The 792,846-nt window shown below is 70.2% G+C and carries 638 protein-coding genes, 61 pseudogenes and 1 riboswitch (1 of these 700 only partly in view); of the genes and pseudogenes, 338 read left to right on the top strand and 361 right to left on the bottom strand.

Annotated elements, in window-relative coordinates:
• A partial coding sequence (gene sbcD, locus CGL27_RS49390; RefSeq protein ID WP_240450927.1) for an exonuclease subunit SbcD occupies positions 1–801 on the bottom strand: 801 nt, incomplete at its 3' end.
• Between the two features lie 133 nt (positions 802–934).
• On the opposite strand from sbcD, the gene CGL27_RS49385 reads away from it, so the two are divergent.
• The 10 genes and pseudogenes from CGL27_RS49385 (at position 935) to CGL27_RS49345 (ending at position 14,465) form a co-directional block, all read left to right on the top strand.
• Positions 935–1,780, top strand: a complete 846-nt coding sequence (locus tag CGL27_RS49385; protein ID WP_119983695.1) for a hypothetical protein — start codon at positions 935–937, stop codon at positions 1,778–1,780.
• A 48-nt stretch (positions 1,781–1,828) separates the two neighbouring features.
• Complete coding sequence (locus CGL27_RS49380; RefSeq protein WP_240450926.1) at positions 1,829–3,412, top strand: hypothetical protein; 1,584 nt, start codon at positions 1,829–1,831, stop codon at positions 3,410–3,412.
• Between the two features lie 361 nt (positions 3,413–3,773).
• Positions 3,774–4,157 (top strand): hypothetical protein, encoded by a 384-nt coding sequence (locus tag CGL27_RS52965; RefSeq protein ID WP_240450925.1) that lies wholly within the window; start codon positions 3,774–3,776, stop codon positions 4,155–4,157.
• 290 nt (positions 4,158–4,447) lie between these two features.
• A pseudogene (locus tag CGL27_RS49370) lies at positions 4,448–5,807 on the top strand (AAA domain-containing protein).
• 153 nt (positions 5,808–5,960) lie between these two features.
• The gene (locus CGL27_RS49365) at positions 5,961–7,430 is read left to right on the top strand and encodes a DUF3375 domain-containing protein (protein WP_119983699.1); all 1,470 of its coding nucleotides are present in this window, start codon (positions 5,961–5,963) and stop codon (positions 7,428–7,430) included.
• A 43-nt stretch (positions 7,431–7,473) separates the two neighbouring features.
• Entirely contained in the window at positions 7,474–7,848 is a 375-nt protein-coding gene (locus CGL27_RS52960) for a DUF4194 domain-containing protein (protein ID WP_240450924.1), read from the top strand.
• A 20-nt stretch (positions 7,849–7,868) separates the two neighbouring features.
• Positions 7,869–8,015, top strand: a complete 147-nt coding sequence (locus CGL27_RS52955; protein ID WP_240450923.1) for a hypothetical protein — start codon at positions 7,869–7,871, stop codon at positions 8,013–8,015.
• Entirely contained in the window at positions 8,012–11,446 is a 3,435-nt protein-coding gene (locus CGL27_RS49355; protein ID WP_119983701.1) for an ATP-binding protein, read from the top strand. Before CGL27_RS52955 ends, CGL27_RS49355 begins: the two co-directional genes overlap by 4 nt.
• A complete protein-coding gene (locus CGL27_RS49350) occupies positions 11,443–12,621 on the top strand; it encodes a Wadjet anti-phage system protein JetD domain-containing protein (protein ID WP_119983702.1) in 1,179 nt (392 codons plus the stop codon). Before CGL27_RS49355 ends, CGL27_RS49350 begins: the two co-directional genes overlap by 4 nt.
• Before the next feature lie 398 nt (positions 12,622–13,019).
• A pseudogene (locus CGL27_RS49345) lies at positions 13,020–14,465 on the top strand (NF041680 family putative transposase).
• A gap of 11 nt (positions 14,466–14,476) precedes the next feature.
• Here CGL27_RS49345 and CGL27_RS52950 read toward each other — a convergent pair.
• From CGL27_RS52950 to CGL27_RS53740, 3 genes and pseudogenes are all read right to left on the bottom strand, one after another.
• Positions 14,477–14,644, bottom strand: a pseudogene (locus CGL27_RS52950) (ISL3 family transposase); the annotation flags it as partial.
• A gap of 701 nt (positions 14,645–15,345) precedes the next feature.
• Positions 15,346–16,362 carry an IS3 family transposase gene (locus CGL27_RS49335; RefSeq protein WP_346345717.1) on the bottom strand — a complete coding sequence of 339 codons (1,017 nt, stop codon included), beginning with the start codon at positions 16,360–16,362 and terminating at the stop codon, positions 15,346–15,348.
• Entirely contained in the window at positions 16,359–16,805 is a 447-nt protein-coding gene (locus tag CGL27_RS53740) for a hypothetical protein (RefSeq protein ID WP_346345718.1), read from the bottom strand. Before CGL27_RS53740 ends, CGL27_RS49335 begins: the two co-directional genes overlap by 4 nt.
• A 184-nt stretch (positions 16,806–16,989) precedes the next feature.
• Here CGL27_RS53740 and CGL27_RS49330 point away from each other — a divergent pair, with 184 nt between their 5' ends.
• Positions 16,990–18,177: an IS701 family transposase gene (locus CGL27_RS49330; protein WP_119994167.1), complete on the top strand. Its 1,188-nt coding sequence runs from the start codon at positions 16,990–16,992 to the stop codon at positions 18,175–18,177.
• A 407-nt stretch (positions 18,178–18,584) separates the two neighbouring features.
• Here CGL27_RS49330 and CGL27_RS49325 read toward each other — a convergent pair whose 3' ends face one another.
• Positions 18,585–19,538, bottom strand: a complete 954-nt coding sequence (locus CGL27_RS49325; RefSeq protein WP_119994166.1) for a DJ-1/PfpI family protein — start codon at positions 19,536–19,538, stop codon at positions 18,585–18,587.
• Positions 19,539–19,626: 88 nt separating this feature from the next.
• On the opposite strand from CGL27_RS49325, the gene CGL27_RS49320 reads away from it, so the two are divergent.
• On the top strand, positions 19,627–20,349 hold the full coding sequence (locus tag CGL27_RS49320; protein ID WP_119994165.1) for a DJ-1/PfpI family protein: 723 nt from the start codon (positions 19,627–19,629) through the stop codon (positions 20,347–20,349).
• A 182-nt stretch (positions 20,350–20,531) separates the two neighbouring features.
• Positions 20,532–20,735, top strand: a complete 204-nt coding sequence (locus tag CGL27_RS49315) for an isochorismatase family protein (RefSeq protein WP_119994164.1) — start codon at positions 20,532–20,534, stop codon at positions 20,733–20,735.
• Between the two features lie 188 nt (positions 20,736–20,923).
• On the opposite strand, the pseudogene CGL27_RS49310 reads toward CGL27_RS49315, so the two are convergent.
• The 3 genes and pseudogenes from CGL27_RS49310 to CGL27_RS49300 all read right to left on the bottom strand — a co-directional run.
• Positions 20,924–21,379: pseudogene (locus CGL27_RS49310) on the bottom strand (solute carrier family 23 protein); the annotation flags it as partial.
• 289 nt (positions 21,380–21,668) lie between these two features.
• Positions 21,669–22,745 carry an IS630 family transposase gene (locus tag CGL27_RS49305; protein ID WP_162953282.1) on the bottom strand — a complete coding sequence of 359 codons (1,077 nt, stop codon included), beginning with the start codon at positions 22,743–22,745 and terminating at the stop codon, positions 21,669–21,671.
• Between the two features lie 79 nt (positions 22,746–22,824).
• Positions 22,825–23,697, bottom strand: coding sequence for a 2-dehydropantoate 2-reductase N-terminal domain-containing protein (locus tag CGL27_RS49300; protein ID WP_119994163.1), 873 nt, complete (start codon positions 23,695–23,697; stop codon positions 22,825–22,827).
• A gap of 61 nt (positions 23,698–23,758) precedes the next feature.
• On the opposite strand from CGL27_RS49300, the gene CGL27_RS49295 reads away from it, so the two are divergent.
• On the top strand, positions 23,759–24,388 hold the full coding sequence (locus tag CGL27_RS49295; protein ID WP_119994162.1) for a TetR/AcrR family transcriptional regulator: 630 nt from the start codon (positions 23,759–23,761) through the stop codon (positions 24,386–24,388).
• A 22-nt stretch (positions 24,389–24,410) separates the two neighbouring features.
• Here the strand turns inward: CGL27_RS49295 and CGL27_RS52945 are convergent, their stop codons facing one another.
• Entirely contained in the window at positions 24,411–24,602 is a 192-nt protein-coding gene (locus tag CGL27_RS52945; RefSeq protein ID WP_119994161.1) for a hypothetical protein, read from the bottom strand.
• Complete coding sequence (locus tag CGL27_RS52940) at positions 24,592–25,962, bottom strand: transposase (protein ID WP_240450922.1); 1,371 nt, start codon at positions 25,960–25,962, stop codon at positions 24,592–24,594. The genes CGL27_RS52945 and CGL27_RS52940 overlap by 11 nt, the downstream gene beginning before the upstream one ends.
• Between CGL27_RS52940 and CGL27_RS52935 the strand changes: the two genes are divergently transcribed.
• Positions 25,913–26,389 carry a hypothetical protein gene (locus CGL27_RS52935; protein ID WP_240450921.1) on the top strand — a complete coding sequence of 159 codons (477 nt, stop codon included), beginning with the start codon at positions 25,913–25,915 and terminating at the stop codon, positions 26,387–26,389. The two genes, CGL27_RS52940 and CGL27_RS52935, sit on opposite strands and share 50 nt — an antisense overlap.
• Positions 26,390–27,193: 804 nt before the next feature.
• Here the strand turns inward: CGL27_RS52935 and CGL27_RS52930 are convergent.
• The 5 genes and pseudogenes from CGL27_RS52930 to CGL27_RS49265 form a co-directional block, all read right to left on the bottom strand.
• A pseudogene (locus tag CGL27_RS52930) lies at positions 27,194–27,544 on the bottom strand (DUF4158 domain-containing protein); the annotation flags it as partial.
• Positions 27,545–28,050: 506 nt separating this feature from the next.
• Complete coding sequence (locus tag CGL27_RS49280) at positions 28,051–28,653, bottom strand: hypothetical protein (RefSeq protein ID WP_119994160.1); 603 nt, start codon at positions 28,651–28,653, stop codon at positions 28,051–28,053.
• A 49-nt stretch (positions 28,654–28,702) separates the two neighbouring features.
• Complete coding sequence (locus CGL27_RS49275; protein WP_119994922.1) at positions 28,703–29,836, bottom strand: ABC transporter permease; 1,134 nt, start codon at positions 29,834–29,836, stop codon at positions 28,703–28,705.
• Between the two features lie 167 nt (positions 29,837–30,003).
• Positions 30,004–30,741 (bottom strand): ABC transporter ATP-binding protein, encoded by a 738-nt coding sequence (locus CGL27_RS49270; protein ID WP_119994159.1) that lies wholly within the window; start codon positions 30,739–30,741, stop codon positions 30,004–30,006.
• Positions 30,738–32,105, bottom strand: coding sequence for a peptidoglycan-binding protein (locus CGL27_RS49265; RefSeq protein WP_240450920.1), 1,368 nt, complete (start codon positions 32,103–32,105; stop codon positions 30,738–30,740). Before CGL27_RS49265 ends, CGL27_RS49270 begins: the two co-directional genes overlap by 4 nt.
• A 353-nt stretch (positions 32,106–32,458) precedes the next feature.
• Here CGL27_RS49265 and CGL27_RS49260 point away from each other — a divergent pair, with 353 nt between their 5' ends.
• Positions 32,459–33,181: a response regulator transcription factor gene (locus CGL27_RS49260; protein WP_119994158.1), complete on the top strand. Its 723-nt coding sequence runs from the start codon at positions 32,459–32,461 to the stop codon at positions 33,179–33,181.
• A complete protein-coding gene (locus tag CGL27_RS49255; protein WP_119994157.1) occupies positions 33,168–34,922 on the top strand; it encodes a HAMP domain-containing sensor histidine kinase in 1,755 nt (584 codons plus the stop codon). Before CGL27_RS49260 ends, CGL27_RS49255 begins: the two co-directional genes overlap by 14 nt.
• A gap of 341 nt (positions 34,923–35,263) precedes the next feature.
• Here CGL27_RS49255 and CGL27_RS50595 read toward each other — a convergent pair whose 3' ends face one another.
• From CGL27_RS50595 to CGL27_RS49220, 7 genes are all read right to left on the bottom strand, one after another.
• Positions 35,264–35,596, bottom strand: coding sequence for a hypothetical protein (locus CGL27_RS50595; protein ID WP_162953250.1), 333 nt, complete (start codon positions 35,594–35,596; stop codon positions 35,264–35,266).
• Positions 35,597–35,851: 255 nt separating this feature from the next.
• Entirely contained in the window at positions 35,852–36,190 is a 339-nt protein-coding gene (locus CGL27_RS49245; RefSeq protein ID WP_119994155.1) for a HAMP domain-containing histidine kinase, read from the bottom strand.
• Between the two features lie 68 nt (positions 36,191–36,258).
• A complete protein-coding gene (locus CGL27_RS49240; RefSeq protein ID WP_119994154.1) occupies positions 36,259–37,263 on the bottom strand; it encodes an acyltransferase domain-containing protein in 1,005 nt (334 codons plus the stop codon).
• Positions 37,260–39,062 (bottom strand): glycoside hydrolase family 20 zincin-like fold domain-containing protein, encoded by a 1,803-nt coding sequence (locus tag CGL27_RS49235; protein WP_119994153.1) that lies wholly within the window; start codon positions 39,060–39,062, stop codon positions 37,260–37,262. Before CGL27_RS49235 ends, CGL27_RS49240 begins: the two co-directional genes overlap by 4 nt.
• Positions 39,063–39,137: 75 nt before the next feature.
• A complete protein-coding gene (locus CGL27_RS49230; RefSeq protein ID WP_119994152.1) occupies positions 39,138–40,058 on the bottom strand; it encodes a polysaccharide lyase in 921 nt (306 codons plus the stop codon).
• Between the two features lie 77 nt (positions 40,059–40,135).
• The gene (locus CGL27_RS49225) at positions 40,136–41,197 is read right to left on the bottom strand and encodes a dihydrodipicolinate synthase family protein (RefSeq protein WP_119994151.1); all 1,062 of its coding nucleotides are present in this window, start codon (positions 41,195–41,197) and stop codon (positions 40,136–40,138) included.
• A complete protein-coding gene (locus CGL27_RS49220; RefSeq protein WP_119994150.1) occupies positions 41,197–42,231 on the bottom strand; it encodes an NAD(P)-dependent oxidoreductase in 1,035 nt (344 codons plus the stop codon). Before CGL27_RS49220 ends, CGL27_RS49225 begins: the two co-directional genes overlap by 1 nt.
• A 123-nt stretch (positions 42,232–42,354) precedes the next feature.
• Here CGL27_RS49220 and CGL27_RS49215 point away from each other — a divergent pair, with 123 nt between their 5' ends.
• From CGL27_RS49215 to CGL27_RS49190, 6 genes are all read left to right on the top strand, one after another.
• Positions 42,355–43,494, top strand: a complete 1,140-nt coding sequence (locus tag CGL27_RS49215) for a GntR family transcriptional regulator (RefSeq protein WP_119994149.1) — start codon at positions 42,355–42,357, stop codon at positions 43,492–43,494.
• 83 nt (positions 43,495–43,577) lie between these two features.
• Positions 43,578–44,600 (top strand): Gfo/Idh/MocA family oxidoreductase, encoded by a 1,023-nt coding sequence (locus CGL27_RS49210; protein ID WP_119994148.1) that lies wholly within the window; start codon positions 43,578–43,580, stop codon positions 44,598–44,600.
• The gene (locus tag CGL27_RS49205) at positions 44,597–45,439 is read left to right on the top strand and encodes a sugar phosphate isomerase/epimerase family protein (protein WP_119994147.1); all 843 of its coding nucleotides are present in this window, start codon (positions 44,597–44,599) and stop codon (positions 45,437–45,439) included. The genes CGL27_RS49210 and CGL27_RS49205 overlap by 4 nt, the downstream gene beginning before the upstream one ends.
• Before the next feature lie 71 nt (positions 45,440–45,510).
• Entirely contained in the window at positions 45,511–46,827 is a 1,317-nt protein-coding gene (locus CGL27_RS49200) for an extracellular solute-binding protein (RefSeq protein ID WP_119994146.1), read from the top strand.
• The gene (locus CGL27_RS49195) at positions 46,824–47,819 is read left to right on the top strand and encodes a sugar ABC transporter permease (protein ID WP_119994145.1); all 996 of its coding nucleotides are present in this window, start codon (positions 46,824–46,826) and stop codon (positions 47,817–47,819) included. Before CGL27_RS49200 ends, CGL27_RS49195 begins: the two co-directional genes overlap by 4 nt.
• Positions 47,816–48,673, top strand: coding sequence for a carbohydrate ABC transporter permease (locus CGL27_RS49190; protein WP_162953249.1), 858 nt, complete (start codon positions 47,816–47,818; stop codon positions 48,671–48,673). Before CGL27_RS49195 ends, CGL27_RS49190 begins: the two co-directional genes overlap by 4 nt.
• Before the next feature lie 331 nt (positions 48,674–49,004).
• Here the strand turns inward: CGL27_RS49190 and CGL27_RS49185 are convergent, their stop codons facing one another.
• From CGL27_RS49185 to CGL27_RS49175, 3 genes and pseudogenes are all read right to left on the bottom strand, one after another.
• Positions 49,005–50,192, bottom strand: a complete 1,188-nt coding sequence (locus tag CGL27_RS49185) for an IS701 family transposase (RefSeq protein WP_119994919.1) — start codon at positions 50,190–50,192, stop codon at positions 49,005–49,007.
• A gap of 242 nt (positions 50,193–50,434) precedes the next feature.
• Positions 50,435–51,303 (bottom strand): annotated as a pseudogene (locus CGL27_RS49180) (IS5 family transposase).
• Between the two features lie 55 nt (positions 51,304–51,358).
• Positions 51,359–51,982 (bottom strand): TetR/AcrR family transcriptional regulator, encoded by a 624-nt coding sequence (locus CGL27_RS49175; RefSeq protein WP_119994144.1) that lies wholly within the window; start codon positions 51,980–51,982, stop codon positions 51,359–51,361.
• A gap of 61 nt (positions 51,983–52,043) precedes the next feature.
• Here CGL27_RS49175 and CGL27_RS49170 point away from each other — a divergent pair, with 61 nt between their 5' ends.
• The gene (locus tag CGL27_RS49170; protein ID WP_119994143.1) at positions 52,044–53,378 is read left to right on the top strand and encodes a GH1 family beta-glucosidase; all 1,335 of its coding nucleotides are present in this window, start codon (positions 52,044–52,046) and stop codon (positions 53,376–53,378) included.
• 395 nt (positions 53,379–53,773) lie between these two features.
• Here CGL27_RS49170 and CGL27_RS49165 read toward each other — a convergent pair whose 3' ends face one another.
• A complete protein-coding gene (locus tag CGL27_RS49165; RefSeq protein ID WP_119994142.1) occupies positions 53,774–55,366 on the bottom strand; it encodes an FAD-dependent oxidoreductase in 1,593 nt (530 codons plus the stop codon).
• Between the two features lie 87 nt (positions 55,367–55,453).
• Here CGL27_RS49165 and CGL27_RS49160 point away from each other — a divergent pair, with 87 nt between their 5' ends.
• A complete protein-coding gene (locus tag CGL27_RS49160; RefSeq protein ID WP_119994141.1) occupies positions 55,454–56,086 on the top strand; it encodes a TetR/AcrR family transcriptional regulator in 633 nt (210 codons plus the stop codon).
• 212 nt (positions 56,087–56,298) lie between these two features.
• Here CGL27_RS49160 and CGL27_RS52925 read toward each other — a convergent pair.
• Positions 56,299–56,524: pseudogene (locus CGL27_RS52925) on the bottom strand (hypothetical protein).
• A gap of 184 nt (positions 56,525–56,708) precedes the next feature.
• On the opposite strand from CGL27_RS52925, the pseudogene CGL27_RS49150 reads away from it, so the two are divergent.
• Positions 56,709–58,154, top strand: a pseudogene (locus tag CGL27_RS49150) (ISL3 family transposase).
• Between the two features lie 98 nt (positions 58,155–58,252).
• On the opposite strand, the gene CGL27_RS49145 reads toward CGL27_RS49150, so the two are convergent.
• The 3 genes from CGL27_RS49145 to CGL27_RS49130 form a co-directional block, all read right to left on the bottom strand.
• Positions 58,253–59,233: a nucleoside hydrolase gene (locus tag CGL27_RS49145; RefSeq protein ID WP_119994140.1), complete on the bottom strand. Its 981-nt coding sequence runs from the start codon at positions 59,231–59,233 to the stop codon at positions 58,253–58,255.
• A gap of 471 nt (positions 59,234–59,704) precedes the next feature.
• The gene (locus tag CGL27_RS49140) at positions 59,705–60,529 is read right to left on the bottom strand and encodes a class I SAM-dependent methyltransferase (RefSeq protein ID WP_119994139.1); all 825 of its coding nucleotides are present in this window, start codon (positions 60,527–60,529) and stop codon (positions 59,705–59,707) included.
• A gap of 891 nt (positions 60,530–61,420) precedes the next feature.
• A complete protein-coding gene (locus CGL27_RS49130) occupies positions 61,421–62,431 on the bottom strand; it encodes a TetR/AcrR family transcriptional regulator (protein ID WP_205587884.1) in 1,011 nt (336 codons plus the stop codon).
• An 85-nt stretch (positions 62,432–62,516) separates the two neighbouring features.
• On the opposite strand from CGL27_RS49130, the gene CGL27_RS49125 reads away from it, so the two are divergent.
• The 5 genes and pseudogenes from CGL27_RS49125 to CGL27_RS49105 form a co-directional block, all read left to right on the top strand.
• Complete coding sequence (locus CGL27_RS49125) at positions 62,517–63,458, top strand: ATP-binding cassette domain-containing protein (RefSeq protein WP_119994137.1); 942 nt, start codon at positions 62,517–62,519, stop codon at positions 63,456–63,458.
• On the top strand, positions 63,458–64,279 hold the full coding sequence (locus tag CGL27_RS49120; RefSeq protein WP_119994136.1) for an ABC transporter permease: 822 nt from the start codon (positions 63,458–63,460) through the stop codon (positions 64,277–64,279). The genes CGL27_RS49125 and CGL27_RS49120 overlap by 1 nt, the downstream gene beginning before the upstream one ends.
• Before the next feature lie 464 nt (positions 64,280–64,743).
• Positions 64,744–65,376, top strand: a complete 633-nt coding sequence (locus tag CGL27_RS49115; protein WP_240450918.1) for a hypothetical protein — start codon at positions 64,744–64,746, stop codon at positions 65,374–65,376.
• A gap of 209 nt (positions 65,377–65,585) precedes the next feature.
• Positions 65,586–66,218: a DUF2461 family protein gene (locus CGL27_RS49110; RefSeq protein ID WP_240450917.1), complete on the top strand. Its 633-nt coding sequence runs from the start codon at positions 65,586–65,588 to the stop codon at positions 66,216–66,218.
• A gap of 166 nt (positions 66,219–66,384) precedes the next feature.
• Positions 66,385–66,735, top strand: a pseudogene (locus tag CGL27_RS49105) (GNAT family N-acetyltransferase); the annotation flags it as partial.
• 254 nt (positions 66,736–66,989) lie between these two features.
• On the opposite strand, the gene CGL27_RS49100 reads toward CGL27_RS49105, so the two are convergent.
• Positions 66,990–67,994, bottom strand: coding sequence for a LacI family DNA-binding transcriptional regulator (locus CGL27_RS49100; RefSeq protein WP_162953248.1), 1,005 nt, complete (start codon positions 67,992–67,994; stop codon positions 66,990–66,992).
• A gap of 558 nt (positions 67,995–68,552) precedes the next feature.
• On the opposite strand from CGL27_RS49100, the gene CGL27_RS49095 reads away from it, so the two are divergent.
• The 7 genes and pseudogenes from CGL27_RS49095 to CGL27_RS49065 all read left to right on the top strand — a co-directional run bounded on the left by CGL27_RS49095 (position 68,553) and on the right by CGL27_RS49065 (position 78,831).
• Positions 68,553–69,719 carry an extracellular solute-binding protein gene (locus CGL27_RS49095; protein WP_240450916.1) on the top strand — a complete coding sequence of 389 codons (1,167 nt, stop codon included), beginning with the start codon at positions 68,553–68,555 and terminating at the stop codon, positions 69,717–69,719.
• 7 nt (positions 69,720–69,726) lie between these two features.
• On the top strand, positions 69,727–70,674 hold the full coding sequence (locus tag CGL27_RS49090) for a sugar ABC transporter permease (protein ID WP_119994132.1): 948 nt from the start codon (positions 69,727–69,729) through the stop codon (positions 70,672–70,674).
• The gene (locus CGL27_RS49085; protein ID WP_119994131.1) at positions 70,671–71,528 is read left to right on the top strand and encodes a carbohydrate ABC transporter permease; all 858 of its coding nucleotides are present in this window, start codon (positions 70,671–70,673) and stop codon (positions 71,526–71,528) included. The genes CGL27_RS49090 and CGL27_RS49085 overlap by 4 nt, the downstream gene beginning before the upstream one ends.
• A gap of 65 nt (positions 71,529–71,593) precedes the next feature.
• On the top strand, positions 71,594–74,323 hold the full coding sequence (locus tag CGL27_RS49080) for an alpha-mannosidase (RefSeq protein ID WP_119994130.1): 2,730 nt from the start codon (positions 71,594–71,596) through the stop codon (positions 74,321–74,323).
• A 98-nt stretch (positions 74,324–74,421) separates the two neighbouring features.
• Positions 74,422–77,397, top strand: a complete 2,976-nt coding sequence (locus CGL27_RS49075) for a glycoside hydrolase family 2 TIM barrel-domain containing protein (protein WP_119994129.1) — start codon at positions 74,422–74,424, stop codon at positions 77,395–77,397.
• Between the two features lie 249 nt (positions 77,398–77,646).
• Positions 77,647–77,889, top strand: a pseudogene (locus CGL27_RS53735) (ISL3 family transposase); the annotation flags it as partial.
• 486 nt (positions 77,890–78,375) lie between these two features.
• A complete protein-coding gene (locus tag CGL27_RS49065; protein ID WP_119994917.1) occupies positions 78,376–78,831 on the top strand; it encodes a GNAT family N-acetyltransferase in 456 nt (151 codons plus the stop codon).
• A 106-nt stretch (positions 78,832–78,937) separates the two neighbouring features.
• Here CGL27_RS49065 and CGL27_RS49060 read toward each other — a convergent pair whose 3' ends face one another.
• Complete coding sequence (locus CGL27_RS49060) at positions 78,938–79,891, bottom strand: LysR family transcriptional regulator (protein ID WP_276147918.1); 954 nt, start codon at positions 79,889–79,891, stop codon at positions 78,938–78,940.
• Between CGL27_RS49060 and CGL27_RS49055 the strand changes: the two genes are divergently transcribed.
• Positions 79,848–81,404 (top strand): amidohydrolase family protein, encoded by a 1,557-nt coding sequence (locus CGL27_RS49055; RefSeq protein WP_205587883.1) that lies wholly within the window; start codon positions 79,848–79,850, stop codon positions 81,402–81,404. The two genes, CGL27_RS49060 and CGL27_RS49055, sit on opposite strands and share 44 nt — an antisense overlap.
• Before the next feature lie 258 nt (positions 81,405–81,662).
• On the top strand, positions 81,663–82,691 hold the full coding sequence (locus tag CGL27_RS49050) for a M20/M25/M40 family metallo-hydrolase (protein ID WP_205587882.1): 1,029 nt from the start codon (positions 81,663–81,665) through the stop codon (positions 82,689–82,691).
• A 666-nt stretch (positions 82,692–83,357) separates the two neighbouring features.
• Here CGL27_RS49050 and CGL27_RS49040 read toward each other — a convergent pair.
• The 6 genes and pseudogenes from CGL27_RS49040 to CGL27_RS49015 form a co-directional block, all read right to left on the bottom strand.
• Positions 83,358–84,827 carry an FG-GAP-like repeat-containing protein gene (locus tag CGL27_RS49040; protein WP_240450915.1) on the bottom strand — a complete coding sequence of 490 codons (1,470 nt, stop codon included), beginning with the start codon at positions 84,825–84,827 and terminating at the stop codon, positions 83,358–83,360.
• 211 nt (positions 84,828–85,038) lie between these two features.
• Positions 85,039–85,854: pseudogene (locus tag CGL27_RS49035) on the bottom strand (methyltransferase domain-containing protein).
• Positions 85,855–86,034: 180 nt separating this feature from the next.
• The gene (locus CGL27_RS49030) at positions 86,035–87,195 is read right to left on the bottom strand and encodes an FAD-dependent oxidoreductase (protein WP_119994126.1); all 1,161 of its coding nucleotides are present in this window, start codon (positions 87,193–87,195) and stop codon (positions 86,035–86,037) included.
• A gap of 98 nt (positions 87,196–87,293) precedes the next feature.
• Positions 87,294–88,058 (bottom strand): amino acid ABC transporter ATP-binding protein, encoded by a 765-nt coding sequence (locus CGL27_RS49025; RefSeq protein WP_078646639.1) that lies wholly within the window; start codon positions 88,056–88,058, stop codon positions 87,294–87,296.
• Positions 88,055–88,990: an amino acid ABC transporter permease gene (locus tag CGL27_RS49020; protein ID WP_119994125.1), complete on the bottom strand. Its 936-nt coding sequence runs from the start codon at positions 88,988–88,990 to the stop codon at positions 88,055–88,057. Before CGL27_RS49020 ends, CGL27_RS49025 begins: the two co-directional genes overlap by 4 nt.
• Positions 88,987–89,898 carry an ABC transporter substrate-binding protein gene (locus tag CGL27_RS49015; RefSeq protein WP_078646637.1) on the bottom strand — a complete coding sequence of 304 codons (912 nt, stop codon included), beginning with the start codon at positions 89,896–89,898 and terminating at the stop codon, positions 88,987–88,989. Before CGL27_RS49015 ends, CGL27_RS49020 begins: the two co-directional genes overlap by 4 nt.
• Positions 89,899–90,029: 131 nt before the next feature.
• Between CGL27_RS49015 and CGL27_RS49010 the strand changes: the two genes are divergently transcribed.
• From CGL27_RS49010 to CGL27_RS48980, 8 genes are all read left to right on the top strand, one after another.
• Positions 90,030–90,983 carry a LysR family transcriptional regulator gene (locus CGL27_RS49010; protein ID WP_078646636.1) on the top strand — a complete coding sequence of 318 codons (954 nt, stop codon included), beginning with the start codon at positions 90,030–90,032 and terminating at the stop codon, positions 90,981–90,983.
• 213 nt (positions 90,984–91,196) lie between these two features.
• Positions 91,197–91,532 (top strand): hypothetical protein, encoded by a 336-nt coding sequence (locus tag CGL27_RS52915; RefSeq protein ID WP_240450914.1) that lies wholly within the window; start codon positions 91,197–91,199, stop codon positions 91,530–91,532.
• A gap of 58 nt (positions 91,533–91,590) precedes the next feature.
• Positions 91,591–92,406, top strand: a complete 816-nt coding sequence (locus CGL27_RS49000) for a putative sulfate exporter family transporter (protein ID WP_119994124.1) — start codon at positions 91,591–91,593, stop codon at positions 92,404–92,406.
• Positions 92,407–92,596: 190 nt separating this feature from the next.
• Positions 92,597–93,886: an FAD-dependent monooxygenase gene (locus tag CGL27_RS48995; RefSeq protein ID WP_205587881.1), complete on the top strand. Its 1,290-nt coding sequence runs from the start codon at positions 92,597–92,599 to the stop codon at positions 93,884–93,886.
• A 551-nt stretch (positions 93,887–94,437) separates the two neighbouring features.
• Positions 94,438–94,884: a hypothetical protein gene (locus CGL27_RS53730; RefSeq protein ID WP_346345718.1), complete on the top strand. Its 447-nt coding sequence runs from the start codon at positions 94,438–94,440 to the stop codon at positions 94,882–94,884.
• The gene (locus CGL27_RS48990; protein ID WP_346345717.1) at positions 94,881–95,897 is read left to right on the top strand and encodes an IS3 family transposase; all 1,017 of its coding nucleotides are present in this window, start codon (positions 94,881–94,883) and stop codon (positions 95,895–95,897) included. The genes CGL27_RS53730 and CGL27_RS48990 overlap by 4 nt, the downstream gene beginning before the upstream one ends.
• A gap of 28 nt (positions 95,898–95,925) precedes the next feature.
• A complete protein-coding gene (locus CGL27_RS48985) occupies positions 95,926–96,201 on the top strand; it encodes a LysR family transcriptional regulator (RefSeq protein ID WP_119994123.1) in 276 nt (91 codons plus the stop codon).
• Positions 96,202–96,240: 39 nt separating this feature from the next.
• Positions 96,241–97,035, top strand: coding sequence for a class I SAM-dependent methyltransferase (locus CGL27_RS48980; protein WP_162953247.1), 795 nt, complete (start codon positions 96,241–96,243; stop codon positions 97,033–97,035).
• Between the two features lie 209 nt (positions 97,036–97,244).
• On the opposite strand, the gene CGL27_RS48975 is transcribed toward CGL27_RS48980, so the two are convergent.
• Entirely contained in the window at positions 97,245–98,351 is a 1,107-nt protein-coding gene (locus tag CGL27_RS48975) for a M20 family metallopeptidase (RefSeq protein ID WP_119994121.1), read from the bottom strand.
• Between the two features lie 32 nt (positions 98,352–98,383).
• Positions 98,384–99,421 (bottom strand): LacI family DNA-binding transcriptional regulator, encoded by a 1,038-nt coding sequence (locus CGL27_RS48970; RefSeq protein ID WP_119994120.1) that lies wholly within the window; start codon positions 99,419–99,421, stop codon positions 98,384–98,386.
• 155 nt (positions 99,422–99,576) lie between these two features.
• Between CGL27_RS48970 and CGL27_RS48965 the strand changes: the two genes are divergently transcribed.
• Genes CGL27_RS48965 through CGL27_RS48935 form a run of 7 tightly spaced genes read left to right on the top strand, consistent with a single transcriptional unit; the run spans position 99,577 to position 106,055 of the window.
• Positions 99,577–100,461, top strand: coding sequence for a BtpA/SgcQ family protein (locus CGL27_RS48965; protein WP_119994119.1), 885 nt, complete (start codon positions 99,577–99,579; stop codon positions 100,459–100,461).
• On the top strand, positions 100,458–101,396 hold the full coding sequence (locus CGL27_RS48960) for a carbohydrate kinase family protein (RefSeq protein ID WP_119994118.1): 939 nt from the start codon (positions 100,458–100,460) through the stop codon (positions 101,394–101,396). Before CGL27_RS48965 ends, CGL27_RS48960 begins: the two co-directional genes overlap by 4 nt.
• A 14-nt stretch (positions 101,397–101,410) precedes the next feature.
• Complete coding sequence (locus CGL27_RS48955; protein WP_119994117.1) at positions 101,411–102,421, top strand: substrate-binding domain-containing protein; 1,011 nt, start codon at positions 101,411–101,413, stop codon at positions 102,419–102,421.
• On the top strand, positions 102,421–103,188 hold the full coding sequence (locus CGL27_RS48950; RefSeq protein WP_078646615.1) for an ATP-binding cassette domain-containing protein: 768 nt from the start codon (positions 102,421–102,423) through the stop codon (positions 103,186–103,188). Before CGL27_RS48955 ends, CGL27_RS48950 begins: the two co-directional genes overlap by 1 nt.
• A gap of 1 nt (position 103,189) precedes the next feature.
• Complete coding sequence (locus CGL27_RS48945; protein WP_119994116.1) at positions 103,190–104,209, top strand: ABC transporter permease; 1,020 nt, start codon at positions 103,190–103,192, stop codon at positions 104,207–104,209.
• A complete protein-coding gene (locus tag CGL27_RS48940) occupies positions 104,206–105,261 on the top strand; it encodes a phosphotriesterase (RefSeq protein WP_119994115.1) in 1,056 nt (351 codons plus the stop codon). The genes CGL27_RS48945 and CGL27_RS48940 overlap by 4 nt, the downstream gene beginning before the upstream one ends.
• 47 nt (positions 105,262–105,308) lie before the next feature.
• Positions 105,309–106,055 carry a glutamine amidotransferase gene (locus CGL27_RS48935; RefSeq protein WP_119994114.1) on the top strand — a complete coding sequence of 249 codons (747 nt, stop codon included), beginning with the start codon at positions 105,309–105,311 and terminating at the stop codon, positions 106,053–106,055.
• Positions 106,056–106,071: 16 nt separating this feature from the next.
• Here CGL27_RS48935 and CGL27_RS48930 read toward each other — a convergent pair.
• Positions 106,072–107,180, bottom strand: a pseudogene (locus CGL27_RS48930) (RNA-guided endonuclease TnpB family protein); the annotation flags it as partial.
• A 170-nt stretch (positions 107,181–107,350) separates the two neighbouring features.
• On the opposite strand from CGL27_RS48930, the gene CGL27_RS48925 reads away from it, so the two are divergent.
• Complete coding sequence (locus CGL27_RS48925; protein WP_119994113.1) at positions 107,351–107,977, top strand: TenA family protein; 627 nt, start codon at positions 107,351–107,353, stop codon at positions 107,975–107,977.
• A gap of 470 nt (positions 107,978–108,447) precedes the next feature.
• Here the strand turns inward: CGL27_RS48925 and CGL27_RS48915 are convergent, their stop codons facing one another.
• Positions 108,448–108,924: a MarR family transcriptional regulator gene (locus CGL27_RS48915; RefSeq protein WP_119994111.1), complete on the bottom strand. Its 477-nt coding sequence runs from the start codon at positions 108,922–108,924 to the stop codon at positions 108,448–108,450.
• Positions 108,925–108,993: 69 nt separating this feature from the next.
• On the opposite strand from CGL27_RS48915, the gene CGL27_RS48910 reads away from it, so the two are divergent.
• On the top strand, positions 108,994–109,917 hold the full coding sequence (locus CGL27_RS48910) for an alpha/beta hydrolase (RefSeq protein WP_119994110.1): 924 nt from the start codon (positions 108,994–108,996) through the stop codon (positions 109,915–109,917).
• A 321-nt stretch (positions 109,918–110,238) separates the two neighbouring features.
• Here the strand turns inward: CGL27_RS48910 and CGL27_RS48905 are convergent.
• The 4 genes and pseudogenes from CGL27_RS48905 to CGL27_RS50590 all read right to left on the bottom strand — a co-directional run.
• Positions 110,239–110,565 (bottom strand): annotated as a pseudogene (locus CGL27_RS48905) (YciI family protein); the annotation flags it as partial.
• 517 nt (positions 110,566–111,082) lie between these two features.
• Complete coding sequence (locus CGL27_RS48900) at positions 111,083–112,135, bottom strand: acyl-CoA desaturase (protein WP_119994109.1); 1,053 nt, start codon at positions 112,133–112,135, stop codon at positions 111,083–111,085.
• A gap of 294 nt (positions 112,136–112,429) precedes the next feature.
• Entirely contained in the window at positions 112,430–113,632 is a 1,203-nt protein-coding gene (locus tag CGL27_RS48895) for an Ig-like domain-containing protein (RefSeq protein ID WP_240450913.1), read from the bottom strand.
• Between the two features lie 623 nt (positions 113,633–114,255).
• Entirely contained in the window at positions 114,256–114,453 is a 198-nt protein-coding gene (locus CGL27_RS50590; protein WP_162952808.1) for a hypothetical protein, read from the bottom strand.
• Here CGL27_RS50590 and CGL27_RS48890 point away from each other — a divergent pair.
• Positions 114,431–114,588 (top strand): annotated as a pseudogene (locus tag CGL27_RS48890) (transposase); the annotation flags it as partial. The gene CGL27_RS50590 and the pseudogene CGL27_RS48890 sit on opposite strands and share 23 nt — an antisense overlap.
• Before the next feature lie 366 nt (positions 114,589–114,954).
• Here the strand turns inward: CGL27_RS48890 and CGL27_RS48885 are convergent.
• Positions 114,955–115,734, bottom strand: coding sequence for an FCD domain-containing protein (locus CGL27_RS48885; protein ID WP_119994108.1), 780 nt, complete (start codon positions 115,732–115,734; stop codon positions 114,955–114,957).
• Between the two features lie 617 nt (positions 115,735–116,351).
• On the opposite strand from CGL27_RS48885, the gene CGL27_RS48880 reads away from it, so the two are divergent.
• Positions 116,352–117,521 carry a Gfo/Idh/MocA family oxidoreductase gene (locus CGL27_RS48880; protein ID WP_119994107.1) on the top strand — a complete coding sequence of 390 codons (1,170 nt, stop codon included), beginning with the start codon at positions 116,352–116,354 and terminating at the stop codon, positions 117,519–117,521.
• A 103-nt stretch (positions 117,522–117,624) separates the two neighbouring features.
• On the opposite strand, the gene CGL27_RS48875 is transcribed toward CGL27_RS48880, so the two are convergent.
• The 6 genes from CGL27_RS48875 to CGL27_RS48850 form a co-directional block, all read right to left on the bottom strand.
• Positions 117,625–119,394: a beta-galactosidase family protein gene (locus CGL27_RS48875; protein ID WP_119994106.1), complete on the bottom strand. Its 1,770-nt coding sequence runs from the start codon at positions 119,392–119,394 to the stop codon at positions 117,625–117,627.
• 84 nt (positions 119,395–119,478) lie between these two features.
• Positions 119,479–121,140 (bottom strand): ABC transporter substrate-binding protein, encoded by a 1,662-nt coding sequence (locus tag CGL27_RS48870; protein ID WP_119994105.1) that lies wholly within the window; start codon positions 121,138–121,140, stop codon positions 119,479–119,481.
• The gene (locus tag CGL27_RS48865; RefSeq protein WP_119994104.1) at positions 121,137–122,189 is read right to left on the bottom strand and encodes an ABC transporter ATP-binding protein; all 1,053 of its coding nucleotides are present in this window, start codon (positions 122,187–122,189) and stop codon (positions 121,137–121,139) included. The genes CGL27_RS48870 and CGL27_RS48865 overlap by 4 nt, the downstream gene beginning before the upstream one ends.
• The gene (locus tag CGL27_RS48860) at positions 122,186–123,256 is read right to left on the bottom strand and encodes an ABC transporter ATP-binding protein (protein ID WP_119994103.1); all 1,071 of its coding nucleotides are present in this window, start codon (positions 123,254–123,256) and stop codon (positions 122,186–122,188) included. The genes CGL27_RS48865 and CGL27_RS48860 overlap by 4 nt, the downstream gene beginning before the upstream one ends.
• The gene (locus CGL27_RS48855) at positions 123,253–124,173 is read right to left on the bottom strand and encodes an ABC transporter permease (RefSeq protein WP_119994102.1); all 921 of its coding nucleotides are present in this window, start codon (positions 124,171–124,173) and stop codon (positions 123,253–123,255) included. The genes CGL27_RS48860 and CGL27_RS48855 overlap by 4 nt, the downstream gene beginning before the upstream one ends.
• Positions 124,170–125,249 (bottom strand): ABC transporter permease, encoded by a 1,080-nt coding sequence (locus CGL27_RS48850; protein WP_119994101.1) that lies wholly within the window; start codon positions 125,247–125,249, stop codon positions 124,170–124,172. Before CGL27_RS48850 ends, CGL27_RS48855 begins: the two co-directional genes overlap by 4 nt.
• A 729-nt stretch (positions 125,250–125,978) precedes the next feature.
• On the opposite strand from CGL27_RS48850, the gene CGL27_RS48845 reads away from it, so the two are divergent.
• On the top strand, positions 125,979–127,022 hold the full coding sequence (locus CGL27_RS48845) for an enolase C-terminal domain-like protein (RefSeq protein ID WP_078646597.1): 1,044 nt from the start codon (positions 125,979–125,981) through the stop codon (positions 127,020–127,022).
• Between the two features lie 200 nt (positions 127,023–127,222).
• On the opposite strand, the gene CGL27_RS48840 is transcribed toward CGL27_RS48845, so the two are convergent.
• The 5 genes from CGL27_RS48840 to CGL27_RS48820 all read right to left on the bottom strand — a co-directional run bounded on the left by CGL27_RS48840 (position 127,223) and on the right by CGL27_RS48820 (position 132,364).
• A complete protein-coding gene (locus tag CGL27_RS48840) occupies positions 127,223–128,065 on the bottom strand; it encodes an amidohydrolase family protein (protein ID WP_119994912.1) in 843 nt (280 codons plus the stop codon).
• A 56-nt stretch (positions 128,066–128,121) separates the two neighbouring features.
• Complete coding sequence (locus CGL27_RS48835; RefSeq protein WP_119994100.1) at positions 128,122–129,129, bottom strand: aldo/keto reductase; 1,008 nt, start codon at positions 129,127–129,129, stop codon at positions 128,122–128,124.
• Between the two features lie 114 nt (positions 129,130–129,243).
• Positions 129,244–130,071 (bottom strand): carbohydrate ABC transporter permease, encoded by an 828-nt coding sequence (locus tag CGL27_RS48830; RefSeq protein ID WP_078646594.1) that lies wholly within the window; start codon positions 130,069–130,071, stop codon positions 129,244–129,246.
• Positions 130,072–130,073: 2 nt separating this feature from the next.
• On the bottom strand, positions 130,074–130,880 hold the full coding sequence (locus tag CGL27_RS48825; protein ID WP_119994099.1) for a sugar ABC transporter permease: 807 nt from the start codon (positions 130,878–130,880) through the stop codon (positions 130,074–130,076).
• 191 nt (positions 130,881–131,071) lie between these two features.
• On the bottom strand, positions 131,072–132,364 hold the full coding sequence (locus tag CGL27_RS48820; RefSeq protein WP_119994098.1) for an extracellular solute-binding protein: 1,293 nt from the start codon (positions 132,362–132,364) through the stop codon (positions 131,072–131,074).
• A gap of 778 nt (positions 132,365–133,142) precedes the next feature.
• Here CGL27_RS48820 and CGL27_RS48815 point away from each other — a divergent pair.
• A complete protein-coding gene (locus tag CGL27_RS48815; protein ID WP_119994097.1) occupies positions 133,143–135,524 on the top strand; it encodes an Ig domain-containing protein in 2,382 nt (793 codons plus the stop codon).
• Positions 135,525–135,632: 108 nt separating this feature from the next.
• Here the strand turns inward: CGL27_RS48815 and CGL27_RS48810 are convergent, their stop codons facing one another.
• From CGL27_RS48810 to CGL27_RS48770, 10 genes are all read right to left on the bottom strand, one after another.
• Positions 135,633–138,002, bottom strand: coding sequence for an Ig domain-containing protein (locus tag CGL27_RS48810; protein WP_119994096.1), 2,370 nt, complete (start codon positions 138,000–138,002; stop codon positions 135,633–135,635).
• An 83-nt stretch (positions 138,003–138,085) separates the two neighbouring features.
• A complete protein-coding gene (locus tag CGL27_RS48805) occupies positions 138,086–140,452 on the bottom strand; it encodes a discoidin domain-containing protein (RefSeq protein WP_119994095.1) in 2,367 nt (788 codons plus the stop codon).
• Between the two features lie 650 nt (positions 140,453–141,102).
• On the bottom strand, positions 141,103–143,499 hold the full coding sequence (locus tag CGL27_RS48800; protein ID WP_119994094.1) for a ricin-type beta-trefoil lectin domain protein: 2,397 nt from the start codon (positions 143,497–143,499) through the stop codon (positions 141,103–141,105).
• A gap of 228 nt (positions 143,500–143,727) precedes the next feature.
• Entirely contained in the window at positions 143,728–144,108 is a 381-nt protein-coding gene (locus CGL27_RS52905) for an Ig domain-containing protein (protein WP_240450912.1), read from the bottom strand.
• A gap of 34 nt (positions 144,109–144,142) precedes the next feature.
• A complete protein-coding gene (locus CGL27_RS48795; protein ID WP_240450911.1) occupies positions 144,143–146,131 on the bottom strand; it encodes a hypothetical protein in 1,989 nt (662 codons plus the stop codon).
• Positions 146,128–147,108: a DMT family transporter gene (locus tag CGL27_RS48790; protein WP_119994093.1), complete on the bottom strand. Its 981-nt coding sequence runs from the start codon at positions 147,106–147,108 to the stop codon at positions 146,128–146,130. The genes CGL27_RS48795 and CGL27_RS48790 overlap by 4 nt, the downstream gene beginning before the upstream one ends.
• Complete coding sequence (locus CGL27_RS48785) at positions 147,108–148,439, bottom strand: Gfo/Idh/MocA family oxidoreductase (RefSeq protein ID WP_119994092.1); 1,332 nt, start codon at positions 148,437–148,439, stop codon at positions 147,108–147,110. The genes CGL27_RS48790 and CGL27_RS48785 overlap by 1 nt, the downstream gene beginning before the upstream one ends.
• Positions 148,436–149,260, bottom strand: coding sequence for a carbohydrate ABC transporter permease (locus tag CGL27_RS48780; RefSeq protein WP_078647903.1), 825 nt, complete (start codon positions 149,258–149,260; stop codon positions 148,436–148,438). Before CGL27_RS48780 ends, CGL27_RS48785 begins: the two co-directional genes overlap by 4 nt.
• A 14-nt stretch (positions 149,261–149,274) precedes the next feature.
• Positions 149,275–150,219: a sugar ABC transporter permease gene (locus CGL27_RS48775; protein WP_119994091.1), complete on the bottom strand. Its 945-nt coding sequence runs from the start codon at positions 150,217–150,219 to the stop codon at positions 149,275–149,277.
• Positions 150,219–151,508, bottom strand: coding sequence for an extracellular solute-binding protein (locus CGL27_RS48770; RefSeq protein WP_240450910.1), 1,290 nt, complete (start codon positions 151,506–151,508; stop codon positions 150,219–150,221). Before CGL27_RS48770 ends, CGL27_RS48775 begins: the two co-directional genes overlap by 1 nt.
• A gap of 117 nt (positions 151,509–151,625) precedes the next feature.
• Here CGL27_RS48770 and CGL27_RS48765 point away from each other — a divergent pair, with 117 nt between their 5' ends.
• Entirely contained in the window at positions 151,626–152,741 is a 1,116-nt protein-coding gene (locus CGL27_RS48765; RefSeq protein ID WP_240450909.1) for an ROK family transcriptional regulator, read from the top strand.
• A 552-nt stretch (positions 152,742–153,293) separates the two neighbouring features.
• Here the strand turns inward: CGL27_RS48765 and CGL27_RS48755 are convergent.
• Genes CGL27_RS48755 through CGL27_RS48740 form a run of 4 tightly spaced genes read right to left on the bottom strand, consistent with a single transcriptional unit; the run spans position 153,294 to position 156,908 of the window.
• On the bottom strand, positions 153,294–154,136 hold the full coding sequence (locus CGL27_RS48755) for a class II fructose-bisphosphate aldolase (RefSeq protein WP_119994088.1): 843 nt from the start codon (positions 154,134–154,136) through the stop codon (positions 153,294–153,296).
• The gene (locus CGL27_RS48750) at positions 154,124–155,074 is read right to left on the bottom strand and encodes a 1-phosphofructokinase family hexose kinase (protein ID WP_119994087.1); all 951 of its coding nucleotides are present in this window, start codon (positions 155,072–155,074) and stop codon (positions 154,124–154,126) included. The genes CGL27_RS48755 and CGL27_RS48750 overlap by 13 nt, the downstream gene beginning before the upstream one ends.
• Positions 155,071–156,039 (bottom strand): ROK family protein, encoded by a 969-nt coding sequence (locus CGL27_RS48745; RefSeq protein ID WP_119994086.1) that lies wholly within the window; start codon positions 156,037–156,039, stop codon positions 155,071–155,073. Before CGL27_RS48745 ends, CGL27_RS48750 begins: the two co-directional genes overlap by 4 nt.
• Complete coding sequence (locus tag CGL27_RS48740; RefSeq protein ID WP_119994085.1) at positions 156,036–156,908, bottom strand: sugar isomerase; 873 nt, start codon at positions 156,906–156,908, stop codon at positions 156,036–156,038. The genes CGL27_RS48745 and CGL27_RS48740 overlap by 4 nt, the downstream gene beginning before the upstream one ends.
• A 674-nt stretch (positions 156,909–157,582) precedes the next feature.
• Between CGL27_RS48740 and CGL27_RS48735 the strand changes: the two genes are divergently transcribed.
• Positions 157,583–158,173 (top strand): sulfite exporter TauE/SafE family protein, encoded by a 591-nt coding sequence (locus CGL27_RS48735; protein WP_119994910.1) that lies wholly within the window; start codon positions 157,583–157,585, stop codon positions 158,171–158,173.
• A 107-nt stretch (positions 158,174–158,280) separates the two neighbouring features.
• On the opposite strand, the gene CGL27_RS48730 is transcribed toward CGL27_RS48735, so the two are convergent.
• Entirely contained in the window at positions 158,281–159,102 is an 822-nt protein-coding gene (locus tag CGL27_RS48730; protein WP_119994084.1) for an aspartate/glutamate racemase family protein, read from the bottom strand.
• Between the two features lie 9 nt (positions 159,103–159,111).
• A pseudogene (locus CGL27_RS48725) lies at positions 159,112–159,597 on the bottom strand (transposase); the annotation flags it as partial.
• Here CGL27_RS48725 and CGL27_RS52900 point away from each other — a divergent pair.
• A complete protein-coding gene (locus CGL27_RS52900) occupies positions 159,523–159,918 on the top strand; it encodes a hypothetical protein (RefSeq protein ID WP_240451090.1) in 396 nt (131 codons plus the stop codon). The pseudogene CGL27_RS48725 and the gene CGL27_RS52900 overlap by 75 nt on opposite strands.
• 362 nt (positions 159,919–160,280) lie before the next feature.
• Here CGL27_RS52900 and CGL27_RS48715 read toward each other — a convergent pair whose 3' ends face one another.
• Entirely contained in the window at positions 160,281–161,189 is a 909-nt protein-coding gene (locus CGL27_RS48715; RefSeq protein WP_119994083.1) for a LysR family transcriptional regulator, read from the bottom strand.
• 108 nt (positions 161,190–161,297) lie between these two features.
• On the opposite strand from CGL27_RS48715, the gene CGL27_RS48710 reads away from it, so the two are divergent.
• Positions 161,298–162,422, top strand: coding sequence for a putative sulfate exporter family transporter (locus CGL27_RS48710; RefSeq protein ID WP_240450908.1), 1,125 nt, complete (start codon positions 161,298–161,300; stop codon positions 162,420–162,422).
• A gap of 146 nt (positions 162,423–162,568) precedes the next feature.
• On the opposite strand, the gene CGL27_RS48705 is transcribed toward CGL27_RS48710, so the two are convergent.
• From CGL27_RS48705 to CGL27_RS48675, 7 genes are all read right to left on the bottom strand, one after another.
• On the bottom strand, positions 162,569–164,560 hold the full coding sequence (locus CGL27_RS48705) for an acetoacetate--CoA ligase (RefSeq protein ID WP_119994082.1): 1,992 nt from the start codon (positions 164,558–164,560) through the stop codon (positions 162,569–162,571).
• A gap of 221 nt (positions 164,561–164,781) precedes the next feature.
• Positions 164,782–165,342, bottom strand: coding sequence for an alpha/beta hydrolase (locus tag CGL27_RS48700; protein ID WP_119994081.1), 561 nt, complete (start codon positions 165,340–165,342; stop codon positions 164,782–164,784).
• Entirely contained in the window at positions 165,339–166,670 is a 1,332-nt protein-coding gene (locus CGL27_RS48695; protein WP_119994080.1) for an MFS transporter, read from the bottom strand. Before CGL27_RS48695 ends, CGL27_RS48700 begins: the two co-directional genes overlap by 4 nt.
• A gap of 30 nt (positions 166,671–166,700) precedes the next feature.
• Positions 166,701–167,621 (bottom strand): TauD/TfdA family dioxygenase, encoded by a 921-nt coding sequence (locus tag CGL27_RS48690; protein ID WP_205587880.1) that lies wholly within the window; start codon positions 167,619–167,621, stop codon positions 166,701–166,703.
• 40 nt (positions 167,622–167,661) lie between these two features.
• Positions 167,662–168,633, bottom strand: a complete 972-nt coding sequence (locus CGL27_RS48685; protein ID WP_119994079.1) for a quinone oxidoreductase — start codon at positions 168,631–168,633, stop codon at positions 167,662–167,664.
• 105 nt (positions 168,634–168,738) lie between these two features.
• Positions 168,739–169,797: a 3-keto-5-aminohexanoate cleavage protein gene (locus CGL27_RS48680; RefSeq protein ID WP_119994078.1), complete on the bottom strand. Its 1,059-nt coding sequence runs from the start codon at positions 169,795–169,797 to the stop codon at positions 168,739–168,741.
• Between the two features lie 361 nt (positions 169,798–170,158).
• Positions 170,159–171,181, bottom strand: a complete 1,023-nt coding sequence (locus CGL27_RS48675) for an AraC family transcriptional regulator (protein ID WP_078646568.1) — start codon at positions 171,179–171,181, stop codon at positions 170,159–170,161.
• A 197-nt stretch (positions 171,182–171,378) separates the two neighbouring features.
• On the opposite strand from CGL27_RS48675, the gene CGL27_RS48670 reads away from it, so the two are divergent.
• The 3 genes and pseudogenes from CGL27_RS48670 (at position 171,379) to CGL27_RS48660 (ending at position 174,532) form a co-directional block, all read left to right on the top strand.
• On the top strand, positions 171,379–172,497 hold the full coding sequence (locus tag CGL27_RS48670) for a TauD/TfdA family dioxygenase (RefSeq protein WP_162953246.1): 1,119 nt from the start codon (positions 171,379–171,381) through the stop codon (positions 172,495–172,497).
• Entirely contained in the window at positions 172,494–173,984 is a 1,491-nt protein-coding gene (locus CGL27_RS48665) for a long-chain fatty acid--CoA ligase (protein WP_119994076.1), read from the top strand. Before CGL27_RS48670 ends, CGL27_RS48665 begins: the two co-directional genes overlap by 4 nt.
• Positions 173,985–174,029: 45 nt before the next feature.
• Positions 174,030–174,532 (top strand): annotated as a pseudogene (locus tag CGL27_RS48660) (transposase).
• A 582-nt stretch (positions 174,533–175,114) separates the two neighbouring features.
• Here CGL27_RS48660 and CGL27_RS48650 read toward each other — a convergent pair.
• The gene (locus tag CGL27_RS48650; RefSeq protein ID WP_162953245.1) at positions 175,115–177,487 is read right to left on the bottom strand and encodes a hypothetical protein; all 2,373 of its coding nucleotides are present in this window, start codon (positions 177,485–177,487) and stop codon (positions 175,115–175,117) included.
• Positions 177,488–177,718: 231 nt separating this feature from the next.
• Here CGL27_RS48650 and CGL27_RS48645 point away from each other — a divergent pair, with 231 nt between their 5' ends.
• Positions 177,719–178,360, top strand: a complete 642-nt coding sequence (locus tag CGL27_RS48645) for a winged helix-turn-helix domain-containing protein (RefSeq protein ID WP_346345778.1) — start codon at positions 177,719–177,721, stop codon at positions 178,358–178,360.
• 271 nt (positions 178,361–178,631) lie between these two features.
• On the opposite strand, the gene CGL27_RS48640 is transcribed toward CGL27_RS48645, so the two are convergent.
• The 4 genes from CGL27_RS48640 to CGL27_RS48625 form a co-directional block, all read right to left on the bottom strand.
• Entirely contained in the window at positions 178,632–179,603 is a 972-nt protein-coding gene (locus CGL27_RS48640; RefSeq protein ID WP_119994074.1) for an arabinan endo-1,5-alpha-L-arabinosidase, read from the bottom strand.
• 218 nt (positions 179,604–179,821) lie between these two features.
• Positions 179,822–180,055, bottom strand: coding sequence for a hypothetical protein (locus CGL27_RS52890; protein ID WP_240450907.1), 234 nt, complete (start codon positions 180,053–180,055; stop codon positions 179,822–179,824).
• A 246-nt stretch (positions 180,056–180,301) separates the two neighbouring features.
• Positions 180,302–180,520, bottom strand: coding sequence for a hypothetical protein (locus CGL27_RS48630; protein ID WP_203348624.1), 219 nt, complete (start codon positions 180,518–180,520; stop codon positions 180,302–180,304).
• 228 nt (positions 180,521–180,748) lie between these two features.
• On the bottom strand, positions 180,749–181,381 hold the full coding sequence (locus tag CGL27_RS48625; protein WP_119994073.1) for a hypothetical protein: 633 nt from the start codon (positions 181,379–181,381) through the stop codon (positions 180,749–180,751).
• Between the two features lie 958 nt (positions 181,382–182,339).
• Here CGL27_RS48625 and CGL27_RS48615 point away from each other — a divergent pair.
• Together CGL27_RS48615 and CGL27_RS52885 are read left to right on the top strand one after the other, a co-directional pair.
• Positions 182,340–183,743 (top strand): isopeptide-forming domain-containing fimbrial protein, encoded by a 1,404-nt coding sequence (locus tag CGL27_RS48615; RefSeq protein WP_119994071.1) that lies wholly within the window; start codon positions 182,340–182,342, stop codon positions 183,741–183,743.
• 293 nt (positions 183,744–184,036) lie between these two features.
• Positions 184,037–184,168, top strand: a pseudogene (locus CGL27_RS52885) (transposase); the annotation flags it as partial.
• 272 nt (positions 184,169–184,440) lie between these two features.
• Here CGL27_RS52885 and CGL27_RS48605 read toward each other — a convergent pair.
• Positions 184,441–185,067, bottom strand: coding sequence for an isochorismatase family protein (locus CGL27_RS48605; protein ID WP_119994070.1), 627 nt, complete (start codon positions 185,065–185,067; stop codon positions 184,441–184,443).
• Positions 185,068–185,284: 217 nt separating this feature from the next.
• On the opposite strand from CGL27_RS48605, the gene CGL27_RS48600 reads away from it, so the two are divergent.
• Both CGL27_RS48600 and CGL27_RS53725 read left to right on the top strand, forming a co-directional pair.
• The gene (locus tag CGL27_RS48600) at positions 185,285–185,779 is read left to right on the top strand and encodes a MarR family transcriptional regulator (protein WP_119994069.1); all 495 of its coding nucleotides are present in this window, start codon (positions 185,285–185,287) and stop codon (positions 185,777–185,779) included.
• Between the two features lie 334 nt (positions 185,780–186,113).
• Positions 186,114–186,408, top strand: a pseudogene (locus CGL27_RS53725) (IS630 family transposase); the annotation flags it as partial.
• Between the two features lie 441 nt (positions 186,409–186,849).
• Here the strand turns inward: CGL27_RS53725 and CGL27_RS48590 are convergent.
• A complete protein-coding gene (locus tag CGL27_RS48590) occupies positions 186,850–187,503 on the bottom strand; it encodes a TetR family transcriptional regulator (protein WP_119994068.1) in 654 nt (217 codons plus the stop codon).
• A 99-nt stretch (positions 187,504–187,602) separates the two neighbouring features.
• Between CGL27_RS48590 and CGL27_RS48585 the strand changes: the two genes are divergently transcribed.
• On the top strand, positions 187,603–188,628 hold the full coding sequence (locus tag CGL27_RS48585) for a hypothetical protein (RefSeq protein ID WP_119994067.1): 1,026 nt from the start codon (positions 187,603–187,605) through the stop codon (positions 188,626–188,628).
• A 403-nt stretch (positions 188,629–189,031) separates the two neighbouring features.
• Positions 189,032–189,928 carry an aminoglycoside phosphotransferase family protein gene (locus CGL27_RS48580; RefSeq protein ID WP_119994066.1) on the top strand — a complete coding sequence of 299 codons (897 nt, stop codon included), beginning with the start codon at positions 189,032–189,034 and terminating at the stop codon, positions 189,926–189,928.
• A 397-nt stretch (positions 189,929–190,325) separates the two neighbouring features.
• Here CGL27_RS48580 and CGL27_RS48570 read toward each other — a convergent pair whose 3' ends face one another.
• Positions 190,326–191,087: a class I SAM-dependent methyltransferase gene (locus CGL27_RS48570; protein ID WP_119994065.1), complete on the bottom strand. Its 762-nt coding sequence runs from the start codon at positions 191,085–191,087 to the stop codon at positions 190,326–190,328.
• 369 nt (positions 191,088–191,456) lie between these two features.
• Between CGL27_RS48570 and CGL27_RS52875 the strand changes: the two genes are divergently transcribed.
• Positions 191,457–191,984 carry a hypothetical protein gene (locus tag CGL27_RS52875; RefSeq protein ID WP_240450906.1) on the top strand — a complete coding sequence of 176 codons (528 nt, stop codon included), beginning with the start codon at positions 191,457–191,459 and terminating at the stop codon, positions 191,982–191,984.
• Here the strand turns inward: CGL27_RS52875 and CGL27_RS48560 are convergent.
• From CGL27_RS48560 to CGL27_RS53370, 6 genes and pseudogenes are all read right to left on the bottom strand, one after another.
• Positions 191,945–192,127, bottom strand: a pseudogene (locus CGL27_RS48560) (hypothetical protein); the annotation flags it as partial. The gene CGL27_RS52875 and the pseudogene CGL27_RS48560 overlap by 40 nt on opposite strands.
• A 155-nt stretch (positions 192,128–192,282) precedes the next feature.
• A pseudogene (locus tag CGL27_RS52870) lies at positions 192,283–192,447 on the bottom strand (ISL3 family transposase); the annotation flags it as partial.
• Between the two features lie 199 nt (positions 192,448–192,646).
• Positions 192,647–192,703, bottom strand: a pseudogene (locus tag CGL27_RS52865) (hypothetical protein); the annotation flags it as partial.
• Positions 192,704–193,410: 707 nt separating this feature from the next.
• Positions 193,411–193,611, bottom strand: a pseudogene (locus CGL27_RS48540) (transposase); the annotation flags it as partial.
• 188 nt (positions 193,612–193,799) lie between these two features.
• Positions 193,800–196,361 carry a glycoside hydrolase family 97 catalytic domain-containing protein gene (locus CGL27_RS48535; protein WP_276147917.1) on the bottom strand — a complete coding sequence of 854 codons (2,562 nt, stop codon included), beginning with the start codon at positions 196,359–196,361 and terminating at the stop codon, positions 193,800–193,802.
• Positions 196,309–196,593, bottom strand: coding sequence for a hypothetical protein (locus CGL27_RS53370; RefSeq protein ID WP_162952807.1), 285 nt, complete (start codon positions 196,591–196,593; stop codon positions 196,309–196,311). Before CGL27_RS53370 ends, CGL27_RS48535 begins: the two co-directional genes overlap by 53 nt.
• Positions 196,594–196,616: 23 nt before the next feature.
• Here CGL27_RS53370 and menC point away from each other — a divergent pair.
• Positions 196,617–197,534, top strand: a pseudogene (gene menC / locus CGL27_RS48530) (o-succinylbenzoate synthase); the annotation flags it as partial.
• Between the two features lie 116 nt (positions 197,535–197,650).
• Here the strand turns inward: menC and CGL27_RS48525 are convergent.
• The 14 genes and pseudogenes from CGL27_RS48525 to CGL27_RS48460 form a co-directional block, all read right to left on the bottom strand.
• Positions 197,651–197,758 (bottom strand): annotated as a pseudogene (locus tag CGL27_RS48525) (AbfB domain-containing protein); the annotation flags it as partial.
• Positions 197,759–197,901: 143 nt separating this feature from the next.
• Entirely contained in the window at positions 197,902–198,825 is a 924-nt protein-coding gene (locus CGL27_RS48520) for an aminoglycoside phosphotransferase family protein (RefSeq protein ID WP_078646545.1), read from the bottom strand.
• 311 nt (positions 198,826–199,136) lie between these two features.
• Positions 199,137–200,756 (bottom strand): multicopper oxidase family protein, encoded by a 1,620-nt coding sequence (locus CGL27_RS48515; protein WP_119994061.1) that lies wholly within the window; start codon positions 200,754–200,756, stop codon positions 199,137–199,139.
• A 94-nt stretch (positions 200,757–200,850) separates the two neighbouring features.
• The gene (locus CGL27_RS50575) at positions 200,851–201,357 is read right to left on the bottom strand and encodes a hypothetical protein (RefSeq protein ID WP_162952806.1); all 507 of its coding nucleotides are present in this window, start codon (positions 201,355–201,357) and stop codon (positions 200,851–200,853) included.
• 699 nt (positions 201,358–202,056) lie between these two features.
• Positions 202,057–202,284 (bottom strand): annotated as a pseudogene (locus CGL27_RS52855) (transposase); the annotation flags it as partial.
• A gap of 521 nt (positions 202,285–202,805) precedes the next feature.
• Positions 202,806–203,002: pseudogene (locus CGL27_RS48500) on the bottom strand (Gfo/Idh/MocA family oxidoreductase); the annotation flags it as partial.
• Between the two features lie 144 nt (positions 203,003–203,146).
• Positions 203,147–205,273, bottom strand: coding sequence for a hypothetical protein (locus CGL27_RS48495; RefSeq protein ID WP_162953243.1), 2,127 nt, complete (start codon positions 205,271–205,273; stop codon positions 203,147–203,149).
• Positions 205,274–205,280: 7 nt separating this feature from the next.
• Positions 205,281–205,892 carry a hypothetical protein gene (locus CGL27_RS48490; protein WP_119994059.1) on the bottom strand — a complete coding sequence of 204 codons (612 nt, stop codon included), beginning with the start codon at positions 205,890–205,892 and terminating at the stop codon, positions 205,281–205,283.
• Positions 205,893–205,895: 3 nt separating this feature from the next.
• A complete protein-coding gene (locus tag CGL27_RS48485) occupies positions 205,896–206,750 on the bottom strand; it encodes a carbohydrate ABC transporter permease (RefSeq protein WP_119994058.1) in 855 nt (284 codons plus the stop codon).
• Positions 206,750–206,995, bottom strand: a pseudogene (locus CGL27_RS48480) (ABC transporter permease); the annotation flags it as partial. The gene CGL27_RS48485 and the pseudogene CGL27_RS48480, both read right to left, overlap by 1 nt.
• A 741-nt stretch (positions 206,996–207,736) precedes the next feature.
• Positions 207,737–208,192, bottom strand: a complete 456-nt coding sequence (locus tag CGL27_RS48475) for a lipocalin-like domain-containing protein (protein ID WP_159037945.1) — start codon at positions 208,190–208,192, stop codon at positions 207,737–207,739.
• 22 nt (positions 208,193–208,214) lie between these two features.
• Positions 208,215–210,422, bottom strand: a complete 2,208-nt coding sequence (locus CGL27_RS48470) for a xanthine dehydrogenase family protein molybdopterin-binding subunit (RefSeq protein WP_119994056.1) — start codon at positions 210,420–210,422, stop codon at positions 208,215–208,217.
• Complete coding sequence (locus tag CGL27_RS48465) at positions 210,419–211,405, bottom strand: xanthine dehydrogenase family protein subunit M (RefSeq protein ID WP_119994055.1); 987 nt, start codon at positions 211,403–211,405, stop codon at positions 210,419–210,421. The genes CGL27_RS48470 and CGL27_RS48465 overlap by 4 nt, the downstream gene beginning before the upstream one ends.
• Positions 211,392–211,907 carry a (2Fe-2S)-binding protein gene (locus CGL27_RS48460; protein ID WP_119994054.1) on the bottom strand — a complete coding sequence of 172 codons (516 nt, stop codon included), beginning with the start codon at positions 211,905–211,907 and terminating at the stop codon, positions 211,392–211,394. Before CGL27_RS48460 ends, CGL27_RS48465 begins: the two co-directional genes overlap by 14 nt.
• Before the next feature lie 750 nt (positions 211,908–212,657).
• Between CGL27_RS48460 and CGL27_RS52845 the strand changes: the two genes are divergently transcribed.
• Complete coding sequence (locus CGL27_RS52845; RefSeq protein WP_240450905.1) at positions 212,658–213,077, top strand: isochorismatase family cysteine hydrolase; 420 nt, start codon at positions 212,658–212,660, stop codon at positions 213,075–213,077.
• A 266-nt stretch (positions 213,078–213,343) separates the two neighbouring features.
• Entirely contained in the window at positions 213,344–214,102 is a 759-nt protein-coding gene (locus tag CGL27_RS48450; protein WP_078646533.1) for an SDR family oxidoreductase, read from the top strand.
• A gap of 42 nt (positions 214,103–214,144) precedes the next feature.
• On the opposite strand, the gene CGL27_RS48445 is transcribed toward CGL27_RS48450, so the two are convergent.
• On the bottom strand, positions 214,145–214,543 hold the full coding sequence (locus CGL27_RS48445; protein WP_240450904.1) for a hypothetical protein: 399 nt from the start codon (positions 214,541–214,543) through the stop codon (positions 214,145–214,147).
• Between the two features lie 156 nt (positions 214,544–214,699).
• Here CGL27_RS48445 and CGL27_RS48440 point away from each other — a divergent pair, with 156 nt between their 5' ends.
• Positions 214,700–215,347, top strand: a complete 648-nt coding sequence (locus CGL27_RS48440; protein WP_240450903.1) for a Ku protein — start codon at positions 214,700–214,702, stop codon at positions 215,345–215,347.
• Positions 215,348–215,425: 78 nt separating this feature from the next.
• On the top strand, positions 215,426–215,710 hold the full coding sequence (locus CGL27_RS48435) for a hypothetical protein (RefSeq protein ID WP_119994053.1): 285 nt from the start codon (positions 215,426–215,428) through the stop codon (positions 215,708–215,710).
• Positions 215,711–215,738: 28 nt separating this feature from the next.
• Here CGL27_RS48435 and CGL27_RS48430 read toward each other — a convergent pair.
• From CGL27_RS48430 to CGL27_RS48410, 4 genes and pseudogenes are all read right to left on the bottom strand, one after another.
• Positions 215,739–215,959 (bottom strand): annotated as a pseudogene (locus CGL27_RS48430) (transposase); the annotation flags it as partial.
• A gap of 202 nt (positions 215,960–216,161) precedes the next feature.
• Positions 216,162–216,647 (bottom strand): lipocalin-like domain-containing protein, encoded by a 486-nt coding sequence (locus tag CGL27_RS48420; RefSeq protein ID WP_119994052.1) that lies wholly within the window; start codon positions 216,645–216,647, stop codon positions 216,162–216,164.
• Positions 216,648–216,721: 74 nt separating this feature from the next.
• Positions 216,722–218,299 carry an aldehyde dehydrogenase (NADP(+)) gene (locus CGL27_RS48415; protein WP_119994051.1) on the bottom strand — a complete coding sequence of 526 codons (1,578 nt, stop codon included), beginning with the start codon at positions 218,297–218,299 and terminating at the stop codon, positions 216,722–216,724.
• The gene (locus CGL27_RS48410) at positions 218,296–218,925 is read right to left on the bottom strand and encodes a cysteine hydrolase (RefSeq protein ID WP_240450902.1); all 630 of its coding nucleotides are present in this window, start codon (positions 218,923–218,925) and stop codon (positions 218,296–218,298) included. The genes CGL27_RS48415 and CGL27_RS48410 overlap by 4 nt, the downstream gene beginning before the upstream one ends.
• Positions 218,926–219,098: 173 nt before the next feature.
• Here CGL27_RS48410 and CGL27_RS48405 point away from each other — a divergent pair, with 173 nt between their 5' ends.
• Positions 219,099–219,656, top strand: a complete 558-nt coding sequence (locus CGL27_RS48405; RefSeq protein ID WP_119994049.1) for a TetR/AcrR family transcriptional regulator — start codon at positions 219,099–219,101, stop codon at positions 219,654–219,656.
• Positions 219,657–219,898: 242 nt separating this feature from the next.
• On the opposite strand, the gene CGL27_RS48400 is transcribed toward CGL27_RS48405, so the two are convergent.
• The 8 genes from CGL27_RS48400 to CGL27_RS48365 form a co-directional block, all read right to left on the bottom strand.
• Entirely contained in the window at positions 219,899–220,093 is a 195-nt protein-coding gene (locus CGL27_RS48400; protein ID WP_205587878.1) for a hypothetical protein, read from the bottom strand.
• Between the two features lie 9 nt (positions 220,094–220,102).
• On the bottom strand, positions 220,103–221,092 hold the full coding sequence (locus CGL27_RS48395; RefSeq protein WP_119994048.1) for a nitronate monooxygenase: 990 nt from the start codon (positions 221,090–221,092) through the stop codon (positions 220,103–220,105).
• Positions 221,089–222,708 carry an AMP-binding protein gene (locus CGL27_RS48390; protein WP_119994047.1) on the bottom strand — a complete coding sequence of 540 codons (1,620 nt, stop codon included), beginning with the start codon at positions 222,706–222,708 and terminating at the stop codon, positions 221,089–221,091. The genes CGL27_RS48395 and CGL27_RS48390 overlap by 4 nt, the downstream gene beginning before the upstream one ends.
• Positions 222,705–223,514, bottom strand: coding sequence for an enoyl-CoA hydratase/isomerase family protein (locus CGL27_RS48385; protein ID WP_119994046.1), 810 nt, complete (start codon positions 223,512–223,514; stop codon positions 222,705–222,707). The genes CGL27_RS48390 and CGL27_RS48385 overlap by 4 nt, the downstream gene beginning before the upstream one ends.
• Position 223,515: 1 nt before the next feature.
• A complete protein-coding gene (locus tag CGL27_RS48380; RefSeq protein WP_119994045.1) occupies positions 223,516–224,721 on the bottom strand; it encodes a CaiB/BaiF CoA-transferase family protein in 1,206 nt (401 codons plus the stop codon).
• Complete coding sequence (locus CGL27_RS48375; protein ID WP_205587877.1) at positions 224,718–225,488, bottom strand: enoyl-CoA hydratase/isomerase family protein; 771 nt, start codon at positions 225,486–225,488, stop codon at positions 224,718–224,720. The genes CGL27_RS48380 and CGL27_RS48375 overlap by 4 nt, the downstream gene beginning before the upstream one ends.
• A 54-nt stretch (positions 225,489–225,542) precedes the next feature.
• Positions 225,543–226,475, bottom strand: a complete 933-nt coding sequence (locus tag CGL27_RS48370) for a hydroxymethylglutaryl-CoA lyase (RefSeq protein ID WP_078646522.1) — start codon at positions 226,473–226,475, stop codon at positions 225,543–225,545.
• Positions 226,476–226,538: 63 nt separating this feature from the next.
• Entirely contained in the window at positions 226,539–227,024 is a 486-nt protein-coding gene (locus tag CGL27_RS48365; RefSeq protein WP_078646521.1) for a MarR family transcriptional regulator, read from the bottom strand.
• A 113-nt stretch (positions 227,025–227,137) separates the two neighbouring features.
• Between CGL27_RS48365 and CGL27_RS48360 the strand changes: the two genes are divergently transcribed.
• A complete protein-coding gene (locus CGL27_RS48360) occupies positions 227,138–228,502 on the top strand; it encodes an MFS transporter (protein WP_205587876.1) in 1,365 nt (454 codons plus the stop codon).
• 131 nt (positions 228,503–228,633) lie between these two features.
• Here the strand turns inward: CGL27_RS48360 and CGL27_RS48355 are convergent, their stop codons facing one another.
• From CGL27_RS48355 to CGL27_RS48345, 3 genes are all read right to left on the bottom strand, one after another.
• A complete protein-coding gene (locus CGL27_RS48355) occupies positions 228,634–228,960 on the bottom strand; it encodes a carboxymuconolactone decarboxylase family protein (protein ID WP_078646520.1) in 327 nt (108 codons plus the stop codon).
• Between the two features lie 106 nt (positions 228,961–229,066).
• Complete coding sequence (locus tag CGL27_RS48350) at positions 229,067–229,474, bottom strand: cupin domain-containing protein (RefSeq protein WP_119994044.1); 408 nt, start codon at positions 229,472–229,474, stop codon at positions 229,067–229,069.
• A 36-nt stretch (positions 229,475–229,510) separates the two neighbouring features.
• Positions 229,511–230,353 (bottom strand): SDR family NAD(P)-dependent oxidoreductase, encoded by an 843-nt coding sequence (locus tag CGL27_RS48345; protein WP_119994043.1) that lies wholly within the window; start codon positions 230,351–230,353, stop codon positions 229,511–229,513.
• A 294-nt stretch (positions 230,354–230,647) separates the two neighbouring features.
• On the opposite strand from CGL27_RS48345, the gene CGL27_RS48340 reads away from it, so the two are divergent.
• A complete protein-coding gene (locus CGL27_RS48340; RefSeq protein ID WP_119994042.1) occupies positions 230,648–231,535 on the top strand; it encodes a helix-turn-helix transcriptional regulator in 888 nt (295 codons plus the stop codon).
• A gap of 427 nt (positions 231,536–231,962) precedes the next feature.
• Here the strand turns inward: CGL27_RS48340 and CGL27_RS48335 are convergent, their stop codons facing one another.
• A complete protein-coding gene (locus tag CGL27_RS48335; RefSeq protein ID WP_119994041.1) occupies positions 231,963–232,799 on the bottom strand; it encodes an NAD(P)H-binding protein in 837 nt (278 codons plus the stop codon).
• 110 nt (positions 232,800–232,909) lie between these two features.
• Here CGL27_RS48335 and CGL27_RS48330 point away from each other — a divergent pair, with 110 nt between their 5' ends.
• From CGL27_RS48330 to CGL27_RS48315, 4 genes are all read left to right on the top strand, one after another.
• Positions 232,910–233,809 (top strand): LysR family transcriptional regulator, encoded by a 900-nt coding sequence (locus CGL27_RS48330; protein WP_119994040.1) that lies wholly within the window; start codon positions 232,910–232,912, stop codon positions 233,807–233,809.
• Positions 233,810–234,185: 376 nt separating this feature from the next.
• Positions 234,186–236,231, top strand: coding sequence for an NADH:flavin oxidoreductase (locus CGL27_RS48325; protein ID WP_119994039.1), 2,046 nt, complete (start codon positions 234,186–234,188; stop codon positions 236,229–236,231).
• A gap of 12 nt (positions 236,232–236,243) precedes the next feature.
• A complete protein-coding gene (locus CGL27_RS48320) occupies positions 236,244–237,530 on the top strand; it encodes an aromatic ring-hydroxylating dioxygenase subunit alpha (RefSeq protein WP_240450901.1) in 1,287 nt (428 codons plus the stop codon).
• Entirely contained in the window at positions 237,527–238,537 is a 1,011-nt protein-coding gene (locus tag CGL27_RS48315) for a hybrid-cluster NAD(P)-dependent oxidoreductase (protein WP_119994038.1), read from the top strand. Before CGL27_RS48320 ends, CGL27_RS48315 begins: the two co-directional genes overlap by 4 nt.
• A gap of 254 nt (positions 238,538–238,791) precedes the next feature.
• Here CGL27_RS48315 and CGL27_RS48305 read toward each other — a convergent pair whose 3' ends face one another.
• The 3 genes from CGL27_RS48305 to CGL27_RS48295 form a co-directional block, all read right to left on the bottom strand.
• Positions 238,792–239,286, bottom strand: coding sequence for a hypothetical protein (locus tag CGL27_RS48305; protein WP_162953242.1), 495 nt, complete (start codon positions 239,284–239,286; stop codon positions 238,792–238,794).
• A 355-nt stretch (positions 239,287–239,641) separates the two neighbouring features.
• The gene (locus CGL27_RS48300) at positions 239,642–240,316 is read right to left on the bottom strand and encodes an alpha/beta hydrolase (protein WP_119994036.1); all 675 of its coding nucleotides are present in this window, start codon (positions 240,314–240,316) and stop codon (positions 239,642–239,644) included.
• A gap of 285 nt (positions 240,317–240,601) precedes the next feature.
• Positions 240,602–241,111 carry a MarR family transcriptional regulator gene (locus tag CGL27_RS48295; protein ID WP_078647893.1) on the bottom strand — a complete coding sequence of 170 codons (510 nt, stop codon included), beginning with the start codon at positions 241,109–241,111 and terminating at the stop codon, positions 240,602–240,604.
• 115 nt (positions 241,112–241,226) lie between these two features.
• Here CGL27_RS48295 and CGL27_RS48290 point away from each other — a divergent pair, with 115 nt between their 5' ends.
• Positions 241,227–242,510: an amidohydrolase family protein gene (locus CGL27_RS48290; RefSeq protein WP_162953241.1), complete on the top strand. Its 1,284-nt coding sequence runs from the start codon at positions 241,227–241,229 to the stop codon at positions 242,508–242,510.
• A 396-nt stretch (positions 242,511–242,906) separates the two neighbouring features.
• On the opposite strand, the gene CGL27_RS48285 is transcribed toward CGL27_RS48290, so the two are convergent.
• On the bottom strand, positions 242,907–243,281 hold the full coding sequence (locus tag CGL27_RS48285) for a helix-turn-helix domain-containing protein (RefSeq protein WP_119994034.1): 375 nt from the start codon (positions 243,279–243,281) through the stop codon (positions 242,907–242,909).
• 90 nt (positions 243,282–243,371) lie between these two features.
• Between CGL27_RS48285 and CGL27_RS48280 the strand changes: the two genes are divergently transcribed.
• Positions 243,372–243,641: a hypothetical protein gene (locus CGL27_RS48280; protein ID WP_205587875.1), complete on the top strand. Its 270-nt coding sequence runs from the start codon at positions 243,372–243,374 to the stop codon at positions 243,639–243,641.
• Positions 243,638–244,564 (top strand): NmrA family NAD(P)-binding protein, encoded by a 927-nt coding sequence (locus tag CGL27_RS48275; RefSeq protein WP_119994033.1) that lies wholly within the window; start codon positions 243,638–243,640, stop codon positions 244,562–244,564. The genes CGL27_RS48280 and CGL27_RS48275 overlap by 4 nt, the downstream gene beginning before the upstream one ends.
• 190 nt (positions 244,565–244,754) lie before the next feature.
• Here the strand turns inward: CGL27_RS48275 and CGL27_RS48270 are convergent, their stop codons facing one another.
• On the bottom strand, positions 244,755–245,621 hold the full coding sequence (locus CGL27_RS48270; RefSeq protein WP_119994032.1) for an NAD(P)H-binding protein: 867 nt from the start codon (positions 245,619–245,621) through the stop codon (positions 244,755–244,757).
• The gene (locus CGL27_RS48265) at positions 245,618–246,061 is read right to left on the bottom strand and encodes a nuclear transport factor 2 family protein (protein ID WP_119994031.1); all 444 of its coding nucleotides are present in this window, start codon (positions 246,059–246,061) and stop codon (positions 245,618–245,620) included. The genes CGL27_RS48270 and CGL27_RS48265 overlap by 4 nt, the downstream gene beginning before the upstream one ends.
• A 131-nt stretch (positions 246,062–246,192) precedes the next feature.
• On the opposite strand from CGL27_RS48265, the gene CGL27_RS48260 reads away from it, so the two are divergent.
• On the top strand, positions 246,193–247,032 hold the full coding sequence (locus CGL27_RS48260; RefSeq protein WP_119994903.1) for a helix-turn-helix transcriptional regulator: 840 nt from the start codon (positions 246,193–246,195) through the stop codon (positions 247,030–247,032).
• A 303-nt stretch (positions 247,033–247,335) separates the two neighbouring features.
• On the opposite strand, the gene CGL27_RS48250 is transcribed toward CGL27_RS48260, so the two are convergent.
• A complete protein-coding gene (locus tag CGL27_RS48250; RefSeq protein ID WP_119994030.1) occupies positions 247,336–248,253 on the bottom strand; it encodes a TetR/AcrR family transcriptional regulator in 918 nt (305 codons plus the stop codon).
• Between the two features lie 72 nt (positions 248,254–248,325).
• Between CGL27_RS48250 and CGL27_RS48245 the strand changes: the two genes are divergently transcribed.
• Entirely contained in the window at positions 248,326–250,500 is a 2,175-nt protein-coding gene (locus CGL27_RS48245) for an alpha-L-rhamnosidase C-terminal domain-containing protein (protein ID WP_162953240.1), read from the top strand.
• Positions 250,501–250,778: 278 nt separating this feature from the next.
• On the opposite strand, the gene CGL27_RS48240 is transcribed toward CGL27_RS48245, so the two are convergent.
• Positions 250,779–251,750: a LacI family DNA-binding transcriptional regulator gene (locus CGL27_RS48240; protein ID WP_078646502.1), complete on the bottom strand. Its 972-nt coding sequence runs from the start codon at positions 251,748–251,750 to the stop codon at positions 250,779–250,781.
• A 545-nt stretch (positions 251,751–252,295) separates the two neighbouring features.
• On the opposite strand from CGL27_RS48240, the gene CGL27_RS48235 reads away from it, so the two are divergent.
• From CGL27_RS48235 to CGL27_RS48205, 7 genes and pseudogenes are all read left to right on the top strand, one after another.
• A complete protein-coding gene (locus tag CGL27_RS48235; RefSeq protein ID WP_119994028.1) occupies positions 252,296–253,867 on the top strand; it encodes a cytosine permease in 1,572 nt (523 codons plus the stop codon).
• Positions 253,868–253,925: 58 nt separating this feature from the next.
• Positions 253,926–256,718 carry a hypothetical protein gene (locus tag CGL27_RS48230; protein WP_119994027.1) on the top strand — a complete coding sequence of 931 codons (2,793 nt, stop codon included), beginning with the start codon at positions 253,926–253,928 and terminating at the stop codon, positions 256,716–256,718.
• Positions 256,719–256,721: 3 nt separating this feature from the next.
• The gene (locus CGL27_RS48225; RefSeq protein WP_119994026.1) at positions 256,722–256,961 is read left to right on the top strand and encodes an RbsD/FucU domain-containing protein; all 240 of its coding nucleotides are present in this window, start codon (positions 256,722–256,724) and stop codon (positions 256,959–256,961) included.
• 259 nt (positions 256,962–257,220) lie between these two features.
• A pseudogene (locus CGL27_RS48220) lies at positions 257,221–257,943 on the top strand (transposase); the annotation flags it as partial.
• A gap of 173 nt (positions 257,944–258,116) precedes the next feature.
• Positions 258,117–258,467 (top strand): hypothetical protein, encoded by a 351-nt coding sequence (locus CGL27_RS48215; protein WP_078646499.1) that lies wholly within the window; start codon positions 258,117–258,119, stop codon positions 258,465–258,467.
• Between the two features lie 94 nt (positions 258,468–258,561).
• Positions 258,562–259,292: pseudogene (locus CGL27_RS48210) on the top strand (transposase).
• Between the two features lie 107 nt (positions 259,293–259,399).
• Positions 259,400–260,476 (top strand): IS630 family transposase, encoded by a 1,077-nt coding sequence (locus CGL27_RS48205; protein WP_162953282.1) that lies wholly within the window; start codon positions 259,400–259,402, stop codon positions 260,474–260,476.
• Positions 260,477–260,612: 136 nt separating this feature from the next.
• Here the strand turns inward: CGL27_RS48205 and CGL27_RS48200 are convergent, their stop codons facing one another.
• Entirely contained in the window at positions 260,613–261,242 is a 630-nt protein-coding gene (locus CGL27_RS48200) for a TetR/AcrR family transcriptional regulator (RefSeq protein WP_119994025.1), read from the bottom strand.
• Between the two features lie 70 nt (positions 261,243–261,312).
• Between CGL27_RS48200 and CGL27_RS52835 the strand changes: the two genes are divergently transcribed.
• The 7 genes and pseudogenes from CGL27_RS52835 to CGL27_RS48165 all read left to right on the top strand — a co-directional run bounded on the left by CGL27_RS52835 (position 261,313) and on the right by CGL27_RS48165 (position 267,218).
• Positions 261,313–261,588: a 2-dehydropantoate 2-reductase N-terminal domain-containing protein gene (locus tag CGL27_RS52835; RefSeq protein WP_346345777.1), complete on the top strand. Its 276-nt coding sequence runs from the start codon at positions 261,313–261,315 to the stop codon at positions 261,586–261,588.
• A complete protein-coding gene (locus CGL27_RS48195) occupies positions 261,488–262,183 on the top strand; it encodes a ketopantoate reductase family protein (protein WP_240451089.1) in 696 nt (231 codons plus the stop codon). The genes CGL27_RS52835 and CGL27_RS48195 overlap by 101 nt, the downstream gene beginning before the upstream one ends.
• A gap of 180 nt (positions 262,184–262,363) precedes the next feature.
• Positions 262,364–262,654 (top strand): annotated as a pseudogene (locus tag CGL27_RS48190) (ATP-binding protein); the annotation flags it as partial.
• Between the two features lie 276 nt (positions 262,655–262,930).
• A complete protein-coding gene (locus CGL27_RS48185; RefSeq protein WP_078646495.1) occupies positions 262,931–263,509 on the top strand; it encodes a TetR/AcrR family transcriptional regulator in 579 nt (192 codons plus the stop codon).
• Positions 263,510–263,621: 112 nt separating this feature from the next.
• Positions 263,622–264,917 carry a hypothetical protein gene (locus CGL27_RS48180; protein WP_162953238.1) on the top strand — a complete coding sequence of 432 codons (1,296 nt, stop codon included), beginning with the start codon at positions 263,622–263,624 and terminating at the stop codon, positions 264,915–264,917.
• Positions 264,918–264,955: 38 nt separating this feature from the next.
• Positions 264,956–265,837 (top strand): alpha/beta hydrolase, encoded by an 882-nt coding sequence (locus CGL27_RS48170; RefSeq protein WP_078646493.1) that lies wholly within the window; start codon positions 264,956–264,958, stop codon positions 265,835–265,837.
• 166 nt (positions 265,838–266,003) lie between these two features.
• Positions 266,004–267,218, top strand: a complete 1,215-nt coding sequence (locus CGL27_RS48165; protein ID WP_119994023.1) for an MFS transporter — start codon at positions 266,004–266,006, stop codon at positions 267,216–267,218.
• Here the strand turns inward: CGL27_RS48165 and CGL27_RS48160 are convergent.
• Complete coding sequence (locus CGL27_RS48160) at positions 267,186–267,416, bottom strand: helix-turn-helix domain-containing protein (RefSeq protein ID WP_240451074.1); 231 nt, start codon at positions 267,414–267,416, stop codon at positions 267,186–267,188. The two genes, CGL27_RS48165 and CGL27_RS48160, sit on opposite strands and share 33 nt — an antisense overlap.
• 329 nt (positions 267,417–267,745) lie before the next feature.
• Between CGL27_RS48160 and CGL27_RS52830 the strand changes: the two are divergent.
• The 7 genes and pseudogenes from CGL27_RS52830 to CGL27_RS52820 all read left to right on the top strand — a co-directional run.
• Positions 267,746–268,042: pseudogene (locus CGL27_RS52830) on the top strand (urease subunit gamma); the annotation flags it as partial.
• Between the two features lie 165 nt (positions 268,043–268,207).
• Positions 268,208–268,603: an urease subunit beta gene (locus CGL27_RS52825; protein ID WP_240451073.1), complete on the top strand. Its 396-nt coding sequence runs from the start codon at positions 268,208–268,210 to the stop codon at positions 268,601–268,603.
• Positions 268,600–270,651 (top strand): urease subunit alpha, encoded by a 2,052-nt coding sequence (locus CGL27_RS48150; RefSeq protein WP_119994022.1) that lies wholly within the window; start codon positions 268,600–268,602, stop codon positions 270,649–270,651. The genes CGL27_RS52825 and CGL27_RS48150 overlap by 4 nt, the downstream gene beginning before the upstream one ends.
• Before the next feature lie 117 nt (positions 270,652–270,768).
• Positions 270,769–271,443, top strand: coding sequence for an urease accessory UreF family protein (locus tag CGL27_RS48145; RefSeq protein ID WP_119994021.1), 675 nt, complete (start codon positions 270,769–270,771; stop codon positions 271,441–271,443).
• Positions 271,444–271,471: 28 nt separating this feature from the next.
• Complete coding sequence (gene ureG, locus CGL27_RS48140) at positions 271,472–272,167, top strand: urease accessory protein UreG (RefSeq protein ID WP_078646489.1); 696 nt, start codon at positions 271,472–271,474, stop codon at positions 272,165–272,167.
• Positions 272,164–273,012: an urease accessory protein UreD gene (locus CGL27_RS48135; protein ID WP_107439215.1), complete on the top strand. Its 849-nt coding sequence runs from the start codon at positions 272,164–272,166 to the stop codon at positions 273,010–273,012. The genes ureG and CGL27_RS48135 overlap by 4 nt, the downstream gene beginning before the upstream one ends.
• 96 nt (positions 273,013–273,108) lie before the next feature.
• Positions 273,109–273,204, top strand: a pseudogene (locus CGL27_RS52820) (cytochrome P450); the annotation flags it as partial.
• Here the strand turns inward: CGL27_RS52820 and CGL27_RS52815 are convergent.
• Positions 273,201–273,356, bottom strand: a pseudogene (locus CGL27_RS52815) (integrase); the annotation flags it as partial. The pseudogenes CGL27_RS52820 and CGL27_RS52815 sit on opposite strands and share 4 nt — an antisense overlap.
• An 81-nt stretch (positions 273,357–273,437) precedes the next feature.
• Between CGL27_RS52815 and CGL27_RS48125 the strand changes: the two are divergent.
• Positions 273,438–274,427 (top strand): CehA/McbA family metallohydrolase, encoded by a 990-nt coding sequence (locus CGL27_RS48125; protein WP_119994020.1) that lies wholly within the window; start codon positions 273,438–273,440, stop codon positions 274,425–274,427.
• A gap of 175 nt (positions 274,428–274,602) precedes the next feature.
• Here the strand turns inward: CGL27_RS48125 and CGL27_RS48120 are convergent, their stop codons facing one another.
• The 3 genes from CGL27_RS48120 to CGL27_RS48110 form a co-directional block, all read right to left on the bottom strand.
• Positions 274,603–275,007, bottom strand: coding sequence for a substrate-binding domain-containing protein (locus CGL27_RS48120; protein ID WP_240450899.1), 405 nt, complete (start codon positions 275,005–275,007; stop codon positions 274,603–274,605).
• Between the two features lie 120 nt (positions 275,008–275,127).
• On the bottom strand, positions 275,128–276,318 hold the full coding sequence (locus CGL27_RS48115) for an alginate lyase family protein (protein WP_119994019.1): 1,191 nt from the start codon (positions 276,316–276,318) through the stop codon (positions 275,128–275,130).
• Between the two features lie 100 nt (positions 276,319–276,418).
• Entirely contained in the window at positions 276,419–276,622 is a 204-nt protein-coding gene (locus CGL27_RS48110) for a hypothetical protein (RefSeq protein WP_119994018.1), read from the bottom strand.
• Between the two features lie 111 nt (positions 276,623–276,733).
• Between CGL27_RS48110 and CGL27_RS48105 the strand changes: the two genes are divergently transcribed.
• The 3 genes from CGL27_RS48105 (at position 276,734) to CGL27_RS48095 (ending at position 278,686) form a co-directional block, all read left to right on the top strand.
• Positions 276,734–277,564 carry a LysR family transcriptional regulator gene (locus tag CGL27_RS48105; protein WP_240450898.1) on the top strand — a complete coding sequence of 277 codons (831 nt, stop codon included), beginning with the start codon at positions 276,734–276,736 and terminating at the stop codon, positions 277,562–277,564.
• A 136-nt stretch (positions 277,565–277,700) separates the two neighbouring features.
• The gene (locus tag CGL27_RS48100; RefSeq protein ID WP_205587874.1) at positions 277,701–277,928 is read left to right on the top strand and encodes a hypothetical protein; all 228 of its coding nucleotides are present in this window, start codon (positions 277,701–277,703) and stop codon (positions 277,926–277,928) included.
• A 224-nt stretch (positions 277,929–278,152) separates the two neighbouring features.
• Positions 278,153–278,686, top strand: coding sequence for a GNAT family N-acetyltransferase (locus CGL27_RS48095; protein WP_119994900.1), 534 nt, complete (start codon positions 278,153–278,155; stop codon positions 278,684–278,686).
• 220 nt (positions 278,687–278,906) lie between these two features.
• On the opposite strand, the gene CGL27_RS48090 is transcribed toward CGL27_RS48095, so the two are convergent.
• Entirely contained in the window at positions 278,907–280,208 is a 1,302-nt protein-coding gene (locus tag CGL27_RS48090) for an MFS transporter (protein WP_240450897.1), read from the bottom strand.
• A 301-nt stretch (positions 280,209–280,509) separates the two neighbouring features.
• Positions 280,510–280,683: pseudogene (locus CGL27_RS53720) on the bottom strand (transposase); the annotation flags it as partial.
• Between the two features lie 109 nt (positions 280,684–280,792).
• On the opposite strand from CGL27_RS53720, the gene CGL27_RS48080 reads away from it, so the two are divergent.
• A complete protein-coding gene (locus CGL27_RS48080) occupies positions 280,793–281,053 on the top strand; it encodes a hypothetical protein (RefSeq protein ID WP_205587873.1) in 261 nt (86 codons plus the stop codon).
• Positions 281,054–281,176: 123 nt separating this feature from the next.
• On the top strand, positions 281,177–282,034 hold the full coding sequence (locus CGL27_RS48075) for an alpha/beta hydrolase (RefSeq protein ID WP_119994016.1): 858 nt from the start codon (positions 281,177–281,179) through the stop codon (positions 282,032–282,034).
• Between the two features lie 58 nt (positions 282,035–282,092).
• On the opposite strand, the pseudogene CGL27_RS51265 reads toward CGL27_RS48075, so the two are convergent.
• The 4 genes and pseudogenes from CGL27_RS51265 to CGL27_RS48060 form a co-directional block, all read right to left on the bottom strand.
• Positions 282,093–282,560 (bottom strand): annotated as a pseudogene (locus CGL27_RS51265) (Tn3 family transposase); the annotation flags it as partial.
• A 21-nt stretch (positions 282,561–282,581) separates the two neighbouring features.
• A pseudogene (locus tag CGL27_RS51260) lies at positions 282,582–282,941 on the bottom strand (epoxide hydrolase); the annotation flags it as partial.
• Complete coding sequence (locus CGL27_RS52810; RefSeq protein ID WP_240450896.1) at positions 282,851–283,039, bottom strand: hypothetical protein; 189 nt, start codon at positions 283,037–283,039, stop codon at positions 282,851–282,853. The gene CGL27_RS52810 and the pseudogene CGL27_RS51260, both read right to left, overlap by 91 nt.
• A gap of 68 nt (positions 283,040–283,107) precedes the next feature.
• Positions 283,108–283,680 (bottom strand): TetR/AcrR family transcriptional regulator, encoded by a 573-nt coding sequence (locus tag CGL27_RS48060; protein ID WP_162953236.1) that lies wholly within the window; start codon positions 283,678–283,680, stop codon positions 283,108–283,110.
• A gap of 326 nt (positions 283,681–284,006) precedes the next feature.
• Between CGL27_RS48060 and CGL27_RS48055 the strand changes: the two genes are divergently transcribed.
• Positions 284,007–284,957, top strand: a complete 951-nt coding sequence (locus CGL27_RS48055; RefSeq protein WP_119994015.1) for an SDR family NAD(P)-dependent oxidoreductase — start codon at positions 284,007–284,009, stop codon at positions 284,955–284,957.
• 203 nt (positions 284,958–285,160) lie between these two features.
• A complete protein-coding gene (locus CGL27_RS48050) occupies positions 285,161–285,826 on the top strand; it encodes an NAD(P)H-binding protein (RefSeq protein WP_119994014.1) in 666 nt (221 codons plus the stop codon).
• Positions 285,827–285,852: 26 nt separating this feature from the next.
• On the opposite strand, the gene CGL27_RS48045 is transcribed toward CGL27_RS48050, so the two are convergent.
• A complete protein-coding gene (locus tag CGL27_RS48045) occupies positions 285,853–286,437 on the bottom strand; it encodes a TetR/AcrR family transcriptional regulator (RefSeq protein ID WP_237299555.1) in 585 nt (194 codons plus the stop codon).
• Positions 286,438–286,551: 114 nt separating this feature from the next.
• Here CGL27_RS48045 and CGL27_RS48040 point away from each other — a divergent pair, with 114 nt between their 5' ends.
• From CGL27_RS48040 to CGL27_RS48015, 6 genes are all read left to right on the top strand, one after another.
• Positions 286,552–287,508, top strand: a complete 957-nt coding sequence (locus CGL27_RS48040) for an SDR family NAD(P)-dependent oxidoreductase (RefSeq protein WP_119994013.1) — start codon at positions 286,552–286,554, stop codon at positions 287,506–287,508.
• Positions 287,509–287,805: 297 nt separating this feature from the next.
• Positions 287,806–288,840 carry an aldo/keto reductase gene (locus CGL27_RS48035; protein WP_240450895.1) on the top strand — a complete coding sequence of 345 codons (1,035 nt, stop codon included), beginning with the start codon at positions 287,806–287,808 and terminating at the stop codon, positions 288,838–288,840.
• A gap of 152 nt (positions 288,841–288,992) precedes the next feature.
• Complete coding sequence (locus CGL27_RS48030; RefSeq protein WP_119994011.1) at positions 288,993–289,475, top strand: MarR family transcriptional regulator; 483 nt, start codon at positions 288,993–288,995, stop codon at positions 289,473–289,475.
• Positions 289,472–290,968 carry an MFS transporter gene (locus CGL27_RS48025; RefSeq protein ID WP_119994010.1) on the top strand — a complete coding sequence of 499 codons (1,497 nt, stop codon included), beginning with the start codon at positions 289,472–289,474 and terminating at the stop codon, positions 290,966–290,968. The genes CGL27_RS48030 and CGL27_RS48025 overlap by 4 nt, the downstream gene beginning before the upstream one ends.
• A complete protein-coding gene (locus CGL27_RS48020; RefSeq protein WP_078646461.1) occupies positions 290,965–291,561 on the top strand; it encodes an isochorismatase family cysteine hydrolase in 597 nt (198 codons plus the stop codon). Before CGL27_RS48025 ends, CGL27_RS48020 begins: the two co-directional genes overlap by 4 nt.
• 465 nt (positions 291,562–292,026) lie before the next feature.
• Positions 292,027–292,182, top strand: coding sequence for a hypothetical protein (locus CGL27_RS48015; RefSeq protein ID WP_240451088.1), 156 nt, complete (start codon positions 292,027–292,029; stop codon positions 292,180–292,182).
• A gap of 197 nt (positions 292,183–292,379) precedes the next feature.
• Here CGL27_RS48015 and CGL27_RS52805 read toward each other — a convergent pair.
• Positions 292,380–292,640, bottom strand: a pseudogene (locus tag CGL27_RS52805) (FAD-binding protein); the annotation flags it as partial.
• A gap of 423 nt (positions 292,641–293,063) precedes the next feature.
• On the opposite strand from CGL27_RS52805, the gene CGL27_RS48005 reads away from it, so the two are divergent.
• The 5 genes from CGL27_RS48005 (at position 293,064) to CGL27_RS47985 (ending at position 297,423) form a co-directional block, all read left to right on the top strand.
• A complete protein-coding gene (locus CGL27_RS48005) occupies positions 293,064–293,912 on the top strand; it encodes a DUF1684 domain-containing protein (protein WP_119994008.1) in 849 nt (282 codons plus the stop codon).
• Positions 293,913–293,950: 38 nt separating this feature from the next.
• The gene (locus tag CGL27_RS48000) at positions 293,951–294,355 is read left to right on the top strand and encodes a nuclear transport factor 2 family protein (RefSeq protein ID WP_119994007.1); all 405 of its coding nucleotides are present in this window, start codon (positions 293,951–293,953) and stop codon (positions 294,353–294,355) included.
• Between the two features lie 541 nt (positions 294,356–294,896).
• Positions 294,897–296,273, top strand: coding sequence for an MBL fold metallo-hydrolase (locus CGL27_RS47995; protein WP_119994006.1), 1,377 nt, complete (start codon positions 294,897–294,899; stop codon positions 296,271–296,273).
• A 41-nt stretch (positions 296,274–296,314) separates the two neighbouring features.
• Positions 296,315–296,677 (top strand): rhodanese-like domain-containing protein, encoded by a 363-nt coding sequence (locus tag CGL27_RS47990; RefSeq protein WP_119994005.1) that lies wholly within the window; start codon positions 296,315–296,317, stop codon positions 296,675–296,677.
• Complete coding sequence (locus CGL27_RS47985; RefSeq protein WP_119994004.1) at positions 296,674–297,423, top strand: sulfite exporter TauE/SafE family protein; 750 nt, start codon at positions 296,674–296,676, stop codon at positions 297,421–297,423. Before CGL27_RS47990 ends, CGL27_RS47985 begins: the two co-directional genes overlap by 4 nt.
• 115 nt (positions 297,424–297,538) lie before the next feature.
• Here CGL27_RS47985 and CGL27_RS47980 read toward each other — a convergent pair.
• Together CGL27_RS47980 and CGL27_RS47975 are read right to left on the bottom strand one after the other, a co-directional pair.
• Positions 297,539–297,928 (bottom strand): annotated as a pseudogene (locus CGL27_RS47980) (hypothetical protein); the annotation flags it as partial.
• Positions 297,925–298,293 carry a hypothetical protein gene (locus CGL27_RS47975; RefSeq protein ID WP_119994003.1) on the bottom strand — a complete coding sequence of 123 codons (369 nt, stop codon included), beginning with the start codon at positions 298,291–298,293 and terminating at the stop codon, positions 297,925–297,927. The gene CGL27_RS47975 and the pseudogene CGL27_RS47980, both read right to left, overlap by 4 nt.
• A 364-nt stretch (positions 298,294–298,657) precedes the next feature.
• Here CGL27_RS47975 and CGL27_RS47970 point away from each other — a divergent pair, with 364 nt between their 5' ends.
• Positions 298,658–299,269: a sigma-70 family RNA polymerase sigma factor gene (locus tag CGL27_RS47970; protein WP_119994002.1), complete on the top strand. Its 612-nt coding sequence runs from the start codon at positions 298,658–298,660 to the stop codon at positions 299,267–299,269.
• Positions 299,247–299,846, top strand: a complete 600-nt coding sequence (locus tag CGL27_RS47965; protein ID WP_119994001.1) for a hypothetical protein — start codon at positions 299,247–299,249, stop codon at positions 299,844–299,846. The genes CGL27_RS47970 and CGL27_RS47965 overlap by 23 nt, the downstream gene beginning before the upstream one ends.
• A 517-nt stretch (positions 299,847–300,363) precedes the next feature.
• Here the strand turns inward: CGL27_RS47965 and CGL27_RS47960 are convergent.
• On the bottom strand, positions 300,364–301,215 hold the full coding sequence (locus CGL27_RS47960) for an enoyl-CoA hydratase/isomerase family protein (RefSeq protein ID WP_119994000.1): 852 nt from the start codon (positions 301,213–301,215) through the stop codon (positions 300,364–300,366).
• A 106-nt stretch (positions 301,216–301,321) separates the two neighbouring features.
• On the opposite strand from CGL27_RS47960, the gene CGL27_RS47955 reads away from it, so the two are divergent.
• Positions 301,322–301,714 carry a helix-turn-helix domain-containing protein gene (locus tag CGL27_RS47955; RefSeq protein ID WP_119993999.1) on the top strand — a complete coding sequence of 131 codons (393 nt, stop codon included), beginning with the start codon at positions 301,322–301,324 and terminating at the stop codon, positions 301,712–301,714.
• 114 nt (positions 301,715–301,828) lie between these two features.
• Here the strand turns inward: CGL27_RS47955 and CGL27_RS47950 are convergent, their stop codons facing one another.
• Both CGL27_RS47950 and CGL27_RS50565 read right to left on the bottom strand, forming a co-directional pair.
• Entirely contained in the window at positions 301,829–302,026 is a 198-nt protein-coding gene (locus tag CGL27_RS47950) for a hypothetical protein (protein ID WP_240450894.1), read from the bottom strand.
• Positions 302,027–302,273: 247 nt separating this feature from the next.
• Positions 302,274–302,441, bottom strand: coding sequence for a hypothetical protein (locus CGL27_RS50565; RefSeq protein WP_159037938.1), 168 nt, complete (start codon positions 302,439–302,441; stop codon positions 302,274–302,276).
• 38 nt (positions 302,442–302,479) lie between these two features.
• On the opposite strand from CGL27_RS50565, the gene CGL27_RS47945 reads away from it, so the two are divergent.
• The gene (locus tag CGL27_RS47945) at positions 302,480–302,986 is read left to right on the top strand and encodes a hypothetical protein (RefSeq protein ID WP_162953235.1); all 507 of its coding nucleotides are present in this window, start codon (positions 302,480–302,482) and stop codon (positions 302,984–302,986) included.
• 240 nt (positions 302,987–303,226) lie between these two features.
• On the opposite strand, the gene CGL27_RS47940 is transcribed toward CGL27_RS47945, so the two are convergent.
• Positions 303,227–303,607: a helix-turn-helix domain-containing protein gene (locus tag CGL27_RS47940; protein ID WP_119993997.1), complete on the bottom strand. Its 381-nt coding sequence runs from the start codon at positions 303,605–303,607 to the stop codon at positions 303,227–303,229.
• Between the two features lie 77 nt (positions 303,608–303,684).
• On the opposite strand from CGL27_RS47940, the gene CGL27_RS50560 reads away from it, so the two are divergent.
• From CGL27_RS50560 to CGL27_RS47930, 3 genes are all read left to right on the top strand, one after another.
• Positions 303,685–303,831, top strand: coding sequence for a hypothetical protein (locus CGL27_RS50560; RefSeq protein ID WP_159037936.1), 147 nt, complete (start codon positions 303,685–303,687; stop codon positions 303,829–303,831).
• Positions 303,828–304,496, top strand: a complete 669-nt coding sequence (locus CGL27_RS47935; RefSeq protein WP_119993996.1) for a DsbA family oxidoreductase — start codon at positions 303,828–303,830, stop codon at positions 304,494–304,496. Before CGL27_RS50560 ends, CGL27_RS47935 begins: the two co-directional genes overlap by 4 nt.
• Positions 304,497–304,765: 269 nt before the next feature.
• Positions 304,766–305,407, top strand: coding sequence for an NAD(P)H-dependent oxidoreductase (locus CGL27_RS47930; protein WP_119993995.1), 642 nt, complete (start codon positions 304,766–304,768; stop codon positions 305,405–305,407).
• Here the strand turns inward: CGL27_RS47930 and CGL27_RS51255 are convergent.
• On the bottom strand, positions 305,385–305,696 hold the full coding sequence (locus CGL27_RS51255) for a hypothetical protein (protein WP_205587872.1): 312 nt from the start codon (positions 305,694–305,696) through the stop codon (positions 305,385–305,387). The two genes, CGL27_RS47930 and CGL27_RS51255, sit on opposite strands and share 23 nt — an antisense overlap.
• Positions 305,696–305,866 carry a hypothetical protein gene (locus CGL27_RS51250; protein ID WP_205587871.1) on the bottom strand — a complete coding sequence of 57 codons (171 nt, stop codon included), beginning with the start codon at positions 305,864–305,866 and terminating at the stop codon, positions 305,696–305,698. The genes CGL27_RS51255 and CGL27_RS51250 overlap by 1 nt, the downstream gene beginning before the upstream one ends.
• A gap of 6 nt (positions 305,867–305,872) precedes the next feature.
• On the opposite strand from CGL27_RS51250, the pseudogene eno reads away from it, so the two are divergent.
• Positions 305,873–306,112 (top strand): annotated as a pseudogene (eno, locus tag CGL27_RS47920) (phosphopyruvate hydratase); the annotation flags it as partial.
• Between the two features lie 382 nt (positions 306,113–306,494).
• Here the strand turns inward: eno and CGL27_RS47915 are convergent.
• The 4 genes from CGL27_RS47915 to CGL27_RS47900 all read right to left on the bottom strand — a co-directional run bounded on the left by CGL27_RS47915 (position 306,495) and on the right by CGL27_RS47900 (position 309,665).
• A complete protein-coding gene (locus CGL27_RS47915) occupies positions 306,495–307,025 on the bottom strand; it encodes a hypothetical protein (protein ID WP_078646444.1) in 531 nt (176 codons plus the stop codon).
• Between the two features lie 394 nt (positions 307,026–307,419).
• The gene (locus CGL27_RS47910) at positions 307,420–308,253 is read right to left on the bottom strand and encodes a PIG-L family deacetylase (protein WP_119994898.1); all 834 of its coding nucleotides are present in this window, start codon (positions 308,251–308,253) and stop codon (positions 307,420–307,422) included.
• Positions 308,254–308,747: 494 nt separating this feature from the next.
• Positions 308,748–309,215: a transposase family protein gene (locus tag CGL27_RS47905; RefSeq protein WP_205587870.1), complete on the bottom strand. Its 468-nt coding sequence runs from the start codon at positions 309,213–309,215 to the stop codon at positions 308,748–308,750.
• A 99-nt stretch (positions 309,216–309,314) separates the two neighbouring features.
• Complete coding sequence (locus tag CGL27_RS47900) at positions 309,315–309,665, bottom strand: hypothetical protein (protein WP_119994897.1); 351 nt, start codon at positions 309,663–309,665, stop codon at positions 309,315–309,317.
• Between the two features lie 111 nt (positions 309,666–309,776).
• Between CGL27_RS47900 and CGL27_RS47895 the strand changes: the two genes are divergently transcribed.
• Complete coding sequence (locus tag CGL27_RS47895) at positions 309,777–310,073, top strand: hypothetical protein (protein WP_162953234.1); 297 nt, start codon at positions 309,777–309,779, stop codon at positions 310,071–310,073.
• Between the two features lie 97 nt (positions 310,074–310,170).
• On the opposite strand, the gene CGL27_RS47890 is transcribed toward CGL27_RS47895, so the two are convergent.
• Entirely contained in the window at positions 310,171–310,557 is a 387-nt protein-coding gene (locus CGL27_RS47890; RefSeq protein ID WP_078646442.1) for a helix-turn-helix domain-containing protein, read from the bottom strand.
• A 76-nt stretch (positions 310,558–310,633) separates the two neighbouring features.
• Here CGL27_RS47890 and CGL27_RS47885 point away from each other — a divergent pair, with 76 nt between their 5' ends.
• Together CGL27_RS47885 and CGL27_RS47880 are read left to right on the top strand one after the other, a co-directional pair.
• The gene (locus CGL27_RS47885; protein WP_119993993.1) at positions 310,634–311,566 is read left to right on the top strand and encodes an NADP-dependent oxidoreductase; all 933 of its coding nucleotides are present in this window, start codon (positions 310,634–310,636) and stop codon (positions 311,564–311,566) included.
• A 74-nt stretch (positions 311,567–311,640) separates the two neighbouring features.
• Positions 311,641–312,300, top strand: a complete 660-nt coding sequence (locus tag CGL27_RS47880; RefSeq protein ID WP_346345776.1) for a GNAT family N-acetyltransferase — start codon at positions 311,641–311,643, stop codon at positions 312,298–312,300.
• A gap of 149 nt (positions 312,301–312,449) precedes the next feature.
• Here the strand turns inward: CGL27_RS47880 and CGL27_RS47875 are convergent, their stop codons facing one another.
• Positions 312,450–313,211, bottom strand: coding sequence for a TetR/AcrR family transcriptional regulator (locus CGL27_RS47875; protein ID WP_119993991.1), 762 nt, complete (start codon positions 313,209–313,211; stop codon positions 312,450–312,452).
• Positions 313,212–313,355: 144 nt separating this feature from the next.
• Here CGL27_RS47875 and CGL27_RS47870 point away from each other — a divergent pair, with 144 nt between their 5' ends.
• A complete protein-coding gene (locus CGL27_RS47870) occupies positions 313,356–314,489 on the top strand; it encodes an NAD(P)/FAD-dependent oxidoreductase (RefSeq protein ID WP_119993990.1) in 1,134 nt (377 codons plus the stop codon).
• Positions 314,490–314,632: 143 nt separating this feature from the next.
• Here CGL27_RS47870 and CGL27_RS47865 read toward each other — a convergent pair whose 3' ends face one another.
• The 3 genes from CGL27_RS47865 to CGL27_RS50555 all read right to left on the bottom strand — a co-directional run bounded on the left by CGL27_RS47865 (position 314,633) and on the right by CGL27_RS50555 (position 317,743).
• Positions 314,633–315,298: a DUF4232 domain-containing protein gene (locus CGL27_RS47865; RefSeq protein ID WP_078646437.1), complete on the bottom strand. Its 666-nt coding sequence runs from the start codon at positions 315,296–315,298 to the stop codon at positions 314,633–314,635.
• Between the two features lie 606 nt (positions 315,299–315,904).
• Positions 315,905–317,383, bottom strand: coding sequence for a UDP-N-acetylmuramoyl-L-alanyl-D-glutamate--2,6-diaminopimelate ligase (locus CGL27_RS47860; protein ID WP_078646436.1), 1,479 nt, complete (start codon positions 317,381–317,383; stop codon positions 315,905–315,907).
• Between the two features lie 207 nt (positions 317,384–317,590).
• Positions 317,591–317,743, bottom strand: a complete 153-nt coding sequence (locus CGL27_RS50555) for a hypothetical protein (protein ID WP_162953233.1) — start codon at positions 317,741–317,743, stop codon at positions 317,591–317,593.
• 606 nt (positions 317,744–318,349) lie between these two features.
• Between CGL27_RS50555 and CGL27_RS47855 the strand changes: the two genes are divergently transcribed.
• The 8 genes and pseudogenes from CGL27_RS47855 to CGL27_RS47820 form a co-directional block, all read left to right on the top strand.
• Positions 318,350–319,054 (top strand): GntR family transcriptional regulator, encoded by a 705-nt coding sequence (locus tag CGL27_RS47855; RefSeq protein WP_119993989.1) that lies wholly within the window; start codon positions 318,350–318,352, stop codon positions 319,052–319,054.
• Positions 319,051–319,860 (top strand): 5-oxoprolinase subunit PxpA, encoded by an 810-nt coding sequence (locus CGL27_RS47850; protein WP_119993988.1) that lies wholly within the window; start codon positions 319,051–319,053, stop codon positions 319,858–319,860. Before CGL27_RS47855 ends, CGL27_RS47850 begins: the two co-directional genes overlap by 4 nt.
• Positions 319,857–320,495 carry an allophanate hydrolase subunit 1 gene (locus CGL27_RS47845; RefSeq protein WP_119993987.1) on the top strand — a complete coding sequence of 213 codons (639 nt, stop codon included), beginning with the start codon at positions 319,857–319,859 and terminating at the stop codon, positions 320,493–320,495. The genes CGL27_RS47850 and CGL27_RS47845 overlap by 4 nt, the downstream gene beginning before the upstream one ends.
• Positions 320,492–321,430, top strand: a complete 939-nt coding sequence (locus CGL27_RS47840; RefSeq protein WP_119993986.1) for a biotin-dependent carboxyltransferase family protein — start codon at positions 320,492–320,494, stop codon at positions 321,428–321,430. Before CGL27_RS47845 ends, CGL27_RS47840 begins: the two co-directional genes overlap by 4 nt.
• A gap of 33 nt (positions 321,431–321,463) precedes the next feature.
• The gene (locus tag CGL27_RS47835) at positions 321,464–321,916 is read left to right on the top strand and encodes a VOC family protein (RefSeq protein WP_078646429.1); all 453 of its coding nucleotides are present in this window, start codon (positions 321,464–321,466) and stop codon (positions 321,914–321,916) included.
• A gap of 169 nt (positions 321,917–322,085) precedes the next feature.
• Positions 322,086–323,420, top strand: a complete 1,335-nt coding sequence (locus tag CGL27_RS47830; RefSeq protein ID WP_119993985.1) for an MFS transporter — start codon at positions 322,086–322,088, stop codon at positions 323,418–323,420.
• Positions 323,417–324,289, top strand: a complete 873-nt coding sequence (locus tag CGL27_RS47825; RefSeq protein WP_119993984.1) for a putative hydro-lyase — start codon at positions 323,417–323,419, stop codon at positions 324,287–324,289. The genes CGL27_RS47830 and CGL27_RS47825 overlap by 4 nt, the downstream gene beginning before the upstream one ends.
• A 67-nt stretch (positions 324,290–324,356) precedes the next feature.
• A pseudogene (locus CGL27_RS47820) lies at positions 324,357–324,566 on the top strand (MBL fold metallo-hydrolase); the annotation flags it as partial.
• Positions 324,567–324,672: 106 nt separating this feature from the next.
• On the opposite strand, the gene CGL27_RS47815 reads toward CGL27_RS47820, so the two are convergent.
• Positions 324,673–325,566: an NADP-dependent oxidoreductase gene (locus tag CGL27_RS47815; protein ID WP_119993983.1), complete on the bottom strand. Its 894-nt coding sequence runs from the start codon at positions 325,564–325,566 to the stop codon at positions 324,673–324,675.
• A 70-nt stretch (positions 325,567–325,636) separates the two neighbouring features.
• Here CGL27_RS47815 and CGL27_RS47810 point away from each other — a divergent pair, with 70 nt between their 5' ends.
• The gene (locus CGL27_RS47810; RefSeq protein WP_119993982.1) at positions 325,637–326,245 is read left to right on the top strand and encodes a TetR/AcrR family transcriptional regulator; all 609 of its coding nucleotides are present in this window, start codon (positions 325,637–325,639) and stop codon (positions 326,243–326,245) included.
• A gap of 516 nt (positions 326,246–326,761) precedes the next feature.
• Positions 326,762–328,024, top strand: a complete 1,263-nt coding sequence (locus tag CGL27_RS47805; RefSeq protein ID WP_240450893.1) for an alpha/beta hydrolase — start codon at positions 326,762–326,764, stop codon at positions 328,022–328,024.
• A gap of 205 nt (positions 328,025–328,229) precedes the next feature.
• Here CGL27_RS47805 and CGL27_RS47800 read toward each other — a convergent pair whose 3' ends face one another.
• Positions 328,230–330,197, bottom strand: coding sequence for a hypothetical protein (locus CGL27_RS47800; protein ID WP_119993981.1), 1,968 nt, complete (start codon positions 330,195–330,197; stop codon positions 328,230–328,232).
• 238 nt (positions 330,198–330,435) lie between these two features.
• Here CGL27_RS47800 and CGL27_RS47795 point away from each other — a divergent pair, with 238 nt between their 5' ends.
• The 5 genes from CGL27_RS47795 to CGL27_RS47775 are packed head-to-tail and all read left to right on the top strand — an operon-like array spanning position 330,436 to position 336,305.
• Complete coding sequence (locus CGL27_RS47795; RefSeq protein ID WP_119993980.1) at positions 330,436–331,797, top strand: sugar ABC transporter substrate-binding protein; 1,362 nt, start codon at positions 330,436–330,438, stop codon at positions 331,795–331,797.
• Positions 331,794–332,720 carry a sugar ABC transporter permease gene (locus tag CGL27_RS47790; protein WP_119993979.1) on the top strand — a complete coding sequence of 309 codons (927 nt, stop codon included), beginning with the start codon at positions 331,794–331,796 and terminating at the stop codon, positions 332,718–332,720. Before CGL27_RS47795 ends, CGL27_RS47790 begins: the two co-directional genes overlap by 4 nt.
• Positions 332,717–333,544, top strand: coding sequence for a carbohydrate ABC transporter permease (locus tag CGL27_RS47785; RefSeq protein WP_119993978.1), 828 nt, complete (start codon positions 332,717–332,719; stop codon positions 333,542–333,544). The genes CGL27_RS47790 and CGL27_RS47785 overlap by 4 nt, the downstream gene beginning before the upstream one ends.
• 2 nt (positions 333,545–333,546) lie before the next feature.
• Entirely contained in the window at positions 333,547–335,313 is a 1,767-nt protein-coding gene (locus tag CGL27_RS47780) for a glycoside hydrolase family 36 protein (protein ID WP_119993977.1), read from the top strand.
• A 2-nt stretch (positions 335,314–335,315) separates the two neighbouring features.
• Positions 335,316–336,305 (top strand): LacI family DNA-binding transcriptional regulator, encoded by a 990-nt coding sequence (locus tag CGL27_RS47775; protein WP_237299541.1) that lies wholly within the window; start codon positions 335,316–335,318, stop codon positions 336,303–336,305.
• A gap of 464 nt (positions 336,306–336,769) precedes the next feature.
• Here CGL27_RS47775 and CGL27_RS47770 read toward each other — a convergent pair whose 3' ends face one another.
• On the bottom strand, positions 336,770–337,216 hold the full coding sequence (locus CGL27_RS47770) for a DUF1772 domain-containing protein (protein ID WP_078646412.1): 447 nt from the start codon (positions 337,214–337,216) through the stop codon (positions 336,770–336,772).
• A gap of 91 nt (positions 337,217–337,307) precedes the next feature.
• On the opposite strand from CGL27_RS47770, the gene CGL27_RS47765 reads away from it, so the two are divergent.
• The 3 genes from CGL27_RS47765 to CGL27_RS47755 all read left to right on the top strand — a co-directional run bounded on the left by CGL27_RS47765 (position 337,308) and on the right by CGL27_RS47755 (position 340,458).
• Positions 337,308–337,886, top strand: coding sequence for a TetR/AcrR family transcriptional regulator (locus CGL27_RS47765; RefSeq protein WP_078646411.1), 579 nt, complete (start codon positions 337,308–337,310; stop codon positions 337,884–337,886).
• Between the two features lie 437 nt (positions 337,887–338,323).
• Positions 338,324–339,787: an MFS transporter gene (locus CGL27_RS47760; protein ID WP_240450892.1), complete on the top strand. Its 1,464-nt coding sequence runs from the start codon at positions 338,324–338,326 to the stop codon at positions 339,785–339,787.
• Positions 339,788–339,849: 62 nt separating this feature from the next.
• Entirely contained in the window at positions 339,850–340,458 is a 609-nt protein-coding gene (locus CGL27_RS47755) for a TetR/AcrR family transcriptional regulator (protein ID WP_240450891.1), read from the top strand.
• 171 nt (positions 340,459–340,629) lie between these two features.
• Here the strand turns inward: CGL27_RS47755 and CGL27_RS47750 are convergent, their stop codons facing one another.
• The 3 genes and pseudogenes from CGL27_RS47750 to CGL27_RS52800 form a co-directional block, all read right to left on the bottom strand.
• Positions 340,630–341,832 carry a Gfo/Idh/MocA family oxidoreductase gene (locus tag CGL27_RS47750; RefSeq protein ID WP_119993974.1) on the bottom strand — a complete coding sequence of 401 codons (1,203 nt, stop codon included), beginning with the start codon at positions 341,830–341,832 and terminating at the stop codon, positions 340,630–340,632.
• A gap of 58 nt (positions 341,833–341,890) precedes the next feature.
• Positions 341,891–342,190 (bottom strand): annotated as a pseudogene (locus CGL27_RS47745) (hypothetical protein); the annotation flags it as partial.
• A gap of 1 nt (position 342,191) precedes the next feature.
• Positions 342,192–342,434, bottom strand: a pseudogene (locus CGL27_RS52800) (hypothetical protein); the annotation flags it as partial.
• 168 nt (positions 342,435–342,602) lie between these two features.
• On the opposite strand from CGL27_RS52800, the gene CGL27_RS47735 reads away from it, so the two are divergent.
• Complete coding sequence (locus CGL27_RS47735; protein WP_078646408.1) at positions 342,603–343,772, top strand: ROK family transcriptional regulator; 1,170 nt, start codon at positions 342,603–342,605, stop codon at positions 343,770–343,772.
• A gap of 115 nt (positions 343,773–343,887) precedes the next feature.
• Here the strand turns inward: CGL27_RS47735 and CGL27_RS47730 are convergent, their stop codons facing one another.
• From CGL27_RS47730 to CGL27_RS47715, 3 genes are all read right to left on the bottom strand, one after another.
• A complete protein-coding gene (locus tag CGL27_RS47730) occupies positions 343,888–344,658 on the bottom strand; it encodes an SDR family oxidoreductase (RefSeq protein ID WP_119993973.1) in 771 nt (256 codons plus the stop codon).
• A 197-nt stretch (positions 344,659–344,855) separates the two neighbouring features.
• Positions 344,856–345,767, bottom strand: a complete 912-nt coding sequence (locus CGL27_RS47720; protein WP_119993971.1) for an SDR family oxidoreductase — start codon at positions 345,765–345,767, stop codon at positions 344,856–344,858.
• A gap of 2 nt (positions 345,768–345,769) precedes the next feature.
• Positions 345,770–346,552: an SDR family oxidoreductase gene (locus tag CGL27_RS47715; protein ID WP_119994895.1), complete on the bottom strand. Its 783-nt coding sequence runs from the start codon at positions 346,550–346,552 to the stop codon at positions 345,770–345,772.
• Positions 346,553–346,628: 76 nt separating this feature from the next.
• Here CGL27_RS47715 and CGL27_RS47710 point away from each other — a divergent pair, with 76 nt between their 5' ends.
• From CGL27_RS47710 to CGL27_RS47695, 4 genes are read left to right on the top strand one after another with little or no spacing between them, the layout of a single operon-like run.
• Entirely contained in the window at positions 346,629–347,396 is a 768-nt protein-coding gene (locus tag CGL27_RS47710; RefSeq protein ID WP_119993970.1) for an enoyl-CoA hydratase family protein, read from the top strand.
• Positions 347,393–348,259 (top strand): CoA-transferase, encoded by an 867-nt coding sequence (locus tag CGL27_RS47705; RefSeq protein ID WP_119993969.1) that lies wholly within the window; start codon positions 347,393–347,395, stop codon positions 348,257–348,259. The genes CGL27_RS47710 and CGL27_RS47705 overlap by 4 nt, the downstream gene beginning before the upstream one ends.
• The gene (locus CGL27_RS47700; RefSeq protein WP_119993968.1) at positions 348,256–349,023 is read left to right on the top strand and encodes a CoA-transferase; all 768 of its coding nucleotides are present in this window, start codon (positions 348,256–348,258) and stop codon (positions 349,021–349,023) included. The genes CGL27_RS47705 and CGL27_RS47700 overlap by 4 nt, the downstream gene beginning before the upstream one ends.
• Entirely contained in the window at positions 349,020–350,084 is a 1,065-nt protein-coding gene (locus CGL27_RS47695) for a nitronate monooxygenase (protein ID WP_119993967.1), read from the top strand. Before CGL27_RS47700 ends, CGL27_RS47695 begins: the two co-directional genes overlap by 4 nt.
• Positions 350,085–350,163: 79 nt before the next feature.
• Here the strand turns inward: CGL27_RS47695 and CGL27_RS47690 are convergent, their stop codons facing one another.
• Genes CGL27_RS47690 through CGL27_RS47680 form a run of 3 tightly spaced genes read right to left on the bottom strand, consistent with a single transcriptional unit; the run spans position 350,164 to position 352,794 of the window.
• On the bottom strand, positions 350,164–351,321 hold the full coding sequence (locus CGL27_RS47690; RefSeq protein WP_078646400.1) for an acetyl-CoA C-acetyltransferase: 1,158 nt from the start codon (positions 351,319–351,321) through the stop codon (positions 350,164–350,166).
• A gap of 24 nt (positions 351,322–351,345) precedes the next feature.
• Positions 351,346–351,963, bottom strand: a complete 618-nt coding sequence (locus CGL27_RS47685; protein ID WP_119993966.1) for a TetR/AcrR family transcriptional regulator — start codon at positions 351,961–351,963, stop codon at positions 351,346–351,348.
• A gap of 39 nt (positions 351,964–352,002) precedes the next feature.
• A complete protein-coding gene (locus tag CGL27_RS47680; protein ID WP_119993965.1) occupies positions 352,003–352,794 on the bottom strand; it encodes an SDR family oxidoreductase in 792 nt (263 codons plus the stop codon).
• Positions 352,795–352,864: 70 nt separating this feature from the next.
• On the opposite strand from CGL27_RS47680, the pseudogene CGL27_RS47675 reads away from it, so the two are divergent.
• The 3 genes and pseudogenes from CGL27_RS47675 to CGL27_RS47665 all read left to right on the top strand — a co-directional run.
• Positions 352,865–353,074: pseudogene (locus tag CGL27_RS47675) on the top strand (enoyl-CoA hydratase); the annotation flags it as partial.
• A complete protein-coding gene (locus tag CGL27_RS47670) occupies positions 353,074–354,243 on the top strand; it encodes an acyl-CoA dehydrogenase family protein (RefSeq protein WP_119993964.1) in 1,170 nt (389 codons plus the stop codon). The pseudogene CGL27_RS47675 and the gene CGL27_RS47670, both read left to right, overlap by 1 nt.
• Positions 354,243–355,232, top strand: a complete 990-nt coding sequence (locus tag CGL27_RS47665; protein ID WP_119993963.1) for an acyl-CoA dehydrogenase family protein — start codon at positions 354,243–354,245, stop codon at positions 355,230–355,232. Before CGL27_RS47670 ends, CGL27_RS47665 begins: the two co-directional genes overlap by 1 nt.
• 119 nt (positions 355,233–355,351) lie before the next feature.
• Here CGL27_RS47665 and CGL27_RS53365 read toward each other — a convergent pair whose 3' ends face one another.
• The 3 genes and pseudogenes from CGL27_RS53365 to CGL27_RS47650 all read right to left on the bottom strand — a co-directional run bounded on the left by CGL27_RS53365 (position 355,352) and on the right by CGL27_RS47650 (position 356,977).
• Positions 355,352–355,996 carry a CoA transferase gene (locus CGL27_RS53365; protein WP_119993962.1) on the bottom strand — a complete coding sequence of 215 codons (645 nt, stop codon included), beginning with the start codon at positions 355,994–355,996 and terminating at the stop codon, positions 355,352–355,354.
• A 61-nt stretch (positions 355,997–356,057) separates the two neighbouring features.
• Positions 356,058–356,552 (bottom strand): annotated as a pseudogene (locus tag CGL27_RS53360) (CoA transferase); the annotation flags it as partial.
• Complete coding sequence (locus tag CGL27_RS47650) at positions 356,552–356,977, bottom strand: MarR family transcriptional regulator (protein ID WP_078646390.1); 426 nt, start codon at positions 356,975–356,977, stop codon at positions 356,552–356,554. The pseudogene CGL27_RS53360 and the gene CGL27_RS47650, both read right to left, overlap by 1 nt.
• A gap of 246 nt (positions 356,978–357,223) precedes the next feature.
• Between CGL27_RS47650 and CGL27_RS47645 the strand changes: the two genes are divergently transcribed.
• From CGL27_RS47645 to CGL27_RS47630, 4 genes are read left to right on the top strand one after another with little or no spacing between them, the layout of a single operon-like run.
• Complete coding sequence (locus CGL27_RS47645; RefSeq protein WP_119993960.1) at positions 357,224–358,141, top strand: SDR family oxidoreductase; 918 nt, start codon at positions 357,224–357,226, stop codon at positions 358,139–358,141.
• Positions 358,141–359,016, top strand: coding sequence for an amidohydrolase family protein (locus CGL27_RS47640; RefSeq protein WP_119993959.1), 876 nt, complete (start codon positions 358,141–358,143; stop codon positions 359,014–359,016). The genes CGL27_RS47645 and CGL27_RS47640 overlap by 1 nt, the downstream gene beginning before the upstream one ends.
• Positions 359,017–359,026: 10 nt before the next feature.
• Positions 359,027–360,553: an o-succinylbenzoate--CoA ligase gene (gene menE, locus CGL27_RS47635; RefSeq protein ID WP_119993958.1), complete on the top strand. Its 1,527-nt coding sequence runs from the start codon at positions 359,027–359,029 to the stop codon at positions 360,551–360,553.
• Positions 360,550–361,005 (top strand): MaoC family dehydratase, encoded by a 456-nt coding sequence (locus tag CGL27_RS47630; RefSeq protein WP_119993957.1) that lies wholly within the window; start codon positions 360,550–360,552, stop codon positions 361,003–361,005. The genes menE and CGL27_RS47630 overlap by 4 nt, the downstream gene beginning before the upstream one ends.
• Before the next feature lie 56 nt (positions 361,006–361,061).
• On the opposite strand, the gene CGL27_RS47625 is transcribed toward CGL27_RS47630, so the two are convergent.
• Both CGL27_RS47625 and CGL27_RS47620 read right to left on the bottom strand, forming a co-directional pair.
• Entirely contained in the window at positions 361,062–361,715 is a 654-nt protein-coding gene (locus tag CGL27_RS47625; protein WP_119993956.1) for a response regulator transcription factor, read from the bottom strand.
• A gap of 4 nt (positions 361,716–361,719) precedes the next feature.
• Positions 361,720–362,928 carry a histidine kinase gene (locus CGL27_RS47620; RefSeq protein WP_119993955.1) on the bottom strand — a complete coding sequence of 403 codons (1,209 nt, stop codon included), beginning with the start codon at positions 362,926–362,928 and terminating at the stop codon, positions 361,720–361,722.
• 256 nt (positions 362,929–363,184) lie between these two features.
• Between CGL27_RS47620 and CGL27_RS47615 the strand changes: the two genes are divergently transcribed.
• Both CGL27_RS47615 and CGL27_RS47610 read left to right on the top strand, forming a co-directional pair.
• Complete coding sequence (locus CGL27_RS47615; protein WP_240451069.1) at positions 363,185–364,402, top strand: abortive phage infection protein; 1,218 nt, start codon at positions 363,185–363,187, stop codon at positions 364,400–364,402.
• Positions 364,403–364,444: 42 nt separating this feature from the next.
• Positions 364,445–365,404: a zinc-binding dehydrogenase gene (locus CGL27_RS47610; protein ID WP_119993954.1), complete on the top strand. Its 960-nt coding sequence runs from the start codon at positions 364,445–364,447 to the stop codon at positions 365,402–365,404.
• Positions 365,405–365,531: 127 nt separating this feature from the next.
• On the opposite strand, the pseudogene CGL27_RS47605 reads toward CGL27_RS47610, so the two are convergent.
• Positions 365,532–366,124, bottom strand: a pseudogene (locus CGL27_RS47605) (ABC transporter ATP-binding protein); the annotation flags it as partial.
• 8 nt (positions 366,125–366,132) lie between these two features.
• Positions 366,133–367,161, bottom strand: a complete 1,029-nt coding sequence (locus CGL27_RS47600; RefSeq protein ID WP_119993953.1) for an aminoglycoside phosphotransferase family protein — start codon at positions 367,159–367,161, stop codon at positions 366,133–366,135.
• Positions 367,162–367,207: 46 nt separating this feature from the next.
• Here CGL27_RS47600 and CGL27_RS52790 point away from each other — a divergent pair.
• A pseudogene (locus tag CGL27_RS52790) lies at positions 367,208–367,364 on the top strand (NADP-dependent oxidoreductase); the annotation flags it as partial.
• Positions 367,365–367,508: 144 nt separating this feature from the next.
• Here the strand turns inward: CGL27_RS52790 and CGL27_RS47590 are convergent.
• The 4 genes from CGL27_RS47590 to CGL27_RS47575 are packed head-to-tail and all read right to left on the bottom strand — an operon-like array spanning position 367,509 to position 374,041.
• Positions 367,509–368,777 (bottom strand): alpha-L-fucosidase, encoded by a 1,269-nt coding sequence (locus tag CGL27_RS47590; protein WP_119993952.1) that lies wholly within the window; start codon positions 368,775–368,777, stop codon positions 367,509–367,511.
• Between the two features lie 4 nt (positions 368,778–368,781).
• Positions 368,782–371,910: a glycoside hydrolase family 38 C-terminal domain-containing protein gene (locus CGL27_RS47585; RefSeq protein WP_119993951.1), complete on the bottom strand. Its 3,129-nt coding sequence runs from the start codon at positions 371,908–371,910 to the stop codon at positions 368,782–368,784.
• 11 nt (positions 371,911–371,921) lie between these two features.
• Positions 371,922–373,295 (bottom strand): 6-phospho-beta-glucosidase, encoded by a 1,374-nt coding sequence (locus CGL27_RS47580; RefSeq protein WP_119993950.1) that lies wholly within the window; start codon positions 373,293–373,295, stop codon positions 371,922–371,924.
• Positions 373,292–374,041 (bottom strand): DeoR/GlpR family DNA-binding transcription regulator, encoded by a 750-nt coding sequence (locus CGL27_RS47575; RefSeq protein ID WP_014057528.1) that lies wholly within the window; start codon positions 374,039–374,041, stop codon positions 373,292–373,294. Before CGL27_RS47575 ends, CGL27_RS47580 begins: the two co-directional genes overlap by 4 nt.
• 135 nt (positions 374,042–374,176) lie before the next feature.
• Here CGL27_RS47575 and CGL27_RS47570 point away from each other — a divergent pair, with 135 nt between their 5' ends.
• The 5 genes from CGL27_RS47570 to CGL27_RS47550 all read left to right on the top strand — a co-directional run bounded on the left by CGL27_RS47570 (position 374,177) and on the right by CGL27_RS47550 (position 381,412).
• Positions 374,177–375,229: a carbohydrate kinase family protein gene (locus CGL27_RS47570; protein WP_078646377.1), complete on the top strand. Its 1,053-nt coding sequence runs from the start codon at positions 374,177–374,179 to the stop codon at positions 375,227–375,229.
• Between the two features lie 35 nt (positions 375,230–375,264).
• A complete protein-coding gene (locus tag CGL27_RS47565; RefSeq protein WP_119994894.1) occupies positions 375,265–376,548 on the top strand; it encodes an extracellular solute-binding protein in 1,284 nt (427 codons plus the stop codon).
• Positions 376,545–377,519 (top strand): sugar ABC transporter permease, encoded by a 975-nt coding sequence (locus CGL27_RS47560; protein WP_119993949.1) that lies wholly within the window; start codon positions 376,545–376,547, stop codon positions 377,517–377,519. The genes CGL27_RS47565 and CGL27_RS47560 overlap by 4 nt, the downstream gene beginning before the upstream one ends.
• Positions 377,520–377,531: 12 nt before the next feature.
• The gene (locus CGL27_RS47555) at positions 377,532–378,368 is read left to right on the top strand and encodes a carbohydrate ABC transporter permease (protein WP_107439211.1); all 837 of its coding nucleotides are present in this window, start codon (positions 377,532–377,534) and stop codon (positions 378,366–378,368) included.
• Between the two features lie 74 nt (positions 378,369–378,442).
• A complete protein-coding gene (locus CGL27_RS47550) occupies positions 378,443–381,412 on the top strand; it encodes a glycoside hydrolase family 2 TIM barrel-domain containing protein (protein ID WP_119993948.1) in 2,970 nt (989 codons plus the stop codon).
• A 35-nt stretch (positions 381,413–381,447) separates the two neighbouring features.
• Here CGL27_RS47550 and CGL27_RS47545 read toward each other — a convergent pair whose 3' ends face one another.
• The 5 genes from CGL27_RS47545 to CGL27_RS50550 all read right to left on the bottom strand — a co-directional run bounded on the left by CGL27_RS47545 (position 381,448) and on the right by CGL27_RS50550 (position 385,815).
• A complete protein-coding gene (locus CGL27_RS47545) occupies positions 381,448–382,467 on the bottom strand; it encodes an LLM class flavin-dependent oxidoreductase (protein ID WP_078646373.1) in 1,020 nt (339 codons plus the stop codon).
• A 14-nt stretch (positions 382,468–382,481) separates the two neighbouring features.
• The gene (locus CGL27_RS47540) at positions 382,482–383,021 is read right to left on the bottom strand and encodes a flavin reductase family protein (RefSeq protein ID WP_119993947.1); all 540 of its coding nucleotides are present in this window, start codon (positions 383,019–383,021) and stop codon (positions 382,482–382,484) included.
• A gap of 33 nt (positions 383,022–383,054) precedes the next feature.
• On the bottom strand, positions 383,055–383,849 hold the full coding sequence (locus tag CGL27_RS47535) for an alpha/beta hydrolase (protein ID WP_119993946.1): 795 nt from the start codon (positions 383,847–383,849) through the stop codon (positions 383,055–383,057).
• A gap of 74 nt (positions 383,850–383,923) precedes the next feature.
• Positions 383,924–385,159: an acyl-CoA dehydrogenase family protein gene (locus tag CGL27_RS47530; protein ID WP_119993944.1), complete on the bottom strand. Its 1,236-nt coding sequence runs from the start codon at positions 385,157–385,159 to the stop codon at positions 383,924–383,926.
• 488 nt (positions 385,160–385,647) lie between these two features.
• A complete protein-coding gene (locus CGL27_RS50550) occupies positions 385,648–385,815 on the bottom strand; it encodes a hypothetical protein (RefSeq protein WP_162953232.1) in 168 nt (55 codons plus the stop codon).
• A 162-nt stretch (positions 385,816–385,977) separates the two neighbouring features.
• On the opposite strand from CGL27_RS50550, the gene CGL27_RS47525 reads away from it, so the two are divergent.
• Positions 385,978–386,985 (top strand): helix-turn-helix domain-containing protein, encoded by a 1,008-nt coding sequence (locus CGL27_RS47525; RefSeq protein WP_119993942.1) that lies wholly within the window; start codon positions 385,978–385,980, stop codon positions 386,983–386,985.
• A 312-nt stretch (positions 386,986–387,297) separates the two neighbouring features.
• On the top strand, positions 387,298–387,600 hold the full coding sequence (locus CGL27_RS47520; RefSeq protein ID WP_162953231.1) for a peptidase inhibitor family I36 protein: 303 nt from the start codon (positions 387,298–387,300) through the stop codon (positions 387,598–387,600).
• 67 nt (positions 387,601–387,667) lie between these two features.
• Here the strand turns inward: CGL27_RS47520 and CGL27_RS47515 are convergent, their stop codons facing one another.
• Both CGL27_RS47515 and CGL27_RS47510 read right to left on the bottom strand, forming a co-directional pair.
• Positions 387,668–387,925, bottom strand: a complete 258-nt coding sequence (locus CGL27_RS47515; RefSeq protein WP_162953230.1) for a hypothetical protein — start codon at positions 387,923–387,925, stop codon at positions 387,668–387,670.
• 89 nt (positions 387,926–388,014) lie between these two features.
• Positions 388,015–389,118, bottom strand: coding sequence for a hypothetical protein (locus CGL27_RS47510; protein WP_240450889.1), 1,104 nt, complete (start codon positions 389,116–389,118; stop codon positions 388,015–388,017).
• A 320-nt stretch (positions 389,119–389,438) separates the two neighbouring features.
• Between CGL27_RS47510 and CGL27_RS47500 the strand changes: the two genes are divergently transcribed.
• A complete protein-coding gene (locus tag CGL27_RS47500; protein WP_119993933.1) occupies positions 389,439–390,239 on the top strand; it encodes an alpha/beta hydrolase in 801 nt (266 codons plus the stop codon).
• 122 nt (positions 390,240–390,361) lie between these two features.
• Here CGL27_RS47500 and CGL27_RS47495 read toward each other — a convergent pair whose 3' ends face one another.
• Positions 390,362–390,961, bottom strand: a complete 600-nt coding sequence (locus CGL27_RS47495) for a TetR/AcrR family transcriptional regulator (RefSeq protein WP_119993931.1) — start codon at positions 390,959–390,961, stop codon at positions 390,362–390,364.
• A 116-nt stretch (positions 390,962–391,077) separates the two neighbouring features.
• Here CGL27_RS47495 and CGL27_RS47490 point away from each other — a divergent pair, with 116 nt between their 5' ends.
• Positions 391,078–391,899 carry an SDR family NAD(P)-dependent oxidoreductase gene (locus CGL27_RS47490; RefSeq protein WP_119993926.1) on the top strand — a complete coding sequence of 274 codons (822 nt, stop codon included), beginning with the start codon at positions 391,078–391,080 and terminating at the stop codon, positions 391,897–391,899.
• Between the two features lie 229 nt (positions 391,900–392,128).
• On the opposite strand, the gene CGL27_RS47485 is transcribed toward CGL27_RS47490, so the two are convergent.
• From CGL27_RS47485 to CGL27_RS47440, 10 genes are all read right to left on the bottom strand, one after another.
• Positions 392,129–395,275 (bottom strand): discoidin domain-containing protein, encoded by a 3,147-nt coding sequence (locus CGL27_RS47485; protein ID WP_162953229.1) that lies wholly within the window; start codon positions 395,273–395,275, stop codon positions 392,129–392,131.
• Positions 395,276–395,486: 211 nt separating this feature from the next.
• Positions 395,487–396,455 carry an acetylxylan esterase gene (locus CGL27_RS47480; protein WP_119993924.1) on the bottom strand — a complete coding sequence of 323 codons (969 nt, stop codon included), beginning with the start codon at positions 396,453–396,455 and terminating at the stop codon, positions 395,487–395,489.
• Between the two features lie 69 nt (positions 396,456–396,524).
• On the bottom strand, positions 396,525–397,547 hold the full coding sequence (locus CGL27_RS47475) for a twin-arginine translocation signal domain-containing protein (protein WP_119993922.1): 1,023 nt from the start codon (positions 397,545–397,547) through the stop codon (positions 396,525–396,527).
• 124 nt (positions 397,548–397,671) lie between these two features.
• Positions 397,672–398,958, bottom strand: a complete 1,287-nt coding sequence (locus CGL27_RS47470; protein ID WP_119993921.1) for a TRAP transporter large permease subunit — start codon at positions 398,956–398,958, stop codon at positions 397,672–397,674.
• 3 nt (positions 398,959–398,961) lie between these two features.
• Positions 398,962–399,513, bottom strand: a complete 552-nt coding sequence (locus tag CGL27_RS47465; protein ID WP_119993920.1) for a hypothetical protein — start codon at positions 399,511–399,513, stop codon at positions 398,962–398,964.
• Positions 399,510–401,642 (bottom strand): hydantoinase/oxoprolinase family protein, encoded by a 2,133-nt coding sequence (locus CGL27_RS47460; protein WP_119993919.1) that lies wholly within the window; start codon positions 401,640–401,642, stop codon positions 399,510–399,512. Before CGL27_RS47460 ends, CGL27_RS47465 begins: the two co-directional genes overlap by 4 nt.
• A gap of 75 nt (positions 401,643–401,717) precedes the next feature.
• Positions 401,718–403,316: an FAD-dependent oxidoreductase gene (locus CGL27_RS47455; protein WP_119993918.1), complete on the bottom strand. Its 1,599-nt coding sequence runs from the start codon at positions 403,314–403,316 to the stop codon at positions 401,718–401,720.
• 61 nt (positions 403,317–403,377) lie between these two features.
• Positions 403,378–404,469: a LacI family DNA-binding transcriptional regulator gene (locus CGL27_RS47450; protein WP_162953228.1), complete on the bottom strand. Its 1,092-nt coding sequence runs from the start codon at positions 404,467–404,469 to the stop codon at positions 403,378–403,380.
• A 148-nt stretch (positions 404,470–404,617) separates the two neighbouring features.
• Positions 404,618–405,655, bottom strand: coding sequence for a TDT family transporter (locus CGL27_RS47445; RefSeq protein ID WP_276147937.1), 1,038 nt, complete (start codon positions 405,653–405,655; stop codon positions 404,618–404,620).
• Between the two features lie 377 nt (positions 405,656–406,032).
• Positions 406,033–407,100 (bottom strand): GlxA family transcriptional regulator, encoded by a 1,068-nt coding sequence (locus tag CGL27_RS47440; RefSeq protein WP_119993916.1) that lies wholly within the window; start codon positions 407,098–407,100, stop codon positions 406,033–406,035.
• Positions 407,101–407,175: 75 nt separating this feature from the next.
• Here CGL27_RS47440 and CGL27_RS47435 point away from each other — a divergent pair, with 75 nt between their 5' ends.
• The 3 genes from CGL27_RS47435 to CGL27_RS50545 all read left to right on the top strand — a co-directional run bounded on the left by CGL27_RS47435 (position 407,176) and on the right by CGL27_RS50545 (position 408,779).
• The gene (locus tag CGL27_RS47435) at positions 407,176–407,649 is read left to right on the top strand and encodes a helix-turn-helix domain-containing protein (protein WP_119993914.1); all 474 of its coding nucleotides are present in this window, start codon (positions 407,176–407,178) and stop codon (positions 407,647–407,649) included.
• Between the two features lie 603 nt (positions 407,650–408,252).
• Positions 408,253–408,405: a hypothetical protein gene (locus CGL27_RS52780; RefSeq protein ID WP_240450888.1), complete on the top strand. Its 153-nt coding sequence runs from the start codon at positions 408,253–408,255 to the stop codon at positions 408,403–408,405.
• Between the two features lie 221 nt (positions 408,406–408,626).
• Entirely contained in the window at positions 408,627–408,779 is a 153-nt protein-coding gene (locus CGL27_RS50545; protein ID WP_162953227.1) for a hypothetical protein, read from the top strand.
• 11 nt (positions 408,780–408,790) lie between these two features.
• Here the strand turns inward: CGL27_RS50545 and CGL27_RS47425 are convergent, their stop codons facing one another.
• Complete coding sequence (locus tag CGL27_RS47425; protein WP_240451087.1) at positions 408,791–409,174, bottom strand: glycoside hydrolase family 95-like protein; 384 nt, start codon at positions 409,172–409,174, stop codon at positions 408,791–408,793.
• Positions 409,175–409,221: 47 nt separating this feature from the next.
• Here CGL27_RS47425 and CGL27_RS47420 point away from each other — a divergent pair.
• Positions 409,222–409,584: pseudogene (locus CGL27_RS47420) on the top strand (alkaline phosphatase PhoX); the annotation flags it as partial.
• A 186-nt stretch (positions 409,585–409,770) separates the two neighbouring features.
• On the opposite strand, the gene CGL27_RS47415 reads toward CGL27_RS47420, so the two are convergent.
• Positions 409,771–410,553, bottom strand: coding sequence for a siderophore-interacting protein (locus CGL27_RS47415; protein ID WP_119993913.1), 783 nt, complete (start codon positions 410,551–410,553; stop codon positions 409,771–409,773).
• Positions 410,554–410,700: 147 nt separating this feature from the next.
• Between CGL27_RS47415 and CGL27_RS47410 the strand changes: the two genes are divergently transcribed.
• Together CGL27_RS47410 and CGL27_RS47405 are read left to right on the top strand one after the other, a co-directional pair.
• Positions 410,701–411,483 (top strand): AraC family transcriptional regulator, encoded by a 783-nt coding sequence (locus CGL27_RS47410; RefSeq protein ID WP_119993912.1) that lies wholly within the window; start codon positions 410,701–410,703, stop codon positions 411,481–411,483.
• Between the two features lie 172 nt (positions 411,484–411,655).
• The gene (locus tag CGL27_RS47405; protein ID WP_119993911.1) at positions 411,656–412,825 is read left to right on the top strand and encodes a 4-hydroxybenzoate 3-monooxygenase; all 1,170 of its coding nucleotides are present in this window, start codon (positions 411,656–411,658) and stop codon (positions 412,823–412,825) included.
• A gap of 95 nt (positions 412,826–412,920) precedes the next feature.
• Here CGL27_RS47405 and CGL27_RS47400 read toward each other — a convergent pair whose 3' ends face one another.
• Together CGL27_RS47400 and CGL27_RS47395 are read right to left on the bottom strand one after the other, a co-directional pair.
• The gene (locus CGL27_RS47400; protein ID WP_119993910.1) at positions 412,921–414,366 is read right to left on the bottom strand and encodes a 3-hydroxybutyrate oligomer hydrolase family protein; all 1,446 of its coding nucleotides are present in this window, start codon (positions 414,364–414,366) and stop codon (positions 412,921–412,923) included.
• A 204-nt stretch (positions 414,367–414,570) separates the two neighbouring features.
• Positions 414,571–415,581: pseudogene (locus CGL27_RS47395) on the bottom strand (PHB depolymerase family esterase); the annotation flags it as partial.
• Positions 415,582–415,959: 378 nt separating this feature from the next.
• On the opposite strand from CGL27_RS47395, the gene CGL27_RS53355 reads away from it, so the two are divergent.
• Entirely contained in the window at positions 415,960–416,094 is a 135-nt protein-coding gene (locus CGL27_RS53355; protein WP_276147914.1) for a hypothetical protein, read from the top strand.
• Between the two features lie 64 nt (positions 416,095–416,158).
• Positions 416,159–416,785, top strand: a pseudogene (locus CGL27_RS47385) (hypothetical protein); the annotation flags it as partial.
• 73 nt (positions 416,786–416,858) lie between these two features.
• Here CGL27_RS47385 and CGL27_RS47380 read toward each other — a convergent pair.
• The 12 genes and pseudogenes from CGL27_RS47380 to CGL27_RS47325 form a co-directional block, all read right to left on the bottom strand.
• On the bottom strand, positions 416,859–417,773 hold the full coding sequence (locus tag CGL27_RS47380; RefSeq protein WP_162953226.1) for a LysR family transcriptional regulator: 915 nt from the start codon (positions 417,771–417,773) through the stop codon (positions 416,859–416,861).
• Between the two features lie 283 nt (positions 417,774–418,056).
• Positions 418,057–429,156, bottom strand: a complete 11,100-nt coding sequence (locus CGL27_RS47375; RefSeq protein WP_119993907.1) for a type I polyketide synthase — start codon at positions 429,154–429,156, stop codon at positions 418,057–418,059.
• A 5-nt stretch (positions 429,157–429,161) separates the two neighbouring features.
• Positions 429,162–435,539 carry a type I polyketide synthase gene (locus tag CGL27_RS47370; RefSeq protein WP_119993906.1) on the bottom strand — a complete coding sequence of 2,126 codons (6,378 nt, stop codon included), beginning with the start codon at positions 435,537–435,539 and terminating at the stop codon, positions 429,162–429,164.
• A gap of 37 nt (positions 435,540–435,576) precedes the next feature.
• Positions 435,577–440,757 (bottom strand): type I polyketide synthase, encoded by a 5,181-nt coding sequence (locus tag CGL27_RS47365; protein WP_119993905.1) that lies wholly within the window; start codon positions 440,755–440,757, stop codon positions 435,577–435,579.
• A gap of 51 nt (positions 440,758–440,808) precedes the next feature.
• Positions 440,809–442,011, bottom strand: coding sequence for a cytochrome P450 (locus tag CGL27_RS47360; RefSeq protein ID WP_119993904.1), 1,203 nt, complete (start codon positions 442,009–442,011; stop codon positions 440,809–440,811).
• 95 nt (positions 442,012–442,106) lie between these two features.
• Complete coding sequence (locus CGL27_RS47355; RefSeq protein ID WP_119993902.1) at positions 442,107–449,462, bottom strand: type I polyketide synthase; 7,356 nt, start codon at positions 449,460–449,462, stop codon at positions 442,107–442,109.
• Positions 449,459–455,734, bottom strand: coding sequence for a type I polyketide synthase (locus CGL27_RS47350; RefSeq protein ID WP_119993901.1), 6,276 nt, complete (start codon positions 455,732–455,734; stop codon positions 449,459–449,461). Before CGL27_RS47350 ends, CGL27_RS47355 begins: the two co-directional genes overlap by 4 nt.
• A 103-nt stretch (positions 455,735–455,837) precedes the next feature.
• The gene (locus tag CGL27_RS52775; protein ID WP_119993900.1) at positions 455,838–464,264 is read right to left on the bottom strand and encodes a type I polyketide synthase; all 8,427 of its coding nucleotides are present in this window, start codon (positions 464,262–464,264) and stop codon (positions 455,838–455,840) included.
• Between the two features lie 20 nt (positions 464,265–464,284).
• Positions 464,285–472,411 carry a type I polyketide synthase gene (locus CGL27_RS52770; protein WP_240450887.1) on the bottom strand — a complete coding sequence of 2,709 codons (8,127 nt, stop codon included), beginning with the start codon at positions 472,409–472,411 and terminating at the stop codon, positions 464,285–464,287.
• Between the two features lie 279 nt (positions 472,412–472,690).
• Entirely contained in the window at positions 472,691–474,829 is a 2,139-nt protein-coding gene (locus tag CGL27_RS47335; protein WP_162953224.1) for an FAD-dependent monooxygenase, read from the bottom strand.
• Between the two features lie 200 nt (positions 474,830–475,029).
• Positions 475,030–475,519 (bottom strand): annotated as a pseudogene (locus CGL27_RS47330) (GNAT family N-acetyltransferase).
• Positions 475,520–475,613: 94 nt separating this feature from the next.
• Positions 475,614–477,191 (bottom strand): amidohydrolase, encoded by a 1,578-nt coding sequence (locus CGL27_RS47325; protein ID WP_119993895.1) that lies wholly within the window; start codon positions 477,189–477,191, stop codon positions 475,614–475,616.
• A gap of 110 nt (positions 477,192–477,301) precedes the next feature.
• On the opposite strand from CGL27_RS47325, the gene CGL27_RS47320 reads away from it, so the two are divergent.
• The gene (locus CGL27_RS47320; protein WP_119993894.1) at positions 477,302–478,402 is read left to right on the top strand and encodes an alpha/beta hydrolase-fold protein; all 1,101 of its coding nucleotides are present in this window, start codon (positions 477,302–477,304) and stop codon (positions 478,400–478,402) included.
• Between the two features lie 9 nt (positions 478,403–478,411).
• On the opposite strand, the gene CGL27_RS47315 is transcribed toward CGL27_RS47320, so the two are convergent.
• The 8 genes from CGL27_RS47315 to CGL27_RS47280 form a co-directional block, all read right to left on the bottom strand.
• Complete coding sequence (locus CGL27_RS47315; RefSeq protein WP_078646336.1) at positions 478,412–480,112, bottom strand: ABC transporter ATP-binding protein; 1,701 nt, start codon at positions 480,110–480,112, stop codon at positions 478,412–478,414.
• A complete protein-coding gene (locus tag CGL27_RS47310; RefSeq protein ID WP_119993893.1) occupies positions 480,099–490,997 on the bottom strand; it encodes a non-ribosomal peptide synthetase in 10,899 nt (3,632 codons plus the stop codon). The genes CGL27_RS47315 and CGL27_RS47310 overlap by 14 nt, the downstream gene beginning before the upstream one ends.
• Positions 490,998–491,051: 54 nt before the next feature.
• A complete protein-coding gene (locus tag CGL27_RS47305) occupies positions 491,052–492,839 on the bottom strand; it encodes an ABC transporter ATP-binding protein (RefSeq protein WP_119993892.1) in 1,788 nt (595 codons plus the stop codon).
• A complete protein-coding gene (locus CGL27_RS47300; protein ID WP_119993891.1) occupies positions 492,836–493,891 on the bottom strand; it encodes an iron-siderophore ABC transporter substrate-binding protein in 1,056 nt (351 codons plus the stop codon). The genes CGL27_RS47305 and CGL27_RS47300 overlap by 4 nt, the downstream gene beginning before the upstream one ends.
• Positions 493,892–493,967: 76 nt before the next feature.
• The gene (locus CGL27_RS47295) at positions 493,968–494,843 is read right to left on the bottom strand and encodes an ABC transporter ATP-binding protein (RefSeq protein ID WP_119993890.1); all 876 of its coding nucleotides are present in this window, start codon (positions 494,841–494,843) and stop codon (positions 493,968–493,970) included.
• A gap of 41 nt (positions 494,844–494,884) precedes the next feature.
• Positions 494,885–495,946, bottom strand: coding sequence for an iron chelate uptake ABC transporter family permease subunit (locus tag CGL27_RS47290; RefSeq protein ID WP_119993889.1), 1,062 nt, complete (start codon positions 495,944–495,946; stop codon positions 494,885–494,887).
• Complete coding sequence (locus CGL27_RS47285) at positions 495,943–497,001, bottom strand: iron ABC transporter permease (RefSeq protein ID WP_119993888.1); 1,059 nt, start codon at positions 496,999–497,001, stop codon at positions 495,943–495,945. Before CGL27_RS47285 ends, CGL27_RS47290 begins: the two co-directional genes overlap by 4 nt.
• 19 nt (positions 497,002–497,020) lie before the next feature.
• Positions 497,021–498,376, bottom strand: coding sequence for a lysine N(6)-hydroxylase/L-ornithine N(5)-oxygenase family protein (locus tag CGL27_RS47280; RefSeq protein WP_119993887.1), 1,356 nt, complete (start codon positions 498,374–498,376; stop codon positions 497,021–497,023).
• 237 nt (positions 498,377–498,613) lie between these two features.
• Here CGL27_RS47280 and CGL27_RS47275 point away from each other — a divergent pair, with 237 nt between their 5' ends.
• Positions 498,614–499,561, top strand: a complete 948-nt coding sequence (locus CGL27_RS47275; RefSeq protein ID WP_078646328.1) for a methionyl-tRNA formyltransferase — start codon at positions 498,614–498,616, stop codon at positions 499,559–499,561.
• A 96-nt stretch (positions 499,562–499,657) separates the two neighbouring features.
• Here CGL27_RS47275 and CGL27_RS47270 read toward each other — a convergent pair whose 3' ends face one another.
• Together CGL27_RS47270 and CGL27_RS47265 are read right to left on the bottom strand one after the other, a co-directional pair.
• Positions 499,658–500,305, bottom strand: coding sequence for a TOPRIM nucleotidyl transferase/hydrolase domain-containing protein (locus tag CGL27_RS47270; RefSeq protein WP_119993886.1), 648 nt, complete (start codon positions 500,303–500,305; stop codon positions 499,658–499,660).
• A gap of 107 nt (positions 500,306–500,412) precedes the next feature.
• Positions 500,413–501,444 carry a LacI family DNA-binding transcriptional regulator gene (locus CGL27_RS47265; RefSeq protein ID WP_119993885.1) on the bottom strand — a complete coding sequence of 344 codons (1,032 nt, stop codon included), beginning with the start codon at positions 501,442–501,444 and terminating at the stop codon, positions 500,413–500,415.
• Between the two features lie 236 nt (positions 501,445–501,680).
• On the opposite strand from CGL27_RS47265, the gene CGL27_RS47260 reads away from it, so the two are divergent.
• From CGL27_RS47260 to CGL27_RS47225, 8 genes are all read left to right on the top strand, one after another.
• The gene (locus CGL27_RS47260) at positions 501,681–502,703 is read left to right on the top strand and encodes a sugar ABC transporter substrate-binding protein (protein WP_119993884.1); all 1,023 of its coding nucleotides are present in this window, start codon (positions 501,681–501,683) and stop codon (positions 502,701–502,703) included.
• A gap of 201 nt (positions 502,704–502,904) precedes the next feature.
• On the top strand, positions 502,905–504,110 hold the full coding sequence (locus CGL27_RS47255) for a Gfo/Idh/MocA family oxidoreductase (protein ID WP_119993883.1): 1,206 nt from the start codon (positions 502,905–502,907) through the stop codon (positions 504,108–504,110).
• A 24-nt stretch (positions 504,111–504,134) separates the two neighbouring features.
• The gene (locus CGL27_RS47250) at positions 504,135–505,133 is read left to right on the top strand and encodes a sugar phosphate isomerase/epimerase (protein ID WP_119993882.1); all 999 of its coding nucleotides are present in this window, start codon (positions 504,135–504,137) and stop codon (positions 505,131–505,133) included.
• Between the two features lie 35 nt (positions 505,134–505,168).
• The gene (locus CGL27_RS47245) at positions 505,169–506,053 is read left to right on the top strand and encodes a sugar phosphate isomerase/epimerase family protein (protein ID WP_119993881.1); all 885 of its coding nucleotides are present in this window, start codon (positions 505,169–505,171) and stop codon (positions 506,051–506,053) included.
• 228 nt (positions 506,054–506,281) lie between these two features.
• Entirely contained in the window at positions 506,282–506,629 is a 348-nt protein-coding gene (locus CGL27_RS47240) for a nuclear transport factor 2 family protein (protein ID WP_240450886.1), read from the top strand.
• 322 nt (positions 506,630–506,951) lie between these two features.
• On the top strand, positions 506,952–507,497 hold the full coding sequence (locus CGL27_RS47235; protein ID WP_240450885.1) for a hypothetical protein: 546 nt from the start codon (positions 506,952–506,954) through the stop codon (positions 507,495–507,497).
• The gene (locus tag CGL27_RS47230; RefSeq protein ID WP_119993878.1) at positions 507,494–507,934 is read left to right on the top strand and encodes an SgcJ/EcaC family oxidoreductase; all 441 of its coding nucleotides are present in this window, start codon (positions 507,494–507,496) and stop codon (positions 507,932–507,934) included. Before CGL27_RS47235 ends, CGL27_RS47230 begins: the two co-directional genes overlap by 4 nt.
• A gap of 11 nt (positions 507,935–507,945) precedes the next feature.
• Positions 507,946–508,353, top strand: coding sequence for a VOC family protein (locus CGL27_RS47225; protein ID WP_119993877.1), 408 nt, complete (start codon positions 507,946–507,948; stop codon positions 508,351–508,353).
• Between the two features lie 20 nt (positions 508,354–508,373).
• On the opposite strand, the gene CGL27_RS47220 is transcribed toward CGL27_RS47225, so the two are convergent.
• From CGL27_RS47220 to CGL27_RS47200, 5 genes and pseudogenes are all read right to left on the bottom strand, one after another.
• A complete protein-coding gene (locus CGL27_RS47220) occupies positions 508,374–509,132 on the bottom strand; it encodes a hypothetical protein (protein ID WP_162953223.1) in 759 nt (252 codons plus the stop codon).
• 11 nt (positions 509,133–509,143) lie between these two features.
• Positions 509,144–509,644 (bottom strand): 50S ribosomal protein L11 methyltransferase, encoded by a 501-nt coding sequence (locus CGL27_RS47215; RefSeq protein ID WP_119993875.1) that lies wholly within the window; start codon positions 509,642–509,644, stop codon positions 509,144–509,146.
• A gap of 168 nt (positions 509,645–509,812) precedes the next feature.
• Complete coding sequence (locus CGL27_RS47210; RefSeq protein ID WP_078646316.1) at positions 509,813–510,415, bottom strand: cadmium resistance transporter; 603 nt, start codon at positions 510,413–510,415, stop codon at positions 509,813–509,815.
• 215 nt (positions 510,416–510,630) lie between these two features.
• Positions 510,631–510,807 (bottom strand): hypothetical protein, encoded by a 177-nt coding sequence (locus CGL27_RS52765; RefSeq protein ID WP_240450884.1) that lies wholly within the window; start codon positions 510,805–510,807, stop codon positions 510,631–510,633.
• Between the two features lie 208 nt (positions 510,808–511,015).
• Positions 511,016–511,199, bottom strand: a pseudogene (locus CGL27_RS47200) (hypothetical protein); the annotation flags it as partial.
• A gap of 194 nt (positions 511,200–511,393) precedes the next feature.
• On the opposite strand from CGL27_RS47200, the gene CGL27_RS47195 reads away from it, so the two are divergent.
• The 6 genes from CGL27_RS47195 to CGL27_RS47170 all read left to right on the top strand — a co-directional run bounded on the left by CGL27_RS47195 (position 511,394) and on the right by CGL27_RS47170 (position 517,830).
• Positions 511,394–512,287, top strand: coding sequence for an AraC family transcriptional regulator (locus CGL27_RS47195; protein WP_119993874.1), 894 nt, complete (start codon positions 511,394–511,396; stop codon positions 512,285–512,287).
• Between the two features lie 147 nt (positions 512,288–512,434).
• Entirely contained in the window at positions 512,435–512,638 is a 204-nt protein-coding gene (locus CGL27_RS47190) for a hypothetical protein (protein ID WP_078646314.1), read from the top strand.
• A gap of 752 nt (positions 512,639–513,390) precedes the next feature.
• Positions 513,391–513,939 (top strand): hypothetical protein, encoded by a 549-nt coding sequence (locus CGL27_RS47185; RefSeq protein ID WP_119993873.1) that lies wholly within the window; start codon positions 513,391–513,393, stop codon positions 513,937–513,939.
• A 5-nt stretch (positions 513,940–513,944) separates the two neighbouring features.
• Positions 513,945–515,876, top strand: coding sequence for an ABC transporter ATP-binding protein (locus tag CGL27_RS47180; protein WP_240451068.1), 1,932 nt, complete (start codon positions 513,945–513,947; stop codon positions 515,874–515,876).
• A complete protein-coding gene (locus tag CGL27_RS47175) occupies positions 515,876–516,385 on the top strand; it encodes a S26 family signal peptidase (protein ID WP_119993871.1) in 510 nt (169 codons plus the stop codon). Before CGL27_RS47180 ends, CGL27_RS47175 begins: the two co-directional genes overlap by 1 nt.
• Before the next feature lie 716 nt (positions 516,386–517,101).
• Positions 517,102–517,830 (top strand): hypothetical protein, encoded by a 729-nt coding sequence (locus CGL27_RS47170; protein WP_240450883.1) that lies wholly within the window; start codon positions 517,102–517,104, stop codon positions 517,828–517,830.
• A gap of 95 nt (positions 517,831–517,925) precedes the next feature.
• On the opposite strand, the gene CGL27_RS52760 is transcribed toward CGL27_RS47170, so the two are convergent.
• Together CGL27_RS52760 and CGL27_RS47165 are read right to left on the bottom strand one after the other, a co-directional pair.
• Positions 517,926–518,465 (bottom strand): hypothetical protein, encoded by a 540-nt coding sequence (locus tag CGL27_RS52760; protein WP_240450882.1) that lies wholly within the window; start codon positions 518,463–518,465, stop codon positions 517,926–517,928.
• On the bottom strand, positions 518,363–519,511 hold the full coding sequence (locus CGL27_RS47165) for a cation:proton antiporter (protein WP_240450881.1): 1,149 nt from the start codon (positions 519,509–519,511) through the stop codon (positions 518,363–518,365). The genes CGL27_RS52760 and CGL27_RS47165 overlap by 103 nt, the downstream gene beginning before the upstream one ends.
• 261 nt (positions 519,512–519,772) lie before the next feature.
• On the opposite strand from CGL27_RS47165, the gene CGL27_RS47160 reads away from it, so the two are divergent.
• The 5 genes and pseudogenes from CGL27_RS47160 (at position 519,773) to CGL27_RS53710 (ending at position 523,682) form a co-directional block, all read left to right on the top strand.
• On the top strand, positions 519,773–520,261 hold the full coding sequence (locus tag CGL27_RS47160) for a hypothetical protein (RefSeq protein ID WP_162953222.1): 489 nt from the start codon (positions 519,773–519,775) through the stop codon (positions 520,259–520,261).
• Positions 520,262–520,292: 31 nt separating this feature from the next.
• Positions 520,293–520,562, top strand: a pseudogene (locus tag CGL27_RS53350) (SDR family oxidoreductase); the annotation flags it as partial.
• Positions 520,563–520,656: 94 nt separating this feature from the next.
• Positions 520,657–522,219 carry an FAD-binding oxidoreductase gene (locus CGL27_RS47150; RefSeq protein ID WP_240450880.1) on the top strand — a complete coding sequence of 521 codons (1,563 nt, stop codon included), beginning with the start codon at positions 520,657–520,659 and terminating at the stop codon, positions 522,217–522,219.
• A gap of 150 nt (positions 522,220–522,369) precedes the next feature.
• A pseudogene (locus CGL27_RS53715) lies at positions 522,370–522,951 on the top strand (MFS transporter); the annotation flags it as partial.
• Positions 522,900–523,682 carry a hypothetical protein gene (locus CGL27_RS53710; protein ID WP_346345791.1) on the top strand — a complete coding sequence of 261 codons (783 nt, stop codon included), beginning with the start codon at positions 522,900–522,902 and terminating at the stop codon, positions 523,680–523,682. The pseudogene CGL27_RS53715 and the gene CGL27_RS53710, both read left to right, overlap by 52 nt.
• 33 nt (positions 523,683–523,715) lie before the next feature.
• Here the strand turns inward: CGL27_RS53710 and CGL27_RS47135 are convergent, their stop codons facing one another.
• From CGL27_RS47135 to CGL27_RS47090, 10 genes are all read right to left on the bottom strand, one after another.
• Positions 523,716–524,636 (bottom strand): NAD(P)-dependent oxidoreductase, encoded by a 921-nt coding sequence (locus CGL27_RS47135; protein WP_119993866.1) that lies wholly within the window; start codon positions 524,634–524,636, stop codon positions 523,716–523,718.
• Complete coding sequence (locus tag CGL27_RS47130) at positions 524,633–525,169, bottom strand: hypothetical protein (protein WP_240450879.1); 537 nt, start codon at positions 525,167–525,169, stop codon at positions 524,633–524,635. Before CGL27_RS47130 ends, CGL27_RS47135 begins: the two co-directional genes overlap by 4 nt.
• Positions 525,166–526,863, bottom strand: coding sequence for a class I adenylate-forming enzyme family protein (locus CGL27_RS47125; RefSeq protein ID WP_237299517.1), 1,698 nt, complete (start codon positions 526,861–526,863; stop codon positions 525,166–525,168). The genes CGL27_RS47130 and CGL27_RS47125 overlap by 4 nt, the downstream gene beginning before the upstream one ends.
• Positions 526,860–527,462 carry a hypothetical protein gene (locus CGL27_RS47120; RefSeq protein WP_078646304.1) on the bottom strand — a complete coding sequence of 201 codons (603 nt, stop codon included), beginning with the start codon at positions 527,460–527,462 and terminating at the stop codon, positions 526,860–526,862. The genes CGL27_RS47125 and CGL27_RS47120 overlap by 4 nt, the downstream gene beginning before the upstream one ends.
• Entirely contained in the window at positions 527,459–528,652 is a 1,194-nt protein-coding gene (locus tag CGL27_RS47115) for a beta-ketoacyl synthase N-terminal-like domain-containing protein (protein ID WP_119993864.1), read from the bottom strand. Before CGL27_RS47115 ends, CGL27_RS47120 begins: the two co-directional genes overlap by 4 nt.
• The gene (locus tag CGL27_RS47110) at positions 528,642–528,905 is read right to left on the bottom strand and encodes a phosphopantetheine-binding protein (RefSeq protein WP_119993863.1); all 264 of its coding nucleotides are present in this window, start codon (positions 528,903–528,905) and stop codon (positions 528,642–528,644) included. Before CGL27_RS47110 ends, CGL27_RS47115 begins: the two co-directional genes overlap by 11 nt.
• Positions 528,902–529,174 (bottom strand): phosphopantetheine-binding protein, encoded by a 273-nt coding sequence (locus CGL27_RS47105; protein WP_078646301.1) that lies wholly within the window; start codon positions 529,172–529,174, stop codon positions 528,902–528,904. Before CGL27_RS47105 ends, CGL27_RS47110 begins: the two co-directional genes overlap by 4 nt.
• A 64-nt stretch (positions 529,175–529,238) precedes the next feature.
• Positions 529,239–530,624, bottom strand: coding sequence for a class I adenylate-forming enzyme family protein (locus CGL27_RS47100; RefSeq protein WP_205587865.1), 1,386 nt, complete (start codon positions 530,622–530,624; stop codon positions 529,239–529,241).
• Positions 530,624–531,664, bottom strand: a complete 1,041-nt coding sequence (locus CGL27_RS47095; protein WP_119993862.1) for a 3-dehydroquinate synthase II — start codon at positions 531,662–531,664, stop codon at positions 530,624–530,626. The genes CGL27_RS47100 and CGL27_RS47095 overlap by 1 nt, the downstream gene beginning before the upstream one ends.
• Complete coding sequence (locus CGL27_RS47090) at positions 531,661–532,467, bottom strand: 2-amino-3,7-dideoxy-D-threo-hept-6-ulosonate synthase (protein WP_078646299.1); 807 nt, start codon at positions 532,465–532,467, stop codon at positions 531,661–531,663. Before CGL27_RS47090 ends, CGL27_RS47095 begins: the two co-directional genes overlap by 4 nt.
• Before the next feature lie 210 nt (positions 532,468–532,677).
• Here CGL27_RS47090 and CGL27_RS47085 point away from each other — a divergent pair, with 210 nt between their 5' ends.
• Genes CGL27_RS47085 through CGL27_RS47075 form a run of 3 tightly spaced genes read left to right on the top strand, consistent with a single transcriptional unit; the run spans position 532,678 to position 535,734 of the window.
• Positions 532,678–533,274 carry a flavodoxin family protein gene (locus tag CGL27_RS47085; RefSeq protein WP_119994890.1) on the top strand — a complete coding sequence of 199 codons (597 nt, stop codon included), beginning with the start codon at positions 532,678–532,680 and terminating at the stop codon, positions 533,272–533,274.
• A gap of 41 nt (positions 533,275–533,315) precedes the next feature.
• Entirely contained in the window at positions 533,316–534,872 is a 1,557-nt protein-coding gene (locus tag CGL27_RS47080; protein WP_119994889.1) for an MFS transporter, read from the top strand.
• Positions 534,856–535,734: a LysR family transcriptional regulator gene (locus CGL27_RS47075; protein WP_159037924.1), complete on the top strand. Its 879-nt coding sequence runs from the start codon at positions 534,856–534,858 to the stop codon at positions 535,732–535,734. Before CGL27_RS47080 ends, CGL27_RS47075 begins: the two co-directional genes overlap by 17 nt.
• Positions 535,735–535,757: 23 nt before the next feature.
• On the opposite strand, the gene CGL27_RS47070 is transcribed toward CGL27_RS47075, so the two are convergent.
• From CGL27_RS47070 to CGL27_RS47045, 7 genes are all read right to left on the bottom strand, one after another.
• Complete coding sequence (locus CGL27_RS47070; protein WP_119993861.1) at positions 535,758–537,077, bottom strand: HAMP domain-containing sensor histidine kinase; 1,320 nt, start codon at positions 537,075–537,077, stop codon at positions 535,758–535,760.
• The gene (locus CGL27_RS47065) at positions 537,074–537,769 is read right to left on the bottom strand and encodes a response regulator transcription factor (protein ID WP_119993860.1); all 696 of its coding nucleotides are present in this window, start codon (positions 537,767–537,769) and stop codon (positions 537,074–537,076) included. Before CGL27_RS47065 ends, CGL27_RS47070 begins: the two co-directional genes overlap by 4 nt.
• Before the next feature lie 100 nt (positions 537,770–537,869).
• Positions 537,870–538,046 carry a hypothetical protein gene (locus tag CGL27_RS53705; RefSeq protein WP_162953220.1) on the bottom strand — a complete coding sequence of 59 codons (177 nt, stop codon included), beginning with the start codon at positions 538,044–538,046 and terminating at the stop codon, positions 537,870–537,872.
• 129 nt (positions 538,047–538,175) lie between these two features.
• On the bottom strand, positions 538,176–538,616 hold the full coding sequence (locus CGL27_RS47060) for a hypothetical protein (RefSeq protein ID WP_119993859.1): 441 nt from the start codon (positions 538,614–538,616) through the stop codon (positions 538,176–538,178).
• A 117-nt stretch (positions 538,617–538,733) separates the two neighbouring features.
• A complete protein-coding gene (locus CGL27_RS47055; RefSeq protein ID WP_078646294.1) occupies positions 538,734–539,603 on the bottom strand; it encodes an ABC transporter permease in 870 nt (289 codons plus the stop codon).
• A complete protein-coding gene (locus CGL27_RS47050; RefSeq protein ID WP_119993858.1) occupies positions 539,563–540,417 on the bottom strand; it encodes an ATP-binding cassette domain-containing protein in 855 nt (284 codons plus the stop codon). Before CGL27_RS47050 ends, CGL27_RS47055 begins: the two co-directional genes overlap by 41 nt.
• Entirely contained in the window at positions 540,414–540,869 is a 456-nt protein-coding gene (locus tag CGL27_RS47045; RefSeq protein WP_078646292.1) for a MarR family transcriptional regulator, read from the bottom strand. The genes CGL27_RS47050 and CGL27_RS47045 overlap by 4 nt, the downstream gene beginning before the upstream one ends.
• Before the next feature lie 149 nt (positions 540,870–541,018).
• Here CGL27_RS47045 and CGL27_RS47040 point away from each other — a divergent pair, with 149 nt between their 5' ends.
• The 9 genes and pseudogenes from CGL27_RS47040 (at position 541,019) to CGL27_RS47000 (ending at position 548,547) form a co-directional block, all read left to right on the top strand.
• Positions 541,019–541,456, top strand: a complete 438-nt coding sequence (locus CGL27_RS47040) for a hypothetical protein (protein WP_162953219.1) — start codon at positions 541,019–541,021, stop codon at positions 541,454–541,456.
• 7 nt (positions 541,457–541,463) lie between these two features.
• On the top strand, positions 541,464–541,916 hold the full coding sequence (locus CGL27_RS47035) for a hypothetical protein (protein ID WP_162953218.1): 453 nt from the start codon (positions 541,464–541,466) through the stop codon (positions 541,914–541,916).
• A 111-nt stretch (positions 541,917–542,027) separates the two neighbouring features.
• Positions 542,028–542,153: pseudogene (locus CGL27_RS47030) on the top strand (FAD-binding protein); the annotation flags it as partial.
• Between the two features lie 287 nt (positions 542,154–542,440).
• Positions 542,441–543,172: a GntR family transcriptional regulator gene (locus tag CGL27_RS47025; protein WP_119993855.1), complete on the top strand. Its 732-nt coding sequence runs from the start codon at positions 542,441–542,443 to the stop codon at positions 543,170–543,172.
• Between the two features lie 146 nt (positions 543,173–543,318).
• Entirely contained in the window at positions 543,319–544,398 is a 1,080-nt protein-coding gene (locus CGL27_RS47020; protein ID WP_119993854.1) for an ABC transporter substrate-binding protein, read from the top strand.
• Positions 544,395–545,576, top strand: a complete 1,182-nt coding sequence (locus tag CGL27_RS47015; RefSeq protein ID WP_119993853.1) for an ABC transporter ATP-binding protein — start codon at positions 544,395–544,397, stop codon at positions 545,574–545,576. Before CGL27_RS47020 ends, CGL27_RS47015 begins: the two co-directional genes overlap by 4 nt.
• Positions 545,537–546,460, top strand: coding sequence for an ABC transporter permease (locus CGL27_RS47010; protein WP_119993852.1), 924 nt, complete (start codon positions 545,537–545,539; stop codon positions 546,458–546,460). Before CGL27_RS47015 ends, CGL27_RS47010 begins: the two co-directional genes overlap by 40 nt.
• A 152-nt stretch (positions 546,461–546,612) precedes the next feature.
• Positions 546,613–547,341, top strand: a complete 729-nt coding sequence (locus tag CGL27_RS47005) for an ABC transporter permease (RefSeq protein WP_205587864.1) — start codon at positions 546,613–546,615, stop codon at positions 547,339–547,341.
• 9 nt (positions 547,342–547,350) lie between these two features.
• Complete coding sequence (locus CGL27_RS47000; protein ID WP_346345775.1) at positions 547,351–548,547, top strand: FAD-dependent oxidoreductase; 1,197 nt, start codon at positions 547,351–547,353, stop codon at positions 548,545–548,547.
• Between the two features lie 140 nt (positions 548,548–548,687).
• Here the strand turns inward: CGL27_RS47000 and CGL27_RS46995 are convergent, their stop codons facing one another.
• From CGL27_RS46995 to CGL27_RS46980, 4 genes are all read right to left on the bottom strand, one after another.
• Positions 548,688–549,902 carry an SGNH/GDSL hydrolase family protein gene (locus CGL27_RS46995; protein WP_119993849.1) on the bottom strand — a complete coding sequence of 405 codons (1,215 nt, stop codon included), beginning with the start codon at positions 549,900–549,902 and terminating at the stop codon, positions 548,688–548,690.
• The gene (locus CGL27_RS46990) at positions 549,899–552,334 is read right to left on the bottom strand and encodes a glycoside hydrolase N-terminal domain-containing protein (RefSeq protein ID WP_240450878.1); all 2,436 of its coding nucleotides are present in this window, start codon (positions 552,332–552,334) and stop codon (positions 549,899–549,901) included. Before CGL27_RS46990 ends, CGL27_RS46995 begins: the two co-directional genes overlap by 4 nt.
• A gap of 59 nt (positions 552,335–552,393) precedes the next feature.
• Positions 552,394–554,223: a CBM35 domain-containing protein gene (locus CGL27_RS46985; protein WP_119993848.1), complete on the bottom strand. Its 1,830-nt coding sequence runs from the start codon at positions 554,221–554,223 to the stop codon at positions 552,394–552,396.
• 319 nt (positions 554,224–554,542) lie between these two features.
• Positions 554,543–555,754, bottom strand: a complete 1,212-nt coding sequence (locus tag CGL27_RS46980; RefSeq protein WP_119993847.1) for an ROK family transcriptional regulator — start codon at positions 555,752–555,754, stop codon at positions 554,543–554,545.
• Positions 555,755–555,985: 231 nt separating this feature from the next.
• Here CGL27_RS46980 and CGL27_RS46975 point away from each other — a divergent pair.
• A pseudogene (locus CGL27_RS46975) lies at positions 555,986–558,120 on the top strand (alpha-galactosidase).
• 47 nt (positions 558,121–558,167) lie between these two features.
• Here the strand turns inward: CGL27_RS46975 and CGL27_RS46970 are convergent.
• A complete protein-coding gene (locus CGL27_RS46970) occupies positions 558,168–559,019 on the bottom strand; it encodes a LysR substrate-binding domain-containing protein (protein WP_119993846.1) in 852 nt (283 codons plus the stop codon).
• A 110-nt stretch (positions 559,020–559,129) separates the two neighbouring features.
• On the opposite strand from CGL27_RS46970, the gene CGL27_RS46965 reads away from it, so the two are divergent.
• The 3 genes from CGL27_RS46965 (at position 559,130) to CGL27_RS46955 (ending at position 561,458) form a co-directional block, all read left to right on the top strand.
• On the top strand, positions 559,130–559,615 hold the full coding sequence (locus CGL27_RS46965) for a cupin domain-containing protein (RefSeq protein WP_119993845.1): 486 nt from the start codon (positions 559,130–559,132) through the stop codon (positions 559,613–559,615).
• Positions 559,612–559,974 (top strand): DoxX family protein, encoded by a 363-nt coding sequence (locus CGL27_RS46960; protein ID WP_119993844.1) that lies wholly within the window; start codon positions 559,612–559,614, stop codon positions 559,972–559,974. The genes CGL27_RS46965 and CGL27_RS46960 overlap by 4 nt, the downstream gene beginning before the upstream one ends.
• 1,214 nt (positions 559,975–561,188) lie before the next feature.
• Entirely contained in the window at positions 561,189–561,458 is a 270-nt protein-coding gene (locus tag CGL27_RS46955; RefSeq protein WP_119993843.1) for a hypothetical protein, read from the top strand.
• Positions 561,459–561,522: 64 nt separating this feature from the next.
• Here CGL27_RS46955 and CGL27_RS46950 read toward each other — a convergent pair whose 3' ends face one another.
• The gene (locus tag CGL27_RS46950; RefSeq protein ID WP_119993842.1) at positions 561,523–563,409 is read right to left on the bottom strand and encodes a LamG-like jellyroll fold domain-containing protein; all 1,887 of its coding nucleotides are present in this window, start codon (positions 563,407–563,409) and stop codon (positions 561,523–561,525) included.
• Positions 563,410–563,451: 42 nt separating this feature from the next.
• Positions 563,452–564,456 carry an MFS transporter gene (locus CGL27_RS46945; RefSeq protein WP_240450877.1) on the bottom strand — a complete coding sequence of 335 codons (1,005 nt, stop codon included), beginning with the start codon at positions 564,454–564,456 and terminating at the stop codon, positions 563,452–563,454.
• Positions 564,457–564,773: 317 nt separating this feature from the next.
• Between CGL27_RS46945 and CGL27_RS46940 the strand changes: the two genes are divergently transcribed.
• The 4 genes from CGL27_RS46940 to CGL27_RS46925 all read left to right on the top strand — a co-directional run bounded on the left by CGL27_RS46940 (position 564,774) and on the right by CGL27_RS46925 (position 570,865).
• Complete coding sequence (locus CGL27_RS46940) at positions 564,774–565,295, top strand: SRPBCC family protein (protein ID WP_119993840.1); 522 nt, start codon at positions 564,774–564,776, stop codon at positions 565,293–565,295.
• A gap of 29 nt (positions 565,296–565,324) precedes the next feature.
• Entirely contained in the window at positions 565,325–567,616 is a 2,292-nt protein-coding gene (locus CGL27_RS46935; RefSeq protein ID WP_119993839.1) for an FdhF/YdeP family oxidoreductase, read from the top strand.
• A 623-nt stretch (positions 567,617–568,239) separates the two neighbouring features.
• A complete protein-coding gene (gene speB, locus CGL27_RS46930; protein ID WP_203348789.1) occupies positions 568,240–569,211 on the top strand; it encodes an agmatinase in 972 nt (323 codons plus the stop codon).
• A 202-nt stretch (positions 569,212–569,413) separates the two neighbouring features.
• Positions 569,414–570,865 (top strand): carboxylesterase family protein, encoded by a 1,452-nt coding sequence (locus tag CGL27_RS46925; RefSeq protein WP_119994887.1) that lies wholly within the window; start codon positions 569,414–569,416, stop codon positions 570,863–570,865.
• 15 nt (positions 570,866–570,880) lie between these two features.
• Here CGL27_RS46925 and CGL27_RS46920 read toward each other — a convergent pair whose 3' ends face one another.
• Complete coding sequence (locus tag CGL27_RS46920; protein ID WP_119993838.1) at positions 570,881–571,864, bottom strand: Lrp/AsnC family transcriptional regulator; 984 nt, start codon at positions 571,862–571,864, stop codon at positions 570,881–570,883.
• Between the two features lie 242 nt (positions 571,865–572,106).
• On the opposite strand from CGL27_RS46920, the gene CGL27_RS46915 reads away from it, so the two are divergent.
• Positions 572,107–572,754, top strand: a complete 648-nt coding sequence (locus tag CGL27_RS46915; RefSeq protein WP_119993837.1) for an HD domain-containing protein — start codon at positions 572,107–572,109, stop codon at positions 572,752–572,754.
• 41 nt (positions 572,755–572,795) lie between these two features.
• Positions 572,796–573,762 (top strand): annotated as a pseudogene (locus tag CGL27_RS46910) (GlxA family transcriptional regulator).
• 17 nt (positions 573,763–573,779) lie between these two features.
• On the opposite strand, the gene CGL27_RS46905 reads toward CGL27_RS46910, so the two are convergent.
• From CGL27_RS46905 to CGL27_RS46895, 3 genes are all read right to left on the bottom strand, one after another.
• A complete protein-coding gene (locus CGL27_RS46905) occupies positions 573,780–575,144 on the bottom strand; it encodes an MFS transporter (RefSeq protein ID WP_119993836.1) in 1,365 nt (454 codons plus the stop codon).
• A 97-nt stretch (positions 575,145–575,241) separates the two neighbouring features.
• Positions 575,242–576,720 (bottom strand): NAD-dependent succinate-semialdehyde dehydrogenase, encoded by a 1,479-nt coding sequence (locus CGL27_RS46900; RefSeq protein ID WP_119993835.1) that lies wholly within the window; start codon positions 576,718–576,720, stop codon positions 575,242–575,244.
• A gap of 172 nt (positions 576,721–576,892) precedes the next feature.
• On the bottom strand, positions 576,893–577,774 hold the full coding sequence (locus CGL27_RS46895; protein ID WP_240450876.1) for an IclR family transcriptional regulator: 882 nt from the start codon (positions 577,772–577,774) through the stop codon (positions 576,893–576,895).
• A 202-nt stretch (positions 577,775–577,976) separates the two neighbouring features.
• Between CGL27_RS46895 and fae the strand changes: the two genes are divergently transcribed.
• From fae to CGL27_RS46860, 7 genes are all read left to right on the top strand, one after another.
• Complete coding sequence (gene fae / locus CGL27_RS46890; protein WP_119993834.1) at positions 577,977–578,516, top strand: formaldehyde-activating enzyme; 540 nt, start codon at positions 577,977–577,979, stop codon at positions 578,514–578,516.
• Entirely contained in the window at positions 578,513–579,625 is a 1,113-nt protein-coding gene (locus CGL27_RS46885) for a mandelate racemase/muconate lactonizing enzyme family protein (RefSeq protein ID WP_078646266.1), read from the top strand. The genes fae and CGL27_RS46885 overlap by 4 nt, the downstream gene beginning before the upstream one ends.
• Positions 579,622–581,142 (top strand): aldehyde dehydrogenase, encoded by a 1,521-nt coding sequence (locus tag CGL27_RS46880; RefSeq protein ID WP_205587862.1) that lies wholly within the window; start codon positions 579,622–579,624, stop codon positions 581,140–581,142. The genes CGL27_RS46885 and CGL27_RS46880 overlap by 4 nt, the downstream gene beginning before the upstream one ends.
• A gap of 74 nt (positions 581,143–581,216) precedes the next feature.
• Positions 581,217–582,152: an NAD(P)-dependent oxidoreductase gene (locus tag CGL27_RS46875; protein ID WP_078646264.1), complete on the top strand. Its 936-nt coding sequence runs from the start codon at positions 581,217–581,219 to the stop codon at positions 582,150–582,152.
• Positions 582,153–582,199: 47 nt separating this feature from the next.
• A complete protein-coding gene (locus CGL27_RS46870; protein ID WP_119993833.1) occupies positions 582,200–583,369 on the top strand; it encodes an iron-containing alcohol dehydrogenase in 1,170 nt (389 codons plus the stop codon).
• Positions 583,370–583,480: 111 nt separating this feature from the next.
• The gene (locus CGL27_RS46865; protein WP_119993832.1) at positions 583,481–584,062 is read left to right on the top strand and encodes a carboxymuconolactone decarboxylase family protein; all 582 of its coding nucleotides are present in this window, start codon (positions 583,481–583,483) and stop codon (positions 584,060–584,062) included.
• A complete protein-coding gene (locus tag CGL27_RS46860) occupies positions 584,059–584,925 on the top strand; it encodes an RNA polymerase sigma-70 factor (protein ID WP_119993831.1) in 867 nt (288 codons plus the stop codon). Before CGL27_RS46865 ends, CGL27_RS46860 begins: the two co-directional genes overlap by 4 nt.
• A 90-nt stretch (positions 584,926–585,015) precedes the next feature.
• Here CGL27_RS46860 and CGL27_RS46855 read toward each other — a convergent pair whose 3' ends face one another.
• Together CGL27_RS46855 and CGL27_RS46850 are read right to left on the bottom strand one after the other, a co-directional pair.
• On the bottom strand, positions 585,016–585,474 hold the full coding sequence (locus CGL27_RS46855) for a MarR family winged helix-turn-helix transcriptional regulator (protein WP_119993830.1): 459 nt from the start codon (positions 585,472–585,474) through the stop codon (positions 585,016–585,018).
• A gap of 101 nt (positions 585,475–585,575) precedes the next feature.
• Positions 585,576–586,568, bottom strand: a complete 993-nt coding sequence (locus CGL27_RS46850) for a helix-turn-helix domain-containing protein (protein ID WP_119993829.1) — start codon at positions 586,566–586,568, stop codon at positions 585,576–585,578.
• 140 nt (positions 586,569–586,708) lie between these two features.
• Between CGL27_RS46850 and CGL27_RS46845 the strand changes: the two genes are divergently transcribed.
• Positions 586,709–587,935: an MFS transporter gene (locus tag CGL27_RS46845; RefSeq protein ID WP_205587861.1), complete on the top strand. Its 1,227-nt coding sequence runs from the start codon at positions 586,709–586,711 to the stop codon at positions 587,933–587,935.
• Between the two features lie 111 nt (positions 587,936–588,046).
• Here CGL27_RS46845 and CGL27_RS52745 read toward each other — a convergent pair whose 3' ends face one another.
• Positions 588,047–588,268 carry an isochorismatase family protein gene (locus CGL27_RS52745; protein WP_240450875.1) on the bottom strand — a complete coding sequence of 74 codons (222 nt, stop codon included), beginning with the start codon at positions 588,266–588,268 and terminating at the stop codon, positions 588,047–588,049.
• Positions 588,269–588,450: 182 nt separating this feature from the next.
• Between CGL27_RS52745 and CGL27_RS46835 the strand changes: the two genes are divergently transcribed.
• Together CGL27_RS46835 and CGL27_RS46830 are read left to right on the top strand one after the other, a co-directional pair.
• Positions 588,451–589,056 (top strand): TetR/AcrR family transcriptional regulator, encoded by a 606-nt coding sequence (locus CGL27_RS46835; RefSeq protein ID WP_119993827.1) that lies wholly within the window; start codon positions 588,451–588,453, stop codon positions 589,054–589,056.
• Positions 589,053–590,069 carry a DMT family transporter gene (locus CGL27_RS46830; protein ID WP_119993826.1) on the top strand — a complete coding sequence of 339 codons (1,017 nt, stop codon included), beginning with the start codon at positions 589,053–589,055 and terminating at the stop codon, positions 590,067–590,069. The genes CGL27_RS46835 and CGL27_RS46830 overlap by 4 nt, the downstream gene beginning before the upstream one ends.
• Positions 590,070–590,121: 52 nt before the next feature.
• Here CGL27_RS46830 and CGL27_RS46825 read toward each other — a convergent pair whose 3' ends face one another.
• From CGL27_RS46825 to CGL27_RS46805, 5 genes are all read right to left on the bottom strand, one after another.
• The gene (locus CGL27_RS46825) at positions 590,122–590,463 is read right to left on the bottom strand and encodes a hypothetical protein (protein WP_119993825.1); all 342 of its coding nucleotides are present in this window, start codon (positions 590,461–590,463) and stop codon (positions 590,122–590,124) included.
• Between the two features lie 111 nt (positions 590,464–590,574).
• The gene (locus CGL27_RS46820) at positions 590,575–592,380 is read right to left on the bottom strand and encodes an FAD-binding dehydrogenase (protein ID WP_119993824.1); all 1,806 of its coding nucleotides are present in this window, start codon (positions 592,378–592,380) and stop codon (positions 590,575–590,577) included.
• A 156-nt stretch (positions 592,381–592,536) separates the two neighbouring features.
• The gene (locus CGL27_RS46815) at positions 592,537–592,920 is read right to left on the bottom strand and encodes a hypothetical protein (RefSeq protein WP_078646254.1); all 384 of its coding nucleotides are present in this window, start codon (positions 592,918–592,920) and stop codon (positions 592,537–592,539) included.
• Positions 592,921–592,979: 59 nt separating this feature from the next.
• A riboswitch (cobalamin riboswitch) is annotated at positions 592,980–593,109 on the bottom strand.
• Positions 593,110–593,202: 93 nt separating this feature from the next.
• The gene (locus CGL27_RS46810) at positions 593,203–595,128 is read right to left on the bottom strand and encodes an NAD-binding protein (RefSeq protein ID WP_119994884.1); all 1,926 of its coding nucleotides are present in this window, start codon (positions 595,126–595,128) and stop codon (positions 593,203–593,205) included.
• A 223-nt stretch (positions 595,129–595,351) separates the two neighbouring features.
• Entirely contained in the window at positions 595,352–595,561 is a 210-nt protein-coding gene (locus CGL27_RS46805) for a hypothetical protein (RefSeq protein ID WP_119993823.1), read from the bottom strand.
• A gap of 192 nt (positions 595,562–595,753) precedes the next feature.
• Here CGL27_RS46805 and CGL27_RS46800 point away from each other — a divergent pair, with 192 nt between their 5' ends.
• Positions 595,754–597,655, top strand: a complete 1,902-nt coding sequence (locus CGL27_RS46800) for a glycoside hydrolase family 97 protein (protein WP_119993822.1) — start codon at positions 595,754–595,756, stop codon at positions 597,653–597,655.
• A gap of 7 nt (positions 597,656–597,662) precedes the next feature.
• On the opposite strand, the gene CGL27_RS46795 is transcribed toward CGL27_RS46800, so the two are convergent.
• The 6 genes from CGL27_RS46795 to CGL27_RS46770 all read right to left on the bottom strand — a co-directional run bounded on the left by CGL27_RS46795 (position 597,663) and on the right by CGL27_RS46770 (position 603,723).
• Positions 597,663–597,914 carry a hypothetical protein gene (locus tag CGL27_RS46795; RefSeq protein WP_162953217.1) on the bottom strand — a complete coding sequence of 84 codons (252 nt, stop codon included), beginning with the start codon at positions 597,912–597,914 and terminating at the stop codon, positions 597,663–597,665.
• Between the two features lie 5 nt (positions 597,915–597,919).
• Positions 597,920–598,393 (bottom strand): hypothetical protein, encoded by a 474-nt coding sequence (locus tag CGL27_RS46790; protein WP_162953216.1) that lies wholly within the window; start codon positions 598,391–598,393, stop codon positions 597,920–597,922.
• Between the two features lie 150 nt (positions 598,394–598,543).
• A complete protein-coding gene (locus tag CGL27_RS46785) occupies positions 598,544–599,581 on the bottom strand; it encodes a PHP domain-containing protein (protein WP_119993819.1) in 1,038 nt (345 codons plus the stop codon).
• Positions 599,582–599,649: 68 nt separating this feature from the next.
• Positions 599,650–601,995 carry a glycosyl hydrolase family 65 protein gene (locus CGL27_RS46780; RefSeq protein WP_078646248.1) on the bottom strand — a complete coding sequence of 782 codons (2,346 nt, stop codon included), beginning with the start codon at positions 601,993–601,995 and terminating at the stop codon, positions 599,650–599,652.
• The gene (locus CGL27_RS46775) at positions 601,992–602,735 is read right to left on the bottom strand and encodes a beta-phosphoglucomutase family hydrolase (protein ID WP_119993818.1); all 744 of its coding nucleotides are present in this window, start codon (positions 602,733–602,735) and stop codon (positions 601,992–601,994) included. The genes CGL27_RS46780 and CGL27_RS46775 overlap by 4 nt, the downstream gene beginning before the upstream one ends.
• An 88-nt stretch (positions 602,736–602,823) precedes the next feature.
• Positions 602,824–603,723 (bottom strand): Gfo/Idh/MocA family oxidoreductase, encoded by a 900-nt coding sequence (locus CGL27_RS46770; RefSeq protein WP_119993817.1) that lies wholly within the window; start codon positions 603,721–603,723, stop codon positions 602,824–602,826.
• 450 nt (positions 603,724–604,173) lie between these two features.
• Between CGL27_RS46770 and CGL27_RS46765 the strand changes: the two genes are divergently transcribed.
• From CGL27_RS46765 to CGL27_RS46750, 4 genes are all read left to right on the top strand, one after another.
• Positions 604,174–605,190 (top strand): YncE family protein, encoded by a 1,017-nt coding sequence (locus tag CGL27_RS46765; RefSeq protein ID WP_240451067.1) that lies wholly within the window; start codon positions 604,174–604,176, stop codon positions 605,188–605,190.
• A 93-nt stretch (positions 605,191–605,283) separates the two neighbouring features.
• Positions 605,284–605,787: a MarR family transcriptional regulator gene (locus CGL27_RS46760; RefSeq protein WP_078646244.1), complete on the top strand. Its 504-nt coding sequence runs from the start codon at positions 605,284–605,286 to the stop codon at positions 605,785–605,787.
• Between the two features lie 72 nt (positions 605,788–605,859).
• On the top strand, positions 605,860–607,131 hold the full coding sequence (locus tag CGL27_RS46755; protein ID WP_078646243.1) for an MFS transporter: 1,272 nt from the start codon (positions 605,860–605,862) through the stop codon (positions 607,129–607,131).
• 105 nt (positions 607,132–607,236) lie between these two features.
• Complete coding sequence (locus tag CGL27_RS46750; protein ID WP_107439198.1) at positions 607,237–607,971, top strand: heparin lyase I family protein; 735 nt, start codon at positions 607,237–607,239, stop codon at positions 607,969–607,971.
• A 43-nt stretch (positions 607,972–608,014) separates the two neighbouring features.
• On the opposite strand, the gene CGL27_RS46745 is transcribed toward CGL27_RS46750, so the two are convergent.
• The 3 genes from CGL27_RS46745 to CGL27_RS46735 all read right to left on the bottom strand — a co-directional run bounded on the left by CGL27_RS46745 (position 608,015) and on the right by CGL27_RS46735 (position 609,691).
• Positions 608,015–608,392 (bottom strand): toxin Doc, encoded by a 378-nt coding sequence (locus CGL27_RS46745; protein ID WP_078646242.1) that lies wholly within the window; start codon positions 608,390–608,392, stop codon positions 608,015–608,017.
• 2 nt (positions 608,393–608,394) lie between these two features.
• Entirely contained in the window at positions 608,395–608,634 is a 240-nt protein-coding gene (locus CGL27_RS46740; RefSeq protein ID WP_014057435.1) for a hypothetical protein, read from the bottom strand.
• Between the two features lie 88 nt (positions 608,635–608,722).
• Positions 608,723–609,691: a carbon-nitrogen hydrolase family protein gene (locus CGL27_RS46735; protein WP_119993815.1), complete on the bottom strand. Its 969-nt coding sequence runs from the start codon at positions 609,689–609,691 to the stop codon at positions 608,723–608,725.
• A 165-nt stretch (positions 609,692–609,856) separates the two neighbouring features.
• Here CGL27_RS46735 and CGL27_RS46730 point away from each other — a divergent pair.
• A pseudogene (locus CGL27_RS46730) lies at positions 609,857–610,454 on the top strand (enolase C-terminal domain-like protein); the annotation flags it as partial.
• 42 nt (positions 610,455–610,496) lie between these two features.
• Complete coding sequence (locus CGL27_RS46725) at positions 610,497–611,480, top strand: aldo/keto reductase (RefSeq protein WP_119993814.1); 984 nt, start codon at positions 610,497–610,499, stop codon at positions 611,478–611,480.
• 4 nt (positions 611,481–611,484) lie between these two features.
• On the opposite strand, the gene CGL27_RS46720 is transcribed toward CGL27_RS46725, so the two are convergent.
• The 9 genes from CGL27_RS46720 to CGL27_RS46680 all read right to left on the bottom strand — a co-directional run bounded on the left by CGL27_RS46720 (position 611,485) and on the right by CGL27_RS46680 (position 626,422).
• Positions 611,485–613,431: a cellulase family glycosylhydrolase gene (locus CGL27_RS46720; RefSeq protein WP_119993813.1), complete on the bottom strand. Its 1,947-nt coding sequence runs from the start codon at positions 613,429–613,431 to the stop codon at positions 611,485–611,487.
• 94 nt (positions 613,432–613,525) lie between these two features.
• Positions 613,526–614,980, bottom strand: coding sequence for an FG-GAP and VCBS repeat-containing protein (locus tag CGL27_RS46715; RefSeq protein WP_119993812.1), 1,455 nt, complete (start codon positions 614,978–614,980; stop codon positions 613,526–613,528).
• A gap of 96 nt (positions 614,981–615,076) precedes the next feature.
• Positions 615,077–616,156 (bottom strand): GTP-binding protein, encoded by a 1,080-nt coding sequence (locus tag CGL27_RS46710; protein ID WP_119993811.1) that lies wholly within the window; start codon positions 616,154–616,156, stop codon positions 615,077–615,079.
• 104 nt (positions 616,157–616,260) lie between these two features.
• On the bottom strand, positions 616,261–617,268 hold the full coding sequence (locus CGL27_RS46705; RefSeq protein ID WP_119993810.1) for an aldo/keto reductase: 1,008 nt from the start codon (positions 617,266–617,268) through the stop codon (positions 616,261–616,263).
• Between the two features lie 73 nt (positions 617,269–617,341).
• Positions 617,342–619,891, bottom strand: coding sequence for a beta-L-arabinofuranosidase domain-containing protein (locus tag CGL27_RS46700; protein ID WP_119993809.1), 2,550 nt, complete (start codon positions 619,889–619,891; stop codon positions 617,342–617,344).
• Positions 619,892–620,008: 117 nt separating this feature from the next.
• Positions 620,009–621,451, bottom strand: a complete 1,443-nt coding sequence (locus CGL27_RS46695) for an RICIN domain-containing protein (protein ID WP_119993808.1) — start codon at positions 621,449–621,451, stop codon at positions 620,009–620,011.
• The gene (locus tag CGL27_RS53700) at positions 621,451–623,337 is read right to left on the bottom strand and encodes a family 43 glycosylhydrolase (RefSeq protein ID WP_119993807.1); all 1,887 of its coding nucleotides are present in this window, start codon (positions 623,335–623,337) and stop codon (positions 621,451–621,453) included. Before CGL27_RS53700 ends, CGL27_RS46695 begins: the two co-directional genes overlap by 1 nt.
• Positions 623,334–625,217, bottom strand: a complete 1,884-nt coding sequence (locus CGL27_RS46685) for a family 43 glycosylhydrolase (RefSeq protein ID WP_119993806.1) — start codon at positions 625,215–625,217, stop codon at positions 623,334–623,336. The genes CGL27_RS53700 and CGL27_RS46685 overlap by 4 nt, the downstream gene beginning before the upstream one ends.
• Positions 625,218–625,390: 173 nt before the next feature.
• The gene (locus tag CGL27_RS46680; protein WP_119993805.1) at positions 625,391–626,422 is read right to left on the bottom strand and encodes a hypothetical protein; all 1,032 of its coding nucleotides are present in this window, start codon (positions 626,420–626,422) and stop codon (positions 625,391–625,393) included.
• Between the two features lie 278 nt (positions 626,423–626,700).
• On the opposite strand from CGL27_RS46680, the gene CGL27_RS46675 reads away from it, so the two are divergent.
• From CGL27_RS46675 to CGL27_RS46650, 6 genes are all read left to right on the top strand, one after another.
• Positions 626,701–627,786, top strand: coding sequence for a MerR family transcriptional regulator (locus tag CGL27_RS46675; protein WP_119993804.1), 1,086 nt, complete (start codon positions 626,701–626,703; stop codon positions 627,784–627,786).
• A gap of 178 nt (positions 627,787–627,964) precedes the next feature.
• Positions 627,965–629,977 carry a beta-L-arabinofuranosidase domain-containing protein gene (locus CGL27_RS46670; RefSeq protein WP_119993803.1) on the top strand — a complete coding sequence of 671 codons (2,013 nt, stop codon included), beginning with the start codon at positions 627,965–627,967 and terminating at the stop codon, positions 629,975–629,977.
• A 187-nt stretch (positions 629,978–630,164) separates the two neighbouring features.
• Positions 630,165–630,395: a hypothetical protein gene (locus CGL27_RS46665; RefSeq protein WP_078646228.1), complete on the top strand. Its 231-nt coding sequence runs from the start codon at positions 630,165–630,167 to the stop codon at positions 630,393–630,395.
• 129 nt (positions 630,396–630,524) lie between these two features.
• Entirely contained in the window at positions 630,525–631,319 is a 795-nt protein-coding gene (locus CGL27_RS46660) for an ABC transporter substrate-binding protein (protein ID WP_119993802.1), read from the top strand.
• Between the two features lie 41 nt (positions 631,320–631,360).
• Positions 631,361–632,146 carry an amino acid ABC transporter permease gene (locus CGL27_RS46655; RefSeq protein ID WP_078646226.1) on the top strand — a complete coding sequence of 262 codons (786 nt, stop codon included), beginning with the start codon at positions 631,361–631,363 and terminating at the stop codon, positions 632,144–632,146.
• A 5-nt stretch (positions 632,147–632,151) separates the two neighbouring features.
• A complete protein-coding gene (locus CGL27_RS46650; protein WP_276147910.1) occupies positions 632,152–632,988 on the top strand; it encodes an amino acid ABC transporter ATP-binding protein in 837 nt (278 codons plus the stop codon).
• Positions 632,989–633,054: 66 nt separating this feature from the next.
• Here CGL27_RS46650 and CGL27_RS46645 read toward each other — a convergent pair whose 3' ends face one another.
• A complete protein-coding gene (locus tag CGL27_RS46645; protein ID WP_119993801.1) occupies positions 633,055–634,299 on the bottom strand; it encodes an SGNH/GDSL hydrolase family protein in 1,245 nt (414 codons plus the stop codon).
• A gap of 404 nt (positions 634,300–634,703) precedes the next feature.
• Between CGL27_RS46645 and CGL27_RS46640 the strand changes: the two genes are divergently transcribed.
• From CGL27_RS46640 to CGL27_RS46625, 4 genes are all read left to right on the top strand, one after another.
• On the top strand, positions 634,704–635,747 hold the full coding sequence (locus CGL27_RS46640) for a substrate-binding domain-containing protein (RefSeq protein WP_119993800.1): 1,044 nt from the start codon (positions 634,704–634,706) through the stop codon (positions 635,745–635,747).
• Positions 635,748–635,860: 113 nt separating this feature from the next.
• Positions 635,861–636,829: an acetylxylan esterase gene (locus tag CGL27_RS46635; RefSeq protein ID WP_119993799.1), complete on the top strand. Its 969-nt coding sequence runs from the start codon at positions 635,861–635,863 to the stop codon at positions 636,827–636,829.
• Between the two features lie 77 nt (positions 636,830–636,906).
• Positions 636,907–638,046, top strand: coding sequence for a CaiB/BaiF CoA-transferase family protein (locus tag CGL27_RS46630; protein WP_119993798.1), 1,140 nt, complete (start codon positions 636,907–636,909; stop codon positions 638,044–638,046).
• A gap of 72 nt (positions 638,047–638,118) precedes the next feature.
• The gene (locus CGL27_RS46625; protein ID WP_119993797.1) at positions 638,119–638,853 is read left to right on the top strand and encodes a DUF2071 domain-containing protein; all 735 of its coding nucleotides are present in this window, start codon (positions 638,119–638,121) and stop codon (positions 638,851–638,853) included.
• A 295-nt stretch (positions 638,854–639,148) separates the two neighbouring features.
• Here CGL27_RS46625 and CGL27_RS46615 read toward each other — a convergent pair whose 3' ends face one another.
• Genes CGL27_RS46615 through CGL27_RS51195 form a run of 3 tightly spaced genes read right to left on the bottom strand, consistent with a single transcriptional unit; the run spans position 639,149 to position 640,303 of the window.
• Positions 639,149–639,895, bottom strand: a complete 747-nt coding sequence (locus CGL27_RS46615) for a response regulator transcription factor (RefSeq protein WP_119993796.1) — start codon at positions 639,893–639,895, stop codon at positions 639,149–639,151.
• A gap of 52 nt (positions 639,896–639,947) precedes the next feature.
• Positions 639,948–640,121 carry a hypothetical protein gene (locus tag CGL27_RS50535; RefSeq protein WP_162953214.1) on the bottom strand — a complete coding sequence of 58 codons (174 nt, stop codon included), beginning with the start codon at positions 640,119–640,121 and terminating at the stop codon, positions 639,948–639,950.
• Between the two features lie 5 nt (positions 640,122–640,126).
• A complete protein-coding gene (locus CGL27_RS51195) occupies positions 640,127–640,303 on the bottom strand; it encodes a hypothetical protein (protein WP_205587860.1) in 177 nt (58 codons plus the stop codon).
• A gap of 362 nt (positions 640,304–640,665) precedes the next feature.
• Here CGL27_RS51195 and CGL27_RS46605 point away from each other — a divergent pair, with 362 nt between their 5' ends.
• From CGL27_RS46605 to CGL27_RS46585, 6 genes are all read left to right on the top strand, one after another.
• A complete protein-coding gene (locus CGL27_RS46605; RefSeq protein ID WP_240450874.1) occupies positions 640,666–641,973 on the top strand; it encodes a HAMP domain-containing sensor histidine kinase in 1,308 nt (435 codons plus the stop codon).
• Between the two features lie 88 nt (positions 641,974–642,061).
• Entirely contained in the window at positions 642,062–642,214 is a 153-nt protein-coding gene (locus tag CGL27_RS50530) for a hypothetical protein (protein WP_162953213.1), read from the top strand.
• A gap of 106 nt (positions 642,215–642,320) precedes the next feature.
• A complete protein-coding gene (locus tag CGL27_RS46600) occupies positions 642,321–642,518 on the top strand; it encodes a hypothetical protein (protein WP_162953212.1) in 198 nt (65 codons plus the stop codon).
• Between the two features lie 107 nt (positions 642,519–642,625).
• On the top strand, positions 642,626–643,990 hold the full coding sequence (locus CGL27_RS46595; protein WP_119993793.1) for a diaminobutyrate--2-oxoglutarate transaminase family protein: 1,365 nt from the start codon (positions 642,626–642,628) through the stop codon (positions 643,988–643,990).
• A gap of 19 nt (positions 643,991–644,009) precedes the next feature.
• Complete coding sequence (locus tag CGL27_RS46590) at positions 644,010–645,521, top strand: aspartate kinase (RefSeq protein ID WP_119993791.1); 1,512 nt, start codon at positions 644,010–644,012, stop codon at positions 645,519–645,521.
• Positions 645,522–645,531: 10 nt separating this feature from the next.
• Positions 645,532–649,665 (top strand): Pls/PosA family non-ribosomal peptide synthetase, encoded by a 4,134-nt coding sequence (locus CGL27_RS46585; RefSeq protein WP_119993789.1) that lies wholly within the window; start codon positions 645,532–645,534, stop codon positions 649,663–649,665.
• 76 nt (positions 649,666–649,741) lie between these two features.
• Here the strand turns inward: CGL27_RS46585 and CGL27_RS46580 are convergent, their stop codons facing one another.
• Positions 649,742–650,677 (bottom strand): M56 family metallopeptidase, encoded by a 936-nt coding sequence (locus tag CGL27_RS46580; RefSeq protein ID WP_119993788.1) that lies wholly within the window; start codon positions 650,675–650,677, stop codon positions 649,742–649,744.
• Positions 650,678–650,692: 15 nt separating this feature from the next.
• Positions 650,693–651,088: a BlaI/MecI/CopY family transcriptional regulator gene (locus CGL27_RS46575; RefSeq protein ID WP_237299493.1), complete on the bottom strand. Its 396-nt coding sequence runs from the start codon at positions 651,086–651,088 to the stop codon at positions 650,693–650,695.
• 125 nt (positions 651,089–651,213) lie between these two features.
• On the opposite strand from CGL27_RS46575, the gene CGL27_RS46570 reads away from it, so the two are divergent.
• From CGL27_RS46570 to CGL27_RS46550, 5 genes are all read left to right on the top strand, one after another.
• Entirely contained in the window at positions 651,214–651,603 is a 390-nt protein-coding gene (locus tag CGL27_RS46570; RefSeq protein WP_119993786.1) for a hypothetical protein, read from the top strand.
• Positions 651,600–652,808, top strand: coding sequence for a glycosyltransferase family 4 protein (locus CGL27_RS46565; RefSeq protein ID WP_119993784.1), 1,209 nt, complete (start codon positions 651,600–651,602; stop codon positions 652,806–652,808). Before CGL27_RS46570 ends, CGL27_RS46565 begins: the two co-directional genes overlap by 4 nt.
• 110 nt (positions 652,809–652,918) lie before the next feature.
• The gene (locus CGL27_RS46560; RefSeq protein WP_078646206.1) at positions 652,919–653,755 is read left to right on the top strand and encodes an undecaprenyl-diphosphate phosphatase; all 837 of its coding nucleotides are present in this window, start codon (positions 652,919–652,921) and stop codon (positions 653,753–653,755) included.
• Positions 653,752–655,203, top strand: a complete 1,452-nt coding sequence (locus CGL27_RS53345) for a hypothetical protein (protein ID WP_119993782.1) — start codon at positions 653,752–653,754, stop codon at positions 655,201–655,203. Before CGL27_RS46560 ends, CGL27_RS53345 begins: the two co-directional genes overlap by 4 nt.
• 187 nt (positions 655,204–655,390) lie before the next feature.
• A complete protein-coding gene (locus CGL27_RS46550) occupies positions 655,391–656,281 on the top strand; it encodes a hypothetical protein (RefSeq protein WP_119993781.1) in 891 nt (296 codons plus the stop codon).
• On the opposite strand, the gene CGL27_RS46545 is transcribed toward CGL27_RS46550, so the two are convergent.
• The 5 genes from CGL27_RS46545 to CGL27_RS46525 all read right to left on the bottom strand — a co-directional run bounded on the left by CGL27_RS46545 (position 656,262) and on the right by CGL27_RS46525 (position 661,089).
• A complete protein-coding gene (locus CGL27_RS46545) occupies positions 656,262–657,653 on the bottom strand; it encodes a HAMP domain-containing sensor histidine kinase (RefSeq protein ID WP_119993779.1) in 1,392 nt (463 codons plus the stop codon). The two genes, CGL27_RS46550 and CGL27_RS46545, sit on opposite strands and share 20 nt — an antisense overlap.
• The gene (locus CGL27_RS46540) at positions 657,650–658,312 is read right to left on the bottom strand and encodes a response regulator transcription factor (RefSeq protein ID WP_078647866.1); all 663 of its coding nucleotides are present in this window, start codon (positions 658,310–658,312) and stop codon (positions 657,650–657,652) included. Before CGL27_RS46540 ends, CGL27_RS46545 begins: the two co-directional genes overlap by 4 nt.
• A complete protein-coding gene (locus tag CGL27_RS46535) occupies positions 658,281–659,018 on the bottom strand; it encodes a phosphatase PAP2 family protein (RefSeq protein WP_119993777.1) in 738 nt (245 codons plus the stop codon). The genes CGL27_RS46540 and CGL27_RS46535 overlap by 32 nt, the downstream gene beginning before the upstream one ends.
• Positions 659,019–659,046: 28 nt before the next feature.
• The gene (locus CGL27_RS46530) at positions 659,047–659,715 is read right to left on the bottom strand and encodes a DedA family protein (RefSeq protein WP_119994882.1); all 669 of its coding nucleotides are present in this window, start codon (positions 659,713–659,715) and stop codon (positions 659,047–659,049) included.
• A 183-nt stretch (positions 659,716–659,898) separates the two neighbouring features.
• On the bottom strand, positions 659,899–661,089 hold the full coding sequence (locus tag CGL27_RS46525; RefSeq protein WP_119993775.1) for an AbrB family transcriptional regulator: 1,191 nt from the start codon (positions 661,087–661,089) through the stop codon (positions 659,899–659,901).
• A gap of 237 nt (positions 661,090–661,326) precedes the next feature.
• On the opposite strand from CGL27_RS46525, the gene CGL27_RS46520 reads away from it, so the two are divergent.
• The 6 genes and pseudogenes from CGL27_RS46520 (at position 661,327) to CGL27_RS52705 (ending at position 667,016) form a co-directional block, all read left to right on the top strand.
• Positions 661,327–662,004 (top strand): response regulator transcription factor, encoded by a 678-nt coding sequence (locus tag CGL27_RS46520; protein WP_119993773.1) that lies wholly within the window; start codon positions 661,327–661,329, stop codon positions 662,002–662,004.
• Positions 662,005–663,456, top strand: coding sequence for an ATP-binding protein (locus CGL27_RS53340; protein WP_119993771.1), 1,452 nt, complete (start codon positions 662,005–662,007; stop codon positions 663,454–663,456).
• A 220-nt stretch (positions 663,457–663,676) separates the two neighbouring features.
• Complete coding sequence (locus tag CGL27_RS46510) at positions 663,677–664,510, top strand: hypothetical protein (protein WP_119993769.1); 834 nt, start codon at positions 663,677–663,679, stop codon at positions 664,508–664,510.
• 399 nt (positions 664,511–664,909) lie between these two features.
• Positions 664,910–665,279: pseudogene (locus CGL27_RS46495) on the top strand (BlaI/MecI/CopY family transcriptional regulator).
• Positions 665,276–666,205 carry a M48 family metalloprotease gene (locus tag CGL27_RS46490; protein ID WP_119993767.1) on the top strand — a complete coding sequence of 310 codons (930 nt, stop codon included), beginning with the start codon at positions 665,276–665,278 and terminating at the stop codon, positions 666,203–666,205. The pseudogene CGL27_RS46495 and the gene CGL27_RS46490 overlap by 4 nt, the downstream one beginning before the upstream one ends.
• 115 nt (positions 666,206–666,320) lie before the next feature.
• Positions 666,321–667,016 carry a LuxR C-terminal-related transcriptional regulator gene (locus CGL27_RS52705; RefSeq protein ID WP_240450873.1) on the top strand — a complete coding sequence of 232 codons (696 nt, stop codon included), beginning with the start codon at positions 666,321–666,323 and terminating at the stop codon, positions 667,014–667,016.
• A gap of 135 nt (positions 667,017–667,151) precedes the next feature.
• Here CGL27_RS52705 and CGL27_RS46480 read toward each other — a convergent pair whose 3' ends face one another.
• Complete coding sequence (locus tag CGL27_RS46480; RefSeq protein ID WP_240450872.1) at positions 667,152–668,111, bottom strand: ornithine cyclodeaminase family protein; 960 nt, start codon at positions 668,109–668,111, stop codon at positions 667,152–667,154.
• 529 nt (positions 668,112–668,640) lie between these two features.
• On the opposite strand from CGL27_RS46480, the gene CGL27_RS46475 reads away from it, so the two are divergent.
• Together CGL27_RS46475 and CGL27_RS46470 are read left to right on the top strand one after the other, a co-directional pair.
• Positions 668,641–668,814 (top strand): hypothetical protein, encoded by a 174-nt coding sequence (locus CGL27_RS46475; protein WP_159037914.1) that lies wholly within the window; start codon positions 668,641–668,643, stop codon positions 668,812–668,814.
• Positions 668,811–669,611: a DUF427 domain-containing protein gene (locus tag CGL27_RS46470; protein WP_119993764.1), complete on the top strand. Its 801-nt coding sequence runs from the start codon at positions 668,811–668,813 to the stop codon at positions 669,609–669,611. Before CGL27_RS46475 ends, CGL27_RS46470 begins: the two co-directional genes overlap by 4 nt.
• 75 nt (positions 669,612–669,686) lie before the next feature.
• Here CGL27_RS46470 and CGL27_RS46465 read toward each other — a convergent pair whose 3' ends face one another.
• Complete coding sequence (locus CGL27_RS46465; protein WP_078646192.1) at positions 669,687–671,261, bottom strand: AbgT family transporter; 1,575 nt, start codon at positions 671,259–671,261, stop codon at positions 669,687–669,689.
• Positions 671,261–672,562 (bottom strand): amidohydrolase family protein, encoded by a 1,302-nt coding sequence (locus tag CGL27_RS46460; protein ID WP_119993762.1) that lies wholly within the window; start codon positions 672,560–672,562, stop codon positions 671,261–671,263. The genes CGL27_RS46465 and CGL27_RS46460 overlap by 1 nt, the downstream gene beginning before the upstream one ends.
• A gap of 124 nt (positions 672,563–672,686) precedes the next feature.
• Here CGL27_RS46460 and CGL27_RS46455 point away from each other — a divergent pair, with 124 nt between their 5' ends.
• From CGL27_RS46455 to CGL27_RS46445, 3 genes are all read left to right on the top strand, one after another.
• Positions 672,687–673,748 (top strand): Lrp/AsnC family transcriptional regulator, encoded by a 1,062-nt coding sequence (locus CGL27_RS46455; RefSeq protein WP_119993760.1) that lies wholly within the window; start codon positions 672,687–672,689, stop codon positions 673,746–673,748.
• 149 nt (positions 673,749–673,897) lie between these two features.
• The gene (locus CGL27_RS46450; protein WP_119993758.1) at positions 673,898–675,172 is read left to right on the top strand and encodes an O-antigen ligase family protein; all 1,275 of its coding nucleotides are present in this window, start codon (positions 673,898–673,900) and stop codon (positions 675,170–675,172) included.
• Positions 675,173–675,304: 132 nt separating this feature from the next.
• Entirely contained in the window at positions 675,305–676,105 is an 801-nt protein-coding gene (locus CGL27_RS46445) for an alpha/beta hydrolase (protein WP_078646188.1), read from the top strand.
• Here the strand turns inward: CGL27_RS46445 and CGL27_RS46440 are convergent.
• Genes CGL27_RS46440 through CGL27_RS46430 form a run of 3 tightly spaced genes read right to left on the bottom strand, consistent with a single transcriptional unit; the run spans position 676,074 to position 680,779 of the window.
• Entirely contained in the window at positions 676,074–677,591 is a 1,518-nt protein-coding gene (locus CGL27_RS46440) for an AMP-binding protein (RefSeq protein ID WP_119993756.1), read from the bottom strand. The two genes, CGL27_RS46445 and CGL27_RS46440, sit on opposite strands and share 32 nt — an antisense overlap.
• Entirely contained in the window at positions 677,588–679,888 is a 2,301-nt protein-coding gene (locus CGL27_RS46435) for a CoA transferase (protein ID WP_119993755.1), read from the bottom strand. The genes CGL27_RS46440 and CGL27_RS46435 overlap by 4 nt, the downstream gene beginning before the upstream one ends.
• Positions 679,889–679,906: 18 nt before the next feature.
• Positions 679,907–680,779: an alpha/beta hydrolase gene (locus CGL27_RS46430; protein ID WP_119993752.1), complete on the bottom strand. Its 873-nt coding sequence runs from the start codon at positions 680,777–680,779 to the stop codon at positions 679,907–679,909.
• 157 nt (positions 680,780–680,936) lie between these two features.
• Between CGL27_RS46430 and CGL27_RS46425 the strand changes: the two genes are divergently transcribed.
• Positions 680,937–681,413: a MaoC family dehydratase N-terminal domain-containing protein gene (locus CGL27_RS46425; RefSeq protein ID WP_119993750.1), complete on the top strand. Its 477-nt coding sequence runs from the start codon at positions 680,937–680,939 to the stop codon at positions 681,411–681,413.
• The gene (locus tag CGL27_RS46420) at positions 681,410–681,808 is read left to right on the top strand and encodes an acyl dehydratase (RefSeq protein ID WP_119993748.1); all 399 of its coding nucleotides are present in this window, start codon (positions 681,410–681,412) and stop codon (positions 681,806–681,808) included. The genes CGL27_RS46425 and CGL27_RS46420 overlap by 4 nt, the downstream gene beginning before the upstream one ends.
• 44 nt (positions 681,809–681,852) lie before the next feature.
• Here the strand turns inward: CGL27_RS46420 and CGL27_RS46415 are convergent, their stop codons facing one another.
• Entirely contained in the window at positions 681,853–682,806 is a 954-nt protein-coding gene (locus CGL27_RS46415) for a zinc-binding alcohol dehydrogenase family protein (RefSeq protein ID WP_119993746.1), read from the bottom strand.
• 245 nt (positions 682,807–683,051) lie between these two features.
• Between CGL27_RS46415 and CGL27_RS46410 the strand changes: the two genes are divergently transcribed.
• From CGL27_RS46410 to CGL27_RS46365, 10 genes are all read left to right on the top strand, one after another.
• A complete protein-coding gene (locus CGL27_RS46410; protein WP_078646182.1) occupies positions 683,052–684,269 on the top strand; it encodes a Rieske 2Fe-2S domain-containing protein in 1,218 nt (405 codons plus the stop codon).
• A gap of 114 nt (positions 684,270–684,383) precedes the next feature.
• Entirely contained in the window at positions 684,384–685,721 is a 1,338-nt protein-coding gene (locus CGL27_RS46405) for a deacylase (RefSeq protein WP_119993744.1), read from the top strand.
• On the top strand, positions 685,718–686,698 hold the full coding sequence (locus CGL27_RS46400; RefSeq protein WP_119993742.1) for a catechol 1,2-dioxygenase: 981 nt from the start codon (positions 685,718–685,720) through the stop codon (positions 686,696–686,698). Before CGL27_RS46405 ends, CGL27_RS46400 begins: the two co-directional genes overlap by 4 nt.
• A complete protein-coding gene (locus tag CGL27_RS46395; protein WP_078646179.1) occupies positions 686,695–687,558 on the top strand; it encodes an alpha/beta fold hydrolase in 864 nt (287 codons plus the stop codon). The genes CGL27_RS46400 and CGL27_RS46395 overlap by 4 nt, the downstream gene beginning before the upstream one ends.
• A gap of 16 nt (positions 687,559–687,574) precedes the next feature.
• Entirely contained in the window at positions 687,575–688,357 is a 783-nt protein-coding gene (locus tag CGL27_RS46390) for an IclR family transcriptional regulator (protein ID WP_078646178.1), read from the top strand.
• Complete coding sequence (locus CGL27_RS46385) at positions 688,354–688,890, top strand: MaoC family dehydratase N-terminal domain-containing protein (RefSeq protein WP_078646177.1); 537 nt, start codon at positions 688,354–688,356, stop codon at positions 688,888–688,890. Before CGL27_RS46390 ends, CGL27_RS46385 begins: the two co-directional genes overlap by 4 nt.
• Positions 688,887–689,282, top strand: a complete 396-nt coding sequence (locus tag CGL27_RS46380) for a MaoC/PaaZ C-terminal domain-containing protein (protein WP_119993740.1) — start codon at positions 688,887–688,889, stop codon at positions 689,280–689,282. The genes CGL27_RS46385 and CGL27_RS46380 overlap by 4 nt, the downstream gene beginning before the upstream one ends.
• Positions 689,283–689,460: 178 nt before the next feature.
• Positions 689,461–690,480, top strand: coding sequence for an NAD(P)/FAD-dependent oxidoreductase (locus tag CGL27_RS46375; RefSeq protein ID WP_078646175.1), 1,020 nt, complete (start codon positions 689,461–689,463; stop codon positions 690,478–690,480).
• Between the two features lies 1 nt (position 690,481).
• Complete coding sequence (locus tag CGL27_RS46370; RefSeq protein ID WP_014057389.1) at positions 690,482–690,802, top strand: ferredoxin family protein; 321 nt, start codon at positions 690,482–690,484, stop codon at positions 690,800–690,802.
• A 151-nt stretch (positions 690,803–690,953) separates the two neighbouring features.
• The gene (locus tag CGL27_RS46365; protein WP_119993738.1) at positions 690,954–691,766 is read left to right on the top strand and encodes an IclR family transcriptional regulator; all 813 of its coding nucleotides are present in this window, start codon (positions 690,954–690,956) and stop codon (positions 691,764–691,766) included.
• Positions 691,767–691,825: 59 nt separating this feature from the next.
• On the opposite strand, the gene CGL27_RS46360 is transcribed toward CGL27_RS46365, so the two are convergent.
• Complete coding sequence (locus tag CGL27_RS46360) at positions 691,826–693,043, bottom strand: ROK family protein (protein WP_078646173.1); 1,218 nt, start codon at positions 693,041–693,043, stop codon at positions 691,826–691,828.
• Positions 693,044–693,541: 498 nt separating this feature from the next.
• On the opposite strand from CGL27_RS46360, the gene CGL27_RS46355 reads away from it, so the two are divergent.
• The 7 genes from CGL27_RS46355 (at position 693,542) to CGL27_RS46325 (ending at position 701,738) form a co-directional block, all read left to right on the top strand.
• Positions 693,542–694,645: a Gfo/Idh/MocA family oxidoreductase gene (locus CGL27_RS46355; protein WP_119993736.1), complete on the top strand. Its 1,104-nt coding sequence runs from the start codon at positions 693,542–693,544 to the stop codon at positions 694,643–694,645.
• A gap of 44 nt (positions 694,646–694,689) precedes the next feature.
• On the top strand, positions 694,690–695,577 hold the full coding sequence (locus tag CGL27_RS46350; protein WP_119993734.1) for a sugar phosphate isomerase/epimerase: 888 nt from the start codon (positions 694,690–694,692) through the stop codon (positions 695,575–695,577).
• Positions 695,578–695,605: 28 nt separating this feature from the next.
• Entirely contained in the window at positions 695,606–697,114 is a 1,509-nt protein-coding gene (locus CGL27_RS46345) for an ABC transporter substrate-binding protein (protein ID WP_119993732.1), read from the top strand.
• Positions 697,115–697,196: 82 nt separating this feature from the next.
• On the top strand, positions 697,197–698,138 hold the full coding sequence (locus CGL27_RS46340) for an ABC transporter permease (RefSeq protein WP_078646169.1): 942 nt from the start codon (positions 697,197–697,199) through the stop codon (positions 698,136–698,138).
• Positions 698,135–699,931 (top strand): dipeptide/oligopeptide/nickel ABC transporter permease/ATP-binding protein, encoded by a 1,797-nt coding sequence (locus CGL27_RS46335; RefSeq protein WP_119993730.1) that lies wholly within the window; start codon positions 698,135–698,137, stop codon positions 699,929–699,931. The genes CGL27_RS46340 and CGL27_RS46335 overlap by 4 nt, the downstream gene beginning before the upstream one ends.
• On the top strand, positions 699,928–700,797 hold the full coding sequence (locus tag CGL27_RS46330) for an ATP-binding cassette domain-containing protein (protein ID WP_119993728.1): 870 nt from the start codon (positions 699,928–699,930) through the stop codon (positions 700,795–700,797). Before CGL27_RS46335 ends, CGL27_RS46330 begins: the two co-directional genes overlap by 4 nt.
• The gene (locus tag CGL27_RS46325) at positions 700,794–701,738 is read left to right on the top strand and encodes an NADP-dependent oxidoreductase (protein WP_119993726.1); all 945 of its coding nucleotides are present in this window, start codon (positions 700,794–700,796) and stop codon (positions 701,736–701,738) included. The genes CGL27_RS46330 and CGL27_RS46325 overlap by 4 nt, the downstream gene beginning before the upstream one ends.
• Positions 701,739–702,161: 423 nt before the next feature.
• On the opposite strand, the gene CGL27_RS46320 is transcribed toward CGL27_RS46325, so the two are convergent.
• The 3 genes from CGL27_RS46320 to CGL27_RS46310 all read right to left on the bottom strand — a co-directional run bounded on the left by CGL27_RS46320 (position 702,162) and on the right by CGL27_RS46310 (position 707,251).
• On the bottom strand, positions 702,162–704,879 hold the full coding sequence (locus CGL27_RS46320) for a family 78 glycoside hydrolase catalytic domain (protein WP_205587859.1): 2,718 nt from the start codon (positions 704,877–704,879) through the stop codon (positions 702,162–702,164).
• A 202-nt stretch (positions 704,880–705,081) separates the two neighbouring features.
• Complete coding sequence (locus CGL27_RS46315; protein WP_119993724.1) at positions 705,082–706,044, bottom strand: ABC transporter substrate-binding protein; 963 nt, start codon at positions 706,042–706,044, stop codon at positions 705,082–705,084.
• Positions 706,045–706,114: 70 nt separating this feature from the next.
• Entirely contained in the window at positions 706,115–707,251 is a 1,137-nt protein-coding gene (locus tag CGL27_RS46310) for an LLM class flavin-dependent oxidoreductase (RefSeq protein ID WP_119993722.1), read from the bottom strand.
• A gap of 688 nt (positions 707,252–707,939) precedes the next feature.
• On the opposite strand from CGL27_RS46310, the gene CGL27_RS46305 reads away from it, so the two are divergent.
• Positions 707,940–708,944: an amino acid ABC transporter permease gene (locus CGL27_RS46305; protein WP_119993720.1), complete on the top strand. Its 1,005-nt coding sequence runs from the start codon at positions 707,940–707,942 to the stop codon at positions 708,942–708,944.
• A 66-nt stretch (positions 708,945–709,010) separates the two neighbouring features.
• On the opposite strand, the gene CGL27_RS46300 is transcribed toward CGL27_RS46305, so the two are convergent.
• From CGL27_RS46300 to CGL27_RS46235, 14 genes are all read right to left on the bottom strand, one after another.
• Positions 709,011–709,526: a flavin reductase gene (locus tag CGL27_RS46300; protein ID WP_240450871.1), complete on the bottom strand. Its 516-nt coding sequence runs from the start codon at positions 709,524–709,526 to the stop codon at positions 709,011–709,013.
• Positions 709,527–709,593: 67 nt separating this feature from the next.
• Entirely contained in the window at positions 709,594–710,346 is a 753-nt protein-coding gene (locus CGL27_RS46295; RefSeq protein WP_119993718.1) for an SDR family NAD(P)-dependent oxidoreductase, read from the bottom strand.
• Complete coding sequence (locus CGL27_RS46290) at positions 710,343–710,711, bottom strand: hypothetical protein (RefSeq protein ID WP_119993716.1); 369 nt, start codon at positions 710,709–710,711, stop codon at positions 710,343–710,345. The genes CGL27_RS46295 and CGL27_RS46290 overlap by 4 nt, the downstream gene beginning before the upstream one ends.
• Positions 710,712–710,798: 87 nt before the next feature.
• Positions 710,799–711,962, bottom strand: coding sequence for an acyl-CoA dehydrogenase family protein (locus CGL27_RS46285; RefSeq protein WP_119993714.1), 1,164 nt, complete (start codon positions 711,960–711,962; stop codon positions 710,799–710,801).
• Between the two features lie 114 nt (positions 711,963–712,076).
• Entirely contained in the window at positions 712,077–713,498 is a 1,422-nt protein-coding gene (locus tag CGL27_RS46280; RefSeq protein WP_119993712.1) for an ATP-binding protein, read from the bottom strand.
• A gap of 11 nt (positions 713,499–713,509) precedes the next feature.
• Positions 713,510–714,127: a response regulator gene (locus CGL27_RS46275; protein WP_119993710.1), complete on the bottom strand. Its 618-nt coding sequence runs from the start codon at positions 714,125–714,127 to the stop codon at positions 713,510–713,512.
• Between the two features lie 48 nt (positions 714,128–714,175).
• On the bottom strand, positions 714,176–715,003 hold the full coding sequence (locus CGL27_RS46270) for an ATP-binding cassette domain-containing protein (protein WP_119993708.1): 828 nt from the start codon (positions 715,001–715,003) through the stop codon (positions 714,176–714,178).
• Complete coding sequence (locus CGL27_RS46265) at positions 715,000–716,790, bottom strand: dipeptide/oligopeptide/nickel ABC transporter permease/ATP-binding protein (RefSeq protein ID WP_119993706.1); 1,791 nt, start codon at positions 716,788–716,790, stop codon at positions 715,000–715,002. The genes CGL27_RS46270 and CGL27_RS46265 overlap by 4 nt, the downstream gene beginning before the upstream one ends.
• Complete coding sequence (locus tag CGL27_RS46260) at positions 716,787–717,728, bottom strand: ABC transporter permease (protein WP_119993704.1); 942 nt, start codon at positions 717,726–717,728, stop codon at positions 716,787–716,789. Before CGL27_RS46260 ends, CGL27_RS46265 begins: the two co-directional genes overlap by 4 nt.
• A gap of 41 nt (positions 717,729–717,769) precedes the next feature.
• Positions 717,770–719,278 (bottom strand): ABC transporter substrate-binding protein, encoded by a 1,509-nt coding sequence (locus CGL27_RS46255; protein ID WP_119993702.1) that lies wholly within the window; start codon positions 719,276–719,278, stop codon positions 717,770–717,772.
• Positions 719,279–719,386: 108 nt separating this feature from the next.
• Positions 719,387–720,274 (bottom strand): sugar phosphate isomerase/epimerase, encoded by an 888-nt coding sequence (locus CGL27_RS46250; RefSeq protein ID WP_119993700.1) that lies wholly within the window; start codon positions 720,272–720,274, stop codon positions 719,387–719,389.
• Between the two features lie 63 nt (positions 720,275–720,337).
• Positions 720,338–721,447, bottom strand: a complete 1,110-nt coding sequence (locus CGL27_RS46245) for a Gfo/Idh/MocA family oxidoreductase (protein WP_119993698.1) — start codon at positions 721,445–721,447, stop codon at positions 720,338–720,340.
• Positions 721,448–721,498: 51 nt separating this feature from the next.
• Positions 721,499–722,419: a sugar phosphate isomerase/epimerase gene (locus CGL27_RS46240; RefSeq protein WP_119993696.1), complete on the bottom strand. Its 921-nt coding sequence runs from the start codon at positions 722,417–722,419 to the stop codon at positions 721,499–721,501.
• Positions 722,416–723,567: a Gfo/Idh/MocA family oxidoreductase gene (locus CGL27_RS46235; protein ID WP_119993694.1), complete on the bottom strand. Its 1,152-nt coding sequence runs from the start codon at positions 723,565–723,567 to the stop codon at positions 722,416–722,418. The genes CGL27_RS46240 and CGL27_RS46235 overlap by 4 nt, the downstream gene beginning before the upstream one ends.
• 221 nt (positions 723,568–723,788) lie before the next feature.
• On the opposite strand from CGL27_RS46235, the gene CGL27_RS46230 reads away from it, so the two are divergent.
• Positions 723,789–725,024 (top strand): ROK family protein, encoded by a 1,236-nt coding sequence (locus tag CGL27_RS46230; protein ID WP_119993692.1) that lies wholly within the window; start codon positions 723,789–723,791, stop codon positions 725,022–725,024.
• Between the two features lie 44 nt (positions 725,025–725,068).
• Here the strand turns inward: CGL27_RS46230 and CGL27_RS46225 are convergent, their stop codons facing one another.
• The gene (locus tag CGL27_RS46225; protein ID WP_119993690.1) at positions 725,069–726,523 is read right to left on the bottom strand and encodes a glyceraldehyde-3-phosphate dehydrogenase; all 1,455 of its coding nucleotides are present in this window, start codon (positions 726,521–726,523) and stop codon (positions 725,069–725,071) included.
• 379 nt (positions 726,524–726,902) lie between these two features.
• On the opposite strand from CGL27_RS46225, the gene asnB reads away from it, so the two are divergent.
• Complete coding sequence (gene asnB, locus CGL27_RS46220) at positions 726,903–728,735, top strand: asparagine synthase (glutamine-hydrolyzing) (RefSeq protein ID WP_119994879.1); 1,833 nt, start codon at positions 726,903–726,905, stop codon at positions 728,733–728,735.
• Positions 728,736–728,816: 81 nt separating this feature from the next.
• Here the strand turns inward: asnB and CGL27_RS46215 are convergent, their stop codons facing one another.
• The gene (locus CGL27_RS46215) at positions 728,817–729,476 is read right to left on the bottom strand and encodes a TetR/AcrR family transcriptional regulator (protein ID WP_119993687.1); all 660 of its coding nucleotides are present in this window, start codon (positions 729,474–729,476) and stop codon (positions 728,817–728,819) included.
• Positions 729,477–729,648: 172 nt separating this feature from the next.
• On the opposite strand from CGL27_RS46215, the gene CGL27_RS46210 reads away from it, so the two are divergent.
• The 3 genes and pseudogenes from CGL27_RS46210 to CGL27_RS46200 all read left to right on the top strand — a co-directional run bounded on the left by CGL27_RS46210 (position 729,649) and on the right by CGL27_RS46200 (position 732,052).
• Entirely contained in the window at positions 729,649–730,278 is a 630-nt protein-coding gene (locus tag CGL27_RS46210; RefSeq protein ID WP_119993685.1) for an MSMEG_1061 family FMN-dependent PPOX-type flavoprotein, read from the top strand.
• 22 nt (positions 730,279–730,300) lie between these two features.
• Positions 730,301–731,209: a PDR/VanB family oxidoreductase gene (locus CGL27_RS46205; RefSeq protein WP_119993683.1), complete on the top strand. Its 909-nt coding sequence runs from the start codon at positions 730,301–730,303 to the stop codon at positions 731,207–731,209.
• Positions 731,210–731,285: 76 nt separating this feature from the next.
• Positions 731,286–732,052, top strand: a pseudogene (locus CGL27_RS46200) (siderophore-interacting protein).
• A 30-nt stretch (positions 732,053–732,082) separates the two neighbouring features.
• Here the strand turns inward: CGL27_RS46200 and CGL27_RS46195 are convergent.
• The 3 genes from CGL27_RS46195 to CGL27_RS46185 form a co-directional block, all read right to left on the bottom strand.
• Positions 732,083–732,685, bottom strand: coding sequence for a DJ-1/PfpI family protein (locus CGL27_RS46195; protein ID WP_240450869.1), 603 nt, complete (start codon positions 732,683–732,685; stop codon positions 732,083–732,085).
• Between the two features lie 107 nt (positions 732,686–732,792).
• A complete protein-coding gene (locus CGL27_RS46190; protein WP_078646153.1) occupies positions 732,793–733,215 on the bottom strand; it encodes a tautomerase family protein in 423 nt (140 codons plus the stop codon).
• 74 nt (positions 733,216–733,289) lie between these two features.
• The gene (locus tag CGL27_RS46185) at positions 733,290–733,991 is read right to left on the bottom strand and encodes an SDR family oxidoreductase (RefSeq protein WP_119993679.1); all 702 of its coding nucleotides are present in this window, start codon (positions 733,989–733,991) and stop codon (positions 733,290–733,292) included.
• Positions 733,992–734,175: 184 nt separating this feature from the next.
• Here CGL27_RS46185 and CGL27_RS46180 point away from each other — a divergent pair, with 184 nt between their 5' ends.
• The gene (locus CGL27_RS46180) at positions 734,176–734,868 is read left to right on the top strand and encodes a TetR/AcrR family transcriptional regulator (protein WP_119993677.1); all 693 of its coding nucleotides are present in this window, start codon (positions 734,176–734,178) and stop codon (positions 734,866–734,868) included.
• Positions 734,869–734,920: 52 nt separating this feature from the next.
• Here the strand turns inward: CGL27_RS46180 and CGL27_RS46175 are convergent, their stop codons facing one another.
• The 6 genes from CGL27_RS46175 to CGL27_RS46150 form a co-directional block, all read right to left on the bottom strand.
• On the bottom strand, positions 734,921–735,931 hold the full coding sequence (locus CGL27_RS46175) for a PfkB family carbohydrate kinase (protein WP_119993675.1): 1,011 nt from the start codon (positions 735,929–735,931) through the stop codon (positions 734,921–734,923).
• Positions 735,928–737,421 (bottom strand): cytosine permease, encoded by a 1,494-nt coding sequence (locus CGL27_RS46170; RefSeq protein ID WP_078646149.1) that lies wholly within the window; start codon positions 737,419–737,421, stop codon positions 735,928–735,930. Before CGL27_RS46170 ends, CGL27_RS46175 begins: the two co-directional genes overlap by 4 nt.
• A 61-nt stretch (positions 737,422–737,482) precedes the next feature.
• Positions 737,483–738,490, bottom strand: a complete 1,008-nt coding sequence (locus tag CGL27_RS46165) for an ADP-ribosylglycohydrolase family protein (RefSeq protein WP_078646148.1) — start codon at positions 738,488–738,490, stop codon at positions 737,483–737,485.
• 109 nt (positions 738,491–738,599) lie between these two features.
• Entirely contained in the window at positions 738,600–739,316 is a 717-nt protein-coding gene (locus tag CGL27_RS46160) for a GntR family transcriptional regulator (protein WP_014057363.1), read from the bottom strand.
• Positions 739,317–739,434: 118 nt separating this feature from the next.
• On the bottom strand, positions 739,435–739,998 hold the full coding sequence (locus CGL27_RS46155) for a CGNR zinc finger domain-containing protein (protein WP_205587858.1): 564 nt from the start codon (positions 739,996–739,998) through the stop codon (positions 739,435–739,437).
• 88 nt (positions 739,999–740,086) lie between these two features.
• Positions 740,087–740,821, bottom strand: a complete 735-nt coding sequence (locus CGL27_RS46150) for an alpha/beta hydrolase (protein WP_119993673.1) — start codon at positions 740,819–740,821, stop codon at positions 740,087–740,089.
• Positions 740,822–740,884: 63 nt separating this feature from the next.
• Between CGL27_RS46150 and CGL27_RS46145 the strand changes: the two genes are divergently transcribed.
• On the top strand, positions 740,885–741,988 hold the full coding sequence (locus CGL27_RS46145) for a transcriptional regulator (RefSeq protein WP_119993671.1): 1,104 nt from the start codon (positions 740,885–740,887) through the stop codon (positions 741,986–741,988).
• 145 nt (positions 741,989–742,133) lie between these two features.
• On the opposite strand, the gene CGL27_RS46140 is transcribed toward CGL27_RS46145, so the two are convergent.
• Together CGL27_RS46140 and CGL27_RS46135 are read right to left on the bottom strand one after the other, a co-directional pair.
• Positions 742,134–743,153, bottom strand: a complete 1,020-nt coding sequence (locus tag CGL27_RS46140) for a D-cysteine desulfhydrase family protein (protein WP_240450868.1) — start codon at positions 743,151–743,153, stop codon at positions 742,134–742,136.
• Between the two features lie 103 nt (positions 743,154–743,256).
• The gene (locus CGL27_RS46135; RefSeq protein WP_119993667.1) at positions 743,257–743,955 is read right to left on the bottom strand and encodes an SDR family oxidoreductase; all 699 of its coding nucleotides are present in this window, start codon (positions 743,953–743,955) and stop codon (positions 743,257–743,259) included.
• 178 nt (positions 743,956–744,133) lie between these two features.
• On the opposite strand from CGL27_RS46135, the gene CGL27_RS46130 reads away from it, so the two are divergent.
• Positions 744,134–744,310 carry a hypothetical protein gene (locus CGL27_RS46130; protein ID WP_237299484.1) on the top strand — a complete coding sequence of 59 codons (177 nt, stop codon included), beginning with the start codon at positions 744,134–744,136 and terminating at the stop codon, positions 744,308–744,310.
• Between the two features lie 171 nt (positions 744,311–744,481).
• Here CGL27_RS46130 and CGL27_RS46125 read toward each other — a convergent pair whose 3' ends face one another.
• The gene (locus CGL27_RS46125) at positions 744,482–745,021 is read right to left on the bottom strand and encodes a helix-turn-helix domain-containing protein (protein WP_119993665.1); all 540 of its coding nucleotides are present in this window, start codon (positions 745,019–745,021) and stop codon (positions 744,482–744,484) included.
• Positions 745,022–745,087: 66 nt separating this feature from the next.
• Between CGL27_RS46125 and CGL27_RS46120 the strand changes: the two genes are divergently transcribed.
• Both CGL27_RS46120 and CGL27_RS46115 read left to right on the top strand, forming a co-directional pair.
• Positions 745,088–745,903, top strand: coding sequence for an SDR family oxidoreductase (locus CGL27_RS46120; RefSeq protein WP_119993663.1), 816 nt, complete (start codon positions 745,088–745,090; stop codon positions 745,901–745,903).
• Positions 745,904–745,965: 62 nt separating this feature from the next.
• Entirely contained in the window at positions 745,966–746,322 is a 357-nt protein-coding gene (locus CGL27_RS46115; protein WP_119993660.1) for a nuclear transport factor 2 family protein, read from the top strand.
• Between the two features lie 45 nt (positions 746,323–746,367).
• Here the strand turns inward: CGL27_RS46115 and CGL27_RS46110 are convergent, their stop codons facing one another.
• Complete coding sequence (locus tag CGL27_RS46110; RefSeq protein WP_237299481.1) at positions 746,368–747,390, bottom strand: 2-hydroxyacid dehydrogenase; 1,023 nt, start codon at positions 747,388–747,390, stop codon at positions 746,368–746,370.
• Positions 747,391–747,635: 245 nt separating this feature from the next.
• Here CGL27_RS46110 and CGL27_RS46105 point away from each other — a divergent pair, with 245 nt between their 5' ends.
• Genes CGL27_RS46105 through CGL27_RS46080 form a run of 6 tightly spaced genes read left to right on the top strand, consistent with a single transcriptional unit; the run spans position 747,636 to position 753,922 of the window.
• The gene (locus CGL27_RS46105) at positions 747,636–749,231 is read left to right on the top strand and encodes an ABC transporter substrate-binding protein (protein WP_119993658.1); all 1,596 of its coding nucleotides are present in this window, start codon (positions 747,636–747,638) and stop codon (positions 749,229–749,231) included.
• Between the two features lies 1 nt (position 749,232).
• Positions 749,233–750,162: an ABC transporter permease gene (locus CGL27_RS46100; RefSeq protein WP_119993656.1), complete on the top strand. Its 930-nt coding sequence runs from the start codon at positions 749,233–749,235 to the stop codon at positions 750,160–750,162.
• 14 nt (positions 750,163–750,176) lie between these two features.
• Positions 750,177–751,136 carry an ABC transporter permease gene (locus CGL27_RS46095; RefSeq protein WP_119993654.1) on the top strand — a complete coding sequence of 320 codons (960 nt, stop codon included), beginning with the start codon at positions 750,177–750,179 and terminating at the stop codon, positions 751,134–751,136.
• A complete protein-coding gene (locus CGL27_RS46090; RefSeq protein WP_119993652.1) occupies positions 751,133–752,146 on the top strand; it encodes an ABC transporter ATP-binding protein in 1,014 nt (337 codons plus the stop codon). The genes CGL27_RS46095 and CGL27_RS46090 overlap by 4 nt, the downstream gene beginning before the upstream one ends.
• Complete coding sequence (locus tag CGL27_RS46085; RefSeq protein ID WP_119993650.1) at positions 752,139–753,209, top strand: ABC transporter ATP-binding protein; 1,071 nt, start codon at positions 752,139–752,141, stop codon at positions 753,207–753,209. Before CGL27_RS46090 ends, CGL27_RS46085 begins: the two co-directional genes overlap by 8 nt.
• Positions 753,206–753,922, top strand: a complete 717-nt coding sequence (locus CGL27_RS46080) for a sulfite exporter TauE/SafE family protein (RefSeq protein WP_119993649.1) — start codon at positions 753,206–753,208, stop codon at positions 753,920–753,922. Before CGL27_RS46085 ends, CGL27_RS46080 begins: the two co-directional genes overlap by 4 nt.
• Positions 753,923–753,963: 41 nt before the next feature.
• Here CGL27_RS46080 and CGL27_RS46075 read toward each other — a convergent pair whose 3' ends face one another.
• The 3 genes and pseudogenes from CGL27_RS46075 to CGL27_RS46065 form a co-directional block, all read right to left on the bottom strand.
• Positions 753,964–754,284 carry a hypothetical protein gene (locus CGL27_RS46075; protein ID WP_119993647.1) on the bottom strand — a complete coding sequence of 107 codons (321 nt, stop codon included), beginning with the start codon at positions 754,282–754,284 and terminating at the stop codon, positions 753,964–753,966.
• Between the two features lie 53 nt (positions 754,285–754,337).
• A complete protein-coding gene (locus tag CGL27_RS46070; protein ID WP_119993645.1) occupies positions 754,338–755,033 on the bottom strand; it encodes a DJ-1/PfpI family protein in 696 nt (231 codons plus the stop codon).
• Between the two features lie 188 nt (positions 755,034–755,221).
• A pseudogene (locus CGL27_RS46065) lies at positions 755,222–755,527 on the bottom strand (LacI family DNA-binding transcriptional regulator); the annotation flags it as partial.
• A 110-nt stretch (positions 755,528–755,637) separates the two neighbouring features.
• On the opposite strand from CGL27_RS46065, the gene CGL27_RS46060 reads away from it, so the two are divergent.
• From CGL27_RS46060 to CGL27_RS46045, 4 genes are all read left to right on the top strand, one after another.
• Positions 755,638–756,816, top strand: a complete 1,179-nt coding sequence (locus CGL27_RS46060) for a phytanoyl-CoA dioxygenase family protein (RefSeq protein ID WP_119993643.1) — start codon at positions 755,638–755,640, stop codon at positions 756,814–756,816.
• A 16-nt stretch (positions 756,817–756,832) separates the two neighbouring features.
• A complete protein-coding gene (locus tag CGL27_RS46055; RefSeq protein WP_119993641.1) occupies positions 756,833–757,609 on the top strand; it encodes an SDR family oxidoreductase in 777 nt (258 codons plus the stop codon).
• Between the two features lie 113 nt (positions 757,610–757,722).
• On the top strand, positions 757,723–758,727 hold the full coding sequence (locus CGL27_RS46050) for a Gfo/Idh/MocA family oxidoreductase (protein ID WP_078646130.1): 1,005 nt from the start codon (positions 757,723–757,725) through the stop codon (positions 758,725–758,727).
• Complete coding sequence (locus CGL27_RS46045; protein ID WP_119993639.1) at positions 758,724–759,746, top strand: Gfo/Idh/MocA family oxidoreductase; 1,023 nt, start codon at positions 758,724–758,726, stop codon at positions 759,744–759,746. The genes CGL27_RS46050 and CGL27_RS46045 overlap by 4 nt, the downstream gene beginning before the upstream one ends.
• Before the next feature lie 66 nt (positions 759,747–759,812).
• On the opposite strand, the gene CGL27_RS46040 is transcribed toward CGL27_RS46045, so the two are convergent.
• Positions 759,813–760,424 (bottom strand): TetR/AcrR family transcriptional regulator, encoded by a 612-nt coding sequence (locus CGL27_RS46040; protein ID WP_078646128.1) that lies wholly within the window; start codon positions 760,422–760,424, stop codon positions 759,813–759,815.
• Positions 760,425–760,655: 231 nt separating this feature from the next.
• Between CGL27_RS46040 and CGL27_RS46035 the strand changes: the two genes are divergently transcribed.
• The 5 genes from CGL27_RS46035 to CGL27_RS46015 all read left to right on the top strand — a co-directional run bounded on the left by CGL27_RS46035 (position 760,656) and on the right by CGL27_RS46015 (position 765,801).
• The gene (locus tag CGL27_RS46035; protein ID WP_078647858.1) at positions 760,656–761,213 is read left to right on the top strand and encodes a 2Fe-2S iron-sulfur cluster-binding protein; all 558 of its coding nucleotides are present in this window, start codon (positions 760,656–760,658) and stop codon (positions 761,211–761,213) included.
• Positions 761,210–762,202, top strand: a complete 993-nt coding sequence (locus CGL27_RS46030) for a xanthine dehydrogenase family protein subunit M (RefSeq protein WP_119993638.1) — start codon at positions 761,210–761,212, stop codon at positions 762,200–762,202. The genes CGL27_RS46035 and CGL27_RS46030 overlap by 4 nt, the downstream gene beginning before the upstream one ends.
• A complete protein-coding gene (locus CGL27_RS46025; RefSeq protein ID WP_119993636.1) occupies positions 762,199–764,349 on the top strand; it encodes a xanthine dehydrogenase family protein molybdopterin-binding subunit in 2,151 nt (716 codons plus the stop codon). The genes CGL27_RS46030 and CGL27_RS46025 overlap by 4 nt, the downstream gene beginning before the upstream one ends.
• Positions 764,350–764,542: 193 nt before the next feature.
• Entirely contained in the window at positions 764,543–765,076 is a 534-nt protein-coding gene (locus tag CGL27_RS46020) for a DUF892 family protein (protein WP_119993634.1), read from the top strand.
• 20 nt (positions 765,077–765,096) lie between these two features.
• Positions 765,097–765,801, top strand: a complete 705-nt coding sequence (locus CGL27_RS46015) for a pentapeptide repeat-containing protein (RefSeq protein ID WP_119993632.1) — start codon at positions 765,097–765,099, stop codon at positions 765,799–765,801.
• Here the strand turns inward: CGL27_RS46015 and CGL27_RS46010 are convergent.
• Entirely contained in the window at positions 765,759–766,103 is a 345-nt protein-coding gene (locus CGL27_RS46010) for a hypothetical protein (RefSeq protein ID WP_119993630.1), read from the bottom strand. The genes CGL27_RS46015 and CGL27_RS46010 overlap by 43 nt on opposite strands.
• Before the next feature lie 204 nt (positions 766,104–766,307).
• On the opposite strand from CGL27_RS46010, the gene CGL27_RS46005 reads away from it, so the two are divergent.
• Positions 766,308–767,174: an AraC family transcriptional regulator gene (locus CGL27_RS46005; protein ID WP_119993628.1), complete on the top strand. Its 867-nt coding sequence runs from the start codon at positions 766,308–766,310 to the stop codon at positions 767,172–767,174.
• A gap of 334 nt (positions 767,175–767,508) precedes the next feature.
• Here the strand turns inward: CGL27_RS46005 and CGL27_RS46000 are convergent, their stop codons facing one another.
• Complete coding sequence (locus CGL27_RS46000; protein ID WP_240450867.1) at positions 767,509–768,681, bottom strand: APC family permease; 1,173 nt, start codon at positions 768,679–768,681, stop codon at positions 767,509–767,511.
• Complete coding sequence (locus CGL27_RS45995; RefSeq protein ID WP_119993627.1) at positions 768,675–769,520, bottom strand: carbon-nitrogen hydrolase family protein; 846 nt, start codon at positions 769,518–769,520, stop codon at positions 768,675–768,677. The genes CGL27_RS46000 and CGL27_RS45995 overlap by 7 nt, the downstream gene beginning before the upstream one ends.
• A gap of 109 nt (positions 769,521–769,629) precedes the next feature.
• On the opposite strand from CGL27_RS45995, the gene CGL27_RS45990 reads away from it, so the two are divergent.
• Entirely contained in the window at positions 769,630–770,391 is a 762-nt protein-coding gene (locus CGL27_RS45990; RefSeq protein WP_078646119.1) for an FCD domain-containing protein, read from the top strand.
• Positions 770,392–770,526: 135 nt separating this feature from the next.
• On the opposite strand, the gene CGL27_RS45985 is transcribed toward CGL27_RS45990, so the two are convergent.
• Both CGL27_RS45985 and CGL27_RS45980 read right to left on the bottom strand, forming a co-directional pair.
• Positions 770,527–771,036, bottom strand: coding sequence for a DinB family protein (locus CGL27_RS45985; RefSeq protein ID WP_119993625.1), 510 nt, complete (start codon positions 771,034–771,036; stop codon positions 770,527–770,529).
• Positions 771,037–771,070: 34 nt separating this feature from the next.
• Positions 771,071–771,760, bottom strand: coding sequence for a class I SAM-dependent methyltransferase (locus CGL27_RS45980; protein ID WP_119993623.1), 690 nt, complete (start codon positions 771,758–771,760; stop codon positions 771,071–771,073).
• A 133-nt stretch (positions 771,761–771,893) separates the two neighbouring features.
• Here CGL27_RS45980 and CGL27_RS45975 point away from each other — a divergent pair, with 133 nt between their 5' ends.
• The 3 genes from CGL27_RS45975 (at position 771,894) to CGL27_RS45965 (ending at position 775,615) form a co-directional block, all read left to right on the top strand.
• On the top strand, positions 771,894–772,481 hold the full coding sequence (locus CGL27_RS45975; RefSeq protein ID WP_119993622.1) for an XRE family transcriptional regulator: 588 nt from the start codon (positions 771,894–771,896) through the stop codon (positions 772,479–772,481).
• A 286-nt stretch (positions 772,482–772,767) separates the two neighbouring features.
• Positions 772,768–774,048 carry a YeeE/YedE family protein gene (locus tag CGL27_RS45970; RefSeq protein WP_119993620.1) on the top strand — a complete coding sequence of 427 codons (1,281 nt, stop codon included), beginning with the start codon at positions 772,768–772,770 and terminating at the stop codon, positions 774,046–774,048.
• Positions 774,049–774,184: 136 nt separating this feature from the next.
• Entirely contained in the window at positions 774,185–775,615 is a 1,431-nt protein-coding gene (locus CGL27_RS45965) for a DUF3616 domain-containing protein (RefSeq protein ID WP_119993618.1), read from the top strand.
• Between the two features lie 61 nt (positions 775,616–775,676).
• On the opposite strand, the gene CGL27_RS45960 is transcribed toward CGL27_RS45965, so the two are convergent.
• Positions 775,677–776,465 (bottom strand): hydrolase, encoded by a 789-nt coding sequence (locus tag CGL27_RS45960; protein WP_119993616.1) that lies wholly within the window; start codon positions 776,463–776,465, stop codon positions 775,677–775,679.
• A gap of 286 nt (positions 776,466–776,751) precedes the next feature.
• On the opposite strand from CGL27_RS45960, the gene CGL27_RS45955 reads away from it, so the two are divergent.
• A complete protein-coding gene (locus CGL27_RS45955; RefSeq protein ID WP_119993614.1) occupies positions 776,752–777,159 on the top strand; it encodes a RidA family protein in 408 nt (135 codons plus the stop codon).
• 78 nt (positions 777,160–777,237) lie between these two features.
• On the opposite strand, the gene CGL27_RS45950 is transcribed toward CGL27_RS45955, so the two are convergent.
• The 6 genes from CGL27_RS45950 to CGL27_RS45925 all read right to left on the bottom strand — a co-directional run.
• A complete protein-coding gene (locus CGL27_RS45950) occupies positions 777,238–777,618 on the bottom strand; it encodes a helix-turn-helix domain-containing protein (RefSeq protein WP_078646111.1) in 381 nt (126 codons plus the stop codon).
• 129 nt (positions 777,619–777,747) lie between these two features.
• The gene (locus tag CGL27_RS45945) at positions 777,748–778,356 is read right to left on the bottom strand and encodes a TetR/AcrR family transcriptional regulator (protein WP_119993612.1); all 609 of its coding nucleotides are present in this window, start codon (positions 778,354–778,356) and stop codon (positions 777,748–777,750) included.
• Between the two features lie 159 nt (positions 778,357–778,515).
• Complete coding sequence (locus CGL27_RS45940) at positions 778,516–779,580, bottom strand: ACP S-malonyltransferase (RefSeq protein WP_119993610.1); 1,065 nt, start codon at positions 779,578–779,580, stop codon at positions 778,516–778,518.
• Positions 779,577–781,013: a class I adenylate-forming enzyme family protein gene (locus CGL27_RS45935; RefSeq protein ID WP_119993609.1), complete on the bottom strand. Its 1,437-nt coding sequence runs from the start codon at positions 781,011–781,013 to the stop codon at positions 779,577–779,579. Before CGL27_RS45935 ends, CGL27_RS45940 begins: the two co-directional genes overlap by 4 nt.
• A gap of 122 nt (positions 781,014–781,135) precedes the next feature.
• On the bottom strand, positions 781,136–788,029 hold the full coding sequence (locus CGL27_RS45930) for a type I polyketide synthase (RefSeq protein ID WP_119994877.1): 6,894 nt from the start codon (positions 788,027–788,029) through the stop codon (positions 781,136–781,138).
• A 121-nt stretch (positions 788,030–788,150) separates the two neighbouring features.
• Positions 788,151–792,846, bottom strand: the 3' portion of a protein-coding gene (locus tag CGL27_RS45925; RefSeq protein ID WP_119993607.1) for a type I polyketide synthase. Its footprint extends 3,050 nt past the window's final position; the window shows 4,696 of its 7,746 coding nt (coding positions 3,051–7,746); its start codon lies off the right edge, out of view; it ends in the stop codon at positions 788,151–788,153.

The raw sequence follows: 792,846 nt of genomic DNA, 5'->3' as shown, positions 1-792,846 counted from the left end.
GCGAGTACGACGCTCTTGGTGTCGCCGGTCTCGCCGAAGTCCATCTGCAGGGGGCTGCCGGCGTAGTAGGCGGGGAAGCCGGAACGGCCGACGGGTGGGGTTGTGGATGTGGCCGAGGGCGCCGTAGGCGACATCGGGCAGGTCCGCGGCTGCGGCCGCGTACTCGGTGCTCAGGGAGATCCGCCGCTCCGAGTAGGACGGGAGGGCTCCTTCGATGAACAGGTGGGCGGCGTAGACGAGGACGTCCCGGGGGCCTCGGTCGGCGGTCAGACGGCGGTAGACCTCGGCTTGGACGGTGCGCATCCGTTCGGCGTAGGTCGCGGTGGCCAGGGCGGGGTCGGCGAAGTCGTAGGTGAAGCGGTTGGGGTGCAGGTAGGGCAGTGCGCCGATGCGCAGGGTGAGATCCCCGTTCCTGGTCGGGTACTCGGCGAGGAGCAGTCTGTCGGGGTGAGCGTCGGTGGCGAAGCGGACCCGGGTCTGGTCTCCGTCGCGGGCGCCCATGTCGTTGAGGACGTACTCCAGGAACGTCAGGACGTGAGTGGTGTCGTGGTTGCCGGCGACGACGACCACGGGCGCGATCGTGCCGAGGCGGCGCAGTGCCTGGGCCGCGCGGCGCATGTCGTCCAGGCTGGGCCGGGGGCTGTCGAAGAGGTCGCCGCTGTGCACGATCAGGTCGGGGGTGTAGTCCTCGGCGATGGCGATGATTTCGTCCAGGACGGCGTCGACCTCGCTGTCACGTCGATGGCGGCCGATCTGGCGGCCCAGGTGCCAGTCGGAGGTGTGGAATACGCGTCCCGTCACGGGTGCCTCCAGAGGAACGGCCTGCGGGGCGGCGCGGGTTGCGCTGCCGCGGCCGGAGGTTCGGTGTCCCGACTGTACCTCGAATCACAGGAACAAGTCTGGAAAACTCTGGAACTCTGGTAGCGTCTGGTGCATGAGTGATCCGCTGGACGCCCTGGAGAAGAGCATCGGCAACCTGCGCCGCGCGATCCGCGACGCCGCCGCCGCCGGTGACACCGAACGGGCCGGCGAGCTGCGCATGCAGCTGCGCCGCGCCGAGCGGGCCTGGGACGCCCTCCTCGACGCCGATGAACCGGCGGCTGCCCCGCCCCGCCCAGCGCCGGAAGCTGCTCCGGCCGCCCGGGGATCACAGCTCCCGGCACGCGAACACGTCCACCGTGCCCTGATGCTCCTCGGGGCCCCGGCAGCCCCCAAGCTGATCGTCGGCGTGCACGAGGCGTTCTTCCCGGGAGAGCTCTCCGCGTCCAAGCTCTCCAGCCTGCGCCGGGACGAGGAGCGTTCCTACCGTTCCAGTCCGGGAGCCCGGCCGTACTACCTGTGCCCGGCACTGGCACACGACCTGCTGACACCGGTGCGGGCACTGATCACCATCAGTACCTGGACGCTGGAGCAGCGCGTCATCGGCCCGCTGTCACCGCGCGTGGACTACCTCACCGGCGCGATCCGCATCGCCGAAGCGGTGCATACCTCCGCCGAGTCCGCTGCGGAGGGGCCCAGTCCGGAGGCCCTGCGGCTGCTGTGGCGCTTTGCCGTCAACATCCCCGACGCCATGCCGAGGAACGCCTCCGGTCACGAGGGGGCGCTGGATCCCCAGCAGGTGATCGGCGCCGCCCAGGCCGAGCTGGACGTGCATACGGACGCCGACCGTGCCACCCGGGCGGCGGCCGCGCGGCGGGCCCGTAAGTCCCTCGGGGACGACGAGCAGTTGTTCGGCGCGCCCCTGCGGGGCGTCACGCATCTGCGGTCCGCCCGTGCCTGATTTCCATCTCCCCGCATCCTTTTCTCCCCCGCAAGGACCTATGAGACCGTGAAAGCACCAGTCGACGACCGCCTCGCCGCACTGCGCGGATCCGCGAAGCGCCTGGACTACAACGCTAGGTCGCTGGCGGCCCTGGAGAACAATCCGCGCTGCACACTGCGGGCCCTGCTGGACGCCTCCGGCTCCGACAAGGCCGCGATCGCCACACACGTCGGCCATCCCCCGTCCTTCGGCCAGTCCTCCTTCGCCATCACCCGCGGCAACGCCTTCGAGGCGATGGTGAAGGACAACGGCTGCGCGGAGCTCCTGCGCGTCCTGCGCGAGACCCTGGAGCTGACGCTGCCGGAGGTGGGGTACGAGGACCTGAACGACGTCGGCGGCGACGGCCGTTCCAAGGAGCGCCATGAGCGCACCGAGGAAGTGCTGCTGCGGGCCGCCCGGGGCGAGGGCGACGGTACCTTGTTCGACCACCCGATGCTGTGCCTGCAGATCGGCGGGCACAAGGCGTACCTGGAGCCGGACCTGGTCGCCCTCCGCATCGACGGACGCTTTCACGTCGTGGAGATCAAGAGCTTCCCGATCATCGACGAGCAGGCAAACTCCGCACAGGTGCGGGCGGCGACCACGCAGGCGTGCGCGTACATCATCGCGCTGCGCGACCTGCTCGGGCGGGCCGGCATCGGCGAGGAGGCCGTCTCCGATACGATCGTGCTAGTCGCGCCGAAGGACTTTACCAACCGGCCGACCGGGGCGTTCGTCGACGCCAGCAAGCAGGTGGCCGCTCTGACCCGTCAGCTGTCCCGCATCGAGCGCATCGGGGACCTGGTGGACCTGCTGCCCGATGACCTCACCTTCGACCTCGCCCCGGACGCGGAAGATCGGCCCCGGCGCCCGGCCGAGGAGCTGACCGCGGCGCTGGATCAGGTCCTCGTGACGTACCGCCCGGACTGCCTGAACCACTGCGAGATGGCGTTCTACTGCCGCTCCCGCGCCCGCGCGGAAGCCTCGCTGGATGTCCTCGGGCCGGTGGGCGCGAGCAGTTCGGCGCATCGACACCACGACCATGGTCATGGACTGGCTCGCGGAGAACTGACGCCGAGCGATGACCAGGTGGGATGGCCGCGGCCCTGCGCACGCCGCACGGCTGCGCGCAGAACTGGAAGACCTCGGGGTTGCGGCATGAGCACGCTGTCGGCGCTGGCGCACGTGCAGGCGATGGAGTCGATGCAGGCGGTGCCCCTGACCGAGTTCCGGCACCGGCACCTGTCGGGCCGGCCGCTGGTGATCGTCCCGCTGGCCATGGCCGGAGAGGCCGGGGCTCCCCTGGCCGCGATGGTCGGCTCCGCCAAGAGGAACGGGACCCTGCTGGTCGTGGCCCAGCCCCGCAACCGCGACCAGCGGTTCGCGTTCGCCGCCGACCTCGGCCGGATCGTGATGGACTACATCGACTCTTTCCGCCAGGACCGCCGCGGGGAAGGCAAGCGTTCCCGGTACACCGAGGCGCCGCAGATCCTAGTGCCCACCCCCGGCGGCGTCAAAGCCCTGGCCGATCTGGGACGCATGTGCGCTTCCGCGCGACGTCCGGTCCCTATGCGGTGCCGGACGTCGTACCGGAGTTCGGCATGTGGCTGACGTTCCTGGTCGACAGGGCCGAACAGGCCGGCACCTCCGTGCTGCTGCCCGTCACCACAATGCTCGCGAGCACTGGGCGACCGGCCAGAGCACGCTCGAGACCAGAACTCGCTCCCTGATGGCCTGGATCGCTCCCCCGTCGGGCTTGAGCGTCGAGCAGGCCATGGCGATGCGGAGAACCCGGACGTGTGCCCGCCGGCGGGCCCGTCGACCTCCCCGAGTTCGACAACCGCGACCTGGCCCCGGCAATCAGAAAGTTCGACACGGCCCGCACGCTCGGCGACCCGCACGCGCTGGCCACCGCCGAGACCGAACTACGGGAACTGATCGCGGGACAGATTCAGCCCACCTGGCGCATGGTGTGGCAGGCCATATCGCTGCTGCGCTCTGTGCCCGAGGCACCGCGGACCGGCAAGCGCTTCGAGGCGACTGCAAGGCCTTCACGGACTACTCCGACTACCGGGACTCCGGCGGCCTTCCACAGCGCAAGCGGGACACCGCGATCGGCGCGGCCCGGCGGCTGGGCTGGCTGGAGCGCGCGCTGGCCGAATTCGAGTCCGACATGGCGTTCGACGATCGTTTCGTGCTGGCCGACCGGCGCAGCGCCGGTGAGGCGTTCGCCGGGACGGTCGTGGAGGCCGAACCCGGCCGGACGGTCACCACGGACAAGAACAAGCGGGTGCCGCGGCCGCGCGTCACGTCCGCACCCTGGATCCCGTGCGGCTGGCCGCCGACACCAAGCTGATCAGCCCGTCCATGCCGGCCGGGCACAAGGCCATGATCGTCTCCGTTTTCCCCGACGGCGACACCACACGGGTCACGGTGGAGGTCACTGGCGGCATGGGACGCGGCCGCGTCCCGAAGCAGGGCACCGTCCCGGAGCCGGGCCAGTGCATCGCCTACCTGCCCGACCGGGGTGGCGCCCGGCACCGCAGTTCCCTGCCTCCGATGCCACCCCGTGGACACACAGTGCCGCCGACGGGGTCGGCACCGACCCCGCCGTACCCGAGGACGCCGCCGCAGAGGAGTGGGGCAATGAGGACTGACACCAGCACGACGCCCGTACCAGCCGTGTCCGACCCTGCAACGGCCGCTGCCGCTGCCACCGAGGCGATCCTCGCGAACATGGCCGACGGGCGTCACAGGGCCGTGGTCGTCGACTCCCCGCCGGGCGCCGGCAAGAGCACCCTGGTGGTCCGCGCCGCCCAGGAACTCACCGACAGCGGCGAGCGCCCGATCATCGTCGCCCAGACCAACAACCAGGTCGACGACCTAGTCGTGCGCCTGGCCAGGGAGCATCCCGGCATCGCCGTCGGACGGTTGAGTGCCACCAGCTACACCCGTCTCCGGCCCTGGGCACCCTGATGAACACCACCGTCGGCCGCACCCTGGCCGACCTGGCCGGCTGCTGGATCATCGTCGCCACCGCTGCCAAGTGGGCCACCGTCCGCGACGCCACGTTCGGCTGGGCGGTCCTGGACGAGGCCTACCAGATGCGTTCGGACATGCTGCTGCAGATCGTCGAACGCTTCGAGCGGGGCCTGTTCGTCGGCGACCCGGGCAGCTGGACCCGTTCACGATCGTCGGCACCGAACGCTGGATCGGGCTGCCGCACGACCCCACGCAGAACGGTGTCAGCGTGATGCTGGAGCACAACCCGCACATCCCTGTGCACCGGCTTCCGGTGTCCTGGCGCCTGCCGCTCTCGGCCGCACCGACCATCGCCCGGGCGTTCTACCCGTTCACCCACTTCACCGCCGGGACTGGTGAAGACACACGCGCCCTGGAGTTCCGCACCGCCGGGCTCGCCCGCGCGGATCTGGACGAGACCCTCGTGCAGGCGTTCACCACCGGCTGGGCCCTGCACGAACTGCCCCGTCGCCATGTCCCGCGAACCGACACCGAGACCCTCCAGACCGCCGCCGACCTCGCCGGCCGGCTGCTGGAGCGCGGAGCGGTCGCCACCTGTGAGCGCGACCCGGGCGGCCGGCGCCTGGACGCCGGTGACATCGCCATCGGCGTCGCCCACCGCGACCAAGCTGACCTGGTCCGGGCCGCGCTCGGCCGGACCGGCAGCCCCGGCGCGCGGGGCGTGGCGGTGGACACCGCGAACCGGCTGCAGGGCCGTGAGTTCGAAGTCGTCATCGTCGTGCACCCGTTGTCCGGCCGCCGGGACGCCACGGCCTTCCATCTGGAGGCCGGGCGGCTGTGCGTGCTCGCCTCCCGCCACCGGCAGGCGTGCATCGTCGTCGCCCGCGAGGGCATCGCCGACCTCCTGGACAGCCACCCCTCGACCGACCCGGTGCATCTGTCCGTGCGCGCCAAGTTCCCAGACGGCTGGGAAGCCAACCAGATCATGCTGGACAAGCTCTCCCAGCACCGCGTCGCCGCCTGATCCCGCACGGGCGCGGCCGCCCGACGCCCGGGCACCACTGAATTCGCAGAATTGTTCTATTTTCCGGCTTTTGTCAGTGCCCATCTTTAAGGTTTCCGCATCCGCTCCACCCGGGCGGATAAGGAAACCGCACGTGTGCGATCGGGGGGTTGCATGCAATTCGATCAGGTCACGGCTCTCGCGAGCCATCCGGCATGGGTGCTGCTGCGCGCGGACAACGCCGCTTTGGTGCTGTCCTTCTGCGGCACGGTATTCGTCGAGGAGAACGCGCGCGGGGTGCCCGAGAGTGTGCTGGAGTCCCGGCTGGACGACCAGCTCTACCTCCTCAACGAGCGCGAGCCCGGCTCCTTTCCCCGGTCCGCCGCCGCCTACCTGGCGGAGTGGACGAAGAGCGGCTGGCTGCGCAAGTACTACCCGCCCGGCGAGGACGAGGCACACTTCGATGCGACCACGGCCCTGGAGAAGGCCGTGGCCTGGGTGCGGGATTTGCCGGCACGCTCGTTCATCGGCACCGAGTCCCGCCTGAACACCGTCGTCACACTTCTTCGGCAGATGGCCTTCGGGGCGCAGACCGACCCGCAGGCGCGCATCGACGAACTGCGCCGGGAACGTGACGCGCTCGACGCCCAGATCGCCCGGCTGCTCACCGGAGAGGTGGAGCTCCTCTCTCCGCTCGCTCTGCTGGACCGCTACCAGCAGGTGGAGAGCACCGCGGTCGAACTCCTGCGGGATTTCCGTGAGGTGGAGGCGAATCTGCGGGAACTGGACCGGCGGCTGCGTCGGCAAGTGGCCACCGCGGAAGGCGGCAAGGGTGAGCAGCTGGCCGCCTTCCTGCTGGAGCGCGACGAGATCGCCCAGTCCGACCAGGGGCAGAGCTTCCAGGCGTTCTTCGACTACCTCCTCTCCCCACGCCGTCAGCAGGAACTGCGGGAACTGCTGCAGCAGGTAACCCAGTTGCCGCAGCTGGAAGGCAGAACCGACCGGAGACTGCTGAAAATCCCGTTCGCCTGGCTGGAGGCGGCCGAGAACACCCAGGACACCGTCCGGCAGCTGACTGAACAACTGCGCCGGTTCCTGGCCGACCGCAGCCGGGCGGAGGACCAGCGCGTGCTGGCGCTGGTCCGCTCCGTTCAGCGTCACGTCACCGCCCTGGGCGACACGGCGGATCTGCCCGGCATGGAGCTGGAAATGCCTCAGGCGGGCATCGCGCTGCCGATGGAGCGGCGGCTGTATATGCCGGTCGAACGCGTCGAGCTGGACACCTCCGCGGTCCCGCCGCCCGACGACACCGAGGCGGACCTCACGGAGCTGTTCGTCGGCATCCACGTCGACACCGTGGAACTGGCCGGCCACGTCCTGGATGCGGTCGCCGCGAGCCCGAACGGCCAGGCGGCCCTGGCCACCGTCGTCGACAACCACCCGCTGACCCTGGGACTCGCCGAACTGCTCGGCTACTTCCGCATCCAGCACCCCGCTCTGGACGTGAGCGTGGACCCGGAGAACACCGATGTCCTGGTCTACCCGCGTGTGGCGGCACCGGGCCACGCCCGGGCCGAGGTGCCGCATGTGACGTTCGTACGCAATGAGGGCGGCACGGCCGCCGGAAAGGCCGACCCGCGATGAGCGATGCCCTCACCGCCCCGTTGTCCACCTGCTGAAAGCGGGTGTGCTCTACCAGGGCGACGCCCCACTGGTATGGGAGCAGATCCTCGCCCAGCAGGCGGCGATCGGCGACTACCTCGCCGTGATCGGCCTCGATGTCGTCGTCGACCGCGCCGAGGGCTACGCCTATGTGCGGCAGCAGGACAGCGAGGCCCGGGACGACGGGACCGCCGTGCCGAGGCTGGTCACCCGCCACCGGCTCTCCTTCCCCGTCAGCCTGATGCTCGTCCTGCTGCGCGGGCGGCTGGCGGACAGCGACGCCAGTTCCGACGATCCGCGCCTGGTGCTGACCCGTGAGGACCTGGTCGAGATGGTCCGCGGCTTCCTGCCCCACGCGGCAACGAAGCCCAACTCGTCGACCAGATCGACGCCCACATAAGGAAGCTCGTCGACCTCAAGGTGCTGCGCCCGACGAAGCAGACCGCGGCCTACGAGGTACGGCGGCACCTCAAAGCCCTGGTCGACGCCCAAGTTCTGGGCGATTTCAACGACCTCCTCGCCACCTACCGCAGCGCTGTCTCCACCACAGTCAAGGACGACGCATGACTCTCACCACCGGCCCGGCGGCGCTCATCCCCCGCCAGACGGCGCCCAGCCCGGCACACACCTACGACGCCGGCCCAGGATTCCGGCTCGCCCGCCTGGAGGTGCTGAACTGGGGCACCTTCCACCGCACCACCCGCACGTTCACCGTCGACGGGCACAGCGCGCTACTCACCGGCGGTGTGGGCTCGGGCAAGTCCACCCTGGTGGACGCGATCACGACACTGCTCCTGCCCGCTCACAAGATCGACTACAACAAGGCGGCAGGTGCCGACGCCAAGGAACGCGACCTGCGCTCCTACGTCCTGGGCCACTACCGGAACGAACGTGTCGAAGCAACGGGCAGTACCCGCCCTGTGGGACTGCGCGACCACACCTCCTACAGCGTGATCCTGGGCGTCTTCACCAACTACGCCCTCGATACCCATCTCACACTCGCGCAGGTCTTCTACTGGACCTCCCCTACCAGTACCGGACAGCCGGAGCGGTTCTACCTCACCGCCGAGCATCCGCTGTCCATTGACACCGACTTCACCGGCTTCGGCACCGACATCACCGACCTGCGTCGGCAACTGAAACAGCGCGGTGCCACCCTCCACGGCAGCGCATACACGCAGTACGGCAAGGCGCTGCGCCGCGGTCTGGGCATCCCCGGTGAGCAGGCCCTGGAGCTGTTCCACCAGACGGTGTCGATGAAGGCCGTGGGCAGCCTGGACGAGTTCGTCCGCGAGCGAATGCTGGAGCCGTTCGACGCCCAGGCGGCCGTCGACAAGATCGTCGCTCACTTCGACGCGCTCACCGCCAGCCACAGCGAAGTGGTACGGGCCCGCCAGATGATCGAAGGCCTGGCGCCGATCGTGGAGGTGTGCACCCGGTACGACACCCTCCAGGAAGACCTCAGCATCCTGGAACGGCGCCGCAGCGCCGTTCCCGCGTTCTTCGCCCAGCACCGCCACAGTCTCCTCGCCGCGCGCCACGCGGCGCTGCATGCCCGCACGACAGAACTGGAGGTACTGCAGTCCACCCGCGCGCGGCAGCTGGAACAGCTGCGCGGCGCGGCCGACGGCCTGCAGCGCCGCATCGACGGCGCCGGCGGGGAGAAGCTCATCCTGCTGACCGGCCGGATCGATGAGTTGGGCCGCGAACGCAAGCGGCGCCGCGACCGCGCCACCGAGTACAACGGCTGGCTCGCGCAAGCAGGTATGGAGACGGTCACCGACTCCGCCTCCTTCCATGAACGCACGGAGCAGGTCTCTGCCGCCCGCACCCGGGCCGGGGAGCAGGAACGGCAGGACCGCGAGGAACTCGACGGCCTCGCCGTCAGGCGCCGCGACAACACCGCCGCGACTGACGAGATGCGGCGCGAGATCACCAGCCTGCAGCAGCAGCGCTCCAGCATCCCCGCCCAGGTGCTGGAGCTGCGCCGCGAACTCGCCGGCGCCATTGGCGTTGGCGTCGACATCCTGCCGTTCGCCGGCGAGCTGATCCAGGTCCGCGACGACGAGGCCGATTGGGCCGGTGCCGCCGAACGCGTCCTGCGCGGATTCGCCCTGTCCCTGCTGGTCCCGCACACTCACTACGACGCGGTCTCGTCCTGGGTCAACGGCCGTCACCTGGGACTCAAGCTCGTCTACTACCAGGTCCCCGCCCACACACCGAGCGCCACGCTGCCCGACGACCGCACCCTGCTGACCGGCAAACTCGACCTCAAGTCTGACAGCTGGGCCCGCGACTGGCTCGCCGCACGGCTGCGCTCGCGCGCCGACTACCTGTGCGCCGAAGACCTGGACACCTTCACCCTCGCCACCCGGCCCGCCGTCACCCGGCAAGGCCTGGTCAAGGCCGGCGGAGGCCGCCACGAGAAGAATGACACCCACCGCATCGACGACCGGCGCAACTGGGTGCTGGGCTGGAGCAACCAGACCAAGCTCGACGCCCTCCTCGCCGACGCCGCCCACCTCACCCGCGAGAGCGCCGCCCTCACCGCCGCCACCCGCGAACTCGAGAAGCGGCAAAAGGCCCGCGCCGGAACCAACGGCGCCCTCACCCTCCTGGCCAGCGTCACCGCCTACGCGGAACTCGACTGGCCAGCCACCGTCGCCGACATCGAACAGCTCGAGCGGCAAAAACGCACACTGGAGGCCGAGGCAGGCCTGGACACGCTCACCGCGCAGCTCCAGCAGACCAAGAACGACATCAAGCAGAGCGAGGAGACCTTCGGCCTGGGCCAGGAAGAACTGGGCGCACTGCGCCACGACACCGAGGGCACCACCACACTGCTGCAGAAGACCACGAACCTGCTGGCGAAGTGCGACCTCGACGCCGTGGCGGAGCACGAGACGGCCCTGGGCAGGTTCCTGCCCGCGGCCGGCAGCAACGACAGCCGTCTGGAGAACCTGGACAGCGCCGAGCGCGACGCCGAAGCACAACTGCAGCGCACGATCGGCAGACGCAACGACACCCTGCGCCAGGCAAGCAACCAGGCGATCGGGCTGATGACCGCCTTCCGCGGCAAATACCCGGCCCATACCACCGAACTGGACAACTCCATGGAGTCCGTCGCCGGCTACAGATCCCTCCACCACCATCTCACCGACGAGGACCTGCCCCGCTTCGAGCAGCAGTTCCTCCTCTACCTGCGTACCAATGTCATCCGCGACATCGCCTCCTTCCAGGGCCGGCTCAGCGCCCAGGAGCAGCAGATCCGCGAACGCATCGACGTGATCAACGACTCGCTGGCCGGCATCGACTACAACCCGGGCCGCTACATTCGGCTGAACGCCGCCCCCACGCTGAACAGGGAGATCCGCGAGTTCCAGCACGACCTGCGGGCCTGCAGCAGCGAAGCGCTCTCCAACGACACCGGCGACTCCTACACCGAGGAGAAGTTCCTCCAGGTCAAAGCGCTCCTCGATCGGTTCAAGGGCCGCGCCGACCACACCCGGGTTGACGCCGGGTGGACCGCCCGGGTCACCGACGTGCGGCGCTGGTTCGTCTTCTCCGCCAGCGAGCTCGACCGCGGCACCGACAACGAGCACGAGGTCCACCCGGATTCCGGCGGCAAGTCAGGCGGCCAGAAGGAAAAGCTCGCCTACACCGTTCTCGCGGCTTCCCTCGCCTACCAGTTCCGCATCGATCCCAGCACCGCCAAGGCCAAGACCTTCCACTTCGTCACCATCGACGAGGCCTTCGGACGCGGAGACGACTCCTCCGCCCACTTCGCCCTCGACCTGTTCCAGCGTCTGGGCCTGCAGCTCCTTGTCATCACCCCGCTCCAGAAGCTGCACGTCATTGAGCCCCACGTCACCCGCGTCGGCTACGTCGACAAGCCCGACGAGACCCGCTCCCGCCTGGTCAACCTCACCATCGAGGAGTTCCGCGCCCACAAGCAAGCGGCCCGGCAGGCCCACCAGCGGCCGGAGGAGCAGCCATGACACCGGCCGCGTGGAGCCGCCCCGAGGACGTTCTCGAGACCCTGCGTCGCAAGTGGACCAGCGGCCGCTACCTCGCTGCCTCCGCAGGCGGACACCCCTTCGAACCCATCGCGGTGCCGCTCAAGGGCCCGACCGCGGGCGATATCCTGCACCACTACGAGCAGGCACTCGCCTGGGCGCAGTCCTGGGCCCCCGGCCTTCACCCCCAGCTGCGCCTCCAGACCAGATCCATCGGAGGCCGCAACGGCCTTCCCTTCCAAACCGTGCCGGTCCGGGCCTGGATCGATACCCGCCCCGCCCTGTGGGCACTGCTGGGCGTCACCGGCCAGGTCGACTGCTTTCACACCCTGTATGAGCACACCGCACTCCATGACCCCGGCCTCGCCCGGTGGATGGCCGACCACCCCATGAAGGTCCTCCTGCACACCGCGGTCTGGCACCAGCTCGTGCGCACCGTCTGCTGGATCCGCGACCACAGCGCCGAACAGGTCTACCTGCGCGAGATCGACGTGCCCGGCGTGGACACCAAATTCGTCGAGACCCACAAGGCGATCCTCGCCGGTCTCCTCGACCACGCCCTCCCCGAGGGCCGCATCAACGCCGGTGCCCCGAAGAATGATCTCGCCTCCCGCTACGGCTTCCGCACCAAGCCCATCTACATCCGCCTGCGCTACCTCGGCGCCTCTCCCCTGCCCTTCAGCGAACTCACCGTCCGCGCCAAGGAACTGGCCGACTGGTCCCCCGGGGTGCGCACCGTCTTCGTCCTCGAGAACGAGATCACCTATCTCTCGCTGCCGCCGGTCCCCGACGCCATCGCCATCCTCGGCTCTGGATACGCCGCTGCCCTGCTGCGTCACCTGCCCTGGCTCGACGACGTCGACCTCTATTACTGGGGCGACATTGACACCCATGGCTTCGCCATCCTCGACCAGGTCCGAGGACGCTTCCCGCACACCACGTCACTGCTAATGGACCGCGACACCCTCCTCTCCCACGAGTCCCACTGGGGCCAGGAAAAGACACAAGCCCACGGCGACCTGACACACCTCACCCCCGAAGAAGCCCACCTCGACCACGACCTGCGCACCGGCACCTACCACCCGCACCTGCGCCTGGAACAGGAGCGCATCGCCATCACCGCCGTGCGAAAGGCTCTGACGCGGCACCGGGAGTGACACCCGGAGGGCTGCGGACACCGGACCGCCGCGGGCCAGGAACGTGGTCGAGGGCGAGGCCACTCCCGCGCCCAGCCGGGCGGTCCGCGGTTCCGCGAAAACGCCGGAAACGACCGTTCCGGCCAGCGTAATGGCTCGCCCGGGACCAGTGCCGACGGCTCCCCAGGGCGCAGGTGCCGGGAAGACGGACCCGGCCACCCTGCCCGGGACGGAAGAGTCAGCGCGGCGGGCGCGGGCCAACGCTCCTGTCGCAAGTTCTGAAACGGGTTCTAATCTTGGCGTTTAACCTCGTAGGTCACCCGACCTGCTGATCTGCGGTTCTTCCCGGGACAGCGGAGGCGGCCGTCCTCCACGCTTCGAGATGTCGAGTCACGAAGTACAAGAGAACGGCCGCTGCCATGAGTCTCCCGGTCCACGCGCCCGCGGGCGAGGCGTTCGACGTCTTGTCCCGCTTTCGGGTCGAGTTCTACGAGTGCCTTTACGCCCGCGCGGATGCGCTCTTCGAGCTCACGGACGCAGTGCTGTGTGCGGACGGGCCGGTGAAGACGCTGGTCGAGTTGTCGCTGGCGGTTGAGCACCGGCGCGGGCACGGGGCGATGTACGCGGCGTTGGACCGGGGCTGGCTGGAGCCGGCGCGGTTGCGGCGCGCGCTGGCGGGCCTGCCGCTGCCGAGGGCGGCCGACGGGCGGATCGTGCTGGCCGTGGACGTGAGCAACTGGCTCCGCCCAGATGCCCCGACCAGCGCGGACCGGCTGTTCTGCCACGTCTACGGACGCGGTGCCCGCAGCAGGGATCAGTTCGTGCCGGGCTGGCCGTATTCCTTCGTCGCCGCTCTGGAGACCGGCCGGACCTCCTGGGTCGCGTTGCTGGACGCCGTGCGCCTGGGGCCGGCGGACGACGCGACCGCCGTCACCGCTGCCCAACTACGCGATGTCGTCGACCGGTTGGTCCACACCCAGCAGTGGCGGGCGGGTGATCCGGAGATCTGGATCGTCATGGACTCCGGCTACGACGTCGCCTACCTCTCCCATGCTCTGGCGGACCTTCCCGTAGTCCTGGTCGGACGCCTGCGCTCGGACCGCGTTATGTTCCGTGACCCCGGCCCTGCCCGCTCTAGGCCGAAGGGTGGACGGCCGCGTCGGCACGGCGGCGTCCTGACCTTCGCCAAGCCCGACAGCTGGCACGAACCCGAGGTCACCACGGTCACGGACACCATCCGCTACGGCAAGGCCGAGGCGATGGCCTGGGACCGGATGCATCCCCGGCTCACCCACAGGGGCCCCTGGCTGAACCACGCGAAAGAGTAACTGCCCATCCTGCACGGCACATTGGTGCGGCTGCAGATCGAGCGCCTGCCGGGCGACCGCGACCCGAAACCGGTCTGGCTGTGGTGCTCGGCCACCGCCGCCACACCGGCGGACGTGGAGCGCTGGTGGCAGTCCTTCCTGCGCAGGTTCGATCTTGAGCACACCTTCCGGCTCATGAAACAGACCCTCGGCTGGACGGCCCCGAAGGTCCGCCACGCGGACACCGCCGACCTGTGGACCTGGCTCATCCTCGCCGCCCACACCCAGCTCCGCCTCGCGCGGCCCCTCGCCGAGGACCTCCGCCGCCCCTGGGAACGACCGGCCGAGCCCCGCCGACTCACCCCCGCCCGGGTGCGCCGGGGGTTTCGCAACGTCCGCGCGACCACGGCCCGCCCGGCGGCCGCACCAAAACCGTCCCGGCCGGGCCCGGGACGGCCTGCAGGCTCGAAGAACAAACACCGGGCCAGGCACCACGACGTCGGCAAGACGCTTAAACGCGCCGAGTCAATCAAGGAACACCAAGCCCGCCGAGGATAAACGCCAAGCTAATACCCGTGGACGCGGCCGGACGGCACCCCACAGTCCGGGCACGGCACCGGATCATCCGGTGTCCGGGCCCGCACCAAGATCCGCTCTCCTTCGTCGACCACTTCCTCGACAGTCAGGGGAGTCAAACCCGAAAACACCGTCCTCACAAAGGAGTTGTCATCGCGCACACGATGGCCAACGACCCCCACAACCCTCCGTCACCACCGAATGTAAGACAGAGCCGTTAACTCTACAGATCCGCCTCCTCTCAGCAAGCAAGGTCAGGTGTCACCTGTCCCTGCAGCAGTCCGCCGGTTGACGCCCATCGAGTACGAACTGACCATGTTCGAGGCGTCAGCAGTCACCGGTAGTTCGTTAGACACGGCGGTGGAGAGATGCCGTGTCCGGTGGTGACCGTGTCGATCAGGGTCTGGAGCTCGGCGGGTGGGTCCTTGTCCGTCCAGGCTCGCCACCAGCGGTTGAGGGTGGTGGCCGGGGTGAGCCGGGAGCGGACCGAGCGTAAGGCCCGGGGCCAACAGGGCAGTTGGGGCAGGTGGGGTTCGATTGGTCCCCCTCTCTGGTGGCCGGTCGTCGGGGCGTGGGTCCGACGCAGAAGGGTCCAAGGGGCCGGGTAAGGCGAACCACTGGTCCCAGCAGAGGGAGAAAGCGCAGTGCATGCACCAAGGCTTGGTGGTGCGGATGGCGGTATCGGAGCGTACTCGGAAGTCGGCGCAGCCCAGTTCGTCCTTGAACTGTTTGTAGCTCTGGGCGGATGGAGGCTGGTGGCGGTGTGCGGTACGTCAGGATGGGGCAGGTTGGTCGACAAGTGCCAGGTGGCGTTCGGCGGCAGCGTGGCCGGGTCGGTGCCTGTCAATTTCGGTGAGACACGTCAGGCTGCGGGTTCTTCCTGATGCTTCTCCTTGGCGGGTTGGTTGATCCAGGCCGCCTTCGGGAGGCGGGGTGGCGTCGGTCTTCGGCGGAACCGGTGCGGGTTGGTGGCGTAGGCGTCGGCCAGGACGTCGGCCCGCCGGGCTCGGATCGTGACTGCGGTGCCGTCGTGGACGGATGCGGGGGTGTGCAGTCCGATGCCGGAGTGCCGGTGGACGGTGTTGTAGTAGGTGAAAAACCGCTGGCAGAAGGCGCGGGCGTCGGCCAGTGAGCCGAACCGGTCGGGGAAGACCGGGCAGTACTTCAGGGTCTTGAAGTTTGCTTCCGAGTACGGATTGTCATTGGACACGCGTGGCCGTGAGTGCGAGCGGACGATGTTCAGATCGACGAGCAGCTGGGCGACTGGCTTGGAGGTCATCGAGGTGCCCCGGTCGGCGTGGACCACGTCCGGGACGACCCCGCCGTTGGCGCGGAAGGCGTCTTCGATGAACTCCTTGGCCAGTGCGGCCGATTCGCGCGGCACGACGAGCCAGTGGACCGCTTTGCGGGAGTAGATGTCGAGCATCACGAACAGGTCGTAGTACATCCCGCGGTCGGGGCCCTTGAGCTTGGTGGCGTCCCAGGTCCACACCTGGCTCGGGCCGGTGGCCACCAGCTCGGGCTTGGTCCTGGGCGGGTGGGCGGCCTGCGCGCGGCGCTCGCGGACCTCACCGTGCTCACGCAGCAGCCGGTACATCGTGGACACCGAGCACAGGTAGGTGCCCTCGTCCAGCAGGGTGGCCCAGATCTGCGCGGGGGACTTGTCCACGAACCGCTGCGAGCGCAGCACGCTCAGTACCCGTGCCTGTTCCAGCTCGGACAGGGCCGCCGGGTGCGTTGCCGGCGGCCGGCGCGGCCCGGCCACGCGGGGCTTGGGGTGGCGCTGCCGGTAGACGGTGGCCCGCGAGCGGCCGGTCAGCTCGCAGGCCGGCTTGATCCCGACGACCGACTCCAGGGCGGCGAACGCCTCGGTGATCACTTCCTCCGCTTGGGCTCGGAGTCCTCGCTCTCGGAGAGCAGTTCCAAGAGCTCGTGTGCTTTTCCCAGGATGGCCAGCGCCTTCTGGGACTTGGCCAGCTCTGCGGCCAGCTTCTCGTTCTCCCCCCGCAGCCGCTCGGCTTCCTTCTCGGCCGCGCTCTTGCCCGTCGGTCCGGACGGCCTGGCGGCCAGCGCATCCAGTGCGCCCGCGTCCCGGGCGGTCCTCCAGTCGATGATGTGCGAGTGGTACAACCCCTCACGGCGCAGAAGCGCGCCCTTCGCGCCCGGCTCGGTCAGCCGCTCGTACTCCTCCACGATCCGCAGCTTGTACTCCGCGGTGAAGGTCCGCCGCTTCGGCCCGCCCGCGCGGGGACCGCGCTTCTTCTTGCCCACGACCTCATCATCGGCCACACCGGCCAGGAGATCGGCATTGCTCAGCGTCACGCTCGAAAGATCCTGTTCTCGCCCTACTAACAACAGAAGACTCGATTGTCCTCATGTCTCACGAGAGTCTGACAGGGAGTGGATCGGGGAAATGGCCGGGCTGTGATACGGACAGCCTCCCAACGTGATCGACGAACATGCGGACGCGGCCTGGGAACGAGAACTCGACGACCTCTTCCTCTGCATCGGCCACCGGTTTGGCCGTGCCGACCTGCGGCGCCGGATGCGGGACTATGTGCGGGGCCTGCTCGCCCCTGTCGGCCGCAAGAACGGCTGGCAACTGGCCGAGTTCGCCGGGCATCGCACCCCCGATGGCCTCCAGCGGTTGCTGAATGGAGCAACCTGGAACGCCGCCGACGTCCGCGACGACCTGCAGTCATATGTCGCCAGGCACCTCGGCGATGACGGCGGGGTGCTCGTCATCGATGACACCGGCTTCATCAAGAAGGGCACCACCTCGGCCGGAGTGCAGCGCCAATACTCCGGCACCGCCGGCCGCACCGAGAACTGCCAGATCGGTGTCTTCGCCGCCTACGCCACCAGCACCGGACGGGCGTTGGTGGACCGGGAGCTGTACTTGCCCAGGTCGTGGACGGACGACCGCGAGCGCTGCCGGGCGGCGAAAGTCCCCGACGAACGCGGCTTCGCCACCAAGGGAGAGCTGGCCAAGCGCCTCGTACTGCGTGCCCTGGCCTCCGATCTCCCCCTCGCCTGGGTGGCCGCGGACGCCGCCTACGGGCAAGAGGGACGCTTCCGCCGTCTGCTGGAGCAGTCCGGTCTCGGCTATGTGCTCGCAGTGCCCAAGTCCCAGCAGGTCTTCGGCCCGCGCATCGACCACCTCTTCGCTCAGGCCCCCGTGGAGGCATGGGAGCCGATCTCGTGCGGCGACGGGGCCAAGGGGCCGCGGCTCTACCACTGGGCGGCACTGGAATTGCCCACGGTGGCCGAGTTCGACTACCAGGGCGAGGTTCCCGTCCGTCGGCGGTGGGCACTGGCCCGCCGCAATCCCAGCAAGCCCGAGGAGATCGCGTATTTCCTCGCCTACGCCCCACGGGAGGCCGCGGTGGCCGACCTGGTGCGGATCGCCGGGATGCGCCGGCAGATCGAGGAGTGCTTCCAGGCCGCGAAGAACGAGTGCGGCCTGGACCAGTACGAGGTCCGCCGTTACATCGGCTGGTACCGGCACATCACCCTGGCCATGCTTGCCCATGCCTACCTCGCGGTCATGGCGGCCGACGCGGGAGCAAAGGGGGGTGCAGAAACGCTTCCGGCCCCCTGGCTCCGCTCACCGTGGCAGAAGTCCGGCGGCTCCTGGCGCCTCGCCTCACCGGCAACCGCCGACCCGACCGGTCGCTTCGCGCGCACATGCTGAACTGGTCACGCTGGCGCCGCAGGCGCCAGCTCGTCGCCCGCCACTGCCACTACCGGCGACGACTCCACTCGTTGGAGGGGCACTCCGGCAAGACCGCCCCTGACACACCACCAGCCCACTACACTCCGGACGACACCCCTGACCAGGCCAGATAGCGAAACGCTGCTGCAGTACTAGAAGTGCTATGCCTGCGGGGTGCTCGAGGTGTCGTTTCGCCAATCGTCGACCGAGGCTGGCTTTGACAGTGGTTGATGGCCCCACTTGTCAGCTTGGGTTCTAGAGGTGGTTGCAACACCTGACCCTGCGGGGTGTTGCGATGGCCAAGCTGACAGACGGGGCCAGTGCACGCTGTCGAAGCCAGCCGGCCGCTCATCCGTCTGCTGACTCATGGCCTTGCGCAGCAGGCTTCAGCCGTGCCGGGCCGCCCGCCGGTACGCCGACGGCGTGGTTGCGAACAGATCGGCGAAGGCCTGCCGCAGCGTCTCGGTCGTTCGCAGCCCGCACTGGCGGGCGATGGTGGTGAGAGGCAGGCCGGTGGCCGCCAGCTGATGGGCGGCGGCTTCGGCGCGCACGGCGCGCACGTGCCGGGCGGGCGTGGTGCCAAGCTCCGCGGCGAACAGCCGGGTGAGATGGCGCGGGCTCACCCCGGCGATTCGCGCCAGGGTGGCAGCGTCGAGGTCGGCGTCCAGGTGGGCGGTGATGTGTTCGCAGACCTCTCGAATCAGCCGGTGCTCGGGCGGCGGCGCCGCCAGGTGCATGCTCACCTGCGCCTGGTTGCCTGGCCGCTGCAGGTACGCGACCAGCGACCGGGCCACCTGGCGGGCCAGCGCCGAGCCGTGGTCCTGCTCCACCAGGGCGAGCGAGAGGTCAATCGCGCTGGTGACGCCCGCCGAAGTATGGACGTTGCCATCAGAGACGAACAGTGACGCGGGGTCCACGGTGACGGCCGGGTACTGGGCGGCCAGTTCCGCCGCCCACATCCAGTGCGTGGTCGCCCGACGCCGGTCCAGCAGGCCGGCCGCGGCCAGCAGGGTGGCGCCTGTGCACACCGAGACCACCCGACGGCTGAGCCCGGCCAGGCGGCGCAGGTGGACGAGCAGCCGGGCGTCCTCGGCAGCGGCCTCGTGCCCCGGCCCGCCCGCCACCACCACGCTGTCCAATCGGCCGCCGACCCGCTCCAGGGCGCCGGCGGCGAGTGTCAGGCCGCAGCTCGTCCGCACCGGCAGGCCACCGAGCGAGACCAGCTCGACCCGGTATCCAGGTTCCGCGCCACAGCGCGTGGCCGCGTCGAACACGCCTGCCGGGCAGGAGATGTCGAGCAGCTCGGTATCCGGGTACCCGATCACGACCACGCGGCGCATCAGCGACTCCTGGTGTCCGAAAGACAGGGATCACAGGATTCCAGACACGGTCCGCCCGACGGCCGCTCACCCCGACAAAGCTGGAGGCATGACAGCGACCAGGACCATCGCGTTCGTGCTCTACCCCGGCCTGACCGCCCTCGACTTCGTCGGGCCGCTCCAGGTCATCAGCGCCTTGCAGGAATTCGGACTCGGCTTCGAGGCCGTCACGGTGGCAGCGGCCCGGGAGCCGCTGCCGACGGACAGCCCGATGTCCGTGACCGCCTCCCACACCTTCGAGCAGGTGCCCGCCCCGTACGGCCTGATCGTCCCGGGCGGCGGTGCCCCGACCTTCGCCGCCCTCGCGGACGAACAGCTGACCGGCTACGTCCGGCAGGCGGCCCGCAGCGCCAAGGTGGTGGCTTCGGTCTGCACCGGCTCGCTGATCCTCGGGTCCGCCGGTCTGCTCGAGGGCCGCGAGGCGGTCACCCACTGGGCTGCCATGCCGATGCTCCGCGCCTTCGGCGCGACACCCGTGTCCCGGCGCTGGGTCGCGGACGGGCACGTGCTTACGGCCGCCGGAGTGGCGGCGGGCATCGACATGGCCCTGCACTTGGCCGCCGAACTGGTGGGCGAGGATGCCGCCCGGATGATTCAGGCCGCCATCGAGTACGACCCGCAGCCGCCGCTCGGCCCGATCGACTGGGATCGCGTGGACCGCGCGTCCATGGAGTCCTCGATCAAGTCGATGGCCGAGAATGGCCTGGCAGACCAGCCAGAGCTACTCGCCCGCCTCACTACGGCCGGCGGGGCCCAGAGCGTGTCCCCTTGACGGCCCGGCGTCCCATTGCCGACACGAGCCGCACCGTAGTGATGATCGAGGCTCGGGCCGTGCGGCGGCGGCAACGCCGACCTGGTCGGCCAGCGGCTGCTGGAGCCGGGTGTGCGGATCGCCGCGCCGGGCACACCGGGCAGCGAACTCCCCCCCCCGAGATCGTCCCCGCAAGTGCCGAGGTGGGCCTGACGCCGCCCGGGCTCGACCCGGATGTACTGCTGGCCGGATGGCCGCAGCGGCTTGGCCCCGACGACTGGGCGATGTTCAAGCCGCGCTGGGGCGCCTTCTCCCGCACCTGCTTGGAGGAACTGCTCACCGAACTCGGCGCCCACACGCTGGTGTTCGCCGGCTGCAACTTGCCCAACACCCCAGCAGCAGTGTGACGTCCCTGCAGGCCGTCCCTGAAGCCTCAGGTGTACCTGCGGGAGCGTTCCAGCCGCGCCGCAGTCAGCTCGGCGAAGCGCCCCAGTACCAGGTCCCGGTGGAGAGCCGGGACCGCCAGACGGCGAGGGGCTCCGGGAGCGCGGATGCGCGCCCCCGGAGCCCGTGGGGAAGTGCCGGGGTGGCGGGGTCAGGACGTGGCGGCGGGTTCGGCGGGTGCTGCTTCGGCGGGGGCGGTCTTCGCCTTGTTGAGGCCGGGGGTGTGGTTGAACAGGAGGTTGAGCAGGAAGGCGGCGATGGTGGCGCTGGTGATGGCGCTGCCGCCGATGATCTGCACCCAGGTGGGGAAGGTGTGGTAGATCGTCGGGGCGACGACGGGGAGCATGCCGATCCCGATGGAGACGGCGACGATGAGCAGGTTGTTGGTGCCGTCGAACTCGACCTTGCGCAGGGTGTTGATGCCGACCGCGGTGACGGTGGCGAACACAACCAGGCCGGCGCCGCCGACGACCGGTCCGGGCAGGGAGGCGACGACGTCGCCGAGCTTGGGGATGAGGCCGAGCAGGACGAGGATGCCGCCGGCGACGGCGGCGACGTAGCGGCTGCGGACCCTGGTCATGCCGACCAGGCCGACGTTCTGCGCGAAGACGGTGACGATCACAGACACCTCCCGCCAATGGATACCCCCAGCAGCCACAGCCGTGCCCTGAACCACACACCGCGACGCGAGGGTGGGGCCAAAACACACTGCCGCGGCTTGGCCATCGCAACACCCCGCAGGGTCAGGTGTTGCAACCACCTCTAGAACCCAAGCTGACAGACGGGGCCAGTTCACGCTGTCGAAGCCACGAGGCGGAGGGTGCCGAAGGTCCGGAGGGAGATCCCGGCTGCGCACTCAGCTGCGATGCGGCCGAGGAGCCACTGCCGCCGATGGCCTAGTGTCCTGCGCCGGAGATCCGTCGGCAGAATTGGGCGAGGGATTCGAGGATCTCCTCGGCGGTCTTGGTCCAGATGAACGGCTTGGGGTCTGCGTTCCAGTCCTTGACCCAGGTGCGGATGTCGGCTTCAAGGGTCTGGACGTTCTTGTGTGCGCCGCGGCGGATCTTCTGGTCGGCCAGGAAGCCGAACCACCGCTCGACCTGGTTGATCCAGGAGGAGCCCGTCGGGGTGAAGTGCATGTGGAAGCGGGGGTGTTTGGCCAGCCACGTCCTGATCGCTGGGGTCTTGTGGGTGCCGTAGTTGTCACAGATCAGATGGACCTGGAGATGCGCGGGCACCTCCTTGTCGATCCTGATCAGGAACTTCTTGAATTCCGCTGCCCGGTGCCGACGGTGCAGAGCACTGATGACCTCGCCGGTGGCGACGTCGAACGCGGCGAACAAGGTGGTCAGGCCGTTGCGCACGTAATCATGGGTCCGGCGCTCGGGCATGCCCGGCATTATCGGCAGCACCGGCTGGGACCGGTCCAGAGCCTGGATCTGCGATTTCTCATCCACCGACAGCACCACGGCGCCCTCGGGCGGGTTGAAGTACAGGCCGACGACGTCGTAGACCTTCTCCACGAACAACGGGTCCGTCGACAGCTTGAAGGTGTCTGTCTGGTGCGGCTTGAGCTGGAACTTCCGCCAGATCCGGCCAACGGTCGACTTCGACAGGCCACTGTGCTCGGCCATCGACCTACGGGACCAGTGGGTGGCGTTCTTCGGGATCTCCTCCAGCGTGGTGACCACGACCGCCTCCACCTGATCGATGCTGATGGTGGGCGGCCGGCCCGGCCGCGGCTCGTCGGCCAGGCCATCCAGCCGCTCAGCGAGGAACCGGCGCCGCCACTTGCGGACCGTGTCCGCACTCACCCGCAGATCCCGAGCAACCGCCACAATCGGCGGCACCTCCGGCCCCGCACACGCCAGCACAATCCGCGCGCGCAGGGCCAGAGCCTGGGCCGATGTCGCCCGACGCGTCCACCGCTCCAACACCGCCCGCTCCTCATCACAGAGCAGCAACGGCTCCAGCTTCGGGCCCCGACGAGGAACTGATGCACCAGCAGCAGAAGTCACACCACTACTAACGATCAACTACCGGCGCAGGACACTAGCGGACCTTCGCATGGGCACGCATCTGTTCTGCCAGCCGCCCTAGTTCGGCCGCCGTCGCAGGGGAGACGTCGCTGAGCCCGCTGTGTACGGCCGTTGGGCTGCGCAGGAAGCGCCGCAGCAGGGCCACGAGCAGCCCTTCCGGCAGGGTCTGCAGTGCGGCGAACGCTCGGGGGACCGGCGGGGTCGGCAGGGCGGCGAGGTTCTGCCGCATGAGGTGGAGCATGCCGCGGACCGCGTCGGGATCGTCGGCCAGCGCTACCGGGCCGCCCGCCGCGTACACCGCCTGCCCGAGGGGTACCTCGAACGCGGCGTGTGTCTTGAGCCAGGCATCCATCCGCGGCTCGGCCTTGGCTTTGATCCCGGCGGTGCGGAACTCCCGGACGATCCGTTCCAGGCGCGGGGTGGTTCGGCCGTCGGGTTCGCCGATTGGCATTGGGACCCGGCTGGTCATGAAGTTGGTCGCGCGGTAGCGGACTACGTCGCCGTCCATCGTGCCGCCCAGTGCCGGGAAGCCGAGCAGTACTCGCTCGTGGCCGATCGCCGCGCCCAGCGGCTCCGCGCCGCCCGCCCAGTTGTGCAGGAACAGCACGTCGCCTTCGAGGCCGGCGAGTGACTCCAGCACCGCGTCAACTTGATGGGTGCGGACGAGGACGGCGGTCAGGCCGTACCCACCGGCCGGGTGCTCGACCACCGGTACGGGTACCCGCCTGACGGCAGGGCTGTCTTCCTCGGCGAGCTGCACGCCGTGCCGGCGCAGGGAGGCCAGACGCTCGCCCCGGGCGAGGAGCGAGACGTCGAGCCCGGCCTCATGCAAGCGGGCGGCGAACAGGCTGCCGCAGACCCCGGCGCCGTAGACGAGCAGTTTCATGACAACCTCTCCCACATGAGTTAAACGTTCGTTTCAATCGAACGTCTGTATAGTACGGCACATGGCGCTACCCGATACCCGGACCAAGATCCTCGACGCGGCCGAACGCCTCTTCGCCGAGCACGGCTACCGCGGCACCTCGGTCCGCGCGATCACCGACCTTGCCGGAGCGAACCTGGCCGCCGTCGGCTATCACTTCGGCTCGAAGGCGGAACTCCTGGCCGCGGTTGCCCGCCGCGTGACCGAGCCCATCACCGTCGCCCAGAGCGCCGGGCTCGACAAACTGCTCGCCCGGACTCCGGACCCGCCGGTCGCCGAACTGGTGGAAGCATTCGCAGGGCCGCTCTTCGACGGGATGCCCGCTGGCGATGAGAGCGGAGCCCGGACGTCCCGGCTGATCGTGACGATCCTCAGCGACCCGGCCGAGGAGGCGCGCAGCTGGACCGGCCCGGACGAGGACACGGTCGGCGAGCGCTACCTGGCGGCTTTCGCGCGCGCACTGCCCGGCCTTGCCCCACAGGAGCTGTTGTTCCGGATGCGGGGGATCCTCGCCGTGACGGCCGTGGACCGCGTCGAGGTCTACAACCCGCCCTCCCCTGCCTGCCCGACGGCGACGGAAGGCGAGGAGGCCCGGCACTGGGCGATCACGTTCCTGACGGCAGCAATGAGCGCGCCACCGACCCGGGCCTGACGATAAGCCTGGGGCGGCTCACTCACCGCCCTCGTCGCCGTCCTCGGACACGTTCGGGTCGCGCAGCGGCGGGGCCCGGCTCGACGCCCTTGGATACCTCGTTGATCGCGTGCAGGGCGAACGCGAGGACAAGCGCCGCGGCCGGAGAGCCGTCCTTGACGAAGGCGCCGGTGTCGGCGGCGCTGATCCAGCGTCCGCACTGTTCAGCAGGCATGGCGGGACTCCGTTGCTGGTTGGCCGGCGGCGCTGGCCGGTGTCCGGGGATGGGGCACGGTGGGCAGGGCGAAATCGAGCCGCTTGTCCATCTCCAGCCGGAACGTGCCGTACGGGTTGATGTTCGACCAGAAGAGCGCGGTCAGCCCGCGCCGGTCCTCGTCCGAGAGCTTCTTCGCCCACACCGGTTCGGCAAGAACGCGCTGAAGCAGCAGGGTGTTGATGTGGACCAAGCTGGACTGGAGAAGGTGGAGCGCGAGCATCGAGGTCTCGGCGTGCTCCTTGTCCGGGCCGGTCAGCGCGCCGTCCTTGCCATAGTGCAGCACGGTGTTCGCCGAGTTCCAGTTCTCCATGACCTGGAGGCCGCCGTGGATCTCGCGGCGCAGGTCCGGGCTGGCGAGGTAGTCGCAGGCGAAGATGGTGCGTACCGCGCGGCCGAGTTCTTCGAGCGCGGCGTAGGTGGGATGTTTGGGGCCGCCGCGGGTGAAGCGGCGCAGGACCTGCTCGGCCTCCGCCGTCCCCAGCCGCAGGGCGGTGGCGTACTTGACCATCTGGTCGTACTGCTGGGCGATCAGGTCCCACTTGATGGCCCGGGTCGTCAGTGAGCCGCCGAGCGCTGGCCAGCCGGGCGGGGTGTCGGCCGGGCGGTACAGGCGGATGCTGCCGATGTTCTTCAGCCGGGGCAACAGCCTGAAGTTGAGCAGCTCGGTGAAGGCGAACCCGACGACGGACGCGCCGTGCGTGTCGACGTAGTTCGACTCGATCTCGGTGTCCGTGCAGTGCCGCAAAAGTCCCTCGATCATCGCCGCGACCTCGGACGACGAACAGCTCTTGAGCTGGGAGTAGATGCAGACGTTCTTCCGCTCCACATGCCAATAAATCATCACGCCGTTGCCACCGTAGCGGGCGTGGTACTCGGTCATGAAGTTCGAGGACCAGGACCCGAACTTCTTCGAGTCCGACGCGCACGAGGTGCCGGCGCCCCACCATGCGGTGTCCCGAGCGGCGAAGGTGGCGTTCACCAGCTTGCGCACGGCGGCCCGCAGGTTGTCGACGGTGATGAAGGGCCGGCGCACGTGCCGCAGGGCGGCTTCGGTCTCGCCGTGCTCGCCGGTCGCCACGATGGCCCGGATGCCCATGTTCGTCCCCAGCGCGAACAGGGCCAAGAGGAGGCGTCGTTGTAGGACGGTGCGGTCGATGCGCTCGTACGCGGCGATGGAGGCGAACTCGTCGGTGAAGCCGATGTCGAAGTCGGCGTTCTTGAGCACGTCCAGGAGGTCGAGCACACCCCACCGTCGTACGACCTCGTCCTTGAGCGCCGTCAGGCCGGTGGGCTCGTCCAGCTTCTCCAGCTTCGGCACGGAGATCCACGGCTCGCCGTGCCGGGTGGTCACCTTCACCCCCGCCCGAGGAGCCGTCCGCCAGCGCGGCCGTGAGCCGGTCCAGGCCGTTCGTCATCCGCTGCTTCAGATCCGCGATGAACTCCGCCGCGTCCAGCGGCTGCCGGATTGCCGCGTAATGTACGGTGCGGGTGGCCTCGAAGTCGCCGGGCAGGTCGTCCTCCGGGTCGCCCCACTGCCTCCCGCCCTCGACGTAGATCTCCCGGCGGCGGATCGCGTCCCGCAGCGCCACCAGGACACACAGCTCGTACGGGATGCGCTCGACCCTGCCCTTGTCGTCGACGACGGCCTCGCGCCAGTCCTTTCGTACGACGCCGTCCATCGGCACCGCGTCCTCGGCGTCGTAGAAGCGCGTCTTGCCGTCGACCTCGGCGTACTTCTCCAGTAGCGCGAGAGCGTCCATCACCGGCCGGTAGGCAGTGTTGTTGCAGCGGAAGCCCAGCGTCCGCAGCAGCGGCGGCAGCATCTGCCGGTAGTACGAGCTGTACGAGGAGCGCAGCGTGGTGCGGACCTTGGCCTTGAAGACCTTCTGGTTCGCCTTCGCCTCGGCGACCAGGTCGCGCAGCGTCTTCTCACCCACCACCGGGTAGAGGGCCGTGCGTACGGTCTCGTCGGGCTGGCCGATCGCCGCGTCCGCCAGCTTGAAGAGGATGCCCTCCTTGCCGCGGACCTTCTTCAGCTCGGCGGTGAGCTGCCTCTCGACCCGCCGCTCGGCGCGGGCGTTGATCTTCTGCACCAGGGCGATCAGCAGGTCCCCCAGGGCGTCGGTGATCTCCGTCTGCCGCGAGGAGCACAGCACCGCGAGCAGTGTGATCCGTACGTCCTCGGCGGTGTCGCGGAAGTCCGAGGGGTACATCTTGATCGCCCGCGCCCGCCACGCGGCCAGCAGTTTCTCCGAGCGGTCCACGAACAGCCCGTCGGGCAGGACGAGTTTCCGCACGTCGTTCAGCTTGGTGATCTCCGTCAGCAGCGACTCCAGCCCGACCGCGCCCGGGTCCCGTTTGAGCAGCGCCAGCAGCGCGGCGCCGTCCTCGTTGCCCTCCGCGACCAGCGACAGCAGCCGGGACATCCCGAACTCGCCCAGGCGCTCGATCGCCCGCGCACAGAACGCGGCCTCCCACCGGTTACGGGCCGCGACCAGTACCTTCTCGATCCGGGTCCGCCCCGGCGGCTCGATGCTCCGCGCCCGGTACTCGACCAGCAGGGCCTCCCGCTGCCGGTCCTCCACGAGCTCGACCGGACAGACCTCCTTGGCCAGCCACACAGTGAGCTGCTCTTCGTCCTCCAGCGTCGCCGGCCGGAACCCCAGAGCCTCCCGTACCTGCGCGCGGTGGTACTCGGCGGTCCGCCCCGTCAGGGAGTACTTCGCGAAGTCGGCGGCCGGGACCTTCACCAGCCCGGCCACGTACTCCACCGCGACCTGCGGGACCTCTTCCAGCAGATCCGGGAACCGGCCCTCCAGCTCGAAGAACTTCAGCAGCAGACTGAAGCCGAGCCGCGTCGCCCCGGTCTTGTTGGCCACCAACTTCCAGTCGCCGTCCACCAGCGTCCAGCTCGCCAACAGTTCTTCCGGCGACCACTCCTGACGCACGCCCGCCCCTCCCCATACCAAGCTCGATCGAGTCACTCGATCGGCCCAACGAGGGCTCCGGGACCGGGGAAACGGGCTGTCTGACGACGCGAAAACTACCCGCCGGTTACCTTGCGGCCGGTGTCTGAGCTAGGACACCAGGGCCGTAAGAGCTTGCACGGAGAGGGCCCCGGCCAAGGGCCGGAAGATCCACCGGCTCGCCAGCTGCGACCACGTCCGCAGCCCGGTCCGGGCCCAGCTCGGCGTGGGTGAGAAGACCACCACCGAGATCACTTGCTTGCAGCCGCTGCTGGAGGGCCCTCACTGCCCTGGCGGGCGCGATCGTGACCAGCGACGCGATGCACACCCAGCGCGAACATGCGACGTGCCTGATCGGCCGCAACGCACACTGACTGACACGCCATCACCGGCCGCGGTGCCCGAGGCCCCGACGACAAGCCGTGTGCCCCCGGACATGGCTACTTGGCGACGAATGCCTCGGCCTCGCACTTCTTGACCCACTTCTCCTTGTCTGCCGGAGGAAGGCCCTCGTCGAAGGAGAAGATGCCGGGCTGGTCGGGTGTGGCCGAGACCTTGAGGCCGTGGGACCGCATGCACTTCAGCCACTTGTCGTACTTGTCCTGGTACTCGGGGTCCTCCCTGGCAGCCCGCTGGGGAAGCGTCTCCGGCTCCTTGGCCGCGCACACCTTCTTCGCGGCCGCGATCTTATTCTGGTTTTTCTCGGCCCTAGTGTCGATCCCCTTGTAAGTGCCGTCCGTCTCGCCCCCCTTGTTCTTGATCATCTTGAGGCCCTGCTGAGACAGGCAGTCGAGATGCACCTGAGTCAGCCTCCACTCCTCCTCCTTCGACGTGTCGGGGCGGATGAGGGGGCGCTCGACCTGCACCGCTTCATCCGACTTCTTGTCTCCTCCGGTCACGCTCGCGACGTCCTTGTCCCCGGCTTTGCCGGACGACTCCTGCTCTCCGCTGCAGGCCGTGAGCAGGCTCAGCGAGGTCAGCGCGGCGATCACGGTGAGCCGGCGAACGAAGGCCGCCGGGCGGGACCTGGTGAATGTGTGCATGTTGGTCAACTCCTTTGACGTCGGTGACGTCATCTGGATGCTTGAGCGTTCAGGTAGTGGCCAATGCCACTGTGGGCGACAGTCGGGAGGCGCGGACCGCCGGGTACATGCCGACCATGACGCCGATGAGTGCGGCGCCGCCGAACCCGCCGGTCACCGCGTCCAGCGGGATCACCGCGGGCCAGTCCCGGTAGGCCGCGTAACCGATGGTCGCCAGCACGCCGACGACGACGCCAGTGAGCCCGCCGAGGCCGGACAGCACGATCGACTCGGTCAGGAACTGGCCCCGGATCTGGCCCCGGTTGGCGCCCAGGGCTCGGCGCAGTCCGATCTCGCGACGGCGTTCGAGCACGGAGATCACCATGGTGTTGGCGACACCGATGCCGCCGACCAGCAGCGCCAGGCCGGCCAGGCCGACGAACAGCCCGGAGAAGGTGGCCTCGGCGGAGCGCTTGGCCGCCAGGACGTCCGACGGGCGGCTGACCAGGGCGATGCTCGGGGACTCGGGGCTGATGGTGGCGGGGAGTACCGCGCGTACGTCCTCGATGGCCGCCTCGTCCGCTTGGATGAACAGCTGCGTCGGACGGCCGTCGAAGCCGAGGTGCTGGTGCGCGGCGTCCCAGCCGACCAGGACGGCCCGGTCGATGTCCGGAGCCAGCGGCACGGTGCGCAGGATCCCGGTCACACTGAACCACTGGTCGCCGATCAGGACGAGCGGTGGCGCTTCGCCGGGGCGCACCTCGGTAAAGCCGAGGCGGGCTGCGGAGACCGATCCGAGGACGACGGTGGGCAGCCGTTCGGTGGCCTTGGTGAGGTACTGGCCCGAGCGGACCTTCACATTGAGCACGCCGAGGAGGTTCGGCCGAGCGGCCAGTACTGTCAGGCCGGAGTCGTCGAGCGGGCCGAGCCGGTCGGTACGCCGGACCGTCGCATGCGTGTTGGCCACGGCGGTGACAGCCTTGACGGCGCCGATACGGGCCACCATCGCAGCCGACTCCGCCGGGAAGGAGACCGGGGTGTCCCCCTGCGCCGCGTTCCTGTCCGCGGCCGCCTGGAGCCGGTCGGTGCCCAGTGCGGTCAGTTCCGCGTCGAGGGCCTTCTGGCTGGAGGCCGGGATGCCGGTGACCACGATCATCGTGGCGATGCCGATGGAGATGCCGATGGCGGACAGCACCGCTCGCATCCGCCGGGACAGGACACCAACCAGGCCGAGGCGGAGCAGGTCGGCCGGTGACAGCCGGACAGGTCGGTGCCAGGGGGTCGCTGACTGGTCCGTCGAGGCAGCGGCGGTGTGTCGCGCGGCTGTGGACTCGTGCCGCGGGGCCGTGGACCGGTGCCACGGGCCGGCCCTCACGGCGCGCTCCCGTCGGCGCCGCGGCTTACGCGGGTGAGGACCCCGGCCCTGACCGGGTGGGCCTCGCTTCTGTCGGCGACGATGCGCCCGTCCTGGATCTCCACCTGCCGCGGCAGGCTTGCGGCGATGTCGCGGTCGTGGGTGATCAGGGCGATGGTGGTTCCCTCCTCATTGAGCCGGGTGAGCAGTTCGAGAACCGCGACACCGTTCGCGGTGTCCAGCGCGCCGGTGGGCTCGTCCGCGAGGACCAGTGCGGGTTCGTGGACGAGGGCTCGTGCGATGGCGACACGCTGGCGTTCGCCACCGGAGAGCTGGTGCGGCCGGTGGTCGGCCCGGTGGCCCAGACCGACCCGTTCGAGGGCGGCGCGCGCCAGGGGCGCCCTGCGTTTGCGCGGCACTCCGGCATAGAGCAGGCCAGTGGCCACGTTCTCGGTGGCGGACAGGCCGTCGGTCAGATGGAACTGCTGGAAGACGAAGCCGAGCCAGCGACCGCGCAGCGCGGACAGTTGCCGGTCGGGCAGGGTGGTGACGTCGTGTCCGGCGATGACGACGGTGCCGCTGCTCGGCTGGTCGAGAGTGCCCATGATGTTCAGCAGGGTGGACTTGCCCGAGCCGGACGGCCCGACGATGGCCAGGAACTCGCCGTCCTGGATCTCCAGAGACACACCGGCGAGGGCCTTCACCCCGCCGGGGTACTCGACCACCACGTCCCGGACCGACAGCACCACGGTCATGACGCGGTCACCACCTGGGCGCCCTCGGTGATCCCGTCACCGCTGACCTCCACCATCCCCGCGGCGATCAGTCCGGTCTTGACGGCGACCAGTGGGCCGTCGGCCAGTTGCAGGCCGTAGCCGCCTTCGCGCAGTGCGAGCAGTGCGGTCAGTGGAACGGCGAGCACGTTGGTGCGGGTCTGGGAGCCGAATTCGACCTGGACGGGCGCCGAGTTGAACTTGCCCGCCTTGCCGGGGTCCTTGAAAGTGACCGTCACGGTCACTTTGAGCGGTCCGGAGGGCCCTTGTTCGGTGGACGCCTTGGCCGCAGTGCTGATGGCAGCCACCTTGGCGTCGGCGCTCTCGCCGTCCGGGAGCCGTACCGTCACGGCGTCTCCTCGCTTGACGGCGCCCACCTCGGTGGCGCCGACTTCGACCGTCACCGCCTTGGTGGCGGAGGTGACCCGCAGCAGGGCCCCGTCCGCCGGGTCGCCGGGCTGGACCTCGGCGCCTTCCACCCGGACGGCGTCACCGAGCACCACCACGTCACCGGGTTCGATCACACCGGTGGCAGGGACACCGCGGGCGGTCTGCCAGCGTTTGATGGCATTGATCAGGGAGTCGGTGAGTACGCCGTCCTCGGACCGGACCTTGATCCGGCCGACGGTGGGCTGCTGCTCGGAGGACTTCCCAGCACCCGCCTCCCCGCCCGCTCCCGTACTCGGCTCCGGGGAATCGGTCCCGGACGTGGGCGGGCCGGACGAGCCGGTCGAGGGCTGCTCTCCCTTTCCGGACGTGCTCTCGCCCGGCGCCGTGTCCTGCTCGCCGGCCGATCGCGCCGAGTCGGTCGGCTCAACCGGGCCGGTGACGGTCTCCCCGGGTCCGGGCTGCCGGCCGATGTCGTAGCCCAGGGCCCGGAGATTGTCGGCGATCACTCGGACGTCGCGTCCCACGGTGTTCGGGACCTCCAGTCGCCGGTACATCGGGACGCTGCCGTAGAGGACCGGCACGGGCCGGTCGTCGACGCGGTACAGCGTCTTGCCCCGAGAAACCGTGGTGCCGGACGACGCCAGCCAGGTGACCGTGCCGCCCTCGGTGCCGTTGATGGTGCGCGGTGTGCCGTAGCCGAGAACACCATCGAGGGTCCGGGTGTCGGTCAGGTCAGTGCGTACGATTCTTGCCGTCTTGGTCTTCGGCTCGGGCTCGGCCTGCGCCGAACCGGGCCCGGCCTTCCAGGGCGCCGCCACGGCGACGCCCGCCCCCGTCAAGGTCAGCACGGTCAGGGCCACGGCGGCCCTGATGCGTCGCCGGCGCTTGCGCGGGGCGGCGTGTGCCCCGTCCTGCTCGCGCTCCACAGCCGACACTTCCACGTCAGGCGCGTCCACGGCCGATATCGGCTCCGTTTCCCCGCCGGTCACCGGAGGGGCTCTTCGGGACGGCGGGGCGCGTCGGCGAGTGTGTGCATGCGGTCCAGCGGTGACCGCGTGCCGGGAGTCGGCCTGCCGCGGGACGCTCCGGCGGCCGTGACAGCGTGCGCTGTGGCTCGGATCATGGGTGATGGCTCCCGATCGATAGGTGCCGCCCGGAACGCGGGTCGCACCCGGCGGCTGGAGGAAGACCGGACCCTCCTCGGTGAACGGAACCGACCATGCCGGACCGGGATCAGACCGGATTCAGCAAGTTGTATTGAGATTGTCAGCACGGGGGCCCCGCCACCGCCTGTCCTATAGTCGCCGCTATGAGCGCACACATCCTGGTCGCCGAGGACGACGTCAGACAGGCACAGGTACTGCGTATGTACCTGGAGTCGGAGGGGCACAGCGCGACGGTCGTGCACGACGGACGGGCGGCGATCGACGCCATGCGCCGGCTGCGCCCCGACCTGCTGGTGCTGGATGTGATGATGCCCAAGGTCGACGGTCACGATGTGTGCCGGATCCTGCGTCAGGAGTCGTCGGCGCCGGTCTTGATGCTGACGGCACGGTCCAGTGAGGACGACCTGCTGCTCAGTCTCGACCTCGGTGCCGACGACTACATGACTAAGCCCTACAGCCCGCGCGAGCTGATGGCCAGGGTCCGTACGCTGCTACGGCGGGTGGAACGGTTGACACCGTCGGACGACGGCGTTCTGCAGGTGGGACCCCTGACGGTGGACACGCTCCAGCACGAGGTGCTGGCCCCTTCGGGCCGTCCGGTCGCCTGCACCCGCGGGGAGTTCGCGGTGTTGGCGGCCATGGCCGCCGAGCCCGGCCGCGTCTTCACCCGTAAGCAGCTCCTCGAACGGACCCGAGGCTGGGACACCTCCTCCTCAGAACGAACCATCGACATGTATGTGATGCAGCTGAGGAAGAAGCTGGAACCGGACCCGCGCTCCCCGGCGTATCTGATAACCGTCCACGGGGTCGGCTACAAGCTGACGCCGGGCCGCGTCCCCGTGGAGGGCAGGCTTGGTACGCGTTAGGCTCCCGCTGCGCGGTGGCCTGTTCACCCGCCTGCTCACCGCCTCGCTGCTGGTCGCCGTCTGCGCGGTGGCCGCCACGGCCTGGCTCGCCGTTGCCGGCACGACCAAGGCCATCCGCACCCAGCAGGGACAATCACTGGACGACGACACCCGTGTCTACGAAGCCCTGATCGGCTACGCGGCGACGCACACCGACTGGGGCGGCGTGCAGGACCTGGTCGGCGACCTCGCGGCACGGACCGGCAGGGCGATCACGGTGACCACACCGGCACGCACCCGCATCGCCGGCTCCGAGCCGGGTGTCCGGCTGCCGTACCGGCCAACCGCTCTGGTGGACCCGCTGCGGCTGGACCCGGTCCTGTCCGACGCCGGCCCGATCGATCCGCGTGCCGTGGGCCCGTTCCTGCTGCTGGCAAACGAGCGGGAGGAACTGCGGCGCGCCGCGGACCGGATCGCCCGGTGTCTGCGCGGCAGGGATGCCACCGCCAAGGTCACCACCTTGCCGAGCGGGCGCTCCGAAATACAGCCCCGCTTCCCTCCGGACGGGCCCCTTGTATGCGATACGCACACGCTGAGGAAGCCCGTGCGGTCGGAACAGCTGCCGCTGGACCAAGTGAACGAGCTCGCCACGGAGTGCATGAAACAACAGGGCAGGGACGGTGTCATGGTCTACGCGGACTTCTCCTGGACCTTCCACGGAAAGGGACCGGAGAACTCCGACCGCGCGGCCCAGGAGTGCGTCGACGAGGCCCGGCGCAAGCAACTGGGCTCCTACGTCTCGCCTCCCGTTCTGCTGTTCGTCGGCGACCGCAGCGGTCCGGACACCTCGGGCTTCCACCTGTCCACGGCGAACAGGATGCGGATCGCCGCGGCCACCGGCCTCGTCCTCGCCGTCGCCGCCGCCGTGACCACCCTGGTGGGCCGGAGGCTGGTCCGTCCGCTGCGCACCCTGATCAAGGCGGCTGAGCATCCCGCCGACGTGGCCGTACGCGTCCCGGTGACGACCCAGGACGAGATCGGTCGTCTGTCCGCCGCGTTCAACGACCTCGCCGACCGCAGAGAGCAGCTCGAACAACAACGCAAGTCGCTAGTCAGCGACGTGGCGCACGAGCTGCGCACCCCGTTGACCAACATGCGCAGCTGGCTGGAGGCAGGCCAGGACGGCCTCACCCCGGTGGGCCAGGACCTTCTCACGCTCCTGCTGGAGGAGGCGGTGCTGTTGCAGCACATCATCGACGATCTGCGCGATCTCGCGGCCGCGGACGCCCAAAGTCTCGTGCTGCACCGTGAACCGCTGTCCGTGCGGGACCTGCTGGAGCAGGTGGTGGCGGCCCACCTGGGCACGGCCGGTCCGGCCGGCGTGGCGCTGTGGATCGAGGCGGACGGGGAGCTCGAGGCGGACGCCGACCGGGTGCGGCTGCGTCAGGTGATCGGCAACCTGGTATCCAACGCGATAAGGCACACACCGAGCGGTGGTTGTGTCGTTGCGCGGGCCCGCAGGGAGTGCGGGGACCTCGTCGTGGAGGTCGCCGACTCCGGGACCGGTATCGACCCGGCGGACCTGGACCACGTCTTCGACCGCTTCTGGCGGGCGGACAAGTCCCGCAGCAGGCAGACCGGCGGAAGTGGCCTCGGCCTGGCCATCGTCCGCAAGCTGACCGAGGCACACGACGGGTCGGTCTCGGTGGCGAGCGCTCCTGGGCGCGGCTCCGTGTTCACCGTGCGGCTGCCACAGCCGTGACGTCACGCGCGGGACAGCGGACAGCGGACGCTGGCCTCCCTTCTCTCGCCGGGCCCCGCGCTGGTCGGGCTGCCAGCAGCTCTGAAGCGTCACGTCGTCGATCAGGATGCCCGTCTGCAGACAGGCATCCTCCATGGCGTGAAGGACACCGCGACCTGCCACCCAGCGTAGGCGCTCAAATCGAGCGACAGCCGGACGTAGCCGCTGCTGCCAGAGCCTGGCTGAGGTAGTAGTTCTTGACGTACTGCTGGGTGATCGTGGAGCCACCCTGGGTTCTCTTGCCTCGTGCGGTGTTGATCAGGCGGCGGGCGAAGCCGAGTATGGTCCAGGCCCGAGTCCTCCTAGAAGGACTGGTTCTCGGCGGCGACGAAGGGTGCCGCACCGCCTTGGGCACCCGTTCGATCGCCACGGTCTCGCAGTTGATGCTGCCGGTGCTCGCGGCGGTGGGTGTCGTCGCTGTACAGGTACACATTGCTCTGTGCGCGGGCCTGCTGATTGGCCTCGGGGACGTCGATGGTGAACTGCGCGACGGCGAAGCCGCCGCTGGGCACCAGGAGCAGTAAGAGAAAGGCGCCGAGCACTTGCTTCCAGGTGATGAAGCGGCGGACACCTCTACTCAGCTGGGCAGGGGCCTTGCCGCGGTCCACGGGTGCCGGGGGTCGTCTGGTGCGCATGCCGCCGTCCTTGAGGACGCGTCCAATGGATCCGCGCGCAGAAAGCGGTCAGCTCCCGCTCGGAGAATATCTGCCGTATATCGGCCCTCGTCGCCTTCCGTGGGGAGCCGTACGGTGGCGAACGCGGCGCAGTCGGCCGCGTTGCCGAACTCCTGGACAGGCCGAGGACGTCCATCTGCCCGCAGGTGATGGTCAGGCCCAGTCCGCGGCGCGCTCCTTGGCACCGTAGGGAACCGCTGCGGACCGTTGAGTAGATCATCCGGATAGCCGGGCCCATGGTCGCGTACCGTCACGGTCCTGCCGCCGCGGATCCGTCCAGACCGTCACACCGTCGTCGCTTCCGTCTTGGGCCGCGGCCTCTGCCCCGTCCATGTGCAGCCGCGCAGGCACCGCGGTGCGGGCGACGGCCTCCTTCACAAGGGACCCCGCCGCACGCGCGGTCAGGTCGGCGTGCTCGGCGCGCGCGTCCAGCTCGTCGTCGGGGAGCAGCTCGGCCGCGGTGACCAGGCCCGTCAACGGTTTGCGCAGTGCGTACGCCACATGGGCGGTGAACCGTTGCTCGCTGCGCAGGCTTTCTTGGAGCGCGGTCGCCATCGAATCGACGGCTCGAAAGATTTCCCTGATCTTGTCGTTCGGACGGGTCTTCGCCGCGTTCCTGGCGTTCAGGTCGTCGGCCGCGGTGTTGCGGGCAGGGGGGTCCAGCCGTGGGTGAGCCGCCAGTGGCGCCCAGACCGCAGGTGGCCCACCACGGCGCGCTGCAGCGTGGTCCGCTGCGGCAGCCGATCGAGATCGGTCGTGCCGGGCGGGACGTGGAAGATGAACTGCAGGACGTCGTCGCCGACGGGTCGGCTGCCGAAGCGGGTGAACCGCCGCTGGAAGTGGAGGATGTTCGCCGCCGGCGGCAGGTACGCGGCGAGTTGGCCGTCCAGGAGCCAGGAGCTGCAGGTGGCGAACCGGGCGGGCTCGTCGGGGAAGTGCCGTGTGAAGAAGTCCCGCGCGGCTCGCAGCGACGTGTCGCACCGGGCCGGGGTCAGCGGTCCGTCTTCGGGGATGTGCACGTCCAGGACCCGCTCCCCGTCCGCGGGCCCATCCGGTCCGGGCGGGCCGCCGAGTGCCGCTGTGTCCAGCGTGGTGCGCTCGAACTGCAGGCGCCCGAGTCGGTGCAGTGTGCCGCGGAAGTGCCGCATCACCCACCGCTGCCGATCGAAGCCGCCGGTGCGGTGTGCGAGGCGGTACGTGGTCATCTTGGCGCCGACGTCGGCGAAGGTGGCGGCGACGATGTCGTCGGGGACACCGAGGCGGCGCTGCTGCTCCAGGGCCGACGGCAGCGCCAGCAGGTACAGGTGGACGTAGAAGTAGCGTCCGGCTTCCCCGAGCGCGGCGGGCGCGTCGGGCCAGGCGGTCTCCCGCGGCGCGGGCGCGGACCTGGCAAACAGGGTCCGGTGGCAGTGGAGCAGTGCCCGCCACCGGTCGGGGGCGCGCGCCGGGTCCGGCAGTGTCGCCAGGACCGGATCGTGGTCCTCGGCGGGGACGGCGAGGAGCCGCATGCGGCGGCGGGCCTCGTCGGGCGACATGGGCTCGGGGTCGGGGACGTCACCTGCGGCCCCCTGCGGGCCGAGGACGTCCAGCCACTCCTCGACGTCCGGTGCCGTGGGAGTGCGTGTCATCGGTGTGCCGCCCGTAGCAGTTGGTGGCGCAGCGGGTCGATCCGAGTCAGGCTGTCGTCGAGGCCGCCGGGGCGCGAGCGCAGCAGCCAGCACGCACGCTGCTCGGCGAGCAGCGGGGGAAGGCGTCGCAGCAGTCGGCGTGCGGTGTCGGTAGGGATCGCGTCGGCCCCTGCTCCGACTGCCGCGCGGGCGCGCAGGACGTCCACGGCGAACTCCGCGAGGCCGGTCGCGTGCAGGAGTTCACGCACGACGAGGTCGCCGTCGGCCGCGGCCAGGTCGGTGGCGGCCAGATCGAGGCGGCTCTGGGCGAGGGCGCCCGCGGCCACGTCCAGGGCGGCGGGCGTCGGCAGGTCCGGCAGCGGCAGCGAGGGGTCGGGGAACAGCGCCCGCGCGACGGGTGACCCGTTCAGGAGCGGGATTCCGAACAGCCGGTACACCCCGCCCAGGCGCTCCAAGACACTCCCGGCGAGCCCGGCCGCGTCCAGCAGCACGTGGTCGTTGAGAACGGCACCGAGGTCGAGGTCCCGGTTGGTGTCCAGGCACCAGCTCGCCGCGCCGCCGAACACGGCGGGGCCGAAGGCGACGGACGGCGGGTCCCACATGCCGTTGTCGCCCCAGGAGGTGAGCAGGTAGCCCGAGGCTCCGTGCGCCAGACCCGCCTCGGCGGCGTCCACCATGTTCTCCACGGCATTGTCGAGGCGGCCGAGGATGCCGTTCCAGTTGCCGGCGCCGGGCGCCACCCAGTAAGGGATCCTGGCGTCTCCGAGGAGCTTGCCATGGGCGGCGAAGCCGTCGCGCAGGCGGTTGAGGTCGGTACCGCGCCGCTGCCAGGCGCGGGCCTCCGCGCTGTCGGCGTCCATGACCTCCGCGGCGTGCTGTGGCGCGTCGTACTGCCAGATCACAGGTATCGCGCCGGGCGGCACCTGGTCCAGCAGTTCGGGGTGGCGGGCGAAGACGTCGGCCCAGAACTGCACGGTGTACCCGGCGTCCAGCCAGGGCCGCAGCACGGTGGTGACGTAGTCGAAGTAGACCGTGCCCACGCCGTCGCGGCGCGCCCGGTCCCGGGACCGGCCGGTGCCCAGCTCGAAGGGCTCGTCGGCGCCGATGTTCAGGCGCTTGGCACGGACGTGGGCGGTGATCTCCATGAGCAGGCTGTGCGCGAAGTCGGCGTTGTCGGGGGTGGGGGCGAGGGTGCTCGGCGGGCGGTGGGCACCGCCGCGCTCGAAGCCGTCGGGGTTCTCGGCGCGGTGCGCGTACGGCGGGTGGGCGAGGAAGCGCTCCATGTGCCCGAAGGTGTTCTGGTTCACCACCAGGTCGATGCCGGCCGCGGTACAGCGCGCGTCGAGCCAGCGCAGGTCGTCGGCGGTGAGCGGGGAGGCGTCCTGCCAGACCTGCTGGTGATCGGCGAAGGCGTAGGTGTGCTCGGTGTACAGCTCGAACTGGTTGAAGCGGGCCAGGGAGAGGATATCCACCCAGCGGGCCAGGGTGCGGCGGGTGGGCACGCGGTCCCGGCTGATGTCCAGCAGGAAGCCGCGACGCTCGAAGTCGGGGTGGTCCGAGATGTCGTAGCCGGTCCCAGGAAAGTCGGGGGCTGCCCGCAGCTGGTCGAGGGTCTGCAGGGCGTAGCGCAGCCCGGCCTGGTCCCGGTGGTGGATGCTCACACCTTCGGGGCCGGTGCGCAGGCGGTAGCCCTGGGCGGGCAGCGCCGGGTCGATGGTCGTGGCCACCGGGGCGTCGGCGGGGGCGCCGCCGGGGAAGGAAGTGAGCGAGCGGGGGGCGGGAAACGGGGTGGTGGGCAAGGAGGTTCTCCAGTGCGGGGCGAGCTGGGGCGCCGGGAGGTCGCTGGGGCCTCCCGGCACGCTCGGTGGGGTGGGTCAGGAACAGCTGCTCAGCTCGCAGATGTCCTCCCGGTTGGTGGACACCTTGATGTCGTCGTACCAGATGTAGCCGTCGTTGGCCGGGGCGAACTCGGAGGTGCCGCCGCCGGCGAAGCTGGAGAAGTACGCCTTGTCGACCTGGTCGTCGTTGGTGACGAAACGCAGTCCGGTCTTCTTGGCAGCGGACTCACCGTTGTAGAAGACCTCGATCTCGCCGTCGGGGTTCGCCTGCCCGTCGGTGACGGTGTTGACCTTCAGGCGCTGGACGACATTGACCCACTTCCCCTTGGGCCACTGGATGTCGGCACCGTCCTTCTGGAGGACCATGTCGTCTCCGTACTCGCCCTCGTGCTCCAAGCTGTAGTAATACACGGCCGCCTTGCCGCTGCTCTTGCTCCAGATCGGGCGCGAGGTGAAGCCATTGGTGCCGGTGCACGGTTGCCCGCCGGAGCAGGCTTTGCCGCCCGCGAGGCCGATGCCGACCTTGCCCGCGAACTGGGTAGTGCCCCAGCTGAAGTCCTCGCTGAACTTCACCCAGAACGACAGGTAGTACTCGCGGGACTTGGGGACGCTGAACGGCGCAAGGGCCCCGGAGTTCTGTGGGTCTATCTGGCCCTTAGGGTAGAAGACGCGCAGCGACTTGCTGCCGCTGTGGGCGGGGGTGTCGCTGTCGATGCGTGTACGGGTGTCCCAGCCCTGGGGCGTGCCCTGGTCGGCGAGGTTCCATCCGTCCTTGGCCCATTCGGACAGCGTGTAGGGGTTGCCTGCGGTCGGCCGCTGGAAGTCGTTCTGCTTCAAGGCAGCAGCCGCGCGCGCCTCGTCGGTGCGTCCGGCCATGGCCTGCGGGGCCAGGGTGAGGGTGGCGAGCACGCTGGTCGCGGCGCCGGCCAGGAGCAGGGTCTTCGTCTTCGTCTTCATCGTTCCTCTTTCCGGTGTGTGCCCCGGTGATGGGGACTGATGGGGTTGGTGAGGGTCGGAGGCTCGAGGGGCGGGCATCACGGCAGCCAGCGGGGCAGCCCCTCGGTGACGAACGTGTCCTCCTCTCGAAGCCAGGAGTAAGCGGTGTGTACGCGGGCGATCTCCTCGGCCTGGCCGGGCGAGAGACCTTCCGCGGGGTCCAGGCACCAGTTGCCAGCCAACAGTCCTTGGCACCGGAGCACTTCATGGACTCCGGCGATACAGCCGGCGAAGCCGCCGCGCACGTCGTAAACGGCCGCGTTGGCGTCGGTATCCCCGGCCAGCCGGGCCATGGCGCGCTGCCGGGCGGCCGGGTCGCCGGCGCGGGCGGCGTGGACGTCGTCGAGCAGCCGCACCGCAGAGCGGGTCCACACCGCCCAGTGCCCCAGGAGCCCGCCGGCGAAGTGGCGCACGACCGGGCCGGCGGGGCCGGACACGTGGTACGGGGTGAGCAGGTCGGCGACGATGGCGTCGTCGTTGCCGGTGTACAGGGCAACGTCGTCGCCACGGTCGGAGGCGGCGATGCCCTGGACGAGTTCCAGGGTGCGGTACCGGTCGAACGGAGCAGCTTTGACGGCGACGGTTGACTCCTGGTCGGCCAGCCGTTGCCAGTACGCGCGGGGCAGATAGCGGCCGCCGACGGCCTCCTGGAGGTAGAAGCCGATCACGGGCAGCACCTCGCCGATGGCGGCGCTGCGGTCCAGGAGCGCGTCCAGGTCCGCCTCGGGCAGCCCGGCTGGGGAGACGAGGACGGCGTCGTAGCCCAGTTCGCGGGCGGTGTGGGCCTCCTGTACGGCTTGCCGCACGGGCCCGCAGACGCCGGCGATCCGCAGGAAGGGCCGGTCACCGACAGCACGGCGCACTTCCTGGGATGCGAGTTCGAGCACGGCGCGCAGCAGTCCGTGGTCCCGGACGGCGAACTGGGTGGTGTGGACACCGACGGCAACGCCCCCGGCGCCGGCCGCCACGTAGTAGCGGGTCAGGGCGCGCTGGCGGTGCTCATCCAGAGTGCGGTCGGTGTGCAGGGCCAGGGGGTGGGCGGGGACGACCGTCCCTTGGTGCAGGAGCTCGGCGGTGGCCGGTGGCAGAGTGGGCGGCATCAGAAGCGACCGTCCCTGTGCTCAAACTTGGTTGGTTTGTCCCACAGTTCGTTGCCCGCGCACAGCCAGGCCGCCTGCAGGTCGATGAGCTGCCCGAGGGTGCGGTCCGGGTAACCGAACAGCGCGTGGCAGGCGGTGGCGTCGCTGAGCAGGCTGGTACTGGGCGCCTCTCCGGTGAACTCGGCCTTTACGTCCAAGCGTTCGGCCAGCCGCAGGGCGAGCGTACGGACGCCGGCCGTCTCCGGTCCGGTGAGGTTCAGGACGAAGGGCGCGCCGCCGCGGGCATGTCCGATGCTGCGCAGGACGACCTCGTTGGCGTAGCGCTGCCAGACGACGTTGACGGCGCCGGTGTCCAGAGCGACGGGCTGCCCGGCGAGCAGGGTGCGGGCGAGGTCGGCGAGCACGCCGTAGCGCGGCTCGACGGCGTAGTTGAGGCGGATCAAGGCGACGGGGGTCTCCCGGGTGCGGGCGGCGTGGGTGAAGACCCGCTCGCGGCCGAGGCAGGTGATGGCGTAGTCGCCCTCCGGCCGGGGCGTGTCGCTCTCAAGGGAGCCGCCGGTGACGGGGGCGGTCATCCCGTACACGTTGCCCGTGGACAGGGCGACGATCCGGGCTCCGGGCCAGCGCCGGGCGACGTGGTCGGGCAGCACCGTGTTGGTCAGCCACGCCTGCTCGGGCGTGGTGGCGGTGCCGAACTTGGCGCCGACCAGGTGGATTACCGCGCCGGCGTCCGGCAGTGCGGCCAGGGCGTCCGGGTCGGACAGGTCGGCGGTGACCGTCTCGACGCCGTGCGCTGCGAGTTGCTCGCGCGGCGCCGGGTCTGTCCACCGGGACACCGCGAGGACCCGGGAGTCCGTGCGGCCCGTGCCGACGAGCGCACGGCGGGCCATCGCCGCGATCCCGGAGCCGGTCTTCCCGCCCGCGCCCAGGACCAGCACGTCACCGGGCCAGGCACGGGCCTCGGCCACCAGGTCGGCTCCCGGTCGGCCGAGTTCCTCCTGGAGTTCCCGGACCCCAGTCAGCAATTCGCTCATCACTTCTCCCGCGCCAAAATTCATTCCTATGCCAGGAATGAATTTTCTGATTTCTTGCCGCCGTGGCTAGAAAAGCATCGAGAGTCTATTGACGCAAGAGAATGTTTGGCGCAATCTCCTGGCATGAAGTCGGCAGGAAAGAATGATTCATTCCCTCGAGACCCCAAATACCTGCACGTCGCGAAGCGGCTGCGCATGAACATCGAAAACGGCCTCTGGGCCCCCGGCACCCAGCTTCCCGTCGAGCGCGAACTGGCCGACACGCTCTCGGTGAGCATCAACACGGTTCGCCGCGCTGTTGGGGAACTGGCCGCCGAGGGGATCGTCCAGCGTCGTCAGGGCGCGGGTACCTTCGTCACGCCCGTGGCCAACCCGCCCGCCGAGCCGACCGGGGGATCGGGGGGCCGTCGGCTCATCGGCGTGCTCGTGCCGTCGACGACGTACTACTACCCGCGGGTCGTGGACGGGATCCAGCGGGTGCTGCGGGACGCGGGCGTCAGCGTCGTCCTCGCGTCATCCAAGTACGACCTCGGCGTAGAACAGGACGAGTTGCAAGCGATGCGGAATAGCGGCGTGCAAGGCCTGTTGCTCGTGCCGAACCTGCACATCATGAGCGACCCGCAGGGATACGTGGACGGCTTGCGGGAGCTCCCGCTGCCCTACGTCCTGGTGGAACGCAGGCCCCCGGCACCGGAGCCGGACGACCCCACTTCATATGTGGGCACCGACCATAGCGGCGGCGTCTGTCTCGCCCTGCGGCACCTGCAGGGCCTGGGCCACCAGCGGGTGGGGCACCTGGGCAGGATGCGTACCGGCACGTCGGCGCTCATCGCTCAGGGCTTCGACGACGCCGCGGCGCTGCTCGGACTCGACGTCGTCGACGGCGCGGCGGCCCGGCAGGAGAGATGGGCGGCCACGGAGATCGCCGCGTACGTGCGCTCCTGCGCGGCCGCGGGCGTCACAGCGGTCTTCTGCCACGGCGACCGGGACGCCGCGGCCCTGGTGGTCGAGGCCCGGCGCCAGGGGCTGACGGTGCCGGACGACCTCGCGGTCGTCGCCTACGACGACGAGGTCGCGGAGGTCGGCCACGTGCCGCTCACCGCGGTCTCGCCACCCAAGTCCGAGGTGGGCGCGCTGGCGGCCCAGCTCCTGCTGCGCCGGATGGAGGCGGGTGACAACGCGCTCTGTCACCGCGTGGAGATCCAGCCCCAGCTGGTGGTCCGCGCCTCCTGCGGCGCCGTCCGGACCGCGGTGTCGGTCTGACCTCCCACACCGTCACGGACCGCGAGCCGTTCGGGCCTCGCGCTTCGTTCGATCTTTCCTCAACCTTTCGACAGGAGATATGCATGAGCAGCGACCCGGTCACCGGTCGGTTCCGCATCGGCGTGATCGGGGCGGGGAGCGTCGGCGCCGCCCACGCCCGGGCGGCCGCAGACGCCCGGGCCTACCAGATAGCCGCGATATGCGACACGCGCCGCTCTGCCGCCCGCGACCTGGCGTCTGCCGGTGTGCCCGTCTTCACCGACCACCGCGACATGTTCGCGGCCGGTGAACTCGACGCGGTCATCGTCGCGGCCCCGCACTCCCTGCACGCCCCGATGGTCACCGACGCCGCAGCGGCCGGGCTGCACGTCCTGGTGGAAAAGCCGATGGCGACGACCGTCAAAGACTGCACCCGGATGATCGACGCCTGTGACCGGGCCGGCACCTTGCTCGCCGTCGCCCATGTCGTCCACTTCGACCCGCTGGCCCAAGAGGCGCGGCGCCTCGTCGCCTCCGGAGAGTTCGGCCGGCCCGTGCTGGTCACCCACCGGCGCTCGGCGCACTACGAGCCCGGTTCGCGGCCCTCCTGGTTCTTCGACCGGGAGCTGGCCGGAGGCGGCATCGTCCTCAACGTCGGCACCCACGGCCTGGACCGCATCCAGTGGTTCACCGGCTCCCCGGTGCAGCGGGTCATCGGCGTGGTCCGAGGCCGGGACGGCGTCGAGGTGGAGACCGACGCCCTCGCCCTGGTGGAGCTGGCTGACGGCACCAGCGCAAGCCTCGCCCTGACCAGCCGCGGCGCCCCGTACCTCGACGAGACCGAGGTGGTCATGGACCGGGCGACGCTGCGCGTCTCCGCCACCGAGGGCCTGTTCCTGCTGCGCGGCGGCGAGTCAGTCCAGCTGCTCGACGCCGACCCCGGCCGCCAGCAGCATGCGCTGCGGGCCCAGTTGGACGGCTTCGTCGCCTCCGCCCGCGGCGAACCCGGCGGCCGGTACGTGGACGCCGTCTACGGCCGGTCGGTGGTGGCCGCCGCGCTCGCTGTGTACCGCTCAGCGGCGGAGGGCGGCCGGGTCGCCCTGCTCACCGACGGAGTACCGGCATGAACCGGCGCGCGTTCAGCACCCTCGGCTGCCCCGGATCGGGCCTCGACGAGGTGGTCCGCCTTGCCCGGGCCGGCCCCTGCGACGGTGTCGAACTGCGCTGCGCGGCCGGCCAACTGGCCTACCCCGGCATGCCGGACGCCGAAGCCGACGCGGTCGCCGCGCACCTGGCCGCGGCGGGCCTGGACATCGTCTGCCTGGCGTCGTATGTACAGGTTGCCGCCGACCGCGCGGATGTGATGGAGGATCTGGCCGGGCACCTGCGCCTGGCCGCCAGGCTCGGCGCCCCCTACGTGCGGGTCTTCGGCGGCGGAGCCGACCAGCCGGAGGGGCGGCGCGACCGGGCGGTCCGCTGTTTGTCCCGGGCCGCCCCGCTGGCCGGGCAGCTGGGCGTGGACGTACTCCTGGAGACCCACGATGAGCTCCTCACCGGCGCGCAGGTCGCCGACGTCCTCGAGGCCGTCGGCTCCCCTGCGGTGGGCTCGGTCTGGGACGTGGTCAACCCCTGGCGCGTCGGGGAGACCCCGGACCGCACTGCCGCCGTGCTCGGCCCCTGGATCCGGCACGTCCAGTTGAAGGACGTCGCCACGCCCACCGACCTGCGTCCGGTCCTGCCCGGCCACGGCATCCTCCCGCTGGCCGCCGTCGTCGAGCAGCTGCACCGGCTCGGCTACCAAGGCTGGATCAGCCTGGAGTGGGAGCGCGCCTGGTACCCCGAGGCCGCCGCTCTCGACCAGGCGCTGACTGCCTTCCACCACGTGCTCGACACTCTCGACCCACCCGCGGACACCCCGCCCTCTCCCGCCGGCCCCGCCCCGTCCGGCCGTCCTGCCCGTCCCTGAAAGCCCCCGAAGAGGTGCGCCCATGTCCTCCCTGTCCTCCCTCCTCCCTTTCCGCTCCCGAGGCGGCTGTCATGACTAGCCGCCCGCCGAGCCGGCGCGGCGTTCTGGCCGCCGGACTCTGGACCGCGCTGGCCGGCCTCGGCGCGACGTCCTGCGCCAGCGCCTCAGCTGGCCAGGGCGACCCTGACGGACCCGTGACCTTCTGGTCGGCGCTGCGCGGCACCGATACCCTGGTCGCCAAGTGGAACGCCACCCACCCCGACGACCCCGTCGACTATTCCCCCATGACTTCGGGCCTCGCCGGGGGTAATGCCAAGCTTTCGAACGCCGCCCGCGCCGGGAACGCCCCGGACATCGTCACCATCGTCGACGCGGACCTGCCGTCCTTCGCCATCGACGGCGTGTGCGCCGACATCACCGACCTGGTCACCCCGCGGCTGCGCACGCAGCTCGGCCCGCAGGCGTGGACCAACGGCAGGCTGGACGGCCGGGTGTACGGCATCCCGCTGGACCTGGGCCCCATGCTGCTCGCCTACCGCACCGACATTCTCGACGCGCACCGCATCGACGTGCCCACCACCTGGGAGGAGTTCCACGAGGCGGCGCGCAAACTCAAGCGGCAGTCCGGCATCCACCTGACCACCTTCCACCCCAACGCCTACAACGTATTGGCCGGGCACGCCATGCAGAGCGGCGGTCAGTGGTTCGCCATCGAAGGCGACAGCTGGGTGGTGGATTTCCTCGACGAGCCCACCCGCCGGGTCGCGGACTACTGGCAGGGTCTGATCGACGAGGACCTGCTCCTAGTCGCGCCGGGCAGCAGCCAGCAGTGGATGTCCGCACTCGCCCACGGCACGGTGGCCGCACACATCGTAGGGCCGTGGGGGCTCGCGGCGCTGAGCAACTCGGTACCCGGCACCTCCGGCCGCTGGCGCGTGGCCCCGCTGCCCCAGTGGGGCACGGGCAAACCGGTCCTGGGCACCGACGGCGTCTCCCTGCACGCCATCACCGCCGACAGCCCCCGCAAGGAACGCGCGATGCGGTTCCTCGAATGGATGTCGACGACACCCGAGGCGGTCACCGCCCGGCTCTCCAGCGGCCGTTCGAGCCTCTTCCCCGCCGCGAAGAACCAGGTTGAACCCGCCTCACGCCAGTTCAAGACCGACTTCTACGACGGCCAGGACCTGTACGGCCTGGTGACCGACCAGGCCCGCCTGCTGCGCACAGGCTGGACCTGGGGGCCACGGATGCAGGCCACCGCGACGTCCCTGCACAACGGCCTGGCCCGGCTCTCGTACGGAACAAAGGTCGCCGAGGCTCTGCGCACCGCGCAGGCCGAGACTCTGCCCGACATGCGCAGCCTGGGCCTGAAGGTGAGGCAGGCATGAGTACCTCCACCGCCCCCAGCAAGCCCCGCACCACGGGCACACCGAGTGCACCGAGCGCTCCGAGCACCCCCGCGACCCGCTCGCGCCGTCCGCAGCGTCAGGCGGTGGGGGTCCTCCTCGGGCCCTTCACCCTGCTGCTATTCGCCGTGTTCCTGATCCCGGTGCTGTACGCGGTCAGACTGAGCTTCTTCTCCGAGTCCTACACCGGCCTCGGCTTCGGCAACGCGCACACCACCTTTGCGGGGCTGCGCAACTACACGGCCGTGCTGTCCGACCCCAGCTTCGTAAGCGGCGTCGGCATCACGCTCCTGTACGCGCTGGTATTCATCCCCCTGGTCCTGGCCGGTGCGCTCGCCCTGGCCCTACTGTTCGACTCGGGTCTGATCCGCGCACGTCAGCTGAGCCAGACCGTGCTGTTTGTGCCGCACGCCGTGCCCGGCATCATCGCCACCGTCATCTGGCTGTACCTCTACACGCCCGGCATCTCGCCCGTCCTCGACCTGCTGAGCAACGCCGACCTCACGGTGAACTTCCTCGGCCTGCGCATGCTGATCCCGTCCCTCGTGAACATCGCGCTGTGGAGCGGGCTCGGCTACACAGCCGTCATCTTCTTCGCCGCGCTGCGGGCCATTCCCCGCGAACTCATCGAGGCCGCCCAAGTCGATGGCGCGGGCCCGGTGCGCACGGCGCTGACGATCAAAGTGCCGATTATCCGCGGCACGCTGTCCACCGTGGCCATCTTCACCACGATCGCCGCACTCCAGCTGTTCACCGAGCCAATGCTGCTGAGCCGGGCCACCCCGCTGGTCGGCCCGCGCTACACGCCGAACATGTACATCTTCGACGCGGCCTTCACGCGCAACAACTACGGCCTGGCATCCGCCGCCTCGGTCCTGCTGCTGCTCGTGTGCTGCGCCCTGTCCTACGTGGTAACGCGCGGGTCGGCCCGCACCGCCCGGCGCGCCCCCGACCCCAGGAAGGCCCGATCGTGAGTACCACCGACGCCTCCTCCACCCGCCCGTACGGCCGTATCGTCGCGAACGTCTTGGTCGGCGTCAGCGTCCTGTACGCGCTGCTGCCCCTGCTGTGGCTGCTGATCGCCTCCACAGTGGACGCGCAGGCGCTGTTCGCCTCCGACTTCTTCGACCTGTCCCACTTCGCACTCGTGGACAACATCCGCACCCTCCTCACCCAGGACGGCGGCGCGTACCTGACCTGGTACGGCAACAGCCTGCTCTACGCCGTGGGCGGCGCCGCGGTCGGCGCCCTGATCAGCACCACCGCCGGGTACGTCTTCGACAAGTTCGAGTTCGCCGGCAAGCGGCCCCTGTTCGCCCTCATCCTGATCTCAGTGATGGTGCCGGCCACGGTGCTCGCCTTGCCGCTGTACCTGCTCGCCTCCGACCTGGGGCTCGCGAACACGGTGTGGGCGGTCCTCATTCCGGTCCTGTTCAACCCCTTCGGCGTGTACCTGGCGCGGATGTTCTCCGCCTCCTACGTGCCTGACGAAGTTCTGGAGGCCGCCCGGGTCGACGGCTCGAACGAGCTCCGAAGCTTCTTCTTCGTGGGACTGCGGATGCTCGCCCCCGGCTACGTGACGATCTTCCTGTTCCAACTGACGGCGATCTGGAACAACTTCTTCCTGCCCTTGGTGATGCTCAACGACGCGTCGCTGTATCCCCTCAGCCTCGGTCTGTACAGCTGGAACTCCACCGCACCGATCAACCCGGACTACTACCCGCTGATGGTGATCGGTTCACTCCTGGCGCTGCTGCCGCTGGTCGTGGCGTTCCTGCTGCTGCAGCGCTACTGGCGCTCAGGCCTCACGGCAGGCAGCGTGAAGTGACGCCCTGATGACTGTGCGGCCATCAGGCCCGCCCCATAGCCGATTTTGTCTGTTCGTGATGGTTCGAAATGTGCCGGACCGGGGCCCACGGCGCGGCGTCGCTGAGGCAGGTTGGCCGTTGGGATTACCTGGCGAAGTCAGACTTCGGGGCGACTTAGTACTCCAGCAGCGTTTCGCTATCTGGCCTGGTCAGAGGTGTCGTCCGGAGTGTAGTGGGCTGGTGGTGTGTCAGGGGCGGTCTTGCCGGAGTGCCCCTCCAACGAGTGGAGTCGTCGCCGGTAGTGGCAGTGGCGGGCGACGAGCTGGCGCCTGCGGCGCCAGCGTGACCAGTTCAGCATGTGCGCGCGAAGCGACCGGTCGGGTCGGCGGTTCCCGGCGAGGCGAGGCGCCAGGAGCCGCCGGACTTCTGCCACGGTGAGCGGAGCCAGGGGGCCGGAAGCGTTTCTGCACCCCCCTTTGCTCCCGCGTCGGCCGCCATGACCGCGAGGTAGGCATGGGCAAGCATGGCCAGGGTGATGTGCCGGTACCAGCCGATGTAACGGCGGACCTCGTACTGGTCCAGGCCGCACTCGTTCTTCGCGGCCTGGAAGCACTCCTCGATCTGCCAGCGCATCCCGGCGATCCGCACCAGGTCGGCCACCGCGGCCTCCCGTGGGGCGTAGGCGAGGAAATACGCGATCTCCTCGGGCTTGCTGGGACTGCGGCGGGCCAGTGCCCACCGCCGACGGACGGGAACATCGCCCTGGTAGTCGAACTCGGCCACCGTGGGCAATTCCAGTGCCGCCCAGTGGTAGAGCCGCGGCCCCTTGGCCCCGTCGCCGCACGAGATCGGCTCCCATGCCTCCACGGGAGCCTGAGCGAAGAGGTGGTCGATGCGCGGGCCGAAGACCTGCTGTGACTTGGGCACTGCGAGCACATAGCCGAGACCGGACTGCTCCAGCAGACGGCGGAAGCGTCCCTCTTGCCCATAGGCGGCGTCCGCGGCCACCCAGGCGAGGGGGAGATCGGAGGCCAGGGCACGCAGTACGAGGCGCTTGGCCAGCTCTCCCTTGGTGGCGAAGCCGCGTTCGTCGGGGACTTTCGCCGCCCGGCAGCGCTCGCGGTCGTCCGTCCACGACCTGGGCAAGTACAGCTCCCGGTCCACCAACGCCCGTCCGGTGCTGGTGGCGTAGGCGGCGAAGACACCGATCTGGCAGTTCTCGGTGCGGCCGGCGGTGCCGGAGTATTGGCGCTGCACTCCGGCCGAGGTGGTGCCCTTCTTGATGAAGCCGGTGTCATCGATGACGAGCACCCCGCCGTCATCGCCGAGGTGCCTGGCGACATATGACTGCAGGTCGTCGCGGACGTCGGCGGCGTTCCAGGTTGCTCCATTCAGCAACCGCTGGAGGCCATCGGGGGTGCGATGCCCGGCGAACTCGGCCAGTTGCCAGCCGTTCTTGCGGCCGACAGGGGCGAGCAGGCCCCGCACATAGTCCCGCATCCGGCGCCGCAGGTCGGCACGGCCAAACCGGTGGCCGATGCAGAGGAAGAGGTCGTCGAGTTCTCGTTCCCAGGCCGCGTCCGCATGTTCGTCGATCACGTTGGGAGGCTGTCCGTATCACAGCCCGGCCATTTCCCCGATCCACTCGTTGGAGGGGCACTCCGGCAAGACCGCCCCTGACACACCACCAGCCCACTACACTCCGGACGACACCCCTGACCAGGCCAGATAGCGAAACGCTGCTGGAGTACTAGGGTCTGTTGTGAAAGTGCTGGTCACAGTTACTCGTTGATGGCCGCGACCAGCACGGTGGCTTCGTAGCGGACGGATAGTTTGTCGTACCGTGTGGCCACGGCCCGGTGGCGTTTCAGCCGGTTGATGCCGCACTCCACGGCATGGCGTTGCTTGTAGTCGTTCTTGTCGAACTTCGGTGGGCGTCCGCCGTGAGAGCCGCGCTTCTTACAGTTGCGGACCTGGTCGGCCTTCTCCGGGATGGTGCAGTCGATCCGGCGTCGGTGCAGGTAGGAGCGGTTGGCGCGGGAGCCATAGGCCTTGTCCGCGCGGACCTTGTCGGGTCTGGTGCGGGGCCGGCCATGACCGGTGCGGGGGACCCGAATTTTCTCCAGCACCGGCTGGAACTGCGGGCTGTCGTGCCGGTGTCCGGCCGTGATGATCAGGGACATCAGTTTTTGTCCCTGCTCGGTGGCGAGGTGAATCTTTGTGGTCAGTCCGCCGCGGGACCGCCCGAGGCCGTGGTCGTCGGGCTCGGTATCGACGCCGCCGGGAGGCTCCTTCTGGAGGTCCCCTTTTTACGGGCGCCCGCGGCGTGCTGATGGGCACGGCAGACGGTGGAATCCACGCTGACGTCCCAGGTGATCAGACCCTTCGCGTCGGCCTCGGTCTGGAGCTGTTCCAGGATCCGCTTCCATGTGCCATTGCGCTGCCATCGCCGGAACAGCTCGTACACCCGGTCCCACGAGCCGTACCGCTCGGGCACGTCCCGCCAGGGCGTCCCGGCCCGGGTCCGCCACCGTATCCCGTCGATCAGCTGCCGTCTGGTCCATATCGGCGGCCGCCCCGGCTTCTTCCCGCGCGGCAGCAGCGGCTCCAGCCGCGACCACTGCGCATCCGTAAGATCCCCACGCGCCACAGCGCATGATCATCCACGACCAAGATCCACTTTCGCAACAGACCCTAGTTGCTGGTCACCGGAGTCGATCGTTCAGATAGCTGTTGAGGACTCGTTTGCACTCAGCGATCAGATGGGAGTCGCCCTGCGGATCGGCACGGAAGGCGAGTTTCAGCACGCTGTCCGCGCACTCCAGGGCCACCCGCACGGCGATCTCAAGTTCGGCGTCGTCCTGGCCACCGGTCAGGGAGGCGGTCAGCCAGCGCAGCCGTCCGGCGACCGCGGTGTTGTTGTCCAGGGTCGGCTCCAGGATGTGGTCCTGTCCCGCCGCGCCGAAGTCGACCACGCCGAACCCGGTGATCGTCCGGCGCATGGTGACGAACTCATCGACTGTGACGTCCACGATGCCCGAGATACCTTCGGGCTCCTCGCGCTCCAGCCGGTCGGCGACCCGCTCCAGGAAGGACTCCAGATTGCGGGCGGCAAGCGCACCGATCAACCCCTCCCTGTCGGAGAAGAACTGGTAAAGGGTGCCGATGGGCACCTCGGCTCTGCGGGCCACCTCCTTGGTGGTCAGCGCGGCATAGCCGGCCTCGTCCAGGAGTTCGGCGCAGGCGTCCAGCAGCCGTTCGAAGCGTTCTGCGCTGCGCTTCTGGACTGGCAGTCGGCGCAGCGTCCCTGCGGGGCGATCTTGGTTCACGCTTCCATCATCCCATCGAACAGGCTAATATGAGCCGTGCTCATGTTTCAGGAGGTTAGACGTGACACTGGACCACCTCCCCGCGGACTTCATCTGGGGCGCCTCGACGGCGTCCTATCAGATCGAGGGCGCCACCAAGGAGGACGGCCGCGGACCGTCGGTATGGGACACCTTCACCGCCCGGCCCGGCACAGTCCGCGACGGGCACACCGGTGACGTGGCCTGCGACCACTACCACCGGTACGAGGAGGACATCGCGCTGATGGCCGAGGCGGGTCTCACCGGCTACCGCTTCTCCATCGCCTGGCCGCGGATCCAGCCGACCGGCACAGGTGAGGCCAGCCTTCGGGGCCTGGACTTCTATGACCGGCTGGTCGACGGCCTGCTCGCACGCGGCATCGAACCTGTCCCGACACTGTTCCACTGGGACCTCCCACAGGGCCTCGAGGACGCCGACGGCTGGCTGAACCGCAACACCGCGCACCGCTTCGCCGAGTACGCCGCCATCATGGCCGACAGGCTGGGCGACCGTGTCCAGAAGTGGATCACACTCAACGAGCCGTTCATCCACATGGTCTGGGGCTACGGTCTTGGCACCCACGCACCGGGCCGCACCCTGTTCCTGGACTGCCTGCCGGTCGCCCACCACCAGTTGCTCGGCCATGGCCTGGCGCTGAGAGAGCTGCGGGCGCGCGGCCTCCAGGTGATGATCGCCAACAACTGCACCCCGGTCTGGCCCGCCTCGGACGCCCCCGCCGACCGCGCCGCCGCGCGAGCCTATGACAACCTGCACAACCGCCTGTTCAACGACCCGATCCTCACGGGCGCCTACCCCGACCTGTCGGATTTCGGCGCGGACACGACCCTCGGCGGCTCCGTCCGTGACGGCGATCTCGAACTGATCTCGGCCCCCCTGAGCGCGCTCGGCATCAACTACTACAACCCGACCCGGATCCAGGCGCCGGCGTCCGAGGGGCTGCCGTTCGAAGAGGCTCCCATCGAGGGCTACCGCCGCACTGCCTTCGACTGGCCCGTCGTCCCCGACGGCCTACGGGAACTGCTCGTCGGCCTCAAGGAGCGATACCCGGCACTCCCGCCGGTCTACATCACGGAGAACGGCTGCTCGGTCGAGGACGTCGTCAACGCGGACGGCACCGTCCTCGACCTCGACCGCGTCGACTACCTGGACACCCACCTCCAGGCCGTCGACGCCTCCGTGGCCCAGGGCGTGGACGTACGCGGCTACTTCACCTGGACGCTGATGGACAACTTCGAATGGGCCGAGGGCTTCCACCAGCGCTTCGGTCTCGTCCACGTCGACCACGACACCCAGGTCCGCACCCCGAAGGCGTCCTTCGCGTGGTACCGCGACCTCATCCGCGCTCAGCTCGGTTGAGCCGCCCACCGCGCTCGCGCGGATTCCGCACGCGCTCCGCCGGCCCGCCGGCTGGTCCCGTGCACTGTCCGCCCGCGAGGTCGTCACGGCGCTTCAGCGCCGACCAGGCGGGTGCCTGGACGGTCGGCAGTGAAATCGCGGCCGATCAGATCGGGGGCCGGCCGGCCGGTCCGCGCCCGCTCGCCGCTGCTCGGCTCCCTGGTGATTCGCAGCATCGCCGGCCTGTCCGAACAGACTCGCCGCGGCCTGCTCGGCGAGTTGCCGCGGCACATGACCAGCTCTCCGTGGCGATGGCGGCCGAACGGTGGTGACCGGGGCTTCGGTTCGGGCCCGGCCAGGTGCTGGCGCGCGCCTGGTGCTGGCGCGCGCCTGGTGCTACGCGCTTTCGGCCGGCGTCATCGCGTGCCGACCCAGCGCAGGGTGGCCGCATCGAGCCGCTTCGTGGCGTCGTCGCTGGTGGGCTCGTCATCCTGGTCCGCGGCCCAGATGATGATGCCGTCCGGCCGTACGAGCAGGCTCGGCAGCTCCGTGTCGGCGGCGGAGTCGGCGACATAGGCGATGTGCTCGCTGAGATGCTGCACCGCGTCGGCGAACCGGCCGTCGTGCGTGCGGTCGACCAGGACGAAGCGACCGTCGTGGGCGAAGTCGGCGAGCCGGCGGCCGGAGGTCAGGACGACGTCGCCGGCGGTGGTTCCGACGGGCGCGGTGGCGTCGTCCGCGACGTCGTAGTGCTGCATGATGCCCGAGGACACGGCGAGCATCTTGTTCGTCGCGCCCGGCACGGTGAGCAGCTCGTCGCCGACGACCCTGCGCAGCTGCTTGGTGCGCTCGTCCCCGCGCATGAGGGCGACCTGGGCGCGCGTCCAGTCGAGCACCCAATCGGCGATCGGGGAGCGCTCCGTGTCGTAGGTGTCCAGCAGTCCGGCCGGTGCCCAGCCCTGGATTGTCGCGGCGAGCTTCCACCCGAGGTTCACGGCGTCCCCGAAGCCAAGGTTGAGGCCCTGTGCGCTGAACGGCGAGTGCACGTGGGCGGCATCGCCAGCGAAGAGCACCCGGCCATGGCGGTAGTGCTTCACCCGGCGGGCGTTGTCCGACCAGCGGGTCGCACGGCCGTGTATCGCGCTCAGGGTCACGTTGGTCTGGGTGACGTCGCGCACCACCTCCTGCAGCTCTTCCAGGGTGACGGGAGCGTCGCGGTCCTCGGGCTGGGGGCCGAAGCGTGCGACGAGGATCCGGCCGGGGATGGGGCCGTAGGCGTAAACGCCGCGGGGCGTCCAGTTCCACCCGTGGCTCAGACCGGTCGTGTCGTCGAAGTCAGCGATGCCCTGATAGCCGACCAGCTCGGGGTCGGTGCCGATGAAGTCGATGCCGAGCTGCTTGCGGATGGGGCTGCGCCCGCCGTCGGCCGCCACGACCCAGCCGGCGGTCAGCTCGCCCGCGTCCGTCTCGACGACGACGTCGGCATCGGCGAGGAGATCGCCGCCGGTACTGCGCACGCCCTTGACAGCGATGCCTCGGCGAACGTCGACGCCGAGTTGGGCACAGCGGTCGGCAAGCAGCAGCTCAAGGTCGTACTGAGGCACCGCGACGCCGCCCGCCACCGCCGTGTGGGAGGCCAGCACCGGGTCCTCCTGGTCGACCAGGTCATTGCGGAACATGATTCCCGCGAAGTGCCCCATCACCGGGAAGCGCGGGGACGTCTGCTCGAACCCGCCGACGACTCCGCGTGTGACGGCCGTGCCGCCGCCTGCGGTGAACTTCCCGGCGACGGCCATGCGGCGCTGTTGGCTCTCTTCCGCTGCCGGGAGCATGCCGCGCCGGTCGAGGATTTCGGCGCTGGCCACGTTGATCGAGCCGGACTTGATGGTCGTGTCCGGTTCGTGAAGGCGCTCGAGCACCGTCACCTGCACGCCCTGGAGTGCCAGCTCGCTGGCGAGGAGGAGCCCGGTGGGTCCGGCTCCCACAACGATCACATCGGTCCGCTGCATGGCGCACCCCTTACACTGCGTCTGTGAGTTAACTCGGTAGCTTTACCGAGTAGTCTTACCGGGTAAACGTAACACGAGAGGTGGGTCATGCCGAACCGAGGAGACCGGGGTGGTGCGAAGACGCGGGCGCGGATCGCGGCCGTCGCAACGGAGCTGTTCTTGGAGCGCGGCTTTGATGACGTCACGATCGCCCAGGTCGCGGCTGCGGCCGGCGTCTCGAAGGTGACGGTGTTCTCGCACTTCGAGCGCAAGGAAGACCTCCTGCTGGATCGGCTTCCCGACGCGGTCGAGCTCCTGCGCTCCGCAATCCGGGAGCGCGCCGAGTGCGTCGGCCCCGTGGAGGCGTTCCGGACCCTCGCCCTCACCCTCGTGGACCAGCGGCACGCACTGTCCGGACTGAGTGACGGAGTCGAGCCGCTCCTCCGTACGGTTGCGGGCTCCCCCGCGCTCATCGCACGGCTCCGCACGTTCGAGCACGAGGTCGAAGAGGCCCTGACGGAGGACCTGCGGAACGACGCGCGCTTCACCGGCGACCCGGCTCTCGTCGCGGCGCTGCTGATTGCCGCCTACCGCACGGTCGCCGTGACAACAGCTCAGCGCCGACTCGCCAGGTGTGACCTCGCCGAGACCATCTCCGTGCATCGTGAGCGCCTGAACCATGCCTTCGACGCCGTCGAGCACGGCGTCTTTGCCGACCATCGCGCGGCACCGAGCCCGTAGCGGGAAAGGCACGCCTACGAGCCGTCCCACGGGCCACGCCGATTCCGGCGTCCCGTCAGAACTGACGGCGACGCAGCAACCTGGTCCGGAACCTCTTGGCTTTCGCGCGCTGCGGTGAGTCAGGGAGGCGCCGAGCAGTCGAATCATCGTGATCATGGTGTTACGGAACTATGCCACCGGGACCCAAGGGCGTCCGGGACAACGAGGGCCGACTACACCTCGCCGGTGGCGAACAGCTCGAGGTGCCCGCACTCGGGGCAGCGGAATGCCAGTATCTGCCGCCAGGGCTGGCCCGTCCGCTTGGCACCCCCCGAAAATTCCCCGCTCCATCGCGCCCTCGATCCAGCGCGCGTACCCGCGCGAGTGCTCGCCGGCGTCCTCGATGAAACCTTCCGCCAGACCGACGGTGCCGCAATGGGTGCACCTGTAGTTGTTCATCCCGTGAGTGCAGGAAACGGTGCCACCAGGACGGACCCGTAGCCGTCGACTCCTACCCGGCTGGGACGACGGGGATCCGGGCGGGACTGTAAATCGTTCGGGTCTGTCACGTAGTCGGTGGTGACGGTGGGTGCTCAGCCGGTGATCATGAGGCGTGCTTGATATCAACTCATTTGTGGCAACGGTGTTTTCGGGACTATCGGCGGTGGTCGTCGAGGACGTGACGGATGTTGTCGATGCGGTGCTGGTCACGGCGCGGACCCGGGATGAGCCTGTGCCCTGTCCGTTGTGCGGGGCGCCGACGGCGAAAGTGCACGGTTACCACGGCCGGACGGTGGCGGACGTGCCGGTGGACGGCCGACAGGTCGTCGTGTGTTCCCTGGGCTACTGGAACGCCATCAGCGTCGGACGGTGCGGCTGACGGGCCAGATATCCGAGGTGGCGCGGGAGTTACGCGGCCGTGCGGCGGCTCGTCTCGCCCGAGTGCTGGCCGCGCCGGTGTCCCGCAGTACGGCCCTACGTCTGCTGCGGCGCCTGCCGGTACCGCGGCAGGTGGTTCCGCGAGTGATCGGCGTCGACGACTTCGCCCTGCGCCGCCGCCACCGCTACGCCACGATCATCATCGATGCCGAGACCGGCAGACGTGTCGCGGTCCTGCCTGACCGCGAGGCTGCGACGCTGGAGTCCTGGCTGCGTGACCATCCCGGCGTCGAGGTCGTATGCCGGGACGGCTCCGCCGCCTACGCCGAGGCCGTCCGCCGAGTTCTGCCCGACGCGGTGCAGGTCAGCGACCGGTGGCATCTGTGGCGCAACCTGTGCGACAAGGTGCAGGCCGAGGTCCGCGCGCACGCCGACTGCTGGGCCACCATCAACCCGCCCCGCCCCGCCCCGGCGGAGTGCGCGAGCAGACCACCCGGGAACGCTGGAACAACATCCACGGCCTCCTCAGCAAGGGGGTCGGCCTGCTCGACTGCTCCCGCCGACTGGGCCTGGCCTTGAACACCGTCAAACGCTACGCCCGGATGCCCGAACCCACGGCCCTGCGCATCGCCCCCTCCTACCGGCCCACCCTCGTCGACCCCTACCGCGACCACCTGCGTGCCCGCCGCATGGCCGATCCCGCCATCCCCGTCACTCACCTGCTGCAGGAGATAGGGAGTTGGGTTACCCCGGCAGCGCCAATCTGCTGGTCCGCTATCTCAACCAAGGCCGCGCCGAAGGTGACCGCCCCGTGACCACCCCGCGCCATGCCAGCCGCCTGCTGCTCACCGATCCCCAACATATGCGTCCGAAGGAGACCGCCCTGCTGGAGAAGATCACCGCGGCCTGCCCGGAAATGACCGACCTTGCAGCTCTCGCGGGCAGCTTCGCCTCCCTGCTCACACCTGCCGCGGACAACGATCACCAGCTCACCGGGTGGATCGCTACCGCACGCGCTGCCGCCCTGCCCCACCTGCACGGTTTCGCCAATGGCCTCGAACTCGATCGGCCAGCCGTGAACGCCGGCCTCACCCTGCCTTTCCATAACGGCCGCACCGAAGGTGTCAACACCCGCACCAAACGGATCACGAGGCAGATGCACGGACGCGCCGGATTCGACCTCCTCCGCCACCGCATCCTGCTCCGCTGACAGGCACCCACCGTCACCACCGACTACGTGACAGACCCGTTCGTTTGACAGACCTTGTCCTGGAGGTTTGTCCAGTCGAACGGTAAGTGTGCTTTCGGTTACTGGCCGGCCTCAGGGGTGATCAGAGCGCGGTGGACACGGTCCATGGCAGTGGCGGCATCCACGGTGGCGGCTATCCGCACGGGAGGCCGTTGATCGGGGATGCCCCCGTAGTCAGTGCTGAACTTCCGTTCGTCGATCAGTGTGGCGCCACGCGCATGTCCGGCAAGTTCAACCATGACCTGGCGCTCCTGGTATGTCGCCAAGGACTCATCAACCATGATGGCCGCAGCCAGTGGATCGTGCAGGACGCAGCCGACGGTGCCGTGAGCGTCACTGTAGAGGGCAACGTAGATGTCGAGCACCGATGACGCGAAGCGGGCAGCCGGAGCGGCCACTTCCGCGATCCGCTTCAGCCAGGATGCGTCAGCCCATGCGTGTTCGGTCATGTCCAACGGCACCACGATCAGGTCGAACCCCGCGCGCAGCACCTCCTCCGCTGCCTCCGGATCATGAGCGGAGTTCGCCTCGGCCCAGGCAGTGACATTGCCCGGGACGTGGAACGCACCTCCCATGAACACCACACGGCGCAGGAGTCGAGGGAGGTTCGGCTCCATCCGAAGGGCGAGGACGATGTTGGTCAGCGGCGCCAGGGCGAGCAACGTCAGTTCTCCCGGCCGTTGCCTGGCCAGGCGCACCAGCTGCTCCGCTGCTGATTCCGTACTGACCCGACGCGGTGACGGAGGCCCCGCCTTGCCACCCAGTCCATCCGCGCCGTGGACGAACTCTGCTGTCTGCAATGGCTGCTGAAGAGGGGTCGGATGACCCACGGCAACCGGTACCTGATCCAGGCCGACGACGTCGAGCACACGTAAGGCGTTGGCGGCCGCCACAGAAGTGGGCACGTTGCCGTGCGCGGCTCCAACGGCGACGATCTCGACATCCGGCTGGGCGGCCAGGAACAAGATCGCCCAGGTGTCATCCACCCCGGGGTCCGTATCGATGACAACGGACAGACGGGTGGAAGCGGCGGGTGGCATGCAGGTCTCCCCTTGTTCCCTTTGTCCTGCGGATCTGGCGGTTACCGTGTCTTCGCTCCCGCTACTGTTTCGGCATTCGGGCAAAAGCGGAACGCTTCTCCCGGCCAGCCGGCTGCTGAACTGTGGGGCGGGCTTGCGCGCACCAGGGCCGGAGAGAACCGTGTCGAGCTCCTCCCGCGTGGCGGGTGCTATCGGATCTGCCGGGTCCATCAGAAGGAGCCGAGTCCGGAGGCGAACGCCGACTGCGAAAGCGCCGGCGAGGCGCCGGTCGGTTGCCAGAGCGGTCGCACCAGATCCGACTGGCGTTCCAGGTCGTCTGAGCGGCGGTCAGGAACGCCAGATCCAGCCGATCGGAGATCCGAGTCGGCCCCGAGAACTCGCGCTGGGGCCACGGCAGTGTGCGCGGCGCACTCTGTCGGCATGGGCTCGCGGCAGCCTCCCACCGTACAGGTCACCACCGTGACCGTTCGCTCAGCGGCACGCCAAAAGTCCGTACAGCAGAGGGATCCCCGGCTCCGGCAGCCGCCACCAGCCGGATGAGCCACGAGCCATATGGGGCCAGCGTGGCCAGGGCAACTCAGGACTTTCGCGCAGCCGCCGGATGTCCAGACCGGCTCCGACCAGGGCATTGACGACCTCGCCCAGCCCGTGCACCCACTCGTAGCTGTCGGTAGCGCCCTCGACGGCCGGGCCATCGGTGTAGGTGTGTGTCGCGTCGCGGTGTACGGGGCCGCTGCCGCCCATGTAGTCATGCCGGAGCAGGAGTTCGGGTCCTTCTCCGGGGGCGGGCTTGGGGCCCAGCGAGTTGAGGAGCGGGTGGAACTCCACGACGTACAGGCGGCCGCCGGGACGCAGCAGTTCGGCGACGACACCGGCCCAGCGGTCCAGGTCGGGGAGGTAGCACAGGGCACCCTTGCCGGTGTAGACGACGTCGAACCGCCGCCCGCCGAGGGCCTCCACGGCGTCGTACACATCGGCCTGCACATACGTCACGTCGAAGCCGGCACGCGCCGCGATGCCGGTCGCCGCCGCCACAGATGCCGCGGAGAAGTCCAGCCCGACGGTCCGCGCCCCGCGCTGCGCGAAGGCAATCGTCTCCGTGCCCAGGTGGCACTGCAGGTGCAGCACGTCGCGGCCAGCCATCTCGCCGAGGTCGTCCCACTCCCACGAAGCGAACCAGCGTGACGGGTCGGGCTCCCCGTCAATCCCGTAGAACCGGCTGGCGAGGTGGACGGGGGTCCGGGCGTCCCAGTTCGACTGATTGGCCCGCATCATCCGCTCGTACGCATCGGTCATGGACTCACTATCGCAGGCGTCCGCAGCAGGCAGGGAAGCCCCAGGAAAGCCAAGGTCGAGATCTCACCGACCGCGGAACTACGGTGCTGCTTTGCCTGCGGACCGACCGGCGCACCGGTGATGCAAACCGGCTGAACTCTCGGGCGAGCCCCGGGGCTGCCGTGGCAGTCCAGACAGCAGCCGCACTCTCCAAGACGCAAGCGGCATGCCCCGGACAGCACCGGCGGACTGCCGCGAGATCTTCGCAAACCGATGCCCGCCGTCCGGTAGTGTCGCGACAGGCCGGGGCAGCAACCGGCCCTGGTTCTTTTCGTTCTGACACGTTGCTGGTAAACCCGTTCTCACCTCGGAAAACACCCGGGTTCTTGTCAGGACGGCGCTATTGGGAGTTCGGATCGGCGACGTTCGACGGACTGGTCGTGAAGAGCCCGCCGATCTGCCGGATCGTCAACCACGGGCACGATTTCGTGCGCTGCGAGTCCGACCCTCCGGAGTCCTCGGACCACGACCTCCAGGCGGCGACCCTGGAGAAGATCTTCGCCTCGGACCTGGTGTACGTCGTGAATCCCGGCGGATACATCGGCCGCACCACGGCGTACGAACTGGGGTGCGTCCATGAACGCGGCATGGCCGTCTACTATGCGGAGCCGCCGAAGGACCTGCCCATCGCCGTCCCGGAGAGAACCGTCGTCGATGCGCGCCACTTGGTGGAGATCATTGCCGGGAGTGATCCGGGGCCCGCTCCGGTCAGGCGGCCACGGGTCGCGGCGCAGCCGACAGCCGACCGAGATGGGCCACGATCAGGCCCGGGTAGGTGTCGGTGGGGCTTGTCCTCACTGAGAGTGAGAATGCAGCACGGTGACGGTGTGCCAGGAACGGACCGCCCCATGATCACACTGAGGCTCCAGCTCTTGTCCGGGTGCGGTAAGCGCGCTGTCGGCATGCCCGTGAGCAGTATTGGCGGGGCCGTCCAGTGACGGTTTGGGGGACGGGGCGGCCGCACACAGCGCAGCTGCGGGTGGAGGCGAGATCCTCCGAAGTTTCGTCACATCCGGGCGTCTCACCGACGCCCGTGATAGCTATTTCGTCACACATGGGCGAGTCGTCGATCGTCGTGGCGAGGGTTTCGTCACGGCGGGCCCCGGGCAGGTCGGGCTGCGTGCCCGGGGGGCACGGAGGCTCGGGCGTTGGCGGGAGGGCCACGGCGATGTAGTCGAGGATGTGCTCCAGCCCGTTGCGGAACTGGTCGTCGCGACTCAGGTGCGGCTGGCGTGACTCCGTCACGATCTTGGTGAAGATCGGGTACTTCCCGCTGCTCACCAGCTGATTGATACGCGGGGAGCTTCGCGCCATCCACTCCGATTCGCTGAGCCCGCTGCGGCGGACTTCCTCGGCCGTGCTGATCTCCTCGCGGACGGCGCCCTCGATGTGGCTGTTCAGCATGGCCATGAGGCGGAGGTTCCCGTCTACGGAGACGTGGGTGTCGAGGGCCCCCATCACCCGTTCGATCAGCAGCAGTTGGTTAGGACCGAAGCCGGGGAGCGACCGCTGCACGGTGGCGACCCACGGGTGCCGTAGCCACATCGCTCGCAGCCCGTTGGCGTAGCGTGTCAAGTCCGCGCGCCAGTCGCCGGAGGGCATGCCAGTGATGTCGATCTCGCCCATCAGGTGGTCGGCCATGAGTTCGATGAGGTCGTCACGGCTCGGGACGTATCGGTAGAGCGACATTGCGCCCGTGCCGATCTCGGCGGCGATCCGCCGCATGGTGGCGGCCTCCAGCCCTTCGGCGTCGGCGATCCGGACCGCCGCTTCGGTGATCTGCGCTCGGCTGTAGGTCGGCTTCCGACCCGCGGCCGGGCGCTCGGGCCGCATCCAGATGTTCACGTACTCGGCATCGGTCACCGTTCCACCCTCCACTTGCGTACATGGTACTCGAAGGCATAGCCTCACCGAGGCCGCGTACAAGGTACGCAATCGAGGAGGGGTAATGGGAAATCCGATCGTGATCGCCGAGGGGTTACACAAGACCTTCGGCGACACCCATGCGCTGCGGGGCCTCGACCTGAGCGTGCCGCGAGGGACGGTCTGCGGCGTGCTGGGGCCGAACGGCGCGGGTAAGACGACCGTGGTGCGTATTCTGGCGACCTTGTGCGACCCCGATGCCGGGCACGCCCGCATCGCCGGATACGACGTCGTCGGTGAGGCCGGCAAGGTGCGGGCCAGGATCGGGCTCGCAGGCCAGTACGCAGCCGTGGACGAGAAGCTCACGGGCCGTGGCAATCTGCGCATGTTCGGGCGCCTGTACCACCTGTCCCGGCGCGAGGCGCACCGGCGGGCCGACGAGCTGCTGGAGCGCTTCGGCCTGAGGGACGCCGCTGATCGTCCGGTCGTCGGCTACTCCGGCGGGATGCGGCGGCGCCTCGACCTGATCACCTGCCTCATCCAGCGCCCCGAGGTGCTCTTCCTGGATGAGCCGACCACCGGTCTGGACCCGCGCAGTCGCGGCGAGATCTGGGACAGCGTGCGCGAGCTGGTGGCGGACGGCACCACGGTGCTGCTCACCTCGCAGTATCTGGACGAGGCTGACCGTCTGGCCGACGACATCGCCGTCATCGACCACGGGCAGGTGATCGCCACGGGCACGCCCGACGAGCTGAAGTCCACGATCGGAGACCGCCTCGATGTCACCGTCGAAGACCCCGCCGGGCTGCGTCCGGCGGCGACCATACTGAATGCCCTGGCCGGGACCGATCCCACGGTGGAGGGCGCCGACCAGCTGAGCGTTGCCCTGCCCGGTAGTGGTTTCCGGCTCGCTGACATCGTGCGCGAGCTCGACCGCGCCGGGGTCACCGCTGCCGACGTGCGGCTGCGCCGCCCCACCCTCGACGAGGTGTTCCTGCGCCTCACCGATCAAAAGGAGCACGTCTGATGACCGCCATCTCCTCGCCCCTTGGCCGCCTGCGCTGGACGTTTGCCGACGGGCTGACCCTGGTCGGCCGCGAGTTGGGACGATTACGGCAGGAGCCCGGGCAGATCATCGCCGCGCTGATCTTCCCGGTCATCATGGTGGTGCTGTTCGGGTACGTCTTCGGCAGCGCGATCGCCGTGCCGGGCGGCGGCGACTACCGCGAGTACCTCATGCCCGGACTGTTCGCGATGGTGACCTTCACCGCGATGCAGGGGGTCATGGGGCGGATGGCCGCGGACACCTCTCGCGGCGTGATGGACCGTTTCCGGTCCATGCCGATGGCACGGTTGGCGGTGCCGTTCGGGCACACCGGCGCCGACTCCCTGATCGGCCTGCCGCTGCTCGCCGCCATGGTGGGGACGGGCCTGCTGGTGGGCTGGCAGCCGCACCGCGGCCTCATCCCCGCTGTCGAGGCGTTCCTGCTGATGATGCTGCTGCGGTACGCACTGAGCTGGGCGGGCGCCTATGTGGGCCTGCTGGCGAAGAACGAACAGACCGTCGCCCAGTTGGTGCCGCTGTTCCTGCCGATCACGATGATGTCCAACGCGTTCGTTCCAACCGACGGCATGCCGCAGTGGCTGCGGTTCCTGGCCGACTGGAACCCGGTGAGCGCGCTCACCGCCGCCGCCCGGAACCTGTTCGGCAACCCCGGGATGTCGACGTCCGGACACACGGCCTGGCCGCTCACCCATCCAGTGACCGCAGTCCTGCTCTGGTCGGCCGCGCTGCTGGCGGTGTTCGTTCCGCTCGCACTGCGCGCCTACATGCGCACGGGACGGTGAAAGACCGGGACCCCTGACCACAGCAGGTTACAGCCTCAAGCGCCCTGGCACGTCCAGCTGGCCGCAATACAGCACGTTCCGAATGACGCTCCCCACCAGTCGGTGCCTCCAACTGGTCGGCGCAGGAGCGCCGGGACTACGCCAACGATGTGGGCGACATGCGGTCTCTGGCCGCGGTGAGTGCTCGGGAGAACCGTTCCAAAGCCGATCAGGACCCCAGCCAGTGGCTTCCCTCCGATCCGGGAGCACTCTGCCGGTACGTCGAGGAGTGAACCGTGGTGAAGTCCCGCTGGGGGCTGTCAGCGGACCCGGGCGAAGTGACCGCGCTCTCCGATCTCGCGGCTGGCTGCCGCGACACCCGGATCACCTACACATCTGCCCGCTGAAGCCAGGGGCCGCGTAGCCGTCGAGCAGAGGTACCATCCACCACCAACATGAAAACGCCCCAGACGAGGGAGCTTGTGATGGACACCTCTGCCGACAACACCAATCTGAAGTCCCAATACGCGGGACAGATCAATACCGACCTCGAACTCAACTCCGCCGACCACGAACGTGTCAGCTCCGAGATCACGGCACTACAGCAGCAGCTGTTGGTACTGGAAAACAACCGGACGCTGCTGCTCGGCATGCGGCAGAGCCTTGGCGACGAAGCCGCCGGTGACGTTCCGGAGAACACCGGCGTCAGCAGCTCTGAGAATGGTGCATCCGCTGCGCGGAAGTCCGCGGAGCGGTCGGCGACGCGCAAGCCGACGAAGAAGACCGACACAGCCAGCGGCAAGCGGAAGGGGGCGGAGTCGGGCGGGAACCGCACCAAGCGGGTCCGAGCAGCGGGTGCGCCCACCCTCCGGGACCTCATCCACGGTGACCTCACCCAGCACGGTGAACCGCGCTCCGCAGCCGAAGTCACCGCCGCCCTCACCCAGACGCTCCCGGACCGCGAGATCAAGGCCACGGTCGTGCGCAGCACTCTCGAGGCGCTCGTCGCCAAGGGCGAAGCTCACCGCACCAAGCAGCAGAGGTCCGTCTTGTACTCGGCTACCGCCCCGGACGCGGCCGCTGGTGCGGCTGAGCGCAACGCGGCGTCTTCCTCCTGAGAGCTGTAGGACGACCTCACAGGGCTCGAGACGCCCCCCAGCCTCGATGGGGGGCTTGTGAGGGATCGGCACGCGTAGGGCTGGTGGGCGCCTTCTCCTGCCCTGCGCTACCGCTGATCCACCGCAACACCTCTCACACATGTGGAGTTGCTCCTCCTTGCCCGTCGCTCTACATCCTTGTCGGATCGTTGGTGGGTTATGGTGCCCGCATGAGCGGACGGTTCACCGGCTGGCCGGAACGAGCCATGGACGTGTTGCTGCACCTGCAGGGCGAGCCAACACGCGTGGTGCGCGAGCAGTACCGCGCGGATCGCGAACGTCTCGTCCGGCAGCCGATGATCGCGCTGCTCAATGATGTGGCTGACGTCAATCCCCGGTACGAGGACTTCTCTGTCTGGCACTACCGCACCAACTCCTGGTGGTGGCAGCATCAGGGCGCGGTGATCCGGCTCGGCCACAAGATCGAGATCGGCCTGCGGTTCGACCTGGACGGCCTGCGGATTCAAGGCGCTTGGTGGTATCCCGCCCCTGGCCAGGTCACCATGTTCCGCAAGGCCGTCGCCGCCGAGGGAAGCGGCCACGAACTCTCGGCCATCGTCGAGGGCTTGAGGACGAAGGGCTACGACATCTCCGGGGACGTGATGAAGCGCCCCCCACGGGGTTATCCGTCCGACCACTCCCGCACGGACCTGCTGCGCCACCGCTCACTGATCGCGGCCTATCCCCTCGGCTGCGACGACTGGCTCCACACTCCTGAGGCTGTCGGCAAGGTCCTCGCGGCCGCCCACGACCTCGACGCCATGCTCACGTGGCTGGTCCGTCACGTGAACAGCTCCACCTGACTCGAGAAGAACCAGCGTCGGCATACACCGTCCGGAAAACTGGCGCACGTCGCTAACAGGAGAGGGACGCGTACGGGACCCTTTCTCCCCAGGCCGTCGCCAAGCTCAGACACCTGCGCTGGCGCAGTCGGCATACAGGGCGTGCTGAGCGCGGCCCGACGCAGCGCGACACTTCACGCTCTGGGAGACCCCGGACGGCATTCCCGCCTCCATGGCGGCCGCGACCTCGATCGTCGGCGGCATGATCCGGGTGGACCCCGTCTACACCCCAGCTCACCTCCGCGGCCGCGGCTACGCGGGCGCCGTGACGGTCGAGGTGAGCCATGCCGCGCTGGCCGCGGGCGCGACGGACGTCGTCCTGTTCACCGACCCGGCCAACCCCACCAGCAACGCCCTCTACCAGCACATCGGATACGTCCACATCGCCGACTTCACCGGATACAAGTTCTCCTACAGCGCAGCAGAGGCCAGTGAGGAACATGACCGAGACAAAACGCGCCTGCCATCAGGAAGCTGATTCGTCGGCTCTGTCCTACCGGTCGTAGCAGGGACGAAGAACACCCCCTCAGGGTCGGGACGTGGCAAACAGGTGCTCAATCGAAGTAGAGCACCGATTCTGAAAATCTGCTGCCTACGACATAGAACTCGGCGCGATCATTGTCGCCGCCCGTCCTGGGGACCGCGCTCGCTGATTCGAATACGGCGCTACAACAGAACCGACGGCCTGTAGGAACAGAGGCAGTACGCCACCCACCGGTGGTGCGGCACCTGCTATGCGGATTCACGCAGCTGGAGTTCTGCCCTGACCACCAGTTCATCCCGGCTGAGCGGACTGCTTGTGGCCAGCAGCCGGGCGGTCTGTTCCACGGCGAGCGCGCCGAGTCCCCGCGTGTCCAGAGCAACGGTGGACAGCGGCGGCTCGACGAGCGCTCCGAGCCGGAGGCCGTCGAAGCCGATCACAGCGAGGTCGCGAGGAACCCGCCGTCCTAGTCGACGGGCGGCGCGCAGTGCTCCGATGGCGATGACGTCATTGAACGTGAACACGGCGGTTATATCGGGGTGACGGGCGAGAAGTTCCTTCAGTGCGCTCTCCCCGCCATCAACGCTCTGATCTGCCCGACTGACCGATCCGGCATCCAGTCCGCAGGCGGACATCGCGCTGACGAACCAGTCGTGGCGGATGCTCGGCTCGGACCGGCCCGCATGATCGAGCATTCCGATGTGCTGATGGCCCGAGTCGACCAGATGCCGGATCGCGGCGTGAACGCCCCCCTCACCGTCGATCCGGATCGAACTGAACCGCTCGGTGCGGTGCTCCCGGTCGATGAGCACCACGGGGAGCCCTCGCATCAGCTTGTCGATCTCGCCCTCCGGCTGGCTCAGGTACCCCACTACGGCGTCCACTTGGGAGGCGATCACCTCGAGCATGCCCCGCTCCTCCTGAATGCGGTCACCGGTGTCGTACACGACAACATGCCAGCCACGCGCCCGTGCCGCGTCCAGCGAAGCGGCGGCTACCTCGGTGAAGAATGGATTGAGGAGATCGGGGATCACGAGCCCGACGCTGATCGCGTCCTGCCGGACGAGCCCCCTGGCGAACCGGCTCGGCCGGTATCCGAGCTCGAGGGCGGCGTCAAGAACGCGCTGCTTGGTGGAAACACCGATCTCGCCCTTGTCGTTGAGCGCCCGTGACACGGTTTGCCGGGACACACCGGCGATCCGCGCCACGTCATCGATCGTCACCCTGCGAGAGCCGGTTTCCGACGACGCCATCATTTACCTCCGCGTAGTGGTCGACGCGGCCACGTCGCAGGCGCACCGAGTATGCCGGGGCTGAAGCCGCGGTGCGACCCTCTGGGTGGGCGCTTGACGATCTCGGCGGTGAACCAGGCGGCCGGCACATGCGCCACCTCTCCTCCTGGGGTTTCGAGTTGTTGCATCGACTTGCCTCCGCAGCCAGGGCCCGGTGTGTGATTCAGGAGCCTTGACACTCGGCTGTGCCGAAGCGCACACTCCCAATCACTTCAGAACATCATCACCGTGAGCGCTCCCGTGAGCGCTCACGTTACCGCTCACGGTCCCATTGTTCCAACCAGATGGCATTCGCCTGAGGTGTCAACGTCGACCCCGCCTAGCACCCGCAGCTAGTCGTTCTCTGGAACGGAAAATATGAGCACCACAGTCACGCGCACCGGCCTCGCGGCCGCCGCCGCCCTCAGTCTCGCGCTACTCGCCGGGTGTTCGTCACCCGCTGACTCGGATACGGCATCCGCAGGCTCCTGTACGCCTGCGAAGGGGAAGGTAACCCTTCAGTACTGGAACACCGTTCCGGGCATGGACAAGGTCGTCGCCCTGTGGAACAAGAACAACCCGGACATCCAGGTTCAGACCAAGAACATCTCCAACGACCAGTACGGCACCCTTGGCAACGCCCTCAAGGCGGGGAAGGCTCCGGACCTGGCACAGGTCGGCTACGACCAGCTTCCCAGCCTGCGTACCCAGAACGCCTTCGTGGACGCCTCCGCCTGCTCGACAGCCGCCGCGGCCAAGTCGCAGTTCGTTCCGTGGACGTGGTCGCAGACCAGCTTCGGCGGCACCGGCGTGTTCGCCTTCCCGCAGGACACCGGTCCGATGGCGCTCTATGTACGCAGCGACATCTTCAAGAAGTACGACCTCCCGATCCCCAAGACCTGGGACGAGTACGCGGCGGCCGCACAGAAGCTGCACAAGGCGAACCCGAACGTCAGCATCACGTTCTTCGACCCGAACAATGCCGAGTGGTTCAACGGTCTGCTCTGGCAGAACGGCGCCGAGATGTACAGCTACTCCGGCGACAAGTGGCACGTCACCGTCGAGTCGGACCAGAGCAAGCAGGTCGCGGAGTACTGGCAGAAGCTGATATCCGACAAGCTCGTGCGCACCGATCTGGCCAACGGGTCGACGCAGATGTACGCCGCGTACCAGAAGGACCAGGTCGCCAGCTACGTCGGCGCTTCCTGGGGCTACAGCATGTTCCGCGACAATCTGCCCCAGCAGGCCGGCAAATGGACGATCGTCCCCATGCCGACGTGGGGCGCGGACGGCGCGTCCGGTGACTGGGGCGGATCGACGGTGGCCTTCATGAAGGGCAACAGCCATCTGTACGAGTCAGTCAAGTTCAACACCTGGCTCAACACCGACCCCAAGGCCCTCGCGTTGGAGAACAAGCTGGGCGGCCTCTATCCGGCGGCCAACGCCGGGCTGCGCCTTCCTGCGTTGGCGCAAGGTGTCGCCTACTACAACAACGAGAAGATCTTCGACGTCTTCGCGGACTCGTCCAAGAAAATCAACACCAGTTTCGCCTGGGGTCCCACGCAGAAGACCGCGAACCTGGCGCTACAGGACGCGATGGCCAAGGCGGCGGCTGGAGACGGCACGCTCACCGACGCCCTCTCCACCTCCCAGGCCGCCGCGCTGAAGTCGATGAAGGACCAGGCGATCCCGGCCACGGCGGGCAAGTGACTGCGACATGACCGACATCTCAACCCGCGTGCCCCACGTGATATCGTCGCCCGGGGGCCGCCGCCGACGCAACGGCGGCCGCCCCCGGGTGGGCACCGTCGCCGCGTTCCTGACCCCCTTCTTCCTCCCCTTCCTGCTGTTCTACGTGGCACCCGTCGGCTACGCGCTCTGGCAGAGCTTGCGCGTGGTGCGCCGCACCGGCGGCCAGTACGGGACCTCGTACACGGCCTTCGGCGGATTCGAGCAGTATGCGCAGGTGTTCCAGAACACCGAGTTCTGGGCCAGCATCGGCCGCATCGGACTGTTCGGCATCGTGCAGGTGCCCGTGATGCTGTTCATCGCGCTGATCATGGCCTTGCTGCTCGACACTCCCCTGCTGCGGCTCAAGGCGTTCTTCCGCATCACCGCGTTCATGCCGTACGCCGTGCCGGGTGTCATCGCTGCCATCATGTGGTCGTACCTGTACTCCCCGCAGCTCAGCCCGGTCGTCGACCTGCTCGAGGGCATCGGCTGGCAGCCCGACTTCCTCGGCCCGGGGGCCGTGCTGTGGTCAGCGGCGAACGTCTCCACCTGGCTGTGGACCGGCTACAACATGCTGATCATGTACGCGGCGCTGCAAGCGATCCCGCAGGAGCTCTACGAGGCCGCGAAGCTCGACGGTGCGGGCCAGTGGACGATCGCCTGGCGTATCAAGGTTCCCATCATCGCCCCGGCGATCGTCCTGACCACGGTGTTCTCGATCATCGGCACCCTTCAGCTCTACGCCGAACCGGCCGTGCTGCGGCAGATCTCCTCGAACATCTCGAGCACCTTCACCCCGAACATGCTCGCGTACGCGGTGGCCTCCGGGAACAACTACCAGCAGGCCGCGGCGATCTCCGTGGTCATCGCCGTCATCACTTTCGTCTTGAGCTTCGGGTTCATGCGACTGACCTCGAAGAAGGCCGGGCTGTGACCGACCCATCCGTGTCCCGTGAAAGCCGCGTCAGCCGGACGGCCGTGACGGCCCTGATGTGCCTGCTGGCCGTCTACTTCATGCTGCCGGTCTACTTCCTCATCGTCGCGGCGACGAAGCCGCAGGGCGACCTCGCCTCCACCAACGGGCTGGTCTTCTCCAACTTCAACCTGATCGACAACGTCCGCATCCTGTTCACCCGCAGCGACGGCATCTTCGGCCGCTGGGCCGTCAACACCGTCATCTACGCGGTGCTGGGTGCGGCCGTTGGAACGCTGATCTCCGCGCTGTGCGGCTACGCACTGGCCAAGTTTCCCTTCCGCGGCCGCGAGTTGCTGTTCTCCGTCGTCCTCGGCGGCGTCCTCGTGCCTACCACCGCACTCGCCCTGCCGCTGTTCCTGCTGTTCTCGGCGACCGGCATCGTCAACACCTACCTCGCGGTGTTCCTGCCGAGCATCGTCAGCCCGTTCGGTGTCTATCTCGCGCGCATCTTCGCGAACGCCGCCGTCCCGCAGGAGCTGATCGAGTCGGCGCGCCTGGACGGTGCGAGCGAGTTCCGGACGTTCTTCTCGGTGGCATTCAGACTGATGACACCGGCCTTGGTCACCATCTTCCTGTTCCAGTTCGTGGCAATCTGGAACAACTTCTTCCTGCCGATGGTGATGCTGCAGAAGGAGTCGCTGTTCCCGATCACGCTCGGCCTGTACCAGTGGAACGGCCAGACCGCCCGGGCCCCGCTGCTACAGCAGTCGGTGATCACTGGATCGCTGGTATCGATCGTGCCCGTGATCATCGTGTTCATCCTTCTCCAGCGGTTCTGGCGCACCGGGCTCGCCGCCGGCTCCCTCAAATGACCGCCCGCCCCGCTCCACGCTCCCCCACGCCCGCCAGCACAGAAGGTCAGAAGGTCCCTCTCGCCATGCGCAACTCCGCCGTCTTCGTGCCTCATTTCCACTGGGACCGGGAATGGTATGAGCCGTTCCAGGTCTTCCGGCACCGGCTGGTCGCCGCCCTCGACACAGTGCTGGAAACAGCCGAAGCCGACCCGGACTTCCGGTTCACCGTTGACGGGCAGATGGCCGCGATCGAGGACTACCTGGAGATGCGGCCGGAAAACCGTGAGCGCATCATCGCTCTGGTCAGCGAAGGCCGGCTCGCGATCGGCCCGTGGCTCATCCTCCTCGACGAATTCCTCTGCTCCGGCGAAACCATCGTGCGCAACCTGCAGATGGGCTGGGCAGCTGCGGAAAAGCTGGGCGGCGCGATGTCCATCGGCTATCTCCCGGACATGTTCGGCCACATCGCGCAGATGCCGCAGATCCTGGCGCGTGCCGGGATCGAACATGCGGCGCTGTGGCGCGGTGTCCCCGGTTCCGTCGCGGGTCACGCCTTTCGCTGGCGCGCGCCCGACGGCTCCGAAGTGCGCACCGAGTTCCTCTTCGACGGCTACGACAACGGTCTCGACGTCCTGCTGGTGCCCGACAGGATTCGCCGCGCGCTGGGCGAGTACGCCCAGATGACCGCCGAACGATGGGGTGGAGATCCGGTGCTGGCCATGGCCGGAACCGACCACAACGCGCCCGACCCGCAACTGGCGGCGTGGCTGCGGCACGCATCCAGCCCGGAGCGTGCCATCACCGTCGCGACGCTCGAGGAGTACATCCGCAAGCACGTGCGTGACGAGGTGTCCGCGGTCGTCACCGGTGAGTTGCGCAGCCATGTGCGCGGCAACATCCTTCCGGGTGTGTTGTCGGTGCGGCTCGGGCTCAAGCAGCGGATGGCCGTGGCCGAGCGCACCATCGACCACGCCGAGCGGATGAACGCACTGTGGTCCCGGCGCGACGACTCGCCGTTCCTCTCTCTCGCGTGGCACAAGGTCATCGAGTCGACGGCGCATGATTCGGTGGTCGGATCCGGCACCGACGAGACCTGCGACCAGGTCGCGGCACGGCTCGCCGAAGCCGCGCAGGCGGCTCGTGCCGTTCGGGACGCGGCCCTCGCCGAGCCCGCCGCCCGGGTGCCGGTCGACGGCTTCCTGGTGGCCAATCCCCTGCCCTGGGAGCGAACGGCTCTGGTCGAGGTGGATGTCATGGTCCCGCCGGAAGATTCCACGCTGGTCTCGACCACGGCCGGCGGATCGGCGCATCCCGTACAGTTGCTCTCCCAGGCCCCAACCGTCCTCAGCGACGAACGTCTGGATGCGTCGCGGCTCGAACGAGTGCTGCGCCGCATTCACCGCCGCGAGCTGTTCGGCCGTCTGATCGACCACTACGAAATCGCCCCCGGCTCACTCGTCTTCCACCTCGCCGAGGCGCCCGCCGGGCCGTTCGACCTGCTGATCCTGCGCCGCGAGGTCGCCGCCTCCGCGGCCGCGCATCCGGGTGAGTGGCGGGTGCGGACGCTGACGGAAGCCCGGGCCACCGCGCTGGTGCCCGTCCACGTTCCCGCCGGCGGGCTGGCCAGTTTCCGGGTCACGGCCGGCGACCGGTCCGCCGTCCCAGCGACACCCCTGGCTCCTGCGACGGCCAGGGCCGACACTCTGGCCAACGGGCTGGTCAAGGTCGCGGTCGCCGACGACGGCACCCTGGATGTGACCGGTGCGGACGGCACTGTCCTGGCTGGGGTCGGCCGCCTCGTCGACGGTGGTGACCGTGGCGACAGCTACAACTACGCTCCCCCGGCTCGGGATGTGCTCGTGTCGGAGCCGACGAAGACCACCGTCCAACTCCTGGAGAGCGGACCGCTGCGTTCCAGGATGCTGGTCACCCGCGTCTACGACTGGCCCGCCGCGCTCTCCCGCGACCGGGATCTGCGCAGCGGCCACACCGTCCAAACGCCGGTGGACATGCTGGTGGAGGTACGCGCGGGCGAGCCGTTCGTCCGCCTGTCCACCTCGTTCCTGAACCAGAGCGCCGACCACCGGCTGCGCCTGCACGTTCCTCTGCCCCAGCCGGTGGACACGTCCGCGTCTGCTGGACAGTTCGCCGTCACCGGGCGTGGGCTCACCGCCGAGGGCGGCTGGGGCGAGTTCCCGATCCCGACGTTTCCGGCGAGTTCCTTCGTATCGGCCGGCCCCGCCACCGTCCTGCTCGACCACGCCGGCGAATACGAACTCGTCGACGGCGGCTGCGCACTCGCCATCACCCTGCTGCGCGCCATCGGTTCGATCAGCGTCAACATCCATCCCCTCCGTGACGAGCCCGCGGCAAGCGAAATCGCCGCACCGGGCGCGCAGGATCTCGGCATGCGCATCGAGAACCGTTTCGCCATCGTGCCCTCAGCAGCCGGCTGGCAGGGGGCGAACGCGGTCGCTCTGGCCGAGGAGTTCCGCAACGACGCACTCATCGCCCGCGGGACCGCGCCCAGCACAGACCCGCTACCGCCCGGCACCAGCGGCATACGGGTCGATGGCCGCAACGTGCACGTCTCAAGCATCCGCCGCGTCACCGACAGCGCGCGCAGTACCGGAACCGAGGTGCGATTGGCCGCGATGAGCGACACCGCGTCGACCGTCGGCATGACCGGTGCGTTCACCGAGGTCACCACGGTGGACCTGCTGGGCCGGCCGGTCTCTCAGCCGGTGCCTGTGCGCGGCGGGTTCGAGCTCGTCCTCGGGCCGTGGGAAATCCGAACCGTCGTGCTCAGGTGACCAACGACATCCGCAGGCAGGAATCGAGCTGACAGTGATGAGGCCGAGGGCTGCCAGTCCGCGCCTGATTCCCCCGCTCTCATGAAAGTTGTGACCTCTTGACTTCCGAGCCTTCCGCGTTTGTTTCGGACACCACACCTGGGCGTGGCGCGCTGCGCCCGGCACGCTCGTGGCTGCACTCCGACGCCCCTTCCCTCTCGCTGAACGGGCCCTGGCGTTTTCGTCTGTCACCTACGGCATCGGCGGCGCAGGACTTCGCGGCCGAGGGCTTCGATGACCGCAGTTGGGACAGCATCCCGGTGCCCTCGCACTGGGTGCTCCAGGGTGGCGGAGCCTACGGCCGGCCGATCTACACGAACATCCAGTTCCCGTTTCCGATCGACCCTCCCCATGTTCCGGATGAGAACCCCACCGGCGACTACCGCCGCCACTTCCATCTGCCTTCGGGCTGGTCGGAGGGAGACCGTGTCGTGCTGCGGTTCGACGGGGTCGAATCGCTGTTCAAGGTGTGGGTGAACGGTGTAGAGATCGGCAGCGCCAGCGGCAGCCGGCTTGCCCACGAGTTCGACGTGACCTGTGCACTCCACCCAGGCGACAACGTCGTGGCGGTGCGTGTGCACCAGTGGTCGGCGGCCAGTTACGTCGAGGACCAGGACCAGTGGTGGCTGCCGGGCATTTTCCGTGACGTCACCCTCCTGGCCCGGCCGGTCGGGGGCATCGAGGACGTCTGGCTGCGGACCGGCTTTGACAACGGGCGGGGGCGTCTGGACCCGGAAGTCATCGCCGGACCGGCGGCATTCCCCCTCACCCTGCGCATCCCTGAACTCGGCATCGAGCAGGTGTGGAGCACGGCAGCCGACGTGAAACTCCTCGACATCGCGGGCGTGGAGCCGTGGTCGGCCGAGCAGCCCCGCCTGTATGACGCCACGGTGTTTTCGGCCGCGGAGCGCATCGCACTGCGGGTCGGCTTCCGCACGGTCGAGATCCGCGGGGATCAGTTCTTGGTCAACGGCCACCGCGTCGTGTTCCACGGGGTGAATCGCCATGAGGCTCATCCCGAGCGCGGCCGTGTCTTCGACGAGGAACACGCCCGCGAAGACCTGGCCCGCATGAAGCGGTTCAACGTGAACGCCATACGCACCAGCCACTACCCACCGCATCCGCGGCTGCTCGACCTCGCCGACGAACTCGGATTCTGGGTCATCCTCGAATGCGATCTGGAGACGCATGGCTTCGACAAAGTCGGCTGGGCCGGCAATCCGAGCGACGACCCCGCATGGCGCGAAGCCTATCTGGACCGCATCCAACGCACCGTCGAACGCGACAAGAACCATCCCAGCATCGTGATCTGGTCGCTCGGCAACGAGGCAGGGACGGGCAGCAATCTCGCGGCGATGTCGGCGTGGGTCCACGCCCGCGACGCCGAACGCCCCGTGCACTACGAGGGTGACCACACCGGCGACTACACCGACATCTACTCGCGCATGTATGCATCGGTGGCGGAGACCGAGGAGATCGGCACCCCGGGCGCCCGCTCGGCGCTGCTCAACTGCACTCCGGCCCAGAGCGCCCGCCAGCGCACCAAGCCATTTTTGCTGTGCGAGTACGCACACGCCATGGGCAACGGGCCGGGAGCCTTCGACCAGTACGAAGCGCTCGTGCACAGGTATCCGCGGCTGCACGGCGGCTTCGTATGGGAGTGGCGCGATCACGGCATCCTGGCCACCACCCCGGATGGAACGCCGTACTACGCTTACGGCGGTGACTTCGCGGAGGTCGTGCACGATGGGAATTTCGTCATGGACGGCATGCTATTGAGCAACGACGTCCCCACCCCCAGCCTCCACGAGTACAAGGCAGTCGTCCAGCCGGTCCGCTTCACCTTCGACGCGGACAAAGTCGCGATCTCAAATCTGCGGCACTCGGCCGACACGTCCGACCTGCGCTTCCGTTGGCGCGTGGAACACGACGGTACCCCGGTGGCTTTCGGTGAGTTGGAGGTCCCCGTCGCCACTGCGGGCGGGTCAGGACGGGTTCAGCTGCCGCACATCGAAGTGTCGCCCGACGCCGAGACATGGCTCACGATCGACGCAGTGCTGGCAGCCGCAACCGCTTGGGCGCCCGAAGGGCACGTGATCGCGACTGCCCAACTGGATTGCTCGGTACGCCGCCCTGCCCCCGCTGTCCGGACGCGGAAAGACTGGCATCCGGGCGACGGAACGCTGACGCTCGGCATCGCCGAGTTCATCAGCGGATCCCTGGCCAGGCTCGCCGGCCGCGCAGTGACGGGCCCGCGGCTGGAGCTGTTCCGCGCGCCGACCGACAACGACGAAAGCCCCTCTGACGGAGTCGAGGGGAGCGACGCCGGCACTCCCGGGGTGGCCAATGCCGAACTGTGGCGGCGCGAGGGGCTCCACCGGCTGACCAGCCGTCGCCTGTCGGTGTCGCACGCCGCGGACGCCCTGCGCACCGTCGACAAGGTCTCCGCGGCGAACTCCGCCACGTCGGTGACGGTCGAGTCCATCTGGTCCCTGGAAGACGATGAACTGGAACTGCGCGTGGAGATCGAACCGTCCAGTAACTGGCGGGCCGTGTGGCCTCGGATCGGGATTTGCTTCGACCTACCCGACGGCGACGCCGCCATCGACGGCGCCGAGTGGTTCGGTCTGGGCCCGCTCGAGTCCTACCCCGACAGTCTGCGCGCGGCACGCACGTCCCGGTTCTCCTCCACCATCCAAGACCTCACGGTCGACTACGCGCGTCCCCAGGAGAGCGGGCATCGCTCCCAACTGCGCCGACTGACGCTGGCGAGCGGCGAAACCAAGGTGCTGCACCTGGAGGCACTCCCGGACCTGCACGGGCGCCGCCCCGGCTACACCCTGAGCCGCCACACGCCCCAACAGATCGCGCAAGCCCGTCATGCTTTTGAGCTTCCCGAAACGACGACAAGTCACCTGATCATCGACGCGGCCCAGCACGGGCTCGGCTCACGGGCCTGTGGACCGGACGTGCAACCCGAGTTCACGCTTCGCCCGCAAGCGCGCACGATCAGGATCCGCATCACAGCAGGCTAGGAGCAGCTCGTCGCTGAGCGGGCGGCATCGGACTCAGGCCGCACGAGGGGGAGGTGGATACGGCCGTTCGTCCCCCGTCTCTCACAGCCGCCACCGACAGCGCGGACTTGCCGAGGCCAGGCGCTCACCACGAGGATGTCCGCGCTCAGAACAGGCCGGTGGCCGATCACGCGGCGCGGTGTTCCAGGTGCAGGGTGAGGCCGCCCGAAAACAGGCCGTGGTCGGGGCGGTAGGGCTGACAGTCCGGCTGTGGAAGAGGCTGTGCTCCGGCTGAAGGAGCTGTTGTTCCCGTCGATCGCGGACGTCGCGGTGCTGCCGGCGGACGTGCATTACCAGATAGTGCGCGTTGAGGCGCAATGCGCCGCGGCCGACGCTGCCTGCCCGGGGGGCGGGGCCTGGTCGACACGAATTCACAGCTCCTACCTGCGGTTTCCCGCCGACGTACCGAGCGCCGGACGAAGCGTCATACTCCAGCTGCGTGTTCGGCGGTTCTGGTGCCGGAACACCAGGTGTCCGCGCCGGACCTTCGTGGAGCAGATAGCTGGCCTGACTCGCAGGTATGGCCAGCGCACCGAGCGACTGCGTTCGACCCTGACCGCAGTCGGCCTTGCCCTGGCTGGCCGGGCCTGCGCCCGGCTGGCTGCCGACCTCGGCGTGTCTGTGAGCCGGAGCACGGTCTTGCGCCTGGTCAACGCACTGCCTGAGCCGGAGGTGCCCGCGCCGCGGGTGGTCGGCGTCGGCGAGCACGCCACCGGGAAAGGCGGCTACTACGGCACTGTCCTGGTGGATGTCGAAACCCGACGTCCCACTTCCACCTCCTCCGCAAACGCGTCCTGCTCCCGACGTGATCCCGGGCACCCGAACATGTGGCCGCACCTCTCAAGGTCGTCACAGTCTCGGTCCAGGCCACTCAGAAAGCGGCTCCGACAGTACAGGCGGCACTCGGGGTGTCCGGGGGCTCGGAGAGAGGATGGCGCATTGGAGATCGTGGCAGATGACCTCTCCGGGCCGGAGATCGTCGGGTTCCTCGCCGAACACATCCAGCAAATGCGGTCCCTCACGCCCTTGGAGAGCAAGCACGCCCTCGACCTTGACAGTCTTCGGAAGCCCGACATCACGTTTTGGTCAGCTGTGGACAGCGACAGCTTGGTGGGCTGTGGTGCGATCAAGAGACTGGATGCGAGCCACGCGGAACTGAAGTCGATGCGGACCAGGCCGGCCCGGCAGAGAAGCGGGATCGCCTCCCAGCTGCTGGCGCACATCCTGCGCGAAGCCAAAGGTATGGGCTTTACGCGTCTAAGCCTGGAGACCGGCTCGACGGAGTTCTTCATGCCAGCCAGGAGACTCTACGAGAAGTTCGGCTTCCGCCACTGCGAACCGTTCGCGGACTACCAGCCTGACCCGAACAGTACCTTCATGACCAAGATCCTCTGAACGTCCTGCGAGCAAGGCCGTCGACTCCACGAGGAACCACTGGTTACAGCATGTAACCAGTGCACGGAAGTTGGGCCAGAACCGGCCTCCGCGTCGGCCACGACGGTCACGGCACCGCGGGATCGCGCGGTGCCGTGCGACGTTCCGCCGCGGCCCGCCACAGCATGCCGCCGATCCGTTTCACGGCCCCCACCGCGGCGCCCCGGCGCCACACGAACAACAGCGGGGAGGTGGCACCGCCACCCGCGAGCGGAACGAACCGCACACCGGCCCGCGGGGAGCGGGCCACCGCCGAGGAGACCAGAGCCACCCCGTCACCGGCCGCCACCAGGCCGAGGAGCAGTTCGGTCGCGGTGGCCTGGTACCGGATGCGCGGGGTGAAACCGGCCCGTGCGCAGCCATCGAGGAGCACCGGAAGCAGACCTTGCCTGACGTCCCTCCGGTACACCACGAAATCCTCCTCGGCGAGGGCGGACCACTCGATGGGCGATCGACCGTGCGGATGCGCGGACGGCAACGCCATGACCAGCGGGTCGTCGAACAACGGCCGTACCAGGACTTCTGCGTCGGCGGCGACCGGTCCCCGCACCACGGCGCAGTCCAGCTCGCGGGCGTGCAGCCCCGCCAGCAAGTCGGAGGTGTCCCCCTCCCGCAGTTCCCATTCGTCCTGCGGATGGGTGCGGCGGATCTCGTTGACGACCGAGGGGAGCAGTTCGAGGGCGACCGCCTCGACGCAGCCGAGCACTAGGGCGCGGCGAAGCCCGCGGGCCACAAGGGCGGCCTCCTGGACCGCGCGGCCCCAGGGCGTCAGGGTCCGGGCCGCCTCGGCGTGCAGCACCTCGCCCGCGGGGGTGAGCGCGACGTGGCGCGAGGTGCGGTCGAACAGGGGGACGCCGACGACCTTCTCCAGCGCCCGCACCTGCCGACTCACCGGTGGCTGGGTCATGGCCAGCCGCTCGGCGGCACGGCCGAAATGCAGCGGCGGAGACCGCCGACTCCGGGGCGGTGACCACGGCGTGAACGAACTGCTTGTGGCCGGGGCCTCGGTCGTGGACGGCACCGGCGCGCCGCCCTTCGCCGCCGACGTGCTGGTACGTGGCGAGCGGATCGAGGCCGTCGAACCGCCCGGCAGCGTCGAGCCGGCCGGGCGGCGGGTGCTGCGGGCCGGCCCGGGGCAGGTCCTCACGCCGGGGTTCGTGGACGTCCACTCTCACAGCGACAACGCTCCCCTGCACCCCACCGTCGACCCGTCCAAGCTCGTCCAAGGGGTGACCACGGAGGTGGTCGGCAACTGCGGCTTCTCGCTCGCCCCGGTCGGCGACCCGCACACCTTCGCCGGGTTCGCCGAGCAGGTGTGGACACCGCTGTCGCCCTCCTGGCGCGACCACGAGGGGCTGTTCGCGGCCGCCGAGGCGGGCGGCCACGGCACCAACCATGTCCCCCTCGTGGGACACGGCACCCTGTGGACCGCCGCCGACGGCGATCCCGCCATCATGCGCCGGATGCTGCGCGAGGCACTGGCGGCGGGCTGTTTCGGAATGTCCACGGGACTGGCCTACGCACCGGGTGCCGCCGCGGACACCGGACACCTCCTGGAAGTGTCCGCCGAACTCGGCGAGGACGACGTGTACGCCACGCATCTGCGCAGCGAGGGCGCCGGACTCGACACCACGGTGGAGGAGGCACTGACGGTTGGCCGCACGGTGGGCTGCCGAGTGCAGATCTCGCACATCAAGGCGTCGGGCCCACGGCGCTGGGGACGGCTGCCCGCCGTCCTGGAGCGGCTGGACGCGGCGCGTGACGGCGGCCTCCGCGTGGGCCAGGACGTGTATCCGTACATCGCGTCCTCCACCATGCTCTCCGCCGCCCTGCCGCCCTGGGCCCACGAGGGCGGCACCGAAGGACTCCTCGGCCGGCTGGCGGACCCGGCCGGGCGGGCGGCGATCCGCGCCGCGGTCGAGGGCGGCGAGGACGACTGGGACAACCACGTGGACGCCGTTGGGTACGAGGGGATCACGGTCGCCAGCACGGCCTCGGGAACCCACGACGGACTGCCGCTGCCGGAGGTCGCCGACCGCCTGGGCTGCGATCCCTTCGAAGCGCTGGTCCGCATAGTGGCCGGCGAGCGCAACCGCGCCAACATGATCGTGGAGTGCATGGATCCGTCGGACGTGGCCGCGGCGCTGCGCCACCCGCACACCACCATCGGCACGGACGCCGCTCCGCCCGGGTTCGGCGGCCATCCGCATCCGCGGGCGTACGGCACCTTCCCGCGGGTCCTCGGCCGGTACGTCCGGGAGGAGCGCCTGCTGACGCTCCCCGAGGCGGTGGCCGCCATGACCTCCCGCGCCGCCGACGCGTTCGGCCTCGGCGGGCGCGGCCGCGTCGTCCCCGAAGCTTTCGCCGACCTGGTGCTCCTCGACCCGGCCATGGTCGCCGACCTGGCCACGTACCGCACCCCGGTCGTGCCGCCGGCCGGTGTGCACACCGTGCTGATCGCGGGCCGCGAAGCGGTCCGGGCCGGCATGCCGACCGGGCTCCGGGCCGGCCGCCGCCTGGAGCCGCTCCGCTGACAGTCGGCACACCCCCCGTTCCACCATTCCCGCAACGAAGGACACCCCGTCACATCATGAGCAGCACCCTCCACCCCGACCCGCACGGCGCCCTCGACCTGCTGCGGGACATGATCCAAGTCGACAGCCGAACCGAGACACCGGGGGAAGGTGAACTCGCCCGGCGCCTGGTGGATCGCATGCGCGACAATCCCGGTCTCCCCCGGCCGCTTCAACGCGGTCGGACGGCTGCGCGGGACCGGCGGCGGGGAAAGTCTGATGTTCAACGGACACCTGGACACCAACCCGCTCACGGAGGGCTGGACCGTCGACCCCTGGGGCGGGGTGACCGACGACCGCTTCGTGTACGGGCTGGGCGTGTCGAACATGAAGGCGGGGTGTGCCTCATACCTCGCCGCCGTGGAGACGCTCCTGGCCCACGGGACACGGCTGCGCGGCGATGTCGTCCTGACCTTCGTCGTGGGCGAGCTCCAAGGCGGCGTCGGAACGCTGAAGCTCATCGACGAGGGACTGAGGGCCGACCACTTCGTCAACTGCGAGCCGACGGATCTCAACGCCCTGACCCTGCACGCCGGTTCGGTGGACTTCAGCGTCGAACTCACCGGTGCCACCCGCCACCTGTCCAAGCGGGAGGAGGCGGTGGACGCCATCATGGCCGCCTGCGAACTGATACCCCGGATCAACGCCATGACGTTGGGCGGCGCGGCGAACGCCGAGCACCGCTCGGTGAACCGGGCCAACGTCGGTGTGATCCGCGGCGCCCTGTCCCGGGAGTTCAATGAGACCAGGCCCCCGCAAGTGGCCGACATCGTACGCCTGTCGGGGGCCGACCGGTTCGCTCCCAGCCAGAACCCGGAGGATGTCCTGGGGGACATCCGAAGCCTGATCGAGACCGAGCTGCTCCCCCGCTTCCCCGGCCTCGGAGCCGAGGTCGGGCGGCACGGCCCGGAATCCGGAAAGCCCGACTTCCCGCCCTTCGCCGCCGACCTGGACTCAGCGGTGGTCCGCGCCGTCGCCGCCGCCCACCACGAGGTACGCGGAACCGATCAGGCCAACGGCCCGCTGGCGCCCTACTGCTTCTACGGCAGCGACGCGGGACATCTGATGCACTCGGCCGGCATGTCCGGTGTCGTCTGCGGTCCGGGCGGACGCTACAACACGATGCCGGACGAGCGTGTCGACATCGTCGACTACCTGGACGCGGTCCGCATGCACCTCGCCACCATGCTGCGCATCTGCGGAGCCGCTGACATCGCCGATGGCCACAGCGGAGTGGCACCGCCGTGAGGAGGAGCCCGTGGCACGGCCGTGAGGAGGAGCCCCGACCTCGCGCCTGGACTGTCGCGCCACGCCCAGCACCCGACCTGTCATACCAATGACAGGACGGGGCAAGGGTCGGTCACCATGCCGCCACCTCAAGGTCCTCCAGCGCGTGGCCGGCGAGCATCCTGATCCACTCCACCGCCGGCGCCGCCAGGCCCCGCTCTGCCATCTCGCACTCGCCTGGTTGCACTGGCGCGAGAGCCAGGAGACAACACCAGGGTTCGGGCCTCGAGGCGGGCGTTCCGGCCGAAGTTCCGGGCCCGGACACTTCGCCGACGGCAAAGACGCGGGTGACCCGCCGTCTCCGAACGGCCAGGGCCGGCTCATCGCAAGCTGCATGATCAACCGCACTGGCCGAGGCGGTGATGGGAACGCAGCCGCGATCACGTGGAGCTGGGGGCGGGGCGCTGGGGAAGAAGGTCGGCAGCGATCACGAAGGGGGCCTCGTGCGGCTGACGTCGGCCTCAACGAAGGAACTCACGGGCAGACCGCGGAGCGCGGTCTGCCACCGCCTCTGCGTTGGGCAGCTGTCGAGGCGTCCATCCAGTGCTCCGGGCAGGGAGGTGTCGGCCCGTCGCCCGGCGGGCGAGCCGACGCTGTGGGGGTGGGTACAACGACCGTAGGGCGCACTCAGCGGCTGCTCAGCGGTTTGCCGTACTTCTGAGCGGTGGACAGGTACGGGAGGCCGAGCGTGCGAGGCGAGAGGGCCGCCGAGCCGCCGGCCGAGCCGCCGCGGAAGAGCCATGCGGCGCCCAGGGAGGCGTTCTCGCCAGGGGATCCGACCGTGACATCCGGTACACCGTCGGCGTTGCAGTCACCCGAGGCGACCGCCGCGCCGAAGGTGTCGCCCGCCTCGGCGACGCCCGGGACACCGGGCGTGTCCTGGTTCCAGGAGACGGATGTGGCAGCGCCGCCTGCGTCGAGCAGGCCCTGAGCGCTGCCGGAGAGCAGCCAGGCGGCGCCCGCCCCCGCTCTGCTTCCGATGGCCTCACCAGGAGCGCCCGCGATCAGGTCGTCGCGGCCGTCGCGGTTGACGTCGGCGACGGCGAGGGCGGCGCCGAAGCGGTCGCCGTTCTCGGCCACGCCCGGGACACCCGCCGTGTCCTGGTTGAGAGTCTGGGCGCGGCTGCCGAACGAGCCGCTCGCGGGGCTTCCGTAGTGGAGGTGGATGCCGCCGCCCTTGGCGGCTTCTTCGGGGCCGCACGGGTCGTCGATGTTCTCGTCGGCGATCTCACGGCACTCGCCGAGGGCCAGGTCGTCGTGGCCGTCGCCGTCGAAGTCGCCGGCGGCCAGGGCGGTCACGCCGGCGTTGTCCGTGTTCCAGAAGTTGGCCATCTCGGACCGGTCGGCGTCCCACTTCCACAGGCGCACGTGAGACTGCGTGTTGGGGTTGGCCGCGGTCCAGTACGCCACGGCCAGGTCCGCCGTGCCGTCGCTGTCGAAGTCACCAGTGGTCAGGACGGGGGCGCGGCCGCCCATGGGGGCGGCGACGACGGTGGTGATCATGCTGTCTTCACCCTGGATGACACGAGCGACGACCTTGTCCGTGCCGCCGATCACGATCTCCTTGTTGTCGTCGCCGGTCAGCTCGGCTGCCGCGACCGATTTGCCGTACGCGGCCGACGGCGACGGCCCGGTCAGGAGCGTCGCCCCCGGTCCCGGCCCGTCCGTCGAGCCGCCTATGGCGATGACCATGCCTGCGTCCGTACCGCGGTCGGTGACGTCCTCGCCGGGGACACCGGCGAGCAATTCCGCGATGCCGTCGCCGTTGAGGTCCACCAGGGCCACGGATGCGCCGAAGCGGTCGCCCGCCTCCGGGGTGCCGGGAACCTCGGGAGTGGCCTGGGTGACACGGATGCTTCCGTAGGCGCCGACGCCTTTCGGGCCGCCCCAGACGACGTTCACGTACCCGGCCTTGGCCTGGCCGCCGACGGTCCCGTCCGGGACGCCGACAGCGAGGTCCGCGTAGCCGTCGCCGTTGAAGTCGCTCGTGGCGGTACGGGGCTCGGCAGCGGTGGCGCCGGACGGGAACACGAACCCGGCGGTGGCCACAGCGCCGGCTGCGATGGCGTATGTCAGGATGCGGCAGCTGTGTGGCACGGAGGCTCCCACTCGGTCGACGGTGCGGGTTATCTGGTGTGACCGTCGAAGGGCGGCGCTGGTTGTACGGAGTTCACCGGTGGTTGGCGCCGGGTCAACGGTAGGCGGGCCTCGGTCCGAGCGGACGCGGACGGCGTAGCCGATGACTCTTCGGCTACTGAGGTTCTCGGTTCGGGGTGACGTCATGGCGGAGTGGGGATGAGGAGGCCGCTCAGGCCCCCGGGCGGCGGCCCCAGTCGGAGATCATCGGCGAGGTGGCCAGGTCGAGGCCGCCCGCCGCGATGTTGGCCAGATGGCGGTCGATCTCCTCGTCCGTGGCCGCCCCTCGGCGACGAGCTTGTCGCGGACCTGGTGGACGGTGGCCTCCTCCAGCACGGTGCACGCGGGCGAGGTGATGGGAAAGCAGGCGTCGGCCTCGACGTCGGCCGGCCCGGCCCCGCGCAGCAGCCGCGGCAGCTTGCGCCCGTACTCCAGGTCCGCCCCGCGCTGCCGCAGCAGCGCGCGGAAGCCGCGGCGCAGCCTGTTGGCCGGCTCTTGCTCGGGCCCGTACTCGTCGGGGCAGATCAGCGGCTGCAGCGGCGCCGGGTCGGCGTCCTCCAGGACCAGCCACCCGCCGGGGGCAGCGCCTTGACCATCGACCGTACGGCCTTGTCCCGGTCGGCGACGTGGACCAGCACGGGCCGGGCATGGATCAGGTCGAACGGCCCTTAGGCCGGGGCGCCTCGGCCGCCACGTCGTGGCGCGGCACCTCGAAGCCCGCCGCCTACCGCGTCCAGGAGGTGTCGATGTCGGTGGCCACCACGTGCCCGGTCGGGCCGGGCCGCTCGGCCGGCCAGGTCGGCACGGTGGGCGCACCCGCGCCGACCTCCCAGCACCGCCACCCCTCGCCGGCCCCGACCGTCCCGAAGTGCCGGAACGTCGACGGGTCGAAGAGCGTCGACAGCGCGGTGAACCGCTCCCCCGCCTCGGCCTGTCTGGTGTCCAGGAGGCAGCTCTTGTCGTAAGTGCCCCGCGTGTCCCGTGCCATGGCCCGGTCATCGCACCCGGGCCAGGGCACGGTTGCGCTGGGCCTCAGGGGCGTGTCTTCACAGGGATGCCCGGCCCTTTGCGGCGCTTCCTCACCCCAGCGTCCTCCGAGGGGCAGGCGGTCACCTGGCCCGCGGGCTGATAGCCGTCCGGGCCACTGCGCGTCATCAGGCGTGAGAACTCAACCGGCTTCAGCGCGGTGCCCGCTCATCACTGCCAGGCTTTCGTCGCGGATGGGGTGTGAGGTGTCGCGGTCGGGCCGGTAAGGAGCCAGGGTGGGTTCGGGCATGGAAGTGGTGAGTTCCTCGGCGGCGAGGGCGGCGAGGAGCGGGGCGAGGGTGACGCCGCTGTGGGTGGTGATGGTGTAGAGGCCGGGAGCCTGGAGATGCGGGCCGACCAGGGGAAGGCCGTCTTCGGGAACGGGGCGGACACCGATCCGGGTACCCCCCAGGGAGCGGAAGGCGGGCAGGATCGCGGCGCACCGGCTGAGGAGGTCCGCTTCGGGCGGCACATCAGTTGACGCGGTCGGGGCGAGGAGGGCGTCGACCGGCCAGGAGATGGCGCAGACCCGGTTGCCCGGGGCGGGGCGCAGATCGACGCCGGGGGTCGCGACGATGGCGCGCAGCGGCTCGGCGAGCGGGACGGACTCGCCCACCAGACCGGGGATCTGGCGCAACGGCAGCCGTATCCCGGCCAGTTCGGCGATGCGCCCGGCGTCGGGGCCCGCACAGTTGACGATGTGATCGGCCTCGAAGCGCCGGCCCCGTGCCTCGGCGCCGCGTACCCGCTCACCGTCCAGCAGCAGGGCGGTGACGGGACTGTCGTAGCGGATGTCGGCGCCCAGGGCCGCGGCCCGGTCGAGGAGGGTGCGCGCGAGGAGGGGGGCGTCGTACCAGGCGGCATCGTCGTGCACGACGAGTTCGGTGGCGCGGCAGGAGGCGGGGTCGACGGCAGGTGCGAGCGTGCGCAGCTCGCCGGGGTCGGCGGTGCGGCAGGGGTGCCCCCAGCCCGCGAGGCGCTCGGCACGTGCGCGGAGGATGCGCTGTTCCTCCTCGGTGTGGCCCCACTGGACGAGCGGTGCGGGATGGCGCCAGCCGACGGCTCCTGTGCCCGCGTGGATCTCGTGCTCCAGCTCCCGGTGGAGCGCGGCGCTGCGCCGGTTGAGCAGGAAGTAGGAGTGGGGGGTCTTCAGATGGGTGACGTCGATGGAGAAGGTGGCGCTGGAGGTGCCCGGTGTGCGGCCGCCGGCGTCGAGCACGGTGACGCTGACACCTGCCTCGGCCAGGCGGTGGGCGGTGGCGGCGCCTATCACTCCGGCGCCGATGACGAGGGCACGGGTCATGGAGACTCCTTGGGTGGCGGTCAGGTGTGGGGCGGTCGGAGAGCGCGCCCGGCGGCCGGAAAACCTTGCCGGGGAGGTCGGAGATCCCGGCGAGGTGGTCAGAGAACCTTGCTGAGGAAGGCGCGGGTGCGTTCGTGGCGCGGGTCGCTCAGCACGTCCGCCGGCGGGCCGGTCTCGACGACGGCTCCGTCGTCCATGAACACCAGCGAGTCGCCGACCTCGCGGGCGAAGCCCATCTCGTGGGTGACGACGACCATGGTCATGCCGTCGTCGGCGAGCGCGCGCATCACCTCCAGCACCTCGCCGACGAGTTCGGGGTCGAGCGCGGAGGTGGGCTCGTCGAAGAGCATCAGTTCGGGCTTCATCGCCAGCGCGCGGGCGATGGCCACCCGCTGCTGCTGGCCACCGGAGAGCTGGGCGGGGTAGCTGCCCGCCTTGTCGGCGAGGCCGACGCGGTCGAGCAGTTCCGCGCCGCGTTCGCATGCCTGTTTCTTCGGCACCTTCCTGACTTGGACGGGGGCTTCGATGACGTTTTCCAGCGCGGTCATGTGCGGAAAGAGGTTGAAGCGCTGGAAGACCATGCCGATGCCCTGGCGGCGTCGTGAGACGGCCCTCTCGCTCAGCTCGTGGAGCTTGCCGTCCCGCTCTTCGTAGCCGACGAGCTCGTCACGGACGTACAGGCGTCCCCGGTCGATGGTCTCCAGATGGTTGACGCAGCGCAGGAAGGTGGACTTGCCGGACCCGGAGGGGCCCACCAGACACATCACCTCCCCGGGGGCGACGGTCAGGTCGATGCCCTTGAGCACGTCGGTGCGGCCGAAGCTCTTGTGCACGCTCTCGGCTCTGATCACGGCTGGTGTCAACGTGCGCTCTCCTTACGGTGGTTCCGGGCCGCGGCGCGCAACCGCTGGAGCGGGGTGGGCGGCAGGTCGCGGCTGGTGCCGCGGCCGAAGCGCCGTTCCAGGTAGTACTGGCCGACGCCCAGCACGGAGGTCGCCACGAGGTACCAGAAGCAGGCGACGACCAGCAGCGGAACCTGCTGGAAGTTGCGTGAGTAGATGCCCTGGATGGAGGTCAGCAGCTCGGGCACGGCGATGGCGAAGACCAGCGAGGTGGTCTTCAGCATGGAGATCGCCTGATTGCCGGTGGGCGGGATGATGATGCGCAGTGCCTGCGGTAGCACGATGCGGCGCAGGGTCTGCCCGCGGGACATGCCCAGCGCCTGGGCGGCCTCGTTCTGGCCGTCGTCGACGGAGGTGATGCCCGCGCGGACGATCTCGGCCATGTACGCCGCCTCGTGCAGCCCGAGGCCGAGGACGGCGGCGGTGAGCTGGGTGATGAGGTCGTTCGTATCGGCCTGCACGAACGTCGGCCCCCAGGGGATGCCGAGGCCGATGATGGGGACGACCGCGGAGAGGAAATACCAGAAGAGGAGTTGGACCAGCAGCGGGGTGCCGCGGAAGAGCCAGATGTAGCACCAGCTGAGCCGGGAGAGTATCGGGTTGGCGGACATCCGCAGGATGGCGAGGACGACACCGCCGACGATGCCGAGTGCCATGGCGAGGAACGTCAGCAGCAGCGTGGTCCGCAGCCCCTCCATGATCACCGGCGAGAAGAGGAACTCACCGACGGTCCCCCACTGCATACGGGGATTGGTGATCCAGCCCTCCAGGAGGAAGACCAGCAGGAAGGCCACGACGACCGCGGCGACGCGCTGCCCCGGACGGCGCGGCGGGACGGGGCGCAGGGACTCGGTGGCGTCGCCGGAGTCCGCCCGGATGAGGGTCTCGGTCATGCCGCGCCCCCGTTCACGGTGGCGCTCTTCAGGGCTCCGGACCTGATGTTCCACTGCTTGAGGATCTTCGCGTAGGTGCCGTTGTCGATAAGTTTCTGCAGGGCACCGCGGACAGCCCGGACCAAGGTCGGCTCCTCCTTGTTGATCAGGATTCCGTAGGGCAGGAAGCGGTACGGCTCACCGGCCGTGCGGAACCTGCCGTGCGACATCTCCGCCTGGTAGACGACGGTGGGGGTGCCGCCGACGAACGCGTCGGCGCGGCCCGTGGACAGCGCCTGGAAGCAGCCGACGGAGTCGGGGAAGACCAGTTTCTCCAGCTCCGGCTTGCCGTTTGCCGCACACTTCTCGGCCTGCGCCGCCACATCGTCCACCTGCGAGGTGCCCTGCTCGACGGCCACCTGGCTGCCGCACAGGCTGGTGAGGGAGCGGATGTTCCCGGCGGCCTTCGCGGAGGCGAGGATCGAGCTGCTGGTCTTCATGTAATCGACGAACGTGACCTGCGACTGGCGCTCCTTCTTGTCGAGCATGGCCTGGATCGCCACGTCGTAGCGTTGGGACCGGACACCGCCGATGATGCTGTCGAAGTTCGCCTGCACCAGGTGCACGCGGACGCCGAGGATTTGGCCGACCGCGTGAATGAGGTCGGGTTCGGCGCCGATGACGGTCTTGTTGTCGATGTCCAGGAGGGACAGCGGCGGGTAGTCGTTGCCGACAGCCGAAGTGATGGACCCTTTATCGCGAATGTCCCGAGGCAGCAGGGCACGGAGTGCGGGGTCGACGCGCTGCTCGGGCACCTTGGACTGATTGACGGTCGCGGTGCCGCCACAGGCCGTCACGGCCAACGTGAGCAGCGTCGCGAGCGCGAGGGGAAGTGCGGTGGCGCGGGCTCGCGCGTGCCTTCCGGGCACGGTGCCTCCCTTCTGTGCCGCTGGTCAGAGGACCGGCGCGGGGCTGGTGAACGCCCAATCTGCGGGATGACGGCGGCCTGGGCAAGAACAGGGAGAATGAACGTTTCCATGCGGGGTGTTAAGTTCATTTGATGCTGACTCCGCCGCAGCTTCAGGCGATATGCGAGGTGGTCGCCGCAGGCTCGTTCCGTACGGCCGCCCAGCGCCTCGGCTACACCCCCTCCGCCGTCTCCCAGCAGATCTCCACCGTCGAGCGCGCCCTGGGCGTCCCGCTCTTCGAGCGCTCACCGCGCAGCGTGCGCCCCACTGCGGCCGGGCTCCAGCTCGCCCTGCGCGCGGGACGGCTGCTGGCCGACCTGTCGGCGACGGAGAACGAGATGCGCGCCTACGCCGCAGCCGAGCGAGGACGACTGCGGCTGGGCAGCTTCTGGTCCGCGGGGTTCCGGCTGGTGCCGACGGTGCTGACGGGGTTCCTCCGCGATCGGCCCGAGGTCGACGTCCGCTACGAGGAAGGCGACCCGCAGGTCACCGTGCCCGCGGTGCTGGAGGGGCGGCTGGATCTCGCCGTGATCTTCGAGTACGGCGTGGTACCGCACAGCTGGCCCGAGGGCCTGGAACACACGCTGGTACGGGAAGAGCCGCTCTACCTCCTCCTCTCCGCGGCACACCCCCTCGCCGGACGGCAGCACATCCGCCTCGCCGACCTGCGGGACGAGCGCTGGATCAGCTACCACGAGGACACCGACGCCGCTCACTGCCTGCGCCACATCTGCGCGGCCGGCGGTTTCCTGCCCGAGGTGCTCTTCCGTACGAACGACTACAACCTGCCCTACGAACTGGTCCGGCAGGGCCTGGGGGTGGCGATCGCACCGGAACTCGCCGTCGTGGACGCCTCCGCCTCACCCGACGCATCCGGCACCCGCCTCGTCCGGCTCACCGACTCCACCCACACCCGTCGGGTCTATGCCACCCGGCGTACCACCGACCCCAACCCCTTCCTCCCCCAGGCCATCGCCCTCCTGCACACCGCCGCGGCCGCCCTGCCCGAGCGGGGCGAAGGCGAGTGCCCCGTGGTCACCGGCTGAACAGCGGTGCGTCGGCAGCTATGCGTTCCGCGCACCGATGGTGATACGCCCGCTCCTTCTCCCCCGACTCTGCGCTTGCCGAAAAACCCATCCGACCTGGTGGGAACTGGTGTGGGGGGGTGCAGACAACCTCGTCGGAGGTCGCTCGAATCCTTGCCCTCGCACGGCTGTCGATCGTCGCGGAATGATGGCCGACCGTGCTGCTGCGACTGGGTGGAGCGACAACTCGGCGAGAAGAGGGTGCGGTTCGCCCCGAGCGACCGGGCATACCTGGCGGCGCTGCTGTACCGGCTGCCACGGGACGTGCTGCGCAGACTGCGTCTGGTGGTCCATCCCGACACCGTATTGCGCTGGCACCGCACCCTGGTCGCACGCCGCCACGCGGCGGCCTCCCGCCCCAAGCTCCGGGGCCCGCCGGTACGTGTCGGCGGTCATCGAGCACGCCAGCCGACGTATCCGGATCCTGGGCGCGACCGCGCACCCCACCGCGCGAGCGCCTCGGCGGCATCCTCTACGAATACCGACATGTCGCATGACCTGGGCGGATGAGATTTTCCGGCAAGCGTAGCGATCGGAGGTCCGACCTCTGATCGCAAGACTGTAGGCCGTGCCCGTCGCCCAGTCCAAGCTGTCGGCTCTGGTGCCACGTCTACCCGGACTGGCTCTCGCGTCGTCCATCGCCGGGGCAGCCACGGTGGTGGGCCGGCTGTTCCCCATCGTCGGCGACCCGGTGACCGGCATCGTCCTCGCTATCCTGCTCGCCGCGGTGCTCAAGCCGGGGGCGCGGCTGCGCCCGGGCATCAGCACCGCGAGCGGGTTCCTCCTGCAGGTGGCGGTCGTCGTTCTCGGCTCGCAGCTATCACTGGTCCAGATCGTCAGGGTCGGGATCAGCTCGCTGCCGGTCATGGTCGGCACGCTGGTGGTCTGCCTGGCCGCCGCCTACTGGATCGGCCGCGGACTCGGCATCGTCGACGACCTGCGCACCCTCATCGGAGTGGGCACCGGCATCTGCGGCGCCTCGGCGATCGCGGCGGTCACACCGGTCATTGGCGCGGCCGGCGTCGAGGTCTCCTACGCGGTGTCCACCATCTTCCTGTTCAACATCGCCGCGGTGCTCGCCTTCCCCTTCCTCGGCCACCTGCTCGGGATGCACCAGCACGCCTTCGGCCTGTTCGCCGGAACCGCGGTCAACGACATGTCCTCGGTGGTCGCCGCCGCCACTACCTACGGCGCCCCCGCGGCCGACTACGCGGTCGTGGTCAAACTCACCCGCACCCTGATGATCATCCCCATCTGCCTGGGCCTGACCATCTCAGGACTGATGTCGGATCAGCGTCGGACACTGTCCGTTCTCACTGGTCCTTTCAGAGTCTCACTGTGTTACGGGCAGATCTGGCGAAGTCTCAGGCGGCGGCCTAGCTGACAGGATGGTTCGCCTGGTTTACACCAGTCTGGGTTGATGTGAGTCTCATCGGAGTTGGCGTTTCTCATCAATGTCCTGCCGTGACCGATGAGTTTTGTGCGGATCCGTGGTCGATACGGCTGGATACACCGACAGCGGTGGGCCTGTGCTGGGGACGTTCCAGCGCGGGAGGAAGCACATGGAGGCTGTGATGAGCGTCGACGACTCCGACCAGGGGCACGCGATCCGGACGGGCGGGCAGGGGACGCGGGTGAGCGGCCCCAGGGTGTTGGTGGCGGGGGCGAGCATCGCGGGACCCGCGCTGGCCCACTGGCTGCGCCGGCGGGGGGCCGAGGTGACCGTGGTGGAGCGGGCTCCCGAGCTGCGTCCCGGCGGGCAGGCGGTGGACGCGCGCGGGGTCGCCAGGGAGGTCATCGGGCGCATGGGGTTGGACCCGGCGGTGCGCGCGGCGTGCACCGACACCGCCGGCGCGCACACCGTGGACGCGGACGGGCAGGTGCTGGAGACCTTCCGTGCCGACGACGACGGTGGCGACGGGTTCATCGCGGACATCGAGATCCTGCGCGGGGACCTGTCCCAGGTGCTCTACGACGACACCCGCGACGGCGTCGAGTACGTCTTCGGCGACCGAATCGCCGAGCTCGCCCAGGACGCGGACGGGGTCGACGTGGTCTTCGCGGGCGGCAACCGGCGGCGCTTCGACTTGGTGGTCGGGGCAGACGGGCTGCACTCGGAGCTGCGAGCGATGGTCTTCGGGCCGCATGAGCGGTTCCTCCGCCACCTCGGGCACGCGCTGGCCTTCTACAGTGTGCCCAACGAGTTCGGGCTGGACCGCTGGCTGCTGGAGTACCAGGATCAGGAGTCCGGGCGCTCCGCCCTCCTGCGGCCCATCCAGGACGCTACCCGGGCGATGGCCATGTTCTACTTCGCCTCGGCTGACTTCGACGTCGACCACCGTGACGTCGCGGCCCAGAAGGTCCTGCTGCGGGAGCGGATGGCGGGCCTGGGCTGGTTGACCCCGGACATCCTCGCGCACCTGGACGACACTCAGGACTTCTACCTCGACCAGGTCGCCCAGGTGGTGATGGACCGTTGGTCGAGTGGACGGGTGGGGTTGCTCGGGGACGCGGCGTTCAGCTCGTCGCCGATGTCCGGGCAGGGCACCGGGCTGGCACTGGTCGGTGCCTACCTGCTGGCCGGAGAGCTGGCCGCTGCCGGATGGGACCCCGACGCCGGGTTCGCCCGCTACGAGGCGCGGATGCGCTCGTTCGTCGAGGCCAACCAGGAGATCGGCCGGTTGAACGCCCGCAGCCGCGACGTCCCCGGGCCAGACGCCAAGCCGCGCCCCGATTTCGCCAGCGAATGGTTCACGGAGCTGGTCGGGCGCGCGATCAACGGCGTCGAGCTGCCCGACTACGCGGGGGTGCCGGACTCCGCAGCCCCGGCCGGATCGCCGATCACCTCGTCGGCCAAGCCGTAGGTGTCACATAACGTGTCGAGAGGGACCACGCTTCGGTAGGACACCGCCGGACGACCTCCGCTCATGCCGCATGGTGAGCGTTGGAGCGCCCGTTCGGCGGCCAGGCCACGTTCCGATGAGGCGGTGTTGGCTCGGAAAACTGACAAGATCAATGAGAATCCACCGCGTGGGGTCTCTGTGGTTCTGTCACTTGCCTGGTCGGCGCTCATCGGAGCTGACAAGACCATTGAGACATCAGCCCCGTGACGTCCAAGCCCATTGATCCCAGCCGGATCGCTCGCCCGTCTTGTCTCAAGGCAGTTGTCAGTGCGCAGCTCGCCGACATGGCTCCCTGACACGATGGATGAGAACGGACAGATATGACACGGTGCTGAGAGCCCCAGGTCGTGGCCATCACTCCTTTGGGTTAAGCCGTGAAGGTGTGCCCCCGTCGGTATGTCGGAGGGGGCATGGTGCTGGCGATGGCGGTGCCCTCCCTGTCAGACTCTCGTGAGACATGAGGACAATCGAGTCTTCTGTTGTTAGTAGGGCGAGAACAGGATCTTTCGAGCGTGACGCTGAGCAATGCCGATCTCCTGGCCGGTGTGGCCGATGATGAGGTCGTGGGCAAGAAGAAGCGCGGTCCCCGCGCGGGCGGGCCGAAGCGGCGGACCTTCACCGCGGAGTACAAGCTGCGGATCGTGGAGGAGTACGAGCGGCTGACCGAGCCGGGCGCGAAGGGCGCGCTTCTGCGCCGTGAGGGGTTGTACCACTCGCACATCATCGACTGGAGGACCGCCCGGGACGCGGGCGCACTGGATGCGCTGGCCGCCAGGCCGTCCGGACCGACGGGCAAGAGCGCGGCCGAGAAGGAAGCCGAGCGGCTGCGGGGGGAGAACGAGAAGCTGGCCGCAGAGCTGGCCAAGTCCCAGAAGGCGCTGGCCATCCTGGGAAAAGCACACGAGCTCTTGGAACTGCTCTCCGAGAGCGAGGACTCCGAGCCCAAGCGGAGGAAGTGATCACCGAGGCGTTCGCCGCCCTGGAGTCGGTCGTCGGGATCAAGCCGGCCTGCGAGCTGACCGGCCGCTCGCGGGCCACCGTCTACCGGCAGCGCCACCCCAAGCCCCGCGTGGCCGGGCCGCGCCGGCCGCCGGCAACGCACCCGGCGGCCCTGTCCGAGCTGGAACAGGCACGGGTACTGAGCGTGCTGCGCTCGCAGCGGTTCGTGGACAAGTCCCCCGCGCAGATCTGGGCCACCCTGCTGGACGAGGGCACCTACCTGTGCTCGGTGTCCACGATGTACCGGCTGCTGCGTGAGCACGGTGAGGTCCGCGAGCGCCGCGCGCAGGCCGCCCACCCGCCCAGGACCAAGCCCGAGCTGGTGGCCACCGGCCCGAGCCAGGTGTGGACCTGGGACGCCACCAAGCTCAAGGGCCCCGACCGCGGGATGTACTACGACCTGTTCGTGATGCTCGACATCTACTCCCGCAAAGCGGTCCACTGGCTCGTCGTGCCGCGCGAATCGGCCGCACTGGCCAAGGAGTTCATCGAAGACGCCTTCCGCGCCAACGGCGGGGTCGTCCCGGACGTGGTCCACGCCGACCGGGGCACCTCGATGACCTCCAAGCCAGTCGCCCAGCTGCTCGTCGATCTGAACATCGTCCGCTCGCACTCACGGCCACGCGTGTCCAATGACAATCCGTACTCGGAAGCAAACTTCAAGACCCTGAAGTACTGCCCGGTCTTCCCCGACCGGTTCGGCTCACTGGCCGACGCCCGCGCCTTCTGCCAGCGGTTTTTCACCTACTACAACACCGTCCACCGGCACTCCGGCATCGGACTGCACACCCCCGCATCCGTCCACGACGGCACCGCAGTCACGATCCGAGCCCGGCGGGCCGACGTCCTGGCCGACGCCTACGCCACCAACCCGCACCGGTTCCGCCGAAGACCGACGCCACCCCGCCTCCCGAAGGCGGCCTGGATCAACCAACCCGCCAAGGAGAAGCATCAGGAAGAACCCGCAGCCTGACGTGTCTCACCGAAATTGACAGGCACCGGTGCGACCTGAGGGTGGGGATGGCGGCGGAGGTCACGTCCACCCAGACCTCGCGACCGCAGCCAAGGCACTCAACCTCGACCGCTCCACGATCTGGAACTACCTCGACCGACTCGAGAAGGAACTGTCCGGCCGACTGGTCCACCGATCCGGCAAACGACGACGCACCACCACCCCCACCACCTTCGGACACCACGTCATCCAGGCCATCCGCGACCTGGAGCACGCAACCAGAGCCCACGATTCCCATTCCGCCCACAGCGATGAGGGGCCGTGAGGCCTCCCAGCCGCGAGAGGGGCTTGGCATAGTGCCCTCATGACCGTTGGGTTCAGTGGTGAAGTGGCCGAATACTACGCGAAATTCCGGCGGGCCTATCCCGAGCAAGTGCTCGACTTCCTCCAGGACTACTTCTCCCTGACACCCGACGACAGCGTCCTGGACCTCGGATGCGGCACAGGGCAGCTCGCCCTCCCGCTTGCCCACCGAGTCCGATCGATGATCGGCATGGACCCCGAGCCGGACATGCTTCGCCTCGCTCGTGAAGCGGCCAGCCAGCGTGAAGTCCGCAACGCCACCTGGGTGCTCGGCGCCGACACCGACGTCCCTGCCCTCGGCACACTGCTGGGCCACGCGTCTTCCCTTGCGATGACCGTCATCGGACAAGCTCTCCACTGGATGCGACACGACGAACTGTTCAGGAACCTGCTCCCGCTGTTCCGCGCAGGCGGAGGCATCGCCGTGATCGCGAACGGGGCACCGCTATGGCTGCCGAACACCGCCTGGTCCCGTGCTCTACGCACCTGCCTGGAACAGCACTTCGAGACCGAACTGACCGCATCCTGCGGAACTGCCGATCAGGACCGGATCCGGTATGCACAGGCCCTCGAAGACGCCGGCTTTTCAGACGTGCGGAGCACGACGGTCTCCTACACCGACGAGCTGACCTTTCAGCAGGTTATCGGCGGTCTCTACTCCGCCATCCCCGCAGAGCAACTCCCGGGGGCCGATCAGCGGTCGGCATTCGAGGACAACATCCGGAAGGCAGTGCCGCACGCGGAGCCCTTCCCCGAGCAGGTCCTCGTCTCCGTGCTCGTCGGCCGGACTGCCTGACTGGACGCACACCGTCCCCGGTCGAGGAAATGACACGTTGCTGAGACAGCAGTCAAGCGACAAGGACTGAGACGAGGGAAAGAAGCCCAGGTCACAGAGCCGCGGCCGGGATGTTTTCGGCACCCCAGAGGGCGGGAGTCCGACGGTGCGGACGGTGCAGATGCGGTGGTCTCCGGACCCGGGCCCTGGACGGCAACGCGCTCGTCGGACTACAAGCGCCGCAGCAGCCGGTGCATCGCCTCCGCGGACTCGGTCATGGCGGCCAACGAGCAGGATTCATCGGTGACATGGGCCTGGTCCGGGTCGCCCGGTCCGTACACCACCACCGCCGGATCGCCGAGCCGACCGGTCAGCACCGAGGCGTCGGTGAAGTAGGTCGCGTACTCGGCCGGGCGGGCCGAGGAGCCGGGGGCCAGGATCTCCCGCACGGCGGCGGCCGCCGACGGGTCGGTGGCGACGCCGGGCAGGTCCAGCAGCACTTCGAGGCCGATGCCGTCGCCGCACAGCCGGGCGATCTCCGCGATCGCCTCGTCCCGTCCGAAGCCGGGAACGGTGCGCACGTCCAGCCGCATCTCGGCGCGGTCCGGCACCAGGTTGGGCTGCTCGCCCGCGTGGAAGGTGCCGATGTTGACCGTGACCGGGCCGTGGGTCGGGCTCACCGGCCAGTCACGGTGCCCGTGGATCCTGCTCGCCGCGGCGGCGAGCGCGGCGATCGCGTTGCGGCCCAGCTCCGGGCGGGAACCGTGCGCGGAGACCCCCCGGGCCGTCGCGGCGAGCCACAGCACGCCCTTGTGGCCGAGGACGGTCCGGTTGCCGGTCGGCTCGGCCACGATGAGCAGGTCGGTGGGGGTGAGCGACGCCGCGTCGATCTCCTCGGCCCCATGGCAGCCGGTCTCCTCGCCGAAGGTGAAGATCAGCTGTACGGCGGTGTCCCGCGGGCTTTCCCGGGCGGCCCGTATCGCCGCCTCGACCTGGCAGGCCACGCCCGCTTTCATGTCGCTGCTGCCGCGGCCGAGCAGTCGGCCGTCGCGCAGTTCCCCGCTCATCGGGTCGAACGACCAGCCCGACGGATCGGCGGGCACGGTGTCCAGGTGTCCGGTGAAGGTGACCGGCACCCGTGGTGCCACGGGCCCGAAATGGGCGATGACGTTGGCCCGGCCGGGTATCGGCTCCTCGACCCGGACGTCGAATCCCGCGCCGTCCAGCCGGTCCGCCACCAGTGTGGCGGCCGGTGCCTCCCGGCCGCCCCGGGTGTCGATCCGCACCAGCCGCCGCGCGAGGTCCGTCGCACCGCGCCAGGTGTCCGCGTCGTCCATCGGGGTCCTCCTGGGGTTGTGGTGAGTCGCCGTCATATGCGGTCCGGGGGCGCTTGCGTGGCCCGGGTGCTGTCGCGCACCACCAGGGCCGGCACGAGTGAGATATGCGCGTGCGGACCGCGCTCGGCGTCCTTGGCCAGGCTCGCCGCGGCCAGCAGCCGTACCGCCTCCGCGGCGATCCGGTCGCGGGGCTGATGGACCGTGGTCAGGGCCGGCTCGGCCAGCCGGGAGAACTCGATGTCGTCGTAGCCGGTCACCTGCACCTGCTGGGGCACCGCGAAACCGTGGGCCCGGCAGGCGCGGGTGGCCCCGAGCGCGATCAGGTCATCGGCGCATACGAGCGCGTCCGGAAGGCCGCCCTCCGCGATCAGCCGGGCCACGGCGGCCTCACCCCACTCCACGCTGTAGTCCCCGAGCAGCACCTGGTCCGGCTTCACCTCGATGTTCAGCTCCTCGGCGCGCCTCCGGAACCCGGCGAACCGCTGCTCCGTGGAGGAGTGGGTCATCAGCGAGCCGATGAAGGCCGCCGACCGCGCCCCGCCGTCGTGGAGGTGGTCCACGACCTGCCGCATCGCGGCGACGTCGTCGACGCCCACCCAGTCGGTGGTGGTGCCGTCGACGAATCGGTCGAGCTGGACGAGCGGCAGCCGGTCCGCGGTCTGCTGCACGGCGGGCCGGCTGTCGACGCCGTGGCTCGGGCTGACGATGATGCCGTCGACGTTGCGCGCGGCGAGCGAGGCCAGCCGGCGCGCCTCGATCCGCGGGTCGGAGCGCGCGTCGCACAGGAACAGTTCCTTGCCCTCCTTCCCCAGGGCGTGTTCCACGCTCTCCACCAGGGAGGTGAAGAACGGGTTGGTGATGCTGGGCACGACCATCCCCACGGTGTCGGTACGACTGTTGCGCAGTGCCCTGGCGATGACATTGACCTGGTAGCCCAGGTCGTCGGCGGCGCGGCGCACCTTGCGTTCGACCGCGGCCGAGACCTGGCCCCGGCGGGAGAGCACCCGTGACACGGTGGCGGTGGAGACACCGGCCCGCTCGGCGACCTGAGCGATCGTAACCCGTTGCAATCGATTACCTTCCTGCCGGGAAACATGTCGGTCACATGGCTCCAACGCCGATGTGACCTGGCGCGTTGAATCAGCATAGAGCCTTGACACGGCACCTGACCCCTGCCTACGGTCCTCCGCAACTCAGCTGTAATCGATTGCATTGAGGTGGCGTGATGACGACATCCGCGAACACGAGCGACCTCGGGGTGTTCCCACCCCGGCCGAACGCGATCAAGGAGCTGTTCGGCACCCCGAAGGTCGTCATCGGCGTGGTGCACCTGCCGCCGCTGCCCGGCAGCCCGCATTACGAGGGCACCCCGCTGGACGAGATCTGCGCCTTCGCGGTCGAGGAGGCGCGGGCCTATCTGGAGGGCGGATGCCACGGGCTGATCGTGGAGAACCACTGGGACATCCCGTTCCTCAAGCCGGGCGAACACGGTTATGAGACATCGGCGGCGATGGCCGTGGTGACCGACCGGGTGCGGCACGCCGTGCTGGAGGGAGCCGGCGGCAGGCTGGGGGTCAGCGTGCTGTCCAACGCCGCCGAGTGCGCCATCGCCTCCGCCTGGTCCGGCGGCGGCGGATTCGTCCGGGTCAACCAGTGGGCCAATGCCTATGTCGCCAACGAGGGCATCATCGAGGGCCAGTCGGCACACGCCAGTCGCTATCGCAGCCGGATCGGTGCCGGTCCGGTCAAGGTCTTCGCCGATGTGCACGTCAAGCACGGTTCGCATGCCATCGTCGCCGACCGCACACTGGCCGAACAGACCGAGGACGCCGAGTTCTTCGGCGCCGATGTGCTGATCGCCACCGGCTCCCGGACCGGGGACGCCGCCTCGCTGGAGGAGGTCGAGGGCATCTCCGCCCACACCACCCTGCCGGTGGTGATCGGCTCCGGTATCACCGCGGGCAACATCGGCGGCCTGCTGCCCGCCTGCGACGGGGTGATCGTCGCGTCCTCGGTGAAGGACAACGGCCGCTGGTGGGGCCGGGTCGACCAGGCCAAGGTCCGCGAGCTGACCACCGCGGCGGCCAAGGCCGGAGTGGTGCTCCCGTGATCGTCTTCTGCGGGTACGCCAACATCGACCTGACCGTCGGTGTGCCCGCGCTGCCCACTCCCGGTGACCGTGTGCAGGCGACCGCCATCCGCCACGGCCACGGCGGGATGGCCGCCAATGCCTCGGCGGCCGCGGCCCGGACGGGGGCCGACGCGTGGTTCGCCGGTGTGGTCGGACCGGAGCCGCGGAGCACGGCGTTCCTCGCCGCACTCGCCGCCGACGGGGTCCGCACCGACTGGACCGCCCGCACCGGCACCCTCACCACCGCCGTCGTGCTGCTCACCCCGGACGGCGAACGCGCCGTCATCAGCCAGGACGACGAGTTGGACGCCCGGCACATCACCCGTACGGTACGGGCCGCGCGCAAGGCCGGGGCGGACTGGCTCTACCTCGACGGCTACCGCTTCCCCGAGGCCGCCGCCGCGCTGGCCGAGGCCGCCGCCGACGCCCCGCCCGGGACGCCCGGACCGGGCCTGGTGGTGGACCTCGATGGCTGCGACCGGGCGGAGGCGATGCGCACCGCGCTGTCCGCGGCCGATCACGCCGTCGTCGGCCGGCCGCTGGCCATCGCGCTGCTGGGCGGAGAACCGGCCCTGGCCCGGGCCGCCGCCGACCATGACGTCCATCTGGTCGTGACCGACGGCTCGCGCGGCTGGACCCTGCTGACCCCGGCCGGTGACCGCCACGACGGTCCGGCGATCGAGGTGGACACGGTCGACGCCACCGGGGCCGGAGACTGCTTCACCGGCGCATACTGTGCCGAACTGGACCGGGGCCGGTCCCCGCTGGAGGCGGCGCGCTTCGCCGCCGTCGCCGCCGGCCTGTCCTGTACCCGCCCCGGCGCCCGTGACGGGCTGCCCGACCGGCGGGCCATCGAATCCTGGCTCGCGGCCCACCCCCCTTCCGAAACCCCGGAGCCGACCCGCACCCCGTAGGACAAGGAGAGCAGATGCGCCAGAAAGTGACGGCCGTGGTCGCGCTGGGCCTGCTGCTGACGACCGTCGGCTGCGACACCCAGGCCCGCCGCGAGATGGCGGCCGAGAAGAAGACCACCGAGCAGGGCCCGCCGCCGCCCGCGGAGGTCGCCCGCTCCTGTACCGTCCGCGGCCACGCTCCGAAGATCGGTATCGTGCCCATCAACCTCCAGGCGCTGTTCTTCAACCAGATCAACACCGGCGCCCGGACCGTGGCCCGCAAGTCCGGGGTCAAAACCCAGATCGTCAACGGCAACGACGACTCCGCCACCCAGGCCAACGCCATCGACGACCTGGTGGCCAACCACTACGACGCCATCATCGTGGACGCGGTCGACACCGAGGGCATCAAGCCGGCCATCCGCCGGGCCAAGGCGGCGGGCGTGCCGGTCGTCGCCGTGGACGCCACCATCGACGACCCCGCGGTCTCCGTCCAGGTCGGCGTCGGCAACGCGGAAGGCGGCCGGCGGATCGGCGAGGCCCTGCTGAAGACGGCCGGCAACCGCGGTGGGATCGGCGTCGTCGGCGCGCTCAACAGCACCATCCAGAACGAGCGGCAGAAAGGATTCACCAGCACCGTCACCGCCAAGGGCATGAAGATCCAGAACGTGGTCGACGGCCGGAACATCCAGGAGAACGCCCAGACCTCCGCCGAGAACCTGCTCACCCGCGACCCCGGCCTGAAGTACGCCTACGCCACCGGCGAGCCCGCCCTGATCGGCCTGGCCGCCGCCGTGGTCAGCCAGCACCGCACCAAGGACCTCAAGGTCGTCGGATGGGACCTGTCCAGCCAGGCCGTCGACGGGCTGCGGGCCGGCTGGATCACCGGTGTGCTGCAGCAGAACACCTTCCGGTTCGGCTACGAGGCCATGAATTCCGCGATCGACCTGGCCTGCGGCCGCACCGCCCGCCGACAAGTGCCCGTTCCCACCCAGCTGGTGACCCCGGACAACGTCAAGAACTACCTCTACTACCTGGAGAAGTGATGGGCGAGAGCGCGCTGGTCTCCCTGCGAGGAATCACCAAATCGTTCGGCGCCGTCCGCTCGCTGCGCGGCGTCGACCTGACCCTGGCCCCGGGCGAGGTACTCGGCCTGGTCGGCGACAACGGCGCCGGGAAGTCGACCCTGATGAAGGTCCTGGCCGGTGCGGTCCAGCACGACGGCGGGCAGATCTCCATCGACGGCCGCGACGTCCGCTTCACCAGCCCCGCCGACGCCCGCCGCGAGCGGGTCGGCATCGTCTACCAGGACCTCGCCCTGTGCGACACCCTCGATGTGGCCAGCAATCTGTTCCTCGGCCGTGAACCGCGCAGAGGCCCCTTCATCGACCGCGCCACGATGCACGCCCGGGCCGCGGAAACCCTCTCCGAACTGCACGTCCGGGTGAAATCCACCTACCAGGAGATCGGCGAGCTCTCCGGAGGGCAGCGGCAGGCCGTGGCGATCGCCCGTGCGGTGTCGTTCCGCCCGCGCGTGCTGATCCTGGACGAACCCACCGCCGCGCTTGCCGTCGCCGAGGTCCGGCAGGTGCTGAAGATGATCCGCGACGTCGCCGCCCAGGGCGTCGGCGTCATTCTGATCACCCACCGGCTGCAGGACCTGTTCGAGGTCTGCGACCGGATCACCGTGATGTACGAGGGACGCAGCGTCGAGGACGCTCCGATCTCCGATCTCGACATCGAACGGCTCGTCGCCATGATCACCCGATCCGGCGCCACGCACGGCGGGCCCGACACCGAAGAGGTGGCCTGATATGAGCGCCGACACCGCGATGCGCACCACCGCCGTACTGGGCCGGCCCCCGGGCCGCTGGCAGCGCGCCAACAAGGCCACCCTGGCCATGCTCGGCGTGGGCGTCGCGCTCTTCCTCGGCTTCGGCATCGCCGCACCCAACTTCCTGACCTTCACCAACCTGGCCAACCTGGCCACCCAGGTGGCGATCACGCTGATCGTGGCGGTCGCCATGACCTTCGTGATCAGCACCGGCCAGATCGACCTGTCCGTGGGATCGATCCTCGCGTTCACCGCCACCTGTACCGCCGAGATGCTCCAGGCCGGCTGGGACTCCTCCGTGGTGATCATCGTGGCGCTGCTCGCCGGGCTCTTCTGGGGCGCCGTCAACGGATGGCTGTCGGCCTATCAGAAGATCCCCCCGTTCATCGTCACCCTCGCCACCATGTCGGTCGTCCGCGGTCTGGCACAGCTGTGGACCAAGGGGTTCTCCGTCCCCATCGACGCCCGGCTCTTCGTCGCCAAGCTCGGCGACGCCTCCTTCCTCGGGCTGTCCGCGCTGGCCTGGATCGCCCTGGCCACGGTCGCCGTCGGAGCGGTCCTGCTGTCGAAGCTGCCGTTCGGCTCCTACGTCAACGGCATCGGCGCCCAGGAGGAGTCGGTACGGCGGGCCGGGGTGAACACCGCCCGGGTCAAGATGATCACCCTGATGATGACCGGGGTGGCCGCCGGTATCGCCGGGCTGCTCACCGCGGCCAGGCTGGGGTCCGGCTCCGCCAACTCCGGACAGGGCTTCGAGCTGACCGTGATCGCCGCAGTCGTGCTCGGTGGCACCAATCTGTTCGGCGGCCGGGGCACCGTACTCGGCACCGTCATCGGCGCCCTCATCACCGGAGTCATCGCCAACGGCCTCAATCTGCTCGGCGTGAGCCCGTTCCTCACCCCCATCGTCACCGGACTGGTGCTGCTCGCCGCGATCTGGATCAACCTGCGCGGCCGGGCGATGGCCGATCTGTTCACCCATCTGACGGGCCGCTCATGAGCGGCCCCGCCCCCCGCACCGTGACCACGGTGACCGGGCCGGTGCCCAGCACCGGGCTCGGCCTCACCCTCACCCATGAGCATCTGCGCAACGACGTCCGCAAGGCCGTCACCACCCCGGCCGACCCCCGGCTCGGTCATCTGCGCGACGCCCGCACCACACCCGAACTGGCCTGGCTGCTGCGCGAGCAGCCCTACGCCTGCCTCGACCACTGTGTGCTCGATGACACCGAAGGAATGCTGGCCGATCTGCGCGCGTTCGCCGCCGCCGGGGGCGGCACGATCGTCGACGTCACCCCGGGCGGACTGGGCCGCGACCCGGCGGCGCTGCACGCGCTCTCCGAGGACAGCGGCGTACGTGTGGTCATGGGCAGCGGCTGGTACCTGGAGCCCTACCATCCCCGGCCACTGTCGCCGGCGGACGAGCGCGGCCTCGCCGTCGCATTGCTGGCCGAGTTCACCGAGGGCGCCGACGGCACCGGGATCCGGCCGGGCGTCATCGGCGAGATCGGGGTCTCCCCGCGGTTCACCGAGGGCGAGCACACCGCGCTGCGCGCCGCCGCGCGCACCCAGCGCGAGACCGGTGTGCCGCTCTACATCCATCTGCCCGGCTGGCAGCGCCGCGCCCACGAGGTCCTCGACCTGGTGCTGGGCGAGTACGGGGTGACGCCGGCCGCCGTGGTGCTGTGCCATATGGACCCCTCGCACGCCGACCCGGACTATCAGCGGTCGGTGGCCGACCGCGGCGTCTGGCTCGAATTCGACATGATCGGCATGCCGTTCCACTACCCCGGCGAGGGGCAGTCCCCGGCACCCCACGAAACCGCGCACGCGATCGCCGGGCTCATCGCCCGCGGACACGGCGACCGGCTGCTGCTCAGCCACGATGTGTTCCTCAAGAGCATGCTCACCGCCTACGGCGGCAACGGCTTCCGCTATGTGCCGGAGCCGTTCCTCTCCCGGCTCGTCGAGCACGGCGTGCCCCGGCGGACCGCCACGGGCCTGCTGCACACCAATCCGGCCCGGCTGTTCGAGCACGCCGCCGCGTCCTGACCACCGTCCCGGAGTTTCGCCCCATCCCCGTCACGAAGGAGCAACCTGTGACCCGCGTCCTGATAGCCGGTGAGAGCTGGATCTCCCAGTCCACACACATCAAGGGGGTCGACTCGTTCACCACCAGTGCCTATGTGACCGGCGTCGAGCCGTTGCGCCGGGCGCTGGAGGGCCGCGGGCACGAGGTCACGCACCTGCCCGCGCATCTGGTACCCGGGCAGTTCCCGGGCGACGCCGAGGCGCTCGCCGGCTACGACGTCGTCATTCTCTCCGACATCGGGGCGAACTCCCTCCAGCTCTCCCCCGAGGTGTTCGAGGGGGGCACGCCGGGGGCCGACCGGATCGACGCACTGCGCGGATGGGTCGGCGACGGCGGCGGGCTGCTGATGGTCGGTGGCTATCTCTCCTTCACCGGTTTCGAGGGCAAGGCCGCCTACCGCAACACCGCGCTGCACGAGGTGCTGCCGGTCGAGCTGCTGCCCGAGGACGACCGCGTCGAACTCCCCGCGGGCGGCCGTGCGTCGGCCGTCGGTACCGGCCATCCCGCCCTCGGCGGGGTGACCGGCGAATGGCCGCCGCTGCTCGGCTACAACCGCGTCCGGCCGCGTCCAGGCGCCGAGGTCCTGGCCACCCTGGGCGGCGACCCCCTGGTGGCGGTGGCCGAGTACGGTGCGGGACGGTCGGCGGTCTTCACCTCCGACTGCTCCCCGCACTGGGCACCCGCGGCGTTCTGCGAGCAGTGGGACGGCTACGCCCGGGTCTTCGGCGGCCTCGTCGAATGGCTCTCCCGTTGACTTCCTCCCCCGCCTGAAGGCGGGGGATTCCAGCGGTCGCCCGCTGGGTTTCTGCTTCACCGACGACCGCCCCGTCCGGGAGGATTCCCGTTGAGGTCTTACACCGTCTCCACAGGCAGACGCCGCCAGCCCGGCGGCCAGGATGTCGCATGCCGCATTCACGTCGCGGTCATGCACGGTGCCGCAGCCACACGTCCACTCGCGGACGTTCAGCGGCAGCTTCTCTCGGACCGTGCCGCAGGCCCCGCACAGCTTCGAGCTGGGGAACCAGCGGTCGACCATCACCAGTTCGCGCCCGTACCAGGCGCACTTGTACTCCAGCATCATGCGCAGGTCCGTCCAGGCCGCATCCGAAATGGCACGCACGAGCTTGCCGTTCTTCAGCAAATTGCGGACGGGCAGGTCCTCGATCACGACCGTTTGATTCTCACGGACGAGACGAGCCGACAGCTTGTGCAGGAAGTCGCGGCGCCGGTCGGCGATCCGCGCGTGCACGCGGGCGAGCTTCCGGCGCACCTTCTCCCGGTTCGCGGACCCCTTGCCCTTGCGGGACAGCTCCCGCCGCGCCTTCGCCAGGCGGGCCCGGTCGCGCCGTTCGTGCCGGGGGTTGGCGATCCTCTCCCCGCTGGAAAGGGTCACCAGGGAGGTGATCCCGGCGTCCGGGCCCACCGCCGCACTCGTGGCGGGGGCAGGGGCGCCGGTGTCCTCGAAAAGCATCGCGACGAACCAGCGGCCCGTGCTGTCGCGGGACACAGCCACCGTCGTCGGCTCCGCACCCTCCGGGAGGGGACGGGCCCAGCGGACGTCAAGCGGCTCGGCCACCTTCGCCGGCGTCAGGCGCCCGTCGCCCCACTTGAAGGCGCTGCGGGTGTATTCGGCCGACGCGCGGGACTTCTTCCGCGACTTGTACCGCGGGTACTTCGCACGCCTGGCGAACTTCTTCCACTCCGTCAGCGCGGCGGAGGACTGCACAGAGGAGATACGGCGCTGCTCGCCGTACCAAGCCCGCGTGCGCTCCTCCAGCGCCGTGTTGCACACGAGGGGGACACAGCCGAACGCGCGCGACAGCTCAGCCGCCTGCTCGTCCGTGCGGTAAAAGCGGTACTTGAACGCCCACTTGGCTTGCGGCGTCGCATCTCACGTCCTGTCAGTTCCCTTGTGAGTGGCCGGTGTCGGCCGGATCTCGGTGGAGCACGAATCACCCTGACAGCGATTCGCCTTTCCCAGCCCTGCTCCGCAGAGGCTTCGTTTCCTCCCCCGGCTGAAGCCAGGGGTACCCACGAAGGAGAACCCCGATGAGCCGGTCCGAGCGGCTCCTGAAGGCCGCCGCCCAGGTCATGGAACGGGCGTTGCGCATGCGCTTCGTCACCGAGGTCACCGCCGGCACGATCAGTGACGCCGACTACGCCGACTACCTGGAGATCGAGGCCGCGTTCGTGGAGACGGCCACCCGGCTGCACGGACTGGCCGTATGGAGCGCCCCCGACCGGACGGCGCTGGAGCGCAACGCCCGTGCGGTCCACGCGCTGACCACCACCCAGGCGGACTACTTCCGCGAAGCCCGCGCCGCCTGGCCCGTCCCCGCCCGGCCGGGCGCCGCCCGGCGGGCCGAGGTGCTGTCGCGGTATGCCCTCGACGTGGCGCGGGAAGGCGGCTACCCGGCGGTGATGACCATGCTGTTCGCCGCGGAAAGCCTCTACCTCACCTGGTGCGCCCGGGCGCACGAGCGCGGAGCCGTCCCCGACGGCGCGATGAGCGCCTGGGTGGTGCTCCACGCCGACCAGGCGTTCCGGGACGGGGTACGGGCCCTCGCGGCGGAGGTCGATGCCCTGCCGGACGACATCCCCCAGGAGCGGCTGACCCGCTGGTTCACCGGCATGCTGGAGGCGGAAATCATGTTCCACGACGCGGTGTTCGGGTGACCGGGGCCCGGTTGGGGACGACCCTGCGAACGGGCCGCTGAGCCGGGCGAGGCGTACCCGTCGTTCGGTGCGCAGGCAGAACTCCATCGCGGCCGCGCTCGCCCTCGAGCGCGGCCGCGATGCCTTCCGCGGTCCGCGGCACCCGGTCCGGCTCCGCGTGCGAGTGAATCGGCTGTGCACCCATACTGCCCCACGGGCACGCTCGCGGCCGTCGCCGCTTGGCGACGGTTCCGGCTCGCCGCAGCGGGGGCCATCGTCCAGGGGCCGGCGGGTGCTCACTGCTCTCGCCTCCCTGGTGCCCCAGTGGGCCGCCTGACCCAGAGGCCAGGCACCGAACGCATAAGCGCGCGTCCCGGGCTACGGCACCCAGTTGCGGACCGCGAAGAGGCATCAGTCCGGGGCGGACCTTGATGGTGCGCCGAGGCTGACCATGCCTGGCCGTTGCCGTTTCGACCGGTTGCGAAAACGCGTCAGCCCGTGGGCGTGCCGATCTGGTCGCGTTCCAGGACGGAACGCAGCTCCGAGAGGGCCTGCGCGGCGGCCGTTACGGGGGACGCCTTGAGCGCATCTGCGATCAGCTCGGCCAATCGCTCGGTAAAGGTCCCTTCTGCCGCGTCGACCAACTGCAGGCCGTCGTCAGTCAGGGCCAGCAGGGACGACCGGCGATCCGACGGATTCGGCTGGCGGGCAACCCATCCATGTCTCTGCAGGCGGTCGACGCCCTTGCTGGTGGCCCCGATGCCGACGGCGAACTCGGCGGCCAGGTCCGCCACCCGGGATTCGGGGTGGTCGCGGAGGTAGCGCAGGAACTCGAACTGCGACGTGACGATCCCGTGCCGCTCACGAAGACGGTCGTTGAGGGCGTTGTACAGACGCGTCTCGCATCGGACGAGGTCGGCGAAGAAGCCCGGGAGGTCGACGGTCTCACCGCCTGCTTTAGATGCCACGGCATATAGTCTACATTAAATGCCACGGCATATAATGCACTGGAAGTTACTTGCGACAGGAGCAAACAGGTGAGCAAGGAACAGCGCGCGCAGGTCAACGCGATGCTTCGGCAGCCCCGCCCCGAGGGCCCCCGGTCGGTCGAGGCGATCCGAACCGGATTCAAGGCGATGATGGCCCAGATGATCGTCCCGGACGGGCTCCGCACCACGGAGACGACGCTCGGCGACCGACCCGCGCTGCACATCGAGCCGGGCAACAGCCCGCGCACCGGTACGATCCTGTACTTCCACGGCGGCGGCTACGTGTTCGGCTCCCCCGAGACCGCGCTGTCGCTGACGGGGAACCTCGTGTCCAAGACCGGGTTCAGGGCTTTCTCGCTGGACTACCGGCTCGCCCCCGAGTATCCGTTCCCGGCCGCGATCGAAGACACACTGAGCGCCTACCGTGCCCTCCTCGGCAGCGGCGAGGACCCTTCGACCATCGCGTTCGCCGGGGACTCCGCCGGCGGCGGCCTCACCGTCACCACCTGCCTCGCCGCCCGCGACGCCGGTCTCCCGATGCCCGCCGCGATCGTGGCGTTCTCCCCCGGCCTGGACGCCACCCGGACGGGCGAGAGCATGGACACCAAGGCCCGCATCGACCCTTTCTTCACTCGCGAAAGCCTGGGACACACCGGAGCCATGTACCTCGCGGGAGCGGACCCGCACCACAACATGCTCAGCCCGGCCATCCTCGCCGACCTGACCGGTTTCCCGCCGATGCTCCTCCAGGCGGGCACCAACGAAATGCTCCTGGACGACTCCACCCGCATGGCCGCCCGCGCCCGCGCAGCCGGAGTGGACGTGATCCTCGACATCACCGCCGACGTACCCCACGTGTTCCAGTCTTTCGCCGGCGTTCTCGACGAGGCCGACCAGGCACTGGACCGCGCAGCCCTGTTCCTCACGCAGCGGATTCGCCTTCCCGACACAGCGGTCGCATCAGCCGGGTAAGGCTCGGAGCCGTCCATGGTCGACCTCTTCGCCCAAGCGCTGCCCGACCGCGTCGTCCACGTAGTGGGCGACGCCTTGTCCCGGGGCCGGCCTGGCGTGACCTGCCCGCCCGGGTCACCTTCACCACCCGCCCGGCCGCCCACGCGATCCTGTACGGACCCCAGCCGCCACGCACCGGCAAACGCGGACACCCCGCCTGGAAGGGTGAACGCCTGGGCACCGCTGCCGAGATGGCCGTCGGCGCGACCTGGATCCGTGCTCGCGTGACGCGCTACGGCGTGACCGAGGACGTGGACCTCACACTGATCGCCTGCCCGCCCGCCCCGGGGCGGCCGACAGCCCCCCGGCCAGTTCGACGGCGCGCTCGTAGCTGTCGACGTCGATGATCACCCAGCCCGCGATGAGGTCCTTGGTCTCGGCGAACGGGCCGTCGGTGACCGGCGGGCGCCCCTCACCGTCGTACCGCACCCATGTCCCCTCGGGGGCGAGCGCCTGGCCGCCGACGAACTCGCCGGTCCCCTCCAGCCGCGCCGCGAAGTCGTTCATGTACTGCACATGCGCCGAGACCTCCTCCGGCTCCCACTGGTCCATGGGCACGTCGTTGACCAGGATGATCCGCAGCAACCGTCGGCCCTCCTCATCATCGATCTCGCGGACGCGTACTCGTTCTGCCACAAGGGGATCTTGGGAGGTGGAGTGCTGAAGACCTGGCCCGGGATACCGCCCGTCGGCAGGGCCGTGGTCCGAGACCCGCGCAGGTGGCGGAGAAGGTCTCGGAAGCGGCCCGGCGTCCTCGTTCAACTCGCCCACCACGTCGAGGTGAACGAGGACAGCACCGTGGAAGTCGCCCCGTTCACCCCACGCTGACCGCCACGCGGCGCTACCGAGCCTCCGGGGAGAAATCTCCAGGGCCCACGCAGAGAGACTTCCGGACGGGAGTGAGGTGAAGCATGGTGATTCTGTGGAACACCAAGCCGACCGCGCCCCAACCCGACCGGTTCGGGCGCCGGGTGCCGGGTGCCTGGGTGCCTGCGAACGGCGCGCCGCCGGCATACGGGGCGCAGGATCGACCCCGTACCGGAAGACGCGCACCGGGGCGAATCAGCCACCACATGGCGAGGCCGGCGGACGTTGGCCCGGACCGGCCCCGTGGCCGAAGGCGCTCTCATTCGGGCCGGGCGGCACCGCCGACCGTGTGCATGTGCCGCAGCCCCTGCCGGTACGAGTCGAGCAGCCCGGTCTCGGCGTACGGGAGCTTGAGGTCGCGGCAGTGTTCCCGGACCAGCGGCTGTACGAGCCTGAGGTGGGGCCTGGGCATGTTCGGGAAGAGGTGATGCTCGATCTGGTAGTTCAGCCCGCCCAGGAGCCAGTCCGTGACCGGCCCGCCCCGGACGTTCCGCGAGGTCAGGACCTGGCGGCGCAGATGGCCCCAGCGCTCGCCCGCCGGGCCGGGCATCTCCATGCCCTTGTGGTTGGGCGCGAAGGCCATTCCCAGGTGGAGCCCGAAGAGCGCATGATGCACCAGGGCGAACGCGACGGCCTTGCCCACCGGCAGGCAGGTCAGCAGCAGGGCACCGTAACCGGCCGCGTGCAGCGCCAGCAGCGCGCCCTCCACGGCCCGCTCGCGCACCGGCTGCCGCCGCAGGTCCTGGACACTGCTCACCTTCAGAGCGATGCCTTCCAGCAGCAGCATCGGGAAGAACAGCCAGGCCTGGTGGCGGGTGACCCAGCGGGCGAAACCACGGCGCACAGCGGCCTGCTCCGCGGTCCACACCAGTGCGCCGGCGCCGACGTCCGGGTCCTTCTCGATGTGGTTGGGGTTGGCGTGGTGCCGGTTGTGCTTGTCGTTCCACCACGCGTAGCTCATACCCAGGAGCAGATTGCCGTGGAGGAGTCCGATGGCGCGGTTCGCCCGGCGGCCGACAGCGATCTGGGCGTGCCCGGCGTCGTGGCCGACGTAAGCGGTGCGGGCGGACAGGATGGCCAGCGGCGCGGCGAGCAGCAGCGTCCACCAGGTGTCCCCGGCGAGGACGAACCCTGTCACCACGGCGGCCAGGGCGAGGAGGTTCACGGTGATCATCCGTGCGTACCAGCCCTTGCGACGCCCCAGCAGCCCCTGTCTCCTGACCTTCCGCAGCAGGGGAGTGAACTCACTCCCCTGCTGCGCGGTGGCGCCGACGGGTGCCGTGGACACAGACGGCACGGTGGTCTGAGACATGGAGGACTCCGGTCCTGAATCGGTCAGTAACGCTCTGACCTGCCTAAACGTACGGACCGGAGACCGGGCGGCGCTATGGCGTCAGCACCCCGGCCACACGGGGGCCAGCCCCAGCACCTGGAAGGGGGGCCAGCAACACCCCCACCCCGCCCTCCAGGCGACCACCACACCGAAAACCCAGGACACGCCGCGCAGGAACCGCTCCTGCCCAGTCATCGGTACTCGCCGATCTGCCGCGGGTCGTGCGGTGGCCCGGCTGTAGCGTCGGCTCCGAGCGGAGCAGGGTGTGTGGGGTCACGGATTGATGATGTGGGGGTCGGTGTCGAACGGCGACGCGTTGAAGTTGGCATCTCCTTCGTACTGGCTGGAGACGGTGTAGGCACCGGCCGGAAAGGCGTTGTCGGTGAAGAGGGTGAAGCCGTTGCTGTCCAGGGCCACGCTTGTAAAGAAGACGGTTTGGTCCATGACGTCGATGGCGGTGGCGACGTTGCCGGTGGGGACGCCCGTTCCGGGGGGCACGGCTTCCACGAAGGCGATGTAGCTGACCGTCTCCCCCACCGTGGAGGGGTTGGGGATGGAGGTGATGGTGACCTTCGTGTCCGCCCTGTTCACCGTGTGCGTGTCGGTTCCTGTCGAGGTGAGGAAGGTGGCGGTGTCCGGGTTGTAGACGGCGGTCACGGTGTACGCGGTGGCATTGGCGTCGAGGGCGCTGGTGGTGAAGGTCGCCACACCGCCCGACAACGTCCCGGAACCGGTGACCGTACCACCGGGACCGGAGAGGGTGAAGGCGACCGTGCCGGTCGGGGTGCCTGTCGCGGGCGGGTTGGCCGTGACCGTGGCGGTGAACGTCACCGGCTGCCCGAACACCGACGGGTCCGGTGCGGAGACCACTGTCGTCGTCGTAGCCGCAGTGCCGGTGTTCACCGTCTGGGTGCCGGAGCCGGTGGACGGCAGGAAGTTCGGGTCGCCGTTGTAGATGGCGGTGATCGCGTGCAAGCCGCCCCCCAGACTGCTGAGGGACAGCGTCGCCACCCCGCCCACCACCGGCTGGACGAACGCGCCGCCCCCGGAACCGCTGATGACGAAGATGACCGTACCGCCGGGGGTGCCCGCGCCGGGCGCGACCGGGGTGATCGTCGCGGTGAACGTCACCGGCTGCCCGAGCGCCGACGGATTGGGCGAGGACATCACCGAGGTCGTGGTCGAGGCCGGGACGACGACGATGGCATTGGTACCGGTGGAGGTGAGGAAGTTGGTGTCACCGCTGTAAAGGGCGGCGACCACGTGGGTGCCGACGCTCAGACCCGTCGCGGTGACCGAGGTCGTCCCGCCCACCAACGTTCCCATCAGGGTGGGGCCGCCGGTGATGATGAAGGTGACCGTGCCGCTGGGGGTGCCGACGCCGAGCGGTATCACGGTGGCGGTGAGCGTGACCGACTGTCCGACCGCCGACGGGTTCGGGGTCACCGTCACCAGGGTGATAGTGGGGGAAGCCATAAGGGGCCCTCCGAATCGTATGGTTCGGTGGGCCGTTGCTCGCCATGCGACGCCTGATCAGGGCGCGGCGGCGCATCGGGGCCAGGGGATGTACACGTACGGAGATCGACGCCGAGTCGTGCCCGCTGGAGGGTTGCCCGCGTCACCGTCCCCCGGCGTAGGTGGAACCCACCGGTCTATAGCACCAGTAGGTGCGCGACTCGCGGTCAACGCCAGAGCAAGACGCCGAATTACCCCGTATGGCGCAGCGCTCGACGGACGTCCCCGCGCACACCACCCGTCCCGTGCGGCGCGCGTCCCGCACGGGCGGGGCACCGCGTACGCAGGGAGCACACGCTCCCGCCCCACCGATTCCCTGGGGCGGGACCGCAATGGCCGGTAAGAGCGGCAGGCGCCGGCCTCGAAGTTTCGTGACGGTCCATCGGTTCCTCCGGTGGACCGTTTTCGGCTTGTCGGGCGGGTTGCGGGCAGGCTGCTGGACCGGCTGTCGCGTCGGATGGGCGCCGGGTTCCACGTCTTCGGCTGCGTGTGCGGTACTCCACCCGGCAGTCGCCCCGGGCCGGGCGGGCCCGCGAAGCATCGGGCGATGGTGAGACACCGCTCGGCCACCTCGCCTCGGCAGGTCACAACGTGTCGAGGCGGGAATTGCGCTGGGTGACCACCAGGGCGGAATCGAGCGCGTCACCGGTGGCGGAGGCATGGGCGTCTTCCGGGCCGCGGGACCGGTATTCCATCAGGCAGGCCGTGGTCAGCGTCGCCGGGCCCATCGGCGGCCCGAACCAGGGAACCTTCAGGTCCCGGCGCGAGATCGTCGATGCCATTCGCTACGTGGTCGACACCGGCTGCGAGTGGAGGGTCTGCCTGTGGACTTTCCGCCCTGGCGCACGGTTTGGGGGTTCATGGCGCGCTGGGCGGCCACCGGGGTCATCGGGCAGATACGCGACCGGCTGGCTGACCGGATCCGCCGCGAGATGGGCAAAGGTCAACCCTCTCGCTCCACTCACTATGCGCGAAACCAGTGGGCCCGGCTCTGCATCGGAGAAGCGCCAGGAGGGTGACGCAAAGCAGTTGAGGTTTCAGCCCAGCTGTGCTGACCAAGAATCCCCGCCACCCCGGCGCCGCATTCCTGGCCGAACTCCTCACCCCGTACGCGACCAGGGACGCACGCTCGCCGCCTTTCATCCGGCAGTTGGGTTTGTCGGCCCGACACGCGTCACAACGACGGAGTCCGCAGAGAACCCAAGCCAAGTACGCACTCCCGCGCGCATCGGCGTCGTCCGGCGCTTCCAGGATGCTCGATCCTCCGGTTGAAGGTCCGGGGTTCAGGGGCGGGTCCCGTCGCCGGGTACGACGCGACGCCAGATCTCCTGCTGGAACTGCTGGGCGGTCATGTCGATGTGTTCGGCCATCAGCGCTTCGGCGCGACCGGCTTCTCCGGCGGCGATGGCTTCGGCAATGGCCTCGTGCTGTTCGGCGGCCACCTGCAGGGATCCGCCTGCGATGCCGGCCAGCCCTATGGTCGTGACCTGGCGCTGCAGGCGCCGCATCGCGTCGACGGTGGAGGCGAAGAACATGTTGGCGGCAGCGGCCGCGATACCGGTGTGGAAGGCCTCGTCGGCGAAAGTGAAGGCATCGATGTCGCCCTGCTCTGCCGCACGGACGGACTGCTGCGCGGCTTCGCGGACCGCCTTGACCTGCGTGGGGGTGGCTCGCTGCGAGGCCAGGTTCGCGGTGGTGGTCTCCAGATGGCGGCGGAACTCGAAGAGCTCGTCCACCTGTCGCAGGTCCGCGGGCAGAAAGTTGGCGAGCGACTGCTGCCAGGAGGACTGCTCGGGCTCGGCCACGTAAATGCCACGGCCCTTTTGTACGGACAGCCGTCCCAAGGCGGAGAGGATCTTCACCGCCTCCCGCACCACGGTCCGACTCATCTGCACCTCTTCGGCCAGGTCCTTCTCCGTGGGCAGCCGGTCACCGGGCTGAAGTCCCGCCCGGACGATGTACTCGAGGACGCGTTCGGCCGCGACCTCGTACCCGGGGCGGTATCCGCGCGCCGTACCCGCCGGTGCAGAGGCGGACGCGGCGCTCTTCTCTGAGTGGGTCAACGGCTCTCCCTCGCTTCCCTCTTGAGGCCGCCGGTCCGGCAGACCCTGGCCTCAACGCCGGTCGCATGTTTCTGATACATCATGTAGTCCTGACTCAGTGAATCATACCCAAACCCTTGACGCCAGGATCCGGCAACCCCAGACTCTCCTCCATCCCGGTCACGCCGCCCCACCTAAGCCGTTCCACCCGCGCCCGGTCGCGACAGGCCCCCTGAATGATCTCTCTCGAACCCCCGCAACCGCGAAGACTTCCAGAGAGGTCGGCGCATTCCGCCTTATGGTCCGACATGTATCAGATTTATCTCTTCTTTATCATAACGTAGATGGGATGTCTCCATGTACATTCGGCGTAGCCGTGGACACGTCCGCCGGCCTGGCTCACCTATGGGATCCGGGACAGGATCCAGCGACCACTCCCTCCCCGCTCCGAGGTCCCGGCCGGCCTCTACCGGTGCGCTTCACCCGCCTCTCGGTGCTGAGAGCCGGGTTCCCGACGGCCTCCGCACCGATGAGCGTGGCGTTCGTACCGCTCTACTGCCGCGGCGACGCAGCATTCAGGGCACCGCCTTCACCAGCCGCAACCATAACTCGTCGAAATCCCTTGAAAGGACAGCGCGTTGAACGACATCAGGCTCGGCGTCATCGGCCTGGGCAATCGCAGCGATCTGGTCGAGCTGGCCCATCGGCCGGGCTCGGGCTCCGTGCTGGCTGCCGCCTGCGACCGCGATCCGCGGATGCTCGCGCTCGCCGAGAAACGCTTCGGCACCGGGGTGAGGACCACCCTGGACCACCACGAACTGCTCGATGCAGGGCTTGACGGCGTGTTCGTACTGACCCCCGACCACACGCACGAGCAGATCGGCCTGGACTTCCTCGCGGCCGGTGTACCGGTGTTCCTGGACAAGCCGATGGCGATCACCATCGAGGCCTGCGACCGGCTGCTCACGGCGGCCCGTGCATACCGAACCCCGCTGTACGTCGGCCACAACATGCGACACATGCCGGTCGTGGTCGCCATGCGCGACCTGATCGACAGCGGCGCCATCGGCGAGGTGAAGGCCATCTGGTGCCGCCACTTCGTGGGCAATGGCGGAGATTTCTACTTCAAGGACTGGCACGCGGACCGGCGCAACACCACCGGTCTGCTGTTGCAGAAGGGAGCCCACGACATCGATGTCATCCACTGGCTGGCCGACGGATACACCCGGCGCGTGAACGCCATGGGCGGGCTGACGGTCTACGGCGACATCAGCTCGCGCCGCGACCGCAGTGGGCAGCGGATGACCGACTGGCTGTCGATGGACAACTGGCCGCCCCTCAGCCTGACCGGCCTCCACCCGGTGGTGGACGTGGAGGACCTGAGCATGATGCAGATGCACCTGGACAACGGCGTCTTCGCCAGCTATCAGCAGTGCCACTACACGCCGGACTACTGGCGCAACTACACGGTGATCGGCACCGAGGGACGGATGGAGAACTTCGGCGACTCCGAGGGAGCGGAGGTCCGGGTGTGGAACCGCCGCTCCGAATACCGCGCCGAGGGCGATCTGGTGGTCCCCGTCCACACTCCGACCGGCACCCACGGTGGAGCCGATCCGCTCTTGGCCGCGGAGTTCCTGCGGTTCGTGCGGGAAGGCGGTGCCACCGTCACCTCGCCGGTGGCGGCCCGCGAAGCGGTGGCCGCCGGCTACGCGGCCACCCTATCGCTGCGGGACGGGGGAAGGGCCGTCGACATCACTCCCGTGGATCCGGACGTGGCCGCGTACTTCGCGCACGGTCAGAAGTGAGCACGTCGGCAGGGTGTTGGTGACCCTGGTGCCGAGCGCGCCAGGGCAAGGTGGCTCCGGTCCGGAAGGGGGCCGGGCCGGAGCCACCTGGTCGGGCGGCGGCTCAGCCTGTGGGGCCCAGATCCGCCATGTCGTGGATCTCGATCCGCTCGCCCGGCCGGTGCAGTTCGAGGATCACGAGTTCGTTGCGACCGGCCCGCCACACCGGCGCAGGGGCGTAAAGGGTGCGTTGCGGGCCGCGGTCCCAGTAGCGGCCGAGGGCGAAGCCGTTGAGCCAGACCTGGCCCTTGGTCCAGCCCGGCAGGGCGAGGAAACCGTCGGCCGGGGCCGGGATCTCCACCTCCGCCCGGTGGAACGCCGGGCCTTCGGCGACTTGGGCCGCCCCGAATCGCAGGGCGCTCAGATCGGTCAGCGGGAGGGGGCGGATCTCCCAGCCGAACTGGTACTGGGTGTCGATCCGGATCCCGCCGCTGACGCCCTTGCGATCCTCCAGCCAGGGGCCGTAGTTGACCCGCCCCATGTTCTCCACCAGCAGGTCGAGCTCGGCGCCGGTCTCGGGGACGCTGATCGGCAGCGCGTCCAACGGTCCGTCACGCTCCAGGATGCCGAGCAACTCACCGTCCAGGAACATCTGAGCGCGGTCGGCTAGGCCGTGCACGCGCAGGGTCGAGTCGGGGAACGGGCCGCGCAGCCGTGTACGGTAGTGGATCAGTCCGAGTGACTGGCCCAGTGCCTCCATCGGCTCGGGCGAGAGCCGGTGCCGCGGGGTGGACAGCGCGTCCAGGCAGTTCAGCAGCTGCACCGCACTGTTCGGGCGCACCGTCTGCGGGGCGAGCCGGTCGGGCCGCGCGGGCGGCTCGTGCCCGACCGGGCCGCGGTACCGCTCGATCACGTTTCGGAAGGCGTGGAACTTCTCGGTCAGCTCCCCTGCCTCGCCGACCGGCGCGTCGTAGTCGTAGCTCGTGCAGGTGGGCCGGTAGCCGGACTCATCGCGGTTGGCACCGTTCCACCAGCCGAAGTTCGTGCCGCCATGGCCCATGTAGATGTTGACCGAAGCGCCCTGGGCCAGCATCCAGTCCAGTTCCGCGGCGGCCTCGTGCGGGTCGCGGACGTGGTGGTGCTCGCCCCAGTGGTCGAACCACCCATGCCAGTACTCGGAGCACACCCGAGGGCCGGTCGGCTGGTGGCGGCGCAGCGCGGCGAGCGCCTCCTTCGGCCGCGAGCCGAAGGTTGCGGTGGCCAAGGTGCCGGGCAGAACACCACCGCGCAGCACGCCGTCGGTGGCGCCGTCGGCGGTGAACAGGAGGCAGTCCACGCCGCGTCGTATCCAGCCCCGCCGCAGGTGGTCGAGGTAGGCGGTGTCGGTGCCGTAACTGCCGTACTCGTTCTCGACCTGGACGGCGACCACCGGTCCGCCCTGACTGGCAAGGAGCGGGCGCAGGACCGGGGTCAGTTCGTCGAACCAGGCGTCCACGGCGGCCAGATAGCGCTCGTCGGTGCGGCGCAGACGCAGCGCGGGATCGGCGAGGAGCCAGGCCGGCAGGCCCCCGAACTCCCACTCGGCGCAGATGTAGGGGCCGGGTCGCACGATCACGTCCAGGCCGAGGTGTGCGGCGGTACGGATGAAGCGGGTGACGTCGGCCTGACCGGAGAAGTCGGTTCGGCCGGGGGTCGGCTGGTGCAGGTTCCAGGCGATGTAGGTCTCGATGGTGTTGACGCCCATGGCGCGCAGGCGGAGCAGCCGGTCCTCCCACAGTTCGGGGTGGACCCGGAAGTAGTGGATGGCGGCGGAGATGATCTGGTGGGGGCGGCCGGCGCGCAGGAAGCCGTGGTCGGTCACGGTCAGTTCGGCGGCGGGGCGCGGATTGGTCACAACTGTTCCCGGTGGTCAGGTGGTGACAGGGGTCGTGGCGGCGGGGCGGACGACGGCCTCTCCCCCGTCGGCCCCGCCGGGCTTTCAGGAGGCCGAGCGCAGACGCTGCAAGGTCAGCGTGGTGTCCGGACCGGCGGAGGTGTACGGCGTGTACGTGGCGGTCTCAGGGGTCGGCCAGCCGGTGAAGTGGCTGGAGTTGATGTCGACGAACGAGGCCGAGCCACCGATCGGGATGAACGGCGCCTGCCGGGCGAGAATCCTCAGCGCCGGGCCGGCCAGCTTCTTGAGCCGGGCGGTGTCGGCGGGGTCGACGGTGGCCATCTTCACGATCTGCGCACTGTAGTCGGGGTCGTTGAAGCGGCCGAAGTTACTGGCGGCCGACTTGCCGAGCGGGGTGTAGTAGTCGCTGCTGAAGGCGTTCAGAGCGCCGAAGATGCTGCCGTCGGCGGAGGGCGGGGTGAACGCGGTTTCCATCGAGAAGTCACCGACCGGCTCCTTCTGCGTGAAGGTGGCCTCCGGCATGTTGTTGACGGTGACGTCCAGGCTCAGGACCGACTTCCACTGGTCCTTCAGGGCGGTGCCCATGTCCACCCAGTTCGCGTAGGGCTGGTAGACGTTCAGCGTCAGCGGATAGCTCTTGCCGTCCTTGCTGAGCTTGCCGCCCCGCACGCTCCAGCCCCCGGCGGCCAGTTCGGCGCGGGCACCCGCCGCGTCCTGCTCGAGGGTCTTGCCGGCGAGGTCGGCGGGCAGCCAGGCGGCACCGACCTGGTTGTTCAGGCCGGACGGGTTGACCGCGGGTTGCCCCGTCCCCATCACCTTGAGCACCTTGGTCACATCGACCGCCTTGGTCAGGGCCTGGCGGACGTGCACATCGGTCGTCGGGCCCTTCTTCATGTTGAACAGCACGCCCTCGGACCCCAGCAGGGGGTAGACCTGGTACTTGTGGTGCTCGGGGTCCAGAGCGACGTAGTTCTTCTCCGCGCCCTGCCAGGACATGGTGCTCCAGTCGAGTTTGTCCTTCAGCAGCAGGCTGCGAGTGCTGGACTCCTGCGCCGCGACGATGGCGACCTTCTTGACGGCCGGGAACGAGCCGTTCCAATAGTCCTTGCGGATCTTGAGGGTGATCTGCTGCGGGCTGAAGGAGTCCAGGGTGACCGGGCCGCTGCCGACCGGCTTGAGGTTCTGGTCCGTCTTCAGGTTCCGGGCGGCCCAGATGTGCTGGGGGTAGATGTTGCGGTTCTTGAAGGAGCCGAGGTCGCTGTAGCCGACCTTCGGGTACTGCACCACCACGGTGTTCGCGTCGGGTGCGTCGACCGAGGTGTAGGGCGCGCCGGCGAGGTTCAACTCGGGGTGTTCGAGGGGCACTTCCAAGCTGAACTTCACGTCCTTGGCGGTGAGCGGTTTCCCGTCCGACCACTTCACTCCGGGGTGCAGTCGGAAGGTGAGGGTCTTCCCGCCGTCGCTGAACTTCCATGAGTCCGCCAGCCACGGCTGTGGCGAGGGATTCTGGGCGTTGACCCGCATCAGCGGCTCGTAGAAGAAGGACACTCCGGCGTTGAGCTGGGCGGCAAACGGGTTCCATCCGGCCTGGAAGGCCTGCGTCGGGTGGGTGGTGAGACGCACGGTGCTCGTGGCCTTGGCTCCGGACCCGTCCGACTTGGCGGTGCTGCACCCGGTCAGCAGACCGGCGGTGGCCAGCACCGCGGTGGCCAGGACCGCGGCGGCCACAGCCATCAAGCGCTTCATGGAAGCTCCTTTGAGGTTGTCCTGTCGAGCTCGGCCGAGCGGCCGTGCTGGTGCAGCCAGCAGTGCGCCCACTGGCCGTCGGCGAAGGTGGTGCGGTCGGGGAAGGCGCGCCGGCAATCGTCCATGGCGAACGGGCAGCGGGGGTGGAACCGGCATCCGTCGGGCGGCGCGGTCAGGTTGGGCGGCTCCCCCAGGTCCTCGGCGTCGTCCTGGTCACGCAGGCCGCGTCCGGTCCGGTCGGGGTCGGGCGAGGAGTCGATCAGCAGGCGGGTGTAGGGGTGCTTGGGAGACTGGATCACCGCTTCCTTGGGCCCGCCCTCGACCGTCTGCCCGGCGTACATCACCTGTACCTCGTCGCACAGGTAGCGCGCGCTGGCGATGTCGTGGGTGATGTAGAGCAGGGCCAGGCCCTCTTCGTCGCACAGCCGGGCCAGCAGGTTGAGCACGTCGAGGCGGATGGAGACGTCCAGCATGCTGATCGGCTCGTCGCCGAGGAGCACCGTCGGGCGCACCGCCAGTGCCCGGGCGATGGCCACGCGCTGCAGCTGGCCCCCGGACATCTCGCGCGGACGCTTGTCGATGAACTCCTCGGCCGGGGTGAGGTTGACCCGGTTCAGCAGCGACAGCACCTGCTCCGCCACCTCGGCGCGGGTGTGAGCGTGGCCGTGGACGCGCAGGACTCGCCCGAGGATATGCCGCACCCGGTGAAGGTTGTTCAACGAGGAGAACGGGTCCTGGAAAATCAGCTGCACCTGGCGGAAATAGCCGCGCCCGGCGGGCGGTGCGCGGTGCCCTGCCAGCCGGATCTCCCCGGAGCTGACGGGGTGGAACTGGGCCAGCATCCGGGCCAGCGTGGTCTTCCCGCTGCCGCTCTCGCCCACCAGGGCCACCACGCGCCCGCGGTGCAGCGCCACTGAGGCGTGCTCGACGGCACGCACGGTGGCCTTGCGGCCCAACTGATCGCGCACGGTGAAGTGTTTGCTGACGTCCACCGCCGCCAGCAGCGCGGGCTCGTCGGTGGCATCGGAGGTGGGGGCGGTCGTTGTCATGCTGCCTCCCCGTCGGGGTCGATGGAATCGTGCAGCAGACAGGCCACCTGCCGCTCGCCGTGCTGCGGCAGGACCTGGTGCAGACGTGGCAGGACCTGCTCGCACTCCGGCAGGCGCTGGGCACAGCGGGGGTGGAAGGCGCAGCCGGGCGGTGGGTCTCGCAGGTCGGGTGGGCTGCCCGGGATTCCGGCCAGCTTCGTCAGCGGGGCGTGCAGCGGCGGGAAGGCGTCGCGCAGACCTCGGGTGTACGGGTGGAGGGGGTCGGTGTAGAGCTGCTGGGGCGCGCCGATCTCCACGATCCGGCCGGCGTACATGATGGCGATCCGGTCGGCGATCTCCATCAGCAAGGACAGGTCGTGGGTCACGAAGACGACGGCGAATCCCAGTCGGCGCTGCAGGCGCAGAATCTGGGCCAGGATCTGACGCTGCATCACCACGTCGACCGCGGTGGTGGGTTCGTCCATGACGACGAGCTCGGGTTCGCATGCCAGGGCGAGCGCGATGAGGGCCCGTTGGCGCATTCCGCCGGAGAGTTCGTGCGGGTAGGAGTGCGCGCGTTCGGGCGCGATGCCCACCATGCGCAGCAGTCGGCCGGTCCGCTCGGCCACCTCGTCCCTGGTGATGCCGGGCTGATGCTCGACCATCACGTCGGCGAACTGCGCCTTGAGGCGCATCACCGGGTTGAAGGCGGCCATCGCGCTCTGCAGCACGATCGCGAGTTCGGTCCAGCGCAGTGGGCGCAGCCGGCGTTCGTCCAGGGTGACCAGGTCGAGCAGGTGTCCATCGCGGGTGTGGTACCGGATCTCCCCGCCGGTGGTCAGCGCGGGCAGTCGCTGCAGTCTGGTCAACGCGGTGATCAGGCTGCTCTTCCCGGAACCGGACTCCCCCGCCAGCCCGAGGATCTCGCCGCGTCGCAGGGTGAAGGACACCTCGTTGCAGGCGGCTACCGCCCCCCGCTCGGTGACGTACTCCACCGTCAGCCGCGACACGTCGAGAAGCGGCTCACCGCGCAGCGCGGAAGATGGCGTGCTCACCGACCGGGCGGTATCGAGGGGACGGGCGGTCATGAGGCAACCTCCACGGTGTTCGTACGGTCCCGGCGTGCGGCCATGTGTGCGGTGGCGCGCCGTACCGCGGCTCGACTGCTGTGCCGCAGTACGGGGTTGCCGATCTCGTCGAGGCCGAAGTTGACCAGTGCGGTGGCCGTCCCGAGCAGCGCGATGAACAGGCCCGGCGGCGCGAACCACCACCACATGCCCCGCACCACGCCCTCCTGCTGCTGGGCGAAGGCGATCATGGTGCCCCAGGTGACGCTGTCACCGCCGCCGATGCCCAGGAAGCGCAGCCCGGCCTCGGTGAACACCCCGGTCACCACGGCCCGCAGGAACAGCGAGGAGAGGATGCCGGTCAGGTGCGGCATGATCTCCACCAGCACCATCCGCCAGCGGCTCTCGCCGACCATGCGCAGGGCCTGGACGAAGTCACGCCCGCGCAGCGAGAGGGTCTGGGCACGCAGATAGCGGGCGCAGACGGGCCATTCGAAGAGCCCGATCAACAGGGCGATGGCGACCGGGCCCACGTTGGCCATGTATCCGGCCACGATCAGCATCAGCGGGAAGCTGGGCAGGGTGGCGATGATGTTGGTGACCGCGGTGAGCAGCTGGTCGGTGCGTCCGCCGATGAAGCCGCCGGTCACGCCGACGAGTGCGGCCACCCCGACGGCCAGGACGCCGGAGAGCAGGCCCACCGCGACGGATCCCCGGCAACCGGTGATCAGTTGGGCCAGCACGTCCTGGCCCGAGGTGGTGGTGCCGAGCAGATGCTCCCCACCGGGCGCCGCCCCCAGGGCGTCGTAGTCGATCCGGTGCGGGTCAGTGCCCAGGACCGAACTCACCAGCCACGGCCCGATGAGAGCGATCAGCAGGAAGGCACCGAAGACCGCGAGCCCGATGCGGACCTTGCCATTGGTCAGGAACTGCCTCATCGCTGCTCCCGGGTGCGCGGGTCGAGCAGCACGTAGGTCGAGTCGGCGATCAGGTTGGCGGCCAGCACACCCAGGGTGATCAGCAGGAAGATCGTCTGCATCAGCGGGAAGTCGTGGCTGCTGACGGCCTGGAACAGTACGTAGCCCAGGCCAGGGTAGGTAAAGACGATCTCGGCGACGATGACGCCGCCGAAGATGCTGCCGAGCGCCAGGGCGAGACCGCTGACGTTGGGCAGGAGCGCGTTGCGTGCGGCGTACCGCAGCATCACCCGATGCGGGCGCAGCCCCTTGGCGCGGGCCAGCAGCACGTAGTCCTCACCGACGGTGGTGACCATGACGTTGCGCATGGCGAACAGCCAGCCGTTGATCCCGATGAAGATCAGTGTGAAGGCCGGCAGCGCGCCGTAGCGCAACACGCTGAGCAGGAACCACAGGTTGTTCAGCTGGAACGGGACGTCCGGGTCGTAGCCGCCGGAGAGGGGGAACCAGCCGAGGGTGAAGCCGAATACGTAGACCACCAGGAGCGCCAGCCAGAACGGCGGCAGCGAGTAGAAGAAGGCAGTGACCGGGGTCAGCAGCGAGTCGGCCCGGCCGCCGGGCTTCCACCCCAGGAAGGCGCCCAGCAAGGTGCCAAGGAGCCATCCGATCACGGTGGTGGTGCCGGCCAGCAGGACGGTCCACGGCAGTGCCTCGAGCACGATGTCGGAGACCGGGGTCGGGTAGTGGCTCACCGAGAGACCGAAGTCGAAGTGCGCCAGGCTCTGCCAGTACTCCAGGTATTGCTGGAGGAGGTTCTGCTGGGGATCGCCGTAGAACATCCGCACCGCCTGCATCGCCGCCGCGTTCGGCACGGTGCCGGAGGCCTGCTGAAGGTTCTTCATGAGCGCGACCGCGGGGTCGCCCGGCATGAATCGCGGGATCAGGAAGTTCAGCGTGATGGCGGCCCAGGCGGTCACCAGGTAGAACCCCAGGCGGCGCAGCAGGAAGGTCCAGCCCGCGCGTGATCCGGTGCGTGGACCGCGGTACTTGCCGAGTTGCGTCGGCGCCTGCACGGGCGCCGCTCGTGTCGCAGCCATCCCCGCTCCTTTCGTCGGTGGTGCCGTGGTGGAACCGGTCGGTGTCTGTGGCCCGAGGTCCGGCGCGGCGAGGCGCCGGACCTGGGCGCACCGGATCAGCCGATGGCGGCGGAGCAGAGGTGCGGGGTCAGGGGCATCGCGACGGGGCACCTGCGCCCGGCACGCTGATCCGTGTGGCCGCGACGCTCGTCGGCGGGGTGACCCGCCAGGTGACGATGACGGTCTCGCCCAGGCCGATGCGCCACCACGGCCAGGGGGAACGCCGCTGTAGCCGTTCCTGCAGCGGTATGCGGCCGCTTCTGCACGGAGAACTCCTCTGGCGGGGCAGGACCGGTTACTCGGTCACGAGCACATGACGTAGAGGGGATAGATCTGACACATGTCAGATCTCACGAGACTGAACTGTGCTGACTTTCCTGGAGGTCCGCCTCAGGCACGGGGGTTCGACGGCGGCCTCCGGAACACGGCCCCGCGACGACACCCCGACACAACAACCCAACCGGGATGGGGAAAAGTCTGGGGTTGCCGGATCCTGGCGTCAAGAGTTTGGATGTGATTCACTGAGCCAGAATCGAATTATGTATCGGAAACATACGACGGGGCGACGCAGCCAGGACGCGGGTACGAGGTCGCACCCCGACCCATCCTCAACCATCTCGTCCGGGCGGGACGCCAGCCCGGCGACGACACCCGCTCCTGCCCCGGAGCCTCCAGCCGTGAAGGACATCCATGCGAATCACCGATGTGACTGTGGAACTGGTCGACCTGCCCGCTCAGCCACCCTTCCGGTGGCGGGCCGGGCTGCCGGGCTCGGAGCCGGCGGTGGTGGGCGGAATCCTGCGCGTCCACACCGACGAGGGCCTCGTCGGCGAGGCACACACACGGCGCGGACTGATCGTCTCCGACCTGGTTGACCGGCGGATCCGTGCGGACCTGACCGGTCGCGATCCGCTGATGCGCGAGCTGCTGTGGCATCGGCTGTGGGAGCTGGACCGCATCGAGGAGCTTCCGATCTATGCTCTCGGCCTGGTCGACGTGGCGTTGTGGGACCTGGCGGGCAAGGTGGCCGGGCAGCCGGTCCACCAGTTGCTGGGCGGCTACCGCGAAGCCATTCCCGCCTACGCGAGTACGGTCACCTTCGGCAGCGTCGAGGAGTACCTCGATGTGGCCGACCAGTGCCTGGAGTTGGGCTACGTCGCCATCAAGCTGCACGGCTGGGGCGACGCGAAGGCGGACGCGGAGCTGTGCCGGAAGCTGCGGGCGCATGTCGGTGACGACGTCCCGCTGATGTACGACGGTTCGGCCGGGTTCGACCTCGCCGACTCGGTCTACCTCGGCCGTGCGCTGTCCGAGGCCGGCTACCTGTGGTACGAGGAGCCGATGCGCGAGTTCAGCGTGACCGCCTACCGCTGGCTGGCCGAGCGGGCCGAGGTCCCGCTGTTGGTCGCGGAGACCTCCGACGGCGCGCACATGAACGTCGGCGACTTCATCGCGGCCGGCGCGGCGGGCCGGGTCAGGACCAGCGCGCAGTACAAGGGCGGGATCACCGGGGCGCTGCGCATCGCGCATCTGGCCGACAGCTACCAGCTGCGGGCCGAGGTGCACGGCACCGGAGTGGTCAACGCCCATCTGTGCATGGCGATACCCAACACCACCTACTACGAGTCCCTGGTGTACACCAATCCCGTGGTGCGCGAGCCTGCGGTGGGGGCCGACGGGCTGGTCCAGGCACCGACGGCCCCCGGCATCGGGTTCGACCAGCCGGGCTGGTGACGACTCCTCCACCGGCCATCCGCGAGGGGTGAGGCCGCACCGCACCGGCCGCCGACCGCCGGCCGCTCGACAGCGTCGCCGGCGGCCGGGACGCCGGCGAGGCAGGCTTCCGCTTACTTCGAGTGACGTCGCAGGTGGCAACAGGGAGGGGCGGACGCAGGTGCGTCCGCCCCTCCCTGTTGCCACCTGCCTGCTGCCTGTCAGAGGTGGTAGACGCGGGAGGCCGTGCCGCCGAATACCTCCTTCCGCTCGTGCTCCGACAGGTCCGCCAGGAGCTCATGGCTGGTGGCGACCACCTGCCCGTAGTCTGCCGCCAGCGTGCACACCGGCCAGTCCGACCCGAACATCAGCCGCTGCGGGCCGAAGGTCTCCAGAGCGACCGACACGAACGGCCGCAGATCCGTGAGGCTCCACGCATGCCAGTCGGCCTCGGTCACCAGGCCGGAGAGCTTGGCCACCGTGTTGGGAAGGCTTGCCAGGGCTCGCAGATCCGCGGCCCAGTTGTCCTGTCGGCGCGGCCGGACGGGAGGCTTGCCCAAGTGGTCCAGGACGAAGGTGAGTTCCGGCCGGGCGCGAGCCGCTGCCACCGCTGACGGCAGCTGCTCCGGGCGCGGCACCAGGTCGTAGGCCAGCCCGGCGGATGCGACGGCGGCCAGGCCGCGGTCCGCTTCGGAGCGCAGCAACCAGTTCGGATCGTCCTCGCTCTGCACCTGATGGCGGATGCCGACCAGGCGGTCACCGCCGGGCAGCGCTCGCAGTTCGGCCAGAGCGTCGGCGACCGCGGGAGAGGTCAGATCGGTCCAGCCGACGACTCCCGCCACCAGCCGGTCGTCGGCAGCCAGGGCCAAGTACTCGGGTGTCTCCTCGGGCACGCAGACGGTCTGCACCAGCACGGTGGCGTCGACACCGGCGGCCGCGGCTTGCGGGCGCAGGTCGTCGAGACCGAAGTCGCGCCGCAGGGGCGCGAGTTCGGGTCCGATGATCCAGTCCTGCTCGCGGACCGACAGGTCCCAGACGTGCTGGTGGGCGTCGATGGTGGTCATGGGCGCTTCGCCTTCCGGATGAGCGAGTGCGAGTAGCCGGAACGGCACGGTCGGCATCAGCGGCGGTTGTTGTCCTGCCGCCGGTCGGGTACCGGCACATTCCACGGCAGCAGGCCCCGGCAACGCAGTGCGAGCCACATGTCCGGGGGAATGGGATGGCTGATCATCGCGGCGGCGTCCACCATCTCGGTGGCGGTGCGTGCCCCGAGCAGGACACCGGCGACCGCCGGATGGCCGAGCGGGAACTGCAGTGCCGCTGCCCGCAGCGGGACCTCGAAGTCCTCGCACAGGGTTCTCAGCGCCAGGGCACGTTCCAGCATGCGCAGGGGGGCGGGGGCGTAGTCGAAGGTCGCGCCCGGCCTGGGATCGGCCAGCAGACCCGAGTTGAACACCCCGCCCATCACAACGGACACCCCGCGTCGCGCGGCCTGTGGCAGGAGTGAGGCCAACCCGGTCTGGTCGAGCAGGGAGTAGCGGCCGGCCAGCAGGACCACGTCGATGTCGGTGTCGCGGATGAACCGTGTCGGCATCTTGGTCTGGTTCATACCGACGCCGATCGCCCCGACCGTGCCCTCCGCACGCATCCGCTCCAGCTCGGGGTAGGCGCAGTCGAGAGCCTCCCGCTCATGGTGGTCCGGGTCGTGCAGATAGACGATGTCCACCCGGTCGAGGCCGAGCCGGATGAGGCTCTCCTCGACGCCGACGCGCACACCGCGGGCGGTGAAGTCCCACACCCTCTCGTGGGTGGCCGGAACGGCGAAGCCGTTCGCCCGGTCGTCACCCTGCGCTCCGGTACGTGGGCGCAACAGGCGACCGACCTTGGTGGAGAGCGTGTACTGGTCACGCGGCCGGGTGCGCAGGGCGTCTCCGAGGCGGCGCTCGGACAGTCCCAGACCGTAGTGCGGGGCGGTGTCGAAACTGCGGACCCCGCAGGCCCAGGCCGCTTCGACGGTGGTGGCCGCGTCCTCGTCGCTGATCGCGTGGAACAGATTCCCGAGGGGAGCGGCGCCCAGCGACAGTTCGCCGACCGCTGTGGCGGTGCGCCCGAGTGCTGTGCTGCGCATGAGTTCAGGTTTGCCTCTCGTTCAGGGCCTCGGCCGCACTCCCGCGAACCTTCATCTCGATGGGGAGGCGGCACAACGGGGCGGGGTGTCCCCCGACCGGAGCCGCTCGGCCCATCAGCCCTTCGTCGCTCCACCGGTGAGGCCTTTGACGAATTGCTTCTGGAAGGCCAGGTAGAACACGAGGATGGGCAGCGTCGCCAAGAACATGAGGGCGAAGACCGAGCCGAAGTCCGCCTGGTGTTCGCCGATGGCGCGATAGATTCCGACGGTCACCGTGGTGCCGGTGGCCGGGCCCAGGATGATCAGTGGGTTGAGGAAGTCGTTCCAGATCCAGACGCCGAGGAAGATCAGCACGCTGGCCGATGCCGGTCGCATCAGGGGGAAGACCACCTGCCAGAAGGCACGGAATGCGCCGGCGCCGTCGATGGCCGCTGCCTCTTCGACTTCACGTGGGATCGTCTTGACGAAGCCGGCGAAAACGAAGACTCCGAACGGCATGTAGTAGCCGACGTACGCCAGGATCAGACCCGGCACGGTGCTCATGAGGCCAAGAGCCCGGAGTACTTCGGTGATCGGGCTGAGGATGACCGCAGGCGGCACCATGAGGCCGCACAACAGCGTGACCATGGCGACTTTGGCCATGACGCCGGTCGACCGCGCAAGGTAGTGCCCGAGCATGGCGGAGATCGCCGTGACGATGAGGATGGAGATCACGGTGACCTCCGTGCTGTTGACCAGCCCGTACCAGAAGAGATGGTCCGGTCGGGACAGCACGCCCTGGATGTTGTCCAAGGTCGGCGGGATCGGGAGACCCACCGGGTTCGACACGATCGCCGAACCGTCCTTGAACACGTTGACCAGCACGAGGTAGATCGGCAGGAAGAACAGGAAGCCTGCGAGCAGCGCGACAACCGGACGAAGCCAAGCCTTGGGTTCTTTCATGATCAGGAAGACACCTCGCGTTTCTGCAACAGCCCGAGCGCGATCACCGAAACAGCCGCGACCAGGGCCAGCATCGCCACAGCCATCGCAGAGGCGTAGCCGACGTGGTTACCGTTGAATGCGGTCTGAATCACCTGAAAAGCGAGGGTGGATGTGGTGCCGGGGCCGGGGCCGCCGTTGGTGAGGACCTGGACCTGGTCGTATGCCTTGAATCCGCCGATCAGCGACATCACCGTGTTGATGGTGACGGCGGGCGCCAGCATCGGCCAGGTGACATGGCGGAACCGCATCATTGGTCCGCAACCGTCGATCGCTGCCGCCTCGTGCAGCTCCTGTGGGATTCCTTGAAGCCCGGCCAGGTAGATGACTACGCAGAATCCGAGCCCCTGCCAGGCGATGACCCACGCGACCGTGTAGAGGGCGAGACTCGGGTCGGAGAGCCAACCCGGCGGGTCACTCATCCCCAGCTGCCCCAGCATGGAATTGAGCAGGCCGTCGTCGACGAGGATCGCCTGCCAGATGACGCTGATCACCACGGCGCTGAGGACGACCGGGACGAAGAACACGCTGCGGAGTGCGTTGTACAGCCAGCCGCGTCGATCGAGGAGCATGGCGATCGCCAGCCCACCCGCGTTGGTGACGATGGTCACGATGACGGTGACGAGGACGGTGTTCCCCAGTGCTGTGAGGAATTCGTCGTCCGAGGCGAGGCTGGTCAGGTTGTCCAGGCCCACCCACCGGGTCGGTGGATTGAAGGGGTTCTTGTTGGTGAAGCTGTAGCCGATGGTGATGCCGATGGGCACGAGCACAAGAGCCAGATAGACGAGCAGACCAGGCGCCGCGAAGACGGCGAATCGGTTCAGTCCGTCTCGCGAGCGTGACCGCTGGGGCCGTCGCGGCGACCGCTTCGGGACGGTGGGAGACTGCCGCTCTCCTGGAGCGTCCGGTCTTCCGGGCGTGGCAGGAGAACGTTCTGGTCGGGTGAGGGTACGGATACGCATTACCGGGTGGCCTTGTCCCACTGCGAGTCCATGTAGGCACCGAACTGCGCGGCTGTCATACCACCACTGAGGAGTTTCTGAACGCCTGCCGCGGCCTTGTCGGCCAGACCCGGTGGCAAGGAGCCGTCGCCGGTCTCCTGGGAGAACGAGTTGACGACTCCATCGGACTTTTGGGCGTTCCGAAACGCTGCCAGACCCTCTTTGTAGACGGGTCCCATGTTGTCCGGCGGTGTGTAGCCCTTGATATCGATGATGAGCCCGTCGGCCTTGACGGCGGCGTTGAGGTTCTTCTCGTCTTCCATGAAGGCCTTAGCCCATTTCTTCGCCAGCTTCACATCCGGCGCCTTGGAGCTCACCGTCATCCCGCCGCCGGTGACGCCCGGAAGCGCCGACGATCCCTGGTCGGTGGGCCAGGCGAACACACCCGTGTCGAAGCTCGGCTTCTTCGTGTCGGCCGAGGCGGAGAACCAGCTGCCCATCGGGTACATGGCGCCCTTGCCGTCGCGGAAAGCCTGCTCGGTGTCCGCGTACGAGCGTGACAGCCCCGCCCGGTCCATGTAGCCCTTGTCCGCCAGGTCGGCGACCTTCTGAGCAGCCGCCACGAAAGCCTGGTCGGTGAACTTGACTTTTCCAGCGCTGCGCTGTGACAACCAGTCCGGCGTCTTCTTGTAGACGTCGGTGGCCACGGTGCAGATCAGCGGGAACATGTCGGCCCACGAGTCCTTGCCGCCACCGCCGACCACAAACGGACTGATTCCCTTTGCCTTCAATTTGGCACTGTCGTCCAGCAGTTCATCGTAGGTACGGGGCGGGGCATCGATACCGGCCTTGGCGAACGCGCTCTTGTTGTAGTAGACGAACGTCGCCTGGGCGGCATAGGGCAGCTGGTAGACCTTCCCGTCGTACGTGTTGGCGCGGGGCTCGACGTACTTCGCCAGCTCGCTGTCCGACCATTGCGCCAACTTGCCCGCCTCGGCGAATCCGGCAGGGTTCAGGCCGATCATGACGTCCGGGAACTGGCCCGTACTGTCCAGCTGCTTCGCATATCCGGTGCGGTCGGCGCTGGGTGACACGAGCTTCTTGATGGTCACTCCGGGCACCTTCGCCGAGGCACGGGCGATCGCCGCATCCCAGTACTTCGCGTCGAGGTTGGGCGTTTCGAAGGTGAGGAAGGTCAGGGTGACCTTGTCGCCTGATGACGCACTCCCACCGGCGCCGCCGGCCGTGCATCCGGTCAGGATCAGTGCACCCGCGAGAGCGGCGCCCCTCAGGAGTGTCGGATTGCGTGTCATGCGTCTCTTCCCCTACCCGTCGATGTCGGAGGCGGTGGCATGTCGCTGCCTTGTCGTTCCCTGACGAGGTGGGGGATCACGCTCCCAACCGTCCGCCGAATCCATCACATGGTTCAGACTCTTCCGAGAGCCCTACTGCGCTCGAGGGCGATCGCTCACCCCGAGCGCTCCTCCGTCGGAAGCGCTCTGAGTATCGAAGTCCGTCCGCGACATTGTCAAGAGATGAAACACACCTATCTATCTCGCAACAGCGGCATAGATGCTAGACATCAGCACAAGGCCGCGCCGGCCGACTGGCGGACGGGTGAGTCGATCACGTCACCTCCGCCGCGACCTCGCAGACGGGGCCGGTGGGCGGCCTCCGTCTCCGAACCCGACGCCGCCGACGCGAGGCGGGAAGATCCAGCCATCGCGCTCTGTATGGGCGAAATGTGTGGCCGGCGAAGTGATCACGTGTTCCAGACCGCAAGAAACGCCTCGACTCCCCAGATAGATCTTAACTAAGCCTTGACTCACCCTGCAGTCGGCTGCACCCTAGATCGCACTTGCGCTGGGCGTCTGCCCGGAAGAGGCATGCTCTTTCCGTTTCCTGGTGAGGCTTCAGAAGTGCCAGCTCGCCATCCCTCCTGCCTCCCATCCCCCCTGGAAGAGTGCGAACTATGTAGGTGACGCCGCTCGTCATCCACCTCCCGGCGCGAGATTCCGCTCCCTCGCGGCTCCAGCGCGAAAGATCAGCACATACCTGCTTCGTCGAGATTCGCTTCACCCAGGAGGAAATATGGATAGACGGCGCTTCCTGGCCGTCAGTGGCCTGAGTTCGATCACGGCGATGGGAACGATGGGGCTCACCGGCGCCCCCGCTCAGGCGGTGCCGGCAGCCTCCGGTGGGGGGTCCCAGCCACAGCGGATCACCGCGGGTTTCCTGTCGGTGGGTATCAGCGGCTCCGGCCGGGTGAACGGCCTGGTGGATCTGCGCAGCGGCACCGACCATCTGGCGGCGGGCACATCGGTGCCGCTGGTCAGTGTGGTGGCCGATGGCAGACATGAGGTTCCTGCTGAGATGAAGGTATCGCCGCGCGACCGGCGAGTTTTGGTGTTCCGCAGCGAGAAGGTGACGATCGAAGTGAAGGTCGTCAAGTTCGCGACCCACTCCACACTCGAGGTGGTCGGTCTGACAGCTGCTCCAGGTGTGGATGTGCAGACATTGCTGTGGGGCCCGCTGCCGACGAACATCACCCAGACGATCGGTGAGACCGCCGGCGTGGTCGGTGACGACGATTTCCTCTTGGGGGTTCGCCCGCTCAACGACAAGACCGTGGGCGGGTGGCCGAACGAGCATCTGGCCTACGGGTTCGGCCCGGATCTCATCTGGAACCCGTACGGCCTGCAGACCGGCGAGAAGGATGAATGGCTGGCGGGCAACGTCGCCGCGAAGACGAAGTGGGGCAGCGTTCTGCGGGCCGCCACCTACGACTACGGCCGGGTGCGGGTCCGGCAGCGCACCAATGGGTACGAGATCCCGCTCGGGCCGCTGCCCGCACCGGAAGGCCGGATCGTCGGGTCGAAGATCGCCCTGTTCGGCAGTGCTCCGGAGCTGTCCCTCACCGTGCTGAGCCAGATCGCCAAGAAGCACGGCCAGGCGTACCCGACCCTCGACGGCCAGTGGCAGAAGGCGGCCCACCGCACTTCGCAATCCCACTTCTGGTTCCACGACCTCGCCACGACCAACGTCACCGCCGCCGGCCAGTTCGCCAAGCAGGCCGGGGTCAGGAACGTCTACTCCGTCGAGGGCGCCGCCGGACCCTGGAAGTCGACCGGCCACTACCAGTTCAACAGCAACTTCGGCGGATCCGACGCGGCGGCGGCCCAGTTGGTGGCCACGGCGGCGAAGGAGGGAATCGAGGTCGGGGTACACACCCTGTCCGACTTCATCGACGCCCGCGACCCCTATGTGAAGGCCCCGGCCGATGCGCGGCTGTCTGTGGGAGGGAGCGTCAAACTGACCCGCCCGCTCGGCAGCTCGGACACCACTCTGTACGTGGACGCCGACCGCCCGCTGGGGCCCGGCGTCGACGGGCATCGGCTGCGTATCGGCGACGAGTTCCTCACCTACGGCGCCATGACGAAGGTGAGCGCCTCCGAGTGGCATGTCAGCGACCTGAAGCGGGCGGACTGGGGATCTACGGCACGGTCCTATCCGGCCGCCACCAGCGTCGCCCGCCTCATCGAGAACGGCTACGGCGGCGCGATCGGCGCTCTGCCGATCACCGACGAGATCGCGACCCGGCTGGCCACCGCGTACAACGACACCGGCATCCGGGCCACGTCCTACGACGGGTTGGAATCGGCGGGCTACACCGGCTGGGGCGGCTACGGTTTCGCGCGCCTGGTCAACGGCGTCTACCGGCAGCTCGACTCCAAGGAGTTCGTCACCGAATGCAGCAACCTCTCGTCCAACACCTGGGACGCCCAGTCCCGGGCCAGTTGGGGTGAGATCGGCAGGACGGACCATGCCCAGCTCATTCGGAGCAACACGTTCTACCGCGCCAACTATCTGCCGGGAATGATGGGCCAGCAGGGAATCTCCGGCGACGACAACCTGCAGAAGATCGAGGACACCATGGCGCGCGCGGCGTCCCTGGACGCCGGCGTCAACTTCGAGACCAGCGTGCAGTCTCTCGAGTCCGGAGCGAACACCGCCGCGTTGCTTCAAGCCGTCAGGACATGGGAGTCCGCGCGCAGCGTCGGCGCGTTCACCACCGATCAGAAGAAGCAGTTGGGCGATGTGGACAAGCACTGGCACTTGAGCCAGGTGACACCGGATCAGGAATGGTCGCTGCGGCAGGTGGACTCGTCCGGTCGGCCGATCGGCGAGCCACAGCAGGTCAAGGCTCCGACGCCGGGCTTCACCACGCCGGAGCCGCCGGATGCCGAGGTCGGTGTGTTGTACGCGTTCAAGGTGACATCGAGCACGCCGCGGACCATCCGCTACGAAGTCACATCAGGCAGCCTTCCGCCCGGACTCACCCTCAACAAGGACACCGGCGGTATCACGGGCGTGCCCACCACCAAGGGCACCCGCAAGTTCACCATCACCGCCCGCAACAGTGGGGGCATCGCCGACGCCAAGATCACCTGCCGGGTGGCGACCGCGCCGTGAACGAGACCTTGACGGTGCTTCGCTGCAGGTGAGCCGCCGACATGCGAATGGCCGCCCTCTCACGATGGAGAGGGCGGCCATTCGCACGCGGTCAGGTCGGCTCGGCCATCAACGGGTCCGACGCGTGGCGACGTTCAGACGGTAGCGCACTGCTGCGTCGGGGACGCCGCCGCTGTTGCGGGCGGTGATGGTGAAGTTCTTCGCGCCTGCGCTGGCGGGGACGCCGGTGATACCGCCGGTGTCCTTGTTCAAGCTCAGCCCGGCCGGCAACTTGCCAGATGTGACCTCGTACCGAATCGTCCCAGGTGTGCTCGAGGTGACCTTGAACGCGTACAACTCACCCACGCGACCATCGGGCGGCTCGGGCGTGGTGAAGCCGGGCTCAGGCGCCTCCACCACCTGCGCCGCGCCGACCGGGTTGCCGTCCTCATCCATCTCCTGCAGCGACCACCGCTCGGCCGCGGTCACCTCACTCAGGTGCCAGTGCTTGTTCTGGTCCGCCATGAGCTTCTGTTGAGCGGGCGTGAAGGCTCCAGCCGCGATGGCAGAGTTCCAGGTCTTGATAGCGGCGAGGATGGCCGTGGTGTTGGGTCCATTGGACAAGCTGTTCATGTTCGTCTCGAACCAGCCGAAGTTCACGCCCAGCGACGCGCCCCGTGCCAGATTCGTCTCGACGTCGAGCTTGCTCGTGTCGCCGTTGATCGGCAGTGAACCTCCCATGAGAGGAAGGTAGTTGGCCCGGTAGAAGTTGACGTTCCTGGCCACCTGGTCGTAGTTGGAGTCGGACCAACCGATGCCACCCCAGCTGACCCGCGACTGGGCGCACCAGGAATTGGACGACGGGTTGGAGGCTTCGGCGATGAAGCCGTCCCGGGACTTCAGCCGACGGTGGACGCCGTTGACCAGGTGCGCGTAACCCTGCCCGCTCCAGCCGCTCCAGGCCACCTCCTCCAGTCCGTCGTACGAGATGTTCCTGATGCCGGTGGTGTTGCACGCCGTGGCCAGCCGGGTGGCGATCTCGTCGATGATCGGCAGGTCGCCTCGTGCTCCGCCGTACTGGTTCTCGGCGATCCGGGTGGCGCTGGTTCCCTTGGGGTAGGACGCCGCGACGGATCCCCATTGCGCGCGCTTGACGTCGGTGAACTGCCACTCGCCGGCGCCTGCCTGGGACACGCCGGAGAACGTGACGAACTCGTCGCCCAGCCGCAGCCGGTGACCAAGGACGTAACCGCCGCCGCCCGAGTCGCCATCGGCGTACAGGATCGTGTCCGTCGCGGCCAGGGGGCGGGTCAGCTTCACCGTCCGGCCGGTCGTGAGCCGCTTGTCGGCCGGTGCCGGAACGACGTAGGGGTCGTTGGAGGCGATGAAGTTGGACAGTGTGTGCACGCCGATCCGCACTCCGCCGGCGGCGGCGGTCGTCACCATCCGGGTCGCGGCGGCGTCCGAACCGCCGAAGTTGCTGTTGAACTGGTAGTGGCCGGTCGACTTCCAGGGCCCGGCGGCGCCCTCGACGGAGTAGACGTTCCTGATGCCCGCCTGCTGGGCGAACGTGACGGCGGAGGCCAGATTCGCGGAACTCAGATCGTGCAGCACCAGGAACGGCTGCCGGGTCGCCTCGGCCACCTTCTGCCACTGCCCGTTGATGGTCGGGTACGGCAGGCCCTCCCTCCGCGCGACCTGGCTGAGCACGGTGAGCACAAGATCCGGTGCGCTGCCGAACACCGCCAGCTTCGACCCGATGATCTTCCTTTCGGATCCCGGGAGCGGGCCGGTCGGGATCTGACCGTCCCTGATCCGGACCTTGCTGTAGTCGTAGGTGTAGGCACGCAGGATGCTGCCCCACGACGTCTTCGCCGCGGCACTCCAGTCGTTCTGTGTCCCGCCCTGCCCGTACGGCTTGGATTCGACGTCCGAGCCGAACCCGAACGAGCCGAACTCCTTGGGCCAGGCACCGACGGTCTTGTCGTTGAGCGGGTGGATGCCGAACACGAAGCGGCCGTCGCCGACCACGCCGACACCCTCACCCACCGTTTGGTTGACACGTGCCGCCAGCGGCCCCCACAGCAACGTCTGCACATCCACACCCGACGCGGCGTCCAGACCGGTGACCTCGAGCGTCGAGTACGTCGCACGCGTGACGACCTTCACCTCGACGCTCACCTTGTCGCTGCTGAACACCAACACCCGCGGGTCTCGTCGCGAAACCCTCACCTGGGTTGGGGCTTCCTGCTTCCCGTCCTCCAGCACGACAGACACCAGGGGCGTCTTTCTATCCGCCGCCGCGTAGTCGGTTCCGTCGCGCAGGTCCACCAGACTGGCCACCTGACCCGCCTGATCGAGGCCGATCGCCAGGAATCCCGCCTTGATCCGCAGTGACCTGGGCTCCTGTGCCGCGGACGCCGGCTCGGCCATCGCCGGAACCGTGATCGTCGCCAGCGAACTCAAACCGCTGGCGATCAGGAAATTCCGCCTGTCCATGAGTCCTCCATGTCGATCTGTTCGAAGGTGGTGCTGGTACTGATTCCGCCGGTGTCCGCGACGGCATGGGTGAACCCAGGTGGTCAGTGCTGCCGGCCCTCATGGGTGACGTCGGCCTCCGGGCTCGTGGCTCGGACCTCGAATCGCCGGAGCGAGTAGCCGAAGGAGGACGTGCGCTTGATCCCTTGCATGCGCACGTATCGGCCTGTCACCGGCGCGAAGGTGAATTCATCCACACGCGCGCCCGTCGGCTTGCTTCTGGCCGCGGCCACCGTCTTCCAGTTCTCCGCGTCGTCGGAGACCTGGATGTCGTAGTCCGCTGCGGATGCCGTCTCCCAGTCGAGCAGGACGCGCCGGACGGTCTGCGAGCGGCCGAGGTCCACCTGGATCCACTCGTCGTCCCGGTAGGCACTGGCCCATCGGGTCTTTCCATCCCCATCGGTGGCGTTCTCCGGTCCCAGGCCAGGCACCTCGGACGACGATGCCGTGGTCGGCTGATGCAGAGCCAGGTCGGGTGCATCGAACACGCGCATGCTCCACAGCGCGTATCCGTCCTGCTTCCGGCCCGCCTCGGTCCCGATGAGCCGCACGTGCCGGGCCGTGACCGGATCGAAGGTGAGCGTGTCGGAACCCGCGGATTCGCGGCGTGTGCGACCTTCGACCGTGGTCCAGGTCGTGCCGTTCCTTGACACCTGGATCTGGTAGTCGCGCCCGTGCGCGGGCGCCCAGTCCAACTCGACCTTGCTGACCGTCTCCGGACGGTCGAGGTCCACTCGGAGCCAGGCGTCATCTCCTCGTCCGCTCTCCCACTTGGTGGTGCCCACGCCGTCGAACGCCGCGCACGCCGCGCCCGCGGATGCGGTCGCCGGTCTGCCCAGGCTCACCTCTCCGTCGGCCGCAGTGGCCAGTGTCGTGGCGACCTTGGTCAGTCCTGGGCCCACGCCCAGCCTGCGCACGGTCGCGAGGAAGGAGTCGTACGGTACGCCGGACTTGGCGCCGCTCCACATCTTCTGGGCCAGCACGCCGAACGTGGGCTCGACCAGCCCGTGCACATCCAGTTCGCCGTAGGTGGCTTCGGTCAGGTCGTTCCAGACGGCGGACATGGCGCCGAGCAGTTGAGGGTCACCAGGTTCGACGCCCTGATCGTCCGGGAAGACGTTGGGCTCCCACTGGTCGTAGAGATACTTACCGTCCAGCCCACGGCCGTGGTAGTAGTCCGCGAACGGGACGATGTAGAGCAGGTCGTCGTTGGTGTTGATGAAGGAGTATCCGTCCCGCTTGGCGGCCCGCGGCCCGTACCACTGGTTGTTCCAGCTGTTGAGGGTGACGTCGCGGTCGTAGCCGTCGGCGTCGGAGGCCATGACGGACAAGCTGCCCCAGGCCCGTGGACGCTTCCCGAGCGCGCGGACGTGGGCCGCCATCTCGTTGAAGTAGATCTTGTAGCGGGGTTTGTCCACCGTGTACTCGTCGGCGCCGAAGTGCACATCCGGGCCGCGGAACCAGGGAACGAACTCGTCGAACACCGACTTCATGAACGCGGTGGTTTCCGGCTTCGACAGGTCCAGATGGTCGGAGTCGCCGTTGTTGAGCCCCAGCGACGGCCGGAACCGCGTAAACGCCAGCGAGTGGGCGGGAGCATCGATCTCAGGGATGATCGTGACCCCGTTGACGGCCGCAGTGTCCTCGAAGGAGTCCCAGTCGCGTCGGTCGTAGGCTCCGTCCTTCGAGGCCAGCCCGGCCAGTTCGGGGGTGTCGGTCTTGAGCCGGAAGCCGGCCTGGACCTCGCTCCAGGGCTTGTCGCCCTTGAACCCGTTGTCGTTGAGGTGCAGTTGCAGCTCGTTGAGCTTGAACCAGCCCATGAGCCGCACGTAGTCCCGGATGAAGTCAGCGGTGAAGAAGCGCCGTCCGACATCCAGCATGAAGCCCCGCACCTTGTAGTTCGGCCAGTCCACGGCGGTGCCCACGGGCACGGAGTCGCGGCCGTCGTCGAGCAGCAGAATCTGCAGCAGTGTGCGCGTGCCGTAGTAGACGCCCTTCGTGGTCCGTGCGGTGATCCACACGTTCCGGTCGGTGACCGTGAAGGTGTACCCCTCCTCCTTGAACCGGGCACCGCCCTCGGCTTCGGTCAGTGTGGGATCGACCGCCAGCACGATGTCGCCGTGCTGCGGGGCCCCGGGCGCGATGTCCGGCTTCCGCCCCGTCACCTGCTCGATCTCGTTCGGGAGCGTGGCAATCCGGTCGCGGAGTCCGTCGCCATGTTTTCCGGCGAACACGATTCGGCTGTGTCGGCGCAACTCGAAGGAGCCCGTACCGCCCTGCCACTTCTGAAGGGCAGGTACCACCGCGGGCTTCACATTGACGGAGGCGGGTTCGGCTGTCGCCGGCGCGGCGGGAGCGACGAAGGACAGCAAGAAGAGCAGACACGCAAGCAGTCTCAGGCGACATCTCATGGCGGGCTCCAAGCATTCTCGATGGGATCGTTCTTGGAGGTTCGTGCTGCGCTTCATCCCTCTGAGCCGCAGTGCCGCGGGGCGGTGGCATCACCTCGCTGCCGTTCCGAAACGAGTTGGCCGGTGATCAACTTCAATCACCTGAAGGGATCCCACATAGTCCAGAAACTTTTGGTGGTCGCACCAGCACTCGCTGACGGGCTCTCTTCCTGACGCCTCGCCTTCAAGCGCCTTTGGCTCAGAAGAGTCTGTGGTTTGGTCGCAGTCACGTCAAGAAGTTAAACACAACTAATCGCACCAGCGCCGAGATATAGATGCGATACATCGGGGGGCTGCGAGGCAAACTGACTGTTCTGATGGCCTTCGACCAGGACCTCGCGGCCGAAGTCACCCGCACCTCCAACCGGATACGCGGCCCGAGGACCCGTCGCTGGAACGGGTCCTCGGGCCGCGCCTGAACCGGGTGGAGTCCGCGCTCACCAAAGACCAGTCGGTCCGTGCCTCCCCTCGGCGGCGGCCTGGACGGCACCCAAGATCTTCTCCCAGGCGCCGTCCGCCGCCCACCTGCGATGACAGACACGGGGCGGTCTGTCACTTCCCGAACGGTGAGGGCAGATCCCGCCGCGGAATGCCGGCCTGCCAGACATGCCTCAGGGCAGCGTCCACCGCTGATTCTCCCCGGCGTTGCAGTCCCAAAGGGCCAACTGCACCGCGCCGTTGCCCGAGTTGCCGCCCGGGACGTCGAGGCAGCGTCCGGAGCCCGCGTTCCAGAGGGTTCCGTCGGAGCGTGGCACCCAGCGCTGGTTCTCGCCGCCGTCGCACTTCCCGAGCTGGACCGGGGTGCCGTTCCGCGTGCTCTTGGCGTCGGCCTCGACGCACTTGCCGTCCGGGCCGCCGAGGCGCAGCGTGCTGCCGTCCGACGACCACTTCTGCGCGTCGGAGCCGTTGCAGTCCCAGATCTGGATGCGGCTTGCGTCCGCGGTGGTGCCCTGGGCGTCGTCGAGGCACTTGCCGCCCAGGCCGGACGTGACCTCACCCGTGCGAGGCCGTGGCACCGTGCCCGCGGTGAGCTTGAAGTTGTCGAACTGGTCGGTCTGGTAGCCGGTCACCCCGAGGCCCGCTTGGCCGCGGGTGAACGTGGAGTCGTCCACGCTGCCGAGAGTCTTGCCGTCGAGGGACGCCGTCAGCTTCGTGCCCCGCATCATGAGCGACAGTTTGTGCCAGGTGTTCAGGCCCAGGGCGTCGGTCTTCCCCTTGGCCAGGGTCGTGTACTTCCATGTCCTGTCGCTCTTGTCGATCGACCAGGACCCGTCGTCACCGACCCTCAAGTGGTAGGCGTCCAGGCCGTTGTTGTTGCGGCCCTGTATACCGACTCGGCCGAGGAGCTCGGCGCTGCCGGACTGTTCCAGCAGCACGTCGGCGGAGACCGTGTAGTTGGTCCACGAGCCGTCGCCCATGAACGAGTACGGCGCGTAGTAGGGCTCGTCGGTCCAGCGGATCGGGCGAGTCGGGGCCATCTGGCGCAGGCAGGTGCCGGCGCGGCCGCCGCCACAGTCCACGGTCTTGAACGCCCCGTTCATGTCTGAGAAGTACCTGGCGTTCGTGGACGCGCCGGGTTTGTCGAAGGTGTCGGAGTAGGGCAGCTTCATCGCGGCGCCCGCCGGGGGCTTCGCGGTGCCCTTGCCCTGGCCGGTGGTGGTGGTGAGCGTGTAGAGGTGTCCCGGCTTCAGGGTCAGGCGGTATGTGCCGTGCGTCGGTGTGATGTCGTCGCCGCGCACGAAGTCGTCCGCGGTGCTGTTCGACTTCACGTCGGTGGACCAGACGTGCACCGTGCCGGTCGACAGGCCGCCGCCCACGGCGACGTTCACAGTCTGGTCCTCCTTGGCGTCCACGGTCTCGATGACCGTCGAGTAGTCCCTGTCGTTCGTCGACTTCAACGAGACATGGCTGCCGTTGGCCCGGTCACCACCGAGATAGCCGCTCGCGGAGTCGATGTACTGCCAGCCCGGCTTGGTGAACTGCGAGGTGTGCGCGGTGATCCAGGTCGTCGTGCCGATGCTGTAGTGGCCCGACCAGGGCTGCGCCGCGACCGACATGCCGTCGGTCGAGAAGAACAGGTTCGGGTAGAGCGCGGCGATGGCCGGCCAGTTGAAGTAGGCGGTCATCTTGCCGTCGATGTAGTCGCGGTTGATGGCGCGGGCCACCGCGGGGGCTCCGGTGTCGGTTTCCAGGGATCCGTTCTCGCTCGCCCACAGCGGCTTGCCGAGGTCCTGCGCGGTGTCGGTGCTGGGGCACGAGGTGAAGTCGGTCTGGTAGCCGCAGGGGTAGTGGACACCGACGACGTCGACCGCGTCGTTGAACTCGGGGTCGTTCTTGAGCGCGTCCGCCACGTCCCAGCCGCTCTCGGCGGCGACGACCTTCGTGTCGTAACCCTTCGCCGTGAGCGTGGACTTGAGCTTCTTGAACCAGTCGACGTTGTATCCGCGCTCGTTCCAGCCGCCGATGTAGTCGATGTCCAGATGGTGCTTCTTCGCGCAGCCGAACCAGGACATGTAGTAGTCGATCGTGTCCTGGGACCAGAAGTTGCCGTTGCCGATCCATCCCGGGGCGCCCCAGGCGAGGCCGGCCAGCTTGATGTCGGGGTTGCGCTTTTTGGCCTGCTCGGCGAGCCACCACTCGTAGCCCTCCCCGCAGTCCACCTGCCCCCGGGTGTGCTCGTGGCTGGGCTCGGCGCCGTCGGTGGAGTTGGTGTCGCCGCCGATCTCCAGTTTCAGGACTTGCAGGGCGGCCCCGTAGCCGGGCTTGAACAGGTAGTCGAGCAGCTGGCCGCGCTGCGGCTCCGGATAGTCGATGAGCAGCCGGGTGTTGCCGCCGCCACCGCTGATCGCCCCGACTCCGTCGAAGGTGCGGCCGGGCTTCTTGCCGTCGATCGTGATGGATGTGCTCGGGGCGGCCTGGGCATGGGGCCCGGGCCCATAGATGAGGGCGCCGACCACAAAGAACAGGAGCGCAAGGAGAGTTGGTCTGCGTTTGAGCAGGGGTGTCATGTCGACTCCGAGAAGGTGGGGAGGATCGACCGTCAAGCGCGCAATCTGCAACATGAACGAACACAGTCGCGCAGTCGTGCCGATGCTGAGGGATCGCGCGGAGCCTGTCAACGCTCGGGGGGCTCGTCCGGCGCCAACCGCGCCTCCCGGCGGAATCGCCATATCGAGGCGCTCATCCCTGAGAAGAAGGCTTACGAGCATCCGATGGTTCGCGACATCACACAGGCCCTAGTCGAACGTGATCTCATAGTGGGCGGAGGCGTCGGGCAGTCCGCCGGTGTTGCGGGCGGTGACGGTGAACCCGGACTTCCCCGCCCGCTTCGGGACGCCGGTGATGCCACCGGTATCCCGGTTCAGTACCAACCCCTCGGGCAGTGCGCCCGCGGTCACCTCGTAGCGCACGGTCGCCGGGGTGTTCGTGGCGACCTTCGCTTCGTAGAGGCCGTGCGGCTTCGCCGCTGGAAGGGATTGTGTGACGAGGCGTGGGGCCGGTGCCACGACCTGCTGCGGCGCGCCGACCGGAGTGCCGCTCGCGTCGAGCTCCTGGAGCGCCCACTTCTTGCCGGGGGTGACGGTGGTGAGGTGCCAGTTGGTCGACTGGTCACGCATCCGTGCCCGCTGCGCCTTGGTGAAGGCTCCCAGGTTACGGGGCCGTCTCCCACTGCTTGATGGCGTCGAGGACCTTCAGGCCGTTATCGCCGCCGGCGGTGAGGTTGGCGACGGACGTCTGGAATCCGACACCGGCGTTGAGTCCCGCGCCCCGCGCCAGTTTGCTCTCGATGCTCAGCAGGCTCTCCGAGCCGTTGAGGCTGACCCACCCCAGCATCCCGGGAAGGTAGTTGGCCTGGTAGGACTCGTTGTTGATGAAGACCTGATTCATCGAGGTGGAGCCGACCTCGCCCCAGCTCGCGCGGGTGAGCGCGTCCCAGGTGTTGGAGGTCATGCGGCTCGTCTCGGTGACGAAGCCGTCCTTGGCCTTGTTCCGCTGGTACGCGCCGTTGATGAGCAGGGCCTGCCCGTACGAGCCCCAGCCGGACTCCGACGCCGACTCCACGCCGTCGTAGGAGTTGGCAAGGATACCGGTGTCGTTCCAGGCGGTGGCCAGGCGGGTGGAGATCTCCTTGATGATGTCGTGGCCGCCGATGGGTCCGCCGTAGCTGTTGACGACAACCCGGGCGGTCGTCTCCCCCGTGGCGTGAGCCGCGGCGACCGAATCCCACTGGGCGCGCTTGACGCCGGTGACCTGCCACTCGTCGCCGGTCTTCCGCGCGGTGTCGTACGAGACGAACTCGTCCCCGACGCGCAGGAGTTTGCCGTACAGGCCATTCGCGAGGAGGGCGTCGGAGTCGAGGAAGAGCGTGGTGTCGCCTGCGGCGAGGGGGCGGGTCAGCTTGGCCCGGCCGCCGACGGCGAGGCGGGAGTCGGCGGGAGCGGGGCTGACGTACGGGTCGTTGGTGCTGATGAAGTCGGAGATGGTGTGCACGCCGAGGCGTACGCCGTTGGATGCGGCCAGGTCCACCGCCGCCCTGGCGCCCGCGTCGCTGCCGCCGAGGCTGGAGTTGAACTGGTAGTGCCCGGTGCTCTGCCAGGGCCCCACGGCATTGGGCAGCGAGTAGACGTAGCCGATGCCCGCGGCCTTCGCGAAGCGGGCGGCGGCCGGGATCGTGTCCGTCTTCAGGTCCCCGAGCACGAGGAACGACTGGCTACTGGCCTGCGCGGCCTTCTGCCACTGGCCGTTCTGCGTCGGGTACGGCAGGCCCTCGCCGGAGGCGACGGCGGACAGGACGGTCGGGGCCATGCCGGGCGTGGTGCCGAAGAGGGCCACTTTGGAGCCGGTGACGCGCGCGCTGGGCCGGGGCAGCGGCCCGACAGGAATGCGGTAGCCGCCGAGGTTCTGCCGCTCGCGCTCTTTGGTGTAGTCGTACGTGAAGGCGCGCAGCACCGATCCCCACGGCGTCTTCCCGGCCGCGCTCCACTCTTCGTGCGGGGCGACCTGGAGCTTCGACGGGTTGTCGGCGACCTCGCTCTCCCAGCCGTAGTCCTGGTACTCCTGCGGCCACGCGCCTTCCGTGCGGTCGGTCAGGGGGCGCAGGCCGATGGCGAAGGAGTCGTCGCGCACGATGCCGACCGTCTCGCCGACGGTCCGGGTGATGTCCGTGGCGAGCGGTCCCCACAGCAGGGTCTGTACGTCGGCGCCGTCCGGGACATGGACACGTACGGCTTCGAGCGTCGTGTACGCGCCCTTGTTGACGGCCCGTACATCGACCTCGTAATCGGCCTTGCTGTTGCTGAAGGTGAGCAAGCGGGGATCGTGGCGGTCGCGAACCACACGCGTGGGCCGTATCTGCTTGCCGTCGATCACGAGGCTGACGAGGGAGGCGGCCTTGCCGGGGGCCAGATGGTCCGTGCCGGTGCGTGAGTCCAGGAGGCCCGTCACGGTCCCTGCCCGGTCCAGGCCGATGGACAGATAGCCGGCGGAGAGCACCAGGGCGCCCCTGACGCCCTGGTGCACGGCGCGCTGGGCGGCGGGGGTCGCGTCGGCCGGTGCGGTCGTCGCGATGCCAAGGCTCAGGGCGAGCGCGCCCGTCAGGACGGTGGCGCGCCACGCTTGCGGGTGCCTCGGGTGGCTCATGGTCGGTCCTCTCCTGCCGCTGTGCGCGGCACACGGTCCGGCGGGGTGGCTCCCTGCCGGGTGGGATGTGCGGTGGTGCAGTAGGACGTCGAACGCTTCAGGCACGGCAGGGTCACCAGGCCGATGCCCGCCAACGCGCAGCTCAGCAGGGTGACTTCGACAGCGGAGGGCGGTCCGGACAGGCCGGTCGCCCACTCTCCGAGCCGTACGGTGAACGGCACCGCCAGCTGGACGGCGGCCGTGAACACCGGGCCGCGCAGCAGGATCAGGCGGTGCTGCACGAGGTAGGCGGGCACGTACACCGCCCCGCCGAGCAGCGCGATCCCGGCCCACTCCCCCGGCGCAGCTTCGTGTGCCGCCAGGGCGAAGGGCAGCAGCAGCGCTGTCGCCGCGCCGAGCAGCACGGGCAGGGCGGCGGCGGGCGCGATGCCGCCGAGGTGCTGTCGGTACAGGAACCCGTACCAGGCGAAGGCGAGCATCCCGGCGACGGCGAGCAGCAGGCCCGCCCCGTCGAGCCGGCTGCCTCCCCCGAGCAGGGCGTACGCCGCGGTGGCCGTGGTGGCGAGCACCGCTCCCGCGGCCTGCCGGACGGTGGCGCGCTGTCCGAACCAGAGTGCGCCGAGGGCCAGCGACGCGCACGGCATCAGCGCCACCACCAGGTTGGTGAGGGAGGTTCCGATGCGCGGCATGGCGAGGAGCGTGCCGAGTGCGTACGCGGCGAAGCCGAGTAAGGCCAGCTGCACGAGCCGGGCGGGCCGTGCGAGAACCGCCCGCGCCTGTTCGCGGGTGTCGGCACGTGCCGCCGCGAACGCGGCAAGTACCGCGCAGGCCACGCCCGTTCGGCCCACCGCGACGAGCAGCGGGTCGGTGTCTTCGACAAGCTCCCCCGACAGCAGCCACGTCCCCGCGAGCAGGGCGACGAGCGCGACGGCGAGCACGGGGACGAGCCCGTGACGGCCGCCTGCCCATGGGTTCATCACGCCGTGCCGGGCAGCACGACGACCCGTCCGCTGCGCCGCGCCTGCTCGGCCGCGAAGACGACACGGTGGCTGTCGCGGCTCTCGCCCGCGCCGGTCAGCAGGAGTTCGGGCCGCCCCTCGTGGTGGGCCCGCACGAAGGCGGCGACCAGGCCCGCGTCGCCTCCGCCGTGCCCCTCGGCCGCGCCGGCACCGCCGTTGTCGGTGTCGATGACGGTGCGCTCGTCGGTGGTGAAGTCGTAGACCTCGATGTGCCGACCGTCGCCGCTGAGCTGACCGCGCGTACCGAAGATCTTGGTGTGCCGGTTCTCCTGCGGGGTGAACGCGGTGGCGGTGAAGGCGGCCGTGGCGCCGCCCTCGTAGACGAGGGTGACGACCTGATGGTCGACGACGTCGTTGTCGCTGCGGTACACGCACCGCCCGTACGGTCCGTCGGTGAGCGCCCGCTCTACCGCGTCCTCGGTCAGCTCGTCGGCGGCGATCCGCGTGAAGTACCGCTTGACGCCGCCCTCGCGCAGGCCGACCGGGTACAGCTTGAGCGCCGAGTAGGCGCAGGTGTCGTTGAGCGGGCAGGTCACGCAGCGGTCGGTCGAACCCTCGGGCGCGTTCTCCGGGCGGAAGTGGGACAGCGAGCCGAACGAGGAGACCGCCTCGACCGGGCGGCCCACGATGTGGCCGATCCAGTCGATGTCGTGGCAGGTCTTCGTCAGGAGCATGAAGCTGGAGGTGTCCTCGCGGCGCCAGTTTCCGCGGACGTACGAGTGCGCGTAGTGCCAGTAGCCGATGGGCTCGAGGTGTTGGACGCTGACGACGTCCCCGATCCGGCCGGAGGCGACGATCTCCTTCACGCGCACGCTGTATGGCGAGTAGCGCATGACGTGGCAGACGGTGAGGGAGACCCCGGCGCCCTCGGCGGCGGCGGCGATGCGGTCGACCTCGTCGACCGAGGTGGCCATGGGCTTTTCGAGGAGGATGTCGTAGCCGCGGGCCGTGAACTGCTCGGCTGCTTCCAGATGTTGGGCGTCCTGTACGGCGATGACGACGGCGTCCGCGACGCGGGGCCCGGCGGCCAGCTCCCGCCAGTCGTCGTGGCAGTGCTCGGCGGGCACACCGAGCCGGGCGGCCAGTTGGTCACGGCGACCGGTGCGCGGTTCGGCGAGCGCCGTGATGCGCACGGGGATGTCGCCCTCGGCGGCGAGCAGCGCGTACCCGCTGCCGCGTGCGCCCGCGCCGGCGAGGGCGAGGGTGAGCGGGCGGCCGAGCGGACGGCCGATGTGCCGGTGCAGGTTGGTGAACTCGGTTGCGATCAGGGCGGGTTGGGTCACGGTCATCCCTTGACGGCTCCTCCGGTGAGGCCCTTGACGAAGTGCTTCTGGAGGGCGAGGTAGAAGATCAGCACGGGCAGGGCGGCGAGGAACATCAGCCCGAAGACCTGGCCGTAGTCCTGCTGGTGTTCGCCGATCGCGCGGTAGACGCCGACGGTGACGGTGGTGCCGCCGGCCGGGCCGAGGATGATCAGCGGGTTGAGGAAGTCGTTCCAGATCCACACGCCCAGGAAGATGAGGACGGACGCGGTGGCGGGCCGCAGGAGCGGGAAGACCACCTGCCAGAAGGTGCGCCAGCGTCCCGCGCCGTCCATCTGCGCCGACTCCTCCAGTTCCATCGGGATGGAGCGGATGAAGCCGGAGAAGACGAAGACGCCGAACGGCACGTAGTAGCCGACGTTGAAGGCGACGATTCCCTGGATCGTGGTCATCAACCCGGTGAGGCGCAGCACGTCCGTGACGGGGACGAGGATGACCTGTGGTGGGATCATCAGCCCCGCGAGCAGCACCAGCATCGCGATGCGCCCGAGGCGGCTGCGGGTGCGGCACAGATAGTGGCCGAGCATCGCCGAGACGACGGTCAGGATCACGATCGAGAGGAAGGTGATGGTGACCGAGTTGATCAGGCCGTTCCAGAAGAGGCGGTCGGGCCGGCCGAGCGCGGCCCGGAGGTTGTCGAGGGTGGGTGGCCAGGGAAAGGCCGCCGGGTGGTCGGTGATGTCCTTGCCGGGTTTGAAGACGTTGGCGAGGACGAGGTAGAGGGGCAGGAAGAACAGGGCGGTGACGGCGAGCGCGCCCAGCGGCCGTGCCCAACTGGCCTGCTGCATCTTCCGGTCGTTGCTCACAGGTGCACCTCCCGGCGCTGGAGGAACCGCAGGGCCACGGTGGAGACGATCGCGACGATCACCAGCATGATCAGGGCCATCGCGGAGGCCTCACCGGTGCGGTTGGCGGTGAAGCCGGTCTGCGCGACGGAGAAGGCGAGGGTGGCGGTGGTGCCGGTGCCGGGGCCGCCGTTCGTGAGCACCTGGATGTGGTCGTACGTCTTGAATCCGGTGATCAGGAGCATGACGGTGTTGATGGTGAGCGCGGGCGCCAGCATCGGCCAGGTGACCTTCCGGAACCGCAGCAGGGCCCCGGCGCCGTCGATCGACGCGGCCTCCTGCAGTTCCTGCGGTACGCCCTGAAGCCCCGCGAGGTAGACGACGGCGCAGAAGCCGAGCATCTGCCAGCTGATGATGAAACCGATGGAGTACAGGGCGAGCTGGGGGTCGGACAGCCAGCCGGGCGGATGCGCGACACCGAGGGAACGCAGCGTGGTGTTGATCAGCCCGTCGTCGGTGAGCATCGCCTGCCAGATCACGGAGACGACCACTGAGGACAGCACGACGGGGACGAAGAAGACGCCGCGCAGCGCGTTGTAGAGCCAGCCGCGCCGGTCGAGCAGCAGGGCCACGGCGAGACCGAGGACGTTGGGCACGATGACGACGATCAGCGTGAGGATCGTGGTGACCTTCAGCGCGGTCAGGAACGCGTCGTCGGTCAGCAGGTTCACGTAGTTGTCGAACCCGATGAAGCGGGTGTGCGGCTTGAACTGGTCGGCGTTGGTGAAGCTGTAGCCGACGCTCAGCAGGATCGGCGCGAGCACGAAGCAGGCATAGACGAGCAGTCCGGGCAGGCCGAAGCCGACGAAGTGGCGCAGGGCGGGCCAGGGGCTGCGGCGGCGCGGGGCGGGGATCACGGGGGCGGGCCGGCGCACGGCCGCCCCCTTCTCGGCGATCGCCATCACTTGGCCTTGCCCCAGTCCTCGTCGAGTGCCCGGGCCACCTGGTCGGCGTTCTTGCGCCCGGCGATGACGTCCTGCGCGAAGGCGTACGACTTCTCGACCATGCCGGGCAGCAGCGAGTCGTCGCCGGTCTCGACGAGGAAGGCATTGACGATGCCCTTGTCCTTCACGGCGTCGTCATAGACCTTGGCGGTCGCGGTGTAGACGGGCCCCATGTCGGCGGGCGGCGTGTATCCCTTCATGGCGATGATCGCGCCGTCGCTCTTCACGACGGCGTCGAGGTTCCGCCGGTCCCGCTGGAAGGCGAGCGCGAACTTCTTCGCCAGGCCCACGTGCTGGGACTTGGCGTTCACGGACATGCCGCCGCCGGTGTACGAGGGGACGGCCGGGGAGCCGTCGTCGGTCGGGAACGGGAAGACGCCGATGTCGTCCTTCATCGCGCTCTTGTCGGCGGCCGTGGCGAACCAGGTGCCCATCGGGTACATGGCGCCCTTGCCGCCGAGGAACGCCCTCTCGGTGGCGGCGTAGTCGCGCGAGAGGCCCGCCTTGTCGACATAGCCCATCTTCACGAGCTGCACGAACTTGTCGGTGGCGCCCTTGAAGTCGGCGTCGGCGAACTTCGCCTTTTCCGCACGCCGTTGGACCATCCAGTCCGGCGTCTTCTTGTAGACGTCGGTGCCGACGAGAGCGGTCCACAGAAAGGAGGCCGCGAAGGCGTCCTTGCCGCCACCGCCGACGACGAACGGGCTGATGCCGGCCTTCTTCAACTTGGCGCTGTCGCCGAGGAGTTCCTGGTAGGTCTTCGGGGGCGCGGCGACCCCGGCCTTCTTGAACTTGGCCTTGCTGTAATAGACCAGCGGCGTCAGCTGCGTGTTGTACGGCAGCTGGTAGATCTTGCCGCCGATAGGGTTGGAGTGGGGGAACGTGAAGGGCGCGAGTTCTTTGTCCGTCCACGCCGCCAGGTTCCCGGACTCGGCGAAACCGGAGGGAGAAACGGCGATCATCACGTCGGGGAACTGCCCGGAGGCCAGCAGTTGCTTGGCGTACCCGGTGCGGTCGGTGCTCGGCGCGACGAGCTTCTTGACGCTCACGCCCGGGACGTTCTTCTCGGCTCGGGCGATGGCCCCGTCCCAGTACTTCGCGTCCAGGTTCGGCGTCTCGAAGGTCAGGAAGGTGATCTCGGCCTTCCCGTCCTTCGACGAGCCCGACGCGGACCCGGCGGGTGAGCAGGCGCCCGCGGCCAGGCCGAGAGCGAGGAGCGGTGCGGCTGTCCTGGCGATGCGATTCACGGTTGTCCTCGATCCGGACGTCGGCATCAAGCTCTGCTTATTTTTGGTACCTTCTAAAATAAGGTGGCTCGATCGTGCATCGGGCCCATCACCGCGTCAAGGGGGTCGAAGAAAAACGTGTCCATCACCGGAGGCGACTCATCACTGCTCCGGCGCCTCAACCAGGCCGCTGTGCTGCGCGCTCTGCACGAGGCGGAGGAACTCACACTCACCGAACTCGTCAAGGCCGCCGCTGTCACCCGGGCGACCGTGGAGAACGCGCTGACCGGATTGGCTGAACAGCGGCTCGTCGAGGAGGTGGCCCCCGAAGCCGTAGGCGGGCGGCGCCAGATAGGCCGCCCCGCCAAGCGCTACCGCTTCCGCGCCGAGTCCGGCTGCGTGCTCGGCCTCGACATCGGCGTGCACAAGGTCCTCGCCGTCGCCGCCGACCTGCGCGGCGGGGTGCTCGGGGTGCGGCGCGCCTCGGTCCAGCCCTCGCTGCCCGCTCAGGAACGGCTCGCGGCCGCCCGCGCGCTCGGCCACCGAACGCTGCGCGGCGCCGGACTGCGCACCGCCGATGTGCGCGCGGTCGGCGCGGGCACGACGGGCATCGTCTCCGCGGACGGCACCGTCACGCTCAGCTCGCGCCTTGCGGACTGGGCCGGTACCGATCTGACCACCACTCTCACCGAGGCGTTCGATGCGCCGACCGTCGCCGGGAACGACGCCGCGTACGCGACACTCGGCGAACACTGGCGTGGCGTGGCCGCCGGCCACCAGGACGTGCTCTGCGTACACGTCGGGCATCGCGTCTCCGCCGGCGTGCTGCTCGGCGGCAGGCTGCACGTCGGGCGCAACGGGGCAGCGGGCGAGATCGGCGTCCTGCCCGGCTCCGGCTGGCACACCGCCCCGGGCCGACTACCCGGCCGCTGGGCCGATCCCGAGGCCCTGTTCGCCGCGGCCCGCGAAGGGGACGCGCACGCGCTGCGGGCCCTGGACGACTTCGCGGCGGACCTGGTGCAGGGTGTCGCGGCGATGGTCCTGACTGTCGACCCGGAGCTCGTCGTCATCGGCGGCGGCCTGTCCCGCGTAGGGGACCTGCTGCTGACCCCGCTGCGTGCCCGCCTCGCCGAACTGTGCCTGTTCCCCGTGGAGGTGGCCGCATCCGCCCTGGGCGACGAGGCGGTCGCGCTCGGCGGTGCACGGCTCGCACTCGACCGGGTGGAGAAGGAGCTGTTCGGGGTGGCGGACTGACGGCGCCGCCTCGGCCTCGGAACATGGGCAACCGTCGCGTCGACGGACAGGAACAACCCCAGGATGTGATCGCGAGGCTGGGATCGGCCAGCGACGTGAAATGCGCCGGGAAGCGTCGTGTCCAAGATCACGGGGAGACTTCACCGCCACCGCCCGGACGATCCACGATCCTCCGAGCGCCCGCGCCACACAGCAGGTATTACGTGCTTGTCCGCCCGCCCGCATCACCGCCGGGACCGGCGGACCGGCGGACCTGCGGCCGCCGGGTCGGCCGGTCGGCGGATCAGTCAGCGGCGTACCGCGGCACGACCTCGGAGATCACTGGGGCCCGGCTCCCGGCCGTCCACAGCAGGCGCACCGCGTGGGCCGTGACGTCGTGCGCGGACAGGTGTGTATACGGCCCTTTCAGTGACCCGATGGTCCGCCACCCACCGCCGTCCTGAACCTGTACCACGGCCCGGGCGCGGCCGGCGCCGGGCTGGAGGACCAACACCGAGTCCAGTGATTTCGCCGGGTGGACGGGCGGACGGACACCAGGACCGGGCCCCGGCATCAGGGACGGCGGGCGCGTAGCACGCCGAGCAGACGGGCTACCTCGTCGGCCACGGCGGTTCGGCCGGCGCCGAGGTAGCGCCGGGGGTCGACCAGCTCGACGTCGGCGGCGAGCCGTTCGCGCACCGCGGCGGTGAACGCATTGTTGAGGTGGGTCGCGATGTTGACCTTGGTCATACCGCACTCAACGGCCGCGGTCAGGTGCTCGTCGGCCACGCCGGAGGATCCGTGCAGCACCAGCGGCACCGGAACAGCCCGGCTGAGGGCGGATATCAGCTCGAAGTCGAGGACGGCGTCACGGGTCAGCATGGCGTGCGAGGTGCCAACGGCCACCGCCAGCGAGTCCACGCCGGTGCTCTCGGTGAAGGCGGCGGCCTCGGCCGGGTCGGTGCGGGCACCAGGTGCGTGGACGCCGTCCTTGCCGCCCACCTCGCCGAGTTCGGCCTCGACCCAGACGCCCTCCGCGTGGCATCGGGCGACGACTTCGGCGGTGGCGCGCACGTTGTCCGCGTAATCGAGCGCGGAGGCGTCGAACATGACCGAAGTGAAGCCGAGTTCCACGCTTTCACGGACCAGCTCGGGCGAGGTCGCGTGGTCGAGGTGGACGGCGACCGGCACAATCGCGGCCCGGGCGACCGCCAGGGTGGCCGCGCCGACCGGCGCCAGCGCACCGTGGTAGCGGACGGCGTTCTCGCTGATCTGGAGGATCACCGGTGCCCCGGTGCGTTCGGCGCCCTCGACGATGGCCTCGGCGTGCTCGAGTTGGATGACGTTGAAGGCGCCGACGCCGCAGCGGGCGAGGACCGCGGGGGCGACTATGTCGCCCATGCCTACGAGGGGCATGACTCTCCTTGAGGGGAGGTGGGATTGAGCGACTCCACCCGGACGAGGGGCAGCAGGCGGTGGTAGTCGGCGGGGTCGAAGCTTCCCGCCAGCGGGGCGAGCACGGTGGCCATGGAAAGGGCGACCGCGTGAGTGAGTCGTTCGGGCCAAGAGGTGGCTTCCACAAGGCCGGCGGCGAGAGCGGCGACGACGGAGTCGCCCGCGCCGGTCGGATTGCCACGGACCTTCCCGGGCGGGCGGGCTTGCCAGCTGCCCTCGGGGGTGGTGGCGAGCAGCCCTCCCGGACCGAGTGAGGCGACCACGGCGTGGGCTCCGGCGGCGCGCAGCGCCTGGGCTCCTGCCAGCGGGTCGACCGTGGCCGTGGCAGTGGCAAGTTCGTGGGCGTTGGGTTTGACCAGAGCCGGCCCTGCGGAGAGTCCGGCACGCAGAGCGTCGCCGTCGGCATCGAGAATCGCGGGTACTCGACGTGAAGTCGCGAGAGCTACGAGGAGCCCGTAGGCGTTCTGTGGCAGGCCGAGAGGCAGGCTGCCGGAGAGAACCACGGCCGCCGCGTCGGAGAGCAGTTCCTCGTAACGGGCCAGGAAGCGCGACCACTCCGCGAGGGTGATGGCGGGTCCGGGTTCCAGGTACATCGTGGTGTCGCCGTCCTGGTCCTCGACGACGGCGACGGTACGGCGGGTCTGTCCCTCGATGGCCATCAGTTCGTCGCGCAGCCCGGATGCCGCCAGGTCGGTCCGGACGGCCTCGCCGGTCGCGCCGCCGGCCAGGCCGGTGATGACGGTGTCGTGGCCGAGCGCAGTGAGTACCCGGGCGACGTTGATGCCCTTGCCACCGGCCCGCTGGGCGACCTCGTGCACACGGTTGCTGCCGTGCCGGTGGACTTGGTCGAGGTGGTAGGTGACGTCGACGGCGGCGTTGAGGGTGACGGCGAGGATCATCCGGCACCGCCTCGCGGACGGCTCCGGCTGTGCAGGAGGTCCTGGGCGAGCAGGGCGGCGCCGAGGCAGCCGGCTTCGTGGCCGAGTTCGGCGGGGAGCAGCTGCGGCGCCCGCTGGAAGGTGAGCCGCCGGGCCAGCGCGGTGCGGAGCGGGGCGAAGAGCGGCTCACCGGCCTTGGCCAGGCCGCCGCCGAGGACGATGCGCTCGGGGTCCAGGAGGGTGACGGTGGCGGTCAGCCCGTCGGCGAGTGCCTCGATGCCCTCGCCCCAGATCCTGGCGGCGTCCGCCTCGCCGGCCTCGGCGCGGCGTTGAACGTCCTTGGCGGTGACTTCTCGCTCTCCCGTCGCCTGGGTGTAACGGCGGGCGATGGCGGAGGCGGAGGCGAGGGTCTCCAGGCAGCCGTGGTTGCCGCAGGAACAGGGTTCGCCCGCGGGGCGCACCACCAGGTGGCCGAGCTCTCCGGCGGACCCGTGGGCGCCGGACAGGGCCCGGCCGCCGGCCATGACGGCAGCGGCGATCCCGGTGCCGAGCGGGACGAAGAGGAAATCGCCGCAGCCGCGGCCGGCGCCCAGGCGCGCCTCGGCGAGGCCGCCGGCCCGGACGTCGTGTCCGAAGGCGACCGGGAGGCCGAGGTGCTTGGCGAGCCGCTGCCGCACCGGCACCTCCTGCCAGCCGAGGTTGGCGGAGTAGACCGCGGTACCTGATGTTTCGTCAACGATGCCAGGAACCACGATGCCTGACGCTTCCGCAGGCCGGCCCGAGCGCTTGGCGACGGCGGCTAGTTCGTCGGCGCAGGTGAGGATCGTGTCGATCACCGCGTTCGGCCCGCGCTCGGCCCTGGTGGGCCATCGTTCGGAGTGCAGGGTGGTGCCGTCACCTGCGAACACGCCACCCTTGATCTGGGTGCCGCCGACATCGAGTGCGATCACCAGTCGGTCGACCGGTCTCGCGATGTGCTCGCTCATGGCCGGGTCAGGATGATCGAGCGGGTGAGGTTGCGTGGTTGGTCGGGGTCGAGGCCCCGGCTCTCGGCCAGCTCCACCGCGAGCCGCTGGACGCGGATCAGGTCGGCGAGCGGGTCCAGCGGGGAGAGCGAGGCGACGGCGCCGGTGGCGCGGACCCGGTCGAGGAGACCGGTGGGCGGCTCGCCGAAGAACCACACCACGCTGCCGGGTCCGGTGACGCTGATCGGGCCGTGCCGGTACTCCATGGCCGGGTACGACTCGGTCCAGGACCCGGAGGCCTCCCGCAGTTTGAGTGCTGCCTCGTTGGCTATGCCCGTCGTCCAGCCGGTGCCGAGGAAGGTGAACTGCTGTGCCGTGGTGGTGCCTTCGGGCAGCGGTGCGCGGAGCGCCTGCTCCGCCTGCTCGGGCAGGTCTGCCGGGGCGAGGCCGAGGTGTCCGCGCAGCAGCGCCAGGCACGTGGTCGCAAAGCGGGTCTGCACGACCGACTTCTCGTCTGCGAAGGCGAGGTCGACGATGCTGCCGGCAGCTGTGGTGATCGGCGTCGCGAGATCGCCGGTGACGGCGACCGTGGGTGTCCGTCGTGTCTGTTCGAGCGCCGCCAGCACCTCGGTGGTGGTGCCGGAACGGCTGATAGCCAGAACCCGGTCGTAGCGGCGTGCGGCGGGGAAGTCGGAGGCCGCGAAGGCATCGGTCTCGCCGAGGCCGGCCGACTCGCGCAGCGACGCGTACGCCTGCGCGATGTAGAGCGAGGTGCCGCAGCCGATGACGGCTACGCGCTCGTCCGGTTCGGGCAGGTCGTTGGGGCTCAGCTCCAGCGCACGGCGCCAGCACTCTGGCTGGCTCGCGATCTCCGCGGATACATGGGTCATGGGTTTCTCCTGCACAAGTCTGACTCGTCACGCTCAAAGATGCTCTTAACTTAGCTTCTGCACGCAGCTCCGCGCACCTATGTCTCACGGCCAGTGTGGACTGCGACTGCCGCGGGGCACCGCCGCTCCACTCACACGCGGAGCACGTGGATGTCCCGGGGGTCAGCCGTTCGACCATGCCGCCGAGGCTGCCCATGTCGGTGACCAGCCCGATACCCGACTGGTCGGCTCGACGAGTTGTTCAAGGGCGGCGCGGTCGGGCAGGTCGAGTTGGTGGGCACGATCCAGCCGGGGTGGTGGTCACGGATCAGGACGGGCCACTGCTCACGCGGCCGGGTGCCGATGACGGTGTGCACGCTCTCGTCCGCGGTCAGGCGCCGGCCGGACGGGCGCCGTCCGTAGGCATGGGCCCCGGCGCAGTCCGGGTTGGCCACGAGGCCGCGGGTCGCTCGGCGCCATCCAGCCTCGCCCAGAGCAGGTGCAGTTCGGCCTCGCTCGTCCACCGCCGGCGAGGCAATCTACACGTACACCATCCTCACGTCGGATGACGCGACGAACTGGACCAAGCTGGTCGACCAGGAGTCGAACACCAGCAAACGTGGCACGGTCAACCACAAGGTGTCGACCAAGGCGCGGCACGGGACGCGGTGTGGCTCGGCGCCGTCGTCGCCGTCATGCACACCGCATCGGTCACCGTACTCGCCGTGGGCTGGTGGCTCGCCGCCCAGCACGCACCGGACGTCGCAGCGGTGACGAACTGGCTTCAGCTGACCGCGGCCCTGGTCGTGGTCACCGTGGGCATCGGCCTGCTCCGGCGCCACCTGATCAACCGGAAGCACCGTCCCAGCCATGGACACCACCATGGCCACGATCACGGGCATGACCACGATCACCACCACAGCCACAGCCACCACATCCCGACGTCCACGTCTCTGCTCACCTGGCGCGGCATCCTGCTGCTCGGCACGTCCGGCGGCCTGCTCCCCTCCCCGTCGGCATTCCTCGTCCTCCTCAGCGGACTGCTGACCGGCCGCGTCGGCACGGCGATCGCGATGGTGGTGGCGTTCGGTGCCGGCATGGCGCTGACCCTGACCGGCGTCGGCCTTGTGGTACTCCGCGGTCGCGACGCGTTCCTCGCCCGAGCCTCGAACTCGCCCGTGCTGCGCACCTGGAGCAGCCGCATCCCTATCATCGCCGCCTGGGCCGTCGTCATCGGCGGCACCGTCGCATCAGCCATCGCCGCCGGCCGCGTCCTGGCATCGTGATCCAGGCAAGAGACGGCGGCGCCCGCCAACGCGCCCAACCTCCGGGTCTGCCGCGAACGGAGTGGCTGTACGCCTGGCCGACGAGACGAACGGGTTCCGGGGCTTGCTCAGATCGCCGGAGCAGCCATCGAGGCGCGAGTTGCGGCAGTGATGAGAATTTCGCGGGGCACCCGCGCAGCGGCGGCAAGGGCGCGACCCACCGGATAGGCGTGGGCGCCTGCTGGGAGATTTCCGCGGCGCCCGCTGAGTACCACGTCGATGGAGCCCGTACTGTGCGATTCTGTGGTTCTGTCCAATCGCCGCAGTGTTTGGCGGGCGACTGCCTCCGCGCTGTCGTACAGGGTGGTTCCGGTGGGCAGGCTCTGCAGAATCTCTGGCGCCACCAGGGGGTAGTGCGTGCATCCCAGCACCACGGAGTCGCAATATTGGGGGGTTCGCTTTGCCGCGTCGGCGATCGCTTCCGCTGCTGCGGTCATGTCTCCGTGGTCGATCGCCTCGGCCAGACCCGGGCATGCGACACGCGCGACAGGCCGGCCGTTCGCGAAGTCCGCGATCAGGCGATCCTGGTAGTCACTCGCCGTGGTCCGGGCGGTTGCCCACACGGCGATGCCTTGGGCGACCGCTGCGGCCGGCTTCACGGCGGGCACGGTTCCGATCACAGGCACCCGGGGTTCAAAACTCTCGCGCAGAGCGTCGATCGCGGTGACGGTGGCAGTGTTGCAGGGGACCACGATGGCCTCCGCGCCCCGCTGGACGGCCAATTGGGCGGCATTGAACAGACGGTCCGTGACGAAGGAGGCCGTTCTCGATCCCCAGGGGGCGCCGTCGGGGTCCAGAAGCAGAAGCAGATCGAGTTCCGGGGCGAGGTGCCGAAGCCATCCTGTGGTGGAAAGGAGGCCAAGCCCTGAGTCGATCAATGCCACCATCATGGGGTCACGTTACCAGCCGAGCACTGGCGCAGATGGTGGTCCGTCATGGGCGGCGGTGGGGCGGTCGTTCCAGCGGTGGGTGGTCCACGCTCGGCGGATCAGGCTACGCATGGTGATGATGGTGATGGTGTCGGCGAGGTCGAAGAAGGAGTCGATGACGGTGACCCGGCGCTCGTAGCAGCGGGCGAGGCGGTGGAAGGCGTTCTGCCAGGCGTGGGTGCGTTCGACGTGCCACCTCTGAAGGGCCTGGATGGGTGCCTTCTCGCCCTTGTGCGCGATGCGGCCGTGCAGGCCGCGTTCGTGGAGCAGGGTGCGGGTCTTGTCCGAGTCGTGGCCGGCGTCCAGACGCACGGTGATGTCGTCGGGCAGCGGTCCCAGGTCCTCCAGGCGGGCCAGGGCCGGGGCGAGCAGCGGGGTGTCGTGACGGTTCGCTCCAGCCAGCACACGGCCAAGTGGGATTCCATAACAATCCGTCTCGCGATCTCTTCGAAGTCCGCACGGCCGACCGGGGCGTGCCTGCACGTCTTCGAGCACACCACCAGGCGCATCCGGATCGGCGCCACCGCGACTCCCACCGCGGATTGGATGGTGCAGCTCGAACGTAACCTCCTCATGGACCTCGAGGACGCAGGCAGCAGGGCACAGTTCCTGATCCGCGACCGCGATCCCCAGTGCACAGGCACCTTCGACGCCCTGATGGCCGATGCCGACGTGAAGATCGTCACCACCGGCATTCAGATACCCCAGATGGACTCGCTCATGGAGCGCTGGATACAGACCTGCGGCGCCGAACTCCTTGACCGGCCCTTGATCTGAGGAAACGAGCCGCCCCATGCCCCCGCTGCCCGCCTCCATCACGCAACAAGCCCGGTCGCCCACCTGGACGTCCGCGGGCGAGAGCGACTCGGCGGAACCCTCCGCGAATACCGACGAGCGGCTTGAGGTGTGCGGATGGTGCATCGGCACCCGCACAGCCCCGGCACCAGCGTGGCCGACCGCCCCCGGCGTCGTCACGGATGAGAACGGTGACGGCCGCATCGACGAAGACGACCTCAAGGCCCGCGCACATGTGGCCGCGAACATCGAGACGGTGCGCTTCCATCTCAACAACGCCCCGCCTCCTGACGATGCCGCGGCGTGCAGGGCCGGTGCCGAAGTCGCGTCGGGCCCGCAACGTCTCATGGCTTCTTTCCCCGGCGTCCCGTTACGGCCAGAAGTTCCGCTGCGGGGCCGACGAGGATGCGTCCCGAAGCCCAGACAGCGCGCAGGACACGGCGTAGTTCGACGCCCTCGACCTCCACCGACACAAGGCGGCCATCAGCGAGGTCGGCTCGTACCGCGAGCTCGCTGATCACTGCCGGGCCACTTCCGGCGATCACGGCATTGCGCACGGCGGTCGCCGACCCCAGCTCCAGGAGGGGCAGCGGTTCGCCCACGCCGGCCTTGCGCAGAGCCTGGTCCAGGGTTTCGCGAGTGCCCGATCCGCGTTCGCGTAGCACCAGCGGTGCGGCCGCGAGCTCGGCGACGCCCAGCGGGCGGCGGCGGCGCGTCCAGGGGTGCCCTGGGGCGACCACCACGAGCAGCCGGTCGCTGGCGACCTGCCGGGCGGACAGCCCCGCCGGGGCCCGCGGTGACTCGACGAACCCGAGGTCCGCCGCTCCGCTGCGCAGCAATTCCGGGACGTGTTCGCTGTTGGTCACCTGGAGACCGACGTACAACTCCGGCCGGGTGCGGCGTAGCTCGCCGATCCAGCCCGGTACCAGGTACTCGGCCACGGTCATGCTGGCCGCCACCCTCAGCTCAGCGTCCCGCTTCGTACGCAGCGCCTCCGCGCCGGTCAGCAGCCCCTCCAGCTCCTGCAGGACCCGCTGAGCCCAGCCCGCCACAGCCCGGCCCGCGTCGGTGAGCTGCGATCCCCGTCGCGTTCGGTCCACCAGCACCAGGCCCAGCCTGCGCTCCAGCGTGGACAGCCGCTTGCTCGCCGACGGCTGCGCCAGGCCGAGCTGCGCCGCCGCACCGCTCAAGCTCCCCACGTCTCCGACAAGGACGAGCAGCCGCAGTGATTCCAAATCCGGCAACTGACTCATAGCTCCAGGGTATGGGCCGGACCCGGTCGGCAGTCATACCTCTTGGCTATGACCTCCTCACGATCTCGGGGCTACAACCGCGGTCCAGAGCGCATCAGAGTCGAGGCCATGAGCCAAGATCTGTACCGTCAGGGCCCTACACGGCCGGAGGCTGAACCGGGGCAGGCATCCCGGCCCGCCGTGCAGCGCGGCAAGCAACCCCGCCGCTCACCCATGAGCCGAGGAACAGCGGCCGCAGCCTCTGTCATACCTGGTCTGGCCCTCGTCCTGGCTCTCGCGGTGGCGGGCACGGCGGTGGGGAAAATGTTTCCGCTCGTCGGCGGCCCAGTGGCCGGGATCGTCCTCGGCGTGCTGCTGGCCGCTCTGGCGAGGCCAGGAGCTCGGCTGCGCCCCGGCATCGGTTTCGCAAGCAAGCAGGTACTGCAGGTTTCGGTCGTCGTCCTGGGCTCTCAATTGTCGCTGGCCCAGATCGTCCAGGTGGGCGTCGGCTCATTTCCGGTGATGATCGGTTCGTTGGTGGTCTGTCTGACCGCCGCATACGGCATCGGCCGGTGGCTCGGCATCGTTGGGGACCTGCGTACGCTGATCGGCGTGGGCACAGGCATCTGCGGCGCGTCGGCGATCGCAGCGACTGCCCCGGTCATCGGCGCAGCCGGGGTTGAGGTGGCCTACGCGGTCTCCACCATCTTCTTGTTCAATGTCGCCGCCGTGCTCGCCTTCCCACTGCTCGGCCACCTGTTGGGGATGAGCCAGCACAGCTTCGGCCTCTTCGCGGGGACGGCGGTCAACGACACCTCCTCAGTGGTCGCCGCTGCCACCGTCTATGGTCAGACCGCAGCGAACTACGCGGTCACCGTCAAACTCACCCGTAGCCTCATGATCATCCCCATCTGCCTGGGACTGGCCTGGCTGGTGAGCCGCCGCAACCGTGCCGCATCGGAAGCTACGGCCCGCCCCCGGCTCCAGGTGGTCAAGCTGGTACCCGTGTTCCTGATCGGCTTCCTGCTGATGACCACAGCGAACAGCCTGGGTTTCATCCCGGCTGCCGCCCACCACGGACTCAGCGAGCTCTCGGTCTTTCTCATCACCGTCGCGCTCTGCGCAACGGGCCTGTCCACCGACCTCGCCGCACTGCGACGCACCGGTCCCCGACCGCTCATCCTGGGTGCCTGCCTGTGGGTGGTGGTCTCAGTCACCAGCCTCGTTCTCCAATTCCTGACCAGTTCCTTGTGAGCGGGAGCCCTGGGAGAGTTCATCTGTGCCGTGGCGACCGAGGCCAGGTTGATTGCTCCGGAAGCTTGCGGTTCTCCGGGGATGCGGGGTCCTCGCGCCGGCAACGTGTGGTCGAAGACCAGTAACAACTGGTCTCGGCCGCGACGTCAGCGTCCCGCGGGGAGCCTGGTCGTGAAGTCCGCGAACCAGGCCAGCATCTCGGGGTGGGTGATGGCACCCTCAGCGCTCACCTCGGCGATGGGAGCGCCTTGGATGATGCGCTTGACGGGCACCTCTAGTTTCTTTCCGGTCAGGGTGCGCGGTACGGCGGCTATCGGAACAACGGTGTCCGGTACGTGCCGAGGCGACAGCTCTCGCTTGATGGACAGGGCGATGCTGTTCCGGAGCGCGTCGTCGAGGGCTGCTCCTTCGGCGAGGACCACGAACAGCGGCATCATGTACCGGCCGTCCGGCAATTCGGCGCCGATGACAAGGCTGTCCGCGATCTGCGGGAGCTGTTCGACTACGGCGTAGATGTCGGCAGATCCCATCCGCACACCCATGCGGTTGAGTGTTGAGTCGGAGCGTCCCCCCACCGCAATGGACAGATCCGGGTTGACCGTGACCCAGTCCCCGTGCCGCCAGACTCCGGGATAGACGTCGAAGTAGCTGGCCAGATACCGCCGATCGTCAGGGTCATCGAGGAAACGCAAGGGCATCGAGGGAAGCGGCGAGGTCACCACCATCTCCCCCTGCCGGCCGATGAGCGGCTGTCCCGAGGCGTCCCATGCGGCGAGGGCGACACCGAGCGCGGGGCACTGGATCCGGCCGACCCGCACCGGCAGCAGCGGGGATCCTCCGGCGAGCACAGAGCAGATGTCCGTCCCTCCGCAGATCGACTGGAGCCATATGTCGGAGGGGAAGCGGTCGTAGACCCAGCGCCAGGTGCTCGCGGGAAGGGTCGAGCCGGTCTGCAGGATGGAACGCAGATCGCTCAGATCGATGTCGGCCGCCGGGTGTGCGTTCGCCTTCTCCGCGGCGATCAGGTAGGCCGCTCCCACACCGACCATCGTCGCCCGTGTCCGCTCGGCGACCTTCCATAGGCCGTTGACGTCAGGGTGGGTGGGGCTGCCGTCGTACAGAACGATCGTGGCCCCGTGCAGGAGGCCGCCGACCATGAGGTTCCACACCATCCAGCTGGTGGACGTGTGGAAGAAGTAGCGGTCGTCGCCGCGCAGGTCGGCGCCGAGACCGAGTGCCTTGAGCAATTCGACGACGATGCCGCCGTGGCCCTGCACGATGCCCTTCGGCACGCCCGTGGTGCCCGAGGACCACAAGATCCACAGGGGATGGTCGAAGGGGACGTCGACAAAGGTGAGGTGCGCTTCGTTCGCCAGCAGGGCGGACCAGGAGTGCTGTACCACCTCAGGGCGCTGGGACCACGACGATGTGCTGGAGGACGTGTGGAGGTAGTCGACCGCGATCAGGTGCCGCACCGTGGGCAGTCCGTCCGCGAGCTCAGCGATCTGCGGACGCCGGTCGAACTCCTTGCCCCCGTAGAAGTAGCCATCGGCGGCCACCAGAACCGTCGGCTGTGCCTGCCGCATGCGCGCGAGAACGCTGGGCGTGCCGAAGTCCGGCGAGCACACCGTCCACACCGCGCCGACAGCGGCGGTCGCCAGCAACGCGACCACGGCATGTGACGTATTCGGCAGGTAGCCGGCGACACGGTCGCCAGGTCCGACGCCCATACCTCGAAGGGACGCGGCGACAGCCGCGACCTCTCGCTCGAGCTGCTCCCACGAGGTCTCGACAGGAACGCCGTCCTCGGCTACCGAGATCAAGGCCGGGCGCGCGTCCGTGGCGCGTGCGAAGCACTGCTGGGCGAAGTTCAGCCGGGCTCCGGGGAACCAGGTGGCTTGGGGCATCGACGGGTCGGGCAGCACGGCGTCGTAGCCGCTGACGGTGTCGAGGCCGTAGAACTCCCATACCGCCGACCAGAATGCGGTGAGGCCGGTGGTGCTCCAGCGCCACAGTTCCGGGTAGGTGGAGAAGGACAGTCCCCGGGCCTCGCTCAGCCAGCGCATGAAGCCGGCGATATTGGAGCTTTCGGCCGTCGAGCGGCTTGGGGACCACAGCAGTTCGGAGTCGGTGCTCATGGGAGTCTCCAGGGACGGGTCGTGCGGGTGGGACCAGTGCGGAGCCGATGGGGTGGAAGTGCCTTTGGAGCCTCCGGAACCTTCAGAGCTCCGGATGGCCCGCTCACACGTGTCTGACGATGCCCACGTGAACCGGCCAACGACTCCCTCCTGCCCGGGATGAGTAGGAGGGAGTGCGAGGAGACCGCCACGTCAGGTCAGTTGGGCACTTCGGACGAGGCTCAGATGAGCTCGCGGATGAATTCTTGCGCCTGAGGCCATTCGCCATAGCCGGAGGCGGGGTTGAGGTGTCCGACGGGGCCGAGGACCGCGAGGCGGCTCCCCCACGCCCGCGCGAGGTCGGCGACGCGATCGGCATCGGCCAGTGGGTCGTTGGTGCTCGCTGCGACGATGCTGGGGAAGGGCAGCGGTATCCGCGGAGTTGGCGTCCAGCCGTTTTCGCCCAAGGTCTCCGGAGTGGGGTAGCCCTCCGGCAACGGGTTTTCGAAGTCCGGCGGCGCGGCCAGCAGCGCCCCCTTGACCGGACGCTGGTGCCGTTGCGCCCAGTGCACGGTGGTCATCACCCCGGCGCTGTGGGCGACCAGCACTACCGCGCCGGAGATGTCCGACAGCACCCCGTCCAAAGCGGCGACCTGGGCGTCGCAGGCCAGCCCGTCCTTCTCCAGCGGCGGCACCGAACGGCAGTTTTCGATCTTGTTGGCGAGGATGGTCTGCCAGTGGTCCGACACGTGATCACGCAGTCCGGGGACTATCACGATCGTCGGCGATGGGGTGAGGCTCATGACGAATACTCCGGGGTCGTGACCGCCGGGTCGGGGAGTAGCCCCAGGCGGCGCAGATCCTTTTCGTAGGAGGACCTGCCGATGGCGAAGGCCATGCTGCCTGCGAGCGCGACCAGCGGAACCACCTTCAGCGCGCCGAGCAGACCCCAGCGGTCCGCGAGCATGCCGGTCACCGCGGGCCCCGGGGCGAGCCCGAGCAGACTGTTGGCCAGGGTGAGTGTGGCCATGGCCGTCGCCGCGATGCCGGCCGGGGTCAGCCTCGCCACCATGGCAGCCGCCGGGCCGGCGGTGCCGCCGACCACCAGGGTCCCGGCAGCGATCAGTATGAGCTGCGGCGGCCCGGTGGGCAGCTGGAATGCGGTCATCAGCAGAACGAGCGACCCGAGGCTGCAGGCGGTCGCAACGGTCCACTTCCGGATCCCGGCCCCCTTGCTGAGGCGGTCCGCGACGACCCCCCAGAGGATCATTCCCGTGCCGCTGAGCAGCGCAAAGCCCCCGGCAGCCAGTCCGGCCTTCGCGGTGGCCATGTCGTAGTAGCGGTTGAGGAAGCTGGGCATCCAGGCCAGCAAGGCCATCGTGAGGAACATCTGGGCCCCGCTGCCGATGTAGGCACAGACGACGGAGACCGAGGAGAACAGCCGCCGCAGCTGGGGCCCGAGGGGAGCACGTTCACCGGACCGGCCGCTGTTCTTGCTCGCGGCCGACCCAAGCCTCTTCTCGGTGACCACGAGACCGTAGACCGCGGCCAGCACCAGTCCGAAGGCCCCCATGACACCGAACGCCCAGCGCCAGCCGTACGCCTCGCCTATGACGCCGCCGACCGACACGCCCAGCACAGATCCGAACGACCCTCCCGCCATGAACGCGCCGGAGAGCGTGGCCCGCAGACGGACGGGGAAGACGCTGAGGACCACCGCGATACCGACACTCCCGTAGGCCGCCTCTCCGACGCCCACCATGAACCGGCCCACGAACATCTGGCCGTAGCTGGCGGAAACGGCGCAGCCCAAAGTCGCCAGACTCCACACCACTGCGGCGATCACCAGCATCTTGACCCTGCCCCACCGGTCCGCGAGGAGCGACAGGGGGAAGGTGAGCACACCGACCATCAGGGCCACGATGCCGCTGAGCGACCCCAACTGGGAGTCGGAGACCAGCCATTCGGCCTTCAGCTGAGGAAAGACGGCGTTGAGGACCTGTCGCGACATGTAGTCGGACAGCAGAAGCCCGAAACTCAGGGCGAACACCAGCCAGGCATAGCCGCGGGATACGGCCGGTGTGACGGGAGACGTCTCCGGCGCCTTCATGGCGGTCGTGTGCAGTCCCATGGGCGTCACCTTTCGGTCGTCGGCCAGGGCTCAGAAGGTCCGGTCACCAACGATTCCGGCGCGCTCCATCTTGCGGACGGCGGGCCAGTAGTCCTGAACCGCGTAGTGCTGTGTGGAGCGGTTGTCCCAGATGGCGAAGCTGTTGTTCTGCCAGCGCCAGCGCACCTGGTACTCGGGGACGGCCGCCTGGCTGATCAGGTAGTTCAGGAGGTTGCTCGCCCCGGGCGCGTAGTCCTGGCCGAAGCGCACGTTCTCGGGCGTGTGGTAGTTCACGAGGTGAGTGGTGTAGGCGTTGACGAAGAGGATCTTCTCGCCGGTCTCGGGGTGGGTACGCACCACCGGGTGCTCCGGGTCCGGGTACTGGGCCTTCAGCTGGTGGCGCCGCTCCATCGGCATGCGGGCACCGAAGGTCGCTTCGATGCTGTGTCGTGCGCGCAGGTCGGCGATCTGCGTCTTGATCTGCTCGGGCAGCCTGCGATATGCCTCGGCCATGTTGACCCAGATCGTGTCGCCGCCCACCTCGGGCCCCTCGACGCAGCGCAGCACGGCTCCCATGGGCGGGCACTCCCGCCAGGTCGCGTCGCAGTGGAGCGCGTTCTCGTAGCGCTCGGGCTTGCTGTCCAGGTCCTTGTAGATGCGGACCAGCCCAGGGTTGTCCGGGTCGCTGCCGAGCACCGGGTGGTCCTCCAGCGGGCCGAAGCGCGAGGCGAAGGCGACGTGCTCGGCACGGGTGATGTCCTGGTTGCGCACGAACAGGACCTTGTGCTGCAGCAGCAGATTCTTGATCTCGGCGAACAGATCGTCGTCGCGTGCGGCGTCGCCGAGGTTCACGCCGAAGAGTTCGGCGCCGATGGTGCAGGTAAGCGGCTCAACGGTGAGGGAGGTGCGGAGGACGCTCGGGCGCACCAGGGCCGGCGCGTCGTCTTTCGCCATGGGGATGGTCTGGGGCATGGTGCTCACTCCTGGGATGGCTGAGGGGGACACGGTGTGCTCAGAGGACGAAGACTGAAGATCCCGTAGTTCGTCCCGCCTCCATTTCGCGATGTGCCTGCACCGCGTCCTGGAGGGCGTAACGCTGATTGATCTCGATCTTGATGCGGCCGGCCGCGACATGTCCGAACAGCTCGCCCGCCAGGGCGGCCCGTTCGGCCGGTTCGGCTATGTAGTCGGCCAGCGCCGGCCGGGTCACGAACAGCGAGCCGTGGATGGCCAGTTGCATGGCGTCGAGCGGCGGGACACCGGAGGCCGTACCGAAGCACACCAGCAGGCCGCGGCGCTGCAGCGAGGCCATGGATCCGGCGACGGTGTCCTTGCCGACGCTGTCGAAGACGACCGGGACACCCTTGCCACCGGTCAGCTCGCGCACCCGCTCGGCCACGTTCTCGCGGCGGTAGTAGATGATGTGGTCGCAGCCGTGGGCGCGGGCGATCTCGGCCTTCTCCCCGCTGGAGACCGTGCCGATCACGGTGATGCCGAGCAGCTTGGCCCACTGGGAGAAGATCAGGCCGACGCCGCCGGCCGCCGCGTGGAGCAGTACGGTGTCGCCGGACTTCAAGGGATGGATACGGCGCAGCAGGTAGGACGAGGTGAGGCCGCGCATGGTCATCGCCGCGGCGGTCTCGCAGCTGATCTCCTCCGGCAGCTTGATCAGCGAGTCCGCGGGCATGACCCGCTCCGTGCTGTACGCGCCCAGCGGGCTGCCGGTGTAGGTCACGCGATCGCCTACGACGACATGCGTGACGTCCTGGCCCACTGCCTCGATCACACCGGAAGCCTCCACGCCGAGCCCCGCGGGCAGCGGAGCCGGGTACAGGCCGGTACGGAAGTAGGTGTCGGCGAAGTTGAGTCCGACGGCGATGTGCCGGATCCGTACCTCGTCCGGGCCCGGGTCACCGACGGCGGCCTCTTCCCACTTCAGGACGTCCGGGCCACCGGTCTCGTGGAAGCGAATGGCATGTGCCACTAGTTGCTCCGTTTACTCATGTGCGGGGTGGCGGTCACGGGCCGAGGGCGGAATCGGCCGGGGCGGATGCCGTGCTGGTTCCGCGACCGCCGCTAACGGGTTGGGTCAGTTCTTGATGTCGCGCAGCATGGAGCCGCGCCGGCCGGGACGGCGGTTGGGCACCATGCCGAGCTGGGCCAGGGTCTCGTCGGTGTCCGAGTACCACTCGCCGATCTTGTAGATCTTCTTCGCCTCCTGTCCGGTGGCGATCTCCCGGCCGAGCACGTTCGCGATCTGGACCATCTGCTCGACCTGCGCCACGGACGAGATCCGCTCGCCCTTGTGTCGCCACAGGTTGTCCTCGTTGCCCACCCGCACATGCGTGCCCAAGGCGATGCCGATCGCGTTCATCGGCGCCACCGCCCGCATGGATGCCTCGACGGTGAGTACGGCGCCGTCCGGGACGCGGCGGATGAACTCGACCAGGTCGGCCGGGTGCCGGCCGGCGAACCCGCCGCCGATCGCGACGTAGTTGAGCACCAGCGGGCCGTGGTAGACACCCTTGCGGATCAGCCGCTCCACGGTCTCCAGCTGTGACAGGTTGGCGAGCTGGAAGTGCGGCTGGATGCCGTTGGCGCGGAGCCGCTCGAGGTGCTCGAGGTAGAACTCCGGCCCGGCCTCGACCACCATGTCCCGGTAGGCCTGGTAGTACGCCGGCTTGGAGATCGAGGTGCCCTCGATGTCCTCGTCGTCGAAGAGCTCGACGATGTTCATCTGGTTGGTGTTGATCGCGATCGTGACCTGGTCCGGATGGGGGGTGATGTCGGCCAGCATGTGGCGGGTGTCGTAGCTGAGCCACTTCGCGCCGGAGCCCTCGTCCTCGGGGGCGAAGGAGATCGACCCGCCGATCTGCAGGACCATGTCCGGCACGGCCTCGCGCAGCCGGGCCATCAGCTCGTTGAACATGGACATGCGCTTGGAGCCGTGGCCGTCCAGCTCGCGCACGTGAATGTGCAGCACGGTGGCGCCGACGTTGTAGCAGTCGACCGCCGCCTGCACGTGCTCGTCCATCGTGAGCGGGAGGTCATCGGCGTCACCGGGCAGCCACTCCGGCCCGTAGGGCGCGGCCTGGATGACCAGCTTCTCCTGGTTCTCCGGATACAGGGAGTCATCGAAGAAGTGCACGGTCCATCTCCTTTGTCGGATGGTCTTCGCTCGCCGCGCCGTATGCATCGCCGCATGCGATGCAACGTCTGAGGAGGACGGCGAGGGTCGAAGCGGGATTGCGGACGGGATTCCCGGGCTCGCTAGGGGCTCGGATACGATCAGCGGGTCCCGGCAGGGAGCATGCGGCCGCGGGCAGGGTCTCTGCCCGTCCTGGTGAGGTCGGCGGTGTCCCTTGCGGTAAGGCAACGTTAAGGGCCGGTTACGCCACCCGCTTGACCGCCGGTGACATCCGACTTATCACTTGGGGACCGGCCTCCCCGGCCGACGTCGCCCCGGCCTCGAATCGAGGCTCAAGCCGAGGCGACGGATCGCCTGGTGGTCACTCCTCGCCCGAGTGCTGCCGCCTCGTCCGCCGGAGACGCCACTCCCTCGGGCTGCAACCGAACCGCTCGCTGAACCACCGTGAGAAGGCGCTCGGTGCGGAGAACCCCAGCAGCCCGGAGATCTCTGTCAACGAGCGGCGCTGGTTCGCCACGAGTTGCTCCGCGAGCTGAGTGCGCGTCGTGTTCAGGAGGGAGGAGAACGACTCGCCCGAGGCCGACAGGTGCCGGTGAACGGTTCTCCGGTCGACGCCGAGGCTGCAGGCGACCTGCTCGATCGAACAGCGCCCGGTCGGCAGCAGGACTTCGATCAACTCGCGCACGCGATCCGCCACGGTCGTGTCCCTCGAGACCGCGATGGAGTCGAAATACTGCCGCGCGTAGGTGTGGAGCAGCGGGTCCGACATGTGGTTGGGAACGCTGAGATCACTGGCATAGAAGACAATCCCGTTGAATTCCCGGTCGAACTCCACCACGGGACCGAAAACGCGCCGATGTGTCCCGATGTCTGATGGTGCGCTGTGCGTGAAACACACGGACACCGACTGCCACCGAGCACCGAGGAAACCGCGGAGGACCTGGTGGAAGACACCCACGGCCAGCTCTATGGCCTGGCGGGCCGGCATGGCCTCACCCGGCTCCAGGGCCACTTTGAGGGTGGCCAGGCCGTTCGCCGCGGAGAGCCGACTGTGGAGCATCTCGTTGTACATGTGCTCATGACGGACGAGAAGCTCGACCGCGCTCCGGACATCAGGCTCCTCACGTATGACCAGGCTGATGGGGCCAAGGTTGGAGAGGCGGCGGCGCTCAGCCAGGAGCAGGCCGAAGTCCTCGCGGCACGAGGCCGCCGCCGAGAGCTCGAGCAGCTGGGTCACGGCCACACCGGAAATCCATCTGTCCTGGACCGCGAGGCCGACGGGGTCCAGCCCCACCCGCTTCATCAGGATCCGCGGGTCGATGCCGAGCGACCGGCTGAGCTCGACGTAGCTGTTCAGCGCCGCGTTGCGGACGAGGGGCTTCATGGGCGTTCTCCAGCGGTTGTCCCCCATTGGTAAGTCACATGACATGCCAGGTCAAGCAGTGCGCCAGATCGCGACCTAACGTTGCATCGCCGCGAAAGCTCACCGCCCGGCATTCGGCACCCCAGCCGACCGGAAATCCACGGAGAACGCCACCCGTGACACCGACTCGACGGACACACGATCCCAGGGAGGCCACCATGACCAGCGTGATCAAGATGCTGCGCCGGTCGTACACCGGGTCGGCCGTGTGGAACGGCCCGGACTTGGCGGACTCCGACGAGTGGGTCCTGCGACTCACACCGGCGCAGATCGACGAGCTCGAGGCGGCTCTGCGCGTGGTGCGCGATCGGGGCGTTCCGCTGTTGAAGGTGAGCGCCGGCGACTTCCCGCTGCCGACCCTGGCCGGAGAGTTGGAGCGCATCGCCGACGTGCTGGAGAACGGACACGGCTTCGTGCTCATCAAACGCATTCCGGTCGAGCGGTACAGCCGGGCGGCGGCGAGCACCATTTTCTGGGGACTGAATCAGCACCTGGGTACTCCGGTGTCTCAGAACGCGGCAGGCCACGTGCTCGGCCACGCCCGGGACACCGGCCGAACCATGGCTGACCCCGCGACGCGCGGCTATCAGACCAGGGAAGGGTTGCCGTTCCACACCGATGGCTCTGATGTCCTCGGACTGCTCTGCTTGCAATCAGCCCGCTCCGGCGCACGCACCGCGGTCGTCAGCTCTGCCGCGATCTACAACGCCGTGCTGGCGCGGCGACCGGAGCTGGTCGAGCGCCTGTACCGCAGGCATTTCCTCGATCGTCGGGAGGAGCAGGCCCCTGGCGAGAGGGCGTACTACGCGGTTCCGCTCGCGTGCTGGTACGGGGGCAAGCTCAGCATCCGCTACAACCGCAGTTACCTCGAATCCGCACAGCGCTTCCGCGAGGTCCCCCGTCTGGAGCCGGCGGACGTGGAGCTGTTCGATCTCATCGACGAACTGGCGGGGTCCCCCGAGCTTCGGCTTGACGTCGACTTCGAAGTGGGCGACCTGCTGCTGCTGAACAACCACGCGGTGCTTCATTCCCGCACGGAGTACGAGGACCACACCGAGGCCGAGCGGAAGCGCCACGTGCTGCGGCTGTGGCTGGCCTTGCGGCAGGGGCGCGACCTGCCGCCGGACTTCTGGGGCGATCCGCACGTCACCGGCGGCCCCGGCATCGGCGGGATCGCCCCCCGCGACGTGATCGCGAGACAGCACACCGCCGGCCTTGGCGGCTCCCGCCGCCTGCGGCGACCGCCACTATCCCAGATTTTGAGGGGAGCCGTATGAACAACCTCGCCGCACTCCTGGCGGAATCGGCTTGGGCCGATGGGCACCGAGTCGCCATTCGCCAGGACGAGATCCACGTCACCTATGCCCAACTGAACGATGCCAGCGCCCGGGTCGCCACACTGTTGCACGCCAAGGGCGTGCAACAGGGCGATCGCGTCGCGCTGGTGATGCCCAACGTCACCTATTTCCCCGTCGTTTACTACGGGGTCCTCCACGCAGGCGGCGTCGTGGTGCCGATGAACCCGCTGTTGAAGGCATGCGAAATCGCGTTCATCCTCCGGGATTCCGGGTCCCGCATCGTGGTGACGTTCCCGCTGTTCGCGGATGAGGTCGCGACGGCCGCGGCAGAGGTCGGCGTCGAGCGTCTGGTCACCGACCCCGCGGCATTCGACAATCTCATGCGAGCCACCGCACCGGCTCCCGCGATCGTCGACCGGGGGGAGGACGACACTGCCGTGATCCTGTACACCTCGGGCACGACAGGAACCCCGAAGGGCGCCGAGCTGACCCATCGCAACCTGATGACCAACACGGCCACCACGGTCGAGACAGTGCTCCATGTCGGGCCGAACGACGTGCTGTTCGGCGGCCTGCCCATGTTCCACGCCTTCGGACAGACCTGCGCTCTCAACACCGCCGTCGCTGCCGGCGCTACGCTGACCTTGCTGCCGCGGTTCGAGCCGGCCAAGGCGCTGGAGATCATGGACCGGGACGGGGTCACCGTCTTCCTGGGTGTCCCCACGATGTACACGGCCCTGCTGCACGCCGGGATCCGCGATGGCCACGACCTCTCGCGGATGCGCTTGGCCGTTTCCGGGGGTGCTTCGTTGCCGGTTGAGGTACTGCGCGGCTTCGAACGGGAATTCGGCGTCACCGTGCTGGAGGGCTATGGCCTCTCGGAGACATCGCCGGTCGCTTCGTTCAACCCTCCGGACCGGCCACGCAAGGCCGGTTCGATCGGTCTCCCCATCCGCGGAGTGGAGTTCAAACTCGTCGCGGACGATGGCACCACGGTCGGGCCGGGCGAAGTCGGTGAGATCGCGATCAGCGGCGAAAACGTGATGAGGGGGTACTGGAACCGTTCGGATGCGACTGCGGAGGCCACCCGGGACGGGTGGTTCCACAGTGGCGATCTCGCCCGCGTCGACGAGGATGGCTACTACTTCATCGTCGACCGGAAGAAGGACCTCATCATCCGCGGCGGATACAACGTCTATCCGCGCGAGATCGAGGAGGTGCTCTACGAACACCCGGCCGTCGCCGAGGCCGCTGTCGTCGGCGTGCCGCACGAGATCCACGGGGAGGAGGTAGCCGCTGTGGTAACCCTCCGGGAAGGCGCACAAACCACGGCTGGTCAGATACGCGATTACGTCAAACAGCGGGTTGCTGCCTACAAGTACCCGCGGATCGTCACGGTCACCGACAGGCTCCCCAAAGGAGCAACCGGCAAGATCCTCAAACGGGAGATCGTTGTCAGGCACTAGGGTCCGTCTTCAAAGATCATCCGGACAGTGGATCATGGTGGGGTGATACGCCGCCATGAACCCACCGACTCTGAGTGGGAGTTACTCGCTCCTTTGATACCGCGGGCCGCGACAGGCCGACCTCGGGTGGCGGACCGGCAGGTCATCAATGGCATGGTCTACAAGATCCGTACCCGGATTTCGTGGCGTGACCTGCCGGAACGCTACGGGCCATGGAAGACGGTGTACACCCGCTTCCGCCGCTACGCGCTCGACGGCGTGTTCACCCGGGCCTTGCAGCAGATCCAGGCCCGGGTGGACGCCGCCGGTGACATCGACTGGCTCGTCCAGATCGACTCCACCGTCGTCCGGGCCCACCAGCACGGAGCCGCGACCGGCCGAAAAGGGGGAGGCACCGGCAGGACGAACGTCGGCGCAACACCATCGAACGCTGCTTCAACCAGCTCAAAGGCTTCCGCGGCATCGCAACGAGATACGAGAAGACCGCCACGTCCTACGAAGCGGCGGTCACGCTCGCCTCATTCCTGCTCTGGGCAAGATCCGCTTGAAGACGGACCCTAGCAAGCTCTGCCAGGGCTGCTCGCTCAAATCGTCAGTCGGCGAACGGTGCTCAGGCGGGGGCGCCGAGCTCCCTGCGAGCGGTACGAAGCAGGATGCGTGGGGCGTCCTTAGCCTGGCGGGCGGGCTCGGGGGAATCGAAGATGGCGGCTGTGGTCATTGCGCCCTCGGCAAGGAGGACGAGGTGGTCGGCGAGCCAGCTGGGCGCCTCCGCGGCGGCCACGAGGTCGGCGACGTACTGCCGGAATGCTGAGCAGGACGGAGACCAGGGTGTATCGCCGTACGCGTCGATCACGGGGGTCGGCCAGATGACAGAGCCGCTCAGCCGGCGCGGGGATGGCGCGGTGTTGACGGGACGGCGTCTTGGTCAGGCAGACGGTGGCAGACTGACGACACATCGAGGCTCCGGTAGTACAGGGCGACTTGGGAAGGTCACCCCTTCAACCGGAGCCTCGATGCCTGCGTAGCGGCCACCTCCCGCATCGTCATACGTCCGTGAGCAGCCGCCTTCTCGTCAAGACCGCGACTTTGAATCAGCCCTGTCCCGCTGACTGAGGTCGGATGCAGCCGGATCAGGCTTGACCTGTGACCTTGCCATCCCTCGTGACCCTCATGGTGACCACCCCGCCGGCCGGGACTTCGACTCGCGGCCAACCAAGGAACGCCGTGTACCCAAGGGGGCGGGCTGATTGGTGGGCCGTTTCCGCCAGCACCGACACCCGTGCCGCGTAGGCCGTGTCGTTCGTCAAGCGGACTACGGCGGCATGACGGCTCTCGCGGACATATTCAGCCTCGACATGGTCAAAGGGAAAGAGGACTCCTTCCCCGGGCCGCACGTAGATTCCCGGAAGTTCGAGTGCCATCAAGATGCCGTTGGTCTCGGTCCAGGAGTTTCTCGTCTTGATGAAATTGCCGACGGCCCCCTTGCCCTCTGCATCGCTGGGCTGGATCCGCTCCATGCTCGAACCGATTAGGTAGTCGGTTGTTATATGTCCCGGCATGTTGACGGCCTCGGCGTGGGCATGCTGGATATCCCTGATGAGTTCAGCGTACTTCTTTTTCCCAGTCGCTCGATATAGCTTGAACAGGTGGTCTGCGGAGGACGTACAGACGCCGGGCGCGGCATGCTTGTTTTGGCTGCTTGCCCAGACCGCGCCGGCCATCCTTCCATTCAGTTGCGCAATATCGCTGCCCGCCGGAAACAGAGGATCGTACGCAAGCGTCCAGGACGAGCACAGTGCGGCTTGGACCTTCGCGCGATCCAGCCAACCCCTCTTTCCGGTGTACTGGTACAGCGCCATGAATGACTCCAGGAGACCAAATGCCGATTCGGAATCCGCATCCTGTGAAATATCCGCGCACGCCCCGCTGGTGAATCCACGGGACTTGATGTCGCGCTCATAGTAAAATTCGGCCGCTTCCTCGGCTACGGCCAACCAGTCCGGACAATGGAAGTATTCAGCTGCCAGGGCAAGCCCAGCCGGAGCGATGGCGCCGGCCGTCGAGTTGTAGACGGCGATATCGCCTGTTTCGGGCACGATGTACTGACCGAATTCTCCGTGCTTTCGCCAGATCCGGGTGAAGGCCGTGGCCAGGCCACCTGCGGCCAATTCCCAGGATTCCTTGATGGCGCCGCCATGCCCTTGCGCCTTCAGGAGCATCAAATGCTTGATCAGCCAGAAGAGTACGTCTCCGTTCTTTCTCACCATCGCCTGTACCGCTGGAAAGTCGGGGTGAGCCTTCTCTGAGCGGATCGCGCCATCTTCGCTGATGAAGCCGTAGAAAAATCCGCTTCGCCCCTTCATGCGGGAACAGACGAAGTCAAGCTCCTCGGAGACCCTGCCGCGTTCCGTCGGGTCATTCAGAGCCAACATGGGGTAGGTGTTGATCATGCCGCTGACCCAACCCAATTGAAAGTGCTTGGAATTTTCTGGCAGATAGTACCTGCCAGCCTTGGTTTCGGTGAAATTGCCCCGGCAGATGTCGGTGCCAAGCTCCGCCAGCTTGCTCATCGGAAGCAGGTTGCGGGGCGCGGTGGGGCCAGTAAGCGACTTTCGCACATCCATGAACTTTTGCAGGACTGCCGGAATTCCGTCAGCATCGAAGGTGAAGACCCGGAAGCGAATCGACACCGAGTCACCGGGAGCCCAGTTCGACGCCCTATCCTCGCTCGGTCGAAAGTCGCCGAAACCGGCCACCTGCTGGCGCACGACGGGCGCCGAAATACGGAATTCACAGCTTGCCCTGCTCGCACTCTCTTCAACTGAGAGTCCGCTATTGCCCAGTCGGGTTCCTTGCTCCGTGAGGACGATCCAGCCCTTCCTCAACTTAGGCGAGAAGAAGCTCATCGCTGGGGCGGCAGTAGAGCAGGTTTCCAGCTCGATCCGCGAAGGCATCGCGACATCGAAGGCCAGTCGCGGGTTGTTCGATATCGTCAGCGGTGTCCGGGAGTTGTAGTACATGTCGACCGGGTAGTCCGGATTATATCCATCGCCGATGGCCCGATAGCGATTGCCGTTATAGACTATTCCGGGAATCATCACGTAGTTCGCGGTCTCCCAGTTCCTGAATGGGAAATCGACAGAAATCGCGGTCTGTTCTGCTTCCCCCTTCTCCAGAGTGCATGTCAGGGTGACCTCCCATCCGTGATCATCGGGCACCCGCCGCGTCTCCCACTCCAGCTGCCACTGCCGCGGGCCGTCGGTCAGCGTGTCGCCGTCAAATTCTTGGGCCTGACGCAGCGTCGTGCCCTCATATTTCCGAATCAACACCCGGAGGGAGCCGTGCAACTCTCGCAGAGAACGGCTCAATCGCCCAGCCTGGCCACCCGCTCCAGCAGCCCCTGCGTCGAGCGGTTGGGCTCGCGAGATCGTCGGTTCGAGAGCGATCTTCGCGCCGACTCCGGCGGCCGCCAGCAGAGAAAGGCAGTGTCTCCTGTCGAGCATTCTGCAACCATCCTCGCGTGTGTGTTCCTGTGGCAGAAGCTTCAGATCAATGCCGGTACCATGCCACGGCCTGCGAGGGGCACGCAAGGATACATCCGAAACATTTCTCCTTACCCACGGCGTCTCCTGCTGAGCTCCCCCGGCGTGTCCGGAGACCTTCCAGTTACTGACCTTCAGTGCGTGATGTCGTGGGATGCTGACGGGTCGTGAAGCCTGCGGTATGCCCTTGTCGTGAGGTTTCCGCAAGGCGGTGGCCTGACCGCACAACGACGTGCCGCCCGCGAGCGGCTCCGGCTCCGGGCTACCGAACGCTTCGCCGTCAAAGGGGACAGCACCTCGATCGCCAAAGACCTTCGGGTGAGCGTGCGGTCCGTCCAACGCTGGCGCCGCCGGTCCTGGAAAGCCCACGGTCCGCCGGGCCTGCGCTCCAAGAGCCCAGACTGCCTCCCGGCGCTGAGCGAGGAACCGTTCGCCGTGTTGGAAAGAGAGCCGGCCAAGGGCCCGGTCGCACACGGCTGGCCGGACCGGGGCCCTGGCCCGGATCAAGACGCTGATCAGGCGGCGGTTCCACAAGAGCGACACCATCCAGGGGCGGCCGCCCTGCTCAAGCGGCAAGGCTTCGGCTGCCAGGTGCCAGCCCGGCGGGCGAGCGAGCGCGACGAGGAGGCCGTCGCGGGATGGGCCAGCAACACCGTGGCCGGTCATCCAACGCCTTCGACCACTCCTCGCGCTCGAGCCGGTGCGGCCCCCGCAGCAGGCGGCCGACCGGTTGTGGATCCGGCAGTCCGATGCCGCGTCCCCGGCTGCCGTGCTCAGGACCGTGTGGGGGGCGTCCGCGCCCGGCCGCGGGCCGGTGTCGAGTTCAAAGCGTGAGGTGGCGAGCAGCTTCCGGGCGTAGGGGTGCGCGGGTGTGGTGAATACCTGGTCCCGCGGGCCGCTCTCGACGATCCGGCCATGGCTCATGACAGCCACGGTGTCGGCGACGAAACGGACCGCTGCCCTGTTGTGCGAGATGAAGAGCATGCCCACGCCCAGCGTGGCTTGCAGGCTTCGGACCAGATTGAGCTACGCCGATTCGGGAACCACGGGCCGCTTGCCACAATGTTCGAGCAACATACTCCGACCCCAGAGCGGCCTGTGGCAGTCAGTACGCGGTGGGCCAGCCGCCGGACCAGCTCAGCAGGTTCACGCCCAGCTTCGGGGTGCCGTTGTCCTGCCCGTCGTAGTAGTGGTAGACGAGCAGATCGCCGTCGACGTCGCTCATCACCGACTGCCCGCCGGGGCCGATGTACCGGCCGTGGGATTCGAGGACCGGGGTGCCGCCGTTGTTCATCATGTTCACCCCGCTCTTGTCGTAGTACGGACCGGTGGGGCCGGTGGCGCGGCCGACCTTGATCTTGTACGTGGAACTGGTGCCCGCACAGCAGGTGTCGTACGACGCGAACAGGTAGTAGTAGCCGTTGCGCTTGACGACCGACGGGCCCTCGATCGCCTTGGTGCCGGTGGGCCGGGAGGCGATGGCGTAGACGGTCCTGTCGCCCGCGTACTGCTTGCCGGTGGCGGGGTCCAGGCGGATCATCTTCAGCCCCGACCACCACGAGCCGAACGACAGCCACCACTTTCCGTCGCTGTCGACGAAGAGGTTGGGGTCGATGGCGTTGTAGTCGCTGCTTCCGGTGGTGGAGTGCACGATGCCGCGGTCGGTCCAGGTCCCGGCCCTGCCGCTGGGGGAGGTGGCGAGGCCGATGGCGGAGTTGCTGGAGCCGAAGGACGAGACGGCGTAGTACATCAGATAGGTGCCACCCTGGTACGAGATGTCCGGCGCCCAGGGGTCGTTCTCGGCGGAGTACGTCCGCCACCAGGAGAGCGGGGCGGTGAAGGCGCTGCCCGAGCGGCTGAAGGCGATCCGGTCGGTGGAGGTGCGGGCCTCCAGACCACCATGGGTGGAGTAGAGCAGATAGGTGCCGTCGGTGGCGCGGACCATCGACGGGTCATGGACGACGGTGTCGCCCGTCACCCGGCCGGGGTTGGGGTACGCGGAGGCGCTGGTGGGGAGCAGGGCGAGCAGGAGTGCGGTGGGCAGGGGGAGCCATCTGGTGCCGCGGTGCGCTTTCATGGGCGGTTCTCCTCTCGTGGGCCTGGAGTGTGCGCGTTCTGCGAACGAACTGACGAGATGTCAAGTCTATTCGCGGGACACGCATATGAGCCCTGGACAGAAGCCAGGGCTCTTCCGGGCGAGGAGTTGTTTCCGCTTATCGGTGTTCCGTCTCCCAGTTCGCCCTGCTGGCCGGATCGGGCCGGGGTAGCGCGTCGGGAGCCCCGTCTCCACCACCATCACCGAGCTCGGGGCGTCGGCGAGCACGGCGCCTCCAGCTCGACGCGGACGGCACGGCCCGATCTGAGCTCATTGACGCGGGTGTACGGGCTCCTGGGGTGGACGAACACCTGCTCGTCCTCCTCGAACCAGGCGTCGATGGCCTCCCACCGGAAGCTGACATGGCCCACGATACCGGAGGGCGCGTCCTCGCCCCACTCCCGGGCCGCGCCCGGGCGGGTGAGCGAGCCCACCTGGAGAGTCTGGCGGCGCGCTCCGCCGACCTTCAGCTCCAGGTTCCACCCTCGTCGCCGAGCGCCCCTCGACGATGTCGTCGCGGGGCACGCAGTACTGCGGATAGCCGGGCAAGAGCCACACGTAGCGCGCCCGCACGGTGTCGAAGACGGGGCGTCCGGCCACGATGCCGCGGATGCGGCGCGGCACGGGCTCCACCTGCCCGACCGGAACGATCATCGCGGGATAGTCCGGTGCGTACTCCGTCATGCCTCTTCCAATGCCTCTCCGAACTCGCGCAGCGCCTTGCCGTGCTGGCTGTGGGCCAGCCCGTGCCCGACCGCTATGGCCGCCGCCACCGGCCATTCGATGATCCCGATGGCGGCCATGACGCCGAGCCCGGCGAGGAAGCAGAGCTGCTCCCGCGACGGCAGTTCCACCCGCCGCCCATCGATCTGGACGGTCACCGAATGGCGCGCGGACACGATCTCGGCCGCGGCGCGGGGACCGCGGGATCGTCTCCTCGCGGCCGGAGCCGATGCCTGTCCCCGGGAGGATGCGCTGGTGCGAGGGGCTGTCCTGGTCGCTTCGGACATTGCTTCGATCCGTTCAATCCGCTCGTCGGCTATGACGGAGATCCGCGCGATGGCTCTTCCACCGTAAGCCCACTTCCCTGGCTCATGCGCGTTGCGGGGTCGGCTTGGGCGGTGAGGTCAGACCTGATCGTTCTGCGGTGGGGTGCGCAGCAGGTGCCGTGTGCGGCGGATGACGTCGCGCTGGGCGGGGTTGCAGAGCTCCCGTAAGGCCTTCTCGATCGTCCGCCCGATGACGCGCGCGCTGCACGGGTCGTCGAGGTGCGGGGCGACGCCGTAGCGATAGGACACCACCCGGGATTCCCGCCACCGCCGGTCACCGAGGATGTAGGGTCCCTCCTCGCCGGACGTGGCACGGGCCAGCGCCTCCATCAGCTTCCTGGCGGCAGCCTCGTCGGGTGGGTAGGCGGCGATGAACTTCCCGCTCTGTGGACGGTAGGCCTGCTTGTGGTGAAGCATGATGAAGAACGGCGACGAGCGTAAGTGCTTGAACGGCACTTCCCGCTCCACACACATGGCCGCGGCGGCGTCGAGCAGGTCCTGAGCCCGCTTGTAGGACGCGGATCCATGGACCTTCCAGCCATGGGTCACCGTCGGCGCGCCCGGCGACCTGTGCATGGCCCAGATTCCCGACTGGTTCCGCCTCCAGTCGTCCGGTACCACGCTTGCTCGGTAGACGGTCCCGATATCATCGGCCTCTTCCAACGGGCGGTAGAAGTCCCGGTGCGCTTGCACATAAGGCAAGTAGTCCATCGTGCCACCTGATTGCCTCGTCGCCGGATGGTGCGTCAGAGCGAAAGCGATCGGAATTCCACTGGTCCGGACCTGGCGCGCGTCGATACGGAACCGGGTCCTGCCGGCACTCGAGCGCCGACGGTCGACAGTCAAAACCGTGCCGCCACGGCATGGTCAACCACTGTCACGCGGAGGGGACGCTCACCAACGGGCCCGACTCGCCCGCGAGATGCACGACGTCTTCTCCCACCAGGTCAGTCTGATCGCCGTACAGGGCAGGCGCCCTCCAAGTCGCCTCCCGGGGACACCGATTCCAAGGAGCGAGCACACACCATCCGCGCACTCGGCGTCGGCACCCTTGACCAACTGCGCCACATGGCCGCCCAGCTGCACGAAGGCACCGGGGGCCAGCCGCCAGCTCGCCCACGAGGTCGGCAGCCCGAAGCGCGGCGCCAGGCGGCCGAGGCCCTCGATACGGAGAGCGGCATCGGTCCGGGGCCACCACCGTCCACGGGATGCCGACGCGCGACGCCATGGGAAGCTGCGCGCCCCCTCGAAGCGCAGTCGACACCCGGTGGATCCGGCAGCAGCGCCACGTCGGCACGGTCACGGTCGGCGCCACACTCGCCGAGGTGGGTCGTGATCGGAAGACCGGGAGCGTCAACTTCGCTAGTGGCTGATTCACCCTGCGCGGGGGTGAGCGCGGGTAGTGCGACGGGCGCTTTCGGCCATGACAGGTGTGGTGGGTGAGAGTGGGGAGGCACGTGCGGTGGGAGGGGTGTGCCGACCAGCGGCGCGTTGGGACGGCGGGGCGGGGGTGTCCGGGGTGGGGTGCGCAAACGTGCTGCGCGGGGTTGGCCGGACCCACTCGCTAATCACTTTACGTGTTTACATGAACGCGTTGTGCTACTGACTGTTTCGGCGCCGCCACGGCCCAGCGGTGCGTTCCAGCGGCATCGACTCGAGGGACATCACCATGACCACACCTCCTGCTGCTCCGCTCCGGGTTGCCCTGGCCAACGGCAGCTTCGAAGAGCCCGCCGTAACCGGGGTGGAGATTCTGCCGGACGCCTCACAGACGCAGGCGGCCAAGCGGGTCCCGGGCTGGCTCACCAGCGCCTCCGACCACATGATCGAGCTGTGGCGGTCGGGCTTCAGCGGTGTGCCGGCGGCTGAGGGCGTCCAGTTCGCCGAGCTCAACGCGAACCAGGTCTCCACGCTCTACCAGGACCTGCCGACCACGCCCGGCACGAAGCTGTACTGGCGGCTGTATCACCGTGGGCGCCAGGGCGAGGACACCATGGCGCTGGACATCGGCGCACCCGGCTCGGTGGTGGAGCAGAGGCGCTTCACCGACGGCAACACCGCCTGGGGTTACTACACAGGCACCTACACCGTCCCGGACGGCCAGACACTGACACGCTTCGCCTTCCGTTCCGTCTCTGCCGCCGGCGGCAACCGCAGCATCGGCAACTTCCTGGACGGCATCTTCTTCGGCACCGCTCCCTACGTGACGCTCGCCAAGACCGCTATTCCCGCCGGGCCGCTGGAGGTGGGCGACGCCGTCACCTACCGCATCACCGCCAAGAACGAGGGCGGTGGCGGGGCCGAGAAACTCATCCTGACCGACGCCATCCCCAAGGGCACGACGTATCTGCCCGGTTCCCTGCGTATCGTCGACGGCCCGAACGCCGGAGCCAAGAGTGACGCGAAAGGTGACGACCAGGCGTACTACGACGCCCAGGCGAACAAGGTCGTCTTCCATCTCGGCAACGGCGCTTCCGGCGTGGAGGGCGGCAGCCTGCCCAACACCGCGTCCCTTCCGCCGGGCACGACGGTGGAGTACCGGGCCGTCATCGACCGAGCCAGCGGCGGCAAGCAGATCAGCAACACCGCCTCCGCCGCCTACGAGAACCGGCTCGGCCAGACGCCGGATCCCTTGACGGCCACGTCCAACGAACAGATTACGGAGGTCAAGCCGGCTGCCGACCTGACCGTGGCAAAGGCAGCCGACGCGACCACCGTCACCGTCGGCCAGACCGTGACCTACCGCATCACCGTCCACAACACCGGCCCGAACCAGGCCACCGGCGTCACCGTCACCGACCAACTCCCCGACGGCCTCACCTTCCTGTCCGCCAACGGCACCCCCGGAAGCTACGACCCGGCCACCGGGCAGTGGACCGTGGGCGACCTGGCCGACGGCGCCACCGCCACCCTCGTGCTGCGGGCCAAGGCCACCAAGGCCGGCCGGATCAACAACACCGCCATCGCCACCAGCAACGAAAAGGATCCCGACACCACCAACAACACCGACAGCGTCACCGTCTGCGTCGAACCCGCCCCCTCCTGCTGCGACCCCTGCTCCCCCCAGAAGTAGCCCCCAGGACACACCACGCCGACTCCCCCCAACACCCCCGGCACGCCTCCTGCGGGAGACACGGCCGGGGCACGGCCGCAGAAGACGCTGCGGTCGAAGACACAGGTGACCACAGACAGGCAACCGGCCTTCTCCACGCCCCGTGCCCATGCTCGGTTCTTGATATCGCCCGCGGCCGCCGCCCGCACTCCTCTCTCCGCGCCCAGCCACTCTGACGATGACGCCGTCCTTGTAGCGGGTGCCGGAGTGTCCCGGGCGGCTGAGCCGGTCGAGGACAAGCTCGGTGGCCGTTTCCCCGTGACCGCAATGGGTCGTTCGAGCCGCGACTGGTGCCCCAGCACGCACGGCGCACGGCAGGGTTCAACCAGCCAATCCTGTCGCTGTACACCCGCGGCACGAGCGTGCGGGACATCCGCTCCCACCTGGCCGGCACGCACGGTCAGGGGGTCCGCTCGGAAGGGCGAGGGTGCCACGACCTGGATGACGATGCTGTCCGAACTGCGCAACCGCGCAGTGGAGGACGTGTGCATCATGGCGTACGACCGCCCCGTGAAGGTGCTCTACTCGACGAACCCGATCGAGTCGATCAACGCTTCGACAGGCTCAACACCACCTGGTCCCAAGAGACTTGCACAGAATCACCGACACGCCCGACCAGGGGTGCGACGGCCGAGGACCAGGTCGGCCAGGCGGGTCTCTAGGCTTGGTAGGCGGCGGAGATCTGGCCTGCCAGGACGGCGAACGGCATATCGAGGGCGGCGTAGAGGGCGCCCGATTCGGGCGCGGCATTATCGGCCAGGGCCTCGACCATGAGAGTGGCGTAGTCACTGACGATGACGCCCGCCTGCTGCATGCGCAGCAGTCCGGCCTCTCGCTTGGCCTGGCTGAAGGTGCCGGAAGCGTCCACGGCGACGTATGCGTCGTATCCGGCGGCCGTCGCAGAGATCGCGGGCAGTGCCGCGCACACCTCGAGCGACACCCCGGCGAAGATCAGCTTCTTCCGGCCGGTGGCCTCGATGGCCTCACGGACCCGGTCGTCGTGCCAGGCGTTGACCGTGCTGCGGTCGATGATCTCCTGTCCGGTCGGCAACGCCTGGACCAGCTCAGGGGCGGTCGGCCCCCACATGCTGTCGGCCGCGGTGGTGGTAACGACCAGCGGGATCTCCAGTACGGTCGCCGCGCGTGCCAGCGCCACCACGTTGTGCTTGAGCTCCCCGAGCGGAATGTCCCGGACCCCAGACAGGAGGGCCACCTGGTGGTCGATCAGCACCACGGCGGTGTTCTCGCGGGTGATCGGCTCCAGGAACTTGCTGTGCTCGCTCATCTTCCGCTCCCTCGAGGGTTGATTCACAGCTCCATTGGTCACTAATCTTGATAGTCAATTTTACTGACTTCTTCAGGGTACGCCTCGCCCCTGGGGAGCGCAAAGACCGGACGGGGCGTGTCCCCCGAGGCCAGGTGACGATGCCCGAGCCCATCGGTGGCGACTAAAATCGCTGGTCACACAGCAATGGCGGACGACCGCCGAGACGGGAGAGGCGTTGACCGGGAACCAGAGCGCGGAACCGGACCTCGGCGTACTCGCCGCCAGGGTCCTCTTCTCCGTTCAGCGCGAGCTGTTCACCGCACTCGCCGAGCAGGGCTTCGACGATATCCGGCCCCGCTCCGGCGCCGTCCTGGCCTATTTGCGCCCCGACGGCATCCGTGCCAGCGAACTCGCCCGCGCCTCCGGACAGCACAAGCAGGTCATCGGCTCCCTCATCGACGACCTCGAACACCTCGGTTACGTCGAACGCAGGCCCGACCCCGCAGACCGCCGCGCCAAACTGATCCACCCCACCGAACGCGGTCTGCTCCAGATGGAAGCCGCCGCCCGCATCATGCGCAGCATCGAGGAACACCGCGCGAAGGCACTGGGCGAACGGGAGTACGCCACATTCAAGTCGGCCCTCCAGCGCGTGGCCGACTTCCAACCCAAGGCCCGATACGACAGACTCGGCGCCGGGACACAGCCAGGGCAACCGAGCGGCGGGTGACGGCCAACTGAGCCCAGGTGGCCAGGGGTCGGCGTCGGTGGGCGCGAGGTCCCCGCGGCCGGGACCCGGCAGCGGGAACAGCCCGGTCGGCCACATGCCGAGGAACGCCCCCACCGCGAGGACGCCCCCGCGCACCCGCACCCTGGGCACGATGTCCAAACGCATCCCCGATGCAGTCGGCCGGCGTTGATGCCGCCCCCCGTGGTCGCAGTCGGCCGGGCCCCTTCCAGCGGTGGGTCGGCATGAGCGACGTCCTCGTCCTCGGCGTCGTGGCCCTCGACGCGGAGCCGGGCCGTTCACGGCGCGGGGGCGGCCGTCTCGGTGCTGGGCGCGGTCTGCTCACGAGGGCGCCGACATCCGCCGCTGGGCGAAGAAGAACAAGGTCGAGCTGTGCTTCACCCCGACCTACGCCTCCTGGGCGAACCCCATCGAGGCCCACTTCGGACCGCTGAGACAGTTCACCATCGCCAACCCCAACCACCTCAACCACCTCAACCACCCCAATCACCCCATGCAGACTCGGGCTCTGCACGCCTACCTGCGCCGGCGCAACGCCAACGCCCGCCACCGCCACGTTCTGGCCGCCGAACACATGGAACGTGCCCGCACCCGCAGAGGGCATCCGCTGAGGCAGACGCCCCTCACGAAGCTGCAGCCCGACCCCGACTCCGTCCTGACCTGCCGCGCAACCCCCATTGCCCCCTACCCTTCGACCGACCGGCGGGACATCCAGCCGAGCGCAGAGATTACCGCCCCATGTGCGTCGGGGTTCGGTTGCCCAAGTCGGTGAACGTATGTGGTCAGAGCGCTAGGCAATGCGACGCTCCCGCTCCCCCGCTCCCCCACACGATGGGCAGCCACAGCGGTTCACTTCAGGCCCTGCCCCAATGAGCATTCAAGAGTGGCCAACTCGCATGCTCGGACGGCCAAGTCATTCGTTGAGGATTACCTCGTGCCAGGAGCGCGGTGGCTGAGGAAGGCGGCGGCCAAATGCAAGCCTGTGGTGGGCTTCCGGGGCTCGCCGCGCATCAGCGGCCGATGCCTGGGCGCCGATACCGCGAGGGGGGAGGTCACTGATGCCAGCGGTGGCGCTCTCCTTCCTCAGCGGCGTCGAGTGCGGGGATGAGTGGTGCGAGCGTGGTGCGGAGCAGGTCCGGTAGCGAGCCGGACGGCACGACGAGTCCGCCGGCCGCGCAGGACGCGGCCGTTGTCTGCAGCCATTGTCCGAGAGCGATGCGAACCGCGGCGGCCACGCTCGCCGCGAGCACGTGGGCGGTGTGCGGCTCCGCATCGCCGAGGCGTTCGGCGATCGCGTCGGTGAGGGGATGTTCGATCGCGGTAGCGGTATCGACGAACGCGACACGCAGCGTAGGGCTGGTGGCGATCAGCAGCAGTGCGTCGCGGCCAGGCTCACCCGGATCGGTGTACTGATCCACGATCGCCTCGATGACGGCGTCGGCGAGGCCGATGCCAGCGGGCCGGTCGGCCACCGCTGCGGCGACCCGCGCTTCCCGTTCGCTGGTGACAGCGGCGACGATCGCCTGTTCCCTGCTGGAAAAGTAGTTGTTGTACGTCCTCGGTGAGACGCCGGCGGCCTCGGCGATGTGGTCGACGCGCACGTTGTCCGGTCCGCGTTCGAGGGCCAGCCGCAGTGCCGCCGCGCGCAACGCCTCCCGGGTGGCCTGCTTCTTCTGCTCACGCAATCCCGTCCGCCGTGTCGTCACCGTCTCAGCATCTCAGCTTCAATGCGTGCACGCAAACTTGCGTGCACGCATTTTTTGCTTCTACTCTGGCGCCTCACCCCGACAGGAGGGACCAGAGCCATGAGAGCCAACGGCATCAGCTACGACACCGGCTTCGTCCGCAACGGAGAGATCTCCCGCGAGCACTTCGACCCGGACGTGGTCAAGCGCGAGCTGGGCATCATCCGGGACGACCTGCACTGCACCGCGGTCCGCGTCATCGGCGGCGATCCCGGGCGGCTGGAGCTGGCAGCGACGTACGCCGCCGACCTCGGCCTGGAGGTCTGGTTCTCGCCCTACCCCCTCGAGCTGACCACCGAGGAGATGCTGTCTCTGTTCGCCGACTGCGCCGAGCGGGCGGAGCGGCTCCGGCAGCGGGGCGCCGAGGTCGTCTTCGTCGCCGGCGCCGAACTGAGCCTGATGAACAAGGGGTTCCTACCGGGCGACACCCAGGAGGACCGGCTCGAGCTGCTGCTCAACCAGCGGGACCGCCTGGCCGACCAGGTCGGCCGAATCAGCGCACAGGTCAACGACTTCCTCGGCAACGCCGTGGCACTCATCCGCCAGCGATTCGGCGGCAGGATCACCTACGCCGCCATACCCCTCGAACGCATCGACTGGGCACCCTTCGGCTTCCTGAGCATGGATCTCTACCGGTCGGCCGAGATCGCCGATCAATTCGCCGAGGGCGTCCGCACTCTCGTCGCGCAGGGGAAGCCGGTCGCGATCACCGAGTTCGGCACCGCCGCCTACCGCGACGCGGGCGACAGCGGCGGCCGCGTTCTGGAGGTCCTCGAGTTCGACAAGGACACCGGCGCGCCGGTCCGCTTGAAGGGCGAGTACGTCCGCGACGAGTCCGGTCAGGCCGCATACCTGCGCGAGCTGCTGGAGATCTTCGACGCCGCAGATGTTGACAGCGCCTTTGTATTCCTCTTCGCGCTCGACAACTTTCCGCACCGCCCCGACGGCGATCCCCGCGACGACCTCGACCTGGCCAGCCCCGGCATCGTAAAAGTTCTCGACAACCGCCGAGGAAACACCTACCCCGACATGCCCTGGGAACCCAAGGCCGCCTTCACTGCCCTCGCCGAGCACTACCGCGGCTGACCATACCCTCCGGCACCAAGGCCCTGCTTGCCAACTACGGTGCTCAGACTTCGCCAGCTACGGCGCTCAGTCACAGGTAGCCGCAGACCACCATCGCGGCCGCGACACCAGCGATGGTGCCGCTGAACTTTCGGGGCGAGTGCTCACGCACGGGATCACGCACACGCCGAGGCGACGTCTCGCCCGGGGAGCGGTCATCGTGAGCCGAGGCCCGGCCACTGCCCCGTTTGGTCCGGAGCCGTGTCGTTCGGTCTCGTCACTTCTCTGAACTTGGGGCCGGTCTGTCCCGAGACTCTGATCCGTAGCTCTGTGAAACCGAATTGGTGATGCCAGAGGGATCACAGCGAGATGTTCCGGAGAGCGAGAGCCCTCTCCGTCTGCCGCCTTAGTACTGTGATTTCGCATGACCGACACCGAGATCGAGATCACCGCAGACCTGGTCCGCGAGCTGCTGGAGGAGCAGCATCCAGACCTTGCAGGGTTGGCCATCCGCGAGGTGGCGGGCGGCTGGGGCAACCAAATGTGGCGTCTCGGGGACGAGTTGGTCGTGCGCATGCAGCGCATGGACCCCACCCCAGAGCTCCAACTCAAGGAGCGGCGGTGGCTACCCGTGCTGGCCCCGCGCCTTCCGCTCCCGGTGCCGACCCCGGTGCGGTTCGGCGAACCGTCCGAGTGCTTCCCCAAGCACTGGACCGTGATGACGTGGGTTCCCGGCGAGCCGCTGGACCACGGCTCGATCAGCCGCGGCGTCCACGCGGCCGACACGCTGGCGGGCTTCCTCCGGGCGCTCCATGTGGAGGCGCCCGCCGAGGCGCCGATCGCTACGGACCGCGGTGCCCATCCCAAGAACTACACGGACGGCTTCGAGAACTTCTTCCAGGCCGTTGCCCCCGACGACATCGCTGCCGACGTCCGGGCCGTCTGGGAGGACGCCGTTGCGGCCCACGCGTGGGAGCGCCCGCCGGTGTGGGTGCACGGCGACCTGCATCCCGCGAACGTCGTCGTCTCGGACGGAACGCTCTCGGGCATCGTCGATTTCGGTGACATGTTCGCTGGCGATCCGGCGTGGGACCTCGCCGCCGCATGGGTGCTGCTACCCGCGGGCACGGCCTCACGGTTCTTCGACATGTACGCGCATGCAGATGAGGCGGCGATCCGGCGCGCCCGCGGGCTGGCCGCTATGAAGAGCCTCTTCCTGATGCTCATGGGACAGAACGGAGATCGGGGCCTTCCTGGCGGCAAGCCGAACTGGGGACCCGCAGGCCGGACGGCACTTGATCGTGTTCTGAAGGGTGTTTGATGCACGCTTTTTTGAACCTGTTCTCGATCTTGATTGAGGGCCATGCGGCAGCACACCTTCGTGGGTCCATCGATCACCACGTGTGGTGGGGATGCCAAGGTCCACGGCCGTATGCTGCCCGTGGCCCCGATCGAGCTGGCGGAGCTTCTCCTCAGCGCCAGCCAGGCTGACCTGGAGACCTTCGACCTCGCCGAGCCAGCCTTCCGTCTCGGCTTCGGCGATTCGGGCGATCAAGTTGTCGCGGATCTCGGCAAGCCGTGCCCGTTGGGACGGGTCAGGTCGGAGGAGCGGGCCAAGCCCGCTCCGATGAATCCGTTCAGTCCGCGTCACCCCCTCCCCACGCCCCCACTGCTGCGCTCGCGTCTGCGCACTCCCGAGGTGAGGGTGCTCCTCCACGTCACGGACGAGTGGCCACCAGCAGATCAACCACGTAGGTCTCTTCCACTACCTCGTCGGGGAAGAACTCGCACAGCCGCCTGCGCTCCTCGGAGAGAAAGGCACGCTTGTCGTCCTCCGCAAGGACAAGGAACGCCGAGCGGCTGCTGATATTGGCAAGGTGCGTATCGAGGGGGATCACGCGACTCCACCGCACCTGGCGGCGGGCGACCCGGAGCCCGGACAGGCCCGCGAGCCGGACGGCGTCGCTGTCGTCGGGACGCACCCGAGAAGTCGGCTTCACTCCGCAGTGGTCCGCGATCCGCTGGTGCTGCTCTCGAATCCAGGGCACGTCGAAGGCGGTGGTGTTCCACCAGATCGCGAGCGCACCGCCCGGAAGCAGGACTCGCAGTGCCTCCGGGACCGAGCGGGTGGTGTCGGTCCACTGCCAGGACTGTGCGTAGGCGATGAGGTCGTGGGAGGCGTCCGCGAGAGGGAGGGCGTTGCCGTCACCTCTGATGATCGGCACATCCGGGAGCACGGTGTGGAACTTGGCGGCCATGGCGTCGCCCGGCTCAACGGCGATCACGTCAGCCCCGCGCTCACGCAGCAGGGCGGTGGCGATTCCGGTGCCCGCGCCGATATCCGCGACGCGGGCACTTGCCAGGGGACGGCTGGTGAGCTGTTCGATGCGGTCGAAGAGCGCGGGAGGATACGAAGGTCGACTGGCCGCGTACTGGTCAGCCGCCGCGTTGAACGAATGGGCGCGTGAGCTGGTGGTCATCTCCACATCGTCCCCTGCCCCGCTGACTGCCCGCCCGGTGATCACTTTCGGTCACAGCACCAGGGGACCGTGCCCCTGTGGGGAGCAGCGGCACGGCTTCACACATAGACGAGTGTGAAGCGTTGAGAGTCAGACCCGTCGCACGCATCGCCCTCGATCCTGGCACCGTCGCTGACGCCCGTCACGGTCCAGCAGAGACCCATGGACGACGAGCTGAACCCGATGCCCGGCTGACCGTACTCGGCCGAAGTACGTGAAGCGCTGATGCAGGGACCCCAGGCACTCCTGCTGGACGATCGGCCAAGTAACGGTGTTGCCTTCCCATGAGCTGCCGATAGTCAGGCACTTGTCCGCGAACGTCCTGATCTCGTGGGTCGGGTTCGCGACGCCATCGTTCATGCTCTTGAAGCGCTGGGCGGGAAGATTCTGGCACCGGTTCTGTTCAAGCGAAGCGCCGTCGCTGGCGCTCTGGTTCCTGATGGTCAGGCACTTGCCCGTGGACGTCTTGATCTGAACGAGGTGGTAAGCGGGGGACGCCTGCGCGGGCTGAGCTACTCCGATCACGGAGGCAAGGACTGCTGCGGCGGCTACGGCCACTGCCCGCCGTCGCAGGGACCTCATCATGGTGCCGATCACGTGGCCTCTTCTCCTTCGATGCCCGGAGCCCGCGCGGTGCTGCGCCAGATCACCGACGGCAGCTATCCGTTCCGCCCACTCGCGCTGGGTCTCGGCGTGCTCTATGCGGCTGACGATGTCTTTCTTGGACGCTGCGTCCAAGGTCTCCGGGATCTTGTCGAAGGTGTCGGGAAGGATGTCGAGCAGTCCCCAGATCTGTTCGCCAGTGCTGACGGTCAGTACCCGAACCTGCTGTCGTACTCATCGAGGCGACCGGCGTAGTGGGCCTGCTGCCATTCGTCGAGAGATGCGGCCGCGACCGGGGTCTGCTCAGGCCCTTGGAGTTCGACCTGCCGGGTCACCCAGCCTTCGGCATCGACCTCGAAGTAGAACCAGACGTCTTCCTCGTCCCAGTAGCGGCGCATCCACGTCGTCACCAGGCCATGATGCCGGGCCATCGCCGCGGGTAAGAGCGATCTCCATTCCCGCCTGCGCGGAGAGCACATCTCGGCTACGTCGCCGCCGACCTCGGCAACCGGGCTTGGCCCGGACGTACCCGCCATGTGGGGCCCACTGTCTGTCACGCCAATAGGACGTGTTTGCACAGGAGTTGGAGGCCTGGGCGGCCGAACATCTGGCGTTTGAGCCTCTTGGTCCGGTTGACATGGCCTTCGACGGCGCCTGAGTTCCAGGGCAGGGTGAGTCCGGCGATGACGGCGGCAAGGTCGCGGTCGATGCCGGCGGCGAGGGTGTGGAGGCTGAGTAGGTCGTCCTACCGGACGGCGTCGAGCCACCTCGGCGAGTGCCTCCCACAACGTCGCGTCATGGACGGGACGAGCGGCGGCCGGCAGGTCGCGGCCCGCATCGCTGACCTCGGTGGAGATGCCACGACGATCGGTGGGGCACAGATGTCGCGCAGGCAGCCCCTGCTGCTCCATGCGATGGACGAGGCGGGTGGTCGCACTCGGGCTCAGGGCGATGACAGCGGCGAGTTGGTTCATACGCCATTCGTCCTCACGGCTGAGCACCTCCAGTACCAGGTACTCCTTGAGCCCGAGCCGACATGTGACGCGCAGCGCACGCTCGATCCTCGTATCGATCCTGGCGTGCAATGCGGCCAGCGCGTGCCAACACTGGGCGCGGCCCTCCGCGGTGTCATCCAGCAGTGCCACGAAGTGCCCCCTCCCTTCGATGTACACACAGGGCAACGCCTTCGTTCGGTGAGTGGGCACGACGTGTGACCCCTCGGGAGGGAGAAGTCACTCAGGTCGGGCCCGGTGACGCCCGTCGGTCAGTTCTGGCTCGCCGACACAATATGGTCGTGCGGGTCCGCCTTGTGGGCCCGCCGGTAGGAACCCGGCACCAAGTCGTCCAGCAGGTCGGGGCCCTGAGGGGCCCACGACGCTGCAGGAGCAGCCCGGCCCCCCGTTCCTGCGCACCGCCGCGCAGGAGGCCGACGTCGTACGGACCGACGGGCAGATCCGAGCGGCGAAGGCCAGCACGGGCCGGGTCGTCGCCTGCATCCATTGAGGCGTTCCCTGAGCCTGCCTCCCCGAGAACCAGGGCCCTCTGGCCCAGTACCAACAGCCCCTCGGCCGACGGCTGGTCGGCGCAGGCGCGGACGTCGCAGTCGGCACACACCCGCACTGCATGCACCCCGTCGAGCGGTGGAACGACGGCCGCATCCTCTACTCGGCTGACAACTTCCTCTGCCGGTGATGGTGGAGATGGTGGAGATGGCCTGCCGGGATACCTCGGCGCCGTAGACCTCCGCCAGGTGGGCCCGGACCTCACCGGTGGTCAGGCCCTTCGCCACCAGCGAGATGACCATCTCGTCGACGCCGGTCAGACGCTTCTGCCGCTTCTTGACAACCTTCGGCTCGAAGGAGCCGTCCCGGTGGCGAGGTAGGCCAGGCGCAGGAGCACGCCAGATCATGATGCCATTCGAAGACCTGTGCAGGTGAAGACACCGGGGCGAGCGTCGAGGAGAGCCGAAGATTGGTGATCGGCGTTTCCACCTGCGTAGATGATGTATCGGCGCCCACAGACCCGCCGCCCCTCACGGTGGAGGTGAGGGGCGGCGGGTCGGGGCGGGAGTCAGTCCGCGCAGGTGATGCGTGCCAGGCCCCAGTCCGCGTGGTCGAAGTTCTTGCCGTCGCCGGCGTCGCCGACGACCAGGCTCAGGGTGTGCATGCCGGTGGTGTCGGTGGTGACGTCGACCGCCGCCTGGCCGCTGCGGACCACGTCGGTGGCGGCCAGTTGCCGGCCGTCACCGAGGGCGGTGAACGTGACGCTGCCCTGTCCCTCGGCCTCGTCGTCGACGCCCACGTGAGCCTCGAAGCGGGTACAGCGCCCCTGTATGTCCATGTCGATGCGGGCCGGCGCGTGCATGCCCAGGCCCTTGTCGTACACGGCTCCGCCGATCGTCAAGGGATGCCCGTCCTGCCTGCCGCTCTCGCCGTTGGACTGGTCACGCTCGACCGGTCCGTAGCCGTTGGTCTGTGTGAGGAATGACTGGTCACTGGCGTAGATCGTGCCGTGCAGGGGGATGGCGACCCGCACGACCTGCTCCACATGGATGAGTGGGGCTTTGTGCCCGGCCGGGTTGGCGTAGGTCACGGAGACGGGCACCTCCACAGCGCCGCCCGGCTGGTCCTTGCCGACCGTCACCTTGAAGTGGCCGCTCAGCGTCTTGCCCTCCTTGAGCGACCCGGCCAAGACATCGGCCCCGGTCACGGTCCAGCCCACGGGGAGCCGGTCGGCGTCCAGCGTCATCCGCACGTCGTGCAGTGCGTCTCCTCGCGGCAACACGAACCGCGCGTTGATCTTGACGGTCGTGCCTGGGCCCGCGGTCGCGGTCGTGGGGTCAGGTGTCAGGACGGTGGTGGGCGCGGTAACGACAGGCTCGTCGCAGTCGGTGCGGCCCTTGGTGGCGGGGCAGGCCAGCGCGGCGAAGCCGCCGTTGTCGGACGTGAGGACCGTGTAGGTGTCCTTGGCAGTCACCGTACGCACCGTGCGCTGCAGTTGGTTGCCCTTGTCTGTGACCGTCTCCAGCAGCCACTTGCCCTTGCCCAGGAAACCGAGGGGTGCCTTCATCGTGTCACTCGTGCCCGCAAGAATCCCGCCGACGAACCAACGGTCCGCGCTGCGGCGCGCGATCACGACCTGCCGGTCGCCGGCCGGCCGCCCCCCGGGTCCTCCGGAAAGCAGGTGCGTCTCGTCCCAAGCGGTGGGGAGCTGTTCGAGATAGCGCTCGGCCACCGGCTGGGCAGCGAAGCCCTCGGGATTGTCGCCGAGGCTCGTCCAGCCGGACTCGAACACCACGGGCAGCGCCAGTTCGCGCGCGAGTGTGCCCTGCCGGCCGGGCCGGGAGAACCAGGTCGGCGTGTAGTCCATCGACCCGACGATGTTACGGGTGAAGGCCAGGAAGATGTCGCGGGTGGGGTTCTGCCCGTTCTCCTCGCCGCGGACCGCCTCGACGCTCATCACCTGCGGCCAGGTTCGCTGCAGGCCGCGCGGGATCGTCGCGCCGTGGAAGTCGATCATGAGCTTGAGCCTGGCCGTGTCGCGCAGGATCGCGTCGTACCACTGAAACTGCGCCTGGGAGTCGGAGGACATGTAGTCGACCTTGACGCCCACGACTCCCCACGCCTTGACCTTGGGCAGCCAGACGTCGCGCTGCTGCTGGGTCCTGAGGTCGTTCCAGTCGAACCACAGCAGCACGTCGACGCCGCGGGCCCGCGCGTAGCGGACCAGCTCCGGAACCCAGCCCTCCTGCCAGCCGGCGTCGACGAGTGTGTACTGCAGTCCGTGCTCGGCCGCGTAGTCGACGAAGTCGCGCTGCCGGTCGAAGTCGCCGGGGCTTGACCCGTCGCTCAGCCAGGACCAGTCGTCCATGCCCGGCCGGATCCACGAGGTGTCCGCGACCTTCGACGGCGGCGCGAGATCGTCCACAAGGGTGGAGCCGACCAGCGTGTCCAGGCTCCCAACGATCGCGGTGCGCCACGGCGTCGCCAGGGGTCCCTGCGAGGTCACGGGCGCGTCGTCCGCCAGCGCGACCTGGTACGAGGAGCTGCCGTCCCGGTGTTCGAGGTGGCTGCCGGAGTATCGGCCGTCGACGTCAGCCTCGGTCAGCAGCACGAAGCTGCCGTTCACCTCGAACAGCGTCGGGTAGCCGAACGAGCAGGTGTCGCCGCTGCATGTCTTCGGCTGCGCCTCGTTGGCCGCGCCCGCGGTGGTCTCGGTGCGCTCGGTCTCGTAACTGGGCTCGTAGGGCTGCACCCACGCCTTGGCGTCCGTCGGCAGCCTGAAGGTCGACACCTCCTGATCGATGGTCACCTGGCCCGGTCCGTCCAGCAGGTACCGGTAGGCCACGCCGTCGTCGGACACCCGCAGCACCACGCCCAGCTGCGCGCCGTCGGCCGCGCGAAAGGTGAGCGTGGCCTCCCGCATCGTGGTCGTGCGCTTGAGCTGCTTGCCCGTGGTCATCTTGTAGGAGTCGTGGACCGTGCGGTCCTGATCAGGCTCCGGCCCACTTATGGATGGCGCCGCCGCTGCAGGTCCAGATCTCGGCCGCGTTGAAGGGCCAACCGTGCATGAGTTCGTTTCAGGCCGGTGCAAGCCGAACTCCGCAGCGGGTGCCCAGCCAGCGGCTATCACGGACGACGACGTGACCTGCCTGCATCACCCAGCGGATACCGGTCGGCGTGCGCCGCGGGTCGGCGTACGTCGCGGGTCGGCGTACGTCGCGGGTCGGCGTACGTCGCGGGTCGGCGTACGTCGCGGTGTCACCGACCGTTGCCCGGTCGAATGCCACCAGGTCCGCGACCAGACCGGGCGCCAGCCGTCCGCGGTCGGGCACCCCGAAGACCTCGGCGGTCAGCCCGGTCATCTTGTGGATGGCCGTCGGCAGGTGACGTTCTGCTGCCCCGGATCGCCGCCCTCCCGGAGCCGGCCGCGGCGGCCCTCGCCCCCGCCATGGCCGCGGGCAAGGGCCACGAACTGGCGAAGGCGGCCGTGGAGACCGCCGTGCTCGACGCCGAACTGCGCGGCTACGGGATGCCGTTGGCGACCTTCCTCGGCGCGGTCCGCGACCGGGTGCCCGCCGGGGTGTCCGTCGGCATCAAGGATTCCCTCCCCCAGCTGATCGACGACATCGAGAGGTATCTGGAGGAGGGCTACCTCCGCATCAAGCTCAAGATCGAGCCGGGCTGGGACGTGGAGCCGGTGCGAGCCGTACGGACACGGTTCGGCGACGCGCTGCCGCTGCAAGTCGACGCCAACACCGCGTATACCCTCGCCGACGCCGCCCACCTGCGGAAACTCGACGACTTCGGACTACTGCTCATCGAGGAGCCACTGGCGGAGAACGATCTGCACGCCCACGCGCGTCTCCAACGGCGGCTGACCACTCCGGTCTGCCTGGACGAATCCCTCCACAACGCGGCGGACGCCGCCTCCGCGATCGCCATGGACGCCTGCCGGGTCGTCAACATCAAACCGGCCCGGGTCGGCGGCTACCTCGAGGCCCGTCGCATGCACGACCTCGCCACCGCGCACGGCGTCCCGGTGTGGTGCGGTGGCATGCTGGAGACCGGCATCGGCCGGGCGCCCAACCTGGCGCTCGCCGCGCTCCCCGGATTCACCCTCCCCGGCGACACCTCGGCCTCCGGACGGTACTTCGCCGTGGACATCACCGAGCCGTTCGTCCTGGCGGACGGCCACCTGCCGGTGCCGACCGGGCCCGGCATCGGCATCACCCCGCTGCCGGACGTCCTCGCCCGCTTCACCACCGCCCGGTACGCGCTGTACGCCGCGAGCCACCCCCGGTGAACCCGGCCCTGCGGGTGACGGCGGCGCCGCACCCACGACACCACCCTGCTTCCACCCGACGACCGCCACCAGGACCACGAGCAGCACCACCACGATGGGGCCTCCGGTGCTCGGCGGCCGACGCGGAAGGTCGCGTCCTGCTGCTCGGTCGCCGTGGAGATGGGGTCGATGCGTAGGACGTAGTTGGAGTGGCGGACGTAACGGGCTGGGTAGTTGTACGACTTCAGCTGGTTCCGGACCGGGGAGCCCCATTTGGCAATCGGGTTGTTGTGCTCGGTGGTTCCGGTGGCTGGTGGTCGTCGTCGCCGCAGGGCCTGCCTGCCGGCTGTCATCCGGTGCGATCCGGGACCGGCGTGCGCAGGCGTGGCTAACGGTTCGGCAGCGACTCCGCAATGGCGACGGAGGACGGGGCGAGCGCGGTCGCACCGCCCTCGATGTCCCACAGCTCGTTCTGCAGCAGCCGCCCCAGCGTCCAGCCAGTCGCACGTGCACGGTCCAGGCCGAGGACCTCAGTAAGCAAGTCGAAGCGGCGCCGCACCATGCGCAGAGTGTCGCCCTTCGCGACGACGTCCTCCCACCGGCTGTCCAGGGCGGGCCACAAGTCGAATCCTGGATCCCCGGACAGCGGCTCGGGATCGATACCGAGCCACGGCTCGCGTTCCGCGGCGAGCACGTTGTCGTAGTGCAGATCCCAATGCAGCATGCGGTCGCCGGGTTCGCCGACCAGTTCGGCCACGGCCGACGCCCAGCCCCGCAGGAGTTGCTGGTCGGCCGGGTCAGCCAGAGCCATGACCGTACGCGGAACCTGCTCCAGCATCTCGGTGGCGATGTCACCGAGGCTCCTCAGCCCCTGCGGCGCGGGGAGACGGACCAGCCGCGCCTGAAGCTCGGCAAGGATGCCCATCGCAACGTCGTCGTCCTCGATCGAGGTCAGCGTGCGGGCACCGTCCAGCCGTTCCAGGAGCATGGTGCTGCTCTCGGGATCGTGGTCGAGCAGCCGCACCATCCCCTCGCCGTCCCAGGTGCGCAGCCCGATGAGCGCGGCGATGGTCTCCTCCCTGGGCATCTGAAGTTTGAGGACCGCGCGCGTGCCGTCCTTACGCAGCACCGGCAGCACCAGCGAGGCTTCCCCTGCTCCGGCCGCGCCGTCCCGTTTCAGCTCCCAGCGGTCCAGGAGTTCAGCAGCGAGAGCCGGCAGTGCGGCGATCCAGGCCATCCCTTCCTCACCGAAGCTTCTGGCGTACGACGCGGCCAGGGGCTGCGGGATCTCGACCAGCTTCGACGTGCTCATGTCGGATGTCCTTCAAAGGCAGTTGAGTTTCCCGCCGCAACCTACCGGAGAGCAGTGGGCGGGGCCCGCTCAGTGACACACCCCGCCCGCCCCGACCCGTGCCACAGATCTGGGCGACACCCTGAACCTGCGCCGCTGAACCGACTCGCGCGGTCTGTGCCGCTCACGGAACAGGTCTGAAGGCCGTACCGTGCCGCCTCCCGCAAGGCCCGCCGCAGCGTCCACGCCGACGGCGCCGCCTGCCACGGCGTGGGCTCGGGGACGAGTCCGCCCCTTCGCGGGCTCGTCCCTGGGTGGGCAGTCGTCTGCGATCAGGACTGGTAGGCCACCAGTGCCATCATCCCCGCCTCGCCGTGGTAGGCGTTGTGGCAGTGCAACAGCCATTGTCCGGGGTTATCCGCGTCGAACACGACGGACACCTTCTTCTTGGGCAACACGATGGTGGTGTCCTTGCGCGGACCCGTACTGCCGATCTGGTACGTGTGGCCGTGGAGGTGCATGGGGTGCCACATGTCGGTGGTGTTGACGAAGTCCAGCCGCACCCGCTGACCCTCTTCGACACGCAGCGGACTCGCGTCAGGGTTGTCCATGTCGAACCTCGCACCGTTGATGGCCCAGTTGTACTTGCCCATCCCACCGGTCAGCTCGATGCGGTGGACCCGGTCCGCCTTCTTCGACGACAGCCGCACATCGTCTGCGGCGCGCAGCTGAGCCGCGCTCGTGATCAGGCCGTCCAGCTCCTTGGGGCGGACGGTCGGGGACGGCTTGCTGCCCGAACCGGTACGGATCAGCGCCATGGCGTTCGCTTTCTTGCCCTCGGCCAGCGCGACCAGAGGGAAGACACCGTCCTTGAGGGTGACCAGGACGTCGTAGCGCTCTCCCATGCCGATCAGCAGCGCGTCAGTCCGACGGTGCTCGACGAGGTACCCGTCGGTGTGGGTGATGGTCAGCTTGTGGCCGCCCAGCGCCACCCGGTACGCGGTGTCCGAGCCCGCGTTGATGATCCGCAGCCGCACTCGCTTACCCGGCTTGCCGGTGTAGACGTCCGGGTCCTGCGGGACCCTGCCGTTGACCAGGTGGTACGGGTACTTCACATCCCCCGCATCGCCACCGAGGAGCCTGCTGTCGGCACCCATGAGCATGAACTTCATGGACATGCCGTCAGCGGAGTCCGAAGGGGATGGCGACGGACTCGTGTCCATGCCGCCCATATCGTGGCCACCCGGGCTTTCAGAGCTGGGGCTGCTCCCGCCCATACCGCTCATACCGCCGTGGTCCATCCCGCCCATGCCCTGCTTGAGCTCCGCGAATGCCTCGTCCGGGGTGCCGGTGACGCCATCGAGCCAGTCGTCGAGGACAACGACCCACTCATCGTCGTAGGACAACGGTTCCTTCGGGTCCTCGACGATCAGCGGGGCGTGCAGGCCGCGGTCGAGCTGGACGCCGACGTGGGGGTGGAAGAAGTACGTGCCCGGTGCGTCGGCGATGAAGCGGTAGGTGAAGGTCGATCCGGCGCGGACCGCATGTTGGGTGGCCGGAGGGACGCCGTCCATGTCGTTGCGCAGGGCAAGGCCGTGCCAGTGAATGGATGTGGTGGTCCTGCCCGGCAGCTGGTTGTTCAGCTCGGCGGCCAAAATGTCCCCGGCCGTGAGTCGGATCTCCTTACCCGGGGCCTGCCCGTCGAAGGCCCAGGTCCTCGCCATGACGCCGCCGCCCAGGTCGAGCCTGACGGGCGCGGCAGTCAGGCTTCGCTTCATCACCTTGCCGGCGGACGGGCGCTTCTTCTCCACGCGAGCGACCGCGGAGCCGGAGGGACTGACCAGACCGGGGGTGCCGCCGGAGCCGGAGGCGCTGTTGCAGGCGGCGAGCGCACCAGCGCCGGCCGCTCCCAGTCCGGCCAGCAGAATGGATCGGCGATTGATGCTGTTCACAGAAGTGGTGTCCTTGTCTCGATATGCCATTCAGGTCACATGCGGACATGGCTCCTCGCCCCGTCGCCGGGGCATGGATGCCATGGGGCGCGGCCTAAATGCGCAAACGAGAAAGGACGGAAAGCAGGTCGGGCGGTGCCCGCTCCGCCGTGCCGGAGGAACCGCGCTCGGAGCCGGCCGCGTGCGGGGCGGCGTCGCGTTCGGCGTACGACATCGCAGGCGGCGCCGTGAGCTTCAGCGTGTTGACACTGGAGGCGGAACAGTGTTCGACGCCCGCACCGCCGCAGGCCATCTTCCCGTACCCGTACATGACCGGATCGGCCTGAAGTACCGGCCGCGTGGCCACAGAGCCCGCCGGAGCGTCGGTGGTGGCTGGTGCGGCGCCCTGGTGGGTCCCGTGCTCGGCGGAGTCCATGGGCATAGCCATGGCGGCCATCGCTCGCGAAGCATCCGGCGAAGTAGAGGTCCTCACCGAGATCGCCTGGTGGTGCACCAGAACGGCGATCACCAAGAACAGGGCGATGGCGGCAGCACGAGCCCAGCGGACCGCACCACTATGGGTGCGGGTCAACCGGACTTTCCGCACGGTCATCGCTTCCACCCACGCTCCCTGCCAGGGGACCGCCAATATACCCGCGAGGGGTAGGAAACCGCACACCCCCCTTCGGCCGGATGTGGGCGCGCAGCCCACCGCGTAGAAGCATCCCCCGCAGTAGCTGGATGTGGCAGTGCCCCGAGGGCGCCACCGATAGGGCCGCGGCATCAGTCGTGAGCGACGAGCGCGACCGGACACACCGCATGGTGAAGCAGCTGCTACCGGCTCCACCAGCGCCGATAGCTGCGCCAGCGACCCCTGCCGCCGCCGCGACAATGCCAACCAAGGTTTCACTTTGCAGGGCCCCGGCGGAGCGTGTCGCGCACCAGCAGGATTCGGACCTGCCCGGCGTGGCCACTCGACCCGCCGCCGCGCGCCCGGCTCCGCCCTCACATACGCGCGCACCTCCGGGTCCACTCCGGTGGAGTGGAGCATTGAGCATCCTCTCGCACACCTCGAGGTCATCGAGCGGGTTACGGCCGTGCGCAGATGTCGTTCGCCGATGATGAGGACGCGGTCGGTGCAGTCGGGCCGCGCTGTGCGTATCCATCGTCCGGCGAACGCGTTGGACCGGGGCCTTTGCGGCGGAGCCAGGACGACGGCCGTGCCATTGCCGGCAAGACGGCGGCGAACGCGGCGGTGAGCGAGGAGACACGTAGTGCGTGGGCCAAGCCTACGGCCCACTCTCCTCGCAACTCGCCAGACTTACAGGTGGATGTGGCTGGCTTTGCGCTCGTAGCGACGGTGTAGACGTCGACATCCGGCGAGCCAGGCCATGGTCTGTTCGATGGTCCAGCGGTACTGGCCGAGCCGCTGGCCGGAGTCTGTGCCCTTGCGGGCGATACGGGGAGTGATGCCACGGCCGCGTAACCATAGCCGCAGGCGGTCGTAATCGTAGCCCTTGTCCCCGTACAGCTTGCCCGGCCTGCTTCGCCGCGGGCCAACGACCTGTCCATCCGCGGCAGCTTCAGTTACTCCGCCGCCGCGTGGGCCAAAACCGTTCGGCTGCTGAGCACCTCCGCGTTCCAGCGGCTCCCCTGGTGACGCACCGGTACACCATCGATCAGCACGCCGAGGCGCTGCGGATGCTGGCGACCGGCGACGGCGGTCCGCGCGGGAAGATCCTCTTCGACATGGGCACCGAACACGGCCATGGCCGCGCTGCGCACCCGGCCAGGCGAAACGGAGGTGATCCACGGTGACCGAACCGACCGAGGCTGAGGAGACCCGACTGCGACGGGCGCCCGCGCTGATCGGGTACGAAGCCGGGCGCCCGGACCCCGCGGCGTCGCTCCACACCGTCCCGGCGGCGGCTCGCTCCCCGCGCGGACAGCCGCGTGTCCAGGCGGCACTCGCCGTAGCGGCAGCCGTCTGCAGTCCACTCCCCATACCCGCCCAACGGCCAACTGACCATGTAGGACATGGTGTAAACCCCGAGGTACTGGCCGGGCTCAGTACTGGAGAACCACCGACGCGTACGTTCCCGAAGCGTCTCGGTGGCGGCGATCTCGTCGTACTCGGCGAGCGAGAGACACAGCGGCTTCTCGCACAGCACCCACGCGCCCGCGTTCAGCGCGGCCACGGTCTGCGCCCGAGATGGTGGGGTATCGATCAGGACCGGGCCGGGGTGGACGGCGTCGAGCATCGCGTCGCCGGCGGCACGCAGGCGAGTGGGGGTGGAGGACATACGGTCTCCTCCCCTCATGTGAGTCAGCGCTCGCACCTGGCGGTCGCCGGGGCCACGGAAATATCAGGTAGAGACGGGCCCCGGCGTCGCGCTGTTTTTGCCCCTGGCTCAGATCGCCTCCAGCCAGAAGGCTTTGCCCTTCGAGGTGTTCTCGGACAGGTCGACCGGCAGCCCCTCGGCTCGGAGTTGCCACCCGGTGAACTCCCCCTTGGCGGCCTGGGCCTGGGTGCCGTCGTCGTCGATCGTGATGTCGGTGACGGCGTATGTCGTACGGTCCTTCAGCCAGCGCACCTTGGCGTCGACGGTGGTCTGTGCCGTACCGGCCGCGGTCGCGATCAGCAGGGCCGTACGGCGCGGGGCGTCCGCCCACATCCACACGTACGGGCCCTTGCTGCTGTCCCCTTGTGCGGTGTCCCAGCCCTGGCCGAGATACACGGGCAGGAACTGGCCGTCCGTCAAGGCGGTGATCTCGGGCCGCCTGCGCCAGGCGTTGAACACGCCCATCAACTTTACGGCGGCATCAGGCCACTTGGTCGCGTCGCCGGGGTCCTCGGGGAACTTGACCGCGCGCACGGCCATGTAGGAATAGTAGTCCTCCATGCGGCCGGTCATCTTGCCGCCGTTCATGTACGTCGAGTTCATCGGCAGGTGCCCGAACGCGGTGAGCGCGGTGCGCAGCGACAGGTCCTCTCCGGTGATGCCGCCGTTGGAGGTGTTCCAGCCGTTGTACGCGATGTGCAGGAGGCCGTTGTTGCGGTCGCCCTGGGTGGGGGCGATGTCGAGTTCGCTGGTGAGCTTGGGCAGGTACTGGGGGTTCTTGGTCACCAGGTCGTTGAGCATCGTCCGGGTAAGGACGGCCTTGCGGTAGACGTTGTCCCCCGCGTGCGAGTACGCGGTCGTCTGCTCGTTCTGCCAGTACTCGGTGAGGTCGATCATATGCTGGGTTACGCCGTAGTCGTTGATCAAGGACTCGATCTGCCGCCTCTTGTAGGCGAGTTGGGCCGGGTCGGCGAGGTCACGTCCCTGGAGGTGGCCGCCGCCGGTCAGCGAGAACCAAACTCCGAAGCCCAGATTGACGTCCTTGAGGGACTTGGAGAGTGTGGCCAGGCTGGTGATGGACTTCTTCATGGAATCACTCGGCTCGATGGTGTCGCGCGTGGTGTTCCAGTAGTCGTCGAGCATCACCATGTCGAGGCCCGCCCGCTTGGTCTGCGGGATGACGACGTCGTAGTAATAGCCGGGGGGCAGTTCATGGCCCGGGCCGCCCCGGTAGTCCCAGTCGTTCTGGTGGAACAGCGTGGTCGTGCTGTGGTACTTGAACCGCTTGCGAAAGTGCAGCTCGTCCGCCATCTTGCCGTCGACGACATCCCCCTTGAAGACCGTGAGGTTCACTGCGAGGTACTCGAACTCCTCCCCCGGGAACAGCGTCAGCTGCAGCGACTCGGGGTGCGTGTCGAGCGAGACGGTCTCTTGCTCATGCCAGGCGTTGATGCCCGCGAACGGCGGCAGCATGTAGTCGTTCGAGTAGTTGCTGTTGCCACGCTGCGTCTTCCAGTTGAGCTCGGGGCTCATGCTCCACCCATCCCCCGTGTCGTACACGGTGAGGGCCTTCTTCGGCCAGGACTTGCCGACGGGCTCGGTGCTCAGCGACCCGCGGGTGCTGAACCACTTCATGTTCGGGACGTAGTGGAGGGTGTGCGGCTCGTCCGGAAGACACAGATCGAGGATCGTGGAACGGGTGAGGGTGAGGTCGCTGGACGGGTCCTCGTTGCGGACGAGGGTGCAGTAGCGCAGGCCCGCGTCACCGTCGTAGATCTCGAAGACCAGGGTGACGGCGAAGTGGCGGGGCGTTGTCCTGCGCAGCGGGATGCGGACGCGCTCGCCGACCCGCCAGGACTTCTGCTGCGTGCGGACGGTGATGACTTCGGTGCTCGTCGCCCCCAGGCGCCACCCTTCGTCGTCCGCGCGGACGGTGTCACCACCGTCGAGTTCGTGGGCGAAGAGCAGCGAGGGTGCGCTCAAGTAGTCGCGCCCGGCCCGCTTGTTACGGAGCTGGGTGAGCTGGATACCGCCGCGTTCGTAGGTCACGGTGGCCTTGAGGGAGTCGTTCTCGAAGGTCCACTGCCTGGCCCTTCGCCGGATGCTGTCCGACACCGCGGCTGCGGTTCCGGTGCCTGCGGCCAGGAAGGCGGCCGAGGCCGTGCCGAGGAAGAGACGGCGGCTCAATGGGGGCATGACAGCATCAACCTTCTTCGTTGGAGGGAGCGTTACGGAGTTCCACGGCCGTGATGGCAAGGGCCAGCGGACCGGGCAGCAGCGGGGCCAGGAGTGGCAGCATCCACAGCAATACGACGCACAGGGCGACGGCCGTCGCGAGGAGGCCGCAGCCCGGGAGATCGGCGGCAGAGCGCGCGGCGGCCCGGCGCAGTGCGGGACGCCGGCCGCGGGCCGCGTCAGGGGCCGCCGCAGTGCGGAGCGCGACGACAAGTGCCGCCGCCGCGAGCGCGCTCAACGCCCAGGACATCGAGCGGGCACCCGGTAGTCCGGCTCCCGCGAGCATCAGGTCGACGCCGACGAAAGCCAGCGCGGCGAGGACCGTCGCGCCCGCCAGGAGGGAGCGCAGGGGCCGGTGGGTGCGCAGTTCGGCGACGTACCGGCCGAGCGTCGCCGGACGGTCCTCGCGGACAGCGCCCCGCAGGACCGTGCAGGCTGCGGCCAGCGCCACGGGAGCGGTGACCAGCGGCAGGGAGGCGACGGCCGTGGCCAGGCCGATGGCGAGCATGTCGGCGAAGAGGGAGAAGCGCGGCCCGAACAGCTCCCCCGGCTCTCGCCGTTCGCGTACGAGTGAGTTCACGGCTCAGCCCTTCAGCCCGGACGTCGCCATGCCCTGCACGAGATAGCGCTGGAAGGCGAGGAAGAACAGGACGATCGGCAGCAGCGAGATCACCGACATCGCGAACATGGGCCCGTATGCGGAACTGCTGGACTGGTCCACGAAGTTGCGCAGGGCCAAGGTGATCGTGAACTTCCGCGGGTCGAAGAGGTAGGTCAGCCGGGTGAAGAAGTCGTTCCAGGACCAGATGAAGGTGAAGATCGCTGTGGTGATCAGGACGGGCCTGGTCAGCGGCAGGACGATCGACCAGAGGCTCCTGAACGGTCCGCAGCCGTCGATACGGGCCGCCTCCTCCGGCTCGCGTGGCAGGCCCCGCATGAACTGCACGATCAGGAAGACGAAGAACGCCTCTGTGGCAAGGAACTTGGGCAGGATCAGCGGCCAGTACGTGTCCACCATGCCGAGCCTGTTGAAGATGATGTACTGAGGGATCAGCACGGCATGGTGCGGCAGCATCATCGTCGCGACCAAGAAACCGAACATCACGCCGCGCATCCGGAACCGCAGCCGGGCGAAGGCATAGGCGGCGAGCGAGCAGGACAGCACGTTGCCGAGCACCGAACCCGCGGTGATCAGCAAGGAGTTGGTCAGCGGCCGGGACACGCCGACGTCGCTCACCCCGTCCATGGCCGTGGTGGTGTAGTTCGACCACTCGAAGTGGCTCGGCAGCAGCTTGAGGCTGGTGAGGACCTCGTCCGCCGGCTTGAGGGACGTGGCGAGCAGCCAGGCCGGCGGGTAGAGCAGGACGAGGAGCGCGGCGAGCAGTCCGAGGTGCTTCATCACGGTGCCGGTACGGGTGGTCTGTGCGGCCGTGGTCATCAGACCCCCTCATTGGCGTAGAGGACCCACGAGCGCGAGGTCTTGAAGAGAACGAAGGTCACCGCGCCGATGGCAAGCGGCAGCACCCACGCCATGGCGGAGGCGTAGCCCATGTGCGGGGCGGAGAAGCCGCGTTCGTAGAGGTAGAGCGTGTAGAACATGGTCGAGTCGGCCGGACCGCCCTTGCCGCTGCTGATCGCGAACGCCGGGGTGAAGACCTGGAACGACTGGATGGTCTCCAGGACGAAGTTGGCGAGCTTCTGGACGTACGCCTCATAGCCCGCGAAGGAGGTGCGGACCGTGACGCCCGGGTGCCGCGTCTCGAAGAGATCGACGGCCTTCTTGGTGCGTTGCGCGCGGTCCTCGTTGCCCCACCAGGCGAAGGTGAGAGCGACCTTCCCACCTGCCTCCGTGCTGGCCGTGTCGCTGCCGGAGCAGCCCGTGAGGACCGCCAGGGGCAGACTGAACGCGACGGCGAAGGTGCTCGTCTTCCGGTCGTAGCCGGGTCGTGCCATGGCTGAAGTCTCCTCACCTCCGACCACTGACATCGTTGTCATCGCCGCAGTGCAGCTCACATTCCCTCCCACTTGGACATCTGGATATGCGGCTGACGCAACGCAGGCGCGGGGCGCGGCCCACTGACCGCCACATGGGGCGACAGGCGATAGCAAGCGCTTTCCGATCTCGCGCCACCTAAGCACCGTTCGTCCGGACCGGTCAACAGGGCGGCGCGACCCAATCGCTCTCAGCCCCAACGACGATGGGGCGTGATCCATCGAGTGACCCCGGATGCGCCGGAGCCCTTGACGTGCCCACGAGGCACCCGAAGAATGACCACCCCTGACAACGTTGTCTACGGGAAGGTCGCGCCGCAATGCCGCAGCCGCTCTGCTCCTTGAGCTCCCACTGGGCTGCCGAGAGCACAGCGCCGGGCTGATCGACCCGCACCGCCGCCGAAGGCCACGGAGCACAGCAACTGGATCAGGTCAGTCCGCTTGTGCCCGCTCCCAAGTCAGGACCCCGGTGCGCTGTTTGCCGTGGATGCTCACAGCCGCCGGAAGGGCCAGCTGCAACCTGCTCCCATCCAGGTGTGCCACCCTGAGCTGCGCGCCACTCATCCAGTTCGGGAAAAGGCTCAAAATGACCTCATGCACGACAGTGCCGCCGTCCGGAATGCGGAAGCGGCCGGTGTAGGCCAGGTAGTTGCGGGCCGCGTCGGCCAGTTCCTCCTGGCTTCCGTACTCCTGCCTTTCCTCATCGAACGACGGCCGGCCCGGCTTGGCGATCTGGGCGGACATGTACCCGTCGGCGGAGTACATGATGATGCCCACGGGGTGTTCCCCATACGGACGCACCACCTCCCCGTCGTCCACGGCCGTGGCCTCGTAGGACACCAGGCACCAGGTCCCGATGAGGGCGGAACGAAGTTCGGCAGGGGTCATGGGAGCGCGCCTACGCATCGTTTCACAACAGCTGATCCATGGTGATGGGCAGGGAGCGAATACGGCGGCCCGTGGCATGGAAGACCGCGTTGGCAATGGCGGGCGCGAGGCCGACCAGGCCGATCTCTCCGATGCCCTTGGTGCCGATCGGGTTGGCGCGGTCCCACGAACCGACGAATTCGACCTGCATGTCGGGGATATCGGCGCTGACGGGAACGATGTAGTCGCCGAGGGTGGCGTTGGCGATGCGTCCGGAGCCGGTGTCACTGACCGTCTCCTCGAAAAGAGCCATCCCGATACCGCCGACCGTCCCGCCGATGATCTGACTGCGCGCGGTCTTCTCGTTGAGGATGCGACCGCCGTCGATGACGGAGAGGGCCCGGGCGACTCGAATGCGACCCAGGTCCGCGTCGACGTGTACCTCGACGTATTTCGCCCCGAAGGCGCCGGCCGGCGCCATGCCCAGTTCCTGCGGTGTCAAAGGGACGCTCTCGCCGTCGGCAGTCAGCTCCGGCAGGCGGTGACGGGCCAGGATGTCCCGATACGACTCGGACTGGGACACGTCGCCGCACCGTCGGATACCGCCATCGCCGACCTCCACGTCGTCAATCGTGCATCCTTGCAGCGGGGAGTCGCTGTCGTCCCCAACGAGAACCAGGAAGTCGCTGACGAGCCCTCGGCAGGCTTCGTGAACCGCGCTGCCGACCGCGCCTGTGAGCCCGGATCCGCCCGTCTGCGGAGCCAACGGCATGGTCGATTCTCCGAGCCCGAAGGTGATCTGCTCGGGGTCCAGCCCCAGCAGCTCCGCCGACAGCTGCACGAAGACGGTGTACGCGCCATTGCCGATTTCCGTTCCCGCACTGCAGACGTAGGCCGTGCCGTCGTGGCGGATCGTGACGCGCGCCCGGCAGCGTGCACGGAACCACGGATAGCCGACGGCCGCCAGACCGTAGCCGACGAGCATGTTGCCCTGGCGCATCGAGCGCGGTTCGGGCGTGCGCCGCGGCCACCCGAAGAGCTCGGCACCGCGCTCCAGGCATTCCTTGTGCGCCCGGCTGGACCAGGGCAGCCCCGACGGAGGATGGAGGGCGGCGTCGTTGCGCAAGCGCAGCTCCAGCGGGTCCAAGTCGAGCTTGTACGCCAGCTCGTCCATCGCGCATTCCAGGGCGTAGTTGCCGGTCGCCGCTCCCGGGCCCCGCATCGAATTCGGGACCGGGAGGTTCAGACGGGCCTGGATGTCCCGGGTGGAGACGTTCGGGCAGGCATAGGAAGTGGCGGACACGGTTGCGGTGGGCTCGAAATTGTCGTCGTCGATGGCGGTTGCCGTGAGCGCCTCGTGGTGGATGGCCGTGAGTCTGCCGTCACGGGTCGCGCCGATCCGCACCCTCTGCCGCCCCTTGGGCCGGTGGCCGCACGCGGTGAACATCTGCGGCCTGGTGAGGACGAGTTTGACGGGGCGGCGGGTCATGCGGGCCGCCAGGGCTGTCAGGACGACGTGTTGCCAAACCCGGAGGCCGGCTCCGAAGCCACCGCCGACGTAGGGGGCCATGACGTGGACGGACTCTTCGGGAATGCCGAAGGCCGTTGCCAAGGACGTGGCTTCCAAGGAGGCCCATTGCGTCGAATTGTTGACCAGGAGGGTGTCGCCCTCCCAGCGGGCGACCGTGGTGAGGGGTCCCATGGGGTTGTTGGTGTTGTCGACGGTGAGGTAGATCTCGTCCAGCACGACCTCGGCATCGGTCAGCGCACCGGCCGCGTCGCCCCACTCGGCGTCCCGCCCCCACGGGTTCGTGCGCCGCGCGGCGCGTGGGTCGTCCAGTTCGAGGAGAGCCGGAGCCGGCGAGTAGCCGACGTGGACCAGGTCCGCCGCCTCGGTAGCCCCCTCGAAGGTCTCCGCCACGACCACCGCGACGATCTGGCCGTAGTGAAGGATCACGTCGTCCTGCAAGGGCGCGGGCGGGGAGACGCCCAGGGGTGTCATGGGCCCCCTCTTCACCTGCCCGGCGTTGAGGTGGGTGAGCACGAGCACCACCCCGGGGCCGTGCTCGGCGTCCGTGGTGTCGATCTCCGTGATCCACCCGGAGCCGACTGTGCTGCGCACCAGCACCGCGTGAGCCATACCCGGGTACGCGAAGTCGCTGGGGTACGGCGCTCTGCCGGCCACCTTCAGCGGCCCGTCGACGCGGTTGATGCCGGTCCCGAGCAGCCGGGAACGTGAGGTCGTCGTCATGCGCTGACCCCCGTAACGGTCTGCAGCGAGCGCACGAGTGTGCGCTGGGCCAGTTCCACTTTGAAGGCGTTCTGCGGATGTGGCTCGGCTCCGGCAAGCGCGGCGCGGGCGGCGTTCGTGAACACCTCGATGCCGGCTCGGCTCCCGGTCAGTACCGCCTCCGCCTCCACGGCGCGCCACGGCACGGTGGCCACGCCGCCGAGGCCCACCCGAACCCAGCGGATGACGTCGTCGTCGCCGAGCACCACGGCAGCCGCCGCAGAGGCAAGCGCGAACTCGTAGCTCATCCGGTCGCGTACCTTCAGGTAGTCCGACCGGGCCCCATGCGGCAACAGCGGCACCTCTACGGCGGTGATGAGCTCTCCAGGGCGCAGGTCGTTCTCGATGTCCGGTGTGTCCCCCGGGGTCCGGTAGAAGCCGGTCAGTGGAACATCGCGGTCTCCCTGGGCACCGGTGATGTGGACGACCGCGTCCAGGGCGATCAAAGCGACCGCGACATCCGAGGCATGAGTCGCGATGCAGTGCTCGCTGGTACCCAGCACCGCATGGCTGCGATGGGTGCCGGTAATGGCGGCGCATCCCGTGCCGCGACCGCGCTTGTTACAGGCGCGCACTTTCGGATCTCGGAAATACCGGCAGCGCGTGCGCTGCAGGAGATTGCCGCCGATCGTCGCCATGTTGCGGAGCTGGACCGAGGCGCTGCGCAGCAGCGCCTCCCGCACGAACGGCAGCCGCCGGCCGACCACGGGGTCGGCGGCGAGTTCTTCCATAGTGGCCAGGGCTCCGACGAACAGCGTGTCCTGCCGCTCCTCGATGCCGTGCAGCGGCAGCCGGGTGATGTCGATCAGCCGGCGGGGCCGCAGCACGCCGTCCTTCATCAGGTCGAGCTGTGTAGTGCCTCCGGCGAGGTAGTCGGCACTGCTGTCCGCCTCTGCCAGCGCCGCGGAAATCTCGCGGACCCGCACGTAATCAAAGGGCTGCATCGTGATGACCAGCGGCTTCCTGAATGGCGGCGACGATGTTCTGGTAGGCGCCGCAGCGACAGATGTTCCCGCTCATATACTCGCGGATCTCCTCGGGCGTGCCGGCTCTGCCCTCGGACATCAGGGCCAGTGCCGACATGATCTGGCCCGGCGTGCAATAGCCGCACTGGAAACCGTCGTGCTTCAGGAACGACTCCTGCACGGGGTGCAGGTTGCTCTCATCTCCGACGCCCTCGATGGTCGTCACTTCTCGCCCGTCGCACTGGGCGGCGAGTGTCAGACACGAGAGGATGCGTTTGCCGTCCACGTGAACCGTGCAGGCCCCGCAGGTGCCCTGGTCACAGCCCTTCTTCGTTCCGGTCAGACCCAGCCGGTCGCGCAGGGCGTCGAGCAGGGTGACGCGCGCATCCGTGCGCAGGGGATACTCCCCGCCATTGACGCGCAGGGTGAACTCCGTTTGGGAAACGGCTCGTACTGCGCCTGGCTTCGGCTGCGATGTCATGGCACCCCCGGTTTCCGGCGCGCCCCGATATCTGCCCCATGGGCAACCGCACGCGTATCGACAACCGCGTGCGACGGCCCTTCCGCAGGACACACGATCAGTGGGCCGGCGTCCTACCAGCGCGGACCACCGTGGGCAGTGACCACGCGGACCACCGTGGGCAGTGACCGCCCAACGCGGTCCACGCTACGCGTCCCCGCGCAGCACCGCATCCGGGCCCGTCCCGGCAAGGCCACGACCGGGCCACGGACGAGTCACGGGCAGGAGCGAGCGTGCATCCAGACCGGACGACGCGCCCCGCTGGACGATCACGCGGGATCGGCTTTCCGTCCACCCACCGGTCCAGCTCACCTAGCCGGTAGCCGGGTACCACCCGGCGCGGATGCCGTTTGGCCGGACGAGTGACAGACTGAAACCCGAGTTGGCCGTCTGCGCCGGAGGAGCTGGGGCCTGTCCTGGCCATCCACTCCTTCTTGCATCCCAGCAGCGATCGATCCGTTCGCTGACCAGATGGGAACTGTTCATGACTTCTGAAGCGCCGTACCCCCCGGGCCAAACCGCTCTTCTGATCGTCGACCCGTACAACGACTTCCTTTCCGAAGGCGGCAAGCTTTGGCCCCGAGCAAAGGACGTGGCGGAAGGCGTCGGCCTGCTCGACCACATGCGCACTATGCTCGCCACGGCCCGCAGCCGGGGCTTTCGCGTCTTCATCGTGCCCCACCACCAGACGACGCCGAACGACTACATCACGTGGGACCACCTGTCCCCCACCCAACAGCGCATCGTGACCCAGCAGACCTTTGCCGAGGGCAGCTGGGGGCCGAGTGGCACCCCGACTTCCACCCCCGCGAGGACGAGCTCGTCATGCGCCAGCACTGGTCCTCGAGCGGCTTCGCGAACACAGACCTCGACTTCATGCTCAAGCAGCACCACATCCGGAAGATCCTGCTGATCGGTATGCGGGCCAACACCTGTGTGGACACCACCGCACGCTTCGGTCAGGAGCTGGGCTACCACGTAACCCTCATCCGCGACGCCATCGCCTCCTTCAGCTGGGAGGAGATGACAGCGACATTCGAGCTCAACGCGCCCCTGTACGCCCACGCCATCCTCACAACAGATGAGTTCGTCGACATCGTGAACGACGGGGCCGGCAAGGGCTCCCCGTAGTACCGAATCCCCGGCATCCAGGTTTGGCCGGCCGGGCGTGCGCTGGTCGGCCTCAGCGGCTCGCCTACGGCTGGTGCGCATCCCCGGCGCGCAGGAGCGCAGCGCAAAGGTCTCAACCGCGAGGCGCGGGGCCGCCATTGGTGTGGAGGGGTGGGCGCCGGGGCGGGAGCACAACAGGGGAACGAGGGCCCGGAAGAAGTGGAGGCGATCATACGGGGCGAGCGGAGGGACGTACGGAAGCCGTGTTCTGAGGGTGGTGACCCCCTGTGAATGGGACCGATGGAGGAGTCGGCGGAGCGCGCGGCGGCCTGGCCGGGCAGACGGTCGTGGTGGTGGGAGGCAGCGCGGGCATCGGTCTGGAGACCGCGCGACAGGTGCGTGCGGCTGACGGCGAGCTGGTTCTCGTGGCTCGCGACGCCGAACGCCTGAAGCGGGCGGCGGACGAACTGCACCCGCTGAGCACGGCCGCGTTCGACGCGCAGGACACCGACCGCCTGGAGCGCTTTCTCGAAGAGCTGCCCGGGCAGGTCGACCATGTGATGGTCACGGCGGGCAGCCCGTCGTACACCCCCATCGCCGAACTCGACCTGGCCGAGGCCGGGCATGACTTCGGCTGGCGTATCGCGATGATGCTGGCGGTGGCGCGGGCGAGCCGGGAGAAGGTCAGGGCCGGGGGAACGCTGCTGTTCATCGGCGGCACCGGCGGCCGGCGGCCCGCGGCCGGGATGGCCGTGATGGGCGCCCTCACCGCGGCGCTGCCGGCGCTGACCGCCAACCTGGCACTGGAGGTCGCCCCTGTCAGGGTCAACCTCATCGCGGCCGGGTTCGTGGACACACCGCTGTCGGCTTCTCTCCTCGGTGACCAACTGGAGGCGCGACGCGAGCAGTTGAGGAAGACGCTGCCCATCGGCCGAGTGGTCGGACCGGCGGATGTTGCCGCCCTCGCGCTGCACATCATGGCCAACGGCGCCCTCACTGGCGCCACGTACGACATCGACGGCGGCCAGCAGCTCGTCGCACACTGACCGCCCACTGCCCCCGGCCCAGGCCGCAGTCGGCCGTGACTTCTACACGGCGCTGGGCTGGGTCCTCCGCCGCGGTGGCTGGCCCTTCTTCGCCTTTCCGTAGCGGACGTTGAGCGTGCCGTACCGGCCGAACCACGGAGCCTTTGAGTTCCGCCCGAAGTCGACCACATCCAGCTTGGATGTCTCGGTCCGGCGAAGCCCCCAGCCGTAGATGACCTTGAGGAGGGTGGCGTCACGGTAGGCGGCGAGGGCTCCCTTGCGTTGGGATTTCACGGCGCGGTCGATCTGGTCGTCGGCGTAGTCGAGGAACCGGCGGATCTGCCGTTCCCTCGGGTCAATCGTCTCGTCCTTCAACCCCCGCGGCTTCTGCTGAGCCCGCCGGCCCCGCAGCATCGCGTCGAACATCGCGTCCCCGGGACGCAGCTGGACCACCCCGGACACGAGCTCCAGATGAGCCGACCCGTACCGTGCTTGGGCACACCGCTGACGGCGGCCGTATCCGCTGCCGCAAGGCCTGCGAGATCGAAGACCGGGTGCTCGACCCGGACGAGATCGGGGGCGCCTACGAAGCATCCAAAGACCAGGTCGTGCCCAGAAATGAACCAGGAGCTCGACGACCTTCCCCTGCCCACCGCGAAAGCCATCGACGTGCAGGCGTTCGTGCCCGAGGACCGGCTTGACGCCACCCGCTACGGCAAGCCGTACTGCCTCCAAGGAGACGGCGCCGTCGCCACAAAGCTGTATGTGCTGCTACGGGAAGCTCTCAAGCGCAGCGACAAGATCGCCATCGCCAAATTCGCATGGCACAACCGCGAGCGGCTCGGCGCACTGCGAGTCGTCGGCGACGACATCGTCCTCCAGATCATGCACTGGGACGATGAGATCCGCAGCGCGGAAGGCGTCGCTCCCAAGCGTGTCGAGATCTCCGATGCCGAGGTAGAGGAGGCCATGCCCCCCATGGACGCCATCGGGGGCACCGACATCTGCCAGTACCGGGATCAGTACCGGGAGGACATGGAAGCCGTCATCGAAGCCAAAGCCGAGGGGCACGCACCAGCCGAGATGGAGGCGCCGGCCGAGCCGAAAGGCAAGGTCGTCGACCTCATGTCCGCCCTCCAGGACAGCGTGCGGGCCGCGAAGCAGGCCCGCGGCGGGGAAGGCGGCGAAGGCAAGGTGCGGGAGATACGGCTCAAGAAGAAGGCCCCCACCGAGATGGCTCCGGCGAAAAAGTGCCCCGCGTCCTGAACCCGTCCTGCGTCACTCGACCGAAACATGGGCATACGAGGGTGGACCTGAGGGGGGACCTCCCGAAGGAGCACCACCGTGATCAAGAAGCTGCACAACATCGGCCTGCGCTCGGAGCACGCCTACACCGCCGCCGTCGCCTCCATCGGCCTGTCAGTCTTCACATGGGCCACATCCCTCCGCATCGAACCCGGTAAGGGCCTCGACCGGGCAGACCGGTGGGGCATCTTCGTCGGCGAGTGGGCACCCACCTTCTTCTGCCTCGGCCTCGCCCTGTCCCACTACGAGCAGGAAGAAGGCTCGCTGATGGGCAAGGCGCACACCGACGGGGAGCGGCAGCGGCAGAGGGCAGGCGCCCCTTAGAGATCATCTCATCTGGTGAGTCTGCGGTGCAGATGAAGGTGCAGGCGATACTGGTGAAGGCCAGGAAGCGGAGAGCTTTCCGCTCGTAGCGGCGGTGCAGGCGGCGACATCCGGCGAGCCAGGACATCGTGCGTTCGATGGTCCACCGGTGTCGCCCCACCGCTTGGAGGACTCGATTCCTTTGCGGGCGATGCGGTGCCGGATGCCGCGCTGTCGTAGCCATCGGCGCAGGTGGTCATAGTCGTAACCCCGGCGGGCGAGCTCCGCAGCATCGGTGTGTGGCGCGCCGACAGCGAGGCGGACCTGCCGCTCCCAACCGGGCGAGCTGATCCCCATCGACGTCAAGGAACTCGGCCGTATCCCCGACGACGGCGGCGGCCATAAGACGCTCGGCCGGGCAGCCGGCCGCACGAAGTCACTGGGCTGCTGTGGCGGACGCTGCCCACGATGGTCAGTCCGGCCTGCTCCAGGTGAGTTCGGCTGTGCGTTCCGCACCCCACAGGCGGGTGGGAGTGGCGACGCCGAGCGTGAGGAGTGAGCCTTCGAAGCCCACTTTCCGGATCTGGGACCGTCCGATCCAGTTCGGGAAGAGGCTGGTGGTGACGTGGTGTTCGACGGTTGTGGGATCAATGACTTCGAACGGCCCGGCGTAGGCAACGTAGCCGGCCGCTGCCCGGGCCAGTTCACCGGCCGACGCGTCCTCGAGACGTGCCGATCTCGTGGGCGGGCGGTCGCCGCGCCCCAGCTGGGCGGACATGTATCCCTGGGGGGTGTAGACGATCAGGCCGTAGGGGGTGGGGCCGAAGGGGTGGATGACCTCCCCGTCGGTGCTCGTCGTGGTGTAGGACACGAGGTGCCATACGCCGAGCAGCTTCTTGCGGACCTCTTCGCGGGCCTCGCGTTCATTCCCCGCGGCCGCTTGGTCGGCAATGGTCATGGAAAGGGGCTCCCTTCGTTCCAGGAGAGCGAACGGGCCCCGTTCGGGAGAGCCTAAGGGGCCCGTGGCCAGGGTCAGTGCCGGGTGAGTTCTCCGTCGACGAGCCGCCACAGGTGTAGCGGGTTCGCTTCGCGCAGTGGCTGCGGCAGCAGTTCGTCAGGGAAGTTCTGGTAGGTGACCGGGCGTACGAACCGCTCGATCGCGCCCATGCCCACGGAGGTGAAGCGGCTGTCGGAGGTGGCCGGGAACGGGCCGCCATGGGTGGAGGCGTAGGAGACCTCCTGCGGGATCGAAAAGGCGTTGAACACGATGCGTCCGGTGCGGCGCTCCAGGATCGGCAGGAGCTGTTCGACGGCGAGGCGGTCGGCGGCCTCGGCATGTACGGTCGCCGAGAGTTGTCCGCGGAAGGCGCGGGCCGTCCCGAGCAGCTGATCCGGGCCGGTCAGTCTGACCAGCAGGATGGCGGGGCCGAAGACCTCTTCGCGCAGGGCGGGCGCGGCCAGCAGCTGCTCACCGGTGACCTCGTACAGCAGGGACTGCCCGTCCCCTACGTGGGCCGGTGTCGGTCCCGCGCCGATCAGAGTGGCACCCTCGCCCTGCATACGCTGTACGTTGCGGGTGTAGGAGTCGTGGATGCCGGGTGTGAGCATGGTCCGTGCGGCCGCCTTCTCCACCTCGGCGATCGCCGCGTCACGCAGTTCCTGGAAGCCGGGTCCGTCGATGGCGAGGAGTATGGCGGGCTTCAGGCATGCCTGCCCGACGTTGTACATGGCGCGCTGGACCAGGACGCCGCCGATCTCCGTGCCGCGGGTCGCCAGGGCGGCGGGCAGTACCAAGGTCGGGTTGACGCTGGTCATCTCGGTGAACACGGGGATGGGGTCGGGACGCCGCTGAGCCCGGTGGTAAAGGGCCATGCCGCCGCCCTCGGAGCCGGTGAAGGTGACCGCCCGGACCAGGGGATGGTCCACCAGGGCCTCACCGATCTCGTTGCCGGCGCCACGGACGAGGGAGAAGACACCTTCGTGCAGTCCCGCCTCGGCGACGGCCTCCTGGATGACACGGCCCTGGATTTCGGACGCGCCGGGGTGGGCGTTGTGGGCCTTGACGACGACGGGGCAGCCTGCTGCCAGGGCCGAGGCGGTGTCGCCCCCCGCCACTGAGTAGGAGATCGGGAAGTTGCTGGCGCCGAAGATCACCACGGGCCCCAGGGCCACCTTCAGCAGCCGGTGGTCCATGCGCGGTGCGGGCCGGCGATCCGGCTGTGCGGTGTCGATGGCCGCCTGGAGGAAACGGCCCTGACGGACAACGGTGGCGAACTTGCGGAACACATCGGCGGTCCGTACCGCCTCGCCCTCGAACTGGGCGGCGGGCAGGCCGGTCTCCAACGCGGTCCGCGCGGCGAGTTCGTCCTTGACGGTCTCGAGCTTGTCCGCGATGAGGTCGAGGAATGCAGCCCGCTCGGCCGGCCCGGTGTGGCTGTAAGAGTCCAGGGCATCGTCCGCCAGGCGGACCGCACGGTCGACCTCGGCCGCGCCACCGAAGGCGAACTCCGGCTCGATGAGTTCTCCGGTGGCAGGGTTGAGTGCCTTCATCGTCCCCGCGGTGGCGGGCATACCTGCCGCTCCGAGCAGCAGTTCTCCGGTCAGTGTCATGCGTGCGCTCCCTTGAAAGCGGCGGTGAGCTCGTCGGTGGTGGTGATGGCGTGGGCGAAGGTGGGGCCGTTCAGCTCGTGCGCGGCGTGCATCATCTCGGGGAGGAGCGCCGCGGTGGCGTCACGGACCAGCGTCACGTGGTAGCCGAGCTCCATGGCAAAGCGCCCGGTGGACTCGATGCAGGTGTTCGCCAGCAGGCCGACGATCACGACGTGGGTGATGCCGTGCTGCTTGAGCTGGAAGTCAAGGTCGGTGTTGGCAAAACCGCTCTGCGCCCAGTGCTCCTGCACCACGATGTCGCCGGGCCGCGGCTGGAAATCGGGGTGGAACTCCCCGCCCCAGGTACCGCGGGCGAAACTGTGCCGCTCCATGATGGCGCGCTGGGTGGGGTTGGGGTGATCCCACATCTCGTAGTCACCCGGTTCCCAGCGACGGTGGGGAACGAACACCACGCGGACACCGCTCTCGCGGGCGGCGGTGACCACGGAGCGCAGGTGGCGCAGCAGGCCCACCTCCTCCGCCATGGGCTCCAAACGCGGCCAGATCTTGCCGCCCTCGGACAAGAAGTCGTTGTAGGGGTCGACCAGCAAAACGGCCGTACGGCGGGGGTCACAGGTCTGGTGCACGGGTTCCACTCCAATCTGGATGACGAATAACATCCAGATTGGAAGATTACGTCGGTCATCCTGAAAGTCAAACGGACAGCACCGAATCGCCCGCACGAGACAAGGGTGTATGATGCAAATCATCCAGATGCGCGGTGGTTGCACTGCGCCGCCCCACGGAAGGCAGGGCCGGCATGGGCCACTCACAGGCGGAGAAGGTGGCGAGCCGCGAACGGGTGCTGCGGATCGCGTCGCGCAAGGTCCGCGCCGAAGGCGTCAGCCGCCCCGGCATCGCGGACCTTATGAAGGAGGCCGGGCTCACCCACGGCGGCTTCTACAAACACTTCGATTCACGCGACGATCTGATCGCCCAGGCCGCCGCCGTCGCCCTGGCCGAGGGCTCGGCGAAGATGGAGCGGGCCGCCCGGAAGAACGATCAGGACGCACGGACCGGTCTCATCGACAGCTACCTCGCGAAGCGACACCGCGACGGACCGGCCACCGGCTGCGCACTGGTCTCCCTCGGAGCCGCCGCCGGACGCGGCGACCAGCACCTCAAAGAGACCTACGAGAAGCAGGTCCGCACATACCTGGAGCTGATCGCCGGCCTGGACGACGACGCCGCGGATGCCCGGGCCGAGGCAATGCTCACCCTCAGCGCCCTGGTCGGCGCCGTGCTCATGTCCCGGGCCGTGGCCGACCAAGAGTTCTCCGACGAGCTACTGGAGACAGTCGCCAAGCAACTCAAGTGACACGCGTCGGAACCCCTGCCGCCCACCACCGCCTGACGCCCACCCCGGACCGCGCTGCGGTCCGGCGGGATTCCCGGCCCGCGCCGCACCACGTACCACAGACGACGCGACCGGTGACATCGACCGGCCTGCTCCGTCGTCGGCGCGGCGGCGGGATTCAGCCGGTCGGCGATCGGGTCTTGTGCCACGGCCAGCGCGAGGGCCAGAGACGGCGAAGGGCGGGATGTGCGTCGGCACGCGTGTCATGCGCCCGGCCGCCATGATGGGTGGAGCAGCGCGAAGTCCACGACAGCGCGCCAGAAGTTCCCCTTCGACCCGTCACGGTCGTTGATGAAGTTGTGACTGACGTCGAGCCGCCAGGCCGGCTCCCTCATGGTGGTCGCGGCATAACCGAGCTCGGCGAAGGTGTCGAGACCCCGTCGGATGATCTCCGCCACGACGTCGTCTCACAGGTCAGGCGGCTCGGAGACGACCGGCAGCGGCAGGCGGGTGAGCGCGGCCCGGTACTCGGCGACGATGCGCTCCACGACGGCCGCCGCGGGGAGCACCGTGTCGATGAGTCCCGCAGACTGGCCCGCCTCCACCTTGCCTTCCCGGACCCGGCCGTACAGGGCGGCGTCCCTGAGGGTGGCGGCCTGGAACTCCTTGCGCCGCACGCCGATTTCGGCACCGGATTCCTCAAGGCGGCGCATGCGCGCGGTGAACTCGTTCTCCAGGGCGCGGATGACACCGAGGCCGTGTCCGACGGTGCGGGTGCCGTCGACACCGGCGGCGAGGACGGCGGCCTGGTAGTCGGGGTGCACGGTGGCTTCCCGGGTGGCCAGGAAACGGGTGCCGAACTGGGCGGCCCCCGCGCCCAGGGCGAGCATCGCGGCCAGTCCGGAGCCGTCCGCGATCCCGCCGGAGGCGATCACCGGGGTTTCGGGGACGGCCGAGACCACGGCCCGGATGAGGACCTGCGTGGTGACCATCGAGGGCGGCGGGTGCCCGCCGGCCTCCGCGCCGACGATGACGAGCCCGTCGACGCCCGCGTCGACGGCCTTGCGGGCGTGCTCGACACCGGCGACGACATGCAGGCAGACGGTGCCGATGGCACGGAAACGCTCCAGGTAGCGGCGCGGTCCGCCCTGCGAGGCGATCAGTACGGGCGGCCGACGGGCGAGGAGCAGATCGATGACGTCGTCGGCCCCCGCCCGGTGGAGCGGCAGGTTGACCGCCCAGGGGCGGTCGGTGCCCGCTGCCATCTCGTCGAGGGTACGGGCCAGGTCGTCCAGGCGCATGGGCCCCGCGGCGACGACCCCGAGGCCACCGGCCCCGCTGACCGCCAGCGGCAGGGCCGAGCTCGAGGAGACCCAGGACATGCCGGCCTGGATGACGGGAAGGTCGATGCCGAGCAGGCGGGTGACGGGGGTGGGGATACGGATCACGCCGGTCATGCCGGCACCTCGTCGTCCCGCCGCGCGAGCAGCCCGCGGGCGTGGGCGGCGAGCCGGTTCTTCTGCACCTTGGAGCTGGCGGTCATGCCGATGTCCTCGAACCCTTCGACGATGCGCAGATGGCGGGGGACCTTGAACCCGGCCATGCGGGTGCGCGCCCAGGCGATCAGTTCGTCCTCGGTGGTGCCCGGTTCGGTGAGGACGACGAACGCGAAGACCGCCTCGACCAGCCGCTCGTCGGGGACACCGACCACGACGGCATGCCGCACCCGCGGATGCCGGTGCAAGGTGTTCTCCACGTCGGCCGGCGCGACGTTCTCGCCGCCGACCCGGATGATGTCCTTGGTGCGGCCCACGAAGTGCAGCCGGCCCGTGGCGTCGAGCGCGCCGACGTCACCGGTGGCCAGCCAGCCGTCGGGGTCGATGGCGGCGGCGGTCGCCTCCGGCGCGTCCAGATATCCGCGCATGACGTTCCAGCCGCGCACCAGGATCGAGCCCGGCTCGCCGGGACCGCAGTCGCGGGTGTCGTCCGCGGCGCGGATGCGCACCTCGACGCCGGGCTCCACCAGCATCGCACCGGACGCCCTGACCTGGTCGTCCTCCCACCAGCAGGACTGGGCGACATTGGGCGAGGCTTCGGACAGGCCGTATCCGGCGACGCACTCGGTGGCACCCAGCTCGTCGATCACCCGGCGGATGACGGTGGGAGAGGCCGCGACCCACGCGCCCCGCAGGTGCAGCGTGCGGTGTGCGCGGTCCGGGTGGTTGAGCAGCATCAGCGCGATGGTGTCGTTGCCGGAGAAGTGTGTGCAGCGTTCCCCCTCCAACAGCCGCAGCGCTTCGGCCGGTTCGAACCGCGCCATGGTCACCAGGGTCGCGGCGTGCTGGATGGACGCCAGTACGGACAGGGTGCTGCCGGCGACGTGGAAGAAGGGCCGGGCGCTGTGAAAGCGGTCACCGGGGCGCAGGCCAAGGCGCGCACCGGAGAAGAACGCGTCGGCGCACATGCTGCGCTGGGTGAGCAGCACGCCCTTGGGGTGGGATGTCGTGCCGGAGGTGTACTGGACCAGCAGGATGTCGTCGGGGGTGCCGGTCGCGGGGACCTCGCCGGTGGCCCCGGCCAGGAACCGCGGCCACGCCGTCGCCCACTCGGGCACCTCCTTCCCGTACACGACGACTCTCTCCAGGTCGGGCAGGCCGCGGCAGGAGGCCGTGGAGTCCTCGCCGATGCCGAGCTCGCGCAGGATGGCGCAGAAGTCGACGCGCAGGACGCGGTCGGCGACGAACAGCGTGGAGACCCTGGCGTGGGCGAGGGTGTGGTGCACCTCGTCGGCGGTGTACCGGGTGTTGACGGGTATGGTCACCGCGCCGACCGAGCCCAGGGCGACGAACAGGGCGACCCAGCGCGGCCCGTTGCCGAGGCAGAGGCCGATCCGGTCGCCGCGGCCGATGCCGGCGTGGGTCAGGGCGGCCCGGATCCGGGCGACCTCGGCGGCGAGTTCGCCATAGGTGATCCGCTCCTCGGCGGTGACCACGGCTTCCACGTCGGGGGCGAGCAACGCGGCCCGTTCCAGCGCCTCGTGGGCGGTCAGGGGGCATGCCGTCCTGAGGTTCATCGCTTCTCCTCGTCGGTGGTGGGCGCGTTGTCGGAGCCGCGGCGGGTGAACCGGTCGACGCCGTCGCGCCAGCCGCCGTCGGTGAGGCACTGCTCGATCGCCGCCATCTCGATCCTGATGCCGCGATCGAGGTCCGTCTCGCCGCCCAGGTCGACGGCCCGTTTCGTCAGCTCGATCGCCAGGGGCGGGGCCTTCGCGACGGTGCCGGCGATCTCCGCGCCGGTCCGCGCCAGCCGCTCCTCGGCCACCACCTGGCAGACGACACCCAGGTCGAGGGCCTCGGTGGCGGGCATGGAACGGCCGGTGAACAGGAGTTCCTTCGCGCGGCGCCTGCCGATGACGCGCTGCAGCCGCTGGGTGGCGCCCACCGTGCCCCAGTGCGGCTCCGGGAAGCGGAACGTGGTGCCCTCGGCGGCGATGGCGAAGTCCGCGGCCAGGGTGATCTCTCCGCCGGATCCCACGACCGCGCCGTGCACGAGTGCGACGACGGGGCGGCGGCACCGTTCGATCGCGTCGTAGGCGGCGAACGAGGCGATACGCCTGCGGCGGACCCAGGCGGCGTCCCGGCCGGCCCGCTCCTTGAGGTCCGCACCGGCGCAGAACGCGGGGCCCTGCGCGGACAGCAGCACCACGCGGACGGAGTCGTCGGCGTCGAGCTCCTCGAAGACCGACCGCAGCTGTCGGCACATCGGCAGATCGACGGCGTTACGGGCGCGGGGCCGGGCCAGTTCGACACGGGCGATCCCGTCGGCCACCGCACAGCGCACTCGCGGGTCCGCGGGGGTCGGCTCGTCGGTCCCGGACATCTCAGATCACCCCCGAGGCCCGCAGGTCCTCGATCTCGCCGCGGTCGAGCCCGGCGAGCTCCGTGAGCACCGCGTCGGTGTCGGCGCCCAGCAGCGGCGGGGCGTCGGTGGGCGGCGGCGCGCCGGTGGTCTCCCGCAGCGGGGTGCGCAGGGCGCGGAAGGTGCCCTCGGTGGGATGCTCGAACTCCGCGACGACGTCCCGCGCCCGCGCGTGCGGGTCGGCCAGGGCCTCGCGGACGCCGCGCACCTCGCCGGCCGGGATGTCGGCGGCGCGCAACTCCTTGAGCAGCGGATCGCGGTCCCGTCCGGCGATCGCCGTCCGCAGGGCGGTCATCACGCGGTCGCGCCCGGCGACGCGCCCCGCGTTGTGCCGCAGACCGGGATCGGCGGCGAGGTCGTCAAGACCGAGGACGGTGCACAGCGGTGCCCAGTGCTGGTCGCTGCCGCTGATGTGCAGCCAGCCGCCGTCGGCCGTCTGAAACGCGGCGGACGGGACCCGTCCGGGGTGCTGGGTGCCGGTGCGCACCGGGTCCTCGTCCAGGGCGAACAGCCGGGCCGCGTTGAGGGCCTGCAGACTGAGCTGGACGTCCATCATGGAGACGTCGTAGTGGCGGCCGTGGCCGGAAGCGGCACGCCCGGCCAGACCGGTGAGCGCGGCGATGGCGACCCACAGGCCAGAGGTCATGTCCGCCACCGGGATCCCGGCCTTGCTGGGCGGGCCGTCCGGTTCCCCGGTCATCGCCATGACGCCGGACAGCGCCTGGAAGACGGTGTCGTAGCCCTTGCGGGTGCGGTCGGGGCCGCTCTGCCCGAAACCGGTGGCGGACACGTACACCAGGGCCGGGTTGTCCGCGGCGAGCCGGTCGTATCCCAGTCCCAGCCGTTCCATGGCGCCGGGCAGGAAGTTCTCGACGACGACGTCGGCGCCGGTGGCGAGGCGGCGGGCGAGGTCCTGGCCGCGGGGGGCCTTGAGGTCGAGGGTGATCGAGCGTTTGCCGCGGTTGAACGCGAAGAAGTAGGCGCTCTCGCCGTGCGGCAGACGGGGCTCGAAGCCACGGGTCTCGTCGCCGCGGCCGGGGCGTTCGACCTTGATGACGGTGGCTCCCAGCTCGGCGAGAACCTGGGTGGCCATCGGGGCGGCCAGGACCCGCGAGAAGTCGAGGACGGTGATGCCGTCGAGCGGGCCGGGCGTGGGGTGCGCGCTCACCGGCGGAACCCCCGCATCAGTGCGTTGACGTCCTGGCCGGCCCGCATCGCGGCCTCGGTCGGCAGATCGGCGACGCGGTAGAAGAGGTCCTTGGCCGCGTGGATGGCGCGGGGCTCCACGGCGGCCCACCGCTCGGCTGTGCCGAGTGCGGCCTCGACCACCTGGTCCGGCTCGACGACGCGGTTCACCAGGCCGTGTGCCGCGGCCTCGGAGGCCGAGAGCAGCCGGCCCGTGCTGATCAGCTCGAAGGCGAGCTTGCGGCCGAGGTGGCGCTGGAGCCCGGTCATGACCAGGGCGGGCACGATCGAGTGCCGCAGTTCGGGGTAGCCGAACCTCAGGTCCGTGCCGGCTATGGCCATGTCGGCGCCGATGGCGAGCCCGGCACCACCGCCCACCGCGGCGCCGCGCACCGCGGAGACGACCGGTGTGCCCATCCGCTGCATCTGCGTCTGCAGGTGCGCGGTGAGCGCCGCCCGCTCCAGGACGGCGTCCGGCTCGTCGAGGGTGAGGGCGGAGAACTCCGACAGGTCGGCGCCCGAACAGAAGCCACGGCCGGCGCCGGTGAGGACGACGGCGCGGACTTCCCGGTCGTCCTCCGCCGCGGTGAGCGCGGTGCTCAGGGCCCGGGTGAGCGCGGTGTTCAGCGCGTTGAGCTTGTCGGGGCGGTTGAGGGTGAGGACGCGGACCGGGCCGCGGTCCTCGACGAGCAGCACATCGGCGGCCGCTTCGCCCGTGTCGGCCGGCTGCCCGCTGGTCGTGACGGTCACGGAAGGTTCTCCTTGGGGAGTGGGGTGGGGTGGGGAAGCGTGCGGTGCGGCGGGTCAGGCGGCGGCCGCGGAGCGGGCGAAGCCTGCGCGGGCCACCATGCTGTGCAGGGGCCGGTCCAGGGCCTCCTCGCAGGCCCGGGACGCGGCGGCGAGCGCGTCGAGATCGATGCCCGTGTCGGCTCCCATCGCGTCGAACAGGCTCACCAGGTCCTCGGTGCAGACGTTTCCGGTGAGGCCGGCTCCGTAGCCGATCCGCGACGGATGGCCGCCGACGCCGCCCAGGGCGCTGTCGAAGTGGCGGCAGCCCGCGTCCAGGGCGGCGACCGCGTTGGCGATGGCCGTTCCGCGGGTGTTGTGGAAGTGGGCGACGACCGGCAGCCCGGGATGGGCCCGGTCCAGCCGGGCGAAGAGGCCGGTGACGGCCGCGGGGGTGGCGACGCCCGTGGTGTCGCCCAGGGTGACGGCATCCGCGCCGAGGTCGACGAAGCGGGCGACGTCCTCGGCGACCCGGCCCGGGTCGACGGGGCCTTCGAAGGGGCAGCCGAACGCGACGGACACCACCCCGATCAGCCGGAACCGGTCGCCGGCGAGCGCGACCATCTCGGTGACCCGTTCCCACTGGTGCTCCCGCGTGGTGCGCAGGTTCTTCCGTGTGTGGCTCTCACTGGCCGACACCAGCAGGCTCAATTCCTCGGCGCCCGCACCGCGTTCGAGATCGGCCAGGGCGCGCTCGACGGCCCGCGGGTTGGGACACGTCGCCTTGAACGCCACACCGGGGCGGTGGGTGACGCCCGCCAGCACATGGCTCGCGTCGGCGAAGGCGGGAACCCACCGCGGATGGCTGTAGCCGGTCGCCTCGATGCGGCGGAAGCCGGCGTCGGCGAATGCCTCCAGCAGGGCGATCTTGGTTTCGGTGGGCACGAACGTGGGTTCGTGCTGCAGCCCGTCCCGGGCGAAGCATTCGCAGATCGTGACCGCGTCGGTCATCGAGCCACCTCCTCATGGATGACTCCACCACAACTACCCCCGCTGTGTTGATAAAGTCAACACTCAGGCGTCGTCGAGCCGATCTCGCTCCCGCCGCTCCAGGGACAGCGCGAGATCGGTGAGCTTCTCCAGGGCACGCCCCAGCACCCGCGCCTCCTCGCCGGAGAGGACCTCCGCGAACGTCGCGTCCCGCTCATTCGCCGCCGCGATCAGACCCCGGTACACCGTCACCCCGTCCTCGGTGAGGGCCAGTTGGCGACTGCGCCCCGATCCTTCGGTACGGCTGACCAGACCCCGCTCCACCAATCCCCGCACCACCCGGCTCACCTGCGCTTTATCCAGCCCCGCCCGCCGGGCCAGGCGGTTGAGGGTCAGGGTCGGATCGGCCGCGATCAGTGCGATCGTCCGCCACTCGCCGAGGCTGACATCGAACTCGCGGCGGTACCTCAGGGCCGCACTGCGCGACAGTGCCGACGATGTGCGCGACAGTCGATAGGACAGCAGTTCGGAGATCGGCACCAAGTCTCCGCCACCCTCACGTTTCACCATGGGTGGCATGGTATCTCCGCCGGAAGTGTTGACTTTATCAACTCAAGCGGCGGAAACTCGCACCGCCCGCCGCCCCGGCGACGCAGCCCCTCTCAGCAAAGGAGTCGTACGTCGTGGCCGACCCTTCAACTCTCACCGGATCCCAGGACGCCGACGCCCCCGAAACTTCCTCGGTCGACCGCACCGCGACCTACCGCACCATCGCCTGGCGTCTCATGCCGCTCCTGGTCATCTGCTACGTCGTCAGCTTCATCGACCGCACCAACATCGGCATCGCCCAGCAGGGCCTCGAGCGCGACCTCGGCTTCGGCTCCGCCGTCTACGGCCTGGGCGTGACCCTCTTCTTCGTCGGCTTCATCCTCTTCGAGGTGCCGAGCAGCACCCTGCTCGCCCGGATCGGCGCCCGTAAGACACTCGTGCGCATCATGGCGTCCTGGGGTGTCGTCACCGTCGCCACATCACTCGTCCAGGACGAGATCACCTTCTATATCGCCCGGTTCCTCCTCGGTGTCGCCGAGGCCGGCTTCTTCCCCGGGGCGCTCTACTTCCTGTCCCGCTGGTTCCCCTCCGCCCGGCGTACCCGCATGACCGCGGTGTTCTTCGCGGGCGTGCCCATCTCCGGCGTCCTCGGCTCCCTCATGTCCGGCGGCATCATGCACAGCTTCGGCGGCGTGGCCGGCCTCGCCGACTGGCAGTGGCTGTTCCTCATCGAGGGCATTCCCCCGCTCGTGCTCGCCGGCGTCGTCCTCCTGTGGCTCGTCGACGAACCCGGACAGGCGCGGTGGCTGACCCCCGCGCAGCGAGCGGCCGTACGCGCGGACCTCGACGCGGACCAGCGGCGCAAGGGCGACGAGGAGGCGGCCGGCGGCGGGCACGGCGGTCTGCGCCTCGCGCTGCGGGACCCCAAGGTGTGGATCATCGGTCTGTGTGCCTGCGGCGCCTACACCCTGGCCAACGCCGTGTCGTTCTGGACGCCTCGGATCATCGCGGAGGCGGGCGTCGGCGACGTCCTCGACCTCGGGCTCTTCTCCGCCCTGCCGCCCCTGCTCGGCATCGTGGTCATGCTGATCGTGGGACGGCACTCCGACCGCACTCTCGAACGCCGCTGGCACGCGGCCCTCAGCTGGACCGTCGCCGCCGTCGCGATGGTGGCGCTCTCGGTGTCCAGCGGCAGCGTCATCGTCGTCGTGGCGCTGCTGGCGGTCCTCGCCGCGGCACACTACTCCGGCCTTACCGTCTTCTACTCGATCCCCTCCATCTACCTGGGAGAACGCGCGGCGGCCACCGGAATCGCCTTCGTCACCTCGATGGGCTCGTTCGCCGCGGCCGCCTCCCCGTCCCTGCTCGGCTTCATCCAGGCCGGCACCGGCAGCCTTGCCCTCGGCCTGCAGATCAGCGCCGGTATCGTGCTGCTCGCCGTCGTCCTGCTGCTGCTCGGGGTCAAGGCGAGCGATCTGCGGGAACGACGGTCCCCCTGAGGCGTGCGGCGGGTCGCCCGAACAGCCGGTGGCCCGGGAGATGGCCGAACTGCTCGCCGAGAACGTTCCGTAGCGCCAAGCCGCTGCGCGGACCGGGCAGGAAGGAGCCCTGGGGGCTCCTCCCCCGGCGCTCAGGCTGAAAAGACCTGCCTCGCGGCCGTGATGGCCGTCATGGCCTTGGGCCAGCCGGCGTAGAAGGCGAGGTGGGTGATCGCCTCGATGAGTTCGGTCTCGGTGACGCCGTTCTCCTTCGCCCGTCCGAGGTGGAAGCGGAGCTGGTCGGCGTCGCCACCAGCGACGAGGACGGCGACGGTGATCAGGCTGCGGTCGCGGGCGGCCAGCCCGGTGCGATTCCACACGTCCTCGAACAGGATGTCGTCGGTGAGCTCGGCGAGCTTCGGAGCGAAATCACCGATCGTGCGGCGTCCGCCGCCGATCTGTTTCTGTTGGTCGGTCATCGAAGGTCCTTTCGCTGGTCTGCGGGTCACAAGCCCAGGAGCCCGCAGGGGAGCCGGTCCCCGTCTCCGGGCGCGCGGCGGCATGGGAAAGAGGGATGGGGCCTGGTCAGTGGCTGCGGGCGCGGTTGTACTGCTCGTCGGTGACCGGCTCGTTCCAGGTGGTTTCCGCAACTCCGTCGCCCTTGCCCTCCCACATGGCGATGTGCTCCATGAAGCGGTCCGGGGTGGCGCCGTGCCAGTGTTCCTCGTTCGGGGGGCAGGTGACGGTCTGGCCGGGGTGGGCTTCGAAGACGATGCCGTCGCGGGTGCCGATCAGGGCGATGCCGGAAACGACGTGCAGGGTCTGGCCCAGCACGTGGGAGTGCCAGTGGGTACGGGCGCCGGGCGAGAAGCGGACCATGTTGGCGCGCATCCGGGACGGCTCCTTGCCCGCGTAGATCACGTCGAACCAGACGTCGCCGGTGAACCAGTCCGCGGGGGCCTTGGTAGTGGCCCGCTCTTTGACGAATTCCATGGTGTCTCTCTCAGGAGTGCGGGGTTGTGGGATGGGTCAGGCGGCGTCGGCGTGGGCGAGGCCGGAGCCCAGCGCGCGGGAGGCGTCGACCTGGGCGAGGAGTTCCCTGGCCTTGGCCTCGACGGCGGCGAGGCAGTCGTCACCCGCGACGAACCGCAGCGGGGGCTGATCCAGGTCGACGACCTTCAGCAGGGCGAGGGCGAGCTTGGCCGGGTCGCCGGCCTGCTGTCCGTTCATCGACTCCCAGGTCTTCTTGGTGGCGGCGGTGCGCTCGGCGTAGTCGTCGATGGACAGCTCCGCCCAGGTGGTGGAGGCGTCCACCAGCAGCTCGGTGCGGAAGAAGCCCGGCTCGACGACCGTGGTACGGATCCCGAACGGCTCGACGTCGTGGCGCAGGGACTCCATGAAGCCCTCGACGCCGAACTTCGCCGCCGCGTAGGCGACGCAGAAGTCGACGCCGACCACACCCGCCAGGGAGGAGATCGTGATGATGTGCCCGGACCGCTGCTTGCGCATGACCGGCAGCACGGCGCGAGTGACGTTCATCGGGCCGAACAGGTTCGTCTCGATCTGCGCCCGCACCTGCGCTTCGGACAGCTCCTCGAAGAACCCGGCGTAGAAGTTGGCGGCGTTGTTGATCAGGACATCGATCCGGCCGAAGCGGTCGACGGCCGCCTCGACGGCCGTCTCGGCGGCGGCCGGGCCGGTGATGTCCAGGGCCGCGACCAGCAGGTCGTCCTGCTCGCCGCCCAGCGTCTCAAGGACGCGCTCGGGACGACGCCCGGTCGCCACGACCTGGTGGCCGGCGGCGAGGGCCTGGCGGGCGATGTCCGCGCCCAGGCCGCGTCCGGCGCCGGTGATGAGGAAGACCTTGCTCATGATGGGTGAATGCTCCAAACGGATGATCAAGATGAGAGACAGCGGGAGGGATCAGCCGGCCTTACGCTCGTCGGCGATCTTCTCGCGGGAAGTACCGCGAACCGGCCGGTAACACTCTGTGCCACACAGGGCCGCCCGGCAGCCGCCGCAAGCCCGGATTCCGATAGGTGTCCGGCACCCCCGACCGCTGCCGTTATCTAGGAAACCGCAGCTCAAAGTCGGGAAGAAGGGTCTGTCATACCAGGTACTGACAGGGCCCCCCACGCGTGCGCCGCCCGATCTAACCTGGAATGCGTGAGTACCGAGAGCGACATCCGCGAGTTCCTGGCCTCCCGCCGCGCCAAGATCACCCCCCAGCGGGCGGGCCTGCCCGCCTACGGCGGCAACCGGCGCGTGCCGGGCCTGCGCCGGGAAGAAGTCGCCCTCCTCGCCGGCGTCAGCATCGACTACTACATCCGCTTGGAGCGCGGGCACCTCGCCGGAGCCTCGGAGGAAGTCCTCGACGCCGTCGCGAACGCCCTCCAGCTCGATGACGCCGAACGCGCCCACCTTCGCGACTTGGCACGCGCCGCCGCCAAACGCCCCGCCCGCCGCAAGCCCGTCCGCGGACCACTACCCGACAGCGTCCTGCGCGTCCTGCACTCCATGACCGACTCCCCGGCCTTCATCCGCAGCGGACGCCTGGACATCCTCGCCACCAACCACCTCGGCCGCGCCCTCTACTCCCCGCTCTTCCCCGACCCCACCACCCCGACGGCCAACATCGCCCGCTTCCAGTTTCTCAATCCGCGTGGCCACGACTTCTTCCCCGACTGGGAGGAGTCTCTGAACACCACCGTCTCCCTGCTGCGCACCGAGGCCGGACGCACACCGCACGACAGCGAGCTGACCCGACTCATCGGCGAGCTCGTCACCCGCAGCGAGGAGTTCCGCACCGCCTGGGCCAAACACAACGTGCGTCTGCACCAGACCGGCCGTAAGTCCTTCCGTCACCCGGCCGTCGGCGTCCTCACTCTCGACTTCGACACCATGGAACTGCCCGCCCAGCCCGGCTTGGCCCTCACCGCCTACAGCGCCGCACCGCATACCCCCGACCACGACGCCCTACAACTCCTCGCCGCCTGGGCCGCCACCGAAAACACCGAGCCCGCCAGTCACCCCTCCAACCGACAGAATCGATGAACGCCGGGCCTCGTCCACCGAACGGGGCCACCGCGTCTCGACTGGCCGGACTACGAACCGCCTGACCACTGATCGCCGTACCGCGCGCCGCCGGCGGCCCTCACCACGTGGCCGGGTTGCCTCCGTAAGCAGCCTGTTGGTACGTCGATTCCGGGTCCCTCTGCTGTGGAGATCACGCTGTCAGAGAATGAGCGTGCCGAGCTGATGCGGCGGGCGGGATTACCGGATCGGCGTCCGGCCGAGCGGGCCCGGATCATCCTGGCGTGCGCTGGCGGGATGTCGAAATACGGGTGTCGCGTGGGCCGTTGGCCTTGAAGATGGTGAGGAAGCGGCGTGGGGCAGGCCGGACATACCCGCCCCGGGCCGATGCAGCCCCTCCTGCGAAGTGCCCGATGGGACGCCGACGCGGTCCGTATCCCCACCCCCGTCACCGGAACGATGCGAGGTTCTCGGTGGCCCACTGACGGAACGTACGGCCGGGGCGGCCGGTGATCGGCTCGGCGGAACGCGACGCCTCGCACCGCCCATCGGACAACTGGGCCCAATAGTCCAGCACCGCCGCGACCAATGGCGCGGGAACGTGGCTGCCCAGGCGCGCGGCAGCCTGTTCCGGAGCCGCTTCGCGCAGCTCGATCTCACGGTTCAGCAGCTCCCCGAGTATCCGCGCCTGGTCACGGAATCCGAGCACCTCCGGACCGCCCAGGCTGATCGTCTCGTCGTCCAGTGTGTGGGTGGTCAGCGCCAGTTCAGCGACGTCGGCGATGTCGTCGGGGTGTATGACATCCAACCGGGCTTCCGGGTATCCCTGCTCGACCGGCGCGCCCGCCCGGATGGACTCCGCCCAGCCCAGCGTCATGGTGGCGAACCCGCCCGGCCGCAGCACGGTCGAGGTGAGGGGCGCGGCGCGCAGCGCCCGTTCCACCAGCAGGTGGTGGCGGGCCAGGGCGCTGTGCTCGGCGTTCGGGAGGTTCACCGAGTCGGACGAGAGCAGCACCACCCGTCGCACTCCGGCCGAGACCGCCGCGTCCAGGAGCTCATCGATCCCGGTCGGATCGGCGTACAGGAACATGCTGCTCACTCCGGCCAGCGCGGGCGCGAACGTCGTCGCGTCGGCGAGGTCGAGCGGGACGGCTGTGACACCGGCGGGCGGGGCGGCCTTCTCCGGGGCGCGGCTGGCCGCCCGGACGTCATAGCCGGATGTGTGCAAGCGGTGCACCAGACCGGCGCCGATGCCGCCACGGGAGCCGGTGATCAGGATGGTCATGTGGTACCTCCAGGGGACGGGGCAGACACCGTCCACACTGCGTCGGACCACGCATCGCGTCCAACGAATGGTTCTGCTCGCAGCCATCGCCATCTGCGATAGTTGCGCTCATGGAGCTACGCCAGCTGGAGTGCTTCGTCGCGGTGGCGGAAGAGTCGAGCTTCACCCGCGCGGCGGCCCGGCTGCACATCGTGCAGTCGGCGGTGTCGGCGACGATCGCCTCCCTGGAGCGGGAGCTGCGCACCCAGCTGTTGTGGCGCACATCCAGGCGGGTCGTCCTCACGGAAACCGGACACGCGCTCCTGCCCAAGGCGCGGGCGGCCCTTGACGCCGCGCGCGAGGCGCGCGCCGCCGTCGATGAGGCCGGCGGCGACATCCGGGGGACCTTGCGCATCGGGACGATGAGTTCACTCGGGCCGATCGACCTGCCCGCCATGCTGGGGAGCTTCCATCGCCAGTACCCCGCCGTCTCCATACACCTCGCCACCGCGGCCTCGAGCGGTGGCTCGCCCGGCCTCCTCACGGCGCTCACCGAGGGCAGACTCGACCTCGCGTTCGTCTCGGGCCCGGGCCGCCCGCCGACCGGCGCGCAGCTGAGCGAGCTCACCTCCACTCCCTTGGACCTCGTCGTTTCAGCCGACCACCGCCTCACCGACCGCACCGAAGCGGCGATGGCCGAACTGAACGACGAGGCATTCATCGACTTCCCGCCCGGCTACGGCAACCGCGCCGTGACCGACCGCGCGTTCACCACCGCGGGGATCCACCGTCACGTCACCATCGAGATCACCGACATCACGGCCGGTGCCGACTTCGTCCGTCACGGCCTGGGCATCGCTCTGCTGCCGCGCGGCGTCGTCGAGCCCCACGCCGATCTCACCACGCTGCCCATCACCGACGCCCTGCTCAACTGGACCATCTCCCTGGCTGTTCCCGACAACCGAACTCCGAGCGCGGCCGCCCGGGCATTCGAACAGTTCGTGCATCAGCATCCGAAGGGGCACGGGTGACCGCTGTGATCGGTCAATGACGCCGCCGCCCGTTCGCTGGGCAAGGCGTCTCCGGAGGGCATCCACACCGGGCCAGTAACCCTGGCCGCTTCCCTGATCATCGGTACCGGCTACCTCCCGTCCCACGACCCGCACCAGACCCTTCTGCCCCGCAGCCACCGCCTGGCTCTCCGCCCGTGCCGCCTCCCCCGCCCGCCACCACCGGTCTCGCGCACGGCATCGCCGGCTCGGGCTAGCAGTTCACCGGCGGCGCGGGAAGTGGCGCGACACCTTCGATCTTGCAGCCGATTCGCACGGTTTCCTGAGGGATCGTTTGATTGTCCGTGACCGGTGTCACCTCCATGCTGGGCTTGTCCAGCTCAAGGAGGAGCGCCACATGCATGCGCGAGCGATGGATCCCCTGCTCCAGCCCTTCACGATCAAGAGCCTCACCCTGCGCAACAGGGTGGTCAGCACGTCACATGAACCGGCGTTCGGGGAAGAGGGGCTACCCCGGGACCGGTACCGGATGTACCACTTGGAGAAGGCTCGCGGCGGGGTCGGGCTGACGATGATCGGCGGGTCGGCGGTGGTGTCGCCCGACAGTCCGCCGTCCTTCGGCAATCTGCTGCTCTACCGCGACGAGGTGGTGCCGTGGTTCCAGCGGCTGGCCGACGATGTGCACGACGCCGGGGCGGCGGTCATGTGCCAGGTCACGCACCTGGGGCGGCGTACCAGCAACTACACGGGGGACTGGCTGCCGGTGCTCTCCGCGTCGCCGGTGCGGGAGCCCGCGCACCGGGCGTTCCCCAAGGAGGCCGAGCAGTGGGACCTGGACCGCGTCGTACGGGACTACGCGGCCGCGGCCGCCCGCTGTGAGGCCGGAGGGCTGGACGGGATCGAGATCCAGTCGTACGGACACTTCCTCGACAGCTTCCTGTCCCCGACGACGAACCACCGGGACGACGAATACGGCGGCAGCCTCGCGCACCGCATGGCCTTCCCGCGCCGGGTGGTCCGGGCGATCCGGGCCGCGGTCGGGCCCGACTTCATCGTCGGCATCCGCATGATGATGGACGAGGACCGGCCCGGCGGGCTGGTCCTGGACGAGGCGCTGACCGCGGTCCGGGCGTACATCGCGGACGGTATCGACTTCGTCAGCACCATCCGGGGCTCGATCGAGAGCGACGCCACGCTGGCGAAGACCATCCCGACGATGGGCATGCCCTCCGCGCCGTTCCTCGACTTCACCGCCGAGATCAAGCGACGGATCGAGGTGCCGGTGATGCACGCCGCCCGCATCGCCGACGTCGCCACCGCGCGGTACGCGGTGCGGGAGGGGCTGCTCGACCTGGTCGGCATGACCCGGGCCCAGATCGCCGACCCCCACCTCGTGGCCAAGGTGGCCGCCGGGGACGAGGACCGCATCCGGCCGTGCGTGGGGGCGAGCTACTGCCTCGACGCGATCTACGACTCCGGGGACACCAAGTGCGTCCACAACCCCGCCACCGGGCGCGAACTGCGGCTGCCGCACACCGTCCCACCTGCGGCCGAGCGGAAGAAGGCCGTGGTGGTGGGCGCCGGGCCCGCGGGGCTGGAGGCGGCCCGGGTGCTGGGCGAGCGCGGTCATGAGGTGGTCGTGTTCGAGGCCGGTGACCTGCCCGGCGGGCAGATACGCATCGCCGCGTCCAATACCCGCAGGCGGGATCTGCTCGGCATCGTGGACTGGCGCGTCGACGAGTGCAAGGTACTCGGCGTCGACCTGCGGCTCGGGGCGCCGGCCGAGCCCGAGGACGTCCTCGCGGAACGCCCCGACATCGTGCTCATCGCCACCGGCGGGCTGCCCGACGTCTCCTTCCTCACCGAGGGCGCCGATCTGGTGTGCGACACGTGGGACGTCCTGGGCGGAGCCCTGCGCCCCCGCGGACACGTGCTGGTCTACGACGACAACGGCGCCTACCCGGGCCTGGACGCCACCGAGTTGCTGGCCCGCAAGGGCCTGCCCATCGAGTACGTGACGCCGGAGCGCACCCTCGCACCCGACGTCGGCAGTATGAACTCGCCCGCCTATCTGCGGGCCTTCGCCGAACACACGGTGCGCACCACACTGGCCCACCGGCTGGTGTCCGTACGCCGCACCGAGGACGGCCGTCTGACGGCCACGCTGCGCAGCCCGTACGCGGACACCGAGGCGGAGCGGATCGTGGACCACGTGGTGGTGGAACACGGAACGCTGCCCATCGCGGACCTCTACTGGGACCTGCTCCCCGCGTCGCGCAACCTCGGCCGCGTGAACCACCCCGCCCTGCTGGCCGGTGAACCGCAGCGGGAGGCCGACAACCCCGAGGGCCGCTTCCAGTTGTTCCGCATCGGGGACGCCGTCACCAGCCGCAACATCCACGCCGCGGTGCTCGACGCACTGCGCCTGTGCCTGCCGATGTGAGAGGAGAGCAGCGTGAGCATCGTGACAACGCCGGCCACCGTCAGGCCCCGCGAGGAGCGGGGAACGTCCCGGATCCAGGACACGGTGGCGCGACGAGTCGTCGGCCACAGCCTGGAACGGCCCTTCTACACCGACCGGGAGTTCTTCGACCTCGACATCGCGGCCGTCTTCACCCGCCACTGGCTCTTCGTGGCCGTGGACGCCGAGATCCCCGAGCCGGGCGACTACACCACGGTGGAGATCGGCCCGTACTCGGTCATCGTCGTACGCGGCGACGACGAGAACCCGCGCGCGTTCCACAACGTGTGCCGCCACCGCGGCGCCCGCCTCCTCGACGGGGAGCGCGGATCGGTCGGCAACCTCGTCTGCGGCTACCACAAGTGGACGTACGGAACGGACGGCGCGCTCCGGTACGCCCCCTCCCAGCCGGGGGACTTCGACCCCGGCTGCTTCGGCCTCAAGACGGTGCACGTGCGCAGCGTCGGCGGGCTCGTGTTCGTCTGCCTCGCCGACCAACCCCCGGCCGACTTCACCGAGGTCGCCGCCCGCATCGAACCGTATCTGCTGCCGCACGGCCTGCGCCGGGCGAAGGTGGCGGCCCGCACCGACCTCGTCGAGGACGGCAACTGGAAGCTGGTGATGGAGAACAACCGGGAGTGCTACCACTGCGACGGCCACCCCGAGCTGCTGCGCACGTTCTTCCCCACCTACGGCTACGCCGGCAAGGACATCCCCGCCCCGCTGCGCCCGGCACACGAACGCTATCTGCGGACCGACGCCGAGCTGCGCGAGACGTACGAAAGGCTCGGCCTGCCGTACGCGCTCATCGAGGAGCTGGACCACCGCACCACCGGGTTCCGCATCCAGCGCGACGCGCTCGACCTCGCCGGTGAGTCCTTCACCAAGGACGGCCGGGCCGCCTGCCGCCGCCTGCTGGGCGATCTGCCCACGCCACGCCTCGGCCACCTCTCCCTGCACATGCAACCCAACTCCTGGTTCCATGTGGTCGGCGACCACGCGATCACCTTCAGCGCGCTACCGCTAGCCCCGGACAAGACGCTGCTGCGCACCACCTGGCTCGTCCACCCGGACGCCGAGGAGGGCGTCGACTACGACCCGGACACCCTGCTCGCGGTGTGGACGGCCACGAACGAGCAGGACGCGCGCCTGGTCGCCCGCGCCCAGCGGGGCGTCTCCAGCCCGGCCTACACACCCGGCCCGTACGCCCCGACGGAATACCAGGTCGAGGCGTTCTGCAGCTGGTACGTCGCCCGGCTGCGCGAGGAGCTGCGGCGATGACCGGCCCACTGGTGTGCAGGCAGGTCCGCGATGTCACGCACGACATGAAGACCTTCGTCTTCGAAGCCTCTGAACCCGCTCTCTTCCGGCACGACCCGGGGCAGTACCTCACGTTCACCTTCGAGATCGACGGCCAGGAGATCGACCGCTGCTACACGCTCTCCTCCCCGCCGTCGCGTCCGCTCCTCGCCTCGATCACCGTCAAACGCGTGCCCGGCGGCCGGGTCTCGAACTGGCTGCACGACCATCTGACGCCGGGCGACGTGGTGCGCGCCCGGGGCCCACTCGGCGGGTTCTCGACGGCACGCCACCCGGCACCCGCGTATCTCTTCCTGTCCGGCGGCAGCGGGATCACGCCGCTGATGTCCATGACCAGGACCCTGTACGACCTGGCGTCCCCGGCGGACGTGGTCTTCGTGCACAGCGCCCGCACCCCCGACGACATCCCGTTCCGGCAGGAGCTGGAGCTGATGGCGGCGACCGCGCCGCACATCCGGGTCGCCCATGTCTGCGAGGACGACGGGGCGGTGGAGCGGTGGGACGGCCACCGGGGCCGCCTCACACTCGACGTCCTGCGGCAGATCGCCCCCGATCTGCCACGGCGCGAGGTGTTCACCTGCGGACCGCAGGGGTACATGCGGGCGATCCGCCGGATGCTGGCCACGGCGGGGCTCCCGGCGGACCGCTGCCATGAGGAGAGCTTCGAGGTACCGGCTCCAGCCGCCGTGAAAGCGACCGGGGACACGAGCTTCGCGGTCCGCCTCTCCCGCAGCGGGGCCACGATCGCGTGCGACACCGGTACGCCCCTGCTGGAGGCCGCGGCCCGGGCGGGCATCACCCTCCCCTCCTCGTGCGGGCAGGGCCTGTGCGGTACGTGCGTCACCACCCTGGAGAAGGGGACCGTCGACATGCGGCCGGGCGGCGGCCTCCGCCCCGGGGACGTGGCGCGGAACAAGATCCTGCTGTGCTGCTCAACGCCCCTGGAGGACCTGGTGATCGACGCCTGACGCGGCCGGGGGGACGCGCCTCCGTGCGGCGCTGCCGCGCCGGGAAGGAGAACCAGAACGTGGCCGTCAGGGCGGCTCCGGCCCAGCTGAGCCCGGTCACCCCCGCGTGAGCGGTATCCAGGTGGTCAGCGGGCCGACGGCGACCGCGGGCACCCCGGAGCCCCAGTAGAACAGCAGATGCAGCGCGGCCCCGATCCCGCCGCGCTGCCCGGCCGGTGAGGCCCCTGGGTCTTGATACCCAGACGTGCGTGCGCTCAGAAGTACGGGTTGTAGGCAGGAGACGAAGCGCGGCAGGTGTCAGTACCCCAGTCGTCCACGCAGACCTCGACCCGCAACGCGTAGATCCGCCATTCCGCGTTGATGTGCTTGTTGTGCCACTGGGCGTAGTTGGCGTCGCACCCGCTACTGTTCCATCGCTTGCCCGTCCTCCAGTACCCGCCGTCCCCCTCGTAGACGCGGAAGCGGAGGTAGACCGGGTGGCTGTCGCACTTGTTGTCCTTCACGGACATGTCGACGTTCGTCGCTTGCGAGCCGTTGCTCTTGAACGTGAACGTCGCACTGCCGCAGGCCCCCGTAAAGCATGCGTCGAGCCGGTAGCGGACGTCCATCGGCTTTGCCGGGGCGGCGTGAGCTGCAGGCGCGACCACACCGCTGACAAGCAGGATCGCCGCACCGACGGCAGGAATAAGGCGCTTGGGCGAGTGCACCGTGGCCGCCGCCAACGCGGCTAAGCCTTTGGGTGAGTTCACAGTTGATCATCCCCCTAGATCCTTCTCGAACGATCACGGTGTTCGTGTCGTCCAGTTCGTTGCCAGTGTGCGGAACGAGGAGGAACAAGGACAGATATGTGGCGTCAGATGCCACAACAAACGCACAAATATGAAGATCCTGCCTCCGCTGGGAAATCGTCCCGGCCGGACCGTGTGGGGGTTCCATAATCCGGCCGGGCCTCCACGTTTGCCGCCGCCGGCTCACCCACCCGTGCCGGAACCGGTTGCCGCAGGTCAGTGTCACCGCCAACGGGATACCAGCGGCCGGGCCGAATCCACCTATCCCGTCCGAGACTTCCTGACCTGGGCACGCCAACGACAGCTCGGTTCGGGCTCAATTGCCGTCGCCCGCTCGCTGACGCTGGATCAGGTCGGCCACGGCGGCCGGGCGGCTCAGGTAGGGCGAGTGGCTGGTGTCCCACATTTCCGTGCGAGAGCAACGCCCGGCGAAGCGGTCCGGAAGTGGAGTCGCGATGGTCCGGTCCTGCTGCCCGCGGAGGTAGATCGACGGGGTCTCCCGCCAACTCACACGAGTAGGTGTGGCGCCGAAGATCGACGGAGGTTCCGGACGCAGCAACTCCACCGCACGCGTGGCCGCCGGCTCGTCGACGTCGCCGTACAGCTTCGCCCGGGCATCGTCCGGGTCCAGGCAAAGCCGCCCGTCCGCGTCCGGCAGCGCGAGCAACCCCTCGCCGGGCTCGCCAGGGGTCTCCGCGAGCACTTTGGCCGGGGATTCACCGACGTCGAGAATCCAGCTGTTGAGGAAGATCAACGCGGCAGCACCACGCACCGTCCCAGCGGTGACACCCCCGAACGAATGCCCCACCACCACCGACGGCTCCGACGAGCCCGAGACGATGGCCTCGACCTTCGCGGTGCTCTCGGCGAGCGACAGCTCGTAGAGGTCGGGCACCTCCACGGACAGATCCCGGGCGCGCAGCAGATCGGCAAGTTCGGCGTAGTGAGCGGGCTGGTGCCAGGCTCCGTGAAGGATGATCACGTCAGTCACTTGCGCACATTACCGTCACTACCCGACCGGACGCCACATACTGAGCATGGCCGGAGAACGTGCAGCCCGCATACGAGGCACGTGGGCCCACGTCGCGTACGTTCCGGCGTCGGTCTCGTACCTGGCGTGCAGATCCGGCGAGGCCGCCACCGCAGGCCGCTCACCGCGGGCACCTCACAGTTGTCGCCCATCAGCGCAAGTCGAGCGCCCGAGTTGGACAGCCTGGCGCTCAGTTGCCGTGGGCGCGGTCGACGCCGGACCTCGTCGACTTCGCTTGCCGCCCGATCAGCACCGGTGGTCGGGCACACGATCCTCGGTGGATGCGGGACCCGTCGCCGCGGCATCCGACGCACTGTCGGCCAGATTCTCCTCGAGATTGGCGACAAGCCTTCTCAGCAGGTCCACAAGGAGATCGATTTCTTCGGCGCTGAAGCCTCGCAACGCCTGATCGTTGGTCTCGGACAACGCCGAGTGCACCTGTGTGAGCTTTGCCAGTCCGGTCTCGGTCAGTGAGATCAGGCTGACCCGTCGATCATGCTGGGCGGGGGTGCGCCGGATGAGGCCGTCGCGGTCCATCCGGGCGAGCAGCTGGGCCATGGACGGCTGCTCGATCCGGGCCAGCCCCGCCAATTCCTTCTGGGAGAGCGCGTCGGCCTTGCTCAGCGCCGCCAGCACAGGCATCTGCGCGAAAGTCAACCCCAGCGGCCGCAGTCGCCGGTCGTTGATCCGGGACAACGCACGCGAGGCGATGTTGATCAACGCGGCGGGCACGGAGCCGAACCTGGAGTGCGTCATGCGTCAAGTGTATAGGTTCCTATTGACCAACTACATAGGCACCTATACAGTTCGATGCATAGGAGCCTATGCAGTTGGGCCGCCAAATAAGGAGAAATTCATGATCATTCGTAACGTGACCGTCATCGACGGACAGGAGGCCGCCCCGATCGCCGATGCCGAAGTGGTGGTGACCGACGGACGGTTCAGCGCCATCCGGCCGGCGGCCGACGCACGGCCGGCGACCGGTGGCACTCCCGTGCTCGACGCGCGGGGTGGCTACCTGGTGCCGGGCCTGTGGGAGAGTCATACCCATCTGAGTGGGCACGCCTACTCCAAGCCCGAGGACGAGCGGGCGAAGTACATCTCCCAGCTACTCACCGACTTCCTGAGTGCCGGGGTGACCAACGTCGTCAACCTCGGCGGTCCACTGGAGATCGAGCTCGCCGCCCGCGACTACCGCGACAAGGCCACCGACACCGCTGCCGGGTTGTTCTTCGCCGGGCCGGTGTTCACCGGCGTGGAGGGCTGGCCGGTCCTGGACGATCCGGCACGTGCCCCCATCGCCTACCAGACCGACAATGCCGACGTCGCCTATCGTCAAGCACTGGAGCTGGCCGATCAGGTCGACTTCATCAAGTGCATCTACGACGGCGAGCCCGGCGCCCCGGACAAACTGCCCCTCGACGCCCTGAAAGCCATCGTCGCCGCCGCGCACGAGAAGGGCAAGAAGGTACTCGTGCATGTCCACGAACGCATCGATCTGGAGGAGGCGGTGGCGTCCGGCGCGGACGGCATCGAACACGCTTTCCAGCCGCAGGACCCCGGTAGTACCGCAGAGGCCCGCGACGTCGCCGCACTACTGGCGGAGACGAACACCTATTACTGCCCCACCCTGGTCACCTGGGAGCAGATCGCGCACAACGGCGAGGCCGGCTATTTGCAGCAGTTGGTCGATGATGGTTTCGCCACGCACGACGACATCCCGCAAATCACCGGCCGCCCGATCTACGGGCGCCAGTTCCCCCGGCATTCCCCGCAGGACTCCCACATCCGTTTCGACTATGCGATGCGCACGCTGGCGCTGATGCACGACGCGGGAGTGAAGATCACCGCGGGCAGCGACGTGGCCATGTTGATGCCCTCGCCACCCGTCGCCCTGCTGCGAGAACTGCAATTGCTGGCAAAGGCAGGGCTGCCGCTGCCCGCGGTCCTGGCGGCCGGTACCCGGCATTCGGCCGAGAAGATCGGCCAGCAGGCGATGACACCGGGGACGATCACCGTCGGATCCGTTGCCGACGCGCTGTTGCTCGATGCCGACCCCTACGTGGACATCGCGCACCTGGTCGACCGTTCCCACCACATCGGGACGTTGCGGGCCGGGCGGCCAAGCTGGGATGAGGGCCACCCTCGAGCCTGACACGGCCGATTCCAGGTTCAGATGCGCCAGCACGACAGATGAGGATTCCTCGAACCCCGTTGGCGCACACCAACAGGCGGGACAACGGTTCCTGGCCTCAACGCTACGAGCCCGCGCTGCCGGTGGCTGATCTCGTCCCGATCACCGAGGACAGATCCACAGGGACGGCTGTCCCCTCCCGTCCGGCTGAGGTTGTTCGCGTGAAGGTCAACGAGCTGCCGCGCCGGACGGTGTCATCGTGCGTACCGACGGCCCGGCCGCCGAACCCGGTGGCCGGGCCGCTTCGCAAGGTCACCCCAGCAGGCGACGGTGATCAGCATCAGCCATCGTGACGGACATATAACTGCATTCCCGGACCACAAATGGCCCGGCGCTGATACGTGCAGCTGGGCGCCCTCACTCGGTCGGGTGGTGATGGGTGGCTGCCGCGCTTCTCTCCCGGAATCCCACCACGGCCGCGCCGTGCTCGTGAGCCCACTCAGTCAGCACGGCGATCGGCTTCACCAGCGTCCGGCCCAAGTCCGTCAGCACGTACTCGACCTTCCCGGCCTCGGCGTGGCGGTCGACCAGGCCGTACCCCTGCAACCGCCGCAGCGTCTGGGTGAGCACTTTCCGCGAGATTCCGCCGACCAGGTCGACCAGCTCGCCGTGCCTGCACGATTCCCGGCTCAACGCGAACAGCACGACCACCGCCCACTTGTCGGCGATGATCTCGATCGCCAGCCGAGCCGGGCAGTCGGCGAGGAAGACGCTGCCGGAGTACTCACGCATGCCCCGACACTAGCCCGCTGCCAGGAACTTGGAGGTACCTACCGCCTCACTAGCGTCACGGCGGAAGCTACCGAGCAGGGGAACCGAATCATGCACAGCGACTACTCCGACGTCCGCGACACTGCGGCCGGCCCGTACGCCTACCGCGACCTGCACCGTGAGCTACTGAACCAGATGCTCGCCGCCCCCGGCCCAGGCGTCTTCCGCCTCACCGTCCACGCCCACGTCGGAGGCCGACCGCTCCTCGCGGGCATGGTCGGCCAGATCCTCGACCACATCCGTGACTCCGGCGACGTCTGGGTTGCCACCCACGCCCAGGTGGCCGAACACGTCCTCACACACCAGGGAAGAACGCCATGACCCACGTCCTCGTCGTCGGGGGCACCGGAGCCATGGGCAGCCACGTGATCCAGCACCTGTTGGCCACCACCGACGCCACCATCACCGTCCCCACCCGCCACCCGGAGTCCGCCCACGCCGCCGAACTCGCCGCCACCGCGCCCGACCGCGTGCGACTGGTCCGCTCCGACTCGGCGGCCCTCGAGGTCCTGATCGGGCAGGCCGACCACGTGTTCGCCAACACCGACTTCTTCGCGACGCGCAGCGCCGTGGGCGAGTATCGGCAAGGGCTGCACTTGCTGGCCGCCGCGGAGCGGGCCGGCGTGGACCGTTTCATCTGGTCCTCGTTGGACAGCGCGGTGTCCCTGACCGGCCACCCCGTCCCGCACTTCGACAGCAAAGCCGCCGTCGCCGCCCACATCGACCTGATGCGATCGGAGGAAATGCTCCGCAAGGAGACCGACGGCTGGTACACGGACCACGTCTCGGTACTGACCACGGCGCCGTACTTCGAGAACCTGCGGGACCGACTCACCCCCCGACCGGACGGCCGGGGCGGCCTGACCTTCAGGCTCCCCCTCGGCGCCGCCCGCTACCCGCTCGTCGCCCTCGACGACATCGCCTGGTTCGCCTGCCACATGTTCGACAACTGGCAGTCCTGGGGCGCCCGCGACCTCGCGGTGATCGGCGACAGCCTCACCGGCGACGAAATCGCCGCTGCCTTCACTCAGGTCACGGGCACCCCCAGCACCTACATCCCGATGCCGCATGACGACCTGCGCGCCGCCATCCCCGACTTCGGCCACGACTACGCAGCGATGTTCCAGTTCTTCGCCGACCGTGATCTCTACGCCCGAGACCGGGACATCAACCTCCTGCGCCGCCTGCACCCCGACTTGATGACCTTCGAGGACTGGCTGCGCCACACCGGATGGACGGGATGACCGCCCACCACGTCAAGTCCGAACGCGGGCACGCACGACAGGGACCCATCACCCCCAGACCGGAGGTTGTGCTGCACGTGCTGGAGACAGGGTCTTCGCGTGCAGGTTCCGGAACCCTCGACGGTATCGCATGACCAGGTGAGTGGCCCAGGACGAGGCCCCTTCCGACCTCTTCGGATACGCGACAAGCTCAGCCCGCGGGCAACCCGATGTTCGCCCACTCGGTTACGTGGTCCTGGACGAACTCGGCGAACGGGAGGGGCGGGCGACCGGTCAGGTCCAGCACCGCGGTGCTGACCTGATCTTCCCGGCCGGCTCTGATGCCGTCCTCCACAGCGGCGAGGGCGGCAGCGAACTCGGCAGGCATGCCGGCGGCCCGGTAGTTGGCCGCCTGCTCGTCGGTCCCGATGTGCACCACCCGGACCGGCCGTCCGGTGCGGGCGGTGAGGATCGCCGCAGCGTCCTGGTAGCTCAGCGCCTTCGGCCCGGTGAGCAGGTAGTCGCGCTGGTCGCCAGGCTCGACACCGGGGTCGGCCAGCAGGGCGGAGGCGGCTGCTGCGATGTCCCGCGCGTCGATCCAGCCGACTCGGCCGTCACCGGCGGCGGTGCGGATCTCGCCGTGCCGCCGGATCCGCTCGCCCAGCGGGTGTGCGCCCAGGAAGTTCTGCATGAACCCGGACGCGCGCAGCACGGACCACCCGGGCCGGGCCCGCACCCGCGCGGCCAGCTCCAGCGCGCCAGGAGCGTTCGGCAGCACGATGGCGGAGCCGAGGAGCACCACCCGGGGCACGCCGAGCCGTTCCGCCTCGGCCAGGAACGGCCCGACCAGCGGCATCGGATCCACCGTGTTCGTCGGAGGCACCAGGAAGACCCGGTCCATCCCGCGCAGCGTGGCCGGATGGGTTGCCGGGTCACCCCAGTCGAACCGGACCGCGTCAGGATCACCGGCAGACGGGTTGCGGCCGGCCACCCGGACCGGCACGCCGTTGCCGCGCAACAGTTCGGCCAGCGCGCTCCCGGTCTTCCCGGTGCCACCGGTCACCAGCACACCGGTCATCGGGCGGCCTCGGAACGCACCGAGTCGAGCAGCTCGGGCAGCGTGCCGGCCGCCGAGGCGGTGGCCAGCGGGCTCCAGTAGTCCCGGTAGTGGGTGATCAGACCGTCCTGGACGGTGATCACCGCGATGTAGTCCAGCCGATAGGGCTCTCCAGTGCGCACCGTGTGCCCGGTCCCGGTGAACTCCACGACAATGGTGTCCGGCCGTTGCGTGTGGTGCACGGTGACCGCAGGGATCTCTCGCACGTCCATCAGCTCCGGTAGGCGGCCCATATAGCCGCGGATCTCATCCCGCCCGGTCAGCCGGCGCGGCGAGGTTCCCGTGGCGAACGGAAACTCGGCGGTACCGTCTTCCGCCCATAGGTCGGCGACGGCATCCGTGTCCTTGACCAGCATCAGATCCAGCAGCCGACGGAACGCTTCCTCGGGAGTGCTCGGCATGGTGTCCTCCAATGTTCAACGAGGTGTGACCAGTTCAGACTGGACGCGGGCCCGCCGCCGGGGAACAGACAGCTGAGCCCCGGACCGCCAGTCCGTGGCTAAGCCGGACGCTCCGTGCCACCATGGGCGAGGTGAGCAGAGCCGAACTGGCCGACTTTCTGCGCCGCCGACGGGAAGCACTGCGCCCAGCCCAAGTGCCGGCCACGGCGATCCACCCGCCGGGCCGACGCGCCCGGCGCACTCCCGGGCTGCGCCGCGAAGAGGTGGCCGCACTGGCCGGGATGTCGGTCAGCTACTACGAACGGCTGGAGCAGGCCCGCGCACCGCGCCCGTCCCCGGAGGTGCTGGCAGTACTGGGCACGGCGCTGCAGCTCACTGCCGCGGAGCGCGAGCACCTGGCGCGGCTGGCCGGGCAGATGCCGCCCGGCACGGACGCCGATCGGAGGCCGGTGCCCGCCGAGGCTCACGGGCTGCTGGACCGCCTCGGGCCGATACCCGCCTACCTGGTCGACGAGCGGCAGGACATCGTGGCCTGGAACAGCGCGGCATCCGCGTTGATCACCGATTTCGGGCTACTGCCCGCCGAGGAGCGCAACACCGTGCGGCTGGCCATCCGGCTGGGCGGCACCTTCTGCTGGGCACCGGCAGGGGCGGAGGGGGAGTTCGCCCGGCAGTTCGCCGCCCAGATGCGCGCGGCCAGCGTCCGCTACCCGGCCGACCGCGTCCTCGGCGAGCTGGTCAACGAGCTCGCCGCGCACAGCCCGGAATTCGCCGCCGGCTGGCGCGACCACGACGTACGGCCCATACCGACGCTGCGCAAGTACCTGCGCCACCCCGAGCTGGGCGAACTGGAGGTGGTCTGCCAAACTCTGCTGCTGCCCGGCACCGACCTCCAGCTGGCGATGTACACCGCGGAACCGGGCAGTCCGAGCGCTGCCGCGCTCGCCCGGCTCGGAGCCCGCAGCGAGTGACCCCAGCCCACCGGGCGGTGGCAGGAGGCGCCCAGCGGGAAACGGCGCGAGCTGCGCGGGCCCGCGGCACGCTGGACCGCCAGACCGCGGATGTTGGTGAGCGCCAACAGCGCGGGGGTGTCGATGGGTCAAGGAAGTCGGGTCGATACGCGCCATCAGCCATGAAGACCGTGAGCGCCCTCAGGTCCAGGCCCGAGAGACGGTGGCGGCGACGGCGACGCCACTGGTGGAACATCGGGTGACGCTGCGGCTCGGTCGGGAAAGCCTGGTCGGTCCGCGACTTCGCCACCTACTTGAACGAACTTAATGATCAAGCCGGTGCACAGTACTTGTACGCCGGGCGCGATAGGCGCGTTGGCGGCAGGCGTCGGAGCAGTATGTGCGGGGGCGGCCGGTGGGGGCGAGGTGGAGGACGAGGGCGCCGCATTGGGGACAGTCGGTTTCGTAACGCTTTGATGTTTCGTCATGGCGATTGGGCTGGATCCGGACGAACGTCTCGATGCTGTCCAGCACACGCTGGAGGCCGAATTCGAAGCCGCGGTCGCGGGGGTGGTTCAGGGCGCCGACGGCGCGGAGGCTCGCCAGCACCGGGTAGCGGGCCGGGACGAAGATGGCGTCCCAGAAGTGGGCGCGGGCGGCCCTCCACTGTTCGTCGGTGAGGCCGGAGTGGTGCTCGACGGCGGCCGCGTCGAGGCAGTCGCGGGCCGCGCCGCGAACGTAGGCGTCGAGCAGGTCGAACACGTTGACCAGCGCCGCCGGGGGCAGACCGGTGGCGGTGAGCACCCGCAGGACGGACTCGTACCAGGCGAAGCCGTTGGGGCCCAGGGCGGGACGCCCGGCCGGGAGGCGCAGGATCCAGGGATGACGGTGGTAGAGGCCCCAGTCGGCGCGGGCGGACAGCTCCAGCCTGGTCCGCCAGTCGCCGGGGGCGGCATCGGCCAGGGGGACTTCGCCCATCACCGTGTCCGTCATGAGGTCGAGCAGTTCGGCCTTGCCGGGCACGTACCGGTAGAGCGACATCGTGGTGCAGCCGAGCCGTTCGGCGATCCGGCGCATGGACACGGTGGCAAGTCCTTCGGCGTCGGCGATCCCGATGGCGGTGCGCACGATCTGCTCCAGGGTGAAGGCGGGGCGGCGGCCCCGCTTCGGGCGCTCGCCCAGGCCCCAGAGCAGTTCCAGTCCGCGCACGGCGCTCGTGTCCCCGTTGTGGCCGGATTCCATCCGCCATCACCCCGCCTGACGTTGACCATCACTCAGCGTATGCGTACAGCATAGACAATGAAAACGAACCGAATGACTCGTTCGACAGTGGTCCTCGCCTGCCTGGCCGCGACCCTCTCCGGGACTCTCGCCGCCGGGCCCCAGGACCGGGCAGTGGCTCTGTCCCGGAAGCCGGTCGGCATGGACCCCGTCTGGCGACAGCAAGTGCTGGACGTCCCCGGCACGTTCGTACGGCCCACTTCGGTAACGGTCGAGGGAGACCGTGGCACCGTCACCGGCGCCGACGGGGTGTTACGGGAGGGCGGCGCGGCGGCGACCCTCACCACGACCGCGCCGCGGGGCGCGCGACTGGTGATCGACCTCGGCGTACTGGCCGGAGGATATGTCGAGTTGGGGATCCGGCGGGCATCGGGCGCGCCGGTCAGAGCGTCGTACGCGGAGGCGCGCCGGTACCTCACCCCGGACGGGGACGCCGATCCCGATCCCGGCGGCTTCTTCTACAAGGGCCGGTCTCTGGGCACCGACGACGATCCCGACGGACGGGCCGATGTCTTCGCCCCGCCGAGCACGTCCACCGTGCTGCGCAGCCCCGGTCTGCGCGGTTCCCAGCGGTACGTCGCGATCACGCTGGACGGCCCCGGCTCGCTCACTGTGGACTTCGTACGGGTGCGGCAGACCACCTTCCGCGGCACGTACGACGGGCACTTCCTCTCCAGCGACCCGGTGCTCAACCGGGCCTGGTACGCGAGCGCGTACGGCCTGGACCTGTCAACCGCACGTGGACGCCGTACCGCCTCGGGGCGGGCGCGCCCCTGGGTCGTCATGGACGGCCCCAAACGGGACCGAACCGTCTACGCGGGCGACGTCCAGCTGGTGGCCCTGGCCGCGTACCAGCAGGGCGGCGCGTATCGCCGCGTACTGCGCGACACCATCAACCTGTTCGCCTGCCAGCAGCTGCCCGACGGCACGCTTCCGGTCACCAGCCTGATCGACGTGCCGTGCGAGCCCGGCAACCCCGGTCCCCCGGACGGGTCGCCGGCGGGGTTCGAACCGCCGGGCGAGGCCGGGAAGGTCAGGCTCGACGGCTTCACCCTCCTGTGGGTCGTCAGTGTGGCCGACTATCTGCGCTTCACCGGGGACCGCGTCTTCGTGAAGCCGCTGCTGCCCGTCGCACGCCGCGCCCTGCGGTTCTTCGCCGAACGCGCCTCGGACGCCGACGGCGGGCTGTTCCGGACCGCCGATTACGGCGGGCCGGCCGCCCAGAACTGGCACACCCCGGACCGGGCCGCAGGCATCGACGCCACCACCAACGCCGCGTACTACGCGGCCCTGCGCTCACTGGCCCGGCTCGAACGGTCCGTGGCGGGCGACCGGGACGCCGCGGCGGCGCTCGACCGCCGCGCGGACCGGGTCCGGTCCGCGCTCCTCACCAGGTTGTGGGACCCGGCGGCCGGGGCCATGACGCTCAACACCGACGACCCGCGCCGCGACCACACCGCCGACGCGAACGCCGCCGCCCTCGCCCTCGGGGTGCTCGACCGCGAGCGGGCCCGCCAGGCCATCGCGTATCTGGACACACAACTCGGCGGCCCGTACGGCACGCTCACCACCCGGCACACCGACAACCCGTACATGACGCGGTACATCTCCCCGTACGTGATGGCCCAGGAGAGCCTGGGCCGGTTCCGCCACGGCGACGGCGCCGGAGCACTCCGGCTGATCCGCACCGCGTGGGGCCACATGATCCGCAAGGGCCCCGGAACACCGTGGGAGGAGGTCGGCCCCGACGGGGAGCCGGCTGTCCCCCGGCCCGGCACGTCGCTGACCTGGGGCGGGCATGTCGGCATGGCCCACGCCTGGAGCACCGCGGTGCCCGCGCTGTCGATGAACGTACTCGGCATCCGACCGCTCGCCGACGGCTACCGCAGGTGGGCGGTGGAGCCTGATCCGGTCGACCTGCGCTGGGCACAGGGCGACGTGCCGGTGCCGGCGGGCACGATGTCCGTACGGTGGCGGCGCGGGGCGGGCGACGACTCGTTCGTCCTCACCGTCCGGGCACCGGAAGGCACGTCCGGCCGGGTCGCGGTACCGCTCCTCCGGAGGGACCGCACCATCGCCGTGGACGGCCGGATCGCCTGGCGCAACGGCCGCCCGTCGGGGGACGCGGGCCGAGGTGCCCACCGGGTGGGCGATGCGGTCGTCTTCGAGGGGGTGAGCGGAACCCGCACCTTCGCCTGGGCAGGGTAGGAAGTGCGTGGACCGGGCGCTCCTCGAAAACGTGATCGGCAACGTCGCACTGCCCGCGGAGACCCGTGGGGAATCGGTTGGGCGGGACGACACTCGGGTTGGTAGCGTGCGCGCGACCGTGACATCGGGCCAGGAAGTGAGACCCATGAACGCTGTATCCGTGTGGGTGCTCCGGCTCTTCGTCGCGGTCGGGCGATCGACGTAGGTGGCGCCCGGAGCGCCTCAGCAAAAAGGCACTCCCGAAAGGCAACAACCCGGACCCGACGCTGGATTGGCGGTCAGCCGCTGGAACCGCGGACCACGAGCTCGGGTTTCAGGACGACATCACCGCTGTCGCCGTCGAGGAGCGCGAGGGATGCCTCGACCATGCGCTCGGCAGTCGAGCCCAGGGTGGTGAGCCCCGGCGCGGCGGTGTCGGATATGTACGTGCCGTCGAAGCTCGTGATCGCGTACTCAGCAGGCACGCGCTTACCGGCGTGCTGAAGCGCCGTCAGCAGGCCGAGCGCGACAGCGTCAGCGGTGCAGATGATCGCGTCTGTGTCGCCGGGGTTCGCGAGCAGGAGCTTCGCCGCGTCGATGCCGCTCGCCACGGTGAAGTTGGGCATTTCCAGAACCCGGTCGTCCGGCCCCGCAAGCGCGCGGAACGCGGTTGTGCGCTCGATGCTCGACGAGGAGTCTTCCTGGGCGTCGACCATCAGGATGCTGCGGCGGCCCCGCGCCCGCAGGTGATCCACGAGCAGGCGGACCCCCGCCGCGTTGTCGAGCCGTACCGACGGCGCCTCGACGCCTCGTGCGCGGCGGTCGACCTGTACGACACGGTTGGACCGCGCGAGCTCCGTGATCGCCGCGCCACTGCGCTCGAACGCCGCAGGCACCACGAGTACCGCGTCCACCAGCACACGATCCATGGCGCCCAGCTGACGCTGCTCGGTCTCCGGGCTCTCGCCCGTGTCGATCGTCACCAGCCACTTGCCCTGCAGATCCAGGTGGCGCGAATACGCCGACACCAGCTCCGCGAAGTACGCGTTCGCGATCGCCGGAACGACAAGCGCCAATGAATCCGTCGACTGAATCCGCAGCGCCCGCGCCGCCGCGTTCACCCTGTAGCCCAGTTCCTCGCATGCGGTCCGCACCCGCAGCGCCAGCTCCGGATCGACATTGCGCTGAACACCGGACAGCACACGGCTGGCCGTCGGCACTGACACCCCCGCGCGCAGCGCTACGTCCTTCAAGCCGATGCGCGCGCCCATCCTGATCTCCCCTGCTTCCTGCCCGCCGATGCTATCAGGACGGTCTCGGCGACCCGTTGACGCGGCAGGGGCTGGCGTGCTTAGGTTCGGAAATGGTTTTCCCGACGGTGAGAATACCGCATGGCCGCGCGCCGCAGACCCCGTGGCGCGGCGGACGGGCGCTCGTCGTCGGACCGGTGAACCGCGGCCTCGACCGCACACTGCCGCGTCTGCCACGCGGTGCTGAGCAGATCCGCACCACCAGGCGGTTTCAGGCGGGCGGGGGCAAGGGCGCACACCGGTCCCCCGCCGCCCGTCACCTCGGCGCGCTCGCCGCCCCTCTCACCGGCGGATTAGCGGTCCGCCCCGCCGCTTAGCGCTCCGCCTCACCTCCGTACGCACCTCCCGCCGCGGGCGCGATGGCGGTCACCGCGCGGCGCATGGCGCACCGGGAGCCGCGTCGACACCGGACCCGATTAACGCGCTCCTCGAACGCGAACCCACGACTTCCCCGAACTCAACCACCGCCCCTCCCCGCATCGCCATACATCGAAAGGCGCCCTTCCATGAGCAGTGAGGCTCAGCAAGGTCGTAGAGGCACGGCCGTCGAATCGAACGGCGTCAATCCTGTTCCCGATGCCGAACGGCGCGGGAAACCGCGCGGGCTGTTCGCTGTGTGGTTCGCCTGGAACATCTCGATCCTCGGTATCAGTTACGGCATCTTCGTCTTCGGCCTCGGTCTGAACGTCTGGCAGACGATCGTCGCCGGGACCGTCGGCTACCTCATCTCGGCCACCCTCGTCGGCATCCTCGCGGTCGGCGGGCCCCGCACGGGACTGCCGACCCTCGCCCAGACGCGCTTCGCGTTCGGCATGAAGGGCAACAGGATTCCCGCGTTCTTCGCCTACCTGTCCAATATGGGCTGGAAGGTGACGATCATCACCCTTGCCTCGACCACCGGTGCGAACCTGTTCGCGAAGCTGTGGCCGTCGGTGTTCGCCGACACGGACGGGTCGAGCGCCACAGCCACGATCGTGCTGTGGTTCGTGCTGGTGCTCGCCGTGACGATGGCGGTCTCCGTCCTCGGCCACGAGCTCATCATGAAGGTCGAGGTCTGGATCTCGTGGGTGACCGGCATCATGACGGTCGCGTTCCTCGGATTCATGGTGCCCGAGATCGAGTGGGCACACCTCGGTGACACCCCTGCGGGCGGACCGCTGGTGTTCATCGGCGGCATCATCATGGCGATGACCCTCGTCGGCCTCGGCTTCCTCAACTACGGCGGCGACTTCGCCCGTTACCTCCCGCGCGATACCCCGGCGCGCGGCGTGATCGGCTGGACGGTCGCCGGGCTCAGCCTGCCGGTCGTCATCCTCCTCGTCGTCGGCGCGCTTCTCGTCGGCGGCGATTCGAAGCTCGGTGCCGCCACAGCGTCCGACCCGATCGGGGCGCTCACCGCGCTCCTGCCGATGTGGTTCTTCGTTCCCTTCTCCATCGTGATCGTCATCTCGCTCGTTTCGGCCGCCATCACCGGCATGTACAGCTCCGGCCTCGCGCTCATGGCGGTCGGCGTACCGCTGCGCCGCTCCGTGACGACCTCGATCAACGCGATCATCATCGCGGCGGGCGCCTTCTATCTGCTGTTCATCTCCACCTCGTTCCTCGCGACGTTCCAGTCGTTCCTGTCGCTCATCGCCGTGATGATGGGCACCATGGGCGGCATCCAGCTCGTCGACTTCGTCCGGCAGCGCCGCATGGGCTGGAACACCGACATGGCGAACCCGCGTGGCTACGGCGGCCGCGACGGGCGCTGGACGGCGATTGTGAGTCTGATCATCGGAACCGTCGTCGGTCTCGGCCTCGTGACGAGTTCCGACCCGAACTTCGGGAAGATCACGGGATTCCTCCTCACCGAGAACGGCCGCACCGGCGTGTTCGGGTCGAGCGGGCTCGGCATCGTCATCGCCTTGGCGCTCGGTGCCACGCTCTACGCGATCCTCACGTTCGGACTCCGGCTGGACCCGAAGCCCGACTACTCGCTCGTGACCGCGGGAGACGCCGCTCGTGGGAAGGGCGGGCTCGAGGCCCCGACTCCCGACGCGGCCGGCAGGCATGCGGCCGACCGCACCGAACGCTGACCGACCCGTGGCGGCGAGGCCCGCGCGGGTCTCGCCGCCGCTCGAGGAGCTGACACCCTTGTCCGCACGTGAGACCGCGCTGCACCGATTCCGGAACCCGGACCCCTGGCATGCGCCCGCCGCCTACTGGTTCTGGCATCGGCTACCCGACGGGGACACGATCCGCGCCCAGGTGCGGCAGATGCACGACGCCGGGATCCGGAGCTTCCAGGTGCAGGCGCGGTTGTCGTACCCGATCGGCGGTTACCTGGACGACGACTACCTCGCCGCATGCCGTACAGCCGTCCAGACGGCCGCCGAGCTCGGCATGATCGTCGGCATCTACGACGACTACAACTGGCAGACCGGTCAGGCTGCGGGCCGCGCCGTGACCGGGCACGACGAGCTGCGCGAGCGGCACCTGTTCTGGGTGCGCATCCCCGCGGGCGCGAGCGACGGCGCGCTCAGCGGGATCCGCTCGGCGACGGAGAACCTCGGCCCGGCCGCGATGGACTGGCACTACGAGGGCGGCGTCGTTGCCTGGGCCGACTGGCGGGTCGAGTACGCGCTGGTCGTGGCTGGGGAGCAGGGCGCGGCCGCCGAGCGGCCCGAGCTCGTCGACCGCGTGGACGGCGCCGCCGCCAGGTGCCGTGTCCACCTCGTCGAGCCCGTGCCCGACGGCGCGGAGGCGATCGTGTTCGTCTCCGCCCGCTGCGCGACCTCCCGGCTCGTCAACCCCGTCGATCCGGTCGCGGTCGATCGCTTCATCGAGGCCGGCTACCAGCCCTTCGCCGACGCCCTGGGCGACTTCTTCGGCTCCACCGTCGCCTACATGTTCTTCGACCAGCCGCACGCCGTGTACTACGACTGGGCGGAGCGCAGCGGAGACCTGCGTTCGGCTATGCCCTTCCACAAGAGCCTGGCCGTCTCGATCCGGGAGCGCTGGGGCGGGCGGACCCCCCAGGTGCTCGCCGCCGTGCTCGACGGGGACGACCCGGAGCGGCTGAGCCTTCGCGCCCAGTTCTACGAGCACTTCAGCGGCTACGCGATGGAGACGTTCCTCGGCAAGCTGCGCACCTGGAGCCACGCCCACGGTCTGCGTCAGTCCGGCCATGAAGTCCTTGGGCACGTCGGTGGCTGGGCGCTCGACACCGCGTTCGCGATCTGGGACCTGCGCGTGAACTTCGGACTCGACCACTTCGGCGTGGACGGTTACCGCGACCTCACCGCAGTGGATGCGCAGGACGCCCTGGTGCAGCTCAGTCCCGTGTTCGGCGACTCGGTCGCCCGCCACCACGGCCGCAGCGGGACGATGGTCGAGCAGTACTTCGTCACCCCGCCCGAAGGCGGGACCCCGTGGTCCGGCCACTGGGGGCTGACCCTGCAGGAACTGCGTACAACGGCGATCAACCACCATCTGCAGGGCATGCGGCAGATGATCTTCCACGGCTTCTATCAGACCCACGGCCATGACGACGATCACGAGTCGCTGCGGAATCCGCGCTTCGACTTCCCCCCGGGCATCAATTTCGAGCCGTGGTTCGCCGATCATCACCTGCGGTTCGCGCTCGAGAGCGCCCGGCTGAGCGAATTCCTCGAGCCGGTGTCACCGCAGAGCGACGTGGCGGTCCTGTACCCGTTGCGTACGGTGTGGACCGCGGGTCAGCTCGGCGAGCAGGCGTCGGCGATGGGCGAGTGGGCCCGCGCGCTCACCGAGTCCCGGGTGGGCTTCCACCTCGTGGACGAACGCGATCTCGAGGCCGCCGCCGTGGAGGAGGGCGCGGTGTGCTTCGGGGACCGCCGGTACCGGGCGCTCGTGCTTCCCGCCGTGACAACGCTGCGCTCGGCCGCATCGCTGCGCCGGCTTCGCCGCCTGGCCGTATCGGGGGTACGGGTGCTCGCGAGCGGCGCGACGCCCGCCGTCTACCAGGAGGGCCCACAAACCGCCGCCGAGGACTGGGCAGATCTCGCCCCCGCCGTGGAGATGTTCCATGCGGTCCCCGAGAAGGCGGTCCTGCGCGGGCTCGCCGCGCAGCGTGGGCAAACTGAGCCGACGCTGCGTGCCCCCGCGGGCTCGGCGGTGCGCTGGCGCGGCGGCCCGGACGCGGCCGACGGCTTCCGCTTCGCGTGCTTCACCGAGACCGAGGGCACGGTGGAGCTCCTGCTGCCCGACGGGCCCTGGCATATCGAGGAGTGGGAGGCCGCCGACGGTACCGTGCGCACCCTCGAATCAGCCGAGAACCCGGTCGCGCTGCGGCTGGAGCAGAACGCGTTGCGCCTGTTGCGTGTGTACAGGGGCGCAGAGCCCGCTTCGGGCTGGGCGGACGCCACGGAAGACTCCGAGGCAGCGGCCGGTCACGGGACACCGCAATGGTCGGCGCCGCAGGCGCTCGAGTCCGGCTGGCTGCTCGAGGTCGCCAAGGACGCGTACGAGGAGGCGGGTACCCGCCGCGACATCGCGGTGACGTGCGGCTGGGAACGCCAGGGCCTTCCGGCGTTCGCGGGCACCGCCGACTATGTGCGGCAGATCGAGCTCGACGCGCCGGTCCCCCTGGAGCTGCTGCTCCCGGCTGTCGCCGGAGCCGTGGCCGTGTCCGTGAACGGCGTGCGTGTGGGCGAGCGCGCCTGGGCGCCGTACCGCGTCACGATCCCCGCCGACGCCCTGCGGGTCGGGGGGAACGAACTCCGCATCCGGGTCGCGCCGTCGGCGGCCAACCGTTACTACGCCGGGACCGGGCTCCGCTCCGAGCCCGAGCCGTGCGGGCTGCTCGCGCCACCGCTGCTGAGCCACGCGCTCGCGACCGTGGACCTCGGTGCGCCCCCGGACGGTTTCGACTCCGGCCCCCGCTCATCCTCGGTCACGGAAAGCTGATCCATCTCGCTCAAAGGACTCGACCCGCCCCTGACCCCAAACCTGCTGTACGCGCTCACGCGAATGGGGCATGGGGACCCGATCGTGATCGTCGACAGGAACTCCGTCCGATCCACTCCCCCGCATCACGCGGCCCTGGGCGAGGAGACCTATCGGCGGGATCCCGATCCGGTTCCGGCGGAGGTGCGGTTCACCCCCGACCTGGCCGGGGCTTGCGCGACGGCACCGCGGACCTGGCGCTGATGTGCGGCCGCGACGACCTTGGACGGGTTGGACACGGTGGATCTGCTCGACGAGGGCTCCGGTCGCACTCCTCCCGGCAGGACACCGGCTCACCGCCCGCCCGAGCCTGACCACCCGCGAGCTTCTCCTCACCCGCGCCGACAACCTGCGGGACAAGGACACCGAGCTCCTCGGGAACGGTTCCTTGGGATCAGCGGCACGGGGGTGATGCTGTCGGGCACATGACGCGGGGAGAGGGCGTTTCGCAGCGCTGCCGTGACACCACCCGCTGATGGGGTTCGTCGATCACGGGAGAGTTGGCAGCGGGGAGCCGGTGGCCGGCCTGTTCAGGCCGGGCAACGCAGGCAGCAATACCGCCGCCGACCACATAAAGGCCACCCAACTTGCCCTCGCTCAGCTGCCGAAGAGGTACCGGCGCGGACGCGGCACGCTGATACGCACCGACTCGGCGGGCGGCACCCACGAGTTCGTCGCCCGGCTCGCCCAGCGTGGCCGGTGGCTGTCGTGCTCGGTCGGCATGACCATCACCGACACCATCCAACGGCCCCATCCCAGAGTCCAGTTGAGGATCACCGACGCCGACGGCCTGCGGCTCACCTGCTTCGCCACCAACACCACCGGCCAGCCGATCACCGCACTCGAACTTCGCCACCGTCAGCGAGCGAGGGCGGAGGACCGCATCCGTGCCGCCCGCGCCACCGGTCTGCGCAACATGCCCCTGCACGACAGGGCACAGAACCAGATCTGGCTCGAGATCGTCCAGCTCGCCCTCGACCTGCTCGCCTGGATGCCCATGCTCGCCCTCACCGGCAAACCCCGGCTCTGGGAACCCCGACGCCTGCGGCTTCGTCTCTTCTCCGCCGCTGCACAACTCGTCACCGCCGCCCGCCGCCGGCACCTCAGATTCGCCGACCACTGGCCCTGGACAGACGTGATCACTTGCGCCGTCACGAGACTCGAAGCTCTCCCGAACCCCGGCTGACCATTACGTTCCCGCCCCTAGGAGCAGCACCACCCCGACCGGAGCCGTGGAAACCGGCGCCCACCCGACGCGCCAGCCAGGCCCTCACCACGCCCTCACCGGCCGGAACAAGCGAAACGGCCCGCCAGAAGAACCGACGGACCATCACGAAAGATCGAGGCTAGGGTGGTCCCATGCCGCTTGTGGAAGTCACCTATGCGCCGGGTGTCGCCGAATCGAAGCTCCGAGAGCTGAGTTCGGTGCTGCCGCACCTGGTGTCCAAGGCTGTGGAGTGTCCCGAGGAACCGTACGACGGGGCTTTGCAGCCGGGCGATGTGGAGATTCGCTTCCGGAGGCTGGGTCCGTTGGACCGGAGCGGTTTGGATGTGGTGATCGAGGTGAGGTCCAAGTGGTTCGAGAGCAGGGCCGCCAACCGCCAAGAACGCGTGGACAGGCTCCACCAGGACGTCAGGGCTGCGACCGGGCTCCATGACTTCGGCGTTTACTTGTCACTCCCGTCAGCTGCGTGGTCACAGGGAGACTGAAGCAGCTCAACCCGGCTCACCACGACCCACCACAACATCAATTATCGGGACCGTAAGACGCTCGGTGTAACTCCCGATCATGGAAGATGCATCGATGACCAGTGAGAACGTGACAGAGCACGAGGCCGTGGAGTCGACAGCGGCCGTGTCGGCGAAGGCCGTGGACGACCGGCTGGTCGACGAGCCGGTGAACCGGGCCCAGGCCGAGAGCCTGCGGCTGACCGGCGAGGGCGGGCGGTTGCAGCAGTTGACCAAGAGGCTGCTCGGGGTCAGCCCCCGGCGCTGAGATCACTGACCACCTCGGCCATGACAAGCACGATCCGGCGGGCAAGGACGGCGCCAACTCCCGTAACGGCAAACGATCCAAGACCGTCCTGACGGACGTGGGTCGGTGGAGATATCCGTGCCCCGTGACCGGGACGGCTCGTTCGAGCCGAAGATCGTCAAGAAGCGGCAGAAGCGCCTGACCGGCGTCGACGAGATGCGTCCCCTCGACGTCGTCTATCCGGTGATCTTTATCGACGCGATCCACGTGAAGATCCGCGACGGCGCCGTCGCCAACCGGCCCATTTACGTGGCGTGGTTCACCTGCTGCGGAACTCTTTCCGCTATGCCGCCCGCCAGGACTGGAACAAGATCGCCAAACTGCTCAAGCCTGTCTACTCCGCGCCGACCGAGCAGGCCGCCCTGAGATGCGTCTACATGGCCATCATGTCGCTCGATCCCACCGGTAAGGGCCAGGCCCACTGGACCACGCGCTGGAAGACCGCGCTGAACGCTTGCGACATCACCTTCTACGACCGGCTCTCAGCAGCCCGTCAGTAACCATCAACAACCCCAGTTACACCGCTAGTGTCCTGCGCCGGTAGTTGATCGTTAGTAGTGGTGTGACTTCTGCTGCTGGTGCATCAGTTCCTCGTCGGGGCCCGAAGCTGGAGCCGTTGCTGCTCTGTGATGAGGAGCGGGCGGTGTTGGAGCGGTGGACGCGTCGGGCGACATCGGCCCAGGCTCTGGCCCTGCGCGCGCGGATTGTGCTGGCGTGTGCGGGGCCGGAGGTGCCGCCGATTGTGGCGGTTGCTCGGGATCTGCGGGTGAGTGCGGACACGGTCCGCAAGTGGCGGCGCCGGTTCCTCGCTGAGCGGCTGGATGGCCTGGCCGACGAGCCGCGGCCGGGCCGGCCGCCCACCATCAGCATCGATCAGGTGGAGGCGGTCGTGGTCACCACGCTGGAGGAGATCCCGAAGAACGCCACCCACTGGTCCCGTAGGTCGATGGCCGAGCACAGTGGCCTGTCGAAGTCGACCGTTGGCCGGATCTGGCGGAAGTTCCAGCTCAAGCCGCACCAGACAGACACCTTCAAGCTGTCGACGGACCCGTTGTTCGTGGAGAAGGTCTACGACGTCGTCGGCCTGTACTTCAACCCGCCCGAGGGCGCCGTGGTGCTGTCGGTGGATGAGAAATCGCAGATCCAGGCTCTGGACCGGTCCCAGCCGGTGCTGCCGATAATGCCGGGCATGCCCGAGCGCCGGACCCATGATTACGTGCGCAACGGCCTGACCACCTTGTTCGCCGCGTTCGACGTCGCCACCGGCGAGGTCATCAGTGCTCTGCACCGTCGGCACCGGGCAGCGGAATTCAAGAAGTTCCTGATCAGGATCGACAAGGAGGTGCCCGCGCATCTCCAGGTCCATCTGATCTGTGACAACTACGGCACCCACAAGACCCCAGCGATCAGGACGTGGCTGGCCAAACACCCCCGCTTCCACATGCACTTCACCCCGACGGGCTCCTCCTGGATCAACCAGGTCGAGCGGTGGTTCGGCTTCCTGGCCGACCAGAAGATCCGCCGCGGCGCACACAAGAACGTCCAGACCCTTGAAGCCGACATCCGCACCTGGGTCAAGGACTGGAACGCAGACCCCAAGCCGTTCATCTGGACCAAGACCGCCGAGGAGATCCTCGAATCCCTCGCCCAATTCTGCCGACGGATCTCCGGCGCAGGACACTAGTGCCGCGTCAGCCAACGTTCGCCCTGTAGTGCCGCGCTATTGGAAGGGCGTGGCCGACAGTGGTCATCGGTCACGCTGCCCTCGTCCACAGGGCGAATGCCGCCTGACCCGCGCCGCCAGCGTCTGTCTTGGGTCGTCAGGGCCGGATCGGTGGCGCACTCATCGCTGCCGTCAGGAACGTGATCGCCCATCGCCGGGCCGCCTCGCCCGCTACCGGGGACACGCAGCCAGGGGAGGGCTGCTGGTGGACCTGGAGGCGGTCGACGGCCGTCACGGCAAAGATCCCCCGCATCCGGAACCACAGCTCCTCCTGGGAAAGGCCGGGCAGTACGCGCGCGAAGGCTGCGAAGTAGCGCTCGCGGACCGAGTCCTCGGCCGGGCCGGTCCATCTGCGTGCCTCCTCGGCCGGGTCGCTGAGGATCGTCACGATCAGCCGGGACGTCCGGGCGCCGCCCTCGTCGCCGGCCGGCATCTCGTCGAACAGCGGCCCCGCGAATGCCTCCACCAGTTCGCTGACCGGTGGGTCGGGGGTCCGAGCGAGCAATTTGTCGAGCCCGGCGCACTGGGCAGCGGTGATGGGCTCGACCACGCGGCGGGCGACTGCCGCCATCAGCTCCGCCTTCGAGCCGAAGTGGTAGCCGACGGCGGCCAGGTTCGCTCCGGCGAGTTTGGTTATCGCGCGGACCGAGGTGCCGCGGTATCCGTGCTCGGCGAAGAGGTGCTCGGCCGCGTCGAGGATCTGGGTGCGGGTGTCTGGGGTCGCCACACGAGGGACTCTACATATGTTTGAATGAAACGAACGTATGAATCAAACGAACGTGTGAAAGAGGACTGTCATGAAGCTGCTCGTGTACGGCGCCGGGGTTTGCGGCAGCCTGTTCGCCGCCCGCATGCACGAGGCCGGCCACGACGTCTCGCTCCTCGCCCGGGGCGAGCGCCTGACCGCCCTGCGCCGGCAGGGAGTGCAGCTCGCCGAGGAAGACGGCCCTGTCAGGCGGGTGCCAGGTACCGGTGATAGAGCACCCGGACGACGGGTACGACCTGATCACCGTCTTCGTCCGCACCCACCAGGTGGATGCAGTGCTGGAATCACTCGCTGGTGTCCAAGGTGACGTGCTGTTCCTGCTCAACTGGGCAGCCGGCCCGGAGACGCTGGGTGCGGTGATCGGCCACGAGCGGGTGCTGCTCGGCTTCCCCACGACTGGCGGCACGATGGACGGCGACGTGGTCCGCTACCGCAAGACCAACTTCATCACCCGCCGGGTCGCGATGCCGATCGGCGAGCCCGACGGCCGTACCACCCCGCGACTGGTACGGATCGTGGAGACGTTCCGTACTGCCGAGATCAACGCCAAGGCCGAGCCGCAGATGGATGCCTGGCTCAGGACGCACGCCGCGTTCGAGGTCCCGCTCGGCCAGGCGGTACACGCGGCGGGCGGCCCGGTAGCACTGGCCGACGCCCCGGACGCGGTACGCGGCATGCTCCACCTCACGCGGCAAAACCTCGCCGCGATGGAGACGCCGCCGGTACCTCGCGCGTTCGCCGCGTTGCGGGCTCTGCCGCAAGGGCTCCTTGTGGCCGTGCTCCGGCGCTTCCTGAAGAGCCCGACGGCCGTGCACAGCGGACTCAACGCCCCCTCGCCTGCCACGGCGGCCGAACTCGAGCGGCTGGCCGAACAGCTCCGTGCCCCTGCGGGAGCCCGCTGAGCGACCCAGGACGGCGAAAACCTCACCACGCACACCACAGCCACTCCCCCAGTCCTCGGCCCCACCTCCGCTGGCTCCACGGACGGCAACCGCTGACCTCATGACCGTTTCGGTAGCAATGGAGCGTCCGGCCTTCGGAGTTGGCGTGGCTTTCTCCCCCTTTGGGGCCACGTCACCGAAGAGCTGGAACTACTTGTCGCGGAGATCGTGACGAACGCGTTGATCCACGGCCGGAGCGCGGTCGACATCCGCATGCGGACATACGGCGACCGGCTGCGGGTGGAAGTACGCGACAACGAGCCACACCCACCCATTCCCGCAGCGATCCTGGACACCGCGGAGACCAGCGACGACGAAGCGGAATCCGGCCGCGGTCTCCTGATCGTGGACGCCATCGCCTCCGACTGGGGAAGCTCTCCGATGGGACGCGGCAAGACGACATGGTTCGAAATGCTGATTCCCGCGGCATGACCGCTGCTCCGTGTTCGTATGGCGCGCAAGAGAGACATGTGAGCAGATCGACAACCCGGACATATGGCCGCGAGGGTGCGGATGACGGCGATTGGGCCGTCCGGGGCTGAAGATCACCGCGCCTCGGCAACGCCGAAGTCGCTCTCTTCGGGAAGGGCCCCTTGTGCGCCGCGTTCGGGGCCAAGAATGCAACGGTGTCCCCCTGTTTGCGCGTGCACCCCGCGCCGCCGCCTCCGCATTCTTGAGCGAGCGATCCAGATACGTTACGGTGGGGTCATGGCAAGGACGCGGGAGTTCGACACCGAGGCAGCACTGAGCCGCGCGATGGAGCTGTTCTGGGCGCGCGGCTACGAGGCGACCTCGGTGCGCGACCTGACTCAGCATCTGGGGATCGGGCAGGGGTCCTTGTATGCGGCGTTCGGCGGCAAGGACGGCCTGTACCGAGCGGCGCTGGAGCACTACCGCACCACCCTCGCGGCGGCCGCCCTGCGCAGCCTGGAGGAGGGGGCGGATGCCCGCTCCGCGATCCGTACGATGCTGGCCGAGCGGGTCCGCATCGCCGTTGCACATGACGGCCGGGGCTGCCTGGTAGTCAACGCCGCCTGCGAGCGCCTGCCGGAGGACCCGGCAATCCGGCGCTTCGTGCGGGAGGTGCAGGACGCCAGCCGTGACGCGCTCGCCGAGGTGCTGCGGGTCGCGGCGGAGCGGGGCGAGATCTCGACACAGCAGGACCCGCACACCCTCGCCGCCTTCCTCGTCACCTTCCTCAACGGACTACTGGTCTCCTCGAAGATCACGCCGGACGTCCGCACCCTCGAACCCCTCGTGGAGGTCGCGCTGGCCGCCCTCGACTGACTTTTTCATGCCCAAAATCTGTATCGGACGATCCAGAAAAGCCGTCGGATCCCGCGCGGGCACGGGATCCGACGACACCCACCCCTGCTTCATCTACGACTTCGGAGGACCCATGCCCCCCGCACCCAGCCCGAGTACGCCCGCTCTCGGCGGCAGCCGCTGGAACACCTTCCCCGCGGCCGGCACCACCCTGACCGCCCGCGATTTCTTCACCGCCACCGAGCCGCTGCTGCAGGGCATCATCGATGACAACGCCCTCACCAGCGCCGACGGCGAGGTGCTGGAGGACCAGATTCGCGCGGCACTCGCTCTCGGCACCCGGGAGACGTCCCTCCCGCTGGCCATCGGCCCCGACAGCGCCTCCGCAGCCCGCGAACTGGGCGCACAAGCCGAGACCATCGGCCAGGAGCTCGCCTCGTGGTCCACCGAGGCGCTGGAGAGGCTGCTCACCGATCCGGTACCGCTGCCCGCCGGCCCGCTGGTCGTCCGCAGCCACTGCTACGGCCATCTGCTCACCCCTCCCGCAGCCGATCTGCTCCGCGGCCGTCGCGGTGGACCGGTCACGATGCAGCTCTACAACGAGTGGCTGCACCAGATCGTCCTGCTGCGCGACGCCCTGCTGCCCTTCACCAACTGGCAGGACGTCCCGCTCTTGATCACCCCAACCGGACTGCGGCACACCGAACCGGCCCGCGACGCGTTCCTCACCGAACTCCTGGTCCGCCAGATCCGGCACACCAGCATCGTGGCCTTCGCCCGCAACGTCGTCACCGGCACCTCCGGCCCGGCCGGCTACGGCTTCGAGGCGGGCGGCGGCGCCGCCCTGCCCGCCGTCCTCGACCAGCCGCCGCTGACCGCACCCCGGCACCTGCTGACCTGGCGCCCCGACCCGGCCGCCGACGAAACCGCCACGTATGTCGCCGAGGTGCACGACTACTACGCCGCACCCCGCACCCTCGTCGCGGACCTGCCGCCCGCCACCACGACATCCGGCCCGCTCGCCGCCCGTACCGTCACCGCGCCGGTCACCGACGGGACCCGCACCGCCGGCATCGAGATCACCCACGACGGCACCACCGCCCGCGTCGACCTCGGCCAGGCCCTGCGCGGCCACCGCTACGCCCACCGACCGGACCCCGCCGCAGGCGACGCACACTCCGATGCCGCGCCCCGCACCGCAGCTGTGTGGTCCGCACTGCGCGCACCGGGACTGGTGTGGACGGAAGCAGGCGACGTCACCCTGGATGCCGCCGGCCAGGACGACCTCGTCGTCCTGGCCCTGCTCGGCCGGCTCTACCCCGAGAACGTCACCCTGCGCCCCGCCGGCCATTCCGCTGCCGGGACAACCGCGGACGGCACCGAACCGAACCGTCTAGTGACCCTCGTCGACCCTCCCCAAGCCCACTGACACCCGCATCGCGAAGTACACCAGGAAGGTTGGAAAACATGATGTACGACCATGACGGAACGCCCGTCCGCACGGGCCGCGCCACCGTCAACGGAACGAGTCTGCACTACCGCACAGCCGGGTCCGGCCCCGCAATAGTGCTGCTGCACGGCGTGCCCAAGACCAGCTACCACTGGCGCCACCTCGTCCCGAAGCTGACGCCCCACTACACCGTCGTCGTGCCGGACCTTCGCGGTCTCGGCGACTCCGCCCGCCCGTCGGACGGCTACGACTCCGCGACGATGAGCGACGACATCGCCGAGCTGATGACCCACCTCGGACACGAGACATACGCCGTGGCGGGCGAGGACTGGGGAGCGGTGATCGGCTACCAGCTCGCCGCCCGCCACCGCGACCACGTCACCGCTCTCGTGTTCGCCGAGGCCCTGTTCCCCGGATTCGGCTTTGAGGACCACACAGCCCTCACCCCCGAGAATGTCTCCAGCGGCATGCACCTGTGGCACCTGGGCTTCTACTTCCAGCCGGACATACCCGAGATGCTGATCGCCGGACACGAGCGCGAGCTGATCACCTACATGATCAAGTACGAGCGCAGCCACCCCGACAGCGCCACCCCCGACGCGGTCGACGAATACGTGCGCTGCTACTCCATGCCCGGCGGCATCCGCGCGATGCTCTCCATCTACCGGGCAATGCTCGTCGACGCCGAACAGAACCGGCAGACCGCACAGAAGAAACTGGACATCCCGGTCCTGGCCCTCGGCGGATCCGCGTTCATCGGCGACCGCAACGAGTCCCAGATGCGGCTCATGGCCCACGACGTCACCGGACACACCTTCGACGCCGGCCACGACCTCGCAGAGGAAGTACCCGACGAGATGGCCGACGTCGTCCTGCCGTTCCTGGCCACACACCTGTAACCGCACCAGGCCGCCGAGGTAGGCGATCCGAAACGGCCCGCCTACCGAGGGGCCTGGTGGCTGGGTGGAACGATCTGGTTCCGCACGGCCACGAGGCCCCGGCGCCCCGTACCAGCGCCCGGCGGGCACGCTCCAAGCACTCCTCGACGAAACGAAACTGAGCACCATGCGCAACCCTGGAAACCCGGGAGAACACCGTCCCGCGCTGATCACTGCCGTGCTCTCCTGTGCAACGTTCACGGCCGGAGTCGCCGAATACGTCCTGACGGGACAGCTCGACCTCGTCGCCCAAGGGCTCGGAGTCAGTGAGGCGACCACAGGCCAGCTCGTCACCGTCTTCGCTCTCGCGTACGGGCTGCTGACGCCCGTTCTTGTCGTGATGACGGCGCGAGTCGAACGGCGCCTCCTCATCTCGGCAGCTCTGCTCGTCTTCGCGGCCACGAATATCGCGTCCTGGCAGAGCCCCACCCTCCTGACGATCATGGCACTCCGGGTCGTCATGGCAGCGAGTACCGGTCTCATCGTCGTCACAGCACTGGGCCTCGCGGTACGCCTCGCGCCTGCCGAGCGCCGCGCACGCGCGGTCTCGACCGTCGTGATGGGCATCACGGCATCCCTGGTCCTCGCAGTGCCGACCGGACGCACCATCGCCGAACACTGGGACTGGACAACCATCTTCCCCCTCAACGCCGCACTGGCGATACTCGTGGCGGGAATAGTGTGGACGGCCCTCCCCCGTACCGCCCCTCATGCCCCTGTGCCGCTTCGCCGTCAACTCAGCCTGCTCGCCAACGCACGCACCATCCTCGGCTTGACGGTCACATTCCTCTGGCTCGGCGGCTACGCGGTACTGAACACCTATCTCGCGCCATACCTGCTCAGCGTCGTCGAACTGGACGGTGAAGCAGTGAGCCTCACCCTGCTCCTCTTCGGCATCGCGAGTATTGCCGGCATACAACTCGGCGGATTCCTGACGGACCGCGTCGGACCTCATCGGACACTGACCACAACCAAGGCTCTCCACGTGCTCGTGCTTGTCGCCCTCCCGGTAGCCGGGGCCGCGACGGGCAGCGCGATAGCCGGGATTCTGCTTTGGGGCACTGCCGCATGGGCGAGCACTTCCGCGCAGCAGATCCGCGTGGCCTCTCTCGCCCCCGAAGCGTCCGACGTGCTGCTGAGCCTCAACCAGTCGGTCATGCAAATCGCCATCGCTATCGGGGCGGGAGCAGGTGGTCTTGTCGCGGCGCACACTCTGACCCAGTTGCCTTTGATCGCAGCCGCAGGCGTCGCCGCCTCACTCGTCCTCCTGCTTCTCGCACGCCGCCGCGACCGAAGTGCGCACAACTCATCAGCGGCGCTTACCGAGTGTCCGCAGCCATGACGCGATGACCCGTGGTGTGGCATACACGGTCGACGCCGATCTGCCCAGCCGCCTGGCCAGCTGCCGAACAGATTCTCCGACGGCGATGCCGCGGGATATCTCTTCGCGCTCGCCGCAGGTCAGATGCCGCTCTGACCGCTGCCGTGGAGCCAGGCGGACGCCGCCACTCTGGTGCAGAAACCGGCGGACGTGGCGCATCGGCGCCCCGAGCGCCCGTCCCATCAAGCTGAACGACTACCCCTCACGCCAACGGCCGCGCAAGTCGGCGCTGGCAGCTGATGGGCCCGTTCAACTCACCGACGGCCAGTGGGATTTCTGTCCCGATGTTCTCCTGCCCGGCGGGGTGGCGACTGCGTATTCCGCATCGCGGATTCATCAGATGGTGTGGTTTATCGGTGGTTTGGCCATCTCGCTGATCTTGTCCGCTGATGCTCGAAGAGCGCCCGGTTGCCGTCCTGGGGGAACGTGTTCGTGATCTCCGGCATGCCTGGCCGCATGCACTGTCCGACCAAGAGAAATGGCTTATCGTGCATTTGACTCCGCATGAGCAGGAGCGCCTGCTGATCCATGTCGCGGCCGACGTTGCACACAGGCGCCGCGACCGTGGGCTGCGCCTCAACTATCCAGAAGTGATAGCCCTGCTGACGGTGCACGTCTTCGAGGCGGCGCGTGACGGCAAGACGGTCAGCGACATCATGGACTCGGGTCGGCAGCTGTTCACCCGTGATGAGGTGATGGACGGCGTCCCGGAGATGATTAAGAACGTCCAGGTGGAGGCCACCTTCCCGGACGGCACCAAGCTGGTCACCATCGACGACCCCATTCCGGGGGCCCCAGAGGAGCACGAGGTCTACCCGGGCAAGGTCGAGCATCCCCGGCCGCCCCGCAAGCCAGACTCCCCGGTCGACTGCGACGACAGCGGCAACTCGTCCGTAAGCTGCGACGAGTACGACGACACAGTCTCCCGGTACGACGCGATCCACTTCAACGTGCACCTCGACGGGGACACGCAGGGCGTCAGCCTGCAGAGGGACGCCACCACCTTGCCGGGGCCGGGCAAGACGAAGATCAAGGTGAAGAACGAGTCGGACCGTCCCATTCAGGTTGCCTCCCACTATCACTTCGCCGAGGTCAACCCGGGGCTCAAGGTCGTCAGTATCGAGGTCCCTGCCGGTCGGGCAGTCCCCCATGACCGCAGTCTCTGGAACTGCGATGCGGCGAAGGGCCGACGGCTCAACATCGCCGCGGGCACGGCGGTGCGCTTCGAACCGGGCGACGAGTGCTGTGTGGAACTGGTGCAGATCCAGGGTGATGTCACGGCCGGCGGCAGCAACACCAGCGACCTGACCAAGATCCGGGGACTGCGCGAAGGAATCGTCCGATGAACAACCCGCAGGGACAAGGCCGGGGTCAGGCGCCGAAGCCCGTGAAGGGCCGGCCGAAGCCGAGCAATGAGCTGACGCGGGCGGATTACACCGCACTGTACGGGCCGACCACGCGGGACCGGGTCCGGCTCGCCGACACCGACCTCACGCTGGAGATCGAGGCCGACTGGAGCGGCGGCCCTGCGTACAGCGGCAATGAGATGGTCTTCGGCGGCGGCAAGGTGATCCGCGAGTCGATGGGAATGTCGCACCTCGCCAGGGACGGGAGGAACGGCGAAGGCGACGCCACGGACCACAGGCCCGTGGACACCGTCATCACGGGCGCGCTGATCCTCGACTGGTGGGGCGTGGTCAAGGCCGACATCGGCATCCGCGACGGCAGGATCGCGGCCGTCGGCAAGGCGTACAACCCCGAGACGATGGACCCGATCCCGAGCAACAGGTTCGAGATGCCGAACCGTACGACCACGGGCAATACGGTGCCGGTTCCGGTGACGCCGGTAAGTTTCGTGGTCGGGCCGAGCACCGAGGTCATCTCCGGCAACGGGCGGATCCTCACCGCGGGTGGCGTGGACACCCATGTGCACTTCATCTGCCCCGGGGAGATCCACGAGGCTCTGGCCTCGGGTGTGACCACCCTGATCGGCGGCGGCACGGGACCGGCCGAGGGCAGTACGGCCACCACCGTGACCCCGGGCGCATGGCACATCAGGCGGCTCTTCGAGGCGCTGGACGAGTTCCCGGTCAACATCGGCCTGCTCGGCAAGGGCAGCACGATGAACGAGCACGAGCTCAACGCGCAGGTTGACGCCGGTGTCTGTGGCTTCAAGATTCACGAGGACTGGGGCGCCACGCCCGCGGTGATCGACCGGGCCCTGGACATCTGTGAAGAGCGCGGTGTCCAGCTTGCTCTGCACGCCGACTCGCTGAACGAGTCGGGGTTCCTGGAGAGCACACGGGCAGCCTTCACGGGCGACGGCAGGGACGCCGGGGGGAAGTTCACGAAGCGGAAGGCACGCTCCATCCACATCTTCCATGTCGAGGGTGCTGGCGGCGGTCACGCGCCGGACATGATCGAGCTGGTCAAGGAACCGAATGTCCTCCCGGCCTCGACCAACCCGACGCGTCCCCTGACGGTCAACACCGTCAAGGAGCACGTCGACATGATGATCGTGTGCCATCACCTCAACCCGCAGATTCCGGCAGATATGGCCTTCGCCGACTCCCGGATCCGGCCGTCCACCATGGCCGCGGAGGACCTCCTCCACGACATGGGCGCCATCTCCATGATGTCCTCCGACGCCCAGGCAATGGGCCGCATCGGCGAGATGATCATGCGTACCTGGCAGACCGCACACGTCATGAAGTGCCGCTACGGGGCGCTGAAGGAGGACCTCGAAGCCGCGAAGGTCCGCGCGATCACCGACGACACAAACCACTCCTTCAACGACCAGCAACTGCGGCCGAACGACAACTTCCGGGCGCGCCGGTACGTCGCCAAGTACACGATCAACCCGGCGATCACGCACGGCATCGACGGCCACGTCGGCTCCGTGCAGACCGGGAAGCTCGCCGACCTGGTGCTGTGGGAGCCGAAGTTCTTCGGCGTCAAACCGCACATGCTCCTCAAGGGCGGCCAGCTCGCGTACGCGCAGGTCGGCGACGCCAACGCGTCGATCACAACGCCGCAGCCCTACCTGCCGCGCCCGGTCTGGGGCTCCACCGGCCGCTCCCCGGGACGCAACTCGGTGAACTTCGTGGCTCCGGGCGTGGCCGGCAAACTGAACGGAGACGGTACGAGCAGTATTCCGGGTCTCGGTCTCGACAAGGAGTTCGTGGACATCACAAGCACCCGGCAGGTCATGAAGGCCGACATGAAACTGAACGACGGCAGTGCGCTGACGAGCCTCGAAGTCGACCACAACAGCTTCGAGGTCACCATCGGCGGTGCGACCACGACCGACGCCCGCACCGAACTCAACGGTGCGACCGTGCCGCGCTCCTACGTCAACGAAGTACCCCTGGCACAGCGGTACTTCCTCTTCTGAACCGCCACCTGCCCGGCCGTCGGAGCAACAGCACCGCGGCCGGGCCCTCGGGCGGGCTGGCCATGCCCGCGCGCGCTCGGCACAACTTCCGACCCTACGAAAGGCAGCCGCTCACCCATGAGCCGTGCAGCCCTGCTCCTGCTGGCCGACGGCCGCTTCCCCGCCGGAGGGCACGCCCACTCAGGGGGCGTCGAAGCCGCTGTCGCCCACGGAGCCGTACACGACACCGACAGTCTGGAGGCATTCTGCCGCGGCCGTCTGCACACCACCGGCCTGACCATGGCCGGCCTGGCCGCCGCGGCCGCCGCCGGAGTCGACCCGCTGCTGCTGGACGACGCCGCTGACGCACGCACCCCCGTCCCCGCGCTGCGCGCCGTCGCCCGTCGGCTCGGCCGGCAGATGATGCGCGCGGCCCGTGCCACCTTCCCGTCCGAGGACCTGGAACGGCTGGCCGCCGAACGTCCCCAGGGCGCCTACCAGCCGCTCGTGCTGGGCCTCGCCGCCCGGGCCGCCGGGCTCACCCCGCTGGACGCCGCCTACGCCGCCGCGTACGAGAACACCAGCGGCCCGGCCACCGCGGCAGTGCGTCTGCTGAGCCTCGACCCGCTCGACGCCTCGGGGCTGCTGGCCCGCCTCAGCTCCGATACCGACGCCGTCGCCACAGCGGCCGCCCAGGCCGCGGACCGCGTCACGGCCGAGGGCATCGACGCCCTCCCGTCGGCGTCCTCTCCGCTGCTGGACATCACCGGTGAACAGCACGCCGCCTGGACCGTCCGGCTCTTCGCCTCCTGAAGCCTTCCCTTCCCACCTGGAGTTCTTCGTGCACCTCGACCACCCCGTGACCATGCCGCAGCGCCACACCCACAGCGCCGAGCCGCTCCGCGCCGACGGCAGCCGCCGAGCTCTCCGTGTCGGTCTGGGCGGGCCCGTCGGCTCCGGCAAGACAGCCAGCGTCGCCGCGCTCTGCCGCACTCTGCGCGACCGCTGGTCCATCGCCGTCGTCACCAACGACATCTACACCCGCGAGGACGCCGAGTACCTGCTGCGCGAGGCCGTGCTGCCGCCCGAACGGATCACCGCGGTGGAGACCGGCGCGTGCCCGCACACCGCGATCCGCGACGACATCTCAGCCAACCTCGAGGCCGTCGAACACCTGGAGGCGACCCTCCATCCCCTCGACCTCGTGCTCGTCGAGTCCGGTGGCGACAACCTCACCGCAACCTTCTCCAAGGGCCTGGTCGACGTGCAGATCTTCGTCATCGACGTCTCCAGCGGCGACGACATCCCCCGCAAGGGCGGCCCCGGCATCACCACCGCCGACCTCCTCGTCGTCAACAAAACCGACCTCGCCCCGCACGTAGGCGCCGACCTCGCCACCATGGCCGCCGACGCCAAACGGCAACGCGGCGACCTTCCCGTCATCTTCACCAGCCTCACCTCGGACGACGGCATCCGCAAGGTCGCCGACTGGGTCACCGCGCACCTCGCCGAGTGGCACGCCAAGGCGGCCGTATGAGCCTCGCCGCACAACTCGCCGCGGACCGGGCAGCGTTGACCGGAGCACCCTCCGGAGCCGAGGAGCCCGCCGGGCACCCGGACGGGGTGCGTGCCACAGCCCGCATCCACGCCACGTACAACGGACGCGTCACCACACTTCCGCAGCTACGCAGTGACGGCCCGTTCCACCTCCGACGCATGCGCACCGACGGGAACACCGCCAAGGTGGGGATCATCGGTGCGATGAGCGCCCCACTCGGCGGCGACCGGCTCACCATCGACGTCACCGCCGGGGACCGGGCCGTACTGGAGGTCACGACGGCCGCCGCCACACTCGCCCTGCGCGGCCCCACCACCGCCCCGGCCACCTACGACGTACGGCTCACCGCCGGGGAACACACGAGCCTGCGCTGGCTGCCCCAGCCGCTGATCAGCGCCGCCGGCAGCAACCTCCGGCAGACTTACACCGTCGAACTCGCCGCCACCGCAAGGCTGTTGCTGCGCGAGGAGCAGCTCCTGGGCCGGGCCAACGAGCATCCGGGCCACCTCATCAGCCGGCTCTTGGTCCACCGTGCCGGAAGACCACTGCTCGACCAGCAGACGGCATACGGGGACCCAGAACCCGGCTGGGACGGCCCGGCCGTCCTGCACGGACACCGCGCCGTCGGCCAACTCCTGCTCGTCGACCCCGAAATGGGCATTCACCGCAGCCCCGTCCTCCTCCGCGAGGGCTCCCGGGACGGGTGCGCCGTCCTCACACCGCTGGCCGGCGGCCCGGCACTGCTCGCCACCGCCATCGCACCGACCTCCTCGGCCCTGCGGGAACTACTCGACGAAGCCCTCGCACACGCCCTCCAAAAGTAGCGCGGATGGCCCGCCGCCCCTCAGCGGGCGGCGGACCACACCAGCGGGTCAGCCCCGAGCGTCCGCGTCCCGCGCCGGAGCCGGGATCCACAGCACCGGAAGATCCTCCGCCACCTGGCCTTCGGCTACGGCGTCCACCAGTGCCTCGGGCAGAACATCGCCCGCGCCGGGCTGAAGACCGTCCTGCCCCGGACCGGTCCGGCCAACTGGCGGCGCAGGACCGCGTTCTCGTGCCGCAGCACCAACAGTTCCGCGTCCTTCGCCGTCCCGCGACGGAGGAGCACCGATGAAACGGTCAGAAGCTTCCGGGTCACCATGTACAGCAAGGACACGAATTGATGCATGCGCGCCAAGCCGGCGCTGGGAACATTTTGTCGACTGCGCTCGTTCGTCTGACGGTTGGGCCGTCGTAGACAAGGAAAGCGATGCCGCACTCGGGATTCCCGCCCAGGCAAGCGTGTGGCCGAGGAGCCAGCTGGTATCGCGGAGACTGCCACGTCCACTCCGTGTACTCGGACGGCGAGCTCACTCCTGAGCAGCTGGCAGCCGACGCTCGCACAGTGGGACTCGACTTCATCGCCACCACCGAGCACAACTCCGCGAACGCGCATAGCGCTTGGGGGCGCCATGCCTCAGATGACTTCTTGGTCCTCCTGGGTGAGGAGGTGACCACCAAGACCGGGCACTGGCTCGCTCTCGGCATCGCCCCGGGCCAGGTGGTCGACTGGGACTATCGCGCGGGGGACGAACTCATCGGCCGATGCCTGGACCAGGTCCGCGAATCCGGTGGACTGTGCGTGGCCGCGCACCCGCATGCGCCCTATGCCTCAGGCACCTTCATGTACCCCTACCGGGACCTCGATGTGGTCGAAGTATGGAACGGGCTGTGGACGTCGGACCGGCCGTGGAACGCCGACAACGAGGCCGCCCTCGCCGAGTGGGGTCGAGGGCTGGCGGAGGGAATACACGCGGGGCGCTGGCAGCCGGCCATGGGCAACAGCGACACCCACCTCGAGGGGCAGATCGGCATCCCGCACACCGTCGTGTTCGCCGAGGCTCTGAGCACGCCGGCCGTCCTCGCGGGAATCCGTGCGGGCCGCAGTTGGATTGCCGAGTCGGCTGCCGTCGATCTGTCGCTCACGGCCGTCGCCGCCGACCACAATGCGGGGATCGGCGAACGCCTGGCAACCCACGGGGAACCCGTCATGGTGCGCGCGCACATACGCGGTGTCCCATCGGCGACCGTCAGCTTCCACACCGACCAAGGCAAAGTCCACCGCGAATCGCTGCCGGACTCCGGCGTGGGTACCGCAGAGTGGCACACGACCTCGGAGGACTCGGCGTTCGTCCGGATCGAGGTACGCCACCCGCATGGCCATATGGCCGCTCTCACCAACCCGATCGTGCTGACTTGACCTCCAGATTGCTCGGGCGACCGTCCTCTCCGCGCGAGCGGAGGTGAGCCGATGGGCGGGGGTCGACACTCCACTCCCGGGCTGATCCTCTCCGCCCAGGCGCGGCGGCGGTGGCCAACAGCGGGGTTCTGCCCTACGCCGAAGCCTTCGCGGAGGGGGTGCCCGGCTGGGTCGACTACGGCGGCTGCTGCCACGGCGACGTCGTCCGGGATGTCCAACCCCGATTCGAACAGGGCCCGTTGGCCCCGACCGCCAGCAGGTCGCTGAAGCAGAAGACCGCGTCCGGCCGCCCGCCGGCCGACAGGGCGGCGAGAGCGCGCATCGCCAGCAGGCCGTTGTACCGGTCGAACTCCTTGATGGCGGGCGCGAGCCGGGGGTTGTACGCCACCCCGGCCTCGTGCAGGGCGAGTTGGAGGCCCTCCAGGCGCTGCCGACTGGTCGCCGACGCCTGCTGGTCCACGCCGATGGCGGCGATCCGTGTACGGCCGAGGCCGGCCAGGTACGCGGTGGCGTCGCGCGCCCAGCGACCGCGGAGCGCAGGGTGATCAGGGCTGGAGCGCTTCCAAGCGGGCCGCAGCACCACCCGCGCGGGTGGCTGACCCGCCGCGCGGGTGGCTGACCCGCCGCGCGGGTGGCTGACCCGCCGCGCGGGTGGCTGACCCGCCGCGCGGGTGGCTGACCGGCCCGCGGCACCGCTCGGTCAGGACGGGTTGTCCGCGTGGGTGAGCGTCGTCCAGGCGTTGAAGTAGTTGTCCGTGCCGGACGGCCGGTGGGCCTCGGTGTACTTCTGGGTGTTGGACATGCTGATGCCGAGGCGGTTGTGGAGGGCGTTGAAGCCGACCTCGGTGACCTGGTCGAGGCCCTTCTTTACGGAGCCGTCGCACAGCCAGGAGGGCACGGTGGTGCCGTTCTCATAGGCGGTGTGGAAACCCAGTGCGTAGCGCAGCCGGTCCTGGATCTTCGGGTAGAGGTCCTGGCCCTGGATACGGCTGGTCTCCGCGATGTCCGCGATGGAGGCGATGCCCCAGCCGGTGTGCCCGAAGTCGCGGCAGGTCTCCTGGGCGAGGCCGTCGGCGAAGGTGCTCTGGCCCTGCCAGTACTTGATGATCTCGGCCTCGGTGTCGATGCTGCTGTTCGCGGGCGGCTTGGGCAGGTCGCCGTCTGCGGTCAGATAGACGTACGCAGGGACGCGGTCGAGGTAGGTGCTGACCGCCTTGTCGTAGGCCGTGCGGTCCTCGATGAACACCGAGATGCCGATGGCCGCCTCGGTCATCACCAGTTCCCAGTTGCCGTTCTTGGTCGCCGCGCCGTTGATCACCTCGGGGAGGTATACGTCCCGCAGCATGGTGGCGAAGCGTCCGGCGCCCGACCAGCCGCCGTCGTAGGTGTACTTGATGATCTCGGCGGCGCGCGGCCAGGTGGCACCGGACCAGCCGGACTGCAGCGGGGCGTTGCTGTTGGTGTGATCAGTGATCGTGGAGGACCAGGCGTCCATGATCTCGATCGACTTCTTGGCGTACCTGCTGTCCCGGGTGAAGTACCAGGCGAGCGCGTCGGTGTAGGCCGCGATGGCGTCCTGGCGCTCTTCGGTGCACCCATGGTTGGGGTTGGACGACGAGCCGCACTCCACGACGGCGCGCGGTTGGGGGGTGCGCGACAGCGAGGCGTAGGAGCTGGCCATCATGTTGTCGTAGGCGGCCTTCCAGGGCTGCTGACCGGCCTGCACCTTCGAGCGGGCGTAGTCGAGTTGGGTCCGGCTCACCAGCACCCCGGGGTGGGTGAAGGCGGCCGGCGCGGCCGCGGCCCGTGGGGCCGGTCCGCTGAGCTGGAGGCTCAGCAGGCCGGCCAGCAAGGCGAGAACACTGAGTAACGCGGTTCTGGTTCGTGCCATCCACCGACTCCTCAGTTCATGAATGAGAACATCGTTCCCACATACAGACGAGAATGGCCTGGACCATAAGGGCCATCCGTGAACATGTCAATATTCATGGCTACGGATGACTGTCGGCTTCTCCACCGACGCGGAAGGTCTCGTCGAAACGGCCGGACTCGACGGCCGGCAGGCGGCGCAGTACCGGCGGCAGCGCGGTGCCGCAGTAGTCGCCGAGCCCCTCGGTGGCGTGGAGTCGGCCCGTGAGGAGTACCGAGTGGGCTCTGGCAGGTGAAACCGCCGGCGCCAGAATCGCCCCCGGCATGGACAGATCGGTGTGTGCTGACTCCTGGACCGGTCAAACGGGGGAAACTCGCGGGTTGCCAAGGTGCTGCGGACGTCGGCGCCATGCCGTTCGTTCTGACGCCGAGCCCACATGCGTGAGCTCGCGCGCGAACTCAAGGTCCCGCTCCTGGAGCCGCAGGGCCGCGGCATCCGGCTGACCCCGGCCGGGTGCCTGCTCGTCGACCACGCCGACGCGCTGCTGGCCCGGTGGGAGGAGGCGCAGGCGGAGCTGGAGTCCTACCGCGCGGGCATGACCGGACCGCTGCGCATCGCGGGCTTCACCACCGCGATCAGCGGCCTGATCGCCCCCGCGGCCGGGCGGCTGCGGCGCAGCCATCCCGACCTCCTGGTGCAGGTGCGCGAGTGCGACACCGTGGAGAGCATGGACTTGCTGGTGGCGGGCAAGGTGGAGCTCGCGGTCATGGAGCCCACCGAGGGCGGGCCGCCGCCGGATGACGCGCGGTTCGAGCAGAGCCCCCTGCTGGAGGAGCCGCACATTTTGCTGGTGCCAGCCGACCACCCGCTGCCGCGGGCGGTATCGGTGCGGCTGGAGGACGCGGCGGCCGAGGACTGGATCGTCGCCGACCCGGGCACCTGCGACCACGCCCAGCGGGTGCGGGTGCTGTGCGCGGCGGCCGGGTTCTCGCCGCGGATCGCGCACGCGGCCACCCAATGGCCGGCGGTCTGGTCGCTGGTCGGGAACGGGCTGGGCGTCTCGCTGGTCCCGCGGCCGGCCGAGGGCCCGGCGGGCCAGGCGGTGGTGCGGGTACCAGTGTCGAGCGAGAACATGCCGATGCGGCGGATCCTCACCTGCGTACGCCGGGGCAGCCGGCGGAACCCACTGATCGACCTCGGGATACGGGCGCTGGAAGAGGCGGTGCGCGACCACCAGGCCATGGACGACCGGCCCCGATCCGCCTGACGGCTCACCCGCTACAAGAAGCTCCCGAAGCGGGCCTGCCGGAAGCTGCCCGCCGGATGCGGCGCGAAGGGCAATCGCTTCTACGACTGGGGTGTCATGGAATCCTTCCAGACCCGGAGGGGCCTGGCCGGGCTCGATGAACACCCGGTCCCCCGCTCTCCCTCCTGGAGCCGTTGGGGTCACCCTCGCCATGCTCGCCCACGCCTTCCTGGCCGTTGTCCGCCCCGAGGAACACGCCCACCGGCCTGGTCCCGACGGCCTGACCCCGCTGACCTGGAACGAGATCCGGCACCTGTTCCCCGCCCTCGCCGTCCGGCCAATCCACGGCCGTCGCGGTCATCTGGGACGTGCCCGTACGCGGTGACGGAGCCGCCTCGGCATGTGGGCACCGGAGGCAGGCTGCCACCGAATCGGTCTCACCCATCGACCGCGCTGCCGAATTGGCACCTCATCTGCCCGGCCGTCGGCCCGGTGTTTCACCCGTCACGGTGTGCGGTGCAGGCGGCTTGCTGCCTTGCGTCGCGGAGCGGCAGCACGGGCGAGCGCCGGATTACCGATGAGGCCGTTACCTTCGGCAGGATGGGCGCCATGACCGAGATCCGCACACCCCGCCTCCTCCTCCGTCCCTGGCATGACGACGACCTCGCGCCGATGGCGGACATCAACGCGGACCCACGGGTCATGCGCTGGATTGACGACGGCTCGGTGCTCGACCTGGACCACACGGCAGAGGCCATCGAGCGGTGGGAGGAGGAGTGGGACGAGGAGGGCTTCGGACTCTTCGCCGTCGAGCTTCTTGCCTCGGGTGAACTGGCAGGCTTCACGGGTCTGTCCGTGCCCGAGTTCCTGCCGGAGGTACTGCCCGGCGTGGCAATCAGCTGGCGGCTCGGCTCACAGTTCTGGGGCCAGGGATACGCGTCCGAAGCCGCCCACGCCACGCTGGAGTTCGCGCTCCAGGACCGCGGCCTCGACCGCGTCATCAGCATCAACCGGGTGGGTGACGACGCCTCCGAGAACGTCATCCGAAAGCTCGGCATGGTGCCCGAGCGAGAGACGGCGCACCCGGTGTATGCCTATCCGCTGCGCGTTCACACCATCGATCTCACCGAGTTCCAGGCATGAACCGGCCGCGCCATCGATCATCACAGGACAGCCGACCGCTGTCCATCCGTCCCCGGCTGATCGCCACGAAGCGGAAACCCAGGCGAAGGATGTTACATTTCCGTCGCTGACCTGCGCTTTCACGGAACTGCGGCCAGAGCCCGTCCTTCACCCTCCTGCGAACACGCATCCTCACATCGCGATGATCGCCCTCTTCACGGAATCGCGGTCAGAACCAATTTCAAAGAGCCCTGTCAGGGGCCTGGTTGGTGGTGCTCGCCGGACCTTCCGGGCCGGGGTCGACGGGATCGGAAGCGGCGGGACGGGAAGCGGCGGAGCCGAGAGTTACGGCAGTGTCGGCTCCCGGCGCCGAACGGCCGGCCCGGCGTACCTCGCCCCACCAGCCGACCCCCGTCAGCACCAGGGTGAGGCCGACTCCGGCCAGGATGGCCGTGGACGGTGCCACCACCTTGAGGAGGGCACCGGCGAGCGACCCTGTCGCCGCGTAACCCGCACCCGCCGCCGCGTACATCACCGAGTAACCCGCGGCCAGAGCGCCCGGCGGAAGTGCCTCGCGCAGGGACAGGTTGCGGGTGAGCATCGCGCACGACTGGAGCGTGCCCCCCACGAACAGCGCGGCGGTGATCCCGGCCGGGTGAGGCGTCAGCGCCGCGAGGGCCACACAGGCCGATGTCCCGGCCATCAGCACCACGCTGCGGGTACGCAGCCGTCCGGGCCAGGACCGGAGACCGTGGACGAAGGCGCCGAGCCCCCCGCCCACCGCCATCCCGGTCAGCAGCGGACCGGACCAGCCGACGCCGACGCCGCGCTGTTCGAGCAGCGCCGGCAGCACGAGTTCGGCCAGACCGAGCAGGGCCAGACTGGCCGCGCCCATGACGTACACCGGCCAGGCGCCGGTCAGGAGTCGCAGCTGCGACGCGCCCGTCCGGTCCTCGCCGCCCGTGTCGTCCGCGCCCCAGTTGGCCGGAAGCAGCCACAGGCCCGCGACCGACGACGCCATCAGGGCGGCGCCCAGGAACAGCGGGACGGGCGGTGCGACACCGAGAGCCAGACCGGCAACCGCGGCAGGGGAGACGGCCCAGATGCCGGCTGTCAGTATCGACTCGACGGACAGCGCCTGCGCTGTCGCACGCTCCGGGACGAGCACGGTGAGCAGCGTGCGCAGGCCACCGGTGGCAGCGGCCGGGGCGGCACCGGCGAGACACGCAAACCCGGTGAGGACCGCCGGATACGCGTCGGGGAACACCCCGATGCCGGCGAAGGCGGCGGCTCCGACCGCGAGCCCGACGGCCAGGTGAGCGCGGGCGTGGTCGGGGCGCAGGCGCATTCCGAGGACGGGGGCGCCGATGATCTCGCCGATGACGTAGGCCGCCGCGAGGATCGCGCCCAGGGAGTAGCCGCCGGGGCGTTCGCGCACCAGGAAGACCAGGGCCAACGGGGCCATGGCCACCGGCAGGCGGGCGCCGACGGTGGTGCAGGACCAGATCAGGACCTGCCTCGAGGCGACGTCGCGATAGCTCATGGGGCGACGCTAGAGGCAGGCACTGACAACACCCCAGGGGATTTCCGGCGCCTGTGGATATCTCGCGAGCACCCGAGAACTCCTGAGCACCCCCTTCAAAATTGCGCAGTTCCAGCAACAACTCCAGCTCGGCTTCCTCAATCTCAGAGTCGAACTGCTGCTTGCCCCCGGACCTGGGCTTGGTAGAGCTCTCGCCGCAGCTCCTCGATGACTGCGGCCAACCCGATCGTCGCCATAGCTACTCCCCGTCGACCGTGAGGTTCAGAAATGAGTGGTGCCAGTCCCAGTGGGCGATCTCAACCTGCTGCGGGTCTCGCAGCGTCAGTGCGGCCATGGCGTCGGTGTCGTAGGCGCCGCGCTCGACGGTGCTGGAGAACGTGGTGCCCGGCAGTTCGTGCGCATCACGCATCAGGGTGCCGATCAGCCGCTCGGTGATCCCGCCGAAGTGCGGTTGCCCGGGCGGCCGGTAGCGCAGGTGCGCCTCCAGCCGACCGCAGCGGGCAGGTCGCCTCGTTCGGCCACCGGTCCATCTGCCGTCCGGAAACCTACTCGTCGCGCACACTACTGCGGCCAAATCGACCGTAGTGCAAACGACTTCGGGAGAGACCCCCAACCGCTGGATCGCCGAACGCGTCGCCGCCGACCTCGAGGTGGAGGCGCGCAGCGTCACCCCCGGGGAAGCCGCCGGGGTGTGGGGGGAGTTCGGCGCCCTCATCCAGGCCGCCTCCAGCCGCATCCGCGCCGTCAGCGCCCAGCGGGAACTCTGCTGGCAGCCCCGGCACACCGACATGCTCACCATGATCGGCGAAGACCGTCTGCGCCGCCTCGCCACGCCCAGCGCCTGACCACGGCCTCCCCACCGCCGCGGAACAGCGGCGGTGGCGAAGTCCTCTGCTCCCGAAGCCGCCTCGATACGGCTCCCCCAGTACACCTTTTGACACTTTCACCCTTGATGGAAGGGCCTCCTCGTGAGCACTGCCGACTGGCTTCCCGACGGCTTCCGCGTCCAGCGGATCGCCACCAACAACACTCATCTCTCGGTCGCCGTCGGCGGCAGCGGACCGGTCCTGGTCCTGCTCCACGGCTGGCCGCAGACCTCCCGCGCCTGGGCCCGGGTCATGCCCGCCCTCGCCCAGAACCACACCCTCGTCGTCCCCGACCTGCGCGGCACCGGCGCCAGCGACCGACCCGAAGGCGGCTACGCCAAGACCAACCAGACCCACGACATACGCGGCCTGCTCCACGCGCTGAAGCTGACCGGGCCGGTGGCAGTGGCCGGCCACGACATCGGCTCCATGGTCGCCCTCGCATGGGCCGCCGCCCATCCCGACGACATCTCCCACCTGGTCCTCGTCGACTCCCTCCTGCCCGGCCTCGGCCTGGAAGAGGCCATGAACGTCGCCGAGGGCGGCAGGTGGCACTTCGGGTTCTTCATGACCCCGCACGTGCCGGAGATGCTCTTCGACGGCCACGAACTGGAATTCGTCACCGCCACGTTCACCGCCATGTCCAACCCCGGCACCTTCAGCGAAGCCGACCTCGCCGCCTACGCACACGAGTACACCGGCCGGGAGCGGCTGCGTGGCGGCTTCGAGCACTACCGCACCCTCCCGGAGGACGGACGCGAGAACCGCGCGCTGCTCGCCGAGAAGAAGCTGCCCATGCCCGTCCTGGCCATCGGCACCACCCACTCCGGCACCTCCACCGCCCAGGCCCTGGCTCCCCACGCCGACAACGCGCGGGGCGCAGTCGCCCCTACCGGGCATTTCGTCGCCGAGGAAGACGCCGACTGGTTCACCAAGACGGTGACCGAGTTCCTCACCTGATCGGTCCTCCCGTCCGGCGGGCACTGCCCCGGGCCGGCTGTGCGGCAGTCCACCCGGGTCAGTGCGCCACGTCGTCGTCCTCGTCCAGTTCCGGCACGTCCGGGTCGCGCAGCGGGCGCAGTACACCGGCGGCCGGCGTGGAGGCGGTGAAGCCGTAGCGGCCGAGCAGATTCACGTTCTCGTGCTTGAGTGGAGAGAGCCGGGCGATGTCCTCGACCGCGATCTCATGGCCCTCGGCGCGCAGCCGGGCGACGGGGGCGTCGGCGTAGCGTGTCGTCCAGAGCACGATGGCATTGAGGACCAGACCGAGCGCGCCGAGCTGGTCCTCCATGCCGCCCCGGTATGCCTGATGAATGGTGCCGCGCTTGCCGTGGCACCCGTCCCGGGCCGGCTTGTGGCCGGACTCCTACACGGTGAGCTGCCGGTTCGTCTGCCACCGGCAGGTATCGCCGACCGGGTCGAGCACGCGCAGCGGGTGCCCGGTCCTGGCGATCCGCCCGTACTCGGCGAACGCCTGCCCCAGCGGGAGGGCGGCGAACGCGTCGGCGATGGCGGCCACATCGACGCCGGGGGCGGCAGTCGGTCCCGACAGGCCGAATCCGGGCATCGAGGGCAACACAACGTGAAAGGCGGCCTCGGCCCGTCCGCCATGGCTCGTCGGGTCGACCAGCGCGGGCAGGCAGTCCAGGAACTCCACCACCGAGCCGGGCCAGCCATGGCACAGCAGCAGCGGCGTGGCGTCCTCGTGCCGCGAACGCACCACGAAAGCGTGCACGCGCAGCCCGGCGAAGTCACCGATGACCTGGGGATGAGCGTTCAACTCGGCTTCGGTACGGCGCCAGTCGTAGCGGTACAGCCAGTGCTCGACGAGGCGCCGTAGCCAGGGCTGTGGCGTCCCCCATCCCAGTCCTCGCCCGGCAGGTCGTTCCGGAATCGAGTACGCGAGAGCCGCTCGCGCAGGTCGGCCAGCACCTCATCGGTCGTGGTGATCTTGAAAGCCTGCATCGGGACATTCTGACCTCGCCGGGCCCGCCGCCAACGAATCACCCGTGAACGGCCGTCCGCGTAGCCGCTCATGACCTGGTACGCAGCCCCTCATACAAGAGGTCGAGCACCCGGCCGAGCTGATCGCGATCCTCGAGTACGCCTGCGACCATGGCGATGCCACTGAGTGACACCACCACATCGTCCGGCTCGACCTCGGATCGCGTGAACCCTGTCGCCGCGGTTGCCGACAGCAGTGCGCCGACGGCTTCATCGAGTCGCTCGCGGCTTTGCGCGAACGGATTTCCGCCCGCGGCTACGACGGCCCGGATGGCCTCCGTCAGACCGATCTTGGTGGCCCAGTAGTCGACGAAGCGGTCCATCCAGATGCGCAGAGCGTCGCGAGGCGGCACCTGGTCGAGCAACTCCCCGGCCGCAGCGCACACGGCGTCAAGCTCCGAACGGTATGCCGCCTCGATGAGGTCTTCGCGCGTCGGAAAGTGGCGGTAGACGGTGCCGACACCGACACCGGCTTCTTTGGCGATCTCAGTGAAGGGGACGTCCGGGCCCCTCTCTATGAACAAACGCAGCGCGACCTCGAGGAGGCGCGCGCGATTGCGCTGCCCGTCCGCACGCGGTCTGCGCTGCGTCGCCTCGGTCACGACCACCCCTACGAAACGGAATACATTCCACTTACATCATACATACAGGCCCCCGCGACCACTCAGTGGCGAGTCGGGCACCTTCGAGCAACGCCCGCCGCGACGTGGAGCAGACCACCCAGCTCAGACCACTCCCCCTCTCTCGAAATCGTCATCACCACAGGGAGGCCCCCCACACACAGAGAGTGACCAACCCGCCTCCTTGCAACCGGAATCTGTTCCGGTTAGCCTTCCATTACCGGAACGGATTCCGGATAACGATGGCTCCCCCGCCGCGCGAGCGGCCAGGAATCGACGGGGAGCGCCGACATGAACGGAGCCCACACATGAGCTCGCGCGAGCGCTTCACTACGCCCTACGGCTTTCACACGACGGCGAACGAGGTCATCGAGGGGGTCGACCTGACCGGCAAGCGCGCGATCGTCACAGGCGCCGCGTCCGGCATCGGCATAGAGACGACACGCGCCCTGGCCAGTGCCGGTGCCGATGTCACCCTCGCCGTCCGCAACGTCGAGGCGGGCAACCGTGTCGCCCAGGAGATCGCGGCCAAGACCGGCAACTCCAAGGTGACTGCCGCACCACTGGAGCTGACCGACCGAGCCTCGGTCGCGTCCTTCACCGACGCCTGGCGGGGCCCGCTGCACATCCTGGTGAACAATGCCGGGATCATGGCGCTGCCCGAGCCGCACCGCACTACCGAGGGCTGGGAACTGCAGTTCGCCACCAACTACCTCGGCCACTTCAACCTGACCCTCGGCCTCCACGACGCGCTCGCGGCCGCCGGTGGCGCGCGCATCATCTCGCTCAGCTCCAGCGGCCACCTGTTCTCCCCGGTCGTCTTCGACGACATCCACTTCGAGCGCCGCCCCTATGAGGAGTGGGCGGCCTACGGCCAGTCCAAGACCGGCAATGTGCTGCTGGCTGTCGGGGCGGCCAAGCGGTGGGCCGACGACGGCATCACCGCCAACGCGGTCATGCCCGGCGGCATACGCACCGGACTCCAGCGCCACCAGGAGGGCAACGCGACACCGGAGGTCGAGGAAGCCTTCGCCAACTTCACCTGGAAGACCGTCGAGGAAGGTGCCGCAACCTCGGTGCTGGTGGCCGCATCCCCCCTACTCGAAGGCGTCACCGGCCGCTACTTCGAGGACTGCAACGAGGCCGAGCTCAACACCGACCCCAACCCCTACGCCGACAGCGGCGTGCGCCCCTACGCACTCGACACGGACAACGCCAAGCGGCTCTGGGACCTGGGCACCGCGATGCTCCGCTCCTGAGACACCTGCGCCTGGGGGAAACCCTCCACCACCACGAACATCTACGGATAGATCGCCTTCCTCGCCGGAACCACCTCAGGGCTGCGCCTGGATGGTCCCTCCACCCGACCGAACCGCAGGTCTTCCCATCCTGACGTGCCGGTCGGGGTTGGCTGCAGCGCCTGCAGCAAATCCCGCCTGGGACAGAATCCCAAGGAGCCGTAATGAAAGTAGTTCTCTTCGGAGCATCGGGCATGGTGGGCCAAGGAGTGCTCCGCGCGTGCCTGGAGGACCCGGGGGTGACGGAAGTGATCGCCATCGTGCGACGGCCACTCGGCCGCAGTGCTCCCAAGCTTCGCGAAGTTCTCCACACGGACTTCGAGGACCTGAACCCGATCGCAGCGGATCTCGCAGATGCTGACGCGTGTTTCTACTGCCTTGGCGTGTCGTCGGTGGGGCGCAGCAACGCGGAGTACGAGAAGGTCACTTACACCTACACGATGGAAGCCGCACGGGTCGTGGCCGCCGGCAATCCTCGGCTGACATTCGTATACGTGTCAGGAGAAGGCACCGACAGCACGGAGCAAGGGCGCATCTCCTGGGCCCGGGTGAAGGGCCGCACGGAGAATGCCCTGCTGGCCATGGACATGCATACCTACGCCTTCCGTCCCGGATGGATCCAGCCCATACACGGCGAGACTTCCGGAACGAACTGGTACCGGCTCCTCTACCGGCTCACGTCCTGGCTCTATCCACTTCTGCGCCGCCTCGCCCCCCGGTACGTGACCAGTACCGAGCATCTCGGGCGCGCGATGATCGCTGTTGCGCGGCTGGACGGTGCCGGACCTCGCATCCTGCACTCGCAGCAGATCACCCAACTCGACGCATAGGGAAGAGCCGGGAATTCACGGACGGGTCAGTCGGCGGGCGTGCCCGGACCCGCCTGGCGCAGGCAGCGTTCGAGTCGTTGCAGGAATTCGTCGAAGGATTCGTCAGCGGGCCAGGTCTGGTAGGCGGTAGTGGTGGCGACTATCGCCAGGTTCAGCTGCAGCGTCGGGGTCAGCTCGTCGGAGTCGGTGGTGCGGGATGCCACCCAGTGCCCCAGGTCGGTGAAGAACTGCTCGCCAAAGCTCTGCGCCGACTGGGCGAAGGCGGGCGACTGCGCCTTGAGGCGGCGCTGCAGAGGGATGCGGTCCCGCAGGCTCTCGCAGAACCCTGTCATGATCGCGGTGAGGGAGTCCCAGAGCGGCTCGCCCGCGGGACGGTCCTTTATCAGGGCCTGCCAGTTGCGCCGCTCCTCCGGGTCCTGGTCGAGGACTGCCGCGTCCTTGCTGGCGAAGTAGTTGAAGAAGGTGGCGCGCGAGACATTCGCCGCGGCCGCGATCTGCTCGACGGTCGTGGCCTCGTACCCCTGCTCGTCGAAGAGCCGCAGCGCGGCGGACCGGATGGCGCGCCAGGTCGCCAGCTTCTTGCGCTCCCGCAGATTCATCGTCCTTCCCATCGAGCCATCGTACGTGCCGATTCCTGGACGAATGCATTTTTGGACGAGTCTAACTTTTGTGGTTACAGTGAAGCCGACCGGTCCTCGGTTCCCCCATGTCAGGAGACACGCCTCATGTCCCCACCGCAGACACCCCGCACGTTCGGAGCGACCACCACCGCCGCCGAGGTGCTCGACGGCGTCGACCTGCACGGCCGCCGGGCCGTGGTGACCGGAGCCAGTTCCGGAATCGGGGTGGAAACGACCCGGGCCCTCGCCGCAGCGGGCGCCGACGTCACCTTGGCCGTTCGGGACACCGACGCGGGTTCCCGCGTGGCGGCACGTCTGGAAGGAGAACTGCCTTCCAGTTCAGGACAGTTGACCGTGGGGCGGCTCGACCTGGCCGACCGGTCGACGGTCGCGGCATTCGTGGCAGCCTGGGACGGTCCGCTGGACATCCTGGTCAACAACGCGGGAGTGATGTCCCCGCCGGACCTCACCCGCACGCCTGACGGCCGGGAGTGGCAGTTCGCCGTCAACCACCTGGGCCACTTCGCCCTCGCCACCGGCCTCCACCCGGCGCTCGCCGCGGCCGACGGCGCCCGGATCGTCTCGGTGAGCTCCATCGGCCACCTCTTCTCGCCTGTCGTCTTCGACGACCTCGACTACCGATTCCGCCCCTACGACCCGTGGACCTCCTACGGGCAGTCGAAGAGCGCCACCGCACTGTTCGCCGCCGGTGCCGCCAAGCGATGGGCCGACGACGGGATCACCGCCAATGCCGTGATGCCGGGCAACATCGGCGCGACGTCGCTGGGCCGGAACATGGACCCCCAGCAGGTGGCCGCCGTCATCGCCACCGGCGAACTCGCACTCCCGCCGGAGAAGGCGGTGGAGCAGGGCGCCGCGACCTCGGTACTGATGGCCGCCTCGCCGACGGTGGCAGGCGTCACCGGCCGCTACTTCGAGGACTGCGCGGAGGCCAAGCCGGTCTCCGAGCGAACCGGTGCCGTCGCCGGCGTCGCCCCGTACGCCCTCGACCAGGACAACGCGGCACGCCTGTGGGCCGTGTCCGAGGCATTCATCCGCTAGTGCCGCTGTAGCGGCCAGGCACCCGTCGACAGGGTGACGGCGGGGCGGCTGACTCCGGCCGGAGTGGTCCGCCCGGACCGACCATCCGCACTTGTCAGCAACGGTCACACCGCGGGAAGGCGGCGGCACGACGGTCCCCTTGGACCGACGCCGCGGCTGGACGGCGGCCACCGCTTGTTCGTCCACTGAGACCGCCCGATCCCTGGCCCGGGTTCCTGGCATCCAGGACGCCGGCGGAGGGCTCGCCATTGCCGCCCTCCACCTCACGGACCATCCAACAACCGCATGGAGTGCAGCATGACCACAGCACGGGTCCCCCTGGGCCACAGTGGCATCCACGTCCGGCCGATCGGCCTCGGCTGCATGGGCATGTCCCAGTTCTACGGCCCGGCCGACCCTGCCGAGTCGATCGCCACCATCCACACGGCGATCGATGTGGGTATCGACTTCTTCGACACCAGCGACATCTATGGCGCCGCCGACGCCGTCATCGGGCAGACCTCGAACGGGTTCGGCCACAACGAGGCAGTGCTCGGCCGCGCCGTACGCGGCCGACGCAACGAAGTTGTCCTCGCCACGAAGTTCGGATCGCGCCCCGGCGACGCAGGCGGTGTGGTCATGGATGGCCGTCCCGAGTACGTGGCACAGGCATGTGAGGCGAGCCTCGCACGACTGGGCACCGACTACATCGATCTCTACTACATCCACCGCCTCGACCCTTCGGTTCCGGTCGAGGAGACCGTCGGCGCGATGGCGGAGCTGGTCACAGCGGGGAAGATCCGCGCGATCGGACTCAACGCGGTCGACAGCGACACCCTGCACCGGGCAAGCGCCGTCGCCCCCATCTCCGCGCTCCAGAGCGAGTACTCCCTTTGGGAACGCACTCTCGAAGACGATGTCCTGCCGACGTGCCGTGAACTCGGCATCACGGTCGTCCCTTACAGCCCGCTCGGCCGGGCCGCGCTGACCGGCACCTTGACCTCCAGCACGTCCTTCGGCACCGGCGACTTCCGCGCCACCCTGCCGAAGTTCCAGAGTGACAACTACGCCGACAACGCGCGTCTGGTCGACGAGCTCCGCGAGTTCAGCACGGCGCGTGGTCACACACCGGGACAGGTCGCGCTCGCGTGGCTCCTCGCTCAACCACACGACATAGTCCCCATTCCCGGCACGAAGCGGGTGAAGTACGTCCGTGAGAACGCCGAGGCGACCGCGGTGCCGCTCAGCGTGGACGACGTCGCCGCACTCGCAGACATGTTCGCCCCGGAGCGGGTACGCGGCGGACAGTACGGAAACCTCGACCTCCGGGGCCGTCAGGAGAGTTCCACGTGACCCGATGAGCCCATGGCTACGGCGGATCGAGGCATCTGCGCGTGCTGTCCGATGGCGAAAAGGGGCCCACGAAGCATCGGCGCCCGGCCCGTCGCCGCACATATTTCCTCAAGTAACTTGGCAAAGTTACTTGAGGAACTTACGGTGGAGGTATGAACACGAACCCCCGGCCGCAGCAGCCAACCGCCGTGTCTGCCGCGACCGCGCAGCGTCTCCAGGACGCGATGAAACGGCTGCGCGCACGCCTGCGCGCGGAGTCGGGGCAGAACGAGACCGGTCTGACCGCCACGCAGCTCGGCGTACTGGCGAGTGTCGTGCGGGAGGGCCCCGTCACCGCGGCCCGGCTCGCCGCACTGGAACATGTCAGCGCGCAGTCCATCGCGCAGAGCCTGGCGGTACTCAAGGCCGCCGGGCTCGTCCATGGTGAGCCCGACCCGCAGGACGGCCGCAAGAAGCTGATGAGCGCCGATCCGTCCGCGATAGAGCTGGTGGACCGGCTCCTGAATGGCCGCGCCTCATTCCTGACACGCGCCATCGACGAAGCGGTCGCTCCGGACGAACGCCAGGACGTCGAGAAGGCCATCGAACTGCTGGAGCGGCTCGCCGAAGTCGACCTGAGTGGCGGTGGCATATGAGAACGGTCGTAGGCCGCGATGCCTCGGCGGGCGGCCTGAAGAGCGACTCGTTCTCGTGGCCCTTCACCACACCGCTCTACGTGGGCTCCGCCCTCAACCCGATCAACAGCTCCATCATCGCCACCGGCCTGGTGCCCATCGCCGCCGACCTGAACGTCTCGGTGGGCACCACTGCCGTCCTCGTCTCCTCGTTGTACTTGGCCAGCGCCGTCGCCCAGCCCACCGCGGGCAAGCTGGCCGAGGTGGTCGGCCCGCGCCGGGTTTTCCTGTCCGGCATCCTGCTCGTGCTGCTCGGCGGTGTGGTCGGTGGCCTCGGCCAGAACCTGGCAATGCTGACCGTCGCCCGGGTCCTGATCGGCATCGGTACCTCGGCGGCCTTTCCCTGCGCCATGGTGATGATCCGGCGCCGCGCCGAGGAGGCCGGCCTGGACGCACCGCCGGGCGGGGTGCTCGGTGGCCTCGCCATCGCGGGCATGGTCACCGCGGCCGTCGGCCCACCGATCGGCGGTCTCCTCGTGGGCGCCGCGGGCTGGCGCTGGGCCTTCTTCATCAACATCCCGATCACCGCGATCGCACTGGCCATGGCACTGCGCTGGCTGCCCGAGGATCCTCCGCTCGGCCGCGGGGACAGCGGCTTCCGCAAGATCGCCGACCGGATCGACCTGCCCGGCATCCTCGGTTTCGCCGCCTCGATGACGGCGCTGGTCCTCTTCCTGACGGACCTGCCCCGCCTGCGGTGGGCGGCTCTGGCCGTCTTCGTCGTGGCCGCCGCACCCACAGTCGGGTGGGAGCTGCGCAAAACCGCGCCGTTCTTCGACTTCCGCGGCCTCGCCGCCAACGGCGCCCTCTCCCGCACCTACCTGCGCCAAGCCCTCACCCTGCTCGGCGTCTACACGGTGATGTACGGCATGACCCAGTGGATGGAGGCGGCGCACGGCCTGTCCACCGTGGCATCCGGCCTGTTGCTGCTCCCGATGGGCGCCGTCTCCGCGCTGCTCTCACGCCCGCTCGCCAGCCGCAACCTGGTGCGCGGACCGCTGATCGCGGCCGCCTTCACCATGGTGCTGGGCTCGGGCGGCATCATGCTGCTCACCTCGCACAGTCCGGCGAGCGCGATCGTCCTCGTCTCCCTGATCTTCGGTGTCACGTCGGCCGCCGCCACAGTCGGCAACCAGACCGCGCTCTACATGGCGGCGCCCCCCGACCAGATCGGCACCGCCTCCGGACTGTTCCGGACCTTCGGATACCTCGGCACCATCACGTCCTCCGTGATCGGCGGCATCGTCTTCCGCGACGGCGCGAGCGACCACGGCCTGCACACCCTCGGCTTCGTCCTGGTCGCGGCGGGCGTCGTCGTCCTGCTCCTGACCGTCTTCGACCGTCGGCTGATGTCCCGCAAGACGGCCCGCGAGACCAGCGCCTCAAACCGCACCGACACAGCTACAAGCAGTGCGAACGCAGAAATGACTTCCCATAAGGAGAACCACGCATGACCACCCCCGCCCTCCCTCAGATCGACCCCAGGCGGACCGCCCTGCTGGCGATGGACTTCCAGAACGGGATCGTCGCGATCGCTCCCGAACCCGACGCGCTCATCGAGCGGGTCAAGGGCGCGATGGCCGACGTCCGTGCTGCCGGTGGCACCATCGGCTACGTCCGCGTCGCCTTCACCGAGGACGACTGGGCGAAGGTGCCGGCGACCAACAAGACCTTCAGCGCGGTCGCCGCGGCGAGGATGATGCACCACGAGGAGGACGCCACGCAGATCGATGGACGGATCGCCCCCGAGGACGGCGACATCGTCGTCCGGAAGATCCGCTTCGGCTCGGTCTCCACCACCGATCTCCACGAGCAGTTGCACAACCGCGGCATCGACACCCTGATCCTCTCCGGCATCAGCACCGGTGGTGTCGTCCTGTCCACGCTCATCGACGCCGCCGACCGCGACTACCGCGTCTTCGTCCTGACCGACGGCGTCGCCGACCCTGACCCCGAAGTCAACCGAGTGCTGGTCAACGAGGTGTTCCCGTCCCGGGCCCATCTGATCGACACGACCCAGCTGCCCGAGCTGCTCAAGTCCGCCTGACACACGGCAGACTTCGGCTGCCGGCCCATCGGCCGGGTGCCCGGTCCGGCCGCGATGGTCATCCAGCACGCAGGGCGCCGACGCCGCGGAGCTGCCAGTCGCGGCGGGCCCTGGGGACGAGGTGCTGGTGGAGCTGCATCATGTCGCCGGCATGCGGCGCACCTCCAGGTGGGCCTGGCAGCCGGTGGGCGGCGTCCTGGGAAACGCGGGGGCGGGGCGCTGATCCTGCGGTATCTGCCCTGGCGCGCTCTCCTGGATCTCCGTACCGATCGCTGTCGTGCTGCTGGCTTGCGCGGCCTACCTCGCCCCGAAGACCGGCCGGGCTCCGACCGGACTCGACGCTCCGGGCTCGGCACTGCTGGTCACGGGCTGTATCGCCCTGCCGTTCGGCATCATCGAGGGCCCAGCGCGCGGCTGGGTGTCAGTCCCGGGTACGAGTTGCCGCACGCTCAGACACGTGCGGTCGTGCTGCCGAACGTGCTGGCGTTCAACGCACCCGCTGCACCGGAGGTGGTCCCGCCGAACAACCCGCGCACTGTGGCCCCTCATGGTCTGCGGCGGTTGTTGCGAGCCGCACGGCAGGGCACCGACCCGTTGGCGCTGGACGACGAGCAGAGCTGACAGGCAGGTTGTGCGGAGCCGCCAGATCGAGGCGACTCCGCGTCCCTGGCCCAAGGCCCCACGACCTGGCTGACACATTCCCGCTGCCCCGCGACGCCTGGCGCGCCATCTCGCCGCGTTGCCATGACGCCACGCGGCCGCATTTCGAGGCGACGGCGGGCCGTCATGACCTCGAACAGGCCGTCGACGTGCTCGGCCGAGACCACACGACCGGGCACCACGCTGCCGCCGTAGCGGGCCGCCTCCTCCTGCCCACGAGCGACGAGATCGTGAGGCGGTATGCCGTCGCGTGAGAGGAATCCATGCACGCCGAAAGCAGGCGCGTTGCGCGGCTCCCCCGAGTCGATCACCATCACGGAGCGGCGCGCTCGGGCCAGGGTCAATGCCCCGGACAGACCGGCGGCACCACCGCCGATGACGATCACTACCACGGACTGGTTTGTGTTCATATCAGGCATGTTCACTCGCCCTGGCCGATGAGGCAGCAGAACTTGCCGAGTCGGCAAGTTTGACCCAGCGGGACGGCGGCGTGCAGCAGACTCGCGTGCACGTGCGCGTCTGGAACGGCCGGAAGGTCGACATGAAGCGCTCGTCCAGCCGAGCACTTGGCAGCCGTCCCCCAGTGGGGCGAGATGTTCCGCCTGAGGTTCCCTTCAGCACATCGCGCGGCGGAGATCGTGTTCTCCAGGGTGATGTCAGAGCGCGGTCACCAGCTCGGCGCCTTTCTCGCATTTGCCGTTACAGCAAACAGCTTTGCTTGTGTTCTCGAGGCGAGCGCACCATCCAAACCATCGACCGGCCGTCGCACCGGTCGAGGTTCCCGGCCGGCGGTAAGTCCTGACGGCGGTCGCGGGTGACCGCCACCTACAGAGGAGAGCACCGTGTCCAGCGATTGCTTCGATGGTGACGACGACGCGTTGACCGGGTACGACAAGTGGCGTCGGAGCCGGTGGGAGGAGATGGCGGGCCCGGACGGGAAGGCGGGCCGCATCGCCTATCGGCTGATCACGGAACCGGGTCAGGAAGTCCCCGAGGTTCCGGGCCGGTGGACGTCCACCGGCTTCTCGGGGAGCCTGACGCTGACCGCGGCCCGCGCGGAGGGCGTCTCCGTCGATGACCAGGCCGTCGACGGCGCGGTGGAACTGACCAGCGCCAGCCGCCTGTCCTTCCCCGGCGGGCGGCGCGGCACCATCGAGGAGCTGCGGGGAGCCCATGTCCTGGTCGTGTGGGATCCGGCCGCGCCCACCCTCGTCGGCCTGCGCGGGATCGAGGCGTGGCCGTGGGACCCGGCCTGGACCGTCGCGGCGGAGTACCGTCCGGCGGATGCCGGGCGCCTCCTGGAAGTGACCCGGCTGACCAGCCCGAGTACGCGGGACACCCTCCCGGCCCCGGGTGACTTCGTCTTCGATCTGCGAGGTCAGCGGCACACGCTCCGGGCGTTCGGCGGGGGCGGCGACACTCTGCTGATCACGTTCACCGACTGCACCAGCGGCACGGACACGCCCGGCATGGGCCGGTGGCTGATCCTGCCCCGGCCCAAGGACGCCACGGGTACGGCCCGTATCGACTTCAACCGGGCCGTCGTTCCCCACCACATGTTCTCGGCGGCCTTCCCCTGCCCCCTGCCGCCCCGGGAGAACCACCTCCTCCTACGCATCGAAGCGGGCGAACGCGCCCCCGTCTTCGAAGAAGGAGCGGCCGTCGGCACCACGACCGGCCCCGCCGTCTGACATCCGCCGCAACCGGCGCACCCCGAAAGGAAAGAACGATGACACCCGACCAGGATCTTCGCGCAGCAGCGGTGCACTACCTCCGGCAGTGGGAGGTGCGGGACTACGCCACGATGCGATCCCTGTGCACCGACACCGCCACCGTGTGGCACAACGACGGAAGCGGTGACCAGCCGATCGACGAGAACATGGGACTGCTGAAGCAGTTGGCCGCCGACGTCGAGACACTTCGGTACGACATCGTGCGGCAGTTCCAGGACGGCGACGAAGTGCTCCAGCAGCAAGTACTCCACCTGACCAGGACCGACGGGTCCCGCAGTGACGTACACGCGGCGATGTACTTCCGGTTCGACGGCGGCCTCATCGACCGCATCGAGGAATACTTCAACGTCGTACCGCTCAACGAATCCATGCCGTCGTCCGGCTCGCCCGAACAGCGCTGATCGCGACCGCTCCCGCCAAGCGATCCGCTGAGGCAGGGCCCCGGAAGCAGCACCGGCCCGGGCCCTGCCTTGTGCGAGGAGACCGCAACCTCGTCTGTGCCGACCCGATGACAGGCGGCAGCGCCGCTTGTGGCAAACGCACCTCGCGCGCTCCCGGTCGAAGTGTCCACCGGGCCGCGCGGTCACGCCCGTTGACCGTGGCACAGATTCCTGACGTCGCCCATGACATCGTTCGCCGAGCATCAGTCGGCCTTCCATCGCCGACGGCGGGCCTCCACTGAACAGCTCCTCGAGGGCAAGAGGCCGGATCCGGTACGCCGGTCCGACGTCCGGGCGGGAAGGCGGTGAGCAAGCGCCGGCTCGAAGAGCGGGCTGTTTCCTCAGCCGTTGGCATCGTCGCCTGCTACACGGCGAAGATCCCCATCTTTTGCACCCGCGAGACCCCGCCGAGTACCCGAGTTGGGTGAGGCGATACCCGACAAGGGGCGCTTTTCGCCTTGGAATACCCCCCGGGGTACACCGTTCAAGAGGAGTCATAGTCGTGTTCTTCGTCGACATCCTGGAATTCGAGGGCCTGGGCAACCGCAGCTACCTGTCCGGCGGACCCCGTTCGGCGGTGGTCATCGATCCGCCGCGTGACATCGATCAGGTCATCGCCGCGGCGGCCCGGCGAGGGGTGCGCATTGCTTTCGTTGCCGAGACCCACGTGCACAACGACTACGTCACCGGCGGCCTGGAGCTGGCCCGGGTGACCGGGGCCCGCTACCTGGTGCCGGCCGCAGCGCACGTGTCCTTCGCCCGCACCCCGGTGGCCGACGGCGACACCGTGACGGTGGACGAGGGTCTGGTGCTGCGCGCGCTCGCCACCCCCGGGCACACCCCGCACCACACCTCCTACGTCCTTACTGAGGACGGGCGCGGTGTGGCGGCGTTCACCGGCGGATCGCTGCTGATCGGCACGGTGGGCCGCCCCGATCTGGTCGAGCCGCGGCTGACCGAGCAACTGGCCCGTGCCCAGCATGCCTCCGCCCACCGCCTGGCCGATGAGCTGGACGACGAGGTGCCGGTGCTGCCCACCCACGGCTTCGGCAGCTTCTGCTCCTCCTCACCGGCCGAGGGGGACGCGACCACGATCGGCCAGGAACGCGCCACCAACGACGCGCTGGTCCTGGACGTGGACACCTTCGTCGCGCAGATACTCGCCGGGCTGGACGACGTGCCCGCCTACTACACGCACATGGGCCCGGCCAACGCCGCGGGGCCCGCGCCGGTCGACCTCACCCCGCCGGGGCGTGCGGACGCCGAGGAGATCGCTTCCCGGCTGGCCGCCGGTGAGTGGGTGGTGGACCTGCGCAGCAGCATGGCCTTCGCCGAGGGGCACGTGGCCGGGTCGTTCAACTTTGAGGGCGAGGGGAAGCTCGCCACCTACCTGGCCTGGCTGATCCCGTGGGGCAAACCCGTCACCCTGCTCGCCGACACCCCTGAGCAGATCACCGACGCACAGCGAGAACTGACCCGGGTAGGCATCGACCGCCCGGCCGCCGCCGCCACCGGCGACCCGGGCACCTGGGTCCGCGCGGGCGAGCAGCTCGCTTCCTTCCTCCGCGCCCGCTTCGCCGATCTCGCCGATGCCCGTGAGCGCGGTGACGACGTGGTCGTCCTGGACGTGCGCCGGGACTCCGAGCGCGCGGGCGGCTTCATCGACGGCTCGGTCCACATCCCGATCCACGAGCTGCACGGCCGCATCGGCGAGGTACCGGCCGGGACCGTGTGGGTGCACTGCGCCGCCGGCATGCGCGCGGCGATCGCCGCCTCCCTGCTGGACGCCGCCGGCCGCGACGTGGTCGCCATCGACGACGGCTTCGACGCCGCCACCGAGGCGGGACTGATCCTCACCCGCCCCGACGGCACCGACTGACCCGCCCTATCCCGCACCACCTGCACGAAAGAGATCAGACGATGTTCCCGCAACTTCACCGCGGCCCCGTCCGCCTCACCCCCCAGCAGGCCCACCAGCAGACCAGCGACGGCCAGGCCGTGCTGCTGGATGTCCGCGAAACACCGGAGTGGAAGGCCGGGCACGCGCCCGGCGCGCTGCACCTGCCGCTTTCCCGCCTGATCACGGGCGCTTCCCTGCCAGTCTCCACGCAGGGCAAGCCGGTGGTCACGATCTGCCGCTCCGGTCACCGCTCCCAGCAGGCAGCCAAGCTGCTGGCCGGACGGGGCGTCGAGGCCACCGACGTCACCGGCGGCATGGCCGCCTGGGCACGCCAGGGCCTGCCGGTCACCGGCGAAGGCGGCAGCAGCGGTGCCATAGCATGAGCGCGCTGATCTTGGCCCTGATCTCCGGGGCCGTGGTCGGAATCGCCCTCGGCGCCCTCGGCGGGGGCGGCAGCGTCCTGGCGGTGCCCGCGCTGATCTACCTGCTCGGCTTCACCCCGGCCGCCGCCACCACCGCCAGCCTGATCATCGTCACCGCCACCTCGCTCACCGCCCTGTACGCCCACGCCCGCACCGGCAACGTCCGCTGGAGGGCCGGCGCCCTGTTCGCCGCGGCCGGACTCCTGCCCGCCGCCGCGGCCGGAGCCGCCGCCTCCCGCCTGCCCCAACCGGTATTGACCGCCACGTTCGCCGCCATCGCCGCACTCACCGCCGTCAAAATGCTGCGTCCCAGCCAGGCGAGCACCCGTCAGACGCCTGTGGTGCAACCCGCGAAGGCCGTCGGCACCGGCGCGGGGCTGGGTGCGCTGACCGGGCTCCTCGGGGTCGGCGGAGGCTTCCTCGCCGTCCCCGCCCTGGTCACCGTGCTCGCATTCGAGATGCAGGCCGCCGTCGGCACCAGCCTGCTGGTCATCTCGGCGAACTCCATGGCCTCCCTGGCCACACGCGGCGCCACCACCGCCGGCATCGACTGGGCGGTGGTCGGCCCCTTCACGGGCACGGCAATCCTCGGCGTCAGGGACGGCAAAGGCCTGGCTGCCAAGGTCACCGGCACCCTGCTGCAACGTACCTTCGCCGTCGTGCTGCTGGCCGTGGCCGCCTTCATGCTCATCGACGGCCTCACCTGAACCAGACCATCCGGCGCCGGCGCATACAGGTTCGGACAGCAACACCGGTTCTCCGGTCCGTTCCTGCTCCCACCACAAGGGCCACACCCCGGCCTTCGGCCTCCTGGACGCCGCCCAGGGCGCGGACCTTCGTGCCGATGACGTCGTCCAGGGGGAGGACGGGGCCGTACTCGGTAACCGTGGGCGGGCGCCAGAGGGCCTCCTTGAGGATGTCGACCTCGCACTGCTCACCGCTGGCGGGGTCCGTGACCACGAGGCGGCCGGAGAGCGGGTCCACGCCCACCTCTGTCACCTGCCAGCCGCGCTCGGCCAGCCCGGCGATGAGGGTGCGGGTGATCTCCGCCATGGGTGCGGGGTTTTCCGTGGCGACGTCGAGGTCCTGGCTGAGCCGGTCGACCAGGCCGTGGGCCTGGACGGCGTACCCGCCGGTGATGCCCAAAGGGTACGGGGTGCCAATGGCCAGGACGTCGGAGAGGAGCCGGCGGTGAAGGTCGCTGAGGTTCACGCCGCGGCTGCCGGGCGAGCCGACGCCAGCTCGGGGAAAGCCTCTTCCCATACGTCGCGGATGGCCCGGCTGATCAGTGTGCGCAGGACGGGCCACTGGGCGACCAGGAGGTCCCGGTCCAGCAGGACGATCAGGTCACCGCGCTGCCCTTCGGCCAGCACGGTGCGGTACATGGTCATCCGCGACCGCGGCCGGTCGAGATCGAACCGCGTCAGACCCGACCACGCCACATGCAGCGGCAGCTGTACGGAGCCGTGCGTCGGCCCGGCCAACTCGCCGAGCGCGACGGGAAGCCTTCGCTTGTAGCGCTGCCGCAGCACCTCGGCAGCGGACGGTGACGGCTCAGCGGCGGGCACAGCGGACATTCGCCCAGCATATGAGTGATGAGCCCGAGGTTCGTGGCACACGAAATACCGCTGTGGCGCTGGCCGCAAGCGGCATCGAAGTCGGCCGTGCCCTTGCCGGAGACGTCCGCCAGCTCCACTGCCAGCATGTGGCCACAGTTCGTGCGGGCAGCGACGACGAAGTCGCCCGAGTCGGACTGGCCGGGTGCGTTCACGCAGATCGATGCGCACCGTACCGCCGCGCCGCGATGGCGGGCTGGTACGGCTGCACAACTGCCGCCAGTTGTTCGCCGGTTGTCCCGGACAATCGCGGGCCGCTCATCGCCCGGCACAGCCGAACGTTTCCCGATTCTCCTCCGTCCTAGGAGGGACAGGGAGGGAACCCATGACCGGACGCCGACGCACGTTACGCCGTATCGGGCGCCGCGCGGACGCCGCTGACCCTCACGGGCCCAACAGACACACACCCGACACCCACACGCCCGACAAGACCGACGTGGATGTCTCGCGTGTGCGCGCGATCCTGGCCCTGGGCGGCGTGCCGTGGGGCGACCTCGACGACGGGGTGCAGGAGGTACGGCTGAGGCTGCTGGAGCAAAGCGCCGACCCGGATCGCGCGGCGGTCCGCGACACCTCCGCGTGGAGCAGCGTCGTCGCCGCCCGCGTCGCCGCGGACTGGCACCGGGCCGGTGCGCGCGACGACGGGCTGCGTGCCCGACTCGCCGCCCGCTGGGCGCAGCGGCCCGCCGCGGAACACGCCGAAGAGGACCGCGCGCTGGCCCTCGCGGTGGCGGACGGACTCGGCTCCCTGCCCCCTCACCAGCGTCAGATTCTCACGTTGCGCTACTACGCCGATCTTCCGGTGCGTGACATCGCCCGGCTGCTCGACATCCCCGAAGGCACGGTCAAAAGCCGCCTGCACACGGCCGTGGCCGCGCTGCGCACCCGGCTACGCGAGACGGAGGTGATCCACAGTGACCGAACCGACCGAGACTGAGGAGACCCGGCTGCGACAGGCGTTTGCGCTGATCGCGGAGGAGGCCGGGCGCCCGGACCCCACCACGGCGCCGGCAGACCGCGCGGCGTCGGCCCGCCCCTCGCGCGGACAGCGGCGTGTCCGGGCGGCAATCGCCGTAGCGGCAGTCGCCTGCGCCGCCGCCATCGTCGTGACAGTGATGGTCATCGCCGACGGCGGCTCCGGAACCGAGCCCGACACCGCAGGCCGAGGACAGACCTTCCCAGAGGCTCTCGCCTGCGCGAACGCCGTAGTGGAGGGTGACCTCACCTCGGTGCGCCCCACCGGACAGGGCCGGGTACAGGTGACGGTCTCCGTGGACCGGTGGTTCAAGCCCAGCACCGGGCCCGCCACGGCACGGTTCGACCTCGCCGACCCCGCCGTCGCGGACCCCGCCGAGGCATACGCCGCCGGAGACCACCTCCTGCTCCTCGTCCCCCGGCGCAAAGGCCAGATTCCCGACACCTACCAAGGCCAGGAGCTACGGCCGATGCGCGACCGGATCACCCGCACCCTCCCGGAAGCAGCTCACACCACCTGCCCCCGGGAATTCCGTTGAGGGACAGCGGCAGTCCGGTGACCGACTGCGGCCGACGGCCCGGGACTGACCTCTCCTGGGCCGACGCCCCGCTGCCGTCAACGGTGTAGGTGACGTAGCCCTCGATGTGCTGGGGGCCGCAGTTGACGAACCACGTCACTCGCCCGCCGGGCGGAATCTGCTGGGGAGGATTGGGCTGAAAGCAGCCCGGATTGGCGTTGAAGCCCGCCAGGGTCAGCGTGCGCGTGGTCTCGTTGGTGAACCACGGCTGCAACACCACCGATTTTATCGACGGGGCGGGGGAGGCAGCGGAGGCTACGGGGGCCGACAGCCCCGTCCAGGCAAGTAACAGGGTCAGAGAGCGGCACAGAACGGTTTGATTCTTCGCGTTGCAGGTTGCTGTCCCGCAGAGACGGCCCGCACACCGCCAGTGGCGATTACTCCGTGAGATAGGAGTTCTCTCTGGACGCTCCAGCAGCGACCACTCCAGGGAGCCGCGGGATCGCGCCACCGGCCCGCACGGCCGTCCCGGCCTCAGCTACTGGGTCTGGCTCATTGGGCGCGCGGCACTGCGCATCAGTTCCTCGAGGCCGCGTTCGCCTGCCGGTGTCTGCGCCCCGTTGCGCAGCCCTCGGCCCATCAACTGCTGAACGGCAGGCAAAGCGATCTGAGTGGCCCACGCCTCGTTCTCGCGGAGGAGTCCGTCCGTGATGTGTTCGGCAGGCAGTGCGCGCTTGGCCGCTTCGATGACACCATCGGGCAGGGCAGCGATATTGCGGGCGATACGGTCGACGTACTCATCGAGTTGGCCGGCCGGCAGAGCCCGGTTGATCCAGCCGTAAGACGCTGCGGTCTCGGCATCAAACAGGTCTGCGGTGAGCACCACCTCCAGTGCACGGTTGCGGCCCACGCGGTCACGGAGGTACTGCGTTCCGCCTCCGCCGGGGACGATGCCCATGAGCGCTTCGATCTGGCCGATTCCGGCGGTCTCGGCTGCGGCGAATGCCATGTCCGCCGCTGCTACGAATTCCGCCCCGCCTCCACGGGTCTTCCCGGCGAGCTTCACGATGGTCACCTGAGGCTGATGGCGGAGGAGCTCGCCTATGGCCTGGAACACATTGACGTCCGCCGGCGCCGACGCAGCGAGCTGCTCCAGAACGTCCATCCTCTCCCCGATCCGCATGTCCACATGAGCGAGGAAGAACTCCGGGTCGGCGCTGGAGAAGACGATCACCCGGACCGATGAATCGCCCCTCAAGGTGTCCAGCGCCGTGCGGAGCTCGCGCATCATCGTCGCGTCGAGCACGTTCACCGGCGGATTATCGAAGACGATCCGGGCGACGCCGTCTTCGATGCTCACATGCAGGGTTGAGTAGACATTGGTGGTCAAGAGGTTCTCCATCAGTTACCGATAGATATGTAGGTTTGCAATGCATACCTACCGTCGGCGACGCCGCTGGGACCGTCAAGAACGCACTCTGGGAGAACCAAGGATCATGAGGGATACCGACCCGCACGGCGTTGACGCGGGAACACGCATCGTTTTCCGGGCGGACTGCCCCAGCCGGCCGATCCTCGACCAGATAGCGGACAAGTGGTCGATGATGATCATGGCGCTGCTGGAGCGGCCCATGCGGTTCAACGAGCTGAAGCGCCGCTTGGAAGGTGTGACGCAGCGTGTCCTCACTCAGACACTGCGCCGTCTTGAGCGGAACGGCATGATTCAGCGAAAAGTACTGCCGACCTCACCGGTCGGCGTCGAGTACTCGCTCACGGCGCTGGGTGAGTCCCTGCGCGAACCTTTCGGGCACCTTTACAGCTGGACTGTCGAGCACGGCGAGGAAATCCAGAACTGCCAGCGGGCGTACGACAGCAGGGCTGACACATAGCCGCCTGCTCAATCGCCGGTAGACTCCCGCAGCTTCAATCGCGCCACCCCGCAGCCCCAGATCACCAGTCCAGGGGCGGTCCAACCACCTCGCAGATCATTTCGTTAGGAGTTCCTACTGGGAGAACGCGCACGTCCGGACGGGGTCGAGGTGCAGTTCGTAGGGCCCGAAGCAGTCGGCTGCGAGGGTCGCGACCGGAGCGCCGCAGGGGCAGGCTCGGTTGAGCCCTTCGTCGCCTGTCGGTCCGCAGCACCCGTTGCTGTTCTCCCAGTTGGGCAGGGGCTGGAGGTCGGTGGCGTTGTCGGGGTGCACCAGCACAGTGTGTCGGGTGCCCGCCGAGATGAGCCGGCCGCGGTGTCGTGGAGGCGTGCGCGCCGTCCGTGAGTCAGGAGTCCGGTTGCCGTCCAGGGCGGAGGCATTGGGGCAGGTCCACGCCTGTCCGAGGAGCCGGATGAGACGCGCCTCCGGATGGTCCGGGCACCGGAGCGTCGTGGCGTCCGGGGCGGGCGCGTCCGGGGTGGGGGCGTGGAGGTATGGGGCGGCCCAGCGGCGCCCCGTCTCATCCCGCTCCGCTGGAGTCCTCGTCCGGCTCTTCGTCCTCGCTGGAGGCGGTAACGGTCTCCTCGTCGAGGAGCGGATAGCCGTTGACCTGTTCAGTGGACGTCGGGGGTGCCCGGCCCCAGGTATGACGCGCCGTCTTGACCGCCCAGAGGGGTAATTGCCGCACATCAGTGCGTTCTTGGAGACGCTGGTAGGGTCCTGATCATGTCCAGTCAACAACCGCCAGGATGGAACGACGCTGGTCAAGCGGGACCCGCTGGGTACGGCCCCGCCCCGTATCAGGCGCAGCCGCCCTATCAGCCGTATCCGAACGGCCCCGGTGTCCCGGGCGGCTACCACCACCTCCAGCCGATGGCGATGCCGGGGCAGGTCCGGGCCGCGCAGGTGCTGTTCTTCGTAATGGGCGGGTTCGGCCTGGTCTCCATGGTGCTCGCCATCGTGAGGGGCGACGCGGAGGCGGCCGGCTCGATATCCGTAACGTCCCTCCCGGCGTTCCTGGGCCTGATCTGCGCTCTGCGCTTTCCCAAGCGGAAGCCCAACTCACGGGGTACGGCGATCTTCCTCGCTTCGCTGATGCTCTTCATCGGGTTCGGCACCATGGGGCAGGGGCAACCTGTCGGGCTGGTCCTGTGCGCGGTTGGTGTCACCATCGTGATCCTGCTGTTCCAGCGGCAGTCCGGTCACTGGTTCCGCCGTCCAGTCCGCCCCTGACAGGCGGGAACCTGCAGAAGAACAGACGCTCTTTGCCTCAACGGACCGGCGCGGTCCGGTCGAGCCGCATCGCGGCACCCCAGGTACTGATGACGCGCCGCGCTCCTTATCCGCCACAACAGGCCCGGCAGGCGTCTCCTTTGCCGGGATCGCAGGGGCGCCGCAGGCGCAGCGGGGCCAGCCTTGACACTGCGACTGCCGCGTGCCGTCCTGGCCGGACGCACGCTTCCACGGCACGCTTCAGGAGGCTTGGTCGTGGCGTCGGCGGGCGGCCCGGATCTCTTCGCGGTGGGTGTTGGCCCAGGTGTCCAGCGCCGTGAGGGGGGTCAGCAGGGTCCGGCCGAGGTCGGTCAGCTCGTAGTCGACCCGGGGCGGGACGGTCGCGTGCGGGGTGCGGGTGACGAGGCCGTCGCGGGCCAGCGCGCGCAGGGTCAGGGTGAGCATGCGCTGGCTGATCCCTTCGATGGCGCGGTGCAGCTCGGAAAAGCGGTGTGTGCGCCGGCCGAGGAGGACGACGATCAGCACGCTCCACTTGTCGCCGACCAGGTCGAGCACCTCACGGACGGCGCAGTCGTCGGTCGGCTTGATCGTCTCGGGCACATTCATGTTCGTGACTGACATCAAAGTGCCTCCTTCCGGTTCCTCCCATGCTGCCGCAGACTGAGGTTACGCACAATAAGTAACCCAAGGAGGATTCCGTGAGCACCTCAATGGATGAAGCCCCCGGGCCCGGGGCGCAGCCCGGTCCAGCGCCGTCCGACGAGGAACCGGCCCCTACCCCTGCCCTGGTCGTCGTCGGGGCCGACGACGCTCCCGTCTGCTCGGACGGGGTGTGCCTGCTGTGAGCGGGCAGCAGCGGTTGCGGATCGAGGTGTGGTCGGACGTCGTGTGCCCGTGGTGCTACATCGGCAAGCGCCGGCTGGACAAGGCACTCGACGAGTTCGGGCACGCTGACGAGGTCGAGGTGGTGTGGCGCAGCTTCCAGCTCGACCCCGCTCACCGTGAAGGCGTGCGGGAGCCCGTGTACGACGCCCTTGCCAGGAAGACGGGCGGCTCGCCGGCGCAGGTCCGTGCGATGACCGGGCAGCTTGCGGAGCTGGGGGCGGCAGAAGGGCTCGCCTACGACTTCGACCGGGCCGTCCTCGTCAACACCTTCGATGCCCACCGCCTCAATCAGCTGGGCCGTGCCCACGGCCTCGGCTCCCAGACGCACGAGCGGCTGATGCGCGCCCACCTGATCGAGGGCGAGGTCGTCGATGACGTCGAGACCCTCGTCCGGCTGGGGAACGAGGTCGGGATCCCGGCCGACGAGGCACGCAAGGTTCTCGCCGGTGACGCCTACGCTGCCGACGTCCTGGAGGACACCCGCGAGGCTCAGGCGCTCGGCGCGAGCGGAGTGCCGTTCTTCGTCCTGAACCGCACGTACGGCCTCTCCGGCGCGCAGCCGGTCGATACCTTCCTGTCCGCGCTGCGCAAGGCCGCTGACGCACCCGGCACGGCAGCTCGCTGAGCGTCCACCTGCCGCAGCGGACAGGAAACAACCGCCCCGGCTCCGTCGGGGCGCCCCCGTACGCCGCTCATCACCTTCGGCACCCCGTGTCCGGCCGCTTCCCGGCCGGGAAGCCGGCACCCCGCGCGATTTCCTGAGGCACTCCCCCGCGGCCCGCACCCCGTCCGCGGGCCCGAGAGCCGCGCGGTCCGCAGGCGCGTCGCACCGGGTGCCGACGCGCCTGCCCGTCCGTCCTGACACACACCGAAACCGAAAGAGACCACACAGACATGTCGTACCTCCTCCACATCGATTCCTCGGCCACTCCCGGCGACGGATCCGTCTCCCGCAAGGTCGCCCGGTCCTTCCGTGCCTCCTTCACCGGCCCCGTCATCCACCGCGACCTCGGCCTGGCACCGGTCCCGCACCTCACCGCCGAGAGCATCACCGCCCGCAGCACCGACCCCGCCCAGCACACCCCGGAGCAGGCCAAGGCGCAGGCCGTCCAGGACGAACTCATCGAGGAGTTCCTCGGCGCGAGCGCCTACCTGTTCACCATCCCGCTGTACAACCTGACGATGCCCTCGGTGTTCAAGGCATGGCTGGACCAGATCATGGTCTTCGGCCGAACCCTGGCCATCGGCGCCACTCCGCCCACCGCCGGCCGCCCCGCCACCGTGATCACCGCCCGGGGCGGCAGCTTCGGACCCGGGACCCCCAACCACGGCATGGACCACCTCGTACCGTCCCTCGAAACCATCCTCAACCGGATGCTCGGCCTGGACCTGCGCATCATCCTGCCCGAGCTCACCCACGCCCCCCACGTCCCCGCGATGGCCGACCTCATCCCGCTCCACGAGACGGCCCTGTCCACCGCACACGAACAGGCCGCCCAGCAAGGCAAACTCCTCACGAAGCGTTTCGCCGCCTGAGGCACACCCGCCCGCATGAGAACGCGGGCAGACCACCACCCCGCCCAACGGAGACCCACCCCAGCGCCTCCGTGTTGGCCGCCGCGATCAGCTTCGGCACGCTCCAGCGCAGCTTGGTGCCGTAGCCCGGGGCGTTGGGGACGACATCCATGCGGCCGGTGTCCGCGTCGAACGCGACCACGCGTGCGTGCCCGGCCGGCTCGGGCACAACCGCGACGCGGATGTCGTCGAACCGGACGAGGACGCCGCCGCCGACGACCGGGGTGACCATGCCGCGCTCCGTGATCATCAGGGTGATCGCGGTGCCGGGTCCGAGCGGCTCGCGGCCGTCCCGTCGTACGACCTGGCCGGTACGCCGCTTCGGCTTCTCTTGCGGGTGGCGCTGTTCTTCGCCGCCTGCTCGCAGGCGGCGACCAGGGCCTGCCGTGCGAGGTCGACGCCGCTCAGCTCGGTGGTCATGCGATCACCGCCCACCGTGCCGGCTACACCGTCGTCATGTCCCATCGCTCCGGCGAGACCGAGGACACCACCATCGCGGACCTCGCTGTCGCCACCGGCTGCGGCCAGATCAAGACGGGTTCGCTCTCCCGCGCCGACCGCACCGCCAAGTACAACCAGCTCGTGCGCATCGAGGAGGAACTGGGCACCCAGGCCCGCTACGCCGGCCGCGAAGCGCTCGGCTTGCGCCGTTCTGCCCCGGCATGACTCGAATCATCGCTGACATCCCGGTCTCCCTTGACGGCTTCGCCACCGGGCCCGCCCCAGCCCGGGCAGCGGTCTGGGCACGGGCAGCGAGACGCTCGTCGTCGGGCAAGGTCAGGTCGCCGGCGCGGAACGGGGCGTTGTTGATCTCGGGCGGAACGGCGCGGGTGGTCGAAGTCCTGACCGCCGTCGCGACCGTAGGACGGCAGAATCACCACGGTCGAGGTTGTTGTTCCATCATCCCGCTCGTCTCGGCCCAGCGGCAGGGCAACCGGCCGCGGCGGCTCGTCGAGGACCAGGAGCTCGCGGCCTCCGCCGACAAGCCGCCCATCGACCGCACCAGGGCGCACCCTTGCGTCGGCCGGGACGCGGCAGCCGGGTCCGGTCAGCGTCCCCGGCCCTGGGGGAACTGCCCGAGGTGAACCGCACGATGGACGACCGCCGCCAGGCCCCGGAGGTCCTCGGTGAAGGCATCGACGCGGATCCGGCGTCCGCTGTGCAGCCGGATTTCGCACGTAGAGCCCATGCCCCGGGCGTCGGCGAGCGGCCGGCCGTCACCGCCGGCGGTACTCACCTGCGCGACGTCCTCCCAGGGGATCACGGTGGCGGTGCCCGCCACCCGGTGGGTGAACCCCCGCTCATGAATGTCGAAGCACTGCTCCCGGGTACGGAACGCCTGCACCAGGCGCCAGATCCCCAGACCCCACCCCACCAGGCCGACCCCGAGCAGTATCCCCGCCAGCGCCGGGGCCCCCTCGGTGGTGCCCACCGACGCGATCGCCACCGGCACCCCGAAGGCCGTGCCCACAGCCCCGGCCATCAGCCAGATACCAGCCTGCCGCAGGCGTCGCGTGCCATCGGTACGGTGCTCCCGCACGAATCTCCCCAACTGCTTGGCCGCTTCCGTACGCCTCATCGGGCCCCCTCCCAGGTCGTGGACACCTCAAACTATGCCCCCACCGCCGAGCGATGCACTCTTACCGCGGGCCTTGGGCAGCACCGAGGAGGACGTCACGCTGTGGGAGGACACCTTCGCCTGCACCCACGGCCGCAACGAGTCCATCCAGAAGGTCACCCTGCCCGAAGCGCCGTGGGGTGTTCGCTCTCGCCTCTGTCATCTCGCCCGCGCCGTCCCAGCGGATCTCAGGAACGACGGCGCCACGCCCTGGAGGAAGCGGAGCCGGCCGGGCGGCCAACAGACGCGAGGAGTGCTTCCAGCGCTGACCGGCCGGATTCACCCGCTCCCGCTGCCCGACAGGGCCTGGCGCAGGGGCCGATGAGCTTTCCCAGGCCCCGGTCGGACGGTCGGATCAGCGCAGTCCGGCGAAGAGATCGTTCTCCGGTACGGACGCGCCGGTGGCGTCCTGGACACGTACGAAGGTCTCCATGCCCATCAACTCGCCGAACCTCTCCTTGCCCATCTTGAGGAAGAAGATGTTCTCGCCCTGACTGGCGTGCGCGGCCAGCGCGTCGAACTTCTGACCGCTGAACGCGGTGGTGTCCACCCACGTGGTGATCTCATCGTCGGGGAGGCCGATCTCGGCCATCGCGGCGGCCTCTGCAGGATCCGGCTCCGGCATGTCCTCATGGAACTCGCGCATGGTCTCCCCGAACCGCTGCATCATCGAGCGGGGCATCGTCGTCCAGTACACCTTCGGTGTCAGCGCGGTCATCTCCAGCGCAGCCATCGTGATGCGGTGGGCCTGGATGTGGTCGGGGTGGCCGTAGAAGCCGTTCTCGTCATAGGTGACGACCACATCGGGTCGGTAGTGCCGCATGAGTTCCGCGAGTCGGGCGGCGCCTACCTCCACGGGGGTCTGCCAGAAGGATCCGGGGGCGTCGTTGCTCGGCCAGCCCGTCATCCCGGAGTCGGCATAGTCCAGCATCTCCAGATCGCTGACCTTCAGGACGTCACAGCTCGCCTCAAGTTCTTTACGGCGCATCAAGGCGACGGCCGCCGGATCGTGCCCGGGATCGCCCGGCTTGACACCCCCCGGTCCGTCACCGCAACCGCCGTCGGTACACGTCACGAGAACCGTGCGGATGCCTTCCGCCGCGTACTGCGCGAGGACCCCTCCGGTTCCGGTGGCCTCGTCGTCGGGGTGGGCATGCACTGCCATGAGCGTCAAGGGCCGGTCAGTCATGAAAAAGTCCTCCTGCAGAAATACGTCTTGGTCCGAGTGCGCGGCGGGCATTCCGCGATCCCGGGGCCCGGATCCAGTCGGGGCGGATGACCTTGTTCCCACCCGTGCGACGCCGGTCCCTCGGTCGATGCAACATACCTGCCGGATCGGCTGTTCCCGGCACGGCCGCTTGGCCTTCCCAGGCGTGGGCGTGGGAATTCGAACGCGGCCACAGGCGCAGCGCCCAGCGCCTTCCGAGATCCGGTCCGCCTCGGGGCAGCCAGGAACAGACCGTCGACCGCGACCGGCCAGGCCGCCACGCCGGATTCGCCCCGCAACCGCGCGGGCCCGCTTGGAGTCGTGATCACGTGGCTGGGAAAGGGTTGGACGGGGTGATGCTCGGGCTTGTAGCTTGGCCGATGCCTGGGGCAGGAAGTCCGGTCAACTCCCGCATCCGTCGGGTGGTCCAGGCCCGCGGGACCTGCGATGGAAGACCGCGCTGAACACTTTCGACATCACCTTCGACGGCCGACTCTCAGCAGCCCGTCAGTAACCATCCCCTGACGGCGTCGCATCTCGCGCCAGCCGCACTGCTCGCCGAGTTGGGCATCCTCCTTCGGTTTCTTCGGCGGGGCGCTGACCTGGTCGGGGAACTCGTTGGCCAGCCCTCGGTAGCCCTCGTCGATCTCCGCCTTCATCTGCGAGTGCAGGCGGAGCTGCTCGGCGATGCCCTCGGTGCGCATCCCGGTCTGGTCATGCATGCGGCCGGGCCGGTCGGCCCCGGACCACAGGGTGCGGCCCAGGGAGTCTCTGATGGTGGTGGTCTTCATGGTGTTCTGCTTCTTCCTGCCGGAGACGAACGCGCACCGGCCAGGCCGGTGGACCTTGGGACGGCGGACCTGGGTCTCGGTGCCGTCGATCCGCAAGGTGACGTTCTCGGCGGCGGCGTAGGCGAACACGTCTGCCGGCGTGCGCAGCCGCACCCCGGGCCGGTCGGGGACGGCGAAGCCCCGCTCGGCCGCCTCCCCTCCACGTCACGCCCGACTTCTATCCATCCCAGTTGATCTTTGCCGGGCTGGGTCTCATAGCCACCGCCTGGCTGCCTCGACGCTGTCGCCGATGCTGGTGTTGAACGCGATAGCGGCCCCCGGTGCATGCTGCCGGACCAGGTTCACGACCTGCTCGAAGAACGTCAGCAGAGGTTCGGGCTTGCGTATCCCACCCCCGATGACGACGACGTCCCAGTCTCGTTCGGACAGCGCCGCGACCACCATGGGCTCGGCTGATTCGTCCGGCGCGATCAGCGTCACGGAAGCATCGACGGCATGTTCGCCAAAACGGGCCAGTTCCTTGTCCAGGACCGCGCGCATGGCGTCCCCGTCCATACCAGGCACCGCGTGCGGGTCGAAACCAAGAATGAGAGCAGAAGGCATGCTCTGCATGACGATCAGCTCCCTGTGCCGGTTCCCGTTGCATGAAGCTGCCATCTGGGTGGCGACATCACCTGAGACTCCAGGCCCTACCCACGTCGGCGACGACCCCGCGTGAGCCGGGAACTTCGCTCACAGCCTCGTAAGCAGGTCGTGTGGCGGTACGAGCGCGCACTGGCCGCCTACCTCAAGCGCCGCTTCGCCGCCACGCCGGACGGCGAGCTGCGCGCGTACACCGTCGCCGCGAGCGTCCTCGCCACGCACAGCTACGGACTGCGCACCTGGCTGCGTTCGGGCGCCGACGGAGATGTCGCGTCCGCCGTGGACCACGCGCTTGACCTCGTGCACCGCGCACTTGGGGTGAGACCGGTGAGACGCTCGTGGTCGTGGCCAGGACCACCACCCCGATAGGGCAGATCGTCCAACGCATCGAGAGCCGACGGACCGAGCGCGGCCGGGCCGATACCGAGTAGCGGCCGAGAGGGTACTCAGTGCCCTGGCGGGGGCCTCAGTCGCTATGGGCGACCGGCTCGGGATCGGCGTCGGCGTCGAGCGCATCGAGCACCGCGTCGCCGTTCGCCCTCGCCCACTCGGTCAGCATGTGGATCGGATCGATCAGCGTCGCCCCGAGCGGGGTGAGCTCGTACTCGACGCGGGGCGGCACCTCGGCGTAGGCGTGGCGGCGGATGAGTCCGTGCGCCTGGAGCCGTCGGAGCGTCTGGGTGAGCATCTTGCGGGAGATGCCGCCGATCAGGTCGATCAGCTCGCCATGGCGCACCGGGCCTTTGCTGAGGCCGTAGAGCACGACCGCCGTCCACTTGTCGGCGATCAGCTCGACCGTCAGACGCGCCGGACAGTCGGCGAGAAAGGGATCACCGGGACCGAAACCGCTCATGGCTCCAAAGGTACCTGCTGGTTCCTATCAGAAACCTAGTCTGAGTTCTCTCCCCCCCTCCAAAGCCAGGAGAGTCATGCGAGTCATTACCCAGCAGTCGCTCGGCGGTCCCGAGGTGCTCACCATCGTGGACGCGCCCGAGCCCCAGCCACTCCCGACCGAGGTTCTCGTCCGCGTCAAGGCGATCGGGCTGAACCCGCTGGAGGCGCTCCTGCGCGCCGGTGAGTTCCCCCCGATGCTCGGTCGGCCGCCGTTCGTCCTCGGCTGGGACATCAGCGGCGTGGTCGAGGAGGGGTCGCTGACGTATCGGTTCAGGCCTGGCGACGAGGTGTTCGGGATGCCGCTGTTCCCGCGGGCGGCGAGCGCGTACGCCGAGGTCGTGGCGGCGCCGGCGTTGCACCTGGTCCGCAAGCCGGCGTCGCTCTCGCACGTCGAGGCGGCGGCGCTGCCGGTCGTCGGGCTGACGGCGTGGCAGGGCCTCGTCGACCTCGGCGGCGTGACCGAGGGCGACCGTGTCCTGGTCCACGGCGGTGGTGGCGGGGTCGGCCACGTCGCGATCCAGATCGCGAAAGCGCTCGGTGCGCACGTGATCGCGACCGCCGGCGGGAACAAGCGGAAGTTCGTCGAGGGGTTCGGCGCCGACGAGGTGATCGACTACACGGCGGTCGACTTCGCCGAGGCGGTTCGCGACATCGACGTCGTGCTCGACACGATCGGCGGCGACACCGTCGAGCGGTCGCTCGAAGTGCTCCGCCCGGGCGGTCACTTGGTGACGGCGGTCGCCGAGGGAGATTCGGAGCTCGTCGCCAAGTACGAGGCGGCCGGCATGCGCTTCAGCGGCATCGCCGTCGACCCCGATCCGGTCGCCCTGCGAGGTCTCGTCGAACTCGTCGAACAGGGCAGGCTCCGGGTCCATGTGCAGGAGACGTTCCCGTTCGAGGGCGTCGCCGACGCGCACCGGCTGCTCGACGGCGGGCACCTCCAGGGCAAGCTTGTCCTCACCGTCTGATCCCCGTCGTGGGGCCTCGCATGAGCGAGGCCCCCTGACGAACGGCTGGTAACCTCCCGCCTCTGGCGATCACCATGTCCGCCGAGACCGTAAAACGGTGGACAGCCCTCCCGTGCTGGGCGAGCATCTCCGCGATGAATAACGAACCTCTCCCCATCCCCAAACGTGTCCGCTTCGTCGAGCTCAGCGCGAAGGCGCTGCGGGCGCTTGCCGACGGTGACCTCGCCGGCGGCAGCGCCGAGGCCGGGATCGCCCTTGACGAATACTTCGTCTGCGACCGGGCTCGCTGGGTCTTCGGCTATCGCGCCGACCAGCTCGCCGCGGACCCGTCCGCCGCGCCCTGGATCACGCGGATCGCGGTGTCCGAGCCGGACGAAGCTGTCGTCGGCTACGCCGGGTTCCACGGACCGCCGGACGAGGCCGGCATGGTCGAGGTCGGCTACACCGTCGTGCCCGGGTACCGCCGCCAGGGCTACGCCCGCGCCATGCTGACGGCGCTGCTCGTCAGGGCCGTCGCCGAACCCGGCATCACGACCGTGCGAGCCGCTATCAGCCCCGACAACAACGCCTCCCTGGCCACCATTGCGGGCTTCGGTTTCACGCGCGTCGGCGAGCAGTGGGACGAGCGCGACGGGCTCGAGATCGTCTTCGAGGTCCCGGTAGACGCGATTCAAGCCGAGCAGCTTTACGGCCTCGGCGGACATGGTGATCGTCCCGGTCGAGCCGTGACATGAGAAGAGCCGCGCGGGTTGGGTGAGTTGTGAAGCTGACCTGACGGCCGGACCTCTTCAACCGCCTCAACCGAGGCAGTCACGTCACTCGTCAGGTGCTCCTTCCATGAGCGGGAGTTACACCGGTACAGACCCGCCTCGGGTTGCGGCGTTCAGCCGGCGGTGTCGGATGCCGGTGTCGGCTGGGGCTGGGGCTGGGGCTGGGTGAGGTTGTCCATGATCAGGCCGAGGGTGAACTCGAACCGGTCGTGTCCGGTGCCGGAGGTCAGCTCAGCGGCATAGCGTCGGGTCTGCGGAAACGCGTCGGCCGGCAGCGCGGTGAACCGGCGGATCAGCTCCTCGCGGCCAAGGACCCATTCCTGGTCCGGGTGTTTCCGCCGCTGCTGGACCAGTGACTGCTCCAGGGCGTAGGCGCTGACGTAGAGGGACAGGGCGTCGAGCACCCAGGCGGCGCTCTGCGGTTCGATTCCGCCGGCGAGCAGGATCGCCAAAAGCCCTTCTCTGACCCGCAACGTGGAGAGGTTGGTGGGGACTACGCCCAGCGCGGCACGGGAGACTCCGGGGTATTTCAGGTACTGGTCGCGGATCTGCGCGTACACGTCGAGGATCTGCTTGCGCCACGTGGCCGGGTCCGGTTCGGGCAGCGCGACATCGGAGCAGAGCCGGCCGACGAGCAGATCGTCGATGTCCTCTTTGCTGACGATGTGCGCGTACAGCGACGACGGCCCGGTGCCGAGCACCGCGGCGACTCGACGGATGGTCAGTGCGTCGTAGCCCTCGGTGGCCACGACTTGCAGGGCGGCGTCGGTGATCCGATCGACCGTGATGGGCTTCTTGCGTGGTGACGCCGCTGCGGGCTCCCCAGCGGGCTGGGCGTGACGAGCTGCTCGGCATTGCCGGGGATCGGAGGGCATACCGATCACTATAGCTTGACACGATCTAAGTTCGCTAAGTAGATCTTAGATCGTGCCAGCAGAACTAAGTTCGTATCCGCGTGGTTCGCGCACCCCTGCTCAGGTCCTGAGCAGGGTTCGGAAAGTCTGTTCAGGAGGTGTGTGATGCGAGTTTCCGTGGTCGGAGCCGGTCTGGGAGGTCTGTGCTTGGCACAGGGTCTGCGTGGTGCCGGGATCGAGGCCGACGTGTACGAGCGGGACCCGGCGATCACCGCGCGGTTCCAGGGCTACCGGCTCTTGCTGAGCCCGGTAGGGCTCGAGGCGCTGCGCGGCTGTCTGCCGCCGCGCTGGCACCCGCTGCTGGACGCGATCGTCGGTGACGCCTATGCCGAGCGGCTGGTCCTGGACCCGCAGCTGAACCGGATCGGCGAACTCGGCCCCGGCAAGACCGGGATCGTGATCGACCGGCAAGTGCTGCGGCACCTGCTGGTGACCGGACTCACCGTGCGCACCGGGGCCGCGCTGACCGGCTACGACGTACTGGACGACGGCAAGGTCGAAGCCCGGTTCGCGCACGGCGACCCGACCACCGCCGACCTGCTCGTCGGGGCGGACGGGGTCGGCTCCGCCGTCCGCGCGGTGCTCTCGCCGCACACCACCGCGACCGACACCGGCGCCCGGTTCGTCATCGGCCGTACGCCGCTGACCGAGCGCTTTGCCACCCTGTCGCCGGCCTTCGGCTCGAAGATCGCCGGGGACGGGGTGAGCCTGATGCTCGGAGCGATGCGTTTCCGTACCCCGCCCAAGCAGGCGGCCGAGGAACTGGCACCCGAGGTGACCCTCCCCGATATCCGCGACTACGTGCGCTGGGCCATGCTCCTGCCACCGAACGGCTCGCTCGGCGCCCCGACCGCGCAGGAGGCCGTGCTGTCCAGGATGGAGGGCTGGCATCCGGACCTGCAGGCGCTCATCGAGCAGGCCGACCCGGACAACAGCACCCTGCTGTCCATCCGGGTGGTCGAGCCCCGCGAGCGCTGGGCGCCCGGTCCGGTCACGCTGCTCGGAGACGCCATCCACGCCACCTCCCCGACCGGCGGCAACGGTGCGAACACCGCCCTGCGCGATGCCGACCTGCTGCGCCGCTGCCTGATCGAGACCGTCGAGCGCCGCCAAGACCTCCTCGGCGCGGTCGGCGACTACGAGCGGCAGATGTTCAAGTACGGGGGCGAGGCCGTGCGCCACAGCCTCGCCGCGCTACCCGCCTTCGTCCCGAACCCGGAACGACCCGAGCGGGCATAGGTTCAGAACCTCCCAGGCCGCTGTGGGCGAGCGCGGTGAGGCGATGCGGTCGGAGACGGCGATCGGAGCCCGCTGGGACAGGCCCTACTGGCGGGTGCTCGGGCAGCGGCGCGGTGCAGCCCGAGCACCCTGGGACGTGCGGGTCAGCCGCCCTGACCGATGCCCCCGATCGGGCCGACCTTCACCGGGGAGCCGGCGCCGTCCGTGACGGGCAGCGTGCCGCCGCCCGGCCAGTCGAGGGTGACCGACTTCGTCTCGTTCGGCGGGGTCACCACCAGCCCCGTGACGCGGACGCCGGAGCCGCCCGACTCGTTGATCGGGTAGTTGACGCCGAAGTACGTCGACTCCCCGTCCTTGAGGATGTGCGGGTCGGCCGGCTCACCACTGCGCTTCGCGGACAGCGCCCCCTCGCTGGTCTTCAGGTCGACGCCCGCGAACCCGGAGATCGTGCAGTCCCGGCCGCCACCGTTCTTCAGCGTCACCGCGACGGTGCCCTCGCCGTCGCCGCCGATGGTGCGGTCCGCCGCCGTGACCTCCAGCTCGTCGGTGCGGCACTTGCCGACCTTGCCGTTCTCGTTGGAGCCGGTCCCGGCGGCCGTGCCCTGCCCGCCGGAGTCCTTCCCGGCGGAGTCCTTCCCGCCGCCCTGATCCGAACCGCCCGAGCCCGAACCGCCGCCCGAGGAAGACGCGCTGGACGCGGAGGACGACGGGTCACTCTGTCCCGAGCCGTCATCGTCGTTCTGGCAGGCCGTGAGCGAAAGGCCCGCAGCAACGACCAGGGCGGCGAAGGTGAGCTTGTGAACGCGCATCGTTTCTTCCTCAGTATCGGTTGGGGGTGCCGGCCGCTCGGTACACGTCGGTACGAGCGAGCGTTTCTGATCAGCAGGAGCCGCCCGGCCCGGCGAACGTTCCGCCCAATCGCCCCTCTGATACATCCCTGTTACACACACAGCCAGGCGCAATGCGGACCACCACCGGTCACACCCCGCCCGCGCTGCCCCTCCCGCACCCCTCCCCCGCCGCCGTCCGGCGCGGGAAACGGGGCTCGGACGCCGGGCGCCACAATGCTCCGGGGCACTCCGCCGACTGGCCGGGACGGCGGTTCCTGCCACCGTTCCTCACCTGTTCGCGGCCGCCGCCCGCTGGGACGGACCTGTAACCCGGCGGATCTTGACCACAACAGTGGGCATACCCGTCGAGCGAAGCGCACCGCCCACGAGCCGGGTGACGAACACGCCCACAACGGACCGCCCCCGATGGACCGCCCCCGATGGACCCGCTGATCCCGCACCACCCGGCGCTCCCAGGCACCCGGTACGTACGCCGACCCGGCACGCTTCCGCCCCTGTTCGATCCGCTCCATCGCCTCCCGCAGTCCTGCCGTCATCGCGCGGGCCCGCGCGGGACGGACTCCGCTATGCCCGGGCGAGTTCGCGCACTGTTGCCATGTCGCTGAAGGGGAGCAGTTTTTCACCGACGATCTGGTGCGGCTCGCTGCCTTTGCCGGCGATCAGGACGATGTCGTCCGGGCCCGCGGCGGACAGGGCGAAGGCGATCGCGCGACGGCGGTCGGTGAACCGTTCGAACGGTGTGCCGGTTGCCGTGAGACCGGGGGTGATCTGGTCCAGGATCGCCTCGGGGTCTTCGTTGCGGGGGTTGTCGGAGGTGAGGATGCACAGGTCGGAGTGGGTCCCGGCAATCTCCCCCATTTCGGCCCGCTTGGTGGTGTCACGGTCCCCGCCACAGCCGAAGACGGTGATGACACCGCCGGGGGCGAAGCCCCGGATGGTGGTCAGGACCTTGTCCAGGGAGTCCGGTGAGTGGGCGTAGTCCACGATCACCGATGTGCCGCGCGGGGTCTGAAAGCGTTCGAACCGGCCCGGGACCGGGGGCATCCGGTCGAGCGCGGCGACCAGGCCGCCCAGGTCGTGCCCCAGGGCGTGGCAGGCCGCCACGGTGGCCAGCGCGTTGGCCACCGAATACCGGCCCGGTACGGGAATCGCCGCCGGATACTTGCGGCCGTCGTGGTGCAGGACGAACCGCGTGCCGGAAGCATCCACGGTGAGCTCGGTGGCCCGGTAGTCCGCCGCCTCGGTGTCGATGCCGTAGGTGGTGACCGCGCCGGGCATCATCGTCTGGATCCCGGCGCCCACCGGATCGTCGGCGTTGACCACCGCGCGCCGGCACCGGCCCTGGAACAGGCGAAGCTTGGCGTCCCGGTAGTTCTCCATCGTTCCATGATCGTCCAGATGATCCTGCGTCAGATTGGTGAAGACCCCGACGTCGATGAACGCGCAGTCCACCCGGTGCGTCAGCAGGGCCATCGACGTGGCCTCCAGCACCACGCTGCCGGCCCCGCGGTCGCGCATACAGCCCAGCAGGTACTGCAAATCCGGCGACTCAGGCGTGGTCAGTACCGACCTCGGCATCAAGATCGGCTCATCGCCGATCCGGCTGCCGGCCGTCCCGATGACCCCCACCGTCGCGCCCTCGGAGAGCCGCAACACTGACTCGACCATGTACGACACCGACGTCTTCCCGTTGGTGCCGGTGATCGCCACCATGTCCATCTGCCGCCCCGGCTCGCCAAAATAGCGGGAGGCGACGACCGCGGCTGCCGTCCGGGTATCCGGCACCCGCACGGCGCACACACCCGCCGCCGACATCGGAAGATCGGGTGCCCCGCCGTCGACAAGTACCGCCGCCGCGCCGCGCGCGAGGGCCGGTCCGACGGAGCCGGGACCGCCTCCACGGTGCCCGGGCACCGCGATGAACAGCGAACCCGGCGTCACCCGGCCGGCATCGAAGGTCGTGCCCGCGGTGATCCACGTCGTCTCCGGGTCGCCCTGGAGAATGTGGTGGTCGTGCCCGGCCAGCAGCTCGCTCAGCTTCACAATGATCCCTTCGAAGGTGGCTCGGCCCGGTCGCGCGGCCGTCGCCAGGCGGCAGCACCGACGGAGCGCCGGAAGCTGCGGTGATGACGTGGAGCGGTGGGCGGGGACATGCCCGATGAGAGCCGGACGCGACAGCTCAGCCCGGCAGGCGATGTCCTGCGGTGTTCTCGGAAGTGCGGCGAGCCAGGGCAGGTGCCGTGAGAATCGCTAGCCGTGGCCGTGCAACGCGCTGCGGCCGGTCTGTGGCGCCCGGGCGTCAGCCGCGGTCGCCAAGCCGACGGCTGCCGGACCCGAAGCGGCCGGGCACAGCGCACCGGTGGCCTGCTGCAGGCACTCCCTCACGGCACGTGTGCGACCCATGAGCCGAGTGTACGTTCACTCGAGCGGCTCGAAACCCGCCGCCGGGGCGCAGCCGGGCCGGTGGGCCGCTCGCCACCGTCTACGACGCGGCGGAAAACCCAGCCGGCTGAGCGGCCGAGCGGTTCGGCCCGCTGGCGGACCAGCGCGATCTGTAGCCCCCCTTGACGCGTGCGCCACGAGAGCGCGCTCGGCTCTCGTCGCCGCGACGTCCGGCAACGTTGTCACCGCGCCGGGCGGCAGTGACGGGAAGTCAACTGTCCGAATTGCGTGCCGGTTTGACCGCACTGGCTTCCGGGCGCGGCGCCGTCGTCCTCGTACACGGTCGTCCGACAAGTGGGCGCACCGCGTTCGTCTTCCCCGGCCAGGGGCCGCAATGGCCGGGTGGCACCGGCCGGGTCTCCCGCCTCTCCCTGCCAGTGGTGGAGGCCGTGCCGGGCAGCGAGCGTGTCGGCGTGGACAGCGCCGACCCGGAGGCCGCAAGGGCCGGCAGCCTCGTCGCGGAACACCCCGCCTCGGGGAAGGTGGCCGATTTCGGTCGGGTAAAAGCCGGATTTCCTGCGGTCGAACCCCTTCACCCCTGCTGTGCATCCACTGTATACACGGTATATGAACCGAGAAGACAGAGGTCGTCGCGGTGACGCCATGGCGCCGGACGCGCTCACAACCGAGCTGCGCCGGCTGATCGTCGAGGGCGTCTACCCGCCGGGTCACCGACTGGTCCAGGACGAACTCGCCGACCGTTTCGGAGTGAGCCGCATCCCGCTGCGGGAGGCCATGCGCACCCTCGCGAGCGAGGGCCTGCTGCGCTCGACCCCGGGCCGCGGCATGTTCGTGACGGTGCTGGACCTGGACGAGATCGACGAGATCTACAACCTGCGGCGGCTGATCGAGCCGAGCTTCGCCGAGCACGTCACCGAGCGGGTCTCCCGGCGCGACATCAGCCGGTTCGACGAGATGGCCACCGCGATAGAGCGGGCTGCCGGGACCGGCGCCGACGTCTGGTCGCGCACGAACCTCGCCTTCCACCTGGACATGTACCGGCTGTCCCGGCTGCCCATGCGCTACGAGATTATCTCGCAGATGTACCACCGGCTGGAGCCGTACTCCCGGTTCTACGTCCACGGCACCTCGGCGTACGGCCGGGTCCACCACGAGCACGCCGCGATGGTCCAGGCGCTGGCCGACGGGGACGCGGAGGAGCTGGCCCGGCAGATCACGGCCCATATCGACGGCGGCCAGGAAGGGCTGCACGCGGCCTGGGAGAACAGCAGCGGCGCCCTGCAGGCGTACTGGGCGGAGTCGGCCCAGTGACCGCGCTCGCGCTCAACACCGATGTGGGCGAGGGGTTCGGGGTCTGGGGGCCGGCCGACGAGGGCGAGTTGCTCGACCAGGTCACCGCGGCCAACGTGGCCTGCGGGTTCCACGCCGGCGACCCCGACATCCTGCGCCGCACCTGTGAGGCGAGCGCCGCCCGGGGCGTGGCGATCGGCGCTCAGGTCTCCTACCGCGACCTGGCCGGTTTCGGCCGCCGCTTCATCGACGTACCGCCGGCCACTCTGGTCAACGAACTGCTGTACCAGATGGGTGCGTTGGAGGTGTTCGCCCGTCTCGCGGGCGGTCGCGTCGGCTATGTGAAGGCCCACGGCGCGCTCTACAACGCGGCGGCCCGGCACACCGGGCACGCGGCCGCGATCGTCGAGGCGGTCGCCCTGTACGACGCCGGGTTGCCGCTGCTGTGCCAGCCGGGCACCGCCGTGTGGGAGCGGGCGGTGGAGGCCGGGGTGCGCCCACTGGCCGAGGGGTTCATCGACCGCGGCTACACCGACGATGGGCTGCTGGTGCCCCGCTCCGCGCCGGGCGCCCTGATCACCAACCCGGCCGAGGCGGCCGAACGCGCCCTGCGGATGGCGGAGTCGGGGACGGTGGTCTCGGTTACCGGCACGGTCGTACGGATCGCCCCGGACGGCGGGGAGCTGGCCGCGCTGTGCGTGCACAGTGACACCCCCGGCGCGGCCGGGCTGGCCGCCGCCGTACGGGAGGCGCTGGCCTCGGGCGGGATCGCGGTGGGCCCGCCCGGTGCCACCGCCGGCCTTCAGGTGGCGGAGGCACGGTCATGACGCCCGCCGAAACGATCCTTCGGCGCGCCGGTGACCGGGGCTGGCTGATCGAGTGCGCGGGCCTGCGCCCCGCCGAGGTCGCCACCTCGATCCGCGCCCAGCCCTGGGCGTCGGGGCTGCGGGAGGTCGTGCCCGCCGCCACGACCGTGCTGGTGGTGGCGGAGACCGCCACCGGGATGGGGAAGCTCGCCGCCGGGCTGCGCACCGTGCTCGACGAGTCCGGCGCTCACCGCGCCGGACCGCCGCCGGGCCGGCGGATCGTGATCCCGGTCCGCTACGACGGACCGGACCTGCCCGAGGTCGCCGAACGCCTCGGACTGGCTCCGGGGGAGGTCGCGCGGCGGCACGGCGCGAGGGAGTACCGGGTCGGCTTCTTCGGGTTCGCGCCCGGCTTCGCCTATCTGGACGGCGTACCGGAGAGCCTCCGGCTGCCCCGGCTGTCCAGCCCGCGGCCGAGGGTGGCCGCCGGGGTGGTGGCCATCGCCGGGAACCAGACGGTCGTCTACCCGGGCGGAACCCCCGGCGGCTGGCACCAGATCGGCGTCACCACCACCCGGCTGTGGGATGTGACCGCCGATCCGCCGAACCGGCTCGCGATCGGCGACCGGGTCGTCTTCGAGGCGGTGACGCCATGACGGTCACCTCCGCCGCCCCGGGCCGCCGGGTCCTCCCCCGGCACCGTCCGCCCGGCCCCGGAGCCGGCCCGGAGCCCGCCGTGCTGACGGTCGTCGAGGCGGGGGCGGCGACCAGCGTGCAGGACCTGGGCCGCCCGGGGATGGCCCATCTGGGCGTCCCCGCCTCCGGCCCGGCCGACCGGCGCAGCTTCCGGCTCGCCAACCGGCTGGCCGGCAACCCTGAGAACACCCCGGCCCTGGAGGTCACCCTCGGCGGCCTCGCGATCACCCTCTCCACCACCCGCCATGTGGCGGTCACCGGGGCCCCGGCGCCGCTGGCGGTCGACGGGGTGCCGGTCGACGGCGCGCCGCGGCTGCGGCTGCGCGCCGGATCAGTGCTCACGATCGGCCGCCCCTGGGCGGGCTGCCGCAGCTACCTCGCCGTCTCCGGCGGGATCGAGGCGGACCGGGTGCTGGGGTCGGCCTCGCGCGACTCCCTCACCGGGCTCGGCCCCGCCCCGGTGCGCACCGGGGCGGAGTACGGACTGGGTCCGGTACGTCCGGTTCCGGCCATCCCGCTGGAACTGGCGTTCAGCGTCGTCCCGAGCGGTGGCCCGGTCACCGTCCGGTTCCGCTGGGGCCCGCGGCACGAGCTGTTCGACGCCGCGGACCGGCACCGGCTCACCACCACGCCCTGGCAGGTCTCCGCCCAGTGCGACCGGGTGGGCGCGCGGCTGACCGGACCGCCGCTGGCCATCGGCTCGGTCGACCTGCCCAGCGAGGGTACGGTGCGCGGCGCCATCCAGGTGCCTCCGTCGGGCGAACCGATCGTCTTCCTCGCCGACCATCCGGTCACCGGCGGCTACCCCGTCATCGGGGTGGTCACCGACGCCGACATCGATCTCGTCGGCCAGACCCTCCCCGGGGACGGGCTGCGGCTCGCCCCCGTCCACTGAAACACCCTGAAACCCCTTGAGGAGATACCGAACATGACCGCTCAGTCCCCCTCCCTCGTCCCCTTCCACCTGGCCATCCCGGTGGACGACATCGCGGCCGCCCGCGAGTTCTACGGCAAGGTGCTCGGCTTCGCCGAGGGCCGCTCGGACACCAAATGGATCGACTGGAACTTCGGTGGCCACCAAGTCGTCACCCACCAGGTCGGCGACGGCCCGTCGGGGACGCCGCGCGACGGCATCGCCGGGACCAACCCGGTCGACGGCCACCAGGTGCCGGTGCCGCACTTCGGCCTGGTGCTCCCGGTACCGGAGTTCAAGAAGCTGGCCGAGCGGCTCACCGAGGCGGGCACTCAGTTCGTGATCGAGCCGTACGTCCGCTTCCAGGGCGAGCCCGGTGAGCAGTGGACGATGTTCTTCCTCGACCCGGCGGGCAACGCTATGGAGTTCAAGGCGTTCGCCGACCTCGGACAGCTCTTCGCCGTGTGATTCCTCGCCGTCCTCGCCGTCCGACCGGCGAGCGGCGCCCGGCCCGGAAGGACGACGGTCATCAGCAGGAGGACTGGTCCCGCGGATGACCGTCGTGCGGGCCCCCGGCGCCGTACCAGCGGCACTGACAGCACACCAGCCATAGGACATGTCAGACCCGGAGGAACCCATGACGAGCGTATCAACGGCCCCCGGAAACACCGGGGACGCGGCCTCCACGGCCGCCGTGACCGCCGCGGCGCGGGGCGGTCCGCGCCGGGCGGCGCTGGCGGCGGCCGCCGGCACCGCCATCGAGTACTACGAGTTCGGCGTCTACAGCTATCTGGCCGTGGTCATCGGCCCGCACTTCTTTCCCGGGGACGATCCCACCGCCGCCCTGCTGGCCACGCTCGCGGTGTTCGGCAGCGCGTTCCTGATGCGGCCGCTGGGCGGCATTCTGCTCGGCCGGCTCGGAGACCGCGTAGGCCGCAAGCCCGTACTGATCCTCACCGTGACCGGGATGGGCGGCGCCACCGCCGCCGTCGGGCTGCTGCCCACGGCCGAGACCGTCGGCGTGGCCGCGCCCGCCGCGCTGCTGGTGGTGCGGCTCGTGCAGGGCTTCTTCGCGGGCGGTGAGGTGACCGGTTCGGCCACCTACCTCGCCGAGTCGGCCCCGGCTGGGCGGCGCGGCTTCTTCGGGGCCTTCACCCCGGTCGGGGTGGCCCTCGGCGGCGGAGCCGCGGCACTGGTCGCGGGCGTCACCACGACCGCGCTGAGCGAACGCCAGCTCGACGCCTGGGGGTGGCGCATACCGTTCCTGCTCTCGCTCCCGCTGATCGCCGTCGCCCTCATCGCCCGCAACCGGCTCGCGGACTCCGAGAGTTTCCTCGCGGCGAAGTCGGAGCAAGCCACCGCCAAGGCGCCGCTGACCGAGGTGTTCACGCGGCACCGCGGACCGGTGCTGAAGGTGACCCTGCTGGCCATCGGCTCCAACTGCGGCTACTGGGTCGGCCTGATCTTCATGAACATCTACCTGACCACCGACCTCGGCTACCCCAAGGACTCCACTTTCTGGATCATGGGCGGAATCAGCCTGTTCGTGGCCGCCCTGATGCCGGTGTGCGGGGCGCTGTCGGACCGGTGGGGCCGCAAGCGGCTCATCACCATCGGCTTCGCCGGATACGCGATCCTGGTCCTCCCCGCCATGCTGGTCATGGGGCTGGGCAGCTTCCCGCTCGCCGTCGCGGCCATGGTGGTGCTGGCCCTGCCGATGCCGGTCGTACAGTCCGTCACGTACCCGACGTACGCCGAGATGTTCCCGACCCGGGTGCGGTACACCGGGCTCTCGTTCAGCTTCAACATCGGCACCATCGTCGGCGGTGGGCTCAGCCCCTATCTGGCCACCTGGCTGATCTCGGCCACCGGCAGTCTGCTCGCCCCGGGCTTCCTGCTGATGGCGGCCGTGGTCATCGCCCTGCTGACGCTGCGCACCGTCACCGAATCCAGCCGAGGGGAACTGGCATGACGGCCGCCGTGCGGCCCGGCCCCGCCCCTTCCGGAGATGGCCTTCCCGGGGACGTCCCCGCCACCCCGGCGGCGTTGCGGCGCCTGGTGGCGGACGGCCGGTGGACCGGGCCCACGGCCGGTCTGCTGGACGGCTACCAGCAGGCCAACCTCGTGATCGTCCCGCGCGACCTCGCCTTCGACTTCCTGCTGTACTGCACCCGCAACCCCGCGCCCTGTCCCGTCCTCGCCGTCACCGAACCCGGCGACCCGGTGGTGCGGCTGGGCACCACGGTCGCCGACCTGCGGACGGACCTGCCGCGCTACCGGGTCTGGCACAACGGCGAACTGACCGCCGAACCGCACGACATCACCGCCCACTGGCGCGCGGACGCGGTCGGCTTCCTCCTCGGCTGCAGCCACACCTTCGAGGGACCGCTGCGCGCGGCGGGCGTCCCGGTCCGGTACGCGCCTCAGTCGGCGGCGCCGCCCGTCTACGTCACCGACATGGCCACCCGCCCCGCCGGGCGGCTGTCCGGACCGTTGGTGGTCAGCATGCGCGCGATACCGGCCCGGCTGGTGGCGCGCGCCGTCGAGATCACCGCCCGTTATCCGGCCGGGCACGGGGCGCCGGTGCACATCGGCGATCCGGCGACGCTCGGCATCGCCGACCTGGCCCGGCCGGACTTCGGCCCCTCCCCCGTCATCGAGGAGGGCGACGTCCCGGTGTTCTGGGCCTGCGGGGTGACACCGCAACTGGCGCTCCCCGCGGCACGGGCGCCGTACACCATCGCCCACTACCCGGGCCACATGTTCGTATTCGACCACACCGTCGACGCGGGCCCGGAGCCGGAGATGCCCGACGGGGCGCCACGGCGGGTGCCGCGGTAGCGCCGGAAGGAAGTCGTCACGCCGCACGCGATCAACACCGGCTACCAGACCCTCGGCAGCGACCCCGGGCGCTGCCCGCTTCCCCGCCCTCTTCGACAACCAGCCGATCGTCCTCGACAGCGTCCAGGCCGCCGAGGCCGCCCACATCCTCGGCGCCCGCCGCGTGGTCCCCGTCCACTACGACAGCTGGGTCCACTTCACCGAAGGCCACGACGGCCTGACGGCCGCCTTCACCGCCGCCGGGCTCGCCGACCGGCTCGACCGGGGGCACAACTGACCCGGGGCGCCTGGAGCAACAGTGAAAGCGGCGGAATCTCTCCCGCGCCGGTCGACCCACCGGGGCCCGGCAGGCGGCCGGGCCCCGCACCTGCGCGGGAAACGGCTCAGACGACCACGACCCGGCGCCCGCGCGTGTGTCCGGCCTGGCTGTCGATGTGCGCCGCCGCGGCCTCGGCGAGCGTGTAGGACTTCTCGACCGGGATGTGGAGCTTCCCCCGCGAGATGAGACCGGCCGCCTCGGCGAGCGCTTCCGGCACGCTCCCGGCCACACCGGAGAACCGGACACCCAACTCCGGCGCTCCGAGATCCGCGATGGAGACCACCCTCTGCGGATCCCCGGTCAGCTCGACTAGCTCACGAATCACCCCCGAACCGGCCAGATCGAGCGCCGCGTCGACACGGCCGAGCCGGCGCACCCGCTCCACCCAGCCCTCGCCGTACGTCGTGGCAACGGCACCCAGACTCCGCAGATAGTCCTGGTTCGCCGCCCCGGCCGTGCCGATCACCGTGATGCCGCGCTCGCGCGCGATCTGCAGCACCGCCGATCCGACTCCCCCGGACGCACCACTGACCAGCAGCGTCTGCCCGGGCTCCGCACCGACCTCGCGGATGATGCGCAGCGCGGTCTCCACCACGGACGGGTACCCGGCCGCCTCCTCGAACGACAGGCCCCCGGGCATCCGGGCCCACGCCGACAGCACGGCGAACTCGGCATAGGTGCTCGACCCTTCGCCGAACACGCGGTCACCGACCCCGACTCCTTCGACCCCCGCACCGACCTCATCCACCACCCCGGCCGCATCCAGCCCGACCCCGGCGGGCAACTCGACCGGATGGGCCCCCAGTACCTGGCCCTCACGGATCCTCCAGTCGACGGGATTCACACCCGCCGCCCGCACAGCGATACGTACCTGGCCGGGGCCCGCATGGGGCTCCTCGGCGTCCACGAGTTGCAGAACATCCGGACCGCCGAACTCGGCGAAGCTCACTCTCTTCATGCCGTCGACCGTAGCACTAACGGTTAGCGTTTAAGAACCGTTCCGGATTTGCATCTGATAGCGTCAAGGCATGACCGTGCCGACCGGACGCCGCGAGCGCAAGAAGGCCGCGACCCGCCAGAAGATCGCCGACACCGCCCTGCGGCTCTTCCTGGAACACGGATACGACACGGTCGGCATCCGCGACGTGGCCGCCGAAGCCGACGTCGCCGTCACCACGCTCTTCTCCCACTTCGCCTCGAAAGAGGCCCTGGTATTCGAGCAGGACGAAAACTTCGAACAACGCCTCACACAGGCCGTCACCGGCCGGGCCCCGCACGAACCCCTCATCCCCGCGCTGCACCGCGAGATCCAGGCCCTGGTACGACACTGCACCGCGGACGGCGCCGCCCCCATCTGGCACATGATCGACACATCACCCGCCCTGCGGGAATACGAGGAATCGATGAGACTGCGCCACGCCGAGTCGCTGGCGACGGCCATCGCCGCCGATCCCGACCTGACACAGACCACAATCGCCTGCCGCGCCATCGCACGGTTCGCCATCGACGCCTTCTCACTGGCCCGCGAGGCCGCCGACCCGCAGGCCGCCGTAGACGAAATCTTCCACATGATCGAAGCCGCCTGGGAAGCCACCAACCCGTCCCCAGGTGCGCCAGGAGCTGTTTCCTCCAACTAGGACAAAGACCCGCCGACGACAAGGAAAAGCCGATCGCGGCCGTTCACCACCCGGCGGGTGTGCGGTGACCGGCATGCTCGGCCAACTGCCAGAAAGGGGCCGCGGCCCGGGCGCGAGGTGCCGAAGTTCCGCCATCCGCCCATCGGCGGCACGCTGTTACCTCGCCATCATGTGGCCACCAAAGCACCATCACATGGGGCCGCGATCCTGACGCCATGAAGGATTCGAATGATCTTGCCGGAGCGTACGAGGCCGGTCCGGCGGCATCCTCGCGCAAGCGGCGCGCGGTCCGCCTCGCCTATGCGTCGGCGGCCGGTTTCCTCGCCACGTCGCTTCTGACGGTCCCGCAGTTCGCGTGGTCGAGCACGAGCGACAAGCCGAGCGCGGCCCCGGCGCCGACGATCCACTGGTCGGCCTGTCCGAAGGCCGAGCCGCCCATGCCCGAACCCGAGCAGGCGAGCGAAGTGCGGCACGGTGCGGGTGCCGGTCGACTGGGCACAACCGGACGGACCGACGATGAAGATCGCGGTCGCCCGCCAGAAGGCCACCGACCCCGGCAAGCGGATCGGGGCGCTGCTGTCCAATCCGGGCGGGCCCGGAAGCACGGGGCTGGACGACGCCTATTACGCCGACAGCCCGGTCGAGGGCTACCCCAAGAGCATCAGGGAACGGTTCGACATCATCGGCTTCGACCCGCGCGGTATCGGCCGCAGCGGAGAGCTGCGGTGCGATGACCGGCTGGCCCAGAAGATTCCCACCCGTCCGAAGAACGCCTCCGAGTTCCACCGTATGCGCGACCTGAACAAACGGCTGGCGGACGGCTGCCGCGAGCGCAGCGGCCCCGTCGTCGGCCATATGGACAGCGAAAGCGTTGCCCGCGACATGGACGCGATCCGTGCGGCCCTCGGCGAGCGGAAGATCAGCTTCCTTGGCCATTCCTACGGCACGCGCATCGGTGAGCGCTACGCACGTCTCTTCCCGCGGAATCTCCGGGCACTGGCCCTCGACAGTGCCATGGACCCCTCCCGGCCCGGAGCCGAGCGCTTCCTCATGGACGGCACCGCCGCCGCCGACAGCGCGCTGCGGGAACTGGCCAAGTGGTGCGACAAGGATGCCTCGTGCGCCCTGAAGGGCAAGGACGTGGCCGCCGTTGTCCGCGGGCTGTTCGCCCGTGCGGACGCGGGCACGCTGTTCGAGCCCGGGCCGCACGGCCCCACGCGGAAGAAGGTCACCGCCCACCAGCTGTCCGGCTTCCTCACCGACTACCTGAGCAAGTGGAATCCACAGCCCGCCGCTGAGCAACTGGCCGCACTGCACACCGGCAAGGGGAAGGTGTACTGGATCGACAATTCCTCCCCGGAGCTCGCCTGGCGCTCGGTGATCTGCCGCGACGACAACCTCCGGCTGCGCGACTACGCCCACTATCGCGCCCTGCTCCACCGAGCCGCCGCCGAGCACCCCAACGTCCGCTACAACGCCCAGGCCCTGGATATGATCCTCGGCTGCCAGGGGTGGCCGGTGGAAACCAAGCCGCGGCCGGCCCAGAACAAGGGCAGCCTCCCGCCGGTGCTGGTGGTGAACGCCAAACACGATCTCGCGACTCCACTGGCGGGCGCCCGGCGTATGGCACGGGAGTTCCCGAAAGGAAGGCTCGCCGTCCTTGACGGGGTGGATCACTGGCTCTACCGCAAGTGCCAGTCGCCCCTCCCGGCACGGGCGATCGACACCTACCTGCGGACGCTGAAGACCCCGCCCCCCGGCACGGTGTACCACCCTTGAGGGCGTTGAGCCGAGCGCGCGCCTGCGGTACCGGGCGCTCCTGCTTGCCGCAGGCTCTTCGGCCGGGGTCACCGGTCGAGGAGGAGCTCGGCCTGCCGCCGGACTTCCCCGGGGTCTGACCCGCGGCAGCACCCCTGCGCGTGGAGCGGGCCGCCGCACCGGAGAGGGGCGGCATCCGGTGCGGCGGCGGTTCGAGGGAGGGCGGTCAGCTGACCCGGACGGTCCTGGACATTCCGGGGGCCACGGAAACGACGACGTAGGTGTAGGTCACGCCGTCCACCGTCTTGGTTCGTACCGTGCGCCTCAACCCGTCGACGGTGATCCGGCTGTGCTTGCCGGGGAATCGGGCCTCCCAGGTGTAGGCGGCGCCTCCGGAGGTGTGGGCGAGGGTGGAGGAGGTGGTGCCGTCGTGACGCAGGCTGAAGGTGCTCTTGCCGATGCGCAGATGGTCCAGCTTCAGCCAGTCCATCCCGCTGGGCAGCCGTGACTGGGTGGTCAGGGAGCGACGGGGCGCGTCGGGCGCGACGCCCATCAGTCCCTGGACCGTCTGGCTCAGGAGGGTGAAGGACACCTCGGGATAGTCCCCGTTGGGACCCTGGCGGGTGACGGTGTGCTGGGTGTTCCGCTGGTCGTAGATGTGGCGCATCCACTTCCAGGCCGTGTCCGCGCGGTTGTGCCGGAAGAAGGTATCGGGGAGGTAGGTGAGGGCCTCGATGTTCACCGGCCTGCCCGAGCCGCTCGCCTGCTCGTCGATGTAGTCGAGGTAGGCGTCGTTGCGGGGTCCGGGGTCGATGATGCCCTTCATCGGCATGAACCAGCTGTTCTCCTTGCCCCAGCCGGTGAGCGCCGTGCCATCGGTGCGGTAGGCGCGCACCATGGACGCGCCCGATCCGCTGCCGCTCCAGGTGGCGTTGAAATACTCCTTGAGCCGCTCGGCCCGTGCGGCGGACGCGGCCGCGAGGGCGCGGTCGCCCTTGTCGCGTGCGAGCTCCGCCAGCGCGCGGTACGCCTGGTACTGCGCCGCGATGCCGTCTCCGGCCTCGGCGAGGTGTTCGTTGTCCTCCTCGTTGTAGCTGGCGGCTCCGGCGAAGATGCCCTTCCCCGTGCCCTCGGCCACCTTGACCTTCCCGTTGTCCTTGGTGCCGTCGTGCAGGTCGACGAACTCCTCGGTCGCGTGGCGGTAGTAGTCCCAGAAGGCGGTGTCGTCGAGGTAGGCGCGGTCGCCGCTCCAGCGGTAGGCCTCATTGGCCTTCTCCACCAGTTCGAAGGTGGCGGGCACTTCGCGGACGAAGTCGTCGGGGCCGTGGTAGTCGATCGCGTGCGCGGTGCTGGTGTCGAAGTTGAGCGACCAGACCGGGTAGTAGCGGTGCTCGGCCGTGGCGGAGGCGGCGTAGGAACGGAGCATCGCCTTGTTCTCGGCGCCGAGCCCGAGGACGGCGGCTCCGCCGAGCTGGTGGGCGAAGTCGCGCGAGTAGTACGCGCTGCGGTGGGCGTAGCCCGCCCAGTAGGCGGGGCCGTAGGTACCCGTGCCGGTTCCCGACCGGTGGTTCTCGTCGACGTTCAACGGGCCGGTGGTGCCGGGGAGTTGCACCCAGCTGTTGGCCTTCCGCTTCGACCAGGTGAACATCTCCACGATCCTCGGGTCCGAGGAGCTGATCGTGGGGTCCACCGGGGATGACGGCGACACCATGACGTCATCGGCGTTGACCCAGCCGTCGCCGGACTCGAAGGCGATCTCCAGCTGGTCGTCGGGGGTCAGGGCGACCCGGCTGACCGTGTAGCGAGCGTACGTCGGGCGGCTGGGCAGCGCGACGGAGTCCATGACCTTTCCGTTCACCCGCACCGTGAAGTGAGCGCCGGGCCCTCCGGTGGCGATCCACGCGGAGAAGTCATAGGTGCCGGAGCGGCGGGCCGTGATGGTCTGGGACGCCTTCTTGTCCGGGCCCGCGTCGAGGTAGAGCAGCCGGCTGCCGCCGTGGGGCAGGTTGGTGGCGGTTCCCGCGCCGGAGGTGAGGGTCCAGCCCGCGCCCTCCTGCTCGAAGCCGGGGTCGGTGACGGTGAGCTGGGCCGGTGGGGTGGCCGCGGCGGGCGCCCCTCCCGCCGGCAGAAGCGTTACGGCGAGCACGCTGAGCGCGGACAGCACGCTGAGCACGGACAGGCGGGAAGGTCTCATCTTTCTTTTCTCCCGGTCGTCATCGGCGTGGACGGGAGCCGGGCGGCCCTTGGGGCGGTGACGCTAGCAATCGGCCATCAGGCTTGCAATGTGTGTGCGCACGCTTTCTTTAGTGAACTCAAGAAACAAAATAAAACCTGCAGAAAGATTGCAGTGAATCTTTGCAAGTACTACGTTCCTGGCATCACCCCTCGTGCCACGGCGCGGCTGTGCGCGCAACCGCAGACAGGGATCAGCCATGAACGTCTCGCCCGTGAACACCCCCCTCGGTATCGACCGCCGCAGACTCCTCCAGCTCGGCGGCGTGCTCGCCGCCGCCACCTCGCTCTCCGCGTGCTCCGGCTCCGGCTCCGCCGGGACCGGCGGCGCGGGCGACAAGAACAAGGGCTCCATCACCGTCTGGAGCTGGCAGGGACCGGCCACCGCGTTGAAGGCGCTGGTGCCGGAGTTCCGCAAGAAGCACCCGGGCATCGAGGTGACCGTCCAGGACATCGGGAACCCGGCCATCTGGGACAAGATCACCACCGCCATGGCGGCCGGAGGCGAGGGGCTCGCCGATGTGCTGCACATCGGCGTCGACTACCTCCCCGGCTACGCCGAGAAGTTCCCGGACGGACTCGCCGACCTGGGCGAGCTGGGCGCGAACAGGTACCGCGGGGCCTTCGCCCCGGGCCTGTGGCGCACTGTCTCCCCGGACGGCAACCGGGTCAACGCCCTTCCCTGGGAGGCAAATTCGGCGGGCTTCTGGTACCGCGCGGACCTCTTCGAGAAGGCAGGTGTCGATGCGGGCGCCCTGGCCACCTGGGACGACGCCATCGAGGCCGGAAAGAAAATCAAGGCCGCCACCGGCACTCGCCTGATCGGCATAGACAAGCCCGCTTCCCTGGCCGACGCCGCCAACTTCTTCCAGATGCTCCTCCAGCTCCAGGGCACCTTCTACTTCAACGCCGACGGTGACATCACGCTCGACTCCCCGGAGGCGGTGCGTGCCATGGAGATCATCAAGCGGCTGAACGACGCCGGGCTGGTCAGCGACTTCTCCGGGGGCTGGAACACGATGGTGAGATCGCTGAAGAAGAGCACCGTCGCCGTGCATCCCTCGCCCACCTGGTTCGGCGGTGTCATCGAGCGCGAGGTGCCCCAGCAGAAGGGCAAGTGGCGCGTCCAGCTGCCGCCGGCTGTCCGCCCCGGCGGCTCCCGCTCGGCCACCGTCAACTCCACCCACCTAGCCGTCGCGGGCAGCAGCCCCCACCAGGCCGCAGCCTGGTCCTTCGTCGAGTACGTCCTCACCCGCCCGGCCTCACAGGTGAAGATCTACCGGGACCAGGCCATCGCCCCGGCCCTGATGAAGGCGTACGACGACGCCGCCTTCCACGAGCCGTCGGCCTACTTCGGAGGGCAGAAGCGAGGAGAGGTCTTCCTCGAAGCGCTCAAGGCACCCTCCCCGGCGTTCAATTACTCCGCCGACTACGCCCGCGTCCTCAAGGTGGTCACCGACGCCCAGACCAAGGTGCTGCTCAAGGGCGCCGACCCGGCCGACGTCCTGGGCGATGCCGCCGACCAGCTCGGCAAGCAGACCGGACGGAAGATCGTCCGATGAGCGCGGTCCTCCACAAGGCGCCGACGACAACCGCCCCCGCCAGAGCGGCCCGAGCGAGAAGAAGCCGACCGCGCGGGCGCCTCGCCCCCTACCTCTTCATCCTGCCCGCCCTCGCCCTCTTCGCGGCGTTCAAGCTCTACCCCATCGGCTGGTCCTTCGTGCTCAGCCTCCACAAGACGGTGGGTGGCGTCGACACCTTCGTGGGCGGCGACAACTACCGGCGGCTGGTCGACGATCCGCTGTTCTGGACCGCGCTCAAGAACACCGCCGTGGTACTCGCCGTCCAGGTCCCGGTGATGCTGGCCCTCGCCACCGGACTCGCCGTCGCGCTCAACTCAACGCTTCTGCACGGGCGTTCGGTCTTCCGGCTGGGCTTCTTCCTGCCGATGGTCACCGGTCTGGTGGCCTACGGCATCGTCTTCTCCGTCCTCCTCCACCAGGAGTACGGCCTGGTCAACTGGTTCCTGGAACTCCTCGGCAGCGACGGCGTCCCCTGGCTGACCGACCCCCTCTGGGCGAAGATCTCCATCGGTCTCGCGTTGACCTGGCACTACACCGGCTACAACGCGGTGATCCTGCTGGCCCGGCTGCAAACCGTACCGAAGGAGCTCTACGACTCGGCAGCCGTGGACGGAGCGGGCCCCTGGCAGTCCTTCCGCCATGTGACCCTGCCGGGGATCCGGCCCGCACTGCTGCTCACCACGGTCCTCTCCACCATCGGCACCCTGCAACTCTTCGACGAGCCGTACATCCTCACCGGGGGCGGCCCGGACAACGCCACCCTGACCATCGGCGTGTACCTCTACCAGACCGCCTTCAAGTACTTCGACTTCGGCTACGCCTCGGCCATCGCCTATGTGCTCGCCGTCCTCATCGGAATTCTCGGACTGATCCAGTTCCGGGTGCTGGGAGACAAGTCATGAGGCCCGCACAGCGCCGCCACGGCATCCTGCTGACCTCCTCGCTCGCCATCACCCTGGCCGCGGTGGTCATCCCCCTCTACTGGCTGGTCATCGCCAGTACCCACAGCAGCCACGAGATCTTCAACAGCCCCCCGCCCCTGCTGCCCGGCGGCCACCTCGCGGAGAACCTCGACACCCTCCAGCGGACCGCGTCCTTCGGCCGCGTGGTGCTCAACTCCACACTGATAGCCGCCATTTACACGGTGTGCTCCGGCGCGGTGTGCACCCTGGCCGGATACGGCTTCGCCAAGTACCGCTTCAGGGGACGCGAAGCGCTGTTCGGACTGCTGATGCTCGGGCTGGTGATCCCGGTCCAGGTGACCCTGATCCCGCTGTTCAAACTGATGGCGCAGCTGGAGTGGCTCAACACCTACCAGGCCGTGGTCATGCCGAATCTGGCCCTGCCGTTCGGCATCTTCCTGATGCGTCAGTCGATGGCCGCCCTCCCCGACGAGCTGCTCGACTCGGCACGGATGGACGGCTGCGGCGAGCTGCGGCTGTTCTGGAAAGTGGTCCTCCCACCGATGAAACCCGCCCTCGCGGCACTCGCCATCTTCCTCTTCCTCTACCAGTGGAACGACTTCATCTGGCCGCTGATCGTGCTGCGCGACAGCCAGTCGTTCACCATCCCCGTGGCACTCGCCGCGCTCCAGGGGCTCAACAACACCGACTACGGGGCCATCCTCACCGGTACCGCCGTCGCCGCGGTGCCGATGGCCGTCGTCTTCCTCGTGCTGCAACGCCACTTTGTCTCCGGCCTGCTGGCCGGTGCCGTGAAGGAGTGACCATGTCCCACGCGACCCACCAGGCCGTCACCACCGCGGAGCTGGCTCCCGCGGCCTATGAGCCACTGCTCGACGGAGTGAGCATCGCCGTGCCGGCCCGCGGCGCGGATGTCTCCTGGGACCTTGTGGAGGAGCCCGGGGGGCCCAGCACCCTGTGGCTGCGGGCCGACGGCGCCCCCATCGAGGTGCGGTTCTCCGTACCGCTCGGGGACGCCGCCGGATACTGGCATCCAAGCGTCGGATGGCATCGCACCCTGCTCGCCGACTGGGAGGGGCGGTCGGTGGCCTCCCTCGTCGACGGACACGCCGCGGGGTGCCTCTACGATCACTCCGGCGCCACTCTGCTGACCTTCGCGGCCGTCGATCCGGTCCCGGAGACCGCCCTGCGGTTCGGGGTGTCGGAGGAGAACGGCACCTATGTCGTCCATCTCCATCTGCCCGCGTCGAACGGCCCGCACCGGTTGCTGCTCGTACCGCGCGCGGAGTCGGTCGCCGCGGCGCTGCGCGTCCTGCGCGCCTGGTTCACCGCCGAGGTGGCGGCGCTGCCGGTGCCCGACAGCGCCCGCACACCCGTCTACTCCACCTGGTACGCCTTCAACCAGCAGGTGGACGCGGTATCCGTGGAGACCCAGGCCCGCCTGGCCGCCGAACTCGGCTGCGGAGTCCTGATCCTGGACGACGGATGGCAACGCCACGGCCACGGGCGCGGCTACGCGGGCTGCGGCGACTGGGAGCCGGACGGGGCCAAGTTCCCCGACTTCACCGCACATGTCGACCGGGTCCGCGGCCACGGACTGCGCTACCTGGTCTGGATCGCCCCGCTCCTGCTGGGCCCACGGGCCGCATGCCACCGGCAGTGGGCACCGTACGCCACGCGCCCCGCCACGGCCCCCGGCGCCGCCGTCCTGGACCCCCGCCACCCGGAGGTGCGCTCCCGGATCGTCGAGAGTTGCGTTCGCCTGGTGCGCGACCACGGACTCGACGGTCTGAAAGTGGACTTCCTCGACCAGGCCATGGTGTACGCGGGCGACGGCTCCGGGGACGTCGGAGCGGCCATGGCTCTCCTCCTGGCCGACCTGCGGTGCGCGCTCCAGACCGTCCGCCCCGATGTGCTGCTGGAACTGCGCCAGCCGTACACCGGTCCCGGTATGGCTCCGTACGGCAATATGATGCGCTCCCTCGACTGCCCCGCGGACGCCACCGCCAACCGGGTCCGCACCATCGACACCTCACTGCTCACCGTCGGCGGTGCGGTCCATTCCGACATGCTGCTGTGGGATCCCGCCGCTCCGGTCGAGGCCGCGGTGCGCCAGCTCATCGGCACCTTCCACTCCGTACCGCAGCTTTCGGTGCGGCTGGACCGGCTCCCGGCGGGCCACCGTGAGGCGATCGGGTTCTGGCTCGCCGAATGGAGCCGTCTGCGTCCGCAGCTGCTGGACGGAACGGTCGAACCCGGGCGCCCCGACGAGCTCTACACGCTGGTCCGTTCGGCCGCCGAGGGAGTGTGCGTCATCGATGTGCACAGCGATCGCGTCGTGCCGCTGCGGCCCGCCGGGCAGCACGAGATCGTGCTGGTCAACGCAACCCCGGCGGACCGGCTCACCGTGGCGGCAGGGGAGGACTCCCACACCGCGGACATCACGGTGCACGACCCTCGTGGCCGTATTATCGACCGGTGTCGGCATGTGCTCACACCCGGCTTGCACACGGTCCCCGTACCGAGCATGGGACTGGCCACACTCCGGATCAGGGAAGGCGGCACACAGTGAAGGTGGGGATCACCGAGGTCGCCACGCGGGCAGGGGTCAGCGAGGCGACCGTCAGCCGTGTGATCAACCGGCGGCAGGGCGTCTCCAAGAAGACCCGCGACACCGTCGAGCAGGCCATGGCCGAGCTCGGCTACGAACGCCCGACCCAAGGCCAGCTGGTCGCCCTGCTCACCGAGCACGTGTCCAATCCGTTCTTCGCGGACGTGGCCGAGCGGATCGAGTCCTCGCTCGCGCCCCACGGCCTGAAGACGGTGGTGTGTCCCGCGTTCCCCGGCGGTGTCCAGGAGCGCGACTTCATCGCCTCCCTGGTGGACAAGGGCATCGCGGCGGTGGTGTTCCTCTCCGCGTCGAACACCGTCGAGGGAGCGGACCTCGAGACCTACGAGATGCTGCGGACGCGCCGTATTCCCTATGTGGCCATCAACGGGGAGTTCGCGGACGGTGTGCCCGCGCCCGTGTTCTCCACCGATGACGTCCTGGCCGCCGAACTGGCCGTCGACCACCTCCACCGGCTCGGACACCGCAGGATCGGCATGGCCTCCGGTCCGGTGGGCAACCACCCGGCCGACAAGCGGGTCGAGGGATTCCGCACGGCCATGGCGAAGCGCGGCATCGATGACCCCGAGCGCTGGGTGATCCGGCAGTCGTACACCGTCGAGGGCGGCCAGTCGGCCGCCACCACCTTGCTCGGCCTCGGTGCCACCGCGATCGTCGCGGCGAGTGACTACATGGCGCTCGGCGCCATCCGCGGGGTGCGGCGCCAGGGCCGCTCGGTGCCCGAGGACATCTCGGTGGTGGGATACGACGGGACGATGATCACCGAGTTCGTGGACCCTCCGCTCACCACGGTGCGTCAGCCCGCCGACCGGCTCGCGCTGGAAGTCGGCCGTACGGTGCTGGCCCTGGTCAGCAATCGCGATGTACCTACCGGTGAGCTGCTGTTCGACCCCGAGCTGGTGATCCGCGCCAGCACGGGCCCGGCTCCCTCCTGACCGCGGCCACCATGCCGCGGGCCACCGTGCCGTCCGACCCCCGCGCACTCGCCCGCGGCACCGCGCCACAGGGGAGCGGGTTCGCTCCTCCTGCGAATGCGGTGCGGGCGGAGAGGACCGCGAGCGGCGGGGCGGGGAGCAACGCCGGACACGCCCAGTCGCCGCCGGCCGCCGAGCGAACCGGGCCCTCGGGCTCCTCCCCGAGGTGGCGGATCATCCAGCGACGTGAGGGAGTGCGGCGGGAAGAACAGAGAGGGAACTGAGTTCCCTGAAGTCGGGTACTCAGGGCGCGTATCGCGAACCAGAGCCGAGAGCCGCGCAGGTCATCCAGGGGCGTGGCTTGTCGGGATCGCAGTTGTGGGCTCTCAGCGGCAGTCGCGTTCCCGGATGTCGGGATTTCGGTGGCCTGCCGCCGCCCGGGGAGTGGGGATTGTGCGCCACCAGCGCGGTGTCGGTCCGCGGGCTCAGGTGAGGGCGGCGACCAGCAGGGCGAAGGCGGCGATGATCACGGCGACGCGGACGTAGTGGAAGCGGTCCCAGCGGTTCATCTGCTCCTTCCAGTCCTCGGGTCGGTTCTCGGGGGTCCACGTCTTGCCCCGGTTGTTGATCGGGACGAGCAGCAGGATCGACATGATCACGCTGAGGATCAGCAGCACGCCGGCGGTGACGGCGAGGCCGGTGCCGTGGTGGTGCCATCCGGCGATGGCCCAGACCGCGACGAGGACGAGCGAGGTGATGTACCAGACCGGCATCACGGCGCCGAGCATCCGGCCCCCGTGGGCGCGGCCGAGTTGGCCACTGTCCTCGGGGAGTGCGTTGAGGATCGGGTTGATGACGAAGGCGACGGAGAACTCCACCCCCACCATCACGCCGACGATCACGGTGGTGAAGACCTCGAGTGCGTTGAGCATGATGCCCCCTCCTGGGATCTAGCATTGATAGCTGATCCGGCAACGCTAGTACTGCTACTGCTCGATTGTCTAGCGATGATAGGATCGAATTATGTCGGTACAGGAACGCAAGGAGCGCGAACGGGCGAGCCGCGAGCGACTCATCGTGGCGACGGCCCGCGAACTCGCCGAGCAGCAGGGCTGGGACGCGGTCACCACCCGCCGGCTCGCGGAGCGCATCGAGTACAGCCAGCCCGTCCTCTACAGCCACTTCCGCGGCAAGCGCGAGATCATCGGCGCCGTCGCGCTCGAGGGCGCCGCCGAGATGGCCGCCGCGGTGCGGGCAGCGGCCTCCGCCGCGGGCGGCCCGCGCGCCCGGGTCGCCGCCCTCGCCCGCGCCTACCTCGACTTCGCCGAGCGCAATCCGGCGGTCTACGACGCGATGTTCCAGCTCGACGGCGGCCTGGCGTTCGCGGACGAGGACACCCCGGCGCCGCTGAAGGACGCCTTCGCCGCGCTGCTGGAGAGCCTGGGCGAGGTCGCCGGGGACGATGTCCATCCGGGGCTGTTCACCGAGACGTTCTGGGCGGCCCTGCACGGCCTGGCGACCCTGACCCGGGCCGGACGGCTGCCGCCGGGGGACGCCGAGCGGAGGACGAAGCTGCTGGTGGACCGCCTCGCCATGGTCTGACGCACCGTCCCGGCGGGCACGCGGCCGGGGTCCTCGGGCCCCGCTGCCTGCCTGCGGCACCGCTTCCGGTCACTCGCGCCCACACGGCGCAGCCGCAGATCGCCGGGCCCCGTACCCCAGACGGGCGCCCGCCCCGCAAGCTGCGATGCTCATTGACCACGACCCGATACGCGCCCTAGTGCCCTGAACCGTGAGCGGCGGAGCACACCGCACCCCTCAGCCCCGCCCGGCTCGATCGCGGGCGGGGTGCCGCCTTGGTATCACGGTGAAACAATCGCCGGATAGCTTTGTCATTGCTCGATGACATCCATCAGTGACATGCAGAGATGCGAGTGTCCGGAGGAATCCCACAGCATGATCGGAAGCCGCGAGAACTCCCGCCCGCGCAGGCGCCTCCGCAGCCGCGCGGGGGTCCCCCGATACTGCTGCCCTCGCTGATGTTCACGGCCCTGTCGGTGTCCGTGATCAGCACACTGGGGGCACCGATGGTGCCGACCATCGCCCGCGAACAGCACGTGTCCCTCAGCGCCGCCCAGTGGGTCCTGACCGTGACATTGCTGGCCGGGGCGATATCCGGCCCCGTCCTCGGCAGGCTCGGGGACGGGCCGCGCCGGCGCGGGGCCATCCAAGGAGCCCTGGCCGGCGTGTTCGCCGGAAGCGTCCTGGCGGCGGTGGCTCCCGTATTCGGGCTGCTGCTCGTGGGACGCGCCCTGCAAGGTCTCGGGATGGGCCTGATGCCGCTCGCGATCGCCGTCGCCCGTGACCACCTTCCAAAGGAGCGCATGCGCTCCGGCATCTCCTCGCTCTCCATCACCACATCGGTCGGAGCGGGACTCGGCTACCCCGTCACGGGCATCATCGCCCAGCATCTCGACTACCGTGCGGGCTTCTGGTTCGCGGCGCTCCTCAGTGCCGTCGCTCTGGTGGTGGTGTCGTGGGTGGTGCCCGTGGGTTCATCGGTTCCGCGACGTCCGCTCGACGTGGCGGGGGCGGCGCTGCTCTGTTCGGGGCTGGGTGTGATCCTGCTGGCCCTGAGCCAAGGTGTGGCCTGGGGCCTGTCCTCGCCCGCCACCCTCGGGAGTTTCGGTGCGGGAGTCGTGGTGCTCGCCCTGTGGGTGCTGCAGGCCCTGCGCGCACGGCACCCTCTGGTCGACATCCGGCTGATCCGCAACCGCGCGGTCCTGGCCGCCAACACGACGGCCCTGCTCATGGGCATCGGCATGTACGGTGTGCTGTCCCTGGTCAACCTCTACACCCAGGTCCCCGCCGCTGCCGGATACGGCTTCCACCTGTCCCTCACCGCTGCCGGCCTCGTCCTGATGCCGATATCGCTGGGCAGCCTCACGGCGAACCGCGTCGCCTCGGCTCTGGTGGCGCGGGTCGGGCTCTACCGCGTGCTTCCGCTGGGCGCTCTCGTGGTCTGCGTCGACCTCGTCCTGCTCGCCTTCTGCCGCGACGACGTGGCCGTCCTCGTCCTCGGCACGTTCCTGCTCGGCAACGGCGTGGGGGCGGCGTACGCGGTCATGCCCCTGCTCATCGTGCGACACGTACCGCCGTCCGAAACCGGCAGCGCCACCAGTTTCAACCAGGTACTACGAACGGTCGGCGGCTCCATGGGCAGCGCCGCCATTTCCGCGATCATGCTGGCCTACACTCCGGCCGGCGGCGACCTGCCCCGCGGCACCGCCTACACCACGGCCCTCCTGGCGACCGCGGCCGCGTCCTTCCTCGGTGTCATCGCCGCCGTCGTCCTTCCGCCGCGCCAAAGCGCCGGGTCCGATGCGGCGCCCGCCGTGGCGGCAGGGGGTCCGGCCGTGGGCACACGGCCGGCGGGATCCGGTCGGGTATCGTCCGCCGTGGTTCCCCGCAGTGACGGGAACCAGACCGGAGAGGACCTTTGACGGGCTCGGGGACGGATCGCTCGCGTGGCAGGAAGCGAGACTCGGACGCCACGCGTGCCGCCTTGCTCACCGCCGCCCGCGATCTGTTCGGCCGCCACGGGTACGAAGCCGTGACGCTGAAGGACATCGGTGAGCGCGCTGGTGTCGACGCCTCTTTGATCGCGCGGTACTTCGGCAACAAGGCCGCCGTCTACAGGTCGGCCGTGGCCGAGGACAGCCGTGAGGTCGGCGCCCCGGCGGAGACCCTGGACCTGGGAGCCTTCACCGCGTACGCACTGCACCGAGCGGACCGCAGGGGGGCACCGGGGCCGCTCGTCCAGGCTCTTCTCTCCCGAAGCAGCGCCCAGGAAGTACGCGCCTCCGCGGCCGACGAGATGCGCACCCGGCTCATCTCACCTCTCGCCAACCGACTGGCGGCAGAAGGCGCCGACGATCCCGCGGGCCGGGCCGAAGTCCTGATCTCCTGCCTCATCGGCGTCATCGCGCTGCGGTCGAGCAACCTCTTCGACGGACTGTCGGCCATGAGCCCCGAGGCGATCGGCGCCATCCTCGAGGCCGCCGTGCAGGCACACGCTGAGCAGGCTCCGCACGGCACGTTCGGCGACGACACCGGTGGCGCCGAAGGCCGGCCGACCTCGCCCCAGGACGAAACCACGTCGTCTTCCCCCTGACCCCACGCCACGAGTGCTGTCCACGACGCTGGTCAGGACTGTATGCGCCGTTGCTGTTCGCGCTTCGTGTCCGGGTGCTCGACGGGCTGGGGCGCGGCGATGTCGGACTCGGGCAATTCGTCAGCCAGGCACCTGACCGGCCGCCCCGGGAGGCGGCCGGTCCAGGGCCGCTCAGACCTGGGGTACGTCCCCGAAGTCGGGGATTTCCAGCCGGGCCCCGCCCTGCCGCGCGGATTCGTGCGCCACGATGCCCGGCAGGGTGTAGCGGGCCGCGACCCATGCGTTCACGGATGGAAGCGTGCGGGTGTTCACCGCGGTCACGAAGTCGTCCACCAGGAAGTGGTGACTTCCTTCGTGCCCGTTGTGCAGGTGATCGAACTCCCGGGGCAGCCGCGACCGGTCGTGCACGGGCGCGGAGCCCGAAGTGAAGGCGGCGCGCAGGGCAGGCGCGATGTGCTCGAGTGACGGGTCATCGGGAGCCAGTGTCGGCTTGGGCTCCAACAACTCGGTGATGTCCTTGACCCCCTTCTTGTCCTGCCAGAAGCTCACCGTGGCGAGCTGTTCCATGCTGGCCTCCGTCCCGAAGAACCGGAACCGCGACTCGCGGATGTGCGAGGGATAGCCGACCCGCCGGAACTCGTTGGTACGGAACGAGCCGCCGCCGAACACCTCGAACAGCGCGGTGGCATTGGAGACGTCATTGCCGAACTGGCTGATCTCCTGGTCGAAGACATTGTCCCCGCGGTCGTCCTTCACTCCGATCGCCGACACGCTCACCGCGTGCGTCTGCCAGGCTCCGAGGACCCCGCCGACGGAGTGCGTGGGGTAGAGCAGCGGCGGATAGCTGGCGGTCGCCTTCCAGTTCTCGCCGCCGCTGTACTGATAGGCCTCATAGAAGCCGAGATCCATGTCGTGAACGTAGTCGCCCTCGGCATAGAAGAGCCGCCCGAAGGCACCCTCGGCGATCTGGTCGCGGGCGTGCACGGTAGCCGGGTTGTACTGGCTCGTCTCACCCATCATGTACGTCAGACCGGTAGCGCGTACAACCTCGATGATCGCCGCTATCTCCTCCCGGGTGATCGCCATCGGTACCGCCGAGTACACATGCTTCCCGGCGTTCAGGCCCTGGAGTACGAGGGGGCCGTGTGTCCAGCGCTGGGTGAAGATGGCCACCGCGTCGACCGCCTTCGACTCCAGCATCGCCTCGTACGAGGGGAAGGTTCCCGCCAGTCCTTCGGCGGCGGCCAGTTGCTCGGCACGCTCGGGCAGCAGATCGGTGACGTAGACATCGCTGACACCCGGGTGGGCGAGGAACAGCTTGGCGAACTGGCCGGAGAACTGCCCGGCGCCGACGATGCCGAGTGAGAACGTCATGTGGCAATGCCTTTCGATGGTTTACAGCTGCTGATGGGGTGGTCGAGCTGGTGCCGGTTCACTGGTTGAGAAGGAAGTTGATCTGGCTGTTGGTCTCGTCGAGGCCGCTGACGGGCGCGTCGTTGGCGTAGAGGTCCTGCATCGGGAGCGCGGCGATGAGGGTCGCCGCCATGAGCCCGGCCCAGTCGGTGCCGGTCTGCGGGGTCTGTGCCCGGAAGGTGGCCGGCGCCATGGTGAGGACACGTGAGCTGTCGCTGTACGACACCATCAGCGGCCAGAAGTAGTCGTTCCAGGACGTGATGTAGGTCAGGACGGCCAGGGTGACGATGGGGGTGGCCGCCATCGGCAGGAGCACCCGGGAGGCCGACGACGACGTTCGACATCAGATACGGGGTGAGCACGATGCCCCGCGGTACGGCCGAGCGCGTCAGCCGCTGGAGCAGAACCGCGATGGCGAGGGGCGCGACAGGAGCGATGAAGACGGCCGCGAGGGCTCCGTCGTCACCGGCTTCTCGGGCTTTGCGGATCTTGAGTTTCGATGTGGCTCCCTCGGCGCGGCGCGGGCGCAGGCGCGAAGGAGGGCTGCTGGAGGCGACGGTCATCAGGAGCGACTCTTTCGTCTGCGGCTCATCCTCGGGCAGCACTTACTTTTGACGCGAAAGAATCCTGGCGTCAAGGGTCAGGCAAATATCTTTCCGATGCCGCCTCTCGCGCCATAGAGTGACATCATTACTTCCGACACGGAAGAAAACATAGAGGAGCCCGCCCTCATGACCACACTTGACGCCAGTTGGCTGCCGCTGAGTCCCGGGGAACGTGCGGTGGCGATCGAGGTGCTCGTGCACGGTCCGCTGCCGCGCGCCGAACTCGCCCGTCGGCTGAACCTCTCGGCGGGCAGCCTCACCCGGCTGACCAAGCCGCTGATCGAATCGGGTCTACTGGTCGAGCAGACCACCGAGGGCACCGCACCGGCGGAGGTGCGGCAGGGCCGGCCCTCGCAGCCGCTGGACATGGTCGCCGAGTCCCGGTTCTTCATCGGCTTCAAGATCACCGAGGACCGGGCCTACGGGGTTGTCACCACGCTCCGCAGCGACATCATGGCCCGCGCGGAGCGGCCGCTCACCACGCACGAGCCCGCGTTGGTCGCCGATCTGCTGCGTGAGATGACGGAGGAGTTCACCCGAACCCATCCCCGGCCGGCCGGGATCGGCATCGGGGTGGGGGCCGGCGTCCGGGACCGCTCGGTCGTCGTCCGGTCACCTTTTCTCGGCTGGGACGAGGTGCCGCTGGCCGGACTGGTCGAGGAGCAGACGGGGCTGCCGGTGGTCGTGGAGAACGACGTGGCGGCGCTGGTCGAGGCCGAGTGCTGGTTCGGCGCGGGCCGCGGCCTCGACCGGTTCGCGGTGCTCACCATCGGGGCGGGGCTGGGTTACGGACTGGTCAGCGGCGGCAGGCGGGTGATCTCTTCCGAGGACGGCCTGAGCGTCGGCCGGGGACGGCACTGGATGGTCAATCCCCACGGCCCGCTCACCCCGTACGGAGAACGCGGCAGCGCCGTCTCCCTGCTGACCATCCCCAGCATCCGCTACCAGCTCCAGGCCGCCACCGGCCGGGAGATGACGTACGAGGAGATCCTCGGCCTCGCTGCCGATGGCGAGCCCATGGCCGCCCGGGTCGTGGACGAGGCGGCCCGGGCGCTGGGCACCATCGTGTCCCAGATCGCCAACTTCGCGATGCCCCAGAAGATTCTGCTGGCCGGCGAGGGAGTGGGCCTGCTCGACGTGGCCGGGGCCGCGATGGAGGAGGCCATCCTCGCCAACCGCCATCCCCGGGCCGACAAGGTCAACCTCGAGACCAGGGTGTCCGACTTCCACGACTGGGCCCGCGGTGCCGCCGTCCTGGCCATCCAGGTGCTGGTCCTGGGCTCGGCGGAGGCATGACGCACGCAACGGCATCGCAGGAGACAGTCAATGGGAGAGCCCGGCCGGCCGTGGCAAAGCCCGCTTCGTGCGCTCCTCATACGCACTGTGCCCTCTTCAGCCGGGACGCGCCGTCTCACACCCCGTAACCTCCGTCGACGTCGAGCATCTGACCGGAGATGAAACCGGCTCGGTCGGAGGCCAGGAAGCACACGGCCTCGGCGATGTCGCTCGCGGATCCGAACCGCCGCAGGGGGATGTTGCCGCGGGTGACCTCCAGGGCCCGTTCGTCCAGGTCGCCCGAACCGATCAGCCGGGCGGCCATTCCGTCGAGCAGCATTCCGGGGCCCACGCAGTTGGCACGCACCCCGAACCGGCCCTCCTCCGCGGCGAATCCCCGTACCAGCGCTTCGACGGCCCCCTTCGGCCCGGCGGAAAGGCCGTCCCGGACCGGGAATCGACGCGTGGCGGCCGTGGTGACAGCGACGATGCCGCCCCTGGTCGCGCGCAGCCGAGGCAGGGCCGGCTGCACCAGGTTGAAGAAGGCGATCGCGTCCGCCTCGATCTGCTGCCGGAACCGGTCCGGCGTCACCCGGCTCAGATGCACCATGGGCACATGCGGGCCAGCCGCGTAGACGAGCGTGTGGATGCCGTCGAAGCGGTCCGCGACCTCGTCCAGAAAGCGCGCCGTCGCGTCGGCGTCCGACAGGTCCAGCGGCCGGGCGGCCGCTCGGACACCCGTCGCCTCGGCCTCCGCGGCCAGGGCGGCCCCGGCCTCGGCGCTCTTCCGGTACGTCAGTGCCACATGGCTGCCGCGCCCGGCAAGCATGCGGGTGATGGCGGCTCCGATGCCACCAGTGGCTCCAGCGATCACGGCCGCGCCCGGTCGGCCGTCGAAGTCCCGCATCCGAATCTCCTGTCTCTTGTCGCCCCGCACGGCCTGCTCGACAGCGACACGGAAAGCGCACCCGCAAAGCCGAAGCGCGCCACCGCGAAGCGCACCGGCACGGCCAAGGCCAAGGCGACGACGGCCAAGGCGAAGAAGACGACGACGCCGCAGCTCTTGGGCCCACCACCCACGCGCCGGGCCCGGCCGCGGACCGCTCATCGCGTGCCATAGACCGGCTGTGGGACGTCCGAGGCGGCGAGCAGTCCCAGCGCCGCCTCGCCCGCCTCCGCCGGACTCCACCGGTCCCCTTTGTCGGCGGTCGGTCCGGGCCGCCAGCCCTCCATGACGGTGATCCGGCCGCCCTCCACCTCGAAGACGCGTCCGGTGACCCCTGTGGAGGCGGCTGAGCCCAGCCAGACGACCAGCGGGGAGACGTTCTCCGGGGCCATCGCGTCGAATCCGCCCTCGCCCGGCGCCGCCATCGTCTCGGCGAAGGTGTGCTCGGTCATGCGGGTACGCGCGGCCGGGGCGATGGCGTTGATCTGGACGCCGTACCGGCCCATCTCGGCGGCGGCGACGAGCGTGAGGCCGATGATTCCGGCCTTCGCGGCGGAGTAGTTGCCCTGACCGACACTGCCGAGCAGGCCGGCGCCCGAGCTGGTGTTGACGACCCGCGCCTGGGGCGTCCGGCCGCTCTTGGCCTCGGCGCGCCAGTGTGCGGCGGCGTGTTTGAGCGGCAGGAAGTGGCCCTTGAGGTGGACCCGCATGACGGCATCCCAGTCGTCCTCGTCCAGATTGACGAGCATCCGGTCGCGGAGGAACCCGGCGTTGTTGACCAGGGTGTCGAACCGCCCGAATGCCTCCAGGGCGGTCGTGATCAACGAGGCGGCGCCGTCAGTGGTCGCGATGTCGCCGCCATGCGCGACCGCCTCGCCGCCCAGGGCCGTGATCTCGTCCACGACCCGCTGGGCCGGACCGTCCGTTTCCGCGGCCCCGTCCAGTCCCACCCCGAGATCGTTGACCACCACCTTCGCTCCCTCGGCGGCGAGGGCGAGCGCGTGCGCCCGGCCCAGTCCGCGGCCGGCCCCGGTGACGACGGCGACGCGTCCGGAGCAGATTCCGGTCATCTTCAAGTCTCCTTGTTGGCAGTGGCGGCGTCGAGGAAGGCGGGGCGTTCCCCGCCACCGTGGACGAGCAGGCTCGCGCCGGAGATGTACGCGGCGCGGTCCGAGGCGAGGAAGACGCAGGCATCGCCGACCTCGGAGGGCTCCGCGAGGCGCCCGAGCGGCACGGTGCGGCCGACGGCGGCCACTCCCGCCTCGTCCCCGTAGTGCAGAGAGGAGAGTTCGGTGCGGACCATGCCGAGGACGAGCGTGTTGATCCGTATCGTCGGTGCCCACTCCACGGCCATGGAGCGGGCGAGGCTCTCCAGTCCCGCTTTGGCCGCGCCGTAGGCGGCGGTGCCCGGGGAGGGGCGGGTGCCGCTGACGCTGCCGATCATGGTGATCGAACCGCCCGCCGCCTGGCGGCTCATCACCTCGTACGCGGCGAGGGAAGCGGTCAGCGGGGCGAGCAGGTTCAGCTCGATCACCCGAGCGTGCCGCTCCGGCCCGCCGTTGCCCAGTGTCCGGAACGGCGTGCCCCCGGCGTTGTTGACAAGGCTGTCCAGCCGTCCGTGATCGGCGGCCACCTGGGCGAGGAGTTCTCTCACGGCTTCCGGATCGCGCAGGTCGACGGGGAGGAATCGGGCCGCGCGGCCATCCGCCTCCACCGTCGTCTCCGGGGTTCTGCGTGCGCAGACCACGACCTCGGCGCCCGCTTCGAGGAAGGCCCGCGCGATCCCCGCACCCACACCCCGGGTGCCGCCGGTCACCACGGCGACCCGGCCCGACAGGTCGCAAGCCACGCTCACCATGAACCTCCCGCGGTATGCGGTCCACTGCTACCGTACCTAACAAATGCTTGGTAGAAAGGTAGCTGATGCGCTCATGGGTGTCTCCACCTCCGAGACGGAAAAGGGCGTCGCCGTTGTCACCGTCGACTTTCCGCCCGTCAACGCGCTGCCCGTGCGGGGCTGGTACGACCTGGCCGACGCGATACGCGTGACGGGCCGGGACCCTGGCGTGCGGTGCGTCGTCCTCACCGCCGCCGGACGCGGTTTCAACGCGGGCGTCGACATCAAGGAAATGCAGCGCGACGACGGCCACGGTGCCCTGATCGGAGCGAACCGCGGCTGCTTCGAGGCGTTCGCCGCGGTGTACGAATGCGAAGTCCCGGTCGTCGCGGCCGTACAGGGCTTCTGCCTCGGTGGCGGCATCGGACTGGCGGGCAACTCCGACGCGATCGTGGCGAGCGAGGACGCGGTCTTCGGGTTGCCGGAACTGGACCGGGGCGCGCTGGGGGCCGCGACCCATCTGGCCCGGCTGGTCCCCCAGCATCTGATGCGCGCCCTCTACTACACCTCGCGCACCGCCACCGCCGAGGAGCTTCATCGGCACGGCTCGGTGTGGAAGGTCGTCCCGCGCGCGGAATTGCGGGGCGCGGCCCTGGAGCTGGCCCGCGAGATCGCCGCCAAGGACGGATCTCTGCTGCGGCTGGCCAAAGCCGCCATCAACGGCATCGACCCCGTGGACGTCCGGCGCAGCTACCGCTTCGAGCAGGGGTTCACCTTCGAGGCGAACCTCAGCGGGGTCGCCGACCGGGTCCGCGCCGGCTTCGGTACGGACAAGGACAGAGGGCAGGAGCGGCAGCCATGAGCCGGAACAAGACCATGACCGCCGATGAGGTCGCCGCCCGCTTGGAGAGCGGCATGACGATCGGCATCGGCGGCTGGGGATCGCGGCGCAAACCCATGGCTCTCATCCGGGCCCTCCTGCGCTCGGACATCACCGATCTGACCGTCGTCTCCTACGGCGGCCCGGACGTCGGCCTCTTGGCCGCGGCCGGGAAAATCCGCAAGCTGATCGCGGCGTTCGTCACCCTCGACTCCATACCCCTCGAACCGCACTTCCGCGCCGCCCGGGAGCGCGGCGCGTTCGAGATGACGGAGCTGGACGAGGCGATGTTCATGTGGGGGCTGACCGCGGCCGGGCACCGTCTGCCGTTCATGCCGATCCGGGCGGGCCTCGGCTCGGACGTGATGAAGGTCAACCCGCAGTTGCGCACGGTGCGCTCCCCATACGACGACGGCGAGGAACTCGTCGCCGTCCCGGCGCTGCGCCTGGATGCCGCGCTCGTCCACCTCAACCGGGCCGACGCACACGGCAACGGCCAGTACCTCGGGCCCGATCCCTACTTCGACGACCTGTTCTGCGAGGCCGCGGACCAGGCGTACCTCTCCTGCGAACACATCGTGGACAGCGCGGAGTTGCGAGCGGAACACGGCCCGCAGACCCTGCTGGTGAGCCGGGCGTTCGTCAACGGAGTGGTCGAGGCCCCGGGCGGTGCGCACTTCACCTCATGCCTCCCCGACTACGACCGCGACGAGGCCTTCCAACGCGCGTACGCGCAGGCCGCCGCCGATCCCGAGGCGTGGCGACGGTTCACCGAGCAGTTCCTCTCGGGAGACGAAGACGCCTATCAGGCCGCCGTCACGGCGTTCGCCAAGGAGGCCACATGAGTGAGAGCGCGACCCGGGCCGAATGCTGTGTGGTGGCCTGTGCCGAGGCGTGGCGCGGCGACGGGGAGATCCTCGCGAGCCCGATGGGCACCGTGCCCACGATCGGCGCGCGGCTGGCGAAGCTCACCTTCTCCCCCGACCTGCTGCTGACCGATGGTGAGGCGCTGCTGATCGGCGACGTCCCGGCGGTGGGGAGCGGTTCCCAGGTGACCGAGGGCTGGCTGCCGTACCGCCGGCACCTGGCGATGGTCGCCAGTGGGCGGCGCCACGTCATGATGGGCGCCAGCCAGCTCGACGCCTACGGCAACCAGAACATCTCATGCGTCGGCGACTGGGCAAAGCCACGACGGCAGCTCCTCGGCGTACGCGGGGCCCCCGTCAACACGCTGAACAACCCGACGAGTTACTGGGTTCCCCGGCACTCGCCACGCGTCTTCGTCGAGCGGGTGGACATGGTCTCGGGGGTCGGCTATGACCGGGCGGCGGCCGCCGGGCCCGTGACGACGCGCTTCCACGAGATCCGCCGTGTCATCACCGATCTGGCGGTCCTGGACTTCGCCACACCCGACCGCTCCCTGCGGCTGTGCTCCGTACATCCCGGCGTCACGGTGGACCAGGTGCGGGAGGCCACCGGTTTCCCGCTGACCGTCCCGGAGGAGCCGGAGGAGGTGCCGCACACCCGTATGCCGTCGGCGGAGGAACTGCGCCTGATCCGGGAGGTCCTCGACCCGAAGGGGCTGCGCGACCGCGAGGTGAGGGCATGAAAGGTGTCACGATCGCGACGTCACTGACGAAGCTGGTCGGGGTCCGCCATCCCATCGTCCAGACGGGCATGGGCTGGGTGGCCGGGCCCCGACTCGTCTCGGCCACGGCGAACGCCGGAGCGCTGGGCATCCTCGCCTCGGCGACAATGACACCGGATCAGCTGCGGGTGGCGGTCCGCGAGGTCAGATCTCGCACGAACGCGCCTTTCGGGGTCAATCTGCGGGCGGACGCGGGGGACGCGGCCGAGCGGGTACGGATCATCGTGGAGGAGGGCGTGCGGGTCGCCTCGTTCGCCCTCGCGCCCTCCCGCGAGCTGATCGCCCGGCTCAAGGACGCCGGCGTCATCGTGATCCCCTCCATCGGCGCGCGCCGGCACGCGGAAAAGGTCGCCGCCTGGGGCGCGGACGCGGTGGTCGTCCAGGGCGGCGAGGGCGGCGGCCACACCGGCAACGTCGCCACCACCGTGCTGCTGCCCCAGGTCGTGGACGCCGTGGACATCCCCGTCATCGCCGCGGGAGGCTTCTTCGAGGGCCGTGGCCTGGTCGCGGCGCTCGCCTACGGGGCGGCGGGGGTGGCGATGGGCACCCGATTCCTGCTGACGTCGGACAGCACCGTCCCGCGCGTGGTGCAGGCCCGCTATCTCCAAGCCTCGGTCCAGGACGTCACGGTCACCACGAAAGTGGACGGGCTCCCCCACCGGATGCTGCGCAGCGAACTGGTCGACACCCTGGAACGTTCCGGCCGGACGGCCGCGCTGCTGCGCGCCGTACGCCACGCCGCGTCCTTCAGGAAGCTGTCCGGCCTGAGCTGGGCGCGGATGGTCCGTGACGGTCTGGCCATGAAGCATGGCAAGGAGCTCACCTGGAGTCAGGTCCTGCTGGCCGCCAACACTCCGATGCTGCTGCGAGCCTCCATGGTCGACGGCCGCACGGACCTCGGAGTGATGGCGTCGGGACAGGTCGCGGGCCTCATCGAGGACCTGCCGTCGTGCGCCGAGTTGGTCGAGGGGATCATGGCTGAGGCGCATACCGCCCTCGAGCGTCTGCCCCGGGTCACCTGAGCGCCCTCCGCACCAGCCGATCCGCCTGCCGCCGCCGACCCGGGTGATCGGGTCGGCGGCGGCAGGCGGGTGGTGTGCGTCAGAGCCGTTCGATGATGGTGACGTTGGCCTGGCCACCGCCCTCGCACATGGTCTGCAGACCGAACCGGCCGCCGGTGCGCTCCAGTTCGTGCAGCAGCGTCGTCGTCAGCTTGGTGCCGGTCGCGCCGAGCGGGTGGCCGAGGGCGATGGCGCCGCCGTTGACGTTGACCTTCTCCGGGTCCACGCCGGTTTCCTTCAGCCACGCCAGCACGACGGGTGCGAACGCCTCGTTGATCTCCACCAGGTCGATGTCGTCGAGCGACATCCCGGACTTCTTCAGGGCGTAGGCCGTGGCCGGGATGGGGGCGGACAGCATCCGGATCGGGTCCTCGCCGCGCACCGACAGATGGTGGACGCGGGCGCGCGGTGTCAGGCCGTGCTCGGCGACCGCCCGCTCGGAGGCGACGAGCAGCGCGGAGGCGCCGTCGGAGACCTGCGAGGAGACGGCGGCGGTCAGCCGGCCGCCCTGGACGACCGGTGCCAGAGAAGCCATCTTCTCCAGTGAGGTGCCCCGGCGCGGCCCCTCATCGGTCGTCACCTCCCCGTACGGGACGAGCTCGCGGTCGAAGCGGCCCTCGTCGATGGCCCGTATCGCGCGCTGGTGGGAGCGCAGCGCGAACTCCTCCATCGCCTCCCGGCTGATGCCCCACTTCTCGGCGATCAGTTCCGCTCCGTAGAACTGGTTGACGGGCCGGTCGCCGTAGCGGGCCCGCCAGCCCTCGGAGCCCGCGTACGGGCCGTCGTCGAGGCCGAGCGGTTCGGTGGCCCGGCGGCTGGCGAAGGCGATGGGGATCATCGACATGTTCTGCACCCCGCCCGCGACCACCAGGTCCTGAGTACCGGAGAGCACGCCCTGCGCGGCGAAGTGCAGGGCCTGCTGGGAGGAGCCGCACTGGCGGTCCACCGTGGTCCCGGGTACTTCTTCCGGCAGCCCGGCGGCCAGCCAGCAGGTGCGCGCGATGTCCCCGGCCTGCGGGCCCACGGTGTCCAGGCAGCCGAAGACGACGTCCTCGACGGCGGCGGGATCGGCGCCGGAGCGCTCCATCAGCGCCTTCAGCACATGGGCGCCGAGGTCGGCGGGGTGCACGGCGGACAGAGCGCCGTCGCGTTTGCCGACCGGGGTGCGTACTGCTTCGACGATGAATGCCTCGGGCATGGCTGCTGCTCCTTCGCGAGGTCTCTATGTCTGTACGGCGATCCCGTCCAGCACCATCGACAGGTACTGGCGGGCGATTTCCTCGGGGCTGTGCTGTCCGCCGGGCCGGTACCAGGACGCGGCGACCCAGACGGTGTCCCGTACGAAGCGGTAGGTGAGCCGGGCGTCCAGGTCGGCACGGAAGGCGTGGGCCGCGACGCCGCGTTCCAACGTCCCCAGCCACGCCTTCTCGAACTTCTCCTGCGCCGCGGCGAGGTAGGTGAAGCGGGGTTGCGCGGACAGTTGCCGGGATTCCTTCTGGTAGATCGCCACAGCGGCGCGATGCCGGTCGATCTCCCGGAAGGACTCGGTGACCAGGGCCTCGATGGTCGCCCGGGGGGCGAGATCCGCTTCCAGCACGGCGTCGTATCCGGCCCACAGCTCGTCCAGGAAGCCGGACAGGATCTCGTCGAGCATCGACTCCTTGGAGTCGAAGTGGTAGTAGAGACTGCCCGCGAGCATTCCCGCGGCGTCCGCGATCTGCCGGACGGTTGTCGCGCTGTAGCCCTGCTCGGCGAAGACCTCCGCCGCGACCGCGAGCAGCTCGGCACGCCGCGCGGGCGACGGGCTCATCGCGGGCTTCTTCTTGCCGTTCCCCGGCATGCTGGTGTTCCTTGTGTTCGGCACCCTGCCATTGTCGTCTCACGCCCGCTGGCTGCTGACCGAGACGATCTCGCCGGTCATATACGAGGAGTAGTCGCCGGCCAGGAAGACGATCACGTTGGCGACCTCCCAGGGCTCGGCATAGCGGCCGAACGCCTCGCGCTCGGTGAGCTCCGCCAGCAATTGGGCCGTGGTCACCTTCACCAGATGCGGGTGCATCGCCAGGCTCGGGGCGACCGCGTTGACCCGCACCCCGTAGTCGGCCGCCTCCACGGCGGCGCAGCGGGTCAGCGCCATGACTCCGGCTTTGGCGGCGGCGTAGTGCGCCTGCCCGGCCTGCGCGCGCCAGCCGACCACCGAGGCGTTGTTGACGATCACACCTCCGGCGCCCGCCGCCTTCATGCGGCGCAGTGCGGCGCGGGTGCAGCGGAAGGTGCCGTTCAGGGTGACGTCGAGGACCCTGTCCCACTGTTCGTCGGTCATCTCGGTGAGCTGGGCAGTGCCGCCGAGCCCGGCGTTGTTGACCACGATGTCGAGGCGCCCGTGCCGCTCCTCGGCGAGGTCGAGCAGGTCCGTGATCTGCCGCTCGTCGGTGACATCGCAGGGCAGGCCCGCGACCCGGTCGGCGCCGAACTCCTCGGACAACGCGTCGCACGCCTCCTTCAGCCGGCGCGCGTGGGCGTCACCGATGACGACGCGGGCGCCCTCGTCGAGAAATCTGCGTGCGGTGGCCCCACCGATCCCGGCGCCCGCGGCCGCGGTGATCACCGCGCTACGGCCGTCGAGGAGGGCATGGCCGGGGACATACGGGGGCGGGCCGACGGCAGTCATACATGGGCCTCCTCGAACCTCGACGGCGCTTATGGCCGTACGGTAACCTACCAAACACTTGTTAGAAATGGAGTTGGCGACGCGCATCGCCGGCATGCCACGCCTGGGGCCGGCGCTGGCCAAACGCGCCGTCGACCAGGCCGAGGACCTGCCGGGCCTGCACACCGGGCCGGACTCGGTCTTCGGACCGCACCCTCTCGCCCACGCGCACAACGCGCAGACCGCCCCCGACGCGCTGGGCGGCATGGACATCCGCGCGATGAAGGAGGCCGGCACCTGATGGATCTCGATTTCAGCGCCGCCGAGAACGCCTTCCGGGCCGAGGCCCGCGCCTGGCTCACCGCATATGTGCCCACCTCTCGCCTGCCCTCCCTGGAGACCGCGGAGGGGTTCGCCGCCCACCGGGAGTGGGAGCGTGCCCTCTTCGCGGACCGGTGGTCGGTCGTCTCCTGGCCCGAGGAATACGGCGGCCGGGGTGTCTCACTCCTCCAATGGCTGATCTTCGAGGAGGAGTACTACGCGGCGGACGCACCCGGCCGGGTCAGCCAGAACGGCATCAACCTCCTCGCCCCCACCCTCTTCGAGCACGGCACACCGGAGCAGCGCGCCCGCGTCCTGCCGCCCATGGCGAGTGGCGAGGTCATCTGGGCTCAGGCCTGGTCCGAGCCGGAGGCGGGCTCCGACCTCGCGCGGCTGCGCTCCACGGCCCAGCGGACCGAGGGCGGCTGGCGCCTGAGCGGTCAGAAGACCTGGTCATCCCGGGCCGCCTTCGCCGACCGCGCCTTTGGCCTCTTCCGCAGTGATCCGGCGGCGGACAAGCCGCACCGGGGACTGACGTATCTGATGTTCCCCCTGGACGCGCCGGGCGTGACGGTGCGGCCCATAGGACGCCTCGACGGCAAGCCCGCCTTCGCCGAACTCTTCCTGGACGATGTCTTCGTGCCCGACGAGGACGTCATCGGAGCGCCGGGTGAGGGCTGGCGCGTGGCGATGAGCACCGCGGGCAGCGAGCGCGGGCTGACCCTGCGCAGCCCCGGCCGCTTCACGGCCGCCGCGGACCGGTTGGCCCGGCTGTGGCGCGATGAGGCCGATCCGGCGGACACGGCTCTGCGCGACCGGGTGGCCGACGCGATGATCGGCGCCCGCGCGTATGAACTCTTCGCCTACGCGAGCGTCTCGCGGATCGCGGCCGGAGAGTCGATCGGCGCGGAGTCCAGTCTCAACAAGGTCTTCTGGTCGGAGCTGGACATCGCGCTCCACGAGACCGCCCTCGACCTGCTCGGCCCCTACGGGGAGCTCGCCGATGACGCCGCGGACGCGCCGGCCCACGGCGGCTGGGCAGAGGGCTACACCTTCTCCCTCGCGGGCCCCATCTACGCCGGCACCAACGAGATCCAGCGCGACATCATCGCCGAGCGGCTGCTCGGCCTGCCGAAAGGACGCCGGTGATGCGGTTCCTCCTCGACACCGAGCAGCGTGCGTTCGCGAAGACCCTGGACGGCATGCTCGGCTCGTCGGACACACCGAGCACGATACGGTCCTGGGCGGCCGGGGACCCGGGCCCCGGCCGCACCCTGTGGAGCCGGCTCGCCGAGGCGGGAGTCTTCGGCCTCACCGTACCGGAGCGGCACGAGGGCCTGGGCCTGCTGCCTGTCGAACTGGGCGTCGCCTTCACCGAACTGGGCCGCCACGCCGTACCGGGCCCGCTGGTCGAAACCGTCGCGGCGGCGGCCCTCCTCGACCGGCTCGGCGACCGCGCCCCTGCCGAGACGTGGCTGCCGCGGATCGCCGCCGGCGCGGCGCTCGTATCCCTGTGCGCGCCCGACGCCGGGAGCCCTTACGCGCTCGACGCGGACACGGCCGACGCCGTGTTCGTCGTCGAGGATGACACCGTACGGCTGGCAGCGGGGCGCGGCCCGCTACAGCGTTCCTCCGATCCGGCCCGCCGATTGTTCCGCCCGACGGGCGCAACGGTCCTGGTCGAGGGGCCCACGGTCCGGGCAGCGACCTCGTACGCCACGGATGTGGCGGCCCTGACAACGGCCGCCCAGGCCCTGGGGCTCGGCCGCGCGCTGCTGGACCATACCGTCGCGTACGCCGCACAACGCACTCAGTTCGGAGTCGCCATCGGCTCGTTCCAGGCCGTGAAGCACCGTCTGGCGGACGTTCTCCTCGCGCTGGAGTTCGCCCAGCCTCTGATCCACTCCGCCGCCCTGGCCCTGGCCTCGGACGCCCCGTCCACCCGCCGGGAGTGCGCGGCGGCGAAAGTGACCGCGGGCGAGGCGGCCTACGCCGCCTCGCGCACGGCCCTGCAGGTGCACGGCGCGCTCGGCTACACCGAGGAGCTGGAGCTGTCCCTGTGGATCCGCAAAGCCCGCGCCCTCCGTGATGCCTGGGGGACTCCGGCGGCGTGCCGATCCCTCGTCCTGGCTCCATGAGCCCCGATGGATCGATGGCGTCCAGCTCGATCCCCTCGGACGCCAGAATCCCGGCCGTCTCGAGGGCGCGGGGCGGGCCCACCCCGCATTCGGGATGGGCCCGTCTTCCGGGCTCCGGGTCATGCCGAATGTACGGACCCCAGGACGTCGGCCGTGTGCTGGCCCAGCAGTGGCGCGGCGGCCGACGGCTGGAGGAGGCGTCCTGCCGTTTCCAGGGGCAGGCCCGCGTACTCGTGTGTCCCTGCCTCCGGATGTGTCAGGGCGGCGAACCACCCGCGATGCCTGAGCTGTGGGTCCTCGAACAGGTCCCGGCCGTTTTGCACGGGGGCGGCGGGGACACCGGCCCGCTGGAGACGCGTGGCCAGGCGCGTCTTGTCGTGTTCGCGCGTCGCCTCCGAAAGGCGCCGCTCTATCTCCTCCGCCCTGGCTTTCCGCGCCGTCGTTTCCGCCAGCGACGTGTCACGGGCCCAGTCGGTCCAGCCCAGTTCCGAGCAGAGCGCGGACCACTGGTCCGCCGTGTGCACAGCGATGGCGATCCACTGGTCCTCGCCCTCGCAACGGAACGCGTCGTGCGGGAAGGCGGTGGGGACCGCGTTGCCCTGCGGCACCGGGTCAGCCCCCGTGGAGACGGAATCCAGGATGATGTCGCCGATCCAGGACATGGCCGCTTCGCGCTGAGCGACCTCGACGTACTGCGCTTGCTGTGTGCGGTCCCGGTGCGCCAGCGCGGTGACGGCGGCCGCCGCGCCCGCCAACCCGCCCATGGGATCGAGATACGCGGAGCCCGACCCCAGCGGTCCGGATTCCTCGGGCGTATCCGATCAGTGCGGTGATACCGGCCATCGCCTCCATCGTCTGTCCGTAGGCACGGTGGTGCCGGAGCGGCCCTGTGGTGCCGAAGCCCGACATCTCGACCATGACGACGGAGGGGTTGATCTCGCGGAGTGCGTCGAAGCCGAGCCCCAGGCGTCTCATGGTGTCCGGGGTGAAGTTGGTGACCACCAGATCACTCTCCCGGCACAGGTCATGGGCCTGTCGGCGGCCGGTGTCCGTCTTCAGGTCCAGCAGCACCGACTTCTTGTCCAGGTTCTGGGCGTTGAACCACGCGTTGCGGTTGTACGGGCGGTCACCGGGCTCGCCGTTCGGGTAGAACTCGGTGGCGGTGGGGGCGTCGGCGGGGCCTCGCCAGGCGTCCATCCTGGAGGCGCTTTCCACCTTGAGAACCTCCGCGCCCAGCAGGGCGAGAATACGGGTGGCGAGTGGCCCCGACCAGGCCGTGGTGAAGTCCACTACGCACGTACCCCGCACCGGGCGCAGCATCAGGCGAGCCTGTTCCCGGCGACGCGCAGCAGGAGCGTGTGCAGCGTCTCCCGCTCGGCGGGGGCGAGCGGGGCGAGCAGTTCGTCGGTCACATCCTGACCCGCCTGATCCGTGTCCTGGAGGAACGCGCGGCCGTCCTCAGTGAGGACGACGATGCGGCTGCGGCGGTCGTCGGGGGCGGGGCGGCGCTCGGCGAAGCCGAGCTTCTCCAGGTCGTCCACCAGGCCGACGATCGCGCTCGGGTCATAGCCGAGCCGGGCGCTGAGCTCTCGCTGCAAGGCGCCCTCGCAGGTGGCGAGGAAGCGCAGCACGGCGTAGTGCCGCAGCCGCAGCCCCGACTCCTGGAGGAAGGTGTTGAAGAGCTGACCGGAGCGCAGACCCAGGCGGTAGAGCAGATAGCCCGTGTCCGCGTGGAGTGCCCGCATCCATGGTTCGTCCGCGTCGACGGGGCGCGGGTCGTCGGTGTGCCGGCGGGTGATGGCGGGCTCCCTGGTCTCGGCCCCGGGGCGCCGGTCTCGGCTCCCCGGAAGGGTTGGTCTCGTGTGCAGAGTCCAGCATGACGCACCCGAGGTAAACAACAACTGTTGACGTCAACAATTATTGTGCTTAGCTTCGATCTCGATGCCGCACCCCGCGCCGGACCGGCGCACCCCATGCGAAGGGACTCGCTCGTGCCCACCATCGATCTGACCGGCAAGGCCGCCGTCATCACCGGTAGCGGCCGGGGCCTCGGCCTCGCCTACGCACACGCCCTCGCCGCCCACGGTGCGTCCGTGGTCGTGAACGACGTCGACGAGGACGCGGCCGAACAGGCCGTCAAGTCCATCACCGAGGCCGGCGGCACCGCCGTGGCCGAGGTGGTCCCCGTCGGTACCGCCGAGGCCGCCGACCGGCTGGTGGGCCGTGCCGCCGAGGAGTTCGGCCGACTCGACGTCCTGGTCACCAACGCGGGCATCCTGCGCGACAAGGTGCTGTGGAAGATGACCGACGAGGACTTCGACGCGGTCATCACCACCCACCTGAGGGCCACCTTCACCTGCGCCCGCGCCGCCGCCGTGCGCCTGCGCGAACAGGGCGAAGGCGGCACGCTCGTCCTCGTCGGCTCCCCGGCCGGGCAGCGCGGCAACTTCGGCCAGACCAACTACTCCGCCGCCAAGGCCGGAATCGCCGCCATGGCGCGCACCTGGTCCATGGAACTGTCCCGCGCGAGCATCACCGTCAACGCGATCGTGCCGGTCGCCGCCACCGCGATGACCGAGACCATTCCTGCCCTCGCCCCGTATGCGGAGGCCCTCAGGAACGGCCGACCACTGCCGGACTTCCTGCGCAAGGGAGAGGGATTCGGCACGCCGGAGGACTGCGCCGCCCTCGTCCCCTTCCTGGCCTCCGACGCCGCCCGCGGCATCACCGGCCAGTGCATCGGGATCGGCGGCGACAAGGTGGCGCTCTGGTCGCATCCGCAGGAGGTCCGGGCCGCCTACGCCGACGGTGGCTGGACCTCCGACGCCCTGGCCGATGCCTGGCCCACGTCGGTCGGCGCCGAACCACAGACGGTGGGTATCCCCGCGCCGAAGATTCCGGAGGCGTGATGCACCTTCAGGATCTGGTCGCCATCGACGTCCACACCCACGCGGAGGTGTCCGCCAAGGGCCACTCCTCCCTGGACGACGACCTGCACGACGCCTCCTCCGCATACTTCAAGGTCGAGGGCAACCGGAAGCCCACACTCGAGGAGACGGCCGCCTACTACCGCGAGCGGCGGATGGCCGCCGTCATCTTCACGGTGGACGCGGAGTCCGCGACCGGCACCGAGCCCGTCCCGAACGAGGAGGTCGCCGAGGCTGCCGCCGCCAACGCGGACGTCCTCATTCCGTTCGCCTCCATCGACCCCTTCCGGGGCAAGGCCGGCGTGCGGCGGGCCCGGCGGCTGATCGAGGAGTACGGCGTGAAGGGCTTCAAGTTCCATCCCAGCGTCCAGGGCTTCTTTCCCAACGACCGCTCGGTGGCGTACGGCCTGTACGAGGTGATCGAGGAGACCGGCACCATCGCGCTCTTCCACACCGGCCAGACCGGCATCGGCGCCGGTGTTCCCGGCGGGGGCGGCATCCGCCTGAAATACTCCAACCCGCTCCATGTGGACGATGTGGCCGCCGACTTCCCGCAACTGAAGATCATCCTGGCGCACCCGTCGTTCCCCTGGCAGGACGAGGCCCTGGCGGTGGCGACCCACAAGCCCGGCGTGCACATCGACCTGTCCGGCTGGTCCCCGAAGTACTTCCCGCCGCAGCTCGTGCAGTACGCCAACACCCTGCTGCAGGACAAGGTCCTCTTCGGTTCGGACTTCCCGGTGCTCACCCCGGACCGATGGCTGGCCGACTTCGAGAGGCTCGCCATCAAGGAGGCGGTCAAGCCGAAGATCCTCAAGGAGAACGCGGCCCGCCTGCTCGGGCTGACGCAACCATGAGAGGTGCCAGATGCGCAACGAGGGACTGGGGTCGTGGCCCGCACGCCGGGCCCGCAAAACCCCGCACCGCACGGCCCTGATCCACGGCGAGCGGTCGACCGACTACCGCACCCTGCACATACGCACCACCCGCCTCGCCCACGCCCTGCGCGCCCGAGGCATCGGACGCGGCGACCGCATCGCCCACCTCGGCCCCAACCACCCCGCCTATCTGGAGACCTTGTTCGCCGCCGGCCTCCTCGGCGCCGTCTTCGTCCCCCTCAACACCCGCCTCGCCGCCCCCGAGATCGCCTACCAGCTCGCCGACTCCGGCGCCAAGGCCCTCATCCACGGCCCCGCACACGCCGGGCTCGTCGCCGCACTGCCCACCGGCACCGAGGTACGGACCCACCTCGAGATCGGCGACGCATACGAACAGGCCCTGGCAGCCGCCTCGGCCGAGCCGATCGACGAACCGGTCACCGCCGACGACACCTGCGTCATCATGTACACCTCGGGGACGACCGGCCGCCCCAAAGGCGCGATGCTCACCCACGCCAACGTCACCTGGAACGCCGTCAATGTCCTGGTCGACCACGACCTGTTGGCCGACGAACGCGCCCTGGTATCCGCCCCGTTGTTCCACACCGCCGGTCTGAACATGATCACCTTGCCGGTACTGCTCAAGGGCGGCACCTGCGTCCTGGTGGCGGCCTTCGACCCGGAGACGACCCTCGACCTGATCGAACGGCACCGCATCACCTTCATGTTCGGAGTGCCGACGATGTTCGGCCAGATGGCCCGGCATCCCCGCTGGGCCGACGCCGACCTGTCCTCGCTCCGCATCCTCACCTGCGGCGGATCACCGGTGCCGACCCCGCTCATCGCCGCCTACCAGAAGCGCGGGCTCACCTTCCTCCAGGGCTACGGCATGACCGAGGCCGCGCCCGGCGCACTCTTCCTGGACGCCGAGCACGCCGCCGCCAAGGCGGGCTCGGCGGGCGTACCGCACTTCTTCAGCGACGTACGGGTCGTACGGCCCGGCCTCACCCCGGTCGACACCGGCGAGACCGGCGAAGTGGTGGTGCGCGGACCACATGTGATGTCCGGCTACTGGGGACTGCCCGAGGAGACGGAGGCCGCCTTCGCGGACGGCTGGTTCCGCAGCGGGGACGCGGCCCGGGTCGACGAAGACGGATACGTGTACATCGTCGACCGGATCAAGGACATGATCATCTCTGGTGGCGAGAACATCTATCCCGCCGAGATCGAGGACCTTCTCCTCACCCACCCGGGCATCGCCGAGTGTGCGGTGATCGGTGTACCGGACGACACGTGGGGCGAGGTGCCCCGCGCGGTCGTCGTCCCGGCAGCGGGTACCGAACTCGATCCGGGCGAGGTGCTGGCATCACTGTCCGGGCGGCTCGCCAAGTACAAGATCCCCAAGTCCGTGGTCATCGCGGACGAACTACCGCGCACCGCCTCCGGGAAGCTCCTCAAGTCCCGGGTCCGCCACCACTACGGCACCCCAAGCCCTCAACAGAAAGCCGACTCATGAGCATCACCGTCAACGGCCTGGACGAACTGAGGAAGCTCGCCGGCAGCGGCCTCGGCACCAGCGAGTGGATCGAGGTCACGCAGGACCGCATCGACACCTTCGCCGAGGCCACCGGCGATCACCAGTGGATCCACACCGACCCGGAGCGAGCGGCTCAGGGCCCCTTCGGCGCGCCGATCGCGCACGGCTACCTCACCTTGTCCCTGTTCATCCCCCTCTTCACCCAACTGCTGGACGTGCGGGGCGTGACCACCAAGGTCAACTACGGCCTGAACAAGGTACGTTTCCCCGCGCCGGTGCGGACCGGATCCCGCCTGCGGCTCGCCGCCCGGCTCACCTCGGTCGAGGACGTACCCGGCGGCGTCCAGATCACCGTCGACGGCACGATCGAGGTGGACGGCGGCACGAAGCCCGCGGCCGTGGTGCAGAGTCTGTCCCGCTTCTACGTCTGACCTGCTGCAATCGGTGGAAGACGCGGTTACCCGCGCCCACGACCCGCTCGCCCCGGTCAGGACCGCGGATGAGCGTCGTGGGTGAGGAGCGCGAGCTGGACGCGGTTGTCCAGGTCCAGTTTGGCCAGGGCGCTCGAGAGGTGGGCCTTGACCGTGCCGAGGGACAGGTGCAGGCGGGTGCCGATGTCGGTGTTGGACAATCCCTCGGCAACCGCCTGGGCCACCTCGCGCTCCCGTACGGTGAGCAACGCCAGCCGCCGCCGGGCGTGTTCGGCCCGGTCGTCCGGTCCGGCCGCCGCGTGCTCGATCAGAGCGCGCGCGGCGGACGGCGACAGTGCGGGCTCACCGCGAGCGGCCCGGCGTACCGCGGCGACGATGTCCTCGGGCGCGGTGTGTTTGGCGAGGAACCCGGCGGCGCCCGCGCGCATCGCCTCCAGGACCAGGCGGTGTTCGTCGAAGGTGGTCAGCACGATCACCTGCGGGGCCTTCGTGCCGCGGCGGGTGAGTGCGCGGGTGGCCTCGAGGCCGTCCATGACGGGCATCCGGATGTCCATGAGGATCACATCGGGCTCGTGTTCACCGACGGCGGCGGCTGCCTGGACACCGTCGGCCGCCTCCGCCACGACCTCGATGCCGTCCGCCCCGCGCAGCATCAACTTCAGTCCGGTCCGTACCAGGGGGTCGTCGTCGGCCAGCAGCACTCGGATCATGGCGTCACCTCGCGGACCACGGTAGCCGGGCGCACAGTGTGAAGGTGCCGTCGGCAGCCGTGTGGTCGAGGGTGCCGCCGTCGAGGCGGACGCGTTCGGCGAGCCCGGTCAGACCGGCGCCGGTGCCCGGGATCACCTCGTCGGCGCCGGGAGAGGCGGGCAGCTCATTGCGGACCTCCACGGTGAGGCCGCGGCCCGGACCACCGGCCAGGCACACGCTGACCGGTGCGCCGGGCGCGTGCTTGCGGGCGTTGGTCAGGCCCTCCTGGGCCACGCGGTAGACGGTGCGGTGCAGTTGCCACCGCAGCTCGTGGACGGCGTCGGCGGTCAGCTCGGGGCGGAAGTCCACCGGCTGCCCCGTGGCGCGGGCATCCGCGACGAGAGAGCCGATGTCCTCGATCCGTGGCAGCAGCGACACCGGCTCGTCACCGCCCTCCGCCCGCAGCAGGTGCAGCACCTCCTGCAGTTCCTCCACGGCCTCGTGCGCGTTCCCCCGGATCACCTCGACGCTCTCGGCGACCTCGACACCGTCGAGCGCGGGTCCGGCACCGGCTTGCGCCTGCCGGGTGCGGTAGGCCAGCGCGCCCGCGTGCACGGAGAGCAGGGAGATGCGGTGCGCCAGCACATCGTGCATCTCACGTGCGATGGCCTGGCGTTCGCCGCGGCGGACGTCGGCGAGCCGGCGCTCGTGTTCGGCCCGGGCCCGCTCGGCGTCCACCCGCAGCCGCTGGAGGAGCAGCCGCCGGGAACGCAGGGCATGGCCCCAGGCGAAGGTGGCCAGGAGGTAGGCCAGGCAGAACACGGCATCGACGAACAGGTCCGCCCCCCGCCCGTACAGCAGCAGGCCGGAGGGCACCATGCACACCACGTACGCACCGAGCGTCAGCAGTGCCTGCCGCCAGCGGAGGCGAAGCGCGAAGTTGGTGACGATCACCGCGCCCGCGGGCAGCGCGCTGGTCGACAGCGCCACCGCGGGCAGCCCGATCAGGGCCACGGCGAGCGGGAAACGGCGCCGCCACCACAGCGCGAGGCAGACCACGAGCCCCAGCAGCGGGTCCAGTTCCGCCGCCCGGCCCGACAGCTCGCCCTGTTCCTTCACCACGCCGAGGACGACCATGCCGAGGAAGACGGCCGCGCAGAAGAGCACCGCGTCCACCGCCCAGTCGCGCCAGGTGCGCCCGGCCGGGAGGACGGGGTCGAGGCCGTTGGTCATAAAGCTGAGGGTATGCGGACCGCTGAGGGCGGCAGTATCGGCCCATCGGCCGGATTGGCCTTGGCCATGTGGCAGAGGCGGGTAGCGCCGCCTGTCACTTCGGCACCCGGGTCGTGGCCCGGAAGGGCATGTCAGGCTCGTTCCTTCGGCGATGGCGGCCGGTCTTTCGTTCTGTCTCCTGGTAGACCATCGGCGAATGGTGCCCGCTCCGGTGGTCCTGCAGGCTGCTTCCATCCGGAAGACGGGAGAGAACGAGATGGGTGCGACCCAGGTCAGCAGGGCGAGGTTTCTGCGGTTGGCGGGGGCCGTCGCAGTCGGCGCGGCGCTGCCCGCCGGGCAGGCGGCCGCGACGGGGTGGCGGGACAGGCCGCATGCCACGGCCGATCGGGGGCGGGCTGGGGACTCAGGGGTGGGCGGCGTGCGCTATCGCGGGGTCGTCTACGAAGTGGGGCAGGGCGAAACACCGGCGACGGGATGGAGCGCGGCTCGTACCCGGGCCGATCTGCGGTCCATCCGCCGCGAGCTGCATGCCGACACGGTGAAGGTCACCGGCGATGGCGTCGAACGCCTCACGCGCACGGCGGCCGAGGCGGCCGAGAACGGTCTGCACGTCTGGCTGGAGCCGACCCTGGGGGACGTGCCTGCCCACGACATCCTCGACCACCTCGCGGAGACCGGACGGTTCGCGGAACGACTGCGCAGGCAGGGCGTGCGGGTGCACCTGAACGTCGGCTGTGAATTCATGCTGTTCGTTCCCGGAATCGTGCCCGGCGCCACCGCGGTCGAACGGATCGACAACTTGGTCAAGGGCAACTACGACCCGGTGAAAACGGCCCAGCGACTGCGCCGCTTCACCACACGGGCCGCCACCGTCGGCCGCTCGGTCTTCCACGGCCCTCTGTCCTATGGCGCCGCGCAGGACGAAGACGTGGACTGGGACTTGTTCGACCTGGTGTGCATCGACTACTACGGCTGGTATCCGAATCGCTCCGGGCACGTCCGCGAGCTGCGCACGTACCAACGTCACGGCAAGCCGCTCGCGATCACCGAGTTCGGCTCCTGCACCTTCGAGGGTGCACCGCGCCTGGGCGGCATGGCCTGGGACGTCGTCGATTACGCCACGACGCCGCCACAGGTGAAGAAGGGACTGGTGCGCAGCGAGCACGCCCAGGCCGCATACCTCACCGACGTGCTCGGCGTGTTCGAGTCGATGAACCTCTACGCGGCCATGGCCTATACCTTCCTCACACCCGACGCCCCACACCGCCGCGAACAGCGACTCGACCTGGACATGGCCAGCTACAGCCTGGTGAAAGTGATCCGGGACCGCCCGGCGGATCCGAATTCTCCCTGGCACTGGGAACCCAAGGAATCATTCGGGGCCCTGGCCGACGCGTATGCCCGCAACCCATGGCAGCTCCGCCCAGGCGAAGGCCAACCGCCCGCCCATCAGCGGCAACTGACACAGCGGTAGGCTGCGGCGGCGGTTCGTCTCAGCTGAACTTTGGAGTAGTCGATGAAGGCCTTCCGGTACGTGGCGAAGGGCGCCCCGCTGCAGGGTGCCGAACTGGCGGACCCGGTAGCCGGCCCGGGCTGGGTCGTGGTGGACGTCGAGGCCGCCGGACTGTGCCACTCCGACGTCCATGTGATCGACGGCATGATCGAGCCCATCGTCCGACCGCCCTTCACGCTCGGCCACGAGGTCGCGGGCACCGTCTCCGCCCTCGGCGAGGGGGTGGAGGGCTATGCGACAGGCGACCGCGTGGCCGTCGCGATCATCGCGCACCCGGAGGTCAAGGCGTCCTACGCGCCGGGCATCGGCATCGACGGCGGCTATGCCGAACGCCTGGTGGCCCATGCCTCCACCCTCGTCCCCCTGCCCGACAACGTCTCCACGATCCATGCGGCCGTCGCCACGGACTCGGTCGTCACCGCCTACCATGCGGTCCGCACCGAGGCTCAGGCCAAACCGGGGGATGTGATCGCTGTCGTCGGCCTGGGCGGCCTCGGTCTCAATGGCGTCCGTACGGGAGTGATCGCGGGGGCCACGGTCTACGGCGTGGACATCAACCCCGACACCTTCGAGGCCGCCCGCGCGGCGGGCGCCCGCGAGTGCTTCACCGACGTCACCGCGCTGGCGGACCTGCGACCCGACGCCATCGTCGACTTCGCGGGCGTGGGCTCCACCACGTCGGACGCGATCGATGCCGTACGCCGCCTCGGCCGCGTGGTCGCCGTCGGGCTCGGCACGAGGACCACGACCTTCTCCAACGGCAGCCTCATCCGCAAAAGCGTGGAACTCCGCGGCTCCTACGGCGCCGGCAAGGACGAATACCGCCAGGTCCTCGGCTTCATCGCGGAGGGCCGGATCACCCCGATCGTGGAAGAGATCCCCTTCGCCGACCTCAACGAGGGCCTGGACCGACTCCGCCACGGCAAGGTCCGGGGCCGCCTGGTCACCCGCCCGGGGGGCTGACCCGACCTGACAGCGTGCGGCTGTGGGGAGAGTGGGAGGTCGGCCTGGCCTTCCGGGAGTCCCGCGAGCCCTGCCTCAGATGGGCCCCGGCGCGCCGTACACGCCGGCGCGCCGGGGGTTCCTCACCTCATCGGTCCTTGGCCAGGGCCACGAGCTCGGCGAACAGGCCCCCCGCGCCGGCCAGCTCCTCGTATCCGCCCTGCTCGATCACGCGTCCCTCGCGCATGACCAGGATGCGGTCGGCCAGGCGGGTGTTCTCGAGCTGGTGCGTGACGACGATGGTCATGCGCTCGGCGGCGATGCGCTTGATCTCCAGGAAGATCTGGTGCTCGCCTCGCGGGTCCATCTGCGAGGTGGGTTCATCGAGGATGAGCAGCGGTGTCCGCCGATAGAGGGCGCGGCCGCACACCAGCCGTTGCCACTGGCCGCCGGACAACTCGGCCCCGCCGAAGAGTTCACGTGCCAGGAGCGTGTCGAGCTGCCGGGGAAGTTCTGTGGGACCAGCGCGGTGCGCTTCCACACCGCGTCGCGGTCCGCCTGGGCCAGGTCGGTGCCGTCCCACAGGACGCGGCCCTCTCGGCCAGCAGGATGCCGGTGATGAAGTTTGGCCAGGGTGGACTTTCCCGAGCCGTTCTCCCCCACGATGGCCAGGATCTCGCCGCGGCGCAGGGTGAGCGAGACGCCGTCGACGGCGGGCGCCGACCTCGGACCGGGGCGCCGGCCGGGCTCTACGGTCGCTTTGTCGGGACCGGCCGCAGTGCCGGCCAGCGAGTGAGCATGCGTTGGCGCAGGCCGGTGGTGAGGCGGCTCACGCCGCTCAGAGAGGTGTGATCGGCGGTCAGCTTGCTGACGACACCGAGCCGGTGGACGAGCCGTTGCCGGGCTGTCGCCGTGCCCCACTTCCAGTCCCGTTGCGGAATCCGGGCCAGATGGTCATCGCTTTCGCGGCGCGCCCGCTCGACCAGCGCGTCGCCGCGGAGCAGCCAGCCGGCGCACGCGTCGGCAAGGCCGTCCTGGGTCTCGGTGCCGGTCGCGGTGCGCCACGCCGTGCGGTAGGCGCGCTCGGCCCGCTCCAGCAGCGGCTCGGACGCCGAAGTGACACACCAGCAGGTCGGGAAGCCGATACGCAGATAGGCCAGCTCCATCAGACCGCTACCCAGTGACGCCTGCTCGAAGTCGATGAATCTGATCCCCGTGGCGGTGTGGAGGTCATTCCCGGGACAGGGATCCCCGTGGAGCAGGGCATGGCCGGGTGCCTGGTCGAGTCGGTTCACGAGGTCATCGAGTTCATCGGAGACACCGGGCGTAACAGGAACCTGGAGCGCCACGGCCAGCCCGAGGAAGGAGTCGATGTCGGCCCGGTTCGGGCCCTGCCATCGCGGAAGTATCCCGGCATCCTCCGGACGGGCGGTGGCGTGCAGCCGCGCCAGAGCGGCCGCGTAGCCGACGATCCAGTCCCCGGCCGGGCGTTGGTGATCCAGATGCTCCAGCACCAGCACCCGCTCGCCGGAATCGGTGGCGAGCAGCGCGGGCACGATGGGCGTTTCGGCTCGGGCGGCGAGCCGCAGGGCGGCCACCTCGCGGGCGTATCGCTCGTCGGCATCGGGCCCGTCGACGATCTGCTTCACCACCGCCGAGGTCCCTGGCAACTCAACGCGCCACACCCGCGAGCGCGGACTGCTGCCCAGCCTGCGAGAGCTCCTGGGTGATCCCAGCTCGGCCCGTAACTCGTCCCCGAACGCCAGTCGTGACCGCATGGGCTGATCCTTCCACGCGGCCGAGGTGAGCGTCTGGCTATGGCGAGGCGTCGGCTCGCTCGCTGTGCAGATCGCCCCGATCGCGCGGAGCACGCGTCATCGGCACCGCCTCACCGCGCGACCACGACTGTCTGCGCACGCTCGGGGCCGAGCCGGTCACCTACGGCCACGGTGCTGCAGGTCACGTCCGCGAACTCGCCCCAATGGCGTGGACGTTGCCTGGACACCGTCGGCAGCGGCGTGCTCACAGCGACGCCGCTGGAACACGCGGCCAACGCGCGGCGCGCCCTGGCCGCCGGTGGGACCCCGGGCAAGATCGTCATCACCATCGGCTGACGTGCCTCCCTTCAGGACCGGCCGTGCCCCCGGTACAGCTCCAGCTCGGAGTCGAGTTCGACGGCGAGGACCGTGGCGTGTTCCTCGAGGTCGGCGGCCGCGGGCGGGTCGATCCACAGCACGCCGGGGACTTCGTGAAGGCCGCCGATCACCTGGTGGCCGAGCTCGGTGCCGGTGCCGAGGACAGTCACCCGGCGTACGGGGGTCCTAAGGCCCCGTACGCCGATGGGCGAGCGCGGGATGTCGAAGACCGTCAGATAGAGGGTGCGGCGGTCGGCCGCGAGGGTGCTGGGGCCGTAGTGGTGCCCGGCGGGCAGGCCCGCGAGGGTGCCGTACACCGCGTCCGCGTGCCGGGCGATCCAGGCGCCCATGCCTTCGAGGCGCTCGACCTGCTCGTCCGGGATCGTGCCGTCCTCCTTCGGGCCCACGGAGAGCAGCAGATTGCCGCCCGCGCCGATGGTCTCGGTGAAGTAGCGGATCAGCTGGGTCGTCGTCTTGTAGTTGTGGTCGTGGTGCTGGAAGCCCCATGAGTCGTTGAAGGTCAGGCACAGCTCCCAGGGCCCGGGGGGCGGCTCGATCGGCACGCCCTGCTCGGGGGTGGCGTAGTCCCCCTCGCTGAGCATGCGCGCGTTCAGCACGCAGTCCGGGACCTCGGCGCGGATGAGCCGGGCCAGCTCGCGGATCCCCCACTGCTCCTCGGTGCGCTCCCACTCGCCGTCGAACCACAGGAGGTCGGGGCGGAAACGGGTGGTGAGCTCATTCACCTGGCCGTCGCGGTAGGCGAGGTAGCGCGCCCAGGCGTCGAGGTCCTCCTCTTCCTTCGGGACCTCGGCGTACGGGTTGTTCTCCTGCTCGGGCGGCCGTCCCTCGTAGCGGGTGGAGGCGTAGTCGGGGTGGTTCCAGTCGCTGTGCGAGTAGTAGAGGCCGACCTTCAGGCCCTGTTCGCGCAGGGCTTCGGCGTACGGGGCCACGAGGTCGCGGCCGGCCGAGGTGTGCCGGACCACGTTCAGATCGCCGAGGGCGGTGTCCCACAGGGCGACGCCGTCGTGATGGCGGCTGGTCAGCACGGCGTAGCGGGCTCCGGCGCGGGCGAAGAGGGCGGCCCATGCGCGGGGGTCGTACCGCGCCGCGGTGAACCCGTCGAGCTGCGCCATGTACGTCTCGTGCGGGACGTCGCCCTCGAAGAAGGACCAGGACTCCTGCACGCCGTCCACGGCGTAGATGCCCCAGTGGATGAAGATCCCGAACTTCGCGTCGGGGAACCACGGTCGCATGGCCATGGCGTCAGCTCCGCTTCAGCCGCAGGGTCAGGATCTGGAACGGGCGCAGACTCACCGTGACATTGCCGTCCGCATCGGTCCTCGGCGCGTCCTGGACCTCGGTGAGCGGGCGTTCCAGCAGGTCGGTGACGGTGGCGCCGGTGTGGGAGAAGCCGGGGCGGAGGGTGGTGCGGGTACGGCCGCCGAGCGATTCGTAGAGCCGCACCACGACATCGCCCGAACGGTCGTCGGCGAGCTTGACCGCCTCGACGACGGCGGCCGGGCCGTCCGTGGTGACCAGCGGCGCCACGGCCGCGCCGGAGTCGGCGACGCGCAGCGGCAGGTTGAGCGCGTAGCCCTCGGCGATCGCGTCCTCGATGGTCGCGCCGGGCAGGAGGGCGTAGGTGAAGCGGTGGATGCCCTGGTCGGCCTCGGGGTCGGGCACCCGCGGGGCGCGCACCAGGCTGAGCCGGACGGTGGTCGTCGTACCGCCGGTGCCCTCGCCCCTGTCGTGGGTGGTGCGGGCCACGTCGTGCCCATAGGTCGAGTCGTTGAGGACCGCCACGCCATAGCCCGGCTCGGCGACATGCACCCAGCGGTGGCCGTACACCTCGAAACGGGCCGCCTCCCAGCTGGTGTTGGTGTGGGTCGGGCGGTGGACATGGCCGAACTGGATCTCGGCGGTGGACCGGTCCGCGTGGATGTCGATGGGGAAGGCGGCCTTGAGGATCTTCTCGGCCTCGTGCCAGTCGATCTCGGTCGCGAAGTCGATACGGCGGCTGCCCGCGCGGACGGTGATGGTCTGGACGATGCGCGAGCGGCCGTCCTTGCCGAAGGCGCGCTCCACGCGCAGGGCGCCGAGCAGCGGGCCCTCCTCGGCGACGGTGACCGCGTCGGCGTCGAGCAGGTCGGTCCAGCGCTGCCGGTAGTGCTTGTCGATGTCCCAGGCGTCCCAGTAGTTGGGCAGGTCGCTGTGGAGTCGCAGGAGGTTGCCCGCCGCGCCCGGGGCCAGGACCTCGCGGCCGGCCACCAGGTCCCGTACGGAGGCGAGCGTGCCGTCCTCGGCGAGCACGACCCTGACCAGGCCGTTGTCCAGGACGCGGCCGCCGGTGACGGTGACGGGCTCGGGGGCCGCGGCCGCGGTCAGCGGGGCGGCGCCGGACGCCGGCACCCGCGCGTAGACGGCGACGGTGCCGTCCGCCAGCGGCTGGCCTTCGGCCGTGCCCGCGGGGACGGCGACGACCTCGGCACGCGGGCGGGGGCTCGTGTTGAACACCCGCGCACCGGATCCGGGCGCGGCGGCACCGTCCAGCGCCGCCATCGCCTGGGCCGTGAGTTCGGTCAGTTCCGCCGCCACCCGCGCGTACTCCGCCTCCGCCTCGCGGTGCACCCAGGCGATCGACGAGCCCGGCAGGATGTCGTGGAACTGGTGGAGCAGCACCGTCTTCCACAGCCGGTCGAGACGTTCGTACGGGTAGGGGCGGTCGGCGTGCAGCGCGGCGGCCGTCGACCACAGCTCCGCCTCGCGCAGCAGGTGCTCGCTGCGCCGGTTGCCCTGCTTGGTGCGGGCCTGCGAGGTATAGGTGGCGCGGTGCAGCTCCAGATAGAGCTCGCCGGTCCACACCGGGGCGTCGGGGTATTCGGCCCGGGCGGCGGCGAAGAAGTCGTCGGGGTGCTCGATGACGACCTTCGCGGAGCCCTCCAGGTTGGCCAGCCGGCGCGCCCGCTCCATCATCTCGCGGGTGGGCCCGCCGCCCCCGTCGCCGTGCCCGAAGGGTGCCAGGGAGCGGGTGCCGCGTCCCTTGTCCTGGTAGTTGCGTACGGCGTGGGCCATCTCCTGGCCGGAGAACTCGGCGTTGTAGGTGTCCACCGGCGGGAAGTGGGTGAAGACCCGGGAGCCGTCGATGCCTTCCCACCAGAAGGTGTGGTGGGGCAGCTTGTTGGTCTGGTTCCAGGAGAGCTTCTGGGTCAGGAACCACTCGTTCCCCGCCAGCCTGGCCAGTTGCGGGAAGCACGCGTTGTAGCCGAAGGAGTCGGGCAGCCACACGCCCTTGGTCTCGATGCCGAACTCGTCCAGGAAGAAGCGCTTGCCGTGGATGAGCTGGCGGGCCAGTGCCTCGCCGCCGGGCAGGTTGCCGTCGGCCTCCACCCACATGCCGCCCACCGGTGCCCACTGCCCGTTGCGCACGGCCTCGTGGATGCGGTCCCAGACCTGGGGGTAGTGCTCCTTGACCCAGGCGTACTGCTGCGCCTGCGAGCAGGCGAAGATGAACTCCGGGTACTCCTTGGCGAGCGCCGTGACGTTGGAGAAGGTGCGCGATGTCTTGCGCTTGGTCTCACGTATGGGCCACAGCCAGGCGGAGTCGATATGCGCGTGGCCGACGGCCGAGAGGGTGTGGGCGCTGGCGTTGGCGGGGCGCTCCAGCACACCGCGCAGGGCGTCGCGTACGTCGGTGGCGGTGCCGGAGATGTCGTCCAGGTCCAGCCGGTCCAGGGCGCGGTCGAGGGCGTGGGCGATCTCGTGGCGGCGGGGGTCGTGCTCGCTCAGCTCGAGCATCAGCTCGCGCAGCACGGTGAGGTCCAGGCCCAGGTGCCATACCTGTTCGTCCAGTACGGCCAGGTCGGCGCGGCCGAAGGTGTAGAGGGGGGCGCGGCCCGCGGTGAGCTTGTCGCCGAGCGGGGTGGGGCGGCTGAAGTCGTTCGCGAGGATGTCGGGGTTGGAGGCGGCCTCGATGAGGTACGAGACGTGTTCGCCGCCCTCGGCGGGGTTCGCCACCGGCACGTACTGGTTCTGCGGGTTGACCGCCTTGAGCGGGGCGCCGTCTGTGGTGTGGACCAGTGCCTCGGCCTGGTTGCCCGGCCAGTCGCCGACGAAGCCGAGGTCGAAGACGGCCTCGACGCGCTTGCCCGCCCACGCGGCGGGGACCTCGCCGTGCACCTTGAACCAGGTGGTGCCCCAGGGCGGGCCCCAGGTGGTCCCGGTGGTGAAGGGCTCGTACGGCGCGCCTGCCGCCTCGGCGAAGGGCACCGGTTCGTCGGGTGCCTGCCATGCCTCGATCGTGAAGGGCACGGAGGCCGAGTGGGCGGCGGGCTGGATGCGCTGGGTGAGGACGCGCTGGACGCGGTCCTCGATGCGGCGGCGTTCGTCATGCATGGCGAGGGCTCCTACGGGCGGTTCAGGTAGGCGAGTCCGGGGTGTGCCGTGGTGTAGCCGTCGACGAGGCGATGGGCGACGGCGACCGAGTCGACGAGGGGGTGGAGGGCGAACGCCTTGGCGGCGGTGGCGCGCGAGCCGCTGTCGGCGGCGTTCATGACCTCGCGCTCGACGGCCTTGACGGCGCACACCAGGCCGGTGGCGTGGCCGGGCAGCGGGTCGACGGAGACCGGGTGCGCGCCGCTCGCGTCCACCAGGCAGGGGACCTCTATGACGGCGTCCTCGTCGAGCGCGCCCAGCGTGGTGCGGTTGCGGACGTTGAGGATGAGGGTGGTGCGCTCGTCGCGGGCGATGGCGCGCATGAGGGCGAGGGCGACCTGTTCGTAGCCGCCGGACTCCAGGTCCGACTCGTCGCGCTCGCCGGCACCCGCCGCCTCGCGGTTGGCCGCCATGTAGGTGGCCTCGCGCTCGGCGCGGGTGCGGTCCCAGGTCGCGAGCGCCGGGGCGTGGCCCTGCTCCATCACCTCGTAGAACCGCGCCTGCTGGTCGCGGAGGAAGGCGCCGCGGGTCTGCTCGGCCTCGCGGTAGGCGCGCACCGCTTCCCGGTTGAAGTAGTAGTAGTGCAGGTACTCGTTGGGGATCGCGCCGAGGGAGGCGAGCCACTCGGGGCCGAAGAGCTTGCCCTCCTCGAACGAGCCGAGGGCCTCGGGGTCGGCGAGCAGACGCGGGAGTTCGTCGCGCCCGGCGACGCGCAGGCCGCGCAGCCAGCCGAGGTGGTTCAGGCCGACGTAGTCGATCCACGCGCGGTCCGGGTCGGCGCCGAGCGCGCGGGCGACCCGGCGGCCGAGGCCCACCGGCGAGTCGCAGATGCCGATGACCCGGTCGCCGAGGTGGCGGGACATGGCCTCGGTGACCAGGCCCGCGGGGTTGGTGAAGTTGATGACCCAGGCGTCGGGGGCCAGCCGGGCGACCCGCCGGGCGATGTCGACGGCGACGGGGACGGTGCGCAGCCCGTAGGCGATGCCGCCCGCGCCCACCGTCTCCTGGCCGAGGACACCGTGGTCCAGGGCGACGCGCTCGTCGGCGGCGCGGCCTTCGAGGCCGCCGACGCGGATCGCCGAGAAGACGAAGTCGGCGCCGCGCACCGCCTCGTCGAGGTCGGTGGTGTGGGACACCGTGGGCGCTCCCCCGGCTTCCGGCCGGGCGGTGCCTCCCGGGCCGGCCGCGGCCTGTTCGGCCAGGACCCGGGCGACGGCGCCCAGCCGGGCGGCGTCCAGGTCGTGGAGCGTGACATGGGTGACGCGCCCCGGGGAGCGGTCGGCGAGCAGCGCCCCGTACACGAGCGGCACCCGGAACCCGCCGCCGCCGAGAATGGTCAGCTTCACACCCGCACCACCTTTACTCCTGCCTGCTCGAACACCGAGCACGTGGCCGAGTCCGAGGGGGCGTTGGTCACTACTGCGTCGAGATCCTCGGGGCCGCAGACCTTGGTCATGCCGGTGCCGGGGAACTTGCCCGCGTCGGCGAGCAGCACCACCTGGTCACTGGCCGCTATCATCGCCCGTTTCACCGGGACCTCGATGACCGTGGTGTCCATGATCTGCCCGCTGGGACGGACGCCGCTGGTCCCCAGGAAGAGCCAGTCGGCGTGGAGCTGGCGGAGGTTGTCCTCGGTGAGGAATCCGACCAGGGAGCGGTATTCGCGCCGGAGCACTCCGCCGAGCAGCACCAGCTCCACGGCGGTGTCGTCGGCCAGCTCCTCGAACACCACCAGATTGCTGGTGATGACGGTCAGCCGTCGGCCGTGCAGTTGCCGGGCGAGCCGGTAGGCGGTGGTGCCGATGTCCAGCAGCACGGACTGCCCGTCCTCGATCATGTCCGCGGCCGCCACCGCCAGGGCGTCCTTCTCGGCCACGCGCACCCCGGCGACCTCCGCGAAGGGCTGGTCGCCCTCCTCGACGACCGCGCCGCCGTGGACGCGGGTGAGCAGTCCCTCCTCCTCCAGCTTCAGCAGGTCGCGCCGGACGGTCGCGGCGGAGACGCCGAGCTGTTCGGAGAGGTCGGTCACGGCCGCCGGGCCCCCGGACCGCAGGGCGCGGAGGATCATCTGATGTCGTCGTTCAGCCAGCACGGCGAGCAGCCTACTCGTCAATCTCAATCATTTCTATGCATCCGCGTGCACCCCTCTTGCCATTTTTGCGCAGAGCCCGCACGATCCTCTGCAATGCGCTGCACTTCTGCACACTTTTGACGAAAGGAGGAGCTCGTGGCCGAACCTCCCCCGCCCGGGGAACGGGCTCCCGACGCTGCGGGACCCGATGTCCTGGTGACCGGTCTGCTCTTCTACGACCTCGTGATGACCGGTCTCGGCCGGCCGCCGGCACCGGGTGAGGAGATCTGGACCCGGGGCATGGGCTGCGGCCCCGGCGGCATCGCCAACCTCGCGGTGGCCGCCGCCCGCTTCGGCCTCGCCACCTCGCTGGCCACCGTCTTCGGGGACGACTTCTACGGGGCGTACTGCCGCGACATCCTCGCCCGGCAGGAGGGCGTCGACCTCGCGCTCTCGCGCACGGCACCCGGCTGGAACACGCCCGTGACCGTCTCGCTCGCCCAGGGAGACGACCGCGCACTGATCACGCACGGCCAGGAACCCCCGTATCCGCAGGACGAGTTGATGGCGAGCGCCCCGGGGGCACGGGCGGCCATCGCACACCTCGGCGCCGAGCCCCAGACGTGGATCGCGAAGGCCGCCGCCGCGGGCACCAAGATCTTCGCGGATGTCGGCTGGGACCCCACGGGGGCCTGGTCCGGCGAGCTGCTCGACCAGCTCTCCCGCTGCCACGCCTTCCTGCCCAACGAGGGCGAGGCGATGGGCTACACACGCACCGACAGCGCGCGTGCCGCGCTCGGCAAGCTCGCCGATATCGTGCCGGTCGCCGTCGTCACGCGCGGCCCGCACGGCGCCCTCGCCGTGGACCAGACGACGGGCGAGGCCGCCGAGGTCGCCGCGCTCGACATCGATGTCGTGGACGCGACAGGAGCCGGGGACGTCTTCGGCGCGAGCTTCACCGCCGCGACCCTCGCCGGCTGGCCGCTCGCCGACCGGCTGCGCTTCGCGGGACTGGCCGCGGGCCTTTCCGTCACGCGGCACGGCGGCGCGCTCGCCGCACCGGGCTGGCACGGCGTCGACCAGTGGTGGCGAACCACCGGCAGCCGCGACCCCGCGCTGCGGCGGACCTACGGATTTCTGGCGGACCGCATCCCCGAGGACCCCGGCCCCGCCCCGCACACCACACCCGTCACCCCCCACACCCTGTAATCGCAGTGCGTACTACCCGAAAGGCGGTGGGAGCGGTGCACCTCTCGCGAAGAGCACTGCTGTACGCGGGCCTCGCCACCACGGCGACCGCGGCGCTCGGCGGCACCACGGCAGGCTGCTCGGTACCGAACGGATCGACCGGCCGGAACATGACCCTCTGGTACTGGACCGGCGGGCTGAGCGACAAGGTCGTGGCGGACGCCAAAAAGCGCTTCACCGACGTCTCGCTCAAACCCGCCCAGATCGGCGGCTACTTCAAATCCAAACTGCTGACCACGATGACCGGGCGCGCCTACATACCCGACATCACCGGTCTCAAGGGCGAGGACATGGCCTCGTACCTTCCCAACGCGGAGCAGTTCATCGACCTGCGCACGCTCGGCGCGGAGAAGCTGAAGGACCAGTACCTGCCCTGGAAGTGGGCCGAGGGCATCGCTCCCGACGGCAGCGTGATCGGCTTTCCCATCGACACCGGCCCGGTCGCCCACTACTTCATGCCCGAGGTGTTCGACCGGGCGGGGCTGCCGACCGATCCGGCGGACGTCGGCAAGGAGATGGACACCTGGGAGAAGTACCTGGCGGCCGGTGAGCGGCTGAAGAAGAAGGTCCGCGGCGCGCATATGGTCATCGACGCGCTCACCATCTACCAGTACATGATCGCGCAGGGCACCCTGCGGTACGTCGATGAGGAACGGCGCTTCATCGGCGACCACGAGCATGTGCGCCGCGCCTGGAACATGGCGATCGACGCGTACGAGCGCGGCCTGTGCTCCCGGTACCAGTCCGGCACCCCGGACGCCAACGCGGCCATCGAGAACGGCCTGCTGCCCAGCCAGATCGGCGCCTCCTGGGTGGCCGGCGACCTCAAGCTGAGCGTGCCCAAGGCCAAGGGGAAGTGGCGGGTCGCCGCCCTGCCCGGCGGCCCGGCCAACAACGGCGGCTCCTTCCTGGCGATCACCAAGTCCTGCCGGAAGCCCGAGCTGGCCTTCGAGATCGTCACCTGGCTGCTGAACGCGGACAACCAGACCCGCGGTTTCACCGACGCCACGCTCTTCCCGTCCACCCCCGCCTCGTACCAGCACAAGGCGATGCGCGCGCCGGACCCGTTCTTCGGCGGCCAGGCCACCATCGATGTCTTCGGCCCCACGGCCGAGAAGATCCCGATCGCCTACCACAGCCCGTACGACTACCCCCTGGACCAAGCGGTCTCCGACGAACTGCGCAATGTGAACGCCCTGGGCAAGGATCCCCGCCGGGCGTGGAAGGACGCCATGGCCAAGTGCCGGCGCATAGCGGACCACCTGGGAGTGCTGACATGACCGGAGTAGGTGCCGCCCCCACGCTCGGCGCGCCGGCCGACGACGGTGTCAGATCCGCCGCCGCGCGCCGCCCGAAGCCCCGCTCCGTGCTCGGGTACTGGCGGCTGTATCTGGCGATCTCGCCCTTCTATCTGCTCTTCCTGTGCTTCGGCCTGATCCCGGTGGGCTTCTCGCTCTATCTGTCCTTCCACCGGTGGGACGGCCTCGGCTCGATGGAGTACGCGGGCCTGTCGCAGTACCGCTATCTCCTCAGCGATTCACAGTTCTGGAACTCCCTCACCAACACCCTGATCATCTGGGCGATCGCCACCTTGCCGATGCTGTTCATCGCGCTGGTGACCGCGGTGATGCTCAACTCCGCGGTGCGGTTCAAGAACTTCTACCGCTTCGCGTACTTCCTTCCGAACGTCACCTCGGTCGTCGCCGTGGCGATCATCTTCACCTCGATCTTCTCCACCAACTTCGGCCTCGCGAACGCGGTGTTGCAGGGACTCGGGCTCGATCAAGTGGCCTGGCTGAACACGGACTGGGGCATCAAGATCTCCATTGCCGTGCTGATGACCTGGCAGTGGACCGGCTACAACGCGCTGATCTTCCTCGCCGGGCTCCAGACCATTCCGAGCGAACTCTACGAGGCCGCCCGCGTCGACGGCGCCGGGCCCGTGCAGACCTTCTTCCGGATCACCGTGCCGATGATGCGGCCGATCATCCTCTTCGCGCTGGTCGTCTCGACCGTCACCGGACTGCAGAGCTTCACCGAGCCGCAGGTGCTGCTGGCCAACACCAACAACACCTCCACCTTCGCGGGCGGCCCCGGCAACTCCGGCCAGACGATGGTCCTCTATTTCTTCCAGCAGAGCTTCGACAACAACGACTTCGGCTACGGCGCGGCCATCGCCTGGGGCATCTTCCTGGTCGTCGCCATCTTCTCGATCGTCAACTGGCGCCTGGTACAGCGCGGGGAAAAGTAGAGGGAGACCATCGTGAAAGGCATGAAGGGTACCCGCGCCAGAGGGCTGACCCTGCACATCTCACTGATCGCCGGTGTGCTCGTCTCGCTCTTCCCGTTCTACTGGACCATCGTGATGTCGACCCATTCGTCGACGGAGATCTTCCAGTACCCGCCGAAGCTGCTGCCGGGCTCGCACTTCGACGAGAACGTCCACCATCTCTTCCAGAAGATCGACTTCTTCGGGTCGATGTTCAACACCCTGGTCGTCGCCGTCTCGGTGACCTTCCTCGTGCTGTTCTTCGACTCGCTCGCGGCCTTCGTCTTCGCGAAGTTCCACTTCCCGGGCCGCCGGGCGCTGTTCGTCATCATGATGGGCATCTTCATGGTGCCCGCCCAGCTCCAGGCCATCCCGCAGTTCGTGATCATGGCGAAGCTCGGCTGGATCGGCTCCCTCACCTCCCTCGTCATCCCGGCGGCCGCCAACGCCTTCGGGATCTTCTGGATGCGCCAGTACATGAAGGGCTCCATCCACGACGAACTCATGGACTCCTCCCGGCTGGACGGCTGCGGTTTCCTCCGCCAGTACTGGCACGTGGCGCTCCCCGTGGTCCGGCCCGGCCTCGCCTTCCTCGGCATCTTCACCTTCATGGCCCAGTGGAACGACTACGCCTGGCCGCTGATCGCCCTGATCAACCCGGACCATGTGACGCTCCAGGTCGCCCTCTCGCAGCTCAACAGCGTGAACGGCACCACCGACTACGGCATGGTGATGGCCGGCGCGCTGCTCGCCCTGATCCCGCTGCTCGTCGTGTTCTTCATCGGCGCCCGCCAGATCATGGCGGACCTCGCCAAGGGGGCCATCCGCTGATGGATCCGCGTCCGCTGAACACGCCTCCGATAGACCCGCCTCCGTTGGACCCGCCTCCTTCTTATCCGCGCCCGATGGCCCTGCGTCCCTGGGAGTCGCCCGAACTCACCTCCTGGCGACGGCTGCCGATGCACGCCGTGGACCGCGCGGCGGGCGCCATCTCGCTGGACGACGACCACTGGCGCTTCCAGCTGCTGCCCGCGCCGGAGGTGCCCCCGTCCGAGGACTGGCGGCATCTGAAGGTGCCCGGCGCCTGGACCACTCAGGACACCGGCGACCTGCCGCAGTACACCAACTGGCGGATGCCCTGGCCCGACATCCCGCCGCACTCCCCCGCCGCCAACCCCACCGGCGTACACGAGCGCGACGTCGACATCCCGGCCGACTGGGCCGGGCGCCGCGTCATCCTGCACGTCGGCGCCGCGACCAGCGTGCTGATCGCCGAGGTGAACGGCCGGGCCGTGGGCATCGGCAAGGACTCGCATCTCGCGTCCGAGTTCGACATCACCGACGCGGTACGGACCGGGGCGGCCAACACCGTACGGCTGACCGTGGTCAAGTGGTCCGACGCCTCGCATATCGAGGACCAGGACCACTGGTGGCACGGCGGCATCACCCGCCCCGTCCTCCTCTACGCCACCGATCCGCTGCATCTGGCCGACGTGAAGATCAGCGCCCCCGCCGACGGACGACTGCGCGTGGAGGTCCAGGTGCGCCACGCGGACGGGCCACTGCCCGCGGGCTGGCGCGTATCCGGACACCTCGACGGGGTCGGCGAACTCACCCCCGACGAGGAGTACGCCGCCTGGTGCGTCCGGGAGGACCGGGTCTCGGACTTCCTCGGCGAGGCGCGCCTCCTCGCGACCGTGCCCGACGTACGCCGCTGGTCCGCCGAGACGCCCGAGCTGTACGGGCTCGACATCCGGCTGCACCGCCCCGACGGATCCATCGCCGACATCTCCCGCCACCGCGTGGGCTTCCGCACCGTCGAGATCGTGGGCAACGACCTGCTGGTCAACGGCGAGCGCGTCTTCATCCGTGGCGTCAACCGGCACGACTTCCACCCGCTCACCGGCCGCACCGTCACCCCGGGTGACATGCGCGCCGACCTGGAGACCATCAAGCGCTTCGGCTTCAACGCCGTCCGCACCGCGCACTACCCGAACGACCCCGCGCTGCTGGACCTCGCTGACGAGCTGGGCCTCTACCTTGTCGACGAGGCCGACATCGAAAGCCACGACCACGCTCACGAGATCGCCGACGACCCCCGCTATCTGGGCGCGTTCGTGGACCGGGTCTCGCGCATGGTCCTGCGGGACAAGAACCACGCGTGCGTCATCGTGTGGTCGCTGGGCAACGAGAGCGACTACGGCGCGAACCACGACGCGGCGGCGGGCTGGCTGCGCCGCTACGACCCGACCCGCCCGCTGCAGTACGAGGGGGCGGCCAAGACCGACTGGTCCGGGGCGGACATCGCCTCCGACATCCTCTGCCCGATGTACGCGTCACTGGACGAGATCACCGCGCACGCCGCGTCCGGGGAGCAGACCAAGCCGCTCATCCTGTGCGAGTACTCGCACGCCATGGGCAACAGCAACGGCACCCTCGCCGACCACTGGGCGGCCATCGAGACCACCCCGGGTCTCCAGGGCGGCTTCATCTGGGAGTTCTGGGACCACGGCATCCTCCAGCGCCGGGCCACGGGCCGCCCCGCCGGCCCTGCCGCGTCCGGCGCCTACGCCCACGGGGTGGCGGCCGACGGCTACCGCTGGGCGTACGGCGGGGACTTCGGCGATCTGCCGAACGACGGCGTGTTCTGCGCGGACGGTCTGGTCTTCCCCGACCGCACCCCGAAACCCGCCATGTACGAGCATCGCGAGATCGCCGCCCCGCTGCGGCTGACGCGGAGCGATCCTGGCCGCCCGCCGCGCGTCACCAACGCCCAGCACTTCCGCGATGTGTCCTGGCTGACGGCCGAGTGGCGGCTGTCCGTCGAGGACGGCGGCACCCGCACCGCCCCGGCCGCACTGTCCGACCTCCCGCCCGGGGCCTCGGCGGACCTGCCCCTGCCGCACGGGCTGCTGGCCGAACTGCCCGCCCCGGGCGCCGCCGGCGGCGGCGAGGCATGGCTGACGCTGCGAATGACCACCCGCCACGACGAGCCCTGGGCGCCGCGCGGCACCGAGGTGTGCGCACCCCAGATCCAGGTGCGCGAACGACCCGCCCCGGCGCCACTGGCGGCGGTGTCCGTGGCGATGTCCGTGGCGGTGTCCGCCCACTCCCCCGACGTCGACGCGGAAGGGCTGTTGCGCCATCCGCTGCTGACCTGCCCGCCCGCCTTGAGCCTGTGGCGGGCGCCCACCGACAACGATCTGCTGGGCGGCGCCGCGGACCACTGGCGCGCGCTGGGCCTCGACCGGCTCGTCCGCGAACCCGTCTCCGTCGACCGGACGGACGGCCGCGTCCGCGTGCGCTCCGTCTACCCGACCGGCGCCGGGCCCGTCGAGCACCAGCAGGTCTTCGGCCTCCTCAATGACGACGGCCTGCTGATCGAGGAGACCGCCGTCCTCCCCGAGGGGCTGACCGACGTCGCGCGCGTGGGCACGGTCTTCGAGACGGTGGCCGGGCTGAACCACCTTCAGTGGTACGGCCAGGGCCCCTGGGAGACCTACCCGGACCGGCGGACGGGCGGCCCGGTGGGCCACCACCGGGCCCGCGTGGACAGCCTGTTCACCCCTTATCTGCGCCCCCAGGAGAGCGGCGGCCGGTCCGGCGTACGCCGCTTCGCGCTGCTGTCGGACACCGGCACCGGTCTCGGCGTACGGCTGGACGCGCCCCGCCAGGTCTCGGTCACCCGGTACCGCGCGGCCGACCTCGCGGCCGCCTCCCACCACGACGAGCTGATCCCCAGGCCGCGGTGCGTGGTCCAGCTCGACGCCGCCCACCGCGGCCTGGGCACCGCCTCCTGCGGCCCGGACACCCTCCCGCGCTACCGGCTGGGCCCCGGCACATACCACTGGTCATGGGTGCTGCGCCCACTGTGACGCGCCCGCGTCGGGCGACGTGGAGGTGGTGCGCGCTACGGGGCCGCCTGCCAGCCCAGTGCCGGGCCGAGCCGGGTGGCGATGTCCGTGAGGATCTGGACGTAGTCCTCGTGGTCGAAGGTGAAGGGCAGGGCGAACGCCACCTCGTCGACCTCCCGGAAAGCGGCGTGGGAGGCGAGCCGTTCGGCGATCTCCTCGGAGGTGCCGACGAGATCGGGCGCGAACATCATGCGCGCCGGTCCCTGGGGCGTGGCGGTGCGCGGCAGGCGTCGCAGGGCGTACTGCTCATACTTCGCGCGCTGGTCCGGCGAGGCGGTGTCGGTGGGGATGACGACAAGCCCTTGGGAGACACGGGCACGGTCGCCGTCGGGGTGGTGGGCGCGGAAGGTCCGTATGTGCGAGAGCTGGATCTCGGCGAAGTCCTCGGACTCCTCCGCCTTCACGACACTGCTGGTGAGCAGGTTCATTCCGTGTTCACCGGCCCACTGGGCCGACCGCAGGCTGCCACCGCCGTACCACATGCGGCGACCGAGCCCCGGGGAGTGCGGCTGCACGCGGTCGGAGAACACCTCGAAGCCCTCGACACCGCTGAAGTCGGTGACCGGTTCGCCGCGTACGAAGTCCAGCAGCCGTCGCACCCGCTCGTGGCCGAAGTCCTCGAGGTCGGCGGTGTCGGGGTAGAGCGCGCCCTTGACCTGGTCGTAGTGGTTCGGCGGACCGACACTGACCCCCGGGTTGAGGCGGCCCCGGGACAGGATGTCGACTGTCGCCAGGTCCTCGGCCAGCCGCAGCGGGTTCTCCCAGCCCACGGGTATGACCGCGGTGCCCAGCTCGATGCGGCTGGTGCGCTGCGAAGCCGCCGCCAGCACGGCCATCGGGGAGGAGATGCCGTATTGCAGATGCCGGTGGCGCACCCAGGCGCTGTCGAAGCCCAGCCGTTCGCCCATCTCGATGATCTGCAGTGTCGACTCATGGCCCCGGTGAGGGTCGGCCTCGTCGAACAGCCCTATGGTCAGGAAACCCAGCTTCCGTAGGGGCTTCGAGGTCAGCGGCATGGTGCGGCTCCCTGTCACATGGCGGTCGACGACGTGAGGCTGACGGCGGTGGCGAACGCGCCGTCGTGGTGGACGAGGGCGGGCCCCTCGGCGGGACCGCCTCCGGACTGCACCTCGCCGATCACGAGAAGATGGTCGCCGACCTGCTCACACCGGGTCACTCGGGCGGTGAGCCAGGCCGGTACTCCCTCCAGCACGGGGAGTCCGTCGCCCGCGTCCTGCCAGGAGACACCCGCGAAGCGGTCGGTGCCACTGCGGGCGAACTGCCCCGCGAGCGCGGCGTTGTGGGCGCCCAGCACATGGACGGCGAAGCGGTCCGCGCGCCGGACGGCGCCGGCGGTCGAGGCGGCGGCGCCGAGGTAGAACGAGACCAGGGGCGGGTCGAGTGAGACCGAGGTGAACGAGGTCGCGGTGAACCCGGCGGGCCCCGGCACGGTGATGACCGTGACGCCGGCCGCGTGCCTGCGCAGGGTGCGGCGCAGTATGTCGCCGTTGTCGGCTCCTGTGGGGGCGGTCGCCGGTTCGGTGGCGGGGCGGCCGGTGGACACGGTCATGTGATTCCCTTCTCAGGGGGCGGTGCCGGACGGTCAGGAATGTGCGGGGTGGGCGCCGGTTTCGAGGGTGAGGAGCGGGCTCATCTCGCGGTCGGCGCGCAGGCGTTCCAGCCACAGCACGATGGTGGCCGCCGTGGTGCGGTGAGTGGCGTCGTTCAGCACGTCGTGTACGCCCTCGTGCAGTACGCCGAGGGTCGCGTGTGGCAGTCGTTCGGCCAGGCCGCGGGCCTGCTCCAGCGGAGAGATCGGGTCCGCCTCGCCGTGCAGGACCAGGACGGGGAGGTCGGGCCGGGCGTCGGGCAGCAGATGCGCCGGTACGGGGCCGAAGAGGCGCCCTCGGACGAACTCCCGGTCGTCGGTGATCTTCTCGCGGTGGGTCGGGCAAGCGGTGCGCGCCGCCAACTCGGCTTCCCAATCGGTGATTTGGTCATCGCCGGTGGCGCCGGTGGCCGGTGCGGATCCATCCGTCGTCGGCGCGGTTCCGGCGAGGATCAGGCCCGCCGGCGCGAGCGGCGCATCGGTGTCGGCGGCCGCGTGGAGGGCCTGGAGGGCGCCGGTGTCGCTGCCGATGAGGACGATCGGCGCGGCCGGGCGTTCACCCGCGGCCGCCGCCACCTTGGTCAGCACCTCCCGCACCGTGTGCTCCGGCACTGTATCGAGGGCGTGCACGACATACCCGTCCGCCGCGAGCCTGCGGCCGAAGCGCTCGTACGTGCCGCCGTGTTCACCGCGGCCGGGCAGGACGAGGAGGGTGCCCCGCGGCAGGATTCCGGTGGGTGGCTGCCAGCTGTGCACTGTGGTGGCGGGCACGGTGGGTGCGGTGGTCATCGAGCCTCCTCGGCCTCGGTCATGCCGATGAACTCGACCGACGATGCGGGCGATGGGGAGGGTGGGGTCATGGGTCAATTGCCTTTCGGGGCAGGTGGGTTGGACACGGTGGCGGTGAACTGTCGGGCCAGTGCCGCGCGGCCGGTGGCGGTGAGGACGGAGTCGTCCTGCGGGGTGTGCACACGGCTGCACAGCACGTCCCGGTAATGCCGCTGGAGCGGGTTGGCGTGCGTGAGGCCGTGATTTCCGGTGAGCGTGAGGGCCTGGTCGACGGCGGTGATGGCGGCGCGGGTGCCGAGGACCTTGGCGACGCCCGCCCGTTCGGCGGCCTCCGGGTCGCCCGCGTCGACACGGGCGGCGAGCGCGTCCACGAGCGTGTCGGCGCCGATGAGGGCCGTCTCGATCTCGCCGACGGCGCTCTGGAAGCGGGGCAGGGTCGCGAGCGGCGCACCGAGGGCGGTGGGCACGCGCTCGTGCAGGAAGCCGGTCAGCCAGTCGCGGGCGGCGCCCGCGACGCCGAGGTACAGCGCGGTCAGGCCGAGGGCGTTCCAGGCCCCGGTCACCGGGTCGGGGCGGGCGCCCGGCGTGTCGCCGGGCTCGGTGAGGCCGATGACGTCATCGGCGGGGACCGGCACGGAATCCAGGACGACGTCGTCGCTGCGGCTCGCCCGCAGACCGACGTGATCCCAGGTCGGCTCCACGGTCAGCCCGGGGCTGCCCGTGCGGACGATGAAGGTGCCGACGCGTACGGGCTCCCCGTCGCCGGCTTCGGTGCGCGCGAAGACCAGCATGCGGCTGAGCCCGATCGCACCCGTGGAGTAGATCTTCCGGCCCGTCAGCAGCCAGTGGCCGCCGTCGCGCCGCGCGGTGGTGGCGGGCAGCCCGCCGCGGATCGGGCTGCCGAGTTCCGGCTCGACGCGCAGGGTGTTGACCAGGGCCGGGCCCGCGGCCGACGCGGCGAGCAAGTCGGCGTAGACGGTGGCCGGCCAGGCGGGCGTACGGGCCTCGGCGGCGTGGACGAACAGGGTCATGGCCGCCACCAGGGCCACGGCCGGGTCGCCGGCGCCGAGGGCGCGCAGGATGCGGACGGTGTCGGCGAGCCCGGCCCCGGGTCCGCCGTGCCGCGTGGCGACGGTGGCGGTGAGCAGCCCGGCTTCGTGGGCCAGGGCGACCCCTTCGGTGGGGAAGGAGGCATCGCGGTCGTGTGCGGGAGCACGGGCGGCCAGCGCCGCGGTGAGCGCGGGAAGCCGGTCGAAGTCCAGGGGCGGCAGGGCGGTGGAGCGGTGGGTCCGGTCGGTGGTGGAGGTCACGGGGTCTCCGGAGTGGCTGTCGCGTCGGCGGTCGTGGTCGTACGGGGTGCGGCGCCCGCGGTGGTCCGGTCCCCGGGAGCGTGGTGATCGGCGCGGCGGACGCGGACCGTCACCGGCGGGGCCGCGGCCCGTCGCTGAACACCGCGCCTACGAACACCGCGCACGGCTCCGGGGACGGCCGGAGCAAGGTCCGTCGATCCGGAGGCGGCTGATCACGCCCGGGCTCACGGGAGTTGAGGGGGAATCCCGGGCCGGGCCGGGCCGGTGGCGGGAAGCGGTCACCTACATGGTGCCGAGCGCTCCCAGGGACGGCGAAAATCGCCGTTCAGCGACAAAGAGCGCTGGAGGTGCGCAGGTAGTCCACGTAGCGGCAGAGCACGCCCGGATGCGTCGAGTGCATACCCCTTATGGTCGCGACCGCAGAAGCCGCTGTCAATGGACACCTTTAGGTGTCTCATCGTGCGGAACCCCGGCGACCTGCGCCTTCGTCAGCGCATCAGCGCTGACGAAGCGGCTATCGCCCGGCTCCCCGGACGATCCCCCTGCTGCCCGGAGGGCACCTCGACACCCAGCCGGGCAGGCAGTCGTTCGCGCAGCATGACGCACTCGGGGGTGCCGTGCCGGCGCGGCCACGGGCTGATGGGAATTCTGGCCATCAGGCCGGACAGCCTCCCGGTCGCCACTGACCGCGACCCGAGCGAGACGACAGCCTCAGAAGGTACAACAGCCTCAGTAGGTAAACCATTTGGGTACATCGTGGGGCCGCCTGGTCCGTGGCGGCGACGCGGTTGTCGGTACGGTGATTCCGGGAGTGCGGAATGTGGTTGAACGTATCGAACAAGGACCTGCCCGCGCAGGACCGGTTCCCCTTCTGGGCCGATCTGCTCTCCCACGAGTTGGCCCCTCTCACGCTCAGCAGCACGAAGGCCACTGTGGATTTTCCCGCGAGGGCCTCCGTACTGGACCTCGGCTCCGTACGGGTGGTCGCGTTCAATAGCCCGCCCGCGCACCTGAGACGCACCTGGGCGGACATCCGGCGGGCCGACCCGGGCACGTACCAGCTGACCTTCGTCTCCGGCACCCCACTGTGGGTCAGCCAGCGGCGCCAGGACTCCGGGCTGGTGCTCGGCGACATGGTGCTCTGGGATGTCTCGCACCCGTTCGAGGGCGCGGTGCCCGACCAGGGCCGTCACGTCCAGTCGGTCATCATGCAGCTGCCGCGCGAGGAGCTGCCGCTGCCACCGGACAAGGTCCACCGGCTCCTCGCCCAGCCCTTGTCGGCCCGCACCGGTATGGGAGCGATTCTCGCCCGGTTCATGACCACACTGGACGCCTACGGCCGCGACTGCCACCCGTGCGATCTGAGCCGATTAGGGGCGATGGCACTCGACCTGACGGGCGCCTGTCTGGCCCAGCACCTCGGAGCCTATGACGACCTTCCCACCGAGACCCGCCAACAGGCCCTGCTGGCCCGCGTCAACGCCTTCATCGACCACAACCTCGGCGATCCGGACCTGGGACCGGCGGACATCGCGGCACACCATCACCTCTCCGTGCGCTCCCTGCACACGCTCTTCCGGCAGCAAGGGGAGACCGTGGCGGCCTCGATACGCCGGCGTCGCCTGGAACGCTGCCACGCCGACCTCACCGACCCCCGGCTGCGACGGCGGTCGATCAGCGCCATCGCCGCCCGGTGGGGGTTTCTGCGCCCAGCGGACTTCAGCCGAGCGTTCCGCGCCGCGTACGGCGTGGCGCCCAGAGAGCTCCGGCAGGTGGCGCTGCGCGGTCTGCCGGATACACGGCGGGCCGCGCTGAGCGACAAGTAACCCCGCACGCATCGCCAACTCGCGGCCGACGGCACGCGCCACGATGTGAGTGAGGGAACCGGGGGAAGGCAGGGGGACGCCGGCACCGTACCGCGGCCCCCGCGCCTTCCGCCCCTCGTTCAACTGAACACAGAGGATTGCCGCGCCACATCAGCACCACACTCCTAGCCAAAAGGGGGAACATCCATGCGGAAATTGCTGGCTTTGTCCGCCGGTGTCGCCGCGCTCGCAGCGGCACTTGCCGGACCGAGCGCCGCAAGCGCATCCGAGACCCGCTTCACCGAAGTCGCCGGGGTCGAAGGACTGTACAGGGTGACTGGAACCAGCAGCGACGCCATCGCGCAGGACGCGTACGACCGTTGTGGGGCGGGCACGTGCTTCTTCCAGCACTTCCAGGGCGAAGGGCTGTTCTGGACCGTCCCCAGCTGCGGACGACATCATCTCCCCGACTACCTCGACGGCAAGGCGACGTCGGCCTGGAACAGGACACCGACCCCCATCGTCCTCTACGACGGCACCTACACCGGGCGGCTGGGAACCATGCCGGGTGGGTTCAAGGGCGACCTCAACCCTGCCCACGACAACAAGCTGAGCTCCGTCGACGCGGCCTGCTGAGCCTGCCCGAAACCAGCGAAGGTGCGCACCCGCTCACTCACCACGGCCCCGCTCGTACCGCACCCCGTCACAGCCGCCACCGGACCACCGTGTCCGGCTCGGCCTCGACCGTGCCCGGGTGGGCGGCGCAGGAGCTGTGGATGTCAGCGTCCCGTTGACACCTGGGCGTGCCGACGCCGGTGTTCTCCGGTCCGGATGCCTCGGCATCCGGACCGTTGGCGGCCCGGCCGATCGCGGTGTGCACACCGTATCGGCCGGGCAGTTCCTTCGCCGACAGCAGCCACTCCGGCAAGGTGGCGCCACCGGTGGTCTGTTCGTCGGGCAAGGTCGGTGTCATCCCGGCTGGGGCGGCGGCTCGTGCGCCGGGGTGGCGGTTGGGGAGCTTGCGGACGCGTGCACGTGCTCGTTACGCCGCTACCCGCGCTGCTCGTAGCGCCGCCACTCGCGTCCACCGTCGCGAGAGATCCATAGCCCCTCGCCCTTCACCAGGTCGTACGTCGCCGTCGTCGCGTCCGCGATGCCGTAGAGGGTCGTGCCGTCGACGGTCATCGACGTGAATTTCGCCGGCGTCTTCAGTTCGTGGAAGGCGCTGTTGGTGCGGTCATCGGCGAGCCAGTAGCGGCCGCCTTCCTCGCCGACGAGCAGCCGCCCGTCCGCAAGCACCTCCAGGACCAGCGACTCCGGGCCACGCTTCAGGTCTCTCCAGGGGATGCCGCCGGTGAGGACCGTCTGCCAGCGCTCGCCGCCGTCCGTCGTCACCAACAGGCCGCGTACGCCCTCGCCCCGGGTGAGGGACAGTGCCACGGTGCCGCCCCGCGCGACGAGGATGCCCCCCGTGAACGGCTTCGGGACGGCCGTGGAGCCAAGGATGCGACCGTCGTGCTGCCATACGACGCGGTTGGGGTCTTCGGTCAGGGGCTGGGCCAGGCTCCAGGCCGTGCCTCGCTCGTCGATGTCGAGGCGGATGGCGTCGTCCAGCACTCCGGCCGGGGGCGCCACGGTGCGCGTGGCGGGGCGGTAGATGAGGGTCGGCTCTAGTTCGGCGAGCAGGACGTCGCCGGGGCGGGTGCGCAACGGGGTCTCGGTGTTGATGACCTTGTGCGGTTTGCCGCGTACATCGAGGGCGTACGCTCCCTCGGTTCCCTCCCCCGGGGGCACCCGCACGAAGCCCCCGCGCACCCCCTTGAACGCGGCGGGCGCCGCCTCCGCGTCCGCGTGTTCCGCGTGCTCGGCGACCGTACGGCCGTCGGGGCCGACGATGCGCCAGGCGGTGGCGGCCGGCCCCTCGTCGTCCTCGACGTTGCCGGCGTTGTACGTCAGGAGCAGCGAGCCGTCGTCCGCGCGGACGACGCCGGTGGGTGCGCCGGCCGCTTCGATGACATTGGCGGGGCGCGGGTGAGCGTCTTCGATGACGCGCTTGTACTTCGCCTCGCGGTCCCCGTAGTCCCCGTGGTCCCCGTCGTCGGAGCCGCCCGGGCCGCAGGCGGTCAGCGCCAGCGCCGCACTCGCCGCGGCCACGAGCCCGCCCCTCCGTCTCCCGCGCTTCCTCAGCGATGCCATTGCCACATCCTCACATGAGGCGGTGGCCGCCTTGTACGACGGCTGGTTGATTCCGCAAAGCTCTGAGGGAACGGCTGCGTCCCGCCACCACCTCGCGAACTGCCCCGAGCGTGGCCCTAGCGCCCTCGTCCTGCGCCTGAACCGGATACGGGCGGAGCGCCGTGCCGCCATGGCCCCTGCGGCTGCGGCTCCCGCCGCCGCGGCGGATCCCGCGACCGCCGTTTCATGCCGCTGAACCGATACACCGTCTACCATCCGGAACAGCACGAGGAGACACCGTGACGAACGCCATCAGGACCAGGAAGAACCTCGAGGTTCAGCGATCGGACGAGACGACGGTCCGGTACACGGCCAGCGGTCCGGCCGGCGGGCCGACTATGGCTCTCATTCACGGCTGGGCGTGCAACCGCGGCGACTACGACGCGGTGACCGACCATCTGCCCGAGGACTACCGCGTTCTCGCGATCGACCTCGCCGAGCATGGCGAGTCGCGGTCGACGCGAGACGTCTGGACCATGGAAGAGTTCGCCCGCGACGTGGCGGCGGTACTGGAAGCCGAGTCGGTGGACACGTGCGTCGTGGCCGGGCACTCCCTCGGCGGGGCCGTCGCCGTCGAGGTCGGCCGACTGCTCCCCGGCACGGTCTCGCGTGTGGTCGCACTCGACGCGCTGCACTACTTGTCCCTGTTCCCCGCGCTGAGCGAAGAGCAGACCGATGCGATGCTGAGCATGTTCCGTGAGGACTTCGCCGCAGGGGTGCACGGTCTCGTCGAGGCCGGTTCGCCGGCAGGGACCGACACAGCCTTCAAGGCTGCGTACTTCAAGAAGATGGTCGCGGTGCGGCAGCCCGCGGGTCTGCGTTCCATCGAGGGTCTGATTCGCTGGGACATGGACGCGGCGCTGCGCGCGACAAAGCAGCCGATCACCGTGTTCGCGATACGTGACCTGGTGACGCGGGAAGCGATCGACCGCTATGGGGACCGCTTCGACATCGTGCCCGTCGACCTGGGCAGCCACCACTTCCCGGTGGAGGCGCCCAAAGGCACGGCGGAGCTTCTGGCCGGCGCGGCAACCGAATAGGCCCTCGGGGAGTATCCGAACGGAAATCAGCGGTACGTCTCCGGGCTGGAACGCTTGGAGACGGGCGCTCAGGGGGCAGGAGCCGACCGGGCCGAGCTCCGCGGGTGTGGATCCGCTGCTGTTCAGGGGCCGAAAGCTCTGAGGGTCGCGTCGACAAGTGAGTCGGCGTATCCGGCGGTCAGCGGACCGCTCCGGTGCAGCCACCGCTGGAAGAGGGGGGCGTAGAGCACTTCGAGGACCAGGTCGAGGTCGGCGTCGGCGTCGAGCTGGCCGACTTCCTGGGCGCTTCGCAAGCGTGCTTTCTTCGCTTCTTCCAGCGGCTGGGCCAGCTTCTCGCGGTACTCGGCCGCCAGCGCGGCATCATTGGCGATCTCGGTATTGAGGGCCCGGATCAGCCTGTCGAAGGACGGGGCGGCGAACTCCTCCGCCGTGGCACGCATGACAAGCTTGAGGTCTGCCTCGAGGTCGCCCGTGTCCGGCAGTGCGACCGACTGCCCGTCCGCATCCTCACTCAGAGCCAGAACGGCGGCGAAGACGACCGCGCTCTTCGACGGCCACCGCCGATAGATCGTCTGCTTGCCGACGCCGGCACGGGCAGCGATGGCTTCGACAGTGACCTTCTCGTACGCCTCCTCTGCGACCAGGGCGCGGGCAGCCTCGAGGATCGCCCGCCGCGACCGTTCCTTGCGCCGGGAGTGGTCCGGCCCCTTCTCATCAGGCATGCGTCCAGCCTACCCCTGAAACGAAACGAGACGATCCGTATTGATGGACTTCGAGTGATGCCCTAGACTCAAAACGAATCGAGACGAACCGTTTCCTTTACTGAGAGTGAGACGCCGTGGCGAATGCAAGAGTCTGGCTCATCACCGGTGCATCCCGCGGCCTGGGCAGAGCTTTCACCGAGGCCGCCTTGGCGGGCGGCGACCGAGTAGTGGCTGCCGCGCGCAACGTCGGGCCTCTGGAGGAACTGACCGAGAAGTACCCCGGCCACCTGGTCCCGCTTTCGCTGGATGTCGCCGACCGTCAGGGCGTGTTCGACGGGGTGGAGCGTGCGGCAGCCGCGTTCGGCAGACTGGACGTTGTCGTCAACAACGCAGGCGGAATGCTCTACGGCATGGTGGAGGAAGCCACGGAGGAACAGATCCGGGCGAGTATGGATGTGAACTTCTTCGGCGCTGTGTGGGTGGCTCAGGCGGTCCTTCCCCACTTGCGCGCCCAAGGCGGGGGACGGCTCCTCCAGGTCACCTCGATGGGCAGTGGCGGCGGCATGGCCACCGTCGGCTTCTACGGCGCAGGCAAGGCCGCGCTGGACTCGGTCAGCGAGGCACTGGCGATGGAGGTCGAAGGGTTCGGCGTCAAGGTCACCAACGTGCAGATGGGCGGCTACAACACCGGCCTGTTCACCGCCGGCACCACGACCACCGAACCCCTGGCGCGGTATCAGCCCCTGCGAACCGAGATGGAGGCGATGTGGGGCGACGCCGTCGGCCCGGAGCCGGAAACCGCTGCCCCGGTCATCATGGAGCTGGCCGCACTGCCGGACCCGCCCCGACGGCTGATAGTCGGCAGCCAGTCCTTTGACCACGTCATGGAGATGGGCCGGGCCCGAACGGATCTGTACCGGTCCTGGGAGCACCTCAGCCGTATCGCCCCTGGCTGACCGCATCCCGCGCCACGACATGCCCGTCCCCGCCCCGCTGCGCAGTCGCCGGGACGGGCATGTACCTGCAAGCACGCCGCCCCGGCGGGAACCGCCGGAGCCGACCGCAGTGCAGGCTGCCAGCCGGGTTGGGAGGCGCTGTTCGGCCGCGTATCCACGACGGCGCGTTCTCCGCGACGGGCCTCACCGCCCGCCACCCGCGTACCGGCGAGCTGCCGGTACGGAGCGGTCAGCGCACCGTCAGGCGTCGCAGGCGTGAGACCGCCGCAGGCGCCGGCCCGTCGACCTCGAGGCTGACGTAGCGGGCCGTCTCGGAGGCGGTCAGCCGGCGCACACGGCCCCGGCCGGTGAGGGTCCCGGCGTCCCGGTAGGTGATGCCGTCCGTGCTGAAGGCGATCTTCGCGCCCGGCGCCCCGCCCGTCGTCCACTCGGTCTCCACCAGGCGGACCGGGCGTGCCGCGCCGAGGTCCACGACCATGCGGCCGCGCGTGCCCGGCGTCCACGCCGTGTGGGTGTCGCCGTCCACCGCCGCCGCGGGGTCGGACATGCCCTCCGGCAGCGGGCTCGTGGGGAAGACGGTCCTGCCAAGGGCCAGGTCGTCGTGCGGGTGGGCGGCCGCCCCGGCCAGGACGACGGTGATCGTCCGGCCCGCCCTGACGACGGCGACCTGGCTGCGCCCCTGGGCCCGGACGCGCAGGGTGCAGGAGGCCCCGGACAGGCGCACGGTCGCGCCGTCGACGACCTGGACCCGCAGCCCCGACGGGAGGCGTCGGCTCGTGAGGGGGGTGAGCGTGAAGCGCGGGGCCAGCACGACCGCCGTGGCGGCGGGCAGCGCGGCCTCGAAGGACGTGCCGTCGGCGGTCAGCCGCTGCGTGCCCTCGAAGACCACCGTGTCGGTGCCGGTGCGCGGGATCGTGATCCGCGTCCTGACGGACTCGCCGGAGAGGTTGAACAGGGTCAGGTGGCCGTCCGTCAGCGCCGTGCGCACCTCGGTGTGCTCCGCCGTGGGTGCGGTCCCCCGGGCGATCGCGCGCAGCTTCCCGGCCGACGTGCCGGGGAAACCCTCGACGAGGAGAGGTGCCGCCGGGCCGTCGCCGAGGACGATCTTGTCGTCGTAGACGCCGATCGGGTTCCGGCCGTCCCGCACCACGAGCCCGGCGCGTCCCTCGACGTCGAGCCAGCCGCCGCGGCTGCTGACCGCCGACCCCGGCCCGGTCGCCAGGTCCTTCCAGTCCCGGCCGTCCGTGGAGCCCTGGATGCGGTAGGCGCGTCCTGCCGCCGATTCCCAGCGCAGGGTGACCCGGTCGACCCGGCGCTCGGCGCCGAGGTCGACGGCCAGCCAGCTGTCGGCGCGCGGACGGTCGTCCCTCGACACCGCCCAGCGGGTGGCCGCGTCGCCGTCGACCGCGAGCGGCGCGCCCTTCCCGGCGTCGGCCGACGAGGCGGTGGCGGACCCGCCGCGCGCGAGGTCCGCGCCCTGGGCGCCGTCGCGCACCTCGAAGGCGTACAGGGAGTACCCGTAGGCCGGGTCGGGCCGCACGCCAAGCATGCGGACGTGGCGCACCGTCGTGGGGGTGAAGCCGAGGTCGTCGACCCGTCCGGCGGGCGTGCCGGTGGAGGTGTCACGGGCGCGGACGGTCGCCTCGCCCTCCTCGAAGCGGTAGGTACGCGCGCCGTCGAGCCCCGGTATGCCGGGCATCGTCAGGTTGTGCACCTCGAGGTGGCCCTCCGCGTCGGCGGTGCCGCTGCTCGCGTAGACGACGGCGCCCGTCGGGAGCGTCGCGAACCCGGCCCAGCCGCCGTCGAGGCGCAGGAGCGTCGCGCTGCCGTCGAAGCCGTCGCGCAGGGACTCGTATACGCGCACGGTACGGCCCTGGACCCGCGCGTCGGTGGCGGGCAGGAACATCGGGGTGGCGCCGCTGAGCCGGAACAGCCAGTCGTCGTGCCCCGGCTGCCAGGCGAACTTCACGAACCCGGGCTTCGTCACGGCACCGGCCCACGCGGTGCGCGACTGGTGCGACACCAGTCCGGGGCCGGTCCCGAAGTCCGTGACACCGCAGGCCCGCGCGAACAGTTCCTCGCGCGAGAGCGCCTCGACGGGCCGCCCGGATGCCGCCGCCCACACATGCAGCAGATAGCTGATCGCGATCTCGGCGCGTGCCTCCGGCTCGTACTTCGGCTCCCCCGAGAACTTCGCCAACCGGTGCTCGGGCGGGTACTGCTGGTACGCCTCCAGCCGCGACGCCAGCTCCCGCTCGGCGCGCGCCGCGGCCCGGTCGCGCATCACCTGGGAGAGGAAGGCGAGCGGGATGACGTCCCTGCCGTAGAGGTGCTCGCGGTCATTGACCATCGGCATCAGCGGTTCGCCCGCATCGCTCATGACGCCCAGCAGGGTGCGCCACAGCGGCTGGGCGTTCGGCTGCCGGGCGAGGACCTGCGGGAGGGGGCGTCCGGCGGCCAGGAAGTGCGCGGCGTTGCGGCCGGAGGTGCGCCACAGCTCCTCTTGGTAGTGCGGGCCGAAGGAGCCGTGGTTCTCGACGATGAAGGTGTCGTACAGGTTGCGGGCGGTGTTCTCGGAGACGGCGACGCCGTCCACGCGGGCGGGGTTGGCGAGGTCGGCGGGCGGCAGCCCCGCCTCGTTGCGCGACCAGATGCCGTACCACGTGGCCCAGTCGGCGGCGCGGCGGTCGTCGTGGGCCCACGCGAGCGCCGGTGCGAGGGTCTGCGCGTACAGGCCCATCTCTTCCAGCTTGGTGTCGCCGATGTGTCCGCCGCTCAGGCCGTTCGGCGTCCAGTCGCCCGAGGCGGGGTCGTCGCCGCTGCCCAACGACACGGTGTAGGCGGCCTGTTCGCGGACGATGGTCTCGACGTTCCGTTGTGTCTCGGTGTCGAGGTCCTTCCACAGCAGCCGGGCGGCGAGGACGAAGTACGACTGGAAGGTGGTGTCGAAGAAGAGCGTGCGGCCCCACTCGTCGCCGCCGGTGAGCCGGTTCGACGCGGCGAAGTGACGGATGGTGGCGAGCGTGCGCCGCTCGAGGGTCTCCCGGTCGGTGCCCGCGCGCGCCGCGTCGTAGGTGCCGTGGGTGAGCAGGACCGCGTTGCCGAGGACCACGGCGAACCCGAAGTCCTTGGCCCGGTAGTGGCCCTGGGTCTGGTCCCACTGCGTCTCGGACCACCGGGTGTGGTCCAGGAGGACCCGCAGGTAGGTGGCCGCGACGGCGTCGGGCGGCGGGTTGGTGCTGCCGTGCTCCGCGTGGGCGCTCGCGGCTGCGGTGAGCGGGGGCAGGGCGGCCAGCGCGCCCGTGAGACCGGCGAGGTGCAGGAAGCGGCGGCGGTCGAAGGGCACGGTTTGATACGACACGGGGCGATACCTCATAGGCTGGACAACGTTGTCAGAAGAGGGGTGCCGCACATTCTTCGGCGGTTCCGGTCCGCGCGTCAACGGGTGTGACGTCAGCAGTTCACCGGTTTTCGCGGGGGCCGTCCGTACGGCCGGGGTGTTTCCGGGCAGGGCTCATCGACCGGTGGGGCAGGGCCGCCCACCAGCCGTTTCGGGGGTCGTGCGGCGATCCGGACCGCCGCCCGTGTCACATCCGGGGCCTGAGCCACCTCAGCTTCGCCGCCGCCTGGTACGGCCCGCCGCCCTCGTGGCCGTTGAAGTCGTACACCTCGATGGACTTCTCCTCGTGGGCCCAGGCGTTGAAGGCCGCGAACACGGTGGAGGGCGGGCACGTCTGATCCTCGAGGGCGGTGGAGAAGAGCGCGGGGGCCCGGCCACGAGCGGCGAAGTGGACGCCGTCGAAGTAGGAGAGGGTACGCAGCGCTTCCTCGGTGCGACCGCGATGCGTGCGCAGGAACAGGCCGATCTCCCGGTACGGGCCCGAGTCCGTCAGGGTGACGGCGCGCGGGAAGTCGCACAGGAACGGCACGTCCGGGGCGACCGCCAGCAGGTCGGGGACCAGCCCTCCCACCGCGATGGAGATCCCTCCGCCCTGGCTCTCCCCGATGACCGCCGTACGGGAGGCATCGGTGAGCGGATGCGTGCGGGCGGCCTCCACCGCCCGCACGGCATCCGTGAACACCCGCCGGTAGTAGTGGTTCTCCGGCGCGTCGATCCCGCGGGTCATGAATCCCGGGTAGGCGGGGGCGGCGCCCACCGGGTCCGCAGTGCCTCCCCCGCCGCCCCAGCCGCTGCCCTGGCCGCGGGTGTCCATCACGAAGTGCGCCCGGCCGGTGGACGCCCAGAGCAGGTGCTCGTGGGGCAGTCCCCGCCCGCCTCCGTACCCCACGAACGCCACGACGAGGGGCACCGGCTCGGCGACCTGCGCGGGCAGTGTCAGCCAGCCCTTCACCGGGTGACCGCCGAAGCCGGCGAACGTGGCGTCGTACACCCGCACGGTGCTCAGGCCCGTGTCGACGGGCTCGAAGCGGGCGTCGAGGTCGTGCTGCCGGGCCTCCGTCAGTGTGGCGGACCAGAACGCGTCGAAGTCGTCCGGTTCGGCGGAGACGCTTCGGTAGCGGTGCAACTGTTCGCGTGGAAGGTCGAAGAGCGCCATGCGGGACTGTCTTCCTCAGGAGGGCGGATGGTCGTACGGTGCGTACCCCGGGTCCGGCGGGGACCGTGGCTATCCGCGGGCCATGGCGATGGATCCGGCGAGGCGTTCGCCCGCTTCGTAGATCATGTACGGGACGCCGCCGTCGGTGCCGAAGGAGGGGGCCGCGGCCCGGCCGTTCTCGGGCGCCGATGAGCGGGAGTTGTAGAAGACGCCGAGGTGCTTGCGGAGCGAGAAGTCCTTGCCCACCTCGGTGATCATGATGTCGCCGCCGCTGGCCTTGTCCTTGTTGTAGACGACGAACGCGGAGCCGCCGCGGGTCAGCAGGTGCGGACCGCCGACGTTGACCGCGCCGACGTCCGAGTGGCGCACCAGCGGCGTCTGGGCGAAGGTCCAGTTGCGGCCGTCCGCGGACCAGCCCCAGCCGATGTCCCGGTGGTCGGTGGTGTTGTTGGTCATGAACAGCATGACGTAGTGGGCGCCGCGGGAGGGCAGGTCGTACTGGAACACCCGGGCGTAGGACGTCTCGGTGGTGCCGGCGGGCATCATGGACGTGCTCAGGACCACCTTGTCGTAGGTGAAGTGGATCCCGTCCTTCGAGCGGGCGAGGCGGGTGATGGTGTTCTCGCCGTGGAAGTACAGCCAGAACTCCTTGACGTCCTCCTTCCACAGCACATGCGGCGAGGAGACGTGGCTGACCGAGTAGTGCGGGTCCCATCTGTTGGATACGATCGGGTTCGACGGGTACTCGGTGAACGGGCCCTCCAGGGAGTTTCCGTAGGCCAGGCAGATGCCGCCCGGCGCGTCGTGCGGCGCGTAGTAGAGGTAGTACCGGCCCAGGGGGTTGGCCAGCTTGTCGTAGACCCCTCGGATCGTGGGGAAGATGATCTCGCCCGTCGGGTTGTACTTCAGCTTCGACGGGGTGAGCAGCGTGCGGACGTAGGTGTAGTTCGGGAATCCACCGGGCGCGGCCGAGGGGGACGGCGTGGCCGAGGCGGACTGTATGGCCGGCCCGCCGACGGTGAGCGCCGCGCCGGACACGGCGGTGGCGCGCAGGAACATACGGCGGTCGAGGCCGGATTGCGGCTCGGGCATGATCGGCTCCTTGGGTCGGATACTGCGGGTTCGGTGGCCGGGGGTTCGGTGGCTACGGGGTGGGGCGGCTACGGGGTTGGGTGACCGCACGGGCCGGTCGAGGCGTGGGGCGGGTCGGCTTCGGTCACAGCTCGGTGAAGGCGGTGACGCACAGGCCGCCGAAGGCCACGGCCCACACGTACGGCAGGGTGCGCAGCATCACCTGGTGCGGGGAGACGCCCGCGTACTGGGCGCTCCACACGGTCTGGGTGCTGGTCGGGTCGGACACGCCGAAGACCTGGTTGTACGAGGCGGTCATGCCGAGGACGGCGACGGCCGGGTAGATGCCGGTGGCGACGAGGACGCCCGCGATGCCGGCGCCGAGGCCGAAGACGTTCAGGGGGCCGCGGAACAGGCACAGCGGCACCAGCAGGGTGAAGACGAGGATGAACAGGACGGTGTTCTGCGGGCTGACGGATTTGACGAGGGGCTGCAGGGCGTCGACGGCGCCGGGCAGCTTGACCGCGGCGAGCAGGATGCCGATCGCCACGAAGAGGGTGATGGGCGGGGCGGCCACTTCGAATCCGCCGTAGAGGGTGCGCAGCAGGCGGCGGTTCATCTCCCGCGGCCGGGTCGTCGTCACCAGCGCGTACAGCACTCCGCCGAGGAGCGAGGGGATGATGGCCACGTCCAGGCCGAGGGCGAGGGTGAGCGGGACCGCCGGGGTGAGCAGGGCGTACCAGGGGGCGTCGCCGAGCCGCCGGCGGCGGTCGCCGCGCGCGGGCCGGGCCTGCGCCGACTTCAGGGACCAGGTGTGCTCGACGCCGCGGCGCCGGGACTCCACGAGGACGTACGCGACGGCGGCCACCAGCGCGAACGGGAACAGCTTCACCATGAAGCCGCGCACCGTGTCGACGGGCAGGTCCAGGGCGGTGGAGAAGAACTGCCACACCGGCAGTTCGAAGGGCACACCGACGGCGATCCCCATGAGGACCGTGCCCGCCGCGGTCACCTTGGGGATGCCGACCGCGATCATCGCGGGGATGCCGATCAGACCGGCGAGCATCGCGGCGGGCGCCGATCCGGTCACGGTGCCGACCACCGCGGACACGGCGAGCACACCGAGGGCCACGAACACCGGCCGGTCGCCGCCGAATTCGACGATCTTACGGACCAGGGTGCCCGCGATACCGGTCTCCTCCAGGAGCTTGCCGAGCCACGAGCCGAGCAGGATCGCGATCATCGTGGCGGCGAGCGCGGGCGCCCCCTCCTGGAGCACCGTGTCGAGCACGCTGCCCTTGCCGGTGAGCGGCGCGTCCGCCAGGAACGCGATCACCACGGCGAGCAGCACCAGGGCGAACGCCGTGGGCAGCTTGCGGGTGAGCATGGCGGCGACTCCCGCCGCCATGACGAGCAGAATGACGACACCCATCGATCAGTTCTCGCTTTCCCAGGACACGGCGGCGGCCAGCGCCTCCGTGAGCAGCAGAGGGCTGCGGCCCAGGCCGCAGGCGGCGTGGGCGTAGGCGTGCGCGGCGACCTCGTCCGCGCCCGCGACGTACGCGTACAGGCGGCGCCGTCCGAACCGCAGTGCGGTGTGGCCCAGCGCCCGCTTGAACTCGGCGCGCACCGCGGTGTGGTGGAGCCAGGCGTGCGCCTGCTCGTGGGCGAGGGCGGCGGCGCGCACCGACCCTTCCGGGAACCAGTGGCGCCAGCCGCGCTCGGCGACCAGCCGCTCGGCGCGCTCGACGGTGTCGGTGTACACCTCGACCACCGGCGGCCGGGACCGGTAGCGGGCCAGCAGCCCCGCGTCCAGCCCGCCGTCCCGCTCGACGACCCGCACGGTCCCGGCCCGCGGGGTCATCCGGCGGCCGAACTCCGTCGCCGCCACCGCCCAGTGGCGCAGCAGCACGGGGTCGCGGTTCTCGTGCGTGGGTGTCCCGCCGAGCAGGCGTACCGCGAGGTCCACGTCAAGGTCACCGCTCATGTCCGCGACTCCACGACGGCGACGACCGGCTCCCCGGCGCCGCGCGGACGCAGTTCGGCGCGGGCCAGGGCGAGCAGCGCGTCGGGCTCCAGGACACCGGAGAGGTCCGCGATCCGGCCGCCCACCAGGAGCCGTACGGCCGGGGCCCGTACGCCTCCGTCACCGTAGGAGGTCGCGTCGCGGACCAGTGCGGCGAGCGCCTCGCCGGAGCCCTCCACGGTCATGGTCTCCACTCGCGCGTCCGCCGCGCCGAGCCGCACCACACCGTCCGCGTCCACCACCCGCACCGGATGGCGGTCCGCCCGCAACCGGCGCCGCACCTCGGTGCCGTAGACCGTGTACGCGTCCGTCCCCGCCAGCGTCCGCACACGGGTCTCGGGTGTTTTGAGGCTGGTGGCGGCGGCGCGCAGCCGCTCGTCGGCATCGGCACGATGTGCCCGGTCCTGGGTGCGCAGCTCGGTGGCGCCCGTCGCGACCGCCCGCACGGTGTTGGTCTGCGGGTCGACGGTCACCTCCACCTCGACGCCGTCGGCGGCGGCGCCCTGGGCGACGACGGCCCGCTCGGCCTCGGCGCGTACCGCGAGGATCTGTTCCTGGGTGGCGCCGGGGACGATGCGCTCGACCTGTTCGCGCACCAGCGCCAGCGCCACCCCGATGGGGCTGATGACCTCGCTGTGGCGGGCGATGCGCCCTTCGAGCCCGGCGGAGGCGGCCAGATGCGGGGTCACCGCCGCCGCTCCCCCGCCGCCGCCCACGAGGAGGGCGGTGTCCCGGTCCAGCCGGTAGTCGCGGATCATGGCGTCCACCACCGACCTGACCTGCTCCGTCCCCGCGTCGAGGACCGACCGCGCCGCACCGGCCACATCCGTGCCGAGCGTGGCGGCCAGCGGGGCGAGGGCGGCCCGCGCGACCTCCTGGTCGCTGCGTGCGAAGTCCTCCTCCCCGACCCGTCCGAGCGCGTTCGCCGCGCACGTCATCGTCACCGCGAACCGGCCGCCCGCCGCGTCGAGGACCACGTAGTCGTCCGGGTCACCGGCCATCGGCCGCACCATCGCCACCCGGGCGTCCCGCAGTTCCTCGGGCGAGGCGAAGCAGGCGTAGGGCAGGCCCGCGATGTGCGCGCTGCGCGGCCCGACGCCGGCCACCTGCCCGCGGGAGACCCGCACCATGGAACCGCCGCCGACTCCGACCGTGCGGACGTCGAGGGCGCTCAGGTAGGAGGTCTTGCCGAGGATCGTCGCGTGGCGCACCGCCACCTTTCCCCGCCGCACCACGCTGATGTCGGTCGAGGTGCCGCCCGTCTCCAGGAAGACGCCCTCGCTGACCCGCTCCTGCATCAGCGCCCCGGCGACGCCTGCCGCCGGGCCCGACAGGATCGTCAGCAGCGGACGCCGGCGCATCTCGTCCAGCGACATCACGCCGCCGTCGCAGCGCATCACCATCAGCGGCGCGGTCACCCCGGCCTTCGTGATGGAAGCGTCCACCAGATCGGCCGTCGCCAGCATCCGCGGCAGGATCGCGGCGTTCACCACCGCCGTCCGGGTCCGCTTGTGCAGCCCGTACATCGAGGTGATCTCGTGGGCCGCGGCCAGCGGCAGCCCCGTGGGCCGCGCCACCTCGAGCACGGCCTGCTCGCCTTCGGGCCGGTCCACCCCGAACGGCTCCGTGGCGACGAGGACCTCGGCCCCCTCGGCGCGCACCCGCTCCACGGCCGCGCGCACCTCGGCCCGCGCGGACGGATCGGCCACGTGCGCGTACACCAGCGGAAGCCGCTTGCCGGGGGTGAGTTCGAGCTTGCCGAAGGCGGCGAGCCGCCGGGTGATCACCGCGCCGGGCCCGCCGCCGATCCCGATCAGCCCGACCGTGGCCACATCGCCCTCCAGCAGGGCGTTGGTGGCCTGGGTCGTGCCGTGCGCCAGGAACACGACGTCCCCGGCCGTCCGGTCGACCTTCGCCAGGAGCTGTTCGAGCGCCTCGACGATGCCGTGGGCGACACCGTCCTCGTGATGATGGCTGGTGGGCACCTTCACCTGGCCCACCAGTGTGAGCGCGGCGGCGTCGACCGCCACGGCATCGGTGAACGTGCCACCCACGTCGATGCCGACGCGGATGCGGCGGTCTGGAGTCATGGCGGGGCACCTCCTTGTGTGTTGACGTGCTTCGCGTGGTACGGGACGGGGGGCCGGAAGAGCTGTCGGACGGGGTCAGTAGCCGCGGACGTCGGGCCAGCGGCGCTGCACACCCGCCCGGTCCAGGAGGCGGCCGAACTCCTCGAACCGCTTGTCCTCGGCCTGCACCTGGTGGGGCTCCACGCCCTCGTCCAGGCAGTGCGCGGCGAGCGCGCCCGCGACCTCGCCGACGTTCCACTCGACCGGGTGCAGCCGGTAGCAGCCGTTGGTGATGTGGGTGGTGCCGATGTTCTTGCCGGCGGGCAGCAGGTTCCGCACGCGGCGCGGCACCAGCGCACCGAGCGGGATCTCGAACGGCACGGAGCCGACGTCGATGTACGTATCGCCGCCCGTGGAGGGGTGCAGGTCGATGCGGTAGCCGCCCACTCCGACCGAGTCGCGGTAGCGGGTCCTGCCATGGGGACCGACCACGTCGATCGCGACGTCCTGTTCGACGACGGTGGTCACCGCCTTGATGCGCCGCGACTCGCGTACGTAGGCCGCCTTGGCCAGACCGTCCGCGGTGCCGGTGACGTCCGGGCGGATGCGCAGCCCCGGGAAGCCGGTGCCGCCGTCCGCCCGTGGTGCCTCCGTCTGCAGCCAGTACAGCACCGACAGCGACAACTGGCGCGCCTCGTGCAGGGCTTCGGCCTCCTGGCCGATGTACGGCTTGAGCCAGTAGTCGTTGAGCGGCCAGTTGACGAGGGTGATGTCCGAGCCGAAGGCGCCCGGCCGGTGCAGTCCGCGGGCGAGGATCCGGCGGAATCCCCACAGCTCCTTGTCCCCGGCGTCGGCGCTCTGGTCGGCGCTGACCGCGAGCGGGTCGAGGTCCGGGTTGGGCACGAAGGTGCGGGGCACGGACTCCAGCGTGCGCGGGTCGGGCGCCTCGAAGCCGAGCAGCGGACCCGGCCAGAAGCCGGGCCGGTAGGAACGCCAGAAGTCGTAGTCCTCGGGCCGCTCCACGGTGTGGTCCTCGCCCTCGTGGTGCGAGAGCGCGAAGCACACGGTGATGCCCTGCTGGTTATCGGGCCGCGCTTCGGCGGGGGCGTGCGGCTCGCCGAACTCGTCCTGCGCCTCGGCCCCGTTGGCGTGCTCCACACCGGCGAGGTCGAGCAGCTCGCCGGTCTCCGTGGCGTCGATGACGTACCGGGCGGTGACCGTGGTCCGCCCACCGGAGCGCAGGTCGCGCACGGTCACCGCGCGGATCATGTCGCCGTCCGTCTCGGCGGCCACGGCGCGGTGCTCGGTCAGGACGGTCAGCAGGCCCGCGGCCCGGTACGGGGCGAGCATGCCCTCGAGGACGGCGAGCGCCACCCGCGGCTCATGGCACAGCTTGCTGACCCGGCCGGCTCCCGGGTTCAGCTCCGCGAGCCCCAGCGCCTCGGCGCGCAGCGGGTACCACTGCCGGTAGTAGGCGCGGATTCCCTCGCGCAGTGCCCGGTAGGTCGCCGTCGTACCGAACTGCTCCACCCAGGGGTGCTCGTCCGGCGGCACGGCCTGCGCGGTGAGCTGGCCTCCGATCCAGTCCGTCTCCTCGGTCATCACCACACGTCGGCCCGCCCGGCAGGCGCCGAGCGCGGCGGCGACTCCGCCGAGGCCGCCACCGACGATCAGGATGTCCGGTTCCGCTATCACGCTGCTCCTTGGGGTCGTGTCCGAACTGCCGTGTCCGAACTGCGGTGTTCGTCAGGGGGCGTCATGGCCGCCGGCCGGGCGGACCCGACGTCTCGCCGGTACGGAACGCGCAGGCCACCAGCGGTTCGTGGGTCTCCTCGCCGGCCACGAGGGCGGCGAGGAGCCGGACGGCGGCCGCGCCGAGCTGGTGCCGGGGCACGTCGAACCCCATGGGCACGGGTGCCGCGGCCACGTCCGGCGGCGGGCCGCCGAGCAGCCCGAGGGAGACGTCCCCGGGGCAGCCGAGCCCCGCCTCCCGGACGGCGGCGTCCAGCGCGCGCCAGGCCGCACCGGTGTCCGTCTCCTCCGCGACGAACGCCGTCACCCCGTCCTCGACCAGCGCGCGCACCCGCTCCGCCGTCACCTCGCCCGCCGGATCGGCGCAGCGCAGCACCGCCTCCGGGCCCGCGTCGGCGCCGACGGCCGCCAGCCCCTCCAGAAAGCCGCGCTGACGGTCCGTGGACGCGGGGGCGTCATCGTCCTCGCGCACCAGGACGATGCGCCGGTGACCCAGCGCCGCCAGATGCTCCACGACGGCGCGGCTGGCGCTGACGTAGTCGGCGCCGACCCAGGCCAGCCCCTCCAGTTCCTCGCGGCGGCCCAGGTGGACCACCGGGAACCCGTCGGCCACGAGCCGCTTGAGCTCGGCGCCCGGCGCGTGGCGGCCGAGGAAGAGGCAGCCGTCGGCCAGCCGCACCCGGCTCAGCGCGTCCGGCCCGCCCGCGCTCGACCCGGTGAAGAGCACCAGGTCGTAGCCCCGGGCAGCCGCCTCCTGCTCCACGCCGACGAGGAATGGATAGTACGAGTGCTGCACGTCCGTCGGGAACGTCGCGGTGAAGCTGAAGACGCCGAGGAGGTTGTTGCGGGCGGCGGCCAGCCGCCGCGCGGCCGGGTCGTGCACGTACCCGAGGCTGCGGGCGGCGTCGAGGACGCGCTCCCGGGTCTCCTCGGAGATCGTCGCCGCCTTGCCGTCCGTGCGGGCCGACAGCACCAGCGAGACCGTGGCCTGCGAGACTCCGGCGAGCTGGGCCACCTCCGCCTGCCGCGGGCGTGACGTGCGGCCGACCGAGCCCGGATTCCGCCCCGGCTTCGCCCGCTTCCTCGACTGCTCCACGCTTGATTCCTTCTCCCCGCCGAGTGGTAATGCGCATTACCTATGCGCATTACCGAGCACTCTGCGGGTGGCGGGCGGAGTAGGTCAAGACCTGTGCGGCGGCTTTTCGTTGAGCGGCACCGCGACCGGCACCGCGACCGGCACCGGGTTACGCCCGGCTCTTCGGCCTACCCGCGTGCGCGGCGGCGTGGCCCAGTGAGCGGCAGGCGACCACGGCCCAGGCGGCGACGAGCAGCGCGTAGAGGACGACGGCAGGCCAGGTGAACAGGGACGAGCCGGTGCGGGCGGCGAGGGCGCCGGTGCCGGTGACGAAGGCGCCGAGCGGGAAGATGAAAGACCACCAGGTGGGCGCGAAGGGCAGCCCCGCACGGAACTCCCGCAGGGTCAGCGCCGTGGCGAGTACCAGCCACAGCACGGCGAAGCCCCAGAGTGCGACTCCGCCCAGCAGTGCGACGACTGCCGCGCCCCGCACGTAGGGCGCGGGCAGCGCGCCCGGCGCCGCCGTGGCCAGCGCACCCAGCCCGGTCACGACCTGGCCCAGCGCCCCCAGGCCGATCCACACCGTGGGCACCATCGCACCAGTGGGCGCGTCATGGTGCACCAGGCGGCTGTAGACCATGGCCAACACCAGGAGCGCCGCCACCAGGCCGAGCCCGAACATCGCGTAACAGCCCAGCAGCAGGGCCAGCCGCGGCTGCCCCGCTGGCGTGTGCGGGACCAGCAGCGCGCCCGTCGTGGCGGAGACCAATGGCGGCACCACCGGCATCAGCCAACCACCGAACGCCGCGTCCGGTGCGAAGCGATGCCGGGTGACCATCAGATACGGCACCGCACAGGCCGTGGCAAGACCGAGTGCGGTACCGAGTGACCACAGCACGCAACCCACGTCCAATGCGGCCCGCGCCCCGATCACCCGCGGGCCCAGTTGCAGCGCCCCGGCGCCCACCGTGAGCAGCGCCACGGCCGGCGCGCCGAAGAATTGCACGTGCATCGGATCGGCGGCGTGCAACCGCAGTGCCCGCTGCCGTACGTAGCCGGCCGTCAGGACGACGAGCAGCAGACCGGCCGCCAGCCAGACCACCGTGGCGGCGCCCCGCAATCCGGGGAAGCTCCGGGGCAGGGTGACCGCCGCGTTGGCGACGATGCCGGTGCCCATGACGGCCGCGAACCAACTGGGGCCGAGCAGCCGACGGCCTGTTACGTTCGCCGTGGGCGCGGGGGACCCGAGGACGGGGAGCCCCGGGCCCCCCGCACGCTCGGTCGGGACGGCTCGGGCACTGCTGGGGTGGGGTGTCACGGCGTGGAACGCCTCTTTCCTCGTCTTGGGGATCACCGTCGTGAACCGGCCGACCGGGTGGCCCGAGCCCGACAGATCCGGGTCGCGGCCAAGTCCGTCGACCCGTTGGCGTCACGAGGCTATGGCGGCCCCTCGCTCCTGCCGCATACCAGCACGCGCCACAACACCCTCACATCGGGACCCGCCAGGGAGAGCCCTCGCCCGGCACCGGCGCAGGGATCCCGTACCCGGCCGTGACATCCCCGCGCCGCTGGGAGCGCCTGGGCTCACGCGCCCCGAGGGCCGGTCACGGCGCCGGCTGTGTCCGCACCGAGTGCCGGCCCGGTCAGCACCGCAGGTGCCTCGGCGTCTGCCACTCCGGTGGTGTGGAACCGCGCCCGGAAGGCGCCCGGAGTCACCTTGAGATTCCGTACGAACGCTCTGCGCAGCGACTCGGGGGAGCCGAATCCGGTGCGGCGGGCGATCACAGCCATGGGATCGTCGCCGGTCTCCAGCATCGCCTGCGCCGCTTCCAGCCGGATCTGCTCCACATACCTGGCCGGTGTCGTGCCCACCTCGTCGCAGAAGAGCCGGGTCACATGGCGGGGACTGACGCCGGCCCGGCGAGCCATGGCGGACAGTGTGTGGTTGGCGCCGGGGTCCTCCGCGACGGCATCCAGCACCCGGCGCAGCATCTCCTGGCCCGTGTGCGGAGCACGGGCACGAACGCTGAACTGGGATTGCCCGCCGGGCCGTTGCATGAAGACCACCATGTCCTTGGCTACGGCGCGGGCCACTTCGGCCCCCCAGTGCTCTTCCACGAGAGCCAGCGAGAGGTCGATGCCCGCGCTGACGCCGGCCGAGGTCATCATCCTGCCGTCCTGGACGAAGATCGCGTCGGGCTTGACGTGGACGGTGGGGAAACGCAGGGCGAGCTGCCGTGCGTGGCGCCAGTGGGTGGCGGCGCGGCGGCCGTCCAGAAGGCCGGCGGCGGCCAGCAGGAACGTGCCGGTGCAGACGGAAGCCGTGCGACGAGAGTGCGCATCGAGCCTGCGCACGATGTCCAGCAGGGCGTCGTCCATGATCGCCCGGTCCCAGCCCGGACCTCCTGGGACCACCAGAACATCGCTGGTCTCGTGCACGTCCTCGACGGCCATATCGGCGCCGAGGCGGGTGCCCGCCGAGGTCGTCACCTCGTTGCCGTCGGCCGACACCATGTTCAGCCGGTAGCGGCCGCCGAATTCGTTCGCCGAAGCGAACACCTCGATCGGACCGGTCACATCCAGCAGCCGGACCCCGGGAAAGACGAAGATCGTCACGAGGAGTGGGCCGGTTCCGGCGTGCTTGTGGTTCATCGAGGGCCTCCGCGCGTGGACAGCGTCGATGCTAAACGTAGTGAGTTTGGAAAACAAACCGACTAGGATCGCGGCATGACCGATGTCCAGCCACGCGCCTGCCCCATCGCCGGGACCCTCGACCTCGTAGGAGAGCGCTGGTCGCTTCTGGTGCTGCGCGAGGCGTTCATGGGCGTCCGGCGCTACGCCGACATCCGCGCCAACACCGGAGCACCGCGGGACGTCCTCACCAAGCGGCTGAGATCCCTGGAGGCCGCGGGGATCCTGGAGCGCCGCCGGTACCAGGACCGCCCTCCCCGCTTCGAGTACCACCTGACGGCTGCGGGACAGGCGCTGGAACCGGTGCTGATCGGGCTCCGGGAATGGGGTATCCGGCACCTGCAGGACCCGCCGCCCGCACCGCGGTTCCTGCACACGTGCGGCGCCGATGTGGAGACGCGGGTCGTCTGCGCCGCATGCGGCGAACCCCTTGAGGGAGGCGGGCTGGTGACCGTACTGGAGGAGGCGGACCGCTCCAGGTCCGATGGAGGCCGTCCACGGTCCGGCTGACGGCCGCACCGGCGCCCCGGGCTCCTTTGATGCCGTTCGGTTACACGACCGGCATTCCACGTACGCCGTCGTATACCAGGATTCCAGTCGTCGCCGGACCGATCCGGTTCAACGGGATGTACGGGGGAATTCCATGCACCGTTCCATCGCGGCCGCCGCGGCGGTCGTCACACTCACCGCCACCCTTGTGGCATGCGGCGGTTCGGACGTGGGCATCGGCAAGGGCGGGCCCACGAAGAACACCGGTCCCAGCGGCCCGGCCGAACCCGGCGGGGAGCAGCCGCCGGACGCCGCGCCCAGCAGCGCGGGGCCGCCGATCGGCAAGCTCGGCGACACTCTCGCGCTGGAGGGACTGGCCGGCAATCTGGACACCACTGGCACGGTCCGGGCCGACTTCACGTTGAAGAGGTACGTGGACCGCGCCCAGGCGGAGATCGCCTACTTCAAGGCTCCCCCGGGGAGCGCCTGGTCGCGGCGGAGTTCTCGATCGTCGGCACGGGCACGGGCACCTACCACGACAGCGGGTACAACGGGGCGAAGGTCATCGACTCGACGGGGAAGAGGTACTTCGGCAAGCCCGGGTCCCCCACCGTCGGCGAGTCCTTGGACCTCTCCCTGATCCTCCAGCCGGGCGAGCGGGCCGCCGGGTGGGTGATCTTCGAAGTACCGGAGGGCGCGAAGATCACGGCCGTGACGTACCAGATGGACGCGACCGGGCTCGACGAGGAGCGCGTGGGCAGGTGGAACCTCGGTTAGCATTCCGGTCCGGTCGCGCGATCGCGCAGCCGCTCAGGTCTCGCTCGCGACCTCCCCGCCGACGCCGGTGCCCGTCCCGGCTTCGGCGGGTTTGTCGGGTACGAGGACGAGGCTGATGATCCGGGACGCCGCCGGTCGATTCGGGCTCCGATCACTTCGCCTTGCCAAGGTCCTCAACAAGCCGCCGCACACACCCACTTCTTGCCATATATGGTGGACGGGTGAGTTCACATGACCTGGAGCCCCGGCGTCCGTCCCCGCGGGTGGAAAAGATTGACAGCGCGCTGGCGGTACTGATCATCATCGGGATCGCCTCCGGATCGTTCTGGCTGGCCTCGGGCCTCACCTCGTCCTACATGTGGCTGCTCACCTGACACGCCCCGGCTCAGTCCGGCAGTCCCCACGGCTTGGCGTCGCCGACGGCCGGTACGTCGCGCGGTCGCAGATCCGGGTGGGCGCCGCGCGGGGCGATGACGGCCGTCTCGTCCCGGCCGAGCGGGATCTCGATACGGCCGGGTCCGGTCTCCCGGTACCGCAGCCGGCGGCCGTGCTCGTCCCGTACGTCGATGGCGCCGGCGATGCCGTGTTGCAGCACCAGTGGCGCGCCCGCCTCGCTGTGCACCCGCACCCACCGGGTCCTGCCGCCGGAGCGGTCCGCGTCGACGAGGAACGCGCCCTGGGCGCGCAGTGCCTGGAACGAGACGTCCGGCCAGCGCCGTGACACAGAGGGGAAGACCCGAACGACGCCGCCATGGCTCTGTATACCCATGTCGAGGATCGACTGGGCCGTGCTCAGAGGGCTTTCGATGCCCAGGCACCACCAAGGGCGACAACCGGGTGTGGCAGTACGACGCGGCCGCCCAGACGGTCGAACTGGCCTATGACGATTCGCTGGTGACCGGCGGCACGGCCCCGCTGACCGATGTGGACAACGTGACCGGGGCCTCCTCCGGCGATCTGTTCGTGGCCGAGGACGGCGGGAACATGGAGATCTGCGTCATCACCCCGGACGACGTGGTGGCCCCGTTCCTGCGCGTCGATGGCCAGTCGGGCTCGGAGATCACCGGCCCGGCCTTCTCGCCGGACGGCAGGCGGCTGTACTTCTCCAGCCAGCGCGGCACCAGCGGCAGCTCGTCCGGCGGTATCACCTATGAGGTGACGGGGCCGTTCCGCAACTGACCGGGCCCGGGTGAACCCGCGCCTGCTCCGCCGGGGACTCCGCTAGGCCGTTTCTTCCGGATCATCAAGGGGGATGTTGAGTGCTTGCGCTACAGCGAAACGCCTCGCGGGGGGGCAGCGTGACGCTGTTCCCGCGAGGCGCCGGGGGGCAACCTGCTTGCCGGGGGTTCGGCGGGAGATGTTCTGTCACAGGCTGGCTGTGCCGTGTCGCCAGTAGCCGCGGGCGGTGATGTGTGAGCGGGTGACGTTGCGATCGTTGACGAGGTGTCGGCGGATGCCGTTGGCCAGTGACGACTCGCCCGCCGCCCACGTGTAGAAGGGGCCGTCGGGCAGTTGTGCGATCGACAGTGCCCGCCGGGCGAGAGTGCCCGGTTTGGTGGACGGATCGTCGCGGGGCAGCCAGTGCATCGTCGTGGTCGCCGGCACGATGTGGTCGCGGCGGACGTCGTCGTCATGGGGGACTTCGAGGAAGACGTGGGCGGGCAGGGTGTCGGCGGAGTGCTCCAGGATCGAGAGGATCGCCGGCAGGGCGCTTTCGTCGCCGACGAGGAGTTGCCACGTGGCCCCGGGGACGGGGGCGTAGTGGTGTCCTCCGTCGAGGAAGGTGAGCTTGTCGCCGGGCTCGGCGGTCAGTGCCCAGTTGGCCCCTGGAGCCGTCGGAGCGTCGGGGGCATCTGCGTGGACGGCGATCTCCAGGTCAAAGGCCGAGAAGTCCGGCCTGAATCGCCGGACCGTGTAGGTGCGCACCCGGGGGCGGCGGGCGGCGGGCTGGAGTGTGTACCAGAGCATCCACCTCTCGCTGCTGGGGAACACGGTGTGGCCGGGGCCTTGGCCGGGGGCAGGGATGAAGAAGCGTCCGGCCTGATCGCAGCCTGCTCGTTCGAGGTGGCGGACGTCGTCGCCGCCGACCGTGAGGGACACGAAGTGGGGGCTTATGCGCTCGCGGCGCAGGACGCTCAGTTGGAGCATGTGGCGCCGTGACGGCCGTCCTTGTCGAGGTGGGTGCGTGACGTCGGCGTTCATCGGTGCCGCCCGTTCCCTGAAAGTGTGTGGCTGCTCATGGGGCCGATTCTTCGGCGGGGCACGGATGCCGGACCACCGGTATGCTGACGCGCTATGCCGAAAAACCGCCAAAGTGACGTGCTGCCGCCGCTGTGGCCGACGGAGCCGCGCGGCGGGGCGCGGATTCCCCACGGCTACCAACTCGATGTGCACTCCCACGCTGAAGGGCAGTTGGTGTACGCCGCCGCGGGGGCCCTGGCCACCACGACCGAGCGCGGCACCTGGATCGCCCCGGCCCACCGCGTGACGTGGACCCCGCCGGGATTCGAACACTCGCACCGCTTCTACGGCACCACGGACGCACGCCTGATCGCCGTCCCTGTGGAACTGTGCGATCGGCTGGCGCGGCATCCCAGCGTATTCTCGGTCAGCGCCTTGCTGCGCGAGGTGCTGCTGGCCCTGACCGACCGTCCCGAATCCCGTCCCGGCGCCTACGAGCGCCTGCTCGCCGTGGCGATCGACGAACTCGCCGAAGCGCCCGAGCAGTCCCTGCACCTGCCTGAGCCCCGTGACGACAGGCTGCGCGCCGTGACCGACCTCCTGCAGGCCGACCCCGGTCAGAAAACGACCCTGCCCGGACTCGGCCGCGCCGCGGGAGCCAGCGAACGGACACTGAGCCGACTCTTCTATACCGAACTCGGCATGAGCTTCCACCGCTGGCGCACCACCTTGCGCATCCACCACGCCCTGGCCCAGCTCAGCAGCGGCAGGTCGGTCACGGACACGGCGATGGCCTGCGGCTGGTCCAACCCGTCGAGCTTCATCGACGCCTTCACCGAGATCGTCGGCCAGACCCCCGGCCGATACCAGGCCGACTCACGCACCCCCGCCCGGTAGTTGCACCACCGAAGGAACTCCTCACCAGCCCTCAACCATGTTGGCGGGTTTCCAGCATCCGCCGCCTGTATTCCGGTTGGAAACAGCCATTTCGACACCGACAGTGGTGGAAGGACGCCGTACCGCCGTACGGCGCCACCGAAATCAGTCGCCCGAAAGGCCCAGGACAGACATGGCTGAGACAACCGGGAACACCACCGTGGTCATCGTCGGCGCCGGAGTCGCCGGCCTCACCCTAGGCAACTTCCTCCAGCGCAGCGGCATCGCCTGCACCATCGTGGAGAAGCACGGCCGCGCCTACGTCGAGCAGCGCCAGCGCGCCGGAACCGTCGACAGCCGCGGTGTGCGCATGTTCCGTGAGTGGGGCCTCGAAGGCGTCGTGAAGGACGATGCGCCTTTGGACATCATGGGCGGCATCTGGATCGACGAGGTCAGGTACCCCATGGGCTTCGACGACGACAACGACGCCGTCCTGCTGCCCCAGCAGGTCCTCGTCCGCAACCTCACCAACGCCTTCCTGGAGGCCGGCGGCGACCTGCGTCATGAGGCCCTGGACGTCAGCCTCGAAGCCATCGACAGCGAGCGACCCACCGTCCGCTACCGCGGCACCGACGGCACCACCACCAGGCTCAGTTGCGATTACATCGCCGGATGCGACGGCTACCACGGCATCAGCCGGGCCGCTATCCCCGCCGACGCACTCACCCGCTACGCCCACGAGTACCCGTACTCCTGGCTGACCATTCTGGCCGAGTTCTCCGCGAACCCCTCCGGCATGGCGATCCATGACCGCGGCCTGGCCGGAATGATCCCCCGCGGCGAGAACGCCGGCCGCCTCTACCTCCAGTGCCCGGCCGGCGACTCCCTCGAGCAGTGGCCCGACCAGCGCATCTGGAGCGAACTGGCCGCCCGATTCGGCACCGCCGTACCGTCCGGGAAGATCATCGACAAGCGGATCGTGCCCTTGCGATGCGTGGTGTACAGCCCGATGAGCCACGGCCGCCTGTACCTGCTCGGCGACGCGGCCCACATCGTCCCGCCGATGAGCGCGAAGGGCATCCACCTCGCCCTCTACGACACCGAGGTCTTCGCCCGCGCCATCATCGCCAAGATCAAGGAAGGCGACGCCAGCGGCCTCGACAACTACTCCGACACCTGCCTGCGCCACATCTGGAACTACCAGGCGTTCGCGGCCTGGCTCACCGAACTCATGCACAACGCCGGCGACGCCTCCTACGAGGGTGATTTCCGCAAGGATGTCGCCCGAGCCGAACTGGAACGCCAGTTCTCCTCCGAGGCGGCCAGCCGCCTGTTCAGCGAGCTGAGCGCCGGACTGCTCTGAGTAACCAGCAGTCCCAGGGGTACCGGATCCCACGACCGGTTCGGCAGCCCCATCAGCCCGACCAGGCGCCCGACCGCTGATCCAAAAGAAGCGGCCTAGTCCAGCGGGCAGCTCGTGAGCAGTGTCGCCGGAGCCGCGTCGGCCGGGCGCTGAACGGTGTGGTCCGCCGGAGGGCGGCCTTCCCCGGTCAGCCACTGTTCCAGTGCCGCGAAGGCGGAGCGGTGGCAGGGGACTATCGGGCGGAGCCTGTCGGGGTAGGCGTCGACGAGGGAGTCGACGTGCGTGCCGTCCTCGATACGGTAGTAGCGCAGCAGCGCGCCCCGACCGGCCTGGTGCACCATGCGGGCGTAGACGTCCGAGTCCTTGCTGATGGGCAGCAGCGCGTCGAGCGTGCCGTGCAGGGTGATCAGCGGTTTGCCGATGCGTCCGGTCAGAGCGATGCGGTCGACAGCGCGGTGGACCGCGGGCGGCCGGGTGGCGTAGTCGTAGTCGGCGTCACAGCCGGGGGTGCCCGGGGCGCAGTAGGGGGTGCCCGCCTCGGTCGCTCCGTCGTAGTCCGGGTCGGCTTCCTCGCGGTAGACGCGCTGTGTCAGGTCCCAGTAGACCTTGTGGTGGTACGGCCACAGAAACTCCGAGCCCGCCGGGTAGCCGGCCCCGCGCATGGTCTTCCAGGCGTCCTCGGCTCCGGCCCCGCCGGCGGCGTACGCCGGGTATGCGCGCAGCGCGGGCGGCAGGAAGGTGAGCGGGTTGGGGCCGTCGGAGCGCCACAGAGTGCCCTCCCAGTCCACTCCCCCGTCGTACAGCTCGGGGTGGTTCTCCAGCTGCCAGCGCACCAGGTAGCCGCCGTTGGACATACCGGTGGCGAGGGTGCGGACGGGAGGCCGGTGGTACCGCTGAGTGACAACGGCTCCGGCGGCGCGCGTGAGCTGGGTGACGCGCTTGTTCCACTCGGCGACGGCGTCACCGGGCCTGCGGCCGTCGCGGTAGAAGGCGGGGCCGGTGTTGCCCTTGTCGGTGGCGGCGAAGGCGTAGCCGCGGGAGAGCACCCAGTCGGAGATCGCGCGGTCGTTGGCGTACTGCTCGCGGTTGGCCGGGGTAACGGATACCACCAGACCGCCGTTCCAGTGGTCGGGCAGCCGGATGACGAACTGCGCGTCGTGGTTCCAGCCGTGGTTGGTGTTGGTGGTCGAGGTGTCGGGGAAGTAGCCGTCGATCTGGATCCCGGGAACGCCGCTCGGTGTGGGCAGGTCCTTGGGGGTGAGTCCCGCGAAGTCGGCCGGATCGGTGTGGCCCGAGGCCACCGTCCCGGCTGTGGTCAACTCGCCCAGGCAGGCGGCCTGTTGGTGGGCCGCACCCGGTACGTGCGGCAGGGCGTATCCGGAGCAGCGGGCGCCCGGTGCCCCCTCCGCGCCGGCCGCGGGCACCGCCGCGACCGATGCGACGACGAGCGAACAGGCGCCCACGAGCGCCCGTACTCCGAGAGCGGCACGCCGTCCGGGCCGTCCGCGGGGTGGGGCGGAGGCTGCGCGGGGTGGAGACATCCGATTCTCCTCCGAGTCGAGTGGTGAACGAGCCGGAGGCTAGAGGCACGGTCACCGGACGGGACATGTGCGCGCCCGCCATGGCGGCGGCCCGGACGGGGGTGCCGGACACCATGACGGGCCGTTTCACCTCGCCGAGTACGACAGCCGCGGAGTGTGCGAGCGGGAGCAGCCGCTGTCGGCGACAGTGCCCCCCTAGCCGCCGAGACCGAAGAACTTGGTGATCCAGTAGCTGGAGCAGATCGAGTCCAGGAAGTACGGGGCGCCGGTGCTGCCGCATTGTTCGGCGCCGGTGCCGGGGTCGACCGGCGTGCCGTGGTTGATGCCGGGGACCTTGTTGACCTCGACGGCCACCGTGCCGTCGGATGTCACGTACTCGTCGTGCTGGGTGGCATTGGGGCCGATGCTGGAGGTGCGGGTGGGCGTCTGGGACAGTCCGTGCAACGCCGTCCACTGATCGCGCAGTTCGGTGGCGTTGCGCGGCGCGACCGTCGTGTCGCGGTCGCCGTACCAGATGGCGGTGCGCGGCCACGGTCCCCCGTACGACGGGTACGCCTCGCGCACCCGCTGGGCCCACTCGCCCGGACCGAGGTCGAGCCCGGGGTTCATGCACTGGTAAGGGCTGTTGTTCTTCGTGCAGTTGTAGGGCAGGCCCGCGACGACCGCGCCGGCGGAGAAGACATCGGGGTAGGTGGCGAGCATGACCGAGGTCATGGCACCGCCGGCGGACAGTCCGGTGATGTAGACCCGCTTGGAGTCCCCGCCATATGCCGAGACGGCGTGGCCGGCCATCTGCCGAATCGACAGGGCCTCGCCCTGGTCACGCCGATTGTCACCGGCCTGGAACCAGCTGAAGCACTTGGTGAGGTTGTTCGACGAGGTGGTCTCCGCGAGCACCAGGACGAACTTGTCGCGGTCCGCGAGCTCGGGCAGCCCAGAGTTGTCGGCGTAGACCTGGGCGCTCTGTGTGCACCCGTGGAGCGCGACGACCACGGGCGCGTTCGCGGGCAGCGACGCCGGCTTGTACACGTACATGTTCAACGCGCCAGGATTGGAGCCGAAGTTGCCCACCTTCGTGAGGGTGACCGCGGCGTTCGCGGCGGGCGCGGGCCCGGCGAGAACGGCTCCGAGCACGAGGGCGGCGACGGGGAGGAGCCGGGCCGCGATACGGCTCCATCGGCTCCGTGGCAGTGCCTGGCGTGGGGGGACTGGCATGGAAGTGCTCCTTCGGTTGATGCGCTCCCGGTGTTCCTGTGGCCACCGACGCGTCGCTGTGCGCCGGAAGCACCAGACGTGGCCGGAACGGTAGAGTCGGCCGTGACCCGTCACCATGGACCTGGGCACCACAAGCGAATTCGCCGCCGTCGGCGTCACACGGATTGCGCGGTCGACAACCGATCTGCTACGCAGCGCAACCTGCCGGGCAGTTTGTTCGACAGGTCTGGTATCCCGGGTGCCGATGCGCTTGATCGATATCAGTTGCCTTCCGGGGTGATCGATCAGCCGACTAGCGTCTCCAGTCCAAAAGGTGCGCCGCGACGATCCTGACCGCGGGACGGGGCGCGGCTACTCCGACAAGGAAGAGGCGCTTGCATGAGTGGGGAGAGGCAGATCCTGGGGGACGACCTCAAGCGGGACAACTTCCGCTCCGTGAAGGCCATGACCGCTCTGGTGCTGCGGTTGCGCGACGCCGAGCAGCCCACCGCCGGGCAGCCCGCCGATGCCTGAGCCCCTCGTCGGGCCACGCCGTGTCGATGGCGACGAACCGAGACGAGGAGGAGCCGCGCTCGAGACGATCGCCTTCGTCGACGACCAGCCGGCGGAGCGGGCGGAAGTCCAGTTCCACCTGCCGGAGGTGCGCTGCTACACCCCCGAGCAGCTGCCGCATCTCGCCGTACTGCCGGAGTTCAGCCCGCCCATTTTCCCGGGTCGAGGAGCTGACTCTGCGCACCAGCCAGATGAACGCCACGGGGGTGCACTACTCCATCGCCGACCTGCGGGCACTGCTGGCCGACCCTGACCACGAGGTGCTGGTGGTCACGCTCACCGACCGGTTCGGGCCGCACGGCGCGGTCGGCCCGCAACTGCTGGAGAAGCACGCACAGCTCTGGCATCTGAAGCTGCTGGCCATGTCCTGCCGCGTGGTGTCGTTCGGCGCCGGTTCGGTGATCCTCAACTGGCTCGTCGACGAAGCCTCGCGCGCGGGTGTCCATCTGGCCGCCGACTTCCGCGGACCGAGCGCAATCGGATGATGGAGATCGCCTACCGCCTCGCCGGCTTCACCGGCGAGCCGTGCGACTGCCGGGCCGGGTTCGCCCCGCCGCGGGAGCCGGATGTGGAGCGTCTCCACCTGTTCCCCGAACCCCACGATCCCCCGCCGACGATGGAGCTGCGCGCGCCCAGCCTGCACAGCGCCTGAACCGGAACGGGCCGGCGGCGGCACAGCCGCCGGCCCGTTCGGCGCCGGGCGGAAAGGACCGGTCGGCGCCGGGTCAGAGCCTGAGTCCCGCGGAGACCTCCAAGATCTGGTGACGAAGCCAGCGGTGGGCCGCGTCCTGGTTGTTACGGGGATGCCAGTACATGGCCTCGGTCAGCGTGGTCATGGGCACCGGCAGCGGCATCGTCTTGAGCCCCGTCCCCTCGGTCTCGCGCGCGAGGAGTCCCTGGAGCACGGTGACCAGACGGGTCCCGGGCACCACATGGGGGGCCATGGCGAAACCCCCGACGTCGGCGGCGACCCGGAGCCGGGCGCCCACGCGGTCGAAGTAGGACTCCACGATCGAGGTCATCGGCCCGTTCACCCCGAGAAACGGCAGCCGTCGCAGCTCCTCGACGGTGATGGAGTCACCCACCCCGGGGTGGTTCTCGTCGACAGCCACCACGAACTCGTCGGTGAATAGCGTCTCGCTGAAGAAGCCGGACAGATTCTGGGCGAGGCTGGTCGGCCAGATCAGCAGATCGCACTGGCCCCGGCGGAGCTGGTCGATGAAGTCGGCTTGCGCGGGGAATACGTTGATGCGGATATTCAACGACTCCGCCTCCACTTTGCGCAGAATGGGCCAGATCAGCACCGCCTGGGCGTAGTCGCTGGCGATCACGGTGAACGTGCGGGGAGGGCCATCGGCAGGATCGAACCTTCTGCTCGCGCCCATGACGGCCCGCACCGCCGAAAGGGCCTCCTGTGTCGGCCGCACCAGCGACTCGGCCAACGGGGTCAGCGTCATCCCCCGCCCCTGCCGCACGAGCAGCGGATCCCCGAAATGGCTCCTCAACCGGGCGAGCGAGGCGCTCATCGCCGGTTGTCCCACGAAGACCCGCTCGGCCGCCCTGGTCACACTGCGTTCGGCCAGCAGAGCGTCCAGGGCGATGAGAATGTTGAGATCGATATTGCCAAGGTCGTCCGACATGTGTGCGCCGCTTTCCCAGGGGACGGTCACGCCCGCCGACATGGTGCCCGGCAGGCTGTCGGCTCGCGCACGCGGTCGCCCGCGGGAGCGGCCTGACTCACATCTTCCGGTTCGCCGCGGGCATAACGTCGGCGAATCAGCAAACGCCAGGCGTTTCCCCAGGGGTTCGGCTTCGCCGGTGGCGGAGCCGCCCCGGGACGCGCGCCGCGCCCATGTGCCGCAGCACGAAGGGCGCAGCCGCACGCCACCGGGGCAATCGGCCGACCGAGGCGGCCTTCGGGCCTCAGAGCACCGTGTGCTCGGCCTCGGTCAGCCACTCGGCCACCAGGGCACCCGTACGGGAAGCGTGCTCCTCCATGAGCGTGTAGTGATCACCAGCCGTGGTGCGGATATCGGCATTCGCAACGACCCCTGGGGATCCGTCACCGGCCAGCAGGGGCACGTCGGCCCGTACGGACAGCACAGGAACGGGCAGCGGCGCCGCGGACCATTGCGCGAACAGGTCGCAGTTCCATGCCATCGCCGACAGCCCGGTACCGGTCAGGCCCCGCACGACGTCGCGGCGGTCCGTCATGCCGCGCATCAGCGCCGAGACGAACTCGTCCATCCTGTCCGGCGGGGGCAGATACGTGTCCAGCAGCACGACCGCCCGCAGCGGTGCGCCGCGTTCGCTCAGCAACGCGGCCATCGCCAGGGCGAGCAGCCCTCCAGAGGAGTATCCCACCAGGACGAACGGGTCGTCCCCGGTCCTGGCGAGGACCCGCTCGGTCTGCACCTGGGCCAGGACCTCCCCCGACTCCGCCAGTGGCTCACCGTCGAGGAATCCCGGGGTGGCCAGGACGTCGACCGCGCGGCTGCCCCGGAATCCGGAGGCGAACCGGGCGTAGGTGTAGGCCCCCGCCAGCGGCACCAAGGGGGTCAGGCAGACCAGTCGGGGGGCTTCGGCACCCGACCCCAGTGGGGTGAAGGCCGGGGTCCCGGGCTCGGTCCGGAAGGTCGGGCGGTTGCGGGCGACGGTACGCAGCAGGTCGAACGCCCGCGTCCCGTCGCCCGCCTCGAACGCCGCCGCGCACAGGTCGGCGACCAGGTCGGTGGACGGTGGTGCGGGCGCGGTCGCCGCGTCGGGCTCGGCGCCCAGATGGGTCAGGAGGTGCTGGGCGAGCCGGGCCGGGGTCGGGTGGTCGAAGGCGATCGAGGTGGGCAGCCTGAGCGAGGTGGCCGAGGCAAGGCGGTTGCGCAGTTCGACGGCGGTCAGCGAGTCCAGGCCCAGCTCCGCGAACAGGCCCGCCGGGTCGATCTCCTCGGTGCCGCCGTAGCCGAGCACGTCGGCCGCCGTGGCGCGCACCATCTCCAGCAGCCCCTCCTCGGTACGCGCCGGCTTCGCGACGGCGGTGCCCGCCGCCTTGCGCGGACCGCGCACCAACCCGGCGATCAGCCGGGGCGGGTCCGGCAGGTCGCGGAAGGCCGCCAGGTTCAGCCGGGCGGCGACGACCTGGGCGTCCCCGCCGGTGGCCACGGTGTCGAAGATCGCATGGCCCTGCTCCTCGGCCAGCGGCAGCAGACCCGACCGCGCGAAGCGCGCGTGGTCGAGCCCTTCGGTCATGGCGCTGGGGAGGTCCCACAGCCCCCAGTCGATCGACACCGCGGGCAGCCCCCGCGCCCTGCGCTGCTGGGCGAGGGCGTCGAGTACGGCGTTGGCGGCCGCGTAGTTCCCCTGCCCCGCCGCGCCGAACACACCCGCGGCCGAGGAGAACAGGACGAAGGCGCTGAGGTCCAGGTCCTGCGTCAGCTCGTGCAGCAGGTGGGCGCCCCCGGCCTTGGGCAGCAGCACCGTCTCCAGCCGGTCGGGGTCGAGTTCGCCGATCGTCGCGTCGTCGAGCACTCCCGCCGCGTGCACCACGGCCGTGAGGGGGTGCTTCGCCGGGACGGCGCCCAGGACTCGGCCCAGTGCGGCGCGGTCGGCGATGTCGCAGGCGGCCACGGTGACCGACGCGCCGGCCTCGGTCAGTTCGTCCCGCAGTTCCCGGGCTCCGGGTGCGTCGATCCCTGTGCGGCTCACCAGGACGAGGCTGCGCACGCCGCGTGCCCGGACGAGATGCCGGGCCAGGGACGCGCCGAGGCCGCCGGTGCCACCGGTGAGCAGCACCGTGCCGTCCGGGTCGAGGTCCCGGCCGACGGTCAGCACGACCTTGCCGACATGCCTGGCCTGGCTCAGATGGCGGAACGCGCTCGGGGCCCGGCGTATGTCCCAGGTGGTGACCGGCAGGGTCATCAGCTTCCCGGTGGCGAACAGGGTGAGCAGTTCGGCCAGCATCTCGCCGATCCGCTCCTCCCCCGCGTCCGACAGGTCGAACGGCAGATAGTCCACGCCGTCAGGGTGGTTCTCGCGTACGTCGGTCCTGCCCATCTCCGCGAACCGGCCGCCCGGGCGCAGCAGCCGTAGTGAGGCGTCCACGAACTCGCCCGCGAGCGAGTTCAGCACGGCGTCCACTCCCGTACCGCCGGTGACCTCGGTGAAGGTCCGCTCGAAGTTGAGTGTCCGGGAGGAGGCGATGTGGTCCCGGGCGACCCCGAGTCCGGCGACGGTGTCCTGTTTGGGCTCGCTCGCGGTGGCGAACACCTCGGCGCCCCACACCCTGGCGAGCTGGATCGCCGCCATGCCGACACCGCCCGCGCCCGAGTGCACGAGGATCCGCTGCCCCGGCTGGAGGTCGATCAGATCGCGCAACGCGTAGTAGGCGGTGAGGAACACGGCGGGCACGCTCGCGGCGCGGGCGAAGCCCCAGCCGTCGGGTATCCGCGCCAGCAGCCGCTGGTCGGTGACGGCCATCGAAGCGAACGCGGCGTCGGCGATGCCGAACACCCGGTCGCCGGGGCGCAGGGCACGCACGCCGGGACCGACGTCGAGCACCACTCCCGCGGCCTCCACGCCGAGCCGGGTCAGATCACCGGGAACCATGCCGAGGGTGATCAGCACGTCCTTGAAGTTCACCCCGACGGCACGGACCGCGATGCGGACCTGCCCGTCGGTCAGTGGCTCGGCCGTACGGGGGGCGAGCGCGAGATCGTCCAGGCTGCCCGTGGGCGAGGCGGTGAGGTGCCATGCCTCGCCGACGGGCGGTTCCAGCGCGGCCGGTCGACGGGTCAGGCGTGGCGCATACCGGTCCGCGTCCCGCAGGGCGATCTGCGGTTCCCCGGTCGCCAGGGCGGCGGAGAGGTCGGCCGCGGTGACGGGCCGGTCGGTGTCGAGAAGGACGAACCGCCCGGGGTGCTCGGACTGCGCGGTGCGCAGCAGGCCCCATACCGCGGCCTGGTGGGGCACCGGTTCGTCCGCGGGCCGTACGGCCACCGCGTCGCGCGTCAGCACCACGAGCGGTTCGGGACGGTCGGTGGCGATCGTGGCCTGCACCGCGGCCAGTATCCGGTGGAGTGAGGACGAGTCGACGGCCGTGAGCACGATCGACGTGTCCGAGGGCACGGCGGACGGCTCGGGGAACGCCGGAGCGCCGAGACCGTGGTCGGCCTCGGGGCCGTCGAGCACGGCCCACCCGCGGTCGTCGGCGGGTTCCGGCTCCGGAAGCGGGACCCAGCCCACGGTGAACAGCGAGTCCGCGGGCAGGGCGCCCGTGCCGGGCTGGGCGAACGGCCTGGTGAGCAGGCGGCCCGCGTGGAATACGAGCGCTCCCTGACCGTCGACGGCGGTGATCGACATCGCGTCGGGCCCCGCCGGGGCGAGGCGGACGAACAGCTCCCGCGCGCCGCGCGCGTGGAGTTCGACATCGGACCACAGGAACGGCAGTCCCGGCTCGTCCCCACCGGCCAGTGTCATCGCCTGGCAGGCCGCGTCCAGCAGCGCGGGGTGCAACTGGAACCGGTCCGCGGGGACCGCGTCGGCCAAGGCCACCTCGGCGAACAGCTCGTCGCCCGCCCGCCACGCCGCGCGCATGCCGCGGAACGACTCGCCGTACCGGTAGCCGGCGCTGTCGAGTTCGGCGTAGAAGGCATCAAGTGCGACCGGTTCGGCGTCCGGCGGCGGCACCGGCGTGAGCGAAGGAAGCGGCGACGCCGACGCGGAGAGCCGGCCCGTGGCGTGCGGCACCCAGTCGTGCTCGCCCCGGCTGTGCACGGAGAAGGGCCGGTCCCCCGACTCGTCGGGGCCGTGCACGGTCAGCTGGATCCGGATGTCGCCGCCGGTCAGTACCAGCGGCGCCGCCAGGACGAGTTCGGCGACCCCACGGCAGCCGGTCTCGTCGGCGGCCCGGACCGCCATCTCCAGGAACGCCGTGCCCGGCAGCAGCACCGAGTCCCGCACCACATGGTCGGCCAGCCACGGCTGGGTCCGAGTGGAGAGGGTGCTGGTGAACACCACGTCCGGCGAACCGGCCAGCTCTTCGGCGGGGCCCAGCAGCGGATGTGTCTGGCCGGGGCGCCGCGGCGGCTGAGCCGTCGGCCAGAACCGCTTGCGCTGGAAGGCGTACGTGGGCAGTGCGACGGCCCTGCCGCCGGGCAGCGCGGGGCTCCAGTCCACCGCCACCCCGCGGGTGTGGGCGTCGGCGAGCGAGCGCAGGAAGCGGTCCATACCGCCGTCGTCACGGCGCAGCGACGCGACGGTGTGCACCTGCTGGTCCAGTGCCTCCGCCGTCTCGTGCAGGGCCGCCGCCAGCAGCGGGCGCGGGCTCATCTCGATGAACACGGTGTGCCCGTCCTCGATCAGCCGGCGGCCGGCCGTCTCGAACAGCACCGGGCTGCGCAGATTGCGGTACCAGTAGTGGGCGTCGAGGGTCGCGGCGTCCAGGCGTCCCCCGGTCACCGTGGAGTAGAACGGGATGTCGGCACCGCTCGGGTTCAGTTCGGCCAGTTCCCCGAGCAGCGCGTCCTCGACCGCCTCGACGGCGGAGGTGTGCGAGGCGTAGTCCATCGGCACCCGCTTGGCCGCGGGCACGGCCTCCAGTACGCGGTCGAGTGCGCTGTTGGTTCCGGCGACCACCGTGGACGACGGCCCGTTGAACGCGGCGATCTCGACGCCGTCGAAGCGGACGCGTCCGGGGGCGACCGGAACGGACAGCACTCCGTGGTCACCTGAGAGGCGGTCGGCGATCACCCGGCCGCGTCGCACGACCGCGACCGCCGCCTGTTCGAGCGGCAGCGCGCCCGCCACGCATGCGGCGGCGTACTCACCGAGGGAATGCCCGACCACGGCGGCCGGAGTCACGCCGTAGGACTCCCAGAGCCGGGCCAGCGACACCATGACGGCGAACAGGGCGGGCTGGACGACATCGGCCCGCCGCAGCATCTCCTCGTCGCCGAGCGCCTCCAGCAGGTCCCAGTTCGCTTCGGTGGCCATCGCCCGCGCGCACTCGGCCATCGAGTCCGCGAACACGGGCGAGGACTCGATCAGGGCCCGTCCCATCCCCGCCCAGCTCGAGCCCTGGCCGGGGAAGACGAAGACGGGGCGCGGGTCCTGGCCGGCGGCCACGGCGGAGGCCACCGACGGTGCGGAGGTGCCGCCGGCCAGCGTGGTGAGCCCGGCGGCCAGTTCGGCGCGGTCCCGGCCGAGGACCACGGCCCGATGGGACGCTTGCGATCGTGTGGTGACCAGGGACCAGCCGATGTCGATCGGATCGGTACCGGCATCCAGCAACGCGGACAGCCGGCTCGCCTGCGCGGCGAGGGCGGCCGGTCCCCGGCCGGATACGGCCAGCGGGATCAGCGCGGTCTCCCCGGTGGCCCGTGGCTCGGCGGGCGGTGGCGTGTCGGCCTCCAGCACGACGTGTGCGTTGGTGCCCGAGATACCGAACGCCGAGACCCCGGCCCGGCGGGGTGCGCCGGTGTCGGGCCACTCAGTCCTGCCGTGGGCCAGCCGGACGCTGCCCGCCGTCCAGTCCACATGGGACGAGGCCGGGGTGGCGTGCAGGGTCGCGGGCACGGTGCCGTGGTGCATGGCCAGCGCCGTCTTGATCACGCCCGCGACGCCGGCGGCGGCCTGGGTGTGGCCGATGTTGGACTTGAGCGTCCCGATGAGCAGCGGTCGTGTCCGGTCCTGTCCATAGGCCGCGGAGAGGGCGTGTGCCTCGATCGGGTCACCCAGGGGTGTCCCGGTGCCGTGCGCCTCGACCACGTCGACGTCCCGCGCGGACAGGCCGGCGTTCGCCAGGGCCTGGCGGATGACCTCCCGCTGGGCACGGCCGTTGGGCGCCGACAGGCCGTTGGACAGGCCGTCCTGGTTGATCGCCGAGCCACGCACCACGGCCCATACACGGCGTCCCGCGGCACGGGCGTCGGACAGGCGCTGCAGGACGAGCATGCCCGCGCCTTCGGCGAATCCGGTGCCGTCCGCGGAGTCGGAGAACGCCTTGCACAGGCCGTCGGGGGCCAGCCCGCCCTGGCGGGAGAACTCGGCCAGGCCCAAGGGAGTGGTCATGACCGTGACCCCTCCCACGAGCGCCGTGGTGCAGTCGCCGTTGCGCAGGGACTGCGCGGCCAGGTGCAGGGCGACCAGCCCGGAGGAGCATGCCGTGTCGACGGTGACGGCGGGTCCCTCCAGCCCGAGCGAGTACGCGATCCGGCCGGAGAGCACCGAGCCCGCGCTGCCGGTGCCCACGTGGCCGGTGGCGTCGTCGGCCTCGGCGCCGGTGAGGAGCGCGTAGTAGTCCTGTCCGGTGCTGCCGAGGAACACTCCGGTGCGGCTGCCGGCCAGGCTGCCGGGCGCGATGCCGCCGTGTTCCAGCGCCTCCCACGAGGTCTCCAGGACCAGCCGCTGCTGCGGGTCCATGGCCAGGGCCTCCCGAGGGGAGATCCCGAAGAACTCCGCGTCGAAGGCCGCGATGTCGTCCAGGTAGGAAGCCGTGGTCACGCAGTCGTCGGGCAGGGCTGCGAGGTCCCACCCCCGCTCGCGCGGCGGCGGTCCCACGATGCTGCGTTCCTCGGCGAGCAGCTGCCACAGCTCGTCGGGCGAGGTGACGCCGCCGGGAAGGCGGCAGGCCATGCCGACGATGACGATCGGATCGGTGGTGACGGCCGGGTCGGCCACCGTGTGGGTGCGGGTCGTCCCGTCCGGTGTGCCGCCACCGGCCTCCGCGCGCAGGTGGTCGGCGAGCGCGGCGGGCGTCGGGTGGTCGTAGACCACGGTGGTCACCAGGGAGAGCCCCGTCACGGCGTTGAGGCGGTTGCGGAAATCGACGGCGGACACCGAGTCGAATCCCAATTCGTGGAACGGCCGGTGCGGGTCGACGTGCGCCCCGGAGGCGTAGCCGAGCACGGCCGCCGTCTGGGCACGTACGACCGCGAGCGGATCGGTGGCGTCCGCCGGGGCGGTGCCCTCGGTGAGCAGCGAGCCGACCTCGGGGATCTGCGAGAGCGTCGGATTGGGCCGCAACGCGGTGACCGCCGTGTGATAGCGGTCCCATGCGATGTCGGCGAGCACGATCGCGCCGTCACCGTGTTCCACGGCCGTCCGCATCGCCGCGGTCGCGTCCTGCGGGGACATCCCCGGCACTCCGTGCCGTCGCGCGGCCTCCCCGAGGGGCCCGTCGCCCATCCCGTCCCCGGCCCACACGCCCCAGCCGATCGACGTGGCCGGCAGCCCCTCGGCACGGCGGTGTTCGGCCAGCGCGTCCAGGTAGGCGTTGGCCGGTGCGTAGGTGCCCTGGCCCGAGGCGCCGACCGTGCCGGCGAGCGAGGAGAACAGCACGAACGCGTCGAGGTCGAGGTCACGGGTGAGCTCGTGCAGGTTGGCCGCGCCCTGTGTCTTGACCGCCAGGACCCGGTCGAACTGCTCCATGGTCAGGGCGTCGATGGCGGCGTCGTCCAGTACGGCGGCGGTGTGCACCACGGTGCGCAGCGGTGTCGCCGGGTCGACGGAATCGATCACTTTGGCGAGGGCGGCGCGATCGGACAGGTCGCAGGGGACGATGCTGATGCGCGTCCCGAACTCGGCGAGATCCGCGGCCAGTTCACTGGCGCCGGGGGCTTCCGTCCCGCGCCTGTTCACCACGATCACGTGTTCCGCGCCCTCGGCCGCCAGCCAGCGCACGACATGCCGGCCGAGTCCGCCGGTGCCACCGGTCACCAGGGCGGTGCCGCGGACCTGCCAGTCGCCGCTGCTCTCCGGACGCACGGGGGCCCGCAGGATCCGTCGTCCGAACGCTCCGTGCCGGTCGATGCGGACCTGGTCCTCGTGGGTGTCGCCCGACAGCACGGCGGCGATCCGGCGCCGGCCTGCGTCGTCCAGCGGCTGCGGCAGGTCGATCAGACCACCCCAGGCGCGCGGTCGCTCGAACCCGGCCACCCGGCCGAATCCCCACGTCATCGCTTGCGCCGGGGAGCGCGTCGCGTCCCTGGTCACGCACCACAGCGGTGCTTCGACGCCCACCGCGCCCAACCGCTGCACCAGCCGCACGGTCCGGGCGAAGCCCTGGGGGACGGCGGGGTGGTCCTGCTCGGGGTCCTCGTCGTGGGCCAGCAGCGCGAGGACACCGGCGGGCTCGGGGAGGGCGGCGAGGTCTGCCGCGTCCGGTGCCCGGACCGCCACTTCGGCGCCGTATTGCCGCAACGCTTCGACGACGCTGTCGGACCAGGCGTCGGGCGTGTCCGTGACGACCAGCCAGGTGCCGGTCAGCACCGGATCGGCGGACAGCCGCAGCGGCGTCCAGTCGGCCCGGTAACGCAACCGGTCGAGGGGGCTCTCCGCCGGTGCGGGGGCGCTGATCGTCCGCTCCGCGGGGGTCACCCAGTAGCGCTCACGCTGGAACGGGTACGTCGGCAGCTCCACGGCCCGCGCCTCGGGCAGCGCCACGGTCCAGTCCACCGGCAGGCCGTGCAGGTCGGCGGCGGCCAGCGAGGTCAGCATCCGGTGCAGCCCGCCGTCGTCGCGGCGCAGGGTGTCCAGCACCGGGCCCGCGGCGGTGGTGTGCGCGAGCACGGGGTGTGGGCTGACCTCGACCATGACCCCGTGTCCGTCCCGTATGAGGACGTCCATCGTGTCGGCGAAGTTCACCGTCTGCCGCAGGTTGCGGGACCAGTACCCGGCGTCCAGCGCCGTCGTGTCCAGGCGGGAGGTGGTCACCGTGGAATAGAACGGCACGTCCCCCTGGCGGGGCCGAACCGGTGCCAAAGCCGCCAGCAGGTCGGCCTCGATCCCGTCGACATGGGGCGAGTGGGCGGCGAAATCCACCCCGGCCAGCCGCCAGCGCATGATCCCGGCGGCCGACAGACGGCGCTCGACGTCGTCCAGCGCCGCCGGGTCACCGGAAATGGTCACGTTCTGCGGCCCGTTGACGGCCGCGATCGACACGGCGCTCTTCCCGTCGTCCGCCAGCAGCTCGCGCACCCGGTCCGGCGGGGCCATCACCGACATCATCGCGCCGCGCCCGGACAGCCGCTCGCGGATGAGGCGGCTGCGCAGCGCCACGATGCGGGCGCCGTCCTCCAGGGACAGGCCACCGCTGACGCAGGCGGCGGCGATCTCGCCCTGGGAGTGGCCGATCACCGCGGCTGGCTCCACACCGAACGAGCGCCACAGCGCGGCGAGCGAAACCATGACCGCCCACAGCGCCGGCTGCACGATGTCGACCTGGGCCAGCGCCTCTTCGTCGGACAACACCTCCCGCAACGACCAGTCGACGTACGCGGACAGGGCCTTCTCGCAGTCCTGCATGGCCTCGGCGAACACCGGTGACTCGTCCCACAGCCGGGCGCCCATCCCGGTCCACTGGGAGCCCTGTCCGGGGATGACGAACACGGCCCGCTCCCCGCGAGCCCGCTGACCGACTCCGAGTACCCGCTCCCCCAGGGCGACCGATTGCAGCGCCTCGATCGCCTCGGCACGGTCGTGCACCGGCAGCACGGCTCGGTGCGGAAACCGCGCGCGCGTGGTCGCCAGTGTGAACGCGACATCGGCCACCGGCTCCTCGCGCTCCAGCAGGTGCGAGCGCAGCCGGGTGGCCTGGGCGCGCAGAGCGCTCTCGGACCTGCCGGACAGGATGAGCGGCACCGGGCCGGAGTGCTCCGTACGGGGCTGCTCCTCGGGCGCGGCAACGTCCTCCACGATGACGTGCGCGTTGGTCCCGCTGATCCCGAACGAAGAGATGCCCGCCCGGCGCGGGTGGTCGGCGGCGGGCCACGGCCGGGCCTCGCGCAGCAGGCGCACCGGGCCACCGGACCAGTCGACGTGCCGGGACGGCCGGTCGACATGCAGGGTCATCGGCAGCCGGCCCGCGCGCAGCGCCTGCACCATTTTGATCAGACCGACCAGCCCGGCGGCCGACTGCGTATGCCCGACGTTGGACTTCACCGAGCCCAGCCACAGGGGGTGCTCGCGGTCCCGGCCGTAGGTGGCCAGCAGGGCGTCCGCCTCGATGGGGTCGCCCAGGGTGGTGCCGGTGCCGTGCGCCTCGACGGCGTCGACCTCGTCGGCGGGGACTCCGGCGTCGGCGAGCGCCTGCCGGATGACCTCTTCCTGGGCGGCACCGTTGGGCGCGGACAGCCCGTTGGAGGCGCCGTCCTGGTTGATCGCGGACCCGCGTACGACGGCGAGTACCGGGTGTCCGAGCCGCCGGGCGTCGGACAGCCGCTCGACGAGCACCGCGGCGACACCCTCACCGAAGTTGGTGCCGTCGGCGGCGTCGGCGAACGCCTTGCAGCGCCCATCGGCCGCCAGACCGCCCTGCTTGGAGATTTCGACGAACCCGTGCGGTGCGGAGATCACCGAGACACCGGCGACCAGCGCCTTCGAGCAGTCGCCCTTGCGCAGCGCCTGTGCGGCCAGATGCAGGGCGACCAGGCCCGAGGAACAGGCGGTGTCGACCGTGACAGCGGGTCCACGCAGGCCGAAGGTGTAGGCGATCCGTCCGGAGGTGACACTCGGCGCCGTACCGGTGGCGACGTAGCCCTCCGCGGCGTCCGGGTTGTCCAGGAGGCGGATCAGGTAGTCGCCCGGGCCCGCGCCGACGAACACGCCGGTGCTGCTCTCCCGCAGCGCGTCGGGCGCGTATCCGGCGCGTTCGAACACCTCCCAGGCCGCCTCCAGCAGCAGCCGCTGCTGCGGGTCCATGGCGGCTGCCTCGCGGGGCGAGATGCCGAACAGATCGGCGTCGAATCCGCCCACGTCGTCGATGAAGTAGGCGTCCGTGGCGAAGGGGCTGAGGGACTCCAGGTCCCAGTTCCGGTCCCGGGGGAAGGGCGCGAGCACGTCCCGGCCGGAGTCCACCAACTGCCACAGCTTCTCCGGCGAGTCGGCGCCGCCGGGCAGGCGGCAGGCCATCGCCACCACGGCGATCGGCTCCCTGGCCGCTTCGGTCAGGGCCCGGTTGTGCTCCCGCAGTCGCTCGGTCTCCTTGACCGAGGAGCGAAGCGCGTCGACGAGGCGGTCGGGTGAGATCGTCATGTCGGTCATCCTTCGGAGGTGTGCGGGTCGGCCGTGCCGAGCGCGAGGGACATCAGCTCCTCCACGTCGAGGCCGTCGATGTCCACGTCGGTCAGCGCCCCCTCGCGCTGGTGCTCCGCCCCGGCCTCCTCCGAGGCCGCGTCGGCCTCCTCCGAAGCCGCGTCGGTCTCGGGAAACAGCTCGGTGGCCAGCTTCCGGGCCAGCGCCTGAGGGCTGGGGTGGCTGAACACCGTCGTGGCGGGCAGCCGGAGCCCTGTCGCCGAGTTGAGGCGGTTGCGCAGTTCGACGGCGCTGAGCGAGTCGAAGCCGATCTCGCTGAACGCCCGCAGCGGTTCCACCCGGTCGGCGGTGAGCCCGAGGACAGCGGCCGTATGCGCGCACACCAGGTCGGTGAGGACTCGCACCCGCTCGGCGGCGGGAACACCGGCCAGCAGCTCGGCGGTCGAGGTCTCGGCGACCGGCGTCCCGGCGACCACCCGGCGGACCCGGCGGCGCACCAGGTTGCGCCACAGCGGCGGCAACTCCGTCTCGCCGGACGGGTCGACGTCGATGGGCAGCAGCAGCGCCTCGTCACGGGAGAGCGCCTGGTCGAACAGGTCCAGCGCGGTCGCCGCGGGCAGCGCGCGGACACCCGAGCGGGCGATCCTGGCCCGGCCGGTTTCGCTGAGCGTGGCGGTCAGCTCGCTGGTGTCCGCCCAGAGCCCCCAGGCCAGCGACTGCGCGGTCAGGCCCTCGGCGGCCCTGCGTCCGGCCAGTGTGTCGAGGAACGCGTTGGCGGCGGCGTAGTTCGCCTGCCCGGCGTTGCCGGTGACGCCCGCGGCCGAGGAGAACAGCACAAAGCCGGCGAGGTCGTCGGAGCGGGTCAGCTCGTCGAGTACCGCGGCGCCGTCGACCTTGGGGCGGAAGACCGCGTCGACGTCCGCCCGGCCGAGCGAGCCGACCAGGCCGTCGCTGAGGGCACCGGCGGCGTGCACGACGGCGGTGAGCGGGCGCCGCGGCGGTATCGCGGCCAGGACCTCGCGCACGGCCGCCCGGTCGGCGACGTCGCAGGCGGCGAAGGTCACCGAGGACGCGCCGAGGGCGGTGAGTTCCGCCTCCAGCCCGGCCGCCGCCTCCGCGTCCTTCCCCCGCCGGCTGAGCAGCAGCAGGTGCCGGACACCGCGCTCGGCGACCAGGTGCCGGGCGAGCGTGCCGCCCAGTGTGCCGCTCGCGCCGGTGAGCAGCACCGTCCCCGCCGGATCCCACGGCCGGGGCACGGTCAGCGCGACCTTGCCGACGTGGCGCGCCTGGCTGATGTACCGGAACGCCTCCGCGGCGCGGCGGACGTCCCAGGCCCGGACCGGCAGCGGCGTCAGGGCGCCCCGCTCGATCAGGGCGGCCAGCTCGGCCAGCATGGTCCGGATGCGGTCGGGACCGGCGTCGAGCAGATCGAACGCCCGGTAGCGCACGGCAGGGTGGCGCGGGCCGATCTCGTCGGCGTCCCGGATATCGGTCTTGCCCATCTCCAGGAACCGGCCTCCTTCGGCGGTCAGCCGCAAGGAGGCGTCGATGAATTCGCCTGCCAGCGAGTTCAGTACGACATCGATCCCGTGCCCGCCGAGCGCCGGGCGGAAGGCGTCCTCGAACCGTGTGGTCCGCGAGGACGCCAGGTGGGAGGGGTCGACGCCGCCGGCCCGCACATCGCGCCACTTCGTGGGGTGGGCGGTGGCGAACACCTCGGCCCCCAGGTGCCGTGCGATCTGCACCGCGGCCATGCCGACACCGCCGGCCGCCGCATGGATCAGCACCCGGTCACCGGGTCGGACACCCCCGAGGTCGGTCAGCCCGTAGTAGGCGGTGAGGAAGGCGACGGGCGTCGCCGCTCCCTGGGCGAACGTCCAGCCGGCGGGCAGCGGCGCCAGCGTGCGGTGATCGGCCACCGCGACCGGCCCGGCGTAGGCGCCGGTGACCAGGCCCATCACCCGGTCGCCGACCGAGAATCCGGTGACGCCCGGTCCGATCTCGGTGATCACGCCTGCCGCCTCGCCCCCTTCGGGCCGGTCCCCGCCGGGCACCATGTCGAGTGCGACGAGGACTTCCCGGAAGTTCACGCCCATGGCGCGCACGGACAGGCGGACCTCGCCCTCCGCCAGCGGTGCCAGCACACCGGGGGCGGGCACGATGCCCAAGCCGTCCAGGTTGTCCGCGGAGTCCAGGTCCACGCTCCACGCCTCGGTGTCCGGCGGCGGGGTGAGGGCGGGCAGGGTGTCGTCCTCCGTGAGGCGGGGGGCGAACAGCCGGTCGCCCCGCACGGCGACGACGGGTTCGTCGCCGACGAGGGCGGCAGGTGGCACCTGCGGCGGGTCGGCGTCGGGATCGAGGTCGATGACCAGGAAACGGCCCGGGTGCTCGCTCTGCGCCGAACGAACGAACCCGGCGGCGGCCGCGGCGGCCGGGTCGGGCGCGCGGCGCTGGCCGACCGGGAACGCCCCTACCGTCACCAATGCGAGCGTCACGGCGGCGAACCTGTCGTCGGACAGCCATGACTGGACCGCGGCCCTGGCACGCTCGGTGAGTTCGTACGCGGCGGCCGTCGTGTCGCCGGGCCGCGGCACAAGACTCAGCAGGGCGACACCGGGGGCGGGCGCGGTGCCCATCGTGGCGGCCAGCGCCTCCACACCGGCATACCGGTCGGCGTCCAGGCCGTCGAAGAGACACCGGCCGGACTCCGGGCGGTCGGACAGGACGGCCGTCCTCGGCGGGGGTGACGTGGCCGCGGGCGTCTGCGTCCAGTCGACGCGCAGCAGCTTCGCGGTCCGCCCGCGGTGCGTGGAGACCGGCCTGCCCCCGGAGACCATCCTGGTGACGACCTCGCCGATGGTCAGGACGGGGACGTTGGCGGAGTCGGCGGCCAGGACCGACACGCTGTCGGTGCCCCGCGGCTCCATCCGTACGCGCAGCGCGCGGGCGCCGGACGCGGACACGGAGATGTCCGACCAGGTGAACGGCAGAAACGTCCGGCCCTCCGCCAGGCTTCCGTGTGCCATCACCTGCAGCGCCGAGTCCAGCAGGACCGGGTGGAGCACGAAGTCTTCGGGGGAGGCCGCTTCCGGCAGGGCGATCTCGGCGTAGCGTACGTCCCCGTCGAGCCACACCCGCCGCACGCCCTGGAACACCGGCCCGTACACGAGCCCGTCCTCCGCGAGGGCGGCGTAGAAGTCGCCGAGGTCCGCCTCGACGGCGCCCGCGGGCGGCCACGCCTCCCACCGCGGCCCTCCGGCGGCGGGCTCGCGGGCCACGGTCGCGGTCGCGTGCAACACCCAGCCCGTCGTGGTGCCCGCCGCGCGCGAGTGCACCGTCACCTCACGACGCCCCTCGCGGTCGCCTCCCACCGCCACCTGGACGTCGACCCGCTCGTGGCCGTCGAACACCAGCGGTGTGTGCAGGGTCAGTTCCTCGACGCGCCCGCAGCCGGTCTCGTCCGCCGCCCTGAGCACCATCTCCACGAAGCCCGCGCCGGGGAACATCACCGAGCCGAGCACGGCGTGGTCGACCAGCCAGGGGTGGGAGTCGATGGACAACGAGCCGGTCAGCATGGCGCCGCCGGTCTCGGCGACCTCCAGGACCGCACCGAGCAGGCCGTGCCCGGCACCGGTCAGGCCGACCGCGGACATGTCGCCGCCGTGTCCGGCGTCGGTGAGCCAGTAGCGCTCGCGCTGGAAGGCGTAGGTGGGCAGGTCGACGAAGACGGGGGCGCGGTCTGCCCACAGCGGGCTGAAGTCGACCGCCGCGCCGGCCGCGAACACCGCGGACACCGAGCGCAGAAACTGGTCCATGCCACCGGAGCCGCGGCGCAGCGTGCCCACCGTCGTCGCGGGAGCGTCCATCTCGGCGAGGGTGTCCTGCACCCCGGGCATCACCACGGGATGGCTGCTGACCTCCACGAAGGCGTCGAAGCCCTCGTCGGCGAGGCCGCGTACGGCGGAGTCGAGGCGCACCGGGCGGCGCAGATTGCGCAGCCAGTACTCGGCGTCCAGCGCGGTCCCGGACTCGAACCGCCCGGTCACGGTGGAGAAGAACGGCACTTCGGCCTGTCCGGGGGTCACGGTCTTCAGCGCGCGCAGCAGATCGTCGGCGAGCGGGTCGACCTGTGCGGTGTGGGAGGCGTAGTCCACCTCGATCCGGCGGGCCCGCACTCCTTCTCGTTCGCAGTGGGACATCAGGTCCTCGAGATCCTCGGGCGTGCCGGACACGACCACCGACTGCGGGCCGTTGACCGCGGCGATCTCCAGCTCCTTGGACCGGGAGGCGACCAGGTCGGTCGCTTCCGCGAAGCCGAGCGGGACCGAGACCATTCCCCCACGCCCGGCGAGTTTCTCCGCGATCAGCTTCGACCGCACGCACACCACTCGCGCCGCGTCCTCCAACGACAACGCACCGGCCACACACGCCGCCGCGATCTCCCCCTGCGAATGACCCACCACCGCCGCAGGCTCCACCCCGAACGACCGCCACAGCTTCGCCAACGACACCATCACCGCGAACAACACCGGCTGCACGACCTCAACCCGCCCCAACGCCACCTCATCCCCCAGCACCTCGGCCAGGGACCACTCCACCAACCCCTTGAAAGCGCTCGCACACTCCTCCATCGCCGCGGCGAACACCGGCGAGGACCCCAGCAACTCCACCGCCATCCCCACCCACTGCGACCCCTGTCCCGGAAACACGAAGACGACGTCGTGTGCGGACACACGCGCGGTGTCCGTGACGACGGCGCCGCTGGGCTGCCCGTCGGCCAGGGCGCGCAAGGCGGTGCGTGCCTCGGCGGGGGTGCCCGCGACCACGACCGCGCGAGAGCGCAGAGCCGCCCTGGTGGTGCACAGCGAACGGGCGAGGTCGGTCAGGTCGTGGCGGCCTGTGGCATCGAGCAACCCTTCCGCCTGGGCCCGCAGCGCGGCCGGGGTGCTCGCCGAGAGCACCAGCGGCATCACCATGTCCGTGGCCTCGGGCGGCGCAACGGGTTCGTGCTCGAACTCCTCGAGGATCAGGTGTGCGTTCGTGCCGGACGCGCCGAAGGAGGAGACGGCGGCGCGGCGCGGGCGGTCCACCTCCGGCCACGCACGGGCCTCGGTCAGCACCCGCACCGAACCCCACTCGACCTTCGACGACGGCGCATCCACATGCAACGACCGCGGCAACACCCCATGCCGCAACGCCATCACCATCTTGATCACACCAGCCACACCCGCCGCCGCCTGCGAATGACCGATATTCGACTTCACCGACCCCAACCACAACGGCCCACCACCCGACCGGCCCCCATACGTCCGCACCAACGCACCCGCCTCAATCGGATCCCCCAACACCGTCCCCGTCCCATGCCCCTCCACCACATCCACATCCCCCACCGACAACCCACCCGACGCCAACGCCCCACGAATCACCCGCTCCTGCGCAGGACCCGACGGCGCCGTCAACCCATTCGACGCCCCGTCCTGATTCACCGCAGAACCCCGCACCACCGCCAACACCCGACGCCCACAAGCCACCGCATCCGACAACCGCTGCACCACCACCAACCCCGCACCCTCGGACCAGCCGGTGCCATCCGCACCCTCCGCGAACGACTTGCACCGGCCATCCACCGCCAACCCCCGCTGCCGCGAGAACTCCACGAAGGCGGCGGGCGTGAACATCTGCGTCGCTCCGCCCACGAGGGCGAGGTCGCATTCGCCCTTGCGCAGCGAGTCGCCCGCCAGGTGCAACGCCACCAGCGAGGACGAGCAGGTGGTGTCGAGTGTCATGGCGGGCCCTTCCAGGCCCAGGCTGTAGGCGATCCGCCCGGAGGCGACGCCACCGGAGTTGCCGGTGCCGAGATAGCCCTCCAGCTCCTCGGGCGGCCTGGTCAGGCGGTCGGCGTAGTTGTGGTACATGACGCCGGTGAACACACCGGTCCGGCTGCCACGCAGCGAGTCGGGGGCGATGCCCGACCGCTCCAGGGCCTCCCACGCCAGTTCGAGCAGCACCCGGTGTTGCGGGTCGGTGGCCAGCGCCTCCCTGGGCGACATGCCGAAGTGCTCGGCGTCGAACCAGTCGCCATCGGTGAGGAAGCCGCCGCGTGCGACGTAGGACTTGCCGCGGCTGGCGGGGTCGTCGTCCAAGAGCCCTTCCAGGGCCCAGCCCCGGTCGGTCGGCAGTGAGGTGATGGCGTCGCGTTCGTCGATGACGAGCTGCCACAGTTGCTCGGGTGAGCTGATCCCGCCGGGATAGCGGCACGACATGCCCACGATCGCGAGGGGTTCACGGGCGGCCGACTCGCGCTCCTGCAGACGCTGCCGGGTCTCGTGCAGCTCGGCCGTGACCCAGCGCAGGTGATTGAGCAGTTCTTCCTCGTTCGGCATGACACGGGACCTGTCTGTGAGAGTGGCGGGAAGGGCTCTACTTCATGCCGAGTTCGTTGTGGATGAAGTCGAGGAGCTCGCCGGCGCTCGCCGTCCGCAGCTCCGCGGCGGGCTGCCGGGCCGGTGCGCTGTGCGCCTGCAGCCGGGCCAGGCGGTCGGCCAGAACGGTGCGCAGCGCCCCGTCGGTCGACGGCGCGGCGAGTGCCGCCTCGAGCTGGTCGAGCGCGGCCAGCAGCGCCTGCTCGGTGCCGGTCTCCGAGGCCAGTTCCTCGGCCATCTTCCCGGCGAGTGCGTCGGGGGTGGGGAAGTCGAAAGTCGTGGCGGGTGGCAGCCGCAGGCCGGTGACCGTGTTGAGCCGGTTGCGCAGATCCACGGCGGTGAGCGAGTCGAATCCGGCGTTGAGGAAGGGCCGTTGGGGGTCGATCTCGTCGCGCCGGGCGAATCCGAGGACGGCCGCGGCCTGCTCGCGTACCAGCCTCAGCAGTTCCCGTTTGCGCTCGGCCGGGCTCAAAGCGCCCATCCGGGCGGCGAAGTCCGGCTCGGCGACCGCGACCGCGGCGGTCGGTCGCAGGGGGCCACGGGCGGCCGGTGCCCTGCGCGCGGGCACCGTCACCGGGTCGGTACCGGCCAGCGCACGGTCGAACAGCGCTAGGCCCTCGGCCGTGGACAGGGCGCCGACGGCGGCCTGGGGGCGGGTGCCCTTGACCGGGGCGGTCAGCGTTGTCGCCTGTTCCCACAGGCCCCAGGCGAGGGAGTGCCCGGTGAGGCCGGTCGCACGCCGCTGGGTGGCGAGCGCGTCGAGGAAGGTGTTGGCCGCCGCGTAGTTGGCCTGCCCCGGAGAGCCGAGGATTCCCGCCGCCGAGGAGAACAACACGAACAGCGCGAGGTCCATGCCCTCGGTCAGCCGGTGCAGGTTCAATGCCCCGTCGATCTTCGGTGCGGCGACGGTGCGCAGCCGGTCCGGGGTCATCGAGGTGACGATTCCGTCGTCGAGCACGGCCGCGGCGTGTACGACACCGGCGAGCGGGAACTCGTCGATGCCGTCGAGCAACGTCCGGACCTGGTCCCGGTCGGCGATGTCGCAGGCCACCACGTCGGCCGTCGCACCCAGTGCACCGAGTTCGGCGACCAGCTCTGCCACACCGTCGGCCCGCGGTCCGGAGCGGCTGACGAGGACCAGGTGACGGACCCCGTGCGTCCCGGCCAGATGCCGCGCCACAAGGGCGCCCAGTCCACTGGTGCCGCCGGTGACGAGGACTGTCGATTCGGCCGGGAGCCGCGGGATGTCACCGTCGCTCCGGGCGGGCACGAGCCGGGGGGCCAGGACCGCGCCGCGGCGCAGGGCGAGCTGCGGCTCACCGGTCGCGAGGGCGGCGGGCAAGGCGTCGGCGGACTCGTCGTCGATGTCGACGAGGACCAGCCGCCCGGGGTGTTCGGTCTGCGCCGAGCGCACCAGGCCCCACACCGGTGTCTGCTGGAGAGCGGACAGGGCGTCGTCTGGACCGGTCGACACGGCGCCGCGCGTCACCACGACGAGGCGGGAGTCCGGACGGCCCTCGTTCAGCAGCCACCCCTGGACGGCCTCCAGTGCCCGGCCCGCCACCTCGACCGGTGCGTCCATGGCCTCGCATTCGTACATCACGACGGGGCCGGGGTCCTTGGCCGACGGGCTGTCCACGGGTGTCCAGTCGAGGCGGGACAGCAGTCCGTCCAATGCCGGACCGGACTCGTCGGTACGGAGCGGACGGGCACGCAGGCGGTCCACGGTGACCACCGGTGCGTTCGCCGGATCCGTGGCCAGCAGCGAGATGTCACCGGACGGCGTCGCGGCGACGCGCACCCGCAGTGACCGGGCCCCCGAGGCGTGTACCCGAACCCCCGACCAGGCGAAGGGAAGGGAGGTGCGGCCGGACTGCGCCGCTCCGAAGGCCATCACCTGCAGCGCGGCGTCGAGCAGCGCGGGGTGCAGCACGAACGCGGTCGCCGGCACCTCGTCGGGCAGCGCCACCTCGGCGTAGAAGGCGTCCGCGGACCGCCACATGGCCCGTACGCCCCGGAAGGCCGGCCCGTACCCCAGGCCGTCGCCCGCCAGCGTGTCGTAGAAGCGCTCGGTGTCCACCGCTTCCGCCGGTTCCGGCGGCCAGCTCCGCCAGACCTGGGCCTCCTCCGCGCGGTCGGTCGTGAGCGCGCTCGCGTGGTACGTCCAGTCCGAACCCGCCGTACGGGAGTGGACCTGGACATGGCCGTCGGTGGTGACCGACACCTGCACATCGACCCGCTCGCCCGCCGGGATGACCAGCGGGGCGTGGATGGTGAGCTCCTCGACGACCGGGCGGTGGACCTCGTCGCCAGCCCGGACGGCCAGCTCGACAAAGGCGGCACCGGGCAGGATCACCGAGCCGCGCACCGTGTGGTCGGCCAGCCACGGATGCGTCAGGAGCGAGAGCGCCCCGGACAGCACGATCTCGCCGGATCCCGCCATGTCCGCCCTCGCACCGAGCAGCCCGTGGTCCACCGCGGCCAGGCCGACCGTGGACACATCACCGCGAGCGGAGCTTCCGTCCAGCCAGAACCGTTCGTTGGCGAACGGGTACGTGGGAAGTTCCACCTGGCGGACGGCGGTGGGGAACACCGGGCTCCAGTCCACCTCGACTCCGGAAACGTGGGCTCCGGCCAAGGCCCGCAGGAACTGCGTCTGCCCGCCGGACTGCCTGCGCAACGTGCCCACCACGGCGATCTCGGTGTCCATGGCGGTGGCGGTCTGCTCGACCGCCGTGGTCAGCACCGGGTGCGGACTCAGCTCGACGAACGCCCGGAAGCCGTCGGCCAGCAGCGCCGACACGGCCCCGGTGAAGTCCACCGGTTCCCGCAGATTGGCGAACCAGTACTCCGCGCCCATGGTCGATCCGTCGACCAGTCCACCGGTCACCGAGCTGTAGACCGGGACGGTGCCCGTGGCCGGGGCGATCGGCGCCAGTGCCTTGAGCACGTCCTCGCACAGGTCCTGGACCATCGGGGAGTGGGAGGCGTAGTCCACCGCGATCCGCCGGGCCCGCGGCTCCCGCTCCGCCAAAGCCGCCACCGCCTCCGGCGTACCCGAGACCACGACCGACTCAGGGCCGTTCACCGCCGCCACCACAAGCCCCTCACCGAACGGCGCGACCAGCCTCTCGACCTCGGCCAACGGCAACGGGACCGACACCATCCCGCCACGGCCCGCAAGCCCCTCCGCGATCAGCCTCGACCGCACACACACCACACGCGCCGCATCCTCCAACGACAACACACCCGCCACACACGCAGCCGCGATCTCACCCTGCGAATGACCCACCACCGCCGCAGGCACCACCCCAAAAGACCGCCACAACCGCGCCAACGACACCATCACCGCGAACAACACCGGCTGCACCACCTCAACCCGCCCCAACGCCACCTCATCCCCCAACACCTCAACCAACGACCACTCCACCAACCCCTCAAACGCCCCCGCACACTCCTCCATCGCCCCAGCGAACACCGGCGAAGACCCCAGCAACTCCACCGCCATCCCCACCCACTGCGACCCCTGCCCCGGAAACACGAAGACGGGTCCGCCTTCGGAGACGACCTTCCCGGTGACCACGTCGTTGTGCGGCTCATTGGCGGCGCAGGCGTCGAGCAGTCCGGCCAGTTCCGGGCGGCGTGCGGCGAGCACCACCGCGCGGTGCGCGAACGCGGTGCGTGTGGTGGCGAGCGAGTGGGCGACGTCCGCGAGGGCGACACCGGAATGGCGTTCGAGGTGTCCGCGCAGCCGCCGTGCCTGCTCCCGGACTCCGGCGTCGTTGCGAGCGGAGAGGGGATACGGCAGCACATCGACGTCGACCGGGGCCTCCCGAACCGGTTCCTCCGCCGCCTCCTCCAGGACGAGGTGCGCGTTCGTCCCCGACACTCCGAAGGAGGAGACGGCGGCGCGGCGCGGGCGGTCCACCTCCGGCCACGCACGGGCCTCGGTCAGCACCCGCACCGAACCCCACTCGACCTTCGACGACGGCGCATCCACATGCAACGACCGCGGCAACACCCCATGCCGCAACGCCATCACCATCTTGATCACACCAGCCACACCCGCCGCCGCCTGCGAATGACCGATATTCGACTTCACCGACCCCAACCACAACGGCCCACCACCCGACCGGCCCCCATACGTCCGCACCAACGCACCCGCCTCAATCGGATCCCCCAACACCGTCCCCGTCCCATGCCCCTCCACCACATCCACATCCCCCACCGACAACCCACCCGACGCCAACGCCCCACGAATCACCCGCTCCTGCGCAGGACCCGACGGCGCCGTCAACCCATTCGACGCCCCGTCCTGATTCACCGCAGAACCCCGCACCACCGCCAACACCCGACGCCCACAAGCAACCGCATCCGACAACCGCTGCACCACCACCAACCCCGCACCCTCGGAGAAGCCAGTGCCATCCGCACCCTCCGCGAACGACTTGCACCGGCCATCCACCGCCAACCCCCGCTGCCGCGAGAACTCCACGAACAGCGCGGGAAGCGCCTGCACCGCGACGCCACCGGCCAGGGCGAGATCGCACTCCCCGCGCCGCAGCGACTCGCAGGCCAGATGCAGCGCCACCAGCGAGGACGAGCAGGCGGTGTCGATGGTGAGCGCCGGACCCCCGAGACCCAGCGTGTAGGCGATACGCCCCGATATCACGCTGGACACGTTGCCGATCACGACCTCCGACGTGTCGTCGGCAAGCGTGTCGTACCCCTGGTAGGAAGCGCCGACGAACACCCCCGTCGACCCGCCGTGCAGCGTCTCCGGGAGTATTCCGGCGTTTTCCAGCGACTCCCAGGCCACCTCCAGCGCGAGGCGCTGCTGCGGGTCCATCCCCCGTGCCTCACGCGGGGACACCCCGAAGAACGCCGGGTCGAAATCGCCCGCGTCGTCGAGGAAGCCCCCGCGCTCGGTCAGGCTGTCGCCGGGGGCGAGCCGCCATCCGCGGTCGCCGGGGAAGTCCGCGGTGGCGTCCACCCCGTCGGCCACCAGGTCCCACAGCTCCTCGGGAGTGCGCACCCCGCCGGGATACCGGCAGGCCATACCCACGATGGCGACCGGTTCCGGTACCGCGGACTCCAGCTCGCGCACGCGGGTGCGCAAGGTGTGCAGCTCAGAGGTCGCCAGCCGCAGATAGTCGCGAAGCTTGTCGTGGTCAGCCATCCGCCCGAGTCCTTGGTCGCGTGTGCTGTGTTGGTTGCCGTGGTCGCGGGGTCACCAGGTGACCGGTAGCGCGCTGACGCCGTTCACGAGTCGTTCGGTCCGCCACGGCACCTCGTCGGCGGGGACGGCCAGGCGCAGGTCGGGGAACCGGCGCACCAGGGCGGTGAGGACCATCTGGATTTCCACCCTGGCCAGTTGGGCGCCCAGACAGTGGTGTGCGCCGTGGCCGAAGGCGATGTGGGCGCGCGCGTCGCGGTCGAAGTCGATCTCGTCGGGGCGCTCGAACACGCTCGCGTCCCGGTTGCCCGCGGCCATGTGGACGACCACCACGTCTCCCGCGCGGACAAGGGTGCCGCCCAGCTCGACGTCCTCGATGGCCATCCGGGGGAAGTTGCCCGCCGCGGCGAGCGGGGTGTACCGCAGAAGCTCCTCGACGGCCTGGGGCACCAGGCTCGGGTCGTCCACCAGCCGCTGCCACCGTTCGGGGTGGCTCAGCAGCAGGTAGAGGAAGTTGCCGACCTGGTTGGCCGTGGTCTCGTGCCCGGCGAGCAGCAGGGTCATGCCGAACACCACGAGTTCCTGCTCGCTGAGCCGCTCGTCCTGGTCCCTGGCCAGGACCAGCCCACTCAGCAGGTCGTCGGCGGGCTCGGCGCGGCGCTGGGCGATCAGCTCGGCGAGGTAGGCGATGAGGCCGTCCCTGGCCTTGACGATCAGTTCGAGGTCCTCGGAGGCCACCGACATGATGTCGTCGGTCCACTGGGCGAACCTCGCGTGGTCGGCGATCGGCACACCGAGCAGCTGGCAGATCACCCGCACCGGCAGCGGCCAGGTGAGCGACCGGGCCAGATCCGCCGTGGTGCCGTCCGCCTCGATCCGGTCGAGCAGATCGTTGATGATCTCGTCGATCGCCGGGCGCAGCCGCTCGACCTGGCGCATGGTGAACGCCTGCGCCACCAGCCTGCGCAGCCGCGTGTGGTCGGGAGGGTCCATCGAGAGGATGGACATGTCGGTCTCGATCGCGGGCGTACTGCGTGCGACGTCCTTGCCCAGGGTGGCCGTGCGGCTGAACCGGGGGTCGGAGAGCACGACCTTGACGTCGTCGTAGCGGGTGACCAGCCAGCCCGGGCCGCCGTAGGGCATCCGCACCCTGGTCAGCGTCCCGGCACGGCGGGCCTCTTCGTACGCGGGGTCCTCGTCGAGTCCGTGCTGTGGGCCGAACGGGTAGGCGCGGATCTGGTTGTCGACAGCGGTCATCGTGGGAATCTCCTTGGGATGGCGCATGAGCGAGGTGAGGCGGGGGGGGTGGGGCGTGAGCCAGGCGACGCGGGCCTGGAGGGCGTGTCTCGACGTCAGTTGCGCGGCTGGGCGTGGTCCTGGTCGATGAAGCTGAACATCTCCTCGTCGCTCGACGAGGCGAAGTGGCCCGTGGCGAGTGGCTGCGGGCGTCGGCTGCTGAGCAGTGCCTCCATACCGCTCAACAGCGTGCCCACGTCGTCCGGCCCCGCCTCGTCGAGCAGGGATTCCAGACGGACCAGCAGTTTCCCGGCGTCGAAGTCATCACCGCCGAGCCGTCCGGCCAGGTGCTCGCCGAGTTCGGTCACGGTGGGAAAGTCGAACACCGCGGTGACGGCCATGCTCAGGCCGGTGAGTTGGGTGAGCCGGTTGCGCAGCCGTACCGACGTGAGCGAGTCGAAGCCGAGTTCGGCGAAGGGCCGGCGCGGGTCGATGACCGCCGCGTCGTCGTGGCCGAGCACGTCCGCGACCTCGGCACGGACGACGTCCCGCAGCTTCGCGGTGCGCTGTGCCGCGTCGAGCCCGGTGAGCAGGGTGCGCAGGTCGGCGGCGTCGGGTCGGGAGGCGGCCGCCGGGCGGCGGGCCTCGGGCAGCTCGTGCAGCAACGTGCCCAGGCCGTCGCGGGTGTGGGACGGCACCCGGTCCCAGTCGGCGTCGAATACGGCGATGGTGGCGTCGTCGCGGTTGAGCGCGTGTTCCAGTGCGGCCAGCGCGGCCTTGGCGGGCATGGCGGTCAGGCCCATGCGGCGCAGCCGTTCGTCGCCGACCACATGCGTGGCCAGGCCCTCGCCCGCCCATGCGCCCCAGGCCACGGCCAGGGCCTGTTCACCGGCCGCCCGGCGGGATACGGCAAGGGCGTCGAGCATGGCGTTCGCCGCCGCGTACGCACCGAGACCGGGCACTCCGAACACCCCGGATATCGAGGAGAACAGCACGAAGGCGGACAGGCCGCGACCGCGCGTCAGCTCGTCCAGCACCTGCGCTCCGCGCACCTTGGCCCCCGCGACCGCGGCGAAGTTGTCGGAGGTGAGCCTGTCCAGCACACCGTCGTCGAGGCTCGCGGCCAGGTGGAAGACGCTGGTGACCGGATGCGCGTCGAGTACCGCTGCCATCTGCTCCCGGTCGGAGACGTCCGCCGCGACGAACGTGACACGGGCACCGGCCTGTTCGCACTTATCGCGCAGCGCCTCGGCACCGGGGGCGCCGGGCCCCCGACGGCTGAGCAGGATGAGGTGCTCGGCGCCACGGCCCGCCGCCCAGCAGGCGATTTCCGCTCCGAGCCCGCCGGTGCCACCGGTGATCAGGACGGTTCCCTCGGCTGTCCAGGCTCGGGCAGGTGCCTCCGGAGCCGCGCGGACGAGCCTGCGTCCGTACTGCCCGGTGGAGCGGATCGCGACCTGGTTCTCGGCCTTCTCCTCGGCGAGCAGGGACCGCAGCCTGGCGACTGCCGACTCGTCCAGGTCCTGGGGGAGATCGACCAGGCCGCCCCAGTGCGTGGGGTACTCCCAGGAGGCGACCCGGCCCAGCCCCCACACACCCGCCTGGTCGATCCGCGGCCGCGGGTCGGCGGAGTCGACGGCCACCGCGGCGCGGGTGGCGATCCAGATCGGTGTGGCCACTCCGGCGTCGTCGAGGGCCTGGAGCATGGCCGCGGCTTCCACGGGCGTCTCGGGTGTGAGGACGACTCCGTCGGCCGGCGCCTGAGCGCTCAGCCGCTCGGCGAGCTCCGCGCGCGGTGCCTCCGCGGGCACGAGGACGGCCCGTTCACCGAGCGCCCGCACGACCGAGTCGGTCCATGTGGTGCCGGTGGCGCCGAGCACGAGCCAGCGTCCCGGTTCGGCGACGGCCGCGGGCTCGGGCAAACGGGACCAGTCGATCCGGTGGCGCCAGCGGTCCGCGACGGAGGTGCGATCACGGGGCGAGGTGACCCAGAAGTGCTGGTGCTGGAAGGCGTAGGTGGGCAGCTCGACCACGCGGGCGCCGGGGTAGGCGGGCCGCCAGTCGACGGACACGCCGTGCGCATACGCCTCGCCCAGCGCCCGGTACACACGGTCGAGTGTTCCCTCGCCGCGGCGCAGGGTGCCGAGCGCGACGGTCTCCGCCGTCTCCTCGATCGACGTGGTCAGCACCGGATGCGGACTCATTTCCAAGAAGACCTGGAACCCGCTCTCCACCAGCCCAGACACCGCGCCGTGAAAGTCCACCCGCTCGCGAAGGTTGCGGAACCAATACTCCGCACCCAACTCAGCACCATCCACCCGGCCACCCGTCACCGACGAGTAGAACGGCACCGAACCCGGCCCGGCAGCAACTCCCGCCAGCCCCTCCAGCACACCCCCGCGAATCGACTCCACCACCGGGGAGTGGGAGGCGTAGTCCACCGCGATCCGCCGGGCCCGCGGCTCCCGCTCCACCAAAGCCGCCACCGCCTCCGGCGTACCCGACACCACCACCGACTCAGGGCCGTTCACCGCCGCCACCACAAGCCCCTCACCAAAGGGCTCAACCAGCCTCTCGACCTCGGCCAACGGCAACGGGACCGACACCATCCCGCCGCGCCCCGCAAGCCCCTCCGCAATCAGCCTCGACCGCACACACACCACACGTGCCGCATCCTCCAACGACAACACACCCGCCACACACGCCGCCGCGATCTCCCCCTGCGAATGACCCACCACCGCGGACGGCTCCACCCCGAACGACCGCCACAACCGCGCCAACGACACCATCACCGCGAACAACACCGGCTGCACCACCTCAACCCGCCCCAACGCCACCTCATCCCCCAACACCTCAACCAACGACCACTCCACCAACCCCTCAAACGCCCCCGCACACTCCTCCATCGCCCCAGCGAACACCGGCGAAGACCCCAGCAACTCCACCGCCATCCCCACCCACTGCGACCCCTGCCCCGGAAACACGAACACCGGACGGGAGTCGAAGGTGCGCATGGCCCGGTCCTGGGTGGCGAGCCGGTCGAGTTCGTCCGGGCTAAAGGCCGCGGCACGGCAGGCGAGATCGGTGCGTGTGGTCGTGAGCGACAGGCCCACATCGACCGGACGCAGGTCGGGACGGTCGCGGAGGTGCTCGGCCAGGCGGGCCGCCTGTGCCCGCAGGGCCTCAAGGGTGCGTCCGGACAGCGGCCAGGGCACACCGGTCGGCCCGGCGTCGACGGCAGACGCCTCGTCAGGGAGGTCGGGTCCCTGTTCGAGGATGACGTGCGCGTTGGTGCCGGACACACCGAACGAGGACACTCCGGCACGCCGCGGCCTGTCGGCCTCCGGCCACGGCAGTGTTTCGGTCAGCACCCGGACCCCTGCCGGCCAGTCCACGGTGGACGCCGGTTCGGTCACATGCAGGGTGCGCGGCATGACCCGGTGCGCCAGGGCGGACACCGTCTTGATCACGCCGCCGATGCCCGCCGCCGCGGCGGCATGGCCGATGTTCGACTTCATCGAGCCCAGCCACAGCGGCTGTTCACGGTCCTGGCCGTACGCGGCGATCAGGGCGTTGGCCTCGATGGGGTCGCCGAGCACCGTGCCGGTGCCGTGCGCCTCGACCATGTCGATGTCCTGCGGGCGCAGGCGCGCGTTCGCCAGCGCCTGCCGGATCACCCGCTGCTGTGCCACCCCGTTGGGAGCGGACAGACCGTTGGACGCGCCGTCCTGGTTGACCGCCGAGCCACGCAGCACGGCGAGCACCCGGTGTCCGTTGCGGGTGGCCGCGGACAGCCGTTCCAGCACCACGAAACCGGCGCCCTCGGCCCATCCGGTGCCGTCCGCGTCCGCCGAGAACGCTTTGCACCGGCCGTCCGCGGCCAGCCCGCCCTGATGGGTGAACTCCTCGTAGGCGAACGGCGTCGCCATCACGGCGACACCACCCGCCAGGGCGAGGGCGCTCTCCCCGCTGCGCACGGATTGGGCGGCCGTGTGCAGCGCGACCAGCGACGACGAACACGCGGTGTCCACCGTGACCGCGGGTCCCTTGAGGTCCAGGGTGTACGCGATGCGGCCGGACAGCACGGCGGACATCTTGCCGGTGAGGACCAGGCCACCGAGCCCAGCCTCCGCCCCGTCGGCCGCGCCCAGGTAGTCCTGCTGGGACGCGCCCACGAACACACCCGTCGCGCTGCCGCGCAACGTACTCGGGTCGATCCCGGTCCTCTCGACCGCCTCCCACGCCGTCTCCAGCAGCACTCGCTGCTGGGGGTCCATGGCAAGGGCCTCACGCGGGCTGATGCCGAAGAACGCGGCGTCGAACCCGCCCGCGTCGTGCAGGAAACCGCCCTGTGCGGTCGTGCTGGTCAGCATCAGCTGGTCGAGATCCCAGCCGCGGTCGGTCGGGAACCCGGATACGACGTCCCGCTCATCGACGACGAGACGCCACAGCCCCTCGGGGTCGGCGACGCCACCGGGGTACCGGCACGCCATGCCGACGATGACCACCGGGTCGCCATCGTCCGCGGCGACGGTGCGCCGGATCGGGGCGTCGGCGCCCCCGGTCAGGAACGCGGCGACCGCGGCCGGCGTGGGGTAGTCGAAGGCAAGGCTGATCGGCAGGTCGAGGCCGGTCGCGTCGCCGAGGGCCGTGCGCAGTTGGGTCGCGGTCAGCGAGTCGAGTCCGAGGTCGGAGAAGGCACGGTCGGCCGGTACGTCGGCGGCCCGTCGATGGCCGAGCACGGCCGCCACGTGCCCACGGACCAGGTCCAGCATGTCCTGGGGGCCTTCGGTCATCGGGACGGCATCGAGGGTGTCGGCAGGATCGGTGGGCCAGAAGCGACTGCGCTGGAAGGCATACGTGGGCAGGTCCACCCGAGTGGCGTCGGGGAAGACGGCGCTCCAGTCGACCGCTACGCCGTGCACATGGGCGCTGCCCAGTGCGCGGACGAACTGGCCGAGACCACCTTCGCCGCGCCGCAGGGTGCCCAGGGCGGCGACCGTCGCTCCGGCGGCGTCCGCGGTCTGCTCAACGCTCATGGTGAGTACGGGGTGCGGGCTCATCTCCAGGAACATCTGGTGGCCCGCTGCCAGCAGGGCCGACACGGCCCCGGCGAAGTCGACCGGCTCGCGCAGATTGGTGTACCAGTAGTCGGCCGAGAGGCCGGTGGTTTCGATCTGCCCACCCCGCAGGGCGGAGAAGAAGGGCACCTCGGCGGCGACCGGCCGTAGCGAAGGCAGACCGGCCAGGACCGCGTCCCGGATCTCCGCCACCATCGGGGAGTGAGACGCGTAGTCCACCGCGATCCGGCGAGCCCGCGGCTCCCGCTCGACCAGAGCCGCCACCGCCTCCGGCGTACCCGACACCACCACCGACTCAGGGCCGTTCACCGCCGCCACCACAAGCCCCTCGCCGAAGGGCTCAACCAGCTCCTCCACCTCGGCCCGCGACAGCGGGACCGACACCATCCCGCCGCGCCCCGCAAGCCCCTCCGCGATCAGCCTCGACCGCACACACACCACACGTGCCGCGTCCTCCAACGACAACGCACCGGCCACACACGCCGCCGCGATCTCCCCCTGCGAATGACCCACCACCGCCGCAGGCTCCACCCCGAACGACCGCCACAGCTTCGCCAACGACACCATCACCGCGAACAACACCGGCTGCACCACCTCAACCCGCCCCAACGCCACCTCATCCCCCAACACCTCGGCCAGGGACCACTCCACCAACCCCTTGAAAGCGCTCGCACACTCCTCCATCGCCCCAGCGAACACCGGCGAAGACCCCAGCAACTCCACCGCCATCCCCACCCACTGCGACCCCTGCCCCGGAAACACGAACACCGGACGGGCCGAGGGCAGTGCCGTTGCCTGCACCAGGTCAGCGGACGGTTCGCCCTCGGCCAGGGCGCGCAGGCCCTCAGGGCTGGTGACCAGGGCCCGCCGCGCGAAGTGCGTGCGCGAGAGGGCCAGTGCCCGGCCGATGTCCCGCGCGGGCAGTGTGCGGCCCCTCAGGTGTGTGTCGAGCAGCCTCGCCTGCTCGCGCAGCGCGGACGTGTCCTGGCCGGAGAGCACCCACGGGCTCGGCCCCTCTGCCGTGGCTTCGGCCTGCGGCCGCGGCGCCGCCTGCTCGATGATCACGTGCGCGTTGGTGCCCGAGATGCCGAACGACGACACGCCGGCGCGCCGTGGCCGGTCCGTCTCCGGCCACGGCCGGGCGTCCGTGACGAGTTCGACGGCGCCGTCCGCCCAGTCCACGCGGGAGCTCGCCCGGCTCACGTGCAGCGTTGGCGGCACGATCCCACTCCGCAGCGCCGCCACCATCTTGATGACGCCGCCGACCCCGGCCGCCGCCTGGGAGTGGCCGATGTTCGACTTCAACGAGCCCAGCAGCAGCGGGCGTTCCCGGTCCTGACCGTAGGTGGCCAGCAGCGCACTGGCCTCGATCGGATCGCCGAGCCGCGTCCCGGTTCCGTGCGCCTCGATCACATCCACGTCGGACGGGCGCAGCCCGGCGTTGTCCAGTGCGCTGCTGAGCACTCGGCGCTGAGCGGAGCCATTTGGCGCGGTGAGGCCGTTGGACGCGCCGTCGGAGTTGACCGCCGAGCCGCGCAGCAGCGCCAGCACCTGGTGTCCGTTGCGTTCGGCGTCCGACAGCCGCTCCAGCACGAGCAGACCCGCGCCCTCGGAGAAGCTGGTGCCGTCGGCGTCGTCGGAGAAGGACTTGCAGCGGCCGTCGGGGGCCAGACCTTCCTGCTGGGTGAAGTCGATGAAGGCGGACGGCGTGGACATCACGGTCACCCCGCCCGCCAGGGCCAGGGAGCAGTCTCCCGACCGCAGCGCCAGCGTGGCCTGGTGCAGGGCGACCAGCGACGACGAGCACGCCGTGTCGATGGTGACCGCCGGGCCTTCCAGGCCCAGGGTGTAGGCGATCCGGCCGGACATCACGCTGGACGCGTTGCCCGTCGAGGAGAACCCGGGAGGCAGATCGGGAACCTTGTCGAGTACCGACTGGTAGTCCTGGTGCAGCGCGCCGACGAACACTCCGGTCCGGCTGGTGCGCAGGGTGCCGGGCACGATCCCGGCACGCTCCAGCGCCTCCCAGGCCAGCTCCAGCAGCAGCCTCTGCTGCGGATCGGTGGCCAGCGCCTCCCTCGGGGACATCCCGAAGAACGCCGCGTCGAACTCGGCCGCGTCGGGCAGGAACCCGCCGGAGCGGGTGCTCGACGGCACCTCGCCCCAGTCCCGGTCGGTGGGGAATTCGGTGATCGCGTCGCCGCCGGTCTCGACGAGTTCCCACAGCTCCTCGGGGCTGCGCACATCGCCGGGGTACCGGCAGGCCATGCCGACGATCGCGATGGGTTCGCTGCGGGTGGCCAGCAGCTTGTCCAGTTGCCGCCGGGTGCGCCGGAGGTCCTCGGTGGTCTCCTTGAGGAAGTGCCGCAGCTTGGCCTCTGTGCTGGTCATGAGATACCGAACTCCTTACCGAGCAGCTCGAACATTTCCTCGTCGGTGGCCTCGCCGAGATCGGTTTCCTGGGCCTCGGTGTCGTCGGTCACGAGCAGTGCCGACAGCCTGCGCATCACCTGCTCCCGGATCGCCGCGTCGCCGTCGAACCGGGCGAAGGCGTCCTCCAGCCGGGCCAGTTCGGCGAGCACCGGGTTCTCCTGGGGCTGGTCGCCGCCCAAGCGGGAGGACAAGTGCTCGGCCAGTGCGGTGGGCGAGGAGTGGTCGAAGACGATGGTGGAGGCCAGTCGAAGGCCGAGCAGGGTGCCGATCCGGTTGCGCAGTTCCACGGCGGTCAGCGAGTCGAAGCCGAGCGACTTGAACGGGCGGTCGGCCTCCAGCGACTGATCGTCGGAGTGCCCGAGCACCGCGGCGGCCTGCGCCCGCACCAGCCTGGTCAGCTCGGCGGCCCGGTCCGGCGGACCCATCCGGGCGAGGCGGTCGACGAGGGCGCCTTCGTCGTGGTCGGCGTGCCTGCGGCCGGTGGTGCCGGTCAGTGCCCAGAGGATGTGCGGTGCCGACGCGGCGGCCCGCAATGTCGGCAGGTCCAGGCGCATCCCGGCGACCGCGGGCCCGTCCTGCGCCACCGCCGCGTCGAACATGGCCAGCGCCTCCTCGGTGGACAGCGCGGGCAGGCCGGAGCGGGCGATCCGGTCGATGTCCCGTGCGGTCAGCGCGCCGGTCATGCCGCTCGCCTCGGCCCACAGGCTCCACGCGATCGACGTGGCGGGCAGACCCGCGGCCTTGCGATGGGCGGCGAGCGCGTCGAGGAAGGCGTTGGCGGCGGCGTAGTTGCCCTGGCCCGCGCTGCCCATCACGGCGGCGGCAGAGGAGTAGAGCACGAACGCGGCGAGGTCGAGGTCTCGGGTCAACTCGTGCAGGTGCCAGGCGCCGTCGGCCTTGGAGCCCAGGCTGGTGACCAGCCGTTCGGGGGTCAGCGACTGGATCACGCCGTCGTCGAGCACCCCGGCCGCGTGTACGACGGCGGTCAGCGGGTGCTGGTCGGAAACGGTGGCGAGAAGATCCGCCACCGCCGTCCGGTCGCCGACGTCGCAGGCGCGCACCAGGGCCTCGGCCCCGTATTCGGCCAGCTCCGCGACCAGTCGCGCCGCGCCGGGTGCGTCCGGTCCGCTCCGGCTGACGAGGAGCAGATGCCGTACGCCCCGCGTGGTCACCAGATGGCGGGCCAGCGACGCGGCCAGGCCGCCGGTGCCGCCGGTGATCAGCACGGTGCCCCGCGGATTCCAGCGCCGCGGCATGGTCAGTACGACCTTGCCGATGTGCTGGGCACGGCTGATGTACCGGAACGCCTCACGTCCGTGCCGGACGTCCCAGGTGGACACCGGGAGGTGCTGCAGCGCGCCGTCCTGGAACAGGTCGAGCAGGGCCCGCAGCCTCTCCTGTACGGCGTCGGGCTCCAGCTCCGCCAGGTCGAAGGCGCGGTAGCCGATCCCGTCCGGCACAGTGGTGCGGATGTCGGTCTTGCCCATCTCGGCGAACCGCCCGCCCCTCGGCAGCAGCCGCAGCGAGGCGTCCACGAACTCGCCGGCCAGCGAGTTCAGTACGGCATCGACGCCCCGGCCACCGGTGGCCTCCAGGAACCGCCGCTCGAAGTCGAGGGTGCGCGAGGAGGCGATGTGGTCGTCGGGAATGCCCAGCGAGCGCAGCACATGCTGCTTGGGTTCACTGGCGGTGGCGAAGACCTCCAGCCCCCAGTGCCGGGCGAGCTGGATGGCCGCCATGCCGACGCCGCCCGCGCCCGCGTGCACCAGCAGGGACTGTCCCGTGCGCACCTCGGACAGGTCGAGCAGACCGTAGTAGGCGGTCAGGAACACGACGGGCACCGACGCCGCCTGCGCGAAGGTCCAGTCGTCGGGCATCGGCGCGAGCAGCCGGTGGTCGGTGACGGTCAGCGGGCCGAAGGCGCCGACGGTCAGCCCGAACACGCGGTCGCCGGGCCGCAGACCGGCCACGTCCGGGCCGGTCTCCAGCACGACACCGGACACCTCGGCCCCCAGCGGGGTGGCGGCACGTCGGTTCATGCCCAGCGCGTCGAAGACATCGCGGAAGTTGACCCCGGCGGCCCGGACGTCGACCCGGACCTCCTGGGGTCCGAGCGGTTCCTCCGCGCGGGGCCACGGCACCAGGTCGAGGTCGTCGAGGCTGCCCTTGCGCATGGTCTCCAGGCGCCATGACGGACCGGGCGGTGGCGTCAGCGAGCCGGGCTCGGCCAGCCGGGCCGCGAGGAGGGCGCCTTCGCGCACCGCGAGCTGGGGTTCGCCACTGGCCAGCGCGCGCGACAACAGCTCGTCCGGCACACCGGGCTCGTCCGTGTCCACCAGGACGAACCGGCCCGTGTTCTCGGTCTGCGCGGACCGGATCAGCCCACGGGCGGCCGCCACCGCGGGCACGACGTCCTCGTCACCGACGGCCACACCGCCCTCGGTCACGAAGATGAGCGAGACATCGTCGAGCCGTGGCTCGGCCAGCCAGGCCCGCAGCAGGCCGAGCACCCGTGCCGTGAGCTGATGGGTGGCGGGCAGCATCTCCTCGCCCGCCCGATCGAGGCGGACCACGGCCGCGTCGACACCGGTGACCGAGTCGGGCAGTGCCCAGGTCCCCGGGTCGAGCTCGATGACGGCACGTGCGTGGTCCGGGTCGGCGGGCACGGGCCGCCAGGCGAGCCGGTACAGCGGGGCGTCGAGGACGGAGTCCACAGCGGTGTGCCGGCGCAGCACCAGGGACTCGGCGGTCAGCACCGGCGCGCCCGCGGGGTCGACGACGGTCAGCTCGACGGTGTCCGGGCCGATGCCGCGCAGCCGGGCCCGCAGAGAGGTGGCCCCGGTCGCGTACAGGCGCACCCCGCTCCAGGCGAACGGCAGCACACGGGTGCTGCCCAGCAGGCTGGTCGCGTGCAGGACGGCGTCCAGCAACGCGGGGTGCAGACCGAAGGCGCCCGCCTCGGCCCGCTGGTGCTCGGGGAGGACCGCCTCGGCGCAGGCCCCGTCCTCGGTGAGCCACGCGGCGCTCAGGCCCCGGAACGCCGGGCCGTAACCGTAGCCCTCCGCGGCGAGATCGTCGTACACCCCCGCCGGTTCGATCCGCTCCGCGCCCGGGGGCGGCCAGGAGGTGATCGACGGCGTGGGGGCGCCGCCCTCGTGCTCGCCGGTGGACAGTGTGCCGGAGGCGTGTTGCGTCCAGGTGGCTCCACCGCGAGCGAAGACGCGCACGGTCCTGCGGTGGTCGGCGGCGGGCCGGTCCACCCGGATCTGTAGCTGAACACTCCCCTGTTCCGGCAGGACGAGCGGCTTCTCCAGTACGAGTTCGTCGACCCGGTGGCAGCCGACCTCGTCGCCCGCGTGGATGACCATCTCCAGCAGGGCCGTTCCGGGCAGCAGCACCGTCCCGGCCACGGCGTGGTCCGCCAGCCAGGGGTGGGTGCCGAGCGACAGACGGGCGGTGAACAGATAGCCGTCGTCACCCGGCAGCTCGATCCCGGCCCCGAGCAGCGGGTGCTCCGGAACGCTCAATCCCGCCGCGGTGACGTCCACCGAGGTCGTGCCCCCACGGGGCCAGAAGCGCTGCGGCTGGAAGGCGTATGTGGGCAGTTCCACGCGGGTGGCGTCGGGGAAGACGGCGCTCCAGTCCACGGGGATCCCGTGCTGGTGCGCCAGGGCGAGCGAGAGGCGGATCCGGTCGAGTGTTCCCTCGCCGCGGCGCAGGGTGCCGAGCGCGACGGTCTCCGCCGTCTCCTCGATCGACGTGGTCAGCACCGGATGCGGACTCATCTCCAGGAAGACCCGGAACCCGCCCTCCACCAGCCCCGACACCGCGCCATGAAAGTCCACCCGCTCGCGAAGGTTGCGGAACCAATACTCCGCACCCAACTCAGCACCATCCACCCGGCCACCCGTCACCGACGAATAGAAGGGCACCTCGGCGGCGACGGGCCGCACCGAGGGCAGACCTGCCAGGACCGCGTCCCGGATCTCCGCCACCATCGGGGAGTGGGAGGCGTAGTCCACCGCGATCCGCCGGGCCCGCGGCTCCCGCTCCACCAAAGCCGCCACCGCCTCCGGCGTACCCGACACCACCACCGACTCAGGGCCGTTCACCGCCGCCACCACAAGCCCCTCACCAAAGGGCTCAACCAGCCTCTCGACCTCGGCCAACGGCAACGGGACCGACACCATCCCGCCGCGCCCCGCAAGCCCCTCCGCGATCAGCCTCGACCGCACACACACCACCCGTGCCGCATCCTCCAACGACAACACACCCGCCACACACGCAGCCGCGATCTCACCCTGCGAATGACCCACCACCGCGGACGGCTCCACCCCGAACGACCGCCACAACCGCGCCAACGACACCATCACCGCGAACAACACCGGCTGCACCACCTCAACCCGCCCCAACGCCACCTCATCCCCCAACACCTCAACCAACGACCACTCCACCAACCCCTCAAACGCCCCCGCACACTCCTCCATCGCCCCAGCGAACACCGGCGAAGACCCCAGCAACTCCACCGCCATCCCCACCCACTGCGACCCCTGCCCCGGAAACACGAACACCGGACGGGAGTCGGTGACCCGGGCGGCGGACAGCGTGACGGAACCCGGTTCTTCACCGCGGGCCATGGCTTCGAACGCGGTGCGCGCGGCCTTCCGGTCCCCGATCACGGTCGCGCTGTGCTCGAACCGGGTGCGTGTGGTCGCCAGGGAGTAGGCCAGGTCCGCCGAGCCGAGGTCCGGCCGGGCCTCGAGGTGGTCCGCCAGCGCTCGTGCCTGGGCGCGCAGCGCGGGCAGACTCCTGCCGGAGAGCTGCCACACGACCTGTTCGTCCTCCGCGAGCGGTGGCCGCTCGGGCGTCTCGGGTTCCGGCGCCTGTTCGAGGATGACGTGCGCGTTGGTGCCGGACACGCCGAAGGAGGACACTCCGGCACGTCGCGGCCTGCCGGTCTCCGGCCAGTCGGCCGTGTGCGCCAGCGGGGAGACCGCACCCGACGCCCAGTCGATACGCGAGGACGGCGCCGAGAAGTGGAGCAGACCGGGCAGCACTCCCGCGCGCAGCGCCGCCACCATCTTGATGACGCCGCCGACCCCGGCCGCCGCCTGCGAGTGGCCGATGTTCGACTTCAACGAGCCCAGCAGCAGAGGCCGTTCGCGGTCCTGACCGTAGGTGGCCAGCAGTGCGCCGGCCTCGATCGGGTCACCCAGCCGGGTGCCCGTGCCGTGCGCCTCCACGGCGTCCACATCGGAGGGTGCGAGTCCGGCGTTTTCCAGCGCGCTCCAGATGACCTGCTGCTGTGCGGTGCCGTTCGGTGCGCTCAGACCGTTGGAGGCGCCGTCGGAGTTCACCGCGGAGCCGCGGATCACCGCCAGCACCTCGTGGCCGTCGCGCTGGGCGTCGGAGAGTCGTCGCAGCGCGAGCATGCCCGCCCCCTCCGACCATGCCGTGCCGTCCGCGTCGTCGGAGAACGACTTGCACCGGCCGTCCGGAGCGAGGCCGCCCTGTTTGGTGAACTCCAGGAAGGGCGAGAGCGTGGTCATCACGACCACGCCGCCGGTCAGCGCCAGCGAGCACTCCCGGGCACGCAGGGCACGTACCGCCGAGTGGAGCGCGACGAGGGATGCCGAGCACGCGGTGTCCACCGTCAGGGAGGGGCCTTCCAGCCCGAGCGTGTAGGAGATCCGGCCCGACATGACACTGGCGGCGCTGCCGGTACCGACGTAGCCCTCGACCTGGTCGACGGTGTCCCGCAGCAGTTCCGGATAGTCCTGGGCACAGGTGCCCACGAACACGCCGGTGTCACTGCCCCGCAGGGAGTCGGGAGCGATGCCCACGCGCTCGACCGCCTCCCACGCCGTCTCCAGCAGCAACCGCTGCTGCGGATCCATCGCCACCGCTTCCCGGGGGCTGATCCCGAAGAACTCGGCGTCGAACCGGTCGATGTCCCGCAGGAACCCGCTGGCCTCGGTGGCCAGGCGGTCTCGCACCGAGGCCAGGTCCCAGCCGCGGTCGGTGGGGAACTCGGTGATCGCGTCCACTTCGGACACCGCGAGGTCCCACAGTTGCCCGGGGGTGCGCACACCGCCCGGGTAGCGGCAGGCCATGCCGACGATCGCGATCGGCTCCGTGGCCATGGCCTCGTAGCGGCGCAGTGACCGGCGGGTGCGTTTGAGGTCGGCGGTGACCCGCTGCAAGTAGTCGCGAAGCTGCTGCTCACTCATCAGACACCCAACTCCTCGTCAATCACATCGAACGGCGCGGCGTCGAAGCCGGGCACCCGGGTAGCGCGGCCACGGGCGCCGGGCCGGTCGCACAGGCGGACATTCACAGCTCCAACTCCTCGTCGATCAGCCGGAACAGCTCGTCGTCGGGGACGCCGTTCACCTCGTCCAGCTCACCGGAGTCGTCGAGGCGACTGCTGAGGCTCCGCAGCCGGGCGGCCAGCCGGGAGCGCGCCGCGCGGTCGGCCCGTACGGCGGGCAGTGCCGACTCCACGTCGTCGAGCCGGCGGAAGACGGCGTCGACCTGCTGCCGGTCATCGGGCAGGACAACGGTGGCCAGATACTCCGCCAGCGCCTCCGCACTGGGATGGTCGAACATCATGGCGGTGGGCAGTTCGGTACTGGTGCGCCTGGCCAGCACGTTCCGCAGGCGGACGGCGGCCAGCGAGTCCATGCCCATCTCGGCGAACGACACCGTCGGCTCCACCTCGGCGACGGTGCGGTGGCCGAGCACCTTCGCGATGTCCTGGCGGACGACCGTCAGCAGCAGGGCGACCCGTTCGGGCCGGGTCAGGGGCGCCAGCCGCTCGGTGAGCGGGGGCTGCGGAACGTCATCTGATTGGCCGTCATGTGGCTCCACGACATCCGTGGTGTACTCCGTTGTCGCGGCGTCGGCAGGCTTCCTCACGGCGTCGCGCGCCGGCCAGTAGCGCTCTCGCTGGAAGGCATAGGTCGGCAGGTCGACGCGCCTGCCTCCGCGACCGGCCAGGACCGAGGACCACGAGACGGCGACACCCCGCACGGAGAGGTCGGCGAGCGCTCCGGTCAGCGCGGACACCTCACCGCGGTGACGGCGCAGCGTGGGCACGACGAGTGTCGAGGCGGGATCGGACAGGCTGTCCTCGGCCATGCCGGCGGCAACGCTGTCGGGTCCGAGTTCCAGGATCGCGGTGACGCCGTCGGCCTCGGCCGCGCGCACCCCGTCGGCGAAACGGACACAACCGCGCGCGTGCCGCACCCAGTACTCCGGGGAGCACAGTTCCTCGTCGCTCGCGACCGTGCCGGTCAGGTTCGACACCACGGGAACGGCCGGCGCCCGGTAGCGGACGCTCTCGGCGACGGTGCGGAACTCGTCCAGCATGCCGTCCAGGTGCGCGGAGTGAAAGGCGTGGCTGACCTGCAGCCTGCTGGTCCTGCGTCCGGCCGAGCGCCAGTGCTCGCGGACACGGTCGACCTCGTCGGCGTCCCCGGAGATCACCACGGCGGACGGCCCGTTGACGGCGGCGAGTTCCACGCCGGTGCCGAGGTCGGCCCGGATCTCCTCCTCGGAGGCTTCGATCGCGGCCATCGCCCCGATCGCGGGCTGGGCCTGCATCAGCCGGCCCCGCGCGGCGACCAGCGCGCAGGCATCGGGCAGCGACAGGACACCTGCGACGTGCGCCGCGGTCAGCTCGCCGATCGAATGCCCCAGGAGCAGATCGGGAGCGACTCCCCAGTGCTCCATCAGCCGGAACAGGGCGGTTTCCATGGCGAACAGGGCCGGTTGCGTGTACTCGGTGCGGTCGAGCACCTCGTCGTCGAGCACCTCGTCGTTCAGTGCCTCGTCGTCGGCGCCGAGGACCACGTGGCGCAGCGGCAGTGCGAGGTGCCGGTCGAACTCGGCACACACCGCGTCGAACGCCGCCGCGTACTGTGGGAACGCGCGGTACAGCCCATGTCCCATACCCTGCCGCTGGCTGCCCTGCCCGGAGAACACCATGGCGAGCCGCTGTGGCCGGGCCTGACCGACGCCGTCGGTGAGCTCGCCGCCGGCGAGGTGGCCCAGTTCGGCCAGCAGGTCCTCGCGGCTGCCGCCGACCAGCACCGCACGGTGTCCCATCAGCGATCGGCCGGTCGCCAGTGACCAGGCGACATCGGCCGGGCCGTGGTCCTGGTCCGGGCGGTCCGTCAGCCAGGAGTGCAGGCGGGCGGCCTGCGCCCGCAAGGACGCCGCGCCGCGGGCCGAGAGCACCCACGGGACCACCGGGGTGGACACCGTGGGAGGCGTCGTCGGGGGCGCGGGCTCGGCGGGGGCCTGTTCGAGGATGGTGTGGGCGTTGGTGCCGCTGATGCCGAACGAGGAGACTCCGACCCGGCGGGGCCGGTCGGCCGACGGCCACGGCGTCGGCTCGGTCACCAGGGACACCCCGCCCGCCGACCAGTCCACATGCGGGGTGGGCTCATCGACGTGCAGCGTCCCGGGGACGACGCCGTGCCGCATCGCCAGCACCGCCTTGATCACCCCGGCGGCGCCCGCGGCGGCCTGGGTGTGGCCCAGGTTGGACTTCACCGAGCCCAGCAGCAGGGGCTGTTCGCGGTCCTGGCCGTAGGTGGCGAGCAGTGCGCCGGCCTCGATCGGATCGCCCAGCGCCGTGCCGGTGCCGTGTGCCTCGACCACGTCCACCTCGGAGGGGGCCAGCCGGGCGTCGGCGAGCGCCTGCCGGATGACGCGCTGCTGGGCGGTCCCGTTCGGCGCGGTCAGACCGTTGGAGGCACCGTCCTGGTTGACGGCCGCACCGCGGACCACGGCCAGCACCTGGTGGCCGTTCTTCCGGGCGTCGGAGAGGCGTTCCAGCAGCAGAAGGCCGATTCCCTCGGACCATCCGGTGCCGTCCGCCGCCGCGGCGAACGCCTTGCAGCGCCCGTCGGGGGCCAGTCCGCGCTGTCGGGAGAACTCGACGAAGGCGTTCGGGGTGGACATGACGGTGACGCCGCCTGCCACCGCGAGCGAGCACTCCCGGGCGCGCAGTGCCTTCGCCGCCGCGTCCAGGGCGACCAGCGCGGAGGAGCAGGCCGTGTCCACGGTGACCGCGGGTCCCTCGAAACCCAGGGTGTAGGACAGCCGCCCGGACAGCACGCTCGCCGCGGTGCCGGTGAGCAGATAGCCCTCGGCGTCCAGCGCGCCGGTGTCGATCCCGGTGCCGTAATCCTGGCCGTTGGTGCCCATGAACACCCCGCACCGGGTGCCGCGCTGGGCCGCGGGGTCGATGCCCGCCCGTTCGAACAGCTCCCATCCGGACTCCAGCACGAGCCGCTGCTGCGGGTCCATGCCCAGCGCCTCACGCGGGGAAATGCCGAAGAACGCGGCGTCGAAGCGGTCGGCGTCGTGCAGGAATCCGCCCGTGCGGGCGTAGCTGGTGCCCGCCCGGTCCGGATCGTCGTCGTACAGGCGCTCAAGGTCCCAGCCCCGGTTGTCGGGGAAGGGCGACAGCACGTCACGGCCCTCCTCGAGCACCTGCCACAGGTCCTCGGGGGAGGACACGCCGCCGGGGAAACGGCAGGCCATCGACACGATCGCGATGGGGTCGCCGGTCGCGGCCACGGCCGTCTGCTGCTCCACCGACTCCGGTGCCACGCCCAGCAGTTCGGCCAGCAGGTAGTCGGCGAGCGCCGCCGGGCTGGGATGGTCGAAGACCACGGTGGTGGGCAGCTTCAGCCCGGTGCGCGCGCCGAGGCGGTTGCGCAGTTCGACGGCGCCCAGCGAGTCGAAGCCGAGGTCACGGAAGGGGCGCGTCATGTCCGGCGCGCCGGACTCCGTGTGACCGAGCACGGTGAGCACCTCGTCACGGACCACGTCGAGCAGCAGTCGCGGCCGCTCGGACTCGGGGCGTTCCCGCAGCCGCTCCGCCAACGCGGAGGGCTGCTGTGCCGAGGTGCCCGAAGCCCGCCGCGCCGGGGCCCTGACCAGTCCGCGCAGCAGGGCGGGCAGGGTGCCGGCGCCGGCCTGTGCGCGCAGCACGGAGAGGTTCAGCCGCACCGGTGCCGTCACCGGATGATCGGCGCGCAGTGCGCTGTCGAACAGGGCCAGTCCGTGGTCCGCGGTCAGCGGGTCGATCCCCGCGCGGGCGAGTCGCGCGAGGTCGTCCTCGTCGAGGTGGGCGGTCACCCCGCCGCGGTCGTCCCACAGGCCCCAGGCCATCGACACGCCCGGAAGGCCCTGTGCGCGCCGGGTCTGTGCGAGGGCGTCGAGGAAGGCGTTGGCCGCCGCGTAGGCGCCCTGTCCGGCGTTGCCCACGAGTCCGGAGTACGAGGAGAACAGTGCGAAGACCTGGAGGTCGGCGCCCTTGCTGAGTTCGTGGAGGTTGACCGCGGCCCGCACCTTCGGGCGGTGCACCCGTGCCACCTGATCATCCGTCATCGACGTGATCACGGCGTCGTCGACGATTCCGGCCGCGTGCACGACGGCCGTCAGCGGCCGGTCGGCGGGGATGGTGGCGAGCAGTGCGGCGAGTGCGTCGCGGTCGGCGGCGTCGCAGGCCGCGATGGTGACCTCGGCCCCCATGGACTCCAGCTCGGCACGGAGTCGGGCGGCGCCCTCGGCGGCCTCACCACGACGGCTGGTGAGCAGCAGGTGCCGTACCCCGTGTTCGGCGACGAGGTGTCGTGCGACGAGTGATCCCAGCGCGCCGGTTCCGCCCGTGATCAGCGCTGTTCCGGTGAGGGCCCGCGGCGTGCCGGCCACGGTGGGCGTGGTGACGAGCCGGGGTACGCGGGCGCTTCCCTCGGTGAGGACGATCTGCGGCTCGCCTGAGGCGAGTGCGCCCGGCAGTGCGCGCGAGGACGCCTCGGTGCCGTCGAGGTCGACGAGGACGAACTGGTCCGGGTGCTCGGTCTGCGCGGTGCGCACCAGGCCCCACACCGCGGCCTGGACGGTGTCGCGAAGCTCGGTGCTGCCGTACACGGCCCGGCACGTGAGGAATGCCAACCGCGCGTCGGCGGGGTGTTCCTCGGCGAGCCAGGACTGGAGAAGGTGCAGCGCCCGCGAGGTGGCCTCGCGTGCCTGGGCGGCGATGTCCGCCCCTTCGTGGCCGGGGCCGAAGGCGGCGAGCACCACGTCCGCCTGCCCGTCCGCCGTGGGCGACTGCTGGATGCCGGGGTGGACGGCGCGAAGCCCGTGCTCGTCCGCACCGTCCAGGGCCCACCGGCCCGCTTCCGCGAAGGGCGGCTGTGTGACCGTCCACTCCAGTCGGTGGAGTGGCGCGTGGTGCCGGACACGCGCGGTGTCCACCGCCGCGAGGGTCACGGACTCGACGGTGTACACGGGCTGACCGGCACCGTCCGTGATCCGCATCGCGTAGGTGTGCTCGCCGAGCGGCAGCAGATGGACGCGGACCGCTGCGGCACCGACGGCGTGCGGGCGCACGCCGTGCCACAGGACGGGTGTCTCGTCCCCGGCGGCCACCAGGCTCAGCGCCGCGCCGACCAGCTCCGGATGCAGACCGTACGGCTCCGCCTCGCTCTCCCGCTCCAGGCCGGCCTCCGCGAACAGCTCTCCACCGGCGCGCCAGACCCGCGCCAGCAGGGGGGATGAGCCCTCCGGCGGGCTCACCGCTTCGGCGTCGGCCGGTGGCCACTGCGTGAGACCGGCCCCGGTGTCCGGGGGTGCGACGCCGGCGCTCGCCGTCGCGTTGCGGGTCCACGGTGTCTCCTCGTCCGGCTGCGAGAACACGTCGACGGCACCGTCGGCGCCGATGCGCACCTGGACACGGAGGACGCCGGAGTCGGGCAGCCGTGGCGGGTCCACCTGACGCAGGACCTCGACACGGTCGAAACCGGCCTCGGCCGCGGCGTGCACCGCCAGTTCCAGCAGTGCGGCATGCGTCCCGGCGGGGTCGGCCAGCCATGGCTGCGCACCGGCGGACAGCACACCGGTGAACACGGTGTCACCGTGGTCTGCCAAGCGCACCGCGGCGCCCAGCAGCGGGTGGTCCACGGCCGTCATGCCCGCGGTCCGCACATCCGCCGGGCTGCCGCTCGGCAGCCAGTAGTGGCGGTGCTGGAAGGGGTACGTCGGCAGATCGAGGGGTTCGTGTCCCGTCCCGGCCCCGGCCCCGGCGAACACGCTCGCCCAGTCGACCGCGACGCCGTGCGCGTGCAGGGCGGACAGCGAGCCGAGGAAGCAGTCGGACTCGTCCTGCCCACGCCGGAGGGTGCCCTGAACCGCCGCCCCGGCGCCCACGTCGTCGATGGTCTCCTGGATGCCGACCAGCAGCACCGGGTGCGGGCTGCACTCCACGAAGGTGTCGAAGCCGGCGGCCAGCAGTGCCCGGGTGGCCGGCTCGAACTGGATGGGCCTGCGAAGGTTGCGGTACCAGTACTCACCGGTCAGCTCAGCCGTGTCGATCCAGTCGCCGGTCACGGTGGACATGAACGCCGTCGACGTGGCGGCCGGCCGGACCGGGGCCAGCAACTGCTCCACACGCTCCCGGATCGGCTCGACGTGGGCGGAGTGGGACGGGTAGTCGATGGGCACCCGCCGCGACCAGATGCCCTCCTCCGACAGCGCGGACTCCAGCCGGGCGAGCGCGGGGAGATCGCCCGCGACCACGGTGGAGGTGGGGCCGTTGAGCGCGGCCACGCTCACCCGCTCGAAGCCCTCCAGGCGGGACCGGACCTCCTCCAGGGGCAGGTTGACCGAGAGCATGCCGCCGCGGCCGGACAGGCCCTCGGCGATGGCCTTGCTGCGCAGCGCGACCGCGCGGGCGGCGTCCTCCAGGGACATCGCGCCCGCGACGACCGCCGCGGCCATTTCACCCTGCGAGTGGCCGATCACCGCGTCCGGCACCACCCCGACGGACTTCCACAGCGCCGCCAGCGAGACCATCACCGCGAACAGAACCGACTGCAGGACCTCGGTCCGCTCGAACTCCCCGGAACGCACCACGTCGGTGAGCGCGAAGTCCACATGAGGGGTCAGGGCGCGTTCGCAGTCGGCCATCGCCTGGGCGAAGACCGGCGAGGTCTTCAGCAGGTCCACCGCCATCCCCGCCCACTGCGGGCCCTGTCCCGGGAAGACGAACACGACCTTGCGGGGGCCTGCCGTGGCGCGCGTGGTCGTCGAGGCGGGCTCGTCGCGGGCCAGTGCGTCCAGCCCCGTACGGAGCTCCTGGGCCGACCGGCCGAGAAGCACGGCGCGGTGCTCGAACGCGGACCTGGCGAGGGCGAGCGAGGCACCGACCGTGGCGAGGTCGGCGTCGTCGGTCAGCGCGGTCGACAGCCGGCCGGACTGCGCCCTCAGCGCCTCGGGGGTGCGTCCGGACACCACCAGCGGCACGCTGGTCAGGGTCAGTGGCGCCGTGGCCGGCGTAGGCGCCGCCGGTTCGGCCACGGGTGCCTGTTCGATGATGGCGTGGGCGTTGGTGCCGCTGATGCCGAACGAGGACACCGCGGCGCGGCGCGGGCCCTGGGTGTCCGGCCAGGGCGCGGGGTCGGTGAGCAGCCGGACCGCGCCGCTGTCCCAGTCCACCAGCGGTGAGGGCCGGTCGATGTGCAGAGTTCTCGGGAGTCGCTCGTGCTGGAGGGCCATCACCATCTTGATGACGCCACCGACCCCGGCCGCGGCCTGGGTGTGGCCGATGTTGGACTTCAACGAGCCGAGCAGCAGGGGATGTTGGCGGTCCTGTCCATAGGTGGCCAGCACGGCCTGGGCCTCGATGGGGTCGCCCAGCCTGGTGCCGGTGCCGTGTGCCTCGAGGGCGTGCACATCGGCCGGGGACAGGCCGGCGCCCGCCAGGGCGGCGCGGATCACACGCTCCTGCGACGGACCATTGGGAGCGGTGAGCCCGCTGCTCGCGCCGTCCTGGTTGACCGCCGTCGACCGGATCAGGGCCAGTACCCGGTGGCCGTGGCGACGCGCGTCCGACAGCCGCTCCAGTACGAGTACCCCGACCCCCTCGGACCAGCCCGTGCCGTCGGCCGCCGCGGCGAAGGACTTGCAGCGGCCGTCCGGGGACAGCGCCCGCTGCCGGGAGAACTCCACGAAGGTGCCGGGTGTGGCCATGACGGTGACACCTGCGGCCAGCGCCAGCGAACACTCACCGCTGCGCAATGACTGCGCGGCCAGGTGCATCGCCACCATCGACGAGGAGCAGGCCGTGTCCACGGTGACCGCCGGCCCCTCGAACCCGAGGGTGTAGGCGACGCGGCCGGACAGCACGCTGGCGGTGGTGCCGGTCAGCCGGTGCCCGTCGACCGCGCCCGCGGTGTGTTCCAGTGGCGGCCCGTAGTCGTGGTACATCACTCCGGCGAAGACTCCGGTGCGGCTGCCGCGCAGGGTGCCCGGTACGAGTCCGGCGCGTTCCAGGGCCTCCCAGGACGCCTCCAGCAGCAGCCGCTGCTGCGGATCCATGGCCAGTGCCTCGCGCGGGCCGATGCCGAAGAACTCGGCGTCGAACCCGCCCGCGTCGTGCAGGAACCCGCCCTGGCCGCAGTAGGACGTTCCGGGGTGCGCCGGGTCCGGGTCGAAGAGCTCGGTCAACCGCCAGCCCCGGTCGACCGGGAACCCGGTGACGGCGTCGCCGCCTCGCTCGACCAGCTCCCACAGGTCCTCGGGCGAGCGGACGCCACCGGGGTAGCGGCAGCTCATTCCCACGATCGCCAAGGGCTCGCGCGCGGCGGCGGTGAGGTCGTGGTTCTTCCTGCGCAACCGCTGGACCTCACGGATGCTGTCGCGCAGCGCCTCGGTGACCGCGGCGGCGGTTGTTTCGCTCATCGGTGTCGTCTCCGGCTCGCTCAGGATTCCAGGCTGCGACGGGCCAGCCTGACCAGGTCGTCCGCGTCCAGCTCGTCGAGGCCGTCCAACTCGTCGAGGCCGTACGGTTCGTCGAGGCCATACGGTTCGCCGACGCTGTCCGGCCCCTCGGGGCCGCCCGGGTGGTCGATGTCGGCCGGGGGCGCGGCCTGGGCGGGTGGTTCGGCCACCAGCGTGAGAAGGGCGTCCAGCAGACCGGCGGCGCGCAGACGTGCCACCGGCAGCGTGGCCAGCCCCTTGCGCAACGCCGCCTCGTCCACCGGTGGCGGTTCGGCGGGCGCCATCTTCCGGGCGATCAGGGCGGCCAGCCGGTTCGGGGTCGGGTGGTCGAAGACGACCGTGGGGGACAGCGCGAGTCCGGTCACCCGGTTGAGCCGGTTGCGCAGGTCGACCGCGATCAAGGAGTCCACACCCAGTTCCCGGAAGCCGCGGTCGAGGTCGATCGCCTCGTCGGGGCCCTGCCCGAGGCAGCCGGCCAGCTCCCGGCGCACCAGGTCGAGGGGGGAGGCGTCCCGCTCGGGCCGTGTCCTCGACGCCACCGGAACCAGACCGCGCAGCAGTGGCCCCGGGTCCTCGGCCCAGGACCGCGGCTGTCCGGCTTTCCGGCCCACCGCCACCAGGAGGGGGGTGTCCAGTCGCAGCGCGGCGTCGAACAGCGCCAGGCCGTCCTCGGTGGACAGGGTGGGCATGCCGATGTCCGCCAGCCGGTCGAGGTCGGTCCGGGACAACTCGGCGGCCATGCCCGTCTGCTCCCACGGGGCCCACGCGAGCGAAGCGGCGGGCAGCCCCTGCGCCGCGCGATGCTGGGCCAGGGCGTCCAGGAACGTGTTCCCGGCGGCGTAGTTCGCCTGTCCTGCGGCGCCGAGGATGCCGGACGCCGAGGAGAACAGCACGAACCCGTCGAGGGCCAGGTCCCGGGTCAACTCGTGGAGATGCCACGCCCCGTCCACCTTGGGACGCAGTACCGATGCCAGCCGCTCGGTGGTCAGCCCGGAGATCACGGTGTCGTCCAGGACGCCTGCCGCGTGCACCACCGCGGTCAGCGGATGCCCGGCCGGGATCGAGGCCAGCAGCCCGGCCACCGCGTCACGGTCGGCGACGTCGCAGGACCGCCAACTGACACCGGGGCCGAACTCCGCCACGTCCACCGGCCGCCTGCCGACCAGCACCAGGTGGCGCATGCCGTGCTCGGTGAGCAGCCGATGGGCGATGAGCCGGCCGAGCCCTCCGGACGCGCCGGTGATCAGCACGGTGCCGTCGGGGTTCCAGTCGCGGAGGGTGGCGGGCCTGCGCCCGCGCGTCAGCCGGGGGGCGAGGAATGTGCCCGCGCGCACCGCCAACTGCGTCTCGTCCAGGGGCAGTACGTCCAGGAGGGGCCGCGCCGTCTCGACGTCGGCGTCCAGGTCGAGCAGGACGAACCGGCCGGGATGCTCACGCTGCGCGGAACGCACCAGACCCCACACCGGGGACTGGGCAAGACCCGGGACCTCCTCGCCTTCCCGGGTGCCCACCGCCGACCGCGTCACCAGCACCAGCCGAGCCGAGGCGAACCGCTCGTCGGTGATCCACGAGCGCACCAGCTCCAGCACCCGACCGGCCGTCGCATGAGCGGCGCCGGGCAGAGTCCGGTCCGTCTCCGCGGACACCGGCACCACCACGAGATCCGGCCCCTCCCCCGCGCACCGGGAGAGATCGCCGTCGTCCGCCACGGCGACACGGGATGTCGTGGACGCCGGGGTGACCGGAACCCACTCGACCTTCAGGAACGGATCGTCGTGCACCACAGGACCGGCCGTGCGGACACTCAGCGCCTCGATGTCGGCGACCGGCCCTCCGGCGGTGTCGGTGATGCGCAGCGACACCGTGTCCTCGCCGGTACGCCTGGTGTGCACCCGGGCGGCGGCGACACCGGTGGCGTGGACGGCCATCTTCTGCCAGGAGAACGGCAGTTTCGCACCGTCGAAGAGCCCGAGCGCACCGGCGCCGTGCAGACACGCGTCGAGCAGCGCCGGATGCAGGGCGAACTCACCGGCCCGCCCGGCGAGGTCCAGGTCCAGTTCGACCTCGGTGATCACCTCGTCGCCGGCCCGCCAGGCGCGTCGTACGTTCTGGAAGCGCGGACCGTACTCCAGCCCGCACTGGGCCAGGCCGCCGTAGAGGTCCTGCGTGGACAACTCGACGGCGGACACCGGCGGCCAGTGGCCGAGGACCCGCTGGGGGGTGGCCGATGCGGGGACGAGGGCGGCGGACGCATGCCGTGTCCACTCGGCATCGCCGTCCGCCGGCCGGGAGTGCACACTCAGCGCACGGCGCCCGTCGGTGTCCTTCTCCCTCACGCCCACCCGGAGTTCGACGGTCTCGTGGGACCGCAGGGCGAGCGGCGCCGTCATCACCAGCTCCTCGACGGTGGGACAGCCCGTCGCGCCACCGGCGTGCACGGCCATCTCGAGGAAGGCCGTGGCCGGGACGAGCACGGTCCCGCCCACGACGTGGTCGGCCAGCCACGGCTGGGTGCGCGTGGACAGCACACCGGTGAACTCCACACCATCGCCGTCGGGCTGTGCGATCCGCGCGCCGAGCAGGGGATGCCCGGCCGGGCGCAGCCCGACCGCGCCCGGCGAGGAGCCGGCGCCGGGGGGCTGGTCCAGCCAGTAGCGCCTGCGCTGGAACGGATAGGTGGGCAGCTGCGTGCGTCGTGCCGGGGTGCCGTCGTAGACGGCCGCCCAGTCCAGGCCGACACCGTGTGCGTAGAGCCTTGATACGGCCTCGGTGAGCGTGGCCGCCTCTGAGCGGTCACGGCGCAGCGCGGGCACGAACCGCGCGTCTCCGTCGACGCATTCGGGCCCGAGCGTGGTCAGCACGGCATCCGGCCCGAGCTCCAGGAAGTCCGTGACGCCGTGGTCGTACAGCCACCGCACGCCGTCGCCGAAGCGCACGGCGGCGCGCACGTGCCGCACCCAGTAGTCCGGGGAGCACAGCTCCTCGTCGCTCGCGACCGTACCCGTCACGTTGGACACGATGGGGATCGCCGGTGGGTGGAAGGTCAGCCTTTCCGCGACCGCGTGGAAGTCGGCCAGCATGGGCTCCATGTGTGCGGTGTGGAAGGCGTGGCCGACCCGCAGCCTGCGCGTGCGGCGCCCCTGCTGCTCCCAGTACCCCATCTGCCCGGTGACGGCCCGCTCGTCTCCGGCGATCACCACGGCCCGCGGCCCGTTGACGGCGGCGATCTCCGCGTACCCGTCCGCCCCTGGCAGACGGGCCAGCACCTCCTGCTCGGTCGCGGTGATCGCGGCCATGCGGCCTTCGCCGGGAAGCGCCTGCATCAGCTTGCCTCGCGCGGCCACCAGCGTCACGGCGTCGGCCAGGTCGAGCACACCGGCCACGTGCGCGGCGGCGAGCTCGCCGATGGAGTGCCCCACCAGGTAGTCGGGGCGCAGTCCCCAGCTCTCGACCAGCCGGAACAGGGAGACCTCGACCGCGAACAGTGCCGCCTGGGTGTAGACGGTCCGGTCGAGCAGATCCGATCCGTCGAACACCACGGCCTTCAGCCCGGCATCGAGGTGCTCGTCGAATCCGGTGCACACGCGCTCGAAGGTGTGGGCGAACACCGGGTACCGCGCGTGGAGTTCCGCCGCCATCCGGCCGCGCTGGCTTCCCTGACCGGTGAAGAGGAAGGCGAGTGCACCGGCCGACGCCGTGCACACGTCGTCGGCCTCGAGGGAGCCCAGCCCCGCGAGGAGCGCGTCGCGGTCCCCGCCGACGACGACCGCGCGGTGCTCCCGGTGCTGCCGGGTGGTGGCCAGCGAGAAGGCGACGTCGTCCGGGTCGGCCCCGGCCAGCGCCACGGCCAGTCGCCGTGCCTGGTCGACCACCGCCTGCCCGGTGTGCCCGGACAGCAGCAGCGGCATGGTGCTGCCGCTGTCGGGCGTCCGGTCAGGGCCGGGCGCGGGGACGCCCTCGATGACGAGGTGCGCGTTGGTCCCGGAGATGCCGAACGAGGAGACGGCCGCGCGGGGCGGACGGCCGCGCGACGGCCACGGTGTGGCCTCGGTCAGCAGCCGCACCGCTCCCGCCGACCAGTCCACGTGTGCGGTCGGGTCGGTGATGTGCAGGGTCTTCGGCGCGATGCCGTGCCGCATGGCCTGCACCATCTTGATGACCCCGGCGATCCCGGCGGCGGCCTGCGTATGGCCGATGTTCGACTTGAGCGAGCCGAGCAGCAGGGGGTGTTCCCGGTCCTGGCCGTAGGTGGCGAGAAGGGCGTGCGCCTCGATCGGATCGCCCAGCACGGTACCCGTGCCGTGTGCCTCGACCACGTCGACATCGTCCGGCACCAGCCGGGCCTGGGCCATGGCCTGCCGGATGACCTGCTCCTGCGCCGGTCCACTGGGCGCGGTGAGCCCGTTGGAGGCCCCGTCCTGGTTGACGGCGGTGCCGCGGATCACCGCGAGAACGTCGTGTCCGTTGCGCCGGGCGTCGGAGAGGCGCTCCAGTACGAGAACGCCCAGGCCTTCGGCCCAGCCGGTGCCGTCGGCCTGAGCGGAGAACGCCTTGCAGCGCCCGTCCGGTGCGAGACCGCCCTGACGGCTGAACTCCACGAACATGCCCGGGGTCGACATCACGGTCACCCCACCGGCCAGGGCGAGCGAACACTCCCCCTGCTGCAGCGACCGTACGGCGAGATGCACGGCCACCAGCGAGGACGAGCACGCGGTGTCCACGGTGACGGCGGGCCCTCGCAGGCCGAGCGTGTAGGCCACCCGGCCGGACAGCACGCTCGCGCTGGTGCCGGTGAGCAGGAACCCTTCGGCGCCATGCGCGGTTTCGTGCAGGCGCGGCCCGTAGTCCTGGGCACTCGCGCCGACGAACACCCCGGTCCGGGTGGCGCGCAGGCTCTCGGGAACGATTCCCGCCCGTTCGAGCGCCTCCCATGTGCCCTCCAGCAGGAGGCGCTGCTGGGGGTCCATCGCCGTGGCCTCGCGCGGGGAGATGCCGAAGAAGGCCGCGTCGAACGTGTCGATGCCGTCGAGGAATCCGCCCGCCCGGGTGGCGGTGCTGCCATCAGCGAGGTCCCAGCCCCTGTCGGTGGGGAATCCACTGATGGCGTCACGCTCCTCCGCCACCAGGTGCCACAGGTCCTCGGGCGAGGTCACCGCGCCCGGGAGCCGGCAGCTCATGGCGACGACGGCGATGGGATCGTCCGTCGCGACGGCGGCGACCGCCGTCTGGGCGGCCCGGGGACGCTCACCGTCCAGCAGGGCGGCAAGGTGTTCGGCCAGCGCCGCAGGGGTCGGATGGTCGTACAGCACGGCGGAGGAGAGCGGTACGCCGGTCGCCGCGACGAGCCGGTTGCGCAGTTCGACAGAGGTCAGCGAGTCGAAGCCGAGGGCGCGGAACGACTCGGTCACGGCCAGCGACTCCGGGTCGTCCCGATCGAGCAGCACGGCCCCGTGCTCGCGCACCAGGCGCAACGCGGCGGCACGCCGCTGTTCCTCGGTGCGCCGCGACGCCCGCGGTGTCCTCGCCTCGGGCCCATGCGTCGGCTCGTCGAGCCAGTACCTGCTGCGCTGGAACGCGTACGTGGGCAGGTCCACCGGCTGTCCGTCCGGGAAGACGGGCCGCCAGTCCACCGCCACTCCCCGCACCTGGGCCTCGGCGACCGACCGCAGAAAACGCCCGATGCCGCCGTCGTCACGGCGCAGCGAACCCACCACGACGGCCTGGGGCCCGGTGGTCTCCTGAACCGGCATGACCAGGGCCGGGTGCGGGCTGCACTCGATGAACCCGGTGAACCCGTCGGCTTCCAGCGCACGCACGCCGGTTTCGAACCGCACGGTCTCCCGCAGGTTGCGACACCAGTAGCCGGCATCGAGTCCGGTGCCGTCGAGCCAGTCCCCGGTGACGGTGGAGAACAGCGGGACCGCGGAGCTGGTGGGGCGAACGGGGGCCAGCTCATCGAGCAGCGCCGGCCGGATGTCGTCCACGTGCGGGGAGTGCGAGGCGTAGTCGATCGGTACCGTGCGCACCCACACGCCCCGGGCCGACAGGGACTCCAGGAGTTCCCGCACCGGCTCGGTGTCGCCGGACACCACGACCGAACGCGGGCCATTGACCGCGCCGATCGTGACACCCCGCGGCAGCAACGGCTCGACCTCGGCCACGGGCAGAGCGACCATGCCCATGCGGCCCCGGTCCTTGATCGCCTCGACAGCCCTGCTGCGCGCCACCACGACCCGTGCGGCGTCCTCGATGCTGAGCGCTCCGGCCACGCAGGCGGCGGCGATCTCGCCCTGCGAATGCCCGATCACCGCGTCCGGCAGCACTCCGTGGGATCGCCACAGTTCGGCCAGCGACACCATGACCGCGAAGGTGGCCGGTTGTACGACATCGTCGCCGGTCATCGGTTCGCGCAGCACATCGAACAGATCCCAGTCGACGAACCGGGACAGTGCCCGCGCGCACTCACGCATCCGTGCCGCGAACACCGCCGACTCCTCCAGCAGTGCCAGCCCCATACCGGACCACTGGGAGCCCTGACCGGGAAACACGAAGACGGTGCGCCCCGGTGCTCCCGCCGTACCGAGCACGGGTCCCGGCAGCTGTTCTTTGAGCGCCGCCAGCTCCTCCCGGCCGAAGACCACGGCGCGGTGTTCGAGCAGCGTGCGCGTGGTGGCCAACGAGTATCCGACGTCGGCGGCAGGCAGATCGTGGTGGTCGAGGTGGTCGAGGAGGCGTTCCGCCTGGCCGCGCAGCGCCTGTCGGGTACGGGCGGACAGGACCCACGGCGTCACCGCCGGGGATTCGCCGGGCGGCGTCGGCTCGACGGAGGGCGGCTCGACGAGCACGACGTGGCAGTTGGTGCCGCCGATGCCGAAGGAGCTGACCCCCGCCACCAGCGGCCGTTCCTCTTCGGGCCACGCGGTGGTCTCGGTCTGTACCCGCAGGTTCAGCTCGGTTAGCGGGACCGCCGGATTGGGCCGGGCGAAGTTCAGGCTCGCGGGCAGCCGACGGTGGGTGAGAGAGAGGACCACTTTGAGCAGCCCGGTGATTCCGGCCGCGCCTTCGAGGTGACCGATGTTGGTCTTCACCGAGCCGACGCGCAGGGGCGTGCCCTCCGGCCGTTCGGAGCCGAGTGCCGCTCCCAACGCTGCTGCCTCGACCGGGTCGCCGGCCCTGGTCCCGGTACCGTGCAGCTCGACGTACTGCACGGTACCGGGTTCGACGCCCGCGGCCCGGTAGGCGGCGCGCAGCACGTCGGTCTGCAGGGAGGGGTCCGGTGTGGTCAGATCCGCCTGGCCGGCACCGTCGTTGTTGACCGCGCTGCCGAGGATCACACCGTGTACGCGGTCGCCGTCCGCCAGCGCGTCGTCGAGCGGCCTGAGCACGATCATCACGCCGCCCTCGCCGCGCACGTAGCCGTTCGCCCGTTCGTCGAAGGTGTAGCAGCGACCGTCCGGGGAGAGGACACCGAGCGCGTCGACTGCCCTGGCGGAGACGGGGGCGAGATTGAGGTTGACGCCGCCCACGAAGGCGTGGTCGACCTCGCCACGGCGGATGCTGTCACAGGCCAGGTGCACCGCCACGAGGGAGGAGGACTGTCCCGAGTCGACGGTGACGCTCGGGCCGCCCAGCCTCAGCAGGTGCGACACCCGGTTGGCGATCATGGAGCGGTGGGTGCCCGTCAGGGTGTAGCGGTCCTCCGCCGCGCCACGGGCACGGGTGAGGGCCGCGTAGTCGTCGGACGACACTCCCAGGTACACACCCGACCGGCTGCCACGAAGGGGGTCCGCCACGAACCGTGCGGACTCCATCGCCTCCCAGGCCAGTTCGAGCGCAAGCCGCTGCTGTGGGTCCATCGCGGCCGCCTCCGCCGCGGTGACTCCGGCGAACTCGGCGTCGAAATGGGCCACTTCGGAGAGGAAGCCGCCATGCTCGACGGCCTGTTCCGCGCTCCAGCGCCCGTGCGCGGTCTCGCCGACCGCATGGCGCCCGGCGCAGAGCAACCGCCAGAATTCCTCCGGGCTCCGGCCACCGGGCAGACGGCAGGCAATACCCGTGATCGCGATCGGCGCCGAGGCGTGAGCACTCGTGGAAGGCGCGACGGACACAGCCAACCTTTCCTCCCCACGGGACGGGACAAGCGGCGAGAGGAATGTGCCCGGGAGATCCTTCCCATGCAAGCGGAATGCCGCTGGGCAAAACCGGGCCCATCGCCGAGTCATTGGGCGGCGACAGGTTGTCGCTGCCTTCGACTCAGACGCTAATCAGCTCGTGGAGAGCCCGGAAGGCAACTGGTATCGATCAAGACCATCCGCGCCATGGATACCGGGCCTATTACGCAAACGACCCAGCGCCCGGTCAGCCCGCCGACCGCGCGAACCGTGGGATCACAGGTGTGACGCCATCTCCTGGATACACTCCCGCAGCCAGCGGTGCGCCGGATCCGCGGTGTTCCTGGGATCCCAGTACATCGCTTCCGTCAACTCCCCCGCCGGCTCCAGAGGTACCGCCCGCAGGCTCATCGGATTCCCCAGCCGCTCGAAGAGCCGCCGGGGAATGACCGCGACCATCCGGGTGCCGGACACCATGGAGGCAGCGCCGGCAAAAGTGTCGCTCACCGCCACTGTCCGGTCGGACACACCGCAGTCGCCGAAGGTGAGGCCCGACAACGGCATGGACTGTGAGCCGATCCTGACATGAGGCAGGGCGCCCAGTTCCTCCAGGCTCAGGATCCGGCCCACATCGGGATGGCCACGGTCGACGACGGCGACCAGCTCGTCCGGAGGCAGATCACTACGGGAGAACGACGTCAGCTCGTCGCTCAGCACATTCGGCGGCCAGATCAGCAGGTCGGTCTCCCCGCGGCGCAACCGGTCGAACATGCCGGAGTGCACGCCGGTGACGCTGATCCGCACACCGGGGACCACCTCGCTGAGCTCGCTGAGCTCGCTGAGCAATGGACGCAGCATCACTGCGGTCACGTAGTCATCGGCGACCAGGTTGAAGGTTCGGGCGCTGGTGACCGGATCGAACTGATCCGTACGGTCCAGGACCTCGTACATCCCGCCCAGGAGCTCCTTGACCGGGTCGACCAGTGACTCCGCGAGCGGGCTGAGGACCATCGCGCGCCCGGCCCTGACCAGCAGCGGATCATTGAAGTGCCGCCGCAGCTTCGCCAGTGCCGTGCTCATCGCGGGCTGGCTGACGGAGACCCGCTCAGCGGCCCTGGTGACACTGCGCTCGGAAAGGAGCGCGTTCAGCGGGACCAGAAGGTTCAGATCGACCTTGGTGGGACGAGCCGCCGCAACGGGCGGCTGCCCCCCATCGGTAACGGGCGGCTGTCCCCCATCGGTCGAGGACGCCGACCCGCTCTTCCGCTGCCCTGGGGCGGTCATACGCCCGAAGAAGTCGCCGATCTTCCGCACACCGTGCGGATCGGTACCCCCGGCGAGGCTTCCGTCCAGCTCCCTGGCCATGGACGCCGCACGCTCGCGCATCGTCTTCTCGTATGCGGCGATCGCCCCGGTAAGGTCGTCACCGGCCCCGATGACGGCTCGCGCGAGGTCGGCGGCGTCCCGCATGGCGAGATTGGCGCCCCAGCAGGATGACGGCATGCCGTGGGCGGCATCGCCCAGCAGGGTGACTCCCGGTGTGGTCGGCCAGTTGGTGCCGATGGGGAGGCTGTAGACGGGGCGGGGGACGATCGTGTCATCGCAGTGGCGGACGAGGTCCGTCAGTTGCGGGGCCCAGTCGGTGAAGTGCTCCAGGATCGCGGCGCGCGCCCGCTCGGGCCGGTCGTAGGGGATGCCGTTGGTGGTGAGCCAGTTCTCGGGAACGCGGAAGGCGATGGAGATGCGCAGGCGGCCATCGCCGCCGCGCCGCGCTATCAGACCCTTGTCGTCCTGCAGCGCGAACATGCTGCCGTGGCCCACGAGCGTGGCCAAGGCCGGCTGGGTGCGGTGGGCCTCGGGGACACCGAGCTCGATGAAGCTGATCCCGGAGTATACGGGCGTGACTTCGGTGAGCATCGGACGGACGCGGGACCAGGTGCCGTCCGCGCCGATGAGCAGGTCGCAGGTCTCCACCGCGCCGCCTTCGAAGTGGAGTTCATGGCCGCCGCTCTCCAGGGCGATGGCGTGGTCGAGGCCGTGGCTCCAGCGAACGCTGTCGGGGGCGAGGGGGCCGAGGAGGATCTCGCGCAGGGCGGACCGGTCCATCTCCGGCCAGCCCATGTCGTCTTCGGGGGTGACGTCCTGGGGTTGGACCGTGGCGTCCTTGCCGAGGATCTTCATATCCAGGCCCGTGGGGCGGGCTCGGGCCCAGAACTCGTTTTCCAGTCCTGCCTCGCGCAGGGCGTGCTGACCGCACTCGGGGTGCAGCTCGAGGGAGCCGCCCTGGCAGGCGGCGGCATCGGCCGCCTCGCGCTCGTATACGACCGTGTCGATGCCGTTGGCCTGAAGGACGCATGCGAGGGTGAGGCCGCCGGGGCCGGCGCCGATGATCGCGATGCGGGGGGTGGTGTTCATGGTCAAGGAGTCCTTTTCGGCGGCGGCGGTGGACGTCGTCCCGCGTGACATCATCGCGTCCGCGACGCGCCGTCCTCCCACCAGTTGAGGGAAGTGGCGGCATTACCGCCCAGGAACCAGCCATAGTCGGCCGAAGGACCCATGACCCCGGGCCGAAGAAAACGGAACGAAACGGCCCGGACGTCACCCAAGGCAAGCGGTCACAAGGTCCTTGCGAGGATGCGCGCATCGCGCCGGGGGTCCAGCGACTCCACCCAGCGTGAAGGCGCCAGGCGCACCGTCGTGGGCGCGAATCCATACCGGAGGAACAGGCCGCCACCGCCGGTCGTCGCCGTGAACAGGGCACCGAGCGACTGAGCGCGCGCCCTGGCCAGCACGGCGCGCAGCAGCCGGGCCCCCACACCGCTTCCCTGACTCGGCCCGGACACACAGAAGTTGTACACCACGCCCGCGGGCCCACGGCCCTCCCCCGGGTCGGCGGGGTGCGCGCGCAGGCCCACGCAGCCCTCGACGGTGCCATCCAGGGCCTCTGCCACGAGGAAGTCGGCCGCACGGGTGGCGTAGAGCGTGACAGGCCGCTCCCGCAGCGCCCCCGAACCCACGAAGGGCCGGGACAGCTCGGCGAGTGCGGCGGCGTCCTCCGGACGGGCGCCGCGCGCGGGGCGTCGGCGCGAGGCGGGCGTGCGGCAGCGGGGCAGGGCATGGCGTAGCCGTGATCAAGGCTTTCCTTCCTCGGTTCCACGGTCGGAGGACCCGGTCGGTGAGCACCTCGGCGTGCTTCATCTCATCCGGTGCGGATCCCGGTCTCCCGGCCGTCGACGTACGTCGCCACCACCTCGATGTCCCCGATGCGCGAGGTGTCGACCCGGCGGGGGTCGTCCCCGAGCACGACGAGGTCGGCGAGCTTGCCCGGGGTGAGGCTTCCCCGGCTGTCCTCCCAGTGGCAGGCGACGGCACCCGCGACCGTGTAGGCCCGCAGTGCCTCGTCGAGGGTGATGCCCTCGTCCGGGCCGATCACCTGGCCGGACTCGGAGGTGCGCTCGACCATGAACTGGATGGCCCGCAGCGGAGATCCGTCCGTGACGGGGCGGTCGGAGCTGCCGACGAGGGGGATGCCGTGGTCCAGGAAGGCCCTGCCGCGGTAGAGCCACGGGGCCCGTTCCTCGCCCATGATCGCCGCATAGTCGTCGCCGAAGTAGCGCAGGAAGTTGGGCTGGACGACGGCGCTGATGCCGAGCCGCGCGAAGCGCGGAAGCTGGTCGGGGCGGATCAGTCCGGCGTGCTCGATCCGGTGCCGGGCGTCGGGGCGCGGCCGGAGTCGCTGGGCCCGCTCCAGGGCGTCCAGGGCGACGTCGGCGGCGCGGTCGCCGATCGCGTGAACGGCGAGCTGCCACCCGGCCAGGTGGCCGTCCACGATCGTGTCCGCGAGCACCTGCGGGTCGTCCTGCAGCTCACCCGTGTGATCCAGCCCTTCGTACGGGCTGCTGAGCGCGGCGGTCCGGGCCATCATGCCGCCGTCGGTGTAGATCTTCAGCGCGCCCACGGAGAGCCGGTCGTCGCCGAATCCGGTGCGCAGGCCGAGGTCGAGCGCCCGGGGAATGCCGTCGGCTTCATGTGCGCCGGCCGGGCGCAGCCGGTCGGCGGAGACCATGAGCTGTACGCGCAGCGGCAACAGGCCCGATTCGCGGGCGAGTTGGTAGGCGCCCAGCTCGACCGGGCTGTGGCCGAAGAGTGCGCCGCCGATGCCCGCCTCGGCGCAGGCGGTGACGCCCTCGGCCAGGCAGGTGCGGGCGGCGCGGGCGATCGCCTCGGCCAGCTCCACTTGAGAGTGCGGGAGGCGCAGAGCGCGGGCGGCGCCCATGGCGCCCTCGGCGAGGAAGCCGTTCTCGTGCGGGGTGTCGGCGGGAAGCAGGTCGAGGACGGCGGAGTTGACCATGCAGCCGTGCCCGGAGTCGTGCATCATGAACACCTTGTGCCCGTGGCTGACCATGTCCAGTTCGGCGGCGGTCAGATGGCGTCCCAGGGCCCGCTGGTCGTATCCGGCGATGCTCACCCAGGCGCCGGGCGAGCTCTTCCGGGTGATGGCCTCCTCCACGACGGCGAGCACCTCGTCGATCCGCGTGCACCCCGCGATGCTCGGGGTCTTCTGCTTGAACCCGGTCCAGGCCAGGTGCACATGGGGATCGATGAACCCGGGCAGCACGGTGGCGCCCTGCAGGTCGATCACCTCGCGGGCGGGCAGGGAGGTCACGGCGTCGTCCAGGCCCACGATCCGGCCCCGCCACAGGCCCAGGTCGTGGGCGACGGGGTGGTCCGGGTCCATGGTGAGGAAGCGGGCGTTCGTCAGTCTGGTGCAGAGCATCTGCCGGAGTTCTCCTGGGTGCCGGGGCGGTTCACAGGTCAAACTTAGGTTAGCCTCGCCTAATTGACAGGAGCTTAGCTTTGTCCCTTCCCTCTCACAAGGAGACGTTCATGTGCCTGAGTGCGACCGATGGGGAGAACGCCTTCGTCGCGTTCGGACTGCCCGGCATACCCGGCACCGACGAGTTCTGGGCGGCGGCGGTGACACCCGCGTCGGTGCCCGCCGACGGCGGCGGATGGACGACCTTGTTCCTGTGGCGCGGCTCTCCCGCGAGCATCGGCTTCGAGAGCTGGTCGGAGCCGGTCCCCCTGCGCCGGTGGGGCGATACGGACTGCTGGTACGCCGAGGTGCGCATGCCCGCACAGCTGCGGGTTACCTACCAGTTCCTCGTTGGTGACGCGGCGCACGCCGACCCGTTCAACCCGGTCGGCGCGGGCGGTGACCGGTCCATCGCCGCGACTCCGGACGCCCCGGCCCAGCCGCACTGGCCCGTCATCGGCGCCGACGCCGTACTGCCCCTCCCGCACAACCGGATCCGCTGGCACAGCGCACGGCTCGGCGGGCGCCGCACCGTGCGCGTCCACCCGGTGGGTGGCGGCGGACCCGTGGTCCTGCTGCTCGACGGCGACGACTGGCTGTATCTGCACCCGGCCATGACCGCGTTCGACTCGGCCGTCGCAGGTGGTGAGATGCCGCCCGTCACGCTCGTCTTCCTGCCGAGCAAGGACAGGGAGGCCGAGTTCGGGTGCGGCCCCGCGCTGTGGGAGGCGATCCGGGACGAACTGCTGCCGCTGGTGGCGGAATCCGGCGCAGCCGCCGACCCGGACCGGCTGGTGGTCGCCGGGCAGAGCCTGGGCGGGCTGAGCGCGCTGTACGCGGCGCTGGAGTTCCCGGACCTGGTGTCCCGCGTCGCCTGTCAGTCGGGGTCGTTCTGGTGGACACCCGACGCCCTGGACCTGCCGGATCCCATGGGCGGCCCGGTCGGCGGCACCATGGCCGCGCGCCTGCGCGAGCGCCCCGACCTGTCCGGTCTGCGGGTCGCGTTCGACCTGGGGGAGCACGAGAGGCGGATGCTCCCCCACTGCGAGCTGGCCGAGACCCTGGTCCGGCAATCCGGCGCGACCGTACGGGTCTCGCGGTCGGCGGCGGGCCACGACCGGGCGGGCTGGCGGCACGCCCTGCTCAGGGATGTCGCCTGGGCGCTCGGTTAGCGGGCCGGGTCACCGGGCCACCGCCCGGCAGTAGTCCTGGTCGGTGGCGAGGAGGTTGCGATGGGTGTCCTCGGCGGTGATGACGCCGTCGTCCAGGACGAGGACCCGGTCGGCGGCATTCAGCAGCGCCGGGCTGCTGGTGATCACGATGGTGGTGCGGTCCCGGCGCAGCTTCGCGATGTTGCGCGCGATGAGCTGCTCGGTGACCGCGTCGACGGCTGTGGTCGGGTCGTGCAGGACGAGGACGTCGGTATCGGCGGCGAGGGCGCGGGCCAGGGACAGCCGCTGGCGCTGTCCCCCGGAGAGGTTCGCGCCGCGGTCGCGGACGCCGTAGTCGAGCCCTTCGCGGTGGAGGGCGACGACGTCGGTCAGCATGGACGCCTCGACGGCCTCGGGGACCATCCGGCTGGTGCCCGAGGGATCGATGTTCGTGCCCAGGGTGCCCGCGAAGATCTCCCCGTCGTACGGGTTCACCAGCAGGTGTTCGCGGACCGCCTCGATCGACAGGTCCGCGAGCTCCCGCCCGCCGACCCGCACCGCTCCCTCGTACGCGCCGGGCGGGACCTGCACGGCCAGGATCGACGCGAGGTCGGCCGCCGCGCGCGGCTGGTAGGGCGCGATCGCCACGAACTCGCCGGCGGCCACCGTGAACTTCAGCTCGCGCAGCGAGCCGTACCGGACGCAGTCGAGGTCGAGGTCTCCGCCCGCGGCCGGGCGCTCCCGCCCGTCGGCCGCCACCGGCGGCGCGGCCAGCACCAGCGCCATCCGCTCGGCGGACGCGCGCGCCATCATCACGTACTTCGGCATCTCCGAGAACAGTTTGAGCGGTTCCATGATGAACTGCGCCAGCCCCACGGCCATGACGAGTTCCCCGATGGTGATCCGGCCGCTGAAGGCCAGTGAGCCCGCCATCAGGGTCACGGCGGCGGCGAGGACCGCGTTGAGGGCCAGCGCGGTGCCCGCGTACACGCCGTTGACCTTGGCGACGGTGATCGCCTGGTGTTTCGCCTCCGTGCTGACCCTCCGATAGGAACCGAACGCCGCGTGGTTGCCGCCGAAGCCGTGCAGCGGGCGCAGGCCGGTGATCAGGTCCGCGACCTTCGCCCCCGCCCGTGCCACCCGGGCCTGCTGTTCGCGGGTGCTGGAGCCGATCCGCTTGGACAGCACGCTCAGGATCGACAGAATCGCGACGGTGCCCACGATCACCAGCAGGCCGAGCCGGACGTCGGCCAGGCCCAGTGCGACCGCCGCGACCAGCACCGCCACCAGCGAGCTGACCAGCAGCGGCACCACCTCGATGATGTCGGCGGTCTGGTCGGCGTCCTCGGTGGCGATGGTCAGCACCTCGCCGGACTTCAGGTCGACGTCCCTGGCCACCGGCTGGAGGCCGTAGGCCGCGACCTTCACCCGCCAGCGGTGCGCCTCGGTGGTGTTGGCCTTCTGCAGGACGCGCATCCCGAACCGCCACGACAGCGACACCGTCGTGATGATGACCGCCAGCGCGGCGATCGCCAGGCCGAGCGAGCCGAGGCCGCGGTCCCGCATCGTGTGCTCGACGATCAGGCCGAGCGCGATGGGGAAGGCGGTCTCACCGGCCTGGTACAGGCCCATGAGGACGGTGCCCCAGGTCATGGCGCCGATGTTGCGGCGCAGTGCGGTCCGGAGGATGTCGGCCCCCGGGCGGGGCCGCTGGGTGTCAGGAGTGGTCATCAAGGTGGCGGGCAATCGCTTCCGGGGTTCGCAGGGTGAACAGATCACGGATGGTGATCACAGGGCCGTACTCGCGGCGGAGCAGCCCGATCAGCCGCACCGCCAGCATGGAGTGCCCTCCCAGGGACACGAAATCGCTCACCGCACTCACCTCGTCGTCATCCAGGTCCAGTGCCTCGGCGAAGAACTCGCACACCACGGTCTCGTTCCCGGTCCGCGGTCCCCGCTCCCCCGCCGTGGTCAGTGTGCCCAGCGGCTTGGCCTCCGGCAGCGCCTTGGTGTCAGCCTTCCCGTTGACGGTCAGCGGGATGCTGTCGACCTGGGCGTAGTGCGTCGGGCGCAGGAAGTCCGGCAGCCCGGTGCCTACGTCGGCCGCGACCGCCGCCAGGTCCGAGCCGTCCAGTACGAGGTAGGCGGCCAGCCGGTACGCGCCGTCGACCTGGGGATCGGGCTGGGCGACCGCGGCGACGAACCGCACCGCCGGGTGCGCGGCGAACGCGGCCTCCACCTCGCCCAGTTCGACCCGGTGCCCCCGGATCTTGACCTGCTGGTCGATGCGGCCCAAATACATCAGGTTGCCGTCGGGCCGGCGGGCCACCAGGTCGCCGGTGCGGTACATGCGCTCGCCGGGCGCGCCGAACGGGCACGCGACGAAGCGGTGCGCGGTCTGGTCGGGCTGCCCGAGATAGCCGCGTGCGATGCCGATGCCGGACACGTACAGCTCACCGGGGACGCCGTCCGGCAGCGGTCGCAGCCACGGGTCCAGCACATACACATCGGTGTTGTCGATCGCCACCCCCACCACCGGGTCCTGGCATTCGAAGGTGCCGACGCCGAGGGTGTTGATGGTGTATTCGGTGGGTCCGTACAGGTTGTAGCCGACGGTCCCCTCGGTCTCCGCGAGCCGCTGCCACAGCGCCGGGGTGACGGCCTCGCCGCCCAGCAGCACCAGCGCCGGCCGCCGTTCCGGGTGGTCGAGCAGGCCCTCGGCCACCAGTTGCTGTGCGTAGGTCGGGGTCACATTGATGACGTCGATGTGGTGCTCGAGGCAGTACTCGACCAGCCGGGGCGCGTCACGGCGCAGTTCCTCGTCACAGATGTGCACCTCGTGGCCGTCGGCGAGCCACAGCAGCTCCTCCCACGACATGTCGAAGGCGAACGACACGGTGTGCGCGATCCGGAAGACCCGGTGGCCGTGGTCCGCCAGTACCGGCTCGAAGATCCGGCGCTGATGGTTGATCAGCATGTTGGTCAGCCCGGCGTACTCGGTCACCACGCCCTTGGGCTTCCCGGTCGATCCCGAGGTGTAGATCGTGTACGCGGGGTGGCGCAGGCGATGCGGGTCCTTGGGCTGATACGTCCGGTACGGCTCGGCCTCGGGCAGCGGGCGGTCCAGCTCGATCAGGTCGCCGGTGAGCCGGGGCGACACGGCGCTCACGGTGAGGATCACATCGGGGCGGGCATCCGCGACGATCGCGGCGATCCGCTCGTCCGGGTGGTCCAGCTCCAGCGGCACATACGCGGCGCCGACCCGCAGCACGGCGAACAGGGCCACGATCGAGTCGAGGGAGCGCGGAATCGCGAGGCCCACGGTCGTCTCGGGGCCGATGCCGCGCCGGGCGAGCACACCGGCCACCGCGCGGCTGCGGTCCCGGAGCCCCGCGAAGGTCATGGTCGAGCCGTGGGCCACGAGCGCGATCCGCCGCGGGTCGCGGTCCGCCGCCCGGTCGAACCGGTCGACCACGGTGTCCGTGCCGATGTCCATGCGCTCGGTCGGCACGGGCTCCGGCCCCATGCCCCGCAGCGCGCCGACCGGCCCGGCCGACCGGGCCAGGTCGTCGAGCACGCGCAGGTAGTCGTCGAGGAGCCGCCGGGCGTTCGCGGTGTCCTCGTCGCGGTACTCCAGCTTGACCGTGAGCCGGTCGCCCGGGGTGACGACCCAGGTGTACGGGTAGTGGGTGGAGTCGTCGGCCGTCACCGAGGTGATGCCGTGCCTGGCGTTCATCTCGGCGAACGCGTCCATGTCCAGGAAGTTCTGGAGCACGAAGAGGTTGTCGAACAGGGTGTCGTGCCCAGTGGCCCGCTGGATCTCGCCGAGCCCCAGGTGCTCGTGGACCATCGCCTCGACCCTGGCGGCCTGTACGTCCGACAGGTACGCGCTGACGGTGTCGTCCGGCCGGGCCCGGGTCCACATGGGGACGGTGTTGAGCAGCACGCCGACGATGCCGTCCAGCCCCTCGCCCTCCCGGCCGGAGACGGTCACGCCGAACACGGCGTCGCCGCGCCCCGTGTGGGCGCCGAGCAGGAGGCCGAACGCGCCGGTCAGCACCGAGTTCAGGGTGACCCCGTGCCCCCTGGCCGCCGCCCGCAGCAGCTCCGACTGCTCGGCGGACAGCGTGTGCACGAGCGCGCGCGGCAGGTCGTCGACAAGGGACGGCGCCGGTCCGGCGAGCAGCGTCGGGCCGGGGAGACCGGCCAGGTGCTCGGCCCAGAAGCGTTCCGATACGGCGGAGTCCCTGGCGCCGAGCGCCCGGGCGTGGTCCTCGAAGCTCGGCGTGGCCGGGACCGGGTCGGGCAACTCGCCCGCGAGGACGGCCTGGTAGGCGTCGAACAGGTCGCGCAGCACGATCTCGCGGGACCAGCCGTCCCACAGCAGCAGGTGGTAGCTGAGCAGCAGCCCGTCGCGGGCGCCGGGCAGCCGCACCACGGTCATCCGGATCAGCGGAGGCTCGCCCGGATCGAATCCCGTGTCGCGGTCCCGGGTGCGCAGCGCCTCGACGTCCGCGTCGCTCGTGAGCTCGACCGTACGGACGTCGACACGCCGGCCCGCCCCCAGGACCTGGACCGGGTTGCCGTCGTCGTCGGTGGCGAAGCCGGCGCCCACGACCGGGTGCCGCGCCATCACATACGCCATCGCCTCGGACAGTGCGCCGGTGTCCAGGCGCCGGTCGAAGGTGAACCAGCTCTGCGCGACGTAATGTCCCGCCGATCCCGCCATCTGGGCCTGGAAGTACAGGCCCCGCTGGAGCGGGGTGACCGGTGCCGTGCGCTCGGCCGTCGCGGAGGCGTCCGCGATGCGTTCCAGTGCGCTCCGCCAGTGGTCGGTGATCTCGTCCGGGATGCCTTCGGCGAGGGTGAAGACGGCCTGCAGGCTGCCGGTGGCCGCGTCGGTCCACGCGTTGACCTCGATGGCGTACGGGCTGCCCTGATCGCCGCCGGTCAGGTGCGGGGCCTGGGACTCGCCGCCCCGGCCCAGGTAGTTGAACAGCACCTGCGGGCGGGCGGTGAGCAGCGGGGCCGTCTGCGCGTTGAGGTACCTGAGCCGTCCGTAGGCGACGTGTGCGCGCTCGTCCGGCCGGCGTTCGGCGACCTCGTACGCCGCGGCGACGGGGTCGCTGTGTGCCGTGAGCCGCACGGGCGCGATGGAGGTGAACCAGCCGACCGTGCGGGTGTAGTCGTGGTGCTCCAGCGCCGGGACCCGGCCGTGGCGCTCCAGTTCGATCGCGAGGTCGGTGGGCGATGGCTGGATGTGGGTCAGCGCGGTGCGCAGCGCGCCGCACAGCAGCTCGGTGAGACCGACGCCGAGTGCGGTGGGCGCGGTACGTGTCAGGCGGTCGCTCACTTCGGGTGCGAGCACCACCGTGGTCTCGCGCGGCCGCTCGACCGCGGGCAGGAGCGCGGGCGCCTGGAGGGTGGTGAGCCAGTGCCCGAGGTCGTCGATCGCATGGGCGGACCGGGACGCCAGTGCTTCCGCGTACTCGGCGTAGGACGTGGTCGGCGGCGCCAGGGGCGCCCCGCGCAGGGCGGCGGCCAGGTCGTCCAGCAGGATCAGCCAGGACACCGAGTCGACGGCGAGGTGGTGCACGGTGACCACCAGGGTCCGGCTCGCCTCCAGCCACGCGAACGCGATGACCTCCCCGGACTCGGGGTCGAGCCGTCCGGCGGCCTCGTTCGCCGCCGTCGTGGCATCGGCCGTGTCCGCCCGTACGACAGTGACCTCGCGGGCGGGTTCGGTGCGCAGCTCCCACACCCCGTGTTCGACGCGCAGCCGCAGCCGGAGGACCGGGTGCGCGGCCACGACGGCGTGCGCGGCGCGCTCGGCGTCGGCGAACTCGGTGCCGTCGGGGGCCACCACCGTTCTGGCCTGGGCGAACCGGGCGAGCGATCCGCCCAGTTCGCGCTGGCGCAGGATGATCGGGGTCGGCGGCAGCGGGCCGTCCTCGTGGCGGGCGGGCGCGGGCGGCTCGGCCCGTGGTGTGCGCGTGCCCAGGTGCTCGGCGAGCGCGCGCGGTGTCCTGAACAGGAACACGTCCCGTGGCGCGATCGGCAACCCGAGCGCCCTGGCCCGGTTGATGACGGTGATGGCGACGATGCTGTCGCCCCCCGCCCGGAAGAAGTCGGTGTCGCCGTCCACGGCGGATTCGGGCAGTGTGTCGGCGAAGATGCCGACCAGTGCGGTGAGCGCGGCGTCTCCGCTGCCCGCAGGGCCGGCCGCCGGGGTGTCGTCCTGTACGGCGCGTGCGGTCAGGGCCTTCCGGTCCAGCTTGCCGTTGACCGTCAGCGGCAGGGCGTCCACGGGCAGCACCCGGCCCGGCACCATGTGTACGGGCAGCTTCGCGGACAGCAGGGCGGTGACGTCGGCGGGCGCCCGGCCCACGACATGCGCGACCAGGTGGTCGCCGCTGTCGGCCACGGTGACGGCCGCGTCGACCACACCATCGAGCCCCCTGACCGCGGACTCCACCTCGCCGAGTTCGATACGGAAGCCCTTGAGCTGCACCTGGTCGTCGGCGCGGCCGGTGAACTCCAGCTCACCGTCGAGCGTGCGGCGGGCGAGGTCGCCCGTGTGATACATGCGGGAGCCGTCGCCCGCGAACGGGTTCGCCACGAAACGGCCCGCGGTCAGCCCCGGCCTGCCCAGGTAGCCGAGCGACACCTGGTCACCTGCGACGTAGATGGCGCCCACCCGGCCCGGCGGTACCGGCCGGAGCCGGTCGTCGAGCAGATAGGTGGCCAGGCCCGGGATCGGGCGGCCGATCGGGCTGACGTCGCGGCCGGGGCCGAAGTCGTCGTCGGTCAGCACCCGGTGGGTGACATGGACGGTGGTCTCGGTGATGCCGTACATGTTGACCAGCTCGGGCGCACCGGCGCCGTGCCGCTCGACCCAGCCGCGCAGCCGCCCGAGATCCAGCGGCTCGCCGCCGAAGATGATCCGGCGCAGCGCGGTGACCGGCTCGCCCGCATGCCGGTCGGCCTCGATGAACTGGTAGAACGCCGACGGGGTCTGGTTGAGCACGGTCACTCCGCGCTCGCGCACCAGCCGGTGGAAGTCGACCGGCGAGCGGGTCAGCCCGTACTCCGGCACCAGCAGCTCAGCGCCGTGCGCCAGCGCGCCCCACAGCTCCCAGACGGCGAAGTCGAAGGAGAAGGAGTGGAATTGGACCCATACGTCGTGGGGGCCGAAGTCCATGGCGGGCCGGGTGTTCGCGAGCAGCGTCACCACGCTGGAGTGCGGGACGACGACGCCCTTGGGTGTGCCGGTCGATCCGGATGTGTAGATGACGTAGGCGGGGTCGTGCCGGCTCGCCTCCGGCCCGGCCTCCGTACCGGCCCCCGGCAGCTCGTCTCCCCGTACGAGCACCCGGGCCGGCACGCCCGCCCGGGCCAGCAGCCGGGTGAAGCGCTCGCGCTGCTCACGGTCCACGAGGACGACCTGCGGGGCGGAGTCGGCCAGGATGTACTCCAGCCGTTCGTCCGGGTAGGCCAGGTCCAGCGGTACATACGCGCCGCCCGCGGTGACGATCGCGACCAGAGCGACGACCTGCTCCAGGGAGCGCGGGACGGCGACGGCGACCCGCCTGCCCGGCCCGGCACCGGCCGCGCGCAGGGCGGAGGCCAGCTCGTTCTTCGCGGCCGCCAGTTCGCCATAGGTCAGTGACCGGGTTCCGCCGTCGAGACCGCACTGGGTGACGGCGGTGGCCGCCGGGTCGCGGCGCGCTGCGGCGTCGAACAGTCCGCCCAGCGTCGTCGGAGTGATCGGCGCGGGACGCCGGATGTCTTCGGGCGCCATCTCGCCGACCGGGGCGTCCGGGCGGGTGAGCAGGCCGGTGAGGGTCTGGGTGAACGTGCGCAGGATCGCCTGGGCGCTCGCCTCCCGCAGCAGCTCGCCGTCGTAGATCAGGTTGAAGCGGGGACGGCCGTCGGGAGCGCGCTCCACCACCAGCGTCAAGGGGTAGTGCGGGGCGCCCTCGTTCACGATGTCGGTGATGGCCAGCTCGTCGCCCGGCCCCCGCAGGGCGGCCACATCGGTCGCGACATCGAACACCACCAGGGTGTCGAACAGGGCACCCGCACCGGCCAGGCGGCCGATCCTCGCCAGCGAGACATGCTGGTGCGCCAGCACCGCGCTCTGGTGTTCCCGCACCGAGGCGAGCAGGTCGCGCGCCTCGGTGGTACCGGCCCACCGGGCGCGCACGGGGATCGTGTTGATGAACAGACCCACCATGTCCTCGATGCCGGGCACCTGTGCGTCGCGCCCGGACACCGTGGAACCGAACACCACGTCACTGCCGTGCAGGATGGAGCCCAGCGTCACCGCCCAGGCGCTGTGCACGGCCACGCTCAGCGGTACACCGGCCGAGCGGGCGGCCGCGTCGATGTCATCCGCCGGTTCCACGGCGGTGTCGGCGAATCGGCCGGACGGGGTGTGCCCCTCGGCGACCAGCGAGGGCCCGGGCAGCTCGGCGAGCTGATCGCGCCATATCCGGTCGCTCTCGTCGTCGTCGCGCTCCGCGAGCCACCGTACGTAGTCGGGGAAGCCGCCGAGCGGATACACCGTCCCCGGCGCGTGGTATTCGGCCAGCAGCGCGCGGAGCATCGGTGGCACCGACCAGCCGTCGGCGATGATGTGGTGCACGGTCTGCACCAGGATGTTCCGGCCGGAGCCCGCGCGGATGAGCGTGTACCGCATCAGCGGGCCGGTGGCCAGGTCGAACCCGGCGCGGCGGTCCCGCTCGGCGTATTCGCGGATCTCGGCGTCGGTGATCCCGGGGCAGTCGAGCGTGGTGAACGGCGCCCGCACCCCGCTCTCCAGCACGGAGACCACCCGGCCGTCGGCGAGGGCCGTGAACCGCGCCGCCAGGTTCGGGTACAGCGTGAGCAACCGGGTGGCCGCCGCCGCGAGCCGGTCGGCGTCCACCTCGCCGTCCAGCCTCAGCAACTGCTGCTCGACGTAGGCGCCCGCCGAGTCGTCGTCGAAGACCGAATGGAAGTACAGGCCCTCCTGCAACGGGGTCAGCGGCAGGATGTCCCGCAGCGCCGGGCCGTCGAGGGCGTCGACGTCGGCCTGGGTGAGCGGCACCAGGCCGAAGTCGCCGGGCGAGTGGCCGCCCTGGTCGAGCGCGGCCAGGGCGGTCAGGGCCTCCCGGAAGTACGCGCCGATGGTCGCGATGTCCTCGTCGGTGAACATCCCGTCGGGCCAGGAGATGGTGGTGATCAGCTCGTATGCGCCGCTCGGTGCGGGTTCGGCGATCGCGTTGAACTCCAGGGGGCGCGGCAGGCGCATGCGCGGGTCGCGCTTCTCGCCCAACTGGCCTGTGTTGCCGCTGAGTTGCCAGTCTCCGGAGGCGCCCGCGTCGAAGCGGCCGAGGTAGTTGAAGAGCACCTGCGGTGCGGGGGCGTCGAACTCGGTGTGGGTCAGGTACCGCAGGGCACCGTAGGAAACGCCGTTGGACGGCACTCGGGCGAGGTCTTCCTTGACCGCCTTGAGCGCGGCGGCCAGGTAGTCGGGCGCGGTGAAATCGGCCGCCGCTCCGGGGTCCACGGTCACCGGGAACAGGGTGGTGAACCAGCCCACGGTCCGCGACAGCTCCGGCTCGAAGCCGACGGCGTCCGCCACGAACCGTCCTTCGCGGCCGTGGCCCTCGAGTTCGATATGCGCGAACGTCTGGTCCTGTCCGAGGTCGCGGCGCCATCGGGCGAGGGTGACGGCGAGCGCGGTCAGCAGCACATCGCCCACGCCCGCGTGGAACTTCGCGGGGATCTCGCCCAGCAGCGCGGCGGTGACCTCGGGGCCGGCCGAGACGGTCCGCACCCGCTCCCGGGCGACGGTGTCGGCGTCGCGCAGCGCGCGCCTGCCCACGGGGCCGTCCACTCCCGGCAGGGGACGCTCGTAGTAGCCACGGTCGGCGTCGAACGTGGCATGCTCCAGCATCTGCGTCCAGCGCCGGAACGACGTGCCCACCGGAGGCAATTCGACCGGCGCGCCCGAGGCGAACTGCCGCCATGCCGTGGCCAGGTCGTCCATCAGGACATGCCAGGACACGCCGTCGATCACCACATGATGGACGACCACGACCAGTTGCCGTGCCTCGCGTCGCCAGACGGCACGCAGCATCACGCCCTGGTCCGGGTCCAGCCCGCCGGTGGCGAGCGCGACACACTCATCGAGCGGCCGGTCGCTCTCCTGCCACGACGGCGTGGCCCGCCCCGCCACCGGGATCTCGAAGCTCCAGCGCTCGCCGCGCACCAGCGTGGCGCGCAGCATGTCGTGCCGCCCGGCCACGGCGGCGAGGATGGCGTCGAGGGCGTCGGCGGTCAGCTCCGCCGGGGTGTTCAGCACGACCGACTGTACGAAGCCGTCGATCGCGTCGGTGGTCTCGCCGAGCCACTGCACGATGGGCGGTCCCATGACGGAACCGGTCGCGACATCGCCGTCATCCGCGGTGGAGGCGTCCTCACGGCTCGCCATCGCCGCCAGCGCCCCGACCGTGCTGTTGGTGAAGATCTGCCGTGCCGTGAGGTGGAGACCCGCGTCGCGCACCGCGCTCAGCAGCGAGATCGCCAGCAGGCTGTCTCCGCCGAGCTGGAAGAAGTCCTGGTCGACGCCGACCTCGGCCAGCCGCAGCACCTTCGCGACCGCCGCGCACACCACCCGCTCGTTCTCGGTGGCGGGCTGGACGATCGAGCCCGTCCCGATCACGGGTTCCGGCAGCGCACGGCGGTCGAGCTTGCCGTTCGCCGTGAGCGGGAACTCCTTCATCACGACGATGTGGGCGGGCACCATGTACTCCACCATGTGCCCGGCGGCCCACCCCCTGACCTCGTCCGCGCGCAAGTCCTCGCTCCCGGCTGCCGGGATCACATAGCCCACCAGATAGGTGCTGCCCGCCGCGTTCTTCTTCGCGACGACGCAGGTGTACCGCACCCCGGGGTGCTCCGCGAGACCGACCTCGACATCCTCGATCTCCAGCCGCATACCGCGGATCTTGATCTGGTTGTCGGCCCGGCCGAGGAAGTCCAGCGACCCGTCCGGGGCGAACCGCGCGAGGTCTCCGGTCCGGTACAGCCGGGACCCGTCCCCCGCGAAGGGGTTCGCCACGAAGCGGGACGCCGTCAGGCCGGGCGCGTTGATGTACCCGCGGCCCAGGAGGAACCCTCCCACGTACAGTTCGCCACCGACTCCGACCGGCACCGGGCGCAGCTCGTTGTCCAGCACATACAACTGGGTGTTCGGGTTGGCCTTGCCGATCGACGTCGACAGGCGCTCCGCCGCGCCCCGGTAGATGACGTGCGAGACACCGATCGTGGTCTCGGCCGGGCCGTAGCCGTGGTAGAGCGGGATGTCGAGCCGGGTGCGGAACCGCTCGTACAGCTCCGGGGTCAGCACCTCGCCGCCGCACCACACATGGCGCAGGCTGTCCAGCCGCCCGGAGTCGCCCACCATCTCCAGCAGCACGTCCAGCATGGACGAGACCAGGTAGGTGAAGGTGACCCGCTGCTCGGCGATCACGCTCAGCAAGTGGTGCGGGTCGCGTTCGCCGCCGGGCCGCAGGATGACCAGCCTGCCGCCGTGCACCAGCGGCAGGAAGATCTCGTTGATGGAGATGTCGAAGGACAACGGCGCCTTGAACAGCGACGCGTCGTCGTGGCCGAAGCCCAGGATCTCGTTGCCCTGCCACAGCAGGCGCTCGCTGATCGCTTCGTGCCGGATCATCGCGCCCTTCGGCCGCCCGGTCGAACCGGACGTGAAGATCACGTACGCCAGGGCGTTGCCGGGGAGGGTGACGCCGGTGCCCTCGGTGGAGTGGGAACCGAAGCGCCAGTCGCCGAGGTCGACGGCCACGGCTTCCGGTTCGGCCGGGCCGCGTTCGCCCGAGTCGCCGAGCTGCGCCACGACCTGGGCGTCGTCGATGACGGCGGCCCGGCGCGCGGCCGGCCACTGCGGATCGAGCGGCACGAACGCGCATCCCGCCTGGAGTACGGCGAGCAGCCCGATCACCATCTCGGCCGAGCGGCCCAGTGAGATGCCGACGACCTGTTCGGGGCCCAGTCCGCGCTCGATCAGGTGGTGGGCCAACTGGCTGGATCGCTCGGCCGCCTGACGGTACGTCAGCGACCGGTGCCCGTCGACGATGGCGACCGCGTCCGGCCTGGTCCGCGCCTGCTCACGGAACATCTCCACGACGGTCGGGCGGACCCGGTCGGCCCCGGTGTCGTTCCACCCGGCCAGGGCCTCGAGCCTGGCCGCCACACCGGACGGGGAGATGGTGCCGATGGGCCGGTCGGGGAATTCGGTCAGGTCGTCCAGCGCGAGCTGCGCATCGCCCGGCCCGGCGCCTTCCGGGACGGCGATGCTCCGGTCGTCCGTGCCGATCTCCCAACCGGCGGGCCCCGCCCCGCCGTTGTCGACCCACCCGAGGACATCGGCGAAGAGGGTGCCGGGGGTGAGGTCGATACCGTCGGGGCTCAGGCCCGTCGCCCAGTACGACAGCCCGATGGCACACGCTTCGGCGATGGTCCGGTCGGAGAAGTCACCGATCCGCCGGCGCACGTCGGCAACCTGTCCGGGGGAAAGCAGTACGCGACGAGCGCCCGGTTCCACCATCGAAGACTCAGCATCCCTTCCACGTCATGAAAAGCTCACCTGAATCAGGGGTGTCTAACTACCTTCGCGCCAGGCCCGCCACAGTCGCGCGTACCGGCCGCCCAGGGCCACCAGCTCGTCGTGCGTGCCCTGCTCCACCACCCGGCCCGCGTCCAGCACGGCGATCCGGTCCGCCGCCATCGCCTGGGTCAGCCGGTGCGCCACGAACAGCGTGGTCCGGCCCGAGCACGCGGCCAGCACGGCCCGCTCCAGCTCGGCGGCGCCCTCGCTGCCCGCCTCCGCGGTGGACTCGTCGAGCACCACCACCGGCGCCCGGCCCAGCACCAGCCGGGCCAGGGCGATCTGGGCCACCTTGGTGACGTCCAGGCGCTCTCCGCCCTCGCCGACCATGGTGTTCAGCCCATCGGGCAGCGCGTCGACCCACCCATCGGCGCCGACCGTGCGCAACGCGTCCATCAGCTCGGCATCGGCCGCCTGCGGCGCGGCCAACCGCAGGTCGTCGGCGAGCGGCCCGGAGAACACATGCGTGTCCTGCGTCAGGATGCTCACCAGGGCCCGCGCCCCGGCCTCGTCCAGACCGGCGAGATCGGTCGTCCCGACGCGCACCGATCCGGCCTCCGGGGTCCCGATGCCCGCGATCAGCGCGGCCAGCGTGGTCTTGCCCGCGCCCGTCGCCCCCACCAGGGCGAGCGAACCACCGGCCGGGATCGTGAGACTGACGTCCCGGAGGACCGGTTCCTCGGTGTCGGGGTAGCGATACGTCAGCCCCTCCACCGTCACCGAGTACGGCCCGGTGTCCGCCGGCGAGACGGCCGCGTCGCCCACCAGCCGGTCCTCGGCGGCCTCCCCCATCACGCCGACCAGCCGGGTCAGGCTCGCGCCCGACTTCTGCGCCTCGTCGAAGGTGAACATGATGGAGCCCAGCGGGGTGAACAGCCGGTGGAACATCAGCGGGGCCGACGAGACGTCGCCCAGGGTGGCGGCATCGGCCTCCAGCAAGGAGTACCCCACCACGATGATCAGGACCAACCCGATGAACTCGGCGCGGTTCTCCCTGCCGACGAACCGGCCGAAGAACCGGAACACCTCGATACCGAGATCGCGCACCCGCCATGACTCGGCGCTGACCTTCTCACGGAAGGCGCCCTCGAGGCGGTACGCCCGGACCGTGTCGATCCCCTTCAGGCCGCTGATCAGCGCCTGCGCACGGTGGGCCTGGGCCACCCGCTGCCGCTGGTAGAGCGGGGCGGACCGGGGGAGATACCAGCGCAGGGCCAGCGCGTACGCGGGCAGCGCACCGGCGCCCGCCAGTCCGAGCCGCCAGTCCAGTCCGAACATGCCGGCCGTGGCGATGACGACCAGCACCCCCGCCGAGAACACGGTGGGGACGGCCGTGCGGATGCCCTTGGACAGCACGGCCACATCGTCACCGACCCTGGACAGCACGTCTCCCCGGCCGACCTGCTCGATCCGTGCGCTCGGCATCCCCAGCACCGCGCGGACGGCGCCTTCGCGCAGCCGCGCGAGCAGATCCGCGCCCAGCCGTCCGATGAGATAGGTCGACACCGCGGTGGCCGCCGCGCCGAGCAGCGCGGCGGCCCCCATCACCACCCCGATCGTGACCAGGGTCGAGCGCGACTCGCCCTCGACCACCCCGTCGACCACCCGGCCGAGCAGGATCACCGGGAGTACCTGGAGCGCCGCCCCGGCCACCGTGGTGAGCGCGGTGGCGGCCGTCAGCCAGGGCATCTCGCGGCAGTGCGCCGCGACCCATCGGGTGGCCACGCGTCCGGTCGCCGTGCGCAGGGTTGCCGGGGGGACGCGCGCCTCGGTGGTGCTCACCCCCGGCCGACCGACTTGACGAGCTCGTCGATCGCGTACGGCAGGGACAGCAGGGTGCCCTGGGAGATGGCCGCGCCGACGGCCGGACCCTCACTGTCGAGCAGGTAGGACACCTTGCCCTTCTTCACCGCGTCCAGGTTGGTGAAGAGCTGGAACTTCTTCAGCGCCTGCTGGTCGGCCTTGTCGTTGATGACGAAGACGCGGTCGGCGTCGACCAGGTCGACGCGCTCGGGGGACAGGACGGTGTAGAACTTCCCGTCCGCGATCTTGTCGATCTTGGTCTGGTACTTGAAGCCCATGCCCGTGACCAGCCGTCCGCGCACATCGGTGGAGGTGAACGGCGCCACCGAATTCTTGTACCAGGACAACATGACCGCGGTCTGGTTCGCGAACTCAGGATGCGCCTTCTTGGCCGCGCCGAGCTTGTCCTGAATTCCCTGCACCAGCTTGGTGCCCTCGTCCTCCTTGCCCAGCGCCTTGGCGATCTGGCCGGCGTTGTCCTGCCACGGGGCGCTGAACGGCTCCTTCTCGCCCTTGGTGCGGCCCACCGTCGGGGCGATCTGGGAGAGCTTGTCGTAGGCGGCCTTGTCGATCTCGGAGTAGACCGCCACGATCAGGTCCGGCCGCAGGGCCGCGATCTTCTCGTAGTTGGGGCCGGTGTCGCCGTTCTTCATGACGACCTCGGGCCGGGTGTCGCCCCACTTGTCCTTCACCCAGGGCCACTGGGTGTTGGTGTCGGGCTTCCTGCCCGCCGGGTTCGGGTACTGGTCGACCATGCCGACCGGTCTGACACCGAGCGCCAGCATGGCCTGGTCGTCCGTGTAGCCGACGGAGACGACCCGCCGCGGAGCCTTAGTGATCTTCGTGGATCCGAACGCGTGCTCCACGGTGACCGGGAACGCACCGGAGGCGGCGGCCGGGGCGTCGTCGCCCGCCTCGTCCGCCGAGTCGGAACCACATCCCGCGAGGAGGCCGACGCCGAGGGCCGCGGCGGACAGCACCGCCGCTAACCGCCGCCATGGCGTCCTACGCGTCGTTCGATGGAGGAGCATCCGGAATCCCTTGCTGTCGCGCTGTCCGTTGCGCCCCTGACTAAGGGCAGCCAAACCTTATCCCGGCGAAGTGAGGCTAGCCTAGCCTTACTTTTGCATTCCTTTGCGGGACCTGATCGAGCTGGACGTGGGTGCGGCCGATCGGCACGATGAGCGGCCGGTCGCCCACCGGGTCGTCAATCACCATGGCCCGCAGCCCGAATGCCTCGTCCAGCAACTCGGCGGTGATCACATCACGCGGATGCCCCTGCGCCAGGATCGATGCCGACCGCATCACAATGAGGTTGTCGCTGTACCGCGTGGCCAGATTGAGGTCGTGCAGCACCATCACCACCGTGCGGCCCGACTCGTGCAGGTCGTCCACGAGGTCGAGCACATCGATCGCGTGCGCCAGGTCCAGATAGGTGGTCGGCTCGTCGAGGAGCAGCAGATCGGTGCCCTGGGCCAGGGTCATCGAGATCCAGACGCGCTGACGCTGCCCGCCGGACAGCGAGTCGACCGGGCGGTCGGCCAGCTCCGACACCCCGGTCATGGCCAGCGCGCGCTCCACGACACCGGCGTCGTCCGACGACCACTGCCGCAGCCAACTCTGGTGCGGATGGCGCCCCTTGGCGACCAGGTCGGCCACCGTCACCCCCTCCGGCGCCACCGGCGCCTGGGGCAGCAGGCCCAGCTTCTTCGCCACGTCCCTGGTCCTGAGCCCCGCGATGTCCTCGCCGTCCAGCACCACGGCCCCCTTGGCCGGCTTGAGCAGCCGCGTCAGGGTGCGCAACAGGGTCGACTTGCCGCAGCCGTTGGGACCGATGATCGTGGTGATCACGCCCGGCGGGATCGTCACATCCAGGTCCTCGATGACGGCCCGATGGCCGTACCCGACCGAGACGCCTCTGGCCGCCAGCCGCGGGTTGCCCTGGGCCCCGGACTCGATCTCGGTGATGCGCTCGGCGCTCACAAGTCCCCCTGTATTGAGGTCTGTCTGAACTTCATTGCCATCTATCTGAGATTCGCCCGCACCAGCAGATAGACGAGGAAGGGGCCGCCGATCGCGGCGGTGACCACGCCCACCGGGAGAGTGATCGGCAGCGCCGTGCGCGCGACCAGGTCCGCACCGATCAGCAGCAACGCTCCCACCATGCCGGAGGCCACCATCGGCGGCGTAGGACACCTCGCCAGACGCATCGCCACCTGCGGTGCCACCAGCGCGACGAACGGGACCGGGCCCGCCGCGCTCACCCCCACCGCGGCCAGCAGGACCGCGCACAGCAACAGGACCGCCCGCACCATCGCGTACCGGACGCCCAGGCCCGCGGCGACCTCGTCGCCCAAGTGCATCGGCTTGAACTGGAACGCCACACAGAACACGACGGCCAGAAGGACGAGCGTGCACCACAGCGCCACCCGGACCTCGCTCCACGAGCGGTTGTCCAGCGAGCCGACCAGCCATGCCTGGGCCCGGGCCACATCCTTGATGTCGGCCGTGACCAGCAGCCATGTCGTGATCGCCTCCATCATGGCGCTCACCGAGATGCCGATGAGGATGAGCCGGAAGCCGTCGACCCCGCGCCGCCACGCCAGGAAGTACACCAGCAGTCCCGTGCCGAGACCGCCCGCGAGCGCCGCCGCGGACAGCCCCACGGCGCTCTCGACCGCCGCGGCGGTCCCGCCCGACACCGTCACCAGGAACACCGAAACCGCGCCGGCGCCCCCGGTGATCCCCAGGATGTCCGGGCTGGCCAGTGGATTGCGGGCGATGGACTGCGTCAGCGCACCGGAGACCCCCAGCGCGATCCCCACGATGAGCCCGGCCAGGGCGCGCGGCATCCGCAAGTCCATGATCACGAACTCGTCGACCCGCTCTCCGCCACCGAGGATCGTGGCGATGACCCGGGACAGGCCGATGGGGAAGTCCCCTACGCCGATGGACAGGCAGAACACCAGGAAGGTGGCCGCCGTCAGCAGCAGCGTGACGCAGGCGAGCCAGGGCCGCCATACGAACGACACCTGGCCGAGCCGCACACCCGGCGCCACCGATGGTTTCACGTCCGTCCCGCTCATGCGCTCCTGAACTTTCCGAGCCACACCAGGGCCGCGAAGAACGGGGCGCCCAGGAGAGCTACGACAACTCCCGCGTCCAACTCGCCCGGCCGCACCACCAGGCGTCCCACGATGTCGCAGAGCAGGAGGACGACAGCACCGAGCAGACCCGCGTACGGCACCAGCCAGCGGTAGTCCGGCCCGGTCAGATACCGCGCCACATGGGCCACCATGAGCCCGAGAAACGCGATGGGTCCACACGCCGCCGTCGCCGCGCCCGCCAGCAGGGTGATGGCGGCGATGCCGATGGTCCGGCTCAGCGCGATGTTCACGCCCAGCCCCCGCGCCACATCGTCACCCAGGTTGAGCAGGTTGAGGGCGGGCAGCGTGGTCAGCGCCAACACCAGCCCGACCGCGATGAACAGGGCCACCGGCCAGATGACGTCGAATCCGACACCGGCCACGGAGCCCGCGTTCCAGAACCGCAGCGCGTTCAGCGACGCCTGGTCCGAGAGCGCGACCGCCGTGGTCATCGCCGCCAGGAACACCGTGATTCCCTGCCCGGCCAGTGCGAGCGTCAACGGATTGCCAGCCCCTCGTCCGATGCTCGCCAGTCCGAACACCACGACGCCGGCGACCGCCGCCCCCAGGAAGGCGAACCAGACGTACTGGAACGGGTCGGCGAACCCGAACACGGCGATCACCGACACCACGGTGAACGAGGCGCCGGAATTCACCCCCAGCAGGCCCGTGTCGGCGATCGGATTACGCGTGTACCCCTGGATCAGCGCGCCACCGACCCCCAGGGCGATGCCCGCCACGATCGCGAGCACCGTCCGGGGCATCCGCACGGTCCGCACGATGAGCCTGATCTCGGTGAGCCGCTGATCGGAGTCCGGCGCCGCGAACAACCCGTGCCACACCTCGGCGGGGCTCAGCGCGCGCGCACCGACGGCCAGCGACACCGCCGCCGCGATCACGAGGACCGCCACGAGCGTGCCCAGGCCCACAACCCGGCGCCGACGGGCCTTCGTTGAGCCCCTGGCCAAGGGGCGCTCCATCGCAGTCGTGCCCATGTCTCAGTACGTCATCCCCCTAGCGAGCGGTGCTGCCGACTCCGTCGGCGACCGGCCGGGCCCCGTCGGAAGCGGATGGGACACCCCGGTCGAGGAGCGAGTCCAGGATCTCGCCGACCCGGGTCGCGGTGTTGGACAGCAGGGAGGAGGTGATGCCGTGGGTATGCTCCGTACCACCCTGCAGATAGATGCCGCAGCGCAGCCCGGGAGCCGTCGCGATGCGGTAGTCGCGCTCGACGCGGATGCGGCCCTCGTCGTCGCGGAGGCAGCTCTCGGCCACTTCGCCGAGGAGGCCGAGGGGGTCGGCGGGGCTGTAGCCGGTGGCGAAGACCACCACGTCCGCGTCCAGGAGCGTCTCCTCGCCGGTGACGAGGGAGGTCACGGTGGCACGGACCCGTGTCTCCGTCTCCTTGACGTCGGCGAGCCGGGACACGTTGAGGAAGCGCAGCCGCTCCACGCCGAGGACCTTCTCCTGGTACATCTGCCGGTAGAGGTCGTCGATCAGGTCGATGTCCACCACGGAGTAGTTGGTGTTCCCGTGGTAGCCCATCAGCCGGCGCTTCACGTCCTCGGGCGCGGCGAAGTACTCGTCGACCGCCGCGGGGTCGAAGATCCGGTTGGCGAAACCGCTGTCGTCCGCGGGGCTGTAGCCGTAGCGGGAGAAGACCGCGCAGACCTCGGCCGCCGGGAAGCGGCGGTGCAGGTAGGCGACGTTCTCGGCGGCACTCTGCCCGGCGCCCACGACGATGAAACGGGACGGCGAGGTGCCTTCCAGGCCGTCGGCCTTCGCCAGCAGTTCAGAGGTGTGCCAGACGCGGTCACCGCGTTCCACACCCTCGGGCATGAGGGGACGCAGCCCGGTACCGATGACAAGGTTGCGGGCCCGGTGGACCGCGAGCCCCTCCGCCGAGCGGACCGTCACATCCACGTACTCCACGGCCCCGTCGCGGACCACCGGCGCGACGCCGACGACCTCATGGCCGTAGGAGACCATGTCCCCGACCATGGCCGCGGCCCACTCGAGGTAGTCGTGGAACTCCACTCGCAGCGGGAAGAGGTTCTTGTGGTTGATGAAGTCGATCAGCCGCCCCTTGCTCTTCAGATAGCAGAGGAAGCTGAACTCACTGGCCGGGTTCCGCAGCGTCACGAGGTCTTTGAGGAAGGACACCTGCATGGTCGCGTCGTCGATCAGCATGCCTCGGTGCCAGCCGAAGCGCGGCTGCTGCTCGAAGAAGTGAGCGCTGAGCCCCTCTCCCCCGGCGGCGCGTGCGTTGTGCTCGCTGAGTGCGATCGCCATGGCCACATTGGACGGCCCGAAGCCGATGCCAATGAGGTCGTGGACCACTGATGCGTCACCAGGAAGAACCTGTGACATGTCACTCCCATCGTGCGGGGCAATCGCCTGTCAGGCGTGGGGAAGTCGCGGTGGGCACGCCGACGAAACGGCATGTCCACTGAAACTTAGGTGAGCCTAAGCTAAACCCGCAAGCCTGTCGATAGGGCGGATCGGGCAACACACTCGCCAACTACCCCACCGAATACGCCCGTTGCGGGCTAAGGTAAGCCTTGCTTTACTTGCTCCCGGTCATCCCCTGCTTCGAGGAGGAACCCCATGCGGGTCGTCATGTTCGGTTACCAGACCTGGGGGCACCGCACCCTGCAAGCCCTCCTGGACTCCGAGCACGACGTGGTACTCGTCGTTACGCACCCCAAGAGCGAGCACGCGTACGAGAAGATCTGGAGCGACTCCGTCGCCGACCTCGCCGAAGAGCACGGCGTCCCGGTGCTGATCCGCAACCGCCCTGACGACGACGAGTTGTTCGAGCGCCTCAAGGAAGCCGACCCGGACATCATCGTGGCGAACAACTGGCGGACATGGATCCCCCCGCGCATCTTCGGCCTGCCCCGCCACGGCACGCTGAACATCCACGATGCGCTGCTGCCGAAGTACGCCGGCTTCTCCCCGCTGATCTGGGCCCTGATCAACGGGGAGTCCGAAGTGGGCGTCACCGCGCACATGATGAACGACGAACTCGACGCGGGCGACATCGTCCGGCAGGAGGCGGTTCCGGTCGGACCGACCGACACCGCCACCGACCTCTTCCACAAGACCGTCGACCTCATCGCCCCGGTCACCATCGGAGCGCTCGCCCTCATCGCCTCCGGGCAGACGGAGTTCACCAAGCAGGACCGGTCCCAGGCGAGCTTCTTCCACAAGCGGTCCGCCGAGGACATCCGCATCGACTGGAGCTGGCCGGCGGAGGACCTCGAACGCCTGGTCCGCGCCCAGTCCGAGCCGTACCCCAGCGCCTACGCCTTCCATAAGGGCAAGCGCCTCGAGATCCTGGCCGCGGTCGTGTCCCAGGGCCGGTACGGCGGCACTCCCGGCCGCATCTTCTACCGCGAGGGCGACGGCGTGGTGATCGTCGCCGGAGCCGACGCCCGCACCGGCCGCAACCACGGCCTGGCCATCACGCGCGTACGGACCGAGGACGGCCACGAGATGGCCGCCACGGAGTACTTCACCTCCATGGGCGGCTACCTGACGAGCCGCCCCTGACGCGGGAACCACCCACCGCAACTCCCGTGGGTCGAGAACATTGCCACCGTGCGGACCCGGAGGTCCGTGCGGTGGCCATCGTCTTCGGCCCGGCGGTCAGAGGCTGGTGAGCAGGCCGTCGAGCGGGGTGGGTATGCGGTCGGGGTCGAGGGCCTCGGCGAGGACGCGGCCGTAGTGGATCTTGCGCCCCTTCTTCGTGCTGAGGAAGCGCCGCAACTGCTGCTGTGCGGCCCGGCCCCGTTGTGCGGGCTGGCGCAGGAAGGTCTGCAGGGCGCGCAGGTCGCCCTCCGCCCGGACGAGCTCCTCCACCCGGCTCACGCCCAGCGCGCGGATGAGCTCGTCCTCCAGATCCACCGCGCAGACGAAGAACCTTTGCCGTGTTGCATGGGGCTGTGCTGCGTTGGGCTGTACCGCGCCGGCCCGCTCCAAGCCGCGGGCGTAGTAGCCACGCTCCGCCTCGTCGCACAGTCCCGTGAGGCGAAGGCCCAGACCGGATGGCCCGAGGATGCGGGCGAAGCGCCCGACACTCATCGCACCGCCCATCGACAGGACGCAGACTCCTTCGGCCGCCAGGTTCCGGCCACGGCTCGCGGCCAGTGCGCTGACCGCCGCGACATCGCTCGGCCCTTCGAGCAGGACGGCCGCCCGGACGGGCAGCCGCCCGGCCAGCTCACGCGCGCGGTCGCCGGGCCCACCGGCCGCCCACGCGATAACCGCTTCCCGGAACGCCCCCATGTCAGCCATGAGAGGAGTCTCCGCCCTTCCCGGCCACCACGGTAGGGAATTTCCGTCGGCGCGTCGCTCGCCGGTGAACGGTCGGGCCCGACGGTGCGACGAATGGAGCCGCCCGCTCAGGCCGGACCGGCTGTGCTGCCGCGTACGACGAGACGGGGCGGGAGAACGACCTCGCGGGGTTCGGTGCGGCCCTGGTCGAGGCGTTCGACGGCCGCGGCCACCGACTGCCGTGCCTGCTCCGGCGCGTTCTGGCTGACCGTGGTCAGGTCGAAGCAACTGAGCCGGGAGAGGGTGTCGTCGTCGTAACCGGCCACCGACACCTCGCCCGGGACGGCGATGCCGGCGCGGGAGAGCGCGGCCAGAACACCGATGGCGCACTGGTCGTTGAAGGCCACGACCGCGGTGGGCAGTTCGCCGCTGTCGAGGAGGTGGCGAGCGGCGCGCTCGCCGGCCGCTTCGGTGTTGTCGCCGTGCAGGATCCGGATGTGCGCGCCGAGGCCGTGGCGGCGCATGGCCGTGCGGTAGCCGCGGCGCCGGTCGGTGGCGATGACGCCCTTGCCCCCGTCGACGTAGACGATCTCGCGGTGGCCGAGGCCGACCAGATGGCCGACGGTCTGGCTCACACCGTCGTCGTCGGCGGTACGGACGACATCCAGCTCGGCGTCGGCGATCCGGCGGCCGACGGCGATCACGGGGGCCTTGCGGTCGAGGGCGGCAAGCGTGTCGGCGGGGGCGGTCGGGCCGAGCAGGATCAATGCCTCACTGCGGAAGGCCAGCAGGGTTTCGACGGCGGTGTGCTCGTCGCGGGTGCGGGTCTGAGTACTGAGGACGAGGTCATAGCCGACCTCCTCGGCGGCCGTGTGCAGGTGCTCGACCAGTTCGGCGTGGAAGGGGCTGTGGATGTCGACCATCACGCCGAGCAGCCGGGTGCGCCTGCTGGCCAGCAGGCTGGCGGTGCGGTCCGCCTGGTAGCCGAGGTCGGCGGCGGCCTTCAGGACACGCTGCCGCGTGCGTTCACTGGGGCCGGGCACGCCACGCAGGACCAGGGACACCGACGCCGTGGACAGCCCCACCCGGGCGGCCACGTCCTCCAGCCGGGGGCGCTTGTCCGTGCCACTCCGGTGGCGCTCGGAACCGACGTCACCCACTGATACCTCCCGCGGCCATCTCCTCGCGCAGCACCCTTGGCACCCCCCGGAAACGCGCCGATAGTACCAGGGACTTAAAGCGCTTTAAAGCCGCGTCTTAAACCTCTCGCTGTTCCACGAACTCCACTCCGAGGCGCGTACTCCCTCACGGCTGTACGGACGCCACTGGTCACGGAGACAGGCCACACCGGATCCACCCTGTTCCCCCTCCCACCCGCATACGAGGTGCACGAGCCATGAACCGGACATCGACATCCCGCCCCCGCCCCCGCAGAGTCGCCCCCGCCGTGGCCCTGACCGCCGCGGCCGCGCTCACCCTCGCGAGCTGCTCCAGCTCCGGCGGCAAGAAGGCCCAGGAAGCCGCGAACAACGCCTCCGCGGGCAAGGCCGACACCCCCCGTATGACGATCGCGCTGATCACCCACGCACCCTCCGGCGACACCTTCTGGGACACCGTCCGCAAGGGCGCCCAGACCGCCGCGGCCAAGGACAACGTCAAGCTCATCTACGCGAGCGACGAGAACGCCGGCGACCAGGCCGGCCTCGCGCAGAACGCCATCAACCAGAAGGTCGACGGCATCGCGGTCACCCTCGCGAAGCCGGACGCGCTGAAGGCCGTGATCACCAAGGCCGAGAAGGCCGGCATCCCCGTCGTCGGCCTCAACGCGGGCCTGTCCGCCTGGAAGAAGCAGGGTCTGCTGTCATTCTTCGGCCAGGACGAGTCCGTCTCCGGCCAGGCGCTCGGCACCAGGCTCAACGGCACCGGCGCCGAGCATGCCCTCTGCGTGATCCAGACACAGGGCGACGTCAACCTCGAAGAGCGCTGTGCCGGGGTGAAGAAGACCTTCAAGGGCAGGACGAGCATCCTCTACGTCAACGGCACCGACATGCCGTCGGTGAAGTCCACGATGTCCGCCAAGCTCAAGCAGGACAGTTCCATCGACGAGGTGGTCACCCTCAGCGCACCCATCGGACTGACCGCCGCGCAGGCGCTCTCCGAGTCGGGCAGCAAGGCGAAGGTCGCCACGTTCGACCTCAACAAGGAACTGGTCTCCGGTATCAAGGACGGCAGCATCCAGTTCGCCGTCGACCAGCAGCCCTACCTCCAGGGCTACCTCGCCATCGACGCCCTGTGGCTGTACAAGAACAACGGCAACTACAGCGGCGGCGGTGTGGAACCCGTGCTGACCGGACCGGCGTTCGTCGACAAGGGCAACATCGACAAGATCGCCGAGTTCGCCACGAAGGGGACCCTGTGATGGTCAGGGCCCAGTCCACGGCACGGGCGGCGAATCCCTCGTGGCCGTCGCGGAAACATCCGCGTCATCGCGTAGCGACAACCTATTGACATGACATTTGAGCCCGGGCATCGTACTGCGCAAGCTGCTCTTAAAGCGCTTTAAGAAGCCGTCCCCGGACGTCCCCGGAGTCCATCCCTCACCGTGAAAGGGGGCACCTCCATGCCCACCCACCCCAGCTCCGGCAAGCCCATCTCCGTGGCGGTGATCGGCGCCGGAATGGCCGGCCGCACCCACGCCGCCGGCTACCGCAACGTGAACACCGTCTACGGCGCCGGGCTGCCGCCGGTCCGCCTGGCCGCGATCGCCGACGCCAACATCGAGCTCGGTGAGGACGCCGCCCGCCGCTACGGCTACGAGACGGCGCTTCCGAGCTGGGAGGCCGTCGTCGAGGACCCCTCGATCGACGCCGTCAGCATCGTCGTCGGCAACGACCTGCACCGGCCGATCGCGGAGGCGCTCATCGCCGCGGGCAAACACGTGCTGTGCGAGAAGCCGCTGGCCGGCTCGCTCGCGGACGCCCGTGCGATGGCCGAGGTCGAGCGCACCGCCGAGGTCGTCACCGCCGTCGGATACACCTTCCGGCGCTCCCCCGCCATCGCCGCGATCCGTGACCATGTCCGGGGTGGCGAGCTGGGCGACCTCAGCCTGTTCAGCGGCCGGTACTGGTGCGACTATGCGACCGACCCGAACGGGCCGCTGAGCTGGCGGTTCAAGGGCGGCCCCGGCTCCGGCGCGCTCGGGGACGTCGGCGCGCATGTCATCGATGTCGCCGAGTACGTCGCCGGACCCATCGCCTCGGTCTCGGGCGCCTCGCTGTCGACGCAGATCCCCAAGCGGCCCCTGCCGCTGGGCGCGGTCGTCGGCCACAACGCCGCGCCCGTCTCGGACGAGGTGGGCGAGGTCGAGAACGAGGACACGGCGTCCTTCACCGCACGCTTCGAGTCCGGTCTCGTGGGCACCTTCTCGCTGTCGCGCACCGCCTTCGGCCTGCCCAACGGGCTCTCCTTCGACGTCGTGGGGCTGGGCGGCCGGGCCGCGTTCGACCAGCACCGGCCGGCCGAGTACCTCTTCGACGACGCGCAGCCGGAGGCTCGCACACGCGGCGCACGCCACATCATCGCCGGTCCGCAACTGCCGTACTTCGCGGGCGGCTACCCGATGGAGGCGCCGGGCGTGGGCGGCGGCAACGCCGAGATGTTCACCTACCAGGCCCGGGCCTTCCTCGACCAGGTGGCGGGAGTGGCCGAACCACTGCCCGCATGCGCCACGTTCGCCGACGCGCTGCGAACCATGGAAATCATCCAGGCGGTCGTCGAATCCTCCCGCAACGGTGGCGCGGTCGCCACGGTTCCGCCCCACGCCTGACCCGCCACACCGAAGGAGAAAGCAATGGCCCTCAAGCTCGGCGCCTACACCGCCTGTCTGCACGACCGGCCCCTCACCGAGGCCCTCGATGTGCTGCGGTCCAACGGCCTGACCTCGGTGGAGGTCAACACCGGTGGCTTCATCCCCGCCCCGCACTGCCCAGTCGACCTGCTGTTGTCCTCGGCCACCGCGCGTGAGGAGTACCTGGCGACGTTCGCCGACCGTGGGATGGAGCTGACCGGGCTCAACTGCAACGGCAACCCGCTCAACCCGCTCCCGGGGGTCGGGCCCAAGCACGCCGACGACCTGCGCCGCACCATCCGGCTCGCGGGCCTGCTCGGTGTGAAACACGTCGTGACCATGTCCGGCACCCCCGGCTCCGACCCCGACGCCAGGTACCCCTCCTGGGTCGTGAACCCGTGGGACGGCGTCTACATGGACGTGCTGGACTACCAGTGGGGTGTGGCCGTCGAGTTCTGGACGGAGATCGACGCCCTGGCCCGCGAGAACGACGTCCGGGTCGCCATCGAGATGCACCCGCACAACGTGGCGTTCTCCCCCGTCACGCTCAAGCGGCTCATCGATGAGACGGGCGCCACGAACCTCGGCGCCGAGATGGACCCGTCGCATCTGATGTGGCAGGGCATGGACATCGTCGCCGCCATCAAGTGGCTGGGCCCGCTGGTGTTCCACGCCGCCGCCAAGGACGCCATGCTCTGCCCCGGCGCCGACATCCGCGGCGTACTGGACACGTCGTTCACCCGCGTACCGGCCGACGCTCCCGGCAAGGTGCCCACCGGCTACGGATTCTGGTGCAACACCTGGCCGGAGAGCCCCGCCTGGAAGTTCGTCGCGGTCGGCATCGGACACGACGTCGCCTACTGGACGGAGTTCCTGCGCGCCCTCGCCGAGGTCGATCCCGACATGGCCGTCAACATCGAGCACGAGGACGCCGCGTACTCCCAGACCGAGGGGCTCGCCCTGGCCGCCAAGAACCTGAACCAGGCCGCGGCCGACCTCTGACCGGCTCCCCACACCAATCGCGACGGAGGACAGCGGTGAAACTCGCCCTGGATCCACAGATGTTCTACGCGACGCACTCCGTGCTGGAGCTGCCCGATGTGGTCGCTCGCATGGGCTACTCCTGGATGGAGCTCTCACCCAAGGCCGATTTCGTTCCCTTCTTCGGCCACCCCCGCGCCGACGACGCCACGGTGGCCAAGCTGCGTAAACGCGCCGCCGACGCCGGAGTGGGCATCGCCTCGGTGCTGCCGGTGCTGCGCTGGTCCGGCCCCGGGGAGGAGGAACGGCGGGCCGCGGTCCGGGCCTGGAAGCGGGCCATCCAGATGACCGTCGATCTGGGGGTCGACACCATGAACTCCGAGTTCAACGGCCGCCCCGAGGCGGCGGAGTTCACCGAGAGCCAGTTCCTGCGCTCGATGGACGAGCTGATACCGGTCTTCGAGCGCGAGGGCCTGAAGCTGGTGCTCGAACCGCACCCCGACGACTTCATCGAGGACGGCCACGCCGCGGTGAACCTGGTGCGCGGGCTCAACCGGGACTGGATCTCGTTCCTCTACTGCACCCCGCACACGTTCCACCAGGGCAACGACGCCACCGGCATCATCACCCACGCCGGTGAGAAGGTCACCTATGTGCATCTGGCCGACACGCTCGACCACACCGCATCGAACGGGCTGCGCTACATCGTCAACCCGCCCGGATCGCCCGCGCGGGTGCACCAGCACGCCGAAATCGGCCGTGGCGAGGTCGACTTCGACGAGGTGTTCGCCGCGCTCGCCCCGGTCGGCTTCGACGGCGTGGTGTCCTCGTGTGTGTTCGGCTGGGAGGAGCGGGCCGCCGAGATCAGCGTCCGCCAGCGGGAGAAGGCCACCGCCCTGATCGAGAACTACTTCGGCGCCGGCACACTCGGCGGCAGCTGACCCCGGGACCCGCCGCTGACGTGCCCTGACGCCGACGGCGGGCGGGAGGCCGGATCCACCCACCGCCGAGAGGGCCGCCGTCCGGCCCTCTCGGCCCCCGCAATAGACGGCGTTTGCAATGAACCGCGTATGCAAGTATTTTTTCCCGGAGTCACGACCAGCGGGCGGCGCACTCTCCCACCGACAGGGAGAGCGCGTCACACACCTGAGAACGGAATGGTTGCAGCGATGACCCGGACACCCGAACAGACCTTCCACGACCACGGCCAAGCGCTCGGCTCAGGAGACTTGGACAAGATCAGCGCCAACTACGCGGAAGACGCGGTCTTCGTCACTCCCGCCGGCGTGCTGCGGGGACGCGAAGGGGTGAAGCAGGGCATCGGCGCCTTGCTCGGCGATCTCCCGGACGCCGCATGGGACTTGAAGCCCCAGTTCGCGGATGACGTGCTCTTTCTCGAATGGTCGGCCACCGCCGCCCAGGCGCGAGTGGAGGACGGAGTCGACACTTTCGTCTTCCGCGACGGCCTCATCCATGCCCAGACCGTGCGTTACACCCTGGTCACCGAAGACGGCTGAGCCACGGGGCGGGGGCGGCGCGGAGCGTGGTGCCGCGCCGCGATGGATGCGGTGAGTGGAGAGGTGAGCGGCTTCGCCGTGCGGCCGGTAGCGGTGTGACATGCGGCCATCCCCGGGGCCGATCAGGGCCCGACACCTGAGGGCAGGGATGAAGGCACGGATGCCGTTTGAAACTTCAAGAATACCGGGATACAGTACGACGGCTCCGCTCCCCCACCGCATTCGACATCCACGCCAAGAGGTGGTTGACATGCGCGCGTCGCATTTAGGTGAAGGTTGTACGGTCCTGATAGAGGATCAGGCGCTCGATGAATTCCTTGAGGTGGCCGTCGGTGAATACCGACGCATCACCTCCGAAACACCACTGCCGTGCTTCGCTCTCCTCGTAGGCTCGGCGGACCATGCGGCATTCACCGTCGAGCGCGTCGCGTTCGGCCGCAATGCCCGTACCACCGACCCGGCCGCGCGCCGTGAGTTCACCGAGTCGATCGTGCCGCTCTTCGGCCCGGCGTACGAGAACGAGACACGTGGCTGGTGGATCGACTCCCACGACCTGCTGAGGGCCTCGCGCGAGGCCGAGGCCGACGGTCTGGAGATCCTGGGGTCCGTGCACATGCACCCCGACTGGCATCACATAGGCCCGCCGGAGGAGCGGAAACGCATCCTCAGCGAGCACCCCACCCCGATGGATCAGCACGTCTTCGGCAACACCGGTTGGCCCGTCAACCTCATCTGCTACCTGGAACGTCGCGGCGATGTCATGTACCACGCCCTCGCCGCCTGGGCGCCGCCCCCGCCCGAGAACCCTCACCAGCCGTGCGTTGAACTGCCGCTGCGGATACGGACCAACGCCGTGGTGGGGGCATGAGGCCGGTGACCGCGACCGACGACGAGCGGATCCAGGGGCTCTGGGATGCCATGGCGCGCGGCTGGGCCGAGGGCGACGCCCACTCCTTCGCCGCCGTCTTCGCCGAAGACTGCGACTTCACCACAGTGCGCGGCGAGAAACCACCCGGCCGAGCTGGTATCGCCGCCGGTCACGACCAGCTCTTCCGCACCGTGTACCGCTCCACTCGTCTGGACGCGCGGGTTCAGTCCATCCGCTATCCGCGCCCGGATCTGGCCACGGTCAACGTCGAATCGACCGTGGTCGCCTCCGACGGCACCAGCCTCGCCCGCACCCATGCCCTGGCCGTCGTGGAACGGGACGCGACAGCGGGAGCCGACGGCGCCTGGCGGATCACCGCCTTCCACAACATGATTCCCGCCGCCCGACCGGCCGCCCCACCGGCCTCCGAGAACTGAAGGAATTGCCCATGTCTGACGCGTCCACCCCGGGCAGGCCAAAACTGCGGCATCTGGCCATCGTCGCCCGCGACCCCGAGAAACTGGCCGAGTTCTACAGCGAGATCTTCGGCATGGAGCTCTTCCACCGGGACCCCGATGGCAGCTGCTTCCTCTCCGACGGGTATCTGAGCCTCGCCCTGATCAAGCATCAACTCGACGGCGACGCCCCATTGGGCATGAACCACTTCGGATTCCACGTCGCCGACACATCCGAGATATCCGCCGCTCTGGTCGCCTCCGGCGCCGAGGAGCCCGCAGAGCGCTTCACCAACCGCCCCTTCGCCGAATATCGGGCCATGGATCCGGAGGGCAACTGGTTCGACCTCTCCGCGCACGGCTTCGGCGGTCCCCGCCCGGCCGCCGAAGCGGACGAGTAACGGGGCCCAGGGGCGCGGCTTCACCTTCTGCGTCCCCAACCGGCGTATGGGAAGCTCAGGGGCCGTTCCGCGCGGATGCGGGGCGGCCCTCCGGCATGAGGTTTCGCCTCACCGCTCAGGACACGGCCGGACGGGCGGGTCCCGCAGGACGGGGATGAGGTGGTCTCAGGCTTCGGGGAACATCCAGCGATGGAAGAGCGACTCGCGGAAACCGTCTGGATGGTGCGCCGAGTCCCAGCGCAGCGGCACCGCCGGACCGCTGTCACGGCGCAGTTCGCCGGTGAGCGCGTAGTGGGGTGTACGCCGTCGTCGCTCATCGTCGTGGTGAACTCGAACGCGAACCGGTCGCCCGGCCGCACCGGCAGGCCCTCCTCCGACAGCGCGGCGTAGACGGGGGTCCAATTGCTCCACTCGAACAGTGAGTCGATCGGCACGTCGTCCTCGGCCACCCACAGCCGCATGCCCAGCGCGAGCCCGGAGAAGCTGCCCGGCCGGGTGAACGTCAGCTCGGCGGTGTCGACGCCCTCCGGCCGCAGCTCGCCGTTGAACTCCAGCGGCTCCACCTCGACGGCGCCGGACAGATACGACCGCTCCCGCACCTCCGGGACGTCCTGCAACCCCGCGAGACAGACCCGCAGGTCGAAGGGGCGGCCCACCGCGGCGAATATCTCTTCCACGAAGCCGAAGGCGGCGGGCGGAAAGCCGGGCGGTTCGCCTCCTGTCGCGCTGCCCAGGTCCAGGGCGACGGCCGTGGTGGCGCTACGGTGCGGAACGAACATCCCACCGGGCTTCACCAAGCGCTCCCGCGCGTCCCGCAGCACCGGCCCCGTACCCTCCGAGCCGCCGAGCGTGCCGATGATCTCGGAGACACACACATATCGACGCGTTCGGGCAGCTCAACCTCGGTGGACAGCCCCTCGACCACCGTGATCCGGTCGGCGAAACCCGCCTGCTCGATGTTCTTCCGGGCAATCCGCCCGGACTTGGGGATGACCTCCACGGCCCATACATGCCGCGCTCCCGCACGGGCGGCGGCCAGCGCCCACACCGCGTCCTGCCCCGTGCCGATATCGAGCACCGTCCGGCCGGGAGCAAAGCGCCGGACAGCCCGGGTGTACCGGCTCATCCGACGCTCGTCCGCGAGCATCATGTCGTACACGAAGTCGCCGTAGACCGGGTACTCGCCGACCGAAGGGAACAGCCATATCGGTTGAGTCGGCTCGTCGACGCAGGCACGCACCGGCACCTTGTGACCGGGCGCGGCCAACTCTGCCACGTAGGAACGTTGCATCCTCAGTCCTTCGCCAGATCCGCGGCCGGAGCGCCGCGGCTGCTCCGAACGCTACGGATGTGGCGGCCCGAGATCGTCACCGCACGGTGGACATCTGCCGGTAGCTCGCACGGGGGACAGACCCTGATGTTTTCCCAGGTCATGACGGTCGATCCGAATCCCGGGGCCCTACAGGCCGAAGGCGCCGCCCTCGATCAGGATGAGCAGGCCGAGGGCGATCAGCACCAGCGGCAGCAGAACGTGGCCCCACCGGCTGAGCGCCTTGGCGATGACCGGGCGGCCGGCGAAGAACCGGCCGACGAGGCACCACACGCCGACCAGGGCGAGGAAGACGACCGCGTACACGCTCATCCCGCCCGCTCCGGCGGTGGCGAACACGGGGACGTAGACACCGATGTTGTCCCCGCCGTTGGCGAAGGTGACCGCGGCGACCTCCAGTGCTCTGGGCCCGCCGCCCTCCGCCGCGTGACCATCCTCGTCGTCGCCCTCGCCCCGCTGCTTCCATGCCTGCCAGGCCGCCTTGAGCCCGAGGGCGAGGGGCAGCAGGCCGAGGTAGGGGACGGCCGTCTCGGGCAGGAAGGTCGCGCCGAACGCGGCGGCGGCCGCGACGGCGAGGATGGCGGCGAAGCCCAGGTACTGGCCGAGCACGATCCGGCGGGCCGATCCGCGGTGGCGGGCGCCCTGGGCGAAGAACAGGGACAGGATCAGGATGTCGTCGACGTTGGTGACGGCGAACAGGCCGACCGCCTGCCCGACGATGCCCGGATTCACGGATGGATGACCTCTCGCTCGGCTGCCCGGCGACAGTATCCGGCACGCACCGCTCCCCGTATGCCGCAGGCCACTTCACCACGGCCCCGGGGCCCCAAGGACGCCAGGGCGGGCGCAGGGCGGCTAGCGGCTCTTGCCGCACAGGGCCGCGTCCACCGCCCCGTGGAGATGGCGCAGACTTTCGCCCTCAGCCGCCCACGTCGTGGTGTAGACGGTCACGGTGCCACGGCCGGACGTGGCCCGGCCGCCGGCCACTGAGTCGCCGGCAGATCGCCGCCGTGGCCCCAGTAGACGCCACCGCGGCTGAGCGGGATCGAGGCAATGCCGTAGCCGTAGCGGCTACCCGCCGGGTAGACATCGCGACCGCCGACGTCAGTGGTGTCCCGGGTCATCAGGCGCACCGCCCAGCCGGGCAGGAGCCGGCCTCCGGACGCGCCGGGCGCACGCCGTAATTGCGGGCGTGGGGCCCGCGTAGGGACAGCTCGGCGGGCGCGGGCCAGTAGGTGTCGTCCACAGCAGCAGTCCGGCCGCTGATCAGGCACGACATGACAAGGGCCCGGGCGCACGCCGAAGCCTGCCCACCGCTCGGGAGGAGAGCCGCATGCCCGTCAGGACCCCGGTTGCCGTAGGGCAGGCAGGCGACGCCGACCGTGAGGGGGCGGTACCCGAGCACACAGCGGCCGTGTCCCCCCGAGGCCGACTCCCCGGCCCGGAGCAGTCCGTAGACCAGGGACACCAGAGCGCCGGTGCCGAGTACCGCACCGAGTACGTCCAGGCGTACGGAGGAGGCCCTCTTCGGTGGCGCCCGCGACATGCCCCGCGATCGACGGCTGGTCCGGGGAGGACCCGCGAAATGACAACGACCAGGGGCCCGGCCATCACCGTCGCCACTTGGCCTGATCCCTGTGGCCCCCCTCTCATCGTGGCGGACACGATGGGCCTCAGTGACCGAGCGATGGAGAACGAGGGGGAAGGCACATGCACGAGAAGCGCTCGCCGAGGGCCTCATCGACTGCGGCGGATTCACGAGAGCTGATCACCATGGATCCCGGCGCCGCCGTGCGCGAGCACGTGCTGGGCTATCGGGGCTTCCGGTTCGGGGCACGTCAGCCCCGATGTCGGCTGTTGGTACCAGACGGTGTGGTGAAGGTGATGTTCGGGTTCGGTGAGCCGGTACGGATCGCCGACGCGGTGGACCCCCGTCAGTCCGTCACGGGGACCTCGATGATCAACGGGTTACGGGCCACTGCCACGCTGGGCGAGCACACCGGCCAGTTGACCGGCGTGACGGTCATGCTGACCCCGATCGGGGCCTTCCGCTTATTCGGCCTGCCGATGGCCGAGTTGGCGGAGCGCAACCTGGACCCGGCCGATCTCCTCGGTCAGGAGGCAGGCCGTCTCATCTGCCGCCTGGCCGAGTGCCGCGACTGGACATCGCGCTTCGCCCTGCTCGACGAGGTGTTCGCGGCCCGGCTCCTGACCGGGCGGGAATGCGCGCGTGAGGTGGTCTGGATGTGGCAAGGACTGCGGCGCACCGGTGGCCGGATGCGCGTGGGGGAACTGGCCGCCGAGACCGGATGGAGCCGCCGACGGCTGGAGCGGCGCTTTCGCGAGCAAGTGGGCCTGCCGCCCAAGCAGTTCGCCCAGGTGCTGCGACTGCAGGAGGCGCTGCGCCTGCAGGACGGCGGCCTGCCGTGGGCTGAGGCCGCGGCCCTCGCGGGCTACTACGACCAGGCCCACTTCACCCGGGCCTTCAAGGACCGGGTCGGCTGTACGCCGGGCCGGTTCGGAACGCGCCGGGCGTCCTCCACACCCGGCGACCCGCTGGACTTCCTGCCCGATCAGGTCACCAGCGTTCTGCTCGCCGAGTGAGAGTGTCGCATTCGTACAAGACATCCCCCTGCCGGACCGCAAGGGTGGCGGAGTCAACAGGCGCCATCTGTTGAAGCGACTGAACATCGCCCCGTGCCCAGTCCAGTCCACAGAACTGGGCCGGACCCGACAGTAAGGAGGGTGGACATGTACAGGACGCTCACCACGATGGGCAGCAGGCTGCTCGGCCTGTTCGTTCCTCAGGTGGAAGCCTCCGCCGTGCAGGTGAAGCAGTGCTGGCCGCAATGCTGGCAGTGCAACAAGCAGTACGGCGGTCAGTGCAGCTGCAACGCCCGGTGCTGCAAGAACTCGGCCGGAGGCTTCGACTGCACCGGTTGCGTGGGCTGCTGACATCAGGCAGGTCCGCGTCGACCGCCGTCTTCTCCGGAAGGACGTATGCGGCACACCGTTGAACGACAGCGGACAGGCGGCCCCCAAGTGGCCGACCGGGTACTCGGGGGCCGCCTTCACTCTCAGCCCGCACCCCTGCTTCGATGAAAGGGTCGCTGTGCAGTATCTGGTGATCGCAGTCCGGGCCATGATCGGGGTGGTCTTCCTGATCGCCTTCCTGAGCAAGGCGGCAGGGCGGGCCAGGTTCGCGACCTTCGTGGAGTCGGTGCCCGCCATGGGAGTGGTGCCGACGCGGCTGGCCGGACCCGCGGCAGGGGCCGTGGTCACCGCGGAGGGCGCCGTCTGTGCGCTGCTCATCGTGCCGTCGGCCGACGCCACCGTGGCCGGACTGGCCCTCGCAGCGGGGCTGTTGAGCGTCTTCGCGGCCGCGATAGCCCGCACGATGCGGCGGGGCACGGGCGCCACCTGCCGGTGCTTCGGGGCCTCAGCGGCCCCGCTCGGCCGCCGCCATCTCCTCCGCAATGTCCTGCTGACCGCCATCTCGGCGGCGGCCGGCCTGATGACACTGGCGAACCAGGCGCCAGCACCCGTGACGGCGACGGGAGCCATCCTGGCGGCACTGGCCGGGCTCGTCCCGGGCACCCTGGTGACCGTACTCGACGACCTGGCCGAGCTCTTCGGCGCGTCCACGGCCAAGCCGATCCCCCATTCGACGCGCGCACACAGAATCCGAAGGCCATCCGGGAGGAACCATGCCAGTCCTGATCAGCGCCGTGGTGCTCGTGGGGGCACTGTGTTCGCTGGACCTGCTCCTCACCCTGGGCGTGATCAAGCGACTACGGGAGCACGGCGAGCTGCTGGCGATGAGGGTCGCCGACCGGCCACGCTCGGCGATCGAACTCGGCGAGCCGGTGGGTGAGTTCACCACCCATACCGTGGACGGCGAACCGGTGGGCCGCGCCATGATGACCGGGACGACCTTGGTTGGCTTCTTCACACCGACCTGCGGACCGTGCAAAGAACGGCTCCCGAAGTTCGTGGAGTACGCCCGCACGATGCCAGGCGGACGCGATCGGGTACTGGCCGCCGTGGTGGGCGACGCCGACCTGGCCGCGCCCATGGTCGCCGAACTGCGGTCAGTGGCGAAGGTCGTGTCCCAGACCCGCAACGAGGAACCCATGGGCGCGGCATTCGAGATCATGGCGTTTCCCACAGTGCTCATGGCCGCGCCGGACGCCGAGGGCGACGTCGTGGTCACCGATGACTCGGTGGACCTGTCCCGGCCGACGCTTCCGGTGTGAGCACCATGCGCGGGCGAGGCAGCCACGAGGAGTCGACGGCGGACACCGTCTACGCCCCTTCCGGGCGCTCGGGGCGCGCCGTGATCGCACTGCGGCGGGTCGCCGCCGTCTGCGCGGTCACCGCCCGCGCCGCCCCCAGCACCCTGCTGCTCCATGCAGTGCTGTCGCTGCTGGTGAGCGCGCTGCCGGTGGTGACGGCCTGGCTGATGAAGCTGGTCCTGGACGACCTGGCGAACGGTGCCCCCGGGACACTGCTGTGGCCCGGTACGGCGCTGGCCGGCCTCGGTGTGACGGCGGTGGTGGCCTCTCAGACCATGCGGTACGCGCGAGCGGAGCTGGACCGCCGGGTGGGGCTGGAGATGCAGGACCGGCTGTTCGCCGCGGTCGATGGGTTCGTCGGGCTGGGGAGGTTCGAGAACCCGCACTTCCTGGACCGCTTGCGCCTGGCCCAGCAGGCGGGCCACGAAACGGCCGCCCATGTCGCGGAGAGCATCCTGGGCGTAGTGCGCGCCGGGGCAACCATCGGAGGATTCCTCGGCTCGCTCCTCCTCGTCAGTCCCGTGATGGCCGGGATACTCCTGGTGGCCGGGGTGCCCGTGCTCTGGTCCGAAGTCGCGCTGGCACGGCGGCGGGCGCAGATGCTGTGGGAGGTCGGGCCGGTCGAGCGGCGGGAGTTCTTCTATGCCGATCTGCTGTCGAGTGTGGAAGCGGCCAAGGAGGTCCGGCTCTTCGGCACCGGCCCGTTTCTGCGCGAACGGATGCTGACGGAACGTCGTACGGCCAACACCGCGAAGCGGACCATGGACAGGCGCGAAATCGCCGTACAGACAGGGCTGGGCGGACTGGCGGCGCTGGTCTCCGGAGGTGGGCTGCTCTGGGCGGTCCTCGCGGCGCGCGGCGGGGCACTGTCGGTGGGCGATGTCACCATGTTCGTGGCCGCGATCGCCGGTGTGCAGGGGGCACTGGCGTCGTTGGCGGGTGACGCCGCACAGGGCCAGCAGACGCTGCTGATGTTCGACCACTACACGGCGGTGACGCAGGCCACCTCGGACCTCCCGGTCGCGGACCGGCCCCGCCCGTTGCCGACGCTGCGCCACGGGATCGAGTTCCGGGATGTCTGGTTCCGCTACTCGCCCGATCTCCCATGGGTGCTGCGCGGCGTCGACCTGCGCATTCCACAGGGCCGGGCACTCGCCCTCGTCGGGCTCAACGGGGCGGGCAAGTCCACTCTGGTGAAGCTGATCTGCCGGTTCTACGACCCGACGCACGGCGCGATCCTGTGGGACGGCGTGGACATCCGTGAGGTCGATCCGGCGCGGTTACGGGAACGAGTGGGCGCGGTGTTCCAGGACTACATGCAGTACGACATGACAGCGGCGGAGAACATCGCGCTCGGCGACCTCACCGTGCTGACGGAACGGGACCGATCGTATGAGCGGATGCGCCAGGCCGCACGACGGGCCGGCATCGACCGCCGGCTGGACGCACTGCCGCGGGGCTACGACACCCTGCTGACCCGGATGTTCTTCACGCAGGAGGACAAGGGCAACCCGGAGACGGGCGTGGTCCTTTCCGGCGGGCAGTGGCAGCGGCTCGCGCTGGCGCGGGCCTTCCTGCGCGATGCGTGTGCGCGGCGCGAACTGATGATCCTCGACGAGCCATCGGCCGGGCTCGACGCGGAGGCGGAGCACGAGATCCACGCTTCCCTGCAAAGCGACCGCAGCGCCCGTACCAGCCTGCTGATCTCGCACCGGCTCAGTGCGTTGCGGGACGCGGACATCATCGTCGTACTCCAGGACGGGCGGGTCGCGGAGCAGGGGAACCACACTGTGCTGATGGCGGCGGGCGGCGAGTACGCACGGCTGTTCACCCTCCAGGCCGGTGGCTATCAGCTCTCCGCGGGAGAGTCGCCACTCACGCCGGAAGAGGCCCGCTGATGGTGAGACGGACATGTCCGAGCGCGGCGGTGACGGCGGTCCTGGGACTGGGGATGGCACTCATCACGGGAACGGTGCTGCGACGAACGCTCGTGGTCGTGACCGTACGGGGCGGGAGCATGGAACCCACGTACCGCGACGGGGAGCGGGTGCTGGTGCGGCGTGGCGGACGGTGCGCGGTTGGGCACGTGGTCGTCGTGCGGCAGAGGAACGGCTCACGCTCGTCACCCGCCCCAAGCCAGGCGGCGGCCGTAGGTACAGGTACCGGACAAGAGTGGATGATCAAGCGGGTGGCGGCGGTGGCGGGCGACCGGCCACCCCCGGGGGCACTGCCAGAGCCGGACGCCGCCACGGGTGGTTGTGTCCCACCCGGGACGCTGGTGCTCCTGGGCGACAACACACACAACAGCTACGACTCCCGCCAGACCGGCTACTTCCCCGCAAGCCACGTCCTCGGCACCGTCATCCGGCCCCGGCCCCGGCCCCGGCCCCGGCCGACGTACGCATAGGACGCAGGGCGACTGCGAGGTCCGGGCGGCACCCCGCCACCTCACGCGCCCCCCTGACAGCGGCGCGGCGTCACCGTACACAGCGTGGACTGGCCAGGTACCGCGCGAGATGTGGGACGGGTCCCGGCACGGATCCTTACGATGACGGGCATGGTTCGCATGACGCGCCGCAGCACACTGGTCGGTGTGCGGGCGCCGACCGGCACGGTTCCAGGAGATGCTCATGACGCGACAGTGCTGGTTCTGCGCAAGCGAGACCACGGCCACGCGGCACGATCGTGTCGTCGGGTTGCACAGGGATGTGCAGTCCAACCCGACCTGGTATTTGGGCATCCGCACCAAGTGGCAGAGCAACAGCGTCCGTGTGCCACGCTGTGAGCGGTGCCATCACGGCCACATCTTCGAGCAGTCCATGATGGCGCTCTCCATCGCCGCGCCGATCGCATACGCCGCCAGCGGTCAGCTGGACACGCTTCTCGGGATCCTGCCGAGCACATCGGCCGGCAGAGTCAACGCGGTGATTTGGGCGGTGGTGGCCTGCCTTCCCACACCGGCGTGGATCGCGACCCGCCAGGCGTGGCTGCCCTGGAACCGCCTCCCGCCCCGCCATCTGCGCCACGCCCGCCGCCACCCGGCGGTTCAGCGGCTGAGGGAGGACGGCTGGCATTACCGGCCGGGGCCCCTCGGTCACCTCGCTCTCCGGTGTCGACGCGTCCATGCTGCTCCTCTTCGACGTCGACCTGTCCCGGTGCGTCTTCGCGGGAACCCATCACCTCGACCAACTGCAGATCGAGGGCTCCTGCGTCTTCGCGGAACCGCCCCGCGGCCCGCGGTGGACCCGACGGCGTGTCATCGTCGAAGAGGCGTGGTGGAGGAGCTGGCAGACCCCGGGACCGGCCCCGTACCCGGCAGCCCTCGCCGATACCTACCGGCAACTGCGCAAGGCCCGCGAGGACGCCCGCGACGAACCGGGAGCCGCCGACTTCTACTACGGCGAGATGGAGATGCGCCGCCACAGCCGTACCTGGAGTGAGGCGGACCGCTGGCTGCTCCAGGCGTACTGGCTGCTGTCCGGCTACGGCCTGCGCGCCTCACGCGCGCTCGGCTGGCTCGCGGCGTCGATGCTCCTCACCGTCGTGCTGATGACCGGCTTCGGCCTGCCCCAGGGTTCCCCGAAGCAGGAGGCGACGGCCACGGTGCCGCCCGTCGGCGGCAAGGTCACCTTCGAGATCGACAAGGACGACCCGAAGAACCCCACCGGGGACCGGTTCACCGGCAAACGCTTGGAGAAGGCTCTGGAGGTGACGCTCAACTCGGCCGTGTTCCGCTCCGGGGAACAGGACCTGACCGTGGCCGGCGGGTACATCGAGATGGCGTCCCGCTTCTCGGAGCCGGTCCTCCTCGGCCTCGCCGCCCTCGCGATCCGCGGCCGCATGAAGCGATGAGGCATCGGACGTCCATCCCGGTACCGCGCGGAACCGGCCGCGCAGACCGGCGGCGGGAGGACTACGCGGTGAGCGATCCGTCCGGCTGCCGGTGGCTACGGCGGCCGGCCGGTGAAGGCACGCAGGGCCAGCTCAATCCTGATCTCCTCGGTGTCCAGCAGCGACTGCAGCCGGCGCAGGACGATGTCGTCGATGCTGCGCTGGTCCCGCAGACGGATCAGGGCGCCGCGTTCGACGCCGATCAGGGCGTGGCGCAGTTCGAGGCCGGCCCGCACACCGGTGTCGTCGGTATCCGGTGGTTCCGCCTTCTCGGCGGAGTACTGGCGCAGTTCGCTCAGGATGGCGTCGGCGGTCTCCGGCGGAGTTTTCAGACGCTTGGCGTGGTCGGGAAGGGCCTCCAACGCGGCGGCGATGATGTGGCGGTGGGCGCGGCGTTCCTCGGCGGTCTCGTCGGGATCGCCGTGCAGTCCCGACCAGCGGATCACCGCGGGCATCGTCGTCCCCTGGAGGACCAGCGTGACCAGGATGACGGTTACGGCGGTGAAGACCAGCAGGCCGTGTCCCGCGAGCGGCCGGCCCGCGGCGGTGGTGGTCGGGACGGCGAGGGCGGCCGCGAGCGAGACGGCACCGCGCACCCGCTCCAGGCGAGCGGGAACCTCTGCCGGGCGCCGTAGCGCAGCGTGCGCTGGACCGGGCGGCGGTCGACGGCGCGGATGAGGTAGGGCACCGAGTACAGCCACAGCAGTCGGGTGGCGATCACTACGCCGCTGACCAGCGAGGCGGTGATGACCGCGTGTCCCGGGGAGACGGAGCCGATCCCGCTGACGATGGCGGGCGTCTGGACGCCGACCAGGACGAAGAGGGCGCTGTTGAGGAGGGAGGTGCTCACCTCCCAGAAAGAGATGATCTGCACTCTGGAGCCCGCACTGATCACCTTGGGGCCCGCCTGGCTGAGGATGAGACCGCAGGTGACCACCGCCAGGACGCCGGAGACGCCCAGCACTTGCGCGGGCAGATAGGTGGCGAACGGAGTGAGCACGCCCAAGGCGTTTTCCACGCTGCGGTCACGCAGCCGCCTGCGCAGAGCGACTACGACGGCGGCGCATCCGCAACCGATCGCGGCACCGCCCGCGTAGGCGAGCAGGAAGCGCACGGCGGTGTCCGTCCAGGTGACGGCCAGCCCCTCAACGGCGACGCCGATCACCACGGCGTAGAGGGTGAGCGCGGTGCCGTCGTTGATCAGGCTCTCCGCCCGGAGGATGGTCCGGATCCGGCGGGGCAGCCCACGGGCGACCGTCGCCACGGCGATGGCGTCCGTGGGGGCGACGACGGCACCGAGGACAAAGGCGAGCGGCCAGGAAAGGCCCAGCGCGTGCCCCACCGAGGCCACGGCGGCGGCGGTGGCCAGCACCAGACCGGTCGCGAGCAGCACAATGCCGCGCACGTTCGTCCGGATCTCACGGAGGGAGGTGGTCAGCGACTCCCAGTAGAGCAGTGGGGGCAGGAACAGCAGCAGGACCACCTCGGGCGGCAGGGCCGGCCCGCGGAAGTCGGGAATCAGGCCGATCAGGCAGCCGCCCGCCACCAGCATGACCGGCTCGTTCCAGCGCAGGCGGCGAGCCAGCCAGGTCATGGTCAGCACCGCCGCGAGCACCACCACGATGACTTCGAGGCCACGCATCCGGTACCGCCTTCCCGATGGGAGCGTGGTACGGGCCACGCCCCGGGAAGCCTGCCACCTCGCATCCGATCGGGGTCGCGCCTGACCACCGCCGAATGAGTGCTCCGACCTGCGACTTCCGCCAACCGGAGCACTCGCTCACACGGATGTGTGACTGAGTGCGGGGAGATGGCCGGGTCGGTCGTGCTGTGGCTCGAGGGGCACCAGCTTGGACAGCCGGGATGGCCACCGGGCCGCGATCAGTGCCGAGAGGACGAGAACATGACCGCCTCGTACGAGGTCGACCTGACCAAAGTGCCCGAATACACCGCCGAGGCCGCGAAGGCCGGAGGTTCGGGCGACGCCTCGCTGGGGATGCTGTTCCGCAGGCTCAGCGAGGCCCCGGCCGTCACCATCGCCAAGCTGCGCGGCCTGACGTCGGCCGACTTCGATGCCGAACTCGCCGAAGCCTACGGCTGGATCAACCGCGCGGTGCCCGACGCCGAGCCGGACGAGTTCGTAGCCGGCGTTGCCGCGCGCATGGGGGACTTCCCCCGCGACGCACTGATCGCGACCAAGGCCGCCGTCAACGCCATCAGCCTGCCGACTCCCGCCCATGTACGCGCGGATGCCGCTCTGTTCCAGCAGCTCGTCCGAAGTGCGGCAACGCGGCAACGAACGGCAGAGCTGTTCAAGCGGGGCTTCCAGACCCGTGGCCGCACCGAGGTCGAACTCGGAGCCGTGCTGGGCGACTTGAAGGCCGTCGACTGATCGGGGCGCGGCGCCCGCACGGGCACGCGGCCCGCAGCCACCAACAGTGGACTACCTCGCGGCGGAGGCCGCGCTCACCAATCTCAGCAAGGCACTGTCAATGGAGCTCAGGCCGAAGGGCGTCCGGGTGAACACCGTCTCCCCCGCACCGACACGCACCCCGGGCCTGGCTGGACCCCGAGAGCGCGCGCCTGTTCGTCGTACCGGGCTGAGGCATTCAGCGGCAGGTCCGCCTCCTTTTGGGTTGCGGGTCTGCGGGCGGGAATCCGTTTTGCGGCTGTACCGGCCGATGGCCGGTTGACTTTGCGGGAGAGGGAGACGATCGCGTCTCCGGAGCGCTTCTTGTGAGGGCAGCCACGTTGATCAACAGGCGGAACGTACTGCGGGCGGGCACTGTGGGTGTTTTGGGCACGGAGGTGGCGGGCCTGCCATCATCGCCGGCCGCTGCCGCGCCACCCACCGAGGTGGCGGATCGGGTCAGCGAACGGGACTGGGAGCTGCTGGCTCAGGCGCTGTCGTCCCGTTCCACCCTCTATCGGCCGGGAGATTCCGGCTACCCGCCGCTGGCGCTTCCGTTCAACCACCGCTACGCCGGGATCCGCCCCGCGGGGATCGTGGCGTGCGCCACGACCAGGGATGTCCGTGCGTCGGTCCACTGGGCCCGCGCGGTGGGGCTGCCCGCCGTGCCTCGTTCCGGGCTGGGCCACAACTACGCCGGGTACTCCGCCACCACCGGTCTGCTGCTCAACATGGCCCGCATGAAGAGCATCGTCTCCACCCCGCTGCCGGGTGCCCGCTCGCGGACCCGGACCTACGGACGGATGAGGGTCGTTCACGACGCGGGCACCCTCACCGTGGGAGCCGGCGTCACCAACGCCGACCTGCACCCGATGCTGGAGGACCGCGGCATGTTCGTGCCGACCGGCCGCTGCCCCACGGTCGGGGTGGCCGGGCTGGTGCTGGGCGGCGGTATCGGCTTCAGCGACAAGATGTTCGGCCTGACCTGTGACCGGCTGGTCTCGACGACCGTGGTACTCGCCGACGGCCGCGTGGTGGAGGCCGGTCAGGACTCGCACCCCGACCTGTTCTGGGCCTGTCGCGGCGGGGCGGGAAACAACTTCGGTGTCAATACCTCCTTTACGTTCCAGTACGAGCGGTTCCAGGGCGACGTGGGCTTCTACGAGCTGCGCTGGAGCCTGGACTCGGTACTGCCGGTGATCGCCGCCGCGCAACAGATCGCCGTGCACACCCTGGACGACAAGCGATTCCATCTCCGCGTCGGCATGGGGACCCACGGGCTCACCAGGGACCAGATCCACGCCAACGCGGGCGTCAACGCCATCGGCCAGTACTACGGCGACCTCGAGGAGTTGCGCGCCATCCTGGCTCCACTGCTCGCCATCGGCACGGCGGAGGAGCGCGCCCGCAACAAGGCGTCCGTCCGCGAGGTCACTCCGGGTCAGGCGAGCGCGCTGCTGAGCGCGACCACGCCGGTGCAACAGTTCGCCGCCAAGTCGGCGGTTCTCACCTCCCGGACGCTCCTGACCGATGAGCAGATCGGTGCCGCCGCCGAGCAGCTCCTGGACTGGCCCGGCAGCGACAACGAGGACGGGGCCGGGTTCGCCATGTTCGCCCTCGGTGGCGAGATCAACCAAGTGCCGCCGGACGCGACGGCGTTCGTGCACCGAAACGCGGCGTTCGTCCTCGCCGCGGAGACCTCCTGGGCGGATTATGACCCGCCACGCGTTGCCACGGCGAATCTTCACTGGCTCAATGAGTTCTACCAGAGCATTTTCGGTGAAACGCCTCCGCCGCATTCCTATCAGAATTTCCCGGACCCGACTCTGAAGGACTGGCGGCGGGCGTATTACGGCGCGAATTACGACCGGCTGGTCCGAGTGAATCGGACGTACGATCCGACCAATTTCTTCAGCTACCCACAAGGGATCGGCACCTGACCTTCGCGAACCGACGCGGCGTTGTGTCGGGTGCCGGAGCGGTGCGGTCCGCCTCGGGGTCGCACCGCCCGCGTCCGTAGGCTTGACACGCTGTGCGGGCACTTCATATGTTGCTCGTCTTGCCCTTTTCGGGGTGGGGTCGCATGAGACGTGGTGCGGCTGGGACGTCCCCGAAAGGGCTCTGCTGTGCGCGCATGGCTTCCCGACGCCCGTGGCCACCGGCGCCTGTTTTCCGCGCTGTCCATCGATGCCCTGGGCACGGGCCTCTTTCTGCCGTTCTCGATCCTCTATTTCACCGCGATGACCGAGCTGACCCTCGGCAGGGTCGGACTGGCCTTGTCCATCGCGGCGCTGGTCCGCATTCCGGCGACCGCGGGCGCCGGAATGTTCTGCGATCGGTTCGGCGCCCGCAGCACGGTGATCGTCTCCAATCTCATCCAGGCGGTCGGGTTCTTCAACTACCTGTTCGTGGGCTCCTTCGGTCACCTGCTCGGCGCCGCGGTCGTCGTGCAGCTCGGCAACTCGGCGTTCTGGGTGGCCTATCCGGCCCTGGTGCATGACGTCGCCGAGGGGAAGCGCCAGGAATCCTGGTTCGCCCTGATCACCACGCTGCGCCAGGCGGGACTCGGCGTCGGCGCTCTCGGCGCGAGCCTCGCTGTCGCGATCGGCGGAGTGAACGGATACACCACGATCGTCGCGGTCAACGCCCTGTCGTTCACCGTCGCGGCGATCCTGACACGGCTCGACTCCTCAGGCGGTGCGCACGCCGTGGGCGTCAGCGGCGCGCCAGAACACGACGACTCGCCACAACACACCGCCAAGGGGGGGGCTGGGCGAGCACGCTCCGGGATCAGCCCTTCCTCGGGTTCGTCGTGCTCAACTTCGGCCTGGCCCTGCTCTCGCTCGCCTTCGGTCTCGCCGTTCCCGTCTTCCTCGTCAACACGGTGCACCTGCCGCCGTGGATACCCGGCACCGTCCTCGCGGTCAACGCCGTACTCGGCGCGCTGGGCGCCACGCCCATGGGTGCCGCGATCACCGGGCATCGGCGATGGAGCAGCCTGATGGCATCGCAGGCCATCGTCGGCGGTGCGTTTGTCGCGGTGCTGTGCTGCGCGTATGTGCCGTCGGCCGTCAGTATCTGTCTCGCTCTCGTCGCGGTCGTCCTGGTGACCGTCGGCGAACTGATCCAGAGCCTGATCGTGTCGCCCATCGTCAACGACTGTGCCACCGCGGCGAGTCGCGGCCGGTACAACTCGCTCTCCCAGATGGCCTTCAGCATCGGTGACGTGGTCACGCCCGCGCTCATGGCCGTGCTGCTCGCCCATGGACCGGCCGCCACCTGGATACCGATGGCGGCCCTGGCCATCGTCGACATGCTCGGTATCGCCCTGCTCGCCGGACACCTCCCGGCGATGCGGCGACGCGTCAATCACCCCGGCCGCACCGGACCCGACGCCGTGTAGGCAGCCATTGCCGTTCGTGGGCCCGCTGCCCGGTCAGTCGTCGGCCAGTCGTGTCCGCCAGCTCGGTGCCGAGGGCTTCCAGTTGAGCGACTGCCGTACGCGGTCGTTGGCCGCGCCGCGCATGGCGGTGAGCTGGTAGCTGGTGAGCCAGCCCAGCAACCGCTCGGCCAGTTGCGCCGGCACCGTACGGGGCGGGGGCGCTCCGAGCAGGCGGGCGTACTCGGGCAGCCAGACCGCGGCCTCCGCCGGGTCGTCATCGGCCACGTTGAACACACCGTCGGTATCCGCTTCGACGGCGCACACCGCGGCCCGTGCGGCGTCCTCGATGTGGAGGAACGAGGTGACCCCGGCGGCGGACTCCGGCAGTGGCAGCCTGCCGCGCGCCACCGCGCCGCCGATCGCACCGCCGCGGTGGTAGAGGGTGCCCGGCCCGTACAGGGTTCCGTAGCGCAGTACGGTCCCGGAGAGGTGTGCGGCGCCCAGCACCCGGCGCTCCAGTTCGGCGATCGCGCGCGTGGTGAGCGCCCAGCCGGGATCCGGTGCGTCGACATACAGCGGTGCGTCCTCGGTGAGCACCGGCCCGCCGCGGGGAGCCGTGGCGAACGCGATGCTCTGCGCCACCATCCGTTCCGCCCCGGCCGCCTCGGCCGCCGCGATCAGATGCGCGGTGCCTTCGGTGCGCAGCCGGGCGGTCCGCTCGATGCCCTGCGGAGCGGGGCCGCGCAGGGCGGTCAGCTGATGCACCACCACCTCGGGCCGGGCCGAGAGCACCGCCGCGCGCACCGCCTCGGCTTCCAGCGCGTCGGCCACCACGACGCCGTCCAGGGCCAGCCCGGCCGTCCGGGACGGCTCCCGTACCAGCGCGGTCACATGATGGCCGCCGGCCCGGAGCAGCGGAACCAGTGCACGGCCGATTACCCCGGTGGCTCCGGCGACAAGGACACGCGCGGTCATACCGGGCTCCCGACCCGCATCAGGAGCCGGCAGGCGGGATCGCCGTCCCGCAGACACGCGGTGGCGCAGTTACGGGTGAGTTCGACCCCGAGCCCCTCCGACCAGCCGGCGTGGATGTCGGTGCACGGGCACTTGTAGCCGTCGAGCGAACCGGCCATCCGGACCATCACCACGGCGAAGTTCTGCCGCATGGTCAGCTCGATCTCCCCGTCCGGGAGCACCGCGGTCGCCCCGTCCCGCAGCTCGCTCGGGAACATCCACTCGGAACAGGCGTCGTAGCGGCGGCGGAGCTCCTCAAGGTCCACCGCGGGCTTTCCGCCGAACTGACGGGCTATCCGTTTGCCCACCTGGACGGCCACATACCGCAGCGCCTCGGCGTTGATCTCATTGGCCACCGCGTGTCCGAACCTGTTCGCCACCCCCTGGTACCAGCGTGCGTCGTGCAGCCACCACTGCCGGTACACGTCCATGGTCCTGGGCCGGGGACTCGTACCGGGACTCGTACCGGGGCTCGTACGGTCGACCGCGGTCATCGCACCTTCCCGTCCAGCTCGCCGGCGGCCACCCGGGCCCGGAAGCGCTCGCGCATCTCCCGCTTGAGCACCTTGCCGGTGGCTCCCTTCACCACCTCGCTCGCGTCCATCCGGAGCGCTCCGGTCAGCTGCGGGAAGCCCGCGGCGACCAGCACCTGGTTGACCTCGGCCGTCCATCGGGCGTCGTCGGTCTCCGTGTCCGCCGCGTCCGCGCGCACCTGCAGCAGGGCGTAGGCGTCGGCGGTCCCGTCGCCGTCCCAGTCCGCTCGTACGCCCTCGGGCGCGACCGCCACCACCGTGCAGTCGTCGAGCCCGGGCATCTCGCGCAGCAGCAACTCCTCGGTGCGGGTGCTGAACACGATGCCCGTGGGGGTGCGGATCGCGTCCGGCGCGCGGTCCAGGTGGTAGAAGTTTCCTTCCTCGTCCCGATAGGACAGATCGCCGGTGAGCCAGTAGCCACCGAGCCGCAGCCGGTGGAAGGTCAGCGAGTCGTTCCAGTATCCGGGGGTGAGGGTGGGCGAGCGCACGCCGAGGCGGCCGATCTCGCCGGGCGGCAGCGGTGTGCCGTCCTCGGAGAGCACCGCCGCCTCGGCGAAGCTCATCGGTTTGCCGACGCAGCGCGAGAAGGACGACCTGCCGGGCTTGTGTCCGTTGTGAAAGAGCGAGTAGCCGGTCTCGGAGGAGCCGAGTCCGTCCGTGAAAACGGAGCCGGGGACCCGGCGCCGCTTCAGATCCCGGCCGACCGTCTCATGGCTGCCCTGCTCGATCAGCGCCTTGATATGGGTCTCGTGCGCCGCGTCCCCGGTGTTGTACCACGCCTCCACGCTGGACAGATCGCGGGCGGAGAGATCCTGGGCGGCCATCTCCCCGTAGGTTCCGGCGAACGCGAACACCGTGGTGGGGCGGAACGACTCCATGGCGTCCAGGACGTCGGTCCCCCTCTGGCTGGACAGCATGGATACGGGCGAGCGCAGCAGGAAGCCGAACAGCATGACCGAGATGGCGGCGTTGTGCGAGCCGGGCAGCGCGACCAGCAGCCTGCCCATCGCGGAGCCGACCGACAGCTTCAGCCGGTGCAATTGCGCATACAGCAGGGTCTGATGCGTGTGCGGAACGGCCTTGGGCATCCCGGTGGTGCCCGAGGAGTGCGAGATGATGATCGGATCGGTGGCGTGGTGGGAGTACGGATAGGCCGCGGGGAGGGGCTCGCGGTCCTCCGCGCGGATGTCGGCCGCCGTGACACAGAAGCCGAGGCCCAGTTCGGCACGGCCGGGGGCGAGGACCGCGTGATGGGCCCGGTCGGTGACCGCTCCCACCGCGCCCTGGCGCCGCACATACTCGCGGGCGATCTCCGGGCGGAGGTTGCCGTTGACGAAGGAGGGGATCGCGCCCAGGGAGGTGAGGGCGAGGAAGTTGATGGCGAACTCGGTGCTGGAATAGGTCTGGATCGCCACCGGGTCGCGGGGCCCGACGCCCTGTGCGTGGTACCAGCTCGCGTAGATCTCCACGGCCTCGTGCAGCTCGCCCAGGGTCAGCACCTCGGGGTGGCCGCCGTCCGGGGCCTGCCAGGTGGTGTCGGTCCACAGGACCTGCTCGTCGAGCGGTCTGCCGTACGCCTTGAGCCGGTGGATCACATTCCCGGCCCCCAGGGCGGCGTCCTCGCTGATCCGCGCGCGTTCCTGCTTGGTGATCATGATGTGGTTCCTTGGATTCGGGCGGCCAGCTCGACCAGGCCGCGAAGGGTGCCGTACTCCCCCGAGGGGGCGGGCGGGATGTCGGACGGGAGGCTCGGGACCGGATCGTCCCGGTCCAGCACGATCGCCACGGCCAGGTCCGCGGCGGGTGGGCCGGTACGAAGCTCGCGGTACGCCGCCGTGGTGCGCTCGGTGCCGGTCAGCTCGACCCCGATGAGCACGATCCGGTCCAGCTCCTCGTCCTCCAGCAGCAGTTCCGCGGTGGCCAGCAGCTCACCGGCCGGGTCCGCCACGGTGGACAGGGAGAGCAGCGGTCCGGTGATGGCGAACTCGCGACTGAGCCGGCCGAGGACCGCGTTCGCGGTGGACTGCATGAACAGCAACGGATTGTGCACCTGCCCGGCCACGAGCAGACGGCTGCCGAGATCGAGAGTGGCGGCATCCCCCATCGTGCTGGCCAGGACCATGGCGGTCCTGGAGCCGTCGCCCGGCCGGGCGGTCAGACATCGCTCGACGGCCTGGTACACCATCGGGTTGAAGGCGGACTCCACAAAACCGGCGACCGGCGGCGCGGACGGACCGGATATCGCGGCGATCATGCTCGCTCCAGTACCAGCGCGGTGTTGGCGCCACCGAACGCGGCGTTGACGGTGAGCGCGCGCCGGAGCTCGGCCTTGTGGGGGCGGTTCGGCACATAGTCGAGATCGCAGTGTGGATCCGGTTCGGTGAATCCGGCGGTGGGCGGCAGGACCCCGTCCCGCAGCGCGAGCAGGGTGATCACGAGTTCCACCGCTCCGGCCGCCTCCAGCAGATGTCCCGTGGTGCTCTTCGTCGAGCTCACCGGCGTCCGGGCCGCGTCCGCGCCGAAGAGCGTGCGCAGTCCGCGCGTCTCGGCGGGGTCGTTGTGCCGGGTCGCGGTGCCATGCGCGTTCACGTAGTCGATCCGCGGGCCGCCCGCACGCCGCAGGGCCCGGCCGGCGGCCGCGACCAGCCCGGCGCCTTCCGGATGGGGCCGCGCGATGTGGTGGGCGTCGCCGGCGGCGCCCCAGCCGGTCAGCGCACCGAGCGCACGCGCCCCCCTGCGCCGGGCGCCGTCGACGGATTCGAGCACGATGGCGGCGGCTCCGTCCCCGAGCAGCAGACCACTGCGGTCGGCGCAGAACGGCCGCACCATTCCGTCCCGGGAAAGGGCGAATCCCGAGTCGAACTTGGCCAGGTTCTCCTCCTCCACCAGGTACGCCCCCGCGCAGATCGCGGTCTCCGCCCGGCCGGAGGCGATGAGCTGGCAGCCATGCGCGATCGCCGCGGCCGAGGCGACGCACGCGCCGGTGAACGCCAGCCGGGGGCCGCGCACGCCGAGCGCGTCCGCGAGGGCCTCGGCCTGCCAGGCGGGCACGGTCTCCGCGGTGCCGCCGGAGGCCGCCGCGCCGGGAGAGCTGGGAGAGCCAGGTGAGTCGGGTGAGTCGAGTGAGCCGGGAGAGTTCAGGGCGCGCCAGAAACGGGTCAGACCGGTGAAATCCCCCGCGGTCCCCACCAGGACGGCGGCCCGCGCACCCGTCGGCAGCCCGGCCATGCCGACCGCCGCCGCGGCGACTTCGGCCAGCACGTCGCGCAGCGGGGCGGCCTGGCCGTAGGTGGCGGCCAGGCCCGTTCGGTACGGGCCGGTGTCGAAGCGGGTGATCGGCCCGAAGGCGGGTCTCCCGTCGAATACGCCCTCCCGCAGTGCGTCCGCCCCGGCGCCGAAGGCCGTACGCACCCCGAATCCGGTCAGCAGCACCTCACGACTCATGGACGTCCACCAGGTAGTCGGTGATCCGGCGGATCGAGGTGAACTCGGCGAGGAACGCTTCCGCCGGCTCGATCTCCAGGCCGTACCGCAGCTCCAGTTGGTGCAGGAACCACACCAGCCCCAGCGAATCCAGGGCGAGTTCGGCGTCGTCGTCCAGGCCGGGCGGTAGTTCGGCGAAGATCTTGGGGTCGGACAGCAGCTCCCGCACGGCGTCGGTGGTGATCCCCGGCCGGGTCTCGGATTCCGCGGTCATGCCGTGGCGCCCCGCCCGACGACCTCGTTGATCAGGTCGCCCAGGTTCATCGCACCGGCCTGTTCGATGTCACCGTCGGGGAATTTCACGTCGAACCGGCGCTCCAGGCGGAGGAGCAGCTCGATCAGGCCCAGTGAGTCGATGTCGATTCCGCCGGTGCCCATGGGGCTGTCATCGCTGATCTCGTCCGCGTCGAGCGGATGGTTCATCTCCTCGCTGATCGTGCTGAGCACGAAGTCGCGGATCTCCTTCTGCAACGCCGTCTGCATGGTGCGCAACCTTTCTGTGCCACGGGAATCGATGGGGGGTGGGCGGCAAGGGGCGGTCGGCGTGTCAACGCTCGGGAGCGCGGGCGAGCAGGGCGTCGCGGCGCCTGACGAGCTTGCCGTTGGAGGTGCGGGGCAGGTCCGCCAGGACGTGGACGACACGGGGCACCTTGTAGTCGGCCAGCCGGTCCCGGCACCAGCGCAGCAATTCCCCCGACGAGGGGCCGTCGGAGGCGACGGACACATAGGCTTCGGTGGCGCCGGCGTGCACGACCACGGCCCCGTTGACCCCGGGGTGCCGGCACAACACGGCTTCCACCTCGGTCAGATCGACCTTGAGGCCGCCGATGACCACCAGGGAGTCGCCACGGCCCAGCAGCCGCACGGCGCCGGAGGAATCGAGCTCGGCCCGGTCATGGGTGCGCAGCCAGCCGTCGGTGTACCGGTCGCCGCCGGAATCGTGCAGATAGGGCGAGCCGTCCGGCAGCCAGACGTCCAGCTCGCCCTCCCGGATGCGCAGCCGCACACCGGGTGCTGGCCGGCCGACCGAGGGCCTCGAGGCGCCGCTCATCTCCATCGCGATGACGCCGGTTTCGGTGGTCCCGTACGACTCCCCGACCCCGGTGCCGAACCGGTCGGCGAACCGCACGGCGGTCTGCGACGGCATGATCTCCCCGCCCGAGACCGCCGCACGCAGGGCGGGCAGGGCGGGCAGCTCCCGGGCGGTGCTCAGCAGGTCGTAGTGGAAGGGCGTGCCGAAGATCAAGTGGACGTCGTGACGCGCGGCGGCGGCCAGGATGTCCTTGGCCGACACCCGTCGCGCGAAGACCGCCGAGACGCCCGCGGCGAGGGAGTGCAGCACCCCGGCGATCAGGCCGAAACTGTGCGCGGTCGAGCTCAGCAGCAACACCCGCTCGCCCGGGGTCGGCATCCCCTCGATCCGGGTGAACCGCTCGATCTCGGCCGACAGGGAGGCCGCGGTCCGCCCGATCACCTTGGGCAGCCCGGTGGAACCCGAGCTGAACTGCACCAGCCGGTGCTCGGTCGCCGCCGGGCGACCGTCCGGGTACCGGGAGGTGATCACCTCGTACCTGGGCTCGAACCTGAGCGACGAGCGGCCCGCCGTACCCGCGCCGACCATGAACTGCGGGTGGCACAACGAGCGCAGGGCGTCCACTTCCGACGGTTTGAGCCGGTGGTCGACCAGCATCACCTGGGCGCCCAGCTGCCATAGCGCGAGTAGTACCTCTATCTGGGTGCAGCTCGGTGGTATCTGGAGCATCACCGTATGCCCCTCGCCGACGCCGTGCCCGGCGAAGACCGCCGCTTCCACGGCCACGGCGGCCCGGACCTCTCCACGGCTCACCGGGTGTTCACCGTGGACGAGGTAGGGCACGTCGCCGGGATGGGCGTCGAACAGCGTGTCGAGGAGCTCCCGCATATGGACGCTCATCAGTGTTCCTTGCAGAATTCGCCGATGGGAAAGCCCACATGGCGCTGGTCCGTGGCCAGGTAGCCGAGCAGTTCGTCGCCCCGCCGCAGCTCGGTGACGTTGTGGACCTTGCCGCCGGGCCCGAGCACCCGCACGTGCCAGTCGTCCTGGACGGTGAGGCTCACCACGATGTCGTCGGCCGATATCGCGGTGATGGTCAGCAGCGGCCGGGACTCCAGCTTGGCCCGGCCGACCGTGACCGGCCGGGTCCGGCCCTCGGCGTCGACCGCCAGGGTCGTGCTGCCCGAGCGCAGTTCGCTCAGGTAGTTGGTCCGGTTCTCCGGGCCGAGCACATAGGAGTGCAGGGCGCCGGCGTTGACCCGGAACGGGCGGGTCGGCATGTACGGCAGTGGATGGGTCTCGCTGCAGCACAGGATGAAGCCGGTCGAGTACGAGCCGACCAGGATGCCCTCGTCCTCGGCGAAATGCGTGCAGGTGTCCACGCACACCCGGTCGCCGAGCCCGTGGTGCTCGATGCGGTCGACGGTCAGCGTGGTCAGCTCCAGCGGAGAGGTTCCGGCCTCGAGCAGTCGGGCCAGCGCGAACACCTCGCCGGCGTCGGAGGGAGCCAACAGGACTCCGTCCGAACCGCGTTCCAGCACTTCCAGGACGGTGGCGGCTTCTTCCAGATCGGCGCAGACGGTGATCAGCTTTCCGGCGGAGCGGTCCGCGGCGGCGAGCACGATCTCCAGGGGGATCTTGGTCGGGTCGGCGAAGCGGACCACGGTGAAGGGCAGCGCGACGGCGGCCTCGCACGCCAGCCGCAGCGACGGTTCGTCGTGTACGTCGACCCACGCGGCGGTGTCGGCGCCGAGGTCGTACAGCTCCTTCTCCTCGGTCACCACCGTGGTGGTGACGCCGGTGACGGTGGGGGGCAGTGCCGTGAGGACGGATTCGTCATCGCAGAGCACGCCCTGCATCCGCGTGTGGATGGCGGCGTCGACGATGGACTCGAGCTGGGCCTGCGGAACGGCTCGGAGATCGATCCATGCGAACTTCATGCGGCTCCTGTCGCGATCGTCGGGGGGTGGGGGGTCGTTCCGGCATCGACGGCGTGCACGACGGCGGCGAGCCGCGCCACCAGCGAGGAGGGTGAGGGCGAGGAGAAGATCCGACGGCCGACCGCGAGGCCGCGACAGCCGGCGAGCATCAACGAGGTCGCGTGACTGATCAGGTCCGAGCCGTCGGGCGGGCCACCCGCGGCGAGGACCGGCAGCGGACAGCTGTTCACCACCTCGGCCATCCGGTCCATCGGCAGCGCGATCGAGGTCTTCACCAGGTCGGCGCCGAGATCCGCGGCGATGTTGACCGCGTGTGCGAGCAGCGCGGGATCGTGCGGATCGGCGATCCGCGGCCCCCTCGGGTAGATCATCGCGAGCAGCGGCATGTTCCAGATGTCGCATGAGGCCGCGACGGCCCCGAGATCCGTGAGTTGCCGGTGCTCGGTGTCCGATCCGAGATTCACATGCACGCTCACCGCGTCCGCGCCCAGCCGCACGGCCTCTTCGACGTCGCCGACGAGCACCTTGGCATCGGTGTCGGCCGCGTGCGCGGTACCCGCACTCAGGTGAACCACCAGGGCGCAGCGGCGCAGGATGTCCGGTGGGATCGCCCGCGCCCGGCCCTTGTGGACGACGACCGCGTCCGCGCCGCCGTCCACCAGCGCTCTCAACAGCCCGTTCCAGCGGGCCTGGGACACCACCGGCCCATCGGACACACTGTGGTCGAGCGGGACGAAAAGATATCTTCCGTCACCGACGACCGAGAGCCTCCGCATCCGGAATGATTTACCAATATCGGTCATGTGCCAGGCACACCTCTCCCAAGGGGCGAACCACGCGGGGGGATTGCTCGGCCAGAATGGCACGTCCACGCAATGCCGAGCGGATATCGAATCTCCATCACTCTGCGGTTATGCGGCTCTGAGGAATTTCTGAGATTGCTCTGACAGGCTGTCCGACGGTTATTCCGCCGGAGCCGAAACCGCGTTTTCGAGGAGTCTGTTTTGACCGCCTTGACCGACCCGGTACGCATCTCGATCGCCTGTCACGGCGGACGTGGTCACACCGCCAGGCTGGGGGAGGCCGTACGAGCCGGAGCGAGCCGGGTCCCGCACACCGAGGTCGCCTCCATCCAGGTCGACCGGATCACCGATCAGGAATGGCATCGGCTCGACGACGCCGACGCGATCATCTTCGGCGCGCCGACCTATATGGGCACGGCCTCGTCGGCCTTCCACACCTTCGCGGAGGCGAGCGCCAGACGCTGGCTCACCCGCCGCTGGCAGGACAAGCTGGCGGCGGGTTTCACCAACTCCGGCTCGATGGCCGGAGACAAGGCCGGCACCCTGGGCTATTTCGCCACCCTCGCCGCACAGCACGGCATGCTCTGGGCCAGCCTCGGCCTGCCCCCCGGTTGGAACTCCTCCTCCGGCAGCGAGTTCGACCTGAACCGGCTCGGCTTCTTCCAGGGCGCCGCCGCGCAGTCCGCGGTGGACGACAGATCGGGTGCGATGCACAAGTCCGACCTCGCCACCGCGGAACATCTCGGGCACCGGGTCGCGGAACTCGCCCGGACCCTTGTCGCGGGCAGACGAGCGCTGGAGCCGTGAGACACCGGCCCGCGGTGCCGGCCGGGGGCGAGGGCCGCGCCGTGGCCACCTCTGTCCGGCAGTGGTGGACCGTGGCCGTGGCGGTCCTGGCGCAGACGCTGGTCCTGCTGGACAACACGGTCCTCAACGTGGCGATGGAAACCCTCGCCGATCCGGTGCACGGGCTCGGGGCGAGCTCCGCCGACCTGGCGTGGGCCAACGCCTCGTACTCGCTGGTCTTCGCCGCGGGCAGCTTCGCCGGAGGCGCTCTCGCCGACCGCTACGGTCCGCGCCGCATCCTGGTCACCGGGCTGGTGCTGCTGGCCGGCGCCTCCACACTGGCCGCGTTCTCGGCCGGGGCCACGGAGCTGACCGTCACCCGTGGATTCATGGGCGCGGGCGGGGCGCTGATCACACCGGCGACGCTGGCGATCGTCACCCGCGCCGGCGCGCCGGCCGACCGGACCCGGGCGATCGCGGTCTGGGCCTCCGCGGGGGGCGCCGCCGTCGCGCTCGGACCGGTGGTGGGCGGTGCGCTGCTGACCCGGTTCTGGTGGGGCTCGGTGTTCCTGGTCAACCTTCCGGTGGTGGCGGTGTGCCTGCTCGGCGTATGGCTCCTGGTGCCCGGGCTGCGCTACGCCGAGCGCAGGGTGCTCGACCCACTGGGCCTGGCGCTCTCCGTACTGGGGCTGGGTCTTGTGGTGTACGGCGTCATCCGGGGCGGCCGCCCGGCCGGCTGGTCGAGCCCGGCCACGCTGCTGCCCATAGCGGTCGGTCTCGCCCTGCTGGCGACGTTCGTGATGTCGCAGAGCCGCCGAGCCGCGCCGGGTTTCGATGTGCGCCTGTTCACCGAGCCGCGCTTCGCCGGCGGTACCGTGACCCTGCTGCTGCTCTTCTTCGGTCTGGCGGGGCAGCTCTTCTACTGCGCCTTCTATCTGCAGGGGGTGCACGGACTGTCGACGCTGGCCGCCGGGGCCGTGATGTCGGCCGCCGCGGGCGGCATCGTGCTCGGCAACCAGATCTCCCCGACGGTGTCCCGGCTGCTGACCGTCCGCTGGTGCGCGGTGGCCGGGATACTCCTTTCCAGCATCACCTTCGGCGGCTACCTGTTCTTCGACGCGGGCACTCCGGTGGCCTGGATCGCCGGGGTGCTCTTCGCGCAGGGCACCGGCATCGGCCTGGTGGTGGCGCCGATGACGGCGGAGATGATGGCCTGTCTGCCCCCGCGGTACACCGGCGCCGGCGCGGCGATCAACGCCGCGGCCCGGCCGGTGGGCAGCACCCTCGGGGTCGCGGTGCTCGGCTCCCTGCTCGCCACCGCCTACCGCGGGGCCATCCGGCCCTCGCTCACCGAGCTGCCTCCCGGACCACGGGAGAAGGCCCTGGACTCCGCGGAGGCCACCCGGGCGGTGGCACGATCGCTGAACCACCCCGATCTCCTCGCCGCCGCGAACCGGGCCTATCTGCACGCCATGTACGTCACCGCCGCGTGGACGGCGCTGCTGTCCCTGGCCGGTGCCGTCCTCGTCATCGGATATTTCCGGCCGCGACCATCAACGACGGAGGCAGGAAGTGGATATGGGGCTGCGCCATCTTCGGATCGTGCTCACCGTGGCTGAGTCGGGCAGCATCAGCCATGCGGCCGCCACTTTGCAGATCGCCCAATCCGGCCTGTCCACCCAGCTCAGACGCATTGAGCAGGAATTCGGCGGGCCGCTGTTCCGCCGCCGCCCGCACGGTGTCGAGCCGACCGAGCTCGGCGTCCATGTCCTGGGCAGAGCACGGCAGTTGCTCGACGAGTTCGGTGATCTGCTCTCCACGGCACGGACACTGGCCCAGCCGGCCGAACCGCCGCAGGCCGTCGGGCTGGGCGGGGTGGACAACCCCTGGGTGCCCCTGATCGCCGTGCTCATCCGGGAGCGGCTGCCGCACCACGAACAGCTCACCTATCTGGAACCCTCCTCCCAGGCCGTGCTGGAGCTGCTGCGCACCGAGAAGATCGCGCTCGCGGTCATCAGTGAGTTCCCCGATGTCGTGCCGCCCCCGGTCCGCGAGTTCACCGTCCGCGACCTCGATACCGAACCGGTGCTGATCGGCCTGTCCCCCGGCCACCGGCTGGCCCATCGGCAACTGATCACCCTCGAAGAACTGGCCGAGGACACCTGGGTCGCCCCCGGCGACCGCTCCGACGGTCTCGGCCTGAGCCTGAGGATCGCCTGCGAGCGTGCGGGGTTCACCCCTCGGTTCCGGTATTTCGGGGCCGACCAGACGACCGCGGCGGCCATCGTGAGCGCCGGGAACGCGATCGGAGCCTTCTTCGCGCCGGGCGATCACTGCCCCGGGGTCGCGCTGAAACGGCTGGCGAACGGCCGGCTGTGGCGCCGGACACGGCTGGTGTGGGACGCCGAGTCGCCGCTGTCCGGGCTCGCCGAAGATCTCGACAGCGGTGCGCTCGACTGGCGTCGGCCGCAGCCCTCATGAGCCGGGCCCTGGCCCCGATCACGTCAGTGCCCGGAGATGTCCGGCCGTCTGCCTCCCGCGGAGAGGCACGAGGCGATCGTCCGTTGCCGTGGGATGGTCTCCCCCATCCGCGCCGCCGGCAGCTCCACGGTGAACAGCGCACCGTGGCCCGGCCGTCCGTTGGCGGTGATCCGCCCCCCATGGCTTTCGATCACCTCGCGGGCCAGCGCCAATCCGAGCCCGAACCGTCTGCCGCGGCCGGCGGTCCCCCTGGCGAACCGCTCGAACATGCGCGTGGCCTCCTCCGGTGCGAACCCCACGCCGGTGTCGCGTACGGACAGCGACACGATGCCGGGAAGCGGGGCGTCCACGGACACCACGACCTCCCCACCGGGCGGAGTGTGCCCCATCGCGTTGTCGACCAGCGCGGCGATCACCCGGCGCAACGCCGACGTGGTGCCCATCACCACATGCCGCCCCGGCCCGCACCGAAGACGCACGGTCAGCCGCATCGCATGGGCTCTGGCGTCCTCGGCGGACACCGCCTCCTCGGCGAGCGTGGCCAGGTCGACCGGATCGCGGGATCCCGGCGACTGGGACAGCCGCGCGGACAGCAGCAGGTCGTCTATGACGTCACCGAGCTGCCGAGTTCCGGTCACCAGGCGCCGGAGGTCGGTGGCGAGCTGCTGCGGGGTGGCCGAGCCGGAGCGCCGGGCCAGCAACTGGGCGCGGGTGTGCAACTGGGTCAGTGGGGTGCGCAATTCATGACTGGCGTCCGCGACGAACCGCCGCTGCCGGTCCAGTGCCTCGGAGAGCGGCCGCATCGCCCGTCGCGCGAGCATGCCGCTGGCGACGGCCACGAGCAGCAGACCGACCGCCTCGGCCGCCGCGAAGGCGAGCAGCAGATGGTTGCGGTCGGCGCGCTGGAACCGTTCACCGTAGGCCGCCTGAACGACCTCCGCACCACGCCATGCGGTGCGCACCGTGTACTCCTCGCCACCTCGCCGCACCCGTTCCAGCACCGCGGGAGCGCCGGCGCGGACCGCGGCCAGGCTGGATCTCACGGGTATCCCGGCGGGGGTGCCGGGGGTGCTGCTGATCACTCCGTTCCGCTCCACGGTCATCCACACGCAGACCGGCGGGCTGTCGATGGTGTTGTGGTCGATCCCCCACTGGGTTTCGCGCTCCGCGTCGGCGCGTTGAGCGAACAGCATGACGCCATAGACGATGACTCCGATGATCAACATGATCACCGACATCACCAGCGAGATGCGCCGGGTTATCGTCCACTGGGCGGAGGAGAGCCTCCGCTGCTCGGGGCTCGGCGCCGTGCGGCGGGGGAAGCGGATCGGAATCGAATTCACAGCGTCCCCATCTGGTAGCCGCGCCCGCGCACGGTGCGGACGACGTCACGGCCCAGTTTCCGCCGCAGGTAGTAGACATAGGTGTCGACAATGGACTCCGCCGAGGTATCGGGAAACACCCGCTCGCGAAGGTGTGAGCGGTCGTGCACGATCTTGGGACCTTCGGCGAGCGCGTGGAGCAGGCCGAATTCCCGCAAGGACAGCTCGATGCCCGTGCCGTCGGCAAGGCGGACCTCGCGGCGCCGCAGGTCCAGCTCTCCGTCACCGAGCGGCAGGATTTCGGCGCCCGAGAGGTCGCGCCGGTGCAGCGCCCGCACCCTGGCCAGCAGTTCGTCCACTTCGAAGGGCTTGACCAGATAGTCGTCCGCGCCGGAATCGAGGCCGGTGACCCGCTCGCCGAGTTCGCCCAGCGCGGTCAGTATCAGGACCCGGGTGGTAACACCGACCCGCCGTAATCGTTTCACCAGGTCCAGGCCCTCGATGCCCGGAAGCATGCGGTCGATGACCATCACCTGATGTCTTCGGCTGAGACCGAGATGAAGCCCCCGGTGGCCGTCGAATGCCACATCGACGTCGTAGCCCTCTGAGCTGAACAATTCGGCCAGCATGTCTGCGGTTTCCCGGTCGTCTTCGATCAGTAACAGCCTTGTCTGATCCGCAGTCGACCGGTCTATATCGGCTGGGTAGATCATTCGCTCATCTTGACAGTCCGGATGTGGGCACAGCGCGTCACATCTCGGCCGTCGGACGACGAGTCCAAAACGCTTCAGAACCCTCACGATGGGGCCGAAGTCACCCCAATCGGCGCCGGTGCGACATCAGGGGTCGCTGAACAGGGTGCACGCCCGGATCCGCGAGATGGTTACGGCTGGTGATGATCAGCCGACTGCCGCCGCTCCCCGGGACCAGGCTGCGGACCTGGGCGGCGTCGAGGGCGGCGTCGAGGGCATCGTCGAGGACGACGAGCATCTCGCGTCGGCGATCAATGACCGGTACAGGTACGCCCGTTCGGCCAGGCCCTGCGGAACGGCCGATCGGGGCAGCCCCAGGTTCGGACCCGGGCCGCACGGTCCACTCGACAGTGTCCGTCGCCGATGGCTAGAACCGCGGCATTCCGGAGGGCGGTTCAGGGATCGCACGCCGCGCCGTCACCGCCTCGATGAACTCTCGTGGCGGGAGGTAGCCGTGGGCGATGACGTAGTGGAGGACGAGGTTGGGGGCGATCAGCCACCTGCCGTCCCGGGCCAGGACCCTGACCTCGGCGCTGCCGAGGGTGACCTCGGTGCCGCCGACGTCCACCACGACGGGACAGGGCGGCTTCCCCTCGGGGTGCGCAAGTGTGCAGTTCTGCCAACCCCTCGTGCGATTGGTGGAGTTGTCCCGGCAGAGGACCGCGAGCGCGTGGACGAACTCCGTGGGCACCTGACCGCGGGGAAACTCGTCCTGATGCTCCAGCCACCCGACATTGACCGCGTGGAAGCCCTGGGGCACCCCGATGCCGGGGGTGTATGCGTAAGGGGATCCGTCCTCGTACCGCACCGCGTGTTCCTCTCGTGCTCGTAGGGCCCGGTGGCCGCTGTCCCGGCGACAGTACGGTGTGTATCCATTCCACCGCACACCGCACACCGCGCTACGGCACCCCGCGCACCGACCGGGTCAGCGCGCCAGCCGCCCCAGCAGCGAGGAGGCCGCCGTGATACCGGCCGCGGCGGCCAGGACCAGAACGGCGTAGTCGAGCGCGAGGTGGTCCGGAGTGCCCAGCAGCAGTCCGCGCAACGCGTCGACCTGGTAGCTCAGCGGATTGGCGGTGCTGACGGCCTGGAGCCAGCCGGGCATGAGCGCCACCGGGTACAGCGCGTTGGAGCCGAAGAACAGCGGCATGGTGATGGCCTGCCCGATGCCCATCAGCCGGTCGCGGGTGAGCACGATCCCGGCGATGGTCATCGACAGGCAGGAGAAGAAGGCCGAGCCCAGGATCACCGCGACGGCCACCCCGAGGAGCCGCAGCGGGTTCCAGGTGAGTGCCACTCCGAGCAGCGCCGCGATGGCGATCACCACGACCGCCTGGATCAGCGCCTTCACCCCGGAGGCGAATGCCTTGCCGGTGATCAGGGCGGCCCGCGGGGTGGGGGTGACCAGCAGTTTGGTGAGGATGCCGGCGTCCCGCTCCCAGATGATCTGGATCCCGTAGAAGATGGCGATGAACATCGCGGACTGGGCGATGATGCCGGGCGCGAGATAGTCGATATACGGCGTGCCACCGGTCGGTATGGCCTTGAGCCGGGTGAAGGTCTCGCCGAAGATCAGCAGCCAGAGGGCGGGCTGGATGGCCCGGGTGTACAGCTCGGTGCGGTCGTGCCGCAACTTCTGCAGCTCGACCACGCACATCGCGACGACCCGCGCGGGCAGCACCCGCCAGCCGGTGCGGGCGCGCGGCGGGGTCAGCAGCGGATCGGGCCGTCCGTCCGGGACGAGCCCGGCGGCATCAGCCGACCCGGGACGCGGTGCGACGGGTGCTTCGGACATCGCGGAAATCTCCTCTCTGCTCGTCGAGGCCGCTTCCGGCGACGTCCCGGAAGACGTCCTCCAGAGTCGGCTTCGGATCGGCCTCGCCCTCCGCCCGGCGGCGGCCGGCCAGCTCGGAGCGGAGCTCGCCGGGCGTGCCGAGTGCGTGGATCCGGCCGCGGTGCATCAGCGCGACCCGGTCGCAGTACTGGTCGGCCTCGTCCATGTAGTGCGTGGTGACCAGCACGGTCATCCCGGTGGCCGCCCGTACCGCGTTGATGTGCTCCCACACGCTGGTCCGGGCGATCGGGTCCAGGCCGATCGTCGGCTCGTCCAGCATCAGCAGCCGGGGCGCGCTGACCAGGGCCTGGGCCAGCTCCAGGCGGCGGACCATGCCGCCGGAGTACGTTTTGGCGAGCCGGTCGGCCGCCGGGGTGAGGTCCACCGCCGCCAGCACCCGCGCCACGCGGTCGGCCCGCTCCCGGCGGGTGACGTCGAAGACGCGGGCGAACAGCTCCACGTTCTCCCGGCCGGTGAGCCCGGCGTCGGCGGACAACTGCTGCGGTACGTAGCCCAGCAGCCGGCGGACCGCCATCCGCTCCTTGGCCGCGTCGTGCCCGAACACCCGCACCATCCCGGCGGGGACCGGCAGCAGTGTGGTGATGCAGCGGATCGCGGTGGTCTTGCCCGCTCCGTTGGGTCCGAGCAGCCCGAAGACCTCGCCCGCCCGGACCGACAGCTCCAGGTCGTCGACCGCCTTGGTCTCCCCGAACGCGTACCGCAGACCCTCGCAGACGAGCGCGACCGGAGCCGTGCTTTCCGGGGCGTCGGTCATATCCCTTCCACCTCCTCATGAAGGTTCTCGGCCAGTTTGCGCAGCGCCGGAACGGCCGCGGCCAGCGCCGCCCGGTCGCTCTCGGACAGCCGCGCCACCTGCTCGCGGACCAGTGCGCCACGCCGTGCCTGCCACTCCCGCATCCGGGTCTCGGCGGCGGGGGTGGTCGTCAACCGCGCGGAGCGCCGGTCCTCGGGATCGGTCTCGCGGTGCAGGTAGCCCGCCTTCACCAGCTGGTTGACCAGGGTGGAGACCGAGTTGCCCGCGAGGTAGAGCTCCTTGGCCGCGACCGACACCCGGATCCCGGGCTGGGCCATGACCAGCCGCAACAGCTCCACCTGGGCCCCACGCAACCGCGGCTCCGTCATCCCGGCCCGCAGCCGCCGCCGGATCAGCCGCTGGACGCCGCCCAGCACATCGGCGAACGAATCGGGGAACTCCTCTGTGGCCATGTCTCCACTTTACCTCTCAGTGAGAGGTAATTTTCAACACCCGGACCAGTCGAGGTCCGGCAGATCACCTCACAAGAACCACACAAGGCCGTCCCCTACCGTCCCGTGCCCATGGAAACGAAGATCGTCCAGGGAGCAGAGGGACCGCTATGAGTGAGATACGTCGGCATGGGATAGGCCGGCGCCACTTCCTTTACGGCGCGACTGCTGTGGCGACCGGCGTCATGAGCGACACCGCGTGCACCCCCGATGATCCGCGGGGGTCGAACGGCCAGGGTGGCGTTCCGGTCATGAGCGCCGATGCCGACATGGCCGTCGTGGACAGCGAAGTGAAGGACAACGCCGAGGTATCCACTCGGGAGACACCGCTGGGCTCCTCCTACGAGGAACTGGTGACGAATGCCACCGTCGACAGGGACGGAACTCTCAACGTCCTCGTCGTCAATCGCTCACCGGAGTCCCACGCCACGGCCCATGGCGACTCCCTGACCTGGACGTTCCCGGCACATTCGGTCACGATACTTCGATTCTCACCGGAAAAAGCACGAGTGACATCGAGTGACAGGAAGAGGACTTCCCATGTGTGACCCCGCCATGCTACCGACCATCGATTTCACCCATCACGACTTCGAAGCCGAAGCCCTTGTCGTACGCACGGATTACTCCGACGACGCAGCGTGGCGGACAGTCGTCGACCTGCTCAACCAGCTCGACGACAACGGTTTCGAGGTGCGCACCTTCCTGGTCGACGACCGTGCGTTCGCCGGGGCGAGTCCGGACGACGTGCTATCCGCTGTCGCCATCGAACCCGCGCTCGAAGTCGTGTTCTTGGCTGATGCCGCCACCATGACCAGCGACCACCCCCTGCTCGCGGTTTCGGCCAGAAGCCAGGAGCTGGAGGACGGAGACATGGCGCTCGACCGCGAGTTCCGCCTGACGCCGCCGGATGTCAATTTGATGCATGTGAACCTGGCCATCGGACATATGGACTTCTGGGAATTCGCCTATCACGCGGCACGCTCCGCGGATCGCATCCTCCGCCTGTGATCGCGTCCGGCCCATCGCCGGATGCCCCACACAGACTCGGCAGAGGGCGGTAGCGGCGCTGAAGGAGCACCTGCCTGCTGATCAGGTCATCACCGCGGGTCCCGAGTACGCGGCATGGCCGGGCTGACCCTGGGCGGCGGATACGGCCCGCTGGGCGGCCGATTCGGCCTCGTCGCGGACAACTTGACGGGTGCCGAGGTCGTGCTGGCCGACGGATCCGTCGTCCGGGCCGACGCCGCTTCGGCAAGGACACCGTCGACCCGGACGGCGTGTTCCAGGGGATTCCCCTGCCGATGACGGCCCTCGGGCGCCGACCACACCGGGAACACGGTCAGCGATCTCGACCGGGCACTGATCCAGCCTCCGGGCCCGGGTGCCAGCAGCTGACGAGGCGCCTGAAGGCACGTCAACACCGCGTTGCGGAGAGATTTCCCGCCGCCTCCGGCGAGGAGGATGCGTTACGGCCCTACGTCATATCCATCCAACGTATTGACATAGCAATTGGTTGAGATCACTCTCTTCGCATGGCCGAACGTGACCTCCCGCTGTACGAGCAGATCCGCAGGGAGCTGGAGGGAAACATCCGGGACGGCCGGTGGGCACCCGGGACCAGGGTGCCCACCGAAGCCGAGCTCGGAGAACGGTTCGGCGTCTCGCGAATCACCGTGCAGCGCGCGCTGCGCGACCTCGCGGACGCCGGGCTGGTCGTCCGATACCGCAGGCACGGCACGTTTGTCGCGCAGACCACCGATGAGGAGAATCTGCTCCGCTCCGCGGGCGTGCTGACCAGCGGGCCGGAAGCCCACGGCGACCACCGGGTGATCAGCGCCAAGGTCCTGCCCGCGGGCGGCGCGGCCCTGCGGCTGCCCGGCCTGGACGACAACGACGCCGTCGTACAACTCGATCGCCACAAGCTGAGCGCGGACGGCAGCCGCGTGAACGGCACGGAGCTCGCCGTGCTGCCCTTCCGGTTCGCCCCCGACCTGCTGGACCAGGACCTGGTCACCATCACGAGCCATATGTACCTCCGCGACCGCGGAGTGCCCCTGCAACGCTCACGGCTCTACGTGGAGCCGTACGCCCTGGACGAGGAGCACGCCGAGCTCTTCGGCCTGAAACCGGGTGCCGCGGTCTTCCGCTGGCTGCGCGTCACCTGGGCGGAGAACGACGAGGTGGTCGAACACCTCGAAATCATCCTGCCGACCGACACTTCCCGCTTCTACGTGGAGACCTCGCTCCCCGGCCCACTCGGCTGACCCCGTTCGCCCCCGTACCCCGCTCTCTCTTTCCTCGCCCCCCTCGCGCACCGCCCTACGCCCCGGATCCCTCATCGCTTCACCCTCCCTCCCGCCTCCTCCGGTCGCGGGAACGGCACTTCCATCCCTCATCGCAGGAGGTAGCCATGGACTTCCCCCGATCAGCCCTGCCCGCCCTGTGCGCCGTGTCCAGTGCCCTCGCTCTCACCGTCGCCCTCACCGGCTGTGGCTCGCCCAATCCCTCCGCCGGTGGCGGCAAGGGGGGCGCCCTGGTGGTGGCCGGCTACGGCGGCTCATTCGAGACGGCGTTCCGCGACTCGGTGCTGCCCGCGTTCGAGAAGAGCTGCGGCTGCAAGGTCACCTATATCCCCGGTTCCTCCACCGACACCGTCGCCAAGCTCAAGGCGCAGCGCGCCAACCCGCAGATCGACGTCGCGCTGGTCGACGACGGCCCCCAGGCACAGGCGCTGGAGGCGGGACTGCTCGCGTCGATCGACACCAAGGTGGTGCCGGTGGACGATGTGGTGCCGATCGCCCGGATGGAGAACAACTCGGGGGTCGGGTTCGGGCTGACGGCCACGGGCATCGCCTACAACCCCGAGTGGTTCGAGGATCACGGCATCCCCAAGCCCACCACCTGGGAGGACCTGGCCAACCCCAAGCTCAAGGACAAGGTGGTCCTCCCGTCGATCACCAACACCTACGGGGTGGGACTGCTGGTCGGCGCGTCCAAGGCCAACGGCGGCTCGGAGAAGGACGTCGACCCCGGCCTGACGGCCGTCAAGAAGATCGCCGAGAACGTGGCGACGTTCGACACCACCGCCGATGTGTCCAACTACTTCCTCCAGGGCCAGGCCGCCGCCTCGGTGTGGGGGGTGTCGCGGACCTCGACGCTCGCGGAGAAGGACTTCCCGATCGAGTTCGCCTACCCGAAGGACGGTGCCATCGGCCTGGTGACCACGGCGAACGTGGTGAAGAAGGCACCGCATGAGGAGGTGGCCCAGAAGTTCGTCGCCCATCTGCTGGAGCCATCCGTCCAGCAGGCACTGGCCAAGGCGACCTACGACGGCTCGGTGGTCCAGGGCGTCAAGGAGGACCCCGCCCTGAGGAACAAGGTGGTCAGCGCCGACAAGGCGGACTCCCTGCTGAGGCTCGACTGGAAGACCATCAACAAGAACCGCTCCGCCTGGACCGACAAGTGGAACAAGCAGGTGGAGAGCAAGTGACCGCGGGGACGGAAACCGTGGGCAAGGAGGCCGCCCCGGCCGGGCCGGACACCGCCGCACGGGCAGCGAGCACCCGCGGGCGGCTGGTCCTGAAGGGAATCCACAAGGCGCTGGGCGGCAAGGAGGTCGTACGCGGTATCGACCTGACGATGGAGCCCGGTGAGTTCCTCACCCTGCTCGGCCCGTCGGGATGTGGCAAGAGCACCACGCTGAACATGGTGGCGGGCCATCTGCTGCCCGACTCCGGCGTGGTGGAGGTGGACGGCCGCGACATCACCCGGCTCCCCGCGAACCGGCGGGCCATGGGCATGGTCTTCCAGTCCTACGCCCTGTTCCCGCATATGACGGTGGCGGAGAACATCGCGTTCGGCCTGCGGATGCGCAAGGTCGGGGCCGCCCAGCGCAGGCGCAGGGCGGCCGAGGCCCTGGAGCTGGTGGGGCTCGACGGCATGGGCGAGCGCTATCCGCGCCAGCTCTCCGGCGGGCAGCGCCAGCGCACGGCCCTGGCCAGGGCGCTGATCGTGGAACCCGACCTGCTGCTGCTCGACGAGCCGTTCTCCAACCTCGACGCCCAGCTCAGGGTGCGGCTACGCGAGGAGGTCGCCGCCCTCCAGCGCCGGGTGGGCACCACCACGATTCTGGTGACCCACGATCAAGACGAGGCACTCGCGGTGTCGGACCGGATCGCGGTGATGGCCGAGGGGACGATCCATCAGCTGGACGCCCCCGAGACCGTGTATCTGCGTCCGGCCACGGACTTCGTGGCGCAGTTCGTCGGCGAGGTCAACGTCCTCGACGGGATCGCGGCGGGGACGGCCGCCGACGGGCACCGCTGCCGGATCGGTGACACGCATCTCGTCACGGCGACACCGGTCGGCACCGCGCCGGGCGACGGCGAGGCGGTACGGCTCTATATGCGGCCGGAGGCCGTGCGGGTGCTGGCCGTGCCCGAGAAGGGCCGCTCGGACAGGACACCCATCGACAACGCGACGCGGCCGGGACTTCCCGGCACCGTCGAGGCCACCCGCTTCCTCGGCACCCGCATCCGCTGCGTCCTGGCCACGGCCGCGGGACACGTCGAGGCCACGCTGCCGTTCGGTTCCGAGGTGCCCAGGCTGGGCGAGGAGGTGATCTGCGCATGGCAGCCACAGCACGCATCACTGACGGCCCGGCCCTGAGGCCCGACGGCGCCGCGCCGACCCCGAAGGTTCACCAGCCGGTCAAGGCGCGCGGCCCCTGGCGGACCGGACTACTGCTGGCCTCCCCCGCCATCGCCGTGCTCGCCCTGCTCTTCATCGCACCGCTGTTCATGCTGGTGTACAACAGCTTCCGCACCCAGGCGGGCGATCCCACACTGCAGAACTACACACGGTTCCTCGGGGATTCCTTCTACCGGGACGTGCTGTGGCACACCCTGTGGATCGGCGCGCTGACCACCCTCGGCTGCCTCGTCGTGGGCTACCCGTTCGCCGTCTATCTGCGCGGACGCTCGCCCCGGGCCCGCAACTACCTCTCCCTCGTGCTGCTGTCGCCACTGCTCATCTCCATGGTGACCAGGGCGTACGGGTGGCTGGTGCTGCTCGGGCCGAAGGGACCGATCGCGGACGGGTTCCACGCCGTGGGCCTGGACGCGCCGAAGATGCTGTACAACGACACCGCGGTCGTCATCGGCATGGTGCATGTGATGCTCGCCTATATGGTGCTCCCGCTGATGGGCAGCCTGGACCGGATCGACCCGGCCCTCACGCCCGCGGTCAAGGGCCTGGGGGCGAGCGGCTGGACATGCTTCTGGCGGATCACCGTCCCGCTGTCCTTGCCGGGGATGCTCGCCGGTTCACTGATCGTGTTCAGCCTGACCGTCTCCAGCTTCGTCACCCCGGCGACTCTGGGCGGGCCCACGGTGAAGCTGATGCCGTACTTCGTCTACACCGAGGCGACGTCCAACCTGAACTGGCCGTACGCGGCGGCGATCGGCTTCGTGCTGATCGTGGTGACGACGATTCTGACGGCCGTGTACGCCCGGCTGCTGCGCGGGCGTGGCGGCAAGGAGGTGTTCGCGTGAACACAGCAACGGCAACCACACCGGCGACGGACAAGGCGGCGGCCGGGGCCGGGCGCAAGCCGATCGCCGCGGGCGTGGGCTAGCGCGCGAGGCGCCTGCTCGGGGCCGCGTTCGCCGCGCTCGTCGGGCTGTTCCTGCTGGCGCCCGTACTGGTGACCATCGCCTCGTCGCTCACCACGACCAGCTATGTCACCTTCCCGCCCAAGGGGCTGACCCTGCACTGGTACGCGGAGCTGCTGAACCGCCCCGAGTTCCTGGACTCCTTCCTGCTCAGCATCGGCGTGGCGGCGGGAGCGGCCGTGGTGTCCACGGCGCTCGGGCTCGCCGCGGGGCTGGCCATCCACCGCTACCCGTTCCCGGGGAAGTCGGTGTTGGACAGGGTGTTCTCGAGTGCGTTCGCCGTGCCGACGATCGTGCTCGGCATCGGGCTGCTCCAGTGGTACGCCCAGCTCGGCATGGCGTCCAGCCCGCTCACCCTGCTGCTGGCGCACCTGGTGCTGACCGTCCCGTACACGGTGCGCCTGGTCCTGGCCGGTCTCGCCGGGCTCGACCGGTCGGCCGAGCTGGCCGCCGCCGGTCTGGGGGCGAAGGCGCCGCAGGTGTTCTGGCATGTGACGCTGCCCGCCGTGCGCGGGCCGCTGATCGCGGGGGCGTTCTTCGCCCTGATCACGTCCTTCGACGACCTGACGATCGCGCTGTTCGTGGTGACCACGGATATGCAGACCCTGCCGGTGCGGATCTTCAACTACCTCCAGTACAACTACGACCCGACCGTGACCGCCGTCGGCACCGTGATGGTGCTCTTCGCCGCGGTGGCCGTCGTCATCATCGAGCGCGTCGTCGGCGTCGCTCATCTCTTCGGGGCCGACCCCGAGCAGTGACCCCGTGTAGTGACCTCGTGTAGTGACCCCGTGCTAAGGAGGATTCCCGTGCGAGTTGTGGTCATCGGAGCCGGAGTGGTGGGCGCGGCCGTGGCGGCGGAACTGGCCGCGCGTGGCGCCCGGGTCACCGTGCTCGAGGCGGATCACCCCGGAGCGGGCACCACCGCGAACTCGTTCGCCTGGATCAACAGCGCGAACAAGGAGCCCGAGCCGTACTTCGCGCTCAACCACGCGGGTATGCGCGCACACGACGAGTTGGCCGGGGACGGCGCGCCGTGGTTCTTCCCCGCCGGGAACCTGGAGTGGGCGGTGACGGACCGGCACAAGGAGGTGCTGGCCGGGCGGGTGGCGCGGCTGACGGCCAGGGACTACCCGGTGGAGTGGATCACCGCGGAACAGGCCGGGAAGCTGGAGCCGGACCTCGCGGCAGCACCGTCGCACGCCGTGTTCGCCTTCTTCCCCGAGGAGGCGTACACACTGCCCGTGCTGCTGCTGTCCCGGCTGCTGGGCGGGGCCAGGGACCGGGGCGTGACGGTGGTCGGCGGCGCCAGGGTGACCGCGATCGAGCACGGCCCGGCGGGAACGGCCGTGATCTGCGCCGACGGCGGGCGCTACCCGGCGGACACGGTGGTGAGCTGCGCGGGCCGGTGGACACAGAAAGTGGCCGAGCTGGCCGGTGCGCACGTCCCTATGGCGGACCCGGATCTCGCGGGCTCCGCGACGGTCGGCTTCCTCGCCACCACCGCACCGACGGCCGCCCGCCTGTCCCGCGTACTGACCGGCCCGCGGCTCAACGTCCGTCCCGACGGCGGTGGCCGTCTGCTGCTCCAGGCCCTGGACCTGGACGCGTCCGCGGACCCCGCCAAGCCGTACGCGCCCGACGGAGAGATCGCCACCGACATGCTGGCCCGTCTGCCCGAGGTGCTGAACGCCGCGGAGGGCACCGTCGTGGAGAAGGTCCGGGTCGGCCAACGCGCCATGCCGGGAGACGGTTTCACGGTGGCGGGCTTCCCCGCCGCCGACGTTCCGTTCTACGTGGTGGCGACCCACAGCGGCATCACTCTGGCCCCCTTGCTCGGCCGCCTGGTCGCGGACGAGCTCTACGGCCATGAGTCCCCCTTGCTGAAGGACTTCCGGCCGGGCCGCTTCACCTCTGGCGAGGTCCTGCCCCCGCCGCCTCCGGCACGCCGCCCGGGCGAGCAGTGAGACGAGCGCGCCGGTCCTCCGCGACGGCAGGGGCATGACCGGCGCGTCCCATCGAGCCGGGTGGCCGGGCGCGGTGTTCCACCAGCCGCGCCCGGCCACCCAGTGGCCCATGTTCGGCCCGTGAGGCCGCCGGCCCGTGTTCAGCCCCTGGAGCGCGGGCCGCCTGCGCAGTCGAGTGCCGTGAGGTCGACGGCGTCGGCCATCGCCTGCATCCCCTTGTCGTTGGGATGCAGATGGTCGCCGTTGTCGAGGAAGGGCAGCACCCGCTCGGGGTCGTAGGGGCTGCGCAGGACGCGGTCGAAGTCGGTGACCGCGTCGAACTCGCCGCTGCTTCGGACGAAGGCGTTGACGTCCTGGCGTACCCGCTCGGCGGCCGCGCCCCATTCGGACCAGCCCTTGAAGGGGCCCACAGTGGCGCCGACCACGCACTTCCCGGCCGCGTGCGCCCGGGCGATGATCTGGCGGTAGCCGTCGATCATGTCCGCGGCGGTGACGCCGGTGTGTGCCTTGATGTCGTTGACCCCCTCGAAGAGGAACACGGTCCGCACGCCCGGGAGGGACAGGACGTCGCGGTCGAGCCGGTTCAGGGCGCTCTGCCCGGCGCCGTCGGCGAGGACCTTGTTGCCGGAGATCCCCTCGTTCGCCACTCCCCTGACGCCGGTGGCCGCCTTCTGCAACCGGCGCGCGAGGTAGTCGGGCCAGCGGCGGTTGAGGTCGGTGGTGGATTGCCAGCCGTCGGTGATGGAGTCACCGAGCGCCACCACGGCACCGGTGGCGGCGGATGTGCGGACGGTGGCGGCGTCGAGGTAGAACCAGGAGCCGGTGGTCTCCGTCCAGTACGTGGCGCTCTCCTCTCCCGTGTGATCGCCCTGGGTCGTGTACGACGTCTGCATTGCCATCCCGTGCCCCGTGGCCGGACCGGCGGCGTCGGGGGTATGGAGGCTGACGACCAGGTTGGTCGCGGCGGGCAGACCGCCGGGCAGGGCGTCGCTGAGCACGGTCTCGCCCGCCGGGATGGTGACGGAGTGCCCGCCGCCGAAGGTCAGCCGCCGGTTGCTGCCCGGCGTCAGCTCGGCACCCGACTTCTGGACACCGGCGTAGACGCTGTCGAGGGTCAGCGGCCGGTCGCCGAAGGCGTTGGAGAGGCGGATGCGCAGATCGCTCCCGCCGACACTGGTGTGCACGACCATCCGGTAGCCGCGGTCCGGTGTCCCGTCCCCCAGCCGATCCGCGCTCGCCGCCCAGGTGACGACGGAGTGCCGGCTGCCCGCCGCCTCCGCGGGGGTGGGGTGGAGGGCGGCGGCCGCGAGCAGAGCGGCGGCCACGCCGCCGAGGGCGGCGCGGCGGGCCGTCATCGGGCGAGCCCGTTCAGCGTGCGGGACTCGCCGGGCGCCAGGCGGATCGTACGGGAGGTGTCGCCGTGGGCCACCGTCGTGGTGTGGCCGCCGACGCTGTGGATCCGGACCGACGTCGGCACCCCCTGCTTCCAGCGCAGATCGACGACGAAGCCGCCGCGCGCGGCCAGTCCCGTGACCGAGCCGGACGCGGCCCAGGCGTCGGGCAGGGCGGGGAGCAGCTCCAGGTGGCCGGGGCGGGAGTACAGCAGCATCTCGCTGATGGCGGCCGGGGTGCCGAAGTTGGCGTCGATCTGGAAGATGCCACGGCCCTTCTCGACCTCGTAGATGTCGAAGAGGTTGAACGCGGTGCCGTTGCTGCCGTCGGTGGAGGGGCGGAGGTTGTTGGCGATGAGCTGGTATGCCTTGTCGGCGTTCTTCAGCCGCGCCCAGCACAGGGCGCGCCAGGCGTTGGCCCAGCCGAAGCTGTTCATGCCGCGCGCGGTGAGCAGGGCGGTGGCCCCGTCCACGATCTCCTGGGGAGTGGAGCCGTCGGGGCGGATGCGGTCGCCGGGGAACAGGCCGATCAGGACGGAGAGATGGCGGTGGGTGGTCTCGCCGAGGTTGTCGGGGGACATCCACTCCTGGAGCCATCCGCTCTTCGGGCTCACCTCCGGCAGGTACAGCTTCTTGCGCAGCGAGGTGATCGTGTCCGCGTAGCCGCTGTCCTTCTGCAGCTCGGCTGCCGCGGCGGCGAAGTTGCCGAACAGCGCCCACACCAGTTCCTGGGAATAGGTGTTGCCCTTGGCGTCCTGCGGGCCGTGTTCGGGCGACCAGTCGCTGTCGTCGATCAGCACCTCCTTTGAGGTGCCGGGGAGGGTGGTGGTGAGCAGCCGCGCCTCCCAGAACTCACAGGCGCCCTTGAGCAGGGGGTAGATCTTCGCCAGATACGCCCGCGACTGGGTGTACTCGTAGTGCTCGTACAGGCTGTTGCTCAGCCAGGCGTTGCCCGCGGGATGCCACCACCAGCCGCTTCCACCGTGGATGTTGGTGGAGAAGGCCACGGCCCAGCCGCCGACCTTCCCGGTGGAGTTGCGGTAGCGGTTGCGGGGGTCGTTGAAGAGGTCGTGGGTGAGCTCGGTCCAGGACGGGAGCTGGGCGAGGCAGTAGTCGGCGAAGGCGTCGAAGCAGGAGGACAGGCCCGCCCGGTCGGCCATCCAGTAGTTCATCTGGATGTTGATGTCGGTGTGGTAGTCGCCCATCCAGTCCGGGTCGTTGCCGTCCAGCCACAGGCCCTGGAGGTTCAGGGGGAGGCTGTCGCGCGAGCCGGAGATCATCAGGTAGCGGCTGTACTGGAGGTAGGCGGCCTCCAGTTCGGGGTCGGGCACACCGTCCCGGGCGCGTGCTTTGAGGCGCGCCCAGGTGTCCATCGATCGCTGGGCGTCCGTGGAGGTGCCGAGTGAGAGGGTGAACTTCTCGTACAGGCCGCGGTAGTCGGCGATGTGGGTGCGCCGCAGGGTGTCCGCCGAGTGCCGGGCGGCGGCGCGGACCTTCGTACGGGCCAGTTTCTCGGGGTCGAGGGAGGGGTCGCGGTACTCACGGTCGGCGTCCGGCACGTAGTTGGTGCCGCCGCTGACCACCACCGTGAGGTCCTCGCAGCCGGAGAAGTCGATGCGCGTGCCGTTGACGCGGACCCGGCCGCCGCTGCCGTATGCCGTGACCGCCGCGCCGTACCGCAGGCCGCCCGGGAAGGACGCGCCGAACGATTCGGCGTTCGAGGGCTTTTCGCCGTGGGTGCCCCCCAGGGTGATGGTGCCGGTGTAGTGGCCGCCGCCGCTCTGTGTGAAGTGCAGGACGATCGCGTCGTCGGGGTGGCTGGCGAAGACCTGGCGCCGGTAGGTGACGCCGGAGCGGACGTAGGAGCTGGTGACCAGTCCCTGTGCGAGGTCGAGGGTGCGGCGGTAGCCGTTGACGCCGGACAGGTCGTGGTCGGGGATGTCCACGGTGAGCCGGGCGAGCAGCGTGAAGGAGCCGAAGTCACCGCGCCCGTAGGGGAATTGGCCGTCGGCGTCGAGGGCGTCGTTGAGACCGCCGGTCCACATCGTGGCGTCGGTGATCAGCAGTAGTTCGCGGCCGGGGTCGTTGCTCGCGAGGGCGCCGAGGCGGCCGTTGCCGACCGGCAGGCCCTGCTCGATCAGGGAGCCCTCGTCACCGGGGGCCAGCCACCACAGTTGGTCGTGTGATGTGCCGGTGAGCGGCGGGGGGTCGGCCGGGCGCCGGGGTGCGGCGGAGGCGGTGAAGGCGGGCAGGGCACCGAGGGCGGCGGTGAGTCCGGCCGTCGCCGCGAGGGACAGCGCGGTTCTTCTGCTGGGGTCACTGCCGGGGGCTCTGCTGGGGTCTCTGCTGGGGTCTCTGCTGGGGTCACTGCCGGTGTCGGTCGGGCGGGGGTTCATGGCGGCTCCAGGCGTCTGAGATCGGCACGGGGGCCCGGCCGGGGCCGGGCCCCGGGGGTTCAGGAGGACTTCGGTACGTCGATCCGGTCGATGTCCGGCGCATAGCCGGAACCGCTGTCGAAGGTGATGGTGTTGGAGCCGGCCTTGAGCGCCACCGGTACGTGGACACTGCTGACGGTGGACCAGTCGCCGGTCGAGGGGAACGAGTGGCTCGTGGCGCCGCCGCCGTTGGCCGAGACGGCGACGGAGCGGGCGTCACCGCTGATGTAGGCGACCTTGATCTGGTAGGTGCCGGCCTTGTCGACGACGACGTTGTTGAGGGTCAGCTTGCCGCCGGTGTAGAGGTTGCCGACCTTGTGGCCGTCGGAGCAGGCCGGGCAGTCGGCGACGGAGGCGTTGCCGCTGAGGGTGTTCGCGGACGACTCGGCCTCGATGCCGGTCCAGGTGAGCGCGTCGCCGCGCGGGGTGACCGTGAAGAGGCGGGAGCCGTGGGCGGGCAGGGCCTGGGTGATCTTGTCCTTGTGGCTGCCGAGACTCTCGTGGTTCCACAGATCCCGGACCGCGGCCTTGCCGGTGAAGCCGAGCGTCGACCAGTCGGCGGTCACCGAGGCCGGCTTGTCGGCGAGGTTGAACAGGGCGACCGTATAGGTGCCGTCGCTGTTCTTCGCCGCCCACACCTGCTGTGGGTCGGATGGCGTGACCGGCTTCGCGGGCGCGTTGCCGCCCTGGTTGACGGCGATGACCTCGCGGTTGGTCAGCAGGGACAGGCCGTAGGAGTCCAGCCTGGTCAGGTCGTCGCCGGTGTACAGCGGCGACTTGGCGATGGCCCACAAGGTGGCGTAGCTCTGCCGTTCGGCCTTGGTCAGGCCGTCCATCTCGCCGTTGCCCACGTCGAGGGAGTCGAGGTCGTTCCAGCCGCCGGGACCGGCGTGCCGGGTCCAGGCAGGGGCGTCACTCCAGCGGTCGTCCACGGAGTTTTCCCAGCTGACAAGCGTGTTGCAGTAGCACTCGACGTCGGTGTCGATGCGCCAGCCGTTGGAGTGCTTCTTCCAGTCGGCGGCGTGCCCGATGTCCAGGGACCAGGACAGCTCCAGGTGGATCGGGCGGCCGGTGGCGGCGATCGCCTTCTGCCAGGCGGCCACGTCGGCGACGTTGTTGTAGTTGTCGCCGCTCTTGAAGGAGCCCGGGCCCACACCGTCGAGCTTGAGGAAGTCATAGCCCCAGTCTGCGAACATCCGCGCCTGGGAGTCGATGTACTTCTGTGCGCAGGGATTGGAGAAATCAATCTTGTACGCGCTGTCCCAGCCATTGGTGGTGCGCAGGTCGTCGTAGACGATGTCGGCGGTGGTACAGCCCTCGGCCTTCCAGATCGGCACCTTGCCCCCGCCGTACGCCTCCTTCTCCAGGCCGACGGGCAGGTAGATACCGGCCTTGAGACCCTTGGAGTGGATATGGTCGGCGACCGACTTCATGCCGCTGGGGAAGCGCACCGGATCGGCCTTCTGCCGGCCGTACTCGTCGAACTCGGGCGTCCACGCGTAGTTGCGCCACCAGCCGGCGTCGATGTTGACGTACTCGTAGCCGTACTTCTTCAGCTTGGCGGCCATGGCGTCGGTCTGTTTGAGGACGTTCGCCTCGGTGAGGTAGCTGTAGTCGCCGTTCGGGTTGAGGCCCGGGTACTTCGATGACTGCATGCTCCAACTGGTCCAGCCCATATAGGGCTTGGCTGCCACGGCGGCCGGGCCCGCCGGAGCTGCCGGGGTGGCCTTGTGGTCGTCGGGCTGTGCCTGCGCCGCCGGGACGGCGGTGGCGAAGCCCGCGGCGAGGGCCAGGACGACGACGGTTCTCAGACCGCGTACGGGCATGAGGGCGTACGAGGATGACCGCATGGGTCCTACCTCCTGGAGGTGTGGAACAGGGAAGGGGTGGCGGGGAGACGTGGCGGGGTTCGGGGATACGGCGGCGAGAGCTCGGCCTTGCCCGAACCGAGGGTGAGTGCGCCGATGAACGGGCGCCCGGGGCAGGCGACGTGGTGGGGCTCGCGGCCATTCGGGGAACGACAGCGCGATCGGGGCGGTGGCGGGCAGCCGGGCGAAGACCGGCGGGGCGATCGGCGGCGGGTGATGACGACCCGAGGGAGAGGCGGTCGCCGCGTCCGCGACGGGAACGGGAGCGGGTCGCGGCGGGCACGGTGTTTCCCGGTGCTGTTCAGACGTGCTGCGTCATGGCTGCTCCTCGTATGTGCTGGTTCGCGTCCGACCTGATGAAGGACTGGATGGCGGTGGCCGCGGCGCCGCGGGCCCATTCGTCGAAGGGCAGCGGCCGGGTCTGCACATCGCACTGCGCCGCGGAGCCGAAGGCCGCCGCGGCGAAGGCGGCACGGATGTGCTCGGCGAACAGGTCGTAGGCGGCCAGGCCCTCGCCGGAGATGATCACGCGTTCGGGGCCGAGCAGATTGGCCACGGTGGCGATGCCACGGCCGATGGCGTCGCCCGCCCGTGCGTAGATCTCCCGCGCCCCGGCGACGCCGTCGTGGGCCAGTCCGGCGGCCTGGACCGCGTCGGCCACCTGGACCCCCGTGGCCGCGCGCATCTGACGGACGATGGCGTCGTCGCTCGCGATGGCCTCCACGCAGCCGCGGTTGCCGCAGTGACAGCGGGGGCCCGCCGGGTCGACGGCGACGTGTCCGATCTCGCCGGCCACGCCGTGGGCCCCGGCGACCACCCTGCCGTGGACCACGAGGCCGCAGCCGATACCCGCGCCGACCGTCACGACGGCGAAGCCGGACAGTCCCACGCCTGCCCCGAACCACTGCTCGGCCACGGTCAGCGCGCGCACGTCGTTGTCGACGGTGACCGGCAGCCCCGTGGTCATGGCGGCGAGTTCGGCGAGCGGCACATCGCGCCATTCCAGGAACGGCGAGTAGCGCACAACGCCCTCGGCACGGTCCACGTCGCCGGAGACGGCCATGCCCAGACCCGCGACGCGCACCCCGAGGCCGTCCGCTTCGATGAGCAGCTCCCCTACGAGTTCGGTGGCCGACCCCAGCACCGCCTTGGGGTCCCGGGCGGCGAGGGGGATGTGCCGGGCGACCAGGATCCGGCAGCACAGGTCGGTGAGCACTCCGATGATCTTGTCTCCGGTCACCTTGACCCCGATGAACAGCGCACGGCCGCCGTCCACCCGCACCAGGTTCGCGGGCCGCCCGAGTGCCGGGCGCGCGTCCTCGTCCACGTCCTCCACCAGGTAACCGGCCTCGATCAGGGGGCGGACCGCCTTGGTGACGGCAGCGGCCGACAGCCCCGCCCGCCGGGCCACTTCCATACGGGTGAGCGGGCCCTGGGACAGGACCGTGGTGAAGATCTGCGCGGCGGCCGACGTGTTCGCGGGAAACGACTCGACGGCAGGGGGCGAGGACATGGCCGGGAACCTAGGCTCCTTATTTTCCGCTGTCAATGAAAGAAGCAGGAATCTCCTGAGGATTGCCTGTGAGCCTCGATCTCGGCTTCAAAGCCAGCCACACACGGGGTGTTGACATGTGATCGAAGGTCTCGTTGGCTTACGGGGCGACCCTCATCGCACGCACCGAGCGCTCCGCATCCGCGGGCGGCACCCGCCGCTCCCCCTGTCGTCTCCCGAACGTGAGGCCCGATGCCGACGATCTCCCGTGCCCCGGACACCGGGGTCTGGCTGCTGACCACTCCCCGTACGTCATACGCCCTGCGCATCGACGAAACGGGCGCGCCCTGCCACCTCGCATGGGGGCCGCGGCTGACACTGCGGGAGGCGGAGGAGCTGGTCGTGCCCGCCGGGGAGGCGGCGAGCAGCTTCGAGGGACGGCCCGCGGTGGGCGAGGAACTTCCGGTCGACGGCGGCACCCGCTACGGCACGCCCTCCCTCCAGGTCCGCTACGCGGACGGCTCCCGCGCCTTCGAATGGCAGCCGACCGGACACCGCGTCCGCACGCCGTCCGACGGCATCCGCGAACTCTCGCTGGAATTCCGCGACCGCCACTACCCGCTGCGCGTCGCCCTCCACTACAGGGTGCGGGACGACACGGATGTCATCGAGCGCTGGACGGTGCTGAGCAACGACGGTGACCAGCACCTCAGCCTGGTGCGGGCCGACTCGGCCGCGTGGTCCCTGCCGGCGACAGCCGACTACCGGCTCAGCCATGTCACCGGCCAGTGGTCCGCGGAGAGCCAGCTGCGCCGCGAGCACCTGCCGTACGGGGAGACCGTGCTCACCAGCCGGCGTGGCATCACCAGCCACCACGCCGCTCCCTGGGTGATGGTGGACGCGGGCGACGCGGCCGAGGAGCACGGCCGGGTGTTCGGCGCGGCCCTGGCCTGGAGCGGGAGTTGGCGCATCACCGTCCAGCGCACACCGGACGGGCGCGCCGGGTTCTCCGGCGGCGTCGGCCACGAGGGCACCTGCGTGCCGCTCGCGCCGGGCGAGGAGTTCATCACCCCCGTGTTCGCCGGGCTGTTCACGGACGGCGGGTTCGGCGCGGCGAGCCGGGCCTGGCACGCGTACACGCTGCACCACGTCCTGCCGCACGGGCGTGAGGTGGCGCCCGTGCTCTACAACTCCTGGGAGGCCACCGGCTTCGACGTGGACGAGGCGAACCAGAAGGCGCTGGCCGAGCGGGCCGCCGCGCTGGGCGTGGAGTTGTACGTCGTCGACGACGGCTGGTTCGGGGCCCGGCGCAGCGACCATGCGGGGCTCGGCGACTGGACCCCCGCCCAGGACCGCTTCCCCGAGGGCCTCGGCCCCCTGGCCGACACGGTGCACCGCCTGGGCATGCGCTTCGGCATCTGGGTGGAGCCGGAGATGGTCAACCCCGACAGCGACCTGTACCGCGCGCACCCCGACTGGGTCCTGCACACCCCCGGCCGGGCCCGCAGCGAGCTGCGCAACCAGCTCGTCCTGAACTTCGCCCGCGACGATGTCGCCGACTGGGCGTACGGCTGGCTGACCCGGCTGGTCGCGGACCACGGCATCGACTTCCTCAAGTGGGACATGAACCGCGCCTTCAGCGAGGCCGGCTGGCCCGGCCCCCGGACGGCCACGACCGGCTGTGGACGGGCTATGTGGCCAACCTGTACGGCGTCCTCGACCAGCTGCGGGCCGACCATGCCGGGCTGCGCGTCGAGACGTGCAGCGGCGGTGGCGGACGCGTCGACCTCGGCATCCTCACCCGCACCGACCAGGCGTGGGTGTCGGACAACACCGACGCCGTCGACCGCCTGGTCATCCAGCACGGCTTCGGTCAGCTCCACCCGGCGCGCACGATGTCCGCGTGGGTGACCGACGTACCCCATCAACTCACCTTCCGCACCGTGCCGTTGCGGTTCCGCTTCCACGTGGCCATGTGCGGGCTGCTGGGCATCGGCGGCGATCTGACCCGCTGGTCCGAGGCGGACCTCGCCGAGGGCGCCGAGCTGGTGGCCGAATACAAGCGGGTGCGCCACCTCGTCCAGCACGGCGCCCTGTACCGGCTGTCCGGGCCGCACGGCGAGCTGCCGACCGTGGTGCAGTACGCCGCCGAGGACGCCACCGAGACCCTGGTACTGGCCTGGCAGCGCGGCCCGCGCCACGGAGTCCCGCGGCTGCCGGTACGGCTGCGCGGCCTCACCCCCGGCGCCCGCTACCGCGACACCCGCACCGGCGAGGTGCACCATGCCACCGTGCTCGCCGAGTACGGATTCCACCCGGACCTCCGACCCGGTGACTGGGCCAGCACAGCCGCACACCTGGTCAGGATGGAGCACGACGATGGCTGACACCGCTCGCGTGGCGCACTGGCCGTAGTCGGTGACCCGCCGGGGGCTCAGTCGCGGTAGGCGGCGATGGCGATCTGGACGAAGGAGCGGACCAGTGGATTCGTGTCGTCCTCGTTCCACGCCACCACCACCCGGCTCGGGGGCATGTCGATCAGCGGCACCACGGCGAGCCCCGCCGCCGGTTCATGGTCCACCAGGGTCATGCCGACCGTGCCGTTCCACAGAACGGCCTGCAGGCATTCCTGGACGGCGCGCACCACCGGGCCCTGGCGAGGTTCCCCGCCGTTCCAGTACGACTGCCAGAGCGGGTCGGTGCCCGCCGGGAACCGGAACCAGCGGCGGCCGGCGAGGTCGGCCAGTTTCAGGCTGTCGTGGCGGGCCAGCGGATCGTCGGTGCGCAGCAGCGCGCCCACCGGGTCGGTGCGCAACTCGTGCACGGTCAGGCCGGTCTCGTCGAACGGCCCGCGGGTCAGGGCGATGTCGACCAGTCCGGCGTGCAGCCCGCAGGTCGGATCGGTCAGGTCGGTCTCGCGGATGTGGACCTCGACGCCCGGGTGCCGCCGGGAGTAGGCGGCGGCCAGCCGGGCCGCGCCCGGGTCGGCGCTGTCGCCCAGGAGGCCCACGGTGAGAGTGGCGGCGCCGGCCGCGGCGGCCACGCGTACGCGTACCCGGTCGGCCTGGTCGAGCAGGGCGCGCGCCTCATCCAGCAGCACCGCCCCCACCGGAGTGAGCGCGACACCGGCGGACGATCGGCGAAGCAGCGCGGCACCGAGCTCGGTCTCCAGTTGCTTGATTGCCCGGCTCAGTGGTGGCTGGCTCATATGCAGCCGGATGGCCGCCCGGCCGAAGTGGAGTTCCTCGGCGACCGCCACGAAATAGCGCAGTGTCCGTAGCTCCATGGTGGAACGATACCCATGCGGTATCGACAGCACAGCATGGGTCTTGGACAGTCGCCGTGCCCGGGCACTGGAATCGACGCGTGACTGATGAACCGAAGACCAAGGAGCCGATGACCGACCCCGCCGTATCGGTGGTCGGCCCGGACGACGGCGAGACGATCGTCCTGGGCACCACGCGACTGCGCATCCTCGAAGACGGCCGTAACACCGGGCACCGCCTCGGGATCGCCGAATCCGTCCTCGCGCCGCACACCCCCGGACCGCCTCAGCACCGCCACGCCGAGCACGACGAGGGTTTCTACGTCATCTCCGGCACGGTGCGGTTCACGGTCGGAGAACAGGACTACGACGCGACCGCGGGCACGCTCGTGATGGTCCCGCCCGGCGCCCCGCACACCTTTGCCAACCTGACCGACCAACCGGCCGTCATGCTCAGCACGTTCACACCAGACCTGTATGTGCGGTACTTCCGGGACCTGCGGGACATGATCGCCGGCGGCCAGGCGCTGACCCCGCAGGCGAACATCCAGGTGATGCGCGGTTACGCCACCGAGCCCGCCACCGACTTCGCCCGGAAGACGGAGTCGGCATCGTGAACGTCGCCTATTGGATCGTCGCCGGTCTGCTCGCTCTCTTCTACCTCTACGGGGGCGGGGTGAAGGTGGTCCGCAGCCGTGAGCGGCTCCGGCCGATGATGGCCTGGGTGGACACCACGCCGATGCCGGCCGTCAGGGCCATCGGGGTGATCGAGGTGCTCGGCGCGATCGGGCTGATCCTCCCGCCGCTGACCGGCATCGCGCCCTGGCTGGCCCTGGCCGCGGCCATCGGGTTCGTGGTCCTCCAGATCGGCGCGACCAGGGTCCACCTGAGCCTCGGAGACCGCCAGGTCGCTCTCAACATCACGCTGCTTCTCGCCGCGGCCGTGACCATCTGGCCGGCGACGACATGGCTGTGACCCCGGGCAAGATCGGCGAACGGTGGGCCGTGCCGCGGCGTTCACGTAACGCCGCCGCGCCGCAATTGGGCCGGGGTATTGGACGGCGGCCCGTACTGCCGAGCTTTCGGACAACGGCTGCCCCATGTCACATCGGAGCCACGGCGCGAACCGCCCACATCCTCACCATGGGACACCTCGTTGTACCGGCAGGATCGGAGGTTCCGCTATCAGAACGCCCCGAGAGATCGGGGCCCGCGGTCGGAGATTTTCATATTTCTGAACAGCCGGAACAGTGGTGCGAATAACACAAATTTCACCCTCGCCGTGCGTCCGAACCCTACAGAAAAACACTATCCTCGATCCGGTCGTTGACTGGGCGGAGGCCGGAACAGCGACGCTGCCCGCAGATCCGCGCGGTCAACGATGAAGTAGAGCAGGCGTGGTTCTCCACGTCTGGTGAGGGCCGCCGCCCCTGCTCCAACTGCCAGGAAGGGAGGGGCGGCGGTTTCCGGCCATGGCAGTCTTTGTTCATCGCTTCATCCACGCCGTTCGCACTCAATTTGCATTCGCGATCCCATCGGTGCGTCCCGCATGGATAGTCCGCCCGGGCAATCACTTAGCCGACCTGCAGAAAACTGCCAAATCGAGCGGCAATGAGCGGACATCAGACAGACTGCCCGTACCACCTCGAACCAAGACGCGAATAGGACGGCCGGTCGGCCTCGCGGCCTGAAAACCCCGCCGAATCCGCCTTGTTCGCACACCGGGCGCGGGGCTTACGCGAAGACTCCCCGGTGATGCGCGGTAGGTCCGGCTTTGGGCGCTTCGCCGTCGACTGGAGTGTGGCGTTGGCCATACCGACAGGAGCTCAACTGGCGCGTTAAGTGGATTTACGCGCGCTTCCTATCGCAAACTTGCGAAATACCCGCCGGTAAGTTTAGTCGCTATGGTCGGCAATAGGAGATAAGCCACTCAATGTCCGCTGCGCGAAGCGGGATTGTAGTGCCTCCCTCCGACAGTTCTTGGCTGACGCTTGGTCAGCGGTTACTGCGGGTTTAGTTGCGTATGGGGACGTGGCTGCGTTAACTACACGACACCTGTCGACGCGCAGGCGTACTTCCCGACGTGGTGTTCCACCCTTCCTGGCAGTTGGAGCCGGACACCTCGTCAATCCCTCACCAGACAGGCCCCGGCACGTCACCGCGGGCCCCGAAGACTAAGGAGATACCTGTATGGCCGAAGCACGTCTCGGCCCCGGTGGAACCGGTGACGGCCGCGATGAGAGCCATCCTCCTGCCGCGGCCGACCAGTACCTGGCCAACGGTGGAGACCACGACACCCCTTCCGCACCCGGCCGAAGCCGCCGACATCAGCGACGCCTTGAGGTCAACGTCGACGAGCACGTCAGGTTCGCCCTCCTCGTCTCGCCCAAAGCGCTGCGGTGGGCCGGGGCCATGTGCCTCACGCTGGGCAGCGCCGGCTGGTACACGCTGACGCACTGAGCCCGGGGCTCCGGGGGACTCCAGGAAGGCCCAGAAGGGCCGCTGGAGCCCCCGGAGCCCTCGGTCAGGAGGACATGAAGTCGCGCACCGGGAGGGCCCGGTCCACGACGCGCACGTCGCCGATCCAGCCATGCATGATCTGGTCGATCTTCCCGCCGTACTCATAGCCGCCCAGCAGCCAGGGCAGCCCGAGAGTGGTGAGGCCGGTCGCCGGGGTCGAGGGATTGCGCGCCACCGGGCAGCCGTTCACATACAGCGTGGTGTGTCGTCCGTCGTTCACCACCGCCGCATGCCACCAGGTGTTCAGCGGCAGCTCATGGCTCCAGTTGGTGACCGCGCCGTCCTGGTTCAGCGGATAGACGGCCCACTGGAGCGCGTGGCCGTCGGACAGCGAGAGGGTGACCACCGGCTCCTCCGTGTCACCGCCGGTCTTTCCGGCGTCGCCGCTGCGGCCACGCCGACTGAGCAGCGCGGACCAGGCGTTGCGTCCGCTGTCCCAGTCGGCGGGCAGTTTGAGGAACGCCTCGACGGTGTAACCGGAGCGGAAGGAGGCGCCGTTCAGCGGGGCGCCGTCGGCGGTCCGCAGATAGGCGCCGCGCAGGGGGGACTTGTCGCCGTGGAAGACCAGGCTGCCGTGTCCCGGCTGGTCCGGGTGGTGGTCATCGGACCAGGTGAGGGCGTCGGCGGGGCTGCCGGGGACGGTGGCCTTGGTGAGGTGGTTGCCGCGCCCCGAGTGATCGGTGATCCGGACGGCGTCCTCGACGGGCGCGCCGTCCCGGCCGCCCTGGTCGAACCGCCAGTAGGCCACCGTGCCGGGGACCACCAGCCGGGAGGCGGGCCGGGCCGGGCGCGGTGCGACGGGGGCGAACCCGGCGAAGCGCTGCTCGAAGTCGATCGGGATGCTGAAGTAGTCCTGGGGACCGGTGCGTTCGATCTCGCCCCGCTCCAGCTCGTTGAGGTGGTCATCGGCGCGGTCCAGGATCCACGGGGAGAGTGTCCGGACGTCGATGGTGTGGCGGGCCAGGTCGAACTGGTAGAGGCGGATCATCCCGGCGCCGCCGTAGTAGCGGTCCTGGTAGTTGGTGATGTGCAGATGGACGTCGTGGCCCATGGTGTTCTTGCGGATGGTGCGGGCCGGCGGCCAGTAGTGGCCGTTGAGGGTCAGGAATATCTGGTCGTGGTCGGCGATCAGTTCGTCCCACAGCCACTGTCCATGGTCGGAGAAGCTCGCCTCCTCGCCCTCGTGGTCCGCGTAGACCAGCTCATGGGTGGTGAGAATGACCGGAGTCCTCGGGTGCTTCGCGATGACCTCCCGGGCCCAGGCGATGCCCTTCGCGGAAGGGCGCCAGTCCAGGGCGAGCACCAGCCATTCCCGGCCCGCTGCGGAGAAGGTGTGGTACGTGTTGTAGCCGTCCGGGCTGGCGCCGCGGAACGAGGGCGAGGAGCGGAACCGCCGGGGGCCGAAGGCGTCCAGGTAGGGCGTGCGGCCCCGCTGGTCGTCGGTGGACGAGTCGAGGTCGTGGTTTCCGGCCACCACGCTGTAGGCGGCGCCCCGCTCGTCCAGGAGTCGGAACGCCCGGCCGATCGGCCCGAATTCGGTGACCTTCCCATGCTCGGTGAGGTCGCCGAGGTGGGACAGGAAGACGATGTTCTCCTCGCGCGCGTGGCTGAGGAGATAGCGGAAGGACGCCTCCACCGGGGCCGGGTGGATGCTCTCGCCGTCGAAGAGGTACTGGGTGTCCGGCATGACGGCGAGGGTGAATCTGGGGCTTTCGGGGTCGGGGTGCCAGGCGGGTGCGCCCGTGGCGCCGGATACCGGTGCGGCAGCGGCGGGCGGCGCCACCTCCAGCCCGGTCATGGCCACGCCCGCGCCCGCGAGTCCGGTGGTGCGCAGAAAGGTACGGCGGCGGGTTCCGGGCTGCGGTTCATGGGTCTGATGGGGGCTGCACATGCGCTTGCTCCACACGGTGGGACGGAGGGGATCGAGCGCACGTTATGAGGCCCATGAGGGCAAACACAGGAAGATGTCCGGCAACAGACGGAGAAGAGCACATGAATGACCTCCCCTCCGTGTGTGGGGCGGGGCAGCCCCGAGCGGCGGCCCGTCGCGGTCGTCAGTGGTGCAGCTCCTCGGCGGTGAGGGTGTCACGGGTCTCCGGCGCCCAGGCCAGGCCAGGCTGACCACCGTTCCGAACAGCAGCACCAGCGCCATCCAGCCCATCGACCACCCCGCGCCGAAGTGGCTCAGGCTGACCGGCAGGACGAAGGTGCCGATGGCGGAAGCGACCCTGCTGGTGCCGTTGAGGAAGCCGACCCCCGAGCCGCGCAGCGCGGTGGGGAAGAGCTCGGCCGGATAGACCTGGGTGATGGTGGAGGCACCGGCCATGACGAAGGTGTAGATCAGGAAGGGGACCATCAGTGCCCCGCTGGAGGCGTCGCTGAGGACGGCCATCGCCGCCAGACAGAGCGTGAGGATCGCGAAGGTGCCGATGGTGAACGGCCTGCGGCCCAGACGCTGCACCGGCCACAGCCCGATCACGCCGCCGAGCAGCAGGGCCAGGTTGAGCACCAGGTTCTGGGTGTCGGCGCCGGAGATCTGCAGGGTCGCCAGGATCTGCGGCATGAAGGTGTAGATGGCGAAGTAGGGCAGCACCTGGGCGCTGTAGAAGATGACGCCGAACCAGGTCTTGGTGGCCTGGCCGGGGGTGAAGAGCTCGCGGTACAGGGCGGCGGGCGGCTGGTCGGCGGCCGCGGCCTCCGCGTCGGCGGCGGTGGCGGTGGCCTCGGACTGCCCCAGGTAGGTGCGGCGGATCCGCGCGGCCTCGGCGGCCCGGCCGCGGGTGGCCAGCCAGCTCGGGGATTCCGGGATACCGATCCGCAGCAGCACCAGCAGGGCGGGCACCGCTCCGCTGGCCAGCAGCCAGTACGCGGTGGTGCCGTTGATCGGGATGTATGTGCCCAGGACGTTGGCCAGTACGTAGCCGACGGTCCACAGCACGGTAAGTGAGCCCAGCAGGACGCCGCGCAGCCGAGCCGGTGAGCGGCTCCTTCGAGGCGGTGCCCGGCACAGCCGCCGCATCCCGGTCCCCTGCCGTCCACGCGTCCGCCGCCTTCGTGTCTACTGCCACGCCTGCCTCCCGGCCGTTCACATTCGGACGGCGCCAGCACGCATGAATGCATACAGTCAAACAATAGGCTGACTGTAGATTGTCATTCACGCAGAAGGAAGATCCATCTGGCGACCTGCTGGTCGGGCGGTGACACTGAGGCTGGTCGGGCGGTGACACTGAGGGCAGATCTGGAGACAGGTGGGCCATGAACACCATCGAAGAGACGATCGAGGTCGCGGTCCCGGTACGCACTGCCTACAACCAATGGACCCAGTTCAAGAGCTTTCCGCGGTTCATGACCGCGGTGAAGCGGGTCGAGCAGATCAGACCCGCGGTCACCCACTGGTTCATCCGGTGCGGCCCGGTGCACTGCGCGTTCCAGGCGGAGATCGTGCACCAGCGGCCGGACTCCTCCGTGGTATGGCGTTGCCTTGAGCGGCACCCCTCCCACTGGGGTGAGGTGTCGTTCCGCTCCCCGGCACCGGAGCGCACCCAGGTCACCGTGCGCATCGAGGGCACTCCGGGCAGAGTCGCGTCCCTCCTCACGAACGCCTCCTCCGGGCTCACGCGCCGTGTGGTCCGAAGGGAACTCGGGAACTTCAAGGAGTTCATCGAGGGCCTGGGCCAGGAGACCGGGGCTTGGCGGGGGTCCATCCACAACGGACACGTACAGCCGGCGGAACCGGAACCGCCGAGAAGCCGGGTTGCTTGCTGGCCTGTGGGCTGACCCTCGTCCAAGAGAGCGGGACACACCTGATGAAGAAGGCGCCGAGACACGAGCCGGATGAACGACTGTCCACCACGCCGCCCAAGAAGTGGGCGGCGGGAGTGCCCGCGGTGACCCATGCGCTGGAGTACTCCCTGGATGAGACGACGGTCCGGCGCACCGCGACGACGCTGCTGAACATGAACCAGGTGGCGGGCATCGACTGTCCCGGATGCGCCTGGGCCGACCCCTCCCCCGGCCACCGGCACCGCAACGAATACTGCGAGAACGGCGCCAAGCACATCAACGACGAGGCGACGGCGCGGCGCGTCACCGCCGACTTCTTCCGCACGCATGCGGTATCCGAGCTCGGCCGCCGTTCCGACCTGTGGCTGAACCAGCAGGGCCGGCTCACCGGACCGATGGTCAAGCGGCCGGACGCGGACCACTACGAGCCGATCAGCTGGCATGACGCCCTGAAGCTGATCTCCGCGGAGCTGACATCGCTGGACTCCCCCGATGAGGCGGTCTTCTACACCTCTGGGCGGGCCAGCAACGAGGCCGCCTTCGTGCTGCAGCTCTTCGCCAGGGCCTTCGGCACCAACAACCTGCCCGACTGCAGCAATATGTGCCATGAGTCCAGCGGCTTCGCACTGTACGAGACCTTGGGCACGGGCAAGGGCACGGTGAGCCTGGACGATCTGCACCAGTCCGACCTGATCTTCCTGGTGGGCCAGAATCCCGGAACCAACCATCCGCGACAGCTCTCCGCACTGGAGCAGGCGAAGATCAACGGTGGCCACATCATCGCGGTGAACACGCTGCCGGAGGCCGGACTGCTGCGGTTCAAGAACCCGCAGCGGGCCCGCGGGGTGATCGGACCCGGTACCCGCATCGCCGATCGGTTCCTCCACATCCGCAGCGGCGGCGACCTCGCGCTGTTCCAGGGCCTGAACCGGCTGCTGCTGGAGGCGGAGGACGCCCGGCCGGGCACCGTACTCGACCACGATTTCATCCGCTCCAGCACCAGCGGGTTCCAGGAGTTCTCCCAGCACGTCCGCACCATCGCCTGGGACGACATCCTGACCGCGACCGGGCTGACTCTCCGCGAGATCGAGCAGGTCCGGGACGCCGTCCTGGACAGCGAGCGCATCATCGTCTGCTGGGCCATGGGAGTGACACAGCAGCGGCACGGTGTCCCCACCATCCGGGAGATCGTGAACTTCCTGCTGCTGCGCGGAAACCTCGGCACCGCCGGAGCCGGGGCCTGTCCGGTGCGCGGACACAGCAATGTGCAGGGCGACCGCACGATGGGCATCTGGGAGCAGATGCCGGACTCCTTCCTGGACGCGCTGCAGCGCGAGTTCGGCTTCGATCCGCCTCGCGCCCACGGGCTGGACTCGGTGAACTCGATCAGGGCCATGCGCGAGGGCCGCATCAAGGTCTTCCTCTCGCTCGCGGGCAACTTCGTCCGGGCCGCTCCGGACAGTGCGGTCACCGAGGAGGCCATGCGGCGCTGCCGCCTCACCGTTCATATCTCCACCAAGCTCAACAGGTCCCATACGGTCTGCGGCCGGACCGCGCTCATCCTGCCGACCCTCGGCCGCACCGAACGGGACACCCAGTCCGGTGGCGAGCAGTTCGTCACCGTGGAGAACTCGATGAGCGAGGTGCACACCTCCTACGGGCGCCTGAAACCGGCCTCCACGCTGCTGCTCAGCGAGGTGGCCATTCTGTGCCGGCTCGCCCGCCACACCCTCGGCGGCAAGGCCGGCATCCCCTGGGATGAGTTCGAGGCCGACTACGGGGCGATCCGCCACCGCATCGCCCACATCGTTCCGGGGTTCCACGACTTCAACCGGCGGGTGGTCCGTCCCAGTGGCATCAGGCTGCCCAATCCGGTCAACGAGGGGGTTTTCGCCACCCCCGCCGGCAAGGCCCTGTTCACCCGCAACGCCTGGGACATGCTGCGGGCTCCCAAGGGGCATCTGCTGCTGCAGACCCTGCGCTCCCACGACCAGTGGAACACCATTCCCTACACGGACAACGACCGCTATCGGGGCATCCACGGACGGCGCAGGGTGGTACTGGTCAATCCAGCGGATATGGCCGAACTCGGCCTGTTCGAGGGGCAGTTCGTGGACCTCGTGGGCGTGTGGACCGACGAGGTGGAGCGCCGTGCGGAGGACTTCGAGGTGGTCCCGTATCCGACCGCACGCGGCTGCGCCGCCACGTACTACCCCGAGACCAACGTCCTGGTGCCGCTCGACAGCGTGGCCGAGATCAGCAACCAACCGACCTCGAAGGGGATCGTGGCCCGCCTGGAGGTCCGTAGCGGGTAACGGGTCCGACCGCCCATTCGCCCGGCGCGAGCAGTCATCGGAGGCCGGGTGGAGGGCTGCAACTGCCGGTTCTACGATCGGACATGACCAAGGTACGGGCAAGGGGTCAGCGGTGGTGTGCCGGGCTGCCCGCATCGTGCCGCGAGGCAGCCGGCCGTGAGGCGGGGGACCACAAGGGTGTGACGAGTGAGCGAACGCCGGGACGACGCCCAGTGAGCGGGTGTCGCAGGCGCCGCTGCCCCGCGGCAGAGAGCCGAAGACCCATTGACCGGGGGCTTCACGGAACGGCTTTCCCGGATCCGGGACGCCCGGGCCCCATCGCCGGCTCCCGGCCCGTCCGCCACGTGTCCTAGGCGCAACTCCTTCCCCCATCAGGAGTCCCGCACGACCACCGCTTCATCGGGCGTCCGCAGGCCCTGGGCACCGAGCGGGTCACCTGGCGATGTGCGCAGGACAGCCGTAGAGCCAGGTGAGCGCCCCTCCCCGTTCACCAACGGACTGTTTCATCGGCCACGTAACACGGCCTCGACCAGGCCGGCATTCCCCCACGCAGATCATTTCCCCCTCCCCCCACAGATGAAGGACTCAGCACCGACATGACCGCGAACCCTCCCGGCATGGCCATGCCCGTCCCGCCCCACGAGACGGATGCCACCCTGCACTTCACAGGCCCGGCGACCTTCGGCCGTGTCCCACGTCTGGACCAGGTCGGCACCACGGATATCGCCGTGGTCGGGGTGCCCTTCGACGCGGGGGTCTCCTACCGGCCGGGCGCCCGCTTCGGCTCGAACGCCGTCCGGGAGGCGTCGCGCCAGCTGCGCCCCTACAACCCGGCCCAGGACGTCTACCCGTTTCACTACGCCCAGGTGGCGGACGCCGGTGACATCACGGCCAATCCGCACAACATCGACGCGGCCGTCGAGAGCATCGAGGAGGGCGCGGACGCTCTGCTGTCCACGGGCGCGCAGCTGATGACGCTGGGCGGCGACCACACCATCGCGCTGCCGATCCTGCGCTCGGTGGCCCGCCGGCACGGCCCGGTGGCGCTGCTGCACTTCGACGCGCACCTGGACACCTGGGACTCCTACTTCGGCGCCCAGTACACCCATGGAACGCCGTTCCGCCGCGCGGCCGAGGAGGGCCTCCTGGACACCTCCGCGCTCTCACACGTCGGCACCCGCGGCTCGCTGTACAGCAAGGAAGACCTGGACGAGGACACCAAGCTGGGCTTCGGAATCGTCACCTCGGCCGATGTGATGCGACGCGGTGTGGACGAGGTGGTGCAGCAGCTCAAGGAGCGCATCGGCAAGCGGCCGCTCTACATATCCGTGGACATAGACGTCCTGGATCCCGCACACGCCCCCGGCACCGGCACCCCAGAGGCGGGCGGCCTCACCTCTCGCGAACTCCTGGAGATCGTGCGCGGGCTCAGCGATTGCCATCTGGTCTCCGCCGACCTGGTCGAAGTCGCCCCGGCGTACGACCACGCCGAGATCACCTCCGTGGCCGCCTCGCACACCGCCTACGAGCTGATCTCCGTCATGTCCCGGCAGATCGCCTTCTTCCGCTGGCTCGAGGCGAACGAGCAGTCGTAGGCCGCCACCACCCGCGCCACGTTTCGCCGATGCCACGTCAGCCGGGCTGACGTGGCACGGGTGCGCACCGCGCGTCGCACTTTCGGCTGATCCAGAGATCATTTGTCACTGAATCCTCGCCTTCACCCGCTGTTCTGGCTCCTCTGCGCAGGCCGACATAGAACGAGATCAGAACGCCGGTGAAGCGAGAGAGGTGGAGTCGATGACGAACCTGGCGGACCAGGTCGTGGCCACGGACCGGGGCACGGTCCGGGGCTCGGACGAGGGTGCGGTGGTGTCCTTTCGGGGAATCCCCTACGCCGCCTCACCGGTGGGCGCGGCGCGCTTCGCGGCACCGCACACCCACCCGGGGTGGACGGGCGTACGTGCAGCGGTGCGGCCGGGACCGGCTGTGCCGCAGGCTCCGTCCCGGCTGGAACGGGTCATGGGAACGCGCAGGCCCGACTGGGACGAAGACGGGTGCCTCACCCTGAACGTGTGGGCTCCGCGGCCCGCGCCGGCGGAGAAGGCCCCCCGTCCGGTTCTGGTCTGGTTCCACGGCGGCGGTTTCAGCAGTGGCTCGGGCGGGTGGGACTGGTACGACGGAGGCCGCCTGGCTGAGGTCGGCAATGTGGTGGTGGTGACCGCCAACTACCGGGTGGGGCCGCTCGGCTATCTGTATCTCCCGCAGATCGGCGCCGTCAACCTCGGGTTTGAGGACCAGGCCGCCGTGCTGCGCTGGGTGCGCGAGAACATCGCCTCCTTCGGCGGCGACCCGCGAGCCGTGACGGTCGGCGGGCAGTCGGCCGGTGCGTACTCGGCCCTGTCACTGGCCCTGGATCCGGCGACCAGGGGGCTCGTGAACCGGGTGCTCCTGCAGAGCGGCCCTTGGGGCCTTCAGCCGCAGAGTCCGGAGCGGGCGGCCGAGGCCGCCGAGGAGTACCAGCGGCTGCTGGGCATCCCGCGTGGCGCGGAGCCCGGACAGATGCTTCGCTCGCTTCCCGTCGAGCGTCTTCTGTCCGCCTACGGCGAGCTGGCGGTCCGTCTCGCGCGCCCGGGCAGCATCGCCCCTCCGATGTACCCGGTTCTCGGCGGCGCCGGTATGCCACGGGCCTGGCACGACGCGCTCGTGGACGGGGCGCTGGAGGGCAAGGCCCTGCTGATCGGCACCGCCCAGGAGGAGATGACCGCCTTCTTCGCCTTCGAGCCGCGCATCCAGTCGCTCACCCGGGAGGGTGCCGTCGACCTCCTGACCGTCCTACACGGCCACGAGGCACCGGCGGTCTACCAGCGGTACGCCGACAAGCTTCCGCACGCGGCCCCCGCCCAGGTCTTCACCGCGCTGCACACCGATGAGCTGTTCCGCGACGGCGCCCTGCGGATGGCCGACCACCATGCCGCGGGTGGCAATGCCACGTACGTCTACCAGTTCGACTACCGTCCCGCCCACGACCCCGGCCGGCTCGGTGCCACGCACTGTGGCGAACTGCCCTTCCTCTTCGGCACCTTCGACAGCTACCCCGACAGTCCGATGCTGGGGAGCCCCTCGGACACCGAGCGGGCGATGGGCCGGGCCTTCGCCACGGCTGTCGCCGCGTTCATCGCCGGCGGCTCTCCGGACGACTGGCCCGCGTACACACCTGAGGCCACCTCGCGGATCCGGCACTTCGGCTGAGACTCACGGAGCCCATCACGCGGAGATCGACGCGGGGCGTACCAGGCCGGTGCGCTTGACGCCGGAGAGGATGGGGGTGACCTCGATGCCGGAGATATGGGGCAACGCCCCCACCGTGCCGGTCAGGAAGACATACAGCGCGCTCAGGTCGGTGGCGGCCACCGCCACCAGCAGACTGCTCGAGCCCGTCGTCGCGGCGGTGAAACGCACCTGCGGATGCCGGCTGAGGAGCTGCCCGGTCTCCTCCAGCGCCCCCGGATCCGCGGTGATCCACAGCAGAGCCTCGGCGTGCACCCCCAGCAGGGACAGATCGACTTCGGTGGCCAGCCGCACGCCATACCCCTCCACCAGGACGTCCAGGCGGCGCCGCACGGCCCGTGGGGTCCGGCCCGTGCGATGGGCGAGCTCTCCGTAGGTCATCCGGGAGTCTTCGACCAGCGCGTCGATGAGCGCTTCGTCCTCCGGGAGAGGGGAGAAGGGCTCGGGCGCGGGATCGGCGCTCGGCCACAGTTGTCCGGACTCCTCCCGGGACAGCAGTCCCGCGCTCCAAGCGAAACCCACGGGGAAGACCTTCAGCAGGTCGTAAGAGGTCCAGGACCGCACGGCCGCGGTCGCGGGCAGGTCGCGCAGCAGCAACTTGTTACGTGCTTCGCGTCCGTTCAGGAAGAGCACAATGCAGATTTCATCCCCTCCGCCCAGGATGTCCACCCAGACGGTGTCGGGGCGCCGGGCGAGGCCGGCGGCGATGGTGGCGATCCGGTTGGGGCGGCAACGGATGCGCAGCACCGTGGGGATGAGGTGGGGAAAGAGGGCGGGATTGCGCACGGCCGTCGCCCGCAGGGTGCGATCGTGGAACAGCGGGGCGGCTCGCCGCACGACGGTGCGCTCCGAGACACCCAGCACCTCGGCGACGCTCCGCCAGGCGGCCCGGGGCGACGCCAGCAGAACGGCCGTGATCCGCCGGTCCGTGGCATCGAGGTCGTGGCGTACTTTCTGCATGAGAAGGCCCTCGGTGTTCCTCTTTTCTCGATTCGAGTCTATCCGGTGTCCGGGACAGGACGGTTTTCGGTGTCGTACGACGCGGTCCATCAGGGAGCGGCCGGCGCGGGTCACCACCGGCGTTTCCTGTCGCTATCCGTGGGATACAGGGCGCTATCGTCATGGCAGCGGGCCGGCCGCCGCGCGAGGCTGTGGACAGTGCCCCACAGGGGCGTACTGCTACGGACACGGAGGGCGGAGACATGACGACTGACACTGCTGTCGCGGCAGGCGTGAAGGTGCCGGCCACAACGCTGGCGCGCGAGGCGACGGAGCTGATCCGGGACACGACCAGCGAGCTGATCTATCACCATTCACGTCGGGTGTACTTCTTCGGCAGCCTGCAGGGCCACCGGCGCGATCTGAGCTTCGACCCGGAGCTGCTGTATCTGGGGGCGATGTTCCACGACGTGGGCCTGAACGAGGCGTTCCATGACAGTGGCCGCCGTTTCGAGGTGGACAGCGCGGCCGAGGCGAAGCGGTTTCTGCAGGCCCATGGCGTACCCGAGGACAGCGTCCGCCGGGTCTGGACGGCCATCGCCCTGCACACCACTCCCGGCGTCCCCGAGTTCATGGAACCGGAAGTGGCCCTGGTGACGGCCGGTGTCGAGTACGACGTGCTCGGCCTCGGGTATGAGGACCTCTCCGCCGAGGACCGGGAGGCGATCGTGGCGCTGCATCCGCGCCCCGACTTCAAGAACAGGATTCTGCGGGCGTTCGCCGATGGCATCCGCCCCAAACCGCAGACGACGTTCGGCAACGTCAAGGCGGATGTCCTGGAGCACTTCGTCCCCGGTTTCGAGCGGGGGAACTTCGTCCGGACGATCCTGGATTCGCCGTGGACGGAATAGCGCGGCGGGCGTCACCGGCGTCCCGTGGCGGACGCACCGTCGTGATCGTCGCGTTCGACGGGGTGCAACTGCTGGATGTCACCGGCCCCGTGGAGGTCTTCACCACGGCCAACCACTACGGCGCCGACTACGACGTACGGGTCGTCTCCCTCACCGGTGACGCCGTCACCACCTCCTCCGGGCTCGTGATCAGCGCTGACGGCGCGCCTGGCACGCTGCCACAACGCCTGGGCACCCTGCTGGTCCCGGGACGGAGGGACTGGCGCTCGGCCGTGGCCGACACCGACCTGGTCGGGCTCGTGACCCGGCTGTCGATGCGGGCGAAGCGCGTGGCGTCCGTGTGCGCGGGAGCCTTCGTGCTGGCCGAGGCCGGCATCCTGGACGGCCGCCGCGCCGCCACGCACTGGGAGCTGGCTTCCCAATTGGCCACCGCCTACCCCCAGGTGCGCGTGGACGGCCATCCCGTCTTCGTCCGGGACGGCCATGTGGCCACCTCGGCCGGCATCACCGCGGGAATCGACCTCTCGCTGTCCCTGGTCGAGGAGGACTGGGGAGCGGACGTGGCCCGCAGTGTGGCCAGGCAACTGGTGGTCTTCATGGCCCGCCCGGGCGGGCAGGCGCAGTTCAGCGCGCGGCTGGCCCCGCGTGAGCCACGGCATCCGGCGGTGCGCCGGGTGATGGACCGCGTCACCGCGGACCCCGCGGGGTGCCTACACGCGGGCCACGCTGGCCGCTACGGGCGGCGTGAGCGCCCGCCACCTGGAGCGGCTGTTCCGCACCGAGGTCGGCATCACGCCCGGCCGCTATGTCGAAGCCGTCCGCGTCGAGGCGGCCCAGGCACTTCTCGCGGACGGCACCGGCACGGTCGAGGAGGTGGCACGGCAGGCGGGGTTCGGCTCCTCGGAGTCGCTGCGGCGGGTGTTCCAGCACACCCTCGGGGTCTCGCCGACGGTCTACCGCGCCCGGTTCCGCAGCACCGTCGGCGCACCCCGTCCCGCGGCCGGGTAGGCGCTCGCCGCCAGTCGCTACGCCCCCTCGCGGGCCGTTCGCGCCGCCCGGGCCAGGTCCAGGTCGGTGGTCTCCGGCGCCAGGAACTGGGACACGACGGCGCCGACCACCAGCACTCCGGCGCCGATCAGGAGCACGAACTCCGCCCCGTAGTGGTCGAGTCCCATCGGCAGCAGGAACGTGCCGATCGCGGCGCCCACCCGGCTCATGGCCGTCGCGAAGCCGACGCCCGTGGTGCGCAGGGAGGTGGGGAACACCTCCAGCGGATAGACCGCGGTCAGGGCGCTGGAGGCGGCGTTGAGGAAGATGAAGAACAGGAAGCCGACGACGATGACGGGGGTGGAGGACGGCCACGCCGCCACCAGGGCCAGACATGCGGCCGTGATCCAGAACGGCGGGATCAGCAGCCTGCGGCGGCCGATCCGGTCCACGACGAGGCACCCGGCGGTGACACCGGCCACGGCGGTGAAGGAGTAGACGAGCAGCGCCGCGACCGCGTTGTCCCCCATGTGCAGAGCCTCGAAAACCTCGGTCCAGAAGGTGCCGATGGCGAAGTACGGCAGCACGAGGGCGGCCCAGAAGACGCTGGCGAACACCGTGGAGCGCAGATGCTGCCGGCTGAAGAGCGCGCGGAACCCGTCCTGCCGCACCTCGTCGCGGTCATCCAGCTCCGCTTCGACGTCCACCTCGATGCCGTACTTCTCGATCAGCGCTTCGGCCTCGTCCCGGCGTCCCCTGCTCAGCAGCCAGCGCGCGGACTCCGGGATGCCACCACGCAGGGCCACGCACACCACCGCGATCGCCGCACTGCTCGCCAGGGACCAGCGCCAGCCGCCGTCGACGGAGGTGAACAGCGCCCCCACGACCGTGGCGAGCGCGTACCCCACGTACCAGCTGATCTCCAGGCTCGCCAGCAGCCGCCCGCGGCCCAGCCGGCCCGCGTACTCCGACAGCAGCGGGGCGCCGATCGCGTACTCGCCGCCGATCGCCACGCCCATCACCAGCCGGATGAGGATGAGCTGGGGGCCGTCCAGGACGAAGAACTGGAGCACCGAGCCGATCAGGAAGATCAGCATGTCCATCAGGAACACCGGCCGGCGTCCGAACCGGTCGGCCAGCCGGCCAAAGAGCGGCCCTCCGATGAAGATCCCGATAAGCGGTGAGGCACCGACCAGGCCCTGTTCCATGGAGGACAGATGGAGGTCGTCAGTGATCGCCGACATCGCCAGGCCGATGCCGCCGATGATGTAGCCGTCGATTCCCTGGCCGATCTGGGTGGCCAGCTTCAGCTTGGTGTGCAGCCGCTTCCGTTCGCGTTCGGTGGCGGGCGCGCCCGGCGGTGTGCTGGGCTCGTTCTGCTCGGTCACAGGCGTCGTTGCCATGCGCGGGTCCTTCACTGAGAGGGGAGGGGACCGCTGCCCCGGGAATGAGCGGCCCGGAAGGAGTGGCCCCGGGAGCAGCGGTGGGGAGAGGGGGGAATCAGTCGGTCGGCCAGTCGAGGGCGATGTACTGCGTTTCCAGGAAGGCCTCGATGCCCTCGCGGCCGCCCTCCCTGCCCAGGCCCGACTGCTTGACGCCGCCGAAGGGCGCGGCCGGGTCGGACAGCAGGCCCCGGTTGAGGCCGACCATGCCGGTCTCCAGGCGCTCGGCCAGGCGCAGGGCCCGGCCCACGTCGCGCGAGTAGATGTACGAGGCGAGACCGTGCACCGTGACGTTGGCACGGGCGACCAGTTCGTCCTCGTCGGTGAAGGTGGCCAGGGGTGCGACCGGCCCGAAGACCTCCTCGTTCATGATCCGGGCGTCCTCGTCCACGTCCACCAGGACGGTGGCCGGGTGGTAGCAGCCCGGTCCTTCGGGCACGCTGCCCCGCGCGGCGACCTTCGCACCGCGCCCGACCGCGTCGTCGACCAGGGAACGGATGGACTCCACGGCGGTCCGGTTGATCATCGGGCCGAGGGTGACGCCCTCCTCCAGACCCGCTCCGGCGCGTACCGCGGTCATGGCCGCCGCGAACTTCTCGGTGAATTCGGCGGCGACGGACTCATGGACGTAGAACCGGTTGGCGGCGATGCAGACCTCGCCACCGCCGCGCATCTTGGCGTCCATCGCACCGCGCACCGCGGCGTCGACGTCGGCGTCCTCGCAGACGATGAAGGGGGCGTTGCCGCCCAGTTCCATGGTCACGTTGACCACGTTCGCCGCCGCCTGCCCCAGGAGTGTCCGGCCGGTGGCGGTGGAGCCGGTGAAGGAGAACTTGCGGACCCGCTCGTCGCGGAGCCAGGCGGAGACCACCTCGGGCGCACGGTCGGTCGGCAGGACGTTCAGCAGCCCGTCGGGCAGGCCCGCCTCGCTCAGCAGGGCGGCGATCGCGAGGGCGGTGAAGGGGGTGTCGGGGGCCGGCTTGAGGAGCACCGGACAGCCGGCGGCGAGCGCCGGGGCGATCTTCCGGGTGGCCATCGCGGCCGGGAAGTTCCACGGTGTGACGAAGGCGGTGACGCCCACCGGATGCCTGCGCACGACATGCCGGAAGCCGCCACCGGGCGCGTCGCCGAACGCGGAGCCGATCCGTACCGCCTCCTCGGCGAACCAGCGGAAGAACTCCGCCGCGTAACCGACCTCGGCCACCGCGTCCCGGTATGCCTTGCCGTTCTCCAGGACGATCAGGCGGGCGAGCGTGTCGGTGTGCTCGCGCATCAGCGCGAACGCCGTGTGCAGGACCTCCGAACGACGGCGGGCCGGTGTCGCCCGCCACCCGGCGGCAGCCGCCTGGGCCGCGTCGACCGCCGCCAAGGCATCCCCCGGGCCCGCCGCGGACACCTCGCGGATCAGCTCCGCGGTGGCCGGGTCGTGCACGGGGAACGTCCGTCCGTCCTCGGCCGCACACCAGCGGCCGGCGATGAACACATCACCTTCGGCGAACGGCGCCTTGACGAGGGTTTCTATGCCGGGGAGGTTCATGAGCTGCTCTTTTCTCCGTTCCGAACAGGGGCTGGTCCGGTTCGCGGTGAATTTACGAGCGCGTCATGCGGCCGACAAGACCGCTTCTCGGATCGCAATGGTGGTTGCTGTCAGGGCAACTCCCCGTAAGGCCCGCCCACGCACACGACGGGGCCGCCCGACCCCGGTGCCTTCAGGTGAGCCGTGCCCTGGGGAACGAGGTGTGCCGCGGCTCCCAGCCCAGCATCACGGAGACGCGTGCCGCCGCCTTGGCCGTGGTGCGGCCCGCCTGGTCCAGGCGGTCGCCGAGCCGGGACTTGGGTGCCGAGATGTTGAGCGCCGCGACGACACGTCCCCGGAAGTCGCGCACGGGTGCGGAGACCCCGACCAGACCGGTCTCGAACTCCTCGCTCACCCTCGCGTAGCCCCGTCGCGAAGCCTCCTGGATCAGTGCCCACAGTTCGGGGATCGGCGGCGTCGAGGCGGTACCGAAGCGGACGTACAGCTCATCGGGGGTGGCATCGGCCAGCAGCACGCGCCCGGCCGAGGTCTGCCACGCGGGCACTCCGCGCCCTTCCCAGCCGTGGACGCGGAAGGAGTGTCCGGAGACCGAGAGCAGGGTGAGCACCTCGCGGTCGCTCAGGACACACAGATGGCTGGTCTCCTCCACGTCCGACGACAGCGCGTGCATCACCGGCTCCGCCATGCGCACCAGCCGGTTCTGCGAGGTCCGCGCGACGAGCGAGAAGAGCCGCCAGCCCAGGCGGTACTCCAGGGTGTCGGGGTCCCGTTCCACGATCCCCGCGGCGGCCAGGGCCTTGAGGGCCCGCGAGACCTGGGTCTTCTCCCGGCCCACCAGCTGCGCCAGGCGGACGACACCGAGCCCGCCGGCGTTCTGGGCCTCGTCGGAGGCGAGCGCCTCCAGCAGGTCGATGTCACGGCGCAGCCCGTGGCCGCGCGGGGCAGTGGTGTCCACGGGGCCGGAGGAGGCTTCGCCCGGGCCCGTGCCGTGCGGATCGGCGGGGTCCTCGGGACCGTCGGTGCCGCGAGGGGGGAGGTTCGTCACGCGCGACATCCTAGGGCGCGCGCCAGGGAAGCCCCAGGTCAGCCGCCGGGTTGTCATGAGAGCAACCGGCATTTCGATTCAGCCGGGCGCCTTGTCGACAGGGTGGCGGCGGTTCTAGATTCGCCGCATCGGACCGGAGAACTGCGGCGAATGCGCGGTTCCTCCCCTGTGGTCCGTCGATTCCCCGCTCCCGGAGATCCAGGAGATCCCCATGCCATCGCCTTTTGCCCCGACCGCCCTCGTCGGCGAGTCCTTCGCCGGGGAGGGTGCCAACGCCGCGCACACGAACGTCGTGATCGGACGCAAGGGCGGACCCGTCGAGACGGCGTGGGCCACGGCTCTGGCCACGCCCAGCGCCGGACACGTCCCCTTCATGACGATCGTGCGGCCCTCGGTCCCGGTGAAGCCGCTGACGCTGTTCGTGTCGAAGGCCGCCGCGGAAGGTGAGCTGCACCAGCGCGCCACGTGGGGTTCCGCCCAGGCCGGTCTGGCGCAGGGTGTCACGGACGCGGTCCGGGACGGTCTGCTGCCCGCCGAGGAGGCCGACGATCTGCTGATCATCGCCGCGATCTGGGTGAACCCGGCGGTCGACGACCTGGACGTGTCCTTCCGCAATCAGCGCGCCGCCGCGTACGAGGCGGTGCGGGCCGCGGTGACCGGCACCCCGACCGTGGCCGATGTCCTCGCGGCCGCCGAGGAAGGCCCGGCGAACCCGTTCTACGCCCCCACCCCCGAGGTGCTCACCCGATGAAGATCACGGACATCACCCTGGACCGGCTGCGCCTGGAGCTGGACCCGCCGTTCCGGGCCGCGTGGGACCCCGAGCCGCGGCGCCACTTCGACGCGACGATCGTCCGCGTCCACACCGACGAGGGGATCACCGGTATCGGCTCCGGTGATCTGATGGACGGCTTCGACACCTACAAGCACCTGTTCGTCGGCGAGGACCCGCTCGACATCACCCGGCACGTCAAGGCCATCGAGACCGCCAACTTCCACGGCGCCCACTACTGGCCGCTGGAGGCGGCGCTGTGGGACATCATCGGCAAGGTCCACGGCCGCCCGGTGGCTGAGCTGTTCGGCAACGCGGCCAAGAAGCTGCCTGCCTACGCCTCCTGCGGTGAGCTCAAGTCGCCCGAGGAACGTGTCGCCACCGCGCTGAAGGTACGCGAGGCGGGCTTCCGCGCGATGAAGATACGCATCGACCGCAACCGTGTGGACGAGGGGATCGCCGCGGTCCGCGCCGTACGCGAGGAACTGGGCGCGGACTTCGAGATCATGGTGGACCTGAACCAGTCGTGGCGCATGGCGGGCGACACCGCGGGCGCCACCGACCTCGCCCGGACCCGCAAGACCATCGCGCGCCTGGCCGAGCTCGATGTGTTCTGGGTCGAGGAGCCGCTGCCCTACGGCGACCTGGCGGGCTTCAAGCGCCTGCGGGCCGAGAACCCCGGGGTGCGCATCGCGGCCGGCGAGATGCACCACTCCCCCACCGAGCTGCTGCGCTATCTCGAAGAGGACGCCCTCGACATCTACCAGATGGACGTGGTGCTCGCGATCGGCATGCACCGCGCCCGCACCCTGGCGGAAATCGCCCAGCTCAAGCACCGCCACTTCACCCCGCACAGCTGGACCAACGGCATCGGCGTGCTCGCCAATCTGCACGTGGCGGCGGGGGTCGGCGGCGGCCCGTTCTTCGAGTTCCCCTACGACCCGCCCGGGTGGACCCCGGAGCGCCGGGACTTCATGCTCGCCGACCCGGTGCGGGTGGACAGCGAGGGCGACCTCGAGATCCCCGCGAGGCCGGGCCTCGGTATCGAACTCGACGAAGACGCGATCGACCGGTGGAGGATCACATGACGCACGGCATCGACGCCCTGCTCGCCCGTTCGTACGACCAGTGGGTGGCCGCGGCCGGCACACTCACCATCGAGACCCGGCTGTTCATCGACGGCCGCTTCACCGACGCCCTCTCGGGCGACACCTTCACCAGCGCCTCGCCGCGCGACGGTTCGGTGCTCGCCAAGGTGCAGGCGGCCGGGACCGAGGACGTGGACCGTGCCGTACGCGGCGCGCGCGCCGCCTTCGAGGACGGACGGTGGCGCGACCTCCCGCCCAAGGAGCGCAAGAGCGTCCTGCTGCGCTGGGCCGATCTGATCCGGGCGAACGCCGAGGAGCTGGCCCTTCTCGACACGCTGGAGATGGGCAAGCCCATCACCGAGTCCGTGCGGATCGACGTGGACAAGGCCGCCGAGACCATCGCCTGGTACGCCGAGGCCATCGACAAGACCTATGACGAGGTGGCACCGACCCCGGGCGACGCGATCGCCCTGATCACCCGGGAGCCCCTGGGCGTCATCGGCGCGGTCGTCCCGTGGAACTACGCGCTGCTGATCGCCAGTTGGAAGCTGGGACCGGCCCTGGCCACCGGCAACAGCGTCGTCCTCAAGCCGGCCGAGCAGACCTCCCTGGCCGCCCTGCGGCTGGCCGCCCTGGCCTCCGAGGCGGGTCTGCCGGACGGGGTGTTCAACGTCGTCCCGGGCCGCGGCGAGGTCGCCGGACAGGCGCTGGGCCGCCACCCGGAGGTCGACAAGATCGCCTTCACCGGCTCGGCGGAGGTGGCCCGGCTCTTCCAGGTGTACGCGGGCGAGTCCAATGGCAAGCAGGTGGCCGTCGAGGCGGGTGGCAAGTCGCCCCAGCTCCTGTTGCCCGACGCCGATATCGAGGCCGCCGCGTCGGCCGTGGCCTGGGGCATCTTCTACAACGCCGGGCAGACCTGCAACGCCGGTTCCCGCGTCGTGGTCCACGCCTCCGTCAAGGACCGGCTGCTGGACGCCCTGCGCCGGATCACCGCGGAGACCTTCCGGGTGGGCGACCCGCTCGACCCGGCCACCGTCATGGGCCCCCTGGTCGACGAGACCCAGCTGGCCACGGTCCTCGGCTACATCGAACGCGGTGTGGAGGACGGGGCGAGCGTGGTGTTCGGCGGTGGACGCACCCTCACCGAGTCGGGCGGCAGCTATGTCGAACCGACCGTCCTGGACGGGGTGGTGAACACCTCCGCCGTCGGCCAGCAGGAGATCTTCGGCCCGGTCCTGGCCATCGTGTCCTACGACGGCGACGCCGACGAGGGGATCCGGCTGGCCAACGAGAGCGACTACGGGCTCGTCGCCTCCGTCTGGACACGTGATGTGGCCGTCGCCCACCGCGCCGCCAAGCGACTGCGGGCCGGGACGGTCTGGATCAACACCTTCGACGCCAGCGATGTCATCACCCCCTTCGGCGGCTTCAAGGCCACCGGCGCGGGCCGGGACAAGTCCCTGCACGCGCTGGACGCGTACACCGCGCTGAAGACCACCTGGATCAACCTGGCCTGAACCGGCCACGGTGCACGGACCTGTCCAACCCCTCTCTTCTTTACTTTTCTCTTCTCACCACAGCGAGGACAACGATGAGGATCGGTTTCATCGGCCTGGGCAACATGGGACGCCACATGGCCCGCCATCTCATCCACGCGGGCCACCTGGTCACCGTGCACGACACCCGGCCCGAGGCCGCCGCCGAGCATCTGGCGCTCGGCGCCCGCTGGGCCGATTCCCCCGCGACCTGTGCCGAAGGCGCGGAATTCCTGATCACCATGCTCCCCACCCCGCGCATCGTCGAGGACGTACTGCTGCGCGGTGGCGCGGCCGAGGCCCTGCCGCCCGGCGCCCTGTGGATCGACATGTCGACCTCGACCCCCGCGGCCGCGGACCGCGTCGCCGCCGACGTCCTGGACGGGCGCGGGGTGCGCCGGCTCGACGCACCGGTCAGCGGCATGGCACGGGGCGCCGAGGCCGGAGCACTGCAGATCTTCGCCGGCGGTACGGACGACGACTTCCGCATCGCCCTGCCCGTCCTCGAAGCCATGGGCGATCCGGACCGCATTCTGCACGTCGGCCCGCCCGGCGCGGGCTACACCGTCAAGCTCATGCTCAACCTGCTCTGGTTCAGCCACGTGGTCGCCACCTCCGAGGTGCTCGCCATGGGCGTCAAGGCGGGCGTCGACCTCGGGACGCTGCGCAGCTCGCTGCTGGCAAGCCCGGCCGCCTCCGCCTTCGTCGAGAAAGACCTCATGTCCATCCTCGCCGACGGTGACTACGACGACTCGTTCGCCATGGCGCTCGCCTGCAAGGATCTGGGGCTCGCCGTCGACCTCGGCCGCGACCTGGGCGTGTCCACCGAACTGTCCGCCCTCGTCGAGCAGATCTACCGCCGCTCCAAGGCCCATCACGGCGAACTCGCCGGTGAGATGAGCCCCGTCCGCCTCTACGAGGCCCTCGCCGGGCAGGAGTTCCGGCTGCCCGACCCGACCATCGCGCCGGCCGACGCGACACTCGCGGTCTGAGAACGAGCGAACGCCACCCCGCACCACGACGCCAGGAGCCGCACCCCATGACCTCTCCCGGGCCCGGCGGTCCCACGCCGCTGAGCATCGACCCCACCTGCCGTATCGAGTTCGGCCCCGGCCGCATCGGCCAACTCCCCGCACTGATCGCGGCGACCGGCCACGATCGCGCCTTCGTCGTCACCGACCACGGCCTGCGCGCCGCGGGCGTCCTGGAGCCGGTCCTCAAGGCCCTCCGGGCCGCCGGGCTGGAGTACGCCGTCTACGACGAGGTGGCCCCCAATCCCTCCACCGCCAACGTCGACGCGGGTGCCGCACGAGCCCGTACGTTCGGCACCGCCGCGGTCGTCGCCCTCGGCGGTGGCTCCGTACTCGACGCGGCGAAGGGCATATCCCTGCTGGTCGGCAACCCGAAGGCCACGGCCGCCGACGCCGACGAACTCTGGGAGGCGGCCGACGGACTCCCGCTCGTCGCGATCCCCACCACCTCCGGCACCGGCGCCGAAACCAACGGCTTCGGGGTCATCGAGGACACCACCGCCTGCCGCAAGGTCTACATCGGCCACCCCTCCGTGAAGCCGCGCATCGCGCTGCTCGACCCGGAGCTCACCCTGGGCCTGCCCGCGCCCGCCACCGCCGCCACCGGTATCGACGCCCTCGTCCACGGCATCGAGTCACTCGCCTCGCGTGGCGCGAACCCGGTCTCCACCGCCTACGCCACACAGGCCGTGACCATGGTCAGCCACGCCCTGCCCGCCGCATACCGGGACGGCGCGGACCTCGACGCCCGCGCCGAACTGATGCTGGGAGCCCATCTCGCGGGCCAGGCACTCAGCCTCTCCGGGCTCGGGCTGGTCCATGGCATCGGCCACGCGCTGACCGCGCACACCGGCACTCCCCACGGCGTCGCCCTCGCCGCCGTCCTCGAAGAGGTGATGGAGTTCAACGCCCCCGCCGCGCAGGGCCCCTACGAGCAGGTGGCACGTGCCATGCGCCTGGCACCGCCCGCCGACGGAGACTGGGCGCGGGCAGCCATCGAAGCGGTACGCGAGATCGCGGGCGCCGTCGATGTGAAGCGCCCCCTGCGGACGCTCGGCGCCGACCGCGGCATGCTGCCCGCCATCGCCGCCGGGGCGGTGGCGGACGCGGTGACGACGAACAACCCCCTGTCCCCCGATCACACCCAGGTCCTGGACATCCTCACCACCACCTACTGACCGTGGCGCGCCACCGTGCCCCTGAGATCCGGGCACGGTGGCGACGGCTGTCACATGCGCGGACCCGGCGGTGTCTTCATGCCAAACAGGCAACCGCACAGGGAGAACACCATGTCGCTACGCGTTCCGAAGGCGGAGCTCCCCACCGAGCTCCGGGAAACCCTGCTCGAGCAGCTCGGTGAGGTGCCCGAACCCGACGAGGTGCTGTGGAACAACTCCCAGGTCGCCGAGGCGAACCGGGAGTTCGCGGCCAAGCTGGGCGCGTGGGACACGGCCGACGCGAGCCTCAAGACGTTCGCGCATATGGCGGTCGCTGCACAGATCGGCTGCAGCTGGTGCCTCGACGTCAACTACTTCCTCGCGCTGAACCAGAACCTGGACCTGGCCAAGGCGAGCCAGGTGCCGCGCTGGCGGGAGTCGGAGGCGTTCACACCGCTGGAGCGGGACGTCCTGGAGTACGCCGAGGCCATGACGAATACGCCGCCGACCGTCACCGATGAGCTGTCCGCGAGCCTGCTCGACCGGCTCGGCCCGGCGGCGCTGGTCGAACTCACCGTGTACATCGGCTTCGCCAACTTCGCGAGCAGGTGCAATACGGCGCACGGAATCACCTCGCAGGGCTACTCCGACGTCTGCGGGATTCCGCTGGCCGCGCGTGGAGCGCGGCCGTCCGGCGTAGCGTCCACGGCATGACCGAGGACCCGTTCGTCGCCCATCGCAGTCTGCTGTTCACGGTCGCCTACGAGATGCTCGGGTCGGCCGCCGACGCGGAGGACGTGGTCCAGGAGTCCTGGCTGCGGTGGGCCGACGTCGACCGGTCGCAGGTGCGTGACCCGCGGGCCTACCTCGTCCGCACGGTCACCCGCCAAGCGCTCAACCGCCTGCGGACGCTGTCACGCCGCCGCGAGGAATACGTCGGCGAGTGGCTGCCGGAGCCGCTGCTGACCAGCCCCGATGTCGCCGAGGACATCGAACTCGCGGAGAGCGTGTCGATCGCGATGCTGACCGTCCTGGAAACACTCGGGCCGACCGAGCGGGCGGTGTTCGTGCTGCGCGAGGTCTTCGACATGCCCTACGGAGAGATCGCCGAGGCCATCGGGAAATCCGCGGCCACGGTGCGGCAGATCGCGCGACGGGCCCGCGAGCACGTGGCGGCCCGGCGGCCGCGGATGCGGGTGAGCCGCTCGGAGCAGCAGGCCGTGGTGGAGCGGTTCCTGGCCGCGCTGCGGACCGGGCAGGTGCGGGAGCTGATGGAGATCATGGCGCCGGACGTGGTCATGATCGCCGACGGTGGCGGGGTGGTGGCCGCCGCGCGGGCTCCGATCCACGGCGTCGAAGAAGTGGCGAAGTTGCTGGCGCGCGCGAACCAGGTGGTGGCCGCGTTCGAGACGACGCCCGTATGGCTCAACGGCGCGCCCGCGGGCCGGCTGGCCTTCGACGGCGAACCGTCCGCGGTGAGCCTCCTGGTGGAGAACGGGCGCATCGCCCGGATCTACGTGGTGAGAAACCCACGGAAGCTGACCCGGCTGGATGTACCGGCCGAACTCGCCAGGTAGCCGCGCCGCGGCTCTGGGGAGTGCCGTGGGCGTTCCGGGCGGTGGGAAACCGCCCGGAACACCCACGACCGCACGGGGGGCCGGCCCTCCCTAGTGGTGCCAGGCATGTCCGCCCGTGTTGTGGATGAATCGCTGCAGCACCTTGACCGTCGTCAGGTACTCCTCGTCGGAGATGCCCGCGTGCCGCTCCGTCCACAGCTCGTCCTGAAGGGCCGCGGCCTTGTCGAAGAAGGTTCTGCCCTCCGCCGTGATGCCCAGACGTCCCTCGGCGTCCTCGGTGATCCAGCCCTGGGCGATGGTCCGGTCGATCTCCTCCTCCATGACTTCCGGACCCGCTTCGAGATAGTTGCTGAGGAGACCGGACACCTCCTCGCGGGTCTTCGCGGGGTCGGCGTGGGCGACCTGCGCGAGGACCCACCACTGTGGCTGGGTGGTGCCGATCCCGGCGAGCGTGGCCTGGATGCGGGTGACAACGGCTTTGTAGGCCGCCCAACTCCAGTAGCCGATGGGCTGCCGTATCAGTTCGGCGTCGCTGTGGGAGTACTCCATGGCCGGTCCCTCCGTCTTTGCTTGAACTCGTTCGAGGAAACCGACCGTAAAAGTTCAACCTGACGTGAAGTCAAGGACTCTCGACCCCCGCGGTCGCCACCTCACCCGTACGACCCGTCCGGGGCCGCGAGTTGGTCGCCGAGGGTGCTTCGCCGGTACAGCACCTGCCGTCCGTGGCGTGCCCGGGTGACCAGTCCGGTGGCATGCAGCACGCGCAGGTGCTGGGAGACGGCACTCGGCGTCACCCTGAGGCGACGGGCGAGCTCGACGGTGGGCAGTGGCTCCGCCAGGAGGCCGAGAAGCCTCGCCCTGGGCGCGCCGATGAGCGACACGAGAGCGGGCGCGCCGTCGGTGGGCACCGAGGCCCAGAGCGTCGCCACCCCGCGGCTGGGATAGACCAGCGACGGAGGTTCCTCCGGGCTCACCGGAGGTGCGGGCTGGTGCGCGAAGACCGAGGGCAGAAGGAGCAGGCCCCGGCCGGATGCCGCGACCTGGTGCCGGCTGATCATCTTGGCGATGTACAGCACCCCGTTGTGCCATCGCAGATTGGGGTGCATATCGGCGAAGAGCAGGCGGGCGCCGCCCATGGCCAGTTGCCGCGCGCGGTAGGTCATGTCCGCCTCCACGACGAGTCGCATCTGCGGCCACATCGGCTTGATGGCTGTCTCCCAGTACTGCCTCAGGAGTGCGCAGAGGGTGTCGCGGAGTGCGGCGACGGGTGCGTCGTCGGCGGCGGTGGCGTCGCGCAGCGCTGGGGGCAACGGGTCCGGCGCATGGGTGGCCAGCAGGTCGCGGCGGACCAGGTCGGGAGGGGTCCGGCGGACGACGGCCAGTTCGTCCTCGAAGGCCGGGGCGAAACTCGCGGGCCGCGGAGTCAGAAAGTCCGGGAGGGTGCGTCTCCGCGCCACCAGGGACATCAGCAGGTCCGTGTCCAGATCGCCGAGTCCGCCGAGTACGGATCCGCGCCACGGGAGATGCACCGCGGACAGGCTCGGATCGTGCAGCACTCGCAGGCTGAACACCGTCTCGTTCAAGGGCGATACGGCGAACCGCGTGTCCGCCAGGTCCTCGACATCGAGCACAAAGCTGATCATTAAGCCATACGCTACATCGATTGGCAGGGGCACACCGGTGCCATGGACTTCAGCCCATGACGCATCCCACGCATGCACAGGCAACGGCCGTGGCGACCGGTGCCGCCGATGGGCCGGCGGACTGACGAATGAGCCGCCGTATGCTCCTGATCCTGGCCGTCACCTGCGCGGTGGCGGTGGGCAACATCTACTTCCCGCAGTCCGTCGGCCCGCTGGTCGCCGAGGGCCTGCAAGTGTCGGCCGACTCGGCCGCCCTGGTGGTGACCGCCACCCAGGTCGGCTACACGGCCGGGATCGTCCTGCTGGTGCCGCTCGGCGACCGGATCCCGCACCGCTCGTTCCTCGTCGTCCTGCTCGCCCTCACCGGCCTGGCCCTGCTCGCCGCGGGGTGCGCACCGGCCCTGCCGCCCCTCGTCGCCGCCGGCGCCGTCGTCGGCCTGACCACCGTGGCGGCGCAGATCGTGGGCCCCCTGGCGGCCGGACTGGTGGCCGCCGACCGCCGAGGAGCGGTGATCGGCACTCTGCTGAGCGGATCGACCGGCGGCATGCTGCTGGCCCGCACCTTCAGCGGCACGCTCGGCGAATGGCTGGGCTGGCGGGCCCCCTATCTCGTGGCCGCGGTCCTGGCCCTGCTCCTCGCCACCGTCCTGGCGTTCACGGTACCGGCCACGGCCCCGGCCCCGGCCTCCCGGCAGTCCTACCCCGCGCTCCTGGCCGAACCGCTGCGGCTGCTGCGCACCGAGCCTGAGCTGCGCCGCTCCTGCCTGTACCAGGCGACCGTCTTCGCCGGATTCTCGGCCGTCTGGACCTGTCTGGCGCTCCTCCTCGCCGGTCCGGCCTACGGGCTGGGTGCCCAGGCCGTCGGCATGCTCGCCCTGGTCGGCGCGGCGACCATGGTCTGTACCCCGCTCGCCGGCCGCCTGGTGGACCGCCGAGGGCCCGATCCGGTGAATCTCGTCTGCCTGCTCGGGGTCCTCGTCTCCGCCGTGATTCTCGCCGCCGGCGCCCGGGGCGGAACGCCGGGCCTGGCCGCCCTGACGGTCGGCACGCTGCTCCTGGACGTGGCGATGCAGTCCGGCATGGTCGCCAACCAGGCCCGGGTCTACGCCCTGCGCCCGGACGCCCGCAGCAGGCTCAATACCGCCTATATGACCTGCGCCTATCTGGGCGGCAGCGCGGGTTCCTGGCTCGGCGTCCAGGTCTGGAGCCGGGTCGGCTGGTGGGGCGTGTGCGCACTCGTCACCTTCCTCACCGGGATCGCCCTGGTCCGCCACCTGCCGGCGCTGCGCCGATCCCGGGAGAGCCCGCCACGTGGGGAAATCCCGGCGGGCCGCGTCGTCGGTTCCGGCTCAGGCCCCACGCCGTAGAGCACCGCCGCTACGCCCCGGAGCCCTCCTCCGGCAACGTGGTGAGGAGCTCGCTCGTGGTGAGGATGGCATGGGCGAAGGTGGGGCCGTTCAACTCGTGCGCGGAATCCGTCATCTCGGGCTTGGCGTCAAGTCGGTGTTGGCGAACCCGCTCTGCGCCCAGTGCTCATGGGCCACCACCTCCCCCGGCCGCGGCCGGAAGTCGGGATGGAACTCCCCGCCCCAGGTGTCCCGGGCGAAGCTGTGCCGGACCATGATGTTCCGCTGGGTCGGGTTGGGGTGGGTCCACGACTCGTAGTCACCCGGCTCCCAGCGGCGGTGCGGGACGAACACCACCGGCACCCCCGGACTGCCGGGCGGCGCCGACGACGGCGCGCAGATTGTCCGGCAGGCCGACCTTGCCCTCTGGAAGATCAGGTGTCGGGGACCGGCTGCTGGTGAAACCCACTTCCCGGGTTCCTCATGACCAGCTACAGTAGGTAGACCTACCTACCTAGTCTGTCGGGATGCATGCGATGAGTGAGACCGGTACGAGGACGACGGATCCCGGAAGGCGGCGGCCCGCGCGGGAGCGCCTGCTGGCGGCTGCCGCGCGGCGCTTCTACGCCGACGGCGTGACCGCGACCGGAATCGACACGATCACCACCGAAGCCGGCGTGGCGAAGATGAGCCTGTACAACAACTTCTCCTCCAAGTCCGATCTCGTCAGGGCCTATCTCGACGCCCGGCACGAGGAGTGGCTCGCGCTGTACGCGTCACGGCTGGAGCAGACCCAGAACCCCCGCGACGGCGTCCTCGCGGCCTTCGACGCCTACGCCGATCACGCGGCGTTCGCCTACGAGCGCGGCTTTCGCGGCTGCGGACTGCTCAACGCGGCCGCCGAGCTGCCCGCCGGAGACGAGGGGCGGAGTGTCGTACGCCGCCACAAGGAGGAGGTCGAGCGCCTGATCGCCGGGCACCTCGAAGAGCTGCTGCCCGACCGCCCCGACGATGTGCGCACCATGGCGGAGCATCTGTCGTTCCTGCTGGAGGGCGCGATGGCGCGGGCCGGCCTGGAAGGCGACGACAACCGGCTGCGGCACGCCCGCGCGATGGCGGCGGCCCTGCTGGACAGGCTGTGAGGCGGCCCACCGGACACGGCGCCCGTTCGGCGGGCGCCGGATCGTTGTGCGTGCTCGCCGCCTCCGTGCTGTGGGGCACCACCGGCACCGCGTCGACCTTCGCCCCGGGCGTCGGGCCCCTCGCCATCGGCGCCGTCGCCATGGGCCTGGGCGGACTGCTCCAAGCCCTGGTCGCCGCCCCCCGCATCGCCCGTCAGGCCCCGCGGCTGCGTGCGCGGCGCGGCACCGTACTGCTCGGCGCGTTCGCGGTCGCGGTCTACCCCTTGGCGTTCTACAGCTCGATGCACCTGGCCGGAGTGGCGGTGGGAACGGTGGTGTCGATCGGCATGGCACCACTGGCCTCAGCCGTGATCGAACGCGTCATGGACCGGCGCCGGCTGACGCGCCGCTGGACACTCGGCGCCACCCTGGGCCTCCTGGGCACCCTCATGCTGTGCGCGGCCCAAGCCACTCAGGACCCCGGCGACCGGGGGCAGCCATCCATGGCCGCCACGATGCTCGGCGTAGGGCTGGGCCTCATCGCGGCCACGACCTACGCCCTCTACTCCTGGGCGGCGCACCGGCTGATCACCCACGGCATCGTCTCCCGCGCGGCGATGGGCACGGTCTTCGGCTTGGGCGGACTGCTCCTGGTGCCCGTCCTCCTGGTCACCGGCGCGCCACTCCTGGACTCCGGGTCCAATCTGGCCGTCGGTGCCTACATGGCGGTGGTGCCCATGTTCACCGGCTACGTCCTGTTCGGCTGGGGACTGGCGCATGTGCCCGCGAGCACGGCGACCACGCTCTCCCTGCTCGAACCGGCCGTCGCCGCCGTCCTCGCCGTGCTGGTCATCGGCGAACGGCTGCCCGCCGTGGGCTGGACCGGCATCGCGCTCGTCCTCGCCTGCCTGGCCGTCCTCACCGCCCCCACAGCCGTCTCCAGGCGGCGCCGACAGCGGCCGGAAGGCGTGCCGCCACAGCGCACAGTGGCGGAGCACACGGTTGCTCAGCCAGGCCCGGGGCGGGTGCCGTAGCGGAGTCCGTCGACGAGCGGGGCGGGCGGCGAACGCTCCGCCGCCCGCCCCATCACTCCGCGGCGGAAAACCGCTCCGCCAGGTCGCGATGCCGGTCCGCGGCCAGCTTCGCCCGGGCCGTGCTGATGGTCGATCCGGGCATCCGCCCCAGCCGTTCGAGCTCGTCGGCGAAGCGCGGATGCTCCAGCCGCGCGTACTCACGGCAGGCAAGGCAGGTGACGTTCTCCGGACGCGGAGAGGTCATCGCGTACGGCGCCCGCATCCCGCATCCGGTGGCGATGCGGCTCGGCAGGTCACCGGCCAGGCCGAAGGTGGACGCCATCATGTCGCGGACGGCGGCGACGCCTCGGACGACCTTCGACTCGACATGGATATGCGGATCGTCCCCGCCCATGCGCCCCCCTGCCCCGGCGACTTGACGGGCCGGGGATGCTCCCGGCCGCCCGCGGACCGCAGGAGGAGTCTGCCATGTGCCCGGTGCGCCACCGCCGATGCGCCCGCCGGTTCAGGTCGCGGTCGCGGCCGCCGCCGCACGGCCCGCGGCGCGGCCCGAGAACAGGCAGCCGCCGAGGAAGGTGCCTTCCAGGGAGCGGTAGCCGTGCACTCCCCCGCCGCCGAAGCCCGAGACCTCACCGGCCGCGTACAGACCGGTGATCGGGTTGCCGGAGGCGTCCAGGACGCGGCCGGAGAGGTCGGTCTGGAGGCCGCCGAGGGTCTTGCGGGTGAGAATGTTGAGGCGCACGGCGATCAGCGGTCCGGCGGACGGGTCCAGGATCCGGTGTGCGGGGGCGGTGCGGCTGAGTGTGTCCCCGGGGTAGGCGAGCGCGTTGCGGATGCCCATGACCTGGACGTCCTTGGTGTACGGGTTGGCGATCTCGCGGTCGCGGGCCTCGACCTGCCGGGTGAGGTCCGCCAGGTCGATGAGGTTGTCGCCGGTCAACTTGTTCATGCCCGCGACCAGTTGGGGCAGGGTGTTGGCGACGACGAAGTCCTCGCCCTTGTCCCGGAACCGCTGGATCGGCTCGGGTGTCTGCCAGATGCGGGAGAGGAGTTGCAGGATGTCCTTGTTGGTCAGGTCCGGGTTCTGCTCGGAGCCCGAGAGCGCGAACTCCTTGGCGATGATCTTCTGGGTGGTGACGAACCAGGAGTAGTCATAGCCGGTGGCGGTGATCGTCCCGAGGGTGTGCAGGGTGTCGTAGCCCGGGATGTCGGGGGTGGCGAAGCGCTTGCCCTTCGCGTCGAACCACATCGACGAGGGGCCCGGCAGAATGCGGATGCCGTGGCCCGGCCAGATCGGGGCGTAGTTCCTGAGGCCCTCGGTGTAGTGCCACATGCGGTCGGGGTTGACGATCCGTCCGCCCGCCTTCTCGGTGATCGCCAGCATCCGACCGTCCACATACGCCGGGACGCCGGTGACCATGAACTTCGGCGGTGAGCCGAGCCGGTCGGGCCAGTTCCGCCGTACGAGATCGTGGTTGGCGCCGATACCGCCGGAGGTGACGATCACCACCGGGGCGTTGAGCTCGAATTGGCCCACCACGGTGCGCGAGGTGGGCTTGCCGCGGGCGGCGTCGCTCGGCTCCAGGATCGCGCCGCTGACCCCGGTGACGGCACCGCCGGTGACCACCAGATCGTCCACCCGGTGCCGGAACTTGAAGGTCACCCGCCCGTCCTTCGCGGCGGCCCGCACCTTCTTCTCGAACGGCTCGACCACGGCCGGACCGGTGCCCCAGGTGACGTGGAAGCGCGGCACCGAGTTGCCGTGCCCGTCCGCCAGGCCGCCGCCGCGCTCGGCCCAGCCGACGATCGGGAACCACTGCACGCCGAGCCCGTGCAGCCAGGACCGCTTCTCCCCGGCCGCGAAGTCCACGTACGCCTCGGCCCATTTGCGGGCCCAGTAGTCCTGGCCGCCGGGATCGGAGACGCCGCGGTCGAAGCCGGCCGTGCCGAGCCAGTCCTGCCAGGCCAGTTCGTGGGAGTCCTTGACGCCCATCAACCGCTGTTCCTCGGAGTCCACGAAGAACAGGCCGCCGAAGGACCAGAACGCCTGGCCGCCGAGGTTGCTCTCGGGCTCCTGGTCGAGGAGGAGCACCTTGCGTCCCGCGGCCGTCAGTTCCGCCGTGGCGACCAGCCCGGCGAGCCCGCCGCCGACCACGATGGCGTCCGCCTCCGAGGACGCCCCGGAGGCGGCGAAGGCCGGACCCGCCGCCTGGGCCAGCGCGGCGCCGGCGAGCACACCGCCCGCAGCCGTCAGGGCACGGCGGCGGCTGATCCCGGCCAGCGAGGCGGCGTTCTCTGTGGAGTTCTCCATGGGCGGCCTTCCGGAAGGGGGTTCGGAGGGTGCGGGAGATGCGCAGGGGGTTGCCGCGACGGCAACATGTTACCGACGGTAGCCCACAGGGTGCGGGGCCGCCAGACTCCTGCTCCCGATGAGCAACTCCCGGAAGCCGTAGGGCACTTCGGCTGGTCAGCGCCCACCGGATGACGGCTCGGGCGAGGCGCGCCGCCGTGGCGAGAAGGCGTACAGATCGAGGATGTCGGGCAGCGGCGCCACACCGGGGCCGCCCGCCGTGACCCAGGCCACGACGTCCTCTGTCGCCTCCGGGTCGTTGACCAGGCCGAGCCACACCGGCCTGCCCCCGGCGGCACGTCCGGCCGCCGACGGCTGCACCACGATCACATTGGCCTGATCGCAGACGTCCAGACACCCGGAGACGCGTACGGGCGCCTCCTCACCGAGCCGTGCGATCTGTGCCGCATGGTCGATTCCGGTCACCTTGGGGCTGCCGCAACAGCAGTCCCGGCATACGGTCACCCGGCATGGCACCGGGTCGGTCGGCCTGACAGGCATGCCGCATCACCCTCCTCCGGGGAAGTCCGCCCCGGTTTCCGTCGAGGAGGCGACCGCGTGAGTCTCCTGGCTCTCGGGTCGATGCTCGTCCCGGCCTTCCCACCCGCGCGTACGGGCAGTGGCCTGTTCGGGATCCGCTCGCCGATCACAGTGGCGGCACCGCGCCGGATTCACACCGGCTTCCTCGTTCCGCCGTCGCCTTTGTCGCCCGGCATCATCGCATCCCGGGCACCGCCACACCACGTGGCCCCCGCTCCCGCGAGCGCCACGGGCGGCTGGACGTCAGTTGTGGCGGGCCGCCACCCCCGCGAGGATTTCGCCCAGGCCCTGGCGGGTGGCCGCCAGCACCACGCGGTCGTGCGGCCGCAGGACATAGCCGGGGTGCAGATCCCACACCAGGGAGGGCGCCTGGGTGGCGCCGTCGTAAGGAGGCGCCGCGGCGAGGTCGCGTTGCCGGTCGGCGGGTTCCGCCGCGTCCAGTGCGATCACCCGCCAGGCGCCCGGTGCGAACGCCTCGGCGACGGTACGCCCCTCCAGTTGCGGATGCCCGGCGACATGCAGGGCGGCGAAGAGCAGCACTCTGCGCTCGACCGGTATGGCGCCCAGGATCTGACGTCCCATCATCGCCCCGGCGAACGCCGGGGCCGCCAGGCTGGAGACGCTGCGGCTGCGGGTGAGGGCCCGCGGATGGGCCGCGCGCAGTGTGCGGTAGACGGCGGTGGCGAAGCGGTCGTCGTACAGGCGCAGCGCCACCCGCAGCCGGGGCTTGACCGAGCGGGCGTACAGCGTCGCCTCCAGGTTGGTGGTGTCGACGCTGGTCAGGGCGAGCAGGGAGTGTGCCCGCTGGATCTTGGCGGCCTCCAGGACGCCCTCCTGCGTGACATCGCCGATGACCGTCGGCACCCCCAGTCTGCGGGCCAGCGGGATGCCGCGCGCTCCGGGGTCCTCTTCCACGCACACCACGGGGATGTCCATCTCCCGGAGTCTGGCCAGCACCCGGGTGCCGACCTTGCCGAGCCCGAGCAGCACGACGTGGCCGGAGAGGCCGCGCGGAGGGCGGCGCAGCGCGGAGGCGGTGCGGAAGGTGCCCAGCGCCTCGAGCGCGGCGGCCACCAGGACGGGCAGCATGAGCAGTCCGGTCAGCCCGGACAGCAGTTGGAGGACCTTGCGTCCGGTGGGCTCGTCGAGCGCCGGGTCGTCGATGGCCAGCACGTCCAGCACCGTGAGGTAGGCGGCGCGGAGCAGACCGGCTCCGGTGAACTGCCAGGAGGCGATGGTGAGGGCGAGCACGGCGATCGCCATTCCGGCGACGGACCAGCGCAGTCGGCGGGAGAACAGCGAGGCGAGGGGCAGTCTGCGAGTGCCGAGCCGCCGTGGCGGCAGCGGTGGGCCGGTGGCGGAGACGGCCTCGAGCACCACCGTGTCGCGTCCGGTGGCGGCGGCCACCTCCTCGTCTCCGGGCAGCAGCTTGGGCCCTTCGTCCCCGCTGCTGTCGGAGCCCTCGCTGCCGCCGGGGTCGCTGGTGGTGGACGAGAGCAGGGCGAGGGTGCACAGCCCCGGGCGGGCCACCTCGTCGGGGCCGGGCGGGGTGCGCTCGGCCGCGCGCAGCAGCAGCCCGTCGGCCTGGAGCACTTTGCTGGTGCCCGCTACGGCGGTGGCCGCCAGCGCGGGGGCCGCGGTGTCGGCGTCCGACAGTACGGTGGTGGTGGCGTCCAGCTCCGCCGCGTCCATACCGGGATCGGCCACCCGCGCCGCCTCGTCGAGGAGTTCCTCCAGATGCTGGCCGAGCTTGCGGTTGTAGAGCCGGATCACCAGCCGCAGCCGGGGGTTGAGGCGGCGGGCGCGCAGTGCGGCGTGGATGTTGGCCTCGTCGTCGTCATGGACCAGGGCGAGCGCGGTCGCGTGCTCCGCACCCGCCTCGGTCAGCACCTCTTCGTCGAGCGCCGGGACCTCCATGACCCGCACTCCCCCGTCCGCAGCGGGGTCGTCCGCGGCTTGCCTGGGCAGCGGGATCCGTCCGACGGCCGCGCTGAACCGGCCGAAGAACGCGGAGGTACGGCCGCCCTGCCGCCATCCCGCCACCTGCTGCCCCGCCGGGTCCGCCACGGGCGTGCCGCCGGGGATGACGACCGTCACCCGTGTCCGGTAGACGTAGTAAAGCTCGGCGGCGAGGCGGTGGGCGAGCGCGTCGTCACCGCAGACGACCATGTGGGCCGTCCCCGAGGGGGACGGCGGGTCCGAGGTGGAGGTGGAGAACACGACGGCGAAGCCCCCCGTTGGTCCGTGATGCCGTGGGTCGTCCGGGCGGGGTAAGGCGGCCGCGGTCTCCGGCGGCCGGCACCCGCGCTCCGGCGGTCATGATCAGACCGTACCTGGTGGGCCGCCCAAGGGAGTTGGGCGCCGGGGGCCGGCGACCGGACGGCCCGTCCGCTCACTCCGGCGGGGCTCCGCAGCGCGCACAGCGGGCGAAGGGCGCGGTGTCCTGGATCGCGCCGCAGTCGGCGCAGACCCGATCCAGCCAGCAGGCGGGCTCCCCGCCCTCGGGCTCGGCGGGCGCCGGGTCCGGGTCGGGATCCCGGTTCGCCGTCGCCCGGTTCGCCGTCGCCCGGTCCGGGTCGCCGGGTCGAGCCGTGCCGCTCATCGTGTACGCCTCCCTGTCCGGACCGTACGCGAGTCCATCCGCCGACCCTCCACCCGTGGCTCCGTCCCGGGAAGCGGCCCAGCCATAGATCCGATCTCTCCTGCGCCAATGCCCCCTGACGGGACGTAATAGCGCCCGACCCCTCCCCAGTTATCGGATGACTCGGTAACGTATCCGCCTCGGGAGGCAACGATGCCGAGATCTTACCGACGCTCCGCTGTGGCATTTCTGCTCTGCGGCGTCCTGGCCATGACGCTCTTCATCACCGGGCCCGCGCAGGCGAAGGACTCCGCCTGGACCGTGCGCGGCCCCTCACCCCACTCCGGTCCCCTCGCGCAACTGCGGCTCGACGGAGCCTCGGGAGCGCTGACGCTCCAGGTGTCCCGGGGCGGACGGACGGTGGTCGAGCCCTCACCCGTGGGCATCGTCACCGAACGGGCGGATCTGTCGCACGGGCTGCGCTATCTGGGGCGCCACGACCGCACCGTCGTGGAGCGCTACCGGTCGACGGTCGGCAAGGAGCGCTCGCGCACGGCCCGGATGACCGAGACCCGCTTCCGCTTCCGGGGCAGCGGGAGCGCCCGGCTGGACCTCGTGGTGCGGGTCTCGGACGACGGGGTCGCCTATCGCTATGTCCTGCCGTCCGGCAGCGGTGATGTCCTCGGCGAGACCGCGGCCTTCACCCTGCCGTCGGACGCGGCCGCGTGGCTGGGCGACTACCGCAAGGACAACGAGAACCTGTTCAAGGAGTACACCGCGGCGACCGCGCCCACCGGTGAGTACATGGCTCAGGCGCTCTTCGAGACGGCGGGCGGCTACGCCCTGATCGCCGAGTCGGATCTCACCGGCCGCTACTCCGCCGCCCGGCTGATCCATCAGCAGGGGCAGCCCACGTACCGCATCGGGCTCTGGGATCAGCGGGTCACGTCCGACGGACCGCTCAGCACGCCCTGGCGCGCGCTGATCGTGGGCGATCTGGGGACCGTCACCCAGTCCACCTTCACCGACGATCTGGCGCCCGCGTCGCGGGTCGCCGACACCTCGTGGATCCGGCCCGGACCCGCGCTGTGGACCTGGCTCGCGGGCGGCAAGCCGGCCGGGCAGAGCCTGTCGATGCAGAAGGGGTACGTGGACTACGCGGCCCAGCGCGGCTGGCCGTATGTGGTGGTGGACGCGGGCTGGTACTTCGACCCCGACCAGTGGGATGTCACCGATCCCGACTGGCCGCGCAACAGCTGGATTCCGCGGCTCGTGGACTACGCGCGCGAGCGGCATGTGGGCATCCAGGTCTGGATCCACCACCGCGACCTCGACACCGCCGAGGAGCGCGAGCTGTGGCTGCCCACGCTGGAGAAGTGGGGGGTCAAGGGCGTGAAGATCGACTTCATGGACTCCGAGGCCCAGGAGACGCTGCGCTGGTACGACGAGATCCTCAAGGCCACCGCGGACCACCATCTGCTCGTCAACTTCCATGGCTCGACGATCCCCAAGGGCATCCAGCGCACCTGGCCGCAGGTGATGTCGATGGAGGGCGTGAACGGCGAGGAGAAGCGGACCAACACTCCGCAGCATCTGGCGACGCTGCCCTTCACCCGCAACGTCATCGGCTCCATGGACTTCACCCCCGGGGCCTTCCACCGGGCCGAGCGCCCCAACGCGGGTTCGGACGCGGGGGAAGTCGGCCTGTCGGTGCTCTACGAATCCGGTATCCAGGACCTGGCGGGCACCCCGGAGTCGTATGACGCACGTCCGCTCGCCCGCCGCTTCCTGGAGCAGATCCCCGCCGCCTGGGACCGCACCCGGCTGCTGACCGGGCGGCCCGGTGAGAGCGCGGTGCTCGCCCGCGCCAGCGGCTCCCGGTGGTTCATCGGCGGTACGTTCACCGGCCCCGCCCATACCGCCGAGGTGCCGCTGCGGCTGGAGAAGGGCCGCTGGCTCGTCGATCTGCTCCTGGACGGCCCGGACGGTCTGGTCCGCACGCCCACGGTGGTGCGCGGCGGGCAGACGCTGTCCGTGCCGGTGACGGCGGACGGCGGGTTCGCCGCCATCGCCTGCCGCTGGCGGCCCGGCCTGTCGACCTGCGACCGTCCCTGACCATCCCTCATTCGGACACCCCGTCCAGGACGCCCGTCCAGAGCCCGATCGCCGGAAGACAGACACCGGCCGCGAAGACCCATGCGGCGGCGACGGCACGGGCGTAGGGGGCGGGGTGGCCGCCGGTCCATCCGCGGGAGAGGGCCAGCAGCCGGTCGGTCTTCTGCCGCGTCGGGTTCTTCTCCTGCTGCTGGGTGAGGAGGGCGGACAGCCGGTCCGCCGACTCCGCGTCCGTGACCGCCTCGGCGTCCGCCCGCATCTCCATCAGTGTGACCAGGACCCGACGACGGTCCGTACCGTGTCCGGGTCCACCTCCGGGGGAAGCATCAGCTCCACCGTCACCCGCCGGGCGAGCCCCGCCGTGCTGTCCTCGCCCTCCTCGGTGTCCGTCCCGCCGGTGGCGGCGTCGCCGCGCACGCAGCGCTTGAGATAGCCGACGGCGTCCCGCAGTCCGCGCTGGAGGGCCATGTCGGTCGCCGTCGAGAGCACCGTGAAGGCGATCTGGCCGAGCACGGACAGCCCGATGGTGAGGTACACATGGGTGTCGACCGCGGGCGCCCCGCTGAGGTCGTCGAAGAATTCCCCGGCGCCGGGCAACCGCCGACGGGCGCGCGTCTCCTCGGCGAACTTCTCGAAGAGCTCCTCGTGTTCGTTCTCGGCGACGGCGCGCGCCGAGGCGTCGACCATCGTCAGGATCCGCTCGATGGCGGCGTCGTCCAGCTCCGTCATATCCGTCATGCGTTCCCCCGGTACGCCAGCCCCCGGCGGGGCGTGCGACGCCTGTACGGTAGTCCAGCCGAGGGAGATGATGTGAGGACTTACCGCAAATAGGTGAATTCATCGTGCATTTCGCGTATAGCCGCTGACGCGCATGGCTGATGGAGGCCGTCAGCTCGCCCGGCGCGGGGGCCGGCGCGTGCGGGTCCACTCGAGGAGCTGCCGGGCCGTCCAGGTGGTGATGACGCGCTCCACCGGCACCCCGCATTGCGCGGCCCGGGCGCATCCGTTGCGCTGCCAGTCGAGCTGGCCGGGCGCATGGGCGTCGGTGTCGATGGAGAAGAAGGTCCCCGCCCGGACGGCCTCGCGCAACAGCCTGCGCGGTGGATCCAGCCGCTCCGGACGGCAGTTGATCTCCACGGCGGTGCCCGCCTCCACGCAGGCGCCGAAGACCTCCTCATGGTCGAAGGCGGACTCGGGGCGCTTTCCGCCGAGCAGCCGTCCGGTGCAGTGGCCCAGCACATCGACCAGCGGATCGCTGACTGCGGTGACCATCCGGCGGGTCATGGGGCGGGCGTCCATCCGCAGTTTGGAGTGGACCGAGGCCACCACCACATCCAGCCGGTCCAGCAGCTCCGGCTCCTGGTCCAGGGAACCGTCGGGGAGGATGTCCACCTCGATCCCGGTGAGCAGCTCAAAAGGAGCCAGCTTCGCGCGCAGCTCCGCCACCACGTCGAGTTGGGCGCGCAGCCGGTCCGCCGAGAGGCCGCGGGCCACCGTCAGCCGCGGGGAATGGTCGGTGAGCACCGCCCACGCGTGCCCCAGCCGCGCCGCCGTACGGGCCATCAGCTCGATCGGGGAACCGCCGTCGGACCAGTCGGAGTGCATATGGCAGTCCCCGCGCAGCGCCGCGCACAGCTTCGCCGCGTCCTCGTCGGGCTCGGGCTCGGCCTCGGCGGCCCCGGCCTCCAGGTTCGCCAGATACCCGGGCACCTGGCCCTTCAGCGCCTCCTTGACCACCTGCGAGGTCTTCGGCCCGAACCCCTTGAGCGACCGAAGGGTGCCGTTCGTGACCCGCCGCTCGACCTCCTGGGGGTCCAGGCCGGCGAGCACCGCCTGGGCCGTACGGAAGGCACGGACCCGGTAGGTCGGCGCCTGGGCGCGCTCCAGGAGAAACGCGATCCGGTCCAGGGCCTCCAGGGGGTCCATCGCGCGCTCCTCGCTGTGTCCGTCGTCCGCGCCGTGTCCGTCGTCCGCGCTGTGTGTGCCTCCGCGTCTCAAGCGCGGCGGTTCGGGCGTCGGCCGGGGGGCTGATGGGGTTCGGGACGCGCCGTCAGCTCGGGGATGTCGCGGGTCTGGGGTGTCTTTTCGGAGACGGTGATGGGCCGGCCGTAGTGCCGGATCTCCATGGGGGCGCCCTCGGTCAGGGAATAGGTGACACTGCGGCCGGTGATCTCCACGCGCAGCCTGCGGCCCAGCACCTGCAGGGTGAAGGCGAGCCGGGCCAGCTTCTCGGGCAGCTTGGGCGAGAACTCCAGCCTGCCGTCGCGGTGCCGCATCCCGCCGAACCCGGCGACCAGGGCGATCCAGGTGCCGGCGAGCGAGGCGATGTGCAGACCGTCGCGGGTGTTGTGCTCCAGGTCCTTCAGGTCCATCAGGGCCGCCTCGCCCAAGTAGTCGTAGGCGAGCCGCAGCTGGCCCACCTCGGCGGCCATGACGGCCTGGGTGCAGGCGGACAGGGAGGAGTCCCGGACCGTCAGCCGTTCGTAGTAGTCGAAGTTGCGTGCCTTCTGCTCCTCGGTGAAGCACTCGCCGCGCAGATACATCGCCAGCACCAGGTCGGCCTGTTTGACGACCTGTTTGCGGTACATGTCGAAGTAGGGGAAGTTGAGCATCAGCGGATACTGGTCGGCGCGGGTGCCCTGGAAGTCCCACTCCTGGTGGCCGGTGAAGTCCGCCGACTGCTCATGGACGCCCAGGGTCTTGTTGTACGGGACCGACATGGACTCGGCCGCGTCCCGCCAGGCGGCGGCCTCCTCGTCGTCGACACCCAGTTCGGAGCCCTTGTCCGGGTGGCGTTCGATGATGTCCGCGGCGGCCCGCAGGTTCGACTGGGCCATGAGGTTGGTGTAGACGTTGTCGTCGGCGAGGGCGCTGTACTCGTCGGGGCCGGTCACCCCGTCGATATGAAAGCGGCCGTGGTGGTCGTGGTGGCCGAGGGAGCGCCACAGCCGGGCGGTCTCCACCAGCAGTTCCACGCCGGTCTCGCGCTCGAACTCCTCGTCGCCGGTGGCGGCGACATAGCGCACCACCGCGTCCGCCACATCGGCGTTGACATGGAAGGCGGCGGTGCCGGCCGGCCAGTAGCCGGAGCATTCGGAGCCGTCGATGGTGCGCCAGGGGAAGGTGGCGCCATCGTGGCCCAGTTGCTGGGCCCGCTCCCGGGCGGCGGGCAGGATGGACTGGCGCCAGCGCAGCGCCTCGGCCACGGACTCGGGGAAGGTGTAGGTGAGCAGGGGCAGGACGAAGGTGTCGGTGTCCCAGAAGGTGTGGCCGTCGTAGCCGGAGCCGGTGAGGCCCTTGGCGGGGATGGCCCGTTCCTCGGCGCGGGCGCCGGCCTGCAGGACGTGGAAGAGGGCGAAGCGCACAGCCTGCTGGATCTCGGCGTCGCCCTCGACCTCCACATCGGCGCGGGACCAGAAGTCCTCCAGCCATGCGCGCTGCTGATCCACCAGGCCGCGCCAGCCGGTGCTGGCGGCCCCGGCGAGCGCGGCCTCGACCTGGTCCCGTACGGCGGGCAGCGAGCGGGCGCCCGACCAGCCGTAGGCCACCAGCTTCTCCAGCCGCAGGACCTGGCCCGGCTCCAGCACCGAGGTGATGGTCAGACGGGCGACGTCGTCGCCGCTCTCGCTGGCGTGGCGGGTGGGCGGCGGCCCGGTGATCAGGTGGTCGGCGGCGGCCGCGACCCGCAGGTCGCTGTCGTCTGTGCAGTGGATCAGCCGCAGCCGCTTGTCGTCGGCGGCGTTCTCCTCGGGGGTCAGCGGGGACTCCAGCGCCTCGGCCACCCGGGGGTCACCGGCGCGTTCGGGAAGCTGCTCGTTGGCGACCAGTTCGGACTGGACGACGACGCGGATCTGGGCGTCGACGGCCTCCACCTCGTAGGCGACGGCGGCGATGGCCCGCTGGGTGAGGGAGACCAGCCGGGTGGAGCGGACCCGCACACTGGTGCCGGAGGGGGAGGTCCATTCGCAGGTCCGGTGCAGCACCCCGGCACGCAGGTCGAGCACGCGCTCGTGGGAGCGCAGCCGTCCGTAGCGCAGATCGAAGGGCTCGTCGTCCACCAGCAGCCGGATGATCTTGCCGTTGGTTATGTTGATCATGGTCTGGCCGGCCTCGGGATAGCCGAATCCGGCCTCGGCGTAGGGCAGCGGACGCCGTTCGTAGACGCCGTTGAGATAGGAGCCGGGGAGCCCGTGCGGCTCCCCCTCGTCGAGATTGGCGCGCCAGCCGATATGGCCGTTGGAGAGCGCGAAGACCGATTCGCTCTGGGGCAGCAGATCGAGCCGGAGATCGATCTCGCGCAGCACCCAGGGGTCGACGACATACGAGGAATCGGTGATCACGAGTCGTCCTCCAGCAGCTCGGCGAGATCCTTGACCACGATGCCCGCGCCGTGGGCGCGCAGCGCGTCGGCCTGGCCCACCCGGTCCACGCCGACGACACAGCCGAAGCGCCCCGAGCGCCCGGCCTCCATGCCCGCCAGGGCGTCCTCGAAGACGGCGGCCGCCTCGGGGGCGGTGTCCAGCTCCCGTCCGGCCTCCAGGAAGGTGTCGGGGTGCGGTTTGCCGGGCAGCTTGCGCTCGGCCGCGACCACACCGTCGATCCGCACCTCGAAGAGGTCCTCGATACCGGCGGCGACCAGCACATCGCGGCAGTTGGCGCTGGAGGAGACGACCGCGATCCGCAGGCCCTCGGCGCGCGCGGCCTCCACGAAGCGCACCGAGCCCGGGTACGCCTCGACTCCCTCCTCGCGGATCTTCGCCAGGACCAGGATGTTCTTGCGGTTGCCCAGGCCGTGCACGGTGTCCGCGTCGGGCGGATCGTCCGGCTCGCCCTCGGCGAGATCGATGTCCCGGGAGGCCAGGAAGGTGCGCACCCCGTCGGCGCGTGGACGGCCGTCCACGTACTCGTCGTAGTCGCGGGCCGAGTCGAAGGGACGGAAGGAGGGGCCGTCGCGCCGCCGCAGGAATTCGTCGAACATCTGCTTCCATGCCGCCGCGTGCACCACCGCGGTCCTGGTCAGCACGCCGTCGAGGTCGAACAGGCAGGCCCGGATGGAATCGGGCAGGCTGAGCTTGGTCATGGCCCCCGATTCCCCCGGGAACGCCGGAATATGCGGGGAGTGGCGGCGGATGAGGGCCTTCCGCCACTCTGCGCATCGCCACCCTCACTCAGCGCGGTACGACGGTGCGCCCCTCGCGGCGGGAGCGGTCGGCGGCCTCCAGGACGGCGACGACCTCGCGGCCGAACCGTACATCGCAGGGGTCGGCCGCGCCGCCATCGCGGGCACCGCGCAGCAGCCGGTCGACGGCCGTGCCGAAGGCCGCCACCGCGGTGGTCCCGGCGTCGGGGACCACCGCGATCCCCCGCTCGCCGTAGAAGTCGCAGGAGAATCCCTGGGCGGCGGGCCGGGCGTCCAGCGTGAGCGCGAGCGTGCCGATGGCGCCGGAGTGGTGGCGCAGCAGCACATGCGCGGCGCCGCGCGGCCCGTCCAGGGCGGTGACCTCGGCCACCGGGCCGAGGACCGGGAGCAGGACGGACAGGGAGTGCGGGCCGACGTCCCACAGTCCGCCGCGCTCGTGCCGCCAGTGGGATCCGCCGTAGTGGCCGCCGGGCTGGAAGATCGAGGCGAAGGCGGTGGCACGGCCGCCGTCCCAGCCACCGGCCGCCGCGGTCTCCTGGAGGAAGGTCTCGACGGGCGCCGCGAAGCGGTTGGTGAAGAACACCACCGAGGCCAGTGCGCGCTCGTCCACGGCGCGCACGATCCGGTCGGCCTCCTCGGTGCCGAAGGCCAGCGGCTTGTCCAGCAGCAGATGGCGCCCGGCCAGCGCGGCCCGCTCGGCGAGGCCGCTTTGGATGTCCGGCGGGAGGGCGATGGCCACGGCGTCCACGTCGGCGATCAGCGCGTCGGCGTCCGGGTGGGCGCGGGTGCCCCAGCGGTCCGCCAGCGCCTGTGCCTTCGCCGGGTCGCGGCCCCAGATCCCGGCCAGTTCGGCCACCGGGTGCGCGGCGAGCGCCGCCGCGTGGGTCTCGGCCGCCCAGTGTCCGGTGCCCAGCAGTCCGAACCGCACTGTCCGTCCCCCTCCGCGCGAAGTCCCGGGGCCTTCCCCGGAGTCGGCCGCGATCCTACGCCGGTGCGGCCCGCGCGCTTCGGCCGAGGGCGGTGCGCCCCTCCCTCGCTTGGCCGTCGGGCGGATGCCGGTGGGCGGGGGCGGTGCCAGGGTGAGGCCATGGCCGGCCACGGTGCGGGTGACGGCCGAAGCCCACCCTCACCGCTGGAGGAACCCGTGGCCCGTGGCTCGTCCCGCTCCCACTCCCGTGCGTTCCGGCGGCGCGCCACGGTCCGGGCCGCGGCGGTCCTGCTGCTGTGCGGGGCCGCGGTACCGTCCTGCGCCTCCACCAGCGAGCACCGGCCCGACCGGGCGAAGTCGGCGTCGGCGCGGCAGAGCGCGCTGGAGGCGGCCGCCGCCGCGAAGGCCGCGGCGAAGAAGAAGGCCGCGCTGGCCCGGCTGCTGCCGGGGATGCCGCCCCCGCTGGACCCCCATGACCTCTACGCGGCCGACCGGCCGGGGAAGCTGGCCCGGGCGGTGAAGGACTTTCCGTCGCGGGTGTACGTGCCCAATACGCTCTCGGACACGGTGAGCGTCATCGATCCGAAGAAGTTCAAGGTCGTCCGCACCATCCGGGTGGGCCATCAGCCGCAGCACGTGGTGCCCTCGTGGGATCTGAAGACGCTGTGGGTCAACAACGACGTGGGCAACACCCTTACCCCCATCGACCCCGCCAGCGGCCGGGTCGGCCGCCCGGTGGACGTCCACGACCCGTACAACCTCTACTTCACCCCGGACGGAAAGTACGCCGTGGTGATGGCCTCCATGGACCGGGCGCTGGTCTTCCGGGACGCGCACACGATGAAGGTGGTCAAGTCGGTGCCGGTGGACTGCTATGGCGTCAACCACGCCGACTTCTCGCCGGACGGGCGCTACTTCATCGTCTCGTGCGAGTTCTCCGGTGAGCTGCTGAAGGTGGACACGGCGAAGAAGAAGGTGGTCGCCAAGCGACGGCTGCCGATCGCCGGGGCCATGCCGCAGGACGTCAAGATCTCGCCCAACGGCAAGACGTGGTACATCGCCGACATGGTGGCGAACGGCCTGTGGGTGCTCGACGGCGACACCTTCGGCAAGCCGCGGCTGCTGCCCACCGGAAAGGGCACGCACGGCCTCTACGTCAGCCGCGACTCCCGTTCGATGTACGTCTCCAACCGCGGCGAGGGCACCATCTCGGTGCTGTCCTTCAAGACCGGCAAGCTGGTGCAGCGGTGGCGGCTCCCCGGCGGCGGCAGCCCCGACATGGGCGGGGTGTCCAGCGACGGCAAGGTGCTGTGGCTCTCGGGCCGCTACAACGCCGAGGTCTACGCGATCGACACCCGCAACGGCCGGCTGCGCGCCCGGATCCCGGTCGGCGGCGGCCCGCACGGGCTCGCGGTCTACCCCCAGCCCGGCCGCTACTCCCTCGGCCACACCGGAATCTTCCGCTGAGGCGGCCTTCCCGCAGGCGCCCTGGGCGGCTGTGAGGCTCTGCACAGCCATCTGCATAGGCCGCCTATATAGAGGCATGATATAAATTTAGATGTGGAATACACACAGCAGTCCGGCCCCCGGGAACCCGACGTCCCCGCGACCCGTGAGCAGGTCGCGGAGGCGCTGGAACAGCTGGCGTTCCTCGCGGTGCGCCATCTGACCAACCGGGACATCAGCTTCACCACGGCCTCGACCCTCGGCCGGCTCAGCCGGGAGGGGCCGTCCCGGCTGACGGCCCTGGCCGCCGACGAGGGTGTCACCCAGCCCTCGATGACCCAGCTGATCCAGCGGCTGGAGCGGCAGGGTCTGGTGACCCGGGTCGACGATCCGCACGACGGGCGGGTGGTACTGGTGGCGATCACCGACGCCGGGCGGGAGCTGCTCGCCGAGCGGCGCCGCGGCCGTACGAACCGGCTCGCCGAACTGCTGGCGACCCTCTCCCCCGAGGACCAACAGGCACTCGCCACCGCCGTCCACGCCGCCGCCCCCGCCTTCCAGCGGCTGGTCGACAACGCGGCACGGACGCGGAAGGCCCCGGGGAGTACCGCTTCCTGATCAACCGGCACCCTGCCGCGCCACGGCATTGCCATGTCGTCACGGCTGGGACCCTGAACGACGGAGCATCTTTTGTCCGCTCATCCCAGCGCCCCCAACCCCTTCAAGCAGCCGAAGGCCGTATGGGCGGTCGCCTTCGCCTGCGTGATCTCCTTCATGGGCATCGGCCTCGTGGATCCGATCCTGCCCTCCCTCTCCTCCCAGCTGCATGCCACGCCGAGTCAGGTGTCGCTGCTGTTCACCAGCTATCTGGTGGTCACCGCCGTCGCCATGCTGGTCACCGGGTTCGTCTCCAGCCGCATCGGCGCCAAGCGCACCTTGGTGGCCGGTCTGGTGCTCATCGTGCTCTTCAGCGCGGCGGCCGGGGCGTCCGGCAGCATCGACGGGATCGTCGGTTTCCGCGCCGGATGGGGCCTGGGCAACGCCCTGTTCATCGCCACCTCGCTCGCCGTCATCGTCGGCTCGGCCAGCGGTGGCTTCGCGGGCGCGATCATCCTCTACGAGACCGCTCTGGGCATCGGCATCGCGATCGGGCCGCTGCTGGGCGGTGAGCTCGGCGGGATCAGCTGGCGCGGGCCGTTCTTCGGCGTGTCGGCCCTGATGGCCATCGCGCTGATCGCGACCATCGTGCTGGTCCAGCCCACCCCGACCCCGGCGCGCCGGGCCTCGATCGCCGACCCGATCAAGGCGCTGCGCCACCGCGGACTGCTCACCATGGGGCTGACCGCGCTCTGCTACAACTGGGGCTTCTTCACGGTGCTGGGCTACGCGCCGTTCCCGATGGACCTGGGCACCCATGAGCTCGGCTATGTCTTCACCGGCTGGGGTCTGCTCGTCGCCTTCTTCTCGGTGTTCGGCGCCCCGTGGCTGCAGGCGCGGCTCGGCATAGCCCGCTCCCTGTATCTGAACCTGGCGCTGTTCGCGCTCGACATCCTCGTCATCGGCCTGTTCACCGACTCCAAGACGACGCTGATCGTGGCGGTGATCGTGGCCGGTGCCTTCATCGGGATCAACAACACCATCACCACCCAGGCGGTGATGACCGTCGCCCCCGTGGAGCGGCCCGTCGCCTCCGCCTCCTACGGTTTCGTCCGCTTCATCGGCGGCGGTCTGGCCCCGTACGCCGCGGGCAAGATCGCCGAGCACAGCGGGGTGCATCTGCCCTTCTACATCGGGGCCGCGGCGGTCGCGCTGGGCATCGGCGTCCTGGCCACCGGGCATTCGCTGCTCGCCGAGGCCGAACGGGTCCAGGCGGCGGAGGCGGCCGGACACACCCCGGCCGAGGAGCGGCGGGAGACGCTGGAGAAGCAGGCGCTGGCCGAGGAGCTCGGCTCGGCCGGCTGACGCGAGCGACGGGCCCGGCACGATACGCGGGGCAGGTATGGACCAGTCGGGGCGGCTCCAGTACGGTGCGCACACCATCGAACGGGGGCCTTCCCAAGGAGTGGCATGGCTTCCTTACGGTCCACCCAGCGCATCGCCGGGCTCCGGTTCGCCGTACCCGCGGCCGTGGCGGTCGCGGGTCTCGCCTTCGCCTGGCCCGCGGACGCCGCGTCCATCTGGGACGGCGACGCCTCCGGCGGCACCAAGATCTACGGCCTGCTGAACTGCGACTCCCCGGGCAGTGTCACCGCCGTCTCGGACACGCAGCGGGGCAAGATCTGGAAGTACGACAAGCCGAGCGGCAGCAATCGCTGCGAAAGCCATGGCATCGCGGTGGGCGGCTCGAAATACGCCTTCCAGAACGGCGGGACCTACTGGTTCGGCTGGTCGAGCAAGCTCTCCAGCACGGTCGACAACAACGCCACGTTCCAGTGGAAGTCCTACGGGGATCACATCCAGAACTGGCCGGTGGTCCTGAAGACGCTCGGCGGCCGGACCACGATGATCCAGCGGCAGCCCGGCAACCAGGTCTTCACCATCTGGTCGACCCCGGCCTCGGCGAACACCTGGAACCACTACACCATCGGGCTGCATCTGTCCGACGAGACCAAGGGCGGCTGGGTCGAGCTCTGGGTCAACGGTCAGCAGCAGAAGTTCAGCGACGGCACCACCCGGTGGGCCTGCCGCACCTTCGACAGCAGCAACGACCCCAAGTGGGGCGTGTACGGGGCCGAGAACAGCCGGGTGGTCAACTACATCGACGACCTCAAGGTCGGCACCACACGCGGTGACGTCGACTGACGCCCCGAGCCCCCGCCCGAGCCCCCGCCGGTCCGGTTCCCCCTCAGATCCGCCAGGAGCGGATGCGGCCGGCCGCGTCGAACACATCGGCCTTGCTGGAGAGGATGTCGCGGACCAGATCGATCAGCGCACCGTACGGCGGGTCGATACCCTCGCCCGAGGCGTGCATATAGGCGACCGCGGTCGCGGAGGCGAACCGCGCGTTGCTCGCCGGGAGCGGTCTGAGCAGCGCGATGGTGTGCAGCAGGGCCGCGGCCCGCCACGCCGGGTCGGGATCGACACCCAGGCGCGGCGGGTCCACTCGGTGGCGGGCGACGGCGGCGACCAGACCCGAGAAGTCCGAGATGGCCGGCTGTTCCGGCATGACCTCCTCATGGCGCTGAAGCAGCCAGGGGACGTCGATGTGCAGCAGCGGGGCCATGGTCAGGCGGCCTGCCCGGGATGGCGGTGCTCATCGTCGGGGAACGCGTCCGCGAAGGCGTCCGCGTTGTCCGCGAAGAACCGCCGGAAGACCTCGGCACCCTCCTGCAGAGCGCGGTGCCGCGCGATGTCGGCCACGGTCGCCTCCCGGACGAGTGCCTTCATCGTCGTACCGCGTTCCTTGGCGATCTGGCGGAGGTCCTCAAGTTCCCGATCGCTGAATTCCACGTTGAGTGCTGACATGCGAGACACCCTACTCACCAGGTACCCCGTCAGCAATCGCCCCAGCTCAGATGATGTTTTTGTAGGTACTTGACAAGGCTTTCCGCCACTAAGGGAGGCTACGGCCGGGGACCGGCCCGCCCTCGGGTCCCAACCGGACAAATGGCTCGCGCACCTCACGGCCCGTCAGGCTCCGGTAGGCGGCGGGGCGGCGGAAGGCGTCCCCCCAGGTCTCCCGGCGCCGGTAGTCGCGCAGCGCGTCGAGGTCGAAGACCGCCGGATAGACCCCCTCGGCCTCGCCCGCCTCGACCACCAGGGTGTCCCGCGACCGCCCGCCGGCGAAGGCGATGCCGTCATGGGCGACGGAATGGCCCCAGCCGGGACCGGCGTAGTTGGCCATGGCCATACCGGTCATGTTCTCCCCCGCGCGGGAGCGGAACTGGGAGAGCCGGTTGATCTCCAGCTCGCACGCGTTCGGGGTGAGGACGATCTCGGCTCCGGCGAGCATCAGGGCGCGGGCACTCTCCGGGAACTCGCGGTCGTAACAGATCATCGCCCCGGTCATCACCTCGCCCACCGCCGTGTCCAGGGCGCACACCTCGAACCCCTCCCCCGGGGTCAGCGCGGCCTCGGGCAGGTCGAAGACGCAGGTGTGCACCTTGGCGTAGGTCAGGACCAGGCGGCCGTGCCGGTCGATGAGGGACAGGGTGTTGCGCGGCGCGCCGTCCCAGCGCTCCAGATAGGTGAGCGCGATGGCCATCTCCAGCTCGGCGGCCAGCTCACGGAAGCGGGTGACGAAGGGCGAGTCGCGGGTGATCGGCTCGCCGAGCCAGACGGCCCGGGGCCGCGGCGCCGCCGAGGCCCCGTCCCACCGCGACGGATGGCGGTAGAGCTCGCCAGGGGCGAAGCCGTCCGGGACGGAGCAGCTGTAGCCGTTGCTCCACATCTCGGGGAAGAGCGCGATGTCGGCGCCCATGGCCCCGGCCCGGCGGCAGGCCGCCTCGCCGAGGGCGAGATTCACGGACAACTCAGGCCCGGGCGGGGCGAGTTGGAGCAGCGCGACGGTGAGGGTGGTCATGGCGGCCTCCTTCGATATCTGATGACGTGCGGACGGCGCGAAGGAGGTGTCCCGGCGGGCCCCGGGGGCGGGGTGGGTGTCACAGCATGCCGCCACGCTACCCGCGGGCGGGGGAGCTGACGAGAGGGCGGGAGGCGGGCCGTCGCCCCCGGATCCCGGCCCCATCTGGCGCAGGGCTATCGCGCGATCCGCGTGCAGACCGGCATCCCGGGGCTGTCCTCGGTCTACGGGGTGGCCTCCGCGAGCGCGGGCGGCGGGGAGCGCTACGACTACGAACCCGCGCGCCGGGGGTCGGGGCCCCGGGTGCTGCCCGCCGAGGAGAGCTGGGACACCCGGGCCTATCTGCGCCATGTGCCGACGGTGTTCGACGCCGTACGGCAGGAGTTCGGCCCGGAGCTGCCGCTGCTGCACGACGGCCACCACCGGATGACACCCATCCAGGCGGCCCGGCTCGGCAAGGCACTGGAACCCTACGGCCTGTTCTGGCTGGAGGACGCCACACCCGGCGAGGACCAGACGGCGCTGCGGCTCATCCGGCAGCACACCACCACCCCGCTGGCCATCGGCGAGGTCTTCAACCACGTCCACGACTACACCACCCTGCTGAGCGAGCGGAGGACGGGCTGCTGCACCCGTCCGACACCCCGGGCCTGGGCGTCGAGCTGGACACCGAGCCGCCGGGAGTTTCCCGTACCAGCCCGCCTATCGGCCGGTGAACCGGCTGGTGAACCGGCTGGCGGACGGCACGGTGCACGACTGGTGAGCGGGGGTACGGTGAGCGTCGCAGCAGGAGAGAAGAGGGAGCATGGAGCAGCGTGAGTTCGGCCGGCTCGGCCGGAAGGTCTCGGTCGTGGGCCTGGGAACCTGGCAGCTGGGCGCGGACTGGGGCGAGGTCGGCGAGCAGGACGCCCTGGCCGTGCTGGACGCGGCCGTCGAAGCGGGCGTGACGTTCTTCGACACCGCCGATGTGTACGGGGACGGGCGCAGCGAGCAGCTCATCGGGCGGTATCTGCGGGAGCGTCCGGACGCCGGGATCTTCGTGGCGACCAAGATGGGGCGGCGGCTGCCGCAGCTCGAGGAGAACTACACGCTGGACAACTTCCGCGCGTGGACCGACCGTTCGCGGGCCAATCTGGGGGTGGACACCCTGGATCTGGTGCAGCTGCACTGCCCGCCGTCCCCGGTGCACTCCTCTGCGGCGGTCTTCGACGCGCTGGACACGCTGGTGGCGGAGGAGCGCGTGGCGGCGTACGGGGTGAGCGTCGAGACATGTGCGGAGGCGCTGGCGGCGATCGCGCGGCCGGGGACGGCGAGCGTGCAGATCATCCTCAACCCGTTCCGGCTCAAGCCGCTGGAGGAGGTGGTACCGGCGGCGCGGGAGGCCGGTGTGGGGATCATCGCGCGGGTGCCGCTGGCGTCCGGTCTGCTGTCGGGGAAGTACACCAGGGACACCGTCTTCGCCGAGAACGACCACCGCACCTTCAACCGGCACGGCGAGATGTTCGACCAGGGCGAGACGTTCTCGGGCGTGGGCTTCGAGGAGGGTCTCGAGGCGGCCGTGGAGTTCGCGGAGCTGGCGCCGCAGGGAGCCACCCCCGCGCAGACCGCGCTGCGGTGGATCGTCCAGCAGCCGGGCGTGACCTCGGTCATCCCGGGGGCGCGTTCGCCCGAGCAGGCTCGGGCGAACGCGGACGCGGCGGGGCTGTCCCCGCTGCCGGGCGCCACGCTGGACGCCGTCGGCGACCTGTACGACCGGCGGCTCCGGGCCCGGGTGCACCCTCGCTGGTAGGGGCTCAGAAGCCTGCGTCCGCCGCCCACCCGTCAAGTTCGCGCTGGGCGGCGGCGCGCAGCTCCGCCGAGGGGGCGGCGGTGCCGTCGGCGATCAGCGCGTAGTGCACGGCGCCGGTGCCCGCGTCGGCCGGGGCGGAGAGCACCAGCCGGCGCGTGTCGGTGCCGCCGGGCTCCGCGGCGGTGGCGATGGGGTGGTCGGCGGTGTGGCCGTGCGCGGTGTACGCGGGCGGCCCGGTGACGGTGCCCAGGTCGGAGACGACGGTGGTCCGGGCGGGGTCGAAGTCGCGGGGCAGCCGCAGTTCGGTGGGCGCTTCGGTGTCGCCGTCGGAGCGCCACACCAGCATGCCGTAGCGCCCGGAGCCGGTCAGCTCGGCCACGTTCGGCAGGCTGCTGGGGATGCGGTTCCAGCTGAGCGTGGTGGAGCCGTCGCGTGAGCGGTCCTCGAAGGTGAAGGCGAGGGTGCGGCCCGCGACGGCGCGCGGATAGAGCCGGTCGAGCAGCCGTGCGTCCTGGCGCAGCCCGGCGTTGCCGGAGTCGTCGAGGCGGACGGCCGAGAGGTCCTCGCCGTTCCAGGCGTCGCCCTCGGTGAGGACCTTGCCGGTGTTGCCGTTCATGGCCTCGTGGTGGCGGCCGCTGTAGATGTCCCACTGCCACTGGGTGGAGGAGAGCACGGCGCCGGACGCGGCCGGCCGGGTCCACCAGGTGGCGCCGGGGAGCCGGGAGTCCAGTGCCTGGTACATGCCCTTGACGACGGTGGGGGCCTTGTCGGAGGTGAAGCCGGTCAGCGGATGGCCGAACTCGCTCATGACGGCCGGAAGATCCAGGGCGGTGGAACGGTCGCGCAGGGCGCCGAAGTCGCCCGCGTACTGGCCGTCGGCCGCCTTGCCGGGCATGAAGACGCCGGAGATGGCCTTCTGGTCGTAGTAGTGGGTGTTGAAGACGTAGTCGGGGCCGGGCTTTCCGGCGTCGAGGAGTCCACCCTCCTGGCGCTGGAAGTCCAGGTTGGAGTTCCAGAACATATTGGGCTCCACGAAGGCGGGCTTGTCCTGCCAGCCCGCGGCGTCCATGCGGGCGCGGAATTTCTCGTAGAAGGGCCACAGCACGCTCTTCTCCCAGGTGCGGCTGTTCTGGCCGTCGTCGTACGCGCCCGCGTACGGCTCGTTGAGCGGGTCGAAGCCGACGACGCGGGTGAACTGGTCGTCGGTGAGGTGCCGGGCGAGGTAGGTCATGGTCGTCTCGGCGGTGGCCAGGAAGGCGTCCTGGACGCGGACGGTGCCCGCGCTGGTGGTCAGGGCGCGGTTGCGCCAGAAGTCGCGGGTGGCGTTCATGACCGCCTGGTTCTGGGTGATGTTCTGGCCCCAGTGGACGCAGATCCCGCAGGACTCCTTGGGATATCCGCCCGCGTCGATGACCCATTTCGGCGCGCCGTCGCCGCTGTACCAGCTGTCCTTGTCGAAGAGACGGCCGGAGTACAGGTCCTGGTGGAAGTCGGGGAAGACCCGGATTCCGGCGTCCAGGAACGCCTTCATCTGCGCGGTGGCCTTCTCCAGATAGGCGGTGTCCACCTGGCCGGGCTCGGGCTCGGCGTGGGCCCAGGACAGCAGGAAGCGCACCGCGTTGGCTCCGGTCAGGCTCCGCATGGCGGCGGCGGACGTCCTGGCGTCGGCGGTGGTGGCGAACGGGAGCCCGCCGTTCTCCTCCAGTTTGGTCTCGCCGGACACGTTGAAGCCGCGCAGCACGACCTCGCGGCCGTGTCCGTCGGCGAACCGGGTGCCGTCCACGGCCACCTGGTCCGCCGCCCGGCCGTCGAACCAGGGCGCCTCGGCCGCGGCCGCCGGAGTGCCCGGGGCCGCGGCCGCCGCCAGCAGCAGAACGGCCACCCCGAGCAACCGGGTGCGACCCGGTCGGGGGCGGCCGATCCGTATCCCTCGCGTCTCATGAGTCGGCATGGACCTACCGTCCAGTAGATCTGAGGGGTCGTCAACTACTTGCGCGCAGAGTGGAGTTCAGCCCTGTGGTGATGCGGCTACCGCCGGAATCCGGCTACTGCTGGAATCGCGCACCCAGGGCCGCACCGGCCTCCGGCGCCCCGAGGGAGTCGGGCCCGAAGGAGACGACGCCGCCCGTGGTGAGGCCGCCGGTCTGGCCGCGCAGCACCCATGCCGCACCGCTGGTGGACTGGGCGCCGTCCTCGTCGGGGGCGCCCACCGCCAGGTCGTCCTTGCCGTCGCCGTCGGTGTCGCCGAGCCGGACCGCCATGCCGAAGTGGTCGCCCGCCTCGGCGGCGCCGGGGACACCGGCGGTGTCCTGGGTGAACGCCTGGGCTCCGGTGCCGGACAGCCCGCTCCGGCCGCCGTAGAGCTGGACGACGCTGCCCGCTTCTTTCTGGCCGGCTTCCAGGGCCTCGTACGGGATGCCGACGGCGATGTCCGCGTAGCCGTCGCCGTTGACGTCGCCGGAGCTGAGCGAGTAGCCGAACTGGTCTCCGTCCTCGTTGACACCGGGGACGCCCGCGGTGTTCTGGTCGATGGTCGTGGTGCGGGTGGTGCTCGGCCCCGACGCGGTGCCGTAGAGGACCTTCAGGGTGCCGTGGTCATACGGCAGGTTCTCGACGACGTTCCCCGGGACCGTGCGCAGCACCAGATCGCCGTGGCCGTCCTTGTCGACGTCGCCGATGGTCGCGGAGGCGGCGTCGGTGAGGTCCTTGACCTTCGGCGACAGACCCTTGTCGTCCCCCTTGAAGAACAGGCTGGACTCGGACATCTCCTCGAAGGCGTGAGTGGAGACGAGGTCGTCCTTGCCGTCGCCGGTGATGTCGCCCGCGGTCAGACTGGTCGGCCCGTCGAACCTGCCGGTGTCGGAGAAGGAGCTGCCCGCGTCCTTGCCGTCGCGGGTGAACGGGCCGAGACGGACGCGCAGGCCGGTCTTCTCGTCCTCCGAGCCCTCGTCGACGGTGACCACATCGACCAGGTCGGCCTTGCCGTCGCCGTTGAAGTCACCGCCCACGATGTCGCTGGAGCCCCAGTGGTCGCCGTTGCCCGCGGGCAGCTGGGTGCCACCGGTCAGGCCGTTCGCCGAACCCCACAGGACCGTGATGGCCGGGGAGTCACCGGCCTGGACCGCCAGATCGGTGTAGCCGTCGCCGTCCAGGTCGCGGGCGACCGAATGGGCCCCGAAGTACGCCGACGCGGCGGGGTCACCGGGGACGCCCTCGGTGGCCTTGCTGATGACCTGGCGGTGGGCGGTGTCCGCACCGGAGGCGGAGCCGTAGACCACGGCGACGTAGCCCGCCTTGGCCTTGCCGTCCACCGTGCCGGCGGGGGCGGAGACGGCGAGGTCGGCGCGTCCGTCCTTGTTGAAGTCGACCTTGGGGGCGGCGGCCGCGGCGGTGCGGGCCTCGGCGGCGCCCGCCGAGGGCAGGGCGAGTAGAGCGGGGGTGGTCACAAGTGCCACCACTGTCGCGCAGCGCGCGACGGTGGTGAGGGAACGGGAGCGCACAGATCCTCCTGCTCGTTGATGAGCGTTTACCTCATGTACACCCACCAGGACCCCTGACGCCGCCTCAGGGTTGCACCGCCGTTTCCAGGGATTTCCCTAGTCCGCCTCGTCCACATAGCGGAACACGCCCATCATGTGCGTGTCGTCGACCTCTTCCGCGGGTGCCGCCACGCACTCGGTCAGCCGCTTGGTGAGGGTGTCGGCGTCGATCCCGGTGCCGATCATCACCAGCTGGGTGGTACGGGGCTCACCGCGCTCCCAGGGCGACGGCTGGAAGCGGAGATACGAGCCGACCGCGTGCAGCGCGAACTTCCGCTCCCGGCCCGCGCCCGCGAAGTGGAGGAACCCCTTGGCGCGGTAGAGGCCCGCCGGGAGGCTGTCGAGGAACGCCATCAGCCGGCGCGGATGGAGCGGCTCGGCCGCGGTGAATTCCATGCTCTCGTAGGCGGCGTGGAGGTGGTGGCTGTGGTCATGGCCGTCACCGCATACGTCCTCGCCGCACTCGTCGTCGGCAGGCACGTCGTCGCCCCACACATCGGCGAACGAGAGCTGCCGGAACCCTTCCTCGGCGGTCTCACGGGGCCGGTGGTCGAAGAGGAGCGCGGGGTCGACACGCCCATGTGCGGCGGCCAGGACCGGCGCACCGGGGGCGATCTCCTGGATGGTCTCCACAAGATCCCGCCGCTCGTCCTCGGCGACGCGGTCGGTCTTGTTGAGCACGATGAGGTCCGCGGCGCGGACATGGCGGTCGAGCTCGGGGTGGCGGACGTGGGTGTCCGGGAACTCCGCGGCGTCCACGACCTCCACCAGGCCGCCGTAGACGATCCGCTCATTGGTGCTGGACAGCAGCGTACGGATCATGCTCTGCGGCTCGGCGAGGCCGCTGGCCTCGATCACCACGACATCGATGCGCAGCTCCGGATCGGTGAGCCGCTCGAGCATCTCGTCCATCTCGGAGGCGTCCGCCGCACAGCACAGACAGCCGTTCTCGATCGGGATCATCGAATCGACCTGTCCGGCGACGGCCATGGCGTCGATGTTGATGGATCCGAAGTCATTGACGATGACGCCGATGCGGGTGTCGGCGCTGTCCCGCATCAGATGGTTGAGCATCGTCGTTTTCCCTGAGCCCAGAAAACCCGTGACGAGAATGACCGGAATCCGTTGTGTGGCCAAGGTTGCGTCTCCGTGCGGCGGTTCGTGGCGGTCTCGGGTGACCGCTCATGCTATCCGTCCGCGGGCCGGGCCGATCCCCGGCCCGCGGACGTCAGCGAACCGCGTCAGGGAATCTCGATGCCCGCCTCGGCCGAGAGGCGGTCGATCTCGGCCAGCTCGGCGTCGCTGAAGGCGGGCGAGTCCAGCACCGAGACGTTCTGCTCCAACTGGGCGACGCTGCTCGCGCCGATCAGCACCGAGACCACCCGGGGGTCGCGCAGCACCCACGCGAGCGCCAGCTGGGCGAGGGTCTGGCCGCGTCCCTCCGCGAGCTTGTTGAGTGCGTGCAGCAGGGACAGCCGCTCCTCGGTGAGCGCGTCGCGCTTGAGGAAGTGGCCGAGCGCCATGCGGGAATCGGCCGGCACCCCGTGGAGATACCGGTCGGTGAGCTGTCCCTGCGCCAGCGGCGAGAAGGCGATGACCCCGACGCCCGCCTCGGCGGACGCCTGCAGCACCCCGCCCTCCACCCCACGCTGGAGGATCGAGTACGGATACTGGTTGATCAGGTACGGAGTGCGCAGGTCCTTCAGGATCGCGGCGGCCTCGGCGATCGCCTCCGGCGGGTAGTTGGACACGCCCGCGTAGAGCGCCTTGCCCTGGCGCACGGCGCTGTCCAGGGCACCCATCGTCTCCTCGAGCGGGGTGTCCGGGTCGAAGCGGTGGGAGTAGAAGACGTCGACGTAGTCCAGCCCCATCCGGGACAGCGACTGGTCGAGGCTGGCCAGGACGTACTTGCGCGAGCCCCACTCGCCGTACGGCCCCGGCCACATGAGGTGTCCGGCCTTGCTGGCGATGAAGAGTTCATCGCGATAGGGGCGGAAGTCCTGGGCGAAGATCGAGCCGAAGTTGGCCTCGGCGCTGCCGGGCGGCGGACCGTAGTTGTTGGCCAGATCAATGTGGGTGACACCGAGGTCGAAGGCGCGGCGCAGCACAGCGCGCTGGGTCTCCAGGGGGTGAGTGTCGCCGAAGTTGTGCCACAGGCCGAGCGAGACCTTCGGGAGCAGTACACCGCTGCGTCCGCAGCGCTGGTACTGCATGGAGTCGTAACGGTTCTCGGCGGCGAGGTGGACCATGCGCGGTGTCCTTGTCCGTACGGTGCGGTTGGGAGCGGGCAGGCCGTGGGGACGGCCCGCCCGCCTGAGCTTGTCAGCTTTGGGCCAAAGTGGCGACCTCATTCCCGCTGAGTGTTCTGCCGTATACGCGGAAGTCGTCGAACGCGGCCTTGAGGTACGGGTCCGGGTACTGCGACTTGCCGAGGTATCCGGCCCGGATGTGGTTGCCGAAGTGGACGGGTTCGACGGTGATGGCGGTGTTGCGTCCCACCTCGCGCCCGCCGACGTAGAGGACGGCGGTGCCGGTGCCGTAGGCGACGGCGACATGGACCCACTGGCCGGTGGGCAGCGGGGCGGCCTCGATGCGCTGCTCGGCTCCGCCGCCGCCCGCGGTGATGGCGAAGCGCAGCTTCCCGGAGTCGGCGACGGGGGTGAGGAGCATATTGGCGGTGACCCCGGTGCCGATGTCGAAGATCCGGGTCCAGGCGGCGGGGGTGCCGTCCAGCCGGACCCAGGTGGCCAGGGTGTACGCCCGGGCGCCGGCCAGGAGGTCGTCGGCGAGGACGACATGCCCGTCCGTGCCGTTCAGGGCGACCGCGCCGCCGGTCCTGCCCGCCGTCCAGGAGGCGCCGCCGGTGAGCCGGGCGGCCATGCCGCGGCCGGTGGCGTCGGCGGCGGCGGTGCCGGAGGTCTCGTCGAAGCGGTGCCAGGCGGCGAAGGCGGGCGGCGGGGAGGGCGGCTGCCCGGTCAGCCAGTACACGTTGTAGTGCTGGTGGTGGACGCGGGCGACCGGCAGCAGGGTCACGCTCTCGCCACTGGCCGTGGCGCTGAACCGCATGGGGCTGGTGGCGCTCTGGACCACGGATCCCTTGTCCAGGCGCGGCATGGTCATTCCGGTGCGGCCGCCGTACGCCCCGGCGAGCACGACGGGCCCGTAGAGCACGGCCTGGACGTCGGGGTCGTCGGGGGTGGGGTCGAACGTCAGCTTCATCGGCAGGGTCACCTCGACCCGGTCGCCGGTCTTCCACTGACGGTCGATGATCAGCCAGCTGCCGGGTTCCGGCCGGTCGGCGAGGGTGGTGCCGTTGAGCGTGGCGCGGGCCTCCGCCGCCCAGGAGGGGATGCGGACGCGCAGTTCGAGGGAGGCGCCGCCGGAGGCGACGGTGAGGGTGGTGGTCTGCTGGTCGGGGAAGCCGGTGGTCTGGCGCCAGGTGATGCCCTTGTCCTGCCAGCGCAGTTCGGAGGGGATGAAGAGGTTCACCAGCAGGCTGCGGTCGGCGTAGGTGTAGATGGTGTCGGCGAACTTGGCCTGGGTCTCCATGCCGCTGCCGTGGTCGCAGGAGAAGTTGTCGTAGTCGGTGGAGTACTGATTGGGGTCGGTGCCCATGAAGGACGGCTGCTGTTTGAAGGAGCCGGGGGCGAGGCCGGTGTAGTAGATGTTGAAACCGTGGGCCGAGTCCGGGTCCTGCTCCCCCAGCATCTGGTTGAGCAGGGTGCGCTCGTAGTAGTCGAGCAGATCCGTGCGCTCCGGCGCGTGGAAGTGGATCAGCCGGGTGAGCTTGAGCATGTTGTAGCTGTTGCAGTTCTCGCAAGCGTTGTTGGAGAGCTGGGCGGCGATGGCGTCGGGCTCGTGGAACGCCTCGCCGTTGCTGTTCCCGCCGATGACATAGGTGTGGTGATCGGTGACGATCTTCCAGAAGTTCTCGCCGATGGTGCGGTAGCGGCTGTCGAGCCCCTCCTCCCACAGCCGCATGGCGCCGACCATCTTGGGGATCTGGGTGTTGGCGTGCAGCCCGGCGAGCCGGTCCTCGTTCCGGGCGAGCGGGTCGAAGACGCGGGCGTGGGTGAAGCGCTCGGCGACCTTCAGCCAGCGGCCGTCGCCGGTGATCTCGTGCAGATCGGCGAGGACGTCGTTCATGCCGCCGAACTCGGTCTGCAGCACCCGCTGCATCTGGTCGTAGCTCAGCTTCCCGGTGCGGGTGTCGACCCAGGCGGCCTGGCGCAGCACGGTCTGAAGAGCCTCGGCGTTGCCCGCGAGCCGGTACTGGTCGACGAGCCCGGCCATGATCTTGTGAATGGTGTAGTACGGGGCCCACACTCCGGTGCCGGCCTCCAGCCGGTCGAAGAAGCTCTCGGGGAACGCCGAGAGATAGCCCTGGCCGTAGCCGGCGGCCGGGGACCTGGCCTGGCAGGCGGCGAGCGCCGAGACCAGTGCGCGGCCCTTGTCGCGCAGCGCGGTGTCGCCGGTGCCGGCGTAGCTGAGGGCCAGGCCGGACAGGAGGTGGCCGGTGCTGTGGCCGCGCAGTTCCGTGGTGGGGCTCTCCCAGCCGCCGCAGGGCTGGGCACCGCTGGACAGGCCGACGTTGAGGCGGAAGGTGTGCAGCAGCCGGTCGATGTCCACGAAGCGCAGATAGGCGGTGTTGCGGGACTGGTTGTCCTTGAAGGCGCCGGGGAGCAGGGTCACGGCGGTGAGCGGAAAGGGGCGGACGCCGGTCAGCGCTCTGGGCTTGCCGTGGGTCGCGGCCGGGGTGACGCCAGGGGACGCCGCCACGGCGGTGCCCCCGGCCGCGGCGGTGAGCGCCACGGCCGCGGCCCCGGTGGCGGTGGTGGTGATGAAGTGCCGTCTGTCGACTGGTTCGCTCATGACTGCCCTCACTGAGGTTCGAAATTACGAACAATGTCCGACATCATGTGCACCGCGAAGGTACCGGCCCTCCTGGGGAAAGCCAACAGCCCCCAGGCACCGGCGGTGCGGGTGCGGTCAGCCGCGCAACCACTGCTGGTTGGCGCCGCCGGTGCAGCTCCACTGCAGGAGCGCGGCCTTGTCCGCCGTGGACTCGTCGGCGACGTCCAGGCACTTGCCGCTGGAGCGGGCGGTGAACCGGACGTAGCCGTCACCGGTGTCGGTGGCCCGCCATTGCTGGTTGGTCACCGTGCCGCAGGCCGACTGGACCACGGCGGCGCCGTCGGCGGTGGAGCCGCCGGCCACCGTCAGGCACTGGGAGCTGTGCCGGGCGACGAGCTGGACCTGGCCGCCACCCGCGTCCTTGGCCCAGAAGAGCTGATTGCCACCGCCGTTGCAGGTGTACTGCACGACCGCGGTGCCATCGGTCTGCGAGGCGGAGGTGATGTCGGCGCATTTGCCGCTGTGCCGGGCCTTGAGTGTGGTGTACGGACCACCGGAGCCACCCGCCGTGCCCGCCGCCGTGTCGATGGTGAGCTGCGGATACCAGTCCATGCTCAGGGTGGTGGCGGTGGGGAAGGCCAGCGGCAGCCAGACGTAGCGCGAGTCGTTGACCGTGCCGCCGAAGGAGTTCCCCCAGCGGTCGCCCAGGTAGAGGTAGGAGGTGGCGCCGCTGCCCTGCACGGGCAGGACGTACGCGGTCTGCGAGCCGTAGGCGGTGGCATCGCCGACGTCGCGCATTCCGCTCCAGGGGCCCGCCAGGCTGGTGGCGGTGGCGTACTGCTGCTGGTTGGGGTTCCAGCCGGTGGCGCCGGAGGTCAGCATGAAGTACACGTTCCCGCGCTTGAAGAGCGCCGGTGCTTCGCGGTGGCCGCCGGGCCAGGGGTTGGCCACCAGGCTCGCCACACCGGTGTAGTCGTCGGTCAGCCGGTAGATATGCAGGTCGTAGTTGTCCCGGGCGGCCGAGACCATGTATCCGGCGCCGTCGCTGTCCTGGAAGAGGGTGATGTCACGGGACATGTGCTGGTCCAGCGGGCGGAAGCTGCCCCGCCAGGTGTAGTCGCCGTCGATGGTGGCGGAGGTGGCGACGGCCGCGCGCGCCTGGCTGTAGTCGCTGCCGTTCTCCTTGTGCATCCACATCACGTACCGCTTGGTGCGCTCGTTGTAGAGCACCTTGGGCCGCTCGATGTTGGCCGATGCCAGCTCGGGATCGGTGGCCTGGGTGAGGACATGGCGGCGGAACTCCCAGGTCTTCAGGTCCGTGGAGCGGTAGGCGGAGACATAGCGGAAGGTGTTGTCGGCGTTGCGGTTCTCACCGAACCAGTAGTAGTAGGCGCCGGACTTGATGACTCCCCCGCCGTGGGCGTGCACCGCCTCGCCCGCGGTGGTGGTGAACTGGGTGCCGTTGGCGACCGTGACGGGGGCGGCCTGCGCCGCGCCGGCCCCCGCCAGTGGGGCCAGGAGGCCGAGGACGGCGGCCACGACGAAGATCCACAGACGGGTCCAGGGGCGCCCGCGCATCATACGGTCTCCTTGAGGACGGTGAAGTGGCGGGCGAATCCGGTGAGCCCGGGCAGCTCCCGGATCGGGGTCCAGGTCCGGAAGCCGTCGAGGCTGTCGCTGTAGTAGTACTTCTGCTCGGTGTAGCCGTCGAAGTAGATTCGCCAGCCGCCGTTGTCCAGGCGCGCCAGCGCCGGTCCCTCGCGCCAGCTTCCCCAGCCCGCCCAGTCGCCGGTGCCGCGGAAGGTGTACGGCCCGCCGAGGCTGTTCGCGGTCGCGTGCTCGATGTACTTGGTCGTCTCCTGCTTGGTGAAGGCGTGGTACTGCCCGGCGTGGCGGACGACGAAGGTGTCGATGTAGTTGGACGTGTCCAGGCCCCGCAGTGGTGTGGGGGTGGTCCATGACGACAGCGACGCGTCGGTGGCGGTGAGCAGATGCGGCCGGAAGATGTAGTCGGGTGTGGAGGCGGTGTCCAGCGAGACGATGATGTTGACGCTGCCGCCGTCGTCCACGAAGAACTCCGGCGCCCAGGTGCGCTCCAGCCCGGACACCGGCAGAGTGTGATTGCGGACGAAGGTCCAGGTGAGGCGGTCGCGGCTGCGCGCGAAACCGATGGTGTTCCCGGTCCAGTCGGTTGTGTAGACGATGTAGTAGTAGCCGTCGGTGTGCTTGATGACGCTGGGGTCGCGGATGAGCCCGGACGGCGGGGTGTAGGCAGGCCCCTTGAGCAGCGTGTACGTGGTCGCGTCGGACGACTGGTAGACGTACATGTTCGACTCGCTGCTGTTGGTGAACGCCGTCATCGTGTAGCGGGTGGCGGCCGTGGAGTCCCGCGCGGGCGCGTCGGCCACGGGCACACCGAAGTCCGGGGTGCCGTCGGCCTTCCAGCCGAGGGCCTGGACGCGGGTGTGCCGGTTGGGGTCGTTCAGCGGGTCGCCGGTGATGTCCTTGTACTGGCGGGCGTGGTAGACGAGGAGGTCGGTGCGGCCGTCCTCGGCGACGGTGAAGGAGTTGTGGCCGGGCCCGTACTGCTTGGTGGTGTCATTGCTGGTGAAGACCGGCCGCGGGCTCTTCTTCCAGGACGCGGCGGCGAGCAGGTCGCTGTCGGCGGAGGCCGTGAGCAGCCCCATGCAGTAGTTGGCGTCGGTGGCGCTGGCGGAGTAGGTGAGGAAGACACGGCCGTTCCGCTGCAGGACGGAAGGGCCCTCGTTGACCTTGAAGCCACGGGTCTCCCAGTCGTACGTCGGCCGGGAGATCTCCACCTGGGGCCCGGTGATGCTCCACGGGCTCGCCATCCGGGCGAGGTAGATGCTCGAGTTGTTGCCGACGTCCGGGTTGCTCTGCGCCCAGACGAGATAGCGGGTGCCCTGGTGGGTGAAGGTGGAGGCGTCCAGGGAGAAGGAGTCGATGGGCGTGACGATGCGGCCCTTCTCGGTCCAGGTCCCGGCGAGGGGGTTGGCGCTCGCGTTCTCCAGCACCCACATCCGGATCTTCCAGACGTCGTTCGCCGGTGCCGAGGCGAAGTAGATGTACCACTTGCCGTCGATGAAGTGGATTTCCGGGGCCCATATGTGGGCGCCCATGTCGCCGCTGGTGTGCTTCTTCCAGATCACCGACTCGGCGGCGGTGGCCAGGCCGCCGATGGTCCTGGAGCGCCGCAGGACGATGCGGTCGTACTCGGGGACGGTGGCCGTGAAGTAGTAGTAACCGTCGGTGTGCTTGACGATATGCGGGTCGGCGCGGCGGCGCACCAGCGGATTGGCGTACGAGGGGGCCTTGGCGGCGGCCCGCGGCACGGTGGGGGTGGCGGCCTGCGCGATACCGGGTGTTCCGGCCACCGCCCCCAGGGCGAGGGCGCCCATCATCACGTGCCTGCGGCTGGGCTGGTGTTCTGTGCTGCGGCTCATGCGGTTCTCTCCTGCTCTGGCTGGTGATGCGCCTGGGGTCGGACGGGCGTGATGCCGGCCTGTGTCGGGCGGATCCGCTGGATGGTGCCGTCGGGGTTGAACCGCATCCGGTCGATGGCGACTTCGCGATGGGTACCGTCGCCGCCCGGGCGGGCGAAGCGGTGGTAGACGATGTACCACTCGTCGCGGCCGGGGACCTGGATGACGGAGTTGTGGCCGGTGCCGAGGATCTGATCGCCGGGGTCCTTGGCCAGGACCGGGTTGCCCGCCACCTTGGTGAAGGGGCCGAGCGGTGAGTCGGAGACTCCGTAGGACACCCGGTAGTCGGGGCTGCGGGTGTCGTCCTCCGACCACATCGCGTAGTAGCGGCCCGCGCGCTTGAAGACGGTCGGCGCCTCGTTGTAACCGGGCGGGGTGAGCTTCACCGGCTGGGTGGCGAAGGAGACCATGTCGTCGTTCAGTCTGGCCGCCTCGAAGGCGCCCTGCCCGAAGTAGAGGTAGGGGGTGCCGTCGTCGTCGATGAAGGCGTCCGGGTCGATCGACTGGTGGCCGAACTGCCCCTTGGCGACGAGCGGTTTGCCGAGCGCGTCGGTGAACGGTCCCTGTGGGCTCGCGGACTTGGCGACACCGATGGACTGGCAGGCGCTGAAGTACATCCAGTAGGTGTCGCCCTTCCTGACCACCGAGGGGGCCCAGGCGTTCTCGTGGCACCAGGAGACACCGGCGAGGTCGAGGGCGGGGCCGTGGTCGGTCCAGTGGACGAGGTCGGGTGAGGAGAAGCCGTTGAAGCGGTTGCCGCTCCAGCCGGGGTGGCCGTCCTCGGTGGGATAGATCCAGTACCGGCCCTCGGCGTACAGCACATCGGGGTCGGCGTGGTAGCCGGGCAGGGCGGGGTTGGCGTCGCCGGGCCGCACGGTGGCGGTCTCCCGGATGACGGTGCCGTGGCGCACGACACCCGACAGGCCGGGCAGCTCCTGTTTGGGTGTCCAGTGCTCCAGGTCCGTGCTGTCGCTGTAGTAGTACTTCTTGACGGTGTAGCCGTCCATGAACATGCGATAGCCGCCGCCTGGGAGGGTGACAATGGTCTGGCCCTCCAGCAGGCTGCCCCATCCCGCCCAGTCGCCCTTGCCGGTGAAGCGGTACGGACCGGTGATGCGGTCGGCGACGGCGTGCTCGATGAGTTCGCCCGTGGCGTTCTTGGTGAACGCGTGGTAGGTGGCGCCCTTGCGGACCACGAAGGTGTCGATATAGCCGTTGTAGTCGCTCTCGCTCGGGGAGATGCCCGCGAGCGGCCGGGGCTCGCTCCACCGGGTGAGCGTGTCGTCGAGCGCGGTGAGGACGTGGGGCTGGAAGTGCCGGTAGGCGGTGGGGCCGGTGGACAGCGAGACGACGATACGGACCTTGCCGTCGGGCGCGTCGGTGAAGAACTCCGGTGCCCAGGTGTTGTTGGCGGCCACGCCGTGGCCGATGTCGGCGAGATGGGTCCAGGTGCGGCGGTCGTCGCTGACCGCGAGGCCGAAGGTGGTGCCGGTCCATCCGGTGGTGTACGCGACGTAGTAGCGGCCGCCGTGGCGGATGACGCTGGGGTCGCGGACGAGACCGGAGGGCGGGGTGTACGCCTTGTCCTGGACCGACCAGAAGTCACGCGCGTCGTCGGACCCGTAGACGTACATATTGCTCTCGCTGCTGTTCGTGAAGGCGGTGAACAGATAGCGCGAGACCGTGGTGGACTGCCGCACGGCGCGTCCACTCCCCTCGCTCCGGTCGTGCTCCGCGGCGTGCACACGGCTCGCGGTGAGGGGGACCACGAGAGCGAGGGCGGCCAGCAGCGCGAGCAGCGCTGCCGGCGCTCTCCAGGGTCGGGTGACATGCGGGGGCATCAGAGGGCTCCTGCGATCCGAAGTGATCGAATTTGTTCGGAGATTAAGGGTTCTGATGACTTCCGACAGCCCCTGGACAGGGTGCGAAAGTTTCGAAAACCGTGGAGCCCTGGAAGACGCGCGATGGGGTGGTGTGGTGAGGCGGGCGGATCAGCGATGCGGCGAGGGGCGGATCAGACGAAGGTCTGGCGCTGCAGCCAGAGGTCCCTGGCGGTTCCGCTGCCCTGGATGAAGACGTAGAGCAGATTCTCCTCGTTGAGGATGGGGACGCCGATGCCCGCGGAGCCGATGACCCCGCCCAGGGACTGGAAGCCGCTGTAGCTCGTGCCGTTCTCCGTGGTCTGCACGGCGACCCACAGGGCGTTGTCGGTGGCCTTGATGAACACGTTGACCCGGCCGTCCTGGGCGAGGGCGCAGGTGGGCCGCCAGACGATCTGTGCGCCGAGGCTCACGGGAGCGCCGAACGTGGTGTAGTCGTCGCTCTGTCCGACGCGCCGGACGGTCCCGTCGGAGCCCCGGTAGAAGATCTGCACCCGGCCGGCCGCGTCAAGGCACACCGACGGGCGGCTGGTCACGTTGGAGGCGTCGAGGGTGAAGGGCCCCCAGACGGTGGAGTTCTGGGTCTGCTGCTGGATGGTGTACAGGGTCTCGCCCACGCCCTTGACAGCCACCACGATCCGCCCTCCCCCGTCGAGGATGGGCGAAGGTGTGGCGAAGATGGCACCGCCCAGCGAGGTGGCGGCGGTGTAGGTCTCGTACTGCAGGTCCTGGTTGCGGAGGTACCACAGGGCGCCGTCGGCGCCGGGGAAGAACACATAGATGCGGCCGTCGGCCCCGAGCGCCGCGGCCGGGTCGTCCCCGATGCCGGTGGCCAGGATCTGGGGCGGTCCGTACCCGGAGTTGATGGAGGTCTGGGTGATGACCTCCAGATTGTTGCCCGGGGTGCGGTAGAAGACCCGGACCTTGCCGTCCTTGCCCCGGATCGGCGCGGGGATGCCGTCGACGGACAGGCCCGCGTACTGCTGCCACGGACCCCAACTGCCGTCGCGGGCCTCCACCCTGCTCCACAGGACGTTGGACCCGCCCCGGATGAAGACCTGCACCCGGTCGTCGGCGAACGCGACCGGGGCGGGCTCGGAGTGGATGCCGCCCTGCAGGTTGATCCAGGTGCCCCAGACGGTGCCGGGGGTGGTGGAAACGGTCATGAGAGGACCTCCCTCTTCTCGTGAAGCCACGAGACTGCACGGATACACCGTCAATTCCCGGGAAAGCATGGCGGATACCCAAAGAAAGGAAGATGTATGGATATGACCGATTCATTATTATGAGGGACTGATGTCAGATTAAATACGCTCGCTTGTTGTGGAAATTGATCGTGCGAGAGGAGAGATTCTGATCGCGGACCCGCCGTTGACCTTCCCCAAGGGGGAAGCCCGAGCATCGTGGTCGCCGGGCGAGGTGCCCGGCGGTGAGGAGGGCGAACATGGGGCTGCTGACCATCGGCGCGTTCGCGAGGGCGTCGAGGCTGTCCCCCAAGGCGCTGCGCCTGTACGACGAGCTCGGGCTGCTGCCGCCCGCCCGCGTCGATCCGCACTCCGGCTACCGCCGCTACGATCCGGCACAGCTGGAGCGGGCCCGTCTGGTGGCGTGGCTGAGGCGGCTCGGCATGCCGCTCGCCGAGATCCGGACGGTGTGCGAGCTGGAGCCGGAGGCCGCCGCGCGGGAGGTGCGCGCGTACTGGGCGCGGGTCGAGGCCGACACCGCGGCCAGGAGGGACCTGGCCGCCTTCCTCGTCGACCATCTGTCCGGGAGGGACACCACGATGTCTTCCGATCACACCACCCTGGGGATCCGCTACGCCGTGCTCTCCGACACCGGATCGGTCCGGGAGAGCAATGACGACGCCGGGTACGCCGGTCCGCGTCTGCTGGCCGTGGCCGACGGATTCGGGGGCGGACGGCACGCCGGCGAGGCGGCGATCGAGGCGCTCAAACCGCTGGACGCGGGTGTTCCGGGCGGGGAGTTGCTGAGCGCTCTGGAGGAGGCGGCGCACCGGGCCCGGGAGTCGGTCTCGGCGCTCGCCGCGTCCAACCCCGCGCTGCGGGATGTCGGCACGACGCTCACCGCGATGGTGTGGTCGGGCTCCCGGCTGGGTTTGGTCCATATCGGCGACTCGCGCGCCTATCTGCTGCGCGACGGTGAGCTGTTCCAGATCACCCATGACCACACCGTGGTCCAGTCGCTGATCGACGAGGGGCGGATCACCCTCGAGGAGGCCGCCTCGCACCCCCAGCGGGCGCTGCTGCTGCGCGCCGTGGGCGGCGGTTCGGCGTTCGAGCCGGACTTCGCCCTGCGGGACGCATGCGCCGAGGACCGCTATCTGCTGTGCTCGGACGGGCTGACGGGGGTTGTGCCCGCCGGGGAGATCCGGCGGGTGCTCGCCTCGGAGGACGACCCGGGCACGGCCGTACGGCAGTTGGTCGCCCTCGCCAACCGCGCGGGCGGGCCCGACAACGTCACCTGCGTGGTGGCCCATGTGGCCGAGCGGAGAATGCTGACCTCGGCGTAAGCCGCCCCCGTGACCGTCTCGCCCGCCCACCGTGACCGCTTGTTGAACATTGATGAATGGTGTGTGCAAAAGCTTGTCGGCCGAAAGAACGCCTCCTTATGCTCGCGGCGGAAATCGCTTTCCACTCCTGCCGACCGGGAGACAGGCATGGCCGGCGGCGCGGCGTAAGGGGCAGGGCATGTCCGCAGGTCCGATCCGGCTCTCCCAGGGAGCGCGCACCGCGCTCCGCCCGGCCACCGCGGCGCGGATCACCGGGGGTTTCTGGGCCGCCAGACGCCGTGTCAACGCCGAAGTGAGCGTTCCCCAGGGGCCGGACCGGCTGGAGCGGGCGGGCAATCTCGCCAATCTGCGGGCCGCAGCGGGGACGGCGCCGGCGGAGTCCGGTTTCCGGGGTGACTTCCCGTTCCAGGACTCCGATGTGCACAAGTGGCTCGAGGCGGCGTCCTGGCAGCTGGCGGACGGCGGCGAGGGGCCGGCCGAGGAGGAGCTGTCCCGGCAGGTGGAGCGGCTGGCCGGGCTGGTCGCGGCCGCGCAGGCCGAGGACGGCTATCTGCAGACGTACTACCAGTTGGGGCCGGACGCCCGGCGGTGGGCTGAACCGCACTGGGGGCACGAGCTGTACTGCGCGGGCCACCTCCTCCAGGCCGCGGTCGCGCACCACCGGGCCACCGGCGCGGACGGGCTGCTCGATGTGGCGGTGCGGTGCGCCGATCTCGTCGACGCCACGTTCGGGCCCGGCAGGAACGAGACGGTGTGCGGACATCCGGAGATAGAGACGGCGCTGGTCGAGCTGTACCGGGAGACCGGTGAGCGGCGCCACCTCGAGCTGGCCGGGTACTTCGTGGACCGGCGCGGGCACGGCAGCCTCGGCGACGGCCCGGCGGACGGCTCGCCCGGCCCCCGGCCCGGGGCGCCCTATTGGCAGGACCACATCCCGGTGCGGGAGGCGACGGCGGTCGCCGGGCATGCGGTGCGCCAGCTCTATCTCCTGGCCGGGGCCGCGGATGTGGCGGCGGAGACCGGCGACGCGGGGCTGCGGGACGCGCTGGTGCGGCTGTGGGAGGACATGGCCGCGACGAAGACCCATCTGACGGGCGGGGTGGGGTCCCGGCACGAGCTGGAGTCCTTCGGGGACGCGTACGAACTGCCGCCGGACCGGGCGTACGCGGAGACCTGCGCGGCCATCGCCGCCATCCACTTCGGATGGCGGATGGCGTTGCTGACCGGGGAGGCCCGCTACAGCGATCTGGTGGAGCGCACCCTGTTCAACGGTTTCGCGTCAGGGGTGTCGATCGACGGTGAGCGCTGGCTCTATGTGAATCCGCTGCAGGTCCGTCAGAACGATGAGAGCCGTAAGGGCGCCACCGGTGACCAGAGCGCCCACCGGACGCCGTGGTTCCGGTGTGCGTGCTGCCCGCCCAATGTGATGCGGCTGCTGGCCTCGCTGCCGCACTACATGGCGAGCGGCGACGCCCAGGGGCTGCAGCTGCACCAGTACGCGTCGGGCTCGTACGAGGCGGGCGGCGGGGCGGTGCGGGTGGGGACCGGCTACCCGTGGGAGGGACGCATCGCGGTGGTCGTGGACGCGGCCCCGCAGGACACGGACTGGACGCTGTCGCTGCGCATCCCGCACTGGGCGACGTCGTACGAGGCGACGGTCGGCGGGGAGCCGGTGGCCGAGCGGGCCGAGAACGGCTGGCTGCGGCTGCGGCGCCGCTGGCGGCCCGGCGAGACGGTCGTGCTGAGCCTGCCCCTGGACCCCCGGCTTACCCGGCCCGATCCGCGGGCCGACGGGGTGCGCGGCTGTGCCGCGATCGAGCGCGGCCCGCTGGTGTACTGCCTGGAGCAGCCCGATCAGCCCGCCGGGGTGCGGCTGGACGACATCACCCTCGACCCGGATGCCGCGCTGAGCGCGGAGCACCGGCCGGAGCTGCTGGGCGGGGTGTCCGTGATCACCTCCATGGCCCTGCGCCATGCCGTCGCGCGCGACGGGTGGTGGCCGTACCGGGACGGCGGCGAGCGCCCCGACGGGGACACGGGCTCCGGCGGGGACGCGGGCCCCGGCGGGGACGCGAGCGGCGCGGAAGCCCCCGGGCCGGTCCCGGTGACCGCGATCCCGTACTACGCGTGGGCGAACCGCGAGCCCGGCGCGATGCGGGTGTGGACCCCGCTCCAGACCCTGACCGGCTGACCTTCACAGGACCGGACCAGGCCCCTGACCTGCTGGTCTTCAGTTCACGCCCTGAGCAGCTGATCTCCACCGGACCCGGGCATGTCCCGCTCGGTGTCCACCGGAACTCGGCGGACACCCCATGCGTTCACCGCTCGAGGAACACGCTCTTGTGCCCGAGCGGCACCATTGCAACGGGAGGTGCCCCTTGAGCACCGGATCCACACCCCGCGGGGACGACGACGCCGACGGCTGGGACGACGTCACCCTCGACGAGGACTTCATACGGGACGCCGAGGTCGCCGAGCCCGCCGCGCGCACCCGGATGCTGACCGCGCGGTGGCGGCGCGGCGCGCCCGAGCCCCAGCCCTGGCGGGCGGACGAGCCGCCGGCCGGCTGGTTCTGGAGCAAGCGCCGCAAGCGGCGCCGGCGGCGCTGACCTCGTCTCTCCGTTATCCGGTCGCAATTGCGCGCGTAAAGACACCGCGGCATATCCGGTGGGAGGATTCGGCCCGACTCACTGATCATGAGGTCCGTGGTCGTTCGCCGACCCTGTCCCGGAGGTGCCGTGTCCGCTCGCTCCGCGTTGCCCGTCATAGCCGTCGCCGCCGTATCCGCCCTCCTGGCCGGGTGCACCAGCACCAAGTCGTCCGGGTCCGGCGGCGGCGACATCAGCCTGGTGAATTCCGGGAAGCTCACAACCTGCACACATCTGCCCTATCCGCCCTTCCAGTCCAAGCAGGGCAAGAAGATCGTCGGCTTCGATGTGGACATGGTCGATCTCGTGGCCTCCGCGCTCGATGTGAAGCAGGAGATCGTGGACACGCCCTTCGAGGGCATCCAGTCCGGGGAGGACCTCAACACCAACCAGTGCGACGTGGCCGCCGCCGGGATGACCATCACCGACGTACGCGAGAAGAACCTGGACTTCTCCGCCCCGTACTTCGAGGCCACGCAGGCGCTGCTCACCACCAAGGGCAAGCCCTACAAGACCCTCGCCGACCTCAAGGGCAAGAAGCTCGCGGTCCAGCAGGGGACCACCGGCGAGAGTTACGCCCAGAAGCACGCCAAGGGCGTCAAGCTGGTCCAGTTCGAGGATCTCGCGCTGCTGCTGACCGCCGTCAAGACCGGGCAGACCGACGCCGGCATCAACGACAACGGTGTGCTCTACGACTACGTCAAGGACAACGCCGACACCACGGTGACGGCCGAGTTCGACACCGGCGAGCAGTACGGCATCGCCGTGCGGACCGGCAATGACGCGCTGCGCAAGAAGATCGACGCGGTGCTGAAGGACGCCCGGGCGGACGGCTCCTACGACCGTATCTACAAGAAGTGGTTCGGCACCGCGCCCAAGAAGTGACGCCCGCTGACGGCCATCGGAGCTGAGGAGTCCGCACACATATGGCAATGACCCGCAGACAGCGGGCGCGGGCGATACGAGCGGTGCAGTACGCCGTGCTCATCGCCCTGCTGCTCGCCATCGTCCTGGCCGCGGACTGGGGTGAACTGCGGCGCGCGTTCTTCGACGCCGAAGTCGCCCGGTCCCTGTTCCCCGACATCATCACCACCGCCCTGGTCAACACCGTCGTCTACACCCTGCTCGGCTTCGGCTTCGGCCTTGTCCTCGGGGTGGTGCTGGCGCTGATGCGGCTCTCGCAGGTGCCGCCGTACCGCTGGCTGGCGGTCGCCTACATCGAGTTCTTCCGCGGGGTGCCCGCGCTGCTGGTGTTCATCGCGCTGGGCTTCGGGGTGCCGCTCGCCTTCCAGGTGGCATTGGACCGGCACGTCACGGTGATGCTGGCGCTGGGGCTCGTCGGGGCCGCCTACATCGCGGAGACGATGCGGGCGGGGATCCAGGCGGTGCCCAAGGGGCAGATGGAGGCGGCGCGTTCGCTGGGGATGTCCCACACCCGGGCGATGGCCTCGATCATCATCCCGCAGGCGTTCCGGATCGTCCTGCCGCCGCTCACCAATGAACTGGTGCTGCTGACCAAGGACTCGTCCCTGGTCTATCTGCTGGGGCTCTCCCTGGACCAGTACGAGCTGTCCAAGTTCGGCCGGGACGCGCTGAACCAGCACCGCAGCCTCACCCCGATCCTGGTCGCCGGGGTGTGCTACCTGATCATCACCGTTCCGCTCGGCCATCTGGTGCGCCGGCTCGAGGCCCGTTCGGCGAAGGCGAGGTGACCGGCGTGAAGGAGACGACGGTGGTGAAGGAGACCGGCGAGGCGGACGGTATCGCCATCCAGGTGGCGGGTCTGCACAAGTCCTTCGGCGCGCTGGAGGTGCTCAAGGGCATCGATCTCACCGTCCGGCGGGGCGAGGTGGTCTGTGTCATCGGCCCGTCGGGATCCGGCAAGTCGACGCTGCTGCGCTGTGTGAACCTCCTGGAGGAGCCGACCTCGGGCTCGGTCACCGTGGCGGGGACCGAGGTCACCGACCCGGACGTGGACATCGACCGGGTGCGGCGGCGGATCGGCATGGTGTTCCAGGCGTTCAACCTCTTTCCGCATCTGACCGCCCTGGAGAACCTCACCATCGCCCAGCGGCGGGTGCTGCGCCGTGACAAGGCGGAGGCGGTACGGATCGGGAGGGACACGCTGCGCCGGGTCGGCCTGAGCGACAAGGAGTCGGCCTATCCGGCGCAGCTTTCGGGTGGCCAGCAGCAGCGGGTGGCCATCGCCCGGGCGCTGTCCATGGACCCGGAGTTGATGCTCTTCGACGAGCCGACCTCGGCGCTCGATCCGGAGCTGGTCGGCGATGTGCTCGCCGTGATGCGCGCCCTGGCGGACGAGGGGATGACGATGCTGGTCGTCACCCATGAGATGAGCTTCGCTCGGGAGGTCGCCGACCGGGTCGTGTTCATGGACGACGGGGTGATCGTGGAGGAGGGCGGACCGGAGCAGGTCGTGTCCGATCCGGTCCATCCGCGCACCCGGGCCTTTCTCACCCGGGTGCTGAACCCGGCCGCGGCGCGGGTCGGGGAGGTGCCGGACACGGGCCCGCACGGAGCGCGGATCGACCGCTGAGCTCCGTGCGCGCGGCTGAACTCCCTGCGGGCGGCTGAGCTCTTCGTACGGCGCGGGTCCGCGTGGTCAGCGGGCGGGACGCAGGTCGCGCAGGTCGATCGCGTCGGCCATGGCCTGCAGTCCCGCGTCGTTGAAGTGGAGATGGTCGCCCGAGTCGTAGGCGGGCAGTGAACGGTCCGGGGCGGCGGGGTCGCGCACGGCGGCGTCGAAGTCCGCCACCCCGTCGAACAGGCCGCCGTCCCTGATGAAGCCGTTCACGGACTGCCGCACCGCCTCGCGCGCCTCGGTGTAGTTGCCGTTGCCGCCGAACGGGGTGATGGTGCCGCCGATGACGCGGATGCCACGCGCGTGGGCCCGTTCCACGATCCGGCGGTAGGCGTCCTCGAACGCGGCGGGATCGGTCTGATTGGGGTTGCCCTTGATGTCGTTGATGCCCTCCATCAGGACCACCGCGCGCACCCCGGAGCGGGAGAACACATCCGCGTCCAGCCGGGACAGGGCACTGGGCCCGGTGCCGTCCAGCAGTACGCGGTTGCCCGCGATCCCGGCGTTCAGCACCCCGAGCCGGCGCTGCGGGGGCAGCGCGCGCAGCCGGGCCGCGAGCCGGTCCGGCCAGCGGCGGTTGGCGCTCGACGTCGATCCGGAACCGTCGGTGATGGAGTCGCCGAGGGCGACCACGCCGCCCGCGGCGGGGGCGCCGAGCACGTCCACGCCCGTCACGTAGTACCAGGAGCTGGTGGTGGCGGTGTACGCGGCGCCGCTCTCCTCCGCGGTGTGGTCGCCGTCCGGCGCCAGGAACGAGGTCTGCAGGGCCGAGTGGTGGTACGTCGCCGGGCCCGAGTCGGCCGGTGTGTAGAGGGTGACCAGCAGGTTGGCGTCCGGGGCCACCCGTAGCGGCACCGGATCGCTGACCGCGTCCTCACCGGCCGGAACCGTGACCGACGCGGTATGGCGGAAGGTGGCCGTGCGCATGGTCCCGGCACGGGCGCCCGCGCTCTTGGGCGCCCCGCTCTCCTGCAAGGCGACGGTCACGGAGGTGAGTTGGAGGGGTGCGGTGCCGAGGCGGTTGGTCACCCGGACGCGGACGGCGTGGCCGCCGACGCTGGTGTGCACCACGTTGCGGATCGACTGACCGGGCAGGGCGGGGACGGTCCCGGAGGCGGCGGCCTCCCAGGTGCCCGTCCAGCCATGGCCGGGGGCGGAGGCGGGGGCCGGGTGGGAGGTGGCGGCCCAGGCGGGCCCCTGCAGCGGCAGGAGGGCGAGGACCGACGCGGCCAACAGGCCGCGGAGAACGTGCCGGATCGTGACCATGACGTGCTGCCTTCCAGAGCGACGGAACTGGAGACGAGCGAGCTGGACCGAACGCGGCCGTAAGGGTGACGGCCGAGGAGGAGCACGAGCGCGACGTAGACAACCAATAAGACATCGGAGGCATCAAGGGATACGACAGGAGAAGAGCGGGCTCTTTCGGAATTTCGCCCACATAGACCCGATGAATACACCCGCCGCATCGGCCACCGTCGAGATGGCGCGGGGAGGCGGCCAAGGTTTCGGCGGGCGGCAGGCAACGTTTCGGCGGGCGGCGGCGACAAGCAGGCGTGGGGCCGTCCCCCCTCGACTCCCGGGTCTTCCCGGCGACTTGAGGCGGCCTTAAGGTAGAAACCGATTGCTGCCCGGTCAGGGTTCCACGTGGGCGGTTAGGGAAGGGAGTCTCAATGGCTCGTTCCTCGGGATCGACGGGGCCCACGCTGGCGGTCGTCGCCCGTGAGGCGGGCGTGTCGGTACCGACCGCTTCGAAGGTGGTCAACGGCCGGGAGGACGTGGCCCCCGAGACCCGTCGCCGGGTCACCGAGGTCCTGGACCGCCTGGGGTACATCCGCAGGCCGCGCTGCGAGACACCCAAACCGGCCCCGATGGTCGACCTGGTGGTGCACTCACTCGACAGCGCCTGGTCGGGGGCGGTGCTGCACGGCGCGACGGAGGCCGCACACGAGGCGGGACTCGAGGTGGTGGTCTCGGCCGCGGCCACTCGCGGCCGGGGCGGCCCGAGCGAGCACGGCTGGCCGGACAAGCTGTACGCCCGGGGCAGCTCAGGTGTGCTGTTCCATCTCACGGAGCTCGCGCCCGTCCAGTACGCCTGGCTCGATGAGCACCGGATCCCGTTTGTGATGATCGACCCCGCGCACGACCCGCCGCCCGGGGTGCCGTCCGTGGCGGCCGCCAACTGGCAGGGCGGGATGGCCGCGACCGAGCACCTCATCGAGCTGGGGCACCGCCGGATCGCGGTGATCGGTGGCCCGGGGCGGGCGGTGCGCGACGGTGGCCGGGTCGCCGGGTACCGGTCGGCGATGGCGGCGGCCGGGGTGCCGGTGCCGTCCGCGTATGTGCGCTACGGCGACGTCAGCGAGGCCGGGGCGCGCCGCCGGATGGCCGAGCTGCTGGATCTGTCCGAGCCGCCCACGGCCGTCTTCGTCTGCTCCGATCAGATGGTGCCGGGTGTGTACCGGGCGGCCGGGGAACGGGGGCTGCGGGTGCCGCGGGACATCAGCGTCGTGGGCTTCGACGATCTGCCGCAGGCCCGCTGGATCACGCCCGCGCTGACGACGGTCCGTCAACCGCTGTCGGAGATGGCGGCCGTGGCGCTGCGCAAGTTGCTGCGGCTGATGACCGGCGAGGTACCGGAGGCGATCCGGACCGAGCTGTCCACCCGGCTCATGGTCCGGTCCAGTACCGCTCCCCCACTTCGCGCTCTCTTATGACCGAGGGTTCGAACACTGCACGGCTGTCCGGACGGGCCCGTACCACCAGTCCCATCCCTCACACCTGATTGGTCATCCTTCACCGCACCGATCGCTACGGAGGTCAGCCCACCGTGTTCATCGACCTGCCCCTGGAGCAGCTGCGCACCTACCGGCCCCCGCTGCCCGAGCCGGACGGCTTCGACGCCTTCTGGACGCGGACCCTCACCGAGGCCCGCGCCTGCGAGCTGAACGCGGTGTTCACCGAGGAGGACACCGGACTGACCCGAGTGCAGACCTACGACGTGGAGTTCTCCGGCTTCGGCGGGCACCGGATACGCGGCTGGCTGCTGGCCCCGCGGGAGGTGGCGGGTCCGCTGCCGTGCGTGGTGCAGTACCTCGGCTACAGCGGCGGCCGGGGGCTGCCGCACAACTGGCTGCTGTGGCCGTCGGTGAGCTATGCGGTCTTCGTGATGGACAGCCGGGGCCAGGGGTGGGTCCAGCACTCCCCCGGCGTCACCCCCGATCCGGTCGGCGGCACCGGGCCCGAGACCCCGGGCAAGATGACGCAGGGCGTCCTCTCCCCGGACGACTACTACTACCGCCGGCTGTACACGGACGCGGTACGGGCGGTGGAGGCCGCCCGTGAGCATCCGCTGGTGGATTCCGCGCGGATCGTGGTCAGCGGGGGCAGTCAGGGCGGTGCGCTGGCGCTGGCGGCGGCCGGGCTGGTGCCGGATCTGACGGCCGCCCTGGTGGATGTGCCGTTCATGACGCACATCCGGCGCGCGGTCGAGATCACCGACGCGGACCCCTATGGGGAACTGGCCCGGTTCTGCGCCGGACAGCGCCACCTGGCCGGGCGGGTGTTCGCCACGCTCGACCACTTCGACGGGCTCAACTTCGCGGCCCGCGCCAACGCGCCGGCGCTGTTCTCGACCGCGCTGCGCGATGAGATCACCCCGACCTCCTGCGGCTTCGCCGCCCATCACCACTACGCCGGTGAGAAGGACCTCAAGGTGTGGTCCTTCAACGGCCACGAGGGCGGGGGCACGCATCAGCAGGCCGAGCAGATCGGCTTTCTGCGGGAGCTGCTGGGCTGAGCCCGGCGTGCCGGGCGGCGTTCGACCGCCGCCCGGCACGGGGTAGACAGGGGCTACCCGCACCGAAGGAGCCGCCCGTGCCCGCGCAACCGCTGGAAGGCATCACCGTCGTCGCCCTGGAGCAGGCCGTCGCCGCCCCGTTCGCCACCCGTCAGCTCGCCGATCTGGGAGCCAGGGTCATCAAGGTGGAGCGGCCGGGGCGCGGTGACTTCGCCCGCGACTACGACCGCGAGGTCAAGGGCGCTTCGGCCTACTTCGTCTGGATCAATCGCGGTAAGGAAAGCGTCGTCCTCGATGTCAAGGACGACACCGACCGGGCGCTGCTCGACGCGATGCTCGCCCGCGCGGATGTCTTCGTGCACAATCTGGCGCCCGGCGCCGTGGACCGGCTGGGCCTGGGAGCGCGGACGCTGCGGCCCGCCCATCCTCGCCTGATCACCTGCGCGATCTCCGGCTACGGGGACAGCGGCCCGTACCGTGAGAAGAAGGCGTACGACCTGCTCATCCAGTGCGAGGCGGGGCTGCTGTCGATCACCGGCAGCCCTGAGGCCCCGGCCCGCCCCGGGATCTCGATCGCCGATATCGCGGGCGGGATGTACGCCTACACAGGCATTCTCACCGCGCTGTACGAGCGGGAGCGCACCGGTGCGGGGACCGACCTGAGCGTGAGCCTGCTCGATGCGCTGGGCGAGTGGATGGGCCACCCCTATTTCGCCCAGGCGTACGGCGGCGCCGGGGTCGTCCGCAGCGGCGCGCGTCATCCGTCGATCTCGCCGTACGGCGCCTACCGCTGTGGGGACGGCGGTCAGGTGTTCCTGAGTGTGCAGAGCGATCGTGAATGGGCCGCCCTGTGCGAGCGGGTGCTCCGCCGCCCGGAGCTGATCCGGGACCCGCGCTTCGCGGACAATCCCCTGCGCCGTACCCATGACGAGGAACTGACGGCCGAGTTGGAGTCGTGCTTCGCGGACCACACCGCCGAGGGGCTGATCGCGCTGCTGGACGGAGCCGGTATCGCCAACGCCCGGCTGCGCGACATCGCGGAGTTCGGCGCCCACCCCCAGTTCGACGCCCGCGACCGCTGGGGCGAGTTCTGCTCCCCGGTCGGACCGCTGCGCGGTCTGCTGCCGCCCGTGGAAGTGGCGGGCCGCAGGGCGCCGATGCGACCGGTGCCGGGGCTCGGCGAGCACACCCAGGCGGTGCGCGCCGAGTTCTCCTGAACCGGTCGCCCGCCCGGGGAAACCGGGACCCGCCTGACGGGTGGCCGGGGCTCCTGTGCTAGGACGCCGGGCATGGAGATCGAGCCGATCACCCTGTCCACGCCACGGCCCGTACGACGGCCGACACTGGTCCGGCGCTGGGATGAACTCACCTTCCTGCACTGGCCGGTGGAGCCGGAGCGCGTGGCCCCGCTGCTGCCCGCCGGTACGCGCCCGGACACCCTCGACGGTGTCACCTATGTCGGGCTGGTCCCGTTCCTGATGCGCGGTGTGGGCTTCGGGCCGGGGCCCGGCCTGCCGTATCTGGGCACGTTCTGCGAGACGAACGTGCGGCTGTACTCGGTGGACGGGCAGGGCCGGCGCGGTGTGGTGTTCCAGTCCCTCGACGCGGCCCGGCTGCTCCCCGTGCTGGTGGGCCGGCTCACCGTCCGGCTGCCCTATCGATGGTCCACGATGCGGCTGCGGCGCGAGAACAACGTGATCACCTACAGCTGCGGCCTGCGACGGCGCCCGGCGGTCCGGGGTCGCACGAGCCGGGCCGTGGTGAGGATAGGCGGGGCCATCACGGAGCCCACACGGCTGGAACGGTTCCTGACCGCCCGGTGGGGGCTGCACGTCTCCTGGCACGGCCGCACGGTGCACCTGCCGAACGACCACGCACCATGGCCACTGCACCGGGCCGAGCTGCTCGAACTCGACGACGGCCTGATCACCACCGCGGGCCTGCCGCCCATGACGGGCCCGCCGGTGAGTGTGCTGTACTCCCCCGGGGTCGCCGTTCGCTTCGGGACCCCGCAACGCGCATGAGCTGGGCGGCAGCGAGGAGGTAGTTGTAGCGGGCGGTCTCCCGGTAGTTGCCCGCCCGCAGCGAGCGGCCCCAGTCCCGCAGGTAGCGCTACCAAGTCTTGGGCAGCCCTGCGGTGATCTTGTCCAGGTCCACAAGCAACATGGAGAAAGCCTTCGAGTCAACGTGTCGGTGGGCGGTCCGCCGCACCCGAAGTCCCGAATGCGAAGCGCCTGACGGCAAGTCAGGCGGGTACACTCACAGACACGCTCCTGACCAGCGGCGACAGCGATCTGCGACGGGAGTACTCACCGTGGTTCAGTTGCCATCCAGCGGCCCAGGTGGGTCGAGCCGGTAGCCGTGTCCCCGCAGGGTGGTGAGGGCGGGCAGGACGACAGGCGCGTGTGCGGCGGAGGCGGCCGCCTGCAGTCGGCGGCGCAGGGAGGACATGGTGACGTCCAGCGTCTTGGTCGGCCCGAACCAGTTCTCGTCCCACACCTCCGCCATGAGCGATTCGCGGGAGACGGCCTCCCCCGGATGCCGGACCAGGATGGCGAGGAGTTCGAACTCCTTGGGGCGCAGTTCGACCTCCCGATCGCCGAGGAGGCAGCGGCGCGCGGCGATGTCCACGGTCAGACCCCCGATCCGGATCGGGTCGCCGGGCCCCGCCGGGGCGGACGGGCGGCGGCGGAGATGGGCGCGGAGGCGGGCGAGCAGCACGGTCAGGCTGAAGGGTTTGACCAGGTAGTCGTCGGCGCCCGCGTCCAGGCCCACGATGACGTCGATCTCCTCGCTGCGGGCGGTCAGGATGAGGATGAGGACATCGCAGTGCTCGTCGCGCAGTTGCCGGGCCACGTCGATGCCATCCATGTCGGGGAGGCCGAGGTCGAGCAGGACGACGTCGATGGGGAGTCTGGCGGCCTCGGCCAGGCCGGAGCCGCCGGTCCGGGTCCAGGTCACGGCGTAGCCGTGGGATCGCAGACCTGCTTCCACATGCCGCCCGATGACCTCGTCGTCCTCGATGAACAGTACGGATACCGCGTCCTTGGCTCCTGTCGTCCGCATGCTCAAAAGCGTAGGGCGGGTGGCTGTCCGGGGGCGCGCGGACGGTCCGCTGTCAGAGTTCACGCAGCTCTTCCACGGCCGGCCGGGGGGATCTGCGGACGCCGCTCAGGGCTGCCCCGACGATGGCCGCGAAGGCTGCCGCCAGGGTCAGGGCGGGATATGGCCAGGGCACGGCCACGGTGTCCGGTGGTGGGTCGAACACACCGGTGAGCACCTTGACGAGCATCTGGGTCAGGGCCCATCCGATGAGTTCTCCACCACGTCGAGGGCCTGGATAAGGCTCGGGGACTGGAAGACGACGCCGATGTCATGGGCCGTGGCGGGGCGGCCCAGAGCGGGCCAGTCTGGCCGACCGTGGTGGAAGAACACGTACCGCTCCACCGAGTCGCGCACGCTCTTGCCGATCACCTGGTTGTCGGGGATGTCGCCCGGCGGGTTGGACGCGGTGGGGGCTGACCCGGTCCGCTGGTGGAGGCCGACCCGGTCCGCTGGGTGGGCGACGAGCCCGAAGTGGCCTTGGAACCGCTGTGAGAGCCCCCGCCGGAGCCGGAGCAGCCGGCGACCACCGCGGTGGTCAGGGCACGGTGGCGGGAACGGCGGGGATGGCTCGCTTGCTCTTCGTGTCCTCCACATAGGCGAACCGCTGGTGCCTCCGACACCAGGGAGGAGGCGGTAAACACTCGCCACGACGAGGGCTGGGCGACGGCAAAACCGGTCGGTGGCGTCCCTGCCTCGGCCTCACCGGGCGCGCCCACGCTCATGATGGGCGTATGAGACAGCGCGTGATGCGGGTGGCCGCGATGGCGGTGCTGGTGGCGCTCGTCCTCCTCGCCACGCCGCTGGCGCTCGGGATCCAGACGTCCTTCTTCGCGGATGAACGCGATGAGCTGGAGCGCGTGGCCCTGACGGCCGCCATCCATGTGCCGCCGTCGTTCGCGGTGGGCGGCCGTGTGAAACTGCCCGCCCATGAGCCAGGAATCGACGTCGGGGTGTACGACCTGTCCGGGCGCCTGCGCGACGGCAGCGGTCCGAGGACGGCGGACTCGATCACCCGGCCGGCCCGGGGCGGGGTGGTGGCCCGGGGGCGCGGCGACGACCAGATTGTGGTGGCCGTGCCCGTATCGGCCGAGGAGCGGGTCATCGGTGTGGTCCGTGCCTCGACCGGGACACCGCAGGTCTGGCAGCGCATCGTCCTGGCCTGGCTGGTCCTGTCCGGCACCGCCCTGGTGGCGCTGGTCACGGCCATCGTGGTGGCACGCCGGCAGGCGCGCACGCTCACCGCACCGTTGGAGGCGCTCTCGGCGAAGGCCGGAGCGGTGGCGGACGGGGATCTGACCGCGCGCGCCGAAGGCAGCGCGATCGCCGAGATCGACCAGGTGGCGCGCACCCAGAACGCCGTGGTCGAGCATCTGGCCCTACGGCTCGATCACCAGCGCCACTTCACCTCCAACGCCTCCCATCAGCTGCGCACCCCGCTCGCCGGTCTGCAACTGGGTCTGGAGGCGGCCGCCGCCGGTCCCGACGCGGAGCTGCGAATGGCCGTGACGGAGGCCCTGGAGCAGGTCCGGCATCTTCAGCGGACCGTGGACGAGGTGCTCCGGCTGGCCAGGGCGACGCCACGCCCCGGCGTTCCCGCGACCGCCCGGCTCGCCGCCGAGGTGGTCGAGGGGGCGGAGCGCCGCTGGCACGGCGCGTTCGCCGCCGAGGGCCGTCGTCTGGACTTCGGTGTCGAGCGCGGCAGCGGGGGCCTGCGGATCCCCGACCGCACCGCCGAGCAGATTCTGGACGTCCTGCTGGACAACGCCCTGCGCCACGGTCACGGTACGGTCGAGGTCACGGTGCGCGAGATGGGAGTCGCGGTCGCCGTGGACGTGTCCGACGAGGGCTCGCTGACGCTCGACCGGCGGTCCGTCTTCGAGCGGGGGGCGACGACATCGCGGGCCGGGAGTGGCATCGGGCTGACGCTGGCGCGGGAAATGGCCGAGGCGGCCGGGGGGCGGCTCACCCTCGCCCGGACGGCGCCCACCACCTTCACCTTGCTGCTGCCGGTCACGGAGCCTCCGCCGCCACCGGAGTGAGCCGTCACAGGGGGAGGCGGGCGGCCGAAGATGACCGCCCGCCCCGGGTGAGGTCCCGGGCTTCTTCCTACGCGTTGCCCTCGGACTCATGGTTGGCCTGAGAGCCGGAGTCGTTGTGACCGCCGGAGCCGTCCTCCTGACCGCCCGGCCGCACGCCCTGATCCGGCGCGGCCATCTGCCCAGCGCGTCGGGGACCTCCTCCTGGACCCGGCTGGTCCTGCGTCTACCACTGGCGATATAACCCCATCAGCACGTTTTGCCGTGATCTAACCTCCGTCGTGCTGGGTGTTAACCACCTTCTTCCTAGCGTGGAAGACATCAAGGTTCGCCCGCGGATGGAGGGCACGATGAGCAAGCACAGCATCGTCGTTGTCAACGGTCCGGAGGGTGAGGAGCGGCTCCTGACGGCACGGCCCGCCACCGGCCGGCCGCCCCCGCTCGGGGCCCTCGCGAAGTACTTCGAGCCCACCTGTCACCGCGCCCCGTCCCGGAGCGCCGTGACCGGCGCAGGGTGGGGCGCCGAATACGCGGTGCTCAACCGCTGAACGATCCAGCATGCCCACGGGACGCCCCTGGCCGATCCCCGCCACGACGTCGGAACAGCCGCCGGCCGCACCCACCGCTCTCCGCCAAATCTTTGGGGAGGCTTCTCATGACAACGCTCCTCCGGCCCGCTCCGCTGACGGCTCCCCGTGTCAGCGGCGATCTGCCCGGCCCCCGCTCCACAGCCCTGTTGGCCCATCAGGAGCGGTGGGAGTCGAGTGCGCGGACCTACCCGCGCCATCTGCCCATCGCACTGGCAGAGGGGGCGGGCAGCTTCGTCCGGGACGTCGACGGCAATGTCTTCATCGACTTCCTCGCCGGCGCCGGGGTGCTGTCACTCGGCCACAACCATCCGGAGCTGGTGCGGGCCGTGCGGCGTCAGCTCGACTCCCTCACCCACGGCCTGGACTTCCCCACCCCCGCCAAGGACGCCTTCACCCAGGCCCAGCTGTCCATGCTGGCGCCGGAGCTGCGCAAGCGCACACGGCTGCACTTCTGCGGGCCGACGGGAGCCAACGCCGTCGAAGCCGCCATCAAGCTCTGCAAGATCGCGACCGGCCGGGGCGACATCATCTCCTTCCAGGGCGCCTTCCACGGCAGCACCCACGCCACGATGGCGCTCAGCGGGCTGGTGTCCCAGAAGGCGCCCGTGCGCGACGGCATGCCGGGAGTGCACTTCTTCCCGTACACCGCCAGTGGCCCGGCCCTGGACGGCGGTTCGGTCAACGGCGCCGACCTCCTGGAGCAGGCGTTGCGGGACGGCAACGGCGGTATTCCGCTGCCCGCCGCGGTGATCATGGAGATGGTGCAGGGCGAGGGCGGAAACTTCGTCGCCCGCACCGACTTCGTCCGCAAGGTGCGCGAGGTGACCTACTCGCTGGGCATCCCCCTGATCGTCGACGAGGTCCAGACAGGTTGCGGACGCACCGGCACCTGGTTCGCCTTCGAGCAGTACGGCATCGAGCCGGATGTCATCGTGGCGTCCAAGGCACTGAGCGGCATCGGTCTGCCGGTCGCCCTCATCCTGTACGACACCGCGCTGGACACCTGGGCGCCCGGCGCGCACATCGGGACCTTCCGCGGCAATCAACTGGCCTTCGCCGCCGGGGTGGAGACGATCCGCATCATCCGGCGGGACGACATCCTGGGCAACGTCCGCCGGCAGGGTGCGCGGATCGCGGACCGGCTGGCCGGGCTCACCCGCAATCCCTGGGTCAGCCAGGTGCGCGGCCGAGGGCTGATGTGGGGGATCGAAATGGCGGATCCCCGTGACGGCCGCCCGGCCACCGAGGTCGCGGCCGCGGTCCAGCACCATGCGCTGCGCCATGGCCTCATCGTGGAACGCGGCGGACGTGACGACGCCGTGGTACGCATCCTGCCCCCGCTGAACGTCACCGCCGAGGTCGTGGACACGGCCTGCTCGATCCTGGTGGAGGCCGTGTCCGCCCGCGCCGATCGTTCCTCCGTTCCCTGAGGGCTGAAAGGGGCATCGGATGGCTCTCATCGTCCAGAAGTACGGAGGCTCGTCGGTACCCACCACCGAGCGGATCAGGCGGGTCGCCGAACGGGTGGTCAGGGCCCATGACGCGGGCCATGACGTGGTCGTGGTGGTGTCCGCCATGGGCGACGCCACCGATGAACTCCTCGCCCTGGCCCGGAACGTGGACACCGCACCCTGTCCGCGGGAGCTGGACACCCTGCTGAGCGTAGGTGAGCAGGTCTCCAGCACGCTGACCGCGATGGCGATCCACGCGCTCGGTGCCTCGGCGTGCTCCTATTCCGGCCGCCCGGCCGGGGTGATCACGACTCCGGCCCACGGCGGGGCCCGGATCGTGGAGGTACGGCCTCGCCTGGTCCAGGAGGCGCTGGACCGCGGCACGATCCCAGTGGTCACCGGATTCCAGGGAGTGTGCGGGGAAAACGACGACGAGATCACCACCCTGGGCCGCGGCGGCTCCGACACCACGGCGATCGCGCTGGCGGCGGCGCTCAAGGCCGACGTATGCGAAATCTGCACCGATGTGGACGGGGTGCTCACCGCGGATCCAAGGATCGTGCCGGAGGCGAGGCCGATCGACCACCTCACCTATGAGGCCATGCGGGAGCTGGCCGCCACGGGAGCGCGGGTGCTGGCGCTGTCCAGCGCCGAGTACGCCGAGCGATACGCGGTGCCCCTCCGAGTCCGGTCGTCCTACGGCGAACATCCGGGCACCGTCGTCTCGGACGAGCCCGTACGGCCCCCGTCGTACGGGTCCCCCGCCCGGGTGGTCGCCCTGGCCCATGACCCGTCCCGCACGAAGATCACCCTGTCCGGTGTGGTGGGCCGCGCGGGGGCGACGGCGGGCGTGCTGCACGCCCTGGCCGAGGAGGGGAGCGGGACCGGCACGGCTGAATTCCGTGCCGTCCCGGCCGGCGACGGGCGATACGGCGCGCTCACTCTGGTCCTGCCCTCGGCCGACGCCCCCGCCGCGCTGGCCGCCCTGCGGACCTGCCGCCGAGGCATCGGCTACGACGGCCTCACCCTCGAGGACAAAGTCGGGACAGTGTCGCTCGTGGGGGCCGGATTCCGGTCGCACGCCGGGACTTTCCTCCTGCTGAGGGAGGCACTGGACGAGATGGGCGTGCCGTTCGAGCCGGTGTCGGCGTCGGACACCCGCATTTCGGTACTTTGCCGTGCCTCCCGGCTGCCGGACGCCGTACGCGCCCTGCACAAGGTGTTCGTGGAGATCCCGGCCGGCAAACCCCGGCCCACCCGTACGCGACGGGCAGCACGGCAGGCTGCCGACGAAGGCGTTCACCATGAGGACGCGGATGAGCAGGGTGACCGGCTTCTCCGGGCGGCAGGACGCCTCTCCATCGAACTGGAGGGCACCGCCCCGCCGCAGATCGCCGGACGTGCCGTGTCCGTAGGCCATCATCGGCGCGCGATACGCGGGTGCCCTGCCGACCCGCCTCATCCCTCTGGCGGAGCAGGTCCGCGGAGGCCGTGGCCGTGGTGCGCGTGAGGAGAGCACGATGTCGGGAAGTGACCGGAAGGGGGCGGTGGGGGGAGGGCCGCCGCGCGCGTGGGTGCCGAGGTCGCGGAGTCGTCCGGATGGTCTGCTCGCCTGTGCGGGCTGGGACGGTTCGGTTCGGTGGCGGGACGGCGAACGGCTTGAGCGGCTGTTCGAGGAGCGCTGCGACCTGATGTGCGCGCGGGGGAACGGAGACCGGCTCGCGGTGGACGCCGGCGACGTCGTCCTCACGTACCCTCAGCTGGACGAAAGGGCCAATCGGCTTGCTCGTTTCCTGATGGCCGAGGGTGTACGGCCCGGCGACCGGATCGGGTTGTTGCTCGACGAGGCGGTGGACGCCTATGTCGGGATACTGGCCGTGCTGAAGGCGCACGCCGCGTACGTACCGCTGGACGTCGGGTTCCCGTCGGATCGTCTGAGCTACATCGTGGCCGATGCCTCCGTGCGCATGGTCCTGTCACTGTCCCGACTCTCCGAGCGGACGCGATGCCTCACAGACGGTACCGAGCTGCTGTATCTGGACCGGGTACGGTCCAGGGTCGCGGAGCAGCCTCCCGGTCGCCCCGACCCGATGGCTGTCGGGGAACCGGCCGACGACCTGTGTTACGTCATCTACACCTCAGGATCCACGGGCCGCCCGAAGGGGGTGACCGTCGGACACCCCGCTGTGTGCAACTTCGTCCGAGTGGCCTCGGAGGTCTACGGCATCACCTGCGACGATCGGGTCTATCAGGGGATGACCATCGCTTTCGACTTCTCCGTCGAGGAGTCCTGGGTGCCCTGGATGGCCGGTGCCACGGTGGTACCCAAACCTGAAGGGCCGAGCCTGCTCGGTGCCGAGCTGGACGCGTTCCTGCGGGAGCGCCGGGTCTCGGCCCTGTGCTGCGTTCCCACCTTGCTGGCCACCCTGGACGAGAACGCGTCCGAGCTGCGGTTCCTGCTGGTATCCGGGGAACCCTGCCCGCAGAATCTCGTCACCCGCTGGCACCGGCCCGGCCGCCGGTTCCTCAACGTCTACGGCCCGACCGAAGCGACCGTCACGGCGACCTGGAGCCCGCTGGCTCCCGACCGTCCGGTGACGATCGGTGTCCCGCTGCCGACGTACTCGGTCGCCGTCCTCGATCCGGAACGGGACACGGCCCTGCCGCCGGGCACGATGGGAGAGATCGCGATCGGCGGGATCGGGCTCGCCGATGGATACCTCAACCGGCCCGAGATGACCGAACGCGCCTTCATTCCGGACTTTCTCGGCATCCCCGGGAATCCGTCCGGCAAGCTCTACCGGACCGGGGACCTGGGCAAGATCAACGCCCAAGGTGAGGTCGAACATCACGGCCGCATCGACACCCAGGTCAAAATCCGCGGCTACCGCGTAGAACTGGCCGAGATCGAGTCGGTGCTGCTGCACCTGCCCGGAATCGCCCAAGCGGTGGTCAGCGACCGGGAGATCACCCCGGGGGCCGTGGGACTGTGCGCCTACTACACCACCTGCGCGGGCATGACCGTGGATCCCGAGCGGGCCGTGGCACACCTGCGCGCACGGCTGCCCGGCTACATGGTCCCCGCCTACCTCGAACACCTCACCTCGATTCCGATGCTGCCCAGTGGCAAGGCCGACCGCCGGCATCTGCCGCCACCAACCGGGCCACGCCGGCTCACCCAGGGCAATGGCACGGCTCCACGCACCAGCACCGAACGGATGCTGGCCGAACTGCTGGCTGCGGTTCTGCAGGTCGAGCGGGTCTCCGTGGACAGCCACTTCTTCACCGACCTCGGCGCCGATTCCCTGCTCATGGCGCGGTTCAACGCGGCCGTGCGCGAACGTCCGGACCTGCCCGATGTGTCGATGAGGGACGTCTACCTGCATCCCACCGTGCGCCGACTCGCCACAGCCCTGGCCGAAGCGCCACCTCCTGCCCGGACCATGCTCGACCGCGTACGGCGGCAGCCTGCCCCTCCGGCCGTGGGCACACCCCGGTACGCCCTGTGCGCGATCCTCCAGTTCCTCATGTTCCTGATCTACGTGAGCCTCGCTTCGGTGGCGCTGGACGCCGGAACGTCCTGGATGACGCAGGGACAGGGATGGCTCGACGTCTACGAACGCGCGGTTGCCGTCGGTGCCGTGGCGCTGATCGGCGCGAGCCTGTTCCCGATCGCCGCCAAATGGGCTCTGATCGGGCGGTGGAAACCGCGGTGCATCCGGTTGTGGAGCGTGGCCTATGCCCGCTTCTGGTGTGTCAGAACCCTCATCGTCGCCAACCCGCTGGCCCGGCTGGCGGTCGGTACGCCGCTGTTCACTCTGTATCTGCGGGCACTCGGCGCCAAGATCGGACCACGCACCCTGATCTTCACCCGGTGGGTGCCGATCTGTACCGACCTGCTGACCATCGGGGCCGACACCGTGATCCGCAAGGAAACCTTTCTCAACGGTTACCGAGCACGCGACGGGGTGATCGAAACCGGCCCGGTCACCATCGGCGCCGGCGCCTTCATCGGCGAACAGAGCACTCTCGACATCGGCGTACGCCTCGGCGACACCGCTCAGCTCGGTCATGCCTCCGCGCTGCACGAAGGCCAGTCGATACCCGCCGGGCAGCACTGGCACGGCTCGCCGGCCCGGCCCGCACCAGAGGGATCCGAGTACCTCACCGTTCCGCCGGCCCGCTGCGGCCGCCTGCGGCGAGTGTGTCACAGCCTCGTCACGCTGCTGGCCTTGACGGCCACCGTGGGAGTGGCCGAGGTGGCCGCCGCCGCGCTGCTGGAGGCCCGGCCCGCGCTGGTCCGCACCGTCACCGGAGCGGGCGGCCCCGGCAGTTGGACCTACTACGCCGACGGCCTGGAGATCGCCGCGGCCGCGGTGCTCGGCCTCGCCCTCCTGGGGACGATCCTCGTACCGGCCCTGTCGCGAGTACTGTCCCGTCCCCTCAGGCCGAACACGGTCTATCCGCTGTACGGAGTGCGATTCACACTCCAGCGCGCCGTCGCCCGGCTGACCAGTACCCGCTTCACCATCGCCCTGTTCGGCGACAGCTCGGCGATCGTGCACTACCTCGGAGCCCTCGGATACCGTCTGGCACCGATCGAGCAGACCGGAACCAACTTCGGCACGATGCTCAAACACGAGGTGCCCGCCCTCAGCCGCGTCGGCACCGGGACCATGGTCTCCGACGGACTGTCCATGGCGAACGCCGAGTACTCCAGCACCTCGTTCCGCACCGCCCCGGTCACCATCGGAAGCCACAACTACCTGGGCAACAACATCGTCTACCCGGCCGGCGGCAGGACCGGCGACAACTGTCTGCTGGCCACCAAGGCCATGATCCCCGTCAGCGGTCCGGTCAGGGAGAACACCGGACTGCTCGGCTCACCCCCCATCGAGATCCCACGGTCGGTCGAGCGCGACCACCGCTTCGACCACCTCACCACCGGATCCGGGCTCCGGCGCCGCCTCACGGCCAAGAACCACCACAACGCATGGACCATGGCCCTGTTCCTGACCGTGCGCTGCCTGTACGTCTACGGCCTCCTCCTGATCGCGATGTTCCCGCTGACCGGCAACGGCGGGCTGTACTGGCTGGAGACGGTCGGCACCGCGCTCCTCGAACTCGCCTTCACGGTCGGCTTCTTCGTTCTGGCCGAACGGGCCGTGCTGGGCTTCCGTACCCTGCGGCCACGGTTCTGCTCCAGCTACGAGCGGTCCTTCTGGCGGCACGAGCGCTACTGGAAGGTGCCGTCCATCCTCTACCTCTCCCTCTTCAACGGCACCCCCTTCAAACCCGCCGTCTGGCGGCTGCTCGGCGTCCGCATGGGACACCGAGTCTTCGACGACGGCTGCCGGATTCTGGAACGGACTCTCACCCAGGTCGGCGACGACTGCGCCCTCAATGCCGGCAGCATCTTGCAGGCACACTCGCTCGAAGAGGGCGTCTTCAAATCTGATCGCATCACCATCGGCATCGGCTGCACGATCGGCACCAGCGCCTTCGTGCACTACGGCGTCGTCATCGACGACCACGCCCGCATCGACGCCGACTCCTTCCTCATGAAGGGCGAACACGTACCGGCACACACCCAGTGGCGCGGCAATCCGGCAGTGGAACTGACCACCGATGCCGACTGCCGCGGAAAGCTGTAGTCGAGCGTGCCCGAGCGCTCAGGCAGGCGTACCCGCCTTGGTCGTTCGTTCACCGTCCCTGGGCTGCCGACCCGGCTTACCCGGCACCAACGGTTACCAGCAGGAGATGGAGGTCCTGGGCGGCGTCGGCGGTGGACAGGACCGCGGCGACGAGGACCGCGGCCGTCGCGGCGGCGAGGACGGGGTGTCGGCCGAAGGGCGGAGCGAGGAGGGCGGCGACGCGGCGGGGCACGGGTCCGGCGGCGGCGAGTGGGGTGCGGCGGCCGAGGATGCCCAGGGCGGCGCCCGGAGTGCGGGCGGGGACGTGGTGGGCGGCGAGGGCCGCTTTGCCGACGGTGCGGGCGACCCGCTCGCGGTCGCCGGTGGCGATGGCCGCGTTCTCATCGGCCCACCGTTCGATGGTGTACGTCACAGCCGTGGCGAGGGGGCGTAGCAGGGGGTTGGCGGCGGCACCGAGCTGGGTCAGGGCGACAAAGGCGTAATGGTGGGCCGTCAGGTGGGCGCGTTCGTGGGCGAGCAGGATGTGGCGCTCGGCTTCGTCGAGGGTGTGCAGCATGCCGGTGGAGACGACGACGCGGCCGGGCAGGCCGGGGATCGCGAAGGCGTTGGGGGCCTCGTCCTCGATCACGACCAGACCGTCTTCGGCGGGCATGCAGGCCGCTTCCAGGGCGGCGGTGGCCAGGGTGCGGGCGCGCCGCCAGAGCATGCGGGCGGCCATGAGGACGGTGGCGCCGAGCAGCAGTCCGGCGATCAGGGCGACGGACAGTTCGGCGGGGTCGTCGCGCTGCGCGGTGTGGGCCGACCAGTGGCCGAGGCCGGCCAGCTGGGGGAAGCGGATCAGTCCGGTGATGGCCAGCAGCCCCAGTGAGATGGTGGTCGCCGTGCCCAGCACGAGGGCTGAGGCGGTGAGCAGCCACGTCGCCAGGCGGGGTTCGCATCGCTCCGACAGAGGTCGCGCTCCGAGGGGAGCGAGCAGGGAGAGCAGCAGGGGGACGTAGACCGCGATGCGCATCTGGGCTGCCTCTTCCTACTGATCGGGGTCGAGCAGTTGGCGCAGCAGGTCCGCGTCGGTGGTGGACAGCTCGTCGGCGAAGCGGGCGAGGACGTCCTGGCGGTCTGACCGCTCTTCCAAGACCGAGCGCATGCGGCGGGCGGCGAAGCCGGGGTCGTCGGTCACGGGGGCGTAGGCGTAGGCCCGGCCACGCGGGGTGCGGGTGAGCAACTGCTTGGTGTGCATACGGGTGAGGATCGTCACCACGCTGTTGTAGGCCAGTTCGCCGCCGAGGCGTTCGGTGACCTCCCGGGGGGTCAGCGCGCCGTCGGCCCGCTGCAGCAGTTCGAGGATCTCGGCCTCGCGTGCGCCGTTGGGCCGCTTGGGCCCGTGTCCTGGCGTGCGGATGCCCATGCGGTTGGCCTCCCTCATCTCATCACCTACACTCGCGTAGGACTCCTACACCGGTGTAAAAGCTGTTGTCTCCCAAGTGTGCCATGCACGCGTGCCTGGGCAGAACTCTGCCTTGGGCGGGCACGGCCGGAAAGGACCCTGCGGTGCCTTTGGCCCTCAACCCGCTGGATGCCGCCGAACTGCTGACAGCGTTCGGCACGGCGGGTGTCTTCGTGGTGCTGTTCGCCGAGACCGGACTGCTGATCGGCTTCTTCCTGCCGGGTGACTCCCTGTTGGTCACCGCCGGCCTGCTGTGTACGGCCTCGGGCAGGGGCGTCCACCTGTCGCTGCCCGGTGTGCCGGTCCGTACCCGCGGCCGGCACCTGATCGACGGTGTGAGGCGTGCGGAGGAGCTGCTCGCCCGCTACGACCGCTACCCGCTCCCTCTGGTCGCGCTGATCGACGCCGTCTCCCCGCTGCCGCTCGCCCTGGAAGCGCTCAGGTCCCGCCGGGCCCGCACCGCCGCGGAGCCGACCGTGGGGAGCGCCAAGTGAAGATCACCTTCCTGATCCACAACGTGTACGCGATCGGCGGCACGATCCGCACCACGCTCAATCTCGCCGCCGCGCTCGCCGACCGGCACGAGGTGACGATCGTATCGATGCTCCGCCACCGCACCCACCCGCGATTCGTCATCGATCCACGGGTGACGGTCGTGCCCCTGGTTGACATACACGCGGACGCCGCCGACCCCCTGCTGCATCAGCCGGCCGAGGTCTTCCCCACCGCCGAGAAGCGGTACAGGCAGTACAGCCGCCTCACCGACCAGCGGGCGCGCGAGTACCTGCGGAGCTGCGACGCGGACGTGATCATCGGCACGCGGCCGGGCATCAATGTGTACCTGGCCCGCTTCGCACCGCCCCGGGCACTGCGCATCGCCCAGGAACACCTCACCCACGACACGCACACCAAGAGGCTGCGCGCCCAGCTCGCCCGCCAGTACCGCGACCTGGATGCCGTGGTCACCACGACCGAAGCCGACGCGGCCGTCTACCGGGCGAGGATGCGGCTGCCGGGCGGGCGGATCCTGGCCATACCCAACAGCGTGCCCGACCCGGGCCCGCCGCCCGCCGACGGCGGCGCCCACGTCATCGCCGCGGCCGGACGGCTGGTGCGCGCCAAGCGGTTCGACCTGCTCATCGAGGCGTTCACCGACGTCGCCGCCAAGCACCCGGACTGGTCGCTGCGCGTCTATGGCTCGGGCGCGGACAAGGAGCGGCTCCAGGGGCTGATCGAGGAGCAGGGCCTGGGGGGCCGGGCGGCGCTGATGGGCGCGGTGTCCCCGATCGAGGCCGAGTTCGCGAAGGCGTCGATCGTCGCCTCCGCCTCCGATGCGGAGTCCTTCGGCATGACGCTGGTCGAGGCGATGCGCTGTGGCACACCGGTGGTCGCCACCGACTGCCCGCTCGGCCCGGCAGAGATCATCAACGACGGTGTCGACGGCCGCTTGGTCCCCATGGGCGACCGGCAGGCGCTGGCCGTCGCGCTGTGCGACCTGATCGCCGACGAGCCCGACCGCCACCGCATGGGCAAGGCCGCCCGCGCCGCGGCCCGCCGCTTCGATCCGGCCCATGTCGCGCGCGCCTACGAGGAACTGTTCGGCGACCTCGCCGCCACGCGTTCCGCCCGCGCCTGGCAGCGCCGCAAGGCCCGCTGGCGCGGGCGCGCGGGCCGGGCCCTGCGCCGCCTGCGCCGCTGACCCCCGCCACTCCCCGCGCTCGTATCGCGGTCCCCTCCCCACGGCCGTACCGCGCCGCGCCGTTCCCCCGCGGACACGGCTCGCCCCAGCCACCACAGAAACGGATCCAGATGAGTGCCATCAGCATCGGCCAGGCGGCCATCCTCGGCATCGTCGAAGGCATCACGGAGTTCCTCCCCGTCTCCTCCACCGGCCACCTGAAGATCACCGAAGGGCTGATGGGCATCCCGGTCGACGACACCTCCGTGGTCGGCTTCACCGCCGTCATCCAGGTCGGCGCGATCGCCGCGGTGCTCGTGTACTTCTTCAAGGACATCGTGCGGATCGTCTCCGCCTGGAGCCGCGGACTCGCCCACCGCGAACAGCGGTACCACCACGACTACAAGTTCGCCTGGTGGGTCATCTACGCCACCATCCCCATCGTGATCGTGGGCCTGGCCGCGAAACCCCTCATCGAGGGCCCGCTCGCATCCCTGTGGGTGGTCGCCGGCTCCCTCGTCGCCGGGTCCGCTGTGATGTGGGTGGCCGACCAGATGGGCCGCCACAAACGCGGTGAGGACGACACGGGCTTCAAGGACGCCATGCTGGTGGGCTGTTCGCAGATTCTCGCGCTGCTCTTCCCCGGCTTCTCCCGCTCCGGCGCCACCATGTCCACCGCGCTCATCCTCGACCTGGACCGGGTGGCCGCCACCCGCCTGTCCTTCTTCCTCGGCATCCCGGCGCTGACCGGCGCGGGCCTGTACGAACTGAAGGACGCCGTCGGCGCCGGGGTCGGCACCGCCCCCCTCGTGGTGGGCACCGCCGTGTCCTTCGTGGTCGCCTACGCCTCGATCGCCTGGCTGCTGAAGTTCGTCGCCAGGCACTCCTTCAACGCGTTCGTCATCTACCGCGTCGCCGTCGGCCTGCTGCTCCTCGGCCTGCTGGGTACCGGGGTGCTCTCCGCATGACCGTGGTGAGTGCGGTCATCCGGCCGCCACGCCGGATACCGTGGCCGGCGCTGGTCGCACTCGCCTATGCGGCGGCCCAACTCGCCCTCGTGGTCCCGCATCTGGGGCTGGGCTGGGACGAAACGGTGTACCTCTCCCAGGTCGACCCGCACCGCCCGGCGGCGTACTTCAGCGCCCCGCGCTCACGCGGCATCAGCCTTCTGGCGGCCCCCGTCCTCGCCGTCACCGACTCCGGTGGTGGCACCGTGCTCCGGGTCGTCCTGGCGCTGTTGTCCGCCGCCGCCCTGTACGCGGCCTACCGCGTCTGGCAGCCGCTGCTCGGCCCCGGGCGGACCGCCCTGGCCGCGCTGCTGTTCGCCGGCCTGTGGACCACCATGCTCTACGGGCCGCAGGCCATGCCCAACCTGTGGGTGGCCCTGTCCGCGGTGGCGGCCGTCGGCTGGTTCCTGCGTGCCGCACACCCCCATAGGGGGTGGCGGGCCCCGCTCGGTCTGGGCGCCATGGTCGCGGCCGCCACCTGCTTCCGCTTCTCCGACGGCATCTGGCTCGCCCTGCCCCTGCTCGCGGCGTGCGCGATCGTCCCGGCCCGGCGGCGCCCGGCGCCCGCGCTCGCCGTGGCCGGCGGGTTCGCCGCAGGCGGCGCCGAGTGGATCGCCGAGGCGTACGCGCGCTGGGGCGGGGTCGGCGCCCGGCTGCACCTCTCCAGCACCACCGAGGGCGGCATGGGCACACACTGGGCGGGCGGCATGGCCTGGCGCAGCCTCAACGGCCCCCTGCTCTGTCGCCCCTGCCACGTCCCACTCGCCCACCCCGAACTCACCCTGTGGTGGCTGGCCCTGCCCGCCCTCGCCCTCACCGCCTGCGTCGTAGCCTGGCGCACCCGGCGCGACGCGGTCATCTTGCTCCCCATCGCCTGCGCCACCGCGATGAGCATCCCCTACCTGCTGCTCATCGACTACTCCGCGCCGCGCTTCCTGCTGCCCGTCTACGCCCTGCTCTCCCTTCCTCTCGCCACCCTGGCCGGACACTGCGCGCAGGCCATCCGCCCGACCCGCGCCCGCGCCCTGACCGCCGGGCTGGCGGCCGTGCTGCTCGCCCTGCACCTGTCCGCGCAGTACGAGGTCCTCGACCGCAACACGGCTGCCGCCCGCGCCACCGCCGACCGCTACCGCACCGCCGCCCACGACCTGCGCCGCCTCGGACTCACGTCGCCCTGCCTGGTCAGCGGCACACACGCCCCACCCATCGGCTACGACGCCGGCTGCGCCTCCGCCAATGTCCGCGGCAACAACCGCAACACCACAGCACACGCCCTGCTGCACCGCGCCGCCCGCGAACCCGCCGCCGCCCTCGCCAGGACCCGCTCCGGCCCGCCCCGCTACGCCCACACCTGGACCCCCCACCCCCTGCCGCACACCGGGCTCACGGCCTACACGCCTCCCCACTGACCGGCGGCCGCGGCGGGCCCCGTCGTCGTGTCAGCGGGGCCGCCACCCGTTTCAGCGTTCAGGATGCGTTCAGGCCGCGGCAGGCAGGGTCGTAACAGCGCCGCCGTCCGCGAGCGGCCCATGCCACGAGGCGCTCGGCCCCTTCGGCGCGGGCGCCGTTACCCCCGATCAGACGGGAGCACATGACATGGGGGAAGCCGGAGTCCTCACCGACCTCGACGTCGCGAGTACGAGCACGTCGGTGATGAAGAAGCTGCCCGAGGCCACCCTGGCCTTCTGGATCATGAAGATCGCCGCGACGACCCTGGGTGAGACGGCCGGAGACCTCTTCGCCCAGACCCTGAAGCTCGGCTACTTCCTCACCACGATCGCGCTGTTCTTGATCTTCGTGGTGACCCTCGTCGTCCAGCTCAGGTCCCGCCGCTACAACCCCTTCCTCTACTGGACCGTGATCCTGTCGACCAGCATGGCCGGCACCACCATGTCCGACTTCATGAACCGTGACGCCAGCGCCAAGTACCTCTCGGGCGGCGCCGCATCGCTCGGCTGGGGCCCGCAGGGCCTCGGCCTGGGCTACCCGGCCGGCGCGGCGATCCTGGTCTCGATCCTGCTGGTGATCTTCCTGGCGTGGAAGGTGAGCGGGATGACGTTCCAGATCCGCGACATCGTCACCTTCCGGGGTGAGGCGCTGTTCTGGTCGGCCATCCTCGTCTCCAACACGCTCGGCACATCGATGGGAGACTTCCTGTCCGACAGCTCCGGCCTGGGCTACGCGGGTGGTGCGCTCCTGGTCATCGGGGTGCTGGCCGTCCTCGTCGCGTTGATGAAGGTCCCCGTGGTGCCGAACGTGCTGCTGTTCTGGATCGCCTTCGTCCTCACCCGGCCGCTCGGCGCCACCGCGGGCGACTTCCTCACCAAGCCGGTCGCCAAGGGCGGCCTCGACCTGGGTACGGCGGGCTCATCCGCTGTCCTGCTGGCAGTCCTGTTCGGGCTGATGACCTACGCCCACGTGCAGGAGCGCCGGGCACCCGGCCCGCGGAGCGCGGAGCGGGAGCAAGTCACCCAGCGGGCAGAGTGACGGTGAAGCGCGCCCCGGGCGCGTGCCCGGCGTCGTAGGACACCTCGCCGCCCGCGGAGCGGGCCAGACGGCGCGCGAGCGGCAGCCCGAGGCCCGCTCCGTGGTGACCGTCGCCGGGATCGGCTCGCCGACCCGGTTGGAAGAGTTCACCGACGAACGCCTCGGGTACTCCCGGTCCGTCGTCGGTGATGTCGATCGCCACGCCGCCGGGCGTGCGCCGCCCGGTCACGGTGACGGTGGAACGGGCGTAGCGTACGCCGTTGGCGAGCAGCGGGCTGATGACGCGTTCGAGGAAGGCCGGTGTCACTCCCGCCTCAAGTCCCGCGTCGTCGGCCGCCACCACGGCCTTCACCTGGGCCGGTGCGCCGAGGCGTTGGGCCATGCGGCGCAGAACGGATACGACATCGGCCATGCCGGAAGCCGTCGAGGCGTCGGCCGCGTTCTCGCGGGCGTCGCGGAGGAGCGTGTCGCAGATGGTTCGCATGGACTGGGCGGCCTCGTCGATCGCCTCGTGGGTGGCGCGGGTCTCCGCGGCTGAGCGGGGACGGGATCGCCACCAGTCGAGTTCGGCGATGATCCGGGTGAGTGGGGTCCGCAGCTCGTGGGACAGCTCGCCCGTCAGTTGCTGCTCGTGACGCAGCACGGCACGTATGCGGTCCAGCAACGCGTCCAGCGAGGTGCCCAGACGGGCCAGTTCGGCCGGGCCTCCCCCGGTGCTGAAGCGTTCGCCGGAGGCCACGGCACTCCACTGGGTGGCCTGGTCGGTCATCGTCCGCACCGGGCTCAGTGCCCGGCCGACCGCGAGACGTGTCAGTACGTAGGCGCAGACAAGCATGACCGCGTCCAGGATCAGTGATCCCAGCAGCAGGGTGTCCGCGGAGCTCTGGTACGGGGTGAGGTCGAGGGCCGTGACGACGGTGGCGGTGGCATCACCACCGGGCACGGGCCTGGCGCACAGGCGGACGGACCGTCGGCCCTCGGAGTGGACGGTCGCGCAGTCAGGTGCACCCCGCGCGGCGAGCCGGCCGGTGGTCCGGGTGAGAGGGCTGCTCGCCGAGGTGGCGGGTGGCTTTTCCAGCAGGTGCTTCCCTGCGTAGATCCACACGTTCCTGTCCAGCAGCTGATCGTTGGCGGTCTCCAGGACGCGCACCTGTGGGCCGCTGGTGTTGACGGTCGCGGCGACGGCGGTCGCCCGGGCCCGCAGCTCGTCGTCCGCCTGGTGCCGCAGGTGTCGTTCCACCGCGGTGTTGAACACGACGGTCAGCGCCGTGATCAGCAGCGCGGCGGTGGTCACCGCGACGAGCGAGAGCCGTCCGCGCAAGGTACGGGGAGCCAGAGCGCGAAGCACCGGTCGGCGCCGGACCGATCTCATGACAGGCGGTGCCCGATCCCGCGCGCGGTGGCGATGGTCAGGCCGCTGCCCGTCTCGCGTAGTTTGCGGCGCAGCCTGGTCAGATACTGATCCAGGGTGTTGTCACTGACCTGTCCGCCTTCGGGCCAGCCCGCCCTGACCAGGTCACGGCGGCGCACCAGGTCCCCGTCCGCGGCGACGAGCGTGGCCAGCAGCCGGAACTCCGTCGGGGACAGGGCGACCCGGGTACCGTGCACGGTCGCGCTGTGCCGGACCGCGTCCAGGACCAGATCCCCGGCTGTGGCGGTCGGCGGGGGTGTGGCCCGTTTGAGCGCCGCCCGCAGCCGGGCGGCGAGCTCGGCGAGATGGAACGGTTTCGGCAGGTAGTCGTCGCCCCCGGCCGAGAAGCCGGACAGTCGGTCGGTGAGGTGGTGCCGTGCCGTCAGGAAGACGACCGGGGCGTGGAACCCGCCCGCGCGCATGGCCTGGCATACGTCCCGTCCGTCCGCGTCGGGCAGGCCGATGTCCAGGACGACCGCCGAGATGTCGGCGGTGACCAGGCGTAGGGCGGTGGCGCCGTCGGTGGCCGGGACGGGATCGAAGTCTTCGTCGTACAGACCGCGACGGAGCACATCACGCAGGGCGTGATCATCCTCGACGATCAGGATCTTGCGGCGCATGGTCCTCCGGCGGTCTCTCGGCGGTGGTGGCCGTATTGGCGGGGAGGGAGGCAGTGTCGGTGAGGAAGCGGGCGGGCAACCACCGGCCCGCTGCACAGAGGCACGTCCCCAGCCAGCCGACGGCGAACAGCCAGCCACCGATAACGTCCGTGCACCAGTGCACCCCGAGATAGACGCGGGTCAGCCCGACCAGCACGCCCCAACAGCCGATGACGACCCTGAACGATGTCGCTCCGCGCGGGGCGCGCAGGGTCAGCGCGACCATCAGCAGCCCGGCGGTCAGCGCACCCGTGGTGGCGTGTCCCGAGGGGAACGCCCAGCCGCTCGCATGCGCCGCCCAGTCGCCCCGCGGAGGGCGGGAGCGGTGGACAAGTTCCATCACGCCGTACCGGAGTGCCTGCCCCACGCCGAGACAGGCGAGGCAGAACGCGGCGGCGAGCAGCCGGTGCCGCACGGCTCGTGCCGCCAGGAAGCCGGCCAGCGTGACGAGTATGTAGGGGATGGCACCGGTCCCGGTGTCGGTCAGTCCGCGGGCGAGGGTCCGCATCGCATCCGGGCGGTGCCCGACGGACCATCCGAGGAGGCCGTTGTCCAGCCACAGCGGAGCACCGGCGCCGACCACGACGACCGCGGTCAGCACCCCCAGCGCCGTCCACGCGCCCAGAGCGGCGCTTCCGGCCAGTCCGGTGGCGTCCCTGCGGTTCACGAAGCCACCGCTCCGTCGGAGGACATGATCATCTACCGGCCTCCTCCGCTTTCGCGTGCCTGCGACTCCGGTACAGCTCCGCGCCGAGCGGAATCAGCGACACCGCCACGATCAGCGCGACCAAGGGCAGCAGATAGCGGTCCACATTCGGGATCGAGGAGCCCAGGGCGTACCCCGCCAGCGTCAGCCCGACGCTCCACACCAGCCCGCCTATGACCTGCCATACGGTGAAGACCCGAGTCGGTACGCGTAGGGCCCCCGCCAGGGGGTTCAGCACGGTCCGGACCACCGGCACGAATCTCGCCAGGACGATCGCCTTCGCATACCCGTATCGCCCCAGCAGATCCTCCGCCCGCCGCATCCCCTCGTGCAGCCGGGCGGAGCGGCCACGGGCAAGCAGCGCGCCACCTGCCCTGCGGCCGATCAGATAGCCGCACTGTGAGCCGGCCAGCGCGCCCACCGCCGCGGCGACCAGCAGCGGCCCCAGCGACAACCGCACGCCGTGTCCGCCGCTGCCCACGCAGAGCAGGCCCGCGGTGAACAGCAGGGAGTCACCCGGCAGGAAGAAGCCGATGAGCAGCCCCGTCTCGGCGAACATCACCACGCCGACGCCCAGCACGCCGAAAGCGCTCAGCAGCGACCGCGCGTCGAGTACGTTGACGGCCAACTGCGATGACAGCCATGCGGGTGTGGTCATCGGCATGAGCCCTTTCTCACGGACGACTTCTTACGGACGACTTCTTACGGACGACCGGACGCATGACCCCACGTCCGACTACAGGCGGGTAGACGGTCTACGTTACTGTAGACGCTCGCAGGACAGAGGTCGTTCCCAACACCTTGCCGATCCGCGCCAATGACCGGCGGGCGAGCACCGTGGTCACGGCTGTGACCACCGCGACGCCAGTAGGCGGGCGATCACCGGCGTGACCAGGATGACCGCCAAGAGCCGCAGGCTCTGCACGGTCGAGACCAGCGCGACGTCCGCGTGGGAGGAGACCGCGGTGGCGAGGACCGCGTTGATTCCCCCGGGGGTCGTGGCGAGGTAGGCGTCCATGACCGGAGTGCCCGTCACCCCGGCGAAAACCCACGCCAGCCCGGCGCAGCCGAGACAGACGACCGCCATGCAGATCAGGACCGAGGGCAGGAGACGTCGCACGCTGAGGAGCGTCCGGCGGGTGAACCGCACGCCCACGTCGAGGCCGACGAGGACGAAGACGGCGTTCTGAAGCACCCCGACCGGAGCGAAGCCGGGCACGACGCCGCTGAGCGTCGCGGCCAGGGCGACCAGCATCGGGCCGATCAACAGTGGCGTGGGCACCCGCAGCCGCCGACCGGCCCAGGAGCCGGCGACGGCGATGACGGCGAGGGTGAACAGGCCGGTGAGCTGGTCCGACCCGGCGACGACGTGGAGCAGGCCGGATCCGGCGCCACCGCCCGCGCTCGGGTGACCGCCTGCCGCCGAGGACGCGGAGATCATCCAGTGGGCAACCAGTGGGGCAGTGGTGGCGACGAGACCGACGCGCAGGTACTGAGTGAAGGCGACGAGCCGCACATCGGCCTTCAGCTCATCGGCGCAGGTGACGATCGCGGCCGAACCGCCGGGCACCATGCCGAGAACGGCGCTGGGCCGACTGATACGGCCACCGCGGGCCAGGAACCAGGCGACCGTGACGCTCAGCGCGATGGTGGCCGCGGTGACCACGGTCAGCGGCAGCGCGACGGGCGCGGCGGAGACGAGGGCGGACGGGGTGAGGTAGCTGCCCATGAGGGCGCCGACCAGTGCCTGCGAGGCCCGGTTGGCCGGTGTCGGGAGCCGGTCGCGGACCACTCCGCACAACGCCAGGACGGCGCCGACCAGCAGTGAGGCCAGCAGATAGGGGGCGGGAACGCCGAAGGCGTCCCCCGCGAGGCCCGCGGCGTACCCCCCGGCGATGATCAGAGCCCAGATGCCGGTGGGAGCTGGGCGGGGGACGCGGGGCTCGGAGATGCGCGGGGCGGGCTTCGGCGCGGTACCGGCGGTGGAGGACGGAGGTTCGTCCGTACGCCGCGGCGCGGAAGTCGGTGCCACGATGGGCGCCTTTCGTCGGATCGTGCAGGTCCGTTGGACTTGACGCCTGCGTGAAGCAGGCACTTCCCACTGTGGCGGATACGGCCTGTGCACAGCCTGAGAGCGCTGAGTGAGCGCTGAGGAGACCCTGAGAGCCCGCTGAGAGACGCGCGGCCGACCTGCGGTGCGGCCTCTAGACTCGCAATCGAGGATCAGCCTTCCGGGCGCCCCGTCGGTTCGGCGATGAGGTGATGTCGCGTGCGCGTGCTGGTTGTCGAGGTCGAGCAGAACATCGCCGCCGCCGTGGAGCGCGGACTGCGCTCCGAGGGGTTCGCCGTCGACATCGCCGGAGACGGCGAGAAGGCTCTCAGTCTGATCAGGCGCAACGACTACGCCGTGATCGTGCTGGACCTGATGCTGCCGGGCCGCAACGGCTATGACGTCTGCCGGACCCTGCGCGCGGCGGGCATCACCACCCCCGTTCTGATTCTCACGGCCAAGGACGGGGAGTACGACGAAGCGGACGCGCTGGACCTCGGCGCGGACGACTATCTGACGAAGCCGTTCTCGTTCGTGGTGCTGCTGGCCCGGGTCCGCGCGCTGCTGCGCCGCAGCGCCCCGCAGCGGTCGCCGGTACTCCATGCGGGTGATCTCTGGCTGGATCCGGCCGCCCACCGGTGCGGCCGGGGCGACGAGCACCTGGATCTGACGCCGCGCGAGTTCGGACTGCTGGAGTTCATGCTGCGCCACCCCGACACGGTGGTGAGCAAGACCGACCTGCTCGCTCAGGTCTGGGACGCGTGGTTCGAAGGCGACCCCAACATCGTCGAGGTCTACGTCGGCTACCTCCGGCGCAAGATCGACATCCCCTTCGGCCGGTCCGCCATCGAGACGGTGCGCGGCATCGGCTACCGGCTGGACGCAAAGGGCGGCTGAATGTCCCGGCGCCTTCCCGTCGGGCGTCCGGCATTCGGCCGGCTGCGGCGGCTGACCCGGAGGCTGAGTCTGCGGACCCGGGTCACCATGTGGGCCACGATGGTCGTCGCGATCGCGATGGTCGCGGCCGGACTCGGCCTGCTGCTCGGTCTCCAGCACTCCATGTGGCAGGACCGGGACAGCACCGGCCGCCAGCGGCTGTCCGACGTCACGTCCCTCATCCGGCACGACCGGCTGGGTTCCCTCATCCCTTCCAGCGGCGGGGACGACGATGTCGTCGAGGTGCTCGACAGCCACGGGAAGGTGCGGGCCAGCTCCGACTTCGACACGCCCCCGGGCAGTCCCAGCGGCTTCCCGACCCCCCTCCCCCGGCGGGTGCTCGCCGGGCATCCCACCACCCTCCGTGGCCTCGGCGTCGGTGACGGAGGTGACTTCCGTGTGCTGGCCCGGCCGATCCGTATCGACGGCCGGCCCTCCACGATCGTCGTGGGGGTGTCCCTGGCCCAGGCCGAGCACACCCTGTCCAGCCTGACCACCGGCCTGGTGATCGGAGCGCCCGCGCTGACCGCGCTGGTGGCATGGACGATCTCGCTCACCGCCGGCCGCACACTGCGCCCGGTGGAAACCCTGCGCCGCCAGGCAGCCGACATCACCGCGACCGATCTGCACCGCCGCCTGGACCTGCCCGCCTGCCAGGACGAGGTCCACGCGCTCGGCGCCACCCTCAACGACATGCTCGCCCGCCTCGACGACGCCTCCATCGCACAGCGCCGCTTCGTCGCCGACGCCGCGCACGAACTGCGCAGCCCGCTGACGGCCCTGCGGGCCCAGCTCGAGGTCATGTCCAGCTACCCCGACCCCGACCGGGACCCGCGGATGGCCGCCGCCCTGCTGGAGGACACGGTACGGCTGCACGACCTGGTCGAGGGGCTGCTGGCCCTGGCCCGCAGCGAGGACCCCGCCCGGTCGCGGTCCCAGGTCGCGCGCATCATCGACCTGGACGAGGTGGTGCTGGCCGAGGTCCGCAGGCAGCGCTCCCTGGCCGGGACGGACATCGACGCCCGACGGGTCTCGGGCGGGCGGGTGCGGGGCGACACCGAGGCGCTGCGCTGCGTCGTACGCAATCTGCTGGACAACGCCCGTCGCCACGCCGACCAGCAGGTACGGGTGACCCTGGGCGAACGCGGGGGCATCGTTGAACTCACCGTCAGCGACGACGGATCGGGCATCCCGGCCGCGGACCGGCTGCGGGTCTTCGAGCGCTTCACCCGGCTCGACGAGGCGCGGTCCCGCGAAGCCGGCGGTTCGGGCCTCGGCCTCGCCATCGTCGGTAAGGTCGTCACCGCGCACGGCGGCACCGCCCACGCCGACCAGGACCCCACGCCGGACGACGGCGGCCTCGGCGGGGCGCGCCTGGTGGTCCGCCTGCCGGCCGTTCCCCCGTCCGGCTGATCCTCCGCCCGGACCCAGGGCCACAACTCCGGCACCACCCGGGCGGACCTCCTGCGAACCGCGCGCCGGCCTCCGCCCTCACCTTGGCGGGGGCACGTGGCCTCGCGGCGCCTTTCACCGGACTCGGCCGCCGGCTCCTGACCGTCTGGCCTCGAGCCCGTCGAGGCTGCCGTACGGCAGTCAGGATGTGTTCAGATATTCGGTGGCACGGTCGGGCCTCATGACATCCGAGACTCCTGAGACCTCCACGGCCCGCGGCCCTGCCGCTGCCTCGTCCGGTCACCGCCTCCGCTGGAACAAGGTGCCCGAAGTCACCGTGTACTTCTGGGTGATCAAGGTGCTGTGCACCACGGTGGGCGAGACCGCGGCCGACATGTTGAACGAGAAACTGGGCTTGGGTCTGACCGGTGTGTCGCTGCTGATGAGCGTGGTGCTGGCGGTTGTACTGGTCGTCCAGTTCCGCACCGCCGCGTACCGGCCGGGCGTGTACTGGCTCGCCGTGGCTCTGATCAGCATCGTCGGCACTCTGATCAGCGACAACCTCACGGACAACTTGGGCGTACCACTCACGACGAGCACCACAGTGTTCGCGGTCGTCCTCGCGATCGTGTTCACCGTCTGGTATCGCCGCGAGCGGACCCTGTCCATCCACAGCGTCGACTCCCTGAGCCGCGAGTCGTTCTACTGGCTCGCGGTGTTGTTCACCTTCGCGCTGGGTACCGCGGCGGGCGACCTGGTGGCCGAGCGCATGGACTTGGGCTACTGGCTGTCCGCGGTGCTGTTCGCCCTGGTGATCGTGGCCGTCGCGGTGGCGCGCTTCACACTCGACCTGAACGCGGTGTGGAGCTTCTGGATCGCGTACGTCCTCACCCGCCCGCTCGGCGCATCGGTGGGCGACTACCTCTCCCAGCCGACCGGGGCCGGCGGCCTGGGCCTTGGCACCGTGGTCACCAGCGTGCTGTTCCTCGCGGTCATCCTCGGCCTGGTCGCGTATCTGGCGGTGACACGGAAGGACGTCATCGAGCCGGAGCGCCTCGGCGGGCGGGCGGCGTGAGTGGTCGGCAGCAGTTCCATCTGCGTGCGGACCGCCGATCGCGAGGGAGGGGCCAACAGCGCCACCCGCTTCGACGCGGCGGCCACCGGGTCAGCCGGTCGGCAGGCTGACCATGAACCTCGCCCCGGACGTGTGCCCGCTGTCATAGGACACCTCGCCACCGGCCGAGCGGGCCAGGCGGGCGGCGATCAGGAGCGGGCCGAGGGAAACAGCAGGGACTGGGCACTGAGGATGTTCACCGCGAGCCGCCATGCTTCGGCGAAAGGGGGTGCGGCCATCGGCGCGAGCCCTCTCATACTGGATGGATGGACGGGTACGGCCGAGACGGCACACCCATTGACTACAATCCTGTAGACGTCCTGCTGAACTGTAGGCGATGGCTGGGTGAGGAACGTTCCCATGACCGACGAGAAGGACGAACGGCGTCCGGGGCGAGTTGGAAGCCGCCGTCATGGCGGCCCTGTGGGCCGTTGACGCACCGCTCACCCCGGCCCGTGTGCAGCGCGAGCTCGGTGTCGGCCTGGCACGTACGACGGTGACGACGATCCTGTCCCGCCTGCACGACAAGGGCTTCGTCGGTCGGGAGCGGCAGGGCCGCGGCTACGCCTACTTCGCCGTCCAGGACGCCCCCGGGCTCACTGCCCGGCGCATGCACGGGGAGCTGGCGCGGGACACCGACCGGGCGACGGTTCTGGCTCGGTTCGTCGCCCAGCTCAGTGCCGACGACGAGCAGGTGCTGCGGCGGCTGCTGGACGGGGACGAGCAGTGATCGCCTCGCTGCTGGTCCCCCTGCTGCTGCCCTTCGCGGCACCGCCGTCGGCCCGGCGCGCCCTTGCCCGCCTGGACCCGGTCACCGCGCTGTGGGCGCTGACCGCCTCCGCTCTGGTGCTGGCCGGTGCGTGCGTGGCCGCCCTGGGCGCTCTCGTGCTGACCGGGCTGCTCAGGGTTCCTCTCTTCGCGACGCTCGGCGAGCTTGTCCACCCTCTGCGGACGCCCTCCGACCTGCTCATTCTGCCTGCGGCCTCGCTGGCCACCGGCGCACTCGCCGTCGGCGCCTGGGCCCTTGGGCGTTCGGCCGTTCGCCAGGTCGGCGCCTTCCGCGCTGCCCGCACCCAGGCCGAAGCCCGCCCTGCCGTGGGTGATCTGTGCGTCATCGACTCGCCTCACCCGGACGCCTACGCGCTGCCCGGCCGCCCGCAGCGCATCGTCGTCACCACCGGCATGCTGCGCAGCCTCGGCCCGGCCGAGCGCGAGGCCCTCTTCGCCCACGAACGCGCCCATAACCGAGGCGGCCACCACTATTTCCTCGCCGCCGCCGAAATCGCCGCCCACTGCCACCCCGCCCTGCGCGGGCTGCGCACCGACATCCGGTTCGCCGCCGAACGCGCCGCCGACGAGGCCGCCGCCGGCGCCGTCGGCGACCGGCACCTCACGGCCAGGGCCATCGCCCGCGCCGCGCTGGCCGGCCACGCCTCCCGTTCCGCCCGCCCGGACTTCGCCTCCGGGGCGACCGCCGGCCCGGTCCCCCAGCGCGTCGCCGCGCTCCTGGCGCCCGTGGGACGGCCGGCCCCGGCCAGGCGCTGGACCGCGCTGCTCCTCGCCGTCTGCGCACTCCTGTCGGCAGGCGCCGCGACGGCCGGTGTGCTCACCTTCCACCACGAAGTCGAAGTCGCCCAAGGCGAGGAGAGCCGCTGACCAACCGGCTCTGGGTTACCTCGAACCCGCGCCGTTCAGAAACGCGTCGCGGCAGGTTTTGACCTTGACGTCCGGCGCGGGGGAAGTAGCGGGCCGCAGGGCGCCGATGCGACCGGTGCGCCGCAGCCGCGGCCGCAACCCCGAGCAGGTGGACGCCTTGCTGCACCAGGCTCACCAGGAGTCCCGGGAGGTCATCACCGAACTCCGGGAGGCTACCTGGCGGATCTATCCCTCCGCCCTGGACAGCCTGGGGCTGAAGGAAGCACTCAGCGGGGTCTCCGAGCGGTGCTCCCTTCCCATCCGCATGGACTTCGAGGTCGACGGTGCGCTGCCACAGACGGTGGAAACCGCCGCGTACCTCGTGGTCTCGGAGTGCGTGACCAACGCCGCCAAGATCAGCCTGCTCGTGCTGTCGCAGCACGTGGAGCGCAACTACGCGGCTCAGCTCCTGGCCTCCAACGCGGAGCGGGTCGGGTATCTCCTGAAGGACCGCGTCGCCCAGGTCGAGGAGTTCCTGGACGCGCTGGAGCGGATCCACGCGGGTGGCGCGGCCATCGACCCGGAGGTCGTGCGTCAGCTGGTCATCCGCACCACGCACGGTGACCCGCTCGCCCGGCTCACCCCGCGCGAGCGCAGTGTTCTGGAGACGCTGGCGCAGGGCCACACCAACACGGCCATCGCGCAGAAACCGCATATCTCGCTGAACTCGGTGGAGAAGAACCTCAACACGATTTTCGACAAGCTCGACCTGGCGCATACCGCCGGCTACAGCCGGCGGATCCTGGCGGTCCTGCGGTATCTGGAGTCCTGAGGCGCGCGACGGGCGAGGGCATGGAACCGAGGTGCTCGACGACGTGTTCCCACACGTCGTCGAGATCCTCTCGGCGTCCGAGACACCACCGGGCTGTCCGGGGCCCCACGTCCGGGCGGGCACAGCCCGGTGCCGTCACTGGAAGGAGTACGGGTTGAGCGCGTCCTCCGGCAGGTGTTCCAGCTGCACCCGGTCGCCGATACCGGCCTCCTCGGCGAGTTCGAGGAGCACGTCGAAGGCGACGTGATCCTCCAGGGCGAATCCGGTCGAGTCGAAGACGGTCAGCTCCTCCCGCCGCCCCGCGGCGAGCGCCGGGTCGGCGCACAGCGCGGGCAGCTCCGGGCCCAGCTCGCTCTGGTCGAGCTGCTGGCACTCACCCTCGCGCAGCGCCTGCCCCCGGTGGTCGGGGGTGACGAAGGCGGACTTCAGCACGGACAGCGGCACCTCGTACTTGCCGATCAGGTCGGCGCCTATGGCGTTGATGTGGGCGTGCGGACGCAACCGCTCACCGTGGAGTACCGGGCCGTCCCCGACCCCGACCGAGGTGACGGTGCAGATGATGTCCGATGCCGCCTCGATCTCCGTGACGGATGCCACCTCCACGTCGATGCCGAGGAATTCCACGCGCTCGGCGAAGGACTCGGCGTGGGCGGGCTCGATGTCGTGGACGAGGATCCGGTCCAGCCGGAAGACCCGGCTGAGGGCATGGGCCTGGGTCACCGCCTGGGCACCGGCGCCCACCAGGCCGAGGACCCGGCTGTCGGGGTGGGCGAGCAGACGGCTGGCGATGGCGGACACGGCGCCGGTGCGGACGGCGGTGGGCAGGATCCCGTCGCCGACGGCCAGCAGACGGCCGGTCACGTCGTCGTAGCGGGCCATCGTCCCGATGATGGTGGGGAGCTGATGGGTGGACGGATTCGTGGGGGTGTACGCCACGGTCTTGATGGTGATCGAGTCGCCGGGCTGATGGTGCGGCATCCATTCGAGGACGGCCGTGTTCCGAGGACCGCGCAGGAATCCGTCCCGCGCCGGGGTGATGCCCCATCGACTTTCCGCACGGAACGCCTCATCGAGCCGGTCGATCATCCGGTCCATGAAAAGGTCCAATCCCTTTCCCTGGACGATCTTGGCAACATGTTGCCGAGTGAGGACCGTGGTTTCCATTGTTTCCCCTTGATTCTCATCACGGTGCGGCATTTACCTGCCAATGGATTTTTCGCTCCATTGGAAAGGACGAACCGGAATATGAAACTAGCAATAAGGCCGCCACCGATGCTTCGGCGAGCTCCTGGCCGCAACCGGAGCGAGCCACTCTGACCACATACACCGACCGCGGACGCAACCGCGTGCTTCTCGCCGGACCGGCCGAAATCATGGCAAGTAGCTGCCATCGGGCATGAGCCGTGGAGGTGGGATTAGGGTGGAAGTGTCATCGCGCGGATGTCCGTCACAGGCCGATGAACGGATCGAGGCAATGCCCAGAGCGACCAAGACACCACCTCCCACCAGCGCAGACTCCCGGGCACCGGCTCGGGCCGCGAGGAGAGGATCCCACGGGCCGCGCGCCGCGGCCGACCGCGTCTGCGCGCGTCATTCGGTGACCGTCCACTTCGGGGGGCGGCGGGTGGAACTTCCGTCGGAGGAACAGCTCTGCTTTCTCGCGGGCGTCGGCCTGCTCGCCGCGGTCGAGGTCATCGAATGGCCGGTGGCGGCGGCCATAGCGGTCGGGCACGGGCTGGCCCACAGCCAGCACGGCAAGGCGCTGCGCGAGTTCGGAGAGGCACTGGAAGAGGCATGACGGAGTACCCGCCGGACTATCCCGCGATGATCGTTCCGGTCGGGCAGGTGGAGCCCGTACCGCGCCGCATCCGCGGCTACGTCGGCGGTCGCCTCGTCTTCGACACCGTGCGGGCGCGCTATGTGTGGCTCTGGCCGGGCTATCCGCAGTACTGCGTGCCCCGCGACGACATCGTCGAGGGGGCGCTGGTCGACGAGGACCGGAGCCTGACGCTGAAGGTCGGCGGAGCGCGCCGCCAGACCCTCCAACTGGGCTCGCTCACCCGCCCGGGCGCGGCATGGGAGTGGGCCGAGGACGCGCCCTCCGGCATCGTCGGCCATGTCACCTTCCGGTGGGAGGCCATCGACGCCTGGTTCGAGGAGGACGAGCAGGTGTTCGTCCACCCCAGGAGCCCCTACACCCGCGTCGACGCGCTCCGGTCGGGCCGCGGCGTCCGCGTCGAACTGGACGGCACCGTGCTCGCCGACGCCCCGAACTCGGTGATGGTGGTGGAGACGGGACTTCCGACGCGCTACTACCTGGACCGGGTGTATCTCGACTGGACGCGCATGGAGCCCACCGACACCGTCACCAGCTGTCCGTACAAAGGGACGACGAGCGGCTACTGGTCTGTCCGCACCGACACGGCCACCTACCCGGACCTCGCCTGGGCCTACGACTTCCCGACCCGGCAGGTATCCCCCATCGCGGGGCTGGTCGCCTTCTACAACGAAAGGGTCGACCTCTACCTGGACGGACGGCCGCTCCCCCGCCCCGCCCCGGTCACCAGGGCGATCTGGGAGACGGAACAGCGATAGTCGGCAACACCCCGATGGCACGGTGGTTCCGTCCCCACCGCCGTGGGGACGGAACCACCGTGCCATCGGGGAGCGTCACTTGACGCCGATATGCGCTCCGGGACCGAGCGGCAGGTCCAGGCCGTAGAAGATGCCGAGGATCGCCAGCCACACGATCAGGAACGGCACCACGAAGATGGCGAGCCGGGAGATGAGGGTCCCCAGGCGGGCTTCCGGTTCGTATTCACGGACCATCGCCAGGATGAGGAGGAGATACGGGTTCATCGGGGTGATGGCGCCGGTCGCCGAGTCACCGATACGGAAGGCCGCCTGGCTGAGCGCCGGACTCATGCCCATCAGCATGAACGCCGGGATGAACACGGGACCGACCAGGGACCACAGGGCGGATCCGGAGAGGATCACCAGGTTGAGGCAGGAGGCCAGCAGAACGAAGGCGATGATCGCCCAAAAGCCGGTCACACCGATGGCGTTGAACAGCGCGGCGGCCTTCACCGCCAGCAGCACCCCGAGGTTGGACCAGGTGAAGACCGCGATGACCTGGGCCGCGAAGAACATCATCACGATGTAGCCGGACATGTTCTTCACCGAGTCGGTCATCGCGGTGACCACATCCTCGGTGCCGGTGAGCTTCTTGACCGTGAAGCCGTAGGTGAGCCCGGCGAGCAGGAAGGCACCGAAGAGGACCGGGACGACACCGCTGAGCACGGGCGAGGGCACGAAGGCGCCGCCCTCTCCGCGCAGCGGGGCGCCCGGCGGCAGCCAGAGCGCGAGGACCGCCGCCAGGTACAGGCCGACGACCACGCAGGTGTACGCGAGCCCCTTGCGCTGCACCGGGGTGAGCGTCAGGTCCTCCCGCGGGGTCTCGCCACTCTCGGCCGCCTGGTAGGGGGCAAGGCGTGGTTCGAGGACGCGGCTGATGAGGAATCCGCCGAGCAGTCCCAGGACGACACTGCTGGCGGCGGTGAAGAAGTAGTTGATGAGCACGTGGATATGCAGGCCCTCGGCGGCCGGGAGCACCGAGGCCGCCTGCTGGGTGATGCCCACGTACAGGGCGTCGAGCGAGCCGATGGTGAATCCGGCCGCGTAGCCCGCGGTGACACAGGCGAAGCCGCCGATGAGGCCCGCCACCGGATGGCGTCCGGCGCTCTTGAACACCAGGGCCGCCAGCGGGGGCAGCACGATGGCGCCGACGTCGCTCATCATGTGCGCCTGGCTGGCGATGACCGCCACCGCGTACGGCAGCACGGCGCGCGGCACCCGGGCCAGTGAGGCCCGCATCGCGGTCTCCAGCAGGCCGGTCTTCTCCGCGAGTCCGACCACCATCATCAGCACCAGGACGGCGCCGATCGGCGGGAACGTGGCGAAGTTGGGGATCAGGTTCTCCAGCAGCCAGCGCAGCCCCTCACCGGTGAGCAGCCCGCCGATGTCCCTGGTGTCATCGGTGCCGGGGACGGTGACGGAGACGCCGATGAGGGCGAGGACGGTGGAGAGGACGGCCAGCAGCACGAAGAGCCCGGCGAACAGGACGATGGGATTGGGCAGTGCGTTGCCGGCCCGTTCGATGAAGGAGAGGACACGGTCGAGGCCGCCGCGCCGCTCCTTGTCCGGGGAGGTGCCCTCGGGGGCGGGCAGTCCGGTCACCGCCGGCATCAGGGCCGCCTTCCGGCTGGCGTGGCCGACGGCAGAAGGCCCTTGGTGTCCTTGCGGACATGGCCGTCCTGCACGACGCACACGACGTTGGCGGGATCGCCGAGGACACCGATGTCCGCGAGCGGGTCTCCCTCGCAGACGATGAGGTCGGCGACGCGGCCGGGGGCCAGCGTGCCGAGCCGGTCGGCGACGCCGAGGAGTTCGGCGGCGGTCCGGGTGCCGGCCACGATGGCGTCCATCGGGTCCATGCCCAGGTCGACGAGGTAGCTGAGCTCCATCAGGTTCTGTCCGTGCGGGCAGACGGCGGCGTCGGTGCCGAGCGCGATCCGGGTTCCCTGCTCGATGGCGCGGGAGATGTTCTCCTTGGTGATGCCGGACCAGCGCACCTTCTTCTCGTAGTGATAGGGCTCCATGGTGGCCTTGTCGATGCCCGCGTAGACGGTGGAGAGGGTCGGGACGACGAAGACGCCGCGCTCCCCCGCCATCTCCCGGGCCCGGTCGTCCAGGCCGTAGCCGTGCTCGATGCTGGTGACCCCGCCGCGGATGGCGTTGAGGATGCCCGCGTTCCCCTGGGCGTGCGCGGCCACCGGCTTGCCGCCGTGGCGCCGGCACTCGTCGACCACGGCGCGGATCTCCTCCTCCAGGAGCCCCTCGTCGTCCGGCTGGTCATACGGGCTTCCCATGCCACCGGTGGCACAGATCTTGACCAGGTCGGCACCCGCGCGCAGCACCTTGCGCACGGCCAGGCGCGCCTCGTCCACGGTGTCGGCCAGCTCGGACATCTCACCGCCGCTGAGGTCGGTGCCGTCGGGCAGGCGCACATCGGCGTGGCCACCGGTGTGGCTGATGATCCGTACGGCGGTGTGCACCCGGGGGCCCGTGATCCGCCCGGTCTCGACGGCGGTGCGGTACCCGGTGGCCAGGCCGCCCAGGTCCCGGACGGTGGTGACGCCCGCGTCGAGGGTCTGCCGCAGCCGGGTGGCGGTGTCGTAGGTGACCAGGACCGGGTCGAGTTCACCGCGGCGGGCGGGCGGTGTCGCATGGGCGTAGGCGAGGTGGGTGTGGCAGTCGAAGAAACCCGGCAGCACGGTGCGGCCGCCCGCGTCGATGACACGACCGGTGGAAGTGTCGCCGGAGGCCGGGGGCGCGGTCGCCGCCGGGCCCGCGTAGGTGATCGTTCCTTCGGCGTCGGCGATGACGACGGCGTCCGCGATCGGGGTCGCCCCAGTGCCGTCGATCAACGTGGCGTTCTCCACGCGCAGAGCGGTCCTGGTGGTCTCGGACGTGGTGGCATCCGTCATGAGCGAGATCTCACTCCTCGTTGGGGGAACTGGTGGGGAGGAGTGTCGATCCATCGCGTGTTTCGGGTGTTATCATGCAGCATTCCATCGAGATTCACATGCGATACGCAGAAAAGCGCCGCCCATGCAAACGCAGGATTACGCCGCGCATGACCTCGACGAGTTGGATCGTGGCCTCGTGCACGCGCTGCAGATCCATCCCAGGGCCCCGTGGACACTTGTCGGTGATGTCCTCGCGGTGAACCCGGTGACGGCCGCGCGACGCTGGCAGCGGCTCCAGGAGGCGGGGCTTGCCTGGGTGACCGCCTATCCCCAGCTCTCCGACTCCCGGATCGTGGTGACCGGCATCGTCGAGGTCGACACCGAGCCCGGGGTCGGGGAGGAGGTGGCCGAGACCCTGGCGGCCGAACCCTCGGTGGCCAACGTCAAGCTCACGGCGGGAAGCCGGGATCTGGTGATCGCGCTGCAGGCTGCGGACCTGGGTGACCTCGCCCAGCTCAGCACGGTCCTCTTCCGGGGCGCGCCAGGGGTGCGGGCGACACGTACGCATGTGACGACGGCCCTGCCCTCCGAGGGCAGCAGGTGGCGGCTTCGCGCCCTGGACGCCGCACAGTGTGCCCGGCTCGAGGCGGCGCTCCCGCCGGTTGAGCCGCTCCCGCCGGGGGCGACCGGCTGGGACCCCCTGGATGTGCGGCTCCTGGAGCTGCTGAGCGTCGACGGCCGCATGGCGATCAGCGACCTGGCGGAGCGCGCCGGAGCACCCCTGACCACGGTCCGCCGGAGGCTGCGGGGGCTGCTCGGCTCACGGGTGTGCCTGCGCTGCGACCTCGCCCGGCCCATGTCCGGGTGGCCGATGGCCGCGGTGTACTTCGCGTCCGTACCGGCCGAACGGCTGGAGGAGACCAGCCGGGCGCTGGCCGGGGTGCGGGAGGTCCGGTCATGTGCGATCACGGCGGGCCCGCACAACCTCGTGATCGACGTCTGGCTGCGCGCGGCCGGCGAGGTGCACGCCTTCGAGGCGCATCTGTCGAGGCGGCTGCCGCAGCTGACCATCGACGACCGTTCGGTGGTGCTGCGCACCGTCAAGCACATGGGCCGGCTGCTGGACCGAAGCGGCCACAGCGTGGGCAGCGTCCCGCTGCGCCCCTTCGCCACCCCGGCTCCCGGGAGTGCCGCGGCCACCTGATGCGCGGGCGCCCGGTCCCGGTCCGTGTGGGCATCGGACCTGTAGGGACGGGTCGGGACCGGTCGGGGGCACACCGGACGTGAAGGCGCTTTCCGCTGTTCGTGTGCGTGCCATCTGCCGGTACCTGCGGCCGGACACGCTGGGGCGCCATGGCACCTGTGCGCGCGACAGTCCAGGCCGTTCCGCTGGTGGCTACGGCCATCGTCATGCTCGACGCGGCCACCGACTTCTTCCCGGACGCCCCTCTGGTCGGCGTCATCACACCGGTGCGCCTTACCGTGCTGGCGGGGCTGGTCGCGACGGCGGTGACGGCGCCGCGGCTCGCCACGTTCCGCACCCGGCTCGACCCCGCCATCGCGCTGCTCCTCCTCAGCGCCATCGCCACCACCTACGTCGGCGGCCACCCCGACGCGCCGCTGCGCGCCCTGATGACCGCCCTCGCCACCTTCTACCTGCTGGTCGGGGTGCGGCGGGCGCAGCCCGAGTCCTGGCGGGCGGTCGCGCTGCTCGCGCTGGCCGCCGTGTCGGCCGCGGCCACCGCGGCGTTCGCTCAGGTGACCAACGAGGTGCCGACCGGCTTCTGCCGTACCGGTCTCTTCACCGACGTCGACTGCGACAGCGGCGGGCCCGGGTCGATGATCCGCGCCACCGGCACCTTCGCCAACCCCAACCTGCTCGCCGCGTTCCTGGTGCTGCTCACGCCGATCGCCCTGCTGGCCGCGGTGACGGTCGCCGAGCGCACGGCCCGCGTCGCGGTCGTGAGCGTGGGGCTCATCGGCTACGGCGCGGTGCTGACCACCTTCTCCCGGGCGGGCTGTGTCGCGGCGGCGGCGGGTCTGCTGGTGCTCGGCGGCGCGTACTGGCTCGCCCCCCGCCTCGGCCGGTGGGGGGTGCGGACGCTGACGGTCGTGGGGCTGGCCGGGCTGGTGGCCGTGACGGTGGCGCTGTGGGTGGTGTCGCGGGCCGGGGACGCGCTCGGCGTCCGCGGCCAGGCGTGGAAGGCGGCCGTCGACCTCGCCGTGGACCAGCCGCTCGGTGTCGGGCTGGGGCGGGCCGGGGACGCGGTTTCCGCCGCCGTACCCGGCGGCAGGACGTTCGTCCACGCCCACAACATGTGGCTGAACTGGCTGGCCGAAGCGGGCGTGGCCGGTCTGCTCGGCATGGTGCTGGTGACCGTGATCGCCGTCGCCACGGCGGTCCGCGCCGCCCGGGAGAAGTCCGTGGCCGGAGTCGTCGGGCTCGCCGCCCTGACGGGGTTCTTCCTCGCGGCCACGGTGGACCACCCGGCCAACCTGGACCGGATCGCCATGCTCTTCTGGCTGGTCCTCGGCCTCGTCATGGCCGAGGTCCCGGGCCGGTGGCGGGACTCGGGGACGCCCGCCCAGGCCCCCGCCCGCTCGGGCCGCCGCGCGCGGCGCCGCTAGGCCCTGTCCGGCGCTCTCTCGCCTGCCGGGCCGGGAGGGGTCCGGAGAGCGGACCGTTCGCCTGGTCCGGCCCGCTCGGCGGCGACGAGAGTGGGCGGGCGGTTCGTGTCTATGGGAAGGCGGCTCACAGCGATGGCGAACACGGTGCGGCGGGGCTATGTGCCCAGCCCCTTCGGGCAGTTGCACTACGCGGAGTGCGGGTCCGGCGAGGCGGTGCTGCTGCTGCATCAGACGCCGCGTTCCTGGACCGAGTACGCCGATGCGCTGCCCCTGGTGGGCCGGGCACACCGGGCCATCGCCATGGACACCGTGGGGTTCGGCGCCTCGGCCAAGCCCGAGGGGCCGCACTCGATCGAGCGGTTCGCCGACGGGGTGGAGGCGCTGGCCGATGGGCTCGGGCTGGAGACGTTCCACCTGGTGGGCCATCACACGGGCGGTGTGGTCGCGGTGGAGGTGGCCGCCCGGCTGGGCGACCGCGTCAGCAGTCTGCTGCTCTCGGCCACCGCCTTCGTCGACGAGGCCAAGCGTCAGGCGGCTCCCGGGCGCCCCCCGGTCGACCATGTCGATCCGAAGCCGGACGGCTCGCATCTGGTGGAGCTGTGGAACCGGCGCCGCGGCTTCTACCGGGCGGGCGAGGAGGCCGCTCTGACCCGCTATGTGATCGACGCGCTGAGCGTGCTGGACCGGGTGGAGGAGGGGCACCAGGCGGTGTACCGGTACCGGATGGAGGAGCGGCTGGCGCACATCACGGCCCCGGTGCTCGCCGTGTGCGCGCCGGAGGACCACTACTCGCTGCCCGCGCTGGAGAAGTTCGCGGCGGCGCTCGGCTGCGAGACCGCGGTCCTGCCCGGCGGCCACGTGCCGGCGCCCGAGCAGTTGCCCGGGGAGTTCGCCGACGTCGTCACCGCATGGGTGGACCGGCCTCGGTCGTAGCCCGGTCCCATGTCGTCTCCGTGACACCACGCCGCCGCAGCGCCGCCTTGCGCACCTTGCCGGTCTCGGTGAGCGGCAGCTCGCGCAGGATGTCCACGTAGCGGGGGGCGGCGAACGGGGGCAGCTCGAGCTCGCAGTGGCGGATCAGGTCGGCCGGGTCGAGAGTGCTGCCCGCGCGGGGCAGCACGGCGACCATCACCTCGTCCTCCGCCAGCTCGGACGGCACGGGGAAGACGGCGGCGTCGGCCACCGCGGGATGGCTACGGACGACCGTCTCGACCTCGCAGGAGGAGATGTTCTCCCCGCGGCGGCGGATGACGTCCTTGATGCGGTCCACGAACCGGAACCAGCCGTCGGGTTCGCGCACCACCCGGTCCCCCGTGCGCCGCCACGTGTCCGCGGGCTCCGCCGGCTCGCCCAGGTAGCCGGTGGCGAAGGCGTACGGCCGGTGGCTGCGCACCAGGAGCTCGCCGGGGGTGCCGTCGGGGACGGGGGTGAGCAGTTCGTCGACGACGCGGGCGTCGAAGCCGTCGCGCAGGGTGCCGATGTAGCCGGGCCGCTGTTGATCGGGCGTCGTGCCGATGACGAGGTTGGTCTCGGTGGAGCCGAATCCGTCGATCAGGGTGACGCCGAACCGCTCGCGGAACGGCTGCCAGGCGTGGGCCGGTGTCGCCGGGGAGAGTCCGCGTACGGCCCGGTGTGCACGGTCGTGCGGGCCCGGCGGCTGGGCCAGCAGCATCGGCACCATGGCGCCCAGCAGGTAGACCACGGTGGCCCCGGCCCCGGCCGCCTCGGTCCAGTACCGGGAGGCCGAGAAGCGGGGGGCGAGGGTGTACGCCGCCCCCACGGTCATCGCCTGTGCCAGCGCGTTCAGGGCGTTGGTGTGGAACAGCGGGAGGCAGGTGTAGAGGACGTCGTCCGCGGTGAGGCGCAGCGCGCCGGAGACGTTGCGCCCCCACCAGACGAACTGGGCGTGGGGGCAGCGGACCCCGCGGGAGGTTCCGGTGGTCCCGGAGGTGAAGAGGACGCACGCGGTGTCGCCGGGGCGGACGGGGGCCGCCGGCAGGGCGGGGCCGTGGCCCGGCCGGGGCACGTCGTCCGCTCCCGCGAGCCACAGCGTCCCCCGGTACCCGGCCGCCCGCAGGCGCTCCGCCGTCTCGTCCTCCGCGAGCAGATGGGTGGGGCGGGCCTGGTCCAGGACGTTCCGCAGCCCGCTGCCGCGCAGCCCCGTGTTCAGCGGGACCAGTTCGGCGCCGAGCCAGGCGGCGCCGAGGAACAGGTCGACGAGTTCGACCCGGTTGCCCGTCATCGCCGCGATGCGGTCGCCCGGGCGGCAGCCGCGGGCCGCGAGGGCCCCCGCCATGGTGGCGGCGGCCTCTCGCGCCTGGCGGTAGGTGCGGACGGTGTCCCCGATCCGCAGGAAGGGGCGGTCCCCGTGGTCCCGGGCCGCGGTGTGGAGCAGCCCGGGAATCGTCAGGGAGGTCACCGCAGCACCTCGCGCTCGCGCAGTTCGCGGATCCGCTCCGGTGGCAGCCCCGCGACATCGCGCAGCACATCGTCGGTGTCGGCGCCGAGCACGGGTGCCGCCGTGCGGACGCCGCCCGGTGTGCGGGTGAGCCGAATGGGCGGCCCCTCGTGCAGGAAGGCGCCCGCCACCGGGTGTTCCGCGCGGACGTAGAAGCCCCTGGCCCGCAGCTGCGGGTCCTGCTCGACGAGGTCGCGGCCGTCCTGCACCGCGCCCGCGGGTATGCCCCGTTCCTGGAGGAGTTCGGCGGCGGCGTCGGCCGGCAGGGTCCTGGCCCAGGTGGCGAGGGCGTCGTCGACCAGGTCGGTGTGGTGTGCGCGGTCGGCCGAGGTGCGGGTGCGTTCGTCGGTGGCGAGGTCCGGGTGCCCGATCACCGTGCACAGCCGGGCCCATTCGGTGTCGTCGCGGACGCTGACGGCCAGCCAGCGGTCGGCGCCGAGACAGCGGTACACGCCCTGCGGGCTCCATCGCGGATCGGTGTTCCCGGCGGGCTCGACGGGGTTGAGCAGGCTGGTGCCCATATGGGAGGCGATCGCCTCGAGCTGGGACAGGTCGATGTGCTGTCCGCGCCCGGTCTGCTCCCGGTGTTCCAGGGCGGCGGTGGTGGCGAGCGCGGCCTGCAGACCGGCGACGATGTCGCCGTGGCCGTAGATCACCCCGACCACGTCGTCCGGGCCCCATCCGGTCAGGCCGGTGAGCCCCGAGGAGGCCGACACGGTGTCCGCGTACGACACCCAGCCGCTGCGCGGGCCGCTGTGTCCCATGCCGGACATGCTGACGTACACCAGGCGGGGGTTGATCTCGCGGAGGGTGTCGTAGCCGAGGCCGAGTTTGGTCATGACGGTGGCGCTGAAGTTCTCCACCAGGACGTCGCAGGAGGCGATGAGGCCGCGCAGTACGGCAATGCCGTCCTCGGTGCGGGTGTCCAGGGCCAGGCTGCGCTTGTTGCGGTTGACCTCGTTGAAGTAGCCGTTGGTGTTCGGATCGGTGTGCGGGCCGCGGGACAGATGCATGAAGGGCGCGAACCGGGTGGGGTCGGGACGGCCCAGCGACTCGACCTTGATGACATCGGCGCCGTGGTCGGCGAGCACCTTGGTGCAGTAGGGCCCGGCGAGCACCCAGGTCAGGTCCAGGACGCGGACGCCGTGCAGGGCGGGCCGCGCGGGTTCCGCGGACGCCGCGGGCACCCGCGGCGTCGGCCGGTGCTCCTGCAGCAGCCGCTGGTCCGCGCCCAGTTCCGGGACGTCCAGCTCCTTGATCCGGTGGCCGTCCGGGAACGCGAAGGGGAAGCCCAGGTCGGTGCGGCCCCCGGCGCGGAGGAAGAAGTCACGGGCGGCGAGCTGCGGATTGCCGGGCATCTCGTGCGGCAGGTCGACGGACGCCCAGGGCAGCTTCCTGGACTGGGCGAGCTCGGCGAATTCGGCCTTCGGCCACCGGCCCGCGAAGTCCTGCACCACCTCGAAGACGTGCTCCTGGTACTTCTTGCGCTCCACCGGGTCCTGCCAGCGCGGCTCGGCGAGGTCGGCCTCGGCACCCTCCTCGCGCAGCCAGACGAGGAGCGCGTCCCACATGCGGGGGCTGCCGCCGAGGCCACCGCCCAGATAGCCGTCGGCGGCCCGGAACAGTCCGTGCGGAACCAGCGGATGCACCCGGCCGGGGCGTCCCGGCACCCGGTCCTCGTGCAGATAGGCGAGGGTGCCGGCCTCCAGGGCGGCGGCCGCGCACGCCTGGGCGGACACGTCGGCGAGCTGGCCCGGCCCCGTGCGCCGCGCCCGCAGGCCGAGCAGCGCGGCGATCGCGGCGTGCACCCCGGCGAGCTGCTCCGCCTGGTTCTCCGGAAGGCGCAGCGGCGGGCCGTCCGGGTCGCCGACCTGCGCGAGCATGCCGCCGAGCGCGGCGACCACCAGATCGGTGCCCTGCCAGTGGCTGCGGGGGCCCACGGTCCCGAAGGGGGTGACGCGGACATGGACGAGGTGGTCCAGGCCCGCGACGGCCTCCGGCGCACCGTCCGGAGTCCCGTCGAGGAGGACGTCGGCTCCCTTCACCAGGCGCCGCAGCTCCTCCGGGGACGCGGGGGTCACGGACCGTTTACCGGCGTGCCAGTGGACAAACGCGTCGCCGTTCAGTTCCCGCCGGGCCGGATCCCCCTCCTCGGGCTCGACCAGGACGACCTCATATCCGAGGCCGACCAGGAGCCGGCCCGCGAACCGGGTGAAGGGGCTGGACAGTTCGACGACGCGTACGGCCGGGTTGCTCACATCTCCTCCGCGGGATGCTCAGGCGTGCTGCTGGTTCAGGAAGCCGGTGACCGCCGTGTAGTAATCGTGCGGCCGCTCCTCCTGAAGGTGGTGGGAGACCTGGTCCATGATGTGCAGATTGCCCTTGGGGACCATGCGGGCGAGCATCAGCGGATAGTCGGGGGTGAGGAACGCGTCGTACATGCCCCAGATGAAGAGGGTGGGGGCCTGGATGGCGCCGAGCTCCGCGGTGAGGTCCTGCCAGTCGCCGCGGGGGTTGTCGGAGGCACCGGCGAGGGCGGTCTCCTCCGGGTCGAGGCTCTGCTCGTAGCGCAGGGTGACGGTGTCGTCGGGGATGGCACCGGCGTCGTACCACTCCAGGCGGGCGATCAGGTCCCGCATCTTCTCCCAGGAGGGGCCGGTGCCGCCGTAGTACACGTCACGGGCGTTGCGGCCGCGCCGGCCGCCCTCGGGCAGCGGGGCCAGCGGGCCGTGGAACACGGGCATGCTGCCGGTGATCGTCAGCGACCGGACCCGCTCGGGGTACTTCGCGGCCAGGTTCAGCGCGATGGTTCCGCCCCAGGAATTGCACACGAAGTCGGCGCGCTCGATGCCCAGGGTGTCGAGCAGGGCGACCGTCTTGGCGGCGTGATAGTCCCACATGGGGCCTTCGATGACGGGCTTGGCCGACTTGCCGTACTGCAGGATGTCCACGAGGAAGCAGTGGCGGTCCTGGGCGAACAGCGGTGCCACCTGTCCGAAGTCGGACCAGCCCGTGCACCCGGGGCCGCCGCCGTGGAGGAAGACCGTGGGGCTGCCGCCCGACGTGCCCAGCTCGATGTAGTGGTACGTGGCGCCGTCCGCTTCCGCGTGGGCGCCCTCCGGCGGCTTCTGGATGTTCATGAGGTCCATGCCCCGATGGTGTGGTGCCGGTGATCTCCGCCCAAGCGGTCCGGTCCGCTGAGCGGGCCGGTCTCGTGGTGACCGCCTCCGGGCGGTGGCTAGCCTCCCGGTCCATCGTGGTCCGCGAAAGACGTGTCCGCGGTAGTCGTCCGCAGAAAGGCAGCACATGTACGCGTGGGAAGTTGCCGAGGAACGGGCCCGGGCGGCGATCGGCCGCCCGGAACACCGGGACCTGGGTGTCGTACGGGCCGAGGACGCGGCGGAGTTCGCGCGCTCGGCCGGGGAGACCGGCCGGCATCTGGTCGATCCCGGCCGCCCGGACTTCACCGTCCACCCGATGTACCTGGTGAGCCTGTTGCGCGGCGCGGGAGGCGCCGGCCAGGACGAGTTCCGGCCGGACGGCATGTACCGCGACGAGGTCCCGGGCACCGACGGCCTGGACGTGCGGCTCATGGCGGGGGGCCAGGAGGTCCGGTTCACCGGCGAGGTGAGGGCGGGCGACCGGATCCAGGTCCGCCGGGTCCTCACGGAGGTCGAACGCAAGGGCAGCGGAACACCGTTCCTGCTGCTGACCGTCGAGAAGACGTACACGGCGGAGCGGGGCACGCTCGTCCGGGTGCGGGAAAGGTTCATCGTCCGATGAGCGTTCACCCGGGGCAGCCCGTACCACCGGTGGAGTTCACCCCGGATGCCGTCACCCTGCTGCGGTTCGGGGCGGTCACCCGCAATACCCATCGCATCCACTACGACACCGGGTTCGCGCGTTCCGAGGGGCTGGACGGGCCGGTCGTCATGGCGCAGCTGCACGGCTGTCTGATGCACCGGGCCGCCATGAGCTTCGCGGGTCCGGGCGGACAGGTTCTGGAGGTCGGATGGCAGAACCGGGCCCCGGCCCTCGCCGGGGACCGGCTCGTGGTGAGCGGCACGGTCGGCGAGGTCGATCCGGAGACGGGGCGGGTCACCCTGGATCTGGTCGAGCACGGTGGGCAGGGTGATGTGGTGTGCTGCCGGGGCACGGCCGTGGTCCTGATGGGCTGACCGCGCCCCGCGTCGGGATGAGATCGCCCGGGCGAGATCATCGCTCAGGCGAGATCGAGGACCACGTTGCCGATCGCCTCCCCGGACCGCAGGCGGGCCACGGCTTCCGCCAGGCCGTCGACGCGATGCTGCTCGATGGGCAGGGTGAGCTCCCCGGAGGTGAGGTCGCCCAGCATCCGCTTGGTGTCGGCGGCGACCTCCTTCCCCCGGGACATCAGGTTCACGGGCAGCAGCGACACATCGGCCAGGAGGAAGTCCGCCAGGTCCACGGTGAACTCACGGCCCGCGGTGTAGCCGACGAGGGCGACCCGGCCGCGGGGGCGCACCAGCGGCAGGCAGTCGCGCAGGACCGGCCCGCCCACAGTGTCGATGACGACGTCCACCGGGCCTCCGACCGCGTCGGGGGACAGGTCGGCGGCGAGCACCACCTTGGCGGGGGCCGGGACATGCGGCAGCTTGGCGGGGCGGCTCACCACGCCGATCACCTCGGCTCCGGCCCGGGCCGCGACCTGCACGGTGAGCGCGCCCACCGCACCGGCCGCCCCGGTCACCAGGACCCGCTCCCCGGGCTGGACGCCCGCCACGGCGTGCACCGAGGCCCACGCCGTCCCCGCCGGGGAGAAGTAGCAGCAGGCCAGAGCGGGGTCCGTGCCCTCGGGTACGGCCTCCACAGCGGCGTCCGGTACCAGCGCGTGCTCGCTCCAGGCGCCGTCGCGGCGCATTCCGAGGGCCTTGCCGCGGAGGAGGACGAGGCTCCCCTCGGGGTGGACGTCGGAGGCGATGACGGTGCCGCTGCCGGCGGTGCCGGGAATCGACGGCAGGTCGGGGAGGATGCCGAACTTGCCGTCGACGACGTTCAGATCGAGGTGGCTGACGGCGGCCGACTTCATCCGCACCAGGGTGTGGCCGGGCCGCGGCTCGGGGACCGGCCGCTCGACGAGCCGCGGCAGGGTGCCGAACTCCTCCAGCACCAGGGATTGTGACGTCGGGTGGCTCACGTTTTCGCTCCGTATCCACGGGCTCACGGCCGTGTTCGGTGGTGGCGGACCCCGCGCACGCTAGACCGCACCCCACCGTCCGCGCACCGGGACGGGTCCGCTCAGCGGGACGCGCCGCCGCGGCCACCGTCTCGCCCTCCACCGGGGAGGGAGCGGTCTGCTCAGCGGACCGGATCCCTTGGGCGGATCCGCGCCGCGCCGGATGCTCGGGTCCACCGAAAACCGGCAGCAGGAGGACACGCACGATGACGGTCGAGGACTCTCCCGACACGGCCACCCCCGTCCGGAGCCGCCGCAGGAAACCCGCCGAGCCCGGTCGCCAGGACTGGTCGTCCTGGCCCCATTACGACGGTGCGGCAGCGGGCTTCCGCGGCTACTGGTATCCGGTCACCTGGTCCAGCCAGGTCACGGGGAAGCCGCTGCCGTTCACCATCTGCGGCGAGCGGATCGCGCTGATCCGCGACAACGGCACGGCGTACGCCCTGCACAACCGGTGCCCGCACCGCGGTGTGCCGCTGTCCGAGGGCAACCAGCAGTTCCCGGGCACGGTCAGCTGCCCGTACCACGGCTGGACCTTCGATCTGCCCACCGGACGGCTGTCCGCCGTCATCACCGACGGCCCCGGGTGCCGGCTGACCGGCAAGCTGGGCGTGCGCACCTACCCGGTCGAGGAGCGCCTCGGCATGGTGTGGGTGTACATCCCGATCGCCGACGAGGAGCCGCACTCGATCGACTCCCAGCTTCCGGAGGAGCTCGTCTCCAACGCGTTCGTGATGGGCGGACGGATCGAGCCGCGCGGTGGCAACTGGCGGTTCGCCTGCGAGAACGGCTTCGATGAGGGCCACGCCAAGTATCTGCACCGCACGGCCCTGTGGCGGCTCTTCAAGCCCATGCCGACCTGGAACATCACCCGGATCGTGCCGCGCGGCCGGTGGATCTTCCGGGTCCAGGACGAGGTCCACTGGGACGCCGAGTTCCCGGGGGTGGGCCGCTGGTCCAACAAGCGGTGGTGGAAGATGCAGCCGCCCAAGGAGACCTTCAACATCGGCAACACCGGCAAGGCCGACAGTGTCGATCCGACCATCGAGGCGCAGGACTTCCCCGGGTTCGCCTCCCTGTCGATGCCGGGCGTGCTGCGCATCGCCTACCCCAAGTTCATCCACTACGAGTTCTACGTTCCGGTCGACGAGGACAACCACCGCTATGTCGGCGTGATGGTCAACTTCACCGAGGGCTGGGACACCCTGCGCTTCTACGCCAAGTACCTCGGGGCGATCCGCTGGCTGTTCCACGGCCAGTTCTCCGGCCAGGACGCGTGGATGGTCGATGTCACGGACGCGCCGCCGGAGAAGCTCTACCGGCCCGACATCTCGCTCACCGCCTGGCGGAACCTGAGCGAGGAGGAGTACGGCAAGAAGCTGACCGCGGCCTGTGGCGCATCCGCACCCGAAGAGAAGGCATGACATGTTCCGTAAACTGTTCACCCTGCTGCTGGGCGCCGCGATCGCCGTCGGGATCCCGCTGGCCACAAAGCGCATCGCGCGGACCACGATGACGCAGGTCCACAGGATCAACCAGTGACCGCCGACGGCCTGGCGGGACTGGATGACCGGCGGCGCACCTGGGCCCTCGACGCCGCCCGCCACATCAGCACCGACCGGCTCCGCGAGCTGATCACGGGCCTGGTGAACATTCCCAGCCCGACCGGCGACGAGGGCCCGCTGGCCACCCATATCGCCGGCACCCTGCGCGACGCCGGCTGCCACGCGGCCGTCCAGCCCCTCGACGACCGCCAGGCCAACGCCTGGGGGCGGCTGACCGGTGACGGCACCGGCCCCGACCTCATGCTCTACGCCCCCATCGACACGCTGACGGTGGGCGAGGAGAGCGAGGACGTGCCGTGGATCGGCCCGGAGCTGCGCGAGGACATGCGGCCCGCGGCCACGATGTACGACGACCTGGTCACCGGGCTCGGCGCCGGCAACCCCAAGGGCCACGCGGCGTGCGTGATGATGGCCGTCGAGGCGATCTCGCTGGCCGGTGTCCCGCTCACCGGTGACCTGGTCGCGGCGTTCGGCGCGGGCGGGATGCCCACCAACGCCCGGCCCGTGGGCACGCGCCTCAACACCGGCCAGGGCGCCGGGTGTTCGTTCCTGCTGGAGCAGGGCGTGTGGACCGACTACGCGGTCATCGCCAAGCCCGGCTGGACCGTCTCGTGGGACGAGGTCGGACTGGTCTGGTTCGAGGTGACGGTCGGCGGCACCCACACCTACGCGGGCTCCCGCCACCGGCTCCCGTACGACAACGCCATCGCCCGTGCCGGGGAAGTGTCCGCGTACCTGGAGAAGTGGTTCGAGAGGTACGCCGAGCGGCACACCTCGGGCACGGTGGCGCCGCAGGGCATCGTCTCCTCCATCCGCGGCGGCTGGCCGCGGATGGCGGCGGTGACCCCCGCCGTGTGCACCCTCATGGTGGACCTGCGGATCAGCCCCGACATCACACCGATGGGGGCCAAGCGCGAGTTCATGGACGCGCTGGCCGCGCTGCGGGCCGCCTCGCCCGGGCTCGACGTCCGGGCGGAGATGGTGCTGGCGATCCCCGGCACCCGCACCCCGCGCGAATCGTGGATCCACCGCAGCGCCACGGCCGCCTGGGAGGCGCTGGAGGGGCGCGAGCACGAGGTGATCCCCGGGAACAGCGGCGCCACCGACGCCAACATCCTGCGCGGCCGTGGCATCCCCACGGTGCGGGTCGGCATGCCCAAGGTGGCGGAGGCGCCGTTCGAGATCGACTTCGCCCGCGGCATGAACACGGTGTCGCTGCGGGCCATGGAGAAGCTCACCCGCCATCTGATCCGCACGGCCGTGGACACCGTCACCCGGTCCCGCGACGAGCTGGAAGGAACAGGGGCATGACCGAGATCGTCCTGGGGGTCGGAGCGTCGCACAGCACGCTGATGAACACCCACTGGGAGGAGACGTACCACAAGGACCGCGCCGAGCGGTTCCGGGACGCGCTCGGCCAGGCGCGGGACGCGCTGGCCGCGGCCCGTCCCGACACGGTGATCCTCATCGGCTCCAACCACTTCCGGGGGTTCTGGCTCGATCTGATCCCCAGCTTCACCATCGGGGTGGACGAGTGCATCGCCAGCGGCGAGTCCGGCACCCCGAAGGGCCCGCAGCCGGTGGACCGGGAGCTGGCCCTGTACCTCGCGGGTTCGCTCGTGGAGCGGTCCGGTTTCGACGTGGCGTTCTCCGCCCGGCTGCAGATCGACCACGGCCAGTCGCACGCCGTCCAGTATCTGCTCGACGGACTCGACGTCGACCTGGTACCGCTCGTGGTGAACGTCTTCGCGCCGCCGCTGCCCACCCTGGAGCGCTGCGAGCAGCTTGGCCGGGCGATCCGGGAGGCGATCCTGGCGTTCCCCGGCGACCGCCGGGTGGCGGTCATCGGCTCCGGCGGGCTGTCCCACCGGCTGCCCTGGCCGGACTGGCGCGACCCGAACGGCGAGGACGAGGAGTTCATGGTCGGCGCCTGGCTCAACGGCCGGGAGAACTGGCAGGACTACGACGTGCGCCGCCGCGAGATCATCCGGGCCGCCGAGGCGTCGCTCAACCCGGAGTTCGACGAGGAAATCCTGTCCTGGATGGAGCGGGGACAGGCGCACCGCATCACCGAGTACACCACCGCGGAACTGGAGAAGGTGGCCGGCAACGGCGCCCAGGAGCTGCGCACCTGGCTGCTGATGTCCGCACTGCTCGATCACATCCCGGGCCGGCGCCTGGCCTATGAACCGATGCCCGAGTGGCTCACCGGCATGGGGGTCGCCGTCCTCGATCCCGCACAGGCCCCCGCACAGACCCCCGCGCAGACCAGCGAAAGGCAGTCATGAGCATCTGGAACGAGCTGTCGGGCATCGACTACCGGCACACCTACGTCGAGACCGGCGACTTCAAGACCCGCGCCCTGCAGGCCGGCCCCGAGGACGGCGAGCATGTGGTGTTCCTGCACGGGACGACCGGCCACCTCGAGGCGTTCGTACGGAACATCCCGGCGCACGCCGAGCGCTACCGCTGCCACTCCATCGACATGCTGGGCCACGGCTACACGGGCAAGCCCGACCGCCCGGCCGAGATCCCCCTGTACGTCGAGCACCTGATGGCCTACCTGGACGCCGTCGGCGCCGAGCGCGCCCATCTGGTCGGCGAGTCGCTGGGCGGCTGGGTGGGGTCGTGGGCCGCGAGCGAACACCCGGACCGGGTCGCCTCCCTCCAGCTGCTGTGCATGGGCGGCACGAAGATCAACCCGGCGGTGATGGAGCGGCTGAAGACGTCCACCAGCGACGCGGCCCTCAAGGACGACATCTCCTTCACCCGGGAGCGGCTGCGGCTGCTGTGGGCCCACTGGGACGAGGACCTGGGCGAGGAGCTGACCCAGATCCGCTACGACATCTACCACCACCCCGACTTCCAGCGGAACCTGCACAATCTGCTCGCGCTCCAGGAGCCGGAGGCCCGCGAGCGCAACCTGCTGCGGCCCGACCGCATGGGCCGGATCAAGGCGCCGACCCTGGTGGTGTGGGGCAACAAGAACCCGCTCGGCGACGTGCCGGAGGCCGAGGCCATCGCGGCCGCGATCCCCGGGGCGCGGCTCGAGGTGTTCAACGAGTGCGGCCACTGGCCGCAGCACGAGAAGGCCGATCTGTACAACCCGCTCAGCCTGGAGTTCCTCGCCGCGTCCTCGGCCACCTGATCGTGAGGTTCCTGCCATGACCGTAGTCCCCATCGACCAAGCCGTCAGAACCTGTCCCGACCCGATGAACTCCGTCCTCGGCAAGGTCCGGTCCATCCTGGAGGCGTTCACCGCCGACGACGACTCGCTCTCGCTCGCCGATCTGGTGCGCCGTTCGGGAGTGGCGAAGGCGACCGTCCACCGGCTGTCCCAGGAGCTGGTCGCATGGGGGCTGCTGGAGCGGGCGGGCTGCAACTACCGGCTCGGACTGCGCCTGTTCGAGATCGGGCAGCGGGTGCACCGGCAGCGCATCCTGCGGGAGGTGGCCCAGCCGTATATGGAGGATCTGCTGCTGGCCACGCGGGAGACCATCCACTTCGCCATCCATGACGGGCTGGACGTGGTGTACCTGGAGAAGATCCTCCCCCACCGGGGGCTGAGCGAGGAGTCGCGGGTGGCGGGGCGGCTTCCGCTGTACTGCACGGCGACCGGCAAGGCGATCCTCGCCCACTCCCCCGGCAGCCTGTTCGGCGAGGTGGTCAGGAGCGGCCTCAAGCCGTTCACCCGCCACACCATCACCTCGCCGGGCCGGCTGCGCACCCAGCTGGACCGGGTCCGCGAGCAGGGCATCGCCACGGAGGCGGAGGAGGTCCGGCTCGGCTATATGAGCATGGCGGTCCCGGTGTTCGGCCGGCAGAACGCCCTCGCCGGGGCCCTGTCGATCACGGCGCCGACCTACCGGGTGGACGCGATCGCCCACGCCAGCGCGCTGCGTACGGCGGGTCTTGGCATCAGCCGCTCGCTGAGGTCGGCGCTGTGACGGCGCCCGCCGTGTCCTCCCCCGCGCTGGAAGAGGTACTGGCGCGGGCGCGGGAGCTGATCGGCCAGTGGCGGGACGAGGACTGCGGCACCCCGACGGTCAAGGACTTCTGCCGTTACGCCGCCGCCCTCAACGACGGCGAGTACATCCGCCGGGCCCGCGCCCTGGAAGCGGACGGCCGGCCCGTCGAGGCGCCCGACCTGTTCCTCGCGGCCACCATGAGCTGGGAGGACGGCCCGCCGGAGGACGAACTGCGGCCGGATGGTCTCGCCCAGCGTGAGTCGCCGTGCACCGAGGGTCTCGCGGTGCGCCAGGTGCACGGCGGCCAGTCGGTGCGCCTGGTCCGGCCCCCGGTGGCCGGCACGCGGATCACGGCGACCCGTGCGGTCGTCTCCGCGCGGCACAAACACGGACGGTCCGGTGAGTTCGTCCTCCTGGGCGTGCGGACCCGGTTCCTGTCCCCCGACGGGAGCGAGCTGACGTCCGTGGACGAGACGATCGTGGTGCTCGACGCCACCGGAGGTGACCGATGACGGCGCCCGCTGCCGGGACCGAGTGTCCGCCGCGCCGGTACGCCCACACCAGTGTGCAGCTCTTCCGCTTCAGCGCCGTGTCGTGGAACGCGCACCGGATCCATTACGACGCCGCGTTCGCGGCGTCGGAGGGGTTTCCCGACACCGTCGTGCAGTCGACGCTGCACGGCGAGACGCTCAGCCGCAACGCCCTGGAGTGGGCCGGGCCGGGCGCCCGGCTGGAGTCGGTGGCGTGGCGCAACGTGGCCACGGCGGTGGCCGGTGAGCGGCTGACCTGGGCCGCGACGGTGTCCTTGGTCGAGGGCGCGCGGGTCCGTCTGGACGCGCGCATCCTCAAGGCCGACGGCTCCGAGTGCGTCACGGGGACGGTGGAGGTGACGCTCGCCGGGTGACGACCCGGCTCGACCGGGTGCGGGAGCGGTGGAACCCAAGGCTGACGGGGCGCCTTGGGTTCCACCGCTCCCGCGTGTCCGGGCCACGGTGTCCCGGCACCACGGGTCCCGCGCCGTGTCCCGGCAGGCGGACCGATTCCATTGGACCGTGATCCGGACCTGCCTACGCTCCTTTTCCATGAGCGTTCTCAACGTTGAGCCGGTCGCCGCGGCGGACGCGGCGGTGGTCGAGACGGACATCCTGATCATCGGCGCCGGCCCGTCGGGCCTGTACGGCGCCTACTGCGCGGGCTTCCGCGGGCTGCGTGTCGCCGTGATGGATGTGCTGCCCCAGCGGGGCGGCCAGATCAGCGCGATGTACCCGGAGAAACCGATCTTCGACATCGCCGGATTCGCCTCGGTCCGCGGTCGCGACCTGGTCGACAACCTGGTCGCGCAGGCGGAGACACACGGCACCCGCTACCTCCTCGGCCACCGCGCGACGGAGCTGTCCTACGACGACGGCCTGCCCGTGGTCCGCAGCGACCGGGGGACGACCGTACGGGCCGGGGCGGTGGTGATCACCGGCGGCGTCGGGACCTTCACTCCCCGCCCGCTGCCGGCCGGGGAGGATTTCCTCGGCCGCGGCCAGGTGTACTTCGTGCCCGACCCCACCGCCCACGCCGGCCATGACGTGGTGGTCGTCGGCGGTGGCGACAGTGCCTTCGACTGGGCGGCCCTGCTGGCCCCCATGGCGCGCTCGGTCCGGCTGGTGCACCGCACCGCGCGGTTCCGCGCCCACCGCGCGTCGGTGGAGAAGGTCCGGGCACTCGGCATCGAGATCCTCACCGACTCCGAGGTCAGCGGCCTGTACGGCGGCGCGCTGCTGGAGGAGGTCGAGATCCGCCACCGCGTGGCGAAGGACACCACGCGCCTCCCCGCGCAGACCGTGGTGGCGGCCCTCGGCTTCATCGCCGACCTCGGCCCGCTGCGGGACTGGGGCCTCACCCTGGAGGCACGCCGGATCGCCGTGGACACCCACATGGCCACCAACCTCCCCCGCGTCTTCGCGGCCGGCGACATCACCGACTACCCGGGCAAGGTGCGCCTGATCTCCGTCGGCTTCGGCGAGGCCGCCACGGCCGTCAACAACGCCGCCACGGTCATCGACCCGGAGGCGGCGCTGTTCCCCGGGCATTCCACCGAGAAGGAGAACTGACATGGCCTACGTCATCGGCGCGTCCTGCGTTGACATCATGGATCGGTCCTGCATGGAGGAGTGCCCGGTCGACTGCATCTACGAGGGCGAGCGCAAGCTCTACATCAACCCGGTGGAGTGCATCGACTGCGGCGCCTGCGAGGTCGCCTGCCCGGAGCAGGCGATCACCGTGGACCGGAAGGCGGATCCCGAGCACCGCGCGGACAACCGGCGGTTCTTCGAGGAGGTCCTGCCCGGCCGGGACGCCCCGCTGGGCACCCCCGGTGGCGCCGGGGCAGTCGGCCCGCTGGGCGCCGACACCGCCCTGGTGGGGGGCCGGTGAGCGCACCGGACGTGGCGCTCCAGCCGCCGGCTCCCGCCGGATTTTGACCACTCACACCATTCCTACCAGGCAAAAAAATCTCTATATTGTCCACCCTCAGAACTAATGGTGTCCTTGGCCGAGGCACACCAGCGGGCGAGGAGGGCATGTCGTGACGACTGCAGCGGTACCTCGTGGCAACGGCGAGGAAGCCGGGCCGGACGGGCGGTCCCCCAGGTCCGTCCTCGGCAAGGTCGGGCTCATCCTGTCCGCCTTCGGCGACGGCGACCTCGCCCTCAGCCTCACGGAGCTGACGGCGCGCACCGGGGTCGCCAAGGCCACGGTGCACCGGCTGTGCCAGGACCTCGTCGCCTGCGAAATGCTGGAGCGGGACGGCTCGGACTACCGGCTCGGCCTGCTGCTGTACGCGATCGGGCTGCGCGCGCCCCGGCAGCGCACCCTGCGGCACGCCGCACGGCCGGCCCTGGAGAACCTCGCGCAGGACCTCGACAGCCCGGTGAGCCTGTCCGTGCCGAACGGCAGCGACCTGCTGTGCATCGACAACGCGGGCCGCCACCGCAACCGGGCCGGTGCCTCGATCGGCGGACGGCTGCTCCAACTGCACAGCACGGCCCCGGGAAAACTCACCCTGGCCCTGCTGCCCGAGCAGTACCCGCTGGCGCGACTGGCCCCGCATATGCGCCGGATGACCGCCCGCACCCTCACCGCCGACCGGCTCCCGGGGGAACTCGTCCGTATCCAGGAGCAGGGCTACGCCACCGACTGCGAGGAACACCGGCTCGGCTATTCCGCCGTGGCCGTGCCCGTGCGCGGGCCGCGGGACGGCGCCTACCTGGGCGCGCTGTCGGTCGTCGCCCCCACGGCACGCCAGAACGTGCCCCGTACGCTCGCGGCGCTGCGGACCGCATCGGAGGCCGTCACGACTCGTCTCTCGGTGATCGAGGCATACCGCACCGAGCCGTAGCCCCCAGTTCGCAGTCCTCGGGCCGTGGCCCTCGGTCCGTGGCCCCAAGCCCGTAGCCCTCAGTCGACGAGCAGCCGGGCTATCCCCCGTTCGCTGAAGACGTCCCCGGTGGCGAGGGCCACCGCACCGTGCAGGGCCGAGGCGGCGCCGAGCTGCGTCGTAGTGATCGTCAGCTTCCGCGTGGCCAGCGGCAGGGCGCGCTGGTACACCACGGCCCGCACCCCGGAGAGCAGGTCGTCGCGCAGTTCGCTGAGCGGCCCGCCGAGCACGAGGGTGCGGGGGTTGAACATGTAGACGAGCATGGCGGCGAGTTCGCCGATCTCGGTGGCCGCCTGGCGCAGGGCCCGGACGGCGGGCGGGTCGTTGTTCGCGACGCGCTCCGCGAGCTCGTGGACCCCGTGCAGCGGGTCCTCCTCGGTGGACTCGGGGATGCCCAGGTTCCGCAGTACGGCGCGGTGCGAGGCGACGGCGCGCACACAGCCGACATTTCCGCAGGTGCACAGGGCGGTGCCGCCGCCGAGGGACCGGATGTGGCCGACATCGCCGGCCGCGCCGTCCGCGCCGCGGTAGATCCGGCCCTCCGCGGTGGCGAGCCCCGCTCCGATCCCGGTGGCGATCTTGAGGCAGAGCACCGGGGTTTCGGCCCGGGCGTGCACGGCCTCACCGAGGGCCATGAGGTTCGCGTCGTTGTCGACCTGGGCGGGGGCGCGGAACCGGGTCCGCAGCCGTTCGGCGACCGGGAAGCCGTCCCAGCCGGGCATGCCGTTGGGCCTGAGCGGGGAGCCACGCCACGGGTCCACCGGGGCGGGCAGCCCCATCACCACCTGGCGGACCCGGTCCGGATCGCACCCGGACCGCTCCAGCAGCGCGAACAGCCGGTCGCACACCAGCTCCAGGACCGTTTCCGGCCCCGCGTCGATCCGCACGAGCACCGTGTCCCGCGCGAGGATGCGTCCGCCGAGATCGGCCACCGCGATCCGCGTCTCCAGGTTGTCGACGTCGGCGACGGCGATGGTTCCCGCCCGCGGGCTCAGCGTCAGCAGCCGCGGGGGCCGCCCGCGCACCGATTCGCCGGACTCCAGCTCCTGCAGGATGTCGCGGCCGAGGAGTTGGTCCACCTGCTGGCCGACGGTGGAGCGGGCCAGACCACTGCGCCGCGCGATCTCGGCACGGTTCGTCGCCTCACCGGCCACCACGAGGTCCAGCACTCTGCGCAGTCCGACGGGGACCGCGGGCAGCAGTGCCCGGTCGGCGGAACGACCGTCATCTTCACGCATTTCCTCAACCTAGCCGTCGTGGATCACCGGCGACCAGCCTTCCTTTAAGTCGTTATTAGTTTGCAAGAAAAATTAACAACTGCCTCTTGTTCGAGGTAACCGAACTAAACGAAGGTGTTGGGCGAGACGAACACGCCCCACTCAACCGTCAGAAGAGGGCCGTCCTCTAGCAACCCCAGTTCCCGAAGTCAACGGCGGTGGACCGCTCCACGAGGCGCGGCCCGCCGCCGTGGCACCCGCGCCGCGGCCGTACGCGACCCGCGCACACCGCCCTGGCCTGCCTTTTTCTCAAGTGTGACCCGCCACAACACACGTGGAGCACCGCGGAAAACACATCGGCCCGCGTTCCACTGAGCGGACTGTTCATCTCGTCCCGGCCCCGCCGGGGCCCTTGAATACTCGCCAACCCGGCGAGACACCGACACTCCACATAAAAGTGTCGATCACTCGCATACCTGAACACTCCACGCATCACTCCCTGGGAGAGGAACCCCGGCCATGGCCAAACAGACCCATCGCATCGGCATCCTGGGCAGCGGCAACATCTTCGGCCGGTATGTGACCGGCCTCGCCCGCTACCCGGAGCTGGAGATCGTGCGGGTGGGCGACGTCGATGTGGCACGAGCGAAGCGGGCGGCCGCCGACCATGCCATCCCGGCCTGGGGTGACGACTCGGAGCTGTACGCCGACGACTCGGTGGACATCGTCATCAACCTGACGCCGCCGGTCCATCACGCCCGCACCGTCATCATGGCCCTGGAAGCGGGCAAACACGTCTATGTCGAGAAGCCGTTGGCCACCACGGTCACCGACGGCGAAGCCGTCCTCGCGGCGGCCGCCCGCACCAGGCGCGTCCTCGGATCGGCGCCGGACACCTTCCTCGGCAGCGCCGCTCAGACCGCGCGCAAGGCGATCGACTCGGGCTCGATCGGCACGCCCATCGGCGCCACCGCCTTCATCGGGCACAGCAAGGCCGAGACCTGGCACCCCAACCCGGCCTTCCTGTTCCAGCCGGGAGGCGGCCCCGTGATGGACATGGGTCCGTACTACGTGGCCATCCTCGTCAACTGCCTCGGCCCCGTCTCCACCATCTCCGCGGCCGGCCGCATAGGCGTGCCCCAGCGCACGGTCACCGCACCCGGACGGACCGTCGACACCATCGACGTCACCATCCCCACCCACACCGGCGCCGTGCTCACCTTCGCCTCCGGCGCCATCGCCACGACCCAGATGAGTTTCGACGTCTGGGACAGCGACCTGCCGTACATCGAGATCTACGGCAGCGAGGGCACCCTGTCGCTGGCCAACCCGAACCACTTCGACGGTGATGTGCGGGTCCGGCGGCACGGTGACGGTGAATGGACCGTCCTGGAACCGGCCCTGGAACTCTTCGGCGCCGTCGGAACCCGCGAGCAGGCCCGCCGCGGGCTCGGCGTCCGCGACCTCGCCGACGCCGTCGAGGGCGGGCCGCACCGCGCCAACGCCGCGTTCGCCTTCCATGTCCTCGAGGCGCTCTGCTCGTTGGAGGGCTCCGCCCAGCGGGGCCGGTCCGTGACGCTGACCAGTTCATGTGAGCGCCCCCAGGCCCTCTTCACCGTCTGACACCCGCCCGCCCCACCACACCCGAACCCCGAGAAAGGACCCGCATGACCATGCGCCACGACCGGATCGCGATCAACCCCCTGCAGTGGATCGCCACCGAAGACGGCTGGATCGACCCCGCTCTGGCACCGGCCCTGCCCGAGCGTCTCAAGGTCATCCGCGAGGCCGGTATCGGCGCCGTCCATGCGGACGTGCCCGCCGAGATGTCCGCCACCGAATACGGCCGGCTGCTCGGCGAGCACGGCCTGGCGCCCGCCCCGGGCTATATCTCGGGCCCCCTCCCCGAGGACGAGAGCAGCCTGCGCGAACTGCTCGACAAGACCGACCGCGTCAGCACCCAGATGGCCGAACTGGGCCTGTCCACCGTCTTCGTGGCCACCGGGATGAACAAGCAGGCCCCCCGAGTGCACCGCCCGGCCGTGGGCGCCGAGGCGACTCCCGAGCGGCTGGAGCGGGTGCGCGAGGTGTTCGCCCGCATGGGCGAGACCACCAAGGCCAACGGCGTCGCCGCCGCGTTCCACCCGCACATCGGCACCTGGGCGGAGACCGAGGAGGAGACCCGCTTCATCCTCGGCGGCGTGGACGCGGACGTCCTCTCCTTCGGCCCGGACATCGGCCACCTCGGCTGGGCCGGTGCCGATGTCATCGGCCTCATCCGCGACTACGCCGACCGGGTCGCCGCCCTGCACATCAAGGACTTCCACGCCGACATCGCCGAACGAGGCCGCGCCGAGGCATGGACCTACCAGCAGACCGTGCTGGCCGGTCTGTGGGCCGAGCCCGGCCACGCCTCGGTCGACATCCCCGCCACCCTGGCCGCGCTGCCCGCCGCCTTCGACGGCTGGCTGGTGATCGAGGTCGACCGCGGCGCCCAGGCCACCCCCGAGGAGAGCGTCCGGCTCTGCGGCGAGTGGGCCAAGCGACAGCACTGAGCGCGGCACCCGAGAACAGAAGGACGACATGCGAAGAATGGTCATGGCAGGGGCGGCCCTCGCCCTCGTGGCCGTGCCGGCGTGCGGCGGTGGCGCCGGCACCACGGCGTCCACCACCGGAGACGACACGCTGACGCTGTCCATCGGCAACGCCCACACCGGCTGGGACCTGGCGTCCGCGGCCCTGGGCGACAACATCCAGTACTACGAGCCCGTCTTCGACTCGCTGGTCCGGCTGGACTCCAAGGCCCGTCCCCGGCCGAACCTGGCGACCTCCTGGTCCTACGACAGCGCCCGCACCGTGCTGACCATGAAGCTCAGGAAGGACGTGCGGTTCACCGACGGTACGGCGCTGGACGCGACCGCGGTGCGGAAGAGCCTGCTCCACAACAGGGAAGGCACCAATGAGGCCGCCGGCAAACTGCGCGCCATCGACTCGGTGGCGGCCGTGGACCCCCGGACCGTGGCCATTCACCTGTCGGCGCCCGACCCCCAGCTCGTGGTGAACCTCGGCGACCCCTCAGGAATGATCGCCAGTCCCAAGGACCTGGCGGCGAAGGGCGGTCCGGTCGGCTCGGGCCCCTACGTCCTGGACAAGGGCGCCACGACCAACGGCAGCACGTATGCCTTCACCCGCAACCCGGACTACTGGAACAGGAAGGCATACCCCTTCGACAAGATCGTCATCAAGAACATCAGCGACCCCACCGCGCGCCTCAACGCCCTGCTCGGCGGGCAGGTCGACTGGGCCCGGATCACCCCGCAGACCGCTCAGCACGCCAAGAGCCGGGGTCTTGCGGTGCAGGGACACGCCGACAGCGTCGAGGGCCTGTACATCTGGGACCGCACCGGGAGGATCGTGCCGGCCCTGGGCAAGGTGAAGGTGCGCCAGGCACTGAACTACGCCTTCGACCGGGAGTCGATCGTCAAGAAGCTCAACCTCGGCTACGCCACGGCCACCTCGCAGATGGCGACCGCCGGCAGCACCTGGTACGACACATCCCTCGAGAGCAACTACGCCTACGACCCGGCCAAGGCCAGGAAACTGCTCGCCGAGGCGGGCTATCCGGACGGTTTCACCGTCACCATGCCCGATGTCTCCTCCGTCGCGCCGGGCCAGCAGGTGGTCATGACGCAGGCCCTGGAGGACATCGGCATCAAGGTCAAGGTGGACAAGATCCCGTTCACCCGGCTGTTCACGGCCCTCCAATCCGGCCAGTACGCGATGTCGTGGTTCAAGCTGCAGTCCGGCCAGCCCTGGGACTTCATCCAGTCCGAGCTGGCCAAGGGCGCCGCCTGGAACCCCGCCAAGGACTTCGACCCCAAGCTCAACTCCATGATCGACAAGGCGCAGAAGGCCCGGGGCGCGGCGCAGACCGCCACGTTCCGCGAGATCAACGCCTATCTGCAGGACCACGCCTTCAACGCGCCCTGGGATGTGCTGGACGCCGTCCAGGGCAACTCCAAGAAGATCAAGGTGACGCCCCGGGCGTTCGTCTCGGCGGTACCGATCTACGACATGGCTCCCGCCGGCTGACGCGACGGCGGAGCGGACCGCACACCGCCCCGCCCCGTCCGCGACAGCTCCCGCATCCGCCGACGCAGAAGGAAAGAACGCGATGCTGACCTTTCTCGTGCGCCGCGTCGCAGCCGGCCTGGTGCTCCTCTATGTGCTCGCGACGACGGCGTTCGCGATGATGAGCCTCACCGGGACCGACGCCGCGCGCAACATCGCCGGCAATATGGCGACGCCCGCACAAATCGCCGCGAAAGAACACGAGTTGGGCCTGGACCGGCCGTGGATCGCGCAGTACGGACAGTGGCTGGCCCACGCGGTCCGGGGCGACTTCGGGACCTCCTGGTTCGGCGGTGACTCCGTCTCCGAAAGCCTGGTGCTCAAGGCACCGGTGTCCCTGTCCATCGTGGTGGGCGGACTCCTGCTGGCCACCGTCCTCAGTGTGGTGCTCGGTGTCGCCGCCGCCGTACGGCGCGGATGGCTCGACCGTGTGGTGCAGGCGACCGCGATCGTCGGCTACGCGGTACCGAGCTTCCTGATGGCGCTGATGCTCTCCGCCACCCTCGCCGTCCAACTGCGCTGGCTCCCGGCGACCGGATACGTACCGCTGGCCGACTCCCCCTCCGGCTGGCTCCAGTCCATCACCCTCCCCGCCGTCTCACTCGCCATCGGCGCCATCGCCGCCACCGCCCAGCAGGTGCGCGGCTCGGTCATCGACGTACTGCGCCAGGACTTCGTGCGCACCCTGCGCAGCCGGGGGATGAGCGAGCGGCGGGTGCTCTTCCGGCACGTGCTGCGCAACGCGGCGCCCCCGGCGCTGACCGTGCTCTCCCTGCAGTTCATCTCCCTGGTCGGCGGCGCCGTCGTCATCGAGAAGGTCTTCGGACTTCCCGGAGTGGGCTCCGCCGCGGTGACGGCGACCGTCAACGGCGACACGCCGCTGGTCATGGGCGTCGTGGTCTACCTCGTCCTCATCGTCGTGGCGGTCAACCTGCTGGTGGACCTCGCCTACGGCTGGCTCAATCCGAAGGTTCGTGTCCGATGACGCAATCCACACGCCGCGACACCCGCGGCACACCCGACTCCGCCCCGGGCACCGCCCGCCGACGCGGCCGTCCGCTGAGACGTCTGCTGCACAACCGGGTGGCGGTGGTGTGCCTGGTCCTGCTGGCCCTCATCGTCGCGGCCAGTGTGTTCGCGCCCCTGCTCACCTCGGCCAGTCCCACCCGCTCCACCCTGGACGACGCCTTCGCCCCGCCCGGCGGCGGTCACCTCCTCGGCGCCGACAGCGTCGGACGGGATGTGCTCGCGCGGCTGCTCCACGGCGGCCGGGTCAGCCTGCTGGGCGGGTTCATCGCCGTGGCGGTCGCCCTGCTGATCGGTGTTCCGGCCGGGCTGCTCGCCGGCTACTACCGGGGCCGGCTCGACGCCGTCGTGAGCTGGGTGGCGAGTCTCGTCATGGCCGCGCCCGCCATCATGGTGCTGCTGGTCTCCATCGCCGCGATCGGCCCCGACACCAACTCGACGATGGCGGTACTCGGCCTCATCCTCGCCCCCGGCGTCTTCCGCCTCGTGCGGGCCTCCGTCACCTCGGTGCGCGAGGAGCTGTACGTCGACGCCGCCCGCGTCAGCGGACTCGGCGACACCCGTATCGTGCGGCGGCACATCCTGCCGGTGGTGCAGGCACCCACCATCATCCAGTCGGCGCAGATGTTCGGCGTGGCCGTCGTCATCCAGGCGGGCATCGAATTCCTCGGCCTCGGCTCGGCCGGGCAGGCCAGCTGGGGCGCGATGCTCAACGAGGCGTTCGCCAACCTGTACACCAAGCCCACCTTGCTGGTGGCCCCGGGCCTGGCGATCGTGATCACCGTGGCGACGCTCGGCCTGCTCGCCAACGCCCTGCGCGACGCGCTCCTGGACACGCCCGGCCCGGCGGCCCGGCGGCGCCCGCTTCCCGCGGCGGCTCCGGCGAGCACCCCCGGTCCGGCCGACGACGACAGCCTCCTCGCCGTCGAGGACCTGCGGGTCACCTACGCCACTCGCGACGGCGAGCGCACCGTGGTGGACGGGGTGTCGCTCACCGTGCGCCGCGGTGAGGTGGTCGGTCTGGTGGGCGAGTCGGGCTCCGGCAAGAGTCAGACGGCATTCGCCATCCTCGGGCTGCTGCCCCCGGAAGGCCGGAGCGAGGCCGACCGGCTCAGCTTCGACGGCCGCGATCTGCGGGGGCTCGGCCGCAAGGAGCGGAACGCGCTGCGGGGCTGCCGCATCGCCTACGTCCCCCAGGAGCCGATGTCCAACCTCGATCCGGCCTTCCGCATCGGCACCCAGCTCACCGACCCGATGCGGGCGCATCTGAAGCTGACCGCGCGGGAGGCGCGGGAGAAGGCCCTGGCCCTGCTGGAGCGGGTCGGCATCGCCGAGCCGGAGCGCGTCTACCACGCCTATCCGCACCAGATCTCCGGCGGCATGGCCCAGCGGGTCCTCATCGCGGGCGCCGTCTCCTGCGACCCCGAACTGCTGATCGCGGACGAGCCCACCACGGCGCTGGATGTCACCGTCCAGGCCGAAGTCCTGGACCTGCTGAGGGAGTTGCAGCGGGAGCGGGAGATGGGGCTGATCCTGGTGACGCACAACTTCGGGGTGGTCGCGGACATCTGCGACCGCGTGGTCGTCATGCGCACCGGCCAGGTCGTCGAGACCGCCCCGGCCGAGAAGCTGTTCGCCGAGCCGCGGCACGAGTACACCCGCATGCTGCTGGACTCGACGCTGGAGGACGCCCCGCCCCGCGCCCCCCTGCGAACTCCCGCGACGAGCGGCCCCCTCCAGGAGACGGTATGAGTACGACAGCGACACATACACCGGCACCGGTGCCGGGCAACATGCTCGAAGTCGACGGCGTGGTGGTGGAGTACGCCGCCAAGAGCCGGCGCGGGCAGCCGTTCCGGGCCCTGCACGGCGTCTCCCTGGACATCCGGCCCGGTGAGACGGTGGGGCTGGTCGGCGAATCCGGCTCGGGCAAGACGACGCTCGGGCGTGCGGTGCTCGGACTCGCCCCGGTGGCCGAGGGCGAGATCCGCTATGCGGGCCAGGTGATCTCACGGCTGAGCGCGCGCGAGCGGCGTGCGCTCAGCGCCGAGATCCAGGTCGTCTTCCAGGACCCCTACACCTCGCTGAACCCGGCGATGACCGTGGGCGACATCCTCGCCGAGCCCCTGCTGGTCTCGGGCACCTCTCGCGCCGCGGCCGAGGAGCGGGTCCGCGGGCTGCTCGACCAGGTGCGGCTGCCGGCCGACGCCGCGCACCGGCTGCCACGGGAGTTCTCCGGCGGGCAGCGCCAGCGCGTCGCGATCGCCCGGGCCCTGTGCCGCGACCCGCGGCTGATCGTGTGCGACGAACCGGTCAGCGCGCTGGACCTGTCCACCCAGGCGCGGGTCCTGGAACTGTTCGTGGAGATCCAGGAGCGCACCGGCGTGGCCTATCTGTTCATCACCCACGATCTGTCGGTGGTGCGGTGTGTCAGCCATCGCGTGGCCGTGATGTACGGCGGCCGGATCGTGGAGACGGGCGAGGCCACGGCCGTGACCAGCGACCCGCGGGACCCCTATACGCGGCGGCTCATGCTCGCCGCCCCCGTACCGGACCCGGCACGCCAGCGGGAACGCCGGGAGCGGCGCCGGAACCTCAAGTCCGTGGGGGCGGAATGACGACCGTGACGGACGCCTACGGATTCACGGCATACGGCGGCCCGGACGTGGAGCGCTTCCTGGACCTTCCGCTCCCCTCCCCCGGGCCGGGGGAACTGCTGATCGAGGTCCACGCCGCAGGCGTCAATCCGGTCGACTGGAAGGTGCGCGAGGGAATGCACCGGTCGTTCCTTCCGCTCGACCTCCCGGCGGTGTTCGGGCGCGAGGCGGCCGGGGTGGTGGTGGAACTCGGCCCGGGAGTGGAGGGATTCGCCGTCGGGGACGCGGTGTTCGGCAGCAGTGCGCGCGGCTGCGGCGGCTACGCCACCCATGCCGTCCTGACCGCCGACTTCACGATCCCGAAACCGGAGGGGCTGTCCTTCACCGATGCGGCGGCCCTCCCCGTGGCGGCGGGGACCGCGTACGACTCCGTGCGCGGGCTCGACATGACCGCCGGGGAGACCCTGCTCATCCTGGGCGTCGGTGGCGGGGTGGGAGTGGCGGCGGCCCAACTCGCCACGTCGGAGGGGGTGTCGGTGGTTGGAACCGCGTCTCGCGCGAAGCGGGATTTCGTGGCCTCCCTGGGTGCCACACCCGTTCCGTACGACAGCGATGACACCGCGGACCGGCTGGCCGCCGCGCTTCCGAATGGGGCCGACGCCGTGCTGGACCTGGTGGGCGGCGACGCCCTGGACACGGTCTCCGCCCTGATGTCCCCTGACTGCCGTGTCCTTACCGTCGCCGGTCCGGACACCGCGGCCCGCTTCGGCGCCCGGCCGCTGTCCCGCGGCAACCGGGCGCGGACCCTCGGCGAGCTCGCCCGCCGGGTCCAGGACGGTGGGCTCCGTCCCCACGTCCGGGAGATCTTCCCCTTCGCCGAGGCCCCGTCCGCCCTCCGGGCGGTCGAGACCGGCCACCCCTGGGGAAAGGTGGTGCTGGAGATGCGGACCGGGCCTCGATGACGTTCTCGCCCGGCGCGCGGAATGCGTCGCCGCGGCTCATAGGCGTTCTGACGGGATCCGCCGGGGCGGACACGGCGCCAGGTCTCTGCCGGGTGGGTGACGGGTGGGGTACGTGATCGGTAACCGGCTGTCATGTCACGCCGGTTGCCGCTCAGCATCACGGCGGACGCATCGTGAGCCGGTGATTTCAAGGGGGCTTCCTGACCGCCACGGGCACCGTCGCCGACGGCTGGCAGATCTTCGCCCCCGTACATCGACCCGTCGGCCGCCCCCGTCCGCGCCTTCGCCACCGCCTACCGGAAGCGCTACGGCTCCGCACCCCCGTACTGGGCGGCCGAGGCATACGACGTGGCCCGCGACGGGGAACACCTTCCGCTTCCTGGCACGCAACGACCGGGTCAAATGAGCTGGTTGATCATTTCGTCACCGGGCGTGAACGGTGAACGTCCACGTTCCGGAGCCGACCCGGTACGAGACCGCTTCGCCGGTCGCCCGGATCTTCCGCACGTCGGTCGGGGCCTGGACCCGGTCATCCTGGTGCGTCAGAGGCACCCGCACCACCGCGCGGCTGTTGGCCGGGATGGTGACGGTCAGTCGCAGGGTGTCCCCCGTCTTCTTCCACCCGGCGGCGACACGACCACGCACGGTCTCCTGTGAGGCGGACACCCGGTCGAGGGAGCCGGGGATCCGTGGCTCGACCGCGATCGTACGGTACCCGGGCTCGGTGGGCCGGATCCCCGAAAGAACGGTGTACAGCGAGGTGTTGATACCGGCGAACATCGCGTGGTCGTGGGTTTCCATCGAGGAGCGGTAGAGCCACTGTTCCCAGGTGGTGGTGGCCCCCTTGGCGAGCTGGAAGCCGAAGCCGGGATACGTGCGTTGGTGGAGCATGGTCATCGCCAAGTCGATCCGCCCGGTGCGGGCCAGCGCGTCGACCAGGTAGCGGGTGCCGAAGATGCCGGTGTCCAGGTGCCGGGCGTCGTGCTCGACGATGGTCCGGGCGAGCTGGTCGCCGACATCGGCGACCTTGCCGGCGGGCACCAGCCCGAACGCCAGCGGGAGGATGCTGGTCACCTGGCGTCCGCTGCCGTACGTGTCACCGGCTTCGTTGAGGAAGTGCGCGTTGAACGCGTTCTTGATGCGGCCTGCCAGGGACTCGAAGTGGCGCGCGTCCCGCCGGTGCCCGAGGACTCCCGCGGCCTTGGCCGCGGCCCGAGCCTGCTGGTAGGAGAGGGCGGTGTTGACCAGGGAGACCTCGCTGGTGCAGTCCCCGGCGGTGGGGCTGCCCATGCCGTCGTTGGCCTGCGGCCCGTGATCGGGCGGGCACCAGTCGCCGAAGCCCTTGTCCGCGGGCCAGATGAGGCCGGGGACCTCGGTGGCATTGCGGTCCACGAACCGCTTCATGTCCGGATAGGCCGTCTCCAGCACGTCCCGGTCGCGGTACTGCTCGTACAGCGTCCAGGCCAGAGTGACCTGACCGCCTGCCATGTCGGGGTACTGCGCCTTGACGTCGTCGGAAGGCAGCGCGGTGCCCGGCGGCAGGTCCTGCAGATACTTCGCGTAGAAGCCATCCATGCCGAATTCGCGCGTCGCCGCGTCCCGGTAGGCCTGGACGTCCATCGCGGGAGGGGTGCGCTCGTCGCGCACCGGCGTATCGGTGGGCGTGCTCATGGAGTTGTTGAGAATGCTCCAGCGGTTGTTCTTCCAGATGCGGTTGAGATCCTCGCTGGAGGAGGTGAAGGCGCCGGTGGAAGCCACATCCACGTGGACGACGCGTGCGCGCACGTCCCCGAGGTCCGCCGTCCCGGGAGATCCGGCGACCTCCAGGTAGCGGAAGCCGTGATAGGTGAAGCGCGGTTCATAGGTCTCGCGGCGGCCCGTCCCCGCGAGGGTGAAGGTGTCGGTCGCCGCGGCGTCCCGATTGGTGGCGGTGTCCAGCGTGCCGTCGGCGTTGAGCTCCTCGGCCGTACGCATGGTGATCCGCGTACCGGTCTCGCCCTTGGCACTCAGGTGCGCCCAGCCGGCGATGTTCTGCCCGAAGTCGTAGACGTAGGTGCCCGGTCGGATCTCGGTCACCTTCCGCGGCCTCAGGGTGTCCGTCACTCGCAGCGGCGGCATGGTGTCGGACCGCGGTGAGCCCCGCGGCGCGTCGACCATCGACACGCTGTCCCAGGAACGGTCGTCGAAGCCCGGCTCGTCCCAGCCGTCCTGTTCCTTCCGGGCGTCGTAGGACTCACCGTCGTACAGGTCGTCCGCGGTGATCGGCCCGATGGACCACGTCCAGGACGGGTCGGTGGTGAGGCGACGCCGAGTACCGTCGGTGAAGGTGACGTCGAGCAGCATGACCGCCTGCCGCTGGCCGTTCCAACGGAAGCCGTACCGGCTGAAGTTCTCCCCGTAGCCGTGGCCCAGCCACAGCCCCACGGTGTTGCCGCCCTTGCGCAGTTCCTTGGTCACGTCGTACGTGTCGTACAGCACCCGCCGGTCGTAGGGCGTGTTCGCCGGTGCGAGGACACGGTCGCCGACCTTCGCACCGTTGAGGCGCAGCTCGTGGAAGCCGAGACCGGCCACGTAAACACGCGCACCGGCCACCTTCTTGTCCAGGGAGAACTCCTTGCGCAGCAGAGGAGCCCCGGCCTTCGGATCAGACGGGCCAATCCATCGCGCACCCGCCCAGTCCTCGGGGGCGCGCAGCGCCGTCTCCCACGAGGAGGGGGCACTCCACGTCGACGCCCTGCCCTGACCGTCCCAGACGCGAACCTTCCAGTAGTAGCGGGTGCGGGGCGCGAGCCGCCGACCGCCGTAGGGCACCCCCACGGACTCGTCGGAGTGCCGTCTGCCGCTGTCCCAGACGTTGCCGTGGTTGTGCGCCAACTGCTCGGCGGACGTGGAGACCAGGATCCGGTAGGCCGACTGCACGACGTTGCGCGACTCGGTGTCCAGCTTCCATCCCAGCAGAGGGCGAGCGGCGTCGACTCCGAGCGGATCGGCCCGGCCATCGACGGTGGCGCCACGGACATGGAGTCCGCTGTCCACGGCGGCAGCCGGGTTGCCGGTGACCAGCGCCGTGGCCAGGAGCACGGCGGCGCCAAGGAGTGCGAGAACGCCTTGGGCCGGTGCGGAACCGCTGCGTCGGAGCACGTCGAGCACCTCTCGCCATGGGCATCGCCCGATTGCCACCGCCAGGGAGTAAAACGATTCAAGACGCCCTTGGTTATAGCAGCGCCGGCAACGCGCGGCTAGTGGCCCACCGCGCGCCCGACTCCGGACGAGGCGGACGAGGCGGTGGCGGTGACGGTGTGGCGACGGAGGATCCGTGAGGGTCCCATCGTCGGGTCCTTGCTCACCCTTGGGTGTGTTCGGGCGGGTTGATCCGCGACGCGTCGATCGCGGAGGCGCTGGTGCCCCACTTCTTGAGGATCCGGGCGTATGTGCCGTTGTCGATCAACTCGTTGACGGCGGCCTGGAAGGCGCGGGTGAGCGGCGAGCCCTTCTTGAAGGCGAAACCGACGTCGAGGCGGTGGTACTCGCCGAGGAAGGAGGTATGGGCGGCGGACTGGGCCGCTTGGTACCGCAGTCCGTTGATGGTGGACATGACGACGTCGATGCGGCCTTGCTGCAGGGCCGTGAGGACGGCTCCGTTTTCCGCGTAGACCTTCACGTCGTACGGCTTCTTCCCGGCCTTGGCGCACACCCCCTTCTGCCGGGTGAGGGTCGCCTCGAAGGTGGTGCCGGCCCCGGTGCCGATGGTCAGCCCGCACAGCTCGGTCAGATCGGTGACCTTCCGGCTGAGCGCCGTGCCGCCCTTTTTGACCGCGAAGCCCTGGCCGTCGTTGATATAGGTGACGAAGTCGATGGTCTTCAGACGCTCGGCGGTCACGCCGAAGTTGCCGGTGCCCACGTCGAACTTGCCGCTGCCGAGGGCGGGCAGGATCGTCTCGAAGGAGGCGTCCTGGCGTTCCAGCCTGACGCCGAGCACCTTGGCCACCGCGTCGGCGATGTCGATGTCCTGGCCCGCGGGCTTCTTGTCCGAGCCGTTCGGGTAGTACGCGCCCGGCGGGAACCCGATCGAGCTGCCTATCCTCAGGGTGCCGGACCTGGCGACGTCGTCGGGCAGCAGGGCGGCGACGGAGTCCACCTTCCGTACGGCGGCGACCGGGTCGTCGGTCGGCGCGGGAGAGGCCTGGGCTCCCGCCGGCGTTGTGCCGTCCGTGCCACCGGAGCCACCGCAGGCGGTCAGCGCCAGGAGTGACAGCAGCGTCAGCGCGGCGATGCGCGGCCGAGTTCTGGTCCCGGGGTGGTTCACAGCTGGGGGCCTTTCCGTTCTGCGCCGTGGTGGCGGCGATGGGAATATCTCTGTGGTCGTGCGACGGAGGTCATCGGCGCACGGCGGCCAGGGGCCGCGCGCCACGCGCCGCACGCTCGGCATCACGCTTGGCGACCTCCTCACGGACGACCGGGATCACGTGCCGGCCGAAGTCGATGGCATCGCCCAGCAGGTCGTAGCCGCGGGCGGAGAGGATGTCGACGCCGAGGTCGTAGTAGTCGAGGAGGGCCTGGGCGACCGTCTCGGGGGTGCCGACCAGGGCGTTGGAGTTGCCCGCCCCACCGGTCGCCGCGGCGGTCGGGGTCCACAGCGCGCGGTCGTAGCGCTCCCCCGCCTCGGCGATGGCGATCAGCCGCTGTGAGCCGGAGTTCTGCGGGTGTGCCTGCCCGGTGTGTCGCCTGGTGACCGACTCGCCGCTCGCCTTGCGGGCCTCGATCGCGCCCACCGTACGGCGGGCCTTCTCCCAGGCCAGTTCCTCGGTCGGGGCGATGATCGGACGGAACGCCACCTGGATGCGCGGGACGTCGGTACGGCCCGATGCCTTCGCGGCGGCCTTCACCGCCTCGATCTGCTCGGCGGTCTTCTCCAGGGGCTCGCCCCACAGGCAGTAGATGTCGGCCTCGGCGCCTCCCGCGGCGTACGCGGCGGGGGACGATCCGCCGAACGAGATGTCCGGGCGGGGCTGTTGGGCTGGGAACACGTCACTGACGAAGTCATGGAAGCGGTAGTGCTCGCCCTCGTGGTCGAAGGGCTGGTGAGTGGTCCAGATCTTCCTGACGATCTGGATGTACTCGCGGGTGCGGGCGTAGCGCTGGTCCTTGGTGAGCGTGTCGCCCTCACGGCCCTGCTCGTGGTCGTTGCCGCCGGTGATGAAGTGCACGGTCAGCCGCCCCTCGCTGATCTGGTCGAGAGTGGCGAAGGTCTTGGCGGCGAAGGTCGGATACGAGACGTTGGGCCGGTGGGCGAGCAGGATCTGGAGCCTGTCCAGCCTGCTCGCGATGTACGCGGCGGCCGGCGCGGGGTCGGGCGATCCGGACCCGTAGGCGAACAGCACCCGGTCCCAGCCATGGTCCTCGTGGGCCCTGGCAAGCCGGAGTGTGTACTCCTTGTCGAATGCGCCACCGGAGCGTGCGGTGGTCTCGGAACCGTCATGGGTCGCGGCGATGCCGAGGAATTCCACGGGCATGGGAATGGCCTTTCGGGAGGACAGGGGGAGCACACGGACAGGCCGGAACGGCCCTTCGCATGGCCGTACGGTTCGCATGGCCGTACGTGACGGCATCGGGGAAATGCCCAGTGGCTGGAGCAGGCGTGACGACACCGGGGCGTCGGGAGAAGGGGTGGCGGCAGCGTGTGTCCGGGCGCTCGCGGGGCCGTGTCCGAACGCGGCTCAGTGCCCGCGTTCAGCGGCGATACGACGAGAGAGCTCGGCCCGCGACGGGGTCACCGAGGGAGGGAAGGGCCGGTCAGACAGCCCGCTGCCGAGTCAGGCGCAACAAGCGGCCGACCACACCCGGCCGAAGTCGATGTGGCCACGGGTGACCAGGCGCTGCTCGGTATTCATGGGAGCAATTAGGCAGTACCCAACGCTTCTCGTCAACCACCGCCCGCATACCGGACCGGCGTTGACCGGTTCCCACGTGTTCACCGGTTCCCACGTGTTCTTGACAGATGCATGCACTGGGTACTTACGATCGATGGCGGACGGGCCCGCCGCGCGCGGCGGCCCTTCCGGCCGCGTTGAGGGACGCGGTGAGCGTGATGACGCCGAGCCCGGCCGCACCGTACCCGCGTACCGCCTTCTCGGGTGCCCGTGTGCGCGTGCCACCGGGCTGTCACCGACACCCGTGCCCCCTCACCCGGAGAGCCTCCCGATGGCCACGCCTTCCCATACCACCGCTCCCGACGCGGTACCCGTTCCCGTCGACAAGCGCCCCGAGACGGGCGTCCCCGGTCCCGGCGACCTGCCGCGGATCGTGCCGCGCCGACGCATCGGCCGCCGGCTGACCGCCGCCGCCGCGCTCCTGGTCTTCGCGATGGTGGTCAACTCCGTTGTGCGCAATGACGCTTTCCAGTGGGACGTGGTGGGCCGGTACTTCACCACCAGCGCCGTGCTGGACGGACTGCTGCTGACCCTGTGGCTGACCGGCGCGGTGATGGTGCTCGGTTTCCTGCTCGGCATCCCGCTGGCGGTGATGCGGCTGTCCACCAACCCCGTGCTGTCCATACTCAGTTGGGGCTATGTGTGGATCTTCCGCTCCACGCCGCTGCTGGTGCAGCTGCTGTTCTGGTTCAACATCGGCGCCCTGTACCCGACACTCGGCCTCGGCCTCCCCTTCGGCCCGCAGTTCGTCACCGTCAAGACGGTCAACCTGCTCGGCCCCACCCTCACCGCCGTCATCGGCCTGACCCTGCACGAGGCCGCCTACGCCGCCGAGGTGATACGCGGCGGCATCCTGTCCGTGGACTCCGGCCAGACCGAGGCCGCCCAGGCACTCGGGCTCGGCAAATGGCGCACACTGCGCCGGATCGTCATTCCGCAGGCGATGCGTTCCATCGTGCCGACCGCCGGAAACATGCTGATCGGCACGCTCAAGGGCACCAGCATCGTCAGCGTGCTGGCCGTGCACGACCTGCTGTACTCGGTGCAGCTGGTCTACAACCAGACCTACCAGGTCATCCCGCTGCTCATGGTGGCCACCCTCTGGTACATCGCGGTCACCACCGTGCTGAGCGTGGGACAGTTCTACGTCGAGCGGTACTACGCGCGGGGGGCCGCGCGGGCACTGCCGCCCACCCCGCTGCAACGGCTGCGCGCCCGTGCGGCCGCCGTCCCGCGCACCCGGTCGCGCGCCACGACAGCCAAGACCGGCGTCTGACGCCGTGGGCCCGTCCGGCCACGAGGGCCGGACGGGACCATGCGGTACCCCACCGCGTCGTCGGGTTCAGGACCGGGTGCCTTCCGGTATCAGGGGTGTGGCGTCGAGACGGTGGAACGCGCGGTTGAAGTAGACGAGGCTCTGGCCACCCGAGTGGGTGCGGATCCGCTCGATGTCGACGAAGAGCACGCTGTGGGAGCCCATGGGGACGGCGTGTGTGATCGTGCCGATGGCGCTCACCAGGGCGTCCTTCAGGACCGGCACATCGTGGGCGCGGTCCCAGACGTCCCAGGTGAAGCGCTCGGCCATCGGCACCTTCGTGGCCCCGGCGAAGTGCAGGGCCAGTTCCTGCTGGGCGCCGCCGAGCACATTGACGCAGACCCTTCCATTGGCCCGGAACACATCGTGCATGGCGCTGCCGCGGTTGACACAGACGAGAACGGTCGGCGGATCGTCGGTCACGGAGCAGACCGCGCTGACGGTGATGCCACAGCGGCCGTTCGGGCCGTCGGTGGTCAGGATGTTGACGGCCGCCGGGAGATGCGCCATCGCCTCCCGGAACTGGGACGGGTCGGGGGTCACGGCGGTGCCCCTCCTCTCCTGGTTCGGTTCGGATTCGCTCGAGCGGTCGCGGTGCTCGGGGTGAGCGTCAGCGCATGTACAGGCCGCCGTTGGCGTCCCAGCACGCGCCGGTGACCGCGTCCGCGTGGTCGGCGGCGAGCAGCACGGCCATGTCGGCGATGAACTCCGGGCGTCCCAACCGTCCTACGGGGATGGCGCGTTCGAAGGCGTCGATCTTGTCCGGCGGAATGATGTCGCGGACCACCGGCAGATCCAGGGGGCCAGGGGAGATGGCGTTCACCGTCACCCCGTGCGAGCTGAGCTCGCGGGCGAACACCTTCGTCAGGGTGGCCACTCCCCCCTTCGCCGCCGCGTAGTGCCCACCGGTCCCCGAGCCGCCGTTCTGACCGGCGAGGGAGGCGATGTTGACGATGCGCCCATAGCCCCGTTCGGCGAAGTAGGCGCCGAAGACCTGGCAGCCGAAGAAGGCGCCGTTGAGGTTGGTGGACACGATCCGGTCGAAGCTCTCAGGGCTGATGTCCATCAGCGATTCGGCCTTGGTCAGGGCGGCGTTGTTGACCAGCACATGGACGGCGCCCCAGCGGTCGACGAGCTGATCGCGGACGGTCGCGAAGGCGTTCTTGTCGCGTACGTCCAGGGCGAGCCCGGCGGTGGCGCGGCCTTCCGGGTCGAGATCCGCCGCGGCCTGCACGGCGCCCGCCTCGTCCAGGTCGGTGAGGGCGACGCAGTAGCCCTGGCCGTACAGCCGGCGGGCGATGTGGGCGCCGAGGCCGCCCGCCGCTCCCGTCACAACGGCGACGCGGACGTTCTCGGTGGTCATCGGTCGGCCTCCGGCTCGGGCAGCGGACAGCCGAGACGCGCCTCGATCTTCATATAGCGCCACAGGCCGTGCTCGCCGACCTGGACGGTGCGGAAGAGGTTGCAGGCGGCGGCGACCGTCGGCTGGTCGACCACGTCGGCGAGCACGTAGCTGGTCCAGGGCCAGGAGGCGGAGGGGCCGACCATGTGCTGGTCGTCGTCGATGGTGCCGAGGACGCTCACCCCGGGCAGTGCGTAGAGCTGCGAGAGCATGGAGGTGAAGCCGTCCCAGACGGCCTTGCCCTGGCCCGTGGGCAGATCGAAGAAGTTCTGGTTGACGCCGATGCAGAACAGCACGCGCAGGGGTGTCTCGGGGGATTCGGGCACGGAGATCCCGCCTTTCAAGGTAGCCGGGGACAGAGGTGGTGGCCGGGGAGGGCAGAGGTGGCCGGGGGTTCAGAGGTAGCCGGGGGTTCAGAGGTAGCCGGGGAAGGGCTGGACGCCCATGAGGACCGCGCCCGCGCCGTCGTACATGCCCTCCTGAAGGAAGGCGTGCTGGGGGACGACCGAGGCGTCGCGCAGATAGCGCTGCATGGGGCTGCCGTCGGCGATGGCGGCGATGCCACCGAGCTGGTAGGCGGCGCGGACCACCTCGAAGGAGGTCTTCGCGAGGTGGGCGGAGGCGAGCCGCAGCGAGCTGGTCTGTCCGGGGCTCGCCGGGTCCCCCGCCGCCACAGTGGCCCACACCTCCTCGGTGGTCTCGTAGAAGTAGGCCCGCGCGGAGCGGAGTTGGGCCTCGGCCTGGCCGACCGTGATGCGATAGGTGGCGCGCTCGGCGGGTTTCGGGGCACCTGTATAGCTCGCGCGGCCGCCCTGGGCGATGACATGGTCGAGCGCGGCCCGCGCCACCCCGAGGCCGACGACGGCCAGCACCTGGGCGGCGTACGGGACGGTCGGGTAGCGGTAGAGCGGCTCGTCCACGGTGGGTTCGCCGCCGCGGACGAAGGTCCAGTCCTCGGGGACGACGGCCCCGTCCACCACCAGGTCGTGGCTTCCGGTGCCGCGCATGCCGATGACGTCCCAGTTCTCGACGATCTCCACCTGCTCGGGCCGCAGCACGGCGGTGAGCGGTCGGCCGCCCCGGTCCTGACCGCCCTTGATGCCCACGCCGAAGACGTCCGCGCCCTTGCAGCCGCTGGCGAACTTCCAGCGGCCAGCGACCCGGTGGCCGCCCGGGACCCGCTCGGTGGGCTGCACCGGGAACAGTCCCCCGGCGAAGACCACATCGGGCCCGTCGGCGTACAGCTCGGCCTGGGTATCGAGCGGCAGCGCCGCCAGGTAGACCAGGGACGAGCCGAAGCTGGCGACCCAGCCGGCCGAGCCGTCGACGACCGAGATCCGCTCGATGAGACGGAGGAACGCGGCGGGCGGAAGGGCGTCGCCGCCGAATTGGCTCGGGGTGCTCGCCCGGTAGATTCCCGCGGCCTTGAGTTCCTCGATCACATCGCGCGGAACATGCCCCATCTCCTCGAATTCGGCACGCCGCCGGGCGACCACGTCCAGCGCCCGGTCGAACGCCGATCCGGAGGGCGACCGCCCCGCGGCCGCCGCGGTGTCGGCATCCAGCGTCTGCGTCATGAGCGAATCTCCTCGCGTTGCCGGGCGGTTCTCCCGCCCGCCTTGTCATCACGCTAGGCGCGGCCGCTCAGGGGCCTCAATTGGGAGTTGGATGCTTCGGCTAGGGGATTTCCCCTACCCACCCCGCCCGTCGGCGGGCAGCGTGAACCGGAAAACCGCGCCGCGCGGCTCGTTCGCGTGGACGTCCATCCGGCCACCGTGGCGGGTGATGATGCGGTGGCTGAGGGCGAGGCCGATACCGCTGCCGTTCTCCTTGGAGGTGAACACACCGTCGAAGAGCCGGTCCTCCGCGGGCGGGCCGTTCCCCCAGTCCTCGACGGCGAGCACGGCGGACCCGTCCTCGCCGCGCCGGGTGGTGATCCGCACCCTGCGTTCCGCCTCCGGCCGGCCGGCCATCTCGTCCACCGCGTTGAAGGCGAGGTTCATCACGACCTGTCCGATGAGCACGTTCTCGCAGCGCACCGGCAGCGGCTCGGCGGTGAGGCCGTATTCGACCGGCACCGCGTGTTCCTGGGCGCGCAGCTCGATGAAGTACGCGCAGTCGCGCACGATCGCGTTGAGGTCGGCCCGTTGCTCGGACTGTTCCAGGCGGCCGACATAGCCGCGCAGGCTGGCCAGGATGGTCCGGGCCCGCTCGATCTGCCGTACGGCGTTGTCCAGCCCCCAGGCCACGCTCTCGTCGCCGCGTCCGAGCCGGCCCCGTGCCCCTTCGACGAAGTTGTACGCGGCCGCGAGCGGCTGGCTCACCTCGTGGGCGATGGCCATCGCCATGTCGCCCATGGCGTTGTTGCGGGCCAGATGGTCCAGGCGCTGGGTGTCGCGGCGGTGCTCCTCCTCGGCGCGGACCCGGTCGGTGATGTCGTAGAAGAGCAGCATCCGGCCGTGCAGATCGCTCTCGATCTCGATGTACTGGCAGGTGGCCGCGTACCAGCGGGGCTCATCGCCGGGTGCGGCGAACCGGTAGCGGCCCTCGCGGTCGGGTACGGTCCCGTCGCGGCAGTAGCCGGTGAAGTCCGCCCCGTGGAGGTCGCCGCCGAGCAGCCTGGCCGCGGATTCGCTGGCGAAGACCACCCGGTCGGTTTCGTCGAGGACGACGATCCCCTCGGCCAGGCCGCTCAGAAAGGCCCGCAGCCTGCTCTCGGTGCGGAACAGATCGCGCCGGACCTCCTTCTCCTCGGCGATGTCCCGGAACTGCACCATCACCACCGTCCGCGAGGGCAGGGCGACGCGGATGGCGATGGCCTCGGTGAGGATCTCCTCGCCGCTCTTGGACCGGTAGCACCACTCGGTGGCGCTGATGCAGTGCTCCACCGCGTGCCCGAGCCAGCGGTGCCCGAGCGCCCGGCTGTACTGGAGGGAGTTCTTGCTCATGTCCGGTGCCTTGAGGGGCCTGAGCTCATCGACGGTCCAGCCGAGCAGTTCGCAGGCGGCCCGGTTGGCCCAGAGGATGTCGTAGGTCCGGGCATCGTGCAGCAGGACGCAGTACTTCAGGGCCTGCATCAGCGTCTGGAAGCCGGACGGCGCAAGACGGTCCACGGCCGGGTCCCTCATCGGTCCGCCGTGGGTCGCAGCCCCAGCCGGAGGATGTCGTGCACAAGGGTCGCGATGCTCTCGGCACCGGTCTTCTCCCGGATCCGGGCCCGGTGCACGTCGACGGTCTTGGTACTGATGCCGAGCCGGGTGGCGATGCGCTTGTTCGGCACGCCGTCGATGGACAGCGCGAGCACCTCCCGTTCGCGGGCGGTCAGCCGGTCCAGGCTCGTCCGCAGCTCGCGCTGGCCGACGGCCCGCTCGAAGCGCTCCCGCGCGGTGCGGAGCGCGGCCTGTACGACGTCCAGCATGTGCTGGGGGTCGTACGGCTTCTCCACGAAGTCGACCGCGCCGTTCTGAAGGGCGCGTACGGACATCCGGATGTCGCCGTGCGCGGAGACGAAGACGACGGGCAGCGGCGCGCCCGTCTCGTTCAGCGACTGCTGTACGTCGAACCCGCTCAGCTCGGGCATGCGCACGTCCAGGACCAGGCAGGCGGGCCGGTCCCGGTCGTAGGAGCGCAGAAAGGCGTGGGCGTCCCGGAACCGCTCCGAGCGGATGCCGACCGACTCGAGGAGCCAGGCGAGCGATTCGCCCAGCTCCTCGTCGTCGTCCAGGATGTAGACGAGGGACATCTCAGCCGGCCCGTCGGCGAACCCCGTCGAGTCCCCGGGTGCGGAAGGTCATGAGGCGGCCTCCTTCAGCCGTTCGGCCCGGCGCCGCGCCTGCCGGCCGGGGTCCGGCACCGGCGCCGCCAGCAGCAGCCGCCGTGTGTAGGCGTGTTCCGGACGCTCCGTGACCTGGGCGGCGGTGCCCGTCTCCACGATGTCGCCACGGTACAGCACGGCCACCCGGTGGCTGATGTGCCGGACCACCGACAGATCATGGGTGACGAAGAGATACGCCACGCCCGTCGCCTCCTGGATCTCGGTGAACAGGTCGAGCACCCGGGCCTGGGTCGTCAGGTCGAGGGCGCTGACCGGTTCGTCGCAGACGATCAGCCGAGGGTCCCGGCACAGGGCGCGCGCGATGGCGATCCGCTGGCGCTGGCCGCCGGAGAACTCACGGGGCAGCCGGTGGACCGCGTCATGCGGGAGATACACCCGGTCGAGCAGGGTGCGCACGCGCTGTTCGGCGTCGCGCCGGGCGACGCCGGTCACCAGCAGGGGCTCGGTGAGGATGTCCAGGACCGTCATGGCCGGGTTCAGTGAGGTGAACGGGTCCTGGAAGACCACCTGGATGTCCTCGCTGAGCGCCCGCCGCTCCCGCTTGCCGAGCCGGGAGATGGCCCTTCCGCCGTACCGGATCTCGCCGCCGGTGACGGGCGCGAGACCGAGGACGGCCCGGCCCAGTGTGGTCTTGCCGGAGCCGGACTCGCCGACCAGGCCGAGGGTTTCGCCCGGTGCGATGGTCAGGGAGATGCCGTGCAGGACGCGGAAGGGATTGCGGCCGCGGCCCTTTCCGGGGTACTCCACCACGACGTCGTCGAGTTCGAGGAGCGGAGCGGTCATGATGTGGCCCCCTTGAGAGGTTCATCGGCACCGGAGTGGGCGGAGAGTTCGCCGCGGACCGGCCCGCCGTCCAGCGTCGAGTCCAGGAGGGTGCGGGTGTACGGATGCTCGGGCGCCGCGAAGATCTGCCGCATCGGCGCCGTCTCCACGATCCGCCCGCCGCGCATCACCGCGACCCGGTCGCAGATGTCGGCCACCACACCGAAGTCATGGGTGACAAGGATCATCCCCATGTCGTGCTCTTGCTGGAGGGAGCGCATCAGGTCCAGCACCTCGGCCTGGACGGTGACGTCCAGCGCCGTGGTCGGCTCATCCGCGATCAGCAGCCGCGGGGCGCAGGAGACGGCGCCGGCGATGAGCACACGCTGCGCCATACCGCCGGAGATCTGATGCGGATAGGACCTGAACACCCGCTCCGGATCCGGGATGCCGACCCGTTCCAGCAGCCCGAGCGCCCTGGTGCGGGCCTCGGACCGGGACAGCCCGAGGTGGGTGCGCATGGGCTCCACGAGCTGGAAGCCGATCCGGAAGCACGGGTCGAGGTTGGACATGGGCTCCTGGGGGACGTATCCGATGCCGTGGCCGCGAAGGCGGTTCAGCGCGGCGGTGTCCATGCCCAGCAGATCCTGCCCGTCGAAGGTCAGCCGGTCGGCCGTCACCTCGGCGTCGTCCGGCAGCAGGCCGAGGACGGAGAACGCCGTCTGGCTCTTGCCCGATCCGGACTCGCCGACCAGGCCGAGGACTTCACCGCGTGCCACGGTGAGGTCCACCCCGTCGACCACTGTCTTCTCGCCGCCGGGCTTCGGATAGCCGACGCGCAGCCCCTCCACGGTGAGGAGGCGGTCCGCGGGGGAATCGGCGGCCGGTGCGCTTATGCGCGCCACGCGCTTACGGCGCTTGTTCACCGCCGGGCGCTCGGTGGTGCCCAGCGCGTCGCGCACCGCGTTGCCCAGCAGGCTGGAGGCCAGAATGGTCAGGCCCATCGCGGCGCCCGGCCACACCAGCAGCATGGGGGCGTTGTAGATGTTGGTGAAGGCGTCGCTCAGCATCGCGCCCCAACTGGCCTGGGACGCCTTGCCCAGGCCGAGGAAGGCGAGCCCGGCCTGGATGCCGATCGCCACGGCGAACACCTGGGTCGCCTGGATGACGGACGGGGCGACCACCACGGGCAGGATATGGCGGCGCATGATGCGCCCGTCGCCGAGTCCCGAGACCCGGGCGGCGTCCACATACAGCTCCTCGCGGACCGCGATCACCGACGCCCGGATGAGCCGGAAGACCATCGGGGCCATGATGACGCCGAGGACGATCATGGCGACGTTGAGATCCTGCGAGACGGCCGCCATCACCACGAGCATCACGATGATGGCGGGCACGGCCATGATGACGTTCACGATCCAGCCGGCCACGGCGTCGAACCAGCCGCGGTAGAAGCCGCTGATCACACCCAGTGGCCCGCCCACGGCGAAGGCCACGAGGATGGCGAGGGTGCCGCCCAGGAGGCTGGTGCGGCCTCCGTACAGCAGCCGCGAGAGCACATCCCGGCCGACGCCGTCGGCGCCCAGCGGATGGGTGCCCGAGGCGGGTGCGAGGGTGTCCCCCATGATGCTGACGTCGGGTGCGTAGTCGGTGAACAGGGGCGCCGCCAGGCTCCCGAGGACCACCAGGACCAGCACCACCAGGCAGCCGGCGGCCACCGGGTCACGCAGCGTCCGGCGCAGCAGGTGGTCCCGCCCGGGGGCCGGAGCGGACGGCTCGGGGGCCGGAGCGGACTCCACATCGGTCATGAGACACGCACCTTCGGATTGAGCCAGCCGTACACGATGTCCAGCAGCAGATTGACCGCGACGACGATGCTCACCGTCACCACGACCGTGCCGAGCAGCACGGGCGCGTCCCCCCGTACGGCGGCCGAGTTGGCCAGGGTGCCGATGCCCGGCAGGCCGAACACCTTCTCCACCACGACGGCGCCGCTGATCAGCCCGATGAACTGGAGGGCGAGCACGGTCAGGGCGGGCGGGGCGGCGTTGCGCAGCGCATGCCGGAACACGACGCTGCGGGTGCTCAGGCCCCGGCTGCGCAGGGTGCGCACATAGTCCGCGCGCAACACATCCATCAGCGCGCCCCGCACCTGCATGGCGGTGGCCGCGGTCGCGGCGACGGCCAGTGACACCGCGGGCAGGATGATCGAGCGGAGCCACTCGGTGACGGAGGCGTCGATGGCGACGTAGCCGGTGGCGGGCAGCCAGCCGAGCTGAACGGCCAGGGTGACGGCGAGGACCAGGGCTATCAGGAAGCTGGGCACCGCGGTGCCGAGCACCGCGGCGAACTGCACCACACGGTCCACCCAGCCGCCGCGCAGCGCCGCCGCCGTGCCCAGGGCGACGCTGAGGACCGCCGCGAGCAGCAGCCCGGCGAGCACGATGGAGAGGGTGACCGGCAAGGTGTCCACCAGGGACTGGTTCACCGGGGCGCCGGTGAACCACGAGCTGCCCAGGTCACCCCGCAGGGCCTGGTCCGCCCAATGCCAGTAGCGCTCCACCAGGGGCTGGTCCAGGCCGAGTTCATGGCTCTTGGCGGTCACGGCGGACCGCGTCGCGGTCTCGCCCAGGATGTTACGGGCGACGTCGGTCCCCGTGAGATTGAGCAGCAGGAATGTGGCGGTGGCCACGACGACCACCAGGGCCGCGCCGGCGGCGATGCGCCGGATCAGAAAGGCGAGCACGGTCAGTCTTTCTCCTTCCGCACGTCGGATCGGGCCGGTGGCTACTTCGCCGCCGGTGCGTAGCTGTGGAGCGGCGGGTACTGGAGACCGGCCTGCGGGGTCGCCGTCACGCCCTTGGCGGTGGCGTAGGCGTTGGCCACCACGCTCCAGGGCGCGTTCCACGCCTGGTCGACGACATGGGCGTTGAGCTGCTTGAACAGCGTGTCCCGCGTCGGGCCGGTCGCCTCGCCGATGCGTGTGATGAGGTCCTCGGCCTTGGGGTCGTGGTACTTGAGCGGATTCCAGGTCGAGTTCTTCGTGAGCTGAAGCTGGACCTTGTCCCATCCGGTGGGGGCGCCCAGTTTGAAGTACGACATCGCGTACTTGCCGGACAGCGCGCTGCTGAAGATCTGGTCGCCGGGCACGTTGTCCAGCTTCACCTTGATGCCGATGTCCTTGAGGCTCTGGGTGAGTGCGGCCTGCTCCTGAGGGAAGGCCGCGGAGAGGTCCGGGAGGGTGACGGCGAAGCCGTTCGGATAGCCCGCCTCGGCCAGCAGTTTCCGTGCCTTGGCCGGGTCGTAGGAGTAGGTGTTCTCCAGCCCGGCGTCGTAACCGTCCTCACCGGGCGCGAAAACCTGCGTGGTGGGGGTGCCGAGTCCGGTCTTGGCCGCCTTGAGGATGGCCTTCTTGTCGAACGCGTAGTTGAGCGCCTGCCGGACCTTCAGCTTTCCCAGGGCGGGCACCTTCTTGCCGGCGCGGTCCCATATGTAGAGCCCCTCGATGTCGCCGGGCTGGTAGGTGGCGACCTTCAGGCCGTGGCCCTTGACGGTCGGCACCCGGTTGAGGTTGACCATGCCGCCGTCGATCTGGCCGGACAGCAGCGCGTTGATGCGCGCGGTCGGGTCGGCGAGGTACTTGATGACGACCTTGTTGTAGGGGAACGCCTTCTTGTTCCAGTAGCCGGGGTTGCGCGTGTAGGTGTACGTCTGGCCCGCGATGGTGGCCGACGCGTCCAGCCGGTACGGGCCCGAACCGACCGGAGTCCCGGGGTCCTTGAGCGACCTGGGGCCGGCCATCATCCCGGAGACCTGGCCCAGCGCCGGAAGCAGGGACGCGCTGGGGTGGCTCAGCTTGATGGTCACGGTCTGTGCGTCGACCACGTCGACGCCGCTGATGTCGCGGATCTCACCGGCGGCCGAGGCCGTGCCGCTCCTGGTGTGCAGCAGGTTCCGCCGGACCGCGTCCGCGTCGAGGGCCGTACCGTCGGTGAACGTGACCCCGGTACGCAGCTTCAGCGTGAGCCTCGTCTGGGTCTTGTCGTACGACCACGAGGTGGCCAGGTTGGGGGTGGGCTCGCCGTTCCTGTCGAGCCGGACCAGCGTGTCGAAGACCGGCTGGTAGTACGAGGACTCGGGGCCCAGGCTGGCCTTGGCCAGATCCCATGGCGTGGCCGTGACCGATTCGGCGAGGGTCAGCGTCTCGTCGCCGTCGGCCGGCGCACCACCGCCGCAGGCCGTGGCCGTCGCCGTCAGAAGCGCGGCACAACCGATGAACGCCACTGTCTTGCGCATGGTCTTCTCTCCACCTGGTTCACGTGTCGGATCACCTCGATGTCCCCCCGGCTCGTCCTGCCACCGGCCGTGCCCCGGCCGGTCCTGGTCCGTGTCGCCCGGTCATGGCTACGCGTTCCGCGTGGCCCACTCCCCGCACAGCCGCACGCTCTCCTCGGGGGTCGGCCGGGCTCCCCGGTCGACCTCGATGATCAGCCAGCCGTCGAAGTCGTCCGGCAGCGCGCCGACGAACCCCGCGATGTCGGCGTTTCCATGGCCCGGCTCCGACCACAGCCCCGCCAGCACCGTCTTCCGGTAGTCCCAGCCCGCTTCCCTGCCCTTGGCGGCGAGGCCGAGGTCCAGGTCCTTGATGTGGACGCTCGCCACCCGGTCCGCGTAGTCGCGCACCAACTGTGCGGCGTCCGCGCCCGCCCAGGCCAGATGGCCCATGTCCGGTCCGAAGCCGAGGACGGACGCGTCGGTGGTGTCCAGAACGAAGCGGGTCTCCTCCTCGGTCTCGGCCCAGGTGCCCACGTGCGGATGGAAGGCGGGGGTGATCCCCTGTGCCCGGGTGATCCCGGCGATCTCGGCCAGCAGGTCCCGTACCCGCTCCAGCCGTCCCCGGTCGGCGAGATGGCCGACCGCGGGGCGGGCCACCCGCTCGGCGTCCTTCGCCATTCCCATGGCGAGGAAGAGGGCGGGCACTCCCAGGGCCGCGTGCTGTTCGGCGGCGCGCGCCGCGTTGTCGCGGAATGTCCGCAGCTCGGCCTCGTCCTCGGTGAGCCGGACGGCGAGGTAGCCGGGCGCGGGGCTGATGCCGTGGTCGGCGAGCCGGGCGGCGTATGCCTCGGGTGTCATATCACCGGGCACGGCGCTGTGCAGGGCGGTGATGCCCGCGTCGCGGATGACCTCCAACTGCCGGTCGAGCGAGGGGGCGAGGGTGGGGTCGATCCAGCCGTCGGCGCTCGCGACCCACTGGAGTGGGTTGATGGCGAGACGGTCCTGCCTGATCTTCATGGTCCATGGTCCTTTCGGTGGCGGTGGCGGTAGCTGTGGCGGTCGCGCGGTCGTACGCCGGTGTCAGTGGGCGGTGCGCGGCTGGGGGCGTTCGCAACTGCTCTCGATCGCCACCACCCGGTTCTCCCGCTGGGCGGTCTCGAAGGCGGCCAGCACCTCGAGGGTGTGGAAGGCGAATCGCGCGTCGGCGCGGTGCGGGCCGCCGTGGAGGGCACCCGCGAGGTCGTGTACGCCGAGGCCGCGGCGGTGCTGCTCGGGGGTGTTCACGGCGCCGAAGAGCGCGGTGACCGGGGTGAGCACCTCCCACTCGTCGTCGTGGTGGCGCTTGACCCGCACATCGCCGTCGAAGCCGTTGGGGTTGGGCAGCGAGAGGGTGCCCTCGGTGCCGTAGATCTCCATGCGGGGCAGTTCGGTGTCCCAGACGTCGAAGCTCATCAGGGTGGTGCCGATGGCTCCGGAGGCGAACGTCAGCACGGCCGAGGCGTGGGTGGGGACCTCGACAGTTATCTCGTCGACCACCCGCTCGGGGCTGGTGACCTTGCGGGTCTTCGCGCCGACGCGGGTGGCGGCGGACACCTGCCGGACCGGGCCGAGGCAGTTGACGAGCGCGGCCAGATAGTAGGGGCCCATGTCCAGGACGGGTCCGCCGCCCGGCCCGTAGAAGGCCCGGGGGTCAGGATGCCAGGTCTCGGAGCGGCTGGACCGCACGAAGGCGGTGGCGCCGACGGGTTCGCCGATCAGACCGGTGTCGATCGTGTGCCGGGCGGTCTGCACGGCGCTGCCGAGGAAGGTGTCCGGGGCCGAGCCCAGCAGCTTCCCACTGCGCTCGGCGGCGTCGAGGACCTCGCGGGCCGCCTCGACGGTGGCCGCGAGCGGCTTCTCGACGTAGACGTGCTTGCCCGCCTCCAGCGCCGCGATGACGGTCTTCGCGTGGAACGCCGGCGGGGTGATGTTGATGACGATCTCGACGGCGTCGTCCGCGAGCAGCTCATCGGGACCGCCCCAGGCCGGGATGGCGTATGCGGCCGCGGCACGCTCCGCGCGGGCCGTGTCGACGTCGGCCACCCGGATCACGTCGAGTTCCGGAAAGGTGCGCAGTCCCTCGACATAGCGGCCGAAGATATTGCCGGCGCCCAGAATTCCGATCCGGTGCCGTGCGGTGTGCTGGGGCATGAGTCTCCTGCGGTCGTGATGTGGTGGTGTACGGGGAGCGGCAGGCGGTCGTCAGGCGACGATCAGCGGGCGCAGGGTGCGGTGGGCGATCTCCAGGCCGGTCTTGACCTTCTCCTCGGTGCCGCCCCACACCGGGTCCTCGTGCTCGACCGAGAGGGTCCCGGTGAATCCGTGCTCGTAGAGGGCGTCCACGACGGCGCTCCAGTCGACCTGGCCCCGGCCGGGCACGCGGTAGCGCCACCAGCCGGTGTCCCACGGGTCCTCCCGCCGGACCGCCTTGCCGAAGAACCCGTAGCGGTCCACCTTTCCGGGGAGGATCTGGAGGTCCTTGGCCTGGGCGTGCACGATCCGGTCCGCGTAAGGCGCGATGGTCCGCACCGGATCGACACCGATCCACGTCAGATGCGACGGATCCCAGTTCAGATACAGCCCGAGGGAGAACATCCACTCCCACAGCTCGGGCGAATAGGCGAGGTTGCCCGGATAGCCGTCCGGGTGCCAGCCCTCCATCACACAGTTCTCGATGATGAGGCGGACGTCCCTCTCCCCCGCGTACTCGACGAGTTCGGGGAAGACCTTCTCGGCCTCTTCCAGATTGGGCGCCACCGGCCGGGTCCAGTCGCGGCCCACGAAGGTGCCCACGTACGGGACGTCGAGGGCCGCGGCGGTGTCGATGACCGCCTTGAGGTGGGCGTGGATCTCCGCGCGGCGCGCGGGGTCGGGGTGGAGGTTGTTCTCGTAGTACGCCAGGGCTGAGAGGTCGAGGCGGTGGCGCTCGAACAGCCCCCGGATCTCCTCGGCGTCGCGCTCGCCGAATCCGGCCACGGGCAGATGCGCGGCCTCGAAGTCCCGGCCTCCGGTGCGTGGCCAGGCCGCGACCTCCAGGGCCTGGTATCCCGCCTCGCTCGCCCATGCGGCGATCTCGGCGAGGGAGAGCTGGGGCAGACAGGCGGTGAGCATGCCGAGTTTCATGCGGTGGCCTCCAGGGCTATGGCGGTGGGGTCGACATCGGTCCAGGTCAATGACGCGGAGGAGGTCAGCACGGCCTCGACGATCCGTGCCGAGCGGACACCGTCCGCTCCGGTGGGCAATCCCTCGGGTGCATCCCCGCGGATCGCCGCGTAGGCGTCGGTGACAAAGGAGGTGAAGCAATCGGCGTAGCCCTGGGCGTGGCCGGCGGGGAGCCGTGAGAGCCGTCGCTGCTCGGCCGATCCCTGGTCCGGGTCCCGGAACAGCACCCGCGCCCCGTCCGGCGCGCCGAGCCATACCGTCTCGGGATTCTCCTGGTCGAAGACCGCGCTGCCGAGCGCGCCGTCCAGCTCGAACCACAGCCGGTTCTTGCGGCCGGCCGACACCTGGGAAACCGTGAGCGTGGCCAGGGCGCCGCCGTCGGTGCGCAGCAGTACGGTCGCCACATCCTCGGTGCGCACCCGCACCCGTGGGCCCCCGCCCCTGGTCGCGAAGCTCGCGCCGGTGCCGGCGGGCCGGGTGGGAACGGTGGTGCCGAGCCTCGCGGTGAGTTCGGTGAAGCGGACTCCGGCCACCCACTCCACGAGGTCGCACCAGTGGGATCCGATGTCCGCGAACGCCCGGGACGGGCCGCCGTCGGCCGGATCGACCCGCCAGGACATGGCCTCCTCGGACAGCATCCAGTCCTGCAGATAGCTGCCGTGGAGCAGCTGCCAGGCGCCGAATTCGCCACGCAGCCACCGGTCCCTGAGCTCCCGGACGAGCGGGTGGTAGCGGTAGACGAAGGGGACCGCGAGCACCAGCCCCGTCTCCTGCGCCAGGCTGGTCAGCCGCTCCGCGTCGGCGGCCGAGGTGGCGAGCGGCTTCTCGCAGATCACATGCTTGCCCGCGCGCAGTGCCGCCTCGGCCTGGCCGATATGCAGTGCGTTCGGGGTGCACACATGGACGACCGATACGCTGTCGTCGGCGAGCACCGCCTCGAAGTCGGGGTAGCGGCCGGGTACGTTCCACTCCTCGGCGACTCGGGCACTGCGCTCGGGGGTCGAGGCCACCACTCCGGCGAGATCTCCGCCGCTCGCACGGATCGCGGCCGCGTGCACGGCACCGATCATCCCGGCACCTGATACCACCGCTCGAAGCGAACCCTTCATCTGATGCACCTCCGTCGTCCTACCGCCGATCGCGGTCTGACGCCGCGCTGCGCATCACCTTGGTTTAGTTCTGGCAGCAAGCACAAGACAGCATATTTAATTTTTTTCAAGACCTAAAAGTGGCCAAATTTTCTGGGTGTCCGCCCTGGAAGCACCTGAAGGGCAAGGCGAAAGGGGGAAATCGTTGACGGACCCAAGGGAGCAACATTACGGTCACTCGAATGCATAAAGACGACGGCTGGGCGGAGGAATCATCCGCCTCCGCATCGGTCCCCCTCGCGCTGCGCCGGGTGCTGGGGCTTGTGATCTCCGGGGAGGCGACCAACCGCGCGGAGCTCGCGCGGCGCAGCGGCCTGGCCCGGTCGACCGTGGGCCAGCAGGTGGAGAATCTCGTCGGCAACGGCATCCTCCAGGAGGTCGAGTCCAGGCGGTCCGTCCGCGGGCGACCGCCCCGGGTGCTGACGATCAGCCCACAGGCCGGCACCGTCGTCGCCGTGGACGTCGACACCACCGCCTCCCATGTGGCCATCGCCGATCTCAGCAGGCGGCTGATCGCGCAGGAAACGGTCGCCGTCCGGATCGACGCGGGCCCGCGAATCGTGCTGGACGCGGTCTCCGAGCTGCTGCGGAGGCTGCTGGCGGAGTACGACCGCGCTCCCGGCCGGGTGCGTGAGGTGGTCGTCGGCCTGCCGGGTCCGGTGGACTTCCAGCAGGGTTGCGCGGTACAGCCCACCGGCATGCCCGGCTGGGACGGCTACCCCGTCGCCGAGCACCTCCGGGAACGCTTCCACGCCCCGGTCGTGGTGGACAACGACGTCAATCTGATGGCCCTGGGCGAGGCCGAACAGGGCGGGGCGGAGACGCCCCTGCTCTGCATCAAGATCGCGAGCGGTATCGGGGCGGGCCTGGTCACCGCGGGCGGCGATGTGTACCGCGGCGCCGACGGAGCCGCCGGCGACATCGGCCACACCCGGGCCGTCAGCGGCGGCAATGTCCTGTGTGTCTGCGGCAACGTCGGCTGCGTCGGGGCGATCGCCTCCCACCGCGCCGTCCTGCGCGGCCTCGGCATCCCCGAGTCGACCGACGACGACCCGCTGTACGGCACCCGGGTGCTCGCCCAGCGCGTCGCCGACAGCGACCCGGCCGCACTGCACGCCGTACGCCAGGCGGCCACGGAGGTCGGGGAGGTGGTCGCCGTACTGGTCCATATGTTCAATCCGCGCAGCATCATCCTGGCCGGTCCGCTGAGCGAACTCCGCGACGACCTCGTCTCCGCCGTACGAGCCGCCGTGTACCAGCGCGCCCTCCCGCTGGCCACCCGCAAGCTGACCATCACCGCGACACAGCTCAAGAGCCGCTCCGGGCTCCACGGTGGGATCGCCCTCGCCACGCGGGACGCCTTCGGACCGGCGGGCATCGCACGACTGCTGGCCGACGAGCCCGGAGCGGAGGGCTAGGCGGCCTCGACGGGGAGCCCGCCGAGGCCGTCGCCGGCCGGGCGTCAGGCCACCGGGGCCGGGTAGGTCGGGTACTCCACCCCCGAGACGTACTGGACGACGCGGATGACCTGGCAGGAGTAGCCGAACTCGTTGTCGTACCAGAGGTAGAGGATCGCGTTGTCGCCCTCGACCTTGGTGGCACCGGCGTCGACGATCGAGGCGTGGCGCGAGCCGATGAAGTCGTTGGAGACCGCGTCGGGGGCGCTGGTGAAGTCGATCTGGCGCTTGAGCGGCGAGGTCAGGGACACATCGCGCAGATAGTCCAGGACTTCCTCGCGGCTGGTCTCGCGGGCGAGTTGCAGGTTGAGGATGGCGATCGAGACGTCCGGCACCGGGACGCGGATCGAGCTCCCGGTGATCTTCGCATCGAGGTCGGGCAGGGCCTTCGCGACGGCGGAGGCGGCACCGGTCTCGGTGATGACCATGTTGAGCGGCGCCGAGCGGCCACGGCGGTCGGACTTGTGGTAATTGTCCAGCAGGTTCTGGTCATTGGTGAACGAGTGGACGGTCTCCACGTGGCCGCGCAGGACGCCGTACTCGTCCGCCATCGCCTTCAGCGGCGGGACGATCGCGTTGGTGGTGCAGGACGCGCAGGACAGGATCTGCTCATCCGGCTTGATCGTGTCATGGTTGACGCCGTGGACGACGTTGGGCACATCACCCTTGCCCGGCGCGGTCAGCACCACCTTGTCGATACCGGGGCGCAGATGCTTCGACAGCCCTTCGCGATCGCGCCACTTGCCGGTGTTGTCGATGAGGATGGCGTCCTTGATGCCGTACGCCGTGTAGTCCACCGACGTCGGGTCATCGGCGTAGATCACCTTGATCTCGTTGCCGTTGGCGACGATCGTGCTGTTCGCCTCGTCAACGGTGATCGTGCCCTGGAACTGGCCGTGAATGGAGTCGCGGCGCAGCAGCGAGGCGCGCTTGACGAGATCCTCACCGGCCCGGCCGCCGCTCCCGCGGACGACGATGGCGCGCAGCCGCAGGCCGTTGCCGGACCCGGCCTTCTCGATGAGCAGGCGGGCGACGAGGCGGCCGATGCGGCCGAAGCCATAGAGGACGACATCACGCCCCTCACGGCACTCGATCTTGTTGGCACCCGTGGCACCGGCGACGGCCTCGGCGGTGAACTCCTCCACCGACAGACCGCGGTCGTCGGCCCGGTACGTCTCGGCGAGCATGCCGATGTCGATCTGGGAGGGGCCGAGGTCGAGCACGGTGAGCGCCTGCAGGAAGGGCAGGGTGTCGGTGACCGAGAGTTCCGCACCGGCGATCTGGCGGGCGAATCGGTGGGTCTTGAGGATGCTGACGACCGACTTGTTCACCAAGGAGCGGCTGTGCAGCAGGACTGTGACGTCCCGCTCCCGATGCAGCTTCCCGATGACGGGGATCATCGACTCCGCGATCTCCTCGCGGTGCTTCCAGTTGGTGAACGAGTCCTCGTTGAGAGTCACAAATCCATCTTTCGAGCTAGGTGGCGCTCATATGGTAACCCCCCAGGTCACGGAGGCACCCGGCACCCCCGACGGCGACCAGGGAGAAGCCCGCAGAGGAACGGCCGCGGGTGACGGTGCCTCAGCCCACCGGGCCCGGGCCCTTTCGTATACGGCCGGTGTCTCGCTTATGAATTGCGACGCGGATATCGGCTGTAAAATGGGAATTTAGTGGGCGACGCTTTTCGGCCAGCGACCACCGCGAAACGCACCATTAACAGGAATTTACCAGTGAGAAATGCCACTCCCCCAGGGAACAGCACCCGGTAGCGATCCGCCTCCGGAGAGGTAGATGGTTTTCACAGGCAACCATCTCTGCTGAGTGAAAGGGATGATCACTGTGTGCGGCATCACCGGCTGGGTTTCCTACCGCCGCGATCTGACCTCCCATCGCCAGGTCCTCGACGCCATGACGGAGACGATGGCCTGCCGAGGCCCGGACGCGGCCGGAGCGTGGGTGACCGGCAAGGCTGCGCTCGGCCACCGCAGGCTGGCCGTCATCGACCTGCCCGGCGGGGCACAGCCCATGACCGTCGACACCGCCGACGGTCCCGTGAGCATGGTCTACTCCGGTGAGGCGTACAACTTCACCGAGCTGCGCGACGAACTGCGCCGCAGGGGCCATGGCTTCACCACCGACTCCGACACCGAGGTCGTCCTGCGCGGCTACGTGGAGTGGGGCGAATCCCTCACCGAGAAGCTGAACGGCATGTACGCCTTCGCCATCTGGGACTCCCGCACCGAGAAACTGGTGATGGTCCGGGACCGGATGGGCATCAAGCCGTTCTACTACTACGAGACCGACGACGGCGTCCTCTTCGGATCCGAGCCCAAGGCCATCCTCGCCAACCCGCTCGCCGTCCCCGAGGTCGGCGTCGACGGGCTGCGGGAGATCTTCTCCTTCGCCAAGACACCGGGGCATGCGATCTGGAAGGGCATGAAGGAGCTGCGCCCCGGCCACATCGCCGTCGTCGACCGCAATGGACTTCGCGAACAGGCGTACTGGCGCCTGGAGGTCTCCGAGCACACCGATGACCAGGACGCGACCGTCGCCCATGTGCGGGAGCTGCTGGAGGACATCATCGCCCGGCAGCTCGTCGCCGACGTGCCCCGCTGCACCTTGCTCTCCGGGGGGCTCGACTCCTCGGCGATGACCTCGCTGGCCGCCCGCAAGCTCGGCGAACACGGCGAGACCGTCCGCAGCTTCGCCGTGGACTTCCCCGGGCAGGCGGAGAACTTCCGCGCGATCGACGTGGCGCCGAGCGTCGACACCCCGTATGTGCACGCCGTGGCCGAGCATGTGAAATGCGACCACCGGGACATCATGCTCGACGGTTCCGCCCTGTCCGACCCTGCCGTGCGGCAGGCGGCCATCGCGGCCAGGGATCTGCCCACCGGGCTCGGCGACCGGGACAACTCGCTCTACCTGCTGTTCAAGGCCGTTCGCGAACAGTCGACCGTGGCCCTGTCGGGCGAGTCGGCGGACGAGGTCTTCGGCGGCTACCCGTGGTTCCACGACGAGCGGCGCGAGGCCGACACCTTCCCGTGGCTCGCCGGAGGACTGACGCTCGGCGACACCAAGAGCCTGCTGTCCCAGGACCTCACCGAGAAGCTCGACCTGGACACCTACCTCCGTGACCACTACCTCAGCGCCCTGGACGAAGTCCCCCTCAAGGACGGTGAGACCGGCCTGGAGAAGCGCATGCGCCAGGTCTGCTACCTGCATCTCACCCGCATGGTCAACACCCTGCTCGACCGCAAGGACCGGATGAGCATGGCCGTCGGCCTGGAGGTCAGGGTGCCGTTCTGCGACCACCGCCTCGTCTCCTACGTCTTCAACACCCCCTGGTCGCTGAAGACATTCGACGGGCGGGAGAAGAGCATCCTGCGCGAGGCCACCCGCGATGTGCTGCCCGAGTCCGTGGCCAACCGCAAGAAGAGCGGTTACCCCGGCAGCTTCGACCCCGCCTATCTCTCCGCCATCAAGCAGCAGGCGGGCGACCTCATCACCTCGGGACACCAGGCCCTCGAACTGTGCCGTGCCGAGACGCTGGAAGAGGCGATCGCCGCACCGGCGGAGGACATCACCACCCAGCAGCGCGCCATCATCGAACGCGCCCTTGACCTGGCGACGTGGATGGACCTGCGCAAGCCCACCATCACGCTCGACTGACACCCGCGGTTCGACCGCACCGGGACGACGGACGGGGACCTGGCCCACCAGGTCCCCGTCCGTCGTCCCGGTGGCCTCGCATCAGAGGCCCTCGCGCGCCGGACGCTCCGTGGCCCCGGACGGCGCGGCCGTGAGGTAGCGGGTGAGCATCGCGACGAGTTCGTTCTCCAGCCGGGTGGTGTCGATCGACTCGGGCGCCGCGATGAGCACATGGACGACGAGCTCGATCGTGGACACGATGAGCCGGGCGGCGACGTAGGTGTCCTCGACCCGGACCTCGGGATGGCGCTCGAGCAACTCCTGGGTGTAGGCGACCCGCTCCCGCTCATGGCGGGCTACCTTCTCGAACAACTCCGGTGAGCGGGGGGCCTGTTCACCCATGACGCGGAGCAGCTGCGGGTCGTCGAGGTGGTTCTCGATCACGGTGCGCGCGAAACCACGGAGGATCTCCTCGAGGGAATCGGGCTCCTCCTCGTCCTGGCGGTCGCGGATGGCGGCCGCCCCGGCATCGAGGTGACGGGTCACCAGCTCGGCCAGGATCGCATCCTTGTTCGGGTAGTACTGGTACAGCGAGCCGATCGAGATCCGTGCGTGCTCGGCGATGCGGTTGGTGGTCCCGGCGGCGTAGCCGTATTCGGCGAAAACGTGAGCAGCCGCCGTGAGGATGCGCTGCCGGGTGAGCTCGGCGCGGGCCTGGCGTGGCTGTTTACGTGGCTGAAGTCCGCGACGGCCTGTCGTCATGACACCTCCTGGACGGCGCCTGGAAAGCGAGTGGCGCAAGACCTGAGTAATTACTCACAATGGTGCCATGAACTGCGGCGGAGCGGTGAACCACCGTCGTCGGCAGGGAGCGCGAGGCGACCGGCACGGCCCTCGCGCGCCCACCGCTCCACCCCTCCCGGAAGGAGTCATCGTGACGCAGACCAGCACCCGCCCCCGGCGGGTGTCGCCGGCCGAGGTCCACGCCCGGCTCGGGGAGCCCGAAGCCATGGTCAAGGGCAAGAAGCTGGACCATATCGACGAGCACTTCCGCTTCTTCATCGCGCATTCCCCCTTCCTGACCCTGGCCACGGCGGACGCGGCGGGGCGCGCCGACTGCTCACCCCGTGGCGACTACCCGGGCTTCGTGAAGGTCCTCGACGGCCATACGCTCGCGATTCCCGACCGCCCCGGCAACAAGATCGCCGACTCCTTCCGCAACCTCGCCGAGAACGACGGGGTCGGGCTGCTCTTCCTCATCCCCGGGCTGCGGGAGACCTTGCGGGTCAACGGCCGCGCCTACCCCACCGATGAGCCCGATGTGCTCGCCCGGATGCAGACCGAGGCCAGCGAACCGGTGCTGGCGATCGTCGTCGAGGTGGCGGAGGCGTTCTTCCACTGTGGTCGCGCGCTCATCCGCTCCCGGCTGTGGGACCCCGCGAGCCAGGCCCTGGCCGAAGAGATGCCGTCGGTCGGTGAGATCGCCGCCGCCCAATTCGCGGTGGACATCGATCCGATGGCGCTCACACACGCTCTCGAAGAGGGCTACCGGAAACTCTACTGACCACGGCACAAGGTGAATCACGATGCAACAGACCATCGTCGGCGCCATCGAGCAGGTCGCCGAAGACGTCGTATCCCTCGTCCTGCGAGGCGCCACCGGTCCGCTGGCGCCCTGGGAGCCGGGGGCCCATATCGACCTGGCCCTGCCGAACTGGCTGACCCGGCAGTACTCGCTGTGCGGCGACACCGCGGACCGGGAGTCCTATCGCGTCGCGGTGCGGCACGACCGCCTCAGCCGGGGCGGTTCGGAGTACATCCACCGGTTTCTGCGCCAGGGCCGCAGTCTCGACGTGTCGCTGCCGCGGAACCATTTCCCGTTCCTCCCCGCGCCGGAGTATCTCTTCCTCGCCGGCGGGATCGGCATCACCCCGATCCTGCCGATGCTGCGGGCGGCGGTCACCTCGGGCGTCCCGGCGTCGCTCGTGTACGTGGGACAGTCGGTCGCGTTCATGCCCTTCGCCGACGAACTGCGCTCCTCCTACGGCGATCGGGTACGGATCGTCGCCACCCGAGAGCAGGGCAGGCCGGACTTCGCCGCTCTGGGAGCCGCGCTGAACCCCGGCGCCGTGGTCTACGCCTGCGGCCCCGGGCCGATGCTCGCCGCGGCCGAGGCCGCGTTCCCGGCCGGACGGCTGTACGCGGAGCGGTTCCGCCCGGTGCCCAGGTCGTTCGCCCCCAACACGGCGTTCGAGGCGGTGTGCGCGAGGTCGGGGCAGACGGTTCAGGTGCCGCCCGACGAGTCGCTGCTGGACGCCCTGACCCACGCCGGATATCCCGTGGCGTCCGGATGCCGCGAAGGGGTCTGCGGCACTTGTGAACTCGCCGTCGTCGACGGCGAGCCCGAGCACCGGGACGACATCGGCGCCCCCGCGGGCCGGATGTACGCCTGTGTGTCCCGTGCCCTGTCCCCGCGGCTCGTCGTGGACCTGTGACCCCACGGCCGGCGGACTCGAACGGAAGGCGAGGAAAGACGTGTTGCCCAAGGTGCGCACACCCGAATCACGGCGAATGATCACGCTGGAGGTACGCGGGAACACCAAGCTGACACCCGAATTCTCGACCATCACGCTCGGCGGCCCCGAACTGGAACATCTGAAGCCCACGGGCTCCGACCAGACCGTGCGGCTGTTCTTTCCCCGCGAGGGGCAGGACAGGCTGAGAATGCCGAAGCTCTCCAGCGAGGCCTGGATGGCGGAGATTCTCCTGCTGCCGAAGTCACGCAGGCCCTGGGTACGCAATTTCACCATCCGCCGCGCCCGGCCCGAATTCGGCGAAGTGGACATCGAGTTCGCCCTGCACGGCGACACCCCGGCCTCCGCATGGGCCCGGCGCGCCCGGCCCGGAGATCCGGCGGGCATCTTCGACATGGGCGTGACCTACCTGCCGCCCGCTCATGCCGAATGGCAGCTGCTCGCCGGGGACGAGAGTGCCGTGCCGGCGATCCTCGCCATCCTCGAGCACGCTCCGGCGTCACTGGCCGCGGAGGTCTTCCTGGAGGTGCCGGGGGCCGCCGACATCCGCGCGGACATCACCGCTCCCGAAGGCGTACAGGTGCGGTGGCTGGCCGGGACGGCTCGGACGCGCTGCCCGGCAGACTGGCCCTCGACGCGGTCAAGAAGTCGTCGCTGCGGCCGGGCCGGTTCTACACCTGGGTCGCCGGGGAGGCCGGGCTGGCCACCGGGGTACGCCGCCATCTGGTGCAGGACCGCGGTGTACCGAAGCCGGACATCGCGTTCTTCGGGTACTGGCGGCACGGCCGCTCGAGCCCCGGCTGACCCCTGTCGCTCCGCCGGTGCGGTTTGTGCTCACACCGGTGGTTGCGGGTCGTACTGGATGCCACGTCGCACCTGACGTGCGCGCTCCGGCGAGGCCAGCCGGGCGACCAGGTGGAGAGCCATGTCGATACCGGCCGAGACCCCCGCGGAGGTGATCACGTCACCGTCGTCGACGAACCGCTCATCGGGCCGTACGTCGATCGTCGGGTCGAGCTCCGCGAGCAGGTCCAGCGACCCCCAATGCGTGGTCGCTGGCCGGCCGGCCAGCAGCCCGGCCGCCGCGTAGACCAGCGACCCCGTGCACACGCTGGTCATCAGGGGAACCGACCGCCGCTGGGACCGGACCCACTCCAGGTGCTGGTCATCCTCGAGCTGGGGACGGGTCCCCCGGCCGCCGGGGTGCAGCAGCACATCCAGTGCGGGCAGGTCGGCCATCGCCTGATGCGCCTCGACGGTGAGCCCCTTCGCGCAGGTCACGGGGTTGCCGTCGGCGGAGAGGCAGAACACCTGCCACCCGTCCTCGGCGAAGGTGTGCGTCCAGTACGACAGCACCTCCCATGGACCGATGGCGTCGAGCTCTTCCACATCCGGGAACAGCAGGATCCCGATCTTCCTCGTATCCGCATGGGCCATACGGTGATCCAACCAGACCCGCCCCCGCTCGGCCATGGGATCTCCCGCGAGGCCGCCGATCGCCGTCGGCGGCCTCGCGCTGCCGTGGTGCGGTCGCGGTCGGCCGGTCAGTACGGCAGCGGCCGGTTCTCACGCGCCCAGAGCTGCTCCGCTTCGCTGCGCGGGGGCGGAGGCGCCAACCCGTCGGTCATCCAGAGATCCCGGGGCGTCTCGTCGATGTGGAACTCGCAGTACAGCCCGCGGTCCCGGGTGTGAGGGGCCAGCACGCGGTCGAGCCCCTCGGCGGACCTCTTCCTCGTCTCGGGGTCCGCCAAGTGGCGGGCGATGTGCTCGATCACGACCCGGACGGTGCGGTTCGACGGCTCGCCGCCGACCAGGAACGAGGACTCCGGGATGTCGTGGAACAGGGTGACGACGTAGAACTTCGGCAGACCGACCTGGGTGTAGTACTCCGTGACGTCCGCGGCGAATTTCCGCTTCTGCTCGGCGGAGTAGGCGTCGACCGGATGGTAGATGTGCCACAGGGGCATGGCTCCCTCTCCTTCGAAGGCAACGATGGTGGCAACGGGCGACGGTGGTGACCGGTGGATGTCGCCGTGGCCGGTCAGCGACCGAGGGGAACGGTGAGGCCCTCCACCGGCCCGGCGAGCGCCGCCTTCATCTGCCGGGTCACGGCGTCGACGAGCACCTCGCTGGCGCCGTGCTCGACGCCGTCCAGAACCGTCCCGGCCACTTCGGCGGGTGAGAGCTTCTGGCCCGGAATTCCGGCGACCATGTCGGTGTCGGCGAAACCGAGGTGCACGCCGACGACCTGGGTCCCCTGCGGCGCCAGCTCGACCCGGAGAGAGTTCGTCATCGACCACAGCGCGGCCTTCGAGGCGCCGTAGGCGGCCGCGCCGGCGCCCCAGGACAGCACGGAGTGCATGTCGACCAGCGCGCCGCCGCCATTCGCCCGCAGGACCGGGGCGAAGCCACGTGCCACCCGCAGCGCCCCGAAGACGTTCGTGTCGAACGTGGCCACCACATCGGTCATGTCCGCCGTCAGCAGCGGCGAGGGCAGCAGCACTCCCGCGTTGTTGATGACGATGTTCACATCCGCGGCCCGGTCGGCGAGGGCCGCGACCGCGTCCGCGTCGGTGACGTCCAGGGAAACGGCCTCGACCCGCGGGTCCTCGCTGGGGCTGGGCTTCCGCGCGGTCGCGTAGACCTTCGCCGCTTCACGCTCGAGCAATGCCTCCACGAACGCCTTGCCGATGCCACGTTGACCTCCGGTCACCAGCACCACGGAACCATCGATCGCAACCATGTCGGACCCTCCTTGTCTCAGAGCGCGCTCGAACCGGCAGGGACGGCGGACCGTGCGGCCGCCGTCCCTGTGGCGCGCTAAAATAGATTATTAGCATCATCTATAACGGGTCGCAAATATCATCGGTGCGGTACCGGCATCCCGTACCCGAGTCCGGCAACCTACGCAGAAGGAAGTACCGACCATGCCCCGAGCATCCCGAGCCGAGGCCGAGCGTCACCGCGAGCAGGTGATCGCGGCCACCGCGAAACTGGTGCGCACCCACGGCGCCGACAAGGTGAGCGTTCCCCAGGCGATGGCGGCGGCGGGTCTGACCCACGGCGGGTTCTACCGCCACTTCGCCTCGAAGGACGATCTGATCGCCCAGGCGTGCTCGGCCGCGTTCGCCGAACGCCTCGCGGCCATGAATGACCTCGCCGAGGACGAGGACGCGGGCGCTGACACGGGCGAAGACACGGGCCAGGGCACGAGCCAGGACACGGGCGAGGACCGCGGCCGTGACGCCCGGGCAGCCTTCCTGGCGACCTATCTGTCGGCCCTGCACCGCGACAACCCCGCGCTGGGATGCGCCGCCGCGGCGCTGGCGGTGGACGCCGCGCGCGCGGAGCCCGGCGACCCGCTGCGGCGGGCCTACGCCGATGGCATGCGCAACCTGGTCGACGGAATGGAGCGACTTACGAGGAAGTCCGGCGACACCTCGCCGGACGAAGGGACGATTCTGGTCGAACTGTCCACCATGATCGGGGCGTTGGTCCTGTCACGGGCCTGCGCGGGCGACGACCTGTCGGACCGCATTCTGACCGCGGTACGCGACCACGTCCTCGGCGACGATGAGCACACACCCGACGGAAAGGGCACTTCGGAGACCGCCGGGTGAAACGCGCGCTCGCGTCACGGAGGCCCGCCCCCGTGACGCGAGCGCGCGCCGGTTACCGCCCGAGCGCCGACGACAGCCGCGCCGCGAGGGGCTCGCCGTCGAGGAAGTCCAGCAGCTCGCCGAGGGTCGGTCCGGTGGCGGGCCCGTGCCGGGTGACCGCGAAGGCGGCCGCGGCGTTGGCGCCTCGTACGGCGGTGCTCGGGTCAAGCCCGTGGCCGAGGAGGGCCAGGAACGCTCCCGTATGGGCGTCGCCCGCGCCGTTGCTGTCGACCGCGGTCACCCGGCGGCCGGGGATGTGCAGGGCCTCTCCGCCGGGCGGGACCAGCCAGCAGCCGGCCGCGTCGGCCCGCAGAAGCACCCCGGTGCGCGGGCCCAGCCGGGCGGCGAGCGCCGCCGCGGCCTCCTGGGCGTCGTCCCGGCCGGTCAGCAGCCGCCCCTCACGCTGGTTGCAGCTGACCCAGTCGCAGCGCCCCAGAACGGGTGCCAGCACCTCGTCCGGGATCTGGCCGGCCAGGGGACCCGGATCGAGGAAGACCCGGATGTGTTCCGGCAACCGCGCGACGAGCGAGGCCAGGACCGGGCCGTTGACCGGGTAGGCGAGCCCGTAGCCGGAGATCTGCACCATGTCGCCGGGGCGCAGCGTGGCGAGCACGGACGTCGCGTGGGCCTCGGTCAGCCGGGCCTCGGCTCCGAGGCTGGTGGCGAAGGTGCGCTCGCCGCCGCCGTCGACGAAGGCGACGCAGAACCCGGTGTCCTCCTCCGTGATCGGAGCCAGCACCATCTCGATGCCTCCCCGGGCGAGGTCGGCCCGCACCCGGTCGCCGAACGGCCCGGTGCCATGGGCTCCCGCGTACACGGCCGGCAGGCCCAGCCGGCGGGCGGCGGTGAGGACGTTGAATCCGCCGCCCGTGGTGAGGGTGGTGTCCGTGGAGACGATGTCGCCGCCGCGTTCGGGCAGTGCGGGCACCCGCATCACGAGGTCGACGATGGCGTTGCCGAGCAGGACCAGTCGGCCGCCCGTGACCTCGCCGGGGGCGCCGAGGACGCCGTCGTAGCCGCTCATGAGAGCTCCCGCGCGGCCGGGCCGGGCAGCACCTGCTGCTGGGGACGCTGCCCGGACGCCTCCTCGCGGACGGTGCCGTCGAACCTGCGCAGCACGGTGTAGACGGCGGCGGCGAGCAGCAGGGTCACCACCCACCCCAGCCCGTTGGACCCGATCCAGCTATGGGACAGCGGCCCGGAGAACCACACGTCGGTCGCGCTGGTGCTCGCCTCGGTGAACAGCAGGCCCACCACGATGGCCGCCGCCCAGGCGATCATCGCGGCCCAGGCGATACCGCCCCGGAACCAGTAGCGGCTGGACCGGCCGACGTCCATCAGCGCCGCGCCGTCATAGGACCGGCGGAGTATCAGGTCGACCGCGAAGACGCCCACCCAGGCGGTGATGGGGACGGCGAGGAGTGTGAGGAAGGTGATGAACGGGCCGTAGAAGTCCTTGGCGATCAGGATGAAGTAGATCCCGCCCGCGAAGGTGACGACCACGTCCAGGCCGACGGCGAGGGTGCGCCGGACCCGTATGCCCAGGGTGATCATGGTGAGTCCGGCCGAGTAGACGGACAGGTGGTTGGAGAGCAACAGTCCGCCGAACGCGGCGATCAGATACGGGATGGACATCCACGACGGCAGCATCGTGTTGATCGCCGAGACGGGGTCGGAGGCGGAGGCGAGATTCGGTTCTCCCGCCGCGAGGAGTGAACCCAGCGAGATCAGCACGACCAGCGGGATACCGGCGCCGAAGGCGGAAGCGGCCACCAGCCTGCCACCCGGAATCCGCCGGGGCAGGTAACGGGCGTAGTCGGCGCCCGTGTTGGCCCAGCCGATCCCGGTACCGGCGGCGATCATGCCGACGCCCACGACCATCGAACTCACCGACCCGACCGGGGCGTGGAAGACCTTGTCCCAGTCCACGGTGGTCGCGAGGAAGATGATCACGACCAGGTTGAGCAGACCGAAGATATAGCTGGCCCATCTGTTGATCCACATGATGGTGGCGTGGCCCAGGCCGCTGATCAGCAGTGTGCAGCCGATGAAGACCAGCAGACACACCACGGTGAGGACGGTGTTCCGCCGGATGCCGAAGGCGGCGTCGAGCAGCGCCAGCAGGGCGAAGGCGGCCGTGGTGGTGTTGATGGTCTCCCAGCCGAGCCTGCTCATCCAGGTGACCAGCGTGGGGCCGGCGTTGCCGCGGACCCCGAACACCGCGCGGGAGAGGGTGAGGGCGGGCGCTCCGCCCCGCTTCCCCGCGATGCTGAGGGCGCCTACCAGGGCGAAGGAGCCGAAGGCGCCGAGAATGGCCACGACGGCCGCCTGCCAGATGTTCAGGCCGCGGAAGCTGACCAGGGCCGCGCCGAGCGGCAGACCGAGGATGCTGATGTTCGCGGCGAACCAGGTCCAGAACATCTGGCTCGCGTGGCCGTGGCGCTCGGCGTCCGGAACCGGCTCGATGCCTCGGGTCTCCACGGAGCCGACGCGGTCGTTCTCTGAAGCCGCCATGGTGGTACCTGTCTTTCTGTCCGGGGGCGCTCCGGTGCGGATGGGAGGGCGGGCGTGGGGGTCACTCGGCCGTGCCGGCGCGCAGCGCGAGCAGGGCGGTGGCCAGCGGTTCCAGGTCGAGACCGTTGACCGAGCGCAGAGTGGCGAGGGCTTCGTCGGGCAGGCCCGAGGCCCCGCTGACGGCACCGGCTATGGCACCGGCTATCGCGCCGATGGTGTCGCAGTCGCCGCCGAGGTTGGCCGCCAGCAGACAGGCCCGCCACGGCTCACCCTCGGCGAGGGCCAGCACGGCGAAGGCGGCGGGGACCGACTCCTGGCTGGCGACGCTGGTGCCGACCAGGTCGCAGACGCGGTCCAGGGCCTGCCGCTCGGGCAGACCGCGGACCAGGTCCACGGCCCAGCCGATGCGGGCGGCGATATCGGCGCCGGCGACCCAGTGGCCGCGCTCGGCCCCTGCCGCGGCCGCCGTGACCGCCGCGCCGAAGGCGTCCTCCAGATCGCCGCCGTCGATGCCACGGCTCACCGCGGCGGCCACGGCGGCGGCGGAGGCGATGCCGATGGAGGTGTCATGGGTGACCTGGCACGCCTCCGCGACCCGGTCGAGGAAGGGCTCCAGCGGGGTGTCGGGGAAGGCGACGCCGACGGGGGTGATCCGCATCGCCGCGCCGTTGGTGGCGCCGGACTTGCCCGCCTCCTCCGGCGGTACGCCGCGGGACACGGCCTCCAGGGCCGCCTTGGTGGAGGGGCCGAGCAGGTCGAAGGAGCCCTTGGCCTTCATGGCGCGCTCCCACTCCAGGAGCTCGTGCGCGAGCCGCAGCGGTTCGATCCGCCCGCCGGACCCGGTCAGCAGTTGGCCGACGATGACGGCCTGATCGGTGTCGTCCGTGACCGAACCGGCGGGCATTCCGGCGCTCACCGGATTGTCCTCCGGGCCGGGTTCGAAACCGGTGACGGTGCCGAACCGGGCGACGATGGACGCCCGGGACATGATCTGGGTGGGCATACCGAGGGCGTCGCCCATCGCCAGGCCGTAGAGGGCGCCGAGCGCGCGGTCGTGCTGGTGGTTCATTCGGGATTCCTGTCGGTGCGCGGAGGCGTTACGTCGGGGCGGGCGGACGCCGCGTGTGGTCCCATCAGGGGCCTCATGGAGAGCCTCATCGGGGACTTCATTGGGGGCTTCATTGGGGCTGCTCGCCGAAGCCGAGGTGCAGTTGGAAGCGGGCGGGGTCCAGCAGGCTGGTCACCTGCTCGACGATCTGGCCGTCGGCTCCGCGGCTGACCCGGCGGGTGTTGAGCCACACCTCGCCCTCCCGGCGGCGGAGCAGTGTCGCCTCGTCGGCGGCCAGTTGCCGTACGGAGGCCCACTCGTCCCCGTGGGTGGCGCGGATACCGACCGCGGCGAGGGTCTTGGTCAGCGAGCCGTCGAGGAGCCCGCCGAGCGGGACGTCGGCCAGGGCCGGGGCCATCGGAACCCTGCTGCGCTCCAGCGCGACCGCGGTGCCCTCGGGCAGCACGCGCAACCGGTCCAGCGCCATGAACTCGACGCCCTCGATGCCCAGTTCCCCGGCCAGCCGGGCATCGCGCACCGCTTCGAGACGGAGGACCTCGGTGGTGACGCGGGCGCCCTGGTCGGCCAGCGCCCTGGTCCAGCCCAGGCGGTTGTCCAGCAGGCCGCCGTCGAAGGTGACGAACGAGCCGACGCCCGCGTGGGTGGAGATCAGCCCTTGCTTGCTGAGCTCGTCCAGCGCCTGGCGAACGGTGGCCCTGCTGACCGCGAAGCGCCGGGTGAGCGCGTGTTCGCCGGGCAGCCTGCTGCCCGGCTCCAGGGCGCCGCTGTGGATCTCACGGGCCAGAACGCGGGCGATGCGCTGATGCTTGAGGACCTGTTTAGGCATGTCCGGTAGTTAGCCATACATGTCCAGTCCTGTCTAGAGTCACAAGACATACATCCTGCCGACGGTCGTCCGCCACGAGGCGGGCCACATGATCAGCGATGGGCAGGAGGAGTGCTCATCACCCCGCGGCAGGCTCCTGGGCCTGCCGCCTGCGGGCACGGTAGGCGGCAGCCTTGAGCTTGTTGCCGCAGGGGTCCATGGCGCACCACTGCCGGCGCCCGCCGCGCGACCGGTCGATGTAGACACGGGTGCATTCGGGGTTGCCGCACTCCTTGAGGAGCGGCACATCCGGACCGCTGAGAAGCTCGACGGCATGCCGCGCCACCGTGGAGAGCGCCTCTTCCGATGTCGCGTCCGTCCGCCGCCCGCTCGCGGTGAGTTGCGGCGCCGCGGGAGGCTTACGGGCCGTGTCGTTCACCACGGCGAGTGCCCCGCCGTCGTAGGGATCCCCCGCGACGCGGGCGGTGACCAGCTCGTAGACGGCCTCCCGTAGGGCCACCGCGCGCTCGACGTCGGCATGCTGACTGGCGGAGACGGTATCGACGATTCCGGACTCCAGGTACCAGGCGTCCAGCCGGTCCGGTGACACGAACATCTCGAACCGCACCGAGCGGCGAGCACGCAACGTCGCGGCGAAGTCGAGAGCGGGGTTCCCACACAGAAAGACATGCTCCAGATTCACGTCACCATCCTGACAGGTGATTTTGATCTTTCGCAAGGCTCGCCACCGGGGCCAGGCGGCGAGCCGCACCAAGGGTGGGTCGTGCCGGTCAGGCCGCCTCGTGCAGGATGTCAGCCAGTTCGCCGGGCCGGTCGAACATCGGCCAGTGCCAGCCGAGCAGCTCCCGGTACGCCGAGTCCTCGGTCGCCATGTGCCGGAAGGCCGGAACGGTGGCGATCCGCGCCCGGACCTGCTCCACCGGGAAGCCGCACAGCACATGCAGCCGCGGCAGCTTCTCCCACGCCTCGGTCAGCCGGACCGGGGTGGTGGCGGTGGCCCACGGCTGCGGCACCGACAGCCGCACCAGCCGTTCGAGCGTGCCGTCCGGCAACCCGGGCACCTCGGACGCCAACTGCCGCCACGGCGGTGGCGGCAGCTGCCGACCGTGTCCCTCCTCGCGGACCAGCCCGGCATTGCGCCTCTGCTCCTCCAGCGGGGCGAACTCCGCGTGGGACATCCCGTCCGGCAGCGGACCGCTGTCGATGAACACCATCCGCTTGATCCGGTCCGGCATCCGGTCCGCCACGCTCGGGACCACCACCGCACCGGCATAGCTGTGCCCGACCAGGACCACGTCGTGCAGGTCCTCGTAGCGGATCAGGTTGAGCACATCGGTGATGTGCGTCTCCACATCGGTGTCGGGCCGGGCCAGATGCGCCCGCTCGCCCATCCCGGTCAGGCTGAGCGGATGGACGTCGTGTCCACGGCTGCGCAGGTCGGCCGCCACGGAGCGCCAGGCCCAGGACCCGAGCCAGAACCCGGGAAGAAGTACGTAGGTTGCCATGGCCCGCACGCTAGGCGGGATACCGGACAGGAGCCGCCCGGTATCCACGCCATACTTCCGGGCATGACCCGACCGACCGCCCGCGTGCTCGCCCTGCTGGAAATCCTGCAGGCCGGTGGCACCCGCACCGTCGCCGACCTGGCCGACCGGCTCGGCGTGGACGAGCGCACCGTACGGCGCTACATCGGCCACCTGATCGACCTGGACGTCCCGGTCCGTTCGGTGCGCGGCCGCTACGGCGGCTACCGGCTCGCCCCCGGTTACCGGATGCCCCCGCTGATGCTCACCGACGAGGAGGCGCTGGCGGTGCTGCTCGGCCTGGTCGCCGGGCGCCGGGCCGGGCTGGTGACCACGTCCGTCGCGGCGGCGGAGAGCGCCGCCGCCAAGGTGCGCCGGGTGCTGCCGGAGGCGCTCGGCCGTCGGCTGGACGCGCTGCTGACCACCGCCGACTTCACCGCCCCCGCCCGTCCCGTGGTCATCCCGGAGACGAGTGTGCTGCTGATGCTCGCGGAGGCCGCTCGGGACCGCCGGCCGGTCGCCGTCAGCTACACCGCCTGGAAGGGGCGGCGCAGCGAACGCACCGTGCACCCGTACGGGATCGTCGCGCACTCCGGGCGCTGGTACGTGACAGGGGCGGACTCGGCCAGCGGCGAGGTACGCACGTTCCGGCTGGACCGGATCGAAACCGCGACGGTGCTGCCCGGGTCGTTCGAGGTGCCCGTGGGATTCGATCCGGCCGCCCGGGTGCTGGCCGGGCTCGCCGGGGTGCCCTATCTGCACGAGGTGTCGCTGCGGGTCCAGGGCACGGTCGAGCAGGTCCGCCACCGGCTCCCGCCCGGGCTCGCCACGGTGCGGGAGCTCCCGGCCGACCCGGCGCGGGGTGGCGCCGGTGATGCGGCGAAGGCGGCGGGTGATACGGCGGAGGAGGCGGATCGTACGCCGGAGGCGACCAGCGATGCGGCGGGGGCGACCGGGTCCCCGGCTGCCTCCGGGGAGGGGAAAGGCAGCGGATGGGTGCGGGTCCAACTGCGGGCCGAGCGGCTGGAGTGGGTGCCCTCCGTGCTCGCCTGGCTGGACCTTCCGTTCGTGATCGAGTACCCGGACGCCCTGCGCGACCATGTGCGCGCCCTGGCCCGCCGACTCGCCACCTGCGCCGACGCGGAGTAGCACCGGCCCGTTCCGGCAAGGCACGGCCCTCCAGGACCGCGCGGGCCGACCGGCCCGGGGCCAATCCGGTCCCGGGGCCGAGCCGGTCCCGGGGCCGAGCCGGTCCCGGGGCCGAGCCGGTCCCGGGGCCGAGCCGGTGCGACGCTCAGCCGCGGGGCCACCGTACGACGGTGTCGGCCACGGCGGAACGCGCCCGCCGCAGCGCCTCGGTGTGCCCGAACAGGCCGGGCAGACCGCCGGTGTGCAGGAAGACCGTGCGCTGCCCGGGGCTCACCTGCCCGTCATGGACGGCCGCGATGAGACCGGCCAGGGCACGGCCGGTGTAGACGGGGTCGAGGACGATGCCTTCGGTGCGGGCCGCGGTGGTGATGGCGTCCATGACCGGTTCGGTGAGCGCGGAGTAGCCGGGACCGACCTGATCCAGGCGCAGCCGCAGGGAGGTGGCCGCGGGCTGTCCGGCCAGCCCGTCGACCAGGTGGCCGACGGTGTGCTCGGGATCGGCGATGGCTCCGCAGTGCACCCCCAGCACCCGCTCGGCTCCGAGGGCGTGGACGAGACCGGCCATGGTGCCGCCCGATCCGACCGCCACGACCGCCGTGGCCAGGTCCGGGGCCTGTTCCAGGAGTTCCGTCCCCGCCTCGGCATAACCCCGGGCGCCCAGCACACTGGATCCGCCGAAGGGGATCACCGCGGGCCGGGCGCCTTGCTCGCGCAGGTCCCCGGCCACGTCCTCCACGGCCGCCGCGAGTTCGGCCTCGCTCACCTCCCCCGCCCATACGACGCGGGCGCCGAAGAGACCGTCGAGCACGATGTTGCCGGTCATCCCCTCGCTCGGCGCACCGGCGAGGACAAGTACCACGTCCATGCCCAGCCGTGCCCCGGCCGCGGCCGTCAGACGGGCGTGGTTGCTCTGCGCGGCCCCGCTGGTCACCAGCGTGGTGGCGCCCTCGGCGCGGGCGGCCCCGGCCGTCCACTCCAGCTTGCGGACCTTGTTGCCCCCGCCGCCCAGCCCGATCAGATCGTCACGCTTGACCCATAGATCACCGGGCTCCAGCCCGATCGCACGGGCCAGCCGCGGCGCGGCCTCCAGCGGTGTGGGCCGACTCATCAGCTCGACCCGCGTGGTTTCCTGACGCCACGTGGTTTCCTGACGCTCTTCTGACACGATCGCCGCCTTCGCTCGCTGCGCTGAGGGATATCCGGTTGGGAGGAACGGCCGTTGGACGGACGTGGGAACACAATCGCCGACGCGCGGCCGACGCGACACATCACCTACCGGGTTCGGCGTGCAGAGGTTGCGACAAGGCGGCCTTGGCCTGCCTGGTCTCGTCGTCGGCGAGAACTTCCCACCGGTCGTTCGCCAGGGCTTCCATGGTCTGTTCCGCCACGTCGGCCGCGGTGATCTTCGGCGCGTCCACCCAGGAGCTGAGGTCCGTGTCCACGAAACCGGAATGCACCCCCACCACGAGCGTGCGCTGTTCCTGAAGTCCCTTGCGCAGCGCGTCCGTCAACGACCACTGCGCCGCCTTGGAGGCCGCGTACCCGGGGAAGCCGGGCTGCCCGACCCAGGACGCCAGCGACAGCATGCTGACCAGCGCGCCACCGCCGTTGCGGGCGAGGATCGGGGCGAACGCCCGGGAAACGGCCCAGGTGCCGAAGTAGTTGACCTCCATCGCCTGATGGGCGGCCTCGAAGTCGCCCTCCAGGAGTCCCGTGCCGGAGCCTCCGACGCCCGCGTTGTTGATCACGATGCTGACATCGTCCGCGATGGCAGCGGCCTCGGCGATCTGCTCCGGCTTGGTGACGTCCAGACGCAGCGGAGTGATGTCCTGGTCGACCACGCGGGCCGGATCGCGGACACCGGCGTAGACCTTCGCGGCGCCGTGCTCGAGCAGCGCCCGGGCGAACGCGCGGCCGATACCGCGATTGGCTCCCGTGACCAGGGCGACTGATCCTTTGATGTCCATCGCGTTCTCTCTTTCCTCTGGCCAGGCAAATAGAACCTGGACCGCGCCGGCTCGCTCACGGCCCCGCTACTGAAGCGCGGCCAGCACAAGGTGCGATTCCCGTCGCGTCACCTACTTGACCGGTGACGCACAAGGCTGCGACCATCGTTGGACCATCGAAATGACAAGGAACGATGCGATGTCGGATAAGCGGGAAGTGGCGGATGCCGCGGAGACGGCGCGCCGTGCCCGGTTCAGCAAGCTGCCGGAGCGGATCCGTTTGGAGGACACTGTGGAGGAGAGGGCGGCTATAGCGCCGGACCCCGCGAAGGACACGTACAACCCCGACGAGTGGCTCGTTCGCTACTGTCTGTGAGCCCAGCCGCTCGCACGAGGAGGGATTCCCGTGCCGACAGCGAGAGTTTTGAGGGCGACCGCGGTGGCCGTGGTCATCGCGGCCATCGCGCTCGGCTGCTTCGTCCAGGTCTTCTGATCCGCGTCTCGCTCCCATCCACCGGGTAGCGCCTCACCTCGGCGAGACGCCCGATCAGCCGGGCAGGTCCCCACCGCGCGCCTCGCGGACGTGCGCGGGACGCCGCCGGTCGAGTTCGAGGTACCGGGCACGCATCGCGTCGCTGGCGGCCGGCCCCGCGGTGAAGACGAAGGTCTCGCCGTCGTCGAGGCTTCGGCCGGTGCGCGCGTCCACCACGACGGGTTCCACCTCCTCGCCGGTCCGGGCGTCGACCAGGATCATGGCGCGCTCCTCCGGCGCGAGGTGCTGATTGCCCCAGGCGGCCAGGGCGACGACCACGGGCCGCAGGGAACGGCCGCGTTCGGTCAGCACGTATTCATGGCGCACCGGGTTGGTCTGGTAGGGGCGCCGCTCCAGGAGGCCGTCCGCCACCAGGGTCTTCAGGCGCGTGGTGAGCATGCTGGTGGAGATGTTCAGGCTCTGCTGGAACTGGTCGAAGCGCGTGTAGCCGTCGAAGGCGTCGTGGAGGATCAGCAGCGTCCACCACTCCCCCACGTGCTGAACCGTGGTCGACAGCGGACACTCACGGTCCTCCAGCCTGATCCGGCTTGCCATCGCGACGCCCTCCCGAGTTACTGCTAAAGTGAAAGTTACTTGCTTCTATTTTAGCAGTCGCAAGGGATGCGCTCGCGTGCGTCCCGGAACGGGACAGCCTTGCCCACCTCCCTCGATGACTCTCTCGCCGGCCGTCGCGCACTCGTCACCGGTGGCACCAAGGGTGCCGGAGCGGCGATCGCGGCCCGGCTGCGTACGGCCGGTGCGACCGTGCTGGTCACCGCCCGCTCCAAGCCCGAGGACGTCCCCGACGAAGACTTCATCGGCGCCGACCTGACCACACCGGAAGGCGCCGAACACGTCGTACGGGAGACGCATCGGCGCCTCGGCGGCACGGAGATCCTGGTCCATACGCTCGGCGGCTCGACCGCGCCCGCCGGCGGCTTCGAGGCGATGTCCGAGGAGATCTGGCAGCAGGAGCTCAACCACAACCTGCTCGCCGCCGTCCGCCTGGACCGCGCCCTGATCCCGGGCATGATCGAACGCGGCCGGGGCGCGGTGGTCCACGTCTCCTCGATCCAGCGCCGGATGCCACTGTGGAACGGCACGCTGGCCTACGCCTCCGCCAAGGCGGCTCTCAGCACCTACAGCAAGGGCCTGGCGAACCAAGTGGCACCGCTCGGTGTGCGGGTGAACACGGTCTCCCCCGGGTTCATCCAGACCAGTGCGGCGGACGCGCTCATCGACCGCATCGCCCAGAAGACCGGCGACCGGGAAACCGCTCTGGCGTCGCTCATGGATTCCCTCGGCGGCATCCCCCTCGGGCGCCCCAATCGCCCTGAAGAAGTCGCCGAACTCGTCGCCTTCCTCGTCTCCGACCGGGCCTCCGCCATCGTCGGCGCCGAACACGTCATCGACGGCGGCACCGTTCCCGCGCTCTAGCACCATCCCGTCCGGGAACGGCCCGAGCACCACCCTTAAGAAAACCATCAGCGAGGCAGACCATGACCGACGACACCACGCCCTTCGATGCCACCGACCTGCCCGACGTCGTCAAGCGGTATCTGAAGGCACACAACGAGCACGACGCGCCCGCGGCCTCGGCCACCCTGACGCCGGGCGCGACCGTCACCGACGACGGCCGCACCTACGAGGGGATCCCGGCCATCGAGCGGTGGCTGGACCGCGCCACCTCCGAGTACACGTACACCACCACGCTCATCGGGACCGAGCACGACGGCCCGGACCGCTGCGCCGTCACCCAGCGTCTCGAGGGTGACTTCCCCGGCGGCACCGTCGACCTTCACTATCGCTTCACCCTGGACCAGGGCCTGATCAGCCACCTCACCATCGCCCCCTGACGCACCGCGCCGTGGCGGCACCCGGTGCGTCAGAAGCCGTCCAGGTCAGTCCGCCTTGCCACCGCCGCCGGGCGTGGCGGCCCCCTCACGACCGGCGCGCACCACATTGCTGAGGGGGTCCCCCTGTGCCAGGCGGTTGATGTTGGCCGCGATATCCGTGGCGCGGGCCGCGAAAGTCTCCTCGGTGTGGCCCGAGTTGTGGGGTGTCATCACCACATTGGGCAGGGTGTGGAACGGCCGGCGGCTCGGCGCGTGCGGAGGGCCGGCCCACCACACGTCCAGGGCGGCGCCGGCGATGGTGCCGGCCGAGAGCGCCTCGTACAGCGCCTCCTCCTGGACGACCGGGCCACGGGCGACGTTGACGAGGAGGGACCGCGGGCCCATCGCCGCGAGTTCGGCCGGGCCGATCAGTCCGCGGGTCGCGGCGCTCAGCGGAACGGTGACCACGACGATGTCGGATTCCGCCAGCAGGTCCGGGAGCCGTTCCGGGCCACCCACCCAGTCGGGGCGCAGGCCCTCCGGCAGGGCGGCCGACGGATCGCGGCGCACCGCCCGTACACCCAGCCCGACCGCCTGGCACAGCCGGCCGATCTCCCTCCCCGTCTCGCCGAAGCCGATGACTCCGACACGGCGGCCCCGCAAGGTGTCCCCGAAGGGCAGCGCGGAATCCACGGCGACGTTCCGCCACCGTCCGGCGCGCAGCTCCTGGTCGGCCGCGAGCACACGCCGGGACAGCATCAGCACGCACATCAGGACGTGTTCGGCGATCGACTTGCCGTGGTGGTGGGTGTTGGCCACGATCGCCTCCGGCCCCAGCGCCTCCAGGGGGATGCCGTCGTAGCCCGCGCCGACGACATGGACGAGGCGGAGTCGCCGGGCTCGTCGCGCGTCGTCCTCGGTGAGCTGGGAGCCCACGTACACGTCGACGGTGGCGATGGCGTCGGCTATCCGTGCCGCGTCCCAGTCGGAGGCGTCCAGCCACTCGTGCGGGCCCTCGATTCGCGCCCTCAGCCGCTCGGTGAACCTGCCCAGGATCCGGTGGTTGAGCATGATGCGCATACTGGCCATGACCGCCGTCCTCATATGTAGCCGCTGTCTTCATTTCTGCACAGGGCTGTTGAGGCTGTCAATGATCCGGCTGTCTCGACTATGACCCTCTCCACCTGGGCTTGTTGTCAGATCCCTTGACGCCCCGGCACCTCAGGTTTAGCTTCAGCGTCCACAAATACAGACCGGGTACGCAAGTGTAGACAGCCATGTCGACTGTCGTTCTCGGGCGGCAACCCGCCACCACCCTCGGAGATACGCCGACGATGAAGTCCTCCGTACCCTCCAGTCCGCGCCCGGAACGGGGCCGGGCCCATACAGTTCTCGCCTTTCTGGCCACGGGCACGATGCTGCTCACCAGCGCGTGCGCCGTGGCGAACAGTGACACGGCGGGTGATGCCGGCAGCGCGGACGGGCGCACCCTACGGGTGGTCCTGACCCAGGAGCCACCGACGCTGGAACCCTGTGAGTCATCGCTGACCGCGACCGGTGTCGTCGTCCGCTCCAACATCACCGAACCGCTGGTGGAACGGGACCCCACCTCGGGCAAGCTGGAGCCGCTGCTGGCGACCGGCTGGCGGCAGACGAAGCCCACGACGTGGACCTTCGACATCCGCCCGGGGGTGACCTTCCAGAACGGGCGGCCGTTCACGGCGAAGGACGCCGCGTTCTCCATCGACCGCGCCGTCAACTCCGATCTCGCCTGCAACGTGGACGGCTATGTCTTCGGCGACGCGAAACTCGACGTACGCGCCGTCAGCCCCACCCGGCTGACCGTCACCACCGAGAAGACCGACCCCATCCTCCCGCTGCGGCTCAGCTTCGTCGAGATCGTGCCGCGCACCACCGACACCAAGGCCAAGGTGCGCATCCCGATCGGGACCGGCCCCTACGCCGTCAAGTCGTGGCAGACCGGTGTCTCGATCTCCCTTGCCCGCAACGCCGATTACTGGGGGAAGGCTCCCGCCTACCCCCGGGCCAGGTATGTCTGGCGGAGCGATGCGAGCGTCCGCGCGGCGATGATCGACAAGGGCGAGGCCGATATCGCGACGGCCCTGGATCACACGAGCGCCGAGGCGGGCAACACCGTCGCCTACCCCAACAACGAGACGACCGCCCTGCGTCTGGACGGCCGCGAGGCGCCGCTCGACGACATCCGGGTGCGCAAGGCGATCGGCATGGCCATCGACCGCAAGGGCATCATCGGCGCCCTTCTCGGCGGACTGGCCAAGCCCGCCGCCCAATTGGTCCCGCCCGGCGTGGTGGGCCACAACGACGACCTCGCCCCCGCCCCGTACCAGGAGGCAGCCGCCCGCGCGCTGGTGAAACAGGCGGCCGCCGACGGCGTCCCGGTACACCGGCGGATCACCCTCGTCGCGCGCAACGGCATGTTCGCCGGAATCGCGGAAGTGACCGAGGCCCTGCAGTACGAGATGGCGCGGGTGGGGCTGAACGTGAGGATACGCATGGCGGACACCGCCACCCATCTTCAGTACCAACTGCGTCCGCTGCCCCGCGGTGTCGGGCCGGTGGCGCTGCTGATCATGCACGGCAACCAGGCCGGGGACGCGGCCTTCACCACGAGTCAGTACCTGCAGAGCGACGGCCCCCAGTCCACCTTCGGCACCAAGGATCTCGACCGGCGCATCGCCGCGGCGGACGCGCTCTCCGGCAAGGCCCGGCAGAAGGCGTTCGCCGACGTGCTCGCCTACCAGAACACGTCGGTCGTCCAGTACGCCTACCTGGCTCATATGCGCGGGCTGCTCGGACTGTCGCCCTCGGTGCGCTACCGGCCGGACTCCGCCACCGGGGACGAGATGCGGCTTTCCGAGGTCAGTCCGGCGACGGCGGGGAGGCGCTGACATGACGTCCTTCCTGCGCAAGCGCATCGTCTCCAGCGCGATCCCGCTGGTGTTCGTGGTGCTGGGCGTGTTCTGCCTGGCCCGCCTGACCGGCAGCCCCGTCGATCTCTACCTCCCGCTGAGCGCGACTGCCCAGCAGCGGGCGGAATTCTCCGCCGCCCACGGCTTCGACGACTCCATTCCGGTGCAGCTGTGGGACTACCTCGCCAATGCCGCGCAACTCGACTTCGGCACCTCGCTGCGCACGGGCGAGTCGGCCGGTTCGATGGTGCTCAAGGCGTTCCCCGTCACGCTCCAACTCGCCGGGATGACCATGCTCCTGGCGATTCTCGGGGCACTGCTGGTCGGAAGCCTCGCCGCCTACCGGCCCAACTCGCTCATCGACCGGATCGCCGGTCTGCTGTCGATGACCGCCGCCAGCATCCCCGACTTCTGGTTCGCGATCATGGGTGTGCTGGTCTTCGGCGTGGGTCTGGGCTGGCTGCCGACCTCCGGCACCCTGGGCGGCCCCGAGATCTGGGTACTGCCCATCGCCACCCTGCTGATCCGTCCGTTCGGCGTGCTGGTGCAGGTGGTGCGCGGCAGCATGGTCGGCGCGCTGTCCGCGCCCTACGTCAAGGTCGCGCGCAGCAAGGGAGCCGACCCCAAGCGCGTGGTGTTCGGGCATGCCCTGCGCAACTCCATCACGCCCGTGCTGACCGTCGCCGGGGATCTCACCGTCGGTCTGGTCAACGGCGCGGTGATCGTGGAAACGATCTTCGGCTGGCCCGGGATCGGCAAGCTCATGATCGACTCGATTCTGCAGCGTGACTTCGCGGTGTTGCAGGCCGCCGTTCTGATCACGGCGGTGACGATCTTCGCGCTGAACATCCTCGTCGACGTCTGCCACGCCCTGATCGACCCCCGAGTGCGCCAGGCGGTGCCGGCGTGAGCGAAGGAGCCACCATGACCGACCCCGCCGGCCGTCCCTCCGACGAGGCCACCCCGGCACGCACCCGACCGCCCCGCTGGTGGCTGCTGCTCGGCAGGGACCGGGGCGCCGCCGTCGCGGCCGTCGTCCTCGCCGTGGTGTTCCTGATCGCGCTGTTCGGCCGGCTGTTCATCGGGGACCGGGCCGTACGGCAGGACCTCCGCGCCTCGCTGCGCCCGCCCTCCCTCGACCACGGCTTCTACGGGCTGCTGGGCACCGATGTGCTGGGACGCAGCGTGCTGGCCCGGCTGGTGGACGCCGCCGGGACGACGCTGTCCATCGCGGTGCCCGCGGTGCTGTGCTCGCTGCTGATCGGCTCGGCGCTGGGGCTGTGGGCCGGATACCACGGAGGCATGCGCGAGAACGTGGCGATGCGTGTCGCCGATGTCATCCTCAGCTTCCCGTCCCTGCTGATCGCGGTCGTCGTGCTGTATGTCTTCGCGCCCAGCGCGATGAACATCGTGCTGATCCTCGCCATCGCGCGCGTCCCGGTCTATCTGCGCACCGCCCGCGCGGAGTCGGCCGAGCTCAGAAGCCGTCTGTTCGTCGACGCGGCCCGGACCTTCGGCACACCGAGCCGGAACATCATCTACCGGCACATTCTGCCGATCGCGCTGCCCACGCTGCTCACCGTCGCCACGCTCGACTTCTGCTTCGTCATGCTGACCGAGTCGTCCTTGAGCTTCCTCGGCATCGGCATCCAGCCCCCCGATGTGAGCTGGGGGCTGATGGTGGCCCAAGGGCGCCAGTACCTTCAGACGGCCTGGTGGATCGCCGTGCTGCCGGGCTTCGCGATCGTGCTCACCACGGTGTCCGCCACGGTGCTCGCCGCCTGGGTCCGCCTGGCCACCGACCCCGCCCAGCGCTGGCGGCTGACGCTGCCCCGGAAGCGGCGCGGCAACCGCGCCGCTGTCCCCTCGGAGATGATCGCGTGAAGCCCTCCACCCTGCCCGCGCCCGCCGCGACCGGCGATCCCGCACTCGAGGTCGAGGGGCTCTGCGTCGACCTGCGGACGCCCTCCGGCACCCTCCGTGCCGTGAACGGCGTCGGCTTCAGCGTGCGCAAGGGGCGCACGCTGGCGCTGCTGGGCGAGTCCGGCTGCGGGAAGTCGATGACCGCGCTGTCCATCGTCGGGCTGCTCGACCCGACGGCCGAGGTGACGGGCGGATCCGTGCGGGTGTCCGGCACCGATGTGCTGCGGTTGGGCCAGGCTGGGCGCAGAAAGCTCGCCGGTCCCGTGCTGTCGATCGTCTTCCAGGACGCGCTGACCGCGCTCAACCCCGTACAGCCGGTCGGCAGGCAACTCGCCGAGCCGTTCCGGATCCATCGCGGGCTGCCGCGGCGCGATGCCCGGGAGAAGGCGGTCGAGCTGATGACCCGCGTCGGTATCCCCGAGCCGCGGCTGCGGGCCCGTGCGTATCCGCATCAGTTCTCCGGCGGTATGCGCCAGCGGCTGCTGATCGCGATGGCCGTGGCGCTGGACCCCGATGTGCTGATCGCCGACGAGCCCACGACCGCGCTCGATGTCACCGTGCAGGCGCAGATCATGCGGCTGCTGCGGGATCTGCAGACCGAGCGGGACATGGCACTCGTGCTGATCACCCACGATCTGGCGGTGGTCGCCCAGCGCGCGGACGATGTCGTGGTGATGTACGCGGGCAATGTGGTGGAGACCGGCCCGGTGGCGGAGGTCTTCTCCCGCCCCCGCCACCCGTACACCAAGGGCTTGCTCGACTCGGTTCCCGAACACGCCGTCAGGGGCGGCCCGTTGCCCGCCGTACCGGGGAGCCCGCCCGAGCTCAGCGCGGTCCCGTCCGGATGCGTCTTCCAAGCCCGATGCCCGCTGGCCGAGGAGCGCTGCGCCCGGGAACGCCCTCGGCTGATCTCCGTCGGGCCCTCACGCTCGGCCGCCTGCCACTTCTCCGAGGAGCTCGACCGTGCCTGAGACGCCCCTCACCGACACCACGGCCGCGGGCCCGCGGGCCGATGGCACGGCCACTCCCCCGCCACTGCTCGAAGTCCGCGGTGTGACCAAGTCGTTCGGCCATGGCCGTCGGCGCCTGACCGCGCTGGACGGAGTCGATGTGCGGGTCGAGCGCGGGGAGACCCTCGGACTGGTGGGCGAGTCCGGATGCGGCAAGTCGACCCTGGCCAGAGTGGTGCTCGGGCTGGAGCGGCCGGACTCGGGGACGGTGCGCTTCAACGGCACCGATCCGTTCAGCCTCAAGGGCAAGGAGCTGCTGGCCTGGCGGCGCCGGGTGCAGATGGTGTTCCAGGACCCCTTCGCCTCGCTCAACGCCCGGATGTCCGCGGCCGATCTCATCGGCGAGCCGTGGCGCACCCACCGCGACATCGTGCCCACGGCACAGGCGCGGGAGCGACGGGTCCGTGAGCTGCTGTCGCTGGTCGGACTGCGGGAGAGCGACGCCCACCGCTACCCGAACGAGTTCTCCGGCGGGCAGCGGCAGCGCATCGGCATCGCCCGCGCGCTGGCCCTCGACCCCGACCTCATCGTGTGCGACGAGCCCGTGTCCGCACTGGACCTGTCGGTGCAGGCCCAAGTGCTCAATGTCCTCTCCGAGCTGCGGGAACGGCTCGGTGTCTCCTACGTCTTCATCTCCCATGACCTGTCCGTGGTCCGGCATGTCTCCGACCGGGTGACCGTGATGTATCTGGGCAAGGTCATCGAACACGGCCCCACCGAGGACGTCTTCGACCGCCCCCTGCATCCCTACACCGCCGCCCTGATGTCCGCCGCGCCCACACTCGACGTCTCCGGGCAGGCCCAGGACGACGACGAGATCCAGTTGCGCGGGGAGATCCCTTCCCCGTACGACATCCCGTCGGGCTGCCGGTTCCGCACCCGCTGCTGGAAGAGCGAGGCCCGGTGCGCCGAGCTCGCTCCTCCGGTCGTCACCCGTGACGGCACGGCGGACCCCGGCCTCGGGCGGGAGCCGCACGAGGGCCTGTGTCACTTCCCGCTGGGCACCGGGCCGACGGAAGCATGAGCCCGCCGGAGTTCACCCTGCTCTTCATCACGGTGGCGGTCGGGGCGCTGTTCCAGGTCTCCATCGGCTTCGGGCTCGGCCTGCTGGCCGCCCCGGTGATCGCGATATTCGACCCTTCGCTCACCCCGGTGGTGGTTCTGCTGCTCGCCACCGGGGTCACGGCCGCGGTCCTGGTGCTGGAGGGCGGCCACCTGGACCTGCGAGGCGCGGGGTGGGCGCTGGCCGGGCGGGTGCCGGGCGCGGTGGGCGGCGCGGCGCTGGTCGCCGTGCTGCCCGCCCGGCAACTCGCCCTCCTCGTCGCCGTGGTCGTCCTCGCGGGCGTCGCGGTGAGCGTGCGCGGCTTCGTTCCGGCGCCGCGACGGCGTGCGGTGCTGCTGGCGGGCCTGATGTCGGGGCTGATGGGCACGGCGACCTCCATCGGAGGGCCGCCGATGGCCATGGTCTGGCAGCGCCTGAGCGGGCCGCGACTGCGCGCCACGATGAGCGGGTTCTTTCTGGCCGGTTCCGTGATGAGCCTGGCCATCCTGGCGGCGACCGGAGCGGTGCACACGTACAGCCTGTGGCACACGGCCCTGCTCGCCCCTGCCGCGGCGATCGGGGTGCTGCTCGCCCGCCCGCTGTCGAGCAGACTGGACATGCGGCGCACCAGGGGTGTCGCCATGGTGCTCGCGGTGGCGAGCGCGACCGTGCTGGTCATCCAGCAGTTCGTCTGAGCCGGGCCGCACCTCCGCTACTGCCCCGGACTCGGGGAGCCTCAGCCCTCCGCTGCCACGGGGACGGCCCGGCGCTCTCCGGTCACCTTGGAGGAGGGCAGCCGCCCGGCCTTGGAGGTACCGGTCATCGTCGCGCCGTCGACCGTCATCGTGAACGCGAGGTTCAGCCGCATGGGCTTGGTGATGGCCTGCCGCCAGCTGAGCCGGTCACCCTCGAGTGCCACATCGGCCAGCGGCACCTCCTCCCCCGCGCCGTGGGCCGCACCGGTCAACGTGCCGTCCTCGTCGCGGAATTCGGCCACGGCCTTGATCCGGCCGATGGGGGTGGAGATGGTCAGATCCCAGGTGCCTTCAACGGACATGGTGGTGTGGTTCCTTACCGTGGGTCGGGGGGGATTGCGCTGGGGCGGTGTGGTCACAGGGCGACGGGCGACGGCCCGTGGTGGCGCCAGGGGGTGCCACGGCGCTCGTAGGCGAACAGCTCCTCGACGGCGTGGGCGATCCGCGGCCCCAGTTCGCGCTCCAGCAGGTACAGGCCCAGATCGAGCCCGGAGGTGACACCGGCACCGGTCACGAGGTCGCCGTCGTCGACGACACGGGCCCTGACCACGTTGACACCGGTGGCGTCCAGCATGTCCAGGCCCATGTGGTGGGTGGTGGCCCAGCGGCCCTCCAGCAGACCGGCCATGGCCAGGACGAGCGAGCCGCCGCACACCGTGGCGACGGTCGCCTCCGGACGGTCCATGGCCGTCTTCAGCAGCCCCGGCAGGCCGGTGTTCACGGCGCGGCCCAGAGTTACGGGGATGAATTCGTGCTCCCGCCACTCGCCCGCGTCCGCGTCCGCGTCGAGATCGGGGACCTCGCCGGGTTCTCCGACCCGGCCGGCCGCGCCGGGGACCACCACCAGGTCCGCCGTCGCGGGATCCAGGGCGGCCGTGGCGCGCAGCGGCACACCGCCGACCCCGCTCACCACCTCACGCGGCCCCTCGGCGGACACCAGCTCGGCGCGCAGCGCTCCCCCGGCAGCCATGCCACCGGCGTGCAGCACTTCGTAGGGGGCGAGCACATCGAGGAGGTCGAAGCCGTCGAACAGGACAATCTGGGCGAGCATGAAATGTTCCCTCACATGCGGTGATGGCCAGTCTGTCTAGCCTTGTCCCGACGCTAGGCGAGGGCGGAAACGGCTCCCAGTGGCACGAGCGACATGGTTCAACGGAATATCGCCAAGCGGACCGGAGGACGCCGCAGGCAGGCGCCTCAGACCAGGTCGGGCGGCACGTTGTACGGCGTGACGACCTGTCCTGTCTCGCGGAAGTGGAAGCGCGAGCGCATCACCGCGGGGCGCAGCGCCGGCAGCTCCGCCTCCAGGGCGGCGCGGACCGCCAGGGAGAAGCGCTCCGGCGCCTGCATCACGATGTCGATCACGAAGGTGCGGCCGCCGATACGGACCTGGGTCCGCTGCCGGTCCAGGTCCTTGATCGCCTGGTGGACCTCCCGGATGGTGCTCTCGCGCACGCCGCCCCGGTTGTTCAGAACCCGGTCGACGGTGGCCCCGCTCAGGCCCGCCTGCCGGGCGATCTCCCGGATCGGATACGGATGGGACATCGGCGCGCCTCCATGATGGGTTTTTGATGGACTGCTGAGGATTGCCCGATGCCTGGCTGATCACAACACTGACAGAAAGCCGCAGCCCACCGGAAGGACCGGAAAGCATCATGTCCCTCGTCGCTCCGAGGTCTCATGTCTGGCTCAGTGAGGCCGACTGCACTCTCGACGCCTTCCGCGCCCTGGTCGAGCGGACCACCGACCCCGGCGACCACCCCGGCGCCGACGCCGTGGTGCGACACGTCCCCGTCTACGACGGCGACCGCCTGCGCGCCCGGGCCGCCACGGCGCCCGGCCGCCGGGAAGCGCAGGCGGAACTGGTGGACGCCCTGCTGGACGGCCCCGGCATCGTGGTGTTCAAGGGCGCCTTCCCCGACCCGTCGGTCCTCGACCGGGCCACCGAGGCGTTCACGACGCTGATCGAGGAGGAGCGGGCGGCGGGCTCCGCCCGCGGTGACCACTTCGCCAAGCCCGGCACCAACGACCGGGTCTGGAACGCGCTGGAGAAGCTGGCCCTGGGAGCGCCGGAGGTCTTCGCGGACTACTACGCCAACGACCTCCTCGCCCTGGTGGCCACCGCCTGGCTGGGCCCCGGCTACCAGCTCACCTCACAGATCAACCAGGTCAACCCGGGCGGCGCGGCGCAGAGCGTGCACCGTGACTATCACCTCGGCTTCCTCTCCGAGGCGCGGGCCGCGGCCTATCCGGCCCATGTCCACCGGCTCTCCCCCGTGCTGACCCTGCAGGGCGCGGTCGCCCACTGCGCCATGCCCGTCGAGTCCGGCCCGACGCTCTACCTGCCGTACTCGCAAGCGTACGAGCCCGGCTACCTGGCCTGGCGCCGCCCGGAGTTCATGGCCTACTTCGCCGAGCACCATGTCCAACTGCCGCTGGAGGCGGGCGACGCCGTCTTCTTCAACCCCGCGCTCTTCCACGCCGCCGGGCACAATCGCTCCACGGATATCCAGCGGATGGCGAACCTGCTGCAGATCTCCTCCGCCTTCGGCCGCGCCATGGAGACCGTCGACCGCGCGGCGGTCGTCGACTCCGTCTTCCCCGTGCTGCGGCAGCGCAAGGCGGAAGGCGCCTCCGAGGACTGGCTGCACAACGTCGTCGCGGCCTGCGCCGAGGGCTACCCCTTCCCCACCAACCTCGACCTCGACCCGCCCGTCGGCGGCCTCGCCCCGGACTCCCAGGCCGACATCGTCCGGCGCGCCCTGGAGCAGGACTGGACCCCGGACACCCTGCGCGCCCAACTGCGGGCCGGCGCCGAGCGCCGCGAGAGCTGAAGGAGACGGACCGCTCATGGGACTGCTACAGGGCAAGATCGTCCTGGTCAACGGAGGCAGCCAGGGAGTCGGCGCCGGTATCGTCCGCGCCGCCGCCCGCGAAGGGGCCACGGTCGCCTTCACCGGACGCCGCCCCGACATCGGCGAGCCGCTGGCCGGGGAACTCACCGCCCAGGGGGCCACCGCCTCCTTCCTCCGCGCCGATCTGGCCGATCCCGCGCAGGCACGGGGCAGCGTGGCGGAGGTGGTGGCGGCCCACGGCAGGATCGACTGCCTGGTCAACTCCGCCGGGCTCACCTCCCGCGGGACACTGCTGGACACCACCCCCGAGCTCTTCGACGCGCATATCTCGATCAATCTGCGCGCCCCGTTCTTCGCCATGCAGGCCGCCGTCGCCGACATGGTGGCCAGGAAGGCTCCGGGCACCATCGTCAACATCATCTCCAACTGCGCGCACGGCGGATATCCGTTCCTGGCGCCGTACTCCGCCGCGAAGGCCGGGCTCGCGGGCCTGACCCGCAACGCCGCGCACGCGCACCGCTGGGACCGCGTCCGTATCAACGGCCTCAACCTCGGCTGGACCGAGACCGAGGGCGAGGACGCCGTCCAGCGCGCCTTCCACGGCGCCGACGACGACTGGCGCGAGGAGGCGGCCCGCGCCCAGCCGATGGGCAAGCTCGGCCAGGTCGACGAGATCGCCGATTTCGTCGTCCTCCTGCTCTCCGACCGCAGCGGCGTCGTCACCGGCTCGGTCATCGACTGGGACCAGATCGTCGTCGGCGGACTCGGCTGACCCGCCGCGGGGCACGGACAGAGACCGCACCCTCACAAGCCACACCGCCAGAGACCGCACCGCCAGAAGCCGCACCCTCACCACCCGCACCGTCAGAAAGGGCACAACTCCCCATGCGTATCGGCATCATGGGCCTGGGCCGCATCGGCGCCTTCCACGCCAAGACCCTGTCCACGCTCGACGCGGTGGACTCCCTCGTGGTCACCGACCCGGTCGCCGCAGCCGCCACCACCGCCGCCGAGCGATTCGGCGCCCGGGCGGTCGCCTCGCCGGAGGCCCTGCTCGCCGCCGGTGTGGACGGCGTCGTGATCGCCGCGGCGACCGACGCCCACCCCGAGCTCATCCTCGCCGCCGTACGGGCGGGCGTACCGGTCTTCTGCGAGAAGCCGGTGGCGCGCACGATCGAGGAGAGCCTCGAGGTCCTCCGCGCGGTGAAGGACAGTGGCGTGGAGGTCCACATCGGTTACAACCGGCGCTTCGACCCCGGGTATGTGGCGGCGCGGAAGGCGGTGGTCAGCGGTGAGCTGGGGCCGCTGACCACGGTGCGCTCCACCACCTTGGACCCCGAGCCGCCGCCCGCCGCCTATGTGGCCGTCTCCGGCGGCATCTTCCGCGACTGCTCCGTGCACGACTTCGACACCATCCGGTGGGTCACCGGCCGCGAGGTCACCGAGGTCTACGCGACGGGGGCCAACCGCGGCGCCGAATACATCGCGGCCGCCGGAGACGTGGACACCGCCTCCGCCCTCCTCACCCTCGACGACGGCACCCTTGCCGTGGTCTCCAACACCCGCCACAATCCGCGCGGTTACGACGCCCGCCTGGAGCTCCACGGCATGACGGACAGCATCGCCGCGGGCCTGGAGGACAAGCTGCCGCTGCGCTCCGCCGAACCGGGCGCCACCTTCCCGGGCGGCACCCCGCACCACTTCTTCATGGACCGCTTCGCCACCGCCTACCGGGCCGAGCTCACCGCCTTCACCGAGGTCGCGGCGGGGCTGCGGCCCTCCCCCTGCACCGTCGCCGACGCCGTCGAGGCCGGCTGGATCGCCGAGGCATGCACGCTGTCCCTGCACGAGCACCGCCCCGTGAGCATGGAAGAGGTACGGAAGGCATGACGACAGCCGAGCCGCTGCGCATCGGGATCCTGGGCGCCGCCCGGATCTCCGGGCTCTCCCTCGTGGGCCCCGCCCGTGCGGGCGGCCACCGCCTCGTCGCGGTGGCCGCCCGCACCCGCGACCGGGCCGATGCCTTCGCCGCCGAGCACGGCGTCGAGCGCGTCCTTGCCTCCTACGCCGAGGTGATCGACGACCCCGAGGTGGAGGTCGTGTACAACCCGCTGGCCAACAGCCTGCACGGCCCGTGGAACCTCGCCGCCCTCGCCGCGGGCAAGCACGTCCTGACCGAGAAGCCCTCGGCGAGCAACGCCGAGGAGGCCACCGAGGTCCGCGACGCCGCCGCCAAGGCGGGCACCGTCTTCATGGAGGGCTTCCACTACCTCTTCCACCCCGTCACCCGCCGCCTCCACGAACTGCTGGGCTCCGGGGAGCTCGGGGAGCTGCGGCACGTCGAGACGATGGTCGCCATGCCCGCTCCGCCCGGGTCCGACCCCCGCTGGTCCCTCCCCCTGGCCGGGGGCGCCCTCATGGACCTGGGCTGCTACAGCCTGCACGCGCAAGCCACGCTCGCGCCCTGGGCCGGTGGTCCCCCGCATCTGGTCACCGCCCGCGGCGGCGCACGGCAGGGCGCACCGGATGTCGACGAGTGGCTGGACGCGGAACTGGCCTTCCCGGGCGGCGCCACCGGATCCGCCCGCTGCCATATGGCATACGGGGACTGGCGGATAAGCTGCCGGGTCGTCGGCTCGCGGGGCGAGGCCACGGCCGTGAACTTCGTCCAGCCTCATCTGGACGACCGCGTCCTGGTGCGCACGGCCGCGGGTGAGCGGACCGAGGAGCTGGGCAAGCGCTCGTCGTACACCTACCAGCTGGAGGCGTACGCCGCTCACCTGCGGCATGGCACACCGCTTCCGCTGGACGCGGAGGACGCGCTCACCACCATGTCCCTGATCGACGCGTGCTACCGCACCGCCGGGTTCCCGCCCCGGCCCCGCACCGCGCTTCCTGCCTCGGGCTGAGCCCGCACGCACGGGGGCACGGTCGCCGGCGTGCCCCCGCCGGCGACCGTGCCCCCGGCCGCCGGCTCAGCTCGCCGTGTCGGCCGTCGACCCCGGCCGGGCCGCCGCGGGCGCGCCCACGCGCAATCCGTCCATGACCAGATCCAGAAGCCGTCTGGCGCGCACCGGCCCCTCGTCATCGGGACTGATCTGCCACAGACCGGAGATGGCGAGCAGGAAGTCGTCGGTGGTCACGTCCGGGCGGATCGTGCCGACCTCCTCGTTCGCCTTCAGCAGAAGCGTGACGGCCTCGGTCATCTGGCCGTGTCCCGGTTTCTTCTGGCCGCAGGCGCTGCTGAGGGCCTTGTGCAGCGCGTCGGCCAGACCGGCCTTGGCCATGGCGAACCGGGCCAGGTGCCCCATCCACTCCCGCAGCGCCTCATCGGGCGCGCGGGTACGGAGCAGCTCGGCCGCGATGTCCGCGACCTGCAGCATCTCGTGGCGGTAGATCTCCAGCACGAGGGCCTCGCGGCTGGGGAAATTGCGGTACAGCGTGCCCTGTCCGACGCCCGCCTTCTTCGCGATGGTGCTCAGCGGGACATCCGCCGAGCGGGTCAGCTCCGCCAGCGCCACTTCCAGGATGCGCTCGCGGTTCGCTTGCGCGTCCGAGCGCAGACGCGCGTCCTTCTCTGCCCGCACTCGTCCTCCTTCCGGACACCGCCGTAGCGCCGACCTTGCCCACCGGACAGCTGTCCGCTAAGTTTCATGCATAGCGGACAGGTGTCCGCTTAGGTCCACCTTACCGGCTGAAACGGCCCGTGGGGATGGCCGGAACCGAGCGCCGACCGACATTCTCACGCATCCCCATCCCCCAGGACCTCCTCATTGGACGACTTCGACGCGCCCCACACCCGCGAAAGAAGGCTGATCATGGCCCCATCGACGTCCAGCGTCATCACGCTGAACATCAACGGCGAGAAGTACACGCTGCCCGTCGACCACCGCACCACCCTGCTCGACGCCCTGCGTGAGCATCTCGACCTCACCGGGACCAAGAAGGGCTGCGACCAGGGCCAGTGCGGGGCCTGCACGGTACTGCTCGACGGCCGCCGGACCGTCTCCTGTCTGCAGCTCGCGGTGGCGGCCGAGGGCCGCGACGTCACCACGATCGAGGGGGTGGCCGACGGCGACCGGCTGCATCCGGTGCAGCAGGCGTTCCTCGACCTCGACGGCTACCAGTGCGGCTACTGCACCCCGGGGCAGATCTGTTCCGCCCTCGCCGTGATCGAGGAACACGCGGCGGGCTGGCCGAGCGCCGTCACCGCCGATGTCCGCCCCGAAGCGGGGCCCCCACCACTGACCGCCGATGAGATCCGGGAACGGATGAGCGGCAACCTGTGCCGCTGCGGCGCCTATGTGTCGATCGTGCAGGCGGTCGCGCAGGCGGCCGAGGTGCAGGCGACCGGAACCGAGGAGGCCGTCGCATGAAGGAGTTCGGCTACCAGCGCGTCCTCGACGTCTCCGAGGCGATCGCCGTACTCGGCGCCGATCCCGACGCACGGTTCCTCGGCGGCGGCACCAATCTGGTCGATCTGATGAAGACCGGCATCGAGCGGCCCGGACGCCTCGTCGACGTACGCGAACTGCCCCTGGACCGCGTCGAGGTGACGCCGGACGGCGGTCTGCTCATCGGGGCCACCGTCACCAACAGCGATCTCGCCGCCCACCCCGAGGTACGGCGCCGCTACCCGGCCCTCGCGCAGGCCGTCCTGGCCGGTGCGTCCGGGCAGCTGCGCAACATGGCCACCGTCGGCGGGAATCTCCTCCAGCGCACCCGCTGCGGCTACTTCACCGATGCGGCGGGGCCCTGCAACAAGCGCCTGCCCGGCAGCGGCTGCCCGGCCATCGAGGGTGAGCACCACAACCACGCGATCCTCGGCGCCTCCGGGCACTGCGTGGCCACCCACCCCTCGGACATGGGAGTCGCGCTCGCCGCCTTCGACGCCGTCGTACGGTACGAAACCGCCGACGGGCCGGGCGAGTTGCCGCTCGCGGACTTCTATCTGCCCGTGGGCGACACCCCGCACCTGGAGACGGCGCTGCCCTCCGGCGCGCTGATCACCGGCGTCACCCTGCCCCCGGCCCCGGTCGCCGCCCACTCCCGCTACCGCAAGGTCCGCGAGCGCGCCTCCTACGCCTTCGCGATCGGCTCGATCGCCGCCGCCCTCGACATCCGGGACGGCGTCGTCCACGAGGTCCGCCTCGCCTTCGGAGCGGTCGCCTCCCGGCCGTGGCGGGCGCTGGAGGCCGAGCGGGCACTGACCGGGGGCCCGGCGACCGCCGAGGCGTTCGCCGCCGCCGCGGACGCGGAGCTGGCCGCCGCCGAGGCACTGCCCCACAACGGATACAAGGTGCCGCTGATGCGCAACCTCGTCGTGGCCCTGCTGACCGAACTCGCCGAGGAGGCCGCCCGATGACCACGACGACCGGAACCACCACGACGACGGGGGCCCTCGGAACCGCGCGCACCCGCATCGAGGGCCGGGAAAAGGTCACCGGGGCGGCCCGCTACTCGGGCGACATCCCACTGCCCGAACTCGCCCACGGCTGGCTGGTGTTGTCCACCATCGCCCGCGGCCGGGTCCGCTCGGTCGAGGCCGACTCCGTCCTCGCCATGCCCGGTGTCCTCGCTGTCCTCCACCATGAGAACGCCCCGCGCGTCAACCTGGACTACATGGGCATGATCGGGCCGCCCGACCCGATCATCGGGGTCTTCCAGCACGACCGTGTCCCCTTCCGGGGCTGGCCGGTGGCGCTGGTCGTCGCCGAGCGGCCCGAGCAGGCCCGGGAGGCCGCGGAAGCGCTGGTGGTCCAGTACGACCAGGAGTCGCACGACATCGACTTCTTCGCCGGACACCCCGATGTGTACACCCCCGAGGACTCGCCGTTCGGGGCGGCGGAGACGACGAAGGGCGACATCGAGGCCGAACTCGCCGCCTCCACCTTCGTCGTGGACGCCGAGTACACCACCCCGGAAGAGCACCACAACCCCATGGAGCCGCACGCGGCGACGGCCCATTGGGACGGCGGCCGGCTCGAGGTCCTCGACTCCAATCAGGGCACCACGTACGTGGCCGGTGAGCTCGCGCAGATCTTCTCCCTCGACGCGGAGTCGGTGCGCGTGCGGTCCGAGCACGTCGGCGGCGGCTTCGGCTCCAAGACGGTCCGCCCGCACCAGGTGGCCGCCGCCATGGCCGCGACCATCCTCGACCGTCCGGTCCGCGTCGTCATGACCCGCCGCCAGATGTTCTCGACCATCGGCTATCGCAGCCCCACCGCGCAGCGCGTCCGGCTCGGCGCCGACACGTCGGGGCGGCTGCGCGCGCTCGACCACCGGTCCGAGTGCGTCACCTCGACCGTGCACGAGTTCATCGAGCGCAGCGCCACGGTGGGGCGCGTGATGTACGACGCCGACGCGCACCACACCAGCGACCGGGTCGTACGGCTCGATGTGCCGACCCCGACCTTCATGCGCGCGCCCGGCGAGGCACCTGGCTCGTTCGCGCTGGAGTGCGCGCTCGACGAACTCGCCGAGGCATCCGGCATCGACCCGATCGCGCTGCGCGTCCGCAATGAACCCGACCGGGGCCCCGTCTCCGGCCTGCCGTTCAGCAGCCGCAATCTGGTCGCCTGCTACGAGGAGGGTGCCCGCCGGTTCGGCTGGGCGGACCGGGATCCTCGTCCGGGGCTGCGCCGCGAGGGACGGTGGCTGCTCGGAACGGGTATGGCGGCGGCCAGCTTCCACTCCGGGGCCGGCCCGTCCACGGCGGGCGTGACGGCGGAGGCGGACGGCACGTTCACCGTGCGCATCAACGCGGCGGACATCGGGACCGGCGCCCGGACCGGCATCGCCCTGGTCGCCGCGGACGCGCTGGCCGTGGATCCGGACCGCGTCCGGGTGGTCATGGCGGACAGCGACCTCGGTCCGGCGATGATCGCCGGTGGCTCGATGGGCATGCGCTCCTGGGCATGGGCGGTGTCGATCGCGGTGCGCGAGCTGCGCGAGCGGCTGGCCCTGGGCGGCGACATCCCGCCCGAGGGAATCACCGCGCGGTCCGACACCTCCGAGGCGATCGGCGCCCTCTCCAAGAAGGAACGGCACTCCTTCGGAGCGCAGTTCGCCGAGGTGGCCGTGGACGTCACCAGCGGAGAGGTCCGGGTGCGGCGGATGCTCGGGATCTTCGCGGCGGGCCGGATCGTCAACCCCCTGACCGCGCGCAACCAGCTCGTCGGCGGGATGACCTGGGGCATTTCGATGGCCCTGCACGAGGAGGCGGTCCGGGACCGGGCCTCGGGCGGCCATGTCGGACCGGACCTCGCGGGCTATCACTTCGCCGCGAACGCCGATGTGCCGCTCATCGAGGCGGACTGGGTGGACGACCCGGACCCGGACGACCCGGTCGGCATCAAGGGCGTCGGTGAGATCGGCATCGTGGGAGCCGCGGCGGCCATCGCCAACGCGGTGTGGCACGCCACCGGCGTCCGCCACCGCAACCTGCCGATCCGCCCGGACCGGGTCCTGTCGGCGGGGACGAGCGTGCCGGAGCCCGGCCACGGTGGCTGACCCGCCATCGAATGATCGGCGCCGGCCGGGCCCACGGCCTGGCCGGCGCCGAACTCACGGGCGCGTACACCGCCCGGATACCGCCGATCGGCTGGCGCTGTGCGGCGATCCAGTCATCTTGACGCTCTGCCCGATGCCCTCCGGGCCCCGCGGGGAACACTCGCCCAACCCGAGGAGAGCAGAGAGGGCACCGATGAGCGACGACTTCGTGCTGGACGTGACCAAGATCCGCGACGAGGCCCGCCGGAAGATGGCGGCCGGACCGGTGACGGACACCTACGGTCTGGACAAGGACCGGGTCATCGGCATCCTCAATGACGTCATCGCGACCGAGGTGGTGTGCTGGCTGCGCTACACCCGCCACGCCATCTCCGCCAGCGGGATCGACCGCGCCCAAGTCTCCTCGGAGTTCACCGAGCACGCGAAGGAGGAGATGCAGCACGCGCTGCGCGCCGCCCAACGCGTCTCCCAGCTCGGCGCCGACCCCGACTTCGACCCCGCCTCGCTGGCCCAGCGCGCCCACACCGGCTACACCACACCGCCCGACAACGACCTGAAGGCGATGCTGGAGCACAATCTGCTCGCCGAGCGCATCGTGATCGCCAGCTATCAGGAGATCATCCGCTGGCTGGGCGATCACGACCCGACCACCCGCCGGCTGATGGAGTCGATCCTGGAGGAAGAGGAGGAGCATGCCGACGATCTGGTGGACCTGATCGGCGTCTGACAGCCGTGGCGGGTCGGCCCGTGACCACGCGTTGGCCCCGTCCGCTCTCCTGCGTCATCGCGACCGTCCTGTCGTCGGCCCTGCTCGTCGGGTGCGGGGAAGACAAGCATGGCCGGAGCTGCTCCGGCCGTTCGGGCAAGGATCTCTCCAGCCGCACCGTCTCCGGTGGCGACCTGTGGCAGAAGAAGATGCGGTGCGTCAACCTCGAACGCTCCACACTGACCGGGCTGGTGTCCGAGGCGAACCTGCGCCGCGGCAACCTCTACGAAGCGCGGCTGGCCGGTGTCTCCCTGGAAAACGTCGACCTGCGCAACGCCGACCTCCGCCGGGCCGACCTCACCTCCGCCACCCTCTCGCAGGTCGACCTGCGCGGCGCCGATCTGAGCGGGGCCAAGCTCGGCAAGGGCCTGCTCACCGACGTCAGCTTCGATCGCGCACAGCTGGACGGCGCGGATCTGCGGGCGGCGTCCCTCACCCATGTCGGCCTCATCGAAGCGGACCTGAGCGGCGCCGATCTGGGCGGAGCCACGGTGTCCGACTCCGATCTCCGCGGCGCACGGCTGCGGGAGGCCGATATCTCGACGACGAGCTGGGAGAACGTCCTGTGCCCGGACGGCTCGCGGTCGAGCGCACGGGATTCCTGCGCCGACCATCTGAGCCGGGCGAAGTCCCGGGCGGCGGGTCAGTTCGCCGCGCCGTCGGCCGCCTTGCCGGATTCGCCCTGAGACGCCTTCTGCGCGACACGGTGCGCCTGTTCGAGACCTGCCATGTAGGCGTCCAGATAGTCGGCGTCCGACAGCCGGGCGCACGGTCCGGGGACGGGGTGGGAGCGGACCGCTCCGCCCTTGTGGGCGGCGGCGCGGTCGGCGATGGCATCGACACAGCGCTGGGTGATATCGGCCTTCTCGGCGGCGGCCGGGGTGCCGCTCGGGTTGCGCTTGTCGCCCGCGTCACCACCGCTGGAACAGCCGGTCAGCAGCAGGGTGATGGCGATGACGGCCGCGGCTTCCAGGGTACGGGTGCGCATTTGTCTCCCAGGGGCGTCGATGGTGGGGTGCATCATGCGGCGCCGGGGCGGCGGGGCGGGAGAGCCGGGTGACCGTTGTGATGAAACGGTGACCGAACGGGCGTACAGGGCGATCCGGCACACCCGACCGGAGCGGGCACGGAATGTCGGGTCCGGCAGGGTGCGGACTTCCTAACGTGAGGGGCGTCAGGGAAGGAGACCGAGGTGCTGGAGCGGCTGAACAAGGCCCTGGAACACATCGAGTCGCATCTCGATCAGCGGATCGAGACGGCCGAGTTGGCGCGGATCGCGGTGACGTCGGAGTACCACTTCCGCCGGCTGTTCTCCGCGCTGGCGGGGATCCCGCTGTCGGAGTACATCCGGCGCAGGAGGCTCACCATCGCGGGGGCCGAGGTGCTCGCCGGGGAGCGGACGCTCCTGGAGATCGCGGTGCGCTACGGCTACGGCTCGGGCGAGGCGTTCGCGCGTGCGTTCCGGGCCATGCACGGTGTGGGGCCGGGCGACGCCCGGCGGGCAGGTGCCGTACTGCGCTCCCAGCCGCGGATGTCCTTCCGCCTCATTGTCGAAGGGAGCAGCAGCATGCGATACCGGGTCGTGGAGAAGGAGCGATTCCATGTGGTCGGCAAGAAGGTCCGGGTCCCGCTCGTCCATGAGGGGGTGAATCCGCGGATCGCGGAGTTCATCCGAGGTATCGGCCAGGAGACGATCGGGCGGATCACCGCCCTGTCCGATCAGGAGCCGGAGGGGATCCTGGGAGTGAGCGACAACCTCGACCCGAGCCGGGCGGAGGGCACCGAACTCGACTACTACCACGCGGTGGTGACCGGAGCCGCCGCCCCCGAGGACCTGGACGAGCTCGTCGTCCCGGCGGGAACATGGGCCGTCTTCGAGAACTCCGGGCCGTTCCCGCAGGCGCTCCAGCACCTGTGGCGGGACGTCTTCACCCAGTGGTTCCCGTCCAACCCGTACCAGAGCAGGCCGGGGCCGGAGATTCTGCGCACCCGGCTGTCGCAGGACGCGGCGCGGGCGGACGCGGAGCTGTGGATCCCCGTGGAGCGGACCGCGGTCTGACACTCCGCCCGGCCGTCACGACGGCCGGGCGGAGCCGCGTCCCCTGGACGGCCGGGCGGAGCCCGCGTCTCAGCTACGCCCCGCGGGCCGTGAGCCCCTCGGACCAGGCCGGCGATGAGCGCGAGGAAGGGGATGACGCCGAGGACGATGCTCACGCCCACGCCACCACCGGTGACGAGGGTGAAGTTGGAGAACACCAGCCACAGCGCGGTCAGCAGTCCGGCCACGGCCAGCAGCGGGGCGATCCGGGTCTGCCAGGGCCTGCCCGCGGAGAGCTGGGCGTTGCGCGCGAAGAAGGCGACCACGGCGACGGACGTGATGAGCATGAGCAGGATCATGCCCACCGTCGCCAACCCCGCCATGGAGCCGAAGACACCCACCAGCGGATCCAGTCCGATGACGGCGCAGGCGACGACCAGGACCAGCGCGGTGACGGTCTGGACGACCGAGGAGACGGACGGCGAGTGGTGGCGCGGGGGACGACGCCCAGCCGTGCGGGGAGGAGGTCCTGGCGAGCGAGGGTGAAGGTGTAGCGGGCGATGACGTTGTGGAAGGACAGCACGCAGGCGAAGAGGCTGCTGAGCAGCAGTACCTGCATCACGTCCCGCAGCGCGGTGCCGACGTAGGTCTGGGCGGTGTCCATGAGCATGTTGCCCTGGCTGTCCAGGGTCTTCTGGGCCACGGCCGGGGCGTCATCGGTGCCCGCCGCCAGGACCAGCGCCCAGCAGGACAGCGTGTAGAAGCCGCCGATGATCAGGACGGCGAGGTAAGTGGCCCGGGGGATGGTCCGCTCCGGGTCACGGGCCTCGTCCCGGAAGACGGCGGTGGCCTCGAAACCGATGAATCCGGTGATCGCGAACAGCACGGCCACGCCCAGCGGTCCGGAGAGCGCCGCATCCGGGGTGAACGACTCGACGTTGACACCGTGGGCGCCGCCCCGGGCGAAGATCCCCGCGTCCAGGACCAGCACCACCACGATCTCCAGGACGAGTGCGACGCCGAGGACCTTGGAGCTGAGGTCGATATGGCGGTAGCCGAGGAGGGCCACGACGCCCAGGGCCGCGAGCGCCCATACCCACCAGGGCAGGGTGGGCCCGCCGAAGGTGTGCAGGACATCGTTGACGGCCCAGCCCAGGTAGCCGTAGACGCCGACCTGGATCGCCGTGTACGCGACGAGCGCGACGGCGGCCGTGCCCACTCCGACGCGGTCCCCCAGGCCACGGGTGGCGTAGGCGTAGAAGGCGCCGGCCTGCGGAACGTGGGGCGTCATGGTGACGAAGCCGACCGCGAACACCAGCAGAACCAGCGAGGCGAGGGCGAAGCCGACGGGAGCTCCGGCGCCGGGGCCGCCCGCGATGGCGAGCGGGACATTGCCGCCGACCACCGTCAGGGGCGCGGCGGCGGCGATCACCATGAAGACGATGGCACCGGTGCCGAGCCGCCCCGACAGATTCGCTTGTGCCGGTTGCCGGGTGGAGGACGCGTGCGCGTCGGAGTCGGTCAGCATGACTGGTCCTTGGTGGCGCGGGCGGACGGGGTGAAGAGGTCTGGCCGGAGGTCGGCCAGGTACGGATTGGCCTTGCGCGCTTGCCGGACCGTGTGTGGGTCCACGGTCGCGAAGAGCAGCCGGTTGCCGTGTTCGACGCTGTCCAGCACGGTCGCCGACGGGCTCACGATGGAGCTGCGGCCGACGTAGCGCAGTGAACCCTCGTCGCCGTCATGGTTGACGTAGGCGATGTAGATCTGGTTCTCCCAGGCGCGCACCCTCAGCAGGTGCTCGGCGATGAACTCGTACGGTTGCATCTGGGCGGTCGGGACCGCGACGAGGTCCGCGCCGGCGAGGGCGGCGGCCCGCACGTTCTCGGGGAACTCCACGTCGTAGCAGATCAGCATCGCGATCCGGACGCCCTCGTAGTCGATGACGGGGGCGGGCCGGTCGCCCGGGGTGAAGTACCTGCGGTCGAGTTCGCCGAAGAGATGGTTCTTGCGGTGCCGGGCGAGGACCGCTCCGGCCGGGTCGATGAAGAAGGCGCTGTTGTAGCAGGCGCCGGAGTCGTACTCGGGCGCCCCGAGGACGAGCGCGATGCCGTGGGAGGCGGCGATTTCCCCGGCCGGTGACAGCAGGTCGGTGCGGGCCAGGTCCCGGACGGCGTCGCCGATGTCGTAGCCGGTGACGAACAGCTCGGTGGTGATCAGCAGTTCGGCGCCTTCGGCGCGGGCCCGGCGGCACGCCGCGTCCAGTTCGTGGAGGTTGGCGTCGACGTCGCCGGGCGTTCCCGCCGTCTGCAGTCCGGAGATCTTCATCAGTGCCTTTGGAGTGGGCGTCCAGGGGTGAATGCGAGCCATGAAAACATGCTCACTTTGATCAGGTAAACCCCCGGAGGTCACGGTTCCGCAAAGCGGCGGCCCTCGTCCGCAGGCCGTGAGGAGGCCACGAGGCCCCTACGCTGAGGGCATGGCGATCCAGGAACCGTCCGGCGCACCGAGCGCCCTGACCAGCAGCGCCCTCGCCGCGATCCGCCGCACCAGCGCCGTCGACACCGTTCGGGCCCGGATCTCCCTGGCGGTCGACCTGGGCCTGCTGGCGCCCGGCGAGCGGCTGCCCAACGTCCGGGCCACGGCGGCAGCGCTCGGAGTCGGCGAGATCACCGTCCGCCGGGCCTTCGGCACCCTGGAGCGCGAAGGCGTGGTCGAGCGGCGCCCGGGGCGCACGGGCGGCACCTTCATCGCGGAGCGGCCCCGCCGCCGCACCGTGGCACAGGTCGCCGCGTACCGGGAGGACAGCGAACGGGTCCACCGGCTGATCGACGAGCGCATCGTGCTGGAGTCCGGTTTCGCGCATCTGGCCGCCGAGCGGCTCGATCGGACCGGGCTCGACCGGCTCGATCAATGCATCCGGGAGATGGACGCGGCCGAGAGCTGGGCCGAGTTCCACGCCAGCGACCAGCGGTTCCATCTGGCCCTCGCCGAGGGCGCCGGGCTGTCCGCCGCCCTGGGGATGTACCAGCGGGTCACCGGAGAGCTGTACGCGTACTTCCTGCCGTACCCGATGGACTACCTCCGCAGCAGCAACGAGCAGCACAAGGCCATCCGGGCCGCGCTCGGCGCGCAGGACGCCACCTTGGCGGCCGGCCTCCTCCGGGACCATGTCGCGGAGCTCCACCACTCGATGTACGTCGGCCTCGCGGACACCGCCGAGCGGGGCGCCGACGGCTGACACCGGCGCCGCCCTCGCCGGAAGTCGCCCCCCGAGTGGTGCGTCAGACGCCGCCCCGGTCAGCCGCGGAGGATCTTCAGCACCTGGCCGCGGCTGCTGGGCTGTGAGATCGGTCCTCCTTGGCGGTAGCCGGTGTCAGCGGCCGGTGAATCCGTCGATCCGCTCGCGGAGGATGTCGGCGTGGCCGGCGTGCCGGCCGGTCTCCTCGATCATGTGCACCAGGACCCAGCGCATCGACGGCGCCGCGCCCCGGCGCGGGGCTCGCGGAGCGGGGAGAGCCAGATCGGGGCAGGCGTCGATGACCCGGTTCGCCCGCTCGACGGTCTTGCGGTAGTCGGCGAGCACGCCGTCGATGGTGTCCTGTGCGGACGGCCGCATGGTCGCGGGCCAGTCGCCGGCATCCTCACCGAGGAAGTAGAACCGCTCGACGAACGCCAGATGCTTGAGCAGTCCGAGAAGGCTGGTGCCCGAGGGCACTCCGCCCGTTCGGACCTGCGGTTCCGGTACGCCCGCGACCTTGTCCGCGACCGAGTTCCGCAGATAGTCGAGGAAGGCCCGCAGGGTGGCCTTCTCATCGGGGCCGGTCGCCGGAGGGCCGGTGTCCTTCACCCGGGCCCGGGATCGCTGGGCACTGTTTCCTTGCATCGAGTCACTCTCCTGCGTCGTGAAGTCGGGTGGTTCAGGCGGCCATTCGGCGGTCGCGCCGCTGGACGAGCAGGACGTTGTCGATGACGGTGGCGGTCTCACCAGCGGGTCCGGTGGCCTGGCGGCCGGGCATCTCGGCGCGCAGCACGGACCAGTGCGCGGGGTCGAGATCAAGTTCGGCGGCGATCTCGGTGGGCGTGGGGTAGTGGATGTCGGGGTCCTGGTTCCACGACCAGGGCGCGGTGGAGCCGTGATCGACGATCAGCAGGAGACCGTCAGGGCGCAGCGCCCCTGCGGCGGTGCGCAGGACTCGGCTGCGGGGCAACGAGAACGGGGTGTGGAAGTACTGGGCGGAGACCAGATCGAACTGGCCGGCCGGGAAACTGCTGGCCAGATCGTGCTGTTCGGTGGCCACCCGGTCCGCGACGCCGAGATCGCGGGCGCGCTCCCGCACCCGTTCGACGGCCGTGGTGGAGATGTCCACGGCGGTGACGTGCCAGCCCTGCTGGGCCAGCCAGATGGCGTCGCCGCCGGGGCCGCAGCCCAGATCCAGGGCGGCACCGGGGCGCAGCGGTGCGGCGGTCTCGGCGAGCAGCGGGTTGACATGTGCGTCCCAGGCACGCCGGGTGCCGTAGTGCCGCTCCCAGAACTGTTCGGCGTCCGCGTCCGCAGTGCCCTGATCCCCGGCGTGGGTGGTGAGTCGTCGGCCTTGCGTGGAATCCATCTGAGTCGCCCCTCCGTCGGCCGGCGTGCCGAGCGTGATCCGATACGCGCCTTCGCCGCCGGTGATGTACCGACAGCCTCGACGCCGCCATTTCGCTCTTGCAAGGAAAGTTGCGGATCCGCATCATCGGGGGATGGACAACCCGGACAACCCCGCGGAAGACGTTCTGGCCGGAGTCGGGCCGCGACTGCGTGCCCTGCGCCGGGCGCGGAGCGCCACGCTGGCGGCGCTGGCGAACGAGACCGGCCTCACGGCGAGCACCCTGTCCCGGCTCGAGAACGGCAAGCTCCGCCCCACGCTGGAGCAGTTGCTGCCGCTGGCCCGGGCGCACGGCGTCCCGCTCGACGATCTCGTCGCGGCGCCGCCCACCGGCGACCCACGCATCCACTTGCGGCCGGTGCGGCGATCCGGGCTGGTGATGGTGCCGCTGACCAGGCGGGCCGGCGGTGTCCAGGCGTACAAGGTGATCTATCCGCCCGCCGGCCGGTCACCCACGATGAAGCTGCAGACCCACGAGGGATACGAGTGGTTCTACGTCCTCGACGGACACGTCAGGTTTCTGCTCGGCGAACGGGAGTTCCGGCTCGGAGCCGGCGAGGCGGCGGAGTTCGACACCCGCATACCGCACTGGATCGGCAGCGCCGACGGCCGGCCCGCGGAGGTGCTCACCCTCTTCGGCGCGCAGGGAGAGCGCGCGCATCTGGCACCGGCCGGGCACTGACCGTCCCGGGAGCCGTCTGTGGCTGACTCCACAGATCACATGGTGAGACCGGGGTCCAGTTTTTGAAATCCGGACCATATCCTCGTCTCCATGTCCGCACCCGCCCGTCCGCTGCGTCTCGCGCTGTTCGCGAACTCGGCGTGGTGCGTCGACGACGGCCTCTGTCGCCGCTGAGCCGGAACCGACCGGTTTCCCCACCGCGCGCCGCCGCCCGGCGCCGCGCCGCCCGGCCGGGCCCTCCCGCCCAGCGTGATGCCCCCCTTTCGAACGTCTCCGGAGTCCGCACGTGACCACCGCCCCGCCCGCCGAGGCAGCGAAGACCGCCGCGCTGCTGTCCCCCTCACCCACCTCCGTGCCCCGGCCGGAGGCGCCCGCCGCGCCGCCGGTGCGCCGGGTGCCGCTCGCCGTGTCCGGGCTGCTCGGCGCGGCGCTGACCGCGTATGTGTGGTCCGCCCACGGGGCCAAGCCCGGCGTTCTGCTGCTGCTCGGCCTCGCCCTGGGAATCGCCCTCTTCCACTCCCGCTTCGGCTTCACCTCCGCCTGGCGGCAGCTGGTGGCCGTCGGCAACGGCACCGGCCTGCGCGCCCACACTCTGCTGCTGGGCACCACGGCCACGCTGTTCGCCCTGCTCATCGGCACGAAGACCGGGCTGTTCGGGTCCGTGCCGGCGCCCTCGGGCGGACCGTTGGGCTTCGGGCTGCTGATCGGCTCGTTCGTCTTCGCGGTCGGCATGCAGCTCGGTGGGGCCTGCGCCTCCGGCACCCTCTTCGCGGTCGGCTCGGGGCAGACGTCGATCGTGCTCACGCTCGGTGGCTTCATCGGCGGTGCGACCCTGGCCGCCTGGCAGTTCGACCTGTGGAAGGACCTGCCGTCGCTGGAGCCGGTCGTCATGGCGGACCACATCGGCTGGTTCGGCTCCTGGGCGGTGACGATCCTCGTGCTCGCCGCCATCGTCCTGGTCAGCCGTAGCGTCCAGGCCCGCCGCAACCCGCCGCCGATCGGTCCGGTGCCCTCCGCGCGCGGTGCCGCCGCCCGCGTCCTGCGCGGCTCCTGGCCGCTGGCGGTCGGCGCCCTGGCACTGGCCGTGCTGGGCGCCGGGGTGCTGCTCGTCTCGGGCGGCGCCTGGGGCGTCACCAGTGCCTTCAGCCTGTGGGGCGCGGAGCTGGTACGAGCGCTCGGCGGCCACCCGGAGAGCTGGAGCTGGTGGCAGCAGCCCGGGAACAAGGAGATGCTCGCCGGGCCGGTGCTCGCCGACAAGACCAGTCTCACCGACATCGGCATCATGATCGGCGCGGCGGTCGCCGCGGCGCTCGGCGGCACCTGGACGCTCCACCGCGGCGTGCCGTGGCGGACGGCGACCGCGGCGGTGCTCGGCGGCGTACTGATGGGCATCGGTGCCCGGCTGGCGGGGGGCTGCAACATCGGCGCCTACCTCGCGGGCATCGCCTCCGGCAGCCTGCACGGCTGGGTCTGGGGCGGCTTCGCCCTCCTCGGCACCTGGGCCGGGCTGAAGCTGCGGCCGCTCTTCGGGCTCGGGAACCCGAAGCCGGGCGACGGCGTCTGCTGACCGCGACGGCCCCCTCCTTGGCCGGAAGTGGTCCATGTTCGGGGGTCGTTCATGCACACGCCATGTAAATGATCCATCGTCAGGGCGGTGTGCCGGTCCACCGACCGGCCCCGCAGCTGACGAAGGGTTGCTCACGATGGTCCCGTTCCATGCCGCTCCCCCGCGCCGTACCCGCCGGGTCGTCCACGCCGCCGCGCTGGCGCTGGTGGCCGGCGCCACGACGCTGTCCGCCCTCCCGGCCTCCGCGGTGGCCGGGAACGCGGACTACGGCACGCCGACCATCAAACCGGCCACCTCGTACCTGTCCGGCGCCGTCGGCGCCACCGGCGACCCGACGGTGACCGTGAAGGTCGGCCAGAGCGGCGCCGACGCGGACGCGCTCACCGTGTCCGCGACCGCCACCACCCACGGCTCGGTCGCGGAGACCGGGGACGTCGCGGTGACCGGCACCGGCGCCACCCGCGAGGTGGCCGTACGGGCGCGCGGCAAGGGCTACACCGACCTCACCCTCAAGGTGAACGGCCTCGGCGGCAAGAGCGCCACCACCACCCTGCACTACGCGGCCTCCGGCGCCGTGGGCAACGCCACCGACACCCGCTACCTGACCGGCTCCAGCGACTCCTCCGCCGCCGTGGACGTCGGCGACGGCTACATGGTCGTCGCCGACGACGAGTCCAACGTCCTGCGCCTGTACCGCCGTGACGCGTCCGGCGCGCCGGTGCGCACCTGGGACGTCAGCTCCGACCTCGATGTCGACAAGGAGATCGACATCGAGGCCGCGGCCCGCGTCGGCGACACCATCTACTGGACCGGCTCGCTGGGCAACAACAAGGACGGCGAGCCGAAGAAGGACCGCTTCACCCTCTTCACCACCACCGTCTCCGGTTCGGGCGCCGACACCGAGCTCGAGGTCGGCGGCTCGTACCAGGACCTGCGCGAGGACCTGGTGGACTGGGACAAGGCCAACGGCGACCGGCTCGGCTTCGCCAAGGGCACCGCGGACGGCCAGGTGCCCAAGCAGATCGACGGATTCAACGTCGAGGGCCTGGAGTTCGCGCCCGGCTCCGACTCCACCGCGTACATCGGCTTCCGGGCGCCGCTGGTGCCGCCCGCAGACGGCGGCAAGGCGCTGCTGGTCCCGGTCACCAATGCCGACGAGCTGGCCCGGTCCGGCAGCGACAAGGACACCCACGCCACCTTCGGTGCCCCCATCACCCTCGACCTCGGGGGCCTGAGCGTGCGCGACATCCGCCGCAACGAAAAGGGCCAGTACCTGATCGTGGCGGGTTCCTGGGCGGCCGAGGACAACAGCGCCCCGTACACGCTCTACTCCTGGGACGGCGTCGCCGGACACCAGCCGGTCAAGCGGCTCGACCTGCCGACTGCCGACCCGGGCGGCTGGGAGATCGTGGTGGACGTGCCCGACCTCTCGGCTCCCGGCGCCCGGGCCCAGGTCATCACCGACAGCGGCTCGGCCGACCTGTACGGGGACGGCACCGAGGCCAAGGACCTGGAGCACGAGGAGTGGAAGAAGTCCCGGTCGGTCAGCTTCCCCCTGAACCCCTGAACCCCTGAACCCCTGACCCGGTTGCCCGGCCCGGTTGCCGAGCGCTGTCCTTGACGGTGGCTCAGCAGCCGATCCGGGAGGTGCCGACGGCCACGTCGTCGTACCAGAGAGTGTCTTCGCCCTCGCCGTAACTCTCCCAGCCCAGCCGCAGATCGCCCGGGGCGGGCCGCCACCCGCCCCGGCTCAGCCATTGCTGGTCGACGTCCTGGGTCGGGGTGCCGTCCACCACCAGGCCGGTGACGAGCGCGCCGTTCACCCAGGTGTCCAGGCGGCCCGCGGTGCGGTCGAGGCGGAACTCCAGACAGGTCCAGGTGTTGACGGGCAGCGGGGTGCTGAGCGCGACGCCCGCCGGGCTCTGGGCGGGGAGAGTGGCGTCGTCCGACTCGCGGTTCCACTGCAATGCCTTGTTCTGACCGCCCATGCGCAGGTCCCTGCCGTTGTCGTTGGCGTCGCGCAGGGCGGCGAACGTGACGTGCTGGGCGGGCAACGCGGTGGTGTGGCGGACCCAGAAGCGTCCGTAGAGGTCGCCACCGGACGGCAGACCGGACAGCGAGGTGCCGGCGAAGGCGTGGTTGCAGTATCCCGCCTTGCCCGTGATCCGCACCGACGTGGTGCCGCCGTGAGCCGTCGTGGTGTCCACGGTGGCGGTGCCGGAGCCGGAGCAGTTGGCGACGGTCGTGGTCCAGCGGCCCGCGGGGGTGGTACCGGTCTGGGACTCGAAGTCCTCGCAGAAGCCATTGGCGGCGCAGGCCGCCGGTTGTGCCGAGGCCCGTGGCGCGGCCGGGGTGGTCAGCGCCAGCGCCACGGCCACCGCGGCAGCGGCCAGGGCGCGGTGTGGTGTGGGGGTCATGGCGGATCCTTCGACTGGTCAGGACGATCGAGAGCTTGGGAGCGCTCCCACCATGTCCGGCACTGTAGCCCGTCCATGACAAACCCGGAAGGCCGGGCGTCCGCGGAACCGGTGCGCGAACCCCTTGGGCTACGCGGTCACCAAAAGGTTCCCCAGTCACCGAAAAGTGCGTTCTTCCATGTCAGCGGCCACTCTCTTACGGTTTCCGGGTAACCAAGAGAGAGCGCGTCCCCGTGGGCTCCGCGGAAGCGAGCCCGTGGGCTCCCCTGATGAGAAGGCAGGCAGCATGGCCATCACCCTGGTAAACCCCAGCGGATTGCCGGAGATCGAGGTGTACCGGCAGGTGTCGATCGCGACCGGGTCGAGGCTGGTCCATATCGCCGGGCAGGTCGCCTGGGACGCCGATGGGGTCACGGTCGGCGAAGGCGACCTCGCCACTCAGGTCGAGCGGTGCTACCTCAACATCGGCACCGCCCTGGCCGAGGTCGGCGGCTCCTTCGACGATGTGGCGAAACTGACCGTCTACGTCGTCGACTGGACGCCCGACAAGATGCCCCTGTTCCTGGAGGGGGCGGCTCGGGCGGCCGCGAAGCTGGGGGTCACCCCGGTCCCGCCGGGCACACTGCTGGGGGTCGCGGCGCTGGACATCCCCGAGCATCTGGTCGAGATCGAAGCCACCGCGGTCCTCGACTGACGTGGCCGCTGACGTGACCACGGGGTGGCCCCGCAGGAGGCGGGGCCACCGCGTGGTCCGAGTGAGCGCTCCCCCCGATCAGGCGTCGAAGCGGCGGCGGGAGTCCTCGATGTGGCCGAGGTAGGTGTGGGTCCAGCCGCACATGCCGTCGACCGTCGCACGCAGGGCACGGCCCGCCTCGGTGAGGGTGTACTCGACCCGGGGCGGCACGGTGGGGTGCACCTTCCGCTCGACCAGGCCGTTGCGCTCCAGCATGCGCAGGTTCTGGGTGAGCATCTTGTGGCTGATGCCCTCGACCTCGTTCCGCAACTCGCTGAAGCGCAGGGTGCGTTCCCCGAGGAACTCGATGATCAGGAACGCCCACTTGTTGGCGACATCCGCGAAGATCTCCCGCGCCAAGGAGTCCGCGCGCATCAGATCGGCGTCCTCGGGCGAGCCGGTGTACTGCTTGGTGCCCATGGGGCCACTCTCCTACAGCTCCCGAGTCACCACAAGAGAGCACGGAGGCGGAGGGCCGGCCCCGGCGCGTCCGCGGCTCGGGTCAGATGAGCCGGTCGGCCGCTTCGATGCGGTCGCGGATCACCGCCGTCAGCCGGTAACGGCGGCCGCCGGGGAAGTCAGCATCGCCATGACGGTGTCGACCGTGGTGGTGATGCGGTCGCGCTGGCCCTCGCCCGCGCACGACAGCACCTTCAGGCCGCTGTTGAGCGAGGCCAGCATGGTCGCCGCCGAACTCGGATCGATGCCGGGCGCCAGCTTGCCCTGTGCGCGGGCCCTCAGCAGCGCACCGAAGAGCGCGGTCTCGAGGCGGCTTCGGTTACCCTCCAGGCGCCGCGAGATCTCGGGGTCGGAATCCCCGTGCTCCACCGTGGCGTTGACCGCGAAGCAGCCCTGGGGCGTGCCCGGCTTCGGGGCTGCCGCGCTGGTCTCCAGCAGATCCCGGACGGCATCCAGGGCGGACGCACGCGACGCCAGGATGTCGGCCGGGCTCGGCGCGGCGGCGCCGGAGAGAAAGCGGTCGAGCGCGGCCAGATACAGTCCGCGTTTGGACCCGAAGGTCCCGTACAGACTTGCCCGCGCGATTCCCAGGCCGTCCACCAGGTCGCTGGTGGACGTTCCCTCATAGCCGTTGCGCCAGAACAGCCGCATCGCGGCGTCCAGCGCGGCCTCGGGGTCGAATTCCTTCCTCCGTGCCATACCGGCACACAAACCTTTCGAGATCGATCAGTCGATTTGACGGGAAGGTGGTGCCACTGACGACGTCAGGCCGCCGGCTGGGCGCTGCCCGAGGGCAGCGCCTCCGTCAGACGGCGGACGACGATCCGGGGCCGGCCGTGGCCCGGGGCGGAACGGCCGTCACCGCCGCGCCCGGCGAGCGCTCCTCTGACGGACGCGCGGGCGCATCGCCTTGCGGGCGTCGATGGCCAGGACCTCGAAGTTCTCCCCGGTGCTGTTCACTCGGCCGAAGAGGTTGTCCGGGCCCGAGATGCAGATCTTGGTGATGCCGCGCTCCCGCATCGTCTCCACCATGTCCGGCCAGCGGATCGGGCAGTTGAAGGTGTCGAGCAGCATGGCGCGCACCCCCTCCGCGTCGGTCAGCAGCGCGCCGTTCTGGTCGGAGACGACCGGGAGCTTGGGGTCGGCCAGCTCGAAGCTGCCGAAGACCTCTTCCTCCGCCTTGCGGCGCAGGTCGCCGAACGAGGGGGCGTGTACGGGCGGCCACATCGTGTACATGTTGTAGCCGCCGAGGTCGCCGATCCGCTTCTTGAACCGGTCGAGCACGGGCTCGCGCAGGGACACGAGGTAGAAGCCCTTGTCGATATAGCCGGAGACGTCGTGCCACTCCCCCTCGTCGTCCAGTTCGCCCAGCGCCTTGCGAAGGCTCTCCTCGGGGGTGTGGATCACGCAGTGCGTAACCGCCTCACGGTGCTCCTGCCCGAAGTACTCCTCCTCGCAGCGGGCCAGCTCGGCGGTGAGCCGCACGGTCTCCTCGAAGGGCAGGGACCCCGCGTAGGTCACCGCGGCCCGCTGGCCGAAGCTCGGTCCGGCGCACAGCTCGGGCTTCTCTCCCAGCGTCTCCTCCGCCCAGTCGGCGAGCGAGAGGCAGACGGTCAGGAAGGCGATCTGGGTGTGGGCGGCGTACTGCCCCTCCTCGTCGCCGTCCGACTGGCGGTACCGGTCGAAGACGGAGTACCCCACCACCTCGTCGGCGATCGCGAGCCGGCGCCGGGCATGGGGGTTGGTCAGCAGGAACTCGCCCACGTCGGTGAAGCGGAAGGGCCCCATCCCGGGGAAGACGAACGCCGTGCGGCCCGGCTGTGACTCCGTTGCCCGGGACTCTGTTGCCTGGGGCTCGGGGGTCTGGGGCTCGGGGGTCTGGGGCTCGGGGGTCTGGGGCTCTATCGCCTGTGGCTCTGTCATGCCTTCGCTCCGGGTGCCAGGTCGAGAGCGAGCTGCTCGAGTTGTCGCTTGTCGGGCTTGCCGTTGCGGTTCAGCGGGAATCGCTCCAGGACGTGAATGCGGTTGGGGTGCTCGAAGGCGGGCAGGAGGGAGTTGATCGGCTCCCGCCAGAACCGCGACTCCCGCTGCTGCTCGTCCTCCACGAAGAAGACGAGCTGGCAGCCGCGCTGCTCGTCGGGGACGGGCACGACCTTGACGAGACAGCCGCCCGCGGCCAGCTTGTGCTCGATGATCTCGGGGTAGAGCGTGTGGCCGTTGCGGTGCACCGCGGACTTCCGGCCGAGGACGAAGAGATTGTCCCCGCCGTCGAGATAGCCGAAGTCGCCGGTGGGGTACCAGTCGGTCTTGTCCGGGTCGACGGGGGCCACCGTGCCGTCGACCGCCAGGTAGCCCTCCATCAGGTCGGGCGAGTGGACCTGGATCTCCCCGACCTCGCCCGAGGGGAGGGCGGCGCCCTCGTCGTCCACGATCCGCAGCTTCAGGCCCTCGACGGCCCGCCCGCAGGCGACGACGTTGTCCTCGGTCGCGAAGGCCACGTTTCCGGCCTCGGTGCTGCCGTAGCTGTCCAGCAGGGGCAGCCCGAACTTCTTGACGTAGTCGCCGACCAGGCCGGGGTCCAGCGGGGCGGCCCCGCTGCAGAACATGCGGACACGGGACAGCTCGCCCGCCAGGGCGGGCTTACGGCCCATCATGTTGAGCATGCTGCGGTAGCTGGCCGGGGTGGCGTCGACCACCGTCGCCCCGCAGGTGCCCGCCATGGTCATCGCCCGGTCCAGACGCCGGTAGGGCGCGATGACCAGCGAGCACTTGACCAGCCAGGCGATGAGCACCATGGACAGCCCGTACTGGTGGGAGAAGGGCAGCAGCGGCAGCAGGACGTCGTCGGAGCGGTGGCCCACCTGCTCGGCGTTGCGCTCCAGGTTCTTCAGGAACTTCGCCCCGGTCTTGACGACGCCCTTGGGCTCCCCGGTGGACCCGGAGGACCACATGATCAGGCCGTCGGGCAGCTCGCACCAGGTGTCGAAGGACAGCCGCCGCTCGGCGGGGGACTGATCCACGCCCGCCACGAGCAGCTCGTAGACGGTAACCCGGGCCGGGCCGCTCTCGGGCATCGGGGTGTCGTCGTCGACCACGCATATCTTGACGCCGGCCCGGTCACAGATGCGCTGTGTCGCCTCCGCCCGCTCCTGGTGGTCGACCATGACGATCGACGCGCCGACGTGCATCAGGGCGAGGAGGGCCCCCACATAACCGGCGGAGTTGCCTGCCTTCAGCATGACCCGGGTGCCGTCGCTGACGCCACGCTCGCGGAGCGCGTCGGCGATGCCCAGGGCCCGCTGCTCGAACTCGGGAAGCGTGTGCACCGCTTCCGTCGTAAAGAGCTTTGCGGTCATCGGGTTTCACTGTGCCTTTCTTCTTCTTGAAGCTCTTGGGGGGTGAGGAACACCCGCGACGAGGGCGGACGTTGCCCGAGAGGGCGAGTCCCCCGGAGGTCTCCGGGGGGACTCGGCCTTCATCAGGAGTCGAGATCTCCGAGCATCATGTCGATCAGGTCGTCGTCGTCCATCGCGTCAATGGAGTCCGTCTCCTTCTCCTCGGCGCCCTTCTCGGCCTGGTCCTTGCCGCTCGCCAGCTCGGTGAGCGTGTCCAGCAGACCGGCGCGGCGCAGCCGCTCCAGCGGAATCGACACCAGAACGGCACGGATCCTGGCCTCTTCCGGATCGACGTCCGGTTCGGCCGGGCCGTCCGTCGCCACCCGGCCACGCAGGTACTGGGCGAGCGCCGCGGGCGTGGGGTTGTCGAAGATGAGCGTGGAGGGGAGGCGCAGCCCCGTGGCCGAGTTCAGCCGGTTGCGGAACTCCACGCCCGCCAGTGAGTCGAAGCCGAGGTTCTGGAAGGAGCGGCCGGGCTCGATGGCCTGGGGACCGCTGTGCCCCAGCACCATCGCCGCGCTGCCGCGCACCAGGTCGAGCAGCGCACCGTCGAGTTCGGCTCCGGACAGACCGGTCAGCTTCACCCGTGCCGATTCGGAAGCGGCCACCCTCCCGTCGGATGCCGCCTGGCTCCGCACCCGGACCACACCGCGCAGCAGGGTGGGGATGTCGGTCTGGCCGCCGAGCGCCGCGGTCTCCAGCCGCATCGGCACGAGCAGGGCGTCCTCGCTCGTCCGGCCGACGTCCAGCAGACGCAGCCCGCCGGACATGGACAGGGCCGCCATGCCCTCACGCGCCATGCGCACCATGTCCGCCTGGGTGAGCGTGCCGGTCATGCCACCCGCCTGCTCCCACGGGCCCCAGGCCAGCGATACGGCGGGGAGCCCGAGGGCACGCCGGTGTGCGGCGAGCCCGTCCAGGAAGGAGTTGGCCGCGGCGTAGTTTCCCTGTCCCGGGCTGCCGAACACACCGGCGACGGACGAGAACATCACGAACTCCGCCAGGTCCAGATCCCGGGTCAGCTCGTGCAGGTTCCACGCGGCGTCGACCTTCGGCTCGAAGACCGCGTCGATCCGCTTCGGCGACAGGGTATCGATGACACCGTCGTCGAGTACGCCCGCCGCGTGCACGACCGCGGTCAACGGGTGGTCGGCGGGCACGGCGGACAGCACCCGCTCCAGCGAGGCGCGGTCGGCCACGTCGCAAGCCGCCAGCGTCACCGAAGCACCGGCTGCGGTCAGTTCGGCCTGGAGGTCGGCGGCGCCCTCCGCGTCCGGCCCGCGCCGGGAGACCAGCACCAGGTTGCGCACTCCGTGCTCGGCCACCAGATGGCGCGCCACCTCGCTGCCCAGGCCACCGGTGCCACCGGTCACCAGCACCGAACCCTCGGGGTCGAGGTCACGCGGCATGGTGAAGACGTTCTTGCCGATGTGCCGGGCCTGACTGATGTGCCGTACCGCGTCCGGGGCCCGGCGCACGTCCCACGCCGTCACCGGAAGCGGGCTCAGCACGCCGCGGTCGAAGAGGTCGACCAGTTCGACCAGCATCCTCTGGATCCGGTCGAAGTCGGTGATGACCAGGTCGTACGCCTGGTACTCCACCCCAGGATGGTCCGCGGCGACGACCTCGGGGTCGCGCACGTCGATCTTGCCCATCTCCAGGAACCGCCCGCCCCTGGGCATCAGCCGCAGCGAGGCGTCGACGAACTCGCGGGCGAGCGAGTCCAGCACCATGTCCACGCCCCGGCCGTCGGTGGCCTCCAGGAACCGCCGCTCGAACTCCAGGTCACGCGACGAGGCGATGTGCTTCTCGTCGAATCCCATCGCCCGGAGAGTGTCCCACTTGCCGGGGCTGGCCGTGGCGTACACCTCGGCGCCGAGGTGGCGTGCGAGTTGCACGGCGGCCATGCCCACACCACCAGTGGCCGCGTGCACGAGGATGGACTCGCCCGCCCGCAGCCCGCCGAGCTCGGCCAGGCCGAGGTAAGCCGTCAGGAAGACCACCGGCACCGACGCGCCCTGGGCGAACGTCCAGCCCTGCGGCAGGGGGACGACCTGCCGCCGCTCGGCGACCGCGATGGGCCCGAACGCGTTGATCAGGCCCATGACCCGGTCGCCGGGTGCCAGGTCGGTCACTCCCGGGCCGGCCTCCAGCACCACACCGGCGCCCTCGCCACCCATCGTGGCGTGGTCGTCCGGGTACATGCCGAGGGCGATCAGCGCGTCACGGAAATTCAGACCGGCGGCGCGGACCGCGATCCGAACCTGCCCGGGGGCCAGCGGCGCCTCCGCCTCCGGTTCGGGCAGCAGAGCGAGCCCGTCCAGGGTGCCCCCGCCCGTGGTGGCGAGCTTCCACGCCGAGGTCCCGGCGGGAGCCTCGAGCACCCGGCCCGCGGCGTTCCTGGCGAGCCGGGGAACCAGTCCCTGGCCCGCGCGGAGCGCCACCTCCCGCTCGCCCGCCGCCATCGCCGCCGTCACCACGCCGACGGCAGCGGTGGCCGACTCGGCGTGGCGGTCGATGTCCACCAGCTGGATCCGGCCCGGGTTCTCCGTGGCCGCCGAACGCACCAGTCCCCAGACGGCGGCGTTGGACAGTCCGGCGACGCCCTCGCCCGGGCCCGTCGCGACCGCGTCGCTGGTCACCACGGTCAGCCGGGACCCGTCGAACCGGTCCTCCGCGAGCCAGGACTGCAGCAGGGCCAGCGCCCGGTGGGTCGCCTTCCGAGTGGCGTCGGCGAGGTTCCCGGCGTCCGGCCCGGCGGGCTCGGCGCCGCACCAGGCCCAGACCACGTCCGGCACCGCGGCACCCTCGTCGACGGCGGCGGTGAGCGCGTCCACCCCGGCGTACTCGGCGTACTCGACGCCGGAGGCGGTGAGCAGCCCGCCCACCCGCGCCCGGTCGGCGCCGATCACCGCCGTGGACGCACCGGTCCGGTTCCCGTCCAGCGTGGCGGCGAACACATCCCAGTTGGCCCGGAGCAGCGTTCCGTCGCTGCCGGTGGCACGCGGCCCGGACGCGAACCGCTCGGCCGCCACCTCGCGCACCACCAGCGACTCCACCGAGGCGACGGGCGCACCCGTGGCGTCGGACACCAGCAGCGCGACCGTGTCCTTGCCCTGCGGGCGCAGCCGCACCCGCACCCGTCCCGCGCCCACCGCGTGCAGGGTCACCCCGGTGAAGGAGAACGGCAGGGTTACGCGCCCGCTCTCGCCGCCGAAGTCGCCCATCTCCATGGCGTGCAGAGCGGCGTCGAGCAGGGCGGGGTGCAGACCGAACTGTCCGGCTTCCTGAGCCGCCGAGTCCGGCAGCGCCACCTCGGCGTAGACATCGCCGTCCAGCCGCCAGACCGACTCCAGCCCCTGGAAGACCGGCCCGTATCCGTAACCGACCTGGGCCAGGCCCTCGTAGAAGCCCTCCATCAGCACCTGCTCGGCGCCCGGGACCGGCCACTGCGGCAGGCTGTCGGTGCCCGCGGTGCCGCTGTCCGCCTCGAGGACGCCCTGGGCGTGGCGTACCCACTCCTCTTCCGACTCGTCGCTGTCGGAGCGCGAGTACACGCCGAGCGGCCGTACCCCGGATTCGTCCGTGGGGCCGACCACGAGCTGGATGCGGACGCCGCCCTGCTCCGGCAGGAGCAGCGGCGTCTCGAGCGTGAGCTCGCCGAGCCGTCCGGCCCCGGTCTCGGTGCCCGCGAGCAGGCCCAGTTCCACGAATCCGGTGCCGGGGAAGAGCACTCCGCCGGCCACGGCGTGGTCGGCGAGCCACGGGTGCGTCTGCAGCGAGAGGCGCCCCGTGAGCACCGTGCGGTCGCCCTCGGCCAGTTCCGTGCGGCCGCCGAGCAGCGGGTGGTCCACCCTGCCGAGCCCCACGCTCCGGGCGTCGCCGGTCACGGCGCCGCCCGCCTCGAGCCAGTACCGCTTGTGCTGGAAGGCGTAGGTCGGCAGGCTGACCCGGCGGGCGCCGCGCCCGGCGTACACCGCGTCCCAGTCCACTCCGACGCCGTTGGTGTACAGGGTGGCGACGGCCTCCGCCAGCGTCTGGGCCTCGGCGCGCCCGGAGCGGGCCAGGGGCACGAACGCCGCGTCGGCGTCGATGGCGTCCAGGCAGTCCTGGCCCATCGCGGTCAGCACGGCGTCGGGGCCGAGCTCCACACAGGTCGTCACGCCCTGGTCGGCGAGGCGGCGCATTCCGTCGTCGAAGCGGACCGCCTCCCGAACGTGGCGGACCCAGTACTCCGGGGTGGCCAATTCGGCGCCCGCGACATCGCCGGTGACGTTGGAGATGACCGGGATCGCCGGGGCCGAGTACGAAAGGCAGGCGGCGATCTGGCCGAACTCCTCCAGCATGGCGTCCATCCGGGGGGAATGGAACGCGTGGCTCACCCGCAGCCGCTTGGTCTTGCGGCCCTGGGCCTCCCAGTGGCCGACGAGTTCCAGCACCGCGTCCTCGTCGCCGGAGAGCACCACCGAGGTGGGACCGTTGAGCGCCGCGAGCGACACCTGGCCCTCACGGCCCTTCAGGCTCTCGGCCACCTCCTCCTCCGACGCCTGGACGGCCACCATCGCGCCGCCCTCGGGCAGTTCCTGCATCAGCCGCCCGCGGGCCGCCACCAGAGCGCACGCGTCCTCCAGGGACAGCACCCCGGCGACGTGTGCCGCGGCGATCTCGCCCACCGAGTGCCCCATCAGGAAGTCGGCGCGCACACCCCAGGACTCCACCAGGCGGAACAGGGCCACCTCGAAGGCGAACAGCCCGGCCTGGGTGAACATCGTCTGGTTCAGCTCGTCACCGGTCGCGGCCGCGTCGTCGTCCTCCGGACCGAAGACAACGTCCAGCACGGAGGTGCCGAGACGCACCTCGAGATAGTCACACGCCTCGTCGAACACATCGGCGAACAGCGGGTAGGTCTCGTAGAGTTCCTGGCCCATGCCCAGCCGCTGGGCGCCCTGGCCGGTGAACAGGAACGCCACCCGCTGCCCCGTGGACCTGCCTCGCACCAGGCCCGGCGCGTCGGTGTCCTCGGCGAGCGCCGCGAGTCCCCGCAGCAGCCCGTCGCGGTCGGAGGCCACCACCACGGCCCGCTGCTCGAGTGCGGCACGCGTCACCGCGGACGACCATCCGACGTCGACCGGGTTCGCGTCGCGGTCGCGCACCACGTGCTCGCGCAGCCGCGCGGACTGCGCCCGCAGCGCCTCCTCGCTCCTGGCGGACACCAGCCACGAGATGGGCTGGGACGCGGTCTCCGGGTCCTCGGCGTCGTCCGCCGTCAGGGTGGGCTCCTGCGGCGGCGCCTGCTCGATGATGGCGTGCGCGTTGGTGCCGCTCATGCCGAACGAGGAGATACCGGCGCGGCGCGGCCGCCCGGTCTCCGGCCAGGGGCGCTGCTCGGCGAGCAGCGCCATGCCGCCCGACGACCAGTCCACGTACGGGGTCGGCACCTCCACGTGCAGCGTCCTGGGCAGGATGCCGTGGCGCATGGCCATCACCATCTTGATGACGCCACCCACACCGGCCGCCGCCTGGGTGTGGCCGATGTTCGATTTGAGGGACCCCAGCCACACCGGCTGCCCCTCCGGGCGGCTCTCGCCGTAGGTGGCGATCAGCGCCTGCGCCTCGATGGGGTCGCCGAGCGAGGTTCCGGTGCCGTGCGCCTCGACGGCGTCGATCTGGTCCGCGGTCAGCTCGGCGTTGGCCAGCGCCTGCCGGATGACGCGCTGCTGGGAACGCCCGTTGGGGGCGGTCAGACCGCTGCTCGCGCCATCCTGATTGACGGCGGAGCCGCGCACGATCGCCAGCACCTCGTGGCCGTTGCGCCGGGCGTCGGAGAGCCGCTCCACCAGGAGGACGCCGACGCCCTCGGCCCACGAGGTGCCGTCGGCCTCGGCGCCGAACGCCTTGCAGCGCCCGTCGGAGGCGAGTCCGCGCTGGCGGCTGAAGAGGATGAAGTCCGCCGGGCTCGGCATCGTGGCGACACCGGCGGCGAGCGCGAGGTCGCATTCGCCCTGGCGCAGCGAGTACGCCGCCTGGTGCAGGGAGACCAGCGAGGAGGAGCACGCGGTGTCCACGGTCAACGCCGGGCCCTCGAAGCCGAAGGTGTAGGAGATGCGCCCGGAGGCGACGCTGCCCGCGGTGCCGGTGAGCGCGTAACCCTCGAGGCCGCTCTTGGTGCTCTGGAGGTGGGGCCCGTAGTCGTGGCGCTCAACGCCGGCGAAGACGGCGGTCCTGCTCCTCCGCAGCGTGGTGACATCGATACCGGCCCGCTCGAAGACCTCCCAGCTGGTCTCCAGCAGCAGCCGCTGCTGCGGGTCCATGGCCAGCGCCTCACGCGGCGAGATGCCGAAGAACTCCGCGTCGAACTCGGGGACGTCGTGGATGAAGCCGCCCTCGGTCGCGTAGCTGGTGCCGGGCCGGTCCGGGTCCGGGCTGTAGAGCGCCTCCAGATCCCAGCCCCGGTCGGTGGGGAACGGGGTGATGGCGTCGACACCCTCGACGACGACCTTCCACAGGTCCTCGGGACTGTTGACGCCTCCGGGGAAGCGGCAGCTCATCCCGACGATCGCGATGGGGTCGTCCGAGCCCACGACGGCACGCGCGGGAGCGGTGTCGTCCGTGTCGACGGGGAAGATCTGCCGGTGGAGGTGGTCCACCAGCTCGCTGGGTGTCGGGTGGTCGTAGGCGAGCGACACCTCCAGTGTGAGGCCGGTGGCGGCGACCAGTCCGCGGTGCAGATTGACCGCCGCGAGCGAGTCCAGCCCCAGGTCGAAGAACGAGCTCTCCGCGTCGAGCGCGCGCGGCGACTCGGACCGCAGGGCCGCGGCGACGTGTGCGCGTACCAGGTCGAACAGAACCCTGCGCTGTTCGAGGTCCGGCAGTTCCCTGAAGTCCGGACCGAGTGACGGCAGCTCGCCGGGGCCCTCGTCACGATCCGGCCCAGCCTGCACGATGGACTCTCCCGAGTCGCTGGACCCGTTCAACATGGTGCTCACCTAACTCCTGCCTTGTGGAAGACCCTGCGTCAAAGCTGTGTGCCGCGCCGATCGCGGTTTCGGCGCGGGGCGCCCGCCCGTCATTCATCAATGCCGGGCGGGCGCGTGGCCGTTAAAGGTTGGCCATCCAGTTCTCGACGGCCTGGGCGGTGGTCTCCGCGTGCTTCTCCATCATGCTGAAGTGATCTCCGGGCACGTCGATGAGGGAGTCGGCGGGCCAGTCGGCCTGCCAGCTCTGCACCTCCGCGTCCGGATCCGTCCGCAGCACCGTCTCGGTCGCACGAAGGTGGAGAGTGGGAACCGAGATCTGCGGCGGCTTCCACCCCGCCAGCAGATGCGAGTACCAGCCCATGGCGGACATCCGGACACCCTCCATGGAGACGAGCTCGTCCCGCTCGTACATTTCGTCCAGCCAGGCGTTCTCGAACTGGCCGAGCTTCGTGGTGTCCGGAAGGTAGGTATCCATCAGGACGACTCCCGCGGGTGGTGTGCCCTGGCTCTCCAGAGCGGCGGCCACCGAGTGGGCGAACATTCCTCCGGCCGAGGAGCCGCACAGGACGACCGGGTCGCCTTCGGCGTACTCGGCAACGGCCCTCGCCTGCAAGTGGAACAGCGCGTCCAGAGTGGCCGGAAGGCTCTCACCCTGGACGGACCCCACGGTGCCGAGGCCCGCCACGTCCCGGTTGCCACGGAACGGCGCGGCGAACCGCGCGTACTGGTGGACACCGCCCAGGGCGACGTGGGAGGAGAAGCACATCAGCCGGGGGCGCCGAGGGCCTCGGGAGAGCCGCGCGGGCCTGATGTTTCCCTCGTAGTCGGCCGGGTCCTCGAAGGTCGGACGGAGCCTTGCCGCGTTCACCAGCAGATCCATGCCGACGCTGACCTTGCCCTGCCGCGCCGCCTGCCGGTAGAGAGAGCCGAGGGTGTCGTCCGTGTTCACCTGCGGTGCCGGGGAAACGGGCTCGGCCACTGGCTCGGCGCCCGGAGCGGCCGCAACGGTCTGCTCCTGGACCTGGCGGCCGGCGGGAGCGGACGCGATCTCGGCCGCGAGCCGGGGGCGCAGATGGACCACCATCTCGCCCGGGCTCGGGTGGTCGAAGACGACCGTGGTGTTCAGCTTGAGGCCGGTGAGGGCGGCCAGCTGGTTACGGAATTCGACCGCCGTAAGAGAGTTGAAGCCCATCTCCATGAACTCGTGTCCGGTGTCGATGTCATTGGGTGATGCGAAACCGAGCACCGCGGCGGCGACGGTACGCACCATTTCGAGAAGCGCCTCGTCCCGCTCGGCCTCCGACAACCCGGCCAGCCGCTGCCGCAACTGGGTGGGCTGATCCACCTCGGACTCCGCCGCCCGAGCCGTACGCCGGACGGGGGAATCCGGGACGACGGAACGGAAGAAGGCGGGCAGCGCGGCGCCCTGGGCGCGCAGCGCACCCACGTCCAGCCGGGCGGGAATCACCACGGCCGTGTCGGAGGTGACTCCCGCGTCGAAGAGCTCCAGACCCTCTTCGGAGGAGACGGGCGCCAGACTGGTGCGCGCCACATCGTTCCACTCCGTGTCCAGCCGCTGGACCTCGTAGAGATCGCTCAGCAACGGGCTGGGCCGGGTCGCGGTGAACGCGGGGACGAACCGTTCCCAGTCCACGTCCACGACCGTCACCACACCGTCGTCGCCCGCCACCACGCGTTCCAGACCGGCGATCGCCGGCTCCGGCGTCAACCGGGGCAGACCGCGCCGCGCCAAATGATCACCCTGGTCGTCCGCGGCCGCCATGCCGATCTCGGCCCAGGGGCCCCAGACCACGGAGGTGCCGACGAGACCTCGCGCACGGCGCTCCTCCACCAGCGCGTCCAGGTAGGCATTGGCCGAGCTGTAGGCGACCAGGCCGCCACTGCCCCACAGACCGGAGATCGACGAGAAGAGCACGAACGCGTCGAGCTCGCGGTCGCCCAGCAGCTCATCCAGGTTGGCGGCACCCGCCACCTTGCCCGAGACGATGGTGGCCGCATCGGCCAACCCGGTCTCCAGCAGAGGCGTTCCCCCGGTGGCGCCCGCCACGTGCACGACCGCCGTCAGCGGATACTCCTCCGGGACGGCGTCCAGCACCGCGGCCAGCTGCTTGACGTCGGCCACATCACAGGCCGCCACCGTCACCCGGGCGCCCAGCCCCTCCAGCTCCTCGCGCAGCTCGGCCGCGCCCGGCGCCTCGGGACCCCGACGGCTGGTCAGCACCAGGTGCTCGGCGCCACTGCGCGCCAGCCACCGGGCCGCCTGACCACCCAGCCCGCCCGTACCACCGGTCACCAGCACGGTGCCACGCGCCCGCCACGCCGTCCCCTCGGCAACGGACGGAGCCGACCGCACCAGACGGCGCACGAAGACACCGGAGCCGCGAACCGCGACCTGGTCCTCGCCGCCCCCGGCGGACAGCACACCGGCCAGCCGGGCCGCACCGCGCTCATCCAGCGACTCGGGCAGATCGACCACACCGCCCCACAGCGGCGCCAGCTCCAGCGCGGCCACCCGGCCCAACGCCGACACCATCGCCTGCAGCGGGCTGGTGAGCCGGTCCGAGCCGTCCACCGAGACGGCCCCTCGCGTACCACTCCACAGCCGAGCCGGAATCTTCGCCTCGACCATGGCCCGCACCAGCACCAGGCTCAGCGCGTAGCCGCTCGGCAGAGCCGGATGCCCCGGGCAGGGTTCCTCGTCCAGGGCCAGCAGCGACAGGACACCGCCCAGCTCGGGCGCCTGCTCGGCCACCTCGCGCAGCCGCTCCGCCAGCACGCTCGGGTCCAGGTCCTGCTCGTCCACGACGACCGAGACCACATTCGCACCATGCCGCTCGAGCCCGGCGACAACCCCCGAGACCAGCTCGTCCCCGGCACAGGATGCCGGAACCACCACCGGCCAGGTCCCCGACAACGACCCCTTGGCCGGGTCCGGGACCAGCTTCCACGACACCCGATAGCGCCAGTTGTCGATCTCGTCCCGCCCGGGCGGTGTCACGCCGCTGTCCTCGGCCCACCGGCCCCACGCCAGCGAGACACCCGGCAGTCCTTGGGTGCGACGCCACGACGCGAGGCCGTCCAGGAACACATTGGCCGCGGCGTAGTTGCTCTGCCCGGCCGCGCCGAGCAGACCCGCGGCCGATGAGAACAGCACGAACGCCGACAGGTCCATGCCCGCGGTCAGCTCATGCAGATTCCAGGCCGCGTCCACCTTCGCCCGCAGCACCGCGGTCGCCCGCTCGCGTGTCAGCGATGCGAACAGCCCGTCATCGAGCACCTCGTCCGCATGCACCACGGCGCTCAGCGCGAGCCCTTCGGGCAGTCCCGCCAACACCGCGGCAAGCGCTTCGCGGTCCGCGGCGTCACAAGCCGTGACCACCACCTCGGCGCCCGCGGCCTCCAGTTCGGCCCGCAACTCGGCCGCACCGTCCGTCTCCGCACCACGGCGGGACAGCAGCACGAGCTTCTCGACGCCGTGCCGGGCCACCAGATGCCGGGCCACCAGACCGCCCAGAGCGCCCGTGCCCTCCGTCACCAGCACGGCGCCGGAGCCGAACACCTCCGACTCGGGAGCGTCACCGGCGGGCAGTGAGCGGGCCAGACGCGGCAGGCGGACCTCGCCCGAACGCACCACCACCTGCTCCTCACGCGTGGCCACCACCCCCGCGAGAAGTGCCACCGCACGCTCGACATCATCCGTGTCGACAAGCACCAGCCGTCCCGGGTGCTCCGCCTGCGCCGACCGCACCAAACCCCATACGGCCGCGCTCGCCAGGTCCGTCACACCGTCGCCGGTGTCAACGGCACCTTGTGTCAGCACCACCAGCGGGGTGCCCGCGAACCGGTCGTCCGCCAGCCACGACTGAACGGTCTCCAGCACCTCACCGATCCGTGTGTGTACCTCGTCCACCACGGCGGGGCCGGCCGAAGCCACCGGCAGGACCACCATTCCGGGCATGCTCGTGCCCGTCGCCAGGGTGTCGCTCAGCGCCTCGGGGTCCAGGTACACGTCGGCGGAGAAGAAGCCCGCCGCCTCCAGAGCGTCGCCCACGCCGAGGCAGTCGTCGACCAGCACCGCCCACCAGCCGGGTGCCACGCCCTCGGCGGGCTTCGCCGCGCCCGCCGTCCACTCCATGCGGAACAGCGCCTCACCGGAAGTCCGGCCCACGTTCTGCAGTGCGGCGGCCTGCATGGGACGGAAGAGGAGGGAGTCGACGGAAGCCACCGGGCGGCCGGAGGTGTCGGCCATGGCCAGCGACACGGCCTGCCGACCGTCCGGGACGATTCGGACGCGCAGCGCTTGGGCACCGACAGCTTCCAGGGAGAAGCCCCGCCACGAGAACGGCATCAGATTGCCCGCGCTCGGTGCGTCGTCGCCTCCGCGCAACGCGTTGTTCGCGCCGATCGCCTGGAGGGCCGCGTCGAACAGGGCCGGGTGCAGACCGAAGTACTTCGCGATGCCGCGCTGCTCCTCGGGCAGCTCGACGTCGGCGAACACCGCGTCGCCGCGCTTCCAGGCGCGCCGCAGCCCCCGGTACGCGGGACCGTAGTACAGCCCGTGCTCGGCGGCATGCTCGTAGCCGCCGGAGACGTCGACAGGTTTGGCGCCGGAGGGCGGCCACTTCGCGAAGTCGAAGGATGCCGCCGGCGCGGGCGGCGTGAGCACACCGTGAGCGTGCTGCACCCACGGCTGCTCGAGGTCGGCATCGTCGTCGGCCGGCTCCAACCGCGAGTACACGCTGACGTCGCGATGGCCCGCGGCGTCGGCCTCCCCCACCTCGACCTGGATCTGCACC

Origin of the sequence: Streptomyces sp. 11-1-2, assembly GCF_003595545.1 — a bacterium.
Lineage (GTDB): Bacteria > Actinomycetota > Actinomycetes > Streptomycetales > Streptomycetaceae > Streptomyces > Streptomyces hygroscopicus_B.
Note: the sequence above shows the minus strand (reverse complement) of the source record. Positions and strands in the feature narration are given on the sequence as shown.

Excerpts from the sequence above, each read along its gene's own strand:
- CGL27_RS53345 (WP_119993782.1), top strand. The coding sequence starts at position 653,752 with ATGACCGTGGTGAGTGCGGTCATCCGGCCGCCACGCCGGATACCGTGG.
- CGL27_RS47870 (WP_119993990.1), top strand. The coding sequence starts at position 313,356 with ATGCGAGTTTCCGTGGTCGGAGCCGGTCTGGGAGGTCTGTGCTTGGCA.
- CGL27_RS46640 (WP_119993800.1), top strand. The coding sequence starts at position 634,704 with ATGGCTCGTTCCTCGGGATCGACGGGGCCCACGCTGGCGGTCGTCGCC.
- CGL27_RS47405 (WP_119993911.1), top strand. The coding sequence starts at position 411,656 with ATGGCTGAGACAACCGGGAACACCACCGTGGTCATCGTCGGCGCCGGA.
- CGL27_RS46820 (WP_119993824.1), bottom strand. The coding sequence starts at position 592,380 with ATGGAGAACTCCACAGAGAACGCCGCCTCGCTGGCCGGGATCAGCCGC.
- CGL27_RS46905 (WP_119993836.1), bottom strand. The coding sequence starts at position 575,144 with ATGGCAACGACGCCTGTGACCGAGCAGAACGAGCCCAGCACACCGCCG.
- CGL27_RS47410 (WP_119993912.1), top strand. The coding sequence starts at position 410,701 with ATGCCGAAAAACCGCCAAAGTGACGTGCTGCCGCCGCTGTGGCCGACG.
- CGL27_RS46335 (WP_119993730.1), top strand. The coding sequence starts at position 698,135 with ATGACGCAATCCACACGCCGCGACACCCGCGGCACACCCGACTCCGCC.
- CGL27_RS46920 (WP_119993838.1), bottom strand. The coding sequence starts at position 571,864 with ATGCAGAAAGTACGCCACGACCTCGATGCCACGGACCGGCGGATCACG.
- CGL27_RS47335 (WP_162953224.1), bottom strand. The coding sequence starts at position 474,829 with ATGAACACCACCCCCCGCATCGCGATCATCGGCGCCGGCCCCGGCGGC.
- CGL27_RS47215 (WP_119993875.1), bottom strand. The coding sequence starts at position 509,644 with ATGCAACGTTCCTACGTGGCAGAGTTGGCCGCGCCCGGTCACAAGGTG.
- CGL27_RS46595 (WP_119993793.1), top strand. The coding sequence starts at position 642,626 with ATGACAACGCTCCTCCGGCCCGCTCCGCTGACGGCTCCCCGTGTCAGC.
- CGL27_RS46360 (WP_078646173.1), bottom strand. The coding sequence starts at position 693,043 with ATGCGTGAAGATGACGGTCGTTCCGCCGACCGGGCACTGCTGCCCGCG.
- CGL27_RS47845 (WP_119993987.1), top strand. The coding sequence starts at position 319,857 with ATGACGCCCGCCGAAACGATCCTTCGGCGCGCCGGTGACCGGGGCTGG.
- CGL27_RS46380 (WP_119993740.1), top strand. The coding sequence starts at position 688,887 with ATGACGGCGCCCGCTGCCGGGACCGAGTGTCCGCCGCGCCGGTACGCC.
- CGL27_RS47855 (WP_119993989.1), top strand. The coding sequence starts at position 318,350 with ATGAACCGAGAAGACAGAGGTCGTCGCGGTGACGCCATGGCGCCGGAC.
- CGL27_RS46020 (WP_119993634.1), top strand. The coding sequence starts at position 764,543 with ATGAGCGACGACTTCGTGCTGGACGTGACCAAGATCCGCGACGAGGCC.
- CGL27_RS46740 (WP_014057435.1), bottom strand. The coding sequence starts at position 608,634 with ATGTCAGCACTCAACGTGGAATTCAGCGATCGGGAACTTGAGGACCTC.
- CGL27_RS47590 (WP_119993952.1), bottom strand. The coding sequence starts at position 368,777 with ATGGCCATGCGACCGTGGTTCCCCGACGCGAAGTTCGGGATCTTCATC.
- CGL27_RS47120 (WP_078646304.1), bottom strand. The coding sequence starts at position 527,462 with ATGATCGCCGCGATATCCGGTCCGTCCGCGCCGCCGGTCGCCGGTTTT.
- CGL27_RS46805 (WP_119993823.1), bottom strand. The coding sequence starts at position 595,561 with ATGAGCGGCACGGCTCGACCCGGCGACCCGGACCGGGCGACGGCGAAC.
- CGL27_RS47375 (WP_119993907.1), bottom strand. The coding sequence starts at position 429,156 with ATGACGATCTCACCCGACCGCCTCGTCGACGCGCTTCGCTCCTCGGTC.
- CGL27_RS48865 (WP_119994104.1), bottom strand. The coding sequence starts at position 122,189 with ATGACAACGACCGCCCCCACCTCCGATGCCACCGACGAGCCCGCGCTG.
- CGL27_RS48020 (WP_078646461.1), top strand. The coding sequence starts at position 290,965 with ATGACCACCCCCGCCCTCCCTCAGATCGACCCCAGGCGGACCGCCCTG.
- CGL27_RS47045 (WP_078646292.1), bottom strand. The coding sequence starts at position 540,869 with ATGGCCACAGAGGAGTTCCCCGATTCGTTCGCCGATGTGCTGGGCGGC.
- CGL27_RS46695 (WP_119993808.1), bottom strand. The coding sequence starts at position 621,451 with ATGCGCGGGCGCCCCTGGACCCGTCTGTGGATCTTCGTCGTGGCCGCC.
- CGL27_RS45965 (WP_119993618.1), top strand. The coding sequence starts at position 774,185 with ATGGTCCCGTTCCATGCCGCTCCCCCGCGCCGTACCCGCCGGGTCGTC.
- CGL27_RS47685 (WP_119993966.1), bottom strand. The coding sequence starts at position 351,963 with ATGCCGGGGAACGGCAAGAAGAAGCCCGCGATGAGCCCGTCGCCCGCG.
- CGL27_RS47985 (WP_119994004.1), top strand. The coding sequence starts at position 296,674 with ATGAGCGCGCTGATCTTGGCCCTGATCTCCGGGGCCGTGGTCGGAATC.
- CGL27_RS53705 (WP_162953220.1), bottom strand. The coding sequence starts at position 538,046 with ATGCTCGTCGTCCTCGACGATGCCCTCGACGCCGCCCTCGACGCCGCC.
- CGL27_RS46725 (WP_119993814.1), top strand. The coding sequence starts at position 610,497 with ATGGAGCAGCGTGAGTTCGGCCGGCTCGGCCGGAAGGTCTCGGTCGTG.
- CGL27_RS47680 (WP_119993965.1), bottom strand. The coding sequence starts at position 352,794 with ATGACTGCCGTCGGCCCGCCCCCGTATGTCCCCGGCCATGCCCTCCTC.
- CGL27_RS46950 (WP_119993842.1), bottom strand. The coding sequence starts at position 563,409 with ATGTGCAGCCCCCATCAGACCCATGAACCGCAGCCCGGAACCCGCCGC.
- CGL27_RS46305 (WP_119993720.1), top strand. The coding sequence starts at position 707,940 with ATGGCCACGCCTTCCCATACCACCGCTCCCGACGCGGTACCCGTTCCC.
- CGL27_RS47535 (WP_119993946.1), bottom strand. The coding sequence starts at position 383,849 with ATGACCACCGCACCCACCGTGCCCGCCACCACAGTGCACAGCTGGCAG.
- CGL27_RS47040 (WP_162953219.1), top strand. The coding sequence starts at position 541,019 with ATGAGTGAGATACGTCGGCATGGGATAGGCCGGCGCCACTTCCTTTAC.
- CGL27_RS47610 (WP_119993954.1), top strand. The coding sequence starts at position 364,445 with ATGAAGGCCTTCCGGTACGTGGCGAAGGGCGCCCCGCTGCAGGGTGCC.
- CGL27_RS52775 (WP_119993900.1), bottom strand. The coding sequence starts at position 464,264 with ATGAGCGAAACAACCGCCGCCGCGGTCACCGAGGCGCTGCGCGACAGC.
- CGL27_RS49115 (WP_240450918.1), top strand. The coding sequence starts at position 64,744 with ATGGACACCTCTGCCGACAACACCAATCTGAAGTCCCAATACGCGGGA.
- CGL27_RS47665 (WP_119993963.1), top strand. The coding sequence starts at position 354,243 with ATGCGGTTCCTCCTCGACACCGAGCAGCGTGCGTTCGCGAAGACCCTG.
- CGL27_RS45955 (WP_119993614.1), top strand. The coding sequence starts at position 776,752 with ATGGCCATCACCCTGGTAAACCCCAGCGGATTGCCGGAGATCGAGGTG.
- CGL27_RS49210 (WP_119994148.1), top strand. The coding sequence starts at position 43,578 with ATGAGCAGCGACCCGGTCACCGGTCGGTTCCGCATCGGCGTGATCGGG.
- CGL27_RS46885 (WP_078646266.1), top strand. The coding sequence starts at position 578,513 with ATGAAGATCACGGACATCACCCTGGACCGGCTGCGCCTGGAGCTGGAC.
- CGL27_RS48730 (WP_119994084.1), bottom strand. The coding sequence starts at position 159,102 with ATGATGGTGGCATTGATCGACTCAGGGCTTGGCCTCCTTTCCACCACA.
- CGL27_RS49095 (WP_240450916.1), top strand. The coding sequence starts at position 68,553 with ATGGACAAGGTCGTCGCCCTGTGGAACAAGAACAACCCGGACATCCAG.
- CGL27_RS47465 (WP_119993920.1), bottom strand. The coding sequence starts at position 399,513 with ATGAGCGGTGACCTTGACGTGGACCTCGCGGTACGCCTGCTCGGCGGG.
- CGL27_RS49140 (WP_119994139.1), bottom strand. The coding sequence starts at position 60,529 with ATGACCGATGCGTACGAGCGGATGATGCGGGCCAATCAGTCGAACTGG.
- CGL27_RS48495 (WP_162953243.1), bottom strand. The coding sequence starts at position 205,273 with ATGCCCCCATTGAGCCGCCGTCTCTTCCTCGGCACGGCCTCGGCCGCC.
- CGL27_RS48440 (WP_240450903.1), top strand. The coding sequence starts at position 214,700 with ATGAACCAGGAGCTCGACGACCTTCCCCTGCCCACCGCGAAAGCCATC.
- CGL27_RS49145 (WP_119994140.1), bottom strand. The coding sequence starts at position 59,233 with ATGCCACCCGCCGCTTCCACCCGTCTGTCCGTTGTCATCGATACGGAC.
- CGL27_RS48790 (WP_119994093.1), bottom strand. The coding sequence starts at position 147,108 with ATGAACCCATGGGCAGGCGGCCGTCACGGGCTCGTCCCCGTGCTCGCC.
- CGL27_RS48035 (WP_240450895.1), top strand. The coding sequence starts at position 287,806 with ATGACCACAGCACGGGTCCCCCTGGGCCACAGTGGCATCCACGTCCGG.
- CGL27_RS46245 (WP_119993698.1), bottom strand. The coding sequence starts at position 721,447 with ATGCCCCAGCACACCGCACGGCACCGGATCGGAATTCTGGGCGCCGGC.
- CGL27_RS49270 (WP_119994159.1), bottom strand. The coding sequence starts at position 30,741 with ATGACCGTGGTGCTGTCGGTCCGGGACGTGGTGGTCGAGTACCCCGGC.
- CGL27_RS45930 (WP_119994877.1), bottom strand. The coding sequence starts at position 788,029 with ATGTTGAACGGGTCCAGCGACTCGGGAGAGTCCATCGTGCAGGCTGGG.
- CGL27_RS46700 (WP_119993809.1), bottom strand. The coding sequence starts at position 619,891 with ATGAGCGAACCAGTCGACAGACGGCACTTCATCACCACCACCGCCACC.
- CGL27_RS46330 (WP_119993728.1), top strand. The coding sequence starts at position 699,928 with ATGAGTACGACAGCGACACATACACCGGCACCGGTGCCGGGCAACATG.
- CGL27_RS46600 (WP_162953212.1), top strand. The coding sequence starts at position 642,321 with ATGAGCAAGCACAGCATCGTCGTTGTCAACGGTCCGGAGGGTGAGGAG.
- CGL27_RS49350 (WP_119983702.1), top strand. The coding sequence starts at position 11,443 with ATGACACCGGCCGCGTGGAGCCGCCCCGAGGACGTTCTCGAGACCCTG.
- CGL27_RS46025 (WP_119993636.1), top strand. The coding sequence starts at position 762,199 with ATGACCACGACGACCGGAACCACCACGACGACGGGGGCCCTCGGAACC.
- CGL27_RS47185 (WP_119993873.1), top strand. The coding sequence starts at position 513,391 with ATGCCAGTCCTGATCAGCGCCGTGGTGCTCGTGGGGGCACTGTGTTCG.
- CGL27_RS47765 (WP_078646411.1), top strand. The coding sequence starts at position 337,308 with ATGTCGGTACAGGAACGCAAGGAGCGCGAACGGGCGAGCCGCGAGCGA.
- CGL27_RS47415 (WP_119993913.1), bottom strand. The coding sequence starts at position 410,553 with ATGCTCCAACTGAGCGTCCTGCGCCGCGAGCGCATAAGCCCCCACTTC.
- CGL27_RS48050 (WP_119994014.1), top strand. The coding sequence starts at position 285,161 with ATGAAAGTAGTTCTCTTCGGAGCATCGGGCATGGTGGGCCAAGGAGTG.
- CGL27_RS45945 (WP_119993612.1), bottom strand. The coding sequence starts at position 778,356 with ATGGCACGGAGGAAGGAATTCGACCCCGAGGCCGCGCTGGACGCCGCG.
- CGL27_RS48235 (WP_119994028.1), top strand. The coding sequence starts at position 252,296 with ATGAGCAGTGAGGCTCAGCAAGGTCGTAGAGGCACGGCCGTCGAATCG.
- CGL27_RS48775 (WP_119994091.1), bottom strand. The coding sequence starts at position 150,219 with ATGGCGATCGCCGAGAAGGGGGCGGCCGTGCGCCGGCCCGCCCCCGTG.
- CGL27_RS47625 (WP_119993956.1), bottom strand. The coding sequence starts at position 361,715 with ATGATCCGAGTGCTGCTGGCCGACGACGACCCCCTGGTACGGACCGGA.
- CGL27_RS50530 (WP_162953213.1), top strand. The coding sequence starts at position 642,062 with ATGGTTGGCCTGAGAGCCGGAGTCGTTGTGACCGCCGGAGCCGTCCTC.
- CGL27_RS47780 (WP_119993977.1), top strand. The coding sequence starts at position 333,547 with ATGTCCCACGCGACCCACCAGGCCGTCACCACCGCGGAGCTGGCTCCC.
- CGL27_RS46545 (WP_119993779.1), bottom strand. The coding sequence starts at position 657,653 with ATGAGATCGGTCCGGCGCCGACCGGTGCTTCGCGCTCTGGCTCCCCGT.
- CGL27_RS47560 (WP_119993949.1), top strand. The coding sequence starts at position 376,545 with ATGACCGGAGTAGGTGCCGCCCCCACGCTCGGCGCGCCGGCCGACGAC.
- CGL27_RS49245 (WP_119994155.1), bottom strand. The coding sequence starts at position 36,190 with ATGGCGACCGCGCTCCAAGAAAGCCTGCGCAGCGAGCAACGGTTCACC.
- CGL27_RS48570 (WP_119994065.1), bottom strand. The coding sequence starts at position 191,087 with ATGACCACCAGCTCACGCGCCCATTCGTTCAACGCGGCGGCTGACCAG.
- CGL27_RS48995 (WP_205587881.1), top strand. The coding sequence starts at position 92,597 with ATGAGCGTCGACGACTCCGACCAGGGGCACGCGATCCGGACGGGCGGG.
- CGL27_RS46295 (WP_119993718.1), bottom strand. The coding sequence starts at position 710,346 with ATGACCACCGAGAACGTCCGCGTCGCCGTTGTGACGGGAGCGGCGGGC.
- CGL27_RS46575 (WP_237299493.1), bottom strand. The coding sequence starts at position 651,088 with ATGAGGGAGGCCAACCGCATGGGCATCCGCACGCCAGGACACGGGCCC.
- CGL27_RS46150 (WP_119993673.1), bottom strand. The coding sequence starts at position 740,821 with ATGGCAACCTACGTACTTCTTCCCGGGTTCTGGCTCGGGTCCTGGGCC.
- CGL27_RS47220 (WP_162953223.1), bottom strand. The coding sequence starts at position 509,132 with ATGTTCGTTCCGCACCGTAGCGCCACCACGGCCGTCGCCCTGGACCTG.
- CGL27_RS48160 (WP_240451074.1), bottom strand. The coding sequence starts at position 267,416 with ATGCGCCACGTCCGCCGGTTTCTGCACCAGAGTGGCGGCGTCCGCCTG.
- CGL27_RS47705 (WP_119993969.1), top strand. The coding sequence starts at position 347,393 with ATGAGCCGGAACAAGACCATGACCGCCGATGAGGTCGCCGCCCGCTTG.
- CGL27_RS46865 (WP_119993832.1), top strand. The coding sequence starts at position 583,481 with ATGTCGCTACGCGTTCCGAAGGCGGAGCTCCCCACCGAGCTCCGGGAA.
- CGL27_RS47730 (WP_119993973.1), bottom strand. The coding sequence starts at position 344,658 with ATGCGGGACTTCGACGGCCGACCGGGCGCGGCCGTGATCGCTGGAGCC.
- CGL27_RS47750 (WP_119993974.1), bottom strand. The coding sequence starts at position 341,832 with ATGACGTTCTCACTCGGCATCGTCGGCGCCGGGCAGTTCTCCGGCCAG.
- CGL27_RS48165 (WP_119994023.1), top strand. The coding sequence starts at position 266,004 with ATGCGCAACCCTGGAAACCCGGGAGAACACCGTCCCGCGCTGATCACT.
- CGL27_RS48815 (WP_119994097.1), top strand. The coding sequence starts at position 133,143 with ATGGATAGACGGCGCTTCCTGGCCGTCAGTGGCCTGAGTTCGATCACG.
- CGL27_RS45950 (WP_078646111.1), bottom strand. The coding sequence starts at position 777,618 with ATGGGCACCAAGCAGTACACCGGCTCGCCCGAGGACGCCGATCTGATG.
- CGL27_RS46825 (WP_119993825.1), bottom strand. The coding sequence starts at position 590,463 with ATGGGCGGGGACGATCCGCATATCCATGTCGAGTCGAAGGTCGTCCGA.
- CGL27_RS47020 (WP_119993854.1), top strand. The coding sequence starts at position 543,319 with ATGGACTTCCCCCGATCAGCCCTGCCCGCCCTGTGCGCCGTGTCCAGT.
- CGL27_RS49385 (WP_119983695.1), top strand. The coding sequence starts at position 935 with ATGAGTGATCCGCTGGACGCCCTGGAGAAGAGCATCGGCAACCTGCGC.
- CGL27_RS46795 (WP_162953217.1), bottom strand. The coding sequence starts at position 597,914 with ATGCGGGCGGACGCCGAGGCGGTCACGGACGCGGAGTCGGCGGACCGG.
- CGL27_RS48675 (WP_078646568.1), bottom strand. The coding sequence starts at position 171,181 with ATGAAGCCCCTCGTCCGCAACGCGGCGCTGAACAGCTACGTCGAGCTC.
- CGL27_RS51250 (WP_205587871.1), bottom strand. The coding sequence starts at position 305,866 with ATGACCACCGAGCTGAGCGGCGTCGACCTCGCACGGCAGGCCCTGGTC.
- CGL27_RS53370 (WP_162952807.1), bottom strand. The coding sequence starts at position 196,593 with ATGACCGGGCTGACCGCCGAGGTCTTCGGGGTGCCCGACCGCGGACGG.
- CGL27_RS47840 (WP_119993986.1), top strand. The coding sequence starts at position 320,492 with ATGACGGTCACCTCCGCCGCCCCGGGCCGCCGGGTCCTCCCCCGGCAC.
- CGL27_RS47315 (WP_078646336.1), bottom strand. The coding sequence starts at position 480,112 with ATGACCACTCCTGACACCCAGCGGCCCCGCCCGGGGGCCGACATCCTC.
- CGL27_RS48605 (WP_119994070.1), bottom strand. The coding sequence starts at position 185,067 with ATGAGCGAGCACAGCAAGTTCCTGGAGCCGATCACCCGCGAGAACACC.
- CGL27_RS50595 (WP_162953250.1), bottom strand. The coding sequence starts at position 35,596 with ATGCGCACCAGACGACCCCCGGCACCCGTGGACCGCGGCAAGGCCCCT.
- CGL27_RS49020 (WP_119994125.1), bottom strand. The coding sequence starts at position 88,990 with ATGACCGAGACCCTCATCCGGGCGGACTCCGGCGACGCCACCGAGTCC.
- CGL27_RS46370 (WP_014057389.1), top strand. The coding sequence starts at position 690,482 with ATGGCCTACGTCATCGGCGCGTCCTGCGTTGACATCATGGATCGGTCC.
- CGL27_RS48335 (WP_119994041.1), bottom strand. The coding sequence starts at position 232,799 with ATGACCATCCTGATCACCGGCTCCCGTGGCGGCATCGGCGCCGGTCTG.
- CGL27_RS47900 (WP_119994897.1), bottom strand. The coding sequence starts at position 309,665 with ATGCCTTCTGCTCTCATTCTTGGTTTCGACCCGCACGCGGTGCCTGGT.
- CGL27_RS48395 (WP_119994048.1), bottom strand. The coding sequence starts at position 221,092 with ATGACCGGCGTGATCCGTATCCCCACCCCCGTCACCCGCCTGCTCGGC.
- CGL27_RS46655 (WP_078646226.1), top strand. The coding sequence starts at position 631,361 with ATGGCAATGACCCGCAGACAGCGGGCGCGGGCGATACGAGCGGTGCAG.
- CGL27_RS46540 (WP_078647866.1), bottom strand. The coding sequence starts at position 658,312 with ATGCGCCGCAAGATCCTGATCGTCGAGGATGATCACGCCCTGCGTGAT.
- CGL27_RS48695 (WP_119994080.1), bottom strand. The coding sequence starts at position 166,670 with ATGGGACTGCACACGACCGCCATGAAGGCGCCGGAGACGTCTCCCGTC.
- CGL27_RS46105 (WP_119993658.1), top strand. The coding sequence starts at position 747,636 with ATGAAGTCCTCCGTACCCTCCAGTCCGCGCCCGGAACGGGGCCGGGCC.
- CGL27_RS48780 (WP_078647903.1), bottom strand. The coding sequence starts at position 149,260 with ATGCAGCAGGCCAGTTGGGCACGGCCGCTGGGCGCGCTCGCCGTCACC.
- CGL27_RS48245 (WP_162953240.1), top strand. The coding sequence starts at position 248,326 with ATGACTCGTTCGACAGTGGTCCTCGCCTGCCTGGCCGCGACCCTCTCC.
- CGL27_RS48180 (WP_162953238.1), top strand. The coding sequence starts at position 263,622 with ATGCCCCCCGCACCCAGCCCGAGTACGCCCGCTCTCGGCGGCAGCCGC.
- CGL27_RS49080 (WP_119994130.1), top strand. The coding sequence starts at position 71,594 with ATGCGCAACTCCGCCGTCTTCGTGCCTCATTTCCACTGGGACCGGGAA.
- CGL27_RS45960 (WP_119993616.1), bottom strand. The coding sequence starts at position 776,465 with ATGACCCCCACACCACACCGCGCCCTGGCCGCTGCCGCGGTGGCCGTG.
- CGL27_RS46940 (WP_119993840.1), top strand. The coding sequence starts at position 564,774 with ATGAACACCATCGAAGAGACGATCGAGGTCGCGGTCCCGGTACGCACT.
- CGL27_RS49165 (WP_119994142.1), bottom strand. The coding sequence starts at position 55,366 with ATGCAGCGGACCGATGTGATCGTTGTGGGAGCCGGACCCACCGGGCTC.
- CGL27_RS46325 (WP_119993726.1), top strand. The coding sequence starts at position 700,794 with ATGACGACCGTGACGGACGCCTACGGATTCACGGCATACGGCGGCCCG.
- CGL27_RS46310 (WP_119993722.1), bottom strand. The coding sequence starts at position 707,251 with ATGCCCGTGGAATTCCTCGGCATCGCCGCGACCCATGACGGTTCCGAG.
- CGL27_RS47160 (WP_162953222.1), top strand. The coding sequence starts at position 519,773 with ATGACCGCCTCGTACGAGGTCGACCTGACCAAAGTGCCCGAATACACC.
- CGL27_RS48690 (WP_205587880.1), bottom strand. The coding sequence starts at position 167,621 with ATGCCCCAGACCATCCCCATGGCGAAAGACGACGCGCCGGCCCTGGTG.
- CGL27_RS46880 (WP_205587862.1), top strand. The coding sequence starts at position 579,622 with ATGACGCACGGCATCGACGCCCTGCTCGCCCGTTCGTACGACCAGTGG.
- CGL27_RS47545 (WP_078646373.1), bottom strand. The coding sequence starts at position 382,467 with ATGCCGCTGACCTCGAAGCCCCTACGGAAGCTGGGTTTCCTGACCATA.
- CGL27_RS48925 (WP_119994113.1), top strand. The coding sequence starts at position 107,351 with ATGAGCCGGTCCGAGCGGCTCCTGAAGGCCGCCGCCCAGGTCATGGAA.
- CGL27_RS47550 (WP_119993948.1), top strand. The coding sequence starts at position 378,443 with ATGGCCCTGCGTCCCTGGGAGTCGCCCGAACTCACCTCCTGGCGACGG.
- CGL27_RS48940 (WP_119994115.1), top strand. The coding sequence starts at position 104,206 with ATGAGCGGCCCCGCCCCCCGCACCGTGACCACGGTGACCGGGCCGGTG.
- CGL27_RS48250 (WP_119994030.1), bottom strand. The coding sequence starts at position 248,253 with ATGGAATCCGGCCACAACGGGGACACGAGCGCCGTGCGCGGACTGGAA.
- CGL27_RS48385 (WP_119994046.1), bottom strand. The coding sequence starts at position 223,514 with ATGTCCGGGACCGACGAGCCGACCCCCGCGGACCCGCGAGTGCGCTGT.
- CGL27_RS47195 (WP_119993874.1), top strand. The coding sequence starts at position 511,394 with ATGCACGAGAAGCGCTCGCCGAGGGCCTCATCGACTGCGGCGGATTCA.
- CGL27_RS46925 (WP_119994887.1), top strand. The coding sequence starts at position 569,414 with ATGACGAACCTGGCGGACCAGGTCGTGGCCACGGACCGGGGCACGGTC.
- CGL27_RS48860 (WP_119994103.1), bottom strand. The coding sequence starts at position 123,256 with ATGACCGCCCGTCCCCTCGATACCGCCCGGTCGGTGAGCACGCCATCT.
- CGL27_RS47350 (WP_119993901.1), bottom strand. The coding sequence starts at position 455,734 with ATGAGTGAGCAGCAGCTTCGCGACTACTTGCAGCGGGTCACCGCCGAC.
- CGL27_RS47805 (WP_240450893.1), top strand. The coding sequence starts at position 326,762 with ATGAAGATCGCGGTCGCCCGCCAGAAGGCCACCGACCCCGGCAAGCGG.
- CGL27_RS46995 (WP_119993849.1), bottom strand. The coding sequence starts at position 549,902 with ATGACGGCCCGCCGCGCCGCCCTCGGCGGCGTGGCCGCCGCTCTGCTC.
- CGL27_RS48355 (WP_078646520.1), bottom strand. The coding sequence starts at position 228,960 with ATGACCGACCAACAGAAACAGATCGGCGGCGGACGCCGCACGATCGGT.
- CGL27_RS50590 (WP_162952808.1), bottom strand. The coding sequence starts at position 114,453 with ATGGCATCGACGATCTCGCGCCGGGACCTGAAGGTTCCCTGGTTCGGG.
- CGL27_RS47180 (WP_240451068.1), top strand. The coding sequence starts at position 513,945 with ATGCGCGGGCGAGGCAGCCACGAGGAGTCGACGGCGGACACCGTCTAC.
- CGL27_RS47880 (WP_346345776.1), top strand. The coding sequence starts at position 311,641 with ATGTCCGCCGAGACCGTAAAACGGTGGACAGCCCTCCCGTGCTGGGCG.
- CGL27_RS46125 (WP_119993665.1), bottom strand. The coding sequence starts at position 745,021 with ATGGCAAGCCGGATCAGGCTGGAGGACCGTGAGTGTCCGCTGTCGACC.
- CGL27_RS49275 (WP_119994922.1), bottom strand. The coding sequence starts at position 29,836 with ATGCGAGCGGTGCTGTCCGCCATCGGCATCTCCATCGGCATCGCCACG.
- CGL27_RS52945 (WP_119994161.1), bottom strand. The coding sequence starts at position 24,602 with ATGCCTGCTGAACAGTGCGGACGCTGGATCAGCGCCGCCGACACCGGC.
- CGL27_RS46605 (WP_240450874.1), top strand. The coding sequence starts at position 640,666 with ATGAGACAGCGCGTGATGCGGGTGGCCGCGATGGCGGTGCTGGTGGCG.
- CGL27_RS48845 (WP_078646597.1), top strand. The coding sequence starts at position 125,979 with ATGCGAATCACCGATGTGACTGTGGAACTGGTCGACCTGCCCGCTCAG.
- CGL27_RS47260 (WP_119993884.1), top strand. The coding sequence starts at position 501,681 with ATGAACCGGACATCGACATCCCGCCCCCGCCCCCGCAGAGTCGCCCCC.
- CGL27_RS48470 (WP_119994056.1), bottom strand. The coding sequence starts at position 210,422 with ATGACGACGACCTCACGTTCCCGGCTGCTCGGGACCGGCATCAACCGC.
- CGL27_RS46935 (WP_119993839.1), top strand. The coding sequence starts at position 565,325 with ATGAAGAAGGCGCCGAGACACGAGCCGGATGAACGACTGTCCACCACG.
- CGL27_RS47955 (WP_119993999.1), top strand. The coding sequence starts at position 301,322 with ATGAGGGATACCGACCCGCACGGCGTTGACGCGGGAACACGCATCGTT.
- CGL27_RS47615 (WP_240451069.1), top strand. The coding sequence starts at position 363,185 with ATGGGTGCGACCCAGGTCAGCAGGGCGAGGTTTCTGCGGTTGGCGGGG.
- CGL27_RS48135 (WP_107439215.1), top strand. The coding sequence starts at position 272,164 with ATGAGCCTCGCCGCACAACTCGCCGCGGACCGGGCAGCGTTGACCGGA.
- CGL27_RS48415 (WP_119994051.1), bottom strand. The coding sequence starts at position 218,299 with ATGACACTGACCGGAGAACTGCTGCTCGGAGCGGCAGGTATGCCCGCC.
- CGL27_RS47770 (WP_078646412.1), bottom strand. The coding sequence starts at position 337,216 with ATGCTCAACGCACTCGAGGTCTTCACCACCGTGATCGTCGGCGTGATG.
- CGL27_RS47100 (WP_205587865.1), bottom strand. The coding sequence starts at position 530,624 with ATGAGCGTCCATATGCGGGAGCTCCTCGACACGCTGTTCGACGCCCAT.
- CGL27_RS48800 (WP_119994094.1), bottom strand. The coding sequence starts at position 143,499 with ATGACACCCCTGCTCAAACGCAGACCAACTCTCCTTGCGCTCCTGTTC.
- CGL27_RS49125 (WP_119994137.1), top strand. The coding sequence starts at position 62,517 with ATGGGAAATCCGATCGTGATCGCCGAGGGGTTACACAAGACCTTCGGC.
- CGL27_RS48820 (WP_119994098.1), bottom strand. The coding sequence starts at position 132,364 with ATGACACGCAATCCGACACTCCTGAGGGGCGCCGCTCTCGCGGGTGCA.
- CGL27_RS47370 (WP_119993906.1), bottom strand. The coding sequence starts at position 435,539 with ATGCCGAACGAGGAAGAACTGCTCAATCACCTGCGCTGGGTCACGGCC.
- CGL27_RS48370 (WP_078646522.1), bottom strand. The coding sequence starts at position 226,475 with ATGACCGACGCGGTCACGATCTGCGAATGCTTCGCCCGGGACGGGCTG.
- CGL27_RS48055 (WP_119994015.1), top strand. The coding sequence starts at position 284,007 with ATGAGCTCGCGCGAGCGCTTCACTACGCCCTACGGCTTTCACACGACG.
- CGL27_RS46195 (WP_240450869.1), bottom strand. The coding sequence starts at position 732,685 with ATGGCCCATGCGGATACGAGGAAGATCGGGATCCTGCTGTTCCCGGAT.
- CGL27_RS49355 (WP_119983701.1), top strand. The coding sequence starts at position 8,012 with ATGACTCTCACCACCGGCCCGGCGGCGCTCATCCCCCGCCAGACGGCG.
- CGL27_RS47495 (WP_119993931.1), bottom strand. The coding sequence starts at position 390,961 with ATGCCTGATGAGAAGGGGCCGGACCACTCCCGGCGCAAGGAACGGTCG.
- CGL27_RS49320 (WP_119994165.1), top strand. The coding sequence starts at position 19,627 with ATGACAGCGACCAGGACCATCGCGTTCGTGCTCTACCCCGGCCTGACC.
- CGL27_RS48390 (WP_119994047.1), bottom strand. The coding sequence starts at position 222,708 with ATGAACCTCAGGACGGCATGCCCCCTGACCGCCCACGAGGCGCTGGAA.
- CGL27_RS46160 (WP_014057363.1), bottom strand. The coding sequence starts at position 739,316 with ATGCCTAAACAGGTCCTCAAGCATCAGCGCATCGCCCGCGTTCTGGCC.
- CGL27_RS48965 (WP_119994119.1), top strand. The coding sequence starts at position 99,577 with ATGACGACATCCGCGAACACGAGCGACCTCGGGGTGTTCCCACCCCGG.
- CGL27_RS47735 (WP_078646408.1), top strand. The coding sequence starts at position 342,603 with ATGACCACACTTGACGCCAGTTGGCTGCCGCTGAGTCCCGGGGAACGT.
- CGL27_RS46420 (WP_119993748.1), top strand. The coding sequence starts at position 681,410 with ATGAGCGTTCACCCGGGGCAGCCCGTACCACCGGTGGAGTTCACCCCG.
- CGL27_RS46250 (WP_119993700.1), bottom strand. The coding sequence starts at position 720,274 with ATGAAGATCAGGCAGGACCGTCTCGCCATCAACCCACTCCAGTGGGTC.
- CGL27_RS48735 (WP_119994910.1), top strand. The coding sequence starts at position 157,583 with ATGCACACCGCATCGGTCACCGTACTCGCCGTGGGCTGGTGGCTCGCC.
- CGL27_RS48665 (WP_119994076.1), top strand. The coding sequence starts at position 172,494 with ATGAACAACCTCGCCGCACTCCTGGCGGAATCGGCTTGGGCCGATGGG.
- CGL27_RS46590 (WP_119993791.1), top strand. The coding sequence starts at position 644,010 with ATGGCTCTCATCGTCCAGAAGTACGGAGGCTCGTCGGTACCCACCACC.
- CGL27_RS47300 (WP_119993891.1), bottom strand. The coding sequence starts at position 493,891 with ATGCTCCTCCATCGAACGACGCGTAGGACGCCATGGCGGCGGTTAGCG.
- CGL27_RS47225 (WP_119993877.1), top strand. The coding sequence starts at position 507,946 with ATGTCTGACGCGTCCACCCCGGGCAGGCCAAAACTGCGGCATCTGGCC.
- CGL27_RS47055 (WP_078646294.1), bottom strand. The coding sequence starts at position 539,603 with ATGTCCGAAGCACCCGTCGCACCGCGTCCCGGGTCGGCTGATGCCGCC.
- CGL27_RS46270 (WP_119993708.1), bottom strand. The coding sequence starts at position 715,003 with ATGACCGCTCCGCTCCTCGAACTCGACGACGTCGTGGTGGAGTACCCC.
- CGL27_RS47720 (WP_119993971.1), bottom strand. The coding sequence starts at position 345,767 with ATGACCGGAATCTGCTCCGGACGCGTCGCCGTCGTCACCGGGGCCGGC.
- CGL27_RS48325 (WP_119994039.1), top strand. The coding sequence starts at position 234,186 with ATGCATGCGCGAGCGATGGATCCCCTGCTCCAGCCCTTCACGATCAAG.
- CGL27_RS46615 (WP_119993796.1), bottom strand. The coding sequence starts at position 639,895 with ATGCGGACGACAGGAGCCAAGGACGCGGTATCCGTACTGTTCATCGAG.
- CGL27_RS48285 (WP_119994034.1), bottom strand. The coding sequence starts at position 243,281 with ATGCGTGAGTACTCCGGCAGCGTCTTCCTCGCCGACTGCCCGGCTCGG.
- CGL27_RS47255 (WP_119993883.1), top strand. The coding sequence starts at position 502,905 with ATGCCCACCCACCCCAGCTCCGGCAAGCCCATCTCCGTGGCGGTGATC.
- CGL27_RS46680 (WP_119993805.1), bottom strand. The coding sequence starts at position 626,422 with ATGACCGTTTCCACCACCCCCGGCACCGTCTGGGGCACCTGGATCAAC.
- CGL27_RS49200 (WP_119994146.1), top strand. The coding sequence starts at position 45,511 with ATGACTAGCCGCCCGCCGAGCCGGCGCGGCGTTCTGGCCGCCGGACTC.
- CGL27_RS46915 (WP_119993837.1), top strand. The coding sequence starts at position 572,107 with ATGACGACTGACACTGCTGTCGCGGCAGGCGTGAAGGTGCCGGCCACA.
- CGL27_RS47930 (WP_119993995.1), top strand. The coding sequence starts at position 304,766 with ATGTCGTACCTCCTCCACATCGATTCCTCGGCCACTCCCGGCGACGGA.
- CGL27_RS53340 (WP_119993771.1), top strand. The coding sequence starts at position 662,005 with ATGTCCCGGCGCCTTCCCGTCGGGCGTCCGGCATTCGGCCGGCTGCGG.
- CGL27_RS46110 (WP_237299481.1), bottom strand. The coding sequence starts at position 747,390 with ATGGCCAGTATGCGCATCATGCTCAACCACCGGATCCTGGGCAGGTTC.
- CGL27_RS48025 (WP_119994010.1), top strand. The coding sequence starts at position 289,472 with ATGAGAACGGTCGTAGGCCGCGATGCCTCGGCGGGCGGCCTGAAGAGC.
- CGL27_RS48955 (WP_119994117.1), top strand. The coding sequence starts at position 101,411 with ATGCGCCAGAAAGTGACGGCCGTGGTCGCGCTGGGCCTGCTGCTGACG.
- CGL27_RS48420 (WP_119994052.1), bottom strand. The coding sequence starts at position 216,647 with ATGACCATTGCCGACCAAGCGGCCGCGGGGAATGAACGCGAGGCCCGC.
- CGL27_RS48100 (WP_205587874.1), top strand. The coding sequence starts at position 277,701 with ATGAACACCCGGTCCCCCGCTCTCCCTCCTGGAGCCGTTGGGGTCACC.
- CGL27_RS46430 (WP_119993752.1), bottom strand. The coding sequence starts at position 680,779 with ATGGACCTCATGAACATCCAGAAGCCGCCGGAGGGCGCCCACGCGGAA.
- CGL27_RS47710 (WP_119993970.1), top strand. The coding sequence starts at position 346,629 with ATGGGTGTCTCCACCTCCGAGACGGAAAAGGGCGTCGCCGTTGTCACC.
- CGL27_RS48945 (WP_119994116.1), top strand. The coding sequence starts at position 103,190 with ATGAGCGCCGACACCGCGATGCGCACCACCGCCGTACTGGGCCGGCCC.
- CGL27_RS47105 (WP_078646301.1), bottom strand. The coding sequence starts at position 529,174 with ATGCAGACGGCGTTGCAGAAGGAGATCCGCGACTTCGTGCTCAGCACG.
- CGL27_RS47135 (WP_119993866.1), bottom strand. The coding sequence starts at position 524,636 with ATGACCGCGCGTGTCCTTGTCGCCGGAGCCACCGGGGTAATCGGCCGT.
- CGL27_RS46745 (WP_078646242.1), bottom strand. The coding sequence starts at position 608,392 with ATGGCCCCGCTGCTGCACATCGACGTCCCCTGGCTGCTTCAGCGCCAT.
- CGL27_RS47440 (WP_119993916.1), bottom strand. The coding sequence starts at position 407,100 with ATGAACCACAAGCACGCCGGAACCGGCCCACTCCTCGTGACGATCTTC.
- CGL27_RS48855 (WP_119994102.1), bottom strand. The coding sequence starts at position 124,173 with ATGAGGCAGTTCCTGACCAATGGCAAGGTCCGCATCGGGCTCGCGGTC.
- CGL27_RS48580 (WP_119994066.1), top strand. The coding sequence starts at position 189,032 with ATGACCGACACCGAGATCGAGATCACCGCAGACCTGGTCCGCGAGCTG.
- CGL27_RS47460 (WP_119993919.1), bottom strand. The coding sequence starts at position 401,642 with ATGACTCCAGACCGCCGCATCCGCGTCGGCATCGACGTGGGTGGCACG.
- CGL27_RS52835 (WP_346345777.1), top strand. The coding sequence starts at position 261,313 with ATGAAGCTGCTCGTGTACGGCGCCGGGGTTTGCGGCAGCCTGTTCGCC.
- CGL27_RS48115 (WP_119994019.1), bottom strand. The coding sequence starts at position 276,318 with ATGGCACGAACCAGAACCGCGTTACTCAGTGTTCTCGCCTTGCTGGCC.
- CGL27_RS47640 (WP_119993959.1), top strand. The coding sequence starts at position 358,141 with ATGCACCTTCAGGATCTGGTCGCCATCGACGTCCACACCCACGCGGAG.
- CGL27_RS52765 (WP_240450884.1), bottom strand. The coding sequence starts at position 510,807 with ATGACCCGGGACACCACTGACGTCGGCGGTCGCGATGTCTACCCGGCG.
- CGL27_RS47670 (WP_119993964.1), top strand. The coding sequence starts at position 353,074 with ATGGATCTCGATTTCAGCGCCGCCGAGAACGCCTTCCGGGCCGAGGCC.
- CGL27_RS48980 (WP_162953247.1), top strand. The coding sequence starts at position 96,241 with ATGACCGTTGGGTTCAGTGGTGAAGTGGCCGAATACTACGCGAAATTC.
- CGL27_RS48615 (WP_119994071.1), top strand. The coding sequence starts at position 182,340 with ATGACCACACCTCCTGCTGCTCCGCTCCGGGTTGCCCTGGCCAACGGC.
- CGL27_RS48110 (WP_119994018.1), bottom strand. The coding sequence starts at position 276,622 with ATGCCGGGGGCGATTCTGGCGCCGGCGGTTTCACCTGCCAGAGCCCAC.
- CGL27_RS46010 (WP_119993630.1), bottom strand. The coding sequence starts at position 766,103 with ATGCGCACCCGTACCCTGGAAGCCGCGGCCGTCATCGCCATCACCCTG.
- CGL27_RS48090 (WP_240450897.1), bottom strand. The coding sequence starts at position 280,208 with ATGAGCTATCGCGACGTCGCCTCGAGGCAGGTCCTGATCTGGTCCTGC.
- CGL27_RS47175 (WP_119993871.1), top strand. The coding sequence starts at position 515,876 with ATGGTGAGACGGACATGTCCGAGCGCGGCGGTGACGGCGGTCCTGGGA.
- CGL27_RS47600 (WP_119993953.1), bottom strand. The coding sequence starts at position 367,161 with ATGCGGTCACGACTGGCGTTCGGGGACGAGTTACGGGCCGAGCTGGGA.
- CGL27_RS46000 (WP_240450867.1), bottom strand. The coding sequence starts at position 768,681 with ATGCTGACCGACTCCGACGCGCACGCGTCCTCCACCCGGCAACCGGCA.
- CGL27_RS46060 (WP_119993643.1), top strand. The coding sequence starts at position 755,638 with ATGTCCCTCGTCGCTCCGAGGTCTCATGTCTGGCTCAGTGAGGCCGAC.
- CGL27_RS46395 (WP_078646179.1), top strand. The coding sequence starts at position 686,695 with ATGAGCATCTGGAACGAGCTGTCGGGCATCGACTACCGGCACACCTAC.
- CGL27_RS47240 (WP_240450886.1), top strand. The coding sequence starts at position 506,282 with ATGACCCGGACACCCGAACAGACCTTCCACGACCACGGCCAAGCGCTC.
- CGL27_RS48900 (WP_119994109.1), bottom strand. The coding sequence starts at position 112,135 with ATGTCTCAGACCACCGTGCCGTCTGTGTCCACGGCACCCGTCGGCGCC.
- CGL27_RS48105 (WP_240450898.1), top strand. The coding sequence starts at position 276,734 with ATGCGTGAGCTCGCGCGCGAACTCAAGGTCCCGCTCCTGGAGCCGCAG.
- CGL27_RS46135 (WP_119993667.1), bottom strand. The coding sequence starts at position 743,955 with ATGGACATCAAAGGATCAGTCGCCCTGGTCACGGGAGCCAATCGCGGT.
- CGL27_RS47115 (WP_119993864.1), bottom strand. The coding sequence starts at position 528,652 with ATGAGTCGTGAGGTGCTGCTGACCGGATTCGGGGTGCGTACGGCCTTC.
- CGL27_RS46985 (WP_119993848.1), bottom strand. The coding sequence starts at position 554,223 with ATGCGGTCATCCTCGTACGCCCTCATGCCCGTACGCGGTCTGAGAACC.
- CGL27_RS48350 (WP_119994044.1), bottom strand. The coding sequence starts at position 229,474 with ATGGAATTCGTCAAAGAGCGGGCCACTACCAAGGCCCCCGCGGACTGG.
- menE (WP_119993958.1), top strand. The coding sequence starts at position 359,027 with ATGCGCAACGAGGGACTGGGGTCGTGGCCCGCACGCCGGGCCCGCAAA.
- CGL27_RS47190 (WP_078646314.1), top strand. The coding sequence starts at position 512,435 with ATGTACAGGACGCTCACCACGATGGGCAGCAGGCTGCTCGGCCTGTTC.
- CGL27_RS46400 (WP_119993742.1), top strand. The coding sequence starts at position 685,718 with ATGACCGAGATCGTCCTGGGGGTCGGAGCGTCGCACAGCACGCTGATG.
- CGL27_RS46445 (WP_078646188.1), top strand. The coding sequence starts at position 675,305 with ATGGCGAACACGGTGCGGCGGGGCTATGTGCCCAGCCCCTTCGGGCAG.
- CGL27_RS50555 (WP_162953233.1), bottom strand. The coding sequence starts at position 317,743 with ATGGGTCGCACACGTGCCGTGAGGGAGTGCCTGCAGCAGGCCACCGGT.
- CGL27_RS46265 (WP_119993706.1), bottom strand. The coding sequence starts at position 716,790 with ATGACCGATGTGGAGTCCGCTCCGGCCCCCGAGCCGTCCGCTCCGGCC.
- CGL27_RS48750 (WP_119994087.1), bottom strand. The coding sequence starts at position 155,074 with ATGATCCTCGCCGTCACCCTCAACGCCGCCGTCGACGTCACCTACCAC.
- CGL27_RS49280 (WP_119994160.1), bottom strand. The coding sequence starts at position 28,653 with ATGCACACATTCACCAGGTCCCGCCCGGCGGCCTTCGTTCGCCGGCTC.
- CGL27_RS47865 (WP_078646437.1), bottom strand. The coding sequence starts at position 315,298 with ATGCGCGTTCACAAGCTCACCTTCGCCGCCCTGGTCGTTGCTGCGGGC.
- CGL27_RS46095 (WP_119993654.1), top strand. The coding sequence starts at position 750,177 with ATGACCGACCCCGCCGGCCGTCCCTCCGACGAGGCCACCCCGGCACGC.
- CGL27_RS47945 (WP_162953235.1), top strand. The coding sequence starts at position 302,480 with ATGTCCAGTCAACAACCGCCAGGATGGAACGACGCTGGTCAAGCGGGA.
- CGL27_RS46285 (WP_119993714.1), bottom strand. The coding sequence starts at position 711,962 with ATGACGCAGACGCTGGATGCCGACACCGCGGCGGCCGCGGGGCGGTCG.
- CGL27_RS46900 (WP_119993835.1), bottom strand. The coding sequence starts at position 576,720 with ATGAACCTCCCCGGCATAGAAACCCTCGTCAAGGCGCCGTTCGCCGAA.
- CGL27_RS46860 (WP_119993831.1), top strand. The coding sequence starts at position 584,059 with ATGACCGAGGACCCGTTCGTCGCCCATCGCAGTCTGCTGTTCACGGTC.
- CGL27_RS45985 (WP_119993625.1), bottom strand. The coding sequence starts at position 771,036 with ATGCAAGGAAACAGTGCCCAGCGATCCCGGGCCCGGGTGAAGGACACC.
- CGL27_RS49240 (WP_119994154.1), bottom strand. The coding sequence starts at position 37,263 with ATGACACGCACTCCCACGGCACCGGACGTCGAGGAGTGGCTGGACGTC.
- CGL27_RS46130 (WP_237299484.1), top strand. The coding sequence starts at position 744,134 with ATGTCGGATAAGCGGGAAGTGGCGGATGCCGCGGAGACGGCGCGCCGT.
- CGL27_RS47835 (WP_078646429.1), top strand. The coding sequence starts at position 321,464 with ATGACCGCTCAGTCCCCCTCCCTCGTCCCCTTCCACCTGGCCATCCCG.
- CGL27_RS47650 (WP_078646390.1), bottom strand. The coding sequence starts at position 356,977 with ATGCGGGCACTCCACGCGGACACGGGCTATCTGCTCTACCGCCTGGGT.
- CGL27_RS48270 (WP_119994032.1), bottom strand. The coding sequence starts at position 245,621 with ATGACCGGTGTGCTGGTGACCGGTGGCACCGGGAAGACCGGGAGCGCG.
- CGL27_RS48315 (WP_119994038.1), top strand. The coding sequence starts at position 237,527 with ATGACCGGCCCACTGGTGTGCAGGCAGGTCCGCGATGTCACGCACGAC.
- CGL27_RS46850 (WP_119993829.1), bottom strand. The coding sequence starts at position 586,568 with ATGATCAGCTTTGTGCTCGATGTCGAGGACCTGGCGGACACGCGGTTC.
- CGL27_RS46965 (WP_119993845.1), top strand. The coding sequence starts at position 559,130 with ATGACCGACCCCGCCGTATCGGTGGTCGGCCCGGACGACGGCGAGACG.
- CGL27_RS47035 (WP_162953218.1), top strand. The coding sequence starts at position 541,464 with ATGCTACCGACCATCGATTTCACCCATCACGACTTCGAAGCCGAAGCC.
- CGL27_RS48475 (WP_159037945.1), bottom strand. The coding sequence starts at position 208,192 with ATGACCCCTGCCGAACTTCGTTCCGCCCTCATCGGGACCTGGTGCCTG.
- CGL27_RS47090 (WP_078646299.1), bottom strand. The coding sequence starts at position 532,467 with ATGACCGATATTGGTAAATCATTCCGGATGCGGAGGCTCTCGGTCGTC.
- CGL27_RS48215 (WP_078646499.1), top strand. The coding sequence starts at position 258,117 with ATGCCGCTTGTGGAAGTCACCTATGCGCCGGGTGTCGCCGAATCGAAG.
- CGL27_RS53700 (WP_119993807.1), bottom strand. The coding sequence starts at position 623,337 with ATGAGCCGCAGCACAGAACACCAGCCCAGCCGCAGGCACGTGATGATG.
- CGL27_RS47365 (WP_119993905.1), bottom strand. The coding sequence starts at position 440,757 with ATGGCTGACCACGACAAGCTTCGCGACTATCTGCGGCTGGCGACCTCT.
- CGL27_RS46675 (WP_119993804.1), top strand. The coding sequence starts at position 626,701 with ATGGGGCTGCTGACCATCGGCGCGTTCGCGAGGGCGTCGAGGCTGTCC.
- CGL27_RS49220 (WP_119994150.1), bottom strand. The coding sequence starts at position 42,231 with ATGAGCGAATTGCTGACTGGGGTCCGGGAACTCCAGGAGGAACTCGGC.
- CGL27_RS48715 (WP_119994083.1), bottom strand. The coding sequence starts at position 161,189 with ATGAGTCAGTTGCCGGATTTGGAATCACTGCGGCTGCTCGTCCTTGTC.
- CGL27_RS48830 (WP_078646594.1), bottom strand. The coding sequence starts at position 130,071 with ATGAAAGAACCCAAGGCTTGGCTTCGTCCGGTTGTCGCGCTGCTCGCA.
- CGL27_RS46455 (WP_119993760.1), top strand. The coding sequence starts at position 672,687 with ATGCAAACGCAGGATTACGCCGCGCATGACCTCGACGAGTTGGATCGT.
- CGL27_RS48520 (WP_078646545.1), bottom strand. The coding sequence starts at position 198,825 with ATGAGCACGTCGAAGCTGGTCGAGATCCCGCAGCCCCTGGCCGCGTCG.
- CGL27_RS48870 (WP_119994105.1), bottom strand. The coding sequence starts at position 121,140 with ATGAAGCGCTTGATGGCTGTGGCCGCCGCGGTCCTGGCCACCGCGGTG.
- CGL27_RS46275 (WP_119993710.1), bottom strand. The coding sequence starts at position 714,127 with ATGTCCCTCGTCTACATCCTGGACGACGACGAGGAGCTGGGCGAATCG.
- CGL27_RS47360 (WP_119993904.1), bottom strand. The coding sequence starts at position 442,011 with ATGACCGCTGTCGACAACCAGATCCGCGCCTACCCGTTCGGCCCACAG.
- CGL27_RS45975 (WP_119993622.1), top strand. The coding sequence starts at position 771,894 with ATGGACAACCCGGACAACCCCGCGGAAGACGTTCTGGCCGGAGTCGGG.
- CGL27_RS46510 (WP_119993769.1), top strand. The coding sequence starts at position 663,677 with ATGACATCCGAGACTCCTGAGACCTCCACGGCCCGCGGCCCTGCCGCT.
- CGL27_RS49205 (WP_119994147.1), top strand. The coding sequence starts at position 44,597 with ATGAACCGGCGCGCGTTCAGCACCCTCGGCTGCCCCGGATCGGGCCTC.
- CGL27_RS47910 (WP_119994898.1), bottom strand. The coding sequence starts at position 308,253 with ATGACTGACCGGCCCTTGACGCTCATGGCAGTGCATGCCCACCCCGAC.
- CGL27_RS47970 (WP_119994002.1), top strand. The coding sequence starts at position 298,658 with ATGACCGGACGCCGACGCACGTTACGCCGTATCGGGCGCCGCGCGGAC.
- CGL27_RS46145 (WP_119993671.1), top strand. The coding sequence starts at position 740,885 with ATGACCCGACCGACCGCCCGCGTGCTCGCCCTGCTGGAAATCCTGCAG.
- CGL27_RS52810 (WP_240450896.1), bottom strand. The coding sequence starts at position 283,039 with ATGCAGGCTTTCAAGATCACCACGACCGATGAGGTGCTGGCCGACCTG.
- CGL27_RS46185 (WP_119993679.1), bottom strand. The coding sequence starts at position 733,991 with ATGGTTGCGATCGATGGTTCCGTGGTGCTGGTGACCGGAGGTCAACGT.
- CGL27_RS48185 (WP_078646495.1), top strand. The coding sequence starts at position 262,931 with ATGGCAAGGACGCGGGAGTTCGACACCGAGGCAGCACTGAGCCGCGCG.
- CGL27_RS46450 (WP_119993758.1), top strand. The coding sequence starts at position 673,898 with ATGGCACCTGTGCGCGCGACAGTCCAGGCCGTTCCGCTGGTGGCTACG.
- CGL27_RS49010 (WP_078646636.1), top strand. The coding sequence starts at position 90,030 with ATGCTGACTCCGCCGCAGCTTCAGGCGATATGCGAGGTGGTCGCCGCA.
- CGL27_RS47285 (WP_119993888.1), bottom strand. The coding sequence starts at position 497,001 with ATGGGCACGACTGCGATGGAGCGCCCCTTGGCCAGGGGCTCAACGAAG.
- CGL27_RS46115 (WP_119993660.1), top strand. The coding sequence starts at position 745,966 with ATGACCGACGACACCACGCCCTTCGATGCCACCGACCTGCCCGACGTC.
- CGL27_RS46530 (WP_119994882.1), bottom strand. The coding sequence starts at position 659,715 with ATGACCACACCCGCATGGCTGTCATCGCAGTTGGCCGTCAACGTACTC.
- CGL27_RS48785 (WP_119994092.1), bottom strand. The coding sequence starts at position 148,439 with ATGACCGTGACCCAACCCGCCCTGATCGCAACCGAGTTCACCAACCTG.
- CGL27_RS47290 (WP_119993889.1), bottom strand. The coding sequence starts at position 495,946 with ATGAGCGGGACGGACGTGAAACCATCGGTGGCGCCGGGTGTGCGGCTC.
- CGL27_RS47130 (WP_240450879.1), bottom strand. The coding sequence starts at position 525,169 with ATGACCGCGGTCGACCGTACGAGCCCCGGTACGAGTCCCGGTACGAGT.
- CGL27_RS46955 (WP_119993843.1), top strand. The coding sequence starts at position 561,189 with ATGGCCGAAGCACGTCTCGGCCCCGGTGGAACCGGTGACGGCCGCGAT.
- CGL27_RS47050 (WP_119993858.1), bottom strand. The coding sequence starts at position 540,417 with ATGACCGACGCCCCGGAAAGCACGGCTCCGGTCGCGCTCGTCTGCGAG.
- CGL27_RS47230 (WP_119993878.1), top strand. The coding sequence starts at position 507,494 with ATGAGGCCGGTGACCGCGACCGACGACGAGCGGATCCAGGGGCTCTGG.
- CGL27_RS48585 (WP_119994067.1), top strand. The coding sequence starts at position 187,603 with ATGAGAGCCAACGGCATCAGCTACGACACCGGCTTCGTCCGCAACGGA.
- CGL27_RS47275 (WP_078646328.1), top strand. The coding sequence starts at position 498,614 with ATGCGGGTCGTCATGTTCGGTTACCAGACCTGGGGGCACCGCACCCTG.
- CGL27_RS46070 (WP_119993645.1), bottom strand. The coding sequence starts at position 755,033 with ATGCTCGCCCAGATTGTCCTGTTCGACGGCTTCGACCTCCTCGATGTG.
- CGL27_RS48095 (WP_119994900.1), top strand. The coding sequence starts at position 278,153 with ATGACCGAGATCCGCACACCCCGCCTCCTCCTCCGTCCCTGGCATGAC.
- CGL27_RS49215 (WP_119994149.1), top strand. The coding sequence starts at position 42,355 with ATGAAGTCGGCAGGAAAGAATGATTCATTCCCTCGAGACCCCAAATAC.
- CGL27_RS47325 (WP_119993895.1), bottom strand. The coding sequence starts at position 477,191 with ATGCTCTGCACCAGACTGACGAACGCCCGCTTCCTCACCATGGACCCG.
- CGL27_RS47890 (WP_078646442.1), bottom strand. The coding sequence starts at position 310,557 with ATGAGCGGTTTCGGTCCCGGTGATCCCTTTCTCGCCGACTGTCCGGCG.
- CGL27_RS46255 (WP_119993702.1), bottom strand. The coding sequence starts at position 719,278 with ATGCGCAAGACAGTGGCGTTCATCGGTTGTGCCGCGCTTCTGACGGCG.
- CGL27_RS46080 (WP_119993649.1), top strand. The coding sequence starts at position 753,206 with ATGAGCCCGCCGGAGTTCACCCTGCTCTTCATCACGGTGGCGGTCGGG.
- CGL27_RS46180 (WP_119993677.1), top strand. The coding sequence starts at position 734,176 with ATGCCCCGAGCATCCCGAGCCGAGGCCGAGCGTCACCGCGAGCAGGTG.
- CGL27_RS47630 (WP_119993957.1), top strand. The coding sequence starts at position 360,550 with ATGAGCATCACCGTCAACGGCCTGGACGAACTGAGGAAGCTCGCCGGC.
- CGL27_RS49120 (WP_119994136.1), top strand. The coding sequence starts at position 63,458 with ATGACCGCCATCTCCTCGCCCCTTGGCCGCCTGCGCTGGACGTTTGCC.
- fae (WP_119993834.1), top strand. The coding sequence starts at position 577,977 with ATGCCATCGCCTTTTGCCCCGACCGCCCTCGTCGGCGAGTCCTTCGCC.
- CGL27_RS46750 (WP_107439198.1), top strand. The coding sequence starts at position 607,237 with ATGGCTTCCTTACGGTCCACCCAGCGCATCGCCGGGCTCCGGTTCGCC.
- CGL27_RS47355 (WP_119993902.1), bottom strand. The coding sequence starts at position 449,462 with ATGACCAGCACAGAGGCCAAGCTGCGGCACTTCCTCAAGGAGACCACC.
- CGL27_RS48740 (WP_119994085.1), bottom strand. The coding sequence starts at position 156,908 with ATGACCCATGTATCCGCGGAGATCGCGAGCCAGCCAGAGTGCTGGCGC.
- CGL27_RS48840 (WP_119994912.1), bottom strand. The coding sequence starts at position 128,065 with ATGACCACCATCGACGCCCACCAGCACGTCTGGGACCTGTCGGTCCGC.
- CGL27_RS47990 (WP_119994005.1), top strand. The coding sequence starts at position 296,315 with ATGTTCCCGCAACTTCACCGCGGCCCCGTCCGCCTCACCCCCCAGCAG.
- CGL27_RS46205 (WP_119993683.1), top strand. The coding sequence starts at position 730,301 with ATGCAACAGACCATCGTCGGCGCCATCGAGCAGGTCGCCGAAGACGTC.
- CGL27_RS46465 (WP_078646192.1), bottom strand. The coding sequence starts at position 671,261 with ATGCCGGCGGTGACCGGACTGCCCGCCCCCGAGGGCACCTCCCCGGAC.
- CGL27_RS53355 (WP_276147914.1), top strand. The coding sequence starts at position 415,960 with ATGAGTGGGGAGAGGCAGATCCTGGGGGACGACCTCAAGCGGGACAAC.
- CGL27_RS46050 (WP_078646130.1), top strand. The coding sequence starts at position 757,723 with ATGCGTATCGGCATCATGGGCCTGGGCCGCATCGGCGCCTTCCACGCC.
- CGL27_RS46585 (WP_119993789.1), top strand. The coding sequence starts at position 645,532 with ATGTCGGGAAGTGACCGGAAGGGGGCGGTGGGGGGAGGGCCGCCGCGC.
- CGL27_RS49100 (WP_162953248.1), bottom strand. The coding sequence starts at position 67,994 with ATGATGGCGTCGTCGGAAACCGGCTCTCGCAGGGTGACGATCGATGAC.
- CGL27_RS48280 (WP_205587875.1), top strand. The coding sequence starts at position 243,372 with ATGCACAGCGACTACTCCGACGTCCGCGACACTGCGGCCGGCCCGTAC.
- CGL27_RS49110 (WP_240450917.1), top strand. The coding sequence starts at position 65,586 with ATGAGCGGACGGTTCACCGGCTGGCCGGAACGAGCCATGGACGTGTTG.
- CGL27_RS47010 (WP_119993852.1), top strand. The coding sequence starts at position 545,537 with ATGGCAGCCACAGCACGCATCACTGACGGCCCGGCCCTGAGGCCCGAC.
- CGL27_RS46230 (WP_119993692.1), top strand. The coding sequence starts at position 723,789 with ATGCATAAAGACGACGGCTGGGCGGAGGAATCATCCGCCTCCGCATCG.
- CGL27_RS46075 (WP_119993647.1), bottom strand. The coding sequence starts at position 754,284 with ATGTCCGTTGAAGGCACCTGGGATCTGACCATCTCCACCCCCATCGGC.
- speB (WP_203348789.1), top strand. The coding sequence starts at position 568,240 with ATGCCCGTCCCGCCCCACGAGACGGATGCCACCCTGCACTTCACAGGC.
- CGL27_RS46990 (WP_240450878.1), bottom strand. The coding sequence starts at position 552,334 with ATGAACCCCCGCCCGACCGACACCGGCAGTGACCCCAGCAGAGACCCC.
- CGL27_RS47810 (WP_119993982.1), top strand. The coding sequence starts at position 325,637 with ATGACCGTGCCGACCGGACGCCGCGAGCGCAAGAAGGCCGCGACCCGC.
- CGL27_RS47525 (WP_119993942.1), top strand. The coding sequence starts at position 385,978 with ATGTGGTTGAACGTATCGAACAAGGACCTGCCCGCGCAGGACCGGTTC.
- CGL27_RS49225 (WP_119994151.1), bottom strand. The coding sequence starts at position 41,197 with ATGCCGCCCACTCTGCCACCGGCCACCGCCGAGCTCCTGCACCAAGGG.
- CGL27_RS46970 (WP_119993846.1), bottom strand. The coding sequence starts at position 559,019 with ATGGAGCTACGGACACTGCGCTATTTCGTGGCGGTCGCCGAGGAACTC.
- CGL27_RS48640 (WP_119994074.1), bottom strand. The coding sequence starts at position 179,603 with ATGAAAGCGCACCGCGGCACCAGATGGCTCCCCCTGCCCACCGCACTC.
- CGL27_RS48145 (WP_119994021.1), top strand. The coding sequence starts at position 270,769 with ATGAGCCGTGCAGCCCTGCTCCTGCTGGCCGACGGCCGCTTCCCCGCC.
- CGL27_RS45980 (WP_119993623.1), bottom strand. The coding sequence starts at position 771,760 with ATGGATTCCACGCAAGGCCGACGACTCACCACCCACGCCGGGGATCAG.
- CGL27_RS47095 (WP_119993862.1), bottom strand. The coding sequence starts at position 531,664 with ATGAAGTTCGCATGGATCGATCTCCGAGCCGTTCCGCAGGCCCAGCTC.
- CGL27_RS47250 (WP_119993882.1), top strand. The coding sequence starts at position 504,135 with ATGGCCCTCAAGCTCGGCGCCTACACCGCCTGTCTGCACGACCGGCCC.
- CGL27_RS48030 (WP_119994011.1), top strand. The coding sequence starts at position 288,993 with ATGAACACGAACCCCCGGCCGCAGCAGCCAACCGCCGTGTCTGCCGCG.
- CGL27_RS48710 (WP_240450908.1), top strand. The coding sequence starts at position 161,298 with ATGAGCCAAGATCTGTACCGTCAGGGCCCTACACGGCCGGAGGCTGAA.
- CGL27_RS46980 (WP_119993847.1), bottom strand. The coding sequence starts at position 555,754 with ATGTCCTCGCCCCCTGCCGTCGAGTCGTTTCCCGCGAACACGTCGGCC.
- CGL27_RS48810 (WP_119994096.1), bottom strand. The coding sequence starts at position 138,002 with ATGGACAGGCGGAATTTCCTGATCGCCAGCGGTTTGAGTTCGCTGGCG.
- CGL27_RS47125 (WP_237299517.1), bottom strand. The coding sequence starts at position 526,863 with ATGATCACCAAGCAGGAACGCGCGCGGATCAGCGAGGACGCCGCCCTG.
- CGL27_RS47540 (WP_119993947.1), bottom strand. The coding sequence starts at position 383,021 with ATGACCGTGTCCACCGGCCGCCCCGCCACCGAACCGGCGACCGCCCCC.
- CGL27_RS47380 (WP_162953226.1), bottom strand. The coding sequence starts at position 417,773 with ATGTCGGACGACCTTGGCAATATCGATCTCAACATTCTCATCGCCCTG.
- CGL27_RS47280 (WP_119993887.1), bottom strand. The coding sequence starts at position 498,376 with ATGTCACAGGTTCTTCCTGGTGACGCATCAGTGGTCCACGACCTCATT.
- CGL27_RS47025 (WP_119993855.1), top strand. The coding sequence starts at position 542,441 with ATGGCCGAACGTGACCTCCCGCTGTACGAGCAGATCCGCAGGGAGCTG.
- CGL27_RS47165 (WP_240450881.1), bottom strand. The coding sequence starts at position 519,511 with ATGCGTGGCCTCGAAGTCATCGTGGTGGTGCTCGCGGCGGTGCTGACC.
- CGL27_RS47435 (WP_119993914.1), top strand. The coding sequence starts at position 407,176 with ATGACCGATGTCCAGCCACGCGCCTGCCCCATCGCCGGGACCCTCGAC.
- CGL27_RS46470 (WP_119993764.1), top strand. The coding sequence starts at position 668,811 with ATGACGGAGTACCCGCCGGACTATCCCGCGATGATCGTTCCGGTCGGG.
- CGL27_RS46815 (WP_078646254.1), bottom strand. The coding sequence starts at position 592,920 with ATGCCTGTCAGGCCGACCGACCCGGTGCCATGCCGGGTGACCGTATGC.
- CGL27_RS46735 (WP_119993815.1), bottom strand. The coding sequence starts at position 609,691 with ATGACCACCCTCACCGTCGCGCTGCTCCAACTCGCCCCGCCCGGGCCT.
- CGL27_RS45935 (WP_119993609.1), bottom strand. The coding sequence starts at position 781,013 with ATGACCGCAAAGCTCTTTACGACGGAAGCGGTGCACACGCTTCCCGAG.
- CGL27_RS46045 (WP_119993639.1), top strand. The coding sequence starts at position 758,724 with ATGACGACAGCCGAGCCGCTGCGCATCGGGATCCTGGGCGCCGCCCGG.
- CGL27_RS47470 (WP_119993921.1), bottom strand. The coding sequence starts at position 398,958 with ATGGGTGTCGTCATTCTGCTCGTCATGGCGGCGGGAGTCGCCGCCATG.
- CGL27_RS47425 (WP_240451087.1), bottom strand. The coding sequence starts at position 409,174 with ATGGGTATACAGAGCCATGGCGGCGTCGTTCGGGTCTTCCCCTCTGTG.
- CGL27_RS47825 (WP_119993984.1), top strand. The coding sequence starts at position 323,417 with ATGACGGCCGCCGTGCGGCCCGGCCCCGCCCCTTCCGGAGATGGCCTT.
- CGL27_RS48625 (WP_119994073.1), bottom strand. The coding sequence starts at position 181,381 with ATGGACTACTTGCCTTATGTGCAAGCGCACCGGGACTTCTACCGCCCG.
- CGL27_RS47760 (WP_240450892.1), top strand. The coding sequence starts at position 338,324 with ATGTTCACGGCCCTGTCGGTGTCCGTGATCAGCACACTGGGGGCACCG.
- CGL27_RS46460 (WP_119993762.1), bottom strand. The coding sequence starts at position 672,562 with ATGACGGATGCCACCACGTCCGAGACCACCAGGACCGCTCTGCGCGTG.
- CGL27_RS47485 (WP_162953229.1), bottom strand. The coding sequence starts at position 395,275 with ATGAGGTATCGCCCCGTGTCGTATCAAACCGTGCCCTTCGACCGCCGC.
- CGL27_RS46845 (WP_205587861.1), top strand. The coding sequence starts at position 586,709 with ATGCTCCTGATCCTGGCCGTCACCTGCGCGGTGGCGGTGGGCAACATC.
- CGL27_RS48835 (WP_119994100.1), bottom strand. The coding sequence starts at position 129,129 with ATGCGCAGCACAGCACTCGGGCGCACCGCCACAGCGGTCGGCGAACTG.
- CGL27_RS48460 (WP_119994054.1), bottom strand. The coding sequence starts at position 211,907 with ATGACATCGCAGCCGAAGCCAGGCGCAGTACGAGCCGTTTCCCAAACG.
- CGL27_RS46550 (WP_119993781.1), top strand. The coding sequence starts at position 655,391 with ATGGGGGAAGCCGGAGTCCTCACCGACCTCGACGTCGCGAGTACGAGC.
- CGL27_RS48975 (WP_119994121.1), bottom strand. The coding sequence starts at position 98,351 with ATGGACGACGCGGACACCTGGCGCGGTGCGACGGACCTCGCGCGGCGG.
- CGL27_RS48330 (WP_119994040.1), top strand. The coding sequence starts at position 232,910 with ATGGAGCTACGCCAGCTGGAGTGCTTCGTCGCGGTGGCGGAAGAGTCG.
- CGL27_RS46215 (WP_119993687.1), bottom strand. The coding sequence starts at position 729,476 with ATGACGACAGGCCGTCGCGGACTTCAGCCACGTAAACAGCCACGCCAG.
- CGL27_RS46895 (WP_240450876.1), bottom strand. The coding sequence starts at position 577,774 with ATGTCGCGCGTGACGAACCTCCCCCCTCGCGGCACCGACGGTCCCGAG.
- CGL27_RS46625 (WP_119993797.1), top strand. The coding sequence starts at position 638,119 with ATGGAGATCGAGCCGATCACCCTGTCCACGCCACGGCCCGTACGACGG.
- CGL27_RS46190 (WP_078646153.1), bottom strand. The coding sequence starts at position 733,215 with ATGCCCCTGTGGCACATCTACCATCCGGTCGACGCCTACTCCGCCGAG.
- CGL27_RS49050 (WP_205587882.1), top strand. The coding sequence starts at position 81,663 with ATGTTCAACGGACACCTGGACACCAACCCGCTCACGGAGGGCTGGACC.
- CGL27_RS47400 (WP_119993910.1), bottom strand. The coding sequence starts at position 414,366 with ATGTCTCCACCCCGCGCAGCCTCCGCCCCACCCCGCGGACGGCCCGGA.
- CGL27_RS47875 (WP_119993991.1), bottom strand. The coding sequence starts at position 313,211 with ATGCCCTCCGATCCCCGGCAATGCCGAGCAGCTCGTCACGCCCAGCCC.
- CGL27_RS46580 (WP_119993788.1), bottom strand. The coding sequence starts at position 650,677 with ATGCGCATCGCGGTCTACGTCCCCCTGCTGCTCTCCCTGCTCGCTCCC.
- CGL27_RS47975 (WP_119994003.1), bottom strand. The coding sequence starts at position 298,293 with ATGTCCGCTGTGCCCGCCGCTGAGCCGTCACCGTCCGCTGCCGAGGTG.
- CGL27_RS47110 (WP_119993863.1), bottom strand. The coding sequence starts at position 528,905 with ATGACCGCGGAATCCGAGACCCGGCCGGGGATCACCACCGACGCCGTG.
- CGL27_RS48670 (WP_162953246.1), top strand. The coding sequence starts at position 171,379 with ATGACCAGCGTGATCAAGATGCTGCGCCGGTCGTACACCGGGTCGGCC.
- CGL27_RS46100 (WP_119993656.1), top strand. The coding sequence starts at position 749,233 with ATGACGTCCTTCCTGCGCAAGCGCATCGTCTCCAGCGCGATCCCGCTG.
- CGL27_RS46835 (WP_119993827.1), top strand. The coding sequence starts at position 588,451 with ATGAGTGAGACCGGTACGAGGACGACGGATCCCGGAAGGCGGCGGCCC.
- CGL27_RS47695 (WP_119993967.1), top strand. The coding sequence starts at position 349,020 with ATGAAAGGTGTCACGATCGCGACGTCACTGACGAAGCTGGTCGGGGTC.
- CGL27_RS47620 (WP_119993955.1), bottom strand. The coding sequence starts at position 362,928 with ATGACCAACGGCCTCGACCCCGTCCTCCCGGCCGGGCGCACCTGGCGC.
- CGL27_RS46235 (WP_119993694.1), bottom strand. The coding sequence starts at position 723,567 with ATGAAGGGTTCGCTTCGAGCGGTGGTATCAGGTGCCGGGATGATCGGT.
- CGL27_RS47270 (WP_119993886.1), bottom strand. The coding sequence starts at position 500,305 with ATGGCTGACATGGGGGCGTTCCGGGAAGCGGTTATCGCGTGGGCGGCC.
- CGL27_RS48275 (WP_119994033.1), top strand. The coding sequence starts at position 243,638 with ATGACCCACGTCCTCGTCGTCGGGGGCACCGGAGCCATGGGCAGCCAC.
- CGL27_RS46560 (WP_078646206.1), top strand. The coding sequence starts at position 652,919 with ATGAGTGCCATCAGCATCGGCCAGGCGGCCATCCTCGGCATCGTCGAA.
- CGL27_RS46170 (WP_078646149.1), bottom strand. The coding sequence starts at position 737,421 with ATGGCGGCTTCAGAGAACGACCGCGTCGGCTCCGTGGAGACCCGAGGC.
- CGL27_RS46350 (WP_119993734.1), top strand. The coding sequence starts at position 694,690 with ATGACCATGCGCCACGACCGGATCGCGATCAACCCCCTGCAGTGGATC.
- CGL27_RS48700 (WP_119994081.1), bottom strand. The coding sequence starts at position 165,342 with ATGAGCCTCACCCCATCGCCGACGATCGTGATAGTCCCCGGACTGCGT.
- CGL27_RS46670 (WP_119993803.1), top strand. The coding sequence starts at position 627,965 with ATGTCCGCAGGTCCGATCCGGCTCTCCCAGGGAGCGCGCACCGCGCTC.
- CGL27_RS47830 (WP_119993985.1), top strand. The coding sequence starts at position 322,086 with ATGACGAGCGTATCAACGGCCCCCGGAAACACCGGGGACGCGGCCTCC.
- CGL27_RS46785 (WP_119993819.1), bottom strand. The coding sequence starts at position 599,581 with ATGGACCCCCTGGAGGCCCTGGACCGGATCGCGTTTCTCCTGGAGCGC.
- CGL27_RS46855 (WP_119993830.1), bottom strand. The coding sequence starts at position 585,474 with ATGGAGTACTCCCACAGCGACGCCGAACTGATACGGCAGCCCATCGGC.
- CGL27_RS46870 (WP_119993833.1), top strand. The coding sequence starts at position 582,200 with ATGACCTCTCCCGGGCCCGGCGGTCCCACGCCGCTGAGCATCGACCCC.
- CGL27_RS48345 (WP_119994043.1), bottom strand. The coding sequence starts at position 230,353 with ATGAGCAAGGTCTTCCTCATCACCGGCGCCGGACGCGGCCTGGGCGCG.
- CGL27_RS49365 (WP_119983699.1), top strand. The coding sequence starts at position 5,961 with ATGCAATTCGATCAGGTCACGGCTCTCGCGAGCCATCCGGCATGGGTG.
- CGL27_RS48405 (WP_119994049.1), top strand. The coding sequence starts at position 219,099 with ATGGGCCACTCACAGGCGGAGAAGGTGGCGAGCCGCGAACGGGTGCTG.
- CGL27_RS48895 (WP_240450913.1), bottom strand. The coding sequence starts at position 113,632 with ATGGCTTCCCCCACTATCACCCTGGTGACGGTGACCCCGAACCCGTCG.
- CGL27_RS46705 (WP_119993810.1), bottom strand. The coding sequence starts at position 617,268 with ATGGTCCACCTCGCCGCCGAGAACCGTTACGACTCCATGCAGTACCAG.
- CGL27_RS49295 (WP_119994162.1), top strand. The coding sequence starts at position 23,759 with ATGGCGCTACCCGATACCCGGACCAAGATCCTCGACGCGGCCGAACGC.
- CGL27_RS51255 (WP_205587872.1), bottom strand. The coding sequence starts at position 305,696 with ATGATCACGGAGCGCGGCATGGTCACCCCGGTCGTCGGCGGCGGCGTC.
- CGL27_RS53365 (WP_119993962.1), bottom strand. The coding sequence starts at position 355,996 with ATGGGCGGGTTGGCGGGCGCGGCGGCCGCCGTCACCGCGCTGGCGCAC.
- CGL27_RS46410 (WP_078646182.1), top strand. The coding sequence starts at position 683,052 with ATGACGGTCGAGGACTCTCCCGACACGGCCACCCCCGTCCGGAGCCGC.
- CGL27_RS49090 (WP_119994132.1), top strand. The coding sequence starts at position 69,727 with ATGACCGACATCTCAACCCGCGTGCCCCACGTGATATCGTCGCCCGGG.
- CGL27_RS47815 (WP_119993983.1), bottom strand. The coding sequence starts at position 325,566 with ATGAAGAGAGTGAGCTTCGCCGAGTTCGGCGGTCCGGATGTTCTGCAA.
- CGL27_RS46790 (WP_162953216.1), bottom strand. The coding sequence starts at position 598,393 with ATGACGGATATGACGGAGCTGGACGACGCCGCCATCGAGCGGATCCTG.
- CGL27_RS47790 (WP_119993979.1), top strand. The coding sequence starts at position 331,794 with ATGAGCGCGGTCCTCCACAAGGCGCCGACGACAACCGCCCCCGCCAGA.
- CGL27_RS48485 (WP_119994058.1), bottom strand. The coding sequence starts at position 206,750 with ATGACCACGGCCGCACAGACCACCCGTACCGGCACCGTGATGAAGCAC.
- CGL27_RS45990 (WP_078646119.1), top strand. The coding sequence starts at position 769,630 with ATGGCGATCCAGGAACCGTCCGGCGCACCGAGCGCCCTGACCAGCAGC.
- CGL27_RS47915 (WP_078646444.1), bottom strand. The coding sequence starts at position 307,025 with ATGAGGCGTACGGAAGCGGCCAAGCAGTTGGGGAGATTCGTGCGGGAG.
- CGL27_RS47065 (WP_119993860.1), bottom strand. The coding sequence starts at position 537,769 with ATGATCTACCCAGCCGATATAGACCGGTCGACTGCGGATCAGACAAGG.
- CGL27_RS46390 (WP_078646178.1), top strand. The coding sequence starts at position 687,575 with ATGACCGTAGTCCCCATCGACCAAGCCGTCAGAACCTGTCCCGACCCG.
- CGL27_RS48040 (WP_119994013.1), top strand. The coding sequence starts at position 286,552 with ATGTCCCCACCGCAGACACCCCGCACGTTCGGAGCGACCACCACCGCC.
- CGL27_RS48465 (WP_119994055.1), bottom strand. The coding sequence starts at position 211,405 with ATGCAGCCCTTTGATTACGTGCGGGTCCGCGAGATTTCCGCGGCGCTG.
- CGL27_RS47480 (WP_119993924.1), bottom strand. The coding sequence starts at position 396,455 with ATGGCGCTCTTCGACCTTCCACGCGAACAGTTGCACCGCTACCGAAGC.
- CGL27_RS46120 (WP_119993663.1), top strand. The coding sequence starts at position 745,088 with ATGCGCTCGCGTGCGTCCCGGAACGGGACAGCCTTGCCCACCTCCCTC.
- CGL27_RS46775 (WP_119993818.1), bottom strand. The coding sequence starts at position 602,735 with ATGACCAAGCTCAGCCTGCCCGATTCCATCCGGGCCTGCCTGTTCGAC.
- CGL27_RS48755 (WP_119994088.1), bottom strand. The coding sequence starts at position 154,136 with ATGCCCCTCGTAGGCATGGGCGACATAGTCGCCCCCGCGGTCCTCGCC.
- CGL27_RS46030 (WP_119993638.1), top strand. The coding sequence starts at position 761,210 with ATGAAGGAGTTCGGCTACCAGCGCGTCCTCGACGTCTCCGAGGCGATC.
- CGL27_RS46685 (WP_119993806.1), bottom strand. The coding sequence starts at position 625,217 with ATGCCCCCGCATGTCACCCGACCCTGGAGAGCGCCGGCAGCGCTGCTC.
- CGL27_RS46340 (WP_078646169.1), top strand. The coding sequence starts at position 697,197 with ATGCTGACCTTTCTCGTGCGCCGCGTCGCAGCCGGCCTGGTGCTCCTC.
- CGL27_RS48265 (WP_119994031.1), bottom strand. The coding sequence starts at position 246,061 with ATGCCGAGCACTCCCGAGGAAGCGTTCCGTCGGCTGCTGGATCTGATG.
- CGL27_RS46875 (WP_078646264.1), top strand. The coding sequence starts at position 581,217 with ATGAGGATCGGTTTCATCGGCCTGGGCAACATGGGACGCCACATGGCC.
- CGL27_RS48000 (WP_119994007.1), top strand. The coding sequence starts at position 293,951 with ATGACACCCGACCAGGATCTTCGCGCAGCAGCGGTGCACTACCTCCGG.
- CGL27_RS47795 (WP_119993980.1), top strand. The coding sequence starts at position 330,436 with ATGAACGTCTCGCCCGTGAACACCCCCCTCGGTATCGACCGCCGCAGA.
- CGL27_RS47475 (WP_119993922.1), bottom strand. The coding sequence starts at position 397,547 with ATGCCCGAGCCGCAATCCGGCCTCGACCGCCGTATGTTCCTGCGCGCC.
- CGL27_RS46480 (WP_240450872.1), bottom strand. The coding sequence starts at position 668,111 with ATGGACCGGATGATCGACCGGCTCGATGAGGCGTTCCGTGCGGAAAGT.
- CGL27_RS47320 (WP_119993894.1), top strand. The coding sequence starts at position 477,302 with ATGTGCCTGAGTGCGACCGATGGGGAGAACGCCTTCGTCGCGTTCGGA.
- CGL27_RS47885 (WP_119993993.1), top strand. The coding sequence starts at position 310,634 with ATGCGAGTCATTACCCAGCAGTCGCTCGGCGGTCCCGAGGTGCTCACC.
- CGL27_RS46165 (WP_078646148.1), bottom strand. The coding sequence starts at position 738,490 with ATGAACCACCAGCACGACCGCGCGCTCGGCGCCCTCTACGGCCTGGCG.
- CGL27_RS50535 (WP_162953214.1), bottom strand. The coding sequence starts at position 640,121 with ATGCTCGTCAAGGTGCTCACCGGTGTGTTCGACCCACCACCGGACACC.
- CGL27_RS46355 (WP_119993736.1), top strand. The coding sequence starts at position 693,542 with ATGGCCAAACAGACCCATCGCATCGGCATCCTGGGCAGCGGCAACATC.
- CGL27_RS45995 (WP_119993627.1), bottom strand. The coding sequence starts at position 769,520 with ATGGCTCGCATTCACCCCTGGACGCCCACTCCAAAGGCACTGATGAAG.
- CGL27_RS46765 (WP_240451067.1), top strand. The coding sequence starts at position 604,174 with ATGCCGCCCCCGCTGGACCCCCATGACCTCTACGCGGCCGACCGGCCG.
- CGL27_RS52905 (WP_240450912.1), bottom strand. The coding sequence starts at position 144,108 with ATGCGTGACCAGTCGACCAACTGGCACCTCACCACCGTCACCCCCGGC.
- CGL27_RS46800 (WP_119993822.1), top strand. The coding sequence starts at position 595,754 with ATGCCGAGATCTTACCGACGCTCCGCTGTGGCATTTCTGCTCTGCGGC.
- CGL27_RS47700 (WP_119993968.1), top strand. The coding sequence starts at position 348,256 with ATGAGTGAGAGCGCGACCCGGGCCGAATGCTGTGTGGTGGCCTGTGCC.
- CGL27_RS47170 (WP_240450883.1), top strand. The coding sequence starts at position 517,102 with ATGCTGCTCCTCTTCGACGTCGACCTGTCCCGGTGCGTCTTCGCGGGA.
- CGL27_RS46035 (WP_078647858.1), top strand. The coding sequence starts at position 760,656 with ATGGCCCCATCGACGTCCAGCGTCATCACGCTGAACATCAACGGCGAG.
- CGL27_RS49160 (WP_119994141.1), top strand. The coding sequence starts at position 55,454 with ATGCCGAACCGAGGAGACCGGGGTGGTGCGAAGACGCGGGCGCGGATC.
- CGL27_RS46375 (WP_078646175.1), top strand. The coding sequence starts at position 689,461 with ATGAGCGTTCTCAACGTTGAGCCGGTCGCCGCGGCGGACGCGGCGGTG.
- CGL27_RS48150 (WP_119994022.1), top strand. The coding sequence starts at position 268,600 with ATGAACAACCCGCAGGGACAAGGCCGGGGTCAGGCGCCGAAGCCCGTG.
- CGL27_RS49030 (WP_119994126.1), bottom strand. The coding sequence starts at position 87,195 with ATGACCCGTGCCCTCGTCATCGGCGCCGGAGTGATAGGCGCCGCCACC.
- CGL27_RS46810 (WP_119994884.1), bottom strand. The coding sequence starts at position 595,128 with ATGGTCGTCTGCGGTGACGACGCGCTCGCCCACCGCCTCGCCGCCGAG.
- CGL27_RS47785 (WP_119993978.1), top strand. The coding sequence starts at position 332,717 with ATGAGGCCCGCACAGCGCCGCCACGGCATCCTGCTGACCTCCTCGCTC.
- CGL27_RS50550 (WP_162953232.1), bottom strand. The coding sequence starts at position 385,815 with ATGGCCAGAATTCCCATCAGCCCGTGGCCGCGCCGGCACGGCACCCCC.
- CGL27_RS48805 (WP_119994095.1), bottom strand. The coding sequence starts at position 140,452 with ATGAGATGTCGCCTGAGACTGCTTGCGTGTCTGCTCTTCTTGCTGTCC.
- CGL27_RS48295 (WP_078647893.1), bottom strand. The coding sequence starts at position 241,111 with ATGACGCACTCCAGGTTCGGCTCCGTGCCCGCCGCGTTGATCAACATC.
- CGL27_RS46425 (WP_119993750.1), top strand. The coding sequence starts at position 680,937 with ATGTACGCGTGGGAAGTTGCCGAGGAACGGGCCCGGGCGGCGATCGGC.
- CGL27_RS49230 (WP_119994152.1), bottom strand. The coding sequence starts at position 40,058 with ATGAAGACGAAGACGAAGACCCTGCTCCTGGCCGGCGCCGCGACCAGC.
- CGL27_RS49195 (WP_119994145.1), top strand. The coding sequence starts at position 46,824 with ATGAGTACCTCCACCGCCCCCAGCAAGCCCCGCACCACGGGCACACCG.
- CGL27_RS49325 (WP_119994166.1), bottom strand. The coding sequence starts at position 19,538 with ATGCGCCGCGTGGTCGTGATCGGGTACCCGGATACCGAGCTGCTCGAC.
- CGL27_RS47585 (WP_119993951.1), bottom strand. The coding sequence starts at position 371,910 with ATGCATGACGAACGCCGCCGCATCGAGGACCGCGTCCAGCGCGTCCTC.
- CGL27_RS46175 (WP_119993675.1), bottom strand. The coding sequence starts at position 735,931 with ATGAGCGGCTACGACGGCGTCCTCGGCGCCCCCGGCGAGGTCACGGGC.
- CGL27_RS46240 (WP_119993696.1), bottom strand. The coding sequence starts at position 722,419 with ATGAAACTCGGCATGCTCACCGCCTGTCTGCCCCAGCTCTCCCTCGCC.
- CGL27_RS49260 (WP_119994158.1), top strand. The coding sequence starts at position 32,459 with ATGAGCGCACACATCCTGGTCGCCGAGGACGACGTCAGACAGGCACAG.
- CGL27_RS46055 (WP_119993641.1), top strand. The coding sequence starts at position 756,833 with ATGGGACTGCTACAGGGCAAGATCGTCCTGGTCAACGGAGGCAGCCAG.
- CGL27_RS47940 (WP_119993997.1), bottom strand. The coding sequence starts at position 303,607 with ATGTCAGTCACGAACATGAATGTGCCCGAGACGATCAAGCCGACCGAC.
- CGL27_RS49300 (WP_119994163.1), bottom strand. The coding sequence starts at position 23,697 with ATGAAACTGCTCGTCTACGGCGCCGGGGTCTGCGGCAGCCTGTTCGCC.
- CGL27_RS45940 (WP_119993610.1), bottom strand. The coding sequence starts at position 779,580 with ATGACAGAGCCACAGGCGATAGAGCCCCAGACCCCCGAGCCCCAGACC.
- CGL27_RS48705 (WP_119994082.1), bottom strand. The coding sequence starts at position 164,560 with ATGAGCACCGACTCCGAACTGCTGTGGTCCCCAAGCCGCTCGACGGCC.
- CGL27_RS46645 (WP_119993801.1), bottom strand. The coding sequence starts at position 634,299 with ATGGTCACGATCCGGCACGTTCTCCGCGGCCTGTTGGCCGCGTCGGTC.
- CGL27_RS48170 (WP_078646493.1), top strand. The coding sequence starts at position 264,956 with ATGATGTACGACCATGACGGAACGCCCGTCCGCACGGGCCGCGCCACC.
- CGL27_RS48950 (WP_078646615.1), top strand. The coding sequence starts at position 102,421 with ATGGGCGAGAGCGCGCTGGTCTCCCTGCGAGGAATCACCAAATCGTTC.
- CGL27_RS48650 (WP_162953245.1), bottom strand. The coding sequence starts at position 177,487 with ATGCTCGACAGGAGACACTGCCTTTCTCTGCTGGCGGCCGCCGGAGTC.
- CGL27_RS48240 (WP_078646502.1), bottom strand. The coding sequence starts at position 251,750 with ATGGGCGCGCGCATCGGCTTGAAGGACGTAGCGCTGCGCGCGGGGGTG.
- CGL27_RS48850 (WP_119994101.1), bottom strand. The coding sequence starts at position 125,249 with ATGGCTGCGACACGAGCGGCGCCCGTGCAGGCGCCGACGCAACTCGGC.
- CGL27_RS46345 (WP_119993732.1), top strand. The coding sequence starts at position 695,606 with ATGCGAAGAATGGTCATGGCAGGGGCGGCCCTCGCCCTCGTGGCCGTG.
- CGL27_RS48745 (WP_119994086.1), bottom strand. The coding sequence starts at position 156,039 with ATGAGCGAGCACATCGCGAGACCGGTCGACCGACTGGTGATCGCACTC.
- CGL27_RS47310 (WP_119993893.1), bottom strand. The coding sequence starts at position 490,997 with ATGGTGGAACCGGGCGCTCGTCGCGTACTGCTTTCCCCCGGACAGGTT.
- CGL27_RS48795 (WP_240450911.1), bottom strand. The coding sequence starts at position 146,131 with ATGAGCCACCCGAGGCACCCGCAAGCGTGGCGCGCCACCGTCCTGACG.
- CGL27_RS48125 (WP_119994020.1), top strand. The coding sequence starts at position 273,438 with ATGCCGCACTCGGGATTCCCGCCCAGGCAAGCGTGTGGCCGAGGAGCC.
- CGL27_RS46720 (WP_119993813.1), bottom strand. The coding sequence starts at position 613,431 with ATGCCGACTCATGAGACGCGAGGGATACGGATCGGCCGCCCCCGACCG.
- CGL27_RS47800 (WP_119993981.1), bottom strand. The coding sequence starts at position 330,197 with ATGAGACCTTCCCGCCTGTCCGTGCTCAGCGTGCTGTCCGCGCTCAGC.
- CGL27_RS48365 (WP_078646521.1), bottom strand. The coding sequence starts at position 227,024 with ATGGTGAAACGTGAGGGTGGCGGAGACTTGGTGCCGATCTCCGAACTG.
- CGL27_RS47690 (WP_078646400.1), bottom strand. The coding sequence starts at position 351,321 with ATGCCCGAGGCATTCATCGTCGAAGCAGTACGCACCCCGGTCGGCAAA.
- CGL27_RS48045 (WP_237299555.1), bottom strand. The coding sequence starts at position 286,437 with ATGGGAAGGACGATGAATCTGCGGGAGCGCAAGAAGCTGGCGACCTGG.